This is a genomic window from Stenotrophomonas sp. GD03930 (assembly GCF_029839665.1).
Taxonomy (GTDB): domain Bacteria; phylum Pseudomonadota; class Gammaproteobacteria; order Xanthomonadales; family Xanthomonadaceae; genus Stenotrophomonas; species Stenotrophomonas forensis.
Genome location: NZ_JAOCAV010000001.1, coordinates 338059 through 1253197 on the forward strand (window position 1 = coordinate 338059; position 915139 = coordinate 1253197).

805 protein-coding genes, 5 tRNA genes, 1 pseudogene and 4 riboswitches (2 of these 815 running past the window's edge) are annotated in these 915139 nt (G+C 66.5%); of the genes and pseudogenes, 321 read left to right on the plus strand and 490 right to left on the minus strand.

From position 1 onward, the window contains the following. From N5C18_RS01625 to N5C18_RS01645, 5 genes are all read left to right on the plus strand, one after another. Positions 1-523, plus strand: the 3' portion of a protein-coding gene (locus tag N5C18_RS01625; RefSeq protein ID WP_279943653.1) for a LysR family transcriptional regulator ArgP. It extends 371 nt beyond the left edge of the window; the window shows 523 of its 894 coding nt (coding positions 372-894); its start codon lies off the left edge, out of view; its stop codon occupies positions 521-523. Positions 524-601: 78 nt separating this feature from the next. Further along, positions 602-2008, plus strand: a complete 1407-nt coding sequence (locus N5C18_RS01630) for a TolC family protein (protein WP_279943654.1) — start codon at positions 602-604, stop codon at positions 2006-2008. Further along, positions 2001-3014 carry an efflux RND transporter periplasmic adaptor subunit gene (locus N5C18_RS01635; protein ID WP_279943656.1) on the plus strand — a complete coding sequence of 338 codons (1014 nt, stop codon included), beginning with the start codon at positions 2001-2003 and terminating at the stop codon, positions 3012-3014. The genes N5C18_RS01630 and N5C18_RS01635 overlap by 8 nt, the downstream gene beginning before the upstream one ends. Continuing rightward, positions 2999-4186 (plus strand): ABC transporter permease, encoded by a 1188-nt coding sequence (locus N5C18_RS01640; RefSeq protein ID WP_279943657.1) that lies wholly within the window; start codon positions 2999-3001, stop codon positions 4184-4186. Before N5C18_RS01635 ends, N5C18_RS01640 begins: the two co-directional genes overlap by 16 nt. Next, entirely contained in the window at positions 4183-5310 is a 1128-nt protein-coding gene (locus tag N5C18_RS01645) for an ABC transporter permease (protein ID WP_279943658.1), read from the plus strand. Before N5C18_RS01640 ends, N5C18_RS01645 begins: the two co-directional genes overlap by 4 nt. Before the next feature lie 45 nt (positions 5311-5355). Here N5C18_RS01645 and N5C18_RS01650 read toward each other — a convergent pair whose 3' ends face one another. From N5C18_RS01650 to N5C18_RS01660, 3 genes are all read right to left on the minus strand, one after another. Next, complete coding sequence (locus N5C18_RS01650) at positions 5356-6732, minus strand: hypothetical protein (RefSeq protein WP_080374994.1); 1377 nt, start codon at positions 6730-6732, stop codon at positions 5356-5358. Between the two features lie 153 nt (positions 6733-6885). Then, a complete protein-coding gene (locus N5C18_RS01655; RefSeq protein WP_005415760.1) occupies positions 6886-7254 on the minus strand; it encodes a glycine zipper 2TM domain-containing protein in 369 nt (122 codons plus the stop codon). A gap of 166 nt (positions 7255-7420) precedes the next feature. Beyond that, positions 7421-9643 (minus strand): methyl-accepting chemotaxis protein, encoded by a 2223-nt coding sequence (locus N5C18_RS01660; protein ID WP_279944494.1) that lies wholly within the window; start codon positions 9641-9643, stop codon positions 7421-7423. Between the two features lie 304 nt (positions 9644-9947). Here N5C18_RS01660 and N5C18_RS01665 point away from each other — a divergent pair, with 304 nt between their 5' ends. Continuing rightward, positions 9948-10340, plus strand: coding sequence for a barstar family protein (locus tag N5C18_RS01665; RefSeq protein WP_279943659.1), 393 nt, complete (start codon positions 9948-9950; stop codon positions 10338-10340). 30 nt (positions 10341-10370) lie between these two features. Here the strand turns inward: N5C18_RS01665 and N5C18_RS01670 are convergent, their stop codons facing one another. Beyond that, positions 10371-11363 (minus strand): glycosyltransferase family 4 protein, encoded by a 993-nt coding sequence (locus N5C18_RS01670; RefSeq protein ID WP_164086881.1) that lies wholly within the window; start codon positions 11361-11363, stop codon positions 10371-10373. Next, on the minus strand, positions 11363-12640 hold the full coding sequence (locus tag N5C18_RS01675; RefSeq protein ID WP_164241391.1) for an O-antigen ligase family protein: 1278 nt from the start codon (positions 12638-12640) through the stop codon (positions 11363-11365). The genes N5C18_RS01670 and N5C18_RS01675 overlap by 1 nt, the downstream gene beginning before the upstream one ends. A 337-nt stretch (positions 12641-12977) precedes the next feature. Here N5C18_RS01675 and mutS point away from each other — a divergent pair, with 337 nt between their 5' ends. The 3 genes from mutS (at position 12978) to N5C18_RS01690 (ending at position 18080) form a co-directional block, all read left to right on the plus strand. Beyond that, a complete protein-coding gene (gene mutS, locus N5C18_RS01680; protein ID WP_279944495.1) occupies positions 12978-15533 on the plus strand; it encodes a DNA mismatch repair protein MutS in 2556 nt (851 codons plus the stop codon). 324 nt (positions 15534-15857) lie between these two features. Further along, positions 15858-17369, plus strand: a complete 1512-nt coding sequence (locus N5C18_RS01685; RefSeq protein WP_187299810.1) for a catalase — start codon at positions 15858-15860, stop codon at positions 17367-17369. A 108-nt stretch (positions 17370-17477) separates the two neighbouring features. Continuing rightward, positions 17478-18080 carry a DUF937 domain-containing protein gene (locus tag N5C18_RS01690; protein WP_049456157.1) on the plus strand — a complete coding sequence of 201 codons (603 nt, stop codon included), beginning with the start codon at positions 17478-17480 and terminating at the stop codon, positions 18078-18080. 72 nt (positions 18081-18152) lie between these two features. On the opposite strand, the gene N5C18_RS01695 is transcribed toward N5C18_RS01690, so the two are convergent. The 3 genes from N5C18_RS01695 to N5C18_RS01705 form a co-directional block, all read right to left on the minus strand. Continuing rightward, positions 18153-19352, minus strand: coding sequence for a cellulase family glycosylhydrolase (locus N5C18_RS01695; protein WP_279943660.1), 1200 nt, complete (start codon positions 19350-19352; stop codon positions 18153-18155). A gap of 163 nt (positions 19353-19515) precedes the next feature. Beyond that, positions 19516-19923 (minus strand): RNA-binding S4 domain-containing protein, encoded by a 408-nt coding sequence (locus tag N5C18_RS01700; protein WP_049446976.1) that lies wholly within the window; start codon positions 19921-19923, stop codon positions 19516-19518. Positions 19924-19932: 9 nt separating this feature from the next. Next, on the minus strand, positions 19933-20172 hold the full coding sequence (locus N5C18_RS01705; protein ID WP_345782058.1) for a hypothetical protein: 240 nt from the start codon (positions 20170-20172) through the stop codon (positions 19933-19935). 62 nt (positions 20173-20234) lie between these two features. Between N5C18_RS01705 and N5C18_RS01710 the strand changes: the two genes are divergently transcribed. Beyond that, entirely contained in the window at positions 20235-21707 is a 1473-nt protein-coding gene (locus tag N5C18_RS01710) for an MATE family efflux transporter (protein WP_279943663.1), read from the plus strand. Between the two features lie 44 nt (positions 21708-21751). On the opposite strand, the gene N5C18_RS01715 is transcribed toward N5C18_RS01710, so the two are convergent. From N5C18_RS01715 to ffh, 10 genes are all read right to left on the minus strand, one after another. Next, complete coding sequence (locus N5C18_RS01715; RefSeq protein WP_279943665.1) at positions 21752-22162, minus strand: DUF1801 domain-containing protein; 411 nt, start codon at positions 22160-22162, stop codon at positions 21752-21754. 38 nt (positions 22163-22200) lie between these two features. Continuing rightward, entirely contained in the window at positions 22201-22635 is a 435-nt protein-coding gene (locus N5C18_RS01720; protein ID WP_164085729.1) for a DUF1801 domain-containing protein, read from the minus strand. Between the two features lie 80 nt (positions 22636-22715). Continuing rightward, complete coding sequence (locus tag N5C18_RS01725; RefSeq protein WP_279943667.1) at positions 22716-23096, minus strand: DUF6404 family protein; 381 nt, start codon at positions 23094-23096, stop codon at positions 22716-22718. An 82-nt stretch (positions 23097-23178) separates the two neighbouring features. After that, a complete protein-coding gene (gene rplS / locus N5C18_RS01730; RefSeq protein ID WP_005408597.1) occupies positions 23179-23580 on the minus strand; it encodes a 50S ribosomal protein L19 in 402 nt (133 codons plus the stop codon). Positions 23581-23734: 154 nt separating this feature from the next. Further along, positions 23735-24493: a tRNA (guanosine(37)-N1)-methyltransferase TrmD gene (trmD, locus tag N5C18_RS01735; RefSeq protein WP_049456164.1), complete on the minus strand. Its 759-nt coding sequence runs from the start codon at positions 24491-24493 to the stop codon at positions 23735-23737. Positions 24494-24501: 8 nt separating this feature from the next. Continuing rightward, positions 24502-25014 (minus strand): ribosome maturation factor RimM, encoded by a 513-nt coding sequence (gene rimM / locus N5C18_RS01740; RefSeq protein ID WP_040008492.1) that lies wholly within the window; start codon positions 25012-25014, stop codon positions 24502-24504. 44 nt (positions 25015-25058) lie between these two features. Then, positions 25059-25319 (minus strand): 30S ribosomal protein S16, encoded by a 261-nt coding sequence (gene rpsP, locus N5C18_RS01745; protein WP_005415733.1) that lies wholly within the window; start codon positions 25317-25319, stop codon positions 25059-25061. A 130-nt stretch (positions 25320-25449) separates the two neighbouring features. Further along, complete coding sequence (locus N5C18_RS01750; protein WP_279943668.1) at positions 25450-26232, minus strand: aminotransferase class IV family protein; 783 nt, start codon at positions 26230-26232, stop codon at positions 25450-25452. Beyond that, the gene (locus tag N5C18_RS01755) at positions 26229-27347 is read right to left on the minus strand and encodes a nitronate monooxygenase (protein ID WP_279944496.1); all 1119 of its coding nucleotides are present in this window, start codon (positions 27345-27347) and stop codon (positions 26229-26231) included. Before N5C18_RS01755 ends, N5C18_RS01750 begins: the two co-directional genes overlap by 4 nt. 48 nt (positions 27348-27395) lie before the next feature. After that, positions 27396-28772, minus strand: coding sequence for a signal recognition particle protein (gene ffh / locus N5C18_RS01760; RefSeq protein WP_053511887.1), 1377 nt, complete (start codon positions 28770-28772; stop codon positions 27396-27398). A 122-nt stretch (positions 28773-28894) separates the two neighbouring features. On the opposite strand from ffh, the gene ccsA reads away from it, so the two are divergent. Then, complete coding sequence (gene ccsA / locus N5C18_RS01765) at positions 28895-29689, plus strand: cytochrome c biogenesis protein CcsA (protein WP_049456167.1); 795 nt, start codon at positions 28895-28897, stop codon at positions 29687-29689. A gap of 100 nt (positions 29690-29789) precedes the next feature. Here the strand turns inward: ccsA and N5C18_RS01770 are convergent, their stop codons facing one another. From N5C18_RS01770 to radA, 4 genes are all read right to left on the minus strand, one after another. Beyond that, complete coding sequence (locus tag N5C18_RS01770; protein WP_279943669.1) at positions 29790-30254, minus strand: hypothetical protein; 465 nt, start codon at positions 30252-30254, stop codon at positions 29790-29792. Between the two features lie 92 nt (positions 30255-30346). Continuing rightward, positions 30347-32653 (minus strand): tetratricopeptide repeat protein, encoded by a 2307-nt coding sequence (locus tag N5C18_RS01775; RefSeq protein ID WP_279943670.1) that lies wholly within the window; start codon positions 32651-32653, stop codon positions 30347-30349. 48 nt (positions 32654-32701) lie between these two features. Beyond that, positions 32702-34558, minus strand: a complete 1857-nt coding sequence (locus N5C18_RS01780) for an ATP-binding protein (protein WP_279943671.1) — start codon at positions 34556-34558, stop codon at positions 32702-32704. A gap of 175 nt (positions 34559-34733) precedes the next feature. Further along, positions 34734-36110: a DNA repair protein RadA gene (gene radA / locus N5C18_RS01785; protein ID WP_279943672.1), complete on the minus strand. Its 1377-nt coding sequence runs from the start codon at positions 36108-36110 to the stop codon at positions 34734-34736. A 150-nt stretch (positions 36111-36260) separates the two neighbouring features. Between radA and N5C18_RS01790 the strand changes: the two genes are divergently transcribed. Continuing rightward, on the plus strand, positions 36261-38321 hold the full coding sequence (locus tag N5C18_RS01790; RefSeq protein WP_049456171.1) for a bifunctional diguanylate cyclase/phosphodiesterase: 2061 nt from the start codon (positions 36261-36263) through the stop codon (positions 38319-38321). Positions 38322-38439: 118 nt separating this feature from the next. On the opposite strand, the gene cyoD is transcribed toward N5C18_RS01790, so the two are convergent. The 9 genes from cyoD to N5C18_RS01835 all read right to left on the minus strand — a co-directional run bounded on the left by cyoD (position 38440) and on the right by N5C18_RS01835 (position 50449). Next, on the minus strand, positions 38440-38781 hold the full coding sequence (gene cyoD, locus N5C18_RS01795; RefSeq protein ID WP_005408584.1) for a cytochrome o ubiquinol oxidase subunit IV: 342 nt from the start codon (positions 38779-38781) through the stop codon (positions 38440-38442). Then, positions 38781-39419, minus strand: coding sequence for a cytochrome o ubiquinol oxidase subunit III (gene cyoC, locus N5C18_RS01800; RefSeq protein ID WP_006425005.1), 639 nt, complete (start codon positions 39417-39419; stop codon positions 38781-38783). Before cyoC ends, cyoD begins: the two co-directional genes overlap by 1 nt. Continuing rightward, positions 39416-41413: a cytochrome o ubiquinol oxidase subunit I gene (cyoB, locus tag N5C18_RS01805; RefSeq protein WP_040008505.1), complete on the minus strand. Its 1998-nt coding sequence runs from the start codon at positions 41411-41413 to the stop codon at positions 39416-39418. The genes cyoC and cyoB overlap by 4 nt, the downstream gene beginning before the upstream one ends. A gap of 2 nt (positions 41414-41415) precedes the next feature. After that, positions 41416-42456, minus strand: coding sequence for a ubiquinol oxidase subunit II (cyoA, locus tag N5C18_RS01810; RefSeq protein ID WP_008267587.1), 1041 nt, complete (start codon positions 42454-42456; stop codon positions 41416-41418). Between the two features lie 315 nt (positions 42457-42771). Then, positions 42772-43128 carry a hypothetical protein gene (locus N5C18_RS01815; protein WP_008267900.1) on the minus strand — a complete coding sequence of 119 codons (357 nt, stop codon included), beginning with the start codon at positions 43126-43128 and terminating at the stop codon, positions 42772-42774. Positions 43129-44145: 1017 nt separating this feature from the next. Continuing rightward, on the minus strand, positions 44146-45957 hold the full coding sequence (locus N5C18_RS01820) for an AAA family ATPase (RefSeq protein ID WP_279943674.1): 1812 nt from the start codon (positions 45955-45957) through the stop codon (positions 44146-44148). A gap of 387 nt (positions 45958-46344) precedes the next feature. Continuing rightward, positions 46345-46420 (minus strand) — tRNA-Thr (locus tag N5C18_RS01825). Between the two features lie 50 nt (positions 46421-46470). Continuing rightward, positions 46471-47475: a 2-hydroxyacid dehydrogenase gene (locus tag N5C18_RS01830; protein ID WP_279943676.1), complete on the minus strand. Its 1005-nt coding sequence runs from the start codon at positions 47473-47475 to the stop codon at positions 46471-46473. Between the two features lie 100 nt (positions 47476-47575). After that, positions 47576-50449, minus strand: a complete 2874-nt coding sequence (locus N5C18_RS01835; protein ID WP_279943678.1) for an autotransporter outer membrane beta-barrel domain-containing protein — start codon at positions 50447-50449, stop codon at positions 47576-47578. A 235-nt stretch (positions 50450-50684) separates the two neighbouring features. On the opposite strand from N5C18_RS01835, the gene N5C18_RS01840 reads away from it, so the two are divergent. The 3 genes from N5C18_RS01840 to N5C18_RS01850 are packed head-to-tail and all read left to right on the plus strand — an operon-like array spanning position 50685 to position 54978. Continuing rightward, positions 50685-51212, plus strand: coding sequence for an RNA polymerase sigma factor (locus tag N5C18_RS01840; protein WP_080357329.1), 528 nt, complete (start codon positions 50685-50687; stop codon positions 51210-51212). Further along, entirely contained in the window at positions 51209-52177 is a 969-nt protein-coding gene (locus N5C18_RS01845; RefSeq protein ID WP_279943679.1) for a FecR domain-containing protein, read from the plus strand. The genes N5C18_RS01840 and N5C18_RS01845 overlap by 4 nt, the downstream gene beginning before the upstream one ends. Positions 52178-52191: 14 nt before the next feature. After that, on the plus strand, positions 52192-54978 hold the full coding sequence (locus N5C18_RS01850) for a TonB-dependent receptor (protein WP_279943680.1): 2787 nt from the start codon (positions 52192-52194) through the stop codon (positions 54976-54978). Between the two features lie 87 nt (positions 54979-55065). On the opposite strand, the gene N5C18_RS01855 is transcribed toward N5C18_RS01850, so the two are convergent. The 7 genes from N5C18_RS01855 to murJ all read right to left on the minus strand — a co-directional run bounded on the left by N5C18_RS01855 (position 55066) and on the right by murJ (position 64782). Continuing rightward, a complete protein-coding gene (locus tag N5C18_RS01855) occupies positions 55066-55731 on the minus strand; it encodes a lysoplasmalogenase (protein ID WP_279943682.1) in 666 nt (221 codons plus the stop codon). Further along, entirely contained in the window at positions 55728-57617 is a 1890-nt protein-coding gene (locus N5C18_RS01860) for a peptidase M61 (protein WP_279943684.1), read from the minus strand. The genes N5C18_RS01855 and N5C18_RS01860 overlap by 4 nt, the downstream gene beginning before the upstream one ends. 207 nt (positions 57618-57824) lie before the next feature. Beyond that, positions 57825-58775, minus strand: coding sequence for a 4-hydroxy-3-methylbut-2-enyl diphosphate reductase (ispH, locus tag N5C18_RS01865; protein WP_005408565.1), 951 nt, complete (start codon positions 58773-58775; stop codon positions 57825-57827). Positions 58776-58802: 27 nt separating this feature from the next. Next, positions 58803-59327 (minus strand): signal peptidase II, encoded by a 525-nt coding sequence (gene lspA, locus N5C18_RS01870; RefSeq protein ID WP_279943685.1) that lies wholly within the window; start codon positions 59325-59327, stop codon positions 58803-58805. Beyond that, positions 59327-62158 carry an isoleucine--tRNA ligase gene (gene ileS / locus N5C18_RS01875; RefSeq protein WP_279943686.1) on the minus strand — a complete coding sequence of 944 codons (2832 nt, stop codon included), beginning with the start codon at positions 62156-62158 and terminating at the stop codon, positions 59327-59329. The genes lspA and ileS overlap by 1 nt, the downstream gene beginning before the upstream one ends. Next, a complete protein-coding gene (locus tag N5C18_RS01880; RefSeq protein ID WP_053449120.1) occupies positions 62155-63102 on the minus strand; it encodes a bifunctional riboflavin kinase/FAD synthetase in 948 nt (315 codons plus the stop codon). Before N5C18_RS01880 ends, ileS begins: the two co-directional genes overlap by 4 nt. Before the next feature lie 75 nt (positions 63103-63177). Then, positions 63178-64782: a murein biosynthesis integral membrane protein MurJ gene (murJ, locus tag N5C18_RS01885; RefSeq protein WP_204275119.1), complete on the minus strand. Its 1605-nt coding sequence runs from the start codon at positions 64780-64782 to the stop codon at positions 63178-63180. Positions 64783-64899: 117 nt separating this feature from the next. Between murJ and rpsT the strand changes: the two genes are divergently transcribed. After that, entirely contained in the window at positions 64900-65169 is a 270-nt protein-coding gene (gene rpsT, locus N5C18_RS01890; RefSeq protein WP_005408560.1) for a 30S ribosomal protein S20, read from the plus strand. A 221-nt stretch (positions 65170-65390) separates the two neighbouring features. Here the strand turns inward: rpsT and cgtA are convergent, their stop codons facing one another. The 3 genes from cgtA to rplU form a co-directional block, all read right to left on the minus strand. Then, a complete protein-coding gene (gene cgtA, locus N5C18_RS01895) occupies positions 65391-66443 on the minus strand; it encodes an Obg family GTPase CgtA (RefSeq protein WP_279943687.1) in 1053 nt (350 codons plus the stop codon). Positions 66444-66646: 203 nt separating this feature from the next. Further along, positions 66647-66910 carry a 50S ribosomal protein L27 gene (rpmA, locus tag N5C18_RS01900; protein ID WP_005415704.1) on the minus strand — a complete coding sequence of 88 codons (264 nt, stop codon included), beginning with the start codon at positions 66908-66910 and terminating at the stop codon, positions 66647-66649. Between the two features lie 18 nt (positions 66911-66928). Further along, positions 66929-67237 (minus strand): 50S ribosomal protein L21, encoded by a 309-nt coding sequence (gene rplU, locus N5C18_RS01905; protein WP_006424709.1) that lies wholly within the window; start codon positions 67235-67237, stop codon positions 66929-66931. A 318-nt stretch (positions 67238-67555) separates the two neighbouring features. On the opposite strand from rplU, the gene uvrA reads away from it, so the two are divergent. The 3 genes from uvrA (at position 67556) to N5C18_RS01920 (ending at position 71789) form a co-directional block, all read left to right on the plus strand. Next, positions 67556-70558: an excinuclease ABC subunit UvrA gene (uvrA, locus tag N5C18_RS01910; protein ID WP_279943688.1), complete on the plus strand. Its 3003-nt coding sequence runs from the start codon at positions 67556-67558 to the stop codon at positions 70556-70558. After that, positions 70558-70965 (plus strand): thioesterase family protein, encoded by a 408-nt coding sequence (locus N5C18_RS01915; protein WP_006424673.1) that lies wholly within the window; start codon positions 70558-70560, stop codon positions 70963-70965. Before uvrA ends, N5C18_RS01915 begins: the two co-directional genes overlap by 1 nt. 98 nt (positions 70966-71063) lie before the next feature. Beyond that, complete coding sequence (locus tag N5C18_RS01920; protein ID WP_279943690.1) at positions 71064-71789, plus strand: enolase; 726 nt, start codon at positions 71064-71066, stop codon at positions 71787-71789. A 72-nt stretch (positions 71790-71861) separates the two neighbouring features. Here the strand turns inward: N5C18_RS01920 and N5C18_RS01925 are convergent, their stop codons facing one another. Continuing rightward, positions 71862-72308 (minus strand): copper chaperone PCu(A)C, encoded by a 447-nt coding sequence (locus N5C18_RS01925; RefSeq protein WP_279943691.1) that lies wholly within the window; start codon positions 72306-72308, stop codon positions 71862-71864. Positions 72309-72342: 34 nt separating this feature from the next. Here N5C18_RS01925 and N5C18_RS01930 point away from each other — a divergent pair, with 34 nt between their 5' ends. From N5C18_RS01930 to N5C18_RS01945, 4 genes are all read left to right on the plus strand, one after another. Then, positions 72343-73119 carry an enoyl-CoA hydratase/isomerase family protein gene (locus N5C18_RS01930; protein WP_049458435.1) on the plus strand — a complete coding sequence of 259 codons (777 nt, stop codon included), beginning with the start codon at positions 72343-72345 and terminating at the stop codon, positions 73117-73119. Positions 73120-73258: 139 nt separating this feature from the next. Then, positions 73259-74167, plus strand: a complete 909-nt coding sequence (gene tesB / locus N5C18_RS01935) for an acyl-CoA thioesterase II (RefSeq protein ID WP_005412623.1) — start codon at positions 73259-73261, stop codon at positions 74165-74167. A 4-nt stretch (positions 74168-74171) separates the two neighbouring features. Beyond that, positions 74172-74678 (plus strand): pathogenicity-like protein, encoded by a 507-nt coding sequence (locus N5C18_RS01940; RefSeq protein WP_279943693.1) that lies wholly within the window; start codon positions 74172-74174, stop codon positions 74676-74678. A gap of 155 nt (positions 74679-74833) precedes the next feature. After that, complete coding sequence (locus tag N5C18_RS01945; protein ID WP_164241587.1) at positions 74834-76051, plus strand: sigma-70 family RNA polymerase sigma factor; 1218 nt, start codon at positions 74834-74836, stop codon at positions 76049-76051. A gap of 51 nt (positions 76052-76102) precedes the next feature. Here N5C18_RS01945 and N5C18_RS01950 read toward each other — a convergent pair whose 3' ends face one another. After that, positions 76103-76663 (minus strand): EF-hand domain-containing protein, encoded by a 561-nt coding sequence (locus N5C18_RS01950; protein ID WP_279943694.1) that lies wholly within the window; start codon positions 76661-76663, stop codon positions 76103-76105. 156 nt (positions 76664-76819) lie between these two features. Between N5C18_RS01950 and N5C18_RS01955 the strand changes: the two genes are divergently transcribed. Together N5C18_RS01955 and N5C18_RS01960 are read left to right on the plus strand one after the other, a co-directional pair. Beyond that, entirely contained in the window at positions 76820-77575 is a 756-nt protein-coding gene (locus tag N5C18_RS01955) for an arginyltransferase (protein WP_133934105.1), read from the plus strand. 38 nt (positions 77576-77613) lie between these two features. After that, a complete protein-coding gene (locus N5C18_RS01960) occupies positions 77614-78822 on the plus strand; it encodes an endonuclease/exonuclease/phosphatase family protein (protein WP_279943695.1) in 1209 nt (402 codons plus the stop codon). Positions 78823-78903: 81 nt separating this feature from the next. Here the strand turns inward: N5C18_RS01960 and purT are convergent, their stop codons facing one another. Beyond that, complete coding sequence (gene purT, locus N5C18_RS01965; RefSeq protein ID WP_135966100.1) at positions 78904-80091, minus strand: formate-dependent phosphoribosylglycinamide formyltransferase; 1188 nt, start codon at positions 80089-80091, stop codon at positions 78904-78906. 136 nt (positions 80092-80227) lie between these two features. Between purT and N5C18_RS01970 the strand changes: the two genes are divergently transcribed. The 5 genes from N5C18_RS01970 to N5C18_RS01990 are packed head-to-tail and all read left to right on the plus strand — an operon-like array spanning position 80228 to position 82926. Continuing rightward, the gene (locus N5C18_RS01970; protein WP_006424215.1) at positions 80228-81109 is read left to right on the plus strand and encodes an SPFH domain-containing protein; all 882 of its coding nucleotides are present in this window, start codon (positions 80228-80230) and stop codon (positions 81107-81109) included. 45 nt (positions 81110-81154) lie between these two features. Continuing rightward, positions 81155-81334, plus strand: coding sequence for a hypothetical protein (locus N5C18_RS01975; protein ID WP_005412615.1), 180 nt, complete (start codon positions 81155-81157; stop codon positions 81332-81334). Then, positions 81331-81510, plus strand: coding sequence for a DUF4177 domain-containing protein (locus N5C18_RS01980; protein ID WP_006424209.1), 180 nt, complete (start codon positions 81331-81333; stop codon positions 81508-81510). The genes N5C18_RS01975 and N5C18_RS01980 overlap by 4 nt, the downstream gene beginning before the upstream one ends. 3 nt (positions 81511-81513) lie before the next feature. Next, on the plus strand, positions 81514-82107 hold the full coding sequence (locus N5C18_RS01985; protein ID WP_053511827.1) for a PH domain-containing protein: 594 nt from the start codon (positions 81514-81516) through the stop codon (positions 82105-82107). Positions 82108-82116: 9 nt separating this feature from the next. Continuing rightward, positions 82117-82926, plus strand: coding sequence for a D-alanyl-D-alanine carboxypeptidase family protein (locus tag N5C18_RS01990; protein WP_279943698.1), 810 nt, complete (start codon positions 82117-82119; stop codon positions 82924-82926). A gap of 520 nt (positions 82927-83446) precedes the next feature. Here N5C18_RS01990 and N5C18_RS01995 read toward each other — a convergent pair. The 4 genes from N5C18_RS01995 to N5C18_RS02010 form a co-directional block, all read right to left on the minus strand. Beyond that, positions 83447-83818 (minus strand): DUF423 domain-containing protein, encoded by a 372-nt coding sequence (locus N5C18_RS01995; RefSeq protein WP_019659313.1) that lies wholly within the window; start codon positions 83816-83818, stop codon positions 83447-83449. 103 nt (positions 83819-83921) lie between these two features. Beyond that, complete coding sequence (locus tag N5C18_RS02000) at positions 83922-84995, minus strand: SRPBCC family protein (protein WP_053449104.1); 1074 nt, start codon at positions 84993-84995, stop codon at positions 83922-83924. Between the two features lie 233 nt (positions 84996-85228). Further along, the gene (locus tag N5C18_RS02005) at positions 85229-85870 is read right to left on the minus strand and encodes a response regulator transcription factor (RefSeq protein ID WP_279943699.1); all 642 of its coding nucleotides are present in this window, start codon (positions 85868-85870) and stop codon (positions 85229-85231) included. Beyond that, positions 85870-87078 carry a sensor histidine kinase gene (locus tag N5C18_RS02010; RefSeq protein WP_053449103.1) on the minus strand — a complete coding sequence of 403 codons (1209 nt, stop codon included), beginning with the start codon at positions 87076-87078 and terminating at the stop codon, positions 85870-85872. Before N5C18_RS02010 ends, N5C18_RS02005 begins: the two co-directional genes overlap by 1 nt. A gap of 149 nt (positions 87079-87227) precedes the next feature. On the opposite strand from N5C18_RS02010, the gene N5C18_RS02015 reads away from it, so the two are divergent. Genes N5C18_RS02015 through N5C18_RS02035 form a run of 5 tightly spaced genes read left to right on the plus strand, consistent with a single transcriptional unit; the run spans position 87228 to position 90249 of the window. Continuing rightward, positions 87228-87824 carry a GNAT family N-acetyltransferase gene (locus tag N5C18_RS02015; protein WP_008267255.1) on the plus strand — a complete coding sequence of 199 codons (597 nt, stop codon included), beginning with the start codon at positions 87228-87230 and terminating at the stop codon, positions 87822-87824. Then, on the plus strand, positions 87770-88615 hold the full coding sequence (gene minC / locus N5C18_RS02020; protein WP_049457735.1) for a septum site-determining protein MinC: 846 nt from the start codon (positions 87770-87772) through the stop codon (positions 88613-88615). The genes N5C18_RS02015 and minC overlap by 55 nt, the downstream gene beginning before the upstream one ends. 35 nt (positions 88616-88650) lie before the next feature. Next, complete coding sequence (gene minD, locus N5C18_RS02025) at positions 88651-89460, plus strand: septum site-determining protein MinD (RefSeq protein ID WP_006424120.1); 810 nt, start codon at positions 88651-88653, stop codon at positions 89458-89460. A 2-nt stretch (positions 89461-89462) separates the two neighbouring features. After that, on the plus strand, positions 89463-89723 hold the full coding sequence (gene minE / locus N5C18_RS02030; RefSeq protein ID WP_005408532.1) for a cell division topological specificity factor MinE: 261 nt from the start codon (positions 89463-89465) through the stop codon (positions 89721-89723). A 46-nt stretch (positions 89724-89769) separates the two neighbouring features. Continuing rightward, the gene (locus tag N5C18_RS02035) at positions 89770-90249 is read left to right on the plus strand and encodes a hypothetical protein (protein ID WP_164241672.1); all 480 of its coding nucleotides are present in this window, start codon (positions 89770-89772) and stop codon (positions 90247-90249) included. Between the two features lie 226 nt (positions 90250-90475). Here N5C18_RS02035 and N5C18_RS02040 read toward each other — a convergent pair whose 3' ends face one another. From N5C18_RS02040 to N5C18_RS02050, 3 genes are all read right to left on the minus strand, one after another. Beyond that, the gene (locus N5C18_RS02040; protein ID WP_279943701.1) at positions 90476-91720 is read right to left on the minus strand and encodes a DUF819 family protein; all 1245 of its coding nucleotides are present in this window, start codon (positions 91718-91720) and stop codon (positions 90476-90478) included. Positions 91721-91851: 131 nt separating this feature from the next. Next, positions 91852-93930, minus strand: a complete 2079-nt coding sequence (locus N5C18_RS02045) for a S9 family peptidase (RefSeq protein ID WP_279943703.1) — start codon at positions 93928-93930, stop codon at positions 91852-91854. Positions 93931-94184: 254 nt separating this feature from the next. Further along, complete coding sequence (locus N5C18_RS02050; RefSeq protein ID WP_053510209.1) at positions 94185-96149, minus strand: oligopeptide transporter, OPT family; 1965 nt, start codon at positions 96147-96149, stop codon at positions 94185-94187. A 343-nt stretch (positions 96150-96492) separates the two neighbouring features. Between N5C18_RS02050 and N5C18_RS02055 the strand changes: the two genes are divergently transcribed. The 3 genes from N5C18_RS02055 to N5C18_RS02065 all read left to right on the plus strand — a co-directional run bounded on the left by N5C18_RS02055 (position 96493) and on the right by N5C18_RS02065 (position 100090). Then, complete coding sequence (locus tag N5C18_RS02055; protein WP_230078939.1) at positions 96493-96975, plus strand: hypothetical protein; 483 nt, start codon at positions 96493-96495, stop codon at positions 96973-96975. A gap of 91 nt (positions 96976-97066) precedes the next feature. Beyond that, on the plus strand, positions 97067-98215 hold the full coding sequence (locus tag N5C18_RS02060; RefSeq protein ID WP_053449098.1) for a heparan-alpha-glucosaminide N-acetyltransferase domain-containing protein: 1149 nt from the start codon (positions 97067-97069) through the stop codon (positions 98213-98215). A gap of 120 nt (positions 98216-98335) precedes the next feature. After that, the gene (locus tag N5C18_RS02065) at positions 98336-100090 is read left to right on the plus strand and encodes an oligopeptide:H+ symporter (RefSeq protein WP_164085685.1); all 1755 of its coding nucleotides are present in this window, start codon (positions 98336-98338) and stop codon (positions 100088-100090) included. Positions 100091-100111: 21 nt separating this feature from the next. Here the strand turns inward: N5C18_RS02065 and N5C18_RS02070 are convergent, their stop codons facing one another. From N5C18_RS02070 to N5C18_RS02080, 3 genes are all read right to left on the minus strand, one after another. Then, the gene (locus N5C18_RS02070) at positions 100112-102097 is read right to left on the minus strand and encodes a prolyl oligopeptidase family serine peptidase (RefSeq protein ID WP_279943704.1); all 1986 of its coding nucleotides are present in this window, start codon (positions 102095-102097) and stop codon (positions 100112-100114) included. A gap of 73 nt (positions 102098-102170) precedes the next feature. After that, on the minus strand, positions 102171-104153 hold the full coding sequence (locus N5C18_RS02075; protein ID WP_279943706.1) for a S9 family peptidase: 1983 nt from the start codon (positions 104151-104153) through the stop codon (positions 102171-102173). Positions 104154-104321: 168 nt separating this feature from the next. Beyond that, positions 104322-104957 carry a LysE family transporter gene (locus N5C18_RS02080; RefSeq protein WP_279943707.1) on the minus strand — a complete coding sequence of 212 codons (636 nt, stop codon included), beginning with the start codon at positions 104955-104957 and terminating at the stop codon, positions 104322-104324. Between the two features lie 139 nt (positions 104958-105096). On the opposite strand from N5C18_RS02080, the gene N5C18_RS02085 reads away from it, so the two are divergent. Both N5C18_RS02085 and N5C18_RS02090 read left to right on the plus strand, forming a co-directional pair. Further along, complete coding sequence (locus N5C18_RS02085) at positions 105097-106002, plus strand: LysR family transcriptional regulator ArgP (protein WP_006424060.1); 906 nt, start codon at positions 105097-105099, stop codon at positions 106000-106002. Positions 106003-106093: 91 nt separating this feature from the next. Beyond that, positions 106094-106540 carry a GNAT family N-acetyltransferase gene (locus N5C18_RS02090; RefSeq protein ID WP_164241666.1) on the plus strand — a complete coding sequence of 149 codons (447 nt, stop codon included), beginning with the start codon at positions 106094-106096 and terminating at the stop codon, positions 106538-106540. A gap of 62 nt (positions 106541-106602) precedes the next feature. On the opposite strand, the gene N5C18_RS02095 is transcribed toward N5C18_RS02090, so the two are convergent. Both N5C18_RS02095 and N5C18_RS02100 read right to left on the minus strand, forming a co-directional pair. Then, on the minus strand, positions 106603-107094 hold the full coding sequence (locus N5C18_RS02095; RefSeq protein WP_164085680.1) for a hypothetical protein: 492 nt from the start codon (positions 107092-107094) through the stop codon (positions 106603-106605). Then, positions 107079-108197 (minus strand): PAAR domain-containing protein, encoded by a 1119-nt coding sequence (locus tag N5C18_RS02100; protein ID WP_279943710.1) that lies wholly within the window; start codon positions 108195-108197, stop codon positions 107079-107081. The genes N5C18_RS02095 and N5C18_RS02100 overlap by 16 nt, the downstream gene beginning before the upstream one ends. 221 nt (positions 108198-108418) lie before the next feature. Between N5C18_RS02100 and mqo the strand changes: the two genes are divergently transcribed. The 11 genes from mqo (at position 108419) to N5C18_RS02155 (ending at position 121088) form a co-directional block, all read left to right on the plus strand. Continuing rightward, the gene (mqo, locus tag N5C18_RS02105; RefSeq protein WP_279943711.1) at positions 108419-110119 is read left to right on the plus strand and encodes a malate dehydrogenase (quinone); all 1701 of its coding nucleotides are present in this window, start codon (positions 108419-108421) and stop codon (positions 110117-110119) included. A gap of 264 nt (positions 110120-110383) precedes the next feature. Continuing rightward, the gene (locus N5C18_RS02110) at positions 110384-112576 is read left to right on the plus strand and encodes a TonB-dependent siderophore receptor (protein WP_279943712.1); all 2193 of its coding nucleotides are present in this window, start codon (positions 110384-110386) and stop codon (positions 112574-112576) included. Between the two features lie 223 nt (positions 112577-112799). Further along, positions 112800-114443 carry a malonate decarboxylase subunit alpha gene (gene mdcA, locus N5C18_RS02115; protein ID WP_279943713.1) on the plus strand — a complete coding sequence of 548 codons (1644 nt, stop codon included), beginning with the start codon at positions 112800-112802 and terminating at the stop codon, positions 114441-114443. A 10-nt stretch (positions 114444-114453) separates the two neighbouring features. Continuing rightward, positions 114454-114774: a malonate decarboxylase acyl carrier protein gene (gene mdcC, locus N5C18_RS02120; protein WP_279943714.1), complete on the plus strand. Its 321-nt coding sequence runs from the start codon at positions 114454-114456 to the stop codon at positions 114772-114774. After that, a complete protein-coding gene (locus N5C18_RS02125; protein WP_279943715.1) occupies positions 114771-115679 on the plus strand; it encodes a biotin-independent malonate decarboxylase subunit beta in 909 nt (302 codons plus the stop codon). The genes mdcC and N5C18_RS02125 overlap by 4 nt, the downstream gene beginning before the upstream one ends. 2 nt (positions 115680-115681) lie before the next feature. Beyond that, a complete protein-coding gene (mdcE, locus tag N5C18_RS02130) occupies positions 115682-116386 on the plus strand; it encodes a biotin-independent malonate decarboxylase subunit gamma (RefSeq protein WP_204303681.1) in 705 nt (234 codons plus the stop codon). After that, positions 116379-117020: a malonate decarboxylase holo-[acyl-carrier-protein] synthase gene (gene mdcG, locus N5C18_RS02135; RefSeq protein ID WP_279943716.1), complete on the plus strand. Its 642-nt coding sequence runs from the start codon at positions 116379-116381 to the stop codon at positions 117018-117020. The genes mdcE and mdcG overlap by 8 nt, the downstream gene beginning before the upstream one ends. Continuing rightward, a complete protein-coding gene (mdcB, locus tag N5C18_RS02140; RefSeq protein ID WP_164241658.1) occupies positions 117017-117874 on the plus strand; it encodes a triphosphoribosyl-dephospho-CoA synthase MdcB in 858 nt (285 codons plus the stop codon). The genes mdcG and mdcB overlap by 4 nt, the downstream gene beginning before the upstream one ends. Continuing rightward, positions 117871-118791: a malonate decarboxylase subunit epsilon gene (mdcH, locus tag N5C18_RS02145; protein ID WP_164241657.1), complete on the plus strand. Its 921-nt coding sequence runs from the start codon at positions 117871-117873 to the stop codon at positions 118789-118791. The genes mdcB and mdcH overlap by 4 nt, the downstream gene beginning before the upstream one ends. 104 nt (positions 118792-118895) lie before the next feature. Beyond that, a complete protein-coding gene (locus N5C18_RS02150; RefSeq protein WP_279943717.1) occupies positions 118896-120263 on the plus strand; it encodes an SLC13 family permease in 1368 nt (455 codons plus the stop codon). 105 nt (positions 120264-120368) lie between these two features. Then, on the plus strand, positions 120369-121088 hold the full coding sequence (locus N5C18_RS02155) for a GntR family transcriptional regulator (RefSeq protein ID WP_279943718.1): 720 nt from the start codon (positions 120369-120371) through the stop codon (positions 121086-121088). A gap of 81 nt (positions 121089-121169) precedes the next feature. Here the strand turns inward: N5C18_RS02155 and N5C18_RS02160 are convergent, their stop codons facing one another. Further along, on the minus strand, positions 121170-121502 hold the full coding sequence (locus N5C18_RS02160) for a hypothetical protein (RefSeq protein WP_279943719.1): 333 nt from the start codon (positions 121500-121502) through the stop codon (positions 121170-121172). A 151-nt stretch (positions 121503-121653) separates the two neighbouring features. Here N5C18_RS02160 and N5C18_RS02165 point away from each other — a divergent pair, with 151 nt between their 5' ends. Then, the gene (locus N5C18_RS02165; RefSeq protein WP_279943720.1) at positions 121654-122601 is read left to right on the plus strand and encodes a nucleoside hydrolase; all 948 of its coding nucleotides are present in this window, start codon (positions 121654-121656) and stop codon (positions 122599-122601) included. Positions 122602-122605: 4 nt separating this feature from the next. Here N5C18_RS02165 and N5C18_RS02170 read toward each other — a convergent pair whose 3' ends face one another. The 8 genes from N5C18_RS02170 to N5C18_RS02205 form a co-directional block, all read right to left on the minus strand. Then, the gene (locus N5C18_RS02170; RefSeq protein WP_279943722.1) at positions 122606-123865 is read right to left on the minus strand and encodes an MFS transporter; all 1260 of its coding nucleotides are present in this window, start codon (positions 123863-123865) and stop codon (positions 122606-122608) included. A 78-nt stretch (positions 123866-123943) separates the two neighbouring features. Next, positions 123944-124957, minus strand: a complete 1014-nt coding sequence (locus tag N5C18_RS02175) for a hypothetical protein (protein WP_279943723.1) — start codon at positions 124955-124957, stop codon at positions 123944-123946. Positions 124958-125054: 97 nt separating this feature from the next. Then, positions 125055-125465: a hypothetical protein gene (locus N5C18_RS02180; RefSeq protein WP_279943724.1), complete on the minus strand. Its 411-nt coding sequence runs from the start codon at positions 125463-125465 to the stop codon at positions 125055-125057. Positions 125466-125494: 29 nt separating this feature from the next. Then, entirely contained in the window at positions 125495-126631 is a 1137-nt protein-coding gene (locus N5C18_RS02185; protein WP_279943726.1) for a metallophosphoesterase, read from the minus strand. 61 nt (positions 126632-126692) lie between these two features. Further along, the gene (locus tag N5C18_RS02190; RefSeq protein ID WP_279943727.1) at positions 126693-128231 is read right to left on the minus strand and encodes a TerC family protein; all 1539 of its coding nucleotides are present in this window, start codon (positions 128229-128231) and stop codon (positions 126693-126695) included. Between the two features lie 43 nt (positions 128232-128274). Beyond that, positions 128275-128499 (minus strand): helix-turn-helix transcriptional regulator, encoded by a 225-nt coding sequence (locus tag N5C18_RS02195; protein WP_005408494.1) that lies wholly within the window; start codon positions 128497-128499, stop codon positions 128275-128277. 13 nt (positions 128500-128512) lie between these two features. After that, positions 128513-128980 (minus strand): DUF2975 domain-containing protein, encoded by a 468-nt coding sequence (locus N5C18_RS02200; protein ID WP_164241592.1) that lies wholly within the window; start codon positions 128978-128980, stop codon positions 128513-128515. Positions 128981-129230: 250 nt separating this feature from the next. After that, positions 129231-130154, minus strand: coding sequence for an alpha/beta hydrolase (locus tag N5C18_RS02205; RefSeq protein ID WP_279935053.1), 924 nt, complete (start codon positions 130152-130154; stop codon positions 129231-129233). 151 nt (positions 130155-130305) lie between these two features. On the opposite strand from N5C18_RS02205, the gene N5C18_RS02210 reads away from it, so the two are divergent. Then, positions 130306-131280 (plus strand): LysR family transcriptional regulator, encoded by a 975-nt coding sequence (locus N5C18_RS02210; protein ID WP_180880564.1) that lies wholly within the window; start codon positions 130306-130308, stop codon positions 131278-131280. A gap of 3 nt (positions 131281-131283) precedes the next feature. Here the strand turns inward: N5C18_RS02210 and N5C18_RS02215 are convergent, their stop codons facing one another. From N5C18_RS02215 to N5C18_RS02240, 6 genes are all read right to left on the minus strand, one after another. Beyond that, positions 131284-131784 (minus strand): GNAT family N-acetyltransferase, encoded by a 501-nt coding sequence (locus N5C18_RS02215; protein ID WP_049458896.1) that lies wholly within the window; start codon positions 131782-131784, stop codon positions 131284-131286. Positions 131785-131797: 13 nt separating this feature from the next. Beyond that, the gene (locus N5C18_RS02220; RefSeq protein ID WP_053508329.1) at positions 131798-132235 is read right to left on the minus strand and encodes a hypothetical protein; all 438 of its coding nucleotides are present in this window, start codon (positions 132233-132235) and stop codon (positions 131798-131800) included. 70 nt (positions 132236-132305) lie between these two features. Continuing rightward, entirely contained in the window at positions 132306-134048 is a 1743-nt protein-coding gene (locus N5C18_RS02225; RefSeq protein WP_279943728.1) for a GGDEF domain-containing protein, read from the minus strand. Positions 134049-134208: 160 nt separating this feature from the next. Beyond that, complete coding sequence (locus N5C18_RS02230; RefSeq protein WP_279943729.1) at positions 134209-135234, minus strand: AI-2E family transporter; 1026 nt, start codon at positions 135232-135234, stop codon at positions 134209-134211. 82 nt (positions 135235-135316) lie between these two features. Continuing rightward, complete coding sequence (locus N5C18_RS02235) at positions 135317-136384, minus strand: diguanylate cyclase (RefSeq protein WP_279943730.1); 1068 nt, start codon at positions 136382-136384, stop codon at positions 135317-135319. A gap of 116 nt (positions 136385-136500) precedes the next feature. Next, positions 136501-137535: a LacI family DNA-binding transcriptional regulator gene (locus N5C18_RS02240; RefSeq protein WP_164085650.1), complete on the minus strand. Its 1035-nt coding sequence runs from the start codon at positions 137533-137535 to the stop codon at positions 136501-136503. A gap of 95 nt (positions 137536-137630) precedes the next feature. Here N5C18_RS02240 and N5C18_RS02245 point away from each other — a divergent pair, with 95 nt between their 5' ends. Genes N5C18_RS02245 through N5C18_RS02265 form a run of 5 tightly spaced genes read left to right on the plus strand, consistent with a single transcriptional unit; the run spans position 137631 to position 142266 of the window. Further along, positions 137631-138683 (plus strand): sugar phosphate isomerase/epimerase, encoded by a 1053-nt coding sequence (locus N5C18_RS02245; protein ID WP_279943732.1) that lies wholly within the window; start codon positions 137631-137633, stop codon positions 138681-138683. 27 nt (positions 138684-138710) lie between these two features. Continuing rightward, a complete protein-coding gene (locus N5C18_RS02250; protein WP_008265176.1) occupies positions 138711-139928 on the plus strand; it encodes a nucleoside permease in 1218 nt (405 codons plus the stop codon). Positions 139929-139940: 12 nt separating this feature from the next. Continuing rightward, the gene (locus tag N5C18_RS02255; RefSeq protein ID WP_279943734.1) at positions 139941-141065 is read left to right on the plus strand and encodes a Gfo/Idh/MocA family oxidoreductase; all 1125 of its coding nucleotides are present in this window, start codon (positions 139941-139943) and stop codon (positions 141063-141065) included. 19 nt (positions 141066-141084) lie between these two features. Further along, positions 141085-141951: a sugar phosphate isomerase/epimerase gene (locus N5C18_RS02260; RefSeq protein WP_279943735.1), complete on the plus strand. Its 867-nt coding sequence runs from the start codon at positions 141085-141087 to the stop codon at positions 141949-141951. An 18-nt stretch (positions 141952-141969) separates the two neighbouring features. After that, positions 141970-142266: a cytochrome c gene (locus N5C18_RS02265; RefSeq protein ID WP_040008546.1), complete on the plus strand. Its 297-nt coding sequence runs from the start codon at positions 141970-141972 to the stop codon at positions 142264-142266. A gap of 30 nt (positions 142267-142296) precedes the next feature. On the opposite strand, the gene N5C18_RS02270 is transcribed toward N5C18_RS02265, so the two are convergent. The 12 genes from N5C18_RS02270 to N5C18_RS02325 form a co-directional block, all read right to left on the minus strand. Next, positions 142297-143070, minus strand: a complete 774-nt coding sequence (locus N5C18_RS02270; RefSeq protein ID WP_053508343.1) for a DUF1080 domain-containing protein — start codon at positions 143068-143070, stop codon at positions 142297-142299. After that, entirely contained in the window at positions 143055-143630 is a 576-nt protein-coding gene (locus tag N5C18_RS02275) for a gluconate 2-dehydrogenase subunit 3 family protein (protein ID WP_053508345.1), read from the minus strand. Before N5C18_RS02275 ends, N5C18_RS02270 begins: the two co-directional genes overlap by 16 nt. Beyond that, positions 143630-145315 (minus strand): GMC family oxidoreductase, encoded by a 1686-nt coding sequence (locus tag N5C18_RS02280; protein ID WP_279943738.1) that lies wholly within the window; start codon positions 145313-145315, stop codon positions 143630-143632. Before N5C18_RS02280 ends, N5C18_RS02275 begins: the two co-directional genes overlap by 1 nt. 27 nt (positions 145316-145342) lie before the next feature. Continuing rightward, positions 145343-146239, minus strand: coding sequence for a TIM barrel protein (locus N5C18_RS02285; protein WP_279943739.1), 897 nt, complete (start codon positions 146237-146239; stop codon positions 145343-145345). Between the two features lie 218 nt (positions 146240-146457). Continuing rightward, positions 146458-147261, minus strand: coding sequence for a hypothetical protein (locus N5C18_RS02290; protein ID WP_279943740.1), 804 nt, complete (start codon positions 147259-147261; stop codon positions 146458-146460). 725 nt (positions 147262-147986) lie between these two features. After that, the gene (locus N5C18_RS02295; RefSeq protein WP_279943741.1) at positions 147987-149342 is read right to left on the minus strand and encodes a hypothetical protein; all 1356 of its coding nucleotides are present in this window, start codon (positions 149340-149342) and stop codon (positions 147987-147989) included. A gap of 300 nt (positions 149343-149642) precedes the next feature. Next, positions 149643-151406, minus strand: a complete 1764-nt coding sequence (locus N5C18_RS02300; protein ID WP_279943742.1) for a hypothetical protein — start codon at positions 151404-151406, stop codon at positions 149643-149645. Positions 151407-151634: 228 nt separating this feature from the next. Then, entirely contained in the window at positions 151635-152036 is a 402-nt protein-coding gene (locus N5C18_RS02305; RefSeq protein ID WP_164124417.1) for a hypothetical protein, read from the minus strand. Next, complete coding sequence (locus N5C18_RS02310) at positions 152033-153283, minus strand: hypothetical protein (RefSeq protein ID WP_279943743.1); 1251 nt, start codon at positions 153281-153283, stop codon at positions 152033-152035. Before N5C18_RS02310 ends, N5C18_RS02305 begins: the two co-directional genes overlap by 4 nt. 808 nt (positions 153284-154091) lie before the next feature. Then, positions 154092-155636, minus strand: coding sequence for a site-specific integrase (locus N5C18_RS02315; protein ID WP_279943744.1), 1545 nt, complete (start codon positions 155634-155636; stop codon positions 154092-154094). Then, complete coding sequence (locus N5C18_RS02320) at positions 155633-156919, minus strand: tyrosine-type recombinase/integrase (protein ID WP_279943745.1); 1287 nt, start codon at positions 156917-156919, stop codon at positions 155633-155635. Before N5C18_RS02320 ends, N5C18_RS02315 begins: the two co-directional genes overlap by 4 nt. A 126-nt stretch (positions 156920-157045) precedes the next feature. After that, the gene (locus N5C18_RS02325) at positions 157046-157624 is read right to left on the minus strand and encodes a single-stranded DNA-binding protein (RefSeq protein ID WP_049430409.1); all 579 of its coding nucleotides are present in this window, start codon (positions 157622-157624) and stop codon (positions 157046-157048) included. 292 nt (positions 157625-157916) lie between these two features. Between N5C18_RS02325 and N5C18_RS02330 the strand changes: the two genes are divergently transcribed. The 3 genes from N5C18_RS02330 (at position 157917) to N5C18_RS02340 (ending at position 163577) form a co-directional block, all read left to right on the plus strand. Beyond that, positions 157917-158948, plus strand: coding sequence for a LacI family DNA-binding transcriptional regulator (locus N5C18_RS02330; RefSeq protein WP_053449060.1), 1032 nt, complete (start codon positions 157917-157919; stop codon positions 158946-158948). 129 nt (positions 158949-159077) lie between these two features. Further along, entirely contained in the window at positions 159078-159980 is a 903-nt protein-coding gene (locus N5C18_RS02335; RefSeq protein ID WP_049458910.1) for an ABC transporter ATP-binding protein, read from the plus strand. A 12-nt stretch (positions 159981-159992) separates the two neighbouring features. Then, entirely contained in the window at positions 159993-163577 is a 3585-nt protein-coding gene (locus tag N5C18_RS02340) for an ABC transporter permease subunit (RefSeq protein WP_279943746.1), read from the plus strand. A gap of 93 nt (positions 163578-163670) precedes the next feature. On the opposite strand, the gene N5C18_RS02345 is transcribed toward N5C18_RS02340, so the two are convergent. The 6 genes from N5C18_RS02345 to N5C18_RS02370 form a co-directional block, all read right to left on the minus strand. Further along, positions 163671-163964 carry a hypothetical protein gene (locus N5C18_RS02345; protein ID WP_279943747.1) on the minus strand — a complete coding sequence of 98 codons (294 nt, stop codon included), beginning with the start codon at positions 163962-163964 and terminating at the stop codon, positions 163671-163673. After that, positions 163961-164425 (minus strand): GNAT family N-acetyltransferase, encoded by a 465-nt coding sequence (locus N5C18_RS02350; RefSeq protein ID WP_053508353.1) that lies wholly within the window; start codon positions 164423-164425, stop codon positions 163961-163963. Before N5C18_RS02350 ends, N5C18_RS02345 begins: the two co-directional genes overlap by 4 nt. A gap of 84 nt (positions 164426-164509) precedes the next feature. Then, positions 164510-164896 (minus strand): SseB family protein, encoded by a 387-nt coding sequence (locus N5C18_RS02355; protein WP_279943748.1) that lies wholly within the window; start codon positions 164894-164896, stop codon positions 164510-164512. A 140-nt stretch (positions 164897-165036) separates the two neighbouring features. Beyond that, positions 165037-166752 (minus strand): alpha-amylase family glycosyl hydrolase, encoded by a 1716-nt coding sequence (locus tag N5C18_RS02360; protein WP_279943749.1) that lies wholly within the window; start codon positions 166750-166752, stop codon positions 165037-165039. Next, positions 166752-168239: an MFS transporter gene (locus tag N5C18_RS02365; protein ID WP_053508358.1), complete on the minus strand. Its 1488-nt coding sequence runs from the start codon at positions 168237-168239 to the stop codon at positions 166752-166754. The genes N5C18_RS02360 and N5C18_RS02365 overlap by 1 nt, the downstream gene beginning before the upstream one ends. After that, positions 168236-170428, minus strand: a complete 2193-nt coding sequence (locus tag N5C18_RS02370) for a Six-hairpin glycosidase-like protein (protein WP_279943750.1) — start codon at positions 170426-170428, stop codon at positions 168236-168238. Before N5C18_RS02370 ends, N5C18_RS02365 begins: the two co-directional genes overlap by 4 nt. Before the next feature lie 237 nt (positions 170429-170665). Between N5C18_RS02370 and N5C18_RS02375 the strand changes: the two genes are divergently transcribed. Both N5C18_RS02375 and N5C18_RS02380 read left to right on the plus strand, forming a co-directional pair. Then, positions 170666-172717, plus strand: coding sequence for a glycoside hydrolase family 97 protein (locus tag N5C18_RS02375; RefSeq protein ID WP_279943751.1), 2052 nt, complete (start codon positions 170666-170668; stop codon positions 172715-172717). A gap of 251 nt (positions 172718-172968) precedes the next feature. Next, positions 172969-175737 carry a TonB-dependent receptor gene (locus tag N5C18_RS02380; protein WP_279943753.1) on the plus strand — a complete coding sequence of 923 codons (2769 nt, stop codon included), beginning with the start codon at positions 172969-172971 and terminating at the stop codon, positions 175735-175737. Positions 175738-175926: 189 nt separating this feature from the next. Here N5C18_RS02380 and N5C18_RS02385 read toward each other — a convergent pair whose 3' ends face one another. The 3 genes from N5C18_RS02385 to N5C18_RS02395 all read right to left on the minus strand — a co-directional run bounded on the left by N5C18_RS02385 (position 175927) and on the right by N5C18_RS02395 (position 178664). Then, complete coding sequence (locus N5C18_RS02385; RefSeq protein WP_006423566.1) at positions 175927-176073, minus strand: hypothetical protein; 147 nt, start codon at positions 176071-176073, stop codon at positions 175927-175929. A gap of 18 nt (positions 176074-176091) precedes the next feature. Further along, positions 176092-176895 carry a hypothetical protein gene (locus tag N5C18_RS02390; RefSeq protein WP_279943754.1) on the minus strand — a complete coding sequence of 268 codons (804 nt, stop codon included), beginning with the start codon at positions 176893-176895 and terminating at the stop codon, positions 176092-176094. A 155-nt stretch (positions 176896-177050) separates the two neighbouring features. Continuing rightward, on the minus strand, positions 177051-178664 hold the full coding sequence (locus tag N5C18_RS02395; RefSeq protein WP_164241586.1) for an alpha-glucosidase: 1614 nt from the start codon (positions 178662-178664) through the stop codon (positions 177051-177053). 214 nt (positions 178665-178878) lie between these two features. Between N5C18_RS02395 and N5C18_RS02400 the strand changes: the two genes are divergently transcribed. After that, positions 178879-179877 (plus strand): polyprenyl synthetase family protein, encoded by a 999-nt coding sequence (locus N5C18_RS02400; protein ID WP_053508366.1) that lies wholly within the window; start codon positions 178879-178881, stop codon positions 179875-179877. A gap of 96 nt (positions 179878-179973) precedes the next feature. Here the strand turns inward: N5C18_RS02400 and N5C18_RS02405 are convergent, their stop codons facing one another. Next, positions 179974-180765, minus strand: a complete 792-nt coding sequence (locus N5C18_RS02405; protein WP_053508368.1) for a dienelactone hydrolase family protein — start codon at positions 180763-180765, stop codon at positions 179974-179976. 131 nt (positions 180766-180896) lie between these two features. On the opposite strand from N5C18_RS02405, the gene N5C18_RS02410 reads away from it, so the two are divergent. Then, entirely contained in the window at positions 180897-181490 is a 594-nt protein-coding gene (locus tag N5C18_RS02410) for an SMI1/KNR4 family protein (protein ID WP_279943755.1), read from the plus strand. 59 nt (positions 181491-181549) lie between these two features. Here the strand turns inward: N5C18_RS02410 and N5C18_RS02415 are convergent, their stop codons facing one another. From N5C18_RS02415 to N5C18_RS02430, 4 genes are all read right to left on the minus strand, one after another. Further along, a complete protein-coding gene (locus N5C18_RS02415; RefSeq protein WP_279943757.1) occupies positions 181550-182083 on the minus strand; it encodes a hypothetical protein in 534 nt (177 codons plus the stop codon). A 108-nt stretch (positions 182084-182191) separates the two neighbouring features. Further along, a complete protein-coding gene (gene murD / locus N5C18_RS02420; protein WP_279943758.1) occupies positions 182192-183601 on the minus strand; it encodes a UDP-N-acetylmuramoyl-L-alanine--D-glutamate ligase in 1410 nt (469 codons plus the stop codon). Continuing rightward, entirely contained in the window at positions 183582-184934 is a 1353-nt protein-coding gene (murL, locus tag N5C18_RS02425; RefSeq protein ID WP_164242689.1) for a UDP-N-acetyl-alpha-D-muramoyl-L-alanyl-L-glutamate epimerase, read from the minus strand. The genes murD and murL overlap by 20 nt, the downstream gene beginning before the upstream one ends. A gap of 76 nt (positions 184935-185010) precedes the next feature. Further along, entirely contained in the window at positions 185011-187605 is a 2595-nt protein-coding gene (locus N5C18_RS02430; protein WP_008265224.1) for a bifunctional aspartate kinase/diaminopimelate decarboxylase, read from the minus strand. A gap of 75 nt (positions 187606-187680) precedes the next feature. Here N5C18_RS02430 and N5C18_RS02435 point away from each other — a divergent pair, with 75 nt between their 5' ends. Further along, positions 187681-188556: a PhzF family phenazine biosynthesis protein gene (locus N5C18_RS02435; protein WP_279943759.1), complete on the plus strand. Its 876-nt coding sequence runs from the start codon at positions 187681-187683 to the stop codon at positions 188554-188556. 120 nt (positions 188557-188676) lie between these two features. Continuing rightward, a complete protein-coding gene (locus N5C18_RS02440) occupies positions 188677-189555 on the plus strand; it encodes a PhzF family phenazine biosynthesis protein (protein WP_053508381.1) in 879 nt (292 codons plus the stop codon). Between the two features lie 183 nt (positions 189556-189738). Here N5C18_RS02440 and N5C18_RS02445 read toward each other — a convergent pair whose 3' ends face one another. Beyond that, on the minus strand, positions 189739-190170 hold the full coding sequence (locus N5C18_RS02445) for an OsmC family protein (protein WP_006423346.1): 432 nt from the start codon (positions 190168-190170) through the stop codon (positions 189739-189741). A 371-nt stretch (positions 190171-190541) separates the two neighbouring features. Between N5C18_RS02445 and N5C18_RS02450 the strand changes: the two genes are divergently transcribed. From N5C18_RS02450 to N5C18_RS02465, 4 genes are all read left to right on the plus strand, one after another. Beyond that, entirely contained in the window at positions 190542-190940 is a 399-nt protein-coding gene (locus tag N5C18_RS02450; RefSeq protein WP_008264591.1) for an HU family DNA-binding protein, read from the plus strand. Between the two features lie 252 nt (positions 190941-191192). Next, a complete protein-coding gene (locus N5C18_RS02455) occupies positions 191193-191501 on the plus strand; it encodes a DUF3861 family protein (RefSeq protein ID WP_279943760.1) in 309 nt (102 codons plus the stop codon). A 56-nt stretch (positions 191502-191557) separates the two neighbouring features. Then, the gene (locus N5C18_RS02460) at positions 191558-192106 is read left to right on the plus strand and encodes a hypothetical protein (protein ID WP_279943762.1); all 549 of its coding nucleotides are present in this window, start codon (positions 191558-191560) and stop codon (positions 192104-192106) included. 82 nt (positions 192107-192188) lie between these two features. Then, positions 192189-192785, plus strand: coding sequence for a DUF1439 domain-containing protein (locus tag N5C18_RS02465; RefSeq protein WP_008264782.1), 597 nt, complete (start codon positions 192189-192191; stop codon positions 192783-192785). Between the two features lie 38 nt (positions 192786-192823). Here the strand turns inward: N5C18_RS02465 and N5C18_RS02470 are convergent, their stop codons facing one another. After that, positions 192824-193366 carry a type 1 glutamine amidotransferase domain-containing protein gene (locus N5C18_RS02470; protein WP_040008584.1) on the minus strand — a complete coding sequence of 181 codons (543 nt, stop codon included), beginning with the start codon at positions 193364-193366 and terminating at the stop codon, positions 192824-192826. Between the two features lie 163 nt (positions 193367-193529). Then, positions 193530-193997: an SET domain-containing protein-lysine N-methyltransferase gene (locus N5C18_RS02475; RefSeq protein WP_012479369.1), complete on the minus strand. Its 468-nt coding sequence runs from the start codon at positions 193995-193997 to the stop codon at positions 193530-193532. 210 nt (positions 193998-194207) lie between these two features. On the opposite strand from N5C18_RS02475, the gene N5C18_RS02480 reads away from it, so the two are divergent. The 5 genes from N5C18_RS02480 (at position 194208) to N5C18_RS02500 (ending at position 199509) form a co-directional block, all read left to right on the plus strand. After that, positions 194208-194663 carry an SUF system Fe-S cluster assembly regulator gene (locus N5C18_RS02480; protein ID WP_008264567.1) on the plus strand — a complete coding sequence of 152 codons (456 nt, stop codon included), beginning with the start codon at positions 194208-194210 and terminating at the stop codon, positions 194661-194663. A gap of 17 nt (positions 194664-194680) precedes the next feature. After that, the gene (gene sufB / locus N5C18_RS02485) at positions 194681-196156 is read left to right on the plus strand and encodes a Fe-S cluster assembly protein SufB (RefSeq protein WP_006423171.1); all 1476 of its coding nucleotides are present in this window, start codon (positions 194681-194683) and stop codon (positions 196154-196156) included. Positions 196157-196229: 73 nt separating this feature from the next. Beyond that, positions 196230-196994 (plus strand): Fe-S cluster assembly ATPase SufC, encoded by a 765-nt coding sequence (sufC, locus tag N5C18_RS02490; RefSeq protein ID WP_008268735.1) that lies wholly within the window; start codon positions 196230-196232, stop codon positions 196992-196994. Next, a complete protein-coding gene (gene sufD, locus N5C18_RS02495) occupies positions 196994-198256 on the plus strand; it encodes a Fe-S cluster assembly protein SufD (protein ID WP_164242695.1) in 1263 nt (420 codons plus the stop codon). The genes sufC and sufD overlap by 1 nt, the downstream gene beginning before the upstream one ends. Beyond that, entirely contained in the window at positions 198253-199509 is a 1257-nt protein-coding gene (locus tag N5C18_RS02500; RefSeq protein ID WP_164242696.1) for a cysteine desulfurase, read from the plus strand. The genes sufD and N5C18_RS02500 overlap by 4 nt, the downstream gene beginning before the upstream one ends. 322 nt (positions 199510-199831) lie before the next feature. On the opposite strand, the gene N5C18_RS02505 is transcribed toward N5C18_RS02500, so the two are convergent. From N5C18_RS02505 to N5C18_RS02535, 7 genes are all read right to left on the minus strand, one after another. Further along, complete coding sequence (locus tag N5C18_RS02505; RefSeq protein WP_279935039.1) at positions 199832-200101, minus strand: hypothetical protein; 270 nt, start codon at positions 200099-200101, stop codon at positions 199832-199834. Between the two features lie 484 nt (positions 200102-200585). Beyond that, a complete protein-coding gene (locus tag N5C18_RS02510) occupies positions 200586-200825 on the minus strand; it encodes a hypothetical protein (RefSeq protein ID WP_279943763.1) in 240 nt (79 codons plus the stop codon). Positions 200826-200923: 98 nt separating this feature from the next. Beyond that, the gene (locus tag N5C18_RS02515) at positions 200924-201298 is read right to left on the minus strand and encodes a hypothetical protein (RefSeq protein WP_164242368.1); all 375 of its coding nucleotides are present in this window, start codon (positions 201296-201298) and stop codon (positions 200924-200926) included. A gap of 734 nt (positions 201299-202032) precedes the next feature. Further along, on the minus strand, positions 202033-202503 hold the full coding sequence (locus N5C18_RS02520) for a hypothetical protein (RefSeq protein WP_279943764.1): 471 nt from the start codon (positions 202501-202503) through the stop codon (positions 202033-202035). Between the two features lie 60 nt (positions 202504-202563). Then, on the minus strand, positions 202564-203049 hold the full coding sequence (locus N5C18_RS02525; RefSeq protein WP_279943765.1) for a hypothetical protein: 486 nt from the start codon (positions 203047-203049) through the stop codon (positions 202564-202566). Beyond that, a complete protein-coding gene (locus N5C18_RS02530) occupies positions 203015-203950 on the minus strand; it encodes an RHS repeat-associated core domain-containing protein (protein ID WP_279943766.1) in 936 nt (311 codons plus the stop codon). Before N5C18_RS02530 ends, N5C18_RS02525 begins: the two co-directional genes overlap by 35 nt. Before the next feature lie 3 nt (positions 203951-203953). Continuing rightward, positions 203954-204553, minus strand: coding sequence for a hypothetical protein (locus tag N5C18_RS02535; RefSeq protein ID WP_279943767.1), 600 nt, complete (start codon positions 204551-204553; stop codon positions 203954-203956). Here N5C18_RS02535 and N5C18_RS02540 point away from each other — a divergent pair. Then, positions 204541-204866, plus strand: a pseudogene (locus tag N5C18_RS02540) (aminotransferase class V-fold PLP-dependent enzyme); the annotation flags it as partial. The gene N5C18_RS02535 and the pseudogene N5C18_RS02540 sit on opposite strands and share 13 nt — an antisense overlap. A 244-nt stretch (positions 204867-205110) precedes the next feature. On the opposite strand, the gene N5C18_RS02545 reads toward N5C18_RS02540, so the two are convergent. From N5C18_RS02545 to N5C18_RS02555, 3 genes are all read right to left on the minus strand, one after another. Beyond that, entirely contained in the window at positions 205111-205446 is a 336-nt protein-coding gene (locus N5C18_RS02545; protein WP_279943768.1) for a hypothetical protein, read from the minus strand. A gap of 143 nt (positions 205447-205589) precedes the next feature. After that, positions 205590-206603 carry an RHS repeat-associated core domain-containing protein gene (locus tag N5C18_RS02550; RefSeq protein ID WP_279943769.1) on the minus strand — a complete coding sequence of 338 codons (1014 nt, stop codon included), beginning with the start codon at positions 206601-206603 and terminating at the stop codon, positions 205590-205592. Between the two features lie 3 nt (positions 206604-206606). Next, the gene (locus N5C18_RS02555) at positions 206607-211937 is read right to left on the minus strand and encodes a wall-associated protein (protein WP_279943770.1); all 5331 of its coding nucleotides are present in this window, start codon (positions 211935-211937) and stop codon (positions 206607-206609) included. 223 nt (positions 211938-212160) lie between these two features. On the opposite strand from N5C18_RS02555, the gene N5C18_RS02560 reads away from it, so the two are divergent. The 11 genes from N5C18_RS02560 (at position 212161) to N5C18_RS02610 (ending at position 224799) form a co-directional block, all read left to right on the plus strand. After that, on the plus strand, positions 212161-212700 hold the full coding sequence (locus N5C18_RS02560; protein ID WP_053508393.1) for a GNAT family N-acetyltransferase: 540 nt from the start codon (positions 212161-212163) through the stop codon (positions 212698-212700). Next, complete coding sequence (locus tag N5C18_RS02565; protein WP_053449036.1) at positions 212697-213029, plus strand: non-heme iron oxygenase ferredoxin subunit; 333 nt, start codon at positions 212697-212699, stop codon at positions 213027-213029. The genes N5C18_RS02560 and N5C18_RS02565 overlap by 4 nt, the downstream gene beginning before the upstream one ends. 678 nt (positions 213030-213707) lie before the next feature. Beyond that, positions 213708-216032, plus strand: a complete 2325-nt coding sequence (locus N5C18_RS02570) for a catecholate siderophore receptor Fiu (protein ID WP_279943771.1) — start codon at positions 213708-213710, stop codon at positions 216030-216032. Between the two features lie 51 nt (positions 216033-216083). Further along, positions 216084-216761, plus strand: coding sequence for a Fe2+-dependent dioxygenase (locus N5C18_RS02575; RefSeq protein WP_006423086.1), 678 nt, complete (start codon positions 216084-216086; stop codon positions 216759-216761). Positions 216762-216926: 165 nt separating this feature from the next. Next, positions 216927-217328 (plus strand): hypothetical protein, encoded by a 402-nt coding sequence (locus tag N5C18_RS02580; protein ID WP_053508399.1) that lies wholly within the window; start codon positions 216927-216929, stop codon positions 217326-217328. A 160-nt stretch (positions 217329-217488) separates the two neighbouring features. Beyond that, the gene (locus tag N5C18_RS02585; RefSeq protein ID WP_053508401.1) at positions 217489-219909 is read left to right on the plus strand and encodes a TonB-dependent receptor; all 2421 of its coding nucleotides are present in this window, start codon (positions 217489-217491) and stop codon (positions 219907-219909) included. Positions 219910-220110: 201 nt separating this feature from the next. Further along, positions 220111-220749, plus strand: coding sequence for a PepSY-associated TM helix domain-containing protein (locus N5C18_RS02590; protein ID WP_053508404.1), 639 nt, complete (start codon positions 220111-220113; stop codon positions 220747-220749). A gap of 27 nt (positions 220750-220776) precedes the next feature. Further along, positions 220777-221295: a DUF2271 domain-containing protein gene (locus N5C18_RS02595; protein WP_099590125.1), complete on the plus strand. Its 519-nt coding sequence runs from the start codon at positions 220777-220779 to the stop codon at positions 221293-221295. A gap of 75 nt (positions 221296-221370) precedes the next feature. Next, entirely contained in the window at positions 221371-222174 is an 804-nt protein-coding gene (locus N5C18_RS02600; RefSeq protein WP_053508405.1) for a DUF4198 domain-containing protein, read from the plus strand. Between the two features lie 52 nt (positions 222175-222226). Next, on the plus strand, positions 222227-223198 hold the full coding sequence (locus tag N5C18_RS02605; protein ID WP_053508407.1) for an FAD:protein FMN transferase: 972 nt from the start codon (positions 222227-222229) through the stop codon (positions 223196-223198). Continuing rightward, positions 223195-224799 (plus strand): sulfite reductase subunit alpha, encoded by a 1605-nt coding sequence (locus N5C18_RS02610; protein WP_279943772.1) that lies wholly within the window; start codon positions 223195-223197, stop codon positions 224797-224799. The genes N5C18_RS02605 and N5C18_RS02610 overlap by 4 nt, the downstream gene beginning before the upstream one ends. A 110-nt stretch (positions 224800-224909) precedes the next feature. Here the strand turns inward: N5C18_RS02610 and N5C18_RS02615 are convergent, their stop codons facing one another. The 4 genes from N5C18_RS02615 to N5C18_RS02630 all read right to left on the minus strand — a co-directional run bounded on the left by N5C18_RS02615 (position 224910) and on the right by N5C18_RS02630 (position 228023). Continuing rightward, on the minus strand, positions 224910-225518 hold the full coding sequence (locus tag N5C18_RS02615; RefSeq protein ID WP_271260582.1) for a HutD family protein: 609 nt from the start codon (positions 225516-225518) through the stop codon (positions 224910-224912). 34 nt (positions 225519-225552) lie between these two features. Then, on the minus strand, positions 225553-226278 hold the full coding sequence (locus tag N5C18_RS02620; protein WP_164242393.1) for a murein L,D-transpeptidase catalytic domain family protein: 726 nt from the start codon (positions 226276-226278) through the stop codon (positions 225553-225555). 17 nt (positions 226279-226295) lie between these two features. After that, entirely contained in the window at positions 226296-227381 is a 1086-nt protein-coding gene (locus N5C18_RS02625) for a L,D-transpeptidase (protein ID WP_053508413.1), read from the minus strand. Between the two features lie 351 nt (positions 227382-227732). After that, positions 227733-228023 carry a helix-hairpin-helix domain-containing protein gene (locus N5C18_RS02630; RefSeq protein ID WP_272577226.1) on the minus strand — a complete coding sequence of 97 codons (291 nt, stop codon included), beginning with the start codon at positions 228021-228023 and terminating at the stop codon, positions 227733-227735. 234 nt (positions 228024-228257) lie between these two features. Here N5C18_RS02630 and N5C18_RS02635 point away from each other — a divergent pair, with 234 nt between their 5' ends. The 9 genes from N5C18_RS02635 (at position 228258) to lpdA (N5C18_RS02675) (ending at position 240277) form a co-directional block, all read left to right on the plus strand. Further along, entirely contained in the window at positions 228258-229751 is a 1494-nt protein-coding gene (locus N5C18_RS02635; RefSeq protein WP_014036261.1) for a M20 family metallopeptidase, read from the plus strand. 68 nt (positions 229752-229819) lie between these two features. Continuing rightward, complete coding sequence (locus N5C18_RS02640) at positions 229820-230089, plus strand: GlsB/YeaQ/YmgE family stress response membrane protein (RefSeq protein WP_164085610.1); 270 nt, start codon at positions 229820-229822, stop codon at positions 230087-230089. A gap of 64 nt (positions 230090-230153) precedes the next feature. Beyond that, positions 230154-231179, plus strand: coding sequence for a phosphotransferase (locus N5C18_RS02645; RefSeq protein WP_279943773.1), 1026 nt, complete (start codon positions 230154-230156; stop codon positions 231177-231179). Beyond that, positions 231176-231886 (plus strand): N-acetylmuramate alpha-1-phosphate uridylyltransferase MurU, encoded by a 711-nt coding sequence (gene murU / locus N5C18_RS02650; protein ID WP_279943774.1) that lies wholly within the window; start codon positions 231176-231178, stop codon positions 231884-231886. The genes N5C18_RS02645 and murU overlap by 4 nt, the downstream gene beginning before the upstream one ends. A gap of 310 nt (positions 231887-232196) precedes the next feature. Beyond that, on the plus strand, positions 232197-233612 hold the full coding sequence (locus N5C18_RS02655; protein WP_164241198.1) for a cupin domain-containing protein: 1416 nt from the start codon (positions 232197-232199) through the stop codon (positions 233610-233612). Between the two features lie 10 nt (positions 233613-233622). Further along, positions 233623-234519 carry a GNAT family N-acetyltransferase gene (locus tag N5C18_RS02660; RefSeq protein ID WP_053509666.1) on the plus strand — a complete coding sequence of 299 codons (897 nt, stop codon included), beginning with the start codon at positions 233623-233625 and terminating at the stop codon, positions 234517-234519. A gap of 186 nt (positions 234520-234705) precedes the next feature. Further along, positions 234706-237537: a 2-oxoglutarate dehydrogenase E1 component gene (locus tag N5C18_RS02665; protein ID WP_053509665.1), complete on the plus strand. Its 2832-nt coding sequence runs from the start codon at positions 234706-234708 to the stop codon at positions 237535-237537. Between the two features lie 40 nt (positions 237538-237577). Next, a complete protein-coding gene (gene sucB / locus N5C18_RS02670; RefSeq protein ID WP_008265271.1) occupies positions 237578-238777 on the plus strand; it encodes a dihydrolipoyllysine-residue succinyltransferase in 1200 nt (399 codons plus the stop codon). Positions 238778-238840: 63 nt separating this feature from the next. Next, positions 238841-240277, plus strand: a complete 1437-nt coding sequence (gene lpdA, locus N5C18_RS02675) for a dihydrolipoyl dehydrogenase (protein WP_008264626.1) — start codon at positions 238841-238843, stop codon at positions 240275-240277. Between the two features lie 72 nt (positions 240278-240349). On the opposite strand, the gene N5C18_RS02680 is transcribed toward lpdA (N5C18_RS02675), so the two are convergent. Continuing rightward, a complete protein-coding gene (locus tag N5C18_RS02680; protein ID WP_274510751.1) occupies positions 240350-241219 on the minus strand; it encodes a LysR family transcriptional regulator in 870 nt (289 codons plus the stop codon). A gap of 122 nt (positions 241220-241341) precedes the next feature. Here N5C18_RS02680 and gstA point away from each other — a divergent pair, with 122 nt between their 5' ends. After that, positions 241342-241944, plus strand: a complete 603-nt coding sequence (gene gstA, locus N5C18_RS02685) for a glutathione transferase GstA (protein WP_279943775.1) — start codon at positions 241342-241344, stop codon at positions 241942-241944. Between the two features lie 62 nt (positions 241945-242006). Here gstA and N5C18_RS02690 read toward each other — a convergent pair whose 3' ends face one another. The 11 genes from N5C18_RS02690 to N5C18_RS02740 form a co-directional block, all read right to left on the minus strand. After that, entirely contained in the window at positions 242007-242258 is a 252-nt protein-coding gene (locus N5C18_RS02690; RefSeq protein WP_180879704.1) for a hypothetical protein, read from the minus strand. Then, positions 242255-242467: a hypothetical protein gene (locus N5C18_RS02695; RefSeq protein WP_279943777.1), complete on the minus strand. Its 213-nt coding sequence runs from the start codon at positions 242465-242467 to the stop codon at positions 242255-242257. The genes N5C18_RS02690 and N5C18_RS02695 overlap by 4 nt, the downstream gene beginning before the upstream one ends. A 169-nt stretch (positions 242468-242636) precedes the next feature. After that, positions 242637-244226 carry an alkaline phosphatase D family protein gene (locus tag N5C18_RS02700; protein WP_279943778.1) on the minus strand — a complete coding sequence of 530 codons (1590 nt, stop codon included), beginning with the start codon at positions 244224-244226 and terminating at the stop codon, positions 242637-242639. After that, positions 244226-246469, minus strand: coding sequence for a TonB-dependent receptor (locus N5C18_RS02705; protein ID WP_279943779.1), 2244 nt, complete (start codon positions 246467-246469; stop codon positions 244226-244228). The genes N5C18_RS02700 and N5C18_RS02705 overlap by 1 nt, the downstream gene beginning before the upstream one ends. Positions 246470-246643: 174 nt before the next feature. Next, positions 246644-248074, minus strand: a complete 1431-nt coding sequence (locus N5C18_RS02710) for a replicative DNA helicase (protein ID WP_005410278.1) — start codon at positions 248072-248074, stop codon at positions 246644-246646. A 213-nt stretch (positions 248075-248287) separates the two neighbouring features. Beyond that, entirely contained in the window at positions 248288-248848 is a 561-nt protein-coding gene (locus tag N5C18_RS02715) for an NAD(P)H-dependent oxidoreductase (RefSeq protein WP_008264531.1), read from the minus strand. 66 nt (positions 248849-248914) lie between these two features. Next, a complete protein-coding gene (gene asnB / locus N5C18_RS02720; protein ID WP_279943780.1) occupies positions 248915-250858 on the minus strand; it encodes an asparagine synthase (glutamine-hydrolyzing) in 1944 nt (647 codons plus the stop codon). Between the two features lie 3 nt (positions 250859-250861). After that, entirely contained in the window at positions 250862-253141 is a 2280-nt protein-coding gene (locus N5C18_RS02725; RefSeq protein ID WP_053450256.1) for a transketolase C-terminal domain-containing protein, read from the minus strand. 62 nt (positions 253142-253203) lie between these two features. Then, positions 253204-253860: a glutathione S-transferase family protein gene (locus N5C18_RS02730; RefSeq protein ID WP_279944497.1), complete on the minus strand. Its 657-nt coding sequence runs from the start codon at positions 253858-253860 to the stop codon at positions 253204-253206. 176 nt (positions 253861-254036) lie between these two features. Beyond that, positions 254037-254579: a GNAT family N-acetyltransferase gene (locus N5C18_RS02735; RefSeq protein WP_053450257.1), complete on the minus strand. Its 543-nt coding sequence runs from the start codon at positions 254577-254579 to the stop codon at positions 254037-254039. Between the two features lie 130 nt (positions 254580-254709). After that, complete coding sequence (locus tag N5C18_RS02740) at positions 254710-255555, minus strand: glycine zipper 2TM domain-containing protein (RefSeq protein WP_279943783.1); 846 nt, start codon at positions 255553-255555, stop codon at positions 254710-254712. Between the two features lie 163 nt (positions 255556-255718). Here N5C18_RS02740 and N5C18_RS02745 point away from each other — a divergent pair, with 163 nt between their 5' ends. Next, positions 255719-255934 (plus strand): DUF6116 family protein, encoded by a 216-nt coding sequence (locus N5C18_RS02745; protein ID WP_040007412.1) that lies wholly within the window; start codon positions 255719-255721, stop codon positions 255932-255934. Next, positions 255931-256704, plus strand: a complete 774-nt coding sequence (locus N5C18_RS02750; protein WP_279943785.1) for a TatD family hydrolase — start codon at positions 255931-255933, stop codon at positions 256702-256704. Before N5C18_RS02745 ends, N5C18_RS02750 begins: the two co-directional genes overlap by 4 nt. Positions 256705-256778: 74 nt before the next feature. Here the strand turns inward: N5C18_RS02750 and N5C18_RS02755 are convergent, their stop codons facing one another. Beyond that, positions 256779-257606, minus strand: a complete 828-nt coding sequence (locus tag N5C18_RS02755; RefSeq protein ID WP_053509648.1) for a tRNA threonylcarbamoyladenosine dehydratase — start codon at positions 257604-257606, stop codon at positions 256779-256781. 80 nt (positions 257607-257686) lie between these two features. Here N5C18_RS02755 and N5C18_RS02760 point away from each other — a divergent pair, with 80 nt between their 5' ends. Both N5C18_RS02760 and N5C18_RS02765 read left to right on the plus strand, forming a co-directional pair. Continuing rightward, positions 257687-258121 carry a hypothetical protein gene (locus N5C18_RS02760; protein WP_164241210.1) on the plus strand — a complete coding sequence of 145 codons (435 nt, stop codon included), beginning with the start codon at positions 257687-257689 and terminating at the stop codon, positions 258119-258121. Between the two features lie 135 nt (positions 258122-258256). Next, positions 258257-258751: a glycine zipper 2TM domain-containing protein gene (locus tag N5C18_RS02765; protein WP_010486804.1), complete on the plus strand. Its 495-nt coding sequence runs from the start codon at positions 258257-258259 to the stop codon at positions 258749-258751. Positions 258752-258824: 73 nt separating this feature from the next. Here N5C18_RS02765 and N5C18_RS02770 read toward each other — a convergent pair whose 3' ends face one another. Continuing rightward, a complete protein-coding gene (locus tag N5C18_RS02770) occupies positions 258825-259034 on the minus strand; it encodes a cold-shock protein (protein WP_005410290.1) in 210 nt (69 codons plus the stop codon). 236 nt (positions 259035-259270) lie between these two features. Between N5C18_RS02770 and N5C18_RS02775 the strand changes: the two genes are divergently transcribed. The 3 genes from N5C18_RS02775 (at position 259271) to arsC (ending at position 261370) form a co-directional block, all read left to right on the plus strand. Next, entirely contained in the window at positions 259271-259756 is a 486-nt protein-coding gene (locus N5C18_RS02775; RefSeq protein ID WP_053450261.1) for a DUF456 domain-containing protein, read from the plus strand. 118 nt (positions 259757-259874) lie between these two features. Next, on the plus strand, positions 259875-261029 hold the full coding sequence (locus N5C18_RS02780) for a phospholipase A (protein ID WP_279943786.1): 1155 nt from the start codon (positions 259875-259877) through the stop codon (positions 261027-261029). Then, positions 261029-261370: an arsenate reductase (glutaredoxin) gene (gene arsC / locus N5C18_RS02785; protein ID WP_053509644.1), complete on the plus strand. Its 342-nt coding sequence runs from the start codon at positions 261029-261031 to the stop codon at positions 261368-261370. The genes N5C18_RS02780 and arsC overlap by 1 nt, the downstream gene beginning before the upstream one ends. A gap of 73 nt (positions 261371-261443) precedes the next feature. Here arsC and N5C18_RS02790 read toward each other — a convergent pair whose 3' ends face one another. The 4 genes from N5C18_RS02790 to N5C18_RS02805 all read right to left on the minus strand — a co-directional run bounded on the left by N5C18_RS02790 (position 261444) and on the right by N5C18_RS02805 (position 264577). Continuing rightward, the gene (locus N5C18_RS02790; RefSeq protein WP_279943787.1) at positions 261444-262079 is read right to left on the minus strand and encodes a glutathione S-transferase family protein; all 636 of its coding nucleotides are present in this window, start codon (positions 262077-262079) and stop codon (positions 261444-261446) included. Positions 262080-262136: 57 nt separating this feature from the next. Next, the gene (locus tag N5C18_RS02795; RefSeq protein ID WP_279943788.1) at positions 262137-262445 is read right to left on the minus strand and encodes a hypothetical protein; all 309 of its coding nucleotides are present in this window, start codon (positions 262443-262445) and stop codon (positions 262137-262139) included. Positions 262446-262547: 102 nt separating this feature from the next. Then, positions 262548-262943: a hypothetical protein gene (locus N5C18_RS02800; protein WP_279943789.1), complete on the minus strand. Its 396-nt coding sequence runs from the start codon at positions 262941-262943 to the stop codon at positions 262548-262550. 116 nt (positions 262944-263059) lie between these two features. Continuing rightward, positions 263060-264577, minus strand: a complete 1518-nt coding sequence (locus N5C18_RS02805; protein WP_008268808.1) for a fumarate hydratase — start codon at positions 264575-264577, stop codon at positions 263060-263062. Between the two features lie 118 nt (positions 264578-264695). Here N5C18_RS02805 and N5C18_RS02810 point away from each other — a divergent pair, with 118 nt between their 5' ends. The 4 genes from N5C18_RS02810 (at position 264696) to N5C18_RS02825 (ending at position 269173) form a co-directional block, all read left to right on the plus strand. Further along, entirely contained in the window at positions 264696-265592 is an 897-nt protein-coding gene (locus N5C18_RS02810) for an RNA polymerase sigma-70 factor (protein WP_279943790.1), read from the plus strand. Between the two features lie 36 nt (positions 265593-265628). Continuing rightward, a complete protein-coding gene (locus N5C18_RS02815) occupies positions 265629-266078 on the plus strand; it encodes a carboxymuconolactone decarboxylase family protein (RefSeq protein WP_053509636.1) in 450 nt (149 codons plus the stop codon). 363 nt (positions 266079-266441) lie between these two features. Then, positions 266442-268313 carry an ABC transporter ATP-binding protein gene (locus N5C18_RS02820; protein WP_279935322.1) on the plus strand — a complete coding sequence of 624 codons (1872 nt, stop codon included), beginning with the start codon at positions 266442-266444 and terminating at the stop codon, positions 268311-268313. 80 nt (positions 268314-268393) lie between these two features. After that, the gene (locus N5C18_RS02825) at positions 268394-269173 is read left to right on the plus strand and encodes a ferredoxin--NADP reductase (protein ID WP_006455701.1); all 780 of its coding nucleotides are present in this window, start codon (positions 268394-268396) and stop codon (positions 269171-269173) included. A gap of 43 nt (positions 269174-269216) precedes the next feature. Here the strand turns inward: N5C18_RS02825 and N5C18_RS02830 are convergent, their stop codons facing one another. Then, entirely contained in the window at positions 269217-269696 is a 480-nt protein-coding gene (locus N5C18_RS02830) for a glutathione peroxidase (RefSeq protein WP_279943791.1), read from the minus strand. Positions 269697-269825: 129 nt separating this feature from the next. Between N5C18_RS02830 and N5C18_RS02835 the strand changes: the two genes are divergently transcribed. Continuing rightward, complete coding sequence (locus N5C18_RS02835; protein ID WP_279943792.1) at positions 269826-271994, plus strand: M3 family metallopeptidase; 2169 nt, start codon at positions 269826-269828, stop codon at positions 271992-271994. 174 nt (positions 271995-272168) lie between these two features. Here N5C18_RS02835 and cfa read toward each other — a convergent pair whose 3' ends face one another. Genes cfa through N5C18_RS02850 form a run of 3 tightly spaced genes read right to left on the minus strand, consistent with a single transcriptional unit; the run spans position 272169 to position 274524 of the window. Further along, entirely contained in the window at positions 272169-273284 is a 1116-nt protein-coding gene (gene cfa / locus N5C18_RS02840) for a cyclopropane fatty acyl phospholipid synthase (protein ID WP_053509625.1), read from the minus strand. A gap of 19 nt (positions 273285-273303) precedes the next feature. Then, the gene (locus N5C18_RS02845) at positions 273304-274185 is read right to left on the minus strand and encodes a DUF3298 and DUF4163 domain-containing protein (protein WP_053450273.1); all 882 of its coding nucleotides are present in this window, start codon (positions 274183-274185) and stop codon (positions 273304-273306) included. Positions 274186-274221: 36 nt separating this feature from the next. Next, positions 274222-274524 (minus strand): GNAT family N-acetyltransferase, encoded by a 303-nt coding sequence (locus tag N5C18_RS02850; protein ID WP_006377679.1) that lies wholly within the window; start codon positions 274522-274524, stop codon positions 274222-274224. 185 nt (positions 274525-274709) lie between these two features. Here N5C18_RS02850 and N5C18_RS02855 point away from each other — a divergent pair, with 185 nt between their 5' ends. Beyond that, positions 274710-274895, plus strand: a complete 186-nt coding sequence (locus tag N5C18_RS02855; RefSeq protein ID WP_008264509.1) for a hypothetical protein — start codon at positions 274710-274712, stop codon at positions 274893-274895. A gap of 44 nt (positions 274896-274939) precedes the next feature. On the opposite strand, the gene N5C18_RS02860 is transcribed toward N5C18_RS02855, so the two are convergent. Both N5C18_RS02860 and N5C18_RS02865 read right to left on the minus strand, forming a co-directional pair. Continuing rightward, positions 274940-275566, minus strand: coding sequence for a rhomboid family intramembrane serine protease (locus tag N5C18_RS02860; RefSeq protein ID WP_049458513.1), 627 nt, complete (start codon positions 275564-275566; stop codon positions 274940-274942). 7 nt (positions 275567-275573) lie between these two features. After that, entirely contained in the window at positions 275574-277139 is a 1566-nt protein-coding gene (locus tag N5C18_RS02865; RefSeq protein ID WP_279943793.1) for an oligopeptide:H+ symporter, read from the minus strand. Positions 277140-277301: 162 nt separating this feature from the next. Here N5C18_RS02865 and N5C18_RS02870 point away from each other — a divergent pair, with 162 nt between their 5' ends. Beyond that, positions 277302-278150 (plus strand): endonuclease/exonuclease/phosphatase family protein, encoded by an 849-nt coding sequence (locus N5C18_RS02870; protein ID WP_279943794.1) that lies wholly within the window; start codon positions 277302-277304, stop codon positions 278148-278150. A 152-nt stretch (positions 278151-278302) separates the two neighbouring features. Here the strand turns inward: N5C18_RS02870 and N5C18_RS02875 are convergent, their stop codons facing one another. The 11 genes from N5C18_RS02875 to N5C18_RS02925 all read right to left on the minus strand — a co-directional run bounded on the left by N5C18_RS02875 (position 278303) and on the right by N5C18_RS02925 (position 291499). Then, entirely contained in the window at positions 278303-279523 is a 1221-nt protein-coding gene (locus N5C18_RS02875) for a D-alanyl-D-alanine carboxypeptidase family protein (RefSeq protein ID WP_008264856.1), read from the minus strand. A 100-nt stretch (positions 279524-279623) separates the two neighbouring features. After that, entirely contained in the window at positions 279624-280892 is a 1269-nt protein-coding gene (locus N5C18_RS02880) for a septal ring lytic transglycosylase RlpA family protein (protein ID WP_053512116.1), read from the minus strand. Further along, positions 280889-282034 carry a lytic murein transglycosylase B gene (mltB, locus tag N5C18_RS02885; protein WP_279943795.1) on the minus strand — a complete coding sequence of 382 codons (1146 nt, stop codon included), beginning with the start codon at positions 282032-282034 and terminating at the stop codon, positions 280889-280891. The genes N5C18_RS02880 and mltB overlap by 4 nt, the downstream gene beginning before the upstream one ends. Before the next feature lie 643 nt (positions 282035-282677). Continuing rightward, entirely contained in the window at positions 282678-283538 is an 861-nt protein-coding gene (locus N5C18_RS02890; RefSeq protein ID WP_279943796.1) for an IS3 family transposase, read from the minus strand. Beyond that, complete coding sequence (locus tag N5C18_RS02895; RefSeq protein WP_087921478.1) at positions 283535-283828, minus strand: transposase; 294 nt, start codon at positions 283826-283828, stop codon at positions 283535-283537. The genes N5C18_RS02890 and N5C18_RS02895 overlap by 4 nt, the downstream gene beginning before the upstream one ends. A 447-nt stretch (positions 283829-284275) precedes the next feature. Then, complete coding sequence (gene rodA, locus N5C18_RS02900; protein WP_053511902.1) at positions 284276-285370, minus strand: rod shape-determining protein RodA; 1095 nt, start codon at positions 285368-285370, stop codon at positions 284276-284278. Between the two features lie 142 nt (positions 285371-285512). Beyond that, positions 285513-286625, minus strand: coding sequence for a rod shape-determining protein RodA (gene rodA / locus N5C18_RS02905; RefSeq protein ID WP_053511901.1), 1113 nt, complete (start codon positions 286623-286625; stop codon positions 285513-285515). After that, on the minus strand, positions 286622-288709 hold the full coding sequence (gene mrdA / locus N5C18_RS02910; RefSeq protein ID WP_053511900.1) for a penicillin-binding protein 2: 2088 nt from the start codon (positions 288707-288709) through the stop codon (positions 286622-286624). Before mrdA ends, rodA (N5C18_RS02905) begins: the two co-directional genes overlap by 4 nt. Before the next feature lie 3 nt (positions 288710-288712). After that, complete coding sequence (gene mreD, locus N5C18_RS02915) at positions 288713-289198, minus strand: rod shape-determining protein MreD (protein WP_008265483.1); 486 nt, start codon at positions 289196-289198, stop codon at positions 288713-288715. Continuing rightward, positions 289195-290331 (minus strand): rod shape-determining protein MreC, encoded by a 1137-nt coding sequence (gene mreC, locus N5C18_RS02920; protein WP_279943797.1) that lies wholly within the window; start codon positions 290329-290331, stop codon positions 289195-289197. The genes mreD and mreC overlap by 4 nt, the downstream gene beginning before the upstream one ends. 121 nt (positions 290332-290452) lie before the next feature. Then, positions 290453-291499, minus strand: a complete 1047-nt coding sequence (locus tag N5C18_RS02925; protein WP_005419402.1) for a rod shape-determining protein — start codon at positions 291497-291499, stop codon at positions 290453-290455. Positions 291500-291782: 283 nt separating this feature from the next. Here N5C18_RS02925 and N5C18_RS02930 point away from each other — a divergent pair, with 283 nt between their 5' ends. Continuing rightward, positions 291783-292721 (plus strand): carbohydrate kinase family protein, encoded by a 939-nt coding sequence (locus tag N5C18_RS02930; protein WP_019660686.1) that lies wholly within the window; start codon positions 291783-291785, stop codon positions 292719-292721. Positions 292722-292864: 143 nt separating this feature from the next. Here the strand turns inward: N5C18_RS02930 and N5C18_RS02935 are convergent, their stop codons facing one another. The 4 genes from N5C18_RS02935 to ubiE form a co-directional block, all read right to left on the minus strand. Further along, positions 292865-293488 (minus strand): HAD family hydrolase, encoded by a 624-nt coding sequence (locus N5C18_RS02935; RefSeq protein WP_279943798.1) that lies wholly within the window; start codon positions 293486-293488, stop codon positions 292865-292867. After that, positions 293488-294219: a hypothetical protein gene (locus N5C18_RS02940; protein ID WP_271260994.1), complete on the minus strand. Its 732-nt coding sequence runs from the start codon at positions 294217-294219 to the stop codon at positions 293488-293490. Before N5C18_RS02940 ends, N5C18_RS02935 begins: the two co-directional genes overlap by 1 nt. Positions 294220-294342: 123 nt before the next feature. After that, a complete protein-coding gene (locus tag N5C18_RS02945) occupies positions 294343-296271 on the minus strand; it encodes a M1 family metallopeptidase (RefSeq protein ID WP_279943799.1) in 1929 nt (642 codons plus the stop codon). Positions 296272-296591: 320 nt separating this feature from the next. Further along, on the minus strand, positions 296592-297353 hold the full coding sequence (gene ubiE / locus N5C18_RS02950; protein WP_006471026.1) for a bifunctional demethylmenaquinone methyltransferase/2-methoxy-6-polyprenyl-1,4-benzoquinol methylase UbiE: 762 nt from the start codon (positions 297351-297353) through the stop codon (positions 296592-296594). A gap of 80 nt (positions 297354-297433) precedes the next feature. Here ubiE and N5C18_RS02955 point away from each other — a divergent pair, with 80 nt between their 5' ends. From N5C18_RS02955 to N5C18_RS02970, 4 genes are all read left to right on the plus strand, one after another. Further along, positions 297434-297886 carry a nucleoside deaminase gene (locus tag N5C18_RS02955; protein WP_005411083.1) on the plus strand — a complete coding sequence of 151 codons (453 nt, stop codon included), beginning with the start codon at positions 297434-297436 and terminating at the stop codon, positions 297884-297886. A 199-nt stretch (positions 297887-298085) separates the two neighbouring features. After that, a complete protein-coding gene (locus N5C18_RS02960) occupies positions 298086-298346 on the plus strand; it encodes a hypothetical protein (protein WP_053510897.1) in 261 nt (86 codons plus the stop codon). A 74-nt stretch (positions 298347-298420) separates the two neighbouring features. Continuing rightward, complete coding sequence (locus tag N5C18_RS02965) at positions 298421-298747, plus strand: hypothetical protein (RefSeq protein ID WP_008266057.1); 327 nt, start codon at positions 298421-298423, stop codon at positions 298745-298747. 62 nt (positions 298748-298809) lie between these two features. Continuing rightward, the gene (locus tag N5C18_RS02970) at positions 298810-299232 is read left to right on the plus strand and encodes a low affinity iron permease family protein (protein WP_164241429.1); all 423 of its coding nucleotides are present in this window, start codon (positions 298810-298812) and stop codon (positions 299230-299232) included. Between the two features lie 82 nt (positions 299233-299314). On the opposite strand, the gene smeF is transcribed toward N5C18_RS02970, so the two are convergent. The 3 genes from smeF to smeD all read right to left on the minus strand — a co-directional run bounded on the left by smeF (position 299315) and on the right by smeD (position 305091). Further along, positions 299315-300700, minus strand: coding sequence for a multidrug efflux RND transporter outer membrane subunit SmeF (smeF, locus tag N5C18_RS02975; protein ID WP_053510899.1), 1386 nt, complete (start codon positions 300698-300700; stop codon positions 299315-299317). Between the two features lie 71 nt (positions 300701-300771). Continuing rightward, a complete protein-coding gene (smeE, locus tag N5C18_RS02980; protein ID WP_164241427.1) occupies positions 300772-303894 on the minus strand; it encodes a multidrug efflux RND transporter permease subunit SmeE in 3123 nt (1040 codons plus the stop codon). Between the two features lie 12 nt (positions 303895-303906). Next, the gene (smeD, locus tag N5C18_RS02985; RefSeq protein WP_053510902.1) at positions 303907-305091 is read right to left on the minus strand and encodes a multidrug efflux RND transporter periplasmic adaptor subunit SmeD; all 1185 of its coding nucleotides are present in this window, start codon (positions 305089-305091) and stop codon (positions 303907-303909) included. Positions 305092-305301: 210 nt separating this feature from the next. Between smeD and smeT the strand changes: the two genes are divergently transcribed. Continuing rightward, complete coding sequence (smeT, locus tag N5C18_RS02990; RefSeq protein ID WP_053510904.1) at positions 305302-305961, plus strand: efflux transporter SmeDEF transcriptional repressor SmeT; 660 nt, start codon at positions 305302-305304, stop codon at positions 305959-305961. Between the two features lie 61 nt (positions 305962-306022). Beyond that, entirely contained in the window at positions 306023-307009 is a 987-nt protein-coding gene (locus N5C18_RS02995; RefSeq protein WP_279943801.1) for a Gfo/Idh/MocA family oxidoreductase, read from the plus strand. Positions 307010-307072: 63 nt separating this feature from the next. Here N5C18_RS02995 and hslU read toward each other — a convergent pair whose 3' ends face one another. The 9 genes from hslU to N5C18_RS03040 all read right to left on the minus strand — a co-directional run bounded on the left by hslU (position 307073) and on the right by N5C18_RS03040 (position 314809). Beyond that, positions 307073-308446, minus strand: coding sequence for an ATP-dependent protease ATPase subunit HslU (hslU, locus tag N5C18_RS03000; RefSeq protein WP_006471086.1), 1374 nt, complete (start codon positions 308444-308446; stop codon positions 307073-307075). A gap of 102 nt (positions 308447-308548) precedes the next feature. Continuing rightward, the gene (gene hslV / locus N5C18_RS03005) at positions 308549-309100 is read right to left on the minus strand and encodes an ATP-dependent protease subunit HslV (protein WP_005411093.1); all 552 of its coding nucleotides are present in this window, start codon (positions 309098-309100) and stop codon (positions 308549-308551) included. A gap of 119 nt (positions 309101-309219) precedes the next feature. After that, positions 309220-309375 (minus strand): DUF3079 domain-containing protein, encoded by a 156-nt coding sequence (locus tag N5C18_RS03010; protein WP_279943802.1) that lies wholly within the window; start codon positions 309373-309375, stop codon positions 309220-309222. 79 nt (positions 309376-309454) lie between these two features. Further along, on the minus strand, positions 309455-310345 hold the full coding sequence (gene xerC, locus N5C18_RS03015) for a tyrosine recombinase XerC (protein WP_279943803.1): 891 nt from the start codon (positions 310343-310345) through the stop codon (positions 309455-309457). A gap of 16 nt (positions 310346-310361) precedes the next feature. Further along, the gene (locus N5C18_RS03020; RefSeq protein ID WP_279943804.1) at positions 310362-311036 is read right to left on the minus strand and encodes a DUF484 family protein; all 675 of its coding nucleotides are present in this window, start codon (positions 311034-311036) and stop codon (positions 310362-310364) included. Further along, entirely contained in the window at positions 311033-311884 is an 852-nt protein-coding gene (gene dapF / locus N5C18_RS03025; protein ID WP_279943805.1) for a diaminopimelate epimerase, read from the minus strand. The genes N5C18_RS03020 and dapF overlap by 4 nt, the downstream gene beginning before the upstream one ends. Continuing rightward, on the minus strand, positions 311877-312149 hold the full coding sequence (locus tag N5C18_RS03030) for a lipoprotein (RefSeq protein WP_053510908.1): 273 nt from the start codon (positions 312147-312149) through the stop codon (positions 311877-311879). Before N5C18_RS03030 ends, dapF begins: the two co-directional genes overlap by 8 nt. Before the next feature lie 69 nt (positions 312150-312218). Next, positions 312219-312644: a YbaN family protein gene (locus N5C18_RS03035; RefSeq protein ID WP_279943807.1), complete on the minus strand. Its 426-nt coding sequence runs from the start codon at positions 312642-312644 to the stop codon at positions 312219-312221. Between the two features lie 53 nt (positions 312645-312697). After that, on the minus strand, positions 312698-314809 hold the full coding sequence (locus tag N5C18_RS03040; protein ID WP_279943808.1) for a S9 family peptidase: 2112 nt from the start codon (positions 314807-314809) through the stop codon (positions 312698-312700). Positions 314810-314992: 183 nt separating this feature from the next. Between N5C18_RS03040 and N5C18_RS03045 the strand changes: the two genes are divergently transcribed. Beyond that, on the plus strand, positions 314993-316186 hold the full coding sequence (locus tag N5C18_RS03045; protein WP_279943809.1) for a pyridoxal phosphate-dependent aminotransferase: 1194 nt from the start codon (positions 314993-314995) through the stop codon (positions 316184-316186). A gap of 117 nt (positions 316187-316303) precedes the next feature. Here N5C18_RS03045 and N5C18_RS03050 read toward each other — a convergent pair whose 3' ends face one another. Together N5C18_RS03050 and N5C18_RS03055 are read right to left on the minus strand one after the other, a co-directional pair. After that, positions 316304-318400, minus strand: a complete 2097-nt coding sequence (locus N5C18_RS03050) for a prolyl oligopeptidase family serine peptidase (RefSeq protein WP_279943810.1) — start codon at positions 318398-318400, stop codon at positions 316304-316306. Between the two features lie 69 nt (positions 318401-318469). Continuing rightward, a complete protein-coding gene (locus N5C18_RS03055) occupies positions 318470-318796 on the minus strand; it encodes a hypothetical protein (RefSeq protein ID WP_053450844.1) in 327 nt (108 codons plus the stop codon). A 127-nt stretch (positions 318797-318923) separates the two neighbouring features. On the opposite strand from N5C18_RS03055, the gene N5C18_RS03060 reads away from it, so the two are divergent. Continuing rightward, positions 318924-319520, plus strand: coding sequence for a lipocalin family protein (locus tag N5C18_RS03060; protein WP_053510915.1), 597 nt, complete (start codon positions 318924-318926; stop codon positions 319518-319520). Between the two features lie 162 nt (positions 319521-319682). Here N5C18_RS03060 and N5C18_RS03065 read toward each other — a convergent pair whose 3' ends face one another. The 3 genes from N5C18_RS03065 to N5C18_RS03075 form a co-directional block, all read right to left on the minus strand. Further along, entirely contained in the window at positions 319683-320372 is a 690-nt protein-coding gene (locus N5C18_RS03065) for a methionine ABC transporter permease (protein WP_006471118.1), read from the minus strand. Continuing rightward, positions 320369-321376 carry a methionine ABC transporter ATP-binding protein gene (locus tag N5C18_RS03070; RefSeq protein ID WP_164241414.1) on the minus strand — a complete coding sequence of 336 codons (1008 nt, stop codon included), beginning with the start codon at positions 321374-321376 and terminating at the stop codon, positions 320369-320371. The genes N5C18_RS03065 and N5C18_RS03070 overlap by 4 nt, the downstream gene beginning before the upstream one ends. Before the next feature lie 216 nt (positions 321377-321592). Further along, the gene (locus N5C18_RS03075) at positions 321593-322489 is read right to left on the minus strand and encodes a DMT family transporter (RefSeq protein ID WP_006471120.1); all 897 of its coding nucleotides are present in this window, start codon (positions 322487-322489) and stop codon (positions 321593-321595) included. Positions 322490-322702: 213 nt separating this feature from the next. Here N5C18_RS03075 and N5C18_RS03080 point away from each other — a divergent pair, with 213 nt between their 5' ends. The 3 genes from N5C18_RS03080 to N5C18_RS03090 all read left to right on the plus strand — a co-directional run bounded on the left by N5C18_RS03080 (position 322703) and on the right by N5C18_RS03090 (position 324653). Next, positions 322703-323185 carry a YajQ family cyclic di-GMP-binding protein gene (locus N5C18_RS03080; protein ID WP_006471121.1) on the plus strand — a complete coding sequence of 161 codons (483 nt, stop codon included), beginning with the start codon at positions 322703-322705 and terminating at the stop codon, positions 323183-323185. Positions 323186-323286: 101 nt separating this feature from the next. Then, positions 323287-323853, plus strand: coding sequence for a DUF1415 domain-containing protein (locus tag N5C18_RS03085; protein WP_032129027.1), 567 nt, complete (start codon positions 323287-323289; stop codon positions 323851-323853). Further along, positions 323850-324653, plus strand: a complete 804-nt coding sequence (locus N5C18_RS03090) for an SDR family oxidoreductase (protein WP_279943812.1) — start codon at positions 323850-323852, stop codon at positions 324651-324653. Before N5C18_RS03085 ends, N5C18_RS03090 begins: the two co-directional genes overlap by 4 nt. A 103-nt stretch (positions 324654-324756) precedes the next feature. Here the strand turns inward: N5C18_RS03090 and N5C18_RS03095 are convergent, their stop codons facing one another. After that, positions 324757-326787, minus strand: a complete 2031-nt coding sequence (locus N5C18_RS03095; protein ID WP_279943813.1) for a M3 family metallopeptidase — start codon at positions 326785-326787, stop codon at positions 324757-324759. 170 nt (positions 326788-326957) lie between these two features. Between N5C18_RS03095 and N5C18_RS03100 the strand changes: the two genes are divergently transcribed. After that, positions 326958-327362 carry a hypothetical protein gene (locus N5C18_RS03100; RefSeq protein WP_006471153.1) on the plus strand — a complete coding sequence of 135 codons (405 nt, stop codon included), beginning with the start codon at positions 326958-326960 and terminating at the stop codon, positions 327360-327362. Between the two features lie 69 nt (positions 327363-327431). Here N5C18_RS03100 and N5C18_RS03105 read toward each other — a convergent pair whose 3' ends face one another. Further along, positions 327432-328544 (minus strand): PLP-dependent cysteine synthase family protein, encoded by a 1113-nt coding sequence (locus N5C18_RS03105; protein WP_053509700.1) that lies wholly within the window; start codon positions 328542-328544, stop codon positions 327432-327434. A gap of 125 nt (positions 328545-328669) precedes the next feature. Here N5C18_RS03105 and gloA point away from each other — a divergent pair, with 125 nt between their 5' ends. Together gloA and N5C18_RS03115 are read left to right on the plus strand one after the other, a co-directional pair. Beyond that, a complete protein-coding gene (gene gloA, locus N5C18_RS03110) occupies positions 328670-329185 on the plus strand; it encodes a lactoylglutathione lyase (protein ID WP_053509698.1) in 516 nt (171 codons plus the stop codon). Positions 329186-329276: 91 nt separating this feature from the next. Then, positions 329277-329705: a VOC family protein gene (locus N5C18_RS03115; protein WP_279943814.1), complete on the plus strand. Its 429-nt coding sequence runs from the start codon at positions 329277-329279 to the stop codon at positions 329703-329705. A gap of 67 nt (positions 329706-329772) precedes the next feature. On the opposite strand, the gene N5C18_RS03120 is transcribed toward N5C18_RS03115, so the two are convergent. Both N5C18_RS03120 and glmS read right to left on the minus strand, forming a co-directional pair. Beyond that, complete coding sequence (locus tag N5C18_RS03120; RefSeq protein ID WP_053450852.1) at positions 329773-330204, minus strand: CBS domain-containing protein; 432 nt, start codon at positions 330202-330204, stop codon at positions 329773-329775. A gap of 447 nt (positions 330205-330651) precedes the next feature. Then, on the minus strand, positions 330652-332490 hold the full coding sequence (gene glmS, locus N5C18_RS03125) for a glutamine--fructose-6-phosphate transaminase (isomerizing) (RefSeq protein ID WP_164241406.1): 1839 nt from the start codon (positions 332488-332490) through the stop codon (positions 330652-330654). Positions 332491-332693: 203 nt separating this feature from the next. Between glmS and N5C18_RS03130 the strand changes: the two genes are divergently transcribed. From N5C18_RS03130 to N5C18_RS03160, 7 genes are all read left to right on the plus strand, one after another. After that, positions 332694-333971: an efflux RND transporter periplasmic adaptor subunit gene (locus N5C18_RS03130; RefSeq protein WP_049456530.1), complete on the plus strand. Its 1278-nt coding sequence runs from the start codon at positions 332694-332696 to the stop codon at positions 333969-333971. Between the two features lie 35 nt (positions 333972-334006). Continuing rightward, complete coding sequence (locus tag N5C18_RS03135; RefSeq protein ID WP_014038558.1) at positions 334007-334732, plus strand: ABC transporter ATP-binding protein; 726 nt, start codon at positions 334007-334009, stop codon at positions 334730-334732. Positions 334733-334742: 10 nt separating this feature from the next. Beyond that, entirely contained in the window at positions 334743-336041 is a 1299-nt protein-coding gene (locus tag N5C18_RS03140; protein WP_164241405.1) for an ABC transporter permease, read from the plus strand. Between the two features lie 20 nt (positions 336042-336061). Beyond that, positions 336062-337279: an FtsX-like permease family protein gene (locus tag N5C18_RS03145; RefSeq protein WP_053450856.1), complete on the plus strand. Its 1218-nt coding sequence runs from the start codon at positions 336062-336064 to the stop codon at positions 337277-337279. Position 337280: 1 nt separating this feature from the next. Further along, on the plus strand, positions 337281-337661 hold the full coding sequence (locus N5C18_RS03150; RefSeq protein ID WP_164241404.1) for a PDZ domain-containing protein: 381 nt from the start codon (positions 337281-337283) through the stop codon (positions 337659-337661). A 121-nt stretch (positions 337662-337782) separates the two neighbouring features. Then, positions 337783-339129: a sigma-54 dependent transcriptional regulator gene (locus N5C18_RS03155; RefSeq protein WP_279943816.1), complete on the plus strand. Its 1347-nt coding sequence runs from the start codon at positions 337783-337785 to the stop codon at positions 339127-339129. Beyond that, a complete protein-coding gene (locus N5C18_RS03160) occupies positions 339126-340478 on the plus strand; it encodes a HAMP domain-containing sensor histidine kinase (protein ID WP_053450858.1) in 1353 nt (450 codons plus the stop codon). Before N5C18_RS03155 ends, N5C18_RS03160 begins: the two co-directional genes overlap by 4 nt. A 56-nt stretch (positions 340479-340534) precedes the next feature. Here N5C18_RS03160 and N5C18_RS03165 read toward each other — a convergent pair whose 3' ends face one another. After that, positions 340535-341068: a GNAT family N-acetyltransferase gene (locus N5C18_RS03165; RefSeq protein ID WP_279943818.1), complete on the minus strand. Its 534-nt coding sequence runs from the start codon at positions 341066-341068 to the stop codon at positions 340535-340537. After that, the gene (glmU, locus tag N5C18_RS03170) at positions 341037-342404 is read right to left on the minus strand and encodes a bifunctional UDP-N-acetylglucosamine diphosphorylase/glucosamine-1-phosphate N-acetyltransferase GlmU (protein WP_279943819.1); all 1368 of its coding nucleotides are present in this window, start codon (positions 342402-342404) and stop codon (positions 341037-341039) included. The genes N5C18_RS03165 and glmU overlap by 32 nt, the downstream gene beginning before the upstream one ends. 83 nt (positions 342405-342487) lie before the next feature. On the opposite strand from glmU, the gene N5C18_RS03175 reads away from it, so the two are divergent. Further along, positions 342488-342874 carry a GtrA family protein gene (locus N5C18_RS03175; RefSeq protein ID WP_279943821.1) on the plus strand — a complete coding sequence of 129 codons (387 nt, stop codon included), beginning with the start codon at positions 342488-342490 and terminating at the stop codon, positions 342872-342874. A 176-nt stretch (positions 342875-343050) separates the two neighbouring features. Here the strand turns inward: N5C18_RS03175 and N5C18_RS03180 are convergent, their stop codons facing one another. The 9 genes from N5C18_RS03180 to N5C18_RS03220 all read right to left on the minus strand — a co-directional run bounded on the left by N5C18_RS03180 (position 343051) and on the right by N5C18_RS03220 (position 350267). After that, complete coding sequence (locus N5C18_RS03180) at positions 343051-343473, minus strand: F0F1 ATP synthase subunit epsilon (protein WP_279943822.1); 423 nt, start codon at positions 343471-343473, stop codon at positions 343051-343053. Positions 343474-343586: 113 nt separating this feature from the next. Next, positions 343587-344993 carry a F0F1 ATP synthase subunit beta gene (gene atpD, locus N5C18_RS03185; protein WP_006471333.1) on the minus strand — a complete coding sequence of 469 codons (1407 nt, stop codon included), beginning with the start codon at positions 344991-344993 and terminating at the stop codon, positions 343587-343589. A gap of 37 nt (positions 344994-345030) precedes the next feature. Further along, positions 345031-345894, minus strand: a complete 864-nt coding sequence (atpG, locus tag N5C18_RS03190) for a F0F1 ATP synthase subunit gamma (RefSeq protein ID WP_006471334.1) — start codon at positions 345892-345894, stop codon at positions 345031-345033. Positions 345895-345991: 97 nt separating this feature from the next. Continuing rightward, on the minus strand, positions 345992-347539 hold the full coding sequence (gene atpA, locus N5C18_RS03195; RefSeq protein ID WP_008266965.1) for a F0F1 ATP synthase subunit alpha: 1548 nt from the start codon (positions 347537-347539) through the stop codon (positions 345992-345994). Between the two features lie 44 nt (positions 347540-347583). After that, positions 347584-348111 (minus strand): F0F1 ATP synthase subunit delta, encoded by a 528-nt coding sequence (locus tag N5C18_RS03200; RefSeq protein WP_006471336.1) that lies wholly within the window; start codon positions 348109-348111, stop codon positions 347584-347586. 2 nt (positions 348112-348113) lie between these two features. Then, positions 348114-348584: a F0F1 ATP synthase subunit B gene (locus N5C18_RS03205; RefSeq protein WP_279944498.1), complete on the minus strand. Its 471-nt coding sequence runs from the start codon at positions 348582-348584 to the stop codon at positions 348114-348116. A 106-nt stretch (positions 348585-348690) separates the two neighbouring features. Then, the gene (atpE, locus tag N5C18_RS03210; RefSeq protein ID WP_005411133.1) at positions 348691-348996 is read right to left on the minus strand and encodes a F0F1 ATP synthase subunit C; all 306 of its coding nucleotides are present in this window, start codon (positions 348994-348996) and stop codon (positions 348691-348693) included. Between the two features lie 73 nt (positions 348997-349069). Then, positions 349070-349870, minus strand: coding sequence for a F0F1 ATP synthase subunit A (gene atpB / locus N5C18_RS03215; RefSeq protein WP_049466592.1), 801 nt, complete (start codon positions 349868-349870; stop codon positions 349070-349072). 31 nt (positions 349871-349901) lie between these two features. Further along, the gene (locus N5C18_RS03220) at positions 349902-350267 is read right to left on the minus strand and encodes a hypothetical protein (RefSeq protein ID WP_006471338.1); all 366 of its coding nucleotides are present in this window, start codon (positions 350265-350267) and stop codon (positions 349902-349904) included. A gap of 460 nt (positions 350268-350727) precedes the next feature. Between N5C18_RS03220 and N5C18_RS03225 the strand changes: the two genes are divergently transcribed. After that, positions 350728-351546 carry a hypothetical protein gene (locus tag N5C18_RS03225; protein ID WP_053509681.1) on the plus strand — a complete coding sequence of 273 codons (819 nt, stop codon included), beginning with the start codon at positions 350728-350730 and terminating at the stop codon, positions 351544-351546. Between the two features lie 462 nt (positions 351547-352008). On the opposite strand, the gene lpdA (N5C18_RS03230) is transcribed toward N5C18_RS03225, so the two are convergent. The 3 genes from lpdA (N5C18_RS03230) to N5C18_RS03240 all read right to left on the minus strand — a co-directional run bounded on the left by lpdA (N5C18_RS03230) (position 352009) and on the right by N5C18_RS03240 (position 356311). Further along, positions 352009-353817, minus strand: a complete 1809-nt coding sequence (lpdA, locus tag N5C18_RS03230) for a dihydrolipoyl dehydrogenase (protein WP_279943823.1) — start codon at positions 353815-353817, stop codon at positions 352009-352011. A 107-nt stretch (positions 353818-353924) separates the two neighbouring features. After that, a complete protein-coding gene (aceF, locus tag N5C18_RS03235; protein WP_279943824.1) occupies positions 353925-355628 on the minus strand; it encodes a dihydrolipoyllysine-residue acetyltransferase in 1704 nt (567 codons plus the stop codon). Between the two features lie 113 nt (positions 355629-355741). Continuing rightward, the gene (locus N5C18_RS03240) at positions 355742-356311 is read right to left on the minus strand and encodes a DNA-deoxyinosine glycosylase (RefSeq protein WP_279944499.1); all 570 of its coding nucleotides are present in this window, start codon (positions 356309-356311) and stop codon (positions 355742-355744) included. A gap of 186 nt (positions 356312-356497) precedes the next feature. Here N5C18_RS03240 and N5C18_RS03245 point away from each other — a divergent pair, with 186 nt between their 5' ends. The 3 genes from N5C18_RS03245 to glpK all read left to right on the plus strand — a co-directional run bounded on the left by N5C18_RS03245 (position 356498) and on the right by glpK (position 360376). After that, on the plus strand, positions 356498-357133 hold the full coding sequence (locus N5C18_RS03245) for an OmpW family outer membrane protein (protein ID WP_164241400.1): 636 nt from the start codon (positions 356498-356500) through the stop codon (positions 357131-357133). A gap of 182 nt (positions 357134-357315) precedes the next feature. Beyond that, positions 357316-358797: a glycerol-3-phosphate dehydrogenase gene (gene glpD / locus N5C18_RS03250; RefSeq protein WP_164241399.1), complete on the plus strand. Its 1482-nt coding sequence runs from the start codon at positions 357316-357318 to the stop codon at positions 358795-358797. 79 nt (positions 358798-358876) lie between these two features. Further along, on the plus strand, positions 358877-360376 hold the full coding sequence (gene glpK, locus N5C18_RS03255; RefSeq protein WP_008268321.1) for a glycerol kinase GlpK: 1500 nt from the start codon (positions 358877-358879) through the stop codon (positions 360374-360376). A gap of 108 nt (positions 360377-360484) precedes the next feature. Here glpK and N5C18_RS03260 read toward each other — a convergent pair whose 3' ends face one another. Next, positions 360485-361279 carry a MetQ/NlpA family ABC transporter substrate-binding protein gene (locus tag N5C18_RS03260; RefSeq protein WP_053450869.1) on the minus strand — a complete coding sequence of 265 codons (795 nt, stop codon included), beginning with the start codon at positions 361277-361279 and terminating at the stop codon, positions 360485-360487. A gap of 26 nt (positions 361280-361305) precedes the next feature. Next, on the minus strand, positions 361306-362277 hold the full coding sequence (locus tag N5C18_RS03265) for a YafY family protein (protein WP_008267051.1): 972 nt from the start codon (positions 362275-362277) through the stop codon (positions 361306-361308). Between the two features lie 81 nt (positions 362278-362358). On the opposite strand from N5C18_RS03265, the gene N5C18_RS03270 reads away from it, so the two are divergent. Together N5C18_RS03270 and N5C18_RS03275 are read left to right on the plus strand one after the other, a co-directional pair. Next, the gene (locus tag N5C18_RS03270) at positions 362359-362961 is read left to right on the plus strand and encodes a hypothetical protein (protein ID WP_053509671.1); all 603 of its coding nucleotides are present in this window, start codon (positions 362359-362361) and stop codon (positions 362959-362961) included. 106 nt (positions 362962-363067) lie between these two features. After that, positions 363068-363844 (plus strand): DUF481 domain-containing protein, encoded by a 777-nt coding sequence (locus N5C18_RS03275; RefSeq protein WP_006471539.1) that lies wholly within the window; start codon positions 363068-363070, stop codon positions 363842-363844. Between the two features lie 116 nt (positions 363845-363960). Here the strand turns inward: N5C18_RS03275 and hemC are convergent, their stop codons facing one another. The 5 genes from hemC to mdoH form a co-directional block, all read right to left on the minus strand. Continuing rightward, on the minus strand, positions 363961-364872 hold the full coding sequence (gene hemC / locus N5C18_RS03280) for a hydroxymethylbilane synthase (protein ID WP_053450871.1): 912 nt from the start codon (positions 364870-364872) through the stop codon (positions 363961-363963). 652 nt (positions 364873-365524) lie between these two features. Next, positions 365525-366256: a LytTR family DNA-binding domain-containing protein gene (locus N5C18_RS03285; RefSeq protein ID WP_053450872.1), complete on the minus strand. Its 732-nt coding sequence runs from the start codon at positions 366254-366256 to the stop codon at positions 365525-365527. Between the two features lie 10 nt (positions 366257-366266). Then, complete coding sequence (locus tag N5C18_RS03290; protein ID WP_006471622.1) at positions 366267-367310, minus strand: sensor histidine kinase; 1044 nt, start codon at positions 367308-367310, stop codon at positions 366267-366269. Between the two features lie 3 nt (positions 367311-367313). Next, positions 367314-367973, minus strand: a complete 660-nt coding sequence (locus N5C18_RS03295; RefSeq protein WP_080374968.1) for an alpha/beta hydrolase — start codon at positions 367971-367973, stop codon at positions 367314-367316. 50 nt (positions 367974-368023) lie between these two features. Further along, a complete protein-coding gene (mdoH, locus tag N5C18_RS03300; protein WP_279943825.1) occupies positions 368024-369949 on the minus strand; it encodes a glucans biosynthesis glucosyltransferase MdoH in 1926 nt (641 codons plus the stop codon). Between the two features lie 490 nt (positions 369950-370439). On the opposite strand from mdoH, the gene N5C18_RS03305 reads away from it, so the two are divergent. Beyond that, on the plus strand, positions 370440-372485 hold the full coding sequence (locus tag N5C18_RS03305; protein ID WP_053510147.1) for a TonB-dependent receptor: 2046 nt from the start codon (positions 370440-370442) through the stop codon (positions 372483-372485). Positions 372486-372543: 58 nt separating this feature from the next. On the opposite strand, the gene N5C18_RS03310 is transcribed toward N5C18_RS03305, so the two are convergent. The 4 genes from N5C18_RS03310 to N5C18_RS03325 all read right to left on the minus strand — a co-directional run bounded on the left by N5C18_RS03310 (position 372544) and on the right by N5C18_RS03325 (position 377579). Then, positions 372544-372714: a hypothetical protein gene (locus tag N5C18_RS03310; RefSeq protein WP_180879615.1), complete on the minus strand. Its 171-nt coding sequence runs from the start codon at positions 372712-372714 to the stop codon at positions 372544-372546. A gap of 220 nt (positions 372715-372934) precedes the next feature. Then, entirely contained in the window at positions 372935-375466 is a 2532-nt protein-coding gene (locus N5C18_RS03315; RefSeq protein ID WP_279943827.1) for a methyl-accepting chemotaxis protein, read from the minus strand. Positions 375467-375675: 209 nt separating this feature from the next. Next, positions 375676-376569, minus strand: coding sequence for an NAD(P)-dependent oxidoreductase (locus N5C18_RS03320; RefSeq protein ID WP_279943828.1), 894 nt, complete (start codon positions 376567-376569; stop codon positions 375676-375678). A gap of 98 nt (positions 376570-376667) precedes the next feature. Next, on the minus strand, positions 376668-377579 hold the full coding sequence (locus N5C18_RS03325) for a S41 family peptidase (protein ID WP_279943829.1): 912 nt from the start codon (positions 377577-377579) through the stop codon (positions 376668-376670). A 50-nt stretch (positions 377580-377629) separates the two neighbouring features. Here N5C18_RS03325 and N5C18_RS03330 point away from each other — a divergent pair, with 50 nt between their 5' ends. Together N5C18_RS03330 and N5C18_RS03335 are read left to right on the plus strand one after the other, a co-directional pair. Then, entirely contained in the window at positions 377630-378094 is a 465-nt protein-coding gene (locus tag N5C18_RS03330; RefSeq protein WP_279943831.1) for a MarR family transcriptional regulator, read from the plus strand. 163 nt (positions 378095-378257) lie between these two features. Then, on the plus strand, positions 378258-378560 hold the full coding sequence (locus N5C18_RS03335; protein ID WP_008266579.1) for a KGG domain-containing protein: 303 nt from the start codon (positions 378258-378260) through the stop codon (positions 378558-378560). A gap of 11 nt (positions 378561-378571) precedes the next feature. On the opposite strand, the gene N5C18_RS03340 is transcribed toward N5C18_RS03335, so the two are convergent. Beyond that, positions 378572-380044 (minus strand): MFS transporter, encoded by a 1473-nt coding sequence (locus tag N5C18_RS03340; protein WP_279943833.1) that lies wholly within the window; start codon positions 380042-380044, stop codon positions 378572-378574. 125 nt (positions 380045-380169) lie between these two features. Here N5C18_RS03340 and N5C18_RS03345 point away from each other — a divergent pair, with 125 nt between their 5' ends. Further along, positions 380170-380787 (plus strand): TetR/AcrR family transcriptional regulator, encoded by a 618-nt coding sequence (locus tag N5C18_RS03345; protein WP_279943834.1) that lies wholly within the window; start codon positions 380170-380172, stop codon positions 380785-380787. Between the two features lie 15 nt (positions 380788-380802). On the opposite strand, the gene N5C18_RS03350 is transcribed toward N5C18_RS03345, so the two are convergent. Both N5C18_RS03350 and N5C18_RS03355 read right to left on the minus strand, forming a co-directional pair. Then, entirely contained in the window at positions 380803-381153 is a 351-nt protein-coding gene (locus N5C18_RS03350; RefSeq protein ID WP_164242590.1) for a VOC family protein, read from the minus strand. A 122-nt stretch (positions 381154-381275) separates the two neighbouring features. Beyond that, entirely contained in the window at positions 381276-381476 is a 201-nt protein-coding gene (locus N5C18_RS03355; protein WP_006472022.1) for a hypothetical protein, read from the minus strand. Between the two features lie 188 nt (positions 381477-381664). Here N5C18_RS03355 and N5C18_RS03360 point away from each other — a divergent pair, with 188 nt between their 5' ends. Next, the gene (locus tag N5C18_RS03360) at positions 381665-385024 is read left to right on the plus strand and encodes an autotransporter domain-containing protein (protein ID WP_279935698.1); all 3360 of its coding nucleotides are present in this window, start codon (positions 381665-381667) and stop codon (positions 385022-385024) included. A gap of 151 nt (positions 385025-385175) precedes the next feature. Here the strand turns inward: N5C18_RS03360 and N5C18_RS03365 are convergent, their stop codons facing one another. Further along, complete coding sequence (locus tag N5C18_RS03365) at positions 385176-385628, minus strand: PA2169 family four-helix-bundle protein (protein ID WP_008267995.1); 453 nt, start codon at positions 385626-385628, stop codon at positions 385176-385178. A 473-nt stretch (positions 385629-386101) separates the two neighbouring features. On the opposite strand from N5C18_RS03365, the gene N5C18_RS03370 reads away from it, so the two are divergent. Continuing rightward, entirely contained in the window at positions 386102-386743 is a 642-nt protein-coding gene (locus tag N5C18_RS03370; protein WP_053510165.1) for a glutathione S-transferase family protein, read from the plus strand. Positions 386744-386766: 23 nt separating this feature from the next. Here N5C18_RS03370 and N5C18_RS03375 read toward each other — a convergent pair whose 3' ends face one another. Next, positions 386767-387174 carry a hypothetical protein gene (locus N5C18_RS03375; protein ID WP_053510167.1) on the minus strand — a complete coding sequence of 136 codons (408 nt, stop codon included), beginning with the start codon at positions 387172-387174 and terminating at the stop codon, positions 386767-386769. 49 nt (positions 387175-387223) lie between these two features. Next, positions 387224-387643: an H-NS histone family protein gene (locus N5C18_RS03380; RefSeq protein WP_164242593.1), complete on the minus strand. Its 420-nt coding sequence runs from the start codon at positions 387641-387643 to the stop codon at positions 387224-387226. A gap of 120 nt (positions 387644-387763) precedes the next feature. Between N5C18_RS03380 and N5C18_RS03385 the strand changes: the two genes are divergently transcribed. After that, positions 387764-388165, plus strand: a complete 402-nt coding sequence (locus tag N5C18_RS03385; protein ID WP_279943835.1) for a DoxX family protein — start codon at positions 387764-387766, stop codon at positions 388163-388165. A 22-nt stretch (positions 388166-388187) separates the two neighbouring features. Here N5C18_RS03385 and N5C18_RS03390 read toward each other — a convergent pair whose 3' ends face one another. After that, complete coding sequence (locus N5C18_RS03390; RefSeq protein ID WP_279943836.1) at positions 388188-388877, minus strand: hypothetical protein; 690 nt, start codon at positions 388875-388877, stop codon at positions 388188-388190. Positions 388878-389645: 768 nt separating this feature from the next. Here N5C18_RS03390 and N5C18_RS03395 point away from each other — a divergent pair. Together N5C18_RS03395 and N5C18_RS03400 are read left to right on the plus strand one after the other, a co-directional pair. Next, positions 389646-389897: a hypothetical protein gene (locus N5C18_RS03395; RefSeq protein ID WP_006472189.1), complete on the plus strand. Its 252-nt coding sequence runs from the start codon at positions 389646-389648 to the stop codon at positions 389895-389897. 265 nt (positions 389898-390162) lie between these two features. Next, positions 390163-390636, plus strand: a complete 474-nt coding sequence (locus tag N5C18_RS03400) for a fasciclin domain-containing protein (RefSeq protein ID WP_230078938.1) — start codon at positions 390163-390165, stop codon at positions 390634-390636. A 133-nt stretch (positions 390637-390769) separates the two neighbouring features. Here N5C18_RS03400 and N5C18_RS03405 read toward each other — a convergent pair whose 3' ends face one another. The 6 genes from N5C18_RS03405 to dtd form a co-directional block, all read right to left on the minus strand. After that, entirely contained in the window at positions 390770-391336 is a 567-nt protein-coding gene (locus tag N5C18_RS03405) for an AAA family ATPase (RefSeq protein WP_239544506.1), read from the minus strand. Positions 391337-391512: 176 nt separating this feature from the next. After that, a tRNA-Ile gene (locus tag N5C18_RS03410) sits at positions 391513-391588 on the minus strand. A gap of 44 nt (positions 391589-391632) precedes the next feature. Then, complete coding sequence (locus N5C18_RS03415) at positions 391633-391944, minus strand: hypothetical protein (RefSeq protein WP_053510178.1); 312 nt, start codon at positions 391942-391944, stop codon at positions 391633-391635. A gap of 184 nt (positions 391945-392128) precedes the next feature. Continuing rightward, positions 392129-393538 (minus strand): type II toxin-antitoxin system HipA family toxin YjjJ, encoded by a 1410-nt coding sequence (gene yjjJ / locus N5C18_RS03420; protein WP_279943837.1) that lies wholly within the window; start codon positions 393536-393538, stop codon positions 392129-392131. A gap of 292 nt (positions 393539-393830) precedes the next feature. Then, the gene (rpoD, locus tag N5C18_RS03425; RefSeq protein ID WP_053510180.1) at positions 393831-395684 is read right to left on the minus strand and encodes an RNA polymerase sigma factor RpoD; all 1854 of its coding nucleotides are present in this window, start codon (positions 395682-395684) and stop codon (positions 393831-393833) included. Positions 395685-395774: 90 nt separating this feature from the next. Beyond that, on the minus strand, positions 395775-396215 hold the full coding sequence (gene dtd / locus N5C18_RS03430) for a D-aminoacyl-tRNA deacylase (protein WP_006472318.1): 441 nt from the start codon (positions 396213-396215) through the stop codon (positions 395775-395777). 62 nt (positions 396216-396277) lie between these two features. On the opposite strand from dtd, the gene N5C18_RS03435 reads away from it, so the two are divergent. The 4 genes from N5C18_RS03435 to N5C18_RS03450 all read left to right on the plus strand — a co-directional run bounded on the left by N5C18_RS03435 (position 396278) and on the right by N5C18_RS03450 (position 400529). Next, the gene (locus N5C18_RS03435; RefSeq protein WP_053510182.1) at positions 396278-397198 is read left to right on the plus strand and encodes a lauroyl acyltransferase; all 921 of its coding nucleotides are present in this window, start codon (positions 396278-396280) and stop codon (positions 397196-397198) included. Positions 397199-397284: 86 nt separating this feature from the next. Continuing rightward, entirely contained in the window at positions 397285-398418 is a 1134-nt protein-coding gene (gene ribA, locus N5C18_RS03440; RefSeq protein WP_164241505.1) for a GTP cyclohydrolase II RibA, read from the plus strand. A 75-nt stretch (positions 398419-398493) separates the two neighbouring features. Then, on the plus strand, positions 398494-398994 hold the full coding sequence (locus N5C18_RS03445; RefSeq protein ID WP_049457916.1) for a PH domain-containing protein: 501 nt from the start codon (positions 398494-398496) through the stop codon (positions 398992-398994). Next, positions 398991-400529, plus strand: coding sequence for a PH domain-containing protein (locus N5C18_RS03450; protein WP_279943838.1), 1539 nt, complete (start codon positions 398991-398993; stop codon positions 400527-400529). The genes N5C18_RS03445 and N5C18_RS03450 overlap by 4 nt, the downstream gene beginning before the upstream one ends. Before the next feature lie 29 nt (positions 400530-400558). On the opposite strand, the gene N5C18_RS03455 is transcribed toward N5C18_RS03450, so the two are convergent. Further along, positions 400559-401617 carry a CDP-glycerol glycerophosphotransferase family protein gene (locus N5C18_RS03455; protein ID WP_053510190.1) on the minus strand — a complete coding sequence of 353 codons (1059 nt, stop codon included), beginning with the start codon at positions 401615-401617 and terminating at the stop codon, positions 400559-400561. On the opposite strand from N5C18_RS03455, the gene N5C18_RS03460 reads away from it, so the two are divergent. Both N5C18_RS03460 and N5C18_RS03465 read left to right on the plus strand, forming a co-directional pair. Beyond that, entirely contained in the window at positions 401616-402434 is an 819-nt protein-coding gene (locus N5C18_RS03460; protein WP_053510192.1) for a glycosyltransferase family 2 protein, read from the plus strand. The genes N5C18_RS03455 and N5C18_RS03460 overlap by 2 nt on opposite strands. 45 nt (positions 402435-402479) lie before the next feature. Beyond that, the gene (locus N5C18_RS03465) at positions 402480-403601 is read left to right on the plus strand and encodes a glycosyltransferase family 4 protein (RefSeq protein WP_279943839.1); all 1122 of its coding nucleotides are present in this window, start codon (positions 402480-402482) and stop codon (positions 403599-403601) included. 10 nt (positions 403602-403611) lie between these two features. On the opposite strand, the gene N5C18_RS03470 is transcribed toward N5C18_RS03465, so the two are convergent. The 4 genes from N5C18_RS03470 to def all read right to left on the minus strand — a co-directional run bounded on the left by N5C18_RS03470 (position 403612) and on the right by def (position 408248). Then, entirely contained in the window at positions 403612-405333 is a 1722-nt protein-coding gene (locus tag N5C18_RS03470) for a glycosyltransferase family 39 protein (protein ID WP_279943840.1), read from the minus strand. A gap of 23 nt (positions 405334-405356) precedes the next feature. Continuing rightward, positions 405357-406688 (minus strand): 16S rRNA (cytosine(967)-C(5))-methyltransferase RsmB, encoded by a 1332-nt coding sequence (gene rsmB / locus N5C18_RS03475; RefSeq protein WP_279943841.1) that lies wholly within the window; start codon positions 406686-406688, stop codon positions 405357-405359. Positions 406689-406691: 3 nt separating this feature from the next. Next, a complete protein-coding gene (gene fmt / locus N5C18_RS03480; RefSeq protein ID WP_053510201.1) occupies positions 406692-407615 on the minus strand; it encodes a methionyl-tRNA formyltransferase in 924 nt (307 codons plus the stop codon). A 120-nt stretch (positions 407616-407735) separates the two neighbouring features. Then, positions 407736-408248, minus strand: a complete 513-nt coding sequence (gene def, locus N5C18_RS03485) for a peptide deformylase (RefSeq protein WP_008267110.1) — start codon at positions 408246-408248, stop codon at positions 407736-407738. A 126-nt stretch (positions 408249-408374) separates the two neighbouring features. Between def and N5C18_RS03490 the strand changes: the two genes are divergently transcribed. From N5C18_RS03490 to N5C18_RS03530, 9 genes are all read left to right on the plus strand, one after another. Further along, the gene (locus tag N5C18_RS03490) at positions 408375-409508 is read left to right on the plus strand and encodes a LysM peptidoglycan-binding domain-containing protein (protein ID WP_053450904.1); all 1134 of its coding nucleotides are present in this window, start codon (positions 408375-408377) and stop codon (positions 409506-409508) included. Positions 409509-409638: 130 nt separating this feature from the next. Continuing rightward, on the plus strand, positions 409639-410766 hold the full coding sequence (gene dprA / locus N5C18_RS03495; RefSeq protein ID WP_279943842.1) for a DNA-processing protein DprA: 1128 nt from the start codon (positions 409639-409641) through the stop codon (positions 410764-410766). A 43-nt stretch (positions 410767-410809) separates the two neighbouring features. Next, on the plus strand, positions 410810-411283 hold the full coding sequence (locus N5C18_RS03500; protein ID WP_006472770.1) for a DUF494 family protein: 474 nt from the start codon (positions 410810-410812) through the stop codon (positions 411281-411283). A 39-nt stretch (positions 411284-411322) separates the two neighbouring features. After that, a complete protein-coding gene (locus N5C18_RS03505; RefSeq protein ID WP_053509991.1) occupies positions 411323-412075 on the plus strand; it encodes a pilin in 753 nt (250 codons plus the stop codon). A 49-nt stretch (positions 412076-412124) separates the two neighbouring features. Then, a complete protein-coding gene (locus tag N5C18_RS03510) occupies positions 412125-413057 on the plus strand; it encodes an RDD family protein (protein WP_279943843.1) in 933 nt (310 codons plus the stop codon). Positions 413058-413250: 193 nt separating this feature from the next. Continuing rightward, the gene (locus N5C18_RS03515; protein WP_053509987.1) at positions 413251-415728 is read left to right on the plus strand and encodes a DNA topoisomerase I; all 2478 of its coding nucleotides are present in this window, start codon (positions 413251-413253) and stop codon (positions 415726-415728) included. Positions 415729-415867: 139 nt separating this feature from the next. Next, on the plus strand, positions 415868-416458 hold the full coding sequence (locus tag N5C18_RS03520; RefSeq protein WP_080375971.1) for a Sua5/YciO/YrdC/YwlC family protein: 591 nt from the start codon (positions 415868-415870) through the stop codon (positions 416456-416458). Between the two features lie 43 nt (positions 416459-416501). After that, on the plus strand, positions 416502-417197 hold the full coding sequence (locus N5C18_RS03525) for a DUF4124 domain-containing protein (protein WP_279943845.1): 696 nt from the start codon (positions 416502-416504) through the stop codon (positions 417195-417197). Between the two features lie 35 nt (positions 417198-417232). Then, entirely contained in the window at positions 417233-417970 is a 738-nt protein-coding gene (locus N5C18_RS03530; protein WP_279943846.1) for a hypothetical protein, read from the plus strand. 92 nt (positions 417971-418062) lie between these two features. On the opposite strand, the gene N5C18_RS03535 is transcribed toward N5C18_RS03530, so the two are convergent. Next, the gene (locus tag N5C18_RS03535; RefSeq protein ID WP_049456856.1) at positions 418063-418839 is read right to left on the minus strand and encodes an SDR family oxidoreductase; all 777 of its coding nucleotides are present in this window, start codon (positions 418837-418839) and stop codon (positions 418063-418065) included. A gap of 111 nt (positions 418840-418950) precedes the next feature. On the opposite strand from N5C18_RS03535, the gene N5C18_RS03540 reads away from it, so the two are divergent. After that, complete coding sequence (locus N5C18_RS03540; RefSeq protein WP_164241492.1) at positions 418951-419163, plus strand: hypothetical protein; 213 nt, start codon at positions 418951-418953, stop codon at positions 419161-419163. A gap of 133 nt (positions 419164-419296) precedes the next feature. Here N5C18_RS03540 and sppA read toward each other — a convergent pair whose 3' ends face one another. The 4 genes from sppA to N5C18_RS03560 all read right to left on the minus strand — a co-directional run bounded on the left by sppA (position 419297) and on the right by N5C18_RS03560 (position 424472). Further along, complete coding sequence (sppA, locus tag N5C18_RS03545; protein WP_040006996.1) at positions 419297-421219, minus strand: signal peptide peptidase SppA; 1923 nt, start codon at positions 421217-421219, stop codon at positions 419297-419299. A 116-nt stretch (positions 421220-421335) separates the two neighbouring features. Further along, positions 421336-422700, minus strand: coding sequence for an MATE family efflux transporter (locus tag N5C18_RS03550; RefSeq protein WP_049456854.1), 1365 nt, complete (start codon positions 422698-422700; stop codon positions 421336-421338). 199 nt (positions 422701-422899) lie between these two features. Beyond that, a complete protein-coding gene (locus N5C18_RS03555) occupies positions 422900-423475 on the minus strand; it encodes a DUF3106 domain-containing protein (RefSeq protein WP_279943847.1) in 576 nt (191 codons plus the stop codon). Next, positions 423468-424472 (minus strand): hypothetical protein, encoded by a 1005-nt coding sequence (locus N5C18_RS03560; RefSeq protein ID WP_164241489.1) that lies wholly within the window; start codon positions 424470-424472, stop codon positions 423468-423470. Before N5C18_RS03560 ends, N5C18_RS03555 begins: the two co-directional genes overlap by 8 nt. A 412-nt stretch (positions 424473-424884) precedes the next feature. Between N5C18_RS03560 and N5C18_RS03565 the strand changes: the two genes are divergently transcribed. Continuing rightward, positions 424885-427062 (plus strand): primosomal protein N', encoded by a 2178-nt coding sequence (locus N5C18_RS03565; RefSeq protein ID WP_279944501.1) that lies wholly within the window; start codon positions 424885-424887, stop codon positions 427060-427062. Positions 427063-427157: 95 nt separating this feature from the next. Here the strand turns inward: N5C18_RS03565 and N5C18_RS03570 are convergent, their stop codons facing one another. Together N5C18_RS03570 and N5C18_RS03575 are read right to left on the minus strand one after the other, a co-directional pair. Next, the gene (locus tag N5C18_RS03570) at positions 427158-427778 is read right to left on the minus strand and encodes a glutathione S-transferase (protein ID WP_053450915.1); all 621 of its coding nucleotides are present in this window, start codon (positions 427776-427778) and stop codon (positions 427158-427160) included. A gap of 112 nt (positions 427779-427890) precedes the next feature. Beyond that, positions 427891-428670, minus strand: a complete 780-nt coding sequence (locus N5C18_RS03575) for an NYN domain-containing protein (protein ID WP_279943848.1) — start codon at positions 428668-428670, stop codon at positions 427891-427893. 123 nt (positions 428671-428793) lie between these two features. Here N5C18_RS03575 and N5C18_RS03580 point away from each other — a divergent pair, with 123 nt between their 5' ends. Then, the gene (locus N5C18_RS03580; RefSeq protein ID WP_279943849.1) at positions 428794-430074 is read left to right on the plus strand and encodes an NAD(P)/FAD-dependent oxidoreductase; all 1281 of its coding nucleotides are present in this window, start codon (positions 428794-428796) and stop codon (positions 430072-430074) included. Between the two features lie 82 nt (positions 430075-430156). On the opposite strand, the gene N5C18_RS03585 is transcribed toward N5C18_RS03580, so the two are convergent. Continuing rightward, the gene (locus N5C18_RS03585) at positions 430157-430588 is read right to left on the minus strand and encodes a nuclear transport factor 2 family protein (protein ID WP_279943850.1); all 432 of its coding nucleotides are present in this window, start codon (positions 430586-430588) and stop codon (positions 430157-430159) included. Between the two features lie 120 nt (positions 430589-430708). After that, positions 430709-430984, minus strand: a complete 276-nt coding sequence (locus tag N5C18_RS03590) for a GIY-YIG nuclease family protein (protein ID WP_049456845.1) — start codon at positions 430982-430984, stop codon at positions 430709-430711. A 40-nt stretch (positions 430985-431024) separates the two neighbouring features. After that, positions 431025-431114, plus strand: a riboswitch (glycine riboswitch). A gap of 13 nt (positions 431115-431127) precedes the next feature. Beyond that, positions 431128-431231: riboswitch (glycine riboswitch) on the plus strand. 84 nt (positions 431232-431315) lie between these two features. Between N5C18_RS03590 and N5C18_RS03595 the strand changes: the two genes are divergently transcribed. After that, a complete protein-coding gene (locus N5C18_RS03595) occupies positions 431316-431933 on the plus strand; it encodes a trimeric intracellular cation channel family protein (protein WP_006472906.1) in 618 nt (205 codons plus the stop codon). A gap of 275 nt (positions 431934-432208) precedes the next feature. Here N5C18_RS03595 and N5C18_RS03600 read toward each other — a convergent pair whose 3' ends face one another. From N5C18_RS03600 to N5C18_RS03625, 6 genes are all read right to left on the minus strand, one after another. Next, positions 432209-433282: a 3-deoxy-7-phosphoheptulonate synthase gene (locus N5C18_RS03600; protein ID WP_053509967.1), complete on the minus strand. Its 1074-nt coding sequence runs from the start codon at positions 433280-433282 to the stop codon at positions 432209-432211. A 295-nt stretch (positions 433283-433577) separates the two neighbouring features. Further along, on the minus strand, positions 433578-433835 hold the full coding sequence (locus N5C18_RS03605; protein ID WP_053509965.1) for a hypothetical protein: 258 nt from the start codon (positions 433833-433835) through the stop codon (positions 433578-433580). Between the two features lie 113 nt (positions 433836-433948). Beyond that, on the minus strand, positions 433949-434689 hold the full coding sequence (locus tag N5C18_RS03610; RefSeq protein WP_279943852.1) for a DNA alkylation repair protein: 741 nt from the start codon (positions 434687-434689) through the stop codon (positions 433949-433951). After that, positions 434686-435186: a MarR family transcriptional regulator gene (locus tag N5C18_RS03615; protein ID WP_279943853.1), complete on the minus strand. Its 501-nt coding sequence runs from the start codon at positions 435184-435186 to the stop codon at positions 434686-434688. The genes N5C18_RS03610 and N5C18_RS03615 overlap by 4 nt, the downstream gene beginning before the upstream one ends. Before the next feature lie 71 nt (positions 435187-435257). Further along, positions 435258-436496: an ATP-binding protein gene (locus N5C18_RS03620; RefSeq protein WP_279944503.1), complete on the minus strand. Its 1239-nt coding sequence runs from the start codon at positions 436494-436496 to the stop codon at positions 435258-435260. Positions 436497-436588: 92 nt separating this feature from the next. Then, the gene (locus N5C18_RS03625) at positions 436589-437296 is read right to left on the minus strand and encodes a response regulator transcription factor (protein WP_053509959.1); all 708 of its coding nucleotides are present in this window, start codon (positions 437294-437296) and stop codon (positions 436589-436591) included. A 107-nt stretch (positions 437297-437403) separates the two neighbouring features. Between N5C18_RS03625 and N5C18_RS03630 the strand changes: the two genes are divergently transcribed. Together N5C18_RS03630 and N5C18_RS03635 are read left to right on the plus strand one after the other, a co-directional pair. Further along, a complete protein-coding gene (locus N5C18_RS03630) occupies positions 437404-438333 on the plus strand; it encodes a pepsin/retropepsin-like aspartic protease family protein (protein ID WP_053509957.1) in 930 nt (309 codons plus the stop codon). A 67-nt stretch (positions 438334-438400) separates the two neighbouring features. Continuing rightward, the gene (locus tag N5C18_RS03635; RefSeq protein ID WP_053509955.1) at positions 438401-439564 is read left to right on the plus strand and encodes a serine hydrolase domain-containing protein; all 1164 of its coding nucleotides are present in this window, start codon (positions 438401-438403) and stop codon (positions 439562-439564) included. Positions 439565-439639: 75 nt separating this feature from the next. On the opposite strand, the gene groL is transcribed toward N5C18_RS03635, so the two are convergent. Together groL and N5C18_RS03645 are read right to left on the minus strand one after the other, a co-directional pair. Then, the gene (gene groL / locus N5C18_RS03640) at positions 439640-441289 is read right to left on the minus strand and encodes a chaperonin GroEL (RefSeq protein WP_006473018.1); all 1650 of its coding nucleotides are present in this window, start codon (positions 441287-441289) and stop codon (positions 439640-439642) included. An 81-nt stretch (positions 441290-441370) separates the two neighbouring features. Then, positions 441371-441658 (minus strand): co-chaperone GroES, encoded by a 288-nt coding sequence (locus N5C18_RS03645; RefSeq protein ID WP_006396661.1) that lies wholly within the window; start codon positions 441656-441658, stop codon positions 441371-441373. A gap of 355 nt (positions 441659-442013) precedes the next feature. Here N5C18_RS03645 and N5C18_RS03650 point away from each other — a divergent pair, with 355 nt between their 5' ends. From N5C18_RS03650 to N5C18_RS03670, 5 genes are all read left to right on the plus strand, one after another. Then, positions 442014-443804: an endonuclease gene (locus N5C18_RS03650; protein ID WP_053509953.1), complete on the plus strand. Its 1791-nt coding sequence runs from the start codon at positions 442014-442016 to the stop codon at positions 443802-443804. 68 nt (positions 443805-443872) lie between these two features. Next, entirely contained in the window at positions 443873-444211 is a 339-nt protein-coding gene (gene cutA / locus N5C18_RS03655; protein WP_049456835.1) for a divalent-cation tolerance protein CutA, read from the plus strand. Further along, a complete protein-coding gene (locus N5C18_RS03660; RefSeq protein WP_279943855.1) occupies positions 444208-446592 on the plus strand; it encodes a protein-disulfide reductase DsbD in 2385 nt (794 codons plus the stop codon). The genes cutA and N5C18_RS03660 overlap by 4 nt, the downstream gene beginning before the upstream one ends. Next, a complete protein-coding gene (locus N5C18_RS03665; protein WP_279943856.1) occupies positions 446589-447140 on the plus strand; it encodes a TlpA disulfide reductase family protein in 552 nt (183 codons plus the stop codon). Before N5C18_RS03660 ends, N5C18_RS03665 begins: the two co-directional genes overlap by 4 nt. A 682-nt stretch (positions 447141-447822) precedes the next feature. Continuing rightward, the gene (locus N5C18_RS03670) at positions 447823-450348 is read left to right on the plus strand and encodes a sulfite reductase flavoprotein subunit alpha (protein ID WP_279943857.1); all 2526 of its coding nucleotides are present in this window, start codon (positions 447823-447825) and stop codon (positions 450346-450348) included. 77 nt (positions 450349-450425) lie between these two features. Here the strand turns inward: N5C18_RS03670 and N5C18_RS03675 are convergent, their stop codons facing one another. Further along, on the minus strand, positions 450426-452978 hold the full coding sequence (locus N5C18_RS03675) for a methyl-accepting chemotaxis protein (protein WP_279943858.1): 2553 nt from the start codon (positions 452976-452978) through the stop codon (positions 450426-450428). A gap of 203 nt (positions 452979-453181) precedes the next feature. On the opposite strand from N5C18_RS03675, the gene N5C18_RS03680 reads away from it, so the two are divergent. After that, positions 453182-454021, plus strand: a complete 840-nt coding sequence (locus N5C18_RS03680) for an arylamine N-acetyltransferase (RefSeq protein WP_279943859.1) — start codon at positions 453182-453184, stop codon at positions 454019-454021. Positions 454022-454205: 184 nt separating this feature from the next. Here N5C18_RS03680 and N5C18_RS03685 read toward each other — a convergent pair whose 3' ends face one another. The 3 genes from N5C18_RS03685 to N5C18_RS03695 are packed head-to-tail and all read right to left on the minus strand — an operon-like array spanning position 454206 to position 456335. Then, complete coding sequence (locus N5C18_RS03685) at positions 454206-454577, minus strand: VOC family protein (RefSeq protein WP_279943860.1); 372 nt, start codon at positions 454575-454577, stop codon at positions 454206-454208. A gap of 22 nt (positions 454578-454599) precedes the next feature. After that, positions 454600-455238, minus strand: a complete 639-nt coding sequence (locus tag N5C18_RS03690) for a response regulator transcription factor (protein WP_279943861.1) — start codon at positions 455236-455238, stop codon at positions 454600-454602. Continuing rightward, a complete protein-coding gene (locus tag N5C18_RS03695) occupies positions 455235-456335 on the minus strand; it encodes a histidine kinase (RefSeq protein ID WP_279943862.1) in 1101 nt (366 codons plus the stop codon). The genes N5C18_RS03690 and N5C18_RS03695 overlap by 4 nt, the downstream gene beginning before the upstream one ends. Positions 456336-456496: 161 nt before the next feature. On the opposite strand from N5C18_RS03695, the gene N5C18_RS03700 reads away from it, so the two are divergent. The 3 genes from N5C18_RS03700 to N5C18_RS03710 all read left to right on the plus strand — a co-directional run bounded on the left by N5C18_RS03700 (position 456497) and on the right by N5C18_RS03710 (position 459247). Continuing rightward, the gene (locus N5C18_RS03700; RefSeq protein WP_279943863.1) at positions 456497-456919 is read left to right on the plus strand and encodes a DUF2141 domain-containing protein; all 423 of its coding nucleotides are present in this window, start codon (positions 456497-456499) and stop codon (positions 456917-456919) included. 26 nt (positions 456920-456945) lie between these two features. Next, positions 456946-458469 (plus strand): carotenoid oxygenase family protein, encoded by a 1524-nt coding sequence (locus tag N5C18_RS03705; RefSeq protein WP_053510999.1) that lies wholly within the window; start codon positions 456946-456948, stop codon positions 458467-458469. Between the two features lie 61 nt (positions 458470-458530). Further along, entirely contained in the window at positions 458531-459247 is a 717-nt protein-coding gene (locus N5C18_RS03710; protein WP_279943864.1) for an ABC transporter substrate-binding protein, read from the plus strand. Positions 459248-459367: 120 nt separating this feature from the next. Here the strand turns inward: N5C18_RS03710 and N5C18_RS03715 are convergent, their stop codons facing one another. Then, entirely contained in the window at positions 459368-460267 is a 900-nt protein-coding gene (locus N5C18_RS03715) for a LysR substrate-binding domain-containing protein (protein ID WP_053510995.1), read from the minus strand. Between the two features lie 98 nt (positions 460268-460365). Between N5C18_RS03715 and N5C18_RS03720 the strand changes: the two genes are divergently transcribed. Then, positions 460366-460545 (plus strand): hypothetical protein, encoded by a 180-nt coding sequence (locus tag N5C18_RS03720; protein WP_053510993.1) that lies wholly within the window; start codon positions 460366-460368, stop codon positions 460543-460545. On the opposite strand, the gene N5C18_RS03725 is transcribed toward N5C18_RS03720, so the two are convergent. Further along, positions 460542-462089 carry an alkaline phosphatase gene (locus N5C18_RS03725; protein WP_279943865.1) on the minus strand — a complete coding sequence of 516 codons (1548 nt, stop codon included), beginning with the start codon at positions 462087-462089 and terminating at the stop codon, positions 460542-460544. The genes N5C18_RS03720 and N5C18_RS03725 overlap by 4 nt on opposite strands. A 120-nt stretch (positions 462090-462209) precedes the next feature. On the opposite strand from N5C18_RS03725, the gene N5C18_RS03730 reads away from it, so the two are divergent. Continuing rightward, positions 462210-463004, plus strand: a complete 795-nt coding sequence (locus N5C18_RS03730; protein WP_279943866.1) for a D-alanyl-D-alanine carboxypeptidase — start codon at positions 462210-462212, stop codon at positions 463002-463004. Between the two features lie 13 nt (positions 463005-463017). Here the strand turns inward: N5C18_RS03730 and N5C18_RS03735 are convergent, their stop codons facing one another. Beyond that, a complete protein-coding gene (locus tag N5C18_RS03735; protein WP_053510987.1) occupies positions 463018-463611 on the minus strand; it encodes a TetR/AcrR family transcriptional regulator in 594 nt (197 codons plus the stop codon). 16 nt (positions 463612-463627) lie between these two features. Further along, complete coding sequence (locus N5C18_RS03740) at positions 463628-464224, minus strand: NAD(P)H-dependent oxidoreductase (protein WP_053510985.1); 597 nt, start codon at positions 464222-464224, stop codon at positions 463628-463630. Between the two features lie 127 nt (positions 464225-464351). Here N5C18_RS03740 and N5C18_RS03745 point away from each other — a divergent pair, with 127 nt between their 5' ends. Further along, entirely contained in the window at positions 464352-464885 is a 534-nt protein-coding gene (locus N5C18_RS03745; RefSeq protein ID WP_164086843.1) for a hypothetical protein, read from the plus strand. 75 nt (positions 464886-464960) lie between these two features. On the opposite strand, the gene N5C18_RS03750 is transcribed toward N5C18_RS03745, so the two are convergent. After that, positions 464961-465788, minus strand: a complete 828-nt coding sequence (locus N5C18_RS03750; RefSeq protein ID WP_279943868.1) for an isocitrate lyase/phosphoenolpyruvate mutase family protein — start codon at positions 465786-465788, stop codon at positions 464961-464963. Between the two features lie 161 nt (positions 465789-465949). On the opposite strand from N5C18_RS03750, the gene N5C18_RS03755 reads away from it, so the two are divergent. The 4 genes from N5C18_RS03755 to accC all read left to right on the plus strand — a co-directional run bounded on the left by N5C18_RS03755 (position 465950) and on the right by accC (position 469402). After that, complete coding sequence (locus tag N5C18_RS03755; RefSeq protein ID WP_279943870.1) at positions 465950-466690, plus strand: DOPA 4,5-dioxygenase family protein; 741 nt, start codon at positions 465950-465952, stop codon at positions 466688-466690. Positions 466691-467041: 351 nt separating this feature from the next. Then, the gene (gene aroQ / locus N5C18_RS03760) at positions 467042-467485 is read left to right on the plus strand and encodes a type II 3-dehydroquinate dehydratase (protein WP_065186305.1); all 444 of its coding nucleotides are present in this window, start codon (positions 467042-467044) and stop codon (positions 467483-467485) included. A 59-nt stretch (positions 467486-467544) separates the two neighbouring features. Next, entirely contained in the window at positions 467545-468024 is a 480-nt protein-coding gene (accB, locus tag N5C18_RS03765) for an acetyl-CoA carboxylase biotin carboxyl carrier protein (RefSeq protein ID WP_008265096.1), read from the plus strand. A 10-nt stretch (positions 468025-468034) separates the two neighbouring features. Further along, positions 468035-469402: an acetyl-CoA carboxylase biotin carboxylase subunit gene (gene accC / locus N5C18_RS03770; protein ID WP_006473295.1), complete on the plus strand. Its 1368-nt coding sequence runs from the start codon at positions 468035-468037 to the stop codon at positions 469400-469402. A 97-nt stretch (positions 469403-469499) separates the two neighbouring features. On the opposite strand, the gene N5C18_RS03775 is transcribed toward accC, so the two are convergent. After that, entirely contained in the window at positions 469500-469874 is a 375-nt protein-coding gene (locus N5C18_RS03775) for a hypothetical protein (RefSeq protein WP_053510973.1), read from the minus strand. Beyond that, positions 469871-470836, minus strand: coding sequence for a hypothetical protein (locus tag N5C18_RS03780; protein WP_053510971.1), 966 nt, complete (start codon positions 470834-470836; stop codon positions 469871-469873). The genes N5C18_RS03775 and N5C18_RS03780 overlap by 4 nt, the downstream gene beginning before the upstream one ends. A gap of 151 nt (positions 470837-470987) precedes the next feature. Here N5C18_RS03780 and prmA point away from each other — a divergent pair, with 151 nt between their 5' ends. From prmA to fis, 3 genes are all read left to right on the plus strand, one after another. Next, positions 470988-471908, plus strand: a complete 921-nt coding sequence (gene prmA / locus N5C18_RS03785; protein ID WP_279944504.1) for a 50S ribosomal protein L11 methyltransferase — start codon at positions 470988-470990, stop codon at positions 471906-471908. Positions 471909-471950: 42 nt separating this feature from the next. Next, positions 471951-472724 carry a DUF3426 domain-containing protein gene (locus N5C18_RS03790; protein ID WP_053510969.1) on the plus strand — a complete coding sequence of 258 codons (774 nt, stop codon included), beginning with the start codon at positions 471951-471953 and terminating at the stop codon, positions 472722-472724. A 115-nt stretch (positions 472725-472839) separates the two neighbouring features. Further along, positions 472840-473115, plus strand: a complete 276-nt coding sequence (fis, locus tag N5C18_RS03795) for a DNA-binding transcriptional regulator Fis (RefSeq protein ID WP_005419706.1) — start codon at positions 472840-472842, stop codon at positions 473113-473115. Positions 473116-473241: 126 nt separating this feature from the next. Here fis and N5C18_RS03800 read toward each other — a convergent pair whose 3' ends face one another. The 6 genes from N5C18_RS03800 to N5C18_RS03825 are packed head-to-tail and all read right to left on the minus strand — an operon-like array spanning position 473242 to position 479048. Beyond that, the gene (locus N5C18_RS03800) at positions 473242-474237 is read right to left on the minus strand and encodes a phosphatidate cytidylyltransferase (protein ID WP_053450956.1); all 996 of its coding nucleotides are present in this window, start codon (positions 474235-474237) and stop codon (positions 473242-473244) included. Beyond that, positions 474234-474863 (minus strand): lysophospholipid acyltransferase family protein, encoded by a 630-nt coding sequence (locus tag N5C18_RS03805; protein ID WP_053450957.1) that lies wholly within the window; start codon positions 474861-474863, stop codon positions 474234-474236. The genes N5C18_RS03800 and N5C18_RS03805 overlap by 4 nt, the downstream gene beginning before the upstream one ends. 13 nt (positions 474864-474876) lie before the next feature. After that, positions 474877-475314, minus strand: coding sequence for a hypothetical protein (locus N5C18_RS03810; RefSeq protein WP_279943872.1), 438 nt, complete (start codon positions 475312-475314; stop codon positions 474877-474879). Beyond that, positions 475311-476645 carry a phosphatase PAP2/dual specificity phosphatase family protein gene (locus N5C18_RS03815; protein WP_053510966.1) on the minus strand — a complete coding sequence of 445 codons (1335 nt, stop codon included), beginning with the start codon at positions 476643-476645 and terminating at the stop codon, positions 475311-475313. The genes N5C18_RS03810 and N5C18_RS03815 overlap by 4 nt, the downstream gene beginning before the upstream one ends. Beyond that, positions 476645-478396, minus strand: a complete 1752-nt coding sequence (locus tag N5C18_RS03820; protein ID WP_053510965.1) for a bifunctional alpha/beta hydrolase/class I SAM-dependent methyltransferase — start codon at positions 478394-478396, stop codon at positions 476645-476647. The genes N5C18_RS03815 and N5C18_RS03820 overlap by 1 nt, the downstream gene beginning before the upstream one ends. 34 nt (positions 478397-478430) lie before the next feature. Next, a complete protein-coding gene (locus tag N5C18_RS03825) occupies positions 478431-479048 on the minus strand; it encodes a CDP-alcohol phosphatidyltransferase family protein (protein WP_053510963.1) in 618 nt (205 codons plus the stop codon). Between the two features lie 209 nt (positions 479049-479257). Here N5C18_RS03825 and purH point away from each other — a divergent pair, with 209 nt between their 5' ends. From purH to purD, 3 genes are read left to right on the plus strand one after another with little or no spacing between them, the layout of a single operon-like run. Further along, a complete protein-coding gene (purH, locus tag N5C18_RS03830; protein ID WP_053510962.1) occupies positions 479258-480841 on the plus strand; it encodes a bifunctional phosphoribosylaminoimidazolecarboxamide formyltransferase/IMP cyclohydrolase in 1584 nt (527 codons plus the stop codon). A 16-nt stretch (positions 480842-480857) separates the two neighbouring features. Continuing rightward, positions 480858-481736, plus strand: coding sequence for a hypothetical protein (locus N5C18_RS03835; protein ID WP_053510961.1), 879 nt, complete (start codon positions 480858-480860; stop codon positions 481734-481736). A 58-nt stretch (positions 481737-481794) separates the two neighbouring features. After that, entirely contained in the window at positions 481795-483078 is a 1284-nt protein-coding gene (gene purD / locus N5C18_RS03840) for a phosphoribosylamine--glycine ligase (protein WP_053450964.1), read from the plus strand. Positions 483079-483163: 85 nt separating this feature from the next. On the opposite strand, the gene N5C18_RS03845 is transcribed toward purD, so the two are convergent. The 8 genes from N5C18_RS03845 to rhlB form a co-directional block, all read right to left on the minus strand. Continuing rightward, positions 483164-483496, minus strand: a complete 333-nt coding sequence (locus tag N5C18_RS03845) for a DNA-binding transcriptional regulator (protein WP_006473426.1) — start codon at positions 483494-483496, stop codon at positions 483164-483166. After that, on the minus strand, positions 483480-483869 hold the full coding sequence (locus N5C18_RS03850) for a type II toxin-antitoxin system RelE/ParE family toxin (RefSeq protein ID WP_080375992.1): 390 nt from the start codon (positions 483867-483869) through the stop codon (positions 483480-483482). Before N5C18_RS03850 ends, N5C18_RS03845 begins: the two co-directional genes overlap by 17 nt. Before the next feature lie 166 nt (positions 483870-484035). Continuing rightward, positions 484036-484911: an RNA polymerase sigma factor RpoH gene (gene rpoH / locus N5C18_RS03855; RefSeq protein ID WP_006473441.1), complete on the minus strand. Its 876-nt coding sequence runs from the start codon at positions 484909-484911 to the stop codon at positions 484036-484038. 278 nt (positions 484912-485189) lie between these two features. Then, the gene (gene ung, locus N5C18_RS03860; protein ID WP_005419723.1) at positions 485190-485903 is read right to left on the minus strand and encodes a uracil-DNA glycosylase; all 714 of its coding nucleotides are present in this window, start codon (positions 485901-485903) and stop codon (positions 485190-485192) included. Next, on the minus strand, positions 485900-486742 hold the full coding sequence (locus N5C18_RS03865; RefSeq protein ID WP_006473442.1) for a response regulator: 843 nt from the start codon (positions 486740-486742) through the stop codon (positions 485900-485902). The genes ung and N5C18_RS03865 overlap by 4 nt, the downstream gene beginning before the upstream one ends. Before the next feature lie 7 nt (positions 486743-486749). Continuing rightward, positions 486750-487697 carry a permease-like cell division protein FtsX gene (gene ftsX / locus N5C18_RS03870; RefSeq protein WP_008266959.1) on the minus strand — a complete coding sequence of 316 codons (948 nt, stop codon included), beginning with the start codon at positions 487695-487697 and terminating at the stop codon, positions 486750-486752. A 3-nt stretch (positions 487698-487700) separates the two neighbouring features. Continuing rightward, the gene (ftsE, locus tag N5C18_RS03875) at positions 487701-488387 is read right to left on the minus strand and encodes a cell division ATP-binding protein FtsE (protein ID WP_006473446.1); all 687 of its coding nucleotides are present in this window, start codon (positions 488385-488387) and stop codon (positions 487701-487703) included. 132 nt (positions 488388-488519) lie between these two features. Beyond that, positions 488520-490241 carry an ATP-dependent RNA helicase RhlB gene (gene rhlB, locus N5C18_RS03880; RefSeq protein ID WP_053510650.1) on the minus strand — a complete coding sequence of 574 codons (1722 nt, stop codon included), beginning with the start codon at positions 490239-490241 and terminating at the stop codon, positions 488520-488522. Between the two features lie 511 nt (positions 490242-490752). Between rhlB and trxA the strand changes: the two genes are divergently transcribed. Then, positions 490753-491082, plus strand: coding sequence for a thioredoxin (gene trxA, locus N5C18_RS03885; RefSeq protein ID WP_005411275.1), 330 nt, complete (start codon positions 490753-490755; stop codon positions 491080-491082). Positions 491083-491310: 228 nt separating this feature from the next. Next, entirely contained in the window at positions 491311-493056 is a 1746-nt protein-coding gene (gene rho / locus N5C18_RS03890) for a transcription termination factor Rho (RefSeq protein ID WP_279943873.1), read from the plus strand. Between the two features lie 78 nt (positions 493057-493134). On the opposite strand, the gene N5C18_RS03895 is transcribed toward rho, so the two are convergent. Then, entirely contained in the window at positions 493135-495666 is a 2532-nt protein-coding gene (locus N5C18_RS03895) for a glycoside hydrolase family 3 protein (RefSeq protein ID WP_279943874.1), read from the minus strand. A 341-nt stretch (positions 495667-496007) separates the two neighbouring features. Here N5C18_RS03895 and N5C18_RS03900 point away from each other — a divergent pair, with 341 nt between their 5' ends. Further along, positions 496008-497015 carry a LacI family DNA-binding transcriptional regulator gene (locus tag N5C18_RS03900; RefSeq protein WP_040006979.1) on the plus strand — a complete coding sequence of 336 codons (1008 nt, stop codon included), beginning with the start codon at positions 496008-496010 and terminating at the stop codon, positions 497013-497015. 17 nt (positions 497016-497032) lie between these two features. Here N5C18_RS03900 and N5C18_RS03905 read toward each other — a convergent pair whose 3' ends face one another. Further along, a complete protein-coding gene (locus N5C18_RS03905; protein WP_271261634.1) occupies positions 497033-498229 on the minus strand; it encodes a sugar MFS transporter in 1197 nt (398 codons plus the stop codon). 488 nt (positions 498230-498717) lie between these two features. On the opposite strand from N5C18_RS03905, the gene N5C18_RS03910 reads away from it, so the two are divergent. The 3 genes from N5C18_RS03910 to N5C18_RS03920 all read left to right on the plus strand — a co-directional run bounded on the left by N5C18_RS03910 (position 498718) and on the right by N5C18_RS03920 (position 504478). Continuing rightward, on the plus strand, positions 498718-501708 hold the full coding sequence (locus N5C18_RS03910) for a TonB-dependent receptor (protein WP_053450971.1): 2991 nt from the start codon (positions 498718-498720) through the stop codon (positions 501706-501708). Positions 501709-501772: 64 nt separating this feature from the next. Beyond that, positions 501773-502789, plus strand: coding sequence for a cupin-like domain-containing protein (locus tag N5C18_RS03915; RefSeq protein ID WP_279943875.1), 1017 nt, complete (start codon positions 501773-501775; stop codon positions 502787-502789). Positions 502790-502903: 114 nt separating this feature from the next. Continuing rightward, the gene (locus N5C18_RS03920) at positions 502904-504478 is read left to right on the plus strand and encodes a sensor domain-containing diguanylate cyclase (protein WP_008265935.1); all 1575 of its coding nucleotides are present in this window, start codon (positions 502904-502906) and stop codon (positions 504476-504478) included. Positions 504479-504512: 34 nt separating this feature from the next. On the opposite strand, the gene N5C18_RS03925 is transcribed toward N5C18_RS03920, so the two are convergent. The 12 genes from N5C18_RS03925 to N5C18_RS03980 form a co-directional block, all read right to left on the minus strand. Continuing rightward, complete coding sequence (locus N5C18_RS03925; RefSeq protein WP_279943877.1) at positions 504513-505403, minus strand: energy transducer TonB; 891 nt, start codon at positions 505401-505403, stop codon at positions 504513-504515. A 61-nt stretch (positions 505404-505464) separates the two neighbouring features. Beyond that, complete coding sequence (gene aceK / locus N5C18_RS03930) at positions 505465-507195, minus strand: bifunctional isocitrate dehydrogenase kinase/phosphatase (protein ID WP_053450974.1); 1731 nt, start codon at positions 507193-507195, stop codon at positions 505465-505467. 146 nt (positions 507196-507341) lie between these two features. After that, positions 507342-507701, minus strand: a complete 360-nt coding sequence (locus N5C18_RS03935; protein WP_006473505.1) for a hypothetical protein — start codon at positions 507699-507701, stop codon at positions 507342-507344. 54 nt (positions 507702-507755) lie between these two features. Then, positions 507756-508172, minus strand: a complete 417-nt coding sequence (locus N5C18_RS03940) for a roadblock/LC7 domain-containing protein (RefSeq protein ID WP_274511241.1) — start codon at positions 508170-508172, stop codon at positions 507756-507758. Continuing rightward, positions 508165-508713, minus strand: a complete 549-nt coding sequence (locus tag N5C18_RS03945; RefSeq protein ID WP_180879881.1) for an ATP/GTP-binding protein — start codon at positions 508711-508713, stop codon at positions 508165-508167. Before N5C18_RS03945 ends, N5C18_RS03940 begins: the two co-directional genes overlap by 8 nt. Continuing rightward, positions 508706-509671 (minus strand): hypothetical protein, encoded by a 966-nt coding sequence (locus N5C18_RS03950; protein WP_164086865.1) that lies wholly within the window; start codon positions 509669-509671, stop codon positions 508706-508708. The genes N5C18_RS03945 and N5C18_RS03950 overlap by 8 nt, the downstream gene beginning before the upstream one ends. A gap of 282 nt (positions 509672-509953) precedes the next feature. Next, on the minus strand, positions 509954-512176 hold the full coding sequence (locus N5C18_RS03955) for an NADP-dependent isocitrate dehydrogenase (protein WP_049456690.1): 2223 nt from the start codon (positions 512174-512176) through the stop codon (positions 509954-509956). Between the two features lie 230 nt (positions 512177-512406). Further along, complete coding sequence (locus N5C18_RS03960) at positions 512407-512925, minus strand: hypothetical protein (RefSeq protein WP_274511244.1); 519 nt, start codon at positions 512923-512925, stop codon at positions 512407-512409. Between the two features lie 145 nt (positions 512926-513070). Then, positions 513071-513583 (minus strand): hypothetical protein, encoded by a 513-nt coding sequence (locus N5C18_RS03965; RefSeq protein ID WP_006473548.1) that lies wholly within the window; start codon positions 513581-513583, stop codon positions 513071-513073. Between the two features lie 46 nt (positions 513584-513629). Further along, positions 513630-513923: a LysM peptidoglycan-binding domain-containing protein gene (locus tag N5C18_RS03970; protein WP_006473550.1), complete on the minus strand. Its 294-nt coding sequence runs from the start codon at positions 513921-513923 to the stop codon at positions 513630-513632. A 197-nt stretch (positions 513924-514120) separates the two neighbouring features. Beyond that, a complete protein-coding gene (queF, locus tag N5C18_RS03975) occupies positions 514121-514939 on the minus strand; it encodes an NADPH-dependent 7-cyano-7-deazaguanine reductase QueF (protein ID WP_279943880.1) in 819 nt (272 codons plus the stop codon). A 549-nt stretch (positions 514940-515488) separates the two neighbouring features. Then, positions 515489-516808: a M20 family metallopeptidase gene (locus N5C18_RS03980; protein ID WP_006473586.1), complete on the minus strand. Its 1320-nt coding sequence runs from the start codon at positions 516806-516808 to the stop codon at positions 515489-515491. A gap of 186 nt (positions 516809-516994) precedes the next feature. On the opposite strand from N5C18_RS03980, the gene N5C18_RS03985 reads away from it, so the two are divergent. From N5C18_RS03985 to N5C18_RS04035, 11 genes are all read left to right on the plus strand, one after another. Continuing rightward, positions 516995-518239 (plus strand): efflux RND transporter periplasmic adaptor subunit, encoded by a 1245-nt coding sequence (locus N5C18_RS03985; protein ID WP_008268529.1) that lies wholly within the window; start codon positions 516995-516997, stop codon positions 518237-518239. Positions 518240-518313: 74 nt separating this feature from the next. Beyond that, complete coding sequence (locus N5C18_RS03990; RefSeq protein WP_271261078.1) at positions 518314-521547, plus strand: efflux RND transporter permease subunit; 3234 nt, start codon at positions 518314-518316, stop codon at positions 521545-521547. A 31-nt stretch (positions 521548-521578) separates the two neighbouring features. Beyond that, positions 521579-524701 (plus strand): efflux RND transporter permease subunit, encoded by a 3123-nt coding sequence (locus N5C18_RS03995; RefSeq protein WP_053511607.1) that lies wholly within the window; start codon positions 521579-521581, stop codon positions 524699-524701. Positions 524702-524865: 164 nt separating this feature from the next. Continuing rightward, on the plus strand, positions 524866-527043 hold the full coding sequence (gene yccS, locus N5C18_RS04000) for a YccS family putative transporter (protein WP_271261076.1): 2178 nt from the start codon (positions 524866-524868) through the stop codon (positions 527041-527043). Between the two features lie 142 nt (positions 527044-527185). Continuing rightward, positions 527186-527980, plus strand: coding sequence for an SDR family NAD(P)-dependent oxidoreductase (locus N5C18_RS04005; RefSeq protein WP_279943883.1), 795 nt, complete (start codon positions 527186-527188; stop codon positions 527978-527980). Between the two features lie 153 nt (positions 527981-528133). Beyond that, the gene (locus tag N5C18_RS04010) at positions 528134-530023 is read left to right on the plus strand and encodes an MFS transporter (protein ID WP_053511604.1); all 1890 of its coding nucleotides are present in this window, start codon (positions 528134-528136) and stop codon (positions 530021-530023) included. A gap of 181 nt (positions 530024-530204) precedes the next feature. Continuing rightward, positions 530205-530492, plus strand: a complete 288-nt coding sequence (locus N5C18_RS04015; protein WP_008265497.1) for a CD225/dispanin family protein — start codon at positions 530205-530207, stop codon at positions 530490-530492. Between the two features lie 34 nt (positions 530493-530526). Further along, entirely contained in the window at positions 530527-530805 is a 279-nt protein-coding gene (locus N5C18_RS04020; protein ID WP_006473644.1) for a CD225/dispanin family protein, read from the plus strand. 43 nt (positions 530806-530848) lie between these two features. Further along, the gene (locus N5C18_RS04025) at positions 530849-531274 is read left to right on the plus strand and encodes a DUF2752 domain-containing protein (RefSeq protein ID WP_053450984.1); all 426 of its coding nucleotides are present in this window, start codon (positions 530849-530851) and stop codon (positions 531272-531274) included. 389 nt (positions 531275-531663) lie between these two features. After that, positions 531664-531957 carry a transposase gene (locus tag N5C18_RS04030; protein WP_087921478.1) on the plus strand — a complete coding sequence of 98 codons (294 nt, stop codon included), beginning with the start codon at positions 531664-531666 and terminating at the stop codon, positions 531955-531957. Then, a complete protein-coding gene (locus N5C18_RS04035; RefSeq protein WP_279943796.1) occupies positions 531954-532814 on the plus strand; it encodes an IS3 family transposase in 861 nt (286 codons plus the stop codon). The genes N5C18_RS04030 and N5C18_RS04035 overlap by 4 nt, the downstream gene beginning before the upstream one ends. Before the next feature lie 186 nt (positions 532815-533000). On the opposite strand, the gene ampE is transcribed toward N5C18_RS04035, so the two are convergent. The 5 genes from ampE to N5C18_RS04060 all read right to left on the minus strand — a co-directional run bounded on the left by ampE (position 533001) and on the right by N5C18_RS04060 (position 536700). Further along, positions 533001-533888: a regulatory signaling modulator protein AmpE gene (gene ampE / locus N5C18_RS04040; RefSeq protein WP_006473684.1), complete on the minus strand. Its 888-nt coding sequence runs from the start codon at positions 533886-533888 to the stop codon at positions 533001-533003. A gap of 133 nt (positions 533889-534021) precedes the next feature. Continuing rightward, entirely contained in the window at positions 534022-534927 is a 906-nt protein-coding gene (gene nudC / locus N5C18_RS04045; RefSeq protein WP_279943884.1) for an NAD(+) diphosphatase, read from the minus strand. A gap of 136 nt (positions 534928-535063) precedes the next feature. Beyond that, a complete protein-coding gene (gene erpA, locus N5C18_RS04050; RefSeq protein ID WP_049456218.1) occupies positions 535064-535456 on the minus strand; it encodes an iron-sulfur cluster insertion protein ErpA in 393 nt (130 codons plus the stop codon). Positions 535457-535487: 31 nt separating this feature from the next. Next, positions 535488-535952, minus strand: coding sequence for a polymer-forming cytoskeletal protein (locus N5C18_RS04055; RefSeq protein ID WP_053450987.1), 465 nt, complete (start codon positions 535950-535952; stop codon positions 535488-535490). Positions 535953-535956: 4 nt separating this feature from the next. Then, positions 535957-536700 (minus strand): DUF6776 family protein, encoded by a 744-nt coding sequence (locus N5C18_RS04060; RefSeq protein WP_164088052.1) that lies wholly within the window; start codon positions 536698-536700, stop codon positions 535957-535959. A gap of 179 nt (positions 536701-536879) precedes the next feature. Between N5C18_RS04060 and N5C18_RS04065 the strand changes: the two genes are divergently transcribed. Genes N5C18_RS04065 through N5C18_RS04075 form a run of 3 tightly spaced genes read left to right on the plus strand, consistent with a single transcriptional unit; the run spans position 536880 to position 541631 of the window. Further along, the gene (locus N5C18_RS04065; protein ID WP_008268141.1) at positions 536880-537497 is read left to right on the plus strand and encodes a DUF4126 domain-containing protein; all 618 of its coding nucleotides are present in this window, start codon (positions 536880-536882) and stop codon (positions 537495-537497) included. Between the two features lie 44 nt (positions 537498-537541). Further along, positions 537542-539428, plus strand: a complete 1887-nt coding sequence (locus N5C18_RS04070) for an EAL domain-containing protein (protein ID WP_279943886.1) — start codon at positions 537542-537544, stop codon at positions 539426-539428. Position 539429: 1 nt separating this feature from the next. Then, positions 539430-541631 (plus strand): ATP-binding protein, encoded by a 2202-nt coding sequence (locus tag N5C18_RS04075; RefSeq protein WP_279943887.1) that lies wholly within the window; start codon positions 539430-539432, stop codon positions 541629-541631. Between the two features lie 23 nt (positions 541632-541654). Here the strand turns inward: N5C18_RS04075 and bfr are convergent, their stop codons facing one another. From bfr to N5C18_RS04090, 3 genes are all read right to left on the minus strand, one after another. After that, the gene (gene bfr, locus N5C18_RS04080) at positions 541655-542125 is read right to left on the minus strand and encodes a bacterioferritin (RefSeq protein ID WP_005419804.1); all 471 of its coding nucleotides are present in this window, start codon (positions 542123-542125) and stop codon (positions 541655-541657) included. 143 nt (positions 542126-542268) lie between these two features. Then, positions 542269-542478, minus strand: coding sequence for a bacterioferritin-associated ferredoxin (locus N5C18_RS04085; protein WP_006473776.1), 210 nt, complete (start codon positions 542476-542478; stop codon positions 542269-542271). Positions 542479-542586: 108 nt separating this feature from the next. Then, the gene (locus tag N5C18_RS04090) at positions 542587-543207 is read right to left on the minus strand and encodes an RNA pyrophosphohydrolase (protein ID WP_008265361.1); all 621 of its coding nucleotides are present in this window, start codon (positions 543205-543207) and stop codon (positions 542587-542589) included. Between the two features lie 120 nt (positions 543208-543327). On the opposite strand from N5C18_RS04090, the gene N5C18_RS04095 reads away from it, so the two are divergent. After that, positions 543328-543404: transfer RNA gene (locus tag N5C18_RS04095), tRNA-Met, on the plus strand. Between the two features lie 55 nt (positions 543405-543459). After that, a tRNA-Gln gene (locus tag N5C18_RS04100) sits at positions 543460-543534 on the plus strand. Between the two features lie 275 nt (positions 543535-543809). On the opposite strand, the gene rpsI is transcribed toward N5C18_RS04100, so the two are convergent. Both rpsI and rplM read right to left on the minus strand, forming a co-directional pair. After that, positions 543810-544202, minus strand: a complete 393-nt coding sequence (rpsI, locus tag N5C18_RS04105) for a 30S ribosomal protein S9 (RefSeq protein WP_005411311.1) — start codon at positions 544200-544202, stop codon at positions 543810-543812. Between the two features lie 2 nt (positions 544203-544204). Next, complete coding sequence (rplM, locus tag N5C18_RS04110; RefSeq protein WP_005414692.1) at positions 544205-544633, minus strand: 50S ribosomal protein L13; 429 nt, start codon at positions 544631-544633, stop codon at positions 544205-544207. 196 nt (positions 544634-544829) lie between these two features. Between rplM and coq7 the strand changes: the two genes are divergently transcribed. Further along, positions 544830-545474, plus strand: a complete 645-nt coding sequence (gene coq7 / locus N5C18_RS04115; protein ID WP_279943888.1) for a 2-polyprenyl-3-methyl-6-methoxy-1,4-benzoquinone monooxygenase — start codon at positions 544830-544832, stop codon at positions 545472-545474. An 87-nt stretch (positions 545475-545561) separates the two neighbouring features. Here the strand turns inward: coq7 and sugE are convergent, their stop codons facing one another. Beyond that, entirely contained in the window at positions 545562-545882 is a 321-nt protein-coding gene (gene sugE / locus N5C18_RS04120) for a quaternary ammonium compound efflux SMR transporter SugE (RefSeq protein ID WP_005411314.1), read from the minus strand. A 169-nt stretch (positions 545883-546051) separates the two neighbouring features. After that, complete coding sequence (gene speD / locus N5C18_RS04125; RefSeq protein WP_006473908.1) at positions 546052-546846, minus strand: adenosylmethionine decarboxylase; 795 nt, start codon at positions 546844-546846, stop codon at positions 546052-546054. A 149-nt stretch (positions 546847-546995) separates the two neighbouring features. Here speD and crp point away from each other — a divergent pair, with 149 nt between their 5' ends. Together crp and N5C18_RS04135 are read left to right on the plus strand one after the other, a co-directional pair. Further along, positions 546996-547685, plus strand: a complete 690-nt coding sequence (crp, locus tag N5C18_RS04130) for a cAMP-activated global transcriptional regulator CRP (protein WP_010482649.1) — start codon at positions 546996-546998, stop codon at positions 547683-547685. A gap of 62 nt (positions 547686-547747) precedes the next feature. After that, positions 547748-548509: a sulfite exporter TauE/SafE family protein gene (locus N5C18_RS04135; RefSeq protein WP_006473912.1), complete on the plus strand. Its 762-nt coding sequence runs from the start codon at positions 547748-547750 to the stop codon at positions 548507-548509. Positions 548510-548634: 125 nt separating this feature from the next. On the opposite strand, the gene N5C18_RS04140 is transcribed toward N5C18_RS04135, so the two are convergent. From N5C18_RS04140 to N5C18_RS04190, 11 genes are all read right to left on the minus strand, one after another. Beyond that, complete coding sequence (locus N5C18_RS04140) at positions 548635-549351, minus strand: haloacid dehalogenase-like hydrolase (protein WP_053450993.1); 717 nt, start codon at positions 549349-549351, stop codon at positions 548635-548637. Continuing rightward, positions 549348-550142 (minus strand): indole-3-glycerol phosphate synthase TrpC, encoded by a 795-nt coding sequence (trpC, locus tag N5C18_RS04145; protein ID WP_279943890.1) that lies wholly within the window; start codon positions 550140-550142, stop codon positions 549348-549350. The genes N5C18_RS04140 and trpC overlap by 4 nt, the downstream gene beginning before the upstream one ends. A gap of 74 nt (positions 550143-550216) precedes the next feature. Continuing rightward, complete coding sequence (gene trpD / locus N5C18_RS04150) at positions 550217-551248, minus strand: anthranilate phosphoribosyltransferase (RefSeq protein WP_279943891.1); 1032 nt, start codon at positions 551246-551248, stop codon at positions 550217-550219. Between the two features lie 16 nt (positions 551249-551264). Continuing rightward, entirely contained in the window at positions 551265-551852 is a 588-nt protein-coding gene (locus tag N5C18_RS04155; RefSeq protein ID WP_008267909.1) for an aminodeoxychorismate/anthranilate synthase component II, read from the minus strand. Between the two features lie 2 nt (positions 551853-551854). Beyond that, positions 551855-552625 carry an SIMPL domain-containing protein gene (locus tag N5C18_RS04160; protein ID WP_279943892.1) on the minus strand — a complete coding sequence of 257 codons (771 nt, stop codon included), beginning with the start codon at positions 552623-552625 and terminating at the stop codon, positions 551855-551857. A 67-nt stretch (positions 552626-552692) separates the two neighbouring features. Further along, positions 552693-554183, minus strand: coding sequence for an anthranilate synthase component I (gene trpE, locus N5C18_RS04165; protein ID WP_279943893.1), 1491 nt, complete (start codon positions 554181-554183; stop codon positions 552693-552695). Between the two features lie 197 nt (positions 554184-554380). After that, positions 554381-555334, minus strand: a complete 954-nt coding sequence (gene yegS / locus N5C18_RS04170) for a lipid kinase YegS (protein ID WP_279943894.1) — start codon at positions 555332-555334, stop codon at positions 554381-554383. 191 nt (positions 555335-555525) lie between these two features. Continuing rightward, positions 555526-556728, minus strand: a complete 1203-nt coding sequence (locus tag N5C18_RS04175; protein WP_279944506.1) for an ISL3 family transposase — start codon at positions 556726-556728, stop codon at positions 555526-555528. 153 nt (positions 556729-556881) lie between these two features. Beyond that, on the minus strand, positions 556882-557019 hold the full coding sequence (locus N5C18_RS04180) for an entericidin A/B family lipoprotein (protein ID WP_008266021.1): 138 nt from the start codon (positions 557017-557019) through the stop codon (positions 556882-556884). A 162-nt stretch (positions 557020-557181) separates the two neighbouring features. After that, positions 557182-558102, minus strand: a complete 921-nt coding sequence (gene rocF, locus N5C18_RS04185) for an arginase (RefSeq protein WP_004153767.1) — start codon at positions 558100-558102, stop codon at positions 557182-557184. Between the two features lie 104 nt (positions 558103-558206). After that, positions 558207-559151 (minus strand): ankyrin repeat domain-containing protein, encoded by a 945-nt coding sequence (locus N5C18_RS04190; protein WP_279943895.1) that lies wholly within the window; start codon positions 559149-559151, stop codon positions 558207-558209. 563 nt (positions 559152-559714) lie between these two features. Between N5C18_RS04190 and N5C18_RS04195 the strand changes: the two genes are divergently transcribed. Beyond that, positions 559715-560116 carry a hypothetical protein gene (locus tag N5C18_RS04195; protein WP_279943896.1) on the plus strand — a complete coding sequence of 134 codons (402 nt, stop codon included), beginning with the start codon at positions 559715-559717 and terminating at the stop codon, positions 560114-560116. Positions 560117-560285: 169 nt separating this feature from the next. Here the strand turns inward: N5C18_RS04195 and N5C18_RS04200 are convergent, their stop codons facing one another. Both N5C18_RS04200 and N5C18_RS04205 read right to left on the minus strand, forming a co-directional pair. After that, on the minus strand, positions 560286-560588 hold the full coding sequence (locus tag N5C18_RS04200; protein WP_279943897.1) for an addiction module antidote protein: 303 nt from the start codon (positions 560586-560588) through the stop codon (positions 560286-560288). Positions 560589-560646: 58 nt separating this feature from the next. Beyond that, on the minus strand, positions 560647-560934 hold the full coding sequence (locus N5C18_RS04205) for a type II toxin-antitoxin system RelE/ParE family toxin (protein ID WP_279943898.1): 288 nt from the start codon (positions 560932-560934) through the stop codon (positions 560647-560649). Positions 560935-561190: 256 nt separating this feature from the next. On the opposite strand from N5C18_RS04205, the gene N5C18_RS04210 reads away from it, so the two are divergent. Beyond that, positions 561191-561496 carry a hypothetical protein gene (locus N5C18_RS04210; RefSeq protein ID WP_279943899.1) on the plus strand — a complete coding sequence of 102 codons (306 nt, stop codon included), beginning with the start codon at positions 561191-561193 and terminating at the stop codon, positions 561494-561496. Between the two features lie 108 nt (positions 561497-561604). On the opposite strand, the gene N5C18_RS04215 is transcribed toward N5C18_RS04210, so the two are convergent. Further along, positions 561605-561844 (minus strand): hypothetical protein, encoded by a 240-nt coding sequence (locus N5C18_RS04215; RefSeq protein ID WP_279943900.1) that lies wholly within the window; start codon positions 561842-561844, stop codon positions 561605-561607. 1005 nt (positions 561845-562849) lie between these two features. Here N5C18_RS04215 and N5C18_RS04220 point away from each other — a divergent pair. Continuing rightward, the gene (locus N5C18_RS04220) at positions 562850-563680 is read left to right on the plus strand and encodes a hypothetical protein (RefSeq protein ID WP_279943901.1); all 831 of its coding nucleotides are present in this window, start codon (positions 562850-562852) and stop codon (positions 563678-563680) included. Between the two features lie 53 nt (positions 563681-563733). Here the strand turns inward: N5C18_RS04220 and N5C18_RS04225 are convergent, their stop codons facing one another. Next, complete coding sequence (locus tag N5C18_RS04225) at positions 563734-564195, minus strand: hypothetical protein (protein WP_279943902.1); 462 nt, start codon at positions 564193-564195, stop codon at positions 563734-563736. An 89-nt stretch (positions 564196-564284) separates the two neighbouring features. Between N5C18_RS04225 and N5C18_RS04230 the strand changes: the two genes are divergently transcribed. Beyond that, on the plus strand, positions 564285-564572 hold the full coding sequence (locus N5C18_RS04230; protein ID WP_279943903.1) for a helix-turn-helix transcriptional regulator: 288 nt from the start codon (positions 564285-564287) through the stop codon (positions 564570-564572). A gap of 10 nt (positions 564573-564582) precedes the next feature. Here the strand turns inward: N5C18_RS04230 and N5C18_RS04235 are convergent. The 4 genes from N5C18_RS04235 to birA all read right to left on the minus strand — a co-directional run bounded on the left by N5C18_RS04235 (position 564583) and on the right by birA (position 567260). Beyond that, positions 564583-564658: transfer RNA gene (locus N5C18_RS04235), tRNA-Thr, on the minus strand. Positions 564659-564699: 41 nt separating this feature from the next. Continuing rightward, positions 564700-565554 carry an SPOR domain-containing protein gene (locus N5C18_RS04240; RefSeq protein WP_279943905.1) on the minus strand — a complete coding sequence of 285 codons (855 nt, stop codon included), beginning with the start codon at positions 565552-565554 and terminating at the stop codon, positions 564700-564702. Between the two features lie 9 nt (positions 565555-565563). Continuing rightward, positions 565564-566295 carry a type III pantothenate kinase gene (locus N5C18_RS04245; protein WP_065183739.1) on the minus strand — a complete coding sequence of 244 codons (732 nt, stop codon included), beginning with the start codon at positions 566293-566295 and terminating at the stop codon, positions 565564-565566. Further along, positions 566292-567260, minus strand: a complete 969-nt coding sequence (gene birA / locus N5C18_RS04250; RefSeq protein ID WP_279943906.1) for a bifunctional biotin--[acetyl-CoA-carboxylase] ligase/biotin operon repressor BirA — start codon at positions 567258-567260, stop codon at positions 566292-566294. The genes N5C18_RS04245 and birA overlap by 4 nt, the downstream gene beginning before the upstream one ends. 144 nt (positions 567261-567404) lie before the next feature. Between birA and N5C18_RS04255 the strand changes: the two genes are divergently transcribed. Next, entirely contained in the window at positions 567405-567683 is a 279-nt protein-coding gene (locus N5C18_RS04255) for a hypothetical protein (RefSeq protein WP_008264959.1), read from the plus strand. After that, on the plus strand, positions 567650-568441 hold the full coding sequence (locus tag N5C18_RS04260) for a M90 family metallopeptidase (RefSeq protein ID WP_166671582.1): 792 nt from the start codon (positions 567650-567652) through the stop codon (positions 568439-568441). Before N5C18_RS04255 ends, N5C18_RS04260 begins: the two co-directional genes overlap by 34 nt. 127 nt (positions 568442-568568) lie before the next feature. On the opposite strand, the gene N5C18_RS04265 is transcribed toward N5C18_RS04260, so the two are convergent. From N5C18_RS04265 to dusA, 4 genes are all read right to left on the minus strand, one after another. Next, positions 568569-569993 (minus strand): sensor histidine kinase, encoded by a 1425-nt coding sequence (locus tag N5C18_RS04265; protein WP_053509276.1) that lies wholly within the window; start codon positions 569991-569993, stop codon positions 568569-568571. Between the two features lie 25 nt (positions 569994-570018). Continuing rightward, positions 570019-570702 carry a response regulator transcription factor gene (locus tag N5C18_RS04270; protein ID WP_004136763.1) on the minus strand — a complete coding sequence of 228 codons (684 nt, stop codon included), beginning with the start codon at positions 570700-570702 and terminating at the stop codon, positions 570019-570021. A 73-nt stretch (positions 570703-570775) separates the two neighbouring features. Next, positions 570776-571150 carry a hypothetical protein gene (locus N5C18_RS04275; RefSeq protein WP_053448522.1) on the minus strand — a complete coding sequence of 125 codons (375 nt, stop codon included), beginning with the start codon at positions 571148-571150 and terminating at the stop codon, positions 570776-570778. A 213-nt stretch (positions 571151-571363) separates the two neighbouring features. Continuing rightward, the gene (gene dusA, locus N5C18_RS04280) at positions 571364-572395 is read right to left on the minus strand and encodes a tRNA dihydrouridine(20/20a) synthase DusA (protein WP_279943907.1); all 1032 of its coding nucleotides are present in this window, start codon (positions 572393-572395) and stop codon (positions 571364-571366) included. A gap of 367 nt (positions 572396-572762) precedes the next feature. Between dusA and N5C18_RS04285 the strand changes: the two genes are divergently transcribed. Continuing rightward, a complete protein-coding gene (locus N5C18_RS04285) occupies positions 572763-574010 on the plus strand; it encodes an HNH endonuclease (protein ID WP_154582880.1) in 1248 nt (415 codons plus the stop codon). 164 nt (positions 574011-574174) lie between these two features. Here the strand turns inward: N5C18_RS04285 and N5C18_RS04290 are convergent, their stop codons facing one another. Next, entirely contained in the window at positions 574175-575629 is a 1455-nt protein-coding gene (locus N5C18_RS04290) for a SulP family inorganic anion transporter (protein ID WP_053509284.1), read from the minus strand. 207 nt (positions 575630-575836) lie between these two features. Between N5C18_RS04290 and N5C18_RS04295 the strand changes: the two genes are divergently transcribed. Then, positions 575837-576817: a cation transporter gene (locus tag N5C18_RS04295; protein WP_279943909.1), complete on the plus strand. Its 981-nt coding sequence runs from the start codon at positions 575837-575839 to the stop codon at positions 576815-576817. Between the two features lie 110 nt (positions 576818-576927). Beyond that, positions 576928-577353: an organic hydroperoxide resistance protein gene (locus N5C18_RS04300; protein ID WP_005411948.1), complete on the plus strand. Its 426-nt coding sequence runs from the start codon at positions 576928-576930 to the stop codon at positions 577351-577353. A gap of 147 nt (positions 577354-577500) precedes the next feature. Here N5C18_RS04300 and mmsB read toward each other — a convergent pair whose 3' ends face one another. The 5 genes from mmsB to N5C18_RS04325 are packed head-to-tail and all read right to left on the minus strand — an operon-like array spanning position 577501 to position 583040. Further along, positions 577501-578391: a 3-hydroxyisobutyrate dehydrogenase gene (gene mmsB, locus N5C18_RS04305; protein WP_279943910.1), complete on the minus strand. Its 891-nt coding sequence runs from the start codon at positions 578389-578391 to the stop codon at positions 577501-577503. Further along, positions 578388-579563: an enoyl-CoA hydratase/isomerase family protein gene (locus N5C18_RS04310; protein WP_274511721.1), complete on the minus strand. Its 1176-nt coding sequence runs from the start codon at positions 579561-579563 to the stop codon at positions 578388-578390. Before N5C18_RS04310 ends, mmsB begins: the two co-directional genes overlap by 4 nt. Further along, a complete protein-coding gene (locus N5C18_RS04315; RefSeq protein WP_053509289.1) occupies positions 579560-580357 on the minus strand; it encodes an enoyl-CoA hydratase in 798 nt (265 codons plus the stop codon). Before N5C18_RS04315 ends, N5C18_RS04310 begins: the two co-directional genes overlap by 4 nt. Continuing rightward, positions 580354-581520 (minus strand): acyl-CoA dehydrogenase family protein, encoded by a 1167-nt coding sequence (locus N5C18_RS04320; protein WP_279943911.1) that lies wholly within the window; start codon positions 581518-581520, stop codon positions 580354-580356. Before N5C18_RS04320 ends, N5C18_RS04315 begins: the two co-directional genes overlap by 4 nt. A gap of 14 nt (positions 581521-581534) precedes the next feature. Further along, positions 581535-583040 (minus strand): CoA-acylating methylmalonate-semialdehyde dehydrogenase, encoded by a 1506-nt coding sequence (locus N5C18_RS04325; RefSeq protein WP_164240635.1) that lies wholly within the window; start codon positions 583038-583040, stop codon positions 581535-581537. A gap of 115 nt (positions 583041-583155) precedes the next feature. Between N5C18_RS04325 and N5C18_RS04330 the strand changes: the two genes are divergently transcribed. Both N5C18_RS04330 and N5C18_RS04335 read left to right on the plus strand, forming a co-directional pair. Then, entirely contained in the window at positions 583156-584523 is a 1368-nt protein-coding gene (locus N5C18_RS04330; protein ID WP_279943912.1) for a short-chain fatty acyl-CoA regulator family protein, read from the plus strand. A 437-nt stretch (positions 584524-584960) separates the two neighbouring features. Beyond that, entirely contained in the window at positions 584961-585914 is a 954-nt protein-coding gene (locus N5C18_RS04335; RefSeq protein ID WP_164240633.1) for a DUF1028 domain-containing protein, read from the plus strand. 73 nt (positions 585915-585987) lie between these two features. Here N5C18_RS04335 and N5C18_RS04340 read toward each other — a convergent pair whose 3' ends face one another. Further along, on the minus strand, positions 585988-587862 hold the full coding sequence (locus N5C18_RS04340; protein ID WP_279943914.1) for a patatin-like phospholipase family protein: 1875 nt from the start codon (positions 587860-587862) through the stop codon (positions 585988-585990). 131 nt (positions 587863-587993) lie between these two features. Next, positions 587994-588187: riboswitch (cobalamin riboswitch) on the plus strand. Positions 588188-588379: 192 nt separating this feature from the next. On the opposite strand from N5C18_RS04340, the gene N5C18_RS04345 reads away from it, so the two are divergent. After that, entirely contained in the window at positions 588380-589051 is a 672-nt protein-coding gene (locus tag N5C18_RS04345) for an epoxyqueuosine reductase QueH (RefSeq protein ID WP_279943915.1), read from the plus strand. 55 nt (positions 589052-589106) lie between these two features. Beyond that, positions 589107-589733 (plus strand): bifunctional nicotinamidase/pyrazinamidase, encoded by a 627-nt coding sequence (gene pncA / locus N5C18_RS04350; RefSeq protein WP_053512112.1) that lies wholly within the window; start codon positions 589107-589109, stop codon positions 589731-589733. 48 nt (positions 589734-589781) lie between these two features. Here the strand turns inward: pncA and purU are convergent, their stop codons facing one another. Beyond that, positions 589782-590633: a formyltetrahydrofolate deformylase gene (gene purU, locus N5C18_RS04355; RefSeq protein ID WP_008265630.1), complete on the minus strand. Its 852-nt coding sequence runs from the start codon at positions 590631-590633 to the stop codon at positions 589782-589784. Positions 590634-590747: 114 nt separating this feature from the next. Between purU and N5C18_RS04360 the strand changes: the two genes are divergently transcribed. Next, positions 590748-591659: a LysR family transcriptional regulator gene (locus N5C18_RS04360; protein ID WP_053512083.1), complete on the plus strand. Its 912-nt coding sequence runs from the start codon at positions 590748-590750 to the stop codon at positions 591657-591659. A 2-nt stretch (positions 591660-591661) separates the two neighbouring features. Here N5C18_RS04360 and N5C18_RS04365 read toward each other — a convergent pair whose 3' ends face one another. From N5C18_RS04365 to N5C18_RS04375, 3 genes are all read right to left on the minus strand, one after another. Further along, a complete protein-coding gene (locus N5C18_RS04365; protein WP_080374856.1) occupies positions 591662-592762 on the minus strand; it encodes an NADH:flavin oxidoreductase/NADH oxidase in 1101 nt (366 codons plus the stop codon). A gap of 118 nt (positions 592763-592880) precedes the next feature. Next, positions 592881-593687: an NAD-dependent protein deacetylase gene (locus tag N5C18_RS04370; RefSeq protein ID WP_180878693.1), complete on the minus strand. Its 807-nt coding sequence runs from the start codon at positions 593685-593687 to the stop codon at positions 592881-592883. Positions 593688-593743: 56 nt separating this feature from the next. Then, a complete protein-coding gene (locus tag N5C18_RS04375) occupies positions 593744-594145 on the minus strand; it encodes an acyl-CoA thioesterase (protein WP_049435481.1) in 402 nt (133 codons plus the stop codon). A 90-nt stretch (positions 594146-594235) separates the two neighbouring features. Between N5C18_RS04375 and N5C18_RS04380 the strand changes: the two genes are divergently transcribed. Next, the gene (locus N5C18_RS04380) at positions 594236-594871 is read left to right on the plus strand and encodes a LysE family translocator (RefSeq protein ID WP_053448509.1); all 636 of its coding nucleotides are present in this window, start codon (positions 594236-594238) and stop codon (positions 594869-594871) included. A 175-nt stretch (positions 594872-595046) separates the two neighbouring features. On the opposite strand, the gene N5C18_RS04385 is transcribed toward N5C18_RS04380, so the two are convergent. Together N5C18_RS04385 and N5C18_RS04390 are read right to left on the minus strand one after the other, a co-directional pair. Continuing rightward, positions 595047-596066, minus strand: coding sequence for a ribonucleotide-diphosphate reductase subunit beta (locus N5C18_RS04385; RefSeq protein ID WP_164240620.1), 1020 nt, complete (start codon positions 596064-596066; stop codon positions 595047-595049). 118 nt (positions 596067-596184) lie between these two features. Next, a complete protein-coding gene (locus tag N5C18_RS04390) occupies positions 596185-598587 on the minus strand; it encodes a ribonucleoside-diphosphate reductase subunit alpha (protein ID WP_180878694.1) in 2403 nt (800 codons plus the stop codon). 552 nt (positions 598588-599139) lie between these two features. On the opposite strand from N5C18_RS04390, the gene N5C18_RS04395 reads away from it, so the two are divergent. Further along, on the plus strand, positions 599140-599946 hold the full coding sequence (locus tag N5C18_RS04395; protein ID WP_274511699.1) for a DUF2884 family protein: 807 nt from the start codon (positions 599140-599142) through the stop codon (positions 599944-599946). Positions 599947-600066: 120 nt separating this feature from the next. Here the strand turns inward: N5C18_RS04395 and N5C18_RS04400 are convergent, their stop codons facing one another. The 3 genes from N5C18_RS04400 to N5C18_RS04410 all read right to left on the minus strand — a co-directional run bounded on the left by N5C18_RS04400 (position 600067) and on the right by N5C18_RS04410 (position 602162). Continuing rightward, a complete protein-coding gene (locus tag N5C18_RS04400; RefSeq protein ID WP_053511174.1) occupies positions 600067-600327 on the minus strand; it encodes a hypothetical protein in 261 nt (86 codons plus the stop codon). Positions 600328-600393: 66 nt separating this feature from the next. Next, positions 600394-601494 (minus strand): cell division protein ZapE, encoded by a 1101-nt coding sequence (zapE, locus tag N5C18_RS04405; protein WP_004153673.1) that lies wholly within the window; start codon positions 601492-601494, stop codon positions 600394-600396. After that, positions 601491-602162 carry a CocE/NonD family hydrolase gene (locus tag N5C18_RS04410; RefSeq protein WP_053448505.1) on the minus strand — a complete coding sequence of 224 codons (672 nt, stop codon included), beginning with the start codon at positions 602160-602162 and terminating at the stop codon, positions 601491-601493. Before N5C18_RS04410 ends, zapE begins: the two co-directional genes overlap by 4 nt. 43 nt (positions 602163-602205) lie before the next feature. On the opposite strand from N5C18_RS04410, the gene N5C18_RS04415 reads away from it, so the two are divergent. Then, a complete protein-coding gene (locus N5C18_RS04415; RefSeq protein WP_279943916.1) occupies positions 602206-603063 on the plus strand; it encodes an EamA family transporter in 858 nt (285 codons plus the stop codon). Between the two features lie 111 nt (positions 603064-603174). Here N5C18_RS04415 and N5C18_RS04420 read toward each other — a convergent pair whose 3' ends face one another. The 3 genes from N5C18_RS04420 to N5C18_RS04430 form a co-directional block, all read right to left on the minus strand. After that, on the minus strand, positions 603175-604620 hold the full coding sequence (locus tag N5C18_RS04420) for an ExeM/NucH family extracellular endonuclease (RefSeq protein WP_279943917.1): 1446 nt from the start codon (positions 604618-604620) through the stop codon (positions 603175-603177). A gap of 173 nt (positions 604621-604793) precedes the next feature. Then, a complete protein-coding gene (locus tag N5C18_RS04425) occupies positions 604794-605312 on the minus strand; it encodes a c-type cytochrome (RefSeq protein WP_005407662.1) in 519 nt (172 codons plus the stop codon). Positions 605313-605497: 185 nt separating this feature from the next. Then, the gene (locus N5C18_RS04430; protein WP_008266880.1) at positions 605498-606106 is read right to left on the minus strand and encodes a TetR/AcrR family transcriptional regulator; all 609 of its coding nucleotides are present in this window, start codon (positions 606104-606106) and stop codon (positions 605498-605500) included. A gap of 160 nt (positions 606107-606266) precedes the next feature. Between N5C18_RS04430 and N5C18_RS04435 the strand changes: the two genes are divergently transcribed. From N5C18_RS04435 to N5C18_RS04445, 3 genes are read left to right on the plus strand one after another with little or no spacing between them, the layout of a single operon-like run. After that, positions 606267-607430, plus strand: coding sequence for an isovaleryl-CoA dehydrogenase (locus tag N5C18_RS04435; protein WP_164087813.1), 1164 nt, complete (start codon positions 606267-606269; stop codon positions 607428-607430). A gap of 10 nt (positions 607431-607440) precedes the next feature. Next, a complete protein-coding gene (locus tag N5C18_RS04440; protein ID WP_279943918.1) occupies positions 607441-609051 on the plus strand; it encodes a carboxyl transferase domain-containing protein in 1611 nt (536 codons plus the stop codon). Between the two features lie 41 nt (positions 609052-609092). Next, a complete protein-coding gene (locus N5C18_RS04445; RefSeq protein ID WP_279943919.1) occupies positions 609093-611075 on the plus strand; it encodes an acetyl/propionyl/methylcrotonyl-CoA carboxylase subunit alpha in 1983 nt (660 codons plus the stop codon). A 19-nt stretch (positions 611076-611094) separates the two neighbouring features. Here N5C18_RS04445 and N5C18_RS04450 read toward each other — a convergent pair whose 3' ends face one another. Beyond that, positions 611095-612261 (minus strand): putative peptide maturation dehydrogenase, encoded by a 1167-nt coding sequence (locus tag N5C18_RS04450; RefSeq protein WP_279943920.1) that lies wholly within the window; start codon positions 612259-612261, stop codon positions 611095-611097. A 138-nt stretch (positions 612262-612399) separates the two neighbouring features. Between N5C18_RS04450 and N5C18_RS04455 the strand changes: the two genes are divergently transcribed. Next, positions 612400-612696: an NHLP-related RiPP peptide gene (locus N5C18_RS04455; RefSeq protein ID WP_053448498.1), complete on the plus strand. Its 297-nt coding sequence runs from the start codon at positions 612400-612402 to the stop codon at positions 612694-612696. Positions 612697-612703: 7 nt separating this feature from the next. On the opposite strand, the gene N5C18_RS04460 is transcribed toward N5C18_RS04455, so the two are convergent. The 4 genes from N5C18_RS04460 to aceB all read right to left on the minus strand — a co-directional run bounded on the left by N5C18_RS04460 (position 612704) and on the right by aceB (position 619643). Further along, positions 612704-615193, minus strand: coding sequence for a putative peptide modification system cyclase (locus tag N5C18_RS04460; protein WP_279943922.1), 2490 nt, complete (start codon positions 615191-615193; stop codon positions 612704-612706). A gap of 13 nt (positions 615194-615206) precedes the next feature. Further along, positions 615207-616247: a GGDEF domain-containing protein gene (locus N5C18_RS04465; protein WP_164240599.1), complete on the minus strand. Its 1041-nt coding sequence runs from the start codon at positions 616245-616247 to the stop codon at positions 615207-615209. A 405-nt stretch (positions 616248-616652) separates the two neighbouring features. Beyond that, positions 616653-617954 carry an isocitrate lyase gene (gene aceA, locus N5C18_RS04470; RefSeq protein WP_004153647.1) on the minus strand — a complete coding sequence of 434 codons (1302 nt, stop codon included), beginning with the start codon at positions 617952-617954 and terminating at the stop codon, positions 616653-616655. A gap of 66 nt (positions 617955-618020) precedes the next feature. Continuing rightward, entirely contained in the window at positions 618021-619643 is a 1623-nt protein-coding gene (aceB, locus tag N5C18_RS04475) for a malate synthase A (RefSeq protein ID WP_279943924.1), read from the minus strand. Between the two features lie 110 nt (positions 619644-619753). Here aceB and N5C18_RS04480 point away from each other — a divergent pair, with 110 nt between their 5' ends. Together N5C18_RS04480 and N5C18_RS04485 are read left to right on the plus strand one after the other, a co-directional pair. Then, positions 619754-620722, plus strand: a complete 969-nt coding sequence (locus N5C18_RS04480; RefSeq protein ID WP_274511675.1) for a LysR family transcriptional regulator — start codon at positions 619754-619756, stop codon at positions 620720-620722. Between the two features lie 274 nt (positions 620723-620996). Continuing rightward, entirely contained in the window at positions 620997-621905 is a 909-nt protein-coding gene (locus tag N5C18_RS04485) for a LysR family transcriptional regulator (protein ID WP_053448493.1), read from the plus strand. A 92-nt stretch (positions 621906-621997) separates the two neighbouring features. On the opposite strand, the gene N5C18_RS04490 is transcribed toward N5C18_RS04485, so the two are convergent. Further along, positions 621998-623254, minus strand: coding sequence for an MFS transporter (locus tag N5C18_RS04490; RefSeq protein WP_279943927.1), 1257 nt, complete (start codon positions 623252-623254; stop codon positions 621998-622000). Positions 623255-623378: 124 nt separating this feature from the next. Then, complete coding sequence (gene lepB / locus N5C18_RS04495) at positions 623379-624005, minus strand: signal peptidase I (protein ID WP_279943929.1); 627 nt, start codon at positions 624003-624005, stop codon at positions 623379-623381. A gap of 182 nt (positions 624006-624187) precedes the next feature. Here lepB and N5C18_RS04500 point away from each other — a divergent pair, with 182 nt between their 5' ends. Both N5C18_RS04500 and N5C18_RS04505 read left to right on the plus strand, forming a co-directional pair. Then, positions 624188-624589 (plus strand): hypothetical protein, encoded by a 402-nt coding sequence (locus N5C18_RS04500; RefSeq protein WP_279943930.1) that lies wholly within the window; start codon positions 624188-624190, stop codon positions 624587-624589. A gap of 3 nt (positions 624590-624592) precedes the next feature. Beyond that, positions 624593-625039: a 3-dehydroquinate dehydratase gene (locus N5C18_RS04505; protein WP_004153636.1), complete on the plus strand. Its 447-nt coding sequence runs from the start codon at positions 624593-624595 to the stop codon at positions 625037-625039. A gap of 316 nt (positions 625040-625355) precedes the next feature. Here N5C18_RS04505 and dcp read toward each other — a convergent pair whose 3' ends face one another. The 3 genes from dcp to arfB form a co-directional block, all read right to left on the minus strand. After that, on the minus strand, positions 625356-627512 hold the full coding sequence (gene dcp, locus N5C18_RS04510; protein ID WP_164242897.1) for a peptidyl-dipeptidase Dcp: 2157 nt from the start codon (positions 627510-627512) through the stop codon (positions 625356-625358). A gap of 111 nt (positions 627513-627623) precedes the next feature. Beyond that, complete coding sequence (locus N5C18_RS04515) at positions 627624-628226, minus strand: lysophospholipid acyltransferase family protein (protein ID WP_008266991.1); 603 nt, start codon at positions 628224-628226, stop codon at positions 627624-627626. A 4-nt stretch (positions 628227-628230) separates the two neighbouring features. Then, positions 628231-628662, minus strand: coding sequence for an alternative ribosome rescue aminoacyl-tRNA hydrolase ArfB (gene arfB / locus N5C18_RS04520; protein ID WP_004153612.1), 432 nt, complete (start codon positions 628660-628662; stop codon positions 628231-628233). A 133-nt stretch (positions 628663-628795) separates the two neighbouring features. Here arfB and N5C18_RS04525 point away from each other — a divergent pair, with 133 nt between their 5' ends. After that, a complete protein-coding gene (locus N5C18_RS04525) occupies positions 628796-629323 on the plus strand; it encodes a DUF2059 domain-containing protein (protein ID WP_010487093.1) in 528 nt (175 codons plus the stop codon). A 76-nt stretch (positions 629324-629399) separates the two neighbouring features. On the opposite strand, the gene N5C18_RS04530 is transcribed toward N5C18_RS04525, so the two are convergent. Together N5C18_RS04530 and N5C18_RS04535 are read right to left on the minus strand one after the other, a co-directional pair. Next, on the minus strand, positions 629400-630143 hold the full coding sequence (locus tag N5C18_RS04530; protein WP_279943932.1) for a pseudouridine synthase: 744 nt from the start codon (positions 630141-630143) through the stop codon (positions 629400-629402). Positions 630144-630273: 130 nt separating this feature from the next. Then, positions 630274-630855, minus strand: coding sequence for an O-methyltransferase (locus tag N5C18_RS04535; protein ID WP_279944507.1), 582 nt, complete (start codon positions 630853-630855; stop codon positions 630274-630276). Between the two features lie 170 nt (positions 630856-631025). Between N5C18_RS04535 and N5C18_RS04540 the strand changes: the two genes are divergently transcribed. The 4 genes from N5C18_RS04540 to N5C18_RS04555 are packed head-to-tail and all read left to right on the plus strand — an operon-like array spanning position 631026 to position 634158. Continuing rightward, a complete protein-coding gene (locus N5C18_RS04540) occupies positions 631026-631637 on the plus strand; it encodes a PIG-L deacetylase family protein (protein ID WP_197564892.1) in 612 nt (203 codons plus the stop codon). Then, entirely contained in the window at positions 631637-632776 is a 1140-nt protein-coding gene (locus tag N5C18_RS04545) for a glycosyltransferase family 2 protein (protein WP_279943935.1), read from the plus strand. The genes N5C18_RS04540 and N5C18_RS04545 overlap by 1 nt, the downstream gene beginning before the upstream one ends. After that, positions 632763-633368, plus strand: a complete 606-nt coding sequence (locus N5C18_RS04550; RefSeq protein ID WP_279943937.1) for an acetyltransferase — start codon at positions 632763-632765, stop codon at positions 633366-633368. The genes N5C18_RS04545 and N5C18_RS04550 overlap by 14 nt, the downstream gene beginning before the upstream one ends. A gap of 4 nt (positions 633369-633372) precedes the next feature. Beyond that, positions 633373-634158 (plus strand): YaiO family outer membrane beta-barrel protein, encoded by a 786-nt coding sequence (locus N5C18_RS04555; RefSeq protein WP_279943939.1) that lies wholly within the window; start codon positions 633373-633375, stop codon positions 634156-634158. 54 nt (positions 634159-634212) lie between these two features. On the opposite strand, the gene ubiB is transcribed toward N5C18_RS04555, so the two are convergent. Together ubiB and N5C18_RS04565 are read right to left on the minus strand one after the other, a co-directional pair. Beyond that, positions 634213-635868, minus strand: coding sequence for a ubiquinone biosynthesis regulatory protein kinase UbiB (ubiB, locus tag N5C18_RS04560; protein WP_279943940.1), 1656 nt, complete (start codon positions 635866-635868; stop codon positions 634213-634215). Next, positions 635865-636500 (minus strand): SCP2 sterol-binding domain-containing protein, encoded by a 636-nt coding sequence (locus N5C18_RS04565; RefSeq protein ID WP_004153599.1) that lies wholly within the window; start codon positions 636498-636500, stop codon positions 635865-635867. Before N5C18_RS04565 ends, ubiB begins: the two co-directional genes overlap by 4 nt. Positions 636501-636741: 241 nt before the next feature. Here N5C18_RS04565 and ddlA point away from each other — a divergent pair, with 241 nt between their 5' ends. Next, on the plus strand, positions 636742-637833 hold the full coding sequence (ddlA, locus tag N5C18_RS04570; protein WP_279943941.1) for a D-alanine--D-alanine ligase: 1092 nt from the start codon (positions 636742-636744) through the stop codon (positions 637831-637833). Between the two features lie 96 nt (positions 637834-637929). Here ddlA and N5C18_RS04575 read toward each other — a convergent pair whose 3' ends face one another. From N5C18_RS04575 to oleC, 3 genes are all read right to left on the minus strand, one after another. Next, positions 637930-638085, minus strand: a complete 156-nt coding sequence (locus N5C18_RS04575; protein ID WP_004153593.1) for a DUF1328 domain-containing protein — start codon at positions 638083-638085, stop codon at positions 637930-637932. Positions 638086-638167: 82 nt separating this feature from the next. Next, positions 638168-639160: a 2-alkyl-3-oxoalkanoate reductase gene (gene oleD, locus N5C18_RS04580; RefSeq protein WP_049458119.1), complete on the minus strand. Its 993-nt coding sequence runs from the start codon at positions 639158-639160 to the stop codon at positions 638168-638170. Next, on the minus strand, positions 639157-640815 hold the full coding sequence (gene oleC / locus N5C18_RS04585) for an olefin beta-lactone synthetase (protein WP_053448486.1): 1659 nt from the start codon (positions 640813-640815) through the stop codon (positions 639157-639159). Before oleC ends, oleD begins: the two co-directional genes overlap by 4 nt. Before the next feature lie 104 nt (positions 640816-640919). On the opposite strand from oleC, the gene N5C18_RS04590 reads away from it, so the two are divergent. Beyond that, complete coding sequence (locus N5C18_RS04590; RefSeq protein ID WP_049458121.1) at positions 640920-641351, plus strand: YkgJ family cysteine cluster protein; 432 nt, start codon at positions 640920-640922, stop codon at positions 641349-641351. Positions 641352-641466: 115 nt separating this feature from the next. On the opposite strand, the gene N5C18_RS04595 is transcribed toward N5C18_RS04590, so the two are convergent. The 4 genes from N5C18_RS04595 to N5C18_RS04610 form a co-directional block, all read right to left on the minus strand. Beyond that, entirely contained in the window at positions 641467-642357 is an 891-nt protein-coding gene (locus N5C18_RS04595; RefSeq protein ID WP_180878704.1) for an alpha/beta fold hydrolase, read from the minus strand. A gap of 140 nt (positions 642358-642497) precedes the next feature. Beyond that, positions 642498-643514, minus strand: coding sequence for a 3-oxoacyl-ACP synthase III (locus N5C18_RS04600; RefSeq protein ID WP_004153587.1), 1017 nt, complete (start codon positions 643512-643514; stop codon positions 642498-642500). Positions 643515-643616: 102 nt separating this feature from the next. Continuing rightward, positions 643617-643934 (minus strand): DUF4156 domain-containing protein, encoded by a 318-nt coding sequence (locus tag N5C18_RS04605; RefSeq protein ID WP_005407628.1) that lies wholly within the window; start codon positions 643932-643934, stop codon positions 643617-643619. A 157-nt stretch (positions 643935-644091) separates the two neighbouring features. Beyond that, on the minus strand, positions 644092-646941 hold the full coding sequence (locus N5C18_RS04610; protein WP_279943942.1) for a pitrilysin family protein: 2850 nt from the start codon (positions 646939-646941) through the stop codon (positions 644092-644094). Positions 646942-647355: 414 nt separating this feature from the next. Between N5C18_RS04610 and N5C18_RS04615 the strand changes: the two genes are divergently transcribed. Next, complete coding sequence (locus N5C18_RS04615) at positions 647356-647832, plus strand: hypothetical protein (protein ID WP_053448482.1); 477 nt, start codon at positions 647356-647358, stop codon at positions 647830-647832. 69 nt (positions 647833-647901) lie between these two features. Beyond that, positions 647902-648381 carry a tRNA (cytidine(34)-2'-O)-methyltransferase gene (locus N5C18_RS04620; protein WP_004153580.1) on the plus strand — a complete coding sequence of 160 codons (480 nt, stop codon included), beginning with the start codon at positions 647902-647904 and terminating at the stop codon, positions 648379-648381. A gap of 287 nt (positions 648382-648668) precedes the next feature. Here N5C18_RS04620 and N5C18_RS04625 read toward each other — a convergent pair whose 3' ends face one another. After that, the gene (locus N5C18_RS04625) at positions 648669-649832 is read right to left on the minus strand and encodes an acyl-CoA dehydrogenase family protein (protein ID WP_053448481.1); all 1164 of its coding nucleotides are present in this window, start codon (positions 649830-649832) and stop codon (positions 648669-648671) included. 257 nt (positions 649833-650089) lie between these two features. Here N5C18_RS04625 and N5C18_RS04630 point away from each other — a divergent pair, with 257 nt between their 5' ends. Together N5C18_RS04630 and N5C18_RS04635 are read left to right on the plus strand one after the other, a co-directional pair. Beyond that, entirely contained in the window at positions 650090-651766 is a 1677-nt protein-coding gene (locus tag N5C18_RS04630) for an electron transfer flavoprotein-ubiquinone oxidoreductase (protein WP_279943943.1), read from the plus strand. 65 nt (positions 651767-651831) lie between these two features. Then, entirely contained in the window at positions 651832-652233 is a 402-nt protein-coding gene (locus N5C18_RS04635; RefSeq protein ID WP_053511122.1) for a c-type cytochrome, read from the plus strand. Here the strand turns inward: N5C18_RS04635 and N5C18_RS04640 are convergent. Then, positions 652227-655826: a transporter substrate-binding domain-containing protein gene (locus tag N5C18_RS04640; RefSeq protein WP_279943944.1), complete on the minus strand. Its 3600-nt coding sequence runs from the start codon at positions 655824-655826 to the stop codon at positions 652227-652229. The two genes, N5C18_RS04635 and N5C18_RS04640, sit on opposite strands and share 7 nt — an antisense overlap. Positions 655827-655901: 75 nt before the next feature. On the opposite strand from N5C18_RS04640, the gene N5C18_RS04645 reads away from it, so the two are divergent. The 5 genes from N5C18_RS04645 to pnuC all read left to right on the plus strand — a co-directional run bounded on the left by N5C18_RS04645 (position 655902) and on the right by pnuC (position 661429). Further along, positions 655902-656540 (plus strand): response regulator transcription factor, encoded by a 639-nt coding sequence (locus N5C18_RS04645; protein ID WP_053511118.1) that lies wholly within the window; start codon positions 655902-655904, stop codon positions 656538-656540. Between the two features lie 249 nt (positions 656541-656789). After that, positions 656790-657197, plus strand: coding sequence for a glycine zipper 2TM domain-containing protein (locus tag N5C18_RS04650; RefSeq protein WP_040006712.1), 408 nt, complete (start codon positions 656790-656792; stop codon positions 657195-657197). A 128-nt stretch (positions 657198-657325) separates the two neighbouring features. Further along, the gene (locus N5C18_RS04655) at positions 657326-658450 is read left to right on the plus strand and encodes a phosphotransferase (RefSeq protein ID WP_279943945.1); all 1125 of its coding nucleotides are present in this window, start codon (positions 657326-657328) and stop codon (positions 658448-658450) included. 43 nt (positions 658451-658493) lie between these two features. Next, positions 658494-658589, plus strand: a riboswitch (TPP riboswitch). Between the two features lie 69 nt (positions 658590-658658). Continuing rightward, positions 658659-660848, plus strand: coding sequence for a TonB-dependent siderophore receptor (locus N5C18_RS04660; RefSeq protein WP_279943946.1), 2190 nt, complete (start codon positions 658659-658661; stop codon positions 660846-660848). A gap of 8 nt (positions 660849-660856) precedes the next feature. Further along, complete coding sequence (gene pnuC, locus N5C18_RS04665) at positions 660857-661429, plus strand: nicotinamide riboside transporter PnuC (RefSeq protein ID WP_053451221.1); 573 nt, start codon at positions 660857-660859, stop codon at positions 661427-661429. Between the two features lie 96 nt (positions 661430-661525). Here pnuC and N5C18_RS04670 read toward each other — a convergent pair whose 3' ends face one another. Together N5C18_RS04670 and N5C18_RS04675 are read right to left on the minus strand one after the other, a co-directional pair. Beyond that, the gene (locus tag N5C18_RS04670) at positions 661526-661942 is read right to left on the minus strand and encodes a hypothetical protein (protein ID WP_053448474.1); all 417 of its coding nucleotides are present in this window, start codon (positions 661940-661942) and stop codon (positions 661526-661528) included. Positions 661943-662093: 151 nt separating this feature from the next. Continuing rightward, positions 662094-663068, minus strand: a complete 975-nt coding sequence (locus N5C18_RS04675; protein WP_279943947.1) for a Dyp-type peroxidase — start codon at positions 663066-663068, stop codon at positions 662094-662096. 410 nt (positions 663069-663478) lie between these two features. Here N5C18_RS04675 and N5C18_RS04680 point away from each other — a divergent pair, with 410 nt between their 5' ends. Further along, a complete protein-coding gene (locus N5C18_RS04680) occupies positions 663479-664399 on the plus strand; it encodes a DUF6624 domain-containing protein (protein ID WP_279943948.1) in 921 nt (306 codons plus the stop codon). Between the two features lie 2 nt (positions 664400-664401). Here the strand turns inward: N5C18_RS04680 and N5C18_RS04685 are convergent, their stop codons facing one another. After that, on the minus strand, positions 664402-665013 hold the full coding sequence (locus N5C18_RS04685; protein WP_053512003.1) for a TetR/AcrR family transcriptional regulator: 612 nt from the start codon (positions 665011-665013) through the stop codon (positions 664402-664404). A gap of 126 nt (positions 665014-665139) precedes the next feature. On the opposite strand from N5C18_RS04685, the gene N5C18_RS04690 reads away from it, so the two are divergent. Beyond that, positions 665140-666174: an aldehyde reductase gene (locus tag N5C18_RS04690; RefSeq protein ID WP_279943950.1), complete on the plus strand. Its 1035-nt coding sequence runs from the start codon at positions 665140-665142 to the stop codon at positions 666172-666174. A 127-nt stretch (positions 666175-666301) separates the two neighbouring features. On the opposite strand, the gene N5C18_RS04695 is transcribed toward N5C18_RS04690, so the two are convergent. Together N5C18_RS04695 and N5C18_RS04700 are read right to left on the minus strand one after the other, a co-directional pair. After that, positions 666302-666877 (minus strand): Ax21 family protein, encoded by a 576-nt coding sequence (locus tag N5C18_RS04695; RefSeq protein WP_004153562.1) that lies wholly within the window; start codon positions 666875-666877, stop codon positions 666302-666304. A gap of 722 nt (positions 666878-667599) precedes the next feature. Further along, a complete protein-coding gene (locus N5C18_RS04700) occupies positions 667600-668505 on the minus strand; it encodes a DNA-binding protein (RefSeq protein WP_033835817.1) in 906 nt (301 codons plus the stop codon). A gap of 103 nt (positions 668506-668608) precedes the next feature. On the opposite strand from N5C18_RS04700, the gene N5C18_RS04705 reads away from it, so the two are divergent. Continuing rightward, a complete protein-coding gene (locus tag N5C18_RS04705) occupies positions 668609-669688 on the plus strand; it encodes a site-specific integrase (RefSeq protein WP_033835818.1) in 1080 nt (359 codons plus the stop codon). Between the two features lie 147 nt (positions 669689-669835). Here the strand turns inward: N5C18_RS04705 and N5C18_RS04710 are convergent, their stop codons facing one another. The 9 genes from N5C18_RS04710 to N5C18_RS04750 all read right to left on the minus strand — a co-directional run bounded on the left by N5C18_RS04710 (position 669836) and on the right by N5C18_RS04750 (position 680102). Beyond that, positions 669836-670873 (minus strand): hypothetical protein, encoded by a 1038-nt coding sequence (locus N5C18_RS04710; RefSeq protein WP_279943951.1) that lies wholly within the window; start codon positions 670871-670873, stop codon positions 669836-669838. A 1-nt stretch (position 670874) separates the two neighbouring features. Next, the gene (locus N5C18_RS04715; RefSeq protein ID WP_279943952.1) at positions 670875-671093 is read right to left on the minus strand and encodes a KTSC domain-containing protein; all 219 of its coding nucleotides are present in this window, start codon (positions 671091-671093) and stop codon (positions 670875-670877) included. Positions 671094-671098: 5 nt separating this feature from the next. Continuing rightward, a complete protein-coding gene (locus tag N5C18_RS04720; RefSeq protein WP_279943953.1) occupies positions 671099-673003 on the minus strand; it encodes an ATP-binding protein in 1905 nt (634 codons plus the stop codon). Next, positions 672990-674192 carry an SIR2 family protein gene (locus N5C18_RS04725; RefSeq protein WP_279943954.1) on the minus strand — a complete coding sequence of 401 codons (1203 nt, stop codon included), beginning with the start codon at positions 674190-674192 and terminating at the stop codon, positions 672990-672992. The genes N5C18_RS04720 and N5C18_RS04725 overlap by 14 nt, the downstream gene beginning before the upstream one ends. A gap of 396 nt (positions 674193-674588) precedes the next feature. After that, positions 674589-675719, minus strand: coding sequence for a hypothetical protein (locus N5C18_RS04730; protein ID WP_279943955.1), 1131 nt, complete (start codon positions 675717-675719; stop codon positions 674589-674591). Then, entirely contained in the window at positions 675716-676348 is a 633-nt protein-coding gene (locus N5C18_RS04735; protein ID WP_279943956.1) for a hypothetical protein, read from the minus strand. Before N5C18_RS04735 ends, N5C18_RS04730 begins: the two co-directional genes overlap by 4 nt. Positions 676349-676659: 311 nt before the next feature. After that, positions 676660-677388 carry a DUF4365 domain-containing protein gene (locus N5C18_RS04740; protein WP_279943957.1) on the minus strand — a complete coding sequence of 243 codons (729 nt, stop codon included), beginning with the start codon at positions 677386-677388 and terminating at the stop codon, positions 676660-676662. A 560-nt stretch (positions 677389-677948) separates the two neighbouring features. Continuing rightward, complete coding sequence (locus N5C18_RS04745; protein ID WP_279943958.1) at positions 677949-678524, minus strand: DUF3313 family protein; 576 nt, start codon at positions 678522-678524, stop codon at positions 677949-677951. 399 nt (positions 678525-678923) lie between these two features. Beyond that, positions 678924-680102: an AraC family transcriptional regulator gene (locus N5C18_RS04750; RefSeq protein WP_279943960.1), complete on the minus strand. Its 1179-nt coding sequence runs from the start codon at positions 680100-680102 to the stop codon at positions 678924-678926. Between the two features lie 289 nt (positions 680103-680391). On the opposite strand from N5C18_RS04750, the gene N5C18_RS04755 reads away from it, so the two are divergent. The 5 genes from N5C18_RS04755 (at position 680392) to N5C18_RS04775 (ending at position 687333) form a co-directional block, all read left to right on the plus strand. Further along, a complete protein-coding gene (locus tag N5C18_RS04755; protein ID WP_279943961.1) occupies positions 680392-681480 on the plus strand; it encodes an efflux RND transporter periplasmic adaptor subunit in 1089 nt (362 codons plus the stop codon). Next, on the plus strand, positions 681477-684524 hold the full coding sequence (locus tag N5C18_RS04760; RefSeq protein WP_033835671.1) for an efflux RND transporter permease subunit: 3048 nt from the start codon (positions 681477-681479) through the stop codon (positions 684522-684524). Before N5C18_RS04755 ends, N5C18_RS04760 begins: the two co-directional genes overlap by 4 nt. Further along, positions 684521-686056 carry a TolC family protein gene (locus N5C18_RS04765; RefSeq protein ID WP_229295539.1) on the plus strand — a complete coding sequence of 512 codons (1536 nt, stop codon included), beginning with the start codon at positions 684521-684523 and terminating at the stop codon, positions 686054-686056. Before N5C18_RS04760 ends, N5C18_RS04765 begins: the two co-directional genes overlap by 4 nt. 76 nt (positions 686057-686132) lie before the next feature. Continuing rightward, positions 686133-686642, plus strand: a complete 510-nt coding sequence (locus N5C18_RS04770) for a TetR/AcrR family transcriptional regulator (RefSeq protein ID WP_279943962.1) — start codon at positions 686133-686135, stop codon at positions 686640-686642. A gap of 55 nt (positions 686643-686697) precedes the next feature. Continuing rightward, the gene (locus N5C18_RS04775; RefSeq protein WP_229295541.1) at positions 686698-687333 is read left to right on the plus strand and encodes a TetR/AcrR family transcriptional regulator; all 636 of its coding nucleotides are present in this window, start codon (positions 686698-686700) and stop codon (positions 687331-687333) included. On the opposite strand, the gene N5C18_RS04780 is transcribed toward N5C18_RS04775, so the two are convergent. The 4 genes from N5C18_RS04780 to N5C18_RS04795 form a co-directional block, all read right to left on the minus strand. Next, positions 687300-688571 carry an NADH-quinone oxidoreductase subunit D gene (locus N5C18_RS04780; RefSeq protein ID WP_033835674.1) on the minus strand — a complete coding sequence of 424 codons (1272 nt, stop codon included), beginning with the start codon at positions 688569-688571 and terminating at the stop codon, positions 687300-687302. The two genes, N5C18_RS04775 and N5C18_RS04780, sit on opposite strands and share 34 nt — an antisense overlap. Before the next feature lie 2080 nt (positions 688572-690651). Continuing rightward, positions 690652-691662, minus strand: coding sequence for an ATP-binding protein (locus tag N5C18_RS04785; RefSeq protein ID WP_195743626.1), 1011 nt, complete (start codon positions 691660-691662; stop codon positions 690652-690654). An 11-nt stretch (positions 691663-691673) separates the two neighbouring features. Next, positions 691674-693611, minus strand: a complete 1938-nt coding sequence (locus N5C18_RS04790) for a Mu transposase C-terminal domain-containing protein (protein ID WP_033835132.1) — start codon at positions 693609-693611, stop codon at positions 691674-691676. 1223 nt (positions 693612-694834) lie between these two features. Continuing rightward, the gene (locus N5C18_RS04795) at positions 694835-695020 is read right to left on the minus strand and encodes a hypothetical protein (RefSeq protein WP_130768359.1); all 186 of its coding nucleotides are present in this window, start codon (positions 695018-695020) and stop codon (positions 694835-694837) included. Positions 695021-695294: 274 nt separating this feature from the next. Here N5C18_RS04795 and N5C18_RS04800 point away from each other — a divergent pair, with 274 nt between their 5' ends. Next, positions 695295-697085 (plus strand): ATP-binding protein, encoded by a 1791-nt coding sequence (locus tag N5C18_RS04800; RefSeq protein ID WP_014645525.1) that lies wholly within the window; start codon positions 695295-695297, stop codon positions 697083-697085. An 88-nt stretch (positions 697086-697173) separates the two neighbouring features. Here the strand turns inward: N5C18_RS04800 and N5C18_RS04805 are convergent, their stop codons facing one another. The 9 genes from N5C18_RS04805 to N5C18_RS04845 form a co-directional block, all read right to left on the minus strand. Then, positions 697174-697419 carry a hypothetical protein gene (locus tag N5C18_RS04805; RefSeq protein ID WP_008267212.1) on the minus strand — a complete coding sequence of 82 codons (246 nt, stop codon included), beginning with the start codon at positions 697417-697419 and terminating at the stop codon, positions 697174-697176. 39 nt (positions 697420-697458) lie between these two features. Beyond that, positions 697459-698100, minus strand: a complete 642-nt coding sequence (locus N5C18_RS04810; RefSeq protein WP_033835097.1) for a hypothetical protein — start codon at positions 698098-698100, stop codon at positions 697459-697461. 16 nt (positions 698101-698116) lie between these two features. Further along, positions 698117-698815, minus strand: a complete 699-nt coding sequence (locus N5C18_RS04815) for a HupE/UreJ family protein (protein WP_008264906.1) — start codon at positions 698813-698815, stop codon at positions 698117-698119. A gap of 29 nt (positions 698816-698844) precedes the next feature. After that, positions 698845-701982 (minus strand): CusA/CzcA family heavy metal efflux RND transporter, encoded by a 3138-nt coding sequence (locus N5C18_RS04820; RefSeq protein WP_033835096.1) that lies wholly within the window; start codon positions 701980-701982, stop codon positions 698845-698847. Positions 701983-701991: 9 nt separating this feature from the next. Then, positions 701992-703224 carry an efflux RND transporter periplasmic adaptor subunit gene (locus N5C18_RS04825; protein WP_014645522.1) on the minus strand — a complete coding sequence of 411 codons (1233 nt, stop codon included), beginning with the start codon at positions 703222-703224 and terminating at the stop codon, positions 701992-701994. Then, positions 703221-704471, minus strand: coding sequence for a TolC family protein (locus N5C18_RS04830; protein WP_014645521.1), 1251 nt, complete (start codon positions 704469-704471; stop codon positions 703221-703223). Before N5C18_RS04830 ends, N5C18_RS04825 begins: the two co-directional genes overlap by 4 nt. A gap of 88 nt (positions 704472-704559) precedes the next feature. Next, entirely contained in the window at positions 704560-704925 is a 366-nt protein-coding gene (locus tag N5C18_RS04835; RefSeq protein ID WP_075075811.1) for a hypothetical protein, read from the minus strand. Between the two features lie 130 nt (positions 704926-705055). Next, on the minus strand, positions 705056-705706 hold the full coding sequence (locus tag N5C18_RS04840) for a hypothetical protein (protein ID WP_033835782.1): 651 nt from the start codon (positions 705704-705706) through the stop codon (positions 705056-705058). A gap of 19 nt (positions 705707-705725) precedes the next feature. Beyond that, a complete protein-coding gene (locus tag N5C18_RS04845) occupies positions 705726-706376 on the minus strand; it encodes a HupE/UreJ family protein (protein ID WP_223224807.1) in 651 nt (216 codons plus the stop codon). A 379-nt stretch (positions 706377-706755) separates the two neighbouring features. Between N5C18_RS04845 and N5C18_RS04850 the strand changes: the two genes are divergently transcribed. Next, positions 706756-707079 carry a hypothetical protein gene (locus tag N5C18_RS04850; protein WP_008264507.1) on the plus strand — a complete coding sequence of 108 codons (324 nt, stop codon included), beginning with the start codon at positions 706756-706758 and terminating at the stop codon, positions 707077-707079. Between the two features lie 111 nt (positions 707080-707190). Here N5C18_RS04850 and N5C18_RS04855 read toward each other — a convergent pair whose 3' ends face one another. The 7 genes from N5C18_RS04855 to N5C18_RS04885 form a co-directional block, all read right to left on the minus strand. Continuing rightward, positions 707191-708525 carry an MFS transporter gene (locus N5C18_RS04855; RefSeq protein ID WP_033836038.1) on the minus strand — a complete coding sequence of 445 codons (1335 nt, stop codon included), beginning with the start codon at positions 708523-708525 and terminating at the stop codon, positions 707191-707193. Between the two features lie 97 nt (positions 708526-708622). Continuing rightward, positions 708623-711868 (minus strand): CusA/CzcA family heavy metal efflux RND transporter, encoded by a 3246-nt coding sequence (locus tag N5C18_RS04860; RefSeq protein WP_014645518.1) that lies wholly within the window; start codon positions 711866-711868, stop codon positions 708623-708625. Beyond that, positions 711868-713043, minus strand: coding sequence for an efflux RND transporter periplasmic adaptor subunit (locus tag N5C18_RS04865; RefSeq protein ID WP_014645517.1), 1176 nt, complete (start codon positions 713041-713043; stop codon positions 711868-711870). Before N5C18_RS04865 ends, N5C18_RS04860 begins: the two co-directional genes overlap by 1 nt. Beyond that, complete coding sequence (locus N5C18_RS04870) at positions 713044-714267, minus strand: TolC family protein (protein ID WP_033836037.1); 1224 nt, start codon at positions 714265-714267, stop codon at positions 713044-713046. A gap of 87 nt (positions 714268-714354) precedes the next feature. Further along, complete coding sequence (locus tag N5C18_RS04875) at positions 714355-714918, minus strand: sigma-70 family RNA polymerase sigma factor (protein ID WP_049429827.1); 564 nt, start codon at positions 714916-714918, stop codon at positions 714355-714357. Positions 714919-714932: 14 nt separating this feature from the next. After that, the gene (locus N5C18_RS04880) at positions 714933-715361 is read right to left on the minus strand and encodes a periplasmic heavy metal sensor (RefSeq protein WP_087948687.1); all 429 of its coding nucleotides are present in this window, start codon (positions 715359-715361) and stop codon (positions 714933-714935) included. Positions 715362-715866: 505 nt separating this feature from the next. Beyond that, positions 715867-716148 (minus strand): hypothetical protein, encoded by a 282-nt coding sequence (locus N5C18_RS04885; RefSeq protein WP_033836035.1) that lies wholly within the window; start codon positions 716146-716148, stop codon positions 715867-715869. Positions 716149-716220: 72 nt separating this feature from the next. Between N5C18_RS04885 and N5C18_RS04890 the strand changes: the two genes are divergently transcribed. Further along, positions 716221-716835 carry a hypothetical protein gene (locus tag N5C18_RS04890; RefSeq protein WP_033836041.1) on the plus strand — a complete coding sequence of 205 codons (615 nt, stop codon included), beginning with the start codon at positions 716221-716223 and terminating at the stop codon, positions 716833-716835. A gap of 1487 nt (positions 716836-718322) precedes the next feature. Here the strand turns inward: N5C18_RS04890 and N5C18_RS04895 are convergent. Together N5C18_RS04895 and N5C18_RS04900 are read right to left on the minus strand one after the other, a co-directional pair. Next, on the minus strand, positions 718323-719378 hold the full coding sequence (locus N5C18_RS04895) for a hypothetical protein (RefSeq protein WP_158229108.1): 1056 nt from the start codon (positions 719376-719378) through the stop codon (positions 718323-718325). Then, complete coding sequence (locus tag N5C18_RS04900) at positions 719368-721758, minus strand: hypothetical protein (RefSeq protein WP_130768356.1); 2391 nt, start codon at positions 721756-721758, stop codon at positions 719368-719370. The genes N5C18_RS04895 and N5C18_RS04900 overlap by 11 nt, the downstream gene beginning before the upstream one ends. A 1351-nt stretch (positions 721759-723109) precedes the next feature. On the opposite strand from N5C18_RS04900, the gene N5C18_RS04905 reads away from it, so the two are divergent. Both N5C18_RS04905 and N5C18_RS04910 read left to right on the plus strand, forming a co-directional pair. Continuing rightward, positions 723110-723382: a hypothetical protein gene (locus N5C18_RS04905; protein ID WP_004153561.1), complete on the plus strand. Its 273-nt coding sequence runs from the start codon at positions 723110-723112 to the stop codon at positions 723380-723382. 158 nt (positions 723383-723540) lie between these two features. Continuing rightward, positions 723541-724227, plus strand: a complete 687-nt coding sequence (locus N5C18_RS04910; protein WP_279943964.1) for a hypothetical protein — start codon at positions 723541-723543, stop codon at positions 724225-724227. Between the two features lie 6 nt (positions 724228-724233). Here the strand turns inward: N5C18_RS04910 and N5C18_RS04915 are convergent, their stop codons facing one another. After that, entirely contained in the window at positions 724234-724608 is a 375-nt protein-coding gene (locus tag N5C18_RS04915; protein WP_279943966.1) for a glyoxalase superfamily protein, read from the minus strand. Positions 724609-724818: 210 nt separating this feature from the next. On the opposite strand from N5C18_RS04915, the gene N5C18_RS04920 reads away from it, so the two are divergent. Beyond that, on the plus strand, positions 724819-725463 hold the full coding sequence (locus N5C18_RS04920; protein ID WP_053508954.1) for a DUF2306 domain-containing protein: 645 nt from the start codon (positions 724819-724821) through the stop codon (positions 725461-725463). Here the strand turns inward: N5C18_RS04920 and N5C18_RS04925 are convergent. Together N5C18_RS04925 and N5C18_RS04930 are read right to left on the minus strand one after the other, a co-directional pair. Continuing rightward, the gene (locus N5C18_RS04925; RefSeq protein WP_279943967.1) at positions 725449-726576 is read right to left on the minus strand and encodes an AraC family transcriptional regulator; all 1128 of its coding nucleotides are present in this window, start codon (positions 726574-726576) and stop codon (positions 725449-725451) included. The genes N5C18_RS04920 and N5C18_RS04925 overlap by 15 nt on opposite strands. Before the next feature lie 123 nt (positions 726577-726699). Next, positions 726700-727374, minus strand: coding sequence for an Ivy family c-type lysozyme inhibitor (locus N5C18_RS04930; protein ID WP_279943968.1), 675 nt, complete (start codon positions 727372-727374; stop codon positions 726700-726702). A 113-nt stretch (positions 727375-727487) separates the two neighbouring features. Between N5C18_RS04930 and N5C18_RS04935 the strand changes: the two genes are divergently transcribed. Further along, positions 727488-727964 carry a nuclear transport factor 2 family protein gene (locus tag N5C18_RS04935; protein WP_279943969.1) on the plus strand — a complete coding sequence of 159 codons (477 nt, stop codon included), beginning with the start codon at positions 727488-727490 and terminating at the stop codon, positions 727962-727964. Between the two features lie 142 nt (positions 727965-728106). Here N5C18_RS04935 and N5C18_RS04940 read toward each other — a convergent pair whose 3' ends face one another. The 5 genes from N5C18_RS04940 to N5C18_RS04960 all read right to left on the minus strand — a co-directional run bounded on the left by N5C18_RS04940 (position 728107) and on the right by N5C18_RS04960 (position 731192). Next, positions 728107-729132: an NAD(P)H-dependent glycerol-3-phosphate dehydrogenase gene (locus tag N5C18_RS04940; protein WP_005407597.1), complete on the minus strand. Its 1026-nt coding sequence runs from the start codon at positions 729130-729132 to the stop codon at positions 728107-728109. A gap of 20 nt (positions 729133-729152) precedes the next feature. Beyond that, positions 729153-729671 carry a protein-export chaperone SecB gene (secB, locus tag N5C18_RS04945; RefSeq protein WP_004153553.1) on the minus strand — a complete coding sequence of 173 codons (519 nt, stop codon included), beginning with the start codon at positions 729669-729671 and terminating at the stop codon, positions 729153-729155. Positions 729672-729771: 100 nt separating this feature from the next. Next, on the minus strand, positions 729772-730209 hold the full coding sequence (locus tag N5C18_RS04950; RefSeq protein ID WP_004153552.1) for a rhodanese-like domain-containing protein: 438 nt from the start codon (positions 730207-730209) through the stop codon (positions 729772-729774). A gap of 57 nt (positions 730210-730266) precedes the next feature. Continuing rightward, a complete protein-coding gene (locus N5C18_RS04955; protein WP_164241547.1) occupies positions 730267-730692 on the minus strand; it encodes a hypothetical protein in 426 nt (141 codons plus the stop codon). A 32-nt stretch (positions 730693-730724) separates the two neighbouring features. Then, positions 730725-731192, minus strand: a complete 468-nt coding sequence (locus tag N5C18_RS04960) for a YiiD C-terminal domain-containing protein (RefSeq protein WP_008266702.1) — start codon at positions 731190-731192, stop codon at positions 730725-730727. Positions 731193-731227: 35 nt separating this feature from the next. On the opposite strand from N5C18_RS04960, the gene N5C18_RS04965 reads away from it, so the two are divergent. The 3 genes from N5C18_RS04965 (at position 731228) to N5C18_RS04975 (ending at position 734424) form a co-directional block, all read left to right on the plus strand. Beyond that, positions 731228-732037, plus strand: a complete 810-nt coding sequence (locus tag N5C18_RS04965) for a uroporphyrinogen-III synthase (protein WP_279943970.1) — start codon at positions 731228-731230, stop codon at positions 732035-732037. Positions 732038-732144: 107 nt separating this feature from the next. After that, entirely contained in the window at positions 732145-733122 is a 978-nt protein-coding gene (locus tag N5C18_RS04970; RefSeq protein WP_053508961.1) for a uroporphyrinogen-III C-methyltransferase, read from the plus strand. A gap of 6 nt (positions 733123-733128) precedes the next feature. Then, on the plus strand, positions 733129-734424 hold the full coding sequence (locus N5C18_RS04975) for a heme biosynthesis HemY N-terminal domain-containing protein (RefSeq protein WP_164241549.1): 1296 nt from the start codon (positions 733129-733131) through the stop codon (positions 734422-734424). Between the two features lie 154 nt (positions 734425-734578). On the opposite strand, the gene N5C18_RS04980 is transcribed toward N5C18_RS04975, so the two are convergent. Then, positions 734579-735874: an acetyl-CoA C-acetyltransferase gene (locus tag N5C18_RS04980; protein WP_152908679.1), complete on the minus strand. Its 1296-nt coding sequence runs from the start codon at positions 735872-735874 to the stop codon at positions 734579-734581. A 93-nt stretch (positions 735875-735967) separates the two neighbouring features. Between N5C18_RS04980 and N5C18_RS04985 the strand changes: the two genes are divergently transcribed. Beyond that, positions 735968-736855 carry a hypothetical protein gene (locus N5C18_RS04985; RefSeq protein ID WP_040006724.1) on the plus strand — a complete coding sequence of 296 codons (888 nt, stop codon included), beginning with the start codon at positions 735968-735970 and terminating at the stop codon, positions 736853-736855. A gap of 122 nt (positions 736856-736977) precedes the next feature. Here N5C18_RS04985 and N5C18_RS04990 read toward each other — a convergent pair whose 3' ends face one another. The 14 genes from N5C18_RS04990 to glnA form a co-directional block, all read right to left on the minus strand. Continuing rightward, positions 736978-737592 carry a superoxide dismutase family protein gene (locus N5C18_RS04990; protein ID WP_053508964.1) on the minus strand — a complete coding sequence of 205 codons (615 nt, stop codon included), beginning with the start codon at positions 737590-737592 and terminating at the stop codon, positions 736978-736980. A gap of 31 nt (positions 737593-737623) precedes the next feature. Next, positions 737624-738193 carry a superoxide dismutase family protein gene (locus tag N5C18_RS04995; RefSeq protein ID WP_014035519.1) on the minus strand — a complete coding sequence of 190 codons (570 nt, stop codon included), beginning with the start codon at positions 738191-738193 and terminating at the stop codon, positions 737624-737626. A 93-nt stretch (positions 738194-738286) separates the two neighbouring features. Further along, entirely contained in the window at positions 738287-739735 is a 1449-nt protein-coding gene (gene ntrC, locus N5C18_RS05000) for a nitrogen regulation protein NR(I) (RefSeq protein WP_279943972.1), read from the minus strand. After that, entirely contained in the window at positions 739728-740789 is a 1062-nt protein-coding gene (locus N5C18_RS05005; RefSeq protein ID WP_279943973.1) for an ATP-binding protein, read from the minus strand. The genes ntrC and N5C18_RS05005 overlap by 8 nt, the downstream gene beginning before the upstream one ends. A gap of 115 nt (positions 740790-740904) precedes the next feature. Further along, positions 740905-742950 (minus strand): TonB-dependent receptor, encoded by a 2046-nt coding sequence (locus N5C18_RS05010; protein WP_053508968.1) that lies wholly within the window; start codon positions 742948-742950, stop codon positions 740905-740907. 182 nt (positions 742951-743132) lie between these two features. Next, entirely contained in the window at positions 743133-743447 is a 315-nt protein-coding gene (locus N5C18_RS05015; RefSeq protein ID WP_008268793.1) for a hypothetical protein, read from the minus strand. Positions 743448-743530: 83 nt separating this feature from the next. Then, the gene (locus N5C18_RS05020; RefSeq protein WP_053508994.1) at positions 743531-744697 is read right to left on the minus strand and encodes an MltA domain-containing protein; all 1167 of its coding nucleotides are present in this window, start codon (positions 744695-744697) and stop codon (positions 743531-743533) included. Between the two features lie 67 nt (positions 744698-744764). Beyond that, the gene (locus N5C18_RS05025) at positions 744765-745505 is read right to left on the minus strand and encodes an N-acetylmuramoyl-L-alanine amidase (RefSeq protein ID WP_279943974.1); all 741 of its coding nucleotides are present in this window, start codon (positions 745503-745505) and stop codon (positions 744765-744767) included. A 25-nt stretch (positions 745506-745530) separates the two neighbouring features. Further along, positions 745531-746244, minus strand: a complete 714-nt coding sequence (locus tag N5C18_RS05030; protein ID WP_154582869.1) for a hypothetical protein — start codon at positions 746242-746244, stop codon at positions 745531-745533. After that, positions 746241-761654, minus strand: a complete 15414-nt coding sequence (locus N5C18_RS05035; protein ID WP_279943975.1) for a hemagglutinin repeat-containing protein — start codon at positions 761652-761654, stop codon at positions 746241-746243. Before N5C18_RS05035 ends, N5C18_RS05030 begins: the two co-directional genes overlap by 4 nt. A gap of 106 nt (positions 761655-761760) precedes the next feature. After that, positions 761761-763485, minus strand: coding sequence for a ShlB/FhaC/HecB family hemolysin secretion/activation protein (locus N5C18_RS05040; RefSeq protein WP_053508977.1), 1725 nt, complete (start codon positions 763483-763485; stop codon positions 761761-761763). A 286-nt stretch (positions 763486-763771) separates the two neighbouring features. Continuing rightward, positions 763772-765202, minus strand: a complete 1431-nt coding sequence (amt, locus tag N5C18_RS05045; RefSeq protein WP_053508979.1) for an ammonium transporter — start codon at positions 765200-765202, stop codon at positions 763772-763774. Between the two features lie 22 nt (positions 765203-765224). Further along, positions 765225-765563 (minus strand): P-II family nitrogen regulator, encoded by a 339-nt coding sequence (locus tag N5C18_RS05050; protein ID WP_004134334.1) that lies wholly within the window; start codon positions 765561-765563, stop codon positions 765225-765227. Positions 765564-765886: 323 nt separating this feature from the next. After that, complete coding sequence (gene glnA, locus N5C18_RS05055; RefSeq protein WP_004153533.1) at positions 765887-767296, minus strand: type I glutamate--ammonia ligase; 1410 nt, start codon at positions 767294-767296, stop codon at positions 765887-765889. 223 nt (positions 767297-767519) lie between these two features. On the opposite strand from glnA, the gene N5C18_RS05060 reads away from it, so the two are divergent. From N5C18_RS05060 to N5C18_RS05070, 3 genes are all read left to right on the plus strand, one after another. Further along, positions 767520-768314, plus strand: a complete 795-nt coding sequence (locus N5C18_RS05060; protein ID WP_053508981.1) for an undecaprenyl-diphosphate phosphatase — start codon at positions 767520-767522, stop codon at positions 768312-768314. A gap of 73 nt (positions 768315-768387) precedes the next feature. Then, entirely contained in the window at positions 768388-769212 is an 825-nt protein-coding gene (locus tag N5C18_RS05065; protein WP_053508984.1) for an META and DUF4377 domain-containing protein, read from the plus strand. A 165-nt stretch (positions 769213-769377) separates the two neighbouring features. Further along, on the plus strand, positions 769378-769839 hold the full coding sequence (locus tag N5C18_RS05070; protein WP_053508996.1) for an META domain-containing protein: 462 nt from the start codon (positions 769378-769380) through the stop codon (positions 769837-769839). 124 nt (positions 769840-769963) lie between these two features. Here N5C18_RS05070 and N5C18_RS05075 read toward each other — a convergent pair whose 3' ends face one another. The 9 genes from N5C18_RS05075 to N5C18_RS05115 all read right to left on the minus strand — a co-directional run bounded on the left by N5C18_RS05075 (position 769964) and on the right by N5C18_RS05115 (position 778939). Next, positions 769964-770575 carry a YbhB/YbcL family Raf kinase inhibitor-like protein gene (locus tag N5C18_RS05075; RefSeq protein WP_053508986.1) on the minus strand — a complete coding sequence of 204 codons (612 nt, stop codon included), beginning with the start codon at positions 770573-770575 and terminating at the stop codon, positions 769964-769966. Between the two features lie 10 nt (positions 770576-770585). Then, complete coding sequence (locus tag N5C18_RS05080) at positions 770586-772655, minus strand: tetratricopeptide repeat protein (RefSeq protein WP_008264448.1); 2070 nt, start codon at positions 772653-772655, stop codon at positions 770586-770588. Between the two features lie 56 nt (positions 772656-772711). Further along, positions 772712-773746: an alpha/beta fold hydrolase gene (locus N5C18_RS05085; RefSeq protein WP_080357202.1), complete on the minus strand. Its 1035-nt coding sequence runs from the start codon at positions 773744-773746 to the stop codon at positions 772712-772714. A 7-nt stretch (positions 773747-773753) separates the two neighbouring features. Further along, on the minus strand, positions 773754-774545 hold the full coding sequence (locus tag N5C18_RS05090) for a lysophospholipid acyltransferase family protein (RefSeq protein ID WP_053448442.1): 792 nt from the start codon (positions 774543-774545) through the stop codon (positions 773754-773756). Between the two features lie 120 nt (positions 774546-774665). Continuing rightward, entirely contained in the window at positions 774666-775100 is a 435-nt protein-coding gene (locus N5C18_RS05095) for a hotdog fold thioesterase (RefSeq protein ID WP_279943978.1), read from the minus strand. A 10-nt stretch (positions 775101-775110) separates the two neighbouring features. Beyond that, positions 775111-777165, minus strand: a complete 2055-nt coding sequence (locus N5C18_RS05100) for a phospholipase D family protein (protein WP_279943979.1) — start codon at positions 777163-777165, stop codon at positions 775111-775113. Next, the gene (locus N5C18_RS05105) at positions 777162-777779 is read right to left on the minus strand and encodes a YceI family protein (protein WP_008266732.1); all 618 of its coding nucleotides are present in this window, start codon (positions 777777-777779) and stop codon (positions 777162-777164) included. Before N5C18_RS05105 ends, N5C18_RS05100 begins: the two co-directional genes overlap by 4 nt. Before the next feature lie 4 nt (positions 777780-777783). Continuing rightward, positions 777784-778260 carry a histidine phosphatase family protein gene (locus tag N5C18_RS05110; protein ID WP_053508990.1) on the minus strand — a complete coding sequence of 159 codons (477 nt, stop codon included), beginning with the start codon at positions 778258-778260 and terminating at the stop codon, positions 777784-777786. Positions 778261-778309: 49 nt separating this feature from the next. Then, positions 778310-778939 carry a ParA family protein gene (locus tag N5C18_RS05115; protein WP_053448440.1) on the minus strand — a complete coding sequence of 210 codons (630 nt, stop codon included), beginning with the start codon at positions 778937-778939 and terminating at the stop codon, positions 778310-778312. Between the two features lie 123 nt (positions 778940-779062). On the opposite strand from N5C18_RS05115, the gene N5C18_RS05120 reads away from it, so the two are divergent. Next, positions 779063-780547: an AAA family ATPase gene (locus N5C18_RS05120; protein WP_053508992.1), complete on the plus strand. Its 1485-nt coding sequence runs from the start codon at positions 779063-779065 to the stop codon at positions 780545-780547. 531 nt (positions 780548-781078) lie between these two features. On the opposite strand, the gene N5C18_RS05125 is transcribed toward N5C18_RS05120, so the two are convergent. The 3 genes from N5C18_RS05125 to N5C18_RS05135 form a co-directional block, all read right to left on the minus strand. After that, positions 781079-781939: an IS3 family transposase gene (locus N5C18_RS05125; protein WP_279943796.1), complete on the minus strand. Its 861-nt coding sequence runs from the start codon at positions 781937-781939 to the stop codon at positions 781079-781081. Further along, on the minus strand, positions 781936-782229 hold the full coding sequence (locus tag N5C18_RS05130; protein WP_087921478.1) for a transposase: 294 nt from the start codon (positions 782227-782229) through the stop codon (positions 781936-781938). Before N5C18_RS05130 ends, N5C18_RS05125 begins: the two co-directional genes overlap by 4 nt. Before the next feature lie 238 nt (positions 782230-782467). Further along, positions 782468-783103 carry a hypothetical protein gene (locus tag N5C18_RS05135; protein WP_053448439.1) on the minus strand — a complete coding sequence of 212 codons (636 nt, stop codon included), beginning with the start codon at positions 783101-783103 and terminating at the stop codon, positions 782468-782470. A gap of 169 nt (positions 783104-783272) precedes the next feature. On the opposite strand from N5C18_RS05135, the gene N5C18_RS05140 reads away from it, so the two are divergent. Further along, positions 783273-786959: an indolepyruvate ferredoxin oxidoreductase family protein gene (locus N5C18_RS05140; RefSeq protein ID WP_279943980.1), complete on the plus strand. Its 3687-nt coding sequence runs from the start codon at positions 783273-783275 to the stop codon at positions 786957-786959. An 84-nt stretch (positions 786960-787043) separates the two neighbouring features. Here the strand turns inward: N5C18_RS05140 and N5C18_RS05145 are convergent, their stop codons facing one another. Beyond that, positions 787044-787658 carry a DUF938 domain-containing protein gene (locus N5C18_RS05145; RefSeq protein ID WP_053512105.1) on the minus strand — a complete coding sequence of 205 codons (615 nt, stop codon included), beginning with the start codon at positions 787656-787658 and terminating at the stop codon, positions 787044-787046. Positions 787659-788306: 648 nt separating this feature from the next. Between N5C18_RS05145 and N5C18_RS05150 the strand changes: the two genes are divergently transcribed. Genes N5C18_RS05150 through N5C18_RS05190 form a run of 9 tightly spaced genes read left to right on the plus strand, consistent with a single transcriptional unit; the run spans position 788307 to position 800652 of the window. Then, positions 788307-789938, plus strand: a complete 1632-nt coding sequence (locus tag N5C18_RS05150) for a TldD/PmbA family protein (protein ID WP_053509471.1) — start codon at positions 788307-788309, stop codon at positions 789936-789938. A gap of 30 nt (positions 789939-789968) precedes the next feature. Next, positions 789969-791603 carry a TldD/PmbA family protein gene (locus tag N5C18_RS05155; RefSeq protein WP_053448435.1) on the plus strand — a complete coding sequence of 545 codons (1635 nt, stop codon included), beginning with the start codon at positions 789969-789971 and terminating at the stop codon, positions 791601-791603. A gap of 21 nt (positions 791604-791624) precedes the next feature. Then, positions 791625-792959, plus strand: a complete 1335-nt coding sequence (locus tag N5C18_RS05160) for a TldD/PmbA family protein (protein WP_053509475.1) — start codon at positions 791625-791627, stop codon at positions 792957-792959. Next, positions 792959-793666 (plus strand): DUF4159 domain-containing protein, encoded by a 708-nt coding sequence (locus N5C18_RS05165; protein ID WP_279943981.1) that lies wholly within the window; start codon positions 792959-792961, stop codon positions 793664-793666. The genes N5C18_RS05160 and N5C18_RS05165 overlap by 1 nt, the downstream gene beginning before the upstream one ends. Positions 793667-793682: 16 nt before the next feature. Then, positions 793683-794666 carry a MoxR family ATPase gene (locus tag N5C18_RS05170; protein WP_053448433.1) on the plus strand — a complete coding sequence of 328 codons (984 nt, stop codon included), beginning with the start codon at positions 793683-793685 and terminating at the stop codon, positions 794664-794666. Between the two features lie 7 nt (positions 794667-794673). Further along, the gene (locus N5C18_RS05175; protein ID WP_279943982.1) at positions 794674-795570 is read left to right on the plus strand and encodes a DUF58 domain-containing protein; all 897 of its coding nucleotides are present in this window, start codon (positions 794674-794676) and stop codon (positions 795568-795570) included. Next, the gene (locus tag N5C18_RS05180; RefSeq protein ID WP_279943983.1) at positions 795567-796688 is read left to right on the plus strand and encodes a BatA domain-containing protein; all 1122 of its coding nucleotides are present in this window, start codon (positions 795567-795569) and stop codon (positions 796686-796688) included. Before N5C18_RS05175 ends, N5C18_RS05180 begins: the two co-directional genes overlap by 4 nt. Continuing rightward, complete coding sequence (locus tag N5C18_RS05185) at positions 796685-798847, plus strand: hypothetical protein (protein WP_279943984.1); 2163 nt, start codon at positions 796685-796687, stop codon at positions 798845-798847. The genes N5C18_RS05180 and N5C18_RS05185 overlap by 4 nt, the downstream gene beginning before the upstream one ends. Then, positions 798844-800652 carry a hypothetical protein gene (locus N5C18_RS05190; protein WP_279943985.1) on the plus strand — a complete coding sequence of 603 codons (1809 nt, stop codon included), beginning with the start codon at positions 798844-798846 and terminating at the stop codon, positions 800650-800652. The genes N5C18_RS05185 and N5C18_RS05190 overlap by 4 nt, the downstream gene beginning before the upstream one ends. Before the next feature lie 71 nt (positions 800653-800723). Here N5C18_RS05190 and N5C18_RS05195 read toward each other — a convergent pair whose 3' ends face one another. Together N5C18_RS05195 and N5C18_RS05200 are read right to left on the minus strand one after the other, a co-directional pair. Continuing rightward, positions 800724-801398, minus strand: a complete 675-nt coding sequence (locus tag N5C18_RS05195; protein WP_164241534.1) for a hypothetical protein — start codon at positions 801396-801398, stop codon at positions 800724-800726. Positions 801399-801438: 40 nt separating this feature from the next. Further along, a complete protein-coding gene (locus N5C18_RS05200; RefSeq protein ID WP_279943986.1) occupies positions 801439-801960 on the minus strand; it encodes a hypothetical protein in 522 nt (173 codons plus the stop codon). Between the two features lie 266 nt (positions 801961-802226). Here N5C18_RS05200 and N5C18_RS05205 point away from each other — a divergent pair, with 266 nt between their 5' ends. The 4 genes from N5C18_RS05205 to N5C18_RS05220 all read left to right on the plus strand — a co-directional run bounded on the left by N5C18_RS05205 (position 802227) and on the right by N5C18_RS05220 (position 806617). Then, the gene (locus tag N5C18_RS05205; RefSeq protein WP_279943987.1) at positions 802227-802625 is read left to right on the plus strand and encodes a hypothetical protein; all 399 of its coding nucleotides are present in this window, start codon (positions 802227-802229) and stop codon (positions 802623-802625) included. Positions 802626-802718: 93 nt separating this feature from the next. After that, positions 802719-805208: a DEAD/DEAH box helicase gene (locus tag N5C18_RS05210; RefSeq protein WP_279943988.1), complete on the plus strand. Its 2490-nt coding sequence runs from the start codon at positions 802719-802721 to the stop codon at positions 805206-805208. Further along, positions 805205-806227: a ribonuclease H-like domain-containing protein gene (locus N5C18_RS05215; protein ID WP_279935753.1), complete on the plus strand. Its 1023-nt coding sequence runs from the start codon at positions 805205-805207 to the stop codon at positions 806225-806227. The genes N5C18_RS05210 and N5C18_RS05215 overlap by 4 nt, the downstream gene beginning before the upstream one ends. A gap of 75 nt (positions 806228-806302) precedes the next feature. Further along, a complete protein-coding gene (locus N5C18_RS05220) occupies positions 806303-806617 on the plus strand; it encodes an I78 family peptidase inhibitor (RefSeq protein WP_164241529.1) in 315 nt (104 codons plus the stop codon). A 67-nt stretch (positions 806618-806684) separates the two neighbouring features. Here the strand turns inward: N5C18_RS05220 and N5C18_RS05225 are convergent, their stop codons facing one another. The 14 genes from N5C18_RS05225 to N5C18_RS05290 all read right to left on the minus strand — a co-directional run bounded on the left by N5C18_RS05225 (position 806685) and on the right by N5C18_RS05290 (position 821100). After that, complete coding sequence (locus tag N5C18_RS05225) at positions 806685-808691, minus strand: M56 family metallopeptidase (protein ID WP_279943989.1); 2007 nt, start codon at positions 808689-808691, stop codon at positions 806685-806687. Positions 808692-808694: 3 nt separating this feature from the next. Then, entirely contained in the window at positions 808695-809081 is a 387-nt protein-coding gene (locus N5C18_RS05230) for a BlaI/MecI/CopY family transcriptional regulator (protein WP_053509502.1), read from the minus strand. A gap of 154 nt (positions 809082-809235) precedes the next feature. Further along, positions 809236-811362 carry a peptidase domain-containing ABC transporter gene (locus N5C18_RS05235; protein WP_279943990.1) on the minus strand — a complete coding sequence of 709 codons (2127 nt, stop codon included), beginning with the start codon at positions 811360-811362 and terminating at the stop codon, positions 809236-809238. Between the two features lie 54 nt (positions 811363-811416). Continuing rightward, the gene (locus N5C18_RS05240; RefSeq protein WP_141401632.1) at positions 811417-812400 is read right to left on the minus strand and encodes a hypothetical protein; all 984 of its coding nucleotides are present in this window, start codon (positions 812398-812400) and stop codon (positions 811417-811419) included. Between the two features lie 181 nt (positions 812401-812581). Further along, on the minus strand, positions 812582-813577 hold the full coding sequence (locus N5C18_RS05245) for a 2OG-Fe(II) oxygenase (protein ID WP_053448419.1): 996 nt from the start codon (positions 813575-813577) through the stop codon (positions 812582-812584). Positions 813578-813660: 83 nt separating this feature from the next. After that, positions 813661-813834, minus strand: a complete 174-nt coding sequence (locus tag N5C18_RS05250; protein ID WP_154582884.1) for a hypothetical protein — start codon at positions 813832-813834, stop codon at positions 813661-813663. Positions 813835-813926: 92 nt separating this feature from the next. Beyond that, positions 813927-814970, minus strand: a complete 1044-nt coding sequence (locus tag N5C18_RS05255) for an MvdC/MvdD family ATP grasp protein (RefSeq protein ID WP_279943991.1) — start codon at positions 814968-814970, stop codon at positions 813927-813929. Continuing rightward, entirely contained in the window at positions 814967-815554 is a 588-nt protein-coding gene (locus tag N5C18_RS05260; RefSeq protein ID WP_154582886.1) for a hypothetical protein, read from the minus strand. Before N5C18_RS05260 ends, N5C18_RS05255 begins: the two co-directional genes overlap by 4 nt. Then, a complete protein-coding gene (locus N5C18_RS05265; RefSeq protein ID WP_053448416.1) occupies positions 815551-816150 on the minus strand; it encodes a DUF6817 domain-containing protein in 600 nt (199 codons plus the stop codon). The genes N5C18_RS05260 and N5C18_RS05265 overlap by 4 nt, the downstream gene beginning before the upstream one ends. Next, positions 816147-816755, minus strand: coding sequence for a 2OG-Fe(II) oxygenase (locus tag N5C18_RS05270; protein ID WP_141401631.1), 609 nt, complete (start codon positions 816753-816755; stop codon positions 816147-816149). The genes N5C18_RS05265 and N5C18_RS05270 overlap by 4 nt, the downstream gene beginning before the upstream one ends. A 69-nt stretch (positions 816756-816824) precedes the next feature. After that, positions 816825-818087 carry an HlyD family efflux transporter periplasmic adaptor subunit gene (locus tag N5C18_RS05275; protein WP_053448414.1) on the minus strand — a complete coding sequence of 421 codons (1263 nt, stop codon included), beginning with the start codon at positions 818085-818087 and terminating at the stop codon, positions 816825-816827. A 465-nt stretch (positions 818088-818552) separates the two neighbouring features. Continuing rightward, the gene (locus tag N5C18_RS05280; RefSeq protein WP_279943993.1) at positions 818553-819419 is read right to left on the minus strand and encodes a DUF6624 domain-containing protein; all 867 of its coding nucleotides are present in this window, start codon (positions 819417-819419) and stop codon (positions 818553-818555) included. Between the two features lie 92 nt (positions 819420-819511). Beyond that, positions 819512-819925, minus strand: coding sequence for a hypothetical protein (locus N5C18_RS05285; RefSeq protein ID WP_053509514.1), 414 nt, complete (start codon positions 819923-819925; stop codon positions 819512-819514). Between the two features lie 68 nt (positions 819926-819993). Further along, a complete protein-coding gene (locus tag N5C18_RS05290) occupies positions 819994-821100 on the minus strand; it encodes an SDR family oxidoreductase (protein WP_053509516.1) in 1107 nt (368 codons plus the stop codon). 210 nt (positions 821101-821310) lie between these two features. On the opposite strand from N5C18_RS05290, the gene N5C18_RS05295 reads away from it, so the two are divergent. Next, positions 821311-821616 carry a hypothetical protein gene (locus N5C18_RS05295; RefSeq protein ID WP_053509518.1) on the plus strand — a complete coding sequence of 102 codons (306 nt, stop codon included), beginning with the start codon at positions 821311-821313 and terminating at the stop codon, positions 821614-821616. Positions 821617-821649: 33 nt separating this feature from the next. Here the strand turns inward: N5C18_RS05295 and N5C18_RS05300 are convergent, their stop codons facing one another. Next, on the minus strand, positions 821650-822702 hold the full coding sequence (locus N5C18_RS05300) for a DNA topoisomerase IB (protein WP_279943995.1): 1053 nt from the start codon (positions 822700-822702) through the stop codon (positions 821650-821652). A 111-nt stretch (positions 822703-822813) separates the two neighbouring features. On the opposite strand from N5C18_RS05300, the gene N5C18_RS05305 reads away from it, so the two are divergent. The 3 genes from N5C18_RS05305 (at position 822814) to N5C18_RS05315 (ending at position 829340) form a co-directional block, all read left to right on the plus strand. Beyond that, complete coding sequence (locus N5C18_RS05305; RefSeq protein WP_053509526.1) at positions 822814-823203, plus strand: I78 family peptidase inhibitor; 390 nt, start codon at positions 822814-822816, stop codon at positions 823201-823203. Between the two features lie 175 nt (positions 823204-823378). Further along, positions 823379-827833 (plus strand): glutamate synthase large subunit, encoded by a 4455-nt coding sequence (gene gltB, locus N5C18_RS05310; protein ID WP_279943996.1) that lies wholly within the window; start codon positions 823379-823381, stop codon positions 827831-827833. A 61-nt stretch (positions 827834-827894) separates the two neighbouring features. Further along, positions 827895-829340, plus strand: a complete 1446-nt coding sequence (locus N5C18_RS05315; protein ID WP_279943997.1) for an FAD-dependent oxidoreductase — start codon at positions 827895-827897, stop codon at positions 829338-829340. On the opposite strand, the gene N5C18_RS05320 is transcribed toward N5C18_RS05315, so the two are convergent. Then, the gene (locus tag N5C18_RS05320; protein ID WP_279943998.1) at positions 829326-831746 is read right to left on the minus strand and encodes an ATP-binding protein; all 2421 of its coding nucleotides are present in this window, start codon (positions 831744-831746) and stop codon (positions 829326-829328) included. The genes N5C18_RS05315 and N5C18_RS05320 overlap by 15 nt on opposite strands. A gap of 157 nt (positions 831747-831903) precedes the next feature. Between N5C18_RS05320 and N5C18_RS05325 the strand changes: the two genes are divergently transcribed. Then, positions 831904-832770, plus strand: a complete 867-nt coding sequence (locus N5C18_RS05325; protein WP_279943999.1) for a methylglyoxal synthase — start codon at positions 831904-831906, stop codon at positions 832768-832770. Between the two features lie 342 nt (positions 832771-833112). Here N5C18_RS05325 and N5C18_RS05330 read toward each other — a convergent pair whose 3' ends face one another. The 3 genes from N5C18_RS05330 to ttcA are packed head-to-tail and all read right to left on the minus strand — an operon-like array spanning position 833113 to position 835814. Further along, a complete protein-coding gene (locus N5C18_RS05330) occupies positions 833113-833892 on the minus strand; it encodes a SprT family zinc-dependent metalloprotease (protein ID WP_053511297.1) in 780 nt (259 codons plus the stop codon). A 59-nt stretch (positions 833893-833951) separates the two neighbouring features. After that, positions 833952-834857, minus strand: a complete 906-nt coding sequence (locus N5C18_RS05335; RefSeq protein WP_004153441.1) for a recombination-associated protein RdgC — start codon at positions 834855-834857, stop codon at positions 833952-833954. 36 nt (positions 834858-834893) lie between these two features. Continuing rightward, positions 834894-835814 (minus strand): tRNA 2-thiocytidine(32) synthetase TtcA, encoded by a 921-nt coding sequence (gene ttcA / locus N5C18_RS05340; protein WP_279944000.1) that lies wholly within the window; start codon positions 835812-835814, stop codon positions 834894-834896. 90 nt (positions 835815-835904) lie between these two features. Between ttcA and N5C18_RS05345 the strand changes: the two genes are divergently transcribed. After that, positions 835905-836108 (plus strand): YdcH family protein, encoded by a 204-nt coding sequence (locus tag N5C18_RS05345; RefSeq protein WP_004153435.1) that lies wholly within the window; start codon positions 835905-835907, stop codon positions 836106-836108. A gap of 151 nt (positions 836109-836259) precedes the next feature. On the opposite strand, the gene plsB is transcribed toward N5C18_RS05345, so the two are convergent. From plsB to N5C18_RS05370, 5 genes are all read right to left on the minus strand, one after another. After that, entirely contained in the window at positions 836260-838896 is a 2637-nt protein-coding gene (gene plsB / locus N5C18_RS05350) for a glycerol-3-phosphate 1-O-acyltransferase PlsB (RefSeq protein WP_053511295.1), read from the minus strand. Further along, entirely contained in the window at positions 838896-839849 is a 954-nt protein-coding gene (locus N5C18_RS05355) for a hypothetical protein (protein WP_164087305.1), read from the minus strand. Before N5C18_RS05355 ends, plsB begins: the two co-directional genes overlap by 1 nt. A gap of 280 nt (positions 839850-840129) precedes the next feature. Next, complete coding sequence (locus N5C18_RS05360; protein WP_164241517.1) at positions 840130-840951, minus strand: serine protease; 822 nt, start codon at positions 840949-840951, stop codon at positions 840130-840132. A gap of 219 nt (positions 840952-841170) precedes the next feature. Then, positions 841171-841896, minus strand: a complete 726-nt coding sequence (gene pyrF / locus N5C18_RS05365; protein ID WP_053511292.1) for an orotidine-5'-phosphate decarboxylase — start codon at positions 841894-841896, stop codon at positions 841171-841173. Further along, positions 841893-842816 carry a 5'-nucleotidase, lipoprotein e(P4) family gene (locus N5C18_RS05370; RefSeq protein WP_279944001.1) on the minus strand — a complete coding sequence of 308 codons (924 nt, stop codon included), beginning with the start codon at positions 842814-842816 and terminating at the stop codon, positions 841893-841895. Before N5C18_RS05370 ends, pyrF begins: the two co-directional genes overlap by 4 nt. Before the next feature lie 101 nt (positions 842817-842917). On the opposite strand from N5C18_RS05370, the gene N5C18_RS05375 reads away from it, so the two are divergent. Beyond that, positions 842918-843571: a DUF480 domain-containing protein gene (locus N5C18_RS05375; protein WP_279944002.1), complete on the plus strand. Its 654-nt coding sequence runs from the start codon at positions 842918-842920 to the stop codon at positions 843569-843571. 125 nt (positions 843572-843696) lie between these two features. Here N5C18_RS05375 and N5C18_RS05380 read toward each other — a convergent pair whose 3' ends face one another. After that, positions 843697-844221: a GNAT family N-acetyltransferase gene (locus tag N5C18_RS05380; RefSeq protein WP_279944003.1), complete on the minus strand. Its 525-nt coding sequence runs from the start codon at positions 844219-844221 to the stop codon at positions 843697-843699. A gap of 268 nt (positions 844222-844489) precedes the next feature. Further along, entirely contained in the window at positions 844490-846466 is a 1977-nt protein-coding gene (locus N5C18_RS05385; protein ID WP_053511286.1) for a UvrD-helicase domain-containing protein, read from the minus strand. 101 nt (positions 846467-846567) lie between these two features. On the opposite strand from N5C18_RS05385, the gene N5C18_RS05390 reads away from it, so the two are divergent. After that, positions 846568-847188, plus strand: a complete 621-nt coding sequence (locus N5C18_RS05390) for a thymidine kinase (RefSeq protein WP_008264720.1) — start codon at positions 846568-846570, stop codon at positions 847186-847188. A 538-nt stretch (positions 847189-847726) separates the two neighbouring features. Here N5C18_RS05390 and N5C18_RS05395 read toward each other — a convergent pair. The 4 genes from N5C18_RS05395 to N5C18_RS05410 all read right to left on the minus strand — a co-directional run bounded on the left by N5C18_RS05395 (position 847727) and on the right by N5C18_RS05410 (position 851833). Further along, a complete protein-coding gene (locus N5C18_RS05395) occupies positions 847727-849331 on the minus strand; it encodes a glucan biosynthesis protein D (RefSeq protein WP_164242955.1) in 1605 nt (534 codons plus the stop codon). A gap of 105 nt (positions 849332-849436) precedes the next feature. Continuing rightward, positions 849437-850249, minus strand: a complete 813-nt coding sequence (mutM, locus tag N5C18_RS05400) for a bifunctional DNA-formamidopyrimidine glycosylase/DNA-(apurinic or apyrimidinic site) lyase (RefSeq protein ID WP_005421105.1) — start codon at positions 850247-850249, stop codon at positions 849437-849439. A 52-nt stretch (positions 850250-850301) separates the two neighbouring features. Further along, the gene (locus N5C18_RS05405) at positions 850302-850634 is read right to left on the minus strand and encodes an EF-hand domain-containing protein (protein ID WP_279944004.1); all 333 of its coding nucleotides are present in this window, start codon (positions 850632-850634) and stop codon (positions 850302-850304) included. After that, positions 850631-851833 (minus strand): fatty acid desaturase, encoded by a 1203-nt coding sequence (locus tag N5C18_RS05410; RefSeq protein WP_279944005.1) that lies wholly within the window; start codon positions 851831-851833, stop codon positions 850631-850633. The genes N5C18_RS05405 and N5C18_RS05410 overlap by 4 nt, the downstream gene beginning before the upstream one ends. 151 nt (positions 851834-851984) lie before the next feature. Between N5C18_RS05410 and N5C18_RS05415 the strand changes: the two genes are divergently transcribed. Continuing rightward, the gene (locus tag N5C18_RS05415; RefSeq protein WP_279944006.1) at positions 851985-852806 is read left to right on the plus strand and encodes an ATP-binding cassette domain-containing protein; all 822 of its coding nucleotides are present in this window, start codon (positions 851985-851987) and stop codon (positions 852804-852806) included. A gap of 185 nt (positions 852807-852991) precedes the next feature. Here N5C18_RS05415 and N5C18_RS05420 read toward each other — a convergent pair whose 3' ends face one another. Both N5C18_RS05420 and N5C18_RS05425 read right to left on the minus strand, forming a co-directional pair. Then, positions 852992-854194, minus strand: coding sequence for a DUF4785 domain-containing protein (locus N5C18_RS05420; protein WP_279944007.1), 1203 nt, complete (start codon positions 854192-854194; stop codon positions 852992-852994). 11 nt (positions 854195-854205) lie between these two features. After that, positions 854206-855084 carry a hypothetical protein gene (locus tag N5C18_RS05425; RefSeq protein WP_279944008.1) on the minus strand — a complete coding sequence of 293 codons (879 nt, stop codon included), beginning with the start codon at positions 855082-855084 and terminating at the stop codon, positions 854206-854208. Positions 855085-855327: 243 nt separating this feature from the next. Here N5C18_RS05425 and N5C18_RS05430 point away from each other — a divergent pair, with 243 nt between their 5' ends. After that, on the plus strand, positions 855328-856167 hold the full coding sequence (locus N5C18_RS05430; protein ID WP_279934977.1) for a phosphatase PAP2 family protein: 840 nt from the start codon (positions 855328-855330) through the stop codon (positions 856165-856167). A gap of 32 nt (positions 856168-856199) precedes the next feature. Here the strand turns inward: N5C18_RS05430 and N5C18_RS05435 are convergent, their stop codons facing one another. From N5C18_RS05435 to N5C18_RS05445, 3 genes are all read right to left on the minus strand, one after another. Beyond that, on the minus strand, positions 856200-857150 hold the full coding sequence (locus N5C18_RS05435; RefSeq protein ID WP_204275162.1) for a hypothetical protein: 951 nt from the start codon (positions 857148-857150) through the stop codon (positions 856200-856202). Then, positions 857132-857689, minus strand: a complete 558-nt coding sequence (locus tag N5C18_RS05440) for a hypothetical protein (RefSeq protein WP_053508024.1) — start codon at positions 857687-857689, stop codon at positions 857132-857134. Before N5C18_RS05440 ends, N5C18_RS05435 begins: the two co-directional genes overlap by 19 nt. Before the next feature lie 234 nt (positions 857690-857923). After that, positions 857924-860191 (minus strand): TonB-dependent receptor, encoded by a 2268-nt coding sequence (locus N5C18_RS05445; protein WP_279944009.1) that lies wholly within the window; start codon positions 860189-860191, stop codon positions 857924-857926. Positions 860192-860350: 159 nt separating this feature from the next. Between N5C18_RS05445 and N5C18_RS05450 the strand changes: the two genes are divergently transcribed. Together N5C18_RS05450 and N5C18_RS05455 are read left to right on the plus strand one after the other, a co-directional pair. After that, entirely contained in the window at positions 860351-861364 is a 1014-nt protein-coding gene (locus N5C18_RS05450) for a TIGR00266 family protein (protein ID WP_053448381.1), read from the plus strand. 183 nt (positions 861365-861547) lie between these two features. Next, entirely contained in the window at positions 861548-862540 is a 993-nt protein-coding gene (locus N5C18_RS05455; protein WP_279944010.1) for a patatin-like phospholipase family protein, read from the plus strand. A gap of 39 nt (positions 862541-862579) precedes the next feature. Here the strand turns inward: N5C18_RS05455 and N5C18_RS05460 are convergent, their stop codons facing one another. Then, a complete protein-coding gene (locus tag N5C18_RS05460) occupies positions 862580-863065 on the minus strand; it encodes an Lrp/AsnC family transcriptional regulator (RefSeq protein WP_053508030.1) in 486 nt (161 codons plus the stop codon). A gap of 125 nt (positions 863066-863190) precedes the next feature. Between N5C18_RS05460 and phhA the strand changes: the two genes are divergently transcribed. Further along, complete coding sequence (gene phhA, locus N5C18_RS05465) at positions 863191-864084, plus strand: phenylalanine 4-monooxygenase (protein WP_053508031.1); 894 nt, start codon at positions 863191-863193, stop codon at positions 864082-864084. Between the two features lie 30 nt (positions 864085-864114). Continuing rightward, complete coding sequence (locus N5C18_RS05470; protein ID WP_279944011.1) at positions 864115-864765, plus strand: DUF4375 domain-containing protein; 651 nt, start codon at positions 864115-864117, stop codon at positions 864763-864765. A gap of 79 nt (positions 864766-864844) precedes the next feature. Here the strand turns inward: N5C18_RS05470 and N5C18_RS05475 are convergent, their stop codons facing one another. The 9 genes from N5C18_RS05475 to N5C18_RS05515 all read right to left on the minus strand — a co-directional run bounded on the left by N5C18_RS05475 (position 864845) and on the right by N5C18_RS05515 (position 874331). After that, the gene (locus tag N5C18_RS05475) at positions 864845-865942 is read right to left on the minus strand and encodes a GDSL-type esterase/lipase family protein (RefSeq protein ID WP_279944012.1); all 1098 of its coding nucleotides are present in this window, start codon (positions 865940-865942) and stop codon (positions 864845-864847) included. 101 nt (positions 865943-866043) lie between these two features. After that, a complete protein-coding gene (gene kduD, locus N5C18_RS05480; RefSeq protein ID WP_049456664.1) occupies positions 866044-866799 on the minus strand; it encodes a 2-dehydro-3-deoxy-D-gluconate 5-dehydrogenase KduD in 756 nt (251 codons plus the stop codon). 81 nt (positions 866800-866880) lie between these two features. After that, the gene (gene kduI / locus N5C18_RS05485) at positions 866881-867729 is read right to left on the minus strand and encodes a 5-dehydro-4-deoxy-D-glucuronate isomerase (protein WP_049456665.1); all 849 of its coding nucleotides are present in this window, start codon (positions 867727-867729) and stop codon (positions 866881-866883) included. A 195-nt stretch (positions 867730-867924) separates the two neighbouring features. Further along, on the minus strand, positions 867925-868983 hold the full coding sequence (locus tag N5C18_RS05490) for a LacI family DNA-binding transcriptional regulator (RefSeq protein WP_004153364.1): 1059 nt from the start codon (positions 868981-868983) through the stop codon (positions 867925-867927). 39 nt (positions 868984-869022) lie between these two features. Then, complete coding sequence (locus tag N5C18_RS05495) at positions 869023-870567, minus strand: family 43 glycosylhydrolase (protein ID WP_279944508.1); 1545 nt, start codon at positions 870565-870567, stop codon at positions 869023-869025. Between the two features lie 65 nt (positions 870568-870632). Further along, complete coding sequence (locus N5C18_RS05500) at positions 870633-871916, minus strand: TRAP transporter large permease (protein WP_053508035.1); 1284 nt, start codon at positions 871914-871916, stop codon at positions 870633-870635. A 3-nt stretch (positions 871917-871919) separates the two neighbouring features. Continuing rightward, positions 871920-872450, minus strand: coding sequence for a TRAP transporter small permease (locus tag N5C18_RS05505; RefSeq protein WP_279944013.1), 531 nt, complete (start codon positions 872448-872450; stop codon positions 871920-871922). An 11-nt stretch (positions 872451-872461) separates the two neighbouring features. Continuing rightward, positions 872462-873463, minus strand: a complete 1002-nt coding sequence (locus tag N5C18_RS05510) for a TRAP transporter substrate-binding protein (RefSeq protein ID WP_279944014.1) — start codon at positions 873461-873463, stop codon at positions 872462-872464. 40 nt (positions 873464-873503) lie between these two features. Next, positions 873504-874331 carry a hypothetical protein gene (locus N5C18_RS05515; RefSeq protein ID WP_004153358.1) on the minus strand — a complete coding sequence of 276 codons (828 nt, stop codon included), beginning with the start codon at positions 874329-874331 and terminating at the stop codon, positions 873504-873506. Between the two features lie 155 nt (positions 874332-874486). On the opposite strand from N5C18_RS05515, the gene N5C18_RS05520 reads away from it, so the two are divergent. Genes N5C18_RS05520 through N5C18_RS05530 form a run of 3 tightly spaced genes read left to right on the plus strand, consistent with a single transcriptional unit; the run spans position 874487 to position 877737 of the window. Further along, positions 874487-875479 (plus strand): alpha/beta hydrolase, encoded by a 993-nt coding sequence (locus tag N5C18_RS05520; protein ID WP_049456670.1) that lies wholly within the window; start codon positions 874487-874489, stop codon positions 875477-875479. Next, a complete protein-coding gene (locus tag N5C18_RS05525) occupies positions 875476-877098 on the plus strand; it encodes a carboxylesterase family protein (protein ID WP_006479419.1) in 1623 nt (540 codons plus the stop codon). The genes N5C18_RS05520 and N5C18_RS05525 overlap by 4 nt, the downstream gene beginning before the upstream one ends. 51 nt (positions 877099-877149) lie before the next feature. Further along, complete coding sequence (locus N5C18_RS05530; RefSeq protein WP_053508051.1) at positions 877150-877737, plus strand: cysteine dioxygenase family protein; 588 nt, start codon at positions 877150-877152, stop codon at positions 877735-877737. A 37-nt stretch (positions 877738-877774) separates the two neighbouring features. Here N5C18_RS05530 and N5C18_RS05535 read toward each other — a convergent pair whose 3' ends face one another. Together N5C18_RS05535 and N5C18_RS05540 are read right to left on the minus strand one after the other, a co-directional pair. After that, entirely contained in the window at positions 877775-881593 is a 3819-nt protein-coding gene (locus N5C18_RS05535; protein ID WP_279944015.1) for a LamG-like jellyroll fold domain-containing protein, read from the minus strand. A 138-nt stretch (positions 881594-881731) separates the two neighbouring features. Next, positions 881732-884482: a TonB-dependent receptor gene (locus tag N5C18_RS05540; RefSeq protein WP_279944016.1), complete on the minus strand. Its 2751-nt coding sequence runs from the start codon at positions 884480-884482 to the stop codon at positions 881732-881734. 286 nt (positions 884483-884768) lie between these two features. Between N5C18_RS05540 and N5C18_RS05545 the strand changes: the two genes are divergently transcribed. From N5C18_RS05545 to N5C18_RS05560, 4 genes are all read left to right on the plus strand, one after another. Next, positions 884769-885788 carry a sugar kinase gene (locus N5C18_RS05545; RefSeq protein ID WP_053508071.1) on the plus strand — a complete coding sequence of 340 codons (1020 nt, stop codon included), beginning with the start codon at positions 884769-884771 and terminating at the stop codon, positions 885786-885788. After that, a complete protein-coding gene (gene eda, locus N5C18_RS05550; RefSeq protein WP_053508077.1) occupies positions 885775-886413 on the plus strand; it encodes a bifunctional 4-hydroxy-2-oxoglutarate aldolase/2-dehydro-3-deoxy-phosphogluconate aldolase in 639 nt (212 codons plus the stop codon). Before N5C18_RS05545 ends, eda begins: the two co-directional genes overlap by 14 nt. 96 nt (positions 886414-886509) lie before the next feature. Next, positions 886510-887538: an alcohol dehydrogenase AdhP gene (gene adhP / locus N5C18_RS05555; RefSeq protein WP_053508081.1), complete on the plus strand. Its 1029-nt coding sequence runs from the start codon at positions 886510-886512 to the stop codon at positions 887536-887538. 127 nt (positions 887539-887665) lie between these two features. After that, positions 887666-888058 carry a hypothetical protein gene (locus N5C18_RS05560; protein WP_279944017.1) on the plus strand — a complete coding sequence of 131 codons (393 nt, stop codon included), beginning with the start codon at positions 887666-887668 and terminating at the stop codon, positions 888056-888058. Positions 888059-888129: 71 nt separating this feature from the next. Here N5C18_RS05560 and ligD read toward each other — a convergent pair whose 3' ends face one another. The 3 genes from ligD to N5C18_RS05575 form a co-directional block, all read right to left on the minus strand. Next, positions 888130-890616 carry a DNA ligase D gene (ligD, locus tag N5C18_RS05565; protein ID WP_279944018.1) on the minus strand — a complete coding sequence of 829 codons (2487 nt, stop codon included), beginning with the start codon at positions 890614-890616 and terminating at the stop codon, positions 888130-888132. A 3-nt stretch (positions 890617-890619) separates the two neighbouring features. Beyond that, the gene (locus N5C18_RS05570) at positions 890620-891513 is read right to left on the minus strand and encodes a Ku protein (RefSeq protein WP_279944020.1); all 894 of its coding nucleotides are present in this window, start codon (positions 891511-891513) and stop codon (positions 890620-890622) included. Positions 891514-891680: 167 nt separating this feature from the next. After that, on the minus strand, positions 891681-892079 hold the full coding sequence (locus tag N5C18_RS05575; protein ID WP_053508086.1) for a hypothetical protein: 399 nt from the start codon (positions 892077-892079) through the stop codon (positions 891681-891683). 146 nt (positions 892080-892225) lie between these two features. Between N5C18_RS05575 and N5C18_RS05580 the strand changes: the two genes are divergently transcribed. Further along, complete coding sequence (locus N5C18_RS05580; RefSeq protein ID WP_053508091.1) at positions 892226-892570, plus strand: hypothetical protein; 345 nt, start codon at positions 892226-892228, stop codon at positions 892568-892570. A 111-nt stretch (positions 892571-892681) separates the two neighbouring features. Here N5C18_RS05580 and N5C18_RS05585 read toward each other — a convergent pair whose 3' ends face one another. Then, positions 892682-894772, minus strand: coding sequence for a TonB-dependent receptor (locus tag N5C18_RS05585; protein ID WP_053508096.1), 2091 nt, complete (start codon positions 894770-894772; stop codon positions 892682-892684). A 171-nt stretch (positions 894773-894943) separates the two neighbouring features. Here N5C18_RS05585 and N5C18_RS05590 point away from each other — a divergent pair, with 171 nt between their 5' ends. From N5C18_RS05590 to N5C18_RS05600, 3 genes are all read left to right on the plus strand, one after another. Next, positions 894944-896146, plus strand: a complete 1203-nt coding sequence (locus N5C18_RS05590) for an amino acid aminotransferase (protein WP_053448367.1) — start codon at positions 894944-894946, stop codon at positions 896144-896146. A gap of 341 nt (positions 896147-896487) precedes the next feature. Further along, positions 896488-897504, plus strand: a complete 1017-nt coding sequence (locus N5C18_RS05595; protein ID WP_008265475.1) for a class 1 fructose-bisphosphatase — start codon at positions 896488-896490, stop codon at positions 897502-897504. Positions 897505-897611: 107 nt separating this feature from the next. After that, on the plus strand, positions 897612-898319 hold the full coding sequence (locus N5C18_RS05600) for a 2OG-Fe(II) oxygenase (protein WP_279944021.1): 708 nt from the start codon (positions 897612-897614) through the stop codon (positions 898317-898319). Between the two features lie 90 nt (positions 898320-898409). On the opposite strand, the gene N5C18_RS05605 is transcribed toward N5C18_RS05600, so the two are convergent. From N5C18_RS05605 to dnaA, 15 genes are all read right to left on the minus strand, one after another. Next, positions 898410-899501 carry a PA0069 family radical SAM protein gene (locus tag N5C18_RS05605; protein ID WP_279944022.1) on the minus strand — a complete coding sequence of 364 codons (1092 nt, stop codon included), beginning with the start codon at positions 899499-899501 and terminating at the stop codon, positions 898410-898412. A gap of 143 nt (positions 899502-899644) precedes the next feature. Then, on the minus strand, positions 899645-900388 hold the full coding sequence (locus tag N5C18_RS05610) for a pyridoxine 5'-phosphate synthase (RefSeq protein ID WP_279944023.1): 744 nt from the start codon (positions 900386-900388) through the stop codon (positions 899645-899647). A gap of 9 nt (positions 900389-900397) precedes the next feature. After that, positions 900398-900667, minus strand: a complete 270-nt coding sequence (locus tag N5C18_RS05615; protein WP_180878543.1) for a hypothetical protein — start codon at positions 900665-900667, stop codon at positions 900398-900400. A gap of 40 nt (positions 900668-900707) precedes the next feature. Beyond that, entirely contained in the window at positions 900708-902168 is a 1461-nt protein-coding gene (cls, locus tag N5C18_RS05620; protein WP_279944024.1) for a cardiolipin synthase, read from the minus strand. Between the two features lie 102 nt (positions 902169-902270). Further along, positions 902271-902684: a biopolymer transporter ExbD gene (locus N5C18_RS05625; RefSeq protein ID WP_004132666.1), complete on the minus strand. Its 414-nt coding sequence runs from the start codon at positions 902682-902684 to the stop codon at positions 902271-902273. Positions 902685-902687: 3 nt separating this feature from the next. Further along, on the minus strand, positions 902688-903113 hold the full coding sequence (locus N5C18_RS05630; protein ID WP_040006786.1) for a biopolymer transporter ExbD: 426 nt from the start codon (positions 903111-903113) through the stop codon (positions 902688-902690). A gap of 57 nt (positions 903114-903170) precedes the next feature. Further along, positions 903171-903932: a TonB-system energizer ExbB gene (exbB, locus tag N5C18_RS05635; RefSeq protein ID WP_008265438.1), complete on the minus strand. Its 762-nt coding sequence runs from the start codon at positions 903930-903932 to the stop codon at positions 903171-903173. 94 nt (positions 903933-904026) lie between these two features. After that, complete coding sequence (locus tag N5C18_RS05640) at positions 904027-904584, minus strand: energy transducer TonB (protein WP_180878546.1); 558 nt, start codon at positions 904582-904584, stop codon at positions 904027-904029. Positions 904585-904838: 254 nt separating this feature from the next. Beyond that, the gene (locus N5C18_RS05645) at positions 904839-906029 is read right to left on the minus strand and encodes a tetratricopeptide repeat protein (protein WP_053448358.1); all 1191 of its coding nucleotides are present in this window, start codon (positions 906027-906029) and stop codon (positions 904839-904841) included. Positions 906030-906161: 132 nt separating this feature from the next. Then, on the minus strand, positions 906162-906968 hold the full coding sequence (locus tag N5C18_RS05650) for a M48 family metallopeptidase (RefSeq protein ID WP_053508116.1): 807 nt from the start codon (positions 906966-906968) through the stop codon (positions 906162-906164). Between the two features lie 71 nt (positions 906969-907039). Then, positions 907040-907885, minus strand: a complete 846-nt coding sequence (locus tag N5C18_RS05655; RefSeq protein ID WP_279944026.1) for a CPBP family intramembrane glutamic endopeptidase — start codon at positions 907883-907885, stop codon at positions 907040-907042. Between the two features lie 67 nt (positions 907886-907952). Next, positions 907953-910412, minus strand: a complete 2460-nt coding sequence (gyrB, locus tag N5C18_RS05660; protein WP_133936331.1) for a DNA topoisomerase (ATP-hydrolyzing) subunit B — start codon at positions 910410-910412, stop codon at positions 907953-907955. A 112-nt stretch (positions 910413-910524) separates the two neighbouring features. Continuing rightward, positions 910525-911619, minus strand: a complete 1095-nt coding sequence (gene recF, locus N5C18_RS05665) for a DNA replication/repair protein RecF (protein ID WP_053508127.1) — start codon at positions 911617-911619, stop codon at positions 910525-910527. A 958-nt stretch (positions 911620-912577) separates the two neighbouring features. Continuing rightward, positions 912578-913678, minus strand: coding sequence for a DNA polymerase III subunit beta (gene dnaN / locus N5C18_RS05670; RefSeq protein WP_005411731.1), 1101 nt, complete (start codon positions 913676-913678; stop codon positions 912578-912580). 275 nt (positions 913679-913953) lie between these two features. Further along, positions 913954-915139, minus strand: partial view of a chromosomal replication initiator protein DnaA gene (gene dnaA / locus N5C18_RS05675; protein ID WP_005411730.1) — the 3' portion only. 146 nt of this gene lie beyond the right edge of the window; the window shows 1186 of its 1332 coding nt (coding positions 147-1332); its start codon lies beyond the right edge, outside the window; it ends in the stop codon at positions 913954-913956.

Genomic DNA, 915139 nt, shown 5'->3' on the forward strand with positions numbered 1-915139 from the left:
CGACCTGCGCATGGACGACCAGGACCACACCCTGCAGCTGCTGCGCGATGGCAGCGTGCTCGGCGCGGTCACCGCCGAAGGCCAACCGGTGAAAGGCTGCAACGTGCATCCGCTCGGCGCGATGCGCTACCACGCCATCGCCTCGCCCGGCTTCGCCCGCCAGTACTTCAGCGATGGCATGCAGGCCGCCGCCTTGGCACGCGCACCGATGCTGGTGTTCAACCGCAAGGATGAACTGCAATGGCGCTTCGTGCGGCGGCTGACCCGCGCGCGCCTGCAGCCGCCGCTACACTACCTGCCCTCCTCCACCGGTTTCGTCGAAGCCGCAGCGTGCGGACTCGGCTGGGGCATGGCCCCGGAAACCCTGGTCGCGCCCGCCGTGCATGCCGGCCGCGTGGTGGTACTGGAACCCCGCCGCTGGCTGGATGTGCCGCTGTACTGGCAGCATGCCGCCGTGCGCTCAAGCACGCTGCAGCACATCACCCAGGCGCTGCGCAGCGCGGCCAGCGGCACCCTTCGCTGAGGACCACACGATGACCGCAGACCCGGGCTTCACACCGCGCGCACTACCGTTTGCGCACTTCTTTACCATTGGGACGGCATGGGCGTGATCGGCCGACGTACAAGGATGCTCCGCGCAAGGGCCGCGCTGGCGCTGACGCTGGCAACCTGCCTGCCCCTCACTGCGCTGGCACAGTCCATCACCGACGCACCGGCTTTGGACTGGGAACAGGCACGGCAGCGCCTGGAACAGGTCTCCGATGCGCTGGCCGCCGCAGACGCGGCCGTGCGCAACAAGCAGGACCTGCAGGACGCCACCCGCCTGCTGCGCCTGCCGGAGATCACCGGCGAAGTACGCCGCCTGCAGTTCCAGAAGACCCTCACCCTGCCGCTGGGCTCGCTGGCGCCGGTGGCCGAAGCCTTCGGCATCGACTCGCCGCTGTCGTTCACCGAACGCGACTGGCGCACCCGCCCGGTAGTGACCGCGGTACTGCCGCTGTACACCGGTGGGGTGATCCCTGCTGCACAGCGCGCCGCCAGCGCCGCCCATGAACAGGCCAGCGCCGAGCGCGAGGCACAACGCCAGTCGCTGACCGTGCAGCTGGCACAGGCCTATTTCGGCCAGCGCCTGGCCGAACAGGCCGTGGAGGTGCGCCGCGATGTGCGCGATGGCCTCAACCGCCACTTGTCCGACGCCGAGAAACTGGAGCGCGAGGGCTTCGCCACCCGCGCCCAGCGACTGCAGGCCACCGTGGCCCGCGACAAGGCCGAGCGCGAATACCAGAAAACGGTGAACGACCTGGCCACGCTGAAGGCCGCGCTGTCCACCCTGCTGCGCAGCGGCGGCGAGGTGCAGCCGGTGTCGCCGCTGTTCGTGCAGCGCGCGCCGCTGGAACCGGTCGCCCGCTTCGAGCGCACCGCGCAGGCGCGCCAGCCACAGATCGCGCGCCTACGGGCGATGGTGGCGCAGGCCGAACAGGGTGTGCGCGTGCAGCAGGCCAAGCTGAAGCCGCAGATCTTCGCCTTCGGCCAGTACGACTTCCGCCGCCGCGACGAAATGCTGACCGATCCGGACTGGGCCTTCGGCATCGGACTGAAGTACACCTTCCTGTCGCCGAACTCGCGGCCGGCGCAGATCAGCGCCGCGCGTGCGCAGCAGGAGCAGGCCGAAGCGGGCCTGCGCGAAGCCGAGAACCAGGTTGCGCTGGGCGTGCGCAAGGCCTGGAACGAACTGGAAACCGCGCGCCAGCAGTTCGTGCTGCTCGACAGCAGCATTGCCCAGGCACAGGAAAACCTGCGCCTGCAGGAGCTGGCGTTCCGCGAAGGCCAGGCCACCTCGCTGGATGTGATCGACGCGCGGCTCGGCCTCGGCGGCGCCCGCGTCGAGCGCGCGCAGGCCGCCTACCAATACGATATTGCGCTGGCACAGCTGCTGGAGGTCAGTGGACAGATGGACCGTTTCGAAGAGTTCCGGCGGCGTGCGGACGAGGTGATCGACCATGAGTGATGTGCTGCACGACGATGCGACGACGCCCCCGGGCAAGCGCCGGCTGGGACCGATCCTGATAGGGGTGCTGCTGGTGGTGGTGGTGCTGGGCCTGTGGCTGGCCTGGCGCAGCCCGGCCGACCAGATCCAGGGCATGGCCGATGCGGACACGATCAACGTGGCCGCCAAGATCACCGCGCGCGTGGCCGAGCTGAAGGCGCGCGAAGGCGACCGTGTGCAGTCCGGGCAGGTGCTGTTCCTGCTCGACAGCCCCGAGGTGGCCGCCAAGGAACAGCAGGCACACGGCGCCTTGGCCGCGGCGCAGGCGGTGGCCGACAAGGCCGACGAAGGCGCGCGCAGCGAGGACATCCGCGCCGCCGAAGCCAACTGGAAGCGCGCCGAAGCCGGCGCGACGCTGGCCGACGCTACCTACCAGCGCGTACAGAACCTGTTCAACGAAGGGGTGATGACCCGGCAGAAGCGCGATGAAGCGCATGCCCAGGCCACCAGCTCGCGTGAACTGGCGCGTGCCGCGCGCGCACAGTACGACATGGCGCTGTCTGGCGCGCGCGAGCAGGACAAGCGCGCCGCGCAGGGCCAGGTGCAGCAGGCGCAGGGCGCGGTGGCCGAAGTCAACGCCGCGCGCGCCGAAGTGGAAGGGCGCGCGCCGGTCGCCGGCGAGATCAACAAGCGCATGGCCGACCCAGGTGAACTGGTGCCGGCCGGCTATCCGGTGTTCACTCTGGTCGACATCGATCGCATGTGGGTGGCGATGAACCTGCGCGAATCGCAGATGCAGGGCCTGAAGGTCGGCAGCAAGCTGCGTGGCAGCGTGCCGGCGCTCGGCCAGGACGGCGAGTTCGAGGTCTATTTCATCAATCCGGCCGGTGACTATGCGACCTGGCGCACCACCCGCCAGTCGTCCGGCTACGACGTCCGCAGCTTCGAGGTGCGGGTGCGCCCGGTACGCCGCATCGAGGGCTTCCGCCCCGGCATGAGCGTGCTGTTCGCATGGCCCCAGCACTGAGCCCTGATGGCGGCGGCTTCGCTGCTTCCTGGCGGCGCGAGCTGCGATCAATGCGCGGCAACCGTGCCGATCTGATGCTGGTCACCGTGCTGCCGCTGCTGATGCTGGTGGTGATGGCATGGATGTTCACCCCCTCGGTGATGCGCGACATCCCGATCGCCGTGGTCGACCTCGACCACAGCAGTGACAGCCGCCTGCTGCTGCGCATGCTCGATGCCAGCCCGGGCGTGCGCATCGCCAGCCAACCAGCCGACATGGAGGACGCACGCTCGCAGCTGCGCAGCCTGGATGTGTTCGCCATCGTGCTGGTGCCGCGCGACGTTACCCGGCAGGCACTGCGCGGGCGCCAGGGCACGGTGTTCGCCTATTACAACGCCACCTACATGACCACCGGCCAGTCCGCCGCGCGTGATATCGGCGATGCGGTCTCGGCCTGGAACGCACGACTGCTGCGCGAGCGCATCGGTCTGCAGGTTGGCCCGGGCAAGCTGCGTGCGGCGCCCATCGCGGTGCAGTCAGACATCCTCTACAACCCGGCACGCAGCTACGAGCTGTTCCTGCTGCCACTGATCTTCCCGGCGGTACTGTCGCTGGTGCTGGCACTTGCGGTGGCCGGCAGCCTGGGGCGCGAGATCCGCGATGGCACCCTGCCCGACTGGCTGGGCCGCACGCCGTGGGCCGCCATCGCCGGCAAGGTTGCACCGTACATCCTGCTGTTCTCGCTGTACGGTGCGCTCGGGCTCGGCTACCTGGCCTGGCTGCGCGGCGATGGCGTGGCCGGCAGCGTGCTCCTGCTGCTGCTCGCACAGCCGCTGTTCTACCTGGCCACCGCGGCCTACGCGTTGTTCTTCGTCGGCGTCACCCGCGACATGGGTACCGCGCTGTCCGCAGTCGGCCTCAGCATCGGCACCGCATTGGCGTTCTCCAGCGCCACCTTCCCGGTGCTGGACGGCCCCCTGTTCACCCGCATCTGGCATCAGCTGCTGCCGCTCAGCGCCTACATCAAGCTGCAGACCCAGCAACAGTTCATCGGTTCGCCGCTGCTGGTCTCGCTGTGGCCGTTGGCCACGCTGCTGCTGATGTCGGTGGTGGCCGGCGGCATCGGTGGCCTGCGCCTGATTGCCTTCGCGCGTACACCCGAGGCTGCGCAGCCAGCGAGGGCCGACGCATGAGCACGCTCTGGCGCAGCCTGCGGCAGACCCTGATGGCGGTGCTGTGCGACCGCTATGCGATCGTGGTGATGGTCGGCGCGGTAATCCTGTATTCGTTCTTCTACCCGGCCGCATACCGCCACCAGGTGGCCGGCAACCTACCGGTGCTGGTGGTGGACGAAGACCACAGCGCCACCAGCCGCGAGTTGCTGCGCAAGCTGGACGCGCTGCGGGTCGCACGCGTGGTCGGGCAACCGGCCGACATCGACAGCGCGCGCCAGCAGCTGGAAGCCGGCCATGCCGAAGGCATCGTGCTGATTCCGGCCAACCTGGAGCGCGACATCCTGCGCGGCCACCCCGCCAAGCTGGTGCTGCTCGGCAACGGCGCCTACCTGGGCCGTGCCAGCTGGGTGCTGGGCAGCGTGGCCGATGCACTGGGCGCGTTCGGGCGTGAGGCGGTAGTCGGCCAGGCGGCCTTCATGGGCGCACCGCAGGCACCGCCGGTCACCCTGGTGCAGCGCCCGCTGTACAACACCCAGGAAGGCTACGGCAGCGCCATCGTCCCCGGCGTGGCCGAACTGATCGTGCACCAGACCCTGCTGATGGGCATCGGCGTCCTGCTCGGCGGCCGTCGTCTCGCGCTCGGCCGGCGCCTGCGCTTCGACCTGCCGACCCTGGCCGGCATGGCACTGGGCTTCGGCCTGATCGGCCTGTTCGGCCTGTTCTACTACGCCGGCTTCACCGCCTGGGTGCAGGACTATCCACGCGGTGGCAATCCACTGGGCCAGCTGCTGGGCGGCACCCTGTTCATCGCCGCGACGGTGGCGTTCGGCCTGTTCGTCGGCAGTTTCTTCCGCACCCGCGAACGTGCGTTCCAGTACATCATCGCCACCTCCATCCCGCTGTTCTTCCTGGCCAACCTGTCCTGGCCGGCAGTGATGACGCCAGGCCCGCTAGTGTGGCTGGCGCAGCTGCTACCAACCACCTCGGGCATCAACCTGATGGTGCGCCTGAACCAGATGGACGCCCGCCTGGCCGAAGTCAGCCACGAACTGATCACCCTCAGCATCCTGCTGCTGCTCTACGGCAGCCTCGCCGCCTGGCGCCTCCTCGCAAAAAAGGGGACGGAGGGGATTAAGTCGTAAGCGGCCGGATTGGCGGATTGCGACTTAATCCCCTCCGTCCCCTTTTCAGGGGTCTGGCGCGTACCAGAACGGGATGCGGTACTCGCGACGTCGCTCCGGGCCGCGTTCGCCACCTTCGGCATTCCAGACCAGGTTCAGATCATGCCGACCGGGTACCAACCCCGCCATCGGCAGGTATCCGACCAAGCCGCGCATGTCGACATCACGGCGTTCCATCGGCATGAACTCGTGCAGGTCGACCGGCGCGCCATCCAACTGCACCTGCCACAGCCGCGACAGGCACTCCACCGCCGCACTGGCAGCCTGCGCGCCTACGGCTTCGTTGCGCGCCCCGGGCAGCGCACTGCAATGCTGGCGTGCCAACGGGTTGTCGCGCTGGGGACGATGCGGAATGAACACGCGCAGGCGCGAACCGGTGATCGTGTCGGAGGGAATCATCGGGTACGCCAACAGCTGATCGTGTGCCGAGCGCATCGACTCGTAATGCGCGCTCAACATGCCGTGTTCGACAGCCTCGTCAGTCATCACCTGGTAACGGTTGAACAGCGAAAACTTCACCGAACCCAGTACCTGGACGGCTCCCAGCACCATGGCCACCACCACGGCGAGCAGATAGACCGCCATGAATGAACGCGAGCGCAGGTTGCTCTGCAGGGTCAGCTGCATCGTCTGCATCTGGCGCAGCAGGGGAATCCGCTGCAGGCCCGCCAGGAAGCGCTGCAGCCAGTGCTGCAGGCCCTCATGGGCCTGGTTGCGCCGCTGCCTACGCGCAATGACGCGCTCCAGCAGCGCGGGCACCAGCGCGAGTGCAAGCAAGCCGGTCAGGACGCTAATGACCACGATCATGACAACACGTTCTGAACCGCCGGCAAGCGCACTGATCGCCATCGCCACGCACAGCGTCAGCACGGCCATCACCAGCGTTCCGGCCAGCGTCTGCACGGCCAACAGCGTGGTGGAGAAGAGCATGGTGGCCAAACGATCAGCGCGCTCGATGCTGCCATCCAGGCCACCGTCGCGGGCCTTGAGGAAGGCGCGCGATACCGGGCCCATCTGCGGAAGCCGTTGCCAGTCGATGCCCTTGGGGAAGTGCGATTTCAGCCCGATCAGGCCTATCCAGTAGCCGCGCACGGTCAGGTGCGCGATCAGCGCCACTGCCAACACGTAGCACATGCCCACGCTGATGCTGAAACCAAACCACAGCAGTTGGAAGTAAATGCCTTCGGTATGCAGGCTGCTGCGCGCCCAGGCATCGAACAGATAGCCAGGAACCGCCAACAGTGCAAACGCCAGCAGGCCGGAAATGAACAATTCGAGCTCGTCGGTACGCTCACGCAGTCGGCCGAAGCGCGCTGTCGCTTCCAGTACTGGATCGACCTCGGCAACCGGCGTGTGCGACTCAGTCAGGGGTGATTCGTTCACATTGCGTTCATCCATTGAAGTCGGCGCAGTATAGACACCGCGCTGCAGCCCGCGATACAGGGCCGTTCAACGACGAACGCCGGCACAGGGCCGGCGTTCGAGGACATGCGTACTGCGAAATCCTGTGGAAGGAAGCGCTACCGGTGCAGACAATCAGCGGTAAACACGCTCGCAGCGGCGTTCGACCACGCGATCACCGTTTTTCTGCTGGCTGTTGCCCTGGATCTGCCGGCCCGCGGCGCCACCGGCGACGGCACCGGCGACGGTGGCCAGCTTCTTGCCGTTGCCGCCGCCCACCTGGTTGCCGAGCAGGCCACCAATCACCGCGCCGGTGGCCGTACCGGCAATACGGTTGGGGTCACGCGAATTGCGTTGCACTTCCACGTTCTTGCAGACCACGCGGCTGCCATCGTTGAATTTGCGTCCTTCATCACGCGGCCCGTAGGTCTGCGCGCCTGCAACCGAGCTGGCCGCTAGCAGCGTGCCCAGCACAAGCAGTCGGGTCGAGGTCTTCATGGCCATCTCCTGAGGTCCGGGATGGCGCAAGTGTCCTCCCACGGCTGGCAACCGGAAGTGAAATGGGCGTTTGCGCGGCGACATCGGCCATCGCCCGTTCAGGAAAGAAATCCGCGCCCATCGCGACCAGCCATCGCGATGGGCGCCGTCTCCCTGCCGGCATGCCGCCCTTCTAGAACTCCTGCCAGCCACCCGCGTTGGCGGCCAGCGTCGAATCGATGCGGGGCGAAAGAACCGTCGGCCTGCGCACCGGAGCCACCGACGCAGCGACGGCCGCCAACGCAGGCCGTACCACCGCCGCGGCCGTGGCGGTACCGGTGCGGAACACCGACACCGCTTCAGCCAACAGGTTGGCCTGCTCTTCCATCGAGCGCGCCGCTGCGCTGGCTTCTTCCACCAATGCCGCATTCTGCTGGGTGGTCTCGTCCATCTGCACCACGGCCTGGTTGACCTGCTCGATGCCCGAACTCTGCTCCTGCGAGGCGGCGGAGATGTCGGCCATGATGTCGGTCACCCGCTGCACCGAGGCCACGATCTCGCCCATCGTTGTGCCTGCCTGGCGCACCAGTGCAGACCCATCGGCCACCTTGCCGACCGAGTCCTCGATCAGGCCCTTGATCTCCTTGGCGGCACCGGCCGAGCGCTGCGCCAGCGTGCGCACCTCGCTGGCCACCACCGCAAAGCCCCGGCCCTGCTCACCGGCACGCGCCGCTTCCACCGCGGCGTTCAGTGCCAGGATGTTGGTCTGGAATGCGATGCCATCGATCACCGAGATGATCTCGGCAATCTTCTTCGAGGAGGCTTCGATGGCAGACATCGTGGTCACCACCTGGCCGACCACCTCCCCGCCCTGCGAGGCGACACCATGTGCGCCGATGGCAAGCTGGTTGGCCTGCCGCGCGTGTTCGGCGTTCTGCTTCACGGTGGAGGTCAGCTCCTCCATCGACGCGGCCGTTTCCTCCAGATTCGCGGCCTGCTGCTCGGTGCGCCGCGACAGGTCGGTGTTGCCCGAAGCAATCTCGCCTGCGGCCAGGTTGATGCTGGATGCGCTGGCCTGGATGCGGCCAACGATCTGCTTGAGCTGATCGACGGTGGCATTGCAGTCATCGCGCATGCGGGCGAACACACCATGGAAGTCACCTTGCATGCGCACGGTCAGGTCGCCGCGCGAGATGGCCTGCAACAGGGTCGACACCTGCACCAGGTTCTCATCGGTGGTCTGCATCAGCTGGTTGAGCCCGGCCACCATGTCGCGGAAATCGTAGGCGAAGCGGTCCTCATCGCCGCGCAGGCTGAAATCACCCGCCGCAGCTGCGGTCGCCAACCGGCGGATCTCGCTGTTGATCGCCGACAGGCTGCTCTTGGTTTCATCCATTGCCTGGGTGATCGCCGCCTTCTCGCCCGGCAACGGGTCCATGTCCACCGACAGGTCACCGCGGGCATAGTGCTTCATCACTTCGATCAGCCGGTTCTGCACCTGCACGTGCGAACCAACCAGCGCATTGGTTTCGTGCACCATCCGCCCGAAGTCGCCGGGGAACGCGCTCTCATCCATGCGGTAGCTGAGGCCGCCGGCGTCATGCTGGCGGGCCAGCTCGCCCTGCGCCGCCATCACCGCCTGTACCTGCATCTGCATGCGTTGCATCGACCTGAGCAGCTGGGTCACCTCATCGTTGCCCGACGCATCGATGACGTTGTCCAGGCGGCCACCGGCGATGCCATCGGCCAGCTTCACCGCCCCCTCCAGCGGACGGGTCAGGCTGCGGGTGATCGCCCAGGCCGCCAGCGAACCCAGTATCAGGCTCATCACGCCGAACACGATCGACAACGTGCCGGTCCAGGCCTCCGTGCTGCGATAGTCCTGGCGGCTGCGCTCGGTCAGTGTCTCCTGATGCCGCAGCAGCGTCGAGATGGATTCGTTCCAGGCCGTGGCCAGCCCGTGCTCGGCCAGCAGCTCTTTGGCAGCGCCGTCGAAATCCCCAGCCTTCATGCGCTCGTGCAGATGCTGGGTGGAGGCGTCGGTGGCCTTGCGTGCCGCGTCGATCCGCGCCACCAGGGTATCTCCGGTGGCATCGCGCGGAATCTTGATGTACTTCGCCCAGATACCGTCATAGGTGTGCGAAAGTTCCTGCGCCTTCTGATAATCCTTGTCGAAATCCTCGCCACGCTTGATCACCATCAGCCGCCGATGCATCAGCACGGCATTGTTGGTATCGAGCATGTCATTCAGCAGCCGCATCTTCACCATGTTGACGTCCACCACTTTCTCGAACTGGGCGGACTTGAGCTGGTTTCCGTACAGCACCAGACCAACGATGGCCATGATGAACAGCAGCAGCAAACCAAAGCCGGCGCCCAGCCGGGATCCCACTCGGAGGTTGCGTAAGGCGAGCATCTCAATTCCCTTGATCATGGCCGTACGATCGATGGCGGCGCAGGCAAGGGAAACTTTATGGGAGTTTATATTTGGAACGATCCAATAATATTGAACAGGCAGAATGGACCCGCCCCCATACCGCCCCCCCATCGCCCTTTGGCTGCCGATGACATGCCAGCGCAGCATTGAAATCACGCCGCATTGACAGTTTCTCCCCGGTATATCCCTCCAGCATCCATTGATAATCAGCAGCGGACACCACCATTCCGGATCGGGCTGCCGGTGCATGCAGCCGCTACCGGCGAACAGCTACAGTTGCGGCATGTCCCTGGTCCTGCACATCGACGGCGCATCCATCAACGACATCGCCAGCCTGTACGCGGAAATCAACCGTGTGTTCATGGCCAGCGAGAACTGGCAGCTGGAAGCAAGCCTGGACGCGCTTGATGACCTGCTGTGGGGTGGCTATGGCGTGCTCGCCGGCCACTCCGCCGCGACCGTCGTCTGGCAGGACATCGCGCACAGCCGCAGTGCATTGGGCCGGGACGCCACGCATGCGTGGCTGCGGTCAAAACTCGATCAGCCCGGTACCTTCAATGTCGCGGCCATCAACGAGCAGATCGCGGCGCTGGAGCACGGCCAGGGACAGACGTACTTCGAGATCGTGATGGAGATCTTCGACGGGCATCCGCAGATCACCCTGCTCGCCGCCTGAACGCGCTGCGGCAACGCCGCGTGCCGGGCTTCAGAATTTCGCCAGGGCCTCACCCAGGCGCAATGGGAACGCAACCTCGCTGGCCAGATGCCATGCGCGTGCATTGGCACCCAGCCGGGTGCATTCGGCCTCATCCATCGCCAGTGCACGCTCGACGGCCTGCTCCAGCGCTGTCTCGTCCACATGCCAGGTCCTGGACAGGTGGCAGGGCGCGCCCTCGTGGGCCGCCACCAGAAGACCGCGGCTCTCATCGATCATCTGGTTCATCGGCGCGCCATCGCAGGTGATCACCACCGCCGCGCAGCTCATCGCTTCGACCAGGTAGTGGCCCCAGCCCTCGGTCTGCGACAGGCACAGGTGGAACACATGCTCGTTCTGCAGGCGCTGCACCTCTTCATCGGGCAGGCGCTCGCGGACGATCCGCAGGTTTGCCGCCCCACCCTCGTCTTCGTCCGAAGGCCCGCCACGCAGGACGGTCAGCAGGGGCCATTCCGGGTGCCGCTTCCAGACCTTCACCAGGGTCGCCGTACCCTTCATGCGGCTGCTGCCTGCGGCATGCAGGAAGCTGCGGGGCTTGCGCGGCACCGAAGCGTCGTAGCGGTCGCGGCTGCAGAAGCCCACTTCCAGCGCGCGCATGCCCAGCGCAGTGAAGATGCGCGTGGCGTCCTCGGTCTTGGTCAGCAGGGCATCGAATCGCGGCAGGATGCGGAGGCTGCGCGCAGATACCCATTCCGGATTCGGGATCAGCAGATTGACCTCGGCCAGGCCAAAACTGGCCGGCCGTACGTGCTCCAGCGAGATGTTGATATCGAATCGCGCCGGCTTCCGCCCCAGGCTCAGCCACGACGCCAACAGGCGGCGCAGGCGCAACCGGCGCAGTTTCCACGCCCCGCCATTGCGTACCGCATCGAGGCGGCTGATGGTCACCTCATGCCCGAGCTGTCGCAGCGAGCGCTCGATCACCTGGATGTCATGGCTCAAGCCGCGCTGGTTGTCGGCCGCCAGCAGGTGAACATGCGCCATCAGTGCGAACTCCCGTCCCGGCGCAGGTCGCGGACCGGCAACGCGGTCGCCAGGACGAAGCCCAGCACCAGGTAGAAATAGAACGAATGCGGCATTGCCCGATAGAACACGTTGTCGGTGAACGCCGAGAGCGCGTAGACGATGACCACGGCAAGGCCGGCGGTGGCGACCATCGCCGTGGTTTCATCGGCATGGCCGATCCGTCGCACGAAATGAATACCCGGCAGGATGAAGATCAGCAGCATGATCAGCAACAGCGGCACGCCACCGGTCACTGCCGCTTCCAGGTACTCGTTGTGGGGATGGTTGTAGCGAGAGATCGCGTCGGACACCTCGCCGCGGGCAATGCCCTCGCGCGCATAGGTACCAAACTGGTTCAAGCCCACCCCGGTCAGCGGGTGCTCGGCAATGGCGTCGACCGCCACGCCCCACATCGCGATGCGCTCACGCACCGAACCCACTTCGTTGTGCTGGTTGAAGCCGGCGATCTCGCCACTGACCTCACCGAAGCGTTGGATGACCTGATGGTTGAGCACCGTGGTGGCACCGAGCACGCCGATGACCAGGGCGCCGACGAAGGCCAGCGGGCCACGCCAGCGCCGGGTACGCCACACGTGCACCGTCATCACCATCAGCATCGCCGGAATGAAGGCCAGGATCGGCCCCCGGCTCTGCGCCAGGATCGAGCCGTAGACGCCCACGGCAACGGCAACCCCATGCAGGCAGCGCTCGGCCGGATGGACGTTCGGCTGGATCAACCGGATGACCGAGAACAGCGCCATGCACAGCGTGACCATCGTGAACTCGATGGCCGTCCATTCGCCACCACTGAAACCATAAGCACGTTCCAACCCCATCACGTGGTGCTGCACGATGCATGAGCCACCGAACACCAGGGTGGAGAGCGCGAACAGAGTCCAGATCAGGCGCCAGTCCAGCACGGCGGCGAACACCGCGGCCGTACCCAGATAGAGCAGCATCTGCGCGGGCAGGTCCAGCTCGCTCCAGCGCAGGTCGTGCCAGGTGATGCTGAAGAAGGCAAAGGCCAGGCGCAGCAAACAGGCGATCACGATGAAGCGCGCGATGCGGTAGCGCAGGCGGACATCCGGCTGGCGACGGATCAGCACCACGCCGGTGACCAGCAGAGCCAGCAGCAGCACGGCCTTCAACAGGTTGTACGGCGCAGATCCGGCAAGCGGGACAACGGCAACCAGCGTACTCAGCAGGGCGATGCGCCAGTAATGGCGAGGTTCGGCGGCCATGCAGGCTGCAGTCATGCGTGTTCTTTCCATCAACGCCCGCCCGGGGATGAATTGCCCCGGTTTCCATGGAGGCCGATTGGCGGGAATCGCCGGGGCCGACACTACCGTGGCCCTCCATGGAAATCAACCAAACCACCGCTGTCGTTGGCGCCCAGACAGCCCCGGCGCGCGCCCCGCCCGGTGGATCAGGGCGGGGATCATCGCCCCGCCCAGGCCGTTACACTAACTGTTCTTCCGGCCCTGCCCCGCAAGGCCTTGCCCAGACGCCCTGCCCAGACGCGAACCGCTCCAAGTGACTGATACGAAAGACAACACCAGCAACGCCAAGGCGTCCAAAGAACACACCCCGCTGATGAAGCAGTTCTTCGCGGCCAAGTCCGACCATCCGGACCTGCTGCTGTTCTTCCGCATGGGCGATTTCTACGAGCTGTTCTACGACGACGCCCGCAAGGCGGCGCGGCTGCTGGACATCACCCTGACCCAGCGCGGCAGCTCCGGCGGCGCGCCGATCCCGATGGCCGGCGTGCCGGTGCATGCCTACGAGGGTTATCTGGCACGGCTGGTGGCGCTGGGTGAGTCGGTGGCGATCTGCGAGCAGATCGGCGATCCGGCGCTGGCCAAGGGCCTGGTCGAGCGCAAGGTGGTGCGCATCGTCACCCCCGGCACGGTGACCGACGAGGCATTGCTGGACGAACGCCGCGACACCCTGCTGATGGCGCTGTCGCGTACCAAGCAGGGCTACGGGCTGGCCTGGGCCGACCTGGCCGGTGGCCGCTTCCTGGTCAACGAGGTGGAAACCGACGACGCGCTGGAAGCCGAACTGGCGCGGCTGGAGCCGGCCGAACTACTGGTGCCCGACGAAGAGAACTGGCCGGAATTCCTGCGCCAGCGTACCGGCGTGCGCCGCCGCGCGCCGTGGCTGTTCGACGCCGACAGTGGCCGCCGCCAGCTGCTGGCGTTCTTCAAGCTGCATGACCTGAGCGGTTTCGGCATCGATGACAAGCCGCGCGCCACGGCTGCGGCCAGCGCCCTGCTCGGCTATGTCGAAGAAACCCAGAAGCAGCGCCTGCCGCACCTGACCTCGATCGCGATGGAAACCGCCGGCGAGGCGATTGCGATGAATGCCGCAACCCGCCGCCATCTGGAACTGGATACGCGCGTCGATGGCGACACCCGCAACACCCTGCTGGGCGTGCTGGACAGCACCGTGACGCCCATGGGCGGGCGCCTGCTGCGGCGCTGGCTGCACCGCCCGCTGCGCCTGCGCGAGGTCCTGGTGCAGCGCCACCATGCGGTGGAAACGCTGATCGACCGCGGCAGTGATGCCGACATCCGCGAGCAGTTCCGCCGCCTGGGCGACCTCGAACGCATCCTCACCCGCGTCGCACTGCGCTCGGCGCGCCCGCGCGACTTCTCCACCCTGCGCGATGGCCTGGGCCTGCTGCCGGCAGTGCGCGAGGTGCTGGCGCCGCTGGATTCTCCACGCCTGCAGGCGCTGCACGCCGCGCTGGGCGAACATGACGAATGCGCGCAGCTGCTGGCCAGCGCCATCGCCGAGATGCCGCCGCTGAAGCTGAGCGATGGCGGCGTGCTGGCCGACGGCTTCGACGAGGAGCTGGACGAGCTGCGCCGCCTGTCCACCCATGCCGACCAGTTCCTGGTCGACCTGGAACAGCGCGAGCGCGAGAGCAGTGGCATCGCCACCCTGAAGGTGGGCTACAACCGGGTGCACGGCTATTACATCGAAATCAGCAAGGGCCAGTCCGACCGCGCACCGGTGCACTACACACGCCGGCAGACGCTGACCAACGCCGAGCGCTACATCACCGAGGAACTGAAGGCCTTCGAGGACAAGGTGCTGTCCGCGCGCGACCGTTCGCTGTCGCGCGAGAAGTACCTGTACGAGCAGCTGCTGGACACCCTCGGCGGGCAGCTGGAACCGCTGAAGCAATGCGCGGCGGCACTGAGCGAGCTCGACGTGCTGGCCGGCTTCGCCGAACGCGCGCAGGCGCTGGACTGGGCACGCCCGGAACTGCAGGCCGAGCCGTGCCTGAAGATCGAGCGCGGCCGCCACCCGGTGGTTGAAGCGGTGCGCGAACAACCGTTCGAACCGAATGACCTGGACCTGCATCCGGACCGCCGCATGCTGGTGATCACCGGCCCGAACATGGGCGGTAAATCGACCTACATGCGGCAGAACGCGCTGATCGTGCTGCTGGCCCACATCGGCAGCTTCGTGCCGGCCAGCCGTGCGCTGATCGGCCCGATCGACCGCATCCTGACCCGCATCGGCGCCGGTGACGACCTCGCCCGCGGGCAGTCCACCTTCATGGTCGAAATGGCCGAGACCAGCTACATCCTGCATCACGCCACCGCGCACTCGCTGGTGCTGATGGACGAGATCGGCCGTGGCACCTCCACCTATGACGGCCTGGCCCTGGCCGACGCGGTGGCCCGCCACCTGGCCTACCAGAACCGCTGCTACACGCTGTTCGCCACCCACTACTTCGAGCTGACCGCGCTGGCCGACGAGCAGCACGAAGGCGGCCGCAGCGGCATCGCCAACGTGCACCTGGATGCGGTCGAGCACGGCGAAGCGCTGGTGTTCATGCACGCGGTGAAGGACGGCCCGGCCAACCGCAGCTTCGGCCTGCAGGTGGCGGCACTGGCCGGCCTGCCCCGCACCACCGTGGCGCAGGCGCGTCGTAGCCTGGCCGAGCTGGAGCAGCGCGGCGGAGAAAGCCATGCCGCCGAGCTGGCACCGCAGGCGCTGGATGCACCGCAGCAGTTCGGCCTGTTCGCAGCGCCATCCAGCAAGGCGCAGGAGGCGCTGGCGGCGATCGATCCCGACGAGCTGACCCCGAAGCAGGCGCTGGAAGCGCTGTACCGGCTGAAGGCGCTGCTGTAACCGCAGCGCACGTCCATGGCCTCCCGCCTGGCCGCGGGGGGCCAATTGAAAGATTCCACAAATCCGATTCTGCTTTTCAATTGACAGAATCTATTAACCTGAACGAATCATTCGATTATTCATTTCATCTGGCCCTAGCTACAGTCGAGTGAAGATGTTTCCCACGTCTTCACCGCCACCAGGAGCCAGCCGATGAGCCAGTCCGACAACAACAACGCCAAGTGCCCTTACCACAGCGCCCCGACGCCTGAGGAAGGCGCCCAGCAGCAGCGCGAGCTGAGCACCACGCCGAAGCAGAAGCACGGTGACGACCCGGTTACCCCGATGACCACGGCCTTCGGCGCGCCGGTGGTGGACAACCAGAACAGCAAGACCGCCGGCCCGCGCGGCCCGCTGCTGATGGAAGACGTGTGGCTGCTGGAGAAGCTGGCCAATCTCAACCGCGAGATCATTCCCGAGCGCCGCATGCACGCCAAGGGCTCGGGCGCATTCGGCACCTTCACCGTCACCCACGACATCAGCAAGTACACCCGCGCCAAGCTGTTCGAGAAGGTCGGCAAGCAGACCGAAATGTTCGCCCGCTTCACCACGGTGGCCGGCGAGCGTGGCGCCGCCGACGCCGAACGCGACATCCGCGGCTTCGCGCTGAAGTTCTACACCGAAGAAGGCAACTGGGACCTGGTCGGCAACAACACGCCAGTGTTCTTCCTGCGCGACCCGCGCAAGTTCGCCGACCTCAACAAGGCGGTCAAGCGCGACCCGCACACCAACCTGCGCAGCGCGCGCAACAACTGGGATTTCTGGACGCTGCTGCCCGAAGCCCTGCTGCAGGTGACCGTGGTGATGAGCGACCGCGGCATCCCGCGCAGCTTCCGCCACATGCACGGCTTCGGCTCGCACACCTACAGCTTCACCAACGCCGACAGCGAGCGCTTCTGGGTGAAGTTCCACTTCGTCAGCCAGCAGGGCATCGAATCGCTGACCGACGCACAGGCGCAGATCCTGGTCGGGCATGACCGCGAAAGCCACGGCCGCGACCTGTTCGCCGCCATCGACAAGGGCGACTTCCCGAAGTGGAAGCTGTTCATCCAGGTCATGCCGGAACTGGATGCGGAAACCTACCGCGTGCACCCGTTCGACCTGACCAAGGTGTGGCCGAAGAGCGACTACCCGCTGATCGAGGTCGGCCAGTTCGAACTGAACCGCAACCCGGTCAACTGGTACCAGGACGTGGAGCAGTCGGCGTTCGCACCGAGCAACCTGGTGCCGGGCATCGGCCCGTCGCCGGACAAGATGCTGCAGGCGCGCCTGTTCGCCTATTCCGATGCGCAGCGTTACCGCCTGGGCGTCAATCACCACCAGATCCCGGTGAACGCTGCGCGCTGCCCGGTGCACAGCAACCACCGCGATGGTGCGATGCGCGTGGACGGCAACTACGGCGGCCTGCCGCACTACGAGCCGAACAGCTACGGCCAGTGGCAGGAGCAGCCGGAGTACCGCGAGCCGCCGATGAAGATCCGCGGCGATGCCGACTTCTGGAACTTCCGTGAGGACGATGCCGACTACTTCAGCCAGCCGGGTGCGCTGTTCCGCAGCTACAACCAGGCGCAGAAGGACCGCCTGTTCGCCAACACCGCCCGTGCCCTGGGCGATGCGCCGGACTTCATCAAGCAGCGCCACATCGACAACTGCAGCAAGGCCGACCCGGCTTACGGTGCCGGCGTCGCTGCGGCCCTGAAGGCGCTGGCCAGCCAGCCGTCGGACCCGTTCAAGCCGGCACAGCCGGAAACCGACTTCCCTGCCGCCACCCCGGGCGCGGAAGACATCGAGCTCTGATCGGCCTCCCCCGTGTACGGCACGCCGCCTCCCCGTGAGGCGGCGTCGCCGTTTTAACGGTCCGCGTCGTACCTTCTGCACGCCCCATCCCAATCGAGGATTCCCCTGATGAGCCTGACCGATGAACTTCTCGCCAAATTGCAGGGCGCTCCGCTGCAGCAGGTGTCGCAGCAGCTCGGCATCAGCGATACCCAGGCCTCCGGCGCGATCAGCGCCGCGCTGCCGGTGCTGATGGGCGCGCTGGGCAACAACGCCGCGCAGCCGCAGGGGGCGCAGGCCCTGCTCGGCGCGCTGCAGAACAACCACAGCGGCCTGGACCTGGGCAGCGTGCTCGGTTCGGTGCTGGGCGGAGGTGGTGGTGGTGCCGCCAGCGATGGCGCCGGCATCCTCGGCCACATCTTCGGCGGCAGCCAGCAGAAGGTGGAAACCGGCCTGGCCCAGGCCACCCAGCTCGACAGCGGCCGCACCAGCCAGCTGCTGCAGATCCTCGCGCCGATCGTGATGGCCTTCCTCGCCCAGCGGCTGGGTGGTGGCCAGGCCGATGCCGGCTCGCTCAGCCAGGCGCTTGGCCAGGAAAAGCAGCAGGTGCAGCAGCAGGGCGGCATTGCCGGTGGTCTGCTCGGCAGCGTGCTGGACCAGGACGGCGACGGCCAGTTCGGCATGAGCGACCTGTTGAAGCTGGGCGGCAACCTGCTCGGCGGCAAGCGCTGACAGGCGCTGTTGCCGGGGATGACCCGGCATGATCTGCATCGCCGCGGATCACGCCGGGCCCTGCCCGGCGTCCTACCGGTTCCCGGCCTTCAGCCGCTGCAGGATCGGCGCGAACAATGGCGCCTGCATCGAGCGCGGCGGCACCGCTGGCTTTCCCTGTTCCTGTGCCTGCCAGTACGACCACGGCAGCGCCTTGTCGCCCAGTTCGTAGTCCATGCCGTCCCAGCCATCCTCGCGGAAAGCGTAGAAGGCCCAGTGCACCTTGTCCTGTTCCAGCACCTGCAGCACGTCCTGCAGGTAGCGGCTGCAGTCGGGCCAGCGGCGCATGCAGCCGAATTCACCGACCACCATGCGGTTGGCCTCCACCCCGTGCGCCTTCGCCCAGTCCATCGGCTGCTGCAGGTAGCTGCGTACGCGCGCCGCGTCCCAGCGCTCGCTGTGGCCGCCGAACGGCACGCTGCCCGGGTAGCGCCAGGGCTTGGCCCGCTTCTGGTTGGGCGCACTGGTCGCCGCGTACGGCTCGTACATGTGCACGCTGTACAGCAGTTTCGCGTCGTCCAGCGGTGCCGGCCAGTAGTTGAAGCCATCGGCCGCCGCATACCATCCGGCATCCAGCATCAGCGGCATTTCCGTGTCGACCTCGCGGATGCGCGCGATCAGCTCCGCGTAGAAGCGGCGCAGATCACGCGGGCCGTCCTGCACCCCGGCGTACCACTGCTGCATCGCCTCGCTGGACGCATGTTCGGCCAGGCCGGCACCGAATTCCGGCACCGGTTCGTTGATCAGGTTGTAGGCGGCCAGTGCGGGATGCCCTTTCAGCGCCACGGCCAGGTCATGCCAGAAGCGTAGCGCCGGTGCGTGATTGTCGAACGACTGCCACAGGCGCTGGTCGACCTTGTCACCGTTGTGCTGCTTCCAGCGCAGCAACGGCAGCGACAGCGGGGTGAGCACCACTTTCAGTCCGGCCGCGTTGGCATCGTCCAGCACGCGGCGCAATGTCGCCAGATCGGCCGCGACCAGCCCTTGATAGTCGTCCGCGTTGCCGATCAGGAAGTCGCGGCCGCCCTGCGCCTTCCACTTGTCCGGTACCAGCCGCACCCAGGTCGCGCCGGTCGCACGCAGCGCCTCGAAGTAGTCCCGGTCCGGAGGCGACATGTTCATGCTGTTGCCCCCGCGCTGCGGAGCATCCCAGAAGGTGATATCGGCGGCGAAAGCCGGGGCGGCGGTGGCGGTGGCGAGGGCCAGGCACAGCAGGCTGCAGCGCAGGAACATGAGGGTCTTCCATGAGAAGGACGATCCAACGTGCGGGGCACACACCGAACGCAGGCTGAGTGCGCGCGGCACAGCGACCATGAACCGCGCTACCCGCTCGCTCTGGTGGGTGCGAACCGTTGGTTCGCACGCTCTCCGCTGGACCAGACCCGGCGGGCAACCCTCAAAGCGCGTCCAGATCGCCAAGCGCACGTATCAGCCGCCGCGCGCGCTTGTCCGGCTTGTGCTCCGGCGGCTGGAACCCATCGCGGGCGGCGATGCGCAGCGCCCGCTGTTCGGCGCGGCGCGCCTTCGAGGCTTCGCTCTCGGCGTACAGCTGCTGCGCCGCCGGGGCCGGCCCGCGCTGGTCGCTCAGCCCCAGCACCTGGATCTCGAAATGCTCTTCGCCACGATCGACCTGCAGCTGCTCACCCACGCGCACCGCGCGCGAGGATTTCGGGCGCTGGCCAGCCACGCTGACCTTGCCGGTCTCGATGGCCTGCTTGGCCAGGCTGCGGGTCTTGAAGAAACGGGCCGCCCACAGCCAGATGTCCAGGCGGACACTGGGCGACAGCGGGGAAAGCTCATGCATCGGTGCGTACTACTCCGGTGGCTTGTTAAGGGGACGCGGGTTGTCCGGATCAGCCCGGCAGCCGGTGCCACCGATCAGCGGTCGAACGCCGGACGCAAGATCCTGGCGCTGGCTGCCGACCAGGCATTCGGGCCGGTCGGTCGGCCGCACCTGGGTATCACCCAGCCGGTCGTCCATCGAACATGCGGCCAGTACGACGCCGATCAAGGCCAGCGCCATGCCCCGTCCCACCCGTAGTCGTTGATGCATTGCCACATCCCGCAAACCGGCTTGGTGCTAGTGTGCGCCTCCCGGGAATCGATCACCACTCCATGGCCAAAGCGCCGCTTGACCTGACCTCCGGCCCGATCGGCCGCAATCTCCTGCTGTTTTCCCTGCCGATCCTGGCCGGCAACATCGCGCAGTCGCTGAATGGTTCGGTGAATGCGGTGTGGGTGGGGCGCTTCCTCGGCGAGGCGGCGCTGACCGCCACCGCGAACGCCAACAACATCATGTTCTTCCTGATCGGCTCGGTGTTCGGTTTCGGCATGGCCTCGACCATCCTGATCGGCCAGGCCATCGGCGCACGCGACATTACCCAGGCGCGGCGCGTGGTCGGTACCAGCGCCACCTTCTTCATCGGCCTGTCGGTCATCATCGCCATCGCCGGCTGGTTCATGGCGCATCCGCTGCTGGCGGCGATGGGCACGCCGGCCGCCTCGCTGCCGCTGGCCGAGGCCTACCTGCAGATCATCTTCCTGGCGATGCCGACGCTGTACGCGTTCGCCTTCCTCACCGCCGCGCTGCGCGGTGCCGGCGATTCGCGTACGCCGTTCCGCTTCCTGATGGTGTCGGTGGCGCTGGACATCGTGCTGAACCCGGTGCTGATCTTCGGCATGGGGCCGTTCCCCGCGCTGGGCATCGCCGGCTCGGCGTGGGCCACGCTGGTCGCGCAGACCCTGTCGCTGGCCGGCCTGCTGCTGTACATGCGCCACAAGCGCCACACACTGTGGCTGGGGCGTGCCGACATGCGCCTGTTCAGGCTCGACCTGACCATCCTCAAGGCGCTTGTGCTCAAGGGCGTGCCGATGGGCCTGCAGATGGTGCTGATCTCGCTGTCGGTGATCCTGCTGATGACCATGGTCAACCAGTACGGCACCGCTACCGGCGCAGGCTATGGCGCCTCGCTGCAGCTGTGGAACTACCTGCAGATGCCGGCGATGGCGATCGGTGCGGCCTGCTCGTCGATGGCCGCGCAGAACGTGGGCGCACAGCGCTGGGACCGCGTGCGTGGCACCGCACGCCAGGGCGTGATGTTCAACTTCCTGCTGACCGGCGCGTTGATCCTGCCGCTGGTGGTGTTCGATCGCCAGCTGCTGGCGCTGTTCCTGCCGCCGGCCAGCGAGGCATTGGACATCGCCCGCCATCTCAACCATGTGGTGATCGGCTCGTTCCTGTTCTTCGGCGTCAGCTTCGTGATCTCCGGCGTGGTGCGCTCGACCGGCGCGGTGATTCCACCGCTGCTGATCCTGGCCGGCTCGCTGTGGGGCGTGCGCGTGCCGTTCGCCGAACTGCTGCAGCCGTACTGGGGTGCCGATGCGATCTGGTGGAGTTTCCCGGTCAGCTCGTTCGTATCGATGCTGCTGTCGCTGGCGTATTACCGCTGGGGCGGCTGGCGCAAGGCGAAGATGATCGGCAAACCTTCGCACGCCGAGGAACTGGCCACGCCCTCGGAAATTCCGGCCTGCCCGCCCTCGCCGGTGGCCGACCCGGATGCGGCGCTGGAGTCAGCCCCGCCACGGTAGTGCCGGCCGCTGGCCGGCGTGCAACAGCCGGCCAGCGGCCGGCTCTACCGTTTCTTCTTTTTCGCCGCGTTGAACGTGGCCGCCTCGCGCAGCAGCGCCTTGAACGCGGCGGCATTGGGCATCGCGCCTTCATGGATGTCGATCGCGCGCCGCGTGTTGCCGTCCAGGCTGGCGTTGAACAGACCCTTCGGGTCCGCCAACGCCGCACCGTTGGCGAAGGTCAGTTTCACCGCTTTCCTGTAGGTCTCGCCGGTACACAGGATGCCGTTGTATTCCCACACCGGCGTGCCGCGCCACTTCCAGGTCTCCTGCACCTCCGGCAGCGCTTCATGGATCAGCGCGCGCACGCGTGCCAGCGTTTCGCCACGCCAGTCGCCCAGTTCGGCGATGCGCGCATCGATCAGTTCAGCCGCCGGGGTTCCGGCATCGGCAGGGTTGGGTGCATGCGTGGCCATCAGGTGCTCTCGTCGGGAAGAAGATCGAAACGTCGGGCTTACATGCGCTCGCCGGGCAATGCGGCCGCCTGCCGCACCCAGTCGAGGAAGCGTGCTTCATCCAGCACGCCGTCCTGCGGGAGGTGCAGGTAGCGCGTATCGGCGCTTCTGGATGGCTCGGGCGGCACCGGCTTCAATGCAGCGCCGCGGAAGAACGCGACCTTGATGTAGCGCGTGAAGCAATGGAAGCTGAGGAACCAGCCTGCGCCCGGGGCCGCCGCATACATCGGCGAATTCCATTTCACCGCCTTGTGCACGCCGGGCACGGCCTGCTCGATCAGCGCATCCAGGCGCTCGCCGATCGGTCGTTTCCAGTCCGGCATCGCCGCGATGTAGGCCTGCACCGTGGCATCGCCCTCGCCCTTGGCGATCTGCGGGTTGCCACCGGACAGCAGCCTGGGAACGGCGGAAGGTGCGGTTCGCTTGGCAGGCATCGCACGGCACGTCCATCTGAGTGGAAAGCGCAGCCTAGCGCGGTGCATGCCTGCCGGTCACGGCGCGCTGCGCCATCGGTTCAGTCCGTCTGGCCGGCCAGGAACTGGCGCCAGCCCGGCAGCTTGCGGTGACGCCGCAGCGCATGCATCAGCGCCGCCATCACCACGCCGAACACAGCGCCGGCCAACAGGCCGGCGGCCAGCAGCAACGCCAGCGGGCGCTCGCTGCCCTGCCACAGCATCAGCCACATCAGCCCGGTCCAGAACAGCCCGAACAACAGGCCCTGCACCAGCGCATTGGTGCCGAAGCCGGCCAGGATCGGCGGCGGCAATGCGACGCCCACGCGCCACAGCAGCCGATGCAACAGCGGGGCCGACTGCGCACGCGCCAGCCCCTTGCTGTCGAGAAAGCGCAGCGCCGACTGGATTGCGGCGGGATAGCGCGGATTGATGTCGCTCATCACCTGATCGTGACCGATGCACGGCCGGAAACGCAAACGGCCACCCGAAGGTGGCCGTCGCGGCAACAACCGAAGTTGTTTATCAGGCCTTTTCGGCCAGACGGGCAGCCTTGGCGGCAGCAGCGGCAGCCAGGTCTTCCTTGATGCGGGCAGCCTTGCCTTCCAGGCCACGCAGGTAGTACAGCTTGCCGGCGCGGACCTTACCACGACGCTTCACTTCGACCGAGTCGATGATGGCGCTGTGGGTCTGGAACACGCGCTCGACGCCGTAGCCGTGCGAGATCTTGCGGACGGTGAACGAGGAGTTCAGGCCGGCATTCTTGGTGGCGATCACAACGCCTTCGTAGGCCTGCACGCGCTCGCGGCTGCCTTCCTTCACCTTCACGTTGACGACAACGGTGTCGCCCTGGCTGAACTTCGGCAGTTCGCGGGTGATCTGGGCGGATTCGAATTCCGCGACGATGGACTTGTTCAGCTTGCTCATGGGTTACACCGATTCTTGTTCGGGTGGGTGTGTCGTTTCGACAACGTAGGCTGATGCAGTCACTGGACTGTGCTGCACGTTTGTTGTGGGTACTGCGCGCGCCGGCCGGGGCTGGCGGGAATTGGCCATGATAGCCGATAAAGCCAGCCCTGCGCTAGGGGCCGGCCTTCTGTTTCAGGGCCTGCCGGGCCTGGTCCAGCAGTTTGCGGTCGGCCTTGCCCAGTGCCTGTTCATCCAGCAGGTCCGGGCGCCGCTGGGCGGTACGGACCAACGACTGCTGGCGGCGCCAGGCAGCGATGGCCGCGTGGTTGCCCGAGCGCAGCACCTCCGGCACGTCACCCAGCGGGTGCTGGGCCGGCTGGCTGTAATGCGGGCAGTCGAGCAGGCCGAGGTCACCCTCGAAGCTGTCCTGCGCCGCCGATTCGGCGTCGTTCAGGGCGCCGTCCTGCAGGCGGGCCACGGCGTCGATGATCACCGCCGCGCCCAGCTCGCCCCCGGACAGCACGTAATCGCCGAGGGAAATCTCCTCGTCGACATTGGCTTCCAGGAAACGCTCGTCGATGCCTTCGTAGCGGCCGCAGAGCAGGACCATGCGCGGCAATGCCGCCAGTTCCCGCACCTTGGCCTGGGTCAGCGGTGCGCCCTGCGGGCTGAGGTAGATCACCCGCGCCGGGGCCGGGTCGGCATCGCGGATCGCCTGCAGGCAGGCCTGCAACGGCTCGATCAGCATCACCATGCCCGGGCCACCGCCGAACGGACGGTCGTCCACCCGGCGGTAGTTGCCTTCGGCGTAATCACGGGGATTCCAGCCATGCAGGCTGAACAGGCCCTTCTCCTGCGCACGCCCGACCACGCCCAACCCAGCGGACTGGGCGAGGAACTCGGGGAACAGGGTGATGACGTCGAAACGCATGCTCACACTCAGAACTCGGGATCCCAGTCGACCACGACCAGGTTGGCCTCGAAGTCGACCGATTTGACGAAGTCCGGCTGCACGAACGGAATCATCCGCTCGCGGTCACCACGGACCACCACCACGTCGTTGGCGCCGGTGCTGAACAGGTGCGAGACCTGGCCCAGGGCAACGCCCTCGGTGGTCTTCACGTCCAGGCCTTCCAGGTCCACCCAGTAGTACTCATCGGGCTTCGGCGGCGGCAACGCACTGCGCGCCACGTAAACCTCGGTGCCGTGCATTGCTTCGACGGTATCGCGGTCCTCGACGCCGGGGAAACGGGCGACCAGGTGCTTGCCGCTGTCGCGGCCACGCACACCTTCAATCGTGGTTTCCACGCCGGACGGGCTGCGCACGATCCACGGCTGGTAACGGAAAATGGCGGAACGTGGCTCGGTCCAGGACTCGAGCTTGATCTCGCCGCGCACACCAAAAGCGCCGACAACCCTGCCCAGCAGGATGCGGCGCTCGATATCTTTCATCTGCTTCAACCAAGAGGGCCACGCCGAAGCGTGGCCCGTCAGGATCAGGCCGCAGCGGCCTGGGACTTGGTCGCTTCCTTGATCAGGTTGCGGACCTTGTCGGTCGGCTGGGCGCCGTTCTTGACCCAATGGTCAACGCGGGCCAGGTCCAGCTCGATGCGCTTCTCGGCGCCCTGGGCGACCGGGTTGTAGAAGCCAACGCGCTCGATGTTGCGGCCGTCGCGCGCGCTGCGCACGTCGGTGACGATGATGTGGTAGAACGGACGCTTCTTGGCGCCGCCGCGGGTCAGTCGAATCTTGACCATGGTGTTTTTCCTATTGCCCAGTCGCCAGGATGGCGAGGTAAGCGGGCGATTATAGCGGCAGAGCCGGGCCGAGCCAACCCCGGCGGTGCCCGACCTTCACGGTAGCACCGGGCCCTGCCCGGCGGGGCTTTCAGCCCAGATCGTCCCAAGGCACCCCTGCCAGCACCGACCTGCCCTGTTCAGCCAGCGCCTGCGAACCCGGCAGGACCTGCCCGTCGATGGCCTCCAGCGCCCACACGCCGCTGGCATTGCAGGCGAAGGCCGCCTTCACGCCGTCCAGGGCCGCCCGCGGGAGGGGCCGGGTGACCTGCGGGCCGGGCCAGTGCTGCATCAGCAGGCGCTCGGCGGTACCCCGCAGGGCCGGGGCGCGCGGCCAAAGCAACTGGTGACCGTCGTGGACGGCCAGGTTCCAGGTCGTGCCTTCGCTGATGCAGTCGTCGCTGCCGACCAGCAAGGCATCGTCGAAGCCCTCGGCCATCGCCGCACGCCGCTCGGCGAACAGGCCGAAGGTGCCCACGTGCTTGATCTGCGGCAGCTCGCGCTGCCAGGCCACGCTGCGCACCCGCTTGGGTGCGCTCAGTGACACCGGCGCCGAGACGGCCACCAGCACGTCCACCGGCACGGTCGCCAGCGGGCTGCGGAAATCGAAGTGGCGCGAGTACACCGTCACCCGCAGCGAGGCATCGGCCCGCGCCGCCTGCTGCAGCGCCTGCGCCATCCACGCCTGCACCTGCCCCGTATCCAGTTCGCTGCCAAACAGTTCGCGCGTGGCCTGCGACAGCCGCGCCAGATGCAGGTCGAGCCCCTGCACGGCACCGCCGCGCACCTGCAGCGAGGTGAAATGGCCATAGTTGACCAGTGCCGGCAGCAGGTCCTCGACCTGCGCCGGCTGGCCGTTGCAGGTCACCGTCATCGCAGCAGCGCCTGCGCCTGTTGCCACATGCCATGCAGCACGTCGGCGGCCGGCTGTGCCGGGGCCATCCATGCCGACTGCCCGGCCCACGCCTGCATCGCCGCCAGCCGGTTTTCCTGTACGGCCTGCCTGCGCATCGGTGCGGTCAGTCCGCGCTGCACCGGGTACGGGCGCGGTGCAGGTGCGCCGTCCGCGGCGGCGGCGCGCACATAGGGGGTGGCCAGGCCACGACCGAGGCGGCCACTGAAGGCACGCGTCGGCCAAGTATCCTCCGGCTCGCTGGCGGCCAGCCCGTCGGCCCACGCCGAGGCGATCGCCGCTTCGGGCGTGCGCAGGAAGGCCGTGCCGATCTGCACGGCGCTGGCGCCGAGGGTGAGCGCGGCGGCGATGCCACGGCCATCGGCGATGCCACCGGCAGCGATGACCGGAATCCGCAGGTGATCGGCCAGGCGCGGCAGCAGCGCGAACAGCCCGACCAGCTGGCGCTCGGCCATCGCCGGATCAAAGGAACCGCGGTGGCCGCCCGCTTCCACGCCCTGCGCCACCACCGCGTCGGCGCCGGCGTCCTGTGCGGCGCGTGCTTCGGACAAGGTGGTCGCACAGGCGATCCAGGCGATGCCGGCATCCTTCAGCTGCTGCACGTGGCGTGGCTGCAGCACGCCCATGATGGTCGAGGCCACTGCCGGGCGCGCCGCCAGCAGCGCGGCAAACTGTTCTTCGAAGTCGGCAGGCGTGGCATCGGCGGCGCTGGCCGGCACGTCCGGGCCCCACTGTGCGAGGAAGGTGCGGCTGGCAGCCTCGGCGGCAACATCGCGGGTCGGTGCCGGGTCCGGCACCCACAGGTTCACCTGCGCCGGACCGGTGGAAGCGGCACGGAAGTCGTCCATCCATCGGCCGATATCGGCCGATGACGACAGCACTGCGCCCATCGCGCCCATGCTGCCGGCATTGGCCAGCGCGGCCGACAACGACACCGGGCAGGCGCCGGCCATCGGTGCCAGCAGGATCGGAAGCTGCAATGAAAAACGCCGACAGAAGGTGTCGGCGCGTTCAAGAATCGGCGATGCGTTCACGCGACATACCTGTGGGAGAAGTCGCTGCCCAGCATACGCCAGTCGTTGCAATCGGGGCCGGATCCCAATCGGTTCCGGCCCTGATCCGGATCAACGGAACGGCATGCCGCGGCCGCCCATGGCGCCCATCATGCCCTTCATGCTGCGCAGCATGCCCTTCATGCCGCCGCCCGCCATCTTGCTCATCATCTTTTCCATCTGCATGTACTGCTTCATCAGCTTGTTGACGTCGGCCGGGGTCACGCCCGAGCCCTTGGCGATGCGCGCGCGGCGCGAGCCGTTGAGCAGGTTCGGGTTGCGCCGTTCCTTCTTGGTCATCGAGCTGATGATGGCGATCATGCGCGGCACTTCCTTGCCCTGGCTGACCTGCTGCTTCAGATGGTCGGGGATGTTGCCCAGGCCCGGCAGCTTGTCCATCAGGCCGCCGATGCCGCCCATGTTCTGCATCTGCTCCAGCTGGTCGCGCATGTCGTTCAGGTCGAACTTCTTGCCCTTGGCGACCTTCTCGGCCAGCTTGGCGGCCTTGTCCTTGTCGACCTGCTGCTCGACCTGCTCGACCAGCGACAGCACGTCGCCCATGTCGAGGATGCGGCTGGCGATGCGGTCCGGATGGAACACATCCAGGCCTTCCGGCTTTTCGCTGACACCGACGAACTTGATCGGCTTGCCGGTGATGTAGCGCACGCTCAGCGCGGCACCGCCACGGGCGTCACCGTCGGTCTTGGTCAGCACCACGCCGGTCAGCGGCAGTGCATCGCCGAAGGCCTTGGCGGTGTTGGCCGCATCCTGGCCGGTCATGGCATCGACCACGAACAGGGTTTCAGCCGGGTTCACGGCAGCGTGCAGGGCCTTGATCTCGGCCATCATCGCTTCGTCGATGGCCAGGCGGCCGGCGGTATCGACCAGCAGCACGTCGACGAACGACCTGCGCGCATCATCGATGGCGGCGCGGACGATGGCTTCCGGCTTCTGGTCGGCGCTGGACGGGAAGAACAGCACGCCAACCTGCTCGGCGAGGGTCTTCAGCTGCTCGATCGCGGCCGGACGGTAGACGTCGGCCGACACCACCATCACCTTCTTCTTGCGCTTTTCCTTCAGGTGCTTGGCCAGCTTGCCCACGGTGGTGGTCTTGCCGGCGCCCTGCAGGCCCGCCATCAGGATGATGGCCGGGGCTGGAACATTGAGGTTCAGGTCGCTGGCTTCAGCGCCCATCACCGCGGTCAGCTCGTCGCGCACGACCTTGATCAGGGCCTGGCCCGGGGTCAGCGACTTCAGCACTTCCTGGCCGACCGCGCGCACCTTGATGCGCTCGATCAGGGCCTGCACCACCGGCAGCGCGACGTCGGCTTCGAGCAGCGCGATGCGGACCTCGCGGGTCGCCTCGCGGATGTTCTCCTCGGTCAGGCGGCCACGGCCACGCAGGCGCTCGATGGTGCCGGAAAGGCGCTGGGTCAGGGACTCGAACATGCGGTACGACCTGTCTGAAAACGGGGGACAATAAGGCAGACAGTATAACGGGTCCGCCCTACCTGCCGGGCTGCGACGCCGCGGCCGTCGCCACCACCGCAGGGGTATGCGAAACTGCAACGATGACAATCGTTCTCATCGCCGTCCTGCTCTACCTGGCCGCCAGTGCCCTGCTGGTGCGCGCGCTCGGCCGCGATGAAACCACCGGCTCCCCCACCTGGCTGTGGCCGGCGCTGCCGGCGATGCTGCTGCATGGCGGCTACCACGTGATGGTGGCGATGCGCACCAATGGCGGGCCGGACATGCACTTCTTCGCCGCGCTGTCGCTGGTCGGCCTGGGCATGGCCTGGCTGACCTCGCTGGTCGGCGCGCGCGGACGGATGTCGGCGCTGGGCGTGGTGGTGTTCCCGCTGGCCGCGGTGCTGCTGCTGGCCTACCACGGCTACGGCCACGAACCGAGCAAGGTGCTGGGCTGGCGCCTGGCCAGCCACGCCTGGCTGGCGCTGCTGGCCTACGCCACGCTGAGCATCGCCGCACTGCTGGCGATCATGCTGTGGCTGCAGGAGCGCGCACTCCGCCGCCGCGAGTTCCGGCCGTGGCTGCGCGCGCTGCCGCCGCTGGCCGACCTGGAATCGCTGCTGTTCCGGGTCATCACCGTCGGTTTCGCGCTGCTGACCCTGACCCTGGTCACCGGCGTGCTGTTCGTCGACGACCTGCTGGCACAGAAGCTGGTGCACAAGACCGTGCTGAGCGTGCTGTCGTGGATCGTGTTCGGCGTGCTGCTGATCGGCCGCCGCCGCTACGGCTGGCGCGGCATGAAGGCGGTGCACTGGACGCTGGCGGCGATGCTGTTGCTGTTGCTGGCGTTCTTCGGCAGCCAGTTCGTGATCGAACTGGTCTTCGGGCATTCGCGATAGCGGCGTGCCGACCCAGGTCGGCACCCACCCCAACATCACATGGTAGTGCCGGCCGCTGGCCGGCAACTGGACAGCACCCTACGTGGATGCCGTAGGCGGTTCAGGGCACCGGCTGGGCCAGGATCTTCCGCACCGACTGGCCGCGACTGGTCACGATGTCATCGACCTGCCAGCAGCCGTTGCCCTGCCGGACCATCGGTACGCGGGTCAGGCGCCCCTGCTCCCACACGGTGTAGCGCATCTCGACCACGCCGGCGCTGGCCGAATCCTGCTGCCATTGGTAGTCCACCGCGCTGTCGATGTCACCGTCCTGGCCATCCAGCCAAGGGTCCGAATTGATCGTGCAGATGCCCTCCTCGCGCACCTGGCAGGCACGTTCGCCGCGCAGCGCCTTGCCGAATGCCGGGCTGACCAGCGCAGGCGGCGGCTCCAGCAGATCCCCCTTGCCCGTCGTCGCCTCGTAGAACGCGCGCGCCACGGCCACCGGCGCCTGGCAGGCCGGTGCGGCCTGCACGGCGGGGGCCAGCAGCAGCCCGGCGAACACCCACATCCCTGTCTTTCGCATAGGTCTCTCCTTGGGGTAGTGCCGGCCGCTGGCCGGCAACACAGGATCGCATGGCGCTGCCGGCCAGCGGCCGGCACTACCCGATACCGGGCTTACAACCCGTAGCGCTCGATCACGTCCAGGTGCGGCTGGCGGTCCTGGTCACAGGCTTCAGCCAGGCGCAGCCAGCAGTGCGGATGTGGCCACGTCGCGGTCTGCTGCTGCAGGAAGCGATGCAGCGCCAGCGGCGCATGGTCCTGCGGCTGGGCCACGGTGAACAGCACGCCCGGCAGGGTGCCCTCGTCCGCGTCCGGATCGGTCACGGTGTAGTCCGGGCGGCTGTGCGACCAGACCTGCCAACCCTGTGCTTCGGCGGCTTCAACAAAGGCGTTCCAGGCATCTTCGCCCGGGTGCGCGCCATCGATCAGCCAGCTGCGGGCAAAGCCGCCGCGCTCCAGCACATGCACCTGTGCGTAGGTCGGGATGAAATGCTCGCGCGCTTCCTCCTCTTCCGGCGCCGGATGCACCAGCGCGGCATCGAACACCACCCAGTCGCCGACCTGCTGGGCGCGGTTGGCCGGTGCGTTTTCGACGATGCGCGCGGTGACCGGGCCGCTGCGGCGCGCGTAGTACTCCATCGGCTCGCCATGCTCTTCGCTGCGGATGATCACCCAGCCCCAGGGCTCCTCGACCACGCCGTCCTGGCTGGACAGCTCCATGCCGATCGCTGCCGCCGAGCGGCGCACTGCGTCCCAGTCGCGCGCTGCGCTGGCGGCGCTCATGTGATCCCAGTGCGCGGCGTTGGGTTCTTCCAGCAGCTCCACCAGCTGCGCATAGCAGGCCTGTGCTTCGCTGAAGCGGCCGGTTTCCATGTACATCCGCGCCAGCGTGCCGCGCGCACCGTGCGAGCCCGGCGAGGCTGCCAGCAACGCCTGTGCGGCCTGCTCCAGCGCCGGCCAGTCGGACACGCGGCGGGCGCGTTGCACCTCGCACCAGTGCGCGAACACCGGCACGCTGCCGCGATAGACGTCGGCCAGGCGACGCAGGCCATCGTCATCGCCCTGCTCGGTCAGCCAGCGCATCAGGGTGTAGGCCGCCGGGCCGTCTTCCTGCGCGTGCGCCTGCACGAACTGCCACAGCAGCGCGCGCGCCTCGGCGTGCGCACCGCAGGCAGCCAGCGCAGAAGCCGCCGTCTCGGCCAGTGCTTCGTCATCGGGCAGTTGCGCCTGCGCCTGCAGCAGCCATTGCGCCTCGCGTTCGGGGTCACGCGACTGGTTCTGCTCGCCCTGCTCGCTCAGCCAGGCCAGCAGGTCGCCCGCGGGAACCGGCAGCGGCGCCACCTCCGGCAACGCCTCGATGCGCGCCGCCAGCCCAGCCACCAGCGCCGCCGCACCGCGGTCCTGGCGCAACTGCGCCAGATGGGTGCGGGCCAGTGCCAACTGGCGCTGCGCGACCCAGCGCGCACCGCGCTGCAGGGCCAGCTCCAGGCTCAGCGCAGCCACTTCGATCAGCAGGCGGTGCGAACCGACCTGGGCGAAGTGCTCGATGATGGTGGAGTAACGCGTGCCCAGATCCCAGGTGTTGCGTGCCGGATCGCGCTGGCACAGCGCGGCGGCGGTGTTCGCCCACAGCCGCCAGTAGGTGGGGGTCAGTTCACTCCAGGGCACCAGCTGCTGCAGCGCCTCTTCATCGCGTCCCAGCTGGGCCAGCGCCCAGGCCTTGGACAGGCGGCGCGGCACCGTGCAGTTGGCCGGCTCGTACTCACCGGACGCGGCCACTTCGGCCTCGCGCTTCTCGATCAGCAGCAGCGCCTCCTCGGCGCGCCCCATGCCCAGCAGGATCTTGATCTGCATCTCCGGGAAGCTGTCGAACACTTCTTTGCCACAGGCCTCGATCGCATCGGACTGCACCTGCAGGTAGTCGAGCGCATCCTGGCCCCGGCCATCATCGAGCAGCGCGTCGGCCTTCTCGCAGCTCAGGCACTGGAAGCAGGCCCAGCCGGGATTGATGCGCGCCAGCGTTTCATCGCACACCTCGATGCGCTCGGGCACCCAGCCGGGGCCATCGATGTTGCCGTAGCAGGCGGCCAGGTCCTGGGTTACGCAGATCGACTGCGGGCACTCCAGCGTGTCCTCGCGGTGCGCCCGCTCGAACAGCGCCACCGCTTCGCCCAGCGCGCTCTCGCCCTCGACACGATTGCCGACACGGTTGCGCAGCGCCCAATGGCCGACGTAGACGTCGACCCACGGGTTGTCCAGCGCCTTGCCCAGCGCGCGCGCCTCGGGCAGCAGCGCGTCGACGCGGTCGACACGCAGTTCACTCACCTCGTCGGCGAGGCGGTTCAGCAGGTGCGCGTTCTGCGCCTGGCCGGCCTGGCGCAGGTCGCCCTGCAGTTTTTCGACCCAGTTCCAGATGTCCATGGGATAAGTGCTCCTGTCTAGCGAAGGCTGGATGAGAGGGGGCGGTGCTCAGCGCAGCATCTGCTGCAGGGCACCGGCAATATCGGAGAAGGCGCCGTTGAGATCCGGGCCCGGCGTGGCGGTCGCGCGGGCCAGCGGACGGCCCTGCGCGGCAACGATGATCTTCAGCGAGCGCAGCAGGCGCGCCGCGGCTTCGGCCTGCGGATGGCCCTCGCGCTGGGCGCGCAGCAGCGCCTGTACCGCCGGATTGTCGAGATTGAGATACAGCCGCGACGGCGCGCGCGGTTCGATGCGCGCGGTGAACTGCCGCGCCAGGCGCAGCGCCGCCATCGACACACGCTTGTCGTTCTCGTCGTCTTCCAGGCGCTGCTTCAGTTCGGCCTCGCGGTCGGGCACCACCACCACCGGCAGCGCCTCCGGGCTGAAGCGCGCCGGCAGCAGCTGCTCACCGTCACCCAGCTGCTCACGCAACCATGCCAACTGTGTTTCGTCGAGGCTGTCGTCGCTGCGGAACAACGCACGATTGCCCTGCTCGGTGCCGAGTTCGACCAGGCGCAGGCCCTTGGCCTGGGCCCAGCGCCGCAGGAACGGCACCACCGCATAGCGATGGCCATGCGCGACCGGCACGCCCATCGCGCGGAACAGCATTTCCTCGAAGCCGCCACCGTTGTCGAGGATCACGTGCACGGCACCGCGCGCCGGCAATGCACTGGCCGGCAGGTCGCCCTGCGAGGTCGGCACGCGCACGTGTTCCAGCAGCAGGTCGAACAGGCGGTCATCACAGAGTGCCGCGCCCAGCAGCGCCTCGTTGTGACGGGTCAATACGCGCCGCCACGCTTCCGGCTGCTGCCGCGCGATGTCGGCCAGGCCGTCGATCAATGCCTCCAGCAACGCATGCTGCACGGCACGGTACTGGTCATCGCGCTGCAGGTCTTCGCGGCTGGCGGTGGGCGTGAGACGGGATGATTCGATCACCCCGCCGATGAACCCGGCCCACGGCGGCAGCAAGTCGCGCGCATCATCGTCCAGCAGCATGCCGCGCACGAACACCGACAGGTTGCGGTTGTCGCTGGTGCCATAGGTGGCGCCGTCCTGCACCCACAGCAGGCCGGTGGCATCACTGTGGCCATCGGCACGCAGCGGCACGGTGACGATCGGTTCGAAATCGTGCTCGAAGCGAGCGGCGAACTGCAGCGCCTGCCGGCGCGCCTGCACCGGATGCAGCGCGACATCCTGCTGGCCGCGCCACGGCGGCGGCTCAGGGTTGAGCGCCTCGGCTGCGGCGCCGATGAAGATCGGCTCGGACAGCAGCGCGCAGTAGCGGCCCAGCACCTCGTGCAGGCGCGCCTCGTTGGCCAGCGGCAGGAAATCCGGATGCAGCTCCAGCTCCACCTCGGTGCCGACCGCACGTGCCGGCACTTCGCTGACCGTGTACTGCTCGGCGTTGCTGGACACGTACAGATGGCCCAGCTCGGGCGTCTGGTAGGAGGTGGTGCGCACGCTGACCCGGCGCGCCAGCACGAACGCCGACAGGAAGCCCAGGCCGAACATGCCGATCAGGCCATCGTCGTCCTCGCCGCCCTGGCGCAGGCCACGGGTGTAACCGACGCCGACGGTGGCGAGGTAGTCATGGATTTCCTGGCGGGTCAGGCCGGCGCCTGTATCGGTGATGCGCAGCACGCCGGCACCGGCATCGACCTGCACCGCGATGCGCGAGGGTACGTCGACGCCGGGCTGCTCGATGCGGCGACGGATGATCGAGTCGTGCGCGTTCTGCACCAGTTCGCGCAGCGCCACCATCGGGGTGGAATACAGGTGCTTGCCCAGCACCGTCATCAGTCCATTGAGATCGACCCCGGCGCGACGGATTTCGGCGTTGGGGGCGGTGAGCGCGGTGTCCTGCATGTAATCGTTTACTCCTGGGCACGGAAAGACGCCAGAGGGCGCCTTCGTCGAGCGGGAAAAACTAGCACAGCAAGCCTGACCGGTACCGTGTCGGCCGCCGCATCCACGTAGAGTCGAGCTTGCTCGACTGCTGTTCTGCCGGCAGTCGGGCAAGCTCGACTCTACGTAACCTGCATCACGCCGCGTCGATGGCCTCGGACAACCGCTCCACCGCGATCACTTCCATGCCCTTCACCGAGCCGCCCTTGGGCGCGTTGGCCTTGGGCACGATGGCGCGCTTGAACCCATGGGTGGCGGCCTCGCGCAGGCGGTCTTCGCCATTGGGCACCGGACGGATCTCGCCGGACAGGCCGACCTCGCCAAAGGCAATCGTCTTCTCCGCCAGCGGCCGGTCCTGCAGCGAGGACAGCACCGCCAGCAGCACCGGCAGATCGGCGGCGGTTTCCTGCACGCGGATGCCACCAACGACATTGACGAACACGTCCTGGTCGCCGACCAGCACGCCGCCATGACGGTGCAGCACCGCCAGCAGCATGGCCAGGCGGTTCTGCTCCAGGCCAACGGCGACACGGCGCGGATTCGACAGCGGCGAGGCATCGACCAGCGCCTGCACCTCCACCAGCAGCGGCCGGGTGCCCTCGCGGGTGACCATCACGCAGCTGCCTGGCTGGTGGGTACTGCCCCCGGACAGGAAGATCGCCGACGGATTGGAGACCTCCTTCAGGCCCTTGTCGCCCATCGCGAACACGCCCAGCTCGTTGACCGCGCCGAAGCGGTTCTTGAACGCGCGCAACAGGCGGAAGCGGCTGCCGCTCTCACCCTCGAAGTACAGCACCGCATCGACCATGTGCTCCAGCACGCGCGGGCCAGCGATGCCGCCTTCCTTGGTCACGTGGCCGACCAGAAACACGGCGGTGCCGGTCTCCTTGGCGAAGCGCACCAGCCGTGCCGCGCTCTCGCGCACCTGGCTGACCGAGCCGGGCGCGGCGGTCAGGCTCTCGGTCCACAGGGTCTGCACCGAATCGGCCACGATCAGCCGCGGGCCGGCCCTGGACGCATGCTGCAGGATCGATTCAACCCCGGTCTCGGCCAGCGCATTGACGCCGTCCAGCGGCAGCTCCAGCCGATGCGCACGGCCGGCCACCTGGGCCAGCGACTCCTCGCCGGTGACATACAGCACCGGCAGCTCCGCCGCCATCTTCGCCACCGCCTGCAGCAGCAGGGTCGACTTGCCGATGCCCGGATCGCCACCCACCAGCACCACCGCACCTTCGACCAGGCCGCCGCCCAGCACGCGGTCGAACTCGCCGATGCCGGTGGTGACCCGGCGGTGCTCGGTCTGCTCGACATCCTTCAGGGCGGTGATCTTCGGCGGGTCGATCTTGCCGGCCCAGCCGGCCCGGCGCGAGGCCGGCGCCTTGGCCGCCGCCGCGCTCTCCAGCACGATCTCCGACAGCGAGTTCCAGGCATTGCACTCGGTGCACTGGCCCTGCCACTTGCTGTATTCGGCGCCGCATTCATTGCAGACGTAGGCGGTGCGGGCTTTGGCCATCGGATGATTTCCAGCAACGGGAACAGGCGTGGCAGGATAGCCGAGCCGGGTCGCAGGTGCTGCGACCGCTCAAGTCCCGCCCACCTGCGCCGATAGGGGTCGCGGGCGTGCGCCTTGCGGGCGCCCCTCCCTCCTCCCACTGGATTCAACATGACTGGCAGTTACAGTCAGAGCCTGGTTGCCATCTCGCTGCTGGTGGCCATTCTTGCTTCGTACACGGCGCTGGACATGGCCGGCCGCCTGGCCACCGCCGAAGGCCGCGTGGCCCGCTGGTGGCTTGCAGGGGGCGCGGCGGCGATGGGCCTGGGCATCTGGTCGATGCACTTCATCGGCATGCTGGCCTTCGACCTGCCGATTCCGGTCGGCTACGACCTCGGCATCACCCTGTACTCGCTGGCGGTCTCCATGGGTGCCTCGGCCTATGCGCTGTGGCTGGTGTCGCGGCCCAGCCTGCCGTGGCGACGGCTGCTGGCCGGCGCGGTGCTGATGGGGCTGGGCATCGCCACCATGCACTACCTGGGCATGGCGGCGATGCGCATGCAGCCCGGCATCGATTACCACCCGGGCTGGTTCGCCGCGTCGATCGCGGTGGCCATCGGTGCCGCCGGCGCCGCGCTGTGGATCGCCTTCCGCCTGCGTGCCGAGCAGCGCAACACCCTCCTCCTGCGCGCGCTCGCTTCGCTGGTGATGGGCCTGGCCATCGTCGGCATGCATTACACCGGCATGGCCGCGGCGCGCTTCCCCGAAGGCAGCATCTGCGGCGCGGTTGGCAGCGGTGCCATCGACACCCGCTGGCTGGCGGTGCTGGTGATCGTCACCACCGTGGCCACGCTGGGCATCGCGCTGGTTGCCTCGCTCTTCGACCGGCAGATGCGCGTGCGCACCGGGCTGCTGGCCGATTCGCTGGCGCGCGCCAACAACAAGCTGATCCAGGCCGCGCTGCACGACCCGCTCACCCAGCTGCCCAACCGCATGCTGCTGCAGGACCGCATCGAGCAGGCCATCGAGAAGGCGCGCCGCCGCGGCCACACGGTGGCGGTGATGTTCTGCGACCTGGACGGTTTCAAGGCGGTCAACGATGCCTACGGCCACCAGCTCGGCGACCGCCTGCTGGTGGCGGTGGCGCAGCGCATCGGCGGCCTGCTGCGGCCGCAGGACACCTTCGCCCGCCTCGGCGGCGACGAGTTCGTGATCGTGCTGGCCATCGACATTCCCGACGATGCGGTGGTGGTGGCCGAGCGCATCATCGCCGCGGCCGGCGAGCCGTTCACGCTGGATGCGGCCGAACTGCAGGTCAGTGCCAGCCTCGGCATCGCGCTGTACCCGGACGATGCCGGCAACGAGCGCGAACTGATGGCCCACGCCGATGCGGCGATGTACCACACCAAGGAAACCGGCCGGAACGGCTACACCTTCTTCACCCCGTCGATGCAGCTGAGCGCCAACCGCCAGCTGCGCCTGCTGCAGGACCTGCGCAAGGCCATCGCCCGCGACGAACTGATCCTGCATTACCAGCCCAAGTTCCCGGCCGCGGGCGCACCGGCCACCGGCGCCGAGGCGCTGCTGCGCTGGCAACACCCGGAGCTGGGCCTGCTGGCCCCGGATGTGTTCATCCCCATCGCCGAGCGCAGCGGCCTGATCCTGCCGATTGGCGACTGGGTGCTGGACCGTGCGTGTGCGCAGCTGCGTGCGTGGCACGACGCGGGGCACAGCGAATGGTCGATGGCGGTGAACCTGTCGCCACTGCAGTTCGCCTCGCCCGCGCTGCTGGACAGCGTGCGCGAGGTGCTGCAGCGGCACCGGATCGAACCGGCACGGCTGACCTTGGAGATCACCGAGACCACTGCGATGAAGGACGTCGATGCCAGCCTGGCGATCCTCAACGATCTGACCGCGATGGGCGTGCACATCGCCATCGACGATTTCGGCACCGGCTATTCCAGCCTGCTGTACCTCAAGCGCATGCCGGCCACCGAACTGAAGATCGACCGCGCCTTCGTGCACGACCTGGAATGCAATGACGAGGACGCCGCCATCGTCTCGTCGATCATCGCGCTGGGCCGCACCCTGCAGCTGCAGGTGGTGGCCGAAGGCGTGGAAACGCAGGCGCAGCGCGAGTACCTGAGCGAGCTGGGCTGCGACCAGCTGCAGGGGTACCACCTGGGCCGGCCGATGGAGGCCGAGGAATTCCTGCGCAAGGTGGCGGGGTAGAGCCGGCCGCTGGCCGGCTTCCCGCGATTGCCGGCCAGCGGCCGGCACTACCGGGGACAACGGAAAACAGAAAGGCCGCCCTGGGGCGGCCTTTCTGCGTGGCAACGTCGCGGGGACGTCAGTGCATCATGTGCACGTTCATGTTGTGCATGACCCACAGGGTACCGACCACGATGATGCCGATCACCACCACGGTGAAGGCCGCAGCGTTGACGTTCCAGCGGCTTTCCGAAGAGCGGTCCAGGTGCAGGAAGAACACCAGGTGGACCAGCATCTGCAGTACCGCGGTGATCGCGATGACCACACCGTTGACGGTGCGCGAGAAATCACCCGACATCACCATCCAGAACGGGATGACGGTCAGTACCACCGCCAGCACGAAGCCGATCAGGTACGACTTCACGGTGCCATGGCTTTCGCCGCCGGTGCCGTGGTCGTGTGCATGGTTGTCATGTGCCATTACAGCGCTCCATTGAGGTAGACGACGGAGAACACGCCGATCCAGATCAGGTCCAGGAAGTGCCAGAACAGGCTCAGGCACGCCATGCGGGTCTTGTTGGTCGGGGTCAGGCCGTACTTCTTCAGCTGCACGAACATCACCAGCAGCCACAGCAGGCCGGCGCTGACGTGCAGGCCGTGGGTGCCGACCAGGGCGAAGAACGCCGACAGGAAGGCACTGCGGTCCGGACCGTAGCCCTGGTGGATCAGGTGCTGGAATTCCCACACTTCCATGCACATGAAGCCGAAGCCCAGCAGCCAGGTGATGGCCAGCCACAGGTACATCTGGCCCATCTGCTTGCGGTGCATGGCGATCATGCCCAGGCCGAAGGTCAGCGACGAGGTCAGCAGCAGCGCGGTTTCCCACGCCACGAACGGCAGCTCGAACAGGTCCTTCGCGCCGGGGCCGCCATCGGTACCGCCGGACAGCACCACATAGGTGGCAAACAGCGAGGCGAAGATGAGGCAGTCGCTCATCAGGTACACCCAGAAACCGAAGACGGTGTTGCCGCCGGTGTCGTGGTGCTCGTGGTCGTCATGGCCATGGGCCGCCGCATGCGCGGCGTGCCCGTGGCTCAGGGTCGAGGTATTGGTGCTCATGCCTTCAGCTCCGACTTCACCAGGCCCTGGTTTTCCAGGTGCTTGCGGTGTTCGTTCTCGATGCGTTCCACCTCGGCGGCCGGGACCCAGTAGTCCACGTCCTGGTCGAAGGTGCGGTAGATGAACGTGGCGATCATGCCGACGAAGCCGACGATGGCCAGCCACCAGATGTGCCAGATCATCGCGAAGCCGAACACCAGGCTGAAGGCACCGATGACCACGCCCGTGCCGGTGTTGCGCGGCATGTGGATGTCGGTGTACTTGGCCGGCTTCGGCCAGGCTTCACCACGCTGCTTGCGCTCCCAGAAATCGTCCAGCTCGGTGACTTCCGGCAGCGTGCCGAAGTTGTAGAAGGCCGGCGGCGAAGAGGTTTCCCACTCCAGCGTACGGGCGTCCCACGGGTCGCCGGTCAGGTCGGCGGTCTTCTTGCGGTCGCGGATCGACACGGCCACCTGGATGATCTGGCACAGGATGCCGGCGCCGACGATGAAGGCACCTGCAGCGGCCACCAGCAGCAGCGGCTCGTAGGCCGGGTTGACGGTGCTCTGCAGACGACGGGTCATGCCCATGAAGCCCAGCACGTACATCGGCATGAAGGTCACGTAGAAGCCGATGAACCAGCACCAGAACGCGCACTTGCCCCAGAACTCATTGAGGCGGAAGCCGAACATCTTCGGCCACCAGTAGGTGATGCCGGCGAACATGCCGAACACCACGCCGCCGATGATGACGTTGTGGAAGTGGGCGATCAGGAACAGGCTGTTGTGCAGCACGAAGTCGATGGCCGGGATCGCCAGCATCACGCCGGTCATGCCGCCGATGGTGAAGGTGACCATGAAGCCGATGGTCCACAGCACGGGCGTGGTGAACTGCACGCGACCGCGGAACATGGTGAACAGCCAGTTGAAGATCTTCACGCCGGTCGGGATCGAGATGATCATCGTCGTGATGCCGAAGAAGGCATTGACGTTGGCACCCGAGCCCATGGTGAAGAAGTGGTGCAGCCACACGATGAACGACAGCACGCCGATGCAGGCGGTGGCGTAGACCATGCCCTTGTAGCCGAACAGCGCCTTGCGCGAGAAGGTCGCGATGACTTCGGAGAACACACCGAACGCCGGCAGGACCAGGATGTACACCTCCGGGTGGCCCCAGATCCAGATCAGGTTGATGTACAGCATGGCGTTGCCGCCACCGTCATTGGTGAAGAAGTGCGTACCCAGGTAACGGTCCAGGGTCAGCAGCACCAGGGTGATGGTCAGCACCGGGAAGGCAGCGACGATCAGCACGTTGGTCACCAGGGCAGTCCAGGTGAACACCGGCATCTGCATCAGCTTCATGCTGGGGGTACGCATCTTCAGGATGGTGATGAAGAAGTTGATACCGCTCAGCGTGGTACCCAGGCCTGCGACCTGTAGGCCCCAGATGTAGTAGTCCATGCCGACGCTTGGACTGTATTCGATGCCCGACAACGGCGGGAACGCCAGCCAGCCGGTGGCAGCGAACTCACCGATCCACAGCGACAGCATGATCAGCACCGCGCCGGACACGAACAGCCAGAAGCTGAGCGAGTTGACGAACGGGAACGCGACGTCGCGCGCACCGATCTGCAGCGGCACGGCCAGGTTCATCAGGCCGGTGATCAGCGGCATCGCCACGAAGAAGATCATGATCACGCCGTGGGCGGTGAAGATCTGGTCGTAGTGGTGCGGCGGCAGGTAGCCCTCGGACCCGCCGACGGCGAGCGCCTGCTGGGTACGCATCATGATGGCGTCGGAGAAGCCACGCAGCAGCATGACGAAGGCGACGATGAGGTACATCACGCCGATCTTCTTGTGGTCCACCGAGGTGAACCACTCCTTCCACAGATAGCCCCACAGCTTGAACTTGGTGATCAGGGCCATCACGCCCAGGCCACCCAGCACCGCGCCGACCAAGGTGGTCAGCACGATCGGATCGTGGGGGATCGACTCAATAGAGAGTTTTCCCAACATGTTCATTCTCCCGAACCCGCGTGGCCGGCATGGCCTGCGTGTTCGTGTTCGTTGGCATCCAGGTTTTCACCCGATTCCTTGGAATCATGCGCGTCACTGGGGGCGTGGCCCTCGTGCGCTTCATGGCTGGCGGCATCGGCAGCGGCGGCACCGGCGTGTTCGTGCTTCATGCCGTAGTGCTTGTTGTCGCCCATGTGCTTGGCGATGACCCAGTTGAACAGGCCTTCTTCGGTCTTGCCGAAGTAGGTGACCGGGTACCACTCGGCGTTGCGTGCTTCACCCAGGGCCTTGAACGAGGCCTTGTCCAGGGTCTGCTCGCCGGCACGTACCTGGTCCAGCCACTGGCGGTATTCGGCATCGGTGACCGAGTAGGCTGTGAAGTGCATCTTGGCGAAGCCCGCGCCGCTGTAGTGCGAGGACATGCCCGGGAATTCACCGGTCTCGTTGGCGATCAGATGGAGCTTGGTCTCCATCGCAGCCATCGAGTAGATCATGCTGCCGAGGTGCGGGATGAAGAACGCATTCATCACCGTGTCGGACGTGATCTTGAAGTTCAGCGGCGTGTTGACCGGGAACTTGATTTCGTTGACGACCGCCACCTTCTCTTCCGGATAGATGAACAGCCACTTCCAGTCCAGCGAGATCGCCTCGATGGTGACCGGCTTGACGTCCGATTCCAGCGGCTTGTACGGGTCAAGCGCGTGCGACGAACGCCAGGTCAGGACCGCCAGCACCAGCACGATCATGCACGGAATGGACCACACCACCACCTCGATCGCCGTCGAGTGGGACCACTTCGGCTCGTAACGGGCCTTGGTGTTGGAGGCGCGATACTTCCACGCGAAGGTCAGGGTCATGATGATGACCGGGATGACGACCAGCAGCATGAGCACGGTGGCCGTGATCAGCAGGGTCTTCTCATCCTGGCCGATCTGGCCCTTCGGACTGAGGATGGCCACGGCATCGCAGCCGGTGAGCATCACCAGCAACGACAGCAGCAGGCCCGGGCGCAACCAGCGCCCAAGGGTTTTCAACGGAATCATCGGTCGATCCAATTGCGAGGGAATGCCGTTCCCCGTCCTGCCTGTTCCGGCCAAAGCCGGTCCCACCGGTCCGGGGACAGGCAGGGAGGTGGGGTCGAGTCAGCCCTACAATTTTAGGCCGTCACCCACCATTTAAGAAAGGCATTGACAATGATCGAGCGCAGGAAAGGCGCCGATCTGGCTGCGACACGTTGTCGCACCGCGTGCGCGCGGGCTGTCCAGCCGCACGGGCACGCAGCGTAGCATCGGGCCCGGCCACGCCAAAGCCACCGGACCGGCAAAGCCTACTGAACGTGTTCAGCCATGCGCGGAAGGTCAGGACGGCCGTACTTCCCTGCACACCAGTTCAGCCAGTTCGCGGCATGCGAAGAACAGCCCCTCGACGACGCCCTCATCCAGATGCCGGTCGGGCGTGGCCATGGATTCGCAGCGACTGGCCGCATGCAGCATCTCCACCGCCGTCAGCATGCCCACCGCCGCGCGGTCGATCCTGGCCAGGGACTGACGGCGGCCGTCTGACAGGTTCTCTTCCGGCCACAGCATGCCATCGGACCCTTCGCCATCGCGGATGCGCTTGAGGCAGCCCTGGAAGGTGCTGAGGTCAAAGGCGGGGTTGTCGTCGTCGTTGGTGGGCTCATCGACGGGGAATGGCGGAATCTTGCGAGTGGTCATGACGTCGGCTTCCGTGGCTGTACTTAACACTGCCACCGCGCGGAAGCGGGGTGGCGGACGGTGCGGGTTCCAAACCGGGACAGATAGTTACCATTGACCGGCGGATCCGAAGATCCCCACGCACCGCCCGCCATAAAGGCCGACGGATTGCCAGCCGGCACCGCTTCAGGACGGTGCCGACTGGCAAGCGTAAGTAACATCTGTCTCGGGTTTGGATGCCCTGCCACCCTTTTTCGGTGGCGCGCCATGTTGTTTACGCCTGCACCTTCGATTCAATGAGAAAAATCCGAAAGGCTCGGATGCATCGAAGGAGCGCTACGAATTGTTGCATGCGCAGTAGATGGCGGGGGCGACATGAGAAGACGCGAGTGCGCTGATGCTTAGGCGGTGGCGACATGTAGTGTCGTAGAAAGCGCAGTAGCGAGAGAGGCGCGTGACGTTTCTCGCTTACCAATAGTTGTATGAGGCAGTCTGGCCGAGTGGATGGGCAGTGAGCCGTGCTGGAGGAACTCCCTGCAATTGCCCGATTGCGTGTGCAAAAAGCGACAGGCAGTTGGCTGCACGGTGACGTTCGTGTCGTGCCTTGACGGCTAGATCGCGCTGCCAGCACAGCCCTGAGCACCACTTTTTCGTCAGGGGCAGGAACCAAACCACCTTGCGGCTAGCTGCCGATGGCTGACGCATGCCCATGAGGGGGCTAGTCTCGATCAGCTTCCACTCCACAGCCCGCGACAAGGCAGACCGCAGGCAAGCAACGTCGCGCGCTGCGGTAGCCTTGGTGACGACGCCAGGGCCAGTGACACGCCCGCGCCACCATCGCTCCATTGTCGGAACGTCAATCTCAATAATCTGACGGCGTAGCAGCCACGGGAATACTGACTGGATGCGGTCCGGGTACTGACGACCACCCTTGAGCTCGGCTATCGCCCAACGTTCGAAGTGGTCATTGAGCAGTGTTTCAAGCGTGCAACCGGTGGGCTTGGACTTTGCGAGCGCCGGCAATCCGGACTGAATGTACTAAGCGACCGCTTGCCGGGCTTGGTCGCGGGCCTGATCAAGTGACAGATGCTCGACCGAACCCAAGGTACGACGCTTACCGTGCGCCCAGGTCACGATCCAAGCTTTGTGACCTGAGGGCTGCACACGAAAGATCAGGCCGTGAACCTGAGCGCCTCTGAGCTCGTAGGGGCGATCTCGGGGCTCAGCTGTGAGAACAATGCGTTTGGTAATGGCGGATGACATCAGGCAACCTGTCCATAAGTGGCGATATAGCCAACTTAGGACAGGATGCGAGGGGATGTCTGGATGCGGATCGTCCGCATGACGACTACCTCCGCGAAGAATGGGACCGAACTGCTGAAGAACCGCCGCTCTTGAGTTCCTGTAAGTATGATCAGCCAACAACTTGAGCAGAATGGTTCTGACATCGAACGATGTTGCGTTCGCAAGCTGATCGGCTAGCACCTTGCAAACACGATCAACAATGGCCTTACTCTCTTTCCGAGGCCTTACTGCTCCTTGAGGGACAGCAGGGACGTCTCCGACGCGCAAGCTTAGAGTATTGAGCATAAAGTGTTGCCTCAATGCCACTTGAACGTCTGCCCGGTTGGCATTCATGTAAGCGACAAGTCCCACTTCCGGAGTGAATGGAAGATATGAGATCTTCGCAGCTTGCCGCGCTGCAATATCTACGATCTCAGGAACCGTGGCGTCCGCTATAGATTGCTCAGCATCTGCATCGAGGACGGCATAGGCCCGCGTGATTGCTGGGAGGAGCGGGGCTTGACGCACGAAGAATCTGAGAACGTTTGCGAACCCTCCTACCGGGACTGCGCTCACACTCGGTGAAAGAGCCCCGTCCGCATAAAAATGCGTGATCGCGTGATAAGCGAGTCGTTCTGCAACAATCCGCGCAGACTCATCTTCAACGTACATCAGAACGTCGGACGCGGCCTCTTCACGATAGGCGAGCGCACCCAGTACGTATGAAGGGAAGCAGCCTTTCGTACATTGGACAACACCGTCTTCTGCCTCCTGAAGAAACAGTATGCTGTCACGTGAGGCTTGCTTGATCAACGTGGAAGAATGTGTAGACACAATGACGGTCAAAGACTTGCTGCCAGCAATCTCACCCAGATGGCTAAGCAACTCTGCCTGCGCTGTAGGATGAAGCGCAAGCTCAAGCTCGTCTATCAACAAGAGGGAGTTGTCAGGGCAATCCTGCAGCATACGTAGCAGCTTAATGATACACAGCTCCCCCAAGCTAAGGTTCTTTTCTGAGAAGTACTGCTTCTTCCCCTCCACGTCCGGAAGCTCAATCAAGAATGCCTGACTCCCCACTCCTCGGCGCACATTGATTGTCTTCAGGGCGTCGAACTTGTTCGTGCAGAATATCCTGTTAGCCGCATCAATTATTTCTTGCGGGGCCGCGCGCACTCTTCTAGGCGAGAAATCTTCCTGACTCGGCTCGATTCGATCTGCATTCGCCGCGATGTAAAGCACGTTCGGGTACGGCAAGAGCGATAGAACTTTGCTGTTTTTCTTCGGCGTAGGAACCCACCGCTCAGTTCTGTACGTGTATGAAACGTCTCCGCCTGGCGTTTTGTAAGAAATTGTCGCTCCCTCGTAGGAATCCAATCGATCGGATTTTTTCGAGGCAGGGAAATGGAGAGGAAAGGAGTTACTAAATCCGATACGCCTGATGCACCCGAGCAGCGAAGTCTTCCCCGTGCCATTTGCACCAGTGAGCAGCCACAGTCCCTGATTCGGGATTTCAAACTCTAGACGTTTGATATGGCGCAGGTTTTCAATGATGATCTTCGAAGGCATTCCATTCCCCTGTATCGACACTCGTGAGAGTGTAGCCGGTATGATCCTGCCAGAGGGGTGTATTCGAACGGAGCTTAAAGACGGCGGCCTTGCTCGTGAGTCATCTATCGGAACTCCAAGAGCGTCGCGCTCATCAGCCTTTGGCCCAGCAGCATCCCGCATCTCACGAATAACAGCTGTACAGCGAACTGTCTTCTCCAGCTAAGTCCCCCTGAAGCCACCCTGTTGATGGAGCGGCCGCCTCCCGCGCGGACGCGATCCATCCCCAACCAGCAGCAGTGACGCCGAGCAAGCAATCCGTCCGGCAGCAAATCCCTTACCAATCAACAGGTACCGACCCGCCACAAACAAAAAGCCCCGACCAAGGCCGGGGCTTTTCATTACAGCTGGTGCCGGAAACAGGAGTCGAACCTGCGACCTACGCATTACGAATGCGCCGCTCTACCAACTGAGCTATTCCGGCGGAGCCCGCGATTTTACGGGCTGGGCGCCCCGGCGGTCAATCCACCCGGCTCAGCCCGCCTCCACCCGGTTGGCGCAGGGCCGTCCGGCGGCGAAGTCGGCCAGGTTGCCCAGCGTGATCGCCGAGATCTCCTGCAACGCCTCCACGGTGAAGAATCCCTGGTGGCCGGTCACCAGCACGTTCGGGAAGGTCATCAGGCGCTGGAAGGCCTCGTCATCAATGATCTCGCCGGACAGGTCCTGGAAGAACAGCGCGCTTTCCTGTTCGTAGACGTCGATGGCCAGATGGCCGAGCCGGCGCGACTTCAGCGCGCGGATCACCGCGTGGGTGTCCACCAGTGCGCCGCGCGAGGTGTTGACCAGCATCGCGCCGGGCTTCATCCGCGCCAGCGAGGCGTCGTTGATCAGGTGCTGGGTGTCGGGTGTCAGCGGGCAATGCAGCGAGACGATGTCGGCACGCGCCAGCAGTTCGTCCAACGCCACCATGTCTCCCACCCCGGCAAAGGCCGCCGACGGATACGGGTCGTGCCCCAGCACGGTACAGCCCATGCCCTTGAAGATGCGCGCGGTGGCCAGCCCGATCTTGCCGGTACCGACGATGCCGACGGTGCGGCCATGCAGGGTGCGGCCAAGCAGGCCATCGAGCATGAAGTTGCCTTCGCGCACCCGGTTGTAGGCGCGGTGGGTCTGCCGGTTGAGCGTCATCACCAGCGCCAGCGCGTGCTCGGCCACGGCTTCGGGCGAATAGGCGGGTACGCGCGCGACGAACAGGCCCAGTGCCTTCGCCGCAGCCAGATCGACATTGTTGAAGCCTGCGCAGCGCAACAGCACCGCACGCACACCCAAGGCATGCAGCGCGTGCAGTACCGGCGCATCAAGCCGGTCATTGACGAACACGCAGACGGCGGCGCAGTCCTGTGCCAGCGCGGCGGTATGCACGTCCAGCGCGGCATCGAAGTAGAGGAACGCATAGCCCTGCCCGTCCGCATCACGCTGGTTGGCTTCCTCCAGGAAGCGACGGTCGTAGGGGCGGGCGCTGAAGACGGCGATCTGCATGGAAGGACCTGGGTGGAATGCCCTGCCGACCATACCGCAGCCACGCGCCTGTGGGGATGGCACCGGCGATGCAGGCATCACCGGTGCCCCTGCCACTTGCTTAGAACCGATAGCCCAGGCCCAGCATCACGCCGTTCTGGATCTGCCCGTCGCGGCGCTCGCCCACGTAGTCGGCCATGATCGACAGGCGTTCGCTGGCGCGGCTGGTCACGCCCAGGTTCCAGGCCAGCACCTGCTCGCCCACGGCCTGGCTGCTGGCGCCGAACACCAGGTCCGGGGCGGCGGCGAAGCCGGTGCTGTAGCGGGCCTGCGAATCGCCCAGTTCCTTCTGCCAGACCACGCGGGCGCGCGGGGTGATGCGCTCGCCGTTGTTGCCTTCGAAGGTCTTGAACAGCTGCAGGCCGGCGCCGACGCGGATGCTTTCCAGGCTGCCGCTGCGGCCAACCAGTGCACCCGCGCCCTGCCCTTCATTGAAGCGCGTGGCCGAAGTGCGTGCGTAATCCACCACCGGCAGCAACGGCTGGATCACCAACCCCTTTCCGGTGGTGAACGAGAACGCGTGCTCGACCCGTGCGGAGATTGCATCGTTGTTGTACTTGGCGCGCAGCGGCTGCTGCAGGCCGTCGATGCCGCTGACGCTGCGGCGGGTGTCGTGGCGCAGGTCGGTATAGCGCACCGCCGCCGACAGGTAGCCGCGCGAATAGGTCGCGTCCAGATAGCCGCCCACATCCAGCGCGCGCACGTCACCGCTGAAGTCGGAGCCGTCGCGGCCCTTGGTCGACATGTCAGCTGCCGCCACGCTGACGCCCAAGGTGACGCGGTCATCGGCCACGCGGGTATCGGCACCGACCACGATGCCACCGATGTTGTGGCTGAGGCCGGCCACGCCGCCCTCCGCATCGATGCGGCCATGGCTGGCGAAGCCGCGCGCCCACAGGCCACGGCTGCGCCCAGTGTCGCTGCTGTTACCCGCACCGCCAGCGGCCGGCTCAACCAGATGCATCGCCAGCTGGTTGAACAGGCTGCCGTGGCGCATGCCCGGCTGTGCCGACACCGACTGCGCCGCCTGCGAGGCCAGGCCATCGGCATCACCACCACTGCGCATCGCGGCCTGGTGCTGCTGCACCACGTTGCCGATGCTGCCGACCAGCGCGTTGTCGGCCAGCCGCAGGCTGGCGTGCGCATCACCACGCAGGGCACCAGCCTGCTGCGCGATCACATCACGGTCGGCGAACTGCAGCGCGCCCAGCAGTGACTTCAGGTTGCCGTCCTGGCGGGCGGAAGCGGTCGCCAGCGCGCGGCCCAGCCCGTCGCCGGAGGTGGTGTTGGTGAACAGGCCCAGCTGATCGAAGCCAGGGTTGGCCGTCAGCCACAGGCCATCGGCGGTCTGCTTCACGTTGAAACTCAGCAGCGAGTTGTGGCGCGGGCGGAACACATCGCCCGCGGTGATGCTGGCGCTGTAACCGGTATCGCCCAGGCGCACGACGTCTTCGAAGCCGCCCTGGTAGATCGGGCCCTGCACCAGGTCACGGCGGAAGTCCTGGCCGTAATAGCCCTGCGCCACATTCAATTCGAGGAAGGCGCCCTTGGAGATCACCAGCGCACCGTCGGTCGGTTCGTCATCGAAGAACGTGCCCACGCGCAGTCGGCCCGTGGCGGCGCCGCCGTTCTCGGTGACGTCGAACAATAGCTTGCCGCCCGGCATGATGTTGACGTAGCCGTGGGTGACCAGGTCACCGCCGCGCGGCATCAGCGTGCCAAACACGCGCAGGCGGTTGAAGCCGTCCTCGCGCCAGGAGGGGCCGGAACCGCTGCCCAGTGCATCAAGATCCATCGCGGTGCCGGCCACGTCGCCATGGCCGACCAGCATGCCCGCGCCCAGCACGCGCACTTCCGACGCCCGCATCGCGCCGCCTTCCAGTGCGATGGTGCCGTTGTCGACCAGCATGAAGTCGGCGCCGGTGGTGGCGGCGGTGCGCCAGGTGGCACCGTTGCTCACGCGGATCACGCCCATGGCGTTGTCGAGCGTGGATACGTCCAGGTCGGCCAGGCGCAGCTTGGACAGCAGCAGCGCCTGGATGCCCGGATCGTTGAGGTAGTCCTGCACCGAATCCGGGCCGATGCCCTGCGGGCCACGGCTTGAAGCGTTGTAGATGCTCTGCGCCAGGTTGATGTAGCTTGACTGCCAGTCGGTGTTCCAGCGCGCGAAATCGTCGTCGACGAAGGTCTGCAGCTGGCGCCCGGTGCGCAGGTAGCCGGGGTTGATGTCGCCGCTCACGTTCGCGCTCACGTTCAACGTGTCGCCAGGATCGCGATAGCCGTTCGCGGTGATGATGTTGTTGCTATGGATGTCCTGGCCCGGGAACGACTCCAGCTTGCTGCCGCTGCCATCCGGGTCGAAGGTGACCGAGGCGCCGGTGGTGCGCGCCGGGTCGCGGAACACCAGCAGGCCATTGGGCTGCACGACCTCGTACATGGCCTTGTGCAGCAGGCCCGCATCCATGCCGCCGCCGTAATTGCCGGTGTAGATCTGGGTCATGCGCGGCGACGGCGTATAGATCACCTTGCCGCCATTGCTGGCCGCGTGGATCTGCACCGAATCGATGATCGGCAGGTCGCCGGCCAGATAGCGCTCGACGCCACCGGACTGCATGATCGAGCACGACGAAATGCAGTGGCCGGACACGATGGTGTTCAGGCCGGCGGTGCGGATCACGCCCTGCAGCCACTCGCCGGCAATCAGCGCGCCGCCGTTGGAGGTGCGCAGCACCACTTCGCGGATCGGCCGGCCCTCGGCCTGCGCCTTGGCCAGCAACGCCGGCAACGACACCACGTCGGCGTAGGTCACCCCGCCACTGAGGAAGATGCGGTCGCCCTGCACGTGATAACTCATTGCCATGACGTCATCAGCCGCCGCGAGGGCGCCGACGCCGATCAGCCCGGCCAGGGCCAGGCTCAACTTCGAATGCTTCATACGTTCTCTCTCCACCCGCAACACGCGGGTAAGGGGTCAAACGTCAGAGCGGCGCGAACTCCCCCAGCCGACCCGCTGCGCAATGATGAATGCATTCACAATGAGAATGGGGTGCCGCACACTCTTCCCCATCCGGTCATCGTCGCGTAAAACTCGATGACGCATCCGCCAATGTCTGCCGAGGCCAGCCCTGTCCGCTCCGTCCCCCCTGATCCACCACGCGCCGGAGCCGCCGGTGCCAGCGGATGCCTTCATCGCGTTCGTACGCGAAGAACGCGCACCGTTGTGTGCGTTCCTGCGCACGCGGGGCGTCGGGCCGGAGGATGCAGAGGACATCGCGCAGGACTGCATGGAGCGGCTGATCCGCTATCGTGCACACGGCGCCGACGAGCTGCGCCTGCTGCTGTATCGTATCGCCCGCAACCGCCTGGCGGATCGCGGCCGCTCTGCGCAGTCGCGACCACACCTGCCGTTGGCCGAGCATGATGGCAGCGACCTGCCCACCAGCCAGTCGCCCGATCCATTGCGCCAGGCCGAGTCCGGGCAGATGCTGTCCCTGCTTCGGCAGGCCCTTTTCAAACTGCCCGAGCGCGCGCGCGAGGTGTACCTGCTCAACCGGATCACCGGCATGAGCTATACGCAGATCGCGCGGCACTGTGGAATTACTGCCAAGACCGTGGAAAAACATATCGCCCGTGCCCTGCAGGGCCTGCGCCAGGAGTTGGGACCGGATCCGCTGCACAACGACAGGGATGTGGAATGAACAGCTACCGGCACACGGAAGACGCCTCGCTGTTTGAACGCGCCAGCGCCTGGGTGGCGCGGCTGGAAGCGCCGGACTGCACGCCGGCCGAACGCGAAACGTTCGAGGACTGGCTGGCCGAAAACCCGGCCCATGTAAAAGCGTGGGTGCAGGCCGAGAACCTGTTCCAGCAGGGCCAGGGGCTGGCGGCAGACCCCTGGCTGCGTACCGCTGCGGCCCGTGCGGCGCGACCGCCGCGCCGCCGCTGGTTGCCGGCATTCGCGGCCGCCGCCGGCATCTGCCTGGCCATCGGCATGGGCTGGATGCTGGCCGTGGACGGCAACCCCACGCCGCAGCGCTATGCCAATGACAGCCATGAAACGCAGCAGCTGACCCTGGCCGACGGCAGCGTGGCCACGCTCGACGCGGGCACCACGCTGCACGCCCGTTTCGGCTGGCGCCATCGCGAGCTGGACCTTGAACGCGGGCGCCTGCAGTTGCAGGTCGCGCCGTCGAACAAGGCGCTGCAGCTGCGCGCCGGCAGCAGCACCATCCGCGATATCGGCACGACCTTCCAGGTTGAACGCCTGCGCGATGGCCTGGTGGAAGTCGCGCTGCTGGAAGGCGCGGTGGAAGTGAGCAACGGTGCGGCCCAGCACACCCTGGCACCCGGCCAGCAGCTGCAGGTGCTGCCCTCCGGGCGCATCCAGCCGGGCCCGGCACTGTCGTCCACGGCGGCCGCCGAGGGCTGGCTGCAAGGCCAGCTGGTATTCGACGCCACGCCGCTGTCGATCGTGGTCGAACGGATGAACCGCTATGGCCGCACACCGCTGGTGATTGCCGATCCGGAGATCAGCAACCTGGCGGTCAGTGGCACGTTCCGCGCAGGCGACGCACAGGAGTTGCTGTCCGCGCTGGAACTGGGCTGGTCCGTCGCTGGCCAGACGCGCCCGGATGGCGCGCTGGAACTGCGCCGCACGTACTGAGGGGGCCTGCAGTGATGGCAGGACCGGGCGCGCTGCAGTGGGGGCTGCTCCGCCCCCTGCTGTGCCTGGTGCTGTTGGCCACTGCATTGCCCGCGGCCACTGCCAGCGAATCGGCGGCCACGCATGCCTACCGCATCGATGCCGGCCCATTGCCGTCGGCGCTGCAGCAGTGGGCCCGGCAAAGCGGCATCGCGCTGCTGTTCGACGCCCGTGAGCTGGCAGGACTGCATACCGACGGCGCGAACACCCGGACCGATCCCGCCACCGCCCTGAAACAACTGGTTGCCGGCATGCCGGTGACGATCCTGCGCACGCCTTCGGGTGGCTTCGTGGTGCGCCGCGTCGGTGCGGCCCCGATTGCCACAGCCCCCACGCCAAAGGCCGTGGTGGCTCCCCGCCACGATGCCCCCCGGCCGCCGCCGCAGGTGGAACTGGCACCGATCCACGTCACCGGCAGCCGCCTGCCACGCACCTCGGTGCAGACCACGCTGCCGGTTACCACGATCGATCGCGCCGACATCCTGCGCAGTGGCTACGGCAGCCTGTTCGACCTGCTGCGGCACCTGCCCGGCATGAATGGCCTGCCGGCGATGAGCAGCGCGCGCAGCGGTGACTCGCAGTACCTGCCGGTCGGTGCTGCGGCCACCACCAGCCTCGATGGCATGGGGCCGCGCGCCACCCTGTTCCTGGTCAATGGCCGGCGCCTGCCGCGCTACCCGATGGTGTCGCTGGAGCAGGGAGGGCTCACCGACCTGGGCGGCATTCCGCTCAGCTTCGTCGAACGCATCGAGCTGGTGCGTGGCGGTGCCTCGGCGATCTACGGCGCTGACGCCATGTCCGGCGTGGTCAACATCATCCTGCGTGACCAGGCCGATGGGCCCGAAGCCATGCTGCAGACCGGCCTGAGCAGCCGGGGCGACGCCGCGCAGTATCGCCTGCAGGCGGCCACCGGCGGCCTGCGCGGCAACGGCGATCGCTGGTTCGCCGGCGTCGACCTGCACCGTGTCGACCACCTGGCCGGCGACCGCCGCGACTGGCATGCGGAGACCTCGCAATACCTGATCGGTGCCTTCGGTGCTGGCCGCTACTGGCCTGCACGGCGCTGCGAAGGACCGTTGAAGCGGCGCGATGGCGCCTGCTGGTTCGACAGTGCGCGCCCACGCTCGCTGCAGCCCGCTTCGGATACCGCGTCGGCCTACCTGCGCTATCGGCATGAACGTGGCGAAGGGCGCTACACCTATGCCGAAGCGCGCGCCAGCCACAACCGCCAGCGCTTCGACCTCGGCCCCACCGCGGTTTCCCTTGCCCTGTATGGAATCACCTTCAACACCGTGCTGCGCGAAGCCGGCAACGTGCGCCCACACGTGCGCGCCACCGACGCCGACGTCACCTTCGGCATTGGCCGTGACCAGGGCCGGCGCAGCTGGGATGCAGGGCTCAGCGCACAGCGCAGCGATGTCAGCCTGTCCACGCCGGGCACCGTGCGTGCCACCCCGTTGATCGAGGCCGCGCAGTCGCTCCGGTTCCTGCCGGGATTCGACATGCTGCCCAGCGACGAAACGGCGTCCTGGTTCCCGATGATCCGCAACCGTGGCCTCACCGAACAATGGCAGGGCTGGTGGGGCATGCAGCGCGAACTCATGCCGTTGCCGGGAGGCAATGCGCAGCTGGCCACCGGCATCGACCTGCGCCATGAGCGCTGGACCTCGCACCCCGATGCGCTGCTGAGCCAGGGTGACCTGGCGCTGGGACTGCCGCAGCAGCAGCGCAGGCTGTCGCGGCAGAGTGGTGGCGCCTACGCCGAACTCGGCCTGCCGCTGGCGCCTGCGCTTCGCATGGACCTGGCCGCACGTTGGGACCGTGACGGTGACTACACGGCACTCTCGCCACGGGCCGGCCTGCGCTGGACGCCGTCGCCGCAGTGGTCATTCCTGCTGGCCAGCGGGCGCGGCTACCGTGCCCCCAGCCTGTTCGAGCAACGGCGCCCGCCCGGCCAGTTCGGCACCCTCACCCTGCCCGCTTCGGATGCGCTGCCGCCGTGTGCGCAGAGCGCCGCGGATGGACGCTGCAGGGTGACCGCAGACGTGGAAGAAAACACCATGCTGAAAGCGGAGAGCTCGCGCAGCCATTCACTGGCCGCGACCTGGTCCCCGAATGATGCGTTCTCGCTGTCGCTGACCCACAACATCGTCGAGCTGCGCAACGAGATCCTCGCACTGCAGCCCAACGATGCGGTCTGGAACCGCGATACCTGGCAGCTGGACGAACAAGGCAGGCTGCGCAGCCTGCGCCTGTCCTTCGACAACATCGGCCGCACCACCTCGCGCAACTGGGTGCTGCGCGGCGAGTACCGCATCGACACCGGCAGCAACGGCCAATGGCTGTTCTCGCTGGATGCACTGAAACAGCAGGAGCTGCGCCGCCAGGTCGACCACGAACCCGCGATCGATCTGCGCGGCCATGTGACGCCAGAGATGGCGGCGGTGCTGAACGTACAGTGGCAGAACAGCCACTGGGACATCGCCCTGCGCGGCAACCAGGTCGGTCGCACCCGCGCCTGGCTGCCCGGTGCCGAGTGCCCGCAGGATCAGGTTGAACAGAACCACTGCATGAACCCCCGCCAGCTGCGCTGGAACCTGCACCTGGCACGCCGCCTTGGCCCGCGCATCGTTGCCGCGCTGGACGTGCACAACGTGCTCGACACACAACCGGTGAACTACCTGGTCGGCAATGGTGGGCAGATGCCCGGGCTGGACGATCCACTGGGCCGCTACTTTCTGCTGACCCTGCAGTTCCGCTGAGCGCAGCACCGGAAAAGGGGACGGAGGGGATTAAGTCGTTTCTGCCACGATGCCGAATACGACTTAATCCCCTCCGTCCCCTTTTTGCTACTTCACCGAGCGGGCGATGGCGTATTGCGCGGCGTAGTAGGTGGACAGCACCAGCAGGCTGGCCAGCGGCAGGCCACCGGCGAAGCGGTCCCAGGCCAGCAGTGAATCGCTGGCTACGAACAGCAGCGCACCTGCGGCGGCCCAGCGTGCACTGCTTGCTTCCACGGCATCGGGCTGCGGGCGGCGCCACTGCCGTGCGAGGGCCAGCACCGCCATCGAGGCCAGCACCACCACGTACGCCAGCACCGGGATGCGCATCGGCGCCGGCAGGTGCGGCCACAGGCCCAGCACATTGAGTGCGGCAAACGCTCCCAGCAGCACGCTGGCAGCCACCAGACCACGCCCGCCGCGCAGTCCATCGCGGAACGCGGCGATGTAGCAGAGGTGGGCCAGCAGGAATGCCACCAGGCCAGGCACGAACGCATCCACCGGCAGCATCAGCGCGATGTCGCCCACGCACGACAGCAGCATGCCGGCCAGCACCGCGCGCCGGTAGAACGGCTGCGCAGGAGTGTGCACCTGCCATGCGATGCCGGCGATCAGCAGCGTCGTGGCCGGCTTCGCCAGCCAGTGCAGCCAGCGTCCATCACCGTGCAGGAACGCGCCGATGATGGCCAGGATCGCCACCAGCAGGATCATGCCGCCGCGGGCGGGCGCTTTCATCGCGCCTTCCACAGCTCGGCCAGGCGATCAGGCGTGCCGGCGATGCGCTCAAGCACCGGGTACTGCAGGCCACCGTGGTAGTCGATGTTCATCGTATCGATGCGGTCGAACTGCTTGACCAGCAGCACGATCGGCGCCTTGTCTCTGGCCGCGTCAGCCACGGCGTCCTTCAGCCGTTGGCTGCTGTACTCGCGGCCGCCGACCGCGATCACCTTCATGCCGGGCGCCAACCCGGCGTTGAACGCCGGGCTGTCCCAGATCACGTCACCCACCGTGCCGCTGTCGAGCACGGTCGCCCCGAGCGAGTAGGCCAGCAATGCGCCCTTGGCGCGCTTTTCCTGTGCCTTGTAGGCGGCGTTCGGGGTATCGCGATAGACCAGCTTCCAACCGGCCAGCGCCAGGCCGCCGGTCAGCGGCCCATGTCCGTCCAGGCGGCCACGCAGGAACGTCGCCCAGTCGTACGGCGCGATGCCGTTCAAGGTCGCGACCACGTCATCGAAGGTGTACGGATTGACGTCCCAGTCCCCATTGCCAACACCGAAGAAGGCGCGCGCAAAGTCGTCCAGGCTGCGGCGGTTGCCGCTCAGTTCGCGCAGCTTGCCTTCCACTTCCAGCCACAACATCTGGCCGCCGGAATAGTAGTCCTCGCTCATCTGGTAGTTGCGGTACGGCAACGTGCGACGCTGGGCGATGGTCGGGTCGTTGGTGGTGTCCTGCAAGGGCCGCCAAGCCAGGCCCGGGCGGCCACGGTCATAAGTGGCGGCCACATTGGCCAGCATGTCGCGCGCCTGCTCGACCGACCACAATCCGGAACGCGCGGCCAATACCTGGCCCCAGAACTGGGTCTGGCCCTCGTACACCCACAGCAGGCTGTCGCCCATGGGAACGTTGAAGCTGGCGGTGGCCAGGTCGGCACCGCGGCGGTACTTGCCGTTCCACGAGTGGGTGTACTCGTGCGGCAGCAGGTCGCGCATCCACGCGCTCTTGTCCCACTCGGTGAAGTAACCCGGCTCGGCGCTGTTCTCGCTGGAGCGATGATGCTCCAGGCCGATGCCACCGAGGCGGTCAGTCAGCGCCAGCAGGAATTCATAGTGGTTGTAGTGGCGCGCGCCATAGAGCTTGTCGGCCTGCTGCACCAGCGCACGGTGGAGCTTGATCTGTGCGTCCGTCGGCTTCAGCGACTTGGCGTCGTCGGCGAACACGTTGAGGTGCACCGGCACCTTCGCGCCCGGGTCGAGGTCGATGCGCTGGTAGTGCTCGCCGGCGAACAACGGCGAATCGACCAGGTGGTCATAGGAAATCGGCTTGAACACCACGGTGTCACCGTCACGGCGCGCGGTTTCCAGCGCGGTGGCGAACGACCAGCCCTTGGGCAGGGTCACGCTGGCCTGCGCCTGCAGCTGGCGCGCATCGACGCCCGCCGGATACAGCGAATTGGCGTTCCACTGCAGGTTGAGCATTTCCGGGGTCATCACCACCCGGCCCTGGCTGCCGCCCTGCGAGGACAGGAAGTCGAAGTGGGCGACGATCTCGCTCACGCCTTCGGGCACGTCCACCTTGAACGCATAGACATTGAACTGATCGCGCTGCCAGGCCAGCGGCTTGCCGTTGGCGGTGACGCGCAGCCCGGCCAGCTTGTCGATCGGGCCGGTGGGCGAATGGTTGCCGGGAATCCACTGCGGATACAGCAGGGTCATCGGGCCGGGTTTGGCCGGCACGGTGGCGGTGACCTTGAAGATGCGGCGGGCCAGGTCACGCGCATCCACGTCGATGCGCAGCAGGCCGGGCGCTGCGGCATTGGTCGGCGGCGCGGCCTGCGCCAGCGCCAATGCAGGCGTGGCGGCCAGCGCGAACAGCAACGACATGGCCAAGGCTCGGGTTTTCATCGGGCAGCGTCCAACAGCGGAGAATTTCCCGATGCTAGGCCTGTGGGATGCGTGGCCCCATGGCCAAAGGTCATGGCCCGCGCGAACGCCGCCAGAAGCGGCAAACCCGGCAACAAGGCCGTGAGCAGCAGATCCACGCCATGCGTGGATGGAGTGCATCCAGAAGCAGTGCGAACCAAGGTTCGCACCCACCAGAGTCAGGCCCGGTCAGTCGACCAGGCGCAGGCGCAGTTCCTTCGGCAGCGCGAACACCATCGATTCCGGCTCGCCATCCAGCTCGCCGACGCCGGTCGCGCCCAGCTCGGCCAGGCGCGCGAGCACGCCATCGACCAGCACCTGCGGCGCCGAGGCGCCTGCGGTGACGCCGATGTGCTGCTTGCCTGCCACCCACGCCGGGTCGATCTCGTGCGCGCCGTCGATCAGGTACGACTCGACGCCCTCACGGCGGGCCAGCTCACTCAGGCGGTTGGAATTGGAGCTGTTCGGCGAACCGACCACCAGCACCAGGTCGCAGCGCTTGGCCAGGTCGCGCACAGCGTCCTGGCGGTTCTGCGTGGCGTAACAGATGTCGTCGTTCTTCGGGCCCTGCATCGCCGGGAAGCGCTCGCGCAGCGCATCGATGATGCCGCGCGTGTCATCCACCGACAGCGTGGTCTGGGTGGTGTAGGCGAAGTTTTCCGGCTGGTTGATCTGCAGCGTGGCGACCTGCTCCACATCCTCGACCAGATAGATCTGGCCGGTGCCGGCCTCGCGGTTCCACTGGCCCATGGTGCCTTCCACTTCCGGGTGGCCGGCGTGGCCGATCAGCACCACGTCACGGCCGGCACGGCAGTGGCGGGCGACTTCGAAGTGGACCTTGGTCACCAGCGGACAGGTGGCATCGAACACCTTCAGGCCACGGCGCTCGGCTTCCTGGCGCACCGCCTGCGAAACGCCATGGGCGCTGAAGATCACCGTGTTGTTGTCCGGCACTTCGTCCAGTTCCTCGACGAAGATCGCGCCGCGCTGCTTCAGGTCGTCGACCACGAAGCGGTTGTGCACCACTTCATGGCGGACGTAGATGGGCGCGCCCAGCGTTTCGATCGCGCGCTTGACGATCTCGATCGCACGATCGACACCGGCACAGAAACCACGCGGGTTGGCGAGCAGCACATCCATCAGTTCAATCTCCCGGCAGCGGCCGGCTTACGGTTTCGGATTGGCATTATCCGCCTTTTTGGCGGACTTGCCGTCGAACAGGCCAAACAGGGCGATGCCGATGGCCCCCACCACGATGGCCGAATCGGCGATGTTGAACGAGGGCCAGGTGTAGCTGCCCACGTACCACTGGATGAAATCGACCACGTGGCCGTGCACCTGGCGGTCGATCACGTTGCCGATGGCACCGCCGATGATCAGCGCATACGGCACCGCGGCCTTCCAGTTGCCGCGGGCGGTGCCGCGCAGCCACCAGGCCATCAGGCCGCTGATGGCGATCGCCAGCGCGGTGAAGAAGTACTTCTGCCAGCCACCGGCGTCGCTCAGGAAACTGAACGCCGCGCCGGTGTTGTAGGTGCGATACCAGTTCCAGAAGCCATCGATGACCACCACCGGCTGGAACTCCGGCAGGCTCGACAGCACCCAGGCCTTGGACCACTGGTCCAGGCCGATGATGGCCGCCGACAGCAGCAGCCAGACCAGGGCGTTGGGTTGCGGGCGCGCAGTGCTCATCAGAACCAGCTCCGCAGTTCGCCGGTGCCGGTGATGTTGCTCACGCAGCGGCCGCATAGTTCGGGATGGTCGGCGTTGCTGCCGACATCGGCGCGGTGGTGCCAGCAGCGCACGCACTTGGCCTTGGTGGTCGGCTGGGCGCTGACGAACACTTCGTCGGTGGTTGCCGGGCGCACCTGCACGTCGCCGCTGATGAACAGGAAGCGCAGTTCATCGGCCAGCGGCTGCCACTTCGCGGCCTGCTCTTCGCTGGCGGCGATGGTGATCTCCGCTTCCAGCGCGGCGCCGATCGCGCCGTTGGCACGCATCGGCTCCAGCACCTTGGCCACCTGCTCGCGCACGGCCAGCAGCTGGTCGAAGTCGGCGGCGTTGAGCTGGGCATCGGCCGGCAGCGGCGCCAGGCCGTCGTACCAGGTGGTGAACAGCACGTGCCCGGCACGCTCGCCCGGCAGGTAGCCCCACAGCTCGTCGGCGGTGAAGGTCAGGATCGGCGCCACCCAGCGGGTGAATGCTTCGGCGATGTGGTACATCGCGCTCTGCGCCGAACGGCGACCGTGCGAGTCGGTCGGCATCGTGTACAGGCGGTCCTTGGTCACGTCCAGGTACAGCGAGCCCAGGTCCACGCTGCAGAAGTTCAGCAGCAGCTGCACGATCTCGGCCATGTTGTAGCCGTCGTAGGCCGCCTTGATCTTCTCCTGCAGCTCCCACGCGCGATGCACGATCCAGCGGTCCAGCGCGACCATCTGGTCGAGAGGACGCAGGTGCTGGGCCGGATCGAAGCCATCCAGGTTGCCGAGCAGGAAGCGCGCGGTGTTGCGCAGGCGGCGGTAGGCATCGGCGTTGCGCTTGAGGATCTCCTGCGACAGCGACATCTCGTTGCTGTAGTCGGCCGAGGCGATCCACAGGCGCAGGATGTCCGCGCCCAGCTTGTTCATGATGTCCTGCGGCTCGATGCCGTTGCCCAGCGACTTGGACATCTTGCGGCCGTGCTCGTCCACGGTGAAACCGTGGGTGAGGCACTGCTTGTACGGGGCGCGCTTGTCGATCGCCACGCCGGTCAGCAGCGAGGACTGGAACCAGCCGCGGTGCTGGTCGGAACCCTCCAGGTACAGGTCGGCCGGCTTGCCGAAGCCGCGCGCGGCGAGCACGCCTTCATGGGTCACGCCCGAATCGAACCAGACGTCGAGGATGTCGGTGACCTTCTCGTAGTCGGCCGCTTCGGCGCCCAGCAGTTCGGCGGCATCCAGCGAGTACCACACGTCGATGCCCTCGGCCTCGACTCGGTCGGCCACCTGCTGCATCAGCTCGACCGAACGCGGATGGATCTCGCCGGTCTGGCGGTGGGTGAACAGGGCGATCGGCACGCCCCAGGTGCGCTGGCGCGAGATGGTCCAGTCCGGGCGACCGTCGACCATGCTCTGGATGCGCGCCTTGCCCCAGGCCGGGAACCAGCCGACGGAGTCGATGGCGGCCAGCGCATCGGTGCGCAGGTTGGCCTTGTCCATCGAGATGAACCACTGCGGGGTGGCGCGGAACACCACCGGCGTCTTGTGGCGCCAGCAGTGCGGGTAGCTGTGGCGGATCGGGTGGAAGGCCAGCAGCGAACCGTTGTCGCGCAGCACGCCGACGATGGCCTCCTGCGCCTTCCACAGGTGCTGGCCGGCCAGCACCACGTCACCGGCCGGCGGGGTCGATTCCAGGTACACGCCACGGCCGTCGATCGGGGTGACTTGACCGGCGTTGTACTTGTCGAGCAGGCCGTACTTCTGGCTGACCACGAAGTCTTCCTGGCCGTGGCCGGGCGCAGTGTGCACCGCACCGGTACCGTCCTCGTCGGAGACATGGTCGCCGTTGAGCACCAGGATTTCGCGCTCCGGGTAGAACGGATGCGCCAGCAGCTGGTTTTCCAGCGCCGCACCGGTGGTTTCACCGTGCAGCACCACTTCATCCACGCCGTAGCGCTGCAGCGCGCGCTCGGCCAGCGCGGCGGCCAGCACCAGCCAGCGGCGCTTGCCGTTGTGGGCCGGGCCTTCGGCCAGCACGTAGTTGATCTCCGCGCCCAGCGAAACGGCCAGCGAGGCCGGCAGCGTCCACGGCGTGGTGGTCCAGATCGGCACGGCCACTTCGACGTCAGCCGGCACGCTCACGCCGAACGCCTGGCCGATGGCCTGCGCATCGCGCGCGGCGTAGGCCACGTCGATCGCCGGCGATTCCTTTTCCTGGTACTCGATCTCGGCTTCGGCCAGCGCCGAACCACAGTCGAAGCACCAGTACACCGGCTTGGCGCCACGCACCAGGTGGCCGTTGGCCACGACCTTGGCCAGCGCACGGATCTCGTTGGCCTCGAAGTCGAAGCTCAGGGTCTTGTACGGGTTGTCCCAGTCACCGGTCACGCCCAGGCGCTTGAAGTCCACGCGCTGGATGTTGATCTGTTCTTCGGCGAACTCTCGGCACTTCTGCCGGAATTCAACCGCGTCGAGCTTGGTGCCGACCTTGCCCCACTTCTTCTCGACCGCGATCTCGATCGGCAGGCCGTGGCAGTCCCAGCCCGGCACGTAGGGTGCATCGAAGCCGGCCAGGTAGCGCGACTTGACGATGATGTCCTTCAGGATCTTGTTGACCGCATGGCCGAGGTGGATGCGGCCGTTGGCGTACGGCGGGCCGTCGTGCAGCACGAACAGCGGGCGGCCGGCGGCGTTGTCGCGCAGCTGCTGGTAGAGCCCCTGCGCTTCCCACTGCGCCAGAATGCCCGGCTCGCGCTTGGGCAGGTCGCCGCGCATCGGGAATTCGGTGGCTGGCAGGTTCAGGGTGGTCTTGTAGTCCTGGCTCACGCAGTGGCTCGCAATCTATGTTCGGAAAGGATGGCGCGCGCCTGTTCGGCGTCGCGGTGCATCTGGTCGGTCAGTGCCGCCAGATCATTGAATTTCTCTTCGTCGCGCAGCTTGGCGACGAACTCCACGTCGATGTGGCGGCCATACAGGTCGCCCTGGAAATCGAACAGATGCGCTTCCAGCAGCGGCTCCACGCCGTCCACCGTCGGCCGCGTGCCGAAGCTGGACACCGAGGGCCACGGCTGGTCGAACACGCCGTGCACCCAGGTCGCGTAGATGCCCGACAGCGCCGGGGTCTTCGGGAAGCGCAGGTTGGCGGTCGGGAAGCCCAGCGTGCGGCCGAGCTGGCGCCCGCGCACCACCCGCCCGCTGATCGCGTACGGACGGCCGAGCAGGTCGCCGGCGCGGGCGAAGTCGCCGTCCTGCAGCAGCTGGCGGATGCGGGTGCTGGAAATGCGCTCGCCATGCAGGTCCACCGCTTCGATCTCGCCGGCGCTGAAGCCCAGTTCGGCGCCCATCTTCTGCAGCAGGGCCAGGTCGCCACGACGGCGGTTGCCGAAGCAGAACTCCGGGCCGATCCACACTTCGCGGGCGCCCAGCCGATGCACCAGCAGCCGCCGCACGAAGTCCTCGGCCGGCATGGCGGCCATCGCCGCGTCGAAACGCAGCAGGCCGATCGCATCGACGCCGAGCTCGCGCAGGATCTCGACCTTGCTGCGCGCCAGGGTCAGCCGCGGCGGCGGCGTGCCCTGGGCGAAGAATTCACGCGGCAGCGGCTCGAACGCCACGGCCACCGCGGCCACGCCCAAGGCGCGCGCGCGGGCGACCGCGTGGCGGACCAGCGCACGATGCCCCAGGTGGAGGCCGTCGAATGCACCGATACAGACCACGCTTCCGTTGGGGAACAGCTCCCCGCCCTCGACGCTTCTGAACAGCCTGCTCATCAACTCTCGTTCCGGCCCGACCGGGGCCGCCGCTTCAATGGTGTAACCCTGAAGTATAGCCGCCACGGGCCGCGATCAATGCCCGCGCAGGTCGCGCGGGCGGAAGCCCATCGCCAGCATCGCCAGCGCATAGGTCGCACCACCGCCACCGACCAGCACCGCCAGGGCACCGATCCGCTCCCACACGCTCATCGCCGAGAAGCCCGGCAGCCAGTACAGCAGCGCCAGCAGCACGCCGACCATGGCCAGGCAGGCCAGCAGCAGGCGCAGCAGATAGCCGCCCCAGCCCGGGCGGCGCTGGTAGACATCGGTCTTGCCCAGCCAGTACCAGAGCAGGCCCAGGTTCAGGTAACTGGACAGCGCGCTGGCAATGCCCAGCGCCAGGTGCAGGCCCGGCTGCTTGCCGATGGCCGCCATCACGCCCTGCGCCTTCAGTTCGTCCGGCACCATCACCTGGTACAGCACGGCCAGCAGGGCGAAGTTGAACACCATGTTGGCCACCAGCGCGGCGATACCGGCGCGCACCGGGGTCTTGGTGTCCTGCCGCGCGTAGAACGCCGGCAGCACCACCTTCAGCAGGGCGAACGCCGGCAGGCCGAAGCTCAGGCCGTACACCGACAACGCGGTCATGCGGGTATCGAAGGCACTGAACTGGCCGTGCTGGAAGATGGTCGCGATCAGCGGCTCGGCCAGCAGCAGCAGGCCGAGCATGGCCGGCACCGAGATCAGCAGGGTCATGCGCAGGCCCCAGTCCAGCGAGCGCGAGAAGCCCTCGCGGTCGGTGCTGACGTGGTGGCGGGCCAGCGCCGGCAGGATCACCGTACCCAGCGCCACACCGAACACGCCCAGCGGCAGCTCCAGGAAGCGATCGGCCAGCGACAGCCAGGACTGCGAGCCGTCGGTCAGCTTGGCCGCGATGACCGTGTCCAGCAGCAGGTTGATCTGCGCCACCGAGGAACCGAACAGGGTCGGCACCATCAGCGTCATCACCTTGCGCACGCCCGGATGGCTCCAGCCCCAGCGCGGCAGGGTCAGCAGGTTGATGCCCTTCAGTGACGGCAGCTGGAACAGCAGCTGCAGGATGCCGGCGGCCAGTACCGCCCAGCCCAGCGCCAGGATCTGCTTCTCCGGGGTACCGCCCAGCCGCGGTGCCAGCCACAGCGCGCCGGCGATCATGCACAGGTTGAGGATGACCGGGGTCAGCGCCGGCATCGCAAAGCGCTGGAAGCTGTTCAGCGCGCCGCCGGCCAGTGCGGTGAGCGAGACGAACAGCAGGAACGGGAAGGTCAGGCGGAACAGGTCGACCAGCAGGCCCTGCTTGACCGGGTCTGTATCAACGCCGCTTGAGAAGACCGAGGCCAGCTGCGGCGCGAAGATCAGCGCCAGCGCGGTGACCAGCATCAGCACCCCACCCAGGGTGCCGGCGGTGCGGGCCATCAGTTCGCGCAGCTCGGCGTGGCTGCGGGTTTCCTTCACTTCCGTGAACACCGGCACGAAAGCGGTGGCGAAAGACCCCTCGGCGAACAACCGGCGCAGGAAATTGGGTACCCTGAAGGCGACCCAGAAAGCATCAGTGATGGCGTTGGTGCCGAACGTGGTGGTCACCACGAAGTCCCGGACAAGTCCAAGGACGCGCGAGACCATGGTCATGCTGCTGAACGACAGCAGGCCCCGCAACAACTTGGGTGAACTCACTCAGCGTCCCTCTTGACAATCGACTTGACGTGCATTTCTTACGCCATCATACTAGCTAGCTTGCTGTTCCCATAACACCGATTTTTTCAGGAAACCACCACCGTGGCCAATATCAAGTCCGCCAAGAAGCGCGCCAAGCAGACCGTCGTGCGCAACGCGCGCAACGTGGCTCAGCGCTCGATGCTGCGCACCGCTGTCAAGAAAGTGATCAAGGCGCTGGACGCCAACGATGCCGCCGGCGCCGAAGCCGCCTTCGCCGTTGCCCAGCCGATCCTGGATCGCTTCAGCGCGCGTGGCCTGATCCACAAGAACAAGGCTGCTCGCCACAAGAGCCGCCTGAACGACCGCATCAAGGCCCTCAAGGCCGCCTGATCCGGCGTTGCCGCCCTGCCCTTCGGGGTTGGGCAGCAGACAAAAGCCCGGCCTCGGCCGGGTTTTTTGTTGCCTGCGATCCGGGCGATCCACGGGGTCCGCACGACCGGTAGTGCCGGCCGCTGGCCGGCAATTGCGAGGAATGCCGGCCAGCGGCCGGCACTACCGGAAAACAAAAAACCCGGCCGAAGCCGGGCTTTTCGCATCGAACCACAACAGCATTACTGCGCGTTGCGGGCTTCCAGCTCGTCTTCCTTCTGGCGATCGAAGAACGCCATGATCCGGCTCATGATCGGGAAGGTACCCTCGCGACCCAGCGCCGACACCAGGAACCACGGCTCCTTCCAGCCCAGTTCGGCGACGATCTGCTCGGCCGCTGCCTTGGCCTCGTCCTCGAACATCAGGTCGGCCTTGTTCAGCACCAGCCAGCGCGGCTTGCTCAGCAGCTCCGGATCGTGCTTCTCCAGCTCGCGCTCGATCGCACGCACCTGCTCCACCGGCGAGATGCCTTCCACGCCACCTTCCATCGGCGAGATGTCCACCAGGTGCAGCAGCAGGCGGGTGCGCTGCAGGTGACGCAGGAACTGCGCACCGAGGCCGGCGCCGTCCGCCGCGCCTTCGATCAGGCCCGGAATGTCGGCGATCACGAAGCTGCGGTAGTTCTCCACCTTCACCACACCCAGGTTCGGGTACAGCGTAGTGAACGGGTAATCGGCCACCTTCGGCGTTGCCGCCGAGACGGCGCGGATCAGGGTGCTCTTGCCAGCGTTGGGGAAGCCCAGCAGGCCGACGTCGGCCAGCAGCTTCAGCTCCAGCTTCAGCGTGCGCTCTTCGCCCGGCTCACCCGGCAGCGCCTGGCGCGGCGAGCGGTTGGTCGAGCTCTTGAAATGCATGTTGCCCAGGCCGCCGCGGCCGCCCTTGGCCACCAGCAGGCGGTCGTTGTGCTGGGTCAGGTCGCCGATGACTTCATCGGTGGCGACGTTGATGACCACGGTGCCGACCGGCACGGTGATGGTCAGGTCTTCACCGCCCTTGCCATAGGCCTGGCGGCCCATGCCGTTCTCGCCGCGCTGCGCCTTGAAGATGCGGTCATGGCGGAAGTCGACCAGGGTGTTCAGGTTTTCGTCGGCGCGGATGTACACGCTGCCGCCCGCACCGCCGTCGCCGCCGTCCGGGCCGCCGAGCGGAATGAACTTCTCGCGACGGAAGCCAATGCAGCCGTTGCCGCCGTTGCCGGCGAACACTTCGATTTCTGCTTCGTCTACCAGTTTCATTGTTTCGATGCCTGCGATGGGCGCGGCATCTGCGCCGTCGCCTTGAATGTAATGCGGGCGCGCGTGGCCCGCAGCCCGGCGCGGCCGGTCTTCCTTTTACCCGGTAACTCTAACGAAAAGCCCCGCCGAAGCGGGGCTCTCCATGCAGCGTGCTCTTCATCCAGCACAGCCATGCCGAGGCACGGGTGCCGTCGATGCCTGGATCAGGCGTCGGCCGAGACGATGCTGACGGTGCGACGCTTCTTGGCGCCCTTGACCGAGAACTCCACCTTGCCGTCCACGAGGGCGAACAGGGTGTGGTCACGGCCCAGGCCCACGCCGGAACCCGGGTGGAACTGGGTGCCGCGCTGACGCACGATGATGTTGCCGGCTTCGATGGCCTGGCCGCCGAAGATCTTGACGCCCAGGTACTTCGGGTTGGAGTCGCGACCGTTGCGCGAGGAGCCTACGCCCTTTTTATGTGCCATGACTGCTTCTCCTGATGCTTAGCCGGCGATGCCGGTGATCTCGATTTCGGTGTAGTACTGACGGTGACCCTGACGCTTCATGTGGTGCTTGCGGCGACGGAACTTGATGATCCGGACCTTGTCAGCACGACCCTGGGACAGGACCTTGGCGGTGACGGCAGCGCCCTTCAGCGCATCGCCCAGCTTCACGCCATCGCTGTCGCCCAGCATCAGGATGTTGTCAAACTTGATCTCGCTGCCGACTTCGACTTCGAGCTTTTCGACGCGGAGCTTTTCGCCCTGCGCCACGCGGTATTGCTTACCGCCGGTGACCAGTACTGCGTACATGACCAGACTTCCTCTGTAGTTATTGTGGTCTATGGACTGCCGCCGTCGAGGGCGGACAGGAGCGGGATTGTACGCAGATCCATGCGACAGGGTCAAGTCAAGCCCTGAACGGCCCGGGAAACCCGGTCGGAACGGGGCCAGATCCCTTTTCACGGCGTGAAAAGGGATCTGACCCCTCCATAAAGCCTTGTCTCACAAGGTGAGACACCGGGCTGGCATTGTCGCCCATTGCCCCCATCTGGTCACCTCGGTAGGCTGACCGATTGCCGTTCCCTGCTGGCCCGGCACCCAGCCAACGCCCCCACAACCGGATCCCCCATGGCGATGGATTTCATCCGCATCCGCGGCGCGCGGACGCACAACCTGAAGAACCTCGACCTCGACCTGCCCCGCGACAAGCTGATCGTGATCACCGGCCTGTCCGGCTCGGGCAAGTCCTCGCTGGCGTTCGACACCATCTACGCAGAAGGCCAGCGCCGCTACGTCGAGTCGCTGTCGGCCTATGCGCGCCAGTTCCTGAGCGTGATGGAAAAGCCGGACCTGGACCACATCGAAGGCCTGTCCCCGGCCATCTCGATCGAGCAGAAGTCGACCTCGCACAACCCGCGTTCGACGGTCGGCACGATCACCGAGATCTACGACTACCTGCGCCTGCTGTATGCCCGCGTCGGCACCCCGCGCTGCCCGGACCACGGCTACCCGCTGGAAGCACAGACGGTCAGCCAGATGGTCGACCAGGTGCTGACCCTGGACCCGGAACAGCGCTACATGCTGCTGGCGCCGGTCATCCGCGACCGCAAGGGCGAGCACGCGCAGGTGTTCGACCAGCTGCGCGCGCAGGGCTTCGTGCGCGTGCGCGTGGACGGCGAGCTGCATGAAATCGACGCGGTGCCGCCGCTGGCACTGCGCCAGAAGCACACCATCGAGGCGGTGATCGACCGCTTCCGCCCGCGCGAGGACATCAAGCAGCGCCTGGCCGAGAGCTTTGAGACCGCGCTGAAGCTGGGCGACGGCATGGCCTCGGTGCAGAGCCTGGACAACACCGAAACCGCGCCGACGCTGTTCTCCTCCAAGTACTCCTGCCCGGTGTGCGACTACTCGCTGCCGGAGCTGGAGCCGCGCCTGTTCTCGTTCAACGCACCGATGGGCGCCTGCCCCGGCTGCGATGGCCTGGGCATCGCCGAATTCTTCGATCCGTCGCGCGTGGTGGTGCACCCCGAGCTGTCGCTGGCCGCCGGTGCGGTGCGCGGCTGGGATCGCCGCAATGCCTATTATTTCCAGCTGATCGCCTCGCTGGCCAAGCACTACAAGTTCGACGTCGATGCGGCGTGGAACTCGCTACCGGAAAACGTGCAGCAGGCCGTGCTGTACGGCAGCGGCGATGAAGCGATCACCTTCACCTACTTCACCGAAGCCGGCGGCCGCACCCAGCGCAAGCACCGCTTCGAGGGCATCATTCCCAACCTCGAGCGCCGCTACAAGGAAACCGAATCGCCGGCGGTGCGCGAAGAGCTGTCCAAGTACATCAGCGAACAGCCGTGCCCGGAATGCCATGGCGCGCGCCTCAACAGGGCGGCACGCAACGTGTTCGTGGCCGACCGCCCGCTGCCGGACCTGGTGGTGCTGCCGATCGACGAAGCACTGAAGTTCTTCAGCGAACTGAGCCTGCCGGGCTGGCGCGGCGAGATCGCCTCCAAGATCGTCAAGGAAATCGGCGAACGCCTGGGCTTCCTGGTCGATGTGGGCCTGGATTACCTGACCCTGGAGCGCAAGGCCGACACCCTGTCCGGTGGCGAAGCGCAGCGCATCCGCCTGGCCAGCCAGATCGGCGCCGGCCTGGTCGGCGTGATGTACGTGCTCGACGAGCCGTCGATCGGCCTGCACCAGCGCGACAATGAACGCCTGCTGGGCACCCTCACCCGCCTGCGCGACCTGGGCAACACGGTGATTGTGGTCGAGCATGACGAGGACGCGATCCGCCTGGCCGACTACGTGCTGGACATCGGCCCGGGCGCGGGCGTGCACGGCGGCGAGATCGTCGGCCAGGGCACCCTGCAGGACATCCTGGAGGCACCGCGCTCGCTGACCGGCCAGTACCTGTCGGGCAAGCGTGCGATCGAGATTCCGGCGCGCCGACACAAGCCGAACCCGAAGATGACCCTGCACCTGCGCGGGGCCAGCGGCAACAACCTCAAGGGCGTGGACCTGGCGATTCCGTCGGGCCTGCTGACCTGCGTGACCGGTGTGTCCGGCTCCGGCAAGTCGACCCTGATCAACGACACCCTGTTCTCGCTGGCCGCCAACGAGATCAACGGTTCCTCGCACCCGATCGCCCCGTACAAGGAGATCGATGGCCTGGACCTGTTCGACAAGGTGGTGGACATCGACCAGTCGCCGATCGGCCGCACCCCGCGTTCGAACCCGGCCACCTACACCGGCCTGTTCACTCCGCTGCGCGAACTGTTCGCGCAGGTGCCCGAAGCGCGTGCGCGCGGCTACTCGCCGGGCCGTTTCAGCTTCAACGTGCGCGGTGGCCGCTGCGAAGCGTGCCAGGGCGATGGCCTGATCAAGGTCGAGATGCACTTCCTGCCGGACGTGTACGTGCCCTGCGACGTCTGCCACGGCAAGCGCTACAACCGCGAGACGCTGGAGATCCTGTACAAGGGCTTCAACATCAACGACGTGCAGGAAATGACCGTTGAGGATGCACTGAAGCTGTTCGAACCGGTGCCGTCGATCGCACGCAAGCTGGAAACGCTGGTCGACGTCGGCCTGAGCTACATCAAGCTGGGCCAGAGCGCGACCACGCTGTCCGGTGGTGAAGCGCAGCGCGTGAAGCTGTCCAAGGAACTGTCGCGCCGCGATACCGGGCGCACCCTGTACATCCTGGACGAGCCGACCACCGGCCTGCACTTCCACGACATCGAAGCGCTGCTGGGCGTGCTGCACAAGCTGCGCGACGAAGGCAACACGGTGGTGGTGATCGAACACAACCTGGACGTGATCAAGACCGCCGACTGGATCGTCGACCTGGGTCCGGAAGGTGGCCATCGCGGTGGCACCATCCTGGTGACCGGCACGCCGGAAGACGTGGCGGCCTGCCCGCAGTCGTACACCGGCCAGTTCCTGGCCCGGATGCTGCCGTCCACCAGCGCGCGACCGGAACGCCCGGCCGCCGTGGCCAACAAGCCCGACGCCCGCCCGCCGCGCAAGGTGAAGCCTGAAAAGCCCGCCAAGGTGGCGAAGAAGGCGGTGGCGGCATCAAGCACCGGCAAGGCCAGCAAGACCGCTGCCGCCAACAAGAAGAAGAAGGACGCCTGATGAGCAGCGAACACAAGATCCTGGCCCGCATCCCGATCAGCGTGCGCTGGCGTGACATGGACAGCATGGGCCACGTCAACAACGCCAAGTACATCTCCTACCTGGAAGAAGCGCGCGTGCGCTGGATGCTGGGCGTGGACGGCGTGTCGATGACCGACCGCATCGCACCGGTGGTGGCCGCGACCAACGTCAACTACCGGCTGCCGATCGTGTGGCCCAACGACATCCTGGTCGAACTGTTCGTCGAGCGCCTGGGCAACAGCAGCGTGACCATCGGCCACCGCATCGTTGACCAGCAGGATGAGTCGAAGCTGTATTCGGACGGCAACGTGGTGGTGGTCTGGATGGATACCCAGACCGGCAAGAGCGCGCCGCTGCCGGAGGCGATCCGCAGCGCGTCGACCTGATTCGCTTCTGGTAGTGCCGGCCGCTGGCCGGCAACCTCCAGATGTATCGCGGATGCCGGCCAGCGGCCGGCACTACCGACACTGTTCAAAGGACTGACATGATCCACCACACCGAACTGCGCGACCTGCTGCCCGGCATGGTCCCCTTCCCCACCGATGTCTTCCCCGCCGACCAGGCCTGGCTCGGCCAGCACCTGTTGCCGCTGTTGAAGATCGACCTGGGCGTGCTGCGCCCGGAACTGGCGGGCCAGGTGGCGACGATGCTGTGCCCGATCGAGCCGTATGACGGCTGTATCGGTGACGACACCGGAGAGCACCACAACGAATTCACCGGCAGCAACTGGATCGCCTTCGAACTGACCGCCGGCAACGAGATGCGCTTCCTCGGCAACGAGGGCTACTTCCAGGGAGACGAAGTGGAAGGCGAGTACGCGAGTGCGCATATCGCCGAGATGCGCGAAAGCCATGCCAAGGCCCAGGCGTACTTCCAGCAACACGGAAAGCTGGCCAGCTATTCGCGCTATGGCGATGGCGCGCCACGCGAACAGGCTTGGCTGGATACCCTTGGCGGCGCGATTTCGTACGGAAACTGGACAGAAACTGCAGAGATACCGGCAGCATTCGAGATCACGATCCTGCCTCCAATGCACGATCGTGATCGCACGGCAGACATGGAAGACGTGACCATCACGCGTGATGGCAATAAATTCTTCGCAGTCGCCGAAGTGGCCGGCTACAACTGGTGCGCCACTGGCGCCGATGCCATCGTCATGCTGTACGAACCGGTAAGCCGCACGGTGCTGTTCTCGTACGACTGGTCATAAGCCACCGTGGTAGTGCCGGCCGCTGGCCGGCATTTCCTGTGTTACCGGCCAGCGGCCGGCACTACCTGATCGTCATTTCGCGGCCTTGCGCACGGTCAACGTGGCATTTACTTCGCCACCGCCTTCCAGCTGCAGCCGCAGTGGCAGCGCCTGCCCGTCCTTCAATGCGCCCTTGCCCTGCATCAGCATCAGGTGCAGGCCACCGGGCTTGAGCTCGGCACGGGCGCCCGATGCCAGCGGCAGGCGCTCGATCGCGCGCATCCGGCTGACCCCGTCAGTGATCGTGGTCTCGTGCAGCGACACATCACCAAAGCTGCTGCTGGCCGCACCGGTAATCACCACCGCCTTGCCGCAGCGGTTGTGGATCACGCCGTAGCCGGCGGTCATCGGCATCGCCGGATTCGGCGGCAGCCGCGCCCAGCCCTGCTCGACGGTGACGCACGTCGTCTCGGCGGCGGATGCCGATGCTGCGGCCGCACACAGAACCCACAGTACGCCAACGAATGGTTTGGTTATCATCGCCCAGGTTCCTTCTTCGCAACGAGACCGCAGCATGACGACGCTCATCGAGGTGATCAACCATGGCCCCATCCGCGAGCTGCGCCTGGCGCGGCCGCCGGTCAACGCACTGGACACCGAACTGTGCCGGCAGTTGATCCACGCCATCGAGCTGGCCATGGCCGAAGATGCGCACGGCATCGTGCTGTCGGGCAGCGAACGCATCTTCACCGGTGGCATGGACGTGCCGCACCTGCTCTCGCACGGCGATGACAAGCACAAGTTGTTGGACACCTGGAACGCCTTCTTCGGCGCCGTGCGCACGCTGGCCGAGAGCCGCATCCCGGTGGTGGCCGCGATCACCGGCCACGCCCCGGCCGGCGGTTGCGTGCTGGCGCTGTGCTGCGACTACCGGGTGATGGCGCGCAGCGCCGAGCCGTCGCGCCCGTATGCCATCGGCCTGAACGAAGTACAGGTGGGCCTGATCGCACCGGAGGGCATCCAGCGCCTGCTGCGCCGCGCGGTGGGCGTGCACCGCGCCGGCGTCCTGCTGACCACCGGCTCGCTGGTGCCGGCCGAACAGGCACTGCAGATCGGCCTGGTCGATGAACTGGCGGAAGGTGACCTGGTGGTGGCGCGCGCGGTAGCCTGGCTGCAGAACCTGCTCAAGCAGCCGCGCCAGCCGATGCTGCTGACCCGCGCCGTTGCCCGCGCCGATCTGCACGAAGCCCTGCACCCGGACCTGATCCAGCTGGACCGCTTCGTCGAAGCCTGGTTCGCCCCGGATGCACAGAACGCCCTGCAGGCGCTGGTGGCACGTCTGGGCAAGTAATCGGTAGTGCCGGCCGCTGGCCGGCTACCTCAGGCGCCGCAGAAGGATCACGAAGCTGCCGGCCAGCGGCCGGCACTACCGATGAGGGGCCGGCCCGCACCGGTATAATCAGGCCTTCTTCATTGCTGTGGCCGCCCCCTTGAACGACACGCCCGAACCCGTCGTCTCCGAGCTGATCGACCTGCTCACCCTGGAGCGGCTGGAGGACAACCTGTTCCGCGGGCAGAGCCGCGACATCGGCACCAAGTACGTGTTCGGCGGGCAGGTGCTGGGCCAGGCATTGGCCGCGGCGCAGGCTACGGTCGACAACGGCCGCCACGTGCATTCGCTGCACGCCTATTTCCTGCGCGCCGGCAACATCGACCACCCGATCGTCTACGACGTGGACCGTACCCGCGATGGCGGCAGCTTCTCGGTGCGCCGGGTCACCGCGATCCAGCATGGCAAGGTGATCTTCTTCTGCGCGGCCTCGTTCCAGCAGGCCGAGACCGGGGCCGAGCACCAGCACAAGATGCCCGAAGTGCCGCAACCGGAAGACATCGAACCGAATCGTCCGCTGCCGGCCGAAGTGCTGGAACGGCTGCCGATCAAGGTGCAGCGCTGGCTGTCGCGCGGCGGCCCGTTCGAGTTCCGCCACGTGTACCCGCGCGACGAACTGAACCCGCCCAAGCGCCCGCCCTACCACCAGGTGTGGCTGCGCCTGAGCGAGCCGGTCGGCGATGCGCCCGAGCTGCACCAGGCGCTGCTGGCCTATGCCTCCGACTTCCATCTGCTGGGTACCGCGACGTTCCCGCACGGCATCAGCTACTACCACCCGCATGTGCAGATGGCCTCGCTCGACCACGCCATCTGGTTCCACCGCCCGTTCCGTGCCGACGACTGGCTGCTGTACTCGCTGGACAGCCCCAGCGCGCAGGATTCGCGCGGCCTGGCCCGCGGCCAGTTCTTCACCCGCAACGGCGTGCTGGTGGCCAGCACCGCGCAGGAAGGCCTGATCCGCGTCGTACCCGACCAGGCAGCGGCAGCCGCCGTGCCGGCCAAGGAGTAATCCGATGCGCCAGATCTTCAGCAGCCAGCGCGTGGAAACCGTCGAAGGCGTGGCCGAGCTCCTGCGCGGGCATGGCATCGAGGTCAAGGTGACCAACGGGCGCTCGTACAAGACCCGCCGCCGCGGCCAGTTCAGCTATACCGACCTGGGCAACGCCAGCGCCTACCCGGCGGTGTGGATCGTGCGCGCCGACGACCAGCCGCGCGCACGCGAAATCCTGCGTGACGCGCGCCTGCTCGACACCACCCGCCGCGACCACCCGACCGCCGAGTTCGCCTTCCGCGACATGCCGGAACAGGGCAGCGGCGGCCGCGGCTGGGCCTGGCGCATCCGCATCGCCCTGCTGGTGGTGATCGCCGGCGTGGCGCTGGTGATCGGCCTGCGCCATCGCGGCACCCCGGCGCCAGCCGCACCGGCCTCTGCCCCGCAGGCGCAGCCGCAGCAGCAGCCCCCCGCCCAACCGGCTCCGCCGGAAGAAGAAGTCCGGGTCCGCATCCAGCCGTCGAAATGACGCACGGGTAGTGCCGGCCGCTGGCCGGCAACCGCAGCCCGCCGGACGGGTTCATGAGGTTGCCGGCCAGCGGCCGGCACTACCGCACTGAAGGCCGGTCACACTTCGCGCGCGGCTCCGTCATGGGACACAATCCCAGCAGGAGAGCCGCCGCCGTGACGACCTTCGCCGCATCGATCGACCAGACCCTGGAACGCGAACTGCCGGCCGCCGCCGGCGGCTGCCAGCATGCCTATGGCCGCATCGTACTGGCCTGCCAGAACACGGTCACCGCCATCGCGCTGGCCATCACCCGCGACCGCCAGGCCAGCGAGGACATCGCCCAGGAAGCCTTCGTGAAGGGCTGGCAGCAGCTGCACCAGCTGCGCAGTTCAACCAGCTTCCTGCCCTGGCTGCGGCAGATCACCCGCAACCTGGCCCGCGACTGGCTGCGCGCGCAGCGTGGCCGGCCGCTGACCGGCGAGGCGGCCGAAGTGGCACTGGGCATGGCCGCCGACCCGGCGCCGGGTGCGGCCGACCGGCTGCAGCGGGTGGAAGAAGAGATCGCCGCCGAAGACATCATTTCCGCGTTGCCGGCCGACAGCCGCGAAGTCCTGCTGCTGTACTACCGCGAAGGCCAGCGTTCGCAGCAGGTAGCCGACCTGCTCGGGCTCAGCGACGCCGCCGTGCGCAAGCGGCTGTCGCGCGCCCGCGCCCAGGTGCGTGACGGCCTGCTGCAACGCTTCGGCGAATTCGCCCGCAGCAGCGCCCCGAGTGCGGCGTTCGCCACGGCCGTGGTGTCGATGGTACTGGTGGCCGCGCCCGGCACCGCCAGCGCGGCGATCCTGCTCGGCACCGGCGTCGGCATCGGCGGCAGCAAGCTCGGCCTCGGCGGCGCCAGTGCAGCAGGCGGCACCGCGATGGGCTCGTTGACTGCCACACTGGGCCAGCTGCACGTGCTGCCGGCCGAAAGCTGGGGCGCAGTCATCGGTGGCGTGGTCGGCGGAGCGATCGGCAGCTATCTGGGCGGGCGCTTCCTGATGTCGTACACCGAGACCGATGCCGAGCGCGCCGATGTGCGTCGCTTCCTCTATCTCAACATCACCACCGGCATGTTCTGGTGCCTGGCGATCCTGCTGGCGGTGATGCTGCAGGTGCCGGTCTGGGCACAGATGGCGGTGCTGGCGGTCGGCCTGGGTGTGGTCAACTACCAGTGCCTGGTACCGCTGCAGCGGGTGATGGCGCCGATGATCGTGCGGGACTCGGCACGGCGCGGGCGCACGGGCATCAACTGGAAATACGAGTCGATGTACGGCCGCACCGGCATCATCGCCATGAACCTGATGGTGATCGCACTGGTGCTGTACTCGCTGGTACGCAGCGGCCGCCTGTAACGGACAACGCCGGCAGTGCGCCGGCGTTGTCGTTGATCATTGCGCTGGCTCTCAGCGCTGCGGCTTCGGCATGGCGCCGTCACGCGGGCCGCCCTGACGCGGACCACCGTGCATCGGGCGCTTGGCCGCATCGAACTCGGCCTTGCTCAGCTGGCCGTCCTTGTTGGTGTCGGCCGCGGCGAACCAGGCATCACGCATCTGCTTCACGCGCAGTTCGCGGTCGGCCTTGTCCAGGTAGCCGTCCTTGTTGAGGTCGAGCTGGTCGAAGCGCGCGGCCAGGCGCGGATCGGCCTTGGCTTCCTCGCGGCTGATGCGGCCGTCCTTGTTGACGTCCAGCTTGGCCCAGCGCTCGCCGCCGTGGCCACGGCGACCGTGCTTCCAGCGCGGCAGTTCATCGCGCGAGAGCTTGCCGTCCTTGTTCTTGTCCAGTTCGTCGAACTTCGCCGCCAGACGCGGGTTGGCAGCGGCTTCGCTGCGGTCGATGACGCCGTCGCCATTGGTGTCCAGCTTGGCCGGGCGCTGCGCCGGCGTGGTCGGGGTGTCGGACGCCAGCGCGATACCGGAAGCGGAGGTGCCGAGCAGCAGGGCCAGCAGCAGGGGGGTACGGATCATGAGGTCACTCCTGGGGATGGGAACAGCGTCGGGGTGATCACTTCACCCTCGGGGGACAACAACGCCCGGGCGCGACATCGGTTGACGTCGCCGCCGGTTCCATTCATCCGGCGGACAGTCGCCGCCACTGCGACGGGCTGGGGCTATGCTGTGCCCATGGCGATGCATGGCGACAGAGACGACGAACTGCGACTTTTCCAGACCGGCGAGCACCCCTGCGGGTACTGGTCGGACCGGGTGGCGCGCGACCTGGTGCTGGACCCGCACGACCGCCGCCTCGGCGGCCTGTACCCGCTGGCGCTGAGCTGGGGCTTCCGCCGCAGCGGTGACCTGGTCTACCGGCCGCATTGCGCGCACTGCCAGGCCTGCGTGGCAGTGCGCATCCCGGTCGCGCGCTTCGCCCCGGACCGCAGCCAGCGCCGTTGCGCGGCCCGCAATGAAGACCTGGAGGTGCGGATCACCGCCGCCACCGCGCGCGACGACCTGTTCGCGCTGTATCACCGCTACCTGGTGCACCGCCACGCCAACGGCGGCATGGACGACCACGGCCCGCACGAGTTCGAGCAGTTCCTGATCGGCAGCTGGTCGCACACCCGCTTCATGGAGATGCGCCTGCCCGGCCACGACGGCCAGCCCAGCCAGCTGCTGGGAGTGGCGGTGACCGACGTCACCGAGCACGGCCTGTCGGCGGTCTACACCTTCTTCGACCCGGAGCACGCCGCGCGCGGGCTGGGTACCTTCGCGATCCTGCAGCAGATCGAATGGGCCCGCCGCGAGGGCCTGCCGCACGTCTACCTGGGCTACTGGATCCGCGGCCACCAGAAGATGGACTACAAGCGCCGCTTCCATCCGCTGGAGGCCTACGACGGCCGCCGCTGGCACGATTTCGACAACGATCTGGACGGGCGCTGACAAACCGCTGACACCGGGCCGGGTGCACAATACGGCCCATGAACGCCAAACCCCTGATCCTCGCCCTGGCCCTGCTCTGCGGCGCCACTGCCCCCGCCTTCGCCACGTCCCCTGCGATGACCGAAAAGCCGTCCGCTGCGCTGCGCCTGGCCACCTACAACACCTCGCTGTACTCCGATGACGCCGGTGGCCTGATCAAGGAACTGGAAGGCGACAGCGAGCACGCACGCAAGATCGCCGCGGTGCTGCAGCAGGTGCGCCCGGACCTGGTGCTGCTGAACGAGTTCGACTTCGACGACGCCCACCGCGCCGCCGACCTGTTCCAGAAGCGCTACCTGGAAGTGGCCCAGCCCGGCGGCGGCAAGCCGCTGCACTTCGCCTACCGCTACCTGGCGCCGGTCAACACCGGCGTGCCCAGCGGCCTGGACCTGGACAACAACGGCGTGGTCGGCGGCGAAGGCCGCAGCCGCGGCAACGATGCCTGGGGCTACGGCCTGCACCCGGGCCAGTACGGCATGCTGGTGCTGTCGCGCTACCCGATCGATGAAGCCAAGGTGCGCAGCTTCCAGCTGCTGAAGTGGAGCGCGATGCCGGGCGCGATCCGTCCGCTTGATCCGCGCACCGGCAAGAGCTTCTACAACGACCACGTGTGGTCGCAGCTGCGGCTGTCGTCGAAGTCACATTGGGACGTGCCGGTGAAGACGCCGGCCGGCGTTGTGCACGCGCTGGTCTCGCACCCGACCCCGCCGGTGTTCGACGGCCCGGAGAAGCGCAACGCCGCGCGCAACCACGACGAGCTGCGCCTGTGGCAGGAATACCTGTCCAAGGGTGACAAGCCGTGGCTGTGCGACGACAAGGGCCAGTGCGGCGGCCTGGCCCAGGACGCACGCTTCGTGATCCTCGGCGACCTCAACAACGACCCGGTCGACGGTGATGGCCGCCATGAGGCGATCGTCGAACTGATCGAGAACGCCCGCGTGCTGCGCTACCCCACCCCGCGCAGCGTCGGTGGCGAGCAGACCAGCCTGGCCTATGCGGCCAAGGGCATCGCGCGCAGGGGCGCGCCGTTCCATGCCACCGGCGATTTCGGTCCGAAGTCCGGCACCATGCGCCTGGACTACGTGCTGCCCTCGACCGGTTTCGAGTACATCGGCAGCGGCATCTTCTGGCCGGCCAATGAAAGCCCGGAAGCGAAGATCGCCGACGGCAGCGACCACCACCTGGTGTGGGTGGATGTGAAGCCGTAAGGCGATATTGATGCGATACCGACCAACGGTCGGTACCCACCGGAATCCGGTAGGCGACGACCGTTGGTCGTCGCTTCTTCTTTACGGGCGCAGTTCGACGCCGATGGCGTCGGCGGCGTCGCGTGCGATCGAACGCGCTTCGTCGATGGTTTCCGCGCGTGCCAGGGTCACGCCGACGCGGCGGTGGCCGTGCACGCTGGGCTTGCCGAACAGGCGCACGGCGGTATCCGGCACCTGCAGCGCAGCAGCGACGTTGTTGAAGTACGGCACGCCTTCGCCATGCGCCAGCAGCGCGCACGAGGCCGACGGGCCGCTCTGGCGGATCACCGGAATCGGCAGGCCGAGGATCGCGCGCGCATGCAGCGCGAACTCGCTCAGCTCCTGCGAGACCAGCGTCACCAGGCCGGTGTCGTGCGGACGCGGCGACACTTCGCTGAACCACACCTCGTCACCCTTCACGAACAGCTCGACGCCGAACAGGCCCCAACCGCCGAGGTCGTCGGTGATCGCACGCGAGATTTCTTCCGCGCGTGCCAGCGCCGCGCTCGACATCGGCTGCGGCTGCCAGCTCTCGCGGTAATCGCCGTCCTTCTGCAGGTGGCCGATCGGCGCGCAGAACGAAGTGCCACCGGCGTGGCGCACGGTCAGCAGGGTGATCTCGTAATCGAAGTCGATGAAGCCTTCGACGATGCAGCGGCCGGCACCGGCACGGCCACCGGTCTGCGCATAGTCCCAGGCCGGGGCGATGTCCGCCTCGCTGCGCAGCGTGCTCTGGCCCTTGCCCGAGGACGACATCACCGGCTTGACCACGCACGGCAGGCCGATCGCGGCCACCGCGGCACGATACTCGGCCTCGGTATCGACGAAGCGGTACGGCGAGGTCGGCAGCCCGAGGGTCTCGGCGGCCAGGCGGCGGATGCCTTCACGGTCCATGGTCAGGCGTGCGGCGCGCGCGGTCGGGATCACCCGCAGGCCCTGCTCCTGTTCCAGCTGGACCAGGGTCTCGGTGTGGATGGCTTCGATCTCCGGCACCACCAGGTGCGGCTGCTCCTGCGCGATCAGCGCGCGCAGGGCCATCGCGTCCAGCATGTCGATCACGTGCGAGCGATGCGCGACCTGCATTGCCGGCGCATCGGCGTAGCGGTCGGCGGCGATCACTTCCACGCCCAGCCGCTGCAGCTCGATGGCCACCTCCTTGCCGAGTTCACCCGAGCCCAGCAGCAGCACGCGGGTGGCGGAGGGGGACAACGGAGTTCCAAGCTTGGCCATGGCGGTTCCAGCAGCGATGTGAAGGCGGGTGGGCATTCTAGCTGGCCGGGCCCCCGGCCACGGCATCCGACGAACGGCAGCCTTCATCTGATATCACTTTGATATCTTTATTCCGAACCCTCAAGGACGTACTGCCATGAAAGAGAAGTCGCTGTCCTCGCTCAACGGCCTCGGCACGCTGGCCGGCGCCCTGCTCGTCGCCCTCGCCGGTGCCGCCGTGTTCGTGCTCGGGGTTGCCGCCAAGGCCAGCACCGGCTCGCCCAACCTGCTGCTGATGCTGCTGGGCGTCCTGCTGGTCGCGGCGGGCATGTTCGTCCTGGCCGGCCTGTACACCATCCAGCCCAACCAGGCCGCGGTGCTCAGCCTGTTCGGCAAGTACGTCGGCACCGTGAAGGACAACGGCCTGCGCTGGAACAATCCCTTCTTCAGCAAGCGCCGGGTCAGCCAGCGCGTGCGCAACTTCGAAAGCGGCAAACTGAAGGTCAACGAGCTGGACGGCAGCCCGATCGAGATCGCCGCGGTGATCGTCTGGCAGGTGGTCGATGCCTCCGAGGCGGTCTACAACGTGGATGACTACGAGAGCTTCGTGCACATCCAGTCCGAATCGGCGCTGCGCGCGATGGCCACCAGCTATCCCTACGACCAGCACGAGGACGGCCAGCTGGCCCTGCGCAGCCACGCCAGCGAGATCTCCCAGCACCTGAAGAACGAGCTGGCCGAGCGCCTGGCCGATGCCGGCGTGCAGGTGATCGACGCGCGCATCAGCCACCTCGCCTACGCCGCCGAAATCGCCCAGGCGATGCTGCAGCGGCAGCAGGCCAATGCGGTGATCGCCGCGCGCACGCGCATCGTTGCCGGCGCGGTCGGCATGGTCGAGATGGCCCTGGCCGAACTGCAGAAGAACGGCGTGGTGCAGCTGGACGAGGAACGCAAGGCGCACATGGTCAGCAACCTGCTGACCGTGCTGTGCTCGGACCGCGGCACCCAGCCGATCGTCAATGCCGGTTCGCTGTACTGAACCACCCTCGCAACGGGGCGCCCCACCGCCCCGCCAGGAGTTTTCATGAGTGAGAAGAAAGCCTATCCGCTGCGCATCAATGCCGAGGTCCTGGCCGCGGCACAGCGCTGGGCTGACGATGAGCTGCGCAGCCTCAACGCGCAGATCGAATACGTGCTGCGCGACGCCCTGCGCAAGGCAGGACGCCTGCCGAAACCCAAGCCATCGCCGGAGGACAAGGAATGAGCAAGCGCTGGAGCTACCAGACCATCGAGGTCAAGACGTCCATGATGGGCCTGCACAAGGCCGAGGACATCCAGGCCGAACTCAGCCGCCAGGGCCAACTGGGCTGGGAGCTGGTCAACATCATCATCCCGGCGCCGATGCGCCCGGCGATGCTGGTGTTCAAGAAGGAGGCCTGAGCCATGGGTGCCAGCGATCCGAAACAGTACGAGGTAGCCGACAGCTCGCCGTTGCGCGTGCTGTGGATCGTGCTGCCGCTGCTGGCCGCCTTCGTGGCCTGCGTGTATGCGCAGCTGTACAAGGCACCGGCCACCGCGCCCTGGATCGAAGTGACGCTCTCGCCGCCCTGGTTCCGCATGGGCGGCAGCGCCGCCTGGAGCCTGCTGGTGATCGCCGCGCTCGGCATCGGTCTGGGCGCGGCCTTCTTCCGCCGCCGGGTGGAACTGGCCGGCGACGTGCTGGATGTGCGCTCGACCCTGTATCGCCGACGTGTTCCGGTGGCAACGCTGCGACTGGACCAGGCGGAGGTGGTCGATCTCGGCCGCGACCGCCGCTATGGCATCCGTTTCAAGACCAACGGCTATGCGATGCCGGGCTTCTATTCGGGTCACTTCCGCCTGCAGGGCGGCGGCAAGGGATTCGCCCTGGTCACCGATCGCGCACGTGTGCTTGCCCTGCCGGTCAGCGATGGCAGCACGCTGCTGCTCAGCGTGGACCGGCCGCAGGTACTGCTCGATGCCCTGCGCAAGGTGGCCGCATCGGCGCCGCGGCAGTAAGCTGCGGCGATGCAACGACGCCCGCCCCTGCTGATCAATACCGCGACCATCGAGTTGTGGCCCGCCGGCCTGCTGCGCGCGCGCAGCAACCTGGACGCGCGCCTGCTGTCACAGGCGCTCTGGGTGCTGCGGCGAAAGCGTGATGGCCGCTATCTGGCGGCCGTACTGCCGCGCGGCGTGCATTCGATGGTGCCACGACTGCCGCGCGAACCCGGGGTCGAGGAAGCGCTGGCACTGCTGGACGCAGTGGCAGCTCGGCCATTCGGGGCAGCGCTGGAAGATCAATGGCTTCCGCTGGCCGGGCTGCAGCAGCGCCTGCAGCAGCTGGGCCTGGACGCCCAGCGCTACGCAGACGACAGCGGCCTGCCGCTGGAGGCCGAACCCTGCCTGCTGCATTTCGCCGGTCGTGACCGCTTCGCCCGCCCGCTGTGGCTGCGCCGCGGCGCTGCGCAGGGCTGGCGCCGGATGCGCCTGCACGCTGCACGGGATGGCGTGGCACTGGACGCGATCTCTGGTTTTCGCAGCCATGCCTACCAGTTGGGCATCTTCGAACGGAAACGGGCGCGCGGGCTGAGCGTGGCGGAGATCCTGAAGGTCAATGCCGCACCGGGCTTCAGTGAACACCACAGCGGCCATGCGCTGGACATCGGCACGCCGGGCGATGCGCCGGCAGAGGAATCCTTCGACGCTACCGATGCGTTCGCCTGGCTGCAGCGCCATGCCGGCGCGCACGGCTTCCAGCTGAGCTACCCGCGTGACAACCCGCACGGCATCGTCTACGAGCCGTGGCACTGGTGCTGGAGACCGGCCAACGGCTGAGCCCCTCGTGGCGGCCGCAAGGCGAAATTCATGGCGCTGTCCGGGCGGGTAGGCTGCGCAGGGGACGCCGTAAATCCGTCCCTGGAGGCTTAGCCGCGCCATCCATGGCGCGGATACCCCTGCCCAGCCCACCCGCCCGGCCTCTGACAGCTTCCGTGTGCATCCGCCACGGAATGGAACAAGAGAGCAAAGGCAAAAGCCGGTCGCTTCGCTCGAAGCCTCTGCAACGGATCAGCGCGCGGCTGTTGGGTCCGCCTTCAAGCGAGCCGAGCACCGCAGGTCCGTCGAGGGCGAAGAGGGCGAAGAGGTGCGTGCGATTCTGTAGAGCCGAGCCATGCTCGGCTGCTCTCCGCACCGTCCCTCGACGGGCCGAGGAGCGCAGGGCACCGGTGCGCAGCACCGGCTCGCGGCCGGCGGCGCGTTTCTTTTGGTTACTTTTCTTTTCGCGCGAAAAGAAAAGTAACGCCCATGAACCATCACGATCGCATCAGCATGGATCGAATCGACAGCCCGGCTGCCGTCACCGCCTCAACGCATTGATCGCCAGCAACACCCATCCGGCCATCATGCTGGTGCCGCCGATCGGCGCCATCCGCGTCGGCCACTGCCATAGCGCCCCGCCCACCAGGCTGCCGGAAAACAGCAGCACGCCCAGCAGCAGTACGTACAACGCCAGGTGCGCGATCGCCCCCTGCGCACGCGGGCCCAGCGCCACCAGCACCGCACCGTGCGCGAATGCGTACAACGCTGCCATGTTCAGATGCTGCTGCGCCAACGGATCGGCCACCCCATGCGAGGCATAGGCGGACAGGCCGATCGAGGCGGCGGCCAGCAATGCCCCCAGGCAGGCCAGCAGGGAAGGCTTACGGGCACGGCGTTCGAGATTGAACATGAGGGCTCCTTGCGCAACGCCCTTGCCGGGCGCCAGATGAAAAAAAACGCGCCGCAAGAAGCGGCGCGTTTTCGTGTCCAACACTACATGGGTCAGCCGAGGCTTACTTGACGGCCCAGTAGATGTCGTAGGTACCGTCCTGGGTGAACGACTTGTCGATGCCGTCCTTCCAGGTCTCGTACGGACGGTCGATGACTTCGTTGCCCGAGGTCACGGCCCAGGCACGCAGGCCGTTGCGGGCCACGTCCAGACCTGCCATGTGGCCAGCGTAGGCCGCATGCGCCGAACGGTGCGGAGCAACGTGCACGTACTTGACCGGAGCGCCGCCGTCGATCTTGACGGTCAGCTCTTCAGCGGTGGCACCTTCAGCACCCTTCTTCTTCACCGGCTGGGCGATGTCGAAGGCGTACTTCTCAGCACCGAAGTCGGTGGTGATGATGCGGAACGGGCCGGCGGCTTCAAGGCCATTGGCCTCCATCACGCGCTTGATCCACTCCTGGTTGTCCTTGATGGACTTGGTGATCGTGTCCTGACCGCGGTCCACGTTACCGGCGTTGACGACCAGCAGGTCTTCAGCCGGCACATCGACGATGGCCAGATCGGTCAGCGGCGCTTCCGGGGTGCGGTAGTCGACGTTCGGGACGGTGGCGAGCATGTTGGCCATGCGCGACAGGCCCATCTTGATGTCGTCGCCAATCTGGCGGCTGACATACAGGCCGGCATAACGACCGAACAGGTCGAAGCCGTACTTCACCGAGTAGTCCTGGGTGATCTTGACGTTGCGGCCACCCTTGCCGGTCGGCTCCAGGGTGAAGGTCGTGACCTTGTCGTGACCCTTGGTCGGGTCTTCGATGGCGATCGCAACGCGCTTGTTCTCTTCGGCTTCGGTGATCTTCCAGGAGCCGGTGCCCAGGTCCTTGGAGGTGAAGTCGAGAGTGGCACCGACGCCGGAGGCCGGGCCGGACAGCTTCAGTTCAACGGCGGGATCGCGCAGTACCAGCGGGTTCCAGTCCTTGAAGCGGCGCAGGCTGCTGACCGTGTCGTACACGATCGTCATCTTGCGGTTGGTCTCGATGCTTTCGGTGATGTGACGCTCGCCCGGCAGACATACGCCAATGATGACGAACAGGCCAGCCACGATCCCCAAGGCGATCAGGAACTCGATAATACGGGTCATTCAGAGAGTCTCCGGGGCCGATCCCACGGCCGGGTTGATTGAAGCGAAGCGCCAATCCTAGCAGGCTTCGCGGGCATTGTTTATCGGGATTGGCGCACCGGTTTCCCTGCCGGCTGCGTATTTGTATGGACAAAGAATTCGAAGGGTAACGCATACCGCCACCCGCCAGTAGGGGGCGCGCTTGGCCGGAACCCCCGGCCGTCGCCCAAGTTGTTGTACCGGAACGATTTTCCCTAGACCAGCTGGAGTTCGAACGCCTTCAGTACGGCGCGCGTACGGTCGCGCACGCCCAGCTTGGAAAGGATGTTGGACACGTGGTTCTTGATCGTGCCTTCGGCCACGCCCAGCGAGTTGGCGATCTCCTTGTTGGAGAATCCGCTGGCCATCAGCCGCAGGATCTCGGTCTCGCGGTCGGTCAGCGGGTCGGGCCGGTCCAGGCTGACGAACTCGTTGCGCATGTGCTCCAGGCCGGACAGCAGCCGCTGGGTCACCGCCGGCTGCACCAGCGAACCGCCATCGGCCACGGTGCGGATGGCCCCGACCAGCTGCGCCAGGGTCACGTCCTTGAGCAGGTAGCCCTTGGCACCGGCCTTGAGCCCTGCCAGCACCAGCTGGTCGTCATCGAAGGTGGTGAGGATGATGGTCGGCGGCAGCTGCTCCTGCCTCGACAGCACCTGCAGCGCTTCCAGCCCGGACATCACCGGCATGCGCATGTCCATCAGGACCACATCGGGACGCATCTGCGGGATCAGTTCGACCGCCTGCCGGCCATCGCCGGCCTCGGCCACCACCTCGATGCCATCATCGAGCGCCAGCAGGGAGCGGATTCCCTGCCGCACCAGGGTTTGGTCATCGACCAGGCAGACGCGAATCATCAACGTACTCCTTCAGGAACCTTGGTAAGGGCGGCCACCAGCACCGTTGCCGGCACCGTCGCCCGCAGGCGGAAGCCTTCGCCGGGACGGGTCTCGACCTGCAGCTGGCCACCACATTGTTGCAGGCGCTCGCGCATCCCGCGCAAGCCATTGCCCACATTGACCATTTCCGCGCCGACGCCGTCGTCGCGGGCCTCCACCACCACCCGGTCAGGTGCTTCACGGTACACCTTGATCCACAGGTGGCGGGCGCCGGCGTGGCGCACGGCATTGGTGATGATCTCCTGGGTGCAGCGCAGCAGCACGTGGGCCCGCTGCGGGTCCTCCACGTTCAGGGGATCCTCGATCTCCAGCTGGATGTCCAGCGAGGGTACGTTCTCGGTCAGCGGGCGCAGCGCCGCGGCCAGGTCGATGGCGCCGGTCTCGCGCAGCTGGCTGACCACCTCGCGCACGTTGCCCAGCAGCAGCTTGGCCAATGCGTGGGAACGCTTCACATGCTCCAGCGCCTGGCCGTCGGCCAGGTGGCCGGCCACTTCCAGGTTCAGGGTCAGCGCGGTCAGCTGGTGGCCCAGCAGGTCATGCAGCTCGCGCGAGATGCGCGTGCGCTCATTGACCCGGGCGCTCTCGGCCAGCAGGGCGCGGGTGGCACGCAGTTCCGAGTTGAGCCGGCGCTGTTCGTCGCGGGCCTCGGCCTGGCGACGGGCCACCAGTGCGATCACGAACACGAAGCTGGAGAAGCCCATGTAGCCCACCGCCTGCAGCACGGCGATGAACGGCGGGAAGCCCAGCGGCTGGATGTAGACCGGCAACACCGCCAGGTTGCTGGCCACCAGCCAGACCACGCCGATGCGCGGCCCCAGCAGCCATGGCAGCAGGCCGGCCACCACCATCAGCAGGATGCTTCCCAGCGCGGTACCGGAAAAATAGCTCACGCCGATCGCGCAGGCGGTCAGCAGGATCAGCGCCGCGTGGTCGAAGAAACCCGGACGGCCCTCGCCCAGCGAGCGGGTCAGCGCCCAGTACACGATGCCGAAAGCCAGGTAGGCCGAGGCCCAGGGAATGATGCGGAAGCCGGCTTCGCCGTCCAGCGTCTCCAGCGTCAGCGAGACAGGATCGATCAGGTAGATCGCGAGCCAAAGGCCGACGGTGCCCCAGGTGAACAACCCGGAGTAGCGCAGCATCGCATTGTGGTTCAGTCGGGCCAGCATCCCTCATCGTAGCCCGTGCACGGCCGCTCCCAAGCGCCGAAAGTCATGCTCGGGCATATCCCCTGTTCATGCCGCAGCCCACCCCGGGCATGCAATAATCGTGCGCAGGGTCCCTTGATGGACCAACCGCGTTACCCCACGGAGTCACAATGTCGATTGTCATCCGCGACGTGCGCGAGCACGAGCTCGATTCCGTCCTGGCTTTGAACAACAACGCTGGCCTGGCCATCCTTCCCCTGGATGCGGCCCGCCTGCGCCTGTTCTACGAAACCGCTGAGTATTTCCGCGTCGCCGAGCGCGACGGCAACCTGGCCGGATTCCTGATCGGCTTCGGCAGCGACAGCCAGCACGACAGCAGCAACTTCGCCTGGTTCAAGCAGCAGCTGGACACCCCGTTCTTCTATATCGACCGCATCGTGGTCGCCAGCCGCCGTCGCGGCGGTGGCGTCGGCCGTGCGTTCTATGCCGACGCCCAGAGCTTCGCCGAGCTGCGCTACCCGCAGATGACCTGCGAGGTCTTCCTCGACCATGGCGCCGATGCCGCCCTGCTCTTCCACGGCAGCTTCGGCTTCCGCGAGCTGGGCCAGAACACCATGGCCCAGGTCGATGTGCGTGCCAGCATGCTGGCCAAGGAACTGTGCAGCTACCCGTGGGTGCAGGAAACCTACCGCGGCAAGCTGCCGGATGTGGCATGGACACGCGCCCGGCAGCTGCCGGCGCAGGCACAGCGGCCGACGGGGACCTGAGCGTGGCGGTGAATTTCGATTACGAACAGGCCGGTGAACTGAAGATCGGCCAGGTGGGCATCGCCAACCTGCGCATCCGCACCCTTGATGTCGAACGCCTCGTGCAGGAAATGCGCGAGCGCGTGACCCGCGCACCGAAGCTGTTCGGCCGCGCTGCGGTGATCCTCGATTTCGGCGGCCTGAGCCAGGTCCCGGACGTGGCCACCGCACAGGCGCTGGTCGACGGCCTGCGCAGCGCGGGCGTGCTGCCGGTGGCACTGGCCTACGGCACCAGCGCGGTCGATCTGCTTTCGCAGCAGCTCGGCCTGCCGTTGCTGGCCAAGTTCCGCGCGCAGTACGAGCGTGCCGAAGCCGAACCGGCCCCGCCGGCGCCCGCGCCGGAACCGCGTCGCGCCGTCCGCGCCGAGCCCAAGCCGGCCCCCGCCGCGCCGGTGGCCAAGGTCGCCGATGCCGCCGCGCCGCAGCCGGGCCGCATGCAGCTGGGCAACGTGCGTTCGGGCCAGCAGCTGTACGCGGAAAACTGCGACCTGACCGTGATGGCCACCGTCGGCGCCGGCGCCGAGGTCATCGCCGATGGCAGCATCCATATCTACGGCACCCTGCGCGGCCGCGCGCTGGCAGGAGCCCAGGGCAACACCGCGGCACGCATCTTCTGCCGTGATTTCCATGCGGAACTGGTCGCCATTGCAGGCCATTACAAGGTACTGGACGATGTGCCGGACAACCTGCGCGGCAAGGCCGTGCAGGTATGGCTGGAACAGGACCAGATCAAGATCGCTGCGCTGGACTGACGCAGCACCCAAACAGAATCATCAGGAGAAGTCCTTTGGCTGAAATCATCGTAGTCACCTCCGGCAAGGGCGGCGTCGGCAAGACCACTTCCAGCGCGAGCCTGGCCTGCGGCCTGGCGCGGCGCGGCAAGAAGGTGGCGGTGATCGACTTCGACGTCGGCCTGCGCAACCTCGACCTGATCATGGGCTGCGAACGCCGCGTGGTGTACGACTTCGTCAACGTCGTGCACGGCGAAGCCACCCTCAAGCAGGCCCTGATCAAGGACAAGCGCTTCGACAACCTGTACGTGCTGGCTGCCTCGCAGACCCGCGACAAGGACGCGCTGACCCAGGAAGGCGTGGGCAAGGTCCTGAAGGACCTGGCCGCCGACGGCTTCGACTACATCATCTGCGACTCCCCGGCCGGCATCGAGAAGGGCGCCTTCCTGGCGATGTACTTCGCCGACCGCGCGGTGGTGGTGGTGAACCCGGAAGTGTCTTCGGTGCGCGACTCCGACCGCATCATCGGCCTGCTCGATTCGAAGACCCACAAGGCCGAGTCCGGCCAGGACGTGCCGGCCTTCCTGCTGCTGACCCGCTACACCCCGGTGCGCGTGGAAAGCGGCGAGATGCTGAGCATCGCCGACGTCGAGGAAGTCCTCGGCCTGAAGGCGATCGGCGTGATCCCGGAATCGGGCGACGTGCTCAACGCCTCCAACAAGGGCGAGCCGGTGATCCTGGATGTCGAATCCGCTGCCGGCCAGGCCTATGAAGACGCCGTCGCGCGCATCCTCGGCGAAGAACGCCCGATGCGCTTCACCAACGTCGAGAAGAAGGGCTTCTTCAGCAAGCTGTTCGGAGGGTAAGCATGGGCCTGTTTGATTTCCTCAAAGCGAAGAAGACCACCGCCGAAACCGCCAAGAACCGCCTGCAGATCATCATCGCGCAGGAACGCAGCCACCGCGGTGGCCCGGACTACCTGCCGCTGCTGCAGCGCGAGCTGCTGGAAGTGATCAAGAAGTACGTGAACATCGACGTCGATGCAGTGAAGGTCGACCTGGTGAAGGATGGCCAGCACGACGTGCTGGACATCTCCGTGGCGCTGCCTGAAGGCCCGGACAAACCCTGATGCCCTGCCCCGCCCGTGCCTGCATGGGCGGGGCCGCGTGACCCGCATGACCGATACGACAACCGCCGTGGACATCACCTGCGTGGGCGACATCGCCTTCGCCGATGCGCAGTGCCTGCTCGCCGCGCATGGCCTTCGGCTGCACCACGTGGCCGCCGGTGAACCGATTCCCGGCAGCTACTGGGGCGAACCGGAGGCGGGCATCATCGCCAGCAACGTGTACGTGCGCGATGACACGCCCGTGCACTCGATGCTGCACGAAGCCTGCCACCTGATCGTGCTGCCGCCGGAGCGGCGTGCGCAGGTGCACACCGATGCCACCGACTCGGTGGCCGAGGAAGACGCTACCTGCTACCTGCAGATCGTGCTGGCCGGGCAGCTGCCCGGTGTCGGCAGCGAACGGCTGATGGCCGACATGGATGCGTGGGGGTATACGTACCGGCTGGGGTCTACGAAGGCGTGGTTCGAGCAGGATGCCGAGGATGCGAAGGCATGGCTGGTCGAACGCGGCTTGCCGGTGGCGTAAAGCCGCGGGCGCGGTTGGCCACGGGCGCGTGGCGACGCGCCGAACCTTGCGGCGCCCAACTTTTCACTCGGCGCGGTTCGAGCAGGACGCGGAAGACGCGAAAGCCTGGTTGATCGAACGCGGCTTGCCGGTGGCGTAAAGCATCGGTAGTGCCGGCCGCTGGCCGGCAATTTCCTGAAACTGTGAAGCATCGCCTGGTTGCCGGCCAGCGGCCGGCACTACCCGCTCAGCCCTGCCCGGCCAGCGCGCGCAGGGTGATGCCGACGACGTAGGCCAGATAGGTGCCGGTGGCGTAGCCCATCGTCCCCAGCAGCACGCCGACCGGCGCCAGGGCCGGATGGAACGCCGCGGCCACCACCGGCGCCGAGGCAGGGCCACCGATGTTCGACTGCGAACCGATGGCGAAGTAGAAGAACGGCACCTTCAGCAGCTTGCCCAGGCACCACAGCAGCACGATGTGCACGGCGATCCAGATCAGGCCGAGCAGGAACAGCCACGGGCGGTCCAGCAGCGCCAGCAGATCCATCTGCATGCCGATGCAGGCGATCAGGAAATACAGCAGCAGCGAACCCAGGCGCGAGGCGCCCGCGCCTTCCAGGGTGCGCGCACGGGTGAAACTGAGGCCCAGGCCCAGCGTGGTCGACAGCACCACCACCCACACGAATGGCGCATCCAGGCTGAACTGTGCGGCCCAGCTGACGTTGATCTTGAACCATGCGGCCAGCGGTGCACCGATGGCATGCGCCAGGCCGACGCCACCGAAGGCCACCGCCACGATCAGCATCAGGTCGGTGAGGCTGGGAATTCGCTCGTGCTCGGCCTGGAAGCGCGCGATGCGCTCCTTCAGTTCATCGATGGCCGAGGTATCGGCGCCACTGCGCGCATCGATCTTCGCCGCGCGCCCGGCCAGGAAGATCAGCGCCGCCATCCACACGTAACCGACACCGACATCGACCACGGCAAACTGGCCGAAGGTGGTGGCGTTGACGTCGAACACTTCGCGCATCGCCAGCATGTTGGCACCGCCGCCGATCCAGCTGCCGGCCAGCGCAGCCATGCCGGCCCAGGTATCGCCGGCCACGGTGTCGGGATGGATCGCGCGCATCACCAGGAAGGCCACCACGGCACCGAGCATGATGCTGGCCGAAGCGCCCAGGTACATCAGCACCAGCTTCGGGCCAAGCCGCAGGATGCCCTTGATGTCCACCGCCAGGGTCAGCAGGATCAGCGCCGCCGGCAGCAGGATGTCGCGCGCGATCGGGTTGTAGAGCCTGGTGTTCTGGCCGTCGATCAGGCCGACGGTGTTGTAGATGCCGGGAATCAGGTAGCACAGCAGCAGTGCCGGCACGAAGGTGTAGAAGCGCTTCCACAGCCCCTGCTCGCGCGAGGCGGTCCAGAACACGGCGCCGAGGGTGGCGGCGATCAAACCGAAGACGACGATGTCGTTCTGGATCAGGGCGGTCGAAGGCATGCAGGCGCTCTGGGTAGTGCCGGCCGCTGGCCGGCAATCTGGCAGGGGTGGGGAGCAGAATGGGGTTGCCGGCCAGCGGCCGGCACTACCAGAAAGCAGAGCGCCGCCCCGAAGGGCGGCGCCGGAGGCGCTTACTCGCCGATGTGCTGCTTCAGCCAGGCATTGACGGTGTCATGCCACAGGATGCTGTTGTTCGGCTTCAGCACCCAGTGGTTCTCGTCCGGGAAGTACAGGAACTTCGATTCGATGCCCTGCCGCTGTGCCGCGGTGAACGCAGCCAGCCCCTGCTCGACCGGAATGCGGAAGTCCTGCTGGCCGTGGATGACCAGGATCGGCTTCTTCCAGTCCGCCACGTGGTTGACCGGGTTGAACTTCTCGTAGTTCGCGGCCTTCTGGTACGGCGTACCGCCCTGCTCCCACTCGGTGAACCACAGCTCTTCGGTGGCGTAGCCCATCATGCGCTGGTCGAACACGCCGTCATGGTTGACCAGGCACTTGAACGGGCCGTTCCAGTTGCCGGCGATCCAGTTGACCATGAAGCCACCGTAGCTGGCGCCCAGTGCACAGGCCTTGTCACCGTTGAGGAAGGAATACTTCTTCAGCGCCGCGTCCCAGCCCTTCTGCAGGTCTTCCAGCGGGCGGTCGCCCCAGTGCTGGCTGATCGCATCGGTGAAGGCCTGGCCGTAACCGGTGGAACCGTGGAAGTCGATCATCACCACCGCGTAGCCCTGGCCCGCGTACGTCTGCGGGTTCCAGCGGTAGCTCCAGCCGTTGCCGAAGCTGCCCTGCGGGCCGCCGTGGATCAGGAACGCGACCGGGTAGGACTTGCCTTCCTGGTAGTTGTGCGGCTTGACCACGTAGCCGTGCACGGTGTCGTTGTTCCAGCCCTTGAACTCGAACTGCTCGTAGTCGCCGAAGGACACGTCCTTCAGCACCTCGCCAGCGGCCGGGGTCAGCGCGCGCAGCTCGCCGATCGGCTGGCCAGCGGCCGGCAGCAGGCCGACCAGCACCTGGTCGTTGCTCTTCAGGCTGTTGCGGGTGATCGCCACGCTGTTGCCGGCCACGTCGACCGCGGTCACGCTGCCGTCGCCGATCAGCTTGGTGGCCTTGCCGCTGGCCACGTCGATCTGGAACAGCGGGTGTTCGCCGAGGTCATCGGCGGTGGTGTAGATGCTGGCGCCATCGGCGGACAGGGCAATGCCACCGGCCGAGCGATCCCACTGCGGGGCGATCTCGCGGGTCTTGCCGCTGGCAAGGTCCATCGCCATCAGGCCGAAGCGGTCGGCCTCGAAGCCCGGGCGCTTCATCGCGCGGTAGAACAGGGTCTTGCCGTCGGCGCTGAACACCGGGCCGGCATCCCAGGCCGGGTTGGACGCGGTCAGGTTGACCGGTGCCTGCTTGCCGGCGGCGTCGAAGCGGTACAGGTCGAAGTTGGTCGACCACGGCTCCTGCTTGCCAGCCACGCGGATGCTGGCCACCACGCTGGCGCCATCCGGCGACCACGCGAAGTCATCATTGCCGCCGAACGGCTTGGACGGTGCATCGCCATCGATGGTCGCGCTCAGCGCCGACGCACCCTTGACCGGACCGGCCTTGGCCGCCGGCAACGGCGCCACGAACAGGGTGTTGCGGCGGCCGTCATTCCAGGTATCCCAATGGCGCACGAACAGCGAATCGAAGACCTTGCCGCTGGCCTTGGCGTCCTTGTTGTCCTTGAGCTTCTTCCCGGTGCAGGCCAGGTCCGAGGCGCACGCCTGGAACACGCCGGCGCTGAACAGCACGCGGTCGTCCTGCGGCGACACGTGGTAGCTGTCCACGTCGACCGCGAAATCGGTCAGCTGGCGCGGGGTGCCACCGCTGATCGGCTGTGCGTACAGCTGCTGGCTGCCGTTCCGGGCGCTGAGGAAGTACACGGTCTGGCCATCGGCCGACAGCGAAGCGGAATTGACGTTCCAGCCAGCCGGGGTGATCTGCTTCGGCGGTGCCGCATCACGGGTAAGCAGGTTGCGTGCGAACAGCGCGGTGGAGGCCTTCAGGTTGGCGTCCACGCTGCGCTTGGCGAACACCACGGTGCCACCGTCCGCGGTCAGTACCGGCGCGGAGACGCGGTCCATGGCCACCATGTCGCGGACTTCCAGGCCACGGGCAGCGGCAACGCTGGGCAGGGCGGCCAGCAGGCTCAGTGGCAGCAGGGCATGACGCAGTTTCATCGGGGTCTCCGCAGGACGGCAAAAAACCGATGTTAGGCCCGTGCGACCGAGGCTGCCAAGGCCATCGGTCATGGCTGCGTGCGGGCAGCCGCCAGAAACAGCAAACCCCGCCGGGGCGGGGTTTGCGGTAGTGCCGGCCGCTGGCCGGCACTCATGGGCCTTCATGGGTTCCGGGGTTGCCGGCCAGCGACCGGCACTACCCATCAAACCTGGAGTCAGAGCCCTTCCCTGCCGGAAGGGATCCGACCCACCCCTTACGCCACGGCGCGCTTGCCGGTGCGGTAGATCAGCCAGCCGACCAGGAACAGCACGGCCAGGCCGATCCACTGTGCGCCCGGCAGGTGGAACGGCACGGCCAGCACGTCGGCGCGGCTGCTGACCACGATCGGCACGGCGATGGCGATGCCCATCAGCGCTTCGCCGGTAATCAGGCCGGCAGCGAACAGCACGCCCGGCTTGTGCACGCGGTCGCGGCCCTCTTCGTCATCGGCGCGCACCTTGTGGAAACGCTCGACCAGGTGGGCAATCAGGCCACCCAGGAAGATCGGCACCATCAGCTCCAGCGGCAGGTAGATACCGATGGCGGCGGCCAGCACCGGCACGCGGAAACGTGCGTTGCGCGACTTCAGCCAGCTGTCAAAGGCAATGATCGCGGCGCCGACCACGGCACCGATGCCGATGAAGGTCCAGGGCAGCTCACCACCGAACAGGCCCTTGGCCACCGAGGCCATCAGGTTGGCCTGCGGCGCGGCCAGCGCGTTCGGGTGCAGCTCGGACTTCACGCCGATGCCGTAGGCGGTGGCCAGCAGGTTCAGCACCGGGGCCATGATCAGCGCGCACGAGAACGCACCGATGCCCAGCATCAGCTGCTGCTTCCACGGGGTGGCGCCGACGATGTAGCCGGCCTTGAGGTCCTGCAGGTTGTCACCGCCGACCGCGGCGGCACAGCACACCACTGCGCCGATCATGATCGCGGCCACCGCACCCAGCGGCGCACCGAAGGCACCGACCGGCTGCAGGCCATCCTTGCCCAGCAGCAGCACCAGCACCGCCGAGGCGAACAGGATGGTGGAGATGGTGATGCCCGAGACCGGGTTGTTGGACGAACCGATCAGGCCAGCCAGGTAGGCCGAGACCGAAACGAACAGGAAGCCGGCGACGATCATGATGAGGGTCATCGGGATCGACACATGCCACTGGCCGACGATGGCCTGGTACAGGGCCAGCAGCGGCAGCACGAAGACCACCAGTGCCACCAGCATCCACTTCATCGGCAGGTCGCGCTCGGTGTGCGCCAGTACCGGGCCACCGCTCTTGCGCGCAGCCGCGAAGCCGCTCTTGACGCCGTTCAGCAGCGACTTGCGCAGCGAGATCAGGGTCCAGATGCCACCGATCAGCATCGCGCCGACGCCCAGGTAGCGCATCTTCGCGCCCCAGATGGCGAACGCGGCCTCGGTGGACGAGGCGGTGGCGACCGACGCAGCCAGGGCCGGATCGGTGTTCATGAAGAATGCCTGGTAGATCGGAATGGCGATGTGCCAGGTCAGGATCGAACCGGACACCACCACGATGCCGACGTTGAGGCCGACGATGTAGCCCACGCCGAGCAGCGCCGGCGACAGGTTGGTGCCGATGAAGGCGGTGATCTTGGAGCTGCCGACGTAGGCCGAAGTGGCCCAGGCATCGGGGATCAGGCGCAGGCCGCTTTCGGCGGCCAGCTTGACGAAGGCGCCGATGACAGCCGACAGGCCGAGGATCTTCAGGCCCGGGCCGGGGTTCTCACCGGCCTTGAGCACTTCGGCCGCGGCCTTGCCTTCCGGGAACGGCAGCGGGTCTTCGACGATCATCGAACGGCGCAGCGGCACCGAGAACAGCACGCCCAGCAGGCCGCCCAGGCCGGCGATGCCCAGCACCCACCAGTACTTGAAGTCCGGCCAGTAGCCCATGATCACCAGCGCCGGGATGGTGAAGATGACACCGGCGGCGATCGACGAACCGGCCGAAGCGCCGGTCTGGACGATGTTGTTTTCGAGGATGGAACCACCGCCCAGCAGGCGCAGCACGCCCATGGAAATGACCGCCGCGGGAATGGCGGTGGCGATGGTCAGGCCTGCGAACAGACCGAGATAGGCGTTGGCCGCCGACAGCACCACCGCCAGCACGATGGCCAGGGCCACTGCGCGGAAGGTGAGCTGCTTGGGCGCAGCGTCGTGGTTCATGGAAGCCCCTGCTGGCAAAAAATCCTGGTCACGCTAGCGTTCAGGGGGCGTCACGTCCAGTGCGGTTCGGGAGGGTTGCAGCCGGGTCGCCGGTGGGATAGTCGCTTTTGACCAAACTCGGCCAACGCATCAAGCTCATCAGGCACATATCCCAATGGGCTGCCGGGTACCGGATACCGCGGCCCCCTGCCCCACATGGGCAGGCCAGCCACCGCTGCAGCATTCCAGCCAACATCGTTTGAAGTGTCTCGACTCCCCACGCATCGTGTTCACGATCCAAATGCTGTCGCCGAGCCGACCTATGAAAAACACACTTCGTATGCGCCCGATCAAGGGGCCGGTCATGGCCATCGTGACCTTGCTCTGCTCGATGCCCCTTTGTGATCACGCATCGGCCTGGAGTCGCGTTGGCGCGATCGAGGTCACTGACCACGCCGGCAGACCCTGTTTCGGGCTTCCCAGGAAAGAGCGCAAGCGTATCGGTGAGACTCCTCAGGTGTTTGGTGTGGAGGTGTATGACGCGATTACTCCACCGCTGCGGCGGCTATGGTCTTTCGACTTTTCCTATCCCGCGTCACTCCCGCTTCCACCCGGCGCTTGCGTCCTCTATGGAGAAGTGCCAGCCAACGCCGCTGCAGGGCAAGCGGCCATGACGCTGCAGTCTGGGCGCCTGTATGAGGTCACGATGTCGGCCACCAGAACGGGCGCCACCCGGTTCTATAGCGCCCGATTCTGCGTGAAGGCGAACGCCGATGGCAGCCTGCGGGCGATCCAGGTCCGCTACGACGACGCTCTGGGCTGGAGTCCTGCGGTCTGCCTGCCCTGAGCTGATGGACGCGCTCGTCGACATCTCTCAGCGCCTGCTGGAAACGGGCAATTGTTATGTTATATCCTGTCACGCCGAACGAACATCGTACGTGGCTTCTCCTTCCTCCCCTCGGCTGGCCTCCATCGACCAGCTGCGCGGCACCGTCATGCTGCTGATGCTGCTCGACCACGTGCGCGAGACCTTTTTCCTGCAGCACCAGGTCGGCGACCCGATGGATGCGGCCAGCGTATCCCCTGCCCTGTTCGCTTGCCGCCTGCTGGCCCATCTGTGCGCCCCGGTGTTCGTGCTGCTCACAGGCCTGTCGGCGTGGCTGTATGGCCAGCGCCAGGCCGACCCGCGCCGCGCGATCGCCGCCTTCCTGCTCAAGCGCGGCCTGTTCCTGGTGGTGCTGGAACTGACCCTGGTCAACTTCGCCTGGACCTTCCAGTTCCCGCCGGACACGCTGTACCTGCAGGTGATCTGGGCCATTGGCCTGAGCATGATCGCGCTGGCCGGCCTGCTGTGGCTGCCGCGCCCGGCGCTGCTGGTGCTGGGCGTGCTGCTGGTGGCCGGCCATAACCTGTTCGATGGCGTGCGCGTGGAAGGCGACGGCGTGCTGGCCGTGCTGTGGAAAGTGCTGCACCAGCGCGACTGGATCGACACCGGCGTCGTGCGCCTGCGCACGTCCTACCCGGTACTGCCGTGGATCGGGGTGATCGTGCTGGGCTACCTGATGGGGCCGTGGTTCGCGCGCGACCGCGACCCGGCGCAGCGCCAGCGCTGGCTGCTGTGGGCAGGCCTCAGCGTGCTGGCCCTGTTCGCGCTGCTGCGGTTCGCCAACCAGTATGGGGATGCCCCGTGGCAGTACCAGACCAGCACGCTGCGCACGTGGATGAGCGTGTTCAACATCACCAAGTACCCGCCGTCATTGCAGTTCCTGCTGCTGACCCTGGGCGTGGGCCTGTTGCTGCTGCGCTTGTACGAATGGCCGCCAGTGGCCCGCGCCCTGCGCCCGCTGGCCGACATCGGAGCGGCGCCGATGTTCTTCTACCTGCTGCACCTGTACGTGCTGAAGCTGCTGTACGTGGCTGCGCTGGCTACGTGGGGCCCCACCCACGGCAGCCTGTACGCGCTGGATTCGGTGGCCGGCCTGCTGCTGGTGGCCTGCGCGCTGGCGGTGGCGATGTACCCGCCGACGCTGCTGTTCGGCCGGTTCAAGGCCCGCCGCCGCGACCTGGCTTGGCTGCGCTACCTGTAGGCCGTCAATCGGGCGGCCATCCACGCGTGGCGTGGAGCTACTGAAGGCTGGCGGGGCGCTACCGGGCGCGGGCACGGCTGCAGGCCTATAATCGCGCCCTTTCCGCTGTTCCCGCCGTCGATGACCGTTGCCGCTACCGCCTCCGACGACTTCCTGGGCCATCCCAAGGGCGTCTACGTCTGCTTCTTCACCGAGATGTGGGAGCGCTTCTCCTTCTACGGCATGAAGGCGCTGCTGCTGCTCTACCTCACCAAGTACCACCTGTTCGGCGACAAGGCCGGGCTGGACCTGCTCGGCGCCTACGGCGGGCTGGTGTACTGCATCCCGGTGTTCGGCGGCATGCTGGCCGACCGCTGGCTGGGCATGCGCCGGGCGGTGCTGTTCGGCGGCATCCTGCTGGTGCTCGGCCACCTGGGCATGGCCTTCGAGGGCCATGCCGCGTACCGGGTGAACGGCGAAGTGGTGCGCGACACCTCGGCGCTGGCGGTGACCTACCTGTCGCTGGCGCTGATCATCATGGGCGTGGGCTTCCTGAAACCGAACATCTCCACCATCGTCGGCAAGCTCTACGCCAAGGACGATCCGCGCCGTGACTCGGGCTTCTCGCTGTTCTACGCCGGCATCAACCTGGGTGCGCTGTTCTCCTCGCTGGTGTGCGGCTTCCTCGGCGAAGCCTACGGCTGGAAGTACGGCTTCGGCGCGGCCGGCATCGGCATGCTGGCTGGCCTGGCGATGTTCCTGTGGGGCCAGAAATACCTGCAGGGCCATGCCGAACCGCCGCAGCCGGCCGCGCTGAAGCAGAAGGTGCTGGGCCTGCCGCGCGAATGGCTCATCTATCTGTGCGCGGTGCTCGGTGTGCTGCCGGTGGCGTGGCTGATGTGGGCCGCCGGCAACGGTGCCTTCGCGCTGGGCGGTGAAATCAGCCTGGCGCTGATGCTGATGCTGGTGGTGCTGGGCGGCGTGCTGGTCTGGTTCGCGTGGTTCACCGGCACGAAGTGCACACCGGTACAGCGCCAGCAGATGATCGCGCTGATGGTACTGATCTTCATGGCGCTGGTGTTCTTCACGATGTACGAGCAGTCCTACGGCTCGTGGGTGACGTTCACCGACCGCCTGCTGACCAAGGACATCGTGCCATCGCTGGTGATCACCGGCGGTACGCCGCTGCCGTGGTCGATCATTTCACTGTTGCTTGCACCGCTGGGCTTCGTGGTCAGCGCGCGCCTGTCCGAGCGGCGCCCCGGTTCGGCCGCACCACGTGCGTTCTTCATCGGCATCGTGGCACTGATGCTGGTGCTGCTGGTGCGCGACTGCCTGGTGATTCCGCAGACCGCCGGTTCGCTGACCTATCTTGGCGGCCTGTTCCTGGTACTGCTGGCACCGGCTTTCGCCGCATTGTGGACGTGGATGGACCGCCGCGGCTGGGAGCCCGGCAAGCCGGTGAAGTCGGCATGGGGCCTGGTGATCGGTGCGCTGTCATTCGTGCCGCTGGCGCTGGCGGCGCAGCAGGTCGGCGCCACCGGTGAGATGGCCAGTGTCTGGTGGCTGGTGCTGGCCTACTTCCTGCTGGCCAGCGGCGAGATGTGCCTGTCGCCGGTCGGCCTTTCCGCAGTGACCCAACTGGCGGTGCCACGGGTGATGAGCCTGATGATGGGCACCTGGTTCCTGGCCACTGCGTTCTCGGAAACGCTGGCCGCGCTGTTCGGCAAGCTGGCGGCCATCGAGGTGCCGGAAGGCGAATCACTCGACATGGTGGCTGCCGCCGGTGCCTACGCACACCTGTTCTGGCTGCTGATGTGGATCGGCCTGGGTTGCGCCGTGCTCGCCTTCATTGCTGCGCCGCTGTTGAAGCGGATGATGCACGGGGTGAAGTAGGCCCGGTGCAGCGACGCCCGCTCAGGGCGCCTTGGCCTTTTCCACCGATGCTGCAACCTGGGCGTTCGCCCCGCCCAGGTGCTTCGACAGGAACGCCAGCAGGCGCGTGTAGTAATCGCGCTGGCTGGCTTCGCCGTAGAAGCCATGCCCTTCGCGCGGGTAGTACACCGCTTCCACCGGCACCCCGGCCTGCTTCAGGGCCGCTTCCATCCGCTGCGTGTGCTGCACCGGCGCACGCGTGTCTTCGCGCCCGGCCGCCAGCAGCACCGGCACCGTGATCCGGGCCGCCAGGTTCACCGGCGAGACCGCTGCCAGCGCCGCGGGATCGCCGAGCCACTCATTCAGGTAGTTCACGCCCGAAGTGCGGTCCTGGATATCACCGCGCTTGAACATGAGCGGCAGGTCGTACACGCCCACATAGCCCGCGGCGCACCGGTACAACGCCGGCTCACGCACGGCGCCCATCATGGCCGAGTACGCGCCGTAGCTGGCGCCATAGATGCAGATGCGCTGTGGGTCGGCGATGCCTTCGGCAATGGCCCAGCGCGTGGCGTCGGTCACGTCATCCTGCATGGCCTGGCCCCATTGCTTCGCCGCAGCCTGGGTGTGGGCACGACCATAGTTGCCCGACCCGCGGAAATTGACCTGCAGCACCGCATAGCCGGCTGCGGCCAGCAGCTGGTTGTCACGCTCGAAACCACCATCATCGAATTCGCCGATGGGCCCGCCGTGCGGCATCACCACCATCGGCAGGCGGCGGCCGTCACTGCTTTTGGGTACGGTCAGGAAGCCGTGCAACGGCAGGCCATCGCGCGCAGCCAGGGCGATCGGACGCACGCTGGCAGCTCCGTCGCGGTCGAACCAGCGCTGGCGCGCGGTCAGGAACGCCGCTTCCCGGGTGGCGGTATTGAACATGAACCAGTCGCCGGGATTGCCGCCCGAACTGACCTTGACCAAGATGCGCGCGTTGTCACGGGTGGCCGACAGCAGGCTGACCCGCTGGCCGGGGAAGGCCTTCTCAAGCATGCGCTGGATCCGCGCGGTGGGCGACTGCTCGTCGAAGAACGCGCTGCGCGCGTTCGCTCCCACGAACTGCACGCCGACCGGCACACGGCTGCCCGGCTGGTAGATGATCGAGGCCGGGTCGACCACCGCGTCGCGCAGCAGGGTTCGCCGCTCGTCGGTCTGTGGATTCCAGCTGACCACCGCATCCGGGCCGGTGGACTGTTCGACGATGAGGTAGGCCAGGTGGTTGTCGGCGGAAAAACCGATGGGGCGTTCGATGCGGTGGCTGCTGCCCTCGTCGTTGAGCAGGGTCCAGCGCCCATCGTCCTGCCGGTAGTAGAGCTTGTTGATGTTGTCCGCGGCGGCGCCGCGGGCAAAGCGCAGTACGCCGGCGTTGTCGGTGGTGAAGGTTGCCCGCTGCACCGGCGAGCGCGAGACCAGCACGCGGCGGCCGGTGATGACGTCCATCCGCTCAAGCCGTGCGCTGGTGTCGTTGGCGAACGGCCACAGCGAGATCAGTACGTTGCGCTCGTCTCCGGCCAGCGGATCGGCGAGGAACGCCGCCACCGGCTCGACCACACGGCCGCTGACCAGGCCCGGCTCATCCGGTCGCGCGCGGTAGCCGACCAGAAGGTCACCCCGCTTGCCATCGGCATCCATCGCGTAGAGCTCGCCGGTGGAGCGCGGCACATCCAGCGCCCCCCACTTCTCGGCCAGCCCGATCAGCAGGCGATTGTCGCTCACCCAATCGACGCTGTTGGCGTGGTTGTTGCGCGGCGGCCGGAAATTGCCGACCAGTTCCATGGTGCGGGTGCGCAGCACGGCCACCGCCGTTGCCCCTTCCAGAGGCAGGGTCATGGCCAGGTACTCGCCGGTGGGCGAAAGCTGGATGTCGTTGAACTCGGCGCGCCGCAGGTAGTCATCCAGCGCGATCTCGGCTGCGCGCGCGTGGCGGGCACCGCACAGCAACAGCAGGACGGCGAGCAGCATTACATGCTTCATGGTGTCCCCTTTCTGACCGGGCAGCCTGGCTGCCCGGCATGCCGAAGCGCGCGTCCAACGCGCGCCGATGCAGTTACGGTGCCTTGCCGCTGCCGGCCGGTGCTGCTTCGCCGGCGGTGGCCCCACCCAGGCTGCGCGACAGGAAGGCCAGCAGCCGGCTGTAGTAGGTGCGCTGGTTGGCCAGGTTGTAGAAGCCATGCCCTTCGTTCTTGACGTACAGGCTCTCCACCGGCGATCCGGCCTTCTTCAACGCCGCCTCCATGCGCTCGCTGTGCACGATCGGTGCACGCTGGTCCTGGCCCCCTGCGGCCAGGAATACCGGCACGCGCACTTGCCCGGCCAGGTTCACCGGCGAGCGCTCTGCCAGCTCATTGGGCGATCCCAGCCAGTTGCGCAGGTAGGCCAGGCCTGATTCATCGCTCTGGATATCGCCCCGGGCATACATCAGCGGCAAGTCGTAGATGCCGACATAACCGGCCGCACACTGGTAGAGACCCGGCTCGCGCACCGCGCCCATCATCGCCGCATAGGCGCCGTAGCTGGCGCCGTAGATGCAGATGCGGTCCTTGTCCGCCACGCCCTGTTCGATGGCCCAGCGCGTGGCATCGGTGACGTCATCCTGCATCGACAGCCCCAATTGCTTGCGCGCTGCCTGCATGTGCGCCCGGCCATAGCCGGAAGAACCGCGGAAATTGACCTGCAGCACCGCGTATCCGGCCGCTGCCAGCATCTGGGTCTCGGCCTCGTAGGCGCCCTGGTCGGAAACACCGATCGGCCCACCGTGCGGCAGCACCACCATCGGCAGCGCACGCGCCTGGCGCCCGTGCGGGATCGTCAGGAAGCCATGCAGCGGGCGCCCATCGCGCGCCTTGACGCTGATCGGGCGGACCTCGGCGGTCAGCGCCGGGTCGACCCAGTCGCTGCGGCTGATCAGGTGCCGGGCGCTCTTGCCCAGCGTGTCATACAGATAGAAGTCACCCGGATTGCGGCCTGACCAGCTCTCCACCAGCACGGTCCTGCCATCGCGCGTGCTGGAGGTGATGTAGACCGGCCCTCCCAGGCCCGCTTCAAGGCTGCGGTAGAGGCGCGCTTCGTCCGAGGCGTCATCGAAGAACGCCGTTCGCGGCGCGCCGCCAAGGAACAGCGCCCCCACCGGCACGCGGCTGCCCGGGCGGCGGATGATGCGTGACGGATCGGCGGTTTCATCGCGCAGCACGGTGCGCCGCTCATTGCTCTGCGGGTCCCAGCTGACAATCGCGTCGGGCCCTTCCGCCTGCTCGACCTGCAGATAGGCCAGGCGACCATCGGCCGAGAAACCGAGCGGCACTTCGATGCGCTTGCTCAGGGCCTCGTCGTTGAGCAGGATCCACTCGCTGTTGCTGCCCGCCCGGTAGTAGAGCTTCTGCGTTCCATCGGTGACGGCAGCGCGCGCGAATCGCACCTCGCCCTGCTCATCGGTGGTGAAGTGCGCATCGGCAACCGGCGCCCGCGCCACCGCGTTGCGGCGACCGGTCATCACGTCCATGCGCTCGATCTGCGCATGCGTGTTGCCGACAAAGGGAACCACGGTGACCAGCACGTTGCGGTCGTCGTCCTTCAGTTCGTCGCTGAGGTACGCAGCGACCATGCCCGCCGGCTTGACCTTGATGTTGGTACCCAGGCTCTGGTCGGCAACCCGGTACCCGACCAGCAGCTCGCCGCCCTTGCCGTTGGCATTGATGCCGAACAGCTCGCCGGTCGGCGTGGGCCGGTCCAGCAGCCCGAGTTTCTGCGCCATGCCCACCAGCAGCCGTTCGTTGCTGACCCAGTCGAAGGTGTGGGCGTGGTCATTGCGTGGCGGACGGAAGCTGCCGACCATCTTCATGTCGGCAATGCGATAGATCGCCAGTGCCGTCCCGGCTTCCAGCGGTACCGTGGCGGCAACGTACTCTCCGCCCGGCGAAATCTTGATGTCGGTGAACGACTCCTGCCGCAGGAAACGATCCAGATCCAGCGTCGCCGCCGCTGCCCCCCCCGACAAAGCCCCCAGTACCACGGCCAACACAATCCTGCGCATCCTTCCCCCATGGAAAACCGGACAGCCTGTCCGGATGCGCGATTCTAGGCACGTACATGCAACTGATGCCACAGGGGCAAAAAAAAACGACGGCACCGTTGCCGGTGCCGTCGTTACCACTACCTTGGAGAGAGAGTCAGGACGTGGGTTCGGGGGGCGTGCGCCGGGTCAGTGGACCCCGCGCACCGCCAACATGAGGGCCAGGATGCTGAGGATCACGGCGATGGTGCCGTCCAGCACGCGCCAGGTGCCGGGCTTGGTGAACAACGGCGCCAGCAGGCGCGCGCCCAGGCCCTGCGCGGTCAGCCACAGGCAGCTGGCGGTGACCACGCCGGCGGCGAACGCCATGCGGGCATTGCCGAAGTTCTCGGCAATCGAGCCGATCACCATCATGTCCAGCCAGAAATGCGGGTTGATCAGCGAGAAACCGACCGCGGCCATCAGTACGGCACGGCGGCTGCCGTCATCGCTGTCAGCCTCGCCCATGCCGCCGCCACCGGCAATCGCACGGCGCGCCGACTTCATCGCATACCAGGCCAGGAACGCCACGCCGGTCCACAGCACGGCGGTGGTCAGCCACGGCAGCGCCGAGGTGAGCGTGCGCAGGCCGGCGACGCTGGCGAAGATGAAGATGGCATCGATGGCCGCGCAGGTGGCGACCACCGGCACGATGTGCTTGCGCAGGATGCCCTGGCGCAGAATGAAGGCGCTCTGGGCCCCGACCACGGCGAACAGGCCGATGCCGGTGGCTGCACCAGAGGACCAGGCACCGAGGCCGGTGCTGGCGGAGATGACCGAGAACATGGGATTGACTGCCTTGTGTTGCTTGGGGGGGACGGTGCCTCGCGAAGGCGGACAGCACCGGAACGGGCGCCATTGTCGCGCCGCAACATGAAAAAGACGAGCTAAACTTCCTAAACCAACATTAGCGGAACTTAATTCGATGCGTATCGACCATGCCCAGCTGCGCGCCCTGGCCGCGGTGATCCGCGAAGGCAGCTTCGACCGCGCCGCGCAGTCGCTGAATGTCACCCCTTCGGCCATCTCGCAGCGGGTCAAGGCGCTGGAGGACCGGGTCGGCCGCCTGCTGGTCAAGCGCGGCACCCCGGCCACCGCCACCGCCGAGGGCCAGGTACTGGTGCAGCTGGCCGAACAGACCGCCCTGCTCGAACACGACGCGCTGCACCGGATGGGCCTGGCCGACGAGGACCTGCCCCAGGCCAGCATTCCGGTGGCGGTGAACCACGACAGCCTGGAGACCTGGTTCCCGCAGGCCGCCTCGCAGTTCGCGCAGAGCACCGGCACCACCCTGGACCTGCGCGTGGAGGACCAGGACCACACCGTGGAGCTGCTGCGCCAGGGCACCGTGCTGGGCGCGGTGACCACCCTGGACGAGCCGGTGCAGGGCTGCCAGATCCACGCACTGGGCAGCATCCGCTACGCCGCGACCTGCACCCCGGAGTTCCGCGAGCGCCACTTCGCCAAGGGCGTGACCGCGCAGGCACTGGCGCAGGCCCCGGTGCTGGTGTTCAACCGCAAGGATGAGATGCAGTCGCGTTTTGCCCGACGCATGGCCGGCGACGACCTGCCGAGCACCGCGCCGACCTGGTGGATTCCCTCCACCCGCGCCTTCGTGCAGGCCAACCTGGGCGGCATGGGCTGGACCATGAACCCGCTGCCGCTGGTCAAGCGGCACCTGGACGCCGGCCGCCTGGTCTACGTGCGGCAGCGCGCGTGGGAAGACGTGCCGCTGTACTGGCAGCACTGGAAGGGTGACGTGCAGACCATGGCGCTGCTGACCCGCGCGGTGCTGGACGCGTCCTCGGCGCTGATCCGGCGCAAGCGCTGAGCGGCGCTCCATGCAATCTCCACGCGTCCTCCACACCGGGTCCATGCGCGATGCGGATACTGGCGGGCCGTTCATTGCAAGGATGCCCCGCATGCCCCTCTCCGTGCGCGATGCCCGCCCCGACGATGCCGCCGCGTGCATCGACCTGCGCGGGCGTACCCGCGAGAACGCCTTCAGTGCCGCGCAGCTGGCGGAGCTGGGCATCAACGCGGAAAGCTGGGCGGCCGGCATCGCCCACGGCGAATCGATCGGCCGCATCGCCTGGGAAGGCGAGCGCATGGTGGGCTACTGCTTCGCCGACCGCGCCAGCGGCGAGGTGCTGGTGCTGGCGCTGCTGCCGGACTACGAGGGCCGTGGCATCGGCCGCCAGCTGCTGCAGGAGGTGGTCAGCCTGACCCGCGATGCCGGCCACCAACGCTTGTTCCTGGCCTGCTCGGCCGATCCGCGCTCACGCTCGCATGGATTCTACCGCCGCCTGGGCTGGCGCCCCACCGGTGAGCTCGATGAGGCCGGTGACGAGATCCTGGAACTGCGCTGAAGCAGGGTACGGCCGGATGATCGGGCCGCATTGATCCGACGCCGCATCGCTGGGCGCGGCAATCAGTCTGCGTCGAGCACGCGCAGCTGCGCCTGCACCACCTGCGCTTCGGTACTGCCTGCACCGGGCGTCAGGTTCACCGAAAGCTGCAGGGTCACATCCATTGGGCGCAACGCGAACCGGGTCAGTTCCTGCGGCTTGATCGGAAAACCAATGCGCAGGGACTGACCCGCACGCAGCTCCTGCATCTGATCCCGCAGCGCGGCGGCGGCCATGCCACTGCGCAGGGCAGTCGTCTTGCCGGAGTGGTTGTCCTTCACCTTCACCGAAGGACCACGACTGCGGATGTACTCCAGCGGCAATGACACCGGCTCACTGCCGCTGTTGCGCAGCTCCAGCTCGACATTGAGCGTCTGCCCACGGAAACGGCACTGGGCATCGTCCACGCAGCGCGCATGAAGTTCGATCACGGGAGGCAGCTCCTTGCTGTGGGCCGGCAGCGCAGTGGCGGCGGCAATAATAGTGGCGATCAGTGAAATCACTTGACGGTGCATGTTATCTCCCGGCCGATCTGGCGGCTCAGCAGCTCGCGTATCTCGCGCGCGATGTTCCAGGCATGTCGCGGCAGGGTCACGGCGCAGTCGACCGAATTCATGATGGTGGCTGCCGGGTCGGACAGCGCGCGCGAATCGGGAACGGCAACCAGCACTTCCGGATCGAGGGTACCGTCGGGCTGGAGGTAGCGCACGGTTTCCTCGTCCGGATCATTGTAGGAATACTCGTCGGGCACGCCCAGCGTATGGGCGAACTCGTGGGCGAAGGTCCACGGCGTTGTTGATACCGAGACGTCGATATCCGGAAACTCGACCTGCTCGCGGTCGTAGCTGCGGTGGATGATCAGTTTGTAGTCGCTGCCGCCCTGCACCCAGCGCACTTCGTAGCGGAGCGGGAAACTGCGGGTACCGCACTGCGGGTCGTGTATGTCCAGGGTGAAGCGGCCATTCCAGAACTGATCGATTCCCTGCTCCATGCGTGCCCGCGTCGCGGTCACTTCGGCCGCGGTGACCCCGGCCTGTGGCATCGGCTGCACCTTGATCGACACCACCACCTCGCCCTGCGCATGCAGCGGAATTTCGATGCGGTAGCTGACCGGGAAGGCGTAATCGTGCTTGTCACCGTTGACGTCGTACGCCTCGTAATAGCGCCCATCCACATCGCGATCGATCCGGGTATCGTGATCGTCCACCCAGCACTGCGGCGCCACCGGCTCTTCCGGCGCGGGCGTGCCGGGCGGTGCGAACGGCGGCGTCTGCAACGGCATCGTCTTCAGCAGCGGCGCCACGATGCCCGCCACCTTGGCCAGCGCACCCAGCGTGGCCTGCCCACCACCACCCCCACCACCGGCGACGACATGCGCCCGCTGCTGTTTGCCCGCCATCAGCGCGCAGCCGCAGCTGGCCTTGTCGCCGTCGCGGGCGACCGGCTGGCCGTCGATGACCAGGGTGCTGTCACCGGTCACGATCGAGCCGGGCCCGTGCCGGGCGCAGATCACCCGATCGCCGACGCGTGCCACGGCGCGGCCTTCGATATCGGTGTGCGGGGAACCTGTCAGTACCGAACCGCCCGTCTGCAGGGCGTCACCTACCACGATCAGCATCCGTGACATCGTTGCGCGGCCACTCCATGACCAGTAGTCGTTGCGAATCAGCCGGCAATCGTACCGCAGCGCGCACGCCAACAGGATGATGCATTGCACAAAAACCGGACCGGTTCCGGTTAGAATCGTCTCCAGGATGCCGCAAAGCGTTGTTTCTTCACGCCCTTTCCCTGCCCCATGCGCATCCTGAACTCCTCCCCTCCGCCAACGATCCCGCCCCCATGAAGAAATTTGGCAAGGCCCTGCTCGCCCTGCTCGCGCTGCTGTTGCTGGCCGCCGCGCTGTTCCTGTACTGGCCGCTGACCCAGCGTTCGGTGCCCGCCGCCAGCAACGACAAGCCCGTCGACGTTGTGCTGGTCGGCGCCGGCATCATGAGCATCACCCTGGCCACCTACCTGCAGGAACTGCAGCCGGACTGGAACATCCAGGTCTACGAACGCCTCGACGGCGTTGCCGGTGAAAGCTCCGATGGCTGGAACAACGCCGGTACCGGCCATTCGGCCTTCGCCGAGCTGAACTACACCCCGGAACTGCCCGATGGCAGCATCGAGACCAAGCGTGCGGTCGGCATCGCCGAATCGTTCGAGGTCTCGCGCCAGTTCTGGTCGCACCAGGTGAAGGAAGGCCGGCTGAGCCAGCCCAGCGACTTCATCAACCCGACCCCGCACATGAGCTTCGTCTGGGGCGATGACAACATCGCCTACCTGCACAAGCGCCAGCAGGCCCTGGTGAAGAACCCGCTGTTCTACGGCATGCAGTATTCCGAAGATCCCAGGCAGATCCAGCAGTGGGCACCGCTGCTGATGGAAGGCCGTGACCCGAAGCAGAAGGTGGCTGCGACCTGGATGCCGCTCGGCACCGACGTCAACTTCGGCGTGATCACGCGCCAGCTGACCACCGGCCTGCAGCGCAGCCCGAACTTCAGCCTGCACCTGAACCACGAAGTGAGCGCGCTGCGGCAGAACGCCGACAAGAGCTGGAACGTGACGGTGAAGGACCTCAAGGCCGGCACCGAGACCACCACCCACGCCCGCTTCGTGTTCATCGGTGCCGGTGGCGCCGCGCTGAAGCTGCTGCAGATGTCGGGCATCCCGGAATCGAAGGACTACGCCGGCTTCCCGGTCGGTGGCCAGTTCCTCGCCTTCCAGGGCCAGGACGTGACCTCGCGCCATGGCGTGAAGGCCTACGGCATGGCCGAAACCGGTTCGCCGCCGATGTCGGTGCCGCACCTGGATGCGCGCAAGCTGGACGGCAAGCCGGTGGTGCTGTTCGGGCCATTCGCGCTGTACAGCACCAAGTTCCTCAAGCACGGCTCGTGGTGGGACCTGTACTCCTCGGTCACCCATAACAACGTCGGCCCGATGCTGGAAGTGGGCAAGGACAACCTGGACCTGGTGCAGTACCTGATGGGCCAGGCGCGGTTGAACGATGCCGACCGCCAGGCCGAGCTGGTCAAGTACTTCCCCAACGCCAAGCCGGGCGACTGGAAGCTGGTCACCGCCGGCCAGCGCGTGCAGATCATCAAGCGCGACCCGCTGAAGGGCCCGGTGCTGCAGTTCGGTACCGAGATCGTGACCGACAAGGACCACACCCTCGCCGCCCTGCTCGGTGCCTCGCCGGGTGCCTCGACCTCGCCGCCGATCATGCTGGACCTGATGGCCAAGGCCTTCCCGCAGCAGATGAAGGCCGGTTGGGAAGCGCGCCTGCGCGAGATCGTGCCGTCGTACGGTCGCAAGCTCAACGACAGCGCCGCGCTGACCAACGAGATCCGCACGCTGACCAGCCAGGCCCTGCACCTGCCGTACCTGGAGGTGCCGGTGGATGCCAATGCCGCAGCGCCTGCACCGGCAGCAGTTCCGGCCCCGGTTACCGCCCCGGCCAAGGAAAAGCGCAACGCCAACGAGGAACTGCAGGCGCTGTAAGCCCACAGCATCCCCTGCAGTACACGGACGGACGGCCACCTTCGGGTGGCCGTTCGCGTTTGCGCGGAGGGGACCTGCCCGCTGCCACGCGCCCGAATGGCCCTGCGCATCGATGAGAATTGTAATGTTGTTAAGAATTATTTACATTTGCGCACTGCGCAGTGACCGCGCCTCTCCCAGATGGACCTGACGTGCCTGAAGCCGCCGCCCCGGGTACTGGACGACTGTTGCCGCCCTTCCCCGCCTCCACGCTTCGAGCCCACCATGTCCCCGAACCCGCATGACCGCCTGCCCCGCCGCGCGCTGCTGCCCGCTGCCCTGCTTTCGTCGCTGGCCCTGCTGTCCGCACCCAGCGCATTCGCGGCCGCCGATGGCGCTGCCGACGCCAAGACCCTGGACCGGGTCAGCGTCCGCGCCGAACAGTCCGCACCTCCGTCCAGCTCCACCCGCCTGCCGATCACCCTGCAGGAAACCCCGCAGTCGGCCACCGCGATCAGCCTGCAGCGCCTGCAGGACGAATCGCTGTTCAGCATCAACGACGTGATGCGTACCGTGCCCGGCGTCAGCGTGTCCTTCTATGACACCCAGCGTCCGCTGTACTACGCGCGCGGCTTCGCCATCACCGATTTCCAGGTCGACGGCATTCCCACCTACAGCGGTTCCACCAACCAGGAATACGACACCGCCTTCTACGACCGCATCGAAGTGATCCGCGGCGCCAACGGCCTGCTCAGCGGCGCGGGCGTGCCGTCGGCCACGGTCAACCTGCTGCGCAAGCGTCCGGGCAAGGAGTTCGACGCTTCGTTCTCGGTCAGTGCCGGCAGCTGGGACTACCGCCGCATGCAGGCCGACGTGACCGCGCCGCTCACCGACGATGGCCGCTTCCGCAGCCGGGTGGTGGCCGCCTACACCGATCGAGGGCTGTACTACGACCGCTACGACGAGACCAAGATGGCCGCCATGGCGGTACTGGAAGGCGATGTCACCGACAGCACCACCCTCACCCTCGGTTACCAGAGCCAGGACAACAACCCCACCGGCTCGACCTGGGGCACCGTCGCGTTCTTCGACAACCAGGGCAACTTCGCCCATCTCGCGCGTTCGACCAACCTGTCGCCGAAGTGGAGCTACTGGAAGCGCGAGAGCAATACCGCCTTTGCCAATCTGGAACAGCGCTTCGGCGAGGACTGGCTGCTGAAGATCAACACCGCCTACACCCGTGGCAACGTGCAGAACGTGCGCCTGTACGGCACCGGCTACCCGGACCCGAACTCCGGCGCGGGCATCTACCTGCGCGCTGCCGCTGGCGATTCCAAGGATACGCGCCGCAACGTCGACGCTTACCTGACCGGCACCTTCCCGTTGTTCGGCCGCGACCATGACCTGACCGTGGGGGCGCAGTGGTCGGACCTGGAAGGCACCACCAATACCGTGGCGCTCAACTTCCCGGGCGACTGGGCGACCTGCGGGCGTGAGCGCTGCTACTACATCCCCAACGTGTTCAACTGGAACGGCGACATTTCGGAAGTGACCTACAGCCGCACCGGCGCGCGCCGCGTGGCCAAGACCACGCAGAGTGGCGTCTACCTGGCCACCCGACTGCGCCTGGCCGATCCGCTGTCGCTGATTGCCGGTGCACGCCTGAGCCGCTGGCAGACCCTCAGCCGCTCGTACAACGCGGCCGGGGCCTATACCGGCACCAGCGGCGCCTACAAGGTGAGCGATGAGGTCACCCCGTACGTGGGACTGGTCTACGAAATCACCCCGAACGTCTCGGCATATGCCAGCTACACCGAGATCTTCAACCCGCAGAACTACAAGGACCGCAACGAGAACCTGCTGGCGCCGGTGCAGGGCTCGAACCTGGAAGCGGGCATCAAGACGCAGTGGTTCGATGGCCGCCTGACCGCCAATGCCGCGGTGTTCGAGGCCAAGCAGGACAACTACGCGGTGCGTGACATGAGCGTGCCGGAAGGCACGCTGAGTGATGGCAGCTCGGCCTACATCGGCATCAACGGCACCAAGGCGCGCGGCTGGGAGATGGACGTCAACGGCGAAATCCTGCCGGGCTGGACGGTCAACGCCGGCTACACCCACGTCAAGGTGACCCGGGCCGCCACCGACCTGCTGTACGCCAACCCGCCGGAGAACCTGCTGCAGCTCAACACCCAGGTGCAGCTGCGTGGCGCACTGGAGCGGCTGAGCATCGGCGGCGGCCTGCAGTGGCAGAGCCGGGTGCAGGGCTACAACATCGCCTACCCGCTGGGGGGCACGGTGACGGTGAACCAGCCGGCGTACTCGCTGGTGCAGTTCAATGCCAACTACCGCGTCAGCGACTCCTGGACCGCGACGTTGAGCGTGCGCAACGCGCTGGACAAGACCTACTGGGCCAACCTGGACTACAACAACTTCGGCGAGCCGCGCTTCGTGGCGGCCAGCCTGCGCTGGAAGTTCTGAGCGACCGGAAACGGTAGTGCCGGCCGCTGGCCGGCTCCAAGCGATGCATCGATGACGCGGAACCGGCCAGCGGCCGGCACTACCCCCGATCGATGCGGGTCATCTTCCATTTCAACCTGAATGGGCCCGCCCGCGCGCGGGCCCTTCTTTTTGCTGCACTGCGGGTTGCACGCCGCTCCATAATTATGTCGTAATTATCTCAACGCCAATCGGAAGCCGGTCGATGAACCCGAGCTGGGATACGTTGCAACGCAGCCGCCGGGCACGCCTGGAGCGCGCTTCGCGCTGGGCCCGCGGCCATGAGGTCGCGGCCGCCGATATCGGCGAACTGCTGCACGCGCTGCTGGAGCCGGGTGACAAGGTCTGCCTGGAGGGCAACAACCAGAAGCAGGCCGACTTCCTCGCCCAGGCACTTGCCGGCCTCGACCCGGCGCGGATCCACGACCTGCACATGGTGCAGTCGGTGCTGTCACTGCCTTCGCACCTGGATGTTTTCGAACGCGGCATCGCCTCCAGGCTGGACTTCTCCTTCTCCGGCCCGCAGTCGGTGCGGCTGGCCAACCTGGTGGCCGAGGGACGCATCCAGATCGGCGCCATCCACACCTACCTGGAACTGTTCGGCCGCTACTTCATCGACCTGACCCCGCGCGTGGCGCTGGTCGCAGCACAGGCCGCAGATCGGCACGGCAACCTGTACACCGGGCCGAATACCGAAGACACCCCGGTGATCGTCGAGGCCACGGCGTTTGGTGGTGGCATCGTGATCGCGCAGGTCAACGAAATCGTCGACACCCTCCCCCGCGTCGACATCCCTGCTGACTGGGTCAACTTCGTGGTGCAGGCGCCGCGCCCGAATCACATCGAACCGCTGTTCACCCGCGACCCGGCACAGATTTCCGAGATCCAGGTGCTGATGGCGATGATGGCGATCAAGGGCATCTACGCCGAGTACGGCGTCAACCGCCTCAATCATGGCATCGGCTTCGACACGGCCGCCATCGAGCTGCTGCTGCCGACCTATGCCGAATCGCTCGGGTTGAAGGGAAAGATCTGCCAGCACTGGGCCCTCAATCCGCACCCGGCGTTGATTCCGGCGATCGAATCGGGCTTCGTAAAATCGGTGCATTCATTCGGCTCCGAACTGGGCATGGAGAAGTACATCGCCGCACGAAGCGATGTGTTCTTCACCGGCGCCGATGGCTCCATGCGCTCCAACCGCGCGTTCTCGCAGACCGCCGGCCTGTATGCCTGCGACATGTTCATCGGCTCGACCCTGCAGATCGACCTGCAGGGCAACAGCTCCACGGCCACGCGCGACCGCATCGCCGGCTTCGGCGGCGCACCGAACATGGGCTCGGATGCGCGTGGCCGCCGCCACGCCAGCGACGCCTGGATCAAGGCTGGCCAGCAGGCCGCCCGTCCCGGCGAAATGCCACGCGGGCGCAAGCTGGTGGTGCAGATGGTGGAAACCTTCCGCGAACACATGGCACCGGCCTTCGTCGATCGCCTTGATGCCTGGGAACTGGCCGAGCGCGCCGGCATGCCGCTGCCGCCGGTGATGATCTACGGCGACGATGTCAGCCATGTGCTGACCGAGGAAGGCATCGCCAACCTGCTGCTGTGCCGCACGCCGGAAGAACGCGAACAGGCGATCCGCGGCGTGTCCGGCTATACGGCGGTCGGCCTGGGCCGCGATCGCGCGATGGTCGAGAACCTGCGCGACCGTGGTGTCATCCGCCGCCCGGAAGACCTGGGCATCTCCGTGCGTGATGCCAGCCGCGATCTGCTGGCGGCACGCTCGGTGAAGGATCTGGTGCGCTGGTCCGGCGGTCTGTACGACCCGCCCAAGCGCTTCCGCAACTGGTAAGGGGCTGAGCATGGAAACCCTCGACTATCGATTCGAAGGACGCACCCCGGTGCAGTTCCCGCGCGCTGCGGTGCTGGTGGGCGTGCTCGCCTCGGGCAACCTGGAAATCCTGCTGGAGCCGGCAGCCCTGGAGGGCGCGATGACGGTCCGCATCGTCACCGCCGCGCAGGGCTTCGGCCGCGTATGGGAGGCGGTGATCGGCGATTTCGCGCAGCGCCATCCGCTGCGCGATGTGCGCATCTCGATCAACGATGCCGGCGCCACCCCGGCGGTGGTCAGCCTGCGCCTGGACCAGGCGGTGGAAACCCTGCTGGCCGGAGGTACGCCATGAGCCACGTCCAGCGCCACAGCTACTACGAAGCCGATGCGCGCGAACGCATTGCCGGGCTGGTCGACACCGGATCGTTCCGCGAGTTCCTGGGCCCTGCGCGACGGATGATGAGCCCGCACCTGGCGCAACTCGACCAGCCAGCCGCATTCGACGATGGCATCGTCGTCGGCGAAGCCACGCTTCGCGGCAAGCGCGTGCTGCTGGCCGCGCAGCAGGGTGAATTCATGGGCGGCGGTGTGGGCGAAGTGCACGGCGCCAAGCTGACCGGCCTGCTGCGCCGCGCAGCGGCGACCCGCCCCGATGGGGTGTTGCTGCTGCTTGATACCGGCGGCGTACGCCTGCACGAAGCCAATGCCGGCCTGATTGCCATTTCCGAGATCATGCGCGCCACCCTGGATGCACGCGCTGCGGGCGTCCCGGTGGTCGCGCTGATCGGTAGTGGCAACGGCGCGTTCGGTGGCATGGGCATCGTTGCCCGCTGCTGCAGCACGGTGATCATGTCCGAGGAGGGCCGGCTGTCGCTGTCCGGGCCGGAGGTGATCGAAACCGTTCGCGGCGTGGAAGAGTTCGATTCCCGCGACCGCGCGCTGGTCTGGCGGGTGACTGGCGGCAAGCACCGCTACCTGATCGACCAGGCCCAGGTGCTGGTGCCCGATGCCATCGGGGCGTTCGCGCAGGCGGCATTCGATGCGCTGCTGGCGGACACCGCCAGCACCGATGCCGATGCCGCACTGAATGCCCTGCAGGCACGTCATGCCGCATTGAAAGCACGCGTGCAGGCCTGGGGCGGATGCCGCGATGGTCTTGAGATCTGGTCGCTGCTGGGCATCACCGAACCCGAACGGCTGCCGCTGCTGGACACCGACGACTTCCTCGCCGTCACCGCTGATCGGAGCCTGCCATGAGCCTGCCCCTGCGCGCGCTGCTTGATGCGCTGTTTCCGCGTGGCCACGCCGTTGCCGTGGAGGACTCGGTGCTGACCGGAACCGCCAGCACCGACGACGGCGAGGTGACCGTGATCGGCACCGCCGACAAGCTCGAAGTGGGCGTGGACCACGCACTGGCACTGGCCGAAACCGTGCTGGCCAGCACCGCCGCGCATCCCCATCGACCGATCGTGATGCTGGTCGACACCGCCGGCCAGCGCCTGGCACGCCGCGACGAACTGCTCGGCATCAACGGCTGTTTCGCGCACCTGGCGCAGACGCTGGATCTGGCCCGCCGCCGTGGCGCCCGCCTGGTCACCCTGGTCTACGGTGAATCGGTGAGCGGTGGGTTCCTGTCCTTCGGCCTGATGGCCGACCACATCCATGCCCTGCCCGATGCGCAGGTGCGGGTGATGGACCTGCGCGCGATGGCGCGGGTGACCAAGCAGCCGCTGGAGAAGCTGCAGGCGCTGAGCCAGACCTCGCCGGTGTTCGCACCGGGCGTGGAGAACTACGTGGCGATGGGCGCGGTGGATTCGATCTGGAGCGGCGACCTGGCCGCACACCTGCTGCAGGCGCTGCGTACGCCCACCGATGGCGACCGCCGCGCCGTGCGGGGTGCCGAACGTGGCGGACGTCGCCTGGCCGCAGCGGTGGCCACTGCGGTGAGCCAGGGCGATGCCTGAGCGCTTGCCCCGGCATACGCTGGTCTGGCTGTCGGCACACGCGGCCTGGCAGGCGGACATCGCCGCGCATGAAGCGCGCTTGGCCAACTGGTTCGCGCAGGGCCTGCCGGCCATCGTCGCCCGGCGTGCCGCCGACGATGCCGATCCCCGGCTGCGCCTGGGCGTACCGCTGCCGCCGGCCGAGGGCAAACTGCGCCTGGCCCTGCGCGTGCCGGTGCGCGATGTGCTGCGCACGGCACCGCCACCATCACTTCATACGGTGCTGGAAGGCAACGTTGCGCAGGACTGGCAACGCCCCCTGCAGGCACTGCACGGCATCGCTGCGGCGCATGTATTCGGTGCCTTCGCGTGGCAGCACCTGACCGGCCTGCACTATGTGCACGCGCGCTCGGACATCGATCTGCTGTGGCGGATCGACACCAGCGCGCAGGCCGATGCCCTGGTTGCACGGCTGCTGGCCTGGGAAACCGAACACGGCCGCCGGGTCGATGGCGAACTGTGCCTGGCCGGCGATGCCGCCGTGAACTGGCGGGAGTACGCGGGACGCAGCCGCGAAGTGCTGGTCAAGCGCCACGACGGCGCCGCCCTGGAACTGCGCGAGTCCGTGTTCGCCCCCGCCGGGGTGACCGCATGAGCGCCGTCGCGCAGCCGACTGTCCGGCCGGCAGCTGCCGCGGACAGCGCGCGCCTGGGGCGTCTGGCCGTCGCCAGCCTGCACGCGGAACTGGCGCTGGCGCCCAAGCCCGGGCTGGTCACTCCATTCGACACCGGCAGCCATCACGACATGCACGCCGGCACATTCCTGCGCAGCCTGTTCGCGCTGCGCCACTATTTCGCTGCCGTGGCCCACCTCGGTGCAGCCGGGGCGGACTTCGATGCCCTGCGCCGGTGCGGCATCGCCGCCGAAGCGGCGATGCTGCGCGCGACCACCGGCATCAATACCCATCGTGGCGCGATCTTCAGCCTCGGCCTGCTGGTCGCAGCCGCCGCTGCCTGCCGCTCCCGCCTGGGCCATGCCACCAGCGGTGAGCGGGTCTGCCTGGAGGTACGTCGCTGGGCGGGGGACTTCGCACATGCCCCGCTGGATGCAGGCAGCCCAGGCCAACGTGCGCGCGCCCGGCACAACGTGCCCGGTGTGCGCGAACACGCCGCTGCAGGTTATCCGCTGCTGCGCGAGGTGGCATTGCCCATCCTGCGTCATGCGCTGGCCAATGGCCTGTCACGCGAGGCCGCGATGTGCCACACGCTGATGCAGCTGGTCGCACACACCGAAGACCTCAACCTGCTGCATCGCGGAGGCGCTGAAGGCCTGCGCTGGGCACGGCAGCAGGCCCACCGTTTCCTGGCCGACGGCGGGGCCTTCGCGCACGATTGGCGGCCGCGCCTGCAACAGATCGCCGATGCCTTCGTCGTGCGTCGCTTGAGCCCCGGCGGCAGCGCCGACCTGCTCGCCTGCAGCGTGTTCCTGTTGCAGCAGGAGGGCTCATGAGCCTGGCCCTGCTCTGTCCCGGACAAGGCGCACAGCATCCGGCGATGTTCGATCGCGTGCGCGGCCTGGCCGCCGCACAACCACTGCTCGATGCCACCGGTGAACTGCTGGGCCGCGATGTGTTCGCCGCTGCGGCGGCCGACGACCGTTTCGACAATGTGCAGGCGCAGCCGCTGCTGTGCGCAGCCAGCCTGACGCACTGGCAGGGCCTGCGCGAGGTGTTGCCGACGCCGACGGTGATCGCGGGCTACAGCATCGGCGAGCTCGCCGCGCACGCCATCGCCGGCAGCTTCGACACCACCACCTGCCTGGCACTGTCTGCGCAGCGCGCGCGCCTGATGGACGCCGCCAGCCCCCGCGATGCCGGGCTGCAGGCAGTGCTGGGGCTGGACCGCGATGCCACGCAGCGGTTGTGCGACACGCATGGCGCCTTCATCGCCATCGCCAATGGCCATGACCACTTCATCGTGGGCGGTGCACAGCCGTCGCTGCACGCGTTGGCGGCAGACGCGCAGGCCTGCGGCGCGGAAATCCGTCCATTGCCGGTCCATGTGCCCGCACACACGCCGCTGTTGGCCGGTGCGGAAGCACCGTTTGCCGCAGCGCTGCGGGCCGCGCCGGTGCATGCGCCGCGGCTGCCCCTGCTGGCCGGCGTCGATGCCCGCCCGGTGCGTGATGGCGCCGCCGTGGTGCACACGCTGTCGGCGCAGCTGGCACGGACCATCGAGTGGGCGCAGGTGATGCGCCAGGCCTTCGAGCGCGGCGCACGGGTGTTCCTGCAGCTGGGCCCGGGCAGCGCGCTGGCGCGCATGGTCGCGCCGTCCTATCCGTGCTGCGAAGTGCGCGCGGTGGAAGAGTTCCAGAGCCTTGAGGGTGCCGCGGCGTGGGTCCGCAGTGCGCTGGAGCGGCTGCAGTAACGGGTTCGAGCAGTACGTATCACGCAACACGCCATACGTCGCCTTACCCCGGGATGGCGGGTCTCCATCCGCGCTGTACGTGAGTCACGTGTCTGGGAGGGCGCATGAGTCCACAAATCGCAACGATCATCGGCCTGGTGATCATGTTCATCGTCGCCACGGCAATGCCGATCAACATGGGCGCCGTCGCTTTCGCGCTGGCTTTCATCATCGGCGGGCTATGGGTCGACATGGGAGGCAAGGAGGTCCTGGCCGGCTTTCCAGGCGATCTGTTCCTGACCCTGGTCGGCATCACCTATCTGTTCGCCATCGCGCAGAAGAACGGCACCATCGACCTACTGGTGCACTGGGCAGTGAAAGCGGTGCGCGGCCATATCGTGGCCATTCCGTGGGTGATGTTCGTGATCACCGCGGTGCTCACCGCGTTCGGTGCGCTGGGCCCGGCCGCGGTCGCCATCATCGGCCCGGTCGCCCTGCGCTTTGCCAAGCAGTACAACATCAATCCGCTGATGATGGGCCTGCTGGTCATTCATGGTGCGCAGGCGGGCGGCTTCTCGCCGATCAGCGTGTACGGCAGCATCACGAATGGCGTGGTGCAGAAGGCCGGGCTGGAAGTAACCGAGATGGCGGTGTTCCTGACCAGCCTGGGCTTCAACCTGATGATGGCGACGATCTGCTTCTTCGCCTTCGGTGGCATCGCCCTGCTGCGTCGCGGCTCGATCACCGCAGCGGGAACGATCGGCAATGCCGAGCTGGCGATGGCCGGCGGCCCGCAGGCATCGTCACGCCAGTTTGCGATCGAAGGCCATGGCGCACTGGTCGCGGCCGGCGGTGGCACCCTGTCCAATGATCCGGCGGCACTGGATGCGGTGAACCTGACCCGCGAGCGGCTGTTCACCCTGATCGGCCTGCTGGGCCTGGGCGTGGCCGCGCTGATCTACAACCTCAACGTCGGCCTGGTCTCGATCACCGTGGCGGTGGCGTTGGCGCTGCTGTCGCCGCAGGGCCAGAAAGGGGCGGTCGATGGCATCAGCTGGTCCACCGTGCTGCTGATCTGCGGCGTGGTGACCTACATCGGCGTACTGGAACATGCCGGTGCGGTGGACTTCATCGGCAATGGTGTATCCGATATCGGCATCCCGCTGCTCGGTGCACTGCTGGTCTGCTACGTCGGTGGCATCGTCTCCGCATTCGCCTCGTCGGCCGCCGTGCTGGGCGCCACCATCCCGCTGGCGGTGCCGTTCCTGATGCAGGGCCACCTCAGCGCGGCCGGCGTGATCTGTGCGCTGGCGGTGTCATCCACCATCGTCGATGTCAGCCCGTTCTCGACCAATGGCGCACTGGTGGTGGCGTCGGCCGCCAAGGAAGAACGCGAGACCCTGTTCCGCCGCTTCCTGGTCTACAGCGGCCTGGTGGTGGCATTGGGGCCGCTGCTGGCCTGGCTGGTATTCGTGGTGCCGGGCTGGATGTAACCACTCAACGGTAGTGCCGGCCGCTGGCCGGCAATCCCATGAAGCCATCCCGCAATCATGGGTTGCCGGCCAGCGGCCGGCACTACCTGGCGGTACACTTCCACCATGGCCATTGCCCCTGCTCCACGGTCCCCGAAGAAGCGCGCCCCTCTGTATGAAGAGGTGGCCGAGCATGTGCGCGAGCGAATCTACGATTACCGGCTGCCGCCGGGTGAGTGGATCGACGAGCCCGCGCTGTGCGAGGAACTGGGCATCAGCCGCACCCCGCTGCGCGAAGCGCTGAAGCTGCTGGCCGCCGAGGGCCTGGTGCAGATCGATGCCGGGCGTGGCGCGCGGGTCACCCGGCTCACGCTGGAAGACCTCAACCAGCTGTTCCCGGTGATGGCGATGCTGGAAGGTCGCTGCGCGCATGAAGCTGTCAGGCATATCGACGATGCCGGCGTGCAGCAGCTGGAAGCGTTGCACGCGGCGATGGAAGCGGCGGCGGCCGAGGGCAACATCGCCGAGTACTACCGCAACAACTACCTGATCCACGAAACCGTGCAGCACTACGCCGGCAACCCGTGGCTGATCCGCATCACCCATGACCTGCACCGCATCCTGAAGATGCATCGCGGCCGCCAGCTGCTGACCCCGGGCCGTATCGCGCAGTCGCTGGCCGAACACCGCGAACTGATGGAGTGCTTCCGCCGCCGCGACGCGCAGGCCGCTGAACGCACCATGGAGCGCCATCTGCTGAGCCAGGGCCAGGCATTGGCTGCCTATGTGGCAGCGGGCGGGCTGCTGAACGTGCCGGCGCCGTTGCCGACCGCAGGCGGCGGCTGAGCTGCTGAGGTTGCCGGCCAGCGGCCGGCACTACCACGGCTGGGTAGTGCCGGCCGCTGGCCGGCACCCCGGGACGTCTCATCAATCACCGCCACCGCAGCTGCCGCCGTCACTGCCACCACCATCACTGCTGCAGTCGGAGCTGCTGTGGCCGTGATGGCTGTGGTTGTCACTGGAAGAGCCGCCCGAGTAGCCGTAGGCGCCGCCGAGGCCGTTATCGCCCCGGCTGCCCGAGCCATCGGCGGTGGCCACCGCCATGCACAGGATCGCGCCGACCAGCGGCAGCAGCCAGACCAGCAGCAGCTGCACCGTGCGGCCGCCTGCCGACAGGCCGTCGCGCCGGACGATGAGCACCGTGGCGACCAGATTCAGGCCCAGCACCAGCAGGACCAGCAGAAGGGCGAGGATCAGCATGCGGCGGTTCCGTGCCTGGACTGGCCGCATTATGCCGCCCCGCCCCGGCATTGGCCCTGCCTGTCATGAAGATGGGACAATGTAGGGCGCGCCGGCCTGCCCCGTGGCCGCCGGCGCCCCTCGCACCACACGGAAGAAGAAGAACAACAACATGCTGAAAGTCATTTTCGATACCGACCCGGGCGTCGACGACGCCCTGGCCCTGCTGTACCTGCACAAGCACCCGCAGATCGACCTGATCGGCGTCACCACCACCTTCGGCAACGCCTCGGTCGAATCGACCACGCACAATGCGCTGTACCTGAAGCAGACCTGGGGCTTTGCCGCCCCGGTCGCGCGCGGCGCGGCAGGCCCGCTGCAGCCGGAAGCCACTCCGGAAGCGTGGCCGGTGCACATCCACGGCCACAACGGCCTGGGCAACCACCCGGTGCCGGCGCAACTGGACGTAGCCGCCCACGCGCGCCCGGCCGCGCAGCTGATCATCGACCTGGTCCGCGCCCACCCGGGCGAAGTGACCCTGGTTGCCGTGGGCCGCATGACCAACCTGGCGCTGGCCCTGCAGCAGGCCCCGGACATCGCCGGCCTGGTGCGCGGCGTGGTGATCATGGGCGGCGCCTTCCACGTCAACGGCAACATCACCCCGGCCGCCGAGGCCAACATCTGGGGCGATGCCGAAGCGGCCGACGTGGTGTTCACCACCGATTGGCCGGTCACCGCGATCGGCCTGGACGTGACCACCCGCGTGGAAATGGACCGTGACGGCCTGGACACGCTGGCCGGGATCGGCGGTGCCGACGCCGAGCTGGTGCGTGCGCTGTCGCAGGACTACGTGGACTTCTACCTGCAGGCCGGCCACAAGGGCATGGTCGTGCACGACTGCTGCGCCTGCATCGCGCTGACCCGCCCGGAACTGTTCCAGTTCGAGCGCGCCAGCGTGCGCGTGGCCACCGACGGCGTCGCCCGCGGCATGACCATTCCCAAGCCGGAAGGCATGGGCTTCGGCCCCAGCGTGTGGGATGGGCACGTGCTGCAGTCTGTCGCCATCGGCGTGGATGCAGCCGCCGTACTGGCCGACATCGAGCAGACCCTGAAGGTCTGATCGGCTAGCGCCTGGTCCTGCCCGGGACCGTCTCGGGCAGGGTCCACAGCACCGGCAGCACCAGCACCGCCACCAGCGCGATCATCGCGCCCGGCGCCGCCGCCCAGCCGCTGCGTTCCACCCACCATTGCGCCAGCCACGGTGTCGCACCGCCGAACACGGCCGTAGCCATGGTCACCCCCAGCGCCAGCCCGCTGACCCGGCCTTCGCCGGGGAACTGCTCGGCCGTGGCCGGTGCCGCCACCGCACTGACGCCACCGGCCACGCAGGCCAGCAGGACCGCCGCCAGCGCGATGCCCCATGCCGTTGCCTGCGCCATCCACGCGAACAGCGACAGCGGCAGCAGCGCCGCCAGCACGGTCAGGCCCAGCAGCATCGGCCGTCGCCCGATACGGTCGGACAGTGCGCCGCACAGCGGCGTGATCGCGATCACCGCCACCGCCGCGATCGTCGACAGCCACAGCGCGTCACCTTCGTCGTGTCCCTGTGCATGCAGGAATGCCGGCACATAGGTGATGCCCACGTAGTAGGTGATCGAGCCCAGTGCGGAGATCGCGAAGGTACGCGCCACCGCCCGCGGATGATGGCGCAGCACGTGGCGAAGCGGCGTGGCCGGAATACTGCCCTCGCGGCGCTGGCGCTCGAACTCGGGCGACTCGTGCATGCCCGAGCGCGCGACGAGGATCACCAGCGCCAGCGCCGCGCCGACGAAGAACGGAATGCGCCAACCCCAGCTGTCCAGCTGCGCAGGTGCCAGCAGCGCCACCGTCGCTGCCGAGATCGCCACCGCCAGCAGCGCACCCACTTCACTGGCGGCAGAGGCCAGCGAGGTCACCAGGCCGCGTCGCCGTTCCGGCGCGCTTTCCAGCAGATACGCGACCACACCGGTGTATTCACCGCCCACCGAGAACGCCATCACGCAGCGCAGCACCAGCAGCAGCACGCCGGCGGTGGTGCCCGCTGTTGCGGCAGTCGGCAGCAGTGCGGTGGCCAGCATCGCCGCCGCCATCAGCGCCATCGAGGCCAGCAGCATCCAGCGCCGGCCCAGCCGGTCACCCAGGTGGCCAAAGCACAGGGCGCCGAGCGGACGCATCAGGTAGGACACCGCGAAGCCGGCCAGGGTGACCAGCATCGCCTGCTCGCCGCCGCCGAAGAACACCCGCGACAGCACCGTGGCGAAGTACAGGTACAGGGTGAAGTCGTACCACTCCACCACCGTGGACAGGCCGGCCACCCACATCGAGCGCTGTCGCGCCACGGTCATTGCGTATTCGCCTTCAACAGCCTCGATCCCGGTTGCACAGGTTCGAAGCAGGATGTCATGCCCAGGGTGAAATACCGGTCATCGGCTGTCCGTCGCCTGCATGTACTGGGTTTCATGGCCGGTGAAACGCTCGCCGTCAAAGCCGAAACAGAAGCGCCCCTCCTCGAACACGCGGTAGACCAGCAACGCACCATCGAGGCAGAACTGCTGCTGGTCCACGCTCGTCTCCAGTGTGCCGTAGCTGGCAGCGTCTCCGCCCTTCCCCGCTGCTCCCGTGAAGGCATCGATCGGCAGCGGTGTCGCCTCGCCGGTGCGGGTATCGACCAGCACCACCGTGCGCTGGAAGTACTCAGGGCGATCATCGGTCTGCACCAGCAGATAGTGCTGGTTGAAATTGGGCTTCTGGTTCTGCAGCGCATCCTCGATGCGCGCGCGATGCCGCGCATCGCAGAAGTCGACCGGGCTGTAGCGGTAGCTGCAACCGTCGTGGTCGTAGGGCAGGTTCATGCCGGCATAGCGGACGCTTCCCTCACTGTCCACGTCGTGCCCCAGTTCCGGGGTGCTGCACAGCAGCCACGAACGCTGCGCATCCTCGGGGTCGGCCATCAGTTTCGGCTCGCGGCCCTCCTCGTAGGCGGCACCACCTGGAAAATCCTGCCCGAAGCGCTGGCGGATGATCGGGCGCGCCTTCTCCAGCGGCAGGCCGATCTTCGCCCCACGGAACGAAACGAACGTCATCGTCGGCAGGATCACTTCGTCCACCGGAAGCCCCTTCCACTGGCCCTGTACGCAGAACGTGGCGATCTCGTTCTCCGCGTCCTTCCGGCAGGGCGTTGGTGCATTCGCGGCCAACCAGGGGTGGGCCGGGCGATCGGTTTGCTGATCGATGTACCAGCCCTCCAGCGCACACGTCGGCAGGGCATCGAGCAGCGGGGAGAGGTCGGTGCTGGCCACTGGTGCGGCAACCGGCGTGTCTGCCGCGGGTGCTTCGCCGGGCAGCTCCGGCGTGCGCTGGCAACCGGCCAGCGCCAGTGCCACGGTCAGCAATGCGACGTAGCGCGGACGCCCGCGTGAGTGATGTGCTTCCTGCATGGTGTCTTTCCCTGTTTGAGAACCCCGTGCAGATGATCTCTGATCCGGGGCCCGTTTGAATGCTGGATGCAGGGCGATCTTGCTGGATGGCCTGGAGCTAACGGGAGTGCAGGCGTGCCACCCGGTAAGCGCCGTAGGCATCGAGGATTCTCTGCATCCGCGCCTGCTGCTTCACGCCCATCGGCACCCGCTGCACGCGCTTCAACAATGTCTTCCACATGTAGCCGGACCGGAAGAAGTAGGGCCGCACTTCGAGGAAGGTAAGCGCTGCATCCAGCGTGTCCGGGTCATGTTCGGCCAGCAGTTTCAACGCCTGGCCATAGCCGCCCGGAAAGGCCAGCTGCTCATAGCGCAGCCCGTACTCGGCGCAGGCCGCGGCATGGCGCGCCCGCTGCTCCGGCCCACGCCAACGCGTACCTGCGGTATCGCGGATCACCTGGCGAAGCCGGTTGATCTCATCGGCATTGGCGCGGATCAGGCGTTCCATCGGGGCGCGGGAATGCGCCATCGCCTCTTCCTCCATGAAGGCGCGCAGCATCACGGCGCGCGGCGCAAGGTCAGCAGGGTGATCTCGGACGGAACACCGATGCGCGCAGGGAACCCGGCCCACAGGCCTGCACCGTTGCTCACGTACAGGGTCATGCCATCCACCTCGTAGCGGCCGGAGACATAGCCGCCGTTGGCGCGTTTCACCAGCTGGTCCATACCGATGATCTGGCCGCCGTGCGTATGCCCTGACAGCTGCAGCGTGACGCCGCGCGCGGCGGCCTCGCGCGCGTTGCGCGGACGATGATCGAGCAGGATCACCGGCGCCGACGGATCGGCCCCGGCCAGCGCAGCGTCCAGATCCGGCAACGGCAGTCCATAGCGTGCCGCCACCGGGTCGGTGACACCGGCGATGGTCAACGCCGCCTCACCACGACGCACCTGCAGGTGGCTGTTCTCCAGCACCTGCATGTGCAGCGCGCGGAACGCCTGCATCCAGTCCTGGTACTGCGCGTAGTACTCGTGGTTGCCGGTGATCGCGATGACCCCGTCCGGCGCATGCAGGTCGGCCAGCGGGCGCGCGTCGTCGCGACGGGCCTCGACGCTGCCATCGATCAGGTCGCCGGTGATCACGATCAGGTCCGGCTTCAGCGCATTGCTCTGCTCCACCACCCTGCGCACCCAGTCACCGGTCAGCAGGCGGCTGGCATGGATGTCGGTCAGCTGCAGCACGCGGTAGCCGTCGAAGGCGGCCGGCAGATCCTTGATCGCCACGTCGATCTGCCGGGGCTTGGGCACCACCATGCCCTGGCTGACACCATAGCCACTGACCAGCAGCGCCAGCACAGCGGCCACGGGACGCAGCCTGGGGGCGCGCAATGCCGATACCGCGCGCGGCAGGCGGAGCAGGCGCGACAGCAGCAGTCCTGCGTCCAGCACCAGCATCACCAGCGCCAGCAGCAGCACCGCCGTCGAGCCGGTGGCCAGCGTGGCGATCGCCAGCTTCGGTATCTCCGGCGAGGCCATCGTGCCCCAGAAGGTGGCGACGATGCGCAGCTGCACGGCCACAGCCACCAGCAGCAGCGACAGCACGACCTTCAATGCGATGGGCAGGCGCAGCGGCCAGAACAGGCGCCAGGCCACGTACAGGCCCATCAACAAACCGATCGTACTCAGCACTGCAACCATCCAGGAAGAAAAGCGGGCCCGCCATGGTGACGGGCCCGCGTGTCATTGGGTAGAGGCAGCATCACGCCCCGGGCAGGCGCTCCACCCGCAGGCGGGCGATGCGGCGCTTCTCCATCGCCAGCACGGTGATGCGCACGTCGGCGATCTCCACCACGTCGCCGATGTCCGGCAGGCGGCCCAACCGCTCCAGCACCAGCCCGGAGATGGTCATGTAGTCGGCGCTGCGCGGCAGCGAGACACCGGCCAGGCGCTGCAGGTCATCCAGGGTCAGCGCACCGTCGGCCTCCCACTGGCCTTCGCCCTGCGCGACCACGCCATAGCGTTCGTCCTGGGTATCCACCAGGTCACCGGCAATCGCGGCCAGCAGGTCGTTGGCCGTCACCAGGCCTTCCACGCTGCCGTACTCGTCCACTGCCACCGCCAGTGGCACCGGGTGCTGACGGATCAGCTCCAGCGCCTGTAGTGCACTGGCACTGGACAGCACGTACTGCGGCTCGCGCAGGTTGCCTTCCAGCTGCAGCGGCCTGCCCTGCAGCAGGTCGGCCAGCAGGTCGCGGCTCTGCACCACGCCACGCAGGCTGTCCAGATCGCCGTCGCCGACCAGCAGGCGGGTATGCGGCGAGGCCACCAGGCGCGCCACCACATCGTCCTGCCCGCGTGCCAGGTCGATCCACTGCACGTCGGCACGCACAGTCATCACGCTCGACACCGGTCGATCGGCCAGCCCCAGCACGCTGCGGATCATCTCGTGCTCGGCCGGCTGCAGCCGCTCTTCGGCATCGGCGTGTGCGTCCTCGCTTTCGTCGTCGTGTCCGTTGGCCGGACGCGCCCCCAGCATCCGCAGCACGGCGTCGGCGGTGCGCTGGCGGAACGGCTGGCGCCGCTCGTTGCGCTCGCGGTTGAAACGCACCCACTGGTTGAACGCTTCGACCAGGATCGAGAAGGCAATGGCCGCGTACAGGTAGCCCTTCGGGATCTTGTAGCCCAGGCCCTCGGCCACCAGGCTGAAGCCGATCATCAGCAGGAAGCCCAGGCACAGCACCACCACCGTGGGATGCTTGTTGACGAAACGGGTCAGCGGCTTGCTGGCCACCAGCATCAGCGCCATCGCGATGGTCACCGCGGCATACATCACGCCGAGGTTGTCGACCATGCCGACCGCGGTGATCACCGAGTCCAGCGAGAACACTGCGTCGAGCACCACGATCTGCGCCACCACCATCGCGAAGCTGGCATAGACCTTCTTTCCATCCTCGTGGTGCTCGCGGCCTTCCAGCCGTTCGTGCAGTTCCATCGTGCCCTTGAACAGCAGGAACAGGCCACCGCCCAGCAGGATCAGGTCACGCCCGGAGAAGCTGTGATCGAACAGCGTAAGCAGCGGCTCGGTCAGCTTCATGATCCAGGCCAGCGCCGCCAGCAGCACCAGCCGCATCAACAGGGCCAGGGTGAGGCCGATCACCCGTGCGCGGTCGCGCTGGTGCGGCGGCAGCTTGTCAGCCAGGATCGCGATGAACACCAGGTTGTCGATGCCGAGAACGATCTCCAGCACGACCAGGGTTGCAAGGCCCATCCATATCGAGGGGTCAGCCAACCATTCCATTTCAGGTCCGTTTCGTCAGTAGGTAAGGGAGAAAAGCAGCCATTCAATCGGCATCCTGCGCCTGCGCCGGGTCATGACCGAGCAGGTCGCCGGGCGTGCACTGCAGCTCGCGGCAGATCGCATCGAGGGTGGAAAAGCGGATGGCGCGTGCCTTGCCGGTCTTCAGGATCGACAGGTTCGCCAGGGTGATGTCGATGCGCCCGGCCAGCTCGGACAGGGTCATGCCCCGTTCCTGCAGCATGCGGTCGAGGGTGATGACGATCGCCATCAGCGCGTGCCCATCAGACCAGACCGTCCAGGTCATCGCGCATCGCCGCGCCTACGGCAAACACGCGCGCCAGCACGAACAGCATCAGCACCGCGACCAGGCCGGTGATCGACATGCCACCGCCGACCTCCATCCAGGTGAAGTCCGGGCCCATCCAGGCCGCGTAGGCGCCGATCAGGATCGACAGCAGCTCCATCGCCAGCATCAGCCACGCCATGCGCTGCAGGCGCTCTGCATTGGCGTGGGTGAACGGCCGCTCGCGCGCTGCCGATTGCAGCAGCCGCAGCAGATGGCGCAGGAACACCAGGCACAGCACCAGCAGCACGACGATGGCGCCCAGCCCCAGGCAGAAATGCAGGAACAGATCGTTGCCATGCGCGGCCGCAGCAGCAGCATCGTGGACGCTGTCCAACAGCCAGCGGCGGTCGTGGGCAACCAGGGGAATGGCCAGCAGTGCGGCCAGGATGCCCAGCCAGCACATCGCCCGCACGGCCTGCACGGCCGCCTGGGCCAGGGTGAACAAGCCTCGCGCGGGTCTGGCGCGGGCGGGTCGAGCGGTCAAGCGGCCTCCGGCATTGGGGTGGCATGCCGCCCCAGGATGGATTTATCGATAAACGATATATCACAACCCGCGTGAAAGGCTGAATCGCGCGCGTAACGCGAACCGCCGCTTGGGCGCATACGGCGTGCAGGCGCCGGCCCGCCGCCGGCACCGCCCAGGTGACGTCAGCTCACAGGTGCTGACCGAAGAACGGAATCACCGCCGCCAGTGCCTGCCGTACCGGCTCCGGCTGGTCATACAGGTCGTAGTGCGACCCACCCTCCACCACTTTCAGCTGCTTGTGCTTCGAAGCTGCACGACCATGGATCTCCAGGCCATCGCGGTAGGCACCAAACGCCCCCGGCTTGTCACCGATCACCACCAGCAGCGGCTGGGTCAGCAGCACTTCGGCCAGATGGAAGGCATCCCAGCCCACCGCCGCACCACGATGCGAGAACAGCGCGCTGACCACGCCGTTGGGCTGCGGCCCGCGCGTGCGGTAGTAGTCCGTGGCCTCCAGCACGTCGATATCGGTGATGCCGGCAGCGCGCCCCTGCTCCACCGACGGTGGCAGGAACAGGTCCACGCGTGCCTCGCCGCCACGCATCTCGGCGGTGCGCTGTGCGGCGATGGCCTCCAGCGAACCAATCGGATCGAAGCCGCCAAAGCCCTCGCGGCTGAGCCGGCCGAAGTTGACGCCGGTGATGCTGGTGACCGCCTTGATGCGGCGCTCGGTCATGGTGGCGTTGATCGCATAGCCACCACCACCACAGATGCCGAGCACGCCGATGCGTGCGGCGTCCACGTACGGCAGGGTGACCAGATAGTCGACCACGCGGCGTACATCCTCCACGCGCTGGGTCGGGTCTTCGATCCGTCGCGGTTCACCCCCGCTGGCGCCCTGGAAGCTGGCGTCGTAGGCGATCACCACGTAACCCTCGCGGGCCAGCGCCTCACCGTAGACGTTGCCGGACGTCTGCTCCTTGCAGCTGCCGATCGGGTGCATGCTGATGATCGTGGGGTAGGCCCGGTTGCGGTCGAAGTCCGGCGGAACGTGCAGGTCGGCAGCGATATGCCAGGCCATGTCCGGGTTCTGGATCTTGACGGTTTCCATGCGGTGGCTCCTCGTGTGCGGCAGGGCGACCGGTGTCGCCGTTGCAAGCACGATAGACCTGGGATTGGGAGCAGAAAAGACGCCAATCTCAACCACAGTAGTAAGCTGTGATTACCAGAATGCGACGGGCGTGGCGCCCGACCGAGCCCCCATGAGTGCCCCCACCGCGATCAACCCGGCCCTGCTGCCGCAGCTGGCCTGGTTTGCCCACATTGCCCACCATCGCAGCTTCACCAAGGCGGCCGAAGAGATGGGGGTCTCGCGCCCCGCGCTGTCGCAGAGCCTGAAGACGCTGGAGAAGCAACTGGGCGTGCGCCTTCTGCACCGGACCACCCGCGAGATGTCGCTGACCGAGGAAGGCCAGCGCCTGTTCGACGCAGTGCAGCCATCGCTGAGCACCATCGACAGCGCAGTACGCGACCTGCGCGCCAGCCATGACGCCCCCTCCGGCCTGCTGCGCATCAACACCGCACGCCTGACCGCCAAGACGCTGATCGAACCACACCTGCCTGAATTCTTCGCGCGCTACCCCGAGCTGCGCGTGGAGCTGGTGATGGACGATGGCCTGTCCAGCATCGTCGCCGAAGGCTGCGACGCCGGCATCCGGCTGGGGGAACGGCTGGCCGAAGGCATGATCGCCGTGCCGGTGACGCCGATGCTGGAAATGGTGGTGGTCGCCTCGCCGGCCTACCTGGCCCGGCATGGCACGCCCAGCACGCCCGCCGAACTGGCCGGGCATGAATGCCTGGGCTACCGCCAGACCGGCAGCGGCACGGTCTATGCCTGGGAGTTCAGCACGCCCGGCCAGCATGGACACGACTTTGAAGTGGAACCGCGCGGACGCTATGTCACCAATGATGACGAAGCCATGATCCGCGCCGCGCTGCAGGGACTGGGCGTGATGCAGCACATCGACCTGTCACTGCAGCCGATGCTGGCAGATGGGCGCCTGCTGCGGTTGATGCCGGAATGGTCCGCGCCGTTCCCCGGCTTCTACCTGTACGTGCCATCGCGTGAGCAGATGCCACCCCGCGTGCGCGCGCTGATGGAATTCCTGGTCGAGAAGCGCGAGGGCGTCGCCAAAGCGCTCGGCCGCCCCGTGCAGGCACCGGCCACCGGCGGCTAGGCGTCAGCGCAGGTAACGATAGACCAGGTCATCGGCATCACTGCGCACGGCCTGGGCGTCGAGCACGCCGCCCAGCCGCTGCGCAACGGCCTGCGATGCCAGGTTGTCGGGCGCCATGTAGCTGACCAGCGTCGGCAGCTGTGCCACCACGAAGGCCCAGTCGCGCAGTGCCTCGGCCGCTTCAGTGGCGAAGCCCTGCCCTTCGTGGCCGTCATACAGTAGCCAACCCAGTTCCTTCTCCGGAAACAGCGGGCCATGGTTGATACCCACCTGGCCGATGCAGGCACCGGTGTCGGCCCGTTCGATCATCAACGCACCATGGCCGAACAGATGCCAGCTCGCCAGGTCATGACAGAACTGGCCCCACGCGGCAACCTCATCGAATGGACCGCCCATGCCGCGCGCGCGCGGCGACGCAAGGAACGCCGCATAGATGCCGAAGTCATCCAGCTGTTGCGGACGCAGCCGCAGGCGCGCGGTGTGCAGGGTGGGAATATCGAGCATGCTGCCGGTCGGCTCAGTACACCGCGAGGTGGCCGCAACCGCGTCGCTGCGGTTGCCCTTCCATCGTCACCTGCACGCTGGCCAGGGTGTCGACACCTTCGGCATTGCGGCACGACTCGCGCTTGATCTCGACAACGGCGGGCTGCCTGTCCAGCTCACCATTGAGCACGATCAGCGAACTGGGCGCATCGGCCGGCTGCCCGAGATAGCGCAACGTACCCTTGTGGGCACGGCCATCGGCGCTGAGGCTGGCATCGTGGTTGCCGTTGCCGGTGGACGCGATCTCGATGCTCCACCCTGCCCCGCCACCGGTGAACGCAGGCACCGGGCTCATGCCGCCCGCGATCGAGGGAGGCCGCGGTTCATCGGCCGTGGTCTTCGATGCAAGGCTGGCACAGCCGGCCAGCAGGCCCGCGAGCAGCGCGGCGATGACAATGGGGCGCACGGTCATGGTGGACTCCTGCAGCGATCGGGCCGCCAGTGTAGGGCGTGCCACGTGCGCCGGCGATGAACGTGGCCGGTCAACGTGAGGTGCGTCCCCCACCGGCCACGCGCACGCGGTCGCGGCCCTGTGCCTTGGCCTGGTACATCGCCGCATCCGCAGCGCGCAGCAGGGTGCGCCAGCCCAGTGCGTCGGTACCGCCCTCGGCCACGCCGAAGCTGGCGGTCACCCGCAGCGCGGTGCCGCCCCCCACCCTGATGTCCAGCTGCTGCAGCGCCAACCGCAGCGATTCGGCCAGCCGGCGACCGGCATCCAGATCGCCACCGGCCAGCAGCACCAGGAATTCTTCGCCACCGTAGCGGGCGATGCTGTCGCTGCGGCGCAGGTGGCGCTGCAGAAGTTGCGCGACCTGCACCAGTACCTCGTCGCCGGCATCATGCCCATGGCCATCATTGATCGACTTGAAGCGGTCCACGTCCAGCAGGATCACCACCGCCGCCGCAACGCCCTCGGCATGGCGCTGCTGCACCCGCTGGTCCAGCGCGCGGCGGTTCAACAGCCCGGTCAGTTCATCGGTACCCGCCAGCTGCCGCAGCTCACTGGTCAGCGCCGAGCGTTCGCGCGAGGTTTCGCGCAGGACTTCGATCGCATCGAACAGGCGCTGCATTTCCGCCAGCGGATGGGTGACGTGCTGCTCCGGCCCCGGCGCGTCGGAGGCGATCTGGATCACCTGCCGCTGCGCCTGCAGCAGGGGCCGCAGGATCTGCACATGGGCAATGCGCAGCGCCACGCCCAGCACCACCAGCGTACCCACGACCGTCGCCACCAGTACCGCCAGGCGCATGGCGGCGCGGTTGCGGGTATGTTCGAAGCGGGCAATGGCAACGCTCAGGTAGCCATCGCGCAGCGCCTCCAGTGACTGCAAGGTCGGCACATAGCGCCGGGTGAACTCGGCGGCGGTCCAGGGCGGGGGTACACCGCGACGGCCATCTTCGATCAGCTGCTCGACCATCGGCAACGATTCACCGAAGAACTGCCGCCGCGCCATGTCCCAATGCCAGGACAACGCCGGGTCACTGCGGAACACCGCCTCGTGGCTGCCGGCCAGCCGCCACAGCTCCAGCAGGCGGCCCTCGGTCTGCAGCGCCGCGCGCACCTGCTCGTTGCGCCAGGCACCCGGCACCGCCACCGGCGCCATCACGTTGGACGCCAAACGCCCGCCGTGCTCGCGCAGGTCGATCAGCACCTGGCCCTGCATCGCCGGAATCGCTGCCTCGCGATCGGCGCGGACCAGCACGTTGATCTGTGCGGACATGAGCAGATGCAGGCGGTCGACCACCGCGAACATGCTGCTGATCGCGCGCTCCACGTCTTCGACCCGGCGTGCGTCCTGCGGCTGCGCCGCCACCCGGTCCACGCTGGCACGTGCCGACTTCAGGCGGCGTTGCGCATCGGCCAGCATCGCATGTGCATCCACCTCGCCCGGATGTGCCTTGAACGCGGTGTCCAGCTGCAGCATGGCGGCGTCGACCTGCCGCCGCACCACGGCCAGCTGCATGGCCAGCCGCGCCTGCTCGGTGCTGTCGTCCGCGCGCGCGCCCAGCAGGCTGTTGGCCGGGCCACGTTCGGAGGAGACCAGGTTGGCCAGATCAAACGTCTGCCGCAGCTGGCGCAGGCTGACCAGATTGTCCTCGGCGGCGGCATAGCGCATCGTGCCCTGGACCAGGGCGATGACCATCAGCGGCAGGGTGCAGACCACGAACAGCCCCGCCAGGATCCAGACCCAGGTCCGCAACCCGATGGGCGATACCTTGCCGGCCATTCAACTTTCCCCTGACGTGCGGATCACTGTACTGAGCGGCCCCGGCAGTGCCAAGCCAGCACTACGCAGCCCCTGCCCCTGCGTATACCCCAGTCATCGCGAACGTGCCGCCAAGAGGCGGCACCCGGCTCGCCGAAACAGATCCGTCACGTCAGCGGGGTCAGATCCAGCGTTGATCCACCAGTTCCCGCTTCACATAGGCGTAGAACACCGGCGCGGCCACCAGCCCCGGCAGGCCGAACGCCGCCTCCATCACCAGCATGGCCAGCAGCAGTTCCCAGGCGCGCGCCTGGATCTCGCCGCCGACGATGCGCGCGTTGAGGAAATATTCCAGCTTGTGGATGACGATCAGGTACAGCAGCGCCGCCACCGCCACGTAGAACGACACCGACAACGCGACGATGGTGATGATGGTATTGGAGATGATGTTGCCCACCACCGGCAGCAGCCCGGCGACGAAGGTGATCAGCACCAGCGTCTTCGACAACGGCAGGTGCACCCCGAACAAGGGCAGCACACCCAGCAGGAAAATGGCGGTGAACACGGTGTTGAGCAGCGAGATCTTCACCTGTGCGAACACCACCTGGCGGAACGCAGTGGCCAGGCGGCTGGTGCGGCCGATCAGTTCCTGCGCCAGCGGCCCCATTTTCGGCAGCGGCAACTCGTCATACAGCGCGATCATCGCGCCCAGCACCATGCCGATCAGCACGCGCACGCCCACCTGCACCACCGAGGTACCGGCCACGCCCAGCTGGCGCTGGTGCTCGGCGGCCCAGTCGTTCAGCGCTGCGCGCAGCGCCGGCATGTCTTCGGGAATGTAGGGCTGCAACAGCGCCGGCACCTGGTGCCGCGACGAATTGAGGATGTCCATCAGCCGTGCCAGCAGCGCGTCCGGCCCGCCGGTCTCGTTGCGGAAGAACGAGGCCACGCCGATCCCGGCCAGTACCAGCGCGCTGATGATGACCGCCGACAGCACGATCACCGCGATCGCCCGCGCCCGACCCGGTGGCAGCCGGCCTTCCACGGTGGAAGCCAGCAGGTGGGTCAGCTGGAACACCAGCAGGCCCGACAGCAGCGTCACCACCAGGCCCAGCTTCAGCGCCAGCCACATGCCCAGCAGCATCATCAGCCAGGCCGCGATCCGCGGAACGGGGGGCTTGGGCTGCACAACAAGGGCGTCTTGCATGGGGGGCACGTCCGGGCGGGGTGGCCCATGGTAGAGGATTGGCCGTGCGATTCCGTGTGCAGGATGAACGGCCGTTACGCCGTCATTGGGCGGCGCCGTGTTCGCCGTAGCTGGCGTTGTTCTTGCCCTGCCGCTTGGCGTGGTACAGCGCCCGGTCGGCCTGCGCCAGCCAGTCCTCCACGCTACCGCCGCGCGGCGTGGCGGCAATGCCGATGCTGACGCTGAACTCCACGCCCGGGGTGGCCTGGCGGGCGGCCTCGAGCAGGTGCAGGCGCACCCGCTCGGCCACATGCATCGCATCCACCGGCGCGCAGTCGTGCAGCAGCACGACGAACTCATCGCCACCGAGGCGGGCCGGGGTATCACCCGGCCGGGCAAACGCGCGCAGGGTCGAGGCGATGTGCCGCAGGACCTCATCACCGGCGCGGTGGCCATGCGAGTCATTGATGCGCTTGAAATCATCCACGTCCAGCATCAGCAAGCAGGCAAAGCCGCCCTGCCGCTGCGCCTTGTCCAGCGCCTGCTGCGCACGCAGGATCAGGAAGCCGCGGTTGGCCAGTTCGACCAACGGGTCCATCCGGCTCAAGCGCTGCAGCTGCCGGTTCTGCGATTTCACCCGACTCGCCAGCTGCCAGCTGAGGATGCTCAGACCGATGCCGTAGACGAACAGGAACGGCACGCTGAGCACGATCGTGCGTTGCGAGGTCACCGGCTGATAGGGAAACCCGAGGGCCCACCAGGTGATCGCAAAACCCAGCACCAGTGCCAGCGTGGCGCGCATCGCCAGGCGCACGCCGCCGGCAGCGATCTTGTCGGCGACCAGCAGCGCCGCGAACAGTGCACTGGGCACCGCGCTCAACCCCATGAAGGCGATCCAGCCACCGCCGAACAACGAATCGGCCACCATGCAGCGGAACTGGACCACGGCAGGCTGCCGGGAGCGGTGGGTCAGCAGCAGCGCGAGCGCGGGCCAGGCCAGTGCATTGAGCAGCAGCAGAACCCAGGCCAGCGCACCGTCATGGCGTTCCAGGATGATCGAGGCGATCGGGATCGCGCCCAGGCCATTGCCCACGAAGCGCATCCAGCCGATGCGCCGCGCCGCGCCGATGCCCTCGACCGCGACCTCGGTCGAGTCAGTCAAGAACGGCATTGCCGACCCCCTTGCGCGATCGCACGTTCCATCTCAGAACTCCACCCCAGCACTCCAGCCCGGCACTCCACCTCGACGCGTGCCGGGCTGCCTGGCGTGAGTCTGACAGCTTGGCGTCAATTCGGGATCAAGGGATCAAGGTCGCGACCTGGCCTGGGCGCCGCCGTCGAGCCCCGCAGCATCAGGCTGAAATCCAGCGTCTGCTGGAGCTGCACATCGGCATGCTCGATGATCGCCAGCAGCAGCTTGACCGCGCGCTCGCCGATCTCGCGCATCGGCTGCCGGATGGTCGTCAACGGCGGCGTGAGGTAGCGGGAGGACGCCAGGTCGTCGAACCCCACGATGGACAGGTCGTCCGGCACGCGGATACCGCGCTCACGGCAGGCCGCCAGGGCGCCCAGCGCCATCTGGTCGCTGAAGCAGAAGATCGCGGTCGGTGCCGGTGCCACGTCCAGCAACGCCATTGCCGCCGCATGGCCGGATTCCACGGAAAAGTCGCCTGGCACGATGCGCTGCTGGCGCAGCCGTCCGCGCGCCTTGCCCGCGGCCCGGACGCCCTGCAGCCGCTGCTGGTGCAGAGGGTTGTCGGGCGGCCCACCGACCACGGCGATCTGCTCGTGACCCAGTCCGTAGAGGTGTTCCATCACCGCGCGTGCAGCTGCCGCGTTGTCGATGTGGACGCTGGGAATGCCCAGCGCAGGGTCGAACTCGCATCCATTGACCACCGGTGCGGCGGCGCCGCGCTGCTGCACGATCTCACGCGCCGTCGGCGGCAATCGATGCCCCAGCACGATCATGCCGTCGGCCTCGTTGCGCCGGAGCATCTGCGCATAGCGCTCCTCGCGGTCGGGCTGGTGCTGGGTATCGCCCAGCAGCACCGCGTAGCCAACCGCCTGTGCCGCCTCTTCTGCGCCTTGCAGGATCTGGGCGAAAAATGGATTGGCGATATCCGGCACGGTGACCAGGATCTTGCCGCTGCGCTGGGTCTTGAGTGTCCTGGCCACCGTGTTGGGCACGTAGCCGAGCGCGGCAGCCGCCTGCTCGATGCGCGCGCGCGTGGCGGGCAGCACCTTGTCCGGCCGGGAGAGCGCCCGCGACACCGTGCCGGCAGAGACGCCCACGTGCTTGGCGATGTCGTAGATGGTTGCCATGGTTTCAGCTCTTGTTTCCGCTGTGCACTGCACAACGGGTCTGCGGGAGGCCCATGCTAGGGTAATGCAATCGATTGCATCGAGGGCGAATCATCTTGAAGACGCTCAAGGGTCCAGCGCTGTTCCTGGCGCAGTTCATCGGCGACAAAGCTCCTTTTGATCGGCTGGACACGTTGGCCGGATGGGCCGCGGGGCTGGGCTATTCTGGCGTACAAGTACCCACCACGGCGCCCCACCTGTTCGATCTGGCCCAAGCAGCACACAGCCAGGCCTACTGCGATGATGTTGCCGGCATGCTGGCCGAATACGGTGTGCAGATCACCGAACTGTCGACCCATCTGCAGGGACAGCTGGTCGCCGTCCACCCCGCCTATGACAGCCTCTTTGACGGCTTCGCACCGCCTGCGGTGCACGGCAACCCCGCCGCCCGCCAGGCCTGGGCGGTCGATCAGCTGATGTTGGCGGCCAAGGCCAGCCAGCATCTGGGACTGACCGCGCACGCCACCTTTTCCGGTGCGCTGGCCTGGCCGTACTTCTATCCCTGGCCGCAGCGCCCGCCCGGCCTGGTGGACGAAGCCTTCGCCGAACTCGGCCGCCGCTGGCGCCCGATCCTGGATGCGTTCGACGCCTGCGGCGTGGACCTGTGCTTCGAGATCCACCCCGGCGAAGACCTGCACGACGGCGCCACCTTCGAGCGCTTCCTCGACGTGGTGGATCATCACCCGCGGGCGAAGATCCTGTATGACCCCAGCCACCTGCTGCTGCAGCAGATGGACTACCTGGGCTTCATCGACCGCTATCACGACCGCATCGGCATCTTCCACGTCAAGGACGCCGAGTACCGTGCGAGCGCCCGCAGCGGCGTGTATGGCGGCTACCAGGACTGGATCGATCGTCCGGGCCGGTTCCGCTCGCTCGGCGATGGCCAGATCGACTTCAAGGCGATCTTTTCGAAGATGGCGCAGTACGACTTTCCCGGCTGGGCGGTGCTGGAGTGGGAGTGCTGCCTGAAACACCCGGAGGACGGCGCGCGCGAAGGCGCTGCCTTCATCCGCGACCACATCATCCGCGTGACCGAACGCGCCTTCGATGATTTCGCCGACAGCGGCACCCACGCCGCTTCACTGCATCGCATGCTGGGAATCTGAGTCATTACCGCCCCGGGAGGGCAAGCCATGACGCACGCCATGTCGCGCTTGGGCGCGATGATGTTTCTGCAGTTCTTCATCTGGGGAGCGTGGTTCGTCACCCTGGGCACGTACCTGGTGCAGGGCCCGTTGCAGGCCAGCGCGAGCCAGGTCGCGACCGCCTTCCTCAGTCAGTCGATCGGGGCCATCGTCGCGCCCTTCCTGGTCGGGCTGATCGCCGATCGCTACTTCGCGGCGCAGCGCATCCTCGCGGTCCTGCACCTGGCCGGTGCGGTGCTGCTGTGGCTGGCGTCCACCGCGACGGACTTCACCACATTCTCCGCCTGCGTGATGGGCTACATGCTGCTGTTCATGCCGACGCTGGCACTGGCCAACAGCGTGGCGATGCGGCACATGCAATCGCCTGAAAAGCAGTTCCCGCTGGTGCGCGTAGCCGGCAGTATCGGCTGGATCATCGCCGGCGTGCTGATCGGCTGGATGGGCTGGGAGCAGGCACACCGGCTCGAGCTGACCTTCCAGATGGCCGCGCTGGCGTCGCTGCTGCTTGGCCTGTATGCCTTCACCCTGCCACACACGCCGCCGCTGGCCCGGCAGCGCGACGCCGGGCTGGGTCAGATCCTCGGGCTGGATTCACTGCGGCTGCTGAAGTCGCGCTCCTATCTGGTGTTCTTCCTGGCCTCCATCGCCATCTGCATCCCGCTCTCGTTCTACTACAACTTCACCAACCCCTATCTCAACGATCTGGGCGTGCGCGGCGCCGCGGGCCTGCAGTCGCTGGGCCAGGTTTCGGAAGTGCTGCTGATGCTGGCCATGCCGTTCCTGTTCGTGCGGCTGGGGGTCAAGACGATGCTGGCGGTGGGCATGGCAGCGTGGGTCGTGCGCTACGGCATGTTCGCCTTTGGCGATGCCGGCAGTGGCTTCTCGCTGCTGGTGATCGGCATCGTGCTGCATGGCATCTGCTACGACTTCTTCTTCGTCACCGGCCAGATCTACACCGATGCCCATGCCGGCCCCGACGCACGCAGCAGTGCGCAGGGCTTCATCACCCTGGCCACCTATGGCGTGGGCATGCTGATCGGCACCTTCCTGTCCGGCGCGGTGGTGGAGCACTACACCACCGCCGCAGGGCCCGACTGGCAGCAGATCTGGCTGTTCCCGGCCGGCGTCGCACTCATCGTGCTGATCGCCTTCCTGCTGCTGTTCCGCGACCGGCCGGTGGTTGCGGCCGCAGCGTCCACGCCCTGAGGACTGCAGCCGATGCCCAAGCCTGGAATCGCCATCATCGGTACCGGCATGATCGCGGCCGTGCATCGTCGCGCCGCCTTGCTGGCCGGTGCCGAGATCCGTGGCGTGGCCGCCTCTTCCGCGCAGCGCGCCGCCGAGGTAGCGCAGGCGTGGGGTGTCCCGCGCGGCTATCGCGATATCGAGGAGGTGGTGGCCGACCCGCAGGTGCAGGTCGTGCACGTCTGCACGCCCAACCACCTGCATCGGGCCATGGCCGAAGCTGCACTGCGGGCCGGCAAGCACGTGGTCTGCGAGAAGCCGCTGGCAACCACGCTGGACGACGCGCAGGCGCTGGCCGCACTGGCCAACTCGAGCGGGCTGGTCGCCACGGTTCCCTTCGTCTACCGCTACCACCCGGTGGTGCGGGAAGCACGCGCGCGCATCGCCGCAGGCGACATCGGCCCCCTGCACCTCATCCATGGCAGCTATCTGCAGGACTGGCTGCTGGACCCGGCCAGCAACAACTGGCGCGTCGATCCGGCGCTGGGCGGCGCTTCGCGTGTGTTCGCCGACATCGGTTCGCACTGGTGTGACCTGGTGGAATGGGTCAGCGGTGAACGCTTCGCCGAGGTCAGCGCGGCGTTCGACACGGTGATCGCCGAGCGCAGCGCCTCCGGCGCGCAGAGTTTCAGCACCCCGGCAGCCGGCGGTGCGATGCAGGCGGTCGCCAGCGAGGACGTGGCGGCGTCGATGTTCCGCACCGGCAACGGCACGCTGGTATCACTGACCGTCAGCCAGGTCTCTGCCGGACGCCGCAATCGTCTCTGGTTCGAGATCGATGGCGCCCGGGCCAGCGTGGCGTTCAACCAGGAAGATGCCGAGCGGCTGTGGATCGGGTGGCCCGACCAGCGCGAAGAAACCTTCGTGCGTGGGCCGGGAGCCGGCAGTGCCGAACAGCGCCGGTTGTCGGTGTTGCCGGCCGGGCACGCACAGGGTTACGCCCAGTGCTTCGAGGCCTTTGTCGCCGACACCTATCGCGCCATCGACGGCGAGCGGCCCGAGGGGCTGCCTACCTTCGACGATGGCCTGCGCTCGGCGCTGATCGTCGACCGTGTCATCACATCGGCCAGGACACGCGCCTGGACCACCATCGCTTGAAACCCGGGAGGATCTCTTGATGAAAGCCCCTGTCCGTAGAACCGCAGGCCTCGTCCTGCTGCTGCTCGCAGCCCTGCCCGCCTTCGCGGGCGAAGTGGCAGGCACGCAGAAGCCGATCGCGGTGCAGATGTACACCCTGCGCAACGCCGGCTCGCTCGAGCAGCAGTTGAAGATCGTCCACGACGCGGGCGTGCATGCGGTGGAAACGGTCGGCACGCAGAACACCAGCGCGGCGGACCTCAAGCAGCTGCTGGACCGCTATTCGATCAGGGCCATTTCGTCGCACGTGCCATTGGCCGAGCTGCGCAACAACCTGGACGGCGTAGTGACCTTCAACCGCGCGATCGGCAACAGCACGCTGGTGGTGCCCTACCTGGACCAGAAGGACCGGCCGGCCGATGCCGCAGGCTGGACCGCACTGGGCCAGGAACTGGGCCGCATCGCCAAACAGGTGCGGGCCAAGGGCATGTACCTGGCCTACCACAACCACGACTTCGAGCTGGTCGACTTCAACGGCAGGACGGGGCTGGAACTGCTGTTCGCCGCCGCCGGTCCCGACCTGCAGACCGAGCTGGACCTGGCCTGGGTCGCGCGTGCCGGCCTGGACCCTGCGGCGATGCTGGGCAGGTTCCGCGGGCATGTCTTCGCGGTTCACGCCAAGGACAATGCTCCCAAGGGCCACGCCGAAGACGAGGGCGGATTCGCCGCGGTCGGCCAGGGCGTGCTGGACTGGAACGCGATCCTGCCGGCCGCAGCCGCCGCTGGCGTGCACTGGTACATCGTCGAACATGACCAACCACGCGATCCGGCCAAGGTCATCCAGACCGGCGCGGACTACCTGCGTGAACACCTGACCGTCAATGCGCCCGCCCGTGCGCAGCCCTGACGCATGAAGGAGCCCCACATGAAAATGATCCTGGCAATGGCCGTGGCCCTGGGCGGCCTGGGCTCTGCAACGGCCGCCTGGTGCAAGGACGACCCGGCCGCGGGTGCAAAGCTCTACACCGCGAACTGCGTGGCCTGCCACGGCGCCGATCGTGCGGGCATGCCGGGCGCATTCCCGGCGCTCACCGACATCGGCAAGCGCATGGCACCGGCGCAGATCAAGGAAAAGATCAGCAAGGGCGGTGGGCTGATGCCGCCCTTCTCCCAGCTCTCGCAGCAGGAAATCAACGACATCGCCAGCTACCTGGCGAAGTAAGCGGCCGGCGACCACGCCGGCCGTATGCCACTACAGTTCGCGCACCCAGATGTTGCGGTAGCTGACCCTGGAATCATGTTCCTGCAGGTAGAGCGGTGCGCACGTGTGTGGCGCATAGGAAGGTGCACCGATGTACTCGGTCTTTCCCGCCAGCACGGTGTCGTCCTGCACCAGCACGCCGTTGTGCAGCACCGTGATGCGCGCGGGCGACACCAGCCCACCGCCCGCCGAGAAGCGCGGTGCCTTCCAGAGGATGTCGTAGGCCTGCCACTCGCCTGGCGCGCGCGAGGCATTCACCAACGGCATGGCCTGCTTGTAGATCGAGCCCGCCTGGCCGTTGGCATAGGTCGGGTTGTTGTAGCTGTCCAGCACCTGCAGCTCATACAGCTCCTGCAGGAAGATGCCGCTGTTGCCGCGGTTCTGCCCGTAGAAACCCTTCGTGTCGGTTGGGGTGCGCCATTCAACATGCAGCTGGACATCGCAGAAGCGTTGCTTTGTGCGAATGCCCTTGCTGCCGGGCACGACAGTCATCGCGCCATCAGCAACCTTCCAGGGCACGCGCCCACCCTGCTCGGACTCCCAGGCCGAGACATCCTTGCCATCGAACAATACGATGGCGTCGGACGGCGCCTTGCCTGGCGGCGTGGCCACGGTTGCAGGCACCGGCGTCCACACCTCGGTCTTCTTCGGATCGCGCGCAGGGTCGGCGCCCTCCTGTGCGAACACGGAACCGGCGGCCAGTACACCGGCCGCAATCAGCAGCGGCTTGATCATCATGCAGCGCTCCATCAGCTGGTCCCCCATGCAGGCGTGCCGGCAACATAGGCCAGGTCGCCATCGTAGCGACCCGGTACCGCAACGTAGTGCAGCACTTCGGTCGCACCGACCTTCGACGTGAAGAAGCCGAAGATGGCCAGCTGTTTGAGCATCGTGAAGTAATGCGGCATCGCCTCGCCCTCTTCCGGAGTGCCCGTCTCGGTCACCTCGGCCGTGCGTGCCTTTGCCTCCGCATCCAGCGTGCGCAGCAGCGTGGTACGGGCGTCTGGCGTGAGCGATGCGAAGCGGGCACCGGAGCGCGCGTCGATATCGGCGAGGCCGGCGCGGAACGTCGCCTGCTGCCGGGCGGTGTAGCAGTCGGTGACGAAGGTCGCCATGAACCGGCCGGCACCGGCATCCTTCGCTCCCGGTGTTTTCGTCCGTGGCAGGATCGTCTCGGCGATCTCGTCCAGCAAGGCGATATCGGCGTCGGAGAACGCAGGCATCACCCCGGCAGCCAGTGCCTTGCCCTGCACCAGCGCAGGCAGACCGACCATGGCCGCACCCGTGGCAGCGACGATCATCTTCAGCAGTTCGCGGCGATCCATCAGAGGTTCCCCGCTTTCAGTTCGCGCACGGCATGGTCGGCGGCGCGGGCGGTCAGCGCCATGTAGGTCAGCGACGGGTTCACGCACGCGCTGGAGGTCATGCAGGCACCGTCGGTGACATAGATGTTGGGTGCATCCCAGACCTGGTTGTGCTGGTTCAATACCGAGCTCTTCCTATCACGGCCCATGCGTGCGGTTCCCATTTCATGGATGCCCTTGCCCGGCGCGTAGTCGTTGTCGTGCATCTTCACGTCCTTGACCCCGGCCGCCTCCAGCATCTCGGCGGCGTCGGCGGCCATGTCCTTGCGCATCGCCAGTTCATTGGCGCGCATGGCAACGTCCATCGCCAGCACCGGCAGTCCCCACTTGTCCTTGCGCTCGCGGTCCAGGCGGATCGTATTGTCGTGGTGCGGCAGCATTTCACCGAACCCGGTCATGCCGATGCGCCAGTCACCGGGCACGGTCAGCGCGTCCTTCAGGTCGGCACCGATGTTCAGCTCGGCGATCTCGCGCGACCAGCCTGTGCGGCTGGCGCCGCCCTGGTAGCCGAACCCGCGCAGGTAACCGCGCTTGTCGGCGGCAACGTTGCGGAACCGCGGAATATAGAAGCCGCACGGACGACGGCCGAAGTAGTACTTGTCTTCGTAACCCTCGACGCGGCCGGAAGCACCCGCTCCGAAATGATGGTCCATCACGTTATGCCCCAGCTCGCCGGACGAGGAACCCAGGCCGCCCTCCCAGACATCGGTGGCCGAGTTCATCAGCAGCCAGGTCGAGTTGAAGGAGGAGGCGTTGAGGAAGATGATCTTGGCGGTGTACTGGTAGGTCTGGCCGGTCTCGGCATCGATGACCTCCACGCCGCGCGCACGCTTTCGATCCTTGTCATAGAGCACTTCCTTGACGATCGAGAACGGCCGCAACGTCAGATTGCCGGTCTTCATCGCCGCCGGTAGCGTCGCCGCCTGGGTCGAGAAATAGGCACCGAAGGGACAACCCAGGATGCACTTGTTGCGGTACTGGCAGTTGACGCGCCCCTGCTCGGGCATCGGCTTGGTGATGTTGGCGGTGCGCGAGTGGATCATATGGCGCGTTCCGCCGAAGGCCTTCTTGATCCGCGCGGCCACATCCTTCTCGACGATGTTCAAGGGAATCGGCGGCAGGAACTCGCCGTCCGGCAACACGTCCAGTCCTTCGCGCGTGCCGGCGATGCCGGCGAACTTTTCTACATGGTCGTACCACGGCGCGATGTCGGCGTAGCGGATCGGCCAATCGGCCGCGATGCCGTCCTTGAGGTTCGCCTCGAAATCCAGGTCGGAGAAGCGATAGCTCTGCCGCCCCCACAGCAATGAGCGGCCACCGACGTGGTAACCACGGAACCAGTCGAAGCGCTGGGTCTCAATGTAGGGCGAGTCCTGCTCGTTGGCCCACATCCCTTCCAGGTTTTCGGCCAGGCCGTAGTCGCGCATCAGCACCGGAAAGTCGGCCTTCATCGCCTGCGTCGGCCGGTTGCGATGCGGGAAGTCCCACGCCTCCTTCATCGCGTTGACATAGTCCTTGACGTGCTCGATGTTGCGGCCACGTTCCAGCATCAGGACTTTCAGACCCTTTTCGGTCAGTTCCTTTGCCGCCCAACCGCCACTGATTCCCGAGCCAACAACGATGGCGTCGTAGTGATTATCTGCCATGGGTTTCTCACCTGGGTGGATATCGTTTCAGACGTCGCAGAGGCGGATCGCCTCGCGCAGAGAGTTGATGGGGTCTGGCGCCGCAGGCATGAATTCCTGCGCCAGATAGCCCTCGAAACCGGTATCGCGGATCGCGCGACAGATGGCCGGATAGTGGAGTTCCTGCTGGTCTCCGATCTCGTGCCGGCCGGGCACGCCCGCGGTGTGGTAATGCTTGAAGCAGGCGTGATGCCTGCCGATGGTGGCGATGATGTCGCCTTCCATGATCTGCATGTGATAGATGTCGTAGAGCAGGCCGAAGTTGTCCGAGCCGAGCCGCTGGCACAGCTCCACACCCCAAGCGGAGTGGTCGCACAGGTAGTCGTGATGATCGACCCTGGAGTTCAGCAGCTCCATCACCAACACCACGCCGCGCTTCTCGGCATGGCCGAGGATGCGCTTGAGTCCCGCCTCGGCATTGGCCATGCCGTCCTGCGGGTCCATGCCGTTGCGGTTGCCGGAGAAGCAGATGAGATTGCGATAGCCGGCATCGGCGACCAGATCGATGTGCCGCGTGTAGCGCTCCACCAGTTGATCGTGGAACTGGCGGCCAGCAAAGCCCTGGGTCAGGCCCAGCTCTGCGCCGTTGCACATCGAGCTGTACACGTCATGGGCCTTCAGCGTCGGCCAGTCCTCCGGGCCGACCAGGTCGATGGCGGCGAAGCCGATGTCCTTCACCGTGCTGCAGAGCTGGGCCACCGACAACTGCGGGAAGGTCCAGCGCGCGACGGAATGCTTGAGGTGGCCCTTGAGCGGCGCATCGGCTGCGAAGGCAGGGAGCACGCCTGCCGCACCCAGGCCGATGCCGCCGGCAACCGCAAGGCGCAACGCATCGCGCCGCGTGAGCCCCGTCGCCGGGGCCGGTCTGATCGAATGGATGGACATCCACCTTCCGGCCTCCCAACCGGTATCAAACGCAACGATTCACAGCAATGCAATCGATTGCACCATAGGGGAGGGAATTGCCGGTTTGCAAGTTGCGCTGCAAGAAATTCAATGCTGCGAGGCACAACTCCGTAGGAGTCGCGGAAAAAGAAAAGCCCCGCATGAGCGGGGCTTTCGTTCTGCAGAGAAACGAGAGTCGCACCATTCATTGGCTGGATCTAAGGCGCTGGCCGCTTCGCCATTTTCCTCATGGTGGCGTGCAGCTGTGACACCAGCTTCTGATTGCCAGCAGGTGATCTCGCTTCGTAGTCAGCCATCAACGTCTCTGCCCGCCGATCCCCCAGTTCTGCAGCCATCGCCATGGCAGCGGGAATGGGCTCCGGGCTTCCCGTCGCGGCGGAGAAGGCGACTCCGTACTGATAGGCGGCGAAGGGCGTTGGCCCCTCCGAGAAAACATCTGCAGAGCGATTGAGTACCTCCAGCCGATCCTTGTCCACGGAGGGTCGCGCTGCCTCTGGCAGGGCTTTCACCACCTCCAGGTAGTTTTCCGCGCCGGCTTGCGCGGTAACTGCGGCCATTTTTGCCAGCAGCCGATCAACAAGAAATATCTCGGCTTTATGGTCTCCGCGATCGCTCATTGCTCTCAGCTCAGCTTCACTCATACCTTTTGCTGCCAGCCACTCCTCAGGAAGTGGGAAGCCCAGCCTGAGCAACGCTTCGCGATCTTCCGCGCCCGAAAAATGCACCGTTCCAAAGTAACGATCTGATATGTCCTCCAAGTACCTTCGGTCATCCTGATGCAAGCTCCGCAGGTACAGGTCCCAACTTGCTGTGCCTGAGTCCTTAGCACCGTCGAACAGCGCGTAGGCTCCGAGTTTCCCGCTCGCCTGTACGTCCATGGTACGTTCGGAGGTCAAAGCGACTGCAGGCACGGATTCAATTCCCGCTCCATCGTTCTGGCAACCGATCACGGTCACAGGGGTCATTGTGAACAACGCTATGGAGAGAAGCGCATTCTTCATCACTTGGGGCACCCGTTGATAGTCATGTCATACGTCCAAGCAGCGCATATTTCCCGCGGCATCACTGCATCCGGATGCGGAGAAGCCGTTGTCACAACCGGGATCGTCGCTATATCAGCAGTCGTTGATGGTACTCCCAGCCCGTAGTGGAGCAATGACAAAGCGTGCAGGCGCCATGTTCTTCCGCATATTCCATTCCTTGGATCCGTAGGTAATCTCTGCCCTGCATTTACTTCGCAGCCTATAGAACGCAGCAAGCAATGCGGCCTTTACCGTCTGCCCAAGTGGCTATCGCGTCTTGACCGTTCTGCCGATCCTTGAAGAAGGCCTTGATCGGACTCTTTTTCTCCCCCGGGAAGATACTGCCCGGTCCTGAAGGAAGAGGAACACGCCGGGTGTCTACCTGGCTCCGCCGTTGCCATCGCCGAATCTCTGCATAGAAGAAAGTGCCCGCAACCAGATGGTTACGAGCCCCTTTTACACACGCTTCAATGCGTTGTCTGTCAGAACGGTTGTGCACACATGGGGGAGCCTACCTCCAAATTGTAGCTATCGAAAAATCAATTATAATCAATGACCTGATGGGAACGGCCACTGATCATTTTCAACAGATGTGACCGAATCAGTAGATCACCCAAGGGCTAGTCCGCTATCCATAGCGCTCAATCAGCAGATCGATAACCAGCCACGACCCGCACTGCAAAGCGGGCATTGCGCAGGGATGGCTAATCCACAGGAACAAAGAACGGCGCTACGGCCGGATCAATCTCACCAAATTCAAAGGTCACCAGGTCATCATCGTCATGCAACTTGCTCAATGAGGCACTCTGGATCAAGCGCCCCTGAGAGACGGCGAGTGCAAACGGATTGACGTGCCGGCCATCGAACTGATACGCCTTGCAGAATTCTTCTTGTGACAACTCTCCAGATAGCAATTGCATTAAGTCCCGAGAAGAAATGCCAACGCTCATGCCTCCTACTCCACTAGTGGTTAACCTATATCGGCCTTGTACTCTGTGCTTGGCCTCTTGATCTAGGCAGCGACGAGCTGCGTTATAAGGCGCTAGGTGCGGTTCTGGAAAATTAATCGAGGCACTTCGAATCAGTTCGTCCACTTCCGCGTAGGGGTATATGAGGCGCTTAAGATCAATTGAGGTGCGCACCCTGAGGTCAAAGCGCAGTTTTCTGTCCGTCCGGCCGGAGAAGAAGTCGCGCTTCTCCTCAACGCCAATGAGAAGCACTCCATCAATGCTGGAGTGCTTGGTCAAGAAGTGGTCGACGACCTGTCGGCCGGTGAAGGTGCCGCCCATCGATGCCATCGACGCACTGCTACGAAACAGCCCGCAATCACCATCGCAGGCCACCAAGAGCTTAAATGTGCCCTCATGAGACCCCTCTAGCTGGCCAGTCTTCGCTTTGAGCGCCTTGTAGAGCGGATTAACTTCCTTTGAGGGCGCGACATCGTAGCTGGTGTAGCTTGCCATGGTACTCGTTTGAGCAGGATTGTAATTAATTGAGAAATCGAACTTCTTCTCGGAGGGTTTAAACGTGTCCTTCTGATGCGGCTTCTTGCTGATCGCTTTTAGCCACGGCACGACCTCGCTATGCAGGAGCGCAATCATCTGGCCCCTGTTCGGAATAGCAAGCTGGACTTTGACCTGACCTCGCTTCCCCGTTCGTTCGCCATTGATCCTATAAGCGAGCCTTACAGGATCGACACCATACTTTCTCGCGAGGACGGGGGTTTGCTCAAGAATCACGTCGACCGGATTGTTCTCGTCCAAGCCCCTGTCGGAAATCGCAAGAATATCGCCGACAACCGTAAGGTTCTTCCCCATTTTTGATTGGTAATCAACCAGAAGATCTGGGCGCTTCCCTGAGGGGAGGGGAACTTCATGACGAACTGAGGCTACCTGTGCAAACGCGTCCAATACAACCACTTCCCACATAGTGGGCAGGCGCTGTTCGTTGGGCGTATTGAGCTTTTTGATTATTCCGGAAAGCTGCTCGCGAGAGACAACGTGCTGCAGGCGCTTGATGCATTCCTGCAAATCACGCCGCGAGAAGATGAATTGTGTCATTTCGTGGACCACAACCCGCTAAAAAACTGGCTTCAGACTAGCAGGAAGCGGGAATCTCCGCGCGAAAAAAAACCCAGTAAGCAAAATTGCTTACTGGGGTCTATTCGCATCGCTGCGCTACTAAAAATCAGAAGGGAAGTGGCTACCTTTTTTGACAACGAGAGCAAAAAACCCTGTGCAGATGAACATTCCGTCCCGAGGCGGCGAAATACTGTCAACAGACTACCCAATTAGCGGATGGTTGTTAACGCTTTGACTGATCCTCGCCTCCCAGCTGGAGCATCGGGCTCTGCGGAGCCTCTATTGTTCATCCTCCCCAAAGATCAGCTTGCCGACCATGTAGATCGTGCTCCCAAAGTTGTAGATGAGTTGCTCCCCTTGTTTCAGGAACGACTGGCTTGTATCAATCCCTGCTAGCTTCAGAGCATCGGCCACCTTGTCGCTGGCTGGGTGCGCGTCGGCTAGGCGCATGTCGTATACCCCGGCTACCACGCTAAACACGCCTCGTGCCTTGTCAACGCCGACCTTCTGAGCAAGCACATCTTCAAGCAACTTGTTGGATCCCAGCTTGTCTTTGTCTGAGCGTGCAGCGATTTTACGCAGCTCACGCACGTTGAGTCGGTCGGAAAAAACTCGCACTAATTCTTTTGCAAGCCGAAGAAGTGTTGACCTATCCGCGCTAACAAACCTCGTCACGACCTGCATCGCGGCTTGATCATCTATTTCATGAGTGAAAAGAGATATCCCATAGCGCTCCTTAAAGCTTCTCTCAAGCAGCCGCATAGTCTGGAACAGCAGCTCCTCGAATGCATCTGTCGAGGCAGGACGCGCCTCGACCTGGGACATTAAGAGCTCTGGAGATACCTTCCCTTCCGGAGCAACGTTGTTAGACGCCCATACGTGCTGCTCCCAAGTTGGCAATTTTGCAATGTCGTACGCATAGATGGTCAACAAATCCGCTGAGTTGATCCCAAAATGCGTCTGATACCCCGATGTGGATATGATCGCCCCAGTTTCCCGGGTGTACCACTTTAAGGAGAATCCTCTGTGGGCTAGTAGCTCATTTACCACACCTGGACGGAACCAGAGCCATCGGCCGATATCCTCGTCCTTCAGGTCCTGGGAAGCTACGCGAGTACCGTCCGTTTCCGTCACGAAGTGCGGGAGCGCAGAGTCAGCGTCACCTCTGACACGCACGCTAAGTCCCTTGTGATCGATCCATTCGTCTCGCCAGAACTCTCCCTCGACCCTGACCCCCACATATCCACCTCTCTGCCCCTGCCTCTGCTCAGACTCGGTATTGTCGTCGCGCTCCGGCCCCATCACAGGCGCATCTTCTTCTGGGTCCACATCCGTCCTCCAGACGCGAAATGAAGCCCAGCTCCCTCCAAAGACGCGGTCCAGCTCGCGAAGCCTGAGCTCGAACCTCCCTCCGTCCCTTTCCTCATCGACATCTACGAGTTCTTCGTACTCGGTCCCGATCAACGATGGAACGTTCTCAATGCGCCTGCGGTAGTACGACAGCCGCAGCGCCAAGCCCCTCGCGGCCAAGTAGTCGAGCAGGAACTCACGCTTAATCTCGATGGACGTATGACTTCCATCCTCCTCCAACTTCTCACGAACCACCTCAACGAAGTCTTCCTCAGGACGAACCCAGCTGTTTCCATCCTTCACTAGGCGAAGTGCGATCACCAGATCAGGGCTAAGTATCCATTTCCTACCGCCAACCACTGGCTGGTCATGTTCGTACACAAGCTCAACCCCGAGGGGCTCCCTGTCGTTGTACTCGAACTCATCGACAGGAGAATAGTGCCCATCAACGTAGGCATACGGCCGAACGCTGTGCGATATCCCTATCTGCCCCCAACTCAAGCGCTCTGCTCTCTCACGGTGCTCCGGAGGAAATGCGACAGATCCGCAGCCAAAGAACTCGCTGACGTACCCAACAGTCTGCGGGTCGGCTCCGCGGTCCTCCAGCGTCTCCAATGCGCGCAGGGGAACCCACGTGGAGTTGTCGAAACGCCGACGCGTCTCCCGGGTCTGGAGGATCCATTCTCTCTTCATGACCTAAATCCTATCGGTTGTGGGCAAGTGCAAATTTACTTCCGAAACACGAATCGACTTGCACCTCGTAGACCTAAAAAAAATCATTGCTTCTACACACATAAAGGGAAGACATGCCCCCCAGAAATTCGCACCGCTCACCTATGGGGAAAATCAACCCTTCTTAGTGACGGAGCGCTCTGCTTTGCTAACGACACCCGCACCCGCACCCGCACCCGCACCCGCATGCTAGACCACTGGCAACGGCGAATTAAGGTACACGTCGTCTAGGCCTCGGACACTGGCGTTGTATGCCCATCTGACAAACTGTTCAAGTAAGCGAGCGTTCTCCGCTTCGAGCCGTGCGAGCTCGCCCTCCAACCGGGCAATACGATCCATCGCCACCTGCATCTCTGGCAAGTTCTCAAAGGATCGCTGGCGACGATCACCGTTAGCTAGTGCAAGCTTGCGCTGCTCAAAAGCAGCCTGAATTCGAGCGTGCTTATGCAAGGCTTGCCGCGTATACCTTGCGTAGAGATGCTTTTCGACGGCATCCAGCAGTCCCTCCCAGGTCAAACGGCCAGACCAGCCGTCAAGGATCCCGACAATCTTCGCAACATCCGAATCACTGAGGTTCTTTGCTCTACTCATGATGCAGACCCCTCCACTTCAACCTTCCACTCCATAAGCACTGAGCCCTCGTCTCGATGCGTTAGTGACCGGCGTGCCTCTTTCGCTTGCTGCAACCGTGATGCAGGCCTTACATGATTCAATCGAATCAACGCGCCGCGTGCCACCGCGGGATCGTCCAAGATCTTGATCAGCTCTAGAAGTCTGGAGTGCGTCAATCTCTGGTGTTCAACCCACCGTGATGCGCCGCAGGCTCCACCAGCCTCGGCGACTTCCGCTTCACCCAGAAGAGCTGCAGTTTCAGCCAGCTTAGATCGCGCGTTTGCTTCGCCCACCTCATCCCCCTTAATGCAGACTTGCTCGTTGCAATTCGCACAGTCCCGATGCAAGGAACAAGGAGACATGACGAAGTCGTGGACGCAGAATCCGAAATCGGTCGTGTGGGCGGCTTGGATGCCCATTTCCGCGAACTTCTCTCGAGGAATTAGGCTAACGCGGACCTGCGGCAGCGGCTCGACCGCCAGTTCAGTCACCGACTCGCGCTGCCTTTCCTGCCGCAGCCCCACAAGCCGCGCCTGAACATCGCGATCAGAGACGTGGTTGTATGAGTCATTCTGACGAACATCATTCCGACCCGACCACTTTGCGATGTCGAGTTCACTCATGCCACCGGCCTGAGCCAAGGTATTCAGATAGTGTCTGAATTGGTGAGTACGAATGACGATTGGAGATCCGTCCAAATCGAAGTAGCCCAGATGATCGAAGACGGACTTGACTCCGTGCTCTGTACGACCACCAAGACCAGTAGAAATAAAGTCCTGATCTGGCGCCTCGATGACGCAACGGAACGTACGCCTGGTCCGATGCAACTCATTACGCCGAACCACGCAAAGCGCTTCGCTGTACCGCAGATCAGAATCGACATCCAGCCATGGGAATCCTCTGGGCAGGAAGCTGATGACAGAAGCCTCAACATCCGAGAACTTGATCACAGTTCTGCCGCGACGCTTCTCGAGAGGCACGCCATTACCCAAACACCACGCCCTAGTGCTCGCGGGCGACGCCGATTCTGCAAAAAGGACTTCGCCGAGCTCTGCAATTGACAAGTCACCGCCGCGCAAATGCTCGAGATGTGATGGGAGGAACATCGACTTGGGATTGCGTTCGTACCAGCGCGCCACGCGACGCGCCTCTGCAGATAGTTCATTGAGTCTTCTCACGGCCTCGCGCACGACCGAACTCATAGATGGCACAACCCACTTGACCATGGGGTCTGCACCCTTGGAAGGCCAGAACCGCAGCCCATATGCCGGCGACGCATCGGGACGAGCTGTTGTGACCTCAGGCTCCGCCCTAAGCAGCAAAACCTCATTCACCCGATCCGGGGCCGAGCACATGATCCCCGCCGCCGACGTTACAAACAGATCAGCAGGTTCGCTCGCCGCGCGAAAGGCCAGCGCTAGGCATTCCAACGAGCGGGGGCTGGGAAGCTTAGCCTGTCGTGCAGCCTCGAACTCCTCTCCTACCCTACCGTTCGCGTCCGTCGGGCGAGGTATGGAATTGGACCACCGCAATGGGACAGCCGCTAAGCGATTGTCATCAATGAACGACGCAAGCATCTCCAATTGTGAACCGACTCGATAGCCCGCAGATGGGCTGAACTTGGCCCGGATGAGTAGAGCCGCTCTATTAAAGGTCGCCGCAGTGACAGATGCGACGTTACAAGCCCCCTGATCTTCCAGTACAGCCGCCAATGCTCGCAGGGAGGCGAGCCGAAACCCTATACACTTCGTTGGCCGCATCCCATGCTGATATCGAAGGTAGGACTTGGCGAACGAACCGAAGGGCTCGGGCATCGGGCGTGGTACGCGCTCGTTAACTGATTCCCATGAGCTAAAAATAGCGCGAAACGCGCCTCGCTTAGCTTTGATTCTGACAGAATCCGCGATCTCCCATGCCATTTCATCGAAGGCAAGCTCGGCACCAAAGATGGTCAACTCATTCCGGCACAGAGCGATAAACGCAGAGACATTTTGCTCGGCATTTCGCTCACTACGCGGCTGGAAGAGAACTACTTTAGCCACAGGCTTTAGCTCCACCGAGTGAGCAACGACGCACCTTAGCCTGGCGGCATCCCTCTATCACGGCCGCAACTGCGAATATGGTTCGGTCATTGATGGAAGCGATGCGCTTATCAGAATGCCTGAGCTGCTTTTCACGCTGGTCAAGCAGGTGCTGTAGTACCGCCTCATGTGGCCCATCCATCCACGCCTCGAAGCTGGTGCAGGTGTAACAGGCGATCGGAGCATTGAATCCGCAGAATCCGTGTGTTCCACAATCGCCCATAGGGGAACCGCTTCGATCAATACGAAGATCGATTACGCGCTTCGACGTATTCTCGCCCAATCCCTCCACAAGCGTTCCCGCGAACGCCTGGGCCAAGGGAGCCATCTCCATGGCAATGGCACGATCAATGCGCTCGATGATTGCAGGCGAACTGGCCGAGTAAACGCCAACATTCTGGGTGTCTGTGTGATCGAGAAGTCGGGCGATGACCAAAGGACTGTACCCCTCTTCTCCAGCTCGCGTTCCGATCGTTCTCCTGAATCGGACACCGCTTATGCTCATCGCCTTACCCGTGCGCTCGGAGACGACTGACAGGCTTTCGAGAACGGCCGTAATCGTCCGGCCAATCATGACGGAAGTCCGATGGAATTCAAATCCTTGGGCACCCCCCTTCGAGCGCACAGAGGGAAAGAGAGGGGCTTGCCCTGTATCGTCTAGGATCGAACAGAAGCGTGCGCGAACGCTCTCAGCGTACGAACTGACATGCTCACCAAACTGCTCGACAAGCGGGCGTTCTACGAACTGAGCACGCGAAAAATTGGCACCCTTCTTAGCGCTTGGCATCTGGATGGAATACTTCAGCATCCCATCAGCATCTGTTTCCACCCTAACATCGCAGACCTTTAAGGACGCGTACTGCTTGCTGCGCTGACCCAATAGGATAAAAAGCCACGCCAAGGTGAAATCCGCTGTAGACACATCACCTTTTGCATATGCTTGATTGAGCGCTGATTGCAGCGCTTCTTCTTCGAGATGGGTGAAAGGACCATCATGTGGATCCCATGTAAGTACTGACACACCCTTGTCATTGCCCTTGAGCCGCAATTGTTTGAGAAGCAGCTCGACGTCTTCACCGACCCCTGGGTAGCCCAGCTGGACCCATTTGCGGAGGAACCCCGCGAAGGACCCCAAGTACCATTCCTTCGACTGATGGAGGCCCGCACGGTAGTTCAGCAAATCTACGGCTGTGATGCTGGAAACCTGCATAGGCGTAGCACGTAGGAAGTGCTGCAGCCTTTGAAACATATTCTTTAGATGGTCGGGAGAACGATTCTCTGCATACCACGTCAGTACGGACTTGGCACCATTACGCAGCGCGGGCGAAGCGTTTGGCAGCTGATCGAAGTCTAAATGAATGTTATTGACACCATCGCGGTATGCCCAGATATCGGCGCTTGGATCGAACTCGATGCCCGACTTAGTGCGACTGCCTACCCATACAGTGAGTGCACGCGCCTCGCTAGCTTCTTGCTGATACAACGGGTCATGTGTCACCTGCTCTTCCTCACTGGGCGGCTAAAGGACTTGGCTTGCATCTCCAGCGACGCATCATTGCTTTTTCGCTGCACGTGCCTTTTCGTGTAGTGCGAAGCCATCTTCGACCTAGGTGACCAGCCCATCGTCTGGGTCCGCATCCTTTCTTCGTCTTCTGCAGACACACCTCGGCTATCCATGAGATCAGAGAAGTCGTCGTTCCAGGTGTGCCTCAAGACATGTGGTGAGAGGTCATCAGGAAGACCGGGGACCTTGCTACGCAGCTCCCTGAAAAGCTTGTTGAGCGCCGGCTTTGACAGCGGCTGGCCTGTTCCCGTCGCCACGAAGAGATAGGGATGGCGGCGCGCACCTTTGATCTTTGCTCGTTCCCCCATTATGTAACTCTGGATCAACTTCGCCAGATCAGGACTCAGTGCAAGTAGGCGACCTCGCGTTTTGACAAGCGGCGCGCTTTTTCGCGGCTCTTCGGGGTTGCCAGGCCGCCGAACGATCGTGACCTCCCCGGTCCGAATGTTGACGTCACTAGCGTAGGTAGCAAGCAGCTCGCCGTTACGAACGCCCAGAAGGAGTAGCCAGAGGAAGATAAGTTGGTTGCGAACCCGGACGTGCCTGTTCTTCCAGGGGTTGTCCGCACTGTCGGGATCAATGACCTCGAGAATGCGTGCACGGACCTCCGCGTCTACCCCCTGACGGCTAGCCTGCGCGGAATGGCGGCTGGGCATTCTGGCATTGATAAGGCTGACGAAAGTTTGAGTGGCCTCGAGCAAGCTGTGATTGTGAGGATGTCCTACCTCTAGCTTCAGGCGCCGACCGGCTGTTAGCCAGGAGATGTAGTCGCGAATGTATGCCATACGGGTTGCCTTCGTGTCGGCACCCACCTGAGCCGGCGCTTTCACCGTGGGGCGCATTCGGGCCTGCTCCAGCGTTACGACCCTAGACACCACCGCTCGGGGTGACTCATCCATCTGGCTCAGAGCGTCGAGTTCCTCTTGCCGCAATCCAACCAGCTTGGTGAGCAACTCCACCTCTCCTAGGGTAAAGAGCCGACCGTCATTGATTCGATCGTGAATGTCTATACCGAGATGACGAAACACTTGATGGCCAATCATCACAGCCCTGGCCGCGTGCTCGAGCGTGTTGGTGGCCAGGCCAACTGCCCGAAGCTCGGTAACCAGAAATAGGTTTGGATGCCAGAGGGGGGATCCCGATTCCTTGCAGAGAAGCATCGGAAGTCGCTCTCCAGACTCGAACCGAACTGTTTTCACCCTGTAGCCAGCGGCCATGTTGACGTTTCCGAAAGGTAGTCGGTAAGCCGGGAAATCGGCAGCCGCTGGAAAACGTTAACAACAAAAAAAGGCCCTTGGCAAATGCGCCAAGAGCCCTTGTTAACAGATACTAAAAGGTATCCTCTAGAACGGAATATCGTCGTCAGCGAAGTCGTCCATCGGCGGCGCCTGCTGCGGCTGCGGGCGCTGGTTGCCACCCTGGTTGCCGTAGCCGCCGCCCTGGTTGCCGCCCTGGTTGCCATAGCCACCGCCCTGGCCGCCACGCTGGCCACCGCCACCGCCGCCGTACTCCTGGCGCGGCGCCTGCTGGCGCTGCGGACGATCGCCGCCGTAGTTGCCACCACCGCCACCGCCGCCGCCGCCTTCGCCGCGGCCGCCCAGCATCTGCATTTCATCGGCGATGATATCGGTGGAGTACTTCTCCACGCCGTCCTGGCCGGTGTACTTGTCGTAGCGCAGGCTGCCTTCGACGTAGACCGAGCTGCCCTTGCGCAGGTACTCGCCGGCGATCTCGCCGAGCTTGCCGAAGAACACCACGCGGTGCCACTCGGTGCGCTCCTGCTGGTTGCCATCCTTGTCCTTGCGGACGCTGGTGGTGGCCAGGCTGATGCGGGTGATCGCCATGCCGCCCTGGGTGTACTTCACGTCCGGGTCGTTGCCGAGATTGCCGACCAGGATGACTTTGTTGATGCCGCGCGCCATAGGTACCTTCGTCCGTTGTCCAGGGGCAGACCGCCAGTGATAGCACAGCCCCGGCCGGGGGTGCAGTACGCTTGGCCGCCCCTGTTGAAATTTGGGGGAATGCGAGAACGAGGCATCTTAGCATTGCCGCCGTCATCCGCCCGGCCGGAAGACCCCGGCGGCACCTGAGATTCGGGCTGATTTCCTTGTCCGGCAATGACTTACCCTCACCTCGACGAACATCGGGAAGGGCATTCGCGTCTGCCCATGGCATCATGCCCAGGCACCTTCCACCCGGCCCCTTCCGAGCCCCATGATCATCAAAGGCAAAGCCACCTCCCTGGACATCGCCCACCTGGCCGGGGTCTCCCAGCCCACCGTGTCGCGGGCCCTGCGTGGCAGCCCGATGGTCAACGCCGAGACCCGCGAGCGCATCCTGCGCATCGCCCGCGAGCTGAACTACAAGGTCGACAAGAACGCCTCCAGCCTGCGCCTGCGCAATGCCGGCACCCTGGCCCTGCTGTTCTTCGAGGACCCGACCAACGACGATTCGCTGATCAACCCGTTCTTCCATTCGATGCTGGGCTCGATCACCCGCGCCTGCGCCCTGCACGGGCAGGACCTGTTGGTCTCGTTCCAGCAGCTCTCCACCGATTGGCAGGCCGATTACGAAGACAGCAACAAGGCCGACGGCATCATCCTGCTGGGCTACGGCGACTACCACGAATCGCGCGACCGCCTGCAGCGGCTGGTCGAACAGGGTACGCACTTCGTGCGCTGGGGCGCCGCCCTGCCCGGCCAGCCCGGCGTGTCGATCGGCAGCGACAACTTCCAGGGCGGGCACGACATCACCACCCACCTGCTGCAGCAGGGCTGCCGCCGGATCGCCTTCCTCGGCCATGCCTCCAGCCATTACCCCGAATTCCAGGAGCGCTACCGCGGCCATGTGGCGGCGCTGCAGGAGCGCGGCCTGAGCGCCGAGCCAGCGCTGCAGCACGATGCCATCACCACCGAGGCTTCCGGCCAGCAGGCCTGCCAGGCGCTGCTGGCGCGCGGCGAACCGATCGACGCGATCTGCGCGGCCAGCGACCTGATCGCCATCGGTGCGATGCGGGCCCTGCGCGAGGCCGGGCTGCGGGTGCCGCAGGACGTGGCGGTCACCGGCTTCGACGACATTCCGCTGGCGGCTTCGGTGTCGCCGGCGCTGACCACCGTGCAGCAGGACACCAAGCAGGCCGGCCAGCTGCTGGTGGAGCGCCTGCTGGCACTGATCGGCCGGCAGCCGGTGGACAGCCAGAGCATCCCGGTGAAGCTGGTGGTGCGCGATTCGTCGCAGCGCGGGTAGGCAGCGAAGGGCCACTGGCCCTGCCAACGCGCGACAGCCGGATTCCCCCCCCATGACCAACGGCGGATGCGCACGGACGCGGATGCGCGGATAACGCGCAGACATCGCCCAGGGAAAGGTGTACGTCGCATGCTGAAGATCGATTCGCTGTCCAAGACGTACGCCAACGGCGTGCACGCACTCAACAACGTCAGCCTGGACATCCCGCGCGGCATGTTCGGCCTGCTCGGCCCGAACGGCGCGGGCAAGTCCTCGCTGATGCGCACACTGTCCACCCTGCAGGAGGCCGACAGTGGTACGGCCACGCTCAGCATCCCCGGCGAAGCGCCGATCGACGTGCTGCGCGACAAGGACGCCGTGCGCCGCCGGCTGGGCTACCTGCCGCAGGATTTTGGCGTGTATCCAAAGGTCAGCGCGCTGGACCTGCTGGAGCATTTCGCCGTACTCAAGGGGCTGACCCAGCGTGCGCAGCGCCGCGAAGTGGTCGATGGGCTGCTGCAGCAGGTGAACCTGTGGGATGCGCGCAAGCGCAAGCTCGGCACGTTCTCCGGCGGCATGCGCCAGCGCTTCGGCATTGCCCAGGCGCTGCTGGGCGACCCGCGGCTGGTGATCGTCGATGAACCCACCGCCGGCCTCGACCCGGAGGAGCGTAACCGATTCCTCAACCTGCTGGCGGCAATCGGCGAGAACGTGGCGGTGATCCTGTCCACCCACATCGTCGAGGACGTGACTGACCTGTGCCCGACGATGGCGATCATGAACAAGGGCCAGGTGCTGTTGACCGGGCGCCCGGCCGAAGCGATCGACGCGCTTCAGCACCAGGTCTGGCGCAAGCAGGTCGATCCTTCGGAGCTGGCCGACCATGAGGCGCGCTACGTGGTGCTGTCCACGCGACTGGTGGGTGGCCGCCCGGTGATCCATGTGCACAGCGCCAACGACCCCGGCGACGGCTTCGCGGCGGTGGCGCCCGACCTCGAGGACGTGTACTTCCAGCGCCTGCGCCTGCAGGCCCGTGCCCGCGCGGCGGCCTGAGCGGAGCGCGCCATGATCCTCAACTTCTTCCGGTTCGAGCTGCGCGAGCAGCTGCGTTCTCCGCTGCTGTGGCTGCTGGCCGGGCTGTTCGCCCTGCTCGCCTTCGCCGCCGCCTCCAGCGATGCCGTACAGATAGGGGGTGGCACCGGCAACGTGCACAGCAATGCGCCGACGGTGATCGCGCAGATGCTGGGCATCTTCACCCTGCTCGGCATGCTGGTCACCGCCCTGTTCGTCAGCAACGCGCTGCTGCGTGACTTCGAACTCGGCACCGCCGAACTGATCTTCGCCAGCCCGGTGAAGCGTCGCGACTACCTGGCCGGCCGCATCGCGGCAGCCCTGGCTGCGGGGTTGCTGGTCTACGTCGTGATCGCGTTCGGCCTGTGGCTGGCACCGTTCATGCCCTGGGTCGATCCCGAGCGCATGGGGCCGATCAGCTGGCGGGGCTATGCCTGGACCTTCGCGGTCATCGTCATTCCCAACCTGCTGTTCACCACCGCACTGCTTTCACTGCTGGCGGCACTGACCCGCTCGATCCTGTGGGTGTACATCGGCCTGGTCGCCTACCTGGTGCTGTTCGGCGCCAGCGCCGCCCTGCTGCGAGACATCGACAATACGTGGATCGCGGTGCTGAGCGAGCCGTTGGGCATGCGCGCGCTGGGCCGCACCATCCGCTACTGGTCCACCGCTGAACGCAACAGCGGCATTCCGGAACTGGCTGGCTACCTGCTGGCCAACCGCGCGCTGTGGCTGGGCGTGGCCGCGCTGCTGTTTGCCGCCACCTTTGCCCTGTTCCGCAGCGAGCGCAGCGGCAGCGGCCGCCGTCGATGGGGCCGCAAGCCTACCCTGCCCGCTGCGGATGCCGTCGCGGTCCGTCCCGCCCGCGCGGACCTGCCACGCGTGGTTCCGGCATTCACCGCGACCACGGCCTGGCAGCAGTTCCTGCGCCAGGTGCGTTTCGACACGGGCGGCGTGCTGCGCAGCGTGCCGTTCATCGTGCTGCTGGTGCTGGGCCTGGCCAACTTCCTGCCCAGTGCGCTGTTCCGGCAAACCCTGTACGGCACCTCGATCTGGCCGGTCACCTCGCAGATGATCATGGGCCTGCAGGGTGCCTTCAGCTGGCTGCTGGTGATCATCGTGCTGTTCTTCGCCGGCGAACTGGTCTGGAAGGAACGCAGTGCGCGCATCAACGAAGTGACCGATGCCATGCCGGTGCCGAACTGGGTGCCGCTGCTGGCCAAGTTCACTGCGCTGCTGGCGGTGATCATCTGCTTCCAGGCAGCCGGCGCACTGGCCGCGATGGGCGTGCAGCTGGCCAAGGGCTACACCCATCTGGAGCCATTGCTGTACCTGCGCAGCCTGGCGCTGGATTCGGTGGTCTACATCCTGATGGGAGGCCTGGCGCTGGTGCTCCAGGTACTGACCAACAACAAGTTCGTCGGCTACGCGCTGCTGATCGTGGTGATGATCGGCCAGGGCGTGCTGGGCATGCTCGACTACACGCAGAACATCTACAACTTCGGCAGCTGGCCGATCGCCCCTTATTCGGACATGAATGGCTACGGCCACTTCCTGACCGGCCAGCTGGCGTTCCAGGGCTACTGGGCACTGTTCCTGCTGACCCTGATGTGCCTGGCCTCTGCGGTCTGGGTGCGCGGCGTCAGCCAGGGCCTGCATCAGCGCCTGGCCTTGGCCGGTCGTCGCCTGCGCGGCCCCACCGGCGCGCTTGCCGGGCTGGCGGCGCTGGCCTTCATCGGCGTGGGCGGCTGGCTGTACTGGAGCACCAACATCCGCAACGAATTCATATCGCCCGACCAGCAGCTGGATCTGCAGGCGCGCTATGAGCGTGAACTGTCGAAGTACCGGAACCTGCCGCAGCCGCGCATCGTGGCGGTGGACAACCGCGTGGACCTGTTCCCGGAATCGCAGTCGATGGTGATCGATGCGAACTGGACGGTGCGCAACACGCATGCCGTGCCGATCCAGGACGTGCATGTCTCGATGGGCGATGACAAGCAGCTGGTCGCGGTTGACCTGGGTGGGCAGACCTTGTCGATGCACGACGCCGATCTTGGCTACCGCATCTACCGTCTGGCCACGCCACTGCAACCGGGTGAGGCCCGCAGCGTTCACTTCCGGGTGGTGCAGAAGCCCAACGGCATCACTGCCGGCCAGGCGCCGAGCAACATCGTCGACAACGGCACCTTCTTCAACAGCCGCGTACTGCCCTCGTTCGGTTACAACGAAGGGGCCGAGATCAGCGATCGCAACGAGCGCCGCAAACGCGACCTCGGCGAACCGCGGCGCATGCCCAGGCTGGAGGACCAAGCCGCGCGTGCCAACACCTACATCTCCAATGATGCCGACTGGCTCGACTTCCGCACCACGGTCTGCACCGCGCCGGACCAGATCGCGCTGGCGCCGGGCTACCTGAAGCATGAGACCTCAGTGAACGGCCGGCGCTGCTTCAGCTATGCCATGGACCGTCCGATGCTGAACTTCTATGCCTACCTGTCGGCACGCTGGGAGGTGCGCAAGGCAACGTACAAGGACATCCCGGTGGAGGTCTACTTCGACCCGGCGCACGGCTACAACGTGGACCGGATGATCGAAGCGGTGCAGAAATCGCTGGCCTACTACGAGGCCAACTTCACGCCCTACCAGCACCGCCAGGTACGCATCATCGAGTTCCCGGGCTATGCCCGCTTCGCGCAGTCGTTCGCCAACACCATCCCCTACTCCGAGGCCATCGGCTTCATCGCCGACCTGCGTGATCCGGACAAGGTGGACTACGTGTTCTACGTCACCGCGCACGAGATCGCCCACCAGTGGTGGGCGCACCAGGTGATCGGTGCCAACGTGCAGGGCGCAACGGTCCTTTCCGAATCGCTGTCGCAGTACTCGGCGCTGATGGTGATGGAGCAGGAGTACGGCCGCCAGCACATGCGCCAGTTCCTCAAGCGCGAACTGGATGGCTACCTGTCCGGGCGTGGTGGCGAAGCCATCGAAGAGCAGCCGCTGGAGCGCGTGGAGAACCAGCAGTACATCCATTACCAGAAGGGTTCGCTGGTGTTCTACCGGCTGCGCGAGGAAATCGGCGAGCAGGCGCTGAACCGCGCGTTGAAGCGTTTCCTGCAGGACAAGGGGTTCCAGCAGCCGCCCTACACCACCTCGCGCGAACTGCTGGGCTACATTCGTGCAGAGACCCCGGCCGATCGCCAGCAGCTCGTCACCGACCTGTTCGAGAAGATCAGTTTCTACGACAACCGGGTGATGGCCGCCAGCGCGCGCAAGCGCGATGACGGTCGCTACGACGTGACCCTGGACCTGCACGCGGCCAAGCAGTACGCCGATGGCAGGGGCAAGGAAAGCGACGGCACGATGGATGACTGGGTCGAGATCGGCGTGTTCGCCAACGGGCCTTCGGGCAAGGAACGCGACCAGAAAGTGCTGTACCTGCAGCGCCACCACATCACCGGCGCCGCGCCGAAAATCACCGTGACCGTGGACGGGAAGCCGGATGAGGCGGGCTTCGACCCGTACAACAAGCTGATCGACCGGGTGAGCAGTGACAACCGGCGCAAGGTGACGTTGTGAGGTGATCGAGCGCCGGCCCCCGTGCCGGCGCTCCGCGTGGAAACTCTAGTGCCGAGCCATGCTCGGCATGCTGTCCACGACAGCCGCGAAGGTTCAGCGCACCTGAGACTTGGGCCCCAGCACCGCCAGCACCACGAAGACCACGATTGAGGCGACCGTGCCGAGCGCCGCCGGCAAGCCGAACGCCCAGGCCGAGCGCCCCTGCTGGCGCGCCCATTGCGCCAGATGCCAGGCCGCGCCCAGGTTGATCAACCAGGCAATGACGAACACCGGCCATAGCACCATGCCCACTGCGCGCAGCAGGGGCATGGACACCAGCGCAGCAACGATGGCCGTGACCAGGAAGATCAGTGCGGACCTGGAATGGCGCGTCGCGTGCGCGCTCATGAAGACAGCGTGCGCACCATCACCAGTACGCGATAGTTGCGGTTGTCGGCTTCCTGCAGGGGCATCCAACCCAGCCGCGAATACAGGCCACCATCCAGGGCCTCGGTCTGCAGGTACAGCTCGCAAACCCCCATCTGCGCGGCCTGCGTCACAGCCTGTTCAACCAAACCGCTGGCCAACCCGCGACCACGATGGCTTTCGGCCACGAACACACTCCCCAGCCAGTGCTCGTACTGCGGGAAGGCCTGCATCTCGCGGCGTTTGAGCTGCACTGCGCCGACCAACTGGCCGCCATCGAAGGCGGCGATCAGATGCGGGAAGCCGTCGGCATCCTGCACTGGGTTGAGCCGTTGCAGTTCCTGTTCCAGAGACAGGCCGGCGTCGCGGCCCCATTGCGCGTGATACCACTGCGCCAACTGCTGCCGTTCCGGTGCCCCGGCGGGTAATACCCTGAATTCCATGGCCATGCCTTGATGGGGAAGCGTTCGGTATTTCGCGAAATGCAGTCGAGCATGGCTCGACTCTACAGAATGCGCGGCGGCGGTTCAGCCCTGCGCGAAATCCTTCAGGATCTCGCCCACGCCGCTGGGCGAAATCTCGAAGCCGAGCGTGGTACCAGGGTTGATCACCACGCCGTAGCCACCCGGCACGCGGTGCAGCACGTCCAGCATCAGCCAGCGGATCTGGTGCGGTGCCTGCTGGCTGTAGATGCCGACCCGCGACGGATCGGTGAAAACGGCTACGTGCAGGGTGCCCTGCTTGTCGAACAGCAGCGGGTCGAAGCCGCTGCCGTCGGGGGTGACCAGGCTGCCGGTCAACAGCACCACCTCGGAGGCGACGAAGGCCTCCATGAAAGCGCGGATCGGCACCGCCCCGTCCATCGCCGCCTTCAGCAGGGTTTCGATCGGGGTCTGCGGGGCGAGGTCGGTCATGGCGGTACGGCAGGCTGCGGGAGGGGGCTATTGTAGAGTCGAGCTTGCTCGACTGCTCGAGAAGCGTGCCAACCAAGGTTGGCGCCCACCAGAGCGGTAGGCAGGCGCCAGGAATCCGGGGGTCGGCCAGCCGGCCGGCACTACCGCCCCAGCCGCTGGTCCCGTGCCTGCTGGTCGGCCATCGCCTTGTCCAGCTCGGCCTGCAGCGCCGGCTGCTGTACGGCAGCCTCCAGCACATAGACCTTCACCCCGTGCGCCGGCACTTCCGCCGTCAGCGCCTCCTTCACCTTCAGCTCGCCGCCGTCCAGCGCATCGCGCCAGCGACCGGCCTGAACGAAGCGCGTCACCCTGAAGGCCTTGGCCCGGTCGCCCTTGTTCAGCAGCACCAGCGCGGTCTGCGCCACGTCGCCGTGCTGCAGCACGCGGAAGAACACCGCCTCGTCGTCTTGCAGGCGCTCGTTGACCTGCAGGCCGCGCTGCAGGGCCGGGGTGGCCTCACGCAGTCGGGCGATGCGCTGCAGCGGCGCGAAGATCGGGCTCTGCGGCGCGGCATCCACGCGCGGCTGGCCAAAGTAGGCACGGTTGCCGGCGTGCTCGGCGCGGCCACGCATGAAGCCGGTTTCCGAACCGTAATAGACCACCGGGATGCCGCGTGCGGTGAACAGCCAGTTGTGCGCGTCGATGAAGCCGTTGTCGCTGGCCTGCAGGCGCGGCATGTCGTGGTTGTCGTAGAAACTCATCAGCTCGTACGGGTTGGCGTACGGCCCGCCGCTCAGGTGCAGCGGCTCGGCCAGCGTCTCAAAGCCCTTTCCTGCGGTGCCAAAGGTCTGTTCCAGGGCACCGCGGAGCGGGAAGTCCAGCACGCTGACGTTGGCGTTGGCCGGCCAGGTGTGCTCGGCAATGCGCGCGGCATCGTAATCGAACGCTTCGCCGAACATGAACATGCCAGGATGCTCGGCGCGGATGCGCTTGACGAAGGCATGCCACCACGGATGCGGCAGCCAGCCGATGGTGTCGATGCGCAGCGCGTCCACGCCCTGCGCGGTCCACTGCAGGTAGGCGCCCACCAGGTAGTCCATCACTGCCGGGTTGTCCTGGTTGAAGTCGGACAGCTCGGCGAGATTGCCATCGAAGATCGAACCGTCCTTGCTGTCGACCGGGCCGATGCTGTTGTAGAACGCATGCAGCGGATTGTGCTTCGGGTCCAGCTTCTGCGGCGGCAGGTTCTGGTGGTCGGCGATCAGCTTTCCGTCCTTGTCGAAGATCTGGCCGAACTGCGGCTGCCGCGTCGGCATGGTCCAGGCCGGCGAGCCATGGTTGCCGACGATGTCCAGCACCACTTTCAAGCCTGCGCCGTGCAGTCCCCTGGTCAACCCTGCGAAGTCCAGGTCCTTGCTGGGGAGGTGCTCATCAAGTTTGTAGAAGTTGATGCCCCAGTAGCCGTGGTAGCCGGTCTTGCCACGGTCGGTCAGCGTGCTGGTGCAGCTGATCGGCTTGCTGCCGGTGAAGGCTTCATCGGGGTTGTCGACGATCGGCGTGATCCACACTGCGCCGAAGCCAAGATTGCGGATGTACTGCGCATTGTCGAGCACGCCGCGGAAATCACCGCCGAGATAGCCGATGTTGCCGTCCACCTTGTCCGGGCACGGCACCGGGATATCGAAGGTACGATGCGTGCCGCCCTGGTCGCGATGATCGTTGGACGGGTCGCCGTTGACGAAACGGTCGGTGACCACGAAGTACACCGCATCGCTGGCGAACGGCTCGGTGGTACCCACGTAATCCGGGCGCGGCGCAGCCGCCGCATGGCCGGCCAGCAGCACCAGGGAAACAGCAACAGACAGCGCACCACGCATCACACCACCTCCGGACGGGACGGGACCCGCAGCACGCACAGGCCGGCGACGAACAGGCTGCAGCCACCCAGCACCAGCACATGCATTGGCTGGCCACCCAGCCAGGTACGCAGGGCAAAGCCGAGCGCACTGGCCGCGACCAGCTGCGGGATCACGATGAAGAAATTGAAGATGCCCATGTACACGCCCATCTTCGACGCGGGCACACTGTCGGACAGCAACGCATAGGGCAGCGACAGGATCGATGCCCAGGCGAAGCCGACGCCGACCATCGACAGCAGCAGCCAGTGTGGATCGCGGATGAACATCAGCGAGACCAGCCCGGCACCGCCCAGCCACAGATTGACCAGGTGGCTCCAGCGCAGGCCGATCATCCGCACCATCGGCGGGATCAGTACCGCAGCCAGCGCGGCGAAACCGTTGTAGGCACCAAACAGCACGCCCACCCAGTTGGCGCCTTCGTTGTAGGCCACCGACTGCGGATCGGTCGAACCGAAGTGGGTACCGGCCACCGCGGCGGTGGTGTAGATCCACATCGCAAACAACGCGAACCACGAGAAGAACTGCACCCACGCCAGCCGACGCATGGTCACCGGCATCGCGCGCAGGTCGCCGACGATGGCCGCCAGCATGTGCGTGCCCGGCAACGCGCGCGCCAGTGCCAGCAGCAGGCCGTAGCCGGCGCACAGGCCGGCCAGCACGTACAGCATCTTGTCGCCCTGGCGCCAGGCAATCAGCAGCGCCAGCAGCACGCCGATTCCCAGCCACAGGGCCACCTGGCCCCACGATGCGGGCCCGATGACTGCGGTGCCGGCATGGTGCGCCGGTGGCTCGGCATCCTCGAAGCCGGCCAGTTCCGCCGGGGAATACTCGCGGGTGCTGAGCACCGTCCAGGTGATCGCCGCCAGCAGCACCACTGCGCCGAAGTAGAACGCATAGCGCACCGTATCCGGCACTTCACCAGCGACGGCCGTATTGGCCACGCCGAAGTGGGCCAGGATGAACGGCAGGAAGCTGGCGACAATGGCGCCGACGCCGATGAAGAAACTCTGCATCGCGTAACCCGCCGGCCGCTGCCGCGGTGCCAGCTGGTCACCGACGAAGGCGCGGAACGGCTCCATCGATACGTTGATCGAAGCGTCCAGCACCCACAATGTGCCGGCGGCGATCCACAGCGTGGGCGAGTTCGGCATCACCAGCAGCGCCAGCGTGGTCAGCACCGCACCGATCATGAAGAACGGACGGCGGCGGCCCCAGCGCGTCCAGGTGCGGTCGGACAGGTAGCCAACCACCGGCTGCACCAGCAGGCCGGTCAGCGGCGCTGCGATCCACAGCCCTGGTACTGCGTCCATGTCCGCGCCCAGGGTCTCGAAGATGCGGCTGGCATTGGCGTTCTGCAGGGCGAACCCGAACTGGATGCCGAGGAAGCCGAAACACATGTTCCAGATCTGCCAGAACGACAGCTGCGGCTTGGCAGGACGGTTCATCGTGCTTCCTCTTCCGTTGCCACCTGGGCGACCTTCAGCACCTGCACCTGGGCCTGGTTGAGCACGCCCTCGCGGCCGCCCTTGCCCCCGGTGTAGTGCGCGAAGTGCTGCAGCGCGCTCATGTTGAAGCCCTCTTCAAGCGTGACCATGCACTGCCCCTTGGGTACCGTGAACGTAGCCGAGGTCGAATCCTGTACGCCCACGCTGTGCGGCATCGTGACCGTCTGTTTCTGCATAGGCTGGCCCGGGCACTGCAGCACCAGCTGCTTCACCGCCGCGGTGACGCCGGTGTTGATCGGCCCGTTCGGGTTGCTGTACTGCAGGCGCAGGCGCACCTGCCCGGCGTTGGCCGAAGTGAACTGCCAGCGCTGCTCGCCCTCCAACAGCTGCTGCGGACCGACGCAGACCGTCGGGCCGTGCAGTGATTCCAATGCGCCCTCGCGCCGGGTCAGGCTGAGGCAATGTTGCAGGCCTTCGTCGCTGACGTGCACCTGGCCATTGCTGGCGGCGACCTGCTTGCCGTCCTTCCAAAGCCGCTGATCGGCCGCCACCGGCACGGTCCAGCCGGCGCCAGCGCGCGTGGCCTGCGGTGCAGGCGGCGTGGCCGGCGCACGGGCATTGGCATCGGCGGTCATGCCGCGGCCTCCCGCCGCGGCCGGTGCGGCCACCAGCTGCACCGTGGTCGTGTTGCCGTGGGTCTGCGTGCTGCTGGCTACCAGCAGGCCATCGCCCAGCGACGCCGGGCGCTCCAGCACGTAGCGCTTGGCGCCGGCTTCCAGGCTGATGCGACGCTGCGTGCCGAACAACTCCGGCACCAGTACCGCCGGCAGCTTGGGTTGCATGCGGCCATCGTCCTGCACGCCGAACACGCCCTCGATCACCATCGACAGATACCCGGCCACCGACCACAGCTGGCGCTCGGAGTTGACCACCGGCCCACTGAGCTTGCCTTCATCGACATGCACGGCCTGGCTGACCAGTTCGTAGTTCTCCATGTTGGAACCGGCCAGCGCCGCGCCCTGCATCAGCGAACGGATCTCGGCGGCAATGCGCGGCGCATCGTCCAGCTGGCGCGCGGCACGCAGCGAGTAGGCGCTGACGAATGGCCAGATCGCGCGGTTGTGATAGATCGGCTGCTGCGCTTCCTGCGGCCAGACCACCGGGCTGCCGGCCGGCCCCATCGGGTACGTCGCCAGCGCGCGGCGCGCGCGTTCGGCCGGCAACACGTCGGCGAGGATGCCGAGCGACAGGCCGAGCAGATCGACCTTGGCGTACGGCACCGGGTGCGCGGCTTCGCCGATGTAGCTCATGTACTGGCCGATATCCTTGCGCCAGAAGCGCGCATCGATCTGCCCTGCCAGCGCATCGGCCCATGCCCTGTAATCCGCCGCGCGGGCATCGCCCCGCTGGCCGGCCAGGCGTTCGGCCAGGCGCAGCGCCTGGTAGTGCAGCACGTTGGTGGACAGTGCGTACGAATCACCAATGAAGCGTACGTCCTCGCGCGTCCAGTCCGGATAGGTCTGCTCGCGCCAATCGAGGAACGAGGTCTCGCCGCGGTACAGGCCCATCTGCGCGTCGAACACCATCGCACGGTCCTGCGCCAGCGTGCTCTGCAGCGCCTGCCAGACCTGGTCGGCAAACGCGGGATCGTCCAGCAGATGACGTGCAGCCAGGAACCACACCACGCGGTCGCTGCTGATCGGCCAGCTGCCGCCGGACCCGGTGTCCTGCGCGACGAACAGGCCGGGCGTATGCCCATCGCGCGCGGCCGACAGCTTGAATTGCAGCGATTGCCGGGTGCGCTTCGGGTCCAGCCGTGCCAGTGCCAGGTCGGCGGCGAAGCTGACATCGCGGGTCCACACATAGGGCCAGCGCGCACCGGTCTGGAAGCATTCGCACGGTACCGGTCGGCCCTCGTCGAATGCAGGATCGCGGATCGCATCCACGCGATCCTGGTCCATCTCCTGCTGGGCCAGCGCGAACAGCGCATCGAACATCACGCTGCCGGTCTGGCTGCGCATCGGTGCGGCTGCGATCTGCACTGCGCCCTTCGGCGCATGCAGCACGAAGCTGCCGCCGGCAGCGGCTTCGGCGCGCGCCTGGCGGCCGTGGAATTGCAGGTCGGCCGCCTGCGCGGTCGAACCCAGCGCTGCCCCCAGGGCAGCGGTCAGGCAAATGATCTTCAGCATCGAAGCGGCGGACCGGCTTGCGCCCGTCGGCCTCCCTCCCTCTCTGCACGCGTTGTAGGTCCGCACCATCGTTGCCGACGGGCGGGCACGGCGCCTCCCTCAAGGTGCCTGGGCCCCATGGTAGACGCGGGGCTGTCGGCTGCGTCCGGCTGCATACGTATTCATGGCGTCGTGCGGTAGCGCACCTGTCGCACTGGCTTATGGTCCGGGTCTGCCAACGGCGCCTTGGGAGGGGAAATGCCGATGTCACCCACTGCTGTACGGCCCATGCTCGCGCTCGTGTTCGGCCTGGCGTTGCTGGCAATGGCCGCGTTGGCGCAGGCCGCGCCGCAGGTCGTCAGTGTCGAATCGCCGGGCAAGGTGCTCAAGGCCAGCCTGGTACTGGACGGCGGCACCGCCCGCTACCGCGTCGAGCGTTTCGGCGAGACCGTGGTGGAGGATTCGAAGCTCGGCTTCGCCCTGCGCGACGGCCGCCTGGACCGTGATTTCACCGTACTCGGCCAGCAGCGGCGCAGCGTCGATGACAGCTGGGAACAACCCTGGGGCGAACGCCGGGTCACCCGCAACCACTTCAACGAGCTGACCGTGCAGCTGGCCGAGACCACCGGCAGCAGGCGCCGGCTGGATGTGGTGTTCCGCGTCTACGACGATGGCCTGGGCTTCCGCTACGTGTTCCCCGAGCAGCCGAACCTTCACCAGGCGATCATCGATGACGAGCTGACCGAGTTCGCCATTGCGCCGGAATCGACCGCCTGGTGGATTCCCGCCGGCGAGCCGATCCACTACGAATACCTGTACCAGCGCACGCCGCTGCGTGAGGTGCCGCTGGTGCATACGCCGATGACCCTGCGCAGCCGCGATGGCCTGCACGTGGCGATCCATGAGGCGGCGCTGGTGGACTACGCCGGCATGTGGCTGCGCCGCACCGAGGGCCAGCGCCTGCGCGCGCAGCTTTCGCCCTCGGCCGAGGGTTGGAAGGTGCGCCGCGCCCTGCCCTTTGCCACGCCGTGGCGCACGCTGCAGATCGCCGACCGTGCCGGCGGGCTGGTCGAATCGGACCTGATCCTCAACCTCAATGAACCCAATGCGCTGGGCGATGTGAGCTGGGTAAAGCCGGCCAAGTACCTGGGCGTGTGGTGGTCGATGCACCTGGACAACGAGAGCTGGGCGAGCGGCCCGAAGCACGCGGCCACCACCGCGAAAACGAAGAAGGTGATCGACTTCGCTGCTGCGCATGGCTTCCGCGGCGTGCTGGTGGAAGGCTGGAATCCCGGCTGGGATGGCAACTGGGTTGGCAACGGTTACGACTTCGACTTCACCCGTGCCACGCCGGACTTCGATATCGAGGCGCTCTCGGCCTACGGCCTGAAGAAGGGCGTGCACCTGCTCGGCCACCACGAAACCGGCTGCGCCATCGAGCACTACGAAGACCAGCTGAGCGCCGCGCTGGACCTGTATGCGCGGCTGGGCGTGGACCAGTTCAAGACCGGTTACGTCTGCGATGACGGCCAGGTTGACCGCCGCGATCCGAGCGGCGGCCCGCTGTGGCGCGAGTGGCACGACGGGCAGTTCATGGCCCGCCACCACTTGAAGGTGGTACAGGAGGCCGCGCGCCGGCACCTGTCGGTGAACCCGCATGAGCCGATCAAGGACACCGGCCTGCGCCGCACCTACCCGAACTGGATCTCGCGCGAAGGCGCGCGCGGCATGGAGTACAACGCCTGGGGCCAGCCACCGAACCCGCCCGAGCATGAGGTCAACCTGGTGTTCACCCGCATGCTGGCCGGGCCGATGGACTACACCCCCGGCATCCTCAGCCTGAAGGGCCGCCACGGCCAGGCCATTCCCAGCACGCTGGCGCGGCAGCTGGCGCTGTACGTGGTGCTGTACAGCCCGATCCAGATGGCCGCCGACCTGCCCGAGCACTACCTGCAGCACCGCGAGGCGTTCCGCTTCATCGAAGACGTGGCGGTGGACTGGGAGCAGAGCCGCGTGCTCGATGGCGAAGTGGGCGACTACGTGACGATCGTGCGCCGCGACCGCAACAGCCGCGACTGGTTCCTCGGCAGCATCACGGATGAACACGGCCGCGTGCTGTCGGTGTCGCTGGGATTCCTCGAGCCAGGCGTGCGCTATCGCGCCGAGATCTACCGCGATGGCGAGGGCGCCGACTTCCGCGCCCATCCGTTCGCGTTCGTGCGCGAAACCCGCGAGGTGACCAGCGCCGATGCACTGACGCTGGTGCTGGCACCGGGGGGGGGGCAGGCCATCCGCTTCACTCCGCTTTGAATGCCCCGGTAGTGCCGGCCGCTGGCCGGCAACCCGGTGAACGTGATTGCCAGCCAGCGGCCGGCACTACCGCAAGTACTGTCTGAAAGCGATTACACCCCCGCAAACGCCATTGAATACGTATGCAGGGTGATTCCCGCGAAGAACGCGCTGCCTACCATAGCGGCGACGACAGCGGCCACCGCTTCGCACGTCCACGGTCACTCCGGGACGTTCACGAATCGATCTGCAACATTGCCTGGGAGGGGAAAATGTTGAACCACAAGCGCAGTGCGCTGAGTCTCGCGCTGGCCGTTGTGCTGGCGCCGACGCTGGCGTCGGCACAGTCCACGCAGAGCACCACCACGCCGGCCGCCACCGCCGCCACCAACCTGGATACGGTGCAGGTCACCGGCATCCGCCGCGGCATCGAGAGCGCGATCGCGGTCAAGCAGGACGCCACCTCGGTGGTCGAAGCGATCTCCGCCGAAGACATCGGCAAGCTGCCCGATGTCAGCATCGCCGAATCCATTTCGCGCCTGCCCGGCCTGGCCGCGCAGCGCGTGGCCGGTCGTGCGCAGGTGATCAGCGTGCGCGGCCTGTCGCCGGACTTCGCCACAACCCTGCTCAACGGCCGTGAAGTGGTCAGCACCGGCGACAACCGCGGCGTCGAGTTCGACCAGTACCCGTCCGAACTGGTCAACGGCGTGACCGTGTACAAGACCCCGGATGCCGCACTGGTCGGCCAGGGCCTGTCGGGCACCATCGACATGCAGACCGCACGCCCGCTCAGCTTCGGCGAACGCGTGATCGCGGTCAGTGGCCGCTACCAGAAGAGCTCGCTGGGCCGCGCCGCCAACGTCGATCCGTACGGCAACCGCTTCAGCGCCAGCTACATCGACCAGTTCCTGGACAGGACCCTGGGCATCGCCATCGGCTACGCGCACAGCGACATGCCGATCCAGGAAAACCAGGTCGGCCTGTACGAGCCGTGGACCACCGAGCACACCGACAAGGGCGAGCGTCGCGGAATCGCGCCGGGCACCTACTTCACCGATGGCATCAAGGCGCTGCGCCGCACCGGCAACAACAAGCGCGATGGCGTGATGGCCACCATCCAGTTCCGGCCGAACAACAGCTGGACCAGCACCTTCGACGCGTTCCACACCGAAGCCGAGCAGATCGATACCGCCAACCAGTTCGAGCTGAGCCTCAGCGGCAACGGCGAGGACAGCAACAACCCCAATGCGATCCTGCCGGTGTTCAGCAATGTCGGCCGCAACGCCGATGGCAGCTTCACCGGCGGCACGATCAACAATGCGTATCCGCTGGTGCGCGGCATGTACAACAAGCGCAAGGACAAGATCGATGCGTTCGGCTGGAACAACGAGTTCAACGTGGGTGGCGTGAAGCTGGTTGCCGACCTGAACTACTCCAAGGCCACCCGCCGCGAGATCAACCTGGAGAACAACCTGCAGCTGGTGCCGCGCCCGCAGTTCGACACGATCGGTGTCGTCGTGAACAGCGATGGTTTCTCGCAGATCAGGCCGGGCCGGGACTACTCCAACCCGGAGAGCCTGTTCCTGACCAACACCATCTATGGTTCCGGCTACGGCAAGGTGCCGGAGGTAGAGGACCGCCTGAAGGGCGCCAAGCTGGCGGCGACGCTGCCGGTTCCCGAAGCCATGTCCAGCTGGTTCTCCGATGTGGACGTGGGCGTGAACTATGCCGACCGTCGCAAGCAGAAGGCCCAGGCCGAAGGCAACATCCTGCTCGGTGCACAAGGCGAATCCACCATCGCCCCGGACCTGCAGTATCGCCCGGTCAATCTCGGCTTCGCCGGCATCGGCTATATCCCGTCGTGGAATGTGCCGGCTGCGGTGGAGCGCTACATGACCTTCAACCCGGTCGACAATCTGGACTACCTGATTCCCAAGTCGTGGACGGTCGAGGAGAAGATCACCACTGCGTGGGCGCGCCTGAACATCAATGCCGATATCGGCGTGGTCGGGGTGCGCGGCAACGTTGGCGTGCAGATGCAGCACACCGACCAGAGCTCGGATTCACGCTACTGGGACAGCTCGCAGCCAGCGGGCAGCAACATCCAGCCGTTCTCCGCAGGGAGGACCTACAAGGATTGGCTGCCGAGCTTGAACCTGGTGTTCATGTTCCCGCACCAGCAGACGCTGCGCTTCGCCGCTGCCAAGCAGGTGGCACGCCCGCGCGTGGACCAGATGCGCGCCGGCCTGGAGTTCGGCGTGGATACCAACAATGGCCGCCCCGGCGGCAGTGGCGGTAATCCGCTGCTGGACCCCTGGCGTGCCACCGCACTGGACCTGTCCTACGAGAAGTACTTCGGCGAGAAGGCCTACGTGGCCGCGGCGATTTTCTACAAGGACCTGAAGAGCTACGTCTACACCCAGTCGGTGGACAACTACGACTTCAGTGGGCTGCTCGGCAACTATGTACCGCCGCCGGGCATGACCGCGCCGGTACAGACCGTCGGCACGTTCTCGACCCCGCAGAATGGCAAGGGAGGCACGTTGAAGGGCCTGGAACTGACCGCGTCGTTCCCGCTGGACATGCTGACCGACAGCCTGCGCGGCTTCGGCGTGCAGGCCAGCGCGACCTTCAACAAGAGCGACATCACCATTCTGGATCCGGAGAGTGCGTCCAGCGTGGGCACCGATCCGATCAGCCTGCCGGGCCTGTCCAAGCGTGTCTACAACTTCACCGCCTACTACGAGCGCAGTGGCTTTGAAGCACGCGTGAGCCAGCGCCGCCGTTCGGACTTCATCGGTGAAATCGGCAACTTCAACGGCAACCGCACCCTGCGCTACGTGGTGGGCGAGAACGTGACCGATGCGCAGGTGAGCTATACCTTCAGCGACAGCAGCGCCCTGCGTGGCCTGACCCTGCTGCTGCAGGGCAGCAACCTGACCAACGAACCGTACCGCACCTACGCCGGCAGCAAGGACCGCCCGCTGGAGTACATCGAGTGGGGCCGCACCTACATGCTGGGCGTGAACTACAAGTTCTGACCTGGCCAAGGTAGTGCCGGCCGCTGGCCGGCAACCCTGATTCGGTAGTGCCGGCCGCTGGCCGGCAACCCTGATTCGGTAGTGCCGGCCGCTGGCCGGCAACACAAGGGGAGCAGGACCGGAAACCCGCTGCGCAGGCAGCGGGTTTTCTTTTGCATCGGCGCTGCCGTGGATGGATGCGGAACCGGCTCATCCTGCTTCGCAGGTGACCAGCGCGGCGCAGCTGATCGCGATGACCAGTATCAGCGCCAGCAGGATCCACCCACTGGATCGGCCAAGGGCGTGGCCAGCAGGGTTCAGCGCAACGGAAATGATCTGGCCCAGCAGTTCCCACATGGCAGAACCGGTCCCTGCTCAGAACTCACCCGATGCCAATTCGATGAACGAACGCTGGCGACTGGCGGCGGTGATGACGCAGGAGCGATAGACCCGATGCCCGGAGACACCCGTGACATAAGCAACGATCTGGACTGACATCTGGGCGACATAGGACCAGCCAGGTACCCATCCCACCGGCTTCGGCACGAGGCTGAAAGCAGCAGAGCAGTCCATGATGTGTTTGGTTGCCTCACCGAGAACGTGCCCCACCTCGGTGTTCATGTTCCAACCTGATGCCAGTTCGGCAGACCAGATCGCGGCTGCCACCGACCGCATGGCGGCCTGCTCTTCCACGCCTGGCAATGCCAGGATCGATGCAGGGGCGCGCTCTTCCAGCGAACGCTCGGTGGAACGCGAATGACCAGGAGACAGCTCAAATCGCTTCGCCCAGATCAGCAGCACGCGCTGTTGAAGCTCACCGGAGGTCGAGAAGTAACGCACTGCGCGGTCTTCAGCGTTGTAGTACGCCGCGTGCAGGGTGCCATCGGGGTAGACCACGACCGCCGCAGCATGATGCCCGGGGAACCCCAACCGCCACCCATCAAGCAGCAACCCTCCCTCTTTCAGCGGCACCGGTACCGCCGACTCATCGAAGTTGCGCCGGAACGCGCCGTATTCCGGTCCGAGCAACCGCTTCAGGCCGGGCACCACATCAGAGCCCTCAAAGGCATCCTCCAGCGCAGGGCCCACGATCACGATGGGCGTTGCGCAGACAGGGTGGGCGACAGACAGCGCCACAGCCAGCGCCAACAGGCGCACCAGGGAAGTGAAGATACGCATCGGAGTTCCGCCGTGCTGGGAGGGCCATCAGTGTTTCCGCCTGCCCTGCCCGGCGCCATGCCAGAAGTTGGAAAGTCGTCGCCACCGGCGGCCCACAAAAAAGGGACGGGGCGCTTCGGCCCCGTCCCCGCAAGTACCGCCACCGGAGAAAACGGTCAGCTGCGTCGGGCGCAATACACCGCACGCGGCGGCAGCTGGAGTTCATTGCCCTGCACCGTGCCCGCATCCGGGCCCGGCACCGCCACCTGCTGCCAGTGGCCCGGCGGCAGCGGATGGCTCACCGCCTCGGCCGACAGGTTGAAGGCCAGCAGGAGGGTTTCATCTGCAAGCATACGCTCGAACAGCAGCACTGGCTCGGCACTTTCGATGAATCGGAGGCTGCCGTGCAGGAGCGCCGGCTGGCCACGCCGCCAGGCCAGGAAGGCCCGGAACGCCGCCAACACCGAGTGCGGATCGCGCTCCTGCACCGCCACCGCCGCGGCCCGGTGCTCGGCCGGGATCGGCAGCCAAGGCTTACCAGAAGTGAAACCGGCCAGCGGCGCATCGGTCCATGGTAGCGGGGTACGGCAGCCGTCACGGCCCTTGAAGTTCGGCCAGAAGGTGATGCCGTAGGGGTCCTGCAGGGCCTCGTACGGCACCTCGGCCTCGGCCAGGCCCAGCTCCTCGCCCTGGTACAGGCAGACCGAGCCACGCAGCGAGCACAGCATCGCCACCAGCATCCGCGCCAGGCGCGGGTCGGCCGGATGGCCGCCCCAGCGGCTGACCGCCCGTTCCACGTCGTGATTCGAAACCGCCCAGCACGGCCAGCCTTCGGTCATCGCCGCTTCCAGGCGCGAGACCGTGTCGCGGATGTAGGCCGCGCTGTAGTCGTCCACCAGCAGCTCGAAGCTGTAACCCATGTGCAGGCGGCCGTCGCGGGTGTACTCGGCGGTGGTGGCCAGCGAGTCCTCCGAGGAGATCTCGCCGAGACTGACCGCCCCCGGGTACGCGTCCAGCAGCGCGCGCAGGCGCTCCAGGAACGGCAGGTTCTCCGGCTGGGTATTGTTGTAGTAGTGATACTGGTAGGCGTAGGGGTTGTCCGGGCTGAAGCCGCGCCCCACCCGCTTGTCAGCCGGCTTGGGCGGGTTGTCGCGTAGCTGCGCGTCGTGGAAGCAGAAGTTGATGGCGTCCAGGCGGAAGCCATCCACGCCGCGATCCAGCCAGAAGCGCACGTTGTCCAGGGTCGCCTGCTGCACGTCCGGGTGATGGAAGTTCAGGTCCGGCTGGTCGACCAGGAAGTTGTGCAGGTAGTACTGCTCGCGGCGCGGCTCCCACTGCCAGGCACCGCCGCCGAACAGCGACAGCCAGTTGTTGGGCGGCGTGCCGTCCTCGCGCGGGTCGGCCCATACGTACCAGTCCGCCTTGGGATTGCTGCGGTCCTGGCGACTCTCGCGGAACCAGGCGTGCTCGATCGAGGTGTGGCTCAGCACCTGGTCGATCATCACCTTCAGGCCCAGGCCATGGGCCTTGGCCAGCAGGCGATCAAAGTCGTCCAGGCTGCCGAACAGCGGATCGACGTCGCGGTAGTCGGCGATGTCATAGCCGAAATCGGCCATCGGCGACTTGAAGAACGGCGAGATCCAGATCGCGTCCACGCCCAGCGTGGCGATGTGGTCCAGGCGCTCGATGATGCCTGGCAGGTCGCCGACCCCATCGCCGTTGGCATCGAGGTAGCTGCGCGGGTAGATCTGGTAGATGACGGCTCCGCGCCACCATGGATAGTGCGACATCGACAGCCCCCCTCCGGGCATGCGTGACCCGCCGGAAGCGGGCCGAAATCCTGTTCCGGCAAGCTTAGCGGTGGCCTCCATGGCATGGCGCAACCTGCATACGTATTCACGCAGGCAGCCGGCCGGACCCGGGCGAAGGTGCCGCCCGTCGCGGTTTGCGCCCGAATTCACGGGTAGCGCCTATAATCGGCGGTGAGCCTGAAAGCCTGATCGCATGACCATCACCGAAGACACCCGTCCCTTCCTGGGCCTGCCCCAGATCCAGTCGCTTGCCGCGGCCGACATGGCCGCCGTCGACGCCCTGATCCGGCGCCGCCTGTCCTCGGACGTCGTGCTGATCAACCAGATCGCCGACCACATCATTTCCGCCGGTGGCAAACGCCTGCGCCCGATGCTGGTGATGCTGGCCGGCCACGCGGTCGGCCACGCCGGCCCGGACCACCACCAGCTGGCGGCGATCATCGAGTTCATCCACACCTCCACCCTGCTGCATGACGACGTGGTGGACGAATCCAACCTGCGCCGCGGCCGCAGCACCGCCAACGCACTGTGGGGCAACGCGCCGAGCGTGCTGGTCGGTGACTTCCTGTATTCGCGCAGCTTCCAGCTGATGGTTGAACTGGAGCGCATGCCGGTGATGCAGATCCTGGCCGATGCCACCAACCGCATTGCCGAGGGTGAAGTGCTGCAGCTGCTGCACGTGCACAATCCGGATACCGACGAAACCGCCTACCTGCGCGTGATCGAGCGCAAGACCGCGGTGCTGTTCGCCGCCGGCACCCGCCTGGGTGCGCTGGCCAGCGGTGTGGACGAAGCGACCCAGCAGGCCCTGTTCGACTACGGCATGCACCTGGGCTACGCGTTCCAGATCGCCGACGACGTGCTGGACTACTCGGCCAACGCCGAGGAACTGGGCAAGAACCTCGGTGATGACCTGGCCGAGGGCAAGGCGACGCTGCCGCTGATCCACGCCATGGCCCACTCCGATGACGCCACCCGCGAGCGCCTGCGCGCCATCGTGCAGGACGGCGATGCCTCGGCGATGCCGGAAGTGCTGGCCGCGATCCGCGCTACCGGCGGCCTGGAATACAGTCGTCGCCGTGCCGAGGAATACGCCGAAGCCGCCGAGCGCGCGCTCGATGGCCTGGCCGACAACGATGCGGTTGCCGCCCTGCGCGGCCTGGCCCGTTACGCGGTGCAGCGCTCGCATTGACCGCATTCGGTAGTGCCGGCCGCTGGCCGGCATTTCCGATGAAATCCACAGCATCATGAGGTTGCCGGCCAGCGGCCGGCACTACCGCTGCACGGATCAGCGTTTCTCGAAACGTTCCTCGAAGAACTCATCCAGCGCCTTCCACGCCCGCTTTGCCGCCCGTTCGTTGTACTGGCAGCCCGGCGGGCTGTTGGCATCGCGCTCGGCGAAGCAGTGCACCGCGCCGCTGTAGTTGGTGAACTCCCAATCGACCCTGGCCGCGTTCATTTCCTTCTGGAAACCGGCGATGTCCTCGGCGGTCACGCTCTTGTCGTCAGCACCGTTGAGCACCAGCACTGAAGGATGGCTGCCACCGGCCTGCGCCGGCAGCGGCGAACCCAGCCCACCATGCAGGCTGACCACGCCGGCCAGCGGCGCACCGGCACGGGCCAGCTCCAGCACCGTGGTGCCCCCGAAGCAGAAGCCCACCGCACCGATCCGGCTGGCATCCAGCGGCACCTTGCCGGCCTGTGCCTTGAGCACGTTCACTGCCTCCAACGCACGTGCGCGCAGCAGGGGCCGGTCGTTGCGCAGCTTGGTCGCCACCGGGCCGGCCTCGGCATCGGTCTTCGGCCGCACGCCCTTGCCGTAGACATCGGCCACCAGCACCACATAGTCATCGCCGGCCAGCTGCTTGGCCTTCTCGACCGCCGATTCGTTCACGCCTTTCCAGTTCGGCACCATCACCAGGCCCGGGCGCTTGTCGTGCTCGCCATCGTCATAGACCAGCACACCACTGAAGGTCGTACCCTGGTGCTTCCATTCCACCGGCTGCGTCTTCATCGCCGCCCACGCCGGCATCGCCGCCAGCCCCAGCATCACCGCCACACCGCATCGCCAACGATTCATGCGCCTGCTCCGCAAAAAAGGGGACGGAGGGGATTAAGCCGTATTCACCCCTCCCACGTCGCATTCTGCATTGGCGACGTGACGCAGGTGTGGTTGGATACGACTTAATCCCCTCCGTCCCTTTTTTCCGCATGAACCTTGCTGATCGCTTTCTGTCCGGACTGATCCCACGCCTGGCTGCCGATGACGCCCCCCAGTGGGCCCATGTCCGGGGCGCCAGCGCCGACGACCTGCAGCGCCTGCGCGCGCAATGGCCACAGGTGCCGGACAGCCTGGTGGTACTGCTGTCGCGCGTGGATGGCACCCACTTCCGCGAGTACCCCGGTGGCGAGGTCTGTGTACTGATGCTCGGCTCGGACGTGGAAGACGGCGGCTATCCGTACTACCTGCGCTCAGTCGCACAGATCTTCGAAGACCAGCAGCAGTGGGACGACAGCATCCGCTCGATCTACGAGGAATGGCTGGATGACGAGCCGGAAATCCTCGGCGATGGCATCGATGCCGACCTGCCGATGAACCGTCGCCTGTGTTTCTCGCACTGCATGAACAACGGCGGCACCTCGATGCTGTACCTGGATTTCGATCCCGCGCCGGGTGGCTGCGTGGGCCAGGTGGTGCGCTACCTGCATGACCCGGACAGCTACGCGGTGATCGCGCCCAGCTTCGATGCGTACCTGCAGCAGCTGATCGACGGCGACTACGCGTTCATCGACGTGGACGACTGACCGCAGCCGAGCATGGGCTCGGCTCTACAGTAGATCCATGCCATGCGTGGATGGCGGCGTCACCCGCGTTCGATCCAATGCAACGTGCCAGGCTCGAACCCCAGCAGATCCGCGGCTGTCAGCTGCGCACGTACCCAGCGACATTCCGGTGGCTTCGGCTGCCGGGCACCCACCGCGCCATCGTAGTCACGCACCAGCAGGCCGATACGCGCCGCACCGGCCTGCAGCAGCGCGTCGATGCGTTGCAGCCACTGGCCGGCATCGCCCAGGCCTTCGCTCCGGCGTGCCTGCCGCTCCTGCTGGAAATGCGCCAACTGCTCGGCCAGGGCGCGGGCGATCTTCGCCTCGCTCCAGCCTTTCTTCCGCCAGCGCTCCGCATCGCCCTTCCATGCCGGCTCGGCCCGCGCCGCCCCCAGGGCCGTGCCGCAATCGCAGTGCGCGGCACTCAGCCACGGCTGGCAGCTGGGCCCGACCGCCGCCTGGAGGCTGGGCGATGCCTGGGCGAACAAGCGCCGGCCGCTGCGCTCCATGATCGCGGCGGCTTCAACGTGCGCAAACGAGGTGGGCAGGAACAGGGTGACGAAGGTGCACATGCAGGCTTCTCGAATCCGTCCGGGAATGCGCCGATGGTAACTCGCCCCTGCAGTAGAGCCACGCCATGGGTGGATGCGGCGCCCCCGGTTGCCGGCCAGCGGCCGGCACTACCCGATGCCCAGGCCCGGAATCGCGCTGATGGTGTCCGGATCGAAGCCGGCCAGTTCGGCGAAATGGCGGCCACGCGCCACGTAATCGCGGTAGGCGCCGAAGCTCGGTGCGCCCGGCGACAGCAGCACCACGCCGCCCTGCTCGCCCAGCGCCGCACGTGCCAGCGCCATCGCCTCGGGCAGATCGCCCGCGGCGTGCAGGCCGAAGCGGCCGGCATCGGCCAGCGGTTGCAGCATCGCGTGGATGCGCGGGCCGTTGCTGCCCATGGTCACGATCTCCACCGGCGGTACGTCGTGCGCCATGTGCTGCATGAAATCGGTCCAGTCCAGGCCACGGTCGTGCCCGCCCACCAGCAGCGCGATGCGCTGGCCGGCGAAACATTCCAGCGCTGCCAGGCTGGCGTGCGGCGTGGTGCTGATCGAATCGTTGACGTAGGTCAGGCCATCGGCGAAACCGATGCGCTGCAGGCGGTTCGGCAGCGGGCGGAAATCCTGCACCGCCGGTGCCAGCGCCACGGCGTCGAGACCCAGCGCTTCCAGCGCGGCCAGCACCGCGCACAGGTTGCCGCGGTTGTGCCGGCCCGGCAGTGGCGTGTTGCGGGTATCGAACACGGCCTGCTCGCCCCGGTGCACGACATCGCCGCGCATGTGCCAGCCCTGCGGCTGGTTGAACCAGACCACCTCGCTGTCGGGCAGCGACAGCGCGGCCAGGTGCGGATCGGCCGCATTGAGCACGGCGATGCGCGGCGCGGCTTCGGTGACCAGCCGCAGCTTGTCTTCGATGTAACGCTGCTCGCTGCCGTGCCAGTCCAGGTGTTCCGGGAAAAGGTTCAGCACCACCGCCACCTGCGGATGGGCGCCACTGCGCGCCACTTCGCCGGTCTGGTAGCTGGACAGCTCCACCGCCCAATACTCGGGCGCGGGCTGCGGGTCCAGCACTTCCAGCAACGGCAGGCCGATGTTGCCGACCAGGCCGGTGCGATGCCCCGCCGCGCGCAGCAGGTGCGCGACCAGCGCGGTGGTGGTGCTCTTGCCCTTGGTGCCGGTCACGCACACGGTGTCGTGCACGATGCCGTCGTCGGCCGCGTGTTCGGCAAACCACAGCGCGGTGCCGCCGATGAAAGACGTGCCCTGCTCCGCCGCCGCCAGCGCGATCGGCTGGTAAGGGCTGATGCCGGGCGACTTGATCACCACATCGAACGCTGCCAGCGCTTCGGCCGAGGGCTCACCACGCACCTCCAGCGCGCCCTGCGTTTCCGCACGCGCCGCGTCGACTTCGCCTGCCAGGCAGAACAGGCTCAACGGCAGCGAAGGCAGCCGCTCACGCAGTACCGCAAACGCGGCGCGGCCCTCGCGGCCCCAGCCCCACAGCGCAACCCGCTTTCCCTCAAGCTTCGAAATCTTCACGCACCCGTTCCCACAGCGCGGCCGGGACACGATGCTCGCCCTGCAGCTGCAGCAGCGGCGCCAGTGCCAGTTCAGCGGCGTCCAGCTGCGGCTGGATCTCGTTGCAGAAGCGCTTCACCAGCACGTCTTCCTTCCATTCCGGGCGCTGCGCCAGCGTCGCCATCGCCGCACGCGATTCGCGGCCTTCGCCCACGCACTCGAACGGCTTGTGGTCCTGGAATTCCAGCAACGCGTCGAAGCCACCGGCCTGCTCGGCATCATCCAGCAGGTTGCGGCCGAAGATGCGCACCAGGCGCGTCTTGGGCATGAACGGGGCCAGCGCCAGGAACACGAAGTGGCACTTCGGGCAGACGCCGCACCAGCGGTTCACCGGGCGCTCGCCGAGGATATGGAAGTTGCGGTTGCAGCTGGAAAAGTGCGCGTCGTAGAAATCGGTCTTGGCGAACTGGCGGGCCACCGCCAGCTCCGACATCGGCCGCAGCAGCGAGTAGTAGTGCAGGTCCGCGGCAACGTGCGCCTGCACATGGCTGCCGAACGCCTGCTCGAATGCCCAGCCCTTGGACCACTGGTGGTTCACTTCACCGGTGCCCGGAATCTGGCTGCCGTAGCTGGCCGAGCGTTCGTTGGAAAACACCACCTGGTCCACGCCCTGCAGCAGCGCGGCCAGCACCATGATCGCCGAGTTCACCGCCGTGACCGGGATATGACCGTTCCAGGCGCCCTGGCGGTTGAGTTCGAACAGTTCCGGCGCCAGCGCGCGGCCCAGGTTCAGCGTCGGCAGGCCGGTACGCTCGGCACAGGCGCGGATCAGCTGCGAACCCCCGATCCAGGTCACCGTCTCGTCCACGCCGGCACGGCGCAGCGCTTCGATGCTGACCAGCGAATCCTTGCCGCCGCCAATGGCCACCAGCGCATGCGGCTGCAGGCCCAGCACTGGCGCCTGCACCGCTTCGCCCTGCACTGGCAGGCGGAAACGCCCGCGCAGGTTCAGGCCGTTGCGGTAGGCGAATTCGCCCAGGCCGTTGAGATAGACCGTCTCCACCAGCGCCGCGGTATCGGCATCGATGGCGTAGCTGTCGATGCTGACCGTCTCCGGCACGCCCGCCTTGTAGTAACTGACACCAGCAATCAGGTGCAGCAGCTGCAGCGCGCGCTGCACGGCAGCGGCACGCGCCTCGTCCAGCACGAACGGCGCGCCGGGCACGGTGATGGTTTCCACCATCTCCGGGCCGTCATCGAAGGCGTAGACCAGCCTGGCCACGCCGGTATCCGCAGCGAATTCGCAGCGGACGAAGCGGAAGCGGGAAACCTGGTGTTTGTCGAAAGCAGTCATGGTGTATCCGGTCAGGCACGGGCCCGCGCGATGGCGCGGGGCGTGTCGGTGGGCGGGTGCAGTGCGCGGGTGGCGATCATTCGATCACGTCTTCGCGCGGCATCGCCCGCTGGTTGTAGGTGTTGGACATCACATAGCCGTAGGCACCGGCATCGGCGATCAGCATCACATCGTCCGGTGCGGTCGATACCGGCAGCTTGCGGCGCTTGCCGAACACATCGCTGGATTCGCAGATCGGGCCGACCACATCGAACGCGGCTTCGGCATAGCCGCCCTGGCGGCTGAGGTTCTCGATGTCATGCCAGGCGTCGTACAGCGCCGGGCGCATCAGGGTGTTCATGCCGGCGTCCAGGCCGACGCGGCGCACGCCGTCCTTCTCCACCACCTGGGTGGCATGGGTCAGCAGCACGCCGGATTCGGCCACCAGGTAGCGCCCCGGCTCGATCGCCAGGCGGAACGCCGGGTGCAGCGCCTTGACCTCGGCCAGGCCCTCGGCCCAGGCATCCAGGTCGAACGGTTCGTCTTCATCACTGTAGGGAATCGGCAGGCCACCGCCGATGTCGATGGTCTGCACGCTGCCGATGCGGCGGGCGAAACCGGCCAGCTCATCGCACATCAGGCGCCAGTGCTGCGCGGTCTCCACGCCGCTGCCCAGGTGCGCGTGCAGGCCGACCACGCGGCTGCCCAGCTCGGTGGCCGCACGCACGAATTCGTCGACGCGGGCGATCGGCAGGCCGAACTTGGAGTCCTTGCCGCCGGTACGGACCTTGGCATGGTGGCCTTCACCACGGCCGAGATCGACGCGCAGCCACAGCTCTCGGTTGCGGAACAGGTCCGGCCAGCGCTGCAGTGCTTCCACGTTGTCGACGGTGACGGTCACGCCCAGCGCGAACGCCGCTTCGTACTCGCTGCGCGGGCAGAAGCTGGGGGTGAACAGCACGCGCTTGGGCGACAGCTCCGGCAGGTGCTGGAACACATGCTTCAACTCGCCGTGCGAGACACATTCCAGGCCGAAGCCTTCGGCTTCCAGCAGCTGCAGGATCGCCGGATGGCTGTTGGCCTTGATCGCGTAGTAGCGCTGGTCGATCGGCTTGATCGCGGCCAGCGCACGGGCGCGGGCGCGCACCGTCGGCAGGTGGTAGACGTAGCGCGGCGTACCGGCGTCGGCCAGCTGCAGCAGGTGCGCACGCTGGCCCCTCCACCACGGCGTGCCACGCGGGCGCACGGTGCCGGCGATCTCGCGCCAGCGCGGGCCGAACACTTCGGTCTCTTCCACCGGCATCGCGCCGCTGTCGATCAGCTCGGCATGCAGGATCGGCAGCAGGCCATCGGCATCGGCTTCGTCGATGACGAAGGTCAGGTTCAGGTCGTTGGACGACTGCGAGATCATGTGCACGCGCTCGCGGCCGAAGGTGGCCCACACGTCCGACAGCTTGTGCAGCAGCGAGCGCATGCCACGGCCGACCAGGGTGATCGCCGCGCACGGCACGATCACCTTCACCTTGCAGATCTGCGACAGGTCGGCAGACAGCGCGGCCAGCACATCAGTGTTGACCAGGTTCTCGGACGGGTCCAGCGACACGGTGACGTTGGTCTCGGCCGAACCGATCAGGTCCACCGACAGGCCATGCTTCTTGAACAGGTTGAACACATCGGCCAGGAAGCCGACCTGCTGCCACATGCCGATGCCTTCCATCGACACCAGCACGATGCCGTTGCGGCGGCTGATCGCCTTCACGCCCGGTACCGGAGCCGCACTGCCATCGATGCTGGTACCCGGCAGCTGCGGGCGCTCGGTATCGAGGATGGCCATCGGCACGCCGGCGTCACGGCACGGCTTGATCGAGCGTGGGTGCAGCACCTTGGCGCCGGTGGTGGCGATTTCCTGCGCTTCGTAATAGTCCAGGCGGGTCAGCAGGCGCGCATCCGGCACGTCCTTGGGGTTGGCGCTGAACATGCCCGGCACGTCGGTCCAGATCTCCACGCGGCTGGCGCCGAGCAGCGCGCCGAAGTACGCCGCCGAGGTATCCGAGCCACCGCGACCGAGAATGGCGGTACCGCCGTCGGCATGCCGCGAGATGAAGCCCTGGGTGATCAGCAGGCGGGTCGGCTGCGCGCGGAAGCGCTGCATCCAGTCTGCGTCCGCGCGCCACTGGCAGTTCACCGACAGCCGCTGCGACCAGTCGCTCTGGTTCGGCTGCGGCGGCATCGCGTCCAGCCACTGGCGGGCATCCATCCAGCCCATGTCCAGGCCGGAGGCGTGCAGGTAGGCCGCGCCCAGCGTGGAGGACAGCAGCTCGCCCTGGCCCAGCACGTCGGCCTGCCAGTCCAGCGGGCGGGTGGCCGCACGCGGGTCATCCAGCAGGCCCTGCAGCGCGGCGAGGCGCTCGGCCAGCACCTCGCGGCCCAGGCCCAGCTCGACCAGGAAACCCTCGTGGCGCTCGACCAGCGCCGCCACGCGATCGCGGCTGTCCGGCGCACCGTCGGCGATCGCGGTCAGTTCGTTGGTGACCCCGGACAGCGCCGAGACCACCACCAGCACGCGCGAACCGGTCTCTTCCGCACGTTTTTTCGCCAGCTTCCCGATCGTGTCCCAGCGGTGGCGACGCGACACCGAGGTGCCGCCGAACTTCAGTACGATCCAACGATCGACAAGGGGGGAAGCTGACATGGATAGGCTATGTGTAATGTGGGGGAGCCGCCCGAGGGGGCGGAACCTTCGATTCTAAGCCCAATGGACCCGCCGATGGCCGCCTTCCGCTACCTGCAGCTCGATGTCTTCGCCCCCCACCCCGGCAGCGGCAATCCGCTGGGCGTGGTGCTGGGCGCCGATGGGCTCTCCAACGCCCGCATGCAGGCCCTTGCCGCCTGGCTGAACCTGTCCGAGACGGTGTTCTTCCTGCCGCCCAGCGCCCCGGGCGCCGACTACCACATCCGCATCTTCACCCCGAACAGCGAACTGCCATTTGCCGGCCACCCCAGCGTGGGCGCGGCCTGGGCTGCAGTCACCTGCGGCCTGGCAACGCCGCGCGACGGCGGCGCGCTAGTCCAGCAATGCGCTGCCGGCCTGCTGCCGGTGCGGGTGAGTGGTGCCGCCGCTTCTCCAACCATCGAACTGGCCAGCCCACCGACACAGCGCCTGCCGACCGACCCGGGTCAGGTGCCCGGGCCGCTGTTGGCGCTGGCCGCCGCCGGGCATGCGCCCGAACTGTGGGACAACGGCCCGCGCTGGTGGCTGCTGCCGCTGCGTGACGCCGCCGCCGTGCGCGGACTGGCCCCGGACATGGCCGCCCTGCGCGACTGGACCAATGCCACTGGCGCAACCGGCGTCGCGGTATTCGCCGACGAAGCCGCAACGGACCATGCCCGCGTCGTGCGCGCGTTCTGCCCCGGCGATGCGGTGAACGTGCCCGAGGACCCGGTCACCGGCAGCGCCAATGCGCTGATCGGTGCCTGGTTGCGCGAGCGCGGCGTGCTGCCCGGCGGCAGCGGCGCCTATGTCGCCAGCCAGGGCCGCGAAGTCGGCCGCGACGGCCGCGTCCACGTGCGCGTGGATGCCGACGGCACGGTGTGGATCGGCGGCCAGGTGCAGCCGGTGATCGACGGCCAGATCAGCTGGTAACGCCGAAAGAGGGGACGGAGGGAATCAAGTCGTTTGTGCCACAAGCGACTTGATTCCCTCCGTCCCCTTTTTTGTGCGCCGCGCTACCCTATGCCGCCTGTTTACTGGAGTTCCTGCCTGATGTCCGCACGACGTTTCCTGCAGCTGGATGTGTTCTCCCCGCGCGCCGGCGCCGGCAATCCGCTGGCCGTGGTGCTCGATGCCGAAGGCCTGGACGATGCCAGCATGCAGGCCATCGCGCGCTGGACGCGGCTGCCCGAGACCACCTTCGTGTTCCCGGCGCAGGCAGCAGGCACCAGCTACCGGCTGCGCATGTTCAGCCCACAGAAGGAAGTGCCGTTCGCCGGCCATCCCAGCGTCGGCACCGCGCATGCGGTGCTGCAGGCAGGCCTGGCAGCGCCGGTTGACGGCGTGCTGGTGCAGGACGGCATCGCTGGCGCCCTGCCCCTGCGCGTCAGCGGCGAAGGCGCGCAGCAGCGCATCGCCATCCGTACCCCGCGGGCACAGCTGGCCGAGACCACCGAGGCCGGCGATCCACGCCTGCAGGCCGCGCTGAAGGGCTGGCCGCTGGGCGCGCTGCCGCCGGCCCGCATGCAGGGCGGGCGCAGCTGGTGGGTGGTGCAGGTGGCCGATGAAGCCGCGTTGCGCGGCCTGCATCCGGAGTGGGATGCGGTGGCCGCGCTGGCCGAATCCACCGACAGCATGGGCGTGTTTGCCTATGCGTTCGCCGATGGCAACGAGGGATTCGATCTGGCCGTGCGCGCCTTCGTCGGCAACGGCCGGCGCTTCGAGGATGCGGCCTCGGGCGCCGCCAACGCGGTGCTGGCGGCATGGCTGGACCTGCGCGATGCGCTGCCGCATGGCCGCGCACCGTTCGAAGTCAGCCAGGGCCGCGAAGTCGGCCACGATGCGCGCCTGACCCTGCGGGTCGATGAAGACGGCGAGGTCTGGTCGGGTGGCCAGGTGCAGACCGTGATTGCCGGCACCATCGATTGGTGATTGCTGCTGGAGGGTAGAGCCGAAGGCAGCGGCAGGAGCCGCTGCCAACGTCGCGCGCGACGGCCCGGAGGGTGGCGGCCAAGAAGGCCGCCATAACGCTGGCCGGCTGTTACCTGGACATCGGCATCATGCGATCGCCGGCCAGCGGCCGGCACTACCGCAGCCCTCCCGGCCCGCGAATTCTCAGCCCAGCTCGGCTTCCAGACTGATCGGCACTGCGCTCAGCGCCTTGGACACCGGGCAGTTCTGCTTCGCGTCATCGGCGATGGCACGGAACTGTGCGGCGTCGATGCCCGGCACCACTGCCTTCACCTTCAGCCGGATCTGCGACAGCTGCGGGCCGCCTTCCAGCGACAGATCGACCTTGGCTTCGGTGTCCAGCGAGGTCGGGGTGAAGCCCGCTTCGCCCAGCTTGGCCGACAGCGCCATGGTGAAACAGCCGGCATGCGCGGCGGCGATCAGTTCTTCCGGATTGGTCCCTTTCTCGTCGCCAAAACGGCTGTTGAAGCCGTAGCGGGTCTTGTCCAGCAGCCCACTCTGCGGCGTGCTCAACAGTCCCTTGCCCGACTTCAGATCGCCTTCCCAGTGCGCGGTGGCGTGTCGCGAGATTCCCATATGCTGCTCCTGCGTGGCGGTGATGAACGGCCACCCTCGCATGGTCCGCGTTATCCCTGCGTCGCTCCGCCGCATGCCAATCGTCCGCCGGAAACCGGGCAACTGGACACTTCCTCACCAGCCCGACCTGCATTTCCCCCTTGTTTTCAGTGGTTTCGCACACCCCCCCGGTGATCGGGAAGCCCCCACCCGGCACGCCAGGACGGCCCCATTCCCCATCACCGGCCATGTACTGAATCGGCCTGGATATGAAAAAACATGCACTTTCCGCGCTTCGGGCTATTGGCGGCGCCCGAGAGTTGCCCTACATTGCGCTTGCCGACGGGGTTCGGCGCCGACCAAACAACCAACCGTTCACGGAACAGGAAACCATGGCAAAGACCGCTAAGAAGGCTGCCCCGAAGAAGGCAGTGAAGAAAGTCGCTACGAAGGCAGCCGCCAAGCCGGCCGCTCCGAAGCCGATCAAGGAAGTGCTGACCAAGTCCGGCCTGGTTGCACACATCGCTGAAGCCTCCGGCGTCGTCGCCAAGGACGTCCGCGCTGTCCTGGCCTCGCTGGAAAGCGCCGTCGCCTCCTCGGTGCACAAGAAGGGTGCAGGCTCCTTCACCCTGCCGGGCCTGCTGAAGATCACCACCGTCAACGTGGCAGCCAAGCCGAAGCGCAAGGGCATCAACCCGTTCACCAAGGAAGAGCAGTGGTTCGCTGCCAAGCCGGCCACCACCAAGCTGAAGGTGCGTCCGCTGAAGAAGCTGAAGGACGCCGCGCTGTAAGCGCGCGCCCCAACGCGGACTCCGACGGGACGGCTCTGGCCGTCCCGTTTTTTTGCCCTGCCCCGCGCCCGCAACACAGCGTTGCCGGATCCCGGGAAATACGCGCCCAGGCCCGTCGTCATTGACCGGGCGTGGCCGGGCCCAGGCCCGGAACGTACCGGGTGGAACACTGCGTGCAGCGCCGGCCGTCGCCGTCAGCCGCGGGCTTGCCTATCGTGGGCACATCCTCCACAGCTACGGCGAGCACCCCTCATGGCCAGCCCCTCCACCCGCTACCGGATCTCGGTGACCCCCATCGAAAAGGACGGGTTGCAGTGCACCGGGCGCTGCACCATCGAACTGGAACACCGCGCCAGCCGCGACCTGATGCGCCTGCTGGAAGCTGCGCCGCGCACGGCCGGCATCAGTGGCGACGAGCGCGCCACCCTGGTGATCGCCAGCCAGCTGCTGCGCGACATCGTGCAGCGTCACGCCGGGACCGACGGCCACGCGCTGGCAGCCATCGCCGCACAGGTGCTGCCGGCACTGGACGCGCTGGACCAGCTGCCTTCCTCGCGCTGACCGCCGCGCACTCGATACACTGGCGCTCTCACGGTTGCCTCGGGGAGGAGGCAGGCATGCGCCGTATCCTGTTGTTGATTGCGCCCCTGGCGCTGCTCGGCTGCTCGCGGCCGGCAGCCGCACCGGATGCGGCACCTGCCGCGATACCGGCCAGCACCGATCAGCCGTCGAACATGTCGCCAACGGCAGTGCCCGACGGCGACCCACCGGCTGCGCAGTCGCCTTCGGTCGACCCCTTGTTCGCTGCGGTGGCTGCCGATGCCGAGCCGCCCTCGGTGATGCTCAACCGCTACGTGCGCGCACTGCTCAATCGCGATCGCCGCGCCAGTGATGCGGCATGGACCTTCCCACCCGGTGATGCCCGGCATGCCGACGACGCCGCGCTGCGCCAGCTGCAGGATGTACGCACGCTTCACCTGCGCAGCAGTACGCCGATTGCCCGCAGCCCGGCACAGCCCGCGCAGCTGCTGGAGGTGCCGGTGCAGGTGCGTGCGGTCACCGCCAACGGCACCTTTCATTTCAGCGGCTGGTACCGCGTGCAACCCAGCAGCGACGGCCGCGCCTGGCAGATCCAGTCGGCGCACCTGCAGCCAACGCTGGACTGAACCGTTGCAGCCGCATGCACGCACGATTCAGCCGGCGCGGCTACTCTTTCTTCCATCCATTCCAGAGCCACCGGTCACTGCCATGCGCCTGCGTTCCCTGATGACCCGCCTCGCCGCCTCCACCGTGCTGATCGCTGCCGCGATCGGTGCGCAGGCCGCCCCCTCCATTTCCGGCCGCGAACTGTCGGTGGGTGCCAGCGACGTGCAGCAGTACCTCGACGGCAGCTTCCCGCGCACCCAGGACGCGCTGGGCGGCCTGATCGCCCTGACCATGAGCCACCCGCAGCTGAGCCTGCCGGCCGGCGAACGCTTGAACCTGGGCATGGACGTGGCACTGGCCACCGCCGGCGGCAACCCGGCCAAGCTGGGCACGGTGAAGCTCAGCAGCGGCCTGCGCTATGACGCGCAGACCCAGGGCTTCCACCTGCAGCAGCCGAGCGTGGATGACTTCACCCCGGCCAACCAGGGTGGCCGTCTCGATTCGCGCACCCGTGGCCTGCTCAATGCCTGGCTGAGCGACTACGCCCAGCGCGAGCCCATCTACAAGCTGGACCCGGCCATGGCCGGCGTGCTGGGCGCGCTGCAGGTGCAGTCGGCACAGGTGAAGAACGGCAAGCTGGTGGTCACCTTCAACCAGAACCTGGGCAACCTGGTGCCGGCAGGCATCCTCGGCAAATAAGGGTAGTGCCGGCCGCTGGCCGGCACCCTCGTCAATCATCACGCCACCAGCGCTTTCACTACCGCCTCGCTGAAAGCCGGAATGTCATCCGGCTTGCGGCTGGTGATCACATTGCCATCCACCACGACCTCGGCGTTGCGCCACTTGGCGCCGGCATTGGCGAGGTCCTGCTGCAGGGATGGCCACGACGTCAGCTCGCGTCCATCGGCCAGGCCGCTGTTGATCAACAGCCACGGACCGTGGCAGATGGCGGCCACAGGCTTGCCGGCCTCGGCGACGCTGCGGATGAAACCCAGCGCCGCCTCGTCGGTGCGCAGCGTGTCCGGGTTGATGACACCACCGGGCAGCACCAGGGCATCAAAGCGGCCGGCATCGGCCTCGTCCAGTGGCAGGTCTACCGCCACCACGCCACCCCAGTCCTTGTCTTTCCAGCCCTTGATGGTCGCCTCCTTCGCAGGTGATACCACGCTGACCCGTGCCCCCTCCGCCTCCAGCAGGCGCTTGGGTTCGGTCAGTTCGGACTGTTCGAAGCCGTGCGTGGCAAGGATGGCAATCTGCTTGCCGCTGAGACGCTGAGCCATGTCGGATGCTCCATCGAAAGGAGCGGACAGCGTGCGCGAGGAGCCATTGAACGGCGGTGACCCGACCGTGCACGGCAGGTGGAGACTTATGCGGTAGTGCCGGCCGCTGGCCGGCACGATCATCACATCAGTGCCGGCCAGCGGCCGGCACTACCAGCAGCGGTCAGCGCTTGGGCTGCAGCATGGTGCCGGTGCACTTGGGCGAACCGCAGCGGCACTCCCAGATCTTCTTCAGCTTCGCGGTGTGGCGCTCGGCCAGGGTGATCCCGTAGTTGTAGGTCAGCTCCTCGCCGGCCTTGATATCGCGCAGGGCCTCGATGAACACCTTGTCGCCACGGCTGTCGCCGTCCTCGTCTTCCTCGATCACCGCCTCGCAGTTCGGGTCGCAGCTGTGGTTGATCCAGCGTGCGTCGTTGCCCTTGTAGTTGGCATCGATCACCCAGTCATCGTTGAGGGTGAACAGGAAGGTATGGCCGCTTTCGACGTCGCCGCTGTCATCGGCATCAACGTCGCCGTGGCTGCGCAGCAGGCCCTTGTACTGGATCACGCGCTCGCCCTGCTTGATCGGGGCCACGGCGAACACGCCGTTGCCATGGATGGCGGACTTGCGGGCTTGGATCTTCTTCGGCATCGGCACGGGCTGTTTGCAGCGAATGGAACAGGGATTCTCGCCCATTCCGGGTGATTGCGAAAATCACCCCATTGGCGCAGCATTGCGCCCTGGCAACGGCCCCGGTGCGTCCCTCCCGGCCTGGCCCCAGCGCCGGCTGAATGCCCGGGTTGGATGGCGGCGAATAAAAGCGTACAATTTCAGTCCGCTTTAAGAACCACTCGCATCCCCATGTTGCGCGTCACCAAACTCACCGATTACGCCACCGTCGTGCTGACCGTGCTTGCCGCCCGTCCGGGCGAGGTACTCAGTGCCACCGAGCTGGCCGAATTCACCGGTCTGGAGCCGCCCACCGTCAGCAAGGTGCTCAAGCCGCTGGCCCAGGCCGGCCTGGTCGAGGGCCTGCGCGGTGTCCGCGGTGGCTACCGCCTGACCCGCCCGGCCCTCGAGATCTCGCTGTTCGAAGTGGTCGAGGCAATGGAAGGGCCGCTGGCCCTGACCGAATGCAGCCACGACCACCACCAGTGCGGCATGGCGCCCAAGTGCGGCGCGCGCAGCAGCTGGCGGCTGATCAACGACGTGGTCTCCGAGGCCCTGCGCGACGTCACCCTTGCGCAGATCCTGCCCCCTCTCCCCCTTGCCGATGACGAACAGCGCCGCACCATCGCTGTCGACGTCGTCTCCTGATCCGTAGGCAGCCCCCCATGGCCACCGAAACCATCGAAAACGTCGCCCACGACGACACCCCCAACCGCGAGATCCACGAGCAGCTCGGCCGCAAGTATTCGGCCGGCTTCATCACCGAGATCGAGTCGGACTCCCTGCCGCCGGGCCTGGACGAGGACACCATCCGTGCCCTGTCGGCCAAGAAGGAAGAGCCGGAGTGGATGACGCAGTGGCGCCTGGACGCCTACCGCCACTTCCTGACCATGCCGATGCCGGACTGGGCCAAGCTGGAGATCGCCCCGATCGACCTGCAGGCGCTCAGCTACTACTCCGCGCCAAAGGGCCCGAAGTACGCCTCGCTGGATGACGTGCCCAAGGAACTGCTCGACACCTACGACAAGCTGGGCGTGCCGCTGCACGAGCGCGCCAAGCTGGCCGGCGTGGCGGTGGACGCGGTGTTCGACTCGGTGTCCGTCGGCACCACCTTCCGCAAGGAACTGGCCGAGAAGGGCATCATCTTCTGCTCGATGTCCGAGGCCATCAAGGAACACCCGGAGCTGGTGCGCCAGTACCTGGGCACCGTGGTGCCGGTGGGCGACAACTACTTCGCCGCGCTCAACTCGGCGGTGTTCTCCGATGGCAGCTTCGTGTTCATTCCCAAGGGCGTGCGCTGCCCGATGGAACTGAGCACCTACTTCCGCATCAACGCCGGCCACACCGGCCAGTTCGAGCGCACCCTGATCGTGTGCGAGGACAAGGCCTACGTGTCCTACCTGGAAGGCTGCACCGCGCCGATGCGCGATGAGAACCAGCTGCACGCTGCGGTGGTCGAGCTGGTGGCGCTGGAAGATGCCGAGATCAAGTACTCCACGGTGCAGAACTGGTACCCGGGCGACGAGAATGGCGTCGGCGGCATCTACAACTTCGTCACCAAGCGTGCCGAATGCCGTGGCGCGCGCAGCAAGGTCACCTGGACCCAGGTCGAGACCGGCTCGGCGATCACCTGGAAGTACCCGTCCTGCGTGCTGCTGGGCGACGACTCGGTGGGCGAGTTCCACTCGGTGGCCCTGACCCACCACCGCCAGCAGGCCGACACCGGCACCAAGATGATCCACGTCGGCAAGCGCACCAAGAGCAAGATCGTCAGCAAGGGCATCAGCGCCGGCCGTGGCCAGAACACCTACCGTGGCCTGGTCAAGGTCGACCGCAACGCCGATGGCGCGCGCAACTACACCCAGTGCGATTCGCTGCTGATCGGCAAGCAGTGCGGTGCCCACACCTTCCCCTACATCGAGGTGAAGAACCCGGGCGCCACCGTCGAGCACGAGGCCACCACCTCCAAGATCTCCGACGACCAGCTGTTCTACTGCCGCGCCCGTGGCATCAGCCAGGAAGACGCGGTGTCGATGATCGTCGACGGCTTCTGCAAGCAGGTGTTCCGCGAACTGCCGATGGAATTCGCAGTGGAAGCCAAGAAGCTGCTGGAAGTCTCGCTGGAAGGCTCGGTGGGCTGACCGCCCGCCCCGCTCCTCGCAAACGCATTCTCTTTACCGGCCGGCTGCGGCCCGCCCCACGGAAACCCCCACCATGCTGAAGATCGACAACCTCCACGCCCGCATCGGCGACAAGGAAATCCTCAAGGGCCTCTCGCTGGAAGTGAAGCCCGGCCAGGTGCACGCCATCATGGGCCCCAACGGCGCCGGCAAGTCCACCCTGGGCAATGTCCTGGCCGGCCGCGACGGCTACGAAGTGACCGAAGGCAGCGTGCAGTTTGAAGGCACCGACCTGCTGGATCAGGACCCGGAAGCGCGCGCCGCTGCCGGCCTGTTCCTGGCGTTCCAGTACCCGGTGGAAATCCCGGGCGTGAACAACACCTACTTCCTGCGCGCCGCGCTGAACGCCCAGCGCAAGGCACGCGGCGAAGAGGAACTCGATTCGATGCAGTTCCTCAAGCTGGTGCGGCAGAAGCTGGCCGTGCTGCACCTGAAGGACGAGCTGCTGCACCGTGGCGTCAACGAAGGCTTCTCCGGCGGCGAGAAGAAGCGCAACGAGATCTTCCAGCTGGCCGTGCTGGAGCCGAAGCTGGCGATCCTGGACGAAACCGATTCGGGCCTGGACATCGACGCGCTGAAGAGCGTTGCTGACGGCGTCAACGCGCTGCGCGCCGCCGATCGCTCGTTCCTGGTCATCACCCACTACCAGCGCCTGCTGGACTACATCAAGCCGGACGTGGTGCACGTGCTGGCCGATGGCCGCATCGTCAAGAGCGGCGGCCCGGAACTGGCCCTGGAACTGGAAGCGCACGGCTATGACTTCCTGAAGGATCGCGTGGTGCGCGAGGCGGCGGTCTGATGAGCGCGCTGCTCGACTCGATGGCCCAGGCCTTCTGCGGCAGCGATGCGCGCCGCGAAGTGCTGGACGCGGCCCTGCGCGACGGCCTGCCCGCCGCCCGCAACGAAGCCTGGAAGTACACCTCGCTGCGCCAGCTGGAGCGCCGCGCGTTCGCTGCGGCGCCGCTGCAGGGCCCGGCGCTGGACGCCACGCTGCTGGAGGACATCCCGGCGCCGCGGCTGGTGTTCGTCAACGGTCGCCTCGATGCCGCGCTGAGCGATGTGCAGGCGCTGCCGGCCGGCGTGCAGCTGCAGCCGCTGTCGGCCGCACTGGCGGACGGCGAGGATGCGGTGCGTTTCCTCGGCCGCCGCTACGAGCGCAGCGAAGAGATCTTCGCCCGCCTCAACGCCGCCCTGGCCGATGAAGGCGTGGTGCTGCGCGTGGACGAAGGCGTGCAGGTGGACGTACCGCTGCAGCTGGTGTTCGCCAGCGTGGCCGGCGAAACCGACCTGGCCTGGCACCACCGCCACCTGATCGAACTGCGTGCCGGCGCCAGCCTCGGCGTAGTCGAGCACCGCTTCAGCGTGGGCGATTCGGCCCACCTGGACAACACCGTGCTGCACGCCCACGTCGCCCGCGATGCCGTGCTCAAGCACGCCCGCGTGCAGGCCGGCAGCGCGCGCCAGACCAGCTTCCTGCGCACCGACGCGGTGCTGGCCCGCGATGCGCAGTACCACCGCGTCGATCTGGAACTGGGTGCCGCGCTCAGCCGCCATGAACTGAACGTGCGCCTGGAAGGCGACAACGCCCAGCTGACCGCCAACGGCGTGCTGCTCGGCAACGGCCGTCGCCACGTCGAAACCCGCCTGGGCATCGACCACATCGCGCGCGATACCGCCTGCGAACTGCTGTGGCGCGGCGTCGCGGCCAATCGCAGCCGCGTGGTGTTCCACGGTGGCATCCAGATTCGCGAAGGCGCCGACGGCACCGACGCGAACCTGTCCAACAAGAACCTGCTGCTGTCGGCCGACGCCGAGATCGACACCCAGCCGACGCTGGTGATCGACGCCGATGAAGTGAAGGCCGCGCACGGCGCAACCGTCGGCCAGCTCGATGCCAACGCGCTGTTCTACCTGCGCTCGCGCGGGCTGCCGCAGGCCCAGGCGCAGGCGCTGCTGAGTGCCGCGTTCTGCCATGAACCGCTGAAGATTCTGCCGGAAGCACTGCGCGAGCAGCTGGCACGCCGCCTGGACAAGGCGCTGGTCGAGGCGGGTGTGGCATGAACCTGTCCACGCCGCGCCCGATCGAAGAACGCACCGGCGCCCCCGACTGGGACCGCGTCCGCCTCGACTTCCCGCTGCTGATGCGCGAAGTGCATGGCAAGCCGCTGGTCTATTTCGACAATGCCAACACCGGCCAGAAGCCGGTGCAGGTGATCGGCGCGGTGGACGAGTTCTACCGCCGCTACAACGCCAATGTCAGCCGCGCGGTGCATGTACTGGGCAGCGAAGCCACCGACGCCTACGAAGGTGCGCGCAACAAGCTGGCGCGCTTCCTCAACGTGCGCCCCAGCGATCTGGTGCTGTGCAGCGGCACCACCTTCGCCATCAACCTGGTGGCCTACTCGTGGGCGCTGCCGCGGCTGAAGGCCGGTGACGTGATCCTGGTGTCGCGCATGGAGCACCACGCCAACATCGTGCCGTGGCAGCTGGTCGCCCAGCGTACCGGCGCGACCATCCGCGTGGCCGAGATCACCCCCGACGGCGCACTGGACCTGGATGCGCTGCGCGCAGCGATGACCCCCGAGGTCAAGCTGCTGGCGGTCACCCACGTCTCCAACGTGCTGGGCACGGTCAATCCGGTGCGCGAGATCTGCCGCGAAGCGCGCAAGCGCGGCATCATCACCGTGGTCGATGGCTCGCAGGCCGTGCCGCACCGCAAGGTGGACGTGGCCGCGATCGGTTGTGACTTCTACGCCATCACCGGCCACAAGATGTGTGGCCCGACCGGCACCGGCGCACTGTGGGCGCGCCGCGAGCACCTGGACGCGATGCCGCCGTTCCTCGGTGGCGGCGAAATGATCAAGGAAGTCAGCTTCGACGGCACCGTGTTCAACGATGCCCCGCACAAGTTCGAAGCCGGCACTCCGAACATCGCCGGCTTCATCGGCCTGGGCGTGGCCGCCGACTACCTGCAGCAGCTGGGCCAGGAGAACGTGGAAGCACGCGAAGCCGAACTGCTGGCGCACTTCACCGAAGAGCTGCGCCGCGTCGACGGCCTGCGCATCATCGGCGAAGCGCCGGAGAAGGCCGCGGTGGTCTCGTTCCTGATCGATGGCGCGCATGCCCACGATCTGGCCACCCTGCTGGATCTGGAAGGCGTAGCCGTGCGCTCCGGCCAGCACTGCGCGCATCCGCTGCTGCAGTACTTTGGCGTAGCCGCTACCTGCCGTGCGTCGCTGGCGTTCTACAACACGCACGCCGAGATCGAGCGGTTCATGACTGCGCTGACGAAGGTGCGGAAGTTGCTGGGGTGAGATACCTGGCGAAGCTCGGGATAGATGAAAACGCCGCAGGAAACTGCGGCGTTTTTTGTTGCGCGCTGGACGCAGGCAAGCAGAGGCGTGACTGAGAAACGCTGAGTGATGCCAGGAACTGGCAATTTCACCGCAATGCCGATCCATCCCTCATCAACGGCCTTGAGGCACCCTCCTCTAAACGCCGGAAAGCCTGGATACCACGCAGGCAATCAAGAACAAGTACATCATCACAACGCCCCTCAGCCCCACCTTTCACTCAAATGGAGCGCCGACGCCTTGGAGCTACAGAAAAGCGAAGACATCAATCGAATATCCCAACTCACGCCCCACCCCAGTCCTCGACAATCTTCTCGACTGCCAATATCTGATCCTGCGCATAGGATTCATCCCGGAAACGGATGTCAGCATCGTCAAGATAATGCCATATCAAATGCGGGACATCTATCCCACAAATGCTTGACTGAAGGGCTCGCTTAAGCGCCTCGGCCCTCGTATACCAGGCAGAGACTTGTTCCGCAGAAGCAGGTTCGGATTCCAGCAACATCCGCAGGCAGGCAGCAGCGGACTTCTCTTCATCAGCAGCACTCACCGGGGCACCTGTTTCCTTATCCACCGAGGATCAAACAATACAAGATCAGCAGCCTCACCGCGGCCTGCAGACCCAAGATTATTGTGCAGAATCGAAGTGCTCCCACTATTGAAAGGGTGAAGGTGAAGGCGCTCCACGCATCTGCGGTTCCGCGAGCGATCGGACGTGAGGCGGCCGCCAGCTTTGGCGCCCTGGCATTGACGACGATTGCTGCGCCACAAATCGTCCCTGACCCCGATAGCCTCTCAGTTGAGCCCGTCGAGAGAACTTCTGTCCCGCGCTGTTTCCAGTGGTGACCAGACGGCCACATCACGGGATAAATGCAAACGCCACAGGGAATTGCGACGTCTTTTTGTTGGTGGAGCTATGCGAACACCCAGCCCGCGGAAGCACTGCCGCTGCCAGCCACGGACCCACGCATCGAGCACAGGGTGCCTCGTATGCGCGCACCCGACATCACCGACACCCCTGACGATATTTCCCATCACCCAACAAGCATCGAGAGGCCGCAGGCCACCAAGAGCATATAGGTCGCGACGACAGCCCTCAGCATCCACCGCTCCCCCTGCGTGATCATCTGACCTTTACCGGAAAGCGCAAGAAATCCAATTCCGCGCAGGCACCGAAACCACCAATCAATTCTGATGATGCCGACTGCCTCAAGCACTTCCGGCCGCTCCCGCTCCATCTTCAGCAGCATCCGGTGCGCCGCAAATCCATTCACCCACATGCCTCCCAGAATGAAGGAAGAGCAGACAGGATAGCTCTCAATAATGCCTGCCAGTTAGTTCCCCCAGAAGAAAATGTGAACTTCATTCAACCTTAATTACCGCTCCATACCGAATCGCAAAGCGCCACGGCGAGAATTATCATGAAGGAAATCATCCCCAGATGTAGGAAACGACTCGCAAGCCGGTGCGAATCACAGACATCCTTGCTCAAGAGCACTCCATCCAAGCGCCCTTCCCTTACCGCACGCAGTTGCCTGTATGTCGTGTCGAATGATGCCAGACTTCTTCCGGACAACTCAGGGTGATCGCGCCGCAAACGCATCTTGAATTCATTACAGAAATAGAAGTATGCCGGATAGAAGATCAGAATCCCAACGATTGAGAAGAAGAAGAGCCAGCTCATAGCCCTATGATTGCCCATGCTGCGCCGCTGCACGACGAACGCGAACGACATCTGCAGAGGCATGCAATGTACTATCGGCACCCGCCTCGGACACCAGCAGAATCAATCCTGTTATCAAAAACTGCTTCATCGGAGGCGAGTTCGATACCTGGAATTCACTTCAGATCTTCGAGATCAACGGACACGTCTCCGAAAGTCGCTTTTGGAATCGGACCAGGGACTCTCAAAGATTGAACGTCAAGTGGGGCGTGCATTTCGCCGAGAAGAAGATCATCCGTCGACCCGTCCGTCCTCCTAAGCCTGAAAACCCCAGTCACTGATACCCACGAATAGGCATACCGATCAAACACGCCACGCTGGAGATCTATTGGGCCCCTGATACGAACTTCGGTCTCATCGGTCACTCCAGCCTCGAACAGCTCTTTGCTGGAGCTCAATACAAAGAGCCCCCGACTAACTCCGAGATAGCCCTCCACGCGTATCGATTTCCCATCGAATAGCCGAGGAGTGGCAGCCAGCGCCCGGAAGCTGACTCGACAAACTGGATTCTGACCGATCCCACAGGCCTTTGCGGGCGGTGTCTGCCCTCCGTCCTGAAGACCGCAACCGACCGCGGAAATCGTCAAGAAGAAGGCCACACAAAGCTGATAATTTAGTTTCATTTCCCTCCAGCACGAAGCTCTCGCTGTTGGCGGGCGGCAACGCGGCATCCGCAGTTGCCGCCACTGCGCGCCGCAGTAGCGTAGGAGCCGACATTGCAGTCGAACCGCGTTACCCATCCACCACCACTGCTGCTTTCAATCAGAAAAACCCACCCCGCAGGGCGGAATTCCGATCCGCTCATGGCGCAATCTCTGAAGATCCATCTCCATCAATGCGCGCGTAGACTCCGGGGGATCAAGACGCAAGCCCTGCTCAAGGATCTGCATCGCACGTTTGCAATCTCCCCCGCCCTGTTCCATAGACAGAAACAGTGCCAATCGCTGCATTGCACTGACATCCATTCTCGCGGCGCCCTGCTCAAGCCAGTAGCGATACAGCTCCATATCGCCACGCGTCGAATAGTGCCATTCAAGCTTTAGGCGGGCCTCTGCTCCCCCTTTTTCAGCCATCGAAATCTGACGTTTCAAATCTTCTTCGGAAAGGACCAAGCTTCGCGCGTCCTCATGCTTCTCATTGCGGGAGAACCGCTCACCCGGAGGCTCCCCGTTACCGCAGCCAACAAGCAGCAAAGACAAAGCAAAAATTCTCACCTCACGCACCGCCATGCTCCGCCGGCAATTCTAAATGCAGCATCCATCCACTCAGGAGGTTCAGCTACGGACGCATCACTTGGAAAGGTTAACCGCAGCAACATCGTAAACCTTGGCGTTAGCAATGACGGCCGAGCAACTCTTGCGAGACGCGTCCAGCATAACTTTTCCAGAAACGGTCGCAAAATAGACGCCATGTCGCCTTTCAACGAGCCCCCAGTCTATGGTTTCCTTCTCAGTCCACACGATGATGCAACTATACATATCGGTGCGATTTGGAAGATCGGACCCAGGATAGAAAACGACGCCCCTTTCGTTCTCATAAAGCATAAACCCGCTGGTCTCTACCTCCACCGAATCCAACTTCTCGGGGTCAACAATGATCCTGGCAATAGGTACGCCGCATAGCTTCTTGAGCTCTCTGGAAACGATCTCGTTGCAGCGATTCTTTACAATTGAATCCCCTGAAGCCGAAGCCCCTCCACTTGACAAGGACCAACCCACCAGCACTAGAAAGGCAGCCGACCTAAAGTATCTTCTCAAAATGTCCTGCATAGACACGCTCCGCTCCTGAGGCTTCACCTGCGGCTCGCCAAGCCTTTTGATTAAACCAAACAATCCGCCCATCCGGCCTGGCAACATAGCTATCCACTCTTTTTCCAAAGGATCTCGCGATGTCGTGGTCATCCGTCATCCCAACATAATTGAATTTTCCTGAAGCGGCATATGCACCATTTCCGCTGTGTAGATTGTTCTCCGGATGAGTGTGCAGCATTGCCCTCAACTTGTAGGCACCGCTGTAAGGAACTATGGACGCGGAGCCACTTGAAGAGCCAGCACCCCAGTCCATGACCCTGAAATCTCGCGGATTCCTCTCCTCCATGTTCGCGAAGACCTCCCTGCCAGAAGCCTCCTGAAGCGGTATGGCTTTGTCCGAAAAATATCTTGCCGCACCTTCCGGACTTGAATGTGGCAATGCCTTTGATACCTTCTCCAGATTTGTCAACTCTGCTTTGAGGCGAGTGTCGTTCATGCATATCTTCGTTCCCAGCTTGGCAGCACAGCGACCATCTGGATCGACAAATCTATAATGATTGCTTCTTGCATACCCATAGCGAGCACCACCGCCGTCAAGCGAACTGACAGGATCGACTGACAGAAATGATCCACCCTCCGGATCATAGTACCGCTGCTGCATATAACTCAGCCCCGTCTCCGAGTCCGTCACATGCCCGGTATACCCCGGCCCATCCGTCAACGGCCGGTTGACCACCGCGCCATACGGCTCGTACACCGTACGCTCGATCACCTGGCCATTGGCATCGGTGATCGCCACCGGTGATCCCAGTGCATCGGTGTGGATGTACTCGACAACCTCCTGGGCAACCGCCGGCGCCGAACAGGCCACCAGCACCACCAGCGCGAGTACCGCTCGATTCAACAGCAAAGAGAGTCCGTTCATGGCTTAGTCCCAGCTCAGTACACCGCGGGTGACCGGCCGTTCGGCCGACCAGGGGGAACACCCACCTGCATTGCAGGCACGCACGCGATACTCATGCGCGCAGTACGTCCCACCGCTGTCATTCACGTAGGTTGAGGGGCCCGTGTACAGACGTTGGCCACCACCGCCGCTCTCAAGCTGATACTCCGTTGCGTCTGCCACCGGACTCCATCCTGCGGAGCACTGCACCTGATAGGGCGGCCTGCGTGTCGTCAGCCACTCCGCCAGGTAAAGGCTCGTCGCCGCCGGCGGCAGCACCACCGCCACCGTCACGACTCCCGAATACGGGCTGCACCCGACGAAATTGCAGGCCCTCACCCGATACGCATAGCTGCCCTTGCCACGGCTGGCACCAAAGCTGTTCGCAGCGCCGTTGTGCATCACCGTCCAGCCACCACCGTTGGCACTCTCTTCCAGCACGAAGCTCTCGCTGTTGGCGGGCGCCGACCAGCTCAGGCTGTACTGCGGCACGTTGACCAGGCCCGGCGCACTGATCACCGACTCGATCGCCGGCGGCCCGATCACCGCTCCTGCAGCTGCCCGGCCAGGAGAACGTGGAAGCATGCGAGTTGGAACTACTGGCACACTTCACCGGAGAGCTGCGGCGCCTCGTCGGCCTGCGCATTATCGGCGAAGCGCGGGGGAAGGCCGCCGTCGTCTGGCCTCTGATCGGCGGCGAGCACGTGCATGAACAACTGGCGCCCCTGCTCGATCTGAAAGGATGAAGGTGAGATTGAGCCCGCACTGCGCGCGCCCGCCGATGCAGTACTTCAGCGTCGCGGCCACCTGCCGTACCTCGCTGGCGTCCTACAAGACGCACGGCAAGGTCAAGCGATTCATGGCGACGTTGGCGAAGGTACGGAAGTTGCTGGGATGAGTTTTCAGCAGCAGCCGAGCAAGACGAGAACGCCGCGGAAGACCGCGGCGTTTCTGTTTCTAACGACTGCCCAGATTGACTCACTGGATGACGGGCGTAAAAGGAGGCTTGCGGAGGAAGAACACAAGCACCAACCAATGCAATTCTGCATAGAACGCCCAAGAGACGAGCACTTCCATCATGCACCAGACGAGCAAGGACAAGCTGCGCCCAGCACCTGTCACCAACCCAATCGACTCATTCGCTATAAACCCAAATGAACGCCTTCCATTACCCCCATCCGATCTACGTCCACTGGAGCACTTGGGGACTTGGGAGCACCATCGCGATTCCAACGAAACGTGCCAGTCACCCGCAAGAATTTCTCCTCCCCACCTTCAACCGAAGGAATTTCTCGAAAGGCACCCGGGCTTGATTCTGGATATGCCACCAATGAACTGAATGAATCCCTTGCGTCCAATTCATCACGCGAGGGAAAGAGCAAGATCACACCATTGACCTGATCTATCCATGCATGGAAAGAAACCAATCGTCCGTCAAATTTCTCTGGCTGAGACAATAGCGCAGACATCGTGGTCATGCACGTTTCAGACCCTAACTCATTGCCACGAAGTTTACAGGCGCTTGGAGCTCCCGCGGCGCCCCCTTCCTGACTGGATGAAGAACAAGCACCAAGGATAAAGACTAGCGCAACAACTGCAAACCAACGGCGTTCGGGATCCATTATTTCACCTTAAAGAAGTAGTCTTCGGCCGCGATGTACGCGCCAGGGCTCGTTCTAGCATTGACTGCTCCATTCATACCCCTGAAGTCGAATCCCATAACGGAACCGCTAGGAGTGGCCACATAGCTGTTAACACCTGCAGATCTTGCTCTCTCCAGATCACCTTGGTAGAGACTTCCCTCCCATCGACCACCGCAGAAGCAGGATCCCTTCCAGTAGCTGAACGCCTTATTCACTGGATGCGTATGAGCAATGGCTACCCTGACACCTGGGCCTGCGTAATTGTTTTGCCCTTGAACGACGCTACCTGCTCCAGCGCCGGCAGTGGCGTCGCCCAAAGCAAAATTGACAGCTGTGTAAGACTGGTCAGAAAGTTGCGCTATATCGGCCCCTACTTCCAAATTGGTCGCAATCGTTACAGGCCTCGCAACTTCCGCAAAGTATCTGGCAGATCTAGCCTCCGAACTTTGTCGGTTAGGAATATTGTTCGCCCTGTCGATGTACGCTTGCGGATCCCTCTTGATCGCCGCCAGTTGCCCGCGAGATAGACTTTTGCCGCCTGCATTCTCGGTCATTCTGCAGTCCCAGTCCTTCCCGCACGCTCTCCTTCCATCAGGGTCGATTAGGCTATATGGGTTTGCATTTGCATACCGATACCGACCGAAAGCATTCACCGAACTTTGGAAAGCCGAAACCGGGTCAACGCTCAGGAAAGCCCCTAACGCCGGATCCATGTACCGCTGCTGCATATAACTCAGCCCCGTCTCCGAATCCATCACATGCCCGGTGTACCCCGGCCCATCCGTCAACGGCCGGTTGACCACCGCGCCATACGGCTCATACACCGTGCGCTCGATCACCTGGCCATTGGCATCGGTGATCGCCACCGGTGATCCCAGTGCATCGGTGTGGATGTACTCGACAACCTCCTGGGCAATCGCCGGCGCCACACAAGCCGCCAGCACCACCAGCGCGAGTACCGCTCGATTCAACAGCAAAGAGAGTCCGTTCATGGCTTAGTCCCAGCTCAGTACACCGCGGGTGACCGGCCGTTCGGCCGACCACGGGGAACACCCACCTGCATTGCAGGCACGCACGCGATACTCATGCGCGCAGTACGTCCCGCCGCTGTCATTCACGTAGGTTGAGGGGCCCGTGTACAGACGCTGGCCACCACCGCCGCTCTCAAGCTGATACTCCGTTGCGTCTGCCACCGGACTCCATCCTGCGGAGCACTGGACCTGATAAGGCGGCCTGCGTGTCGTCAGCCACTCCGCCAGATAGAGGCTCGTCGCCGCCGGCGGCAGCACCACCGCCACCGTCACGACTCCCGAATACGGGCTGCATCCGACGAAATTGCAGGCCCTCACCCGATACGCATAGCTGCCCTTGCCACGGCTGGCGCCAAAGCTGTTCGCAGCGCCGTTGTGCACCACCGTCCAGCCACCACCATTGGCACTCTCTTCCAACACGAAGCTCTCGCTGTTGGCGGGCACCGACCAGCTCAGGCTGTACTGCGGCACATTGACCAGGCCCGGCGCACTGATCACCGGCTCGATGGCCGGCGGCCCGATCACCGCCACCGATGCCGTGCCCGACCACGGACCGCAGCCGGCGCCATTGCAGGCGGCAACGCGGTAGCCGTAGTTGCCGACACCGCGTGCCGCAGTGGCGTAGGAGCCGGCATCACCGTCGAACAGCGTCACCCATCCGCCACCATTGCTGCTTTCCTGCAGCGTGTAGCGCGTGGCGCCGGCCACCCCGTTCCAGCCAATGCCGATGCTGCCCGGTGCGGAACGTGCCGGTGCCGAAATGCCCGGCGCGCCTGCAGGCGGATACACCACGGTCACCGCCGCACTGGCGCTGTAGGCGGTGCATCCCACCGGATTGCAGGCGCGGACACGATAGCCGTAGCTGCCCGCACCCTTGCCGCTGAAGTCCCTGGATTGACCCGCGGCATTGTGCACCTGGGTCCAGGCGCCACCATTGGCGCTCTCCTCCAGCTCATAACGCTCGGCACCGGACGCCACAGACCAGCTCACGCCGTAACTTCCATTGAATGCCGTCGCCGGCACGCTCAGGGCCGGCACTGTGGACGGCGCCAGCGCCACCGCAACCGAAGCGACGTTGCTCCACTCACCACATACCGCGCGGCAACCGCGCACGCGGAACTGGTAGGTACCGGTCGCCAGGCCGGTGCTGGTGAACGATTGCGCCGCGCCGTCGAAGACGATGCTCCAGGCACCGGCCAGCGCACGCTGCAGTTCATAGCGGTTGGCCCCGCCGGCCGGGCTCCAGGTCAGGTTCACGCTGCCTTCGGTAATGTAGCCGGGCGCGCTCAGCGCAGGCGCCGCGGGGGCTGCTGCGCCGTGCACCTGGGCCACCAGGCTGCCGGACAGGTACAGGTAGTCGGTCTGCTTGCCGGTGCGCTCATTGCGCTGGAAACGCAGCACGCCGCCGTTGTCGTAGAACGAGTAGATCGCCCCCTTGCCACTGGCGCTGGCCTTCACCCGGCGACCATGGGCGTCGTACTCGTAGCTCTCCGCCGCGCCCGCATCCCGCAGGCGATTGCCATAGTCGAACGAGAATGCCTGGCCGTTGCGGACCGACAGGTTGCCCTGCACGTCGTAGCCCAGGCCCGTCACGGTGGCCCCCGTCCCGGTTTCGATCACGTTGACCAGGCGATTGCTCGGATCGAAGTAGTGCGTACGATCGCGGCTGCCGACCCTGGCACGGCGCAGGTTGTCCAGTGCGTCGTACTCGTACAGCGCATTGCCGAAGCCCGGCGCGGTCACCGTACGCAACCGGTCCAGGCCGTCATAGGTCATGTCACGGTTGCCGGGTGCGCCCGGCAGGCCGTCGGAGATGGCCATCACATTGCCACCGGCATCGTAATCGTAGCTGTCATCGAGCACCGCGGCCGCAGCGGTGGCATCGCGGCTGCGCTCGGGCAGCCCACGGGCATTCTGGGTCAGGGTATGCGCGATGCCGTTGCCGTAAACGAATCGCGCCAGCGCGCCATTGGCAAAATAGCTGGCGCTGTTTGCGTAACCGCCGACCGCTGTAGCCCGCCCCAGCGCATCCGGGGCATAGCTGACGACGCGTCCGCCCGGGTAAGTGTTGCTGGCCAGCGTGCCGTTGGCATCGTAGCCGTACGCCAGACTCAGGTTGCCCAGATCCGGATGCTGCAGCGTCTCGCTGCTGAGCAGGCGTCTGCGATTGTATTGATAGCGGTTGACGACCATCGGCCGGGCCGGGTCGTTCTGCGTACTGATTTCCGCGGGCAAGGCATCCGGCGTGTAGGACCAGCGCTGGTTTCCGCGCCCATCCGGGAACGTCAGGGTCGACAGTCGATTGGCGGCATCGTAGCTGCGCACCACCACACGGCCGCTGGCAAAGGCCTCACTGCGATTGCAGTCGGCCGCGCTGCCCAGGCCGGTCCCGGCTGCGGACCACAGCACGTTGCCGGCCGCATCATAGTCCTGCACCGTCGCGCCGGTTTCCGGTTCGATGGTCTTGCACAGCTGCTGGTAACCGTCATAGACGTAGCGGCGGGTCAACGCCTGGCTGCCATCGGCCGTGCGGCGGGTGATCGCCAACGGTTTGCCCAGCGTGTCACGCTGGATCTCGGTCACCACGCCTTCCGGATGCTGAAGCGTCAGTGGCATCTCATAGCTGGGCTGATCGTAGGCGAGATGTCGCGTGGTGGTGGCCTGCCCGCGCGGGTTGGTCACCTTCACCGACACGTTGCCCACATACTCGGTGCGCGTTACCAGATCGCCCAGTTCCGACGATTGGCTGACCACCACCGGCCGGCCCAACGCGTCGTACTGCGTCGTGGTGCCCGTCATTGCTGCATTGATGTCGGTGAGCTGTCGCGTGGGGTACGACGCAAACACCGTCTTGCCACTGCTGTCGTAGCGGGTCACCACCGCGCTGTCGAGCGCGTTGTTGGCATTCTCGGTGACCAGTACCGGGCGGAACATGGCGTCCAGATAGGTGTCGGTACGGCGTCCGCCCTGGGTACGGGAGTGCTTCCACGCACCGGCCGGCACACCCAGCTGGGCACCGCCCAGCCGCTGCAGGTCCATGGTCACACCGTTCCAGTTCACTTCATCGCCACCCGGAAACTGCTGGCTGCGCAGCCGCCCCATGCTGTCGTAGCTGAAGCTGGTGGTTGCTCCGACTTCATCGGTCAGTGAAGCGATCCAACCATTGTCATCGACGGCAACGGTACGCACCGCGCCATTGGGCGCCTCGGGTGTGGCCGGCATGCGCAGCTGCTGCGGGATGCCGCGCTTCCATCCAGACAGGTGACTGGTATTGCCACGGCCGTCGGCCACCGATGCCACCGTACCGTCAGCGGCATAGGTCACCTGCTGCGCCAGGCGGCCGAATGCATAGGCGCGCAGCGGCAGCGCATTGGCCGGGTCGAACTCGGTGCGCGACTCCTCGATGCCGTTGAGCAGGCTGCGCGCCACCTGGCCATTCACCCACAGGGCGGCATTGTCGTAATAGCCGGTCGTCCGGGTCCGGCTCTGGCCGGCGGAATTCCCTTCGTCCACCGTGACCTCGCGGACGAAGGCATCAAAGGCCTGTACGGTGCGGGTGAACTGCACGCCGTCCTGGTTCACGACCGTGCTCTGGACCGGCCGATTCAGATGTTCCCCAAGTTCGGTCGCCCCGTACTTGAGATTCCGTCCCGCCTCACGCGGAAACGGTGCATTGGCAATCTGCGCATCCGGGTAATAGTTGTTGCGCTCCGTGCGGACCACAGTGCCGCCAGCGCTGGTACTGGTCGACAGCAGCAGACCGTCGTTGTAGCCGACTTCCTTGCCGAATTCGTATGTCCGGATGACCCCATCGGGCAGGGTTTCAATCGTTATCTTCGGTTCCGCCTGCCCGACCGGGATCGCTGGCCAGCCGGCCTGGTCAACCCGCCTGTCGTACTCCCAAGCCAGGTTGGTGTACTGATAGCTCCATTGCGCCGTGGGCATCCCCGGACCGCTTATCCGCTTTGCCACCAGCGACATCGCGTCGCGGTAGATGGGCGTGAGGTTCCACCCATCGGCCAGCAGCTGGTCGTCGCCGGACGTCTGGCAATTGAAGGGCACGTTCTTGCGCCCATGCCGGAAGGGTCGGAACACGAAGGTTCCGACGGCTCCAGAGGGATGGGTGATGGACGCCGCCACTTCGGTCTGCACGATCTTGTTCGTCTTCGCGCACAACGCCGGGACTTCCATGTAGGCCCAGACGTCCTGCCCGGTGTACTCCTGGTACTTCTTCGTCACATTGACCGGAGGCAGGTCATAGCTCCAGGCAGTGCCATCGGGCAGCGTGACCGATTGCAGCGTTCCCGCCGGCGTATAGCCGTAAGTCCAGGTACGGCCCGCCGCCAGGGCCGTTGCGATGCGCCCCTGCGAGTCATAGGTCAGGCTGATGCTGCGCCCGTCGCTGGCGATGATGCGATCCAGGCGCCCGCCGCTCCACTCATAGCGGACCCAGTTGCCGAATCGGTCGACGACCTGCGACGGATAGAGGAAGACCTTCTTCCGCTGCAGCGTCGAATGGGTGATGGTGTCGTAGGGCTGCATGACAGCCGGGTCGTTGTGGCGCGCCACCATCCAGTCGAAGTAGTACTTGGTTCCGTCCGGCGCATGCCCCAGGAAGCCTTCGCCCGGCTGGCCGCTCTTGAGGGAACTGAGGCAGGAGAAGAACCATCCGCCCTTGGTATTCCACGGGGCGGGCATGCCGAGTTGTGGGATGGGCTGGCGCGCATCTCCGCTGCCGGCAAGAACCGTTTCACCGCCGCCGCCAGGCAGTGACAACCGCACTCCTTCCCAATAGGTATGGGGTGCGAACACGGTCGTCTGGGTATGCTTGTAGTTCCATACATCCAGTGCCGGAGGTGCGGAGACGGTCGAGCAACGCGCGCTCGGTGTCCAATGACCTCCCACCGCCGTTTCCGGCTGATCTCCGTAGGTGCCCGAAAGCGACGGAATGTCCAGCGTCCAGTTTCCATACTCGTTGTCGTTTGCGCTGCCGCCGATATCTCCATAGCTGCGGCCCAGCGACACCGCCAGGCCACCGTTGCCGGGAATGGAGATATCGGTGGCACTGAAACTGACAGAGCCGTCATAGAGGTTGACCTTCTCGCCGAAGATGTCTCCCTTCAGCGGCTCGACCAGATCGCCGTATTTCAGCCGCTTGTCGTATTCCTGGCGCCAGGTGGGAACGATCTGGGCAGAGGCCAGTGCCGGCGCCAGCGACAGGGCCGTCACCATCAGCAGCAGCGAAGACCTGATCGGGCCGGCATGGCGCGAGCGGAGCGTGATGCGGAACCGCATGGGGATCCTCCTTGGATCGTCCGTCCTTGAAAGCGCGCACAGACAGCAGGACCTGTCCCCTGGCCAGCGCGATCTACACCCATTTATGAATCAAACATGAAGATCGCGTCAAGGCGACATTCACGACAGGATCGGCAAACAGCCTGGGGACAGCCTCCACTCCGGTCCGCGCCCAGCCCCAGGACCTGCGCCGCAGAAGGCGTGCCCCATCTAGAATGCCCGCATGACCACCCTGACCTACCGGGCCGCCACGCCGGCCGACATCCCCGCCCTGATCGCCCTCGTTACTTCGGCCTATCGGGGTGACGCCAGCCGTGCCGGCTGGACCACCGAAGCCGACCTGCTGGACGGCGCCCGCATCGACGCCGAAGGCATCCAGGCCGACCTCGACCGCCCCCGCTCGACCATCCTGCTGGCCGAACGCGAGGGCCGGCTGGTGGCCTGCGCCCACGTCGCCGATGTCGACGGCAAGGGCTACTTCGGCATGTTCTCGGTCGACCCGGCCCAGCAGGGCGGCGGCGTCGGCAAGCAGATGATGGACGCGGCCGAAGCGCACGCTGCGCGCGAATGGAACGTGCCGGTGATGCAGATGACGGTGATCGACGTTCGCGACGAGCTGATCGCCTTCTACGAGCGTCGTGGCTACCAGCGCACCGGCATCAAGAAGCCGTTCCCGTATGGCGACGAACGCTTCGGCATCCCCAAGCGCGACGACCTGCGCTTCGAGGTCCTGGAGAAGCCGCTGGCCGGAGCCACCGCGTGAGCGAGGCCTGGACCTTCGTCTGTGCCGGCGCCGAACTGCTGCCGGGTGAAATGAAGAGCGTGTTCGACGAAGTAACCGGCACCCCGATCGTGGTGTTCAACCTCGATGGCGAGCTGTATGCGCTGGAGGACCAGTGCACGCATGAAGAGTTCGAGCTGTCCTCCGGCGAGTTCAACACCACCGAGGGCAGCGTGGAGTGCGTGCTGCACGGCGCGCGCTTCGACGTGCGCGATGGCCGCGCCCTATGCGCCCCGGCCTACACCCCGGTGCCCAAGTTCCCGGTGAAGCGCGAACACGACGCCATCTGGACCCGCGACGACCGCGACTGAGTCGCCACACCCCCGGGGCAGCCAACCCACGGGGTGGAGCTGCCGGAAGGGGCTGAGCACCCGTCCAGGGCCTCGTAGGGCCATCCTGGCAGCCCGCCCCATCGCGCACATGCGAATCATTATCGTTGATGTTATTCTACGTAACATCTTCGTAACGACTCCGCCCCGCGCCATGGCTTCGCCCGCGCCCGCCGCCACGCTGTGCCAGCTCACCCGCCAAGGGTGGCCGCTGCTCGTGGCCGCGCTGCTGACGCTGGTGCTGGGTTGGTCGGCACTGCACGAAGGGCGTGGTACGGCAACCGCCGCCATGCCCACGGTACACGCCCAGGGTGCCGCGCCCGCGTCTCCGCCACATGCACTGCCGCACGAACAGGCGATGCACCGCGCTGAGTCCGAACCTGATGGCAGTCGCAGCGACAAGCCAGCGGTGCTGCGACGGCTCTGCCTGCAATACCCACGGCGCGCCCCTGCGGACGCTCCGGCGACGGTGACACCAGCTCCTGCGGTGCACGCGCCGGACCGACGCCAGCCCCCCTCACAGGCACCGCCCCTGCTGCTGGCCTGACGCTCTGCTGCGCGCTGCGCAGTCGTTTCCGCACGTTCCCCCTTTCGCTCCATGCCCTGCTGCCGCGCCGCCTGCGTCGGCCGCCCCTTCCTGTTCCCTCTCTGCAGACGCCCATGAAACCGATCAAGAGCCGCAAGCACGCTTCTCCGCTTCGTACCCTGCCGTTGGCCACCGCCAGTCTTGCCGCCGGCCTCGGCCTGGCGGCCCTTCCCGCGCTGGCCCACGCCGAGGCCGGCGACAACGCGCGCACCCTGGACAAGATCGATGTGCACGCCACCCGCGGCTACAAGGCCGACAAGGTGGCCTCGCCGAAGTTCACCCAGCGTCTGCAGGACACCCCGCAGACCATCCAGGTGATCACCAGCGACCTGTTCAACCAGCAGGGCGCCACCACGCTGACCGAAGCGCTGCGCAACAGCCCCGGCGTGGGCACCTTCTATGCTGGTGAGAACGGCAACACCACCACCGGCGACGCGCTGTTCATGCGTGGCTTTGACACCTCCAACAGTCTGTATGTGGACGGTGTGCGCGACCTGGGCTCGATCTCGCGCGATGTGTTCAACATCGAACAGGTGGAGGTGACCAAGGGCCCGGCCGGTACCGACAACGGCCGCTCGGCACCGACCGGTGCCATCAACCTGGTCAGCAAGCAGGCCAACCTGCAGGACGCTACCTCGGCCAGCGTTTCGCTGGGCAGCGACCAGCAACGCCGTACCACCGCCGACTGGAACCACTCGCTGGGTGCCACCAGCGCGCTGCGCATCAACGGCATGTGGCAGGACAGCGGCCAGCCCGGTCGCGACCACGTGCAGAACAAGCGCTGGGGCATCGCGCCGTCGCTGGCCTTCGGCCTGGGCACCGCCACCCGCTACTACCTCAACCTGCTCTATGTGAAGCAGGACAACGTGCCCGACGGCGGCGTGCCGACCCTGGGCCTGCCTGGCTGGACCCCGCAGCCGACGCTGGAAGCACTGGCCGGCCATCCGGTGGACCCGGAAAACTTCTACGGCACCCATGCCGACCACGATGATGTGACCGCGCAGATGGCCACGTTCCGCTTCGAGCACGACTTCAACGACAGCGTGCGCCTGACCAATACCGCACGCTGGGGCCGCACCGAACAGGACTATCTGCTCACCGCCTTCATGGGCACCGGTGTGCGTGGTGCGAATGGGCGTCCGACCGGCAACATCACTTACATCAACCCGGCAGACCTTGCAACCTACACCATTGCGCGCAGCCTGCCGACCTTCAAGGATCAGCGCAACACCATCCTCACCGATCAGTTGAACCTGCGCGCGGACTTCTCCACCGGCGCGGTAGGCCATGCACTGAGTGCCGGCCTGGAATTCACCCGCGAAGAACTGGACAGCTACGGCCAGGCCGCCACCGGTGGCAGCAGCTGGCCGGCTGCCAACCTGTACGACCCCAACTGGAACGTCACTGGCCTGAACTGGGCGCACAACGGCGCCGATGCCCACGGCAAGACCACCACCTCGGCGATCTACCTGTTCGACACGCTGTCCTTCGGCGAGAGCTTCCTGCTGACCGCAGGCGTGCGTGCCGATCATTACAAGACCGAGTACGCCAGCGCCTCGGTCTGTGGCGGCCGCGGCGGCCCAGTGTGTGGCAGCAACCCCACCGGCACCGTGCTGCGCAACCCGACGCTGGACGCGTCCGATACCCTGCTGAACTGGAAGCTGGGCGCGCTGTACAAGGTGGGTGAAACGGTCAGCGTGTACGCCAACTACGCGCTTTCCCAGCAACCGCCAGGCGGTGCCAACTTCCAGCTGAGCAGCTCGGCCAGCAGCGCCGACAACCCCAAGCTGGACCCGCAGAAGGCCAAGACCTTCGAGGTGGGCAGCAAGTGGGCCTTCATGGAGGATGCGCTGGCGGTGAACCTGGCGCTGTTCCAGACCGATGTGGAAAACGAAATCAATACCACCGTGCTGGACGACGCCGGCAACCCCACCCAGACCGGCAGCAAACGGGTGAAGGGTGTTGAGCTGTCTGCCGTGGGCCGCGTGTCCGAGAACTGGTCGATCAGCGCAGGCTACAGCCACTTGAACACCGATGTGAAGGATGGTGCCAAGGTGGCCGCCGATGGCACCAACAACCTGGTCTATACCCCGGACGATACCTTCACCGGCTGGACCAGCTACGTGCTGCCGCATGGCATTACCCTGGGCGGCGGCGTGCGCTATGCCGCCGGCATGCACCGCGGTACCGACGGCGCCGTCGGCACGCCGGCATTCACCAAGTCCTACACGGTGTACGACGCCATGGTCTCGTGGGCGGTGAACGATCACGTGTCGCTGCGCTTGAACGGCTACAACCTGTTCGACAAGCAGTACGTGGCCAGCATCAACAAGAGCGGCTACCGTTACACCCCGGGCGCACCGCGCACTTTCCTGCTCAGCGCGGACATCCGCTTCTGATGGCAAGACGCGGGGGAGCCCGTCTCCCCCGCGCATCACAGAGGAACCACCATGCTGCTGCACATACCCAACGTGCTCGCCCCGGAAGAGGTGGCACAGATGCGCCAGCGGCTGGATCCGGCCGATTGGGCCGACGGTCGCGAGACCGTCGGCGCGCAGGGTGCGCAGGTCAAGCACAACCAGCAACTGCCCGATGCCTCGCCGCTGAAGGCAGAACTCGGGCAGCGCATACTCGCCGCACTGGGTCGCAGCCCGTTGTTCTTCGCTGCCGCTCTGCCGCTGAAGGTCCTGCCACCCCGCTTCAACCGCTACAGCGGCGGTGGCACCTATGGCTTCCACGTCGATGGCGCGGTGATGAACCTGGCCAACGGCGAACAGCTGCGCTCGGACATCTCCTGCACCCTGTTCCTGTCCGCGCCCGAGGAGTACGAGGGCGGCGAGCTGATCATCAGCGATACCTACGGCGAGCACGAGGTGAAGCTGCCGGCCGGCGACCTGATCGTGTACCCGTCCAGCAGCCTGCACAAGGTCAATCCGGTCACCCGTGGCGCGCGCGTGGCCTCGTTCTTCTGGGTGCAGAGCATGGTCCGCGACGACGTGCAGCGTCGCCTGCTGTGGGAAATGGACGGCTCGATCGAACGCCTGCGGCAGACCGGCGGCGACGCCGAGGCGGTGCTGCAGCTGACCGGCGTGTACCACAACCTGCTGCGGCGCTGGAGCGAAGTCTGAGCCGCACACGGCCGGGCCCGCGACATCTTGGCAATCATTCTCATTTGCAACCGCTAACCGCTCTCATTACAATCTCGCCCCGTTGATGCCGGCCCCTGCCGGCAGACGTCCGGGGATTCCTGCTTGCTGCGTCCGCTTCGCCCTCGCCCACTCGTCCATCGCAAGATGGGCACCGCCATGCGCGGCCAGCGTCCTGCGCTGGCCAGCCTGTTGGCGTGGGTGGCGATGCTGGCGTTGCTGCTGGGCACGTTGCCGCTGCTGCCGCATGCGCCGGCGCCGATGACCGTGCAGGTGCCGCTGGAAGAGCGCGGCGGCGAAGGCCCGCTGCAGGAAGAAGCACCGGCCAAGCTGCGCCGCTGTGCCGCTGCCCCGGTGAAAGCGGCCGAGAAGTCACCTCCGCCATTGCTGCTGGCCAGCCAGTGGCTGCGCACTGAACTCGAACTCGTTCCCGCTGCGCCGGCCATGCCCGGCGTGCGCCCGGACTGGCCGCTGGCCGCTCCGGATACGCCCTGGGCCGATGCGCCCGGGCGCCGCCAGCAACGCGGCCAGGCGCCGCCGCTCGCCTGATCCACGGCCCGGTGTGACCGCGTGCGCGGTCGCCTGCGCGCGCCGCTGCCTGCTTCATTCCCGTCTGCTCCATCCCTGCTGCCCCTGACCGGGCCTTCCGTGCCTGCCGCGCCCTGAGCGCGTGGCAGTGCACCACCCTGCATCCTTCGAGGTAACTGCCATGGCCCAGCGCCATCGTGTCCGTTCGTCCCTGTCCCGCCCCCTGCTGACCAGCGCCGTGCTGGTGGCCCTGTCCGCCCCCGCCTTCGCCCACGGTGACGCCGCCGGCGCCCCGCAGACGCTGGACAAGGTGGTGGTCACCGCGTCCGGCTTCGAACAGAAAGTGATCGATGCACCGGCCAGCATCAGCGTGGTCAGCCGCGAGGAACTGAGCAAGCGTCCCTACACCAATCTGGTCGATGCATTGCGCGACGTCGAAGGCATCGACGTCGGCCTGGAAGCGACCGACAAGAACGGCCGCGCCACCATCTCGATGCGCGGCCTGCCCTCCGAGTACACCCTGGTACTGATCGATGGCCGCCGCCAGAGCAACGTCGGCCAGCTGTACCCGAACAACTTCGGCGGCGGCCAGTTCGCCTACCTGCCGCCGCTGGATGCCATCGAGCGCATCGAAGTGGTACGCGGCCCGATGTCCACCCTGTACGGCTCGGATGCGATGGGCGGCGTCATCAACATCATCACCCGCCGCAACCAGGACAGCTGGCACGGCGCGCTCACCCAGGGCTTCACCGTGCAGCAGGACGACCAGTTCGGCGATGCACGCACCACCGACGTTTACCTCAGCGGCCCACTGATCAAGGATCGCCTCAGCCTGGCGGTACGCGGCAGCTACTACGACGCCAAAGCCTCCAATCCGGAGTGGGACGCACTGACCCTGCCCGACGGCAGCCTGTGGGAGCGCAGCATCGGCTTCGGTGGCGGTGGCAAGTCGGTGGCCAACACCAACTGGAACACCGGCGTGCGCCTGGACTTCCGCGTCAACGATGACCACGAGCTGTGGCTGGACTACGACGTCTCGCGGCAGAAGTACGACAACAGCGAAGGCCAGACCGGCACGCTGGACAGCCTGGCCAGCCTGTGGCGCGTCGGCAACGCGGTCATTCCCAACCCGAACGGCAGCGGCACGGTCACCCGCCGCGTGGTGCAGCCGCGCGTGGGCTACACCGCCTACCAGCGCTACGAGCGCGACCAGCTGTCGCTGACCCATCAGGGCCGTTACAGCTTCGGCACCTGGCAGACCTCGCTGACCCACAGCAAGAGCAGCAACCTGGGCCGCTCGCTGCCACTGACCCTGGATGAACGCGCCAACCTGCAGACACTGTGGAATGACGTCTGCCGCCGCACCGGCGCCGCCAACAACTGCGCGGCCGGGCGTGGCAATGCGCTGACCGCCCTCAACCCCAGCGAAATGGCACGCCTGCAGGCCTTCCTGCCGCGCCCGCTGCGCACCATGGAACTGGAAGGCTACGTGCTCGACACCATGCTCGACCTCGACTTCGGCTCGCACAAGCTGACCGTGGGTGGCCAGTACAACGACACCGACATGATCGACGGCGTGTTCGGCATGGACGGTGCCGGCTACCGTAGCAACACGAAGCAGAAGCACCGCATGTGGGCGCTGTTCGCCGAGGACAACTGGGCGCTGACCGACACCCTGACCGCCACCTTCGGCCTGCGCTACGACGACCACAACGTGTTCGGCAGCCATGTCAGCCCTCGTGGTTACCTGGTGTGGAATGCCAGCGATGCGTGGACCTTCAAGGGTGGCGTCAGCACCGGCTACAAGACCCCGCGTCCGGACCAGCTGTTCCCGGGCATCACCGGGTTTGGTGGCCAGGGCGTGCTGCCGCTGGTGGGCTCGCCCAACCTGAAGCCGGAAACCAGCACCAACTACGAGCTGGCCGCGTACTACGAAGGCCAGCGCTGGGGCTTCAACGTCACCGGCTTCATCAACAAGTTCGAAGACAAGATCGCCAGCGGCGGCACCTTCCCGAACTGCGAAGTGGCGCCGGCCGGCAGCGGCTACTGCGTGGACATCGGCCCGGGCTGGGCGTCACTGGGCTACAGCGCGTTCACCCAGAGCGTGAACATCGACAAGGCCGAAACCCGCGGCGCGGAACTGGCCGGCCACATCGACCTGCTCGACACCCTGCAACTGCGCGGCAACTACACCTGGACCAAGAGCGAGCAGACCAGCGGCCCCGACAAGGGACGCCCGATCGCAGGCACCACACCGGCAAAGCACATGGCCAACGCCAGCCTCAACTGGCAGATCAACGAGGCCATCAGCCTGTCGTTGATCGGCGAGGGCCGCTACGACCGCTACCGCGACACCCTGATCGACAGCGCCGGTGCCCGCCATGTCCGCTATTACGAGGACTACACGATCTTCCACCTCGGTGGCAGCTGGCAGGCCACGCCATGGCTGACGGTGAACGCACGGGTCAACAACCTGTTCGACAAGAACTTCGTCTCGCAGTCGTGCCTGCTGCTCAATCCGAGCGAGTTCAGCTGCGTGGACGACTACGCGACCAAGGACCAGCGCCGCAGCTACTGGATCTCGCTCAACGCGAAGTTCTGACTTCTGCGGGGCCGGCGCTCCATCCACGCATGGCGTGGATCTACTGGACAGTGGTAGTGCCGGCCGCTGGCCGGCATCGCCTTGGCCCGGTGGGTGCCGACCTCGGTCGGCACCGCTCCCAGGGATACAGAACGACACGCAATTGCGAGCTATTCTCATCAATGATGTAATGAGCAGTCCCCATCCGCCCCGAACCGTGCCGTGAGCCGTCCTGCTTCTTCCACCGTGCAGCAGCAACAGAGCCGTGGCTTCTGGCTGCGTACGCTGCACCAGTGGCACTGGATCAGCTCGGCGGTGTGCCTGATCGGCATGCTGTTGTTCGCGGTGACCGGCCTGACCCTCAACCATGCGGCGAAGATCGAGGCCAAGCCCCAGGTGCAGAACCAGCACCTGGAACTGCCGGGCGAGCTGCTGGGCCAGCTGGGCACGCGCGAGGACGGTAACGCGCCGATCCCGCGCCCGGCCCGGCAATGGCTGGACACCCAGCTGGGCATCGCCATTGGCGGACGCCCGGCCGAGTGGTCGGCCGAGGAGATCTACCTGTCGTTGCCGCGCCCCGGCGGCGATGCCTGGCTGAGCATCGATCGCGAAACCGGCGCGGTGGAGTACGAATCAACCTCGCGCGGCGCGGTGTCCTACCTCAACGACCTGCACAAGGGCCGCAATGCCGGCCCGGCGTGGGGCTGGTTCCTGGACCTGTTCGCCGTGGCCTGCCTGGTGTTCTGCATCACCGGCCTGTTCCTGCTGCACCTGCATGCGCGGCAGCGGCGCATGACCTGGCCGCTGGTCGGCCTGGGCCTGATGATCCCGCTGCTGATCGCCCTGCTGCTGATCCACTGACTTTTCCCTCGTTCCCGGAGCCGCTCCATGCGCGTCACCCTGACCATCGCCCTCAGCGGCCTGCTGGCCACCTCGCCGGCCTACGCTGCCACCCTCGACATCAACGTCGAAGTGCCCAAGCTCAACGTGGCCGAATACCACCGCCCGTATGTGGCGGTGTGGCTGGAAGGCGCCGACCAGAAGGTCGCGGCCAACCTCTCTGTCTGGTACCAGCAGACCAGCAACAGCGAAGGCCATGGCACCAAGTGGCTGCCCGACCTGCGCCAGTGGTGGCGCAAGAGCGGCCGCACCCTGCAGGTGCCGGTGGACGGCGTGACCGGCCCGACCCGCCCGGCCGGCAAGCACGCGCTGTCGTTCAACGACAAGCAGCCGGCGCTGAAGCAGCTGGCACCGGGCAACTACACCCTGGTGGTCGAAGCGGTGCGTGAAGTCGGCGGCCGTGAACTGCTGAAGATCCCCTTCACCTGGCCGGCCACCGCCGCGCAGAACGGCAAGGCGCAGGGCGCCACCGAACTGGGCCAGGTCACCCTCGCCGTCAAACCCTGAAAAGGGGACGGAGGGGATTAAGTCGTAATCCCCTCGCCCTTGTCGCACCACCCCGCATCCACTGGAGTCTTCCGCATGAAGCGCACGCTCGTCCTCGCCGCCGCCCTGGCCGCTGCCCTTCCCTTCTCCGCCCTGGCCCACAAGGCCTGGCTGCTGCCCTCGCAGACCGTGATCGCCGGCAATGCGCCGTGGATCACCGTCGACGGTGCGGTCTCCAACGACCTGTTCTACTTCAACCACGTGCCGCTGCGCCTGGAATCGCTGGTGATCACCGCCCCGGATGGCAGCACCGTGCAGCCGCAGAATGCGTCCACCGGCAAGTACCGCAGCGTGTTCGACCTCGAACTGAAGCAGCCGGGCACCTATCGCATCGCCTCGGTCAATGACGGCCTGTTCGCCACCTACGAGCAGAACGGCGAGCGCAAGCGCTGGCGCGGCAGCGTGGCCACCTTCGGCGAACTGCCGAAGGACGCGAAGAAGCTGGAAGTGAGCCAGTCGATCGGCCGCGTGGAAACCTTCGTCACCAACGGTGCGCCGAATGACACCGCACTGAAGCCAACCAACCGCGGCATCGAGCTGGTTGCCGTCGGCCACCCGAACGACCTGTTCGCCGGTGAGGAAGCCACCTTCCGCGTGCTGGTCGATGGCAAGCCGACCGCTGGCCTGGAGTTCGAGATCGTGCGTGGCGCCACCCGCTACCGCAATGCGCAGGACGAACTGAAGCTGACCAGCGACGCCAAGGGTGAGATCAAGGTGACCTGGCCGGAAGCCGGCATGTACTGGCTGGAAACCGCCACCGAAGACAAGAAGACCTCGGTAAAGCAGGCCGCCAAGCGCCGCCTGAGCTACGTCGCCACGCTGGAAGTGCTGCCGCAGTAATGATGCAGATCGCGATGCCGGGCCAGCCCCGGCATCGCGCCTGCGCACCACCATGACCGATACCCCGCTCGATATCGCCCGCCTCGGTGGCACCACCATGGGCACCACCTGGAGTGTGTCGCTGGTCGCGTCGCGCCAGCGCGACCTGCACCCGCTGCACGCCGGCATCCAGGCGCGGCTGGACGAGGTGGTCGCGCAGATGAGCACCTGGGAATCCGGCTCGGACCTCAGCCGCTACAACCGTTCCGAAGCCGGCCAGTGGTGCAGGCTCCCGGCCGAGACGCGCCAGGTGCTGGCCTGCGCACAGGCCATCGCCGCCACGAGCGAGGGCGCCTTCGACCCCACCCTTGGCCCGTTGGTTGCACTGTGGGGTTTCGGTGCGCATGCCGGTGAACGCCGACAACCCGATGCCGCCACCCTGCAGGCCACGCGCGACCGCTGTGGTTGGCAGCGCCTGCAGTGGCAGGACGATGCGCTGCTGCAGCCGGGCGGGCTGGAACTGGATCTCTCTGCGATCGCCAAGGGCTTCGGCGTCGATCACGTCGCCGCCTGGCTGCGCGCACAAGGCATCGCGGCGGCGCTGATCGAAGTCGGCGGCGAGCTGGCAGGATACGGCCGCAAGCCCGACGGCCAGCCATGGCGCGTGCTGGTGGAATCGGCACCGGAAGAAGACGCGCACACCGGGACCCCGCCACGGGTACTCGCGCTGGACGGGCTTGCGGTGGCCACTTCAGGTGATCGCTGGCACCAGTACCAAGCCGATGGCCAGGCTTACAGCCACAGCCTCGACCCCCGTACCGGCATGCCGGTGCGCCAGGTTGCAGCGGCAGTGACCGTGGTTGCCGACGACGCGATGCATGCCGATGCCTGGGCCACCGCGCTGACTGTGCTCGGCCGCGAGCACGGCATGGCACTGGCCGAACGCGAGGGACTGGCCGCACGCTACCTGCAACGCACAGCAGAAGGCCCTCGCGAATTCCTCAGCAGCGCCTTCCAGCGCCTGCTCGACGAGCAGGATGCATGAGCGCACGTCCGTCGCGCGCGTGGCTCGGCAACGCTCTGGTCCTGCTTCTGCTGGCGCTGGTCGGGTGGGCGCTGCTGCGCCTGCATCTGGGCGAAGCCTGGTGGCAAGGCGCGCCGCCGGCACGGCAATCGCAGGTCGCACTGATCGCCACGGCGCTGTATGCGCTGGCCTGTGCCGCGTTGTGGTGGCGTGGCCGCCCGCGTGACGACGCCCCATCGGGCGATACCGCGCCGATCCTGCTGGTCTGGGCCAGCCAGACCGGTTTCGCCCGCGAACTGGCCGAACGCAGTGCCGAGGCCCTGCGCGGTGCCGGCGTGCCGGTGCGTGTGCGCGGTCTGCATGAGGTGGACGCAGCACTGCTGACGGCCAGCCAGCGCGCGTTGTTCATCGCCAGCACCACCGGTGAGGGCGACCCGCCCGACCATGCGTTGCCGTTCCTGCGCGGGGTAATGACCACGCCACCGCCGATGCAGCACCTGCACTACGGCGTGCTCGCGCTGGGCGATCGCAGCTATGGCCACTTCTGTGGATTCGGCCACCAACTGGACCAGTGGCTGCGCCAGCATGGTGCGCATCCGCTGTTCGATGCGATCGAAGTCGACAACGCCGATCCGGCCGCGCTGCGCCATTGGCAGCAGCTGCTGGGGCAGCTCGGTGGCGGCGCCAGTGAACTGCCCGACTGGAGCCCGGCCGAGTATCAGCCGTGGACGCTGCTGCAGCGCGAGCACCTGAACCCGGGCAGCCCCGGTGGTCCGGTGTACTGGCTGCGCCTGCAGCCACCCGCTGGCGCCGCTGTGCAGTGGCAGGCCGGCGACATCGCCGAGATCGGTCCGCAGCACGCTCGCCACAGCGCGCGCGCCTGGCTGGATGCACAGGGCTTCAATGCGGACACCGTGCTGGATGACGGACAGACCCTGCTGGCCCGCGTCGAACGCTCGCACCTGCCCTCACTGGTTCCTGCCGGGGATCTGCCGGCGTTGCTGGCCACCCTGCAGCCGCTGCCACATCGCGAGTACTCGATCGCCTCGGTCATGGCCGACGGCGCAGTGGAGCTGCTGCTGCGTCGCCAACTGCGAGACGATGGCACACCCGGCATCGGCAGCGGCTGGCTGTGCGACCACGCAGCCATCGGCGAACCGGTGCAGCTGCGTCTGCGCCGCAACGACAATTTCCATGGCGTTGCCGCAGATGTGCCGCTGCTGCTGATCGGCAACGGCACTGGCATCGCCGGCCTGCGCGCGCATCTGCACGAACGCGCGCGCAGCGGCGCACGCCGCACCTGGCTGCTGTTCGGTGAGCGCAGCGCCGCGCACGACTTCCACTTCAGGGAAGAGCTGCATGCGATGCAGGCCGATGGCACGCTGGCGCGGCTGGATACGGTGTTCAGCCGTGACGGCGGCACGCACCGTTATGTACAGGACCGGTTGCAGGCTGAAGCGGCAACACTTCGCCAGTGGATCGATGACGGCGCGACAATCCTGGTCTGCGGCAGCCTGCAGGGCATGGCCCCAGCCGTGGATGCGGTGATCGAGCAGGTGCTGGGTGTTGCCGGCAAGGAAGCGTTGCTGCTGGCCGGCCGTTACCGGCGCGATGTGTATTGAGGCCGCCGCATCCTGGTGGGTGCGAACCGCCTTCTGGTGGGTGCGAACCTTGGTTCGCACGGTGACGCGGTATCGGCGGCCGCGTCCACGCACGGCGCAGCTCTACAAGATCATGCCCCCGCCGCGCTGATCCGTATCGCCAGCAGTTCGCCACCGCCCTGCAACGCATGTCGCTGCCGCTCACCGGCTGACAACCACGCCGTATCTCCGGCCTGCAACGGCGGCAAGCCACTGTCAGCACCAAATTCGGCCTGACCGGCCAGCAGGTGCAGCGCCCAGGCCACGCCCGGTTCGCAGAAGAAGAACATCGACCCCACCAGCGGCCGGTGCAACAGCTCGGCCTGCAGCAGATCGCGCTTCCACATCAGGTTGAAGTCATGGGTGGTGCCATCGACCAGTTCGCCATGCAGCGCTTCCTCACCAGCAAACCGCACGCGACCGTGCGGTGGCAGCACTTCGGCCACGCGGCCATCGGCAAAGCGCAGGCGCACACCATTGCCCTGCAGCAACACCAGCTCGCGCTCCACACCGGGGAAGGCAGAGAACGCCGCATCCTGTTCGATCTCGGCCACGGACAGGCGCAACGCCCAGTCATCGCCTTGTGCCGGCAGGCGCAGGATCTCGCGGGTCCAGCCAAGTCCATTCCGCCAGCGTTCGCGGCGATAGTCCAGGCTGGAAATCACCTGGCTCGGGGTGTGCAGCAAGGAGTCGATATTCATCGGCGCATTGCATCACGCCGCGCGCCGTCGCGCATCACCGCGTGGCGAGCGTGCCCTGGCCACCACACTCGCCGCCCAGCAGCTGCGAATGCTTCAGCCAGTCCTGGTCGGGGTAGTAGGCGAACACCATCGTGCCGCCACGCAACGCATCGATCAGCGGCCTGGCCACCGACAGGCGCACCGCCGGGCAGCCCAGGCTGCGGCCAAGCCGCCCCTGCAACTGCGCGGTGGCCGGGTTCACGTAGGGCGCGCCATGGATGACGATCGCGCGTTCGCGCGCACGGTCGTTGAAGCCCGGCTCCAACCCGACCAGGCGCAGCGAGTAGCCGTTGCCGCCCATGTAGGTCTCCTGCGCGGTGAACGCGCCGAGGCTGGACATGAAACTGCCGTCGCGATTGGAGAAATGCTCGGTGCGGTTGTCGCCGCTGTTGCGTCCGTGCGCCACCCATTCCTCGAACAGCAGGCGCTGGTGGGCCAGGTCGAACACCCACAGCCGCGGCTCGGTGGACGGCCGCGAGTAGTCGATCACGCTGAGGCGATCACCATTGATGCCCAGCTCGGGCCGCTGCAACGCACAGCGCATGGCGTGCGCCGCCAGCTGCAACACGTGGCGGTCGGCCTTGGGCGCACTGCGCGACAGCAAGGCAGCCAGATCATCGGCACTGGTGGCAAGGGCGGGCGTCTGTGCCAGCGCCGGGGCGCTGGCGGAGGTCGCCAGCAGGCCGAACGCGGCCAGCCGGCACAGGCGGGATGCAGTCATGTGCACAACGGGGAGGCTCAATTACCCTTCAGGGTGGACCCTGGCGGCTCGGATTCCAAGACCGGCTGCATTCCGGATTCAGCCGGGCTTGGGCGGACCGCCGGCAGCGAGGTGACCAGCAGAGTCGTGCCCGGCACCAGCACCTGGTACAGCTGGCGGGCGAAATCGGCCGGCAGCGCCATCGGCAGCGAGGGCGTGGCCAGCAGGTCCGGGGTGGCCTGGGCACGGTCCTGGCCCAGCAGCGGGTAGGCCGTCCACTGGTGCAGGCGCTGGTTCACATCCAGCGGGCTGGGGGTATCGCTGTAGCCCTGCCCCATCACGAACAGGGTGGTGCCCTGGAACGCCGGCAGGGCGTCGGCCTTCAGCGGCGACTCGCCGATCATCACGCCATCGCGCAATACGTACAGGCGCTGGTCGTGCAGGCTGACCAGGATGCCGACCTGGCCGGCCGGGGCCGCGCTGTCGTTCCACCAGGCCTGTGCGGCACTGCCGCCCTCGGTTTCCGGCAGCGCCTGCCCGCGCGCATTCACCGGTGCCAGCACCGAGGGATAGGCCAGCGTCATCGGCGAGCTCTTGGCATCGGCCACCACCACGGTATCGCCGCGCTGGGTTTCGCTGAACAGCTTCTGCGCGAAGGCCTGCGGCAGGCGCACGCAGCCGTGCGAAGCCGGGTGGCCAGGCAGGCTGCCGCCATGCAGGGCGATGCCATCCCAGGTCAACCGCTGCATGTAGGGCATCGGCGCGCTGTTGTAGAGGTTGGACCTGTGGTCCTTGTCCTTCTGCAGGATGGTGAACACACCGGTCGGCGTCTCGTGCCCGGCCTTGCCCGAACTGATCGTGGTCAGGCCGATGGCGATGCCGTTGCGGTACACGTAGGCCCGCTGCTCATCCAGGCTGACCACCAGCACGATCGGGCCGGTCGGCGAGATTTCCGGATGCCACAGGAACTCGCCCGGCTTGAGGTCGGTCGGCCCGCGCACGTCCGTGGTGTTGGCCGCAGCAGCGGTCGTTTTGGCAGCCGTCGTCGGCGCAGCGGCGTGGGCCAGCAGCGGCAGGGCCAGCGCAAAGGCGAGCATCAGGGTCGTGGGGCGGCGCGGAAGCATCCAGCGGTGTCCTTTCCATGCAAAGCGGCCACCGTACACCATCGGCCCGTGGTGGCCGCGGCAAAACCAGGCGCCGGAAATGAAACTGCCCGGCGACACAGCCATGTGTCGTACCGGGCAATCGTTACGTCCTTGTCGGCCTGCTGCCGCCCCCTCGCATCCTGCGCTGTGGGGGTAGCGTTGCGTCCTGCACGCGGCCGCGTCTGTCCTGCTTGTATCTCAGCCCCTTCCACAGGTCTGTGATGCCACCATCCTGGTGATTGGTGCCGCGTCCTGCGGCGGTCGGTGGTCACGGCCATCCTGTCCGTGTCCGCTGAACCAGCCTCCTGCCGGTTCCGACGATTCCTGCTGTCAGCGCCTGGGTACGGTCCGCACCGGTACCGATCCGGGTACCGGATCCGCTGGCAACAGCCTGTTGCCTACGGTGATCCGCTGTCGATTCCGTTCGACGATTGCTTTCCCTATCCCCTTCACCTGCGTCAGGTCCTCGACGCGGTGAAACGGGCCGTGTCTGCGCCGGTGCTCGACGATCGCCTCGGCCTTGGTGGCTCCGACCATCGTCAATCCCTGCTGCAGCGCCTGTGCATCGGCACGGTTGATATCGATCAGTTCGGCGGCATGTGCCCCCGCGATCCCCATCATCAGCACCAGTGCCCTCAACACGACAAACCAAGGCACGACGTGTATCTCCTTGTGGTTCTGGCCGCCCCGACCGGCATTCCCGTCGGTCGAAACAGTGTCCGTCACCACATGTGCACAGCCTATCGGTTTCCCGCATTTCCGTAAGCCAGCCAAATACCCGACGTAATGTAGGAAAAACCCTACCCCGGCACAGGCGTAGAATGCGCGGATCAGCCCATGCAACCGGAGTTTCAGATGGACAGCGCCAAGCTCGGCCAATTCGTCAATGACAAGTGGGACAGCGAGATCGTCCCGCAATTGGTCGACTACATCCGCATTCCCAACAAGTCGCCGATGTTCGACGCCAATTGGGTGCAGAACGGCTACATGGAACAGGCGGTCACCCTGATGGAGAACTGGGCCAAGGCCCAGCAGCTGCCCGGCCTGAAGGTTGAAGTGGTTCGCCTGGAAGGCCGTACCCCGCTGATCTTCCTGGAAATTCCGGCCACCGGCGCCGAAACCGGCGACGACACCATCCTGCTCTACGGCCATCTGGACAAGCAGCCGGAAATGACCGGCTGGGACGACGACCTCGGCCCGTGGACCCCGGTCCTGCGCGGCGACAAGCTGTACGGCCGTGGCGGCGCCGACGACGGCTACGCCATCTTCGGCTCGCTGGCCGCGGTGCTGGCGCTGCAGGCCCAGGGCCTGCCGCACGCCCGCTGCGTGGTGCTGATCGAAGCCTGTGAAGAGTCCGGCAGCTACGACCTGCCGGCCTACGTCGACCACCTGGCCGACCGCATCGGCAAGCCGTCGCTGGTGGTCTGCCTGGATTCGGGCTGTGCCAACTACGACCAGCTGTGGTGCACCACCTCGCTGCGCGGCCTGACCGGCGGCAACTTCACCGTGAAGGTGCTCAACGAGGGCGTGCATTCCGGCGATGCCTCCGGCGTGATCCCGTCCAGCTTCCGCCTGCTGCGCCAGCTGCTATCGCGCATCGAGGACCAGGACACCGGCCGCATCCTGATCGACGGCATGAACGTGGAGATCCCGGCCGAGCGCCAGGCCCAGGCCAAGCGCGCTGCCGAAGTGGTCGATACCGAGATCTTCGAGAAGTTCCCGATGGTCGACGGCCTGCGCCCGATGAACGAAGACCTGACCGAGCTGGTGCTCAACCGCACCTGGCGCCCGGCGCTGTCGGTCACCGGCGTGGGCGGCATGCCGGCGCTGGAATCGGCCGGCAACGTGCTGCGCCCGCAGACCTCGGTGAAGCTGTCGCTGCGCCTGCCGCCGACCGCCGATGGCAAGACCTGCGGCGAACTGCTGAAGGAAGCCCTGCTGCGCGATCCGCCGAACGGCGCCCACGTCACCCTGGACCTGGAGAAGGCCTCCACCGGCTGGAACGCTCCGGCCATGGCACCGTGGCTGACCCAGGCCATCGACGACGCCAGCCAGGCCTTCTTCGGCAAGCCGGCCATGTACATGGGCGAAGGCGGCTCGATCCCGTTCATGGGCATGCTGGGCGAGAAGTTCCCGGGCGCCCAGTTCATGATCACCGGCGTGCTCGGCCCGCACTCCAACGCGCATGGCCCGAACGAGTTCCTGCACATTCCGATGGGCAAGAAGGTCACCGCCTGCGTGTCCAAGGTGATCAGCGAGCACTACGCCGCCAGCCTGCGCGGCGAGACCAGCGGTTCGCCGGTGGCCGCCGACAGCGGCACCCGCCACGGCGACCACGGCTGCTGCTGATCCGGCGCCCGTGACGGACGCAGCCTGGCCTTGCTAGGCTGCGTCCACCCCTAGCGGAACGCATGCACATGAATGGTCTGTTCGGCAGCAGCAGCTGGCTCTACATCATCCTGGTCGGCTTCCTGGTCGGCCTGCTTGGGCGCTTCTTCATGCCCGGCAACAACCGCATGGGCTGCCTGCTGACCATCGTGCTGGGCATTCTCGGCGCGCTGCTGGCCGGCTGGTTCGGCCAGTACATGGGCTGGTACGCCCCCGGTGAACCGGCCGGTTTCCTCGGCGCCGTGCTCGGCGCGATCGTGGTGCTGGCGATCCTGCGCCTGTTCAGCGGTCGTCGCTGACGCTGATTCCCCCTTCCCTTCTGTTCCCGACGTTGGCGCGCCCGGCGCGCCCGGATATGCCTGCATGACCGAACCCGCCTCCGATCCCCAGCGCAGCGCGCAGCGCCTGCAGTGGGCCCGTATCCAGCTGGATGATGCCAACGCCGTGGTCGAACGCGCCTCGGTCGATGCCGGCATGCGCAGCTATTGGCGCACCACCAGCACCCGCGGCAGCCACATCGTGATGGACGCGCCGCCGGGGCTGGAAGATCCGCGGCCGTGGCTGCGCATGCGCGGCCTGCTGCACGAGCACGGCCTGCGCGTGCCTGCACTGCTGGCGCAGGACCTGGACGCCGGTTTCCTGCTGCTGGAAGACCTTGGCGGCCCGACCCTGGCGAAGATCCTCGACGAGCGCAATGCCGATGAGTGGTTCGGCCGCTCGATCGAACAGCTGCTGCGCCTGCAGGCGATCCCGGTGCCGGCCGACTTCGGCCAGTTCGGCGAGGCGCTGCTGCAGCGGGATGCCGGCCTGTTCGACGAATGGTTCCTGCAGCGCCACCTGCGCCTGGAACTGGACTGCGCTGAGCTCGAAGGCCTGCAGCTGGTGCACCGCCGGTTGATGGACAACGCGCTCGGCCAGGCCCAGCTGATGACCCACCGTGACTACATGCCACGCAACCTGATGCCGGTCGACAACGGACCGGCCGTGCTGGATTTCCAGGACCTGGTGCGCGGCCCGATCGCCTACGACGCGGTGAGCCTGTTCAAGGATGCGTTCCTGAGCTGGCCGCTGCAGCGCGTGGACGAATGGCTGGCGCAGTACCACGAGCGCGCACGTACTGCCGGCCTGCCGGTGCCCGACCGCGCCACCTTCCTGCGCGACGCCGACTGGATGGGCATCCAGCGCCACGTGAAGATCCTCGGCCTGTTCTGCCGCCTGCGCTATCGCGACAACAAGGGCCACTACCTGGACGACGCGCCGCGCTTCATCGGTTACCTGGATGAAGTGCTGCCACGCTACCGCGAGCTGGCGCCGCTGCAGCAGCTGCTGGAAGACCGCATCAAGCCGGCGCTGGCCGAGCTGGCCGTACCGATGCGCGTGGCCCGATGAAGGCGCTGATCTTTGCCGCAGGCCTCGGCGAGCGCATGCGCCCGCTGACCCTGCATACGCCCAAACCACTGCTGGACGTGGCCGGCAAGCCGCTGATCGTCTGGCATCTTGAACGCCTGGCCGCGCTCGGCGTGCGCGAGGTGGTGGTCAACACCGCATGGCTGGCCGAGCAGTTCCCGGCAGCGCTGGGCGATGGCAGCCAGTGGGGCCTGCACCTGCATTTCATGTACGAAGGACAGACCCCGCTGGAAACCGGCGGCGGCATCCTCAACGCACTGCCGGTATTGGGTGATGCGCCGTTCCTGGTGGTGAACGGCGATATCTGGACCGATTTCGATTTCGCCACGCTGCCCCGCGAGCCGCAGGGCCAGGCGCATCTGGTGCTGGTCGACAATCCTGTGCAGCACCCGCACGGTGACTACCGGCTCGACGCGCAGGGCGTGTTGCATCACGACCGCGAAGGCCCGTGCCTGACCTATGCCGGTATCGGTGTATACCGCCCTTCGATCGTGGCCGATTGGCGCGCGGTGATCGGGGATGCCCCGGGCAGCGAGCGGCTGCCGCCGAAGTTCTCGGTGGTGCCGCTGCAGAAGCATTTCATGGCGCAGGGGTTGATGACCGGGCAGCACCATCGTGGGCGCTGGACCGATGTCGGGACGGTGGATCGGCTGCGCGCGCTGGATGTTGAGTTGGCAGCGAACGGCTGAGCCCCTCGTGGCTGGTCGCGTAGAGCGGATCGCGTGCTTGGCCGGGCGGGTGGGCCATGCAGGGGCGTTGGCGCCATGGATGGCGCCATCGAGCTTACAGGGACGTACTTGCAGCGTCCCCTGCATGGCCCACCCGCTCGGCCAAGCGCGGCTTTTGCTCATGACCCCACCCCGCCACGAGGGGCTCCGCCGTTGGCCGGAACCCCCGCGACAAACCCGCGCACGTGCGCAATCCCCGCGAACGGCGGACAATGGAGCCCTCAGGCGGCCCGCCGTGCCGCCCTCCCGCTTTCCGCTGCAAGGATTCCCCATGGCCGCCCGCAAGTCCTCCGCCCCCCTGATCGAAGTCACCGCACGCCCCGGCCAGCCGCTGGGCATGGCCCCGGCCGTCTTCCTGCGCGATTTCTGGCAGAAGCGCCCGCTGCTGATCCGCAATGCCTTCCCGGATTTCCAGACCCCGGTACAACCGGAAGACCTGGCGGGCCTGGCCTGCGAGGAAGGCGTGCTGGCGCGCCTGATCGAACATGACAAGGCGCAGGATGGCTGGCGCGTGCGCACCGGCCCGTTCCAGGAAGACGTCTTCCCCGCCCTGCCCGACCACGACTGGACCCTGCTGGTGCAGGACGTGGACAAGTGGGACAAGGACGTGCGTGCCCTGATCGAGCATTTCAGCTTCCTGCCGCGCTGGCGCATGGATGACGTGATGATCAGCTTCGCCGCCACCGGTGGTTCGGTTGGCGCGCACGTCGACCAGTACGACGTGTTCCTGCTGCAGGCCCATGGCCATCGCCGCTGGCAGATCGACGCCAGCGAATCGATCAAGGGCAAGCAGCCACCGCTGGGCTTTCGCCCGGACGTGGAACTGAAGCTGCTGAAGGTGTTCAAGCCGACCCACGACTGGGTGCTGGCGCCGGGCGACATGCTGTACCTGCCACCGAACGTGCCGCACCACGGCGTGGCTGAAGACCCCTGCCTGACCTTCTCGTTCGGCATGCGCGCGCCGTCCTCGGCCGAGCTGATCAGCGACTACCTGGATACCCTGATCGCCGATGCCGACGAGAACATCCGCTACCAGGACGCCGACCTGAAGGTGCCGGCCGACCCGAACGAGATCGACACGGTGGCGATGGCCCGGGTGATCACCGCCCTCAATGCCATCCGCATGAACGACCCGGACAAGCTGGGCGACTGGTTCGGCCGCTTCATCACCACCTACCGCGCCGCCGGCGAAGTGATGGCCCACCAGGCCGCACCGGCAGCGGAAGAAGTGGTCCAGGCCCTGGCGTCTGGCCTGCTGCTGCAGCGCCACCCGTGGGCGCGCCTGGCCTGGCGCCGAGCCAAGCGCGGTGCCAGCCTGTACGTCAGCGGCCAGGACTTCGCGCTGCCGGTGAAGGATGCTCAGCGCCTGGCCGGTGCCGAGCAGCTCGACGCCGCCGCCTATCGCAGCCTGTCCGACAAGGGCCGTGCCGTGGTCCAGCGGCTGCTGGTCGGCGGCGTGTTCCAGCTGATCGACCCCAACGAGCTGTATGACACTGAAGACGAGGACGACGGCGAGGACAGCGTGGTGCTGGGCGAGGTGGTCGAAGGCCGTGATCGCGTGGACGCGATCGACGACGACGCGGTGTCCGACGATGTCCATACCGTGACCGTGCACGACGACGGCATCGAAGTCATCGTCAACTTCGAGGACGACGAGGAAGACGACAGCGAGACCGACCGCGCCTGAGCCCATCGCGATGATCCGGGTCCAGCTGGTCAGCCACGCCGACGCCCACGTTGCGATCCACGACGTGCGCCAGCGCGTGTTCGTGCAGGAACAGGGCATTGCCGCCGAGCTGGAACGCGATGCGCTGGACCCGGTCAGCGCCCATGTGCTGGCGCTGGACGCTGACGACCAGCCGGTCGGCACCGGCCGGCTGGCACCGGACGGCCGTATCGGTCGCATGGCGGTGCTGGCCAGCCATCGCAGCCATGGGGTGGGTGAGGCCCTGCTGCTGGCCCTGGTCGAGGCCGGGCGCCGGCTCGGCCTGGCCGAACTGCATCTGCACGCCCAGCTGCCGGCCCGGGCGTTCTATGCCCGCCAGGGCTTCCTGCCCGAGGGCGATGTGTTTGAAGAAGCCGGCATCGGCCACCAGCAGATGCGCCGCCGGCTGGGCGCGGCCAGCGCCATCGACAGCCGCGCCGAAGCGGTGGACATCACCACCGCCATCGTCCATCGCGCCCGTCGCCAGCTGTGGCTGCACAGCCGCCAGCTGGACCCGGGCCTGCTCGACACACCGTCCGTGCAGGCCGCCCTGCGCCGTTTCGTCACCGCCCGCCACGACAAGCAGCTGCGGGTGATCGTGCACGATGCGGCGGCGATCGCCTCGGCCGGAGCGCCCCTGCTGGCGCTGGCCCAGCGCCTGCCCAGCGTGATCCAGATCCGCGAGGTCTCCGACCCGATCGACCGTGCGCTGGCCTCGGCGTGCATGCTCAACGATGCCGGTGACTTCTACTTTCGTCTGATCGGCCACCGCCTCGACGGCGAGGCCGGCATCGCGCTACCGGCACGTTCGCAGCCGTTCGAGCAGCAATTGCAGCGTGTCTGGGACCGTTCGCGCGATTGCAGCGAACTTCGCGCGCTCGGCCTCTGAGCGGAGCGGGCTGACCCAACCTGTCTGGAAGCGGCACCGGTGGACCTGCGATGCCTCGGGCGGCGCCCCTTCGTGTCCGGTTGGGGGTACAATTTGGCTGTTTGAACGCGCCCGCGCAGGGCTATTCATCTTCCTGCCGGGTCCTTCTGAAGCCATACCCCACAAAGCGAATCAACACCCTCCATCGTGGACAATCAACTGAAGCAGTTTGCGCAATCTTCGCAACTCGCCGGCGGCAACGCCTCCTATGTCGAGGACCTGTACGAGCAGTACCTGGTCTCCCCGGATAGTGTCGATCCCAAATGGAAAACCTACTTCGACGGCTTCAAGGGCCGCGAAGCAGGTGACATTCCGCACTCGGCCGTCATCTCCCACATTGCGGACGCGGCCAAGGATGCGCTGAAGGCCGGCACCGGCAACGGTGCGGGCGACGAGCGTGAGCGCAATGTCGGTCGTCTGATCACCGCCTACCGCTCGCGCGGCCATCTGGACGCCCGCCTGGACCCACTGGGCCTGACCACGCCGGTCAACACCCCGGACCTGGGCCTGCCGTTCCACAGCCTGTCCGATGGCGACCTCAACAGCGAATTCAGCACCGGCGGCGTCGGTGGCCAGCCGCGCATGAAGCTGCGCGACCTGCTGGCGCGCCTGAAGGCGACCTACACCGGCTCGATCGGTGCGGAGTTCATGCACATCTCCGAGGTCGAGCAGCGCCAGTGGATCTACAAGAAGCTGGAAGCGGCCGGCGGCAACTACCAGCTGGACGCTGACACCCAGCGCCGCACCCTGGAGCGCCTGACCGCGGCCGAGGGCCTGGAACGCTACCTGCACACCAAGTACGTCGGCCAGAAGCGCTTCTCGCTGGAAGGCGGCGACTCGCTGATCCCGATGATGGACACCATCATCCGCAGCGCCGGCAAGGATGGCGTCAAGGACGTGGTGATCGGCATGGCCCACCGCGGCCGCCTGAACGTGCTGGTCAACACCCTGGGCAAGAACCCGCGCAAGCTGTTCGACGAATTCGAAGGCAAGTTCGAGCACGACGAGCACGCTTCGGCCGGCGATGTGAAGTACCACATGGGCTTCTCGGCCGACGTCGCCACCGACGGCGGCCCGGTGCACCTGGCGCTGGCGTTCAACCCGTCGCACCTGGAAATCGCCGACCCGGTCGTGGCCGGTTCCGTGCGTTCGCGCCAGGAGCGCCGCAAGGACACCGCGCGCAAGCAGGTCATGCCGATCCTGATCCACGGCGACGCGGCCTTCTCCGGCCAGGGCGTGGTCATGGAGCTGTTCCAGATGTCGCAGGCGCGCGGCTTCGCCGTCGGCGGCACCGTGCACATCGTGGTCAACAACCAGGTCGGTTTCACCACCTCCAACCCGCTGGATACGCGCTCCACGCGCTACGCCACCGACGTGGCGAAGATGATCGCCGCCCCGGTGCTGCACGTGAACGGCGATGATCCGGAAGCGGTGGTGTTCGCCGCACAGCTGGCCTTCGAGTTCCGCCAGACGTTCGCCAAGGACGTGGTCATCGACCTGATGTGCTACCGCCGCTGGGGCCACAACGAGGCCGACGAGCCGGCGATCACCCAGCCGCTGATGTACCAGGTGATCCGCAAGCACGCCACCACCCGCGAGATGTACGCCGAGCAGCTGGAAAAGGCGGGCGTGATCGCCGCCGGCGCCGGCAAGGCGATGGTCGATGCGTACCGCGAGAAGCTGGACGCCGGTGAAGTGACCACCGAACTGGCCAAGGTCGAGAAGACCCCGCCGAGCAGCCCGCTGTTCGTCGATTGGCCGAAGCTGCTGGAAGGCAAGCTGTCCGATCCGGTCTCGACCAAGGTCGAGAAGAACAAGCTGGTCGAGCTGGCCAAGCTGATCAACACCATCCCGGACGAAGTGCAGCTCCACTCGCGCGTGGCCAAGGTCTACGACGACCGCCGCAAGATGGCCGCCGGCGAGATCCCGGGCGACTGGGGCTTTGCCGAGAACCTGGCCTACGCCACCCTGCTCGACGAAGGCCATGCACTGCGCCTGGTCGGCCAGGACGTCGGCCGCGGTACGTTCACGCACCGCCACGCGATCCTGCACGACCAGAAGACCGACAACTACTACATGCCCCTGCGGCAGCTGGTGGATTCGCCGGAAAAGGCCACCGTCATCGATTCGCTGCTGAGCGAAGAAGCGGTGATGGCCTACGAGTACGGCTTCTCCACCACCGATCCGAACACGCTGTGCATCTGGGAAGGCCAGTTCGGCGACTTCGCCAACGGTGCCCAGGTGGTGATCGACCAGTTCATCGCCGCCGGTGAAGCCAAGTGGGGCCGTATTTCCGGCCTGACCCTGCTGCTGCCGCATGGCTACGAAGGGCAAGGCCCGGAACACAGCTCGGCGCGCCTGGAGCGCTTCCTGCAGCTGTGCGCGCTGGAAAACATGCTGGTGGTGGTGCCGTCGACCCCGGCACAGGCCTTCCATATGCTGCGCCGCCAGCTGCACCTGACCACCCGCAAGCCGCTGGTGGTGATGTCGCCGAAGTCGCTGCTGCGCCACAAGCTGGCCGTGTCGACCCTGGACGAACTGGCCAACGGCGAGTTCCAGCACCTGATCGGCGACGCCAACGCTGATGCCAAGAAGGTCAAGCGCGTGGTGCTGTGCTCGGGCAAGGTCTACTACGACCTGCTGGAAGACCAGACCAAGCGTGGCCAGGACGACGTGGCGATCATCCGCGTGGAGCAGCTGTATCCGTTCCCGCGTGCGCTGCTGGCCGCCGAACTGAAGAAGTACGGCAAGGCCACCGACGTGGTGTGGACGCAGGAAGAACCGCAGAACCAGGGTGCGTGGTACCAGATCCGCCATCACCTGCAGTTCTGCCTGGCCGATGGCCAGAACCTGCACTACGCCGGTCGCGCACGTTCGGCTTCGCCGGCTGCCGGTCACATGGCTGACCATGTCCGCGAACAGCAGCAGCTGGTCGCCGATGCACTGGTCAACCCGTTCAACGACACGTTCGCTGAATAATCCTCCCCCTATTTAGAAGACAAACCAGGAAGCTCCCGCAATGGCCACCGAAGTCAAAGCCCCGGTACTGCCCGAATCCGTCGCCGACGGCACCATCGCCACCTGGCACAAGAAGGTGGGCGACGCCGTCAAGCGCGACGAAAACCTGCTTGACCTGGAAACCGACAAGGTCGTCCTGGAAGTGCCGTCGCCGGTCGACGGCGTGCTCAAGGAAATCAAGTTCGCCGAAGGCTCGACCGTGACCTCCAGCCAGGTCGTGGCGATCATCGAAGAAGGCGCCGTGGCCGCTGCCCCGGCTCCGGCCGCTGAAGAGAAGAAGGCTGAGGCCGCGCCGGCCGCTGCGGCTCCGGCCGCTGCTGCCGCTCCGGCCCCGGCTGCCAAGTCGGCCGCCGACGCGCTGCCGCCGGGCGCCCGCTTCACCGCCATCACCGAAGGCGTGAACCCGGCCGATGTCGACGGCACCGGCCGCCGCGGCGCGGTGACCAAGGAAGACATCGTCAACTTCGCCCGCAACGGCGGCGCCGGCAAGGCCGGTGGCGCACGTCCGGAAGAGCGCGTGCCGATGACCCGCATCCGCAAGCGCATCGCCGAGCGCCTGATGGAGTCGAAGAACTCGACCGCCATGCTGACCACCTTCAACGAAGTCGACCTGTCCAAGGTGTCGGCGGCGCGCAAGGAACTGCAGGACGAGTTCGTCAAGGCCCACGGCATCAAGCTGGGCTTCATGAGCTTCTTCGTGAAGGCCGCTGCCAACGCGCTGCAGCGCTTCCCGCTGGTCAACGCCTCGATCGACGGCGACGACATCATCTACCACGGCTACTCGGACATCTCGATCGCCGTCTCGACCGAGAAGGGCCTGGTCACCCCGGTCCTGCGCAACGTCGAGCGCATGTCGTTCGCCGACATCGAGAAGACCATCGCCGACTACGCCAAGAAGGCGCGTGACGGCAAGCTGAGCCTGGAAGAACTGCAGGGCGGCACCTTCACCGTGACCAACGGCGGCACCTTCGGTTCGCTGCTGTCGACCCCGATCATCAACCCGCCGCAGAGCGCCATCCTGGGCATGCACGCCATCAAGGAGCGTCCTATCGCCCAGAACGGCCAGGTCGTGATCGCGCCGATGATGTACCTGGCGCTGTCCTACGACCACCGCATCATCGATGGCAAGGACTCGGTGCAGTTCCTGGTGGACATCAAGAACCAGCTGGAAAACCCGGGCCGCATGCTGTTCGGCCTGTAAGACACCTCCCGCCCCTCCGCGCCCGCGCGGAGGGGTTCTGGTAATGCATCAAGGAATAATTCAATGGCTGAACAATTCGACGTCGTCGTCATCGGTGCCGGCCCGGCCGGTTACCACGCTGCCATCCGCGCGGCACAGCTGGGCCTGAAGACCGCCTGCATCGACGCAGCGCTGGGCAAGGACGGCAAGCCGGCCCTGGGCGGCACCTGCCTGCGCGTGGGCTGCATCCCGTCCAAGGCGCTGCTGGATTCCTCGCGCCAGTTCTGGAACATGGGCCACATCTTTGGCGACCATGGCATCAGCTTCAAGGATGCCAAGATCGACGTCGAGGCGATGGTTGGCCGCAAGGACAAGATCGTCAAGCAGTTCACCGGCGGCATCGGCATGCTGTTCAAGGCCAACAAGGTCGCCGCTTACTACGGTTTCGGCGAACTGCAGCCGGGCAACGTGGTCAAGGTCACCCAGCATGACGGTTCCATCGTCGAGCTGAAGGGCACCAACGTGATCATCGCCGCCGGTTCGGATTCGATCGAACTGCCGTTCGCCAAGTTCGACGGCGAGACCATCGTCGACAACGTCGGCGGCCTGGACTTCACCGAAGTGCCGAACCGCCTGGCGGTGATCGGCGCCGGCGTGATCGGCCTGGAACTGGGCAGCGTGTGGAAGCGCCTGGGCGCTGAAGTCACCATCCTGGAAGCTCTGCCGGAGTTCCTGGCCGTGGCCGACGCCGAAGTGGCCAAGACCGCTGCCAAGGAATTCAAGAAGCAGGGCCTGGACATCCGCCTGGGTGCCAAGGTCTCCAAGACCGAGATCACCGGCAAGGGCAAGAAGAAGGAAGTCGTTGTCACCTACACCGACAGCGAAGGCGAAAAGACCCTGACCGTGGACAAGCTGCTGGTGGCCGTTGGCCGTCGCGCCGCCACCAAGGGCCTGCTGGCTGAAGGCACCGGCGTCAAGATCAACGAGCGCGGCCAGATCGAAGTCGACGCGCACTGCCACACCGGCGTCAACGGCGTGTGGGCGGTCGGCGACTGCGTGCGCGGCCCGATGCTGGCGCACAAGGGCTTCGAGGAAGGCATCGCGGTGGCTGAGCTGATCGCCGGCCTGCCGGGCCACGTCAACTTCGACACCATTCCGTGGGTCATCTACACCGAGCCGGAACTGGCCTGGGTCGGCAAGACCGAAGCCCAGCTGAAGGCCGAAGGCATTCCGTACAAGGCCGGCAGCTTCCCGTTCGCCGCCAACGGCCGTGCCGTGGCGATGATCGAGCCGGCAGGTTTCGTGAAGATCCTGGCCCACGCCGAGACCGATCGCATCCTCGGCATGCACCTGGTCGGCGCCAACGTCTCCGAGCTGGTGCACGAAGGCGTGCTGACCATGGAGTTCAGCGGCTCGGCCGATGACCTGGCCCGCATCTGCCACGCCCACCCGTCGCTGTCGGAAGTGATCCACGACGCGGCGATGGCGGTCAGCAAGCGCGCCATCCACAAGGCAAACTGATCGTTCGCTGGTAGTGCCGGCCGCTGGCCGGCACACCCCAGCAATCAGAAGACCCCGCCTCGGCGGGGTTTTTCATTGGCCACGCAGCTCGTCCAGCAGCAGCCGGGTCGCCCGCGATGCCTTTCCGGCATCCGAACTGACAAGACCGAACACCCGTTGGATGAGCGGCCGTAGCGGCATCACCCGCAGGCCATGCCGGTCCTCAGGCAGCGTGGATTCGGGCACCAGCGAAACACCCAGCCCTTCGCGGACCAGTACGCAGGCACTGGCCCAGTCGCGCACGGTCACCCGTACGTCCGCCATTTCCAGGCCAGCGTCACTCATCAGGCGCTGACCATTCACCGTACAGCCGCCCGTTGCAAGGATGAAGGGTTCGCCCGCCAGCTCGCTCAGCGCCACCCCGCCCCCGGTGGCGCGACGCCCCAGCGGATGCGCCTGCGGCAGCACCGCCATCCACTCATCGCTGCCCAGTGCCAGCGGGTCTCGATCAGCAGCGGGGTTCATCACCACCCCGACATCGACCATGCCGGATGCCAGCCAGTGCTCGACCTCCACGTCGGTACCTTCCACGGTCACCACCTCGATGCCCGGGTGACGCCGCCGGAAATCACGCAACAGCGGAGGCAACACGCCCGAGATGATCGAAGGAAAGCTGGCCAGGCGGATGCGGACTCCACTCACCCCGCGGCTGTCGTCGGCCAGCGCGCGAATGGCCTGCAGGCCGCCCAGCATGCTGCGTGCGTGTTCGATCACTCGCCGCCCCAGCGCGGTGATCTCCACCTGACGCCGCTCGCGCACGAAGACCGCAAAGCCCAACGAGGCCTCCAACTGGGCCAGCGCCTGGCTGGCACCGGATTGGCTGATGCCGACGCGATCGGCGCCGCGCGAGATGGTTCCCTCGTCGGCCACCGCAACCAGCAGGCGCCAATGGGCAAGATTCATCATGGCAGGCAGTAGCCCAGCTTATGGCATGGAAATCGAAGATTGATTTTACCGGATACCGCCGGGCCAGCAGACTGCCCTGCATCGGCTGTCCCAGCCGCTCTTCCCTCTCGAGACCGTCCATGAAGCTGTATTACGCGCCCTACACCTGCTCGCTGTCGCCGCATATCGTGCTGCGCGAGCTCGGCCTCCCGTTCGAACTGGTCAAGGTCGACAACGCGACCAGGCAGACCGCCGATGGCCGCGACTTCCGTACGATCAACCGCAAGGGATACGTTGCCGCGCTGGAGCTGGACGACGGCCAGGTGCTGACCGAAGGCCCGGTGATCGTCCAGTTCCTGGCCGACCTGAAACCCGAATGCGCGCTGGCCCCGCCCGTCGGCAGCTGGGAGCGGGTACGGCTGCAGGAATGGTTGAATTTTGTCACCAGCGAAATCCATGCTGGTTCGGCACCGCTGTTCAATGCCGCGCTGCCGGAAGAGGCCAAGGCATTCTTCCGTGCAAAACTCTTCAAGCGCTTCGATCTGCTGCAGGAAACCCTGGCACAACAGGATTTCCTGATGGGTTCAAGCTTCAGCGTGGTCGATGCCTATCTGTTCACGGTGCTTGGCTGGTGCCGCTTCTTCTCCATCGATCTGGCGGCGTGGCCGGCGCTGCCGGCCTACACCCGCAGGGTCAACGCGCGACCGGCCGTGCAGGCAGCGCTTCGAGCCGAGTCGGCATGATGTAAAGCCGCGCCCCCGCCTGGTTTGGCCGTTGTGGAGAGCAGCCGGGCATGGGCTCCGCGCTACACCTTTCCAGCCGGCTTCTTCGGTGGATCGTCGCAGACCTTGTGCTGAACAACCGTATCGCCGGCCTTCCATTCCTTCACCACCCGGCAGCGCTCCCGGGCTTTCGGTGTCGCCGCCGCCGCGGCATCCGCTTCGTCGGCGGCCGCAGTCTGCTGGCGCTCGAGCCAGGCAGACGACGGCGGCACCGCCGGTGTAGCGAGTGCGGGCAGCGCAACCTGCGCCAGCGCGGCCAACAGCAGCGCCCTCATGCGGCCACCGAGCCGCCACCGAGCAGGCGTGCCGGCAGCATGAACAGCGCGCGCAGGAACGCGAACAGCGCCGAGAAGGTGATGCCGACCAGGCGGAACGGCAGGCTCAGCAGCCACACGAACGGCCAGGCGATCAGGGCGAGGATCGCCAGCGGCCAGCACAGCACGAACAGCAGGCACCACACACCGAGCGCGAACAGGGTCTTCATCACGGTCTCCTTGGGGCGGCACCCCGCCGCCTGTGGACACCATGGCGCCCTGCCCTCCCCGGCCGCAAACGATTTGCGACGAAACCCGGGCTGGGGGCGATGAAACCGGTGGTAGGAAAACCGGAGATTCAGGAGGTTGCCGGCCAGCGGCCGGCACTACCGAACGGATTCACACCGGCAGTGCGCCCGGGCGGCCATGGGTCACCTGGAAGCGGGCGGCCGTGCGTACCGGCGCATCCGCACGCAGCACGCTGTCGGCGAAGCGCAGCTCGGCGTCCACGGTCTGCCGGTTCAGCTGCAGCTTCCACCAGCCACGGCGATCACCATCGAAATAGCGGATATGCGGGTTCTGCGGAATTGATGGACCGTAGTACGGGCCATAGGGCGTATCGTCGCCGCCACTGCTGATCGCCGGGGCAATGAACTCGGTGGCCACCACCGGGACATCGGCCGTGTCGAAATCCAGCTTCAGGTCGTTGACGAAGGTGGAATGCCAGTCGCCACCGAGCACGATGGCGTTGCCCTGCCCGCCTGCCTGCAGCGCCTGCAGCAAGCGTTTGCGGGCAGCGGGATAGCCATCCCAGGCGTCGTTCCAGAAACGCTCGCGCGGCGTGCCGCCGTCCAGCCGCAGCTGCGCCATCAGCAGCTGCTGCACCACCACGTTCCAGCGCGTGCCCCGTGCGGCGGCCATCGACTGCGCGAACCACGCTTCCTGGCCTGCACCGAGCATGCTCATACGCGGGTCCAGTGCGGCATCACAGCGTGGTGATTCACCGACGCCACAGGGATTGGCCGGGCGGAACTGGCGGCAGTCGAGCAGGGTCAGCTGTGCCAGATCGCCGTAGCGCAGGCGCCGGTGCACGCGCAGGCCGCCATTGCCGGTCGGCGCGCTGCGCATCGGCAGGTGTTCGTAGAACGCGCGGTAGGCCGCTGCACGGCGCACGATGAAGTCCTCGGTCGACACGCCGGGCTTTTCCGGGTGGATGCCGGAGTAATCGTTCTGCACCTCGTGGTCATCCCAGATCACCGCGAACGCGTGTGCGGCGTGCGCAGCCTGCAGATCCGGATCGAGCTTGTACAGCGCGTACTGGTCACGGTAGCGCTCCAGGCTGACCGTCTCGCCGCTGAAGCGCTCGGCATCCAGCGTGCGCCCGCGTGCGTTCTGCAGCGGGCTGTATTCGTACAGGTAGTCACCGGCATGCAGCACCAGGTCGACATCGCTCTGTGCGATGTCACGCAGCACCGGATAGTAGCCACTGTTCCAGGCCTGGCAGGTGCACAGCGCCAGCCGCAGCTGCCGAAGTTGCATGTCCAGCAGCGGCGCGGTGCGGAAGTGGCCGACCGCGCTTTCCTCATCGCCATCGCAGGCGAATCGATAGTAATAGTCGCGGCCCGGGCGCAGGCCATTGACCTCCACGTGCACCGAATGGGCCAGCTCCGGCACCGCGGCGGCAACGCCACGCTGCACCAGCCGGCGCATGCCCGGGTCTTCAGCCACGAACCAGCGCACCGGCACCGCCCGCGACGGCATGCCGCCGCCGTTGAGCGGGTCCGGGGCCAACCGTGTCCACAACACGGCTCCCTGCGGATCCGGATCGCCGGCGGCAATGCCGAGGGTGAACGGATCACGCCCCAGCCGCGGCCGTGGGCCGGCCGTGGCCAGCCCCGGCATCGCCGCCAGCGCGATCGCCGCCCCCGTGCCCTGCCACGCCATGCGCAGCAGACGACGACGGCTTTCCGGATCGACAGGACCGCGCATCAGAAGCGCACGGTTGCGGTGGCCATCACCTGCCGCGGCGCGCCGACCTGCATGGTCGCCAGGCTGCGGGTCGGGTCGGCGGCGTAGGTGCCGTTGGTGTTGATCGACGACAGGTAGCGCTTGTCGGTGAGGTTGGTCAGGTTCAACGCCACGGTCAGGTTCTGCGCTGGGCCCAGCGTGCCGAAGTCATAGGCCACCGAGGCATTGACCAGCCAGTAGCTCGGCACCGACACATCGTTGGTGTAGGTCACGTAGCGCTTGCCGACATGGTTGGCCGACAGGCGCATGTCCCACGGGCCCGGGGTCCATGCCAGGGTGCTGGCGAACATCCACTCCGGGGTGTCGACGGTCTTCTTGCCGCGCGTCGGCACCACGCCGTTGTTCACGTAGTCGTTGTCGTAGGTGCTGTCATTCCACGACAGCGCGTTGGACCAGGCCAGGTCCTGCATCGGCTTCAGCTGCAGGTTCGCCTCGGCGCCGCGGCTGGTCACCGAACCGACGTTGGAGAACAGCGCCGGGCAGCCGAGGATGCCCACGCATTGGGCGATCGCCAGCAGGCGGTTGTCGAACTTGACGTCGTACACCGCGACCGAGGCTTCATACCCCTGGCCGTAGCCACGCCAGCCCAGTTCGAGCGTACGCGACTGTTCCTGCTTCAGGTTCTTCGCGCTGGCGTCGAACGCGGCCTGCGGCACGTTGAACGGGCTGCCCACGCCCAGCGCATAGGCCGCGATGTTCTTGGCGAACGAACCGAAGATCTCGTTGCCTTCGTTGAGCTTGAAGTTGAAGCCGGCCTGCGGCAGGAAGCCCTTCCTTGCGGTCAGGCTGCTGTTGTTGGCATAGCTGCCCAGCGGCGTGCGCACGCTGGTGCGGGTGTGCGGCGACTTCGCGCCGATGTCGATGGTCAGGCGGTCATCGAACAGGCGGAAGCGGTCCTGCACGTAGAACTGGCGGGTGATGGTGGTGTAGCGCTGGTGCCACACGCGCTGGTCCGGATTGCGCAGGAAGAAGTCGTCGGTGACCGGGCCGTCGATGTAGTAGAAGTTGCGCTGCACGCTGTGGCCGTTGTCCTCGTACCAGAGGCCGGCTTCGAGTTCGTGGCCGCCGACATTCCAGGTGAATGCCGAGGTCACGCCAGTGCGGTCGATCGCGTACTCGGTGGTGCGGATCGAGATCGGGATCTCGCGGCTGGTGCCCGGATTGGACGGATTGGACGGGCTGAACCAGTGGCCCTGGCCACGGTTGCTGTGGTTGTAGACGTTGACCTTCAGCCGCATCGATTCGTTCAGGCCGAAATCACCGGCGATGCTGGACAGGTCATCGTTGCGCAGGCCATGGCCGGAGTAGTACGCATCCCACGGGCTGTTGACGCCGCCGCTGAATCTGCCACGTGCGGCGGCGACCGCGCGATCCCAGTCCGGCGCGTAGTTGTCCCAGTCCCAGCCGAGGCGATCGATCATCTCCAGCGACAGGTCCTGGTAGTCCGCTTCGACGCGCCGCGAGACGTTGAACAACGCGGTGATCTTGCTGTCCGTACCGAAGTTGTAGGTCGCCTTGCTGTTGAACTGTTTCAGCTCCTGCGAGCCCTTGCCCTTCCACTTGTCGCCTTCTGAGTACACACCGGACAGGTAGGCGGCGAAACCCTGGTGCTCACCGGTCTCCAGGCGCGCATAACTGCGCCGCGCACTGTCGCTGCCGAAGCCCTGCGCCAGCACCACGCCGAACTCGGTGGACGGATCGATCGAATAGAACTGGAACACGCCACCGAGGTTGCTGGTGGACGGGGTACCCAGCGCGCCGATACCGGTGGAGACTTCGGCACCGCCGAGGTTCTCGCTGATCACCGCGCGGCTGATGTGCAGGCCGTTGCTGTTGCCATAGGCCATGTTGCCCAGCGGAATGCCATCGAGGGTGTAGCCGAGGCGGTTCTGGTTGAAGCCGCGCAGGCTGATGGTGGTGGACCATTCGTAGGCGCCGGTGGCATCGGCCGATTCGAAATGCACGCCCGGCTTGGTCGCGAGCAGCTTCAGCGGATTGGCGCCGGGCGGCAGCACCTTCATGTCCTCGGCGGTCACGCGCTGCACCTGGCGGGCTTCGCCGCGGCCGATCACCGAGATCGAATCGAGCGTGGTGGCCGACTGCGCGTCGGTGGCGGGAGCGGTTTCAGCAGCGGCCAGCGACGGCAGCGAAGCACAGACCAGCAGGGCCAGCAGGTTGCGGCGAAGCGGAGCGTGGGACGGCATGGGGGCGGATTCCTTGGGCACGCTGGACGCCGAAGGGCGGCGTCGAAAGGGCAGCAGCGGCGGAATCGTAGAAGCGGCGCGTTACATGTCATTTACACGCCACGTACGGAAGTTTGGCGTTGCGGATGGTCTGCCGGCCGTGGGGCGGTTGCCGGCCAGCGGCCGGCACTATGGTTATTCGAACGAACCGACCGAGTCGTGGGCCAGGTTGTCGAAACGCGTGTACTCGCCGAAGAACTTCAGCTTGCACGAGCCGGTCGGGCCACCACGGTGCTTGCCGATGATGATCTCGGCCAGGCCCTTGTCCGGCGAGTTTTCCTTGTTGTAGTAGTCGTCGCGGTAGATGAACACGATCATGTCCGCGTCCTGCTCGATTGCGCCCGATTCGCGAAGGTCGGCCATCACCGGGCGCTTGTCTGTACGCGTTTCCAGCGAGCGGTTGAGCTGGGACAGCGCAATCACCGGCACGTGCAGTTCCTTGGCCAGGCCCTTCAGCGAACGCGAGATTTCCGAGATTTCGGTCGCGCGGTTTTCGCTGTTGCCGGGCACGCTCATCAGCTGCAGGTAGTCGATCACCACCAGGCCCAGGTCGTGCTCGCGCTTGAGCCGGCGGCACTTGGAGCGCAGCACTTCCGGCGACACGCCCGGCGTATCGTCGATGAAGATCTTGGTTTCCTTCAGCATCTTGATCGCACTGGTGACGCGGCTCCAGTCCTCGTCTTCCAGCTGGCCGGTACGCAGGCGCTGCGCGTTGATGCGGCCGTTGGAGGAAATCAGGCGCATCGCCAGCTGCGAGGCCGACATTTCCATCGAGAACACCGCCACGCCCTTCTTCGACTTGATCGCCGCGTACTCGGCGATGTTCAGCGCGAAGGTGGTCTTGCCCATGGCCGGGCGCGCGGCGAGGATGATCAGGTCGGTCGGCTGCAGGCCGGCGGTCATCGCATCGAAGTCGTTGTAGCCGGTCGGCAGGCCGGTGATGTTGCCGCCGTTCTCGAAGCGGTTGCGCAGTTCCTCGAATGCGTCCTTCAGGGCGCCGGGCATCGCCACGAAATCGGTACGGCCACGTGCGCCCTGCTCGGCGATGGCGAACACGCTCTTTTCCGCCGAAGCCAGCAGCTCGCTGCTGTCACGGCCCTCGGGCTGGAAACCGTCGTTGACGATGTCGGTACCGACCTGGATCAGCTGCCGCAGCACCGCCTTGTCACGCACGATCTCGGCGTAGGCCACGATGTTGGCCGCCGACGGCGTAGTGCTGGCCAGCTCGATCAGGTAGGCGCCGTCGCCGACCAGCTCCAGCTTGCCCTGCGATTCGAACCACTCGCCCAGGGTGACCGCGTCGAACGGCCGTTCGCGCTCGGACAGCTCACGGATCGCGCGGTAGATCATCTGGTGATCGCGGCGGTAGAAATCGCCTTCGGTCAGCTGGTCGTTGACCCGGTCATACGCCTCCGGCGCCAGCATCAGGCCACCCAGCACCGCCTGCTCGGCCTCCACCGAATGCGGCGGTACCCGCAGCTGATCGATGCGCGATTCATCGCGATCACGATCAAAACCATCGCCGCGCTCTCTGCGGTTGGAACGGAAGCCGGAACGGGCGGACATGCTGCGGTGTTTCCTGCAAAAGTGGACCAGACGAGTGTAGGCATGCGCCGACCCCGGCGGCCATGGACAAGCCTGTGGATAAGCCGTGGAGAAACGGGGGATATCCGCCGGTGCCTGGCCAGACTGGCGTGGGGGCGTCGCGCTGCCTGCGACGGGTGCCATTGCGGCACCCGAGCAGGCCATTATCGCAGATGGGGGCGACCGCCGCTGGCGTCAATCGCCCTTGACGTGCACCGCGATCAGCGACAGGAACCGGTCCACGTAGCCCTGCAGGAATTTCTGCGTGCCCTCGTTGTGGATCGTGCCGTCGGCATCGATCAGGCCGTCCTTGAAGTGGATGAACGCCTCGGGCTGGCCGAGCACGTGCATGTCGAGGAAGGCCAGGCTGTTGCGCAGGTGCTGCTGGGCCACGGCGGTGCCGATCTGGCCGATGGAGGCGCCGATCACCGCCGCCGGCTTGCCGGCAAATGCACTGTCACCATACGGTCGCGAGCCGATGTCGATGGCGTTCTTCAGCACGCCCGGCACCGACCGGTTGTATTCCGGGGTCACGAACAGCACCGCGTCGGCGGCGCGGACCTGGTCCTTCAGCCGCGTGCCCTGCGGAGGATAGTGTCCATCGAAGTCCTGGTCATACAGCGGCAGGTCGCCGATCTGCACGTACTGGAAGCGTGCTCGCTGGCCGGCGATCTTCTCCAGCGCATGGGCCAGCTTGCGGTTGCAGGAGTCCTTGCGCAGGCTGCCGACGAACACGGCGATGGTGGGGATGGACATCGGGACATACTCCTCACGGTGCGGGACGCCCAGCCTAGTCGCCGGCCCCGTGCGCCCCGGTGAAGATCAGCGGCCGGTCACGCCCGCCCGCACCTGCCGCCAATGCGCCTGCCAGGCCTGGAACATCAGCACGTTCCACAGGTGGGTATGCCACTTGCGCTGGCCGCCGAGGAACTGCTGCCACAGCGGCTGCACCGCCGCCGCCGACAGCACGCCTTCGCGTTCCAATCGAGCCGGCTGCAGCAGATCCTCGGCCCACGGCCGCAGGTCGCCCTTCAGCCAATCGCTGACCGGCGCACCGAAACCGCGCTTGGGCCGGTGCACCATCGACTGCGGCACGTAGCGGCCAAGAACACGCTTGAGCAGCACCTTGCTGGTGGTTTCACTACGCTTGAAGCCCAGCGGCAGCGACCACGCGAACTCGGCCACGCGCCAGTCCAGCAACGGCGCGCGCGCTTCCAGGCTGACCGCCATCGAGGTGCGGTCGACCTTGCACAGCAGGTCATCCGGCAGGTAGGTCACGTAATCGGCCAGCATCATCGCGTCGGCCGGCGTGCCGGCGCCGTGCAGCGGGTCGGCCAGGTCATAGAAGCTGCCCGCCGCCTGCGCCCCCGGTACCGCTGCGGCCGGGTCGCGCCAGCGCGAGATGCGGTTGCGGTACACATCGCCGATACCGCGCGCACCGGACTCGGCCAGCAGTGCGGCCAGGCCGCCCGTGCGCGAGGCCTCGCCCTGCTGCTGCGAACGCGCGCCCATCCAGCGCCGCAGCGGCCCCGGCACGCGGCCCAGCATCTGCCAGTTGCGCAGCGCGCGCACATAACGGGTGTAGCCGAAGAACAGTTCATCGCCGCCGTCACCCGACAGCGCCACCGTCACGCCCTGCCGCGCCAGGCGCGCGACCAGCGCGGTCGGCACCTGCGAGGCATCGGCGAAGGGCTCGTCGAACATCGCCGGCAACTGCGGCACCACCGCCAGCGCGTCGGCACCACTGACGTACAACTCGGTGTGGTCGCAGCCCAGGTGCGTCGCCAGCTCCCTGGCCAGCGGCGCCTCGTCGTGGCCCGAACCGGTGAAACCGATGCTGAAGCTGTGCACCGGCTGCCCGCTCTGGGCCTGCATCAGCGCCGCCACCAGCGACGAATCGGTGCCGCCGGACAGGAACACGCCTACCGGTACGTCGGCCACCATGCGCAGCGCCACCGCATCGCGAAGCAGCGTGTCCAGCTGTTCCTCGGCCTCTTCGATACGGCCCTGGAACGGCGCGGCCAACGCCGCCTGCATGCGCGCGCGCGCATCCCAGAAAGGACGTTGCGCCTGTTCCGGGCGGTGCGCGGACGCACCGGCCGCCACGGTCGCTGCATCCAGGCGCAGCAGGCGGCCCGGCATCAACTTGTAGCAGCGCTGGTGGATGCTGTGCGGCGCCGGAATGTAGTCCAGCCGCAGCAGCAGGGTCAGCGCATCGCGGTCGATGTCGTTGTCGAACGCCGGATGCTGCCACAGCGCCTTCAGTTCGGAACCGAACACCAGCGTGCCGCCGGCCCAGCCGTAGTACAGCGGCTTCTTGCCGACACGGTCACGGGCCAGCCACAGGCACTGTTCCTGCCGGTCCCACAGGGCGATCGCGAACATGCCGTTGCAGCGCTGCAGGGTGTCTTCGATGCCCCACTGCAGGATCGCTGCCAGCAGGACTTCGGTGTCGGAGTGGCCACGGAAGGCATGGCCCAGCGGTTCCAGCTCGGCGCGCAGCGCGGCGAAGTTGTAGACCTCGCCGTTGTAGGCCATCACATAGCGACCGTCGGCCGAGGCCATCGGCTGGTGGCCCAGCGGGGACAGGTCGAGAATGCTCAGGCGGCGGTGCGCCAGCGCGATGCCGGCCCCGGCATCGACCCAGCGGCCACCATCATCCGGCCCGCGGTGGTGCAGTGCCTCGCCCATGGCCAGCACCTGCGCCTGCAGCACCTCGGCCGACGCCACCGGCGCCGGCAACAACATTCCCGCCAATCCACACATGCATCAGGGTTCCTGCGCCAGTTCAAGGGCGGCGCCAATCACTGCATTGTCGCTTGGAAGCCCGAACATTGCTGCCCCCGCCAGCGGGGTATAGGTATCGGCACCGCAGACCCGGCGCAGCGGCAGGTGGCCGAAGCCGGCCTCGACCAGCGCGGTGACCACGCCCTCGCCCACCCCGCCGCTGTGCCGCCCCTCGTCCAGCACCAGCACCCGCCGGGCACTGGCGGCCTGTGTTGCGATGAAGGCGGCATCCAGTGGCACCAGCCAGCGCAGGTCGACCACCCGCACCTGCCAGCCCAGCTGCTGCTCGATCGCGCGCGCCGCACGCAGCGCCATCGGCACGCCGTTGCCATAGGTGAAGACCACCAGGTCCCCGGCGTCGGCGGCGTAGACCCGGCCCTCGCCCGGCACCAGCGCCTGGCCCTGCGCCGGGTAGTCGAACAACCACTGGCCATCGCCCGCTTCGTGCAGGTCCTTGCTCATGTACAGCGCGATCGGCTCAAGGAACACGGCCACCCGCCCATCCACCCGCGCCAGCGCGGCCAGCGTGCGCAGCATCATCACCGCATCGTCGCCGCGCGACGGGCAACCGACCACCAGGCCAGGGATGTCGCGCAGCGCGGTGATCGAGTTGTCGTTGTGGAAATGGCCACCGAAGCCCTTCTGGTAGCCCAGCCCGGCCACCCGCACCAGCATCGGGTTGCGGAACTGGTCGTTGGAGAAGAACTGCAGCGAGCAGGCTTCGCCGCGCACCTGGTCGATGGCGTTGTGCAGATAGGCCAGGTACTGGATTTCCGGGATCGGCAGCATGCCCATGTTGGCCAGGCCCTGGGCCATGCCCAGGATCATGGTTTCGTCCAGCAGGGTGTTGAACACCCGGCGCGGGCCGAACCGGCGCAGCAGGTCCTTGCTGACCGTATACACCCCGCCCTTCTGCGCCACGTCCTCGCCGAACAGCAGGCTCTGCGGGTACTTGGCCAGCAGTTCCTGCAGGCCGTGGTTGATCTGGATCGCCAGATGCCGCGGTGCCTGCCGCTCCGGCAGCGCCTCGGCACCGCCGTACAGGGCCTCGCGCGCTTCGTCGGCAACCTCACGCCGGGCCTCGGCCAGCACCGCCGCCGGCGTGTACGGCGCCAGTGGCGCCATCACGTCCTGCAGCGACTGCAGCTTCGGGCGGCCTTCGGCCTCGGCGGCGGCGGCCATGCAGCGCGCACGCATGGTCTCGTAGGCCACCTCGATGGCGGCGGCATCCATCCAGCCCGACTCCATCGCGATCTGCGCCGAGCGCAGCAACGGGTCCTGTGCCTCGGCCGCGCACAGCTCCGGCAACGCGCGCCATTCCACTTCAAAATCGGTACCGGCATGGCCCATCAGGCGCGTGGTGCGCAGGTGCAGGAAGGTCGGCCGCCGGGTACGCCGGCAGTGCTCCACTGCGGCCTGCACCTGGGCATGGCCAACCGCCAGATCCAGGCCATCGGCGAAGAAATAGTCCAGCCCAGGCTGGCGGCTGAAGCGCTCGGCAATCCAGCCGTCCGGCGTCTTCACCGAGATGCCCAGGCCGTTGTCCTCGCAGACGAACAGGACCGGTGCCGGCAGCTTCTGGTAGGCCGACCACATCGCCGTGTTGAACGCGGTCTGCGCCGTGGCGTGGTTGGCCGAGGCATCACCGAACGAGCACAGCACGATGCTGTCGGCCGGGATCGGCAGCGGCTGCCCCAGCCGCTTGCCACTCTCGATGGCCAGCGCGGTCCCCAGCGCCTTGGGCAGGTGCGAGGCGATCGTCGAGGTCTGCGGCAGCACCCACAACGGCTTGCTGCCCCACACCTTGTGGCGCCCGCCGCTGGCCGGATCATCGGCGCTGGCGGCGAAGGACAGCGCGGCATCACGCAACGGATCGATGCCCGGCACCTGCCGCGAACGCTCGGCCATGAAGGCGCCGGAACGATAGTGCAGGAACGCCGGATCGGTATGCCGGCTGGCGCGTGCCAGCAGCGCGTTGCCCTCATGGCCGGAGGAGCCGATGGTGTAGAAAACCTTGTTCTGCACACGCAGCACGCGTGCCATCAGGTCCAGCTGGCGGCTGGCCAGCTGCGAGTCGAACAGGTCGGCAAAGGCCGCGGCGGTGAGCGTGCTGCCAGGCAGTATCGGTGCATCCGGTGCCGGCCGCTGGCGTGGGGTACCGCGCCAGCCACGTACCGCATCGAGGAAATTGGCGTCGCACACGTCGGCGCGGTTGAGCACGCGCATGCGCGCGGGAATCGGATCTGGAACCACAGCAAACATCGAACACCCTCCGTGTCGTTGTTGCGTTCCGCCGGGCGTGGCCCGGCGCTACCCTGTGGAACTCACGCGGCGTCGAAGCGTGCACGCACCTCGGCGGTCACCGCCGGCATCGGCAGGAAGCGCGGTTGCCCACGCACGCGCTGCAGCCAGGCGCGCACCTCGGGGAACGGCGCCAGGCCGATGCCGCCCTCGCCTGCCACGTCGGTGTAGGCGAACAGCGCGATGTCGGCGATGCCGTACTCGCTGCCGGTGAACCACGGCGCCTGGCGCAGGTGCTGCTCCATCACCGCCAGCGCGGTGGCGGCACGCTCGTGCAGCCTCGGCAGTTCGGCGCGGCGCGGCGAATCGGCGGCCGTCCAGCCACGGATGAAGCGCGCCACGGCCACGCACGGCTCATGCGTGTACTGCTCGAAGAACATCCAGCTCAACGCCTGCGCGCGCTCCCAGCCGTCACTGGGCAGGTACGGCGTGCCTTCGGCCAGCCAGAACAGGATCGCGTTGGACTCGGTCAGCACGCGGCCGTCGTCACGGACGATCAGCGGCACCTTGGCATTCGGGTTCAGCGCAAGGAATTCCGGGGTGTGGGTCTGGCCATGGGCACTGTCCACTTCCACCCAGCGGTAGCGGCTGCCGAGCTGCTCCAGCAGCAGGCGTACCTTGTGGCAATTGCCCGAGACCGACATGCCATGCACCGTCAACGGGACGCGCTCTTCCACCATCGCCTGCTCCATCGGATCCGGCCGGCGGCCGGCTGCGTGCAGTCTGGCAAGCGCGCCGATGATTGCCAAGCGCGGGTGCAGCATGCCCACACGGTAGTGCCGGCCACTGGCCGGCATCCTCGATGCAGCAGGATCCAAGCGATTGCCGGCCAGCGGCCGGCACTACCAGGCAACGCTCAGCGCGCGCGCTTCCTCCACTGCTCGCGTGACTGGCCCCAGATCTGCATCGGCTTGTCGTTGTACGGCGGCGGCAGCTCCCCCATGCGCAGCAGCGTGCTGCCGAGCTTGCGCGCGACCGCCCGCGAGTTGTCGTTGTTCTCGGCAATGGTGTGGATCACCTCGTCCCAGCCCAGCGTATCGAAAGCCCAGTCGATCGCCGCAACTGCCGCTTCCGGCGCATAGCCCCGGCCCCAGCTGGCATGACGGATGCCCCAGCCAACCTCGGTACCGGGCCAGTCCTGCGGTTGCCAGGGCCCCATCCGCCCGATCCATTCGCCGCTCGATTTCTCGATCACGCTGAACATCGAGAAGCCGAACAGCTGCCAGGCGCCGGCCAGGCTGCAGAAGCCGCGCCAGGCCACAGAAGGCGGCTGCACGCCGCCCAGGGTGCGCATGGTTTCCTCGTCGGCGCAGAACGCCAGGTAGGCTTCGTAGTCCTCGCGCAGCAGGGGGCGCAGGACCAGCCGCTCGGTTTCCAGGCGCAGGTCGAAGATGCTCATGCCGGCTCCATGTCGTGGGAAGGGCGACCATGATGGTCGATCCCTGACCCGACGGGATGAATTCCGGCCCGAAAAACGAAACGGGCCGGCATGGCGCCGGCCCGTTGCCTACTGCATGTTGCGCCTGGGCTTACTGGCGCGTGGCTGCGGCAGTGGCACCCGCGGCTGCGGTCTGCGTGACCAGCTGGCCATCGACCACCGGCAGGCGATCGCTGGCCGGCTTGTTGTCCATGCGCACGGTCTTCTCGGCGCCGTCATAGCGATAGGTCACGTTGTAGCCCTTGACCACATCGGTGTTGCCCATGGCAATGCGGTTACCCGGCTTGCTGGCCATGCGCATGGTACCGGTGGTGCCGTCCTCGTTGCGGTAGGTCACGTTGTAACCGGTAACGCGGCTCGACTCGGAGGTGGCAGTCTCGGTGTGGCACTGGCGCTCGGTGCGGTTGACCACGCGGCCACCCACGTGGCGCTTGTCGATCTGGTTGCCGATGAAGCCACCGGCCACCGCGCCGGCCGCGGTTGCGGCCTTCTTGCCGTTGCCGCCGCCGACCTGGTTGCCGAGCAGGCCACCAACCACCGCGCCGACCACGGTACCGCCGACGTTGCCGTCACGCTCCGGCAGGCGCTCCTGCACGGTCACGTCCTGGCAGACTTCGTGCGGGGTCTGGGTGGTGGAGGTCTCGCGCACCGGATCGGTACCGATCACGGTGGCATAGGCCTTCTGCTTCTCGGTGATCGGGTCGACCTTCAGCACGTCGGCGTACTCCAGGCCGCGCGGCGCCGACGGGTCTATCTTGTCACCACGCGCACCGTCGTCAATGGCATTGCCATCGGCCAGGCGCGATTCGGCATTGGGGGTTCCGGCGCTGATGGAATCGGGCGACGTGTCGCCACTCTTCATGAAGGCGGCGGTGGCGATGCCACCGACCAGCAGCGCGCCCGCTGCGACCAGGACAGTTGTAGTTGTGCTTTTCATGACCTGCTCCTTGCGGACCATCCGCAACGTTCTCGGGCCAGATTGCAGCATGGGCTGCCTGAACGGAATCTCCACATTTCCTGCTCATTGCTGTAACCCATTCAGCATCGGGAAATGCTGGGCCCGTGGTAGCGTTTGCATGTTCCCCACGAGGATTCCCGCCATGGCCAACGCGATGCTGCTGCCGGTACTGCAATGGGCGCGCCGGCTGCGCTACCCCACCCTGTTCAAGCTCACGGCCGGCCTGTTCGTGCTGACCTTGTTCATTCCCGACCCGATCCCGTTCGTCGACGAGCTGGTACTGGGCTTCGGCACGCTGCTGCTGGCCAACTGGAAAAGCCGCAACGCCACCCCGCCGCCGCCGCTGGAACAGCGTTGAGTCTGCTGGTCGACAGCCACTGCCATCTGGACGCCAGCGCCTTCGGCCATGACCGCGCTGCGGTGATCGATCGTGCGCAGGCCGCGGGCGTGCGCCAGCAGGTCGTGCCCGCGGTGACCGCCACCAGCTGGCCAACGCTGCGCGAGGTCTGCCGCCAAGCGCCGGGGCTGTACCCGGCCTACGGCCTGCACCCGATGTTCCTGGCCGAGCACCGGCCCGGGCACCTGCCGCTGCTGCGCGAGTGGATCGAACGCGAACGCCCCTGCGCGATCGGCGAATGCGGCCTGGATTTCTTCGTTGAGGGGCTGGATGTCGAGGCGCAGCAGGCCTATTTCATTGGCCAGCTGGAGCTGGCCCGCGAGTTCGATCTTCCGGTGATCGTGCATGCGCGGCGCGCGGTGGACGCGGTGATTGCCGCGATCCGCCGCATCGGTGGCCTGCGCGGCGTGGTGCACAGCTTTTCCGGCAGCCCGGAACAGGCCGCGCAGCTGCACAGGCAGGGTTTCCTGCTGGGCCTGGGCGGCCCGCTGACCTACGATCGCGCGCAGCGCCTGCAGCGACTGGTCCGCCAGATGCCGCTGGAGCAGCTGCTGCTGGAGACCGATGCGCCGGACCAGCCTGATGCCGGCATCCGCGGCCAGCGCAACGAACCGGCACGGCTGGCCGTCATCGCCCGCCATGTGGCGGCGTTGCGTGGAATGGAACTGGATGCGGTGGCACAGGCCACCACCGGAAATGCGCAGCGGTTGTTCGCGCTGCCGGCGATTTAACGGTGCCGGCCGCTGGCCGGCATCCGCACTGATTCAATCATTCGGGCTCTGCCGGCCAGCGGCCGGCACTACCGTCACGCGTCGGCATGGGCCTCGACCACTTCGGCCTTCACCTTCTTCGGTTCCAGCAGCATTTCCAGCGCCTTGCCGACCGCGGCGAAGGCGAACGCGCCGGTGATGTGCGTCGCGGCGCCCAGGCCTGCGCCGCAGTCCAGCTTCAGTGCCGCATCGGCGCCCAGGTTCGGGCGGATGCCGCACACGCTGCCATCGGCCTGCGGGTACTTCACGTTTTCCAATGAATACACCGCCGGCACGCCGAAGTAGCGCTTTGCATTCTTCGGGAAATTGAATTCGCTGCGCAGCTTCTTGCGGATCAGCGCCAGCATCGCATCGTGCTCGGTGCGCGAAACATCACGGATGCGCACCAGGGTCGGATCGGTGCGGCCGCCGGCAGCGCCCACCGTCAGCAGCGGCAGCTTGCGGCGGCGGCACCAGGCGATGGTTTCGACCTTGACCCGGAAGCTGTCGCAGGCGTCGATCACCAGATCGAAACCGCGATCCAGCAGTTCGGCCATGTTGGAGACGGTCAGGAAGGCCTGCACGGCATCGGCTTCGATGTCCGGATTGATCGCGCGGCAGCGCTCGGCCATCGCCTCGGCCTTGTTGCGGCCATAGTTGCCTTCCATCGCCGGCAGCTGCCGGTTGGTGTTGGACACGCAGATGTCATCGGCGTCGATCAGGGTCAGGTGGCCGACCGCCGAACGGGCCAGCGCCTCCACCACCCATGAGCCGACACCGCCCATGCCCACCACCGCCACGCGGCTGCCCTGCAGGCGCTCGAGCGCACCCACGCCATACAGCCGTTCGATGCCGGCGAAGCGTTGTTTGACCTGTTCGTTCATCGGGCTATTTTAACGTGCAGGTGCCGGCGCCTGCAGCGCGCCGGCATCGAACCCACCGTTGCACGCCCGGAGAGCCCGCCATGAACGCCAGCCCGCCCCGTCGCCTGAGCACCGCCCATCGCTACCTGTTCGTACTGTGCCTGGGCCTGCTGATCGGCCTGATCGCAACGGTGATGGTCGGACGCGCCCTGCAGGCCCGCCGCGACCCGTTCCCGGACAGCCTCATGCAGGTGATGCAGCGGCAATCGCAGCTGCTGCAGCAGGCCCAGCAGCAGAACCGCTGCAGCCTGGCCGACAGCGTGCCGCGGCTGCAGGCCATTCGCCTGCTGTCCAACGACCTGGACCTGGCTTTTCCTGGGCTGAAGGACAGTGCGCAGTTCCAGCAGCACGCCAGCCGGCTGCGCGGCAACCTCAACGCTGCGCTGGCTGCGCCCCCCAGCGACTGCACGGCCCTGGCCCAGGTGGTGGATACGCTGCAGGCCGACTGCCGCGCCTGCCATCAGGATTTCCGCTAAGCGCATTCATCCTGCAGCCGGGCAATGCACGCGCGGTTGGCGCCTTGTTCACGTTCGAAAGGGGACGATTCGTCCACCCTGCTGCATGACGCAGTACCACCCAACGCACCCGCCTTCACGGCCAGGAGACGCCCCATGAAGATCCAGCTCATCGCCGCCAGCGCCATCGCTACCCTCGCCCTGGCTGGCTGTGCCACCTCGCCCGGCTACGGCGGTGGTGGTTACAACAATGGCTACAACAATGGCGGCTATGGCAACAACGGCGGCTACAACCAGGGCCGCTGCGCCGACTGCGGCATCGTCACCCGCATCAACACCGTGCAGTCCGGCCGCACCGCGCCCAGCGCCACCGGCGCGATCCTCGGCGGCATCGTCGGTGCCGTGGCCGGCCACGAAATCTCCGACCACACCGGTGGCAGCCGCGGCAACAAGAACATCGCGGCTGCCGCAGGCGCGGTGGGTGGCGCACTGGCCGGCAACCAGATCCAGAAGAACGTCACCAGCGACACCTACGACATCAGCGTGCGCATGGACGATGGCCGCACCATCGTGGTCAACCAGCGTGACCTCGGCGGCATCCGCGAGAACACCTACGTGCGCGTGGTCAACGGCAAGGTCATCCTGCGCTGACCTGCCCCGGGCCGATGGCAAGGAAAAAGGCCCGCTTGCGCGGGCCTTTTTCATGTGACGTTGTACAGCGCGATCAGGTCGGCTGCACGGCGTCGGCCTGCAGGCCCTTCTGGCCCTGCACGACGGTGAAGGTGACCTTCTGGCCTTCCTTCAGGCTCTTGAAGCCCTGGGTCTGGATGGCGCGGAAGTGCACGAACACGTCTTCGCCGTTTTCACGGCTGATGAAGCCGAAGCCCTTTGCATCGTTGAACCACTTGACGGTACCGGTCTCGCGATCAGACATCTCACTAACTCCCTGGTGACTCTCTCTTGTTGTTGGAAACGCCTGTTGGGCGGCTGACAAGCAAGGGGGAAGCGAGGTGCATCGATGCAGCGGATCGGGAAGATCTTGCTTCATCAGGCCACGATCCACGGTGACCTTGCCAAGCTCAGCGACTGCAACTTAACCCGCCCAAAACGAAAAAGCAACTGGCAAAATCTTTCACTGTCAACCCCAAATCGACCACCATACGGGACAGCATGGGACTCTCATTCATCTTATATCTGCTAGCGGTCATTTTTGTCCTTGTCGGCATCGCCGGAATCATCCTTCCAGCCCTTCCCGGCATCCCGCTGGTGTTCATCGGACTGCTGCTGGCGGCCTGGGCTGACGGCTTCGTCCACGTCGGCTGGCCAACCCTGGTGGTACTGGGCGTGCTGACCCTGCTCTCGCTGCTGGTGGACGTGCTGGCCACCGTGGTCGGTGCGCAGCGGGTCGGGGCCAGCCGAAAGGCGCTCTGGGGCACCTTCGTCGGCAGCATCGTCGGCCTGTTCTTCATGCCCATCGGCCTGTTCGCCGGGCCGCTGGTCGGTGCCCTGCTTGGCGAGTACTGGCACACCCGCGAGCTGGGACGCTCGACCAGGGTCGGCCTCGCCACCTGGCTCGGCATCCTGCTCGGTCTGGCGCTGAAGCTGGCGGTGGTGATCGCCATGCTGGGCCTGTTCGCCTTCGCCTGGTTCCTGTGACGGCGCTGCCTTCACGCCCTGCGCACGCGGTGGCCGTGCATAAACCGTGGGGGCTGGCCGCGATCAGGTGCAGCCGCCACACTGTGCGATCCCCGTATTCACCGAAGGGCCTGTTGGAATGACCCTCCCCCCGCTGCTTCCCCGCCTTGCGCCGCTGGCGCTGGCCCTGGCCAGTGCACCGCTGGCGGCGCAGGAGTTCGTGCCCAGCACCGACACCTCGCCCGCTGCCTGCGCGGCCATCACCACCGATGCGGCCCGCCTGGCCTGCTACGACCGCCTGTTCGCGCACACCCCGCAGGCCACTGCGGCTGCCGATGCTGCCGCAGAGGCCGCCGCGCAGGCGCGCCGCGAAGAGCGGCAGACCGCGCGGGTGAGCCAGGGCGAGGAGAAACTGCGCGAACGCGTGAGCGACCTGTTCCGCCCGGCGGCAGCGGACAGTGCGCTGGCCAACGCCGGCCGCGGCTCGCTGCTGGACAGCCGCTGGGAGCTGGCCGAAGACTCCAAGCTCGGCCCGTTCCAGCTGCGGGCCTACAAGCCGGTGTACCTGCTGCCCGCGTTCTGGACCAGCGACCGCAACACCACGCCGCATTCGCCGAACCCGGCCAACACGGTCACCACGCCGCAGGTGCTGGACAGTGCCGAACTGAAGTTCCAGATCAGCTTCAAGACCAAGGTCGCCGAGAACCTGTTCGGCGACAACGGCGACATCTGGGCCGGCTATACCCAGAGCTCGCGCTGGCAGGCCTACAACGGCGAGGATTCGCGCCCGTTCCGCGAAACCAACTACGAACCCGAAGTGATGATGGTGTTCCGCAACGTCTATTCGATCGGTGGCTGGCGCGGGCGCATGACCGGCATCGCCCTGAACCACCAGTCCAACGGCCGCGCCGATCCGCTGTCACGCAGCTGGAACCGGGTGATGCTGAACATCGGCCTGGACCGCGAGAACTGGGCACTGGTGCTGCGCCCGTGGTACCGCATTCCCGAGACCCGCAGCGACGACAACAACCCGGACATCGAGGACTACATGGGCCGCGGCGACGCGACCCTGATCTGGAACCGCAACGGCCACGAGGTCGCGCTGATGGCGCGCCATTCGCTGCGCACCGGCAGCCGCTCGCATGGCGCGCTGCAGCTGGATTACGGCTTCCCGATCAGCAACCTGTTGCGCGGTCATGTGCAGATCTTCGATGGCTACGGCGAAAGCCTGATCGACTACAACCACAAGGCCACCTATGTCGGCGTGGGCGTGTCGCTGCTGGAGTGGTTCTGATGGACGTGACGATCTGGCACAACCCGGCCTGCAGTAATTCACGCGGCGCATTGAAGCTGATCCGCGATGCCGGCTTCGACCCGGTGGTGGTCGAGTACCTGGGCAATCCGCCCGATGTGGCCGCGCTGCGCCAGGTGCTGGCCGCGTCGGGATTGACTGCACGCGAGTTGGTGCGCAGCAAGGAAGCAGCGTTCGCCGAGCTCGGCCTGGAACAAGCCGACGATGCCACCCTGCTCGCTGCAATGGCCGAGCACCCGCGGTTGATCAACCGGCCAGTCGTGCGCACGCCCAAGGGCACGCGGCTGTGCCGCCCACCGGAAACGGTGCTGCAGATCCTGTAACCCGAAAAAGGGGACGGAGGGAATTAAGTCGTTTGTGCACAAGCGACTTAATTCCCTCCGTCCCCTTTTTCGGTTACAGCCAGTCGGTGATGCCTTCGCGGCGATAGACTTCGGCGAACGCCGGACGCGTCTTCATCGAGGTGGCGTGCGCCTTGAGCGTCGGCCAGGTGTCACTGGGCGTGGGCATGTTGCGCGACCAGCGCATCAGCATCACCAGCATGTAGTCGACCACGCAAGGCGTTGCCCCCAACAGATAGGGACCGTGCCCCTGCAGGTGCGTGGCCACCTGCTGCCAGGCCGCTTCCAGGCGCAGCCGTGCCATCTCGCGGCTGGCCTGCACATGGGCCTCGCCGGCCACTTCGTGCGGATAGAACCAGGCCCGATAGGCCGGCTGCAGCGTATTGGCGCACCAGAACATCCAGCGGTAGGCGTCGCCGCGCTGGGGCGTACCCACCGCAGGCAGCAGGCCGGCGTCCGGATGGCGGTCAGCCAGGTACAGCGCGATCGCCGCCGCCTCGGTCAGTACCAGGCCATCAATCATCAGCGTCGGCACCACACCGGCCGGATTCAGCGCCAGGTAGTCCGCCGCCTTGTGCTCGCGCGCGTCGAAATCCAGCAGCACCAGTTCGTGCTCGATGCCCAGCTCGATCAACAGCCAGTGCACGACCAGCGCGGCGGTACTGGTCGAACCATACAGCGTGGTGCCCATGCGGCGGATCCTGTGCGGTTGGATCGGCCGATTATGCGCCCCTGCGCGGGCCGTTGCTCAGCCGCAGCTGCTCATGCAGGTATCCCGCTGTTCACCACAGGACATCATCGGCGCGCGCATCGTACAGTCGTGCGCCTTCAGCTCGCAGGCACGGCGCAGTTCAGGGTTGGCGACGTCCTTGCAGCGCTTGTCCGGCGCGGGTACCACCTGCTGTTCGCAGCTGAACGCACTGTTGCCGGTCCTGTCCTGCGCCATGCAACTGCGATAGCTGGCCTGGCACTGCATGCGGCACTGCGCGGAGGCGGAGAAATCCGCACCTTCATAGGATGGCGCTGTGCTGCAGCCGGCCAGGACCAGCAGGAACACAGCCGCGACGGATCGATGCAGGCGCGTGGGTCCACCCAGTGCAGGGGCAGGCCGACCCTGGCAGACCACGGTTGCTCGTGCAGGCATCGATGCGCGCCCCGCTCAGTACACGGGAACACCGGTGTCGGTGCGGACTTCATTCACGGTGCCGCCACAGGAGAGCAGGCACTGGGCGTACGGAGCATTGCATGAAGGAAGTGCCGGGGAACCGCAGTAGTTGCCGGCACCGTTGCCCCCTTCGCAGTTGTGCCGCTGCTTGTCGTCGGCGATACCACTGCAACGGCTGATGACCCGGCTCTTCTCGCTTTCGCAGCTCCGCTGGTCCGACTCGGCACGGGCGCGGTTGTGGAAGTCGCACGTTACCTTCTGGCTCTCGCAGACCGACGCGCAGATCCTCCCAGCTTCATGGGTTGGCGGCTCGACGAAGTAACGCGGACCACAGGCACTGCACGCCAGCGCAGCGACCAGCAACACGAAAACACGCGACCACTGCAGCACGATGGACTCCCTTCCAATGCATCCGACACCACGTTAACAGAGCACGCCATCCACCGGCAGGCTGCATGCAACAACGGCGCCACAAGGGCGCCGTTGTCCAGACTGGAACGGGAGGCTTACTCCACCACCACCGGAATCTTGCCGATGCGGGCCTGCCACTCGCGCGGGCCGGTCTTGTGCACCGACTCGCCGGTGGAATCGACGGCGACGGTCACCGGCATGTCCTGCACGGTGAACTCGTAGATCGCTTCCATGCCCAGGTCGGCGAAGCCGACCACCTTGGCCGCCTTGATCGCCTTGGACACCAGGTAGGCCGAACCACCGACGGCCATCAGGTAGGCCGACTTGTTGTCACGGATCGCTTCGATCGCCGCCGGGCCGCGCTCGGCCTTGCCGACCATGCCCAGCAGGCCGGTCTGTTCCAGCACCTGGCGGGTGAACTTGTCCATGCGGGTGGCGGTGGTCGGGCCGGCCGGGCCCACCACTTCGTCGCGCACCGGATCGACCGGGCCGACGTAGTAGATGAAGCGGCCCTTCAGGTCGACCGGCAGCTGTTCGCCCTTGTTGAGCATGTCGACCATGCGCTTGTGCGCGGCGTCGCGGCCGGTCAACAGCTTGCCGTTGAGCAGCAGGGTCTGGCCCGGCTTCCAGCTGGCCACGTCTTCCGGCGTGATCGTGTCCAGGTCCACGCGGGTGCCCTTGGACGCGTCATAGGTCAGCTTCGGCCAGTCTTCCAGCGACGGCGGGTCCAGCATCACCGGGCCGCTGCCGTCCAGGGTGAAGTGCGCATGGCGGGTGGCCGCGCAGTTCGGGATCATCGCCACCGGCAGGTTGGCCGCATGGGTTGGGTAATCGTTGATCTTGATGTCCAGCACGGTGGTCAGGCCACCCAGGCCCTGCGCACCGATGCCCAGCGCGTTGACCTTCTCGTACAGCTCCAGGCGCAGCTCTTCGATGCGGTTGGACGCACCACGGGCCTGCAGCTCGGTGATGTCGATCGGTTCCATCAACGCCTCCTTGGCCAGCAGCATCGCCTTTTCAGCGGTGCCACCGATGCCGATGCCCAGCATGCCCGGCGGGCACCAGCCGGCGCCCATGGTCGGCACGGTCTTCAGCACCCAGTCGACGATGGAATCGGACGGGTTGAGCATGGCGAACTTGGTCTTGGCTTCCGAACCACCGCCCTTGGCGGCGACGATCACGTCGACCGTGTTGCCCGGCACCACCTTCACGTTGACCACGCCCGGGGTGTTGTCCTTGGTGTTGATGCGCTTGCCGGCCGGATCGGCCAGCACCGAGGCGCGCAGCTTGTTGTCCGGGTGCATGTAGGCGCGGCGCACGCCTTCATTGGCCATGTCCTCCACGCCCATGGTGGCGTCGTCCCAGCGCACGTCCATGCCGATTTCCAGGAACACGGTGACGATGCCGGTGTCCTGGCAGATCGGACGGTGGCCTTCGGCGCACATCCGCGAGTTGATCAGGATCTGGGCCATCGCCTCCTTCGCGGCCGGCGACTCCTCGCGCTCGTAGGCGGCGGCAAGGTTCTTGATGTAGTCGACCGGGTGGTAGTACGAGATGTACTGCAGCGCGTCGGCGATGGACTGGATGAGGTCTTCCTGCTTGATCGATGTCACGACTTGCTCGCTTGCTGGAGGCTGGCGGGGGTAATCCGCCCATTTTACCCCCTCTGCCACCGGGGGTGCCGTTGTACATTCGTGTCACGTCCCTGCCCGCCGCGGCGTCCTTGCCCATATGAACGCCGAAACCGCCTTCCAGACCCACCGTCCGCGCCTGATGGCCCTGGCCTACCGCCTGCTCGGCAGCCGCGCCGACGCCGAGGATGTGGTCCAGGACGCCTGGCTGCGCTGGTCGGGCGCCGACCCGGCCAGCATCCGCGACGCCGAGGCCTGGCTGGTCACCGCCACCACCCGGCTCGGCCTGGACCGGCTGCGCGCGGCCAAGCGCGAGCGCGTGCACTACGTCGGGCCGTGGCTGGCTGAACCGCTGGCGGTCACGCTGGAGCCGGACCCGGCGCCTGGCCCGGCCCAGCTGCATGCGTTTGCCGATGATGTTTCGGTGGCCTTCCTGACCCTGCTTGAGCAGCTCGGCCCCGAAGAGCGCGCTGCGTTCCTGCTGAAGGAGGCCTTTGATCACGATTACCGCGAGATCGCCGACCTGATCGGCCACAGCGAGGCCAACTGCCGGCAGCTGGTGCACCGCGCGCGGCAACGCCTGCAGGCCGGGCGACCGCGCTTCAATGCCGACCCCAGCCAGCACCGGCAGCTGCTGGCGCGCTTCATGGACGCCTCCCAGCGCGGCGACAGCGAGGCGATCCAGGCCCTGCTGCACGCCAACGCACTGCTGGTTTCCGACGGCGGCGGCGTGGTCACCGCAGCGGTGCGCCCGCTGCTGGGCGCCGAACGCATCGGCCGCCTGTTCTGGGCCATCGCCCGCCGCGGCGCGGCACATCCGGCACGGCTGGGCTACGTCAACGGCGAACCGGCGATCCTGCGCTTCATCGGTGACCGCCTGCATTCAGTCACCACCATCGAAGTGGTCGACGGCCGCATCGCCCAGGTGTACAGCGTGCTGAATCCGGAAAAGCTGCCACGGGTTGTCACGCACGGGGACGCCGCGGCGTCCTGGTAGTGAAAGGCGGCCATCGTGGCCGCCGTGGAGCCCACGATGTCCGACCATGCCTCTCCCCGCGTTCCCTACACCCGCCTGGCCGCCGAGGCCTTCAAGGGCCTGCTGGCCACCAGCAAGGCGGTGCATGACAGCTCGATCGATCCGACCCTGATGGAACTGCTGTTCCTGCGCGTGTCGCAGCTCAACGGCTGCGGCTACTGCATGGACATGCACGGCACCGCGCTGCGCAAGGGCGGCATCGAGCCGCGCAAGCTGGACACCCTGCCGGCATGGCACGAAAGCCGCTTCTTCGATGCCCGCGAGCGTGCCGCGCTGGGCTGGGCCGAGGCGCTGACCCGGTTGACCGACGGGGCGCCATCGCAGGCGGCGTTCGATGCGCTGGCACCGCACTTCGATGAGAAGGGCATCAGCGACCTGAGCATGGGGATTGCGGTGATCAATGCCTGGAACCGGCTGGGCGCGGGTCTGCTGCCGCCGCTGCCGTAACAGGGAGTTCTGCTGGCCGGGCTGCGCCCGGCACCGGCAGAGGCAACAGCCAGAGCAGCGTCAAAAGCTGGTTTCCCGAGGAATGGCGGGGTGGATCAGGCCACAGGGGCCGCTGCAAGTACGTCCATGTAAGCTCGGTCGCCGCATCCATGCGGCTCACGCCCCTGCGACCTGACCCACCCCGCCTTCGACAGATTTCCTGCTGCTGTTGGTAGGTGTCGACCTTGGTCGACACGGTAAATCCACATCATGCGTGGATGCGGAAGGGTCAGAGCCCTTTGCGCCGCAAAGGGATCTGACCCCGGCGCGGCCACACGGCTGCACTGACCCCATCTGCACGTATCAGGCGCGCACAATACGCGCATGCCTGCCACTCCCACCGCTGGCGCCGCCGCCGCGAAGAAACCCAGCCTGCGCCAGCGCTTCAAGGCGATGCGCAACCTGCCGCCGTTCCTGCGCATGGTCTGGCAGACCAGCCCCGCGCTCACCCTGGCCAGCCTCGGCCTGCGCCTGATCCGTGCGCTGCTGCCGGTGGCGATGCTGTACGTCGGCAAGCTGATCATCGACAGCGCCCTGCACCTGAGCCAGCACGATGCCGGCTTCCCACCGCTGGGCGAGGCGCTGGCCAGCGGCATGCTCAACCCACTGCTGGGCCTGCTGGCACTGGAATTCGGCCTGGCCATCGCCTCGGACCTGCTCGGCCGCCTGGTCAGCTATGCCGATGCCCTGCTGTCGGAACTGTTCGCCAACGTCACCAGCATCCGGCTGATGGAACATGCGGCGACATTGGACCTGGAGGACTTCGAGGACCCGGACCTGCAGGACAAACTGGACCGCGCGCGGCGCCAGACCATGGGCCGGATGAACCTGATGAGCCAGCTGTTCGGCCAGGTGCAGGATGCGATCACCGTGGCCAGCCTGGCCATCGGCCTGCTGGTCTACGCGCCGTGGCTGATCCTGCTGCTCGCGCTGGCACTGGTGCCGGCCTTCATCGGCGAATCGCACTTCAACGCGGCCGGCTACAGCTTGAACTTCCAATGGACGCCCGAGCGCCGCCAGCTCGACTACCTGCGCCAGCTCGGTGCCAGTGTGGAAACGGCCAAGGAAGTGAAGATCTACAACCTGCACCGCTTCCTGGTGGAACGCTACCGGCGCCTGTCGGTGGCGCTGTTCCAGGCCAACCGGGCGCTGGCCCGGCGCCGCGCGTTCTGGGGCACGCTGCTGGCCGCACTGGGCACGCTGGGCTACTACACCGCCTACGCCTACATCGCCTGGCGCACGGTGCGCGGCGACTTCTCGATCGGCGACCTGACCTTCCTCGCCGGCAGCTTCCTGCGCCTGCGCCAGCTGCTGGAAGGCCTGCTGATCGGGTTCTCGCAGGTGGCCAGCCAGGCGCTGTACCTGGATGACCTGTTCTCGTTCTTCCAGATCCAGCCGGAAATCCACTCGCGCGAGGGCGCCGTACGCGTGCCGCAGCCGATCCGTCAGGGCTTCGTGTTCGAGAACGTCGGTTTCCGCTATCCCGATGCCGAGCAGTGGGCGGTGCGCCACCTGGATTTCCAGCTTCACGCCGATGAAGTGCTGGCCCTGGTCGGCGAGAACGGTGCCGGCAAGACCACGCTGGTGAAGCTGCTGGCGCGGCTGTACGAACCGGACGAGGGCCGCATCCTGCTCGATGGCCGCGACCTGCGCGACTACGACCTGGACGACCTGCGCGCCAATCTCGGGGTGATCTTCCAGGACTTCGTGCGCTACAACCTCAGCGCCGGCGAGAACATTGGCGTCGGCCAGGTCGAGGCCATGGATGACCAGGCACGCATCGCCGACGCCGCGCGCCGCGGCATGGCCGAGGAAGTGATCGAGGAACTGCCCGGCGGCTACGACCAGCTGATCGGCCGCCGCTTCAAGCAGGGTGTGGACCTGTCCGGTGGCCAATGGCAGAAGATCGCCATTGCCCGCGCGTGGATGCGCAATGCGCAGGTGATGATCCTGGACGAGCCAACGGCAGCGCTGGACGCACGCAGCGAGTTCGAAGTGTTCCAGCGGTTCAGGGAATTGGCGGATAATCGCACTGCCGTACTGATTTCCCACCGTTTCTCCTCGGTACGCATGGCCGATCGCATCCTGGTGCTGGCCGACGGCCGGATCGAGGCCAGCGGCACCCATGAGCAGCTGATGGCACAGGGCGGCCGCTATGCCGAGCTGTTCGAGCTGCAGGCGGCCGGCTACCGCTGAGAACGCCTCTCGTTCCGCCTAATGAGAACCTGTCTCATTTGAGATAGAATCACCCCCGACGACTTTCGATAGATACGCCCATGTCCTCCGCTTTTGGCGCCGAAACGGTGCTTGAGGTCCGTCACTGGACCGATGCCTACTTCAGCTTCACCCTCACCCGCGACAGCGGATTCCGCTTCGAGAACGGCCAGTTCGTGATGATCGGCCTGGAAACCGAGGCGCGGCCGCTGCTGCGCGCGTACTCCATCGCCAGCGCCAACTGGGAAGAGCACCTGGAGTTCTTCAGCATCAAGGTGCAGGACGGCCCGCTGACCTCGCGCCTGCAGCACATCAAGCCGGGCGACAAGGTGCTGGTCGGCAAGAAGCCCACCGGCACCCTGCTGATCAGCGACCTGCACCCCGGCAAGAACCTGTACCTGCTGGGCACCGGCACCGGCATGGCGCCGTGGCTGTCGGTGATCAAGGACCCGGAGACCTACGAGCGCTTCGAGAAGGTGATCCTGTGCCATGGCGTGCGCTACGAAAAGGATCTGGCCTACCGCGATTATTTCGAGAAGGAACTGCGTGAGCACGAGTTCCTGGGCGAGATGATCGGCGACAAGCTGCTGTACTACCCGGCCGTCACCCGCGAGCCGTTCGCCAACCAGGGCCGCCTGACCTCGCTGATGGAAAGCGGTGAGATGCAGCGCACCCTCGGCCTGCCGGAACTGAGCCCGGAGAACGACCGCGCGATGATCTGCGGCAGCCCGCAGATGCTGGCCGACCTGCGCAGCGTGCTGGACGCCCGTGGCTTCCAGGTCTCGCCGCGTATTGGCCAACCGGGCCACTACGTGTTCGAACGCGCCTTCGTCGAGAAATAAGGCAGCAACGGGATTGCCGGCCAGCGGCCGGCACTACCACCCTTCACAGCAGTGCTTCGATTGCGCTGCACAGCTGCTCCGGCGTGGTGGTCGGAGCATGCCGCGACACCACCCTTCCCTTGCGATCGACCAGGAACTTGCTGAAGTTCCATTTGACGCGGGCAATGCCCAGCAGGCCGCGCTTCTCGCGTGACAGCCATGCCCACAGGGGATCGGCGCCGCTGCCGTTGACCTCGATCTTCTCCGACAAGGGGAAGCTGACCGGATAGTCCAGCGAACAGAACTGGCGGATCTGCGCGGCATCACCCGGCTCCTGCGCGCCGAACTGGTTGCACGGAAAGCCGATCACCACCAGGCCGCGCTCGCGGTAGTCCTGCCACAGCTGCTCCAGCCCGGTGTACTGCGGGGTGAAACCGCAACGGCTGGCGACGTTGACCAGCAGCAGCGGACGGCCCTGGAACTGCGCCAGCGCCTGCGGCTGGCCATCGAGGTCACGGAAGCTGAAATCGTAGGTGGTGGTCATGACGGCGGGCCGTGGCGGTGATTGCATGGTACCCGCGCGCGGCCCCGGCAACATGCCTTTTGACACAAGTGCGGGCGCCGCTGGCCGGGTTACCCTCGGGCCCTTGTTTGCCTTACCGGAGTTCCTACCTTGACCACTCGCCTTGCCCTTGCCGTGGCCATGTCCCTCGGCCTTGCCCTGCCCGCCTTCTCGGCCGGCGCCGCCACCCCGGCTGCCAGCACCAATGCCCAGCAGGCCAACCCGTTCTTCGCCGATAGCCCGCTGCCGCTGCACTTCCCGCAGTTCGACAGGATCAAGGACAGCGACTTCGCCCCGGCCTTCGACGCCGGCATGGCGCAGCAGCTGAAGGAAGTGGAGGCGATCGCCAACAACAAGGCCAAGCCGACCTTCGACAACACCATCATCGCCCTGGAAAAGAGCGGTGACATCCTCGACCGCGCGACCACCGTGTTCTTCAGCCTGGTCGGTGCCGACACCAACGACACCCGCAAGAAGCTGCAGGCCGACTACTCGGCCAAGTTCGCCGCGCACAGCGATGCGATCGCGCTGAACGGCAAGCTGTTCGCGCGCATCCAGGCGCTGTATGACACCCGCAGCCAGCTGGGCCTGGACGCCGAAGGCGTGCGCCTGGTCGAGAAGTACTACGACAACTACGTGCGCGCCGGCGCCAAGCTGTCCGAGGCCGACAAGGCCACGCTGAAGGAGATGAACGCCGAGCTGGCCAACCTGGGCACCAAGTTCAGCCAGAACGTGCAGTCGGAAGTGAACGCTTCGGCGATCACCGTCGACGACGTCAAGGAGCTGGCCGGCCTGTCCAAGGAGCAGATCGCTGCCGCCGCCGAAGCCGCCAAGGCCCGTGGCCTGGAAGGCAAGTACGTGATCACCCTGCTCAACACCACCGGCCAGCCGCCGCTGACCAACCTGGCCAATCGCGCCCTGCGCCAGAAGATCTACGAAGCCTCGGTCAGCCGTGGCAGCCGCGGTGGCGAGTTCGACAACACCGCACTGGTCTCGCGCATCATGCAGCTGCGTGCCGACAAGGCCAAGCTGATGGGCTTTGCGAACTTCGCCGCCTACAACCTGACCAACCAGACCGCCAAGACCCCCGAAGCGGTCAACGCGATGCTGGGCAAGCTGGCCCCGGCTGCCGTGGCCAACGCCAAGCGCGAAGCGGCCGACCTGCAGGCGATGATCGACCAGGAACAGAAGGCCGCCGGCAAGAAGACCTTCCAGCTGGAACCGTGGGACTGGGCCTTCTACAGCGAGAAGGTGCGCCAGGCCAAGTACAACTTCGACGAATCGCAGCTGAAGCCGTACTTCGAAATGAAGAACGTGCTGGAAAACGGCGTGTTCTATGCTGCCGGCCAGGAGTTCGGCCTGACCTTCAAGCAGCGTACCGACCTGCCGGTCTACCACGATGACGTCACCGTCTACGACGTGTTCGACGCCGACGGCAGCCAGCTGGCGATCTTCATCTTCGATCCGTATGCGCGCGCCTCCAAGCGTGGCGGTGCGTGGATGAACTCGTATGTCTCGCAGTCCAAGCTGACCGGCTTCAAGCCGGTGGTGGCCAACCACCTGAACATCCCGAAGCCGCCGGCCGGCCAGCCGACCCTGCTGACCTGGGATGAGGTGAACACCACCTTCCACGAGTTCGGCCACGCACTGCACGGCATGTTCTCCAACGTGAAGTACCCGTATTTCTCGGGCACCTCGGTACCGCGCGACTTCGTCGAGTTCCCCTCGCAGGTCAACGAGATGTGGTCGGACAACCCGGCCATCCTGAAGAACTACGCCAAGCACTACCAGAACGGTTCGGCGATGCCGCAGGCACTGCTGGACAAGGTGCTGGCTGCGGCCAAGTTCAACCAGGGCTTTGCCACCACCGAGTACCTGGGTGCGGCAATGCTTGACCAGCGCTGGCACCAGATCGGCGCCGACCAGGTGCCGGCCGCCAAGGACGTGATGGCCTTCGAGCGCGCTGCGCTGGAGAAGGACGGCATCTACTACGCGCCGGTTCCGCCGCGCTACAAGACCCCGTACTTCAGCCACATCATGGGTGGCTACTCGGCCGGCTACTACGCCTACATCTGGTCGGAAGTGCTCGATGCCAACACCCAGAAGTGGTTCAAGGACAACGGCGGCCTCAGCCGCAAGAACGGCGACCACTTCCGCGCCACGCTGCTGTCCAAGGGCGGCAGCGTCGACGCGATGCAGCTGTTCCGCGATTTCGCCGGCCAGGATCCGCAGATCGAACCGCTGCTGGAAAAGCGTGGCCTGACCGGCGCCGGCAACTGATCGCCCGCGCGGTAGCGTGAAACGAGAACCGCCCGGGAGACCGGGCGGTTTTTTCATGCGCCATCCGCGCATGGCATGGATCTACGGGTGGGTGCCGATCGTTGGTCGGCACGATCCTTCCGGGCCATGAACCCCGGCATCGTCCATCCACGCATGGCGTGGATCTACTGGCAGTCATCGCGGCGCGACGTACCCGCCCGGCACGCCTTCCGGCGACAGCACCAGCTGCCACAGCTGCGCGTGCCGGCAGCGGAAAGTCGCCATCGACCCGGCCAGGTAGAAACGCCACATGCGCCGGAAGTGCTCGTCATAGCGCGCATCCAGTCGCGGCCAGGCCGCTTCCACGTTGCGCCGCCACGCCTGCAGGGTCAGGTCGTAATCGGTGCCGAAGTTGTGCCAGTCCTCCAGCACGAAGCGACCTTCGAATGCCTTGCTGATCTGCACCGCCGACGGCAGCATCGAGTTCGGGAAGATGTAGCGCGCGATCCATGGATCGGTACGATGCCGCGAGATGTTGGTGCCGATGGTATGCAGCAGCAGCAACCCGCGTGGCGAGAGGCAGCGCCTGGCCACCTCGAAGAAACTGGAATAGTTCTTGTCACCGACGTGCTCGAACATGCCGATCGAGAAGATCGCATCGAACGGCTCGTCCAGTTCGCGGTAGTCCTGCAGGCGGATCTCGATCGGCAGCCCGACGCACAGCTCACGGGCGAACTCGGCCTGCTCTTTCGAGATGGTCACGCCGACGCCGCTGACACCGTAGCGCTCGGCCGCGAACTTCAGTGCCTCCCCCCAACCGCAGCCGATGTCCAGCACGCGCTGGCCCGGACGCAGGCCCAGCTTGCGGCAGACCAGGTCGAGCTTGGCCTCCTGCGCGGCGTCAAGATCATCGGCAGTGCGCCAGTAGCCGCAGCTGTAGACCAGGCGCGTTCCGAGCATGGCCTGGTACAGGTCATTGCCGAGGTCGTAATGGCGACGACCGACCTCGTAGCTGCCCTGCCCGGCCTGCAGGTTGAACAGGCGCGCCTTCAGCGCATCGGCCACTTCGCGCCAGCCATGCACCCGTTCGTCCAGGTGCGCCTGCATCAGATGGACGAGGAAGTCGTCCAGGACGTTGGCATCCCACCAGCCGTCCATGTAGCTCTCGCCGAGGCCGAGCGAGCCGTGCGCCATGACCCGCGCGAAGAAGCGCGGATCATGCACCTGGATGTCCTGTGGCTGGGTGCCGCCGATGCGGACCCCGGCTTCCTGCAGCAGGCCGGCGACCCGCTCCTGCAACCCTGTATCCACGCCACCTCCTCGACTGCGGTCAACCGCGTGCGAACAGCTCCACGTAGTCCTTGGCCACGTGCGGCAACAGCACCGCCGCCGGTACATCGGCGGTCTGCGTGCCGTCCGAGTATGGACCCACCTGGTAGGGCGGGAAAACAAAGCGCAGCGCGGTGATCTGCCCCTTGTCGTCGGTCAGCGGCTGGAACTGGCTGAAATTGTCGGCCTGCGGGCCGGTACCGTCGGCAATCATGCGCGATGCGTTGCGCAGCGATTCCTGCAGCTGGGCCGGGTCCATGTCCTCGCCGCTGAGGCGGGTGGCCACGCGCTCGCGCAGCTGGTCGGCGACGAAATCGCTGATGGCCTTCCAGCCCTTGGCATCGGCCACCAGCTTTTCGGCGCTGAGCATCTGCTGGTGCTGCGGCAGCCACACGAAGCGTGCCACCAGTGGCTCACCGTGGGCGCCTCCGGTATAGCGGCTGCCATCGGCACTGACCACCACCAGCTGCGGGGTCTCCAGCAGCTTCTCGAAGCTCAGCGACAGCTCGTAGGGCATGGTCGGCTTGTCGTTGCCGAGCCCGTCCAGTGCCTGCTGCAGGTCGCTGCGGGCGCTGGTCGCATAGTCCTGCAGCGCGCGTGCCAGGCCCGGATAACGGTCGATGCCGGCCGGGTAGCTGATGCCCACCACTTCGCGCTCGTTGTTCTCGATCACGTCGCGCAGATCCAGCGGCGCTTCCGTGGCGGGTGTCTCGCCCGCGACCGGGGCCTCGGCGGCGGGGGCCGCGTCGGTCGCCGGTGCCGGCTCGCTCTCACGCTGGCAACCGGCCAGCAACAGCACGCCCACCACGCCGGCCAGCACGCTGCCGCGCAATGGCCGGTTGTTTCCAATCTTCATCGGGATCCCCTGTTCATGTTTGTACATCATCGCCTGCCATGGCTGAAGCGTGGCCCGCCGGCATCAGCCGACGAGCAGGTCGTGATATTCCTCGTGCCGCTGCAGGAAGGCCTCGGCATACGAACACGCCGGCACCACCTTGTATTTCTGCTCGCGGGCGAAACGCAGCGCGACGCGGGTCAGCTCACCGGCAATGCCGCGGCCGGCGATCGGCTCGGGCACTTCGGTGTGGGTGATGACCATGCGCCTGCGCTTGATCTGGTAATCGAGCACCGCCAGCTGTCCTCGGACACGGGCGGTGAAGCGATGGCTGGCCAGGTCGTGTTCGACCTCGTAGGCCAGACCGGGGGGCGTGACCGAAGCCATGGAACTGTCTCCTGCGGCGACTGCGTGGATGGTGCGCAGCCGGGCGCCATGATCGCGTGAAGCCTGAACAGGGGCAAGTGCGGTCCATTCACGTCAGTTTTCGACCCTCAAGCTGGAGGGCGGGCGGCCGCTATCGCCTGTGGAGGGGTACGGCCAGGCTGGCACGGCCCTTGCGACCGTAGACCATGCGCATCACCGCGGAGGCCCCGATGCACCCCAGCGATCCCCATTCCGATACCGACCGTGCCCTGCTGGAGGGCCTGCTGCAGCTGGCAGTGGAAGGGCAGACCGAAGACCAGGATTTCCAGCGCATCGGCGAGGAAGTGTTCGCCCGCCTGCTGGACACCTACGGGCAGCAGACCACGGCCTGAACCGGCCGGGGCGGATCGCTGCCGATCCGCCCCCGTTGCCACCCTCAACCGCCGCCGAGGCGGAAGGTCGGGTTGGAGAGTTCGCGCAGGAAGTGGTTGAAGATGCTCGGCTGCATGGCCAGCATGAAGATCACGCCAAACGCCGCGCCGGCCAGGTGTGCGCTGTGGTTGATGCGATCACCACCGCGCTTGTCCATCCAGATGCTGTAGCCGACGTAGAACGCGGCATAGATGATGGCCGGCGCCGGGATGAAGAACACCAGGATGATCGACCACGGCTTGATCAGGATGAAGGCGAACAGCACCGCCGACACCGCCCCGGATGCACCGAGGCTGAGGTAGTTCGGGTTCTTCTGGTTCTTCAGGTAGCTGGGCAGGATCGAGACCAGCAACGCGCCGATATAGAACGCCGGATAGGTCAGGTAGCTGCCGGTCAGCTCCACCATCACGCTCTCGATGAATCCCCCGAAGAAGAACAGGGTGATCATGTTGAAGATCAGGTGCGACCAGTCGGCGTGGATGAAGCCATAGGTCACCAGCCGGTCGTACTGGCGATGGCGGTCCACGGCGGGCGGCCACAGGATCAGGCGGTCGGCCAGCTTGCGGTTGTTGAACGCCATCCACGAAAGGATGGCGGTGATGGCGATCAACAGCAGATTGACGGGGGTCATGTCAGGCTCAGGCGCTACGGTAGTTGTCGACCATACGATAGCGTTTCGCGTACCAACCGAAGGCCAACGCCGCGATGAAGGCGAAGCCGGCGAAGAAGAACATCAGGAACGCCGCCTCGCTCAGGCCGGTCCCGGCGATCTGGTGGGTCACCGTGTCGTTGCGCACCGCGGCGTTGGACAGCAGCACCCACAGGTTGCCGATGGTGGTGGTCAGGTTCCAGAAGCTCATCACCACGCCCTTCATCGCCTGCGGCGCCTGGCTGTAGGCGAACTCCAGGCCGGTGGCCGAGACCAGTACCTCACCGAAGGTCAGCAGCGCGTACGGCAGGATCTGCCAGAAGATCGACATGGCATTGCCGCCGTCCATCACCACCTGGATGCCACCGATGACGATCCAGGCCAGGCCGCTGAAGGCGATACCGGCGGTCATGCGGCGCAGCGCGGTCGGCTCGAAGCCGAAGCGGCGCAGCGCCGGGTACAGCACCAGGTTGTTGAAGGGAATCAGGATCATCACCAGCAGCGGGTTCAATGCCTGCATCTGCGAGGCGGTGAACCAGCTCGGCATCTGCATCTGCTGGCCCTGCAGGACCCACGTCGAGGCCTTCTGGTCGAACAGCGAGAAGAACGGCGTGGTCAGCGCGAAGATCACCAGCACGCGCAGCACCGAGCGCACGCCTTCCACGGCTTCGGCCGGATGCTGGCCGCGGGCACGGTCCAGCTGCAGCCAGGTGCCGCCGCCGATGCCGGCCAGGATGGCGACCAGCGCAAGGCACAGGCAGATGACGATGCCCAACGAACCGACCAGCCCGAACGAGGCCACGGCCAGCACCAGGCCGAGCGCGGCGATCACCAGGCCCGGACGGCCCTGCCCGGCAACGCGCGCGGTCAGCGCGGTACGCACCACGTTGGCGAACGAATGCGGGTCCTTCGGCGGCAGCGGCACCAGCACGTAGCGCTTGCGGCCCAGCCAGAACACGAAGGTGGCCACGAACATCAGGATGCCCGGGATGCCGAACGCCCACTGCGGGCCCCAGTTCTTCAGCACCAGCGGGATCAGCAGCGAGGCGAACAGCGAGCCGAAGTTGATGATCCAGTAGAAGGCGTCGAAGACGATCTTGGCCAGGTGCTTGTTGCTCTGGTCGAACTGGTCACCCATGAATGAGGCCACCAGCGGCTTGATGCCACCGGCGCCGAGCGCGATCAGGCCGAGGCCAAGGAAGAAGCCTTCGCGGCTGTTCTCGAACAGCGCCAGGCACAGGTGGCCGGCGCAGTAGACCAGGCTGAACCAGAGGATGGTGTGGTACTTGCCGAAGAATTTGTCGGCCAGCCAGCCACCGAGCAGCGGGAAGAAATACACGCCGATCATGAAGCTGTGCATGATGTCCTTGGCTTCACCGGCACGGCCTTCCGCCGTGATTTCCTGCAGCAGCAGCGAGGTGATCAGGAACTGCACCAGGATGTTGCGCATCCCGTAGAAACTGAACCGTTCGCAGGCCTCATTGCCGATGATGTACGGAATCTGGCGCGGCATCCTTCCCTGGCCGGCGATGGGGGCAACTGCGTCGTGGCTCATCCTGTAAGGCATTCCTGCAAAGCGAAAGGCGCAAGGTTACCGGAACCAGGCCTCGCGAAGCACGCTGCAGGGCTGCATGACAACGGTGCCAATCCATGGCAGGCGCTCCTGGCTGTGCCGGAAGTCACGGCACCTGCACGACAAAAGCGTAAACTTATCGTTATGCGCCCCCTCGCCTACGCCCGACTCCTGCTCAGCTGCCTGCTGCTGTTGCCGGCGTTGCAGGCCCAGGCGCGACCGCAGGCGCCGGCCTCGGCCAGCAGCGAGGGCGAGCCCCGGCAACTGACCGTGGCCGCACTGGAACTGCCCAGCCGCGACGATGCGCAATGGAAGCAGCGCCGCGAGCAGGTCGCACAACTGTTGACCGACCTGCAACCGGACGTGATCTCGGTGCAGCAGGTGCTGCAGCAGCAGGGCCGCAATCCGGCCTGCTGGCTGGCCAGCCGGCTGCGCTACAGCTGCGACTTCGTCACCGCCGATCCGCCCAGCCAGCCGCTGCGGCATGGCAATGCCATGCTGACCCGGCTGCCGGTCAATGAGGACGGCGTCACCCTGCTGCATCCACCCGGCACGTTCAGCGCGGCCGGCATGATGCGGCTGAAGCTGGGCCAGGCGCTGGTCAACATCTACGTGGCGCGGCTGCGCCCGGAGCCGGACGAGGCCACCGCGCGCCAGCACCAGACCAACGACCTGATGACCTGGATCGGCGCCACCGCCGAGGGCATGCCGAGCCTGATCGCCGGCGACTTCTCGGCCTCCACCGTGGAACTGGTGCGCAGCACGCCCGGCTTCCAGCCGGCCCGGCGCAATCCTGGCGGCCGCCCGGAACCACCAGCGGCCAGTGGCGGTGGAGCCACCGGCCATGGCCTGGACGTGCTGTTCCAGGTCAAGCATTTCGGCGGCATCCGCCAGCAACCGATCCTGCTGCCGGCCGATGGCGACCTGCCCGGCCTGCGCCTGGGCGTGATGGCAACCCTGCGCCTGCAGGGCGATACGGCCACCGCCGAATAGGTAGTGCCGGCCGCTGGCCGGCTCCTCATCAATCCATCCGGATATGCCAGCAGCCGGCCAGCGGCCGGCACTACCCGCATCCGCAACCGCCATCCCGAAACAGAAAAGGCCGGCTTTCGCCGGCCTTTTCGTTCACCACGCCGCGGCGTGGATCATTCCGATTCCCACCACATCCAGAAGCTGTCCCACAGGCGCTTGAAGAAGCCGGCCTGCTCGACGGCGGCTACGGCCACCAGCGGTGCTTCGGCGATGACCTTGCCATCCAGGGTGACCTTCACGGTACCGACCTGCTGGCCGGCGGTGAACGGTGCCTCCAGGGTCTTGGGCACATCGATGCTCGGCTTCAGATCGTTGTAGCGGCCGCGCGGCACGCTGACCAGCATCGGCTGGGCCACGCCCAGCTGCACCTTGTCGGTGGTGCCCTTCCAGACCTTGTGCTCGGCCACGGCCTTGCCCGGCTCGTACAGGCGGTGGGTCTCGAAGAAGCGGAAGCCCCAGTTCAGCAGGGCCAGGCTGTCATCGGCGCGCTGCTTTTCCGACGCGCCACCCAGCACCACGGCGATCAGGCGCTGGTCACCGCGCTGGGCCGAGCTCATCAGGCAGTAACCGGCCTCGGAGGTGTGGCCGGTCTTGATGCCGTCGACGCTGCCATCGCGCCACAGCAGCAGGTTGCGGTTCGGCTGCTTGATGTTGCCGACCTGGAATTCCTTGATCTTGTTGTACGCGTAGGTTTCCGGGTAGTCGCGCACCATCGCGCGGCCCAGCAGCGCCAGGTCGTAGGCGGTGCTGTGGTGGCCCTGCGCGGTCAGGCCGTGGGCGTTGACGAAGTGCGAGTCCTTCATGCCGATCTTGGCGGCGTAGCTGTTCATCAGCGACGCAAAGGCTTCTTCGCTGCCGGCCACGTGCTCGGCCAGGGCGATCGCGGCGTCGTTGCCGGACTGGATCGCCATGCCCTTTTCCATGTCTTCCAGGCGTGCGGTCTGGTTGACCGGGAAGCCGCTGTAGCTGCCATCGGTACCGGCGCCACCTTCGCGCCAGGCGCGCTCGCTCATCATCACCTGGTCATCCGCACGGACCTTGCCGTTCTTGACCTCGGCGGCGATCACGTAGGACGTCATCACCTTGGTGATGCTGGCCGGGGCCAGCTGCTCGTGGACGTTTTCGCCGGCCAGCACCTGGCCGGTGGCGTAGTCCATCAGCACCCAGGCCTTGGACACGCTCGGCGCCGGGGCCGGCGGAGTGGCGACAGTGGCCGGGGCAGCAGCGGCGGCGGCAGGCGCCGGCGTGGCCGGAGTCGGCAGCGGCGTCTGGGCGGAAGCCAGGCCCACCACCAGGGTGGCGGCCAGGGCAGTGGCGGCGGAACGGAAATTCATTGGACAGCAGGCTCCAGGGGACGGCCGGGAATGGAGGGTGGAACGTAACGGCCATTGTAAGGCCGGGGGAGCACGGGCCGGCAGCACCGGCCCGGGCGGTTCAATCCTTGACGATCTGCGGCGAACCCAGGCCCAGACCGGCGATGCGGCCGACAAGTTCGGCGGCACTGGCATGGTCGCTGGCGGGTACGCGCAGGCGGAACAGGGTGCGGCCACCGGCCGCGATGTCGCTGATGGTGGCGCCGACGATGCCTGCGGCATTGAGCTGGCCCATCGCGCGGTTGGCGTTGTCGCGGTTGGAGAAGCTGGCGACCTGCACCATCACTGCGCCGACCACCTGCTGCGACAGGCTGGGCACCGTCGGGGCGGGACGTACCGGGGCCGGCGCAGCCGCACGCGGTGCCGCGCTGGCCACTGCAACCGGTGCCGGTGCGGTGCTGCGCACCGGCAGTGCGCTCGGCGGCAGGCTGCTGACCGCCACGTCCGGCGCGGTGCTGGCTACGCCCTGGGTGGTGGCCGGCTGGCCGCGTGCCGGCATGCCGTCGGCCGGCAGACGCTGGACCAGGCGATCGATGTCGCTGTCGGCGGCGACCCGCGCCGCCGGTGCCGGTCGTGCACTGGCCACGGCGGTAGCGGCGGCTGCTTCGGCGGCGCGGCGCTCGCGACGCGACGGCTTCTGCGCCAGCAGGTTGCTCTCGCCCGGCTGCAGTGCGCGCACTTCGACATTGCCGGTGCCGCGCTGGGTGATGCCCAGGCGCACGGCGGCGGCATAGCTCAGGTCAACCACGCGGCCATCATGGAACGGGCCACGGTCGTTGACGCGCACGATCACCGACTCGCCGTTGTCGAGGTTGGTCACGCGGGCGAAGCTGGGCAGTGGCAGCGTCTTGTGCGCGGCGGTGAACTGGTACATGTCGTAGACCTCACGGTTGGAGGTCAGGCGGCCATGGAACTTGGCGCCGTAGTACGACGCGGTGCCGCGCTCGACGTAGTTGCGGGTGTCGTCAAGCACGTTGTACGACTTGCCCAGCACCACGTACGGCGACTTGTTGCCGATCGCCGAGCGTTCCTCGGCGGTCACTTCCGGCTCGGGAATGCAGGCCACGTTGGGAATGTAGTCCGGCGTGCTGTCGCGCACGCCCGGTTTGTACAGGCCACCGGCGGTGTAGTTGCCGCGGGTGCTCAGGTCTTCCTTGGCCGCCGCGTACGGGGAACCGTCTGGGCAATGCGCCGGGCGCGATCCGCGGCCCTGCACCAGCGTGCCGCTGGACTTGCCACCATGGCCGGCCGTGGCCGGCTTCTTCGGCGCGCTGCTGCAGGCCGCCAGCGCGAGGACGATCAAGCCTGGGGCCAACCATCTGATGTTCATGCCGGGGGCAGCTCCTGTCCGGCGATGGCCTGGGACAACTGGAACACGGCCATCGCGTACATCTTCGAGAGGTTGTAGCGGGTGATCGCGTAGTAGTTCTGGAAGCCCAGCCAGTACTGCTTGCCGGTGCTGCCTTCAAGCGTGATCGGGGTAGCGGTGGCACCGGGCTGCACCGGCGCGCTCGGCTGGTAGCCACGCTGCGCCAGGTCGGCCAGCGACCAGGTGGGCATCCACTCGGTCGGGTTGAACGCCTCGCGCCCCGGCGCCAGCGTGGCCGGCACGGCGACCTGGCCGCCACGCACCCAGCCGCCCTTCTTCACGAAGTAGTTGGCGATGGACGAGAACACGTCGTCATAGCTGTTGAACAGGTCACGGCGGCCATCGCCGTTGCCGTCCACCGCGTAATCGAGATAGCTGGACGGCATGAACTGGCCCATGCCCATCGCACCGGCATAGCTGCCCTTGAGCGTGGTGATGTCCAGCTTCTCTTCGCGGCCCAGCTCGAACAGCTTGGCCAGTTCGTCGCGGAAGAACAGCTCGCGGCGCACTTCGCGTTCCAGCTTGGCCGGGTCGCCGCTACGCGGGTAGTAGAACGCCAGCGTGTACAGCGCATCCAGCACGCGATGGCTGCCGGCATTCTTGCCGTAACTGGTTTCCACGCCGATGATCGCCACGATCACTTCGGCCGGCACGCCAGTACGCTGCTGCACGCGATCAAGCTCGGCGCGATGCTGCGCCAGGAACGCGCGGCCACCATCGATGCGCGCCTTGCTGATGAACATCGGCCGGTACTCGTTCCACGGCTTGACCCGTTCGGCCGGGCGCGACATGGCGGCGATGATCGGCTGGCGCACCTGCGCCTGGTCGAGCACGCTGCTGATCTGCTCCGGCTTCAGGCCATAGCGCTTGGCGGTATCGGCAATGAAGCGGGCCCGCGCGACCTCGAACGGCACCGGGGTGAGATCGACCGGTGGTGCGGTGGCCGCAGTGGCTTCGGGCGCGGCCTCGGCCGGGCCATGGGCCTTGCTGGCGGGCTGGCGCGGCGTACTGCTGGCCTGGGGCGAAGACGGTGGGGACTTCGGCTGGGTCGCGCAGGCGACCAGGCCGAGGGTGAGCATGCAGGCCAGAGTGCGTCGAATCATCGTCGCAGGTTAGCAGGTCATGGATGAATTAAAACCCCTAACACCATGAATCACAACGATTTGCCCGCGTTCAGCGGGAAATGTGAAGACGTCGTGATCGACCCACCCCATTCAGATAGAGGTTGCCGGTTGCGCCCCCATCCCCGCAGACGCAACCGGCGACCGGATCCGGTCGGTACCTTGCGCGGCTGCCGCTCCCCAGTGGCAGTACCCCGCGCTCCCTGTACCCGTTGGATCAGTACTGCTTCCCGCCCGACGCCCCCTCGCGCTGCAACGATTGACGGCGCGCCGTGCCGAACGGGCCGCCATTGTGCAGGCCGATTACGACAAGTCCATTGATCAGGATCAACGCAGCGTAAAAGTGTGAACCGGATAACATTTTTTATGGACTTCGGTCAGTGGCAATGCAGCTGCGGACTGCTGTGAGAACGCTTCCACAAGGGACGTTGCGCAGAGTCAGGAAATTTCCAGCCAACGGCTCAGCCCCTCGTGGGTGGGGTTGGTCGCTGAAAGCAAAAGCTGCGAGTGGGTCGGTCGGGTCGGGTACGCGGGGGACGCCGTGAATCCGTCCCTGGAGGCTTGGCAGCCGCATCCATGCGGCTGACTGATCTGGCTCCCTGAAAACGGACGCCATGAAGCCGTGTCAGGCGGCAGCCCGGAGCTGCCGGGCGTAGTTGTTAGGAGAGTGGTAGCCCAGCGCCGAGTGTAGCCGGGCTGGATTGTAGAAGCCGTGGATGTAAGCAGCGATGGACTGGCTGGCTTGTTCCTTACTGGCGTAAGGCTCGGCAGCCTCTTCTGTCTTGAGCGTCGCAAAGAAGCTCTCGGCCAAGGCGTTGTCCCAGCAATTGCCAGGCCGGCTCATGCTTTGGACCACGTCATGGGACTGCAGCAGCTGGCGAAACTCGTTCCCCCAGTACTGCCCGCCACGATCGGAATGGAAGATCAGGCCAGGTCGTTGTGGATGCAGAGCCCAGGCATTGGCAAATGCTTTCACTACCAGTTCTTCAGTCAAGCGCTTGGAAACGCTGTAGCCCAGCACCTGCCGGGTCTGGACGCTGATGACCACGGCCAGATGCAGCCATCCCTGGCGGGTGGGGACATACGTGATATCCCCGACCCACGCCGTCGGTCCGGTTCCGGGGGCAAATTGCCGATCCAGCAGGTTGGGGGCGAGCTGAGATGAGCCGCCGGAGGATTTGGGCCGGAATCGGCCTTTGGTCTTGCCCTGGATTCGCTCCTCGGCCATTAACCGTGCCACGCGCTTGTGGCCGACTAGATGATTCCTGGCTCGTAAGGCCCTGACCAGCCGACGCCGCCCATAACTGCGTTTGCTGGCCACATGGATGGCCCGAAGCTCGGTACGAAGGGCCGAATCGACATCGCACGTTTGGGCACACTGGCGGCGCAGGTAGTCATGGAATCCAGAGACAGAAACCCCGAGAAGCCGACACAGCAACCTGGTCGGGTAGCGAGTCCTTTGACTGGCGACGAAGGCGTACCTCACTTGGACTCTCTGGCAAAGAACGCCGCCGCTTTTTTTAGGATTTCCCGCTCCATCTTCAGATTGGCGTTCTCGGCCCGAAGGCGGCTGATCTCGCTTTCCAGATCAGTGGCCGGCCTGCGGGCCTCAGAGGTCAACGACCGGCCAGCACGGACCGCGTCAATCCAATTTGCCAGCGTTTTGACGGACATTTCCAATTGGCGGGCCGCTGCGGCTGGGCCGAGCGACTCGGCCAGCTCCACGGCTTGGTGCTTGAACTCATCGGTGTAGCTACGACGGGTGATACGGGACATAAGGGACCTCCCAGTGCGATCAAAGTATCGCTTCTTGGCGTCCGCCCACGGGGAGCCAGATCACACACCCCCGCGTACCCAACCCGACCGCCCTCTGACAGATTTCGGTGGCCTGCCACCCACGGAGAAGAAAAGAAGATCAAAAGCGGGTCGCGCGCTGCGCTTGCTTGTGAGCCGAGCATGGCTCGGCTCTACACAAGGCAATGAAGCGATCCGCCAGGCCGCTTTTGCTTTTGATCTTCTTTTTCTTTTTCGTGGGTGGACGCGCCCGAAAACTGTCAGGGGGCGGGCGCGGTGGGTCCGCGGGACCGTTGGCGCCATGGATGGCGCCATCGAGCCCCCAGGGACGGGTTTACGGCGTGTCCCGCGAACCCACCGCGCCCGCCCCAATTACATGACCCGCGTTACGCGCCCACCCACGAGGGGCTGTGCCGTTGGCTGGAATCCCTATCCCCCGTGCACCGGCCGGTGCCCGCGCACCGCCATCACCAACCCGATACCGGCCAACAGCGAAACCGCCGATGTCCCGCCATAGCTGATCAACGGCATCGGTATGCCCACCACCGGCAGCAGGCCGGAAATCATTCCACCGTTCACCAGGACATAGACGAAGAACGCCAGCCCCAGGCTGCCGGCCAGCAACCGTGCGTGCGTGTCGCGTGCGTGCACCGCGATCCACAGGCAGCGCCCGACCACGAACAGGTAAAGCGCAAACACCGTCGCCACGCCGATCCAGCCGAACTCTTCGGCCAACACTGAAAACGCGAAGTCGGTCGTGTATTCGGGCAGGAAATCCAGCGTGGCCTGCGTGCCCTGCCCCCAGCCGCGGCCCTGCCATCCACCGGAACCGATCGCGATGCGCGACTGCAGGATGTTCCAGCCGGTGCCGAGCGGGTCCGCCGCCGGGTCGAGGAAGGTCAGCACGCGGTCCTTCTGGTACTGCCGCAGCAGGCCGAACCACGCCAGCGGTGCGGCCAGCGCCAGCCCGGTCGCGCCAGTGGCGACCCAGCCCCAATGCAGGCCGGCCAGCAACAACGCAAACACGCCGCTGGCGGTGACCAGCGTGGCGGTGCCCAGGTTGGGCTGCATCAGGATCAGTACCGCGGGAACTCCGATCAGCACCGCGGCGGTCAGCACCGTGCGTGGCGACGGTGGCAGCGGCTGCCGGTGCAGGTACCAGGCCATCATCAGCGGCAGGCTGAGCTTGAGCAGCTCGGACGGCTGCAGGTAGAACACACCCAGGTTGAGCCAGCGCTGCCCGTACTTGCCGGTACCGATCACGTACACCGCCATCAGCGGCAGCATCGACAGCGCATACAACGCCGGTGTCCACGCGCGCAGGCGCAGCAGCGTAACCCGCGACAGCAGCCACATTGCCAGCAGGCCACCGGCAAAGCGCGCGGCCTGCCCGGCCACCGGGCCGGACACGCTGTGCAGCACCGCCAGGCCGGCGCCCATCAGGATCAACAGCGCAACCAGCAACGGCAGGTCGATCGTGCGCACTGCCTCACGGCAGCCGCCAAACAGTCGTTTCCATTCCACGCGGGTACGCTAGCAATGCGCGCTTGCGCGAAGCTGTCATGCGGCAGCTGCATTTGTAGAGTCGAGCCGTGCTCGACTGCCTTTCATGCAGCAACAGAAGCAGTCGAGCAAGCTCGACTCTACGAAGGCGGCGGAGCCGGGCTCAGCCGTAGCCGCCGTGTACCGGGTTGTGGCTGCGCACTGCCATCACCAGCCCGAAGCCGGCCAGCAGCGATACCGCCGAGGTGCCGCCGTAGCTGATCAGTGGCATCGGCACGCCCACCACCGGCAGCAGGCCGGAAATCATCCCGCCGTTGACCAGCACGTACACGAAGAACGCCAGGCCGGTGGCACCGGCCAGCAGCCGCGAATAGGAATCGCGCGACTGGCTGGCAATCCACAGGCAGCGCCCGATCACCACCAGGTACAGCGCCAGCACGGTGGCAACGCCGATCCAGCCGAATTCCTCGCTCAGCACCGAGAACGCGAAGTCGGTGGTCTGCTCGGGAATGAAGTTCAGGTGCGACTGCGAGCCCTCGCCCCAGCCCTTGCCGTCGAAGCCGCCGGAACCGATCGCGATCTTCGACTGGATGATGTTCCAGCCCGCGCCCAGCGCATCCATCTCCGGGTCCAGGAACATCATGATGCGGTCCTTCTGGTACGGCCGCAGCAACCAGAACCAGGCCAGCGGCGCGACCGCAGCCACGCCCCCCACGCCCAGGCCGACCCACCACCACGGCAGGCCCGCCAGCAGCAGCACGAACACACCACTGGCAGCGATCAGCACGCCGGTGCCGAAGTCCGGCTGCAGCATCACCAGCCCGGTCGGTACGCCGATGATCACCAGCGCCACCAGCACGGTGTTGAAGCGCGGCGGCAGCGGCATCCGGTGCAGGTACCAGGCCACCATCATCGGCAGGCTGACCTTCAGCAGCTCGGCCGGCTGCAGGTAGAAGAACTTCAGGTCCAGCCACTGCCGTCCGTACTTGCCGGTGCCGAGTACGAACACCGCCAGCAGCGGAATCATCGAGATTGCGTAGATGAGCGGGGTCGCAGAGCGGATGCGCAGGATCGGCACCCGCGAGATGCCCCACAGTGCGGCCATGCCCACCGCGAAACGCGCCCCCTGGGCCATCACCAGGCCGTCGCCACCGGCGCTCTTCAACGTGGCCAGGCCGATTACCATCAACGCGCCCAGCGCCAGGCACAACACCCAGTCCAGCGTGCTGAAGAAGCGGCGCAGCATGTCGCCGGCCCAGCGCAGGAACACCTTCATCGTGCGGGCTCCGCAGAGGTCGGGCGCGGCGTGGCCGGCAGCGCGGCGGCGGCCGGTGTACCCGGCGGCGGTGCCGGAGCCGGCGCGGGTGCCGGTTCGGGCGCGGGCACGCCGACCAGCACCGGGTGCTCGGCCAGCTGCACGGCGGCAAGATCACCCGCCTGGCGCGCGCCGGCATCTTCGTTGTCGAACGCGGTGGCGCCGATGGCGGTGGTACCGCGCTCGCTGTCCAGCGGCTGCATGCCTTCAGGCATCTTGCCCAGCAGATAGGCGTCGAACACCTTGCGTGCGATCGGCGCGGCTGCCGAACCACCATAGCCGCCGCCCTCCACCGCCACCGCGATCGCGATCACCGGGTTGTCGACCGGCGCGAAGCCGACGAACAGCGCGCGGTGGCGCAGGTGCATCGGCAGGCTCTTCGGATTCACGGCGGCTGTGCCCTTGCGGCTGATGACCTGCGCGGTACCGGTCTTGCCGGCCATCACGTACGGCGCACCGACCGCAACACGCCAACCGCTGCCGCCGGGCCGCATGGTCGCCATCATGCCCTCGCGCACGGCCTGCAGGTTGCTGGGGTTGGGGCTGACCGGCTTGATCTCGCCGGGCGACGTCGCCGCCCAGTCGCTGTCGAAGCCGTCGCGCTGCTGGATCACCAGGTGCGGGGTGCGCAACTGGCCGTCGGCCAGCGCGCTGACGCCACGCGCCAGCTGCAGCGGGGTGACCTTCCAGTCGCCCTGGCCGATGCTGATGTTGACCGTATCGCCGGGGTACCAGGCCTCCTTGCGGGTCTTCCGCTTGTAGGCCGGCGACGGCAGGATGCCGCCGATCTCGCCGGTCAGGTCGATGCCGGTCGGCTGGCCAAAGCCGTAGTACTCCATGTAGTGGTCGAAGCGCTCGATGCCCAGGTCCAGCGCCAGCTTGTAGTAGTAGGTATTGACCGACTCGGCGATGGACTTGCGCAGATCGGTCCAGCCGTGGCCGCCGCGGTGGGCGTCACCCCAGCCGCGCGAGGTGCCGGGCAGGTAGAACATGCCGGTGGACAGCACCTTGTCTTCCGGGCGGCGCACGCCCGAATCCAGGCCGGCCAGGCCGATCAGCGGCTTCAACGTGGAACCGGGGGCGACGCCACCGAGCACCAGGCGGTTGAACTGCGGCCGCGACGGGTTCTCGTTCAGCGCCTTGAAGTCGGCATGCGAGATGCCGTTGACGAACAGGTTGGGGTCGTAGGACGGCAGGCTGACCATCGCCAGCACTTCGCCGGTACGCGGGTCCATCGCCACCGCCGAGCCTTCCTGGTCGCCGAAGGCGGCGACCATGGCGCGCTGCAGGTCGGCGTCGATCGACAGCCGCAGGTCGGCACCGGACTGCGCGGCGACGCGGCCGATGGTGCGGATCGCACGGCCCTGCACGTTGGTTTCGACCTGCTCGTAGCCGACCTTGCCGCGCAGCTGCTGCTCGTAATAGCGCTCCAGGCCGGACTTGCCGATGTGGGTCAGCGCCGCATTGCCTTCACCGAGGATCTCCAGATCCTTGTCATCGACGCGGCCGACGTAGCCGATGATGTGCGCGAACAGATCGCCGTAGGGGTAGCGGCGGGTCAGGTAGGGCTCCAGCTCGACGCCGGGGAAGCGCCAGCGGTCGACGGCGAAGCGCGCCATCTCCTCGTCGCTCATGCGCAGCTTCAGCGTGACCGGCAGGAACTTGCGGCGCGCCTTGCGCGACTTGTTGAACGCTTCCAGTTCTTCCGGGCTGATGCTGATGATCTTCGCCAGCCCTTCGAGGGTGGCGTCCATGTCCTTGACCTTGTCCGGGGTCACGTCCAGGCGGAAGGCCGGTACGTTCTCGGCCAGCAGGCGGCCGTTGCGGTCGTAGATCATGCCGCGCCCGGGCACCACCGGCCGCGGCTTGATGCGGTTGGCCTCCGAGCGCGTGGCGTAGACGTCGTGGTCCAGCACCTGCAGCTTGAAGTACCAGCCGCCCAGGCCCAGCAGGCAGACCAGCACGCCCAGGAAACCCAGCGCCGCGCGACGGCGGAACTGTTCGGCTTCGGCGTGCGGGTTCTTGACCTGGCGGCGCGGAATCATGGCTCAGCGCCCGCGCTTGCCGAAGCGCACCGCGTCCAGCAGCACGAACACCAGCGGCCACAGGCCCATGCCCAGCAGCGGCGCCCACCAGTACGACCACGGCAGGGTCGGCTCACCCACCAGGATGTGGACCAGCGCGCTGACGATGCGGTCGTTGAACAGCAGGCCGCCGATGGCCAGCATCTGCTGCGACATCGGGAAGAAGCGGATGCGGGCACGGAAGCGCTGCAGGATGAAGGCCAGCATCACCAGCCGCAGCGCCTGTTCACCGAGCACGCCGCCGTATAGCAGGTCGGCGATCACGCCACTGGCGAAGGCGACGCCCAGGCCGACGCGTTCGGGCGCTTCGATCACCCAGTACGCCAGTACCAGCGCCAGCCAGTACGGGCGCAGCGGCTGCAGCAGCGCCGGCAGCGGCAGCAGGCCCAGCAGCAGCGCCACCACCAGGCTGGCCGGCAGCACCCACGGGTTGTCGCGCAGACGGCTCATCGCTGCGCCTCCGGCGTGATCGGTTGCCGGCCAGCGGCCGGCACTACCGTGGACCTGGCTGGGGGAAAGCCCCCCTCTTGTTGAGGGGGGCGCGCCGAAGGCGTGGGGGTAAGGTGGGATGCGGGGGCAACAGTCCTCGTTTGCAACGAGGGCTGTTGCCGGCCAGCGGCCGGCACTACCGGAGCACTGGCCGGAGCCGGCGTCGTTGTGGCTGGCGCAGGCGCGGTGGCACCCGTGGCCGGGCCGCCCGGCGCGGTGGCTTCCAGCTGCAGGCGCAGTTCCGGCGGAATCCGGATCGCCGCGCCCGGGCGCAGCAGCAGCACGTCGCGGCCGCGGTCGAGCTGGGCCGCCGGCTTCAGTTCGCCGACCAGGAAGGCATGGGTATCGTCCGGACGCAGGGCGGTGATGGTGCCGACCGGGAAGCCGGCCGGGAAGCGGCCACCCAGACCGGAAGTCACGATCTCATCGCCCACTTCCACACCAGCGCTGAGCGGAATGTCGCGCAGTTCCAGTTTGTCGCCGCGGCCGTAGACGATCAGGCGCACGCCGTTGCGGGCCACGGTGACCGGTACCGCGTGGTCGGGGTCGGTCAGCAGCAGCACGGTGGAGGTGCCCCCGGTGACGCTGATCACCTGGCCCATCAGGCCGCCGGCATCGATCACCGCCTGCCCGACATGCACGCCTTCGCGGCTGCCGGCGTCGAGCACCAGCCGCTGCTTCACCGGGTCCAGGTCGATGTCCAGCACCGGTGCCAGCTGCACATCCAGGCCACTGCGCTCGGCCACGTTCAGCAGTTCGCGCAGCTGGGCGTTGTCCAGCGCGGCGGTCTGCAGGCGGGTCAGGCGCGCGTTGGCCAGCAGCAGCTGGTTGCGCAGTTCACGATTCTCGTTGACCAGCTGGCCATGGCTGGCCGCCGAATCCTTGACCTGGTTGCCGAGCTTGCCCGGCAGGCCCGCCAGCGCCCACACCGGCTGCACCAGGCTGTTGGCCTGCCCGCGCAGCTGCGCGAGCCAGCCGGCCTGGTCGTCAAGCACGATCAGGGTGATGGCCAGTGCGAGATAAGCCAGCAGCCGCAACGGGCTGGCGGCATCACCGGATCGGGAAGCGACGGGAGGTCCGGCGTAGGGCGGCACGGCAACGATTCAACTGGCAGAAGGCGGAAGGGAAACACGCGGGCGCCCCGCCGGTGCCGGCCCACCCTCATGGCGGGCCGCACCCCGGAGGGGCGCTGCGGGCGCAGGCAGCCGGGACGGCTTACTCCGGCGCAAAGAACTCGTTGCCGTGCATGTCGACCAGCTCCAGCGCACGGCCACCGCCGCGGGCCACGCAGGTCAGCGGGTCGTCGGCCACCTGCACGTGCAGGCCGGTTTCCTCGGAGATCAGGCGGTCCAGGTCGCGCAGCAGGGCGCCACCACCGGTCAGCACGATGCCGCGCTCGGCGACGTCGGCGCACAGTTCCGGCGGGGTCTGCTCCAGCGCCAGCTTGACCGCGCTGACGATGCCCGACAGCGGCTCGTGCAGGGCCTCGAGCACCTCGTTGGAACTGATCTTGATCATCTTCGGCACGCCCTCGGCGAGGTTGCGGCCGGAGATTTCCATCTCGATCACTTCCGCCTGCGGGTAGGCGCAGCCCAGCTCGACCTTGATGCGCTCGGCGGTGGCTTCACCGATCAGCATGCCGTGGTTGCGGCGCACGTAGTTGGTGATGGACTCGTCGAAGCGGTCGCCGCCGATGCGGACCGACGCCGAATAGACGATGCCGTTGAGCGAGATCACCGCCACTTCGGTGGTGCCGCCGCCGATGTCGATGACCATCGAGCCACGGGCTTCGGTAACCGGCATGCCGGCGCCGATCGCCGCGGCCATCGGCTCTTCGATCAGGAACACGTCACGGGCACCGGCTTCCTCGGCCGATTCCTTGATCGCGCGGCGCTCGACCTGGGTCGAGCCGGCCGGCACGCAGACCAGCACGCGCGGGCTCGGGCGCAGCACGCGCGACTTGTGCACCTTCTTGATGAAGTGCTTGAGCATCGCCTCGGTATAGGTGAAGTCGGCAATGACGCCATCCTTCATCGGGCGGATGGTGGTGATGTGGCCCGGGGTACGGCCCAGCATCTGCTTGGCCTCGGCGCCTACGGCTGCCACCGAACGGGTGCCGCCAATGGCACGGTCCTGACGCACGGCCACGACCGACGGCTCGTTCAGCACGATCCCCTGCCCGCGCACGTAGATGAGGGTGTTGGCCGTGCCCAGGTCGATGGACAGGTCGTTGGAGAACATGCCACGGAGTTTCTTGAACATCTGAGGAAGGAGTCCTGAGGGGTGTCGTGCCCGCCGCGGGATGGCGAAAAAATGGGCAGAAATCGAGGCCGACAAGCCTAGCAACCCGCCTGCCGCCGAGCAAGGAAAAAACTAGCTGAACCCGCGTCTTCACAGGCTTTCGGCCTGATCCGGTCTCACCCGGTTCTGGCCCTGAGCGGCACCAGCGGGTAACCTTTGCGCCGTCGGGCGCCCAAGGGCGCCGTTTGCTTGCCCGCTGAACCGGGCCGGCCCATCCCAAAATTCACCGCATAGGCTTACATCGATGTCCGCTCTGATCTGTGGTTCTCTTGCCTTCGACACCATCATGGTGTTCCCGGACCAGTTCAAGAATCACATCCTGCCGGACAAGGTGCACATCCTGAACGTGTCCTTCCTGGTGCCGCGCATGCGCCGCGAGTTCGGTGGCTGCGCCGGCAACATCGCCTACAACCTGCACCTGCTGGGCGGCCAGCCGATCCCGATGGGCACCGTGGGTTCGGACTTCGGCCCGTACCGCGAATACTTCGAAGGCCTGGGCATCGACCTGTCGCGCGTGCGCGTGATCGATGAGCTGTTCACCCCGCAGGCGTTCATCACCACCGACCACGACAACAACCAGATCACCGCCTTCCATCCGGGCGCGATGATGCGTTCCTACGAGAACCACGTGCGTGGCGTGCCGGGCGTGACCCTGGGCCTGGTCGGCCCGGACGGCCGCGAGGGCATGATCCAGAACGCGCAGGAATTCCACGAAGACGGCATCCCGTTCATCTTCGACCCGGGCCAGGCCATGCCGCTGTTCAACGGCCCGGAGCTGCGTGCCTTCATCGACCAGGCCGACTACGTGGTGGTCAACGACTACGAGTCGAACCTGCTGCAGGAACGCACCGGCTGGGACGAAAAGGAGATCGTCAGCCGGGTCAAGGCCTACATCACCACGCGCGGCCCGAAGGGCGCGGTCATCCACACCCCGGAAAAGAGCTACGACATCCCGCCGGCGCACGAGCGCCGCGTGGTCGACCCGACCGGCTGTGGCGACGCCTTCCGTGCCGGCCTGATCTACGGCATCCAGAAGGGCTACGACTGGCTGACCATCGGCCGCATGGGCAACCTGATGGGCGCGCTGAAGGTCGAGCACCCGGGCACGCAGAACCAGCGCTTCACCTTCGATGAGTTCAACGAGCAGTTCAAGCAGCAATTTGGCTACGCGCTTAGCGCGTAACCAAATTGCCCGCGCATTCCACCTTATCCCCGCGCCTTCGGCGCGCCCCCTTGAACAACAAGGGGGCTTTCCACCCGATGCGCTACCGGGAATGCTGTTGGTAGGTGTCGACCCGGGTCGACACTGCCGGCCAGCGGCCGGCACTACCCCTTCTGCTGCCAGGCGGCCAACAGGTCGCGGCAATCGGCGAAATGCCAGTCGGTGCAGTCCGGCCATGGGTTCTCCGGCAGGTTGACCAGCACGGTGTGGGTGCCCGCAGCGCGGCCGCACTCCAGATCGTAGGCGTGGTCCCCGACCATCACCGCCTGCCCGGCGGAAACGCCCCAGCGCCGCAGGTGTTGCTGCAGGCCATCCGGTGAAGGCTTGGGCACCGCTTCATCGCGGCCGATGATGTCGGCATCGTCGAACAGTTCCCGGACCCCGATCGCCTCCAGCGTCAGCTTCGCCAGCGCGTGGTCGTTGCGGGTCAGGATGCCCAGCCGGCAACCGCCGGCCGCCAGCGCGCGCAGCAGCTTCACCGCGCCCGGCGCCGGCAGCGCGTCCTCGGCCAGCGCGCGCTCGTGATCCAGCAGCCACGCACGCTTGGCCTGCGCCGGTGCGTCCGGTAGCGCGGCGATATGGTCGAGGATGTCTTCCTCGGCGGCGATCTGCAGCGTGCGGCGGATCGCCGCGAAGTCATGCACGGCTACCGTCAGCGTGCCGTCCATGTCGAACACCCAGTGCCGGATCGCGGACAACGCGTGCACTGCGCTGCCCGTTGCGATCATCACTGCCACCACTGCGGCATGCGGCTGGCGTCGACACCGCCGGTTTCGAACACGGCCGTGCGCGTGCCGCCGGCCTTGACCGGGAACTCGATGCTGATCGACTTGCCCTTGCGCGCCAGCTTCCACAGCGCCTTCTGGTCGGTGATGAACATCGCAATGGCTTCATCGGTCTTTGGCCGCCAGGCGGCCATCGACACCGGCTTGCCGTCGTCCACGGTCACTTTCACCGTGCACTGCGGGCAGCGGAAATCGCCGGCCTGCAGCACCAGGTAGGCGTGCCGCTTCCATTCCGGGTGATCGCGGAACACCAGCTGCACCGTCTTGGCGCCACTGCCATCCACGTCCACCCGTTCCTTGCTGTAGATCTGGGCCGAGACCTGGTTGCCCTTGTTGCCCACCGGGATCTGGTTGTACTGCCACAGCGCCTGCATGCGGCGCAGGTCGCGCGCGGCGTCGCCCTTGGCCTTGACCTCGTCGAAGCCGGCGGCGATCCGCTCGGCCGCGGCGGTGTCCTTGTACTGGTCCAGCAGCGAGGCGCCATGCAGGCGCGCGCGTTCCCAGTCCTGCGCGGCCACGGCCATGTCGTACTGCTTGGCGACGTCCTCGGCTTTGGCTTCCTTCTGCGCCTGCACAGCGGCCGCAGCGGCTTCCTGGGCCTTGCGCTCTTCCTCGGGGTTGCTGCAGGCGGCCAGGGCCAGGGTGCAGGCGGTGAGCAGGATCAGTCGTTTCATGCGGAGGTCCTTGGTGTTTTCGCATTCTTGTAGAGTCGAGCCATGCTCGACTGCTGTTGAAGAGCCAGTCGAGCATGGCTCGACTCTACAAAAAAGCGCCGGGGGGTGCCCGGCGCTTTCTGCTTACTTGGCTTCGGCCTTGGCCAGCATGTCCTGCACCGAGGCGGTGGTGATCGGGTGGTAGCCCGGCTTGGCCTTTTCGAAGGCCTGCTTGGCCAGCTCCAGCCCCTTCGGGGTCTTCACCAGTTCAGCGTAGATCGGCATGATCAGCTTGCGACGGCCGACGCGCTCGATGAACGCAGCGGCCCCTTCGTTGGCCTGCTCGTAACCGCTGCGGATCGCCAGCGGGTACCAGCGCATGGCGATCTCGCCATTCGGGGTACCGGTGAAGTGGAAGGCCTTGTCCAGCGTGGCCAGCTTGTCCAGCGGCTGGGTGGCGCCCAGGCCGTCGATGAAGCGCACCCATTCCTGCGTGCTCCAGTCGGCGATGACCTGGCTGCTCGGCACGGTGCCGGCGCTGGCGAAGGCGATGCGCGCGGTATCGACGCTGCTGAAGTTGCGCGACTGCGCCTTGGCTGCGAACGCCGGGATGCCCGGTTCGTCCAGCCAGGCCTTCAGTTCGGCCTCGGTCACCGCCGACGGGTTCTTCGGCAGCAGGTTCTTCTTCAGGTACTCGACGAACTGGTCGGTGTTCGCGCTCTGGAAGGCGTGGTCATCGAACCAGCCACGCAGGAACGGATCAAAGGTCTCGCGGCCGAAGCGCTGTTCCAGGAACTCCAGGAACCACGAACCCTTGACGTAGGCGACCTGGCTGAGGGCTTCATCGGGGTCACGCTCGTTCAGCGGCGGCAGCGCCAGCGCCTGGTCGGCCGGGCTCATGTCCTTCACTTCGGCCAGCAGGTCGGTCTGGTCGATCTGCTTCTCCATCTCGGCCATCTCCTTGCCGTACAGGGCTTCGGTGATGCGGCCCTGGACGTAGGTGGTGAAGCCTTCATTGAGCCAGATGTCCTTCCAGCTGGCGTTGGTCACCAGGTTGCCCGACCAGCTGTGCGCCAGTTCGTGGGCGACCAGCGACACCAGCGACTTGTCGCCGACGATCACGGTCGGGGTGGCGAAGGTCAGGCGCGGGTTTTCCATGCCACCGAACGGGAACGACGGCGGCAGCACCAGCATGTCGTAGCGGCCCCAGCGGTATTCGCCGTACAGCTTCTCGGCGGCACCGATCATCTTCTCGGTGTCTTCGAATTCCTTGGCGGCCTTGTTGACCATGGTCGGCTCGGCCCAGACGCCGGAGCGGCCGGAGATCGGCTCGAACACCAGGTCGCCGGCGGCGATGGCCAACAGGTACGACGGAATCGGCTGCGGCATCTTGAAGGTGTAGTCACCGTCACGCGCGGCCTTCGGATCGTTGTCGGCGCTCATCAGCACCATCACGTCCGGGCGCGAGACCACGTGCGCGCTGTAGGTGAAGCGCACGCTCGGGGTGTCCTGCAGCGGCACCCAGGAACGGGCGTGGATGGCCTGCGACTGGCTGAACATGAAGGGCAGCTTCTTGCCCTCGGTCATCGACGGCGCCAGCCACTGCAGGCCCGAGGCGGTCGGTGCGGTGTGGTAGCTCACTTCCACCTTGGCCGGCTGCTCCGGGGCTTCGATGGTCAGCTTGCTGCCGAACACCTTGTCAGCGGCGGCCAGCTCGAACTTCAGCGGGCTGCGCGCGCCATCGGCGGCGACCGCCTCGACCTTGGACACGGTCAGCTCGCGGGTGTCGAGCACCAGCTGCTTGGCGTCCTTGTGCTTCCATTCCAGGGTGTAGGTGGCGGTGCCGCCGATCTGCTTCTGGTCGAAGTCCAGCTTCAGATCCAGCGCGATGTCCTTGATGACGACCTTGTCCGGCTCGGCGTACGAGCTTTCGTCGTGGCTGCGGTTCTCGGCGTTCACGGGGGCGGCGGGGGCCTTTGCGGCAGTCGGGGCGGCGGCGGGCGCGGCCGCCTCCTGGGAGCAGCCGGCGGCCAGGGCCACGGCCAGCGGAAGGAGCATCAGCGGATTGCGCATGAATCGGAACCGTTACGGGGATCAAACCCCAATGGTACCTCCCTCCGGCCGCGCAGGCGTTGCGCGGTGCGGGGTAATGGCGGGCGGGGCTGATCCTGCGCCTCCGGCGCATGCCAACCAAGGTTGGCATCTACAGGTGGGTGCCAACCTTGGTTGGCACGGATCTTTCATCGCTCGCGGCAGGCCCGTGCCGACCAAGGTCGGCACCCACCAAAGCGGATGACCGCAGCCTGGGCGTGCCGACCAAGGTCGGCACCCACCAGAGCGGATGACCGCGGCCGGGGCGTGCCAACCAAGGTTGGCACCTACCAAGGCACGACTTACAGCTTGTAGCCGGAATGGATCGAGACGATGCCGCCGGTCAGGTTCTTGTAGTGGCAGCGCTCGAAACCGGCCTGCCCCATCATCGCCTTCAGTTCGTCCTGCGGCGGGTGCTTGCGGATGCTCTCGGCCAGGTACTGGTAGCTGTCCGAATCGTTGGCGAACAGCTTGCCCAGCTTGGGCAGGATCCGGAACGAATGGAAGTCGTAGATCGGCTTGAACCAGTCGGCGGTGACTTCGGAGAACTCCAGCACGCGGGCCTGGCCACCCACCTTCAGCACGCGATACATCTCGCGCAGGCCGGCGTCCTTGTCGGTCACGTTGCGCAGGCCGAAGGCGATGGTGACCAGATCGAAGCTGTTGTCCGGGAACGGCAGGGCCTCGGCGTTGCACTGCACGTAGTCCAGGCCGAGCACCAGGCCGCGGTTGGTCAGGCGGTCACGGCCGACCGACAGCATGCCGGCGTTGATGTCGCCCAGCACCACCGAGCCTTCGGCGCCCACGCGCTCCTTCAGCAGGGCGGCGATGTCGCCGGTGCCACCGGCCAGGTCGAGCACGCGGTCGCCCGGCTTCACCTGCGCGGTCGCCACGTAGTAGCGCTTCCACGCCCGGTGCACGCCCAGGCTCATCAGGTCGTTCATCAGGTCGTAGTTGCGCGCGACCGAGGTGAACACCTGGCCGACCAGCTTCTGCTTGTCCTTGGCGGCGACGTCGCGGAACCCGAAATGGGTGGTACCGGCTTTGTAGGGGGATTCGCTCATGGCCCCGATTATCGCACCGCCGGGAGCCAGCGGCACCCCCTGCCCGTATCATGGCGGGCCACGACTTACCGGAGCCCCGCATGATCACCACGCCCGACTACCAGGCCCTGCTGCAGACCGCCATCGCCGAAGCCCGCCAGGGCCTGGCCGAAGGCGGCGTGCCGATCGGCGCGGCGCTGTACCACAACGACGGCCGCCTGCTCGGCTGTGGCCACAACCGACGCGTGCAGGAAGGCGACCCTTCCGTGCACGGCGAGACCGACGCGTTCCGCAAGGCCGGCCGCCAGCGTCGCTACCAGGACACCATCATGGTCACCACCCTGGCCCCGTGCTGGTACTGCTCGGGGCTGGTGCGCCAGTTCAACATCGGCACGGTGGTGGTGGGCGAATCGCGTACCTTCCAGGGCGGCATCGACTGGCTGCGCGAAAACGGCGTCAACGTGATCGATCTCGACAGCCAGGAATGCGTCGATCTGCTCGGCGGCTTCATTGCGCAGCATCCGGAGATCTGGAACGAAGACATCGGCGAATGAGCACCGCGCAGCGTACGATTGAACCTGCTTAATGAACGCTTCAGTCCTGGCACGCCCTAGTGCCGGCAGCGTTTGCGGCGATTGCTGTGAACCCGTGCACAGTCAGCTGGACTGCCTGCACACGCTGCGGTAACACCCCACCCGCGCAGACCGCCTAGGGTGGGGCTACCGGGACCTACTTCCCCCGGCGGAGCCAGCCATGTGCGCGCACGCCGTACGCCCCACGCCCGACCCGATCCTCGCCGCCATCCGCACGCGCCTGCAGCAGCAGTTCGCGCTGCATCAGCGTAGCGCCCTGTTCTGGACGGCCTACCAGGGCCTGCAGCTGGAACTGGTACAAGGCCGTCCGCTCGACCACGAGCGCCTGTGCAACGCAATGGCCGACATGGCCGAAGAAATGGGCGCGGTCGAGCATGCGCAACTGATCGGCAATCGCAACGCTGGCTGCACATCTCCCTGACGCGGCATCCACTGCCGCTCAGGCCACACTGCGATGAACCCCCACTCCCATCCACTTCAACCGATTGGATCGACATGCACGCTGAAGTTCCCACCATTCCCCCGGTCATCAACGTAGACGCCGAGCTTGACCACTGGCGTCGCCAGCATGCCGACGGCGCCCTGCCGCACAATTCGTTCGGCTCGTACGTACCGTGGATCAAGTTCGCCTGCGATTCGCTGATCACCCAGCCGCGCGCCAGCAATGCGCAGCGCGACGAGATGTTCCAGACCCAGTACGCCCTGCAGATCATGCCGCGCCTGAGTGAAGCCCAGGCCCGCGAGTTCGTCGACCGCTGCTGGCAGCACGTCTACCAGACCAGCCGGGTGCGCCTGCAGGACGCTCCGCGCCTGCGCGCCTGAGCTGCACGGCCCCTGCACAAGGCACTGCCGATCATCCTCGTCACCTGAGTGGGACGACGACGATGAAAGCAGGAAACCTGTTCAATACGATCGCCAAGAAGGCCGCGGCCGCCACCGGCTCGCCGTGGACCTTCCTGGCTGCGGTCGCGATCGTGGTGATCTGGGGCATCAGTGGCCCGCTGTTCGGTTTCAACGACACCTGGCAGCTGGTGATCAACACCGGTACCACCATCATCACCTTCCTGATGGTGTTCCTGATCCAGCACACGCAGAACTCGGACACCGCGGCGATGCAGATCAAGCTCGACGAGCTGATCCGCGCGACGGCCGAGGCCAACAACGAGCTGCTCGACCTGGAAGAGCTGGACGAAGAGCGGCTGGAAGAGATCCGCCGCGAGTACGAGCGCATGGCGCGCGAAGCCGGCGACGCGCTGGCACGGGTGCGCGCCTGCCATGCCACCCGCCGCGACGATGAGGCGGTGTAGCAGCCCTTGGAATGACAATGCCGGCCAGCGGCCGGCACTCCCACCGATCATCCAGGTAGAGCCGGCCGCTGGCCGGCTTCTCTCAGCTGCGCTCGTGCCAGCCGCCGCCCAGCACCTTGTACAACGTGATGCGGTTGGCCTGCTGGGCCAGCTGCGCCTGCAGCTGCGTCTGCTGCGCGTTGTAGGCGGTACGCCGTGCATCGAGCAGGGTGACGAAGCTGTCCAGGCCGGCGTCGTAGCGCGCCTGTGACAGGCGGTTGGCCTGTTCGGCCGCATCCACCAGGCGCTGCTGTGCACTCACCTGCTCATCCAGGCTGACATTCAGCGCAAGCGCGTCGGCGGTTTCGCGGAAGCCGACCTGGATCGATTTCTCGTACTGCGCCAGCGCGATATCGCGGTCGGCGTTGGCAATGGCCAGGTTGGCGCGCAGCTTGCCGCCCTGGAAGATCGGCAGGGTGATCTTCGGCAGGAAGCTCCACACGCGGGTGCCGCTGTCGAACAGGTTGGACAGTTCGCTCGAACCACTGCCAATGCTGCCGGTCAGCGAGATGCTCGGGAAGAACGCCGCGCGCGCCGCGCCGATGTTGGCGTTGGCGGCCAGCAGCTGGTGTTCGGCGGCCATGATGTCCGGGCGCTGCAGCAGCACGTCGCTGGGCAGGCCGGCCGGCGGCGGTGCCAGCGCCAGCAGCTGCGGCTCGATGCTGTCCGGCAGCAGTGATGCATCCAGCTGACCACCGGCCAGCAGTGCCAGCGCGTTGCGGTCCTGGGCCAGCTGCCCACGCAAGCGTGCGGCATCGGTGCGCGCGGTTTCCACCAGCGTACGGGTCTGGGTCAGTTCCAGTGCCGAACTGCCGCCGCGCTCATGGCGGGCTTCGGCCAGGCGCAGCGAATCCTCGTAGGTCTTCAGCGTGGCATCGGCGATCTTCAGCCGCTGTGCGTCGGCACCATAGGTCAGCCACGCCGTGGCGGTCTCGGCCACCAGGCTCAGCTGCGCATTGCGGCGATTGGCCGCCACAGCGAAGTACTGCTGCAGCGCCGCCTCGCTGAGGTTGCGCACGCGGCCGAACAGGTCGAGCTCGAACTCGGCCACGCCCACGCCCGCGGTGAACTGCTCGGTGACGCCGGCGTCGGTGCCCTGGCGCTGCATCTGGCCGGTGACGGCCACGCCGGGTACGCGGTCGGCGCGCTGCACGCGGTACTGGCCGCGTGCGCGTTCCACGTTGAGCACGGCCACGCGCAGGTCGCGGTTGTTCTGCAGCGACTGGTCGATCACCTGCTGCAGGCGCGCGTCGGTGAAGAAGTCGCGCCAGCCGACGGCGGCAACATCGGCCACCTGGCCCTGCGTGGCCTCGGCCGGCCACTGCGCCGGAATGGCCGGCGCGACGGCGGTGTTCTTCGGCACCAGGGTGGAGCAGCCGGCCAGCGCAAGCGCGGCGGCAATGGAAAGGAACAGGGATGCACTTTTCATGGGATGACTTCCATCGGTACTGCCGGAAGGCAGGAGGTGATGCCGGCCAGCGGCCGGCACTACCGTTTCGATTACGTCGTGGATTTGCGCTTGAACACGCGCTGCACCACGACGAAGAACAGCGGCACGAAGAACACGCCGAGCACGGTGCCGACGATCATGCCGCCGAGCACACCGGTGCCGATCGCCTGCTTGGCGCCGGAGCCGGCACCGGTGGAGATCGCCAGCGGTACCACGCCCATGCCGAAGGCCAGCGAGGTCATCACGATCGGGCGCAGGCGGTCGCGCACGGCATGCATGATCGACTCGATCAGGCTGGCGCCCTTCTCGAGGTTTTCCTTGGCGAACTCCACGATCAGGATCGCGTTCTTGCTGGTCAGGCCCACCGTGGTCAACATCGCCACCTGGAAGTAGATGTCGCGTTCCAGGCCCTTGAAGGTGTTGGCCAGTACCGCGCCGAGGATGCCCAGCGGGGCGGCCAGCAGCACGGCGGTCGGCACGCTCCAGCTTTCATACATCGCGGCCAGGCACAGGAACACGATCATCAGCGACAGCGTGTACAGCAGCGGCGTCTGCGAGCCAGCCTGGCGTTCCTGGTAGGACATCGCCGTCCATTCGATGCCGAAGCCCGCCGGCAGCTGCTTGGCCAGCTGTTCGATCTCGGCCATGGCATCACCGGAGGCGACGCCTGGGGCCGGTTCGCCCTGGATTTCCATCGCCGACACACCGTTGTAGCGCTCCAGGCGCGGCGAACCGTAGTCCCAGTGCTTGCTGGCGAACGCGCTGAACGGCACCATCTCGCCCTTGTCGTTCTTCACCGACCAGAGGTCGAAGTCCTCCGGCACCATGCGGAACGGCTGGTCGGCCTGCACGAACACGCGCTTGACGCGGCCGCGATCGACGAAGTCATCGATGTACGAACTGCCCCACGCGGCGGCCAGGGTGCCGTTGATCTGGTCGATCGACAGCCCCAGCGAGGTCGCCTTGGCCGCATCGATGTCGATGCGGAACTGCGGCGTGTCTTCCTGGCCGTTCGGGCGCACGTTGGCCAGCTTCTTGCTGCCTGCGGCAAGGCCCAGCAGCTGGTTGCGCGCGGCCACCAGGGCCTCGTGGCCCTGGCCACTGTTGTCCTTCAGGAAGAAGGTGTAGCCCGAGGCGGTACCCAGTTCCGGAATGGCCGGCGGCGGGAAGGCGAAGATGAAGGCATCCTTGATCTGGCCCAGTGCCGCCATCGCGCGCCCGGTGATCGGCATCACGCCGTTGTCGGCGTCACGCTCGCTCCAGTCCTTCAGCTTGACGAAGGCCATGCCCGCGTTCTGTCCCATGCCGGCGAAGCTGAAGCCCTGCACCGAGAACACCGATTCCACCGCATCCTTCTCGTTCTGCAGGAAGTGGTTTTCCAGTGCCGTGATCGATTCCAGCGTGCGCTCCTGGGTGGCACCGACCGGTGCCTGCACCAGCGCCATCAGCACGCCCTGGTCCTCGTTGGGCAGGAACGAACTGGGCAGGCGCACGAACAGCACGCCCATCAGCACGAACAGCGCCGCCACGATGCCCATGAAACGCCACGGACGGTGGATGATGCCGCGCACGCCACGCTGGTAGCTTTCGCTGGTGCGGTCGAAACCACGGTTGAAACCGTTGAAGAAACGACCGGACCAACCCTTGTGCGCGACGTGGTGCTCGCCCTTCTTCAGCGGCTTGAGCATGGTCGCGCACAGCGCCGGGGTCAGCACGATCGCCACCAGCACCGACAACGCCATCGCCGAGACAATCGTGGCCGAGAACTGGCGGTAGATAACGCCGGTGGAGCCGCTCATGAAGGCCATCGGCACGAACACCGCCGACAGCACCAGGCCGATACCCACCAGCGCGCCGGTGATCTGGCCCATCGACTTGCGGGTCGCTTCGAGCGGCGACAGTCCTTCCTCGGACATGATGCGCTCGACGTTCTCCACCACCACGATGGCATCGTCCACCAGCAGGCCGATCGCCAGCACCATCGCGAACATGGTCAGCATGTTCACCGAGAAGCCCAGCATCGCCAGCACGCCGAAGGTACCCAGCAGCACCACCGGCACGGCGATGGTCGGGATCAGGGTGGCGCGGAAGTTCTGCAGGAACAGGTACATCACCACGAACACCAGCACGATCGCTTCGATCAGGGTCTGCACCACGCCCTTGATCGATACGCGCACGAACGGGGTGGTGTCGTACGGGATCTCGGCCTTCAGCCCGGCCGGGAAGAAGCTCTTCATGTCCTGCAGCGCGGCATCCACGCCGGCCGCGGTGTCCAGCGCGTTGGCGCCGGTGGCCAGGGTGACCGCCAGGCCGCTGGCCGGCTGGCCGTTGTAGCGGGTGACGAAGTCGTAGGACTCGGCACCCAGTTCGACGCGTGCGACATCACCCAGGCGCAGTTCGGCACCGTCCTGCGCACCGCGCACGATGATGTTGCGGAACTGCTCCGGGGTCTGCAGGCGCGACTGCGCGTTGATGGTGGCGTTGAGCTGCTGGCCCTTGACCGACGGCGCACCGCCGAGCTGGCCGATGGCCACCTGGGCGTTCTGCGCCTTCACCGCTGCCGTCACTTCGGCAACCGACAGGCCGTAGGTGTGCAGCTTGTTCGGGTCCAGCCAGATGCGCATGGCGTACTTGCCACCGAACACCTGGATGTTGCCCACGCCCGGCACGCGGCTCAGACGGTCGACGACGTTGGAACCGACGTAGTCGGCGATGTCGTTGGCGTCCATGCTGCCGTTCTCGGACACGAACGCGATGACGTTCAGGAAGCCCGAGCTGGACTTGGCCACGTTGATGCCCTGCCGCTGTACTTCCTGCGGCAGCAGCGGCATGGCCAGCTGCAGCTTGTTCTGCACCTGCACCTGGGCGATGTCCGGGTTGGTGCCGCTCTCGAAGGTCAGGGTGATGGTGGCCTGGCCGTTGGACGAGCTGTTGGAGGAGAAGTAGATCAGGCCATCAAGGCCCTTCATGTTCTGCTCGATGATCTGCGTCACCGAGTCCTCGACCACCTTGGCCGATGCACCAGGATAGGTGGCGCTGATTTCCACCGCCGGCGGTGCGACGTTGGGGTACATCGAGACCGGCAGCTTGAACAGGGCCAGGCCGCCGGCGAGCATGATGATGATGGCGATCACCCACGCGAAGATGGGTCGATCGATGAAAAAGCGTGCCATGGGGTTCTCCGCTTACTTCGCGTCGCCGGCCGGGGCGGCAGGCTGGGCGGCTGCCGCCGGCTTGGCCGGTGCAGCGCCCTTTTCGGTGGCCTTGACCGGCATGCCGGGGCCGATCTTCTGCAGGCCTTCGACAATGACCTTGTCGCCGGCCTTCAGGCCGTCGTCGACCAGCCACTTGTCGCCGACCGTGCGGCTGACCTTGACCGGGCGCACTTCGACCTTGTTGTCCTTGTCGACCACCATCGCCGTGGTGTCGCCCTTCGGATCACGGGCGATGCCCTGCATCGGCACCAGCACCGCATCGCTGCGCACGCCGCCGCCGATCACCGCACGCACGTACATGCCCGGCATCAGCAGGCCGTCGGGGTTGTCCACCTTCACGCGCAGGCCGAAGCTGCCGGTGGCCGGATCGACGCTGACTTCGGAAAACTCCAGCGTGCCCTTGTGCTCGAAAGTGCTGCCGTCTTCCATCAGGATGCTGACCGGCAGGGTCTGGTTGTCCTGCAGGCGGCCGGCGGCCAGTTCGCGACGCAGCTGCAGCAGCTCGGCCGAGGACTGGGTCAGGTCGACGTAGATCGGGTCCAGCTGCTGCACGGTGGCCAGCGCGTTGGCCTGGCCGGCGCTGACCAGCGCACCCTGGGTGACGCTGGACTTGCCTATGCGGCCGCTGATCGGCGCGGTGATGCGGGCATAGCCGAGGGTGACGTTGGCCGCGTCCAGCGAGGCCCTGGCGGCACCGACATCGGCCTCGGCCTGCTTCTGCGCGGCCACGGCGTTTTCCAGGTCCTGCTGGCTGACCGCGTCGACCTTGGCCAGCTCGGTGATGCGCTTGGCGCTCAGGCGGGCGGCGTTGGCGGTGGCTTCGGCGCGGGCCAGCTGGGCGCGGGCGTTGTTGGCCTGGGCGCGGTAGCTGGCGTCATCGAGCTGGTACAGCGGCTCGCCGGCCTTGACCATGCCGCCCTCGGTGAACAGGCGCTTGGCAACGATGCCGTTGACCTGCGGGCGCACTTCGGCCACCAGGAAGGCATTGGTGCGGCCAGGCAGTTCGCGGGTCAGGCCCACGGTCTCGGACTTCAGCGTGACCACGGTGACGTCGCCCGGGCCCTGTTCGGGGGCCTGGGGTTGGCCGCCACAGGCAGCCACGGTCGCGGCGATGGCCAGCGACAGCGCGAAGGGTCGGATTCGGCTCAGCAACATGACGGAAAGGCTCTTAGGGGAAGGAATCTCAAAAAACGCTGATACGGGCCAGAAGCGCCAGCAGACAACGCATGCCGGCGGTGAGTGGTAGCCAGAACGGGCCTGCCACGCACACGGCGGGAATGATGGGTGCGAAATATACATACATGCGTGTTTGTTTGTAAACCGGTACAATTCAGCCACGTTTCACCCGCACTCGTACCCACACCCATGGCCCGCAAGACCAAAGAGGACACCCAGGCAACCCGGGAAGGCATCCTTGACGCCGCCGAAGCCTGCTTCCATGAACACGGCGTGGCCCGTACCACGCTGGAGATGATCGGCGCGCGCGCCGGCTACACCCGTGGCGCGGTGTACTGGCACTTCAAGAACAAGAGCGAGGTGCTGACCGCGATCGTCGAGCGCGTGCACCTGCCCTTCATGCAGGAACTGGAACGCACCTCCACCGACCAGCGCGATACCCCGGTGGAAGACCTGCGCGCGGTGATGATCCACTCGTTCATCGAGCTGTCCGAGGACGAGCGCCTGCGCAAGACCATGGAGATCATGCTGCGCAGCGATGCCTCGGCCGATACCAGGGTGCTGACCGAAATGCAGCAGGCCGGTTTCCGCGATGCGCTGGACCGCATGGAACGGGCGTTGCGTCGCGCCGGGGACCTGGGCCAGCTGCGCGACGGCGCCGACCCGAAGATCGCCGCGCGCATGCTGCACGCCACGGTGCTGGGCGTGCTGCATGGGGCGATGGTCGAACCGGAACTGATGGACCTCAAGCGCGACGGCATGCTCGCGCTGGACATGACCCTGGCCGCCTACGTGAAGGACGGCATATTCGTGCCCGGAACGGTGCCCGAGCCGTTGCCGGAGGCGTGAACCGGGTTGCGCCTGGCGCCGCGGCCCTGCACCCTCCCTGCTTCTCCCCGGAAACGCAGCGATGATCCTGGACAACGTGGTATGGGGCTTCATCGGTTGCGGCAGCGTCACCGAAAAGAAGAGTGGCCCTGCGCTGGCCGGCACGCCCGGTTCACGGGTGGCTGCCGTGATGCGGCGCAATGCGGCACTGGCCGAGGATTACGCACGGCGCCATGCGATTCCCCGCTGGTATGCCGATGCCGATGCGCTCGTCGCCGATCCGGAGGTGAACGCGATCTACGTCGCCACGCCGCCCTCCACCCACATGCAGTACGCGTTGCAGGCCATTGCGGCGGGCAAGCCGGTCTATATCGAAAAGCCCATGGCCATGGACCATGGCGAGTGCGTGCGCATTCTGGAGGCCAGCGCACGCAGTGGCGTACCGGTGTTCGTTGCTTATTACCGACGCGCCCTGCCCCGCTTCGCGAAGGTCAAGCAACTGCTGGACAGCGGCGCGATCGGTACGCCGCGCAGCGTGCGCGCGACCCTGCACCGGCCACACTCGGCGCATGCCACATCGCCGGACTTCTGGCGGACCAACCCCGCGATCTCCGGCGGCGGCCTGTTCGTCGATCTCGGCTCGCACACCCTGGACCTGCTCGACCATCTGCTGGGACCGCTGAGCGATGTCAGCGGCCTGGCCAGTTCGCAGGCAGGCGCGTATGCGGCCGAGGACAGCGTCTCGATGTGCTTCCGCACCGGAACCGGTGCGCACGGCATCGCGCAGTGGAGCTTCTGTGCGTTCCGGCGCCAGGATGAAATCGAAATCACCGGCGACCGTGGGCAGCTGCGTTTTGCCACCTTCGAGGACGCCCCGGTGCTGCTGGAAACCGACGCGGGCATGCAGGCGTTCGAGATCCCGAACCAGCCTTCGATCCAGCAGCCGTTGATCGCCCATCTCGTCGACGAACTACGCGGCCACGGACGCTCGCCCTCGACCGGCCTCAGCGCCGCCCGCACCAACGCGGTGATCGACCAGGTACTGCGGGCCTACCGCGCCAGACAGTGAATCCACGTCATGCGTGGATGCCCTTCGCGCAAGAAAAAGGCCGCCTTTCGGCGGCCTTGTGCATTACAGGATGTAGCGGCTCAGGTCCGGGTCCTGCACCAGCTCGCCCAGATGCGCATCGACGTAGGCACTGTCGATGGCCAGCGTCTCGCCGTCGCGATCCGGTGCCTCGTAGCTGAGCGAATCCAGCAGGCGCTCCAGCACGGTATGCAGGCGACGAGCGCCGATGTTTTCCTGCCGTTCGTTCACCTGGAAGGCGATCTCGGCCAGGCGCTCGATGGCATCGGCGGTGAAGCTGACCTTGACGCCCTCGGTGGCCAGCAGCGCTTCGTACTGCTTGGTCAGCGCGGCCTTCGGCTCGGTCAGGATGCGCACGAAATCGTTCTTGCTCAGCGCGCCCAGCTCCACGCGGATCGGGAATCGGCCCTGCAGCTCCGGAATCAGATCGCTGGGCTTGGCCAGGTGGAACGCGCCCGACGCGATGAACAGGATGTGGTCGGTCTTGATCGTGCCGTACTTGGTGGACACGTTGGAGCCTTCCACCAGCGGCAGCAGGTCACGCTGCACGCCTTCGCGCGACACATCGCCGCCGCCCACGTTATCGCCACGCTTGGCGACCTTGTCGATCTCGTCGATGAAGACGATGCCGTGCTGTTCGCAGGCTTCGATCGCCGCGGTGCGGATGTCGTCCTCGTTGACCAGCTTGCCGGCTTCTTCCTCGATCAGCAGCGGGCGCGCGGCCTTGATGGTCAGCGTGCGCTTGTGCGCCTTGGCGCCGCCACCGAGGTTGGCGAACATCGACTTCAGCTGCTGGCCCATTTCCTCCATGCCCGGCGGGGTCATGATGTCCATGCTGACATTGGCGGCCAGGTCGAGTTCGATCTCGCGTTCGTCCAGTTCGCCATTGCGCAGCATCTTGCGGAACTTGATGCGGGTCTCGTTGTCCTGCGCCGACGGCTCGTTGCGGGCCACTTCCGGATCGAAACCGATGCCGCCACTGCGGCGCGGCAACAATGCATCGAGGATGCGGTCTTCGGCGCGTTCTTCGGCCTGCGTACGCACGCGCACCTTGGCCTGTTCGCGGTACAGCTTCACTGCGGTATCGGCCAGGTCACGGATGATCTGCTCGACGTCCTTGCCGACGTAGCCCACTTCGGTGAAGCGGGTCGCTTCGACCTTGACGAACGGCGCGTTGGCCAGCGTGGCCAGGCGGCGCGCGATCTCGGTCTTGCCGACGCCGGTCGGGCCGATCATCAGGATGTTCTTCGGCATCACTTCATTGCGCAGCTCGGGCACCAGCTGCATGCGGCGCCAGCGGTTGCGCAGGGCGATGGCCACCGCGCGCTTGGCGTCGTGCTGGCCGACGATGTGCCGGTCCAGTTCCTGCACGATCTCGCGCGGGGTCATGGTGGCGGAGGAAACTTCGATCTTCGACATGGATGTGCTCACGGATTCGTTGTCGGTCGTGCCGGCCGCTGGCCGGCAACCAGGCACGCGCGTGGGGGATCATGAGGGTGCCGGCCAGCGGCCGGCACGACCTCAGAGTTCCTCGACCACCACGTTGCGGTTGGTGTAGATGCAGATGTCGCCGGCGATGCCGATCGCTTCGCTGGCAATCGTGCGCGCATCCAGTTCGGTGTGCGCCATCAGCGCGCGGGCAGCCGACAGTGCATAGGAGCCACCGGAACCGATGGCGATGATGCCGTCCTCCGGCTCGATCACATCGCCGGTGCCGCTGATGATCAGCGAGGTTTCCTTGTCGGCCACCGCCAGCAGGGCCTCCAGCTTGCCCAGGCGGCGCTCGGTGCGCCAATCCTTGGCCAGCTCGACCGCCGCGCGCTGCAGCTGGCCGTGCTTTTCCAGCTTGGCCTCGAACAGCTCGAACAGGGTGAAGGCATCGGCGGCGGCACCGGCGAAGCCGGCCAGCACCTGGCCGTCGCGGCCCAGGCGGCGCACCTTGCGCGCATTGCCCTTCATCACGGTGTGGCCCAGCGTGACCTGGCCGTCGCCGGCAATGGCCACGTGCTCGCCGCGACGGACGCAGACGATGGTGGTGGCGTGGAAAACGTTGGGGTTCTGACTGGGGTCCATGCGGCCTCCGATAGCTGTTCACGGGACATGGGGACAGCGCTGGGTGCGATCAAGCCTGCGCGGATGGCTGCCGTTCAGCGCTTTGCTTGCGAAGGCCGCTCCGGATTGGGCTCGATCCCCTAGGCGAGGTACCAGTCTTCACCCTGCGTCTCGATCGGATGCTGGGTGCGGCCGGAGCCATTGCCGCAGGCCAGCGCGTCGGCCGCGCAGTAGCGGTCGCAGCCCCAGCAGATACGCTCGGGGTGTTTGGGATGCAGGGGAATCGGCTTCGCCATGGCGGCGGTGTCCTCGTGGCCTGCGGCCACGATGCGCCGTTTGCATCAGACCTGCCCTGATCCAGATCAAGGGGGGGGGCTATTCAGCCTTGTCGCTCTTGCTGCGGCGCTTGGCGCGCGGATGCGCGGCGTCGTAGACCTTGGCCAGGTGCTGGAAATCGAGGTGGGTGTAGATCTGCGTGGTGGCGATGTCGGCGTGGCCGAGCAGTTCCTGCACGCCACGCAGGTCACCGGATGATTCCAGGATGTGGCTGGCGAAACTGTGCCTCAGCATGTGCGGATGCACGTGCTTGAACAGGCCCTGGCGCTGGGCCAGCTGGCGGATGCGGATCTGCACCGCGCGTTGGCTGATCGGCCCGTTGCGGCCGGGAAACACCGGCGAGGCCGGGCCGCCTCCGCTTTCCGCGCGCCAGGCCAGCAGCGCTTCGCGTGCGGGGCGGCCGAACGGCACCCGGCGCTGGCGGTTGCCCTTGCCCAGCACGTTGACCAGGCCGCTGTCGAAATCCAGGTCGCGCCAGGTCAGCGCACACACTTCGCTCAGGCGCAGGCCCGAGGAATAGAACAGTTCCAGCAGCGCGCGGTCGCGGCGGCCGAGTTCACCTTCCGGTTCCAGTTCGACCAGCTGCACCGCTTCGTCGGCATCGAGCACCTGCGGCAACCGCCGCGGTGCACGCGGCGCTTTCAGCGTCGCCGCCGGGCTGACCTCGATGCGGCCGTGCTTGAGCAGCCAGGCGTAGAAACTGCGGCAGGCAGACAAGCGGCGCTGCAGGCTCTTGGCCGACAGCCCACGACGATGCTCATCGGCGACGAACTGGCGCAGCGTTTCGGCATCGAGCGCTTCCACGGTCATGCCACGGTGCTCGGCCCATGCCGACAGCGCGTCCAGGTCGCGGCGGTAGGCGTCGAGCGTGTGCGCCGACATCCGCCGCTCCACCTGCAGGTGCTGCAGGAAGGCCTGTACCGCGCTCATCGTCGACGTGTCCTGCTCACCCGGCGAAGCGCTTCAGGCCAGTGGCCAGGGCGTCGCCCATCATGCGCAGGAATAGCGTGCCCATGCCCGGGTAGAAGCGGTTCGGGTCATGGCTGCCGACCGCGATCAGGCCCACACCGGGCAGCGGCAGCAGTGCGGTGGTCTGCACTTCCTCGCTGCGCACGCCATACAGCACAGCATTCTTTTCCGGCTGCAGGCGGCCGCAGATCGGCTCGCCGTCCTTCAGGCAATCGCGGAACGGACCCAGCTGCGGATCATCGGCGGCGATCACCTGCAGCCAGTCGGCCTGCTCCAGCCCGGCCACCGGCGTATGCACCACCAGCCGCACCAGATCGCCGGCGAAGTCTTCCTGCAATGAAGCGGCCATCGCGCGCAGGGTGTCTGCGGCGTTGTCCTGCTTCATCAGCGCCAGGGTCAGCTGGTGCGTGCGCACCGCCAGGCGTTCATTGATCTGCGCGGTCGCGCCCAGGTCGGCCAACCGTCGTGCCAGCTCGCGGTTCTTCTCGCGCAGCACTTCCAGCTGATAGCTGGCCAGCGACGCGGTCGGGCCGTCGTCACGCGGCACCACCAGGGTCAGGGCCAGGTCCGGGAACTGCTTGAGGAAGCCCGGATGCCGCCGCAACCAGGCGGCAACTTCATGGGCCCCGAGCTTGTCGACGGTTTCGGTCATGCGATCCACTCCCCTTCGAAGACGAATGCGGTCGGGCCCGCCATCACCACCGGCTGGCCGTCGCCCGGCCACTGGATGCGCAGGTCGCCCCCAGGCAGGCTGATGCGGGCATCGTGCTGCAGGCGGCCACGCTGCATCAGGGTCACCGCAGCGGCGCAGGCGCCACTGCCGCAGGCCAGGGTTTCGCCGACGCCGCGCTCGAACACGCGCAGGCGTGCGTGCGCCGGACCCATCACCTGGGCAAAGCCCACGTTCACCGAACGCGGGAACGACGCATGCTGCTGCAGCAGCGAACCGACGCGCTCGACCGGTGCGGCATCGATCAGGCCCACTTCGATCACCGCATGCGGGTTGCCCATCGACACCGCGGCAAACCGCACGCTCTCGCCCTGCAGCGGCAGCAGGTATTCCTCACGGGCGTGGGCGAAGCCCATCAACGGCACGTTGGTCGGTTCGAATGCCGGCACGCCCATGGTCACCGCGAACTGGCCATCGCCCAGCACCTTCACTTCATGGCTGGCCAGCGGGCTGTCGATGACGAACGCATCGCCCTGCGCACTGCCCTCGCGCACCAGCCACGCGGCAATGCAGCGCGCGCCGTTGCCGCACTGCTCGGAGTTGGAACCGTCGGCATTCCAGATCCGGTACGAGGCCACCGAACCGTCCGCACGCGGCGCTTCGATGGTCAGGATCTGATCACAGCCCACGCCGGTATGGCGATCCGCCAGGCGCGCGGCCAGCTCGGGCGTGGGCGGCGCGGTGCCGTCACGCAGGTCGATCACTACGAAATCATTGCCCGCGCCATGCATCTTGCTGAAGCGCAGGGCGCTGGAACCGGCCTTACCCATTCCCGCCGCCCGCCTTCTTCGCGGGCGCGGACGCCGGCGGGGTGGTCGGTGCGGCCGGGTCCGCGGTCGTGGCCGGAGTTTCGCTGCCCTGGGTCTGCGCCGGAGTCGCCTCGGTGGCCGGTTCGGCAGCCGGCTCGACGGCTTCTTCCACCGGCACCGGCTTCTGCGGCAGTACCAGCGGGCCCTTGTTGCCGCAGGCGGCAAGGAACAGCAGCGAGGCCGCTGCCAGCGGAATCAGGATGACGTTTCGATGGGGGATCTTCATGCCCCGAGTATAGCCATTGGCGGCTGAGCGGTAGGTGCAGGGGATCGGGTTGCCGGCCAGCGGCCGGCACTACCGCTCCGGTGGCGGCAACGGCCGCGTCCACAGCCAGATCGCCACCACGGTCATGCTGCCGATCGAGAACCACTTCACCCAGGCGATCGGCACGCACCACAGCATGATGGCGGCACACACCGCCATGGTGATCGTGGCCATCCACTTGCCGTAGCGGCTGACCGCACCATGCGCCTGCCAGTTGGCGATGGCCGGGCCGAAGCGCGGATGCTGAATCAGCCACGTGTGCAGGCGTTCGGAACCGCGCGATGCGGCCCAGGCCGAGATCAGGATGAATACGGTGGTCGGCAGCCCCGGCACGAAGATGCCGACGATGCCGGTAGCCAGGCTGACGTACGCCAGCAGCCACCACGCCCAGCGGAAACGCACCACGCGCGGTGGCGTGGTGACGTCGCCGGGGGCGGAAGGATCAGGCGCGCTCATGGCCGAAGGATACCGGTTCAGGGTGCCAGGCAACGCCCGGCATCCCGTTGCGATCACGGCTGGACGATGCCCAGCTGCTGCAGCACGAACGCATACGACTCGGACAGCTCGCGGTAGCGCTGGAAGCGCCCCGACTTGCCACCGTGGCCGGCTTCCATGTTGGTGCGGAACAGGATCGGGTACTGGCCGGTGTTGTCGTCACGCAGCTTGGCCACCCACTTGGCCGGTTCCCAGTACTGCACCTGCGAATCCCACAGGCCGGTACCGACGAACAGCGCCGGGTAGGCTTGCCGCTTGACGTTGTCGTAGGGCGAGTAGGACAGCATGTAGTCGTAGAACGGCTTCTGCTCCGGGTTGCCCCACTCGTCGTACTCGTTGGTGGTCAGCGGGATGGTCGGGTCGAGCATGGTGGTGACCACGTCGACGAACGGCACCTGCGCCACCATCACCCGGTAATCCTGCGGCGCCTGGTTGGCCACCGCACCCATCAGCAGGCCACCGGCACTGCCACCGGAGGCGGCGACGCGATCCTTCGCCGCCCAGCCCTGCGCCACCAGGCCCCGGGTGACGTCGATGAAATCGTTGAAGGTGTTCTGCTTGTGCAGCAGCTTGCCGTTCTCGTACCAGTCGCGGCCCATCTCCTGGCCGCCGCGGATGTGGGCGATGGCATACACCACGCCACGGTCGAGCAGGCTCACCGCGGTCTGGTTGAAGTACGGGTCCATCGACATGCCGTAGCTGCCATAGGCGTACTGGAACAACGCGCCCTTGCCGTCCTTCTGGTAGCCCTTGCGGTAGACCAGCGACACCGGCACCTTCACGCCATCGCGCGCGGTGATCCAGACGCGGTCGGTTTCGTATTTCGAGGCGTCATAGCCGATCACCGGCTGCACCTTCAGCTGGCGGCGCTCGCCGGTAGCGGTATTCAGCTCGAACACGGTGGTCGGGGTGGTCATCGAGGTGTAGACGTAGCGCAGCCACGGCGTATCGGCCTCGGTGTTGTCGCCCAGGCCCATCGAATACGCCGGCTCGTCGGCCTTCACGTAATCGCTGCGGCCGTCCTTGAACAGCAGGCGGATGCGCTCCAGGCCTTCGGAACGTTCGGCGATGGCGGTATAGCTGTCGAACAGCTCGAAGCCTTCGATGAACACCGCATCGTCATGCGCGATCCAATCCTTCCACTGCGCGCGCGAGGTGGCGTCGGTCGGCGCGGTGACCAGCTTGAAGTTCTTCGCGCCATCGTTGGTGCGGATCACCCAGCGGCCGTCGTAGTGATCGGCGTCGTACTCGACGTCACGCTGGCGCGGCGCCAGCACGGTGAAGGTGGTCGGGTCGCTGGCCGGCGCATAGCGCTCTTCCGAGGACACGGTGCTGTGCACGCCGATGGTGATGAAGCGATCGTCGCGGGTGCGGCCGATGCCCATATAGAAGCTGTCGTCCTTCTCTTCGTAGACAACGCTGTCGGCGCTGGCCGGGGTGCCCAGCACGTGCTTCTTGACGCGCACGGTCAGCAGGGTTTCCGGATCGTTCTCGACGTACAGCACGGTGCGGTTGTCGTCGGCCCAGACCAGGTCGCCGGAGCTGCCGGTGATCACATCGGGCAGCACCTTGCCGGTGGCCAGGTCCTTGAAGCGGATCGTGTACTGGCGACGGCCGACGTCATCGTCGGCCCAGGCCAGCAGCTGGTTGTCCTGGCTCACTTCCATCGAACCGACGCTGAAGTAGCCCTTGCCGGCCGCCATCGCGTTGACGTCCAGCAGGACTTCCTCGGCCGCCTCCATGCTGCCCTTGCGGCGCGCGTGGATCGGGTAGTCCTGGCCGGTCTCGAAGCGGCTGTAGTACCAGTAGCCGCGCTCGCGCGCCGGCACGCTGGAATCGTCCTGCTTGATGCGGCCGACGATCTCCTTGTACAGGGTGTCTTCCAGCGGCTTCAGCGGTGCCAGCAGCTGGTCGGCGTAGGCATTCTCGGCCTGCAGGTAGGCCAGCATGTCCTTGTTCTCGCGCTTGTCGTCGCGCAGCCAGTAGTAGTCGTCGTTGCGGGTCGCGCCGAACGGCGCCTTGACCACGTGCGGATGCTTGGCGGCATCCGGCGGAACGGGCGGAGTGGCAGCAGTAGCGGTGGTGGTCATCAGGCTGGCAAGCAACAGGCAGAGGGTGGATTTCATGAGATAGGGCTCCTTGAGGGGCAATGCAATGGCGTCCTTGTGCCTGAGTCTGGGTTGCGGGAGGACGGTGGGCAACCCTGCGGATCGTCACGGGTAGTGCCGGCCGCTGGCCGGCAGCCTCAGCCGGCCAGCGGCCGGCACTACCAGAGCGCGCGACCCCGGCGCGCGGCGTACCATGGGCGCATGAGTACCCTGCCCCACACGCCGGGCTACAGCCGGCGCAGCCATGAAATCGCCCCGTTCCACGTGATGTCCCTGCTGGCCCGCGCGCAGGCGCTGGAACAGGCCGGCCATGATGTGATCCATCTGGAGATCGGCGAACCGGACTTCACCACCGCCGAACCCGTAGTGCGCGCCGGGCAGGCCGCGTTGGCGGCCGGCCATACCCGCTACACCGCCGCACGCGGCCTGCCGGCCCTGCGCCAGGCGATCAGCGGCTTCTATCGCAGCCACTACGCGCTGGATATCGACCCCGAACGCATCCTGGTCACCCCGGGTGGTTCCGGCGCGCTGCTGCTGGCCAGCAACCTGCTGGTCGATCCCGGCCGCCACTGGCTGCTGGCCGACCCGGGCTATCCCTGCAACCGCCATTTCCTGCGCCTGGTCGAAGGTGGCGCACAGCTGGTGCCGGTCGGGCCGGATACCGCCTATCAACTGACCCCTTCGCTGGTGGAACAGCACTGGAATGCCGACAGCGTCGGCGCGCTGGTCGCCTCACCGGCCAATCCGACCGGCACCGTGCTGTCCGCTGATGAACTGGCGGCACTGTCGCAGAGCCTGCACGCGCGCGGTGGCCACCTGGTGGTGGACGAGATCTACCACGGCCTGACCTACGGCCTGGACGCGCCCAGCGTGCTGCAGGTGGACGACAGCGCGTTCGTGCTGAACAGCTTCTCCAAGTACTTCGGCATGACCGGCTGGCGACTCGGGTGGCTGGTGGCGCCGCCGGCAGCGGTACCCGATCTGGAGAAGCTCGCCCAGAACCTGTACATCAGCGCGTCGAGCATTGCCCAGCATGCAGCGCTGGCCTGCTTCAGCGAAGCATCGATGGCGATCTTCGAGCAGCGCCGCGAAGCCTTCCGCCAGCGCCGTGACTTCCTGCTGCCCGCGTTGCGCGAACTGGGCTTCCGCATCGAAGTCGAGCCGCAGGGCGCGTTCTACCTGTATGCCGATGTCAGCGCGTTCACCGACGACGCGCAGGCGTTCTGTGCCCACTTCCTGGAAACCGAGCACGTGGCGTTCACCCCGGGCCTGGATTTCGGCTTCCATCGCGCCAACCAGCACGTGCGCCTGGCGTACACGCAGGAAGTGCCACGATTGCAGGAAGCGGTGGCGCGGATTGCGCGCGGGTTGAAGCGTTGGCAAGGATCACGTTGACGGTAGTGCCGGCCGCTGGCCGGCAACGGCATCACCCATACATCCGCGGTTTGCCGGCCAGCGGCCGGCACTACCGGTAAAGAAAAACGCCGCCCTGGGGCGGCGTTTTTCATTTCATCACTTACCGCCCAACCGCTCCCACAGGAAGCTGTAGGCCAGCGCCGACATATGCGCGGCCTGCGCGTTGTTGGCTGCGCCGCCGTGACCGCCTTCGATGTTCTCGTAGTAGGTCACGTCCTTGCCGGCGTCGATCATCTTCGCCGCCATCTTGCGGGCATGGCCCGGGTGCACGCGGTCATCGCGGGTGGAGGTGGTGAACAGCACCGGCGGGTAGTTCTTCTTCGCGTCGAACAGGTGGTACGGCGAGAAGGTCTTGATGAACTCCCAGTCGCTGGTGTCCGGGTTGCCGTACTCGGCCATCCACGAAGCACCGGCCAACAGGTGGCTGTAGCGCTTCATGTCCAGCAGCGGCACCTGCACCACCACCGCACCGAACAGTTCCGGGTACTGGGTCAGCATGTTGCCGGTCAGCAGGCCGCCGTTGCTGCCGCCCTGCACGCCCAGGTGCCTGGCGGTGGTGATCTTGCGCTTGACCAGGTCACGCGCCACCGCGGCCATGTCTTCATAGGCCTTGTGGCGGTTCTGCTTCAGCGCCGCCTGGTGCCAGCGCGGGCCGTACTCGCCACCGCCACGGATGTTGGCGACCACGTATACGCCGCCCTTCTCCAGCCAGGCGCGGCCCATGCCACCGGAGTAGCTCGGGGTCAGCGAGATCTCGAAGCCACCGTAGCCGTACAGCAGGGTCGGATTGGAGCCATCCAGCTTCATCGCCTTGTCGTGCACCACGAAGTACGGCACGCGGGTGCCGTCCTTGCTGGTGGCGAAGTGCTGCTCGATCACCTTGCCCTTGGCATCGAAGAAGGCCGGCATGGTCTTCAACGTTTCCGGCGGCTGGCCGATCTCGGCCAGGGCCAGCGTGGTCGGGGTCAGGTAGTCGGTGGCGGTCAGCCACACCGCGTCACTGTCGTTGCTGTCCACGGCGGACACGCCCAGCGTGCCGAAGGCCGGCGCACCAACGAAGCGGCTGGTCTGCCAGCCATCGGCGCCCGGAGTCAGCACCGACAGGCGGTTCTTGACGTCGTCCAGCACGTTCAGCACCAGGTGGCTCTTGGTCCAGGTGGCACTGGCCAGCGAGGTGGTCGCGGTCGGGGTGAACAGCACCTCGAAGTCACGCTTGCCGGCCAGGAAGTCGTCCAGCCGGGTCGCCAGCAGCGAACCGGACGCATAGGTCTTGCCACCCACGGTCCACGGATCGCGCAGCTCCAGGGTCAGCCACTGCTTGTGCAGGCCCTTCTCGGCCGAGTTCGGCGCGTCGATCTTGGTCAGCGTGCCGTCGTCGCCACGCAGGTAGATCTCGTTGTTGTAGAACGCCAGCGTGCGGCTGACCAGGTTGCGCTCGAAGCCCGGGGTGTCATCGTGCATCGCCGCGATGTACATGTCTTCCGGCTTGCCTTCGTAGACCACGCTGGCCGACGCCAGCGGCGTGCCGCGCTTCCACAGCTTGGCAACGCGCGGGTAGCCGGAGGTGGTCATCGAACCGGCGCCGAAATCGGTGTAGACGAACACCGAGTCGCGGTCGATCCAGCCCAGGCCGCCCTTGGATTCAGGGCGGAAGAAGCCGTCCTTGATCCAGGTCTTGTTGGCCAGGTCGAATTCGCGGGTGACATCGGCATCGGCGCCGCCGCGCGACAGCGCGATCAGGCAGCGGCTGTAATCCGGACGCAGGCAGTCGGCACCGTGCCAGACCCAGTTCTCGCCCTCGGCCTTGTTCAGCGCGTCCAGGTCGAGCACGGTTTCCCACTGCGGCGAGGCCTTGCGGTACTCGGCCAGGGTGGTGCGGCGCCACAGGCCGCGCTCGTGCTGCTGGTCCTTCCAGAAGTTGTAGTAGTAGTCGCCGATCTTCTGCACGCCGGGGATCTTGGCATCGGAGTCGAGCACCTCGCGGATGCTGGTCTCCATCTGCTTGAAGGCCGGGGTCTGCGCCAGGCGCGCCTCGGACTTGGCGTTCTGTTCCTTGACCCAGGACAGCGGCTTGTCGCCGGTGACGTCCTCCAGCCAGGCGTAGCGATCGGTGTCTTCAGCGGCCACGGCGGTCCCCACCGAGGCAGCGGTCATCATGCCGGCCAGCAGGCAGGCGGAAGCGAGTCGTGACATTGCAGCTCCAGGCAGTCATAAGCCGTGGAACGCTAGCACGGAATGTCGCGGTCGCCCCCGTGTCGAAGGTCAGGCCGTGGCCGCCGGGCGGCGTCGACCGCGCGCAGCCGAAGCCGGACGGCGCCGCGCCTGTCCACCGGTACGACGTGCCAGCCGCAGCCATGACAGGCGCGGCAGCGGGAAACGCAGCAGTGCCCACCACGCCACCAGCGGCATGCCCACCAGCCACATCGGCAGCCAGCCCAGCCAGGCGCTGCTGCCGCGTGCGGCCGGCCAGACCAGCACCAGTGCCACGCCGGCCAGCGCCACCTGCTGCACGCCGCGCAGCAGGCGTGGATCGGCGCGCTCGAAGATGACGCGTTCAGTTGCAGGGCGACGGACGGTACGTACGTTCATGGGGCTTCTCCGGTGGACAATGCAACACAGCGTGGGCAAGGGCCTTCTCACGGACTGCGACACCATTGACGGATCGCGTGCACACAGTCGACCATGCGCGTGCAAGCCCACTGGAGCCCGCTCCCGCATGATTTCGATCCGCCCGTTCTGCGCCGTGCTGCTGGCCCTGTCGCTGGCGGGCCCCGCCATGGCCGCCAGCGAGCCGCCATCGCCCCGCGCCACCGACGCGGCCGCTCTGGACGCGCCGATCGACCTGAAGCGCTTCATGGGCACCTGGTACGTGATCGGCCGCGTGCCGAACTTCATCGAACGCGGGCATGTCGCCAGCGTCAACGAATACGAGCTTCGCGATACGCACAAGGTCGGCATCACCTACCGCTACCGCGACGGCTTCGGTGAACCGGTGCAGGAGGTACGCGCACGCGCCAGTGTCGATCCGGACAGCGGCAACCACGGCTGGCGTACCTGGTTCTACCGTGTCGTGCCGACCCATTCGCGCGTGCTGGAAGTGGCCCCGGACTATTCCTGGGCGCTGATCGGTTACCCGGGCCGCGAGATGGCCTGGATCTTCGCGCGCAAGCCGGACATGGACAAGGCCCTGTACAAGGAGCTGGCCGAGCGCCTGCGCGACGAGTACGGCGTGAACACCGACAAGCTCAAGCGCGTGCCGCAGCATCCGGAACAGGTCGGCAAGCTGGGCTACGAAGTACCGAACGCGCGCTGATCGGATCGTGGCATTGCCGGCCAGCGGCCGGCACTACCGTTTCCAGGCGATGAGGTAGAGCCGGCCGCTGGCCGGCTAATGCACGACGCTTCAGAAATTCATGAGGTTGCCGGCCAGCGGCCGGCACTACCCGAGCTATGCCGGGCGCCGCCCGGCGCCCCGTTACTTGCGGCTGTAATGCGCGACCAGGCGGTCGCCGAGCATCTGCAGCAGCTGCACCAGCACCAGCAGCAGGACCACGGTGACCAGGGCCACGTCGGTGTGCGAACGCTGGTAGCCGTCGCGGAACGCCAGGTCGCCCAGGCCACCGGAACCGATCGCACCGCCCATCGCGGTGAAACCGATCAGGGCCACGGTGGTGACCGTGGCACCGGCGATCAGGCCAGGGCGCGCCTCCGGCAGCAGCACGCGGGTGACCAGCTGCCAGGTGGTGGCGCCCATCGCCTGGGTCGCTTCGATCACGCCGCGGTCAACCTCGCGCAGCGCGGTCTCGACCAGGCGCGCATAGAACGGCGCAGCACCAATGACCAGCGGCACGATCGCGCCGCGCACGCCCAGCGAGGTGCCCATCAGGAACAGGGTGACCGGGATCAGCACGATCATCAGGATGATGAAGGGCACCGAACGCAACAGGTTCACCACCAGCGCCAGCACCCCATAGGCCAGCGGCCGGCGCTTCATCTGCGGCGCACCGAACAGGTACAGCAGCACGCCCAGCGGCAGGCCGATGGCCAGGGTCAGCGGCAGCGAACCGAGCAGCATCAGCAGGGTATCAAGGGTGGCCTGGCCGATATCGGCCCACTTGCCCGCATCCAGGTGGCGGAAGAAGCCGCCGGCAGTGGCGATGATCATCGACGCAGTTCCTCAACGTGCACGCCGGCGGCCACGAACGCGGCCTGCGCGGCGGACTGGTCACCGCCCACCAGGGCGACCACCAGCTGGCCATACGGGGTGTCCTTGATCCGGTCGATGCGGCCGGACAGGATGTTGTAATCGACGCCGGTCTCGCGCGCGACGCTGCCCAGCAAGGGCTCGTAGGTGTCGCCGCCGAGGAAGGTCAAGCGCACGATGCGGCCACCGACGGCGTCGAAATCACGGTGCAACGCGCCTTCGTCGACATGCTCCGATTCACTGACGAATCGGCGCGTGGTCGGGTGCTGCGGGTGCAGGAACACCCGGGTAACCGCTCCGGTCTCGACCATCTGCCCGGCATCGAGCACGGCAACGCGATCGCAGACGCGACGGATCACGTCCATCTCGTGGGTGATCAGCACGATGGTCAGGCCCAGCTCGCGGTTGATCTTCGACAGCAGCGACAGCACCGAGGCGGTGGTCTGCGGATCGAGCGCACTGGTGGCTTCGTCGCACAGCAGGATCTGCGGGCGCGTGGCCAGCGCGCGGGCAATGCCGACGCGCTGCTTCTGGCCACCGGACAGCTGCGCCGGGTACTTCTGCGCATGTGCCTCCAGGCCCACGGTCTGCAACAGCTCGGCCACGCGCGCGTCGATCTCCGCCTTCGGCGTGCCGGCCAGTTCCAGCGGGAAGGCGACGTTGCCGGCCACCGTGCGCGACGACAGCAGGTTGAAGTGCTGGAAGATCATGCCGATGCGCCGGCGCAGCGCGCGCAGGCCGTCCGCGTCCAGTGCGGTGACGTCCTCGCCACCGATCAGCAAGCGGCCGCCGCTGGGTTCTTCCAGGCGGTTGATCATGCGGATCAGGGTCGACTTGCCCGCGCCGGAATGGCCGATGATGCCGAAGACCTCACCGGCCTCGATGGTCAGGTCCAGCGGTTGCAGCGCGCTGACTTCGCGGCCGGCAACGGCATAGGATTTGTGCAGGCGCTGGAACTCGATCACGGGCGTGGCTCACCGGCTGGGTGACGGAAGGGGGCGTGCAGCCTACCAGCGCCGGCGCTCACGCGCCCACGCCATAAGCCGGAATGTTATTCCTTTTGGTTCTAAGCCGCCCGTGAAGCCTCGCACCCGGTAGTGCCGGCCGCTGGCCGGCAACCGCAGCGGATCCCTCCAGCGTGAGGAGTTGCCGGCCAGCGGCCGGCACTACCCCCCCCGGGATCAGGGATGATCCAGCGGCTTTGGCGGCTCCTGCCGGTTCACCCGCTCACGGTGCAGCAGGTACAGGCCGGAAGCGACAATAATCGCCGCGCCCACCCAGGTGTAGCCGTCCGGCAGCTGGCCCCAGAAGGCCAGATCCCAGCCGATCACCCAGACCAGCCCGCTGTACTCCAGCGGCGCGATCATCGAGGCTTCGCCCAGCTGGAAGGCCTTGGTCAGGGCGATCTGGCCCAACGCCCCGGCCAGGCCCATGCCGGCGATCAACGGCGCGTGCGCCAATTGCAGCGGCACCCAGCCGGGCAGGGCCAGCAGGCCGGCGCCAACGGCCATGATCACCAGGAACCAGACCACCATCGACTGCGAGGTGTCGGTGCGGGTCAGCAGGCTGACCGTGATCGCCGCCACGGCGTAGGCGGTGGCCGCGGCCAGCACCATCAACCCCGGCACCGAAATGAAGCCGTCCACGCCCGGCCGCAGCACCACCAGCACGCCGACCAGGCCGATGCCGATGGCGACCCAGCGCCGCGGCCCGACCCGTTCGCCCAGCAGCGGCACCGACAGTGCGGCGATCAGCAGCGGGGCGACGAAATAGATGGTGTAGGCGGTGGACAGCGGCAGGTCGCGCAGGGCGAACACGAAGCAGCCGATCATCGCCATGCCCAGCGCGCCACGCAGCAGGTGCAGGCCCCAGCGTCGCGGTACCAGCGACCGCGGGCCGGCGCTGACCAGCACCCAGACCAGCACGAATGGCAATGAGGCCGCGCCGCGCAGGAAGGTCACTTCCAGGGTCGGATAGCTGGCCGACAGCTGCTTCATGCCAGCGTCCATCAGCGAGAAACAGGCGACTGCCGCGACCATCCAGGCCACCGCGCGCGAGGGGGAGCGTTGCACGTTCATGGCCCATTATCGCCGACCGCGCCGGATTGTAGAGCCGAGCCATGCCCGGCTGCCGCCCTTCTGTAGAGTCGAGCTTGCTCGACTGCCGCCCTTCTGTAGAGTCGAGCTTGCTCGACTGCTCTTCACAAAGCAGTCGAGCAAGCTCGACTCTACAAAAAGCTGGCAGGCCGGCACGATAGAATGGCCCTCACTGAATCCTGCGGAGCTGCGCCCATGCCTTCCTTCGACGTCGTGTCCGAAGTCGACACCCACGAACTGACCAACGCCATCGACCAGGCCAACCGCGAGCTGGCCACCCGCTTCGACTTCAAGGGCGTGGACGCGAAGTTCGAACGCGATGGCGATGTCATCAACCAGACCGCGCCGACCGAGTTCCAGCTCAAGCAGATGAACGACATCCTGCGCGCCCGCCTGGCCGCGCGCGGCATCGACGTGCTCAGCCTGGAATTCGGCGACATCGAGACCAACCTGGCCCAGGCCCGGCAGAAGATCACCGTCAAGCAGGGCATCGAGCAGAAGATCGCCAAGAAGATCGCCGCTGCACTGAAGGACGCCAAGCTGAAGGTGGAAAGCCAGATCAACGGCGACAAGCTGCGCGTGCAGGGCAAGAAGCGCGACGACCTGCAGGACGCCATTGCCGTGCTCAAGGCCGGCAAGTTCGAGCTGCCGCTGCAGTTCAACAACTTCCGCGACTGAGGCCTGCGCCGGGCGTGACCCGGCGCTGCCACCGGCAGGTACGACGGCGCGTTGCCGGCGACGCGCCTACAATGGCGGCCCCGCCAGCCGACGTGCCCGCCATGACCGATTCCCACCTGCCCACCGATGACCCGATCGCCGCCACCCGCCTGTGGCTGGAGCGCATCGTGATCGGCCTGAACCTGTGCCCGTTCGCCAAGGCGGTGTACGTGAAGGACCAGGTCCGCATCGTGCTGAGCGATGCGACTACGCCCGAGGCGCTGGTCGAACAACTGGCCGAAGAGCTGGTGCTGCTGCGCGACACCCCGGCCGAGCAGATCGACACCACGCTGATCGTGCACCCGCAGGTGCTGACCGATTTCCTCGACTACAACGACTTCCTCGACAACGCCGACGCCGCGATCGAGGCGCTGGACCTGCAGGGCATCCTGCAGGTGGCCAGCTTCCACCCGGACTATCAGTTCGACGGCGTGGCCGCGGACGACGCCAGCAACTACACCAACCGGGCGCCCTTCCCCACCCTGCACCTGCTGCGCGAAGATAGCGTGGCGCGCGCGGTGGATGTCTATCCGGACCCGGACGTGATCGTCGAGCGCAACATCCAGACCCTGGACCGCATCGGCGTGGACGGCTGGCATCGCCGCCTGCGCGGCGAAGACCTGACGTGAGCATGGTGCCGCCGATTGCCGCATGGCCGGCCGCGCCGCTGTCGGGCAAGGCGGTGCTGGTCACCGGCGGCGCCAACGGCATCGGCCGTGGCATCGCCCAGGCCGTGCTCGGCGCCGGCGGACGCGTGCTGATCGGCGATCTGGACGTGGAAGCGGGCCAGGCCTGCCTGGACGAATGGCAGCGCGGTGATGATGCCGCGTTCCAGCGCCTGGACATCACCGACGAAGCCAGCGTGCGCGACTTCGTCGCGGTGGCCCTGCAGCGGTTCGGCCGTATCGACGGACTGGTCAACAACGCCGGCATCGCCGGCCCGCATGGCACATTGCTGCAGGACATGGCGTGGGAGGAATGGCAGCGCCGCCTGTCGTCACTGCACGGTGCCTTCCTGTGCAGCAAGCACGCGATGCCGGCACTCTCGACCCGCACTGAGGGCGCGATCATCAACATCGCCTCGACCCGCGCCTGGCAGTCCGAAGCGCACAGCGAGGCCTATGCGGCGGCCAAGGGCGGGCTGGTCGCCTTCACCCACGCGCTGGCGATCAGCAGCGGCCCGGCGGTGCGGGTCAACAGCATCAGCCCCGGCTGGATCGGCACCTCGGCCTGGCAGGCGCCCTCGCGGCGCCACCAACCCGACTACTCGGCCACCGATCACGCCCAGCACCCGGTCGGCCGTGTCGGCCGCCCCGAGGACATCGGCGCGCTGGCGGTGTACCTGCTGTCGTCGCTGTCCAGCTTCACCACCGGCCAGGACTTCATCGCCGACGGCGGCATGACCCGGAAGATGATCTACGCCGAATGACCGGCCTCCGGTAGTGCCGGCCGCTGGCCGGCATTCCGGTAGATCCACGCCATGCGTGGATAGCGGTAACGTGCCAACCAAGGTTGGCACCCACCACAACGGTTTACGCCATGCCCGAATGGCGCAGCAGCGCGTCGATCTGCGGCGCGCGGCCACGGAAGGCCTTGAAGTTCTCCGCAGCCGGACGGCTGCCGCCGCGCGACAGGATTTCATCGCGGAAGCGCGCACCGGTTTCAGCCAGTGCCTGCGGTGCTTCCTCGAACGCGGCGTAGGCATCGGCGCTGAGCACCTCGGCCCACTTGTAGCTGTAGTAACCCGCCGCGTAGCCACCGGCGAAAATGTGGCTGAACTGGTGCGGGAAGCGGTTCCAGACCGGCGGATGGTTCACCGCCACGTCCGCACGCACGCGATCGAGCAGCGCGAGAACGCTGTCCTGCGCCGGCTCGAACTGGCTGTGCAGCAGCATGTCGAACAGGCCGAATTCCAGCTGGCGCACGGTGGCCATGCCGCTGTGGAAATTGCGGGCGGCCAGCATGCGCTCGTACAGCGCGCGCGGCAGCGGTTCGCCGCTATCGACGTGCGCGGTCATGCCCTGCAGGTGGTCCCATTCCCAGCAGAAGTTCTCCATGAACTGGCTCGGCAGTTCCACCGCATCCCACTCCACGCCATTGATGCCGGCCACGCCCAGTTCACCGATGCGGGTCAGCAGCTGGTGCAGTCCGTGGCCCATCTCATGGAACAGCGTGGTCACTTCGTTGTGGCTGAAGGTGGCCGGCTTGCCGTTGGCACCACGGCCGAAGTTGCATACCAGATAGACCAGCGGCGTCTGCACGCTGCCATCGGCGCGCTCGCGGCGGTTGCGGCAATCATCCATCCACGCACCGCCACGCTTGCCCTCGCGCGCATACAGGTCCAGGTAGAACTGGCCGACCAGCGCGCCCTGCGCATCGACCAGGCGGAAGAAGCGCACATCCTCATGCCACACCGGCGCGCTGTCTTCCTGCACGCGCAGGCCATACAGCTGCTCGATCACCGAGAACAGGCCGCCCAGTACCTTCGGTTCGGTGAAGTACTGCTTCACGTCCTGCTCGGAATAGCTGTAGCGCGCCTGCTTCAGGCGATCGGCGGCGAACGCCAGGTCCCAGGCCTGCAGGCTGTCGATGCCCAGCTGTTCTCGCGCGAACTGCTCCAGCTCGGCGCGATCCTTGGCCGCGAACGGCTTGGCACGCGCGGCCAGGTCACGCAGGAAACCCAGCACTTCGGCCGGGTCCTGCGCCATCTTGGTCGCCACCGAATAATCGCCATACGAACCGAAGCCGAGCAGCGCGGCCAGCTCCGTACGCAGGGCCAGGATGCGGTCGATGTTGCCGCTGTTGTCCAGCGCGTCGTCGCCGAATTCGGACGCGCGCTGCGCACTGGCCCGGTACAGGATCTCGCGCAGGTCACGGTCTTCGGCCCAGGTCTGCACCGGCAGGTAGCACGGCATCTGCAGGGTCAGCTTCCAGCCCTGCTTTCCGTCCTTTTCCGCCGCAGCGTGCGCGGCGGCCTTCACGTCCTCCGGCAGGCCGGCCAGGCGCGCTTCATCCTCGATGATCAGCGACCACGCATCGGTGGCGTCGAGCACATTCTGCGAGAACTTCGCCGACAGCGCCGACAGCTCTTCCTTGATCGCAGCAAAGCGCTGCTGCGCCTCGGGCGCCAGCTCGGCACCACCCAGGCGGAAATCACGCAGGGTGTTGTCCAGCACCTTGCGCCGGGCCTCGTCGAAACCTGCGGCCTCCGGGCTGGCGGCCAGCGCCTGGTACTGGCGGTACAGCGCCAGGTTCTGGCCCAGCGCGCTGGCGAAGCGGGTCACCCGCGGCAGGTTGCTGTTGTACGCCTCACGCAGTTCCGGGGTGTTGACCACGCCCTGCAGGTGGCCGACCAGGCCCCAGGCGCGCCACAGGCGCTCGGTGGCATCGTCCAGCGGGGCGACGAAGCTCTCCCAGCGCACCGGCTGCACCTGCTCGGCGGCGCTGACGGCCGCTTCGGCCTCGGCCAGCAGCACATCCAGCGCCGGCGCCACGTGCTCGGGGCGGATCGCCTCGAAGCGCGGCAGGCCGGAAAAATCGAGCAGGGGGTTGGCAGCGGTCACGGCAGATCTCCAGGGAACGGGCCCGGCAGGCGGGCAGCCTGGTACATATGGCGCTGGCGGGCGTGGCTGACAAGGGGGTGACGCCTGGCATTCACGTCGGCCTTACGGTCGCGGTTCGAAGCTTTGGCTGCGGGGGAGTCCGCAGCGGTACGTACCGAACGAGGCCCTACATGGAAGGTCTGGCTGCAGTTGCATCCGCCCCAGCGGCGCGGTCACTGGCGTTGTCTGCCAGCCCGGCCGAACTGACCTGGATCGCCGCGCTGTGCGATGCTGGCGACGACGCCCCGCGCCACCTGCAGCAGCTGCAGGCGGTGCTGCAGCAGGGCGGCACGTTCAATGACGCCCAGGAGTGGTACCCGTTCGAGGTGATCGAGCGCGGCGCCAGCCAGCTGCAGCTGGGCCATGAACGCGAGTTCGTGATCTGCGTGCTGCTGTGGCTGCAGGCCCTGGCCCAGGGCCGCGCCAGCACGCTGGACCCCAGCCTGCACCTGGATGATCGCGCGATGGACATCGAGGCGCTGCCCGATGCCTTGCGTGATGCGGTGCTGGATGCGTTCACCGCGGCGGGGTACTGAATATGTAGCGTCGAGCCATGCTCGACGGCTCTTTACCGGAGTCGAGCATGGCTCGACTCTACAAGGACGCTACAGCGCTTCCAGGCTGCTCCACGGCAGTTCCGGCAAGCCCTGCCCGGCCACCGCTGCCGCCAGCTGCGCATCGGCGCGCTCGACATCAATGCCCTGCCGCACGTACCACGCCGGGTCGTAATAGCTTTGCGCGTAACGCTCGCCGCTGTCGCACAGGATGCTGACGATGCTGCCGTGGTGACCGGCCTCGCGCATCCACTGCGCGGCCTGCAGTACGCCGATGAAGTTGGTGCCGGTGGAACCACCGACGCGGCGGCCGAGCTGGCGGCTGACATGGCGCATCGCGGCCAGGCTCAGCGCGTCGGGCACCTTCACCATCGCATCGACACTGGTCGGGATGAAGCTCGGCTCCACCCGCGGCCGGCCAATGCCTTCCACGCGCGAACCACCGCTGCAGGTCAGGCCTCGCCAGTCCGGCTCACCGGCCACGGCAGCCTTGTAGCCATCGAAGAACACCGACACTTCCGGGTCCGCGCACAGGATGCGGGTGTCATGCCGGCGATAGCTGACATAGCGGCCTAGCGTCGCTGCGGTGCCACCGGTACCGGGGCTGCACACGATCCACTCCGGGATCGGGCTGGGTTCCTCGGCCATCTGCTTGAAGATGGATTCGGCAATGTTGTTGTTGGCACGCCAGTCGGTGGCGCGCTCGGCGTAGGTGAACTGGTCCATGAAGTGGCCACCGGTTTCGCGGGCCAGCTTTTCCGAATCACAGTTGAGGTCGCAGGCACGCTCGACCAGGTGGCAACGGCCGCCATGGAATTCGATCGCCGCAATCTTCTCCGGCGAGGTGGTGGCCGGAATCACCGCGATGAACGGCAGTCCGAGCAGGCGCGCGAAATAGGCTTCGGACACCGCGGTCGAGCCGCTGGAGGCCTCGATCACCGGCCGGCCCTCGCGCAGCCAGCCATTGGCCAGCGCATACAGGAACAGCGAACGGGCCAACCGGTGCTTGAGGCTTCCGGTGGGATGGCTCGATTCATCCTTCAGGTACAGCTCGATGCCCTCGAACCCGGGCAGCGCCAGCGGGATCAGGTGGGTATCGGCGGAACGGTTGAAATCGGCTTCGATCTTGCGGATGGCGGCAGCCACCCATTCACGCTGCGACATGGCGGGCCATCGGTGTCAGGACTGAACGGTGCGATCCGGTCATTGTACGTCGCGGTGCGGTCAGGTGCTGCTCGCTAGAATGGGGACATCCGGCCGGCAACGGCCCTGTCTGAAGGATCTCCCCCATGACCATTCCCGCCCTGCGCGATGTCCCCGGCGTCGCCGCCCAGGCCCCGGCCGAAACCCGCGGCTTCGTGTTCAACCACACCATGCTGCGGGTGAAGGACATCACCGCCTCGCTGGACTTCTACACCCGCGTGCTCGGCTACCAGCTGATCGACAAGCGCGACTTCCCGGAGGCCCAGTTCAGCCTGTACTTCCTGGCCTACGTGCCGGCCGGCGCGGTGGTACCGGAAGACGACGCCCAGCGCCGCCTGTGGATGGCCGGCCTGCCGGGCGTGCTGGAACTGACCCACAACCATGGCACCGAGGCCCAGGACGGCCCGGTCTACCACGATGGCAACAGCGACCCGCGCGGCTTCGGCCACATCTGCGTGTCGGTGCCGGACATCGAAGCCGCCTGCCAGCGCTTCGAGGACCTCGGCGTGACCTTCCAGAAGCGCCTGACCGACGGCCGCATGAAGAACCTGGCCTTCATCAAGGACCCGGACGGCTACTGGGTCGAAATCATCGCCAACTGACCAGAAAGGGGACGGAGGGGATTAAGCCGTTTCTGGCACTATTGGCCGGAAGCGACTTAATTCCCTCCGTCCCCTTTTTTGCGAGGTTGGTATGGAAACGATGGAACTGCACCGCGGGCGACTGATCGACCACATCCAGCTGGTCGTACGCGACCTGGCCGCCAGCCGGCGCTTCTACCAGGCGGTGTTCGATACGATCGGCGTGCCGATCGCCGGCGAAGGCGGAGATTACTTCTGGGCCGATGAGCTGTTCGTTTCCAGCGCCAGCAGCGAGGCCGCCGCCGGCCAGCTGACCGGCCGCCACCACCTGGCCTTCCAGGCCCGCGACAGCGCCACCGTCGATGCCTTCCACAGCGCCGCGATCGCCGCCGGCGGCACCGACAACGGCGCGCCCGGCGAACGCCCCTACCACCCGGGCTACTACGGCGCCTTTGTGCTCGATCCGGACGGCAACAACATCGAAGTGGTCTATCACGGTCCGGCCCGCTACAGCGCCGACTCGGTGAAGGTCACTTTCTGATTTCACCGATGCCATGAACGAAGAAGCCGGGCAATGCCCGGCTTCTCTGCTTCCAGCACTGCAGCCCTCAGTGGGCGGCCATGTAGATGTCCTGAAGCACGGCCTTTTCCAGCTCGAGCTCGCCCAGCAGGTTCTTCACGATGTCGCCCAGGCTGAGGATGCCGACCAGGCGGGTGCCCTCGGTGACCATCAGATGACGGCGCCGCGAGTACGTCATCAACGACATGGCCTGCTTCAGGGTCGCTTCCGGCGCAATGCCTTCCAGGCCGGTGGTCGGCACGCTGGAAATCACCCGGCGGCCGGCCTGCGGGCCGTCATCGGCCAGGGTACGCACGATGTCCTTTTCGGAAATGATGCCGACCGGGGCATCGTCCTTCATCACCACCAGCGCAGCGATCCTGTTCGCGCTCATCTTGTGGGCGGCGGCACCGATGGTGTCTTCGGCGTCGATGGTGATGACAGCTTCTTTCTTGGATTGCAGGAGTTCGCGGACGTTCATTCTTGTTTCCTGGTGCAGGTCACTGAAGTCAAAAAAGTGTGCTCTTCCGATACGCCCCCTCCCCGGGAACAGACCTTTCAGCGCACGTCTGGCGCACGTGCCTGCCCTGGGAGATGCATCGGCAGGCGACGTACTGCAACGCGAACGAGGTGGGCTCAACCGCTCAACCCATGCCTCGGTCAGATCGATTCTACGACTGCGACCATCGGTCACTACCGGCATCGATAGGACAGTTCGTCGTGGGAACCAAGCGACGATCCAGAGAATGGCACCGCGGCTGAAACCGCCGCTGAATACAGGCGGCATTGCGCATTAAAGATTGATCGCGCCCTGCCGCAGGCGGACAGAACGACCGGCGGCTGTCCCACTTGATGCGGTTACCGGCGCAAACGAAAGGGGGCCGCATGGGCCCCCTTCGTGTACCGCATCCAGGTCGAGCAGCCGGCGTTACTCCACCGTCACGCTCTTGGCCAGGTTGCGCGGCTTGTCCACGTCGGTGCCACGCGCCAGTGCGGTGTGGTACGCCAGCAGCTGCACCGGAATGGTGTGCACGATCGGGCTGAGCACGCCGGCGTGGCGCGGCGTGCGGATCACGTGCACGCCTTCGGACTCGTTGAAATTGCTGTCCTGGTCGGCGAACACGAACAGCTCGCCACCCCGGGCGCGCACTTCCTGCATGTTCGACTTCACCTTTTCCAGCAGGCTGTCGTTGGGGGCGATCACCACCACCGGCATGTCCTCGTCCACCAGCGCCAGCGGGCCGTGCTTCAGCTCGCCCGCCGGATAGGCTTCGGCGTGGATGTAGGAGATTTCCTTGAGCTTGAGCGAGCCTTCCAGCGCGATCGGGTAGTGCAGGCCGCGGCCCAGGAACAGCGCGCTGCTCTTGCGCGCGAAACGCTCGGCCCATGCCGCGATCTGCGGCTCCATGTTCAGTGCGTGCTGCACGCTGCCCGGCAGGAAGCGCAGCTGCTCCAGGTAGTCCGCTTCCTGCGCCGCGTCGATGCGGCCACGCAGCTTGCCCAGCACCACGGTCAGCTGGAACAGCGCGGCCAACTGGGTGGTGAAGGCCTTGGTCGAGGCCACGCCGATCTCGGCACCGGCGCGCGTGTAACAGACCAGCTCGCTGGCGCGCGGGATCGCACTTTCCGGCACGTTGCAGATCGACAGCGTGTGCTTGTGGCCCAGCGACTTGGCGTACTTCAGCGCTTCCATCGTATCCAGCGTTTCGCCGGACTGGGAGATGGTGACGATCAGGTGCTTCGGATTCGCATAGGCGGCGCGGTAACGGTACTCGCTGGCAATCTCCACGCTGCACGGCAGGCCGGCGATGGCTTCGATCCAGTAGCGCGCGGTCAGGCCGGCGTAATAGCTGGTGCCGCAGGCGATGATCTGCACGCCTTCGATGCCCGACAGCACCGCTTCGGCGGTCTTGCCGAACAGCTCGGCCGGGAAGCCACCGGCGTCGATCGCCGCCTCGATGGTGTCGCCCAGCGCACGTGGCTGTTCGTGGATTTCCTTCTGCATGAAGTGGCGATACGGGCCCAGCTCCAGCGAGGCCAGCGACACATCGGACAGATGCACGTCGCGCTCGACCGGCTGGTCATGCTCGTCGAAGACGCGCACCCCGTCGCGGCGGATCTCGGCCGTGTCACCCTCTTCCAGGAAAATCACCTTGCGGGTGGCCGAGATCACCGCCGAGACATCGGAGGCAACGAAGTTCTCGCCTTCACCCAGGCCGATCAGCAGCGGGCAGCCCATGCGCGCGCAGACGAAGCGCTCCGGCTCGGCACGGCTGACCACGGCCAGTGCGTAGGCACCGGTCAGTTCCTTCACCGTGTGCTGCAGCGCCAGCAGCAGGTCATCGCCCTCCTTGAGGTGATGATGGATCAGGTGTGCGATGACTTCGGTGTCGGTCTGGGATTCGAAGGTGTAGCCGAGCGCGCGCAGCCTTTCGCGCTGCTCTTCGTGGTTCTCGATGATGCCGTTGTGCACCAGCGCCACGCCCTGGCTGATATGCGGGTGCGCGTTGGCCTCGGTGACGCCACCATGGGTAGCCCAGCGGGTGTGGCCGATGCCCAGCACCGCATTGAAGCCTTCAGCCTCGGCTGCCGTGGCCATTTCCGACACACGACCGGTACGGCGCACGCGACGCACCTCGGGCCGTTCGCCCTGGTCGATCACGGCGATGCCCGAGGAATCGTAGCCGCGGTACTCAAGTCGCTTCAGGCCCTCGATCAGCACCGGCACCACATCGCGATCGGCGATCGCACCCACGATTCCACACATGTCACGCGTTTCCTTGAAGACGATCGGCGCATTCTAGCCTGCGTGTCCGGCGTCCCCCTCCTGTCCGCTTAATGAAAGTGTCCGGAAAGGTGTCCGCGGACACCCGGACACCGCGGCGAGTCCGCCAAGCCGTTGATCTGAAACAGAATAAAGTTGGCACGCTACGTGCTTGGTACTGGCTACCACCGCAAGGCACGCATCCGATGATCCGCGACACTTCCGCCCAGGACCAGATCGTTTCCTCCGCACCGGCCAGCGCCACCCGCGCCAACTGGCACCGCTACCGTTGGCCGGCGGCGGGTGCCCTCGTGCTGCTGGCCGGCATCGGCTGGGCCGTGCACGCCTGGTCCAACGCCAGCCGCTCCTTCGACAGCAGCCGCGTGCGCATCGCCGAAGTGAAGCGGGGTGACCTGGTCCGCGACATCGCCGCCGACGGCCGGGTGATCGCCGCCAACAGCCCGATCCTGTACGCCATTTCGGCCGGTACCGTGGACCTGAAGGTGGTCGCCGGCGACGTGGTCAAGAAGGGCCAGGAACTGGCCATCATCGACAGCCCGGAACTGCGCAGCAAACTGGCCCAGGAACAGGCCACCCTGGCCGGCCTGGAAGCCGAGGCCAGCCGCGCCGCGCTGGATGCGACCCTGGCTCGCGCCAAGTCGCGCAAGGAAACCGACCAGGCCACCATCGAGCGGCAGGCCGCCGACCGCGACCTGCAGCGCTACCAGCGTGGCTACGACGGCGGCGCGGTGCCGCAGATTGACCTGGCCAAGGCCAAGGACTCGTTGAAGAAGGCCGACATCACTCTGGCCAACGCCACCACTGATGCACGCCTGCAGAGTCAGGGCGCCGACCTGGACGCGCGCAACAAGCGGCTGCTGGCCGATCGCCAGAAGGCCGTGGTGGCCGAAGTCCAGCGCCAGGTCGATGCACTGACCCTGCGCGCGCCGTTCGATGGCCAGGTCGGCCAGGTGCAGGCGATCCAGTCCACCAACCTCGCCGCCAACGCGCCGGTGCTGGGCGTGGTCGACCTGTCCAAGTTCGAAGTCGAGATCAAGGTTCCGGAGAGCTTCGCCCGTGACCTGGCGATCGGCATGCCCGCACAGCTGACCGGCGGCAACGGCCAGCCGTTCCCGGGCGAGATCAGCGCGGTGTCGCCGGAGGTGGTCAACGGCGAGGTCAACGCCCGCGTGCGCTTCGCCAGCGCGCAGCCGGAAGGCCTGCGCCAGAGCCAGCGGATGTCGGTGCGCGTGCTGCTCGATACCCGCAGGAACGTGCTGAAGGTGGAGCGTGGCCCGTTCGTCGAACAGGGCAACGGCATGGCCTACGTGATGGATGGCCGCACCGCCGTGCGCCGTCCGGTGGAACTGGGCGTCAGCAGCCTGGGCGAAGTGGAAATCAAGTCGGGTGTGCAGCCGGGCGACCGCATCGTGGTCTCCGGCAGCGACCTGTTCAAGGACGCCGAACGCGTCTCCGTCAACTGATACCTGATACCTGAATCCTGGAGAGAGGACACCCCATGTACATGCTCGAAATGCGTTCGGTCGCCAAGGTCTTCCGTACCGAACAGGTGGAAACCCACGCACTGCGCTCGCTGGAACTGCAGGTCAAGGAAGGCGAGTTCGTCGCCGTCACCGGCCCGTCCGGCTCCGGCAAGACCACCTTCCTCAACATCGCCGGCCTGCTGGAAACCTTCACCAGCGGCACCTACATGCTGGACGGGCAGGACGTGAGCACGCTGGGCGACGATGCCCGCAGCCGCCTGCGCAACCAGAAGATCGGCTTCATCTTCCAGGGCTTCAACCTGATCCCCGACCTGAACCTGTTCGACAACGTCGACGTGCCGCTGCGTTACCGAAAGATGAGCGCCAACGAGCGCCGCGAACGCATCGAGAAGGCACTGACCCAGGTCGGCCTCGGCTCGCGCATGAAGCACTACCCGAATGAACTGTCCGGCGGCCAGCAGCAGCGTGCGGCCATCGCACGCGCCCTGGCCGGCAGCCCACGCCTGCTGCTGGCCGACGAACCGACCGGCAACCTGGACACGCAGATGGCCCGTGGCGTGATGGAGCTGCTGGAGGAAATCAACGCCGCCGGCACCACCATCGTGATGGTCACCCACGATCCGGAACTGGCCGCGCGCGCGCAGCGCAACGTGCACATCGTCGACGGCCAGGTGACCGACCTGGTACGCGAGCCGGTGCTGGCCACCCCGCCGCGCCACATCGTCGCCGTCAACGAGTGAGGGCCCGACCATGTTCGCTTACTACGCCCGATTGGCGGCGCGCAGCTTCCGCCGCAACAAGGTCCTGACCGCGCTGATGGTGGTTGCCATCGCACTCGGCATCGGCGCCTCGATGACCACGCTGACCGTCTTCCACGTACTGTCCGGCGACCCGATTCCCGGCAAGAGCGACCGGCTGTTCTACGTGCAGCTCGACGCCGCGACCGGCGCCTATGTCGCCGGCGAGGAGCCGGAAACCCAGTTGACCCGCTTCGACGGTGAAGCGCTGCTGCGCGAAGCCAGGGGTGAGCGCCAGGCGCTGATGAGCGGCGGCGGCGGCACCATCGAGCCGGACAACAGCACGCTCAAGCCCTTCAGCATCGACACCCGTTGGACCTCGGCCGACTTCTTCCCGATGTTCGAGGTACCCATGCAGTACGGTCGCCCCTGGACGCGCGAGGATGACAACGCCCGCGCCCGCGTGGTGGTCATCTCCAAGGCGCTCAACGACAAGCTGTTCCAGGGTGCCAACAGCGTGGGGCGCGACGTGCGCATGGAAGGCCAGAGCTATCGCGTGGTCGGCGTGATGAAGGAGTGGAGCCCGGAGCCGCACTTCTACGATCTGACCACCGGCAGCTACGGCAAGGACGAAGATCTGCTGCTGCCGATCTCCACCTCGTTCGACCTGAAGCTCGGCAACAACGGCAACATGAACTGCTTCGGCGAGAACCCCGACGGCAACAGCTACTCGCTCAATGCACCGTGCGCCTGGCTGCAGTACTGGGTGGAACTGGACCCGTCCAAGGCCGCCGACTACCGCCGCTACCTGGAAAACTACTCGACCCAGCAGCGTGAGGCCGGCCGCTTCAAGCACCCGCCGAACGTGCGCCTGCGCACCGTGATGGAATGGCTGGACTTCAACGGCGCGGTGCCCAGCGACGTGCGCCTGCAGCTGTGGCTGGCGCTGGGCTTCCTCGGCGTCTGCCTAGTCAACACGGTGGGCCTGCTGCTGGCCAAGTTCCTGCGCCGCAGCGGTGAGATCGGCGTGCGCCGCGCCCTGGGCGCCAGCCGTGGGCAGATCTTCCTGCAGTGCCTGGTCGAAGCCGGTGCGGTCGGCGTGGTCGGCGGCGTGCTCGGCATCGGGCTGGCCCTGCTCGGCCTGTACGCGGTGCGCCAGCAACCGGTGGACTACGCCCAGCTCGCTCATCTGGACGGCAGCATGCTGCTGCTCGCACTGGGCCTGACCCTGTTCGCCAGCCTTGCCGCCGGCTTCCTGCCGGCCTGGCGTGCGATGCAGGTCACCCCGGCCATCCAGCTCAAGTCGCAGTAAGCACGAGAACGAGGACTCCCATGGACATCCGCCCCATCCTCAGCACCCTGCGCCGGCACAAGACCGCTGCCGCCCTGATCGTGCTGGAAGTCGCACTGACCTGCGCCATCGTCTGCAACGCACTGTTCCTGGTCAGCCAGCGCGTCGACAAGATCAGCATGCCCAGCGGCATCGCCGAGAACGAACTGGTGATGCTGCGGGTCAGCGGCATCGGCGAGCAGACCAATGCCATGGCACGCACCCGCGAAGACCTGGCGGCACTGCGCGCGATTCCCGGCGTCACCAGTGCCACCATCATCAACCAGGTGCCGTTCCGCAACGGCTCGTCCAGCAGCAGCATCTCCCGCGAGGTCGACCAGGAGCGCCCGACCACGAATGCGTCGATGTACACCCTGTCCGAAGGCGGCCTGGGCACGATGGGAATCAACCTCATCGCAGGCCGCGACTTCCTTCCCGGCGAGTACATCGAGTTCAAGGAAGCCTCCAAGGGCGGTGCCAAGCAGAAGGCCGTCCCGGTGATCCTCACCCAGAGCACCGCCGCGAAGATGGAGCCCAACGGCAGCGCGCTGGGCAAGACCTACTACATGGGCAAGCAACCCTTGAACGTGGTCGGTATCGTCGACACGCTCAGCACGCCCAATGGCTGGAACGACAACTGGACCAATTCGATGCTGCTGCCGCTGCAGCGGTCCTTCGATGAAGGCGGCACGTACGTGCTGCGGACCGATCCGGCACGGCGCCAGGAAGTACTCGATGCTGCGGCCGCGGCGCTGGAACGCATCGACCCCAACCGGCTGATGCGCGACAAGCTGACCTATGAGGACCAGCGCAAGGACTTCTTCAAGAACGACCGGGCAATGGTCGGCCTGCTGATCACCGTCAGCATCTCGCTGCTGGTGGTCACCGCGCTGGGCATCATCGGCCTGGCCAGCTTCTGGGTGCAGCAGCGCAGCAAGCAGATCGGCATCCGCCGCGCGCTCGGCGCTACCCGCGGGCAGATCCTGCGCTACTTCCAGACCGAGAACTTCCTGCTGGCCACACTGGGCATCGTGCTGGGCATGCTGGCGGCCTACGCCATCAACCTCGCCCTGATGAACATGTACGAGCTGCCGCGCATGCCGCTGTATTACCTGCCACTGGGTGCGCTGCTGCTGTGGGCACTGGGCCAGATCGCGGTGTTCGGGCCGGCGCGGCGTGCCGCAGCGGTGCCGCCGGCGGTTGCCACCCGGGGCGCCTGAGATGCGCGCCTGCTGGCTGCTGCTGATGCTGCTTCCATCCCTGCCGGCCCTGGCCGGCAGCAGCAGCGCGCAGACGCTGGAGTGGCGCCAGCAGGATGCACGGCTGGCGCTGCGCTCTACCGAAGGCCAGGTGCGGGTGGAAGCCGCTGCCCCCGACGCCCGTTTCGGCGTGCGCAGCGGTGACCGCATCCTGCGCGTGGATGACACCGCCGTGCGCAGGATCGAGCATCTGACCGAAGCCCTGCGCCACTCCACCGCCCCCACCGCCTACCTGTTGCTGCGCCGCGACAGGCGCGAACTGACCGTGCCGGTGAATGCGGCTGCCTGGCGCCTGGCACTGGTTGCTCCGGTGCCGCCGCCACCGCCTCCTCCGCCGCGGTAAGCCTGGACCGCGCCTGCGGCCACGGGTTTGGCTATGCTTGATGGGTGGCGCCGGGCTCTCCCGGCGTGTGGACACGAACGGCTCCAACGGCGCCGCCCATCCCTTTCTGCAGAACCGCTTGATGCCTTCGATCCTGATCATCGACGACAACGCCAGCGTGGGTACCGCGCTGGACGTGCTGTTCTCCCTGCACGACATCGACACCCTGCAGGCACAGAGCCCGACCGAGGGCCTGGCACTGCTCGAGTCGCAGCCGGTCGACCTGGTGATCCAGGACATGAATTTCAGCGAGGACACCACGTCCGGAGAGGAAGGCGAGGCTCTGTTCGCGCAGATCCGCGAACGCCACCCGGACCTGCCGGTGATCCTGCTCACGGCCTGGACCCATCTGAGCAGCGCGGTGGACCTGGTCAAGGCCGGTGCCGCCGACTACCTGGCCAAGCCGTGGGACGACCGCAAGCTGCTGACCACGGTCAACAACCTGCTGGAGTTGTCCGAGGCGCGTCGCGAACTGGACCGGCGTCGCAGCCGTGAACTGCGCCAGCGCAACGCACTGGAAGAGAAGTACGACCTGTGCGGCGCCGTGTTCGCCGACCCGGCCAGCGAGCGTGTCATCGCCCTGGCCTGCCAGGTCGCGCGCTCGGAGCTGCCGGTGCTGATCACCGGTCCCAACGGCGCCGGCAAGGAGAAGATCGCGCAGATCATCCAGGCCAATTCGCTGGCGGCCAAGGGCCCGTTCATCACCGTCAACTGCGGTGCGTTGCCATCGGAACTGATCGAAGCCGAACTGTTCGGCGCCGAGGCCGGTGCCTACACCGGCGCCAACAAGGCACGCGAGGGCAAGTTCGAAGCGGCCGACGGCGGCACCCTGTTCCTCGACGAGATCGGCAACCTGTCGCTGGGCGGGCAGATGAAGCTGCTGCGCGTGCTGGAAACCGGCCGTTTCGAGCGCCTGGGCTCCAACCGCGAGCGCCAGGTCAAGGTGCGCGTGGTCAGTGCGACCAATGCCGACCTTCCGGCCATGATCCGCGACGGCACCTTCCGCGAAGATCTCTATTACCGCCTCAACACGGTGGAACTGGTGCTGCCGCCACTGGCCGAACGCCCGGGCGACATCGTGCCCCTGGCCGAGCGCTTCCTGGCCTCCGACAAGTCACTGTCCAGTGCCGCGGCCACGGCGCTGCAGCGGCATCCGTGGCCCGGCAATGTGCGTGAACTGCGCAATGTGATCCAGCGCGCCCAGCTGCTGGCCACCGGCAGCCGCATCGAAGTGGCTGACCTCAACCTGCCGCGCACCGCGGCGGCACCGCGCCCGGCACCGGGTGCCGGCAATGATCCTGATCGCGCGCGCATCGAGGATGTGCTGGCACGCAACCATGGCGTGATCGCGCAGGCCGCGGCCGAGCTCGGGCTCAGCCGCCAGGCGCTGTACCGGCGCATGGACCGCCACGGCATTCCGCGCGAATGAAGCGGCGCTCGTTCACCTTCCGCCTGTTCCTGCGCCTGCTGCCGGTGCTGGCGCTGGCTGCCGCGTTGCCGTGGCTGCTGGCGTACTGGATGGATCACGGCTGGGTGATCACCACGGTATCGACGCTGGTCCTGCTGTCGCTGATGTGGTGGACCCTGCGCCGCGCGACCGCACCGGTGCGCTCGCTGATGCGCGCGCTCTCCGGCACCACCAGCAGCTACCGCGATGGTGAGTACAACTTCGGCGTGCACTGGCCGGGCAATGATGAGCTGGGCGACCTGGTGCAGGCGCACCGCGAGCTGGGCGATGTGCTGCGTGCGCAGCGGCAAGGGCTGGTGCAGCGCGAACTGCTGCTCGACACCATGGTGCAGAACACGCCGGTGGCGATGCTGCTGATCGCGTCCGGCGGCGATGGCATCGCCCGCGTGGTGTTCTCCAACCTGGCCGCGCGCAAGCTGCTGCACGGCGGCTGGAAGCTGGAAGGCCAGCGCCTGGAGGATGTGCTGGAGCAGGTGCCGGTGGAGCTGCGCGACGCGATCGCCCGCGGCGGCGACAGCCTGTTCGCGGTGCATGCCGAAGGCGAGGACGGCGACGAGGAAGACGAGCAGGTCTACCACCTCTCACGCCGCGCGTTCCAGCTCAACGGCCGCCCGCACGACCTGCTGCTGGTACGCCTGCTGACCGCCGAACTGCGCCGCCAGGAGGTGCAGACCTGGAAGAAGGTGATCCGGGTGATCAGCCACGAGCTCAACAATTCGCTGGCGCCGATCGCTTCGCTGGCCCATTCCGGCGGCGTGCTGGTGCAGCGCGAACGCTTCGACCGGCTGCCGGAAATCTTCACCACCATCGAAGACCGTGCGCGCCACCTGGAGGGCTTCATCCGTGGCTATGCGCGCTTTGCCAAGCTGCCCCAGCCACAGCTGCAGACCGTGCACTGGGCGCCGTTCCTGTCCAGCCTGCGCCAGCAGATTCCGTTCACCATGGAGCGCGAGCCGGACGAGGCGCTGAGCAGCCGCATCGACATCGCGCAGTTCGGGCAGGCACTGTTGAACCTGCTCAAGAACGCGCACGAAGCCTGCGCGGAAGCCGATCCGCCCAACGATGACGTGCAGGTGCAGCTGACACGGCTGCCGCAATGGCTGCGCCTGGACGTGCTGGACCGCGGCAAGGGCATGAACGAGCAGGTACTGCAGAACGCGCTGATGCCGTTCTATTCGACCAAGCGCAATGGCACCGGATTGGGGCTGGCGCTGACCCGCGAGATCGTGGAGGCGCACGGCGGGCGGGTGTCGCTGCAGAATCGCGGCGATGGCGGGTTGTGCGTGTCGATCCTGCTGCCGGCGGGTTGAGTGGATCGATGGGGTGGATCCACGCCATGCGTGGATGTGCCGACCGAGGTCTGCCCCTACCAGACCCGTCGCATCGCCACCCGCAGGTGCATCGGAAACCCGAGCGCAGCCTCTTCGGCCATGACGGTGCGCAGGCCGTCGTTCCACTGCGCCTCAGGCACTACGTCGAACCCTTCGCTGGCATAGAAAGCTGCATTCCACGGCACGTCGCTCAAGGTGGTCAGCACCGCTGCAGCAAAGCCGGAGGCCCTGGCCTGCGCCAATGCATGCCGCAGCAACGCACGGCCATGGCCGCGACGCGCATGCACCGGGTCGACGTCCATCTGCAGCACATGGAATTCACCGCACAGCTCGCCCGCCAGCAGGTAACCGGCAATGCCGCCCCCGGCGGCATCCACGACCCATAGCTGACCACGCTGAAGGCCCTCGCGCAGTGTCGACAGATCCAGCCCATGACCCGCGAACACGGGATAGGCCTCGTGGCCCTTCAACACCTCGCCAGCGCGCTGCTCGATGCCCGGCAGCACGCCGAGTTCATCGGCGTGCGGAACGCGGGGCTCAGGACTTCCTGAGCGGGCGCTTCCAGCCATCGATGGTTTCCTGCCGTGCGCGTGCCAGGGTCAGCTTGCCATCCGGCGCGTTGCGGGTGATGACCGAACCGGCGGCGATGGTTGCACTTTCGCCGATGGTCACCGGTGCCACCAGCGAGCTGTTGGAACCGATGAACGCGTTGTCGCCGATGGTGGTGGTCGACTTGTTCACGCCGTCGTAGTTGCAGGTGATGGTGCCGGCACCGATGTTCACCTTGCTGCCGATGACCGCGTCGCCCAGATAGGTCAAATGGTTGGCCTTGCTGCCGACGCCGAGGGTGACCTTCTTGGTTTCGACGAAGTTGCCGACGTGCACGCCATCGGCCAGCACGGTACCTGGGCGCAGGCGCGCGAACGGGCCGACCAGCGCAGCGCCCTCGGTGACCACGCCTTCCAGATCGCAGTGTGCGCGCACTTCCGTGCCCGGCCCGAGATTGACGTCCTTCAGACGGTTGAACGGGCCAACGGTGACGCCATCGCCGAGCACGATGTTGCCTTCCAGCACGACATCGACGTCGATCAGCACATCGCTGCCGACGGTAACGGTGCCGCGGATATCCAGCCGCGCCGGATCACGCACGCGCGCCCCCTGCGCGCACAGCGCACGCACCGCGCGCCGCTGCCAGGCCCGTTCCAGCTGCGACAGCTGCCAGGGATCGTTCGCGCCTTCTGCCTCCTGCGCGTCGGCGACCAGCGCCATCTCGGCCGGTGTGTACTCGTGGGCAGCAAAGGCGAAGACATCCGTCAGGTAGTACTCACCCTGTGCATTGCTGTTGGAAAGCTGCGACAGCCAGCGGCGCAGTGCGGTCGACTCGGCCGTGATGATGCCGGTATTGATCGTGCGCACGCGCAGTTGATCGTCAGTGGCATCCTTCTGCTCGACGATCGAGCCGACCTTGCCCTCGGCATCGCGCAGCACGCGGCCGTAGCCGGTGGGATCGTCGACCTCGGCGACCAGCACCGCCAGGCGGCCCGGCTGCGCCAGCAGGTCGCGCAGGGTCTGCGCGCGGATCAGCGGCACGTCGCCGTACAGCACCAGCACCTGTGCGGCATCGGGCACCTGCGGCATTGCCTGCGCCACCGCATGGCCCGTGCCGAGCTGCTGGGCCTGCTCGGCCCACTGCAGGTCAGGCTGGCCCGCAAAGTGCTGCCGCACCGCTTCACCACCATGACCGTAGACCACGTGGATGGCGGCAGGCTGCAGCTCGCGTGCCGCGGCAATCACATGTGCCAGCATCGGCTCGCCGGCGATCGGCTGCAGCACTTTCGGCAGCACCGATTTCATGCGCTTGCCCGCGCCGGCGGCGAGGATGATGACGTGCAGGGGTTGGGTCATGGCAACGGCAATCTGTGGTTCGTTGCCGATGATTCTAGTGCGTGGGCCGCTAACATGGGGGCCTGCCCGTCCTCACCCCAACCATGAGCCTGCTCCGCCAGGGAAGCGCCTACCTCGTCATCGGCGCACTGCAGCTGCTGCTCGACTGGGCGGTGTTCGTGCTGGCCACGGCGGCGGGCCTGCCGGTGGTACCTGGCAACCTGGCCGGGCGCGTGGCCGGCATGCTGCTGGGTTTCTGGTTGAACGGGCGGATCACCTTCGCCACGGCCGACGGCCAGCAACGGCTGGGCTGGCACCGCTTCGCGCGCTTCCTGCCACTGTGGCTGCTGCTCACCGCCGCCAGCACGCTGCTGGTAGCGGCCGCGGACCATGCGCTGGGCCTGCAGTACGCCTGGCTGGCCAAGCCGCTGGTGGAAGGCGGGCTGGCCGCAGTCTCGTTCCTGCTGATGCGCTACGTGGTGTATCGCTGATACGAGGTGGGGATCCGGATCTGTAGAGTCGACTGTCAGTCGACTGCCTTTCGATCAGGCCGCGAAAGCCCCGCGCTGCGCGCGATAGTCGACCAATGGTCGACTCTACCCAGTGCGGTCGGCACCAACAAAAACGCCGGCGCAGGGCCGGCGTTCTCGTGGGTGCAGCGCGAACCTCAGTGCTTGAGGGTCTTGCGCAGGCGCTCCAGCGCCTGCAGCTGCACCACGGCCTCGGCCAGCTTCTGCTGGGCTTCGGCAATTTCCATGGCTTCACCACGGTTGGCCAGGATGCGCTCGGCTTCTTCCTTGGCCTTGCGGACCGAGGCTTCGTCGATGTCCTGTGCGCGGATCGCGGTGTCGGCCAGCACGGTCACCACCTGCGGCTGCACTTCCAGGATGCCGCCGGAAATGGCGAAATCCAGCTGCTCGCCATTCGGCGTGGTCACCACCACCTTGCCCGGATTCAGGCGGGTGATCAGCGGCGCGTGCTTGGGCGCGATGCCCAGTTCGCCCAGCTCACCGGTGGCCACGACCAGGGTCGCTTCGCCACGGAAGATTTCCTGCTCGGCGCTGACGATGTCGCAACGGATCGTGCTCATGCAAATCTCTTCGCTGTTCGCGGCGGCGCAATGCCACCGTGGGAGTCCACCGGTGCAGGCGGTTGCCCGGCACCGGCGTCAGGTCGGGCAGGATCGCTCCCGCCCGTCCCGGATCAGGCCTTCTCGGCCATCTTCTTGGCCTTCTCGACCGCTTCTTCGATGCCGCCGACCATGTAGAACGCCTGCTCCGGCAGGTGGTCGTACTCGCCATCGACGATGGCCTTGAAGCCACGGATGGTGTCCTTCAGCGGCACGTACTTGCCCGGCGAACCGGTGAACACTTCGGCCACGTGGAACGGCTGGCTGAAGAAGCGCTCGATCTTGCGGGCGCGCGACACGGCCTGCTTGTCTTCTTCGGACAGTTCGTCCATGCCCAGGATGGCGATGATGTCCTTCAGTTCCTTGTACTTCTGCAGGGTCTGCTGGACGCGCTGGGCGGTGTCGTAGTGCTCGTGGCCGATGACCAGCGGGTCCATCTGGCGGCTGGTGGAGTCCAGCGGATCGACGGCCGGGTAGATACCCAGCGAGGCGATCGAACGCGACAGGGTGACGGTCGAGTCCAGGTGGGCGAAGGTGGTCGCCGGCGACGGGTCGGTCAGGTCGTCCGCGGGAACGTAGACGGCCTGGATCGAGGTGATCGAACCGTTCTTGGTCGAGGTGATGCGTTCCTGCAGGACGCCCATTTCCTCGGCCAGGGTCGGCTGGTAACCCACGGCCGACGGCATACGGCCCAGCAGTGCCGACACTTCGGTACCGGCCAGGGTGTAGCGGTAGATGTTGTCGACGAACAGCAGGACGTCCTTGCCCTTGCCGTTTTCGTCCTTCTCGTCGCGGAAGTACTCGGCCATGGTCAGGCCGGTCAGGGCGACGCGCAGACGGTTGCCCGGCGGCTCGTTCATCTGGCCGTACACCATCGCCACCTTGTCGAGGACGTTGGAGTCCTTCATTTCGTGGTAGAAGTCGTTGCCCTCACGGGTACGCTCACCCACGCCGGCGAACACGGACAGACCGCTGTGCGCCTTGGCGATGTTGTTGATCAGCTCCATCATGTTGACGGTCTTGCCGACGCCGGCGCCGCCGAACAGGCCGACCTTGCCGCCCTTGGCGAACGGGCACATCAGGTCGATGACCTTGATGCCGGTTTCCAGCAGTTCGGTGGCCGGGGACTGGTCTTCGTACGACGGGGCCGCACGGTGGATTTCCCAGCTGTCGCTGGCGGCCACCGGGCCGGCTTCGTCGATCGGACGGCCGAGCACGTCCATGATGCGGCCCAGGGTGCCAGCACCGACCGGCACGGAGATGCCGCGGTTGGTGTTGGTGGCGATCAGGTTGCGCTTCAGGCCATCGGTGGAACCGAGGGCGATGGTGCGCACCACGCCGTCGCCCAGCTGCTGCTGGACTTCAAGGGTGATTTCGGTGTTGTCGACCTTCAGTGCGTCGTACACCTTCGGCACCGACTCACGCGGGAATTCGACGTCGACGACCGCGCCGATGATCTGAACGATCTTGCCCTGACTCATTGCTGCATCCTCTAATGTGTGCTTTGAACGAACGCGGTCAGACTGCTGCCGCGCCGCCGACGATTTCGGAGATTTCCTGGGTGATCGCTGCCTGGCGCGCCTTGTTGTAGACGAGCTGCAGGGTGCCGATCAGCTTGTTGGCGTTGTCGCTCGCCGCCTTCATCGCAACCATGCGTGCGGCATGCTCGGAGGCGACGTTTTCCAGCAGTGCCTGGTACACCAGCGACTCGATGTAACGCGTCATCACGTGCTCCAGCACGGTCGCGGCATCGGGTTCGTACAGGTAATCCCAGTCGTGGTGAGCGACCTGCTTCTCAGCCGGCGGCAGCGGCAGCAGCTGATCGAAGCTGGCCTTCTGCGTCATGGTGTTCACGAAGCGGTTGTAGACCAGATACACGCGGTCGACCTTGCCTTCGGTGAAGGCGTCGAGCATGACCTTGATCACACCGATCAGCGATTCCAGCTTCGGCACGTCGCCGATGTGGGTCACGCTGCCGACCATGTTGACCTTCACGCGGCGGAAGAAGGTCGATGCCTTCTGGCCGATGGTCACCAGATCCACTTCGGCACCCTTGTCCTGCCATGCCTTGGCTTCGCCCAGCATCTTGCGGAACAGGTTGTTGTTCAGGCCGCCGGCCAGGCCGCGATCGGAGGAGATCACGATGAACCCGACCCGCTTGACCTGCTCGCGCTCGACCAGGAAAGGATGCTGGTAGTCGGTGCTGGCCTGGGCCAGGTGGCCGATCACCTGCTTCATCGCCTGCGCGTACGGACGCGAGGTCTTCATCCGATCCTGCGCCTTGCGGATCTTGGAGGCCGAGACCATTTCCAGGGCGCGCGTCACCTTGCGGGTGTTCTGCACGCTCTTGATCTTGGTTTTGATTTCGCGTCCGCTTGCCATCTCTTGTTTCCCGTGGCGCGGGGCTGATGCCCCGCGTTGTTCAACCGTTTGTCATCTGGTCCAGCGGAGCCGGTGGCTCCGCTCTACAGGACCGCGATTACCAGCTGCCGGTGGTCTTGAACTCGGCGATGCCCTTCTTGAAGGCACCTTCGATGTCGTTGTCCCAACCGCCGGTGGCGTTGACCTTGCTGACCAGCTCGCCCTGGGTGTTGGCGAAGTGGGCGTGCAGGCCTTCTTCGAACGCCAGCAGCTTGTTGACCGGCACGTCGTCGAGGTAACCCTCGTTGACGGCGTAGATCGACAGCGCCTGGTTGGCGATCGACATCGGCGCGTACTGCTTCTGCTTCATCAGCTCGGTGACGCGCTGGCCACGCTCCAGCTGCTTGCGGGTCGCTTCGTCCAGGTCCGAGGCGAACTGCGCGAACGCAGCCAGCTCACGGTACTGGGCCAGCGAGATACGGATGCCGCCCGACAGCTTCTTGATGATCTTGGTCTGGGCCGAGCCACCGACGCGCGACACCGAGATACCGGCGTTCACGGCCGGGCGGATGCCGGCGTTGAACAGGTCGGTTTCCAGGAAGATCTGGCCGTCGGTGATCGAGATCACGTTGGTCGGAACGAAGGCGGACACGTCGCCGGCCTGGGTTTCGATGATCGGCAGCGCGGTCAGCGAACCGGTCTTGCCGGTGACCTTGCCTTCGGTGAACTTCTCGACGTATTCCTCGGACACACGGGCAGCGCGCTCGAGCAGGCGGGAGTGCAGGTAGAACACGTCACCCGGGTAGGCTTCACGGCCCGGCGGGCGCTTCAGCAGCAGCGAGATCTGGCGGTAGGCCACGGCCTGCTTGGACAGATCGTCGTACACGATCAGCGCGTCTTCGCCGCGGTCCATGAAGTACTCACCCATGGTGCAGCCCGAGTAGGCGCTGATGTACTGCATGGCAGCCGATTCGGAAGCGGTCGCGGCCACCACGATGGTGTGGGCCAGCGCGCCGTTCTCTTCCAGCTTGCGCACGATGTTGGCGATGGTCGAAGCCTTCTGGCCGATCGCAACGTACACGCACTTGATGCCGGTGCCCTTCTGGTTGATCACCGCGTCGATCGCCATGGCGGTCTTGCCGGTCTGGCGGTCACCGATGATCAGCTCGCGCTGGCCACGGCCGATCGGGATCATGGCGTCGACCGACTTGTAACCGGTCTGCACCGGCTGGTCGACCGACTTGCGCCAGATCACGCCCGGAGCAACGCGCTCCACCGGAGCGGTCAGGTCGGTGCCCAGCGGGCCCTTGCCGTCGATCGGCTCGCCCAGCGCGTTCACGACGCGGCCCAGCAGTTCCGGACCGACCGGCACTTCCAGGATGCGGCCGGTGGTCTTGGCGACGTCGCCTTCGCGCAGGTGCTCGTAGTCACCCAGGACCACGGCGCCGACCGAGTCGCGCTCCAGGTTCAGGGCCAGGGCGAAGGTGTTGTTCGGCAGTTCGATCATTTCGCCCTGCATCACGTCGGCCAGACCGAAGATGCGCACGATGCCGTCGGACACGCTGGTCACGGTGCCTTCGTTGCGCGATTCCGCGGCCAGCTTGACCTTCTCGATGCGGTTCTTGATCAGTTCGCTGATTTCGGAGGGGTTGAGCGTGGTTGCCATCGTCAAGTCCTAGTGCCGGCAGCGGGGCCGGACGTTAAATGAATTCAGTTAGCGAGCGCGGTCTGCAGACGGGCCAGCTTGCCCTTCAGCGAACCATCGATGACCACGTCGCCGGCGTCGATCACGGCGCCGCCGATCAGCGAGGCATCGACCGCGGTGGTCACGTCGACCTCGCGGTTGAAGCGCTTGCGCAGCGCGACCTTGATCGCATCCAGCTCACCGGCCGACAGCTCGGCCGCCGAGGTCACGGTGGCCTTGACCACGTGCTCGGCTTCGGCGCGCAGGGCATCGAACATGCCGGAAATTTCCGGCAGCAGCGGCAGACGATGCGAGTCGGCCAGGATGGCCAGGAAGCGCGAGTAGGTCTCGCCGTGGGTCACCGGCGCCAGCAGGGCGACGGCGTCGTCACGGCCCAGCTCCGGGTTGGCGAGCAGGGCCGCCACGCGCGGGTCGGCGGCGACGTGGGCGGAGAACGCCAGGGCGTCCGACCACGGCGCGAACGCGCCTTCGTCGCGCGCGGTCGCGAACGCGGCGCGGGCGTACGGGCGGGCAAGCGTGAGGGCCTGGCTCATCCTTAGATCTCCGAGGCCAGCTCGTCGAGCAGCGCCTTGTGGGCGTTGGCGTCGATTTCGCGCTTGAGCAGCTTTTCGGCACCGGTCACGGCCAGCGCGGACACCTGCTTGCGCAGATCTTCACGGGCACGGTTGGCGGCGGCGTCGATTTCAGCCTGGGCCAGTTCCTTCTGACGGGTGGCTTCGGTGATCGCTTCGTTACGGGCAGCATCAACGATCTGGTTGGCGCGCGAGTGGGCCTGGTCGATGATCTCGTTGGCCTTGGTGCGTGCTTCTTTCAGCGCTTCGTTGACCTTCTCCTGCGCCTGGGCCAGATCTTTCTGGCTGCGGTCGGCAGCAGCGAGGCCTTCAGCAATCTTCTGCTGGCGCTCTTCGATCGCGTTCATCAGCGGCGGCCAGATCTTGGTCGCGATGATCCAGATCAGACCAGCGAAGGCGAGCGCCTGCGCAAGAAGGGTGAAATTGATATTCATGGTTAGCTCGATCGCTGGTTTCGGGGTGGACGCGCCGCCGTAGCGGCGCATCCGGCCTTCATCCGAAACCGGGTGCATCAGCACCCGGTCGTCTCAAACCGCTGTATCAGCCGGCCAGAGCCTTGGTGACGGCGCCAGCGAAGGCAGCCGACAGCGGGTTGGCGAAGGCCAGCAGCAGGCCGACGGCGACCGAGATGATGAACGCGGCGTCGATCAGGCCGGCGGTGATGAACATGCGGACCTGCAGGACCGGGATCAGTTCCGGCTGGCGGGCGGCCGACTCCAGGAACTTACCAGCCATGATGGCCAGACCCAGACCGGCGCCCAGCGCGGCCAGGCCGATCATGATGCCGACGGCAAGGGCGGTGGAGCTCTGAATCTGCGCGAAGTTGGTCAGGACGGCGAAGTACATGGTTATCTCCAGGAACTTAAGTTGCTAAGGGTGATGAAACGGATGAAGGTTGAAACGCGTTGAAGCTTGAAACTCAGTGAGCGTCTTCCGACAGGCTCAGGTACACGATCGACAGCATCATGAAGATGAAGGCCTGCAGCGGGATCACCAGCAGATGGAACAGCATCCAGCCGAGGCCGAACGCACCACCGGCAATGGCACCGAAGAAACCGGCACCACCCAGCACCCAGATCAGCAGGAACACGATTTCGCCGCCGAACATGTTGCCGAACAGTCGCATCGCCAGCGAGATCGGCTTGCTCAGCCACTCGACGATGTTGAGGATCAGGTTGAACGGCATCATCCACTTGCCGAACGGCGCCGTCAGGAATTCCTTGATGAAGCCCAGCAGGCCCTTCGACTTCAGTGCGAAGAACAGCATCAGGAAGAACACGCTGATGGCCATGCCCAGGGTGGCATTGACGTCGGCGGTCGGCACCGGCTTCCAGTAGTGGATGCCCGCCCATTCCAGCGGCTTGGCGATGAAGTCGGCCGGGATCATCTTGATCAGGTTCATCATCAGGATCCAGAAGAAGATCGTGATGGCGATCGGCGTGACCAGCTTGCTCTTGCCGTGGTAGGTGTCCTTGGCCTGGCGGTCGACGAACTCCAGGCAGATCTCGACGAAGGCCTGCCACTTGCCCGGCACGCCGGCGGTGGCCTTGCGGGTGCCCAGCCAGAACGCGACCACGATCACCAGGCCCATCAGGACCGCGGTGAGGAAGGTATCGACGTGGATATGCCAGAACATACCCTCACCCTTGCCGACCGGCGCGGTCAGGTTGTGCAGGTGATGCTGGATGTAGCTGGTAGGGGTTAGAGCCTCGCCCGCCATGTGTCCGGAACCTTCAGTTAATTGAATTCTGTCAACGCCTGGCCATGGCCAGGACCTGGAACATCAAGCCGACGGCGATACCGGCCAACAGCGCCAATGCAGGCAGCTTGAAGACCAGGAACCCCACCAGCAGGACGCCGAAAACCACCACCCACTTGGCCACGATCGCAATGATCAGGCGAGCCATCGCCGAACCTGCGGCCACCGCTCCCCCGCTCAGTGCCATCCGCGCCGCCACCCAGCCACCGGCCGAAATGGCCACACCGGACGCCAGCGCGCCGAGGGCATACTTCGGACCCACCAGCAGGAAGGCCAGGGCCAGGACAGCGACCGCGGCCAGCGGGTAGACCGCGGCGCGCAGCATCAGTCGCCGACCCGCATCAACGGAGTTCAGCACAGGACGTCCCGCGTGGTTGCAAGTGGAGGGCTGAGGCGGCTACAGCAGAGGGGGCCTCATCGAGCCGCCAAATTATAGCAATGGGACAATTTGCGAGACAACCGCTGCCTGTTCATCCCGGGAGGCCGCAAGTTGCGGTAACGGTTACATTTTTGCGTGCCACCCAAGGGACAATGACGTCCGCATGATGCTGCAGCGCAGTATTGAACTTTGGTCGCAGGCTGCGGAACTTTCGCCGAATGCGCCGGTCCGATCTTTCGACCTGCCTGCAGCAACCTCGTCGACGCTTCGCCCCGCAGGTCCCACGATGGCCCCGAAGCCCGGCTCCGGGGCCATCTTTTTGCATCGTCGCGACAGCGCTGAACCGTGCACATCCCGTGGACCATACGTTCACGGATGGTGGACGCCGCCGTCCGGCACAGTGGTCTTCATTCTGATGAACCACTGCAAGGACTCTTCGATGCGCTCCGTTCCCACCCTGCTCGCCCTCTCCCTGCTCGCCGCCGGCGCTTCGTTCGCCAATGCCGCCCACGCCGCGGAAGGCGACGACCGTTTCGCCATCCGCCTGGGTGCGATGAACATCGATTCGGACAACACGCTCCGCGGCAGGACCAACGTGGCTGGCCAGGACATCGCCCTGGACCAGGACTTCAAGCTGGGTGGCAAGGAATGGGAGCCGCGCATCGACGGCATGTTCCGCATCAGCAACCGCCAGCGCCTGCTGTTCAACTACTTCAAGTACGACAAGGATCGCCGCGAGACACTGGACCAGGGCATTTCCTTCGGCGGCGAGAACGTGCCGGCCGGCAGCTTCGTGAAGGGTGAACTGAAGTACCAGGTGGCCAGCCTGGTCTATGACTACTCGGTCGTCGATACCGACACCTTCGACCTCGGCCTGCAGATCGGTGGCGAGTACGCCAAGGTCAGCACCAAGGGCTATGCCGACTTGGGCACCGTGTACGAAGGCCAGTTCCTCGACGAGAAGGCCGATGGCATCGCGCCGGTGGTGGGTGCGCGCATGACCTTCACCCCGTCCGAGCGCTGGATGATCACGCTGCAGGGCCAGTACCTGAACACGCGCTGGGGCAGCTTCGATGACTACAAGGGCGACCTGAGCCGCGCCAACGCCATCGTCGATTACCGCTTCACCAAGAACTTCGGCGTGTTCGCCGGCTACGACTGGTTCAAGCTGGACGTGGACAAGAAGGGCAGCGACGGCACCGTCGGCCTGAAGCAGGAATTCAAGGGCCCGGTCGCAGGCGTTAGCTTCGTGTTCTGATCCCCCGCCCCTTCCACCGCACTCTCTCTCCTGGCGCGGCCTCCGGATTATCGGGGCCGCGCTTTTTTGTGGACTCCTGACAGGACAGCAGAAGCGGGTTGGTCGAGCGCTGGAGGGAGCGGGGGCTGCGTGCGAATGTCCCCCGGCGCCGGTCTGCGGCCGGCACCTCCTCCTTTACTTCGCACACAGCCCCCGCTCCCTCCGCGTGTCAGGCACCCGGGTGGCTTTGGCAGCTGCTCTCGACTGTCCGCAAGCCGAGCCGCTGCGCGGGTGGTGGGCGTTTCGACAAAGTAAAGGAGGAGGCGACCGCCGCAGGCGGGCGACGGGGGACATTTGTCGAAATGCCCGCCTCCCGCGCAGCGGCCCCAACCCTCGCGATGACAACAGCCGAAGACATTCCTGCAGCCAACGAAAAAGCCCCGGCAGAAGCCAGGGCTTTTCGTTCGGAACGGCGCGGGCGCCTTACTTCTTCTTCGGCATGTACAGATCGGTGATCGTGCCGTCGTAGATTTCCGAGGCCATCGCCACCGACTCGCTCAGCGTCGGGTGCGCGTGGATGGTGTGGCCGATGTCTTCGGCTTCGGCACCCATCTCGATGGCCAGGCCGATCTCGGCCAGCAGGTCACCGGCATGCACGCCGACGATGGCACCACCGATGATGCGGTGGGTCTCTTCGTCGAAGATCAGCTTGGTGAAGCCCTCGGTACGACCGATGCCGATCGCGCGACCGCTGGCCGCCCACGGGAACTTGGCCACGCCGACCTTCAGGCCCTTGGCCTTGGCTTCGGTCTCGGTGACGCCAACCCAGGCGATTTCCGGGTTGGTGTAGGCCACCGACGGAATCACGCGGGCGACCCATTCCTTCTTGTGGCCGGCAGCCACTTCGGCGGCCAGCTTGCCTTCGTGCGTGGCCTTGTGGGCCAGCATCGGGTTGCCGACGATGTCGCCGATGGCAAAGATGTGCGGCACGTTGGTGCGCATCTGGCGATCGACCGGAATGAAGCCACGCTCGGTGACCTGCACGCCCGCCTTCTCGGCATCGATCTTCCTGCCGTTCGGCGAGCGCCCCACGGCCACCAGCACGCGGTCGAAGGTGCTCTGCGCCAGCGCGGGCGCCTGGCCTTCCTCGGCAGCTTCGAAGGTGACGGTGATGCCCTTGGCATCGGCGGTGACGCCGGAGGCCTTGGTCTTCAGGTGAACTTCGATGCCCTGCTTCTTCAGGCGGTCGGCCAGCGGCTTGACCAGGTCCTTGTCGGCACCCGGCATCAGCTGGTCCATGAACTCGACCACGGTGACCTTGCTGCCCAGCGCACCATACACGGTGGCCATTTCCAGGCCGATGATGCCGCCACCGACAACCAGCAGCGAGCCCGGCACTTCGGCCAGTTCCAGCGCGTCGGTGGAATCCATCACGCGCGTGTCGTCCCACGGGAAGTTCGGCAGCTTCACCGCCTGCGAACCGGCGGCGATGATGCACTTCTGGAAGCGCAGCAGCTGGGTGCTGCCGTCGGCGGCAGTGATTTCCAGCTCGTTGGCCGAAACAAACTTACCGACGCCCTGCACGCTGCGGACCTTGCGCTGCTTGGCCATGCCGGCCAGGCCCTTGGTCAGCTGGTTGACGACCTTTTCCTTGTACTGGCGCAGCTTGTCCAGGGTGATGGTCGGCTTGCCGAACTCGACGCCGAAATCACCGGCATGGGCCACTTCGTCGATCACCGCTGCGGCGTGCAGCAGCGCCTTGGACGGAATGCAGCCGACGTTGAGGCAGACGCCACCGAGGCTGGCGTAGCGCTCGACCAGCACGGTATCCAGGCCAACGTCGGCGGCGCGGAAGGCGGCGGTGTAGCCGCCCGGGCCCGAGCCCAGCACGACCATTTCGCATTCGATATCGGCCGGCTTGCCGCTGGACAGCGCCGGCTTCGGTGCGGCCGGTTCAGCCGGGGCGCGGTGCGACGGGGTCACCGGCGGCTTGCTGGCCGGCGCAGCTGCGGCCGGAGCCGGTGCCGCGGCCTTGGCCGGGGCTTCTGTGGCGCCTTCGGTTTCCAGCACCACGACCACGGCGCCTTCGGACAGGCTGTCGCCCAGCTTGACCTTCAGTTCCTTGACCACACCGGCGGCCGAGGACGGCACTTCCAGGGTGGCCTTGTCCGATTCCAGGGTCACCAGACCCTGATCCTTCTTCACCGTGTCGCCGACGGCGACCAACACTTCGATCACCGGCACATCGCTGTAATCGCCGATGTCGGGAACCTTGACTTCAATCGTGGCCATGGTGGTTTTCCTCGTGCCCGGCCGGCGTGGCCGGCGGGCTGTCACTGCATCTGTTCAGGCGGCCGCGCCAGGGGGCAGCGGCCACACGGTGGGGGCGAAGCGGTGCCTTACAGCAGCACGCGGCGCATGTCGGCCAGTACCTGCGACAGGTAGGTGGTGAAGCGTGCGGCCAGGGCGCCATCGATGACGCGGTGGTCGTAGCTCAGCGACAGCGGCAGCATCAGCTTCGGCGCGAATTCCTTGCCATTCCAGACCGGCTGGATGGAGGACTTGGAGACGCCGAGGATGGCCACTTCCGGTGCATTGACGATCGGGGTGAACGAGGTGCCGCCGATGCCGCCCAGCGAGCTGATCGAGAAGCAGCCGCCGCTCATGTCGGCCGGGCCCAGCTTGCCGTCGCGCGCCTTCTTGGCCAGTTCGCCGGTTTCCTGCGCGATCTGCACCACGCCCTTCTTGTCCACGTCGCGGATGACCGGCACGACCAGGCCGTTCGGCGTGTCGGCGGCGAAACCGATGTGGAAGTACTTCTTCAAGGTCAGGTTTTCACCACTGGCATCGAGCGAGGCGTTGAATTCCGGGAACTTCTTCAGCGCCGCGGCGCTGGCCTTGATCAGGAAGGCGAGCATGGTCAGCTTGATGCCGGCCTTCTCGTTCTCCTTGTTCAGCGCCACGCGCAGGCCTTCCAGGTCGGTGATGTCGGCCTGCTCGAACTGGGTGACGTGCGGGATCATCGCCCAGTTGCGGGCCAGGTTCGCGCCGGAGATCTTCTTGATGCGCGACAGCGGCTGCACTTCGGTCTCGCCGAACTTGCTGAAGTCGACCTTCGGCCACGGCAGCAGGTTCAGGCCACCGCCGGCGGCAACGGCAGCACCGGCAGCGGCCGGCACGCCACCGCTGAGCGCGGCCTTGACGAACTTCTGCACGTCACCCTTGGTGATGCGGCCGCCCTTTTCGGTGCCGTTGATCTGCAGCAGGTCCACGCCCAGCTCGCGGGCGAACACGCGCACCGCCGGGGTGGCGTACGGCACCTTGGCCGGCAGCACGCCATCGGCGTTGAACTGCACCGGCGGGCTGGACGGGGTACCGGCCGAGGCGATCTCGCGGGCGGCCAGCTTGTCCGGCTGGGCCGGAACGGCGACCGGCTCGACCTTGGTGGCGGTTTCGGCGGCGGCCGGGGCAGCGGCAGCCGCCGCCTTGGCCGGGGCCGGCGCGGCAGCGCCCTCGGCCTCGATGATGGCGACCACGGCACCCTGCGACAGATTGTCGCCGACCTTGACCTTCAGCTCCTTGACCACGCCAGCAACCGACGACGGCACTTCCATGGTGGCCTTGTCGCTTTCCAGCGTGACCAGGCCCTGGTCCTTCTTGACCGTATCGCCGACGGCGACCAGCACTTCGATGACCGGGATGTCGGTGTAATCGCCGATGTCCGGCACCAGCGCTTCAACGGCACCGCCGCTGGCGGCCGGGGCAGCAGCGGCCGGGGCCGGCGCGCTCTGGGTGGCGGCTGCCGGGGCAGCAGCCTTGGCCGGTGCCGGTGCGCCGGCGGCCGGCTTGGCAGCTTCGCCTTCGGCCACTTCGATCAGCGCCACGACCTTGCCTTCGGACAGGTTGTCGCCGACCTTGACCTTGAGTTCCTTGACCACGCCCGCCACCGAGGACGGCACTTCCATGGTCGCCTTGTCGCTTTCCAGCGTCACCAGGCCCTGGTCCTTCTTGACCGTGTCGCCGACGGCGACAAGCACCTCGATTACCGGGATATCGCTGTAGTCACCGATATCGGGGACAAGTGCTTCCTTGATTTCGGCCATGGGGATAACTCCGGCAATCTGGTGTAGGGAAACGTCTATTGTGCGGCCAGCGGGGTCCAGCGCCAACCGTTACAGGTGTTTTCAGTACGCACGCAGCCGGGACACGCTGTTGCTCATGGGTTGCCGCCTTGACCAGTCGGTAGCGTATTGTCCGGACGATGTCCGCTTGATGTCGCCAGTACGTCGGCCACCGGCTGCCAGGCCAGGCGCAGGCGCGGCAGCGACCACGCCGCGTTGGCCGGGCTGGTGGAGGGCAGCGCCAGCAGCCTCGGCGGCGCCTCCAGCCGGGGCAGCACCCAGCGCTGGAACGCCTGCATCGACGCCGCGCCATTGCAGGCGATCAGCTCCAGCTCAGGAAGCGAGGCGATCAGTGACGGCAGCGCATTGGGCACTTCCGTGCCGCGCACGATGTCCGCGTCCAGGCTGCCGCGCCGCTCGCACTGGCCGATCACATCCCACAGGCCGATGCCCGCGGCGTTCAATGCCTGCAATCGCTGTGCATACGGCAGGCCCGCATCAAACCCGCAGATTTCCGCCAAAAGCGGCCAGAAGCGATTGCGCGGGTGCGCGTAGTAGCGCTGCTCCTGCAGCGACGCCACACCCGGCATCGAACCGAGCAGCAGCACTCTGCAATCCACGTTCACCTGCGCTTGCAGGCCGATGCACATCGTCGCAGCGCTCACATCTTCTCCAACTGAATGAATGTCACGGATGGCCAAAAACCCCATGAATACAGGCTTTTCGCGCTGCTCGCTGAACAAGCCAAACCAATTTTTAACGCGCGTCGGATTCGATTCATGTTGGGGCGACTACGGTGTGCTCGCCCCGCAACCGGGGGCCCAAAACAAGAAACATTAGGAGATACCCCCATGCGCTCCATCCGTATCCTGAGTCTCGCCCTGCTGACCTCCGCCGCGTTCGCGCCGGCCGCTTTCGCCCAGGACAGCAGCAGCACCGATACCGCTTCGGGCAAGCATTTTGCCGTTGTTGGCGGCATCTCGCTGCTGCAGCCGAAGAATGATCCGATCGACGGCATCAAGAAGACCGATGGCGGCCCGGCGCCGACCGTCAGCTTCAGCTACTACGTCAACGACAACTGGGCCGTTGAACTGTGGGGCGCCGCCGACAAGTTCGACAACAAGTTCAAGGGCCCGAACAACGTTCGCGTGGGTTCGGTCGAGCAGCAGCCGGTCGCGCTGAGCGGCCAGTACCACTTCGGCCAGGCCGACAACGTGTTCCGTCCGTTCGTGGGCGTGGGCTACTACCAGTCGAGCTTCAGCAGCGAAAAGCTGGCCGACGGCAGCAGCTCCGACATCCGCCTGAAGGACGCCAAGGGCGTGATCGGCACCGTCGGCGTGGACATGAACATCAATTCCACCTGGTTCGCCCGTGCTGACGCCCGCTACATGCGCGCCCGCCCGGACGTGAAGGTTGGCGGCGAGAAGATCGGCGAAGCCAAGATGGATCCGTGGACCGTCGGCTTCGGCATCGGCGCCCGCTTCTGATCCAGGCAGCACCGCTCCATTGATGCAACGCGACGGGCCCTTCGGGGCCCGTCGTCGTTTCCGTCACCTGCGGTCTGTAGAGTCGAGCCTGCTCGACTGCCTTTCGTAGAGTCGAGCTTGCTCGACTATCGTCAACGCAGTCGAGCAGGCTCGACTCTACAGACACAGGACACGGAGGCGCGATGGAGGAGGTTGACCTGCTGGTGATCGGTGGCGGCATCAACGGTGCCGGCATCGCCCGTGACGCGGCCGGTCGCGGCCTGCGGGTGCTGCTGTGTGAACAGCATGACCTGGCCGCGCACACCTCCAGTGCCAGCAGCAAACTGATCCACGGCGGCCTGCGTTACCTGGAACAGGGTGAACTGGGCCTGGTGCGCAAGGCACTGGGCGAGCGCGAGGTGGTGCGCCGGCAGGCACCGCACCTGGTCCATCCGTTGCGCTTCGTGCTGCCCTGGGAACCGCACCTGCGCCCGCGCTGGATGCTGCGCGTGGGGCTGTGGCTGTACGACCACCTGGGCCGGCGCAGCCCTGCCTTCCCCGCCTCGCAGGCGCTGGACCTGCAGCAGGATTCGCTCGGCGCCTGGCTCTCCCCGATGCTGCGGCGGGCCTTCAGCTATGCCGATGCACAGGTCGATGATGCGCGGCTGGTACTGCTGAACGCACTGGATGCCGCGCAGCGCGGCGCGCAGGTGCAGGTGCGCAGCCGCTGCACCGAACTGCGTGCGCTGCAGGGCCGTTGGCAGGCCGTGCTGGAAACCCACGATGGTCAGCAACGGCACGTGATCGCACGCGCAGTGGCCAATGCCGCGGGCCCGTGGGCGGGCGGTCTGCTGGAACGGATGCAGGCGCGCAGCGGCGGCCCCGCACTGCGCCTGGTGCAGGGCAGCCACATCGTGCTGCGCCGCCCCTGGCCCGAAGACAGCGCCTGCCTGCTGCAGCAACCCGATGGCCGGGTGGTGTTCCTGCTGCCCTTCGCCCACGACCACCTGCTGGTCGGCACCACCGACACCGATTACCGTGGCGATCCGGCGCGCTGCAGCGTGCTGCCGTCCGAGGTGGCCTACCTGTGCGATGCCGCCAACCGCTACCTGCGTGAACCGATCACCGCCGCAGACGTGGCCTGGCAGTTCGCCGGTGTGCGCCCGCTGCTGGCCGACCCGGACCCGCGTGCGGCGAAGCTTAGCCGCGACTACCGCCTGCAGGTACAGTCCGATCCGGCGCCGGCACTGCATGTGCTCGGCGGCAAACTGACCACCTATCGGGTACTGGCCGAAGAGGCACTGGACCTGCTGCGCCCTGCCCTGCCGCAGATGGGGCCCGCCTGGACCGCAACCGGAGCCGCACTGCCGGGCAGCGACTGGGGGGACGCCGCACAGGCCCGCTCGCAGCTGAGCGCGCGGGCTCCCTGGTTGCCCGCGGACATCGCGCGACGCTGGGCCGGGGCCTACGGCAGCCGCAGCGCGTCGTTGCTGGGCGCGGCGCAATCCATGGACGATCTTGGCGAGCACTTCGGTGCGGGCCTGCATGCGCGCGAAGTGGATTTCCTGCGGGAGCATGAGTGGGCGCACGACGCCGATGATGTGCTGTGGCGGCGGAGCAAGCTGGGGTTGCGGCTGGATGCCGCGCAGATGGCACGGCTGCAGGCCTGGATGGATAGACGGTAGAGTCGAGCTTGCTCGACTGGCATGAAGAGCAGTCGAGCAAGCTCGACTCTACCAATACCATCGCTACCGGAGACGCTGCATGACGCCCCGCTACGTGCTGGCCATCGACCAGGGCACCACCAGTTCGCGCGCGATCCTGTTCGACCGTGCCGGCAACATCGTCGGCAGCGCGCAGCGCGAGTTCGCGCAGATCTTCCCGCACCCCGGCTGGGTCGAGCATGACCCGCGCGAGATCCTCACCAGCGTCTATGCCACGCTGACCGAACTGCTCAGCCGCGGGCAGATCGACCCGCGCCATATCGCCGCGCTGGGCATCACCAACCAGCGCGAGACCACCGTGGTCTGGGACCGCGCCACCGGCCAGCCGATCCACAACGCCATCGTCTGGCAGTCGCGGCAGAGCCACGCCCTCTGCGAGCGGCTGAAGTCCGATGGCCACGAGGCGCTGGTGCGCGAGCGTACCGGCCTGCTGATCGATGCGTATTTTTCCGCAACCAAAGTGCGCTGGATCCTCGACCACGTGGAGGGCGCGCAACAGCGGGCCGAGCGCGGCGAACTGCTGTTCGGCACCATCGACAGCTGGCTGGTGTGGAACCTCAGCGGTGGCCAGGCGCACGTGACCGATTACAGCAACGCCGCGCGCACGCTGCTGTTCAACATCCACACGCTGGACTGGGATGACGACCTGCTGGCGCTGCTGGACATCCCGCGCGCGATGCTGCCGCAGGTGCGCGACTCCAGTTCGGTATACGCGCACACCCGGCCGCAGTTCTTCTTTGACCATCCGATCCCGATCGCCGGCATCGCCGGTGACCAGCAGGCGGCGCTGTTCGGCCAGGCCTGCTTCCAGCCGGGCATGGTCAAGAACACCTATGGCACCGGCTGCTTCATGCTGATGCATACCGGCACCCAGGCGGTGCGTTCGCGCAACGGACTGCTGACTACCATCGCCTGGGGCCTGGACGGGCGCGTGGAGTACGCGCTGGAGGGCTCGATCTTCGTGGCCGGCTCGGTGGTGCAGTGGCTGCGCGACGGCCTGCGCATGATCGAGCGCGCCGGCGACAGCCAGGCGTTGGCCGCACAGGTGCCCGACAGTGGAGGTGCCTACCTGGTGCCAGCGTTCGTCGGCCTCGGCGCGCCCTATTGGCGCAGTGACGTGCGCGGCGCGATGTTCGGGTTGACCCGGGGCACGCGCAAGGCGCACTTCGTGCGCGCCGCACTGGAAGCGATGGCCTACCAGACCCGCGATGTGCTGGATGCGATGCAGTCCGATGCAGGCATCGCGCTGACCGAGCTGCGCGCTGATGGCGGTGCGATCGGCAACGACTTCCTGGCCGGCTTCCAGGCCGACATCCTCGGCGTGCCGCTGCTGCGGCCGCGACTGACCGAGACCACCGCGCTGGGTGCGGCCTACCTGGCCGGGCTGGCGGTGGGGTTCTGGACCAGCCGCGAGCAGATCACCGCGCAATGGGGCCTGGACCGGCGCTTCGAGCCACAGATGGAGGTGGCGCGGCGCGAGAAGCTGTACGCCGGGTGGCAGCAGGCGGTGGCCGCCACGCTCGCCTTCCACGTCGACTGAGGGTAGTGCCGGCCGCTGGCCGGCAACCCCATGATCCTTGGCGGCGTTTGCAGATTGCGCCGGCCAGCGGCCGGCACTACCGCATGGCCAGAGCGTGCGTAGCGCCGGTCAGAACGCCGGCAGCACCGCGCCCTTGTACTTGGTTTCGATGAAGGCCTTCACCTGCGGGCTGGTCAGCGCCTTGGCCAGCTTCTGAACGCGGGCATCGTCCTTGTTGTCCGGGCGCGCGACCAGGAAGTTCACGTACGGCGAATCCTTGCTTTCGATCGCCAGCGCGTCCTGGGTCGGGTTGAGGCCGGCATCCAGCGCATAGTTGGTGTTGATCAGGGCCAGATCGACCTGGTCCAGCACGCGCGGCAGCATCGCCGAGTCCAGCTCGCGGAACTTCAGGTTCTTCGGGTTGGCGATGATGTCGCGCTGGGTCGACAACGCGTTGGTCGGGTCCTTCAGTTCGATCACGCCGGCCTTGTGCAGCAGGATCAGCGCACGGCTGTTGTTGCTCGGGTCGTTCGGGATCACCACGTCGGCGCCCTCACGCAGCTCGGCCAGCGACTTGATCTTGCGCGAGTACGCACCGAACGGCTCGATGTGCACGCCGATCACCTTCACCAGGTCGGTCTTGCGGTCGCGGTTGTAGGCATCCAGGTACGGCTCGGTCTGGAAGTAGTTGGCGTCCACCTGCTTCTGCACCAGCTGGTCGTTGGGCTGCACGTAGTCGTTGAACACGCGCACGTCCAGGTCCACGCCTTCCTGCTTGAGGATCGGCTTGACCACCTCGAGGATCTCGGCGTGCGGCACGGCCGTGGCGGCCACCACCAGCTTCTGCGAGGGTTCGCCGGATTTTCCGCAGGCGGTCAGGGCCAGCGCAGCGGCAAGCAGGGGCAGCAACAGGGTCTTCTTCATGGGCGGTGGGGTTCTCGTGGGGAGGGTCAGGCGTTGTCGTAGTTGCTCAGGGCCAGCTCGAGCAGGGCCTTGGCCTGCTCGCGCAGCATCACAGGCTCCACGATCTCGGCATCCGAGCCATAGTGCAGCACGTCCATCAACAGCTCGCGCGAGACGCTGTACGGCACCTTCAGTTCATAGCGGCCATCGGCCAGGAAGCGGCCCTGCTGCTTGGAGTGCCAGTGCTCGTCGGCCACCCAGCGCGCGGCCTTGGCGCTGAACAGGATGGTCGCCCAGCCCTTCGGCGCGCCGGAGAAGATCCCGTAGCTGGCGCCCAGCTGCTCGTCCAGTTCGCTGTCGGCAACATCGCGCGCGGTGCTGTCGACCACCCGCGCCTTGTGGATGCGGTCCACGGCAAAGCTGCGCAGCGCGTCGCGGTCGTGGTCCCAGGCATCCAGGTACCAGTTGTCGCGGTAGTGGGTCAGGCGCTGCGGCGAGACCGTGCGCTTGGTCGGCTCGTCGGTGGAACGGGCGCGGTACTCGAACGCCAGCTGGCGGCGCTCCAGCACCGCCGAGGCGACGCTGCGGAAGCTGCCTTCATCGAACTTGCGCCCACGGTGCGGGATCACCCGCACGCGGTCCACCGGCCAGCTGGAGACACCTGCCTGGGCCGCCAGCAGGCTTTCGATGCGCTGCTGCAGCGGTGCCAGCACCGAGGACAGCACGCCGCCGCCGGTGCGCGCCAGCAGGTGCTGCGAGGCCAGCAGGGCGTGCAGTTCCTCCGAGCTCAGCCACAGGCCGGGCAGCTCGAAGCGGTCGCTCTCGTCGGCGTGGTAGCGGAAGCCGGCTTCTCCGTCGCCCTCGATCGGCGCCATCAGCGCGTCGCGCAGGAAGGCCAGGTCGCGGTAGACGGTGGCACGGGAACAACCGAGCTTGTCCTGCAGGGTCGCCACCGTCACCGGATAGCGCGCGGACTTGAGCAGACGATGCAGGGCGGTGATGCGTTCGTATCGGTCCATACCCCCGATTATGTCCGAGTCGCGGGTCTTGTGTGGGACGTTTGGGCTATCGTGGTCGCCCCCACCCCCATGGAACGCCCGATGCGCCGGTTGCCTGCCCTGTCCCTGCTGGCCTGCCTGCTGCTGGCCGCCTGCGATCGCGCACCAGCGCCGGCCAGCACCGAAGCCCCGGTACCGGCCGCCGATCCGGCGCAGGCCGTGCTGGGCGCCAGCCAGCGCTTCGCCGCGCTGCGCAGCTTCCACGCCGAGCTGGAGGTGCTGGGCGCCCCCCAGCCGGTGCGCAGCGCCATGGACTTCGTCGCCCCCGACCGTTTCCGCGTGCAGACCCCGGCCGGACCGCAGACGATCATCGGTGACACGCTGTTCCTGCAGGCCGAAGGCGCGATCCGCCAGGTGCCGGCCCCGCCGGGCCTGCTCGAACAGTGGCGCAACCCGTTGCCGGCCGATGCCCTGCCCGCCAACCTGCAGGCCGAGGACCTGGGCAACCAGACCCTGGACGGGGTCGAGACCCGCCACTACCGACTGCGGGGCAGCCAGCCCGGTGAGCGCCTGGAGTACTGGATCGATGCCCAGGGCCTGCCGCGGCAGCTGGTGCGCAGCGGCAGCAGCAATGGCCGCAGCTTCCAGCTGCGCCTGCGCTACTCGCGCTTCAACGATCCGGCATTGCGCGTCGATCTGCCCTGAATAGGCGATCGCGGCAACGTTCGCTGAAGCGCGCATTGGATCGATTCGGACCGCCATCACGCTTCCAGTATCATCACCGGCTGTTAACCGCTTCGGAGAAGCCTCGATGTCCCTGCGCGTGTCCCTGCTGATTCCCCTGCTGCTGTGCGCGCCGCTCGCGTATGCACAGGATGCCTCCGAACTGGCGGCGATGTCCTCGCCGTGGAGCGGCAGCGGCGGCGAGCTCGGCTTCGCATCGGCACGCGGCAACAGCAGCACCGAAAGCTTCAATGGCCGCCTGCGCCTGCGCTACACCGATGGCGACTGGGTGCACAGCATGGACCTGTTCGGCCTGCGCTCGAGCTCGAAGGTGACCGAGACCGCCGACGACGGCACCACCACCCGTCGCAACAACACCACCGCCAACCGCTACACCGGCAGCGCCGGCAGCGCGCTGCAGCTGGGCGAGCACCGCCAGCTGACCGCGACGGTGCGTACCGAGCGCGACGACTTCGCCACCTACGACCGCCAGAGTTCGTTCGGCCTGGGCTACGGCACCCGCCTGTGGAACACCGAGCGCTTCTCCTTCGACGCGCAGATCGGCCCCGGTGTGCGCCGCACCCACAGCACCGAGGACGACCGCACCCGTACCGGCATGATCGGTCGCGGCCTGTTCGACCTGAAGTACTCGCTGACCGACAACACCGACCTGGTCAACACCCTGCTGGTCGAATCCGGTTCGTACAACACCTTCGGCCAGAATGACTTCGGTGTCTCGGTGAGCATGAACGAGCACCTGGCGCTGAAAGCCGGCTGGCAGGCGCGTTACAACAGTGACGTGGCCGAGGACAAGCGCAAGACCGACACGCTGACCACGATGAACGTGGTCTACAAGTTCAAATAAGCAACGGGCGCCAAAGGCGCCCGTTCTTCTTTCGGTAGTGCCGGCCGCTGGCCGGCAACTGCATCCAACTGGGGGCACCAGGTTGCCGGCCAGCGGCCGGCACTACCTGCGGTGGCTCAGACGTTCAGCAGCTCGCCGGCACCGGCGTCCAGCAGCATCGTCGCCACGCGCTGGCCCAGCGCATCCGGGTCGCTGGCCGGCCCCACCGCTTCGGCGCGTACCGCGCGGCCGTCACTGGCGCTGCCGACCAGGCCCTGCAGGTGCAGGTCATTGCCCTGCCACTGCGCGATGGCCGCCACCGGCACGTGGCAGCTACCATGCAGCGCACGGTTCATCGCCCGCTCGGCCTCCACACAGGCGCGGGTGGAAGCGTCGTCAAGTCCTGCGAACAGGGCCATCAGGCGTGCGTTGCCGCCATCGCACTCCACCGCCACCGCGCCCTGTGCCGGCGCCGGCAGCCACTGCGGCGGCTGCAGGCGCGCGACGATGCGCTGGCCCAGGCCCAGCCGCTCCAGCCCGGCCACCGCCAGCACGATGGCGTCGTAGCCACCATTGTCGAGCTTGGCCAGGCGGGTGTTGACGTTGCCGCGCAGGTCCAGCAGTTCCAGGTCCGGGCGCAGCGCGCGCAACTGGGCCTGGCGGCGCAGCGAGGACGTGCCGACACGCGCACCGATCGGCAGCGCCTCCAGCGAGGCGTACAGGTTGGAGACGAAGCCATCAGCAGGGTCGTGCCGGGTCAGCATCGCCGGCAACGCAAACGGCGCGTCCAGCTCCATCGGCACGTCCTTCAGCGAATGCACGGCACAGTCGGCCTCACCGCGCAGCATGGCCAGCTCCAGTTCCTTCAGGAACAGGCCCTTGCCACCGATGGCGGCCAGCGAGCGGTCCAGCACCTCATCGCCGCGGGTGCTCATCGGCACCAGTTCCACGTGCAGGCCGGGGTGGGCCTGGCGCAGGCGGTCGGCGACGTGTTCGCTCTGCCAGAGGGCGAGCGGGCTCTTGCGGGTGGCGATGCGGACGGTTTCCATCCGGGCATTATCGCGCCTTCGGCGCGGATACGGCCAACGGCGGCAAGCGACCCGCTTTTGCTTTTCTTTCTTCTTTTCCGTGGTTGGACGAGGCAGGAAACTGTCAGAGGTGGGGCGGGGTGGGTTCGCGGGGGTGTCCGCGGCATGGATGCCGCGGCCAAGCCTCCACGGACGGATTCACGGCGTCCCCCGCGAACCCACCCCGCCCGGCCTCTGACAGTTTCCGTGCGCGTCCAGCCACGGAAGATCAAAAGAAGAGCAGGAGCAACAGCGGGTCGCTTCGCTCTGAGTCGAGCATGGCTCGACTCTACATTTCCCTCCCCACCCGATAACAACAACGCTTTTGCTGTCCGGTGCAGTGGAGAACGAGAGGGTTGGGTCGGGGTGGGGTGGCGGGACCGTTGGCGCCATGGATGGCGCCATCGAGCCCCCATGGGTGAGGGCGCTTTGCTTGCGAAGCACTGCTTCGCAAGCGCCCGAACGCACAGCCGCCAGCGGCTGGGCCGGACCGCGGAGCGGGGTTTACGGCGTGTCCCGCCACCCCACCCCGGCCCGACCCAGCACGTAAGAACAACGAGCCGACCAACCTGCTGTTGATCTTGATCTTGATGTTGATCTGTAAGCAGTCGCGGCCACAGGCCGCGCGGCCCCCTCACAGGTGCCGCAATTCCTGCTTCAGCATCGCCACGCAGCGGCGGCTGACTTCCAGCGGCTGCTTGCCATGCCTCAGCATCGCCTGCACCTGCCCACCCGAGCCACGGCGCAGTTCCACCAACTCGTGGCGTGCCACCAGGCAGTTGCGATGGATGCGGATGAAGCGGCTGGCGAACTCCTCCTCCAGCGACTTCAACGATTCCTCGATCAGGTCTTCGCCACGCGCGTGGTGCACCACCACGTACTTCTCTTCGGCCTGCAGGTAATGGATGTCGTCCAGCGGGATCAGCCGCAGGCTGCCGCGCAGGCGTGCGCACAGCATGCTGCGTGCCTGCTGCCCGCTGTTGTCCTGCGGCTGGCCGTCACGCCCGGCCAGGAAGGTACGTGCACGTGCGATCGCGGCGGCCAGGCGCTCGGCACGCACCGGCTTCATCAGGTAATCAATGGCCGCCGCCTCGAAGGCCGACAGCGCATGCGCGTCGTAGGCGGTGCAGAACACCACCGCCGGCCGTGGCTCGAAGCTGGCCAGGTGTCGGGCCGCTTCCAGGCCATCCAGCCCCGGCATCGCGATATCCAGCAGGACCAGGTCCGGCTGCAGCTCCGCGCAGGCGTGCAGGGCCTGCTCGCCGTTGCCGGCCTCGGCCACCACGTCAACGCCGTCCTGCGCCGCCAACAGGCTGCGCAGGCGCTCGCGCGCCAGCGGTTCGTCATCGGCGATGACTACCCTCACGATCGTCCCCTCACTGGATCGGCACCGTCACCTGGCAGGCATAGTAGCCCTCGCTCCAGCCGGCCGTCATCCGCGCGGCACTGCCGAAGCGCCAGGCCAGCCGATGACCGATGCTGTGCTGGGCATGCCCGGCACCGCGCGCCAGCGCCAGCCCCGGGGCCTGCGGATCGGGCGCGGGATTGCGCACGCGGATCTGCAGCTCCTGGCCCTCGCGCACCAGCTGCAGCTCGATGGTGCCGCCTTCGGGCAGGCGCGAGATGCCGTGCAGCACGGCGTTCTCCACCAGCGGCTGCAATACCAGCCTCGGCAATGGCAGGTCCCACGGCAGTGGTTCGTCACGCTGCCACTGCACCTGCAGGCGCTCGCCCAGGCGCAGCGATTCAATTGACAGATAGCGCTCGGCCAGCTCGCATTCGTCGCGCAGGGTCGAATCGCCCTCGCCTGCGCCCAACGCGGCGCGGAACAGATCGGACAGATCGAGCACCGCGCGCTCGGCCACGGCCGGATCGCGATGCAGCAGGCTGGCGATCAGGTTCATGCTGTTGAACAGGAAATGCGGGCGGATCCGCGCCTGCAGCGCATCGGCCTGCGCGCGCGCGTTGGCCTGCACCTGCGCGGCCCAGCGATCACTCACATAGAAATAGCGCAGCGCCAGCGCCGTGATCAGTGCAGTGGTGGCCGCACTGCCCAGGGTGAAGCGCCAGAAGCTGATACCACTGGCGAAGTTGTCCCCCAGCACCGCGTACAGCGCATGCACGATGCCGGCGCAGACCACCGCGATCAGGGTCGCCAGGGCGATCGCCGCGACCGCCCCCAGTACCTGCGGCAACCTCGACAACGCCTGCCGCAGCAGGCACAGGCTGGCCGAGACCGCCAGCGCCAGCCACAGCGCGAAACCGCTGGCCGACAGCAGTTCACCGAAGGTCCAGTGGCGACTGCCGTCGGGCGCCAGGGCCAGCACCACCACCACCAGCTCGGCCAGGCCAAGCATCGCCGCCAACCGCGGCAGGCGGCACAGCTCCGGCATCCACGGCGGTGTGCTGGCCGGGGCCATGGCTCAGGCAGCGCCCAGCCGTTCCTGCAGCCAGTCACCCAGCGCCTGGATCTCTTCGGCGCAGACCTGGTGGGCCATCGGATAGCTGTGCCATTCCAGTTCAAGGCCGAGCGCCTGCAGTGCCTGCGCGCTGTGCACGGCCACCGCCTGCGGAATCACCGGATCGCTGCTGCCATGGGCCATGAACACCGGCACCTGCACGGCACCGTCAACACGCTTGGCGCTTTCAGCCTCGGGCAGGTAGGTGGACAGCGCGATCAGACCGGCCAGCGGCGCGGTACGTGACAGCGCTGCGGTGAGGATGATTGCCCCACCCTGCGAAAAGCCCGCCAGGAAGATCTTCTCCGGCGCGATGCCACGCTCGATCTCACGTGCGATCAGCGCATCCAGCTGCACCACCGATTCCTGCACGCCGGCCATGTCGGCGCGCGAACGGAAGTCCATGCCGACGATGTCGTACCAGCCACGCATCGGCACGCCGTTGTTGATGGTGATCGGCCGCACCGGCGCGTGCGGAAACACGAAGCGCAGCGCCGGCCAATGCGGCCGCACCAGCTCCGGCACGATCGGCGCGAAGTCATGGCCATCGGCGCCGAGGCCGTGCAGCCAGATCACCGACCACTGCGGCGAGGCGCCGGTTTCCTGTTCCACCGTTTGCAGCATGATGCGGCTCCTTCAAGTTCGAGCCGCATTATGCCGCTGGCGCGGGGCGATCAGTACAGCGGCGGTTGCTCGGCCGCTTCCCGGCGCAGCTGTGCGGCGCGTACCAGCACCGGCGGCGGGATGTTCTCCTCGGGAATATCAAGCAGGCCAAGGCGGTGCAGGAAAGCGCCCGGGCCGCGCGAGGAGGTCAGTGCCACCACCGGCACCGCCAGCACCATGCCGATCACCACCGGCGCCATCCACGCCGCCAGCGACGGCGATACCGCCCAGGCCAGCACGCCCATGAAGGCGCCGAACACGCCCAGGCCACCGTAGCCACGGATCAGCGCCAGCCACGAGATGCCACCGTCGTCGCGCTGCTGTGCGTCCCAGCCCGAGTCGCGGCCGGACAGCACTTCGGCCACGCCGCGCGACTGCACGTACATCACTACCGGGGCCATCAGCGCGGCCAGCACGGTTTCCACCAGCATCGAGACGAACGCACGGATCGCCCCCCCGCAGCCGCGCCGGTCGACCGGGTCCAGCAGCATCGCCAGGTAGCCCAGCACCTTGGGCAGCAGCAGCACGGCCATGGTGGCGGCGAACAGGCGCACCACCTGTTCCTCGTCCTGGGCCCGCCAGTACACGCTGGGCGACAGGTGCAGCAGGGCGTTGAAGTCGATGCCCTGCTGGAACAACGGGATGGCGATGCCGATCAGCATCAGCATCGCCCACATCGGCGCGGTGAAGTAATGGCCGATGCCGATCAGCATGTGGGTGCGGCTGATCCAGTGCAGGCCGCGGCTGCCCACCACCTTGCCGTGCTGCAGGTTGCCCTGGCACCAGCGGCGGTCACGCACCAGCAGGTCGGTCAGCGTCGGCGGGCCTTCCTCGTAGCTGCCGCCCAGGTACGGCACCATGTGCGCGGCCCAGCCGCCACGGCGCATCAGCGCGGCTTCCACGAAATCGTGGCTGAGCACGTGGCCGCCGAACGGCTTGCGCCCCGGCAGCGCCGGCAGGCCGGCGTGGTCGGCGAAGGCGCGGGTGCGGATGATCGCGTTGTGGCCCCAGTAGTTGCTCTCGGCGCCGTGCCACCAGGCCACGCCACGGGCGATCACCGGGCCGTACACGCGGCCGCCGAACTGCTGCATGCGGGCGAACAGGGTGCGGCCACCGATCACCGACGGCAGCGTCTGGATCAGGCCGACATCGGCGTTGTGCTCCATGCCTGCGACCAGGCGCACGATGCTGTCGCCGGTCATCAGGCTGTCGGCGTCGAGGATCAGCATCTGCGGATAGGCACCGCCAAAGCGGCGCACCCAGTCGGCGATGTTGCCGGCCTTGCGCCCACTGTTGTCGCCACGGCGGCGATAGAACAGCCGCGTCTGGCCGTCCGGCACACGGTCGCGCAGTTCGGCGAACATCTGCTCTTCGGCACGCGCGATGTCCTCGCGGCGGGTATCGCTGAGCACGAAGAAATCGAAGCGCTCAAGCTGGCCGGTGGCGGCCACCGATTCATAGATGGCCTGCAGGCCCGCCAGCAGGCGGCGCGGATCTTCGTTGTAGGTCGGCATCAGCAGCGCGGTGCGGCTGTGCACGGTCGGCAGCGGCTTGTCCGGGTCGATGCCGAGCCGGTAGCCACGGTCGAACACGGCGGTCAGGAAGCCCGCCAGTGCGCTGGCGAAGGACAGCGCGATCCAGGCAAACAGGCCCACGAACAACACCAGCAGGCAGGCTTCAAGCACGCTGATGCCATTGGTCGACAGCACCCGCCACATCATCCGCGTGGCCACCGCGGTCATGCCCAGCGTGCCACCGAAAATGTAGAAACGCCGCAGGCCGATCAGGCGCGGCGACGTGCGATGCCGGCGGACCTTGAGGGCGCCTTCGCGCAGGCTCTGCTCGGGCATCTGCAACGGAGATTCAGCAGGCAGCAGCGCCCAGCCGGCATCCAGCCGGGGCGCATCCGCTTCCGCGTGGATGGTCTGACCCCCCATCACCGCCTACTCCGCACGTTCGGCACGGCCGGCCATCCCGGCCAGGCTGCATGCACGAAGGTTCCCGGCGCGCCTTCCCGGCGCCCGCACTTGTCCTGGCTGTGCCGGCCCTTGGCCGCACAGTCGATGTCTGTCACTACCGGAACCCACACGATCTCCAACGGGGCGGAATCGAAAATGCGGCCCAGTCTAGGGCGCCGGATGTAAGCCGGGTGCGAAGGCCTACGCCGGGAATTATCCCCATTCAGCAAACAGCAGGCGATGACGCCCCGCAATCGAGGTTGTCGCTTTATTACGACAGGTACTGGATCGTAACAAACGCGAACGGTTATCATTTCATTAACCAGGCAGGTCACCGTCTTCCCGACGGTTGAGACCCACCCAGCCGCGCCGGCCCCGCCGCGCGCCGACGACCCACGGAAGGGGGCTGCCTGCTGTCTGCCTGCGCCTGCGCTTCCACCGGGTCTCTCCTACTCCCATGGAAGCCCTCATGTCCCTGTCATTCCGTTCCCGTTCCGCGCATCCCGCGCGCAGCCGCCTGGCCGTCGCCGTTGCCACCACCTGCCTGCTTGCCCTGCCCGGCCTGGCCGCCGCCGGGGCCGCCGCCGATGCGTCCACCAAGGATCTGGACACCGTGGTGGTCACCGCCTCGGGCAACCAGCAATGGATCAAGGATGCCCCGGCCAGCATCAGCGTGATCAGCCGCGAGGACATCGAGCGCCAGCCGGTACACGACCTGGCCACCCTGCTCAGCCGGGTGCCCGGCGTGACCGGCGGCCTCAGCGCCGCCGGCGAGCAGTCCAAGATCAAGCTGCGCGGCATGCCGTCCAACTACACGCTGGTGCTGGTGGACGGCAAGCGCATGGGCAGCTCGGCCTCGACCAACTACCGCCCCGACCTCGGACGCCAGGACCTGAACTGGATTTCGCCGGACCAGATCGAGCGCATCGAAGTGGTGCGCGGGCCGATGTCGTCGCTGTATGGCTCCGACGCCATGGGCGGCGTGATCAACATCATCACCAAACGCATCGGTGATGACTGGAACGGCAGTGCCACCCACAGCTACACGCGACCGGGCGACGACAAGCGCGGCGACACCCAGCAGATCGGCGCTACGTTCTCCGGCCCGCTCGGCGAGCGCTTCGGCCTGCGCATCGGCGCCAACAGCATGCGCCGTGATTCCGACCGGTCCAATGGCGGCGTCTACGGCAATGCCTATGCCGGCGAGAAGGACCGCAATGTCGACGCGCTGCTGCAGTGGAAACTCAGCGACGCGCAGGAACTGTCGCTGGAAGCCGGCCACGGCGTGCAGCAGGCCTTCATCGATGCTGCACTGGAAAAGCAGGACGAAGGTGCGTGGGGGGCCACCGAACTCAAGCGCAGCTCGCTGGCGCTCAACCACGATGGCAAGTGGCGCTTCGGCAACTCGAAGATCAGCGCGTACTGGACCGAGTACAAGAACGACATCGGCGCCACCGGCCGCTCCGAGGCCACCGACACCATCATCGAAGGCAGCCTGACCACGCCGTTCACCCTCGGCGTTGAACACCAGTTCGCCGTGGGTGGCCAATGGAAGCGCCAGGAGCTGACCAACACCGACACCATCGGCCGTGCACCGATCGACTATGCCGGCAACGCGGTCAGCGGCTCCGATCTGGAAGTGGACACCTGGGCGCTGTTCGTCGAGGACGAACTGAAACTGCATCGCACCCTGGCGCTGACGCTGGGCGCACGCCTGGATCACCATGAGAAATTCGGGGGCCACGTCAGCCCGCGTGCCTACCTGGTCTGGCACCCGGCCGAGCAGTGGACGATCCGTGGCGGCGTCTCCAAGGGTTTCCGCGCACCCAGCCTGACCGAAAATTCGGCGACTGCCGCCACCCAGTCCGGTGGCCGTGGCTGCACCTCGCTGATCCCGCTGGGCTATACCCGCGGCGGCTGCTACATGGCCGGCAACCCGGACCTGGACCCGGAAACCAGCACCAACCGCGAGATCGGCGTCAGTTTCGACAACGACTGGGTGGATGCCGGCCTGACCTACTTCCACACCGACTTCAGGAACAAGATCGAGTACGCCCCGCTGGGCAGGTTCAACGGTATCTGGTGGACGCGCATGAGCAACGTGCAGCGCGCACGCACCAGCGGCATGGAAGGCAACCTCAATTTCCGCTTCGGCGAGCACTGGCGCTGGCGCACTTCGGCGACCTGGATGAAGGAAGCCAAGAACCTGACCACCGGCCGCAACCTGATCGACACGCCGGAGTTCTCCGGCTATTCGTCGCTGGACTGGACGCCGAACACGGCGTTCTCCAGTAGCCTGTCGGCGCAGTACACCGGCAAGCAGGACGGCGTGGCCACCACCTTCCTCAAGGCCTACACCCTGTATGACCTGACCGCCGCCTGGAACGTCAACCCGGTGCTGACCCTGCGCGGCGGTGTCAGCAACCTGGCCGACAAGAAGCTGTATGCCGAAGGCTCCACCGACTACTTCGTAGCCGGGCGCAGCTACTTCCTCAGCATGACCGCGCGGTTCTGACCGGCGGCGCGCCGCGATCGCGCTGGCGGTGAGCCAGCGCGATCGACGGTGTTGCGGGTTACTCGCTTTGCAGTGCGGCCGGTGCCGCAGTGCGCGTGGCGGCCGTGCGTGCACGGTCCATCGCCACCGCCAGTTGCTGGCGGGCGAGCAGTTGTTGTGCCTGCACCACTTCAGGTGTCGGCAGGAGCACCGGTCCCGGTGCGTTTTCCGGTGTAGCAGGTGTGGTCATGCAACCTCCATGGACATCCCGCCGCCGCACGGATTCAGCTGGAGCGGCAGCGGAACTGCGCACCCTATCCTAAAAACAAGGCGGATGGGTGACGGTGCGGCGCCCGGCCGCAGCACCGCGCCGGCCATACGACTGGACTCGCGGTGCCGGGGCGCATTCCTGAACCCGTTGCCGTGTGCACGGTTCATCGCCATGACCGCCCCGGCCGCCGCCCGGGGGCTCACGCCGCGCGGCGTGCCACCGACACCGGCCCGGCCTGCAGGCGGAAGCGCGACACCGCCACCGCCAGCTGCTCGGCCTGCTCCTCCATCGCCCGCGCGGCGGCACTGGCTTCCTCCACCAGCGCAGCGTTCTGCTGGGTGGTCTCGTCCATCTGCACCACGGTCTGGTTGACCTGCTCGATGCCGGCCGACTGCTCGCGCGAGGCGGCCGAGATCTCGGCCATGATCTCGTTGACCCGCCCGACCTGGCCGACGATCTCCTGCATGGTGCGACCGGCGCCATGCACCAGTTCCGCGCCGGCGCCGACCTGCGCGACCGAGGCATCGATCAGCTCCTTGATCTCCTTGGCCGCGCCGGCCGAGCGCTGCGCCAGCGCGCGCACTTCGCTGGCGACCACCGCAAACCCGCGGCCCTGCTCACCGGCACGTGCCGCTTCCACCGCGGCGTTCAGCGCCAGGATGTTGGTCTGGAACGCGATGCCATCGATCACCGAGATGATCTCGGCAATGCGCTGCGACGAGGCCTCGATCTGCTCCATGGTCTGCACCACCTGGCTGACCACCTGTCCCCCTTCGCTGGCCACGCCGGCCGCGGAACCGGCCAGTGTGTTGGCCTGCAGCGCGTGATCGGCGTTCTGGCGCACGGTGGAGGTCAGTTCCTCCATCGACGCGGCGGTCTCTTCCAGGTTCGCGGCCTGCTGTTCGGTACGCCGCGACAGGTCGCTGTTGCCGGCTGCGATCTCGCCGGCTGCCAGACGGATGCTGGCCGCGGACTGCTGGATCTGCCCGACGATCCCGGTCAGCTGCTGCACGGTGCTGTTGGCATCGTCGCGCATCACCGCGAACACCCCGTGGAAGTCACCCTGCATGCGGGCAGTGAGGTCACCGGCGGCGATCGCACGCAGCAGCGTCGACAGCGCGGCCAGGTTGTGGTCGCTGACCTGCATCATGGTGTTGAGCGTTTCCACCATGCGGCGGAAGTCGTGGTCGAAGCGCAGCGCATCGCCACGCACCGCGAAATCACCGGCAGCGGCGGCCGCAGCCAGCTGCTGGATCTGATCGTTGATCGCGGCCAGGTTGCTCTTGGTAGTGGCCATCGCGGCGCTGAACACGGCCTTCTCGCCCGGCAGCGCCTCCATGTCCACGCTGAGGTCGCCTACGGCATAGCGCTGCATCACTTCGACCAGGCGCTGGGTGACCGCATTGCTGGAGGCCACCAGTTGGTTGCTGTCGGCCACCATGCGGCCGTACTCGCCCGGGAACGCCGACGCGTCCATCCGGTAGCTGAGCTCGCCGGCGTCATGACGGCGGGCCATTTCCGCCTGCGCGGCCATCACCGCCTGCAGCTGGCCGCGCATGCCCTGCATCGCCTCCAGCAGGCGTCCCACTTCGTCATTGCTGCGCGCCGGCAGGGTGCTGTCCAGCTTGCCCGCCGCGACATCGCCGGCCACGCGCACGGCTTCGGCCAGCGGGCGGATCACCAGCCGGCGCAGCAGCACGTAGACACCCGCGCTCAGGGCCAGGGCCGCCACCACGCCGACCAGCAGGGTCAGCCACAGCAGCTGGCGCGCCTCGGCCACGATCACCGCATGCGGCATCACCACGCCCAGCGCGAAACGCTGCGGGGCATCGCCCACGCGCAGCGGCACATACACGCGCACGTTGCCGGCGGCATCCGGGGTGAAGGCTTCGAAGCGGCGGTCGGCGGCGATGTCCGCCAGCATGCTGCGGGTCAGCGCGTCGCTGCGCGGCTTGCCGATCTCGGCGGCGTTGGCCGAGGCCAGCACCACGCCCTTGGGCGAAAGCAGCTCGACACGGCCGGCGCCCATCGGCGTCAGCGTGGCCAGGTGCTTCTGCAGCGCTGCCAGCGAGAAGTCGACGGTGAACACGCCGAGGAAGGTGCCCTTCTCGATGATCGGTGTGCTCAGTGTGCTCATCAGCACCTGCTGGCCGCCGATGTCGTAGGCATAGGGTTCACTGACCTTGGGCAGCTTGTCGCGGCTGGGACCCATGTACCAGTCGGCCGAACCATCGGCGGCTTCGGTGTAGTCCGTCATCGGCGACTGCTGCGGTGCGCCGTCCTGCCAGGCCCAGTAGCTCATGTAGCGGCCTGTGGCATCGTGCGCCTCGGTGTTGACGAACTCGGCGTCCTTGCCGTCGAACGCATCGGCTTCCCACATGGTGCTCTTGCCCAGCCATTCCGGATGGGTGCGCAGCTGCTCGCCGAGCACCGCCGCCAGGCTGGCGCGGTCGGGTACATCGCCGCGCGCACGCTGGGCGAGCACGGCTTCGACCATCGCGTCGTTGCTGGCGAAGGCCGTGCCCAGATCGGCCGCGACCTGGCGCGCCTCGGCATTGGCTTCGCTGGTCATGGTCTGGCGCGAGGCATCGATCAGGCTGGCGCTGGCCTGGCGATAGATCAGGAACGCGGTCAGGCCGAAGCACAGCAGCGCGATCACGGCGGTGCCCAGCATCAGCTTGTGGGCGATGCTGCCCGGGCGTCGGGCAGCGGCGGAACGGGAAGGAGGCATGGAAGGGTCCGCTAGGCAGTTCAGGATGACCGGCACCGCGAGGGCACCGCGCAGGCGCGCGATCCGTCGCGCAGGCCGCCGGCCGCCGGGGCATGCCCGGCGCTGGAAGCGCACCGGGTTAGCGGCCGCCCACCCACGAGGTTGAGGCGGCCCGCCTGCACATTCCTGAATCTGCTCAGGGACGGGTCAGCAACCCGCCCCGCTGCCGGCTACTCGGCTACGCGGTCCTTGATCCACTGCGCCCGCGGCAGCACTTCGATGCTGCCGGCGGCGTACTGCTGCAGCACATCGTACGGGCCGAATCGCGGTTGCCAGCCCAGCTCGCTTCGGAGGCGGGCACTGTCGTAGACGCGGTCGATGCTCATCGGCAGCGGCCAGCCACGGCGTTCGAACTCGGCCAGCAGCTGCGGCACGCGCCGCGCCAGCACATTGCGCGGCTGGGTGGCCAGTTCCAGGCAGTCCTCGCGCCGGAAGGGCGTCGGCGCACAGGCGATGTAGCGGGCGAAGGCGGCGCCGTCATCGAGCAGCAGCGCGGCATGCGCACTGGCCACGTCACGCGCGTCGATGCCACGGTGCAGGCGGAACATCGCCATGCGCTCGGGCGGCTCCGGGAAGCAACGGCCCATGCGCAGCACGCGCACGCTGAAGCCCGGTGCGGCCGCGGCCATGGCCAGGGCTTCGGCCTGCAGCTTGCTGCGGTGATAGATCGTGCGCGGCAAGGGCTCGGTGTCTTCATCGATCCAGCGGCAGCCTCCCGCCACCACCGCATGCCCGTACAGCGCGGTGGTACTGGTCAGCACGAACCGCCGCGCACCGGCCTCGCGCGCGGCCTGCAGCAGGTGCGCGGTGGCCTCCACGTTGATCTGCTGGAACACCGCGTCCGGCACCAGTCCCACATGTGGTGCGTGCAGGGCGGCGGTGTGGATCACTGCGTCGACGCCCCGGACAGCGCGCTGCACGGCCTGGCGATCGGTGACATCGGCGATGATGCGGGTGGTGGCGAACGGGCTGCGATCCAGCCCCACCACTTCGTGGGTGGCCGCAAGCGCGCCGAAGATCGCACGCCCGATCCGTCCGGAACTGCCGGTCAACAGAATCTTCATTGAGTCCATTCGCTCGAAGCGCCCGGGAACTACCGGGATGATTCGATTCTAGGCAAGCAGCATGTCGTCTGCGATAGCCTGGAGTTGCAAAAATGCATTCATCGTGGCGGCGTTGGCGACGCCAGCAGTTGCCGCGCGATGAACAGCGGATCATCGCCACCGGGCACATCCGGAGTGATGCCGGTTCGTTCCCAGTTGCTGCCGGTACGCAGGTTGATCGGCTGACGGTCCGGAATGCTGATCTGATAACCATCGGGCAGCTGCACAGGATCATCGAACATGTGCGCGGCGCCACCACTGCGGCTACCGACGATGCGCGCGCGCCCCATCGCCTGCAGCGAGTACGCGACGAACTCGGCCGCCGAGCCGGTGCGGCGGTCGATCAACACCACCAGCGGCTTCAGGTAGGGCGGCAGGCTGGCCGGCGGCAACCGGACCGCGGTGCGCCGCCCGCGCTGCTCCAGCGCCTGTACCTCGGTGATTCCCGGCTCCAGCAGGGTACGCACCAGCAGGTCCGCGCTGCCATCATCACCGCCGCCGTTCTGGCGCAGGTCCAGCACCAGGCCGTCGGTATCGGCCAGCAGGCCGAACGCTGCCACCAGTTTTGGCCGGGCCAGGTCGAGCGGATAGAAGGTGCTCAGGCGCAGGTAGCCAACGTTGCCCTCGAGCACCCGTACCTCGCGCACGCCGGCACCATTGCCGCGCGCGTCCGCACGCCAGGCCATCAGCCAGTCGTCCTCGCCGGCATCGGCGTCCACGCGTTCCACATGGAAGTGGCCATCGAACACGTCCAGATCCTGGTTCAGGCGTGCGCTGAACGCCTGCGGGTCCGCGCAGCTGTCCGCATAGCGCCGCTGGCTGGACCAGCCGCGCACCGCTGCAGCAATGCGGGCACCTTCGGCCTCGTCCAGGTACTGCGCCTGTATTGCGGTGGCCGCGGCCTGCAGCACCGCATCCTGGGACGGGCATGCTGCCGCCAGCAACGCACCCAGCATCCACGAAACCGCCATGACCCCACCCCGCATTGATGATGTATAAGGGCTTATATATCATCGCGATCATGGTTCTCCAACACGCCACCCTCGGGACGCTGCTGCGCGCCCTGCTCGATCAGCTCGACCCGGCCGTCGAACAGGCCTATCGCGATCTGCAGCTGGACTATCGGCCGCGCTACACCCCGGTGCTGCGCACGCTGATGGCGCAGGGGCCGTGCCGCATCAAGGACCTGGCAGTGGCCTGCGGACTCAGCCATTCGGCGCTCAGCCAGACCGTAGCAGCGATGGTGCGCGACGGCTGGCTGCACAGCGCCATCGGTGAAGACAGCCGCGAACGCATCCTGCAGTTGAGCCCGCATGCGCTGCAGGCCGTGCCGGCGCTGCAGGCCCAGTGGCAGGCCACCGCGCGTGCAGCACGCAGCCTGGAGGCCGACCTCGGCCAGTCGCTGGAACAGGTGCTGCGCAGCGCCTTGCAGGCGCTCGAACAACGCCCCTTCGCGCAGCGCCTGCGCGAGGCACGCGAAGACTGACACGGTTCGGCCCCACTGCGGCCGATGGCGGCCGGCCGCTTGAACCGTGTGCGCAGGCCGCGTGAAGACAAGTGCAAGGATGGCGACCTGGACTTAGCGCGCGATGGCCAAGCATGGCCGCTGTCGCCGACGACGGTGACGCCCACACCGCAGGAGGATTCACATGACTGGCCAGAACCCGCGCAGCTCCACCCGGGGTTTCGCCTCGATGGACGGGGACAAGCAACGTGCGATCGCCGCCAAGGGCGGACGCGCCGCGCATGCCTCCGGCAACGCGCATGAATTCAGCCCGGACGAGGCCCGCGTCGCCGGCCGCAAGGGCGGCGAAGCCATCAGCCGCGATCGGCAGCACATGGCAGCGATCGGCCGCGAAGGCGGCCACGCACGCCACGCCAACGCACGCCAGCAGCAGCAACAGGCATCGCTCGATCCCACCGCGAAGGATCCGCAACGCCAGCAGGGATGAGCGCTACGCAGTCAGTGCGCAAGGCGAAGTCGGCGCAGGCCGATCGCCGCAAGCAGAGCCAGCACGCCTGCCACCGCCATCGCCCAGCCGAAGCCACTGGCCATCGCACTTCGGTACCACGCCACCACCTGGGGCGTGGAATGCGACGAGCCCGGGTGCAGGATCAGCCCGCGTGCATGGGCGGCCAGCCCTGGCTGCCCGGCGGCCAGTGCGGACGCGGCAAACTGGCGGACCGCACGCAGGCCCATCAGGCTGCCCAGCAGCGCGATGCCCAGGCTCATGCCGGCCTGGCGCAATGCATTCATCGTGGCTGACGCGATGCCCGCGCGCTCGGCCGGTACCTGGGCCATCACCGCCATGCCAGTGGCGGGTACTGCCAAGCCCATGCCGATGCCCAGCAGCATCAGCAAGGCACTGGCCTGCCCGCGCGACGTCGCCGGCTGGAACGTGGCCATCGCGCACAGCGCCACGGCGACCAGCACATAGCCGCAGACCAGCGCGGTGTGCAGCCCCACGCGTACCACCAGGCGACCGAACAACAACGAGACGACGCCCATCAACAGGAACTGCGGCACCAGCTGCGAGCCTGCCGAGGCTGCGCTGAGCCCCTGCGCCTCGTGGAAGAACAGGGACAGGAAAAACAGGCTCGCATAGGCGGTGAATCCCAGTACGAACGAAGCCAGGTTGAGCATGCCGAAACGGCGATCGGCAAACAGGTCCAGCGGCAGCAGCGGGCGTGCCACCCGGCGTTCGACCAGGCCGAACAACACCAGCCCGGCGCCGGCGATGCCCAGCGCCGACAGCGTTGCCGGCGCCAGCAGGCCCTGCTCGCCGATCGCGATCAGGCCATAGCTCAGCGCACCCAGTGCAACGACGCTGAGCAGCTGCCCCACCGGGTCCAGCGCGGCATGGTGTGGATGCCGCCGCTCCGGGATACCCCACGCACCGAGCATGAGGGCAAGCAGGCCCAGCGGCAGGTTGATCAGGAAGATGCTCGTCCAGCCGGCTCGCTGCACCAGCACGCCGCCCAACAGCGGGCCGAGTACCAGGGCCAGCGCACTGAATGCCGACCAGCCCCCGATCGCGCGCGCACGCTGGCGCGGATCGGGGAACGCATGGCTGAGGATCGGCATGGCGCTGGGAATCAGCAGCGCACCGGCGATGCCCTGCACCACGCGCCCGGCCACCAGCGTCTGCAGGTTGCCGGCGCAGGCGCACAGCAACGACCCCAGGGTGAAGGTGGCCACGCTGAGCAGCCACATCCGCCGATGCCCATAACGATCGCCGAGCGGGCCCGCTGACAGCATCAGGGCCGACAACGCGATGGCATACGCGTTGATCACCCACTGCAGACCGGCCATGTCGGTGTCCAGCGCCTGCTGCAGGGTCGGCAGGGCGACGTTGACGATGCTGATGTCCAGCGAGGCGAGGAAGGTGCCGAGGTAGGCCGCCAGCACCAGGGCCGGTCGTCGCAAGCGTTGCATGTTCGGATCCCGGGCTAGGATGTGCCCGCATCCTAGCCACTGACTGACCGTCGGTCAATGACTGGCGGTCAGTCACTCCCGTGGCAGGGCTAGAATGGCCGCCGACACACCCGGACCCAGCCACGATGCAGACCCCCGCTGCCGCCAGGCCTCGCACCAAGCCCGCCGAAACCCGGCTGGAAGAACTGATGGACGCCGCGCAGGCGCTGTTCCTGTCTCAGGGCGTGGAGGCCACCACCGTCAGTGACATCGTGGCCGCAGCCGACGTGGCCAAGGGCACCTTCTATACCTATTTCGCCTCGCGCAGCGAGATCCTGCAGGCATTGGCGCAGCGCTATACCCGGCGCTTCATCGAGGACGTCGACCAGGCCGTGCAGCAGCACCCGGCCGCGGATGGCGTGGCACGCCTGCGCGCGTGGATCCGCGCCAACATCGAAATCTACGTGCGCACGCACGCCGTGCACGATGTGGTCTTCGCCCATCACCATCATCACCAGCGCGGCAATGCCGAGCGCAACGCGATCCAGCAGCAGCTGCTGTCGATTCTTGAAACGGGAATGACCGCCGGCCTGTGGCAGTTGCCGTCGCCGCAGGTCACCGCCTCGCTGATCTATGCCGGCGTGCACGGCGCCACCGACGACCTGATCGCCGCACCCGCGCAGGACGCCGACGCCTTCATTGCCGCCGTGGTGGACGACTGCCTGCGCATGGTCGGCGTAGCGCCGGCCGCGATGCATCGCTGACCCGCAACCCTCCGCTCAGCAATGGGCGAGGATGTTCAACAGCCTTCCGAACGGATCGCGCACGAAGAAGCGGCGCACGCCCCAGGGTTCATCGGCCGGGCCGTACTCCAGCGCGATGCCGGCCGCGCGCATGCGCTCCAGCACGTCCTGCAGATTGTCCACCTCGATCGACAGGTCCGGCACTGCGGTGCCGGAGCCGCCTTCACTGGCAAAACTGACCTGCGCCAGGGCATTGCCCTGCCCGCCGTGAGTGACGATCCAGCCGTGGTCCATCACCACCGGCATGCCGAGCAGGTCGCCATAGAAGGCGGCGGCGCGTTGCGGATCGGGCGTGGCGATGTTGGCAACGACGCGCCTGACAGCCATGGCATTTCCCTCTCCCGGAAGACGCACCGAGAGTACCGCATCGATGCCAGCGTCACCCCCTGCAACAGAAGAGCCCCGTCGATGACGGGGCTCCAGGCGGCATAGAAATTAAAAGGCGCGACTCACACGCCCATGCACAGGTCGACCACGCAGGTGTTGTAGGCCTGCTGGCACTCACCGGCATCCACACCGCTGGCCAGGCACATCTGATAGGCCCGCCAGCACGGCTTGTCGCAGGGCTCGACCGGCCCTGCCACTGCCACCGAACCGGTGCAGGCCAGCGCGAACACCGCACCGGCGACCATCTTCTTCAATGCACGCATCGTCATCACTCCTTGATAAGCCTGGTGAGCCCAGGCCGGCCCACCGTAGCGGGGACACCGGGAGGCGAGGTGAACACCCGCGTCACGAATCCTTAACCAGTTCATAAAATTTCCTTCACACGACTGGGGGGCATCGGCCTGCCTTGGCGTTAACGGCGTTGTTGTCCGTCAACCAAGGAAGTTGTCCGATGAATCACCCGCTGCACGGCCGTTCGTCCCGCTCCCTCCCGCATCGCCCGCTGGCACTTGCTGTTGCCAGCTCGCTGCTGCTGGCCACCACCTTGCCGGCCATGGCCAGCGAATCACTCGATGCCTGGCAGCATCAACGCCAGCTGCAGGCAGCGTGGGCACGGCCCGTCGCCGATGTGGCGTCGGCTTCCACGGCGCCCACCGCCACCGCGCCTGCAACGGGAAGCACCGCCCTGCTCGGCAAACCCGGCGATGCAGCCAGCTGGCGCAGCGATGAATTCAACGCCGATTGGGGACTGGGTGCGATGGGCGCCGATTACGCCTACGCGCGCGGCCTGACCGGCCAGGGCGTGCGCCTGGCCCTGTTCGATTCAGGCTCGGCACTGGCACACCCCGAATTTGCCGGGCGCAACACCTCCAGCATCACCATCGGTGCGGACTGCGCCACGCCCGGCGTGGTGGCCGGTGCCGGCGCATGCGGCCAGACCCGTGGCGAGCAGCCGGGCTACAACTACTACGGCCTAGGCCCCGGTGTTCCCGCCGCGCTGGCCGCACGACTGATCGCGGCAGGCCAGCCCTATGGCTTCAGCTACGCCGACCATGGCACCCACGTGCTGGGCACGATCGGTGCCAACCGTGATGGCAAGGGCATGCACGGCGTGGCCTTCGGTTCGAACCTGACCGCTGCCCGCGTCTTCGGTGATACCTATTACGAGTGGCGCCTGGACCCGGACAATTTCTATCGCCCGCGTGCGCTGTACCGCACCGATCCGGATGATGCCGCCACGCTGGACATGTATGCGCAGATCCAGGCGCAGGGCGTGCGCGCCATCAACCACAGCTGGGGCATCTCCACCCGCAACATGACCGCTGCCGCGCTGGACGCGCAGTATGCGGCGATCGGTGATGGCTACGACGTGTACGGCAGCATCTATGCCGGCAGCGGCGACAAGCCCGGCTCCACGCTGATCCAGGTCTGGTCGGCCGGCAACGGCAGTGGTGCGGTGGCCGGCATCACCGCGTCGATGCCGCGCTGGAAGCCGGAAATCGAACCCTACTGGCTGGCGGTGGCCAACGTGCGCCGGCCCAATGCCGCCGCCGGCGAAACCGACTACGTGATCGACGGCAGCTCCAGCATCTGCGGTGTCGCCGCCAACTGGTGCATCTCCGCCCCCGGCACCGACATCCTCAGCACCATCGTGTCCGGCGAGATCAAGGGCCGCATCGAGAACACCTCGGCGTACGTGCGGCTGATCATCGACAGCGAGAACACCGAGTACACCTACGGCACCAAGACCGGCACGTCGATGGCCGCACCGCACATCACCGGCGCCCTCGGCCTGTTGATGGAGCGCTTCCCGTACCTGGACAACGCCCAGGTGCGCGATGTGCTGCTGACCACCGCGCGCGATCTGGGTGCGGCAGGCATCGACCCCATCTACGGCTGGGGCATGGTCGACCTGCGCAAGGCCATCGAAGGCTATGGATCGCTGCGGGTGGATACCAACGTAGTGATGAACCAGAGGGCCGGTGGCCTGAAGGTGTGGGAGGGCGATGCATGGGATGACTGGACCAACGCCATCGGCGGCCCCGGCAAGCTGACCAAATCCGGCATCGGCTGGCTGCGCCTGAGCGGCGACAACACCTTCAACGGTGCTGTACTGCGCGAGGGCACGCTGGAATTGAACGGCAGCAACACGCTTACGTCAGCGGTCGACGTGCAGGGTGGCCAGTTCCTGCTCAACGGCAGCCTGGTTTCCACCGCGCTCACCACCCACGGCGGCGTCAGCACGGTCAGCGCCAGCGGCGTGCTGAAGAACAGCAACCTGACGGTCGACGGCGGCGTGGTGTCCTTCAACGGCACGCAGACCGGTGGCACCACCACGGTCGGCGCCAACGGCCTGCTGAAGGGCGTCGGCACGCTGGGCAGCACCCGCGTCGATGGCACCATCGCCCCCGGCAACTCCATCGGCACGCTCACCATCAACGGCAACTACGTGCAGGGCGCCAGCGGCGTGTTTGCCGCCGAACTGGCCCCGGGTGGGCGCAGCGACCAGCTGCACGTGACCGGCACCGCGACCCTCGGCGGCACCCTGGTGGCGTTGCCGGAACCGGGCACCTACTACCTGGGCGAGCAGTTCAACTTCATCCGCGCCGACGGCGGCGTCAGCGGCCAGTTCGCCAGGACCGACTTCAGCGCCTTCTCGCCGTTCCTGCAGTTCAGCCTGGCCTACGGTGCCAACGGCGCCCGCATCGACGTCGCACGCGGTGCGCTGCTGGCCAGCGCGGCCAGTACGCCGAACCAACGCGCGGTCGCCGCGGCCGCCGACGTGCTGGTGATCAACCAGGGCCTGCCCAAGCCGCTCACCCAGCTGTTCCCGCAGCAGGTCGGCGGCGTGCTCGATGGCATCGGTGGCGAACTGCACGCTGCCACCGCGCTGGCCCTGGTCGAAGGCAGCCGCCACGTCCGTGATGCCGCGTTGTCGCGCCGCGCCGGCGCGGCGGCACCAGGTGCGGAGCCGGGCGACGCCACCGGTGCATGGGTGCAGGCCATCGGCGGCAACGGCAAGCTGGATGGCAATTCCAATACCGCGCGCACCGATACCAACAGCAACGGCGTGCTGGTCGGCGTCGACCGCGAGTTCGGCGGCTGGCAGATCGGCGTATTGGCCGGCACTGGCCGCACCGACGTGAAGCAGCAGGAGCGTCGCGCCCGGTCGAAGATCGACAACACCCACTTCGGTGCTTACGCCAGCCACAACTGGGGCGGTTTCGGCCTGCGTGGTGGCGTCGCATGGAGCCGCAACGAAGTGAAGAGCAACCGCGATGTGGCCTTTGCCGGTTTCAGTGACAGCCTGAGCGCGCGCTACAACGCACACACCCGCCAGGCCTTCATCGAGGCGGGCTACCGCTTCGGCAGCGCCGAGGGTGGCCTGGAGCCGTACCTGCAGGTCGCACGTGTGGAAGTGGACCTCAAGCAGATCGACGAGCGCGGCGGTGCGGCGGCACTGCACGGCAAGGTGGACGACACCGGCACCACGGTCGCCACCGCCGGCGTGCGCTTCGACAAGGGCCTGAAGGCATCGTTCCAGCAGGACAGCTGGCTGCACCTGCGCGGTGGCGTAGGCTACCGCCGCGCCTCGGGTGACCGCAGCCAGGTGGCCAACCTCGCCTTCGCCAACAGCACCACCACGTTTGCGGTCGAGGGTGCACCGATTGCCGACAATGCCGTCGTGGCCGAGCTGGGCCTGTCGGCCTGGCTGACCCCGCGGCAGCAGCTGGAGCTGGGCTACAGCGGCCAGTTCGGCAGCGAAAGCCGCGATCACGGTGCCAATGCACGCTGGTCGATCCGCTTCTAATCACGTGCCCGGTTAGGCACGTGCTCTCTTGACGGGTTGGGGCGGCCTCGCGGCCGCCCCTTTTTTTATGCGCGTTCCCCTGGACAAAGGTGGCCGGGGCAGAACACTGCCCCGGCCGCGGCGGCCCCGGGGAGAAGGCCGCCTTCAAGCGTCAGGCTGCCTTCATCGCGTGCTTGCGCGCCCGCATGACGTTGTGGCATTCCTGCACGTCCGGCAGCAGCTGCGTCACTTCCTGGCGCACGGCCGGCGGCAGATCGTTCTCCTTCAGCACGTCCTTGAACGCGCCGAGCAGGCGATCTTCGGATTCTTCCAGCTCGGCCACGTAGCCGTAGTTGGTATCACCGAAGGCAGCGCGCACCTTGCCGTAGAACTGCTGCATCGAGCCGACGACCGTACCGTGCTCGGCCGGCTTGCCACCGCTGGCAGCGACCGAGCCGCTCAGTGCAGCGACGATGCGGCCCTTGACGCCAGCAATGCGGGTGAACAGTGCCGACAGCTCGGCATCCTTCACCTTGGTCGCGGCTTCTTCATAGAAGGACTTGCCATCACGGGCGATCTCGATCAGGTCGTTGAGGCGATGTTCGATGGTGGACTGGGTGCTCATGTCATTGCTCCTGTGTAGTCGATTCCGTGGGAGAGAGGCAGCCGTGAGTGCTGCCTGCGGGACCACTGTGGACAGGCCCATGTGCTTCGTGGGTGAGCATCGATTGATGCATGCATCACCTCGCCCAACCCGCACTGACCGCTTCACGCCACGGTGGTGTTGCGTTCACGCGGACGTGTCCGCGCCTGCCTCACCAAGGGATGAAGAGAATGACCAGAACGATGACGAGCACCGCAGCGAGCGCTGCCATCAGCACATTTCGCTGGCGCCAGCTGGGCTTCGGTTTTCCTGGGGTATTCATGGATGCACACCTGTTTCTGCGGATGACCCCGCCAGCGTGATGGATCTGAATCAGTGCCCGCGTAGAGGGCACGTGCATGCGACGTGCACGCGCTGGAGCGTATGTCGATTCCAGGCGCTGTCGTTCGTCGGAACACTTGAAGCCAGGCCCGTCGGCCTGCAGGAGCCTCCCGATGTGTCCCATCCTCACTGCCTTCGCCACCTCCCCCGATCGCGGCCAGGGCCTGGCCCGCGACATGCGCGTGCGCTGGGCGCTGGAAGAACTGGGCGTGGCCTACGACGTGCAGCTGCTGACCTTCGCCGAGATGAAGCAGCCCGCCCACCTCGCAAGGAATCCATTTGGGCAGATTCCGACCTGGCAGGACGGCGGACAGGTCCTGTTCGAATCCGGCGCCATCGTCCTGCACCTGGCCGAACAGTACCCGGGCCTGTTGCCGCGCGATCCGGATGCGCGCATGCGCGCGATCATGTGGATGTTCGCCGCGCTGAACACGGTGGAGCCGCCGATTGTTGAGCGCTCGATGGCCTGGGTACTGGAGCGCGAGCAGCCCTGGTATGCGCAGCGGCTACCGATGCTTGATGAGCGGGTGCGGACGCGGCTGGCGCAGTTGTCCGCAGCGCTGGGTGATTCCGCCTGGCTGGACGGCGGATTCAGCGCGGGCGACCTGATGATGGTGGCGGTGCTGCTGCGGCTGAAGAGCAGCGGTCTGCTCGATGAATTCCCGCAGGTGAGCGGCTACGTGGACCGGGCAACGCAGCGACCCGCCTACCAGCGCGCGTTCGCCGCGCAGCGGGCGGTGTTCCAGAACGGGTAGATCCGCGCCCGGCGTGGAAACACTCAGCGCGGCCTGGGCCGGCAAGCGGCCTGTACCAGCATCAGCTGTGCCACCAGGATCAGCATCGCGCACCCGGACAACAGCCACGGATCGATGTACCACTGCGCGTTGAAGCTGAACTCTCCGGCGGAGATGCGCTTCCAGCCGTTGAAGTGCTGCATGGCGGCCACCACGAACGCGAAGCCGCCTGAACTGTACGCAAGCCAGGGCACGATGAGGCCGCCCGGCCGCGCGAACAGCATCAACAGCCCCAGCACACCAATCACCGTGCGCTGCACGCGGCAGTAGGGGCAGACATAGGCCAGCCCGCTCCATTCCACCGACCAGGCCAGCAGGCTGACCAGCACCGACAGGCCTGCGGCAAGGTACAGCCACTTCGGCGTGATCGTCATGCTGCCGCTGTATGCCATTGCCTGCTCCTTCGTTCAAAGACCCGGGCAGGGTAACAGCGCCACCGGGTCAATCCTTCTTGAAGACCGTGCGCTTGCCGATCGGGCTGCTCTTGCGCGCCGTCGGCCTGGCCAGGCCCGGAATGAGGAAGTCGGTCACCTTGTGGCCCTTCTGGACCTTGGCGGCCAGCCAGCGCGGCATGCGCCCACGGCCGGACCAGGTGAGCCGCTTGTACTCCGGGTCGCGGTACTTGGCCGCCACTTTGCCGGTCCTGCGCCGTGCCGGCTTCCGGCGCGGGGCGGCCTCTTCGATGGCGTCTGCGCCGAACAGCTCCTCGAGGGTGTAGCCCGCTTCGGCCGCTGCGGCCCTCAGCAGGCGGCGTACCGCACTGGCCGGGCGGCGGTTGGAAATCAGCTGTTTCCGCTGTTCAGCGGCAACCACCAGGGCGCCCAGCTCGCGAAGGCTGAGCGATTCAATATCAATCGTCATGCGAGAAAGGTCTACCGCGCCGCGGCGGCTGTCAAGGCATCCTGATGGCCGGGCATACACACAGGCTTCACCGCCGCTGGGCTCCGATCGCCTTCGCACGCCATCTCCGAGGACATCGACGTGAGCACCTCATCGCATTCGCTCGCCTACCTGCTTGCACGCCTCCTGCTGATGGCGCTGTTCCTGGTCTCCGGCATCGGCAAGCTCGGCGACCCCGGTGCCACCCAGGGCTACATGGAAGCGATGGGCGTGCCGGGCATCCTGCTGTGGCCGACCATCGCCTTCGAGATCGGCAGCGGGCTCTGCATCCTGCTCGGTTTCCAGACCCGCCTGGTGTCGGTCGTGCTGGTGGGTTTCAGCCTGGTCACCGCTTTCATCTTCCACCACAACGTCGCCGACCCGACCCAGCAGATCATGTTCCTGAAGAACCTGGGGCTGGCCGGTGGATTCCTGCTGCTGGCCTGCACCGGGGCCGGGCGTTACAGCATTGATGGGCGCGGGCGGCGCGGGCGGCGCGGGTAGGCGCTGATCCGACGCCTGCGCGCTAGCGGCGGAGCTCCGCCTCGGGCGCCAGCGTGTGGATCACCTTGCCCTGCGCGTCGAGGAACTCGATTGCACCATAGCCTTCGGCGGTGACCGTCAGGCGCAGGCGCGTGCGGTCTGACCTGTCGTTCAGGGCAATGGCCGGCGTGCCATCAGCGCCAACCACCAGGCCGATGCGCGTGGGCGCCTGCACGCCGGGAATCAGCTTGTTGCCCAATGCAGGTTCACGGATCAGCTTCGGTGCCTGGTTGATCGAAAAGCTCACCGCGCCGTCCGGTGATACCCGCCACCCGATCGCGTCCATCGCCGGATGATCCAGCGCCAGCACCGCCATCCCACCGTCGACATCGGCGGTGCCGAAGCCACCGCGCTCGCTGCCCTTGTCGTCGTATAGCACCATCCCGGCCACGTTGAACGCGCGTTTGTACTGCAGGCCGTCGATGATCGGCGCCGGTGTCCTGCCGGACAACGTCATGCGGATCACGCCCGTGTCGTCGACGATATCGATCCGCCGCGCGGTGATGCGTTCGTGGTCCGGCGTTTCCACGCGTGTCTGCGGTGCCTTGTCGACGATCAGGCGCTGCAGGGTTTCAATCGAAGGGCGCCTGGGTGAATCGGAAGGCTCTTCAGCCGCGACAGGCATAGCGGCGAGGGTGGTCAGGACGACGAACGTGCAGGCACTGCGCTTCATGCGGGCTCCTGGTCGGACGGATCGGCGGAAGCCGCATCATGCCACTCTTCCGGAGGATGCTCCGGCCTGCCTCACGATCCAGCGACGCACCATTCACCGATTCGTGAAGCCCGCATGCGGCATGCTGGCCCCGCGCTCATCAGTGAGCGCAATACGCAAGACGACTGCTACACGCACGAGCCTTCCCCACTCAGTGCAACCGAACGGTTGATGGTGTCCACACCCATCTCTGCTGACGCCCCGAAAGGGCATCGTCGTGATCGGATCTGGGTCAGCACGGGGACTTCGCCCACACTCCATTATTGGAAGCAAGCCCCCATCGGTGCATGCATTCTTAATTCTTCAGATTTCCATCAAGCAGCCTGCGTTCCATACCGGCCGCAAAGCAGCATGATGAGCGCCCACAGAGTCAGGGTCTCCGTTCATCTCCATGCGTGACATCGGACAGTTCTACGTAACCAGCGTCGAGGGAGTGACGCGCGCGGACGGCACACTCCTGCAGGTCACTCGAATCGATTGCGCCTGCATCAAGTGCTCGTGGCAGTTCAGGGCGATTCCCAATCATGGTTTGGTCGATCTTGATGGGGCAGCGGCCCTCAGTTGCCCGACCTGCGGCAATCACCAGTCCGTCAGCCGGGCACGGCTCGAAGAGCTCAATCGACGCAACGGCGAATAGCCAGCGCTTGGACCTTCCATCAACATCGCACCGACGCTGCCGATACCTGTTCGGCGCTAGCCTTCAGTCAACCGATATCTGCCGGCCTTCCCATGAGTCATACCGGACTGTTTCAGATCACCAACCTGACGTACAAAGCCGGAGAGCACGGCACTCTGGCGCGGGCACTGCAGATCGTAGCGACGTGCACGGCCTGCGGCGCTACGAGCGTGTGGGGCGAAGATGAGATGGAACATGTCGCCGGGGGAACCGTGCTGGCCTGCCGCAACTGTGGCGTCCGCCAGGCCATCAGCAACGCGCGCCTTTCAAGCAGCCCATCCGACATCCGTCATCCGCGCCGCTGAGTGGCACGCGGCTCGGACTGCGTAGCGCGCCGGCAGGCGCAGGCGTTCACCCGGCTTTTACAACGCATCGCCACCTCGGGCGAAGAAGCACCCAGATGCATCTGCCTGCATCCAAGCACCGCGCCCCCGCGTATGTAGGATGCCCGCGCCTTGCGGGCCTCCCATAGAGGAACGCGCCGTGAAAGCTCTTCAGCGGATAGCCGCCACCGTAAGCTTCGCCGTACTCGTTTCAGCCACTTCACTGAGCTTCGCCGCCAACACCGTGATGGTGGGCGGAGCGGAGATGTATCCCAGCAAGACCATTGTCCAGAACGCCATCAACTCCAAGGACCACACCACCCTGGTCGCCGCGGTCAAGGCAGCCGGGCTGGTCGATACCCTCAATGGTGCTGGCCCCTTCACCGTTTTCGCACCCACCAATGCAGCCTTCGGCAAGTTGCCCGCAGGCACGGTCGATACGCTGGTAAAGCCTGAAAACAAGGCGCAGTTGACGAAGATCCTGACCTACCACGTGGTACCGGGCAATTACAGTTCCGCGCAACTGATGGCCGATGCCAGGAAGCACGGCGGCAAGGCCATGTTGAAGACCGTTGAAGGTGAGTCGCTCACCGTCGCGTTGCATGACGGCAAGCTGTGGGTCATCGATGCCAAGGGTGGCAAGGCGGGAATCAGCATTGCCGATGTCGGCCAGTCCAATGGCGTGATCCACGTGATCGACAGCGTGTTGATGCCGAAGTAACGACGACCGGCGAGTCGACCCTAAGCGCGGCAGTCGCACAGCGGCTGCCGCCGTCGCCTCCCTTGAACCAGAATCACCGCTGCGAAGCAGATGACGCGCTACCTCATGCATCCAGCAGCCTGGATCGCCCTTGTCAGTCAGAAGCAGACCCGGGATTCCAGGTGATTACCTGAACGTCGTAGAGCTCGCATTCGGTTTGGTCCATCGGCTCCCAATGATCGCTCGCCAACTCAAAGAAGGCATCCGGCACGTCCATGGAAAACGTTGCGCCCTTCTCCCGATTGCGCTGGCGGACGCGATCGCGACGAACCTCACGTGGGGCATCCAGCAGATACACGGCCAGATCGTAGCCTGCCTCCCTGACCTTCGCGTAGAAATTCTCGCGGCTGGCTCTCTCCACCAGACCCAGCTCAAGCACAACGTCGCGCCCCGTATCGAGCACTTCGCTGGCTGTGACCCATATCTGATCCAGGCAGCGCGCCTTCCTTGCCGCATACCATTCCATCAGGTTGGCGGCGGGACGGTCCGGGCTGTACAGCCGCACGAACCAAGCGTCCAGGATGAATCCTGCAGCCGTGTGCAGACTTCGCAACTCGGCAACAAACGTGGATTTGCCCGCACCTACGGGTCCTTCGACCAGGTGAATCGTTGCCATCGTGGTTGAGCCATCCTTCATGGCATTCAGAGACAGACCGGTCATCGGAGACCAATCGTTGTTTCGGGGGTGATAGTGGGGGTATGAGGTACGGCCATGGACACCCGTGACACAGACGATCAGGCTCACCTGCACTGCTGGCAATCACGCGCCCCTGCCCCACGTGAATTCTGCCCGGGGCACAAAAAAAGCACTTGGGTGGAACCCAAGTGCCATTCTTGTGGTGGGCCCACCAGGATTCGAACCTGGAACCAAGGGATTATGAGTCCCCTGCTCTAACCGTTGAGCTATAGGCCCTGCGAAGCGTCACAGTGTAGTGGAGCGCGCCCCTGCCCGGCTACTCAGACGTCAACCGCCAGCGCCTTGGCCACCCGCTCCAGCCGCACTTCCGCAATCTCCGCGAAGTGCTGCATCTGCCGAAGATGCGCCTGGTACAACGCAACCGTCCTTCTGGCCCCTTCCAGCCCGGGCTGGTTGCAACCACCAAAACCCTCAACCAGTTGCGCACCAGACCGCGTCAGAAGCGCCTGCGTCGTGCGACGGGCGAAACCCAGCCGATCCTCGCGCTCGTCCTGCTCTACTTCCTCCCAATCCAGCAGCGGCGGGAAGTCGGCTTGCAGGGGATCAGGTATTTCGTGCTTGACAACATTCATGGCGTAACTCCAGATGCATAGGGGATCCGTGCAGCAGGCAGCACGTGGTGTGCATGGCCTGCTGCCTGTCTGCATCGGTGCCGGTGAAGATCCGGCCCGCCTACGCGATGTGTTGAGCATCTGCCCGGCCAGCGTGAGGCTGTCGCGAGGAGAATTCAAACGGCAGATGCGACACAGCGCGAAATCACCCGAACCGCGCCCCCATTGCCCTCACGCCCTCGACATTCCCCCGCGCCAGCGCGCGTAATCCATCCGACCCCACCCGCGCATCCCCCGCAACGCGCTCCCAGAACTCGCTCGCCAGCGGCGCGGCCCAGCGCAGATGTTCAAGCTCGCCGCTCTCACGCGGTGCAACCGCGTCCAACGGCGCATCCTGCCGCAGCACGCCCAGCCGCGAAGGCGCCAACGACATCGGCAACATGTCGTAGGCCGGCGCCAATGGCAGCGGACCACGGTCCACGAAGTGGAAACCGATGTTGCCCTGATGCATGTCGCCGTTACCGATCAACCGCCCAAACGCATGCAGCCGCGCCATGACCTGCACGGTTTCGGCAGACAGCCAACCCGCCGCCTGCAGCAGCGCACCCGCGCGCGGCCACTCCGCAGTCGCCTCACCCGTAAACGCAGCCGAAAGCGACAGCAGCGAAACAAAACCTCGCCGCCCCAGCACATCGGCGCTGCGGTCGAAGCGCGTCACTTCCAGGAAGGTATGCGTGGGTGTCTGCAGCAACTCGCTGCTCGCTGCGTCCACGCCGGCGGCGCGCAGGATTTCCAGCGCGAGGTGTTCGCACACCAGCAGGTCGGCCCAGCGCTGTGCGGCCTCCCCGCCATCGGGCTGGGCGAACTTCACGATCACCGCGCGGCGCCCGCCGTCGCTTTCCACGGTGGCGGTGAACTTGGGCTGCTCGCCGCCAGGCGACGAACCCACGTCCTCGCCGGCCAATGCGGCACGAGCCCGTTGCGGGTACTGCTGCGGGCGGTCGCGCGCAGCCACCCGATCGGGCGGTGCATCCAGCGCCGCCAAGGCCGCCTGTACGGCCTCACCGCCCAGCAGCAGGTCGCCGGTCTCGGTTCCGCCACCATGCACCAGCGCCACCAGCGCCACCAGCACGTCGTCGCGCTGCCAGCGCGTCAGGTCCGCGGGCAGACCCAGGCCGCGCGCACGGCCATGCGCGAAGCTGCGGCCGAGGAAGCCCTGCGGACGCAGGTCATCGAGGTACCACGGCAGGCCCGGGAAGAACGCGGCAATGTCGCCCTCCGGTGTGCGCAACAGGTTGGGCCGCGCGCGGCTGGCGTCCAGGTGGAAGGTGTCGCCACTGAGCGCGATCAGCCGGCCCAGCTCTTCCAGCGTGGCGTCCTCGCGCAGGCGGTACAGCGGCCATTCGCTGCCCACGCGCGAAGGCTGGCGCAGGGCGTAGGCGGTGGCACGCGTCTGCCCCAGCCGCACGACCTGATCGCCGCTGGCCGCGACCAGGCGGCTGAGGGTCATGCGATTTACGCCCAGGCGCTCGGCCAGCGCGGCCGCCGGTTGTGGCTGGCCGGGGGGCAGCTGGGCGATCAGGTCCTGGGGCTGCAGGAGTGCGCGGCGGGCCATGGACGGGCCTTGGAGACGAATATTGTTACGTATTTATCGCAAAAAAAAGCGGACTGCAAGCTGGAGTCATTATCAAATTTGCTGTTTTTCAAAGGTTTTCAAGAGGACAGCAGCGGTATTGATCAGAAATAGTGTTACGTAAAAATTACGAATTCTTCAGAAAATCCACCGGGCATGGCTCTGCGCTACCTTCGCGGGGCGTGGCCCTGCCCACCCAAAGAAAAACCCCGCCGAAGCGGGGTTCTTCTTGACTGAAGCAGTTGCCGAGCATGGGCTCGGCACTACCTGGCTATCAGTCGATATCCAGGAAGCTGCGCAGCTGCTCCGAGCGGCTCGGGTGACGCAGCTTGCGCAGGGCCTTCGCTTCGATCTGGCGGATGCGCTCGCGGGTCACGTCGAACTGCTTGCCGACCTCTTCCAGCGTGTGATCGGTGTTCATATCGATGCCGAAGCGCATGCGCAGCACCTTGGCTTCCCTCGGGGTGAGGCCGGCCAGCACGTCGCGCACGGTTTCAGACAGGTTGATGTTGGTGGTGTTCTCGATCGGGGACTCCACGTTGGTGTCCTCGATGAAGTCGCCCAGATGGGAATCCTCGTCGTCGCCGATCGGGGTTTCCATCGAGATCGGCTCCTTGGCGATCTTCATCACCTTGCGGATCTTGTCTTCCGGCATGTCCATTTCCTTGGCCAGCTCCTCCGGCGTGGCCTCGCGGCCGTACTGCTGGAGCATCTGGCGGGAAATGCGGTTCAACTTGTTGATCGTCTCGATCATGTGCACCGGGATACGGATGGTGCGTGCCTGGTCGGCAATCGAGCGGGTGATCGCCTGGCGGATCCACCAGGTGGCGTAGGTCGAGAACTTGTAACCGCGGCGGTACTCGAACTTGTCCACGGCCTTCATCAGGCCGATGTTGCCTTCCTGGATCAGGTCGAGGAACTGCAGGCCGCGGTTGGTGTACTTCTTGGCGATCGAGATCACCAGGCGCAGGTTGGCCTCGACCATTTCCTTCTTGGCCTTGCGCGCCTTGGCTTCACCGTAGGCCATGGCACGGCTGATTTCCTTCAGCTCTTCCAGGTCCAGCTGGGTCAGCTTCTCGATGTCGATCGTCGCCTGCTGTTCGGCAATGATCTGGTCCTTCACTTCACGCAGCGCCGAAGACCACTTCTGCTTGCGCTTCAGTGCATCTTCCACCCATTCCAGGTTGGTCTGGTTGCCTTCCCAGGAACGGATGAAGTCCTTGCGCGGCATGCGGGCGGTAACGGTGGCCAGGTTCAGCACGCGGCGCTCATGCGACTTGATGTCGGCCATGGTGTCGCGCAGCTGCTTGGTCAGCACGTCGGTCAGCGGCAGCGGCAGCTTCAGGGTGACGAACACCGCCGACATCTCTTCGCGCAGGCGCGGCAGGTTCTTCTTGTCGCCCTTGGTCGCCGCCTTCTTGAAGGCAGTGAAGGCATCGCTCAGCGCCTGCATGCGCGCGGCGACTTCCTCAGGGTCCGGACCGGTCGGTGCGGCTTCTTCCTCGCCACCCTCGACATCATCGTCCTCGTCCTCGTCGCCATCGGCGTCGGCATCGTCGCCGTCGTCGGACGCGGCAGCGGCCGGCGCAGGCACTTCGTCCGTAAGGTCGTTGAAGCCGACGATCACTTCGGCCAGGCGCTTCTTGCCTTCCTTGTGGGCTTCATAGTCGTTCAGCAGCGACTCGACCGACACCGGGAACTGGCCCAGGGCGGCCTGCACCTGCGAAAGGCCTTCCTCGATGCGCTTGGCAATGGCGATTTCGCCTTCGCGGGTCAGCAGCTCGACGGTGCCCATTTCGCGCATGTACATGCGCACCGGGTCGGTGGTACGGCCACCTTCGGTGTCGAGCGCGCTCAGCGCGGCGGCGGCTTCTTCGGCCGCGGTGTCATCGACTTCGCGGTTACCGGTGTTGCCGTCGTTGAGAAGCAGGGTTTCCACATCCGGCGCAACTTCATGGACATCGATGCCCATGCCGTTGATCATGCCGATGATGTCTTCAATCTGTTCCGGGTCGACCATGTCGTCCGGCAGATGGTCATTGACTTCGGCGTAGGTCAGGTAGCCCTGTTCCAGGCCCTTGCTGATCAGTTGCTTGATTTCGGATTGGGCAGGACGTTCGTTGGCCATGTAGTGCTCGCGCCACCGGCTAGGGAGAAATAGGGAACGTAGCATTATACCAGCCCGGGGCCCCGCCTGCCGGGCGGTGGTCCCGCAGGCTCAGGGCCTGAGAAGGAAGGTCACGGGACCGTCATTGACCAGGCTGACGACCATATGGGCACCAAATCGGCCCGTTTCCACCCCCGGCGCGTGATTTTCACGACAGATCCCGACAAAACGGTTGAACCCGCGTTCAGCCTCGTCCGGCGGCGCCGCGCTGGTGAAGCTCGGCCGCATGCCCGAGCGGGTGTCGGCGGCCAGGGTGAACTGGCTGACCAGCAGCAGGCCGCCACCGGTATCACGCAGCGACCGGTTCATCTTCCCGGCCTCATCGGCGAACACCCGGTAGCCCAGCAGGCGCTCGGCCATCCGCTGCAGCTGGGCCTCGGTATCGCCGGGCTCCATGCCGACCAGCGCCAGCAGGCCGGGGCCGATCTGCCCGACCGCTTCGTCGTCGACATGCACGGCGGCCTGGCTGACACGTTGGATCAGGACGAGCATCGCGGGCTTCCGAATGAACAGGGCCGGCCACGATAGCAGCGCCCTTGGCTAAACTGGCGCCGATGAATCCGCAACGCAAAGCCCGGCTGGTCTACCGCGCCACCACCCTGTTCGCCCGCCTGCCCTGGCCGCTGCTGCGGGGTGCCGCGCGCGCCCTGGCGTGGGCGTGGATCAGTCTCAACGCCCGTGAGAGCCGCGTCACCCGGCGCAACCTGGAACTGGCCTACCCCGAACTGGATGCCGCCGCGCGCGACCACCTGCACCGCGAGCTGCTGCGCTCCACCGCGCTGCAGGCCATCGAGACCCTGCGCCTGTGGAGCCAGAAGCCGGCCGACAACCTGCGCCTGCACCTGAAGCAACGCCATGGCGAAGCGCTGTACGACGCGGCGCTGGCCAGCGGCAAGGGCGTGATCGTGGCTGCGCCGCACTTCGGCAACTGGGAGCTGCTCAACCAGTGGCTGGCCTCGCGCGGGCAGATCGCCATCGTCTACAAGCCGCCGGAGGACGAGGCCAGCGACGCTTTCCTGCAGATCGTGCGCGGCGGCCAGAACGTGCAGCAGGTGCGCGCCGAGGGCCCGGCCGTGCGGCAGCTGTTCAAGGTGCTCAAGGACGGCGGTGCCACCGGCATCCTGCCCGACCAGCAGCCCAAGGCCGGCGACGGTGTGTTCGTGCCGTTCTTCGGCGTGCAGGCGCTGACCATGACCCTGGTCAACCGCCTGGCCGAGCGCACCGGTGCCACCGTGCTGTACGGCTGGTGCGAGCGCATCGGGCCGGACATGGAATTCGCCCTGCACATCGAGCCGACCGACCCGGCGGTGGCCGACCCGGACCCGCAGGTGGCCGCCACCGCGCTCAATGCCGGTATCGAACGCATCGCCCGCCGCGACCCCGCGCAGTACCAGTGGACGTACAAGCGCTATACGCTGCGACCGGCGGGCAGCGGCGAGGAAGATCCCTACGCTACCGAAGAGCATCCCCACTAGCGGCCAGCCCACTGAGTCCGACCGGTCCCTGCGACCGGCGGCCGCACCACGTTGAATACGACGCCGGCGCCCCCATAGAGACTGCGATGTCCGCCTCCCCCGGTCCTGCCATGCCTGCTTCTTCCCTGTTCGGCGATCCGGCCGCGATCCGCTGCGAACGCGCGGTGGCCGAACTGCGCGCCGGTCGCCCGGTCCTGCTGCACGATGGCCAGGGCCAACGCCTGGCCGTGATCGCGCTGGACAGTGCCACCGCCAGCAGCTTTGCCGCCTTCGCCAGCGCCGCGCGCGAGCGCCACTACCTGTTCCTGACCGCCACCCGCGCCCGCGTACTCGGCGTGGACGCTCCGGAAGGCGCACGCCTGCCACTGGCCGGCATCGCCTTCGATGCCCTGCCCTCGCTGGGCTACCTGCGCGAGCCCGGCCCGATGCCGGAGGGCTGGAGCGCCGGTGACGCCTTCGATGCCGGCGCGGTTGAACTGGCCCGCCTCGGCCTGCTGCTGCCGGCAATGGTGGCCGTGCGCCTGGACGCGGGTGACGCCACCTTCGACGGTGCCGCCGAAGTCGCCCTGTGCGACCTCGCCGAGGGCGCGGCCCATGCGGCCCACGATTACGAACTGGTGGCCCGCTCCCCGGTGCCGCTGCGCGACGTTGGCATGACCACCTTCGCGGTGTTCCGCGGCGGCGTGGCGCAGCGCGACCAGGTCGCGATCATCGTCGGCGAGCCGGACCTGTCGGCAGTGGTGCCGGTGCGCGTGCATTCCTCGTGCCTGACCGGCGACCTGTTCGGTTCACTCAAGTGCGACTGCGGCGACCAGCTGCGGCGCGGCCTGCGCAAGCTGAAGGAACTGGGTGGCGGCGTGCTGCTGTACCTGGACCAGGAAGGTCGTGGCACCGGGATCGCGGCCAAGATGCGCGCGTATGGCTACCAGCACGACGGCCTGGACACCATCGATGCCGATGCGCAGCTGGGCTTCGGCGCCGACGAACGCCGCTACGGCAGCGCAGTGGCGATGCTGCGCGGCCTGGGCATCTCGCGCGTGGCCCTGCTCAGCAACAACCCGACCAAGGCGCAGCGCCTGCGCAATGCCGGCATCGAGGTGCTGGACTGCATTCCGGTCACCGGCGAGATCACCGCCGAGAACGAGCACTACCTGCGCACCAAGGCCGACCGTGCGGGTCACATGCTGGACGTGGACGCGCTGATCCAGGCTGCCCAGTAACGCGGCCGACCTGCTACCGTCTGCGCGGTGCGGCCACGGCCGCCACCGCCCGCCCTGCTGCCTGACGGAGCCCGCGTGACCGACGCCTCGATTCCTGCACCACCCGCCTCCGACTGGCAGGTACTACCGCAACGCGCGGCCCGCCTGGCCGCACTGGAAGGCGCCTTCGGCGGCCTGTTCGTGCCGGGCCTGCCCTTGGCGGCGGCGGCGTGGTTCTTCGATCTGCCCGGCGGGCTGTGGACTGCGGCCCTTGGGCTGCTGATCGGCATCGCCTTCGGTGCGTGGCTGGGCCATCGTCGCCTGGTCCGCACGCGCTGGCGGCTGGATGCACAGGGCCTGGGCCTGCGCCGCGACCTGATGTGGCAGCTGGAAACCCGCATTCCCATTTCGCGCGTGCAGCACCTGGACCTGCGCCGGGGGCCGCTGGAGCGCCGCGCCGGCCTGGCCACGCTGATCGTGCACACTGCCGGCACGCGCATGAGCGCGGTGACCGTCAGCGGCCTGGACGAGGCTGACGCCGAACGCCTGCGCGACACCCTTTCGCACCAGCTCGACCAGGACGCCGACGCCCTGTGAGCCTGCCGCCGCCCCTGCCCGCATCGCTGCCCGACGGTGGCGAAGACCATCGCCTGCATCCGTGGTCGTGGCTGTTCGTGCTGCTGATGCAGCTGCGCCACTACTTCCTGCCGCTGATCGCGCTGCTGGTATTCGGCCAGCGCGGCGATCGCGATCCGATGTGGGCGCAGCTGATCCCGTTGTCGGCCATTGCTGCCCTGGTGCTGGTGTCGGTGCTGCAGTACCTGAGCTACCGCTACCGCATCGGCAGCGATGCGATCACCGTGCGTAGCGGCCTGCTTGCGCGCAACCGTCGCGAGATCCCGTTTGCGCGCATCCACAACGTGGAAGTGCGGCAGAACCCGCTGCACCGCCTGTTCGGCGTGGCCGAGCTGCGCCTGGAGTCGGCCGGTGGCACGCGACCGGAGGCGGAAATGCGGGTGCTGAAGCTGGACCAGGCCTTGGCCCTGGAGCGGCTGGTGCGCCAGCGCGGGCAGGCGCCACAAGCCAGCGAAGCGGTTGCCGTGGCCGACATCGCCGACACCGGCAATGAACACGTGCTGCTGCGCCTGTCCAGCTGGGACGTGGTGCGCATGGGCCTGCTATCCAACCGGGGCTGGGCGCTGGCGATCGCCGCCGTCGGCGTGCTGTTCCAGACCGTGCCACGGCCGGTGATGGATGACGCCCTCCAGCGCGGTGGCCGCGAGGCGTTCGGCTACGCCAGTCACCTGCACCCGGGCGTGGCCGGCGCGTTCCTTCTGGCGGGCACTGCGCTCCTGCTGGGCTGGCTGGCGCTGCGCGTGCTGTCGGTGGTGCTGACCCTGCTGCGCTACCACGGCTTCACGCTCAGCGAGCAGGAGCGCCGCCTGACCGTCTCGGCCGGCCTGCTCAGCCGCACCCGCAGCAGCGTGGCGCGTCGCCGCATCCAGGCCTGGACCCTGCGCGAAAGCACCCTGCATCGCTGGTTCGGGCTGCGCCAGCTGCGCATCGACAGCGCCGCCGGCGGGCCTTCGCGCGATGAGGACCGTGCCCTGCGCGAACTGGCGCCGCTGGCATCACGCACGCGTTGCGAGCAGCTGGTGCAGCACCTGCTGCCGCAGCTGCAGTGGCCGCCGGCACACTGGCAGTCGATTCCACAGCGCGGTTGGTGGCGGCTGTGCCTGGATGCACTGCTGCTGGCGCCGTTGCTGGCGGCCGCCGCGTACTGGCGGTGGGGATCATGGGGATTGGTGGTGCTGGCCTGGATGCCGATCGCACTGCTGATCGCGCATCGGCAGATGGCACGCATGGGCTGGTACCTGGACGATCACTTCGTGGCGGTGCGCGGCGGCTGGTGGAAGCGCTGGTGGCGCTGGGCCGAGCTGGACAAGGTGCAGGGCCTGCGCCTGCAGCGCTCGCCGCTGGACAAGCTGCTCGGCACCAGCAGCCTGCAGCTGGATACCGCTGGTGCGCATGGTGATGTGGCACTGACCCTGCATTACCTGCCACACGAACAGGCACAACGGGTGATGGAACAGCTGGCGGCGGCGCTGGCACGGCGCAAACTGCGCTGGTGAGCACTACCGCGAGCGGGGTCAGCGAGGCATCACCGCTGCGACGGGCCCCAGTAGCCCAGGTCCTTGCGGATCTGCAGGTCGCGCAGCCAGGTGCCGAACGGCTTGCGCCGCAGCGCGCCCATTTCACCGGACAGGAAATCCTCGGTCGCGGCGATCACCCGCTCGCTGGAGCGGCCATCGCGGTACGGATGGATGGCATCGGCGTAGCGCACGATCTCCGCCTGCAGCGCGGCGTCCGGATGCAGCGCGCGTTGCAGCATCGCCGGCAGCTGCGCCGGGTCAGAGAAATCGATCATGTGCGGCTTGGGCACGCGGTTGCGGAAGGTCACCACCGGCTTGTGCTGGACGATGAACTCCGAAACGATCGACGAGGTGTCCGACACCAGCACGTCGGCGGCGCGCTGCGCGGCCATCACCTGTTCCGGCTCGATGAAGCGGGCATTGGCACCGGCCAGCGCGCGGTAGCGCTCGAACAGTTCCGGCGCGCACTTCGGGTGCAGCGTCAGCAGCCAGTAACGGTCGCCGGCGGCGATGTCGGCGGCGATCTGCGCGTGCAGGTGCGGGGCCGCGCTCAAGCGCTCGGTGAAGGTCGAACCGAACAGGATCACCGGGCGACCAGCGGCCGGCGCGCGCAGCGCGGCACTCTCGCCGCCATCATCGCGGAACAGTGGGTCCAGCTTCGGCCAACCGGTCTCGGCCACCGCGAAGTGGCCCTGCTGGGCGGCGATCTGCCGGAACGGGGCCGTGGTGGCCGGGCCCTGCGTGCAGTACAGGTCGAACATGCCGCGCACCCGGAAGTGGCCGCGGGCGCTGTCGCGCTTCTCCACGTTGAAGCCATGGAACAGCTGCACCTTGGCCCCGGACAGGAAGGTCGGCACCCAGTTGGCGGCGCTGAACACCGCGCGCGGGCGCATCGCCAGGGCCTGCTTCAGGCCGATGTTGGGGACCCCGGACAGGCTGCTGCCGGCCGCGCCGCCCTCGAACCAGGCGGCCACGTCCTGCCCGGACGCGTGCAAGGCCTGCGCCAACGGGGCGAGAATAGGCAGCGCATAGCGCTCCGTCGCAAACAACAGGTACCCGGCCATCATGTCCTCCACGACCGCTCCCATCGAACGGCCTCGCATCTCGGCGTGCATTATCGCGTTCAACGAGGCCGGGCGCATCGGCGACTGCCTGGCCTCGCTGGCCTTCTGCGATGAAATCGTGGTGGTGGATTCGCAGTCCACCGATGCCACCGTGGCCCTTGCCGAGGCCGCCGGCGCCCGCGTGCTGCAGCGGCGGTTCGAGGGGTTCCGCAGCCAGAAGGCGTTCTGCGTCGAGCAGGCCAGCCATGACTGGGTGCTGTGCCTGGATGCCGACGAGCGCATCAGCCCGGAACTGCGCGCGGCCATCGAACAGGCCCGCGACGGCGGCTTCGCCGGCCACGCTGGGTACCGCTTCGCGCGCCTGTCGGAGTACTTCGGCAGGTTCCTGCGCCATGGCAACGCCTACCCGGATCGGGTGATGCGCCTGTTCGACCGCCGCCGCGGTGGCTGGCGCGGCAAGCGCGAGATCCACGAGGCGGCCAGCGTTGACGGCAGCGTCGGCACCCTGCACGGGGACCTGATCCACTACCCGTACCGCTCGCTGCAGCAGCAGCTGGCGAAGACCGAGAAGTACGCCCGGATGATGGCCGAGCACGAGTTTGCACGCGGCAAGCGCGCCACGCTCGGCAAGCTGGTGCTGGCTCCGGCCTGGCGATTCTGGCGTGGCTTCCTGTTCCGCGGTGGCTTCCGCGACGGCTGGCACGGCCTGGTCTACGCCTATGTGCGTGCCAACTACGTGCGGCAGAAGACCATCATGCTGTGGATGCTGGGCAACGGCCAGGCGGTGGCCGATCCGGCGGCGCCTGCGGAACGGTCCTGAACGGCCTGTGTCACACTGGCCGCGCGTTGCCCGAAGGTCCCCCCCATGAAAATCCTGTACACCAACTTCCACTACGGCGACGGTGGCGGCCATACGACGTACATCGTTTCCCTTGCGCGGGCCCTGCATGGCCGGCACGCGCTCCACGTTGCAGCCCCAGCCGACAGCCGCCTGCTGCGTACCGTGGCCGATGAAGGCATTGCCAGCACGTTGCCGGTCGACTTCGGCAGCGGCCTGCCGACCCTGCCGCAGCAGCTGGCCGAGCAGCGCGCGCTGCGCCGCCTGGTCCACGAAGAGAACATCGACCTGGTCCACGTCAACGGCGCACGCGACCATCGCGTGGTGATGCAGGCGCTGTTCGGCCTGCGCCGCCCCCCGATCCTGCTGACCAAGCACAACAGCAAACGTACCGATACCCTTGGAAACGCGCTGCGCGCACGTTGGGCCACCGATCGCCTGATCGCGGTCTCGGCCGATACCAAGCGCCTGCTGGAACAGGGTCCGTACCGGCGCTGCCCGATCGATGTGGTGCGCAACGGCGTCGACCTGGAGCGCTACTCGCCGCTACCGGCCGGGGCCGGCCACGCACTGCGCCAGCAATGGACCCAGGACCCAGAAGCACTGGTGCTGGTCAGCAATGCCGGCACCGATGACTACAAGGGCTGGATCGACCTGGCCCGGGCCATCGCACGGCTGCCCGATGCGATCCGCCCCCGCGTTCACATGGCCGTGGCCGGCCACCTGCCCAGCGCGCAGCAGCGCGAACAGGTGCAGGCGCTGGGAGACGTCGCAGCGCAGGTGCACTTCACCGGCCTGCTGGCCGATACCCGCGTGCTGATCGCGGCCGGCGATATCGGCTTCGTGCTGTCCCACGACATCGAGACGATCTCCTTCGCCTGCCGGGAGATGATGGCCAGCGGCAAGCCGATGCTGGTCAGCGACTTCGCCGGCCTGCCCGAGAACATCGAACAAGGAGTCGACGGCTGGGTGGTCGCCACCCGCGACATCGACGCCATCGCCGCACAGGTGGCGGCACTGTACGCGCAACGCGATGCACTGCCCGGACATGGCCATGCCGCCCGCCGCCACGCGCAGCGGGAATTCGGCCTGCAGACATTCGCCGATGCCACGCTGGCCAGCTATGAGGCAGCACTGGCCGGCCGCTGAGGGCCGGCCTTCAATCCGCTACGCCGGGCCCCTGCAGGCGGCGTTCGTGCTCAAGCTCCGCTGCCGTCGGCCTGCAGGTGCCGGCCACCGCATCAGCGGGCACCAGCCACCAGCGGCGGCGATTGGAAACACCGGCCATTTCCGCGCGTGATCGATCGATGCAGGCCTGCAGGGCGTCCTCGTTCACCAGCAGCCAGCGTCGTTGCGGAAACAGCCGCTGCCAGCGTACGGCCGCCTGCAGCTGCTCGTGCCAGCGGTCTTCGAAACCGAAGGTTGCCGCAGGCCGATCGGCCATCAGCAGGTTCTGCTCCTTCCATGCCACCAGCCCCAGCTCGGCCTGCGGGCCGATGCGCGCGCCGACCTCACGCATCAGGCCACGGGCCGAACTGGAATCGTTCAGCAGCGGATAGGCGAGCACGCCATACAGCACCCAGATTCCCGCAAGTGTCGAGATCACGGCCAGATGGCGGCGACCGCGCCCGCTTGCCCACAGGCTCAGGCCGCCCCAGATCCCCATCGCCAGCGCCGTCCATGCCAGCGCGTCGGTAGCGCCAGGCGCCAGGCCGCGACCATGGGTGAGGCGTATTTCGAAACCGGGGTCGCCCAGCAGCGCCAATGCCCCGATCAGCGTCAATCCTGCGGCCAGCAACGCGGCGAAGGCGCCCAGCACGCCCTGCACGTCGCGCCGCTTCAGCAGCCCCGGCAACAACGGTGCCAGCGCCAGGCAGAACATCGGCAGGGCCGGCAGGATGTAGACATCGCGCTTGCCGTGGGGAATGGAAAAGAACAGCACGACCAGCAGCCACCAGGCCAGCGGCAACAGGTAACGCGGGTCGCGGCGGCGCAGCCGACGCCACCACGCAGGCAGCGCCCAGGGCAGCAGCAGGAAGGCGGGAAGCCACATCGACGGCATGATCGCCAGGAAGTACCACCACGGCTGGTGATGGTCCCAGGACTGCATGTAGCGCCGCGCGGTCTGCCGGAACAGGATGTCGTCCATATAGGCCCGGTAGGGGTCCAGGCCGGTGGCCAGCGCGGCCATGATCATCGGTGCCAGCCACAGCGACACCGCCAGCAGAAACCACAGCGGCGCCAGCCAGAAGCGGACATCACCTGCATGCAGGCGTACGCGTGGCCAGTGCAGGGCCGCTGCCAGGGCGGCCGGTACGATCATCAGCAGGGCCAGCATGCCCACACCCTTGGTGATCACCCCGATGCCGGCAAAGAACCAGCCCAGCCACCACCAGCGCCAGGCAGGGCCCAGCAGCAGGTGGCGCAGCAGGCCGTAGTTGGCCAGCGTGATGAACAGCACCAGCAGCGGGTCGATCTGTGCCTTCTTCGCCTGGAAGGTGAAGTGCAGCGCGAACAGCAGCGCCCAGCCGGCATACAGCCCGACCCGCCGTGTCCACAGGCGCCGGCCAAGATCCACCACGCACCACAGCGTGCCCAGCGCGGCCAGCAGCGAAGGCAGCAGGAAGGCCACGCGCCAGTGGCCGACCAGGCCGTACAGCGTGGCCTGCCACCACATCAGCATCGGCGGCTTGTCCGAGTAGAGTTCCAGCCCACGGTGCGGAAACAACCAGTAGCCGCTGTCGACCATCTGCCTGGCCACCAGCGCGAAGCGTGGCTCGTCCGACGGCCATGGATCACGAAGGCCGAGACCGGCCCCCAGCACCAGCAGGGCCATCACCACCAACAGCCACGTCTGTCGCGAGGCGTGGGTTTTCAGCATGGGACTCGAAACGGCAGCGGGGGTCAGGCTGCTTTTATCAGACGTGCGTAGAAGAAACCGTCAGCATCGTCGTCACCTGGCAGGCGCTGGCGTGCCACGCCTTCGCAATCCACGCCGAATGCGGCGCCCAGCGGCTGCGCCTCGGCATCCGGATGCCACTTGAGAAACGCGCGCACCTGGTCGATGTTCTCGGCACGCAGGATCGAGCAGGTCGCATACAGCAGCACGCCGCCCGGGCGCAGCATCGACCAGCAGGCTTCCAGCAGGCGCGCCTGCACTCCCACCAGCGCATCGATGTCCTCGGCGCGGCGGTGGAACATGACATCCGGCTGGCGGCGGATCACGCCGGTGGCCGAACACGGTGCATCCAGCAGGATCGCGTCGAACGGCACGCCATCCCACCAGGCACCGGGATCGCTGGCATCAGCGGCCAGGGTCTGCGTGTGTTCGCCCACGCCGGTACGGGCATAGGTGTCACGGGCGCGCGCCAGGCGCCGGGCGTCGATATCCAGCGCCAGCAGTCGCAGGCTCGGGTCGCGTTCCAGCAGGTGCGCCGATTTGCCACCGGGCGCTGCGCAGGCATCCAGTACGCGCGAGCCGGCAGCGGGGGCCAGTGCATCCGCCGCACACTGCGCCGACAGGTCCTGCACCGACAGCGCGCCGTCGGCGAAGCCGGGCAGCTGATTCACCGCCACCGGGGCCGCCAGGCGCAACGCATCGGGACTGAGCGCACTGGGTTCAGCGGCAATGCCGGCTTCGGCCAGCGCTGCCAGGGCTTTGTCGCGGCCGCCGTGCTGGCGGTTGGCGCGCAGCCACAGCGGCGCAGGCTGCAGGCTTTCGTTGAACACCGCTTCGGCCTGCGCCGGCCAATCCCGTTCGATCGCCTCGGCCAGCCATTCCGGGAAGGCATCGCGCGCGGGCTGCTCCGGGAACCCTTCGCGCTGCGCGCGGCGCAGGATCGCGTTGACCAGGCCAGCCTGCCGTTCACGGCCCAGTGCACGGGCAGCATCGACCGTGGCCGACAGTGCGGCATGCGCCGGCAGTTCCAGCACATCCAGCTGCGCAAAACCGACCATCAGCAGCGTGCGCAGGTCGGCATCACGCGCCGACAGCGGCTTCTGCATCCAGCCCTGCAATGCCGCGTCATAGGTGCTGCGGCGACGCAGCACGGCAAAGCACAGTGCCTCCAGCAGCGCGCGGTCGCGGCTGTCGGCCAGCTTCGGCAGCGCCCAGGCCAGTTCGGCCTTCAGCGAACGGCCACGGGTGAACACCTGCGCCAGCACGCGTGCGGCCAGCATGCGCGTGGCCGCGCCCGGCGCTGCCTTGGCAATGGAGAAATCGTTCTGCTTCGACACCGCTTATGCCCCCACGCGCAGGTCGCGGCGAGCATTGAGGTAGTCGGCGGCGGTGATCGCCTTGCCGCCTTCGCGCTGCAGTACGCGCAGGCGCAGCACGCCCTGGCCACAGGCGATGTCGATGCCGTCGCGGCTGGCCGCCAGCACCGTGCCCGGCGCCTGGCCGTGGGCCTCATCCAGCGCCACCGCGCCATGGATGCGCACGCGCTCGCCGGCCAGCGTCGCCTCGGCGATCGGCCACGGATTGAACGCGCGCACGGTGCGCGCCAGCGCGCCGGCGTCCTGCGCCCAGTCCAGCTTCGCTTCGGCCTTGTCCAGCTTGTGCGCATAGGTCACGCCCTGCTCCGGCTGCGGCCGTGCGATCGGCTTGATGCCGGCACGCAGCAGGCCCAGGCCATCGGACAGCACCTGCGCGCCCAGTTCGGCCAGCTTGTCGTGCAGCTGCCCACCGGTATCGGTGGCGGCAATCGGCAGCTCCTGGTGCAGCAGCACCGGGCCGGTATCGAGGCCGGCCTCCATCTGCATCAGGCACACGCCGGTGGTTGCGTCGCCGGCCTGGATCGCACGCTGGATCGGCGCGGCACCGCGCCAGCGCGGCAGCAGCGAGGCGTGCACGTTCCAGCAGCCATGGGTCGGAATGGCCAGCACCGCCTTGGGCAGGATCAGGCCGTAGGCCACCACCACCATCAGGTCCGGCTGCAGATCGCGCAGCTGCTGCTGGGCCGCTTCGTCCTTCAGCGATTCGGGCTGGTAGACCGGGATGCCACGGGCGACGGCTTCAAGCTTGACCGGCGACGGCGCCAGGCCACGGCCACGACCGGCCGGGCGATCAGGCTGGGTGTAGACCGCCACGACCTCATGGTGGCGCGCAGCCGCGCGCAGCGACGACACCGCAAATTCCGGCGTACCGGCAAAGACAATCCTCATGGCTACCCCACTTGCAGGATGGATTCGTGCAGGAAAGAAAACGGCGCCGTCGGCCGGCGCCGTACAGCCCGCGCGCATCGCGCAGGCAGGGGCCACCCGAAGGGTGGCCCGGATCGGCGATCACGCCACGTGCTTGCGCTGCTTGGCCAGCTTCTTGCGCACCATCTCGCGCTTGAGCGGCGACAGATAGTCGATGAACAGCTTGCCGTCCAGGTGGTCCATCTCGTGCTGGATGCAGGTCGCCAGCACTTCGCCGGCCTCCAGCTGCTGCTCCTGGCCGTTGCGGTCCAGGTACTTCACGGTGATGGTATCGGCGCGGGTCACGTCGGCGAAGATGCCCGGGACCGACAGGCAGCCCTCCTGGTACACCCGGCCCCCGTCCTTGGCGACGATTTCCGGGTTGATGAACACATGCGGTTCATTCTTTTCTTCGCTGACGTCGATGACCATGAAGCGCTTGTGCACGTCAACCTGGGTGGCGGCCAGGCCGATGCCCGGCGCGTCGTACATGGTCAGGAACATGTTGTCGATCAGTTCCTGGAAGGCCGGCGTGGTGACTTCGGCGGCTTCGATCAACGCAGCCTTGGTACGCAGGCGCGGATCGGGGAACTCGAGAATGGGGAGAAGGGCCATGGCTGTTTCCGGATAGGGGGCCGGCACGCCGGCATACGTCGCAGATTCTAGCTCCAACGCTTGCCTTGCGCCCCGGTTTCTGGACTATAGTGCGCGGACCTGTTGGGGAATCAGGGCTTCACACCTATGTTGCTTCGTTTTCGTACGGTCGTCGCCGCGGCGATGCTGACCGTGGCTGCCTATGCTACCGCCGTGGAAGTGAATGGCGGGCACCCGGACACCTATGTGGTCCGAAAAGGGGATACGTTGTGGGATATCGCCGCACGTTTCCTGCAGAAGCCGTGGCTGTGGCCGGAGATCTGGCAGGCCAATCCGCAGATCGCCAATCCGCACCTGATCTATCCCGGTGACGTGCTCAGCCTGGCCTATCTGGACCGGGTGACCGTGGCGGCCCAGCCGGGCCCGCGCCAGGAGGCCCCGATCGACGCCATTCCGCTGGCCCAGGTAGAGCCGTTCCTGAAGCAGCTGAGCGTGGTCGACAGCATCGAGCAGCTGCCCCAGGTGGTCGGCCTGGAGGACAACCGACTGCGCGTGTCCGGTGGCGATGCCGCCTACGTGAACCTGGCCGATGCCCAGCTGGGACAGCGCTGGGCCGTGGTCCGCCCGACCGTGCGCTACGCCCAGCCCAAGCCGAGCGAAGACCTGAACGCCAACGGCGACGTCACCCCGGGCAGCGGCAACCTGTGGAAAGCCTACAACGCACCCAACGCGCGCCGCGGCGTGCTGGGCTATGAACTGGCCCAGCTCGCCACCGGCACCATCACCCGGGTTGCCGACGGCAAGGCCGGGGCCTCCACGCTGGCGCTGGACAAGAGCACGGGTGGCCGTGAAGTCCGTGTCGGCGACCGCCTGGTGCCGGTCGAGGCCCGCCCCTATGACCTGCAGTTCGTGCCGCATGTGCCGGCCGCAGGCGTGGAAGGCGTGGACGTGCGCGTGCTCGCGGTGACCGACATGTTCACCGCCGGCGGCCCGCGCGACGTGATCGCGATTTCGGCCGGCCGCGCCCAGGGCGTCGACAATGGCACCGTGTTCTCGCTGTGGCGGCAGGGCCGCCATGTGGCCAACCGCCTGAAGTACCCGACGTCGTCGCGCATGGACGATGCGCTCAGCGGCAGCGTGGGCCGGGTTGCGCTGCCGGAGGAATATGCGGCGCACGCGATGGTGTTCCGCACCTTCGACAACGTCAGCTACGCGCTGGTGATGCAGGGCGTGAAGCCGGTGCGGGTGGGCTACAACGCGCTGCACCCGGACGCGAAGTAACGGTTGCCGGGCTGCCCCGGCCACCTCAGGTAGTGCCGGCCGCTGGCCGGCAGACACCTCCGGCAAATCCTGACACGTACATGCGAAGGCGCCCGAGGGCGCCTTTGTTGCGTGCGGTCGATAGTGGGGAATGACCAAGCAAGCTGATGAGGCGCTGCTGCGCCTGGTGATGGCAGGGGGCGCACTGGCGCCGCGACGGGCATTGCTGCAGAGCGCGGGCAGCGCGGCCGCAGCCATCGCGCAGGGCACTGCGAACTGGCGCGCACACGGCTGCACACCTGAGCAGTGCGCCGCACTGGAACGCCCTGATGCGCGGGCGTGGACAGCCACGCAGCGCTGGCTGGAAGACGACCATCACCACCTCCTGGCCTTCACCGACCCGGCCTTTCCTCCCCCCTTGCTGGAAGTACCCAACCCACCGCTGGCGCTGTTCGTGGCCGGTGACCCCAGCCTGGCCTGGCGCCCCTCCGTGGCCCTGGTCGGCAGCCGCTCGCCGACGCCGGGTGGTCGCGCGCTGGCGGCCCGTTTTGCCAGCGGCTTCGTCGAGGCCGGGTTGGCGGTAACCAGCGGGCTGGCTGCCGGCATCGATGCCGCCGCCCACCAGGCAACCCTGGACGCCGGCGGCTGCACCGTCGCCGTGATCGGTACCGGCCCCGACCGCGCCTACCCGGACAGCCATGCCCGGCTGCAGGCCCGCATCGCCACCGAGGGGGCCGTGCTCAGCGAGTACCTTCCAGGCACCGCGGCCCGCCCCGGGCACTTCCCGGCCCGCAACCGGCTGGTGGCCGGGCTGGCCCTGGCCACGGTGGTGGTCGAGGCCGCCCAGCGCTCGGGAGCGCTGATCACCGCGCGCCTGGCCGCCGAGGCCGGTCGCGAGGTCTGCGCCCTGCCCGGTTCGGTGCTCAATCCACGCGCGGCGGGCTGCCACCGGCTGATCCGTGAAGGCGCCGCGTTGGTCGAGCGCCCGGAGGAGGTGCTGGAGCTGCTGGCCCCTGCGCTGCGCCAACAGCTGCCGGGCTTGCAATCGCGGCTGGCCACCCCCACTGAACAGGCACCGCCGGCACTCCTGCCGGCGCGCTGGGCCGACGACCCTGACTACCAGTGCTTGTGGCGGGCCCTGGACCACAACCCAAGCAGTATGGATTCACTGATCACGCGCTGTGGATTGACGGCGCCCCAGCTGTCCTCCATGCTGCTGGCCATGGAACTGGCGGGAATCGTGGTGTGCGTACACGGCCGCTACTGTCGAACTCCCTAGTTTCTTCACCTCCACAGCGTCGCGCGACGCAGGCCGAGGGGCAATGAAAGAGAGCATCCTGGACGTACTGCTGTACCTGTTTGAACACTATTTCAGCGAAGATGCGGACCTGATCCGTGACCGCGATTCGCTTCAGAACGGCCTGATCCAGGCCGGTTTCAGCCCAACCGAGATCAACAAGGCATTCGACTGGCTCGATGCCCTGGCCGCACAGCGGCCGAGCATGTCCCAGGCCCGGGTCGATGGCCCCGTGCGCGTCTACCACGGCCCCGAGCTGGACAAGCTGGACGTGGAATGCCGCGGTTTCCTGCTGTATCTGGAACAGCACGGCATCCTTGATGCCGACCAGCGCGAGCTGGTGCTGGACCGGGCGATGGCCCTGGACCAGGACGAACTGGACCTGGACGACCTGAAGTGGGTCGTGCTGATGGTGCTGTTCAACCAGCCCGGCTCCGAAGCGGCCTATGCCTGGATGGAAACGCAGATGTTCATGGACGAGCCAGAACCCCTGCACTGACCGTACACTTGGGGGCATAGCGCATTCAGGAGCGTCCCCGTGAGCGAGTGGTTCCACGCAGAAGGCAACCGGCAGCAGGGCCCGCTGCCGGCGGAACAGTTGGTTGAGTTGTTCCGCAACAACCAGATCTCCCTGGACACCCTGGTGTGGCGCGACGGCCTGCCGCAATGGCAGCCGTTGCGTAGCGTCGTCGACGAACTCGGCCTGATCGTTCCGGCACTGGACGCTTCTGCGCCGATCGTCGACGCCGAGCCGGAACCGGTGGCACCGCCGCCGCCGCAGCCACCCGTGCTGCCGCCCTCCACCCCGTACGCCACCAGCGCGCCGGCCGGCGTCGTGCCGGCGCCGAAGAAGCAGCTGTCCGGCTGCGCGCTCACTGCGATCATCGCAGGCGCTCTGCTGCTGGTGCTGGTGCCGATCGTGGCCATCCTTGCCGCCATCGCCCTGCCGGCCTACAACGACTACACCGTGCGCGCCAAGGTCGCCGCTGCGGCCGATGCCCTGCACCCGCTGCAGGACCAGGTGCAGCATTTCGCCGATGAGGAAGGTCGCTGCCCGGGCGCCAACGATGCCGGCTTCCCCGCCCCTGGCGATTTCACCCGGTCCGGCCTGTCGGCGGTGAACATCGGCCGCTTCAACAACGGCCACTGCGGTATCGAGGCAACACTGTCGATGCCGGGCAAGAGCATCGACGGCGATCTGCTGTGGCTGGAATATGACCGCGACAGCGGCCGCTGGGACTGCAGCGGCGCAAGCGACGACAAGTACCTGCCGCCGGCGTGCCGCGGCTGAGCCGCGCGCGTACCGGTACCTCCAAGGACGATCCAACAGGGAACATGCAATGACTGAGTGGTATTACGCCGAAGGACAGCAACGCCAGGGCCCGCTGCCGGTCCAGGAGATCCGCCAGCGCTTCCAGCGCGGCCAACTGAACCTGGACACGCTGGTCTGGCGCGAAGGCATGGCGCAGTGGGCGGCGCTGCGCCAGGTGGTCGACGAGCTTGAACTGCAGACGCTGGCCGATGCCACGGCGGCCGCCGGCAGCGGCGGCTTCGACCTGCGCGGCGACTATGCCGCCATCGACAACGGCACCGCGCCGCTGCCCGGTACCGGCGCCCTCGGCAGCTCGCCATACAGTGCGCCTGCCGCCGCAGGCTGCGCTGGCCATGCGCAGCCGGTCATGGGCGGCGAAGTGGTGTACGCGGGCTTCTGGAAGCGCGTGGCCGCCTACATGATCGACTACTTCGTGCTGTTCATCCCCGGCAGCATCATCGGCGCCATCCTCGGTGTGGTGCTCGGCGCCAGCATGGGCGCGGTGGGCAGTGGTGAATCGGCCATCGAGGTGGTCGCGCAGCTGTCCAGCGCACTGATCAACTTCGCCATCGGCATGGCGTACTACACCTGGTTCCATGCCTCCAAGGGCGGCGCCACGCTGGGCAAGATGGCGGTCGGCATCAAGGTCGTGCGCAGCAATGGCGAACGCCTGACCAAGGCGCGCGCGTTCGGTCGCTACTGGGCCATGCTGCTGAGCAGCTTCACCCTCGGCATCGGCTTCCTGATGGCGGCCTTCACCGAGCGCAAGCAGGGCCTGCACGACATGATCTGCGACACCCTGGTGGTCGACCGCTGGGCCTTCACCGACCAGCCGCAGCTGCAGCGCCGCGAGCTGGGCACGGTCACCGTGCTGGTGCTGGTGCTGACCGGCCTGCTGTCGCTGGTGGGCTTGGCCCTGCTGGTCTTCGCGGTCGGCTTCATCGCCAAGATGGCCTCCTGAACGGCCATCATCACGCCTGGCTGCTTGACATGGGCTGGCCGGGCGTGATTCCTCTAATAAGGTGAAACCTGAACGCCCGGCACATTACCGGGCGTTCAGTTTATGGATTTGCGCGTGGCCGCTTCACTAATGCGGCCGTTTGCTCCACCCTAGCGGCCCCTTCCCCACGGTTCGCCCCACAGACCCTGCTGCCATGCCCAAGCACCTGCTCATCGTCGAATCGCCGGCCAAGGCCAAGACGATCAACAAATACCTCGGCAAGGACTACACGGTCCTGGCCTCGTATGGGCATGTGCGAGACCTGATTCCGAAGGAAGGCGCGGTCGACCCGGACAATGGGTTCGCCATGCACTACGACGTGATCGACAAGAACGAGAAGCATGTCGATGCGATCGCCAAGGCTGCCAAGGGCGCCGACGACATCCTGCTGGCGACCGACCCGGATCGCGAGGGTGAGGCGATCAGCTGGCACATCGCCGAGATCCTGAAGGAACGCGGGCTGGTCAAGGACAAGCCGATGCAGCGCGTGGTGTTCACCGAGATCACCCCGCGCGCGATCAAGGAGGCGATCAGCCAGCCGCGCGAGATCGCCAGTGACCTGGTCGATGCCCAGCAGGCGCGCCGCGCGCTGGACTACCTGGTCGGTTTCAACCTGTCCCCGGTCCTGTGGCGCAAGGTCCAGCGCGGCCTGTCCGCCGGCCGCGTGCAGAGCCCGGCGCTGCGCATGATCGTCGAGCGCGAGGAAGAGATCGAAGCCTTCATCGCCCGCGAATACTGGTCGATCGCCGCCGAGTGCGCGCATCCCTCGCAGCACTTCAACGCCAAGCTGATCAAGCTGGACGGGCAGAAGTTCGAGCAGTTCACCATCACCGACGGCGACACCGCCGAAGCCGCCCGCATGCGCATCCAGCAGGCGGCGCAGGGCTCGCTGCATGTCACCGACGTGGCCAGCAAGGAGCGCAAGCGCCGCCCGGCGCCGCCGTTCACCACCTCCACCCTGCAGCAGGAAGCCTCGCGCAAGCTTGGTTTCACCACCCGCAAGACCATGCAGGTCGCGCAGAAGCTGTACGAAGGCGTGGCGATCGGTGACGAAGGCACCGTCGGCCTGATCTCGTACATGCGTACCGACTCGGTGAACCTGTCGCAGGATGCGTTGGCCGAGATCCGCGACGTGATCGCCCGCGATTACGGCATCGCCTCGCTGCCAGACCAGCCGAACACCTACCAGACCAAGTCGAAGAACGCCCAGGAAGCGCACGAAGCCGTACGCCCGACCTCGGCGCTGCGTACCCCGGCCCAGGTCGCGCGGTTCCTGACCGACGACGAGCGCCGCCTGTACGAGCTGATCTGGAAGCGTGCGGTGGCCTGCCAGATGATTCCGGCCACGCTCAACACGGTCAGCGTCGATCTGTCGGCCGGCAGCGAGCACGTGTTCCGCGCCAGCGGCACCACCGTGGTCGTGCCCGGCTTCCTGGCCGTGTACGAGGAAGGCAAGGACAGCAAGAGCGCCGAGGACGAAGACGAAGGCCGCAAGCTGCCGGCGATGAAGCCCGGCGACCGCGTGCCGCTGGAGCGCATCCAGGCCGAGCAGCATTTCACCCAGCCGCCGCCGCGCTACACCGAAGCGGCGCTGGTGAAGGCGCTGGAAGAGTACGGCATCGGCCGTCCCTCGACCTACGCCTCGATCATCCAGACCCTGCTGTTCCGCAAGTATGTGGAAATGGAAGGCCGCAGCTTCCGCCCGTCCGACGTCGGCCGTGCGGTGTCCAAGTTCCTGTCCAGCCACTTCACCCGGTACGTGGACTACGACTTCACCGCCAAGCTCGAGGACGAGCTCGACGCCGTCTCGCGTGGCGAGGAGGAGTGGATCCCGCTGATGGCCCGCTTCTGGGAGCCGTTCAAGGAGCTGGTGGAAGACAAGAAGGAATCGGTCGACCGTGCCGAGGCCAGTGGCGCCCGCGAGCTCGGCACCGACCCGAAGACCGGCAAGCCGGTCAGCGTGCGGCTGGGCCGCTTCGGGCCGTACGCGGCTATCGGCAGCACTGCCGAGGACGCCGAGGAAAAGCCCAAGTTCGCCTCGCTGCGCCCCGGCCAGTCGATGCACACCATCTCCCTGGAAGACGCGCTGGAACTGTTCCTGATGCCGCGTGCGCTGGGTGAGGACAACGGCGAACCGGTCAGCGTCGGCATCGGTCGTTTCGGTCCGTTCGCCAAGCGTGGCAGCACCTATGCCTCACTGAAGAAGGAAGACGACCCGTACACCATCGACCTGGCCCGCGCCGTGTTCCTGATCGAAGAGAAGGAAGAGATCGCGCGCAACCGGATCATCAAGGAGTTCGAGGGCAGCGACATCCAGGTGCTGAACGGCCGCTTCGGCCCGTACATCAGCGACGGCAAGATGAACGGCAAGATCCCCAAGGATCGCGAGCCGGCCTCGCTGACCCTGGCCGAAGTGCAGCAGCTGATGGAAGAAACCGGCAAGCCGGTGCGCAAGGGCTTCGGTGCCAAGAAGGCCGCTGCGAAGAAGGCACCGGCCAAGAAGGCGGCGGTGAAGAAGGAGGCGGCGCCGAAGAAGGCCGCCGCCAAGAAGGCCCCGGCCAAGAAAGCGGTAAAGAAGGCTGCTGCGAAGAAGGCGCCGGCCAAGAAGGCCGTAAAGAAGGCAGCCAAGTAGATCCACGCCCTGCGTGGATGAGGGGCGTGCGGACCAACGGTCCGCACCCACCACGGTCCGCCCCCACCAACGATGCCGGCCAGCGGCCGGCAGCACCGAGCGGCACCGTTCCACCCCTTCTGCACGCAGCAGGGGGATAATGAAGCCCCACGCCGGGCCGGTCGCCGCCATGAAAGAACTCACCCTGGACTCTGCTGTCGCCACGCTCCGCGCGGGCGGCGTGATCGCCTATCCGACCGAAGCGGTCTGGGGCCTGGGCTGCGATCCTTCGCACGAGGCAGCGGTGCACATGGTGCTGCGGCTGAAACAGCGCCCGATCGAGAAAGGCATGATCCTGGTCGCTGCCGATCTGGCCCAGCTGGAAGGCTGGGTGCGGCTGCAGGCACTGCCCGACGCGCGCCAGCGCGCGGTGCTGGCCAGCTGGCCCGGTGCCAACACCTGGATCCTGCCAGCCGGCCCGCGTGCGCAGCCCTGGGTCACCGGCGAGCACAGCGGCATCGCAGTGCGCATCAGCGCCCACCCGCTGGTGGCCGCACTCTGCCGTGCCTGGGGAGGCCCGCTCGTCTCCACCAGCGCCAACCTGGCCGGGGAACCACCGGCGCGCAGCCGCGAAGAGCTGGACCCACGCCTGCTGCGCCTGCTCGACGGCCTCCTCGATGGACAGACCGGCGGCCTGGCCCAGCCCACCCCGATCCGCGATGCACTCAGCGGCAACGTGCTGCGCTCCTGAGCCGACGATTGCGCTGCCGCGGACAATCACGCACCCTGCCGCCATGACCCTGCTGCGCGCCGCCCTGAGCCTGAGCCTGCTGCTGCCGTGGACGGCGAGCGCCGCCGAGGCCGAGGACGTGCGCGTGTACCGCTGCGTGGCCAGCAACGGCGCCGTCGCCCTGCAGGACCGGCCGTGCAACAGCGGCCGCCAGGAAGTGCGCGACCTGCAGCGTCCGCGTGACCCCGCCCCCCGCGTGGTACGCAGCGATGCCACACCGCCGCTGCCCAGCGAGACGCCGGCCATCCGCGAGCGCGAAGTCCGCCACGTCTACATCCAGCCACCGCAGCCGATGTACGAATGCGTGAGTGACGATGGCCGGCGCTATACCAGCGATAACAACGAAGGCAATCCGCGCTGGGTCCCGCTGTGGACCAGTGTCTGGCTTCCGCGTGGGCATCACGGCCCGGTCTATCCCGGACCACGACCGGCCATCGGCACGCCGGTTGGTACGCCCATTGGCGAAGGCGCGGGGTATCGCCCGCCTGCGGTGGGGGTAGGCGTGCAGGTCCCAGCCGGCAACGTGCTGGTCCGCGACAGCTGCCACGCGCTGCCGCCGCAGGAAGTCTGCGCGCGCCTGCGCGACCGCCGCTGGGAACTGGACCGGCGCTACAACAGCGCGCTGCAGAGCGAACGTACCGCCATCAGCAACGAGCAACGCGGCATCGATGCGCGCCTGTCGCGTGATTGCCAGCGCTGAGCGCGGCGTCCCATCACAGCCTGTACGCTGTACGCATGAACAGATTGATCTGGCTGGCCCTGGCCCTGCTGCCCGGCCCTGCATTGGCTGACGAGGGCGTGATCTACCGCTGTACGTCCAGCAGCAGTGACATCCCCATCCTGCAGCGCACGCCCTGCCCGGCCGGCAGCACGCAGCAGGTCGTGCGCGTGCCGGCGCCCTCCAGCCCGCAACCCGCCGTGGTTGAACGCCCACAGGCGCTGGCTCCGGTTCCGCCACCGGTTCCCCAGGCCAGCGAACCCGCTGCAGCGCCTGCAACGCCCGCGGCGCCACGGCGCGCGGACCAGGGGCGCACGATCATGGAAGCAGGCATGGTTGAACGCGAAGGCGGCGACCAGATTCTCGACAGCGCGACGCTGCAACGCGAAGCCGAGGCCCGCGCCGCATCCGGCGACGGGCCACCGAAACCGCCGTTGCCACCGATCTTCCAGTGCACCGACAGCCAGGGCGGTGGCTACCTGCACGAGTACGAGGCCGCCCCCGGGCGCTGCGAACTGATGACCGTGCAGGGGCTGGGCGGCGCCACGCCGGTGAATGCAGCAGGCTGCGAAGTGGTGCGTGACCGCTGCGAGGCGCTGCCCGAGACGCAACGCTGCGGCAGCTGGCAGCAACGCTTCCGCGATGCACGCGGCCGCGAGCGATTCGCCGCACCGGAGAACCGCGATACCGCGCGCGGTGAACGCGAACGGCTGCAGGGCGTGCTGGAGGCCAGCAACTGCCCGGTGCCGGGGTGACAGCCACCGGTAGTGCCGGCCGCTGGCCGGCAACTGCAATCATCTGAAGATCCTGAGGTTGCCGGCCAGCGGCCGGCGCTACCCTCGAACGATCAGAACCCGTAGCGCAGGAAACCGCCATCCACCGCGATGCACTCGCCGGTGACATAGCTGGCTGCCGGCAGGCACAGGAAGCCCACGGCTGCGGCCACTTCATCGGGCTCGCCAATGCGGCGCATCGGCGTGCGGTTGATCACTTCCTCGTAGTAATCCGGGTCCGACAGCGGACCGGACGTGCGCCGCGTACGGATGTACCACGGCGCCACCGCATTGACCCGGATGCCATCCTCGGCCCACTCGACGGCCAGGTTGCGGGTCATCTGGTGCATCGCCGCCTTGCTCATGCCGTACACCACGCCACTGCGCACATGGGTCAGGCCGGACACGCTGCCGACATTGACGATCGACGACGACGCGTGCCGGGCCAGCAGCGGATGCGCGTAGCGCGACAGCTCGAACGCAGAGAACAGGTTGGTCTCGAAAATCTGGCGCCATTCGTCCTCGGAGTATTCCGTGGCCGCCTTGGTGACGTTGCCACCGGCATTGTTGACCAGGATATGCAGGCCATCGCTGTGATCTTCCACCCAGTCCAGGATCTGGCGGCGGTCCTCGTCATCGGAGACATCGGCAGCCAGCGCGTGCACCTGGTGCTGCGGATACACGTCCAGCAGTTCGTCGCGTGCCGTCTCCAGCATGTCGATATCGCGGCCGACGATCATCAGGTCGGCACCGAGGCCGGCCAGTTCATGCGCGATGGCCAGGCCGATACCGGCGCTGGCGCCGGTGATCAGGGCGGTCTGGCCATCCAGGCGCCACCGTTGCTGGGTCATGTGTCCTCCGGGGCCGCGCCCGCTGTGTTTCGATGCCGCAAGGATACGCGCTCACGGCGGCTGCCTGCCGGGGGTGCGACACTGCCCGCACGCCCACCGCGGAGAGCCGCCATGCGCATGTTGATCCTGTCCTCGCCCCTGCTGGCCACCGTGCTGCTGGCGGGCTGCCAGCGCCCACCGGCGCCGAACCCGGAAAAGCCACCGGTACCCCGGGCGATGTCGCGCGCAATCGACCAGCCGCTGGACCGCGCCAAGGGCGTGCAGAAAACCGTGGACGATGCCGCTGCGCGTGAACGCACGGCCGAAGCCGAGGCGACGCAGTAACCCCGCAAACGAAAACGCCCGGCCGAAGCCGGGCGTTTCCAGTAGATCCACGCCATGCGTGGCCGTGCCAGTAGATCCACGCCATGCGTGGCCGTACCAGTAGATCCACGCCATGCGTGGATGGGCGCTCCGATCAGAACCCGCAGAAGCAGTACGCCAGCGCCTTCACCGGCGCACCGTTGCCCTTCTCGCGGGCCGCGTTCTCGACGAAGCGCAACTGCGTGTCCACTTCCGGCATCGTGCGGGCCAGCATCATCCGCGCCATGCCCGAGTCGGACAGCATCCACGCACCGGCGCGGCTGCCGGCGAAACCGCTGACGAACTGCGCGAACGGCGTCGCCGCCTTCTCGATGTAGCGCACGCGGTAGGCATCGGCCTTGCCCAGCTTGGCGCGGCTGGCGGCGTCGGCCACGGCATCCTTCAGGCCACCGAAGGCATCGACCAGGCCACGTTCCTTGGCCTGCGCACCGCTCCACACGCGGCCACGGGCCACTTCGTCGACGGCCTCGACCGGCTTCTTGCGCGCATCGGCGACGCGGCCGGTGAAGTCGGCATAGCCCTTGTTGATCACCGTCTGGATGACCTGGCCGACGGCCGGGTCCATCGGACGGGTGACGTCGAAGGCACCGGCAAAGCGGGTGGTGCCGACGCCGTCGGTGTGCACGCCGATCTTGTCCAGCGCGCGGCTGAAGTTCGGCACCATGCCGAAGATGCCGATCGAACCGGTGATGGTCGACGGATCAGCGTAGATGCGGTCGGCATTCATGCTGATCCAGTAACCACCGGACGCAGCCAGATCGCCCATCGACACCACTACCGGCTTGCCGGCCGCCTGCAGGGCCACCACTTCGCGGCGGATCTGCTCGGAGGCGAACACTTCACCGCCCGGCGAATCGACGCGCAGCACCACGGCCTTGACGTTCTCATCGTCGCGCGCGGCGCGCAGCAGCGCGGAGGTCGACTCGCCGCCGATACGGCCGGCCGGCAGGTCGCCACCGCTGATCTCGCCTTCGGCCACTACCACCGCCACCTGCGGACGCGAGTCCACCGGGTTGCGGCGAGCGTCGAGCAGCGCCAGGTAGCGCCCGAAGTCGACGTTGCGGAAACCGCCGTCGGCATCGTCATCGGCCACGCCACGCTCGATCATCAGATCCTCGAATTCCTCGCGGGTCTTCAGCGCGGTTACCAGCTTCTGCTGCAGGGCGAACTTGGCCAGGTCGCCACCGGCGGCGGCGATGCCCTCCGGCAAGGTGTCGATGCCGGCGGCCAGCTGGGCCGGATCCAGGCGGCGGGCCTTGGCGATGTCGGCCAGGTAGCGCTGCCACACGTCGTTCATCCAGAACAGGTCGGCCTCCTTGGAGGCCGGCGAGGCGGCGTCGAGCACGTACGGCTCGGCGGCGGACTTGTACTCGCCCACCTTGAACAGATGCACGTCCACGCCCAGCTTGTCCTGCAGGCCGGTGCGGAAGTACTGGCGGTAGCGGCCCAGGCCCTCAAGCACCACCGACCCCATCGGGTCCAGGTAGACCTCGTCGGCCTGTGCGGCCAGCAGGTACTGCGACTGGCCCATGCTCTCGCTGTAGGCCACCAGCTGCTTGCCGGACGCGCGCAGGTCCTGCAGCGCCGACGCCACTTCGCGCAGCGAGGCGAAGCCCGACGGCTGCAGCTTGTCCAGCTCCAGCACCACGCGCTCGATCTTCTTGTCTTCCTTGGCCGACTCGATCACCCGCAGCAGGTCGCGCAGCTGGATCTCCTCGGCACCGTTGTCGCCCACCGCCTTGGCCAGCGCGCGGCTGACCGGATCGGCGCTGAACTGCTCGACCAGGCGTCCTTCCGGCGCGATCACCAGGGTGGTGCGGTCCTGCAGCGATTTGCTGGCACCGGCGCCCATGCCGGCAGCGATGACGAACATCACCAGCAGCAGGAACAGCAGGCCGAAGAACACCAGGTTGAGGATCAACCGGCGGGTGAAATTCATGACGTCCCACAGCCCGATGAAGAAGCTGGCGACGGGATTGCGACGCGCCGGGGGCAGCGGGGGCACGGGTTGATTCATGGAACGCTCCGGATGGCTTCTTGCCGTGGTACCAGCATAGCCGGTGCCGTGTGATGCGGCATCGGACACAAGTCAGGGGATCGCCCGCCATGGGTCAGCATGGCGGGCAGGAAGGATCAGGACAGGGTGGACTGGCCGATGCGCAGGCTGCTGCGGCGCAGGCGCCAGCCCATCAGGATGGCGGCCGCGGTCAGGCCCACGATCAGGCCGATCCACATGCCCTGCGGGCCCATGCCCAGGCCCAGGCCGAGCCCGGCGCCAAGCGGCATGCCCAGGCCCCAGTACGCGAACATGGCGATGAACATCGGTACGCGGGTGTCCTTCAGGCCGCGCAACGCGCCGGCCGACAGCACCTGGATGCCATCCGGGAACTGGAAGGTGGCCGCGTACAGCAGCAGGGTCGAAGCCAGGCCGGCCACCGCCAGATCGTTGGTGTACACCCCGACGATGGCATCGTGGCCGAACAGCAGCACCGCCGCCGACAACGTCTGCGTGCCCATGATGATCGCGTAACCGGCCCACGCCGCACGCCGCACACCGAAGCCATCACCACGGCCGACGGCATGGCCGACGCGCACGGTAGTGGCCTCGGCCACGCCCATCGGAATCATGAAGCACAGCTGCGCGACGTTGATCGCGATCTGGTGCGCGGCCGCCTCGTTGGCGCCCAGGCGGCCTATCAGCAGCGCGGTGACGATGAACAGGCCACCTTCCATCAGCACGGTGATACCGATCGGCAGGCCGGTGCGCAGCAGTTCCCAGATCGCCTTCCAGCGCGGCCCTTCGAAGTGCGAGAACAGCTGCAGGTGGGCGAAGCGCTTGGTGAACCACAGGTAGGTAGCGAAGGCGATCGCCTGCAGCCACATCATCACCGCCGAGGCGATGCCGAGGCCTTCGGCACCCATTTCCGGGAAACCGAGCTTGCCGTTGGCCAGCACATAGCCCATCGGCGCCAGCACCAGCAGGCCGCCGAAACCCAGCAACATGGTCGGCAACGTCCAGTGCATGCCCTCGCTCAGGTAGCGCATGCAGAAGTACAGGGTCAGCGCCGGGCCGCCCCAGCGCACCGCATGCAGGAACGCGGTCGCGCCCGGCACGATGTCCGGGGCGATGCCGAAGGCCGGCAGCAGCGGCGGCACCACGGTGAGGAAGGTGAACATGATCAGGCCCAGGCCCAGTGCCAGCCACAGTGCCTGGCGGAACAGCGGGCCGATCTCGCGCTCGCGGCCAGCGCCGTGCAGCTGCGATACCGAGGCGGTGAGCGAGATCAGCGTGCCGATCGGGATCAGCATCGGCAGCCACAGCAGGGCGGTGCCGATGGTCACCGCGGCCAGGGTCGCGGTGGCGTGGTGGCCGGCAATCACGTTGTCGACGAAGGAGATCAGGCCGGTGGAGACATGGCCCAGCACAAGCGGCAGGGCGAGCAGACCGGTGGCGCCGACTTCCTTGCTGAAGCGCGGCGTGGAGGTTGCAGTAGACATAAGGTGCTTGACGCGAACTACGGTTGCGCGCGAAGGGCACAGGCACCGGGTTTGCGGCCGGTCATCTTACGCGCGCAGCGCGCGCATTCCCATGACACGGTGTGAATGCTGGGTTCCAGCCACAAAAAGGGGACGGAGGGGATTAAGTCGTTTCAGACCCAATTGTTCCGAATACGACTTAATCCCCTCCGTCCCTTTTTTACTGTCCGGCCTGGCGCTTGAGCCAGGTGTCACGCTCGGCGGCGGGCACCGCGAGGAAGGCGCTGCGCACCGCGTCGCGTTCCTGCGGCGGCGTGCGCTGTGCGACCAGGGCCAGCTGTGCCAGCTGGGCCGGGCTGAGCTGGCGCAGCACGGCCAGCGCGGCCTCGCGCTGTTGCGGCGGCACATAGCCGAACAGGCCATGCAGCTTGGGGAATACCAGGCCCAGCTGCGGGCCCAGTCGCCAGCCTTCGCGGAAGGCCTGGTCCTGCGCCTGGAACTGCTGGCGCAGGCGCTGCTGCTGGTCGGCCGGCAACGCGTTGAATCGCGTCGCAGCCTGGCGGATGCGCTCACGCTCGCCTTCCGGAAGCGCCCGCCACGCGGCGTAGTCGGCACGTCGCTGGCGCTGCTGCGCTGCATCCAGCTGCGCGAAGGCCGACGGCGCAGCGGCCGGGGCCGGTGCTGTCGCCTCAACGCCGGGCGCCGGCGCAGGCAGGGGCACATTCAAGGTCTGCGGTGCGGCGGACAGCGACAGCGGCAGGGCCAGCAGCGCGCTGGCGAACAGGGTCTTATTCATCGGCAGCGGTGGTTTCCAGCGTGGCACTGGCCGGCTCGGGCCGGTTCGGCCTGGATTGCGATTCGTCCACCGGCAACGGACCGCCTGCGGCGGTCCACGCATACAGATCGGCATCGGCCAGCAGCGGGTAGTCGCGGTCGGCCAGCATCGTGGCGTCGTCTGCGGCCTGGGAAGGCGTCGTATCCGGCGCGGCGTTGACCGTGCTCGGCGGCAACGCCTCCACCGTGACCGGGCCGGCCTCGCCGACCACGCCTTCCGGCAACGGTGCCGCGGCACCGAACGAACGGCCCTGCAGGTAGCGCCAGCCCAGCGCCGCCGCCAGCAGCACCACTACGGTCAGCAGCAGGATCAGCGGGCCGCGCCAGCGCGGCTTGGCAGTCGGGCGGCGGCGCTTGCCATTGGCGGCCGCACGCTCATCGCGCTGCGGTGCGCGCCAGCTGGAGGTCGGGGCATCGCTGGCGGCGGCCGGTGCGGCCGGCTGCTGCAGCTGCTGCAGGCGCTTGGCCGGCAGGTCGCGGATGCGCAGCTGCACCTGTTCGGCCAGTTGGCGCCAGGCCGACGCGTCGGGCTGGCCGTGCGCATCGCGCGGGCAGGCATTGGCCAGCAGGTGCTGGTAGCCCGCTTCGTCCTGGTCGAGCACGCGCATGGCGATGCCTTCGTCCAGGCTGCCGCCCACCCGCAGCAACAAGGCCAGGCGCGGCAGCGGGTCCATCCCGCCCAATGCGGCCAACGGCGGCGCCCACTGGCCGCCCACCGGCTCGCGCAGTGCCTGGCGCTGGCCCAGCAGGGTCCAGAAGCGGGTCGGCCACTGTGCCATCGGCAGGTCGCTGGCCACCGCGGCAAACGCGCGCATCACCGCCACCAGGGTCTGCTCGGCGCGGGCAGCATCGCCGCACTGCAGTTCAGCCACCACCAGGGCACGGCGTTCAACACCACGCAGGAACGCCGACAGCGCACCGGCCGCGGTCGAGGAAACAGGGGCGGGCACAGCCGTCATCGGTCACTCCAAAGGTCTGCCGGCATGATAGCGGCAGGCCATCGACGCCCGTAGGACTTGCGCCCGCTGGCACTTCGTGCTGCAGGTTGTGCACAGCACCACGCCCCCCTCGGGCAAAACTGGGGCATCCAGCTGAATCCACTCTGTTTCAGCAATGTTTCACACTCAACTTGTTGATTTATATCTCTTTTCTCATGTGGCGATTTTTTGACCAACCCAAGCGTGAGGCCGTCGCCATCGGCCTCCTGCGCGCCCGTCGACCGGTAACGCACAACGTTATCCACAGAACATGTGGATAAGACTGAATCTCCAATGGACACCGATATTTAGGTGACATTTATGATTCAACCGCCGTCGCTCCAGCGCCCCGGGCCGCGCCATCCGTGCGCGCATGGCCCGTTACACTGGCCCGATGCTTTCACCGATTCCGACCCTGCAGGTCGCCCTGCCCGTCCCGCTGCCGCGCCTGTTCGACTACCTGTCGCCGGAGGGCGACGCCCCTGCCGTGGTGGTCGGCTGCCGCGTGAAGGTGCCCTTCGGCAACCGCGAGCTGGTCGGCGTGGTGGTCGGCCACGGCCAGGCCGACGACGGCCAGGGACTACGCCAGGCGCTGGCCTGGTGTGACCCGCAAGCGCTGCTGCAGGGCGAGCTGTGGCAGAGCCTGCAGTGGCTGGCGCGTTACACCCACGCACCGCTGGGCGAGGTCCTCAGCACCGCCCTGCCCGGCCCCCTGCGCCATGGCGAGGCCCTGCCCGAGACCCATCACTGGGGTTGGCAGCTGACCCACGAAGGCCGCGCCCAGCGTGAAAAACTGCGCGCCGGCAGCCGCCCCCGCCAGTTGGCCGAGCTGCTGGCCGAGGCCGTGGTGGATGAAGACGTACTGGGCGAGCGCATGGACGACTGGCGCACCGCCGCACGCAGCCTGGCCAAGCGCGAGCTGGCCGAGCGCGTTGCGCTGAGCGTGGCCCCGCAGCACGCGCAGCCGCTGCCCGGCCCCACGCTCAATCCGGACCAGGCCGAGGCCGTGGCCGCGATCAACGCGGCCGACGGCTTCCAGCCGTTCCTGCTGGATGGCGTAACCGGCAGTGGCAAGACCGAGGTCTACCTGCAGGCGATCATCCATTGCCTGGCACAGGGCCGGCAGGCGCTGGTGCTGGTGCCGGAAATCGGCCTGACCCCGCAGACCCTGGCGCGGTTCCGCGGCCGCCTCGGCATTGCCGTGCACGCACTGCATTCGGGTTTGAACGACAACGAGCGCGCGCGCGTCTGGGCCGCCGCTTCGCGCGGCGAGGCACGGGTGATCGTCGGCACGCGTTCGGCGGTGTTCACACCGCTGCCGCAGGCCGGCCTGCTGATCGTCGACGAGGAACACGACGGCAGCTACAAGCAGCAGGACGGCATCCGCTACCACGCGCGCGATTTCGCCCTGGTGCGGGCCAAGGCACTGGGCATTCCGGTCTTGCTGGGCAGCGCCACGCCCTCGCTGGAAACGCTGCACAACGCCTATGCCGGGCGCTACACCCACCTGCGCCTGAAGCAGCGCGCCGGCGATGCACGGCCACCGCGCGTACGCATTCTGGATGTGCGCAAGCGGCCGCTGCATGACGGCCTATCGGCCGATGTGCTGGCCGGCATCGGCGAGCACCTGCAGCGTGGCCAGCAGGTGCTGGTGTTCAAGAACCGCCGCGGCTATGCGCCGGTGCTGCTGTGCCACGACTGTGGCTGGACCGCGCCGTGCAACCGCTGCGATGCACCGATGACCGTGCATGGCGGTGGCCGACGCCTGCAGTGCCATCACTGCGGTGCACGGCAGCCGGCACCGTTGGCATGCCCGGCCTGCGGCAGCCTGGCGCTGCAACCGCAGGGTATCGGCACCGAACGCCTGGAAGAACATCTCACTGCGGCCTTCGCCGATTTCCCGGTGGTGCGCATCGACCGTGGCACCACCTCGCGCCGCGATGCGTTGGAACAGCAGCTGGCGAAGCTGGGCGACCGGCCCGGCATCCTGGTCGGCACGCAGATCCTGGCCAAGGGCCACGACCTGCCCAAGCTGACCCTGGTGGTGGTGGTGGGCATCGATGAGGGCCTGTTCTCGGCCGACTTCCGTGCCAGCGAGAAACTGGCGCAGCAGTTGATCCAGGTGGCCGGCCGCGCCGGCCGCGCACGCGATCCGGGCGAGGTCTGGCTGCAGACCCATCATCCCGGGCATCCGTTGCTGGAGACCCTGGTGAACGGTGGCTACCACCCGTTCGCGCAGGCCGAATTGAACCAGCGCCAGGCCGCCGGGTTCCCGCCCTTCGCGCACCTGGCGTTGATGCGCGCGGAAGCGCAGCAGGTCGAGCACGCCAACGCCTTCCTGCTGGCGGCGCGGCAGCTGCTGGGCGAGCAGAACGTGGTGGAGGCCTACGGGCCGATGCCGGCACCGATGCCGCGCCGTGCCGGTTACCAGCGCACGCAGCTGCTGCTGTCGGCACTGCAGCGGCCGCCACTGCACAGCGTGCTGGCGCAGCTGGTGCCGCAGCTGTATGCGCTACCGGAAGCGCGCAAGGTGCGCTGGTCGCTGGATGTGGATCCGACCGATCTGTATTGAGGTCTGGCAACCGGTACTGCGTAGCGTCGAGCTTGCTCGGCTGCCGTGCGCCAGAAGCAGTCGAGCAAGCTCGACGCTACGCCGAACGCCACCGCTTACGTCAGCGGCGACATCACGCCGCGCTGGTAGGCCGGGCGTTCGCGCAGGCGCGCATACCAGTCGGCCAGGTGCGGCAGTTCCGGGCGCTGGATCGGCAGTTCGAACCAGGCATAGATCAACGAGCCCAGCGGGATGTCGCCCATCGCGAACGTATCGCCGGACAGCCACGGCTGCCGGGCCAGGGTCGCGTCGGCCATCGCCAGGTAGTCACCGGCACGCACGATGGCCGCGTTGATCCGCGCTTCGTCACGGTCGGCCGGCGCGGTGCGCATGATGCCCCAGATCAGGTCACTGTAGATCGGCGCCATCCGCGAGGTGCTCCAGTCCATCCACTTCTCGGCCTGGGCGCGCTGCATCGGGTCTTCGGCGTACAGCGTGCCCAGCGCGTAGCGCGCACTCAGGTAGCGCACGATCGCGTTGGATTCCCACAGCGGCAGGCCATGGTCTTCGATCACCGGCACCAGGCTGTTGGGGTTCATCGCCAGGTACTCCGGCGTCTGCGTGCCACCGTGGCTGCCGCCGACTTCGATGGATTCATACGGCAGGCCGATTTCTTCGGCACACCACAGCACCTTGCGGACGTTGCTTGAATTGCGACGGCCCCAGATCTTCAACATGCGGGTATTCCCTGCTGGCAATGCGAGCGGCAACGATACGCCTGATTGGTGTGGGTGTGTGCACGCCGGATGCGGGATCTGGCTTCTGGGCGCTGCCGGCCAGCGGCCGGCACTACCGGTTCTTTTTGGGCAGTGCGCGCACGTAGGAGGATTTGCCGTCCTTCTTCAGTTCGAACAGGCCGATCGCCGCCAACAGATCGCTCAGCTTTCCGTAGCCATAGTTGCGCGGATCGAACGAGGCCTGGTTGCCGATCTGGCTGCCGACCGGGCCAAGATGCGACCAGCCATCCTCGCCCTCGGCCGCCGACACCGCACGGCGCAGCATCTTCACCAGCCGGGTATCACTGCGCATTTCCGCACCGCTCTTGCGCGGCCGTGCATCGTCGTTGGTCGCCGGTTCGTTCGAGGGCTGTTCGCTGGAGGCCTGCTCGGCATCCGGAACGCTGGCATGGGTCTGGCCCAGCGCCTCCAGATAAGTGAATTTCGAGCACGCGTTGACGAACGGTTCGGGCGTCTTCTTCTCGCCGAAGCCATACACCTTCACGCCATCGGTCAGCAGCCGCATCACCATCGGGGTGAAATCCGCGTCGCTGGAGACGATGGCGAATCCATCGAGGTTGCGCGCGTACAGCAGGTCCATGGCGTCGATCACCATCGCCATGTCCGAGGCGTTCTTGCCCTTGCTGTAGGCGAACTGCTGGATCGGGCGGATCGCATATTCGTGCAGCACCGCTTCCCAGCCCTTCAACCGCGGGCTCTTCCAGTTGCCGTAGGCGCGACGAACGTTGGCCACGCCGTAGCGGGCCACTTCGGCCAGCACCTCGTCGATCTTCGAAGCCGGCGCATTGTCGGCGTCGATCAACAGGGCGATGCGCTTTTCCGGTTCGCTCATGGGCTCCTCACGGGCGGTTGCCTGAACCCGAGTATCGCCGATCCACGCGGGCGCTGACGTGACAGGCGGCCTCCGTGCGAAGATGCCAGGCGCTTCCCCCAATGCCCCCACTGGAGTGAGTCGATGAGTCGTGAGCGCGTTCCCCACCTGGTCGTTGTCGGCGGTGGTTTTGCCGGTCTCTGGGCCACCCGCGCCCTGGCCCGCGAGCGCATACGCATCACCCTGGTCGACCGCCGCAACCATCACCTGTTCCAGCCGCTGCTGTACCAGGTGGCCACCGCCGGCCTGTCCGCGCCGGATATCGCGGCACCGCTGCGCCATATCCTTGGCCACCAGCGCAATGTGGAAGTCCGCCTCGGCGAAGTGGTGGCCATCGACAAGCAGGCCCGGCAGATCCGCATGGCCGATGGCAGCATGCTGGACTACGACAGCCTGCTGCTGGCCACCGGCGCCACCCACGCCTACTTCGGCAACGACCAATGGGCCGATGATGCGCCCGGCCTGAAAACCCTGGACGATGCCATCGCCCTGCGCCGCAAACTGCTGTTGGCGTTCGAGCGTGCCGAGGCCGAACCGGACCCGGCAAAAAAGGCCGCCTGGCTGAGTTTCGCCATCGTCGGCGGCGGCCCCACCGGTGTCGAACTGGCCGGCACGCTGGCCGAGATCGCTCGGCATACGCTGCGCAACGAGTTCCGCCACATCGACCCGGCCAGCGCCAAGGTGCGGTTGGTCGAAGCCGGCCCGCGCGTGCTGTCCTCGTTCCCCGAAGTGCTTTCGCTGAAGGCGCGCCGGCAGCTGGAAAAGCTGGGCGTGGAAGTGCTGACCGGCACCCCGGTGAGCAGCATCGACAGCCAGGGCTTCATGCTGGGCGAGCAGTTCGTGCCAGCCCGCACCGTGGTATGGGCTGCGGGCGTGGCCGCCTCGCCGCTGGCGCGCACGCTGGACGTGCCGCTGGACCGCGCCGGGCGCGTGCAGGTGCAGCCGGACCTGACCCTGCCCGATCATCCGGAACTGTTCGTGGCCGGTGACCTGGCCGCACTGAACCAGGCCAATGGCAAGCCGGTGCCCGGCGTGGCGCCTGCCGCCAAGCAGATGGGCAAGTACGTGGCCGAGGTGATCCGCGCGCGCCTGCACGGCAAGCCCGCGCCCGGTCCGTTCAAGTACGCCGACTACGGCAACCTCGCCACCATCGGCCGCATGGCAGCCATCGTGCATCTGGGCCGGCTGCAGCTGTCGGGCATCCTGGCCTGGTGGTTCTGGCTGGCTGCGCACGTGTTCTTCCTGATCGGCTTCCGCAACCGCGTCGTGGTGCTGCTGAACTGGGCGGTGGCGTACTGGAGCTACCAGCGCAGCGCACGCATCATCTTCGGTGATGACCAGGAAGACCGACGGCCAAGGCGGTAGGGCCGCGTGCATGTTCCTGTAGAGCCGAGCCATGCTCGGCTGCGCTTCGCGCGGATTGCAGAAGCCGAGCGTAGGCTCGGCTCTACTGCGCCTTCGGCTTCGGGTACCACAACGCGTTGACGATGACCCAGCGCTGGTCGAAGCGCCCCATGTGGAAGTAATCGACGAACCACGGGGTTTCCAGTCGCACCGAGGCCACGTTGCCGGTCACGTCCAGCACCGTGCAGCGGCGGTCCCATTGGTCCTTCGGGGTCTTCAGCGCGCCCTGCTTCGTCAGCGAGACCAGCTCTTCCTTCGACATGCGGCGCAGGCCCAGGCGTTCGTCGGGGGTATCGCCGAGCACCGCGCGCTTGGCCAGGTCCGGATGCAGGGAACGGGCGACGCGCTGTGGATCGGCTTCCAACTGGCCGTCGACGTAGTCGTGGCAGGTGGCTTCGATGGCCGCGATCGTGGTCGGGTCGGCGGCGGGACTCGTTGATGCGGAAAGAGCGAACAGCAGGGCAATCGCGGACATCCGGGTCTCCAGCTCTGGGCGCGGGGCGATCATCGCATGGGCCGGGCAGCCCATCCACGCATGGCGTGGATCTACCGGGGCCGGCGAGCCGGCAGGCCGGAGCCGAGCGTGGGCGTGGATCTACAGCAGCGTTCCGGCGGGTGCCTGCAGCCAGGCCAGCTTGCGTTCGCGCGGCTGCTGCTTGAGCTGCCATTCGGCGCGCGAAGCGGCGGCCCGGTCCGGGTACTCGCGCACGGCCAGCACGCGCAGCGGCGGGCGGGCCCGGGTGTAGCGGGCGCCCTTGCCGGCCTGGTGGGCGGCGAAACGTGCCTCCACGTCGGTGCTGATGCCGGCGTAATAGCTGCCATCGCGGCATTCGAGCAGGTAGAGGAACCACGGGCGGAGGGACGGGGCCATGGCCGGATTATGCCGTGCTGCACTGCAGCGGATATACTGGCGCCCGAATGCAGGAGAGAGGCGCCGCGCTGGCGCCCGCCGAAGGCGCAGGCTCCCATGATCGCTCAGGCCGGTGGGCTGGAATCCCACCAACCATGCATTCGACTCGCCGAGCTGGAGAGAGGTCACCGGGCACGCCCGGGACGATCCGCCGAAGGGGCACGCGGCCAACGCCGCTGAACTCTCAGGCAAAAGGACAGCGGGAGCGGCACCGGTCATCGTCATCCCGTCATTGCGCAGGCAGTGGCGGTGGTCGCGCATGGCCGGCCCCACCGCGCCCGGAGCCCGCCCCATGCTGCTGTCCATCATCTACCTGATCGCCATTTCCGCCGAAGCCATGACCGGCGCGCTGTCCGCCGGCCGCCGCCGCATGGACCTGTTCGGCGTGGTCATGATCGCCTGCGTCACCGCCCTCGGCGGTGGTTCACTGCGCGACATCCTGCTCGGCCACTATCCGCTGGGCTGGGTGAAGCATCCCGAGTACCTTGCTTTCACCGTGTGCGCGGCGCTGATCGCCACCTGGGTGGCGCGCTGGATGCATCACTTCCGCCGCACCTTCCTGGTGCTCGACGGGCTGGGCCTGATCGCCTTCACCCTGATCGGCTGTTCGATCGCGCGCGAGGCCGGCCATGCCACGCCCATCGTGCTGATCGCGGGCATGCTGACCGGTGCCTTCGGCGGTGTGCTGCGCGACATCCTCTGCAACGAGGTGCCGCTGATCTTCCAGAAGGAGCTGTACGCGATCATTTCGCTGCTGACCGGTGCGGTGTACCTGTTGCTGCTGCACTGGGGCGTGGCCGACGCGACCGCGATCCTGTGCTGCCTCGGCGGCGGCTTCGCGCTGCGCCTGCTGGCGATCCACTACCGCTGGGAAATGCCGAAGTTCGTGTACCACGACGAGGTGCATTGAGGTCTGCGTTCGGCGAGCGCGGGGTTCCAAGCATTTGGAGCCCGCGCTTCGCGCGATGGTCGAGCATGGCTCGACTCTACAAAGGGCGATATCCACGCAGGGCGTAGATATCCTGCCACCCCGGCGATGTACCTGGCGCTGTCGCTCATGCGCAGCGCCAGGCGCATCGCCGGTGCAGATGGGCCGGTCTCCAACTCCGACCGGCCCTGATCGCGGCCGCACCCCCGCAGGCGCTGGCCGCCATCCACACACGTGCCGCACTCAAGCGGCTTCCATCAGGCGGCTTCGGACACCTTCACTTCACGACGGGCGCGCACGGCCGCAGCCAGTCGCTCCAGCACCGTCACAGTGGTGTCCCAGTCGATGCAGCCATCGGTGATGCTCTGCCCGTAGACCAGCGGCTGGCCCTCCACCAGTTCCTGACGGCCACCGACCAGATGGCTCTCGATCATCACACCGACGATGCGCTGTTCGCCGTCTTCCAACTGAACGGCGATGTCCTCGATCACCTTCGGCTGGTTGTCCGGGTTCTTCAGGCTGTTGGCGTGGCTGGCATCGATCATCAGGCGGGTCGGCAGCTTGGCCTTGGCCAGCGCTTGGCAGGCCTCGGCAACGCTGCCTGCGTCGTAGTTCGGCTGCTTGCCGCCGCGCAGGATCACATGGCAGTCCGGATTGCCGGTGGTCGAGACGATGGCGGTGCCGCCCTGCTTGGTGACCGACAGGAAATGATGCGGATTGGAGGCAGCCCCCACCGCGTCAGCAGCGATCTTGACGTTGCCATCGGTGCCGTTCTTGAAGCCGACCGGGCACGACAGCCCCGAGGCCAGTTCGCGGTGCACCTGGCTTTCGGTGGTGCGCGCACCAATCGCGCCCCAGGCCACCAGGTCGGCGATGTACTGCGGCGAGATCACATCGAGGAATTCGACACCGGCCGGCAGGCCAAGCTTGTTGATGTCGCGCAGCAGGCCACGGGCGATGCGCAGGCCCTTGTCGATCCTGAAGCTGCCGTCCAGGTCGGGGTCGTTGATCAGGCCCTTCCAGCCCACCGTGGTGCGCGGCTTCTCGAAGTACACGCGCATGACGATTTCCAGTTCGCCGGCCAGCGCATCGCGCAGTGGCTTCAGGCGCTGGGCGTACTCGATGGCCGCATGCGGATCGTGGATCGAGCACGGGCCCACCACCACCGCCAGGCGGTCATCACGGCCGTGCAGGATCTGGTGCAGGGCCGCGCGCGAGGCGCTGACGGTGTCGGAGGCTTCATCGTCACACGGCAGCATCGCCAGCAGCTGGGCAGGCGGTGTCAGCGGTTCGATGGTGCGGATACGCAGGTCGTCGGTGTGCGGGGGCATTGCGGGGGTTCTCCGGAACGTTGGGGGTCCCCAGCGTGGCGGCATGAAAAAAGCCGCCAGGTTCGCTGGCGGCTTTCGGGAATGCGTCTGAAGCTTTCTTCAGGGTGAGCGCAGTCCTTCCTCCGCCAGAGGCTTCGGAAAGTAATACCAGTAAAAGCGGGTGGCGGCTGCGTTCATGGGATGTATTGATAGCACAGCTTCTGCGCAGTGCAAAATGTTTCATCCGCAACTGGGGACGCGGTTCAGCGAGGTGCGCGCCGGCGCGGCCCATGCGGCGGCAACCACGCGAAGTCGCTCATCTGCCATGCACTTCCACATCCAGCAGCAGGCCTTCATGGATGTCGGCCCAGCGCTCCAGCACGCGGCCCAGCTCCTGCCGGGCCTCGTCCAGCTGCTCGGGGTTGAGCAACGAGCGCGCGGTGTAGAGATCGGAGACCAGCCGCCGCAGGACCGCTTCGGGAATGGCCACCGACGGCCCCTCCTGTTCCGGCAACTGCAACGCCGGGGTTTTACCCAGAGGGCCGAACAGCGTGACCTGGAGCGTGCTCTGCATGATCAACTTCCCTGCGGACGGACATGGGCAATGCACTGTTTACCGTGTCTGGGTGACAGGCGCATGTGCCATGCCTGTTTGAATGGCCCGGGGTTGCCGGCCAGTGGCCGGCACTACCGCAGCGAACGCGATGCGCGTTTGCGGATATAGGCGTTGGCGGCACCGGGGTGCTCGTGCTGCCAGCGCACGCACAGGTCACGCAGCCACTGCGGCTGCGTCTTGCCGGCATCGTTGAGCCAATTGCCGACCGAGTCCTGCACATAGCGTTCAGGGTCGTCGGCCAATGCTTCCAGCAACGGCAATGCCTGTTGCGGATGCTGCTTGAACGGCGCGATGTGCGTGGCCCACACGCCGCGCGGACGCAGTGCTTCGCAGGCGAACCGGCGCAGGTAGGGTGATGTTTCCTGTGTCCACGGTTGCAGGTGCTCAAGCGCCTGCAGCGGCGCGGTAACAATGTCCGCGCGCAGCGCAAGCCACGCCCATTCGCGCACACCGAAGTGCGGGTCATCGGCCAGCGTGCGCATCTGCTGCAGCTTCTCTGCCAGGGTTGCGCGGGAATCACTGCCGATCAGGTAGCAGGCCCAGCCGCGCACGGTATCGGAGTTGTGATGCTGCCAGAGCGCAGGCGCGCCCTGCCCCGCTTCACGCAGCAGTTGCGCGGCCAGGGCCATGCGCAGCGTGATGCCCTTGCCTGAGGCGTCCCGCATCCGTTGCAGCACTTCCGGTGCAAGCACAGGCGCCACCACCTGCAGCAGCGCAACGAAATCCACTGCCAGGCATTCGGCCAGATGGGTGGCGGGGACACGGCCGGTGTTCAGTGCATGCAGGCGTTGCGCCGGAATCGCCGGGCTCATGTTGCAGGCTCCCGTCCAGCATCGGTGCACTGCCAGACCTTGTGCAACAACCGCGACAGCTGCTGCTGTTCATCGGTGTCCAGACCATTGAACAGGCCACCGATCCACTGCGTGTGCTGGTCGAACAACGTCTCGGCCAAGCGCTTTCCCGGTGCGGTCAAGACGATCTGCAGGCGGCGGCCATCTTCCGCATCACCGCGACGCTGCAGCAGGCCTTCGCGCTGCAGGCCATCGAGCAGGCCGCTGATGGTGGCGCGCGTGACGCCTGCGCGCTCTGCCAGCGCATGCGGCGGCAGCGTGCCACCGGCACCGTGCAGCAGGAACAGCACGATGAAGCGGCCTTCGCTGAGCCCATGTGGCGCCAGCCGGCTGGCGCAGTCGTGATCGATCGCCGAGGACAACGACAGCAACTGGAAGCACAGCCGCAGCAGGGCGACATTGCTGTGGCCACGTCGCTGTGCTTCCTCCAGCAGGGCATGGTGCCTGGCTTCGATCATCGGTCGCATGATTATGATTAGGTGGCTAATTATAATATGAAAACAAGGCCAGGGTCGATCAAGTGTTGATGTCAGGAGTGCTTTGCCAGCATCAGCCGGGCGATCAGTCCGCCGCCTTCGCGGGGCAGCAGCAGCAGCTCGCCACCATGCCGTCGCGCGACGTTGGCAGCGACCGCCAGGCCCAGCCCGGTCCCACCGGTAGTGCGGCTGCGTGAGCCCTCGCTGCGCTGGAAGGGCAGCAGCAGGCGCGCGCGGTCGGCCTGGTCGACGCCGGGGCCGCGATCCATCACGTCCAGCTGCACCACGTTGCCGGACAGGGCGGCCTGCAGCTGTACCGCCCCCGCGTAGCGATCGGCGTTGTCGATGAGATTGTCGATCGCCCGCCGCAGCAACAGCGCGTCCCCCTGCCACGGCAGCGCGTCCGGTCCGTCGAAGGAGATATCGACGCCGCGCAGCAGCGCGCTCTGCACGCATTCCTCCAGTAGCCCGGCCAGGTCGAGTGGGCGCATCTGCAATGGCTGCAGCTCGCCACGCGCATAGTCGAGGACCTGCTCGATCATCGTGTCCATGCGCTCGATGTCGGCCACCATCCGCGCTGCCTGTTGCGGTGGCGCGAACTCCGCACGCAGGCGCAGGCCGGTCAACGGTGTGCGCAGATCGTGCGCGACGGCGGCGAGCATGCGGGTCATCTCCTGCGCCTGTTCCTGCAACCGCTCGCGCCCGGCGCTGATCGCGCGGGCCAGTACCTGCACCTCGCGTGGGCCGTCGTCCGGAAGCGGTGTGCTGGCCTGCAGGTCCACGTTGGCGCTGGCCTCGGCCAGCCGCCGCAGGGGTCGGCCAAGGCGGATCGCGGCCCATGCAGCCAACGGTGCCAGCAGCACGGTTCCCGCCACCAGCGCCAGCACGACCTGCCGGCGCCACGCTGCCAGATCGCTGTGGTCGCTGCCCACTACCTGCCATCGACCATCAGCCCGGCGCACGGCCAGTTCGAACGGCGTCCACTGCATTGCGGTCAGCACCGCGACCTGCGCCTGCAATGCATCCGCACGCGCTTTGGCGTCGAGCACAGCGCCGCCTTCGATGACCTGCACCTCCGGAGCCTTGCCGCGGCTGCTCCAGACCAGCTTTACGTGCTCCAGCGGCTGGCCCAGCTGCGCGGCCACCAGCTGGGTGAGCCAGTCATTGCTGAGGCCCTCGGGTGGAGACACGCGGGTTTCCAGGTGCAGGCCCAACGCCGCGGCGGAGCGTTCACCCCGTAGCACCTGCATGGCCTGGTCCAGCCGCATCGGCGGCGGCGGCGGTCGCGGCATCCAGCCCACCACCGCCACGCTGACCAGGGTGGCCAGCAGCAGGCTGGCCAGGGCCAGCGTCGCGACCCAGCGCGCGGTGGACCAGCGCGCCCTCACAGCACCTCCACCTCGGCGTCGAAGCGATAGCCTTCGCCGCGCAGCGTCTGCACCAGTGCCTCTGCGCCGGGTGCCGCCTGGCCCAGCCTGCGGCGCAGGCGGCTGATCGCCAGGTCGACAGCACGGTCGACGCTCTCGCTGTCCTCGCCCCGGGTCAACGACAGCAACTGCTCGCGTCCCAGCACCCGCCCTGCGCGCTCGGCGAGCGCCAGCAACAGGGCAAATTCGCCGCGGCTGAGCGCCAGCTCGTTGCCATCGGGTGCAAGCAGGCGGCGTTGTTCGGGAAACAATCGCCAGCCGCAGAAACGCAGCTCGCTGGCCACCTGGGTGCGCAGCTTGTCCTGCCGGCGCAGCAGTGCCCGCACCCGCGCCAGCAGTTCGCGCGGATCGAAGGGTTTGGCCAGATAGTCATCGGCCCCCATTTCCAGACCGATCACGCGATCCGGTGCGGTGCCCATCGCCGACAGCATCAGGATCGGGATGGCGCGTGCCTGCAGCCGGCGGCACACCGACAGGCCATCCTCGCCCGGCATCATCCAGTCCAGGATGATCGCGTCCGGCCGCTCGCTCTGCAGCAGCACATCCAACGCCGCGGCGTCGGCGGCCACACGCACCTGGTAGCCGTGCAGCATCAGGCAGTCGGCAATGGCATCACGGATGCTGGCATCGTCATCGACAACGATGACCCGGGCGGGAGTGTTCATGCGGCCAGTATCGTGCAGGTGTGTATCAGCACGGTATCAACGCCGATGTTCAGGCGATACGCCGATGCGCGCCAATGGGCCTCCCCGTTCAACTCCGGAGACTTCCCGTGCGCCTCACCCTGTTGCCCCTGCTTGCCGCCGCCTTCCCCACGCTGGCCGCCGACACCCCCGAACATGTGCTGCCGATGTGGATGCAGGGCGGGCACCCGACGGTGGCGCTTTCGCTGGACGGCCGGGCCGAACCGCTGCGCTTCGTGGTCGACAGTGCGGCCGGCGCCACGCTGGTCGATGGGCGTGTGGTACGCCGTTACGGCCTGGTCGATGGCAAGGCCGAGGTTTCGATCGCCCAGGGTGCCAGTACCTCGGGCGCGCAGCTGCGGCGCACGCGCACCACCACCTGGCAGCTCGGCAGCTGGCAGCTGCAGGCCAGCGCATTGCAGGCCGATCTGGCGTCGCTGACCACGGGCGACGACCCCGCCATCGACGGCTTGGTCGGCAATGACCTGACCGCACGCTGGGACACCCGTTGGGACTTCGTTCGAGGTGAGCTGTCGCTGTCGAGAGCCGGCACCCTCCACTTCGACGATGACAGCTGCCAGGCCAATGCACTGCCGGACCGCGCCGAGGGCCTGCGCGATTTCGGATTCATCACCCTCACCTTCGGCGGAACGAACATCGCTGCCGTTGCCGTGGTCGATACCGGCGCTGCGCAGACCGTACTCAACGATGCCGCCGCGCGCGCCCTGGGATTGCGCACCGATGGCAGCGATCCGCGCGTGCGCGTACGCAGCAAGGGCACCGAAGGCCTGGGCGGAAAGCCGCACCCGACCTGGCTGTATACCCTGCCCGGCCTGCGTAGCGCCGGTTGGCAGCACCCGGCCATGGAGGTCAGGATCAGCGAGCTGCCGGTGTTCAAGGCCATCGGATTGGACAAGCGCCCCGCGCTGATCCTGGGCGCCGATGCCATGCGCGGTGGCCAGGTCGACATCAGCACAGGCGCGGCGCGGATCTGCCTGCGCCGCCCGACCGCCAGCTGAGGCCAGGCCATGACGCCGGCGACGGGCTGGCGTAGCATCGCGCCACGTCCTGCCAGGAGGTCCACGCATGCGCCGTGCTGCCCTGTTGTTGCTGACGCTGTTCCCGCTGGCCGTGCTGGCCGCACCACCCCCGGTACCCTCGCCGGCCCGCATCGATGCCGAAGCGCAGCGGCTGATGCGGGCCGCACAGGCGCGTGGCATGGCGCTGGCGGTGATCGATGGCGGCAAGGTGGTGCACGTGGCCGCCTATGGCGAACGCAATGCCGCAGGCGAGCCGCTGCGCACCGACACCGTGATGTACGCCGCCTCGCTGACCAAGATGGCGTTCGGTCATCTGGTCGCACAGCTGGCACAGGATGCGCGGATCGGGCTGGATGCCAGCATCGCCACAGCTCTGGACAAGCCGCTGCCGGACTACCCGCCCGAGCCGAAGAAGTACGCCGACTACAGCGTGCTGGCCGATGACCCGCGCTGGCGCCAGCTCACCCCGCGCCTGCTGCTCAACCACGCCAGTGGCTTTGCCAACTTCGGGTTCCTCGAACCGGACGGCCGGCTGAAGTTCCACTTCGATCCGGGCAGCCGCTATGGCTATTCCGGCGAAGGGTTGATCCTGCTGCAGTTCGTGATCGAACGCGGGCGGCTGGGCGAGGATGTGGGCGCGTTGATGCAGCAGCGGGTGTTCGACCGCTTCGGCATGACCCGCACCAGCATGATGTGGCGCGAGGATTTCGCCGGCAATCTGGCCGATGGCTGGACCGCGCAGGGCGCCGCCGAGCCGCACGATGAGCGCAGCCGCGTGCGCGCGGCCGGCTCGATGGATACCACCATCGGCGACATGGCCCGCTTCGCCGCCGGCTATGTGCGTGGCGACGGGCTGTCTGCATCGATGCGCAGGGAGCTGGTGCGGCCGCAGCTGCCGATCACCACTGCCAGCCAGTTCCCCACCCTGCAGCCGGAGCTGCCGCCTGCACAACGGCACCGGGACCTGGCGGCGGGGCTGGGCGTGGTGACCTTCCAGGGCCCGCAGGGTGCCGGCTTCTACAAGGGCGGCCACGATGATGCGGTGGGTAATACGCTGGTGTGCATCGAACAGGGCCAGCGCTGCGTGGTGATCCTGGGCAACGATGTACGTGCCGAGGCGGCGTTCCCGGCGTTGGTGCGCTTCGTGCTGGGTGAAACCGGCGCGCCCTGGGAATGGGAGTACGGGGCGAAGAAGCCGTTCGTGCGTTGACTGCATCGCCCACCACGCCCACAAAAAAACCCCGCCTTGCGGCGGGGTTCTTCATTGCTTCGGGAACCCGTGGACTTAGAAGTCCATGCCGCCCATGCCACCCATGCCGCCCATGCCACCGGCGCCACCCATGGCCGGCTCGTCCTTCTTCGGAGCTTCGGCAACCATGGCTTCGGTGGTGATCATCAGGCCCGCGATCGAGGCAGCGTTCTGCAGCGCCGAACGGGTCACCTTGGTCGGGTCCAGGATGCCGAACTGCAGCATGTCGCCGAACTCGCCGGTAGCGGCGTTGTAGCCGAAGCTGCCGGTGCCTTCCTTGACCTTGTTGATGATGACCGACGGTTCTTCACCGGCGTTGGCGACGATTTCGCGCAGCGGGGCTTCCATCGCACGCAGGGCGATCTGGATGCCGTGGTTCTGGTCTTCGTTGGCGCCCTTCAGGCCAGCCAGCGAGGTGACCGCACGCACCAGGGCAACGCCGCCGCCCGGGACCACGCCTTCTTCAACGGCTGCACGGGTAGCGTGCAGGGCGTCGTCGACGCGATCCTTCTTTTCCTTCATTTCGATTTCGGTCGAGGCACCGACCTTGATCACGGCAACGCCGCCGGCCAGCTTGGCAACGCGTTCCTGCAGCTTCTCGCGATCGTAATCGGAGGAGGTGTCCTGGATCTGGGTCTTGATCTGGCCGACGCGTGCGTCGACGGCAGCCTTGTCACCCACGCCATCGATGATGGTGGTGTTTTCCTTGGAAACCTGCACCTTCTTGGCGCGGCCGAGGTCCTTGATGGTGGCCTTTTCCAGCGACAGGCCCACTTCTTCGGAGATCACGGTACCGCCGGTCAGCACGGCCATGTCTTCCAGCATCGCCTTGCGACGGTCGCCGAAGCCCGGTGCCTTGACGGCCACGACCTTGACGATGCCACGGATGGTGTTGACCACCAGGGTCGCCAGCGCTTCGCCTTCGACTTCTTCGGCAACGATCAGCAGCGGCTTGCCGGCCTTGGCGACGCCTTCCAGCACCGGCAGCAGGTCACGGACGTTGGAGATCTTCTTGTCGTGCAGCAGGATGAACGGGTCATCCAGGTCAGCGGTCTGCGACTGCTGGTTGTTGATGAAGTACGGGGACAGGTAGCCGCGGTCGAACTGCATGCCCTTGACCACGTCCAGCTCGTTGTCCAGGCCCGAGCCTTCTTCAACGGTGATCACGCCTTCCTTGCCGACTTCCTTCATCGCGTCAGCGATGATCTGGCCGATCGACTCGTCCGAGTTGGCCGAGATGGTACCGACCTGGGCGATCGCCTTGTCGTCGGCGGTCGGCTTGGAGATGTTCTTCAGCTCGGCAACGGCGGCCACGACGGCCTTGTCGATACCACGCTTGAGGTCCATCGGGTTCATGCCGGCGGCAACAGCCTTGGCACCTTCGCGGATCAGGGCCTGGGCCAGCACGGTGGCGGTGGTGGTGCCGTCGCCGGCGTCGTCGTTGGTGCGCGAAGCAACTTCCTTCACCATCTGCGCGCCCATGTTCTCGAACTTGTCAGCCAGTTCGATTTCCTTGGCGACGGAGACGCCGTCCTTGGTGATGGTCGGAGCGCCGAAGCTCTTTTCCAGCACGACGTTGCGGCCCTTCGGGCCCAGGGTGGCCTTGACGGCATTGGCGAGAACGTTGACGCCGCGCACCATGCGCGAACGGGCGTCTTCACCGAAACGAATATCCTTGGCAGCCATTGCGATTACCTCGATGTTTGCGCCGGGCCGGGCCCGGCGACGAAAGGGGATGTCTTACAGGAAAGCAGGTCGCGCCGAGGCTCAGCCGATGACGGCGAGCACGTCGTCTTCGCGCAGGACCTTGTACTCGACGCCTTCGCTCTTGTACGAGCTGCCGGCGTACTGGCCGTAGATGACCTTGTCGCCAACCTTCAGCGACGGCGCGCGCACGCTGCCGTTGTCCAGCGGCTTGCCCGGGCCGACGGCCACGACTTCACCCTTGGTGGACTTTTCCTTGGCCGAATCCGGAATGACGATGCCACCGGCGGAGATTTCGTCGGCTTCGATCGGCTTGACCACAACGCGGTCGTGCAGCGGCTTGATGCTCATGAGAGACCTCTTAAGTTATTGATTGGTCTGAAAAAGTCTGGCGATGTTAGCACTCACCCCAGGTGACTGCCAGCATTGCTCGCGAAAAAGCCCGACGAATCGGGAGCAGGACAGAGATGGAGCTGCCCCAGGGCCTTTCAAGGCCGCCGCCGGAAAAAATTTCATCATCCCGGAGCCGGACACCCACGTCCGCGTGAAGACTGCGCGTCGCGTGCGCTGCGGCATCGCCACAGGGGAATCCTCGACATTTGGTGATCCGCGTCGCACTGTCAGATATCTGACGTTCATTTACGACAAAGTGTCACTGGATCGGCCTTAGGCTCGGCCGCGCATTCCCAATCACAAGGAGTAGTCGATGCGATTGCTGTCCCCGCTTGCCGCCGCCTGCCTGCTGGCGCTGGCCGCCGCGCCGGCCCAGGCCGAGGTCTTCATCAACGAACTGCACTACGACGACAGCACCCCGGCCGGTGACGTCGGCGAAGCGATCGAGGTCGTGGCCACCGCCGGCGAGGACCTGTCCGGCTACCGCCTGTACCTGTACAACGGCGCCAACGCCTCGGCCGCGGTGGTCTACGCCAACAACCCGGTGCCGGCCGGCACCGCCGCCGGCTGCGGCAGCGCCACCATCGCGGTGGTCAACTACCCGACCAACGGCCTCCAGAACGGCCCGAACGACGGCATCGCCCTGGTCGATGCCAGCGGCAAGGTGGTCCAGTTCCTCAGCTACGAGGGCGCCATCACCGCTTCCGGTGGCCCCGCTGCCGGGATGACCAGCCAGAACATCCCGGTGGCCGAGACCAACAGCACGGCGCCGGGCACCTCGCTGCAGCTGACCGGCAGCGGCAGCCAGTACGCGCACTTCACCTGGGCCGAGTCGGCCAGACAGACATTCGGCAGCTGCAACAACGGCCAGACCTTCAGCGGCGGTGGCACGCCGGGCCCGAACACGCCGCCGTCGGTGTCCACCACCACCCCGGCGCAGGGCAGCACCACCTTCCCGGCCGCCGCCGACCTGGAAGTGGTGTTCAGCGAGACGGTGAACCTGGCCAGCGGCGCCTTCGCGCTGAGCTGTGGCACCTCCGGCAGCGTGCCGCTGACCTTCCCGGCCAGCGGACGCAGCGTGAAGCTGTCCACCAACACCGCGCTGGTGGCCGGCGAGGCCTGCCGCTTCGACATCCGCGCCGCGCGCATCACCGACCTGCAGGGCGCGCACCCGGCCGCCGACAGCCGCATCGCCTTCACCGTGGCCAGCACCGGCGGCAATCCCGACCCGGGCAACCCGGGCGTGCCGGCCGGCTACTACTCGAAGGTGAACACCTCCAGCCCCAGCCAGCTGCGCTGCTCGCTGCATGCCACCATCAAGGGCCATACCGCATACCCGTACAGCGGCTCGGGTACCAGCACCTGGACCATCCTGGAGATCGCCGACGAGGATCCGAACAACAGCGGCAGGATCCTGGATGCGTACCGCAACCGCAGCTACGCAAAGGTGACCGATCGCGCCGGCAGCGGCAGTGGCCTGAAGTACAACCGCGAGCACACCTGGCCGAACTCGCTGGGCTTTGCCAGCACGACCGGTGACAAGGGCCTGCCGTATGCGCCCTACACCGACACCCACATGCTGTACCTGACCGATGCGCAGTGGAACGCCGACCGAGGCAACAAGCCGTTTGCCAAGTGCGACGCCAACTGCGGCGAGCGCGCCACCGAAGCCAACAACGGCCAGGGCGGCGGCAGCGGCGGCTACCCGGGCAATTCCAACTGGGTGCGCACGCCGGACGGCAACGCCGGCACCTTCGAGGTGTGGGGCAAGCGCAAGGGCGACATGGCGCGTGCGGTGATGTACATGGCGATCCGCTACGAGGGCGGCAAGGATGCGGCCACCGGCCAGTCCGAGCCGGACCTGGAACTGACCGACGACCGCAGCAAGATCGTCAAGACCAGCAGCTCGCCGGCCTACATGGGCCTGCTGTCGACGCTGATCGATTGGCACCTGTCCGACCCGCCGGATGATGCCGAGCGCTCGCGCAATGACGTGATCTACTCGTTCCAGGGCAACCGCAATCCGTTCATCGACCACCCCGAGTGGGCCACCCCGGCCCTGTTCACCTCGGCCAAGCCGGCCACCTGCCAGCTGGCCAACTGACCGCGCAACGCAGCGGTGCACTGCCGCCGCCGGGCCCTGGCCCGGCGGCGGCCCTATACTCGACGGCCATGTCGACCGTCGATCCCGTCCTGTTGCTGTTGACCACCTGCCCGGACCGGGCCAGTGCCGAGCGCATCGCGCACGCGCTGGTCGGCGAGCGCCTGGCTGCGTGCGTGACCCGCCTCGATGGCGCGCAGTCGACCTACCGCTGGCAGGGCGAGGTGACCACCGACAGCGAGCTGCAGCTGCTGGTGAAAACCACCGCGAGCCGCGTCGATGACGCGATTGCCCGGATCGTCGAACTGCATCCGTATGAACTCCCGGAGTGCATCGCGGTCGAAACCCGGGCCGGCCTGCCGGCGTATCTGGACTGGATCCGGGCACAGACCCGGGAGGACACTGATTGAAGACTCTGTTTGCGCGTGGCGCCGCCTTGTGCGCCCTGTTGTGGCTCTCGTTGCCGGCCTTCGCGCTGGATGAGAAGGACCTGCTGCCGGTGGACCAGGCGTTCGCGCTGACCGCCACCGCCCCCGAACGTGGCCAGCTGCAGCTGCAGTTCAAGATCGCGCCGGGCTATTACCTGTATCGCCACCGCACCAGCGTCAAGGCGGACCCTGCGTTCAACGCCGGCGCGCTGCAGATGCCCAAGGGCGACAGGCACCACGACGATTTCTTCGGCGAGGTTGAAACCTATCGCGAGCGCCTGCAGGCCACCCTGCCCGGCACACCCACCGATGCGGCCGGCACCATCAGCGTGGAAGTGCGCTACCAGGGTTGCGCCGATGCCGGCGTCTGCTACCCGCCGCAGAAGCGCGTGGTGCAGGTCACCCTGCCGGGCGGCGGTGCGCAGGCTGCGGCACCCGCGGCGCGTACCAGTGCCGGCAACCCGTTCAACAATCCGCTGGCCGGTGCCGGCAGCACGGGCGGCCTGCGCCTGCCGGGCGCGGCCAGCAACAGCCAGGCGCTGCCGCTGCCGTCGGAACAGGCCTTCGGCTTCGATGCCATCGCCAGCGACGGCAACACCCTGCTGCTGCGCTTCAGCCCGGCCCCGGGCTACTACCTGTATCGCGACCGCACTTCGCTGAAGCTGGAAGGCAGCGCCGGCGTGCTGGCCGACAAGCCGCGTTGGCCGGCCGCGCAGTCGCATCGCGATGAACATTTCGGCGATGTCTCGGTGTACTTCAACCAGGTGGAAGTGCCGCTGCCGCTGCGCCGCACTGTCAGCGAGGCGGTCGACAGCACCCTGGTGGTGACCTTCCAGGGCTGCCAGACCGATGGCATCTGCTACCCGCCGATGACGCGCCGGGTGAAGCTGTCGATTCCGGCCGGCAAGGCCAACGCCAGCGCCGGCCAGGCACCGCCGCGCAACGAGGTGATCAGCCCGCTGGCCGCTGGCAGTGGCGCCCCGCGCGAAGCGGCCAACGGCGCACCGCTGCGCCTGCTGCCGACCGTGCCCAACGACGGAGCTGCCCGCCCGGCCGCCGCAGGCGCTGAGGGCGCAGGCAATGAATTCGCCACCGATGCGCAGGGTGACAACGCGCTGCGCACGCGCCCGCCGGCGACCACCCCGAACCCGGACCGTTCATTCGTCTGGGTACTGTTGCTGGCGCTGGCCGGCGGCCTGGTGCTGAACCTGATGCCGTGCGTGCTGCCGATCCTGTCGCTGAAGGTGCTGAGCCTGGCGCAGAGTGGCGAAAGCCCGCAGCGCGCGCGCAGCCATGCGCTCTGGTACACGCTGGGCGTGCTGGTCGCGTTCGCGGTGATCGGCGCGCTGATGGTGGGCCTGCGCGCGATCGGCAACGCGGTCGGCATCGGCTTCCAGCTGCAGCATCCGGGCGTGGTGGCGGCGCTGGCCTACATCATGTTCGCGGTGGGCCTGAGCCTGTCCGGCGTGTTCACCCTGGGCGGCGGCATCGGCAACCTCGGCCAGTCGCTGGCCAGCCGCAGCGGTCCGGCCGGTGATTTCTTCACCGGTGCGCTGGCCTGCGTGGTCGGCAGCGCCTGCGTCGGCCCGTTCATGGGCGGTGCCATTGCCTACGCCTTCATTGCCCCGCCGTTGAAGGCGATGACCGTGTTCCTGTTCCTCGGCCTGGGCCTGGCCCTGCCGTTCCTGCTGATCGGCTTCGTGCCGGCACTGGCGCGCCGCCTGCCCAAGCCGGGCCCATGGATGGAAACGCTCAAGCACGTGCTGGCCTTCCCGATGTATGCCACCGCGCTGTGGTTGCTGTGGGTGCTGGGCAAGCAGCGTGGCGTGGACGGCATGGCGCTGGTGCTGGGTGGCCTGCTGCTGCTCGCCTTCGGCCTGTGGCTGTTCGAGCGCAACCGCTGGACCGGCTCGCGCGCGGTGACGCTGCTGGGCGTGCTGCTGGCCATCGGCGCACTGGTGCCTGCCTGGGGCGTGACCCAGCTGGCAGCGCCGACGCGTGCCGCACAGGCGGCCAGCGAGAACGTGGTCGAGTATTCGCCGCAGCTGCTGGACCGCCTGCGCGCCGACAACCGCGTGGTATTCGTCAACATGACCGCCGACTGGTGCGTGAGCTGCAAGGCCAATGAGCGCGCGGTGCTGTCGCGACCGGAGTTCAAGGATCTGCTCAAGCGCACCAACGCGGTGTACATGCGCGGCGACTACACCAACGTGGACCCGCAGATCACCTCGTTCCTGGAAGAGCACAAGGCGGTGGGCGTGCCGCTGTACGTGGTGTACGGCCCCGGCGCACCGCCGACCGTGCTGCCGACCCTGCTGACCCAGGCGGTGGTCGAGGAAGCGCTGCTGCGCACCGCACGATGAAGTGGCAACGGCCAGCGCTGCTGTGGACAGCGGTGCTGGCCGCCGGCCTGGGCCTGTGGGCCGGGCATCGACTGACGCCGGCGCCGGTGGCATCGGCTACATCACCGGCCGCTCCCGCCAAGCTTTCGCTGCAGGCGGGCGATCCGATGCCCGCGCTGTCGCTGCCCGACCTTGAAGGACGCGCACTGGATCTGCGCCGGCACTTCGCCGGCCGCCCGCTGCTGATCAACGTGTGGGCCAGCTGGTGCGCGCCCTGCGTGGAAGAAATGCCCGAACTGGCTCGTTTCGCCCACCTCCAGGGCAGCGACGGCGTGCAGGTGCTGGGCCTGGCGCTGGACACCCCGGACGACGTGCGTGGTTTCCTGCAGCGGGTTCCGGTGGACTACCCGATCGTGGTCGAGACCCCGGGCCCGCGCGATGCCAGCGTACAGCTGGGCAATGCGCAGGGCCTGCTGCCCTACAGCGTGCTGTTCGATGCGCAGGGGCGGATGGTCAAGGCGAAGCTGGGGCCGTTCGCCCACGGCGAGATCGACGGCTGGGTGAAGTGAGGGTTCGGCAGGGTTGCACCCTGCACCCGCGGTAGTGCCGGCCGCTGGCCGGCAACCTCAACAGCAAAAGCGGGCTTTTCGTGGGATGGCGGGGCGGTGTGGCTGTGCAGGACACGCCGTAAACCCGTCCATGGGGGCTCGATGGCGCCATCCATGGCGCCAACGGTCCTGCACAGCCACACCGCCCCACCTCCGACAGATTCCTGCTGCGTTGGGGATGAATCTCCATCGAAATCGAATATTTCGACAATTGAACGAAAAGCATCCACGCATGGCGTGGATCTACGGCAGGTCGCGAGAATCTGTCGAAGGCGGGGTGGGTCCGGTTGAGGGGGTGTCCGCGGCATGGATGCCGCGGCCAAGCCCCCAAGGGTGAGGGCGCTTTGCTTGCGAAGCACTGCTTCGCAAGCGCCCGAACGCACAGCCGCCAACGGCTGGGCCGGACCCCGGAGGGAGGTTTACGGCGACCCCCTCACCCGGACCCACCCCGCCAACCCACGGATAGCCCGCTTTTGCTTCTGAGGTTGCCGGCCAGCGGCCGGCACTACCGCGGGTGCCGGGCGCCGCCCGGCCGATAACCCCTGCTTGACCGCAACCGGGCCGCCACGGAGAATTCCGCGACTAATTCTCATTTGCTGTTGCGCAGGATGCGGGCGGCAGCCTTCCAGGCCCTCCTCCTTCGATGTTCAAGAACATCCTGTTCCAAGTGCACTGGCTGCTGGGCATCACCGCCGGTGCCATCCTGGCCGTGATGGGCCTCAGTGGTGCCGTGCTGTCCTTCGAGGACGAACTGCTGCGTGCGGCCAACCCCGGCTTTGCGGCCATCGCCGAACACCACGCCGACAGCCAGCTTCCGCTCGCGCTCAGCGAACTGGTGCCGCGGCTGCAGGCCGGCAGTGAACGCCCGCTGCAACGCCTGCGCGTCGACGCCACCGGGCAACGACCGTCGGTTGCGCGCTTTGCCGGCGGCAAGCAACACTGGGTGTATTTCGACCCGTACAGCGGCGAGCGCTTCAGTGCACTGCGCGGCCAGGCGTTCTTCGATTTCGTCGAAGACCTGCATCGCCATCTCGCGGCCGGCGAACGCGGCAAGTGGATCACCGGCAGCTGTGCGATCGCGCTGCTGTTCTTCACCCTGTCCGGGCTCTACCTGCGCTGGCCACGGCGCTGGTGGCACTGGCGCAGCTGGCTGGCGGTGGAGTGGAAACGCAGCGGCCGCGGTTTTCTGTGGAGCCTGCATTCGGTGGTCGGCACCTGGGTGCTTCTGATCTACCTGATGAGCGCGCTGACTGGCCTGTGGTGGTCATTCGACTGGTACCGCAGCGCGGCCAACAGCGTGTTGGGCGTCGCGCCGGCGGCCAAGCATACGGTGGCCATCGATGCCCCGCTGGACCTGAAACGCGTCGAAGCCACGCTGTATGCCTTGCCCGGCGTGCGCACCGGCTTCATCGACCTGCGCTTGCCGGAAAAACCGGGCCAGGCGCTCAACGTGCGGGTGATGGCCGGTGATCCAGCGCAGCGTGGTGGTCACCACGATCGCGCGCATGATCTGCTGCAGCTGGACCCGGCCAGCGGCGCGGTGCTCGATTCCCGCCCCTACGATCGCCAGGGCGCGGGCGGCCAGCTGGCCACCAGCGTGTTCGCGCTGCACTCGGGCAGCTACTTCGGCCTGCCCGGGCGCGTGGTGGTGATGCTCAGCAGCCTGGGCATGAGCCTGTTCTTCATCACCGGCTGGATGCTGTACCTGGATCGCCGCCGCAGCCAACGCGCGGCACGCGGGCTGCGCCAGTCGCTGCCGATGCCAGCCGCCACCGATGGCCATGGCGCGCCGTGGCTGGTGGTGCATGCCAGCCAGAGCGGCCTGGCCGAACAGCTCGCATGGCGTGCGGCCGCGCAGCTGCAGGCGGCCGGTAGCGCGGTGCAGGTGCTGCCGTTGTCGCGCATCGATGCCGCGAAGCTGCAGGCCACATCGCAGGCGCTGCTCGTGTTGAGCACCTTCGGCGACGGTGAACCGCCGGATGCGGCCCGACGCGCGGCACGCCTGTTGCTCGCGCAGGCACCGGACCTGTCGGGGCTGCAGTTCGGCCTGCTCGCGCTGGGGGATCGCCAGTATCCGCACTACTGCGGCTTCGGCCGCCAGGTCGATGGCTGGCTGACCGGCAACGGTGCACGTGCGCTGTTCGCGCGCATCGATGTCGATGCCGCCTCGGTGCCGGCCCTGCGCCAGTGGCAGCTGCAACTGGGTGCACTGACCGGCATCGCCACCGATGACAGTGTGCTGCCTCCGGCGACGCGGATGCACGATTGGCGCCTGCTCGGCCGCGACCGCCTCAACCCGGGCAGCATCGGCGGCGCGATCTGGCGTATCCGTCTTGCCGCACCGGCCGATGTGCAGTGGCAGGCCGGTGACATCCTGCATATCGCGCCCCGCCACAGCGCGCGGCATGCGGGTGCCGTGCTGAAGGCGCATGGACTGGATCCGCTGCAGCCGCTGCTGGTTGACGGCGCGCCACGCACGCTGCTGGCGCTGGCCAGCGAACGCGAGCTGCCGGAGGCCGATGCCGCGTTGCCCGTGCAGGATGCCTGCCTGTGGCTGTCCGGGCTGCCGATGCTGCCCGGCCGCGAGTACTCGATCGCCTCCGCCGCGAACGACGGCGAGGTGGAGCTGGTGGTCAGGCTGGTGCATGACGCCGCCGGTCGCGTCGGGCTGGGCTCGGGCTGGTTGTCGCTGCATGCGCCGATCGGCGCCAGCGTCGTGGCCCGCGTGCATCGCAATCCCGGTTTCCATCGGGTGCCTGCCGCGCCGATGGTGCTGGTCGGCAACGGCACCGGCATCGCCGGCCTGCGCAGCCTGCTGCGCGAGTCCGCGCATGCAGGCGAGCACGGGCACTGGCTGCTGTTTGGCGAGCGCCAGCGCGCGCACGACCTGCTGTTTGCCGACGAGATCGAGGCCTGGCAGGCGCAGGGCCATCTGGCGCGGGTGGACCTGGCGTTCTCGCGTGATGGCGGAGGTGGCTATGTGCAGGATCGCCTGCATGCAGCCGCCGATGTGCTGCGCGACTGGATGCAGCGTGGCGCGGTGATCCACGTCTGCGGCTCGCTGCAGGGCATGGCCGAAGGCGTGGACCAGGTGCTGCGCGCTGCACTGGGCGATGACGCGGTGGAAACGCTGCTGGAGAACGGGCGCTACCGCCGCGACGTGTACTGAGTCACAGGAGGAGTGCCGGCCGCTGGCCGGCAGGATCATGGACGTGCCGGCCAGCGGCCGGCACTACCGGGGCAGGATCAGGCCGCGGCGCGGGCCTGCCGCGCCGGCTTCAGGCGGAAGGCGCCCACCGCTTCGGCCAGGGCATGCACCTGCGCCTGCATCTGTGCAGTCGAGGCACCGGCCTCTTCCACCAGGCTGGCATTGCGCTGGGTACTGGCTTCCATCTGCACGATGGTCTGGTTCACCTGTGCGATGCCGGCATGCTGCTCCTGCGATGCGCTGCGGATGCCGGCCAGCAGGTCCGCCAGCTGCTGCACGCTGCCGACGATCTCGCCCATCGTGGTGCCGGCCTGCTCGGCCTGCTGGTTGCCCTGCCCGACACGCGCCACCGAATCCTCGATCAATCCCTTGATCTGCTTGGCCGCCTCGGCACTGCGCTGGGCCAGCAGGCGCACTTCCGCAGCCACCACCGCGAAGCTGCGGCCCTGTTCGCCGGCACGTGCCGCTTCCACCGCTGCGTTCAGTGCAAGGATGTTGGTCTGGAAGGCGATGCCATCGATCAGCTGGGTGATGTCACCGATCCGCCGCGAGGCTTCGCTGATGCCGTGCATGGTCGCCACCACCTGGCCCACGGCGTCGCCGCCGCGCTGGGCCACCGCTGCCGCACCCTTGACCAGCGCATCGGCGCGACCGGCTGCGTCGGCATTGCGGCCCACGGTGTCGGTCAGCTCATGCATCGACGCTGCGGTTTCTTCCAGGTTGGCCGCCTGCTGCTCGGTACGCTGCGACAGGTCGTGGTGGCCAGCGACGATCTCGCCAACGCCGGTATCCAGGCTGGAGGTGGCCTGCTGGATGCGGGTGACGATGCCGCCCAGCTGCGCGACGGTGGCGTTGGCATCGTCGCGCATGCGCGCGAACACGCCCTGCAGGTCGCCGTCCATGCGCACGCTGAGGTCGCCGCGTGCCAGCGCGGCCAACAGCGCCTGCAGGTCGCCGAGATTGGTTTCAAAGGTCGCCAGCAGGCGGTTGATGCTGGTCGACAGCGTGCGCACGAAGCCCTGCTTGCCGTCCAGTACGATGCGACCGTGCAGGTCACCGTGTGCGGCGGCGTCGACCAGTGCGGCCACTTCGGTTTCGAGCAGGGTTTCCAGTGCGCGGCTGCGCCATTCCACCGCCACACCGAGGAACTGTCCCTCGTCGGTGATGGGGTTGGCGATCAGCTGGTAGCGAACACCGTCGTGGCCGATCTCGCGTTCTTCGCGCTGGCGTACGCCGGCCAGGCTGGCCAGCGCCGGATGCAGGCGCACCGCATCGCTGCCCACGAGCGCGTCAACCTGCAGGTCCAGCTGCTGCAGCAACGCCGGGTTGGCGTAGGCCACCAGCCCTTCGGCATCGATCACCATCAGGCCGGTCTGTGCGCTGTCCAGCGCCTGGCGCACGCGGGTATTGCCACGCGCCACCGCGCGCTCGGTCTCGATGCGCGCACGCAGGCGCTGCTGCATGTCGACCAGGCGCTGGGCGAGTTGGCCGATCTCATCATTGGCGTTGTATACGCGCAGGGTGGTGTCCAGGCGGTCGTCGGCGATATCGCTGGCGAAGCGCAGGGTGTCCTGGATCGGCTGGCGCACCGCGCGCAGGACCAGCACCAGGCTGGTGATCAGCACGCCGGCGACCAGCAGCAGGGTCAGCGCGAACAGCACGCTCATGGTGCGCGTGCCGGCCTGCTGGCGCGCCTGCGCCTCGGCCAGCGCCGCCACCTGGGCCTGCTGGAAGGCGGCCAGCGCCGGCGCCACGCCGGCGGCGGTATCCAGCAGCGACTGTGCCTCCACATCCAAGCCGACGCGGGCGGCGGTGTAACCCAGCAAGGCGACCTGATAGGCCTCCATGCCGCTGCGCAGAGCATCCTGCACATCGGTGGACAGGCCGGCCAGCGCGAGGTCGAACGGCAGCTTCTCATCGCTGGCACGGTCAGCATGGGCAGAGTCACCGTCGAGCAGCAGCAATGCTTCCTGCCGGCGCATCTTCTGCAGGGACAGCGCCAGCAAGGGGCGCTGCAGCGCATCGACCTGCGCCTGCAGTGTGTCGGCGGCCTGCTGCAGCTGCGCGGCAAGGCCGGCATCACCCCGGCCCATCTCGTCGACCCGTTCGAACAGGGCCGCGACGCCTTGGGAGAACGCGTCCGCGGCTTCGGTCAGCACCTGCAGCGCCTTGCGCCGGCCGGCATCCATCGGTATCGCGCGCAGCGCCTGCAGGTCGGCCTGCAGTGCCTTCTGCGTGGCCAGCAACTGGTTGCGGTCAGCATCATCGAAACTGCGCGCATACTGGGTCTGCAGGCGCCGGGCTTCAGCCACGCGCGTGGCCAGGCTGGCGGCCAGGTCGCTGCCGCGCTGGTAGCTGGCCTGGTTGCGTGCGGCCTGTGCGCTGGCGTGGCCGGTCCAGGCGTAGACCGCGGCGATCGCCACCAGGCCCAGACCACAGACCCAGAGGGTTGCCTTGAGCTTGTTGGCTACGCTGAGCCGGTGCGGCTGCAGCCACAGCAGCAGGTTCGACGACAGCGCACCGGGTGACGCCGCGCGCAGGCGGGCCAGATGCGTGCGCAGGGACCGGAGGTGGGGAACGACGGCCGACATGACAGACTCCAGGCGGAAGGACGCACCTGTATCGGCATGGTTCCCGACAACTTTAGGATTGTTTTCGTGCCGCCCGGCTGCTCGCTGGCGGACGCGGCCTTTGTACCGGGCACAGGCGACGGGGGCATGACACCGGCGCTGCGCTTGACCTCAACCCCGGTTGGGGGCGCACAGTGGACGTCCCTCCCCTGCCCGGTGTCCGCATGACGACGCTCGATATCCCCCGCTACCTGCAGCGCCTGCAGCTGGATGCACCACCCCCGCTGACCCTGGCCGGCCTGACCCTTCTGCAGCAACGCCACAACGCGCTGCTGCCGTTCGAGACCCTCAGCTGCCTGCTGCGTGACGCGGTACTGATCGACCTGGACAGCGTGCAGCGCAAGTTGCTCGACGAGCGCCGGGGCGGTTACTGCTTCGAACTCAATGGCGGCCTGCTGGCATTGCTGCAGGCGCTGGGCTTCGATGCCCAGCCGCTGAGCGCGCGCGTGCTGTTGGCGGCACAGGATGGCGAGCTGACCGCACGGACCCATCTGCTGCTGCGCGTGCATGTAGAGGACGAGGACTGGCTGGTCGATGCCGGTTTCGGCAGCCTGACCCCGACCGTGCCACTGCGCCTGCACGACACCGCACCGCAGGCCACGCCACACGAGCGCTACCTGCTGCAGCGGCTGGGCGATGACGGCGATTTCGTGCTGTCAGCCGAATCCAGCGATGGCTGGCGCGCGATGTACCGCTTCGACCTGCAGGCGCCTGCGCCGATCGACAACGTGGTGGGCAACTGGTACGTGTGCACCCATCCCGACTCCAGTTTCCCGGGCCAGCTGCGCGCGTCGCTGACTGGGCCGGACTGGCGCCGCACCATCGGCAGTGGCAACTACACCGAGTACCGCCCGGGGCAAGCGCCGGACAAACGCCCGCTGCACGATGTCGGTGACGTGCGCGAGGTACTGCAGCAGCGCTTCGGCCTGCAGCTGCCGGACGACCCACGGCTGGACCCGGCGATCAATGACTGGCTGCAGCGCTCGCGCGCCGCAACACCGTAGCGTCGAGCTTGCTCGACGGAGGCGTCGGTAACGCCGTCAACAGCAGTCGAGCAAGCTCGACTCTACAGAAGCGAGAGCGACGGTGTTGGCCGGAGCGATGCCGACGGTATGTGCGCGTGTAGCGTCGAGCTTGCTCGACGGAGGCGTTGCTAGCGCCGTCAACAGCAGTCGAGCAAGCTCGACGCTACAGAACGGCCCGGGCCTGCAACGCGATGCGGTTGCCTTCGCTGTCGCGGATCTCGGCCACGCGCCAGTCGCCGGCGTCGGCCGGGCCGAAGCGCAGTTCGGCGCCGGCCTGCAGCGCACGGTCGAGGCTGGCCTCTAGATCATCGACACCGATATAGAGGCGCGCGCCCTGTTCGGAGGGCTGGTAGTCCGCCCCCTGCACCAGCGACATGCTGGCACCCGTCGCGTCATCCGAGAACGGCAGGTAGGCCATGTGGCAGTCATGCAGCAGGATCGGCTCGTCCACCACCACCTGCAGCCATTGCTGATAGAAGGCGATGGCACGGGCCAGGTCACTGGCGGGGATCTCGACATGCAGGATCGGGTTCACGGGTTTTCCTCGCGCGGCGCAGTCAGATGATGCGCAGGGTAATCGCCTTCAGTACCGCACGGGTACGATCGCGGGTGCCAAGCTTGTCGAGAATGGCGGAAACATAGTTCTTCACCGTGCCTTCGGCCAGGAACAGGCTGCGCGCGATCTCCTTGTTGCTGTAGCCGCCGGCCAGCAAGCGCAGAATCGCCACTTCGCGTTCGCCGAAGGTATCGCTGGGGGGCGCTTCGTCGTGAAAGCGGTAGCGCGCGCGCACCGGCTCGGTGCTGACCGGCATCAGCAGGGTCTCGCCGGCGGCGACGCGCTCGATCGCCTCACGCAGGTCGGCCGGCGCGGCGTCCTTCAGCAGGAAGCCCTGTGCACCAGCCTCGCTGGCACGCAGCAACAGGTCACTCTCATCGAAGGTGGTCAGCAGCAGCAGCGGCGTGGCATCGCCACGTGCGCGCAGCTGACGCAGCGCCTCGATCCCATCCAGACCGGGCATGCGGATGTCACTGAGCACCACGTCCACCGGCTGCGTGAGCAGCGCATCGAGTAGTGCCTGGCCGTCCTCGGCCTCCAGCACCACCTCCACCCCCAGACCCTGCAGCAGCGCACGCAGGCCGGCGCGGACCAGCGCCTGGTCGTCGGCCAGGGCAACACGGATCGCGGCGCCACTCATGCCGGCACCCATGCGGTCAGCAGCATGCCGCCCTGCGCGGTGCGCGCGAGTTCCAGCCGGCCATGCACCGTGGCCAGGCGCTCACGCATGCCGGCAATGCCGTTGCCTTCGCGGATGCGTTCGGCACGCTGGCCGTCATCATGGATATCAATACGCAACCGGGAATCCTCTTCGTTGATCGTCAGCCATACGGTGCCTGCGTTGCCATGCCGGGCGGCATTGGTCAGCGCTTCCTGCACCAGCCGCAGCACAGTCTCGGCCATCAGCGGATCGGTCACGCGCACGCCCTCGCCGATCCGCAGTTGCAGCTTCGGCCGTGGGAAGGGTGCGGCCAGCGCGTGCAGTGCGGTGGCCAGGTCGAGGCCGCGATCATCGCGCATCGATTGCACCACCTGGCGGATGTCAGCCAGCAGTTCGCCCGACAACTGCTCGGCCAGCACCAGGCCGTCGCGCCCGGCCAGCGCAGGATCAGCCGCCAGCGCGCGCAGGTTCAACCGCATCGCGGTGAGCTTGTGGCCCGCCACATCATGCAGTTCGCGCGCCAGGCGCAGGCGCTCGGCATCGCGGGCGCTGTCGGCCAGCAATGCGCGCGTGGCCAGAAGATCCGCGTTGACCCGGGCCAGGTCATCGCGGGCCAGGGCCGTGCTGCGTGCGTAGTGTGCGGTCAGTGCGGCGAACGCCTGGAAGCCGCCGTACAGCAGCACCACCAGCAGCGGCTGGCTGAAGCCACTGTGGCGCAGCACCGCATACATCGCCAGGTTGGCCAGCAGCGCGACACCCAGCACGAAGCGCGGCGGCCAGTGCTCGGCCAACTGCGCGACCAGCACCACCAGCAGCACGGGGGCGGTGCCGGTGCGCGGCTGCAACGCGACCAAGGCGACCGCCAGCAGCGCCTGCAACACGGCAGCGACCGCGCGCACACGCGACGGCATCGACGCCCAGCCGTGCAGCACGAACAGCAACAGGAACCCAGCAAGCAACAGCAGGCTGGGGGCGGCCTCGCCGCGCTGCACCGCGAATGACAGGCCGACCGCCAGCACGGTCACCAGACCGGCAAGGCTGAGCGGACGCAACAGGTGGCGGAGCAGGCTGGGCATGGCCAGATGCTGACGGCCGCGCCTGCCGTCGGCAATGGGTCCAGCGCAGAAAGTGACTTCTGGCACGTCGAATCGATGACCACTGGCCCTGAAACCAGCCCCACGCCCCGCGCAGACTGGCCCCACTCCACAACACACCGCCCACTTCCGGAGCCACTGCCATGATCCGTACCGCCCTGCTCAGCACCGTCCTGACCGCCCTGGCCCTGGCCGGCGGCGCCCACGCCGCCGATCTGGCCGTGACCGTACACGATGTCCGCGTGCAGACCGGTACGCTGCGCGTTGCCCTGGTCGACAACGCCACCGCCTGGGACGGCAAGGCTGCGCCCATGCAGGCGCAGCAGGCCAGGCCCAGTGGCGACAGTGCCCACTTCGTATTCAAGAACGTGCCCGCAGGCAGCTACGCGGTGCTGCTCACCCACGACGAGAACGACAACGGCAAACTCGACACCAACCTGGTCGGCATGCCGGTGGAAGGCTATGGCTTCAGCAACAACCCGCAGGTGATGCGCAAGCCGACCTTCGACGAAGCGCGCGTCGACGTGCCGGCCGCCGGTGCCGCCATCGACATCACCCTGCGCTGATTCCTGCATCCAGACCCGAGGCCATCATGGACCGTCGCCGCTTCCTTCGTACCCTGCTCAGCAGCAGTGCCTGCCTGGCGCTTGGCGCCACCGCCCTGCGCAGCGCCCCCGCCTTCGCCGGCGACCCCGCGCACTTCGCGCAGGGCCTGCAGGAGCACCCGTGGCTGCTCGGCTGGCGCAGCGTCAGCAGCGAAAGCCTCGGCCCGGCCACCGTGCAGCTGCAGGGCCGGCTGCCGGCCGGGCTGGCCGGTACGCTGTACCGCAACGGCCCGGCCTGGACCGAGCGCGATGGCTTCCGCTATGACCACTGGTTCGACGGCGACGGCATGGTGCATGGCTGGCGCTTCAACGGCGATGGCAGCCTGACCCACCACGGGCGCATGGTGGCCACACCGAAGTTCAGCCGTGAACAGAAGGCCGGCCGCTTCCAGTACCCGGCGGCGGGCACCAGCGTCCCCGGTGCACTGGCGGTGCGCAACAACGACGATGCCAACGTCGCCAACACCTCGGTGACGATGATCAACGGCCGCCTGTTCGCGCTGTGCGAATCCGGCTCGGCGTTCGAGGTGGACCCCGATTCACTGCAGACCCTTGGGCCCGTCACCTGGCGCCCGGACCTGGCCGCGCTGCCATTCTCCGCCCATCCCCTGCCCGACCGCGACGGCAGCGTGTGGAACTTCGGCTCGATCAGCCTGATGGGCGGCCACGGCCTGTTGGTCTGGCACATCGGCAAGGACGGTCAGCTGCGCAGCGCCAACGTGATCGAAACGCCGGAGCACGGCTACCTGCATGCCTTCGCCATGACCGAACAGCATCTCGTTTTCGTGCTGATGCCGTTCGACTTCACCGGCACCGGCGGCAGCTTCTTCGAACGCATGCAGTTCGCACCGCAGCGCGCGGCGCGCATCGCGGTAGTCGCCAAGGATGCACCGGACAAGGCGCAATGGTTCGAGGCGCCGTTCGCGGCGATCTACCACTTCGGCGATGCGTTCACCCGCGACGGCGGCATCGTGCTGCGCGCCGTGCGCCACGACGACATCAACGAAGCGCGCTCACCGATGAAGGAAGCAATGGCCGGCGATGGGGCACATGCGGCCAATAGTGGTGCCAGCCTGGTCGAGCTGCACCTGGACCTGCGCCGTGGCCAGGCGCGCTGGGAGTCGCTGGGCATCAGCGCGGTGGAGTTTCCGCTGTTCGATCCGCGCTCGGCCAACACCCGTGGTGCGCGGCTTTACGCGCCCACCATCGATGGTCCGGCCAACGCGCCCTACTTCAACGCCGTGGCTGCATTCGACATCGAGCGGGGCCGCCGCCAGTTGTGGCACTACGGGCCGGACATCATGGCCGAGGAACACGTATTCGTTCCGCGCCCGGGCAGCCGCAACGCCGACGACGGCTGGCTGATCGGCACCCTGCTCGATCCGGTGAACACGCGCAGTGGCCTGGCCGTACTCGATGCGCGTCACCTGGACGATGGCCCGATTGCACAGGCCTGGCTGCCCTACGCGGTGCCGCTGGGCTTCCACGGCACGTTCGCCGCGCGCGGCTGAGTGCACGCCGCGCGGACACCGGCGCAGGCATGCTGGGGTTCCCCTTCCTACGGAGCCCGGCATGTCCCTGGCAGACCATCGAAGCGCGCTGGCACCGCAGGGATTCCTGCGCGTGGCGATCAACCTGGGCAATCCGGTGCTGGCACAGGGAGACGCGCGTTCGCCGCGTGGCCCCACGCTGGAACTGGCCACCGCATTGGCGCAACGGATGGGGGTGCAGGCCCGCTTCACCTGTCACGACGCAGCAGCCTCGGTGGTTGCTGCGGCCAACCAGGACGAATGGGACCTGGCCTTCCTGGCGATTGATCCGGCGCGGGCGGACCGCATCGCCTTCAGCGCGCCGTATGTGGAGATCGAAGGCACCTACCTGGTGCGTGCGGACAGCCCGGCGCATCGGGTGGCCGACCTGGACCACGATGGCCTGCGCATCGCGGTGGGCCGCGGCGCTGCCTACGACCTGTTCCTCAGTCGCGAGCTGCGCCACGCCACGATCGAACGCGCCGGCACGTCTGCGGCCGCCATTGACCTGTTCGACCAGCAGCACCTGGATGCTGCCGCCGGCGTGCGCCAGCCACTGGAAACCTGGGCGCGGTCGCATCCCGGCCACCGCGTGCTGGCCGATCGCTTCACCGTGATCCAGCAGGCGGTGGCGGCGCCAGCCTCGCGCCCGGCCGATGCGTTGCAGGCGCTCCTCAACGAGGTGGAAGTGATCAAAGCCGGGCCGCTGCTGGTTGAAGCGTTGGCGCGCGCCGGGCATGCGGTCACGCTGGTGCGGTGATTGTAGAGTCGAGCTTGCTCGACTGCCTGTGCGCGAAGACAGTCGAGCAAGCTCGACTCTACAGCTGCGGGTTCAAGCACGGCTCGACGCCACAGATGCGGTGGTCGAGCGAGCTCGACGTTACAGATGTGCGTCTGCCATGTGCCGCACGTGTTCGGCGGCCTGCGCGTGCAGCCAGTCGCGGAAGGCGAGGAAGCCGCGATGGCTGGCCGAGCGTTGCGGGTACACCAGCCAATGCGGCCACGCCGTCTTCAGGCGCTGGCTGGACAGCGCCACCAGCTGGCCGGATTCCAGCAACAGGCGCGCCCGCGTCACCCGTCCCAGCGCCACGCCCACCCCGTCCAGCGCCGCACGGTGGTGGGCCTCCGAATCATCCAGTACCGCCACGAAGCGCGGCGGCGGGCTTTGCCCGCTCAACGCGAACCACGCGCCCCACGCGCCATCGGGATCACCGAGCAGCGGCCACTGGGTCAGCGGCACGCGGTCGATTCCGCCCATGCGCTCGATCAGCGCAGGGCTGGCCATCGGCAGCAGCCACTCGTCGAACAGCGGTTCCACCACCAGCCCCGGCCAGTGCCCGGTGCCCAGCCGCAGCGCGGCGTCGAACTGCCGCTGCCGCTCGAAGTCGACCAGCCGTTCACTCGACTGCAGGTTGATCTCGATCTGCGGGTGCGCAGCCACGAAGTGGCCCAGGCGTGGCACCAGCCAGGCCGAGGCCATCGATGGCACCGCGCTGATCGTCAGCACGTGCTCGGCGCGCGCCGCATAGGGCTGGAAGGCCTCGTTGATCGCGTCCAGATGCGGGCCGACCTGCTCCAGCAGGCGCTGCCCTTCCAGCGTAAGGGTGACACCTCGTGCCTGGCGGATCAGCAGCGGCTGGCCGAGGCGCTCTTCCAGCTGGCGCATCTGATGGCTGAGTGCGCTGACCGTCAGGTTCATCGATGCCGCCGCACGCGACAGGTTGCCGAGCCGGGCGGCAGCCACGAAACCCTGCAGTGCATGGAGGGGCGGTCGGGACATCAGGCTTGAATTCCTCTCAAGGCGCGCTTGCGGAAATGTCGCTTTTTGCACGTCCATGCTGCCCGTATCGTGCAATCCACTCAAGTGGAGGCACGCTCATGAACATCTTCAGCAGCCTGTTGTTCCTGCACGGTCACGTGGCCAACGCCGAGCTGGCCCGGCGGCTGGCCAGCCCGGTCCCGCCGCCCAGCAGCACTCCCGCTGTTGCCGGCCGCTGGCCGGCAACCTCGCCAACCGGGCAGCCCGCAGCTGCCGGCCGCTGCCCGGCACGCCCCTAACGCTGCAGCGCCTCCTGCACCGCGGCCGCCACATCGGTGTTGTCGATGTAGCGGCCGTCGTTCCAGCGCACATGCTGGCGATAGCCGTCATCGACGCCACGCACGCGTTTTGCAAGCAGCTCCGCGCCCGCGCCCTTGGCCCACAGCGGCACCAGCGCATTGGAGTGGTTGCCGGTGGGGCGGAAGCTCATCCCCGGCATGCGACCGCGGCCGTTGTTGCGCACCGGCTGGAAGGCGACGTCCTGTGCATCGGGGCCCATCGGCATGCTGTTGTCGTGATCGGTGGTGACGATCAGCAGGTTGCGCTCCCAACCACCGTTGCGTTCAATCCAGTCCACCACCGCCGCCACCGCATCGTTGAACTCCGCGGTTTCCTCGATCAGGCGGCCGTACTGCGGCTGGTCGCTGCATTGGCCGTAGTGCCATTCGGTGCCGCAGGCACTGGTGTGCGCGGCCCAGTCGGTGGCGCCGCCTTCCACCATCAGGAACAGGCCCTCCGAAGAGCGCTGCTGCAGGAACCGCAGTGCACCGCGGGTCATGGTCGCAAGATCCGGCACGCTGTCGATCTTCCTTACGCCCGAGGGCATGGACGCATCCTTGCCCAGCACCTGCAGCTGGCGAGCCTGCTGCAGCGTGTTGGCCACGCGTGGCACGCCGATCAGCGGCCGGTCGGCCTGCAGCTGGCCCTGCGCCAGCGCGGCGAATTCCTCCTTGCCGCGGATCAGGCGCCACGGCCCCGACGGGTTGCCGCCAATGGTTCGACCCTCTTCCAGCTGCTGCCAATCCTGCTGCGACACCCACTCCCACGGAGTCGCGCAGCCTTCGGCCTGCGCTGCATCCGTGTTCGGCCCACAGGCCAGGCCATCAACGCTGTAGCCGGGGCCACCGGTGCCCATCACCAGGTCCATGTGGCCCTGTGCCAGCATCTGGTGGGCGATGGCGTGGTAGTCGTTGCGCGATGCGTTCTGCGCCGCGAACGCTGCCGGCGTGGCGTGCGCGAACGGCACCGAGGTCACCACACCGGTCGCCATGCCCAGGCGCTTGGCGCGCAGCGTATTGAACTCGACCGGATTGCCATCGTTGTTGTAGTTGATGGCGTTGTTGTAGGTCTTGATGCCCGAGGACAACGCGGTGCCCGCGGCCGCACTGTCGGTCGCCACCGCCGCCAGGTACTGGTAGCCCACGAACGGCAGGTCCGGCGCTGGCACCGGTTCGGTATCCCAGGCCTTGCCCGCGTCGTAGCCGAGGGTCTGTGCGTTGTCGCCGGTCGGCTGGCTGCTGGAATTCAACGGGAACGTGGTCACCGCCAGGCGCTGCGGGAAATCCGCATAGGGGGCACCTTCACGGCTGCCGTACTGCCAGTAGGCGGCGCCATCCCAGGTACCCCAACCGGCGCCGTCGTTGATCATCACGATCACGTTGTGCGGGCGCGCTTCAGCGGAAGGCACAGCCTCGGCGCGCAGGTTGGGCTGGCAGCCCGCCAGCGCTGCCAGCGCGATCAGCAACGAGGAATGGAGCCAGCGGCGTGGCGCGTGTGCAGTCATCGGATATCCCGTCGGGCCAGCGGCGGCCCACAATGACGATACGTTATATCGTTTCAATGTTGCAGCTTCATGCAGCCGCCGCGCACTATCCTGCGGCTCTCCATTGCCACCGCATCATCCATGTCCCTCCCCGTTCCAGAGCGCGCGCCGCTGTCCTCGATCACCCTGGATGCGGCCACCTTCGCGGTGATCCACCAGCACAACGCTGAAACCGCGCGGCAACCGGCATCACTGACCAAGCTGATGACCGCCTACGCCGCGTATGCATGCGTCGAAGAAGGCGGGCGCGCATGGGACGAAGCGGTCACTATTGCCAGCGACGATGTGCATGCGGTGGCCGATGACGAAACGCGCATGGGCCTGGTGCCTGGCGAAAAAATTGCTCTGGCACGCCTGCTGGAAGGCTTGATGATCGTCTCCGGCAACGACGCTGCATTGGCGATCGCGCGCCATCTGGACGGATCGCAGGCCGCATTCCTCGATCGCATGAACCGGCATGCGCGCCAGCTTGGCCTGCGCAGCACCTGGTTTGCCAGCGTCTCCGGCATCACCACCCCGCACCATGCCTCCAGCGCGCGCGACATGGCAGTGCTGGCCGCCTGCCTGCTGAACGATCATCCGCAGATTCTGGCAATCACCGCACAGCGCGCGTTCGCGCATGGCCGCTTCAGCCGCAACAACCAGAACGCCCTGCTTGGCGAGCACGGCGTGGATGGATTGAAGACCGGCTACACCCGGGCCGCAGGCTTCTGCCTGGCCGCCACCGCATGCCGCACGGTGCCCGGGCGGGCGCAGCCGGTGCGGCTGATTACCGTGGTACTGGGTTCTGAAAGCCGCGACGCGCGCGACGCGCTGGTGCGCGCACAGCTGGACGCAGGGTTCGCCGCGCTGGCCGGCACCAAGGCCGACGCCTGAGCTGCCGCACGGCTCAGCGCCGCTTGACGGTCGCCACGATCAGCCGCTGCAGTTCTGCCTCGGCCCCGGCCTTGTCCAGCGCGCCGGCAACCACGCCCTCTGAAAGGGCCTCAGCCGCGCCGAGGATGGCCCATCGCCCCGCCAGGGGCACGGCCCCCTCAGCGGCGAACGGGCCCAGCCAGACCTGGCAGTTGTCGATGAAATCCTGCTGGTAGCGCCGGCGCACCTCGTGCAGCTCCGGCGCGCCGACCAGCGCGGCGAGGATGCCCTGCACTTCACTGCCCTGGCTGAGGATGCAGTCGATGTAGCCGGAGGCGATGGCCGCCGCACGATCGGCCAGCTGCGCCCTGGCGCGGCCGATGCGCTCGTGGAAGACCACGGTCTGCCGCCCGTCATAGTCGTCGTAGAGCGCCGCCAGCAGTCCATTGCGGGTCACGAAGTGATCGTAGGCCACCGGCTTGGTCACGCCCGCCGCCTCGGCCAGGCGTCCCAGCGTCAGTGCATCGGTGCCTTCCTCGCCGACCAGCGCCCAGGCCACGTCCAGCAACTGGCGGGCGCGTTGCCCGCGGGTCAGTCGGCGGCGTGTGGGAGCGGGCGTGGCAGGCATCGGCAGGGCACGGCAATCAGCGCATCGGAGTACCGATTTTACGGCCGATCTCCGCTGCCGACTGCAGATGCGCCCCGGCTGCGCCGGAATCGGCATCCAGCAGCAGTTCGGATGACAGCACGCGCGCACCGCAGTAGTCGAAGATGCCCATGTCGATCTGGGTTTTCATCGCCGCCCCATAGCCGCGCCGCTCGATCATCTCCGCGCCGGCGCCGCCCACCCCGACCAGGTGCACGCGCAACCGCTGCAGCTTCTTCTGCACCTTGCCGTCGGCGCCCTCCTGGTAGGCCCAGCCCTGGGTGAACACACGGTCGATCCAACCCTTCAGCAGCGCGGGGAAAGACCACCAGTACAGCGGGTAGACCAGTACCAGCGTGTCGGCCGCATCCAGCCGCGCCTGCTCGGCGGCGACATCGGCCGGCGCAGCGCCGGTGCCGCGGAACAGCGCCTGGTCCTGCAGGCTGAAGCGCGGATCGAAGCCCTCGGCCATCAGATCGGCGTGGGCCACGCTGTTGCCGGCATCGGCTGCGCCGATGGCCTCGCCGATGCGCCCGGCGATGGCGTGGGTCAACGAGGAAGGATCAGGATGGGCGATGACAATGAGGCTGTGCATGGGGCGATCTCTGGAATTCACTACCTACCAATGGTAAGTAATGAATGGCCTCGCACCAGCCCCATTGATGGGACGCTGTTTCCGCATCCACCGTATAGTGCGGCGCTCGCCCGTGAGATGCCCGCCGATGCACCGACACCTGCTTGCCCCGCTGCTGGCCCTGCTGATGACGATGGCCGTTCCATCCGCCGTGGCCGGTGAACTCGGTCCGGAAGATTCCGCCGCCCTGCGCAGGGAGGTGCAGGCGATGATGGACGCCTTCGCCCGCGGCGATACCGACCTGATCATCGCGCGTACACATCCCAGCCTGAAGCTGGCTGCCGGTGGCGATGAGGCCTATGCGCGGATGACGCGCGACACCGTAAAGCAACTGCACAAGGCGGGCGTCACCATCGTCAGCGACGAGGCGGGCGTGCCTGGGCGCACCTACGCCGCCGGCGACGAGGAAGTCTGCTTCGTGCCACGCCAATCACTGCTGCGCGTGCGCGACGCGCCGATGCGCAGCACCTCGTTCATGGTCGCCGTACGCCGGGTGGGCACGACGCAGTGGAGCTATCTGGACGGTGCCGCGCTGCTGGACAACCCCGCGCTGCTGCGGCAGCTGCTGCCGGCGCTGGAACCGGGGGTGGTAGTGCCGAAGGGCGGGATGGAAGCGCTGTAGTCGCTGGCGCATCCCTCCAGGCACGGTGTGGATCCACGGACCGCCCTGCAGAACCGGGCCCACTCCGGATTTCCGTCAACGGAACAGCGCGTTCAACGCCGCGCCCGAGGCCGCCTGCTGCAGGCCATCGAAGCAGCCGTCCTGCACGATCGGTTGGGGCGCCTGCATCAAGCCGCCCCACGCCGCGCGGGCCAGTGCGCCACCGAGGCTGACCCGGCGCACGCCGAGTGCGGCGATGTCCCGCAGGCGCATGGGCGTCGGTCCACCCACCAGCAGGTTCACCGGCTTCGATCCTGCCGCGGCCACCACCGCGCTGATCTGCTCACGCGTGCTGATGCCCGGCGCGTACAGCACGTCGGCACCGGCCTCGGCATAGGCGCGCAGGCGCTGCAGAGTGTCCTGCAGGTCCGGCACCCCCACGAAGAAGTTCTCTGCACGGCCTACCAGCAGCACATCGCCGCCCGCATGGTCGATCGCCACACGGGCCGCACGCAGGCGCTCGACCGCCTGTTCGATCGGGCGCAGCGGTGCATCGGCCACACCGCTGGCATCCTCGATCGACAATGCCGCGACGCCGGTATCGATCGCCGCTGCCACCGCCTCTCCCACCTCCGTTGGCGTGGCACCGAAGCCATCACCGAAGTCGGCGTTCACCGGCAGTGGCGTCGCCCCCACCATCAGGCGCAGATGCTCCAGCGTGGCCTGCAGCGAAACCGCACCATCCGGCCGCCCCTCGCTCCAGGCACAGCCGGCACTGGTGGTCGCCAGGGCCAGGAATCCCTGCCGCTGCAGGTAGCGCGCACTGCCCACGTCCCACGGATTGGGCAGCACGAAGCAGCCCTGCGCATGCAGTTGGCGGAAGGCCGCGCGCCTGCGCGGGATGTCGGCGTCGATCGAGGTCATGGCGGGCTCCGGTACGGTACAGCGGCACCCTAGCCCGGCCATCGCCTGCGCTCAATGGCGGCATGCGCAGGCGCATGAGGTGATGCCGCCTGCTTATTGGACGCGGCCGAGGGCAGTGCCGGAGCGTGCTTGCCTGCCCTCATGCTGCCACGGAGCCGTTCATGCACCCCGACCTGGATTCCCCCGCTGACACCCACATCGACGCAGGCGACGATGACGCGCAGTGGGCCGATCTGCTCTCACCCACCCGCCGGCGCCTGATCGCTTCGGCCGGGCTGGCCGCCGGCGGCCTGGCCAGCGCATCGACGGCAGCGGCAGCCACGCGCGACGACCGTGCCGTGAACACCACCGAGCCCGGGCAGCCCGGCTTTCGCGCCATCGTCCCGCCGGCGGCGAAGGGCAGCAGCCCGTGGGGCCAGGCGACGGCCAGCGAGCCCACCCCGCGACCGGCCAGCGTGCGTCCCGGCGAGGCCACGCTGCCCGCCACCCCACGCGCGTACACCGACATCAAGAGCTATCACGCGCACATCTACTTCGATGAGGACAGCTTCGCCAAGGCGGCCCTGCTGCGCCGCTGGGCCGCCGAACGCTTCCCGGTGGAGCTGGGCAACTGGAACCTGGAACCGCGCGGGCCGCACGTCACGCCTTCGTTCTATTTCGGCTTCACCAACGACCTGCTGCCGGTGCTGGTGCCCTGGCTGCAGCTCAACAGCCTGGGCCTGACCATCCTGATCCACCCCAATACCGGCGACGGCCGCGCCGACCATCTGCATTACGCACTGTGGGTGAACCGCGCGCAGCCGGTGAATGCCTACAACTGGCCGGCACCGAAGCCCGGCGAACGGGAGCCGCTGGAGGAAGTCTTCCCGAACGTGGTGCCGGTGGTGCCGCTGGAGACCTGAGCGGGTGCGTGGCGGGGGCGGTGGGTGGCGTGCAGCGCACCTTGGGCTGCCCCTCGGTGGGTGCGTAGCTTGCTGCGCACCGAACTTCCTTCATCCACGCATGGCGTGGATCTACCGCATCACGGCCCGTTGCGGCGTCGGTCATCGCCCGGCCTTGCCGGCATCGTCGGCCTACGTGCCAGCATCCCCGGCCAGCACCACGTTCAGCGCGCCTTGATCCGGCTCCCGCCGTACAGCCGCAAGCACTCCGGCGAATTTCAAACAATCGATTGAAACACGGCAAACTTCGCCGAACTGGACAGCATCCGCCGCTTCCGCCAGACTGCCGCCCTTTCCCGTCTTCCGGATCCCATGGCGAAGCTGCTGGTCCTGCACGGCCCCAACCTCAACCTGCTCGGCACCCGCGAGCCGGAGGTCTACGGCCACACCACGCTGGCCGACATCGACCAGGCGCTGGCCGCGCAGGCGTCCGCCGCCGGGCACGCCGTGGAAAGCCTTCAGTCCAATGCCGAGCATGTACTGGTGGACCGCGTGCAGGCCGCGCGCAACGACGGAACCGCTTTCATCCTGATCAACCCGGCCGCCTTCACCCACACCTCGGTCGCCCTGCGCGATGCGCTGGCGGCGGTGGCCGTGCCGTTCATCGAGATCCACCTGTCCAACCCGCATACCCGCGAGCCGTTCCGCCAGCACAGCTACTTCAGTGACAAGGCGGTGGGCGTGGTGTGCGGCTTCGGTGCCGACAGCTACCGCTACGCGATGGACGCGGCGCTGCTGCGCGTATCCGCCACCTGATTGTCGACCCGGGCGCCACCGGCGCTCTCCTCACCTAGATAGAAACCAAAGAGGCCCTCATGGATCTGCGCAAAATCAAGAAGCTGATCGACCTGCTGGAAGAGTCGAACCTGGCTGAAATCGAAATCAAGGAAGGCGAAGAGTCGGTGCGCCTGTCGCGTGCCCCGGTGGCCGGCTATGCCGCCCCGATGCCGGCACCGGTGTATGCCGCGCCGGCCGCCCCGGCTGCGCAGGCGATGCCGATGCAGTCGCCGACCGAAGCCTCCACCGGCGGCACTGCCAAGCCGGGCCCGGCGCTGCCGGAAGGCCACGTGCTGCGCTCGCCGATGGTCGGCACCTTCTACGCCTCGTCCGCCCCGGACAAGCCGGCCTTCGTCAGCGTTGGCCAGCAGGTCAAGGAAGGCGAGACCCTGGCGATCATCGAAGCGATGAAGATGTTCAACCCGATCGAAGCCGACAAGTCCGGCACCATCGTCGCCATCCTCGGCGAGAACGGCCAGCCGGTGGAGTTCGACCAGCCGCTGTTCGTGATCGGCTGAGGGGCACGCCATGCTCGACAAAGTCGTCATTGCCAACCGAGGGGAGATCGCGCTGCGCATCCTGCGCGCGTGCCATACCCTGGGCATCCGCACGGTGGCCGTGCATTCCACGGTCGACCGCAACCTCAAGCACGTGGCCATGGCCGACGAGTCGGTCTGCATCGGCCCGGCGCCGTCGCCGCAGAGCTACCTCAACATCCCGGCGCTGATCGCCGCCGCTGAAGTCACCGACGCCCAGGCCATCCACCCGGGCTACGGCTTCCTGTCGGAGAACGCCGACTTCGCCGAGCGCGTGGAGGAGTCCGGCTTCATCTTCATCGGCCCCAAGGCCGACACCATCCGCATGATGGGTGACAAGGTCGAAGCCATCCGCGCGATGAAGTCGGCCGGCGTGCCCTGCGTGCCGGGTTCGGGCGGTCCGCTGGGCGAAGACATCGTCGCCAACACCAAGATCGCCCGTGAGATCGGCTATCCGGTCATCATCAAGGCGGCTGGCGGCGGCGGTGGCCGTGGCATGCGCGTGGTGCACGCCGAAGCGTCGCTGAAGACCTCGATCGAAACCACCAAGAGCGAGGCCAAGGCCGCGTTCGGCAATGGCGAGGTCTACATGGAGAAGTTCCTGGAGAATCCGCGCCACGTGGAGATCCAGGTGCTGGCCGACGGCCAGGGCAACGCCATCCATCTGGGTGAGCGCGACTGCTCGATGCAGCGCCGCCACCAGAAGGTGGTGGAAGAAGCACCGGCACCGGGCATCAGCGCCGAGCAGCGCGAGCAGATCGGCAAGGTGTGCACCGAAGCCTGCGTGCGCATCGGCTACCGCGGCGCCGGCACGTTCGAGTTCCTGTACGAGGACGGCCGCTTCTACTTCATCGAAATGAACACCCGCATCCAGGTGGAGCATCCGGTCACCGAAATGGTCACCGGCATCGACCTGGTGGCCGAGCAGCTGAAGATCGCCGCCGGCCAGAAGCTGTCGATCAAGCAGAGCGACGTGGTGCTCACCGGCCACGCCATCGAGTGCCGCATCAACGCCGAAGACGCCGAAACCTTCGTGCCGAGCCCGGGCACCATCACCGGCTTCCATCCGCCGGGCGGCCCGGGCGTGCGCGTGGACACCCACATCTACAGTGGCTACCGCGTGCCGTCGAACTACGACTCGATGATCGGCAAGCTGATCGTGCACGGCCCGGACCGCGAAACCGCCATCGCCCGCATGCGGGTGGCGCTGAGCGAGATGGTGGTCGACGGCATCAAGACCAACATCGCCCTGCAGCAGCGGATCATGCGTGACAAGGGCTTCCAGGCCGGTGGCCAGAACATCCACTACCTGGAAAAGCGCCTGGCCGAACGCAAGAACAAGCCGATCGCGTTGACCTGATCGGTGCCACAGGCTGGATACGGAAAGGGCGGGGATTTCCCCGCCCTTTTTCGTTGTCTGTAGCGCCGAGCATGGGCCCGGTGCTACGCAAACAGGTTCAGCGCTTGTCCGCCACTTCGGCCGGAATCTGCGAATTCGTCAGTGGGCGAACGCCATTGGGCGAACTCGGATCGACGATCACCATGGTTTCGGTGGAACCATCGGGCCAGACCACCTGGAAGGTGCTGCCGGCAGGCAGTGAGGCGAACGGCATGCCGCTCTGCGCGCGATAGACCGCCGCAACCTGGCTGGCACCGGCGCGGCGGACATCTTCCTGCGCCTTTACCGTGGTCAGTTCCACTTTTGACAGATGCCGGTAGCGATCCTCGTAGGTATCGATCATCAACAGACCGACCGCACCCGCCGAGTAAGCCACGAACAATGCCACCCAGAACCAGAATTTGGCCCCATGCAGGAGTCGACGATAGTTCATTGCCCGCCTCCCTTCTTCCCAACCAATCGCTTGATCCACTGCTTCATCTTCCCCGAACCTTGCCGCGAAACCGCAGCGTCATACACGAAATCCCGGAAATCCTGCGCTCCATCCTGCGAACAGATCCCTCCGTTCGCACAAAAACTGTTCACCAGTACGCTGTCTGCACCACACGGTAGACCGAGTTCACAGGCCGCAACCCGCCATGCAAGTTCACTGAGCGGCTCACCGGCCACCTGGTCGGCAATCGCGCGATCCCCCGCCGCCCGTGTGCCCATCCCCGGCGCAATGGCCATGAAGGCCTCCGGATCGCGCGACGCACGCACCCGCTCGACCAGGTCACGACGGTACTCGGGGCTGTCATGCAGCGGCTCCCCTTCGGCGAACAACGATGCCTCTGCCGCCAGGTTGCCCTGTGCAGCCGCCTTGCGCCGTTCGGCCAGCACCCGCGCGGCGCCCAGCTTGTCGCCCGGCACGAAACCACCACAGCGCTGCGCCACGCGTTCGCGTGCCTGCACCATGGCCGGCGCAGCGGTCAGGCCCAGTCCGGCCAGCACGTTGTTGTCCAGGCGATAACCACCCGGATCAAGCGCGTACTGCGCGCAGTAGTCGTAGACCCGGCTCAGCATCCAGCGCGCTTCATGATTGCCGTCATCGGCCTGCACGCGCAGGCGCTGCGCATAGGCATACAGATCAGTGGCTTCCTCGAAGTCGGCGCGCAGGTCCAACGGCAGCCCCGAGGGCAACGCGTTGCCTCGCTCGACAGCCGACAGGCGGCGCGCCAATGCTTCGGGCACCACCGGCATCGGCGTGCTGGGGGTGTCCGCCGACAGCGCCGATGGCAGCTCCGGCGGCATCGGCACCGCGGAAACATGGCCGCTGGCCCGATACCCGACCACGCCCAGCACGGCCACCGCCGGCAGCACGAGCAACCAGGTTTTCAGGGTCGGAGCGAAGGCCATCGGCGGCAGTCAGGCGTCAAGGCGCACAGGAAAGCGTGCAGTTTAGCAAGGCCCGGCAGCCCTGTCTGAACGGCCTTCGTTCATCTCAAGGCATACGGAGACGCCTTGATGGTCTAGCATGGCCCCCTTTCCCGCGATTGCCCCCACCGCCATGCCGTTCCTGGAACTGACCCTGCGTTGCACCGAAGCCACACAGCCCCGCTATGAAAACGCGCTTGAAGATGTGGGCGCACTGGCTGTCACCCTGCTCGATGCCGAGGCCGATACCAGCAACGAGCAGGCCATCCTTGAGCCGGGCGTGGGCGAGACCCCGCTGTGGGACACGCTGGTACTGAGCGCGCTGTTCCCCGCCGACAGCAACGCGCTGTTGCTGCTGGCTGCGCTGGAGGCCTTCGATCCGGAGCTGGACTGGAGCAGTGGCAGCTTCCGCGCGGTCGAGGATCAGGACTGGGAACGCGCCTGGCTGGACCAGTTCCAGCCGATGGATTTCGGCAGCCGTACCTGGATCGTGCCGTGGAACCATGAGCTGCCGGACGCCGCACAGGCCGCCGACGCCGCCGTGGTGCGGCTGGACCCAGGCCTGGCGTTCGGCTCGGGCACCCACCCGACCACCGCGCTGTGCCTGCGCTGGCTGGACCAGCTGGCCGTGGATGGCCAGCTGCAGGGCCAGCGCGTACTCGACTTCGGTTGCGGCTCGGGCATCCTCGCCCTGGCCGCGCTGAAGCTGGGCGCCGCTGAGGCCATCGGCGTGGACAACGATCCGCAGGCACTGGTTGCCACCGCCGACAATGCCGAGCGCAACGGCGAGCAGGCGCGGATGCAGGTGTACCTGCCGCAGGACGAGCCGGTTGCGACCTATCCGATCGTAGTCGCCAACATCCTCGCCTCGGCACTGGATGCACTGGCCGAACTGCTGGCCACGCGCGTCGCCGCCGGCGGCCGGATCGCGCTGTCCGGCATCCTGCATGGGCAGGAAGGCGAGCTGCTGCAGCGCTACGCTGCGTGGTTCGACGAACTGCAGGCCATGCAGGACGGCGACTGGATGCGCATCACCGGCGTGCGCCGCGCCTGATCGTGGTTGAATGACTGCTGGATCCGAGCCCGCGCCCTGAGCATGTCCGAGCCGAACCCGCCGCGCCGCCCCCTGGCTACCTTCCTGCGCACTGCGCCGGCGGGTGAAGCCGCACCCGCGACCGATGCGCGCATGCAGGACGACGCCGCACCCGCAGCGCCCACGGTGGAACCTGCGGCCGATCCCATCGAGCCAATGCAACCGCCGGCGGCAGAAAGACGACACGATGATGACACTTTCATCGTGGAGGACGTCGCGCCCCTCGAACCGGCGCCGGTCGCGATGTCGGCAGCGGTGGCTGCTGCCAGTGATGCTCCCAGTTTCCTCGGCAGCGCGCGAGCGCGCACGCTGCCGGCACCGCGCTGGCACTGGCTGCTGGTGGCAGGTCTGGCGCTGCTGCTGGTACTGCAGAGCGTGCTGGCCGACCGCGCGCGCCTGGCCGCCGACGCCGGCAACCGTGCATGGCTGGCCCCCCTGTGCGGCGTTCTCCGCTGCAGCCTGCCGCCCTGGCATGAACCCGCCGCGTTCACCATGACCAGCCGCGAGATCCGCCCATTGCCCAGGCAGGCCGGCGTACTGCAGGTACAGGCCAGCATCCGCAACGATGCGCGCTGGGCGCAGGCCTGGCCGGACCTTCGCCTGTCGCTGTCCGATGCCGATGGCCGGGTGATCGGCAGCGGCGTGTTCACCCCTGCGCAGTACCTGGGCGAGCCTCCCGGCACCGCGCAGCTGGAACCGGGCCAGAGCGCACGCATTGCGTTCCGCGTACAGGAGCCCGCCGCATCCACCGTCGCATTCACCTTCGACTTCCTCTGACCAGGCTGAAGGCGCCCAGCCGTGGCAGGTCGAGCACGCTCGCGCTAGACTGACCGCCACCACCTCGTCCGGCCGCGCGCTCCGCGCGCACGGGCCAACCGAATCGGGAACCCCCTTGAACGCTGTCCTTTCTCGTCCTGACAACAGTCGTGGCGCTCCCCGGCCACCGCTGCGTGAACACGTCGCCCAGTCCGTGCGCCGCTACCTGCGTGATCTCGATGGCTGCGACGCGGACGATGTCTACGAGATCGTGCTGCGCGAGATGGAGATCCCGTTGTTCGTGGAAGTGCTCAACCACTGCGAAGGCAACCAGAGCCGCGCCGCAGCGATGCTGGGCATCCACCGTGCCACCCTGCGCAAGAAGCTGAAGGAATACGGCATCAGCGCGTAAGCGCCACAGGGGTAGTGCCGGCCGCTGGCCGGCAACCCCATGAACGATGGCAGGATGTTGCGGTTGCCGGCCAGCGGCCGGCACTACCGGTATATCCATGCCATGCGTGGATGGCGCGTCCCGGAATCAACCGCCGCCGCCCGCCTTCCAGTAGTAGCGCACCACATGGAAGAACACCGGCGCGGCGAAGCACACCGAATCCAGCCGGTCGAGCATGCCCCCGTGGCCCTCGATCATGTGGCCCCAGTCCTTGATGCCGCGGTCGCGCTTGATCGCCGACATCACCAGGCCGCCCCAGAACCCCATCAGGTTGATCAGCAGCGACAGGCCGAAGGCCTGCAGTGGCGTGAATGGCGTGATCCACCACAGCGCCGCGCCCAGCGCGCTGGCACTCAGCACGCCCCCCACGAAGCCCTCCACCGTCTTCGACGGCGACAGCTTCGGTGCGATCAGGTGCCTGCCCAGCAGCTTGCCCCAGATGTACTGCAGCACGTCCGAGGACTGCACCACGATCACCAGGAAGGCAAACAACAGCACGTTGCGCGACGGGTCATGTCCCGGCACGTGCAGGTTCAGCAGCAGCGGGACGTGCGAGATGCAGAACACGCAGATCATCAACCCCCACTGCACCTTCGCCGTGCGCTCCAGGTAGTGGGTGGTATCACCGCCGATGGTCGACAGGATCGGCAGGAACAGGAACGCGTAGACCGGAATCAGCAGCGTGTACATGCCGTACCAGTCGATCCACACCAGGTAGTACTGCCACGGCAGCACGATGTAGAACGCGGCCAGCAGCGCGTAGTAGTCGCCCGAGCGGGTCGGCGCCAGGGTGATGAACTCGCGCAGCGCGAACAGCGAGATGATCGCGAACAGCACGATCACCCCGGCACGGCCGAAGAACAACGCCAGCCCGACCACGATCGCCATCACCCACCACGCGCGGATGCGCGAGACCAGGTTGGCGATCACCGCGCTGGGCTGCCCGCGCCGGCGCCAGCGCAGGGTCTCGGCCACCAGTGTGGCCAGCACCAGCACCGCGCCGACACCGGCAAACAGCAGGCCGGTCTGCTGGCCTACGCTCTGCGTTGCCAGATCGCCGGAGACATCCAGCACGAAACTCATGCGCGGCCTCCATTCGGTGCCAGGTCCAGCAGCGCCTGCCGGCTGCGCGCCAGGAAGGCGGTCTTGTCCTCATCGGCCTGCAGCCGCAGCGGCGTACCGAAGGTGGCCGTGCACAGCAGCGGCAACGGCAGGAACCGGCCCTTGGGCATCACCCGTTTCAGGTTGTCGATCCACACCGGTACGAACTCCAGCTCCGGGCGCTGCCGCGCCAGGTGGTAGATGCCGCTCTTGAACGGCAGCAGCGGCTCGTCACCGACATTGCGCGTGCCCTCCGGGAACAGGATCAGCGAACACCCTTCATCGACCGCTTCGCGCAGTACCTGCAACGGATCCTGCTGGCGATGCCCGGCCTCGCGCTCGACCAGCACGCCGTTGAACACCGCATCGATCAGGTAGCGGCGCAGGGCATCGCCCTGCCAGTACTCGGCCGCCGCCACCGGGCGCACCTGGCGGCGCAGCGCCGGTGGCATCGACGACCAGATCAGCACGAAGTCACCGTGGCTGGCATGGTTGCCGTAATAGACGCGGTGCTCACTGGATGGTGCACAGCCGATCCACAGCGCACGTGCGCCGGTCACCACATGGATCGCGCCACTGCAGGCGCGGGCAATCAGTCTGGCGAACATCGGTTCCTCCCGTTCACGTCTGCGGCCACAGCACCGCCAGCAGCAGCACCGAGAACTGCAGCAGGGTGGCCACGTACTGGCACACCAGCAGGCGCCGCATGCCGATCCAGCGCGCGTCCCAGCCACGCATCGGCGCCTGCGCATCGCGGCGACGCAGGCCGGCGGTGTGGAGGGCGGCATCCACCCGTGCAGCGGCCGCATCCCCCTGCAGGTGCTCGCGCAGCAGCAGCTGCAGCAGGCTGGCATCAAGCTGCACGCGCACCGCGTAGTACGCCTGCACCACGCCCATCGCCACGCTCAGCAACAGCAGGCCGGCGGCGATCATCGCCAGCCCCGGCTCAATCCCCAGCAACAACAGCGCCACCAGCAGCAGACCCAGTGACAGTACGGCTGGCAGGCGGCCCTGGCGCAGCAGCAGGTGCATCATCGGCAGATCGGCAGCGTTGCTCATGCTGTACTCTCCGGTGCTACGGCGGCCGCGATGGCCTGTAGATGACTGTCATGCAGGACGATCGACCGCCGTGCGCTGCGCACGATCGCCACCGCAGCGTCGGCATCGGTGGCACGACCACTGCACAGCAGCCAGGTCGCGACGCTGGCGGCACTACGCGAATAGCCCAGCGCACAGCACACGAGCAGCGGCCCCTGCGCACGCAGCCGCTCGATCGCCTCGGCCGCCTCGCGCAGCTGCGCCGGCGTGGGTACCACCAGGTCCAGCATCGGCACGCGGGCATACGCCGCGCCCGGCGCACGGCAGGACAATTCGGCACAGACGTCCACCACGCCCCGCAGCGGCGGCAGCAACGCGGTGCTGGGAATGCGCCCCAACCACACGCCGTCCATCACCGGCACCGGCTGTGGCGCACGGCGTGTCCACACTCGTGAGTTGATCCAGGCCGCACCCAGATACGGCGCCAGCAGCCAGCGTGCCGCCATCGTCAGGCGTCCATCGGCGCGCTTCTGGAACACCGCCGTGCCCAGCCCGGCGTAGGCCAGTGCCACCAGCAGCAGCGACACCACCGGCCACAGCAGCCACAGCGCTGCACCGCGCAGCAGCACCACCGGCACCAGCAGGGCCGCCGCCCCCAGCAGATAGAACAGCGCCATGCGCCAGCGCCTGGGGTCGCGTGCGGTGCGCCAGGCGCGCAGCGGCGGCGTGCCCTGCTCCGGCCACAGCCAGACGCATAGCCATCCCGCCAGCAGGCCGGTCGGGATGTCGATGAAATGGTGCTGGAACGTGGTCAGTACCGAAACGCCGATCAGCAGCGCCCACCCATGCAGCACCCAGCGCCAGGCGCCGTGCAGGTACTGCGCGAACTTCACCCACAGCACGATCAGCAGCACGATGTGCAGCGACGGCGCCTGGTTGAACGGCTTGTCGAAGCCCAGCAGCACATCGAACAGCCAGCCGAACACACCGCCGATCTCCGGCCGTTCGAAGCTGAAACGCAACGGCCACAGCAGGAAACACGCCACCGCGATAACCTGCGCGCTGAACAGCCGCAGCGCGTGCCGGTCCAGTTCCAGCCGTTGCCGGCACAGGAAGAACGAGATCGCATAGAACAGATCGATCGACCAGTACGGCACGATCGTCCACGGCACGAACGGAATGCGTGTCTCCCAGGCGAACGCCATCACCGGCAGCGCAGCATGGCGGCTGGCCATCCAGTTGGCGAAGCCGTAGCTGGCGAAGAAGAACGGGCCCAACAGGGCCAGCCACAACAGGGCGCGCCGCCAGGGGCGCCCCTCTGCGGCCCGCGGGGCGGCGGCGAGCGTCGCCATCACGCGGTCCGGCGTGCCAGCGACACGGTGAAGATGCCGAAGTCATCAATGCGCTGCGCCACCTTCTCGAACCCGGCCAGGCGTACCAGCTCGTCCATCTCCTGCTGGGTACGACGCCGCATCACCCACGCCGCGCCACCGCGGTGGCTGGTCAGCGCGCGGGCGATGAACTCCAGCTGCGGGTGCCAGGGCTGGCCGGTGTAGGCCAGATAACCGCCGACCGGCACCGTCGCGGCGATGCCCTGCAGCGAGCGCAATACCGCATCGTTGTCGGGGAACAGTTCGTACAGGCCCGAGACCACGGCCAGCGTCGGCGCCGGGTCCACCCTGGCCAGCTGCGCCGGATCGAACGCATCGCCCTGCTCGAAGCGGGCGATGTCGGCCGCCCCGAGCCGCTCGATCAGCGCCTGGCCCTGGGTGACATTCAGGTCGCTGAAATCACGCAGCACGATGCGATCGGCGCGCTGTTCGCCCTGGCCCAGCGCTTCCAGCACGTAGCGGCCATGGCCGGCAGCCACGTCCAGCACGCGCACCGGCGTGCCCTGCCCGCGCAGGCGCTGGGCAGCATCGCGCAGCAGTTCCTGCAGGTGCTGGCCACGCACGCGGATGCCGCGCCAGCCGATCGCATCCAGATAGTTGCGATCGACCATGCGCCCCAGCGGGCCCTTGCCACGGGCTTCGTCGCGGTAGATGTAGTCCAGCGTGCTGCCCGAATCGAAACCGGTCTGCAGCCCCAGCGCGATGCCTTCGGACAACGTGCCGCCGAAGCGCAGGCCACCGCGCACCACGCGCCAGCGCAGGTCGGCCAGGCTGTTGCGCTCTGGCGGCCACGCCAGGATTTCCGATTCCTCGAAGGTCGGCCCATGGCGGTGCGCATTGCGTCGCGACAGCTCGCGCAGCGGTTCGGCGAAACGCGCCTGGATGAAGCTGCGGATGCGTGCCAGCGCAGGCGCGCGGTCGCGCTCGCCCAGCGTGTCGTGGAAGAAGCCCGGCAGGTGCACGCGCTCCTTGACCGTGCTGGACAGCCGCTCGTAGAAGCGGTCCTGCGGGCCGCGATGCACGACGAAATCCGAACCGGACACCAGCAGCTGCACCGGCACGCTGATCGCCTGTGCGTCGGCCACGACGCGGTCGGCGGCCTCGTACAGGCCCAGCAGCACGCGCACCGAGATCGGCCGGGTGATCAGCGGATCGGTGCGGTAGCTCTCCACCCGCGCCGGGTCGTGGGTCAGCCACTGCGGCTTGACGTAGCTGTTGACGAAGAAGTTGCCGCGCAGCTTCTGCATCAACGCCAGGCCCGGGCGAGCGAACGGCACGTACAGCTTCACCTTGAACGCCGGCGAGGCCATCACCAGCGCGCGCAGGCGCGGCGCATAGTCATGCACCCAGGTGGCAGCGACCACGGCGCCCACGCTCTGCGCGATCACCACGATGTCTTCCACCGCGATGCCGTGCTCGGCACCGATATGGGCGATGAAGCTGTCCAGATCGCGCACCAGCGCCGGGAAGCCCGGTGCATCGCCACGCGCACCCGGCGAACGGCCGTTACCGCGCGCATCCCAGGCGAAGAAGGCGGTGTCGGGCAGGTCCAGCTCATCGACCAGGTGGGTGACGCGGCCGGAGTGCTCGTGGCCGCGGTGCAGCAGCACGATGGCCTTGCTGGCCGGCGTTGCGGTGGTGCCCGCCCAGTACCGGTAGAACAGCGCTACCTGGTCGAAGCTGTGGAATTCCCGTTCCTGCGCCTGACGCATGCAATCTCCTGATTGTCTTTTTGTATCTGCTTGATTAATTAGGCGAAATCGCCGCTTCCCGCAGTCCGCGACGGACGCGGTTGATCATGGTCAGCATGCACAGCGCCGCCATGGCCGCAGCCACGCCAGTGACCGCCATCGCGCCAACCCACTCAAACGCCAGAAGCAGGCCCAGCGCACCGATCACGAACGCGCGGTCGCTCTTGCCCATCGGGCCGTCGTAGCGGCGGCTGGCACCAACCATCAGCCCCAGCACGCCGGCGTACTCGCTCAGCGCCGCCGTCCAGGCCAGCAGCCACAGCGCTTCCGGGCGCACGCCCGGCACGCTGAGCAGGCTCAGGTACAGCGCGGCATCGGCGATCACATCGCACAGTTCGTTCAGATAGGCACCCAGCCGCGACTGCTGGCCGAACTCGCGGGCCAGCATGCCGTCCACCGCGTTGAGTGCCATGCGCAGCAGCATCCACAACGGCAGCAGCAGGTACAGCAGCGGCTGGGCCGGGGCGCAGCACCACACCGCAGCGGCCACCAGCAGCGAGACCACGGCAGCGGCCACGGTCACCGCGTTGGCGGTGACCCCCATGCGGTACAGGCCGCGTACGGCTGGACGCAACAGGTCCTGGAAACGTCCCTTCAATGCATAGATCGACATGATCCGAAGCCGCTGATCCTTGGCAGTTCGGGCACAGCCTACCCGATTGCGGCAGTGCGCCCCATCCAATTGCTTGCAGGCCGCCCCGGCCCAGGGTGTGCTGAAGGCGGCCGCAGGGCCGTCGGCGCCAGCCGATTTTGCCCGCCAGCGCCCGCCACCGGCCCCCACCGCCTACAATATCGGCCCCGCTCCGCTGCCGATTCTGTCCCATGACTGCTGATCTGTTGCCCGTCCGTCGGGCCCTCCTCTCCGTTTCCGACAAGACCGGCCTGGCCGAGTTGGCCACTGCGCTGGCTGCACGCGGCGTGGAACTGCTGTCCACCGGCGGCACCGCCAAGGCCATTCGCGACATGGGCTTGGCCGTGAAGGACGTGGCCGACGTTACTGGCTTCCCGGAGATGATGGACGGCCGGGTCAAGACCCTGCACCCGATGGTGCACGGCGGCCTGCTCGGCCGATCCGGCCTGGATGATGCGGTGATGGCCGAGCACGGCATCGGCGCCATCGACCTGCTGGTGCTGAACCTGTACCCGTTCGAGTCGGTCACCGCCAAGGCCGACTGCACCCTGGCCGACGCGGTCGAGAACATCGACATCGGCGGCCCGGCGATGCTGCGTTCGGCAGCCAAGAACTTCGCCCGCGTGGCGGTGGCCACCGATCCGTCGCAGTACGCCGAACTGCTGGCCTCGCTGGACGCCAACGACGGCCAGCTGAGCGCCGCCACCCGCTTCGCGTTCTCGGTGGCCGCGTTCAACCGCGTCGCCCAGTACGACGCGGCAATCAGCAACTACCTGTCGGCGGTCACCGCCACCGACGCCGCGGTACCGGCGCGTGCCGAGTACCCGGCGCAGATGAACTCCACCTTCGTGAAGGTGATGGACCTGCGCTACGGCGAAAACCCGCACCAGAGCGGCGCGTTCTACCGCGACCTGTACCCGGTGCCGGGCACGCTGGCCACGTTCCAGCAGCTGCAGGGCAAGGAACTGAGCTACAACAACCTGGCCGATGCCGATGCAGCGTGGGAATGCGTGCGCCAGTTCGACGCGCCGGCCTGCGTCATCGTCAAGCACGCCAACCCGTGCGGCGTGGCCGTCGGTGCCGGCAACGGCGATGCCTACGAGCTGGCCTACGCCACCGACCCGACCAGCGCCTTCGGCGGCATCATCGCCTTCAACAAACCGCTGGACGCCGCCACCGCCAAGGTGATCCTGGACCGCCAGTTCGTCGAAGTGCTGATTGCCCCGGACTACGAGCCGGCCGCGCTGGAATACGCGCAGAAGAAGGCCAACGTGCGCGTGCTGCGCATCCCGCACGGCGATGGCCTGAACAACTTCGACAGCAAGCGCGTCGGCTCGGGCCTGCTGCTGCAGTCCTCGGACAACCGCGGCATGACCCGTGACGAACTGAAGGTGGTCAGCAAACTGGCGCCGACCGACAAGCAGTTCACCGACCTGCTGTTCGCCTGGAAGGTGGCCAAGTTCGTGAAGTCCAACGCGATCGTCTATGCCAGGGACAACCGCACGATCGGCGTGGGTGCCGGCCAGATGAGCCGTGTGTACTCGGCGCGCATCGCCGGCATCAAGGCCGCCGATGCGAACCTGGTGGTCGAGGGCTCGGTGATGGCCTCCGACGCGTTCTTCCCGTTCCGCGACGGCATCGACGCCGCCGCTGCCGCTGGCATCAAGGCGGTGATCCAGCCGGGCGGTTCGATGCGCGATGCCGAAGTGATCGCCGCCGCCGACGAACATGGCCTGGCCATGGTGTTCACCGGCGTGCGCCACTTCCGTCATTGATACTGGAGCGACACGGATGTCCGCAGTTTCGATGAAATCGCTGGCCGCCCTCGCCCTCGCGGGTGCGGCCGTACTGGCGGGCTGCAAGCCTGCGGGCGAGCCCAGCGTGGCGCCGAAGGTGGATGCGCCTTCGGTCGCCCCCGCCTCACCGGCACAGCATGTCAGCCGCACCGCACGACTGCAGGCTTTCCTGGTCCAGCGTTACGGCAGCAACGCCAAGCTCTCCGGTGAATGGCGCGGCAGCTGGACCGACGATGGCGACACCCATGCGATGGACTGGCAGGTCTGCGCGGAACAACCGGTAGTGAGCGGTGACAGCTGGCAACAGCTGCTGGCCGTGTGCGGTGCGCTGGTCGATGGCGCACACATCGACCCGGGCACCATCGAGTTCTTCGTGCTGCGCCCCAAAGGCGAGGGCTTCGAAGTGAGCAGCGAACTGACCGGCGAGCGTTTCGGCAGCGGCGGCCAACCCGGCACCGCCAGCATCATCCGCGCCGGTAGCGACTTCTATGGCTTCCGTGTCGAGGACGGCTGGTTCGGCCAGGGCTTCTCGCTGCTCTCGCAATCGCTGATCCTGCCCGGCCCGAACGGCCTGGTCGCCAGTGGCAGCGTGCGCAGCCATATCGACAATGACGCCCAGTACGAGTGCGACGACGTCGACGCCAATGCCGATCCTGAAACGTCGGAAGACTGCCGCAGCCGCCGCTTCAGCATCGATTTCGCACTGCGTTTCGACGACAGTGACCGCAGCGCGCGCACCTGGCCGCTGCTGATCGAGGAGACCGGCACCACCTGTGGCGGCAAACCAGTCCGCCAGCAGCACCGCTTCACCCTGGACAGCAAGACCTGGACCTATTCCTTCCCCGAAGCGCTGCGACGCGAAGGCTGCGAGTGAGCCACGCGCGCCGCCGGGGATACCGATCTTCCCTTCCCACGCAATCTGGAATCTCGTGATGAACGTACTTGTCATCGGCTCTGGCGGCCGCGAACACGCCCTGGCATGGAAGCTGGCCCAGTCCTCCCGTGTCACCGAAGTGATCGTGGCGCCCGGCAACGCCGGCACCGCCAACGAAGACAAGTGCCGCAACGTGGCGGTGAAGGTCACCGACATTGATGGCCTGCTCGCGCTGGCCCAGGCCGAAGGCGTGGCGCTGACCGTGGTCGGCCCAGAAGTGCCGCTGGTAGCCGGCGTGGTTGACCGCTTCCGCGCCGCCGGCCTGCGCATCTTCGGGCCGACCGCCGCCGCCGCGCAGCTGGAAGGCAGCAAGGCCTACGCCAAGGACTTCCTGGCCCGCCACAACATTCCCACCGCGTTCTATGCCGTGCACACCGAGGTGGATGCCGCGCTGGCCTACATCCGCGAGAAGGGCGCACCGATCGTGGTCAAGGCCGATGGCCTGGCCGCCGGCAAGGGCGTGATCGTGGCAATGACGCTGGCCGAAGCCGAGGACGCGGTGCGTGACATGCTCTCGGGCAACGCGTTCGGTGATGCCGGTGCACGCGTGGTCATCGAGGAATTCCTCGACGGCGAGGAAGCCAGCTTCATTTCGATGGTGGACGGCGTGCATGCGCTGCCGATGGCCACCTCGCAGGACCACAAGCGCGTCGGCGACGGCGACACCGGCCCGAACACCGGCGGCATGGGCGCGTACTCGCCGGCCCCGGTGGTCACGCCGGAGGTACACGCACGGGTGATGCGCGAGGTGGTGAACCCGACCGTGCAGGGCATGATCGCCGACGGCATCCCGTTCACCGGCTTCCTCTATGCCGGCCTGATGATCGACGCCAGCGGCGCGCCGAAGGTGATCGAATTCAACGTGCGCTTTGGCGACCCGGAAACCCAGCCGGTGATGCTGCGCCTGCAGTCGGACCTGGTGGAGCTGGTGGAAGCGGCCATCGACGGCCGCCTGGACCAGATCGAAGCACAGTGGGATGCACGGCCGTCGCTGGGCGTTGTGATGGCCGCCAGGCCGTACCCGGAATCGCCGGTTACCGGTGACGTCATTTCCGGCCTCGGTGACGTGCCGGCCAGTGCCAAGGTGTTCCATGCCGGCACCACGCTGGACGCGCAGGGCCAGGTGCTCAGTGCCGGCGGTCGCGTGCTGTGCGTGGCGGCGCTGGGCGACAGCGTGCGCGACGCACAGGCGAATGCGTATGCGGGCGTGGCCAAGGTGACCTGGGCCAATGAGTTCCACCGCAACGACATCGGCTGGCGCGCGATCGCACGCGAGGGCTGAGGCAGTCACGGCATCGGGACATCCACGCATGGCGTGGATTGAATAGCGCCGAAATGAACGGGCCCGGCGACGCCGGGCCCTTGCTTTACAGGACTGCTTCGAGTCCCTTCCGATCAATCAGGTTCAGCAGTTTCAGTGAGGGCCCGCTGGGCTTCTTCTCGCCTTGCTCCCAACTGCGCACCGTGGAGACGCTGGTGTTCAGCACCCCGGCAAACACTGGCTGGCTGAGCTGCAACGACGTACGCAGCGCGCGGATCTGGGCACTGCTGTATTCGGGAACAGGCTCAAGGCACAGCGCCTCGTAGCTGCTCAACCGACGTTTGTCGATGAAGCCGTGCGCATGCAGACTCACGGCCGCATCGTGCACCGCCTCAAGCAGCAAACTTTTTGCGCGCCTTCGCTCAGGGGCCTTTGCCATGGCAGATCTCCTGTAGATCCCCGTACTCCACGGCACGCTTCAGCTGTGCCGGACTCATTTTCAGGAACTCCGATGCATACAACTGCAGTGCATCTCGTTCCGCATTCGTGATCGCGGCGCGTTCGTTCTTTTCATATCCGAAAAGAAAGAACCAATGCCCGCCTCGCTGTGTTGCGACGATGGTTCGAGCGCTTCCGCGCTTTCCTCGTCCCGGCAACGCGACGCGCTTCTTGAAGAGGCCTCCGCCAAGATCTGCATCCACCAGACCCGCTTCCATTTTCCTTACCGACTGGCACAAGGCAGCGTCAGACAGCACGGTCCTGCGCATGCTGCGGTTGAAACTTCGGGTGCGGAAAACGCGTGGCATGATCATACCGTGCCACCCAGTGGTACGGCGTGAACATCAGGATCCAGCGCAGGACCCGGTCGGCGCAATCACCGTCCTGGCGTCAGGGCATCCACGCATGGCGTGGATGCGCCCCACAAACGTGAAAGGCCCGGCATTGCCGGGCCTTTCTCCATTCCAACGCCACCCCGCCTTACGCGGTGAACAGCGCCTTCATCTTCTTCAGCGCGTTCGCCTCGACCTGGCGGATGCGCTCGGCCGACACGCCGTACTCGTCGGCCAGCTCCTGCAGCGTCACCTTGCTGTCGGCATCCAGCCAGCGGCGGCGGATGATGTCGCGCGAACGGGCATCCAGCTCGGCCAGGCCTTCGCGCAGCAGCTGCATCTGGTTGTCTTCGCTGTCGGCACGCTCGTAGGCCATCGACGGGTCTTCGTCGTTGGCAACCAGGAACGCGGCCGGCGACGGCGGCGCGTGTTCGTTGTCCTCGTCGGTCGGCGCATCGAAACCGATATCGCGACCGGACAGGCGCGATTCCATTTCCATGACCTCACGCTCGGACACGTTCAGGTCCTTGGCCACCGCGCTGACTTCGGCCGCGTTCATCCAGCCCAGGCGCGTCTTCGACTTGCGCAGGTTGAAGAACAGCTTGCGCTGCGCCTTGGTGGTGGCGACCTTCACGATGCGCCAGTTCTTCAGGATGAACTCGTGCATCTCGGCACGGATCCAGTGCACGGCGAAGGACACCAGGCGCACGCCCATGTCCGGGTCGAAGCGCTTGACCGCCTTCATCAGGCCGATGTTGCCTTCCTGGATCAGGTCGCCCAGCGCAAGGCCGTAACCGTTGTAACCGCGGGCCACGTGCACCACGAAGCGCAGGTGCGAATGCACCAGCTCGCGGGCGGCGTCCAGATCGTTGCCGTCGCGGAAGCGACGGGCCAGGTCCTGTTCGTCATCGACCGACAGCACCGGGATCTGGTGCACGGCACCGATGTAGGCGTCCAGCGAACCGAGCGCACTGGGAATCGGGAGATTGTTTGCCACAAGGGCAGTAGAGGTGTTCTGGCTCATAGGCACCCATCTTAGCAGTCCGGGATTTGGACTGCTAAAGGAGGAAAAAGTTCCAGCATCCTATTGATGCAACACTGGTCCCAAACAGAGCCCTACCGTAGCGCGATTTGATGACAGTGGCGAGCACGCTTTTCGGGATTCACAATCCCTTGGAATTCAAGCAATTACCCACCAGAAACCGGCCGATTCCGGTCAAGCGGAGCTGAACGGGCTGCCTCGAAGGCCCATTCAGGGCCGGGGACGTTGCCCGATGTTCAGGCCCAGCCGCCCGCGGGCGCTCAAAGCGCCGAACGAGGCGGAAGCGACCAGTCGATCGGGGCCTGGCCGCGGCGCTGCAGGTACTCGTTGGCCATCGAAAAATGCCGGCAGCCGAGGAAGCCGCGGTGGGCCGACAACGGCGACGGATGCGGCGACTTCAGCACGCGATGGCGGCGGGTGTCGATGACCTTGCCCTTCTGCTGCGCATAGGCGCCCCAGAGCATGAACACCAGGCCTTCGCGTTCGCGGTTGAGCACGTCCACCACGTGGTCGGTGAAGCCCTCCCAGCCCCGCCCCTGGTGCGCGCCGGCCTTGCCCTCTTCCACGGTCAGCACCGCATTGAGCAGCAACACGCCGCGCTGCGCCCACGGGATCAGGCAGCCGTGGTCCGGACGCGGGATACCGAGATCGCTCTCGATCTCCTTGTAGATGTTCAGCAGCGACGGCGGCACCGGCACGCCCGGCGGCACCGAGAAGCTCAGGCCATGGGCCTGGCCACGGCCGTGATACGGGTCCTGGCCGAGGATGACCACCTTCACCTGCTCGAACGGCGTGGCGTCGAACGCAGCGAAGATCTGCGGGCCGGGCGGGAATACCGCGGCACCACTCGCCTTGCGCTGGCGCAGGAAGCTGGACAGCTCGCGCATCTGCGGTTGCAGCAGGTAATCACCGACGTGCTGCTTCCAGCTCGGTTCCAGCTGGATCGTCGGGGTGTCGGCTACTTCATCCATCATCGAATCAGGGGTCCATCGTTCAATCGGGCCAGCCGCAGCTGGAACAGCACCTTGGTAACCAGCAGCCGTTCTTCGATCGGCTTGAGCACCAGGTCGTTGGCGCCGGACTGCAGCAGCCCGGTCTGGTTGTGGGGATTGCCGTCGCCGGTCATCACCAGCACCGGCAGGCGGCGCTTGCCGTAGCCGAAGTCCACGCGCACACGCTGCACCACGTCGCGGCCGCTCAGTTCACCCTTCAGGGTGACGTCGGTCAGCACCAGGTCGATGCGGTGGCGGCTGCGGCCCAGCGACTCGGCGGTGAGCAGGGTGAACGCCTCTTCGGCGCTGACCACGTGCAGCACGTTCAACTGCTGGCGTTCGAGCATGCGCTTGGTGGCCTCGGCCACCACGCGGCTGTCCTCGATGTAGAGGATGGTCGCGCCGGGAATGGTCTGCGGCTGCACGTAGCCGCGGATGAAGGTCGCCAGCGCCTCGTGGCCCAGCGCCTTGTCGAAATAGTCGGTGACGTATTCGGTGAAGCGGCGCTGCTCCAGGTGCTGCTGGGCATCACCGGACACCACGATCACCGGCACGTAGGCCTGGCCCACGGCGTCGCGGACCATCCGCGCCAGCGCCAGGCCATCCCCGTCGCGCAGGGTCAGCGACGTGGTCACCAGGTCCACCGGGCCCTGCGCCAGCGCCTGCTGTGCATCCTCAATGCTGTCGCAGCCGATCACCTCCACGCCCGGCAGCTCACGGGTCAGGACGTCGGCAATCAGCTTGCGCACCAGCTTTGAACCATCGACCACCATCACCCGCGTCGCGGGCCCATCAAGGTGCTTCAGCGCTTGCGGTTGCATGCCGGTCTCAGGTGTCGGTCGGACGGGTCTGGCGGAGGAAGTGGCCGGTCACCAGCCAGGCGCCCAGCCACCCCAGCAGCAGCGTGCCGAGCAGGACCAGGCCCCCATGCAGCAGGTCCAGGCCATGCAGCACGAACGGGCTGCCGTAGCTGCGCGAGAGTTCGGCCAGCGGCACGCGCAGCGCGGCACCGGCGGCGGCGATCAACGCCAGCGCCACCGCTCCGGCACCGAGGCCGTACCAGGCGCCCAGGTACAGGAACGGGCGGCGGATGAAGCCATCACTGGCACCGAGCAACTGCAGCACGCCGATCTCTTCGCGGCGGGCCTGGATATCCAGGCGCACGGTGTTGCCGACCACCAGCGCGGCGCCGGCGCCGAGCAGCACCGACAGCACCTGTACCAGCCGTGCCCCGAACGCCAGCCAGGCATCCAGGCGCTGGCGCCACAGCGCGTCGTGCTGCACCAGATCGGCCTCGGGCAGGCTTTCCAGCGCGCGCGCCAGGCGCGCATCGTCCTTGCCCTGGCCCGGGGTGATCACCAGCAGCGACGGCAACGGGTTGTCGTTGAGCGCGTCGATCGCCTCGCCCAGGCCGGCATCGCGCAGTTCCTGCAGGCCCTGTTCGGGCGTGCGCACATTCACTTCGGCGACATCGTCGCGGTCGCGCAGCTGGCCGGCCAGGCGCAGCGCGCCGGGGCCATCTACATTGCCTTTCAGGAACACATTGATATCGCGCGACTGCTGCACGCTGCCGGCGAACTGCTTGAGGTTGTCCAGCGCGATCGACAACCCCAGCGGCAGGGCCAGCGCCAGCGCCATGACCATCACCGTCAGCAGCGTCGCCCACGGCTTGCGGCAGGCGCGGCCCAGGCTGAACACCACGCTGTGCACGTGGTGCTGGAACCAGACGCCCACCCGCGAGGGGGCGGCGGCTTCGCTGTTTTCGTTCTTCGCCATGCGTTACTCCGCCAGGTCCTGCGGCGAGATGTCGTCCGCCAGCCGGCCGTGGTCGAGGATCAGCACACGCTTGCGCATGCGACGCAGCAGCGGCAGGTCATGGCTGACCACCAGCACGCTGGTGCCGCGCGAGGGCAGCTCGGCGAACAGGGCCATAATCTCCGCCGCCAGGGTCGGGTCGAGGTTGCCGGTCGGCTCATCAGCCACCAGCAGTTTGGGCTCGCCGACGATGGCGCGGGCGATGCCGACGCGCTGCTGCTCGCCGGCCGACAGCTGCGAGGGCAGCGCCTTCTCGCGATGGCCCAGGCCCATCCGTTCGAGCACCGAGCGCACGCGCTTGCTGATGTCGCCGCGGCGGGTACCGCGCAGGATCAGCGGCAGCGCCACGTTCTCGGCGATCGAGCGGTCCATCAGCAGGCGATGGTCCTGGTAGACCGCCCCCACCGCGCGTCGGTGGCGCGGCACATCGCCGCCACGCACCTTCAGCAGGTTGCGCTCGTCGAACACCACCGCGCCACGGCTGGGCCGCTCGTCGAGGTGGATCAACTTGAGCAGGGTGCTCTTGCCCGCACCGGAATGGCCGGTGACGAACAGCATCTCGCCCGGCGCGACCTCGAAGCTGACATCGATCAGCGCCTCGTGGCCACCGGCGTACTGTTTGCTGACATTGTCGAAGCGCAGGACACTCATGCCCCGATTATGCAGGAGCGGCGCGACGACGTGGAGATGGCCACATGATCGGTCGTGCCGGCCGCTGGCCGGCACTACCTTTAAGGCCACCCGACCAACGGTCGGGTGCTACCCGCTGGTCGGCAGCGCCGATCAGCTGCCCGACAGCATCCGGCGGATCTTGCGGCCGATGCGGGTCAGGAACGAATCGCCGGTATCGGCGGCGGTTCGCACCGGCTTGGCCACCACCTGCACCGGGGTGACCGGGCTGGCGCCGTTGCCGGCGGTGTTCTGCACGCCCTCGGCGCCTTCGACCGGACGGCCGTGGCGACGACGACGGCGCTTGCGCGGCTTGCGCTCGCCCTCCACCGCCCCTTCCGGTGCGCCTTCGGCACGCGGCGGGCGCGGCGGACGCGGGGCCTGTGCCACGGCGGCCTCGGCACCTTCAGCCGGCGCGGCGGACGCCTGCTCGCCTTCCACGCGCGGCTTGCGCGGGCCACGCGAACGGCGCTCGCCGCTGCGCTCACCGTCGCGACGCTCGCCACGACCACCGCCGGAGCGGCCGCCACTGCGGCCACCACCACGACGCTCTTCCTCGGCGGCGCGGGCTTCGCGCGCTTCACGGAAGATCTGGCCGACGCTCTCGTTCTCCTCGCCTTCCTCGCCAGCGGCCGGGGCCGGGCGTTCCGGGCGCGGCAGCGGGGTCAACAGTTCCTTGGTCACCGGCTCGGACGGAATCTTCTGCTCGATGTAGGCCTCGATGTCCGGCAGGCCCATGGCGTAGCGCTCACAGGCGAAGCTGATCGCATCACCCTCTTCGCCCAGGCGCGCGGTACGGCCGATGCGGTGCACGTAGTCTTCGGCATCGAACGGCAGGTCGTAGTTGTAGACGTACTTGATGCCGTCGATATGCAGGCCGCGGGCGGCCACGTCAGTGGCCACCAGGATTTCCAGCTGGCCCTTCTGGAAGCGGTTGAGCAGGCTCTCACGCTTCTTCTGCGGCACGTCGCCAGACAGCACGCCGACACGGTAGCCGGCCTTTTCCAGCGAACGGGCGACGCGCTCGACGAACACCTTGGTATTGACGAACACCATGGTGCGCGCGCCTTCGCTGCGCGACAACAGGCCCAGCAGCAGCGGGATCTTTTCGTCGTCGGCCGGGAAGTAGATGCGCTGGCGCACGCGCGCGGCGGTGATGGTCTCGGCTTCGACCACCAGCTTCTGCGGCTCGTTCATGTGCTCGTAGGCCAGCTCCAGCACGCGGTGGCTGAGGGTGGCGCTGAACAGCAGGGTCTGCCGGATGGTGCGCTCAGGCATGCGGCGCAGCAGGAAGCGGATGTCCTTGATGAAGCCCAGGTCGAACATGCGGTCGGCTTCGTCCAGCACGCAGATCTCGCAGGCGTGCAGCGAAACCACCTTGTGCTGCTTGACGTAGTCGATCAGGCGGCCCGGGGTGGCGATGATCACGTCCACGCCCTGCTGCAGCAGTTCGCGCTGCTTGTCGTAATCCACGCCGCCGTAGACCAGCGCGAAGCGCAGGCCCAGGTCGGAACCGAACTTCACCGCATCCTTGTGGATCTGGATGGCCAGTTCACGGGTCGGGGCGAGGATCAGCGCGCGCGGATCTTCCGGCTTGCGGTCGGCCAGGGCCGGGCGGGTCAGCAGGCGGTTCACGACAGCGACCAGGAAGGCCAGGGTCTTGCCGGTGCCGGTCTGCGCCTGGCCGGCGACATCACCACCGGGAAGCGCGACGGGCAGGGTCAGCGCCTGGATCGGCGTGCAGCGGGTGAATCCGGCTCCTTCAAGACCAGCCTGCAGGGCCGGATGCAGCTCGAAGGAGGAGAAGGTCAAATCGGTCAGCGGTTTGTCGCTCATGTGTCCGTCTTGGTATGGCCGCCGGCCCGTGGGGCGGCTGGCACTTCAGCGTCTAGGGGCACCGTCGCAAACTGCGGCCCCTGCGGCGGGTTGGCAGGCTGGGACCACCCGATCCGCGCGCCGCACAATGCCCCAGTTTAACGCACTCGGGCGGGCAAACCGGAATGGGCAGTCTCAATAGACTGAGAGACGGCCGGCCTTCACCCAGCCACACCGGACTTGAACGGCCTGGCCAGGGTCGCTGGTGTCGCCCACTGCCAGCCCCATGTACAGGAAGACAGTGAAATCCGACACATACCAGGCATCGAACCGATCACGATACGCTGGGTTCCAGCCGGCGCCTGTCCCTGCCCTGCGATAGGGGTACACTGCCGGCCGTGAGCGTCCAGGCATTCCGCCGAACGCACCGCGGCAGTGCGCCGCGAGGCAACGACGAGGGTCGCGCCACCGGGCATGGCCCAGTTCACCCACCTCCGGCATGGCCGGGTGCAATCCAAGACGAGAAACCAAGATGAGCGACAAGGTTGTACATGTCGGCGACGCCGACTTTGATAGCGCAGTGCTGAATTCCAAGGAACCGGTGCTGGTCGATTTCTGGGCCGAGTGGTGTGGCCCGTGCAAGATGATCGCCCCGGCGCTGGACGAACTGGCCGATGCCTACCAGGGCCGCGCCAAGATCGCCAAGGTCAACGTCGACCACAATCGTGCGCTGGCCGCCAAGTACCACGTGCGTTCGATTCCGTACCTGGTCGTGTTCAAGGACGGCGAAAAGGTCGGCGAGCAGATCGGTGCGGTCGGCAAGGCCCAGCTGGCCGGCCTGCTGGACAAGGCCCTGGCCTGATCCTGTGGTTCCCCGGCAGCCGCCGCCCGCGGCTGCCGGCGGGCGCCACGCGCCCATGATGAATGCTGTTCCCGGCGACCCTTGCACGGCGCCGCTGGCCGATGATAGTGTCGGCACATCCGGCCGCGTTCGCGTGCCGCACCTTCTGGACGCAGTGTCTTCCAGACCCATTCCCAACGTTCGCCGCCCCAGCCGGGCGCTCGCACCTTCAAGCGAGGAATAACGCTCTTGTCCGATAACACTTCCGAAACCGGCAGCGCCGATGCGCCCGCCGAAAAGCGCGTGCGCAAGCCCCGCGTAGCCAAGGCTGCCGCTCCGGCCGCCGCCGAAACCAGCGCCGCGCCGGCGCAGCCGACCCTGCCGCTGGCCGCCGCGCCGGAAGCACCGGCGCCGGCAGCCCCTGCGCCGAGCGCGCCCGCCGCCGAGGCCCCTGCCAGCAGTGGCGGCGGCGAAGGTGGTGAGGGCCGCGAATCCGGCCAGCCGCGCCAGCAGAATCACCAGGGGGGTGGCCAGAACCAGGGCCAGAACCCGTACAACCAGAACGGCCAGCAGGGCCAGGGACAGGGTCAGGGCAACCGCCGCGACCGTTTCCGCAACCGCCGCGACCGTGACCGCAACAACCGCTTCCGCGACGATGGCATGCCCAACGACGGCGGCGAGCAGCAGCCCTTCGTGCCGCGCCCGCATGCCAACGTGCCCGAGGGCTTCCCGGTCTACTCGCTGAGCGACCTCAAGCGCATGCCGGCGCAGAAGCTGCTGGAAATCGCCGAGCAGCTGCAGATCTCCGAAGGCGTCGCCCGCGCCCGCAAGCAGGACGTCATCTTTGCCCTGCTGAAGGTGCTGACCCGCCACGGTGACGGCGTCGCCGCCGACGGCGTGCTGGAAATCCTGCCTGACGGCTTTGGCTTCCTGCGCGCGGCCGAAGCCAGCTACCTGGCCGGCCCGGACGACACCTACATCTCGCCCAGCCAGATCCGCCGCTTCAACCTGCGTACCGGCGACCACATCTCCGGCCGCATCCGCTTCCCGAAGGATGGCGAACGCTACTTCGCGCTGAACATCGTCGACACCATCAACGGTGAGCCGATCGAAGCATCGAAGAACAAGGTGCTGTTCGAGAACCTGACCGCGCTGTTCCCGCGCCGTCGCTTCACCCTGGAGCGCGGCAACGGTTCGTCGGAAGACATCACCGGCCGCATCCTCGACCTGATGGCACCGCAGGGCAAGGGCCAGCGCTCGCTCATCGTCTCCCAGCCGAAGGCGGGCAAGACAATGATGATGCAGCAGATCGCCACCGCGATCACCACCAACCACCCGGACGTGCACCTGATCGTGCTGCTGATCGACGAGCGCCCGGAAGAAGTGACCGAAATGCAGCGCACCGTGCGCGGCGAAGTCATCAGTTCGACCTTCGACGAGCCGGCCGCGCGCCACGTGCAGGTGGCCGAGATGGTCATCGAGCGCGCCAAGCGCCTGGTCGAGCACAAGAAGGACGTGGTGATCCTGCTCGACTCGATCACCCGCCTGGCCCGCGCCTACAACAACGTGGTGCCGAGCTCGGGCAAGGTGCTGACCGGTGGTGTCGACGCCAACGCCCTGCACCGCCCGAAGCGCTTCTTCGGTGCCGCGCGCAATGTGGAAGAAGGCGGCAGCCTGACCATCATCGCCACCGCGCTGGTCGACACCGGCTCGAAGATGGACGAGGTGATCTACGAAGAGTTCAAGGGCACCGGCAACAGCGAAGTGCACCTGAGCCGTCGCATTGCTGAAAAGCGCGTGTTCCCGGCCATCGACATCAACCGTTCGGGCACCCGCCGCGAAGACCTGCTGATCGAACCGGAACTGCTGCAGAAGATCTGGATCCTGCGCAAGCTGCTGCATCCGATGGATGAAATGGCCGCGATGGAATTCCTGCTGGACAAGATGAAGAACACCAAGTCCAACGACGAGTTCTTCGGTTCCATGAAGCGTTGAGAAAAAAGCCCCGCACTGCGGGGCTTTTTTTTTGCCGTCGGGAAAGGCGGCATCCACGCATGGTGTGGATCTACCGGCCTACGGGCAGGCCACCGCTCCCTCGGCATTGGCCGTGTTGGCGGTCAGCTTGACCTGGGTGAAGGCCGCGGCGAACGGCGTGTCGGCAGTCACCACGAACGGAGCTTCCACCGCACCCAGGGCCACGCCTTGCTTGGCAAAGCACGCCAGCGGCACGGTCACCGTCTGCTTCTGGCCTGGCGAGAGCTTGCCCAGCAGCGGGGCGATATCCACCCCACCCTCGCAGCCACTGCCGCACTGCATCGTCACCTTTACCGGCGAGGCCGGGCGCTTCACCAGCTGCACATCGAACTGCAGCGCGCCGTTGCTGCGCGCCAGTGCGCCCAGGTTGCGGCGCGAGGTGCTGCGCGCGATCAGCTGCGCGGGGGCCAGCCAGGTCACCTCCTTGGCGTCCTGCTGGGTGTTCACCTGCACGGTGCGCACCTGCACCACCGGCTTGGCAGCCGGCCAGCGCAGCGTGGCATTCAGATCATTGCCCAGCGGTTGCGTTGCGCCAGCGGCGGCCACGTGCAGGGCGAACGGCGGCGTGTCGGCGCGGTTGAAGATCGGCAGCACCGTCACTTCGCCGCAGCTGTCCGGATTGGCTTCGTCCAGACGCGCGACCTTGCCACCCTTGGCGTAGCTCAGGCCATAACCCCGCGCGAACAGGGCCGGCTTCTTCGCATCGGGCTGGTCGATCGGCGCCGGGCATGGCACGCCCGGCCACGGGAAGCTGAGGCGGCCGCGGAAGTCGTGCGCGGGCTTGCCACCCTTGCCGGCCACCAGCACATCGGTGACGCCCTTGCCTTCGGTGCCCGGCAGCCACGCCGCAACGAACGCGCTGGACAGATTGAGCAGGTCGTTGGTGTACATCGGCCGACCGGACAGGTAGACCGTCACCACCGGCTTGCCGCTCGCTGTGGCGGCCTTCAGCACGGCCAGGTCCTGCGGGTAGGCGCGGCTGTGGCTGACCGTGTCCGAGGCAAGGATGTCGCCGTTGGTCTCCGCATACGGCGTTTCCCCGATCACCGCCAGCACCACATCGAAGGTGTTCGGGTCGATGCCCTGGCCATCTGCGCTGAAGCTGACCTTGTCCGCGCCCAGTTCGGCGCGCAGCGCGCCCAGCACCGAATCGGCGTTGGGGAAGTCGGCGTTGCTGTTCTCGGTGCCCTGCCAGGTCAGCGACCAGCCGCCGGACTGGTCGCCGATGTTGTCGGCGCCCTTGCCGACCACCAGCACGCGCGCATCTCTGCGCAACGGCAGCGCATGGCCTTCGTTCTTCAGCAGCACCAGCGATTCACGCACCGCGCGGCGCGCCAGCTCGCGGTGCTGCACGGCCGTGGCATCACCCGCATAACGGCTGTCGGACGGCTTGTGTTCGAACAGCCCGGCACGCAGCTTCACCCGCAGGATGCGCGTCACCGCATCGTCGATGCGCGCCATCGGGATCTCGCCCTTCTGCACCTGCGCGGTGGTGTTGTCGATGAAGGCCTTCCAGTCGTCGGGCACCATTACCATGTCGATGCCGGCGTTGATGGCCTGCGCGCAGCTGTCGTTGCGGCAGCCCGGCACTTGGGCGATGCCGTTCCAGTCGGAGACGACGAAGCCGTCGAAGCCCATCCTGTCTTTCAGCGCATCGGTCAGCAGTGCCCTGCTGCCGTGCATCTTGCCGTAGTCGATTCCGGCGGCGCGGTCGTTCCAGCTGTTGAACGAGGCCATCACGGTCTGCGCACCTTCGGCCAGCGCGCCGTAATAGCCCTGCGCGTGGACGTTGATCATGGTGGCCTTGTCGACCAGCGCCTCACCCTGATCCCGGCCGTTGTCGGTGGCACCGTCGCCCAGGTAGTGCTTGGCGGTGGTGACCACGTTGCCGTCATCCTTGAACGCCCCCTGCGCGCCCTTGACGTAGGCGTGGGCGAAGCTGCGGATCACCGCCGGGTCGGACGAATAGCTTTCGTAGGTGCGGCCCCAGCGCGGGTCGTGGGCCACAGCCAGGGTGGGCGCGAACACCCAGCCGATGCCGGTGGCACGCACCGAGCGTGCGGTCGCCTCGCCGATGCGCTCGATCAGTTCGGCATCACCGGCCGCGCCCAGGCCGATGTTGTGCGGGAACAGCGTGGCGCCCAGCACATTGTTGTGGCCATGCACGGCATCGGTACCCCAGATCACCGGCACCGGCGTCTTCGCATCCGTTGCCAGCGACGCCGCGTGGTAGGCATCGGCCAGCTTCAGCCAGGCCTGCACGCTGGCGTGCTTGTCCATGCCCGGCCAGGAGCCGCCGCCGTTGAGCACCGAGCCGATGTAGTACTGGCGCACCTGCTCCGGCGTGATTGTCTTGATCTCGGCCTGGGTCATCTGCCCGATCTTCTGCGCCAGCGTCATCTGCGAAAGGATCTGCTGCACGCGGCGTTCGATGCCGGCGTCGGTGGCGATCGCGCTGTGCACGCGTGGCCAGTCCTGCAGGCGTTCGCCCTCGGCCTGTGCGGCACCGACCGGTGCGGCAAGCGCGGCCAGCAGGCAGCTGGCAAGAAGGGTCTGGGTGGGGCGATTCACTGGGCTCTACCTCCGTGGATGAAGTTCCTGGCGTGCGCGGCGGCGATGGCACGCCGGCATGGGTGCCTGCGCACCGCTCCTGACAGCGCTGTCATATAAGTCCGCTCACGTACTGTCAATCGTTGTTCGTGCGCAATGCGGTGGTGGCCGCGCAACGACGGGCTCCGGCGCATGGGTGGCCCACCGCGGTCACGCCCGGGTGCTGCATCGCGACAAGGAATCCGGACGTGCCAGCGGGCCTCCTGTCGTGGCAACATCCGCCTGCTTCGGCAACATCGACCGGGCCAGCACGCTCTACCATCGCCGCGTGCCCGCCGCCTTCCAGGAGGATCCATCGCACCATGCGCAGTCGAATCGAGGATGTCGCCGCCGTCGCCGGGGTTTCGATCAAGACCGTGTCCCGCGTACTCAACCACGAGCCGAACGTGCGCGAGCAGACGCGCGAACGCGTGCTGGCGGCAGTGGCGCGGCTGGGCTACAAGCCCAACCTGTCGGCGCGCAGCCTGGCCGGCCAGCGCTCGTATGCACTGGCGCTGGTCTACAACAATCCTTCGCGCAACTACCTGATGGAAATCCAGAGCGGCATGCTGGAAGCCTGCCATGCGCAGCACTACAACCTGATCCTGGGGCCGGTCGGCACCGGCCGCCGCACCCTGCCCGACCTGGCCGCGCTGTTCGAGAACTCGCGCCCGGACGGCGTCGTGCTGATTCCACCACTGACCGACGATGAGGTGGTGCTGTCCTACCTGGAAGAGCAGGACATTCCCTTCGCCTGCATCGCGCCACGCCACCCGGAAGGCCGCATCGGCGTGCGCATGGACGAGACCACCGCGGTGGTCGAACTGATCGGCCACCTGGTCGCGCAGGGCCATCGCCGCATCGGCCACATCAAGGGGCCCCGCGCACACGGTGCCTGCCAGTGGCGCCACGCCGGATATCGCCAGGCGCTGCGCGGCGCCGGTATCGCCTACGACCCACAGCTGGTGGTCAACGGCCAGTTCTCGTTCGAGTCGGGCGTGGATGCCGCCAACATCCTGCTGGACCTGGACGATCCGCCAACGGCAATCTTCGCGGCCAACGATGACATGGCCGCGGCGGTATACCGCGTGGCCGGCGAGCGTGGCCTGCGTGTCCCGCGCGATCTGTCGGTGTGCGGCTTCGACGATACCCCGATCGCCGGGCACATCTATCCGGCGCTGACCACGGTGCGCCAGCCGACCGCGCACATGGGCCGGCTGGCGACCGAGCAGTTGATCGAGCACATCCGCACCGAGACCGCAGGACGCATGATCACGGTCGAGCATGCGGTGCTGGATCGCGAGTCGACCGCCGCGCCCCGGCGGCGCTGACGACGGCAGAACCGGGCTCATGGCGCCGGCAGCCGTGAGCCCTTCCACGCATAGAAGGCGATGTAGACGTAGCACAGCACCGGCAGCAGGAAGGACAGCTGCAGGCCATGGCGGTCGGCCAGCCAGCCCATTGCCAGCGGAATCACCGCGCCACCGACGATGGCCATCACCAGCAGGCTCGACGCCTTTCCGGTGAGTGCACCAAGGCGGGCGATGGCCAGGGCGAAGATGGTCGGGAACATGATGGAGTTGAACAGGCCGATGCTGACTACGGCCCACTTGGCCAGGCCGCCGCTTGCGGTGACCGTGATGCCCAGCAGGATCATCACCGCCACCGCGAACAGGCCCAGCAGATGGCGCGCGTCCAGCCGTGCCAGCAGCGCCGCCCCCACCAGGCGGCCGGCCAGCGCGCCGCCCCAGTACAGCGAAACATAGCCGGTGGCTTCCTGCTCGGTCAGGCCCTGGCCGATGCCCGGCGAGGACAGGAAATTGACCAGCACGCTGCCGATGGACACCTCGGCCCCGACGTAGCAGAAGATGGCCAGCACGCCCAGGCGCACGTGGCGATGGCGCAGCACGTCCCACACGCGGCCTTCGCTGCTGGCGCGCCCCTCCACGCCCGGAATGGTGGGCAGGCGGAACATCCAGATCGCGACGGCCAGCAGGAACAGCGCCACTGCCAGGCCGAAGTACGGCAGCTGCACCGACTGCGCTTCGGCCGCGCGGTAGGCCAGTGCTTCGGCCTGCGGCAGCAGGGCCAGCTCATCCTCGCTGCGTGGCTTCGCCGAGAGGATCAGCAGGCCGCCGAACAGCGGCGCCAGCGTGGTGCCCAGCGAGTTCATCGCCTGCGCCAGGGTCAGCCGGCTGGAGCTGGTGCGCTCGTCACCGAGCAGCGCGACATAGGGATTGGCCGCCACCTGCAGCACGGTGATGCCGGTGGCCAGCACGAACAGCGCCGCCAGGAACAGGCCGTACACGTGCGCGGCAGCGGCCGGCCAGAACATCAGCGCACCCACGCAGGCGATGGCCAGGCCGGCGACGATGCCGCGCTTGTAGCCGAGCGCCGCGACCAGCCTTCCGGCCGGCAGTGACATCAGGAAGTACGCGCCGAAGAAGGTGAACTGGATCAGCATCGCCTGCACCCAGGTGAGCGCGAAGGCGGCCTTCAGGTGGGGAATGAGGATGTCGTTGAGGCAGGTGAGAAAGCCCCACATGAAGAAGATCGCGGTCACCACGGCCAACGCGCGGGTATTGCCCTGCACGTGTTGTCCGCTGACGGTCGTTGCTGTGTCCAATGCCTGTCCTCCCGGTCAGTGATTCAAGCCATCCATCGGTCATGCGCGGCACACGAAGGCCAACTGGATTGTCCGGCGCTGTCAACACGCCGCACAGCCTCCCCGGCACGCCCCCGCACCGTCATCCGCGCAGTTTCGTTCTGCACCGCACAACGCTTTTCCGCATCCGGATTGGCAGCGCTGTCATGCCTGAAAAACCGCTGCAAACGCCTTCAATAAAGGCAATTCGCAGATGCGAGCGGCTTCCTGGCAACGGTTACATCCCGACCTGCACGGCCGCTGGTCAGGCGCACTTGATGGCAGTTTGTTGACAACGCTGTCAACCGTCGCTCCAATCCGGCCACGTGCAGTAACCGCGATCAGAACAACGCAACAACACAACCGGATTCCCTGGGGAGGGAGCTTGCATGAAGACGTACAGGGCAGTACCTCGCAAGACGATGCTCACTTCCGCGCTGCTGGCAGCGCTGGCTGCACCGGCCTGGGCACAGGACGCACCCGCCGCCGGCCCGGCCGATCCGGCCACGCTGGATACCGTGCAGGTCACCGGTATCCGGGGCAGCCTGCAGTCTTCAATGAACCTCAAGCGCGACAGCCAGGGCGTGGTCGATGGCATCGTCGCCGAGGACATCGGCAAATTCCCGGACACCAACCTGGCCGAATCGCTGCAGCGCATCAGCGGCGTGTCGATCGACCGTACCTCCAGCGGCGAAGGCTCCAAGGTGACCGTGCGCGGCATCGGCCCGGACTACAACCTGGTGTTGTTGAACGGTCGCCAGATGCCCGCCTCCAACCTTGGCAACGGTGGTGGCGGCCTGAATGGCTCGCGCTCGTTCGATTTCGCCAACCTTGCCTCCGAATCGGTTTCGGCGGTGGAGGTGTACAAGACCAGCCGTGCCGACAACCCGGCTGGCGGTATCGGCGCCACCATCAACATCAGGACGATGCGCCCGCTGGAGTCGGAGCCGGTGATCAGCCTGGGCCTGAAGGCGGTCAATGATTCGTCCAACGACAACCTGCCGCGCACGCTGCAGGGCTCGAACATCACCGGCGAGCTGTCGGGCATCTTCAGCCAGCGCTACGCCGATGACCGCTTCGGCGTGACCCTCAGTGCCAGCCATCAGGAACGCGATTCGGGCTTCAACCAGGCCACGGTGGCCGAAGGCTGGGCGACGCTGTACGGCAACAACACCACCGACTGGCGCGCGCTGCCGCAGCCGGGCCAGGGCTATGCCGACCGCATCACCAACCGGCCCGGGCCGAACGATGTGTACGCACGCCCGCAGAACACCGCGTACAACGTCAACGGCGTGCAGCGCCAGCGCACCAATGCGCAGGCCACGTTCCAGTGGAAGCCGGCCGACAACGTGACGACCACGCTGGACTACACCTATGTCGAGAACAAGGTGCAGCAGCAACGCAGTGAACTGTCCGTGTGGTTCAACTACGGACCCGGCGACAGCACCTGGACCAACGGGCCGGTGGCCGCGCCGATCATCTACAGCGAGGACATGACCAATTCGGACGTGTCGATGGGCGGTGCCAAGCTGGCCACCAGGACCGGCATGCACTCGCTGGGCTTCAACGTGGACTGGGAAGTGAACGACGCGCTGGACCTCTCGTTCGATGCCCACAACTCCACCGCCGAATCGAAGCCGGACAGTCCGTATGGCTCCGCCGGCGTGCTGGGCGTGGCCGCCTTCGTGCGTGGCAAGACCACGGTGGACTACAGCGGTGACCTGCCGATCATCAACATCGCGCTGCCGCCCGGCGGCGTGCAGGCGTCCGATGCGCTGGTGACCGGTTCGGTGTTCCAGAACAGCTACAACAAGTCGAAAGTGCAGCAATACCAGGGTCGCGGTACGTTCCGCTTTGCCGACTATTCGGCGCTGGACTTCGGCATCGGCCACGCCCAGGTGGAGAACCGTTCGGCGTCGGCGATCATGCAGCGCAATACCTGGGGTGGCCTGGGAACACCGTCCGACTACGCCGATGACATCTGGTATGCGGACAACATGGCCAAGTACTTCAAGGCGTTCTCCGGCCACAGCGATCCGCGCCTGACCGGCCAGTTCCTGGTCTTCGACTTCGACCGCCTGATCGATCGCGCCGCACAGGTCGGCAGCGCCTCCGATCCGGCCTGCCCCAGCTGCTACTACGCGCCCAGCCAGTATTCAGAGGACATCCGCACCACCGAGAAGACCCGCAGCGCCTACCTGCAGTACCGCACCAGCTTCGACTGGTCGATGCCGCTGCACGTGGCCGCCGGCGTGCGCTACGAGCGCACCGAAGTAGAATCCAACGCGATGGTGCGCGTACCCACCGGCATCAGCTGGGGCTCGGCCAACGAGCTGAACATCGTCTACGCGGCCGACAGCAGCTTCATCGGTGGCCGTGGCAAGTACGACTACATGCTGCCCAACGTCGACCTGAAGCTGGACCTGAGCGAATCGCTGGCGCTGCGCGGCAGCTACAGCCGCACGCTGGGCCGCCCCAGCTGGACCCAGATCCAGAGCGGCCAGTCGCTGGCCGACATCGTGCGCACCCAGGGCGGCACCGCCAGTCGTGGCAACCCGGGGCTGGAGCCGCTGATCTCGGACAACTTCGACCTGTCGCTGGAGTGGTACTACGGCGAGGCCAGCTATGCCTCGGTCGGCTTCTTCCGCAAGAACATCAAGAACTTCATCAGCGACACCATCGTGCGCGAGAACACCGGCACGCTGCACACCCCGGTGGGAGGTGCGTACTGGAACGAGGCACTGGCCTCCGGCTGCGGCACCACCGACATGCCCTGCATCCGCGACTACATCTTCACCAACCATGCCGGCGATCCGGGCGTGACCTACACCGGCACCAATTCGGCCGGGCAGAAGACCGGCACCATCACCGGCCTACCGGGAGATCCGATCGCCGGCTTCGACGTCACCGTGCCCGCCAACCAGCACTCGGACCATCTCGATGGCTGGGAAGTGGCGGTACAGCACCTGTTCGGCCAGTCCGGCTTCGGCGTCGCGGCCAACTACACCAAGGTGAAGTCGGGGCTGACCTTCAACAACCTGAGCCTGGGTGACCAGTACCCGATGATCGGCCTGAGCGACTCGGCCAACGTTGTCGCTTTCTATGACAAGCACGCCTGGCAGATCCGTGCGGCGTACAACTGGCGCGACAAGTTCCTCAACGGCATCGGCGGCCAGGGTCCCAATCCGAACTACACCGCTGCCTACGGCCAGCTCGACCTGAACATCAGCTACGCGGTGAGCGAACAGCTGACCCTGAGCCTGGAGGCGATCAACCTCACCGACGAGACCATGCGCACGTACTCGCGCCATACCAACATGCTGCGCTACGCCACCCAGACCGGGCCACGCTACATGTTCGGCGTGCGCTACAAGTTCTGACCGGCCACGGTATCGTGGAGCCGGGCGCAGGCCCGGCTCCACACACCCCACCGGACATCCGCGCATGCTGCAGCCTCTCCGCCCCATCGATGAAATACATGGCCTGGACCCGGCACAGCTGCACCAGCAGCTGCCGGGATGGACCACGCCGAAGGTGATCCGCGGGCTGGTCTCGCATTGGCCGCTGGTGGCCGCCGCACGCACCTCCGATGCCGCTGCAGTCGCCCATCTGGTCAGCTTCGATCCCGGCCGGATGCCGGTGACCGCCACCACCGCAGCGCCCGAAGCACAGGGGCGGTTGTTCTACAACGAGGACATGAGCGGCTTCAACTTCCGCCGCGAACAGGTGCCGCTGAAGGTCGTGCTGGCCACGCTGCTGAAGTACGCACGCGACCCGTCGCCGCCGTCGATCTACGTCGCCTCGACCACGCTGGACAGCTTCCTGCCCGGCCTGGCCGAAGCGAATCCGCTGCAGCTGGGCGTGGCCGACCCGCTGACCAGCATCTGGATCGGCAATCGCTCGCGCATCGCCGCCCACCAGGATGTACCGGACAACCTTGCCTGCGTGGCTGCGGGGCGTCGCCGGGTCACCCTGTTCGCCCCCGACCAGGTACGCAATCTTTATGTCGGCCCGCTGGATCTGACCCCGGCCGGCCAGGCGATCAGCCTGGTTGACTTCCACGCACCGGATTTCGAGCGCTTCCCACGCTTCCGCGAGGCGCTGGCGCAGGCGCAGGTGGCAGAACTGGCGCCGGGCGATGCCGTCTTCATTCCTTCGCTCTGGTGGCACCACATGGAAGGACTGGACGCGTTCAATGTGCTGATCAACAGCTGGTGGCGCCCGGTGCCGGCCTGGATGGATTCGCCGATGAACGCACTGATGCTGGCGATCCTGGCGGTGCGCGACCTGCCCGAACCCCAGCGCGCGCACTGGCGCGCGATGTTCGATCACTACGTGTTCGACGCCGATACGGCGACCAGCGCACAAATTCCTGCGCATGCGCGTGGCGTGCTGGCCCCGCTGCACGCCGATGGCGCCGCGCAGATACGGCAGATCCTGCGCCAGCGACTGCAACGGTGAATCCCGTGGCGGGCGCGTGCTTCACCCGCGCCCGGCCCTTTTGTGGCGATAATGCAGCCCCGCCTCCGCCGGTACCTGACCGCGCCGAGCGCCCTCTGCCCTCGTTTGCCCCGCATGCGCCTGATTTCGCCCCGCCTCAACCTGGGCAAGCTGATCCTCGCCCTGGCCCTGCTCAGCGCCATCATCGCGCTGGCCAATACCCTGCTGGCCAGCTACCGGGTGCAGCGCGACCAGCTGGTCGGCAATACCCTGGAAGCCAACCGCGTCTATGCCACCAAGCTGGCCGAGACCACCCAGAACTTCCTGCTGGCCGCACAGCAGGAGCTTGCCTATGCGGCCACCCGGCTCGGCCAGGACGATCTGGATCCGCAGCGGGCGCAGGATGAGGCCAGCCGCCTGCAGCTGCAGACCAACAGCTTCAACTCCTCGCTGGTGGTGGATGCCGATGGCCTGGTGATCGCCACTTCGCCGCAGACCCTGCAACTGCAGGGTGAGGTGCTGCACAGCGTCGGCAACAACGCGGCACTGGCGGCACGCCAGCCGATGATCAGCGATCCGTACCAATCGGCCACCGGCAAGCTGCTGGTGTCGCTGTCGCACCCGATCTTCAACCGCCAGGGCCACTACCGCGGCTACGTCAGCGGGACCCTGTACCTGCGCCAGCGCAGCGCACTGCATACGCTGCTGGGCAAGCACTACTACCGCGACGGTTCCTACCTGTACGTGGTCGACCGTCATGGTCGCCTGCTCTATCACGCCGATGGCAAGCGGGTCGGTGACTACGTGGTCGGCAATCCGGCGGTAAAGGCGGTGGTGCGTGGCGAGCGCGGCGCCCAGCAGGTGCGCAACAACCTGGGCGTGTCGATGCTGGCCGGGTATGCACCGGTTCCGGCGACCGGCTGGGGCATCATCGCCCAGCGTCCGACCGAGGCCACCCTGCAACCGCTGTCGCGGTTGATGACCGCAGTGATCTGGAACGCGATTCCGCTCGGCCTGCTGTCGCTGCTGGTCACCTGGTGGTTCGCCCGCCGCATTTCGATGCCGCTGTGGCAGCTGGCGCGCAACGTGCAGGGCGGCGAAGATACCGGCAATGCGATCAACCATGTCAGCGGCATCCGTGCGTGGTACTTCGAGGTCGCGCAGCTGAAACACGCGGTGCTGCACAGCTTCAACGCACTGCAGGACCGGATCGGCACGCTCAACCGGGCCAGCCGCACCGACCCGCTGACCGGCCTGCTCAACCGTCGTGGCCTGCAACAGGCCCTGGATGCACTGCAGGTGCAGGGCATCCCGTTCGCGATCCTGGCGCTGGACATCGATCGCTTCAAATCGATCAACGATGCCCACGGCCACGACGTCGGCGACGCCGCCATCGTCCATATCGCCGATCAGATGCGCCGCTATTCGCGCGACAGCGACATCCTCTGCCGCGCCGGCGGCGAGGAATTCCTGCTGCTGTTGCCGGGCATCAACGCCGAGCCGGCACGCCAGGCCGGCGAACGCCTGCGCCAGCATATCGCCGACCACCCGTTCGAGCCGGTGGGCACCATCACCGTGTCACTGGGCGTGGCCCATTTCCCGAGCTTCCATGTCGATGCCGAGCAGGCGTTGCGGCTGGCCGACAAGGCGCTGTACATGGCCAAGGAACAGGGCCGCAACCGGGTCGTGGTCTACCCCTACGCCGACTGATGCGGAGCCGGCCCGGCCGGCCCCGCCACCACCCTCAGCCCTGTTCCAGCGGGGTCAGCAGGCGCACGCCGCGCCTGGCGCCATCCACCATGTAGACGCCGCCCTCCTGCAGCAGGTCAGTGCCGGCCTGCTCGATCGGGTCCGCCCTGCGCCACGGCACGGCCTGCCGCGGCCCCGGAATGAAGACGCGCCAGCGCCCCAGACGCTCCGGCCCGGCATTGCGATCATTGTTCAGGGCGAAGTTCACCGGCACGCGTACCGTCCAGCTGTCCCGGGTGCTGTCCTCGCCGGTGGTCGGCGGGGTGAAGGTCCATTTGCGGGCGCTGCTGACGCTGGCCTTGGCCAGGCTGTCGCGCATCTTGGCCAGGGTTCGCTCGGGCCCGATCACGGCCATGTTGACCTGCTCGGCAACGACATCGGCCACCGTACCGTCGCGGGCCACCTTGACCATCAGCACCACCTCGCCCTGGCCACCGTTTCGATAGACCTCTTCCGGGTAACGCGGCGGCGTCATGCGCCGGTCAGTCACCGAGTCGGTCGCCTTCGGATCGTATTCGCTGAAGTTGACGCTGGTCATGCTGACTTCGTAACCGCCATCTGCCATCGACTTGCCGCGCAGGCGCACGTGCAGCGGAGCACGCGTCGCCACCGCCTTGCCATCACGCAGCGTCGGCTCGAAGCGCCAACCTGCAATGGTGCCCTCGACGAAGGATGCGATGCTCGGAGACAGCATCGACTTCTGGTCCAGTACCAGCGTGCTGACCGAACCATCGGCAGTGATCTCGATATGGCCGGAAAGCACCATGCTCATTTCCGCCGTGGCGCGCACGGCGCGTGCGGTCTGTGCACTGGCATCGCCGGCCAGCAAGGGGGCGCCGCAGCCTACGGCCAGCGCGAGGGCGAGAAACAGGGGGGAACGCATCATTGCCGGGTCCTTGGTGATGAATACCGAGCGTACCCCAATCGGCGCCGCCACGGCAGCCCGTTCACGCCAGCCGGTGGGCGCCCGCGTACGGCGGGGTGTCGGGGTAGTCACCACGCGCGAACCGCTCCTGCAGCTGCTGCCACCACTGCGGATCGAACAAGTGCCGGAAATGCTCGCGCACCGCGGCCAGTTCAGCGGCTGGCAGGCCCATGAACGGGCCGAAGCGCTCAGGGAAGACATCGCGCGGGCCTACATGGAACCACGGCTCATCGGCCATTGCCTCTTCCGGGCTGCGCGGTTGCGGCCAGGCGCGGAACACGCAGTCGCTGACCAGGCACAGCTCGTCATAGTCGTAGAACACGGCACGCCCATGCCGCGACACACCGAAATTCTTCGGCAGCATGTCACCGGGAAAAATGTTGTTGCGCGCCATGTCGGTGATGGCCTGCGCATAGTCGAGCACCGCCGCCCGCACCGCCTCCCCACCCTGCTCGCGCAGGTACAGATTCAACGGACGGAAGCGACGCTGCACATAGCACAGCGCGACTTCCACCTGGTCGCCATCGACGCGAACGCTCTGCGCGCACTGCTGCAGCAGCTCGTCCAGCAGCGCCGGCGCGAAGCGGTCACGCGGGAAGCGCAGATGGCGATACGGCTGTGCGTCGAGCAGGCGGCCGACACGGTCGAGGTTGAACACCAGCGCGTACTTCTCTTCCACCTGCTGCCGCGACATTGCCTTGGGCCAGGCAAAGCGGTCGCGGATCAGCTTGAACACCAGCGGATAGCTGGGCAGGGTGAACACCGCCATGACCATGCCCGGCGTGCCTTCGGCAGGCACCAGCCGTTCCTGCGGATGCTCGTTGAAGTGGCGGAAGAAGGTGCGGTAGCGCTCGGTCTTGCCCTGCTTGGCGCGGCCCAGCACGGTGTAGATCTCATCGATCGGCTTGCCCGGCAGCAGGCTGCGCAGGAACACCACCGCATCCCCCACCGTGGCAAGGTCGGCCTGGAAGTAGCTGCGCGACACGCCGAACAGGTGGGCGACATCGCGGCGCCGGGTCAGCACGGCATCGGCGCGCAGCCCGCGCTCATCGTTGACCAGGGCGATCACGCACGGCGAGAAGCGATGCTCGCCGAACACGCGGCCGACCAGATAGGCGCGGCGCTCGCGATAGAACACGGTGTCGAGCAGCTCGATGCTGCGTACCGGCGTGTCACCCCAATGGGCCAGATCGTCCTGCAGGCGCACCGCGATCGCCGCCGCGCAGCGCAGCTGGTGGGCATAGGGAATGTCGAAGCGGTAGTCGGCCAGCACCCGCTGCAGCGCCTCCACCGGCCGCGTGGGCGAGACCGCGTAGGTATGCCGTGCGACCGGATGGGTGATGGCATCGGAAGGTTCAACGTCGAAGGCGATGAACTCCAGCGCCGGGTCCACGCCACGGGTGGCGAACAGGCGCCGCGACAAGGTGTTGTAGAAGGTCTTGTACAGCTCGGCATCGATCAGCTCCTGCAGCAGGGCGCTGTAGCGCGCGTGCACCTGCAGCCACAGCGCGCGCGCGCCGATCGCCTCACCGGCGAGGCGACGCAGGGCATCCATCTGCTCGGCGATGCACAGGTCGTACAGGGCGATGCGCTCGACGGCATCCTGGCGGGCGCCGGCCCAGTCGCGCTGCTCGAAGCGCTGCCGCGCACGCGCGGTGATCGCCGCGAAGCGGGCGTGATACTGCTCGAAACCATCACGGATGGCGCCCGCGATGCGCGACGCCAGCTCGGCGGCGATGTCAGGCTCGGACATGCAGGGCTCACCGGAGAGGACCGGCTTCACCATACGCTGGCGTGTGTGGCGCCGTCGAGCGCGCAGGTAGTGCCGGCCGCTGGCCGGCAGCCCCTGGACCGCCGGTGGATCCATGCAGATGCCGGCCAGCGGCCGGCACTACCGGCTCAGATCGCCAGTTCGGCCTCCACGTCCTGCACCTTGCGCCGCGCCAGGGCCAGGTTGGACTTGGTGCGGTCCAGCACGATGTAGAAGAACAGCCCCTTCTTCTTCGCCACCGGACGCATGATGTGGTACGCCTTGCCCAGCGAGATCAGGATGTCCTCGATGGTGTCGTTGAGGTTCAGCGACGCGGCAGTCTTCATCTTGGCACGGATCACTTCGGTGTTGCCGGCCGCGGCCACTTCCATGTCCATGCCGGCACCGGCTTCGCCCAGCAGCATGCCGCTTTCATAATCGACCAGCGCCACCGCCTGTGCGCCATCGATGCCCATCAGTGCGTTCAACGATTCAGTCAATCCAGCCACGTCGTATCCCCTTGTCAGTGTTGGTTCGAGCCCCTTGTTCCCCTGCGGCCGGGCTCACGATCCGCTGAGTTCGGCCAGGATCGCCTGGCCACATTCCCTGCTCTGCCACAGCACCTGGCCGATCACGCTGCGCTGGTCGCAGGCTGCCATCAGCAGCAGCGGCGCGCGCCGTTCGGCCTGGATCGCCAGCATCAGCACCTTGCCCCCCGCGGCTTCCAGCATCAGCGTCTGCAGATCGCCCAGCACCAGCTCGCGCCCCACCGCAGCGGCCAGCGCCAGCATCGCGCTGGTCATCGCCGCCAACCGTTCGCCGCGACCGTCAGCACCGGCGCTGACCAGCGCGAAACCATCCACGCTGGCCAGCACGACCGTGCGCACACCTTCGACCCGCTGCTGCAGGTCGTGCAGCAGGGGCTGCAGGCGCTCGCGCTGACCGGCATCGGGCAGGACCGCCACCTGCCCGTCAGCCATGCGCGGCCACCAGTGCATGCGCTTCCATTTCGCCCATCAACACATCCATCAGCAGCAGTCCCTGCTCGCGGTCGCGGGCATCGACCGCCAGCAGCGGCAGTGGCTGGTCGTCGAGGCAGGCGCGCGTGGCCCAGTCGTCCAGCGCGGCATGGGGCGCCTGGTCGAGATGGGTGACCGCCACCACCAGCGCCAGCGCCGGTGCAAACGGCCGCAGCACCTGCAGGTAGTCCTGCAGCTCGGCGGCCATGCCGGCGCGACGCGCATCCAGCAGCAACACCGCACCGCGCGCACCCTGCAGCAGGATCGGCCACAGGAAGTCGAAGCGCTGCTGGCCTGGGGTGCCGTACAGGCGCAGCCGTTCGCCGTTGGGCAGGTCGATGTCGGCGTAGTCCAGCGCGACGGTGGTGGAGGCCTTGTCGGCGCCAAGGCGATCACTGTTGGCCACATCCGTATCGATCACCGCGCCGGCCGCGATGCTGCGCACCAGGGTCGACTTGCCACTGCCCATCCCGCCCAGCACCACCACCTTGTGCTCACGCATTGCGCTCGCTCCCGCGCAGGTGCCGCCACAGGCGGGCGAGCAGGCCGTGATCGGCACCCACGCTGCGCGCCGTCGCTACCGACGACGTCGGTGCAGCCTGCAGCTGCGCATAGCCACACAGATAGGCGGCATGGATGAAGTCGCGCACCGCCGCCGCCGGCAGTTCCAGCAGCATCGCGCACTCGTCCACCGTGCAGGCCCGCTTGAGCAGCAGCGAGCACAGGCGGAAGCCATCGTGATCGTGGCCCAGCACGCGGAAATCGGGCCAGCGCAGCAGCTTCACCGAAGCACCGCGCAGGCGCTCGTCCAGCGCCTGCCAGTGACGACTGCGCTGCGCCCACTGCCACAGCAACGGCCGCAGTGGCTGGCGTGCACGGTCGCCGGCCAACGCCTGCAGTCGTGCCGGTGTCAGCGCATCCAGCTGCAGTCGCTCGAAGGCGTCGGCCAGGCGCTCTACCAGTGCGGCGGAAGGCTCCTGCAGCAGCACCGCCTGGTCATGCTCCAGATCCATCAGCAGCAACGGCTCGCCCGCATCACTCAACAGGGCCTGGCCCTGGCGCAGCGGCAGCCGCTCGCGCAGCAGTCGGGTGATGGCGTGCGCACCATCGGCCAGGCGGATCGGAGCGGGTGCGTGCATGGCCAGGGGCTCCCCTGCCACCTGCATGCCACGCAAGGCGCGGCCGATGGCACCGTCGTCCAGTACGTCCTGATGGCCATCGCCGTCTCGCAGCTGGCCTCCCAGGTCCTCGATCCAGCACTGCAGTCGCGGGCGTTGCTGGCGCATGCGCTGGGCCGCATTGCGCAGCGCCGGGGTATCTCGGATCACCAGCAGGTCGCAGTCGTCCAGGTCCTGGCTGCGCCGCACTTGCCCATCGGGCAGTGCAGAGGCCAGGCGCAGCCGTTGCAGCAGGGCCTGCTCGCCCTGGATGTCGGTTCCCACTACCAGCACGCGTGCCATCGGTGTTCCCCGTGCGACCACCTCCCCGGTGGCCTCGCGTCGCCAAGGCTAGGGCATCGCCTGCGGCGACCGTCGTGATCGATTGCTCAGATTGGAAGTGATCGCGAACGCAGCCCGTTCCGTTCTGCGACAACCATCGTGGGCAAGTTTCATGCCCTCTTGACGGCGTTACGACAGCCGACGGATTTCACGGTTCTGGCCGCAGATCGGACGCGGCCGGCCACGCAAAAAGAAACCCGCGCCGAAGCGCGGGTTCCGGGGTCGCAACGGGACGGCGATGGATCAGCCGCGCAGCTGCTCCAGTGCGGCATTGAAGGTCGCGCTCGGGCGCATCGCCTTGCTGGCCTTGGCCACGTCCGGGCGGTAGTAGCCGCCGATATCCACGGCCTTGCCCTGCACGGCGATCAGCTCGTCGACGATCTTCTGCTCGTTGTCGGTCAGCGCCTTGGCCAGCGGGGCGAAGCGTGCCTTCAGCGCGGCATCTTCATTCTGCGCGGCCAGGGCCTGGGCCCAGTACAGCGCGATGTAGAAGTGGCTGCCGCGATTGTCGATGCCACCCAGCTTGCGCGACGGCGACTTGTCGTTGTCCAGGAACTGGCCGTTGGCTTCGTCCAGGGCCTTGGCCAGCACGCGGGCGGCGGCGTTGTCGTAACGGTTGCCCAGGTGTTCCAGCGACGCGGCCAGCGCCAGGAATTCACCCAGCGAATCCCAGCGCAGGTAGTCCTCTTCGACGAACTGCTGCACGTGCTTCGGCGCCGAGCCGCCGGCGCCGGTCTCGAACAGGCCGCCACCGGCCATCAGCGGCACGATCGACAGCATCTTGGCGCTGGTGCCCAGCTCCATGATCGGGAACAGGTCGGTCAGGTAGTCGCGCAGCACGTTGCCGGTCACCGAGATGGTGTCCTCACCCTTGCGGATGCGGTCCAGCGAGAACGCGGTGGCTTCCACCGGCGGCAGGATGCGGATGTCCAGGCCGGCGGTGTCGTGGTTCTTCAGATAGGTTTCGACCTTGGCGATGACCTGTGCGTCGTGGGCACGGGCGGCGTCCAGCCAGAACACGGCCGGGGTGCTGCTCAGGCGGGCACGTTCGACGGCCAGCTTCACCCAGTCCTGGATCGGCGCATCCTTGGTCTGGCACATGCGCCAGATGTCACCGGCTTCCACGGCGTGCTCGAACACCACGTTGCCGGCGTCGTCGGTGACCTTGACCACGCCATCGGCGGCGATCTGGAAGGTCTTGTCGTGCGAGCCGTACTCTTCGGCCTTCTGTGCCATCAGGCCGACGTTCGGCACCGAGCCCATGGTGGCCGGGTCGAAGGCACCGTGCGCCTTGCAGTCGTCGATGACGGCCTGGTACACGCCGGCGTAGCAGCGGTCCGGAATGAGCGCCTTGGTGTCCTGCAGCTTGCCTTCGGCATTCCACATCTTGCCGGAGTCGCGGATCATCGCCGGCATCGAGGCGTCGACGATCACGTCGCTCGGCACGTGCAGGTTGGTGATGCCCTTGTCCGAGTTGACCATGGCCACGCCCGGACGCTGTGCGTACTCGGCGGCCAGGTCGGCTTCGATGGCGGCACGGGTGGCTTCGGGCAGCGACGGCAGGCGCGCGGCCAGGTCACCGATGCCGTTGTTGGCATCGAAACCGGCCTGCTTGAGCACGTCGGCATGCTTGGCCAGCACGTCCTTGTAGAACTCGTTGACCGCCACGCCGAACATGATCGGGTCGGAGACCTTCATCATGGTCGCCTTCAGGTGCAGCGAGAACAGCACGCCCTGGGCCTTGGCATCGGCGATCTGCTCGCCGATGAACGCGGCCAGCGCCTTGCGGCTCATCACCGCGGCATCGACGATCTCGCCGGCCTTGACCGCGGTCTTTTCCTTCAGCACGACGGCGCTGCCGTCCTTGCCGTGGAAGGTGATCTTCAGCGAACCGGCGTTGGCCAGGGTGGCCGACTTCTCGCTGCCGTAGAAGTCACCGGCGGCCATGTGCGCGACGTGCGACTTCGAATCGGCGGCCCAGGCACCCATGCGATGCGGGTGCTTGCGCGCGTAGTTCTTCACCGACAGCGGTGCGCGGCGGTCGGAGTTGCCTTCGCGCAGCACCGGGTTCACCGCGCTGCCCTTGACCTTGTCATAGCGCGCCTTGTAGTCGCGCTGCTGGTCGTCGGCCGGGGTTTCCGGGTAATCCGGCAGTGGATAGCCCTGATCCTGCAATTCCTTGATGGCCGCCTTCAGCTGCGGCACCGACGCCGAAATGTTCGGCAGCTTGATGATGTTGGCGTCCGGGGTGGTCGCCAGCTGGCCCAGCTCGGCCAGGTCGTCGCTGACCTTCTGCGCGTCGGCCAGCAGTTCCGGGAACTGCGACAGGATGCGGCCGGACAGCGAGATGTCACGGGTTTCGACCACGATGCCGGCAGTGGCGGTGTAGGCATCGACGATCGGCAGCAGCGACTGGGTGGCCAGGAACGGGGCTTCGTCGGTCAGCGTGTAGAGGATCTTGGACATGGGGGACTTGGACTCTGTAGCAGTGCTCAGGGGAAGGCCGGCGCCAGCGCCGGGCCACGTGCAACCGTGTCGCTTTTCCCTGCCGCCGTCAGGGTGGGCGCGCGGTGGGGAAACCCCTGCATTGTCGCGTTTTCAGCCGCGCGGGGCAAAGCCGCGCCATACGCGGCGGTACTGCACCACTGTGTTGCGCGGCTGGTTAGCTTCCCGCCTGGAACCTGAGGCTTGGTCGGCTAGTTCGACTTCTCGCTCGTGGAGGCACGCACGACCCACTCCGACAATCGCTGCCCCCACTCGGCGCCCATCGGACAGGTCAACGTCTGTGCGCGTTTGCTTCGCCGGAAGCTGCAGACGCGGAATCCTCCAACGACGGCGGCCAGGCTGGCGACTTCATCTGCCGTCGCAGCAGCACCTCGGATGTGCAGCGAACCGGCGCCAGACACGCTGGGTCGAACGTAGACGTCGTACCGGGTGGAACCTCCGTCCGCGCTTGCGTACCCCGACACGGCATATCCGCTGTCCGTGAAGCGCAGATCCGGCGTGCTTCCGGGCGCAGGCTTTTCAGGTGCATCGCCCTCGTAGATCAAGGCGACTTCCCTATCGCCACGCCTGACGCGGTGCAGACCAAAGTCGACAGGTGCCTCGTAGGTCACGGACATGCCCGTAGGCACGCGCAGACAGGCACCGTATAGAAAGTGGTCGCAGCTGTAGCTCCACAGATCAGCGGGTGCGATTGCGAGGGTGAGTGCCATCCAGCTGAGCATCCTGTCCCCCGACCTGTCCGTATGCGGCTGAGGGTACCCGAGATCCATGTCGAGCGAGCATCGCCCAATAAAAAAGGACGCAGCCTCGCGGCTGCGCCCATCGTGAGTCCTGCCGGGAGAGAGTCGGCAGGACTTACTTGACCTCGAACTCCTGCGGCGTTCCGGCCGCCTTGCCATCGACCATGACCTCGGCGCGGTACTTGCCGGCCGGCCAGCCCTTTGCATTCTTGAACGTGACGTTGGTGGTTTCCGCGCCGCTGGCGTTCAGGGTCGCGGTCTGTTCGCCGGCCACCTGGCCGTCCTGGTAGGTCAGCTTGGCGCCGACATTGACATTGTTGGCGGCGCCGTCGGTCTTGATCGAGACGATGACGTCATCCTTCGGTGCGAACAGGGCAGCCGGTGCAACCGACTTGTCGGCGGCGGCCGTCTTGCCCACGGTAACGGTGGAGACGCTGACCGCAGCGGCTTCGGCCATCGGCGGCGGTGCGCCGGTCATCGGCGCCGGCGCTGCCGGTTCAGCCGGCGCGGTTGCTGCCGGTGCGGCGTTGCTGTCGGTCGACTCTTCCTTCTTCTTGCAACCGACCAGGGCAACGCTGCCCAGCAGGGCGGCGATCAGGGCGGTCTGGAGCGGGGTGGTCTTGATCATTCGGGGTTCCTCCCAGGGGATTGTCGGACGGCGTTCGATTGCCGGCTTACTTCGGCGGCAGCTTCAGGGTCTGGCCCGGGAAGATCTTGTCCGGGTCATCGAGCACATCGCGGTTGGCTTCGAAGATCTTCTTCCAGGCATTAGCGTCGCCCAGGTGCTGCTTGGCGATCTTCGACAGCGAATCTCCCTTCTGCACGGTGTAGGTGCCGCCGCTGACAACCTCGGCGGTGCTGTCCACCGAAGCGCTGACGCCGGAGAAGTCCGCCTTCGGCACCTGCTCGGCGGTACTGTCGACGCTGGCACTGACGCCGGAGAAATCGGCTTTCTTCTCGGTACTCATCCACAACTCCCGTCTGCATGACTACGTGGTTCGCACGTTGCCATGGAGGTTGTTAAATGGGGATGGTGCAGATGTGAAGCCGCCCCCCGGGGCGGCTGAACAATCGGGAGAGCGGGTGCCTGGTCGTGCCGGCCGCTGGCCGGCCTGCCCTGGATGCGGGTTGCGCGCGGTTGCCGGCCAGCGGCCGGCACTACCGGTTACTGGCGCAGTTCGCGGTAGGTCGCAGCCGGGGCGGCGATGCCGGGGCTGGCCCGCCAGGGATTGATGTCCAGGCCTCCACGGCGGGTATAGCGCGCTTCCACTTCCAGCCACTCCGGCTGGCAGCGCGTGGACACCTCGCTGAAGATCCGCTCAACGCACTGCTCGTGGAACTCGGCGTGCTCGCGGTAGCTGACCAGATAGCGCAGCAGGCCGGCGCGGTCGATCTTCGGCCCGCGGTAGCGCAGGCTGACCGTGGCCCAGTCCGGCTGGCCGGTGACCGGGCAGTTGGACTTCAGCAGCGCCGAGACCAGGGTCTCTTCCACCACCTGGCCGGCATCAGCGGCGAGGAAGTCCGCCTGCGGGGGGCCATAGCAGTCGATCTCCACCTCCAGCCCGTCGATCGACTCGCCGAGCGGCGTCTCGCGCAGGCCCGGCAGGCCGAACTCCACATGGACCGGCGCACCGGCACAGGCCGACAGGTCGGCGACGATGCGTGCGCGCAGCGCTTCGGCGGTGTCGATGCGGGTGCTGTTGAGGGAGTTGAGGTACAGCTTGAACGACTTCGATTCGATCAGCCGCGGCGAGGTGCACGGCACCTGCACGGTGGCGACGGCGACCTGCGGCTTGCCGCGCGGGTCGAGCCAGCTCAGTTCGAAGGCATGCCAGCGGTCATGGCCGACGAACGGCAGCGCCGCATCATCGAGGCCGATCTCGGCGCGCGCGCCGCTGCGGGGGATGGGGAACAGCAGGCCGGGATCGTACTGCGACGGGTAACTGACCTCGCGACCGAGGCTGGAATCCTGTGGGGTGTTCATGGGCGTCATTGTATCGCGCCAGAAGCGGGCCTTCGGCCGGGCCGGCCAACGGCGGAGCCCCTCCGTGGTGGGTGTGTTGGTTGGTCGCGGAAGGCGGTCTCTCGGCTTGGCCGGGTGGGCAGGCGGGTCGGGGGACGCCGTAAACCCATCCCTGGGGGCTTGGCCGCGGCATCCATGCCGCGGACACCCCCGCCCCGCCTGCCCACCCGGCCCCTGACAGTTCCCTACGCGCGGCCACCACCACGGGAAAGATCAGGAAAATCAAAATCAAAAGCCGATCCTTCAGACATTCATGACGTCTGCCGTGTCGACCAAGGTCGACACCCACCAGAAGCAGAATGTCGTTCCGACAGTTCGCGGGAAACCGTCGAAGGCGGGGTGGGTCCGGTGGCAGGGGCGTGAGCCGCATGGATGCGGCGACCGAGCTTACATGGACGTACTTGCAGCGTCCCCTGCCACCGGACCCACCCCGCCATCCCACGGAATACCCGCTTTTGACGTTGACGTTGATTTAGGCGGGTGCAGGGCTGCAAGCCCTGCCGGAAACCCTCAGCCCGCAGGAGTGCCGGCACCGTGCAGGTAATCCAGGCTCACCTGCAGCAACGCCCGCAGCCCGACATCCAGCGCCTTCTCATCCAGCAGGAACTTCGGCGAATGGTTGGCCGGCGCCGTCGCCGGGTCGATGCCCACGCTGGTCGAACCCACGAAGAAGAACATGCCCGGTACTTCCTTCGCGTACAGCGAGAAGTCTTCCGCGCCCATCTGCAGCGGCGGCTCGTACACGTTGTCCTTGCCGACCACCGCCTGCAGGCTCGGCAGCATCTTCGCGGTCAGCGCCGGGTCGTTCACCGTCGCCGGGTTGCCTTCCGACTCGTAGATGTCGGTCACTGCCTTCGCGCCGTGCGCGGCAGCAGTATGCTCGGCCACGTTGCGCAGGTCGGCGAAGATCTGCTGGCGCATGCCTTCGTCGAAGGTACGGATGGTGCCGACCATTTCCACTTCATCCGGAATGATGTTGTAGCGGATGCCGCCGTTGATCGCGCCGAAGGTCAGCACCGCCGGCTGCTTGGACAGGTTGGCGCGGCGGCTGACGATGGTCTGCGCGGTGCCGACCAGATCGGCGGTGGCCACGATCGGGTCCACTCCATTCCACGGTGCCGAACCGTGCGTCTGGCGGCCGATCACCTTGATCCCGAAGCGGTCCGAGGCGGCCATCAGCGGGCCACCACGCACTGCGATCTGCCCTGCCTGCACGCTGGAGAACACATGCAGGCCGAACACCGCCTCCGGCTTGAAGTCGGCGAACAGTCCTTCCTTCAACATCAGTGCCGCACCGCCCTCTTCCGGTGGCGGTGCGCCTTCCTCGGCCGGCTGGAAGATCAGCATCACCTGGCCCGGCAGGTCCTTCTTCATCGACACCAGCGCTTCGGCCACGCCGAGCAGGGTGGCGGTGTGCGCATCATGGCCGCAGGCATGCATCACGCCCACGGTCTGGCCGCGGTACTGGTCTGTGGCCTTGGAGGCGAACGGCAGGCCGGTCTGCTCGGTCACCGGCAACGCATCCATGTCCGCGCGCAGCGCGATCTTCGGGCCCGGCTTGCCGCCTTCGATGATCGCCACCACGCCGTGATGGGCGATGCCGGTCTTCGGCTTCAGGCCCATCGCACGCAGGCGCTTGGCGACCTCGGCCGAGGTGCGCGCCTCGCGGTTGGACAGCTCCGGATGCTGGTGGAAATCGCGGCGCCATTCAACCACCCGGGCCTGCAGCCGCTGTGCGGCGGCGGTCACTTCCGGGCGCTGCCCGTCCTGGGCATGGGCAAGCGCCGGCAGGGCCAGCAACAGGGCGGACAACAGCAGCGAACGGCGCATCGCAATCTCCACGGCAAGGGGTTCCAGCTGAATGTAGGGCAACACTGCCGCCACGGGAACCTCCGCGGCTGGATCCGGTCTTAGCGCCCGTCCCATCCGTCATGCAGGAAACGTGATGTGGCACAGGTATGCTTTGCGCATTGCCCCCGGGGTCCCGCCCGGTCCAGCCCTCTTGGAGTCCTCGTAATGTCACGTGTTTGGAAGATCGTGCTGCTGGTCGTGGCGGTACTGGTGCTGGCCGTGGTCGGCCTGCGCGTCGTCGGCGGAGGCAAGGACAAGGCTGGAAAACCCGCTGCGGGCGCGCGCCAGGGCGGCGAAGACCCGGATGCCGGCCCGGTGCCAGTGACCGTGGTCGACGCCACGCGCCAGGACGTGCCGGTGTACGCCAGCGCGCTGGGCACGGTGACGGCGATGAATACTGTCACCGTCAGCCCGCAGGTGGGCGGCCAGCTGATGAGCCTCAATTTCCGCGAAGGCCAGGAAGTGAAGCAGGGTGACGTGCTGGCGGTGATCGATCCGCGCACCGCGCAGGCCAGCTATGACCAGGCGGCGGCGGCCAAGCGCCAGAACGAAGCCCTGCTGGCCACCGCACGCTCCAACTTCCAGCGCTCGAACGCACCCGAGTATCGCCAGTACGTTGCCAAGACCGATCTGGATACACAGCGAAACCAAGTGGCACAGTACGAAAGCGCGGTCGCAGCGAACGAGGCCAGCATGCGCTCGGCACAGGTGCAGCTGCAGTACACCAAGGTCACCGCACCGATCTCCGGCATTGCCGGCATCCGCGCGGTCGACGCCGGCAACGTGGTCAACGCGGGTACCGCGCTGGTCACGCTGACCCAGATCCATCCGATCCACGTGCTGTTCAACCTGCCCGAGCGCCAGCTCGGCGACGTGCGCCAGGCGCAGGCGGCCGGCACGGTGCCGGTGGCCGCGCTGGACCGCGCCGATTCGCACGTGCTTTCCGGCGACGGCAAGCTGGACGTGGTCGACAACCTGATCAGCGCCGACAGCGGCACGTTCAAGGCCCGCGCGATCTTCGACAACACCGACAACGGGCTGTGGCCGGGCCAGTTCGTCAACGTGCGCATGCAGCTGCGTACCATCGGTGGCGGCGTGGTCATCCCGACCCAGGCGGTGCTGCGTGGCCCGGATGGCGAGTACGTCTACATCGTGCAGGGCGACAACACGGTAAAGATGCAGACCGTGCGCAGCGGCGTGGAAGTGGGCGACAGCCAGGTGCAGATCGCCGAAGGCCTGAAGGGTGGCGAGCGCGTGGTCAGTGAAGGCCAGTTCCGCCTCAAGCCGGGCAGCAAGGTCACCGCGTTGAAGCCGGGCGAAACGCCGGCCGCGCCGACCGAGGCCGAACTGAAGGCCGCCGAGCAGAAGAACGGTGGCGGCGGTGGCCGTCGTGGTGGTGGCCCGCGCTGAGCGCAGGCCACTGACCTCTCCCGCGCCGGCATCCCCGCCGGCGCTGCCAATGAAGTGCCAGCAAGGATCAGTCCGTGGGCTTTTCGACGATCTTCATCCGCCGCCCCATCGCCACCTCGCTGTTGATGGCGGGGCTGTTGCTGCTGGGCATCCTCGGTTACCGCAAGCTGCCGGTGTCGGCGCTGCCGGAAATCGATGCACCCAGCCTGGTGGTCACCACCCAGTACCCCGGCGCCAACGCCACCACCATGGCCTCGCTGGTCACCACGCCACTGGAGCGCCAGTTCGGGCAGATCTCCGGGCTGGAGCTGATGACCTCCGACTCCTCGGCCGGGTTGTCGACGATCATCCTGCAGTTCTCGATGGACCGCGACATCGACATCGCCGCGCAGGACGTGCAGGCGGCGATCCGCCAGGCCACCCTGCCCTCGTCGCTGCCCTACCAGCCGGTCTACAACCGGGTGAACCCGGCCGACGCGGCCATCGTCACCCTGAAGCTGACCTCTGACACGCGCCCGCTGCGCGACGTCAACAACTACGCCGACTCGATCCTGGCCCAGCGCCTGTCGCAGGTGCAGGGCGTGGGCCTGGTTTCGATCGCCGGCAACGTGCGCCCAGCAGTACGCATCCAGGTCAACCCGGCGCAGCTGTCGAACATGGGCCTGACCCTGGAACAGCTGCGCAGCGCGCTGACCCAGGCCAACGTCAATGCGCCCAAGGGTTCGTTGAACGGCAAGACCCAGTCCTACAGCATCGGCACCAACGACCAGCTGGCCAGTGCCGCCGAGTACCGCGACACCATCATCAGCTACAAGAACGGCCGCCCGGTGCGGCTGTCGGACGTGGCCGACGTGGTCGATGGCGTGGAGAACGACCAGCTGGCCGCGTGGGCCGATGGCAAGCCGGCGGTACTGCTGGAAGTGCGCCGCCAGCCCGGCGCCAACATCGTGCAGACCGTCGAGCGCATCCGTGCGATCCTGCCGCAGTTGCAGGGCGTGCTGCCGGCCGACGTGCACCTGGAGATCTTCAACGACCGCACCGAGACCATCCGCGCCTCGGTGCATGAAGTGCAGTTCACCCTGATCCTCACCATCGGCCTGGTGGTGGCGGTGATCTTCGTGTTCCTGCGCCGGTTGTGGGCCACGATCATTCCGTCGGTGGCAGTACCGTTGTCGCTGGCCGGCACTTTCGCGGTGATGGCCTTCGCCGGCATGTCGCTGGACAACCTTTCGCTGATGGCGCTGGTGGTGGCTACCGGCTTCGTGGTCGACGATGCGATCGTGATGATCGAGAACATCGTGCGCTACATCGAGCAGGGCAAGAGTGGCAAGGAGGCGGCCGAAATCGGTGCGCGCCAGATCGGCTTCACCGTGCTGTCGCTGACCGTCTCGCTGGTGGCGGTGTTCCTGCCGCTGCTGCTGATGCCCGGCGTCACCGGCCGCCTGTTCCATGAGTTCGCGTGGGTGCTGAGCATCGCCGTGGTGCTGTCGATGCTGATCTCGCTGACGCTCACCCCGATGATGTGCGCCTACCTGCTCAAGCCCGATGCCCTGCCCGAGGGCGAGGACGCGCATGAGCGCGCCGCGGCGGCCGGCAAGCAGAACCTGTGGACACGCACCGTCGGCCTGTACGAGCACAGCCTGGACTGGGTGCTGGGCCACCAGCGTCTGACCCTGGCCGTGGCCGGCGGCGCGCTGGTGCTGACCGTGCTGCTGTACGTGCTGATTCCCAAGGGCCTGCTGCCCGAGCAGGACACCGGCCTGATCACCGGCGTGGTGCAGGCCGACCAGAACATCGCCTTCCCGCAGATGGAGCAGCGCACCAAGCAGGTCGCAGAAGCGCTGCGCCAGGACCCGGACGTCACCGGCGTTTCTGCGTTCATCGGTGCCGGCAGCATGAACCCCACGCTCAACCAGGGCCAGCTGTCGATCGTGCTGAAGGAACGCAGCCAGCGTGATGGCCTGGACGAGATCCTGCCGCGCCTGCAGAAGGCGGTGGCCGGCATTCCGGGCGTAGCGCTGTACCTGAAGCCGGTGCAGGACGTGACCCTGGATACCCGCGTGGCCGCCACCGAGTACCAGTATTCGCTGTCGGACGTGGATTCGGCGACGGTGGCCACCCAGGCCACGCGCCTGACCGAAGCGCTGCGCCAGCGCCCGGAACTGGCCGACGTCGACAACAACCTGTCCAACCAGGGCCGCGCGCTTGAGCTGAACATCGACCGCGACAAGGCCAGCGTGCTGGGCGTGCCGATGCAGACCATCGATGACACGCTCTACGATGCGTTCGGCCAGCGCCAGATCTCGACCATCTTCACCGAGCTCAACCAGTACCGCGTGGTACTGGAAGTGGCACCGGAGTTCCGTACCAGCACTGCGCTGATGGAACAGCTGGCCGTGGCCTCCAACGGCGCCGGCGCGCTGACCGGCACCAATGCCACCAGCTTCGGCCAAGTCACCTCGTCCAACTCGTCCACCGCCACCGGCATCGGCGCGCAGAACACCGGCATCACTGTCGGCGCCGGCAACATCATTCCGCTGTCGGCCTTGGCCGAGGGCAAGGTGAGCAGCGCACCGCTGGTGGTCAGCCACCAGCAGCAGCTGCCGGCGGTGACGGTCTCGTTCAACGTGGCGCCGGGCTATTCGCTGTCCGAAGCGGTGCGTGCAATCCAGGAGACCAAGGACAGCCTGGACATGCCCACCCACCTGCATGCCGAGTTCATCGGCAAGGCCGCCGAGTTCACCGGCAGCCAGACTGATGTGGTGTGGCTGCTGCTGGCCTCGCTGGTGGTGATCTACATCGTGCTGGGCGTGCTCTATGAGAGCTACATCCACCCGATCACGATCATCTCCACGCTGCCGCCGGCCGGCGTCGGCGCACTGCTGGCGTTGATGCTGTGCGGCCTGAGCCTGTCGGTGGACGGTATCGTCGGCATCGTGCTGCTGATCGGCATCGTCAAGAAGAACGGCATCATGATGGTCGACTTCGCGATCGAGGCACGTCGTGCCGGTGCCAATGCGCACGAAGCGATCCGCCGTGCCTGCCTGCTGCGTTTCCGCCCGATCATGATGACCACCGCCGCCGCCATGCTCGGCGCGCTGCCACTGGCATTGGGCACCGGCATCGGCTCGGAGCTGCGCCGCCCGCTCGGCATCGCCATCGTCGGCGGCCTACTGCTGTCGCAGCTGGTCACGCTTTACACCACGCCGGTGATCTACCTGTACATGGAGCGCTTCTCCGAGTGGCTGGCCCGCCGCCGCGAACAGCGTGCGCTGCGCAACGGTTCGCTGCAGGAGCCGCAGGCATGATCCACGCCCCGCTGCCGCGGGGGGCCGCACGATGAACCTGTCCGGCCCCTTCATCCGCCGCCCGATCGGCACCGCGCTGCTGGCCATCGGCCTGTTCATGGTCGGCCTGATCTGCTACCTGCGCCTGGGCGTGTCGGCACTGCCGAACATCGAGATCCCGGTGATCTTCGTGCACGCCAGCCAGTCCGGCGCCGATGCAGCCACCATGGCGACCACGGTCACCGCACCGCTGGAGCGCCACTTGGGCCAGCTGCCGGGCATCGACCGCATGCGCTCGTCGAGCTCGGAAGGCAGCTCGCTGGTGTTCATGATCTTCCAGAGCGGTCACAACATCGATTCGGCGGCGCTGGACGTACAGACCGCGATCAACTCGGCGCAGGCCGACCTGCCCTCGGGCATGGGCTCGCCGATGTACCAGAAGGCGAATCCGAACGATGACCCGGTGATCGCCATCGCGCTGACTTCGCAGACGCAGTCGGCCGACGAGCTGTACAACGTCGCTGACTCACTGCTGGCGCAGCGCATCCGCCAGATCAGCGGCGTCGCCTCGGTCGACATTGCCGGTGCCTCGACGCCGGCCGTGCGCGTGGACGTCAACCTGCGCCTGATGAACGCCCTCGGCCTGACCGCCGACGACCTGCGCAACGCCGTGCGCGCGGCCAACGTGACCTCGCCCACCGGCTTCCTCAGCGATGGCAACACCACCACCGCGATCATCGCCAACGATTCGGTGGCGCGTGCGGCCGACTTCGCCGACCTGGTGGTGAAGACCCAGGGCGATGGCCGGGTGATCCGCCTGAAGGACATCGCCAACGTCTACGACGGCCAGCAGGACGCTTACCAGGCGGCCTGGTTCGACCACAAGCCGGCGGTGGTGATGTACGTGTTCACCCGTGCCGGCGCCAACATCGTGGAGACCGTGGACCGGGTCAAGGCACAGATCCCGACCCTGCGCGACTACCTGCAGCCGGGCACCACGATGACGCCGTACTTCGACCGTACGCCGACCATCCGTTCCTCGCTGCATGAAGTGCAGATCACCCTGCTGATCAGCCTGGCGATGGTGGTGCTGACCATGGCGCTGTTCCTGCGCCGGCTGGCACCGACGCTGATCGCCGCGGTGACCGTGCCGCTGTCGCTGGCGGGTGCCGCGCTGGTGATGTACGTGATGGGCTTCACCCTGAACAACCTGAGCCTGCTGGCGCTGGTGATCGCGATCGGCTTCGTGGTCGACGATGCGATCGTGGTGATCGAGAACATCATGCGCCACCTCGACGAGGGCATGCCGCGCATGCAGGCGGCGCTGACCGGGGCCCGCGAGATCGGCTTCACCATCGTCTCGATCACCGCCTCGCTGGTGGCGGTGTTCATCCCGCTGCTGTTCGCCAGCGGCATGATGGGCGCGTTCTTCCGCGAATTCACCGTCACCCTGGTGGCGGCCATCGTGGTCTCGATGATCGTCTCGCTGACGCTGACCCCGGCGCTGTGCAGCCGCTTCCTCAGCGCGCACGACCACGCGGCGCCGCCGTCGCGCTTCGGCCGCTGGCTCGATGCCGGCCACGAGCGCATGCTGCGCGTCTACACTGTGTTCCTCGACTTCTCGCTGCGCCACGCGCTGCTGATGTCGTTGACCCCGTTGATCCTGATCGGCGTCACCGTGTTCCTGTTCGGTGCAGTGAAAAAGGGTGCGTTCCCGCCGCAGGACACCGGCCTGATCTGGGGCCGCGCCAACTCCAGCGCCACCGTCTCCTTCGAGGACATGGTCGCCCGCCAGCGCCGCATCACCGACATGCTGATGGCCGACCCGGCGGTGAAGACCGTGGGCGTTCGCCTGGGCAGCGGCCGCCAGGGCTCCAGCGCGCAGTTCAACATCGAGCTGAAATCGCGCAGCGACGGCCGCCGCGAAACCACCGCGCATGCACTGGCGCGGTTGAGTGCCAAGGCCGACCGCTACCCGGACCTGCAGCTGCGCCTGCGCGCGATCCAGGACCTGCCCAGCAACGATGGCGGTGGCTCCAGCCAGGGCGCGCAGTACCGCATTTCGCTGCAGGGCAACGACCTGGCTGCACTGCAGGAATGGCTGCCCAAGCTTCAGGCGGAATTGAAGAAGAACCCGAAACTGCGTGACGTCGGCACCGATGTCGACAACGCCGGGCTGCGCCAGAACATCCAGATCGACCGCGCCAAGGCCGCGCGCCTGGGCATCACCGTCGGCGCCATCGATGGCGCGCTGTACGGAGCCTTCGGCCAGCGCCAGATCTCGACCATCTACTCGGACATCAACCAGTACAGCGTGGTGGTCAACGCCCTGCCCTCGCAGACCGCCACGCCGGCGGCGCTGGATGAGGTGTACGTGCGGGCGCGCAACGGCGACATGGTGCCGATCACCGCGGTCGCCACCCAGATTCCGGGGCTGGCACCGTCGCAGATCACCCATGAAAACCAGTACACGACGATGGACCTCAGCTACAACCTGGCTCCGGACGTGAGCATGGGCGAGGCCAAGGCGATCATCGATGCGACCGTGGCCGGCATGCGCATGCCGGGCGACATCCGCCTGGCCGATGATGCAGGCTTCGGCTTCAACTCCGACCCCAGCGACATGCTGATCCTGGTGCTGGCGGCGATCCTGACCGTGTACCTGGTGCTGGGCATGCTCTACGAGAGCCTGATCCACCCGGTCACCATCCTGTCCACGCTGCCGGCGGCGGGCGTGGGTGCGCTGCTGGCCTTGTTCGGCACCAACACCGAGCTGTCGGTGATCTCGATGATCGCGCTGGTGCTGCTGATCGGCATCGTCAAGAAGAACGCGATCATGATGATCGACTTCGCGCTGGTAGCACAGCGCGAGCACGGGCTGGCGCCCCGCGACGCCGCCCGCGAGGCCAGCATCGTGCGCTTCCGCCCGATCATGATGACCACCATGGTGGCGATCCTGGCCGCCGTGCCGCTGGCGATCGGCCTCGGCGAAGGCTCCGAACTGCGCCGTCCGCTGGGCATCGCGATGATCGGCGGCCTGCTGTTCTCGCAGAGCCTGACCCTGCTCAGCACGCCGGCGCTGTATGTGATCTTCTCGTGCCTGGCCGAACGCTGGCGCGCACGTCGCGCACGCAAGCGCGAGGCGAAGCTGCTCAAGCGCGCGCAGCGGGCGTAGCCCGGTAGAGCCGGCCGCTGGCCGGCTTCCCCGGCGCATCTGCCGGCCAGCGGCCGGCACTACCATGGCTGCGAAGAGTGGGTGCGGACCGTTGGTCCGCACTCCGGCCCCATATTTCACGCGCAGCCCGCAATAATGGTGGCAGATCCTTCCACCGAGCCTGCATGTCCGCCCGACAATCCCGTCTCAGCCGCCTGTGGGCCCACGAGAAGGCCAGTTACGGCCTGCGGGTGTTCATCGCCCTCACGGCAGCGGTGGCCGCGTGCTGGCAGCTGGATGCGCTGACCGCCCTGCCCGGCGTTTTCCTGGGCATCATCGCCAGCGCTATCGCCGAGACCGATGACAACTGGTGGGGCCGGACCAAGGCCGTGCTGCTGTCACTGCTGTGCTTCTGCATCGCCGCGGCGTCGGTGATCTGGCTGTTCCCGTGGCCGTGGGTCTTCATCGGCGCGCTGGCGCTGTCCACCTTCGGCCTGACCCTGCTCGGTGCGCTCGGCGAGCGCTATGCGTCCATTGCCCAGGCCACGGTGACGCTGGCGATCTACACCATGATCGGCCTGGAGCAGCATGGTGCCAGCGACCTGCACAGCGCACTGGACGCCGTCAGCCACCTGCTGGCCGGTGCGGTCTGGTACGGCCTGCTGTCGATCCTGTGGACCGCGCTGTTCGCCAACCGGCCGGTGCGCGAGCGCGTGGCACGGCTATACCAGGAACTGGGCCGCTACCTGCAGTTGAAAGCCGCCCTGTTCGAACCGGTGCGCGAGGCCGACCTGCAGCGACGCCAGCTCGACCTGGCCGAGCAGAACCGGCGCGTAGTCGGCGCGCTGAACGAGGCGAAGACGGCGATCCTGGCGCGCTTCGGCCGTTCCGGCCGGCCCGGCGTGAACTCCGGCCTGTACCTGCGCCTGTACTACATGGCGCAGGATTTCCACGAACGCGCCAGTTCTTCGCATTACCCGTATGGCGCGCTGGTCGATGCCTTCTTCCACAGCGACGTGCTGTACCGCTGCCAGCGCCTGCTCGATCTGCAGGGCCAGGCGTGCGCGCGGCTGGGCGAGGCGATCCGCCTGCGCCGCCCGTTCGTGTATGGCGAGAACAACCAGCAGGCCGGGCGCGACCTGGCCGATGCACTGGCCTACCTGCGTGACCAGCAGCGGCCACAGTGGCAGCGCCTGCTCGGTTCGCTGGACCTGCTGGTGCACAACCTGCGCAGCATCGAGCGCCGCCTGCTCGACGCCGAACGCTCCGAGGCCAGCCTCGACAACGTCGATACCCGCCTGCGTGACAGCAACCCGCACACGCTGCGCGAGATGGGCGTGCGCCTGCGCCAGCAGCTCACGCCCGGCTCGGTGCTGTTCCGCCATGGCCTGCGCATGGCACTGGCACTGATCGCCGGCTTCGCGGCGATCCGCCTGTTCAATGCGCAGAACGGTTCATGGGTGCTGCTGACCATCGTGTTCGTGTGCCGGCCCAACTTCGGCGCCACCCGCCAACGCCTGGCCCAGCGCATCGTCGGCACGCTCGCCGGGCTGGTACTGACCTGGGCACTGCTGCAGCTGTTCCCGCAGTTGCACGTGCAGCTGCTGATCGCATTGTTGTCGGCACTGCTGTTCTTCTTCACCCGCACCGACCGCTACCTGGTGGCGTCGGCAGCCATCACGGTGATGGCACTGACCTGCTTCAACCTGATCGGCGATGGCTTCGTGCTGATCGTGCCGCGCATGGTCGACACCGTGCTGGGCTGTGCGATCGCAGCGGCGGCGGCGTTCCTGATCCTGCCCGACTGGCAGGGCCGCCAGCTGCACCTGGTGCTGGCGCGCGTGCTGGACACCGCCGCACGTTACCTGGACTCGGTGCTGGGCCAGTACCGCAGCGGCATGCGCGACGACCTGGCCTACCGCATCGCCCGCCGCGACATGCACAACGCCGACGCGGCGCTGTCCACCGCGCTGTCGAACATGCTGCGTGAGCCCGGCCACGTGCGCCGCAACCTGGACGCCGGCTTCCATTTCCTGGCCCTGTCCAACACCCTGCTCGGCCACCTGTCGGCCCTGGGCGCACATCGCGACCAGGTGGACAGCTATGCCGGCGATCCGCTGGCATTGGCCGCCGGTGATCGCGTGCGCAAGGCACTGCAGCAGCTGGCGACGGCGCTGACCGCACGGCAGCCGGTCGCGGAGGACGACAACGATGCGGATCGCGCGGTCGCCGCCGAGCTGGAGCAGATCGACGAGGCGATGCCACCGAAGCTGCAGCTGATCCGCACACAGATGGCGCTGGTGCTGCGCCTGCTGCCGAAGGTACGGGCGGCGGCCAATGAAGCGGTGACCAGCCTGACCTGATCCCTCACCGCTGAATCGGGCATGCCCTCCCCGCATGGCGTGGATCCACCGCGCCGCGTGCAACAACGCGTTGCGCCCTGCGCTGCATCCCGATCACGCCGCCGGATCGATACTGGGGCATCCCCCTGCCCTGGATGTCCCCATGAAGATCGAACTCGGCGGCCGCGCCGCACTGGTCACCGCCTCCACCGCCGGCATCGGCCTGGCGATCGCGCAAGGCCTGGCCGCGGCCGGGGCCACGGTGGTCCTCAACGGCCGCAGTGCCGACAGCATTGAACGCGCACGCCAGCACCTGCTCTCCACGGTACCGGGTGCCCATGTGCTTGGTGTCGCGGCTGACCTCTCGGATGCGGCCGGTGCCGAAACGCTGCTGGCCGGCCTGCCCAAGGTCGACATCCTGGTCAACAACGCCGGCATCTTCGGCCCTCAGGACTTCTTCGAGACCGACGACGCCACCTGGGAACGCTACTGGCAGACCAACGTGATGTCCGGCGTGCGCCTGTCGCGTGCGCTGCTGCCGGCCATGGTCGATGCCGGCTGGGGCCGCGTGCTGTTCATTTCCTCCGAATCGGCGCGCAACATTCCGGCCGACATGATCCACTACGGGGTCAGCAAGACCGCGCAGCTGTCGCTGTCACGCGGCCTGGCCAAACGCGTGGCCGGCAGTGGCATCACCGTCAATGCCGTGCTTCCAGGGCCGACGCTCTCTGACGGTTTCGCCGCGATGTTTGAAGATGAACGCCAGCGCAGCGGCAAGCCGCTGGAGCAGATCGGCCGCGAGTTCGTGATGGAGCATCGCCCGTCCTCGGTGATCCAGCGTGCCGCAACGGTCGAGGAAGTGGCCAACATGGTGGTGTACCTGGCCTCGCCGCAGGCCTCGGCCACCTCCGGCGCGGCGCTTCGCGTGGATGGCGGCGTGGTCGACGACATCGTCTGAGACCGCTGGAGGTGTGCGGACCAACGGTCCGCACCCACAGGTCCGCACCCACCGTCGTCGGGCTTCAGTAGATCCACGCCATGCGTGGATGCATCCGGCCATGGTCCCGGCGGATGGGCAGGAATGCTAGGCTGCGCCGGTCAAGGAGGCTCCATGTCCGGTCACAACCAGTTCGCCCTGCTGCGCCAGCGCCGTTTCCTGCCGTTCTTCGTGGTCCAGGCGCTCGGTGCGTTCAATGACAACGTCTACCGGCAGGCGATCATCAGCATGTTGCTGTTCATGGCCGTGCCGGAGGAAGAACTGGGGCTGTACGCCACGCTGGCGCCAGCCATCTTCATCCTGCCGTACTTCCTGTTCTCGGCACTGGCCGGGCAGATCGCCGACAAGCTGGAAAAATCGCGGCTGATCGTGATCACCACCACCATGGAGATCGTGATCATGTCGCTGGCCGCCACCGGCTTCCTGACCCAGAGCCTGCCGGTGCTGCTGATCGCGCTGTTCTGCACCGGCATGCAGTCGACCCTGTTCGGCCCGGTGAAGTACTCGGTACTGCCGTCGGTGCTCAAGCCCGAGGAATTGACCGGTGGCAACGGCCTGGTCGAGATGGGCACGTCGATGTCGATCCTGTCCGGCATGATCGTCGGCGGACTGGTATTCACCGTGGCCGGCAGCCACGGCACGGTGGTGGCGGCGTGCGCGATCATCGGCCTGGCCATCTGTGGCAACATCGCCGCGCGGCTGATTCCCAAGGTCGACGCCGGCGACCCGAACCTGAAGATCAACTGGAACCCGCTGCCGGAATCGCTGGCGGTGCTGCGCATGGCGCGCCAGCAGAAGGCGGTGCGCAACGCGATCCTGGGCGTGTCCTGGTTCTGGTTCGTCGGTACCGTGCTGACCTCGCAGCTGCCGGCCTACGCGGTGACCAATCTCGGCGGCGAGCCGACCCTGTACATCTTCGCCCTCGCCCTGTTCTCGGTCGGCACCGGCGTCGGCTCACTGCTGTGCGAAAAGCTGTCGGCACGCACGGTGGAAATCGGCCTGGTGCCGCTGGGTGCGTTCGGCATGACCGCGTTCCTGCTTGATCTGTACTTCGCCCGCAGCGGCGAGGCCGCCGTGCACGGGCTGACCGTCGGCACCTTCCTGCAGCAGCCCGGCAGCCTCCGCATCGTCATCGACCTGATCGGCATCGGCCTGTTCACCGGCATCTTCGTGGTGCCGCTGTTCGCGCTGATCCAGAGCCGCACGCCGAAGGCGCAGATGTCACGCGTGTTCGCGGCGCTGAACATCCAGAATTCCGGGTTCATCGTCGGCGCGGCCCTGCTGTCGCTGGCCGCGCACAAGCTGCTGCACTGGACCATTCCGCAGCAGTTCCTGGCACTGGCCATTGCCAACGCGCTGGTGGCGATCTACATCTTCACCATCGTCCCCGAATTCCTGATGCGCTTCCTCAGCTGGGTGATGGTGCGCACCCTGTACCGGTTGCGCCCGCACGGCATCGAGGCCAATGTGCCCGACGAAGGCGCCGCGCTGCTGGTCTGCAACCATGTCAGCTACATGGACGCGCTGATCCTGTCGGCGACGATCCCGCGCCCGGTGCGCTTCGTCATGTATTACAAGATCTTCAACATCCCGGTGATGCGCTGGATCTTCCGCACCGCCAAGGCGATCCCGATCGCCGGTGCGCGCGAAGACCCGGCATTGATGCAGCGCGCGTTCGACGAGATCGATGCCGCGCTGGCTGAGGGCGAGCTGGTCTGCATCTTCCCGGAAGGCGCACTGACCAGGGACGGCACGATGGCGCCGTTCAAGTCCGGCGTCGAGAAGATCCTCGAACGGCGGCCGGTGCCGGTGGTGCCGATGGCGCTGCGTGGCATGTGGTCGAGCATGTGGAGCCGCCGCGACAGCCGCCTCGGGCGCATGCGCGTGCCGCGCCGCTTCCGCGCCACCGTCGAGGTGGTGGCGGCTCCGGCCGTGGACGGCCACGGCACCGATGCCCCTGCGCTGGAAGCCCGGGTGCGCGCCCTGCGTGGGGATCACGCCTGACCGGAACGGCCCGCCAGGCGGGCCCGGCGACCTCCCCGCATACGCCACCGTCCAGTGGGGAGCACGTCATGCCGTGCATGTAAACGCATACATGCAACGCCGGTTGCGGTAGATTACGCACCCACAGGGGGGAGGTCCGGCCGATGCATCATGGCCGGCCACCAAGGAATGGAGTCTCGCTTTGAATCAACCACCACCGCTCAGCCGTCCGGTCTACATCCCCAACCATCTGGTCTGGGCGATCCTGACGACGCTGTTCTGCTGCCTGCCGTTGGGCGTGGTGTCGATCGTCTACGCTTCCCAGGTCGATGGCCGCCGCGCGGCCGGCGACCTGCCGGGGGCGTATAGCGCGTCGCGCAAGGCGGGCTGGTGGGCGGTGGCTTCGGCCGTGACCCTGCCGGTCCTGTTGCTGTTGTGGTTCGGGCTGTTCGGCGGCTTGGCCGTACTGGGCGCTCTTTCCGACCAATGATTCACAACCACCACCCATCAAGGAGCTTGAACCCATGAACACCGCTACTCCGCAGGTCCCGAACAACCTGGTCTGGGCCATCCTGACCACCCTGTTCTGCTGCCTGCCGGCCGGCATCGTCTCGATCGTCTACGCCGCACAGGTCAACGGCAAGCTGGCTGCGGGCGACATCGCCGGCGCCCAGGATTCGGCCGCCAAGGCCAAGAAGTGGGCCATCTGGTCGGCCATTGCCTGGGTCGTGGTGGTCGTGCTGTACGTGCTGTTCTTCGTTGTGCTCGGCGGCATGGGCGCGATGAGCAACAGCGGCTACTGATACGCCTGGACGGATCCGGCGCCTGCGCCGGATCCGTTGTTGCATGTCCGCGCTACCCGCCCGTTCCCGACTCGCCCGCTGGGCGCCGCTGCTGGTCTCCGCCGGCCTGGCCGTGGGTGCCACGGTGGTGCTGCGCAACGTCAATCCGTATGTCGCCGGCAATCCCTTGCCGAGCTGCCCGCTGTACGCGCTGACCGGCCTGTACTGCCCGGGCTGTGGCAGCACGCGCTGCCTGTATTCGCTGGTCCATTTCGACCTTCCGGGCGCGATGGCGATGAACCCGCTGCTGGTCATCAGCCTGCCGTTCCTGCTGCTGATGCTGCTGAACATCGCCGGCATCCGCCCGCGCGTGCTCGACCCGCTGATGCGGGTGCTGGCCAATCCCGTGTTCTGGCTCTGGGTGCTGCCCGGGTATGCGCTGCTGCGCAACCTGCCGTGGCCGCCGTTCACCGCGCTGGCACCGATCTAGGTTTCCAGCCAACGGCGCAGCCCCTCGTGGTGGGCGGCGTTTGTCGATCATGGGGTTGGCCGGATGGGTGGGCTGCGCAGGGGTCGCTGCAAGTACGTCCATGTAAGCTCGGTCGCCGCATCCATGCGGCTCACGCCCCTGCGCAGCCCACCCACCCGGCCGCGGACAGTTTCCGTGTGCGTCCACCACGGAAAAGAAAGAGAAGATCAAAAGCGGAAGCGGATCGCTTCGCTGCGCTCGCTCGGAGCCGAGCATGGCTCGGCTCTACAGAACGTCAGTGCGCGGAAAACTGTCGAAGGCGGGGTGGGTCGGATGGCGGGGGTGTGTGATCTGGCTCCCCGTGGGCGGACGCCAAGAAGCGATACTTTGATCGCACTGGGAGGTCCCTTATGTCCCGTATCACCCGTCGTAGCTACACCGATGAGTTCAAGCACCAAGCCGTGGAGCTGGCCGAGTCGCTCGGCCCAGCCGCAGCGGCCCGCCAATTGGAAATGTCCGTCAAAACGCTGGCAAATTGGATTGACGCGGTCCGTGCTGGCCGGTCGTTGACCTCTGAGGCCCGCAGGCCGGCCACTGATCTGGAAAGCGAGATCAGCCGCCTTCGGGCCGAGAACGCCAATCTGAAGATGGAGCGGGAAATCCTAAAAAAAGCGGCGGCGTTCTTTGCCAGAGAGTCCAAGTGAGGTACGCCTTCGTCGCCAGTCAAAGGACTCGCTACCCGACCAGGTTGCTGTGTCGGCTTCTCGGGGTTTCTGTCTCTGGATTCCATGACTACCTGCGCCGCCAGTGTGCCCAAACGTGCGATGTCGATTCGGCCCTTCGTACCGAGCTTCGGGCCATCCATGTGGCCAGCAAACGCAGTTATGGGCGGCGTCGGCTGGTCAGGGCCTTACGAGCCAGGAATCATCTAGTCGGCCACAAGCGCGTGGCACGGTTAATGGCCGAGGAGCGAATCCAGGGCAAGACCAAAGGCCGATTCCGGCCCAAATCCTCCGGCGGCTCATCTCAGCTCGCCCCCAACCTGCTGGATCGGCAATTTGCCCCCGGAACCGGACCGACGGCGTGGGTCGGGGATATCACGTATGTCCCCACCCGCCAGGGATGGCTGCATCTGGCCGTGGTCATCAGCGTCCAGACCCGGCAGGTGCTGGGCTACAGCGTTTCCAAGCGCTTGACTGAAGAACTGGTAGTGAAAGCATTTGCCAATGCCTGGGCTCTGCATCCACAACGACCTGGCCTGATCTTCCATTCCGATCGTGGCGGGCAGTACTGGGGGAACGAGTTTCGCCAGCTGCTGCAGTCCCATGACGTGGTCCAAAGCATGAGCCGGCCTGGCAATTGCTGGGACAACGCCTTGGCCGAGAGCTTCTTTGCGACGCTCAAGACAGAAGAGGCTGCCGAGCCTTACGCCAGTAAGGAACAAGCCAGCCAGTCCATCGCTGCTTACATCCACGGCTTCTACAATCCAGCCCGGCTACACTCGGCGCTGGGCTACCACTCTCCTAACAACTACGCCCGGCAGCTCCGGGCTGCCGCCTGACACGGCTTCATGGCGTCCGTTTTCAGGGAGCCAGATCAGTGAGCCGCATGGATGCGGCGACCAAGCCTCCATGGATGGATTCACGGCGTCCCCCGCCATCCGACCCACCCCGCCAACCCGCAGCAATCCTGCTGTTGCCGTTGCTGTTGCCTCTGCAGGTGCAGGGCTGCAAGCCCTGCAATACAACTACGTCACCCAGCCTGCAATCACCAGCAGGGCCAGGATCGCCAGCCACAGCAGCAGCATCCGCCACACCAGGCTCATCGCATCACGCAGGTCCGGCAGCCGTTGCCACACCGGCAGCAGCCCCGCCTCGGTGTAGTCGTGCGCATCCTCGCGCAGCTCGGCATTGACGCTGGCACGCGCCACCGCTCCGAGGAAACCGATGTTCCCGGCCAGGCGCTCGCCATGGGCCTGGCGCCAGGCCTTCCACGCCGTATCGAAGTTGCCCACCAGCGCCATCGAGAACGCCATCAGCTGCGCCACCGGCCATTCGATCCAACCCAGCAGGCGCTGCGCCAGCGCCAGCGGTTCCACCGGCACGCGGGCGCGCATCGGGCTTTCGGCCATCAGCGCCAGCAGCCTGTAACCCAGCGCACCGGCCGGGCCCAGCAGCAGGAACCAGAACAGCACCGCGAACCAGCGCCGCAGCGCATTGAGCACCGTTGCTTCGACCAGTGACGGCACGTCCTCGCGCAGGCTGCCACCGGCCGCCTGCAGATTGCGCACCGCCGCCTGCCGCGTCGCGGCATCGTCGGCGTCGATGATCGCTTCGATATCGCGGTCCAGGTCGCGCGGCCCCCAGCACCATGCCAGCACCACCACGCCCAGCAGCAGCGACGGCAGGCCGAACAGCACCCCGCGCAGCAGCCAGGCCAGCAGGGCCATCAGCAGCAGCGGCGGCAGCAGGGCCAGGGCCACGCCTGCGGGGCTCTGCCAGGCCTTGCCACCCCTGGCATCCAGCCAACCCAGCCAGCGCCGGAAGCCGTCGAAACGGCGCAGCGAGGCAGCAGCGGCCGGGGCGACATGGCCCAGGGCCAGCGCCACCAGCACGGCAGCCAGAGTGGTGAACATGGCGGGTCTCCCTACGAAACAGAACGCTCGCGCCGCTACCTTACCTGTCGCAGCGGCGCCCTCAGCGGTGAACCGGACTCTAACCCGGGCCGTGTTCAGGTGGCGGCAATACAGCCGCCGCGCCTGGCCCGCTTCAACCCTTCTGCTGGCGGTACCAGTGCTCGATCAGGCCACGCGAAATCGAGATCGGCGGCGACACGCGGATGCCCTGGCCATCGTCCTCGACATCGCGTGCCAGCGCCGCGCCCACCTCGTCGGCACTGAACCAGCGCGCATCTTCCAGCTCACCGTCCACGCTCGGCAGATCATCCTGCGCCTGCGCACGGAAACCGATCATCAGCGCCCCCGGGAACGGCCAGGGCTGCGAGCCGAGGTACTGGCAGGCGGTCACCCGCACCTTGCTCTCCTCGTGCACCTCGCGCACCACGGTCTGCTCGAAGGTCTCGCCGGGCTCGACGAAGCCGGCCAGCACCGAGTAGCGGCGCGGCGCCCAGTTCGACTGCCGGCCCAGCAGCAGCCGGCCCTGGTTCTCCACCGCCACGATCACCGCCGGATCCACCCGCGGGTAATGCTCGGTGGAGCACTGCGCGCAGCGACCGACGAAGCCGCCACGGGCGAACGCCACGGCACCGCCGCACACGCCACAGAAGCGGGTACGCGAGTGCCAGTAGGACATGCTGCGGGCATAGCTGAAGGCGGTCGCATCGGCCATCGACCATAGCAGCGCGGCCTGGCGCAGGTCGAGGCGGCGTGGTGCGGTAATGGTCACGCTGCCGGCTTCAACTGAAAACCACGCCTGGTCGCCACGCAGGCCGAGGAAGATCGCGGCACCGGGGCCCCCGCCGATGTCGGCGCCGGTCAGCGCCAGTGGCTGATCGTCATCGCCGGTAAAGGCGCTGCCGTCCTGATCAAGCACGAGGATGCGCGCGCCCGGCCACAGGCGCGCCAGTGCATCGGCATCGTCGCGCAGGGCATCGGCGCGCTCCAGCGGTTCGCCCACGAAGGCGAAACCGGAAAGCGGCGAAGAAGTATTGGGCATCCGGCAAGCGTGCCGCCAATCGATGCAGGTGGCAAGCCGCAGGCTTTGCGGAAACCAGCGGTGGGTGTGGAGCCTGCTCCACACACCTTGTCGCGCACGGGACGGGCCCCGCGCATCCACGCATGGCGCGGATCTACTACATGCTGAAACTGCTGCCGCAGCCGCAGGTGGTCTTCGCGTTCGGATTGCGGATCACGAACTGGGCACCGGTCAGGCTTTCGGTGTAGTCCACCTCGGCACCCATCAGGTACTGCAGGCTCAGCGGGTCGACCAGCAGGGTCACCCCGCTGGTCTGTACCGCCAGATCGTCCTCGGCACGGTTCTCGTCGAACTCGAAGCCATACTGGAAGCCCGAACAGCCGCCACCTTCGATGTACACGCGCAGGGCCAGGTCGGGGTTGCCCTCTTCCTGGATCAGGGATCTGACCTTGGCGGCCGCCGACTCGGTGAAGTTCAGCGGTCGCTCCAGCGACTGGTAATCGGGCGCGGCGGCCGGGGTGGCGCCGGGCAGGGAGACTAGCGTGCTCATGCCGTCAGCATGGGGGTGCCGAGGAGGGCTTTCAAGCCATCGCCTCGGCCAGCTTGCGGCGTGCGGCGGTGTCGCCCTTGCCGGCATCGGCGTCGTCGACCTCCGGGGCCGGCAGGGCCGCCATCGGGGCGCTGGCATGGATCAGGCGGCCGTTCAGCTGGGCGCCCGCATTCATCTCCACCACCTGGTAATGGACATTGCCGTTGACCCGCGCGCTCGGGGTCAGTTCGACCTTCTCGGTGGCGTGCACGTCGCCGTCCAGGCGGCCGCTGATGACCACCACCTGGGCACGGATCTCACCCTCGATCACGCCATGCTCGGCGACCGTCAAGGTGGCACCACTGGCGCCTTCGGCGGCAATCACCTTGCCGTGGATGCGGCCTTCCACGTACAGGCCACCACTGAATTCCACATCACCGCGGATCACCACCTGGTTGCCGATCAGGGCATCCACCACCAGCTGGCCATCACGGTTGGATTTGCTGTTTCCGAACATCTGCCTACTCCCCTTTGCTGGCCGGCGCGCCGGCCTGTTTCCAGTCGAATACCTGGGTGGTACCCCCCGTACCACTCCCCAATGTCACCCGTACGCGTTGCGGGGTGAAGTCAGCCGGCAGCATCACGCTGCCGGTGATCTGCTGGAAGTACCGGAACGAGTAATCCTGTCCCGGCACCTTGCTGCGCTGGTGCAGATCATCCCAGCTGATCGTGGCCAGCTTGCCGTTCTTCACGCCTTCCACGGTGAAACGCATCTGCCCCTGGCTGATGGCACCGCGGTTGAGGTTCTGGGTCAGCACGGCGGTGTACTGCCAGGTGCCGGCCGCTTCCGGGCTGAACTCGATCGAATGGGTGTTCAGGCCCTTGCGCTGGCTGGTTGAACCGACCAGGCGCTCATAGAAGGCGACGTCGGCGCGCAGGCCGGCGATCTCCTCATCGCGCTCGGCTAGCGAGGACTGTACCTCGGTGTTGGCGGCGCGGCTGATGCGGTCGGAGGCTTCCAGCGTGGCCTGCTTCTGGCGCAGCTCGGTCAGCTGCGCCTGCAGCGTCTCGGCGTGCTTCTCGGCGGCCTGCAGGCGTTGGCCCTGCGCATCGCGCGGGGTCGCCATCCAGCAGCCGCCAAGCACCGCCAGCACCAGGCTGAGCAGCCAGATACCGCCGATCACCAGAAGGCGGCGACGATCGACCGGCGATTGCGGCGCGCCGGGCAGGCGCACCTGCACGCGCATGGGAGGGCGGTTGTTCATGGGTGGTTTCCGGGGCATCGCAAGAGCGACACCGGTACGGCCCCTGTGGCAAACGACGGGCTAGTGTATGACAGGACGGGTGGGTTTCCTGCGCAGTGGCCGGCCACGGTCTGTGGCGTTCAGGCACGCCATCGCCGATAGTGAGGCCCCCCGCACAGTTCCGTCGCCGGAGCATCGCCATGACCGAAGCCCACCTGTTCGTGATCGGCATCCTGCTGGCCTGGCTGGCCGGCATCCGCGTCTACCTCACCGTGTTCGGCGTCGGCCTGGCCGGCCTGCTCGGCTGGGTCGACCTGCCACCGGCCCTGCAGGCCACCGAATCGTGGTGGGTGCTGGGTACCTCGGCGGCGCTGGCAGTGACCGAATTCTTCGCCGACAAGATCCCCGGCGTGGACTCGGTGTGGGATCTGGTGCAGACCCTGGCACGCGTGCCCGCCGGTGCCTTCCTTGCCGCCGCCACGTTGTCGCCGGACGGCCAGCTGGGGACCGGCGCACTCGCCGCCGGTGCCGGTGTCGCGCTGGCCAGCCATGGCCTGAAGGCCGGCACCCGCGCCCTGCTCAATACCTCACCGGAACCGGCCAGCAACTGGGTGGCGTCGGCCGCCGAAGACACCGTGGTGATCGGCGGTCTGGCGCTGGCCCTGGCCCATCCCTGGATCGCGCTGGTGGTGGTGCTGGCCTGCAGCCTCGCTGGCGCGCTGCTGGTCTGGCTGGTCTGGCGCACCTTGTGGAAAGGCGTGCGTTGGCTGGCGCGCGGCGCAGCGACGGACAGCCCGCGGCAACCCGGCACCGGTTGATCGCCGGGCTTGCCGCATAATGAAGGCGAACACCAGGAGCACCGATGGCCGCAATCGAATCCCCCGCGGGCGCCCGCCCGGGACGCGCTGAAACCCCTCCGGCCGATCATTGGCAACGCTGGGCCGTCGAGGCGGTCACCCACGCTCCCGCCGCACCGGCAGCGGTCACGGCACAGGGCGGCACGGCCGATGCACCGTCGATCAACAGCGCGCCGCCACCGCTTCCCGGCCCTTCAGCGCTGGCAGAAGCCGGCAACAACGACCAGGCGCCGCCCGCATCCGATTCGCCCTATCGCGTGCTGATCGTCGAGGACGATCGCGCCCAGGCACTGTTCGCGCAGAGCGTGCTGCACGGTGCCGGCATGCAGGCGATCGTGCACAGCGATGCCGACGGTGCGCTGCAGGCGATCAAGGACCACCGCCCGGACCTGATCCTGATGGACCTGCACCTGCCCGGGCTGGACGGCATGCGCCTGACCGCGCTGATCCGCCAGCAACCCGGCCTGCAGCTGCTGCCGATCGTATTCCTCAGCGGTGACCCGGACCCGGAGCGCCAGTTCGAGGTGCTCGACAGTGGCGCCGATGACTACCTGAGCAAGCCGATCCGCCCGCGCCACCTGATCGCCGCCGTGGCCAACCGCATCCGGCGTGCGCGTGCGCAGGCCGCGACCCTGCCAGGAGCCTCCGGTGCGCCGGCCACCAGCAATCCGGAAACCGGCCTGCCGACACGCCACCACGTATTGCAGCAGCTCAACGCCGCGCTTGCCCACCGCGACCCGGGTGGCGTGTTGTTCGTCGAAGTCTCCAGCGCGCTGGGCCTGCGCGAGCGCTATGGGTATGCCGCCTTCGAACGCCTGATGGTGCAGGCCGGCCAGCGCCTGGCCGAGGCGGGCCACCCGCACCTGCTGGCACGCCTGAACGACAACAGCTTCCTGCTGCTGGCGCGCACCGCCGATGAGGACAGCCTGGAAGGCATCGCCGCGGCCCTGCGTGAACAGCTGTCGGCGCGCGCGTTCGTGATCCGCGACGACGAATCCGTGCATCTGCGCGGCGTGGTCGGCTATGCCCCGCTGTCTTCCGGATTCGACGATGCCAACAGTGCCCTGGAAGCCGTCGAACGCACCACCCTGCAGGCGCGCCTGCTGAGCGCCGGCGTGGCCGGCCACGTGTACCGCGAGGCGACCAGCGAACAGGAGCATCTGGCGTTGCTGGAAGGCCAGCTGGAGCTGGCCTATCAGCCGATCGTCGCCGTCGCCGGCGGCAACACCGCGCAGTACCAGCTGCTGCTGCGACTGCGCCAGGCCGATGGCACGGTGCTGGCGGCCGGCCAGGTGATTCCTGCCGCGGAAGCCGCCGGGCGCATCGCCGACCTCGACCAGCAGGTGATGGACCATGCGCTGGGCCTGCTGGACCTGTACCGGCACGCGACCCAGCCGCTGAACCTGTTCGTCTCGCAGTCGCTGCGTACCCTGCAGCGCGATGCCTTCGCCGACTGGCTGCTGGAGTCGCTGCACCAGCGCGACCTGCCCGGCAGCGCGCTGGTCATCGATGTGCGCCTGCCCGACGCACTGATCCACACCGTGCCGCTGCTGCAGTTCTGCCAGCGCATGGCCGGTGCCGGCGTGCGCTTCTGCCTCAGCCAGTTCGAACCGGGTGGAGAAGCCGATGCGTTGCTGACCCACCTCCCGCTGTCGTTCGTGCGCATGGCAGCGCGCTTCTCCAGCAGCCACGCCAACCCTGCCACCCGCGAGGAACTGCGCAGGGCGATCGAGCAGGCCCATGCAGCCGGGCTGCAGATCATCGGCCAGCAGATCGAAGATCCGCAGGCGGCGGCCGCGATGTGGGTGGGCGGCGTCGACTACATCCAGGGCAACATGGTGCAGTCGGCCGGCAGCGACCTGAACTTCGACTTCCACAACGCGGTGCTCTGACGTGCCGCTGTGGGGCGTGCTGCTGGTTGCCCTCGCCGTGGCCGCCATCGCGCTGCTGCTGTTTGGCCTGCGGCTGCGCGCGCGCAACCTTGCGTTGGCCCAGCTGCAGCGCGAACGCAGCGTACTGGCCGCCGAACGCGACCAGCTGCGCCGTACCACCGAACGCCAGGGCCAACTGGAGCAGCAGCTGCTGCAGGCCAAGCAGGCCGCCGAGGCCGCGGTGCTGGCCAAGGGCGAGTTCCTGGCCACGATGAGCCATGAGATCCGCACCCCGCTCAACGGCATCCTGCCGATGCTGGAGCTGATCGCGCGCGGCCCCCTGGGCGAGGACCAGCGACAGATGCTGGCCACCGCCTCGGCCAGTTCGCAGCAGCTGCTGCGCATCGTCGACGACATCCTCGACTATTCACGGCTGGAAGCACAGGCGCTGGAACTGGAGATCACCAGCTTCAACCTGCGTGACCTGCTCGATGGCGTGGTGCAGCTGATGCAGCGCGCCGCCGACGCCAAGGGCCTGTCGCTGGCGTTGCAGCTGGACCCAGCGGTGCGCCTGCCGGTACGCGGCGACCCGGTACGCCTGCGCCAGGTGTTGAGCAACCTGCTGGCCAACGCGATCAAGTTCACGGCACGCGGCCAGGTGCTGCTGCGGGTACAGCGGTTGGGCGAAGGCGCAGCGCAGCACCAGCTGCGCTTCGAGATCATCGACACCGGCATCGGCATCGACGAGGTGCTGCAGGCGCGGTTGTTCCAGTCCTTCAGCCAGGCCGACGCCTCCACCACCCGCATCTACGGGGGTACCGGCCTGGGCCTGGCCATCTGCAAGCGCATCATCGACCTGATGCAGGGCCGCATCGGCGTGCAGTCCACGCCCGGCCAGGGCGCCACGTTCTGGTTCGAGATTCCGCTGCTGAGAGTGCCCGGCGACCTGCCGGCCATGGCACGTCCGCCCGCTGCACTGCTGCTGTGCAGCGCCGATGCGATCCTGCAGGCGCGCGTCGAACGCATCGCTGCCCACCATGGGCTGCAGGTGCAGGTGCTGGCACAGCCTGGCGCGGTGGTCGAGCGCCTGCGCGCGCCGCCACGCCCCGGGCAGCCGGCGCCGGCCTGGCTGCTGGTCGACGCGCATGCACGCCGCGCAGGTGAAGCCACGCTGCAGCAGGCCCTGGCCGAACGGGGCGAGGAAGACATGCTGCAGGTGCTATGGCTGCAGGACGACGCCGTTGCGGCGCGCCCGCGGCAGCAGCGGCTGCCCGCACGTTTCGATGATGCCGCCCTGCATGCGCTGCTGGCGGTGCCGGTCGCGCACGCGCGGCCCGCCGCATTGCTGGCCAATGCTGAAGACGGACTGCCCGCGCCGACGTTGCCGCCGTTGCACCTGCGCGTGCTGCTGGTGGAAGACAACACGGTCAACCGGATGGTGGCCGAGCAGCTGCTGCGCGTATTCCAGTGCGAGGTGCGCAATGCCGCCGATGGCGAGCAGGCATTGCTCGCCCTGCGCGAAGGCGGCGTGGACGTGGTGTTGATGGACTGCCAGATGCCGGTGCTGGATGGCTACGCCGCCACCCGTCATTGGCGCGCCGAGGAAACGGCATCCGGGCGGCAGCGACTGCCAATCATCGCGATGACCGCCAATGCGATGGCCGGTGACCGCGAACGCTGCCTGCAGGCCGGCATGGACGACTACCTGTCCAAACCGATCGCACGCGCCACGCTGCATGCGCTGCTGAAGCGCTGGGGACAGCGATCGGGCAATGCGGCAGCGTCGAACCCGCTCGGCGGCGATGCGCCCGCCACCGGCCCGGTCCTGACTGCCGAGCATGGCGCGGCCCTGCCGGGTACGAAGAGCCAGGCGGCGCCGCAACCGGTGCTGGATCGCGATGTACTGGACGAACTGCAGGCGGTGATCGGCGAGAGCGCCATCCAGATCGTCTCGGTGTTCCTGGACGATGCTCCGGCAATGGTGCAGCAACTGCAGCAGGCCGCGCAGAATGGCGACGCGCCGCGCATGCAGGCAATCGCACACAGCCTCAAGTCATCGAGTGCGAACGTCGGCGCGTTGTCGCTGTCTGCGGTGGCGCAGCGCATCGAGCATGAAGCCCGCAGTGACAGCCTGCAGCGCCCTGCCGTGGCAGTGGCGCTGCTGGTGGCCGAATTCGCCCGCGCGCGCGTCGCGCTGACGGGTTACCTGGCACAGCATCGCTAGCGTCGAGCAAGCTCGACGCTACGTCACTCTTCCAGCTTGCTCAGCAGGTACTTCGGCTCGCCGATGCGCTCGATCAGGTCCAGCTGGGTTTCCAGCCAGTCGATGTGCTCTTCTTCCGAGTCGAGGATCTTCACGAACAGCTGGCGGCTGACGTAGTCGCCAACCGAATCGGAATAGGCCACGGCCTCGCGCAGGGTGACCACGCCGTCGCGTTCCAGCGACAGATCGCACTGCAGGATCTCGGTCGGGTTCTCGCCGATGCGCAGCTTGCCCAGCGCCTGGAAATTCGGCAGGCCTTCGAGGAACAGGATGCGGTCGGCGAGCATGTCGGCATGCTTCATCTCGTCGATCGATTCCTTGTACTCGTGTTCGGCCAGTTCCTTGATGCCCCAGTTCTTCAGCATCTTGGCGTGCAGGAAGTACTGGTTGATCGCGGTCAGCTCGTTGTAGAGGACCTTGTTGAGGAATTCGATGACCTTGGTGTCGCCCTTCATGGGGATGCTCCTGCACGCTGAAAACGCAGGCACTTTAGCGCCTTGCGCAGCCTCGTGAAGGAACGCGAATCGTGCGCATTGGCCTGTGCGGCCAGCAGTGAAGGATGCGAAAGCGCGGCGTCAACGCGCCGCGAAAGAAACGGTCAGGCGACCTGGGCCAGGCCCAACACCGGCAGCGGCAGATCGTGGGTGGCGCGTGCCTTGGCCAGCAGCTCGCCGGCCATGTCCAGGCAGGAACCGCAGGTGGCACCACAGCCGGTACGCATGGTCAGTTCGGCCACCGTGCTGACGCCATTGCCGGCGGCTTCGCGGATCTGGTGGTCGGTGACTCCGTTGCAGATGCAGACGTACACAGGCGGGAACCGGGCTGACAGGCCAGAAGCGGCCTGTTGGCTATTCCAATGGAAACGAGAATGGTTGTCAATCAGAGACCTGAACCATTCTCGATACCGTTCAGCCCGTCAGCTGGCCGGGCCGTCGCCCTGTGCCTTCTTGGGCCAATAGCCCCGGGTCCGCGGGCGCTTGCGGGGTCGCTCGTGCCCGGCCGTATGGCCTGGCATCCAGGCCTCGGCGGCGCTCTTGGGCATGGCGGTGACGCCCTGCCCGGCCACGCCACGCGCCAGTGGCGCCAGGTGTCGCAGGGCACGCGCATAGACGCCGCGCTTGAACATCACCACATGCTCCACCGGGTACCAGAAGTCCACCCAGCGCCAATGGTCGAACTCGGGCGAGTCGGTGTGGTCCAGCTTCACATGGGATTCGTCGCCGGTCAGGCGCAGCAGGAACCAGACCTGCTTCTGGCCGATGCAGACCTGCCGCTCGTTGCGGCGGATGGCCCGCGCCGGCAGCTTGTAGCGCAGCCAGCCGGGTGTCGCGCCGAGCACTTCCACATGCTCAGGCAGCAGGCCGGTCTCTTCCTGCAGTTCACGATACATGGCCTCGACAGGCGTCTCGTCGGTATTCATGCCACCCTGCGGGAACTGCCAGCCGTCCCGGCGCACACGTCGTGCCCAGAACACCTGACCATCCTGCCGCATCAGCACGATGCCGACGTTCGGTCGATAGCCGTCCGGATCGATCACGATGCGGACTCCTAAAAAATCTACTGGTCGGGACTATCCCATGCCCTCTGCCGCCCCACAAGCACGATACAAAAGTGTTGACAGGGGCGATACACATCCGCAGAATAGCGGGCTCACCAAGGCTATGTAGCTCAGCCGGTTAGAGCACAGCACTCATAATGCTGGGGTCGGTGGTTCGAGTCCACCCATAGCCACCACACTGAAAATCAAGTTGTTTTCCAGTGTGAAAAGTGAGAAAATAGTTGCACGTTTTGCCCCGTCGCCAAGCGGTAAGGCACCTGACTCTGACTCAGGCATTCGGTGGTTCGAATCCATCCGGGGCAGCCAAATTAAAAGCAAAAGGCCAGATCGAAAGATCTGGCCTTTTGCTTTTAATTTGGTCACGCATCCCACCTTATCCCCGCGCCCGTCGGCGCGCCCCCTTGAACATCAGGCTCTCCCCCAGACAGAGACCGGAGCCAGGTATGCAGACCACGGGTAGTGCCGGCCGCTGGCCGGCAACCTCGAAATGCATGACCCCAGAACGACAAAAGCCCGGCCGAAGCCGGGCTTTTGCTTTCCAACCAGCGGGCTCCCGAGGGAGCCCAACCAGGCGCGGTAAATCAGCGCTTGGAGAACTGGGTGGCGCGGCGGGCCTTGTGCAGACCGACCTTCTTACGCTCGACTTCACGGGCGTCACGGGTCATGAAGCCGGCCTTGCGCAGCTCGGACTTCAGGGTTTCGTCGTACTCGACCAGAGCACGGGCGATGCCCAGACGGATCGCACCGGCCTGGCCGGTGGTGCCGCCGCCAGCGGCGGTGACCAGGATGTCGAAGCTTTCGGTGTTCTTGGTCAGCTCGAGCGGCTGGCGCACGATCATGCGCGCGGTCTCACGACCGAAGAACTCGTCCAGCGGACGGCCATTGACGGTGATGTTGCCCGAACCCTTGCGCAGGAACACGCGAGCGGTGGAGGACTTGCGGCGGCCAGTGCCGTAGTTTTGAGTGATAGCCATGATTAGATATCCAGAACCTGCGGCTGCTGTGCGGCGTGCGGATGCTCAGTGCCGGCGTAGACCTTGAGCTTGCGGTACATCTGGCGACCCAGCGGGCCCTTCGGCAGCATGCCCTTCACGGCGATCTCGATCACGCGCTCCGGGTGGCGCTCCAGCGCCTGGGCCAGGGATTCGGTCTTCAGGTTGCCGATGTAACCGGTGAAACGGTGATACATCTTGTCCTGCAGCTTCTTGCCGGTGACGGCAATCTTTTCTGCATTGATGACGACCAGGTAGTCGCCGGTATCAACGTGCGGGGTGTAGACCGGCTTGTGCTTGCCACGCAGACGGCGGGCCAGCTCGGTGGCGAGACGGCCCAGGGTCTTGCCCTCGGCGTCGACGAGGTACCAGTCGCGCTGGACGGTCTCGTTCTTGGCAGTGAAAGTGCTCATGAAGAACTCTAGGTTAGGTCGGGCTCATTGCGGCGAAAGGCTCGCCGGAACTCTGCCACGCGTTGTGAAAAGGTGAAGCGTAAGAGGCGGGATTGTACGCACCCTGGCCGCCGGGCGCAAGTCGCCCCTGCCCCCGGGTTGGCAGGGCGGCAGGGCCGGGCGAGAATCGGGCCCTCCCCGCCCCACCCGTACCGCCATGACCGCACTCCGCCAGACCACCCCGCTGGACCACCTGCTGACCGAGGCGCAGCGCGCCCTGGACACGGTGTTCGGCAACCCGCCGGCGGCCCGCCCCTACCCGGCCGCGGATACCGACGAGCCGGGCATGGACAGCACCGAGCGCCGCCACGCGGCGGGCCTGATGCGGATCAACCACGTCGGCGAGGTCTGCGCGCAGGGCCTGTATTTCGGCCAGGCGGCGGTGGCCCGCGACCTGGCCACGCGTGAACACCTGCTGGAAGCCGCCCAGGAAGAGACCGACCACCTGGCCTGGTGCGCCACCCGGCTGGGCGAGCTGGACAGCCGCCCGAGCCTGTTCAACCCGCTGTGGTACGCCGGCAGCTACACCATCGGCACCCTGGCCGGGCTGCGCGGCGACGGCTGGAACCTGGGCTTCGTGGTCGAAACCGAGCGCCAGGTGGAGGCCCATCTGGACGAGCATCTGGTCGATCTGCCGGCCGGTGACCTGCGCAGCCGTGCGGTCATCCAGGTGATGAAGGACGACGAGGCCCGCCATGCGGAACACGCCGAACAGGCCGGCGCCCGCCGCCTGCCGTTCCCGATTCCGGGGGCAATGGCGCTGGCTTCCAGGGTGATGAAGACCATCGCCTACCGGCTGTAAGCCCCAGGTAGTGCCGGCCGCTGGCCGGCAACCTCCTGATCTTCGGCGGTGCCTATGGGGTTGCCGGCCAGCGGCCGGCACTACCGATCAATTGGGCGAAACCAGCTTCAGGCCGATCACCCCGGCCACGATCAGGCCGACGCAGGCCAGGCGGGCCGGCGATGCGCTGTCGTTGAACAGGTAGATGCCCAGCACCGCCACGCCCATGGCGCCGATACCGGTCCAGATCGCGTAGGCCGTGCCAACCGGGATGCTCTTCATCGCCTGGCTCATCAGGTACAGGCTGATCAGGGCGGACACCACCGTGGCAGCGGTGGGCAGGGGTTTGCTGAAGCCTTCGGAGTACTTCATTCCAAGGGCGAAACCAATCTCGAACAGGCCGGCCAGCAGCAGGTAGATCCAGGGCATGGGTGGGGGCTCCTTACCTTTTTTGAAAAAACGAAACGGCCCGGTGTTTTCACACCGGGCCGTGGGTCGGTACATCACCGTGGAGCCATGACGCTTGCGCGGTACAGGGGTTCCACAGGGCGGGTCGTCCCGCCTGGGTGGCGATGCCTGCGGGCATCGCGCGTGGGGCTTACTCGGACAGGTTGCGGCCGTGGAACAGCTCTTCGATCTCGCGCTTGAGCAGCGCTTCGATCTTCATGCGTTCCTTGAACGACAGGTTCTTGGCCTTTTCCTCGAACAGGTACTGGTCCAGGTCGAAGTCCTTCAGGTGCATCTTGGTGTGGAAGATGTTTTCCTGGTAGACGTTGACGTCGAACATCTCGTAGCGCGACTTGATGTTCTTGGCCAGGAAGTTCTGGATCGAGTTGATCTTGTGGTCGATGTAGTGCTTCTTGCCCTTCACATCGCGGGTGAAGCCACGGACGCGGTAGTCCATGATCACGATGTCCGACTCAAGGCTTTCGATCAGGTAGTTCAGGGCCTTCAGCGGGGAAATGACGCCACAGGTGGCCACGTCGATGTCCGCGCGGAACGTCGCGATACCTTCCTGCGGATGGGTTTCCGGGTAGGTATGGACGGTGATGTGGCTCTTGTCCATGTGCGCGACCACAGCGTCGGAGATCAGCTCCTTGCCGGCCTGCTTCTTGTCGATCACCGGCTCTTCAGAGATCAGGATGGTCACCGAGGCACCCTGCGGGTCGTAGTCCTGGCGGGCCACGTTCAGGATGTTGGCGCCGATGATCTCGGCGACATCGGTCAAGATTTGAGTCAGCCTGTCGGCGTTGTACTCTTCATCGATGTATTCAATGTAACGCTGACGCTCCTCTTCGGTGCGCGCGTAACACACGTCATAGATGTTGAAGCTCAGCGCCTTGGTGAGGTTGTTGAAACCCTGCAGCCTCAGGCGAGGCAACGGCTTGACCACGGCGGTCGATTCCTGTGTAAGAAGGGAAAGGGGGAATTATGGGGCAAACTGCCCCCGGGGGGAACGTGAAGACGCAAGAGTTCTGGCACACTGTTTGCCCTTAACAATTGCGCTGGTTAAGCTCCGCTATCGACCCCGTGAATCCGTTCATGCGCAGAGGGAGCGCCCCTATCGTGTCAACCGTGCGCCTAGCTAGCAGTCCACTGGCCCTGGATATCGCCACCATCGATCGTTTCCTGGCGCACAGCCACAGGCGGCGATATCCCACCCGTACCGACGTCTTCCGACCCGGTGACCCGGCGGGAACCCTGTATTACGTCATCAGCGGCTCGGTTTCGATCATGGCCGAGGAAGATGACGATCGCGAGCTTGTGCTGGGCTACTTCGGTGCCGGCGAGTTCGTGGGCGAGATGGGCCTGTTCGTCGAATCGGACCGCCGCGAGGTGATCCTGCGGACCCGTACCGCCTGCGAACTGGCCGAGATCAGCTACGAACGCCTGCACCAGCTGTTCCTCGGCCCGCTGTCGGCCGACGCCCCGCGCCTGCTGTATGCGCTGGGCCAGCAGATCTCCAAGCGCCTGCTCGACACCAGCCGCAAGGCCAGCCGCCTGGCGTTCCTGGACGTTACCGACCGGATCGTGCGCACCCTGCACGACCTGGCGCAGGAGCCGGAGGCGATGAGCCATCCGCAGGGCAGCCAGCTGCGCGTCTCGCGCCAGGAACTGGCGCGCCTGGTCGGCTGCTCGCGCGAGATGGCCGGCCGCGTGCTGAAGAAGCTGCAGACCGACGGCCTGCTGCACGCCCGCGGCAAGACCGTGGTGCTGTACGGCACCCGTTGACCGTTGAGCACCCGGTGGGTGCGGACCTTGGTCCGCACTCCTTCGCGCGTTAGGCTCGGTGCATGGAACTGAGCAGCGCATTCTGGTGGTTCATCCTCATCGGCCTCGGCGCCCAGCTGGTCGACGGCGCGCTGGGCATGGCATTCGGCCTGGTGTCGTCGTCGGTGATGCTGGCCATGGGCATCCCGCCCGCGCAGGCCAGCGCCGCCATCCACACCGCCGAGGTGTTCACCACTGGCGCCTCCGGCGTGTCGCATCTGGTCGCCGGCAATGTCGATAAGCGCTTGTTCCTGCGCCTCGCCCTGCCCGGCGCGGTAGGCGGCGCAGTAGGCGCCTACGGGCTGACCCAGCTGCCCGGCGAGGTGATCCGCCCGCTCATCTATCTCTACCTGCTGGTGCTGGCCATCATCATCCTGGCCCGTGCCGCCGGCCGCCTGATGCCCAAGGGCGAGGTCAAGCGGGTACCCGTGCTAGGCTTCGTGGCCGGCTTCCTGGATGCCAGCGGCGGTGGCGGCTGGGGGCCGGTGGCCACCTCCACCCTGCTCGCCCGCGGCGGCCAGGCGCGTACCACCATCGGCACCGTAAACGCCGCCGAGTTCGTGGTCACCCTGACGGTTTCAGCAACGTTCCTGCTGTCGATGGGGCTGCATCACCTGCAGATCGTGGCCGGCCTGCTGATCGGCGGCATGATGGCCGCCCCGGTGGCCGCGCTGCTGGTCAAGCGCCTGAAGGAGCGCTGGGTGCTGGTGGCCGTCGGCGTGCTGGTGCTGGGCATCAGCCTGTTCCAGATCGGCCACGCGCTGAGCGGGTACCTGGCGCGCTGAGCGCTCGCCGGGCATGGCCCTGCGATGCATGCACGGCGTTCGGTAGTGCCGGCCGCTGGCCGGCAAGCTCATGATCTGCGGAGGGGCGTGCCGAGTTGCCGGCCAGCGGCCGGCACTACCGCGCATTACGCCTTGTCGCCGCCGCGGTCGACGCAACCCCAGTTGAGGATGCGGGTGCCGGCCGGCAGCACGCGGCGGAAGAAGTCCACCTTGCCCGGCTTCGGGTTCACCACCACCGGCGCCCTGGCGGCCAGCAACAGCGGCAGGTCGGCAGTGCTGTCGGAATAGGCAATGTCGATGTCGCCGTAGCCGCGCTCGCGCAGCATGCGCATCTTCTCTTCGTTGTGGCAGTGCCGGGTCGGGCCGACCCCGCCCAGGCGCGGACCGACCTCGGTGCCGATCACCGGCACGTCCTGGTGGGCGACAAAGGCCAGGATCGCGCGCGCCAGCTCGGGGGGCGCGCCGGTGGCAACCACCACGCGGTCGCCCTTGGCGCGGTGCGCGGCGAATACCTCCAGCGCCTGCGGCAACAGCTTGGCGCGCATCTGCGCCTCATTGCGCAGCACGTAGGCGTCAATCACCTTGTTGAAGTCGCGCGCCCGGTGCAGGCCGAAGCTGCCGATCCATACATAGACCGAAATGCCGGCACGACGGGTCGGCAGCATCGCCACCATCGGCCCGGCGATCGGCGTGACCAGCAGCGCGGCCAGCATGCGCAGCGGATTGCGCTTGATCAGCGAGGCGAACAGGTGGGTGCCCGAATCGCCGTCGTAGAGGGTGTGGTCGAAGTCGAAGACCACCAGCGGCGCATCCCCGCGCGGCGTTGGATAGTGCGTTGTCATGCCGCGAAGAATAGCTGACGCAGGCCCTCGCCCGGCTCTTCCACGCGCATGAAGGCCTCGCCGACCAGGAACGCGTGGATGCCGGCGTCACGCATCAGCGCCACGTCCTGCGGGCCGAGGATGCCGCTCTCGGTCACCAGCAGGCGGTCGCGCGGCACGGCGTTCTGCATGTCCAGCGTGGTCTGCAGCGAGACCTCGAAGGTGCGCAGGTTGCGGTTGTTGATGCCGATCATCGGCGCCGGCACCTGCAGCGCGCGCTCCAGTTCGTCGATGTCGTGCACTTCCACCAGCACGTCCATGCCCAGCGACAGCGCCAGTTCGGACAGGGTGGCCAGCTGGGTGTCGTCCAGCGCGGCAACGATCAGCAGGATGCAGTCGGCGCCCAGCACGCGTGCCTCGTACACCTGGTAGGCGTCGATCACGAAGTCCTTGCGCAGCACCGGCAGCGTGCAGGCCTCGCGGGCCTGCTGCAGGTAGCCGTCGGCGCCCTGGAAGAAATCGACGTCGGTCAGCACCGACAGGCAGCTGGCACCGCCGAACTCGTAACTGACGGCGATGTCGGCCGGGCGGAAGTCCGGGCGGATCACGCCCTTGGACGGGCTGGCCTTCTTCACCTCGGCTATCACCGCCGGGTCGCCATTGGCCACCGCGGCCTGCAGCGCGCGCACGAAGCCACGTACCGGCGGGGCGCTGGCCAGGGCGGCCTGCAGCTCCTCGAGGGGGCGCTGGGCGCGGCGCTGGGCCACTTCTTCGGCCTTGCGGGCCAGGATCGTCTGCAGGATGTCGCTCATCGTCGTCGGTTCAATGCGGGGGCGGTGAGGACGGCCATTATCGGCCATCGAGGGGATCAGGCTGAACCGCGCGCTCAGGCAACCAGCGCGCGGGTGGTGTCAACGTAATGCTGCAGGCGCTGGCGGGCGCTGCCATTGGCGATGGCGGCACGGGCGCGGGCCAGGCCGTCGCCGATGTCGCTGGCCACGCCGGCCACGTACAGGGCGGCACCGGCGTTCAGGGCGACGATGTCCAGCGCCGGGCCCGGGGTGTTGTCCAGTACCGCGCGCAGCATCGCGATGGACTGCTCCGGGCTGTCCACGCGCAGGTTGCGGCTGGCCGACATGGCGATGCCGAAGTCCTCCGGGTGGATCTCGTACTCACGCACCTTGCCGTCGCGCAGCTCGCCGACCAGGGTGCCGGCACCCAGCGAGATCTCGTCCATGTTGTCGCGGCCCCAGACCACCATCGCGCGCTCGGTGCCCAGTTCGCGCAGCACGCGCGCCTGGATGCCGACCAGGTCAGGATGGAACACGCCCATCAGCACCGACGGTGCGCTGGCCGGGTTGGTCAGCGGGCCGAGGATGTTGAAGATGGTGCGCACGCCCATCTCGCGGCGTACCGGCGCGACCACCTTCATCGACGGATGATGGATCGGCGCGAACATGAAGCCGATGCCGGTCTGCTCGATCGCGGCGGCCACCTGCGCCGGCTGCAGCTCGATGGCCGCGCCCAGCGCTTCCACCGCATCGGCGCTGCCGGATTTGGACGACACGCTGCGGTTGCCGTGCTTGGCCACGCGCGCACCGGCGGCGGCGGCGACGAACATCGCGCAGGTGGAGATATTGAAGGTGTGCGAACCGTCGCCACCGGTGCCGACGATGTCGACCAGGTGGGTGGGATCGGCCACCGGCACCGCCAGCGCGAACTCGCGCATCACGGTGGCCGCTGCAGCGATCTCGTCGATGGTTTCCTTCTTCACCCGCAGGCCGGTGAGGATGGCGGCGGTCATCATCGGCGAGACATCGCCGCGCATGATCTGCCGCATCAGGTCGACCATTTCGTCGAAGAAGATTTCGCGGTGTTCGATGGTGCGTTGCAGGGCTTCCTGGGGGGAGAAGCTCATGGGAATGCTCCTTGGATCAGGCCGCCGGGCGCTGCAGGAAATTGCGCAGCAGGGCGTGGCCGTGTTCGGTGAGGATGGATTCGGGATGGAACTGCACGCCTTCCACCGGGAACTGGCGGTGGCGCAGGCCCATGATCTCTTCGATCGAGCCGTCGTCGTTCTCGGTCCAGGCGGTCACTTCCAGGCAGTCCGGCAGGCGGTTCTTGTCCACCACCAGCGAGTGGTAGCGGGTGGCCTGGTAGCGGTCCGGCAGGCCGGCGAACACGCCCTTGCCTTGGTGGCGGATCGGCGAGGTCTTGCCGTGCATGATGTTGCCGGCGCGGATGACCGTGCCGCCGTAGACCTGGCCGATGCCCTGGTGGCCCAGGCACACGCCGAGGATCGGCGTGGTCGGGCCCAGGCGCTCGATCAGTTCCAGCGACACGCCCGCTTCGTTGGGCGTGCACGGGCCGGGCGAGATGACGATGCGCTCGGGTTTCTGCGCGGCAATCTCATCCACGCTCATCGCATCGTTGCGCACCACCTTCACTTCGGCGCCCAGCGTCTGCAGGTACTGCACGAGGTTGTAGGTGAAGCTGTCGTAGTTGTCGATCATCCACAACATGGTCAGGTTCCGTCGCTTATCAGGAAAATGGCGTACACGTTTTCGGTGTAGGTGATGGGGCCGGCTTCGATCGACTCGCGTATGTTCGAACCGGTGGCCTCGATGCTGTTCTGCGGCGCGGGCGGCACGGGCGGCGCGAACGTGTCGTCGACGCGAGGCCAGTTCCCCGCCTGCACGCCATAGGCAAAGTTCGGCGCCACATCGGAGATGCTGTACAGGCCGCGCAGCTTCGTGCCGTAAGCCTTGGCCAGGCCCTGCGCGGACTCGCGCGTCTGTGCCGCCGCCTCGCCCTTGAGTTCGCGTCGCAGCGCCACTTCGCCCGAATAGGTTGGAGCCACGCTGCTGACCTGCACGTTCTCATTGGCCTTCAGCGCACCCAGCACGTCCTGCATCGCCTTCACGCTGGCGAAGCTGGCACGCAGCTGGCGCGACACGCGCGTGCCCATGAACACCTGCCGGCTCTGTTCATAGCGCGTCGCAGGACCAATGCGCAGGTTGTCCGCACGCACGCTGCCGTCCACCGCTTTGTACTGCTTGAACAGCCCCAGCACGCGGGCGACGTTGTCCTGCACGCGGCGCCGCGCGGCATCGGCATCCATGTCGGTCTCTTCGATGTTCAGCTGCAGGCCGAACCGGTCCGGCATCACCACGCGGCGCGCCTCGCCCTTCACCAGCAGGTGCGGCTGCGAGGGAATGGTGTTGGCCTGCGCCCACGCAGACGGGGCCATCGTGGCCAGCAGTGACGACCACAGCAATGCGCTCAGCAGCTTCATGCGGTACTCCTTGTCTTGACGGGGAACAGCGAAGAGTGCCGCGGCGCAGGCCACGGCACGGGAGGGCTTACAGGCCCTTGGCAGCCTGGGCGACGGCGCGGAACAGCGCGCGGCCCTTGTTCATCGTCTCGTCCCATTCCTTGTCCGGGTCCGAGTCGTAGACGATGCCGGCGCCGGCCTGCACGTACAGGCGGCCGTCCTTGATCACCGCGGTGCGGATCGCAATCGCGGTATCGGCATCGCCATGCCAGCCGATGTAGCCGATGCTGCCGGCGTAGACATTGCGCTTGATCGGTTCCAGCTCGCGGATCACTTCCAGCGCACGGATCTTCGGCGCGCCGCTGACCGTACCGGCCGGGAAGGTGGCGCGCAGCACGTCGGCATAGCTCAGGCCCGGCTGCAGCTGCCCGGTCACTTCGCTGACGATGTGCATGACGTGGCTGTAGCGTTCGATCACGAACTGCTCGCCCACTTCCACGGTACCGGCCTTGGAGACGCGGCCGGCGTCGTTGCGGCCGAGGTCGATCAGCATCAGGTGCTCGGCGCGCTCCTTCGGATCGGCCAGCAGCTCGGCTTCCAGCGCCAGGTCCTGCTCGACGGTGGCGCCGCGCGGACGGGTACCGGCGATCGGACGCACGGTGACTTCGCCCACGCCGTCATCAGTATGTTGCAGGCGTACCAGGATTTCCGGCGAGGAACCGACCACCTGCAGGTCGCCGACATCCAGGAAGTACATGTACGGCGAAGGATTCAGTGCACGCAGCGCGCGGTACACATCCACCGGGCGCGCCTTGAACGGCACGCTCAGGCGCTGGCTGAGCACTACCTGGAAGATGTCGCCGGCGCGGATGTATTCCTTGCTGCGCTGGACCGCATCGACGAAGCCTTCGCGGGTGAACCCGGAGACGAAATCGGATTCGTCCAGCACGTCGCTGTTGAGCGGCGCCGGATAGCCCGCTCCCGGCGCGCGCAGCTTGGCGGTCAGTGCATCCAAACGGGCCCGGGCCTGCTCGAAGGCGCCGTCGACACGCGGGTCGGCATGCACGATCAGGTACAGGCGGCCCTTGAGGTTGTCGAACACCGCCAGCTCATTGGAATCGAGCAGCAGGATGTCCGGGGTACCCAGTTCATCGCGGCCGGCCGGCGGTGCCAGGCGCGGTTCGATGTAGCCGATGCACTCGAAGCCGAACCAGCCGACCAGGCCACCGGTGAAGCCCGGCAGGCCGTCCAGCTTGGGCACCGAGTGGGCGCTGCGCAGCGCCTCGACCTCGGCGAACGGGTCGGCCACTTCGCGGGTTTCCACCACCTGGCCGTCCTCGCGCACGGTCAGCGTGTGGCCGTGGAAGGCGTACACGCGGCGCGCCGGCAGGCCGATGATCGAGTAACGACCAAAGCGCTCGCCGCCTTCGACGGATTCAAACAGGTAGGTATTGGGGCCGTCGGCGAGCTTCAGATAAACCGAAAGCGGCGTGTCCAGGTCGGACAGCACTTCGCGGACAACGGGGATGTGGGTGTGGCCTTCAGCGGCCTGCAGCTGAAACTGGGCGTGCGAGTTCAAGACGACTTTCCTTCCGGGACACAGCGTTATGGGGGCGGACGACGGCAACGGGCCACCATCGCCACCAACGGCGTGCGGAAGAAAGGGTATGCGGGGTCGTCAGGCTGGACACCCCCTGACTGTATCGCAGCAAAGGCGGGAGGGGAACCCTGTGAAACTGAATCACGGCGAGTCCGGGGCGGCCAGGGAGACCGGCGCTACGGCCCGCCGTTGAGGCCGGCGACGCCAGCCAGCAACGGGCAGCCGGCCGGCAGATGCATCCGCACCCTGCCCGGCACGCACTCGATGCGGAACTGGCGGGCCTGCACCGGTTCACCGTCCAGGTTGAGCGTCAGCGGACGCTCGGATGCGATCTGCAGCCACGGCAGCCGCGCGCGCGTGGCCAGCTGTTCCAGCGCGGCCTGGGTGCCCGACTTCAGCATCTGGCCCAGCGTGGCGGTCACCTCGCCTTCCAGCTCCGGCAGTACCGTCACATCCAGCAACCCGTCGTCGATCAACGCCTGCGGGCACAGCTGCTGGCCGCCACCGGCCTGGCGACCGTTGCCGATGCCCAGTGCGATGAAATCGCCTTCCCAGGCGAAATCGGGGCCCGACAGGCGCGCACTGATCGGCTCGATCCGCCCGAGCTTGGCGATGCCGGTGATCACATAGGCCAGCCCACCCAGCATCTTCTTCAGGCCAGCATCGGTCTCCACGGTGACCTGCGTACCGAAGCCCCCGCTGGCGAGATTGGCGCACCACCAGGGCTTGCCATCGGCGTCCACGCGCAGCAGATCGATGGCGTGCGGCCGCGCCTGCCCGATCAGCGCGAAGGCGTCCTTCGGTTCGGTCGGGATTCCGGCCGAGGTGGCGAAATCGTTGGCCGTCCCCATCGGGATCAGCGCCAGCGAGGGCAGCGCATCGGCAGGTTCCTCACGATGCGCCAGCGTTTCCGCCACCGCGCTGAGCGTACCGTCGCCACCGGCGGCAACGATCACGTCCACGCCGTGGTCGATCGCTTCGGCCACGTAGCGTTCGGCATCCCCCTCTTCCCAGGTCACCCGCACGTCCAGCTGCACGCCCTGTCTGCGCCAATGGCCGACGGCGTCGCGCAGCGCGTCGTTGCCCGCGGATTTTCCGTTGAGGATCAGGCGCCAGCGCGGGATGGTCATGCAGTGCTTCCGGTGCGGGGGTGGCACAGGCTAGCAATGCGCTGTTTGTCCCCAGTGAATGTCACGCAGATGTCATTCAGCTACCGGAGAATGGAAGGCCATAGCAGGGACGATGGATGGAGGCAGGATCAGCCTCCCACGCATGCAGCAGGGCCACGCCAGTGATTGGCGTGGTCTTTTTTTTTGGTTCTTCACCCAACTCCGGGGAAGGCTGCGCGGATCTTGAGGAAGAAGTAGGCATCGTCCCGGTATCCGTAGGCTACGCGCTTGATGACCTTGATCTTGTTGTTGACCCCCTCGACCAGGTTCGTCCCCAGCGGCCATCGGCAGTGGGCCATAATGCCTGGCAGATAGGGCTGCAGGCGATGGACAAAGGCCCTCAGGGGCTCAAGGCGACTGCGCAGAGCGCGCTGTCGCCAGCTCTTCCATGCTTTTTCTGCCCACGCTTGGCTGCGGTAGCGCCAGAGCTGCTTCAAGTCGTCTTTGAGCAGATAGGTCGTCAGCAGGGCTTTGTTTGCCTCCAGCAATTCCTTGAGCTTGATGCGCTGATCGCCCGGGACATTCTGTCGGTTACGTAGCAGGAGCCAGCGCGAGGTCTTCACCACGCGCCGGGCAGGCTTGTCGTGGCGCAGCCTGTTGGCCTCATTCACGCGGATCCGGTCAATGACCTCCCGCCCGTATTTGGCCACCACATGGAACAGGTCATAGACCACTTCGGCGTTCGGGCATTGGGCCTTCACTTCCAGATCGAATGCCGAGTTCATGTCCATGGCGACCGCTTGGATGCGCTCGCAGCCCTCCTGGCCCAGCAACTCGAAAAAGGGGCGGATATCAGCCCGGCTACGACCTCGCCCAACCCACAGCACGCGTTTGCGGGACGGCTCTACTATCACCGTGGCGTAGCGATGGCCCTTCTGGATCGCAAATTCGTCCATTGCAAGAATACGGACTCCGGAAAGGTCCACCGGTCCCAGCGTCTGCTGCAAGTGCCTGAAATCAAGCGCCTTGACGGTTTTCCAGTTCAGACCATGCCACTTTGCCGTGGCATGGATCGAGGTAGTAGCACACATCCGTGCAACGCTCTTTGCCAGTCGTTGCGTGACCCGGCTGTGCCGATCCAGCCAGTCCAGATGCTCCAGCCTCGGCCCACAACGAGGGCAGGCCACGCGCTGCCGCTGCACCTCCAGCTCGACCGGCTCATCGAACACAGGCAGATCACGGACACGCCGGATCACCTGGTCGTGGATGGAGGTGACCCACTTGGAGCAGCCGCTGCAGCGGCGCCTACGGCGTCCATCGGGGAACAGCGAAAGCACCAGCCACGAGACTCCATCACGGACTTCGCGTCGCCAATCATCCAGGCGATACCCCGCCCAGGCCCCCAACAACGGCATACAATCCAGCTTGGCCACGGCCGGCCCCAGTTTGTAGTCTCGACAACCACAATCTAGCGGGTCGGCCGTGAGCCTCTCCCCTCAGATGGGAGAAGAACCAAAAAAAAGCCGGGGAAACCCCCGGCCTTTTTCTCTTTCCGTTCCGCGCAGGGCTCAACGGCCCTTCGCGGTGTCCTCGACCTTCTCGCCCGCCTTCTGCACGTCCTTGCCGGCACCGGCAATGGTGTTGCAACCGGCCAGCAGGGCCACCGAGAACATCGACAACAGCATCAGGGCAACTACGCGCTTCATGGGCTTCTCCTTGGGTTTGCCGCTACACCGCTCAATTCGCGGATGGGATTCTTTCGCTCGGCGGAAGAAGGCCAATGCCCACTGCCGCCGCGTGAAGTGCAATCTGGCGGCAGACGCGTGGAGCGCGTGTGAACGGATCACAGATCCGTTCAGGCCAAAGGCTCAATCGCGCATCAGGGTGGACTTGCCGAACAGGCTTTCAACCAGATCCACGGCCAGTTCCGCGGTGGCATTCTGCTTGTCCAACAAGGGGTTAAGCTCGACGATGTCCAGCGAGCCCATGCGCCCGGTGTCGGCGATCATCTCCATCACCAGCTGCGCCTCGCGGTAGTTCACCCCGCCCGGCACGGTGGTGCCCACGCCCGGCGCGATGCTGGGGTCGAGGAAGTCCACATCGAAGCTGACATGCAGGTGGGTGTTCTCGTCGATCCCGGCCAGCGCCGCTTCCACCGCACGCTTCATGCCGTTCTCGTCGATGTAGCGCATGTCATAGACATCGACCTTGTGGGTCTTGATCAGGCGCTTTTCTTCCGGGTCCACCGAGCGGATGCCGATCTGGTGCATCTGCGCCGGGGTGATCGCCGGCGACGTGCCGCCCAGCCGGGTCAGCGCATCGGGGCCAAGGCCGCACAGGCAGGCCACCGGCATGCCGTGGATGTTGCCCGACGGCGTCACATCGCTGGTGTTGAAATCCGAATGCGCATCCAGCCACAGCACGCGCAGGGTCTTGCCCTGCTCGCGGCACCAGCGCGCCACGGCGGTGATCGAACCGATGCCCAGGCAGTGGTCGCCGCCGAGCATGATGGGCATGCGGCCGGCCTGCAGTTCGGCATAGCTGGCTTCCATCAAGGCGTGGTTCCACGCCACCACCTCATCCAGGTGGCGGTAGCCTTCCACCGGCGCGGTCCACGGGTTGCGCGGGCCGTCCAGGTTGCCCAGGTCGCGCACGTCCACGCCGCGCGCCTCCAGCGCTTCCGGCAGGCCCGCCACGCGCAGCGCTTCCGGCCCCAGCCGGGCACCGCGATGGCCCGCACCCACGTCGGTGGGAACGCCAATCAGGGATACGGAGATGGGATGGGCCATGGGTGCCTCCTGCGGGGGAAAAAGAAGCACAGTCTAGCCAGAGCTGTGTGACACCACTCGCGGCGGTGCAGCAGGCAGATTCCCTGCTGCAGCCGTTTCAGCGCTCAGAGAATCGCCGACGACCACGCCTCGGTGCGGAACAGGCGCTTCTTCAGCACGTCGATCCGCCACTGCCCCGCCACGCGCTTGAGCACGAACAGGCGCTCGTAACGCAGCGCACGGGATTTCTGCGCATGATCGCGCACCAGCACGTCGGCCTTCGACGCGGTCGGCTGGCTGGTGGCGGCCAGCAGATCCTCCGGCACGTGCACCGGCGGGTTGCCCACCGCCATGCCGGTGGAATACACCCGCTTACGATCAGTGCACCAGGCCGCGAGGATATCCGCGCGCTCCTGTTGGAACGCCGCACTGCCCAGCAGGTTTCCACCGGCCTTGGCATCACGGTAGCCACGCGTTTCCCAGGCGTGGCAGGCCAGCATATAGCCGCGCACCACTGCAGCCGGTTCACCGTCTGCCGCAGGTTCGGGCCAAGCCAGCGGCGGCGTCTCTTCCAATGCCGGCGGCCTCTGCGCGCCCGCGGCCTGCAGACGCTGCACGACGGCCGCATGCCCGCGCGCTTCAGCCAGCGCCAGCGCAGTGCGACCTTCGAAATCCACGCGTGCAACATCGGCGCCGCTGTCCAGCAGCAGCTCGACCATCGGCAGATGACCGCCCTGCGCTGCCACCATCAGCGGCGTGCGCAGCAGTTCCGGCGAGGCGACGTCCAGCAAGGCGCCACGTGAGATCAGCAGGCGCCCGATGTCCGCATCGTTGCGCTCGGCCGCCCACCCCAGTGCGGTGAAGCCCAGCGCCGTGCAGGCGTGCTCGATGTTGGCACCGCGGTCCAGCAGCCGCGCCACCGACGCCGCCTTTCCGGCAATCACCGCCGACAGCAGCGGCGTGCGGCCGGTGCCCTTGTGCCGCCACGCGATGTCCGCGCCGGCATCCAGCAGCGCGTCGATGCGGTCGAGATCCTGTTGTTCGGCCGCCTTGGCCAGCAGGTGGGACATGGGGTCTTCCATGGAAGTGCACAGGCCCGGCAGCTTAGTGCCATCGCCTGCAGCGGGCCACTTTTTGCGCCCTGGCCGCTTATGATGATGAATTAGAAGTTTCAGGCCGGAAGTTAAGCTGGCTTTACACGCCGTTTCGCCCTGCGCGCAGGTGCCAGCGAATCCGCGCGCCATTTCCAAGCGAATTCGCGCGGTGCGCGATCTGTCGTTTTTGACATGGAAATGCGCGAAACAGGCCAATCGCGATAATTCATTTTTCCTTTCAGATCACCCGATGCCATCGAAACAAACGACTGGCAGGCGGGGATTTCGCATGCGCATGATGAATCGCCCCCTGTAAAGGTGGCCGGGACTTCCAAGCCCGTTTAATCGAAGCTGTATACGCTTGCCAGCCGGCGCCGTCTTCCCAAGAGCGGCGTCGGCTGGCAATCCGTTCGCCGATCGACGGCGGGCGGTGCGTGGGGGCCCCGTGCCCACCGGCTCATCGATTACCGGTCTTGGAAGCCACGCATCGCCTGCCACCCTCTTCAGGTGGCACCTCTGTTCCTGCCGAGGATGCCCGCATGTCCAAGACCCTCTACCCGTACCTGACCGCCACGCTGGGCGACGCCGCCCTGCATCTGCCGCTTGAACTGGCGCAGCCCCTGGAAGCCGCCTTCGCCGCTGCGAACGACGCACCCACGCCCATCAACCTTCCCGTCTGCCTGCGGCAGATCCAGGCCGGCGATGCCGCCGACGGACAGCCGTGGCAGGGGCCGGCCAGCACGCCCGGCCAAGCGGTCGCCGCCGCGCGCAGGGATCGCGCCGCCGCCGGTCTGGTGTCGGTGCTGGAGCTGTACCACGCCGCCGAGCGCGTTCGCGTGGATGGGGAAGAAAAAGACGATATCGGCGATGGCACGCGCGAAGGGTTGATGCTGGCGTGCCGGGGGTTGGCGGAGTACGTGGCGTTGCAGGTACGTAGCTGAGGCTGCGTTGGCAGTGTCAGCGGCGTTGATCGAAGGATCTGCCCACGTCATGCATTGAGCTGACTCACCGGCTTGGGACGAAGAAACCGCCGAAAGGCGGTTTTTTCATGTTCGTTCCACCGCCTTTGCGACCGGCGGCGCGCCGACGCATCAAGATCGGCGCGTGTGCTTATGCTGCGCTGGCATGCAGGCGTACACCCAGGGCGCGGGTCACTTTGAGGATGGTCGCGAAATCAGGGCTGCGCTCGCCCGACAGTGCGCGATACAGACTCTCACGCGACAGGCCTGCCGCACGCGCGACCTTGCTCATGCCCTGGGCGCGCGCGATATCGCCGAGCGCCTTGGCAATGAACGCAGAATCGCCATCGCTTTCTGCGATGCAGGCATCGAGATAGGCCGCCATCTCCTGCGGTGTGCGAAGGTGCTCGGCCACGTCAAATGCTTTGAGTTCGACTTTCTTCTTGATGGCCATGATGGGACAGCTCCAGTACTTCGGTAGTGAGTCGTTTCACCTACAGCCCGTTCGACGCTTACAGGGCACGCGCAATCTCTTTGGCCTTCTCGATATCGCGTTGCTGTGTACCCTTGTCGCCGCCAGCCAGCAGAATCACCCACTGCCTGCCGCGCTGGGTGTAGTACACGCGGTAACCCGGTCCCACATCGATGCGCAGTTCGGAAACGCCATCGGCCAGATAGCGGTGATCGCCCAGATGGCCTTCGCTGAGCCGACCGATGCGGGCCAGGATGCGAGCGCGCCCGGTGACGTCCTTGAGAGCGTCAATCCATGTCGCGAACTGACGGGTACGCTGGATCTTCATGGAGGACTGTAGCCTACCGGCTACATATTCTCAACCCTGCGGAACGCGCTCGGGGACATGCACAGCGATAGCTCACGCGCCGGATAGCGGATCAGCAGCGAAAGAAAGAAGGAGACGCGACAGGGAGCAGTGCTCGACCAACATCCGTGCCGCGGCTGGGCATTAGGTCGCGCTCCCCTCAATCCGGGAGCCCCCCCCCTTGCTTCTGCCCAACGCCATCCCCAAGGAGTAGATGCCACCGAACCAGGAGACGGCAATGCGCGACAACGATGAATGTTTGGGCACAGCACGTGTGCTCCACGAAGTAAGTGAGTACGACAAGCTTGAATCCGAGTACGACGAACAAACGGCGATTTCAGTCACTACGAAGGCATTCCAGCGCAAGTTCCCGGATATTAATCAGCGAGATGTTCGGGGGCTGGTGAAGTGCACTCGTGCACTTCTTACCGGCAAAGTTGATATTGCCGCGGAGCATCGGCTTATTGAAGATTCTGCGGCCAAGGCGGCAGAGGAGCTCTTGGCTAGCGCTAGCCAAGCTATCGAGGTCGAACAGGTGGACTGAAGTCAGAAATAGAACGGAGGGGATGTCCCTCGGACATCCCCTCCGAAACACGGCCGAGCCACCCGTTGCCCTCTGCGCACCTAACCAACCCGGCCGGGTTTGCTCTGGTCAGACCGGGAGGAAAGCCAAGTGCGCCATCCCCGACCCCAGGGCGTCCGCCCTGCGCTTGGTCTCGCAGTCCACGTACAAGTCCACCGCGCGGCAGTACGGCTGCCCGGCCAGCGCCGCGGCCTCGTCGAACTGCTCGGAGCCGACGGCCACGCCGTTGCGGGCGGCGGCGGACTCAAGCTCGGGGAAGGGGTCGCACCTGTGCTGGATCGCCGCGACCAAGGCGGCGAGTGCCAGCATCGCCGGGTGGCACGGTGGGTAGTGAGCGCGTCGGTCAGTCATCGCCTTCGCCCCTGATCAGGTCGTGGTCGATCTCTTGCTCTCGCATGGCGAGCTGCACCGAGCCGAGCGGGTTCGACCTGCCCGCGTACCAAGCGCGGATGGCAACCAGGGTACCCTGGAGGCTCGGTCGGGTCCGAGCGGCTTAACGCCAAGGCCGATGCGCCGGACGCGATACGGGCCAGTCCGGGAGTTGTGGATGCACCCCGGACTTGAGGCGCATCCACCAAAGGCGTTGCTACTACTTCTTCTTGCCGCCACCAGCGTGCTTGCGGTCGGGCGTCTGCGTCAGAACAGACCCTGCCAACTTCTTCGCCGCAGTGGTGGAGGACTTCTGCTGGAGAACCTTGCCAGCCAAGCTGGACAGTTCCTTGGAGGACTTTTAGTTCTTGCTCATTGAGGGTTACCTCGTGAGTTATGGGCTAAATGGTCAATCTGCACATCTGAAACGCTGCTTCACTGGGCTGGCCGGAGATGGCGTGGGGCTCGAGTGCCCCACGCCCTGCCCCGCATCAGTCGAACAAGTTCAACTGACCGGGATGCGACCGCCAGTGCTGGCACACGTGCTCAGTCCGGCCGAACCGGAATCGCGTGTATGCCCGCACGAAGACGGACCCCACCTCGGAAAGCCTGCCCATAGGCGCACCTCCAATTTGAGAATTGGAGGGCAGTTGTTGCCCACGACCCTCGACGGTAGAATGTCGAGTTGTCCTCACAAGACAGTCGCAGGTGGCGGGGTCGCCCTCGTTCACCTTCGCCATATGAACCCCGGGTCACCCCTCTGGCAGGAGGGATGGCGCCGGGGTTTTTCTTTGGCCGCTCTCGCGCCCAAGAAAGCTTTGTCACCCAACTTGGGGCGCAAGATACCACCGGTTCTCCGGTCGCGCAAGACTTATGGAGACTGCAAGTCTGACAAATGAAGGAACCGATGCTAGACTGGCTCAGCCCCACATAAGGAGATCGGCCATGAACGACACCGATGCGAGTAGCAAGGGGAGGCGCGGCCCGGTCCACCGCAGCCCGTCATTTCCTTCCATTGACCTGAAAGCTGCGATCGAACGAGCACGCACCTTCTACCAACACGAAAAACGCCTCCCCGCCAACGTGGCGGTCGCTGCCAAGCACTGGGGCTATTCACCTCAGAGTAGCGGAGGCAAGCTGGTTTTGGCCGCCTTGCTCTCGTTTGGCCTGATGGAAGACAAAGGAAGCGGCGATCAGCGTCAGGTAAAGCTGACCGATTTGGCGCTGCGGATTCTTCTCGATGAGCGCCCAGGGTCCTTGGAGCGCCGCGAAGCCCTTCAGCGCGCCGCCTTCATGCCCAAGATCCACTCTGAGCTGTTCACGAAGTGGAGCGAGTCTCTTCCGTCGGATCCCAACCTACGTCACTACCTGCTCATCGACAAGAAGTTCAATGAGAATAGCGTCGAGGACTTCATCAAGGAGCTTCGTTCAACCGCGGACTTTGCAGGCATATATGTGGCCTCATCCCCCGAGTCCGATTCTCTTGAGGAGAGGCAAGAGGAAATAGAGCCAGAGGAATCACCTCAGACTGGAGCTGTGACAACTGGTAGTACGGTACGCCCAGCAGGGTCGCAACCAAGCGCGCCCGCGACCTCACCGCCTCCCGCAGTTCCTACTCCGGCGGCAAACGTGCGCCAAGACACATTCTCGCTTGACGAGGGCTTGGTGGTTCTTCAATGGCCCACTCAGTTGAGCAAGACCAGCTTTGAGGATCTGAAAGACTGGATGGAGCTTCAGCTACGAAAGATCAGCAGGAGCGTGCAGTCAGGTGATTGAAGTAAGGGCGCCAAGTGGCGCCCTTACTCTTGCGCTTCACGTAGGAAAAATGCCTACAAACATGCGCCGGACCATGCGTCGGAGACGTTATCCCGCCTTTCAAGAATGACCCTTCCGTCGCCGAACACGAAGCGTCGGAAGCCGGTGTACCCGCCCAACTCATTCTTGGCATTGACCCTGCCGCAGGCGACCACGCCGAACTCTTCGGTGTAGTTGGCGCGCACGTCCTTGAACTCTGCGGAGTCCGGGTCCTTCAGTTCGCGTCTGACGGCGCGCTCGGCCGCGATAATGGTCTCAGTGCCGAACCACTTCTCCTGCTGTGCCTTCTTCTCAGCCACCGACATGGGGCGCTCCAGCTCGGACTGCGGTGCCGCAGGCTCCTGCGCCTGCTTAGGCAGCGCCGCAACAACAGTTGTCGGTGCAGTGGCAGGCACGGGCGCGCTGCGTGGCACCAGCTTCGACCCGATCCAAGCCAGGACCACTAGGACGACCAGAAGAATCCCTATCCGCTTCATGCATTCCTCCAAACTGCCCTTGCAAATAGTCTATTTTGGACTAATCCAATACGGACTCTAGCGTGCGGTGACTTGCCTGTCACCGCACGATGACCCAATCGACCCACAACTCCGACTACCAGCTACTGCTGACCATCCTGAAGGCGGCCCGCAAGCGGGCTGGCGTGTCGCAGGTTGATCTGGCCGAACGGCTGGGGAACACACAGACCTTCGTGTCCAAGTGCGAACGCGGGGAGCGGCGCATCGATGCCGTGGAATTGGTGGAGTTCGCCGAAGCGCTCGGCGTCAAGCCGCTCGGGCTGCTGGGCGAGTACCTAGAGCAGCGCGCTGCCATGCTGCAGCCGAAGTCCAGAAAGAGCAGCGCGAAGCGGCGCTGACTACGAGAAATGGTGCCGCTTATCCGAATCGAACGGATGACCTACTGTTTACAAGACAGTTGCTCTACCAACTGAGCTAAAGCGGCATGGGTGGTGCACCGGCGGCAGCGCCGCGGTCCGGGGGATTCTAGCGCAACCGCGTGCATTCCAGCGACCGGCTCTGGGCCGCGCCGCTGCGCTGCTGGGCCTGGGCCGGCTGCGTGCCTGCCGCCAGCTGGCCTTCCAACCACCACTGGCCGGCGTCGCCGCTGGCCACCAGGCGCGGCTGGAAGCCGGCGGCCTGCACCGCCGCCACGCGGCGCTCGGCACCTTCGCGGTTGCGGTACTGGCCCAGTGCCACGGCGTTGATGTCCTCGCCCTGGCTGATGATGTAGTAGTCGCTCAGGCCAGCGGCGACGATGCGCTTCACCGTTGCCTGCGCTTCTTCCCGGTTGGCGGCGGCCGGCAGCAGCACGCGGTAGCGGGCACTGCCGCTGGCGGCGGGCTGTTCGCGCAGGCGCACCTGGCTGATGGCATTGCCGGCCTTGCCCTGCGCGGCGGTCGCGGCGGCGCGGTCGGCAAATGGGCCCAGTGCGACACAGCGCGGCGGCTCCGGGGCGGCTGGCGGCGTCGCGGGCTTTTCCGCAACCGGTGCGGGCGCGGGTTTGGCGGCTGCAGCAACGGCCACGGGTGCAGGTGCAGGCGCCGCCTCGGCCACCTGCGGCTTGGCCAGCTCGGGCTTGGCCGGCACCGCAGGCGCAGGCGTCGCCGCCACGGCGGTCTTCTCGGCCGGTTCGCGCTCCACCAGCGGTGCGGTCGGGGCGGCAGCGGTGGCTTCGGCAGCGGCCGTCGCATCAGCCCCACCGGGCACCCAGCGCAGCTCGGCCACGCCGGCCGGTTGCGGTGCGGGCGCAGGCGCTTGCGGCGCATCGCGCAGCAGCCACCAGCAGGCGACGCCAAGATTGAGGATGGCCAGTACGACGATCAGGGCACGGGTCAGCATGCGCGGATACTAGCCTGCGGGCTGGTGCACCGCCCAGCGGGCGAGGCCATCCAGCACCAGCGACGGGTGGTAGTCGGCGCCGGGCAGCAGCGGCATCAGCGCCGGTGCGCCACCCCCGTGCACCAGCAGCGACGGTGCCACGCCCAGCAGTGCGTGCGCCTGCTGTGCGCTGCGTTCGACCAGTGCCACCGCGGCGCCATCGCAGCCGGAGGCCAGCGCGTCGGCGGTGTCGTTGGCGAACTCGCTGTAGTCGCCGCCGGTGGCCGGCAGCTGCACCGCACGCGCGTGCAGTGCTTCGCGCATGGTGGTGGGCGATGCGGAAATGCGCCCACCGTGGTGCTGGCCGTCGGCGTCGAGCAGATCGATCGTCAACGCAGTGCCCACGCCGACAACCAGCACCGGGCGCTGCGCCTTGGCCGCAGCCAGCAGGGCCAGGAAGCGGTCAACACCGAACTTTTCCGGCTTGGCATAGGCGATGCGCACGCCGGCACATTCGGCGCTGGTGCGTACCACGTGCACGTGTTCGAAGCGGCGCTGCAGCTGGTCCAGCATGGCGCTGGTCAGCGACGGTGCGGCCACGCTGGCCACGAACGCGGTGGTGCCGCTGGGCAGGCTGTGCGGTGGCTGCCCGGCCATGCCTTCGGCGCCATGCGCCCAGGCCTGCACGTCGCCGGCACGGTCACCCTGCAACGGCGCGAACTTGAAGCGCGAGTTGCCGAGGTCGAACAACCAATCGCTCATGCCGCCCTCACGCTGACTTCGCCGGCGTGCAGCAGGCGTTCCTGGCCATCAATGCGCACGCGCAGCGCGCCGTCATCGGCCAGGCCCAGTGCGGTGCCGTGCTGCCACTGCCCTTCCAGCTCCACGCGCACTTCGCGGCCGGCCAGCATGTCGAACGCGGCATAGCGCGGCAGGAACGGGGCGAGGCCTTCGCGATCGAATTCCTCCAGCGCCGGCAGCAGGCGTGTCAGCACTGCGGCGACCACCACGTTGCGGTCCACCGGTTTGCCGGCAAGCGTGTCCAGGTCCACCCACGGCTGGGTGATCTGTTCGGCGAACGCGGGCGGCATGTGCGTGTTGATGCCGATGCCGATCACTGCGCGCGCCGGGCCGGCGTATTCGCCACCGCCTTCGGCCAGCAGGCCGACCAGCTTGCGCTTGCCATCGACAATCAGGTCGTTCGGCCACTTCAACTGCGCCTGGGTGAAACCGAGGTCATGCAGCGCTTCGGCCACGCCGATGCCGGCCACCAGGCTCAGCCCGGCCAGGCGGCCGAGGCCACCGGAGTACAGGCGCAGCACCGACAGGTAGACGTGCGCGGCCAGCGGCGAGGCCCAGGTACGGCCACGACGGCCGCGGCCACCGGTCTGGCGTTCGGCCAAAAGGACGCTCACCCCGCGCTGGGGCGCGCTGCAACGCAGCAATTCGGCGTTGGTGGAGTCCACCGTCCAGGCCACCTGCAGGTCGTGCAGCAGCGGCAGAACCGCGGCAGGCAGGCCGGCGCGGATCGCGTCCGGGTCCAGCAGGTCGACCGGTCGGGTCAGGCCGTAGCCCTCGCCAGCACGCCCCTCGACGTCCACGCCGGCGGCCCTAAGTCCTTGAATACGCTTCCAAATGGCCGCCCGGGTCTGGCCCAGCTCACGGGCCAGGGCGTCGCCGGACAGGCGACCGGCAGCGAGTTTGGCCAGCAATTGGCGATCGTCCACGGCAGCTTCCACGAAGTCAGGACGGAATTATGCGGGAAAGCCGCCAGCGACGCCCGCCACGCTGGGTTCCGCAGGGGCTTCCAACGGGGCGCCGGGTTCGGGCTAGAATCGGGAACTCACCTTCCCTTAACGTGGATGTCGTCAATGCGCCGTTATGCCCATTGCCTGATCCTGCTGATGATGCCCTTCGCGGCGTCTGCAACGGCAGCGCTGGACGACAGCCGTGGGGCCTGCGTGTCCTCCAATGGGGATGCCGCTTCGCAGCGTGCACCGGCCGCCAGCGCCGCGGCCGCCACGACCAAGCCGGCACCGGTACGCCCGGCGGCCAACACCAGCACCGGTGGCGGCGGCAGCGATGACGACGTGCTGCAGCGCATCCGCGCCCCGAAGTGGCACAGCTACCTGCCGGGAATGTTCCGCTGATCAAGTCGTTGCTGCAGTGGCTGCGGCCTGCGCCGCGGCCGATTGACGATGCGCTTTGGGATGACGCCTGCCGCCGCGCGGCCTGGTTGCACGGCCTGGACGACGCGCGTCGCGCGCGCCTGCGCGTGCTGGCCACGCGCTTCCTGCACGAGAAGACCATCACCCCGATCGGCGAGCTGCAGCTGCAGCCCGGCGATGGCGTGCTGCTGGCCGCGCTGTGCTGCCTGCCGCTGCTGGAGTTCGGCGAGGTGGGGCTGGAAGGCTGGTCGCAGCTGATCGTCTACCCCGATGCCTTCCGCGTGCACCGCAGCCACATGGATGCGGCCGGCGTGCTGCACGAATGGGATGACGAGCTGATTGGCGAGTCGTGGGACAGCGGTCCGTTGATCCTGTCCTGGGCCGATGTGCAGGCCGATCTGGCCGCGCCGCACGAGGGCTACTGCGTGGCGGTGCACGAGATGGTGCACAAGTTGGATGCGCTGGATGGTGCGATGGACGGCACGCCGCCGCTGCCACGCCAATGGCAGCGCGAGTGGGCCGGCATTTTCCAGCGCGCCTACGATGCGTTCTGTGCGCAGGTGGATGCGGGTGAGGAAACGCTGATCGATCCGTATGCGGCCGAAGCGCCGGAAGAGTTCTTCGCGGTGGCCAGCGAGTACCACTTCTCGGCACCGGATCTGCTGCAGCAGGCGTTGCCGGAGGTGGCCGCGCAGCTGCGGCGGTTCTATGGCGAGCCGCCGGCGTTCGAACAACGGTAGTGCCGGCCGCTGGCCGGCAAGCTCATGATCTTCGGTGGCATTGCCAGGTTGCCGGCCAGCGGCCGGCACTACCGGAACACCACGCGTTGTTGCGCCAGGCGATGCCCGGCGGACGGGAACGCGCGGTTTACGGCCCCGGCGGCAGGCGCACTTCGAAGCGGGCGCCGCCGAGTTCACCGGAACGGCCGACGGCCAGTTCACCGCGGTAATCCTTGATCAGGTCCTGCACGATCGACAGGCCGATGCCATGGCCCTGCACGCGCTCGTCGCCACGCACGCCACGCTGCAGCACCTTGCCGATGTCGTCCGGGGCGATGCCCGGGCCATCGTCGTCCACCGCCAGCAGCAGGCCGGCGCGACGCGCGTTCGGTGCCGGCAGCGGCTGCGCGGTCAGCAGCACGCGGCGGTTGGCCCACTTGAAGGCGTTTTCCAGCAGGTTGCCGAGCAGCTCCTGCAGGTCGCCCGGTTCGCCGTGGAAGCGCGCGGCCGGGTCGATGTCGAACTCGCACAGCACGCCCTTGGAGGCGTAGACCTTCTCCAGGCCGCGCACGATTTCCTCGGCGTTGGATTCGATCGGCAGCGGGGCGGAGAACAGCTTGTGGCCCGACGACGCCGCGCGCGCCAGCTGGTACGAGACCAGGTTGTTCATGCGCTGCAGCTGCACGTCCAGTTCCTCGCGCAGCGCGCCGTCACCGGCACCGCTGTCCATCTGCGTGCGCAGCACCGCGATCGGCGTCTTCAGGCTGTGCGCCAGGTCGGCCAGGGTGTTGCGCTGGCGTTCCAGGTTCTCGCGCTCACTCTCGATGAAGGCATTGATGCTGTCGGTCAGCGGCTCCAGCTCGCGCGGGTGGCGCTCGCTCATGCGCGCGGTCTCGCCGCGCTGCACCTTGGTCAGCTCGGTAATGACCCGCCGCAGCGGGCGCAGGCTCCACTGCAGGATGACGGTCTGCAGCAGCAGCAGGATCAGGCCGATGCCACCGAGGTAGAACCAGACCCGGCTGCGGAACACGCGCAGCTGTGCACCCAGCGCGCGCGAGTCTTCCATCACGTAGATGGTGTACGGGAATTCGGTGGCGGGGTCGGCATCGGCATCCCACACCAGGCCCAGGCCATAGCGGTACACCGAGCCCTGGCTGCCGTCGATCTGGATCATCGGCAGCGGGCCTTCGAACACTTCCTGGCGCGGCGCCAGCAGGCCACCGCCCACGGTGGGCAGCATCGGGCCTTCGGCGGACATCGAATTGCCCTTGCCGTGCGGCATCACCACCTGCAGGTACAGGCCGCTGCCCGGAACGTCGAAGCGAGAATCAGGCGGCTGCTCGCGGATGTACAGCGAGCGGTCGCGGGTGAAGTCGATGCCGGCCGCGTAGGCGGTGGCGTAGTTCTTCAGGCGCTCACGCAGGTTCGCCTTCGCCGTGTCGGCGAAGGCGGCGTCGAGCGCGTAACCGGCCAGCGCCAGGAACGCGACCAGGCCCACGGACGCGGCGAACATCTGGCGCGCCTGCAGTGAGCGCGGCCGCCAGCGTCGGAAGAACCACAGACGGCCGGACATCGTGTTATCGCCAGGGTGAGCCGGCTCAGCCCTCGTTGCGCGGGATCGCGAAACGGTAGCCGCGACCGCGCACGGTCTCGATCGGCTTCAGTTCGCCGTCCGGGTCCAGCTTCTTGCGCAGGCGGCCGATGAACACTTCCAGCACGTTCGAGTCGCGGTCGAAGTCCTGCTGGTAGATGTGCTCGGTGAGGTCGGCCTTGGAGACCAGTTCACCGGCATGCATCATCAGGTACTCCAGCACCTTGTACTCGTAGCTGGTCAGGTCGACATTGCTGCCGGCGACGCTGACGGTCTGGGCAGCCAGGTCCAGGGCGACCGGGCCGCATTCCAGGGTCGGCTTGCTCCAGCCGGCGGCGCGGCGCAGCAGCGCGTTGACGCGGGCCAGCAGCTCTTCGACGTGGAACGGCTTGACCAGGTAATCGTCGGCGCCCTGCTTCAGGCCCTCGACCTTGTCCTGCCAGCTCGAACGCGCGGTCAGGATCAGCACCGGGAACTTCTTGCCTTCGTCACGCAGGGCCTTGATCAGCTCCATGCCCGACATCTTGGGCAGGCCGAGGTCGATGATGCCGACATCGAACGGGACTTCGCGCCCCATGTAGAGGCCTTCCTCGCCGTCCTGCGCAGCATCGACGGCAAAGCCTTCGCGCTTGAGCCGGGCTGCCAGGGTCTCACGCAGCGGGGCTTCGTCTTCGACCAGAAGGATACGCATGAACTCTCCCTAGTGTCCTGGGTGTGGCCCGGAGGCCTGTGGGGTACGGGTTGATAGCGACAACTATCCCTGTTCAGGGGTTATCGCCGCGTAGTGATGACATATCCGACCGCGGCGTGCGCGGCTGTGAACGCGACGGGGCGGGGTCGTCCATGTAGCGGACCCGGCCCCGGTCGTCCATGTATTTCACCCGGTTGATGTCACGACCATCGAACGGCACGCGCTCGGCACCGAGGATGTGGCCGCCGGTGGTGCGCTGCACGCGGCGCACGGCATCGGACAGCGAACGCTCGTCGCCACGGTTGCCGCGCTCGCCCCGCTCCATCATCTCCGCCCGCCCCTGGTCGCCGCGCGGCGGCTGTTGCGCCAGCGCCGAAGACAACGGCGCAGCCGCCAGCAGCACGCAGGTGGCCAGGGCAATGCGGCGGTGGAAGGGAGCGGAAGACATCGATGCGATCCTAGCCGAGCTCGGCGATTCGTTCAAAAGTCGTAAATCCGGGTGCCGGGTTCGGGACCCGGCGCTTTACAAATCCTTTGCAAATTCTTGGTTTGGGGCAGTGAATCCGGTCTGAACTTTTCCGGCCCCACCGTCGCGTCGTTCAGCTAAGTGAACATTCGGGACGAATCCTCGTCCCTTGTCAAGTCAGGAATGTGACTTTGGTCACGCTGCGACGCGATCCGCATCGCGTTCGGTGACCGCCAGCGCCTGCTCGATCAGGCTCCAGTCGGCGCCCGGGCGGTGTGCGCCCTCGCTCAGCACCTGGCGGAATGCGCGGCCACCGGGCTGGCCGTGGAACAGGCCGAGCAGGTGGCGGGTGATGTGCTTCAGCGCCAGGCCTTCGCCCAGGCGCGCTTCCACATAGGGGCGCAGCGCGCGCAGCAGGTCGCCACGGGCCTGCAGCGGTGCGCCGGTGTGCAGCGCCTCCAGCTGATGCAGCAGATAGGGGTCGTGGTAGGCCGCGCGGCCCAGCATCACGCCGTCGACGTGCGCGGCCTGCGCCTGCACCGCCTCGAGGCTGGCCAGGCCACCGTTGAGCACCACCGGCAGCGCCGGGCGCTCCTGCTTCAGGCGGTAGGCCCAGTCGTACTTCAGCGGCGGAACCTCGCGGTTCTCCTTCGGCGACAGGCCCTTCAGCCATGCGTTGCGGGCGTGCACCACCACCATCGCCGCACCGGCGGCGACCTGGCGGTCGACGAAGGCGGCGAACACGTCGTAGTCGTTGTCTTCGTCCACGCCCAGACGGCATTTCACCGTTACCGGGATATCCACCGCATCGACCATCGCCGCCACGCACTCGGCCACCAGCACCGGCTCGCGCATCAGGCAGGCGCCGAAGCGCCCGGCCTGCACGCGGTCGGACGGGCAGCCGCAGTTGAGGTTGACCTCGTCGTAGCCCCAATCGGCGGCAATGCGCGCGGCCTGCGCCAGCAGCGCCGGATCACTGCCGCCCAGCTGCAGCGCCAGCGGCTGTTCGCTGCGGTCGAAGCCGAGCAGGCGCTCGCGGTCGCCGTGGATGACCGCGTTGGCGTGCACCATCTCCGTGTACAGGCGCGCGCCCGGCGCCAGCACGCGATGGAACACGCGGCAATGGCGATCGGTCCAGTCCATCATCGGGGCAACGGACAGGCGCAGGGAATCGGCGTAACGGGCGGTGGCGGACGTCATCGGGGCGTTGATCGTGGAGACTGGCATTGCCAGTGAGATCAATAGTTTACACCGGGTGGCTGAATCTGCCCGCGCTGGCGGGGCGGGGCGCAGCCGGCCTTGGCAGGCTGGAGGCTCGAGTTATCCAAGGGTATTGCCCACTTGTCCAGCGGGGGCGGGGAAACGCTTCCTCAACCTGCTCATCGCCTGGCTCCCGAAGCATCTCGACCCGAAGGTCTGAGGGGCACTGCCGCTGAGCCATGAATGCGTTGACCACAGCACCTGCTGCCGACGATCCTCCCCTACCGGGGCATCGAAACTCAGCAAGGGGGATCCTGCGGGGGCGACAAATAGGGCTGCATCGTCGAGAACCGTCTCTACATCCAACGTTGTTGAGTCACAGGGGGAACTCAAATTGAACAGCAATGAGAATGAGCAGTTCACACACCACTTGCTCAAGGCGGCAGAGCAAGCGGTCCGTCTGGGATATCCCCCGACGCGCTTCAAGCAGATGCTGAATACATACGGCGGCTTCGATACCGTCAAACGCATTCTGATGACCGGCAAGCCATCAGATGGGTTCATTAAATTGCTCGGGTACGGCCGTGTAGACCTGACCTGCGAGGCCATCATTGTCGAGTCCCACTGGCGGCCGTTCTTCGATGAAGATCTGCTCCAACGGTCTGAGGCACTTCTTACGTCAGTGGGCTACAAATTCCAGCCGTTCACTTCAACAGAAGCAGAACCTCTCCCGACAGAGTCCTCAATATCCATCGCTGAAAGGCTTGGGCTATCCGCAAAAGCCGAATCCAAGGGAACATCTGCCTTCTTCGCCGAAGACCTGCGCGCCCCACTGGCCAACGTTCGCTGGTCCTGGGGTTCAGTTGACGACGTCAGCAGGCGCGTCTTCCTGCGCTTGTGGGAGGAGGACCTGCAGTCACACGACGGAAGAATCCAGATCTTTGTGCTGGATGATAAGGATACTCACCGGCTTGGATGGCAGGAGCGGCAGCGTCACGTTGCACTGATGGAAAGGGGATACGCCGGCTATGGCGTGATCTGCAGGAGCCAGGAGGGTGGCGAAGGAATCGCTGCGTATGACAGCTCCCAGCTGATCCGCCTGGGCACCATTCATGATCGCGACGAGTGCAGGTACGCAGACGTTATGGACACTGTGCCTGTCCAGTCATTCAGATACACAAGTCCTACGCCCGAAGAGATTGCGGAGGATGTCACTCAGGTTGAGCGGAATGTCGAGGACTCGACAACGCGGACCGCACTGATCCAAGCACGCGTCGGGCAAGGGCAGTATCGCGCCCGACTTGAAAGTCTGTGGGACAGCGCATGTGCGGTGACTGGATGCAGCGTCCGGGCGGTACTGCGCGCATCACATTGCAAACCCTGGCGGCTCTCGGACGATGAAGAACGATTGAACGCAGAGAATGGCCTGCTGCTCAGCGCGAATCTCGATGCCCTCTTCGACGCTGGACTTGTCTCTTTTGATGACGAAGGCCGCATGCTGGTCGCCGATCAACTGTCTGTCGAAGAAAGGCAGCTGCTGAATCTTCCAAATGGACTTCGTAAACGCCCGACCGAAGCTCTAGCCAGCTACTTGAAGTACCACCGTGAACTGATTTTTTCGAATCCGAAGGCATCGCAGTGACTGGATCGCAGCACGTTCCAGTGACGACTTCACGCCTGATCGCCTGATCGCCCGGCATGAACTGGATCCACCCATTGGTGGATCCAGTTCAATCCCCGCTCCAACACCGCAATGAAGCAGTTCGAGCTCCTGCAACAAGCGAAGACCTGCACCACCCTGCCCGATCAATGCCCGCCGCGCGCGCCACCCACCTGCTCGATGAGGGTCTGGCTGGCGGCATTGAGGCCCACCACCGTCACCTGCGCCCCATGCGCGGCCAGCTTTTCCTGTGCGCGCTCCAATGCGGCCACGGCGGTCAGGTCCCACAGGTGGGCGTCACGCAGGTCAATCTGCACCTTCGGCGCAACGTGCTGGTAGTCGAACGCCGCACCCAACTGCCCCGCCGACGCAAAAAACACCTGCCCGCGTACGCGGTAGACCTGGGTATCCGCCGCGTCCTCACGCTGCACGTCCAGCATGTGGCCCACCTTGCGGGCGAAGAACAGCGCCGACAGCAGCACGCCGCTGAGCACCCCCTTTGCCAGGTCGTGGGTGGCCACGGTGACCACCACGGTCAGCAGCATGACAGCGGAGGAACTGCGCGGATGCGTGCGCAGGTCGCGCAGCGAGCGCCAGCTGAAGGTGCCGATGCTGACCATGATCATCACCGCCACCAGCGCGGCCATCGGGATCTGCCGCACCAGCTCGCTGCCGTACACCACCAGCACCAGCAACACCACGCCGGCCACCAGGCAGGACAGGCGCCCGCGGCCGCCGGAGGTCACGTTGATGACCGACTGGCCGATCATCGCGCAGCCGGCCATGCCGCCGAGGAAGCCGGTGACCGTGTTGGCCACGCCCTGGCCGACGCATTCGCGGTTGCGCTCGCTGGGCGTTTCGGTGATGTCTTCGACGATCTGCAGGGTCATCATCGATTCGAGCAGGCCGACCACCGCCAGCGTGGCTGATACCGGCAGCAGGATGCGCAACGTTTCCCAGGTAAGCGGAACATCCGGAAGCAGGAAGTGCGGCAGGCTGTCAGGCAGCTGGCCCATGTCGCCCACGCTGCGCACGTCCACGCCGAAGCCGATCACCACGGCGGTGAGCACGACGATGGCCACCAGCGGTGATGGCACCGCGCGGGTGATGCGCGGCAGCAGGTAGATGATCGCCAGTGCGGCGGCGCACAGCACGTATACGGTGGGGCCGCGGCCGATCAGCTCGGGCATCTGTGCCAAGAAAATCAGGATGGCCAGCGCGTTGACGAAGCCGGTGATGACCGAGCGCGAGACGAAGCGCATCAGCGAGCCGAGCTTGAACACGCCGGCCAGCACCTGCAGCAGGCCGGCCAGGATGCTGGCCGCGAACAGGTATTGCAGGCCGTGGTCCTTGACCAGGTCGACCATCACCAGTGCCATCGCGCCGGTGGCAGCGGAGATCATGCCCGGGCGGCCACCGGCGATGGCGGTGATCACCGCGATCGAGAACGCGGCGTACAGGCCGACCTTGGGGTCGACGCCGGCGATGAGCGAGAAGGCGATGGCCTCGGGAATCAGGGCCAGGGCGACGACGATGCCGGACAGCAGGTCGCCACGGATGTTGCCGAGCCATTGCTGGCGCAGGGGGTAGGACGTTTGCATGGGAAAACTCCGCGCACACGCGGGCATGGCCACGTGGCGCTGCAGTGGAAAGACACGGGTTCCTGAGCCGGGCGGGCCGGCTGCCGATGTGCGGCAAGGGTCAGGGTGGCGTGATCACTGCAGGGCGGGGTCGATGCGTGGGAGGGGCGCAGTCTACGCCACTGGGACCATCGGGGACAGCATCGTCGCCTTCGACGGCAGCGCAGCATGGCTCCGCTCTACAATCCAGGCATGGCCGCCGACCGACCGCATTTCTTCGACCCCGCCACCGAACAGGGCGTGCTGCGCCTGTCGATTGCCGGCGCACTGCTGCTGGCATTGGCCGCGGTGGTGTTCGGCCTGTTGGCCAATTCCTCGCTGATCATCTTCGACGGCATCTATGGCCTGATCGACGTGGTCATGACCTGGCTGTCGCTGCTGGTCGCGCGGCTGATTGCGCTGTCCACCAATACCGATGCGCTGCAGTCGCGGCTCAACCAGCGCTTCACCATGGGCTTCTGGCACCTGGAGCCGATCGTGCTGGGGGTCAGCGGCACGCTGATGATCGGCGCGGCGCTGTATGCGCTGGTCAATGCGGTGGATGCGCTGATGTCCGGTGGCCGCCACATCGCGCTGGGGCCGGCGATCATCTTTGCCGGCCTGTCACTGGTGGCCGAGAGTGCATTGGGCTGGTTCGTGCTGCGCGCCAACCGCCGCATCGGGTCGGAGTTCATCGCGCTGGATGCAAAGAACTGGGTGGTGGCGGCGAGCATGTCGGCCTGCTACATGGTGGCCTTCCTCGGTGGCGTGCTGGTACAGGGCACGACGTGGGCCTGGGTCGGGCCATATATCGACCCCGCCATCCTGGCCTTCGTCTGCGTACTGGTGATGATCGCGCCACTGGGCACCGTGCGCCGGGCGCTGGCCGGCATCCTGCTGGTCACCCCACCGGAACTGCAGGCGCACGTGGATGCGGTGGCCCGCGCGATCGTGGCAAAGCATGGCTTCGTCGAACATCGCAGCTACGTGGCGCAGGTGGGCCGTGGCGAGCAGATCGAGCTGTTCTTCGTGGTGCCGGAAAACGACCCGCCACGGCCGCTGGTGGAATGGGACCGGCTTCGCGACGAGATCGGCGACGCGCTGGGCGAGGCCTCGCCGGACCGCTGGCTGACCATCATGTTCACCACCGACCGCGAGTGGACGCTCTAGGCCGGCCGGACGATCGATCAAATTTTGCGGACGAGCTGTCACCCAGCGTCCTTGGAAACCGGGCAAAGTAGGCTCCAACGCAACACCACCCACCGAACAGGAGCATCCCGATGTCCATCGAAAAGGTTCTGTACACCGCCCAGGCCACCTCCACCGGCGGCCGCGAAGGCCGTTCCGTCTCGTCCGACAACGTGCTGGACATCCAGCTGTCGACCCCGCGCGAGCTGGGCGGCGCCGGCGGCCCGGGCACCAACCCGGAGCAGCTGTTCGCGGCCGGCTATTCGGCCTGCTTCCTGGGCGCGCTGAAGTTCGTGGCCGGCCAGGCCAAGGTCGCGCTGCCGGCCGACACCACCGTCACCGGCAAGGTGGGCATCGGCCAGATCCCGACCGGTTTCGGCATCGAGGCCGAGCTGACCATCAACGTGCCGGGCGTACCGCGCGAGCAGGTGGAAGAACTGGTGCAGAAGGCGCACATCGTCTGCCCGTACTCCAACGCCACCCGCGGCAACATCGACGTGACGCTGGTCGTTGCCTGATGTGGTGATGCCGGCCAGCGGCCGGCACCAGCCACGCCAAGGAAAAAAAATGGGCGGATGCCGGTCGAAACCGGGCATCCGCCCATCCCACCTTCGTTGTCCCGCACGGGGGCATGAGGTTGCCGGCCAGCGGCCGGCACTACCAGGTCACTTCTCGCTCGTAATGAGCTGCACGACGCTGGAGAAATCCAGCTTGCCGCGGCCGGCCTGGTGATTCATCGAGTACAGGTTGCGGGCCACTTCGCCCAGCGGGATCGAGGCGCCGACACTCATCGCCGCTTCCACCGCCAGGCCCATGTCCTTCAGCATCAGATCGCTGCCGAAACCGCCGCTGTAGCCACGCGAGGCCGGCGCATTTTCCAGCACGCCCGGCCACGGGTTGCACACTTCGGTGGCCCAGCTGCGGCCGGTGCTGACCGCCATCATCTGCGACAGCACCTTCGGGTCCAGCCCGTGTGCCACGCCCAGTGCGATGGCTTCGCCGGTGACCGCCATGATCACGCCCAGCGCCATGTTGTTGCACAGCTTGGCGACCTGGCCGGCACCGCTGGCGCCAACGTGGAAGATGTTCTTGCCCATCGCCTGCAGCACCGGGCGCGCGCATTCAAGCGCGTCCTCTTCGCCGCCGACGATGAAGGTCAGGGTGCCAGCCTGGGCGCCGGCGGTACCGCCGGATACCGGCGCGTCGATCATCTGCAGGCCACGCGCGGCGGCGGCTTCAGACACCTTGCGGGCACTGGCCGGCGCAATGGTGCTGCAGTCGATGACCAGCGCACCGGCCGGGATGGCGGCGAGGATGCCGTCGTCGCCCAGGTACACGCCTTCGACGTGACGGCTGGCGGGCAGCATCGAGATCACCACCTCGGCATCGGCCAGGGTGTCACGCGCGGTGGACGCGGCGCTGGCGCCGGCATCGACAGCGGCCTGCACCGCGGCCGGGACCAGATCGAACACGCGCACGCTGTGGCCGTTCTTGACCAGATTGGCGGCCATCGGGCCACCCATGTTGCCCAACCCGATGAATGCAATGCGGCTCATGCAAGGCTCCTTTCAGCAAGGGGAGTACCCAGGTCGGCCAGCGGATGCGCGGCATCGGCCCAGGGGGAAGCGAAGAAAGTGTCGGCCCACGTGGTGGTGGCTTCGGCCAGCGCGGCCGGTTTCCACTGCGGGTTGCGGTCCTTGTCGATCAGCAGGGCGCGGATGCCTTCGGCAAAATCGCCGTGGGCGGCGCAATGCAGCGCGGTGATGTATTCCAGCCGGTAGACGCTGGCCAGGTCCTGGCCGGCGCTGCGCCGCTGCAGTTCGAACGCCAACCGCGCCGAACCGGGTGCACCGGCGGCGAGGGTCTTCTGTGCCGCCTGCAACCACGCATCGTCGGTCTGCAGGCTGCTGATCCGGTCAATGATGGCGGACAGGTCATCGCCTTCGCACAGCGCGTCGACCTGCGCCGCGTGGGCCAGCAGCGGGCCGGTAACGGCGTCGCTGGCATGCGATTGCAGCAGCTGGCTCAGGCGCTCGTGGTTGTGCGCGGCATCGCCCGACCAGGCCACCTGCAGCAGCGCATCGAACACCGCGCTGCGGCGTTCTTCGGCCACGTGCACGTCGGCCAGGCCGGCGTAGATGGCATCGCCCGGATTCAGCAGCGCGCCGGTCAGGGCCAGGAACAGGCCACCCTTGCCCGGTACGCGCGGCAGCAGCCAGCTGCCACCCACATCGGGGAACAGGCCCACGGTGATTTCCGGGAACGCCAGCTTGGAGCGCTCGCTGACCACGCGGTGGCTGGCGCCGGACATCAGGCCGATGCCGCCGCCCATCACGATGCCATGGCCCCAGCACAGGATCGGCTTGGCGTAGGTGTGGATGAGGTAGTCGACGCGGTACTCGACGTCGAAGAACTCGGCGGCGTAGTCGTTCTCGCGGATGTCGCGGCGGCCAGCGTCGCGGAAGGCGACCATGCTCTTGTACAGGCTGTGCAGGTCACCGCCGGCACAGAACGCCTTTTCGCCAGCGCCCTGCAGCACCACCACGGCGATGCCGTCGTCGTCGGCCCAGGCATTGAGCTGCTTCAGCAGCAGGTGCGCCATCGGCAGCGAGAAACCGTTGAGCGTACGCGGCGCATTGAGCGTGGCGATGCCGATGCGCGTGCCGTTGCCGGCCACGCGCTCTTCGAACAGCACCGGTGCTTCATCGGCAACGGTGTCGGTGCTCATGCGTTCTTCCACTGCGCGGCGCGCTTTTCCAGGAACGCGGTCACGCCCTCGACCTGGTCGGCGGTGTCGAACAGGTCGACGAAGGCTTCGCGCTCGGCCACCAGTGCCGAGGCATGGGTGCCGCTGCGGGTGGACTGCACCAGGGTCTTGCAGGCGGCGATGCTGGTCGGGCTCTGCTTGCCGGCCTTGTTCGCCCACTCCAGTGCCAGCGCCTTGGCCTCGCCCTTGCCGACCTTTTCTTCGGCCAGGCCAATGCGCAGTGCGGTCTCGGCGTTGATGCGCTCGCCCAGCAGGATCATGCGCTTGGCCCAACCCTCGCCGACCAGGCGCGGCAGGTTCTGGGTGCCACCGGCGCACGGCAGCAGGCCGACGGTGGCCTCCGGCAGCGCGACCTGGGCGTGCTCTTCGATGATGCGCAGGTCGCAGGCCAGCGCGCACTCCAGGCCGCCGCCCATGGCGTAGCCGTTGATGGCGGCGATCGACACGCCACGGAACCCGGACAGCGCTTCGAAGGCTTCACCGAAACGGCGTGCGGCTTCACGTGCAGCGGCCTTGTCGCCCGAAGCGAACTGGTTGAGGTCGGCGCCGGCGGAGAAGAACTTCTCGCCGTCACCGGTGATCACCAGAGCGTAGATCTCGCGGTCCGCGTTGAGCGCGCCCACCAGGTCGCGCAGCGCCGACAGGCTGTGTACGGTCCAGGTATGCGCGGGCGGGTTGTGCAGGGTGACCACGGCGGTGTGGCCATCCACCTCGACCTTCAGGCCCACATGCTCCTGGGTACGCCAATCCTTCATCGCAGTTCCTCTTCGGTGTTGAGCAGGTGACGGGCAACGATCACCCGCATGATCTCGTTGGTGCCTTCCAGGATCTGGTGCACGCGGCAGTCACGCAGCAGGCGCTCGATCGGGTATTCGCGGATGTAGCCGTAGCCACCGTGGATCTGCAGCGCTTCGTTGCAGACGTTGAAACCGGCATCGGTGGCGAAACGCTTGGCCATCGCGCACCACACGTTGGCATCGCCGGCACCGGCATCGAGCTTGCGCGCGGCGGTGTGCACCATCTGCCGTGCGGCAACCAGTTCGATGGCCATGTCGGCCAGCTTGAACTGCAGCGCCTGGAACTCGGCCAGCGCCTTGCCGAACTGGCGGCGCTCGCCCATGTAGCGGCGTGCGGCATCCAGTGCGCCCTGCGCCGCGCCCAGCGAGCAGGCGGCGATGTTGATGCGGCCGCCATCAAGCCCCTTCATCGCCAGCTTGAAGCCGCCGCCTTCCTCTCCCAGAAGGTGACTGACCGGCACGCGGACGTTTTCGAAGGTGATGCCACGGGTCGGCTGGCTGTTCCAGCCCATCTTCTCTTCCTTGCGGCCGAAGCTGATGCCCGGCAGGTCGGCCGGGACCGCGATTGCGCTGACACCGCCGGCACCGGCACCGCCGGTGCGCGCCATCACCACCAGCAGCTCGGTGGCACCGGCGCCGGAGATGAAGGCCTTGGAGCCGTTCAGCACGAAGTGGTCGCCATCGCGCACGGCGGTGGTCTTCAGCGAGGCCGCATCGGAACCGGCACCCGGTTCGGTCAGGCAGTAGGAGGCCAGCTTGAGGCCGGCGGCCAGATCCTGGCCCCACGCATCGCGCAGTGCCGGCTGGCCCCACTTGGACACCATCCACGAGGCCATGTTGTGGATGCTGATGTAGGCCGCGGTCGACGGATCGACGTTGGCGAGCTCCTCGATGACGACGGCGGCGTCCAGGCGGCTCAGGCCGCTGCCGCCCACTTCCGGGTCCATGTACAGACCGCAGAAGCCCAGTTCACCGGCCTTGGCGATCGCCTCGCGCGGAAAGATGCCCTCCGCATCCCATCGCGCGGCGTGCGGCGCCAGTTCGGCCTGTGCGAAGTCGCGCGCCGCCTCGCGGTACGCCTGCTGCGCTTCTTCCAGTTCCGTCGTCATCGAGTGGCTCATGGCTGCTCCTGCGGTTACTTCAGGCTGATCGTGGTGTTGACGCCATGGCTCAGCGTTTCGTCATCGAACCAGCGCGCGGTGACCGTCTTGGTCTGGGTGTAGAACAGCACCACCTGCTTGCCGTACGGGCCCAGGTCGCCCAGCTTGGAAGCACGCGAACCGGTGAACGAGAACAGCGGCACCGGCACCGGGATCGGCACGTTGATGCCGACCTGGCCGACGTCGATGTCTTCCTGGAATTTGCGCGCGGCCGCGCCGGACTGGGTGAACAGGGCGGTGCCGTTGCCGTTCGGGTTGCTGTTGACCATCGCGATGGCCTCGTCCAGCGTCTCCGCTTCGAGGATGACCAGCACCGGCCCGAAGATTTCTTCCTGGTAGATGCGCATGTCGGTGGTGACACCGGCAAAGATGGTCGGGCCGACGAAGTTGCCCTTCTCGAAGCCATCCACCTGCGGCTTGCGGCCATCGAGCACCAGCTTGGCGCCCTGCTCCACGCCCGAGGCGATCAGGCCTTCCACGCGCTCGCGGGCGCTGCAGGAAATGACCGGGCCGACATCGGTGCCGGACACGGTGCCGCCGCTGACCTTCAGGGTCTTGGCCTTGGTCACCAGGTCCTGCACCCAGCCGCGGGCCTCACCGACCAGCACCAGGGTGGAGGCGGCCATGCAACGCTGGCCGGCGGCACCGAAGGCGGCGCCGACCATCGCATTGAGGGTCTGTTCCTTGTTGGCGTCCGGCAGCACCACGGCGTGGTTCTTGGCGCCCATCATGCACTGCACGCGCTTGCCGGCCAGCGAGGCGCGGTTGTACACGTGGGTACCGACGCGGGTGGAACCGACGAACGACACGGCCTTGATGTCCGGGTGGTCGCAGATCGCGTTGACCACTTCCTCGCCGCCGTGGACGACGTTCAGCACGCCCTTCGGAATGCCCGCTTCCAGCGCAAGCTCGACCAGGCGCATGGTAACCATTGGGTCCTGCTCGGACGGCTTGAGGATGAAGGTGTTACCGGTGGCGATCGCCATCGGGAACATCCACAGCGGGATCATCGCCGGGAAGTTGAACGGGGTGATGCCGGCGCACACGCCCAGCGGCTGCATGATCGTGTAGGTGTCCACGCCATTGGCCACGTTGTTGGCCAGCTCGCCCAGCTGCAGGTTGCCGATGGCGGCCGCGTGCTCGACCACTTCCAGGCCGCGGAACACATCGCCTTCGGCGTCGGGCAGGGTCTTGCCCTGTTCGGCGGTGAGGATGTGGGCCAGCTCGCTCATGTTCTCGCGGATCAGCTGCTGGTACTTCAGGAAGATGCGCGCGCGGGTGCCGATCGGGGTCTTGCGCCAGGTCTTGAAGGCTTCCTTGGCGGCGGCGACGGCGGCGTTCACTTCGCCGGTGGTGGCGAACGGCACCTGGGCCAGCACGTCCTGGGTGGCCGGATTGATCACGTCCTGCCAGTGGGAGGTGGCCGATTCAACGAACTGGCCATCGATCAGCATGCGGATACGGGGCGCTGCAACAGTCATGACGACAATCCCACGGGGTGCGAAAGATGCTTGGCATTATTCACAGCACCCACCTCGATTTCCGGGCTGAATCCGCTTAATCTGGCCAACACGCCAGACGATTCATGTTAATTCTGTGAATTATTCAGCCCCTCAGCGACAACTTGGCCTGCGTCTGCTGCGCCTGCGCGAACAGCACGGCTACAGCCAGGTAGACCTGGCACGGGCATTGGGGCTGTCGGCCAGCTACCTGAACCAGATCGAGCGCAACAAGCGCCCGCTGACCCCGGCCGTGCAGAAGAAGCTGGGCGAGGTACTGGGCGACGTTTCCGCGCTGTTCGACGACGATGAGCCCGCCGCGCTGCAGGAAGCGCTGGGCGAAACCCTGCGCGACCTGGGCCTGGCCGAGGTGAGCGCGACCGAGCTGCGGGCCCTGGCCGGCAACCTGCCGCAGGTCAGCCGCGCGCTGCTGGACCTGCACCGCCGCCACCTGGCCCTGCGCGAGCATGCCGCCGCGCTGGAGTTCCAGCTGGGCGAGCCCGAGGCCGGCAGCACCCTGCCCGCCGGCGACCAGGTGCGCGAGTTCTTCAACCGCATGCACAACCACATCCCCGAGCTGGACGAACTGGCCGAGCGGCTGTTCGCCGAGTGGGGGCTGTCACCCGGGCACGTGGCGCCGCGCCTGCGCCAGCTGCTGGCCGATCGCCACGGCGTGCTGGTGGAAGTGGCCGCGTTGCAGGCCGGGCGCGAGAAGCGCCAGTTCGATGCCGTGGCGCGCCGGTTGTGGCTGCCGGATTACCTGGAGCCGGGGCAGCAGGCGTTCCAGATGGCCGCCGAGCTGGCACTGCACGGTTACCTGCCGCAGATCGATGCGGTGATCGCGCGCGCGGGCTTCCACGACGAAGCGCGCATCGCGCAGGCACGGATCGGGCTTTCCAACTATTTCGCCGGTGCGCTGGTGATGCCGTACATGCGCTTCCTGCGTGCGGCCGAGGCCAGCAGCTACGACATCGAACTGCTGGCGCATCAGTTCGGCGTCGGCTTCGAGGCGGTGTGCCATCGCTTGAGCACGCTGGCGCGGCGCAGTGCGCCCGGCTTGCCGTTCTTCTTCATCCGGGTGGACCGTGCGGGCAATGTGTCCAAGCGGCATTCGGCCACTGATTTCCACTTCTCGCAGGTGGGTGGCTCGTGCCCGCTGTGGATCGTCTACGAGGCGTTCAACCAGCCAGGGCGCATCCTCACCCAGACCGCACGCATGCCCGATGGCCGCCGACATTTCTGGCTGGCACGGCAGGTCAGCAGCGGGCCGGTGGGCCATGGCCAACCGCGCAAGACGTTCGCGGTGGCGCTGGGCTGCGACCTGCAGCATGCCGAGCGGCTGGTGTATTCGCTGGGGCTGGATGTGCAGAGCCCGGGCAACTCGGTGTCGATCGGCCCGGGGTGCCGGGTGTGCCCGCGCGAGGACTGCATGCAGCGCGCGTTCGCGCAGTTGCCGGGAAGGTAGGGGGGGTCGGCAGGGCTGCGCCCTGCACCTGCCGAGGCCGAGGCCGAAGCAACGGCAACGGCAACGGCAACGGCAACGGCAAAAGCTTGCATTCCGTGGGATGGCGGGGTGGGTCCGGTGGCGGGGGACGCCGTAAACCCCCCTCCGGGGTCCGGCCCAAGGGTGAGGGCGCTTTGCTTGCGAAGCACTGCTTCGCAAGCGCCCGAACGCACAGCCGCCAGCGGCTGGGCCGGACCCCGGAGGGGGGTTTACGGCGTCCCCCGCCACCGGACCCACCCCGCCTTCGACAGTTCTCTGCGATCTGTCTGGATGGCATGACCTGCTCCTGGTGGGTGTCGACCTTGGTCGACACGGTAGATCCACGCATGGCGTGGATCTACTAAACCATTCGTGCGTAGGCTGCATCCCAATCGGGATGCCCATCCCTGGAGATGACCATGCCCCTGTTGCGTTCCTGTGTGGCTCTGCTGCTCGCTGCCTTTGCTGCGCCGGCATGGGCGACCTTTTCCATCGTGGCCTGCAACGAGGCCGGTGACTGCGGCGTGGCGGTGGCTACGCACAATCTGGCAGTCGGTGGCGTGGGCGTGCCGTGGGCGCAGGCCAGGGTGGGGGCCGTTGCCAGCCAGTTCGAGACCAATCCAACCTACGGCTCAAAGGGCCTGACGCTGCTGGGCAAGGGCCGCACGCCTGCGCAGGTGCTCAAGCAGCTGCTGAATGAAGACGGCGATTTCGATGGCACCACGCTTGCCGAGCGCCAGGTGGGACTGGTCAGCGCGCGCGGCGGCAATGCGCAGTACACCGGCGCCACCGCGCAGCAGGCAGCGTGGGCTGGCGCGCAGGGTGAGGGCATGCTGAGTGTTCAGGGCAACGGCCTGGCCGGGCCCGAGGTGCTGGCGGCCATGCAACGCAGCTTCGAAGAATCACGCGGTGCACTGGCGGCGCGCCTGCTGGCGGCGCTGGAAGCCGGCCAGGCCGCCGGTGGCCAGCGCAGCGGGCAGTGGTCGGCGGCGCTGCTGGTACGCACGCCCGGCGGTGACTGGCAGGACACCGATCTGCGCGTGGATGCCGATCCGCGCGCCGTGGCAAGGCTCCGCGAGCTGTACGACATGCGCCTGTCCAACGACGCGATCATCCGTGCCGAGCAACGCTGGGAAAAGGGCGATGTGGCCGCTGCGCGTGCAGCACTGGCCACCGCGTTGTCACTGGCGCACGGCTGGGACCGCACCTGGGCGCGTGCCGCACGGCTGGCCATGCGCCAGGGCGACACCGCGCTCGCCCGCGAATACCTGGCTGGCCTGCGTACGCTCAATCCTGGATGGGTGAAACAGGAACTGGCGCTGCCGTTGTATGCGCCGTTGCAGGGTGATGCGGTGGTGGAGGCGTGGCGTTGAGGCACCGCAGGGGCCAGATCGTGCCGACCAAGGTCGGCACCCACCAGAACCGTTCAATCGGCTGCGGCGGAGATCAATAGATCGGCGTCACCTTCATCTGTGGCAGCGGGCGCGGTGCGCCGTCGGTAAGGTCGGGGCCGAGGTCGTCCCAGCTGCGGCCCTGTTCCACCATCAAGCCCCACAGCTGCTGCGAAGCCTGCCGCTTGTCTTCCGAGCCCAGCTTGTACGACGGCGGTGCCGGCTGGCCACTGGCGACCATCGAATAGGCCGCGCGGTAGGCCAGCACCTGCTGCGCCGGGTCATCGGTGCGCGCCACTTCCAGCGTGTAGCGCTGGTAGGCCGAGGCCAGGTTGCGCCAGCGGATCCAGTAGTGGTTGTCGAACGAGAACGAACAGAAGCGTGCACCGGCCAGGCTGCCCTTGTCGGCGATGCGGGTGAGCACCTCCTGCGGCATGTCCAGGTTCATGCCACCCTCGTCGCCCTGCAGGCTGACGTGCACGATGCGATCGCGGTAGCCCGGTGCGCGCGCCTGCAGCAGGTCGCGCCAGTTCTGCATGGTTGCCACCACCGCGAACAGGAAGCGGCCCAGTTCGGCCGCCGCCAGCGGCGTGGCGATCGACTGGTAGGTGCGCTGCCAGCCGTGGCGATTCTCGGTGGGCAGGAACACCGCATGCTCCAGCGCCTGGCGGCCGCTGCTGCAATGGCTCACATCCTCGGCATGCTGCGGATAGACCAGGTTGATGGCGAAGGTCGGCCAGCGTGGCAACGCCGCATCGAACAGGTGGATCGGGAAGTTGCTGCTGATGCCGCCATCGGAGAACCAGCAGATGCGGAAAGCGGTGATGACCGGACCGCAGGTCTGCCCGGCGCTGGTGAGCCCTTCCATGCTGTCGGCCACGTTGTGCTCCGCATCGGCCGCCGGTGCGGTCGGTTCGCAGCGGCGTTCGCGGCGCGAGGGCTCATGCAGCGGTACCGCGCTGATCAGCAGCGGGAAACTCAGGCTCATCCGCGTGGCCACCAGCACCGGCAGCTGCGGGCCCTGCGGCAGGTGGTAGTACTGGCGCCCCTCCACCTCCAACGGCGGGCCGGCCTGCTGTACCAGCCACTGCACCACGCTGGCCGGGAACAGCTGCTCGAACTCCTCGCGCAGGAACCAGAACTGCGCGCCGCCCAGCGGCAGCGTGCGTGGCTCGTTGTGCGACACGCAGGTGGTGATCATCTGCAGGCTGATCGCATGCGGGCTGGCCGGCTCGCCGGCATAGCGCGGCGCGTCGTGCAGGTCGGCGAAGGTCAACGGAGCATCCAGCGGCTTGCCGGCCAGCTGCTGCAGGCACGCGTGCAGCCATTCGGTGAGGGCGGGCTTGCGCGCATCGCGGCCGAGCCCACTGCACAGGCCCAGCAGGTTGCGCCGCGCCACCCGCGCCACCCGCAGCGCGGCACCGGCCACGCCGGCCCCGTAGGCACACAGCAGCGACGGCAGCAGGGTGGCCGCCACCCCGCTCCAGCCGCCGCCCCACCAGCCCAGGCCGAGCAGCAGCGCCAGCGACACCAGCACCTCCAGCGGCGCGATCTCGAATACGGCCACCGCCAGGCACAGCAGCTTGTGCGGCAGGCGGGCGCTGCCGGTCAGCACCACCAGCAGCCGGTAGGCCGCGCGTGCCCCGCGTGCTGGCTGGAACAGGCTGTAGATGAAGCCGCGCCGCGACAGCTGGGCCGACACTGCCGACAGCCCGCCATAACCGGCGTCGCCGGGCAGGTGTTCGCCGGCCTGCTGGCGGCGGTCGCCACACGCCGCCGCGGCCGCCACCGCGGCGGCGATGGCGCCGGCCGAGGTGCCGCCAATGCTCTTGAACCGATACTCCCGGGCCAGCGCCAGTACCGCATTGGGGTACACGATGCCGCTGGTGATGCCGCCCTTCATGACCAGATCGCAGTACTTGTCCGCCACGAACCACCTCCCGTCTGCCGGTGTCCAGTATGGCAAGAGGCGCTCTCACAGCCTGAGAAGTGGGCCACAGCACTGCACGGTCCTGGGCCCTTGACCATCGCGGCCAACGGGTCCACCGTGCACACGCCGAAGGTACCCCTGCCGTGGCCTGTATGGCGGCAGGGGTTTAAACGGGAATCCGGTGAAGGCGCCTGGCGCGCCCATTCCGGAGCTGCCCCGCAGCGGTGAATGGAAACGAATCCTGCCAACAGCACTGGGCTCGCGCCTGGGAAGCGGCGGGTAGTAGGTGGGCTGCGGCCCGTGTCCATCAGCCCGAATACCGGCCCCGGCCGGGGGACACGACCGTCCCCTGACTCGACCTGGACTCTCCGCGGGGAGGGTGCCGGGGCCGTCGTTGTCCTGCGCGTGCAGGCGGCGCGGCCGCGCGCGTCCTTTCCCCGGTAGCTGCCCAGATCTGCTTCCCACGCGCTGATGCATGGGCCACCGCCGTTGCCGGCGGTCCATGCGGTACCTGACGATGACCGAGCTCCAACGCCCCACCCTGACCCTGCCGGCCGACGGCAAGCGCCTGCTGCTGCACTCGTGCTGCGCGCCCTGCTCCGGCGAAGTGATGGAGGCGATCACCGCCTCCGGGATCGACTACGCGATCTTCTTCTACAACCCCAACATCCATCCGGTGAAGGAATACGAGCTGCGCAAGCAGGAGAACATCCGCTTCGCCGAGCAGCACGACATCCCCTTCATCGACTGCGACTACGACACCGACAACTGGTTCAGCCGCGCGCGCGGCATGGAGAACGAGCCCGAGCGCGGCATCCGCTGCACGATGTGCTTCGACATGCGTTTCGAGCGCACCGCGCTGTACGCGCATGAACATGGCTACGACACCATCAGTTCGTCGCTGGGCATCTCGCGCTGGAAGAACATGGCGCAGATCAACGACTGCGGCATCCGCGCCGCCTCGCGCTATGAAGGCCTGCAGTACTGGGACTACAACTGGCGCAAGGGCGGCGGTGCCAGCCGCATGATCAAGATCAGTAAGCGCGAGCAGTTCTACCAGCAGGAATACTGCGGCTGCGTGTACTCGCTGCGCGATGCCAACCGCCACCGCCGCGAGAACGGCCGCGAGCGGATCAGGATCGGCCTGCTGTACTACGGGCAGGACGCTGAGACGCCGCAGGGCGATTGACGTGTGGGCATGGGGCGGCCACGCTGGTCGCCCCTTCCGTTGTGCCGGACCTGCCATGACCGCCCTGCCCGCCGATGTCGCCCTGCTGGTGATCGACCTGCAGCCGGACTTCATGCCGGGTGGCGCGCTGGCCTGCGACCAGGGCGATGCGCTGGTGGCACCGATTGCCGCGCTGCTGGCGCAGCGCCACTACCGTACGGTGGTGGCCACCCAGGACTGGCATCCGGCCGACCACGCCTCGTTCGCCAGCCAGCACCCCGGCAAGCGTCCGTTCGAGACCATCCTGCTGCATGCACAGCCGCAGACCCTGTGGCCTGACCACTGCGTGCAGGGCAGCGCCGGCGCCGCCCTGCACCCGGGCGTGGACTGGACGGTGGCCGACCTGATCCTGCGCAAGGGCACCCGCCAACAGGTGGATTCGTACAGCGCCTTCCGCGAGAACCATGGCCCTGACGGCGAGCGCCCGCCGACCGGCCTGGCCGGCTGGCTGCACGAGCGCCGCATCCGCGAAGTGCACGTGTGCGGCCTGGCCCGCGACTACTGCGTGCTGTGGAGCGCGCAGGATGCGGTGAAGTCCGGCTTCAAGGTGAAGTTCCTGTGGGAGTTGACCAAGCCGGTGACCGAGGCCAACGACGCGATGGTGCGCGAGGCGCTGGGCAAGGCCGGGATCGCGGTCGCCTGACCCACAATGGTAGTGCCGGGCCATGCCCGGTGGACGCGGGATGGTTGGTTACCGGAACACGACCGTGCGATGCCCGTTGAGCAGGATGCGGTGCTCGACATGCCGGCGCACGGCACGCGCCAACACCAGCGATTCGGTGTCACTGCCCAGCCGCACCAGCTCACGCGGTGCCATGGCATGGTCCACGCGCGCGACGTCCTGTTCGATGATCGGGCCTTCGTCCAGATCCTCGGTGACGTAGTGCGCGGTGGCGCCGATGATCTTGACCCCGCGCGCGTGCGCCTGGTGATACGGCTGCGCACCCTTGAAGCTGGGCAGGAAGCTGTGGTGGATGTTGATCGCGCGGCCGGCCAGGGCGCGGCACAGCGTGGGCGAGAGAATCTGCATGTAGCGCGCCAGCACCACCAGGTCGATGCGTTCGCGCTCGACCAGATCGATGATCTGCTGTTCCTGCACTGCACGCGTGTCCGCGTTCACCGGCAGGTGGTGGAACGGCACCTGGTAGGACGCGGCCAGCGGCGCGAAGTCGGCGTGGTTGGACGCCACCGCGGCGATGTCCACTTTCAACTGCCCGCTGTGGGCGCGGAACAGCAGATCGTTGAGGCAATGGCCCTGCTTGCTGACCAGCACCAGCAGGCGCGCGCGGCGACGGCCATCATGCAGCTGCCAGTCCATGCCGTAATCGGCGGCCAGCGCGGCCATCGCGGCATGCACCGTGTCCAGCGGCAGGCTGGCGTCGCGGTCGAAGTGCACGCGCAGGAAGAAGCGGCCGCTTTCCTCATCGCCGAACTGCTGGGCATCGAGGATGTTGCAGCCGTGGTCGAACAGCAGGCCGGACACGCGGTAGACGATGCCGGTACGGTCGGGGCAGGACAGGGTGAGGATGGAATCGGGGCGCATCGCCCGAGTGTAGGGCAGCGCCCGGCCGCGCGGATCGATGGTCACCGTTGCAACCGAACGGATTTGTTCAGTCCCAAGCGATACTTGGGCTTCCACATGGCAAGCTGGTCGGTCATGAACCTGTTGCAACTGATCCGCAGCTTCACCCGCACCGCAGAGACCGGCAGCATTGCCGCTGCGGCCCGCACGCTTGGCATCAGCGCCACCGCCGTCGGCCAGAACATCAACCGGCTGGAGGCGCACCTGGGCGTACGGCTGCTGAACCGGAGCACGCGCCAGCTGGCACTCAGCGAGGCCGGTGCGCTGTACCTGGCGCAGGTACGCCACATCGAAGCCGACCTGGCGCGCGCGCAGGCGATGGTCACTGCCGGTGACATCGAACCGGCTGGGCCCCTGCGCATCGCCAGCAGCAGCGCCTTCGGCCGCCACGTGCTTGCGCCGTTGCTGCCCTCGCTGCAGCAACGCTACCCGCAGCTGCAGCTGGAGCTGCGCCTGAGTGATCGCGCCGTGCAGCATGGGCCGGAAGCGGTGGATGCCAGCATCCGCATCGGTGCGCAGCTGGAAGATGGCGTGGTCGCGCGTCAGCTGGCACGCATTCCGTTCGTGTTCTGCGCCGCGCCGGCCTACCTGAAAGCGCACGGCACGCCGCAGCAACCCTCGGAACTGGGCAGTCATCGCGGCCTGCTGCACCGCTTCCCCACCGACGGCCGGCCGCTGCGCTGGTGCCTGCTGAAAGACGGCCAGCGCGTGGACGCGGCGTTGCCGCCGAGCATGGTCTGCGATGACATCGATGCGCTGGCCGAGCTGGCTGCCGCGGGTGCAGGCATCACCCGGCTGGCGGCGTTCGTGGCTGAGCCATACCTGCGCGACGGCCGCCTGCAGGCAGTGTTCGGCGCCGACACCGCGTGGCGGCCGGAACCGATGGAGGTCTATTTCTGCGTCAGCGACCGCCGCGACTTCACCGCCAAGATCCGCGCGCTGTTCGAGCACCTGCAGGCCGGCATGGCGCCGGCCTGGCAGGTGTGAACTCAGCGTGCCTTGAATACGCCGCGCGCATCACGCGGCTCGCAGCGCAGGTACTGCGGCGCCGGTTCCACGCTGTCGCGCAGCGCGGCGGCGGCATGCCACGGCCAACGCGGGTCGTAGAGAATGCCGCGTGCCAGCGCCACCGCATCGGCGTGGCGATGACGCAGGATCGATTCGGCCTGCTCCGGTTCGGTGATCATGCCTACCGCGATGACCGGCATGCGCACCTTGGCCTTGATCGCCGCTGCGAACGGCACCTGGTAACCCGGGCCGACGGTGATCTTCTGGCGTTCGTCGAGGCCGCCGCTGGAGACGTGCAGGAAGTTGCAGCCACGCGCGTCCATCACCTGCGCCAGCGCCTCGCTCTGCACCAGGTCCCAGCCGCCGTCGACCCAGTCGCTGGCGGAGATGCGCACGCCTACGGCGACCTTGTCGGAGACCGCCGCACGCACCGCGTCGAATACTTCCACCAGCAGCCGCAGGCGGTTCGGCAGCGAGCCGCCGTAGCCATCGGTGCGGCGGTTGCTCAGCGGCGACAGGAACTGGTGCAGCAGGTAGCCGTGTGCGGCGTGCAGTTCGATCAGCTCGAAACCGAGGCGCTCGGCGCGCACCGCGCTGGCAGCAAAGGCGGCGATGACCTCGGCGATGCCGGCCTCGTCCAGTTCCTGCGGCGCCGGATCGGCGGCATGGAACGGCAGCGGCGACGGCGCCACCGTGGCCCAGCCACGCGCATCGTCGGCCGGCAGCTGGCCACCGCCGTCCCACGGTCGCCTCACCGAGGCCTTGCGGCCGGCATGGCCCAGCTGGATGCCCAGCGGCATCGGCGACCAGCGGCGGACGCTGGTCAGCACCTGCGCCAGCGCCGCCTCGGTGCCGTCATCCCACAGGCCCAGGTCGGCCCAGCTGATGCGACCGCGCGGCTCGACCGCGGTGGCTTCCAGGATCAGCAGGCCGGCGCCGGACTGCGCCAGGTTGCCCAGGTGCATGGCGTGCCAGTCGCTGGCGCGGCCATCTTCGGCGGAGTACTGGCACATCGGCGCGATCACGATGCGGTTGGACAGGGTCAGGGGGCCGAACGAGATCGGCGAAAACAGCTGGGTCACGGGGGTGCGGGGGACAGGCGGATGGGGGGGACGTATTGCACCGCCGCACGGCCTGCGAATCAACCGTCTGGATGGATCGCTGTTTCGCGGTGGGCGCGCAGCCGAGCGTGGGCTCGGCTCAGGGCGAAGCCCACGCGGCCAGCGCCTCGGCGCAGTCGCGCCCGTCCTTGAACTGCAGCAGGTCGTCGGCGCGGGTGCGGCCACGGTTCAGCGCCGCCACCGGCAACCCCGCCCTGGCCGCAGCCTGCACGAAGCGGAAGCCGGAATAGACCATCAGCGACGAGCCGACCACCAGCACCGCATCGGCCTGCTGCAGGTGCTCGTGCACGGCGGCCACGCGCTCGCGCGGCACGTTTTCGCCGAAGAACACCACGTCCGGCTTCAGCAGGCCGCCACAGTGCGGGCAGTCCGGCACCACGAAGGCGGAGAAATCCGTTTCCAGGTCGGCGTCGCCATCGGGCGCGATGCCGGCCTCCAGCGCGTCCCAGCCCGGATTGGCATCCAGCAGGCGCTGCTGGAAAGCCTCGCGCCCGCTGCGGCGCTCGCAGCCCATGCAGCGCACCAGATCCAGCCGGCCGTGCAGGTCGATCACATTCTGGCTGCCGGCGCGCTGGTGCAGGCCATCCACGTTCTGGGTCAGCAGCACCTGCAGCTTGCCGCGGCTTTCCAGCGCGGCCAGTGCCTGGTGGGTGCCATTGGGCCGGGCCAGGCCGAAGCGCGGCCAGCCCAGCAGGCTGCGTGCCCAGTAGCGCTGGCGGGTGGCTGCCTCGCCCATGAAGGCCTGGTAGGTCACCGGCGGCGTGCGTTTCCACTGGCCGTCGCTATCGCGGTAATCGGGAATGCCCGAGGCGGTGCTGCAACCGGCGCCGGTCAGCACGAACAGGCGCTGGGCGCGGTCGATGAAGTCGGTCAGCGGCAGGGTCATGGCTGCCAGATGGGGGTGCGCATGCGCCCCCGCAAGCGCCGATTCAGCCGGCGGGCTCAGGCCACCGGCAGCGGCGGCACCGCGATCGGGTGGCCTTCCTCGTCCAGCGCGATCATCACGAAGTGGCCGCGCGTGCACAGCTTGCGCTCGCCGCTGTGCAGGTCTTCGGCCACCAGTTCGACCTCGACCTTCATCGAGCTGCGGCCGACTTCGACGATGCGGCCGATGGTCTCCACCATCTGGCCGATGCGGATCGGCAGCTTGAAGTCGACCTGGTCGCTGCGCGCGGTCACCACGGTGCGGCGCGAGTAGCGGGCGGCGGCCAGGAAGGCGGCCTTGTCCATCCACGCCAGCGCCTGGCCACCGAACAGGGTGCCCAGATGGTTGGTGTGGTTGGGGAAGACGATTTCGGCCATGCGCACTTCGGTGGGCGGCACGGTCTCGGGGATCGGGGTCATGGCGGTGCTTCGCTGTGGGGTGCCGCGATTTTAAGCCAGGCCCCGTGCAGGCGGCGCTACACTGCGCCACGCCCCCTGCCAGGACCGCCCATGCCTGCGACCTCCGATCTGCTGGCCTTCGCCCTCATCTCGCTGGGCATGGTGCTCACGCCCGGGCCGAACATGATCTACCTGGTCTCGCGATCGATCTGCCAGGGTCGACGCGCCGGCCTGATCTCGCTGGGCGGGGTGGCGCTGGGCTTCGTGTTCTACATGCTGTGCGCAGCGCTGGGCATCACCGCCCTGCTGATGACCGTGCCGCTGGCCTATGACGCGCTGCGCATCGGGGGCGCGCTCTACCTGCTGTACCTGGCCTGGCAGGCGCTCAAGCCTGGCGGCCGCTCGCCGTTCGCGGTGCGCGACCTGCCGCCGGACGGTCCACGAAGGCTGTTCGCGATGGGCTTTCTGACCAACCTGTTGAACCCGAAGATCGCGGTGATGTACCTGTCCCTGCTGCCGCAGTTCCTGCACCCGGAAGGCCACGGCAGCGTGCTGGTGCAGTCGCTGGTGCTGGGCTTCACCCAGATTGCGGTCAGCGTGAGCGTCAACGCGGTGATCGCGGTGATGGCCGGCAGCATCGCCGGCTTCCTGGCCGCGCGCCCGACCTGGCAGGCGGTGCAGCGCTGGCTGATGGGCACGGTGCTGGCGGGGCTGGCGGTGCGTATGGCGGTGGAGGGGCGGCGCTGAATGTAGAGTCGAGCTTGCTCGACTGATCCTCGCGAACAGCAGTCGAGCATGGCTCGACTCTACAAGAGCACGGCAGTCGAGCAAGCTCGACTCCACGAAGAGCGGCGAGCGTGGCAACCACAAAAAACCCCGGCGTTGGCCGGGGTTTCCGTTACGACAGGCCTGACCGGTTCGATCAGAAGTTCATGTCGAAGGCGACTTCACCCTGCACGCCGACCTGGTAGGCCGAGACGCGGCGTTCGAAGAAGTTGGTCAGCTCCTGCACGTCCTGCAGTTCCATGAACGGCAGCGGGTTGCGCACGTTGTACTTCTTTTCCATGCCCAGCTTGGCGAAGTGCTGGTCGGCGCAGTGCTGCAGGTACTGGCGCATGTCGCGGGTCGAAATGCCGGCCACGCCGCCGGACAGCACGTCCTCGGCGAACTGCACTTCGCACTCGATGGCTTCGGCCAGCATGTCATAGACCTGCTGCTTCATTTCATCGTCGAACAGGTCCGGCTCCTCCTCGCGCACCACGCGCACCGACTCGAACGCGAATTCCATGTGCGCGCTCTCGTCGCGGAACACCCAGTTGGTGCCCGACGCCAGGCCCGGCAGCAGGCCGCGCGAACGGAAGTAGTACACGTAGGCGAAGGCGGCGAAGAAGAACAGGCCTTCGATGCACGCAGCGAAGCAGATCTGGTTGAGCAGGAACTGGCGGCGCTCGGCGCGGGTCTCGATGCGCGTCAGGTCCTGGATCGAATCGATCCACTTGAAGCAGAAATCGGCCTTCTTCTTGATCGAGTCGATGTTCTCCACCGCGGCGAAGGCTTTGACGCGCTCTTCCGGGTCCGGCAGGTAGTTGTCGAGCAGGGTCAGGTAGAACTGCACGTGCAGCGCTTCTTCATACAGCTGGCGCGACAGGTACATGCGCGCTTCCGGCGCATTGAGGTGCTGGTACAGGTTCAGCACCAGGTTGTTGGACACGATCGAATCGCCGGTGGCGAAGAACGCGACCAGGCGGTGGATCAGGTGGCGCTCACCCGGCGACATCTTGCTGTGCAGGTCGGTGATGTCGATCTGGAAGTTGATCTCTTCCACCGTCCAGGTGTTCTTGATCGCGTTCCGGTACATGTCATAGAACTGCGGGTAGCGCATCGGGCGCAGGGTCAGTTCAAAACCGGGATCGAGCAGCATCTGCTTGGGCTTGTCGGCCATGGGTGTTTCCTTGAATTCCTGGGTGAGCCGCCGGGCATGGCCCGGCGCTACCGTGGGTGATGATCATTGGCCGGGGTTGCCGGCCAGCGGCCGGCACTACCGCGCGGCGGTGCCGCTCTTACTGGCAGGCCTCGCAGGCTTCCGGGTTTTCCAGCGAGCAGGCGATGGCTTCGTCCGGGCTGAACACCTTGGCCGGGGCCGCGCTGCTCACCGTGGTCTTGGCGATCTTGGTGGCCGGGCGCGAACGCAGGTAGTAGGTGGTCTTGATGCCCTGCTTCCAGGCGTACATGTACATGGAGGACATCGCGCCGATGTTCGGGCTTTCCATGAACAGGTTGAGCGAGGCCGACTGGTCGATGAAGGCGCCACGCTCGGCGGCCATGTCGATCAGCGAACGCATCGGCAGTTCCCACGCGGTGCGGTAGACCTCGCGCAGCGTCTCCGGAATCTGCGCCACGCCGGCGATGGAGCCTTCGGCCAGCTTGATCGCATCGCGCATGTCGGCGGTCCACAGGCCCAGCTTCTTCAGCTCGTTCACCAGGTAGCGGTTGACCTGCAGGAAGTCACCGGACAGGGTTTCGCGCTTGAACAGGTTGGACACCTGCGGCTCGACGCACTCGTAGCAGCCGGCGATCGAGGCGATGGTCGCGGTCGGTGCGATCGCGATCATCAGCGAGTTGCGCAGGCCGTGTTCCTTGATGCGCTCACGCAGGGCATCCCAGCGCGCGGTGTCTTCCGGCACCACGTTCCAGGCGTCGAACTGCAGTTCGCCGCTGGCGGCACGGGTGTCGTTGAACGACGGGTGCTTGCCACGTTCCTGGGCCAGCTCGCAGGAGGTTTCCAGCGCGTGGAAGTAGATCGCTTCGGCGATCTTCTTCGACAGGGCGCGGGCTTCGGCGCTGTCGAACGGCAGGCGCTTGCGGAAGAACACGTCCTGCAGGCCCATGCAGCCCAGGCCGACCGGACGCCAGCGCAGGTTGGCGCGGCGGGCGGTTTCGATCGGGTAGAAGTTCAGGTCGATGACGCGGTCGAGCTGGCGCACGGCCAGGCGCACGGTCTCGGCCAGCTTCTCGAAGTCGAACTCGTTGTGCTCGTCGAAGTGGTTGCCCAGGTTGATCGAACCCAGGTTGCACACGGCGGTCTCATCGTTGGAAGTGACTTCCAGGATTTCGGTGCACAGGTTGGACAGGTGGATCACGTTGCCCGGACGCAGGGTCTGGTTGCTGGCGCGGTTGCACTTGTCCTTGAAGGTCATCCAGCCGTTACCGGTCTCGGCCAGCGTACGCATCATGCGGGCGTAGAGCTTGCGCGCGGAGATGGTGCGGTTGGCCTTGCCCTGCGCTTCGGCCTGCAGGTAGGCCTGCTCGAAGGCTTCGCCGAACAGGTCGGTGAACTCCGGCACCACGCGCGGATCGAACAGCGACCATTCCTGGTCGGCCTCGACGCGCTTCATGAACAGGTCCGGCACCCAGTTGGCCAGGTTCAGGTTGTGCGCACGGCGGGCTTCGTCACCGGTGTTGTCACGCAGCTCGAGGAAGTCCTCGACGTCGGCGTGCCAGGTTTCCAGGTAGACGCAGGCCGCACCCTTGCGCTTGCCGCCCTGGTTCACCGCGGCCACCGACGAATCCATGGTCTTCAGCCACGGCACGATGCCGTTGGAGTGGCCGTTGGTCGACTTGATCAGCGAACCACGCGAACGCACGCGGGTGTAGCTGACGCCGATGCCGCCGGAGAACTTCGACAGCTGGGCGATGTCGCCGTACTTGGAATAGATCGACTCCAGCGAGTCCTGCGGCGAGTCCAGCAGGAAGCACGAGGACAGCTGCTCGTGGGTGGTGCCGGAGTTGAACAGGGTCGGGCTGGACGGCAGGTAGTCCAGGTTGCCCATGCGCTTGTACAGCGCCAGGGTCTCGGACACGTCCTCGCTCAGCGCGCTGGCGATGCGCAGGAAGAACTGCTGCGGGGTCTCGATCACCTTGCGGGTGTGCGGGTGGCGCAGCAGGTAGCGGTCGTACAGGGTGCGCAGGCCGAAGTAATCAAAGTTCAGGTCCAGCGCACCATCGATGGCATCGTTGAGCTTGCGCGCGTTGGTCTGCACGAAGTTCAGCAGGCGGTCGTTGATCAGGCCGACTTCATGGCCACGGCTGACCGACTGCGAGAAGGCGTAGATTTCCTGGCCCGAGACTTCCTTGGCGATGTAGTTGGCCAGCAGGCGCGCGGCCAGGCGGCCGTACTCGGGCTCTTCACCGATCAGCAGGGCGGCGGTGCGGATGGACAGTTCGTCCAGCTCGCGGGTGGTGGCGCCGTTGTACAGGCCGGAAATGGTGCGGGTGGCCACGCGCATCGGATCGACGGCGTGCAGGCCTTCGGAGGAACGCTGCACCGCGCGCACGATCTTGTTCAGATCCACCAGTTCGGTGGTCCCGTTGCGCTTGGTCACACTCATCGCGTTGGCCGTCGGCGGCGACGTCAACAGGAATTCGCTTTCCTTCTCGATGGTGGCGCTGGATTCGGTGCTCACGGCGTGTGTCCTCTTGGCGTGATTGGGGGTGCTCGATGCATCGGGTGACGCGGCCCGGGACATGACAGCCCAGGATGGCAGGACGGCGTCGCAGGGGATGAGACCCTGCGCCTGCCACTGCCGTTGACGATCGCGGATGGGTGCTGCTGCCACCCCCTGGAATTGGGGTTGCTGCGACCGACGGCCACAAGATAGTGGGGGTAATGGGGGCCGTCAACGCCAAATGTAGTGAAATTCGGCAATCCCTTGCGCCGCAAGGATCGTGCCATCAGCGCCTCATCGGGACGCTTCAGACCTGCCGGATCGGGCTGCGCAGTCAAGCCCGAAACGCGTCATCGCGGTGGTACAACGCCGCGCGGAAACGGAACAATGACAGCTTCACATGACAGTGATGAAACTGGCTAGGGACAACCCTGTGGATAGCTGGTGGGCAGCCGGTGGGAAAGCCGGTATGGCCGGTTGGATGACCATCGGGCAGTGACTTCCGGCCGGTGACAGTGCCGTGCGGGCGCGGGATGCTGGGGCCCTGCACTGACCGGAAAGGATTCCACCATGCGCCTGCCCCTGCCCGCCCTGGCCCTGCTGGCCTGCCTGGCCAGCGCCCCGGTGCTGGCCGGCGACGCCCCGAAGCTGCGCTCGGACCAGTGCGGCATGCGCACCGACTACGACGTGCTGGTGGACAGCGGCGGCATCTGGCTGCGGCATGGCCCGCAGGCGCCGCACGAGGTGGTGTTCCACGATGGCGTGCTGAGCCTGGACGACACGATCGTGCCGGTCAGCGAGGCCGACGCCGCCCGCCTGCGGCAGATGGAGGCCGGGGCGCGGCAGCTGATGCCGGCGGCCACCGCGCTGGCCCATGAAGTGAGTGGGCTGAGCTTCGACGTGCTCGACGGGGTCTATGAGAGCCTCACCGGCACCGCCAACAGCCGCAAGGTCCGGCGCCTGCGCCGGCAGGCCGATGACTGGATCGGCGGCACGCTGGGCAAGGGTTACTGGGAACAGGCAGTGTTCGGGCCGGGCTTCGAGGCCAAGGTGCAGGACATGGCCGAGTCGCTGTCCGCGTCCATCGCCCGCAGCGTGCTGTGGCAGGTGTTCACCGGTCGCAGCGATGCGATGGAGGAACGCGCCGACCGCCTGGACGCGCAGATGGAACAGCAGCTGGAAGGCCGCGCCGAGCGCATCGAGGCCCGCGCGCAGGCGCTGTGCCCGCTGGTGGCCGCCGTGGCCGAGGCCCACGACGCGCTGGAGGTCCGCTACCAAGGGCAGCCGCTGCGGCTGATCCAGCGCAGTGAGGGCGTGCAGGTGGCGGCCAGCGTGCGCGAGCAGCCGCAGGATGATGCGGTGGTGCCAAGCAGATAGCTGCGCTGTGGATGCCGGCCAGCGGCCGGCACTACCGGGGGCGCTGCGGGGTAGTGCCGGCCGCTGGCCGGCAGACAGCCCGGATACCCGAACAATCCTGAGCCTGTAGAGACGAGTAGATTACTTCTCGATCAGCCCCAGCGCTTCGCCCAGGCTTTCCACAAAGCCTGCCTGCTCATCTGAATAGTCCACTGCGATGCTTCTGAACTGCGAGCACAACGATGATCGGGACTCCAAGTCCATCATCTGCAGTGTCGAAGCCAGTTGTTCGAGCCGCTGGATTGCAGCATCGGGATCCACTACATCATCCGCCGAAAACTCGAGAAATATGGCGAGGTCAACGAGGGCTCGCGCAACGTGCTTGTCGATTTCCTGGCTCATGAATCACCTCTACCGGAATATTTGAAGCAGCCGAGCATGGGCTCGGCTCTACAACCAGCGGCCCCTTCACGCCCGGTGCGGGGTGCCCAGGTACTCGGCGCTCTGCATTTCAATCAAACGCGAGGCGGTGCGCTCGAACGCGCCCTGCAGGCGCTGGCCGGTGTACAGCTCGATCGGCGAGGTGCTGGCGGTGCAGACCAGGTTGACGTGGCGGTCGTACAGCTCGTCGATCAGGTTGACGAAGCGCCGCGCCGCATCTTCGTTCAGGCGATCGAAGGCGGGAATGCCGCCCAGCAGCACGGTGTTGAACTCGTGCGCGATCTCGATGTAGTCCGACGGACCACGCGGGCCTTCGCAGAGGGCGGCGAAATCGAACCAGGCGATGCTCTTGCCGCGGCCGCGCACCGGGATCTTGCGGCCCTCGATCTCGATGTTGCCGGGCTTGGCCGGCTGCCCGCCGCTCAGTTCGTTCCAGCGCGTGGCCAGCCAGTCATCGCTGTCGGCCGCCAGCGGCGCGCGGTACACCGGCGAACGGGTCAGCGCGCGCATCCGGTAATCCTCGGTGCCTTCGGCGTACAGCTCCACGCAGAAGCGCTGCAGCAGGCCGATGGCCGGCAGGAAGCTCTCGCGCTGCAGGCCGTTGAGGTACAGGTTCTCCACCGCCGTGTTGGAGGTGGTGACCAGGGTCACGCCCTCGGCGAACAGGCGTTCCAGCAACCGCGCCAGCAGCATGGCATCGCCGATGTCGGTGACGAAGAACTCGTCCAGCACCAGCACGCGCAGGTTGCTGCGCCATTCCTGGGCGATCTTCGCCAGCGGATCGCTCTGCCCCTGGTGCTCGCGCAGGCGCTCGTGCACGCTGCGCATGAAACGGTGGAAGTGGGTACGGTACTTCTGCTTGATCGGCAGCCCGTCGTAGAACAGGTCGACCAGGAAGGTCTTGCCGCGGCCGACGCCACCCCAGAAGTACAGGCCCTTGACCGGCTCGGGCTTTTTCCAGAACGAGGACAGGCGGTCCAGCCAGCCGTCTTCGGCGCTGTCGACCAGGCCCAGGTGGATGCGGTCCAGCTCGGCCAGCGCGGCGTGCTGGGCCGGGTCGTTCTGCCAGTCACCACGGGCGACCCCTTCGGCGTACCGCTGCGACGGGGTCAGCTCGGTTGCGCTCATGCCGCCGCGCCCAACCAGTGCTTGACGCCGTGGGTCAGCGCGCCGCGCAGGTCGATCAGCTTGCGGTGGAAGAAATGGCTGGTCTCGGGCATGCGCACCAGTTCGTGCGGGAGATCCAGCGACGCCAGCCACTGGTAGACCGCCTGCGGGTCGACGATCTCGTCCTGTTCGCCCTGGATCACCAGCCAGCGCGCCGGCGGTGCGATGCCACCGAAGTCCCAGCGACCGGCCGGCGGCGCGATCGAGATCAGCGCTTCGGGCTGCAGCTCGGCGGTCGCCTTCAGCGACACGAACGCGCCGAAGCTGAAACCAGCCAACCACAGGCGGTCATCAGGGCGCTGGCTGCGCACCCAGGCGGCGACCGCCTTCAGGTCGTCCTGCTCGCCCACGCCGTGGTCGAACTCGCCAGCCGACGCGCCGACGCTGCGGAAGTTGAAGCGCACCGTGGTAATGCCCAGCTCGCGCAGGGTGTTGGCGGTCATGGTGACCACCTTGTTGTGCAGCGTGCCGCCCTCGGTGGACAGCGGATGGCAGACGATGGCGACGATCGGCTGCACCGGCACGTCGGCCTTGGGCAGGTCGACGACCACTTCCAGCGGGCCGGCCGGGCCGTCCAGTTCGAGGCAGGCGGTTTCGCCGGGGGCGACGGGGAACGAGGGCTTGTGCATGGCAACATGATACCGTCCCTCGCCCCTGCCCTGTGCCCGCCCCATGCTCTACCTGTCCCTGGCCGTGATCTGCAGTGTGCTGGTTTCGGTGTTGTTGAAGGTGGCCGGACGCCGCCAGCTGGATGTCGCGCAGATGGTCACCTGGAACTACCTGGTGGCGGCAACGCTCACCGCCGTGGTGCTGCAGCCGCCGCTGGATGCACTGCGCGCGCCGCATGCGCCGTGGCTCTCGCTGCTGGCGCTGGCGGTGGTGCTGCCGTCGATCTTCCTGGTGCTGGGCCGCGCGGTGGCGGTGGCCGGCATCGTCCGCAGCGATGTGGCGCAGCGCTTGTCGCTGCTGCTGTCATTGGCCGCCGCGTTCCTGTTCTTCGGCCAGACCGCCACGCCGTGGAAGCTGGCCGGTCTCGGCCTGGGCCTGCTGGCGATGGTGGCGATCAGCCTGCGTCCACGCGGCCCGGCGGTGGCGTCTTCGCCCGGTAGCTGGGGCTGGCTGCTGGGCGTATGGGCCGGGTTCGCGGTGGTGGACGTGCTGCTCAAGCAGGTTGCGTTGTCGGGTACGCCGTCGATGGCGGCAGTGCTGGCCAGCTTCAGCGTGGCTTTCGTGCTGATGCTGGCGCTGCAGCTGTGGCGGCATGCCAGTGGCCGCAGCCGGCTGGCCTGGCGCAACCTCGGTGCGGGCGCGCTGCTGGGGCTGCTCAACGGCGGCAACATCCTGTTCTACGTGCATGCGCACCAGGCGATGCCGCAGAGCCCGGCCACCGTGTTCGCCGGCATGAACATCGGCGTGGTGGTGCTGGGTGCGCTGGTGGGCGTGTTCGCCTTCGGCGAGGCCACCACGAAGTGGAACCGCGCCGGGCTGGCGCTGGCGGTGCTGGCGATCGGGTTGATTGCCTGGGGCTGAGCGCGGGCGGCCTTGCCTTCGGTAGAGTCGAGCCATGCTCGACTGTCCTTGGAGAAGCAGTCGAGCATGGCTCGACTCTACAGAAAGCCGCCGGGCGTACCCCGGCGAACCTTATTTGTCGAAGCCCAGCAGCAGCGGGTCGTGGTCGGAGCTGCGCCACGGGCCCTGCACGTTGCGGCCCTGGTAGCCGCTGGCGTCCTGCTCGTCGGCGTTGCTGTGCCATTCCGCGGCGCCACGCAGGCGCTTGGCCATGCCCGGGTTCAGCAGCGCGTGGTCGAGGCGGCCGGTGTAGCCGTTGTAGACGTAGCTGTAGGGGTGCTCGACCCTGGCGACCTTGAACGCGTCCTGCCAGCCCAGGTCATGCAGGGTGCGGATCGGGTCTTCCATGGCGTAGGCATTGAAATCGCCGAGCAGCACCGCGTCCCTGGCACCGGTACCGGTCGGGTCGGTCTGCAGCCAGGCGTGCAGCTGCTGCGCCGAAGTCACGCGGGTAGCATTCCAGCACCCCTGGTTGTCGTTGTGGTCGGCGTCGGCGCCGGCGGCATCGCGGCAGCCCTTCGACTTGAAGTGGTTGGCGACCACCACGAACGGCGCGCCGTGCTTGCCCTGGAACGCCTGCGCCAGCGGCACGCGGCTGTGTTCGACGAACGGGCCGCCGGTCAGCGTGGCCGGCTTTCCGACCGGCTGCAGGCGCGTGCCGCGGTAGATGATGCCGACCCGGATCGGGTTGTCGCCGGGGCCGTTGCCGGCATCCACGAAACGCCAGTCGCCTTGCGCGCCGCGGTCGCGGTTGAGCGCATCGACCAGTTCGGCGATGGCCGACTGCGGGCCGTAACCGTCGTTCTCCAGCTCCATCAACGCGGCAACATCGGCACCGAGCGCGTTGACCGTGGTCACCAGCTTGGCCACCTGCGCCTTGTGCTCGTCCAGCGTGCGCGCACCGCGCAGGGTCGGGAAGCCGCCGCCCTTGCCGTCACCGTTGAAGAAGTTCTCCAGGTTGAAGGCGGCCACGTGCAGGCTGCCCGGCACCGTCGGCACCGCCGGGCGCTTCAGTTCCGGCAGCTTCAGCACGCCTTCGACCTGCAGGCTGGGTCGACCCTGCGCATCCACCCGCACGATGCCTTCGACGTTGCGCAGCTGCATGCCGGTACGCAGCACCGGGTTGCCGGGCAGGTAGGCCACAGCGGCCGGGTCACGGGCGTCGCTGCCATCGTCCAACAGCAGGCGGCGACGCTGGTTGTCGGCCATCACCTGCTCGTAGCCGGCGGTACCCGGCGCGGCCACTTCGGTCGGCTGCCAGAGGCGGCCATCGAAGGCCACGGTGAGCTGGCCGAAGCGCTCCACGCCGTCGGTGCCGGCCAGGGTCAACGGCGCGGCGATGCGCACGCGCTGTCCCTCCAGCGCACGCCAGTCGGCCGGGGCCGCAGTCAGCACCACGGTGGCGCTGCTGCGCGCGGCAGGCGTCGCCGGGGCCGGTGCAGCCTGCGGCAGGGCCTGGGCGAAGGCGCTGGCCGGCAGCAGCAGGGTCAGTGCAAGGGCAAGGGAGCGGCGGCGCATCGACGGGCGATTCCAGGGAAGAGGGCGCACAGACTAACCCTGAAATGCGAAACCCCGCTTGCAGGCGGGGTTTCGACCTCGGTGGGCAAAGCCTGGGTAGTGCCGGCCGCTGGCCGGCAACCCCATGACCTTCGTGCGATGCGCGGTTGCCGGCCAGCGGCCGGCACTACCGGTTACTTCAGGTTACCCAGCATCCAGTCCACGGTGGCGTGGATCTGTTCCTCGGTCAGCGCCGGGTTGCCGCCCTTGGGCGGCATGATGCCGCCGTCCGGGCCGGTGTAGCCCTCGATGGCGTGCTTGTAGAGGGTGTCCTTGCCCTGCGCGATGCGCTTGTCCCAGTGCGAGTGGTCCAGCGTCGGTGCCATGCCCACGCCGGTGGTGTGGCAGGCGGTGCAGAGGTTGTCGAAGATGACCTTGCCGTCCTTGGTGCCGCCGTAGGCGACCTGCGAGGCGGCCTTGGCCAGCGCGGCAGCCTTGGCCGCTGCCTGCGCGGCGGCGCCGGTGCTGCCGGCATAGACCGCGCCGGTGGGCGAAATGCGCTGCTCGGTGCGCTTGGCCGCAGTCGGCGACACCTCCGGCGGGATCCGGGTGTGGATATAGGCAGCAAGGAGGATGAGGCCGAGGGTGATGGTCGCCAGCAGCGCGATCACCATGGAGAAGCGTTTCAGGAACTCCAGATCGTAATTCCGCACTCTTCGTTACCCCTGGCTGATAGTCGTTGGACCACGGCTGAGCGACTGCGTGATGGACCGAGTATAGAACGCGCTTCGCGTGCGACAACAGGCTTCAGAGCTGGTGCGGCGCAACATGCGTGGCCGGCATCGCCATCTCACCGGAGACATCGTGCGGAAGCCGGCCAGCGGCCGGCTCTACCGGATTACCGGGCGCCGATCGCGCGCAGGCAGAAGCTGCAGATCGCATCCACCAGTGCATCCTCGTCGCGGTGCGCTTCGCGGCTGGGTGCGGTCGGGCCGACCATCGCCTCGGTGAAGGCGCCGACCAGGCAGGCGGCGGCCACGTGCGCGTCCTGCACCGGCAGCTCACCGGCTGCCACGCCCTCTTCCACCAGGCGCAGGAACACGTCACCAAAGGCGCGGCGGCCGCGCATGCGCTCGGCTTCCACGTCCGGGTCGACCGGCTCGACGATGAAGGCATGGGCCAGCCCCGGCCCGGCCAGGGCGCGGCGGACGAAGGCGGTGATCGCCAGGCGCAGGCGCTCGCTGGCTACCTCCGGGCCGCTGGCAATGCGCTCCATGATCGCCACCTCGTGGGCCACGGCGGCGTTGAGCACCTCCACGAACAGGTCGGCCTTGGACGGGAAGTGCCGGTAGATCAACCCGGTGGACACCCCCGCCTGGGTCGCCACGGCGGTTACCGGGGCGTTGCGCCAGCCGCCTGCGGCGACCAGCTCGCGGGTGGCCAGCAGGATCCGTTCACGGGCCCCGGCCAGGCGTTCTTCCATCAGTGCAGAGCGTTTGTAGGCCATGTTTTGATTCTAGTTTCAATTTTTGAATTTGTGTTCACTTCTTTCCCGAACCCCGTTACGCTGGGGTCCATCGCCCGTGCGGGTGACGGCCCTGCCGGCCGTCGCCCGCTCCCCCGCCGGGTGCGTCCATTCCCTGCAGTCCCGCCGTGGAGCCACCGCAATGCACGTGCCATCCCTGAACTTCGATCTTGGCGAAGATATCGACCTGCTGCGCCAGAGCGTGGCCCATTTTGCCGCCGCCGAGGTCGCGCCGCTGGCCGCCGAGGCCGATGCAACCAACCAGTTCCCGTTGGCACTATGGCCGAAGCTGGGCGAACAGGGCCTGCTGGGCCTGACCGTGGAAGAAGAATACGGCGGCACCGGCATGGGCTACCTGGCCCACGTGGTGGCGATGGAAGAAATCTCGCGCGCCTCTGGCGGCATCGGCCTGTCCTACGGCGCGCACTCCAACCTGTGCGTGAACCAGCTGCGCAAGAACGGCAGCGAAGAACAGAAGCAGCGCTTCCTGCCCGGCCTGTGCAACGGCAGCCTGGTCGGCGCGCTGGCGATGAGCGAGCCGGGTGCCGGTTCGGACGTGGTGTCGATGAAGCTGCGCGCCGACAAGCGTGGCGACCGCTACGTGCTCAACGGCAACAAGATGTGGATCACCAACGGCCCGGACGCCGACGTGCTGGTGGTCTATGCCAAGACCGACATCGAGGCCGGTGCCAAGGGCATCACCGCGTTCCTGGTCGAGAAGGGCATGAAGGGCTTCTCCACCGCGCAGAAGCTGGACAAGCTGGGCATGCGCTCCTCGCCCACCTGCGAGCTGGTGTTCCAGGACTGCGAGATTCCCGAAGAGAACGTGCTGGGCCAGGTCGGTGGCGGCGTGCGCGTGCTGATGTCCGGCCTGGACTACGAGCGCGTGGTCCTTTCCGGTGGCCCGCTGGGCCTGATGGCCGCGGCCATGGACGTGGTGATGCCGTACGTGCACGAGCGCCACCAGTTCGGCGAGCCGATCGGCAGCTTCCAGCTGATCCAGGCCAAGATCGCCGACATGTACGTGGGCCTGGGCGCCTGCCGCGCCTATGTCTATGCCGTGGCGCGCGCCTGCGACCAGGGCCGTACCACCCGCCAGGACGCGGCCGGTGCCATCCTGTACGCCGCCGAGAAGGCTACCTGGCTGACCGGCCAGGCGATCCAGATCCTGGGCGGCAACGGCTACATCAACGAGTACCCGACCGGCCGCTTGTGGCGCGACGCCAAGCTGTATGAAATCGGCGCCGGCACCTCGGAGATCCGCCGCATGCTGATCGGCCGCGAACTGTTCCAGCGCACCCTGTAAGGCCACCGCGATGACCGTCCTGAACAGCCAGCTGCAACCAGGCAGCGAAACGTTTGAAGCCAACCGCACGGCCATGCAGGCCGTGGTCGATGACCTGCATGCCACCCTCGCCCGCACCGCGCTGGGTGGCAACGAGGCCGCGCGTGCCAAGCACACCGCCCGCGGCAAGCTGCTGGTGCGCGACCGCATCGATGCCCTGCTCGACCCGGGCAGTGCCTTCCTGGAAATCGCGCCGCTGGCCGCGCATGGCATGTACGAAGACGCCGTGCCCGCCGCGGGCGTAGTGGCCGGCATCGGCCGGGTCAGTGGCGTGGAATGCGTGATCGTGGCCAACGACGCCACGGTCAAGGGCGGCACCTACTACCCGATGACGGTGAAGAAGCACCTGCGCGCGCAGGAGATCGCCGAGCAGAACCACCTGCCGTGCATCTACCTGGTCGATTCCGGTGGCGCCTTCCTGCCGCTGCAGGACGAGGTGTTCCCCGACCGCGACCATTTCGGCCGCATCTTCTACAACCAGGCCAACCTGTCGGCGCAGGGCATCCCGCAGATCGCCTGCGTGATGGGCAGCTGCACCGCCGGTGGCGCCTATGTGCCGGCGATGAGCGATGAGACGGTGATCGTGCGCGAACAGGGCACGATCTTCCTGGGCGGCCCGCCGCTGGTGAAGGCGGCCACTGGCGAAGTGGTGACCGCCGAGGAGCTGGGTGGTGCCGACGTGCATACGCGCATTTCCGGCGTGGCCGACCACATGGCCGACAACGATCTGCAGGCACTGGCCCGGGTGCGCGCGATCATCGCGCAGTTGAACTGGCGCAAGCCGGAACCGGCGATGGCGGTGCAGGCCAGTGAAGAACCGCTGCTGCCGGCGCACGACCTGTACGGCGTGATCCCGGCCGATACGCGCAAGCCCTACGATGTGCGCGAAGTGATCGCGCGGCTGGTCGATGGCTCGCGCTTCGACGAGTTCAAGCCGCGCTACGGCGCCACGCTGGTGACCGGCTTCGCGCATCTGAACGGCTACCCGATCGGCATCATCGCCAACAACGGCATCCTGTTCTCCGAGTCCGCGCTGAAGGGCGCGCACTTCATCGAGCTGTGCACCCAGCGCAACATCCCGCTGGTGTTCCTGCAGAACATCACCGGCTTCATGGTCGGCCGCAAGTACGAACAGGGCGGCATCGCCAAGGACGGGGCCAAGCTGGTGATGGCCGTGGCCTGCGCCAAGGTGCCCAAGTTCACCGTGGTCATCGGCGGCTCGTTCGGTGCCGGCAACTACGGCATGTGCGGCCGCGCCTATTCGCCCAACTTCCTGTGGATGTGGCCGAATGCACGCATCGGCGTGATGGGCGGCGAGCAGGCGGCCAGCGTGCTGGCCACGGTCAAGCGCGATGGCATCGAAGCCAAGGGCGGGCAGTGGCCGGCGGCGGAAGAAGATGCCTTCAAGGCGCCGATCCGCGACCAGTTCGAACAGCAGGGCCACCCGTACTACGCCAGCGCGCGCCTGTGGGATGACGGCGTGATCGATCCCGTCGACACCCGTCGCGTGCTCGCCCTGGCCCTATCGGCCAGCCTCAACGCCGCCCCGCAGCAGACGCGCTTCGGCGTTTTCCGCATGTAACCCGTGCCATGACCGAGCAAGCTCCCATGAAGCCCGTTGCCATGTTCACCAAAGTCCTGATCGCCAACCGTGGCGAGATCGCCTGCCGCGTCATCGCGACCTGCCGCCGCCTCGGCATCGCCACCGTGGCGGTGTATTCCGATGCCGACCGCAACGCGCGCCACGTGCGCCTGGCCGACGAAGCCATCCACATCGGCCCGGCCGCCGCACGCGAAAGCTACCTGCGCAGCGATGCCCTTCTCGACGCCGCACGCCTCACTGGCGCACAGGCGATCCACCCCGGCTACGGCTTCCTGTCCGAGAACGCCGACTTCGCCGATGCCTGCGCCGCCGCCGGCGTCACCTTCATCGGCCCGCCGGCCAGCGCGATCCGCGCGATGGGCGACAAGAGCGCGGCCAAGGCGCTGATGGCCAAGGCCGGTGTGCCACTCACCCCGGGCTACCACGGCGACCAGCAGGACCCGGCCTTCCTGCGCGCGCAGGCCGATGCCATCGGCTACCCGGTGCTGATCAAGGCCAGCGCCGGTGGTGGTGGCAAGGGCATGCGCAAGGTCGAACGCAGCGAGGACTTCGTCGATGCGCTGGCCAGCTGCCAGCGCGAGGCGGCCTCGGCGTTCGGCAACGATCACGTGCTGGTCGAGAAGTACGTCGAGCGCCCGCGCCATATCGAGATCCAGGTGTTCGGCGACAGCCACGGTGAGGCGGTGTACCTGTTCGAGCGCGACTGCTCGGTGCAGCGCCGCCACCAGAAGGTGCTGGAAGAAGCCCCGGCGCCGGGCATGAGCGCCGAACGCCGCGCGGCGATGGGCCAGGCGGCGGTGGATGCCGCGCGTGCGGTGGGCTACGTCGGTGCCGGCACCGTGGAGTTCATTGCCGGCCCGGACGGCGACTTCTACTTCATGGAAATGAACACCCGCCTGCAGGTGGAACACCCGGTGACCGAGTACATCACCGGCACCGACCTGGTGGAATGGCAGCTGCGCGTGGCCGCTGGCCAGCCGCTGCCGCTGCGCCAGGAACAGCTGGCGATCCACGGCCATGCCATCGAAGCGCGCCTGTATGCCGAAGATGCGGACCGGGGCTTCCTGCCGTCCACCGGCACTCTGCGCCGCCTGCGCCTGCCGACACCCTCGGCGAACGTGCGTGTGGATACCGGCGTGGAGGAAGGCGACAGCATCACCCCGTTCTACGACCCGATGATCGCCAAGCTGATCGTCTGGGACGTGGACCGCGATGCCGCGCTGCGCCGCATGAGCCAGGCCCTGGCCGACTGCCAGGTGGTGGGCGTGACCACCAATGCCGGCTTCCTGCGCCGGCTGGTGAACACCGATTCGTTCGCGAACGCCAGGCTGGATACCGCGCTGATCGAACGCGAACAGGCGGCGCTGGGTCACGTGGGCGATACCGGCGATGCGCTGTGGATGCTGGCGGCGGTGGCCGCCGTGACCTGCACCGCAGGCGCCAGCTGCGATGCGCGCGACCCGCATTCGCCGTGGCAGGCGCAGGACGGCTGGCGCCTGGGTGCTTCGGCGCCACGCGTACTGCCGCTGCAGCAGGGTGAGCGCCGGCACACGCTGAAGGTGTGGGCGCAGGCCGATGGCTGGCGCGTGCAGTGCGATGACGCGGCGCCGGTGCAGGTGACCGGCACCGCCGATGCGCGGGGCATGACCGTGCAGCTGGAGGGCCGACGCTGGTCGTTGCAGGCGCTGCGCGAAGGTGACCAACTGTATCTGTTCGGTGCCGATGGCCAGCACCGCTTCACCCTGCATGACCCGGTGGGCGAATCGGACCACGCTGCGGCCGATGCCGGCAGCCTGCTGGCGCCGATGCCGGGCAGGATCGTGGCCACGCTGGTCGCGGCCGGCACCCAGGTCAAGCGCGGAACGCCGCTGGTGGTGCTGGAAGCGATGAAGATGGAACACACCCTGCAGGCCCCGGCCGATGGCACGGTGAAGGGCTACCGCGCCAAGGCCGGCGACCAGGTCGGCGACGGCGCGGTGCTGGTGGACTTCGAAGCGGCGTGATCGCCGGGGCGGCGACCGCTCAGCGGTCGTCGCCCGCCAACACGCGTCCGGCGGGATCGAATTCCGCCGTGTCCAGCGTGGCGCTGCGCCAGCCCAGGCCACAGATGGCCATCGCGCTCTGGCCGATGCCATCGAAGCCGAACGCGCGATCGACATCGGCATCGTTGATGGCCGCAGTCACGAACGCGGCCAGCCCGCGCTCGGTCGCGCACAGGTACAGCAGCTGCGAGATATGGCCGACATCCAGCGTCACCGCACGGTGCGCCTTGGCATGGTTGCGGTACTTCCAGAAGCAGCGGTCATAGCGCGGTGCCAGCACCAGCAGCGCCGGTGCATCGGCAAACCACTCCTGCCCGGACAGCATCCGTCGCGCCAGCGCAGGCAGCGACGGCGGCGGCGGTGAAGGCAGGGGCAGCACGGCGTGCTGCACGGGATGGTAGTGGTACAGGCCCGGTGCCAGCCCCTCCACGTTCTGCACCAGCAGGAAGCCCTCGGTGGGATGCAGGCCACCGCCGGAGGGTACGTTCTTCTTCAGGAACTCGGTATCGCGCTCGACCTTCTGCACCGCGTGCGCCATCAGCGTGCGCTGCAGCACCTGGGCCAGCAGCGGCAGCGGCAACGCGCGCTGCGGGTCGAAGTTGCGGCAGGTGGTGCGCCGCGCCAGCAGTGCGTCGAACGCGGCTTCGTCGCTGCGCGGCAGCGGCTGGTAATCGCCCTGCATCGGCTGCACCACCGGCGGCGGCGGCCCCAGGCGCTGGCGCAGGCCGGCGGCCGTGTCCAGCCCCTGCCGGCGCATGTCCTCCACGCTGTCCACGGCCTGCCAACGCGCGTGGCGATGGGCCAGTGCGGCCAGCGGCCACCACTGGCTGCGCCGCAGCGCCTCATCACGCATCTGGTGCCCCACCTCGCTGGGCGGGTCGGTCAGCAGCAGGCCCTGTTCAACCAGGCGCGCCAGCATCGCCGGGGAGGCATCGGCCGGTGGCTCGCTCCAGCGGTGCGCGCTGAGTTCGCCCAGCAGCTGGCGCTCCTCGGCATCCACCGGCAGTGGCTGGTCCAGATGGGCGGCCAGGGCCACCCAGCTGATCTGGCTGTCCATCTCGGCGTGGCCGGCCAGCATCGCGCGCAGGTCCAGGGTGACCGACTCGCGGGGTTCGAACATCAGGCTGGCGCAGCGGCGCAGGCGCATGGGTTTCCTTCCTTCTGCCGCACAACCGGCATAGCAGCAGCGACCGCAGCGCGGCCAACTTTAGCGATGAACGCGCCATGGCCCTCAATGGCAGGCTGTCGCGGCCGATACGAGACATTCCACCTACGGAAGATCCCCATGAGCACCCATCCCCGCCTTTCCGCCGAAGACGCCAGCACCCTGCTGGACCACCTGATCGGCAACGACGACTTCCGCAACCGCTTCACCGCTTCGCCGGCCAAGGCGCTGGCCTCGATCGGCCTGGACGGCGCTGTCGGCGAAAACGACTGCATGAAGATCGGCACCCTGGCGTCGGTCGAGGAGCTGTGCCGCACACGCGATTCGCTGCACGCGTACCTGAGCACCTCGACCGCCTCGATGACGGTGGTGTTCTGTTTCGAAGCCGACCGCATCGACGAGCGCGTCAACGCCTGAGCCTGCATCAGCGCGGCAGCCGCACCGACGTCGCCTCCGTGGCGATGTCGTGCACGTTCAGGGGCTGCCAGACCTGCATGGACGCCACCTCGGCAATGGCCTGGCCGTGGTGCCGGGCCAGCCAGGCCTGTTCGCGGCGCACGCCGGCAGCATCCTGCTCGGCACGCAGTGCCTGCAGCAGCACGACATGGGCCTGCACCGGCTCACTGCCATCAAAGCTGGGCTCGAGCAGATGGCGCGCCGCCTGCGGCCGTTGTTGTGCAAGCTCGGCCATCGCCAGCACCACGCGGCGCCACTTGCCCACCACCGGGCTGCGCTGCCGCTCCAGCAGTTCGCCATGGTCGCGCAGCCACTCTGCGGCCAGCGCATGCTGGCCCTGGCGCTGGGCCAGATAGGTCAGGGCCAGCAGCTGCAGGCTGCGGCTGCCCACGGCGGAATCGTCGTTCCTGCGCAGCAGCGGCCGCAGTACGGCGGCGATGGATTCAAGCTCCTTCACGTCGCCGGGCGTGCACAGCGTGGTCACCGTAGCGTGCTGCAGGCGTTGATGGATCTGGTAGTCGATCAGCTCCGGTGCTGGACCATCCGCAGCAACCGCGGCATGCAGGCTGCTGCAATCACGCTGCTCCGCAGATACCAGCAGGTGCGCCCGCAGCCGCATGCGCTGCTGCAGGTCATCCCCCCGCGGCAACCGCATCAACACCTGCTGCGCCTGTGCGTCCAGGCCCTGCGCAACCAGTACGTCCACCTCCAGGTCGTCGGCCTCATCATTGCCGCGCAGTATCTGTGCCTGATGCAAGGTGCGCATTGCCTGCTGCGGCTGGCCAACGCCCAACTGTGCCCGCGCCAGATGGATCATCGGGTACAGCCGCAACGGGTCCTGAGGCACCGTCGCCGCGCGCGCATAAGGCTCGGCCTCGGTGAAGCGATTGTCCTGCAGCAGCGCCCAGGAGGTATTGGACAGTCCCGCAAACGAATCCGGATAGATCTTGGCCAGTGCGCGCCACTGCTCCAGCGGCCAGCCACCGGGTTCCAGTTCGGCCTGCCAGCCCTTCAGGTACAGCCGCTCGCGCGCGGGCAGGCGCTGCTGCTGGGCCAGCGCGTGCTCCAGCGCGTCACGCGCCTGCTGGACCTGCGCTGTGCGGGCCAGCAGCTTGGCCACGCCCATGTAGGCCAGGGCAAAGCCAGGATCGATATCGATCGCCGCCTGGTAGAGGTTGCGTGCTTCCTCGAAGCGACGCTGGCCCAGTGCGTTCTCGGCCAGCGCGAACGCACGCAGGGCGCGCAGGTCCTGGGTCGAAGCCCGCGGCAGCGGCAACGACTGTTCCAGGCTCGCCACAGACTCGCCCAGGCCACGGCGCAGGCGCCCGACCACGTCGTCCACCGCGAACACCATCTGATCGGATCGATCCGCAGTGGCGGTAAACGTCTGTATCACCTGGCCGCTACCCGGTGCGGCGACGTCGATGGCCAGCTCGTAGCCGCCGATCTTCTGCCGCACGGTCGGCAACAGCACGGCCCGCGCGCCTTCGCGCACTGCCACGTCGACTGCGGTATCCCGGCTCAGCCGGGTATCGCCCGAAAGCCGGGCCATCTCCAGGCTCTCGCGGACCTTGCCCTCGGACAGCACGTTCACGTACCGCGACTGCTCCAGCGCGATCCGGATCGCGTGCCGCATCGACTCGTCGAAGATCGGGTCACCGGTCAGGTTGTCGACATCGGCCAGCACCACCCAGTCGCGCTCGGCGAAGGCGATCGCCGGTTCCGGCCGCAGCAGCAGCCAGCCGCCCAGCAACAGCACCGCCAGCACCAGGCCTTCGGCGGCCAGCACCACCGGCTGCCGCCACAGTGGAAGATCGCGGCGTGCCTTGGCATTGGAGCGCGGCATGCGCAGTGGCGCCGACCCGATCTCGCCCACTTCGATCACTTCCTGCACCACCGGCACACCCTTGAAGCGCCAGCGTCCGTGCGACTTCCACAGCAGGCGCGTGCCACGCTCGCCGAGCGAATCGGTGGCGCGGTGGGTCAGCGATTCGGCCACAGCCGACAACAGGATCTGGCCCGGGCGTGCCAGCATCATCAGGCGCGCCGCCATCGGCTTGGCCAGGCCTTCCACTTCCATCGACTTGGCGCCGGCGCGGACCGCTTCGGGGCTGTTGTCCCAGGTCAGCACGTCGCCCACGTGCAGGCCGGCACGCGCACGCAGTTCAATCGAGCGCTGCTGGCCCAGCCCATGCAGTTCGCGCTGGTAGTCCAATGCGAAGCCCAGCGCATCGATGGCGCGCTCGAACAGCATGAACAATCCGTCGGAGCGATCGATCAGCTGGCCGTTCCAGCGGTGCTGCAGCACCAGCACCAACCGATCGTGTTCCTGGAACAGGCTCGCGGCCGCCACATCGCCGATCCGCTCGACCAGCTGCAGCGAATCACACAGATCGGTGAACAACAGGGCGCGTAGCTGGGGGCTATGCGGGGCTGACGTTCCGTTGTCGCCATTCATTGCCTGCCTCTCCCTATGGGCCGTCCAGATCATCCACCCAGCGCAGGCAGTTGCCGCCATCGCGCTTGGCCTGGTACAGCGCGCGATCGGCGCTGGCATACCATTCGCTCCAGCCGGCATCCGGCGGCAGCAGGCTGGCGCCGATGCTGACCAGGCTCACGTGCGGCGTGCCATGGCTGCGTTCCAGCAGGCCATGCACCGCACTCAGAATGAACTCGGCCGCGTGCTGGACGATTTCGTGGTTGCCACGGCGCAGGATCAGGCAGAACTCGTCGCCGCCGAGCCGGCAGGCCAGGTCCTGCTCGCCGGCCATCGAGCGCAGGATGTTGCCCATGCTCTGCAGCACGCGGTCGCCGGCCTGGTGGCCATGGCGGTCATTGATCTGCTTGAAGCGGTCGCAGTCGATCAGCAGCAAGGCCTGCGGCAGCCCTTCCTGCTCGGTGCGGCATTCCTGCAGGTACAGGGTCAGGCCGCGGCGGTTGTGCAGCCCGGTCAGTTCATCGGTACGCACCAGCTCGCGCGTATGGGTCAACTGATGGGTGGTGATGTACAGGTTGTCCAGCGCGGTTTCCAGATCATGGTTGCGCCGGCGCAGCTGGCTGATCAGGGCCTGTTCGTTGGTCAGCACGCGCATGATCGTGCGGCGCAGGAAGTAGGCGACCAGGCCGGGATCGGATTCGACCAGGCGATGGAAATCGGCCGGGCCCAGTTCCAGCACTTCACAGTCGGCCAGGGCGCGGGCGCTGGCACTGCGCAGGTGGTCGCCCACCAGCAGGCCCAGTTCGCCGAAGAACTCATGCTGGCCGAGGGTCTTGATCACCAGGTCTTCGCCGAAGTCCAGTTCGATCTGGCCTTCGAGGATCACATACATGCGTTCGCCACGGTGGCCCCGCTGGAACAGCCACTGTCCGGCATGAAGCTTGCATGGGCGGGCGAATCTGGCGAACAATGTCACCTCGGCATCGGACAGCAGCGCGTGCACGATCTCGGCCATCGCCACGCGGGCGATACCTGACGTCACATCACTGTTCTCGGCCGCACCCCTGCCGGTCATTCCCTGCACCCGCCGCCAGCGTCCCCTGGTGAGCCGCGGAGCATAGCATCGCTTTAAAGTGTGCGCCCTATCTCATTTTGAACCTTCCGGCGCGCTGCTCCGATGTGAAGATGCGCGGTGGCCCGTTCTGGCCACCGTCACCTGCCCAAAAGTCCTGCCGGATCAATCCGATGGCCGTCTTCACAGGGTTTCGGCCAAGTTGCCGCGCAGGGGGTGCGCCGGATTGACGCTGTCCGCGTTCACCGCTGTTCCACCGATACAACAACGCCGGCAGGTCCCCCGACCGGCCGGCGTTGTCTGGCCCTTCCCTGGCCACCCTGATCGGATTTCGAAGCTTCAGTAGCGCCGGCCGCTGGCCGGCTTCCCTGTGGTACGTGGTTGCCGGCCAGCGGCCGGCACTACCGATTACGCCGCGCGCTCGCTGCGGCCGCCGTGGAACTGCTCTTCCTCGGTCGAGCCGGTCAGCGCGGTGGTCGACGACTGGCCCTGCTGGATCGCCTGGGTCACCGCGTCGAAGTAGCCGGTGCCGACCTCGCGCTGGTGCTTGACCGCGGTGAAGCCACGCTCGGCCGCTTCGAACTCGGCTTCCTGCAGCTCGACGAAGGCGCTCATCTGGCGACGCGCATAGCCGTGGGCCAGGTTGAACATGCCGTAGTTCAGCGCGTGGAAACCGGCCAGGGTGATGAACTGGAACTTGTAGCCGTAGCTGCCCAGTTCACGCTGGAACTTCGCAATGGTCGCGTCGTCCAGGTTCTTCTTCCAGTTGAAGCTGGGCGAGCAGTTGTAGGCCAGCAGCTTGCCCGGGAACTTCGCATGGATCGCCTCGGCGAACTTGCGCGCGAACTCCAGGTCCGGCTTGCCGGTCTCGCACCACACTAGGTCGGCGTAGGGTGCGTAGGCCAGGCCGCGGCTGATCGCCTGGTCCAGGCCATTGCGGGTCTTGTAGAAGCCTTCCACGGTGCGCTCGCCGGTGGCGAACGGTTTGTCGTTGCCGTCGATGTCGCTGGTCAGCAGATCGGCAGCTTCGGCATCGGTGCGCGCCACCAGCAGGGTCGGCACGCCCAGCACGTCGGCGGCCAGGCGCGCGGCGTTGAGCTTTTCAATCGCCTCGCGGGTCGGCACCAGCACCTTGCCGCCCATGTGACCGCACTTCTTCACCGAGGCCAGCTGGTCTTCGAAGTGCACGCCTGCAGCACCGGCCTCGATCATCGCCTTCATCAGTTCGAAGGCGTTGAGCACGCCGCCGAAACCGGCTTCGGCGTCGGCCACGATCGGCTGCAGGAAATCGATGTCGTCCTTGCCTTCGGCATGGTGCAGCTGGTCGGCGCGCAGCAGGGTGTTGTTGATGCGCTTGACCACCGCCGGCACCGAATCGGCCGGGTACAGCGACTGGTCCGGGTACATCTGCCCCGCCAGGTTGGCGTCGGCCGCCACCTGCCAGCCGGACAGGTAGATCGCCTTCAGGCCGGCCTTGACCTGCTGCATGGCCTGGTTGCCGGTCAGCGCACCCAGCGCGTTGACGAACTCGCGCTCATGCAGCGATGCCCACAGCTTTTCCGCGCCCAGGCGGGCCAGCGAATGCTCGATGTGCACGGTGCCGCGCAGGCGCACCACGTCGGCGGCGCTGTAGTTGCGCTGGATGCCTTCCCAGCGCGGGTTGGTATCCCAGTCGTGCTGGATCTGTTCGGCAGTGGGCAGCTTGCTCATGTCTTTCTCCAGTTCGGTTGGTGCGTGCAGCGGGGAGGGAAGCGGCGGTGGAACGCGGGCGCTCGATCAGTCGATGCGTGCGTAGGCCGGCAGGGTCAGGAAATCGGTCAGTTCGTCGCTGCGGCTCAGTTCGCCCAGCAGGGCGATGGCCTCGCCGATGCGTGCGCCACCGGGCAGCGCGGCGGTATCGCCCAGCCGCGCCGGCAGCTGCGCCAGCGTGGCATCGAGCAGGGCCAGGTCGATCGCGGTGCCGTCGTCCAGTTGCTGGCCCGGCGTGTGCAGCCACTGCCACAGCTGGCTGCGGCTGATCTCGGCGGTGGCCGCGTCCTCCATCAGGTGATGGATCGGCACGCAGCCGTTGCCATCCAGCCATGCGGCCAGGTAACGCACGCAGACTTCCACGTTGCCTTCGAAGCCGGCGCGGGTGATGGTGCCAGGCGGCCGCGCGATCAGTTCGTCGCGGCCGACACGCACATCCTGGCGCAGCACGCTGTGCTGGTTCGGGGTAGGCATGTGCTCGTCGAAGATCGCCATCGCCACCGCAATCAGCGCCGGATGCGCGACCCAGGTACCGTCGTGGCCGGCGGTTACTTCGCGCAGCTTGTCGGCGCGCACGCGGGCCATCGCCTGTTCGTTGGCGGCCGCATCGTTGTTGATCGGGATCTGCGCGGCCATGCCGCCCATCGCATGCGCACCGCGGCGGTGGCAGGTCTGGATCAGCAGTTCCGAATACGCCTTCAGGAACGGCTGGGTCATGGTCACCTGGCCGCGCTCGGGCAGCACGCGGTCGGCGTGGCGGCGGAAGGTCTTCAGGTAGGAGAAGATGTAGTCCCAGCGCCCGCAGTTCAGGCCGACGATACGGTCGCGCAGCGCGTGCAGGATCTCGTCCATCTCGAACACCGCCGGCAGCGTTTCGATCAGCACGGTCACCTTGATCTGGCCGTGCGGCAGGCCGAGCATGCCCTCGATGTGCGACAGCGCGGTCTCCCACAGCGCGGCCTCTTCCATGCTCTGCAGCTTGGGCAGGTAGAAGTACGGGCCGCGGTCCTTGGCCTGCAGCGCGCGCGCATTGTGGAACGCGAACACCGCCGCATCGAACAGGCCGCCGGCGATGAACTGGCCATCGATGCGCACGTGCTTCTCGTCCAGGTGCCAGCCACGCGGGCGCACGATCAGCACCGCCTGTTCGTCGTACGGGCGCAGGCGGTAGTGCTTTCCATTGGGTGCGGTGTATTCCAGGTCACCACGCACGGCGGCGGCCAGCGACTGCTGCCCGGCCAGCAGGTTGCGCCAGGTCGGCGAGGTCGAATCCTCGAAGTCGGCCATGAACACCTTGGCGCCGGAGTTCAGCGCGTTGATGACCATCTTCGGATCGGTCGGGCCGGTGATCTCGACGCGGCGGTCCTGCAATGCGTCCGGCAGCGGCGCGACGGTCCAGTCGCCGCTGCGGATCGCGGCGGTGTCTTCGCGGAAATCCGGCAGGCCGCCCTGGTCGAAGAACGCCTGGCGTTCGCGGCGCGCCTGCAGTCGTGCCTGCCGGCCCGGTTCCACCGCGCGGTGCAGCGACACCAGCAGGGCCAGCAGCGGCGCCGGCAGCACGGTGTCCTGGCCGGCCACGCGGGTCGCCAGGGCGATGCCGGGGGTGGCCTTGGCAGCGGGGGTGGGAACAGCGGAAGCGACGGCGGACATGAGGCGACTCCAGCAGTGGGGGAACGTCTCCACGGTGCCGCCGGGGCCGAGTATTTGGCAAAACAGTTTTTGCAATGTTCTACATAAACTGTGCTAATACTTGTGACGCGATGACCACACGCCCCTCGCCAAGTCCGCGTTTTTCCTACAAATCTGACCGGTTGAAACCGCTGCGCGCGTTCTGCCAGACGGTGCGGCTGGGTTCGGTCTCACGAGCGGCTGAGGCACTTTTCGTCAGCCAGCCGGCGATCAGCCTGCAGCTGCAGGCCTTGGAACGGGAGCTGGGGGTGCCGCTGTTCGAGCGCAGCGGGCGGCGCCTGGTGCCCAGCCGCGAGGGCCAGCTGCTGTATGAAATGGCGCAGCCGCTGGTGGAGAACCTGGACGGGCTGGAGGCGCGCTTCCGCGACAAGGTGCGCGGGCTGGATGCGGGCGAGCTGAACATTGCCGCCAACAGTTCGACCATCCTGTACCTGCTGCCGAAGATCGTCGAGCGCTTCCGGATGCATCATCCGGACGTGCGCCTGACCCTGCACAACGCGATCAGTGCCGATGGCACCGACCTGCTGCGCGAGGATGCCGCCGACCTGGCGATCGGTTCGATGACCGATGTGCCGGCCGACCTCAGCTATGCCCCGGCTTACCGCTTCGAACAGGTGCTGATCGCGCCGCACGACCATCCGCTGGCCAGTGGCGGCGAGCTGGAGCTGGCCGACATCGCGCGCCATCCGCTGGTGCTGCCGCCGAAGCGGCAGATCACCTACCGCCTGGTCGACCAGGTGTTCCAGCGCCACCGCATCGCCTACACCGTGGCGCTGGAGGTCGGTGGCTGGGAGGTGATCAAGCAGTACGTGGCGATGGGCATGGGCATTTCCATCGTGCCGGCGCTGTGCCTGAACGAAGCCGACCACGAGCGGCTGGCGGCGCGGTCGATGAAGCGCTGGTTCCCCGAGCGCAGCTACGGGGTGATCGTGCGCCGCGGCAAGGCGTTGTCGGCGCAGGCGCGGGCGTTCATCGAGATGATCCAGCCGGAGTTGTTCAGTCCGCGCGATTACGACCAGAGCGGGCATTCCGAGCGGTAGGGGTATTTGGGTAGTGCCGGCCGCTGGCCGGCAACCTCAACAGCAACAGCGGGCATTCCGTGGGATGGCGGGGCGGAGTGGGTGGGCAGGACACGCCGTAAACCCATCCATGGGGGCTCGATGGCGCCATCCATGGCGCCAACGGTCCTGCCCACCCACTCCGCCCCGCCTCTGACAGTTGGTCGCTGCTGTCGGTGGGTGCCGACCGTTGGTCGGCACGGGATCGGATCCCATCTCTGATTCATTTCCGGCTGACGATGAATACACTGGGCCCATGTCCATCGAACTGCGCCACCTGCGCTACTTCCTCGCCGTTGCCGATACGCTGCACTTCGGCCAGGCGGCGGAGCGGTTGGGTATGTCGCAGCCGCCGCTCAGCCAGCAGATCCGCCAGCTGGAGGAACTGATCGGGGCGCGCCTGTTCGTGCGCAGCCATCGCCGCGTGCAGCTGACTCCCGCCGGGCAGCTGCTGCAGGAACGGGCACGGGCCATCGTGCAGCAGGTGGAAGCGGCGGTGGACGAGGTGCAGCGCGCGCAGCGCGGCGAGCAGGGCGAGCTGCATATCGGGCTGACCCGGGCCACGCCGCTGTCACCGCAGATTCCGCGTTCGATCCTGCACTACCGGCAGCAGTATCCGCAGGTGCGGTTGCAGCTGAGCGAGATGAACACCCTGCAGCAGATCGATGCGCTGCTCGATGGCAGCCTGGACGTGGGCATCATCCGCAAGCGCACGTTGCCACCCGAGCTGGTGGCGCACAGCCTGTTCGTCGATCCGCTGGCGTTGATCGTGCATGCCGGCCACCCGGCCCTGCGCCGGCTCTCGAAGCAGGGCACGCTGTCACTGCGCGACTTCGCACAGGAGCCGTTCGTGGCGTTCCGGCGCAGCGCCGGTGCAGGTATCCACGACCACATGATCGCGCTGTGCGCGGCGGCGGGCTTCACGCCGCGCATCGTGCAGGAGGCCGGTGAAGCCTCAACCCTGATCAGCCTGGCCGCGGCCGGGCTGGGCGCGGCGATCCTGCCGTCGTCGTGCGATCACATCCGCGTGGAAGGCGCGCGCTTCGTGGCGCTCGCCGATGCCGGTGCGCATTCGGAAGTGCAGCTGGCATGGCGCCGCGAAGGGGTGACGCCGTTGATCCGCAACTTCGCCACGCTGCTGCGTGAAGCGTTCGCGGAAGGGTAAGCGTGCAGCCCACCGGTAGTGCCGGCCGCTGGCCGGCAATTCCACATGGGTCCGCATGCCGGCCAGCGGCCGGCACTACCGTACGCGTTGGATCACGCCGTCACCGGCTGCGGGGCGCGTTGCTGCAGCGCCCAGACGATACCGCCGCCGATCAGGGTCAGCACGGCAGCGAAGGCGCACACCCCCCGCCAGTCCCAGGCCGTGTAGGCCAGCCCACCCACCCCGCCCAGCACGCTCGAGCCAAGGTAGTAGGCAAACAGGTACAGCGCCGAGGCTTCGGCGCGCATCGTGCCGGCGCGGCTGCCAACCCAGCTGCTGGCCACCGAGTGGCCACCGAAGAAGCCGAACGTGACCAGTGCGATGCCCAGAGCCATCGTGCTCAGCCACGGCATCGCCAGCAGTGCGATGCCGGCGCCGATCAGTGCGAACGAGATCGACAGGATGCGGCCGCGCCCGTAGCGCGTGGCCTGCTGGCCCATCCATGCCGAACTGAAGGTGCCGACCAGATACACACTGAAGATCAGCCCGACCACGGTCTGGCTGAGGTGGTACGGCGGTGCCAGCAGGTGGTAGCCCAGGTAGTTGTAGAGGGTGACGAACACACCCATCAGCACGAACGAGGTGGCGAACAGCCACGGCAGGCCGGGGTCGGCGAACAGCGCGCGCCAGCGCGACGGCAACTGGCGCAGGCCGCCGCGACGGGCCTGGAAATGCCTCGACGGCGGCAGCTGCAGCCACAGCAGCACGGTGCTGGCGATGGCAATGATCGAGACCACGCCGATGCCCCAGCGCCAGCCCCAGTGGTCGGCGATGATGCCGGCCAGCAGGCGCCCGCTCATGCCACCGATGGCGTTGCCGCCGATGTACAGGCCCATCGCCAGGCCCAGCGCGCGGCTGTCCATTTCCTCCACCAGGTAGGTCATCGCCACCGCCGGTACGCCGCTCAGCGCCAGGCCAAGCAAGGTGCGCAGCACCAGCAGCGTGGTCCAGTCGTCCACCAGTGCGGTGCACAGCGACAGGGTGGCCGACGCGAGCAGCGCGGCGATCATCAGCGGGCGGCGGCCGATCGCATCGGACAGCAGCCCGGCCAGCAGCATCGCCACCGCCAGCGTGCCGGTGGTCAGCGACAGCGACATCGCGCTGCCGGCAGCGGACACACCGAAATGACGGCTGAACTCGGGCAGCAGCGGCTGCACCGTATACAGCAGGCCGAAGGTGGAGAAGCCAGCCAGGAACAGCGCCAGCGCGGTACGCCGGAAGGCCGGCGTGCCCTGCTGGATACGGGTCTCGGCAGCGGGGTCGACAGTGTGGGGGCGGCGTTCGACGGCCGCCGCGGTTTCGCCAGTCATGGGATCGATGGGCCGGTGGGGACGGCCGGGCGCGGGAGGGAACGGGCCCCAGACTAGGCCCGTTGATCCAGTCGATCCATAACCTGATGAGTCAGGATTGATACGCAGGAAGTATCAATTCAGCTTACAGGCGCTGCCACTCGAAACCCTCGCCACGGCGGTAGTACACCGCCACGGCGCGTCCGTAGACCTTGTCGGCATCGACGAAACCGAAGAAGCGACCATCAAAGCTGTTGCCGCGGTGGTCACCCAGCACCAGCACCTTGCCGGCCGGCACCACCAGATCGGCGATGTCCGGGCCGCCGCCCATGTCCAGATCGAGGCGGGCGCGGCGCGGGCCGAAGGCTTCCACGTCCTGCAGGTCGGCGATCTGCAGCGGCTGGCCGTTGATGCTCAGATGGCCCTCATGCAGCTGCACGTGGTCGCCGGCCACTGCCACCACGCGCTTGATGAGGCGGGTGCCATCGGCCGGCGAGTCGAACACCGCCACTTCGCCGCGCTGCGGGCTGCCGGTCGCCATCAGTTCCTTGCCGGTGAACGGCAGGCGCAGGCCATAGGCACGCATGTCCACCACCACCCGGTCGCCGGGCTGCAGGGTCGGCTGCATCGAGCCACTGGGCACCACGTAGTGGTTGGCCAGGGTATCGCGCGCGGCGGCCAGCAGGCCGAGCAACACCAGCAGCGGCAATGCTTCCTTCTTCAGCCAGGTAAGCGCACGTTCGGAAAAGGGAGGGCGGGCAACAGCATCCATGGCAGGCTCCGGGTGGTCGGTAGCGGTATCAGACCACACGCAGGCGTCGCAGGTTCCCGGCAGCGCGGGACATGGGTTACGCAGGTTTTACGCCCCGGCCCGGCGGCGGGCATCGCACCTTTACGGCCAGCGCGCGCATCGTGTGCCCACCGCGCCACAGGGCGCATTCCGCAAGGTGTTGTATGACCCTCCTGGTGATCCGCCACGCGTCTCCGTCGGCGCCGCGCCCGCAGCTGCCGGCGCAGTTGAGCGGCCATCGCGTGCTGTGCAGCGACTGCGCCAGCCTGTCCGAAGTGCGCCAGTGCCTGTGCCAGCCGCAGGCGCGCTCGGCTGACTGGGTACTGCTGGATGTCGGCACCGCCGACGAGGCGCAGTGGCAGGCCGAAGGTGGCGCGCTGCAGGCGGCGCTGGAACGGCTGCCGGCGCAGTACATCGAGCTGCAGGCCCGCAGCGAGCCGGGGCTGGATGCACGCCTGCGCCTGCAGCACGGTCCGGCCGCAGTGGTGGTCGACCAGCGCAGCCAGCAGGCCGGTTACCCGTTGTCGCTGGCCATCGTTGACCGCCGCCTGGCGCAGGAGGGCTGAGCCATGTCGATCTTCATCATCCGTGGCCCGGAAGCGGCCGGTGCGCTGATCCGTACCGCGATGCCGCTGCCGGCGCCGGTCCTGAAGTCGCTGGTGCATCGCGCCATCGACGCCGGCACCAGCGTGGCGATCCGCGCCTGTGGTTCGGAGCAGGAACTGCTGGACGCGCTGCGCGTGGCCGACCACAGCCGTGGCGAGGTGACCCTGCTCGATCCGGGTGCGTGTGCCAACAGCCTGCGCCTGCAGCGGCTGCTGCCGTACCTGCACAATGCCTACGTGGAAGTGCATGACGACGGTGCGGTGGCCGAACCGTGCCTGCCGGCCGGGGTTGGCCAGCGACTGGGTATCGCCGCGGGATATGGCGCGCAGAGCTACGTGCTGGCGCTGGACATCGCGCTGGATCACCTGGGGTTGGCCGAACAGGCCAATCGTGTGCACGTAGGCACGTGATGGCCGGCCAGCGGCCGGCACTGGTAGTGCCGGCCGCTGGCCGGCAACCTCAACAGCGACAGCAAAGGCTGGATTTCCGTGGGATGGCGGGGTGGGTCCGCTTGCGGGGGACGCCGTGAATCCGTCCATGGAGGCTTAGCCGCGCCATCCATGGCGCGGATACCCCCGCAACCGGACCCACCCCACCTTCGACATATTCCTGCGATCTGCAGTAGATCCACGCCATGCGTGGATGAGCGGTAACTGCAGAATTCATCGATGACATCGACGCAAAAGAAAAACGGCGGGGCTGCCCCCGCCGTTTTCGCTTTCTTACTTACTTCAGGCCGCGGAACTTCAGCAGCGGCTCCACCGACGGGTCCTTGCCGCGGAAATCGCGGTACAGGGTCGACAGCTCCACGCTGTTGCCACGCGAGAGGATCTTGTCGCGGAACTCCTGGCCGTTGGCGGCGGTCAGGCCACCGTGCTCGGTGAACCACTGGTAGGCGTCATGGTCGAGCACTTCGGCCCAGAAGTAGGCGTAGTAGCCGGCCGAGTAGCCACCGCCCCAGATGTGGTCGAAGTAGGTGGTGCGGTAACGCGGCGGCACCTGCGGCAGGTCGACCTTGAACTTCTTCAGCGCGCTGGCTTCAAAGGCGCCCACATCCTGCAGCGGCGCGTCGGCCTTCTGCGTGTGCCAGGCCAGGTCCAGCAGCGCGGCCGACAGGTACTCGGTGGTCGCATAGCCCTGGTTGAAGCTGCGTGCCTTGAGGATCTTGTCGACCAGTTCCTGCGGCATCGCCTCGCCGGTCTTGTAGTGCTTGGCGTAGTTGGCGAACACCTTCGGGTCCAGCGCCCAGTGCTCGTTGAACTGCGACGGGAACTCGACGAAGTCGCGCGAGGTGGCGGTGCCGGCGATCGACGGGTACTTCACGTTCGAGAACATGCCGTGCAGCGCATGGCCGAACTCATGGAACATGGTGGTGACGTCGTCGAAGCTGATCAGCGCAGGCTGGCCGGCGGCCGGCTTGGTGAAGTTGCAGACGTTGTAGACCACCGGCTTGGCACCGGTCAGGCCGTCCTGTTCGACGAACACGTCCATCCAGGCGCCGCCGGACTTGCTGTCACGCTTGAAGTAGTCGGTGTAGAACAGGGCCAGCGAGGTGCCGTCCTTGTCGAACACTTCGTACACCTTCATGTCCGGGTTGTACGTCGGAATGTCGGTACGTGGCTTGAAGGTGATGCCGTACAGCTGGGTGGCGGCGTAGAAGACGCCGTTCTGCAGCACGTTGTCCAGTTCGAAGTACGGCTTGATCTGCGACTCGTCCAGATCGTACTTGGCCTTGCGCACCTGCTCGGCGTAGAAGTCCCAGTCCGAGGCAGCGACCTGGAACCCACCCTTCTGCGCGTCGATCACCTTCTGGATCTCGCCGGCTTCGGCGCGGGCCTTGGCGGTGGCGGCCGGCACGGTGTCGGTCAGCAGCTTCAGCGCGGCGGCCGGAGTCTTGGCCATCTGGTCGCCCAGCTGGTAGTCGGCGAAGGTATCAAAGCCGAGCAGCTTGGCCTTCTGCGCACGCAGCTGGGCCAGGCGCTGCACGGTCTGCCGGGTGTCGTTGGCATCGCCACGCTCGGCGCGGGTTTCCGAAGCCTTCAGCACGGCCGCGCGCTGGTCGCGGTCGCTGAGCGAGCCGAGCACCGGCTGCTGGGTGGTGTTCTGCAGCGGCAGCACGAACTTGCCGTCCAGCTTGCGATCCTTGGCGGCGGCGGCCGCGTTGTTGATCGCATCCTCGTCGAGGCCGGCCAGCTTGGCCTTGTCGTCGACGACAACGGCGGCAGCGGCGGTGGCGGCCACCAGGCGGGTGTGGAACTGGGTGGAGAGCGTGGTCTCTTCCACGTTGAGCTTGCGCAGCGATGCCTTGTCGGCGTCGGACAGCTGCGCACCGGCACGTACCAGGCCGTCGTAGTAGTGCTCGACCAGGCGCTTCTGCACCGGGTCCAGCTCCAGCGTGTCGCGCTGGTCATAGATCGACTTCACGCGCGCGAACAGCTTCGGATCGAGGTTGATCTCGTCCTGGTGCGCGGCCAGCTTCGGCGCCACTTCTTCCTGGATCTTCTGGCGCGCGTCGTTGGTATCGGCCTGGACCAGGCCGAAGAAGATGCGCGACACGCGGGTCAGGGTCTCGCCGCTGCGCTCCATCGCCACGATGGTGTTGTCGAAGGTGGCCGGTTCGCTGCTGTCGGCGATCTTGCGCACCTCGGCCAGGTGCTGGCGCATGCCTTCCTCGAAGGCCGGCAGGTAGTCGCTGTCCTTGATCTTGTCGAACTGCGGCGCCTGGAACGGCAGCGTGCTGGCGCTCAGCAGCGGGTTGGTGGAGGCTTCGGCCGGCTGCTGGGCCGGGGTCTTCTGGGCTTCGGACACGGGGGTGGACTCCTTGCCGGAACAGGCCGCCAGCGCCAGGCTGATGGCGGCGGCCAGGACTACGGTACGCGACATGTAAAACGCTCCTTGGGCAGACGGTATGGAATACCAGCCCTCCACCCTACTCCTGTCGCGCTCGCCCGGCATGTGCCGGACGTGGCGTCTATGCGGGGCCTGCCGGCCGGCTCAGACCGTGCCGCGGGTCTTGCCGATCCAGGGCCGGTAGAACTCACGGATGGCGGCCATGTCGGCGGCGTCATCGCCACTGGGCGTGAACAACGGACCGATGCCGATGGTCTTTTCCGGATAGTGGAAGTACGCGGCCAGGATCGGCACGTCGGCCATCCGCGCGATCTTCAGGAAACCGGCCTTCCAGTCCTTCACCGCCTTGCGGGTACCTTCGGGGGTGATCGCGAACCACATCTTCTCGTTGTTGCGCAGCAGGTCCACCGCCTGGCCAACGGTGCCCTGCGGCGAGCTGCGGTCCAGCGGGATCACGCCCAGCTTGTGCAGCAGCGGGCCCAGCGGCCACCAGAACAGCGATGCCTTGCCCAGCACCTTCACTTTCATGCCCAGCGCGATCTTGGCCGCCATGCCCCACAGCCCGTCCCAGTTGGACGAATGCGGCGCGATGATGAACACCAGCCGGGGGATGTCGGGCAGGGTGCCGGTCACCTTCCAGCCGCCCATGCGCAGGGTGCAGCGCGCCAGCCAGCGCAGGAAGGCGTTGGGTTTGACCTGTGGCATCTGCGGCGGCACGGCCGGCAGCAACGGAGTCGGGTTGTTCAAGCAATCACTCCCAGTCACGTGATGAGCGCCCGCGCTTGATCTGCGCGCGCCCGCGTTTGGCGTCCAGACGACGCAGTTTCGACCCGAGGGTCGGCTTGGTGGCCTTGCGCGGTTTGGGCACGCTCAGCCCGGCCTGGATGAAGGCCGCCAGCCGATCGCGCGCATCCTCGCGATTGCGATCCTGGGTCCGGAACCGTTGCGCATCGATGACCAGCACGCCTTCGCCGGTCATGCGCCGGTCACGCCGCGCCAGCAGGCGCGTGCGCAACGGCTCGGGCAACGAGGGCGAGTTGGCCACGTCGAAACGCAGTTCCACCGCAGTGGAGACCTTGTTGACGTTCTGCCCGCCGGCGCCACTGGCACGCACGAACCGCTCGACGATCTCGCCGTCGGGGATTTCAAGCTGCGCGCTGATGGTGACCGGTCCACTGCCCATCCGCGCATTGTAGCGGCAGCCACGCCCCGCAGTGCGGCATCGCGCACCGTATGCCGCCGATCAGGTACCGAACACGCCGCCTTCGCCTTGGCTGCGGGTATGCTGGCCGTCCCATGTACCGCAGGAAGCCCGCATGACCCGCACCGCACCCGCCCTGCCGTCTCTGCTGCGCCGCGCCGCCCTGCTGCTGGCGCTGGCCGTGGCCAGCGTGCCGGCCCTGGCCGCGCCGCCGACCGATGGCGACATCAACCGCCTGCTCTCGGCCTCGCGCGCGCAGAGCATGATCGACACCATGCTGCCGCAGATCGAGGCGATGCAGCAGCAGCAGTTCCAGCAGGTGGCCGCGCAGCGCCAGCTCAACGCCCAGCAGCAGGAGCAGCTGAAGCGGATCCAGGCACGGACCAGCCAGACCCTGCGCCAGGCCCTGTCATGGCAGCAGCTGCGGCCGATGTACGTGGACCTGTACAAGAAGACCTTCAGCAAGGAAGACGTGCTGGCGATGGCCGAGTTCTACGAGAGTGCGGCCGGCCAGAGCCTGCTGGACAAGACCCCGGCGCTGATGCAGAACGTGATGGTGGCCATCCAGGCGCGCATGCAGCCGCTGTTCGCGGACCTGCAGAAGGACTTGGAAGCGATCGTCAACGAGCCGGAAAAGAAGTGAGGTAGGGCCGGCCGCTGGCCGGCTCCCCCAGTACATCTGGAATCGCGTAGCTGCCGGCCAGCGGCCGGCACGACCGTCAAGCGGTATCCACCTGCCAGCCGAACAGGTCCAGCGCCTTCTGGAACCCAGTGTCCAGCGGCGCGCGTACGTCCACAACGCCACCGTCGGGATGCGGGAAACGCAGGCGCTCGGCGTGCAGCAGCATGCGGTGCACGCCCTGCATGCGGAAGATGCGGTTGTGGCGGCCATCACCGTGGCTGGTGTCGCCGATCATGTGGTGCGACAGGTGCTTGAGGTGGCGGCGGATCTGCCGGAAGCGCCCGGTCTGTGGCTGGCAGCGCAGCAGCGCGTAGCGTGAGCGGGTGAATTCACCGACAGGCACCGACAGCTCGCCGGTCGCCAGGCGCTGGAAATCGGTGATCGCCGGCTTCTTCACCGGCTTGCCCGGGCCGCCGTCCAGATCATGGTCGACCTGCCAGGCGAGTTCGGCCGGCCAGCCACGGCACACGGTCAGGTAGTCCTTCAGCACTTCGCCGCCCATCAGCGCCTTGCCCAGCGCGCTGGCGGTATCGCGGTCGAAGGCCAGCAGCAGGCAGCCACTGGTCGCCCGGTCCAGGCGATGGACCAGGAAGATCGGGCGGCCCAGCTGCTCACGCAGGCGGTCGGCCAGGAAATCGTCTTCGCCACGGGCCAGCTTGCTGTCGTGGACCATCAGCCCGGCCGGCTTGTTGACCACGGCCAGGCGCTCATCCAGATGCAGCAGCTGCAGGGGTGCGGTTTCGGTCTCGACCGCAGCGAGGGTGTCAGGTTCGGTGCTCACGGCAGGATTATCGGGGCTGGGCATTGAATGGGGTAGAGCCGGCCGCTGGCCGGCTGCCTCCGGGCAATCGGATGGCTGCGGTTGCCGGCCAGCGGCCGGCACTACCGGATCAAGCGGGGCGGCACGGCAGTCAGGCGTTGCGCACCGCCAGCAACTCGCCATTGCCCACCGGCACCAGGCTGGTGCTGAACGCCTCGTCGGCAGCCAACAGGGCGCGCAGCGGTTCCATCTGCGCGGCGTGCGAGATCGCGTTGTCCACCACCAGCAGGCCACCGGGCCGCAGCACGCGCCGCAACTGCGGCCACCAGCCGGCGTACTGTTCGCGGTCCGAATCGAGGAACAGCAGATCGAGGCTGGCCTCGGCGGCCTGCGCAAGCCATTGCCCGGCATCGGCGTGGACCAGCGTGATGCGCTCAGCCAGGCCACTGCGCGCGAACGTCGCTCGCGCCATCGCCACCTTGTCTTCGGCGTACTCCAGCGTGGTCACGTGGCCGTTGATGGCGGCGGCGGCTTCGGCCAGCCAGAGCGTGGAGTAGCCGTTGGAGGTGCCGATCTCCAGCACGCGCCGTGCTGCACCGAAACGCACCAGCACCAACAGGAACTCGCCGGTCTGCGGCGTGATGTTGAGCATGCGACGGCCGCGCTCGGTTTCGCGTGCGTCGTTATCGGCACCGAAACGTGCCAGTTCGTCTCTCAATACCGAAAGCTGCATCGCCGTCGCCTCTTTCATTTGCCGCGTCAGGACGACCATTGTGACCGATCAAGTCACATTTTCAGATTGATCCTAATCTTTCGCGTTGCTCGAGTTGCGATAGTTCCGCCTCTTTCGCGCGGGACGTTCCACCTGCCCGCCGCTCCCTCGGTTTTCGCAAGGACACGGCCATGGCCTTCGACATTCTGGCAATCGGCGCCCACCCCGACGACATCGAACTCGGCTGCGGTGGCAGCCTGGCCAAGCTGGCACGCACGGGTGCGCGCATCCATGCGCTGGTGCTCAGCCGCGGCGGCCGCGGCTGCCACACCGGTATCGACCGCAGCGATGAATCCCACCGCGCCCTGCACCGACTCGGAGTCGGCCACGTGATCCAGCAGGATTTTCCGGACACGCGTTTCCCGGGCTGCCGCAACGACATCATCGCGGCCATCGAGCAGGCCTGCGCCACGCTCGTGCCGCATCGCGTCTACACGATGTGCGGTGAGGACCATCACCAGGATCACCGCACCGTCCACGAGGCATCGATCATCGCCTGCCGCAGTGTCCCGCAGATCCTCTGCTACGAGAGTCCCAGCACCCTGCCGCAGTTTGCACCCCAGGTATTCGAAGACATCAGCGCGCAGCTGGACCTGAAGATCCACGCCCTGCGCGAGCATGCCAGCCAGAGCGATCGCCAGTACATGCAGGAGGACCATCTGCGCTGCCACGCACAGTTCCGCGGGCAGCAGATCGGTATCGGCCCCAGCGAGGGCTTCCTGCCCCATCGGCTGGTGCTCTGATGAAAACGCTGCTGTTCCTGGCCATGTGCGCCTTCATCCTGGTGCGTGTCTGCATGCTGCTGTCGCGCCGGCCGAGTACGCGGCTGTACAGCATCGATGCGATCGTTCCGGCCTACAACGAAGCCCCGTGCCTGGAGCGCTCGTTGACCAGCCTGCTGCAGAACCCCTACCTGGCCCGGGTGATCTGCGTGAATGATGGCTCCACCGATGACACCGCTGCGGTGCTCGATGCCCTGCAGGCACGCTGGCCAGGGCGACTGGTGGCGGTGCACCAGGCCAACACCGGCAAAGGCGGGGCATTGATGCACGGCCTGCAGCACGCCACGGCCGAACAGGTGTTCCTGACCGACGCCGACACCCATATCGATCCGCGCGGGCATGGCCTGGGATACCTGCTGGACGAAATCGAGCGTGGCGCCGATGCGGTCGGCGGCGTGCCCTCGTCCAGCCTGGAGGGCGCCGGCTTCCTGCCGCATGTGCGTGCCAGCCTGAAACTGCCGATGATCGTGATCAAGCGCAGCTTCCAGCAGTGGCTGGGCGGCGCGCCGTTCATCGTCTCCGGCTCGTGCGGCCTGTTCCGCACCTCGGTGCTGCGCAAGGTCGGCTTCTCCGACCGCACCCGCGTGGAAGACCTGGACATGTCCTGGTCGCTGGTCGCGCAGGGTTACCGTGTGCGCCAGAGCGTGCGCTGCGTGGTCTACCCGCAGGAGTGCAACACGCTGGTGGAGGAATGGCGACGATGGCGGCGCTGGATCGTCGGCTATGCGGTCTGCATGCGCCTGCATCGCGGCCTGCTGCTGAGCCGCTTCGGCCTGTTCAGCATCCTGCCGATGATGCTGCTGGCGCTGGCCGGCATCGTGCTGACCCTGCAGGTCTGGTTCGGCGCGGCGATGCTGCATGGGCCCGCCGGCCTGGCATTGGCGGTGATGCCGCTGTTCTGGATAGGCGTGGTCATGCTGCTGGCGCTGATCAGCGCCATCCATCATCGCCGCGCCTGGCTGGTGCCTGCCGCCGCCTTCTCGATGCTGTATGTACTGCTGGCCTATGCGATCTGGGTGATGCACGGCCTTGCCGGGCTGTTCACCGGCCGCGAGCCGGTGCGCGACAAGCCGACGAGGTACCCGCATGTGGTGGAATGACCTCGCCACCCTGGCCGATGCGCTCCCGGCATTGGCATCCCACATTGATTCCAGCGCCCAGGTGTCGCCACGCGCAACCGTGCGGGGCACTGTGCGCATCGGTGCCGGCAGCCGCATCTGCGACGGGGCCCATCTGCAGGGCCCGATATCGATCGGCCGCGATTGCCTGATCGGCAACAACGCGCTGCTGCGTGGCCCGCTGCGCATCGGCGATGGCACCCGCATCGGCTTTGCCAGCGAACTGAAGAACGCCTTGATCGGCGAAAGCGTCAGCATCGGTCCGCAGTGCTTCATCGGCGACAGCCGTATCGATGCCGGTGCCTACCTTGGCGCGCTGGTGCGCACCAGCAACCATCGCCTGGATGGCGCGACGGTCGCCGTGCACATCGGCGGCGCCGTCATCGACAGCCAGCGCGACAAGCTTGGCGCGTGGATCGGTGAAGGCGCCTCGCTGGGCGTCGGCGTGATCATCCTGCCCGGTCGCATCATCGCACCGGGCAGCCAGTTCGGACCGCGCATCACCGTGGAACGAAACCTGCCGCCGGGCCGTTACCGGCTGCTGCAGTCGCTGCATTCCCAACCCCTGGAGTAACCCCATGCGATTGATCTTCCGTGGCGCGCTGCCGTGCGCCCTGTTGCTGGCTGTGTCCAGCGCCCATGCCGGCGTAGACCGTGTTTCGATGCAACTGGACCATGCCGACTACACCGACAGCTTCGGCAAGCGCGACGTGCAGACCCTGGACGTGGCCGGCCGCAACGGCCACAGCCGTTGGCACCTGGGCCTGGCCCATGGTGAACGCGACTTTGGCAGCAGGCGCTTCAGCGGCAACCGCGTACAGGGCTCGCTGCACCAGCGCTGGAGCCCGCGCTTGTCCACCCGCACCGCCGTCACCGCGTCCAACGATGATCCGGTGTTCGTCAACCGCCAGGTCAACCAGGACCTGCAGTGGAAGGTGGCGCCTCAGACCGTGCTCAGCGTGGGCGGCAAGTACGCGCAGTACCACGCCGGCGCGTACGTGAGCGGCTGGTCGGTGGGTGCCTCGCATTACTTCCCGCGCGTGACCGCCTCGCTGCGCCACGAGCGGCACCGTCAGTCCAATGGGCCCGACGGCCATGGCACCACGCTGTCGCTACGCCTGAAGGACGCCCAGGGCCGCGGTTCAACCCAGCTGTGGCTGGGCACCGGCACGTCCGGCTACGCGGCAGAGTCCGATCCGCTGCTGCTGCGCGAACACGATGCGCGGCGTGCCTTCCTGCGCCGCAGCCAGCCGCTGGGCGAACATCTGGTGCTGGACATGGGCATCGGCAAAACCTGGCACAAGACCCGCCTGGACACCTTCCAGAGCGTGCAGTCGCACGTGGGCCTGGGCTACCACTGGTAAAAACCCGGGGTGGGTCGGCGGCATGCATCGCCGCCGGCCCTCAGCCTGACGGGCTCAGCGCCACCACGCGCGCAGCAGCGCCACTGCGCCGAGCGCCCCGGACAGCCAGCTCCACGCCGGCACGTCGCCCCAGTACCAGCCCGGCGGTTGCAGCACGTACATCAGCGCCGCGATGGCCAGCAGGCCAACGCCGGTGATCGCACCCACCGCGCGTTTCTGCAGGCGCTGCAGGCTGGCATCGAGCGCCACCAGATCGCGCGAGCGCATCGCCAGTTCATGGCGGCCTTCCACCTGCTGGGTCAGCCAGGCGTGTACCAGGCGCGGCATGTCCGGCGCATGGGTCATGATTTCCGGCAGGCGCTTGCCGATCTCGCGCACCACCCGGCGCGGGCTGTAGCGCTCGCGCAGGATCTTCGCCAGCACCGGCTTGGCCACTGCCCAGATGTCGATCTGCGGATCGAGCTGGCGGCCGACACCTTCGATGTTCAGCAGGGTCTTCTGCAGCAGGATCAGCTGCGGCTGCAGGGTCAGCTGGTAGCGCTGGGCCACGCGGAACAGCTTCATCAGCACTTCGGCCAGCGAAATCTGCGACAGCGGGCGGGTGAAGTAGGGTTCGCACACCGAACGCACGGCCGCTTCCAGATCATCGATGCGCACGTGGTCCGGCATCCAGCGTGCCTGCACGTGCAGTTCGGCGATGCGGCGGTAATCGCGGTTGAAGATGGCCATGAAGTTCTCGGCCAGGTAGTACTGATCTTCCTGCGAGAGCTGGCCCATGATGCCGAAGTCCAGCGCGATGAAGCGCGGGTTGGCACGGCGCGCCGGATCGGTATCGACCCAGATGTTGCCGGCGTGCGCATCGGCATGGAAGAAATTGTCGCGGAATACCTGGGTGTAGAACACCCGCACGCCCTTGGCGGCCAGCGCCTTGCGGTCGATGCCGGCCTTGTCCAGCGCGGCGATGTCATCGGACGGAATGCCCCATACGCGTTCCAGGGTCAGCGCACGCTCGGCGGTGTGGCTCCAGATCACTTCCGGTACGTACAGATCGTCGCTGTTTTCCCAGAAGCGGCGCAGCACGCTGGCATTGGCGCCTTCGCGCTGCAGGTCCAGTTCGGCAGCCAGGGTGTTCTCGACTTCGGCCACCACTTCACGCGGGCGGATCTTGTCGGCACGTGGATGGGTGCGCTCGACCAGCGCGGCCAGCGAGTTGAGCAGGGCGATGTCGGCGTCGATCTGCTTCTCGATGCCTGGGCGCAGCACCTTGACCACCACCTGGCGGCCGTCGGCGAGCGTCGCTGCGTGCACCTGCGCGATCGAGGCCGAAGCCAGCGGTTCGGTGTCGAAGCTGGCAAATGCCTCGCTCACCGGCAGGCCGAGTGCTTCCTCGACGATGCGGCGCGCGGTATCGCCATCGAACGGCTTGACCCGGTCCTGCAGCAGGGTCAGCTCGTTGGCCACGTCCGGCGGTACCAGGTCGCGGCGGGTCGACAGGATCTGGCCGAACTTGACGAAGATCGGCCCGAGGTCCTGCAGCGCCAGGCGCAGGCGCGCACCGCGCGATTGTGCGGCGATATCGGCCGAGGCGCGCGGCACGAACGGCTTGGCCAGGCGCAGCCAGCGCTCGGCCGGCGTGCCCTGCAGCAGATCGTCCAGGCGGTAACGCAGGATCACCCGGCCGATGCGGCTGGCCCGAAGCACGGCCTTCATGCGGCACCCCGCAGGCGCTGCACGCGTGCGCCCAGGCGCTCGACGTCATCGCGCAGCACGTCAACGTCATCATGGAAGGCATCCAGCTCGGCGCGCGGCACCACATCACGCGATTCCTCGGTGATGAACTCGGCAGCGCTGTGGGCCAGATCGATCGCGCCCTGGCGTGCGTGCTGCAGCGCGCTGCGCAGGGTGTTGGCGACCTGCACGCCCAGCACCTCGCCGAATACGCTGACGAACGGCTGCTGCCAGTCCGGATCGAAGCCCTTGGCCAGCTGCTGCAGGCGGCGCGCCAATTCGGCGTCGCCGGCTACGCGCACGCGGCCCTTGCCGGTGCTGTCGGCGCGGCGCGCGTTGGCCAGCAGTGGCAACTGCGCCAGCACGCCGGCCAGGCTGCTGCGCACTGCCAGATCGGCTTCCTGCGTGTCGACCGGGCCAACCCGCAGCTGATCGCCCTCGACGCTGATGCGCATCGCCAGCGAAGGCGCTTCCAGGGTCAGGTCGATATGCCGGCCGTCGAGGCTGGCCAGCGCATGGCGGGTATCCGGATCCAGCGCGAGGGCGCGGTTCAGGGCGATCTGCAGGGCGCGGCCGGCGACCGGCTTGAGGGACTTGAGCAGGGAGAGAGCCATGTGCGCATTCTACCTGCGTGGGTGGGGGGCTTGGGCGCGGCATCCATGCCGCGGACACCCCCGCAACCGGACCCACCCCGCCTTCGACAGGTTCCTGCTGCTGTGGGTGGGTGTCGACCTTGGTCGACACGGTAGATCCACGCCATGCGTGGATGGAATTCTGGTTCATCTGTGCCTCACCTGGGTGGCAGCGGAAGGTTCATGCTGTATGGCCACGCAACGCACAGGACATGGCAACACCATGGCACGGACCCGGGTCGGCATCATCTTCGGGGGCAGGTCCTCCGAGCACGAAGTTTCGCTGCAGTCGGCGAAGAACATCCTCGATGCCCTCGACCGCGAGCGCTTCGAGCCGGTGCTGGTCGGCATCGACAAGCAGGGCCAGTGGCATCTGAGCCAGCCGGACACCTTCCTGCTCAATGCCGATGACCCGTCGCGCATCGCGCTGCATCGTTCCGGGCAGTCGCTGGCGGTCCTTCCCGGCACGGAGCAGGCGCAGCTGCAGCTGCAGCCGTCCGATGCGGCCAGCGTGCTGGGCCAGATCGACGTGGTGCTGCCGATCGTGCATGGGCCGCTGGGCGAGGACGGTGCGCTGCAGGGCCTGCTGCGCATGGCCAACCTGCCCTTCGTGGGTTCGCCGGTGCTGGGCTCGGCGGTGGCGATGGACAAGGACGTGACCAAGCGCCTGCTGCGTGATGCCGGGCTGCAGGTAGCGCCGTGGCTGTGCATCCGTCGCCATCAGGCGGCGGCTGTCGATGTCGAGGCGGTGATCGCCCAGCTTGGCCTGCCCCTGTTCGTGAAGCCGGCCAACCAGGGTTCATCGGTCGGCGTAAGCAAGGTCAAGGAGGCGGCCGGCTTTGCCGAGGCGCTGGAACTGGCGTTGCGCTATGACCACAAGGTACTGGTGGAGTCGGCAGTGGTCGGCCGTGAAATCGAGTGCGCGGTGCTGGGCAACGCGCAGCCGCAGGCCAGCGTGTGCGGTGAAGTGGTAGTGCACGACGAGTTCTACGCCTACGACACCAAGTACATCAACGAAGGCGGTGCCGACGTGGTGGTACCGGCGGACATCGACGCTGCCACCCAGGCGCGCATCCAGCACATCGCGCTGCAGGCCTACCAGGCGCTGGAGTGTGCCGGCATGGCGCGCGTGGATGTGTTCCTCACCGCAGACGGCGAGATCGTCATCAACGAGGTCAACACGCTGCCGGGCTTCACCCGCATCAGCATGTACCCGAAGTTGTGGGGTGCCAGCGGCGTGGACTACACCACGCTGATCACGCGGCTGATTGAACTGGCGCTGGAGCGCCATGGGGCTGACAGGCAGCTTCTGTAGCGTCGAGCCATGCTCGACGAAGGGCGTGCCGACCAACGGTCGGCACCCACCGGAGAAAACAGTGCCGGCCAGCGGCCGGCACTACCCTGCGGTCTTCTACCCGCGCTTGCGGAACATCGAGATCACTGCCAGTACCAGGAACACAACAAACAGGATCCAGGCGATGTTGCTGGCAGCACCGGCAATGCCGGAGAAGCCGAGCACGGCGGCGATGATGGCGATGACAAAGAAAATGACGGCGTAATGCAGCATGGCGCTCCTCGCAGATGTCCGGGCCGTTGGATGGCGTGGGTCCATCCTCCCGATCTGGCGGTGTGCAACCGGTGATGGCGATCTATGCGGCAGATGAAGCCTTCAGCCTGCGCAGCCCTTCTTCGATGCTGACCTGCGGCACGTAGCCGAAATCGCGCCGTGCCGGCTCCATGCTGTACCAGTGCGGCGTACACAGCTGCTCGGCCAGGAAACGGGTCAACGGCGGTTCGCCACGCAGGCGCAGCAACGGCCACAGCCGCTCGCAGACCGCGCCGATGCGATAGGCGGTCCTGAAGCTGATCGCCTTGTCCACCGTCGGCGCCCCCACGGCGGCCAGCAGCTTGTTGACCAGCTCGCGCATCGGCAGCGGTTCGCCGTTGGAGATGAAGTACGCCTTGCCGGCGCAGGCCGCGCCCGGTGCCAGGGCTTCGAAGGCGAGGAAGTGCGCCAGCGCGGCGTTGTCGATGTAGGTGGTATCGACCTTGTTGTTGCCATCGCCCACCAGGCGCAGGCGACCCTGCCGTGCACGCTCGGCCAGGCGCGGCACCAGCTGCTGGTCGCCCGGCCCCCAGATCAGGCGCGGGCGCAGCGCTACCGTCGCCAGCGTCGCATCGTTGGCGGCCAGCACGCGTTGCTCGGCAATCGCCTTGGTCGCCGCATACGGCGCCTGGAAATCCTCGCCATACGGCACCTCGTCGGCGCCGAGGCCTTCCACCGGATGGGTGGCACGGTGGGTCACGCTGGGCGTGGAGGTGTAGACCAGCCGGCTGATGCCATGCGCGCGGCACGCGGCGATGACGTTGTCAGTGCCGACCACGTTGGCCTGGTGGTAGCTGTCATAGCTGCCCCAGGCGCCAGCCTTGGCGCCGTTGTGGAACACCGCATCGACGCCAGCCACCGCATGCAGCACCGCCTGCGCATCGGCCAGGTCGCCACGGATCTGGCCCACGCCCATCGCCTGTAGTTCCGGGTAGTGGCTGCGGTTGAACGCCAGCACCTGGTGGCCGCGTTCGACCAGCCCGCGGCACAGCGCCTGGCCAAGGAAACCACCCCCACCAGTGACCAGGATCTTCATGCGCGCTTCTCCAGTTCGGCGCTGGCCCAGACGGCGAGCTTCTCGCGGCCGATCTTGGCGTTGTGACGGATATCGACCGGGAAGGCCGGATGCACCAGGAAGTGCTGCAGGCCGGCCTCAGGCACGCGGGCTGCTGCGTGAGCGCGCAGTGCTTCCTGCAGTGCCGGGCTGTCGGACTGGCCACGCTGCAGTTCCACGCACAGCACCGGCACCTGCGCACCTGCGGCGCCAACACCGACCAGCGCGCTGCGCGCCACGCCGGCGACGGTGTTGAACACCGGCTCGACCTGCTCGGTGTACAGCGGCCCGCGTGCGGTTTCCACGCGCTGCGTCTTGCGCCCGCAGAACCACAGGCGGCCCTGTGCATCGAAGTACCCCACGTCGCCCATGCGGTGCACGATGCGGATGCTGCCATCGGCCAGGGTTTCGCTGATCTTCGCTGCCGCGGTCGCCTGCGGGCGGTTGAAATAGCTGTCGGTGGTGGTCGGCCCGGCCACGGTGATCTCGCCCACCTCGCCGGTGGCCAGCACGCGTGCCTGCCCCCAGTCCGGCAGCGGGGCATCATCGATGGCGATGATGCGCACCTCGTTCGGCTCCACCACGCTGCCCACGCAGGTGCCGGCGCCGGCCTCGGTGGCGGCGCGGGTGCGCTCCAGCTCGCGGCCTTCAACCACGGCCACCGGCAGGCACTCGGTGGCGCCATACGGGGTCCAGAACTGCGCATCGGCCGGCAACAGGCGGCGGATGGTGGCAACCACGTCCGGCGGCACCGGCGCACCGGCCGACGTCACCCGGGTCACGGTCGGCAGCGGGCGGCCATGCCTGGCCAGCACGCGCATGAGGGCCGGTGAACCGAACAGCTGGGTCACGCCGAAGCGCTGGATGGCGTCGTGCAATCGCGCCGGATCGGCCTGTGCCGGCCGCGTCGGGTCCATGTCCGGGATCACCGAGGTCAGGCCCAGCGCCGGATCGAACAGCGCGAAGGGCGGGAAGGTCGGCAGGTCCACCCCACCGGCTTCCATGCCGAACGCGCTGCCCAGCAGCTGGATCTGGCCGACGAAGTGGCGGTGACGGTAGACCACGCCCTTGGGCACGCCGGTGGAGCCGCTGGTGAACAGGATCGCCGCCATGTCCTCGCCGTCGGTGCCGGCCAGCATCGGCCCACCATTGGCGCCTGCGCGCTCGAGTGCGGCCAGGGTCGTTCCACCCCAGCCAAGGCGGCGACCGACAGTGACCAGGCGGGTGGCCGAAGGCGCCCAGCGCAGCGCCAGCCGCGCCACATGCGCCAGCGGGATACCGATGAAGGCCTCCGGCTGCGCCTCGTCCAGGCACTGCTTCAGCGCGCGCCTGTCGATGCCCGGGTCGACCAGCACCGGCACCGCGCCCAGCTTGAACAGCGCAAACATCAGCAGGAAGAATTCCGGCGACGGCCGCACCATCACCACCGTGCGCACGCCGCGGCCGATGCCGTAGCCGGCCAGGCCGGCCGCCATGGCATCGCTGCGGGCGTCCAGCTGGCGATAGTCCAGGGTCACGTCATAGGCCGCCATGCCATTGCCGGCACCGCGGCGGCCGGGGCAGCGGATGGCGATCTGGTCAGGGCGTTCGCGAGCCAGTTCAGGCAGGCGGGCCGCAATGTTGCAGGGTCCGTTCATCCGTTCATTGTCGCCGCTTACGGAATTTCTTGCGCGGCGGCCCACTTCGTGGAAAATCCGCACCCTCGTTCCTGATTCCGACTGCCGCCCGAGGCGGCTTGCCCATGCAACATCCCTGCATGACCTGCGGCGCCTGCTGCACCCAATACCGCGTGGCCTTCCACTGGATGGAATCGGACGAGGTCACCCCCGGCGGCGTGCCGCACCAGCTCACCGAGGTGCTCGACCCGCATCGCCTGTGCATGCGCGGCACCCACTCCAAGCCGGTGCGCTGCGTGGCGCTGGATGCGCAGATCGGCGTGTATTCACGCTGCACCATCCACCCCAACCGGCCCAGCGTGTGCCGCGAGGTGGATGCGTCGTGGGAGTACGGCAAGGCCAGCCCGCAGTGCGACAAGGCGCGCATCGCCTATGGCCTGGATCCGCTGACGCTGGCCGACTGGCGCTGGCGCGACGAGGCCGGGAACGATGACGGCCATCCGGACGACAACGGCAACAGCCCGTCCTCACCACCGCAGGCACCGGTCGCGGCGTAGTGGTAGTGCCGGCCGCTGGCCGGCAACCTCATGAACCTGGCCGGTGTGCCGACCAACGGTCGGCACCTACCGATTACCTCTTCCGGTGGGTGCCGACCGTTGGTCGGCACGCCCCTCAGATCGGGTTGCTGTCGAGGAACGCGCGGATTTCCGGCACCAGCACGTCGTGCTTGTCTTCCAGCACGTAATGGCCGGCGTCCTCGAAGGCATGCACCTGGGCCTGCGGCAGCGCCGCCTGGAAGCCCTTCAGGAAATGATGGTCGAACACGAAGTCGCGCAGGCCCCAGCCGAGGAAGGCCGGGCGGTCGGCGAACGACGGCAGCGCCTTGCCGGCGCGCTCCAGCAGCGACCAGGCCTTGTCGGCCGGTGACAGCGGGATGTCCTGCATGAAGCGGATGGTGCTGATGCGGTTGGCGTAGCTGTTGTACGGCGACACATAGGCACGGCGCACATCGGCCGGCATCTTCCGTTCCACGCCCAGCCACGAGGCGCCGGACGAGAACGCGTTGAAGGTGCGGATGATCCACTCACCGATCTTCCAGTGGCGGCCCAGCGCGATCTGCCACGGCATCTTCTTCGCCGCCGGCATCGGGAACGCGGCGGTGTTGAGCACCACCAGGCGCTTCACCTGCTCGTGGTGCGACAGCGCCCAGCCGAAACCGATCATGCCGCCCCAGTCGTGCACGGCCAGGGTCACCGGGCCGGTGATGCCCAGATGCTTCAGCAGCGCATCGAGGTCGTCCACGCGCGACTGCAGGGTGTATTCGTAGCGGCTGTCGTCCGGCTTGTCCGACAGGCCCATGCCGATGTGGTCCGGCACGATGCAGCGGTACTTGTCCGACAGGCCGGCCACCAGCGTGCGCCAGTAGTAGCTCCACGACGGATTGCCGTGCACCATCACCACCACCTCGCCGTCGCGCGGGCCTTCGTCGAGATAGTTCATCGACAGGCCGGGGCGCACGTCGAAACGCTGCGGGTGGGCGGGGTAACCGGGAAGATCGCGCATGCGGAGCACCTAGGGAGAATCGCGGCGCGGTATAGAGCCGAGCCGATGTTCGGCTGCTCTCCGGTCCGCTGCGGAAGAGCCGCGCTGCGCGCGTGAGCCGAGCATGGCTCGGCTCTACAGGAGGTCGGGCAGCGGGCTGCTTACCAGACCACTTCAGCCATCGAGCAGTTCAGGCCCGAGCCGATGCCCAGAAGCGCGATGCGATCGCCCTTCTTCAGCTTGCCCAGCTGCTTGAGCTTGCTCAGCACGATCGGCACCGAGGCCGGACCGATGTTGCCGTGCTCGCCGAAGATGGTCATGACCTTCTTCGGATCGATGCCGAAGTTCTTGATGAACGCAGCGGTGTGCGGCTGGCTGACCTGGTGGATCACGAACTGGTCCAGCTCTTCCACGGCCCAGCCCAAGGCGATCTTGGCGGCAGTGAAGGTCTTCTGGGCCAGCTTGATGCCTTCGATCAGCAGCAGGCGGGTGTCGGTGACCATGCGGTCCAGGTTGCCCAGGCACAGCTGGTTCCACTCGGTGGCCGAGCGGGTCACGCCGCCCTTGTAGCGCGGGGCGTCCGGCACCAGTTCCGAGCGCGCCATCACCATCGCGGCGGCGCCCGAACCGGTGGTCAGCGCGGCCAGCTCGTTGCGGAAATCGTCGGCGGTGACGTCCGGGGCGGTCATGCGCTCCAGAGTCTTCTCGTACACCAGGTTGGCGGTTTCGCCATCCACCACCAGCGCGTAGTCGATGTCGCCGCGCTCGATCATGCGCGCGGCGATATCCATGCCGTTGATGAAGGCCAGGCAGGCATTGGCAACGTCGAAGGTCATGCACTCGTCGCTGACGCCAAGGTTGCCGGAGACGATCGACGCCGTGGACGGCTCCAGGTAATCGCGGCTGACCGAGGTGTTGACCAGCAGGCCGACCTGGGTCGCGGTGATGCCCGCGTCTTCCAGCGCCTTGCGCCCGGCCATGGTGGCCGCATCGGAGGCCAGCACGCCGTTGTCCCACAGGCGGCGGGCGTGGATGCCGGCGATGTCGCCGAGCACGTCGGTGCGGATACCCAGGCGGTCCAGCGTCGGCTGCAGCCGCTCGTTGATTTCCTTGGTCGTCAGCGTATGCGGCGCGTCGACGTGTGCCAGGCCGGCGATCGAGACATTCTTGAAGAGCATCGAGGTTAGCGCCAAGGCTCAGGCAAAAGGGGGCGCTATTCTATAACTCCCGGGCTTTCACCGCATCTTTACGAATTCAGCCTCGCCCGTATGGTGAAGCGTTCAGCGCGGCGGGCACTGGAACGCGGCGAAGCGCTGGCTACCGTCGGCAGGGGCTGCGGCGGCCTGCACGGCGTTGGCGCCGGCACTCGGTGCCTCGTTGCGGGCCAGGGTTTCCAGCTCTTCCTGCACGCGCAGCGGGTTGCGGTTGTAGAAGCCGACCTTGCTCTTCACGGTGACCACCACCTCGCCCTTGGCGATGCAGCCGGCCGGAACCGGGCCTGCCGGCAGCACGCGGGTCGCCTTGCCGGCCGGTTCGATCGGCACCCAGGTGCAGGCGGTGACGGTGAGCAGCAGGGAGGAAAGCAGCAGAACGCGCATGGGCAGATCCTGGAAGGGTATGGGGGGATTCTGCCTGAACAGCCTGAATCGGGGGTAGCCCGGCGAGCGGGGCCCTCCGGTCACGGGCTGCGGGGGTGCCGGCCAGCGGCCGGCACTACCGGGGAGGCCTGCCCGCCATGGCGGGCAGGCGCATCCCTTACTTCTTGACCGGGTTGCCTTCGGCGTCGATCACCGTCACCTCGCCCAGGTTCAGCGCGCGCACGGCCGCTTCGGTCTGCTTGAGGTCACCCACCACCACCCAGGTCAGCGCCTGCGGCTTGATCTCGGCCGCGGCCTGCTGCACCTGCGCCGGGGTCATCGCCTCGATTTCGGCCTTGCGGCGCAGCACATAGTCGTCCGGACGCTTGAACTGCACGATCGAACCGATGGTCGACGCCACCGCGCTGGCGGTCTCGTAGGCACCGGGCAGGCTCAGGGTCTGGATGTTGCGGATGCGGTTGACCTCGGCAGCGGTGGCCGGCTTGCTGCCATCGGCGAACGCGGCGATTTCCTTGCGCATCTCCGCCATCGCCGGGCCGGTCTTGTCGATCTGCACCGGCGCACTGGCCATCCACGGACGCTGGCCCACCGAATTGACCGCGCTGCTGCGCGCACCGTACGACCAGTGCTTATCCTCGCGCAGGTTCATGTTCAGGCGCGAGGTGAAGTCACCGCCGATCACGCCGTTGGCGATGTCGAAGCGGGTCGAGCTGGTGGCGCTTGATGGCGGCACCACCTGGCCGGCGAACAGGTTGGCCTGCACCGCACCCGGCTGGTCGATCAGGAACACGCGCGGGCCCTTCGGCAGCGCGACGTCGGTGGCGGCCTTCACCTGCGGGGCATCGCCACTGGCCTTCCAGTCGCCCAGCTGCTTGTCCAGCAGCGGCACGATCTCGGCCAGCGTGGTGTCACCGACCACGATCAGGGTGCCGTTCTGCGGGCGCAGCCAGTCGTGGTGGAAGTCGACCAGGTCTTCGCGGGTCAGGCCGTTGATCGCCGCTTCGTCACCGCTGCCGGTGAACGGAATGGCGTACGGGTGGCCCTTGCCGTACAGCAACGGCGGCAGCACGCGCATCGCCACCGCACCCGGGTTGACCTTCTCCTGCTGGATGCCGGCGATCCAGGTCGCCCGGACCCGGTCGATCTCGCCCTGCTCGAAGCGCGGCTCGCGCAGCAGGTCGCGGTACAGCGCCAGCGACGGAGCCAGGTTCTCCTTCAGCGCGGACAGGTCCACGCTCATCGAATCCAGGCCGGCCGAGGCATCCAGGCTGGCGCCCAGTGCGTCGGCAGCATCGGCGAAGGCCAGCGAACCCAGCTTGCCGGCGCCTTCGGTCATCAGGCTCATGGTGAAGTTGGCGGTGCCCGGCTTGCGTCCCTGGTCGGCGCTGAAGCCGCCCGGGAACTGGTAGCTGAACTGCACCACCGGGATTTCATGGCGTTCGGCCAGGATCACCTGGGTGCCGTTCTTCAGCGTGGCGCGCTGCAGCGCCGGGAACTTCAGCTGCGGGAACTCGCGGGTCTGCGGCACGCCCGCCTTGCGGTCCACCTGCTCGGGCAGGGTGCTGTACTTCGGGTCCACCGCCGGCACGGTGAACGGCTTCGGCGTCTGGCTCGGTTCTTCCTTCAACGCCACGCGCTCACCCGGCTCGATCACCAGGGTGTGGCTGCCCTTGTCCAGCCACTGCGCGCCCAGACGGCTCAGGTCGGCGGCCGTGGCCTTGTCGATGTTGGCCAGCGACGTGCGGAAGCAGCCGGGGTCGCCGGTGAACACGGCGCACTCGGCCAGCGCGTCGGCCTTGCCGCCAAAACCACCGATGCGCTCGATGCCGCGGATGAAGCCGGCGCGGGCGCCGGTCTTGGCGCGTTCAAGTTCGGCCGCGGTCGGACCCTGCTTGATCAGCCGGTCCAGTTCCTCATCGATGATCTTCTCGACCTTGGCCGGGTCCTGGCCCTGCTTCACGGTTGCCACGATCACGAAGTTGGAGCCCAGCTGCGAGGTCGACAGGCCCGAACCGATGCTGTCCACCAGCTTGTCCTGGTGCTGCAGGCGCTGGCTCAGGCGCGAGGACTTGGCGCCACCGAGTACCTGCGCGAACAGCTGCAGCTGATCGATATCGGTGGTGCCGACCTGCGGCACGTTCCAGGCGCGGTAGATGCGTGGCTGCGGCACCTTGTCGGTCATCGTCTCGCGGCTGTCTGCACTGCGCTTGGCCACGTTCACCGCCGGCTGCGCCATGGTCGGACCGGCCGGGATACTGCCGAAGTACTTGGCGACCTTCTCCTTGGCGGTGGCCAGGTCGATGTCACCGGCCAGCACCAGCACTGCATTGTTCGGGCCGTACCAGGTGCGGAACCAGGTCTTCACGTCGTCCAGCGAGGCCGCGTTGAGATCGTTCATCGAACCGATCACACCGTGGTGGTACGGGTGGCCGACCGGGTACAGCGCCTTGTTGATCTGGTCCCAGGCCTGGCCGTAGGGCTGGTTCTCGCCCTGGCGCTTCTCGTTCTGCACCACGCCACGCTGCTCGTCCAGCGCCGCCTGGTCGATCGCACCGACCAGATGGCCCATGCGGTCCGATTCCATCCACAGCGCCATGTCCAGCGCGGTGGTCGGGACGTTCTCGAAGTAGTTGGTGCGGTCGGTATTGGTGGTGCCGTTCTGGTTGGTGGCACCGACCTGCTTGAACGGCTCGAAGTACTCGCCGTCGTGGTTTTCGCTGCGCTGGAACATCAGGTGTTCGAACAGGTGCGCGAAGCCGGTGCGGCCGGCCGGTTCGTCCTTGCTGCCCACGTGGTACCAGACGTTGACCGCTACGATCGGCGCCTTGCGATCGGTATGCACGATCACCCGCAGGCCGTTGGGCAGGGTGAACTGCTCATACGGGATATCGACCTTGGCCGGGGCAGCCGGCTTGGCGGCCAGCACAGGGGTGGGCGCAAGCGTGCCCAGGGCGGTGCTGAGGGCGACAGCCAGCAATGCAGCGCGCGGGCGAAGGGCGAGAGACATATCCGGATCCTTGGTCACGTAGGTGAACCCCGATCCTAGCGTGCGCACGCAGCGGCAGGAATCGGTCGCCAGTCACTGGGGGTGTTTGCCCTGATGCGGCATTTCGGCCCCTCGCTGCGGCCTTCTGGCAGGTCACATGCGGCGGCGACCCGCGTCCGGACAGTGTCCGTCGCCCATCGAATGGACAGGTGTCCGCCCAGCGGACACTTTTCGAATCGAAAAAAGCCTTTCAAATCAACAACTAAAAGTTGGCACGGGGATTGCTTGGTACTTCCTGCGCCAGGAAGGGCTTCAGACGCAAGATGACTGAAGACTGAACAAATGCAGGAAATCGAAAATTTTCCTTGCAAGCCCAGAATCGGTGTACTACCTTACTACCACACCACTGATCACCAACACTAAACAGGCCCCGTCATGAACGCCAAGACCATTGCCATCGCCATCGCCCTGATTGCCGGCACCGCGGTTGTTTCGTCGGTGCAGGCCTCCGAATCCATCAAGACCCTGTCCACCGTGCAGGTCCGCCCGGCCGCCGACCAGCTGGCCCAGCAGGCCTGGGAACAGGCCAGCGGCATCCCGACCCTGGCCACCGTGGAGGTGCGCCCGAGCGCCGACCAGCTGGCCGAGCGCAACGGCTACGCCGCCACTCCGGTCGCCGCCGCGATGCCGATCACCACGTTGGCCTCGGTGGAAGTGCGCCCCAGCCTGGAGCAGCGCGTCGCCCTGGCCGCCGAACTGGAAGCCCAGCGCTACGCCGCCACCCTGGCCGCCGCCGCTACCAACGTTGCCCACTCGGTCATCGTCAACCTGCCGGCCCTGCAGGTGCGCCCGAGCGCTGCCGACCTGCAGGCCCTGGCCAGCGAAACCGCCCAGGTCCTGCTGCGCCCGTAACCGGTGCCGCCCTGCCCCGTGCAGGGCGTGCGCCGTAAACGCGGCGGCCGTCGCAGGTACACTGCGCCGATGAATGCCGCGCCCCAGTTCCACGTGATCCTGTTCCAACCGGAAATCCCGCCCAACACGGGCAATGTGATCCGGCTCTGCGCCAACACCGGCGCGCAGCTGCACCTGGTCGAGCCGCTCGGCTTCGCACTGGAAGACAAGCAGCTCAAGCGCGCCGGGCTGGACTACCACGAGTACTCGCGCCTGCAGGTGCACCCGGACCTGGACACCGCGCTGGCGCGGATCGCGCCCAAGCGGCTGTTCGCCCTGAGTACCCGGGCAAGCGTGCGTTATGACAGCGTGGCCTTTGAAGATGGCGATGCGTTCCTGTTCGGCCCGGAAAGCCGCGGCCTGCCGCAGGACGTGCTCGATGCCCTGCCCGATGGCGCCCGCCTGCGCCTGCCGATGCGGCCGGACAATCGAAGCCTCAATCTTTCCAACACCGTCGCCGTGGTGATGTACGAGGCCTGGCGGCAGCACGGGTTTGCCGGCGGGGCGTAAACCGCCTCAGGTGGGTGTGAACCGCTCCTGGTTGGTTTGAACCGCACTTGGTGGGTGCGGACCGCACTTGGTGGGTGCGGACCTTGGTCCGCACAAATGCCTGGTCGGGCGCTGAAGCAATGTGCCAACCAAGGTTGGCACCCACCAGAACCAGGCTTCAGTAGGTGATCACCGATTCCAGGTTCAGCGCATGCCGGTTGGTGGGTGCGGACCTTGGTCCGCACAAATGCCTGGCCGGATGCTGAAGGAATGTGCCAACCAAGGTTGGCACCCACCACAACCCGATTTCAGAACGCGTTGATGCCGGTCAGTTCGCGGCCGATCACCAGCTGGTGCACGGTCTCGGTGCCTTCATAGGTGATCACCGATTCCAGGTTCAGTGCGTGGCGGATCGCCACGTGCTCGGTGGTGATGCCGGCCCCACCCAGCAGATCGCGACACTCGCGGGCGATGTCGATCGCCATGCGGCAGTTGTTCCACTTGGCCAGGCTGACCTGCTGCGGCTGCAGCTGGCCCGCTTCCTTCAACCGCCCCAACTGCAATGCCAGCAGCTGCGCGGTGGTGATGCGGCGGGCCATCTCGGCCAGCTTGATCTGTGCGCTCTGCGTGGCCGCCAACGGGCGCCCGAACAGCACGCGCTCCTTGGCATAGCCCAGTGCTTCATCCAGGCAGGCGATGGCCGCGCCGATCGGGCCCCAGCTGATGCCGAAGCGGGCCTGGGTCAGGCAGCCCAGCGGCCCCTTCAGGCCCTTCACGTTCGGCAGGCGATGGCTGTCGGGCACGCGCACGTCGTCGAAGAACAGCGCACCGGTCAGCGAGGCGCGCAGGCTCATCTTGTGCTTGATTTCCTGGGTGGTGAAGCCGGCCATGCCCTTTTCCAGCACGAAGCCCTGGATGCCGTCCTCGGTCTGCGCCCAGACGATCGCCAGGTCGGCCACCGGCCCGCTGGTGATCCACATCTTGCTGCCGCTGATCCGCCAGTCACTGCCGTCGCGCACCGCACGGGTCTTCATGCTGGCCGGATCGGAACCGCCGTGCGCCTCGGTCAGGCCGAAGCAGCCGATCAGTTCGCCGCGCGCCATCGCCGGCAGCCACTGCTGGCGCTGTTCCTCGCTGCCATAGGCGTAGATGGGATACATGCACAGCGAGCTCTGCACCGAAACGAAGCTGCGCAGGCCCGAGTCGCCACGCTCCAGCTCCTGGCAGATCAGGCCGTAGCTGACCGCACCGAGGCCACCGCCGCCGTATTCGGCCGGCAGGGTGGCGCCGAGCAGGCCCAGCGATGCGATCTCCGGCACCAGTTCAGATGGAAAACGGGCCTGGTCAAAGGCATCGCCGATGATCGGCAGCACCCGCTCGTTGGTGAAGCGGGCGACGCTCTCCTGCACCGCGCGCTCTTCCTCGTTGAGCAGGGAACGGACATCGAACAGATCGTACGGATGCAAAGCCATGGCACTCACGCGCAGTCAGGACCGGGCCATTGTCGGTCATCCGGGCAGAGCGTGCCGACCCAGGTCGGCACCCACCAGAGCGGCGGCCCTACGCTGCAATGCAGCAATCGGGATGTGAACATCGGCGATCTAGCTCGATCACGCGCGGCCCGGTACCCTGACACATTCAAACAACCGTTTCGCCCGTGGCTGCACGCGCGATTTCCAGGCACCGCCGGTGGCCCCGATGCCGGCCCTACCCACGAGTCATGCAATCGATGAGCGCTGAAGCCAACGCCCTGCCCCCGCGTGAAGTAATGGAGTTCGACGTGGTGATCGTCGGCGCCGGCCCCGCCGGCCTGGCCACCGCGATCCACCTGCGCCAACGCGCGATCGAAGCCGGTCGCGAACTGTCGGTCTGCGTGCTGGAGAAGGGCTCCGAGCCGGGCGCGCATGTGCTGTCCGGTGCGGTGATGGACCCGCGTGCACTGACCGAGCTGTTCCCGGACTGGGCCGAGCGCGGCGCGCCGCTGAAGCAGAAGGTCACCCGCGACGAATTCCTGTTCCTCAGCGAAACCGGCGCACGCAGCACGCCCAACGCGCTGCTGCCGGAGTGCTTCCACAACGAAGGCAACTACATCATCAGCCTGGGCGAAGTGACCCGTTGGCTGGCGCAGCAGGCCGAGGCGCTGGAAGTGGCGATCTTCCCCGGCTTCGCCGCCGCCGAGGTGCTGTATGGCGACAACGGTGAAGTGATCGGCGTAGCCACCGGCGACATGGGCATCGAGAAGGACGGCAGCATCGGCCCGGCCTTCGAGCGTGGCATGGCGTTGCAGGCCAAGTACACGATCTTCGCTGAAGGCGCGCGCGGCCACCTCGGCCGCCAGCTGATCGCCCGTTACAAGCTGGACGAAGGCAAGGACCCGCAAGCCTACGGCATCGGCATCAAGGAGCTGTGGCAGATCGACCCGGCCAAGCATGAGCCGGGCCTGGTGGTGCACGCCGCCGGCTGGCCGCTGGACAACGACACCTATGGCGGCGCGTTCCTGTACCACGCTGACGGCGGCAAGGTTGCCATCGGCTACGTGGTCGGCCTGGACTACAAGAACCCGTGGCTGAGCCCGTTCGAGGAATTCCAGCGCTTCAAGACCCACCCGTCCATCCGCAAGCACCTGGAAGGTGGCACCCGCATCGGTTACGGCGCGCGCGCCATCACCGCCGGTGGCCTGATGTCGCTGCCGAAGACGGTGTTCCCCGGTGGCGCACTGGTCGGCTGCGAGGCCGGCTACCTCAACGTCAGCCGCATCAAGGGCAGCCACGCCGCGATCAAGACCGGCATGTTGTGCGCCGATGCGGCCTTCGACGCCCTGGCTGCCGATCGCCAGCACGATGAACTGGACGCCTACCCGAAGGCGTTCGAAGCCAGCTGGCTGTTCACCGAACTGCAGCAGGCCAAGAACTTCAAGCAGTGGTTCAAGAAGGGCCAGACCGTGGCCACGCTGATGACCGGCATCGAGCAGTGGCTGCTGCCCAAGCTGGGCGTGCGCAACCCACCGTGGACCCTGCGCCACAGCACCCCGGACCACGCCTGCCTGGAGCCGGCGGCCAAGCACACCCGCATCGCCTACCCGAAGCCGGATGGCGTGCTGACCTTCGACCGCCTCAGCTCGGTGTTCCTGAGCAGCACCAACCACGACGAGAACCAGCCCAGCCACCTGACGCTGAAGGACGCCAGCATTCCGGTGAAGGTGAACCTGGCCGAGTACGCCGGCCCGGAAGCACGCTACTGCCCGGCCGGCGTGTACGAGTTCGTCGGCGAGGCCGACAACGCGCGGCTGCAGATCAACGCGCAGAACTGCGTGCACTGCAAGACCTGCGACATCAAGGACCCGACCCAGAACATCGTCTGGGTGACCCCGCAGGGCGGCGGCGGCCCGAACTACTCGGGCATGTGACCGCCTCGGGCTGCGACTGCATGTCGCAGCCCGGTCGTTTCCGCGCACCGCTATCCTGCCCGCCCATGCGCGCCTTCAACCTGCTCACCATCGTTGCCATGGCACTGGCGGCCACGGCCTGCCAGCGCCCGCCCGCCGCGCCGGCCACGCCCGAACAGGCCCACCAGCAGGCCATGCAGCGCGCGTTCGAGCTGTGCGCCGGTTGCCATACCGTGCAGCCTGGCGGGATCCATCGCTTCGGGCCGAACCTGCATGGCGTGATCGGTCGCCGTGCAGGCAGCCTGCCCGACTACAGCTATTCCGACGGCATGCGCCGCGCCGACATCACCTGGACCGCGCAGACCCTGGATGCATTCCTGCAGTCGCCCACCCACCTGGTGCCGGGCACGCGCATGTACAACGCCTTCCCCAGCGCCGAACGCCGCGCGTTGGTGATCGCCTACCTGCAGCAGCAGTCGGCTCAGTGAGCCAGCCGCTGCAGCTGTTGCTGCAGCCGGGCCACGAACGCCGCGACCGCAGCGAACAGCGGCGCCGGATCGGTTTCGGTTGCGTCCTGCAGGCGCTCGACCAGCGCATTGGCCTGGCCTGCCAGCACGCCCGCCCCCACCGCCCCGAGGCCGCCGGCCTGGCGATGCAGGTGTAGCGCCGCGGCCGCACGGTCACCGGCCTGCAGCGCGCGCTGCACGGCCGCCAGATCCTCCTCGCTGGCCTGCAGCAGGCTGTCGCGCAGCTGCTCGGCCACCGCCCGTGAGCCGAACCGCTGCTGCAGGTCGGCCAGATCGGGCAGCGCCATGCCGTCGTCGGCCACCACCTCCGTTACCGGCTCGGCGAACGTCTGGCCCTGTGCCTGCGGCAACCAGCGCAGCAGCGCCGCACGCAGCGTGGCCAGTGACAGCGGCTTGGCCAGCACCTCATCCATGCCGGCCTCGCGGCAGCGGCGCGCATCGTCGTCCAGCACGCTGGCGGTCAACGCCAGCACGGTCAGCCGCGGCTGGCCGGTGCGGCCTTCGCGTTCGCGCAGCAGGCGGGTGAAGCCGAACCCGTCCAGTACCGGCATGCGGCAATCGGTGATCACCAGGTCGAAACTCTCCGCGGCCAGCCGATCCAGCCCCTGCTGGCCATCGCCGACCATCACGTGCGGCACGCCCAGCTGCTGCAACCGCCAGGCCATCATCGCCTGGTTGGTCGGGTGATCCTCGATCACCAGCACGCGCGCCTGGCGCAGCGCGGCCGGCAGCAATGCGGCCTGCTCCTGCTCGGCCACCAGGGCCTCGACATCGCCACTGCCCGCTTCCACCAGCGACAACCGCACTTCGGCACGGGTGCCCTCGCCCAGCGTGCTGTGCAGGGTCAGCTCGCCCTCCATCATCTGCGCCAGCCGCTGGCTGATGCTCAGGCCCAGGCCGGTGCCACCGTGGTCGCGCTGGATGTAGGCACCGGCCTGGGTGAAGGGTGCGAACAGGTGCTGCAGCTGCTCCGGTGCGATGCCCATGCCGGTGTCGGTGACGCTCAGGCACAACGGCTGGGCGCCGTCCTCGCGGGTCGGCCCCAGCACCTCCAGCTGCAGGCGGACCTCGCCCTGGGCGGTGAACTTGATGGCGTTGCTGAGCAGGTTGAACACGATCTGGCGCAGGCGTACGCCATCGACTTCGTGCGCGGGCGCCAGCTGTGGATCAATCTGCACGTGCAGCGCCAGCCCGCGTGCACTGGCCTGGGCCGAGAGCAGGCGGCAAACGCTTTCCAGCAACGGCCGCAGGGGCTGCGGCACCGGCTCCAGGCGCAGCGCACCGGCTTCAAGCCTGGAGTAATCGAGGATGTCGTCGAGAATCTGCCGCAGCATCTGCGCCGAATCCTCGATCACGCCCAGAATGCGCTGCTGCTCGGCGTCCAGCGGTGAATGCGCCAGCACTTCCAGCATGCCGAGCACGCCACTCATCGGCGTGCGGATCTCATGACTCATGGTGGCCAGGAAACGCGACTTGGCCTCCGCCGCCTGCTCGGCGTCGGCCTTCGCCGCCACCAGGGCATCGGCCTGTGCGCGCGCCTCGCTCACATCCACCCAGTAGCCACTCCACGTCACCGCGCCGGCTTCGGCCGCATAGGGATGGGCCTGGCTGCGCACCCAGCGCGCGTCGGTGCCCTCGGCGCGCAGGCGGAATTCCAGGATCAATGGCGCGAACTGGCGCGCGGCCTGCTCGACCGCCTGCAGGATGCGCGCGCGATCGTCCTCCTCGATGCGCTCCAGCAGGATCTTCGCATCCTGCTCGGCCTGCTGCCGGCTGATTCCGAACAGGGCCTGCAGATCGCCGGCGATGAACGGGAAGCTGAGCGTGCCATCGGCATCGCGGCGTGCCTGGTAGACCACCGCCGGGAGGTTGTCGGTGACTTCGGCCAGGCGCTGTTCCAGGTGACGCCGCCCGGCCACTTCGCGGCGCAGCCGCCAGTAGCCGATGCCATGCACCAGCACGGCGGTCAGCAGCACCAGCAGCAGCGGCAGTGCCCAGCGCAGCACCCGCTTCCAGTCGACCCCATTGCGGTGCTCGACCGACAGCCAGTCGCCGCGCAATGCCTCGTGCTCGCGCGGTGCCATCTGCAGCAGCAGGCGGTCGAAGGTCGTGGCCAGCGCGGCATGGCGGCGCTCCACCGCCATCACCAGCTGATCGTTGAAACCCGCCGGGGCAGCAACCTGCAGGCGCCCCTGGAAGCGGCTGCGCAGCAGCTGATTGACCAGCGCCAGGTTGCCCACATAGGCATCGGCTTCGCCATCAAGAACCCGCTGCATCGCCTGTTCGGCACTACGCGCCGCCATGATCCGGGCCTGCGGTGCCTGCTGCAGCACGTAGCCACGCACGCGCTCCGGATCGGACAGCAGCACGCGCTTTCCCTGCAGGTCCGACAGGCCCAGCAGGGCAGGGCTGTCGACGCGGCTGACGATCACGTTCGGCACGCTGATGAAGGGCTGGCTGAACACCCAGTCCGGCCCGAGGTAGCGCGAATCGGCCGGGATGCCCATCACCGCCTGCAGCTCGCCACGGCGCGCCTTCTCGCGCACCTCGTACCAGTCGTGGCTGCTCTCCGGCTGCAGGTGTGCACCAGCCTGCACCAGCCGATGCAGGTACTCGCTGGCCAGGCCACTGGGCGCACCATCCCCGCCGGTGAACGACAACGGCGCCGCATTCGGTGCGAAGCCGATCTTCAGTGGCTGCTCCAGCACCCGCTTTTCGGCCTGGCTCAGCGCCATCTGCGCCGACGCCGACCATTGCGGTGGCGGCAGCCAGCGCCTCGCCAGGGCATCGCGCTGGGCCTGGCTGGTTGCGGCCAGGGCCAGGTCCAGCGCTTCGGCCAGCGGCTGCTTGCTGCTGGGGATGCCGAAGTGCAGCCGTTCGGGCGGCAGATCGCTGGGTCGCAGCAGCACCACACCCTGCAGATGCTGGACGGCGATCAGTTCAGTGGCGACATAAGCATTGCCGATATAGACATCAGCTTTGTCGTCTCTGACCATCTCGAGCGCCGCCAGCGAGCTGTGTGCGACAAGCTGCCGTGCGCGCGGGAATCGTGCCCGCACCTGCGGACCGGTCAGGAAATCCTGCTCGATCACCACCCGCAATCCATCCAGATCAGGATTGTCGGAGCCACGCAGGTCGCCCGGCCGGCCCACCAGGGCCAACGGTGCTTCGCCATAGGCGGCCGTGTACACCATGCAACGGGTGCGGTCGGCACTGAGACCGACATTCATCACCACATCGATCTCGCCACGGCACGCCGCATCCAACACGGATGTCCAATCTGGATAGCGACGGGCCTCCACCCTGACGCCTAGCTGGCGGGCAAGAAGCGACAGATAATCTGGTCCCAGGCCAACCTGCTGGCCATCATGGAGGGACTCGAATGGCGGCCAGCCGCTGTCATACTGGCCCACGACGATGCTCGGATGGGCGGCGAGGTACTCACGCTGCAGGGAGCTGAGCGGCAGCAGCCCTGGAACGCCCTGTGCCAGGGCCGCTGGCAGCACCAGTACGGCCAGCAGCAGGACCAGCCCGCGAACAGCCCAGCTACGCATCGGCGTCGATCTCCTAGAATGCTGCCAGGGACCGCGATGGTCGCGGCCCGGCCTGCCCGGTGGTCATACTAGAGCATGAGCTTGCGCATCATCATCGCAGACGACCACCCGGTGGTCCGTATCGGCACCCGCGCCGTCATCGAATCGAGCGGGGTGGGCCGCGTGGTCGGCGAAGCCGACAGCGCGCAGGCGCTGATGGCCCTGCTGGGCGACCAACCCTGCGACCTGCTGGTCACCGACTACTCCATGCCCGGCAGCCCCCAGGCCGATGGCTTCGCCATGATCGGCATGATCCGCCGCCGTCATCCCGAGCTGCCGGTGCTGATGCTCAGCGTCTCCAACAACCTGGCGATCCTGCGCATGGTGCTCGACAGCGGCGTGCTGGGCCTGGTCGACAAGAGCTCGTCGATGGACGAACTACCGCAGGCCATCCAGGCGGTCTACCGCGGCCAGGCCTACATCAGCCGCAGCCTGCGCGAGCGGGTCGAGGCCGCGGGCGGCTGGCGCATGCGCGAGGGCGACGGCAAGCCGCTGTCGCCCCGCGAGGTGGAGGTACTGCGGCTGCTCGGCACCGGCATGACCGTGAAGGAGATCTCGCTGCAACTGCACAAAAGTGTCAGCACCATCAGCCGCCAGAAGGGTGACGCCATGCTCAAGCTGGGCCTGAAGGGCGACGCCGAACTGTTCGATTACCTGCGCGACGGCAAGATCTGAGACGCAGCCCGCACAACACAGGCCCCGAACAGGGCCAGGGTGCACCGCCCGTTCCCTATCTGCCAGCTGAGCGGCCAGGCCCGCTTTCAGCCTTGCTTCATGCCGCCTGCCGCTAGATGAATGCGCAAGCTGCACGGTGGGCCAGGCAATGTTCCGGCAATGTTGGAACGCCAGCGTGGACATCACGGCAGCCGGGGCGCCCCGCGCCCTCCCTGCCCAGCGTGGCATGCACCTCACAGGAGAACGAACATGCTCAGTACTTCCACACTCAGCTTCCGTGGTCTGGCGATGGCTCTGGCACTGGTGGCCGGTGTCGCCGTGGTCAGCGATGCCAGCGCGATGTCGAGGAAGGACAAGCGCACCCTGGTTGGCGCCGTGGTCGGTGGCGTGGCCGGCAACCTGCTCTCCAACGGCGACCCCGCCGCGACCGTCGGCGGTGCCGTGGCCGGCGGTGCGATCGGCAACCTGACCACCTCCGACCGCCGCGACCGTCGCTATTACGACAACCGCTACTATGACAACCGCTACGACCGCCGCTACGATCGTGGCTACTACCGCAGCGGCTACTACGACCGCGGTGACGACCGCCGCTGGCAGCGCGATCGCTATTACGACAACCGCTACTACAACGACCGCGGCCGTCATCGCGGCTGGTAAGCGGCGGCACGGCTCACCGCGCGCGGGCGCAGGGACGGGCGGGTCGATGACCCGCCCGTTTGCGTTGGCCGCGGGCATGGCGTTGAATGCGCAGCCTTGGATGTGACTTTCCCCTCTCGGGCTGCGGCATGACTTCTTCCTCCCACCGCGTGCAGGGCCTCAACAACGACGAGGTCGCCGCCGACTGGCCACCGATCAGCACGCGGGACATCGGCTGGCTGCGCGAGCACTACCCGCAGCTTGACGGGCAAAGCCAGGCGCGCTGGCACAGCCCGCGGCCACTGTCGGCCGCCGCCATTGTCGACGGCGCGCAGGGTGCGGTGTTCATCAAGCGCCATCACCACAGCGTGCGCAGCGCGGCCTGCCTGGAAGAAGAGCACCGCTTCATCGCGCATCTCGCGGCGGCAGGCCTGCCCGTGGTGCAGGTGCTGGCGGCCGCCGATGGCCATACCGCCGTCGAACAGGGCGAGTGGACCTTTGAACTGCACGCCGTTGGCGTAGGCGACGATCTGTACCGCGATGCAGTGTCATGGTCGCTGCTGACCGATGTCGCGCAGGCCCGCGAAGCCGGCCGCATGCTGGCGCGACTGCACCAGGCTTCGGACAGCTACCACGCGCCGCAGCGCAGCACCCATGTGCTGGTCGCGCGCGACGATCTGATCCGTGCCGACGATCCGATTGCAGCAATCAAGTCTGACCTGGCCACACGCCCCGGCCTGGCCCGCTACCTCGCACGCATCCCGTGGGAAGCCCAGCTCCGCCGCGACGTACTGCCGTGGCACAGCGGCCTGGCCGAGCGCCTGCGCGACGAACCCGGGCTATGGGCGCACAACGACTGGCACGTCTCCAACCTGCTGTGGCGCGACGGCCAGGTCAGCACCGTGCTGGATTTCGGCCTGGCCTCGCCCACCAGCGCACTGTTCGACCTCGCCACCGCGATCGAGCGCAACGCGGTGGCGTGGCTGGAACTGGAGCGCGGCATGGAGGCGGTACGCATCGACATCGCACTGGCGTTGCTCGACGGCTATCGCCAGGTGCTGCCACTGTCGGCCGCGCGCGTGCACCTGCTGGCCGACCTGCTGCCGATGGTCCATTTCGACTTCGCACTGTCCGAAGTGGAGTACTTCGAAGGTGTCACCAGCTCGACCGCGAACGCCGACGTGGCCTGGCAGCCCTTCATGCTGGGGCATCCGGCATGGTTCCACAGCCCGCCCGGTCAGGCACTGCTGCAGGCCCTGCACGCCGCGGCATGAACGCCACCGGCTCGCAAATCCGTACCATTTGTAGTGAAATGGTCACCTGAAGCGGGGGTGCCTGGATCTGCCAGGCTGAGAGAGTCCCTTGGAACCTGATCCGGTTTGCACCGGCGTAGGGAGCTTTGAGCCGCAGCCACACCCCCGTCATGGGCCGTGCACCTGCGCGCCGTCGCTTCGTCTCCCTTGTTGTCCGAAGACGAACCGAATGAACCGCTGCCTGCGCCCCACCCTGCTCTCCCTCGCCCTCTGCGCCGCTCTGCCGCTGCATGCCAGCGAAGCCGACGCTGCTTCCGATGCGGCTGCCACCGGTGCCGAACGTTCGCCCACCGAACTGGCGGCGGTGCGCGTGCAGGCCGGCAAGCCGAAGGCGGATACCTCACGCGTGAATGCCTTCGGTGGCGGTTCGTGGAAGGACACGCCGGCTTCGGTGAACGTGCTCGAGCGCGACTACCTTGATCGCCGCCAGGTGCGTTCGCTGTCCGAGCTGGCCAGCAACGATGCCTCGCTGGGTGATGCGTATGCACCCGTGGGCTATTACCAGAACATCGCCATCCGCGGATTCGCGCTCGATGCCGCCACCGGCTATCGCTTCAACGGCCTGTCCATCGCTGGCGAACAGCGCCTGGCGCTGGAGAACGTGCAGGCGGTGGAGATCCTCAAGGGTGAAGCCGGCCTGGCCGCTGGTGTGATGGCGCCGGGCGGCATCATCAATTACATCGGCAAGCGTCCGGCCGAAGTGCGCACCGCCACGCTCGGCACCGATTCGGAAGGCTCGCGCTACGTCGCCGTCGATGTCGGCCACTGGATCACCCCGCGCTTCGGCCTGCGCTTGAACGCCGCCTGGGATTCCAGCAATTCCTACGTCGAGCACGCCGATGGCCGCCGCAACTTCTACTCGCTGGCCGCCGACTGGCTGATCGGCGAGCGCGGCAAGCTGGAAGTGGATGCCAACTACCAGACCAGTTCGCAGCGCTCGGTGTCCGGCTACCAGCTGCTGGGCGCGCGTGTCCTGCCGCGCGGTGTCGACCGCGAGTACCTGCTCGGCTACCAGCCGTGGCAGCGCCCGGTGGATATCGCCAGCACCAACATCACCGCCCTGCACACCTACGACTTCAACGACGCGTGGCAGTCGCGCGTCTCGGTCGGCCACAGCCGCTCGGTGATCGATGACAACGTCGCCTTCGCCTACGGCTGCTATTACGCCGCGCAATGCGCCGATGGCAGCGTGCCGGGCAACTACTTCGCCCCCAATGGCGACTACGACGTCTACGACTACCGCAGCCCCGACGACACCCGGCGCAACCAGCAGGCGCGTGCCGAGCTGCGCGGCCGCTTCGAGACCGGCACGGTCGGCCACCAGCTGACCGTCGGTGCCGACTATTTCCGCCGCACCGTGGACAAGCGCCCCAGCGTCAACGAGTACGTCGGCACCAGCAACATCCACGACGCGCAGGTGCCGGTGTTCGAGCCGTCGCCGAAGATGCCCGGCCCGTCCGCACGGCGCCTGGACAGCCGCCAGACCGCATTCTTCGCGCTGGACCGGATGAGCTTCGGTGACGACTGGCAATGGCTGGCCGGTGGCCGCTTCGTGCGCCTGGATGAACGCGCGTACGACAAGCGCGGCACCCCGCAGCGCCACAGCCGCCTGTCGCGCTTCCTGCCGCAGACCGCGCTGGTGTGGAAGGCGACCGACCAGCTCAATGCCTACGCCAGCTACGTGCGCGGCATTTCATTGGGCCAGGAAGCGCCGTTCTGGACCAGCAACGCCGATACCTTCCTGCCCTCGGTGCAGTCGCGGCAGCTGGAAGTGGGCGTGAAGTACGTGCCGGTCGAGGCGCTGACGCTGGGCGCGGCGGTGTTCCGCATTTCGCAGCCGTACCAGTACGCCCAGCCCGACAACAGCGACGCTGGCTATACCTTCGTCGAACAGGGCACGCAGACCCATACCGGCCTGGAGCTGACCGCCAACGGCCAGCTGACCGATGCACTGCAGATCGTGGCCAGCGCCAGCGTGCTGCAGGCGCGCGCGCGCGACACCGGCACGCCGGCCCATGAAGGCCATCAGCTGGTGAACGTGCCGAAGGTGCGCGCCAGCGTGCACCTGGCCTACGCGTTGCCCTTCGTGCAGGGCCTGGAGGCGACCGGGGGCTGGCGCTATGCCGGTGCCAACGTCGCCCGTGCCGATGGCGGCGTGCGTGCACCGGACTACTCGGTGTTCGATGCCGGCCTGCGTTTCCAGCATCGCCTGCACCAGCGTGCGGTGACCTGGAACCTGTCGGTGGACAACGTGTTCAACCGCTTCTACTGGCGTGATACCGGCAGCAGCGGCGGTGACTACTACCTGTTCCCCGGCGCACCGCGACAGGCCCGCCTATCGGTGACGTTCGCGCTGTGAGCGGCGCCGTGCTCGAGTGGACTGCCGCGCTGTGCAGCATCCTCGGCGTCTGGCTGATGGCCCGGCGCCGGCTGTCGGCATGGCCGGTGGGCCTGCTGTCGGTGACGTTGTACGGGCTGGTGTTCGCCGAGGCCAAGCTGTACTCGGACACCCTGCTGCAGGTCGCCTTCGGCGGCTTCCTGGTCTACGGCTGGCTCAACTGGCGCCAGCACGCGGCCGACGAGGGCAGCGTCCGCATCGTGCCGCTGGCGCGCGGCAAGCTGCTGCGCGACCTGGCCATCGGGCTGTGCGGCGGCGTGGCGCTGGGCGCGGCCATGCACACCTTCACCGATGCCGCACTGCCGTGGCTGGACGCGATGCTGACCGCGCTGAGCCTGGTCGGCCAGTGGTGGCAGGCGCGCCGCCACGTGGCGTGCTGGTGGGTGTGGATCGCAGTGGACGTGGTCTATGTGGGCGCCTACCTGTTCAAGTCGCTGCACGTGACTGCGGCGCTGTACGTGTTCTTCCTCGGCCTGGCCGTGTTCGGCCTGCGCGCGTGGAGCGCAGCCGCGCGCGAGCCGCAGGGTGCACCCGTACGTTGATGAGGAGGGCCAGGCTGAGCGCTGGCCATCCACAGTAGAGCCACGCCATGCGTGGCTGAGGGGTCACCCGTAGGCGCATCCACGCAGGGCGTGGCGCTACTTCGGTTCCAGCGCCAGGCCCAGCCGCAGCGGCTGGCGCATGTCCGGCGGTGGCGCCTGCAGGGGTGCGGCCAGCAGCGCCGCGCGCAGATCCGCGTCCACCTGCCGGTCGCCCAGGCTGTCGAATTCCAGTTTCGAGATGCGGCCATCGGCGGCGATCCACACGCTGACCGGCAACGGTGTCGGCGTGTCCGGATGCGCCTGCAGCCATTCCAGCACACGCTGGGCCTGCGGGTCCTGCTCCAGCTGCAGGCGCTGCTGCAGCTGGCCGCCCACGGCGGCGGCATAGGCCATCCAGTGCGCAGGAGCGTCCTGCGCGGACACGCTGGCACTCCCCAGTGCCAACGCGCCGAACACCGCGGCCAGCGGACGCCACCAGCGCCGCATGCCGCCCTTGTTCCCTGTCCTGGCCATCGCCTGCCTCCTGCGCTCCCATCCAGCGCGCCATGGTCGGCGTCGTAGATGACAGGCGGATGGCGGAGGGTAGAGTCGAGCTTGCTCGACTGCCTTGGCCTGGTTATGGCGCAGTCGAGCAAGCTCGACTCTACGGCCGCGTAACCGGCGATCAGTCGCCCAGATCGGCCAGCACCTTGCGCGCGGGCGCGAAGAAGGTCACGCCGGTGACGGCGGTGGAGAAGTCCAGGATGCGGTCGTGCAGCGGTGCGGGATTGCCGATGAACATGCGTTCCAGCATCGTCTCGATCACCCACAGGCGGCGCGTGTAGCCGATGAAGTAGGTGCCGTACTCGCTACGGCCCGGCGTGGCGAACGGCATGTTGTCGCGCAGGATCTCGTGCTCGCCGTCGGCGTCCTCGATCGTGCACAGCGTCTTGTGCGACTTCTGCGCATCGGCGGGCGCGTCGTCCAGCTCGATGTTGTCGTGCTTGGTGCGGCCGATGATCGCCTCCTGGGCTTCGGTCTTCTGCGCGCGCCAGGCATCGAGGTTGTGCAGGTACTTCTGCACCACCACGTAACTGCCACCGGCGTGGTCCGGATCTTCGTCGCCGACGATGGTTGCCTCAGGCAACGACAGCCCTTCCGGGTTGGCGGTGCCGTCGACGAAGTCGAGCAGGTCACGGCCATCGAAATAGCGGAAACCGGCCACGTCATCAACGGTTTCCACCGCATCGCCGAAGGCCATCAGCAGGTTGCGCTCGAACGCCACGATCAGGTCCATCGTGCGCGCGCGGATGTGGTACAGCAGGTCGCCCGGCGTGGAGACCGCAGTGTGGGTCGCCCCCTTGATCTCGCGGAACGGCTTCAGTTCGCGCGGCGGCGTGCTGCCCACCAGCGGCTGCCACACGCGATGGCCGATGGCCACGTTGCAGGTGAAGGTGCGCTCGATCTCGCGGATGGCGGTGTTCTTGATCAAGTCGTCGGTACTGGCCAGCACCTCGCGTGCCTTCGCGATCGAGGCCGCGTCATCCTTCACCTTCAACACCAGGAACGCGGCCGAGTGCGTCAGCGGCGCGGTGATCTGCTGCGGCTCGTTGTCGAGCGTGTGGTTGAGGGCGGTGATCGGTGCGGGCTGGGAGTTCACGACGGTTCCTGCTGGCTTGAGGCGGGCGCATCGCGCGCGGCGATGTGCGGGCGATCATAGCGGAACCCCCCTGCCAGCGACGGAGCGGTTCTCAGTTCGCCACTACGCAGAAGGGGCAGCGGGCGCGAAGGCGTCGCGCGGCTGTCCGCGGGTGATCTCGAATGGGTCCCGCCCTTGCCACGCGATACGCAGGAAGGGTCCGGCCAACAGGCCGCGCTCGCGAAACCAGGCGAAGACCTCGGCAGGGCACCATTCGCGGCCGTCCGAAACGGCAATGCCGCACTCACGCAGTGCGGTTCTCCCTGGCTCCGCGCCAGTGTGCCGCCACCCACAGGGCACGAACACTGGCACACTGCAGGTACCGGCGGCATGGCATTGCCCATGAAGCGGCCTTCATGGAGGAAGACACGTTGGCATCCATCCTCACGCCCCAGCTGGCACCGGCATTGCTTGTGCTGCTGCTGGCTGCAACCGGCAGCACCCATGCGGCCGGGGCCGGTTCGTTCTACGAGGCACTGCAGCGCTATCAGGACGACGACGCCAAAGGCTGTGCCGATGCCCTCGGCGCGATGTACCACAACGGTGAGCGCTTCCCGGACGGTGGCGAGCTGTTGCTGGTCGAATGCACCGCCGCCACCGGTGACCACGCCGCGGCGATGGCCTACGTCATCGCGCTGCTGGGCCAGGACCGCCTTCCCCTCGAGGATCTGCTGCACAAGGATCGCCCAGGCCTGAATGCCCTGCGTGCCGGACCGGAGTGGCCACGGATGCTGGCCCGCGCGGAAGCGATGCAGAAACAACGTGCGGGACTGATGGACGAACTCTTGCGCAGGGAACTGCTCGACCGTGAAGCCCGCGACCAGGCCGCGCAGCATGCAGCCATCGCGGACGGCGGCGGCGAGGCCTTCAAGGGCACCGCACCCGTAGCCAAGGCCAATGCGGAGTGGCTGAAGACCGTGATCGCCGAGAAGGGATGGCCGACCCGTTCAAGGGTCGGCCGTGATGGCGCCAAGGCGGCCTGGCTGCTGGTGCAGCACGCCGACCAGGACCCTGATTTCCAGGCCCAGGTGCTGCCGTTGATCGAACACGCCGCCCAGGCAGGCGAGGCTGACCGTGCCGACGTGGCCCTGCTCACCGACCGCGTGCTGGTGGCGCAGGGCAAGCCGCAGCGCTACGGCAGCCAGTTCGTGCAGGGCGACGACGGCGCGATGCAGTTGCGCCCTACCGAAGACATGCCCGGCCTGGACGCGCGGCGCAGCGCCATGGGCCTGCCGTCACTGGCCGAGTACAAGGCGATCCTCGCCGAAAGCTACGGCAAGCCGGTGAACTGATCCTACGGCCCTGCCGCAGGCCGCTGGATCAACCGCTCGAATACCGTACCCAGCAACTCGGCCAGCTCGTCCTCGTCGGCATCGGCAAGGGCCGGCAGCGCGATCATCTGCCGCATTACCTGGAAGCCGGAAATCATCGCCAGGATGAGCGCGGCGCGCTCGGCCCGCTGCGTGCCCTGCAGCGAGGCGGCCACGGTCTCCAGGTGATGCGCGGCGATCTTGTCGCGGCCGATTTCCGCTGCCAGTGGGCTCGATGCGGAATGGAAGGTGATCAGGAATCCGTCCATGGGCGTGGCATCGGCGCGGGTCATCTTCACCAGTGCGCGCGCCAGTGCCTTGCCCGGTTCCGGCTGGTCCATGATGCCGCCGGCAATCAGGCTGCCCTGGGTCATGGTGTCTTCCACCACCTCCGCGAACAGCTGCTCCTTCGAGCCGAAGTAGCGGTTGACCATCATCGCCGTCACCCCGGCCCCGGCCGCGATGTCACGCACTCCAGCACCGTCATAGCCGGACAGGGCGAAGGCCCGGCGTGCGGACGCCAGGATCGCCTCGCGGGTCGCTTCGGCATCACGTTGGCGGGGCTTGCGGGTGGTCGGTGCGGCGGGCGTGTCCATGCGTTAAGTATACAGCTGTAGACAATGACCGGCAACGCATGTATACAGCTGTAGACATAGCCACCCATGCCGCTGGATCCGCGTCGGGATGGCCCGCCAATCCCCCCACGTATCTGGAGAGTTCCCATGAAAACGACCGTCCTGGTGACCGGTGGCACCGGCTTCATCGCCCAGCACTGCATCCTGGCCCTGCTCGCGGCCGGCTACGACGTCCGCACCACGGTGCGCTCACTGTCGCGCGAAGCGGAGGTGCGCCAACAGCTGAAGGTCGGTGGCGCCGAGCCGGGCAATCGCCTCAGCGTGGTGGTGGCCGACCTCGGTCGCGACGAGGGCTGGGCCGAAGCCGTTGCCGGCTGCAGCCACGTGATGCATGGAGCATCGCCTACACCCACCGGCGAACAGACCAGCGAAGAACAGTGGGTGCGCCCGGCCGTGGATGGCAACCTGCGCGTCCTGCGCGCGGCGCGCGACGCCGGCGTGCAACGGGTGGTGCTGACCTCGGCCTTCGGCGCGATCTGTGCCGGCCACGGCGACATCGGCCGCCCGTTCAACGAGACCGACTGGAGCGATCTCTCCGCTGATGTCTGGCTCTACCAGAAGTCGAAGACGCTCTCCGAGCGTGCTGCGTGGGACTTCATCGCGCGCGAGGGCGGTGGCCTGGAGCTCTCGGTGGTGAACCCGACCGCCGTGCTCGGCCCGGTGCTGGGCAGCGACTATTCGCACTCCATCCGCCTGGTGCGCAATCTGCTCCAGGGCCAGAAGGGATCGCCGAAGATCAATTGCGGATTCGTGGACGTGCGGGACGTGGCAGACCTGCACCTGCGTGCGATGACCCATCCGGCGGCCAGCGGCGAGCGCTTCATCGCCATCGCCGGGGACAGCCTCTGGCTGGGCGAGGTGGCAAAGATCCTGAAGCAGCGCATGGGCGCCTCTGCGGGCAAGGTCAGTACCCGTGTCATTCCCAACTGGGTGATGCGCCTGGGCGCACTGAAGGACCCGGCGCTGCGTGGCTCGATCCCACTGCTGGGCCGCACCATGAACGCAACCAGCGAGAAGGCGCAGCGCATGCTGGGGTGGTCACCGCGTTCGCGCGAGGACGCCATCGTGGCGACCGCCGAAAGCCTGATCAGGCTCGGGCTGGTGCAGACCCCCGATCACTGAGGCCCGCGATGCAGGTGAACGGGATGCCCATAAAAGTGAAGCCCGGCGCGAGGCCGGGCTTCGGTTGACGTGTGGGAGAGAGAGAGAGTCACACGCCAGCACAACACGCACTAACGACAGGCGTTTGTTACCAGGTGAAGCGCGGGCCCACGAACCACTCGCGGTCGCCGGCCTTGGCCAGCTTCACTTCGCCACTCAGGCCCCAGTTCTGGTTGAACTTGGCGGTGGCGCCGACGCGGCCGTAGAACTCGCCGTCCGGGTTGTAGCCATGCTTCTTGCTGAAATCTTCGTAGCCGGCCATCACGTAGCCTTCCACGTACGGGTTGAACGCGGTGCGCACGCCCACTTCGGTGGAGTAGCCGTTGAAGTCCAGGCCGCGCTTTTCGTCGTACTTCTGGTACGCAACGCGCGCCACCAGGTCGGTGTTCGGTGCGATGCCGTAGTTGTAGCCGACACCCAGACGCCACTGGTCGACGTCGTTCTTGAACTTGTCGGTCTCCTGCGCGCTGTAGTCGCCGAAGATGTGGAAGTTCGGGTGCACCGCAACGGAACCCTTCACCTTCCAGCCATCGGCGTCGCCGCCCTTGGCATCGGTGTTCACATAGCCGCCTTCAACGTAGTTGTACGACAGGCCGTCGGTTGCCGATGCAGCGAACGGCAGAGCAGCCAGAAGACCCAGGGCAAGCAGCGAATTCTTGTTCATCGGGACACACCTTTAATTATTTTGGTTTCGTCGACCGCCTCCCGAGAGGGGGAGAGAGAGGAGGCGATCGACAGGTGTGAATTATCCGTTAGGGGATCTAATCGACCCTGAATATTGAACTGACTGGTATATAAATATGGTTGCCGTTCAGGGAACTCGCCATGCGCCATTGTAGCCACGTGCCCATAGTTGGGCACTTGAACGCCAACTATGGGAACACATCGGCGTCCCAACTATGGTGACGAAGCAGGTAAATCTGTTACCAAGCGCCAAGTAAAAGTGTTACGTGTTCGAACACGGCGCCGTCGGAACGTGAGCCTTTGCTCATCATCCTACGATCCTATTCCGGCCTGGCATGCCGAGTGCTTCAATCCAAGATGCAGCCATGCTGCCCGCGCTTGGACGGGCTCAGGCTAAGGATTCTTTCGAAAGAACTTCAAATGCAGCCATCGCGCCCGCACTTGCACTCCGAAGCGTCAGGTACCATGGCATAGACGCTAAGGACTCCCTCAATGAACGACACTGATCGAGAGATCATGCTGGTTGCCATGGTAATCGTCGGATTTGCGGTCTCATTCGTCTGTTGGGCTGCCTGGCTAGCTCGCAGAACGCGACTTGCGCGGAGTCAGCGGACTGGCCTCCGGCGCAAATGAAGCCGGCCCTTTCTTTCGTGTGCCCTGGAAGTTGGCACCCGTGTCAGCTATTAGGAGCGCGGCACAGCGCTATTGTTTTGGGCGTCTGCGAGCCGCAGGCGGACGAACTTCTTTGGATCGCTTGAGCGCCACTTCCAGCTGAGCTGGCAAATCTCGAAGCCCTGAAAGTTGCCCCTCAAGCGCGTCACATTTGCCGCGCAGGATATCGGCAGACTGACTGGCCGTGGCGGCCGCTGATTGGGCGGCCTGGATGTCCTGACGCAGCTGCTTCTCAAGGGCCCTGTGTTGTTCGGATGCCTTGCTTTGCTGCACCTGGAGTTCCTTCACCTCCTGGCGGGCTCGATCCACATCGCTGAGCGCTCGATTCTCGACAGATCTGACGTACTCGGTCCAGTCCTCCCGCTCAGATTTCGCCGTCTCTCGGGCCTCGTGAAGCCGGACGTCGAGTTGCTGTCTCGCTGTCTCGGTTCGGTCGGCTCTTCGACGCTCGAGGTCGCGCTGCTCTGCAAGTTCAGAGATCTGTAGCTGAAGCTGGTCGACCAAGTGCTGCAGCTCTGAAGCTTGGGTCGTTGCAATTCTTTCCCCGGTGATTGCGACGTCACGCTCTGCACGCATTTGCGCCAGCTCTTCAGCCGCAAGTCGGGAACTGGCCTCCAGCGCATCACGCTCGGCAGCCAGGGCCCGCTCGGACGATGCAAGCTCTCGACGGGCGGCCTCCTGGGCATGCTTCAGCGCCAACTCCCACCATTGCCCGGCGAGTTCTACCAACACCGCTGGCGCATCTTCCAAGTCCGGACGCACTGGCTGCAGGCGCGTGCCAAGTCGGTTCCACCATGTTTCCAGCCAGCGGGTCACCGTGTTCGGCGAGCCTGTGCCCAGGTGAGCCCGGATCCGCTCTACGGTTGGGCGTTCGCCCTTGGCGACCAACTCGTCGGCGGCGGTATGGACGTCAGTTTCGGTGATGCCGCGGGCCATGCGAAGTCTCCTGTACTGGCACCCTACTCTGCTGATAACGTACTCACGATAAGTGATGATTATCGCTAGTAAGGCCCCTATTTCATAGCATACATTACATAGTATGAAGCGAAGTAACGCATTACCCACCACCTCCGCGACTGTCACCAGCTTGGTACTGCCCGAGCAATTGGCCCAGCAGGCCGCGGACGCGGTGCGGGAGCTGCTGGCCGAAGCCGCGGCCGCCAACACCACTCGCAGCTATGCCACCGCCCTGCGCTACTGGGCCGGCTGGCACCAAGGCCGTTACGGGGTCGAACTGGCATTGCCAGTCAGTGAGGCCGTGGTAATCCAGTTCCTGGTCGACCACATTCAGCGCAAGAGCAAGGCCACTCTAGTCAGCGAACTGCCACTGAGGCTGGATCAAGCCTTGGTGGCCGCTGGTCTCAAGGCCAAGGTCGGGCCGCTCAAGCTCTCGACTGTGGTCCAACGCGTGGCCGTTCTGTCCACAGCACACAAGCTCAAGCGCCTAGCCAACCCCTGTGAGCTGCCCAGTATCAGAACACTGCTCAGTCGGGCCCGGCGGGCTGCGGTCAAACGCGGCGAACGCCCCGCAAAGAAGACCGCCATCACCCGCGACGAACTGGAAGCCATGCTGGCCACCTGTGGCGACAGCCTCGAAGGCCTGCGTGACCGTGCCCTGCTCTGCTTTGGGTTCGCCAGCGGCGGACGCCGGCGCAGCGAGATCGCAGCGGCCGACATGCGCGACCTGCGCAAGGTTGGAGATGACGGCTACATCTATCGTCTGGAGTACTCGAAGACCCAGCAGGCTGGGGTGAAAGCAGATTCGACACCAGACAAGCCAATCTTGGGACGCAGTGCTGAAGCGCTGTTAGCGTGGCTCGAGGCCGCGGGGATTCGTGAGGGAGCGATCTTTCGGCGGATCTGGAAGGAGCGGGTCGGCCCTGCCCTGCTCCCGGGCTCGGTGGCCGCGATCGTGAAGCGCCGTGCCCGGTTGGCTGGGTTGGAGGGGGATTTTGGGGCGCACAGTCTCAGGTCGGGATTTGTCACCGAAGCTGGCAAGCAAGGCGTGCCTTTGCCGGCGGTGGTGGCCATGACAGAACATCGTTCTGTTGCGAGCGTGATTGGCTACTTCCAGGCCGGAGCTGCGGAAGATAACCCTGCCGCTCGCTTGCTGAAGTGATCTGATCTCGTCTGCAAACGGCCAGGCCCGAGATCAGCATTTGCATGGCCCGTCATCATCGAATGCTATAAAACGACCGAAAACTAACTTACAGGCTCAAGGCGCTAACTCGGGGCAAGGCAGCCTGCAGGGCGGCACTTCGAACTCTCAGGCGCAAAGGTCGCCGATCTCGCGTTCGACGAGCCGGAAACGCTCCTTGACCTCTTCACCCGCATAAAAAGCGAGCATGTCTTCCTTGGTGAGGGTCCCCTCGGCGAGGAACTTGATGAGGTAGCGCTGATTGAATTCGGCAAGAAGGATACCTTTCTCGATCTGCGCGAGGATCTGCTTCATATTGTCGATGTTGGCGGTGACGAGGTGCTTCACCAACGCCATGTCTCGCGCATCCTTAATCAGCCGGTTCACGATGATTTTGAGGACGTCGGTGTCGAGCTCGAGCGTCTTCGCATTGAGTGCGATGTCGCGCGCCAGCATGTAAGCGATGGCGAGATTGCGATAATCGCCCTTCTGGGAATCAATAATTGCGATCAGGCCGATACCGGGGAGGAACTTCAGGTCCTGGACGGCGGCGAGGATGCTGTTGTCGATGAGCGACGCGTCGAACACGATGATTCCGGCCTGGCCGTCGCGATTGGCCTGCGCTTCAAGCAGTTGGCTCCAGGCGGTATCCGCCTTTTTGGTGAATACGTCCTTGGTCTGGATGTCCCCCAGGCGGATGCTCTTGTCGAACTTGCACTCGATCGCGATCCGCTTGCCACTGTCGCCGGCTAGATGGCACACAATATCGCCTGTCTTGTTGCGGCGGATCGTACCGGCGCGATCGCCGGTCAGTTCGATCCTGTCGGGGATCTTCTGGCGATCGAAAAACTCCGACAGGAAGTCGGCGATATCGGCCTCAGCGAGCACGCCCTTCACCGCCGACCGATAGAAAAGTTCCTTCTTCATGTCGAAGATGAGCTTCAGGCTTTCGAGCTCGGTGCCGAGCTCGTTCGCGGTTCGCGAGAGGAAGCTCGAAAGCCGGTCCTCCATGAGCGCCAGAACGCCGATATAGAGGGCCTTGTGGAGCTGCTCATCGCGATCCGCGGCGGCGAGCTTGTTGAAGAATTCGAACAAGATTTTGTTGTCGACCTCGAATGCACCGAACTGAACGCGAATATTTTTCTGATCGAGGCTGACAAGTGGCATCTTAGACCCGGCTGTAACGATAATGACCCTTGATGGACGCCGCGAGGAACTCCCCCTTCGATACGGCCTGATCGAAGGCCTGAGCGATCTGCGGCGGAATCTCGTAATAATGATAGCGGCTGCCGTTGAGAAACTCGACCTCGAGCAGTAGCTGATCCTCTTCATAGCGGATTGCGGCGATGTTCGACGAAGTAAAGGGAGCGAATTCGTGCCAAGCCATGTGTGTCATTCCTTCTTGGGTGGAGTGTGGACCGGGTTCTGCTGGAGCCAAGTCTCGACAAAATAGCGATAGTCTGCGGGGACATGGGCCTTCAGATTCCAACCGCCCGGCGTCATCGATTCTTCGGGCGCGACCTCGTCGCAGATCAGTGGATCTTGGCTGTCGGGACGACGATCGCGGGGCGGTGCCTGGATCATGGTGCGCATCGGCAATCGAACCGCTTCACCTAAGATGATCGCCTCACCGGTGCGCAGCACTGGCAACATACTTGTCAGGCCCTCAAGATTGTCCGAGAGCGCGCTGGTCACATGCGAGCGATCGGTGGAATTGCTCAACCGCATCGCGAAGAAGGTCCCGCACTGCGACAGGATCGTCGGGTTGATCTCAGCCGGGCGTTGGCTGACGATCATCGCGCCAATCCCATATTTGCGACCTTCCTTGACGATACGCTGCGTCGCGATCGAGGCCGCGCTGCTCCCGTCGTCGCCAAGATAGCTGTGTGCTTCCTCCATCACGACCAGAAGCGGACGCTCGCGCCCACCTTCCGACAGGTTCCGGGCCCAAAAGAGGCCGTCGTAGAGAACGCGCAGGATATTGCCGATGATGTCGTTCGTCACGGTCGAGGGGATGCCCGACAGGTCGAGGATGGTGATTGGCTTGTCGCTGCCGAGCCATTGGCCGACCAGGTCGGCAAGGGTCTTGGTCGTCTTGCCGTCAAGGTCGGGATGCCAGTCACCCGCCTTCAGCAAGAAATCGTAACGGGCGACGCGGAGCCGAGCACCCAACGCCTCGAGCGGTCCCCGGATGTTGAGGACGTCCGGAAGCCAATTGATCTTCTCCGGGTCGTTCGCCACACTTTTGACCTTACGAAAACGTGGCGGAATGCCGGCCTGGGCATCGCCCACGATTTTCGCGTTGGAGGCGTCAAGCTCATAGGCCCAGTTGGATTGATCCGCTGGGCTCGCGCCACCAGCACTGAGATAGGTGCCGAATTCCCTGCAATAGAGTCCGTACCAAAGCTTGTTGAGCGAGAAGGGAACCGGGCTGTCGGCGGTGATGCTAGCAGGGTCCACGCCGGCGATGGGCTGGACTGCGAGGCTCGCGATCTTTGCCGCGAGGATCTCCTCAAGGATGATGTTGCGGGCCTTGCCATCGGGCGGGAGACTCCCAAACGTCACCCGCAACAACTCGTCGAAACTCAGCGCCCAGAAGGGAATGCACAGCCGGTGTTCGTTGGCGTAGCGGGCGTCGGGGCTGATCTTGAAAATGTTCGCGCGATCGCCGAGCGCCTTGCCATATTCGCCGTGGAGATCGAGCACGACGATCCGCGCCGACGGAAAGCGGCTTTCGTCTGACAAGACATTCAAGAGCCCCGCGACCGTCGTCGACTTGCCCGAACCGGTTGTCCCGACCACGGCGCTGTGACGGGTCACCAACTTGTTGACGTCGACCAGCGCGTCAATCGACTCGCTGCCCGCGACATGACCGACGCGGACGAGGTGGTTCTGCTTGTCCGACCGGCCATAGATCGCCTGAAGATCGGCTTCGGAGACGAGATGGACCTCGTCCTCGAAGGTTGGATATTGCGAGATACCGCGCTGAAACCGGCCCGTCCGATAGCCCTCGCCGATCAGTTGGATCGTCATCCAGCGTAGGCCATTGGGCATCGAGAGAGCCGCCTTCTCGGGGACCGCACTTGCTCCCACCTGCGAGACGATGCCGTATAGATCGACATAACCGACCGGGATTTTGACGAAACTACCGATCTGGCCGATCTTGTGTCCTTGGCCCTGGACGAAGCTCAGGCCCGAGAAGCGGTCCGACGTCAAAGTGACGCTGACCGACGTGCCGCTGACGTCCTGGACCGTGCCGATGACGGTCGCCCGGTCGGCAATGTCAGGCCGGATCATTGCTCACCCCATCACCCGAAAGGCCACGCAACAGCATGCCGAGCGCGGCGAAGTCTCCGAGCCGCAGGGTAACCTTGTCTCCATCCTTAACGAGGATGCTGGACGGCAGCGCGAGATCATCGGTCCCTTCGCCCGACCACTCACCAAGCGTACGGCCGACGATCGCCTTGTCGAACCCTAGAAGGCTCAGATTGGGCGTCGCCAGCGCGCACTGGCGTGCAAGCTTGTAATTCTCCCACTCAAGCTCACCAAACACGCAAGCGAAGACATGTGCGGTCGGATTGGCCTCGAGGCTACGGCAGATGACGTCGTTGATATGCTCGTCTGCGAACGAATAGCCGCAGATGAACAGCAGCGATGACGGCGCGAGCAAGAAGGCCTTCAGGCGATCGAGCATCGCGAGATACGGCATCTTGCGGCTCTGGTCATACTTGAGGTGCGATGGGTAGATCAGATAACTCTGTTTGTCGGTCTTCTCGTCGCTGCGCACGACATCGGTCTTGCCTTCAAGACGCCAGTTGAGCGAGCCGTGGATCTTCCAGAGTCGGGTCCAGCGCGGCGGTAGCAAGCCCTCATCCTCGACCGCGCCAAGGTCGAAGAAGGCTTTTCGCGCGCCAATGAAGCCATCGAAATAGGGTGCCGAGCTCTCCTCGAGGGCCTGCTCCATCAATAGGTCGTAGTTGGTCGTGAAGAGATGGACCGGCCGTTCGCGACGGATCGAACGACTCCAGATCGCAAGGTTATGATAGGGGCTATCCTTGGCCGGAAGCTCGCGCCGAACCTCTTTGGAGATCACGTCGCAGACATTCGTGTCGAGAGCGATGAGCTCGGCGGCGGTCAGCCCACGCACATCGCCGGCGCCGGCGACACTCGCAAACACGCGGATGCGGCTGAGCAGGAGCTCAATATTACTACCATCGCCGCCGTCATCGGTCACGATCTTGACGATCTTGTCCCAGGTCGACGGGTTGGCGACGTCCTTGCTGGACAGTTGCTCCGCGATCACCTTCGTCAACCCCGCCACGTCCCAGATCAGAGGGTCGGTTACGGTCTTTCCGCCCTCCTCCCGTTCATTGACGCGGATCGACAGCGGACACCCCGCGCCAAGGAAGAAGCCTATCGGTTTGCGGTTCTGCGACAGGGCTTGTTGAATGAAGCTGATCTGACGAGCCGGATCATGTTTATGCATCTCGCCCCCTAGTATGCATTATGAAACATCACCTTTTGTCGAGCAATATAAGACAAAACTAGTTGCATTGACACCTGACCTGACCCAACCTGATCAGGTCTTTACCGATCACGTATTAGCGAACGAGGTATTCCGTCAGCGCGTGTGGTCTGACGATCAATGCTGAGGTGCACGCATCGGGCCGGTGAGCGGTCGGGCCAGAAGAGCTACCCCGAAGGCGCCCGTCAAGGCAGCGTCCTGCCCGCGCTAGTGACCATGACCGACCATCGGGCCGTGGTCATCGTGGTGGGCTACTTCCAAGCCGGCGCTGTCACCACCAACACGGCCACACACCTGTTTGATGGCCGCGCTCCGGGCCTCGGTCCTCGATGACACTACGGCAGGGGCGCGCCATTCTCATTGGACGATCAGTTGCTCCACCGCGCGGCGGCTGCTTTCCAGGCTTGGAGATTCCTGCAAGTACAGGACCGCATTCTGTTCCCGCGCCACCTGCCGCAACAATTTGTCCATTTCCATCGATAGTCGCCTCAGTGCGGTGACTTTCTCGGGCGTGTCCAGAATGCGCCGCGAGCCATCGGGCGTCATCAGCGCTTGAGCTTCTGCGGGATGGTGATAGCACCAATCCAAGTGCCGTTGCGTCTCCGCCAGGATGCCCAGCTCCCATTGCGCACCGGCGCGCAGCGCGGTCAGGTCCGCGTGATAGAGCAAGCCGGCGATCTCAAAGCTGGATAAACCGATCACCGTGCCCTCCTCTTCTGAATCGGCTTTGACGTTCTTGCACAGCCGGATAGCTTTGCGAAGGCTGCCGAACGCAACAACGTCTCGGTCTGACACCCGCTTGATATGGAGAAATGGCAGATTATCGATCGTGACGTTGTCGAACTTGTGGTAGATCGAGACGCCGCGATCATGTTCCAGGCCACTTAGCTGGTACTGCACCGTATCCCACCAGACCGCCGGGACGACATCTACAGGACGAGCCAGCGAGCCGCCGCTGAGCTTGATGGCCTTGGCGTTGGTCGTGTCCACGTCGACCGCCGGGAAGGCGGCGCGCAAGGCTGGCTCACTCATGCGACGTAGATCGCACAGCAACACTAACGTGTCGCGCAGCGGAGGGGAGTAATCGCCGCGCTGGGCCCGCACACCGGCCGGTGCGTAATACAACGAGCCTAGCCCGATCGTCAGCAGATCCACATCGCTGACGCCCCGAATGTGAACATTCAACGGCACAGAACCCTGCAAGCGGTAGGTGGTATTGAGCCCTTCGGCCGCTAACCGCTGCCGCAGTTGGTTTTCGACACGGTTGGCGGTCTCGACGCTGATACGCGTGTAGTCGGGGTCGACCTCCTGCATGGCACCCAAGGCGTAGCGGGTGAAGGGTTTGCCCCCGGCCCGTCGCTCATAGGCCTCCCCCAACACCTGCTTGCGCAGGATCTCAATCTGCTGATCCGTGGCCACGGCGGCGGCGCGGTCAGCGCCCGATCTCCTGGCGCGTAGCTTCTGGAGCCGTTGATCGATCGTGGTCATGGCTGGCGCCTCCAGCGCATTCGACCGTAGGTCGCACGTCCCCGTCCATTGAAGTAGTCGCCTTCGGCCTGCTGCTGGTCCGCGCTCACAGTCATGTCGCAGAAGCCCACGTGGTTAGCAAGCTCAGGCTGATCGATGCGTGCATCATTGCGATAGTTGTAAAACAGCCGGTAGCCACCAGCCTCATCGTGCATCAGTGCTGCGACCACACTGTCGGACCCGGATTGCTCGGTGGTCAAGCGGATGCGTAATCGATCCCAGCTCTGGGCGATGGACACGGTACCGGTCCAGTCTCGGGCCGACGCATTGTCTGCCCCGCCATACGAAGTACCCTCGCACCGCCACTGCCCCTGCAGATCGGGGACTTTTAGCAAGCCTGCTAGCCAAGGTATGCGCCAGAGATGCCGGTCGAATAGCCAATAGAGGATCAGGTACACGGTACCCGCTCCGATGAGTGCCATCACCGAGGGCGTCAGATGCGCAGGTAGGCCGTACCTTCCAGCTAGATCGATCACCCGCAGGACTAAGTAAACAATGCCCGCTGAAATGGCCGCCGCCGCTGTCCCCAAGTAGCGGCCAATCTTCGCTCGGCTGATCCCGTCCAGCAGGACGTACTCATGACTCCTCATGCCCTCTACCCCGCTCCTTGAACCCTCAAAACACCGCGCCACATTGGGCGCGCCCCTAACGTGATTGAGCAACTGTAGCCGGGGCCAGTCGCACGGACTGAGACAGGTGCCAGGGCTGTGGGGCCGGCGTTGAACGGGTCTGGGCGAACCTGCGGACACAATTACGCTCTGGGTCGGGCGCTGCCATGCCCTACCCCCGATAAATCTTCCTAATCCACCGCCCCTCCGGCCGCCGCTACCGCCAGTAGCGGGTGTTCAACTCCGGATTGCGCCGACTTGCACAACGAGTCCGGCTTGACCAATCGCTAGACCTACATGCCATTGACGCCATTTCTCCAACTCACCTCAGCATAGTTCCAGTAACGGTACATCTCACTTTTCATTCGCTCGATTTTTTTTGAAGAGAATTCGCTGATGCGCCAAGGGTAATGGCGACGAATTTCCTCTATTCTTGAAACAATGGATTCAAAGGTGTTGTTAACTTTGTGTATTTCATCCAATTCATCGCCAGAAATTGCGAACACATCCGAAGCAACTTGTCTTTTGTAGATGGCCTCTGCCTCAGTGATCAAATCTAAAATATCTTTGAAGTGATCTGGTGATGCTAAAGAGGAAATCTTGCTCGTTGCTTCAGGTTTCAATTCATCCTCAGATAAATTGAATGTGATTTTTCTAGATGCCCCACCTGTCGCGTAGGCTTCTGTCGCGCTGATCGGCTTCCAGTACACTTTCTCGTTCTTAAGGTCGACGCAGACGATTATGGTTGGGACTGAGAATCGCTGCCAGTAGTCGATATCTGAATCATCAACGTAGACATCGTGACGCTGTGATCCTGACAACTCTTGAAAGGACTTTATTTGAAGTTTGACCACGTTTCCTGTCGCGGAGAATTGCTGGTCACAAATCTCCAATTCTGCGTCGATGCCTAAATCGACGCTTTGAAGTCGACAAGGCCACTTTAGGGTTTGTGTAAACTTGTACGCCGCGAAATGCTCGCCAGCGTCGCCACTGATTGACCTCTTTGGGTACTGCTTTGCCATGTGAGTAGACCTGACTACCTGATAGCCGGATGCTTGGGTCCGGTTATTCGATTCATCCATAGCTCACCGCATGGTGGGCCATCCCCTTAATACAGCTAGATCTTAGGGCTATCGGCCACGGCGTACAAGCCAGCGAACCAGCCAGGACAGAGATCTGCCATTACTGCAAGCTCTCCGCTCCGGTAGAGGTTCAGATGCGCGCGACGGGACGGCACGTGCCCTCCCCTGCCCCCGATAAACATCCCTAACCGCCAGCTCGATCCGACGCAAGCTTTCGGACAAAAGGGCCTCTCTCAATCCAGCCAAGTTCCCATCGAAATAGATCAATTTTCCCGCATGTGCTTGAGCTCGCGAAGTAATCTGTCTGGAATCGCCAGCTCGGGCAGATCTGCAGGCGCTCCTACAAAGCACGATAGTGTCACTACTGAGAGTACCAAGACCGTCTCGCTTCGAGTCGCCAAGTCATACACCATCAATGCTTTGTCAGAGCCATAACAATGCATGTCAGTGTCCCACCACACCCAGAGAATGCTTTTCGACGGTGGCGAAGTACCAGGAACCTAGCGTGATCTCACCATCGGCGCAATGAACTCCACCGCCTCGACCGCGAACCGACCCGCAAGCGCCTTGGCGTGGCCGTCCGGCGTGTAGCTTTTTCGAATGTCCCTCATGTCGGCTTCGTCGGCGAGCAGTAGCAGTCCTACCTGCCTGCCGGTGCTTACGTCGATCGCCTCGATCTCAAGGGAAAGCCGCCCCTTGCTCACCGGCCCTATCAGAACCGATGTGGCAATGTTCAGGCCAGCAGAGGCCTCCTTCACAGAGGTGATCCTTGCAATCAGCAACAGACCCGCTCCCGAATCTTGCGCCCCGCTCCGGCCCAGGCGCCTGTCGATCTGACGCTGCAGCTGACTGCTTACGGCAGCCTTGAGGCGCTCGCCGACACCCGGGCTCAGCGTTTCAGCGACCTCTGGCATCAGCAGGACTGGTGCTAGAGTCACCGTCTGAAAGTGCCCATGCGAGCTGCCCACTGGCACGATCTCCATCCGGCGCTCCCCGTGGATGGTAAGACCTGCATACGTCTTGGCCTGGTTTGACCTGACCACATGCACCGCGTTACACGCGGTCAGCAACATCATTAGGATGCCTGCGACGATCCTTGGGACCCACTGCCGCCAGCGGTCCACTGCGTCGGGCTTAGCCAGCGGCGCTTTTCCCAGAATGGCAGATCGATGGATACCTGACGCAGGATCTAGGCATCGGGGATTCGCAGGGTGCATTGCTTTCGGAGCTTGTGTGGAGAAGAGTTAATCGAGTTCGAGCTGGCTGTCTGCGAAGCGCGCCTCGGCCATTCCAGGATGTCGGACATGGCGAACGCCAGGTACTGGCAAGACTGCTGCAATCATCAATGCAGTACGTGCCTCGGATCGAACAGCACGCATGACGCTGCCATGATGATCACGACAAGCTTCGCGAAGTCTGTGGGAATCGCGCTTCTGAGGAATCTGATACGGATGTCGAAACGGACTGAATGCTGTCTACCTGGATTCCCGGAACTCGGTTGGCAGGCAACCTGCCCAGCGCTTGAATGCGCGCCGGAATGCACGGGCGTCGGAATATCCAACCGCTTCCGCAATCTCGGCGATGCTCAACTCAGAGTTCAGCAGGAGATCACGGGCGCGTTCATACCTCGCTTCGTCCCGAATCTCCCGATAGCTGGAATCCTGGCGGCTCAGCCGGCGGCGGAGCGTTCTTTCGCTGACATTGATCAGGCTCGCAAGTTCGCTCTGCTTGGTCGTTGATTCGATATCACATCGAAGATGGCTAGACAGGGATTCAACAATCTCATTGCGGCCCCCTCGCGTTGGAAGAAGTGAATCCAACTGCTCTCGGACAATTCTTGAATTGACCCGATCGAAACCGGGCAAGCGCGCGCTCAGCCAATGTGAGTCTATGATCAGGCGATTGATGCCAGCATCGAAGCGGACAGGGCACTGGAAGAATCGTCGATAGACTTCAGGATCAGAGGGTTTGGGGAGTGAGAAATCAACCCTGAGTGGCGCGAATGATGGCCCAATCACGTATCTGCTGACCGCAACGAATCCGGCGAACGCGTCCTCGACCAGCACCGACTCCAGTTGAATGTCGAATCGTTTGAACCTGACTTCCATTCTCACTTCCCTTCCCACCTCCTCCACCGTGTGGATCAGCATCGAGCCGATGGCCTGCTGATGGGTGAGGCCGTACGTCAGTGCATCGCCGTAGGTCTCGCACGTGAGCATTGCCAATCCGGGTACCCCCCAAGAAATGGGCGTCTGTCTGGCCCCCAGTGCCAGGCCCAGCGCAGGCTCGCCCAGCAAACGCTCAGCCCGCATGAACAACTGGCGCATCTGCCGGTAGGACAGCCTCACGTCCCTCATTGATAGATCGCGATAAGTGAAGCCGAGCCCGCGGCATAGCTCTTCCGGAGAGAACCCCCGGTCCTCGACCAGGCCGAGGATTGCCCTCGCCCCGGTGGGCACTATCTCGGCAATCTGCGATTCGCTTGCGGCGTTTGGATCTTCAGAAGCTTGGAGAGCGACAGCATCCAGCGCGGCATCCTCGCCTGCGACAGGCCAGTCCATGAACGCCGGCAGATTCTTGGGGATAGGGGCCATCACGAATTCGAAAGGTAGTGCGACGCCCACATAGTCGGGCCGCGAGGGGACCTGTTTCAACGTGGCGGACACATTCTGGCCTTTTGGGTCCCCTGCCCGTCCTCCAATGTCCCCTTGAGAGCGCCGACAGTAACAACGTCCTCATGTCGCTGACCAGATTCAGGCGGGGGCGTCTCATGCCACAAGGGATCACCAGGTGCGCCATCTGTCCCAGTTGACCTGTTTGAGCCCCTGCGTGTCCACAACTGTCCTGTTCGGGGTGCAGGTGTCCCCCTAAATTTACGCCGCCTGCAGACCCGACGGCACCGAGCCGGTCTGTGGAACCGACCACCCATACAAGGAACCGAACGTGAAGACCCATATGACTCGGTCGTTGGTGCCTCGTCTCAGCGCACTGGCCATTGCCCTGTCCGTGATGACGGGATGCTCCGACACCCCGGAAAGCGCCGCGCCCGAAGCACGTACCGCGTACGTCGCATCCGTTCGACAGGCCACTGGCGATCAGCGCGCTTACATCGGCACCGTACGTGCCACGCAGCGAGGACAGCTGTCCTTCCCGGTTTCCGGAAAGGTCTCTGCAGTACTCGTTGAACCTGGCGATGTCGTAAAGAAGGGGCAGGTGCTAGCCCGCCTGGATCCTGTCCCCTTTGCAGCGCAGGAGGCGTCCGCTGCCGGCGACGTCGCACGCGCGCAGGCCGCATTGGACGAGGTCCAGCGTCGCGTTGAGCGACTCGATGTTGCGCAGAAGGCTGATGCGCTCAGCCCGGCGGAGATGACCGCCGCGAAGGCCGAACTGGCGGCTGCGAATGCGGCCGTCCGCAATGCCCGCGCGCAGCACGAGCTCGCCGGCTGGTCACAAGGGGAAGCCACGTTGAGGGCAACGTTTGACGGAGTCGTGGCTGCCCGGACCGTTGAAGTTGGACAGTCCGTGGGCCCGGGCGCTGTTGCCATCCAGGTCGATGGTGCAGGCCGCGAGCTGTCTGTCGCGATTCCGGGCACTGCTCCCCTGGCTGTTGGGCAGGTGGTCAATCTGATCAGCGGCTCGGACACCGTGGCGAGCAAGGTGCTCCGTGTCGATGGCCGCGTTGATGCTGGCGGCGTGCGTACCGCATACATCGCAGTGCCCGAGGCGGCGACCGTGGGCTCGACCTGGTCGGTCCGGATTTCTGGAACGGATGCAGGCCCAGCCAGGCTTCAAGTGCCATTTCGTGCTGTTCTGCCGTCTGCCGTTGGCGGTAAGGGGCAGGTGCTTCGGCTGGCAAAGGATGGCAAGACGACCGAACTTGCCGAGGTAAGCCTGGGTCAGTACCACGGCGACTGGATCGAAGTGAGCGGCCAGATTTCTGCAGGTCAGCGCGTCGTCGTTGCTGGGGCCAAGGCCATCCGCCCGGGCACCCAGATCAAGCCTGTCGACATGAAGATGGGATCAGAACAATGAGCCTCTCCTCATTCTCATTGGCGCGTCCCCGCCTGACCCTGCTGGCGATTGTGGCGGTCGTCCTTACCGGCCTCATTCTCGCCTTGGACTTCCCGTCCACTGAAGAGCCCCCCATCACCATTCGCACGGCGACGGTACTCAGCTTCATGCCGGGCGCCGGCGTGGACCGGGTCGAGCAGCTGGTCGCTCGCCCGATCGAGGAGAGCATTCGTGGCATGCCAGAGGTCAAGCGGATCCGGACGACTGTCCGTCCAGGCTTTGCGTTCACCTACGTTGATCTCTATCCCACCGTGGAATCGGAGAAAATTCCCATTGTGTGGCAACGGTTGCGCTCACGCATGGGGGACATCCAGAGCCAGCTTCCCGAGGGAACAATTGGTCCCGTTGTGGACGACGAATTCGGTCGGGTTGCGGTGATGACCATGGGCCTGACCGGCGACGGCTATAACGCAGGCGAGCTTCGGGCAGAAGCCCGCCGCCTGCGCGATGAGCTGTTCCGGCTGCCCGGGGTGGAGCGTGTCTCGCTGCACGGCGTGAGGGACGAGCAGGTCCAGATCATCCTGGACGTGCCTTCCCTGGCTGCGCGTGGGCTCAACCCCAATGTGATTGCCGATGCGGTTTCCAAGCGCAATGTCATTGCGCCGGCGGGTTACGTCGAGATCGGTGGTTCGGAGATTGCGCTCAACGTGAGCGGTGACGCCGACAACCCCTCCCAGCTGAAGAGTACGCCGATTCCGCTGCCGAAGGGTGGCTCGGTGCCTCTGGGCGCCCTTGCGCGAGTGGAACGGGTGACCCAGGACCCGCCGATGACGGGTGCATTCGTCAATGGCACGCCGGCCGTGGTGATAGCGGTCTCCATGGCACCAGGACTCAACGTAGTGAGCTTCGCCGATCTGCTGCGAGGCGACGTTGAACGGCTTTCGGAAACGCTGCCGGCCGGCATGCAGCTTGTCCAGATCACGGATCAGGCCGAGGTTGTTTCCACCCAGCTGCTGCGTGTTGCCAAGGTTTTCCTGGAGACCCTCGTCATCGTCATGGCGGTCGTCGTGCTATTCCTTGGAATGAGGACCGGCCTGATCGTCAGCGCCATCGTGCCGACCACGGTACTGGGAACGATGGCGATCATGAAGATCCTGAACATCGATCTGCACATGATCTCGGTGGGTGCCATCATCATCGCCCTGGGACTGTTCGTCGATAACGCGATTGTCGTTGCTGAGGACATGGAGCGGCGGCTCTCGTTGGGTGAGTCGCCGGACCAGGCTGCCGCTCACGCCGGCAGCACGATGTTCGTGCCGCTTCTGGTTTCTTCGCTGGCGATCATCTTGGCGTTCATGCCGCTTGCCATCTCCAGCACGGAAACAGGCGAGTACCTGCGCAGTCTGGGCATCGTGATGGCTATCGCGCTGCTGTTGTCGCTGGTCATCGGTGTTACCCTGATTCCGCTGCTGTGCAAGTACTTTGCCCATCACCATGCCGAACTCAGCCGCACCGCACGCGCGGTCGAGCGGCTGACGGGCTGGTACCGCGGCAAGGTCCGCTGGATCCTGGGGCACAAGGCCATCTACATCGGCGTCATGGTTGCACTGCTGGCAACCTCCGGCTGGTTGTTCACCACCGTCCCCAACGAGCTGATGCCGCCGTCCGAGCGCCATCAGCTGCAGATGGCCATCGAGCTGTCCCCGGATTCCAGCCCGGCCAATACGATGGCGGTTGCTCAACAGATCAGCAAGGTACTGGCCGACGAGAAGCTCGTTCCGGAGATCTCCAGCCACGCCCTGTACATGGGTGATGGTGGCCCACGCTTCATCCTGGCACTGAACCCGCCTACTCCCGCAGGACACCGCGCGTATGCCGTGCTGTCCCTTGCGAAGGGCGTCAAGCACGAGGCGGCCATTGAGCGGCTGCGTTCTGTGATGGCAACACACTTCCCGGATGTGCGGGTGGAGCCCAAGCGGTTCTCGATGGGGTCTTCGGATGCCGGCGTAGCGACGTTCCGCATCTCCAGCAGCGACGGCGCACATCGGATTGCCGCCGAGAAGCTGCTGCGCACGCTGCAGGACACGCCGGGGATGGTGGATGTATCCAGCGATGCCGAACGCCAGGTCGTCCAGCTTGATGTGGACGTCGATCAGCCCAAGGCCCAGGCCGCAGGCATCAGCAGCGCGGACATCGCAAAGAGCATGGACATGCTGCTGACCGGCGCAACGATCTCCCGTTATCGTGAGGGCGACACCGTTCTCCCGGTCATCCTCCGCGGAGAGGCGGCACTGCGCACGGATATCGGCCAGCTTGAGGCACTCCCGATCCAGAAGGCGGATGGCAGCGGAAGCGTGCCTCTGGGCCAGGTGGCCAAGCTTCGGTTGGCGCCGCAGCTGTCTTCAATCCAGCGAGTGAACCAGACGCGCGCGGTCACCGTGCTTGCAAAGAGCTCCGAGCTGACGGCCCAGGGGATCGCGGACAAGGTGGAGCCACTTCTTTCCGAATTCCGCAAGCAGGGCGTGCGGGTTGAACTCGGTGGCGAGATCGAAGAAAGCAAGAGTGCCAACGAAGGCATCGAGAAGCTGCTCCCGCTCTGCCTTGCTGCCATGTTCCTGTTGTTCGTATGGCAGTTCGAGAGCATCCGCAAGAGCCTGATCGTCCTGGCGAGCATTCCGTTCGTGGTCATCGGCGCGACCTTGGCACTCAAGCTGAGTGGCACCAGCCTGACCTTCATCGGAACACTGGGGCTGCTCGCACTTGCCGGCATCATCGTCAACAACGCGATTCTGCTCATCGATGCGATCGACGAAGGTCAGCGCGATGGCTTGCCTCCTCTCCAGGCCATTGAAGAGGCTGCGGCCAAGCGCCTGCGCCCCATCGTCATGACCAAGATGGTCTGCATTCTCGGCCTTGTCCCGCTGCTGCTGTTTGGCGGCTCCATGTGGACCAGCATGTCGATCGTGATGATCGGCGGCCTCGCCCTTGGAACGCTGATCACGCTGGGCCTCATTCCAGCGCTGTATGCCGCGCTCTACCGCATTCACCCGACCGAGGAGGCATGATCATGTCTATTGGAAATCGAGTTGCCTGCCTGTCGATTGCTGTGCTTGTGGCCCTGTCTTCTGGCTGCGCCTCTGTGGCCCCCAGGACCGAGATCCCTGACGCCGCAGCCCGGCATCATGTGGGCCAGGCCCCCACGCCGGCGGCGCTGGATGCGGATGTCCTGCCCGGGACGCCCAACAGGCAATGGTGGAAGGACTTCTCCGACCCCAACCTGGATGCGCTGGTCAGCCTGGCCATGCGCGGGAATCATGACCTGAAGTCTGCCCTTGCCGCCGTGGTGGAAGCGCGCGCACTGGCAGGCGCAGCGCGCAAGGACTATCTGCCGAGCGGTGCGCTGCAGGTCAAGGCCGAAGCCATGCAGTCCGCCCAGATCGAAGCGGATCCCTATCGACAGGATCTTCCCCGCCCCCCTTCACAGAGGCTGCTGTCCGCCGGACAGATGTTTTCCTGGGAACTGGACCTGTTTGGGCGCATTGGCACCGCCGCAGCCATGGCCGATCGCAAGGCCGATGCTGCGGCGGCTGACGCGAGGTCGGCTGCCGCAGTGCTCCAGGCCGAGGTTGCGAAGAACTACTTCCTGCTCAGGATGGACCAGATCAGCCTGTCCTCTCTTGAGCGGGAGGTTGGCCTCAGCGAGGCCCGCGTGGCGCGCGTGAAGGCCCGGTATGCGGCAGGGCTGGTCGATCGCAGGGTGGCACTTGCGGTCGAATCCGAACATGCCGAGCTGGTGGCGCAGGAGGCGGCAACCGTTACCCGGCTGCAGGCGGACAGGGCCGCATTGGCGGTTCTTGCGGGCCGCTCGCCGACCGCGCAGGATGACGCCTGGGAGGCGTTGCTGGCCCCGGCTCCACTGCCGGCCCCGCCGGATCTTGCATCGCTTGCGCAGCCGACCGACCTCCTGGCGCGGCGGCCGGACGTCGCCAAGGCCGATGCACTACTGCGAGCAAGCCTTGGCAACGTCGTACTCGCCGAGCGCGCGCACCTTCCGCGCCTCACGCTGAATGTTTTCGGCGGCATCCTTGCACCGTTCGGTTCGCTGGGCGATTCCAGTGCAAAGCGCTTCTCGGCCGGCCCGGAGCTTCAGTGGGAGTGGCTGAGCTTTGGCCGGAAGAAGGCCAGGGAGGAAGCCGCTCGCGCCGGCAGTGATCAGAACTGGCATGCCTTCGAGCAGACCGTGCTGACGGCGCTGAAGGAGAGTGAGGACTCCCTGCATGCGTGGACGAGTTCCCAGGTCAGGATGCAGCAGGCGGTAAATGCCGAGGCACTCAGCAGCAGATCTTCGGCCTATGCCTCTTCCCGCGTGGACGCCGGAATCGAGCCGAAGGATGCCGGCCTGCAGCAGCAGGCGCTGCACGAAAAGGCGCGCAGAGAGCTTGCGGCGGCACAGGCCGGGCTGCTGATGGCCCACGTGCAGGTGCAGCTGGCGCTGGGGGCATGGCAGCCCGAAAAGGGGGACCCTGAGATTGAAATCGGCAGGCCCATCGCTTCCCGGAAGAGCGCCGAAAGCGAAGCAGCCACGGCGCATCACTGACTGGCTCGAACGGCAACCCGCCAGGCCGTACTGACCTGGCGGATCGTTCGTCGCCCGCTACATGAGGAAAACTCTCTTGAACGCTACCCACAGTTCGTCCGTGCGTGTGCCCGGCATACTCATCCGCGAAACGGCAGCGCTTATCGTCCGCAATGGTCGGTCTTCGGTGACCGTCAGTGAGATTCTCGAATGCTCGGGCGTCAGCCGTGGCGCGATGTTCCATCACTTCTACTGCAAGCAGGATCTCATCGACGCCACTTTCTCGTGCTGGCTGCAGAACTTCAATCATGATGTGGAACGGAGAATGCGTGCCAACGGGCTCCGCCCCGGCGCATTCACCAACGCCTACGTGGAATCGGTGGTCGAGGGCTGCAGGCGGCACGACGTTGCAATGCTCTCGGCCCTGATCATTCGCCTGGACCTGACCCAGGTATCCGCATCGCAGTGGATCGAGTGGATGAAGAAGAAGCTGGCCACCGAGCCGTCCGAGGCCGACGATCCCGCGCTGAAGTCTGCGCGTCTCGCCGCCGATGGCGCGCGGTCGCGCGCTCATCGAACAGCAGGGATGCAACCGTGCCATGGCTAGAAGAACCAGAGAGGACGCACACGCCACGCGTGAGAGGATCCTCGATGCCGCACTGGTGTGCCTGCTGCGCCACGGGCCCGCGGGCGCCACGCTGGAGCTGATCGCCACCGAGTGCGGCTATTCGCGCGGCGCGATCTACTGGCACTTCGGGTCCCGCCAGAACCTGCTGGGTGAACTTTCCGCGCGAGGGCGGCCAGATGCACCCGAAGGACTGCGGGAAGCCGCCATCCGGCAGTGCAGTGACCCGTTCAAGCTTCTGTTTGCGGACCTGGTCAGGGTATTTGATCACACGCGCCGCACCCCACGCGTTCGCCGAACGGTTGAGCTTCTGCTGCGCTCTGGTGCATCACATGAGCTGGGCGGCATAGGCGATGTGCTCGCGGCGTGCGCGATGCCGGAGGTCCGCATGCTGGAGCTTGTATACCAGCGTGCAGGAGCACTGGGCCAGCTCCGTGAGGGCGTTGATACAGCAACTGCGGCGCGCAGCCTTCATGCGATCGCGGTCGGTGTTCTGCTGGGATCAATCCTGGAGCCCGGCATCCTCGACCTGGAGATGGGCGGGGCACGCACCGTGGAAGACCTGCTCAGCCTGCACATGGCTGTCCCTTCGCGGCCGCCGGAGTGTGGCTCAGCCCATGTGTGGGCTGAGCCGGTTCCTCATCGATCCACTTCGCCGAACACAATGTCGTAGGTGCCAATCATGGCGACGACATCCGCCAGCATGTGGCCCCTGACGATTTCATCCAGAGAAGAGAGATGAGCGAAGCCGGGAGCACGCAGGTGCACCCGGAACGGCTTGTTGGCGCCATCGGAGATCAGGTAGCAGCCGAACTCGCCCTTGGGCGCCTCGACCGCTGCGTAGGTCTCACCTGCCGGCACCTGGTAGCCTTCGCTGAAGAGCTTGAAGTGATGGATCAGCGCTTCCATGTCGGACTTCATCTCCTGCCGGGACGGCGGCGCCACCTTGAAGTTCTGGACCATCACCGGGCCGGGGTTGGCGCGAAGCCAGTCGACACATTGGCGGATGATGCGGTTGGACTGCCGCATCTCCGCGACGCGGCACAGGTAGCGGTCATAGCAGTCACCGGCGCTGCCGACCGGAATGTCGAAGTCAACGGCATCGTACTTCGCGTAGGGGCGCTTCTTCCTCAGGTCCCACGCCACGCCCGAGCCTCTCAGCATCACCCCGGTCATGCCCCAGTCCATGGCCTGCTGCGGGCTCACAACGCCAATGCCCACAGTGCGCTGCTTCCAGATTCTGTTGTCGGTGAGCAGGGTTTCGTACTCATCAATGCGGTTCGGGAACTCGCGGGTGAAATTCTCGATGAAATCGAGCAGGGACCCTTCTCTCGCGGCGTTCAATCGCCGCAGCTCCTTCCCCTTCTTCCAGCATGACTCCTTGTACTTCGGCATCTGGTCAGGCAGATCACGGTACACACCGCCGGGCCGGTAGTAGGTGGCATGCATTCGAGCGCCAGATACCGCCTCGTAGCAGTCCATCAGCTCTTCGCGTTCCCGGAATGCATAGAGCATCACGGCCATGGCACCCAGGTCCAGCGCGCCCGTTCCGATGTTCATGAGGTGATTGAGGATACGGGTGATCTCATCGAACATCGTGCGGATGTACTGTGCCCTGATGGGCGCCTCGATTCCCAGAAGGGTTTCAATCGCACGTACGTAGGCGTGTTCGTTGCACATCATGGATACGTAGTCCAGCCGATCCATGTAGCCGATGGACTGGTTGAAGGGCTTGGACTCCGCCAGCTTCTCGGTACCCCTGTGCAGCAGCCCCACATGTGGATCCGCGCGCACAACGGTCTCGCCATCCATCTCAAGCACAAGGCGCAGTACCCCATGTGCCGCAGGATGTTGGGGGCCGAGGTTCATCACGTAGTTCCGGATCTCGGTATCCCTTCGATCACCGCGCATGTGAGCGGGGCCGCCCGTCGTCGTCCTCTTGGTGTTCATCCAATTGCTTCCGTAGACCGTACGCATTCAGCGGAGGTGCTTAATGCTGTCGGCGTCGATGCTACTTCGACCCGCAAGGGGCGATATGGACCGCTTGGTCTGGAATCTGTGGACTTAGGTCCAGGGTCAGGCCATAGCACTTCGCGGTCGGCACGCGATCTGCCTCGACGATAAGGCAAGGACTGAATTCGGACCGTAGCGTAGAGCAAGCGTGGGAAATCAATTTCTCGGAGCTCCTGCCGCAGGAGTTGTACTCCGAGGTTGTTCCCGGCCAAGGGCGAACAGCCGCCCTGTCCCCATGCCAACAATCTCTTCCTGCTCAACCTCAGCTTTCGCCCCAAAAACGGCCACCACCCTATCCTCGACAACGCACCCTTATCGATGAGACAAGCAACAGATGGAGCCAGGGACGCTGCGGTCGATCATCTGTGCCATCGGGTGACGTCGGGCCATTCAGATTGGACAGTGCGCGATGTCGGCCGAGCATCCGTTGCTGCCGCGGGTTACCCTGCATGCCCTGGCCTACGACAGAGTTGAGCGCCATGTCCGAGTTTGGTGCTTCTTCCATCCTGACAGTCTCTCGACGTTGTCGTAATGCCGTGCAGAAACAGCGTCCGTCAAGGTAGCGGTTCATTATTCGGGTTATGGGTTGCGCAGCACTTTCAAAGCGGGATGTCGGGGGTAGCGGGACCGCGGCGTCGCCGTGGCTTAGCGAGCCTGGCAAGACTCCGCCGCCTGTCTTGCCCCATGGCTATGACCAGTTCGTGATCTTCCTTTTGAACGAGCCCCTTATCGCAGAGGCCAAGATCTTCCCAGTGGCCCAGACGCAGGTGTGTGGGGCAGCTCCAGGTCGCACCGGGCTGATGCAGTGCCCAGTGTGAGGAGTAACTGAAAGGGTCGCACAGCATAGGCTGTCGGTTGGAGCGATGAACCCGCGACTGTATCCGTGCAAGATTTGCCACCCATGCCTCAAAAGAGCTGATGAAACTAGCTGCCGCCGCGTGGAGGTCGGGCAGCCGCATAGGATTCTCAGAGCCTGGATACACCTTCATTACCACTGCTTGGGAGACAACTAGCAGCTCTTCGCGCCGCTGGAGCAGCCATAGTGCGTACGCCTGTCCAGCGCAGCACAAATGCGGTTTGAGTGTAACGGGAGACCAGGAGTTGATCCGGGTGCGCCCCCCACCCATAGACCTCATTGCATGAATGCGGCAGCGAGAGTGTCCCTTAAGATAGGTGCGCCTTATCTGACGTGCGACGCATCTGAGCAGGTCTTGGTAGGGCTTGATCGCCGCTTTACCGTCATTAGCTGGAAGTGCCTGCACTAGAGGGGTTGCCCGAAACGCCCTGAAGGAGGCAGGCGTCGGTGCCAGCGCGTTCCGCACTATGGACTTCGGGTGTTGAATAAGTGCGTACCAATACGTGCCAGCATGGCTATCGGCTTGATCGCCGTCCCAGCATATCGATGTGTGCCCGCTGCATGCTCGTTGGTATCTGAGGAGGGATGCATTGGCATCTTTTAGCCATTGATGCAGTTCATCGAGTGTGCGCGCATAGGAGACACTCGCGCTGGTCTTCAAGGATCCCGGTATAGGATACTTCAGCAGTGTCTCGCCACAGGCATCGCATGTGAATCCATGCACTAGAGATCCTTTTGTGTTCAGTGCCACTGAACAGTGAGGACAGCCCGTCTGCAAGCGCGCGAGATGCAGGACGCAACGCACAAATCTTTTATCCTGTTGGTACTGATAGTGGCGCCCAGATTGAACGCAGGCTGGGCAGTAACGAAGTTCTTCATCTTTCAACCATCGGCACCTTTCAGTCAGAGCTGACTGAACGGCAACAAGCTGCTCTGCCTCATCGACGAATTCACCGTCGTTTGCGTCGCGTTCTGCGAGATGTGCAATCGATCTCGCGAGCGCCACTCGCCAGTCTCGGCGCACTGGCATCCACTTCAGCTCAATGCAGTTGAACCACTCCAATGTTTGGATGATAGTCCAAGACGAACAGTAGGCATCGATCAGGCTTCGGCTCCATGCGATCATGGCGACCTCTGTGTGCGACGCCTCCCCATCGCTGTCGCGGCCAGCGCTGCAGGGGTCCTAGACCGGTAGCCGGAATCAAGGATCGCTCGCTCCCAGACTTCCTGCGGAATCGTCATCCCTTCAGTATCACTTTCCTCCCCGTCCTGGCCGACCAACATCAGTGCTTCGGCTACCCACTGCATGCTGACGCCCTCGCGATCAACCGCACCCTCAGACTGAGACCGAAATGCGTCGTACAGATCTGTAGCGCAATTGGCTAAGCGAAACCCAGCGGCATGGGCGTTTGGCCACAGGTACTGCGTATACGACCAGCCTGAACCGCGAGGGTACTCGGTCTCATCGTCACACGACTTGAGAACGACGCGCAGGTCGGCCGGATCTTGCAGGCTTCTGAACTCAACCAGCTCCGCCATGAACCTAATGGTCAGATCTGGCATCTCGGCCATGAACTGTTGGTGCATCGTGCAAAGCTGGCTTTGACCGAACAGGACAACCGTTACTTTGACCTCATGCGTGTTCAGCCAGTTGACTATACGCTTCAACCAGCCTAGATCCTTGGCGTGCAAGTTCTGCGCTTCGTCAACCACCAGGAAGAGGTGCCTTCCGGCAACTGAGAGTGCATAGAGAGCCCGCATCAGTTGGTCGCGCTTTCCTGCAAGGGAGCGAAGTACGCGGGGCTCGTAGTCGATCACGGAGAGAAGGTCTTCGATCAATGCGCCTTCCGCCGCCACGTCCTTTGAAGAGGGCTCATAGATAACGAACGCCGATCCTGGGTACTGGACAGGCGCCAGCATCTGCAGCGCGTAGATGCATGAAGACTTCCCGCACAAGGGATGCGCCCAGAACGCGATTGAGGAGCGAAATCGCTGTGCCCGGTCAAAGACCAGGCGGGCCGCCTCTTTGACTGGGGCGGTGGGAAGTACGGCCGACGCCATGAGCAATGGATGCCGGTCCCGTAAAGATGGGTAGGTCGCTTGGATTGCGGCAATGCTCTCGTGGATCTCCATTGTCGACCTCATCATTTTCCGATGATGGAAAAGTCAATGTTTCTAGACTTGCGAACACGGGATGCCAGTGTCTGCGTATCGATACGCTTCCCTGCGCTTCTAGATGACATCTCCGGCGCGTACCCCTTCCTCCCCTCCTCGGCCAAGACAGTTGCAGCGTGCGTGGTTCGTGGGGCTCTTGCGCAAGCATCCAAGGCTTTCTGAGCCAGTGCTTGAAGCTCCGAGCCAACGATGTCGCCAATGGGCTCGTCCCGAGTGCCTTCGATCTTGGATCTGAGCAGTCTTCGGATCTCCAGGGAGTGCTCATGCTGCCACCGCGAACTCACTGGTACGAGCTCACCAAGCTCCCTTCCATCGCGTGTGTATGCTTGAACGTGGGAGATGTCGTAGGGATCTGCATGGAGCGTGACCGACTGCCCGATCAGATCCCAGCGCGTGGCCAGAATCGGCGAGCCGTACTCCACGCTTGCGTAGCTAACGCGAGGGAGTCTGCCCTTCTTCTGAGACCCGCGAACGGGAGCGGGAGCCACCTCCACTCGAAGCGGAGGTGTCAGGGTGGGACGAGGGGGTCCTAGTGGAGCCAGACACCCGGAACCAGGTGAGTAGTACTCAAGTATTTGGTCAGTGGGACTGCTGCCGTAATTGGCTTCTGTAGGCGTTGAGTTCCAGCGGGCAACGGCCTTGGACGTCTCTTCCATCAGCTTTTCAAGGGTCACCTGATGCCTGACCGCTTGACGTTCCGGCTGGTTGCGCCTGGTGTCCGTCGGGCTGTTTCCCGTGGTCGATGGTGACTGATGAAAAACATTCCATGCCATCCAACCAAACACCCGCTCGACAAGCGATCGGCGTTTCGGTCGCCTAATCGCCCCGAAGGAGATTGCAGCGCCAGTCTCCGCCCTGACCCTGTCGGCTACCGTGTCTGATAGGTGCGCGAGCGCGTTGTCGACAAAGAGGCTGCCAAATCCAAGGCGCAATTCTGGAGCGTCGGCCTCTATTGAGAGAGTGGCTTCCAGTGCACGTTGCAGTTCGTTCGAGAGACACTGTCCAGCGGACGCATGATCGATGCACCTGAGGAAGTCGGAGCTAGAAATTGTCCGGCGGACAACGATGTCCCAGCCCAGAATGAAGCTGGTGAACCTATCAGCGATGACGATAAGCGTCATACGACGGCTGGGAACGTACTTGACTCCCTTTGGAGTACTCACGCCCACGGCAAAGATGATGTCGGCCGTATGCTCGTCAGCCTCTACTATCTCAAATGGGGCCAGGGCAATGGGCCCTTCGGATTTTCCGCCAGGCCTCCTTGAGCGCTGCCTGCACTCTTCGCCGTACTGCAGGGATGCAACCTTCTCGTGGTTCGCAATGAAGAATTGCTTCACGTATACCCGGATTGCCTCTCTGCCATACCGGCCGACACAGAACGGCCATTCATTCTTGCCCAGGCCGGTGCCACGACAGAGCTCAAGAAAGATCTGATGTGCCTCCTTGTAGCTGATACGCCCTCGCTTCGCCCCGCCTGGAGTGATGCCAGTGGCGAGGTATTTGTCCAAGGCGAGCTGCACATCGGGCTGCGAATCAAGCAATGCTGACAGAGCGCCCGTATATCCGCCGAATGACTGGCTTGGCATCGCGCTTACGGGCTTGAATCGCGTTGGCGCTCTCGTGCGAAATCCCTTGATGAGGCCTGCCCAACCCGCAATGCGGCCATCGCCCAAGACCGCGACGCATCGATTGAGGTACCGCAGGACCTCAGTACGCTCGATCCCGAACTGCGAGGCAATCTCGGCAGTTCGGAGGCCACCTAAGTATGCGACCAGGGCTTTCCGTCTTTGCTCAAATAGCGCCAGATCAGCTGAGTCCAACAGACTGGTTTCACAGGGCGGCCACTCATGATAGTTGGCAAGATCTGCCGGAAGTGTTCTCCGGTTGAACTTAATTTGAGCGGTCATGTTCACTCCTGAGCAACCTTGTGTGCACAGACCATGGATTTGCATCCATATCCGAGCCAATGGATCTAGCGCGCAGCGCAAGAACCGCAGCTCCTATCACCACCGCTGGGTGCACTTGGTTAAGGGCTCGTATGACCTCTCCTAAGGTCACCTTGCCGCATCGACGAACTACCGATTCAACCTCCTCTGCCAGGGAAGTAAGGTCCGAGCCGCGGCACCGGTGAAAAGCAGAGATTGCCGCTTGCCAGTTGCGGATCCTCATCTTCGCCTGACCCAATTCGCGCGTGCTGAAAGCGGAGACTGAATAGACACAATCCGCGCTCAGTGTTTCGATATCTCGCCTAGCCCTGTCCGATCCATCATCGATCATCCGCGCCTGAATAGAGCCATCCATCAGCGTAGTCAGCGCATCAAGGCAGATTGAGCCGCTGTCTAGATGTACCTGTATCAATGACTCGCGATACTCTGCGTCACGTACGCTTGCGTCGCCTTCGCAATAAAAGAAAAGCTTCATCCTCAGGTCACCACTCAGCGTCACCGGGCACTCAGCTGTAGGAGACTGCAGCGTCCAGAGGTTTGCCGAGTTGCTTGTCCGAGCTTGCCGCACACCTAGTCGGCGTTGCCTGGCCTTGGTCGTGACACTCATTCGTGCGCTCCAAATAGACCTATCCGCGCGGGCAGCGGTCTGGGCACCTGCAGAGATGCATTCGGGCTCGGTGGTGCGTTATGGTCAACATGAATCTGAGTCGCTGTCGAGAGCAGCGTCTGGGAACGTCGCTGACAGGCTCTGGACGCTACTCCCGAATGGCTGGGGGCGCAACCGATCCTCGAGCCCCGTCAGACTCCGCGCTGAACTAGTAACAGAAATACCTGTAGCCAGCGGAGAAGTAACACATATACCCTTAGGTGCCCGCCTATTCAGATTGTTAGGGATGGGAGATCTGCCCCTGTAGACTGTTGAAATGCAGAGACTTCGAGGTAACAGGAATACGTGCTCCATCATATGGGAACACTCTCGGGCACCGACTAGGGGTACGCCCCGAGTAGCCTGGGCGAGCGGCACTGAGACCAAGAAGATCTAGGCGTGAATAGCCCTGAGGCTCACTCAGACCTTCCGCTCAGATCGCCGGCAAGGCCGCCGACGCGCAGCGAGCCAGCAGGCCCACCCGACAAAGAAGACGGCAAAAGAAGCGATAAACAAGCCGACGATCAGGATATCTCGATCAATTGCGTTCATGTCCTCGCCACCGTTTGAGGTGATTTTCTTGACTATCTGATGATATCGAAATTGGTTTGGCTCTGCGAACGACCTCAAGCACATCGGCCCATTGCTTTTGAGAGATGGCGGCGATGCAGACGAATCCGTCAACCAAATCAATCAATGTGCTGCCCTCAACACTGCGCAGCATGCAAGGATCTCTCTTCGTCTGCCCGATAGAGCGCCGCCAACTAGAATCTGGCAATCGTGGTGGAACATTGGACACAATTCTAGCCAGCTACCCCTGCTGCGCAGTTGTCCTACTCCGTCAGACTGAAGGGAGCGCATCTTCTCTCCAGCTCCTAGGTCACTCCAATTCCATTCCGCCTCCTGCTACGGTAGCGGGTACGGAGAATTCGCCGAACGAAATCGGCTGAGCATTGACTTCGTCGCAAATGGAAATGAAAAATTTCTAGGGGGGATACATGCATATAAAGAAGATCACGCTACATCGCTTTAAGCAGTTTCGGGACACAGAGATAGAGATTGATCAAGGCCTTTCGCTTGTTGTTGGAGGAAACAACTCCGGCAAGTCCTCGATTCTGCAAGCTCTCGCTATCTGGCAGTTCTGCAAGACTATGCTAGAGATCGAGAAAGGGCGATCCAGCTGGCTGCAAACCAAGAACAAAACTGGCCTGGGCATGGGTATTGCGGATTTCACGCCGATGCAAATTCCATCGCTCAGCCATCTCTGGACCAATCTGAAGACTAGCAAGGACGACGAGCCCGACGGCTATACACTGAAGATTGGCGTCTATTGGGACCTGCCCGACAAACAGGAGCGGCACTTGGAGATAGGTCTGTCACAGGCCAATGATCGTCTCTTTGTGCGAACCACTTCAACGAATCTGGTAGCTGCTGAGATCGTCAACGCAAAGGGCGAGCCGATCGATGGCAACGTCCCGCGAGTGGGATATCTACCGCCATTCGCTGGCATCACTGATCGTGAAGGCAGACTGACTCCTGCCATGAGAGAACGTCTGATAGGCCAAGGCCTATCGGGTGGAGTCATTCGCAACGTCCTATTCGATCTGCACGAACACAACAGGAGGGAACGTGAACGCCTGCGTGGAAACAGCAGAAAGTTGAAGGATTCCTCGCTGAAATGGCTGCGCTCGAACGACCCTTGGGAGATCCTGCTACGCACGATGCAGTCCATCTTTGCCACTGATTTGAGGGTCGTTCCTTTCAACGAGAGATTTCACAGCTACCTTCGTGTAGAGAGCGCCAAGGGTGAACTGAAGGGTGACACATTCAAGCGACACCCCAAATACACTCCAAGAGACCTTATGGTGGAGGGAAGTGGCTTCCTCCAATGGCTGAGCGTGTACGCCCTCGCACTCTCACCCGATGTCGACGTCGTTCTTCTCGATGAGCCGGATGCACATCTGAACGCGACCCTGCAGAGGGAGCTGCTTATGTCCCTCGGGCACGTTGCAAGCCTCCGCAACAAGCAAGTACTGATGGCCACACACTCTCCTGAACTGATTCGCTTTTACGATCATGGGAAAATTCTGGCTGTCGCAGAAAGAAAGGCAAAGTACCTCCAAGAGGAAGTGGGCAAAGTCAAGGTTCTTGGCGGGATTGGGACGATCCAGACCCCTACCCTGCACTCCTTGATGGAGCACAGACGTATGCTGATCTTGGAAGCCGAGAGCGATTGGCGCTTCCTCCAGCTAATCGCTAAACAAGCAAACTTTGCGTGGCCCAAGAACGTTGTCCCTTGGTACTGGACGGGATCTGCCGGCGAGAGGCAGCAACTCTACCTCCAGCTGTTGGCGGAGATTCCTGGTCTTCGGGCAATCAGCATTCGGGATCGCGACGATGAGCCACATGCGACGGTCGGTAATGATCTTATCGACAAGTCTTTCACTTCCAAACAACCCCATTTCAAAGCCATGAAATGGCGGCGTAGGCACATTGAGAACCATCTCCTCTGCACGAGCGCCATAGCTCGCGCAGCTGGATCACCTCAAGGCGATGTCACCGCCTTCTTCGCCGAGCACGCTCTTGTTATCCCTGCTGATCCAACAGCTAGCGATATCGCACTACCAATCCGTGATGCGCATGGGAAAGAAATATTCATAAGCGGAAACTCCGTTCTTAAAAAATTCCGCGTAAGCAGAGAAGACGTCGCCAGGAATCTAACCTATGGAGAGGTACCCCAAGATATGCATACCTTCTTTGCCGAATTGAGTCAGCTTGCACAGCCCTGAATCCACGCGTCAGCTCAACGTATGCATATAGGTTAGAAGGGGAAGGATGGTCCGGCCCCTCACAATCCGGACCATCCTTTGCAGCCTACTACTTCTTCTTGGCTGCAGACTGCGCCTGAGCGTCGCACCTGTCCTTCAGCGCCTTGGTCTGAGGATCGGCAAGATCCACCTTGAACTTCGTCCGGTCAGCCAGCTGTTCACACGTAGCAGGCTTTGCCTTAGGCGCCTCCTTCACTTCCGACTCGGCATGAAGCGCCGGATCATGTGCGAAGGCCGATGCGGACGCTGCAATGGAAGCGAAAAGGACGCTGATGAGGGCAAAACGATTCTTCATGTTGCTTCTCCTAGGTTGATTTCGGCGTTATGCCGGGTGTCACGGCTGGTAGAGGTCGGCTTGGTAGCCGGTAATTTGCACCTCGATGATCACGGGGGTGCTGCCGCGGTTCTGCCAGTACCACCCATGGGTACCTTCAAAGGGAGCAATGAACGTTCCCTCAGCCTGACGCTGGGCGCCTTCAACGGCGTAGCTGGTCCAGGGGCCCTTCACGTCGGGACGCTCGCCGTGCATGTCCACGGCAACATCAGACGTGGCCTTCCAGCTGAAAACCATCCCAGCGCCCTGAGCCATATGGGCCTTCACCTCCTGGCCCTTACCAGGGGCAAGCTCGATCGTCAGTGAGTCCTGCCGTAAAGGAGTGCTGGCGAGAGAGACAGCGGCGGGTTCGAAGGTCTGCTTGCCATTGCTCCCGAAGGCAACCTTGGCCTTCTCGAACAGCGCCGAGACGGCTTCGGCGCTGCCAGCAGATGCCGGAACTGGGGGAGCTACGGCCTCTACCTGGTCAGTGGAGGCTAGGGCGTCCAGACCCAGAACCTTGCCTACGCCCGTAGGGTCGATTCCGTACTCCGCGGGAAGCACGGTGGTGAGCAGAATCACCCCTGCAACGGCAGCGGCCAGGGCGGTGGATTTCAGCAGCTTGCGAGTGCTGGGCAGCTGATTGGAAAGCGTGATGGACATGAGTACCTCTGTAGATTCAGGAAACGAAGTAGCCGGTGAGCTGCATGCCAACAAGCACGAAGCCGGCGCACATAAGGGCGGTGTTGATGCTGTACGCCTGTCGATGGAATGACGGCAAGCGGCGCCAGAAGCCCATCACGATCAAGATGCCTGCGAGCGCGAGCAGCTGTCCGATCTCGACCCCCACGTTGAAGGCGAGCATGTTTGGGACAAGCCCGTCAGGTGAGAGCGAGAAATCCTGCAGCTTTGTCGCTAGACCAAAGCCATGGAAGAAGCCAAAGATCAGCACGGCGGCTTTGGTGTTGGGCTGTACCCCAAACCAGCGCTTGAACGCGCCCATGTTGTCCAGCGCCTTGTAGACAACCGACAGGCCAATGATTGCGTCGACCAGGTACGCATTCACATGCAATCCGCCCAGGACACCTAGCAACAAGGTGGTGCTGTGGCCGATCGCGAACAACGTCACGTAGATGCTGACATCACGCATCCGGTACAAGAAGAAGATCACCCCGAACAGAAACAGGAGGTGGTCGTATCCAGTCACCATGTGCTTGGCGCCGAGGTACGTGAACGCGATGAGCTGCAGGCCGGTACTGTCTTCCAGGAAGGCCTGGTCGCCTTCACTGACGCCATGCGCCCAAGCAACGCAAGGCAGAAGGATGGCTGCAAGCAGGTAGAGCCACGCTTGGGTTCGTTTGGAAATGGTCAACTGCATGTTCCTGGGAGGGGTTGAGATGGACGGGTTCACGCTGCGTCCTCCTTCCGCTCATCCCCTTCGCGGTGGATGAGGCGATAGAGCGCCGGCAACACCAGCAAGGTCAGCAGCGTGGAGGAGATGATTCCGCCGATAACGACCGTCGCCAGCGGGCGCTGAACTTCCGCGCCAGCCCCAACGTTTAGGGCCATTGGCAGGAAGCCCAGGCTGGCAACCAGGGCCGTCATCAGCACGGGGCGCAGCCGGGTCAGTGCACCTTCGGTTACCGCTTGGTGCAGGGGAGTGCCCTGTTCCCTAAGGCTCTTGATGAAGCTGATCATGACCAGGCCGTTGAGCACGGCGACGCCCGACAGCGCGATGAACCCCACGCCTGCAGAAATGGACAGGGGTATGTCACGCATCCACAGAGCCACCACGCCACCGGTCAACGCAAGTGGAACGCCGCTGAACACGATGGCAGCATCCTTGCCCGAGCCGAACGCCATGAAGAGCAAGCCGAAGATCATCACCAGGACGACCGGCACGACCACGGACAGCCGCTTGCTGGCAGAGATGAGCTGCTCGAAGGTACCGCCATACTCAATCCAGTAGCCTTCCGGCAACTGCACCTCCTGACCAACCTTCTCTCGCAGCTCCTCTACGAACGAACCAAGGTCGCGACCACGTACATTGCTGGTGATGACGACGCGACGCTTGCCGTTCTCGCGACTGACCTGGTTTGGGCCTGGCGCAACTTCAACTTTAGCCAGCTGCCCCAGCGGAACGAACGCTCTCTGTTCGCCGGAACTGGCCCCGAGGGCGACGGCTACCGGTAGCGATGCGAGCGTCCGGGTGTCCTGACGCAGGTTCTCGGGCAGACGAACGACGATGTCGAAGCGACGATCACCCTCAAAGACCTGACCGACCGCCTCACCGCCCAGCGCAACAGAGATGGTCTTCTGGACCTCGTCGATCGAAACGCCATAGCGGGCCAAAGCATCCAGGTCAGGCGTGATGGTCATAAGAGGCAGACCACTGATCTGCTCTAACTTCACGTCTGCGGCGCCTGGGATGGAACCTGCGGCGTCCTCGATCTGGCTGCCGATCTGCGCCAGCTGATCCAGGTCGTCACCGTACAACTTCACCGCCACCTCGGCGCGTACACCGGCAATCAGCTCGTTCATGCGCATCTGCACGGGCTGGGTGAACTCGTAGTTGTTGCCGGGAATTGCTCGGACAGCCTTCTCCAGCTCAGCAATGAGCTGCGCCTTTGGCTTGCGGGGATCAGGCCATTGGTCGCGATCCTTGAGCATGATGAAGGTGTCTGCGACCGACGGTGGCATGGGGTCGGTCGCTACCTCTGCTGTGCCGATCTTTGCGACAACCTCATCGACCTCGGGGAACTTCTTGATGGTCGCTTCAAGCTGGCGCTGCATGCCGATGGCTTGCGTCAGACTAGTGCCGGGAATGCGCAGCGCGTGAAGCGCAATATCACCTTCGTCCAGATTCGGAATGAACTCAGTGCCCATGCGACTGGCCAGAAGACCCGCCAGTACGGTGAGAACGGCTGCACCACCCACAACCAGTTTGCGAGCACTGACTGCCCGTTCCAGCATCGGGCCATACAGCTTGGTCACGCCCCGCATAGCCTTGGTTTCCTTCTCCGAGACCTTGCCCGTGACAAACTGAGCAGCCGCAGCGGGAACGAACGTGAGGGACAATGCCATCGCACCAGTCAGCGCGATAACGACGGTCAGGGCCATCGGGTGGAACATCTTTCCTTCCACGCCGGAGAGCGCAAAGATCGGGATGTAGACGGCGGCAATGATGAACAAGCCGAACAAGCTGGGCTTGATCACCTCGGCACTGGCGCTGGCGGCCAAAGCAAAGCGCTCATCCCGGGTCAACAGACGCCCCAGGGCGTGCTGACGCTCGCCGAAGCGGCGCAGACAGTTCTCAACAATGATGACCGCGCCGTCGACGATCAGACCGAAGTCCAGCGCACCCAAGCTCATCAGATTTGCTGAGACACGGTTCTGGACCATGCCGGAGATGGTCAGCAGCATGGTCAAAGGAATGACCGCGGCCGTGATCAGTGCGGCGCGAAGATTTCCGAGCAGAAGGAACAGCACCGCAATGACCAGCAGGGCACCTTCCAGCAGGTTCTTCTTGACGGTTTCAATGGTGCGGTCGACCAGCTCCGTACGGTCATAGACCGCATGCGCGCGGACACCTTCTGGAAGCGTCTCGTCGATCTCCTTCAGCTTGGCAGCGGTTCGCTGAGCGACTTCGCGGCTGTTCTCACCAATGAGCATGAATGCAGTACCAAGTACCACTTCCTTGCCATCTTTGGTCGCTGCCCCCGTTCGAAGTTCGGTGCCCTCGTGAACGTCTGCGAGGTCACCGACGCGAAGCGGCAGCCCCTCGCGATTGGCGACCACGATCTTGCGCAGGCCGTCCATGTCCGCCACTTGGCCAGGAACGCGTACAAGGTACTGTTCACCACTCTTTTCAATGTAGCCGGCACCCACGTTCGCATTGCTGCGCGCCACGGCCTCCATCACATCCTGCATGGTCAGCTCGTACGCCTGAAGCTTGCGCGGGTCAGGCGTGATGTGGAACTGCCGCACATAGCCACCGACGGTGTTGACCTCTGTCACACCTTTCAGATGTCGCATCTGGGGGCGTACCACCCAATCCTGGAGGGTACGAAGCGCCATCGGCGTCCAGGTCTCTTCAGCACCCTTCTCGGCTTCCACGGTGTACATGAAGATCTCACCGAGACCGGTGGCGACCGGGCCCAGCGTTGGCTTCAGCCCAGTTGGGAGCTGGGATGCGGCTTGCTGCAAGCGCTCGGCCACCTGCTGCCGCGCGAAGTAGATGTCGGTACCGTCTTCGAATACAACGGTGACCTGGGAGAGACCATAACGCGAGATGGACCGCGTGTACTCCAGCTTGGCCAAGCCGGCCAAGGCTGTCTCGACGGGGAACGTTACCCGCTGCTCTGCCTCCAGTGGAGAGTAGCCTGGTGCTTCGGTGTTGATCTGGACCTGGACATTGGTGATGTCAGGGACGGCGTCGATTGGCAGCTTGCTGTAGTTCCAGATGCCCAAGCCTGACAGCGCCAGGACCAGAAGCAGCACAAGCCATCTATGCGCGATGGACGCGCGAATGATTCGCTCTAGCATGATGGATCCTTAGTGGTCGTGGCTGGCGCCAGACTTCTCGATGTCTGCACGGATCAGATAGCTCTGCTCGGCGACGTACCGCGTTCCGGGCTTCAGTCCGCCAAGAACCTCTGCCCACTCGCCATCACGCTTTCCAAGCTCAAGCATGCGCACCTCATAGGTATCGCCCACCTGCGCAAATACGACGGTAAAGTCGCGAAATCGCTGGAGCCCTGACTCTTTGACGGCCAGTGGAACAGGTGTCTCGGCAATGATGACCTCGGCCGAGACAGCCATTCCTGGACGCCACTTGCCGTCACCATTGGGGATACTCACGCGCGCAACCACGCTTTGGCCGCTGCTTGCCAGCGGAAGCAGGCTTTGGAGCCTACCTTCAGTCTCCAAGGCACCCGTGGCGGAACGGATCCGCACTGCTTGACCTGGAGCGAGACGCTCGGCGTCAGTGCCCAGAGCTCGTAGATCGACCCAGACCTCTGACAGATCGGCAACGTCGAACAGTGTGTTGTCGCCGGCCACATCACCAACACTGGTGTTGCGCGCAAGAACGATGCCGCTGAAGGGAGCAATCACCGCGTAGGTGCGCATGCTGTCATTGCCTTCAACCGTCGCCAGCGTCTGCCCTGCCGAAACGCGTTGGCCCATCTCGACCGACACGCTGCGGACAATACCTGGGAATCGTGCTTTGACGGCGGCCTGGCGGCCAGTGTTGACCGCGATGTTTCCCATCAGCGTGACCGTATCGCGGATAGTGCCAGCGGTAGCCTCTTCCACCACCACACCCGCATCCTTGGCAGCGCTTGGCTCGATGGTGGTACGGCCTTCATAGGACTGATAGGACCAGGTGTGTGTCTTTCCTCCTACCACTGCGTCTGCCTTCACGTCGAAAGAATGAGGTTCCACGACCTCGCCGTTCCCTACGAGATAGTCGTTTTCGGCGGTGAAAGTGAAATCATTGACCTCACCGTCGAGGCGCTTCAACTGCATTGTTGCCTTCACCTCATTCGGTGAGATCGGCTTGTCATTTCGATAGGCGTAGAGGCGGAACTGAGGAGGCGTGTTGGTTTCATAGACGGTGACTTCAAGTGCGAAATCACCATCGCGGAGCATGCGACCGCGGTTGGGGCCGCGCTCGTAGTCGCCGGCCGCGGCGGCGGATTCTGCGGCTTCTTTCTCAACCGGCTTTTCACCGCCACAGGCGGCCAGTGCCAGCGGAAGCAACATAAGAAGGGCGTAACGATTCATGGGCGGATATCCTGGGCGGAGGCGGTGAGGCGATCTGCCTCGACCAGCAATCGGAGATAGAGTGCGGCGGACTCGACTTCGCGCTCACGAAGGTCGAACAGCGTCTTCTGCGCCTGGCTCAATGCGAGATAGGAGAATCGACCCTCCTCGAAGCCACGACGGCTCTGATTCATCGCCTGCTCCGCCTTGGGGAGCTGCCGCTCACGAACGGAGGTGACCTCCAACTGCGCTTGGCGCAGCTGTTGATAGACTCCGAACAGCTCCTGGTTGAGCTCCAACATTTGTGCTTCACGGCGTGACTTGAGCGCACTCAGTTCGTAGTCGACTTCGGATACCAAGTAGGCTGATCGACGCCGGGTTCCCAAGGGAACCGAGATCGACATGACCAAGCCACTGTCCTTCGTTGCTTCAAGACGGCGAAGTCCAAATCCAACACTCACGTCAGGCTTCGCGCTGGAAACGGCGACATCGCGGCGCGCGGCAAGAACTCTGGACTGGGCATCGAAGGCACGTTGCTGTGGCGCGTTCTGAAGGCGTTCGGACAGCGTCTGGTAGTCATCCAGCGGAGGGAGGATGTTTGTATCGCCGGCGACGGTGTCGAAGTCAGCGGTGAAAGAGCCCCAGGAAGACGCAAGCGCCATGCGCGAGGCCTCCAACCGCTGGACTGCTTGATCACGCTTGAGCTCTGCATCGGCCAGGGCAATTTCAGCGGCCCTCAGGTCTGAATCCGGGTTCCGTGCCGCAGAGACCCAGCGGGCCACCTCTCGCTGAAGCGCGCGGGCCATACGAATCCGCTCTTCCGCATGCTCGACATGCTCCTGCGCCGCAAGCACGTCGATGAATCGACCAGCGGTGCGTGTGGCGATGGCCACCCGGGTCACATCAGCCTCTCGCAGGGCTGCATCCACCTCGGCGCCGCCAAGCGCTTGGCGGGCCGCCCGCTTGCCACCCAGTTCCAGAATCTTGGATACCCGGAACGTTGCCTCGGCAGCGTCCATACCTCGCACGCTGCCACTACCGGCCACGTTCTCCAGTTCTCCGCCGAGCACCAACGGGGCTGCTAAGCCCTCTCGCGCCGCACGGTTCTTTGTCGCCTCTATTTGTGCGGCATCTGCCTGCACGCTTGGGTGAGTGCCCAGAGCGCGGGCGACCGCATCCTCCAGGCGCAGCACTTCGGCGGCGTAGCCAGGAACGGCCACACCGCAGGCGCCGGCAACAGCCAGCGCCCACACACTACGGAATTTCACGGAAGCCTCCGGAAAGAAAGTCAGAACGACGCGCCGCCTTCCGCTACACGGGAGGCGCGCTCAGGCTGCTAGAGCGCAGCTAGGGTCGTCAGACGATCGGAGGTCGGAAGGGTGACGCCGGGTGCCCTGCAGGCACCCTCAGAAGTCGCAGAGCATGGACTTCACCGGCCAGCGGTAGTGAAGCCAGGTAGACGTGGGGCGTGAACAGGCTTCCAGCGAAACTCGCATCTGCCTGATGCAGTACCGCATGAGCGCCAGTGGCGTGATCCGGGTCCAGATTGTCGCCCGCACCGCCGGCATGTGAATGGCCATGATCCACCGCTGCTGCGATGTCATGTTCCAATCCGTGCAGTTCGCTGAGCTGGATCACCATCGGCCGCGCAACGACACTCAACAGCATCAGCGCAAAGAAGCTGATCCTGAGGGCAAGGCCGTGGCGGGCGGAAAGACGCATATAGGTTAGCTTAAGCGGGGCTGGCTGGGGTTGTCGAGGGGGCCGAAACTGGGCGCAGCCCATCGGAAATACCGCACATAGGGCGGTGGCCGGGCCTTAAGCGCACCCGGCCACCGCTAACCGCTGCGGTTTACATCTTCTTGATCAACTCGTACTCCCCTCCGGTGCGGAGCAGAAGCGTTACGGGCTCCTCGCCCCTGTTGCGCCAGAACCATCCGTGGTTGCCGTCGAAGGCAGCCAGGAGCACCCCCTGCTTGGTGGCTTCCCCTCGACCCTTCTCATAGCTGATCGCTCGACCGCCGCCGTCTCCGTGGGCGTCGAAGTTCACGACGCCGCCTTCAACAGACCACTGGTAGCTGGCGCGCTCGCCCGCCTTCATGACGAGCTTGATCTCGGTGCCTTGGCCCGGCGCCAGGACAACCTGTTCTTCGTCCCGCCATTCAGCAGCGGTGGCCGCATTGCTCGCGGCAGGCTTCTGAGCAACTTCAACGGTCTTACGGTTCTGCGTGGACACCTGCGTCAGCAGGGCGGCTGCCTCGTCTTCGGCGGCCTTTGCGTCCATCGCAGCGTCAGCTGCCGCTTCCTCGGCAAGCTGTTCCTTGATCTCCCCCATTTCCTTCAAGCCCAGTACCCGACCAACACCAGTGGGATCGATTCCGTACTCAGATGGCATCACCACTCCAACCAGGAGGACAATGGCGATGCCGGCGGCAATTGCGGTGGTGCGTCCCAACTGGCGGCTGGTGGGGAGGTCGCCTTCGGCGGGCTTACTGTTGTACATGATGTAGTTCTCTTGAAAGTCAGGAAACGAAGTAGCCAGTGAGCTGCATGCCGATCAGAATGAATCCGGCGCAGAGCATGGCGGCATTGGCGGTGTAGGCGTGCTTGAAGAAGCTGGGCGTGCGGCGCCAGTAGCCCATTGCGATCAGAATCGCGCCAAGCGAGAGGATCTGGCCGATCTCCACGCCGACGTTGAACGCGAGCAGGTTGGGCAACAGACCATCGGGTGAGATGTCGTACTCGATGATCTTGGTTGACAGACCAAAGCCGTGGAACAGGCCGAAGATCAACGTCGCAACCTTTGTGTTTGGCTGGAAGCCGAACCAACGCTGGTAGGCGCCCAGATTGTCCAGGGCCTTGTAGACCACAGACAGACCAATGATCGCGTCGATCAGGTAGCTGTTGATGCCCACGTTGAACAGCACACCCAGCAGCATCGTTGTGGAGTGCCCGATCGCGAACAGCGTCACATACAGCGCGACATGCTTCATCCGGTACAGGAAGAACACCACGCCCAGGAGGAACAGGATGTGGTCATAGCCGGTGGCCATGTGTTTTGCGCCCAGATAGGCGAATGCGATCAGATTTACTCCAGATATTTCCTGGATGTAGCCCTTGTCGCCTTCGGCGATCGCGTGAGCCAACGCCCCGTCAGCTGTGAGTAGCAGCATGAACAGGGAAAGCAGTGCGAGTAGAGTTCGCGGCCAGTGCGACCGTAGTGGGGGTTGGAGAAGGACGCGCGAGAGCGCCCCGGATTCAGAACTGGGGATCATGATGAGGATCTACGAATGCGGTCAGCGGACCTCCGCCAAAGCTATCCGCTACGACACTGGGAACCGGCGCAACGTGCTACGAGTGCGCAGAGGGCGCGCACGGCACGTCACACGGATCACTGCGTGTAAGCGGGGTCCGGGCGGGGAACGAATGAATAATTTCTTGCAGCGACGAACGTCCAGTAAGGATTGACTGGACGGGCGCTGCCAAGCCTCTGCTCAGTGCGAGCACGAGGCCTGGGTCTCAGGCGATAGGAGGCCTGAACAGGGATGAGCGATGATGCTGAAGCTCTGCCGCTGGCTGGTGCCAGGGATGGATATCGCTCAGATCAACTCGAGCGGGTCCAGCAAGGCTGGCCAAGATGCCTACAGAAGCCGTCAGATCGGCCTGGTGCAACAGGCTGTGCAATCCAACCGCGTGTTCAAGATCACGGTCTGCGGCATCACTCACCCCAACATGGGGGTGACCATGTTCCACCGCAGCCTGCACGATGTGCTGCAAGCCGTGCAGCTCACCCAGATGATTCAGGACGGGTCGCACGAACAGACTCGCCACCAGCATCATGAAGATGCAGCTGCGCAACAGCACGCTGGTTGGTAGACGAAGGGATCGCACGGGCAAAGACTAGAGGCTTGTTCTGGCAAAGTCGATATGACAACGTCGGGCGCGAGCGGTGAAAGTGCCCTCTCGCGCCCCTTGTTCAAGTTTCCGTCATCCAGGCCAACGAGGGTGCACGTCGTCGATGACATACCGATGTGAGTGCTTGCCGTTGGAAGAAGCGTGTTCCGCCCAGTGGGGATGGTCCGCAGCCAGATCGTCGTGACCGTGGGAGATCTCGTCCGGGTCATGGGCGGGCCAGATTCTCCAGGCGAACACGAATCCGGCGATGCCGACTACTGCCAGTGCCATGATCGCCACTGGCATTCCAAACTTCGCACCCACGGCTCCCGCCAGAGGGTAGGCAATCAGCCAACACACGTGGGAGAGAGAGAACTGCGCTGCGAACAGGAATGGCAGATCGGTGGATTCCGCTGATCGCCGCAGCAGTCTGCCGCCAGGAGTCACCAGCCCCGCATAGCTCATCCCCAACAATGCCCAGCCGGCGAGCACGATGGGCCAACCTATGGAGGAGGGCGAGAGCAGCCAGGTAAGCCCGAGGGTCACAAGTACGATGCACATTGCAAGGGCTGAGGAGAGCATCACGCGCCTGTCAGCCACCCGATCGAGAACCTTGGGGAGGACAAGCGCCGTCAGCATCGAGCCGCCACCGAAAGCTGCCAGCGCCCATGCCACCTGTGACTCTGCTCCGCCGAGAACGTTGCGCACCACAACGACGGTGTTCACGAACACCATGGCGCCGCCGGCGGCCGCACACAGATTAAGGGCAAGCAACCCTTTCAGCCTGGGCGTCTTCAGGTAGATCCGCATTCCTCGAATCGCGCGGGCGTAGGGACCGTCCTTTCTTAGGGACGGAGCAACGAAGGGGAATGCAGTTGAGAACACCAAGATGGCGGATATCACGAAGCCTACGGACGTACCAGCGAACAGGCCGTGGAAGCTGATCAGCGTCAGCAGAGCAGCGGCCAACGCGGGACTCAGCAGGCTCTCCAGGTCATAGGCCAGGCGCGACAGGGACAGTGCTCGGGTGTAGTCGCGTTCCTCCTTCAGGATTTCCGGGATCGTCGACTGGAACAGAGGGGTGAAGCACGCCGAGGCCGACTGCAGCAAGGCAATGAGCAGGTACACCTGCCAGATCTGGTTGACGAACGGCAGACAAAGCGCCGCGCCCGCCCGCACCAGGTCGAGGGCAATAAGCACCGGTTTGCGTAGATTTGCCGGGACGATCGCTCCGGACAGAGGGGCCAACAGCACGTAGACAATCATCTTGATTGCCAGAGCCGTACCTAGCACAGCGCCCGCCTCAGCCCCCGCCAAGTCATAGGCCAAAAGAGAGAGCGCCACGGTAGCCAAGCCCGTGCCGATCAGCGCGATAACCTGCGCAGCGAACAGGTTCCTGAATGTTGGAAAGCGTAGGACCTCGATCATGGCTCACCTCTAGATGGAACAGTGGAAAGCGCCGCTGCCCTGCGGATCGTAATCCGATCCGCAGGGCAGGACGTGAAGCCGTGGAAGGGGCTTGCGCTCAATCGACTTCGGGTACCGGCAAGGGGTCTTCAATGCCCGCGGCCTTCCTGCGCGCAGTTCTTCGGAGTACCAGCCCGCACAGCGCAGGCAGCACGAACAGCGTCAGTACGGTTGCCGTGGCAAGACCCCCGATAACCACTGTAGCCAGTGGCTTCTGCACTTCGGCGCCCGTACCTGTTGCAATCGCCATCGGGACGAAGCCCAGGGAGGCAACCAGCGCGGTCATAAGAACCGGTCTAACGCGCTCCATTGCACCCAGTTCGACCGCCTCATCTGGCGGAAGCCCCTCGTGCAGGCGTTTCTTGATCGCGGAGATCAGAACCAGGCCGTTGAGCACCGCGACACCAGATACCGCGATGAAGCCCACAGCAGCTGAGATCGAGAAGGGGATTCCTCTCAACGCCAATGCGAAGAATCCACCGGCCAGAGCAAGTGGCACCGCAGTCAGTACCGTACCTGTCAGCAAACCGTTGCCAATCGCCATGTAGAGGACGGCTGCAATGAGAATGAAGCAGAGAGGCACAATAATCGCCAGTCGCTTCGTTGCTGCCTGCAGATTCTGGAACTGCCCGCCCCATTCGATCCAGGAACCCGTGGGCAACTGCACCTGCTGGGCAATAGCCGCCTTGGCGTCGTCAACGAAGCTACCCAGGTCACGCCCGACCACATTCGCTTCCACATAGATTCGACGTTTGCCATTGTCGCGGCTCACTTCGTTCAGACCCTGTGTGAAGCGGAAACTGACCAATTCACGAAGCGGAACAGACTGACGGCCTTCCTGACTGCCTGGCGGCAGCATAACCGGAACGGCTCCTAGTACATCGAGATCGCTGCGGTCCACACGGGGCAGACGAACCACCACGTCGAAGCGCCGATCACCTTCGAAGATCTGGCCCGCCATGCGACCTGCCAGAGCAGCAGACACTGTGTCGGCCACTTCCTTGACGGTGAGTCCGTAACGGGCGATCGCGGCCCGGTCGAACGCCATGTCAAAGGTCGGGAAGCCTCCCGTCTGCGCCACACGGACATCCGATGCGCCCGGAATCTTCTTGAGGACGGCCGCAATCTTGTCAGCGCTGCCGGCAAGCGCCGTCAGGTCTTCGCCATAGATCTTGACTGCAACGTCGCTACGAACGCCGCCGATCAGCTCATTGAAGCGCATCTCGATGGGCTGGGTGGCGTCATAGTTGTTACCAACAAGAAAGGCTGTCTTTTCTCGAATCCTCTCGATCACCTGCTCTTTGGTCTTCACTCCATCCGGCCATTGGTCCTTGGGCTTGAGGATCACGTAGTTGTCGGACGCATTGGGCGGCATGGGATCTGCGGCCAGGCTTGCGGTACCGGCCTTGGAGTACACCGTCTGTACCTCCGGCAACGTCATCAGTGCCTTCTCAAGAGGAAGGTCGATGGCGACGGACTGCTCGATCGATGTGGACGGGATGCGAACGGAGGACAGGTTGAGATTCTGCTCATCCAATGTGGGCATGAACTCCCGACCCACAAAGCCAAAGGCCACAACGCCGGCCACCAGGACGCCAAGACCACCGGCCAGGTAGGGCATGGGTTGGCGGATTGCGCTGCGAAGCATCGGCTGATAGCGGCTCTTGGTAGCAGCTACTACCCGTACTTCCTTCTCGGAAATGTGGCCCTTGAGCATGACCGCCACCATCGCCGGAACGAAAGTGAGGGAGAGCACGAATGCAGAGGCCAGCGCCAGCATCAGGGTAATGACCATCGGAGAGAACATCTTCCCCTCGACGCCCTGGAAGGTCAGGCAGGGCACGAAGACCAGGAAGATGACCGCCTGCCCATATACGGTCGGGCGGACCATCTCCTTGGACGAGGCGATCGTTTCATGCAGGCGCTCCGATAGATTGAGCGGGCGCCCAAGTGCATGCTGTCGCTCTGCCAGGCGGCGCAGTGCGTTCTCGACGATGATGACCGCGCCGTCGATGATCAGGCCAAAGTCGAGCGCACCCAGGCTCATCAGGTTGCCAGAGATCCCGAGCTTGTTCATGCCGATCGCGGTGATCAGCAGGGACAACGGAATCACCAATGCAGCAATGACAGCAGCTCGCCAGTTTCCGAGCAATGCACACAGGATGACCACGACTAGAAGAGCGCCTTCGGCCAGGTTCTTGGCGACGGTCTTGATCGTTGCGACAACCAGCTGGGATCGGTCCAAGGTGGGAACAATCGTCACGCCCGGCGGCATGGTCTTGCCGATCTCCTGCAGCTTGTCACCCACCGCCGCCGCCACAGTTCGGCTGTTGGCGCCAACCAGCATGAGTGCACTGCCGACGACAGTCTCGTATCCATTGCGGCTGGCAGCACCGCGGCGGAGCTCACCGTCAACGACCACACGTGCGACGTCACCCACCGTTACGGGAACTCCGTTGCGATTGCCCACAACGGCACGGGCAATCTCGTCCACGGAGCGGATGCGGGCGTCTGCGCGCACCAGATAGGACTCGCCCGACCTCTGGATGTAGTCTGCTCCGACCGACAGATTGGCATCCTGCAACGCGTCGGCCAGGTCGGTATAGGAGAACCCGTACTCCGCGAGCTTGCTCGCATTGGGCTCAACGACATACTCCTTGACGTAGCCGCCGAGGCTGTCGACGTCTGCTACGCCTGGCGTCGTGCGCAGCTGAGGCCGCACAATCCAGTCCTGGACTGTGCGCAAGTAGGCCAGACGTGCCATGTTGTCCGTCAGCCGTTCCCCTTGATCAGTCAGGAACGAACCGTCGCTTTGCCAGCCAGGCTTACCATCATTTCGCGGGGCATCTTTGCCATCTGGGTGGGTGAATTCAACGCTGTAGTGGAATACTTCGCCCAACCCGGTCGAAACCGGGCCCATCAGTGGTTCGGCACCCTCCGGCAACTGGGGCCGAGCCTGAGTCAGACGCTCGGTGACCTGTTGGCGCATGAAGTAGAGGTCTGCGCTCTCATCGAAGATCACCGTGACCTGGCTGAAGCCGTTGCGCGAGAACGACCGGGTGTTCGCGACGCCCCGAAGTCCTGCCATCGCGGTCTCGATCGGGTAGGTAACGCGCTTCTCGACCTCCACTGGACTCAGCGTCGGGATGACGGTGTTGATCTGGACCTGCTTGTTCGTGATATCCGGAGTCACGTCGATCGGTAGCAGGTTCAGTTGCCACCCGCCGATCACCGCAATCACCAGTGTGATCAACAGAACCAGCCAGCGGTGCCGTACGGCACCCGTGAGTACTTGCTCGATCATTACTCGTCTCCGCCCGACTTTTTCATCTCGGCTTTCACCAGAAACGCATTACGGGTAGCAACCGGGGTTCCCGCAGTGACGCCAGAAAGGATCTGCGCCATACCACCGCTACGGAGGCCAATGAAGACCGGCTGTGCAGTGAACCCCTTACTGGTTCTGACGAAGAGGACGTCTTTTCCGTCGATGTTCTGGACCGCCTCTTCCGAGACAGACAGCCCCTCACCCGATCCGGAAGCGGTGACCAGCCGGACCTGCACACCGTCACCCACAACCAATCCGTTCGCCTCTGCGCTCGGGGTGATTACGACTGTGGCAGCCCTTGTCAGCCCACCTACGGCGGCAGCAACTGAACGGACCTTTCCTGAGGTGACGCTTCCGTCGGAGCGGGTAATGGACACGCTGTCGCCGGCCTTGATCCGACCGGTGTCACCCGCACGAACGGAGGCCTGAATCTCCACGCCATTGGAACCTGTGACCCTATAAAGGGAGGCCTGCGGCTCGACGAAAGCGCCCAGAGTCACTTGCGAGCTGCTGATGGTTCCATCGATAGGGCTGATGACGTTGACGCTACCTCCTCCATCCACATTGGCGGTGCGTGCCACCAGGGCAGCGCGTTGTGCTTCTGCTTGCGCTGTGAGATAGGCGGCGCGACTCGCCTCAGCCTCTTGTCGTGCCAGCACGCCCTGTGCGAGCAACGACTCATCGCGCTTGACGTTCTTTTCGGCGAGGGAGAGGCTGGCGCTGGCCACACGAAGGTCAGCCGCAATACGGGCCCCATCAGGGCTGGCTACGCGTGCCAGCACTTCGCCCTTCTTCACCTTGTCGCCCACCTGCCGGATGACATCGGTGACGTTACCGGCCGCACGTGCCACCACGACGGCCTCACCACCGGGGATTGCCACGACCGAACCCGATGCGGTGATATTCGCCGCTACCTGAGCGGAAGTGACGGGCTCCACCGAGATCCCGGCAGCGGCAAGATACTCCTTGGGAATCGCGACTTCCTGAGCTGCCTCCGCCTCCGCCGGCGCACTGGCGCTGGCTTCGTCTTTCGCGGGGTCGACCACCGTCTCTGAAGGGGCGGATAAGCGTGCAATGCCAAATCCCGCGCCAAGCGCCAAGGTAGCCACGCCGATCATCGTCAGGGTGTTAACAGCCGGAATACTTCTCTTCATCTACATGTCTCCAAAGGCAATCTGACCGCTGGCCACGGCGAGCGATGCGTAGGCGGCAACGCGTGCGAGTCGTGCATCCACCACGCTCAGCCTCGCGTCCGTCAGCGTGCGACGGCTAAGCAGCAGCTCAACCAGTGGGGTTCTACCGGCCTCGTATCCCAAGCGCGCCATTCGGTAGGCTTCCGTGGCTGCTTCCTCTCCCTTGGAGGCAGCGATCAGTCCTCGCTTGGCGGCGTCAACACGCGCAAGCGCAGTCGCACGGTCCGCCTGGCTCTGGAGGCGTGCTGCATCCAATCGAGCACGGGCGGCGTCGCTCCGTGCTCGAGCCGCGCTGATCCCGCCGCTGTTCCGGTCAAACAATGGGATGCTCAGAGACACGCCGACGACCAATGCGTCCCCACCGGCGGCGAAGTTGCGACGGCCTGCGGTGAGGTTAAGGTCCGGTGCCCGCTTGAAGCGTTCAGTGCGCAGAACCGCATCGCTCGCATCGACGTCTGCCTTCGCAGACAGGACAGATGCCGAATCGACGTTCGCAATTGCGGGCGCAACCCACTCGCGCACCAGGAGTGACTCGGACGTGCCTGAGTAGGGTTCAGCTCTTCCCGCCAGTACTGACAGTTGCTCGAGAGCTGCAGCCGCCTCTGCCTCTCTTGAGGCGGCAATCGCTTCTGCTGAGCTCAAGCCGGCCTGGGCTTGTGCTACGCGCAGGCTGGCCTCCTTTCCTGCGTCAACCAGCGCCTGAGCTGCCTTCAGGTCGCCTCTGGCGCGATCAACATCTTCGGCAGCAATGTTTCGCCGTATCAGCCCAGCCTCGGAAGACGCGTAGGCAACAGCCAAGGCTGCGGCGAATTCGACTTGTGCCTGGTGCTGGCGAGCTTCGGCCGCCTGCAGCCCTTTCTCTCCCGCCTGGATTCGAGCCCCACGTTGGCCAAAGATCTCGAGTGGCTGGCTGATGGTGTAGGTCGTCTGCCGCTGGCTCGCGCCATTGCTGGGGGGAGCGTTGAGATTCTCTGCGAGGGCATCAATGGTGGGGTTACGTAGCGCTCGCGCTTGGCGGGCTTCGCCCGCAGCGGCAGCTGTGTCGAACCCCTTTTCCTGAAGGAAGGGGGATTGGGCCCTGCTCTGCTCGAGCAACGCGCTGAAGTTCGGGGCGTCCGAGGCATAGGCCGCAGAGATACTGGTCAGGGCCAGCATCACCGTCAGGGCAAGCAATGATGGTTTCATGAGGATCCGGTGCAGTGGGGCCGCAATCTCGGCCGTCTTTCTGCACTACGCGGCCTGCGCGGCCTTCCCCTCGAATCCGGCGAAAATTTATTTCCCGCGGCTCAGTGCATCTGTCAGCTTGGCCCGTGCTCTCAGTACGCGACCCTCTATTGTTTTGAGACTGATACCCAGGGCGGAAGCTGCTTCAACCTGGGAAAGGCCGACGAAGGCAGTCAGAACCAGGGCTTCACGCAGGCTCGGGTCGATCGTGTTGAGAACCCTTCTTACTTCTGCGAGCTCAAGCTGAGAGCCGGCAACCTGCTCTGGCCCGGCCTGCTCGGAATGCAGGGCGCGTCCTTCCTCGTCATCCAAAGGCTTGGCCCGGAACAGGAAATGGCGGACGCGTCGAAACCGTTGCGTATCACGAACCTTGTTGATTCCAATACGCATCAGCCAGGGAAGTACCGAGCGCGTCGGATCGTACTCTGACAGGCCTCGCCAAGCGGCAACGAATGTCTCCTGCACGACATCATCGACGTCGGTTTCGGGCAGGCCCATGCCTCGAACCATCTGCTTGATTGCTGGCGAGTGACGGCGGACCAGGCGAGCGAAGGCCTCAGCATTACCTGCCGCAGCTTCAACTGCCCAGTTGTTGTCGTCCTCGATGGTCACAACGTTTGTGTGGCTCAGGGAGAGTCGGTGCGAAGTGCTTCAAGGAGTGCCTTGTCGTAGGCCGGCCGGTGCTCGGGTTTCAAGCCCTCGCGCATCTCGAACACATGCTCGAGCGTGATGCGCTGGAGATCGCCCGCAGCCCGCTCCACCTCACGACTTGCACGTTCCACCTGGGGGTTCCATTTGGGGTCAGCCGCGATGGCGTCCGCCAGCTGGCGGTTGGCAATCCGCAGGCGCGCTTCGATCTCACCTCGCCTTGTTGCGAACAGCTGTTCCTTGGCCTGGAGGATCTGCTTCTCCGAGTCGTCCAGAGGCACCACGGCGTGAAGGCGTTCATGGAGATCGCTGTGCCCAGGATTGAGCGAGTGCCAGGTCCAGCCGATAGCCAGCGCGCACACGACGCCAATGATGGCGCCAGCGATTGTTGCCAGCGGCAGCCTCATGAGGGGTCCGATTGCCATCAGCGTTCCACCAGTAGAGCGTATGGGGACATGGAAGCTGGGGCCGCGACCCATGTCGGGCGCGAGGGTGCCTGGGTGACAAAGAAGGCGGAGCCTACTCCTCCGCAGGTAAGCACCGCCGCGAGCGCGGCGCATGCGAGTGCCCGGCGGAACTCTCGCTTACCGGCCCATTGCGAAGGGGAAGCTTCTTGGGACAAGCGCTGAACTAGCACATCAGTGGCCTGCTCATTGCCGCAGGGCCGAGTGGCAGCCGAGGCCCTTGTCAGCCATTCATCTACGTCACTCATTTGAAGTTCTCCTCATCTGCCCTTCTTTATACGCACGCCAATCCCCCTTCCCCTCAAAGCTGCACATCAGTTCCCTCCAGCATTCGTGCTTGAGTTCCCCAAGTCCCGCCCTGAAGTTCCCCAAGTCCCGCCCTGAACCGTCCAGAAAGCCCTGCTCTGGGCTGGGAGGCAATGCCACCTCAGATCGAGGTCCTGTTCCCCTAATCACCGACCTTGCCGCCCCGCGCCTCAATTTGCTGAGTCAACACCGAGAGCAGCTGCTGGAAGGCCGCGTTGAAAATCCACCCGCCCTCCGGCCCGTGAGCCTCAGTGATCCCAGGAAGAATCGAGGCCCAGGCTCTCGATAACAAGTCTGGATACGGATGCGTGATGATTAGCGTCCGCACCCCGTACTCCAGGGCCTTCAAGTAGCCACGGTGCGCCGCAAGATCTGTCTCGCACGCCTCTAAGCGAGCCTTTAAGTCAGAAATCTCAAAATTCATTCCAATGTGCTTCTAGATGGACAATCGTCACAATCCGCATGATATTGCCGCAAGCCAGTGGAGCGCGCGCACTTGAGTATCCTGAACGTCCTGCTTAGCCCTGAACGGATGCTGGTTGCAGTTGACACTCTCGCCGAGGATGCACTCACCGGCGCCAAATCGTCCGGCGCGAAGTTCTTATTGATTCCACAACACAACGTGGTGCTTGCCTGCCGCGGTAGCACTCAATTCTTCCTTCGGATCTACGCACTTATGCTGCAGGCCAGCTTTCGGGCGGACTTCACAATGGAGCAGCTAGCCAAGGAACTGACATTGGTGATCGACCAGCTTTGGCCTGAGTACGAGAAGGCAGCCCTTGAAGCAGGCCTGTCGAGGCAAACCCTAGGCACCGAACTGGTACTTGGAGGGTGGTGCCCACGCGCCGGACGAATGATAGCCACCGCCTACGCCAAGTCCAACAGCACCGCAGCAACGGTGGTGCAACCCTTGGTCGGAGGTCTGGCGTCACCCGGCGAGCCCTTGCGGGCCATGCCTGACAGCTTTGCGGCGGATGCGGTAATTGAGGCGGGCAGGATTCAAGCGGCATGGTTAAACAGCGCCGCTGGCCGGCAGGTCGCAGGTGGTCGCCTGCTGGCAATCGACCTGCGCCAAGGGCGATCGGTCGTCCAAGATCTTGGACAGCTCTGATGCTCTGCGCATCCGTCGACGTAGCAAACAGCACTTATGCCACCCTTCGGCACTATTGCTGACACCTCGCAACCGTGGAATGCACTCGTGTTCGTCAGGCAGACGGGGCATCTAAGACCAAGAGACTTCTAAGACCACCAGGAAGGCTTCAGCTCATAGATTGGGTATACGAGCTACGCCCTTCATCCCTCCCACTGGGAGAAGAAGGCTACAGGCAAGTTCCGCGGATCGCACGATGTTCGATGCGACATCCATCTCGATGTGGATTCGTTTTGCCACGGCTTCGGATATCAGCAGCTGTCCTTGTAGCGAAAGTTTCAACTGACATGCAAGACGAAATGCTCTGTTTATCGTTCTTCGCGAAACACCGCGAATCATCATCTGTTGCCGCCTTAGCCGGACCGCATAGTGAGCGTGGTGGTGCGGTAGGCCAGACTTGAACGACCCTCGTCTTCCGCTCAGCTGCGCAAGCACCTGGAAGGATGGAAGGACGCACTGGTCATCACCAAGCAGAGCGTCAATCAATCGAGCAAACTCTCTTCGCTCATCTGCCACTCGACCGCGTCCTAGTGGGAGCTCCGGATTCGATCCAATTCCAGGCAGAAGTTCGGACGCAGATTCGATAGGCTGGAGAAGAATGTCCAAGACAGAAACGCACTGATTTGCCGATAGATTGAGTAGCTCATTGAACTCTAATCGACTCGGATCATTCCTTCTAAAGAGTCTGAAGCAATTCACTCTAGTCCAGCTCTTGTAGTCAGAATAGCTTGCAGGCAAGCGTGCAGGAGGTCGGTAATCCAACTTTCGCCCCTCGCCTCTAGCCACGACTGCCTCTATAAACACCTCCAAGTTCGAGAGTTCAAGCCTCTGATTTGGATGATTTGAGCACCAAGAGATCAGTTCCTCTATGCACTGATTGATCCAGCGCTGAGTCGGGTTCGCCGAGTCAAAGCGTGTGCGCCTGTCTAGGCGATCTCCGCAGGATGGGCACTTTCTCAATGCAATGCTCTTCAACTTCCCGAGTCCACAATTGGAACAGCTGTTCTCAATCCTGGCGTCGTGCAGCGAGCAGTGAGAATAAGCATCGAAGCTCCAAATCAGCCTCTCTGTGGCGCTCTCGTCCATATCGCTAGCTCCGATGCAAATCGGACACCAAGCGGCGTGTCGACTCCAGCTCGCTGCCCTTGAGGAGACGATCTCTGAGAGTCCATACAAAGTAGCACCGACAAGTGACTGCCCAGTCAGCTTCTCTAGTGAACGCGCACGCCGTACTGACACAGGCCCGAGCCCATCGAGTCTGCGCTGATCAATGTATCTAGACGGCACCTCCGACGAGTGGGTGTCGATAAGCTGAAGCATCTTGCACCACGAAATTCCGCTGAGCTTAGCCAAGCGATTTGCGTATCCATTGAGCGACTCTGTCCAGGGAGTACCTGCATCACGAAGCTCAAGAGGTGGAAGTACCGTCCATCTTGGTGGTTCCATCCTCACAGATCGCCTTCGCTAGGCAATGAGCCCTTGATGGTCAAGAAGTCCGCTAGGCGTAGAGAACGCTTGCCATCGGCAAGTCTATTGAACGCGTCTATCTCTCCCCAGAGCAGCCTGTGATTCCTTTCGGTTCCAGACGCTGCTCGCAGATGCCCGAGCTCGATGGTATTGGAACCATTGCGACAACGCTCTTCATTCGCCCGCATCAAGTACCGCAGAGTTGGGCCAAAAATTCCTCCTCCATTGAGAGCAATGAGCTCTAGGTTTTCCTGGAGAAGGCTACCTTTTGAAAGTGGAAATCCCTTGCCGATCGCCTTGATCAGAGAGGCGTAGGATCGCAGGTCGTCATTGTCATTCAGACCGTACGGACGCATATAGAGAACGTCAGATCTATTGAACACCTCTTGGGAATCCTCATAGAGCGTGGACGCTTCATGGGTTCCTATCATGATCGCCACACAACCAATTTCTTCAACAAGCGCCATGATGCCAAGCATGTAGTTGCGTGAACTCTGACTCTTCGGAACCCTGCAGATGTTCGCAGCCTCCTCTATGACGATGTACCTCAATCCGCGAATTCTAGACATGCGCTCAAACGAAAGACGAAGGTCTCTCTCCGCTGTTCTCGCGCGCACTTCACGCCAGAACACTGAAGAGGCTCGCCGCTCTGCGGCCACGTGCGTTTGGTCAGGATCGCCACCGGTTTCCATAGCATTAGTCCAGCTAGTGTCGGGCTCAGTTATTTCCTGATGTAGGCGCAAAGCGAAGTCTTTCGGATTGAACTTGTCGCCCTGATTCAGGATTGCCCTTACGGAGATCAGCGGCAAGTGGCCTGTTGGCCAAAGTTGGGGATTTCCTCCGAGCTCAGGCAACAGCTGCCGACGCAACTCGCTCTTTCCTGACCAGGAGGGCGCTATCAACCAAACAAAGTCTCCTGGCCGAGCTCTCGAAACTGATTTCAGTAGGCTGTGCTGGGTAGTTAGAAAGCGCTGATGTGGTATGAAAGGGAAGCTCATCTCATCAGCTGGAAAATGGGGCAGGATGCTAGCGTCCATGCGAATCCCCTTCCACAATGAGATCGGGGAGCTCATCAAAGTTGACGACCAATCTCGCTTGAACCTTCGATCGACTCGCATTTGGCGGGGCTTGCGTTTCCTTTCCACTTGCTAGCCCCATATCATTGGCTCGCTGCCTGGCGTTGGCCATGCTCGTCCTCTCATAGTTCTTACGCTGCAGCTCCTCCTTCTTGCTCTCAACATCCGGCGTGATGAACTGCTCCCACATTGCCTCGAAGTGACGATCCTGCTCGGAGTAGTGACCAATCTCCGAGACCTTCGAGCACCATGCCTTGTAGCGTCTCTTCGTGGTCTGAATCCAAACGAATGAAATATCCTCAGGATCACGCCGAGCACTGAGGATCTTCTCTTCATGCGCGCGCGACGCGAGATCCGCGTTCGTGTAGCTTCTCCTCCAGTGTCTGATCCCCCTTGTTCTTTCATAAGAGCATGATTTCAATTTCACTGAAGTTTGAAATAGGAAGTCATCGTCTACAACCGTTGGTATTCCAGAGTTTGGAGCAGTCAACTGACTGTTCTCAAATCGCTCTCGCGCACCTGCGAAGCCATCCACGGGCATCTCGGGCATCAGGCTGTACAGAAGGTGGTGAATTTCGGATTCTACGGTCGAGAAATCTAGGCGCGCGGTCGATCTGCTTTTGAATTTTCCATCGACACTTCTACCGGCTTTATCTGGCTTTGTGCTCCCAATCAATTTGTGGCTGACCATGGAATTGATAAGCCCTTGAACCGTCTCACACTGTGAGTTGAAGCGACTCGCGCCTGTCGGCACTGTGAGTATGGAGATGCCATAGGTTCGACAGAGATCACCTAAGGCTGACTTCAGATCAGTGCCTCGATCGATCACGATTGCGTGTGGAAGCTTCGCGTGCTCGCGCACATAGTTCCTCAGCAAAATTAGTGGCCCTTCGCGCCGAGCGGGACCGAAGACAAAGGCATGGGCCATAACCTTAGACGACGCTTCGTCACGGCCGCAGTACAGTACCGGGCAGTGGTCTTGCTGCCCTTCGTCTTCTTGTGTAAAGACTCGGTTGTCAACCTTGGTTGCATCGATGTGCAGGACAGAGTGCACAGCAAGCGCTTGGCCTGATCTAACCCGAGCGTCGGAACGCGGCCTATTTGCTTGATAGTTTCGCTTACCGCCGACAGCAAGATCACGTTGCCCCCTTGAAACGGATCGAACTCTTCTGACGAGCGCCTTCCGGCCAGGCACAGGAACGCCAGCGCACTCGCACTGCAGGGCTAGCTCACGATACAGATCGGCTAGCGTCGCAACCTTACCCTTTAGCCAATGTGAGCCAATGACTCCGCGTACAAGTTCTGATTGCGCGTGAGTGAGACGACTGGATCGGTTCCCGCACTTTGCGTAGTTGGTGATGAGATCATCTAGAGGATTGCGACCCTCTGCGCGCGCTAGTCTCACCCGCTCCTCCAACTTCCTCATCTTGGGTGTCGCTCGCTTTCCTTCACGAGCAAGGCATTCAAGCTTCTTCAGCCTTGCAACTGCCTTTGCCACATCAACTGAACTTGCGAGCGCAACTGGGCCGCTAGCTTCGGCATACAGGTTGTTGATGTTCTTACAGCACTCGGCCGCAATCGCCTCCGCCTGCTCTTGACTTAGGCTTAAGAGAAAGTTGCGCGTATCGGTAATCGGTATGTGCCCTATGGGCCCGTGGACTAGCCTATCCGCCAAGAGTCCTGCTGCGACCCCAGCGTTGAACCAAGGGATCTCTTCCATAAGAAACGCGATGCTTTTTGGCCCCATGTAAAGCTGCTTTTCCACCGCAGCAAAGCCCTCTCGGCGCACCATTGAGAGATCTTCATCCCAGTTTTGGTAGATGAACTGCAAGTTCCTATGGTATCGGCTGATGTTGCTGGGTGAGGCCCAGATCTTGTACTCGATCCCATGGGATGCTGCCCATCGCTCATACACCAGATTGCGATATTTCCCACCGTCCAGCACCCACTCTTCGGGCTTTCTCTCCACAAGAGTGCTGAGCTTGGAGATGGGCTTACATTCCACGATTTCCACGGAGGACCGTCGAACCACAAAGAAGTCTGCATGGGCGGTGCACACATGATTGCCGCGCCTTATGCCACGACAAGTGACCTGGCAAACATATGAGATGACGTCAGGATCAATTTCTAGCTCATATGCAAATGTTTGCTCGACTGTATGGCTTTCCAGCCTGCGAACATCGCGACACTTTCTTGAATAGAAGTCGACGACCACATTGTCCAGTGCATAGGCGCCAACGCTGCGCCCTGGTTCCTGGCCAAAGAGCTCGAGTGCGAAGGACCTATCTTCTACTGATAGATCTAGCGTTCTTAGATGATCCCTCAGCTGATCTGGGGTCATTGCCATCTCCCTCATGGTGGGAGATGGCTGCACGGCCCCCTCCCGCTTTGACGAGCACTTGAAAGAAGCACGGGTCGGGAGTAGATTCAGCTACGCGGAACTAAGCGCTAGCTGCGAACAAGCCCTGGCCTGCCAGCCAGGGTTTGTTGTTTCTTCTCCCCAGAGATCTTTCTTACTTAGCTCATTGCACGGGCTCCTTGATAGGTGCCTGCCGAAGGGACAAACGTCCACGGCGACCTGGAAAGTTCACCGCTTCGATGCCTAAGCGCCCCTGCACTGCAGCTCGTCTACCTGCATCTAGGCTACGGAATCCAAGTAGCTGCCTGGCATCCCCCACGCGAACACAGATCCCAGACTCATCAACGATCCTGTCTGCCAGTTCCTCTTCTGAGGACGCTTCAAGTGCCGCTCTTTGCAGGGAAAGTGCGTTCATTCCTCCAACATACGCAAACCAATGCTCGTTGCAAGCTCGTTGAGTCCCTCTGCATTTCGCAAGCCATAAATGGTTATACCTCCTTTAAAATCAATCCATTACAATCCTTGAAGCCTTAGTACGTCGAGCGTTCTCCGGACGAGTCGAATGCTAGATTGGAGCCCATTGCGCGAGTGGAACTAACAGTGGCTTTTCATTTGTGGGTCCATGCCACATTGATTAGCGACTTCTTGCATTGCGCGTTGCGTCCATCCGAGATCCGTGCTGCCTCACTAGGTTCAGCCACGTCTTCACAACCTTGCATCGGAATCCAGGTAGGTGGCAGACGCCAGCAGACTGCACGGTCTGGAGAGCGGATATTCATTCGCGTACCCATAGTTGGTTCAGCTATGAAAGAAGTCTCCAACTATGCAATCATTTCCTTCGATATCAATTAGCTACGCTACGAGCGCCCCGACTATGGGGCCAAAGTGCTAATAGTCGGTGAATGTAGAGCCTCGGCTGCACCCAACTATGAGGCCAAAACGCGCTCTAACTATGGGCACGTGGCTAATTGGCAGCGGCCGCACTCACGGGCTGAACGATTGCTTCGGCCATCGCATTTCCCGCGAGTGCGTTGCCCAAGCGACGAACAGGCATGCCGCGCTTCGGCAACGCTGCAGCTATGCCTGACGCAAGCGGGGCCGCGTGTGTCTGCCAAGCGAGGATTCCCGCTTCATGCTGATGAATTGGCGGATATGAAGAGGCGCAAGGCGCTTCGATGACGTAGATCTGCTCGCCTGATTCCGCTTGTTAATGTTGGGTCAGCAGCAGGCTTCACAGCCCATCCACGTACTCAAATTGCAGCTGAAAGCGCTTGTCAGCGCCGGGAACAAACGCCGCTATATTCCAGCTTCCCCAGACGAAGGAGGGAGTGCAATGAACCTGAACCCGCAACACATGAAGTCGGCCCGCGCACTTGCTGTCGCGCTCATCGCCACCGTGAGCCTTGGCGCTTGCGCCTCTTACAAGAACGAGTTTGCAACCATCAACTCGCGTCTCGATCAGCTCGACGTAAAGGTGCAGGGCGCCGCGCAGAGTGCGGAGTCCGCCAACCAGTCCGCACAGCAGGCCAACCAGCGCCTCGACCAGATCGAAGGCCGCGTCCAGCAGCTTGAAAGGGCACCCGCCGGCCGCAAGCCGCGCGGGTAACCGCTCCCTCACCCCTTGAATTGATCGACCTCAGTATCGGGAACCAGTGGCCTTCGCCGGCCACTGGCATCCTTCCAGCCGAAACTGCATTGCCAAGGAGTCGTCCCATTCGCACCTACTCCTCCCCCGCACGCCGCGTCCTGCATGCCGCACTGGTCATGGCGCTGGCCGTTGCGTGCAGCGGCGTAGCCAACGCCAGGGACAAGGACGCACCTGCACCACCGGTGGCCGCCGTTGATGAACTTCCGCCTGACCAGAACGTGTCCGAAACCGTTATCGAACTGGCCGGCTGGGTGGTCGCCAGCAAGGACAACCAGGGCTATCCCTTTGCGGTCATGGACAAGGCGGCGGCGCAGGTGCTGGTCTTCAGCGGCGACGGCAAGCTGCGCGGCGCGGCACCGGCGCTGTTCGGATCGGCCATCGGCGATCACTCCGCACCCGGCGTCGCCAAGCTCGCGCTGAGTGCGATTCCAGGCCACGACCGCACCACGCCTGCCGGCCGCTTCATCGGCGCCTACGGCCCCTCTGACGATGCCGGGCGCGTGCTGTGGGTGGACTACGATTCCGCGGTCTCAATGCACCCGTTGCCTCCAGGCAGCCCGAAGGAGAAGCGCGCCGAGCGGCTGGCAACACCGACCCCGGACGACAACCGCGTCACCCATGGCTGCATCAACGTCTCGCCCGCGTTCTACGAGCAGATCGTGCAGTCCACCTTCGAGAAGGGCGGCGTGTTCTACATCCTGCCGGACAAGGATTCGATCGCGAAGACGTTCCCGGCGTTCGCGCAGAGCAGGGGGGATGCGGAGGACCAAGACGAAAAGGGTGCGCGGCACGCGAGCAAGTAACGCGCGCTAACGAGCGCTGTCCCTGTTTTCCATGACCTGCCCGATGCTGAGTTCATTGCCACTTGGGTCCGCCAGGCGGAAGTCGCGCATGCCGTAGGGTCTGTCCCCGATCGGGACGACGATCGTGACACTCGATCCTTCAAGGAACCGGTAATAGTCGTCGATACCGGATACGACCAGATAGGCATGGGCTGCGCCTGCCGGCTTGCTCCCGGACCGTTGGGTGAGGGTGATCTCCACGCCGTCGCGGCAGACGGCAGCAATGTCGGCGGGATCACCCCACGACCACGCCAGTTCGAATCCGAGCGTGCCGCAGTAGAACGCGATCGACTCGCCAAGATGGTCTACGGACAGGATGGGAGAGATGGACTCGATCTTCATGGGCGCGGGAACCGTTCCATGTTCGGGTGTTGGCCGATCATAGCGTCCGGCCGGCCTCAGGGCCGGGCCCCTGGAACAGCGTTGGCATTGTCGATGGGTCGCCCTGGCCGCACTCCTCCGCCGGTCCCGGGTACGACTCCGCCGATCCGGACGATTTTCCCGTACGTCGCACCCACGCTGGAACCTCGATCACCAATGCGAGGTTCCGAGATGCCACACCGCTTCCCCAAGGTTGCCCACTGGACGGCAGGGCTGGGCTTCGCCCTGCTGTGCGCCGCCGTGGCCACCTACGCCTTCACCGTGCTTTACGGCCAGCCGCACGCGGACAACCCGCTGCAGATGAAGTTCGCGGCGGCGGGCCTGGACGTACCCGCCCACCTCTTTGGCGGCGGGCTGGCCTTGTTGCTGGCGCCACTGCAGATGAACGGATGGATCCAGCGGCGTGTCCCCCGCCTGCACCGGCTGAGCGGTGGGCTCTACGCGTGCGGAGTGCTCGTGGCCGGGCTGGCCGGCTTCTCGCTGGCCCTGCATGCAGAAGGCGGCGCCCCCACCAGCATCGCCTTTGGCTTGTTGGCGCTGGCATGGATGGCCACCACCAGCATCGGGATCGGCTACGCGCTGGCCGGCAACCTCGCCAGGCACCAGCAGTGGATGTGGCGCAGCATCGCCCTCACCGCGTCTGCGGTGACGTTCCGGTTGATCCTGGGCATCGGCCTGGGCGTGCTGCATCTGCCTTTTCCCCCGGTCTATCTGGCCGCCGCCTGGGGATGCTGGGTGTTCAACCTGGCACTCTGCGAACTGGTACTGCGCTGGCCGCGGCGACCGCCGGCCACTGCATTGTCAGCGGCTCGGTGATTGCCGGGTGCCCGCCATCGCATGGCGCTTGCGGAAGGCGCTGGGTGTTTCACCCAGCTGCCGCTTGAACGCCGCGTTGAACGTCGATTTCGAGGTGAAGCCGCAGGCATAGGCGATGTCGAGAATGGTCCGGGTGTCAGCGCCATCGGCCAGATGGGAAGCGGAGGCTTCAATCCGCTGGCGGTTGATGTATTCCCAGAAATTCCCGCCGAAGCGGCGGTTGATCACCGCCGACACCAGGTATTCGGGGTAGCCGGAGCGTCTGGCCAGCTGGCCGATGGTGAGCGCCGGTTCACGGTAGAGCTGCTGTTCGGCCATCAGCTGCGACAGGCGCACTTCAACCTCGGCAACGCGTGCATCGTCGCTGGCCGGTACTACTTCGCGGTTGGCGGGTGCCGGTTCCGCAACCGGCTCGACCAGCACGGCCGGCTGGGTGAGGCTGAAGTAGCCCATCAGGAATACCCACGCTGCAATGAGGCCGTAGATCAGCGGATAGTCGATCCAGGGAATCCTGACCAGCCATTGCGTGGTGGCAATGAGCCAGATGAGGATCTGCGAGATCGCCATCGCATCGATCCAGTGCAGCGACATCCGGTCCGCATCCGAACGCCGCCGCAGCAGGCCGCGCCGGTAGCGGCCGACCCGCAGCAGACCGGCAATGACATAGGAGAGGCTGTACGCGTACAGCACGATGTTCAGCCGCATCCATTCCAGTTCCGCGATGCCCGGCAGCGTTCGCGCCAGCATGCCCTCGGCCGGCACCAGCCCACGCAGGAAGAAGCCTGCATGCAGCGCCAGCACGATGATGAATCCCGAAAGATGCACAGCATCGCGCCAGCGTACGGCCCTGGCCTCGGTCAGGACCCTGACGTAGACATAGAACAGGCTGCCGTACAGGAACGGGAACAGGCCGACGAACCGCAGCGCCTTGGTGGGTGCCGGGTAGGACGGATCCCAGTAGAGCGCCTTCACCGCCAGATCGATGCCGATCAGCGCGATCCACATCGCCAGCACCCGGTTCGCCCCGGCATTGGCCGGCCGCCGCCACAGGGCCAGGGCAAGCAGCGCGGCCTGCGCGGCGCCAATGGCGAAGACGACGGTCCAGAAAGCCATGGAAGGAGGCCGGTCGGCAACGGGATGGGGGGGGAAGCTTAGCAGCCGGTTTCCGGGCAGAAGAACAGGACGAATGGCCTACGCCCGCCCCGGCATGAGCGGACGTTCCCCGCCGGCATCACCTCATTCGCAGAGCGCGCTGTCTTCCTTCAATGCGGCATCATCCAGCGGGCGGAGCTGTTCGATCTGCTCGCGCTGTTCGGCCGTAGGCTCGCCCAGCCACCACACCCGGCAGCGCGCGGTGAGGCGGCCGACCATCTTCGACTGATCGGGCGAATACAGCATCGCCAGCGCGGTGCCGGGGCAGTCGTGGGCCTGGCAGGCGGTGTAGAACCACCAGGGTTCGCCCTGAAGCACCAGCAGCTCGCCAGGCCCGCTGGGGCCGCTCAACAGGCGTTCGCGCAGCGACGGGATGTCCTTGTCGGCGGATTCGGCGGCCTGCGTGCCCTTCATCAATGCATCGAACGCGGCCAGCACCTTCGGGTCCTTGCGGCCACAATCGTCCACCGTGTTACCGCCCACCAGGGTGAAGAAATGGGTCGCCAACGGGTTGTCCTTGCAGGTGAGCTCACGGCCGACACCGGAGTCTTCCGGCTCGCCTTCGCTGTCCCACACCGACGGATCCACTCCGTCCTCGATGGACGGTTCACTCTCGACCACGGTGGTCGTCGCTGCCGGTGTTCCAGCAGGTGCGGCGGGTGCCACCGCAGGCATCGTTTCGACGGCCTTCTCCGGTGCCTGTCCGCAGGCCGCCAGCAGCGCGACCATCAGTGCCATCCCTGCAACTTGAAACTTCATTCCCTTTCCTTGTCTGATCTGCGATGCATGCGCCACGCCGGCGGCAGCGTGATTCTAACCAGCGGCGCGCTAGGATGCGTTCGCCGCTCCCGTCATCGCCAGGACCTGGACGCATGCGCCGTACACGACTCGCCGTGATCTTCTGCAGTGCCCTGCTGCTGGCATCGCCGGCCATCGCCCACGATGCTGAAGGCGCGAAGCCTGCACCACCGCTTCCCGATACAACCCTGCCTGCGCCGCTGCATCGCGTGCTGCGCGACTACGAACAGGCGTGGCGCAAGGGGGATGCAAAGGCGCTCGCCCGGCTGTTTGTCGAGGATGGCTTCATCCTGCAGAGCAACCAGGCGCCGGTGCGCGGACGCAAAGCCATCGAGGCGGCGTATTGCGGCCAGAGCGGCAGCCCGTTGCGGTTGCGCGCGTTGGCGTATGCCGTGGAAGGCAACGTCGGCTACATCATCGGTGGCTACACCTTCGGCAACAACGTGGGGGACACCGGCAAGTTCACGCTGACGCTGAAGCGCGTGGGCGATGGGCCATGGATGATCTTCTCGGATATGGACAACGGCAACGCGCCGCCACGGGCGCGGTGATGGATTCCGCCGGGCATGGTCCGGCGCTACTGGGCGCCAACCAAGGTTGGCGGCTACCAGAAGCGGTTTCCGTCGTAGATCCACGCCATGCGTGGATGGGGTGCATAAAAAAAACCCCGGCGCATGGCCGGGGTTTTTCGATTCACTTGAACAGCGTGTCCGGATATTCCGGCTTCTGTTCCCGCGCCAGCAGCGCGCGCAGGCCTTCTTCCGGCGTCTGTTCGCCGTGCAGCACGGCACGCACGCGGTCGGAGATCGGCAGGTCGATGCCATGGCGGCGCGCCTGTCGCATCACTTCGTCGGCGGTCTGCACCGACTCGACCACCTGGCCGATCTCGCGCACGGCATCCTGCAGCGTCTGGCCACGGCCCAGGGCCAGGCCCAGGCGGCGGTTGCGCGACAGGTCGCCGGTGCAGGTCAGCACCAGATCGCCGAGGCCTGCCAGGCCCATCAGCGTTTCCGGCTTGGCGCCGATCGCCGCGGCCAGGCGCAGCATTTCGTTGAGGCCCCGGGTGATCAGGCCGGCACGGGCGTTGAGGCCCAGCTGCATGCCATCGGCCACGCCGGTAGCTACGGCCAGCACGTTCTTCATCGCGCCGCCCAGCTCGGCACCGACCATGTCGTCGCCGGTGTAGGCGCGGAACGCCGGGCCGTGCATCGCCTCGGCCACCGTCTGCGCGAACTCGGGCACGTCGCCGTGCACGGTGATCGCGGTCGGCAGGCCCTGGGTCACTTCCTTGGCGAACGACGGCCCGGTAACAACGGCCAGCGGCACGTCCTCACCCAGCACTTCGCGCGCCACTTCATGCAGGAAGCGGCCCGAACCGGGCTCGAAGCCCTTGGTGGCCCAGGCCACGCCGGCACCGGCCGGACGCAGCGGCGCCAGCGCGCGCACGGTTTCGCCGAACGCGTGCGACGGGGTCACCACCAGGATCCAGGCCGCACCTTCCACCGCCGACGCCAGATCGGTGGTGGCACGCAGGCTGTCCGGCAATGGAATGCCCGGCAGGTAGCGCGGGTTCTCATGGCGCTGGTCGATGGCTTCGACCACGGCCGCATCACGCCCCCACAGCACGGTCGGGTGACCGTGCCGTGCGAGCAGGCTGGCCAGCGCGGTTCCCCAGGAACCGGCGCCGAGCACGGCGATCTTGTCAGCGGTAGTGCTCATCCGTGACGTCGCGGCAGGAATCAGGCGTTGCCGGCCGGCTCGGAGTCAGCCAGCGACGGTGCGTCGCCCTGCTCCTGGCGCTGGCGCAGGGTTTCCGCGTACAGGCCTTCGAAGTTGATCGGCTGCAGGAAGAACGGCGGGAAGCCGCCGGCCTGGATCAGGTCGCTGACCAGCTGGCGCACGTACGGGAACAGGATGTTCGGGCACTGGGTGCCGAGCAGCACGTCGATCGACTGCGGGTCCAGGCCGACCAGGCCGAACACGCCGGCCTGCTTCACTTCGGCCACGTAGGCGGTGCGCTCACCGGCCTGGCAGGTCAGGGTCACGGCCAGCACGACTTCGAAGGCGTTCTCGCCCAGGCGCTGCACCTGCTGGTTCAGGTTGAGCTGCAGTTCCGGCTGCACCTGGTCATTGAAGATGGTCGGAGCGTTCGGCGACTCGAAGGAGACGTCCTTGACGTAGATCTTCTCGACGGTGAAAGCGGGGCCGGTGGCGGCATCGACCGGCGCAGCGGCGCCGTTGGTGATCTCTTCGGACATTTCCAGTAACTCCAGATAAATGCAATGAAAACGAGGGTCGAATTACTGCGATGGGGGCGGCATCAGGCCCATACAAGGCCGGATGCGCCACCTGCGGCAATCAGTTGCGGCCCTTGACCAGCGGCAGCTCGGCCTGCTGCCAGGCGGGAATGCCGCCATCGAGCACGTAGACCTTTTCGAAACCGGCCTTCTTCAGCGCCTTGGCGGCGGTTTCCGAGGCGTTGCCGCTGCGGCACACCAGCACCACCGGCGACTGTTTGGCATTGGCCACCAGCTTGTTGTCCGGGCCGAAGGCACTGGCCTGGGCGTTGCGGCTGCCGGCGATGTGGCCCTTCTCGAAGTCACCGCTGGCCGACAGGTCGACCACCACCGTGCCGCCCGCGTTCATCAGCTGGGTCAGTTCGGCGGGTTTGATGCCCTTGAAGCCCCGGAACAGGCGGCGGATCTCGGTGACGATGATGGCCACGGTCAGGCCGACCAGGGCCGCGGACAGCATCGGGTTTCGGCCTGCAAAGGCCAGCAACTCTTCGTAATTCACTCAGGTCACGGGTCGATTAAGCGGGCGCCGATTGTCGCACAAGCCGGACGCGGCCCGTCACTGCCCCTTCCACAGGTCCGGCAGGCCGGCGGACTGCCACCAGCGCTTGGCCTCCGGGTCCCAGCGCCAGCGCTCGACCACGACCACGGTGCGCTCGGCCTGGGTGTTCTGGTTGATCACCCCGATTTCGACGCGACGCTCGACCTCGCCCCCATCCAGCGAGGCGCTGCTGCGCTCGCGATAGGACGACACGCGCAGCTGCGCGTAGCGGTTGAGCTCGAACTCGGTCGGCGGCTTTTCCTTGCGCAGCTTCGGGTCCAGGTAACCGATGGCATCGTCCATGCTGCCCCAGCGGATGGTCGCCCCGTAGGCGATCTGGGTCTCTTCCAGCAGCTTGCGCTGCTTGCGGCTGAGGTCGTCGGCCGAGGCCACGGCGCTGGCCAGCAGCAGGGAACAGATCAGGAACTGGATGAGGCGGCGCATCGGTGGTTTCCCCAGAACGTCAGCCTGCCATCCTACCCTTTGGCGAAGGCAACGAAGCGACCGCTGAACTCGGCAGCAGGCTTGCCGTCGGCACCGGGCTGGGTGGCGATAATGCTGATGCGGGCCTTGCGGCGCTGGCGGAAGGTATTCAGGAAGGCGTCCCAGCCGCTGGCTTCGGCGGCTTCGGCATGGGCGTGCAGGTCTTCGTAGACCGGTGCCAGGTAGCGCAGGTTGCTGTCGGCCACGTAGACCTCGGCATCGTGGCCGGCCAGGCGCAGGCGCAGGCTGACCAGCGCCCAGCCGGACAGGGTCAGTACCGAGGCCAGGCTGCCACCGAAGGCGTTGCCCTTGTCGTTGACGTTGGCGGCCAGCGGCGCGGTGATGCGCAGCACGCCATCGGCATAGCCGTCGAGCTGGATCTGCATGGCGCGGACCGCTGGCATGCAGTCCAGTACGTCCTGCAGGGCGGCCAACGAGGAAGTCAGGGCATCAACGGACATCGGAGCAGCGACCACGACAACGAAGGGCCCGCATAATGCAGGCAATGGCCGACCATACGATACCCACTGGCGCCGCTGGCTCCGACGCGGCCTGGACCCTGATTTCACTGCGCCCGCAAGGCCAGCATGTGGCGCTGCGCCGCGCCGTTGCTGGGCTGGGCGGGCATGTTTTGGCCCTTTCACCGTGGCGGTTGCAGCGCCTGCACGGCACGCCCGTGGTGCGCCAGCTGCAACGCGCGCTGAACTGCGATCGCGTGGTGTTCACCAGCCCGGCCGCGGTTGCTGCGGCCGCTTCCCTGCTGCGGCTGGCCGAGGCGCAGCGCAGCCCGTGGCTGACGGTGGGCGAAGGCACCGCGCGCGCGCTGCAGGCACACGGCATTTCCGACGTGCATGCACCACAGCGGATGGACAGCGAAGGCCTGCTGGCGCTGCCGGTACTGGCAAACGTGCAGGGCCTGCGCATCGGCCTGGTGACCGCGCCCGGTGGCCGCGGCCTGATTGCCGCGCAGCTGCGGGCGGCCGGTGCCAGCATCGAACGCGCCGACGTTTACCAGCGGCGCCTGCTGCGCCTGGCGCCGCGCACGCTGGCGCGACTGGCGCATTCAGCCTTTCCGTGGGTGCTGGCGGTCAGCAGCGGCGAAGCGCTGCAGCATTTCTGGCAGCAACTTCCAACCGCATTGCAGCAGCGCCTGCAGGCGCACGCGACCGCAGTGGTGGCCAGTGATCGCCTGGGTGAACAGGCGCGGGCGCTGGGCCTGCAGCACGTGGTGCGCGCGGCCGGCCCCACCACCGCACAGCTGGTGGCGGCTGCACACGCCACGCTCACCGTCCCGGCAGCGACCTGAACAGGGACGTGGGTCACGCTTGCCGCTGTCGTCGGCAACAGTGATGCTGTGCACAACGCGGCCTGCCGGTCCCCCACCACCGGCGACGTTGCCGACAAGGAAGCCCGATGAACGACACTCCGCCCGTTTCCCTACCCCGTCGCTCCGCACGCTGGCTGCTGCCGCTGGCCGGTGTGGCCGTGCTCGGCGCGGGCGGCTACGCGGGCTGGTACTTCTGGCAGCAACAGCAGCGCGAACAGGCGGCGCAGGCGCAGACCACCGCCGTGCAGCTGCAGGGCCTGGAGGCCACGCTGGATGCGCTGCGCCGTGACCAGCGCGCGACCAGCCAGCGGCTGCAGGACGCGGCCACCACCAACCGCGTGCTGCGCGACGAGATGCTCGGCCTGTCCCAGCGCAGTGCACTGCTGGAAGAAAACCTGGCCAAGCTGGCCGACAGCGCCAACCAGGGCCGGCAGGCGGTGCAGCGCGACGAGGCCGAGTTGCTGCTGACCCAGGCCGCGCAACGCCTGAACTACGCCGACGATGTGGATGGCGCACGCCGCCTGTATGCCCAGGCCGCCACTGCGCTGGCCGATCTGCCCGACAGCGATGGCCTCAACCTGCGCCAGGCGCTGGTGCAGGAACGTGATGCACTGGATGCGCTCGGCGCCGGCCCGCGCGTGCAGTCGTTGCAGCGCCTGGATGCATTGGCCAAGGCCTTGCAGGGCCTGCCCTCGCAGGTGACCGGCAACGCTGCGCCGCCGACCGCCAGAGCCTGGTGGCAGGCCACGCTGGCACCGTTCGTGGACATCACCCCGAGCCGCCAGAACGGCCCGCTGACCGCCGCCGAACGCCGCAATGCCGACGATGCGCTGCAGCTGGAACTGACCCTGGCGCGCGCCGCGATCGAGCGCGGCGACCGTGCTGGCCGTGATACCGCGTTGGTACGCGTGGAGCATTGGGCGCAGCGGCGCTGGCCGGATTCACCGGCCCTGCGCGCACAACGTGCTGAACTGAAGGCCTTGCGCGAGCTTCCGCTGCAGGCCAGCAACACCGTTCTTGGCAGCACCCTGCAGCAACTTCGCACCCAGACCGACCGGAGGTAATCCCGCATGAAACCCCTGCAATCCCTGGTCGTGCTGTTGCTGGCCGTGGCCATCGGCGTAGTCGCCGCGCAATGGCTCGGCGCCGATGACCTCAACCGTTTCGGCGAAGTGATCCTGCGATACGGCGGCTACGACTACCACAGCAACCTGCCGAAGGTCGCGTTGCTGGCGGTGATTGCGGTGCTGGTGCTGTGGCTGCTGTGGAGCCTGATTGCCGCACCGTTCCGGGCCTGGGGCCGTTACCGCCGCAAGCAGGGCCGGGTGCGCCTGATCGACGGCCTACAGGCTTACGAGCACGGCCAGTGGCAGCGTGCGGAGAAGCTGCTGGACGGCGCCGCCAAAGACCCCGAAGTGAGCGCAGTGGCGCTGGCCAACGCCGTGCGCAGTGCGCAGGCACGGGCCGACGGCCCTGCCGGCGAAGCACTGCTGCAGCGCCTGGGCGAAAGCGATGCCACCCTGCAGGCGCTGCTGCGTGCAGAACAGCTGCTGGCGCGTGATCTGCCGGTGGATGCGATCAACGCGCTGGACGTGGCCGCGATCCAGCCGCTGCCGCCGCGTGGCCTGTGGCTGCGTACCGAGGCACTGGCGCAGGCCGGGCGCGCACACGAGGCCTATGGGCAGCTGGGCGCGCTGCGGCAGAGCAAGGTGCTGCCGACCGATGCCAGCAGCGAACTGGAAGCACGCCTGGCAGCGCAGGCGCTGCTGGAAGCGGCCGACGTCAACGCGCTGGCCGCGCAGTGGGAAGCCACGCCGAAGGCACTGCGGCCGACGCCGGACGTGGTGGGCGCCTATGCCAGCCGAGCGGTGGCCCTGAACTGGGATGAGCCGGCACTGCTGGCGCTGGAACAGGCGCTGGACCAGCGCTGGGATGATGAACTGGTGGCGCTGTATGGCCGCCTCCCGGCCGAGCGCCTGGCCACCCGACAGGCCAACCTGCAACGCTGGCGCAACGTGCATGACGGCTCGGCCGCGCTGCGCCTGGCGCAGGGCCGCGTAGCACTGGCGCAGCAGCAGTGGGATGCCGCCGACGCGTTCCTGCATGAGGCGATCGCCAGTGGCGCCGGAGCACCGGCATGGGAAGCGCTGGGTGAACTGTTCGCACAGCGTGGCGAGCACGCACTGGCCGCGCAGTGCCTGGCCAATGCGCTGCGCCTGCAGCGCGGCGAAGACAGCGTGGCGCTGGTACGCGGCAACGAAACGCCGCTGCGTGCCACGGTGGAAGAGCAACCGATTGCGGTGCAGCCGCCGGTGTATGACGCCAACGAGGAGCGCGACGAATTCGGCAACCCGCGGTTGCCCTGATCGGTAGTGCCGGCCGCTGGCCGGCATCCACCGGCGAATCTGGCACCGTGCCAAGCAAGCTTGGCACCCACCAGAGCAACCATCCGGGCAACAACAAAACGCCGCCCATCGGGCGGCGTTTTTGTTGTTAGATCCACGCCATGCGTGGATGCGATCAGCGTTCGACGATCGCCACCACGCCCATGCCGCCGGCGGTGCAGATCGAGACCAGCGCGCGGCCGCCGCCGCGTTCGGCCAGCTGCTTGGCGGCGGTGGCGATCACGCGTGCGCCGGTGGCGGCGAACGGGTGGCCGGTGGCCAGCGATGAACCCAGCAGGTTGATCTTGTCCGGGTCGATGCGGCCCAGCGGTGCATCCAGGCCCAGGCGGTTGCGGCAGTAGTCCTCGCTCTCCCACGCACGCAGCGTGCACAGCACCTGCGCGGCGAAGGCTTCGTGGATCTCGTAGATGTCGAAGTCCTGCAGGGTCAGGCCGTTGCGCTTGAGCATCTCCGGCACGGCAATGGTCGGTGCCATCAGCAGGCCTTCGCCATGCACGAAGTCCACCGCCGCCACGTGCGCATCGCGCAGGTAGGCCTGCGGCTCGTGGCCGTGCGCGCGCGCCCATTCTTCGCTGGCCAGCAGCACCGCAGCGGCACCGTCGGTCAGCGGCGTGGAGTTGGCGGCGGTCAGCGTGCCGCGGCCGGACACCTTGTCGAACGCCGGCTTCAGCGTGGCCAGCTTTTCCAGCGAGGTATCCGGGCGCAGGATGTTGTCACGCTCGACACCACGGAACGGGGCGATCAGGTCGTTGAAGAAGCCGCGCTCATAGGCCGCGGCCAGCTTCTTGTGCGAGGACACCGCCCACTCGTCCTGCGAGTCGCGCGAGATGTTCCATTCCTTGGCCATGTCCTCGCAATGGTCGCCCATGCTCTTGCCGGTGCGCGGCTCGGCCACGCCCGGGAATTCGGGCTTCAGTTCGGAGAACTTGAAGCCGGAGGTGAGCGCGCGGATCTTGTCGCCGGTGCTCTTGGCACGGTTGGCGGCCAGCAGGCGCGCGCGCAGCTTCTTGCCGTACACGATCGGCACATCGGAGGTGGTGTCCGAACCACCGCCGATGCCCGATTCGATCTGGCCCAGCGCGATCTTGTTGGCCACGGTGATGATGCTGTCCAGCGAGGTGCCGCAGGCGCGCTGCAGGGTGATGCCCGGGGTCAGCGGCGACAGGCCGGAGGACAGCGTGGCTTCGCGGCCCAGGTTCCAGTCACTGGAGTGCTTGATCACCGCACCCATCGCCACTTCACCGAGCTGCTGGCCGTGCAGGCCGAAACGTTCGACCAGCGCGCCCAGCGTACGGACCGACATGCCGAGGTTGCCGACATCCGAATACGCGGTGTTCTGGCGGCAGAACGGAATGCGGACGCCACCGAGGATGGCGACGGGACGAGCGTTGGGCATGGAGATACCTGGCATGGATGAGGGTGTCTGCAACATGGCCTGCACGACGGAGCAGGCATAATGGAGCCAAGTGTAGCTGCCGCCCTGTGATGGGCCAACCGTGGAACCATGAGCAAACCCGACCCCGCGATGAATGCCCTTGGCGTGCTGGCCCTGGAACTGGCCGGCGGCGAAATCCCCCGCCAGGCGGTACTCAGCGCCGAACAGGCCGGTGAACTGGCCGAACGCGTCGGCCGCGACCTGTCCAAGCTGGTGCCGCAGGTAGCCGAGCTGGACCTGGTGTTCGCCGCCGCGCATTTCGACCCGGCCGAAGTACTGCGCCCGGGCTGGCCAATCCACCGCCGCCTGGAAGAACTGCAGATGCGTGCGCCGGGCCGCAACCAGGGCCCGCGCCTGCTGGCGTTCGGCACCGACGCCAACGGCGACGTGCCGCTGCCGTTCCAGGCCGATGCCAGCCTGGTGGGCGGTGGCCTGCGCGTGGTGCCGTTCCTGCTGACCGGCAGCGATGTGGCCACCACCAACGCGGTCGCCAATGCGCTGGAAGAAACCCTGCTGGCCAACGGCATGGCGCACGCCGACACCGCATTGATGGCGCAGAACACCTTCGGTGCCCGCATCGAGCATGCGCGCTATTTCACCGTGAACGACCTGGCTGCGATGATGTCGATGCAGTACGACAACCAGGGCCTAGCCGCGCTGTGGCCACTGATCGAGACCGCGATCATGGCACCGGGCGAGGACGAATGGCTCAACGCCGCGCCCGAGCCGCTGCTGCGCTACACCCATGGCGAGGCGCGCATGGCGCTGTTCGATCCCGCCGGTTGGTGCGCGCACTACAACCACAGCAACAACGACTGTGACCGCCTGAAGGGCATCTACGAGCAGTTCCTGATGCGCCAGCGGCAGATGGCCGCGGTGCTGGAAGCGCACGGCGTGCCGGTGCTGTTCGTGCACTGCGAGGCCGGTCAGGACGCGCGCGAGCTGCTGGCGCGCTGATGGGTGGTGCCGGCCGCTGGCCGGCAACCCTTGGATCTGCGATTGCCGGCCAGCGGCCGGCACTACCGATCAGGAAAAACGCCGGCTTGTGCCGGCGTTTTCCGTTTGCAGCAAAAGCGTACTTACGGCGCCTTCTGGATCACCGCACACGCCAGGCGCGCGCCGGCATTGCCGGTCGGCTGGGTCTTGTAGTCGTCCGCGTCGGCGTGGACGATCAGGCCGCGGCCGATGATGTCGAAGTCATCACCCTTGCCGATGTTGACGTTGCTCGATACTGGGCCATCGATGGTGGCCACGCCCTTGTCGTCGGCCTTGATGTTGGGCATGTCGCCGCCGTGGTGCGGATCGGTGGCGACGTTGCCGTGATCCTGGTGGCCCGGGTTGAAGTGGCCGCCGGCGCTCATGCCATCCGGCGCGCTGCAGTCGCCCTTCTCATGGATATGGAAGCCGTGCTCGCTGCCCGGCTTCAGGCCGGTGATCTGGCCGGTCACGTGGACCTTGCCGTCGACCAGCTTGAAGGTGACGCTGCCCTTGGCCCCGTTGCCCTGGGTCGGCGCCAGTTCGGCGGTGGCCGACGCATCGGCCGCCGGGGCGGAGGGTGCGGCCGGTTCGGTGGTGGCGCCCTCGGCCGGAGCGGCCGGCGGGGTTTCAGCCTGCGGCGCGGCAGGCTGCTGGCCGCAGGCCGCCAGGCCCAGCGCGGCGATGGCGGCAAACAGCGAAGTGTGGATCAGACGCATGCAATCTCTCCCTGGATGAAGCCTGCAGTGATCAGCGGACAACCCGGATCACGCCACAGGCGATGCGGACGCCGGCATTGCCGGCGGGCTGGCTGCGATAGTCGTCGGCGTTGGCATGCACGACCAGTGCACGTCCGGCGATATCGGTGGCGGCGCCTCCGCCAAGGGTAACCCCCTTGAGGTGGATATCGACGTTGGCGCGGCCCTGGGCATCGGCACGCAGGTTATCCATGTCGCCCAGGTGGTGCTTGCCGGTGCCGGCGCGGCCATGCGCGGCGCCACCGGGGTTGAAGTGGTTGCCGGCGCTGCTCGCATCCACCGCGCTGCAGTCGCCGCGCTCGTGGATGTGGAAACCGGCCTGCTGCATCGGCTGCAGGCCACCGATCAGGCCGGTGATGTGGATGCCGCCGGGTTCCACCATCAGCGCGATGCGGCCACTGACGATGCTGGCCGAAGCCGGCGACAGATTGGCCTCGGCCTGCTTCGCGGCGCTGACCACGGTCGGCGGCGGTGGGGTGGGCTCGGCCTTCTTCGGTGCACTGCCGCAGGCAGACAGCAGCACGGCGGCGGACAACGGCAGGATGGCAAAGGAAAGGCGCATCAAAGACTCCTTGCAGATAACACTAAGGACGGCATCGTCCATGAACGATCAACGGTTCGGCAAGCGGGCGCGAGGATCGCGTGCAGGGACCGTTCAATGGCTCCCTCGACGGCGCCCGGCGCCCAGCTTGCGGGTCAGGGTATTGCGGCCGAGGCCCAGGCGGGCAGCGGCTTCAGCGCGGCGGCCGTGGGTGATCTGCAGGGCGGCCTCCAGCAACGCATGGTCGACCCGCTCGCGCACCTGCGCATGCAGCCCCTCCACGCCTTCGGCCAGCTGCCGGCGTGTCCATTCAGCCAGCAGCGCTTCCCACTGCCCCGGGTCGGCTGCGTTGGTACTGCTGCGGCGGCCGCGTGCACGGTTCAGCGCGGTATCGACATCGGCCACGCCGATGGTGTCGGCAGCGGCCAGCGCGGCCATCCGCCAGCACACGTTCTCCAGCTCGCGCACGTTGCCCGGCCAATCGTGCTCGCGCAGCGCCTGCAGGGCGGCAGCGGTCAGGCGTTTCGGCGGTGTATCGAGCTTGCGTGCGGCGGCAGCCAGGAAGGTGCTGGCCAGCTGCGCGATGTCCTCGCGGCGCTCGCGCAGCGGCGGCAGCTGCAGGCGCACCACATCCAGGCGGTGCAGCAGGTCGGCACGGAACCTGCCCTGTGCGACCAACCCTTCCAGGTCCTGGTGGGTGGCAGCGACCACGCGTACATCGACGCGGATCAGCTCGCGGCCACCGACACGGAAGAACTCGCCCTGCGCCAACACGCGCAACAGGCGGGTCTGCAGCGGCAGCGGCATGTCGCCGATCTCATCCAGGAACAGCGTGCCGCCGTTGGCCTGCTCGAAGCGGCCGATGTGGCGGCGCTGCGCACCGGTGAAGGCGCCGGCTTCGTGGCCGAACAACTCGCTTTCCAGCAGTTCGGCGGGAATCGCCGCGGTATTGAGCGCGACGAACGGACCCTGCGCGCGTGGCGACTCGCGATGCAGCGCATTGGCCACCAGCTCCTTGCCGGTGCCGGTTTCGCCGGTGATCAGCACCGCCAGCGGCGCCTGTGCCAGGCGACCAATGGCACGGAACAGCGCGCGCATCGGTGGGGTATCGCCCACCAGTTGCGGTGGCTGGTCACTCGGGGTTTCGGCAGCGGGCGTGGGCGATGCCATGGCCGGTGCCACCGCCGGCAGCACGCGTTGCGCCAGCGCCACCGCATCGTCCAGGTCGAATGGCTTGGACAGGAATTCATGCGCGCCACCGCGGAACGCGCCGGCGGTGCTGGCCACATCGGTGTAGGCCGACATCACCACCACCGGCAGCTGCGGCAGTGCGGCCTTGAGCTTGTCCAGCAGCACCAGGCCGTCGTCACCCGGCATGCGCACGTCGGTGAACAGCAGGGCCGGCGGCGGCCCCTCGCCCAGCGCCTGCAACGCCGACGCGGCACTGTCGAAATCAACGACCTGGTAGCCCGCTTCGCGCAGCGCGGTGCACAGCACGAAGCGCACGGCGCGGTCATCGTCGACCACCCAGATGCGTTGTGCGGCAGTGGAGAAGTCAGACATCGCGCGGGGCCTCCTCGGCCGGGGCGGCGCCATTGCCGATCGGCAGCAGCAGGGTGAACACGGTATGGCCCGGGCGCGAGCGGTAGGTCAGCGTGCCGCGATGCTCGCGCGCCACCTGCTGGGCCAGCGCCAGGCCCAGGCCAGTGCCTTCGGCGCGGCCACTGACCAGCGGCAGGAACAGGTGTTCGGCCAGTTCCTCCGGCACGCCCCGGCCGTCGTCGGCGATCTCCAGGCGCAGCGCCAGCGTGTGCAGCTGCTCGGCGATGCGCACGCCATGCTCCACGCGGGTGCGCAGGGTGATGCTGCCGGCGCCGGCCTGGATCGCGTTGCGCACCAGGTTCCACACCGCCTGGGTGAGGCGGTCGGCGTCGCCGTGGAATTCGGGAATGCTGGGGTCGTAGTCGCGCTGCAGGCGTACTGCCCAGCCGGCCTCGTTCTCGGCCAGGCGCAGCACGCGCTCCAGCGCGGCATGGATGTTCAGTTCGGCATGCGGCGCGGCCGGGGCCGGCGACAGCAGCTGGTCGAGCAGACCGTTGAGGCGCTCGATCTCCGAGCCGATCAGCTCGATCAGCTCGCGTTCGCTGGCATCGCGCTGGGCCGCGCGGCGGGCCAGCAGCTGGGCCGCACCCTTCAGACCGGCCAGCGGGTTGCGCAGCTCGTGGGCCAGCCCCTTCAGCGCCGCGCTGAGCGCGCTGGGCAGGGCCTGGGTGGGATCGAGCCCAGGGAACTCATCGACCGGGTGCGCCTCCAGCAGCCAGCCGCCATCATCGCGGCGGCTCATCCAGCCCTCGGCGAAGCGCGGCGCCTCGCCGGGCACGGCCAGCGCCAGCCGGTTCAGGCGCAGGCTGTCGCGCTCATCGCGGTCCAGGAAATGGGCCAGTGCCTCGCCCTGCACTTCCAGTGCGGCCAAGGGCCGACCCAGCAGGCGTCGCGCGCTGACGCCCAGCCAGCGGGCAAAGGCCGGATTGCAGCCGGCAATGCAGCCGTCGGCGCCAGCCCAGGCCAGCGGCGTGCCCAGGGCATCGAGGGACGGCGGGGGTGCGGGGTCGGACATTGCACCAATGTAGTGCAAAACACGGGTTCGGGGTCGGGTCGGTTTCCGTCAGGAAAGGGCCCTGACCCCTGCCGCAGGGCGAACAAGCTCGTCCACTACCGGATATGTGGACGGGTCACAGCTTCATGTTGAGGCCGACGAACACGCTGCGCGCCGGGGCCGGAGAGAACATCGGGCGGGCGCTGTCCCAGAAGAAGCTGTCGTACCAGGCGTAGGCGTACTCGCGGCCGGTGACGTTCTTCAGTTGCAGATCCACGCTGAAGCGCGGGGTGACCTGGTAGGCCGCGCTGAGGTCGAGCACGGCGAAGCCACCGAACTTGCCCGCCACGTTGCGCTCCTCAAGGTAGTAGTCGCCCTGGGCACGCGCCTGCAGACCGAGGCGCAGCGCGTCGCTGGCGTGGTAGTCCACCCCCAGGTTGCTGATATGGCGCGGCGTGGCGGCCACTTCGCGGCCCTGCAGGGAAATACTGGCGTCACGGTCGTCGCGGGTGATCTTCGCTTCCTGGTAGGCGTGCGACGCCCATACCGTCCAGTCGTCGCCCAGCTGCAGGCTCAACTGCGCATCCACGCCGCGCCGGCGGGTCTTGCCCAAGGTGACCGTAGTGCCGGTGGCCGGCATGTTGGACACCTCGTTTTCCGCATCCTGCTGCCACACCGCCAGGCGCGCCTGGCTGCCCACGAACGGTTGGAACTTCAGGCCCAGCTCCATGCCGGTGTTGGTGGACGGCTGCACCGGCGCCTGCCCCGGGGTGAGGTAGGCCGGTGCAGTGGAACCGGTGAGCACCTGGAAGGTGCGGCCCCAGTTGGCGTAAACGTGGGTGGTGTCGCCCAGGCTGTGGATGACGCTCAGCTTCGGCTGGCCGATGGTGCCGTAGTCCTGCAGGCGGCCGCTGACGCCGTTCATCGGGTGCGTGCTGCCACTGAACCGGTCGATACGGTAGGCCGGCACGATTTTCCACGCCTCGGCGGGCTGGTAGATGGCCTGCACGTAGGCACCCCAGTTGTCGAAACTGTGGCGGTCGTTGTTCTGCACGCGCGCCGGCGCCTGGCTGAAATCGGTGGGCTCGGCGTAGGCGTAGCGTTCGCGGAGGTAGCCGTTGTCCTGCTGCTCGTAATTGAGGCCGCCTTCGACGGTAAGCGCGGGGCTGGCCTGCCACGTGAGCGTGCTGAGCAGGCCGGTCTGGCGTTCATCCCAGACGCGACGCTGGCGCGGCAGGTTGCCGGTGGGCAGGTCGCTGAAGGTCACGCGGCGGTCGTCTTCATAGCGGCTGTAGTACAGCCGCGTGCCGAAGGTGAGCGCGTCGGACAGCTTCAGGTCCACGTGCGCGGCGATCTGCCGCATGTCGCGGTCATCGCCATCGTTGCCGTTGCGCAGGTCGCTGCCACGGCGATGCGCGTGCAGTTCGTCAGCGGTCATGAAACCGGGTTCGTCGGCTTCGTGGTGGTACGCGCGCGCGGTCAGGCCCACGCGCATGCCGTCGTCCAGCGAGCCGTAGAACCATTTGCCACCCAGCGAGTACTTCTTCGAGGTGTCGTGGTCGCGGTAGCCATCGCTGGCCTGGGTGCCGACGAAGTAGTTCTGCGCGAAGCCATCCGCTTCGCGGCCCACAGCCAGCTGCGCGTCGCGGGTGTTGTAGCTGCCGTAGGCCAGCCGCGCATCGGTGTAGTTGCCGCCCTGGCGCGTGCCGAAGTTCACGTTGCCGCCGATGTTGTGCAGGCCGTAGCGCGGGTCGTTGGTCCCGCGCACCACTTCGATGTAGCTGATTTCCAGCGGGAACAGCATGTCGATGAAGCGCTGGTTGCCGCTGTTGACGTTGCTGGGGATGCCGTCGATGAGGGTCTTGATGGCGTTGAGGTAGCCCTCGCCGTTGAAGGCGCGGAAGCTGACCTTGCCCGATTCGGCCCCCTGCCGGGTTTCGGTGAGCTGGATGCCGGGCATCTGGCCGAGCAGTTCCCAGCTGTGCGAGACGTTGCGATCTTCGATCTGGTCCGCGCCCAGCACGTCCACCGAGGTGAGGACCTGGTGGGCGCTCAACTGGCCTTCGCCATGCTGGTGCACCTGCACCTTGCCGAGGGTGAGCGCGGCATCGGCGGACTGTGCGAAGGCTTCAGGGGCGAACGGGGCGGTCGCGAGGGCGGCCACCAGCGTGGAGGTTTTCATGGGGGATGGAAGGGCGCGGATGAAATGTAATCATATAACATTTCAAGCACGAGACCCGTAGAGTCGAGCTTGCTCGACTGCCGTAGCTCCTGGCAAACAGCAGTCGAGCATGGCTCGACTCTACAAGGGGGATAGGGCAGTCGAGCAAGCTCGACGCTACAAAAGCGGGGTGGAGCGGCGGCTTACACCGGGTAGCCGGTGGCTTCCCGGGCCTTCTTCCATGCGCTTTCGAATTCGCGCGCGGAGATTTCGTCGTCCTCGTCGAAATCCAGGAACGACACCGGCTGGTCGGCCAGCAGGAAGCGGTCGTCGCTGTGGGCATGCTCGTCGGCCCAGACCATCTTGGTGCCGTAGATCTCCACCTGGCGCACGATCTTCTCGCCACGCGCTTCCATCAGCACGTTGCCCTTGCCCAGGCCCGATTCGGCCCAGTGCTTGTAGTACTTCTTGGCGGCGGATTTCGCGCCGGATCTTGCGTTGTGCTTTGCGTAGGTCATTGCAGGGGTCCTGGCCGCAGGTGCGGCCGGAAAGTTCGGAATGGCGCCATTATCAGGCATCCGGGGGTCAGATCCCTGCCAACCTACTGCGGCAGCGCTACGCCCTTCGGCCACAGCATCCAGATGTTGCCCTTCTGCTTCATGTCACCGGCCAGCTTGCCGGCGGCATCGCCACTGCCCCAGTACAGGTCCGCGCGCACTTCGCCGGCAATGGCGCCGCCGGTGTCCTGCGCAGCCACCGGGCGCACCACGGGCGTGCCGTCCGGGCGGGTGGTGGACAGCCACAGCAGGCTGCCCAGCGGCACCACGGTGCGGTCCACGGCCACGCTGTAACCGGCGGTGAGTGGCACGTTCAACGAGCCACGCGGGCCTTCCGGGCTGTCCGGGTTGCGCACGAAGAACACGTAGCTGGGGTTGCTGCGCAGCAGTTCCGGCACGCGCGCGGGGTTGGCCCGGGCCCAGGCACGGATCGCGTCCATGGTGACGTCTTCCTTCTTCAGTTGGCCCTGATCGACCAGCCAGCGCCCGATCGCACGGTAGGGATGACCATTCTGTTCCGCATAGGCCAACCGTACCTGCGTGCCGTCAGCCAGGCGCACCCGGCCCGAGCCCTGGATCTGCAGCAGTTGCAGGTCCATCGGATCGGTCAGCCAGGCCAAGACTGGCGCCTTGGCCCCTTTGCTGGCGATCGTGCCGGCGTCGTCATACGGCTTGAGTACCTTGCCGTCGACACGGCCGCGCAGGCGCTTGCCCTTCAACTCGGGATAGAGGCTGTCCAGCTGCACCACGACCAGGTCATCGGGCGTGCCGTACACCGGCACCGTCGCCTTGTCGGTGCGGGTGAGGCTGCCGGGGTAGATCGGCTCGTAGTAGCCGGTAATCAGCCCGTCGGCCTGGTGGCCGCCGGCACGCAGCGCATAGACATCAAGGTCGCGTTGCAGGAACTGGCGGATCGCGGCCGGGTCCTTGTCTGATACCGCGGCGGCGGTGGCGCAGGGCTTGGCCCAGACGGCGTCGTTCTTCAGGCGGGGGCAGCTGCTGCGCCAGGCAATGAAGCCGGCCTGCAGATCGGTATCGGAGACCGGGGGCAATGCGCTCCATGCGGCCTTGGCGTAGGTGGCCGCAGGCGGCGTGACCGGCGTCGGCGCTTCGGATCCGGTGCGGGGAGCGGTGGTGGAGCAGCCGGCGAGCACGGTCGCTGCCAACAGGGTCCAGTGCTTGCGCTTGAAGAAGGTGGCGGAATCGATCATGCCGCCATGGTGGCGGGCCGGCCGCTGGGCGGCAACCCAGCGTGGGGTCAAGCGTTCATGCGCGTGGTCACGGCATCTGCAGCAGCAGCGAGTGCAGGATGCGCAAGTCTTCAGCATCCAGCGTCTTCGGCAGGTCGTCGCGGCCACGGAAGCGGCGGTGGAAGGCAGCGACGGTGGCGTCGCGGTTGTCCAGCGGATAGCCAAAGCGGGCCAGCGCATTCCACGCGTCGAAGCCTTCCGGCGCAGCCCCGTCGGCCGCGCGCGGCCAGACGCCGAAACCGGCCTCGGCCAGCTGCTGCCACGGGAAGAAACGGCTCGGATCCTGCTTGCGCGTCGGCGCCAGGTCGGCATGGCCGATCACCTGGCGCGGCGGAATGTTCAACCGGGTGGTGAGATCGCGCAGCAGCACGATCAGCGATTCGATCTGCGCCGCGCTGAACGGGCTGCGGCCATCGTTGTCGAGCTCGATGCCGATCGAGGCTGAATTGAGATCGGTGATGGTGCCCCAGCGGCCGGCCCCTGCATGCCAGGCACGGCGCTCATCGGCCACCAGCTGGTAGCGATGGCCATCGGCGCCGATCAGGTAATGCGCACTGACCGGCCCGCCGCTGTTGGCGGTGCGCAGCGTATTCAGGCTCTGCTGCACCGATTTCTGTTCGGTGTGGTGGATGACGATGATGACCGGCGTGCGCGCGTTCTGGTTGGGTGATGGCACCCAGGTGGCGAGCGGGTTGTGCTGCACGGGCGCGGTGGCGGTGCAGGCCGCCAGGGCCAGCAGAGCGCACAACAGCAGGCAGAGTCGGATCATCCTGTTCATCCTGTCACGCTCTGGACTACTGCAAACCCAAAAGCGCCTTTGCGTGGCGATTGAACTCCAGATATTCCTCATAGGAAAGATCAACCTTGTCACTCAGGAGAATGTAGACACCACTGGCTGTCAATTCCACCTTGTCAACCTTGCCTTCAAGCCGGGAGAAAACCTCCTCGGGTCCGAATCCAAGCGCGTCGCTGCAAAGCCGGGCGTCCCAGAACTGGGCAGGGTACATCGTCAGGATGTTCTTCCTGCCGTCGACATCCTTGACTCCAGCGGCTTTCAGATCTGCAAGGGTTGGCCCCTCCCGGCCCACACCGTCCTGATAGTCCATCGAATACATCCCGTACGTGACCTTCACTCTGTACGCACCGAACGCCTCGGCAACAGAAGCGACGCCATTCCTCAGAACACTCGGATAGTCCACTGCCTTGTTGCTGCTTCTGAACCCATACAGGATGATCTCGTCCAACGCAGCCACATCCGCGTACTCGTACCCGGGCCCCCTGAAAGCGTATGTGCCGATGACTGACAGACCTTTCAGTCCAGTCTTGATCTCATAGCTTGCCAGCAATTCTTCTCCACAGTCGGGTACAGGCGGCAGCTCGAGACCATGGAATCCCAATGGGCATGGGATTGCCGACATCCTGTCCATGACATGGAGATGCCTCTCGGCAATCGAGATGGATCTGTCAGGCCGTGCCTGAAGATAAATTGCTATGCGCTCAGTACTCACTGATTCCTCGTCCTCACAGAAATCACATCATCCATACCATTTTGTCGAATGAAGAAGCGAGCTTCAGCCGCAACCTTCTCGTTGGGAAACTCATAGACAACCTTGAATCCTGGATTCTGCTCCAACGCCGACCTGACCCGGCCCATTGTCGAAAGAACCTCCCGCTGGGTGGAAGGACTCCAGATTGCCAGCTTGGTTTTCGCATCGATAAGAAGAATTTTCTCATTTCCGACCGCCTCGATGCCGTCGAACTTGATGAAGTCAACGCCACGTTCATTGGGATTAGTATAGCGAAGCGCCGGAACGGCAGGCTTTTCGGACGCCACGTCGCTGAAGGCGCCATTTGTCCCGGCCTGGAAATCACGTGCTGCCGGCTTGCCCCGCGGGCTTTCGATGACGTAGATGAGCCCCTTCTTCTCTCCACCGAGCGCACGCGCCTCGGATTCCGTCAGCACACGCGTGTTCTGATTTGGCAACAACTCTTGAACATTGAGGGTCGGCTTTGCGGCGGCACCTGACTCCAACGCCGCCAGCTTCCTGGCCTTCGCTGCCGCACGCATCGCGGTGACATCACCCAGGCTGATCACTGCCAGGGCGACGTCCAGCCCTATGTCACCCTTGGTGAAGCCGTTTGCTGCCACATCGGCCAGGTTCCATTTCTGGTTCAGGCCAAGCTCGTAGCTGGCCGCATCCCAACCGTTCCCGAAGTAGCCTGAAATGGACGACCAGGCGCCGGCACTCTTCTCCTTGACCAGACCCCAGTAGCCAACTTCGCCGATCCGCTGGAAGTCATTCCAAGCCTGCTTGCTGCTCTCGATGGACATGTAGATGGCATTCATCTTCGCCATGTCCATGACCATGCCACCTGCGTTGGTCACCACGCCTGCGCCCGTGCCCGCCTTGTCGAACAGCAGATTCAGAGCAGCGTTGGCTGCCGCCTCCTGCGTCTTCCCATTCAACGCGAGCAGGCCGGCGGTGAATGGATCGCACCGCCCTGCCGCTGCACAGGTGATCTTGTAACGGGCATCCAGCGAGGACGTATGCGTCAGCAGATCGGAGGCGACCTGGCCACCATTGCCCTTCGTCAGTGCCGCCTGGGCCAGATCAAGGCCATTGTCCTTGATCCATCGCAGATAGGTGGAATCATTCTGGGTAAGTGACCAGTAGGCGTCACCCAGTTTCGACTGCTCTGCGCGGCAGGCAGGCGAATCGGCAGCCGCGGTACATGCAGCAATCAATGCCGCATTGCGCGCATCCGACAGCGCCGCCAGCTCCTTCTGTTCGCCGCAACGCTCCCCGCTCTTCATGCAGCTCAGCATGGCGTCCAGGAACTGCATGCGCTCGGCATGATTCAGATAGTTGTTCTCGACAGAGTTCTTGGCAATGGTGGCCCCCAACGCCGCACCCATGGCTCCGTCTCCGCCAATCCCACCTGCCATCGCGCCGACCGCCTGGCCCAATGCCTTGATCTGCTGTTCCTGCTCCGGAGTCAGCTGTCCGCCATTCTGCCGCGCGTAGTAGTCACCCAGGAATTTGGCCGCCAGTTCACCACCTCCGGCAGCAGCAGCCCCGGTACCCGCCGAACCCCCATTCGCCTCCGCAAGCAGCGCGCCCAGAAGCGCGTGCGAGAGCATCTGCATCGCCTCACTGGGGACGGCGCTCTGCTTGTTGGGATCGAAGGTCTTTCCAATCAGCTCAGCAGCGTAGGGCGCGAGTGCGTTCGAGATGACCTGACTACCTGCCTGCCCCGCCACGCTGCCGACCAGCGCGGTGGAGACCGCGTTGAGCGCACGGCCGTAGGTGCCGTCGGGTGCCCACTTCTGCTGCGTGACAAGTGCATCAGGGTAGGAGCTGTCAAACCCGGCAAGGGCAGTGTACTGGTCCTTGGGACTGAGCTTGGCGAAGGCCTCCTTCTCTGCGGCACTCTTTCCCTCCAGATAGGCATCGGTGATCTTGTTGATCCCGTAGCTGCCAATGTCCGATGCGATCTGCTTGCTGGTGGCCAGCACCGTGCTCGCCGCATTCGCCATCGCCTGCTGATCGGCCAGCATCTTGTTGGCATCAGGCATCGCCTCCAGCGCTCGGTGTGCCGCAGCTGCATCGGTATTGACACCAAGCTCGGCCGCCGTGGTCTTCCTGCCGCCGATGGTGATGGTTCCCTCGGTCAGGGTCGCACGCGTGCTTGAGCTGTCGCTGCCGCTTTCATGCATCGGCAGTCCACCGCCGAACGCGACACCATCCACGCTGCCGAACGTTCCGGATTTGATGCTGCTGCCGATGCCCTGCAGCTGCTCAACCGCTCCCACGCCCTTGTCCGTCGGGCCCTTGCCACTGCTTCCGAAGCCCCCACTGATGCTGCCCGACGTGGCCTTGTAATCCATGTGGTTCTGCAGGTCGGTGAAGGTCAGCGAATCAGCGGTCAGTTCACTGTTGCCCGCATTGGTGCTGGCAATCGCGCCGCCCACCAGGTTCACGTGACCTGCATCGACGTGGTACCCGCCATTGCCGGCAAACAGGCCGCTCTGCTGACCAACACCCTGGTAGCTGCCGTTGGCCTTGCCCGCACTGGCATACCCGTCAGCATTCCATGCGGTACCGAACGACACCTGCACGCGACCGCCCACCTGGCTGTTCTTCGACATGCTCTCGGCGATGTCCTGCAACGACTCGATGGTCAGTGTGCCGCCGGTCTTGACGTCGATGCGGTCGGCGGTGGCAGTCGCGCCGCGGAGGGTGGTATCGCCCTCGGCCTTCATCGAGATGTTCTTGCCGGTCAGCGTGGTGTTCTGCCAGGTGCTGCTTTCGGCATTGGACTTGCTGCTGCCGACGCTCGCTTCAGCGTACACATAGACACCGGTCTGAGCGCCCACGGCAACGCCCACGCCGACTTCGGCGCCGGCATTGCTGCTCCTGCTGTGGTCGGCCACATGCGCCTTGCCCGCTTCCAGCAGGATGTCACCGGCCGAATCCAGGCTGAGCGTGTTGCCCGCGCTCAGAGTGCCCTGCACCACATGGATGTCGCCCTGGGTGCTGGTCAGGTTGACGTTGCCGCCACCCTGGATGGTGGAGCCGCGCGAGACCTGGCTGCTGCCATCAGCACTGCTGCTGGAGGTCTTGAACCCGACGCCGGCCTCGGCACTGAGCAGTGCCCCGCCTCCGCCCTTGCCGGCCATGCTGGAGATGGCACTGGCGGCCTGATAGGCATTGGCACCAGCGGCGAGGCCCTGCATCTTCTGCAGGCGGTCGTCGGACTTTCGGGCGGCGTCGACATTGTTGAGCAGATCGATCAACGGCGACTTCACCCGCGCGAAGGCACCGATCTTCAGGTCCTTGTCGCTCTGCGAGTAGTGACCACTTTCGTCGGCGGTCAGCAGCTCGATTTCGGCAGCGGTGATGTTCACGTCCTTGGCGGCCACCACATTGCTGGCGCTCTGCGTGTACTTGCCACCTGCGGTGAGGTTGACGTTGCCGCCCAGGCTGCCGACGGTGCTGGCCACCTGTGAGACCTGCGCGCTGTCATCGCGATGCTGCTCGCGATGCCAGCCGGAGAACTTCTCGGTATCGGAGATCTGCACAGTGCCGATCGCCTTGCTGTCCGAGCGGTTGGCATTGCTGACCGTGTCCTGCCCGCTACGGATCGTCAGGTCACCCGCAGCGCGGATGTTGACGTCTTTCTCGGCCGCGATGTTGGCGGCGGTCAGGCGGATATCACCCTCGGTGGTGGCCATGCGCACGCCTCCACCCACCGACAGCTGGGTACCGGTGATGGTGTCGCTCTGTCCGGCGCCATCGCTGCGTGCGTTGTTGGTGCCGAACGGCAGGCCTGCGGAGTTGGTGGCGATGCCCCAACCCTTGCCACGGCTGTCGCTGCCACTACGCTCGGTGTTGTGCGCGACATCGAAGACGATGTCCTTGGTGGCCAGCAGGACAGCGTTGCCCTCGGCCGACATCTGCGCGCCCTGGCTGGTGATGGAACCACCGTTGGCAATGAGTGAGAGGTTGCCCCCCGCACTGAGCTGACTGACCCGGGCATCACTGGTGGAGTGGCTCTGGTTGCTGTTCGAGCGCTGGCTGCCGGCCGTGATCGCCGGCAACACGGCCGCCGACACGCCGGCCGCCACGCCTTCGGCGGTGCGCGTGATCCGGCCCATCATCGTGCCGCTCTCGGCCATGCCTTCGGTCGCGTTGTCGCGTGCGGTGCGGTATGCCTTGGCCGGGTCGTAGGTGACGCCCACCGAGAACCCGCTGGACTTGCTCGACTGGCTGGACTGGGTGTCCGTCGTATCCTGGCGGGCGAGCAGGTTGATGTCCTTGCCGACCAGGGTCAGGTCCTTGCCAGCGGCCACGTCCGAGGCGGAGATGGTCAACTGGTTACCCGCGTTGATCAGCACCCCGCCTTCGCGCGAAGCAATCGCCGAGCCAACCTGGGTGGTCGACTGCTCGGCAGAACTGCTGCTGTTCTTCGAACTGCCGTAGCCGATCGAGGCGGTGCCATTGGAGAAGCCCCCGGTGAAGCCGGACTTCTTCCTGCTCTGGCTGGACTCGCTGCTGTGATGGTCTTCGGCGGAGGTGATCAGAACGTTGTTGCCGGCACCGAGTATCACATTGTCCGTGGCATCGATCACCGCCCCCACCGCGGTCAGATCGCGGCCGGCGGTGACGTTGACATGCTGTCCTGCCAGGCCGGTGCCGATGGCATAGCTGTCGCTGCTTTCGGCATGGCGGGTGGTGGTGGTACTCGACAACGTCTTCTTTTTCTTCTCGTAGCTGTCCAGGCTGAAGTCATGCGTCTCGCTGGCCGAGAGCAGGTTGACGTCGCGACCGGCGGTCACACTCAACGTGCCATCCGAGCTGATGGCCTGGGTAGCGGTCAGATTGATGTCCCGGTTTGCCCTCAGCACCATGTTGTCGCCAGCCAGCAGCTGGCTGCCGCGCACGGTCTCATCACTCTGGTTGATCTGCAGCGAGCTGCGCTTGCCACCGGCATTGAAGTCGCTGCTGCGGCTGTCCACCAGCACCTGGCTGTTGATGTCTCCACCGGCCTGCAGGGCCAGGCCACCGCCAGCGCTGATGCGGGTTGCGGCCAGGGTGATGTCCTTGCCTGCGGCCAGCACTACGTCGCCAGCACCTTCAACTGAAGACACCGCATGCGTGGTCTGGCTGTTGCTGGTGTGGTTGCGACTGTCGTGGTTCAGCGCGGTGCTTTGGCCCAGCGTCTGCGCACCGAGGTCGAGGTTGCCACCGGCAACCAGCTGGGTGATGCCATTCTTGCCGGCGTTGCGGATCTCCGCCGCCTTGAGGCCGATGTCGCCGCCGGCCACCACCGACAGCACGCCGTCGCCATTGGGGTTGGTGACATACAGGCCGGCCACGCGATCGAGCGTGGTCTTCTGCTGCGACAGGCGATCGCCCTGGTCCTTCCATTCGGAGGTGGTCGAAACCACGGTGATGTTGCCGCCGGCCTTCAGTGCCAGCGCATCGGTGGCCTTTACGGTACTGCCAATGATGTCGATGTCCTGCCGCGCCGACAGGCCCACCTGCTCGCCACTGATCTTGCCGCCGGCCAGGTTGCGGATGTTGCCGGCATCGATGCTGACCAGCTTGCGGCCGGCAATGGTGCCGCTGTTGACCAGGTCACCGCGCAGCTTGACGTCCACCTCCGCGCCGGCCAGCAAGGCGCCATCGTTGCCGAGGTCGCCCGGCATCACCCGCAGGTAGACCTGCGGGACCAGCGCACGGACCACCGAGCCATCGGCCAGGGTGACGTCCTTTTCCACCAGCCAGACGATGTCGCTGGTCAGTCGCGCCATCTGTTCGGCGGTCAGCCCCACGCCCGGTCGCAGGCCCCATTCACTGGCGACCGTAGCACCGGCTTCCAGCAGGGCGCGGTACTGATCCTCATCACTTGCATGGCCGGTAAGGAAGCGGCGCCCGGTGAGCTCACCGATCTGCTCGCGCACCAGCTTCTGCTCGTAGAAGCCATCGCCCAGGCGCTTCTGCGTCTGCGAGGGTTCGAAGCCTGCGCGTTGCAGCAGGTAATCCGAACTGAGCCAATCGCGGTAGCTGGCAAAGCGTGGGTCGGTTTCCACGATGTGGTTGCCACGGTTGGCGTCCACATTGAACAGGCTGGCGGTGGGCGCACTGGCATTCGGGCTGGTGGTCACCACCACGCGCGGGTCAGAACCGGTCGTCGTGGTGGCCTGCTTGCCGTCCACGGCGCCATTGCCACCACTGCCGGCATGCTCCCCGGTTCGGACCGCTGCCGGACCGTTGGCGTTGGCCTGCCCGGCCTGTGCCGCACTGATGTCCTGCGCCGTGCCGGCACCGGTGCCGGCATTGCCGGCCTGGCCGGGACCCTGCACGCCGGCCGTGTCCGCCCGCGTACCTTCGGCCTTGGCCACCGCCTGCTGTTGGCTGCCGCTGGCACCCTGCGCAGCGCCGGCCGTACCGGGCCCCTGTTCGTCCACGCTACCCGCACCCTGGGCCACGCTCTGGCCAGGGCCCTGCACGCTGCCAGCCCCTGGACCCACGGAGCCCGCGCCATGGCCGCCGGTATCCAGCTGCGCCGTGCCCTTGCCACCGCCGGCGTTGGGGTTGCTGCCACCGGTGTTGTCGTTGCGCAGGTTGCCGACATCGATGGTGAGCTTGCCGCCCGCAGTGATCGCCGAGCCCAGCGCACCGGTCTTTTCAGTGATGGGGGCGGCCTTCCAGCGACTGGAAGAGCCACCGTAGGTGATGGACACGTTGTCGAAGGTGCTGGTGCGGGTCAGCTGCTCGGCTGCGTTGATCACCTCGGACTGATCGCGGTTCAGGCCGACGATGGCCAGATCACGACCCGCGGCGATGTTGGCGAAGCGGTTCTCCAGCCGATCGGTGCTGATCCGCATGTTGCCGCCGGCATTGATCACGGCGTTGTCGCCCGCCGAGACCACCACGTCTTCCACCGTGGTACGGGTGGCAATGCGGGTCTTCTCGTTGCCGCTGGTCTCCTGCGTGTGACGCTGCATGTTGATCAGCATCGCGTCGGGATTGTCGTAGTCCGGATAGGTGATGAGCTGCACGCAGGTAGTGCTGCAGGTGCCGTAGGCGGCGTTGTAGTTGAGCGTGTCGGTCACGTACTCCATCGGCGGTGCGCCCGCGCCGCGCGTGCTCAGATCGCGGAACGGATCCTCCGCACCCGCGCCCAGCTGGTCGGGGTTGTTGCGGTTGTCGGCACGGCCGATGTAGTAGATCGTGACCGTGCCATCCTGCACGTTCAGGCGTTCGCGCGAGGCGCGCGCGCCGTGCACGCCGCCACGCGCGAACGCGTAGGCGCTGGTGTTGCTGGTCAACCGGATGACCGCCTTGCGGATCTGCTGGCCATCCGGGGTGACATACGGCGTGTCTTCAAGGATGTCGGCCGGATTGAGATAGTAGATCTCGTACGGCTGGTAGTTCGAGGTGGTGCGGAAATCGCGATTGGTGTTGTTGCCGTTCTTGAACCAGCCGGGTTGCTCCAGCCTGACCGGCGCATGCACGGTGGTGACCTTCTCCACAACTACGTTGTCGCGGATGTTGTTCACCGCCAGCGCGGACAGGTCCAGGTTGCCGCTGACCTCGATCGTGGAACCGAGGTTGTCCACCTTCTGCGCACTACCAACCACTCCCAGCCCGTTCAGTGCGCCGCCGATGGCGGCATCGCCGTCGCTGAAGATCAGGCTCTTGCCGCTGTTGGTCAGTGTGCCAACGCCCAGGTCCAGGCGCTGGCGTGCGGCGATGGTGCCGGCCCGAGCCACACCACCGATGTTGGCCGCCAGGTTGTTGAGAGCGCCGGCCTGGATGGCGATGCGGTCGCCGTAGATGCGGCCGCTGCCGATGTTGTCGATGTTGCCGGCCGTGATATGGGTGACGTTGCCGTCCAGCAGCCCGTAGTTGACCAGTGCACCGCTGGTATCCAGACGCGTCAGCCCGATGCTGCTGATCTCGCCGGTGGTCGCATTGGTGATGTTGCCGGCATGGATGCTGACGTTGGCGCCGGCCAGCTTGCCGCTGTTATCCAGATTGCCCTGCACGGACAGGCTGAGCGTGCCGTTGGCTACCATCTCACCACGGTTGGTGTGGCTCTGGCCCAGTTCCAGGGTCATGTCACCCTGCGACATCAGCTTGCCGTCACCGACGATCTCGCGGGTACGGAGGGTCTGCTGCCTGCCGGCCACCAGCGTGCCGCCACTGTTGACCAGCGTATCGGCGCGCACATCGGAGGTCAGGGCCGCCGAGATCTGGCCACCGCTGTTGTCCAGGCGCTGGTTCACCTGCAGCAGCAGGTCGTCGGCCAGCACCTGGCCGTTCTGGTTGTCCAGGTTGCTGGTGGTCACCTGCAGGTTCTTGCCCTGCAACCCCAGTGCAGGACCATTGCCCTGGCTGAGCGTGTTGCGGTTGTCGACGTAACCTGCGTGCAGGTCAAGGCGGCCGGTCGCTGCCAGCAGGCCACCGCTGTTGAGCAGGGCGCCCTGCAAGCCGATGTCGGCACTGCCACCGGCGGTCACGTTGCCACCGCTGTTTGCCAGCTGCTGCGCCCGCAGCAGCAGGTCGGCGGCACTCACCAGCGCGCCACCGCCGCCGTTGTCGATGTTGATGGCCTGTACATCGGCGCCGGCCTTGGCGAACACCGAGCCGCCTCGATTATCCAGATCGCCACTGCGGATCTGCAGCGCGCCGCTGCTGACGATGCCGTTGCCATTGGAGGCGGCATTGGTCAGCCGCTGTCCGGAGGTGTCGATGCTGAGCGCCGCCGCCGACTGCAGCAGGCCACCGGTGTTGTCCAGCGCACCACTGCGCAGCGCTGCATCTCCGGAGAGGCTGGCAATGATGCCGATGCGGTTGTCCAGCGCCTGGCCGTGGGTATCCAGCTGCAGGTCGTTGGCGATGATCCGGCCACTGTTGTTGTTCAGACCGCCGGCCGAGACCTGCAGGTGCTTGCCGGCCTGGAGCAGCCCACCGCCGTTGCGCAGCAGATCGGTGCTGGTCAGGTGCAGATCCTGCCCCGCAGCCACGGTACCGCCACTGTTGTTGACGGCCTGCGCCTCGGCCTGCAGCGCGCCTCCAGCGGACAGGGTGCCCTTGTCGCTGTTGTCGAGCAGGCCGTCCACGCGTACGGTCAATGCGCTGCTGCCATCGCTGTGCACGGTGCCGCCGCGATTGTCGAGCGTGCCCACGCTGATGCCCGCATCGCCTGTGGTCAGGATGCGACCGCCGCGATTTTCCAGTGCCTGGTTGATCGCCAGGGTGCTGCTGCCGCTGCCGGCGGCCTGGATCGTGCCCTGGTTGTTGAGCAGGTGCGCGCTGCGCAGATCCAGCGTGCCATTGCCGGCAAGCGTGCCACCAGTATTGTCCAGGCGGTCGCGTGCGTACACATTCAGTACATCGGTGCCCGAAGCGATGATCGAACCACCCGCATTCAACAGCGTGCCCGTCCCCACGGCGATGCGCGCAGCGGCCAGCGTTCCATTGCGCAGATCGGTGGTTTCGCCCGTCAATTGCACGGCGCCGTTGCTGAGCAGCTTGCCATCCTGGCCATTCAAGATGTGCGCGTTGATGGCCAACGTGCCCGATCCAGCCTGCTGCACGGTGCCGCCGGCATTGCCGAACTGTGCGGTGGTGAGGGTCAGGTCGCCGTTGCTGGCGATCTGGCCTGTCCCGCTGTTGTCCAGTGACGTGGTGGCCTGCACGCGGCTGGCCTGCGTGCCCGTCGCCAGCAGCTTGCCGTTCTGGTTGTCAAAGCGGTCGGAATCGATATTGAAGTGATCGGCACTGAGCGTGGCGCCGCGATGGTCCACGGTCACTGCATCCAGCTGCAATGCGCCCGCCGTGGCAATGCTTCCGCCGGCCCCGTCCAGCTGGTTGGCCTGTATGGTCAACGTGCCCTTGCCTGCATGGACAATGCTGCCAGCCACGTTGAGCAGCTGCACCGCGTCCAGGCGAAGGTTGCCGGCATTGCTGGCCAGGGTGCCACGACTGTTGTCGAAGCGGCCGGCGACGTTGATCCGGGTATCGGTCGTACCTGCCGAGCTCAACGTGCCACCCACGTTCGACAGCGAACCGGCGCTGATCTGCTGCGCTCCGTTGGCGGCGATCGTGCCGCCGTCATTACCCAGCGCCCCGCGCACCTGCAGCGCCATCGTCTGGTGGCCGGTGGCGTTCAGCGTACCGCCCGTGTTGTCCAGCTGGCCGGCCTCGACGCTGACCTGCTGCGCGGCGGTGGTGCCTGCGCTGAGATCCAGCGTCTCACCCTTCAGTTGCAGCTCGCCGTTGCTGACGATGCGCCCGCCGTGGCCCTGCAGCGTGGTGGCATCGATCTGCAGCAGGCCGTCACCCGCCTGCTCGATACTGCCGCTGCGGTTGTCCAGCGCCGCAGCCGCCACCTGCATGCCCGCGCCGCTGGCGATGACACCCTTGTTGCCGTTGTCGAGCAGGCCGTCGGCCTTGACCACCAGCCGTGCGGCGCTGCGCATCGTGCCGCCCTGGTTGTCGATGCTGCCGGAGCTGATGCCAAGCCCACCATTGGCCAGGATGCGGCCGCCGCGGTTGTTGAAGTCCTGGCCGATGATCAGCTGGCTGGCCGCTGTACCTGCGGACTGCAACGTGCCGCCCGCGTTGAACAGCGCGGGACTGCGCAGGTCCAGCCCGCCGTTGCTGGACACGGTACCGCCGCTGTTGTCGACGCGTTCGCGCGCGCTCAGCCGCAGCATGTCATTGCCGGTGGCGGTGAGCGTGCCGCCGGCGGTGATCAGGGAGCCGGTGTCGATCTCGATGCGCTTGGAGGAGGTGACACCTGCCCGCAGGTCGGTGGTGGTGCCCTTGAGCAACAGGCTGCCATTGCTGACCAGCGTGCCGCCGGTGCCGTTGAGCGTGGCGGCGTCGATCGACAGAACGCCTTCGCCGGCGTGCTGCACGGTGCCGCCAGCATTGCCGAACACCGCCACCTGGATGCCGAGGTCGCCGTTGCTGGCCAGCAGGCCGCCCTCGCCGTTGTCCAGCGTGCCGACCACGTCGATCGTGCTGCCTTCGGCACCGGTCGCGATGACCTTGCCGGCCCGGTTGTCGAAAGACTGTACGTCCAGTGCGATGCGCTCGGCCTGCAGAGTGGCACCGCGATGGTCTACGCTGTCCGCCTGCAGGGTGATGCCGCCTGCGCTGGCGATGGTGCCGCCCTGACCATCCAGTTGCCCGGTATGCAGCAGCAGGCCCTGAGTGCCGGCATGGCTGAGCGTGCCCTTCACGTTGGCCATGCGGCCCGCGTCGATCTTCAACGTGGCGCCATTGCTTGCGAGCAGGCCGTTGCTGTTGTCGAGCAGGCCATCGACGCGCAGTTCAGTAGAGGCGCTGCCTGCTGAACTGAGGGTGCCGCCACGATTGGAAAGCTCGCCGGCTTCAATGTGCTGGGCACCGTTGCTGGCGATGGTGCCCGCGTCGTTGGCCAGCCGCCCGCTGACCTGCAGCGCCAGCGTTCCGCTGCCAGTAGCGCGCAGCGCACCGGCACTGTTGTCCAGGCTGTCGGCCACGATGTCGAGCTGCTCGGCCGCCACGCTGCCGCCGCGGAGGTCCAGCGACCCTCCCTGCAGAGCCAGTGCGCGGGCAGCACCGATGCTGCCGCCTTGGCCCGACAGTGCTTCCGCCTCGATGTGCAGGTTGCCGTTGGCAGAGATCGAGCCGTTGCGGTTCTCCAGCTGTGCTGCCCGGATCGCAGAGGCCGCTTCACCCGCTGCGATCAGCGTGCCGTGGTCGTTGACGAAGCGCCCCGCACGCACGTTGATGGCGCCATTGCTGCCCAACGTTCCGCCGGTATTGTCGAGCAGGCTACGGGCCTGCAGCTGCAGCGCCTGGGTGCCAAGCGCACTCAACTTGCCACCCGCGGTGGTCACGCTGTCGCCGTCGATGCTGATGCGTTGCGCCGTCGTGGTGCCGTCGCGCAGATCGAGGGTGCCGCCCTGCAGGTCCAGCGAACCGTTGCTGAGCAGGGTGCCACCGGCGCCGGCCAGGTCCTGCGTGGCGATGGCCAGGCTGCCGGAACCGGCCTGCTGCACGGTTCCGCCGGCATTGCCGAAGGTGCGCACGTGGATGTCGAGGTTGCCATTGCTGGCGAGGGTGCCGCCATTACCGTTGTCCAGCGTGCCCTGCACGCGCAGGATATTGCCCCCGGTACCGGTGGCGATGATGCGCCCGCCGCGGTTGTCCAACCCGGTCGCCGTGATATCCAGCTGCGCGGCAGCCAGCGACGCGCCCTGGTGGTCGACCTCGGCCGCCGTGAGCTGCAGGGCACCGGCAGTGGCGATCTGTCCCTTCGCCCCATCCAGGCGCCCGGTGTCGATGACCAGGCCGGCGCTGCCCGCATGGCTGAGGGCACCGTTGGCATTGACCAGCGCGCCGCTCTTCAGCTGCAGATTGGCCGCATTGCTCGCGATGCTGCCGCCGCTGTTGTCGAGCGTGCCGTCGACCCGGATCTCCGAAGCCGCCGTACCCGCCGAGTTGAGCGCGCCGCCGCGGTTGGACAGCGTGCCCGCCTGGACGTGCTGCGCGCCATTGGCGCTGATGCTGCCACCGTCGTTGCGCAGCAGGCCCTGCACCTGCAGTTGCATCGCGTTGTTGCCCAATGCCAGCAGGCTGCCGCCGCTGGTGTCCAGCCCCGTGGCCGTGATCTTCAGGTCACGGGCGCGGGTGCTGCCCTTCTGCAGGTCCAGCTGCTGCCCGCTCAACTGCAGCTGGCCGTTGCTGGCGATGCTGCCGCCAGGCCCCTGCAGGGTAGTCGCATCGATCTGCAGTGTGCCGGTGCCAGCGTGGTCGATGCTGCCGCCCTCATTCAGCAGGCCATGGGCATTTATCTCCAGGTCGCCGTTGGCGGACAGCAGACCGCGCTGGTTCTGCATCTGTTGGCGGGCATGGATGCGGCTGGTGCCGGTGCCTGCGGCGATCAGTTTGCCGCCGTCGTTGATGAGGATGCCGCCGTTGATGTCCAGCGCACCATTGGCGCCAACGGTACCGCCGCTGTTGTCCAGGGTGCGCGATACCTGCAGCTGCAGCGCGTCATTGTCCGTCGAGGTCAGCATGCCACCGGCGGTGGTCAGCTCGCCGGCGCGCACATCGATGCGCTGCGCGGCGGTGGTGCCGTTGCGCAGGTTCAGGGTGTCGCCGTGCAGCTGCAGGGTGCCATTGCTGAGAACGGTGCCGCCCAGGCCCTGCAGGTTGGCGGTGGTGATGCGCAGGTTGCCGGTGCCTGCCTGCTGCACGGTGCCGACAGCATTGCCGAAGGATGCTGCGTCGATCTGCAGGTCGGCATTGCTGGCCAGCAGGCCGCCGTCGCTGTTGTCCAGATGATCGCGGACGTTGAGCGTACTGGCCTGCTGCCCGGTGGACAGCACGCGCCCACCACGGTTGTCGAAGGCCTGTGCGGTCAGCTCAAGCTGGCGGGCGACCAGCTGCGCACCGCGGTGGTCGGCGCGGCCCAGCAGCAGGTTGGCCGCACCAGCGGTCGCAATGCTGCCCTGCGTGCCCTCCAGGACCTGCGCACGCAGCAGCAGTCCGTCACCGCCGGCGTGGTTGATGCTGCCCCGCGTGTTGATCACGGTGCCGATATCGAGGCCAAGGCGCGTGGCATTGCTGGAGATGCTGCCTTCGCTGTTGTCGAGCCGGCCGATCGTCCAGTTCGTTTCGGCACTGCCGCCGTGGGCAAGGCTGCCGCCGCGGTTCGACACAGATTGCGCCTGCAGTTCAAAGCCACGCGCGAACGTCATGCGTCCGCTGCTGTTGTCCAGCTGCAGCACCCGCGCGCTGGCCGCCCCCTGCACCTGCAGCGTGCCACGGGCATTGCGCAGCGCCTGTCCCTGTACCTGCAGGGTGCTCGCGCCCAACGTACCGTCGCTGTTGTCCAGGCTGTTGCGGGCGCTGAGCTGCAGATCGCCGGTGGCTTCAATGCGGCCGCCGTCGTTGTTCAGTGTTCCGGCAATGTTGAGCAGACCGGCTGCCAGCGGCGGCGTGACCGGTGCGGTACCACCAGTGCCCGGCGTACCCGTACCTGGCGTACCCGTACCTGGCGTGCCGGTGCCTGGCGTGCCCGTTCCTGGAGTGGTACCGCTGCCGTCACCATTGCCGCTACCCGGCGACGTACTGGCCACATTGCCGATGCGGCCCTGCAGATTGCTGAGGTCGGCGGCCTGCAGCTGAAGCACCTGCGTGCCAAGCTGTTCGATGCTGCCGCCGCGGTTGCGCAGCGCATCGGCGTTCACTTCGATGCGACGCGCGTTGAGCGTGCCGCCACTGTTGTCGGCATCCTGGGGGGTCTGCAGGCGCAGCTCGCGCTCGGCACTGAGCGTGCCGGCATTGGCGATGCCACCGCTGGCATCGATGCGCAGGTCCTGCTGCGCATGCATTGCGCCGATGTTCTGCAGCCGGCCATCGGCGGTGACCACCAGCTCGCCAGCCTGTGCACCGATCTTGCCGGCATTGCGCACGCCGACGCCATGCTCGTTGCCGACCAGCCAGATGCGGTTGGCGTACATGCCACCGAGCGCGCCCACGTCCAATGCGAAGGCCGGTGCTGCGGTGGCAGCGGGCTGCACCTGCACGCTGCTGTGATCGGCACTGACCACGTTGCTGCCCAGGCTGGCCTGCAGCTGGTTGGCCCAGATGCCGGCGTTGACCTGCAGGGAGCGCGTGATGATGTCGGTGTAATCGGCGCGGCTGGTATCCAGGCCGGCGCCACCGACACCAACGCTGCCTCCTTCCACGCGATAGCCCTCCAGCACGCCATTGCTGACGATCGGCGTGCCGGTGGTCAGAGTGACACGGCTGGCGTTGAGGAAGCCGGCACCATTGACCTGGATGCCGGCCGGATTGGCGATGACCACCTGCGCCCGGGCCCCGGCCACCTCCACATAGCCGTTGAGGTGGCTGGGATTGCTGCTGTTGACCTCGTTGAGGATGACGCGTGCGGTGCCGGTCGCCAACCACGGATTGCCCTGAACCCAGCCGCCGAGCTGGGTCTGCACGTCGCCGCGCGAGTTGTTGAGGATGACACCCTGCTGGCCAACGTCGAACTGCTGGTAGGTATTGCGCGACACCCCGCCCGCACTGGGCGTGGTGATGTTCACCTGGGGCGTGCCATTGGCCGAAGTGACCACGGTCGGGCGCTGGTTGGCCGGTGCGCCCGGGTCGGCGGCAATCCGGCCCGGGTCAGTTGGCGCCTGCTGTGCGGACAGCGGCTGCACCAGTCCCACCCAGCCCAGCACCAGCCACAGCGCGAAGCTGATCGGCTGCAGGGTACCGACCGTCCGGCCGCCGCGGTGATCGACGCCCCCCTGGGCAGCGCTGACCAGTTCGGACGCAACCTGCATGACACCCAACGTGCGGTTGAAGACCAGACGATAGATTTTGTTCACGGCGCTGATTCCTTTCGGTGCTGTTGGGTTGTGCGCGCAGCAGGCTGCGCGGTGCTGCATCGTGCCGGTCGCGCTGGATGCAGTGCGTACCGGGGATGCGCAGGCGTCAGAACGAGACGCCCAGGTTCATTCCGAACGTGGTGTAGGCGGTCTGGAAACCGCGCGGCTTGGACAACGGGCTGCCGACAAAGGCATCCCAGTTGATGTGGCGGGTACCACCGCGAAGGCCGAGTGCGGTGCCGGTCAGCCGGTCACCCAGCAGGCGCGCGGTGGACGGACCGGCAACACGACCGTGATCGATGGCAACGTAGGCCTCCACGCCACCGCCCAGGGCGGCGCCCAGCTCATTGCGCAGCAACCAGCCACGCTCGCCGGTGAGCGACATTTCGCCGTCGAAGCCACGCACGGTGTAGCGGCCACCGATGGAGAAGCGGTCCTGCGGCACCAGCGGCGAGCGATTCCACTGCGCGCGCCAGCTGCCGGTGTAGCGCAGGCTCTGGCGGCCCCACTGCATCGGCACCACCAGCTGCGCATCGGCGGTGTAGATGCGGCCATGCGCCGTACCTTCGCCGAAGGCCTCTTCCGGCGCACGCAAAGCGTTGAAAGCGCCGGTACCCTTGCGGTACGCCAGGTTCACATCCAGTGTGGCCTTGCCGATGAAGTGGCGGTGGCCCAGGCCCAGCTCCCAGCCCGCCATGCGACGGCGCTGAACTTCGATCTCGGTATCGTTGATGAAGTTGTCCGATTCGCGGTACCAGCCGCGCGCGTACATGCTGGTCTTGGCATGCGCATTGCGGAACAGCATGCGGGCCAGGCGAAGCTCGGCGTTGCGGCTGGAGCCGCTGTAGACATAATTTTCGAACGCACCGGCAACGGTCTGCTCATAGTCGTAGCTGCTGGCGTTGGCACCCAGCAGCCACGCGCCCAGCGGCACGCTGTAGTGCGCCGACCAGCTGTCGGTGCTACGCTCGCTGCCATTGAATGCCGACCGGCCCACGTTGACGTAGAACAGATCGCTCAGGCCGGCAGGGTTGTCCACCGATACGGTGGCGCCTGCCTGCATCTTGCCGGTGGACTGGCTGCCCGCGTCATCCAGGGTGAGGTTCACCCGCACCGGACGGACCTGCTTCCAGCTGATCAGCAGGTCGCTCTCGCCCGGTTTGGCAGCGGCGCCATCGGCCGGTGGTGCGATCTGTATGTCCACCGACGCGGTCGGCACCCGCTGCAGGTTTTCCAGCGCCTGCTCGATGTCACGCAGGTTCAGCACATCGCCGTGCGCCACCGGCACCGTGTTCCAGAGGGCGGGGGGGCGGCCTTCGCCAGCAGCAAAGCGGATGGCGTTGACCCGTCCAGGCACGACGGTCAGCGTCAGGACGCCTGTCTTCAGGTCCTGCGGTGCGGCAAGAATGCGGGTGGTGACGTAGCCGCGCTCGATGATCGCGTTCTGCACGCGTTTCATCACCATGTCCACGCCGGCGGTGCCCAGGCAGCGCCCCGTGGCGGGGTCGCTGCGCGGATCGGCGGCCGCCAGCGCCCAGCGGAAGCGGTCGGCAAGATCGCCCTGCAACGCGATGGTGTGGATGGTGAAGCACGGTGACTCATCAGCCGGCAGATGGCCAAGGTCTTCCGTGGAGGGCTGCAGCCGGACATCCGGTGTGGACTCCTGCTGCTCGCGCAACGCGCGCTCGCGCTCCTGCTGTCGGAGCAACTCCTGCTCCGGCGATACCGCCTGTGCCCAGGCCGGTGCCTGCACGCCGGCGATGGCCAGTGCCACGCCCACCGACAACCGCCACCGCAACGTGCGGCTGCGTACATAACGTCCCTGTTCCACGATGCTCTTTTCCCTGCAATTGGCTGCCAGACCGGCGAAGAACCGGTCGGAAGAGGCAGCACTTTAAGGGAATCGCGTTACAGGAAACAGAGCCGCCGGGCGGCGACCGCGAGGCGTTCAACGCAAAATTGTGAAGCCCGACGAAGGGCATTCTGCTGCCGGCCCGCGCGTGGACTCTGCCCCGAGTGGGCCGTTGCGTCAGCAGGTGCCCGCGATGCAAGGTGATGCCGACAATCCCCCCACTGCCACGGGCAGTGGGAGGACGCCGTTGAAACCGTGAAGCCGGTCAGGCCTCGTAGGCCGATTCACCATGCGATGTGACATCCAGGCCGGTGCGCTCTGCTTCCTCGGTGACACGCAGGCCGACCACGCTGCGCACCACCAGCAGGATCAGCGTGGTCACCACCGCCGACCACAGCACGGTGAGGCCGACGCTGACCACCTGCACCCACACCTGATGGGCGATATCCAGATCGGCCTTGGTGCCGCCCAGCGACTGTGCGCTGAACACACCAGTGAGGATGGCACCGACGATGCCGCCGACACCGTGCACGCCGAACACGTCGGCGGTGTCATCCACCTTCAGCAGGCGCTTGAGACCGGTCACACCCCACACGCAGACCACGCCGGCGACGAAACCGATCACGATCGCGCCAAGCGGACCGACCGTACCGCAGGCCGGGGTGATGCCAACCAGGCCGGCCACCGCACCCGAGGCGGCACCCAGTGCCGACGGCTTGCCCTTGCCGATGGCTTCCACCAGCGTCCAGCCCAGCACGGCAGCGGCGGTGGCCAGCACGGTGTTGAGGAAGGCCAGCGAGGCCACGGTATCGGCCGCGGCAGCGGAGCCGGCATTGAAGCCGAACCAGCCCACCCACAGCAGCATCGCGCCGATATAGGTGAACGGCACGTTGTGCGGCTTCAACGCGGTCTGGCCGTAGCCCAGGCGCTTGCCAACGAACCATGCGGCGACCAGGCCGGCCACGCCCGCATTGATGTGGACCACGGTGCCGCCGGCGAAATCGATCGCACCCAGTTCACCCAGGTAGCCACCGCCCCAGACGATGTGCGCCATCGGGATGTAGCTGAGGGTGAACCACAGCGCCGAGAACAGCAGCACCGCGCGGAACTTGATCCGTTCGGCGAAGGCGCCGACGATCAGCGCGGTGGTGATGCCGGCGAAGGTCGACTGGAAGGCCACGAACAGGTAGTCCGGCAGGCCCTTGATCGGCGTGTTGCCGACCGAGTCGGGGGTGAAGCCCTTGAGGAAGGCGAATTCGGTGAACGAGCCAAAGAACGGATTGCCGGCACTGAACACCGCGCTGTAGCCATACGCCACCCACAGCAGCAGCACCAGCGAGAAAACCACCAGGATCTGGCTGAGCACCGACAGCACGTTCTTCGAACGCACCAGGCCGCCATAGAACAGCGCCAGCCCGGGCACCACCATCAACAGCACCAGCAGGGTGGAAGTGAGCATCCACGCGACGTCGCCGCGGTCATAGGCGGCAGCCGCTTCGGCCATCGCAGGTGCGGCGGCCGCCGCAGCCGGGTCCTGCAACGACTCAACCGCAACGGTTTCGCTGGGCAGCGGTGACACCTGGGCCTGGGCGTGAGCAGTGCCCGGCCACGCGCCGGCGGCCAACGCGCTGAGCAGCATCAGCAGGCACACGATATGGAACCGGGCTTGCCACCCGGTGAGAAGGCGCATCTTCATGGGGGAATCTCCGGAAGGGGGATTACAGCGCGTCGGCACCGATCTCGCCGGTGCGGATGCGGATGACCTGTTCGACGGCGGTGACGAAGATCTTGCCGTCACCGATCTTGCCGGTGCCGGCCGACGACTGGATCGCCTCGATCACCGCATCGGCACGCTCGTCGGTGACCACGGTTTCGATCTTGATCTTGGGCAGGAAGTCGACGACGTACTCGGCGCCGCGATACAGCTCGGTGTGGCCCTTCTGGCGGCCGAAGCCTTTCACTTCGGTCACGGTGATGCCCGACACGCCTGCGTCGGAGAGGGCCTCGCGGACCTCGTCGAGCTTGAACGGCCGGATGATGGCGGAGATCAGTTTCATGCGCATGTCCCGAGGGTGGATGGGGCCAGCGCGCCAGCGCGCGTTGGCATCAGGCAACCACCGGCCATCCGGATGATGGCCGTGGCTGTTGCACCGGACACGTACAGGGCCGGGACGGCCGTGCCTCTCTCCTTGCACGACCGACGCGGGAGGGAGGGCGGCCCTGGTCGCGTATCCGGTCTCTCTCTTGCCCCTGGATCAGGGGTCAGAGCCCGTTCGTGAACGAAAGGGATCCGACCCCGATCTGACCGCGGCTCCCCAGCCGCGAAGTCGGAAGCGATGGCGGCGGGTGGGAGGGGGAAGCCCACCGCCATCGCCACCGGTCAGCTGGCGTAGTACAGCTGGTATTCCAGCGGGTGGGTGGCCGCGCGGAACTTGGTCACTTCCTGCATCTTCAGCGCGATGTAGCCGTCGATGAAGTCATCGCTCATCACGCCGCCGGCCTTCAGGAACTCACGGTCCTTGTCCAGCGCTTCCAGCGCCTGGTCCAGCGAGGAGCAGACCTGCGGGATCAGCTTCTCTTCTTCCGGCGGCAGGTCGTACAGGTCCTTGTCGCTCGGTGCGCCCGGGTCGATCTGGTTCTTGATGCCGTCCAGGCCGGCCATCATCAGCGCGGTGAAGGTGAGGTAGCCGGACTGGATCGGATCCGGGAAGCGCATTTCGATGCGGCGCGCCTTCGGGTTGGACACCCACGGAATGCGGCACGAGGCCGAACGGTTGCGCGCCGAGTAGGCAAGCATCACCGGGGCTTCGTAGCCCGGCACCAGGCGCTTGTAGCTGTTGGTGCCAGAGTTGGCGAAGGCATTGATGGCCTTGGCGTGCTTGAAGATGCCGCCGATGTACCACAGCGCCAGCTGGCTCAGGCCGCCGTAGCCGTCACCGGAGAACAGGTTGGTGCCGCCCTTGGACAGCGACTGGTGCACGTGCATGCCGCTGCCGTTGTCGCCGACGATCGGCTTGGGCATGAAGGTGACGGTCTTGCCGTTGCGGTGCGCGACGTTCTTGATCACGTACTTCATGCGCAGCAGTTCGTCGGCCTTCTGCACCAAGGTGCTGAACTTGGTGCCGATCTCGCACTGGCCGGCGGTGGCCACTTCGTGGTGCTGCACTTCCACTTCGATGCCGACCTGTTCCAGCGTCTTGCACATTTCGGCGCGCAGGTCGTGCAGGGTGTCGGTCGGCGGGACCGGGAAGTAACCGCCCTTCACGCCCGGGCGGTAGCCGCTGTTGGCGCCGTCGTACTTGGCGCCGCTGTTCCACGCCGCTTCTTCCGAGTCGACCTGGAAGAAGGTGTGGCCCATTTCATTGGCGAAGCGGACCGAGTCGAAGATGAAGAATTCCGGTTCCGGGCCGAAGAACGCAGTTTCGGCGATGCCGGAGGACTTCAGGTAGGCCTCGGCGCGCTTGGCGATGCCGCGCGGGCAGCGGCCGTACGGCTGCATGGTGGCCGGGTCGAGGATGTCGCAGCTGATCACGATGGTCGGATCGGCGTAGAACGGGTCGACGTAGGCGCTGGCGGTATCCGGCAGCAGCACCATGTCCGATTCGGCGATGCCCTTCCAGCCGGCGATCGAGCTGCCATCGAACATCTTGCCTTCTTCGAACAGCGACGGCTCGACGATGCTGACCGGGAAGGTCACGTGCTGCTCGACACCACGCATGTCGACAAAGCGCAGGTCGACGAACTCGATCTGGTTGTCCTTGATCAGCTTTTCTACGTTTTCCACGGACATCGGTACGACCTCGGATGGGGATGAATGCCTGCTGAGGTACAGCAACGACCGTGCCAACTTTTCAGTAACTGCAAGTCATTGATTTCAAACAGGGCGCCCCGTCGCGGTGCAGAACGGTCCGCACCAAACGGGTGCGCCCGCCACCAGACGCACCCGTTTGGTGCAGCAGGGATCGTCTATCCTCTCGACCTTCTTCCTTCCGCCGCGCGTGCACGCACCGTCCATGTCCGACCTGCTCTCCGCCCTGCTGCTGGGCATCCTCGAAGGCCTCACCGAATTCCTGCCGATCTCCAGCACCGGCCATCTGCTCATCGCCCAGCACTGGCTGGGAGCCCGCTCGGACTTCTTCAACATCGTCATCCAGGCCGGCGCGATCGTGGCCGTGGTGCTGGTGTTCCGCCAGCGCCTGCTGCAGCTGGCCACCGGCTTCAACCAGCGCGAGAATCGCGAGTACGTGTTCAAGCTGGGCGCCGCCTTCCTGGTCACCGCCGTGGTCGGGCTGGTGGTGCGCAAGGCCGGCTGGTCACTGCCGGAGACGGTCACCCCGGTGGCCTGGGCACTGATCATCGGTGGCGTCTGGATGCTGCTGGTGGAGGCCTACACCGCGCGCCTGCCCGACCGCGACCAGGTGACCTGGACGGTGGCGATCGGCGTGGGCCTGGCGCAGGTGGTGGCCGGCGTGTTCCCCGGCACTTCGCGCTCGGCCTCGGCGATCTTCCTGGCCATGCTGCTGGGCCTGAGCCGCCGTGCGGCCGCCGCCGAATTCGTGTTCCTGGTCGGCATTCCCACCATGTTCGCCGCCAGCGCCTACACCTTCCTGGAAATGGCCAAGGACGGAAAGCTGGGCAGCGAGAACTGGACCGACGTGGGCGTGGCCTTCCTTGCCGCTGCCGTCACCGGCTTCGTCGTAGTGAAGTGGCTGATGGGCTACATCAAGTCGCACAGGTTCACCGCCTTCGCCATTTACCGCATCGCGCTGGGCGCGGCGCTGCTGCTGTGGTTGCCGTCCGGCAGCTGAACAGCGCCGGGGCCCGGCAACCCCGTTGCCGGCCCTACCCCGTTTCCCCCACGGTTCCCCAAGGAGAATCACCATGAACCGCAAGCTCACCCTGCTCCTCCCGCTGGCCATGATGGCCGCCTGCAGCCAGACCCCGGCCCCGGCCGGCACTGGCGGCGACGACGTGGCCCCGGCCGCGGCCAAGGCAGCAGACCAGCAGACGCTGGCGCACCTGGATGCGCAGCGCCTGCAGAGCCAGCACTGGCTGCTGCAGCAGGCCACCGGCGCCGACGGCAAGCGCATCGATGCGCTGTTCGCCCGCGAAGACAAGCCGGTCACCCTGGACTTCGCTGATGGCCGCCTGTCGGTAAGCAACACCTGCAACCACATGGGCGGCAGCTACCGCCTGGCCGACGGCAAGCTGACCGTGGGCGCGATGGCGTCGACGATGATGGCCTGCACCGACAAGGCGCTGATGGCGCTGGACGAGGCCGTGTCGAGCCGCCTGCAGGGCGAGCTGAAGGCCGAGCAGGATGCCGACGGCACGCTGACCCTGACCACCGCCAAGGGCGACGTATTGGTGTTCAACCCGGAACCGACCGCTGAAACCCGCTACGGCGGCGCCGGCGAAACCGTGTTCCTGGAAGTGGCGGCCAAGACCGAGAAGTGCTCGCACCCGCTGATTCCGGATTACCAGTGCCTGCAGGTGCGCGAGGTGAAGTTCGACGACAAGGGCCTGAAGCAGGGTGAGCCGGGCAAGTTCGAGAACTTCTACGGCAACATCGAGGGCTACACCCACGAAGACGGCGTGCGCAACGTGGTGCGCGTGAAGCGCTACGAGGTGAAGAACCCGCCGGCCGATGCCCCGTCGCAGGCGTACGTGCTGGACATGGTGGTCGAGTCGGCCATCGAGAAGTGATGTAGAGCCGACTGTTAGTCGGCTGGCTCTTGAAGGGCGGCCGCGAAGCCGCCCTTCTTCATGGCGGGTAGAGCCGGCCGCTGGCCGGCTGCCCAGCGGGCGCCGCCAACACACGGATGTTGCCGGCCAGCGGCCGGCACTATCCACATGCATCGGGAGATCGGCATGAAGCACGTCCCCGTCCTCATCATTGCGGCACTGCTGGCCATGTCTGCGGATGTGGCCGCTGCCAGTACGCCCGGCATCGATCGGCTTGAAGCACACCTGTGGCAACTGGCGCGCGCCACCGACGCGCAGGGCCGGCGCATTGACGCGTTGTTCGTTCCGGGCCACGCGCCCTACTCGCTACGCTTCCGGTCCGGTTTCATGAGCGAGTTGAACCTGTGCAACCACGCCAGCAGCCAGTACCAGCTGCAGGGCAATCACTTGTTCCTGCGCAACGGCGTGCAGACCACGGCCGAGTGCATCGACCCGAAAATGACCACGCAGCAGAAGCGCGCGCGAATGCTGATGCACGGCGGAGGGGCGGCACCGATGCTCGAGCTGGGCGAGCGCGGCACGCTGACGGTGCGCAACGCGCAGGGCGATACCGCGGTGTTCGAACCGGCATCGCTGCCGGAGGAATGAAAAGGGCGGCCGGGTGGCCGCCCTTCCCGTCGGGGGTAGAGCCGGCCGCTGGCCGGCTGCCATGGGCGACTGCGGCAACACACGGACGTTGCCGGCCAGCGGCCGGCACTACCCGACAACAGCCTCAGCCCAGCGCCGGGTTCAGCGTGTAGGTTCCGTGCAGTGCCGCTTCGGCCAGCACGTGGCCGTGCATGGCCCGATACGCGTCGGCGGCGGTGAAGCGTGCCGGCAGCTCCAGCGAGGCCACGTCCAGCGCGAACACGCGGAAGAAGTAGCGGTGCACGCGCTCGTCGTTGAAGGGCGGATAGGGACCGTCGTAGCCCAGGTAATCACCGGCCATGTCCGGATTGCCGGCAAACCAGCCGGTGAAGTCATTCAGGCCCTGGCGGCTGCCGTCCGGGCCGGCCGGCGCGGGCTTGCCCTTCACCACGAAGCCATCGCTGCAGCTGCCGGCGGCAATTTCCTGCACCGTGGCCGGGATATCGGCCATCACCCAGTGCACGAAATCGCAGCGCGGCTGGTCACGTGGCACGCTCATGTCGCTGCGGCCGACCGTCTCCGGCACGGTCGGCACGTCCGGGTCCACGCACACCAGCAGGAACGAACGGGTGCCGGCCGGCGCCCCGCTCCAGGCCAGGTGCGGGTTGCGGTCCGGGGCGAAGCCGTTGGCGTCGCCGGCGGCGAACTCGCGGTCGATCGGCGCGCCGTGGGTCAGGCTGTTGCTGCTCAGCTGCATTGCACTCTCCTCACTCTTCCGGGTAACCCAGGCGCACCGCAACCGGGGTGAGCTGGGCGAAGGCGGCGCTCATCACGTCGCGGTAGTTGCGCCAGTGGCCGGGCGGCAGGCGCGGAGCTCCCAGCTGCGCAGCCGGCGGCATCGGCCGCTCGAACAGGCGGCCCAGCAGTTCGGCCATCGCATGCGGGTCGTTGCCGATCTGGTCGATGCGCAGCAGCACGTGCGGATACAGGTCTTCCTCGTGCAGCGTGGCGACCTGGGCCAGCGCGCGCGTCAGCCACTCGCTGGCTTCGGCCAGCGAGGTCATCGCCAGCGGTGCAGCGGCACCGTAGGCCACCCAGTCCAGCAGCATGTCGCGCGGATCACGCAGCACCAGCAGCAGGCGCCCCTGCGGCAACTGCGGGCGCAGCGCCCACAACAGGGCGTTGTCCCACCACAGCAGCCAGTCGATCACGGTGTCGCTCTGCAGGCCACGCGCCGGCAGCTGTTCGCGCCAGCGCTGCACCAGCCGCTCCGGCGTCAGCACACCCGACGCCAGGTCCTGCAGTGTGTTGAAGTTCTGGAAGGCGTCATCAGGTGGCGTGTTGGTGTAGCGGTCGCTGCGCAGCACCGGGCTGGCGGCGGCCAGGCCGGTCGCCACGCGCTCCACGCCCGAGCCGGGCGCGCCCCACAGGAAGATCGGTGCGGAACTGGCATCGCCATCGATGCTGCCCTTGTCCGGCCAGCTCGGCGGTGCCTTGGCCTGCGGCGGCAGCGGCAAGCGCTGCGGCGCCTGCTCGGCCTGCAGCGACATCCAGGTGCGCAGCGCTTCCTGCGGCTGCCCGGCGCGATCCTGGATCTCGCCCAGCCAGGTCCGCAGGTCGGCACGGTGGGCCTCCGGTGCCTGCTCGATCAGCGCCTGCACGCGCGCGACCGCCGCGGCCGGGTCGCGCTGCAGCAGCCCTTCGACCAGCCGGGTTTCGCCGCTGACGCGGCCCGGTTCCAGGCTGACGATACGCTCGGCGATCGCCTCGGCCTGCGCGCGCTCGCCCACCATGTCGTGCAGGCGCAGGCGCGCTTCCAGCGCAGGCAGATGCGCCGGCATCGCCGCCATCCAGCGCTCGACGGCGGCCACTGCGCCTGCGCTGCCCACCTGCTCGATGGCCAGCCGCGCCAGCCACACGTCGTGCAGCTGGTCATGGGCTTCCAGCACTGCATCCAGGCGTGCGCGCGCTTCATCCTCGCGGCCCAGGCGCTGCCACGACATCAGCAGCAGCTGCAGCACCTGGCGGTCTTCCGGCTGGGTGTCCAGCAACGGCAGCAGATGGTCCAGCGCCTGCAGCGGCTGGCTGTTGCGCAGCGCCAGCTCACCGGCCAGGCGACGCATCGCCGGCACGTCCAGCTCCGGCTGCTGCAGGGCGACCTGCACGGCTTCGGCCGCAGCCGGCACGTTGCCCTGGCGCAGCGCCAGCTGCACCACCAGGCCGTGCAACGAGGACAGTGACGGGTTCAGTTCCAGCACGCGGCGGAACGACTGCTCGGCGAATGCCAGCATGTCCTTGCCCAGATACGCGAAGCCCAGTGCGTACAGCACGCGGGTATCGTCCGGCAGCGCCTTGCTGGCGGCCGACAGCAGTGCCAGCGCACGGTCGGCATCGCCACGGCGCAGCGCGACCATGCCGTCGATGGTCAGCAGTTCCGGATGCTCCGGTTCCACGCGCCCGGCCAGGGTCGAGAGGCGCTGGGCTTCGTCGAAGTCGTTGCGGCCGATCGCCAGGTGCGCCTGCATCAGGTAGGCGGAGAAGGCGTTCGGATCGAGGCCGGTGGTACGCAGCAGCGCCTCGTCGGCGCCTTCGAACTGGCGCAGTGCCAGCAGCAGGCCGGCGTGCTGCAGGTGCAGCTGGGCGTCGTCCGGGGCCAGCCGCAGCGCCTGCTGCAATGCCTCCATCGCGGCTTCGGCGTTGCCCTGCTGCTGCAGCGCAAGCGCCAGCCAGCGGTGGGCATCGGCCAGGCCGGGTTCGTCACGGGTCCACGCCTGGGCCAGCTGCACGGCCTGGTCGGCCTGGTTCTGGCGCAACGCTTGGATGATCTGGTCTTGCATGGCAGTCCGCTTCAAGTGCAAACCGGCATTGTAGCGGGCTGCGTGCCGCTGCCGGTTCAGGCCTGCAGGACCCGCTGCAGGCGTTGCGCAACCCAGCGCTCGGAGAAGCCATCGCCCCGCCAGTTCTCGATGAAGCCGCAGTGGCCGCCCCAGCAGGCGGTTTCCAGGTGCGCCTGGCGCGGCAGCTGCCAGTCATTGAAGGTCGTATACGGAATGACCGGATCATCCTGCGCCATCAGGATGTCGGCCGGCACCTGCAGCGTGGACAGGCGGTCGCCGGCAATCGAATAGCCGTCGAAGTACGCCTGCAGCGAGCCGAAGCTGGTGTGGCGCTCGACCAGCCAGGCAGTCAGTGCGCGGATGTCCAGCTTCAGCACGCGGTCGTCGCAGTCGCTCAGCTCGGGGAACAGGTCGCGCTTGCGGCGCAGCGAACCGGCCCACTTGCGGCGGAAGTACCAGTCGTACATCGCCGGGCCGTTCTCGATGCTTTCCATGGTCAGTGCCGGGTCCAGCACCGGGCAGACCGAGGCCACGCGCTGCAGCGGCACGCCGGCGGCCGGCGCGCGCAGGGCCAGGCGCAGCACGAAGTTGCCACCCAGCGAGTAGCCGGCGGCCACCAGCGGCAGCTGCGGCCAGCGCTGGGCGATATCGCCCGCGGCATGCACCACTTCGTCGATCAGGTTGGAGTGGAAGATGCCGCGGTTGAGATGATGGGTGTTGCCGTGGTCGCGGAAGTTCAGCCGTACCACGTCGAAGCCCTGTTCCAGCATGCGCGCGGCGGCCATGCGCATGTAGCTGGATTCGGCACTGCCTTCCCAGCCGTGCAGCAGCAACGCCATGCCTTTGGGTTCGCGGCCTTCGACATGGCTGTGCCAGCCCTGCAGGCGCACGCCATCGCCACCGTCGAGAATCAGTTCCTCGCTGACCGCGCCCGTGGCCGCCAGCAACAGCAGGCCGCGCTGCAGGCGCATGCGGCTGGAGCTGAGCATCGACTGCAGGTGCGGATTGCGCAGCCAGCGCGGCGGCTGGTAGTCAGCCGCGTGCAGCGTCGGCGTGCCGGCGTCCAGTACAGGTGGCGGGATCAGGGCCACCGTGCGCTCACCCGGTGCTCATGGCCGCCACGATGCGCGCGCGCGAAGTCTCCGCGATGCGCCGACGGCCTTCCAGGTCCTGCGCACCGATCGGTGCCAGGAAGTGCACTTCCGCACGTCGCGCCGGCTCACCGAGCAGGCGCAGGAAATTGGCGAAGAAGCTCTCGCCGGGGCCGAACGCGACGATGGTCTGTGCGTCGCCCTTCACTCCGTAGACCAGTGCCACCGGCTGCACCGGCACGCCGGTCTCGACCGCGGCCTGGAAGATGCGGGCATGGAACGGCCCCACTTCGTGGCCGCCGCGGGTGCGTCCTTCCGGGAACACGCCCACCGCCTTGCCTTCGCGCAGGCGGTCGGCCATCACCTGCATCACCCCACCGAGCGATTCGGTGTTGCCGCGCTGGTGGAAGATGGTCTGGCCACGTGCGGCCAACCAACCGACCAGCGGCCAGCTGGCGATCTCGCGCTTGGCGACGAAGCCCATCATGCGCTGGCTGTGAAGGATGCAGATGTCGACCCAGCTGACGTGGTTGGCGACGAACAGCACCGCGCCGGGCAGCGGCTGGCCGATCTGCGCCAGGCGGAAGCCGAAGATCCACATCAGCCCGCCCTGCCACCAGTTGACCACCTTGGCGCCGAAGGTGGCGTCGCCCACGCGCAGTTCGCCCCACGGCGGCAGCATGCCGATCAGGATGAGCGGCAGGAACACGATGATGTGGACCAACAGCAGCGGTACGCGGTACAGGTAACGGCACACACGCGCCACGCCGCCACGGGGGGCCGGAGTGGGGGAAGTCATCCGCGCACGATACCGGAGGGCCGTCATCGCTGCCAGCCGATTTAGGCCATAACACCGATCGACCGGGGCAATCGGCGGGGAACGCTGGGTTCCGCCGCCGTCAACGCGCCCGCCAGGGGCTCAGCCGTGGCCGGCGGCCACCACCGCCAGGGTCAGCCGCGAGATGCATACCAGGCGGCCCTGCTCGTCCTCGATGCGGATCTCCCACAGCTGGGTGCTGCGGCCCACGTGCAGCGCGCGGGCGGTGCCGGTGACCGTGCCCGAGCGCACCGCACGCACGTGGTTGGCGTTGATCTCCAGGCCCACGCAGATCTGCTTGCCGGTCTCCACGCACAGGTTGCCGGCGCTGCTGCCCAGGGTCTCGGCCAGCACCACCGAGGCGCCGCCGTGCAGGATGCCGTAGGGCTGGCGGGTGCGTTCGTCCACCGGCATGATCGCCTGCAGCCAGTCCTCGCCGGCCGCGCTGAAGACGATGCCCAGGGATTCAATCGCCGTGCTGCGGCTGAGCGCGTTGAGCTGCTCGATGGAAACGGCTTCGCGGAATACCTGGGCCATGCGGGTACCTTCAGAGGATGGGAACGAGGCCGGCGCCGAATGCGGTCAGCATGCGCACCAGCAGCCACTTGGGGCCGACGTTGACTTCGGGGAAGTCGCCGACGGCGACGTAGCAGGTGTGGAAGGCCGGGTCCTGCCGCGGCAGCGGCTGCGGGCACTCCGGGCCGGGCTTGAATTCGTAGTCGGTGGCATAGCGCCAAGGCCAGAAATCGAGGATCGGCAGCGCTTCGGACGCCTTGCCGACGCTGTAGTTCAGGCCCGACAGCACCGGCGGCTTGGCCCGTGGCGCCACCGTCCAGGAGTTCTGCGGATGGGTATCGCGCAGGATGCTCTGGGCCAGCTGCTCGGCAAAGACCGGGTCATCGATGATTACCGCGCCTTCGGTGTTGTAGTTCTCGCTGCGTGGATCGAAGTTGTGGGTGCCGACCACCCCGATGCGGCGGTCGACCACCAGCGACTTCGCATGCAGGCCCATGCGCGCGCCCTTGCGGGTGACCGGCAGCGGCTTGTTGACCGCCTTGCTGCCGAGGAACGACGGCCGCGTCTCGGTACGCAGCAGCCGCGTCTCCACTTCGCTGCCGGCGGCGCGGCGGCGTTCCCGCGCATTCTGGTAGGCGCTGCCGGTGCGCGGGTGGTTCACCACGGCCTGTTGCTTGCTGGCCGGTAGCGTGCGCCCGGTGCTGCCCCCTCCGGCGTTGCTGCCGGCGGCACTGCCGCCGAGCAACGGATTGCGCCCGCCCTCGTCCTCGCCGTCGGGCGCGATGATCGGATCAGGCAGCAGGTTGCGGTAGTCGACCGGCGCATCCAGCGGGAACGGCTTGTACTCGAAGATGTTGAAGCCCAGTTCGCGCATGTTGCGCCGCTTGTACTTGTACGACAGCGCATACACGATCGGGTTGTCGGTGGCGGCCAGGCTGTTGCTGGACACCACCACGCGCGGGGGCTGCGGGCGCTTGCGCAGCTCGCGGAACAGTTTCTGCGCCGGCTTGGACAGCACCAGGTAGGGCGTCTGCAGGATCACTTCCTTCTGCGCGCTGGCAATCAGTGCATCCAGCTGCGGTTCGGTCACGTGCTGGCCGGCCAGCGGCGCGTCGGGCTGCTCGCGGCGGTGCTTGCGCGGCAGGTCGGCCACGTAGCGCACCGAGGCCACCGGCAGCGCGGTATCGACGAAGGAACGGGTGACGAACTCGTTGTCGTTGGCCTCGGCGCTGACCCGCTGCACCCGTTCCGGGCGGCGGAAAGTGGCCGGCGGCAGGATCGGCACGCCCTCGCGCAGCAGGGTGCGGCCGACGTCGTTCAGGCGTTCGGCCGGCACACTGCGGTGGGCGCGCCAGAACGCATCGAAGTTGGCCGCCATCGCACGTGCTTCCGGGCCGGCGATCAGCACGTCGCGGTCGCGGAAGTTGTACTCGCGGTCCCAGTCGTAATAGTCGTCCTGGTAGTTGCGGCCGCCGACCACGCCGATCGCATCGTCGATCACCAGCAGCTTGTTGTGCATGCGCTGGTTGAAACGGCGGAAGCAGCACAGCACGCTGCCGGCGTAGTCGAAGTAGTTCAGCCTGGCTTTGCCGAAGGTCGGGTTGTAGACCCGCAGCTGGAAGTTCTGGTGCGCACCGGACAACGCACCGAGGATCTGCAGGTCGGAGATCGCCGAGAGCTGGTCGATCAGCACCCGCACCTTCACCCCGCGGCGCGATGCGGCCAGCAGCTCGTCGATGACCAGCCGGGCGCTGTCGTCCTTGTCGAAGATGTAGGTCTGAAGGTCGATGCTGCGGGTGGCGCTGCGCAGCAGGTTCAGGCGCGCCACCAGGGCACCTTCGCCTTCATCCAGCAGGGTCGCGTAGTGGCGCGGCCGTTCCGGGGTGGATTCGGTGAACGCGCGGCCGGCCAGCGCCCGCAGCGGCGAGTCCTGTGCGCAGCGGTCGGCACGCTGGCAATCGACCACGGCCGAGCGCGCCTGCACGGCGATCGCTTCGGCACGGTCGCGCTCGGCATGCGAGAGCGATGCACAACCACTGCCCAGCAACACGGTTGCCAGCGCCAGTACACGCAGCAGGAGGTTCACGGTTTCGGCGCCTCGCTCAGGCGCGCACGCAATACGAAGGTCACTCGGTCACTCAAGGCAAGCTGCCAGCTGTCCATGCCATACCGGCCTCGCTGCACGGTACCGCGGCTGACGACGTCGCAATCATAGCCCGGTCGGGCGCACTCCGCCTTCTCGACCTTCAGTTTCTCCGGGTGGCTGATCCCGCGCAGGGTCAGGCGGCCATCAATGTCGCCCCCGTTTTCCACGGTCTCCGGCCAGTACGGCAGCGAGTCGAACTCGACCACCGGATGACGGCCGGCATCGAAGAATTCCTCGCCCCGCATCCAGCCGGTATAGCGCGCCTTGCCCGGGATCTCGACCGAGCGCGTGAACATCTTCAGGTGCACCTGGTGCCGGCCATCGGAAAGGATCTCGATGCGGCCCTCGAAGTGCGGGAACACGCCTTCGATGCGTTGCCCGAACCGGGTGCGCACCTCGAAGCCGATCTGCGAACGCACGGTATCCAGGCGCAGCATGCGCGGGGCTTCGGCCGCCACCGGCGGCAACGGGGTCGGCGGCGGCACCACGGCCCAGGCCGGGCCCAGTGCCAGCAGCGCGGGCAGCAGCAAGCGGCCGCGCCGCGCCAGGCTCATCGGATCACGGCCACCAGAACGCGTTCAGGCTGGCCACGCCCGGTTCGATCGCGGCCTCACGCGGGAAGCCGAGCACGGCGATGCCGGCCGGCGGCATGCCGCGGTAGTCGCTGCTGCTGCCCTCGGTCATCAACGCCACCAGGCGTTCCAGGCCCGGGTTGTGGCCGACGATCAGCACCCGGTCGAGGTCACGGCGATCATCCACCAGTGCCGCCAGGGTGCCGGGGGTCGCTTCGTAGATGCGGTCTTCCAGGCGCTTCTCGACGTAGCCGATGGTGCCAAGCACGGCTTCCAGGGTCTCGCGGGTACGCCGCGCCGGCGAGCACAGCACGCAGTCTGGCAGCAGATTGTTTTCCTTCAGCCACTTGCCGGCGGCTTCGGCTTCGGCCAGCCCCACCGGCGACAGCGGCCGGTCGAGGTCGGCCTGGCCGGGGGTGGCCGGTTCGGCATGGGCATGGCGCAGCAGGATCAGTTCACGCATCGCGGGTTTCCATGAAGAAGAGGATGCAGCAGGAAAAGTGACGCCGATATCAAAGTTTCAGCCACGACAGCAGGGGCTCCCAATCGGCCTGGTGCTCGCGCACCTGGGCCGACCGGTAGTCGAACAGGCTGCGGCCGAGGCCGGTCATGACCACGTAGCTCTGGCTGTCACGCAGCTGCGCGACCACCGGGTAGGGCCATTCGGCCAGCATCTGCAGGGCCTGCTGCGAGGTCTGGGTCCAGGGCTTGGTACGGTTCAGGACCAGCCCGACCGGCAGCTTGCGGCTGTGCACCCGCGGGTTCTGCGCCAAGCTGTTGAGGAAACCGACGATGGCTTCGATGTCCAGCGCCGACGGCAGCACCGGCACCACCACCGCGTCGGCAGCGTCAAGGAAATGGGGGATATCGTCGGCCAATGCCCCCGCGGGCGCATCGATGATGACGGTTTCGGTGCCGTCGGGCAGCTTCTGCGCCCAGTGCTTCTTGCGATGCACGTCGATGGGAAGCACCGCGCTTTCCAGTCCGGCACGCCGTTGCGCCCAGCGGGTGCTGGAGCCCTGCGGGTCGGCATCGGCGATCACCGTGGCCTTGCCCTGCAATGCCGCGTACGCGGCCAGGTGGGTGGCGACGGTGGTCTTGCCCACCCCGCCCTTGGAACCGGCCACCAGGATCGTCTTCATGCCAGCCTCGCTTCCGGGTACGTGCCCCGAGCGTACACCGGCGATGGTGACGGGAGGTAGCGCCGCGCTGAACCTGCGCCGCTTGCCTTTGCTATCGTGGCGCCCCCGAAGGATCGAACCGGCATGAGCGAGCTGCAGGACCTGAGCGCACTGATCCGCGCCAATACCCCCCTGATCGTGATCGAAACCCAGGACGAGGGCCGCATCGTCGAGCTGTTCCGGCAGACGCTGATGCACGTGTGGCGGGCGCTGCACCGCTGGTCGATCACCGAGGGCCTGCGCCGCATCGACCTGGACAGCGAAGACCCGCCGGTCGGTCCCCCCGATGCCAGCGCAGCGCTGCAGATGATCCGCCAGGCGGACCAGCGCGGGGTCTACCTGCTGCTCGATTTCCACCCCTACCTGGGCTATGCCAGCCACCAGCGCGCGCTGCGCGACCTGATCCAGCGCCGCCACAGCGAGCCGCACGTCCTGGTGCTGATCGGTGCCAAGGTGGAACTGCCGGCCGAGCTGGAAGCGCTGGCGGTGCGCTTCAACCCGCGCCTGCCCGATGCCAACGCGCTGTTGAAGATGCTGCGCGAGGAGGCCGACGCCTACGCGCGCGAGCACGGCGGCCGCCGCGTGGAAGTCGACAGCGAAGCGGTGAAGAAGATCCTGAAGAACCTGCAGGGCCTGAGCCTGGTGGATGCCCGGCGCATCGCGCGCCAGCTGATCTACGCCGACGGCGCGCTGCGCGACGACGACCTGCCGCAGCTGGCACGGCTGAAGTTCGAGCTGCTCAACCGCAGCGGGCACCTGTTCTTCGAGCATGACAGCGCGCGCTTCGGCGACGTGGCCGGGGCCAACCGGCTCAAGCGCTGGATCAACCAGCGGCGGGTGGCGTTCATCGCCGGCTCGGCGCCGGCCGGGCTGGACCCGCCGCGCGGCATGCTGCTGCTGGGCGTGCAGGGCTGCGGCAAGTCGATGCTGGCCAAGGCCACCGCCGCCGGTTTCGGCGTGCCGCTGCTGCGCCTGGACGTGGGCGCGCTGTACAACAAGTACCACGGCGAGACCGAGGCCAACCTGCGCCAGGCGCTGGCCTCGGCCGAACAGCTGGCACCGTGCGTGCTGTGGATGGACGAGATCGAGAAGGGACTGGCAACCGGTGGCGAGGATGGTGGCGTGTCGCGCCGCGTGCTCGGTTACCTGCTGACCTGGATGGCCGAGCGCAAGGCGCCGGTGTTCATCGTCGCCACCGCCAACCAGGTGCACGAGCTGCCGGCCGAACTGCTGCGCAAGGGCCGTTTCGACGAGATCTTCTTCGTCGACCTGCCCGCCCCGGACGTCCGTGTGGAACTGCTGCGGCTGCACCTGGGCCGGCGCCAGCTCAACGCCGATGACTTCGCACTGCCGGCGCTGGCCGCGGCGGCGAACGGTTTTTCCGGTGCCGAGATCGAACAGGCGATCGTGGCCGGCCTGTATGCAGCGCATGCGGAAAGCCGGCCGCTCGACACCGAGCTGCTGATGACCGAGATCCGTGCCACGCGGCCGCTGTCGGTGCTGATGGCCGAACAGGTGGAGGCACTGCGGGCGTGGGCGTCAGGGCGGACGGTGTCCGCGGACGACTGAGGGGTTTCCCGCGAACGGCGCAGCCCCTCGTGGCGGGTTGGCCGTGAACATCAAAAGCCGCGCCTGGCCGGGCGGGGTGGGTTCGCGGGGGACGCCGTGAACCCCCTCCGGGGCCCGGCCCAGCCGCTGGCGGCTGTGCGTTCGGGCGCTCGCGAAGCAGTGCTTCGCAAGCAAAGCGCCCTCACCCCTGGGGGCTTGGCCGCGGCATCCATGCCGCGGACACCCCCGCGAACCCACCCCGCCCGTCCTCTGACAATTTCCGAGTGCGTCCGCCACGGAAAAGAAAAAAGAAGGTCAAAAGCAAAGCCGGTTGGCTGGCCGCCTTTTGTAGAGCCGAGCCCACGCTCGGCTGCATTTCGATCAGATATCGAATAATCGATTCCGTTGCAGATTCATCCACGCATGGCGTGGATACCGTGTCGACCAAGGTCGACACCTACCCACAGCTGCGAAAACCTGTCGAAGGTGGGGCACTGTGGGTTTGCGGGGTGTGTGATCTGGCTCCCTGAAAACGGACGCCATGAAGCCGTGTCAGGCGGCAGCCCGGAGCTGCCGGGCGTAGTTGTTAGGAGAGTGGTAGCCCAGCGCCGAGTGTAGCCGGGCTGGATTGTAGAAGCCGTGGATGTAAGCAGCGATGGACTGGCTGGCTTGTTCCTTACTGGCGTAAGGCTCGGCAGCCTCTTCTGTCTTGAGCGTCGCAAAGAAGCTCTCGGCCAAGGCGTTGTCCCAGCAATTGCCAGGCCGGCTCATGCTTTGGACCACGTCATGGGACTGCAGCAGCTGGCGAAACTCGTTCCCCCAGTACTGCCCGCCACGATCGGAATGGAAGATCAGGCCAGGTCGTTGTGGATGCAGAGCCCAGGCATTGGCAAATGCTTTCACTACCAGTTCTTCAGTCAAGCGCTTGGAAACGCTGTAGCCCAGCACCTGCCGGGTCTGGACGCTGATGACCACGGCCAGATGCAGCCATCCCTGGCGGGTGGGGACATACGTGATATCCCCGACCCACGCCGTCGGTCCGGTTCCGGGGGCAAATTGCCGATCCAGCAGGTTGGGGGCGAGCTGAGATGAGCCGCCGGAGGATTTGGGCCGGAATCGGCCTTTGGTCTTGCCCTGGATTCGCTCCTCGGCCATTAACCGTGCCACGCGCTTGTGGCCGACTAGATGATTCCTGGCTCGTAAGGCCCTGACCAGCCGACGCCGCCCATAACTGCGTTTGCTGGCCACATGGATGGCCCGAAGCTCGGTACGAAGGGCCGAATCGACATCGCACGTTTGGGCACACTGGCGGCGCAGGTAGTCATGGAATCCAGAGACAGAAACCCCGAGAAGCCGACACAGCAACCTGGTCGGGTAGCGAGTCCTTTGACTGGCGACGAAGGCGTACCTCACTTGGACTCTCTGGCAAAGAACGCCGCCGCTTTTTTTAGGATTTCCCGCTCCATCTTCAGATTGGCGTTCTCGGCCCGAAGGCGGCTGATCTCGCTTTCCAGATCAGTGGCCGGCCTGCGGGCCTCAGAGGTCAACGACCGGCCAGCACGGACCGCGTCAATCCAATTTGCCAGCGTTTTGACGGACATTTCCAATTGGCGGGCCGCTGCGGCTGGGCCGAGCGACTCGGCCAGCTCCACGGCTTGGTGCTTGAACTCATCGGTGTAGCTACGACGGGTGATACGGGACATAAGGGACCTCCCAGTGCGATCAAAGTATCGCTTCTTGGCGTCCGCCCACGGGGAGCCAGATCAGTGAGCCGCATGGATGCGGCGACCAAGCCCCCATGGATGGGTTTACGGCGTCCCCGCAAACCCACAGTGCCCCGCCATCCCACGGGAAGGCCGCTGTTGCTGTTGCTGTTGCTGTTGCTTTGGCTCTGGCCGTTGCCTCTGCGGGTGCCGGGTGCAACCCGGCCGAACCCCTTCCTCAGGGCCAGGCAGGTGGCGCGGCCGCCCACGCCTGCTGCACCTCGGCCAGCGACGCACGCTCATCCTCGCGCCAGTGCGGCAGCAACTGCGCAAACTGGGCCGTGCTGCTCCACTGCGACGGCTCGGTCCGCACCGCCGCCGCATACCACTGCACCGCCTCCTGCTTCTGCCCCGACCGCCACAGCGCCAACGCATAGGTCGGCGGCACCCAGCTGGGCTTCGTGCGCGCATTGCCCGCCGAGGCCAGCCACTGTTCCAGCGCCGCCTCCGGCTTGCCCTGGCGAAGCAGGTCCCAGCCGTAGTTCCAACGCACGCTGCGGCCGCTGCTGCTCTGGGCCGGCGCCTCTTTCATGGCCTCGCCATACAACTGCTCGGCCAGCTCGCCACGGCCCTGTGCACCGGCCACCATCGCCAGCTGCACCGTGGCTTCAACGGCACGCCTGCCGCGTTCACGCAGCTTCAGCAGCTGGGCGACCAGCTCATCGCCCTCGCCCTGCACCGCCACCATCGGCGCGGCGGCCGGATCGCTGTCGAAGTAGAACTCCTGGGGGGCCGGCAACGCCGGTGCCGCCCACGCTGTGGCCGCTCCCGAGGCCAGCAGCACGCTGGCCAGGATCTTTCCTGGAACTGACATCCCTTCTCCCCAGGCTGCAACCGCAGCCTCCCTCTCTCTGCCCGATCCTAACCCCAGCAGCGGCGCGGGCGCGAGTGCCGGGGGCATTACGGGGGCGCTGCTACAATCCGCGCCTTTCCCGCCGCGTGCCCGCACGCGGCCGGTGCCAGCCGATCCTACCGGGCCAGCCATGACCAGTACCGCGCAACTCACTTCGCCCTCTTCCGCCGACCTGATCGACCGTGACTACACGCTCGACCACAAGTACACCCGCAACGAGGGGCGGATCTACCTGAGTGGCGTGCAGGCACTGGTGCGGTTGCCGCTGATGCAGCGCCTGCGCGATGCCGCCGAAGGCATCGACAGCGCGGGCTTCGTCAGCGGCTACCGTGGCAGCCCGCTGGGGGGCTTCGACCTGGAACTGTGGCGCGCGCGCAAGCACCTGAACGCGGCCAGGGTGAAGTTCACCCCCGGCCTCAACGAGGATCTGGGCGCCACCATGGTCTGGGGCACCCAGCAGACCAACCTGTTCCCCGGCGCCAACGTGCAGGGCGTGTTCGGCATGTGGTACGGCAAGGGCCCGGGCGTGGACCGCTGCGGCGACGTGTTCAAGCACGCCAACGCCGCCGGCACCTCGCGTTACGGCGGCGTGCTGGCGCTGGCGGCCGATGACCATGCCTGCCGCAGTTCGACCCTGCCGCATGGCAGCGAGGACGAGTTCGTCAGTGCGATGATGCCGGTGCTGAATCCGGCCGGCGTGCAGGACATCCTCGACATGGGCCTGCTCGGTTGGGCGATGAGCCGCTATACCGGCCGCTGGGTCGGCTTCAAGACCATTGCCGAAACGGTGGAATCGTCGGCCTCGGTCGAGGTCGATCCGCTGGCCCGCCGCATCGTGTTGCCCGAAGACTTCGACATGCCTGGCGGCGGCCTCAACATCCGCTGGCCGGACCCGCCGCTGGACCAGGAAATGCGCCTGCACCGCTATGCGGTGAAAGCGGCGCAGGCCTTTGCCCGCGCCAACGGCATCGACAAGGTGGTGATGGATGCACCGCGCGCGCGACTGGGCATCGTCACTACCGGCAAAAGCTATCTGGACGTGCTGCAGGCGCTGGAATACCTGGGCCTGGACGAAGCAGCATGCGCCGACATCGGCATCCGCGTGTACAAGGTCGGCATGACCTGGCCGCTGGAACCGGAGGGCATCGCCCGCTTCGCGCAGGGCCTGGAAGACATCATCGTGGTGGAGGAGAAGCGGGCCTTCATCGAGCGCCAGATGAAGGAACAGTTCTTCAACTGGCCGGCCAGCTGGGGCCAGCGCCCGTCCATCGTCGGCAAGTACGACGAGAGCGGTGAATGGATCCTGCCGTCCACCGGCGAACTGACCCCGGCCACCATCGCCGGCGTGATCGGCCGCCGCATCCAGAAGTTCTTCAACAACGACTCGATCGAGCAGCGCCTGCACTGGATGCAGGAGAAGGAAGCCGAGCTTGCGCTGCCGCGCGCCAGCTTCCCGCGCGTGCCGCATTACTGCTCGGGCTGCCCGCACAACACCTCCACCCAGGTGCCGGAGGGCTCGCGCGCGCTGGCCGGCATCGGTTGCCATTACATGGTGACCTGGATGGACCGCAGCACCGACACCTTCACCCACATGGGCGGTGAAGGCGTGACCTGGGCCGGGCAGGCGCCGTTCACCGATACGCCGCACGTGTTCCAGAACCTGGGCGACGGCACCTATTTCCACAGTGGTTCGCTGGCGATCCGCCAGGCGGTCGCGGCCGGCGTCAACATCACCTACAAGATCCTCTACAACGATGCGGTGGCGATGACCGGCGGCCAGCCGGTGGACGGCCCGCTGAGCGTGCCGGACATCGCAAGGCAGATGCGCGCCGAAGGCATCCACACCATCGTGGTGCTGTCGGACAACATCGGCAAGTGGACCGGCCAGCGCGAGCACTTCCCCAGCGATGTCGAGTTCCATGACCGCAGCGAACTGGATGCCGTGCAGAAGCGCCTGCGCGAAGTGAAGGGTGTTTCGATCCTGATCTATGAGCAGACCTGCGCCACCGAGAAGCGCCGCCGCCGCAAGCGCGGCAAGCTGGAAGACCCGCAGAAGCGGGTGATGATCAATTCGCTGGTCTGCGAAGGCTGCGGCGACTGTGGCAAGAAGAGTTTCTGCGTGTCGGTGCTGCCGAAGGAAACCGAGTTCGGGCGCAAGCGCGAGATCGACCAGTCCAACTGCAACAAGGACTATTCGTGCGTGAACGGCTTCTGCCCGAGCTTCGTCACCGTGCACGGTGGCCAGCCGCGCAAGGGCAGCAAGCGCGATGCCTCCACGCTGCTGGACAACCTGCCGGCACCGGTGGTGCGCGGTACGCTGGAACAGCCCTGGAACATCCTGATCACCGGCGTCGGCGGTACCGGCGTGGTGACCATCGGCGCCCTGCTGGGCATGGCCGGCCACCTGGAAGGCAAGGGCGCGACCGTGCTCGACCAGACCGGCCTGGCGCAGAAGGGTGGCGCGGTGACCACGCACATCCGCATCGCACGCCGCCCGGACGACATCCACGCCGTGCGCATCGCCGCCGGTGAGGCCGACCTGGTGCTGGGCTGCGACATGGTGGTGGTGAACGACTACTGGGCGCTGTCGAAGGTGCGCGCCGGCCGTTCGCAGGTGGTGCTGAACACCTACGAGGCAATGCCGGGTACCTTCACCACCCGCCCGGACATGCAGTTCCCCGCCGCCGACATCGTCGCCGGTGTGCGCGTGGCGCTGGGTGGCCAGGAGCCGCTGTTGCTCGATGCCACCCAGCTGGCCACCGCGCTGCTGGGCGATGCCATCGCCGCCAACCTGTTCATCCTCGGCTATGCCTGGCAGCAGGGACTGGTGCCGCTGTCGTTCGACTCGCTGATGCGTGCCATCGAACTCAACGGTGCGGCCGTGGCGATGAACCAGCAGGCCTTCGCCTGGGGCCGCCTGGCCGTGGTCGACCCGCAGGCCGTGCAGCAGGCGGCCGGCCTGGTGCGCAACCGCCACACCGATACCGAATCCACCCCGGGCCCGCTGCATCCGCTGCCGCCGGGCGAATGGGAGGGCAACGAATGGGGCGCCACCGCCGCACCGCGCAACACCGGCGACGAGCGCGAACTGCGGGGCCTGCCCTCGCACGGTGGCGATGTGGCGTTCCTGCCGCTGGACGACGCGCGCCTGTCGCGCTCGCTGGATGAAATGATCGAGCGCCGCGCCGCGTTCCTGGTCGAGTACCAGGACGCAGCCTACGCCAACCGCTATCGCGATCTGGTGTCGCACGTGCGCGCCGCCGAGGCCGAGCGCATCGGCGGCTCAACCGCGCTGACCGAGACCGTCGCCCGTTACCTGTTCAAGCTGATGGCATACAAGGACGAATACGAAGTGGCGCGCCTGTACACCAGCGGCGACTTCCAGCGCCGCCTGCAGCAGCAGTTCGAGGGCGACTACCAGCTGCGCTTCCACCTGGCGCCGCCGCTGTTCGCCAGGAAGGACGAGCAGGGCCGGCTGCTGAAGAAGGAATACGGGCCGTGGATGTTCAAGGCGTTCGGCCTGCTGGCGAAGCTGAAATTCCTGCGTGGCGGCCGCTTCGATGTGTTCGGGCGCACTGAAGAGCGCCGCATGGAGCGCAAGCTGATCGGTGACTACGAGGCGACCGTGCAGGTGCTGCTGGACGGCCTGGAAGACGGCCGCCTGGCCCTGGCGGTGGAGATTGCCAGCATTCCCGAGCACATCCGCGGCTATGGCCACGTCAAGGAAGCGCACTTCGCGCAGGCCAAGGCGCGTGAGGCTGCCCTGCTGGCGCAGTGGCGCAACCCGAAGGCGCTGCATATCGTGCAGGTGGCGTAACGCCGCGAAACAGGTAGTGCCGGCCGCTGGCCGGCATCCATCCAGGCAACAGGTTGCCGGCCAGCGGCCGGCACTACCGCCGGTTTACCCCAGCCGCCACAGCAGCAGTCGGTTGTTGGCCGGCATCGCTACATCGCCCAGGCGGGTGAACCCGTTGTCGGCGGCCAGCGCCTGCACCGCTTCGCTATCGCGGATGCCGCTGCGCGGATCACGCGCCTTCAGCCAGGCATCGAACTGCGCATTGCTGTCGCTGGTGTAGCGGCCGCCGTAGTTGAACGGGCCGTACACCGCCAGCAGCGCGCCATGGCGCAGCACCGGTGGCAGCGCGGCGAACAGCGCCTGCACGTGTTCCCAGCCCATGATGTGCAGCGTGTTGGCGCTGAACGCGGCGTCGAATGTGCTGCCCTGCGGCAGGCTGAGGCCGGGTGCCGGCGGAAGTTCCACCTGCAGCGCCAGCGGCGGCAACAGGTTCAGCAAGGCCGCTTCGGCGCGCCATGCCTCGATGCCAGGCAGGTGGTCGGGATGATCACTGGGTTGCCAGCGCAGCCACGGCCAGCGCTCGGCAAAGAACGCGGCGTGCTGGCCGGTGCCGCTGCCGATTTCCAGCAGCCGGTGGCGGTCGCCCATCCACGGGTCGAGTGCGGTGGCGATCGGTTCGCGGTTGCGCTCGCAGGCTTCTGAATACGGCTTGCTCGACATCAGGACGGCGTCCAGGCGGGGTCGGCTCCATTGTGCACGAGGGGGGATTACTGAGCAGGGCTGCGCCCTGCACCTGCTCAGAGCCAGAGCCGGAGCCGGAGCCGGAGCCGGAGCAACAGCAAAGGCAGAATCGGGCTTCCTGTGGGATGGCGGGATAGGTCCGGTTGCGGGGGACGCCGTAAACCCGTCCTTGGGGGCTTGGCCGCGGCATCCATGCCGCGGACACCCCCGCAACCGGACCCACCCCGCCTTCGACAGTTTCCGGAGATCTGTCAGATCTCATTCGATTCATTTCGATATCTGACAGATGTGTCGACCAAGGTCGACACCTACCAACAGCACAGGGAATCTGTCAGAGGCGGGGCGGTGTCGGAGTGCGGGGTGTCAGCCGCATGGATGCGGCTGCCAAGCCTACACGGACGTACTTGCGGCGTCCCCGCACTCCGACACCGCCCCGCCACCCCTCGGAATGCCAGCTTTTGACGTTGACGTTGATTCGGCGGTTGCAGGGCTGCAAGCCCTGCCGAAACCCTCCCCAACCATGACTGCAGTCACTTGCCCGGACGTGCTGCGCTGGCGAAAGTCGAGGGGTTGACGTGATCGGCTCGGCCTGTTGCCGGCTGCACGCAAGCGAGAGAGAGAAACGCTGTGCAACGACGTGAGTTCCTGGCTTTTTCCGGTCTGGGCCTGGCGGGCCTGCTGCTGCCGCATTCCCGAGCCATCGCTGCCGAGCAGCTGCTGGCCCCGGTCGATACCGCCCAGCGCCGGCGCCTGGCCGAGGTCGCCCTGGCCACCGCGCGCAACGCCAAGGCCAGCTACTGCGACGTCCGCATCGGCCGTTACCTCAACCAGTCGGTCATCACCCGCGAGCACCAGGTCGGCAATGTGACCAACCGCGAGTCGTCCGGCGTGGGCGTGCGGGTGATCGTCAACGGTGCCTGGGGCTTTGCCGCCACCCATCAGCAGACCGAGGCGGCGGTGCGCGCGGCGGTCGAGCAGGCCGCTGCAATCGCCCGCGCCAACGCCAGCATCCAGACCCGTCCGGTGCAGCTGGCACCGACGCCGTCGGTGGGTGAGGTGCGCTGGCAGACGCCGATCCGCCGCAATGCCATGGAAGTGCCGATCCAGGACAAGGTCGAGCTGCTGCTGGCGCTCAACGCCGCCGCGCTGAATGCGGGTGCCGACTACATCAATTCCACGTTGTTCCTGGTCAACGAACAGAAGTACTTCGCCTCCAGCGATGGCTCGTTCATCGACCAGGACATCCATCGCATCTGGCTGCCGTTCACCGCCACCGCCATCGACAAGGCCAGCGGCAAATTCCGCACCCGCGCCGGCCTGTCCTCGCCGATGGGCATGGGCTACGAGTTCCTCGATGGCGATGCGCGCGGCAAGGTCCAGCTGCCCGGTGGCATCACCGCCTACCGCGATTCCTACGATCCGGTCGAGGACGCCATCGCCGCTGCCCGCCACGCACGCGAGAAACTGAAGGCGCCGTCGGTGAAGCCGGGCAAGTACGACCTAGTGCTGGACCCGTCCAACCTGTTCCTGACCATCCACGAGAACGTCGGCCATCCGCTGGAGCTGGACCGCGTGCTCGGCTACGAAGCCAACTACGCCGGCACCAGCTTCGCCACGCTGGACAAGCGCGATGCAGGGTTCCGCTGGGGCAGCGACATCGTCACCTTCTTCGCCGACAAGACCCAGCCGGGCAGCCTCGGCGCGGTCGGCTATGACGACGAAGGGGTGAAGACCCAGCGCTGGGACCTGGTGCGCGACGGCATCCTGGTCGATTACCAGGCCACCCGCGATGAAGCTCACATCCTCGGCCGCGACGCATCGCACGGCTGCAGCTATGCCGATTCCTGGGCCAGCGTGCAGTTCCAGCGCATGGCCAATGTCTCGCTGGCGCCGGGCAAGCAGCCGCTCAGCGTCGAGGACATGATCAAGGACGTGGAGAACGGCATCTGGATCCACGGCCGCGGTTCGTATTCGATCGACCAGCAGCGCTACAACGCGCAGTTCGGCGGCCAGCTGTACTACCAGATCAAGGACGGAAAGATCGCCGGCATGGTCGAGGACGCGGCTTACCAGATCCGCACGCCGGAGTTCTGGAACGCCTGCACCGCCATCTGCGATGAACGCGATTTCCGCCTGGGTGGTTCGTTCTTCGATGGCAAGGGCCAGCCCGGCCAGGTCTCGGCGGTTTCGCACGGTTCGTCCACCACCCGCTTCAACGGCATCAACATCATCAACACCGCGCGCAGTCTCGGCGCTTGAGCCACCCATCCTTCGACATGGAGAGCAGCCTTGCAAAGACGTGACTTCCTGGCCCTGACCGGGCTTACCGCGGGCGGGCTGATCGTGCCCTCCTTCTTCGGCAAGGTGATCGCCGCCGAGCAGCTGCAGTCCAGCCTCGACCCGGCGTTGAAGAAACGCCTGGCCGACGCCGCCCTGCAGGCCGCGCGCAGTGCCGGTGCCACCTACTGCGACGTGCGCATCGGCCGCTACCTGCGGCAGTTCGTGATCACCCGCGAGGACAAGGTGCAGAACGTGGTGAACACCGAGTCCACCGGCGTGGGCATCCGCGTGATCGTCAACGGTGCCTGGGGCTTCGCCGCCACCAATGCGCTGGGCACCGCCGACGTGGCCAGGGCCGCGCAGCAGGCGGCAGCGATCGCCAAGGCCAATGCCGGCGTGCAGACCGCACCGGTGCAGCTGGCCAAGGCGCCGGGCGTGGGCGAGGTGAGCTGGCGCACGCCGATCCGCAAGAACGCCATGGAGGTGCCGATCAAGGACAAGGTCGACCTGCTGCTGGATGTCAACGCCGCCGCGATGGGCGCCGGTGCCAGCTTCGTCAATTCGATGCTGTTCCTGGTCAACGAGCAGAAGTACTTCGCCTCCACCGATGGCTCCTACATCGACCAGGACGTGCATCGCATCTGGGCACCGATGACGATCACCGCGATCGACAAGGCCAGCGGCAAGTTCCGTACCCGTGAGGGCCTGTCCTCGCCGATGGGCCTGGGCTACGAGTACCTCGATGGCGCCGCCGCCGGCAAGGTGGTCAGCCCGAACGGCGTGGTCAACTACAGCACCTCCTATGACATGAAGGAGGACGCCATCGCCGCCGCCAAACAGGCGCAGGAGAAGCTGAAGGCACCGTCGGTGAAGCCGGGCAAGTACGACCTGGTGCTCGACCCGTCGCACACCTGGCTGACCATCCACGAGTCGATCGGCCACCCGCTGGAACTGGACCGCGTGCTCGGCTACGAAGCCAACTATGCCGGCACCAGCTTCGCCACCCTGGACAAGCGCGAACAGCACTTCCAGTACGGCAGCGAGCACGTCAACATCTTCGCCGACAAGACCCAGCCGGGCAGCCTCGGCGCGGTGGCGTACGACGACGAAGGCGTGAAGTGCAAGCGCTGGGACCTGATCAGCAACGGCAAGCTGGTGGACTACCAGACCATCCGCGACCAGGCCCACATCCTCGGCAAGACCGAGTCCGACGGCTGCTGCTATGCCGACTCGTGGTCCAGCGTGCAGTTCCAGCGCATGGCCAACGTGTCGATGGCACCGGGCAAGCAGCCGCTGAGCGTGCCGGACCTGATCAAGGACGTGGAAAACGGCATCTACATCATCGGTGACGGTTCGTTCTCGATTGACCAGCAGCGCTACAACGCGCAGTTCGGCGGCCAGCTGTTCTACGAGATCAAGAACGGCCAGATCACCCGCATGCTGGAAGACGTGGCCTACCAGATCCGCACGCCGGAATTCTGGAATGCCTGCACCGCCGTGGCCGACGAGCGCGACTACCGCCTGGGCGGTTCGTTCTTCGACGGCAAGGGCCAGCCGGGCCAGGTCTCGGCGGTCTCGCACGGTTCGTCGACCGCGCGCTTCAACGGCATCAACGTCATCAACACCGCACGCAGCCTCGGCTGACCGGTCAGGAGCCCTTACACCATGAGTATCTTCACCGAAGCCCAGGCCAAGGCCATCCTCGACAAGGTCATCGCCCTGTCCAAGGCCGATGAGTGCACTGCCGTGCTGGCCGGCGCGATCAGCGGCAACATCCGTTTCGCGCTGAACAATGTGTCCACCAGTGGCATCGTCGACAACACCGAGCTGGCGGTCACCGTTGCCTTCGGCAAGCGCGTCGGCACCGCCTCGATCAACGAATTCGACGATGCCGCGCTGGAACGCGTGGTGCGCCGTGCCGAAGACCTGGCGCGCCTGGCCCCGGAGAACCCGGAGTTCATGCCGGCCATCGGCAAGCAGAGCTACCGCGCCAGCCCGACCTTCAGCGAATCCACCGCGGCGATCGACCCGGCGTTCCGTGCCAAGGTTGCCGCCGATTCGATCGCACCGTGCCGCGGGCATGGCCTGATTGCCGCCGGCTTCCTCGAGGATGGCCAGGGCTTCCAGGCCACCGCCAACAGCAACGGCAACTTTGCCTACCAGCGCACCACCAACTTCGACTACACCTGCACGGTGCGCACCGAAGATGGCCGTGGTTCGGGCTGGGTCGGCCGCAACCTGAAAGACGCGGCGGACTTCAAGGCCGACCAGGACATCCGCATCGCCATGCGCAAGGCCACCGAATCGGCCGAAGCCAAGGCGCTGGAGCCGGGCAAGTACACGGTGATCCTGGAACCGGCTGCGGCCGCGGGCCTGATCAGCTTCATGATGAACTTCTTCAGCGCCCGCTCGGCCGATGAAGGCCGCAGCTTCCTGTCGAAGAAGGGCGGTGGCAACAAGCTGGGCGAGCAGGTCTACGACCCGCGCGTGACCATGATCGCCGACCCATGGCATCCGGATGCACCGGTGCTGCCGTGGGATGGCGAAGGCATGCCGCGCGAGCGCATGGCCATCATCGAGAACGGCAGGATCGCCAACCTGGACTACTCGCGCTTCTGGGCCCAGAAGCAGGGCAAGACCGCCAAGGCCACCCCGGGCAACCTGCTGATGAGCGGTGGCGACAAGAGCACCGCCGAACTGGTGCGTGGCACCCAGAAGGGCATCCTGGTCACCCGCACCTGGTACATCCGCATGGTCGATCCGCAGACCGTGCTGCTGACCGGCCTGACCCGAGACGGTACCTTCTACATCGAGAACGGCCAGATCAAGCACCCGGTGAAGAACTTCCGCTTCAACGAGTCGCCGGTGATCATGCTCAACAACATCGAAGAGCTGGGCAAGCCGGTGCGCGTGGCCGGTGATGAATCCAGCTACGTGATGATGATCCCGCCGATGAAGCTGCGCGATTTCACCTTCACCTCGCTGTCCGACGCGGTCTGATGGATCGCCGGGCCTGCCTGCGCTGGTTGGCCGCTGCCGCTTCGGCGGCGGTGCTGCCGGCCTGGGCGCAGGCAGGCCCGCGCAGTTCGCGCTACGACTTCTGGTTCACCCGCCTGCAGTACGACTCTGGTGACTGGGACGTGGACGCGCGCATGCCGTCCAACCTGATCACCTCGCTGATCGACTACACCTCGCTGCGCGTGGACCCGCAGGAGCACGTGGTGGCACTGGCCGACCCGCGCATGCTGGAAGCGCCGTTCTGCTACCTGGCCGGGCACACGCTGGTCGAGTTCAACGCCGCCGAGCGGCAGAACTTCGTGCGCTACGTGCGCAATGGCGGCTTCGTGTTCGTCGACGACTGCAACCACGACATTGATGGCCTGTTCGCCACCTCGTTCGAGGCGCAGATGGGCCGCCTGTTCGGGCCGAAGGCATTGCAGAAGCTGCCCAACAACCACGCGCTGTACCGCAGTTTCTTCCGCTTCCCGGACGGCCCGCCCGCCACCAGCTTCGAGCTCAACGGCTGGGGCGACGACCTGGTGCACGACTACCTGAAGGGCATCGAGGTCGATGGCCGCCTGGGCCTGCTCTACAGCAACAAGGACTACGGTTGCGAGTGGGACTACGACTGGCGCAACAAGCGTTTCCTGGCCGAAGACAACACCCGCTTCGGCGTCAACATCGTGATGTACGCGCTGAACAACTGACAGGACCTGCACGCCCATGACCACCCCCGACCTCGATTCCCTGCTGCCGCGCCTGGATGCGCTGCGCGGCGCCCTGGCCCGTGCCGTGGTCGGCCAGCACAGCGTGGTCGAACAGCTGCTGATCGGCCTGCTGGCCGGCGGCCACTGCCTGCTGGAAGGCGCGCCCGGGCTCGGCAAGACCCTGCTGGTGCGCTCGCTGGGGCAGGCACTGGAACTGCAGTTCCGGCGCGTGCAGTTCACGCCCGACCTGATGCCCAGCGACATCCTCGGCACCGAACTGCTGGAAGAAGACCACGGCACCGGCCATCGCCATTTCCGCTTCCAGCAGGGCCCGATCTTCACCCACCTGCTGCTGGCCGACGAACTCAACCGCACCCCGCCCAAGACCCAGGCCGCGCTGCTGGAGGCGATGCAGGAACGCACGGTCAGCTACGCCGGCACCACCTACGCATTGCCGGCGCCGTTCTTCGTGCTGGCCACGCAGAACCCGATCGAGCAGGCCGGCACCTACCCGCTGCCGGAAGCGCAGCTGGACCGCTTCCTGCTGCACGTGCTGGTGGATTACCCCAGCGAGGACGAGGAACGCCAGATCCTGGAGCAGACCACCGGCGGCGCCACCGACGCAGTACCCAAGGTGATGGACGCCGAGGCGGTGATCGCTTTACAGGCCGCTGTGCGCCAGGTGCATGTCAGCCCCGACGTGCTGGCCTGGATCACCCGCCTGGTGCGCGCCAGCCGGCCCGGCGATGGCGCGCCGGCCGCGATCAACCAGTGGGTGAAATGGGGTGCCGGCCCGCGTGCCGGGCAGTCGCTGGTGCTCGCGGCGAAAGCACGCGCCCTGCTGCAGGGCCGCTTCGCTGCCACCCGCGAGGATGTGCAGGCGCTGGCCGCACCGGTGATGCGCCACCGCCTGCTGCTGTCGTTCGCCGCCGAGGCCGAGCAGAAGCGTGCCGACGACGTGGTCGCCGCCCTGCTGCAGGCCGTGCCGTTCCCGGGTTGATCCAGGCGTGAGTGCAGGCATGCCGCTGACGTTGCCACCGGAACTGCGTGCGCGCCTGCGCATGCTGCGCCTGCGGCCACGCCTGGCCAGTGGTGCCAGCGGCATCGGCCAGCATGCCAGCCGCAGCCGCGGCGCCGGCCTGGAATTCGCGCAGTACCGTGCCTACGAGCCGGGTGACGAGCTGCGCCAGATCGATTGGAAGCTGTACGCGCGTTCGGATCGCTTCTTCGTGCGCGAATCGGAACGCGAAAGCCCGATCACGGCCTGGCTGCTGCTCGATGCCACCGCCTCGGCCAGCCAGGCCGATCGCGCAGCACCGCAGCGCACGCGCCTGGACCATATGCGCGGCGTGGCCGCCTGCCTGGTCGAACTGGCCCTGCAGCAGGGCGACCGTTTTGGTCTGCTGGCGATCAATGGCGACGGCCTACAACTGGTGCCCGCCGCCAGCGGTGCACGCCAGCGCGACCGGGTACATCTGCAGCTGCATGCGCTGCAGGCGCGCGGCAGCTGGCCCGCCGCCGATCGCCTGCGCCCCCTGTGGGGGCGCGTGCGCCCGGGCGACCTGCTGCTGGCGATCGGCGATGGTTTCGATGAGGCGGGCATCGTCCTGCTGGAACAGCTGGCCAGCGCGCGCCGCGAGGTGGGGCTGCTGCAGATCCTGACGGCCGACGAGCGGGATTTCCCGTTTGATGCCGGCCATCGTTTCCGCGATCCCGAAACCGGCGACGAACTGCTGGGCGACGGCGCGGCGATCCGCGCCGACTACCTGCAGCGCTTTGCCGCTGCACGCACCGCCTTGCAGTCGCGCCTGCAGGCCAGCGGCATCGCCAGCGCCACCGGCTGGCTCGATCAGCCGCTGGACCAACCGCTGCAGGCGCTGTTCGGCCGTGGGAGCGGCGCATGAACCTGTTGTTCCCGCTGGGCCTGGCGGCGCTGGCCACCTGGCTGCTGCCGCTGCTGATCCACCTCGCCCGGCGCCATCCGTATACGCCGCTGGATTTCGCTGCGCTGCGCTGGTTGCGCACACAGATCCGGCCGCGCCAGCGCATCCGCTTTGATGATTGGCCGCTGCTGCTGGTGCGCCTGCTGTTGCTGGCCGCGCTGGCCCTGTTGCTGGCGCGGCCAGCGTTGACCGGCCCTGCCCCGCTCCCCGCGGCGTGGACGGTCGTGGCACCGGGGTTGGACGCGACCGCACTGCGCGGCACCGCCGAAGAGGGCAACTGGCACTGGCTGGCACCCGGCTTCCCCGCCATCGATCATGCGCCACCGGTATCCAGCGCATCGCTGCCCAGCCTGTTGCGTGAACTGGACGCACAGCTGCCCGCGGGCACCGCGTTGACCGTTCACGTTCCCGATCCCTTGCCTGGCCTGGATGGCGCCCGCCTGCAGCTGTCGCGCGACGTGCAATGGCACACGCAGCCGATGCCAGTCACACCGCCGCAGACGGCAGTGGCACTGCCTCGACTACGCGTGCACAGCGAGGCATCCGCCACTGCCCAGCACTGGTTGAACGCACTGCAGCGCGCGTGGGGCGTGCAGGCACTGCCCTCGCCCTTGGCGGAGGATGTTGTGCCCGAACGCGGCGAGATTGGCGTGTGGAGCCGCAACGATGCACTGCCGGCGAACTGGCAGGCGTGGCTGCGCGACGGCGGTCTTGTCATGCGTGCCGGCAAGCCTGCTGCCAGCGCCCGCATCGTGTTGCGCGACGCCGAGGGCGTACCGCTGCTATGGCAGCAACGCATCGGCCAAGGCCAACTGCTGTCGTTGCCCGGCGACTGGAATGCCGCCAGCAACGCTGCGCTGCGCGATCCGCAGTTGCCACGTGCCCTGCTGCTGGCGCTGCAGCCGCCCACGGCTCCGCGGCTGGGCGATGCACGTGACCAGGCGCCGCACCGGGCCGCATTGCCTGCTGTAACACCACCGCCGCGTGAGCCGACGCCTTGGCTGTTGCTGGCCATCGTGCTGCTGTTCGCGCTGGAACGCTGGATGGCCAGCAGTGCCCAACGCAGGGTGGCCGCATGAACACCCTGCAGCACGCCTGGCAACGCGCGCGCCGCCGCCGTGCGCTCATCACCCTGCTGCTGGGCCTGCCGTGGGCGCTGGCCGCAACTGTACTGGCGCTGCGCCTGGCCGGCTTCGATGTCGCCTGCGTGGTCGGCACGGTCGGCCTTCTCGCCTGCGCGGCCTTCGCCACCGCACGTGCCCGCCAGCTGGACCGGCAATGGCTGCAGCGCCAGCTCGATGGCAGCGGTGCCAGCGAGGACAGCGCTGACCTGCTGTTCGCCGAGGCCACCAGGCTCAATCCGCTGCAGCAGCGCCAACGCTCGCACGTGCTGGCCACGCTGGAGCGCAGCATGCCGGAGCTGCGACCGCGCTGGCCGCGCAGAGCATTGGCACTGTGCTGGATCGCGGGCCTCGCCATCGCGCTGCTGGCACTTGGTTGGCCGCGCACGAACGCCCGCCCCGCGGCCGTTGCGCCTGAAGCGCAAGGCAGCACGGCTGCCGCAGGCCCGCTGCACCTGCAGTCCACCCGCCTGCGCATCGACGCGCCGGCCTATACTGGCCAGGCCACGCTTACCCAGAACGCGCTGGATGCCAAGGTGGCCGCCGACAGTCGGCTGTCGTGGTCGTTGCGCTTCGACCGTGCGCCGGACAAGGCCTGGCTGCAGTTCCACGATGGCCGACGCCTGCCGCTGAGCGCGCAGGACGGACAATGGCAGGCCCACGATGTGGCGCGCGCGCCGGCGCTGTACCGCGTGGTGAGCGAACCGGCGCTGGCCGAAACCCGTCTGTATCGGCTGGACGTGGTCGCCGACCGTGCACCCAGCGTGCGCGTGCTGGAACCGGCCGCCAGCCTGGTGCTGGGCACGCCCGGGCAGCGCCAGTGGGCGCTGCGCTTCGAGGCCAGCGACGACTATGGCGTGGCCGCGCAGGCAACGCTGTCGATCACCACCACCCAGGGCAGCGGCGAGAACATCACCTTCGTGAGGCGCAGCGTCGGCCTCACCGGCAGCGGCGAACCGACTGCACGCCGCTTCGCGCATACGCTCAACCTCGCCGCGCTGGGCGCGCAACCCGGCAACGATGTGATCGCCCAGCTGGAAGTGCGCGACAACCATGCGCCCACGCCGCAGACCGGGCGCAGCAGCAGCGTGATCCTGCGCCTGCCCAGCGCCGAGGTGGCACTCGGTGCCGAACTGGAAGGCCGCATCAAGAAGACACTGCCGGCCTACTTCCGCAGCCAGCGGCAGATCATCATCGATGCCGAAGCCTTGATCCGGCAGCGCCGCAGCCTGGCTGCCGAAGACTTCGTGAAGCGCAGCGATGCGATCGGTGTCGACCAGCGCATCCTGCGCCTGCGTTACGGCCAGTTCCTGGGCGAGGAAAGCGAGGGTGCGCCGAAGCCGCCGCCGACCAGCGACCTGCCCACCAGCGATACGCCCGCCGCAGACGACCACGATCACGATCACGACCATGGTGCCGAGGCCGGAGCGCACGATGAACATGGCCACGATCACGGCGGCAAGTCTGCCAACGCCGATACGCCACCGGTGTTCGGCAGCGCCACCGATGTGCTCTCCGAGTATGGGCATACCCACGACCATGCCGAAGCGGCCACCCTGCTCGACCCGCAGACCCGCGCCACGCTGAAGGCGGCGCTTGACCAGATGTGGTCGGCCGAAGGCGAACTGCGCCAGGGCCGACCGGAGCAGGCATTACCCTTCGCCTACAAGGCATTGGGCTTCATCAAGCAGGTGCAGCAGGCCGAGCGCATCTATCTGGCCCGGGTCGGACCGGAGCTGCCACCGATCGATGAAGGCCGCCGCCTCGGCGGTGACCGCGCCGGGCTGGCCAGTCGTGACCTGCCGCTGGCCGCCCGCACCCCGCCCGATCCGGCCATCGTCGAAGCCTGGCAGCGTCTCGGCCACGACACCGGCGCGCCGGATCTGGATGCGCTCGCGACCTGGCAGCAGCGCAACGCGGCCTACCTGCCCGATGCACTCGATCTGGCTGCGGCCATCGAGCAGCTGCGCATCGAGCCCGGTTGCCACGACTGTCGCCAGCGCCTGCGTGCACAGTTGTGGCGGGCGCTGCAGCGTCCGCTGCCGCAGGCGATGCGGCGCAGTGCCGCCGATGCGATGGGGCAGCGTTACCTTGATGCGCTGGAGGCGCAGCCATGAACGCCTCCGCTGTGAACCTGTGGATTGCACTGGCACTCGCCCTGATCGTGGTCATCGCCAGCGTGCGCCAGCTGCGTGGAAACACCGCGCACCCTGGCCGCCGGTGGATCGTGATCGCACTGCAGATCTTCGTCGCCGCGCTGCTGTATTTCTGCCTGGTGCCGCCCACCCGCCAGCAACCCGCAGGCGGGCTGGTCGTGCTCGGAACCGATGCCGGCAAGGCCGGCGCGCTCCCGGCCAGCGAAGGCCCGCTGTTGCTGTTGCCCGAAGCTGCCGACGTGGCCGGCGCACAGCGCGTTCCCGACCTGGCCACCGCGCTGCGCCAGCATCCGGCGTCCACACTGACACTGGTCGGTGCGGGTCTGGCCGCACGTGATCGCGATGCGTTGTTGCCGCCGGATGTACGTTGGCAGGCGGCACCGGAGCCGCGCGGCTGGATCGCGCTGCAACCACCGGCCGATGTCGCGCCGGGCGCGCGTTTCGAGGTACGCGCCCAGGCGAACGGCGTGGCGCACGCAAGGGCGGAACTGCTCGACCCGGCCGACAGCGTGGTCGATCGCACCGATGTTGCCGACGACGGACGCGTACAGCTCAGCGGGGTCGCCCGTGCCGAAGGCCGCAGCGTGTTCCAGCTGCGCCTGCTCGACGCTGAAGCCCATGTGGTGGACAGCGTGCCGGTACCACAGCAGACCGTGCCGGCGTCGCCCGTGCGGCTGCTGGTCCGTGCCAGCGCGCCCGGACCGGAACTGAAGTACCTGCGCCGCTGGGCCACGGACACGGGCCTGCGCGTGCAGGTGCAGGCCGATACCGGCGCCGGGCTCAGCGTGGGTGATGGCGCGGTTTCGCTCGATGCTGCAACACTGGCACGCAGCGACCTGCTGCTGCTGGACGAGCGCAGCCTGGCGGCGTTGAGTGCAGGCCAGCTGGCCACCGTGCGCCAGGCGCTGCGCGAGGGACTCGGCGTGCTGGTGCGCAGTGCAGGCGCGCCTTCGGCCAGCGCGCGCCAGCGACTGCACGATCTGGGCCTGCCGGTGCAGGGCGATGGCAGCAGCCGCCTCCTTGAACTTCCCGGCGATGGCGAAAGCACGATCCTCGCCGCACGACGCGGCCCGCTCGCCGCCGGCACGTTGCCGACCGGCTACGGTGAGGAGGCCGACCGCCGTTCGCACAGTGCCTCCCTACCCGCGCTGGAAGTCCTGGCGCTGCAGGTGCCGGGCAGCAGCGCGCTTCTGCAGGATCGTGCTGGCACCGCCATCGGCGGCTGGCGCGCGGCTGGCAAGGGCCGCATCGGCCTGCTGCCGATGACCGACAGCTGGCGCTGGGTGCTGGCCGGGCGCGACGACCGCCACGGCGAACTGTGGAGCAGCGTGGTGGCCACGCTGGCGCGTGCACAGGGCAGCGCTGATGCGCTCTGGTCACCGCAGCCGATCAGCTGGGCAGGCGAACGGCAGACGCTGTGCGGCGTGCAGGCGCCGCTGCAGGTCTTCAACGAAGGTGGCGACGGAGTACCGCTGGTCGTCGATGGCGCGACCTCGACCCTGCGCTGCGCCGGCTGGTGGCCACGTGACGCAGGCTGGCAGCGCCTGCAGCATGGCGACAGCATCGTCTGGCGCTATGTGTTCGACCCAAGGGCCGCGACCGCGCTGCATCGTCAGGCAATGATCGATGCGACTACTCAGGCGTTGGTCTCCAGCACGCCGGCGAACGCATCAGTGATGCAACCCGTGCCAGGATCGCGCTGGCCGTGGTGGCTGGCGTTCGTGCTGTGCGCCTCGCTGCTGTGGTGGCTGGAACGGCGGCGCTGAATCCAGCGATGGGATCGCAGACAGCATCCACGCATGGCGTGGATCTACTGCCCCCCCCCTTCATCCCTCTTTCAGCGCTTGCCGGCGCGCCGGTACACACCATTGAAACGCACGTTCATGCCACCGCACTCGCTGTTGTCGGACACGATGAGTACGTCCCCCAGTGAATGCACGTGCACCCTGCAGGTGTCCTCGGCAAATTCCACATCCGCACCGCGAGGGATCGCGCGCGCTTCCACCTGGCCCAGGTTCGGCCCATACGGGCGCTGTTCCGGCGTGGGGTTGGCCGAGGGCCAGTAGGCATCGCCTTCCACCTGCAGCTGCCCACCCTGCACCGAAATGCGCAGGCCATTGTCGCCATCCTTCCAGTGACCCGCCCAGTCCTGCAGCGAGGGGGTCGCCACCGGCAGCGGCTGCAGCGTGCTGCGCTCCACCCAGCCCGCACTGCCGCCCACTCTGTTCGGGAAGAGCGCGCAGCGGTAGCGGCCGAGGTCGCGCCCGGTCACCACGACATCGCCGTTCACTACGTAGCTGCGCTGCCGGCAGGCAGGCTCGCCCTTGGCCGGGCAGCCGTCCATGTCACCGAGCAGGTACAGGCGTTGCGTGCCCACCACCCGCGCCAGTGCGAACCGGCTCTGTTCGGAGGGGAATGCGCCGTTGCGGCAGGCACCGTCACCGGCGATGCCGGCAGCGAAGGCAGGGATCGGCAGCACGGCGGCCAGCAGGACGAACGAACGCAGCAACATGGCAACGCCCCCACGGAGAAGGCCGAAGGATATACCGTCGCTACTTCACCGGAGGCGCGTCGCCAGCATTCTGTTCCTGGGAGAACAGCAGCGCGCGCCGCAGCTGCTCCGCACTGAGTTCCGGCGGTGGCCGCGCCACGGCGGCCTGGATCTGCGAAGGCCCGCCGGTCAGCTTGTTGACCCCCTTGGCCGCCGCCATCACGCCCTTCACCACGCCCATCATGATGTAGCCGCCGCTCATGCTGACCTGTTCCGGCGACGGCGGCTCGCTCCAGTCGCGGCTGAAGCGGTTGTCACCGAACTTCACCGGGTTCTTGAAGCGGTACAGGTCCAGCGGCTGGTCGTCTTCGGGCTTGAGCGCCCGCACTTCGCCGAGGGTGGTGACGTTGTCCTGCGGCGGGGTGGTGGATACCGGCGCGGTGGTTGCCGCCGCAGCATCTGCGGGGGCAGCGGGCACGGGATCGGGCACCGGCACGGCCTGCTGCGCGTGCGCGCGCGCAAGCCCAACCAGCAACAGGCCAGCCAGCAGTGCGCCCTGCGATCCACGTCCTGCCACCGCCATCCACCCTGTTGGTTGCGTCCTGTGAACAAGGATACGGATGCGGGCTTCAGATTTCGTTGGCGTCGGCAGGGGCATTCAGGGTGGGTCACGCCTGGCCGATGCGCGACCAGGGCCGCCGAAGTTTGCAACGAACTTCATTCCCCCGGCGGGGCGGGGCCTGCATCCTGTGCTGTTCCCGCTACGGCAACCCCCATGTCAGCTCCCTCCACCCTCCTACCGCCGCACCCGTTCGCCTGCTGATGTCGCGCGCAGCAGTGCTGGTTGGCGTGGCAATCCTGCTGGCGATGGTCGTGGCGGCCATTGCCGAATGGACGGCACGCGTGTGCAGCAGGCTGCGTGCGCTGCGCAGGGCCCGCGTGCTACGCACACTGAACGCTGACGAGCACGCCGCTCTGGCGCCCCTGCGCGCAATGACCGGCATCGCCCACGACGATCAGGTTCGATTGCTGCGCGGCGCGTTCATAGGGGGCGCTTACCGCCCCAGGCACCCGTTCAACGATGGCATGCTGGGTGGCATTCCCGTGCTGTTTCCGTCCGCTGCACGCGACCACATGGCCGCCTGGAACGAAGCGGAGGTGGTGCTTGCCGACCGTTGGGCGGTCATTGTCCGCCTCAACGGCGTGCAGATCGCCACCCGGTCACGCTCACGGCGCGTCCGGCACTGAACGGTTCACGCCCTTCGCGCGCGACGTCTCACATCCTGAGACGTGAATGTGGTGCCATGTGACCCCTCGTAAACCGTCCCGGCTCCACTTTCCATGGCCTACGAACTCGCCAAGCGCACCGCCGACGCCGAGCAGGAGCTCGCTACCCGCGACGGCCTGCCCGCCCGCGACGGTGCTCTGCTCAGTGCGCGCCTGCAGCGCCGCTACCAGGACCGCATCACCGGCAGCTTCGCCATTCCCGGCCGCGAAGGCCGCTACGCGCCTATTCCCGATGCGGTACCGCCCGCCCTGGCCGCGGCACTGAAGGCACGCGGCATCGAGCAGCTGTACAGCCACCAGGCCGAGGCCTGGGAAGCCAGCCAGCGCGGCGAGCACGTGGCCATCGTCACCCCCACCGCCAGCGGCAAGTCGCTGTGCTACACCCTGCCGGTGGTCAGCGCGGCGATGCAGGACAAGGCCAAGGCGCTGTACCTGTTCCCGACCAAGGCACTGGCCCAGGACCAGGTGGCCGAGCTGCTGGAGCTCAACCGCGCCGGCGATCTGGGGGTGAAAGCCTTCACCTTCGACGGCGACACCCCCGGCGACGCGCGCCAGGCTATCCGCCTGCACGGCGATATCGTGGTCTCCAACCCGGACATGCTGCACCAGGCGATCCTGCCGCATCACACCAAGTGGGCGCAGTTCTTCGAGAACCTGCGCTACATCGTCATCGACGAAGTGCACACCTACCGCGGCGTGTTCGGCAGCCACGTCACCAACGTGCTGCGCCGGCTCAAGCGCATCTGCGCGTTCTACGGCGTGCAACCGCAGTTCATCCTGTGCTCGGCCACCATCGGCAATCCGCAGGCGCATGCCGAGGCCCTCATCGAGGCGCCGGTCACCGCCATCACCGAGTCCGGCGCGCCCAGCGGGCGCAAGCAGGTATTGCTGTGGAACCCGCCGGTGATCAATCCGGACCTGGGCCTGCGTGCCTCGGCGCGATCGCAAAGCAACCGCATCGCGCGCATCGCGATCAAGTCCGGGCTGAAGACCCTGGTGTTCGCGCAGACGCGGCTGATGGTCGAGGTGCTGACCAAGTACCTGAAGGACATCTTCGACCACGACCCGCGCAAGCCGCCGCGCATCCGCGCCTATCGCGGTGGCTACCTGCCCACCGAACGCCGCGAGACCGAGCGTGCGATGCGCGCCGGCAACATCGACGGCATCGTCAGCACCTCGGCGCTGGAGCTGGGCGTGGATATTGGCAGCCTGGACGTGGTGATCCTCAACGGCTACCCCGGCAGCGTGGCGGCCACCTGGCAGCGCTTCGGCCGCGCCGGCCGTCGCCAGCAGCCCGCTCTGGGCGTGATGGTGGCCAGCTCGCAACCGCTGGACCAGTACGTGGTGCGGCATCCGGATTTCTTCGCCGAGGCCTCGCCCGAACACGCGCGCATCGCCCCGGACCAGCCGCTGATCCTGTTCGACCACATTCGCTGCGCGGCGTTCGAGCTGCCGTTCCGGGTCGGCGATGGCTTCGGCCCGATCGACCCGGAAGTGTTCCTGGAAGCGCTGGCCGAAACCGAGGTGATCCACCGCGAAGGCGAGCGCTGGGAATGGATCGCCGACAGCTACCCGGCCAACGCGGTCAGCCTGCGCGCGGTGGCCGATGGCAACTTCGTGGTGGTCGACCGCAGCGATGGCCGCCAGCAGATCATCGCCGAGGTCGATTATTCGGCCGCCGCGCTTACGCTGTACGAAGGTGCCATCCACATGGTGCAGTCCACCCCGTACCAGGTGGAAACGCTGGACTGGGAGGGGCGCAAGGCCTACGTCACCCGCACCCACGTGGACTACTACACCGACAGCATCGACTTCACCAAGCTCAAGGTGCTGGACCGCTTCGATGGCGGTATGGCCGGACGGGGTGATTCGCACCACGGCGAAGTGCACGTGGTGCGCCGCGTGGCCGGTTACAAGAAGATCCGCTACTACACGCACGAGAACATCGGCTACGGCCCGGTGAACCTGCCCGACCAGGAGCTGCATACCACCGCGGTGTGGTGGCAGCTGCCGCAGGCGCTGCTGCTGCGCGCGTTTGCCAGCAAGCAGGATGCGCTGGATGGCTTCCTTGGCGCGGCCTACGCGCTGCACATCGTCGCCACCGTGGCGGTGATGGCCGATGCGCGCGACCTGCAGAAGTCGGTCGGCAACGGCGATGGTTCCTGGTTCGCGATCGCCGACCAGAGCGGCCGTGGCCAGCTGCGTGGCAGCGAGGGCGACCCTGGCGTTGTCGAGCTGCTGCAGGAGTTCGTGCCCACTGTTTACCTGTACGACAACTTCCCCGGTGGCGTCGGCCTCAGCGAGCCGCTGTGGCAGCGCCAGGCCGAGCTGGTACAGCGCGCGCGCGAACTGGTGCAACGCTGCGACTGCAAGGCCGGCTGCCCGGCCTGTGTCGGCCCGGTGCTGGCCGCGCAGGAAGAGGATGAGACCTCGCCGCGTGCGCTGGCGTTGCGCGTGCTGGATCTGTTCGATGCTGAAGCCTGCCAGCACGTGCCCGACGTGGTGGTGACCGCCCGCGACCCGATGGAGCTGCTGGCCCCGTGAGCCTGAGCCTGGACAAGCTGCGCCTGCTGCGGAAGCAGGCCGGCGACCCGAAGGCGAGCACGCCGGCCGTGCCCGGGCCACCGCCTGCGGCACCGGCCCCGGTGGCCGCCAACGATGCACGGCAACCGCGTGCCGAGCGCTCGGTGTTCGCCTGGGTCGAACAGGAAATCCGCCACAAGCCGACCGGCGCGGCGGCGCCGGTTGCGCCCCCCGCACCGCTGCGTCGGCCCGAGGTGGGCAGCCTGCATCGCCTGCTCGGCCTGCGCACACGCAGCGGTTCCGCACCAGCGCGAGCCAGTGCGCAGGATCGCCAGCTGCCCGGAGAGGAAATCGCGCCGGGCCTGTTCCTGATCGAGTCGCTGCAGGCGCAGCCGATTCCGGCACAGCCGCTGTCGCTGGATTTCGCCCGCCGCGAAGGCGAACACGTATCCCCGCGTGACCTGCTGTTCTTCGATACCGAAACCACCGGCCTGGCCGGCGGCACCGGCACCCGCGCCTTCATGATCGGGGCCGCCGACTGGCATGTGTGCCCGCAACGCGGCGAAGGCCTGCGCATCCGCCAGCTGCTGATGGCGACGATGGCCGCCGAGGACGCGATGCTGGCCACCTTCGCCAGCTGGCTGCAGCCGTCCACCGTGTTCTGCAGCTACAACGGCCGCAGCTACGACGCGCCGTTGCTGAAGGCGCGCTACCGGCTGGCACGCCAGCGTTGCCCGATCAGCGCGCTGGACCATGTCGATCTGCTCTATCCCACGCGCCGCCGCTATCGTGGGACGTGGGAGAACTGCAAGCTGTCCACCATCGAACGCCAGCTGCTGCGTGTGGTGCGCGAAGACGACCTGCCCGGCTCGGAAGCCCCGGGCGCATGGCTGCGTTTCCTGCGCGGCGGCGACGCGGTGAACCTGCGCCGGGTGGCCGACCACAACCACCAGGACGTGGTGACCCTGGCCCTGCTGCTGCAGCGGCTGGTGCGCGAAGAACAGCGCGAGCGCGAGACGTTGGCATTGGTCGGGCAGTAGCGTGAAACCCCGTTGACATGCCCTGACGGGGAGGGCGGTGACACTGGCGCCACCATCCACGCGTGGAGCCCGACAATGCGCCTCAGCCCCCTTGCCCTGCTTGCCATCCTGCCGCTGGCCGCCTGCAGCCACGCCGGCAGCAGCACCACCCACGATGCCGCGCCAGCGCCAGTGGCCGACGCCGCGCATGAATGCAGGCCGGAGGCGCTCGAGGCCTTCACCGGCAAGACCGCCGACGAGGCCACCCTCAAGAAACTGGTGGCCGACAGCGGCGCGCGCAACGCGCGGGTGGTCAAGCCGGGCATGGCGGTGACCATGGACTTCCGCCAGGACCGCGTGACCGTGCAGGTGGACGGTCAGAACCGGATCGAGCGCGCCAGCTGCGGTTGATCGCCTCAGGGTAGTGCCGGCCGGCGGCCGGCACCCCACATTGCCGGCCAGCGGCCGGCACCACCGATCAGAGCCGCTCGGCCTTGCCGCTCGCCAGTGCACGCGCGATCACCTGCTGCGCCTGCCGCGACGCCTGCTCATGCACGCGTGCCTGGCGTTCACCCAACGCGGCCTGCTGGCTGCCCAGCGCCGCCTGGCGGCTGGCCAGTTCAGACTGCTGGCTGGCAAGGCGCTGCATGTCACGGGTGCGGCCGGATTGCGCGGCCTCGCTGCGGGCTTCCTGCATTGCACGACGTGCCTCAGCGGCGGCCTCACGTGCAGCCTCACGTGCAACGGCCATATCGCTGGTCGCACCACGCGCCGCCTTCGCTGCTTCTGCGGCGGCCTCACGGTTGATGTCGTGGGCGGCCATCGCGCTGCGCGCTACCTCAGCGGCGGCCAGCGCCATGCGGCGTGCCTCCTCACCCTGCAGGCGGCCCATCTCGCCCATCTGCTTGCCGAGTTCGCTCTGCTGGCGACCCAGCGCACTCTGCTGGCGGCCCAGTTCGCTCTGCTGGCGGCCCAGATCCGCCGCGCCGCTGTAGGCACGCTGCAGGGTCTGGATCATCATCGGATCACGCACCACGTAGCGCTTGTCGCCCTGGCGGAACCACAGCGCCGGGCCTTTGCCGAGCTGCCTGCGGGCGACCGTCACGTCGTCCATGCCGCCGTTGGCGAAGGTCGAATCGCCATCGACCAGCACGAAGGCCTGCGGCGGCGATTTGCCCAGGTCCAGGCGGCCGTAGGTGGTGATGGAGGTCGTGCGGGAGGTCGTATGTTGACTGTGCATGCCGGTATCGACATCGGCATCGACATCCGCATCCACGTCGACCGCCACATCTGCATCATCCGGACCTGACAAGGCCTCAACCTCAGCCGGCTCGGCAGGCGGCGCGGGCGCCACCGGCACGGCCGGAACGCGCGCGGACGAAGGCGGTGCGGGCGGTGCTTTCGGAGCCTTCGGCGGCGGCGGCACCACGGCCTTCGGTGCCGCAGGCGGCGCGGGCGGTGCCGGCGCCACCGGCGCGGCAACCAGGCGCATCGGCGCCACACCCACCACCAGCACCACAGCGGTCAACGCCATCGCCAGGATGCGCGGACAGGCCCGGCGCGGCTGCAGCGACATCAGGCGGCGCTTGAGACTGGTGGTGCTCGGCGCGGCACTGGCCACGCCCAGGTGCGGCTGCGGTGCCACGCCCAACTGCAGCAGCAGGCGGCCATAGGCCTGGCGGCTCGCGCCGTGCTGGCCGACCACTGCCGCATCCACCGCTTCCTCGCGGGCCTGGGCGTATTCGCGCACCGACAGGCGCAGCAGCGGGTGGAAGAAGAACAGATGCTGGGCCAACGCCGGCAGCAGGCCCCACTGCAGGTCACGCCGCTGCAGATGCTGCAGTTCGTGGGTCAGCGCCAGGTCCAGCGCATCGCCCTGCAGGGCATTGTCGCCGGCCGGCAGCAGCAGTACCGGACGGAACGGCCCGACCAGCTGCGGCGAGTCCACCTGCGTGCTCATCCACAGCCGCGGCGCAGGGCGCACACCGTGGGCGTCGGAGGCCAGCTGCAGCGCCTGCACCAGCGCCTCGTCCTCGCAGGGATAGGCGGCGGCCAGCAGCGCGCGGCAGCGGCGCCACTCACCGAAGGTGCGCAGGACCATCAGCAGCACACCGGACGCCCACAGCGCAGCCAGTGCGACGGCCCACCACGCCACTGCCGGCACGTCCGCTGCAGGCATCGGCATCGCGGCCAGCAGCTGTGCAGAGGCTTCCGGGGCCAGCGGGTAGATCATGTCGGCAGCCACATCGGTGGCGGTCATCGCCACTGCCTGCGGTGCCGGCAACCAGGCCAGCTGCAGCGGCTGGCTCCAGAACAGGCCGAGCACGGCCTGCAGCGACACCAGCCACCACAGGCGGCAGCGGGTCGCCGCCGACAGCGACGGCAATGCGCGGCATGCCCCATACACCAGGGCCACCAGCAGCACGGTCTGCAGGCTGGTCCAGCCCAGCCGTTCCAACAACGGGATCAGCATCGTGGTGTCCATGGCTCAGCCCTCGTGGCGGCGCGATTGGAGTTCGGCGACCAGCGCTTCCAGCTCGGCCAGCTCGTTGTCGCTGACCTGCTGGCGCTGCGACAGGTAGGCCACGAACGGCGACACCGAGCCCTGCAGGGTGTTGTCGACGAACTGGGCCACGGCACCCTGCAGCACGCTCTGCGGGCCACGGGTGGCCTGGTAGCGGTACACGCCGTCCTGCTGCCGGCGCTGAAGATAGCCCTTCGCCCGCAGCCGTTCCATCATCGTCAGCACGGTGGAACGGGCCAGGCCACGGGCCTCGCCGTAGCCGCTGGCGACCTCGCCGACGCTGGCCGGCGCATGTTCATCGATGTACTGCAGCAGGGCCAGTTCCTGGTCCCCGATGGTCTTGCCACGCATGACACCACTCCCTTGACTACACGTGTCGTCACTGTCAGCTTGACGACAACTGTAGTCAACCCCCCGGAAGTCATGGGCCGACGAACGGTAGCGACGCGACGCTGATGCAAGCCAAATCCAGCATCAAGGGATAGCGGGATCCAAAGCCACGTGCTCAGTGGCTCTCCGGTACCTGTCCGGATGATTGCGCAGCCTTCAGCCTGAGATTGCTCGCTCGCACTCGGGTCGCCAGCACGACGTCGGCGTTTTCAACCACCATCACCCGATCTGCCCGCTCTATTGTCTCGGGGCGATGGGCGACAATGATCCGCGTCAGACGAAGTCTATCGACAGCATCATTTACCAGACGCTCATTGGCGACATCAAGATGGCTTGTCGCTTCGTCCAGAAACAGAACGCTGGGCTCACGGTAAAGCGCCCTGGCAAGAATAAGCCGCTGCTTCTGCCCGCCGGACAATGTGCTTCCCATGTCGCCTATCAGGCTGTGATAGCCCATGGGCATGCCCATTACATCGTCATGGATCGCCGCCAGCCGCGCCGCGTGCTCCACACGCTCCTGTTCGGCAGCTCCCTGAAAGAAGGATATGTTCTCTGCAATGCTGCCGGCGAAAAGCTGGTCATCCTGCATTACCGCGCCGATGGCTTCACGCAGGCGCCGAGCGCCAGCGCCGCGCAGCGTCTGTCCACCAATGCGGATACTTCCCTCCGTAGGCTCAAGAAGACCGAGCATGAGCTTCATGAGCGTTGTCTTGCCGCATCCTGATCCACCGATGAGCGCCAACGATTCCCCTGGCTTCACAACAAAACTGCAGTTGCGGAATATCCAGGGCTCACCGTTGCCATAGCGGAAGGAAAGATTCTCAACCTCCACGCCCATCTCACCGGGCAAGGCCGGGTCGATTCCCTCTCCGCTATCCTCGGGCTCGGACAGTACGATGTCCGACAGACGTTCACCATGCAGGCGCAGCATCCGGAACTCAACCCACTTGTCGACGAGATTGCCGACACGCTGCGAAAACTGCTCCCGGTATGCGAGGTAAGCGATCAGCATGCCGACGGTGAACACATTTGACATCGCAAGCAACGCACCGATCCAGATCACGGCGATCCGCTCAATGCCGAACACCAGCTGGTTGATGCTCGTAAAGCCCAGGCCCATCTGGGCCAACCTCAACTCTTCGTTGACGGTGTCAACCATCAGATTCTCGTGGGCAGCACGCCGCTGCGGCTCCTGACCCGCTACCTTCAGGCTCTGTATACCGCGGAGTGACTCGAGCAGATGCGTCTGCTGCCGGGCACCGACCATCAGCTGCTGCTCGGTCCGATTACGGAACTCACGGTAGGACAGAGATCGGGCACCCGCATAGACGGCCACGGCACACAGCGTCACCATCGCCAGTTCCCATGAGTAGATGAGCATCAGCGCGAAGGTCATGATCGCCATGAGACCGTCAATGATGCCCTCCACGAAACTGGTGGTGATGACCGTCCTGATCTCACGGATGGAGCCAAGGCGTGAGGTGATGTCACCAAGGTGACGTTTCTCGAAGAATGCCAACGGCAGACGCATCAGGTGGGCGAAAATATTGTTCGTCCACTGCAATCCGAAATGCGTGGAAAGATAGACCACAGACCAGCCACGCAGCAGGTTGATTGCAACCTGCAGAAGCAGGGCGATGCCAAATCCAATCCCGAGGACGGTGAGCATGTCACGATCCGCCGAGACAAGTGCCTGATCCACCACCCATTGCAGCAGGAATGGCGCCAGCACGACGAAAACCTGCAACGCCAGCGACAGAATCAGAACCTGGGCCAACGAGCGCCACATGCCGCGCACCGCGCCAGTCAATTGCTGCAGGCTGATCGCCGGTGCGCGCTTCACGGGCTTGAGCTCGGCCGTCGGTGTCAGCTCCAGCACAACTCCGGTAAAGTGCTCCGATGCCTCGCGGTAGCTGAGTTTCCGCTCACCGACGGCGGGATCACAAATGACGATCCCTGATGCACGCACCGTTTTCAGAACCACGAAATGGTTCATGTCCCAGTGCAGTATGCACGGAGTCGTCAGCTTCCCCAGTTCTTCGAGTTCGACTCGAATCGCGCGCGCCGAAAAGCCAATCTGCTGGGAGATCTGAACCAGCCGATCCAGACGCAGCCCTTTCAGCGAAAGATTAAACCGCTGGCGCAGCACGGCCAGCCCACCGTGCTGGCCATGGTGGTCAGCCACCATCGCCAATGCGGCCAACCCGCATTCGGCGCTTTCAGACTGCAGGATGACCTTCATGTGCGCAGCCGCTTGGATTGCCGGGAAAGGGGCATGACGGACGACACGATCACGTCAGCTGTCACTGTCGCGGTGCCCAGGGCGCTCAGGCTCCATCGGCGCATCTCCGGAAATCCGGAAGAGCGTCAGTCGTCCCTTGGTCACACCAGCATCGCCGCGCGCCTCGATGTCCGAGAACGAGACCAGGACAGACCCATCCGGCATTCGATGCGCGGAAGGAGCGAATGGATTGTAGGCAAGCCGTTCGGTCAGGAGCTGCTCGGGACCTGCCCTGCCCTGTACATCCACTGCGCGCCTGTACAGATCGAAACTGACGGGAAACCGCGCTGTGGCGCCCTTGTAGGAAGGGTAGACATAGTAGATGTCCACGCCGCCGTCCTGACGAGGCAGCGCGAACCCGTCGTGGACATCCGGCTTGTTCGGAGACTTTGCTGGCGAAAGCTCCACAGGGCCGGACCAGGTTCTGCAGTCGGGGCTGACGCTGTACAGCGTTGTCATGTAGCCACCTTCGGGCGCCTTCTGATAACTCATGAAGCAGCCATGCTGGCCCAGCGGCACCACGCGCGGATACGCCACGGGTGTCGATGCCGCCCCCTGAAACTCCGATGGTGATCGGGCATTGCGCATCGACATCCAGCGAGGACCGGTTCCCATTCCACGGAATGTCAGATAGAGATCGCCTTCTGCCTGCACCCATCGAGGTGCCTGGACCAGCTGGGTCAATCCCGGGACATCCGGCAGCCGCTGTGGCGCCCCAAACCCCTGCGGCGTGGCCCGCGCGCGCCAAAGCGTGATATTGCTGAAATCAGCGTCACTGCCTGCAAAGTAGAGCCACGCATCGTTATCGATGTGAACGAGCACCGGAGCATCCTCCAGCACTGAACCAAACGACAGCGGCTCAGGCTGGTCCATGAGGCGACCATCAGAGGACCGGATCTGCATCAGCCGTGATGAGTCCATGTCGCCGCGGAGATACTGCGCATACACCACTTTGAATCCGCCGGCGGGCGCACTCAGTACCGCGATCTGCCGATCCACGCCGTTAGACACTGGAGACCGCCAGGTGCCCGCGGGGCCGACAGGCAGTTCCGTGGCCTTCGGAAGCACCATTGGCTTCGATGACACTGGATGTTGCGCAACCGGAGGCAGGCTTGGAGCAGCATCGGCCAAGGCGGGGGCGACGGCTGCATGGAACAGAAAGAAGACCGCGATCAGGCATCTAATTGGCATCTGAACACCAGATATTGCAGGCATACTTGCTCCCGCGGGTCACCGGTTGGCCCGCATGCAGCGCACCCGGATTGACGCTTCGCTGTTGTCGGCCACGGTTACGGAACATGAGCAGGGCGCCACGAAGAGGGCGCACACTCAGGTCGAAGGCAGGAAAGAGGGTTTCCCCGCCTTCGAACCCATCGTTGAGGTACGCAAGAAGTGTCCATGCGCGCGTGGACTGATCTGGCAGTCCTGCATCCAGGGGAACATCATAGTGTGGGGCGAACTTCTGTCCCATCTCATACCTGACGCACTGGATCGGCTCGAACAACGTGCTCGCACAGCCAAGCAGCTCCGCCGCGCGATCGGTGATGCGGGCACACAGGTCCCCCGAGCAGGCCGCCGATTCACTTGTGCGGCCGCTGGACATGACCTCACTCTGCAAGCTGCCATCCGCACTGACCATGCTCTTGCGGAACGCAGGTGACGCGCTGGCCATGAGTTCCTCGCATTCGTCCACCGTCATGAAATCCTGGATGAGTTGAATCTCAAGATCTGAAAGCAGCGCTGCGTCCCTACCTACGCGGCAAGGCCCACGGACAGCAGCCTCAAGGGTGAGAGCTACGCCTGTCCAGCGCTTGGAAAACGAACTCAGGCCGTCCAACTGCCATCCCAGGCGGCCGCTGTAGTAGACGATCGCATGATCGTCGATGCGGCTCACTACGACGAACTCCTGGCGTGTACCGGACCGCACTTGGGCCAGGGCGGGAAATCGCAGTTGTGCCAATCCGCCGAGGTCGGTGCGAACCGCGACACTGACGATGCCCAGATCACCAAGGATGCCTGCAGCTCGCTGCAGGGAGAAAGTTTCCGTGTACCTGCGGGGTGCGCCCAGCAGCGCGACGTCAGAAGACTGCACTGAGCACCCCGCGAGCCGAGCGGCAACGTCGATGATTGCCAGGTGCGGGCAATGGCCCTTCAGGATGGAATGCTCCAGCTGCATTGCGCTTCAGCTCCGTTCTCCGGAAAAGCGAGGCCGCGACGCCCACCTTGACGGCCAGGCATCGCAGCACTCGCCGTATTCAGTTACTCAAGGACCGGATGCGTGGTTCCGTTGTCACTGGCCGGCGTCGTCTTCACCGGCGGGAGCGTCGGAATTCCATCGCCATCGCCGCCGCCTACCTGCTCCATTTCTTCCTGGGAAAGAATGTGACCAAGCACGCGCGACTCCAGGTCCTTCTTGATATCTTCGTTCTTCATGCCATTTTCTCCTCGATTTTCGACAACAGGAGTGTTGTCGGTGGATCACGCCAGGCGCCTGACGCAATGGGTTGACGTCCCACCTGCCGGGGTCAGGACGTAATCACTGAAGTGCTCTCGATGAATTCCGAATAGGAGATCCGGCGATGCGCATGTCCCATGTCGTATCGCCACTGCAGCGACGGTGCACGGATGAACTCACAGAACATGTCCAGCATCGGCAATCCAGGGCACCACTGTTCGACGAAAAGGAACTGTCCGGCCTGATTGATCTCAAGGAAGATCCAGCGCCCATCGTCCGTAACGAGAAAATCGAACCCCGCCGCCACGAGGCCGAGCGCTTCCATCAGACGATGGCAGCGTTGCTGCAGGTCGAGCGGGACATCCACCACTTCGCAGGAGTCAATCGTGCCCTGGCTGCGCCGCCAGTCGAGACTGCCATCCGTCGGCTGCTCGATACGGATCGCAGCGCACTGGCGGCCGAAAAACTGCGCCCTGACTTCGAAAGCATATTCCACGCGGGCCTGATAGATGCCTGGGGCGGCGCGCAGCAGTGAATCCGCCGGGAGATCTGCTTCGCTGACCTTGGCGGTGTAGGTCGCGCGTCGAGCAGAATCGGACTTCCAGACATGGCCGCGTAGCGGCTTGTAAATGCACTCCGCGTGTTGGGCAAGGAAACCTCGGACATCCTCAGGTGAGCCGCTTATCAACGTGGCCGGAAGCTGGAAGCCAAGCTCGGCCGCGTGCTTCAGCTGATGGATCTTGTTTTCGGCCCGGACAAGGGCATCCAATGGATTCACTGCCGGGACAAGCTCCAGGGATCGATACAACCCCTCGCGCATCAGTTGCGATTCGCCTCGGGCGAACACCTCATCCTCTGGTTGAACGCCAGCGTTCTGCAGCGCCTCAAACGGGCGGCGATGCCACACTGCCGACAGCTGATCAAGGGCTACGGTTTCTCCGTCGATCGCGAGCGTGGCACCACTTTGCGCAGCCCCTACGCGGATGCTGAAGGCCGTTGTCTGGCAGAACCTGTCGCTCGCCAGATGAAACACGGTCGTTCCTTTGCGCCGCAAGCCCCAAACGACGGCCTTGGCGTGTGTATCGTGCGTTCCAGCATTGATGAGAACAGTCATGCTACTGATCGCCTCGTCGGTCCGAGAAATTTCCGTCCATCGAACCGGTTCGCTGCATGCGGCCCGTCTGCATCGACGTAATGCAGGAAGAGCTGGAGCCAGGTTCCCACTGGCAGGCATTCGCGCCAGTGGGGCAGCTCACGTCCGGAGAACAGGAGCCCATCACCTGGAGCCAGGTCGAACGCCTGCACACCCTCCTGGGTCTCAATCATGATCGGCCAGGGCGCCCGTGTACCTTCGCTGCCAACGGTCAAGGTCAGCGTGTATTCGCAGGATGTGCGGTCAGTGTGTCTGCGCAGCCTCGATTCAGGCGTGTAGAAGCGCAGGAACGAGTAAGTGGCATGCAGCCGCTTTCCTACACAGTCTTCCACCTCAGGCAACAGTTTGGCCAGCAGCACCTCGCCCATGGCGTCGGCATATCGCCCCAGCGACGCGGTTTCTGTTTCCAGCTCATAGTACTTCGGCATGCGCGCATAGCTCTTCGCATACTGGAAGTAGAGATCCATCACTTCTGCCGCCACCAGCTGCTCAAGCCGCGCAAAACGGTCAACTGCAAATTTCCGACGGATGGATGAAGCGTTCAATGGAGTTCCTCCGCTGTCGGCCTGCCAGGGGCGGCGGGCGCCTTTCCAGCCGCCGCGTACCCAGCAAGGAGCGAGCGCAGGCCAACGCTCAGCGGAAGGTCTGGATATGCGCTCACCCATGCGGACAGTCGCTTCAGGAACTGCTCGCCGCATCCCTGCTCGATGAGGTTGGCGGATTCGATCTCAAGCAACGCCGCACAGACATCCACGCCCGCACTGAAGCTTTCGCCGCTTGTTCTGTGGCGAATGATGCCGGTACCCAGCGCTTCGAGGAACGCACCGGGCCGATCACTGACGCAGAACAGATACACCAAATGCTCGGCACGTTCGCCCAGCATCCGACCCACCAGCGGCCGATCACTCCACCCAAGACGCTTGAATCCGAACACGTTCGTTCCGTAGATGCTGTGGAACATGCCAGCGATGCATACCGCCTCGTCGCATCCCCACTCCCGCAGAATGCGGCCCGTTCCTTCCAGATGATCCTTCAGCGTTCGCCCCGAGTGCGGCACCTGGTCAGCGCGCAGGAGTGACAGGTACTCCTGCAGCATCTGCAGGGAGGGCCGCTCCGGCATGTTGGCGACGGGCAAGGTCATTGTGCGAGCTGGGTCTTGAACACGACGGTGATGCGCAGCTCGGGACAGTCCCGGCTGGGTGAACGTGCAACGTGTGGCGTGGCGCCCCGGAACACCACCAGGCGCCCAGGTCGCGGGTAGACAGCATGGGTGATGTCACCCGTCTCCGGCACCACGAAAGCTGTCTCGCCCGACCAGTTGGGATGCCAGATTCCGTGGGCGTAGTAGACGACAGTGAAGTAATTTTCCTTGTCTGCATTGTCTGTATGAACATAGCCCTCCACGCCGTAGGTATGGGCATTGGCGTACACACGAAGGGGTTCATGGCCGGCCAGCACCGTCTGCGACAGGCACTCCCACAGCTCGTGGATCGGTCGTGCAGCTTCGTTTGCAGCAAGTTCGGCCAGGCACCCCTGACGGCTTTCCTTGTCGCCTCCGGCAAAATGCGCATGCCAGAAGCTGAAGCGGTCTTCAGACTTGACCGACTTCCATCCATACGCCCAGATGGGTTTACGGACCAGTCGCAGGATGTCGCGCCGAAGTTCGTCTGGTACCAGGTCATCGACAACATCGACATCGCCCAGATCCGGTACGCTCCCAAGCCTTTCCCGCTGCTCTAGTTCCATCGCTGCTTCCTCTGCGTGTCCGCCCGTTCGGTTTCAACGGCAGGACGGGTTGAGTGGAGGTGACCTTCTCTAGAAGATCCGTTTGCTTCGTGCGACCAGTGGCGCAAAGATCCATTCGGCCAAGCTGCTGCGCTCGCCAAGGATGTCAGCTTCAAGTGTCATGCCGGGCTTGAGTCGCTCGATGCGACCGTAAGCGTCCATCTCCTGACTGGAGAGTGCGACGGTGACCCTGTACATCGGTTCGCCTTGGATCGTCGAGCCGGGCATCAGCATTTCCAGCTCTGTCCCAGTAAGCGCGCTGCGGCTGACGCGCTGCACTGTTCCCTCATGGTGACCGAATTTCTGATAGGGGTACGCCTGGTAACGCAGCAGTACGCGATCGCCGGGATCAATGAAGCCGATGACACGACTGGGCACCAGCAGGCCAGCTTCCAGACGGCCGTCTTGCGGCAGGATACTCAGCAGAGGTTGGCCCATGGTCACCGACTGGCCCGGCTTCAGCACCTGCGTGACAACCGTTCCATCCACCGGCGCGGTAAGCACCAGCTCACCTCGTGCGAGCAGCTCGACGTGTTCCTGTTCAAGCTGGGCCAATGCGCCCCGCAGACCGGCTCTGGTGGCTTCACGCTTTTGCGGCAGCGAGCGCATGGCCTCCTGCAACTGCGCTATGAGTCGTTGTGTTGTGATTGCCTGGCGCTGCAGGGCCTGCACACTGGCATGCTGTTCAAGCGCCAGTGTCTGCTGCTGCTTGATCTGCAGTTCGCTTACGTAACTGCCTTCGCGCAGTCTCTCCAGCCGCGAGAGTGTCTCTTCGGCCAGTACGACCTGCCTGCTTCTTGTCTGGATTTCCTCCTTGAACTGCGCCAGCTCGCGTTGCGCCGCAGCCACCTGCGCAATGAGACCGTCACTTTGTGCATCGAGCTGGGATTGATCCGCAGCCTGCACATCCTTCAATCCCTGGACCCGCTCGCGGATGCGCTTCTCCAATGCGGCGGAGGTATCACCTTCCCCAACCGTTGCCCTTGGCACGGTGAGCACGGCAACCACCTGACCTGCACGCACATTTTCTCCCTCACTGACCTTGAGAAGAGAGACGACACCGCTTGCGGGTGCCATGACAGTGGACATGCCTTCGACAGGGACAAGCTGTCCCATGGCCCGGGCACGCTTTGTATAACTGCCAAGTGCAATGAAGAGAATGACGGAAACAGCTGAGCAGGCAGCGAAGGCGGTAAACAGCCAAAGCGGAATCGGCTGCACCATGTTGATGCGGCCCAGCCAACGATTTCCCTTCGCCTGCATCACTTCCCTGCGAAAAAGATGTCGTGACATCGGGGCATCCTTTCCCGTTGCGTTGGGCCTTTTTATCGATCATCGAGCGCATCACGTCAACACTTGAGTGAAGGCAATTGCGACATCGATAACCTCGTCACATTTCGCGTGTTCATGAAAATGATCCAATGCATTTACTCCTTCTGTGTGTGAATTTGCGGATTCCGCGTGTCCGCGCGATCACGTTCTCCACATCAAAAGTGCGCATTGCGCTGCGAGTATTTCGCAGCAGCGCCCTGAACATCTGCAAGCAAGCAGGCGCGCCCGGCCGCCACCTCCAGCCACATGTCTGCCAAGGAATCCCCTCGAAACTTCAATTCGATGCTGCAGATCAACTGGATACTTCAACACTGGAAGCCCAGGATGTTGGCGCAACATTTCAATCAAGGACGACTGGCGTTGGCACTATCGAGCATCGCCTGATAAGGGCCAAGCGCCATCTGCGATCGACGCTTGTCCAGACCGTCAAGATCGGACGTAGGCTGCAGCACGTACACGCCGTTCTGAAGGGTCATCTGCGTGCCGTACAGTTGCGGCTCGCCTTCTGCCAGGGGAAACCCGGTCAGCCAGCATTGCATACTGGCGTCGCGACATGCCGCGTGACTCCATCAATGGTTTGGCCAGCTCCAACGCACGCCTCTGGAACGCTGGATCCTCATCCGCGTGCTGGACCAGGAGGAAGGCCCTAGAGACACCATCAATGCCCGCCATGTCCCGCGTCGGAAAGCCTACGCCTTCGAATACCTGCTTGATCCTTCGCAGGCCTTCTCGATCGGAGGCAGCGATCTCCTCCTTGAGCAGCTCGACCTTTGCTGAAACGCCCTTGCTGCGGGCAGCGCTCAGCGCTGCCCGCAAGGATTGATCGGGCTGGATCAGCTCACCGAGCAGCGTCCGGATGTCGGGCCAGGTGTACGTCGCCGGTGGCTGTGACAAGGTCACTTCGTAATCGATGCCGCCCGAGGCCAGGTCCTCCTCCAGGCTGGGCAGACCGTAGAAGTCACGGAAGAACAGCAGGGAGCCCAACGAGGCTACTGGCGGATCAACCGTAGCCACATCATCGAGCCGCTGCTGCAGGGTGCCGTACAGTTGGCTGGAATTGTGGGAAGCATGGATGCGATCCGCAAGCCGTGCATAGATTGCAGGACGGATGTCATCGCCGACTTGCTGATCAAGAACGCGAAGCATGTACTTCTGGAACTCGCAATCCAGGCCAGAGCGCTCCAGCAGCTTGCCGGCCGCATCAATCAGGGCTGGCCCCGAGGTGCGATAGGTGGGCCAGCCCTGCTCGACCAGCACCGCCTTGAATGCATCCAGTTCATCGCGAAGCAGCATTCGGCCATCAGAGTTTCTCTGGAGCTCCAGCATCTGGTCGCGTGAGTGCTCACGCCCCAACCGCAGCGGTTCATTCCGCGCATCGCCGATCTTTACGCATCTGCTGTAACAGCGCCCTGAACACCTGCAAGCACGCGCGCCCGGTCGGCCACCCCAGCAACATGCAACACCCGAGTGTGCGGCAGCTCCAGCGTAGAGTGCTGGGCAATGGCGCAGAACGCCGACACCTCCGCCAGGGTGTCGCGATCATGCCAGGTGGTCATCACGAAGTCGGCGCACTCGACCTCCGGCGAGGCCATGTCCACCGCATCATCCCAACCGCTGCACTCGATGCCCCAGGCCATCATGTAGCGGCAACCGCTGCGCACCAGCCAATCGCTCATCGGCGCCTGCCAGTCCGCCTCCACGGCGGCTTCGACAGCAACAATGGCCCGGCAAGGGGAGCAGGCCCGTTCGGGCGGTGTGGCGCCCGGCGGCAGCCACAGGTATTCAGCGGTGCCGTCCATGCCCACCCCATCCTCTGTTCGCATGCGCCGAGGATAGCTGCCGGCCAGCGGCCGGCACCGCCGCCGCGTCAGCCGCGCGGACCGCCCATCACCGGCAGGATCACTCCGCTGATGTAACTGGCACAGACCGGCGAAGCCAGGAACACATAGGCGGGCGACAGTTCTTCGGGCTGTGCGGGCCGGCCCATGTCACTGCCCTTGCCGAATTCGGCAACGTCCTCTGCCGCCTTGTCGGCCGGGTTCAACGGCGTCCACACCGGCCCCGGCGCCACGCAGTTGACCCGGATACCACGTGGCAGCAGCTGGCTGGCCAGCGCCTTGGTGAACGCATGGATCGCGCCCTTGGTGGCGGAGTAGTCGATCAGCGCCTTGCTGCCGAACAGGCCGGTTTCCGAACCCGTGTTGATGATGCTGGCACCCTCGCCCAGGTGCGGCAGCACCGCACGCGCCATCTGGATGTAACCGCCGATGTTGGTCTGCAGGGTTTCCTGCAGATGCGCGTCTTCCAGGTCTTCCAGCCGCTCGCAATGCAGCTGGAACGCGGCATTGTTGACCAGGATGTCGATGCCGCCGAAGGCCTTGGCCACCTGCTTCACCGCCTTGTTGCAGAATCGCGGATCACGCACGTCGCCGGCGATCACCACGCAGCGTCCGCCCTCGCGTTCCACGTGCTGGCGGGTGATCTCGGCATCTTCGGCTTCATCCAGATGCAGCACTGCAACGTCCGCACCCTCACGTGCGAACAGCACCGCCACCGCACGGCCGATACCGGAATCGCCACCGGTGATGATCGCGCGCAGGCCCTGCAGCTTGCCGCTGCCGACGTAGTCGGGGGCTAGGAAGCGCGGTGCCAGCTCAAGTTGGTGTTCATGCCCGGGCTTGGCCAGCTGCTGTGCGGGCATGACCTCAGGCTGCCTGCGTGTACCGGCCTGGGTGGCGGTCTTCTTCGTGGCCTTCTTCGCTGCGCGCGCGTCCTTGGCCTTCTCCTGGTCCTGCAGGCGCCGCTGCCGCGAGGCCACCCGCGCCGCACGCGGGTCGCTGGCGGCGGCCTTGCGGGTTGCGGTTTTCACCACGCGTTGGCGATCGGGGTCGGCAACGGTCTGGGTTGCGGTGCTGCCCTTGCGCACCTTGGGCGAGGCTTTACGGCGGGCGGGGGTCTTCTTGATGGTGGCCATGCGGGTCTCCTCGGGAGGGAAAGGGGCTGCCGGCCAGCGGCCGGCACTACCGGGGGCGGCATCCGCCGCGGCTGCAGTGTCTCCATCGGCGCTGTCGGGGGCAGTGAGTGCACCGTGTCCATGGCGTGCACGGCATTCATTCCGCCACCACGCGTGCCATCGCACCCTGCACGCAACCACACGAGGACCGCACCTGTGAAAAACGCCTGCATGTACCCTGCCCTTGCCGCCGCCCTCAGCCTCGCCCTCGCCGCCTGCAGCAGCACGCCGATGGCGCAGGTACAGCCGATCGACGGGGTGATTTCCGGCCAGTGCCACAGTGACATGGTGCGCGGTGCGCTGGGCCTGGCCGCGTCGGACGCCACCGTTGCGCGTGCACGCGTGGACAGCGACAGCCTGCACGTGCGGGTGCTGCGTCACGACGGTCCGCGGGTACCGCCAGCCAGCGAAGGCGGTGACCGCCTGACCATCGAAAAGGGCCGCACCAACAACATCACCGCGATCTACTGCGGGTAACAGCCGTCGAGCAAGCTCGACGCTACGGAGGGTTCAGGCGCGGCGCTTGGCCAATCGCCGCGCCCTGCGCAGCACCTTCAGCGTTGCCTGCTCCCACTGGCGCGGGCCGCGCAGGCCGGCCAGCGCAGCCAGTTCGCCGCGCTCCCAGCCGGCGAACACGCACGGGTCGATATAGGCCTTGCGGCACACCGCCGGCGTATTGCCCAGCAGCGCCGCCACCTCGCACACCACCGCCCGTTGTGCCTGGGCCAGCGCACGCTGGCTGGCCGGTTCCGGCAGCTCGGTGGTGGCGAACGCCTGCACCGCCGCCACGGTTCCGCCCCAGGTGCGGAAATCCTTGGCGGTGAAGTCCTCGCCCATCACCTCGCGCAGGTAGTCGTTCACTGCGCCGGAATCCACCGGCTGCAGCGCACCGTCGTCATCGCGGTACTGGAACAGCGCCTGCCCCGGCAGCTGCTGCAGGCGCCGCACCAACAGGCCCAGCCTGCGGTCGCCCACGGTCACCTCCTGCAGCTGCCCGGACTTGCCGCGGAAGCGCATGCGCACCCGCCCGCCACGCAGCAGCTCCAGATGGCGGTTGCGCAGTGTGGTCAGTCCGAACGAGCGGTTCTGTTGTGCGTAGGTTTCATTGCCGGCCCGCACCAGGGTGTCGGCCAGCAGCGCGACCACCATCGCCAGCACTTTTTCCCTGGGGAAACCCGGCCGCTTGAGATCGCGCGACAACCGCCGCCTCAGCGAGGGGAGGGCCTCGCCAAAGGCGATGATGCGGTCGAACTTGCCGGCGTCGCGCTCCTTCGCCCAGTCGGCGTGGTAGCGGTACTGCTTGCGCCCACGCGCATCGCGACCGGTGGCCTGCAGGTGGCCGTTGGCGTGCGCGCAGATCCACACGGCAGTGTAGGCCGGCGGGATGGCCAGCGCGCGGATGCGGTGCAGGGTGGCGGCATCGCGCACCGCGTGGCCGTCGGCATCGCGGTAGCTGAATCCCTTGCCGGCGCGGCGGCGGCCGATGCCGGGTTGGGTGTCATCGACATAGCGCAGGCCGGCGGCACGCGCGGCCTGTTGTTCCGGAGTGGAGGGCGTTGGCATGCGCTGAGTGTCGCGGGTGCGGCGCGGTGATCCTGTCGATAACGCAAGACAAACACGTGAGGGTCGGTTCGCCGCTATGCTCGGGTCTTCACAACCCCTTCCGGAGTCATGATGTCGTTCCCGATTCGCGCCCGTTCGCTCTCCGCCCTGTTGCTGCCGGCCGTGCTGGCCCTGACCGCCTGCCAGGCACCGGCGCTGGATGAACAGGATTCGGCCACCGCCCATGCCCAGCAGGCCGCCGAAGCCGCCAAGGCGCCGGCCGACGACGCAGGCAAGGCGACCGAGGCGCCGCCGGTCGGCACCTGCGACGCCAGCCAGGTGCAGAGCCTGGTCGGCCAGGCCTACACCGACGCGCTGGGCAAGCAGGCGCAGGAAGACGCCAGCGCCAGCCAGGTGCGCGTGCTCAAGCCCAACGACGTGGCCACGATGGAGTTCCTCGGCGACCGCCTCAACATCGAAGTGGACGACAAGGGCGCAGTCACCGGCACGCGCTGCGGCTGAGCCCGGCCCCGCGCCGGCACAGGCGTGCCGGCGCTTTCTGTTGCACCTGCAACCGTGTATTGCGGCGTTGCAGCAACCTGTGATCTAGTCGAGGCATCCGGTGGCCTCACGATGCGCTCCAGGGATTGGGCGGGCTTGAGTGTCCCCGTTCAATTCATTCCGCATCGAGGTAGAGATGGCCCCCCGCAACCGCCAAGGGCTTTACGACCCGCGCTCCGAGCGCGATGCCTGTGGATTTGGCATGGTCGCCCAGCTCGACGATCAACCTTCGCGCCTGTTGGTTGATACCGCCATCGCCGCGCTCTCGCGCATGACCCACCGTGGCGGTGTCGCCGCCGATGGCCTGACCGGCGATGGCTGCGGCCTGCTGCTGCGCCGCCCCGATGCTTTCCTGAAACTGCTGGCCAGCGAAGCCGGCATCGTCGTCGCCGCGCGCTTCGCCGCTGGCCTGGTGTTCCTGCCACATGATGCCGATGCTGCGCAGGCCTGCCGCACCCAGCTGCAGGCGCAGGTGGAGGCCGTGGGCTGCAAGGTGGCCGGCTGGCGTGAGGTGCCCACCGACGACAGCGTCTGTGGCCAGCTGGCGCGCGACACACTGCCGCGCATCGAACAGGTGTTCGTCGACGCCGGCATCGGCCAGGACGACGCCGGCTTCGCGCTGGCGCTGTTCCTGGCGCGCCGTCGCAGCGAACAGCAGCTGCGCGCGCATGCCGACTTCTACGTCACCACGCTCACCCCGGATGCGATCAGCTACAAGGGCATGGTGCTGCCGGACAAGCTCAGCCGCTTCTACCCGGACCTGCAGCGCCGCGAACTGGCCTCCAGCGCCATCGTGTTCCACCAGCGCTTCTCCACCAACACGCTGCCACGCTGGCCGCTGGCCCACCCGTTCCGCATGCTCGCCCACAACGGCGAGATCAACACCATCGAAGGCAACCGGCGCTGGGCGCAGGCACGCAGCAAGGTGTGGAAGACGCCGCGCTTCGATATCGGCGAATTCGATCCGGTGATCTCCATGCACGGTTCGGACTCGCAGAGCCTGGACAACATGCTGGAGTTGATGGTCGCCGGGGGCATGGAGCTGATCCAGGCGCTGCGCATCCTGGTCCCGCCGGCCACCCAGTCGCTGGAGTTCAAGGACCCGGACCTGGCCGCGTTCTACGAGTTCCACGGGCTCAACAGCGAACCCTGGGATGGCCCGGCCGGCATCGTCGCCTGCGACAGCCGCTACGCCGTGTGCACCCTCGACCGCAATGGCCTGCGCCCGGCGCGCTGGATGCTGACCGCCGACCGCCACTTCCTGGTCGCCTCCGAAGCCGGCGTGTGGGAAGTGCCCACCGAGCGCGTGGTGCGCAAGGGCAAGCTTGGCCCGGGCGAGATGATCGCCATCGACCTCAAGCGCGGCGACCTGCTCGACTCCGACGCGGTGGACCGCATCAACCGCGGCCGCGCGCCGTACAAGCAGTGGCTGCAGCAGGGCGTCACCTACCTGCAGACCGAACTGATCGACCCGTCACTGGTGGAAGAGCCCTTCGATGAAGGCACCCTGCGCAGCTACCACAAGCTGTACCAGCTCAGCAGCGAAGAAGTGGAGCAGGTGCTGCGGCCGCTGGCCGAGACCGAACAGGAAGCCACTGGCTCGATGGGCGACGACACGCCGATGGCGGTGCTGAGCCAGCGCAGCCGCCCGCTCTACGACTACTTCCGCCAGGCCTTCGCCCAGGTCACCAACCCGCCGATCGACCCGCTGCGCGAAGACTGCGCGATGTCCCTGTCCACCCAGCTCGGCAAGGAGACCAACATCTTCCATGCCGGCCCGGAGACGGTGAACCACGTCATCCTCAACTCGCCGGTACTCAGCCAGCGCAAGCTGCGCCAGCTGCTGAAGATGGACCAGTACGTGCAGGCCAACCGCCTGCTCGACCTGTCCTACAGCGAGGACGAAGGCCTGCGTGCCGGTATCGAGCGCATCTGTGCCGAAGCCGAACAGGCCGCGCGCGACGGCATGGTGATGCTGCTGCTGTCCGACCGCTACCCGGTGGCCGGGCGGCCGATGGTGCACGCCCTGCTGGCCACCAGCGCCATCCACCACCACCTCTCGCGGCTGGGCCTGCGCTGCGACGTGAATCTTATCGTCGAGACCGGCACCGCGCGCGACCCGCACCACATGGCCTGCCTGCTCGGCTTCGGCGCCACGGCGGTGTACCCGTACCTGGCCTACCAGACCCTGTTCGACCTCGGCCGCCGCGGCATCCTCAAGCTCAGCAAGGGCGGCGAGCAGTCGCAGATCGGCCGCCGCTACCGCAAGGGCGTCTACAAGGGCCTGTCGAAGATCATCTCGAAGATGGGCATCTGCACCGTGGCCAGCTACCGTGGCGCGCAGCTGTTCGAGATCATCGGCCTGGAACCGGAGGTGGTCGACCTGTGCTTCCCCGATACCGCCTCGCGCATCGGTGGCGCCGGTTTCGCGCGCCTCGATGCCGACGCGCGCGAGCTGTGCGCGCAGGCCTGGGATGCGCAGCAGGACGTGGATGTCGGCGGCCTGCTGAAGTACGTGCACGGCGGCGAGTACCACATGTACAACCCGGACGTAGTGACCACCCTGCAGCGCGCGGCGCGCAGTGGCGACCCGCGTGCGTGGCAGCAGTACTGCGATGCCGTGCATGCACGGCCGCCGTCGGCACTGCGCGACCTGCTGGAACTGGTGCCGGCCGCCACGCCCACGCCGCTCGATGAAGTGGCACCGGCCAGTGCGCTGTTCCCGCGCTTCGATACCGCTGCAATCAGTCTCGGCGCGCTGTCGCCGGAGGCGCACGAGGCGCTGGCGATTGCGATGAATCGCCTGGGTGGCCGCAGCAATTCCGGCGAAGGTGGCGAAGACCCGGCCCGCTACGGCACGCCGCGGCGCAGCAAGATCAAGCAGGTGGCCTCGGGGCGCTTCGGCGTCACCGCCGAATACCTGGTCAACGCCGAGGTGCTGCAGATCAAGGTCGCGCAGGGTGCCAAGCCCGGCGAAGGCGGCCAGCTGCCCGGCCACAAGGTCAACGAACTGATCGCGCGCCTGCGCTATGCGCGCCCCGGCATCGGCCTGATCTCGCCGCCGCCGCACCACGACATCTATTCCATCGAAGACCTGGCGCAGCTGATCTACGACCTCAAGCAGGTCAACCCGACCGCGCTGGTGTCGGTGAAGCTGGTCAGCCATGCCGGCGTCGGCACGATTGCCGCCGGCGTGGTCAAGGCCGGTGCGGACCTGATCACCATTTCCGGCCATGACGGCGGCACCGGTGCCTCGCCGGTCAGCTCGATCCGCTATGCCGGCGTGCCGTGGGAACTGGGCGTGGCCGAAGCGCACCAGGCGCTGCTGGCCAACGACCTGCGCGGGCGCACCCTGCTGCAGACCGATGGTGGCCTGAAAACCGGCCTGGACGTGGTCAAGGCCGCGCTGCTGGGCGCGGACAGCTTCGGCTTCGGCACCGCGCCGATGATCGTGCTGGGCTGCAAGTACCTGCGCATCTGCCACCTCAACAACTGCGCCACCGGCGTGGCCACCCAGGATGACCGCCTGCGCGAGAACCACTTCACCGGCCAGCCCGAGCGCGTGGAAAACTTCTTCCGCCTGCTGGCCGAGGAAGTGCGCGGCTGGCTGTCGTACCTGGGTGCGCGTTCGCTGGAGGAAATCGTCGGCCGCACCGACCTGCTGCGGCAGATCGAGGCCGCGCCGCGCGATGGCGTGCGCGTGGACCTGTCGCGCCTGCTGGCCGATGCCCGTTACGAAGGCAGCCACTGCGCCGCGCAGCGCCTGTACGAATCGCCGGACAGCCTGGCCACGCAGATGGATGGCCTGCTGGCCCCGGCCATCGAGCACAAGCGCGGTGGCGAACACCGCTTCCTGATCCACAACACCGACCGCAGCATCGGCACCCGCCTGGCCGGTGCGGTGGCCCGCGCGCATGGCAACCAGGGCATGGCCGAAGCACCGCTGGAGCTGCGCTTCCGTGGCAGTGCCGGGCAGAGCTTCGGCGCCTTCAATGTCGGCGGCCTGCATCTGGAAGTAGAGGGCGAGGCCAACGACTACGTCGGCAAGGGCATGGCCGGGGGCCGCCTGGTAGTGCGGCCGCCGCGTGGCGCGCGCTTCGAGGCACGCAGCACCGCCATCATCGGCAACACCTGCCTGTACGGCGCCACCGGAGGCGAACTGTTCGCGGCTGGTCGTGCCGGCGAGCGCTTCGCGGTGCGCAATTCCGGCGCGCTGGCGGTGGTGGAAGGTGCCGGTGACCACTGCTGCGAATACATGACCGACGGCGTGGTGCTGGTGTTGGGCAAGGTCGGCCTGAACTTCGGCGCCGGCTTCACCGGTGGCCTGGCCTATGTGCTGGACGTGGACCGCGATTTCGTCGATCGCTACAACCACGAACTGATCGACATCCATCGCGTGTCGGCCGAGGGCTTCGAGAACTATCGCCAGCACCTGCATCGCCTGATCGGCCGCCACCGCGAGCTGACCGGCAGCATCTGGGCGCAGCAGATCCTCGACGAGTTCCGCGATTACATCGGCAAGTTCTGGCTGGTCAAACCCAAGGCCGCCAGCATCGAGTCGCTGACTGAAACCCTGCGCCGCGCCGCGTGATTTTGCCCGGTAGTGCCGGCCGCTGGCCGGCAACGTCCCCCCTCGCATTCCAGAGCCCGCCATGAGCCGCAAGCACGCCTTCCAGTTCCTCGACCTACCCCGCACCATGCCGCAGCGCATCCCGGTCGAACTGCGCACCTCCGGCGACTGGGGTGAGCTGTACGGCAAGTTCGGCAAGGAAGACGCCCAGTACCAGGCCGGACGCTGCCTGGACTGCGGCAACCCGTACTGCAGCTGGAAGTGCCCCGTGCACAACGCCATCCCGCAGTGGCTGCAGCTGGTGCAGGAGAACCGCATCCACGAAGCGGCCACGCTGTGCCACAGCACCAACCCGCTGCCGGAAGTGTGCGGCCGCGTCTGCCCGCAGGACCGCCTGTGCGAAGGCAGCTGCACGCTGGAGGAATTCGGCGCGGTGACCATCGGCGCGGTGGAGAAGTACATCGTCGATACCGCCCTGGCCAGCGGCTGGCGCCCCGACCTGGGCGCGGTGCAGCCCACCGGCCAGAGTGTTGCGGTGATCGGTGCCGGCCCGGCCGGCCTGGCCTGTGCCGACCGCCTGGCGCGCGCCGGCATCACCGCCGTGGTCTACGACCGCTACGAACAGATCGGCGGCCTGCTGCAGTTCGGCATTCCCAGCTTCAAGCTGGACAAGGAGGTGATTCACCGCCGCCGCGAAGTACTGGAGGGCATGGGCGTGCAGTTCCGCCTGGGCGTGGAGATCGGCCGCGATGTCAGTGTGCAGCAGCTGCTGGACAGCCACGATGCGGTGTTCGTCGGCACCGGGGCCTACCGCTACACCGATGGCGGCCTGGACGGCCAGGACCTGAAGGGCGTGCTGCCAGCGCTGCCGTTCCTGGTGCAGAACAGCCGCATCGTCGGCGGCGATGATCCGAAGGGCCGGCCGATTGCCGGCTGGGAGGACACCATCGCCCTGCCCGATCTGAACGGCAAGCGCGTGGTGGTGCTCGGCGGCGGCGATACCGGCATGGACTGCGTGCGCAGCGCGGTGCGGCTGGGCGCGGCCAAGGTCACCTGCGCCTACCGCCGCGACGAGGCCAACATGCCCGGCAGCGCGCGCGAGGTGGCCAACGCGCGCGAGGAGGGCGTGCGCTTCCTGTTCAACCGCCAGCCGCTGTCGATCGAAGCCGGCGCCGATGACGAGGTGATCGGCGTGACCGTGGTCGAGACCCGGCTGGGCGAGCCCGATGCCAACGGCCGCCAGAACGCCGTGCCGATCGAGGGCAGCGAATCGCTGCTGGAAGCGGACGTGGTGATCATCGCGTTCGGTTTCTCGCCGACGCTGCCGGCGTGGTTGTCCGAGCACGGCGTGGAAGGCCGGTCGAACGGCCGCATCGTGGCCGGTGGCAAGGACCGCCTGCCGTTCCAGACCGCGCATCCACGCCTGTTCGCCGGCGGCGATGCGGTGCGTGGCGCCGACCTGGTGGTGACCGCCGTGGCCGAAGGCCGCGACGCTGCCGCCAGCATCGTGCGCCTACTGGCGGTTTGAGTCGGGCACCAGCAGCACGGCCAACAGCGCGTGCAGCGACGGCGCTTCCACCGGCTTGGCCAGGAAATGCTCGATGCCGGCGTCGCGGCAGGCCTCGCGCGTCCTGTCCAGCACGCTGGCGGTAAGCGCGATGATCGGAACCCGCGCACGGGCTGCACAGGCATCGGCGCGGATCGCGCGCGCCAGCGTGAATCCGTCCATGTCAGGCATGTGGCAGTCGGTGATCACCAGATCGAACGGCCACGCCTGCCAGGCCTCGAGGGCCTTGCGGCCATCCGTGCAGGCATGCACATGCAGCCCCAGGCCGCGCAGGCGCTGCTCCAGCAGGTGCAGGTTGGTGGGATGGTCTTCGGCCACCAGCACCCAGGCGGGCGGCAGCGCCGGCACCGCCGCGGCCGGCGGGGGTGATGCCTCCGCAGGCCGCTCGCAGGCCGCCAGGTCCAGCTCCATCCACACCGTCGTGCCCTCGCCGGGCCTGCTGCGCAGCTGCAGTTCGGCGCCCATCGACGCCGCCAGTTCGCGGCAGATCGCCAGGCCAAGGCCACTTCCGCCGAAGCGGCGCGTCGTCGACGGCTCGGCCTGGGTGTAGGCGGCGAACACCGCCTGCTGCCGTTCCGGACTGATGCCCACACCGCTGTCGCTCACCTGCAGGCGCAGCCGCTGGCCATCCTCCAACTGCTGCAGCACCCGCACCTGCAGGTCCACGCTCCCATGCTCGGTGAACTTCAGCGCGTTGCCGGCAAGATTGAACAGGATCTGGCGCAGGCGCAGGCCATCAGCAAGCAGCCCGGCCTGCAACGCCGGATCGAGTTCGATCCGCAGATGCAGGCCCCGGCTGGCCGCAACAGGCATCAGCAGCTGCTGCACTGCCCGCAGCATCGCCGCCAGATCGGTCGGCCGCAGCTGCAATGGCGCAGGCTGCAGGCGCTGGCTGTGCAGCACATCGTCGAGGATCTGCCGCAGCATCCTCGCCGCATCGCCCACCGTGGCAAGCACCTGCTGCTGGCGCGCATCCAGGTCGCTGTCGGCCAACCGTTCCAGCATCCCCAGCAGGGTGCTCATCGGCGTACGGATCTCGTGGCTCATCGTCGCCAGGAAGTGGGTCTTGGCCAGCGCCACCTGCTCGGCCTCGCCTCTGGCCTGTGCCAGCGCAAGGGTGCGCGACTGCACTTCGCTGACATCCATCCAGTAACCACTCCACTCGACGACGCCGCCACCACGCGGCAGCGGTCGTCCATGCGAATGCACCCAACGCCAGCCCTGCGGCGACTGCGTCCGGAAGATGACATCGATCGGCTCGCGCGCCAGCGCGGCCGCATCGACCGCTTCCGTGAGCCGCGCATGATCGTCGGGGTGGACCGCGGCCAGCAGACGCCGATGATCGATCAGCGCGGTCTCGACGCTGATTCCGAACAGCGCATGTACATCCCCTGCGATCTGCGGAATGCTGTAGTGGCCTTCTGCCGAGCGACGCGCCTGGAACACCACCGCCGGCAGATTCGAGGTCACCTCCTGCAGCCGCTGGGCGGCCACGCGGCGTCGCTCGCTTTCGCGGTGCACGCGCCAATAGCCGAACGCGTACACCAGCGCGAGCGCCAGCAGGATCAGCGAGGCCGGCACCAGCCAGTGCAGTGCTGAAAGTGACGACTGGCTTCGCGGCACCGCCGGCAACCAGGCCGCACGCATCGCCTGGCGTCGTGCGCCACTCAAACTGGACACGGCCTGCTCGAACTCATCGATGACGCCCGTACAGCCGGGCACCGTGGCCAGTACCAGCGCATCGTCGAAACCGGCCGGTGCAGCGATGACCAGTGGATCTCCCCGGTAGCGCCGCAGGGCGGCCTCGACCTCACCGAGATTGGCGATCACCGCATCGACCAGGCCGGTGCCCAGCAGCGAGAGCGCGTCATCGAGCGGTGCCGGGGGAAGCAGCTGTGCGCCGGGTGCCTGTTCGGCCAGCAGCGCGGCCAACGGCTCGGGGTCCGGGCTGGCCACGGTGCGCCCGCGCAGCGCCGCCATTCCCAGCACCGGCGGCGCATCCCGGCGCCGAACGATCACCTGCGGCAGCTGCAGGAAGGGGGCACTGGCCACCCAGCCCGGGGGCAGCTGCGAACGTGGCCAGCCCAGCAGGGCCTGGATGTCGCCGGGCACCCTGCCCTTGGCCACCGCGACGGCCGGCAGCGGCTGCGGCTGCAACGGGCGCTGTGCAGCCAGCAACGCCAGGTAGTCCGCGCCGGGTCCGCTCGCCTGTCCATGCACATTGGCGGACAACGGCGCGCGGTCGGATGGCCAGGCGATACGCAGCGGCGAGCCGCAACGTGCGGCAGAGGCAGTGGCAGTGGCTGGCAGCAGCAGGCATGCCATGACGGCAGCGGCGGGAAACCCAACGACGTTCACGGCAGGCATCCTCATTCGCCGGCGGGAGAAACGGCCGCACAGCGGTTCCGCTGCCTGCCACGCTAGCGGCGTGTCAGCAGGCGGCAATGAAGAAAGTTGCAAAAGCATCCGGCAGGGCGAATGCCGACATACACTGCCGCTTTCACCCGTACCTGCGGAGCTTTCGATGCGCATCGGCCTGGCTGCCAACCGTCTCCACCACCACGACGCGCGGGCGGCCCTGTTCCGCTGGTTGCGTGCCAGTGAGTCCGGACTGCGTGAACTCGGCGTATCGCTGCACGCGGTCGGCCGCACCCATGACGCGATCGGGCGGCAGGGATTCCTGGCCGGGTACGACGGCCTGCACCGCTATCCCTACGGACGCGAAGGCGGCCTGATGAAGCTGGTGGCCGAGGTGGTCGGCATGGGCCCGGAGCGGACGCTGGATGGTGCGATCTATCTGATCGACCCGGTCGATCCGTCGTCCGTGTTTCCGGAAGCCACTGCACTGAAGCGACAGTGCGTGATCCACGGCAAGCCGTTCATTTCGACCGTGGCCACTGCGCGCGACTGGGTGGAGGTGGAGCGTATCCATGCGGGCCTGGATGCAGACGCCGGCGCCGATGACCTGCACGGCTTCGAAGGGCATACGTTGGCGCTGATCGCCCACGATGCGATGAAGCCGGCGATGCTGGCCTTCGCCGACGAGCACTTCGCGGTACTGGCACGATTCGGCGAACGCGTGGCGACGGGCACCACCGGGCAGCGCTTGAATGAACTGGCCTGGAGCCGCGGCTGGCCCAGTGACACGCCCTGGGTGACGCGCTACCAGAGCGGCCCGATGGGCGGCGATGCGCAGATTGCCGACCGCGTACTGGAAGGCCGCTGCCAGCGCGCGATCTTCTTCGAGGACCCACACGTGGCGCGCCAGCACGAGGCGGACATCCAGCTGCTGGAGCGGGCGGTGACCACGGTGACCGACCTGGCGGTGTGCATCACCGCGCCGCGGGTGGCGGCACGCTGGGCGACGGCGGCGGCGCTGCGGGCGGGGTGATGGAGGTTTCGGCCAACGGCTGAGCCCCTCGTGGCTGGCGGTATCTGAAGGCAAAGCCGTGCTTGGCCGGGCGGGTGAGCCATGCAGGGGACGCTGCATGGCTCACCCGCCCGGCCTCAGACAGTTTCCGTGCGTGCCAGCCACGGAAGAAAGAAAGAAGAGCAGGAGCGGGTCGCGCGCTTTTCTGTAGAGCCGAAGGTAGCGGCAGGAGCCGCTGCCAACGTCGCTTGCGACGGCCCGAAGGGTGCCGGTCAGGACGACCGGCATCGCCATGCTCGGCTGCTCTTCAACGTGATGACTGGAACCCCGCGCTGCGCGCGTTGGCCAAGCATCGGCTCGGCTCTACAACAGCTGGCGTAGCATGGCCTTCAGTCTGCGCCCTTCCAGTTGGAAGTAGTCGCGCTGTTCGCGCCAGGCGGGGAAGCGTTGTTCCACTTCATGCCAGAACGCCGGTGAGTGGTTCGGCTGGATCAGGTGGCAGAGTTCGTGCACCAGCACGTACTCGAACGCTTCCGGGCGCCCCAGCACCAGCGCAAGGTCCAGCGCCATGCTGCCGTCCGGCGCCAGCGAGCCCCATTGCGAGGACATCACCTTCAGCCGCAGGCGGCTGGGTGCGCGTGGCAGGGAGGGCAGGTACTTCGGCAGCCAGCGGCCGACGTCGGCACGGGTCTGGGCTTCGTAGAACTCGCGCAGCAGGCGGCGCAGGGTGGCATCGCCGCCACGGCTCGGCCATTGCACGCAGGCGCCGTGCTCGTCGATCTCCAGGCGCGCATAGCGACCTTCCTGCCAGCGCAGCGGCAACAGTTCGCCGCGCAACGGCAGCACACCGTCTTCGCCCGGCTGCAGCGGCGCCGGCAGGCCGTGCCCCTGGTACTGGCGCAGCTGCAGCGCCAGCCAGTCGCGGTGCTGTTCCAGGAAGCGTTCGCCCATCACCAGGCTTGCCCGCGGCGGCAGGGTCAGGCGCGCGCCGCGCTCGTCCACGCTCAGTTTGATGCGCCGCGCACGCGGGTCGCGCACGCGCAGCACCTCGATCTCGGCATCCTCCAGGCGCAGGCGGACGGTGTCACGCTGCACGGTGGCGGGCGGAGCGGGTGAGATCAGGCGGCGCAACAGGCGGCTCATGACGCCAGCATAGCGCCGCTTCGGGCCGCTGGATGACCGGCGACCCACGCAGTGCCTGTTCAGTCAGCCTTGCTGAGCTTGAAGGCTTCTTCCAGCAACAGGAACAGGCGGCGGATCTCGGCGCTCTGCAGGGCGAAGCGGGCGTCGAATTCGGCGCGGCGGCCGTCTTCGTCGGCATGCTCCAGCTGGTCCAGGGCGCCATCGAGGAACTTCAGCTTGCGCACGATCAGGTCGTCGCCGATCACGAACGACAGGTTGTCTTCGAAGATCAGCGCCAGCTTGGTCACCTGCTTGCCGGCGTCCAGGTGCTTGTCGATCTCGTCGCAGCGCAGTTCCTGGTGCTGGCACTTGACCACCGCACCGCCCTCCACCGGGTCCTTCATCTCGCACTCTTCGCCCAGGCTCAGCCCGGTCGGCAGCGGCTCGCCGGCAATCCAGCCGGTCAGGATCGAGCGCGGCGCGACTTCGGCGTTCAGCGGCATCGCCGGGAAGCTGCCGAGCAGGCCGCGGATGTCGGACATGAAGTATTCGCCGGTCTTGCGGCTGGAGGTATCCACCGCGACATAACCGTGCTGCAGGTCGATGAAGGCGTCATTGCGCGAGGACTTCACGAAGGCGCGCGGCAGCAGTTCATGCAGCAGGTCGTCCTTCATGCGCTTGCGCTCGCGCCCGCCCGGGCGACGGCCTTCCTTTTCCTCGATCTCCTCCAGCTTGCGCTCGAGCAGGTCGTTGACCACCGCCGCCGGCAGGATCTTGTCCTCACCGCCCACGGTCAGCCACAGATGTTCGGCGATGCGGTGGGAGAGCAGTTCCTTCTCCTCGCGGCCGAACGGCGAGATGAAGCCGCGCGAATTCATTTCCAGCGCGCCGACCGGCTTCAGCAGGGCGTGCGGCAGCAGGGTGTCGACTTCGGAAAAATCGGTGGCAGTCGGGAAACGGAAGAACGTCAGGTTGCGAAAGAACATGGAATTCCGGATGGCAAAGAGGAAGGGCGACCGACCTTAAACGGTGGGCGTCTCGGGATCTGCGTCGGCGTCGGCCGGGGAGCCGGCCAGCCAGGCATGGGCGTCGGGCAGCGGCGCGTCGTCGCGACGGCCCAGCGCCATGAAGTCGAACAGGGTGGTATCGGCCAGCTGCGAGGGCCGCACTTCGCCCATGGCACGCGCGATCTGCTCGATGCGGCCCGGGTGGTCCTTCTCCCATTGCCTGAGCATCAGGCCGACCTGGCGGCGCTGCAGGTTCTCCTGGCTGCCGCACAGGTTGCAGGGAATGATCGGGAACTGGCGCGCCTGCGCGTAGTCGACGATGTCGCTCTCGCGCACGTACGCCAGCGGCCGGATCACCACGTGCCTGCCGTCGTCGCTGCGCAGCTTCGGCGGCATGCCCGACAGCTTGGCGTGGTGGAACAGGTTCATGAAGAACGTGGCCACCATGTCGTCGCGGTGATGGCCCAGCGCGATCTTGGTGAAGCCGTGGGTCTCGGCGTAGTTGTACAGCGCGCCACGACGCAGGCGCGAGCACAGCGAACACATGGTCTTGCCTTCCGGAATGACCCGGCTGACCACCGAATAGGTGTCCTGCTCGATGATGTGGTACGGCACGCCCAGCCCGGCCAGGTACTCCGGCAGCACGTGCTCGGGGAAGTCCGGCTGCTTCTGGTCCAGGTTCACCGCCACCAGCTCGAACGGCACCGGCGCCTTCTTCTGCAGCTGCAGCAGTACGTCCAGCAGGGTGTAGCTGTCCTTGCCACCGGACAGGCAGACCATGACCTTGTCATCGGCCTCGATCATGCCGAAGTCGGCAATCGCCTCGCCCACCTGGCGGCGCAGGCGCTTGGCCAGCTTGTGCTGCTCGCGCTCGGCCACGCGCGGATCGCGGGCGGCGCGGGGCGGGGGATCGGGAAGGGAGATCACGGCACTCATGGCTCCATTCTAACGGCTCGGAGCCGCCGCGGCCGGGCCGAGGGGCTCCCCTCTCCCGGCAGTCATCATCGCTGTGTATGCTCGGAGGCTGTGGACACCTACAGCCCCGCCGAGATCGTCGAGCACCTCGCCGCCCTGCGCGCCGAGCACCGCCTGCTGGATGAACAGATCACCCGCATGGCTGCCAACGGCGAGGACGAGCTGGAGTCCAAGCGCCTGAAGCGTCGCAAGCTGCAGCTGAAGGACTGCATCGCCAGGCTGGAAAGCCTGCAGATTCCCGACGAACCGGCCTGACGCCGGGCTCGGGTGGGGGCCAACCCTGGTTGGCCTACTGCTTTGGTGGGTGCCAACCTTGGTTGGCCTCCTGCTCTGGTGGGTGCCAACCTTGGTTGGCACGACTGGAATGTGTGTGGACCAAGGTCCACACCCACCACAAGGATTCAGTTCAATCCTGCGGCGCAGCCTCGTCGGGGCGTGCCGCTTCCGGGCTGACCCGCTCGATGGTGTGGCGCAGCTCGCGGCCGAGGATGAACTTGGCATCCTTGGCCCAGGCATCCAGGCGTTCGTCGAACAGCAGCTTGCTGTTCTCGTCCGGCCACACCAGGCGCAGTTCGCGCAGCTTCTGGATGAAGCCGCGGAACAGGGACTTGTCGAAGAACTCCGGTGCCGCCGGTGCATACAGCAGGCTCAGCCGCTGCGCCGCCTGCTGGCACAGGCTTTCCAGCTCGGCCGCGCCAAGGACGCCGGGGCCGTTCTTCACCAGCACCGAAATGGCGATGTAGTAGCGCTCGAACGCCTGCTGCAGCGAATGGCCGATCGCACGCAGGCGGAACACCTCGTCGGTCTGCCCGGTGTTGCGCGCCAGGATGCCGCCGTCGTCATCGTTGACGTTCTGCAGCAGGCCTTCGCGCACGAACACATCGATGGTCCGGTCGATACGCTGGGCGAACTCGTCCTCGCTCCACGGCAGGAACAGCTCGGCCTGCAGGAACGGGTACACCGTGCGGCCCAGCTGGACCAGCCCGGTACGGCTCATGCGGCGGTTGTTCTGGAAGCAGCAGGCCACCCACGAGGAGGCGGTGAACAGGTGCACCACGTTGTTGCGGAAGTAGCTCAGCAGCACCGCGGTATCGCCGCTGACGCTGAGCACGTCGCCCAGCGGGTGCTTGATGCGGGTGAGGACGTTGATTTCCTCGGCATGGGCGATGATCCGCTCCGGCGAGTGCGGAGTCACCGTCACCCGGTCCGAATACGGCATCTCGACCAGCAGCGTCTTGCACAGCTCGATCTGCGCGATCAGGTCGGCCTCGCCCATTGCATGCTTGGGCGTGGACAGCAGGGCCAGCGCCAGCAGGTTGATCGGGTTGACGTCGGCGGCACCGTTGATGCGCACCTGGATGCGCTCGGCCAGCGTGTCCACCGTGGTCGACAGCCAGGCCGGCTTCTCGTCCTCGGACACCGCCTCGCCTTTCCACTCCGGCGCCTTCTCGGCCAGCACTTCGTTCAGCGCGATCGGCTCGCCGAAGTTCACCACCACCTGACCATAGTTCTGCTTGAGCACCTTGGGGATGCCCCACAGCAGCGACCAGATCGATTCCTTTTCCTTCGGCCGGCCGGACAGTTCGTCCAGGTAGCTGCCGCCTTCCATCAGTTTCTCGTAGCCGATGTAGATGGGCTGGAACAGCACCGGCTTGCGCGGCTGGCGCAGGAACGCGCGCAGCGTCATCGAGATCATGCCGCCCTTGGGCTGCAGCAGGCGCCCGGTACGCGAGCGGCCGCCTTCGACGAAGTACTCCAGCGAGTAGCCACCGGCCACCAGCTGCGCGACGTATTCGCTGAGCACCGCCGAGTACAGCGCGTTGCCACGGATCGAGCGGCGGATGAAGAACGCGCCCCCCTTGCGCAGCAGGGTGCCGACCACCGGCAGGTTCAGGTTGATGCCGGCCACGATGTGCGGCGGCACGATGCCACGGTCGTACAGCAGGTAGGACAGCAGCAGGTAGTCCATGTGGCTGCGGTGGCTGGGCACGTACACCACTTCGTGGCCCGGCGCGGCCGCCTTGAACTTGTCCAGGTGATGCACCAGCACGCCGGCGTAGATGCGGTTCCACACGTGGCTGAGCATGAAGCTGGCCGAACGCACCACCGGGCTGGAATAGTCCGCAGCGATTTCCCAGGCGTAGGCGTGCGCCTTCTTCCAGGCATCGGCCGGCTTCGAATTGTCGCGCTTGGCCTGTGCGGCGATCGCTTCGCGCACCGGTTCGGCCGCCAGCACCTGGTCGACCAGCAGGCGCCGGGTCGACAGGTCGGGGCCGATCACCGATTCACGGATGCGGCGGAAATGGGTGCGCAGCACGCGCTGCAGCTTGCGCACCGTGCGCTCCGGCTCCAGGCCTTCGTCCACGGTGCTGCGCAGCGAGATCGGCGGGGCAAAGCGGACGATGGTGCTGCGGCCGTTGAGCAGCACCGCCAACAGGCGGCGGAAGCGGCCGACCAGTGCCCAGTTTTCCGAGAACAGCACGGCGAACCAGCCGCTCTGCTTGTCCGGCGCGCGGCCGACGAAGATCGACACCGGCACCAGGTGCACGTCCAGGTCATCGCGCACGCGATGTGCCTGCAGCACCTTGGCCAGCGAATCGGAGTGGGTCTTGGCGCCACGCTGCTCGGGGATCAGCGAATTGCTGGAGCTGCGTCGCGACAGCGCCAGGTAGGCGCGCTTGCGGCCGGTCGGGTCACCGGCCAGCGGCACCAGCGGCGACGGCAGCCCGGCCTGGCGGCAGGCCTTGTCCAGGATCAGCGCATTCGACAGGCCGTAGTCTTCCAGCACATACATGACCGGGCGGCCATCGTTGTACTGGCCGGGGTCTTCCGGTTCGATCTTCAGCGACAGCCACGGCTCCACCAGGCGACCGAGCAGGCGCGCCCACAGCGGGCGGCGGCCGGCCGAACGCGCGTGCGCGGGCGGCGGTACCGGGTTCGGGCCGGTACCGGTCGAGGGGGACGCCGGCACCGTATCGGCGGGCGTCGACGGGGATTCTTCGCCGGGGAACGGCAGCGGGTTCTGTTTCGACATCGGCGCCATTATGGCTTAGGCGGTGGCGTTGCCGCTTCCCCGCCCTCGGCGGGGACTTCGGCCGGGGCCGGCGCCGCGTCGGCACGGGCCGCGTCGGCCTTGCGCAGCAGCGCGTCGGTGTCGGCCAGGGTGCGGGTCAGGTACCAATGGCCCTCGCGCCGGCTCAGCGGCAGCTGCAGGCTCATCTCGCGGCCCGCCAGGTCGTAGTGCAGGCGCACCAGCGCGTTGTCACCTTCCACCGACAGCAGTTCGCCACGCACACTGCGCAGGGCTTCGTCCACGCCCAGCCCGTAGCTGCCCAGCACGGCCTTGAGGGTATGGATGAACGGTGCCAGCTGCTGCAGGCTGCCTTCCATGCCCGCGGCCTGCAGGCCGGCCTCGTCATCGAAGCCAACCTTGCCGGCCGCACCGACCAGCGCGGCGATGGTGCTGCGCGCACGGGCGCGGTCGCTGATCGGTGCGCCCTGCGCCCAGACCGCCAGGGTCTCGACCAGGGCAATGTAGTGCGCCTGCTGACCGGGGGTGTAGCCCTTCTGGTGGCGCAGGTACTGCACGCCGAAGTTGCCCATCGACTGCGCGGCCTGGCGCACCGCACCGGCCTGGCCGGCCAGCTGGCGGTCGAAGCTGCGCTGCAGTTCGGTGCTGGCATTGGGCTTGCGCAGGGCGGCCAGCATCGGCAGCAGCTGGTCACCCAACGGCAGCTCGGTCAGCGGCCACTGGCTGTGGCCCTCGGTCCAGGCCTGCTGCAGGCGCTGGTACTGGCTGGGCGGCACCGACAGCCTGGCGTAACCGACCAGATCGTCTTCGGCCAGCCGCAACGCCATCGCCTGCACCGCAGCCACCGGCTCGGCCGCCGGCTTGGCCGGGGCGTTGCCAGACTCGCGGCACGCCGCCACGGCCAGCAGCAGCATGGCCGCCAGCCCCCATCCACGCGCAGACCTTCCTCGCACCGCCACGCTCATGCATTCGGACTCCCCGGACCGGTCCGCATCTTGCGGCCTGCGACGTGACAGCGGCAAGCCGGGACGTCACGGTTTCCGCCAACGGCGATACAAGTGATTGAAAACCATAAAAAAAGAGCCGGGATCACGGGGATCACAGGCTCTTCAAGCCGGCACGGGGCCGGAGGACAGTGTTGTGGCACATGTCCGGTCCAGGGACCGGATGGCGGCGATCCTACGCTGCCCTGCAAGTTAAGGCAACACTTCACGTAATACGATATATCTATTTGATTTTATTGAATCAATCACGCTGCCAGACAGCCTCAATGAAATCTACGGCGTGTTTTTCGGCGATTCGGGCATAAACGCCGGGATAGCCGGCCAGCGCGCAGCCCTCGCCCCAGCTGACCACGCCGAACTGGGTCCAGCCCTCGCGCAGTCGCAGCAGCAGCGGACCGCCGGAATCGCCCTGGCAGCTGTCGATGCCCTCGCGGCCGGCACAGATCACCTTGCCGCGCGACAGATCACCGCCGTAGGCCTGCTGGCATTCATTGAACGGCACGAACGGCACCTGCACCGTCTGCAGCTGGGTGGGATAGACCCGGCCATCGCCGATGTCGGTGTCGCCCCAGCCGATCACGGTGAATTCGCGTCCCGGCTTGAGATAGCTTGCATCGGGCCGCAGCCGCAGGGCGACCGGCTGTGCATCGGCCAGCGGCGCGCTGAGCTGGATCAGGGCCACGTCGTGCTCCAGCGAGTTGCCGCTGTTGAATGCCGGGTGGACGTGGATCGCCTTGACGTTGGAGGCGCGCGACGCGGCCTCGGTGGAGAGCGTGGCCTGGCCGGCCAGCACCGCCAGGCCGGTCGGATTCTCGCCCTGCAGGCAATGCGCGGCGGTCAGTACCCACGACGGTGAAATGAGCGTTCCGCCGCAGAAATGGCGGTCATGGTCCGAGTCGCCGTCGAAGACGCCCTGGATGCTGACCATGAACGGGTACTCGCCCGGTTGGGCGGCTTCGCCGCCGATGATGCGCGGTGCCTCGCGCACCTGCGGTGCGGCGATGACGGGTGCGGCGGACGCGGCCAGCAACAGGCCGATGAACAAAGAGGTGCTGCGATACATGATCCCTGTACTCCTCTATCGATGGTTGGAACCGGCGCGGCCGCGGTCCGTGCCGGTGCATCGATTGGGAAGCAGTGATGATCCCCACAGGGCGAACGCGCGCACAGTTTCCGCGCCTTGTGCTGCCTGCGTCAGTGGCGGCCGCACAAATGCGAACGCCATCGCGCACGGGTCGCGATGGCGTTCGTAGTGCCGTTGTGACCGGCGTATTCCGAAGGCTCAGCGTGCAGCCAGAGCCGACGCGATTTCCTGCTGGATCGCCCGTGCCGCGGCCTGCGGATCGGTGGCCAGGCGTATCGGACGGCCAACCACGATCGCATCGGCGCCATCGGCGAAGGCCTGGGCCACGCCGACGGTGCGCTTCTGGTCATCGCCGACCGGGCCGCCAGGACGGATGCCCGGGCAGACGATCGAGAACCCGGCGCCGGTGGCGGCACGGATCGGGCCGGCTTCCTGGCCCGACGCGATCACGCCATCGATGCCCGCCGCCTGCGCCGCCAGCGCACGCTCGACCACCACGTCCACCGGCTCGCGGTCGATGCCCATCTGCGCCAGGTCCGGGCGGCCCATCGAAGTCAGCACGGTCACCGCCAGCAGGCGCATGTCGCTGCTGTTGGCGGCCGCGCAGGCCTCCATCATTGCCGGATGCCAGCCATGGATGGTCGCGTAGCTGACCGGCCACTGCGACAACCGCTTGATCACCGCCGCAGCGGTGGCCGGGATGTCGAAGAACTTCAGGTCGACGAACACGCGCTTGTCGCGTCGTGCCAGCTCGTCGAGCACCTGGAAGTACTCGCCCGAGGCCAGCAGCTCCATGCCGATCTTGTAGAACGCCACGCTGTCGCCGAGGCGATCCACCCACTCCAGTGCCTGCACGCGGTCGGGCACGTCCAGCGCGAAGATCAGGCGCTCGTCATCGCGCAGCGGCAGCGGCGCGCGGCTCACGGTGCGTAGTCCAGCGCGGCGCGCTTGGCGTCGTGGCGGGCCTGGCGCGACTGGCTGTAGTCGTTGTTGAACTGCGCCGGCTCAAAGCCGCCGTAGGTCGGGTTCGGCAGCATCCACCAACGCTCGCCGAACCAGTCGTGGTACTGCTGCAGCAGCGCGTCACGGCCGTCGTTGGTGTTGGCGGTCACTTCCACGAAGTCACCCAGCTGGTCGCCGAACTGCATCAGCACGCGGTACTGCTGCCCGGCCAGGCGGCGGCGGCAGTTCTTCTCGCTGCCGTTCTGCTCGCAGCCCGGCACCACGGTGCCCAGGCCGAGGAACACGCTGTCGTCGGCCACCGGCAGGCCCTGCTCGCGCAGGTTGGCCAGGGTCGCGTCCTTCAGGTGCACGGCGCGGTTGGAGATGTACAGCAGGGTCACGCCCTTGGCGTTGGCGGCCTTGGCGAAATCGACCACGCCGGGAATGGCCTTGGCCTTCTTCTCGGCCACCCACTGGTCCCAGGTCAGCTCGTCGTACTCCTTGCCGTCGCGCACCAGGCGCGCCTGGTAGGGCGAGTTGTCCAGCACGGTCTCATCCACGTCCAGTACCACGGCCGGCTTCAGGCCCTTGGCCTCGTTGCCGCGCTCCTCCGGCACCAGTGCGTCCCAGTGGGCTTCCTTCAGCGCCGCGTCCAGGTGGTCGGCGGCGGCACGGTAGGTCTGCTCGGTGATCGCCTTGTACTCCTGCGCGCGCTGCATCCACAGCACGGCATTGAGATTGTCGTTGGCGGTGGCATCAAGCGCACCCTCCGCCTTGGCAGCGGCGGCCGGGGCCTCCGGAGTAGCGGCTTCGGCGGCAGGCGCATCCACGCGCTTGCAGGCAGACAGGCCCAGCGCCGCGGTGGCGAGCAGGGTCAGGGACAGGGAAACGGGACGACGCATGGGTTCACCGGCAATCAGATATACCGGCGCATTTTACCGGCAAAGCCGCCGCCGGGACGGCTATGCTTGGCGGTTGACCCGTTGCCCTTCCGGAGGCCGCCATGACCGATTCCGCCCAGACCCCCGACGTTCCCCTGCTCGACGCCGTGCAGGCCCGCCTGCTGGGCTGCCTGGTGGAAAAGGAGGCGACCACCCCGGACACCTACCCGCTGACGGTCAATGCCGCGCAGTCGGCCGCCAACCAGAAGACCGCCCGCGAGCCGGTGATGAACGTCGATGCCGGCAGCGTGCAGCACGCCCTGCGCCAGCTGGAGACGATGGGCCTGGCCCGCCAGCACTTCTCCTCACGGGCCGACCGCTACGAGCACCGCCTGCAGGCCGCGCTGGACCTGACCCGGCAGCAGACCGTGCTGCTGGCGATGCTGCTGCTGCGCGGGCCGCAGACCCTGGGCGAACTGGTCACGCGCAGCGAGCGCCTGTACCGCTTCGCCGACGTGGACGAAGCCCGCCACGCCATCGAGCGCCTGCAGCAGCGCGCCCTGCTGGTGGTGCTGCCGCGCGCCAGCGGCCAGCGCGAGGACCGCTACATGCACCTGCTGTGCGGTGAAGTGGACGGTGCAGCCCTGGCAGCGAAGTACGCCAGCAGCGGCGGTGGCAGCAGCGACGCGGCCGACCCCGGCCTGGCCGAGCGCGTGGCCCAGCTGGAAGCGGCCGTGGCCGAACTGCAGGCGCAGCTGGCCGAACTGCGCGGCTGAACGTCCACATGCGGTAGTGCCGGCCGCTGGCCGGCAACCCAGGTTCACCGTGATGCCGGCCAGCGGCCGGCACTACCGGATGTCCTGCCGATGCGGTGCCGACCCACGGTCGGCACCCACCACAATCAAACTTCGGCCGCGCCTGGCGTGGCGAACAACCGGCTGGGTGTTTCAACGCCCGGCAGCTGGATCACCCCGCGTTCCTGCATTCCCAGGCCCAGCAGGATCTTCCCGGACGCAACGTTGTCCAGATCGGTGATGCCATACAGATCGTGCAGGCCCAGTTCGCCACGCGCGTAGGCGAACACCGCCCGCGCCGCCTCCCCGGCATAGCCCTGCCCGGCGAATTCCGACAGCACCGCATAGCCGATATCCGGCCCCGGCAGGCCATCGCGCCGCACCAGCCCGGCATTGCCCAGCCAGGCACCGTCGGCCAGGCGCTCGATGGCATACATGCCGAACCCGTTCAACGCATAGCTGTGCAGCACGCGCAGCGCAATGTACTCGCGCGCCTGTTCCTCGCTGTGCACGTTGCGGTCGCCGATGAAGCGCACGAAGCCCGGATCATTCAACAGCGCCAGCATCGGCGCCGCATCGCGGTCGGGCTCGATCGCACGCAGACGCAGGCGTTCACTTTCGATGGGATGCACGCGCAGACCTCCAGCCGAAACCCCGATTCTGCCTCAACGCCCGGCTGTTGCCGTGGCCTTTGATCTTCTTTTTTCTTTTCCGTGGCTGGCGCGCACGGAACCTGTCCAGGGCCGGGTAGATGGGTTGCGCAGGGGCGTGAGCCGCATGGATGCGGCGACCGAGCTTACAGGGACGTACTTGCAGCGTCCCCTGCGCAGCCCATCTACCCGGCCAACCACAGATGTAATGCGAACGGCGCCAACCACGAGGGGCTGCGCCGTTCGCCGATCAATCGAACAGCGCCTCGATCGCCGCCAACCCCGCACTCGCCCGCTCCTTCTTGCGCGCCGCATCCGCCACCGGGTCCGCACCATCGCGCTGGATCTCCTCGGCCGGGATCTCCTCGAAGAACCGGCTCGGCTTCAGCCGCACGTGCTCGCCGAACTTGCGCGTCAATTTGCTGTAGCTCATCCACAGCTGGATCTTGGCGCGGGTGATGCCCACGTACAGCAGGCGCCGCTCTTCCTGCAGGTTGCCCTCGTCCAGGCTGACCTGGTGCGGCAGCACGCCGTCCTCGCAGCCGACGATGAACACGTACGGGAATTCCAGGCCCTTGGAAGCATGCATGGTCATCATCCGCACCTGGTTGCCGCCCTCGTCCTTGTCGCTGCGCGACAGCAGCGCCAGCTGTCCGGCCAGGTCGGCGGCGGTGGCCCCGCGCGGGCCGCCCTCGAACCACTGCGCCAGTTCCTCGATGTTGTTGGCGCGGCGCTGGTAGCTGGCCTCTTCCTTGGCCTGCTGGCGCAGCTCGCTGAGCAGGCCGGACTCCTTGGCGACCTTGCGGATCATGTCACCGGAGGTGACCTGCCGGGTCTGCGCACGCAGGTCGCGCAGGATGTCGGTGAAGCGCGCCAGGCTGTTGGCCGCACGCGGCGGCAGCTGCTGCAGGGCACCGATCGCCTCGGCGGCCTGCGCCATCGGCATGTCCTTTTCCTGTGCCAGTTCGGCCAGCTTGGCCAGCGTGCCGGCGCCGACGTCGCGCTTGGGCGACTGCACCGCGCGCATGAACGCGGTGTCGTCGTCCGGGTTCACCAGCAGGCGCAGCCAGGCCAGCGTGTCCTTCACTTCCTGGCGCTCCAGGAACATGGTGCCGCCGGTCAGGTGGTACGGGATGCGCAGCAGCTGCATCGCCTTTTCCAACGGACGCGACTGGAAGTTGCCGCGGAACAGGATGCAGAAATCACTCCACGGCACATTGCGCGACTGCGCCACGAAGGCGATCTCGGCCGCGACCTTTTCGGCTTCGTGCTCGCTGTTGCGGCATTCCCACACGCGGATGCGCTCGCCGTCGGCCTGGTCGCTCCACAGCTTCTTCAGGTGCTCGTGCGGGTTGTTGGCGATCAGCGCATTGGCCGCGCGCAGCACGCGGTTGGAGCAACGGTAGTTCTGCTCCAGCTTGATGATCTCCAGCGCGGGGTAATCGCGCCCCATCTGCTGCAGGTTTTCCGGGTTGGCGCCGCGCCAGGCGTAGATCGACTGGTCATCGTCACCCACGCAGGTGAAGTTGCCCTTGTCGCCGGCCAGCTGCTTGAGCAGGCGGTACTGCGCGTCGTTGGTGTCCTGGCATTCGTCCACCAGCAGGTAGCCGATGCGCTCGCGCCAGGCCAGCGCGATCTCCGGATTTTCTTCCAGGATCTGCACCGGCAGGCGGATCAGGTCGTCGAAGTCGACCGCGTTGAACGCGGTCAGGCGCAGCTGGTAGCGCTCGTAGACGCTGGCCGCTTCCTTCTCGCGGTTGCTGCGTGCGGCGGCCATCGCCTGCTCGGGCGACAGGCCGGAGTTCTTCGCGCGCGACACCAGGTTCTTCATGTCCTCGATGTCGTCGGGCTTGGCCCCGTACATCAGGTCCTTGATCTGCGCCGCGGCATCGTCGGCATCGAAGATCGAGAAGCCGCGCTTCAGGCCCACCGCAGCGTGCTCGATCTGCAGGAACTTCAGGCCCAGCGCATGGAAGGTACAGATCGTCACCTCGTCGGCATCCTGCTCGCGCAGGCGCTTGGCCACGCGCTCGCGCATTTCCTTGGCCGACTTGTTGGTGAAGGTGATCGCCGCGATGCGGCGCGCCGGATAGCGGCCACAGCCGATCAGGTGGGCGATCTTTTCCACGATCACGCGGGTCTTGCCGCTGCCCGCGCCGGCGAGCACCAGCAACGGACCTTCGATGTGCAGGACGGCGGCGGCTTGGGGGGGATTGAGACCGTGCATGGGGACAGGATTGTAGCGGGGCCGGGTGACGACCACAGCCGGCCGCCGGTGGGGTTGCTGAACGGCTTCGGCGGACCGGGGCTGCGGCGTACAATCCGTCGATGGCCAAGCTCTACTTCTACTATTCGGCGATGAACGCCGGCAAGACCACCACCCTGCTGCAGAGCGCGCACAACTACCGCGAGCGCGGCATGCGGGTGGCGATCCTGACCCCGCGCCTGGACGATCGTGCCGGCGCCGGCGTGGTCGCTTCGCGCATCGGCCTGCGCGCCGATGGCATGGCCTTCGACCGCGATACCGACCTGCAGCGCTGGGTCGAGCAGGATCTGGCGGCGAACGGGCCGATGGGCTGCGTGCTGGTGGATGAGGCGCAGTTCCTGACCCGCGCCCAGGTCTGGCAGCTCAGCGAAGTGGTCGACCAGCTGCGCATTCCGGTGCTGTGCTACGGCCTGCGCACCGATTTCCGCGGCGAGCTGTTCGAAGGCAGCCAGTACCTGCTGGCCTGGGCCGACGAGATGCAGGAGATCAAGACCATCTGCCACAGCGGCAAGAAGGCGACGATGACCGTGCGCGTGGACGAGCATGGCCACGCGGTACAGGATGGCCCGCAGGTGGAGATCGGCGGCAATGACCGCTACGTGTCGGTCAGCCGCGCCGAGTTCAAGAAGATCACCCGCGGTGAAGGGCGGATCGACCCGGCGCAGGCGCCGCTGCCGCTGTAAGGGGGGCTTTTGCAGGGCTGCGCCCTGCACCTGCGGTAGTGCCGGCCGCTGGCCGGCAACAGCAACAGCAACAGCGAAAGCTGGCATTCCGTGGGATGGCGGGGCGGTGTGGGCTTGCAGGACACGCCGTAAACCCGTCCCTGGGGGCTCGATGGCGCCATCCATGGCGCCAACGGTCCTGCAAGCCCACACCGCCCCACCTCTGACAGATCCTCGCGACTGTTGGTAGGTGTCGACCTTGGTCGACACATCTGTCAGATATCGAATGAAATTCCGGGGTCAGATCCGTTTTCCTTCGGAAAACGGATCTGACCCCCACGAGCTGTTCCAACAGATCGCGCAAAACTGTCGAAGGCGGGGTGGGTCCGGTTGAGGGGGCGTGAGCGCCATGGATGGCGCGACCGAGGCTACATGGACGTATTTACGCCGTCCCCCTCAACCGGACCCACCCCGCCATCCCACGGAATGCCCGCTTTTGACGTTGACGTTGACGTCAGCAGGTGCAGGGCTGCAAGCCCTGCGAACCCACCACCCCCTCTCAGTACAGCGTGCGCTCCGGTGCACCGGCCGGCGGCGGGGTGTACTGGTACAGCCAGGTCTCGGTGAGGGTCTTGCCACCACTGCGCAGGAACAGGCGGATGTCGATCTGCTCGGTGCTGCCTTCCGGCGGCACCAGGTCGAACATCGCGCGGTAGCCGTTGATCTCGCGCAGCGGCCGTGCCGACACGATCTCGACCCGGCCGCGGCTGGCTTCCACCACCGCTTCAACCTCGGCCTTGTCGATCAGCGAGGCCAGCTCGCCACCTTCGAAGTCCACCGCGAAGCGCCAGCTGAAATACTCGCGCTTCTTGCCGATCACGCCGCCCAGGCCGGTGCGGCTGGCGACACAGTGCGCCAGCGGCGGCCGTGCCGGCGGTTCGGCGCCCCAGTACAGGCGGTAGCCGACCAGCAGTTCCTGGCCCGGCTGCGGCTTTTCCTTCGGGTTCCAGAATGCCACGATGTTGTCGAAGGTCTCGTCCACGGTGGGAATCTCCACCAGCTGCACCGAGCCCTCGCCCCACTCGCCCTTCGGCTCCACCCACAGGCACGGGCGCTTCTCGTAGAACACGCCATCGTCCTGGTAGTGATCGAAGTTGCGGTCGCGCTGCAGCAGGCCGAAGCCGCGCGGGTTGCGGTCCACGAACATGTTGAAACGCAGGTTGCGCGGGTTCAGCAGCGGCCGCCAGATCCATTCACCGGCACCGGTCCACAGCGACAGGCCGTCGGTATCGTGGATTTCCGGGCGCCAGTCCCAGCCCATGCGGCGGTCGTTCTCGCCCACCTGGTACATGCTGGTGCACGGTGCGATGCCCAGGCGTTCGATGGCCTTGCGCGGGTACAGCGCGCTGTCGATGTCCATCAGCAGCACGTCGCCATTGGTGATGGCGAAGCGATAGGCGCCGGCCACGCTGGGCGAATCCAGCAGCCCATAGACCACGATCGTCTCCGAATCGGCCGACGGCTGTTCCAGGTAGTAGGCGATGAAATCCGGGAATTCCTCCGGCTTGCCCATGCCGGTGTCGATCGCCAGGCCGCGTGCGGACTGGCCATACTGGCCCTCCTTGCCCACCGCGCGGAAGTAGCTGGCGCCGAGGAACGCGGCGAAGTCGCGGTCGGTGTCCTTGCGTGTGTTGAGGCGGAACCCGGCGAAGCCGAGGTCGGCCGGCAGTTCGCCATCCTTGATGCCGCTCTTGCCATAGTTGAACGCCGCGCCGTCGTAGGCCAGCTCCTGCGCCTTGCCGTCGACCACATCGAACATGCGTACCGGCGAGTGGAAGTACAGGCCCAGATGGAAGAACTTGGCCTGGAACCTGCCTGGCTGGTCCGCCCACAGCGCGTGGTCCTGGCGGTAGCCGATCGACTGGTACTGGTCCCAGTCCAGGCCTTCCAGGCGGCCCGGCAGCACCCGCTTGTGGCTCTTGTAGGGCGCCTGTGCCAGCGCGCGTGCCTGGCCCTTCAGGGTGGCAAAGTCGAACGGCTGCGGCTGGCCGAGGCGGCGCAGGCCCATCTGGCCGCTCTTGCTGGCCGCGCATGCGGGCAGGGACGGCAGGCCGAATGCAGCCAGGGCGAGGGAGGCATTGCGGATGAAGTCGCGTCGTTGCATGCAGGCGCGTCAGGCACAGAAGGAAGGTCGGCCATCATAGGCAGACAAACGTTAACGGGCAGCGGAGACGGCCCCTGCCCGTTCAGCTGCCGCTGGCCGCCCGGCTCAGCGCTGGCAGTGGCTGCACCAGACGCTGGCACGCTGGCCGATGGTGGCGTGCTTCAGCGCGCGGCCGCAGTTCGGGCAGGGCAACCCATCACGGCCGTACACCAGCAGCTCCTGCTCGAAGTAGCCCGGTGCGCCGTCGGGGCTGATGAAATCGCGCAGGGTGGTACCGCCACGGGTGATCGCATACCCGAGGATCTCCTTCACCGCGTCGGCCAGCCGCTGGTAGCGCTCGCGCGAAATCTTTCCCGCCTCGCGCAGCGGGCTGATGCCGGCCTTGAACAGGCTTTCGGCAGCGTAGATGTTGCCCACGCCCACCACCACCGCCTGGTCCATCAGGAAGGTCTTCACCGGCGCGCTGCGACCACGGCTGCGGGCGAACAGGTAATCGCCATCGAAGGCATCGTCCAGCGGCTCCGGGCCCAAGCCCTGCAACAGCGGGTGGATCTCGCCGGCCGGCTGCCACAGCAGGCTGCCGAAGCGGCGCGGGTCGTTGAAGCGCAGCAGGCGGCCATTGTCGAGGCTGATGTCGACGTGGTCGTGCGCACGCAGCGGGGTATCACCGGGCAGCACGCGCAGGCTGCCGGACATGCCAAGGTGCAGCACCGCGCTGCCGATGGCGGTGTCCAGCAGCAGGTACTTTGCGCGCCGGCGGATGTCCTCGATGCGCTGACCCGGCAGCAGCTCGGCCACTTCCGGTGGAATCGGCCAGCGCAGGTCGGCGCGGCGCAGGATCACCCCATGCACGCGGCGACCCTGCAGGTGCGGCGCCAGGCCGCGGCGGGTGGTTTCGACTTCGGGCAGTTCAGGCATGCCGAGATTCTACGCCTCAGCGCCGGGCATGGCCGGGCGCCGGCAGGCGTGCTCAGCGCGGCGGCGCGGCCAGCTCGCGCGCATCCAGGAACCCGTCGCCGTTGGCATCCTGCGTGTGGAAGCGCTGCACGATCACCTGCCGCTGCTGCTCGCGGGTGATCGCCCTGCCCTTGCCACCGGGCAGCTCATCGGCGCTCAGCACGCCATCGCCATTGCGGTCCATGCGATCGAAGGCGTACAGCATCCACTGCACGTACTCGGCCTCACTGACCTTGCCGTCGCCATCGCTGTCCATCCGCCGCAGGTAACTGGCGGTATCGGTGACCTGGGCCAGCGCAGCACCCGGCAGCAGGGCAGCCAGCAGAAGCCCGAGCCCTGCCCTCACGCGCCCACCAGGCTGTAGCCCTTCAGCCGCGCGGCGTAGGCCTGCAACGCCGCGATACCGCTTTCCTCGGCCTCGCGGCACCAGGCCTGCAGTTGATGCAGGCGCTCGGCGGCATCGTGGCCGCGGGCTTCCAGCAGCGCGGCCAATCGCCCGCGGTACTCGACCAGCGTGCGGATGCGCGGCCGCTGCGCCACCCATTCGCTGAGCTGGGCACGGCTGTCCGGCTTCAGCCAGCGGCCGTCGTTGACCAGGCCACGGCGCAGCCGGCGTGGCAGCAGGCGGCGCAGCTTGGCCCCGGCGTGGGCGGCCTCCTCGCGCAGGGCCGGCATGAATACATTGCGCTGGTAATCGGTCATCGCCTGGAAACGGTGCGACAGCAGCGCCTTCAGGGTTTCGGCATCAGGCACGGCGATGTTCGGGCGCACGTCCATGGCCGGCGCCACCCGCAGCACCTTGGCCAGGCGCAGCACCTGCAGCAGGCGGATCGCACTCCAGCCGATGTCGAATTCCCAGCGCCGCATCGCAAAGCGCGCCGAGCTGGGGAAGGCATGGTGGTTGTTGTGCAGTTCCTCGCCGCCGATCCAAAAGCCCCACGGCGTCAGGTTGGTGGAGGTATCGGCCGATTCATAGTTGCGGTAGCCCCACCAGTGGCCCAGGCCGTTGACCACGCCGGCCGCCCAGAACGGAATCCATGCCATCTGGATCGCCCACAGGGCCACGCCGGGCAGGCCGAACAACAGGGTATTGATCGCCAGCAGCAGCACCGGGCCAAGCGTGGCGTGCGGGGTATACAGGCGGCGCTCGATCACGTCGTCCGGGGTGCCGCGCCCGTACTGCTCGATGTCCGCGCGCTGGCCGCGCGCTTCGCGGTACAGCTCCACGCCGTGCCAGAACACCTTGCCGATGCCGCGGGTGACCGGGCTGTGCGGATCGTCCTCGGTCTCCACCTTGGCGTGGTGCTTGCGATGGATGGCCACCCATTCGCGGGTGATCATCGAGGTGGTCAGCCACAGCCAGAAGCGGAACACGTGGGCCAGCGCCGGGTGGAAATCGACCCCGCGGTGGGCCTGGCTGCGGTGCAGGTAGAGGGTCACCGAGAAGATGGTGATCTGGGTGAAGACCAGCAGGACCGCCAACATGGCCCACCACCCCAGGCCGAGCACACCACCGGTCAACAGGGACATCAGGTCATCTGGCATGACGGCGCTCCGGTTCGGTGCGGGGATGGCAGACATCATGGGCGCTTGCGTTGCAAACTGCATCCCTGCGGCGGTGATCTGCACCGCCATCCGTGGCACCGTTCACAGTTGGGGACCCGAGTTGTCGAACCTTGATCCACGCGCCAGCGCCATGACCGCCGCCGCGCCCGCTGCGGCACTGCCCCCGTTGATCGAACTGGACCGCGCCACCGTGGTGCGCGGCCAGGTGAAGGTGCTGCACGGGCTCAGCCTGCGCATCGCGCAGGGCCAGCACACCGCCCTGCTCGGCCCCAACGGCTGCGGCAAGTCGACCTTCATCAAGCTGATCACCCGCGAGCTGTACCCCCTGGCACAGGGCGACGGCTCGGTCGCCGTCAAGGTGCTGGGCCAGAACCGCTGGCAGGTGGACCGGCTGCGCTCGCAGCTGGGCATCGTCACCGGCGACCTCAGCAGCAACCTGGCCGACATGCCCGGGCTGACCGTGGAACAGGCGGTGCTGTCCGGCTTCTTCGCCAGCTACGTGGTACCCGCCTTCCGCGAAGTGACCGCCGAGATGCGTACACGCGTCGGCGAGACGCTGGCGATGACCGGCGCGTTGTCGCTGCGCGAACGCGCCTATGCCGAGCTGTCGGCCGGCGAGACCCGCCGCGTGCTGATCGCCCGCGCGCTGGTCAACCGGCCGCAGGCGCTGCTGCTGGACGAGCCGTCCACCGGCCTGGACCTGGTCGCCCGCGAGCAGCTGGTGGCAACCATGCGGGTGCTGGCGCAGCAGGGCATCACCCTGGTGCTGGTGACCCACCACATTGAAGAAATCATTCCCGAGATCGAGCGGGTGGTGCTGCTGCGCGATGGCCGCGTACTGGCCGATGGCAGCCGCGCCGAGCTGCTGCGCAACGAACCGCTGTCGGCGGTGTTCGGCGGCGCGATCACCGTATGCGAGCAGGAAGGCCGGTTGACTGCATTCGCGGGGTAAGGCGACGGGCTCGGAAACCGGTGGCGGTAGAGTCGACTGTTGGTCGACTATCGCGCGCAGCGCGGGATCTTTGCGATCCAGGCGAAAGGCAGTCGACTAACAGTCGACTCTACCCCCTCGTCATGGCGTCCTCCGCCGTGATGCCGATGCAGCGGGCCGGATATCCCGGCCCGCCACACCGTTGCTCAGAACTGCAACGCCAGCGCGCGCGACTCGATCGGTGCCATCCGACTCTGGTCCTGCAGCTGCAGGTCACGCAGTTCGTACGGCGCACCGAAGCCCGCGGGCAATGCCGCCTGGTCGAACGGCAACACCAGCTGCCCAGCACCCGGGCCATCGAACCACGCCGCCGCATGTGCCTGTGCCACCGGCTTCAACTGGCCATCGCGGGCAGTGGCATACAGCGTGCCCCGCGCCTCGTAGCGGCCGGCGGCGGCCACCTGCAGCGGCAGCGCCACCTGGCGGCTGGCCGGGTCCGGCGTCGCCTGGCCACTGAAGCGCGCGGTCGGTCGCGCCACCGCGAAGGCCACCTTGCCATCGCGCAGCACACCGTCGGCCTGGGCGAACACCTGCAGCTCCCATAGCCCCTGCACGCTACCGACATCGGCCGGAATCCGCACCTGCGCGCGCAGGCTGCCATCGGTGGTGCGCAACAGGCGCTGCGGCCAGCTGCGGCCGTCCGGCGCGACCAGCAGGGCTTCGCCGCCCAGGCCGCCACGCCGCGATGCCAGCTGCGCGGCGGTGGCGCCGTCTTCCAGCAGGCGTGCCTGCAGCTGCACATTGCCACCGGCCAGCACCTGCCCCTGGCTGGCCTGCACCTCCAGCCGCAGCGGGCTGTTCGGCTCCAGCACCTGCACCACGTAGCGGCCCTGCGCGTGTGCACTCTGCAGCGTGTAGGCACCGGCCGCGCTGGCCGCGCCGGTACGCAGCATGCTGCTGCCATCACCCACCGGCATGCCGGCGTCCTGCAGTGCGCGTGCATCGACACTGCGGGCCACGCTGCTGCGGCCGGCCGGGTCGCGTACCTGCAGGGTGCTGGCCGGCAGCGCGCGGGCACCTTCGGCCGGGCTCAGCTGGATCACCGCATCGGCCGCCGTCAGCGGCAGTGCCAGGCCGCGCTGCAGCTGCGTGCCGTCGACCTGCTGCCAGTAGCTGCGGCTGACCGAGGCATACGGCGTGGCGGCCTGCAGTGGTTGTGCCGGGTCCAGCGCCCAGGCAAACGACAACGGCGCGTGTTCGCTTTCATCAGCAGGCAGCGGCGCGGCCACCAGTGCGGCAGGCACCTGATCGCCTGCGCGGGCGGCTTGCAGCGGCTGCGCGGCCTGCACGGCGGAAAGGGACAGCACCGCCAGCACAGCACTGGCCAGCAGGGTGGAATGGATCGTCATGGTCGTCTTCCTCACTGGGCCAGGTCGTTGCGCAGGATCGTGCCGAGGCCGAAGCACTCGCGTCGGCTCTGATTGTGGCTGAGCGGCTCTGCCCCCTGGGTGCGCGCCTTGTCGGTGAACCAGGTGGTGCCGGCGGCCTTCTGGCTGCTGCACTCCAGGAACCCATCGGAACAGGACGACAGCCAGTTCTGGGTGAACTCCAGGCCGACATTGGCGGCATAGCCTCCGCAGTAGCTGTTGCTGTCCCACACCGCCGATTCGACATCACTGCCGACCATCGCGCGGAAGGGTTTGGGCAATGCCGGGCGGCCGGCAGTACCGTACAGGTTCTGCGCGTTGTAGGTGGCCATGCTCGCCACTTGTTGCTGGCGCACCGCGTCGTTCTTGTAGCCCAGCAACCAGCCCAGCGAGGTTTCGAAGGTGTTGCCGTTGAGCACCGCATCGGCCAGTGGCGTGCCCGCCGAAGACGGTGCCAGCGCGTTGACCCTGCGTACCGTGCGGATGATCTTCGGATAGCGGCTGTCGTAGGTCGGGTTGGACAGGATCCAGCGCATCACGTTGCCGCCGTTGGAATGGGTGATCACCACCAGCTGGGTGATGCCGCGGCTGTCGATGAAGCTGGTCAGCTGGTTGGCCAGGCAGCCGGCGGCCTCCGGCTTCCACATGTACTGGGTGAAATCGCAGTTGATGACCACGTAGTTGCTGCTGTTGGGCAGGCCCTGGCGCACGGTGTCGATGATCGCCGGCTGCCAGTAGTCCTGGGTGGCATTGGTCTGTGCGCCGGTGCCATGCACGAAGGCCACGCCATGGACATCGGCGGCCTGGGCGGGGGTGCAGGCCAGGCCCAACAGCAGGGCCAGGGCGGTACTTCCTGTTGCGGTGCTGCGCATCGCATCTCTCCCTCGTCAGCAGATCCCCCCGGCCCGGCTGTGGGCCGATGCTGGCTGCGAATGCGCGTGAAAGTCCGTGCGCTGCGCCCGTATTCGGGAGATTGGCGAAGATGGATGATGTTGTTTCAGGATGATGACTACCCAGAGCCACCATGCCGGGTCTGGCCGTATGACCGATGGGCGCTGCGGGCGGCGGAAGGGGCTGCGATCATGGCCGCTGTGTTTTCTGTCTCGAGCCTGCCCATGTCGTTGCCCACCCTCCCCGCCCGCCCCCTGCTCGGCCTGGCCATTGCCCTGTCGCTGGCCGGTTGCGCATCCACCGCCACCGCGCCGACTGCGGTGGAAGCCAACATCACCACCAAGACGGTGGGTTACCTGGACAAGGCCGCCGTGCCGGCCAGCATCGCCCTGGTACCGGCACCGCCGGCCGCCGGTTCGGCCGGCGGCGCACTGGACGAACAGGTCAGCCGCGAAGCCCGCGCCCTGCGTGGCACGCCGCGCTTCGCCCAGGCCACGAGCGATGCCGAACTCGGCTTCCCGGCCGGCGCCAACCAGTTCTCCTGCGCGGCCGACATCGATGTGGACGCGGTGAAAACCCCGGCCCTGTACCGTCTGCTGGAACGCAGCCGCATCGATGCCAGCGCGGCCACCAAGGCAGCCAAGAACCAGTACCAGCGTCCGCGCCCGTTCATGGTCAACGGCGAGCCGACCTGCACGCCCGACGACGAAGCCGGGCTGCGCAAGAACGGCTCCTATCCGTCCGGCCATACCTCCATCGGCTGGGCCTGGGCGCTGATCCTGTCGGAGATCGCGCCGGACCGCGCCGACGCCATCCAGGCGCGAGGCCGCAACTACGGTGAGAGCCGCCTGGTGTGCAATGTGCACTGGCAGAGCGACATCCTCGAAGGGCGTTTCATGGGCGCCGCCGCCGTGGCGCGCCTGCATGCCAACGCCGCGTTCAACAAGGATCTGCTGGCCGCACGCAAGGAGATTGCGGATGCGCGCAAGGCCGGACTGCATTCCAGCCGCGACTGCGCGGCCGAGGAAGCGGTGCTGAAGGTGCGGCCGGAAAGCGCGCTGTAAGACATCGCCGCTGCGCTCGCGGTTCCGCGGCGCTACCGACTGCGCCGCGGAACGGCGGCATCGGCGATGGCCTTTGTCAGCGTCGCCTTGTTGCCGCCGCGTGGCCAGCCCACCACCCGCGCGGCGACCCCGCCGTCGCGCAGGATGTAGAACGTGGGTGTTCCCCAGTAGCCGACCTCTGAAAAGCCGGACTGACGGGCCACAATGTGGATCGGCAGGTCAGGATGACGGTCGTTCCAATCCCTGAAGATGCGCGGATCGAGCGTTCCATCCTGTGGCGACAGCCACAGGGCGCGTGGACCGGAAAGCACCCGCATCAGCTCGGGGTCTGTGCGGGCGGCTTCTGCGGCCGCCCGCGTGAAGCCGCAGGCAGGATGCGCGATGACGATGATGTCCAAAGACGCCAGGTCAGCCTGAGCGGAGCTGAAGCGCTCGCCATCGGGACCAGGAGTCCAGTACTCGAGCGGCCTGATGACATCGGGAAATCGCGGCACGGGACGACCATTGAACGCCGCCAGCCACGGCGATACGGGCGTCAACGCAGTGGCATCACGGCTCAGCATGGCAATGGCTGCTCCGGCGCGTGCGTCGGCAGGATGCAGCTCACCTCGCCTGCGCAGCTCGACGCCCACGCGCAGTGCAATGGTCGAGTAGCGCGGCTGTTTGCTTGCCACAGCGGCCGCGTGGGTCGCCCGCAGCAGTACCCGCAGGTCAGATGCAGCCAGCGAGGACAGCGTACCGGTGTGAGGCAGGACACTGGTGTCGAATGCACGATCAACCAGTGCCCCGCGCTCGCGCCAGTCATGATCCGGCCCCGAGAGGCTTTCCCACGTTTGCTGCACGATGGCGTGGCCCTCCTCCAGGGATTCGCCGGCAGCACAGGGAAAGGACAGGATCACCGCCATCATGGTGGCGACCGGGAGCAACCCACGCGTGACGGTGCGTGGGCGCCGCAGGGCCGTGATCAGCAGTTGGACGTGCATATGTGCGCCGTCGATTCCTCGCAGGTGGCGTGCGAGATGCACTTGTAGCCGGGATAGTCGGCCTCGTTGCAGTGTTCTCCCACACCACAACGCAGGCTGCGTGCGGTGTCCAGTATCTGCAGAACCGCCTGGTCTTCCTCTGAATTGACCCTGACATCGGGCATGACCGCCACCAGATGCTCAAACCCAAACGGCTTCAGCACGCGATGGAGATCGGCCGCCCCCAGTTCCCGTGCCAGATCGGAGTAATCGAAAGTGGTCAGTCCGAGGTCATTGAACCGTAGCGATGCGGTGAAGCGCGCGCGCGATGCAGGCGTCAGTTTGTAAAGGGGAAAAGTATCGGTATCCCCGAATGTCTTTGCATACGCATCGAATGATCGCTGATCGGTGATCGACGCTGTTCTCTTTTCCAGCTGCAGTCGCTGGTCGTCCAGGCGCGTCGTTGTTGCCGCTCCGTCAGCCTTGAACCCTGCAGATGCCTGCGTCGACAGCAGGAGCATGACGAAGCCGACTGTCAGCCGCGACGTTTTCCTCTTCATTGCAGTACCCCGGTTGCCCGGAAGATTCCGGTAGCCACGGTTGTACGCCGATTCTGTCCGAGCGCGCCGACCCAAGGTCAGGTTCGCGGAAATTGAGACATATCTTTGCCTCCGCTCACACTTTTCAAGCCCTACCCGCATTGCGGACATGTCCATTTGCGACATGGTCGCGCATCAAAAGAAAGGGCCGGCATTGCGCCGGCCCTTCTTCATTGCATCACGCCATCAACCGCATCAGAACTTCGCGGTGAACTCGACGCCGAACGTGCGCGGCTCGTTGAGGAAGCCGGTCAGGTTGTTGAAGTCGATCGCGCCGACCACGCGGGTCTGGTTGGTCAGGTTGCGGCCGAACACAGCCACGTCGTACTGGCCGTAATCCCAGTTGTAGCCCACGCGCAGGCCACCTTCCAGCGAGCTGCGGCTGCGGAACTCCGGCGACTCGTACAGGAAGAAGTTCACCGCGCTCTTGTATGCCCAGTCGGTGTAGACGTAGACCTCGCTGGCGTCGTTCACCGGGAAGCCGGCACGCAGGGTCAGGTTGTGGATCCACTTCGGCGCCTGCGGCAGTGGGTTGCCGTTGACCAGCGCGTAGGTGCCGCCGTTGATGACGGTGGTCGGGTCGGTGATGGTGCAGCCACCGCCACAGATCGCCACGGCCAGATCCTTGTCCTTGATCTCGGTGTCGTTGTAGCTGCTGCCCAGGGTCATCAGCACGTGGTCGGTCAGGTACGCCTCGAAGTCCAGCTCGAAGCCCTGGCCGATGGTCTTGTCGGCGTTGAGCAGGGTGGCGGTGTTGTTGCTGCCACCCACGGCGATCAGCTGCTGTCCATCGACGTTGTAGCGGAACACGTTGAAGCCCAGGCGTGCGCGACGGTCGAACAGGTCGGCCTTGATGCCGGCTTCATACGAGATCACCTTCTCCGAATCGGCCTGGGTGACGCCGCCGAAGGCCAGACGGCCCTGGATCGACGGTGCACGGAAGCCCTTGGCCACGCGCGCATAGGCGTTGATGTTGTCAGTGATCTGGTAGACGCCGCTCAGGTCCCAGCTGACATCGTCGACATCGCTGTTGGCCAGGTACGGACCGCTGACCGGGGTGCCACCCGGCACGGCCTGCAGCACGCTGGCGGTGAAGTCCTTCTTGTCCTGGGTGTAACGCACGCCGGCACGCAGCTTGAAGCGGTCGGTCACGTCCAGATCGCCCGAGGCGAACGCCGCCCAGGCCTTGTTGCGCTGGCTCTGCACGGCATGGCCGGTCTGCGGGTTGCCCGGGGTCAGCGAGTCGTAGTTGAAGCTGTCGATGGTCACGTCTTCATCGAAGTAGAAGACGCCGGCCTGCCAGTCGAAGCGGCCCCACTCGTTGGATTCGACGCGGAATTCCTGCGTCCACTGGCGGTGGTGCGGCAGGCCGTCAGCCGATTCGGACGGGAACGGAATGTTGCCCGGGCCGTAGTTGCCGGCGCCCAGGAACGAGGCACCGTAGCCGCCGTCGACGTCGCCGTGGTTCAGCGATTCGGCGGTTTCATAGCCGGTGATCGAGTGCAGGGTGACGCGGCCGAGGTCCCACTTGATGCGTGCGCTGCCGCCCCAGGTTTCCAGGTTGGAGAAGTTCAGGCCGTCGGTGGAGACCTTGTCGCGGTCGAAGTTCTCGACCAGCGCATTGCTGCCCTTCTGGATGATGTTGGCGCGGAACAGGCGGGCGGTGCCGTTGAGCTTGCGCTTGTGCAGGTTGAACAGCGCTTCGACGTCATCACCTTCGTACAGGAACTGCACGCGGCCCGCGGCTTCGTCATAGCCTTCGAATCCCGAGCTGGGTGCATTGGCAACGGTGTTGTCGACGTAGTTGTCGCGGCGCTGGTACAGCGCCGACACGCGCGCCGACCAGCGGCTGGTCAGCGGGCCGCCGTAGGCGCCCTGCACGTTCCAGGTGTCATACGTGCCGTAGGACATCTTCACGTAGCCATCGGCGTCCTGCGACGGACGGGCCGAATCGAACTTCACCACGCCGGCCGGGGTGTTGCGGCCGAACAGCGTACCCTGCGGGCCACGCAGCACTTCCACGCCGGCCAGGTCGAACAGCGGGAAGCCCTTCAGCAGCGGGCTTTCCTGCACCACGTCGTCATACACCAGCGAGACCGGCTGCGACGCGTTGAGATCGAAGTCGGTGTTGCCCAGGCCGCGGATGTAGAAGCGCGGGAAGGCACGACCGTAGGACGATTCGATGTTCAGGCTGGGCACGCGCGCGGCCAGGAAGCGGATGTCATCGCCGGCAGAGCCGAGCACATCCAGCTTCTCACCCTGGATCGCCGTGATCGCGACCGGCACGTCCTTGGCGTTCTCGACGCGGCGCTGTGCGGTGACCTGCAGGGCGTCGAGGGCAACCGGATCCTTGGCAGCGGAGGTTTCCTGGGCAGCTGCTACCAGCGGCAGCAGGGCGGAAAGAGCGGCAACGAGGGGACGCGCGACCGGAAATCGGCCACGGGAAGTGCGGGTCGGGGACATGGCGGTAGGCTGTGTTTGGAGGGGTGGTAAAACGGCGCTACCAGATAATTGTTGCAATACAGCACCTGCCTCGCAAATGCCTGCCGTTCATGGCGCCGTCGCCCACGCCCCGGCGCGCTCGCTAGACTCGGGGTTTTCCAGCCCCGCCGAGCCGTCGCGATGACCCAGTGGTACTTCCATGCCTCCGCCCAGGCCGACCGCGTCGGCCCGCTCGATGACCCGGCCGCGCGGCGCTACGCGCAGGCCAACCCGCGCGCGCTGGCCTGGTGCCAGGGCATGAGCGGATGGACCCCCATCCCCGACGTGGCCGAGCTGCAGGCGCCGGCACCGGGCATGCCCACGACCCCGCCGCCGGTCCCCGCCGTCTCCAGCGGCCGCGCTGACGACATCGACTTCCGTATCGTCGGCCATGAAATGCAGTTCGTGGAGATCGAGCTCGACCCCGGTGAAAGCGCCATCGCCGAGGCCGGCGCGCTGATGTTCAAGGACGCCACGGTGCAGATGGACACGGTGTTCGGCGCTGCCAATGGCGACCCGGGCGGCTTCATGGGCAAGGTGATGGCCGCCGGCAAGCGCGTGCTGACCGGCGAGAGCCTGTTCGCCACCGTCTACACCCAGAGCGGCCACGGCAAGGGCAAGGTCGCCTTCGCCGCGCCCTACCCCGGCACCGTGCTGGCGATGAAGCTGGACCAGCATGGCGGCCGCCTGATCTGCCAGAAGGACAGCTTCCTGGCCGGCGCGCGCGGCGTGCAGATCGGCGTGCAGTTCCAGCGCAGGATCATGACCGGGCTGTTCGGCGGCGAGGGCTTCATCATGCAGAAGCTGGAGGGCGACGGCTGGGTGTTCATCCACGCTGGCGGCTGCGTGATCGAGCGCGAGCTGGCGGCTGGCGAGCGCCTGGACGTGGATACCGGCTGCGTGGTGGCCTACCACCCGACCGTGGACATGGATGTGCGCCGTGTCACCGGCGTCAAGAGCATGCTGTTCGGTGGCGAGGGTGTGTTCCTGGCCACGCTGACCGGCCCGGGCAAGGTCTGGCTGCAATCGCTGCCGTTCTCGCGCCTTGCCGGGCGCATGTGGATGGCGGCGCCGCAGGGCGGTGGCCAGAGCCGTGGCGAGGGCTCGGTGCTCGGCGGACTCGGCCGGATGCTGGACGGCGACAACCGGTTCTGACCGCCTCCGGTAGTGCCGGCCGCTGGCCGGCAACCTCATGGACCTCTGCCGGCATCCCAGCAATTGCCGGCCAGCGGCCGGCACTACCTTTATGAATAGGTAACTCCCCCACCCTGCCCGCCCCGCCAGCGCTTCGGTATGCTGGCGCCCTTTCCAGAATCCGGCGCCGCGAGCGCATTGCCGATGAGCCTGTTCCGCCCCCGCATGCTGCTGTCCGTCGCCCTGATCGGCCTGCTGGCCGGCTGCGGCGGCGATCCGGTCCGTCCCACGCCGCCGTCGGCACCGACCGTGGTGCCGCAGGCCAAGCCGGTGAAGATCGGCATCGCGCTGGGTGGCGGCGCAGCCAAGGGCTTCGCCCACATCGGCGTGATCAAGATGTTGGAAGCCAACGGCTTTGAACCGGTGGTGGTGTCCGGCACCAGCGCCGGCAGCGTGGTCGGCGCGCTGTATGCCAGCGGCATGGACGCGTTCCAGATGCAGAGCAAGGCGGTGGCGCTGGACGAAGCCAGCATCCGCGACGTGCGACTGTTCTCCGGTGGCCTGCTGCAGGGCCAGAAGCTGCAGGACTACGTCAACGAACAGGTGGCCAACCGCCCGGCCGAACGCCTGAAGAAGCCGTTCGCCGCCGTCGCCACGCAGCTGGAAACCGGCGAGCGCGCGATCTTCGTGCGCGGCAACGTCGGCCAGGCCGTGCGTGCGTCGAGCAGCATCCCCGGCGTGTTCGAGCCGGTGAAGATCGGTGGCCACAACTACATCGATGGCGGCGTGGTCAGCCCGGTGCCGGTGGATGCCGCGCGCCAGCTAGGCGCCGACTTCGTGATCGCCGTGGACATCTCCAGCAAGGCCAGTGGCAAGGCGCCCACCGGCATGCTCGGCATCGTCAACCAGTCGATCTCGATCATGGGCCAGCGCCTGGGCGAGCAGGAACTGGCGCGCGCCGACATCGTGATCCGGCCGAAGGTACTGGACATCGGCGCTGCCGATTTCAGCCAGCGCGGCACCGCGATCCTGGAGGGCGAGAAGGCCGCGATGGCGGCGATGCCGCAGATCCGCGCGAAGATCCAGCAGCTGCAGAAGGCACGTGCTGCGGCAGCCGCACCCGCGCCGGTGGCGGCGCCGAAGTGCGAGGAAGCCTCGCGCCTGGGCAAGCTGATGGGCCGCAAGGACAAGTGCTGATCGGTTGATGCCTGGCCACCGGACACGCCCGGTGGCCGCTCAGGACTCCAGCTGCGACAGCGGCAGTGCCTGGAAGCCCTTGACCGTGCGCAGCACGAAGCTGGAATTGGCATCGGCCACGCCCCCGGCGTTGAGCAGCCGGTCCAGCAGGAAGTGCGAGAAGTGTTCCAGGTCGCGCACGTAGACATGCAGCAGATAGTCCATGTCGCCGGTCAGCGCATGGCAGGCCACTACTTCATCCCAGCCCTGCACGCTGTCCACGAAATGGCCGATGGCGGCCTGGTCGTGCTTTTCCAGCTGCACGCGCACGAAGGCCTGCAGGCCCAGGCGCAGCTGCCGTGGCTCCAGCCGCGCACCGTAGCCGACGATCACGCCCTCGCTTTCCAGCCGCTGCAGGCGCCGCAGGCAGGCCGAGGGCGAAAGGTTCACCCGCGCCGCAAGCTCGGCGTTGGTGGCGCGCCCATCCTTCTGGATTTCCGCCAGCAGGCGTATATCCGTGCGATCGAACTGGACTTCTCCGGCCATTGTTGCCCCGCAACATGGTGAGTACGCAAGGATATTGCGCCAACAAGGCCAATCGGCGCAACTTTTGCAACCCTGTTGCGCGCGCCCTGCCCTAGCATCGTGGGTATCCCTTCAAGGAGTGCCCCATGGACCTCGCCCAGCCCCGCCGCGTCGAACACCAGCAGACCGACAAGGGCTACGTGCCGGTGTACACCACCGCGCTTGTCGAGCAGCCGTGGGACACCTACAGCGCCGACGACCACGCCACCTGGAGCACGCTGTACCAGCGCCAGCGCGAGCTGCTGGTCGGCCGTGCCTGCCAGGAGTTCCTGGATGCGCAGGACGAGATGGGCATGAGCGCGCACATGATTCCGCGCTTCGACCAGCTCAACGAAGTGCTCGGCGCCGCCACCGGCTGGACCCTGGTCGGCGTTGAAGGCCTGCTGCCGGAACTGGATTTCTTCGACCACCTGGCCAACCGCCGCTTCCCGGTGACCTGGTGGATCCGCCGCCCGGACCAGATCGACTACATCGCCGAGCCGGACCTGTTCCACGATCTGTTCGGCCACGTGCCGCTGCTGATGAACCCGGTGTTCGCCGACTACATGGAGGCCTACGGCCGCGGTGGCGTCAAAGCCCACGCGATCGGCCCGGATGCACTGCAGAACCTCACGCGCCTGTACTGGTACACGGTGGAATTCGGCCTGATCGACACGCCCGATGGCCTGCGCATCTACGGTGCCGGCATCGTGTCGTCGAAGGGCGAATCGCTGTACTCGCTGGAATCGGCCGCGCCCAACCGCATCGGCTTCGACCTGCAGCGGATCATGCGCACCAAGTACCGCATCGATACCTTCCAGAAGACCTACTTCGTCATCGACAGCTTCGAACAGCTGATGCAGGCGACCTCGCCGGACTTCACCCCGATCTATGCCGCACTGGCCGACCAGGCGCACCTGCCCGCCGGTGATGTACAGGCCGATGACCGCGTGTTCCAGGCCGGTACCGGCGAAGGCTGGGCCGACGGCGGCGACGTGTAGACACGCGGTCGCGCAGGTAGTCTGCGGGACATGACTGATGTGTTTGCTGCCTTCCGCGTCACCGACGTCGCCTTCGACGACGACTTCATCCTGCTGACCCTGGCCGATGGCCGGCGTACCCGCCAGCCGCTGCGTTGGGCGCCGGCACTGTTCGAAGCCACGCCCGAGCAGCGCGCGCAGTGGGTCGCCACGGCCAATGGCCTGGGCGTGAACTGGCCGGCCCTGCTGCCGCCGCGCGAGGATGGCGTGGTCGATGTTCCCAACCAGGTGTGGGACGACCGCTACGAGGCGGCGCTGGCGCGCTTGAAGGCGGCCGCATGGGCGCTGGATGCGTTGTCCGATGAAGACCAGCAGCTGGTGGCGCTGTGGCGCATGGAAGCGGACATCAACAACGGCGGCTTCATGCAGTTCCTGTGCAACTGGGGTGACCCTACCTGCCAGCTGGCGCTGCGTGCGTTGCAGGCGATGGGCGCGGTGCAGACCCACGCGATCCTGGCCGGCATGCGCGGGTTGCTGGACCGGCTGGAAGACGACCCGGCAATCACACAGCTGCACGACCTGTATGGCGCGATGACCGAGCAGGAGCAGGATGCCCTGCATGCCTTTGACGAGGCGTATTTCGAGCGCCCGGAGGACCTGGCGAGGTTGGGGCTGAAGCACTTCGGGCCGGAGCCGTTGTAGAGCCAAGCCGAGCGTAGGCTCGGCTCTACAGATCAGCGCAGCCCGTGTAGAGCCGAGCCCATGCTCGGCTGCGTTTCGATCACCGCGGGTACGCCAGCAGCACCACCAGATCTTCTTCCCCCACCTGCTGCAGCGCATGCGTGCTGCCCGTGCGCGTCAGCAGCGCATGGCCCGCGCGCACGTCGTGCTGCTTTCCATCCAGCACGTAGCTGCCCTGCCCGCTGACGATGTAGTAGATCTCATCCTTGTGCTGCGGGTGCAGGCCGATGCCGGCGCCCTTGTGCAGCACCCGCTTGCGCAGCACGAACGGCAGATTCGCCGCGCCAGCGAAGAACGGATACGCGGTGGTCGGCCCTGCACCACCGTGCGGGCCGGGCTGCGTACGCGCAACCGTGTCTTCGTGCAACACCTGCGAGGGCCACTGCGCATCGGCGCCCTGCCCTGCGCCCGTCACATCGCAGTCGATGTCACGCACCAGCGCCGGTTGCAGCGCCGGCAGCAGCGGCACCGCCTCGCGCAGCACCAGGCAGGCCACCGCATTGGCACCGGCCACGCTGAAGTGTGTGCCGTCGGCCTTGTTCTGCTCGGGCACGAACAGGAAATACGGCCGCGCGCCCTGCTCGCCCAGCGCGCGGATCCAGCGTGTGCTGCGGTCGTTGAGCTCGATCAGCGCGACGTGCTCGCGCGCCGCCAACTGCTGCATCGCCAGCGTGTAGCGCGCGTGCGTGTCCAGCAGTGAACCGAAGTCGTACAGCAGTCGCGCCACCGGCGTGACCAGTATCGGTGTCGCGCCCTTGTCGCGCGCCACCTGCACATGGCGCATCAGCAGGCGCGGATAGTCAGTGTCCGGATCGGTGTAACGCGTGCGGTCTTCGAACTTCGCATCGTTGTGGCCGAACTGGATCAGCAGCACGTCGCCGCGGCGAAGCTCGCTGGCGATCGCCTCCAGGCGCCCTTCGTCGATGAAGCTGCGCGTGCTGCGCCCGCTCTTGGCGTGGTTGTGTACTTCGAAGCGCGCCGGGTCCAGGTAGCTCTGCAGCGCCTGGCCCCAGCCCGCCTGCGGCGCACGCTCCGGCCCGTACTCGGCGGCGGTGGAGTCACCGGCGATGAACAGCCGCACCGGCGCCGCCTGCGCGGTGGTGCACGAGAGCAGCAACAGCAGCAGCAGGTTGCGCATGGCGGAGCCCCGGTAGTGCCGGCCGCTGGCCGGCAACCTCATTAACGATGAAAGCACCGCCTCGATGCCGGCCAGCGGCCGGCACTACCCAAGACCGCGCGTCAGCGCGCCAGCCAACCACCATCCACCGGCAGCACCGCACCGTTGATGTAATCCGACGCCGACGACGCCAGGAACACGGCCGCACCGGCCAGGTCGTCCGGGGTACCCCAGCGGCCGGCCGGGATGCGGTCGAGGATGGCCTTGTTGCGGTCCTGGTCGGCGCGCAGCTGGGCGGTGTTGTCCGTTGCCATGTAGCCCGGCGCGATGGCGTTGATGTTCACGCCCTTGCCTGCCCACTCGTTGGCCAGCAGGCGGGTGATGCCGGCGATACCGCTCTTGCTGGCGGTGTACGACGGCACGCGGATACCGCCCTGGAACGACAGCATCGAAGCAATGTTGATGATCTTGCCGTGGCCCTGCTCGATGAAATGGCGACCGGCGGCCTGCGAGATGAAGAAGGCGGACTTGATGTTGACGTTCATCACGTCATCCCAGTCCTGCTCGCTGAAGTCCACCGCATCGGCACGGCGGATCAGGCCGGCGTTGTTGACCAGGATGTCCAGCCCGCCCAGGCCTTCGATGGTTTCGCGCACCACGCGCGCCACCGGCTCGATGCTGATCAGGTTGGCCTCGATGGCCAGGCAGCGGCGGCCCAGCGCGGTGATCTTTTCGATGGTTTCGGTGGGCGGGGCGATGCCGGCCACGGCGACGTCGGCGCCAGCGGCGGCCAGTGCCACGGCGATGCCCTGGCCCAGGCCGGTATTACCACCGGTTACCAGAGCGACCTTGCCTTCCAGGCTGAAGGGATTAGCCATTGCGTATGCATTCCTTGATAGAGGCGAGCGGGATCAGCGGCAACGGCCGCCGGCACGCGGTGCGTGGCGGCCGGGCAGGGCTTACTTGAGCTGGCAGATGTCCAGCACGTGCATGTCGGTGTAATCGAGGTTCTCGCCACCCATCGCCCAGATGAAGGCGTAGTTGCTGGTGCCGGCGCCCATGTGGATCGACCACGGCGGTGACACCACCGCTTCGTTGTTCTGGATCACGATGTGGCGCTGCGCGGCCGGCTCACCCATGAAGTGGTAGACGCGGTCGCTGTCACCGAGGTCGAAGTAGAAGTAGACCTCGCTGCGGCGGTCGTGCAGGTGCGGCGGCATGGTGTTCCAGACGCTGCCCGGCTTGAGCACGGTCAGGCCCAGCAGCAGCTGCGAGGACTGGCAGGTGGCCGGCACGATGTACTGGTAGATGGTGCGCTCGTTGCTGGTTTCCAGCGCGCCGCGATCCAGCGCCACCGCATCCTTGATCGACAGCTGCCTGGTTTCGAAGCGAGCGTGGGCGGGGGTCGAAGCCAGGTAGAACTGCGCCGGGTTGGCGGCGTCCTGCGAGGCGAACACGACATCCTTGCTGCCCATGGCCACGTACAGGCCGTCCTTCGGGCCCAGCGTGTAGACCGTGCCGTCGACGGTGATGGTACCGGTACCACTGCCGACGTTGATCACGCCCAGTTCCCGGCGTTCCAGGAACGGATGGCCCGCCGCCGACGCCGGTTCGGTCTGGGTCGGCAGGGCCAGCGGTGCGTCCACCGGTGCGGCACCACCGATCACGAAGCGCTCGTAGTGGGTGTACTTGAGGGTCACCGCACCGGCATTGAACAGGCCATCGAGCAGGTACAGGTCGCGCAGCTGGTCGTTGCTGGCACCGTTGATGGCATCGGGATGGGTGGCGTAGTGGGTCTTGCAGTACATGGCATCTCCAGAGCGGGGGGCGGGCCGACGGGTCGGCCCCGGCACGGTTCACGGTCGATTCTAGCCAGACAGGAAACCGGTGTCATTTTGCGTCGCACGATAGCGGGGGCTGGCCGGGCGGGGCGAGGTAGAGGGGGTGGGAAGGTGAAGTGTCACCACCAACGGTGGTGACCTTCCGGATTGAGGCCTTCGGCCTCAGTCCTCTGGCGGCTGGCAGGAATCGCGCACGATCAGGTGCGGCCGCACGCTGGCAATGGGCAACGATGCCTGGCCTTCGGGCTGGATCAGCATCGCCGCAGCGGTACGCCCGGTGTCGCGGGTATGCCTGCGTACCGAGGTCAGCGAAGGCCACAGGCGGGAGGCCAGCGGGCTGTCGTCATAGCCGACGATGGACAGCTGACGCGGAATGTTGATGCCGGCGCGCAGCGCCACCTTGTAGATGCCGGCGGCCATTTCGTCGTTGCCGGTGAAGATGGCGGTCGGGCGACGCTTGCCCAGCAGCAGTTTCTCGGCAGCGGCCACGCCGGATTCGAAGGTGTAGCCCGCCTCGATGATGCGGTCCTTCGGCAGCTCGATACCGCGCTGTGACAACGCGTCGATGAAGCCGGCGGTACGTTCATGGGCGGAACGGTAGGCGCTGGGACCGGTCACCAGGGCAATGTCACGGTGGCCGAGCGAAAGCAGATAGTCGGCGGCTTCGGCTGCACCGTCACGGTCATGGGTGACCACCATCTGTGAGCTTTCATCCAGCGGCAGTGCAGCGACGCGGGTGAAGCGGCAGCCGATCTCATCGAGCATGTCCGCCAGCGCCTGGTCTTCCGAGGCGCGCGGCACCAGGATCACGCCGTGCAGCTTCTGCTGCTGCACGAAGCGGCGCACGCCCTCGATGTAACCGGGGCTTCGGCTGTCACAGGGGTGCACCACCAGCTCGAAGCTGGATCCGCGCAGTGCGTCCAGCGCACCGTACTGCATGTCCACGATGTACTGTGCGGTGGGGTTGTCGTAGACCATGCCGATCAGGAAGGAGCGGCGGAAGGCCAGTCCACGGGCCAGCGGATCGGGCATGTAGCCCACTTCACGCATCAACGCTTCCACCTTGTCGCGCGTGTCCTTGCGCACCAGCGGTGAGTTGTTGATGATTCTTGAAACCGTTTTCTTGGATACACCCGACAGTCGCGCGATGTCGTTGATGGTGGCTGCCTTGCCCTTCGCCAATGCCGGCGTAGCGGCATCGTTCTTGTTGCGCACTGACATGTTTTGAACCCGATAAGTCTGGGGATTCCGGCTCCGCGCTCAATCCAGCGCGCGGTAGCGGAAGTTGCGGAAGGTTACCGTACCGTCGCCGGCCGCATACAGCGCCGGCTTCAGCGCCAGGAACCTGCCCGCTACATTGTGATGGTAACCGGACACTTCCATCTGAACCGGATACTTCTGCCAAGTGTGCCCGTCGATACTGGAGTGGAAGGTGACGATGTGGCGGTTGTTGGTGACCCGCAGCCACAGCCGGCCGCCACGCGCACCGGCCGCCAGTCGGGCAGGGCGCTCCTCGCCGTAGCGATGCATGATGAACGACTCGCCATTGCTGCCCACTCCCGCATACAGGCGGTCGCTGTAGAACAGCAGCGCGCCGCCCACGGCGCCGGGGGCAATCTCCATCTCCACGTCGAACTGGTAGGCCGGGTCGCCGGCGATGGTGGTCAGTGGGGAGGCGTCGCGCGGGCTGTTGCCCTTGCCCTCCAGGACCAGACCGTTGCCGCTGAAACCCAACCGCCGGTACTCATCCGGTGCCGGGTTGAAGAACGCCCACTGCGGGCCGAGCGTGCTGCCTCGGAAATCGTCCGACAGCGCCATGCCATGCGGGGCCAGTGCCTGTCCGGCCGGCTTGCGCAGCGGCTGGCCGAGATCGCCGCCGGTGGCCCGGAACCAGCCATCGCCGGTCCACTCGATCGGCTCCAGCAGGGCCTGCCGCCCCAGCGTCCAGAAGCCGTTCTCGTAACCGTGGTACATCATCCACCAGCGTCCATCGGTGCCTTCGATCACCGTCGCGTGGCCCCGAGACCACCAGGGTTCGGCCGCCGACCGCGTGCGCGTGATCGGATTGTTGGGGGCATTCACCCAGGGACCGTGGATCGAACGCGAGCGCGCGGTGATCACCATGTGCCCGGTCGGTGGGCCGGCAGTACCGCCCACCGCGGTGGTCATGTAGTACCAGCCATCGCGGAAGTGGATCTTCGGGCCCTCCTGCGCGTAGGCCTCCACGTCCCAGCTTTCCGGGTAGCGCCAGCCGTCATAGACATGCGTCGGCGTGCCGACCACGCTCAGACCATCGTCGGCCAGCTGCACATAGTCGCCGCCGCTCAGGAACAGATAGCGCTTGCCGTCCTCGCCCACCGCATGACCGGGATCGATGTAGCCCCCCAGGCCGATATCGATCGGCGCGCTCCACGGGCCCTTGATGTCATCGGCCCAGACCACGAAGTTGCTGCGCCGGCCAGCGGTACGGGCCGGGAAGTAGATGAAGTAGCGCCCCTTGTGCTTGACGATGTCCGGCGCCCAGATCGCGCCGACGTTGCGGGTGATGGCATGGCCGAGCGGCTGCCAGTTCACCAGGTCGCGCGAATGCCAGATCGGCAGGCCGGGATAGGCATCGAACGAAGACAGCGTGAGGTAGTAGTCGTCGCCGTCCTTGAGCACCGACGGATCAGGGCGGTCACCGGCCAGTACCGGGTTCAGGAAAGTGCCATCGCCCCGGTCGGCCTGGCGCTGGTGTTCCAGCCCCCGCGCCCACGGCGTCGGTACCGGCGCGGCATCGGTGGCCGCCACCGGCAACGCCGGCATCAGCAGAGCGAGCAGGGTGGCGGCGGTGACGATACGCAGCGCGTGCATGGCGGCCTCCTCCGGTCTCAGCCGCGCAGCGCGGCTGGCAACCACAGTGACAGGGCGGGGAAGAAGGTGACCACCAGCAGCACGCCCAGCGCGGCGAACCAGAACGGCCAGATGGTGCGCATGCTCTGGCCCACGCTGATCTTGCCGATGGAGGTCCCGATGAACAGCACCGATCCCACCGGCGGTGTCACCAGGCCCAGACCGCCCGTCAGCACCAGCACCAGGCCGAAGTGGATCGGATCGATGCCGTAGGCCCTGGCCACCGGCAGGAAGATCGGCGTGCAGATCAGGATCATCGGCGCCAGGTCCATGAAGGTGCCCAGCAACAGCAGCATCACCACGATCATCAGCAGCACCATGAACTGGCTGTGCGCGAACGACTGCAGGAAATCCACGGCCGCAGCCGGTACCTGCAGGTAGGCCAGCAGCCAGCCGAAAACGGCGGCGGTGGCGATCACGAACAGGATCACGCCGGTACTGCGCGCGGCATGGATGACGGTGTCGAAGAACTCGCGCCAGCGCAGCTGCCGGTACAGCACGGTGGTGACCAGCAAGGCATAGACCACGGCGATGGCCGCGCTCTCCACGGCGGTGAAGATGCCGGCACGGATGCCGACGAAGATCAGCGCGACCAGGCCCAGGCCGGGCAGGGCGGAGACAATGCGCAGCGCCACGGCGCGCCAGCCGGGGAACACTTCCACGCCGTAGCCGCGACGTCGTGCCACCACATAGCCGGTGATCATCAATGCCAGCGTCATCAGCAGCGCCGGTACGATGCCCGCAGCGAACAGATCGGCGATGGACAGGCCCCCTCCCGCCGCCGCCGAGAACAGGATCAGGTTGTGCGATGGCGGTACCAGCAACGCCACCAGCGCAGCGGTGATGCTGACATTGACGGCGAAATCGCGGTCATAGCCGCGCTTGACCATCTGCGGAATCATCGTGCCACCGACCGCCGACACATCGGCGATGGCTGAGCCGGACACGCCACCGAAGAACAGCGAGGACAGGATCGAGACCTGGCCCAGGCCACCGCGCAGGCGTCCGACCAGTGACGAGGCCAGCGCGATCAGCCGCTCGGAGATGCCGCCGCGCATCATGATCTCGCCTGCAAAGATGAACAGTGGAATGGCGATGAGCGAGGCGGAGCCGGTGCCGGCCGAGATCTGTTGCACCAGCACGATGCTGGGAATGTCCAGGTAGAGCAGGGTGGCCAGCGCCGCGGCGGCCAGCGCGTAGGCCACCGGCACGCCCAGCAGAAGCAGCACGGCAAATACGGAGAACAGGATGGTGATGCCCATGGATCAACGATCTCCTTCAGCGTCGTCGCTGCCGGCGTCGCGGGCCTGCAGCGCTTTCCACGCACGGTTCAGCGCGAACAGCACCATCAGCGCACCACCCACGGCCAGCGGCAGGTAGTTGATGCTCTGCGGCAGGTTGGCGCCGGCGGTCTTGATGTCCAGCCCGTCCAGCAGCAGGTCGGCCGACCAGAAGGCGATGAACCCACCCAGCACGGCCACCACCACCTGCACCAGCACATCCACCGCGCGGCGCACGCCAGGGCCCATGTGAGCGTGCAGCAGGAAGAAGCCGAAGTGGCGGTTGGTATGCACGCCGCAGGCGGCGCCCAGGCTCATCGCCGTGGCCAGCAGCAGCAGGGTGACCGGCTCGGTCCAGCTGGGCGAATCGTTGATGACGTAGCGCGCGAACACCTGCCAGCCCTGTACCACCACCAGCCCCAGAAGGGCAGCGACGGCACAGTTGATGGCGATGTCGGCGATGCGGTCCAGCAGTCGCTGTGCGGGCCCGGCGGTGGCCGGCAGGGTCTTGGTCATGGCAGATGTCCTCAGGCAGCGCGGATGCGGTCAACCAGCGCGGCGATGTCCGGCTGTTGCAGGTACTGCTTGAGCAGCGGCTGGGCGGCGGCCCGGAAGGCGGGCATGTCGACCTCATTGGCTTTCACGCCATAGGCCAGCACGGCGCGGCGTGCAGCGTCCTCCGACGCGTCCCAGTGCTCGCGCATCACCGTCACCGATGCGCGTGCGGTGTGCAGCAACAGCTGGCGATCATCCGCGCCCAATCGTTCGAAGCGGGCGCGCGACATCAGCAGCACGTCCGGTGCGTACGAATGGTCGCTCTGCGACCAGTAGTGCGCCGCCTCGAAGTGGCGGCTGGAGTGGAAGCTGCGCATGTTGTTCTCGGCACCATCGATCATGTGCGTTTCCATGCCCGAGAACGTGTCGCCCAGCGACATCGGCGTCGGATTGGCACCGAGCAGGCGCATCAGCTGGATGAAGATGTCCGAGGAGGCCACGCGCAGCTTCAGGCCATGCAGATCCTTCGGCGAAATGATCGGATGCTTGGTGTTGTAGAAGCAGCGTGCGCCGGAATCGTAGATCGCCAGTCCGACCAGGTCGCGGCTTTCAAAGCCGCGCAGCACCGTGTCTGCCACGCCGCTATCGAGCGCGGCGCGCTGGTGCGCGACCGACCTGAAGACATAGGGCAGGCAAAGCGCCTGGGTCAGGGGAAATGCATTGTTCAGTGCACCGGCATACACGCGGGTGATGTCGATGGCACCGAAGCGTGCCATGTCGATCGCTTCCGACTCGCGGCCCAGCTGCCCTGAATGATACTGGCGCAGGTACAGCCGGCCGTTGGTCTCACGCTCCAGCGTTTCGCCGATCCACTTCACCGCAGTGACGGTCGGGTAGTCGGCCACGTGCACGTCGGTGGCGGTCAGCAGGGTGCTGCCGTCCACGCTGCCGCCCGGCCCGCGGCCGCAGGCGGCGAGCATCGGCGTAGCCAGTGCGGCAGCGCCACCGGCCAGGAAGTTACGTCGTGTGATCATCTGCGCCCTCCCGCGCGTGTTCACCAGGGCAGGCCAGCGGTCAACCCGCTGGCACGGCCCGGCAGGCAATGTCACCGAAGCCGGCAAAGCGCACCAGCGCCGTTTGTCCTGCCTCGATGTCGTGGATGCCGGTGGCATTGCCGGTTGCGATCAGATCGCCCTTGCGCAGCGGCCGGCCGCGCAGCGCCGAACGGGACAGTGCGAAGGCGTAGGCCGCACGCAGGCCACCGGGGAGGCGGGGCGCACCACCGGAACCGACCACCTCGCCGTCGATGAGGGTTTCCGCGCGCAGGTCGATCTCATCGCGGGCCGTCCAGCCGGCAATCTCCTGCCCCAGCACCAGCCCGTTGTTGTTGCCGAAGTCGGATACCACGACGCGCGGGCCCAGTTCGTTGATGGTGGCCAGCGGGCTGCTGGCCACTTCCACGCCGATGTAGAGGCGCGCGGGCAGGGCCTCAGCCTGCTCCGGAGACCAGTGCAGCTGACCGGCCGGCGCGTCTTCCAGCAGCTCCAGCACATACTCTGCCTCCACTGCACCGAAGCCGCCGACGAACACCGGGATGTCCGTTGTTCCACCGGTATCATTCCAGAGCTGACGTTTGAAGATCGGCCCCAGCAGGCGCTCATCCCCGGAACCATCGCGACGCTCGGCGGCGATGTATCCCACCTTCCAGCCGATCACCTGGTCGTCCCAGAGATCAATCGCCTGGTCCTGGACCAGGTAGGCATTCACCAGATCTGCCGGGATAGCGCCTGGAAACGCAGGCAGGGTGTTGCCTGCGCGGCGTGCGGCGGTGAAGGCGCGGGCGATCGCGGCTGCATCGTCCGGCGTCGGCGTCTGCCCCTGTGTGCCGTGTTCGTTGCTCAAGAACGGTCTCCCTCTGCGTTGTTGCACTGCCCATCGACAGCGTCTGCAGGAGGTGTATATGGTAAACCGGTGTCATCACGCAAGCCGCAGCGCACCACGCCCTCTTTCCCGGCGCGTGCGGCACGCTGCCCACCCCCGCTGGAGCCCGGTCCGACATGCGTTTGCCCACCCTTGTACTGTGCCTGTCCGTTCTGCTGGCCGCTGCGCCCGCACCTGCCGCCGAGGTCCCACTGCGCGACGGGCAGCGGCTGGGCAGGGAGGTCGCGGGCGAACGCCTGCCCCTATGGCCAGACGGCCGGGTGCCCGGCGAAAGCAGCCCGGCACGGCCGGCGCGCGTGGTTGAACGCAGCCCCGACCCGGCCCATCCGGACCGGTTCGTGGATGGCATCGATGCGCCCTACCTGATGGTGCACACCCCTGTACATCCGAACGGCCATGCCGTGCTGGTCATTCCAGGCGGTGGTTACCAGCGGGTGGTGATCGACAAGGAAGGCAGTGCGCTGGTACCCGACTGGGTGCAGCGCGCCGGGTTTACCCTGTTCGTCCTTCGCTACCGTCTGCCGCAGCCGGGCAGGGACCGCCAGGCCGCGCTGGCCGATGCCCAGCGCGCGCTGCGGGTGGTGCGCGACCAGGCCGCGCGGCGCGGCCTGCGCACCGACGACGTAGCGGTCGTTGGCTTCTCCGCCGGCGGCCACGTGGCTGCGCGGCTGGCCACCGGTTTCGATGCTCCGGTCTATCCCGCAGGTGATGCGATCGATCGGTTGAGCGCGCGGCCGGCGCGGGCGGTGCTGGTCTATCCGGTCATCGACATGGGCGCGCATGCACACAGCGGTTCGCGCGGGCGCCTGCTGGGCGAGCATCCTGATGCCGCCCTGGCTGCGCAGTATTCCCTGCAGCAGCATGTCCGCCCGGACATGCCACCGACGATGCTGATACATGCCAATGACGATCGGGTGGTCAGCGTGCACAACAGCCAGGTGATGGCGCAGGCCCTGGCCGCCGCGGGTGTCGAGCACGAGCTGCATGTGTTCGCCCATGGTGGACATGGCTTCGGCATGCACCTGCAGCGCGGTTCGACGCTGGCGCTGTGGCCGGCCCTGGCACAGGCCTGGCTGGTGGCAGGGGCCGGTGCGGAGGACGGCCGGTGACGGGAGCGCCAAGCGATCTGCAGCGCCGCCGCTTTCTGCGCGACAGTGCGCGCTGGGCGTTGGCCACGGCCACTCTGGCAGCCCTGCCGGCAACGGCGGTGCCGGGCGCACGCGACGACCGCCTGCCGATCGTCCGGCTGCGCGGAGGGCGTGTGCGTGGCCAGCGTCAACAGGGCGTGCTGGTGTTCCGTGGCCTGCGCTACGGCGCCGATACGGGCGCCTATCGCTTCCAGCCACCACGCCGGGAAGCGGCCTGGAACGGGATCGCCGATGCGCTGGACTATGGCGCGGCCGCACCACAGGGCGGCACCGAAGGTCCGGGGAGCGAGGACTGCCTGTACCTCAACGTCTGGACGCCCGCGCTGGGCGATGGCGCCCGTCGCCCCGTGCTGGTCTACATCCACGGCGGTGGTTTCAACAATGGCGCCGGCAGCGACCCCCTCTACGACGGCAGCGCGCTCTGCCGTCGCGGCGACGTGGTGGTGGTCACCCTCAACCATCGCCTGAACGCCTTCGGCTATCTGTATCTGGGTGCGCTGGGTGATGCACGCTACGCCGCGTCGGGCAATGCCGGCCAGCTCGACCTGGTGCAGGCGCTGCAGTGGGTGCGCGAGCATGCGGCCACCTTCGGCGGTGATGCCGGCAACATCACCGTGTTCGGCCAGTCCGGCGGAGGGGCCAAGATCGCCACGCTGATGGCGATGCCGGCCGCGCGCGGCCTGTTCCAGCGCGCCTGGACGATGAGCGGACAGCAGGTCACTGCAGCCGGCCCGCGTGCAGCGGCACAGCGCGCGGCGATCGCCATGCAGGCCGTGGGCGCGAAGGACCTGGCGGCATTGCTGCGGTTGCCCGCCGCCGATCTGCTGGCGGCCACCCGTGCACGCGATCCCTCACGGGTGGAAAGCTCGTCGCTGTACTTCGGGCCGGTACTGGACGAGGTCTGCCTGCCGGTCCATCCGTTCTGGCCGCAGGCACCGCGGCAATCGGCCGGCATTCCGATGGTGATCGGCAATACCCGCGACGAGACCCGTGCGTTTCTCGGCAATGATCCGGCCAACTTCGCCTTGACGTGGGACACCTTGCCGGCGCAGCTGGAACGCCAGCAGTTCGTCGATCTGCTGCCGCAGACGGTGATCGCCGAGTACCGGCGCCTGTACCCGCACTACACGCCGTCGGAAGTGTTTTTCGCCGCCACCACCGCCGGGCGGTCCTGGCGCGGTGCGCTGGAGGAACTGGAGGCGCGTGCGCGCCAGCCCAGCGGCGCGGCGCCCACCTGGGCGTATCAGCTGGAGTGGGGATCGCCGGTGGAAGAAGGCCGGCTGCGCGCCTTTCATACCCTGGACATTCCGCTGGTGTTCGACAACGCCGGCCTGCCGGGGGCCCGCACCGGAGGCGGTGCAGATGCGCAAGCGCTGGCCGCGACGATGAGCGATGCGCTGATCGCGTTCGCGCGCACCGGCGACCCCAATCATCATGGAATGTCGCAATGGGCCCCTTACGGCCTGCCGCAGCGGCAAACCATGCTGTTCGACCGCCACAGCCGCGTGGTCGATGATCCACGTGCGGGCGAACGGGCGCTGTATGGAAAAGTACCGTTCGTGCAGCGCGGCACGCAGTGATGACACCGCAGTGCAAACATTCCGTTAACTCTTCTCGGCTAGAGTCGGGTCATGGGAGAGATGTCCTCGCCACTGTCGTTCACCGGACGGGAGCGCCTGCTCGCCGCGATCGATACCGCGGTGATGCTGCGCAGGCCCGAGGCGATCACCGGGGCGCTGCAGCAGGTCCTGCGTGAGGCCATCGTCGATCCTTCGATCCAGCTGCCACCCAGCGTGCGGCGCCCGGTCGAAGGACACTATGCCCGCCGCGAACTGCACCGCAGCCCGACCCTGGGCTACAGCGTCATCGCGATGTGCTGGGGCCCGGGCCAGGGCACGCCACTGCACGACCACGATGCGATGTGGTGTGTGGAGGGCGTCTGGCAGGGTGAACTGGTCGTCACCCCGTACGCACTGCTGGAGCAGGATGGCGAACGCCATCGCTTCGCCGCCCAGCCGACGCTGTACGGCCATCGCGGCAGCGCGGGCAGCCTGATCCCACCGCACGAGTACCACACGCTGTGCAACGCCAGCGATGCGGATGTGGCGGTATCGCTGCACGTGTACGAGGGCGTGATGGAACGCAGCGCCGTGTTCGAGCCGCTGGGTGAAGACTGGTACCAGCGGCGGGTGAAGCGCCTGGAAACCGAGGCGTCCTGACGGTACCCGCCGGGACACGCCCTGCGAAGCGATGGAATCACTGCGGCACGGCTGCCACGTTGTTCAACCGTGTCACTTCCTCGCCGCCATCGGCCAGCGCCACGCGCACGCGCAGCCCACTGCGGTCACCGGCCGGCAACGGCAGCAGGACCCGCACGGTCTTCGGCTGCAGGTCGGTCGGTGCCGCCATCGCGGGCACCTCGGTGCGTGCGATCTCGCGGCCACGCGCATCTTCCAGCACGGCCACGCCCACGCCACTGCCAACGTGGCCCAGGCTGTGCACGGTCACCTGCAACTGGCGGCCGTCCACATGCAGATCGCCACGGCCCACGCCCAGGTCCGCGCGTGTCTCCACCGCCGTGCCCGCAGACACACGCTCGAACTCGAACACCTCGGTGCGGCCCGGGCGGAACTGCATCGGCACCGAGGCACTGGTCTCCAGCTTCACGCTGCGTTCGACCGGCGTGCCGTCGATGCGGCCATCGCCGTTGGTATCCACGCCACTGCGGATGCGCCAGGTACCGCTGGCCACGTTCCAGCCGGTCATGTCAGCGGCAATGGTGCGCGCCCCCAGGTTGTAGCTGGTCACGGTGAAGCGCTCGCGCGAGGGCGCATGCACCAGCAGGGCGACCTGCTCGGCGGCACCATCGCGGTCGAAGCGCCAGCTGACGGTGTGGCCGGGCCAACTCTGGTTGCGCTTCAGCGCGATGCCGCCCAGGCGTGCGCGCTGCAGGAATTCGCTCGGTGCTTCCACCCGATCGGACCACCAGTGTCCATCGGTGTTCATGTAGGCGCGTTGCACCTTGGACTGGAGACCCTCGGCATGCAGCGCATCGATGTACTTCATGTCACCACTGGCCTGCCACGCCATCAGGCTGGCGAAGCCGGTCCTGCCGGCATCGGCCTCGGCGGTCAGCTTCGGGTACCAGTCCTGCTGCCGGGCGAGCACGTCGACGTAGTTCTCGCCGAGGTTGGCCAGCGCACCCGGGCCACCGCGCGCTACCCGGTAATCCAGCGCCTGCAGGTACTTCGCATCGCCGGTCCAGCGCCACGCCGCCCAGAAGGTGTGCATCGTGTCGCCGCCGCCGGAGCCGTTGTTCAACTCGCCGCCGCGGGTGGCACCGGTGGCCCAGTTGATCTCGTTGGGCAGGGTGAAGCGCCCCTGGTCGTCCTTGCCTGCATGGGCCAGGTAGCCATCGGCCAGGCCGATCACCAGCCTGCGGCCAGTCGGGTCGGCGTTGTACTGGCCCAGCAGGAAGGCTGGGTGCAGCACCGGGAACGAGTACGGCTTCTGCCACTGCCAGTTGGGTTCGCGGTAGATCTTGTTGCCACCGAACCAGTTGCTGGAGAACAGCAGGTGGCCCTGCGGATTGCGCAGGATGATGCGCTCGTCGAAAGCCTTCACCGTTTCCATCAGCCGCTCCAGCGTCAACGGGTCGCCCCAGTTGAGGTAGAGCATGGCGCTGTTGGTGTTGATGCCTTCCTCATAGGAATGCAGTTCGTCGGTTTCGATGGTGCTCAGGCCATTGCTGAACATGCCATTGCGGTACACCGCATCGGATAGCGCGGTCAGCGAAGCATTCAGCCGCTCCGGCTGCACGCCCATCAGCGCCAGCCCCGGCCACTGCTGGGTCAGGTCGGAATCATCGGAAATGCCGCCGCCGAAATCACCGTAGGCCACCTGCCGCTCATCGATCCACCAGTCAACGAACCGGCGCACCTGGGCCAGATCCTGCACCTGGTTGAACGCCCACGCCGGCACGCCCCTGGGTACCTCCGGCGCGGTGTAGGGCGGTCGACCCTGGCTGTTGTAGCTGATGTAGTTCCAGTACAGGCGACCGAGTTCGTGGTCCGGGTCCACGCGCAGCAGATCGCTCAGATCGGCGTACACGCGTGCATAGAGGCGCTGCCGCTTGGAGGTGGTGTGTTCCTCCACCAGGAAGCCCCAGTTGTCGCGCACCTGGTTGAAGCGGTCGGCCACGTGTTCCTTCAAGGCTTCGGCACGTGGCTTGAACACCAGGCGGATCTGCGCGCCGTCCAGCGCGCCGGCATCGAAGCCCGGTGCGGCCGAGGCGATGCTCAACCACAGGCTGTCCGGGGTAAGGATGCGATCGCGCAGGTCCAGCCACAGCGTGCGCTGCTGCCCCGGCGGCACCGACACCGAGACGTCGATCATGTCGCGTGCCGGCCAGATCGGATCCTTGATGCGGATGTTGAGCGGGATCAGCCCATCGTGGGTGGCCGGCAGGTCCAATGCAGGAAGGTCGATGGCCACGCCATCCAGGCCGTCATGCATGTTTTCCCAGCTGTAGGCCCAGCTGCGGATCAGCGGCTGGTTGGCCGGGGCGTCGCCCACGCCGGAAGGAATCAGTACATGCACGATCGGGCGAGGTTGCGCCGGCAGGCTGTCGGCGCTGCGCCGGCGCGAACCGGCGCCCTTGGGCAGGGCCATCACCGTGCTGCGCTCGGACACCGGGAAGCGGCCATCGATGTAGCGCCGAAGCACTTCCAGGTTGGTGTAGTCGGGCAGCGCCTGGCTGTCAATCACGTAGGCCTGTGTCACCGTGCCTTCCGGTTCGGCGCCTTCGCTCACGTTGTAGGCCCAGACTTCCTGGATCGGCGTTTCCTGTTCCACGTTGCTGAAACGCAGCACGCCTCCCTGCTGCGCGGGGATGTCCTGCACGCTGCGCACCACGCCGCGCGGGCGCGTGGCCAGCACGTCGGTGGCATGTTCTGCGTCGGGCCCGTGGCCCAGCGTGCCGAAGGCCGCACCGCGGATCTCCACGCGGTTCACGGTCTCGCCCACCGGCAGGGTCAGGTCCAGGTACTGCCCGCTTTCCACGTAGGTGTTCCAGTCCGGCAGCTGGAAATAGTCGTTGCGGCCGGGCAGGCGCGAGCGGTTGTAGACGCCCGGCCAGGTGGTTTCGGCGATGCCATCGGTGGCCTTCCACATCCATGCCTTCATGTCGCGGGTGTCGGCGAATTCGATCTTGCGGATGCGCGTTCCGCCCGCCGCCAGCGCAGGCGGTGCCGCGCCGTCCCAGCCGAAGCGGTGGCGCCATGCGCGCTGGTCGGAGGCCGGCGCCACCGCGCTGGCCGCGACCTTGCCGGCGGCCAGGGCCTGCACCGCCGCCGCGTCCAGCATGCGGTCATACACGCGGATGTGCTGGAAATCACTGCCGCGCAGGAAGTTGTAGCGGCTCTGCACCTGGTACGGAGCCATCACCCGGCCCGCCAGGCCAAGCTGATCCAGCGCGGCATCGTAATCGCCGGTTGCCTGCGCGCGCGCCACTTCACGACCATCGACGAACAGGCGCACGCCCTGGTCTTCGTCCCAGGCGAAGGCCAGGTGCAGCCACTGGTCCGGCCCCGGCGGCGTGTCCATGCGGAAGGACACGCGGGTGCGTGCGAGGTTGGCATCGGTGACGAAAGCATCGAAACCGCGTCCGTTCCAGTCGATGCGCAGCCAGGCCATGTCCCAGCTGCTGTGGTCGGCGTAACCGACGCGGAAGATCACGAACGGAGCCTCGCCCACCGCATAGCGCGAGCGCCAGTCGAAGGCGAGAGTGCCGCGCTGGGCGAGGATGTTGCCCGGCGCGTCCCAGGCCAGCACGCCATCGTCTTCCCACTGGATCGCCTTGCCACGTACACCGTCGTCGACCACCGCCACCTTGTCGCGGAAGTTCGGTACGGCCTCGCCCTGTGCTGTCGCAGCCTGCAGGCCGTGGTTGGCATCGACGTGGAAGAGCAGGGTGGGAGCAAGCAGGTTGGCGGCATCGGCGGCGGCCGTCGCGGGGCCAGCAGCCAGCGCCACTGCCAACAGCAGGCAGCGAAACACAGTCGTGCGGTGCGGCATGGAGATGTTTCCTTTCAACGGGCCACGGCCGGCGGTGGGCCGCCGGACCGTAGCAAGGCCACGCCGCGACGGCACCTTGCGGCGCAGCAGTGGTCACGGCAAACGGCGGCGCGCATCGATGCGCGCCGCCGGCGTTGCTCAGAACTTGTAGCGCACGCCGAGCAGGAACTGGCGGCCGGTTTCGGTGTACTGCAGCGGCAGGCGGCCGGTCGCCGGCGAGTACACCCACTCGTCCGACGCTTCGTTGGTCAGGTTGATGCCTTCCAGGCTCAGTTCCAGCTGATCGCTGATCTTGTAGCGGATCGAAGCATCAATGACCGTGGTACCGGTCATGCCGTGGTAGCCGTCCAGGTTGAAGCCGGTTTCCTGGCCGGGTACCTGGGTGAGGTAGTCGTCGCGGTTGGTGGCCGAGACGCGACCGGCAAAGGTTTCGCCTTCGTAGAACAACGTCGCGTTCCAGGACGACTTGGACAGCCCCAGCAGATCGTTCTTCATCACCGGCTGGCCGGCCGAGTTGATGTACTGGATCTTCGATTCCACCCAGGTGTAGTTCAACTGCACACCGAGGTTGGACCACTTGCCCGGCAGGAAAGTGAAGGGCTGCGTGTAGTTGGCTTCTGCACCGTACAGTTCACCACCGGGGGTGTTGACCGGGCGGGTGAAGGTGAAATCGTCGGTGGGCGAGGCGCCGGTACCGATCAGCAGATCGGCGGGCAGGCCGCTGTCGGTGTACGGGCGGTTCTCGCGCAGGGTCTGCACGGAGGTCTCGATGTCCTTGTAGAACAGGCCCAGGCCGGCCATCGCACCTTCAGCGAAGTACCACTCGAAGCCCAGGTCGACGTTGGTGGCGCGCGTCGGGTCCAGGTTGGGATTGCCGCTGGAGATGGTACGTGCACCGCCGGCCACGGCCACTGTTGCACCGGGCGTCAGGCTACCCAGACCCGGACGGGTCATCACCTTGGCCGCGCCCAGGCGGATCAGGAAATCAGGCGTGACCTCGGCCACCAGGTTGAACGAAGGCAGGGTGTCGTCGTAGGTGCGGGTGGCGGTGGTCGAGGTGGTGCCACTGGCCAGCGTGGAAAGCCCGGTGGACGACTGCTTGGTGCGCACGTAACGCACGCCGACGTTGCCCGACAGCGGCAGCGAGCCGATCTCGGTGCTGAACTCGCCCATCAGGTACACACCGCGATCCTTCTCTTCCACGCTGCGCACGTTGTTGGCGCGCGGTGCGACGGCGTAGATGCCGCTGTTGCTGTAGATGTCGAACTGGTCGGCGATCGCGTCCAGGTTCGGCACCACCCAGTTGGACGGGTTGCCGTTGATGCCCTTCAGGCCGGCGGGGCTGGTCATGTCCACCGGCACGATGCGGCTGCCGTTGGCGAAGGTGGGCACGGCCAGTTCGCTGGCGCGGCGCAGCTCGGTGGTCTTGAACGTGTAGTCCTTGGCCAGCACGCCGCCCTTCAGTCGGAAGCCGGGGCTGATGTTCCAGTTGAAGTCGATCTGGCCGGTGTCGAAATCATTGTCCACGTACTGCGGGCGCAAACGGATTTCGGCCAGCTCCCAACCATTGGGATCGGTCGGGTCGATGCCGTAGTTGAGGATCGGGAAACGGCTGTTGCCACGGTAGTCGTAGCTGTAACCCTTGACGTCGTACTTGTCCATGATGACCGTGGTCTGCACCGGGTTCTCGTGCCTGGAGCGCGAGATGCCCAGCTTGCCGGACACGGTGAAATCATCACCGAAACGGTGCTGGCCGTTCAGGCTGATCTGCTTGAACTCGGTACTCCACTCGTCGTGGCGGTTCTCGGTGCGGATGTCGACGTTGTCGAATTCGCCGTACAGCAGCGCACCGTTGCGGATCTCGCCGTTCTTGACGATGGTGCTCGGCTTGCCGACCAGGCGCGGCGTGCTGCTGCTGCCACGGCTGAAGGAGATCGCTTCGATGTACTGCTCATCGCGGGTGGCATCGATCTTCGAGTACAGCACGTCCAGCGAGACTTCGGTGGCGGTGCTGGGCTTCCACTGCAGCGAGCCGGTCACGCCCAGGCGCTTCTGCTCGTGCTCCATCTGTACATAACGCGGGAAGCGCGGGTGGAAGACATCGGCCGCACGCGCTGCGGCAAACGGTGAGGACGCGGCGAAGTTGCCGTTGCTGGGGCCATTGGCCCAGCGTCCGGTGTTGGAGCCCTCCTCCAGCACCTGGCGCTCGGAGTAGGCCACCGACAGCAGCGCGCCGAAGGTGCCATCGGCGAAGGTGTTGGAGATCAGCGCGGCCAATCGCGGGTCGGCTTTTTCAGCCATCTGGTTGTAGCCGGCCTGGCCACTGGCGGCGAAGGTGAAGCCGTCATAGTCGAACGGGCGCGCGGTGCGCAGGTCGACCGTGGCGCCCAGCGATCCTTCTTCCACGTCGGCCGAGGCCGTCTTGCGAACCAGCAGCTGCGAGAACAGGTCCGAAGCGAACACATTGAAGTCGAAGCCACGGCCACGGTTGGTACCGCCGCTCTGGTCACCGGCACCCACGGTGGTCAGCGCCTCCATGCCGTTGATGCGCACGCGGGTGAAATCCGGGCCTAGCCCGCGCACCGAAATGTTGCGACCTTCACCGGCCTCGCGGGTGATCACCACGCCCGGGATGCGCTGCAGCGATTCGGCCAGATTGAGGTCGGGGAACTTGCCGATGTCCTCGGCGACGATGGCATCGACCACGCCGGCCTCGCCACGCTTGATGTCCAGGGCTTTCTCGACGCTGGCGCGGTAGCCGGTGACATTCACCGTGTCCAGGTCGGTAGCGGTCTGCTGCTGGGCGGTCGCGTTTGCCGACAGGGCCAGTGCAACGCCCATCGCCAGCAAGGTAACCGGTGTCTTTTTTCCATGGATCCGAGATTGCATGCCTTTCCCCTCTCCCAAAGGTCTGGTATCGCGGCTGTATAGCGGAATGACACCGCTGGTCAAAGTCGACGTTAGCAGCACGATTGGGATCGGGCATCTTGCACCGCAACAGATCTGTAATGTCTCCAAGATGCTTGCGGGACAATGCTTTCGACATCATGACCAAGCACGTTCAAGGCAAACTCGGTCTAGAATGACACCGATAGTCAATTGCCACGCCCCCTCGCGTGGTCCACTTACATGCCATGCAGTGTCCCATGCTGGTGGCGCGCGTGAAGGAGCTGATATGGGTCGTATCGTCTGTTTCGGTGAGCTGTTGCTGCGCTTGGGCGCGCCCGGCCACGAGCTGCTGCTGCAATCGCCACAGCTGCAGGTTCATGTGGGTGGCGCCGAGGCAAACGTAGGTGTCTCGCTGTCCCGGCTGGGACATCACGTGGCGATGGTGGGCGCGGTGGCGGGCAATCCGCTGGGTGCCCATGCGCTGGGCGAACTGCGCCGGCACGGCGTGGATACCCGTCATGTGCGCGAAGTACCGGACGCACGCATGGGGCTGTACTTCCTCACCACCGGCGCGGTCCAGCGTGCCAGCGAAGTGGTCTATGACCGCGCCGATTCGGCGTTCGCGCGCAGCACCGCGGCTGACTATGACTGGCCCGCGCTGCTGCAGGGCGCACAGTGGCTGCATGTATCCGGTGTCAGCCCGGCACTGGGACCGGAGGTGGCGGCCGCCACGCTGGCGGCGGCATGCGCGGCTCGACAGGCCGGTGTCCGGGTCTCCTTCGACGGCAATTTCCGGCCCCGGCTCTGGCAGCGCTGGGGCGGAGATGCCCAAGCGGTGTTGCGCGAGCTGTTCGCGCAGGCTGACATCGTGTTCGCCGACTATCGCGACATGGAAGTCGTATTGGGCACGCGCTTCAGTCAGCCCGAGGTGATGGAGCGGATCGACGCGGCTGCAACCGCCGCGTTCAGTGCATTTCCGCAACTGCAGTGGATGGCATGCACACAGCGGCAGGTGCTGAGCGTGGACCATCATGCGATGGGCGCGTTGCTGCTGGGTCGTGACGGGACGCGCGCGCACGCCCCGCCGCGCCATCTGCAGGGCATTGTCGACCGCATCGGCGGCGGTGATGCCTTCGCGGCCGGCATCCTGCATGGCATCCTGTGCGGCCTTGATGCCGACGCCACCGTACGTTTCGGCCTGGCCGCCGGGACGTTGAAGCACTCCATTCCCGGCGATTTCAATCCTGTCAGCGAAGCTGACGTGCTGGCCCTGTTGGGCGAGGAGCGATTCGATGTCCGCCGCTGATCCGCGCCTGCGCGCACTGTTGAAACTGGCACCGGTGATTCCGGTGTACACCCCCGAAGATGTGAACGAAGCGGTCAACGTGGCCCAGGCGCTGTTCCGCGGCGGCCTGCCGGTGATCGAAGTGACCCTGCGCACGCCGCAGGCGCTGGATGCGATCAAGGCCATGGTCGAGGCGGTGCCCGACGCGGTGATCGGTGCCGGCACCGTGCTCAACGCCGCGCAGATGCAGGCGGCCAGGCAGGCCGGCGCGCGTTTCGCGGTATCGCCGGGTGCCACGCCGGCGCTGTATGCCGCGGCGCGTGATGCCGACCTGCCGTATCTGCCTGGCGCTGCCACGGCCTCGGACCTGATCCTCGGCCTGGAGCACGGCCACGACACCTTCAAGTTCTTCCCGGCGGTGCAGGCCGGTGGTGCCGCGCTGCTGGCGGCCTGGCACGGCCCGTTCGCCGACGTGCGCTTCTGCCCGACCGGCGGCATCAGCGCGCAGACCGCGCCGCAGTTCCTGCACCTGCCCAACGTGCTGTGCGTGGGCGGTTCGTGGCTGACCACGCCGGCGCTGCTGCAGACCCGTGACTGGGACGCCATCGAGCGCCTGGCCCGCGAGGCCTCGGTGCTGGCCAGCTGAACCAGCGGCACGAATCTTCAAAGGTTTGATCGTGATCAAAGCGCCGGCCCCGGGCCGGCGTCATTCTGTGGGCAAGCGCACTACGGAGATCCGGACATGAATCCAACCATGAAGGCCGCTGTCGTGCGTGAGTTCGGCAAACCACTGGTGATCGAGGAAGTCTCGGTACCGCGCCCGGGGGCGGGCGAGGTACTGGTCAGGATCGAGGCCTGTGGCGTATGCCACACCGACCTGCACGCCGCCGAGGGCGACTGGCCGGTGAAACCGAACCCGCCATTCATCCCCGGCCACGAGGGCGTGGGGCACGTCGTGGCCGTGGGAGGCGGGGTAGGGCACGTCAGGGAAGGCGACAGGGTCGGCATCCCCTGGTTGTACTCGGCGTGTGGCCATTGCGAACACTGCCTGGGTGGCTGGGAGACGCTGTGCGAGACGCAGCGCAACACCGGTTACTCGGTCAACGGCGGCTTCGCCGAGTACGCACTGGCCGATGCCAACTATGTCGGCCTGCTTCCGAAGGAAGTGGGCTTCGTCGAGATCGCGCCGGTACTATGCGCCGGCGTGACCGTCTACAAGGGGCTGAAGGTCACCGACACCAGGCCCGGTGACTGGGTGGTGATCTCCGGCATCGGCGGCCTCGGCCACATGGCCGTGCAGTACGCCCGTGCGATGGGCCTGAACGTGGCCGCGGTGGACGTGGACGACAACAAGCTGGCACTGGCGCGGCAGCTGGGTGCCCAGGTCACCGTCAACGCGCGCACCACCGATCCGGCCGCCTACCTGAAGAAGGAGATCGGCGGCGCACACGGTGCGCTGGTCACGGCGGTATCGCCGAAGGCATTCGAGCAGGCGCTGGGCATGGTCCGCCGTGGCGGTACCGTCTCGCTCAATGGTTTGCCGCCGGGCAACTTCCCGCTGGACATCTTCGGCATGGTGCTCAACGGCATCACCGTGCGTGGCTCGATCGTCGGCACCCGGCTGGACCTGCAGGAGTCGCTGCAGTTTGCCGCCGAGGGCAAGGTCGCCGCCACGGTCAGCACCGATCGCCTGGAAAACATCAACGACGTGTTCGCGCGCATGCACGCGGGCACCATCGAAGGCCGCGTGGTGCTCGACTTCGCCGCCTGACCGCCTGTGCATGGCCGCCGTTGCACCGTACCCCTCTCCCACGGGCACGGCGGCCATGCCGATCGACCGGTAGCGCCGGCTGCTGGCCGGCAACCGCAGGCGCTTCGCGCAGCCGTACAATGCGCGCATGCCCGGCCTGCTCAAGACCCTGTTCCTGTCCATCGTCGCCCTGATCGGCGGCGTGCTGTCGCTCGCGCTGGTCAGCAGCGTCGCCAGCTGGTTGCCGCCGCTGCTGGGCCTGTCGCCGGACAACAACAGCGTGCAGCTGGGCTGGGACCTGGCGTTCAGCGTGCTCGGTGGCGTCGCCGGCATCTCCTTCGCCACCTATTACGCGCCCTGCTGGCCGCGCTCGCATGGCTTCTCGATCTGGTCGCTGATCGCGCTGGGCTGCGGCTACGCGGTGTGGAGCGTGGGCGCGGATTTCCCGATGTGGTTCGTCGTTTCCCTGCTGGTCTCGCTGCCGCTGCAGCTGCTGGTTGGCTGGTGGTTCGGTCGCCGCGCGTCGCGCGATCCGGGCTGAGCGCATACAGGTCGTGCCGGCCGCTGGCCGGCAACTGTGGGATGGCCGAGGTTGCCGGCCAGCGGCCGGCACTACCGCTTCAGCGGCGGCAGCGTCTGCTTCAACCGTTCGATGCCCTGCCAGGGGTCACCCTTCAGCCGCTTCGCACGCGCCAGCGCCCTGGTCATCGGGAACGCATCGGCGGCGGTCACCTTTGCCAGTTCCTCCCAGCGTAACGGCACCGCCACGCCAGCGTTCTCGCGCGCCCGCAATGACCACGAACACACGCTGGTGGCACCGCGCGTGTTGCGCAGCCAATCGATGAAGATCACGCCGCTGCGCTTCGCCTTGCTCATCGTCGCCACGTAGCGATCAGGCTGCTGCAGTGCCATCGCCTGCGCGAATGCCTCGCAGAACGCCTTGGCCTGCTCCCAGTCCGCCTTTGGCTGCAACGGCACCACCACGTGCACGCCCTTGCCGCCAGACAGCCGCACGAAGCTCTGCAGGCCGATCTGCAGCAGGCGGTCGCGGACATCACGCGCCCCCGCTTTCACCTGCGCCCAGCTCACGCCGTCGCCGGGGTCGAGATCGAACACCAGGCGGTCCGGATGCTCCGGGTCGTCTACCGTCGCCCCCCACGGATGCAGCTCCAGCGTGTTCATCTGCACCAGCTGGAGCAGGCCACGCGCGTTGTCGATGTAGACGTAGTCCTCGCGTCCGCTCTTCTGCTGCAGGGGCACCGCATGCACGGCATCACCCAGCCCGGGGCCATGGTGCTTCTGGAAGAAGCAGGTCTTGCCGACACCGTCGGGACAGCGCAGCACTGACAACGGCCTGCCGGCAATCTCCGGCAGGATCCAGCGCGCCATCTGCCGGTAGTAGTCGGCCACGTCGCCCTTGCTGAGTTTCTGATCCGGGAATACCACGCGTTCGGGGTGCGTGATCTGCACCTCGCCCACGGTGTCCACGTCTGCAGCGTTCACTTCCAGGTCCTCCACCTGCTTGTCGTTGCGCAGCCGCTTGAAGCTGGCCTGGCGCAGCAGTCCTTCCTTGCCCCAGCCACGGAAGGCGACCTCGGCCACCGCCACCGGCTTCACCCAGCGCACGCTGGACGCACGGAACGGCACATGCGCCGGCAACGGCAGAACGGGGGCCTTCACCGCCAGCGGCTGCAGTGCCTTGTGCAGCGCGCGCAGGCGTTCATCGTCGAAGCCGGTGCCTACGCGACCGACATAGCGCAGGCCGGCCTTGTCCTGCGCGGCCAGAAGCAACGAGCCGAATCCTACCCGCGAACCCTTGGGTGCCGTGTGACCGACGATCACGAACTCGTCGGTGTCCTCGTGCTTGACCTTGACCCAGCTGCGCGCACGGGCATTCACATAGGGCGCGTCGACCTGCTTGCTGACGATGCCCTCGAAACCCGCCTTGCCACTGGCAGCGAACACCTGTGGCCCGTGATCGATCACATGCTCACTGAAGGCGAGGATGCCGGGTACATTGCCCAGCAGCGCTTTCAGCAGCGCCTTGCGTTCCAGCAGGGGCGCGCGGCTGATGTCGGCACCGGCAACACCTGGCAGGTCGAAGACGATGTAGCGCAGCGGCTGTTTCGAACTGCCGTCGATCACCCGTTGCAGTGCTGCGAAGTCACTGCGGCCCTGCGCATCCAGTACCACCAGTTCACCGTCCAGGCGCGCATCGCGCACCGGCAGCGCCCGGATGGCCTGCACGACTTCGGGAAAATCGGCCGTCCAGTCCAGGCCGTTGCGCGAACGCAGTTTCACTTCGCCATCGTGCAGATCAGCCAACAGTCGATAGCCATCCCACTTGATCTCATGCAGCCAGTGCTGGCCATCCGGCGCGGTGTCGCGGTGATCGGTCAATTGCGGTTTGAAGGCGCGTGGGTAGGGCGTGTCACGTGCGCCGTCCAGTTTCAGCGCCCGCGCATGCCAGCGTGCATCGGCGTTGCGGGTAGCCCTGCGTACGGCCGGTGTAGCGCGCTCTGTCCTTCCCGCCGTGCGCGTCTTCGCCGCCGATGAGCGTTTCGGCACGGGCGCTTCCAATAGATCATCCGCTTCGGCATCGCGCGCTTGCTCATCATCGCGCTTGATCAGCAGCCATTGCACCTGGCGCCCCTTCATCGCCGTGCGCACCAGCTTCCAACTGCCGGCCAACCGCTGCCCGTGCAGCACGAAGTCGATCTTGCCCGCCGCCAGCGCCTGCAATGGATCACCTTCACAGGCCCAGGTGCCATGATCGAACACCTCCACATGGCCCGCGCCGTAATGGCCTTCGGGAATGTCGCCCTCGAACCCGGCGTAGGACAGCGGATGGTCTTCCACTTCCACCGCCAACCGCTTCTCGCCAACGCGCAGCGAAGGCCCCTTCGGCACGGCCCAGCTCTTCAGTACACCGTCCATTTCCAGGCGGAAATCGTAGTGGCGCGAACTGGCATGATGCAGCTGGATGACGAACGTTGGCCGACGCTTCGGGTCACCGTGGGCGGGGGTGTCGTCAGGCTCCGGCGTCTGACCGCTACCTCCGCCGAGGCGACGCTTGCGCCGGTACTGATGCAGCGACATGGCTCAACCTGCCTTGCGCCGCGTGGTCTTCTTGACGGCCTTCTTTGCCACCTTCTTCGCAGGCGCCTTGCGGGCCGCAGTCTTCTTCGCCGGTGTGCGCGTGTTCGCATCCAGGCTTTTCTGCAGCAGCGCCATGAAGTCGACCACATTGGTGGCCGCATCCTCATGCGGCGCCGGCTCCTCTTCCACCCGGGTGGTGCCGCCCTTGGACTTGATGCGCTTGTTCAGCACCTGCTGCAGGCGCTCGCGGAACTCGTCGTGGTACTGCGAGGGGTCCCAGTCGCCAGCCATCGACTCGATCAGCTGCTCGGCCATTGCCGATTCCTTGCCGGTGATGCGGTAGTCGGACAGTTTCCCGGCGGGCAGCGCGTAGTCCTCCGGGTCCACCAGCTCCTGTGGATAGCGCAGGATCATCAGCACCAGCGCGTCTGCCTGCGGCATCACCGCGCACAGGTACTCACGCGTGCGTACCACCACCCGCGCGATGCCGACCTTGCCGGTCCTGCGCAGGGTCTCGCGCAGCAGCACATAGCCCTTCTCGGCCTTCTTGCCTGGCACCAGCAGATACGGCTTCTCGTAGTAGCGCGGATCGATCTGCGCCGCATCCACGAACGATTCCACTTCCACCGCTTCGTGGCTTTCCGGCGCAGCCGAGCGGATGTCGCCTTCCTCCAGCACGACATAGCTGCCCTTGTCGTACTCGTAGGCCTTGACGATGTCCTTCCAGGGCACTTCCTCGCCGGTATCGGCGTTGACCCGCTCGAAGCGGATCGGCTTGCGGTCGCGCGAATCGAGCATGCGGAACTGCAGGTCGACCTTGCGTTCGCCGGACATCAGCGACACCGGCACGTTGAGAAGACCGAACGACAGCGTGCCGGTCCAGATCGGGCGGGCCATGGAGATACCTGTGACGGGGCAGGGGACAGCCAGCTTCAGCCCGGCGATGTAAACCACCCGTGTCGGTGCCGTGCACGTGGGTTCTACGCAGATGCGGTAGTGCCGGCCGCTGGCCGGCAACCCCAGAAAACTCTAGGCAGCGAACCTCTGCCGGCCAGCGGCCGGCACTACTGCAGCAGTGGCCGCACTGCCGCGGCCGGAATATGGTCCAGCGCGCGCCAGGCGTCTTCCACCACCGGCCGCGCCTGCGACCAGCTCAGCCGCGACTGCCCGCGCATCTGCTCCCAGTGCTCGGCCAGTTCCTCGCAGGTATCGGCGGCGTCACCGCGCGGCCAGTCGGCGGCGTGGGTGGTCAGCGCGAAGGCATAGACCGGGCACAGGTCACGCCAGTTGCGATGGCCGGGCCCGCGACGCTCCTCGTAATCGCTGAGCATGTACTGCAGGTAGTCCTGCGCCACCGCCTGCGGGTCTTCATGGCGACGCGTGCGGCGCGGCGCGGTGCGCTGGCCGAGCGGATCGAGCAGGGCGTTGAACACGGACGGTGCGGGTCGTTCAAGACGGGGCATGGCCGGCTCCTGCAGCGGGGGCGGGTGGGCAGGAATACGCGCGGTGCCGTTACCAGCGGGTGAGCGAGATGTTCATGACGCCAGGTTCGCGGCGGCTTTACCTTGCTGGCGGTGTAGTGGAGGCCCCGAGCGCAGGTAGCCAGACCATGAGCCGTGAAACCTCCCGAGACCCGCTGCGGGAAAACCACCCGCCCATTGCCGGCGAGCAGCGTGGCAAGCGCGACGCCGACACTGCCGACTACCGCGGTACCGGGGCCCCCTTCTTCGATGCCGCGCAGGGCGACGAGCACCTGCCGGTGAAGCATGAGGCTGAACAGGCGGCCCAGGACCGCAAGGACGGCGGCGACCGCCATCGCGGCGGCCAGGAAAGCCCGCTCAAGCGCCGCGAGCGCAAGCAGCGGGCCAGCGACAACCAGGACGAGGCACTGGAGGAAACCTTCCCGGCCAGCGACCCGACCTCACCGTTCGTGCCGGCCAAGGCGCCCGATTGAAGGGTAGTGCCGGCCGCTGGCCGGCAACCTCCGCAGATCCCGAACGGCGCGATGCCGGCCAGCGGCCGGCACTACCGGGGATCTTCCCGGCCAACAGCCGGCACGGCCGCTTCAGCGCCACGACCACTGCAGTCCCACGCTGGACCGCCGCCCCGGTCCGGGCTCGTAGAAGCGGCCGTTGCCGTCGTTGACGATCACCGAGCCGATGTAGGCCTGGTCCAGCACGTTCTCCAGCCGGGCGAAGGCACGCAGCTCGCCGCCGGGCAGGGTCCAGCGGCGGCCACCTTCCAGATGCAGCAGGGCGAAGCCCGGCGCTCGCTCGGTGGCCACGTCGTTCACCACCGTGTCGCTGCTGGCATTGGCTTCCAGCGCCCACTGCCAGTCGCCCGGCGTCCACTGCAACCGGGCGAAGGCCTGCTGGCGCGGCACGCCGGGCAGGCGGCTGCCGGTGGTAACCACGGTATTGGAGGTCAGGTAGGGCGAGCGCACCTGCGCCTGCAGCCAGGTCCAGGCCAGCTGCAGTTCCAGCTGCTCGGCCAGCGGCTGGCGGTACTGCAGTTCCAGCCCCTGGCGACGGGTACGGCCAATGTTGCGATAGGTGCTGCGTCCGCCGATATTGCTGGCAACAGCCAGCTCATCGTCGGTATCTGCACGGAAAAGGCTGACATCAAGCTGGGTTCCATCCTGTGCGTGCCACTTGCTGCCCACTTCCACGGAGCGGCTGCGCGCGGCGGCAAGATCCAGTGCCAGTCCCGCCTGACCGTCGGCGCGGTAACCCAGTTCGTTGAAGGTAGGCGTCTCGAAGCCGCGGCCAACGGCAGCGTGCAGGCGCCACTGCGGACTGGCCTCGAAGCTGATGCCGGCCACCGGGGTGGTCGCCTGGTAGCGACGGCGGCCGCTGTCGTCCGGGTTGCGGCCGGTGATGTAGCGATCGTCCGATTCGAAGCGCACGCTGCTGTGGCGCACGCCCGCCAGCAACGACCAGCGCGGGCTCCATTGCCACCAGGCCTGCGCGAACTGGTCCACGTTCTGCACGACGTCGATCTGGTCGCGGCGCAGCTGCCCGCGTACGCCCAGCGTGCTGCCGATGAAGTTCTCGTAGCCGGTGCGGTGCTGGCGCTGACGGTCGGCGCTGAGCCCGGCCACCAGGTCCAGCGGCCGTCCGGCGAGATCGCCGTGCCAGCCCCAGCGCGCGTCCAGCCCGCCGTAGCCTCCGTCCAGGTCGATCACCCCGCCCGCATGCAGGGGATTGGCCTGGGCCGCCGGCGGAATCGGCAGGTACTGACGCACCGCGCGCTGGCCGGCATAGCCCATCAGCTGCCAGCGCTGCGCGCCGGCCTCGCGGGTCCAGCGCAGCCCCGCCTGCTGCTGGCGCACCGATTTGCGGGTGTTGTACTGGTGTGCCACGGCGGTAGCCTGGCGCGGGTCCGCCGCCACCTGCGCGCGGGTCAGGCCCAGCGGATCCTGCGCATCGGGCGCATCCAGCGCATTGAGCAGCAGCTCCAGCCGCCCACCGCCCAGCTCACCGCCGATGCGCGCGTTGAGCGATTCACGGCGCGCCCGGCTGTGGTCACGCCAGCCATCGGTACGGAAGTGGTTGGCGGCGATGTTGTAGTCCAGCCCGTGGCCTGCGCCCTTCAGTTGCGCGCCGACACTGAGCGTGTTGTCGGCGCCGGCATTGAGGCGCAGCCGCCACGGGTCGCCGGCCTGGCCCTGTGCGCTCCACACCTGCAGCACGCCGCCGGAGGAGTTGCCATACAGCGCCGAGAACGGCCCACGCAGCACGTCGATGCGCTCGGCGCCGAGCAGGCTGGCATGCGACAACTGACCCTGGCCGTCGGGCATGGTCGCCGGTACGCCGTCGATCAGCACCCGCACCCCGCGCACACCGAAGGTCGAGCGCGCGCCGAAGCCCCGGATCGACAGCTGCGTGTCCTGCGCGAAGTTCTGCCGGTCGCGCGCGACCAGGCCCGGCACCCCGGCCAGTGCTTCGGACAGCTGCGCCCCGGCCCCGGCGCGGCGGGCGTCGATCCAGACCGTGTCCAGGCTGGCCGGCAGGGCGAACGGGTCGATGCCGGGTACGCGTGCGGCCTGCACCTGCACGGCGGGCAGGGCGGTGGGGGCAGGCTCGGCCATGCTGGCAAATGGCGACAGCAGCAGGGCGGACAGCGGCAGGCAATGGCGTCGTGCGGCGGGATTCATGATTCAGGTTGATGGATCGGGCGGCAACGCACGCCATGGTACGGGCCCGGGGATGACGATGGCGGCGGCCAGCCCCGGCAGGCTTTGTTACGATGGGCTGTTTCCGGCTGGAAAGCCGCAAGCCGCGTGGCGCAATTCCTCCCCCTTTCCGTCTACCGAACGAGTACCGCCGTGTCCTTCTTTGCAAACGTGGAACTGGTCCCAGGCGACCCGATCCTGGGCCTGACCGAGGCGTACAACGCCGACAGCCGCCCGACCAAGGTCAACCTGGGTGTGGGCATCTACTACGACGAGAGTGGCCGCATTCCGCTGCTGCGCGCCGTCAAGCAGATCGAGCAGCAGCTCGCCGCTGAAGCCAAACCGCGCGGCTACCTGCCGATCGATGGCCTGCCGGCGTACACGCAGGCCACGCGTGAGCTGGTGTTCGGCAAGGATTCGCCGCTGCTGGCCGCCGGCCGCGTCACCACCGCACAGACGGTGGGTGGCAGCGGTGCGCTGCGCGTCGGCGCCGACGTGCTGAAGAAGCTGCTGCCGCACGCCACCGTCGCGCTGAGCAACCCGAGCTGGGAAAACCACCGCGCCGTGTTCAGCGCGGCCGGCTTCGAGGTGGTGGATTACACCTACTTCGACCCAACCACCCATGGCGTCGATTTCGACGGCATGCTGGCCGACCTGGGCAAGCTGCAGGCCGGCACCGTGGTGCTGCTGCACGCCTGCTGCCACAACCCCACCGGCGCCGACCTCACCGTCACCCAGTGGAAGCAGGTCGCGCAGCTGCTGAAAGACAAGCAGCTGTTCCCCTTCATCGACATGGCCTACCAGGGCTTCGACAAGGGCATCGAGCAGGACGGCGCCGCCGTGCGCATCATCGCCGAGGCCGGCATTGACAGCTTCATCGTCGCCAACTCGTACTCCAAGTCGTTCTCGCTGTACGGCGAGCGCGTGGGTGCGCTGTCGATGGTCGCCCCGACCGCCGCGGACGCCAAGGCCGTGCAGTCGCAGGTCAAGCGCGTGATCCGCACGATCTACTCCAGCCCGTCCACCCACGGTGCCGCGCTGGTGGCCGGCGTGCTGACCAACCCGGACCTGCGCGCGATGTGGGAGCAGGAGCTGACCGAGATGCGCGAGCGCATCCATGCCCTGCGCCACGGCCTGGTCGAGAAGCTGGCCGCCGCCGGTGCGCCGCAGTTCGGCTTCATCAACGAGCAGGCCGGCATGTTCTCCTACTCCGGCCTGAGCCGTGAGCAGGTCGAACGCCTGCGCGACGAGTTCGGCATCTACGCCGTCGGCACCGGCCGCATCTGCGTGGCCGCGCTGAACCAGAACAACCTGGAATACGTCGCCAAGGCCGTGGCCACCGTCGCCAAGGGCTGAAACAACGCACCAGTGGTTTGATCGCAAAGGCGCCGCGAGGCGCCTTTGTTTTTTTGCATTTGCCCCTGCCTTTGCCACACCCACCGCGCTCGCGGCGAACCCTGAAGCGCGTGGGAGGGGGAGGCGATGCAGGACCGTTGGCGCCATGGATGGCGCCATCGAGCTTACATGGACGTACTTGCAGCGTGTCCTGCATCGCCTCCCCCTCCCACGAGCCTCGACAAAAGGAAGGCGCCACGAGCGCAACGCATCTGGAAACGATTACGCCTTCCCGCGGTCACGCACGCCCCCGCCAGACCGGCGACAATAGGCGTTTTCCCGCTGCCGAGACCTGCCCGCTCATGTCCCGTACTTCGTTGACCCGCTTCCTGATCCAGGAACAGCACGCCGGCCGCATCAATGCCGACCTGCGCCAGCTGATCGCGGTCGTCGCCCGCGCCTGCACCAGCATCTCCATCGCCGTCAGCAAGGGCGCCCTTGGCGGCGTGCTGGGCGAGGCCGGTACCGGCAACGTACAGGGCGAAGCGCAGAAGAAGCTGGACGTCATCAGCAACGAGATCCTGCTCGAAGCCAACGCCTGGGGCGGCCACCTCGCCGCCTGCGCCTCGGAAGAAATGGACCACAGCCAGCCGGTGCCGGACATCTATCCGCGTGGCGACTTCCTGCTGCTGTTCGATCCCCTCGATGGCAGCTCCAACATCGACGTCAACGTCTCGGTCGGCACCATCTTCTCGGTGCTGCGCTGCCCGACCAACGTGGAACTGCCGGGCGATGACGCGTTCCTGCAGCCGGGCAGCAAGCAGATCGCCGCCGGCTACTGCATCTACGGGCCCAGCACCCAGCTGGTGCTGACCGTCGGCCATGGCACCCACGCTTTCACCCTGGACCGCGAGAAGGGCGAGTTCGTGCTGACCACCGAGAACATGCAGATTCCGGCGGCCACCCAGGAATTTGCCATCAACATGTCCAACCAGCGGCATTGGGAAGCGCCGATGCAGGCCTACGTCGGCGACCTGCTGGCCGGCAAGGAAGGCGCACGCGGCAAGAACTTCAACATGCGCTGGATCGCCAGCATGGTCGCCGACGTGCATCGCATCCTGACCCGCGGCGGCATCTTCATCTACCCGTGGGACAAGAAAGACCCGTCCAAGGCCGGCAAGCTGCGCCTGATGTACGAAGCCAACCCGATGGGCCTGCTGGTCGAGCAGGCCGGTGGCGCCGCCTCGACCGGCCGCGAGCGCATCCTCGATATCCAGCCCGACCAGCTGCACCAGCGCGTGCCGGTGTTCCTCGGCTCGCGCGAGGAAGTGGCCGAAGCCGTGCGCTACCACCACGCGCACGACGGCGCGCAGGGCTGAGGGCCGTCATCCGACAACGGTCATGGCAGATCGATGACATGACCGTGGGGTGACACCACGGGCGGCAAACGGCACCATCGAGCCATTGCCGCCTAAGGAATGCACGCATGCACGAGCAGGGCCCGGTCGATTTCATCGAAGTCATCCACAATGCCGTCCCCAGCGACGTCTGCGCGGCGATCGTCGAGCGCATGCGTGCAACGCGTGGCCTGCTGCCCGGTGCGGTCGGCAGTGGTGTGTTCCCGGAACTCAAGCACAGCAAGGATCTGCGCATCAGTGGACTGGACGGCTGGCAGGATGTCGACCAGCAGATGCAGATCGCGGTGTTCAACGGCCTGCTGACTTATCTACGCCGTTATCCACAGGCGTTGATCGCTCCGCTGATGTTGCAGATCCAGGACAGCAATGGCCAGCCGCGACGCCTGTCTGCCGAGGACTTCCCCGACATGCCGCAGCAGCAGCTGGCCGACCTGGCCCGCACCTGCCTGCGCCCAGGCGCGATCAACCTGCAGTGGTACGCGGCGGGCGAGGGCGGCTATCCGTACTGGCACTGCGAGCTGTACCCGAAGGATGCCCAGGCCGAGACCCTGCACCGGCACGTGTTGTGGACGCTGTACCTCAACGATGACTTCGAGGAAGGCGAAACCGAGTTCCTGTTCCAGGGCCGCAAGATCGCGCCACGCACCGGCAGCCTGCTGATTGCCCCGACCGCGTTCACCCACACCCATCGCGGCAACCGGCCGCAGGGCGGCGACAAGTTCATCGCCACCAGCTGGATCCTGTTCCAGAGCGCGCAGAAGTTGTTTGGGGCGTAGCGTCGAGCTTGCTCGACTACGTTGTATTCCCCGTAGAGTCGAGCTTGCTCGACTGCTTTTCCGTCGCCAGTCGAGCAAGCTCGACGCTACTCAGAACAACGAGCCCTGCGGCGAATCCTTCTTCGGTGGCAATGGCTTCAGGAACCGGCTGCAATCCAGCTTCGGCCAATGGCTGTTCTGCGGATTGAACCCCAGCCGCTTGCGCGCCAGCTTGAAGCGGTTGTTCAACAGGTCCGCATACACGCCTTCGCCGCGCATGCGCGTGCCGAACTGGCTGTCGTAGTCCTTGCCACCGCGCAGCTGCTGGATGGTGCTCATTACATGCGCGGCGCGATCCGGATGATGGGTATCCAGCCAGTCGCGGAACAGCGGTGCCACTTCCAGCGGCAGGCGCAGCAGCACGTAGCCAGCGGTGCTGGCGCCAGCATCATGCGCGGCCTCCAGCACGGCTTCCAGTTCGCTGTCGTTGATCCATGGAATCACCGGCGCCACCATCACCCCGACCGGAATGCCGGCCTCATGCAGCCGCTTCATCGCGCGCAGCCGTGCATGCGGTGCCGATGCGCGCGGTTCCAGCTTGGCCGAGAGATGCGGGTCCAGCGAGGTCACCGAGAAATGCACGCTGACCAGGTTTTCCGCGGCCAGCGGTGCAAGCAGATCGATGTCGCGCTCGACCAGTGCGTTCTTGGTGATCAGCGAGAACGGATGTTTCGTCTCCAGCATCACTTCGATCAGCTGGCGGGTCAGCTTGAACTTGCGTTCGATCGGTTGGTACGCGTCGGTGTTGATGCCCAGCGCGATCGGCTGTGGCACGTAAGCCGGCTTCGACAGCTCCTTGCGCAGCAGCTGCGGCGCATTGGTCTTGGCGAACAGCTTGGTCTCGAAATCCAGGCCCGGTGACAGGTTCAGATAGGCATGCGAGGGACGCGCAAAGCAGTAAGAGCAGCCATGCTCGCAGCCGCGATACGGATTCACCGACTGGCTGAAGCCGACATCCGGCGAGTTGTTCCGGGTGATGATGCTGCGTGCGGTTTCGGCGCGCACCTCGGTGCGCAGGCGCGGGGCGAGGAACTCTTCGCTCTCATCGACCGCCCAGCCATCATCCACCGCCTCGCGGACGGTGCTTTCAAAGCGCCCGGCAAGGTGGGACGTGGAACCTCGGCCCTTGATCGCAATACCCATGGACGCAGGGTACGCCGCGACCGTCTCAACGGCTGCGACGGCCGCCTGAAGGGTTCAGCCCCTTGTAGAGTCGAGCCATGCTCGACTCCATTTCCCATCCGTCCCGGGGCTGTCGAGCATGGCTCGACGCTACAGCGCGGGGGTCAGAGCAGCGCCAGGTACCCGCGCACGGTGGCATCCAGGCCGTCATACAGCGCTTCGCCGATCAGCGCGTGGCCGATCGACACCTCCAGCACATCCGGCACGTGGGCCAGGAAGTCGCGCAGGTTGTCCTGCGACAGATCGTGGCCAGCGTTGACGCCCAGGCCGACGGCCTGCGCTCGACGTGCGGCAGTGGCGAACAGCGCCAGCATCGCCTCGGCGTCGCCGGCGGCGTGTGCCTCAGCGTAGGGGCCGGTGTACAGCTCGATGCGGTTTGCGCCGACTTCAGCTGCCTGCTCCAGCAGTGGGTTGCCGGCGTCGACGAACAGGCTGACCCGGCAACCCATTGCTTTCAGTTCGGCGACCAGCGGGCGCAGGCGCTCGCCGTCCCGCTCGAAGTCGAAGCCATGGTCGGACGTGATCTGGCCGTCGCCGTCGGGCACCAGGGTGGCCTGTGCCGGGCGGGTCTGCGCGCACAGCGGCAGCAACCCCGGGTAGCCCTCGCGTGGCGGAGCGAACGGATTGCCTTCGATGTTGAACTCCACGCCACGGGCGCGGGTCAGCGTGGACAGGGCCAGCACGTCCTCGGCGGTGATATGGCGGCGGTCCGGCCGCGGGTGCACGGTGATGCCATGCGCGCCGGCATCCAGGCAGGCCTGGGCGGCACGCACCACGTCCGGTTCGGCGCCGCCACGCGAGTTGCGCAGGACGGCGATCTTGTTGACGTTGACGCTGAGCTGGGTCATGGAACGGAACTACTTGGAAAGAGGGGACGGATCGTGGTCGTTGCCGTCGTCGTTGCGGCGGGCCTGGGCCTGTTCGCGCAGGCGCCGCAGTTCCTCGGCATCGACCAGGGTGGCAGGGTCGCGCTGCAGGTCGCCAAAGCGGGCCACGTAGCGGCCGCGTACCCAGGCCAGCAGGAAGGCGAGGGCAGCCAGCAGGCACAGGGTCATCAGCCCGGCGCTGGGGGTCTTCAGCGCAAAGGCGAAACAGCCCAGCGCCAGCAGCAGGTACAACCAGTACATAGTCGGGCTCCCCGGATGATCGGCGCAGTGTAGCGCTGCGTCAGAGCAGCGGCGAGGCCAGCCGCGCGAACGCCTCGGGCAGGCGGTGCAGCCACAGCGAGCGGCCGGCCTGGTCGTGCACGCGGGTGGCACGGTCGAATTCGCCCTGCAGCAGCTCGGCCAGGGCGGCGACGCGGTCACGGTCGCTGATCATCATCGACAACTCGAAGTTCAGCCGGAAGCTGCGGTGGTCGAAGTTGGCGCTGCCGACGATGCAGACATCGTCGTCGGCGATGAAGGCCTTGGTGTGCAGCATGCGCGGGCCGTACTCGTAGATCTTCACGCCGGCATGCAGCAGCTCGTCGAAGTAGGAGCGCGCGGCCTGGGTGACGAACCAGGAGTCACTCATCTTCGGCACCAGCAGGCGTACGTCCAGGCCGCCCAGCGCCGCCGAGGTCAGCGCCATCCGCGCGGCCTCGCCGGGCACGAAGTAGGGCGTGACCAGCCAGACGCGTTCGTGCGCCTCCTGGATAGCGGCCACATGCAGGCGGTGGATCGTTTCCCATCCCGAGTCGGGCCCGGACACCAGCACCTGGGCGTTGATGGGGCCGTCCGCGCGCAGCGGCATTTCGGCCGGCCACAGGCGCGCGATATCGAAGCGCGAATGGTCCTGGCCACTGGCGTAAAGCCAGTCCTCGGCGAACACCAGCTGCAGGCTGCGCACCACGTGGCCGCGGATGCGCATGTGCAGGTCACGGTAGGCGTCGGCCCTGCGGCTCTCGTCTTCGTCGTCGGTGATGTTGATGCCGCCGGTGAAGGCCAGGCGGCCGTCCACGATCACCAGCTTGCGATGGGTGCGCAGGTTCAACCAGGGCCGCTTGAACGGCTTCAGCAGTTGCCGCGGATGGAACCAGATCGCTTCGCCGCCTGCATCCAGCAGCGGCTGCAGGAAGCGGCGGGGCAGGGCGGAAGAACCCACGGCATCCAGCAGCAGGCGTACCTGCACACCGGCACGGGCACGTTCGACCAGGGCATCGCGCAGCGCGGTGCCGGCGTGGTCCGGGTTGAAGATGTAGTACTCCAGATGCACGTGGTCGCGCGCCTGTGCGACGGCTTCCATCAGGGCAGCGTAGGTGGCGGCGCCATCCACCAGCCAGGTCACTTCGGTGGCGCTGCTCGGTGCCAGCCCGGTGGTGGCCTGGGCGATCTTGGCCAGCTCGGTGCAGTCGGCATCGGGTGGGCAGACGTCGCTGTAGTGCTCCATGCCCGAACGCGCACGGCCACGGCGCAGGCGCTGCCGCTTCACCTTCTGCGGGCCGAGCAGGTAGTAGATGAAGAGGCCCAGGTACGGCAGCAACGCCAGCGACAGGATCCAGCTCAGCGTGGCCACCGGCTCGCGCTTCTGCAGCATGATCCAGCCAGCCAGCGCGAACAGGTACAGCAGGTAGGCCACCGCCAGGATGGTGCCGAGGTGGGCGATGCCGTCGAGCCAGTGGCGCAGGGAGTCGAAGAGGGCGAGCATCCGCCGATCATAGCGGCCCGGGCGGCCAGGGATAAAAAAAGACGCCCCTGTTTCCAGGGGCGTCTGCAGTCGCGTCATGACTGTTGTGTTGCGGTGTAGCGATTACTGCTGCACAAAACCGATCTTCTTCATCTGAGCATTCTTCGCGGCGGCCAGGACCTTGGCCATCACGTCGTACTCGGAATCCGGGCTGGCGTCGATGCGCAGTTCCGGCTGGTTGGTCGGGTCACGCTGGACCTCCTGCTCCATCCGCTGCTGCAGCTCGCTCGCATTGATCGGGCTGTTGTTCCACGAGACCTGGTTGCTGGCGTCGATCTTCAGTTCGATCGGCGGCGGCGGTTCGACCAGCTGCGGCGGTGGGTTGAGCACGCGCTGCGGCAGGTCCACGGCGATCGGGTACGTCATGATCGGCGCGGTCACGATGAAGATGATCAGCAGAACCAGCATCACGTCCACGAGGGGCGTGACGTTGATGTCTGCCATGGGGCCCTTGCCACCACCACTACTGAATGCCATGGCTTATTGCCCCTTTTCTTTGGTCGCGACGAAGCCGACGTCCAGCATGCCCTGCTCCTGCGCGACCTTGGTCAGGTCGTTGATGACGCGCATCTTGGTGGTGCGGTCACCACGCAGGTTCAGCGGCGGCTGCGGGGTCTGCTGGGCGGCGGTCGCCAAGCGCGACTCGAGAGTCTGCTTGTTGATTTCTTCGTCGTTCCAGTAGATCGAGCCGTCTTCCTTGACTGCCAGGGTGATCGGGCCGGCACGCTTTTCAGCGTCTTCCGGCTTCTGGATCAGGTTGGCTTCCGGCAGATCCACCTTGACCTTGTGGGACATCAGGGGCGCCGTGATGATGAAGATGATCAGCAGCACCAGCATCACGTCCACGAGGGGCGTAACGTTGATGTCGGCCATGGGGCCGCCGCTGTTACCACTACTGAAAGCCATAACGGGCTCCGTCTAGATCGTGTTGACTACGTTCTCGCTGGGTACAGCGCGTCGCAATTAGCGGACGCGCGAACCGGTGGCGAAGAAGTCGTGCAGGTCGTGCGCGAAGGTATCGAACTTGCTGATGGTCGCGCTGTTGACCTTGCTGAAGAAGTTGAAGGCGAACACGGCCGGGATTGCGACGAACAGACCGATCGCGGTCATGATCAGCGCTTCACCCACCGGGCCGGCAACGGCGTCGATCGAAGCGGAGCCGGTGGCACCGATCTTGATCAGCGCGCCGTAGATGCCCCACACGGTACCCAGCAGACCGACGAACGGAGCGGTCGCACCGACGGTCGCCAGCAGGGTCATGCCCGACTGCAGCTTGTTGCTTTCGCGGGTGACGGCCTGGCGCAGGGCGCGGTCGACGAACTCCGAACGGCTCAGGTTCTCACCGACGCCGCCGGTAGCACCGCCTTCAGCGCGCTGGTGGTGGGCAGCTGCCTGGGCAGCGTCCAGGGCGATCTTCGAGAACGGCTCGGATGCCGGCTGTTCTTCCATCGCACGGATGGCGTCCTGTGCGTTCGGGGTGTCCCAGAACAGGCTGACGACGCGATCAGCGGCGCTCTTCAGACGGACCGAACGGAAGATGTTGATGACGGTCCAGTACCAGGACATGGCCGACATCACGATCAGGGTCAGCAGCACGACCCAGGAAACCGCGAAATCACCCGGCTTGGTGGTCATTTCGTGGATCAGGTGCTCGAAGCCCATCTGCGACAGGGCGTTGGACGGATTGCCCCCGGCAGCAGCGGCGATGAAAAGTTCCTGCAGCATGACGCTTACCTTTGTTGTGTGTGGTGATAAAGGGTGTAGCTAAGCTAAACAATCGAACCGTGGGCGGGGGGTGGCCAGGCGGCCACCCGGCCCATCAGTTCAGCGCAAAGTTGACCGGGACGCGAACGCGACCTGCCGCCTTCTTACCGCCAGATTCAGCGGCGTTGAAGCGCCACTTGCGAGCTGCTTCCATCGCAGCACGGTCCAGGTCGCGGTTACGGCTGGACTTTTCCACCGTGACATTGGTGACGTTGCCGCTGGCATCGACATCAATGATCAGGATCACTTCGCCCTGGATACCGGCGCGGAAGGCTGCCGGCGGGTAGCGCGGCGGATTCATGGCCTTCGACGAGATGTCCACGCTGGCCTCGATCGTGCTCGGCGGTGACGGCGGCGACGGCGGCGACGGCGGGGTGACGATGTCGTTCGGGCGCGGTTCCGGCACGTCCACGACCGGCGCCTGCGGCGGCGGCGGGACCGGCGACGGCTTCGGCGGCGACAGATTCTTCACCGGCGGCGGTGGAGTATCGGTCGGCGGCGGCGGCGGCGGCGGCGGGGGCGGCGGCGGCGGCGCATCGACGATGGTCACCATGACGTTGCGCTCCTTCTCCGCAACGGCCTTGGGAGCCACGGCGGGAATGAGGAGCATCATGAAGGCGGCCAGATGCAGGGCAATTACAAACGCGATGCCGACGATGCGAGGCCAGCTCAGCCCCTTGTCATCGGGTTGTTCGTACCGGTGAACGACTAGTTGTTCCGTCATGCGCCAAGAGCTCAATAGTGGGGCCGGGATGCCGGGGGCGGAATCCCTGATCAGCGGTGCATGACACCGCAGGAACCTCCAAGCTTATACCAATCCTGAGCGCCTGCGCATCAACTGAGCAGGCATTCAGGCGTTATTCCTACTTACTTCAGGTTGATGATTTTTTTGGCATCAGCCTGGTTCTTCACACCCTTCGCCAGCGCCTGCTGGGCGGCCTGCTTGGCCTCCGGGATGCGACCTTCGGCATGCAGGACGCGTGCCAGGTTCAGGTAGGTCTCACCGTCCTTGGAGAGCGGGGCGGCCTTCTGCCACGCATCGATCGCCTGCGGTACCTGGTCGGAGTAGTAGTAGGACTGGGCCAGCGCCAGGTAGACCTGGTAGTCCGGCTTCAGGATGCCCTTCTGCAACCCTTCGTTGATGACCGCGATGACGTCCTTTTCCTTGTGCTCGGTGTTGGCATAGATCGAGTACAGCTGCTTGTACTCGCGCTCGTCGGTGAGCTGGCCGCTGCTGCGCAGCTTGTCCATCACCGCAGCCGCCTTGTCCATCTGGTCGGCCTGCATGTACATGCTGGCCAGGTTCAGCTGGGTCTTCTTGTCGTTCGGGTTCTTGGCCGCCAGTGCTTCGGCTTCCTTGACCGCCTCACCGGACTGGCCGGCTTCGGACAGGGCCGCCATCAGCAGCTGGTTCCAGTTGTCCTTCGGCTCGGTGGCGCCGGCGATGGCCTGCTTCAGCACCGGGATCGCTTCCTGGTAGCGCTCCAGCTGGTACAGCGCCTGGCCCTTGGCGATCAGCTCTTCCGGCTTGGTCGACTTGCTCTCGGCAAAGTACTTGTCGAGGGTGGCCAGGCCTTCGGCGGTCTTGTCTTCCTGCAGCTGCAGCTGGCCCAGCATCAGCATCGACTGGAAGTGGCCGTTGTTGTCCAGGCCGTTGAACTGCAGGACCTGCTTCAGGTAGGCGATCGCCGCCGGGGTGTCGTCGGTCTGGTAGGCGGCCTGCGAGGCCAGCTGCGCGGCCAGCGACTTGTCGTACTCGTTCGAGGCACTGTCGGCCAGGATCGCGTCAGCCTGCGTGCGCGTCTCCGGGAACTTTTCCTTGTTGTAGCTGTCGATCATTTTCTGCAGCTTGCTGCCCATCTTGGCCGAGGCCTTGACGGTCGGCTCCTCGCGGGTCGCGTTCGGGTACAGCGCCTCGGACTTGGCCTGCTTGCTGCCGCCACGGTTGCCACGCTCGGACGAACGCGAGGACTGCGCGAAGGCATCGGTGACCACGGCGCCGGTCAGGGCGGTCGCGACGAGGACGGAAAGCACAGCTTTGTGGTTACGGAAAATCATCGTTCACCTCGATCGAACCGCCGGTTAGCGGCAAAGTCGGACTGTCAGAAAAATCTGAGCCGCCAAACGTATCAGAAACAGATGGCGTGAGAAATCGTTTTATGTGCTGCAATACAGCATAGAACTGCGCACTCATCCGCACTTTGGCCGCAGTCCAGCCGCCTGCGCCTGCTGGTAGACCGGCGTCAGCGCCGGTGCATCGCGTCGCAGCTCCTGGATCCGGTTGGCCGGGTCGGGGTGGGTGGACAGCCATTGCGGGCTGCGACCGCCACTGGCGGCCATCATGTTCTGCCACAGGTCGACCGCCTGCGCCGGGTTGAAACCGGCCTGGGCCATCAGCCGCTGGCCTAACTGGTCAGCCTCGGTTTCCTGGACGCGTGAACCCGGTAACAGGAACATCGTTTGCGCGCCCATCCCACCAAACTGGTTTAGTACGTTGGCTGCCGACTCACCTGCATAAGCTCCAACCAAGGCACCAGCAACCGCTAAGCCGGTCTGCGCGCCCATCTGGCGGGTGATGCGCTCTTCGTGGTGGCGCGCGATGACGTGGCCGATTTCATGGCCGATCACGGCAGCCAGCTGGTCCTGGTTCTTCGCCACGGTGAAGATGCCCGTGTTCACGCCCACCTTGCCACCGGGCAGTGCGAACGCATTGGGTTCCTTGTCGACGAACACCGCGGTCTCCCACCGTACGCCACGGTATTGAGGCGGCAGCTGCGCGACCAGCGCGTTCACCACGCACTGCACGTAACCGTTCTGGCGGCCGTCGGTGCTGATCTTTTCCTTCTGCTTGGTTTCGGCAAACGCCTGCGCGCCCAGCTGGTCCAGCTGGGCCTGGGAGACGCCGCCCACCATCTGCCGGCGCCCGGTCGGGGACGTCGTGGTCGCGCAGGCGCTGACCAGGGTGGTGATGACAAGGGCCAGCAGCAGTTGTTTCATGGAAGCTCCCCCGTGTTCATGTCCGCAGTGTGTAGCGTACCGGCTTAATCTTTCGTCAAGCGGGCACGGCGTTACGTTGACCCCAGGAACACCATCGCGGCAAGCGCAACGGCGTTGTTCAATGCATGTGCGGTGATGGCCGCCCACAACGTGCCGGTTCGCTGGTAGAGCCAACAGAACGCGGCGCCCATGCCGCCATACACCAGCCACAACTGGAGCATGCCCAGCAGGGAGTTCTTGCTCAGACCCGGCACTTCGTGCACGAGGGCAAATGCCAGGCTGCTGAGGATGATGCCCAGCCAGGGACGGCCGGCTTTCCACAGGCGCCCGAACAGCACGCGGCGGAACAGCAGTTCCTCGTAGGCCGGTGCCAGCACCACCGCGAACAACACGAGGAACAGCGGGAAACGCGCGATCGCGTTCTGCATCAGTTCCACGTTGGTCGGCACCGGTTCGATGCCGAACTGCCTGGCCAGGAAGGCGATGCCATTGCTGCCGATCACGATCAGCGCAGCCACCAGCACGGTCCAGCCCCATGTCGAGGGCCGCCGCAGCGCCTGCCGGGAAGTGGAGCGCTCGTCCGTCGTGGCCGGACGCCGCCAGAAGTACACCACCAGTGCGGCGCCGCCGGTGGCGATCAACGCCATCAGGATCTGCGCCAGTGCACCCGGCTGGCCAACCGCCGCGCTGATCGCGTCGGGCGACAGCCCGCCACCCTGGGCCGCCGCATTGGCACGGCCGACCACGATCGCGCGGTAGAACCCCCAGAACAGCCCGGTGATCAGGCTCAGGCTGAACAGGGTGACGATGGCGATGCCCAGGTCGATGAAGAAACCCGCCAACGGGGAACCGGCGCGCGGCGCGGCCGAGGCCGGCGGAATCGGGGGCGGGGCGGAAACCGGGGCGGAAGCGGACATCAGGTACCTGCGTTCAAGGGGCGAAGGCCGGCGCGCCTCCCCGCGCACCGGCCGTGTCCCGATTGTGTCAGATATCCAGGTTGGCGACCTTCAGCGCGTTGTCCTCGATGAAATCGCGACGCGGTTCAACCACATCGCCCATCAGGGTGCTGAAGATCTGGTCGGCGGCAACGGCATCTTCGATGCGCACCTGCAGCAGCCGACGGGTTTCCGGATTCACGGTGGTGTCCCACAGCTGTTCCGGATTCATTTCACCCAGACCCTTGAATCGCTGGATCTGGCGGCCGCGCTTGGCCTCTTCGAGCAGCCAGTTCTGCGCCTTGGCAAAGCTGTCCACTTCGATCGACTTGGCGCCTCGGGAGATGGTTGCACCTTCGCGGATCAGGCCATGCAGCAGCTTGGAGGCCTGGTGGATCGCGCGCAGTTCGCCGCTTTCGAAGGCCGACATCGGCAACACCTGGATGTGCTGCTCGCCCATATGGCGACGGGTCACCAGCACGGCGGCCGGGCGCTCGTCGTTGGCTTCCTGCAGTTCCAGGCTGAAGCGCGGGCTGCCCAGGCTGCCCTGGTTGAGGCGCTTGGCCAGTGCATCCAGGCCTTCGCCTTCGCCGGCCGTGCGCAGGCTGTCCATGTCCATCGGCACGAAATCGACCAGCGCCTCGAGCAGGTTGCGGTCGTAGCGGTGCGCGTTGCGTTCGATCGAATCCAGTGCAGCAGCATAGGCCAGCAGCAGCTTTTCCAGCGCCAGGCCTTCGATGCCAGGTTCGCCAGCGGCCGGCACCAGCGCCGCGTTTTCCACCGCGCTGCTGGCCAGGTAGCTGTCCAGCGCCGGGTCGTCCTTCAGGTACAGCTCCTGCTTGCCCTGCTTGATCTTGTACAGCGGCGGCAGGCCGATGTAGACATAACCGCGCTCGATCAGCTCCGGCATCTGACGGTAGAAGAACGTCAGCAGCAGGGTGCGGATGTGCGCGCCGTCGACGTCGGCGTCGGTCATGATGATGATCTTGTGGTAGCGCAGCTTGTCCGGGTTGTACTCGTCACGGCCGATGCCGGTGCCCAGCGCGGTGATCAGCGTACCGACCTGGTCCGACGACAGCATGCGATCGAAGCGCGCGCGTTCCACGTTGAGGATCTTGCCGCGCAACGGCAGCACCGCCTGGTTCTTGCGGTTGCGACCCTGCTTGGCCGAGCCACCTGCCGAGTCACCCTCGACGATGAACAGCTCGGACAGCGCCGGATCCTTTTCCTGGCAGTCGGCCAGCTTGCCCGGCAGCCCGGCGATGTCCAGCGCGCCCTTGCGGCGGGTCAGGTCGCGGGCCTTGCGCGCGGCTTCACGTGCACGCGCGGCATCGACGATCTTGCCGGCGATGGCCTTGGCTTCGTTCGGGTTTTCCTGCAGGAACTCTTCCAGGCGCGCACCAAAGGCGTTTTCCACCGCCGGGCGCACGTCGGAGCTGACCAGCTTTTCCTTGGTCTGGCTGGAGAAGCTCGGATCCGGCACCTTCACCGACAGCACCGCGATCATGCCTTCGCGCATGTCGTCGCCGGTCAGGTTGATCTTGGCCTGCTTGGCGATGCCGTTCTGCTCGATGTAGTTGTTGAGCACGCGGGTCAGCGCACCACGGAAGCCGGCGAGGTGGGTACCGCCGTCCTTCTGCGGGATGTTGTTGGTGAAGCAGTACATCGTCTCCTGGTAGGAGTCGGTCCACTGCAGCGCCACGTCCACCACGATGTTGTTGTGCTCGCCGGTGACCGAGATGACGTTCGGGTGCAGCGGGGTCTTCAGCTGCGCCAGATGCTCCACGAAGCTGCGGATGCCGCCTTCGTAGTGGAAGTCGTCGCGACGGCCGTCGCCACGCTCATCGGCAAGGACGATCTTGACGCCGGAATTGAGGAACGACAGTTCGCGCAGGCGGCGGGCCAGGATGTCGTAGTGGAATTCCACGTTGTCGTGGAATGCCACGGTCGACGGCCAGAAGCGCACGGTGGTGCCACGTTTGGTGGTGGTTTCCAGCTTGGCCAGTGGGGTCACGGCCGCACCGTTGCTGAATTCCTGCTGGTAGTGGAAGCCGTTCTGGAACACATCCACCAGCAACTTCTGCGACAGCGCGTTGACCACGCTGACACCCACGCCGTGCAGGCCGCCGGACACCTTGTAGCTGTTGTCGTCGAACTTGCCGCCTGCGTGCAGCACGGTCATCACGACTTCGGCTGCCGAAACCTCACGGCCCAGCTTGGCGCTCATCTGCTCATGCTTGCCGGTCGGGATACCGCGACCGTTATCGGACACCGAGACCGAGCCATCGGTGTGGATCGTCACTGCCACGTGGTCGGCGTGGCCGGCCAACGCTTCGTCGATCGAGTTGTCGACGACCTCGAACACCATGTGGTGCAGGCCGGTGCCGTCATGCACATCACCGATGTACATGCCGGGACGCTTGCGGACAGCCTCCAGGCCTTCCAGGGCGGTAATGCTGTTGGCGTCGTAATTGCCGTTGTTTGCCGGGGTGTTCTGTTCGTCGCTCATTGCGCTTGCCGTAGGCTCCGCAGGTCGGCCACCGCGTGGAGCGATGCGCCGAGAATGAAAGGATTCCAACCCGAATTATACCAGCCGGGGTCGAGCGGCCCTGGTGTGACCACTATGGCACAGCCACGATCTGTGCATGTTCCACGTGGAACCGGGTGATGTCGGCCAGATCCTGCAGTGCCGACGGGGTTTCGGTGGCGGTAATGAAGATCTGCGCCGGGCCATCAAGCAGGCGCTGCAGCACACGCGCCTGGTGGGTGCGGTCCAGCTCCGAGGCCAGGTCGTCGAGTGCGATCACCGGCCACTCGCCGCGCTGTTCCGCATAGTCCTCGGCCTGCGCCAGCAGGCACGCCAGCGCCGTCAGCTTGGCCTGACCACGTGACAGTGCGTCGCGACCGGGAATACTGTGGAAATCCACGCTCCAGTCCGCGCGGTGCGGGCCCACCGAGGTGTAGCCGGCCTGGCGGTCCCGCTCCCGGGCCAGAAGCAGGGCGTCGGCCAGAGGAAGTTCGTGGCGACGCCAGCCTGGGCTCAGTTCCAGCCCCTGGATTCCGAGTTGCGGAGCAAGGGTGGCTGCCAACGACACCGTGCGCTGCTGCAACCGCTCCAGGTAGTGCTGGCGGCGGCTGGTCAGCGGTTCTCCCGCCTCGGCCAGCTCGTGATCCCAGGTATCGAGCATCCGCGACGGCCCGCCCTGTTTGAGCAGCGCATTGCGCTGCTTCAGTGCCCGCGAGTAGCGGCGCCACAAAGCGAGGAAATCAGGTTCCACGTGGAACAGGCCCCAATCGAGGAAGCGGCGACGAGGTTCTCCACCGCCGCTCACCAGCGCATGGCTGCCTGGCTCGAAGGTCACCACGGCCAGGGCGGCGCAGAGATTCCCGAGCTGCGCGACATCCTCGCCGTCCAATCGCCCTTTCCAGTCCTGACCGCTGTGGCGCAGGCCCGCCTTGCGGCGATGGGGCGGGTGATTGGCGCGCTGCTCGTCCCATTCAACGAAGATTTCCAGCGCCTCCTGGCCCTGACGGACCAGACCATCGCGAACCCGGCCGCGAAAGCTGCGGCCATAGGCCATCAGGTGCAGGGCCTCGAGCACGCTGGTCTTACCGGCACCGTTGTCGCCGGTCAGCAGATTCAATCCTGGCTGCGGCAACAGGTCCACCGCGCTGAAGCGACGCAGTTGGTGCAGGGCGAGGCGGCGGATCTGCATGGGGCGCGAAGGACCATCCGCACTGGGCGGTAGAAGGGTGGGTAATCCATCAGCTTACTGCATCGGTCAAGCCGGTCGTGTTGCGGGCACCATCCGCCCCGGAACGCGACGGCTGCCGGCCACTGCTCGCTCGTTTCACGTGGTGTGCGGCTCATGCCTGCGGCCCGCCGCAATCGGGAAGGGCGCGAATTCCTTCAAATCTGGGCACGGCACCACTCCGTAGGCCCACAGATTTCAGCAGTTTCACGGCCATCCAGTGAGAATCGCGGGATGCCTCAACGGCGATGCCAGCGGCAAACCACCCGGATTCCTTCAATTCTGCGGTCCAGGACCCTGGAGGGTTCCACAGAATTCAACGAATTCAGACCGACAGTTCCACGCTATCCACAGCGGGACGGTATGACTTATACACAAGGTATGGGCAATCTGTGGATAAAAAAGCCCTTTTACCGTGCCGGCGAAACTATCCACAGGTTCCCCCCCAGCCCGAAGGCCCTCTATACAGGGGGTTTCAGCCTCATAAAACTTTTTAAAATCAAACAGATAGCGCGTTTTTCCACGAGATCTGGCCCTACCATCACCACCATGCTTTAGATTTATACCCAGATTTAGAAGCTGGGCCCAGCCCGATCTGCCTCGAACGGGCCCTGTGGACAGTGGCGTCTGCAGAAACAGGAGTCATTGCTTCGCAGACGATCGCGAGGCCTGCTTCACCTGGGACAAGAAGGCCATTCGACTGAGCATGACGATCCAGCAGCCGGAATCCTGATTGCCTCCAATCCGGGAGCCCACTCGCACCGTCAATGTTGGAACCCAACGACGGGACAGCAGAGGTCCCCGTTCCAAGGCGTCGAATCAGCGCCTGTAGCAGGACGAACACTCATGCTCCACGTGGAACAAAAAAAACGCCCGGGAAAATCCCGGGCGTCATTCGGTTCCACGTGGAACAGCGCTGGTGTCAGAGACGCAGCGGCATCACCACATGACGCGACTTCTCGCTGCTGGATTCACGCACCAGCGCCGAGGAGTTGGAGTCGCGCAGCTGGATGATGACTTCCTCGTCGCGCAGCGCCGACAGGGCATCCAGCAGGTAGTTCACGTTGAAGCCGATGGCCAGGTCGCTGACCGTGGTGTCGGCTTCGATCTCTTCCTGGGCTTCTTCCTGTTCCGGGTTGTGCGCGCTGATCTTCAGGTTGCCCGGCGAGACTTCCACGCGGATACCGCGGTACTTCTCGTTGGACAGGATCGCGGCACGCTGCAGCGAGGCACGCAGGGCTTCACGGTCAACCTTCACTTCGCGGTCGGCGCCGATCGGGATGACAGCCTCGTAATCCGGGAAACGGCCGTCGATCAGCTTCGAGGTGAAAGTGACATCGTCGCGCTTGACGCGCACGTGGCTGCGGCCGACTTCCAGCTCGATCTCGCGATCACCGCTTTCCAGCAGGCGCTGCAGTTCGGTCACGCCCTTGCGCGGCACGATGATCTGGCGCTTGGACCCGCTGGGCTTGGCCAGATCGGTTTCACACAGCGCCAGGCGATGACCGTCCGTGGCGACGGTACGCAGGGCGTCACCGCGCAGATCGAACAGCAGGCCGTTGAGGTAGTAGCGCACATCCTGCTGGGCCATCGCGAACGCGGTGCGTTCGATCAGCTCCTTCAGGGTCGCTTCGCCGATGGCCACGCGCTCGGTGGCTTCCACTTCGTCCACCGACGGGAAGTCGTTGGAGGGCAGGGTGGCCAGGGTGAAGCGGCTGCGACCGGCCTGCACGGTGATCTTGTCACCGGTCTGCGAGACGGTGATCCGGCTGCCGTCGGGCAGGGCGCGGATGATCTCGAACAGCTTGCGGGCGGGAATGGTGGTTTCGCCGTCCTGGGCATCTTCAACCGCGATCCGCGACACCATCTCCACTTCCAGGTCGGTACCGGTCAGCGACAGCTGGCCGTTCTGCACCTGGACCAGGAAATTGGCCAGAACCGGAAGGGTCTGGCGGCGTTCGACCACGTTGACGACCTGTGCCAACGGCTTGAGAAAGGCTTCGCGCTGCAGTGTGAAACGCATGTGGTTCCGTGCCCCTATGCTTTAAAAAATGTGGAATAAATCAAAAGCTTGGTGGTGCTGGTAGAGACAGAATCGCTGGAAAACAACGCTAAGTCTTTGTAAATAAAAGAATTTCAGACCTCGAAACCCTCTGTATTACCGACCCCCAGGGGGTGGGGAAAGCTGTGGATAGAATCGGCGCGATTTCAGACGCCATTTTTATCCACAACGTGTCCCGCGCTTGCTACCGGATTCTGCACCGTTTTGTGCGATGACGCCTCATCGGCATCCGTGCATCATTCGCTCAGCTTCCGGATCAGCTTGTCCCAGTCCTCGCGGAGCTTGCCGTCGGTTTCCATCAGGGTCCGGATCTGGCGGCAGGCATGCAGCACCGTGGTGTGATCGCGACCGGCAAAGGCATCGCCGATCTCGGGCAGGCTGTGCTCGGTCAGTTCCTTGGTCAGGGCCATGGCGACCTGGCGCGGGCGGGCCAGCGAGCGGGTCCGACGCTTGGACAGCAGATCCTTGATCTGCAGGCCGTAGTAGTCGGCAACGGTTTTCTGGATGTTGGGAATGCTGATCGCCTGCTGCTGGGCACGCAGCAGGTCGCGCAGGGTTTCCTGGGCGAATTCGGTGGTGATCGCGCGGCCGGTGAAATTGGCGCGGGCGGTCAGGGTATTGAGCGCGCCTTCGAGGTCGCGCACGTTGGAGCGCATCTTCTTGGCGATCAGGAACGCAACGTCATCGGGAATCTCGGCACCGCGTTCGCGCGCCTTGGCCAGCACGATCGCGGCACGGGTCTCGAAGTCCGGCGGTTCGATCGCGACCGACAGGCCCCAGGCAAGCCGCGACTTCAGGCGCGCTTCCAGGCCTTCGACTTCGCGCGGATAGCGGTCGCAGGTCAGGATGATCTGCTGCTTGCCATCGAACAGCGCGTTGAAGGTGTGGAAGAACTCTTCCTGGGTGCGGTCCTTGCCGGCGAAGAACTGGATGTCATCGATCAGCAGCGCGTCCACCTGCTGGAACTGGCGCTTGAACTGATCCATGGTCTTTTCCTGCAGGGCCCGGATCATCGCGCTGAAGAACTGCTCCGAACGCAGGTACAGCACCTTCGCTCCCGGGTTGGCCTGGCGCATGGCGTTGCCGGCGGCGAACATCAGGTGGGTCTTGCCCAGGCCGGTGCCTCCGTACAGCAGCAGCGGGTTGTGCGCACGGTCGCCCGGCTTCTGCGCCGCCTGGAAGGCAGCGGCCAGGCCCAGCTGGTTGCTGCGGCCTTCGACGAAGTTGGCGAAGGTGTAGTGGTTGTCCAGGTTGCCGGCGAACGGCACCTGCGGTTCGCTGGAGACGTGCGCCGACGGCGTGGAAACCGGCGCGTTCTGCGCCTCCACCGGGCGTGGGCGCGAGCCGATTTCAAGAAAAACGTCGCTGAAACCGGCGAAATGAGCCAGCAGTTCGCGGATCCGGGCCAGGTACAGCTCGCGG

What these genes read in the sequence shown, in the direction of transcription:
- N5C18_RS05095 (WP_279943978.1), bottom strand. Translation starts at nt 775,100, where the DNA reads ATGGCCCAGGTATTCCGCGAAGCCGTTTCCATCGAGCAGCTCAACGCG.
- N5C18_RS05395 (WP_164242955.1), bottom strand. Translation starts at nt 849,331, where the DNA reads ATGCAACGACGCGACTTCATCCGCAATGCCTCCCTCGCCCTGGCTGCA.
- N5C18_RS03205 (WP_279944498.1), bottom strand. Translation starts at nt 348,584, where the DNA reads ATGAATATCAATTTCACCCTTCTTGCGCAGGCGCTCGCCTTCGCTGGT.
- N5C18_RS02600 (WP_053508405.1), top strand. Translation starts at nt 221,371, where the DNA reads ATGAAGCGCACGCTCGTCCTCGCCGCCGCCCTGGCCGCTGCCCTTCCC.
- N5C18_RS02320 (WP_279943745.1), bottom strand. Translation starts at nt 156,919, where the DNA reads ATGGCCGCTGGCTACAGGGTGAAAACAGTTCGGTTCGAGTCTGGAGAG.
- N5C18_RS03175 (WP_279943821.1), top strand. Translation starts at nt 342,488, where the DNA reads ATGAGCCTGCTCCGCCAGGGAAGCGCCTACCTCGTCATCGGCGCACTG.
- secB (WP_004153553.1), bottom strand. Translation starts at nt 729,671, where the DNA reads ATGTCCGAAGAGATCACCAACGGCGCCGCTGCGCCGGTCGATGCCGCC.
- N5C18_RS03045 (WP_279943809.1), top strand. Translation starts at nt 314,993, where the DNA reads ATGAGTACCCTGCCCCACACGCCGGGCTACAGCCGGCGCAGCCATGAA.
- N5C18_RS04925 (WP_279943967.1), bottom strand. Translation starts at nt 726,576, where the DNA reads ATGGCTTTCTGGACCGTCGTCTTCGCCATTGGCGCCGCGCAGGCCGCG.
- N5C18_RS02710 (WP_005410278.1), bottom strand. Translation starts at nt 248,074, where the DNA reads ATGTCCGCCCGTTCCGGCTTCCGTTCCAACCGCAGAGAGCGCGGCGAT.
- N5C18_RS01665 (WP_279943659.1), top strand. Translation starts at nt 9,948, where the DNA reads ATGTCCCTGGTCCTGCACATCGACGGCGCATCCATCAACGACATCGCC.
- N5C18_RS01645 (WP_279943658.1), top strand. Translation starts at nt 4,183, where the DNA reads ATGAGCACGCTCTGGCGCAGCCTGCGGCAGACCCTGATGGCGGTGCTG.
- N5C18_RS02860 (WP_049458513.1), bottom strand. Translation starts at nt 275,566, where the DNA reads ATGACCCCCGTCAATCTGCTGTTGATCGCCATCACCGCCATCCTTTCG.
- N5C18_RS02440 (WP_053508381.1), top strand. Translation starts at nt 188,677, where the DNA reads ATGTCCGCACGACGTTTCCTGCAGCTGGATGTGTTCTCCCCGCGCGCC.
- N5C18_RS04335 (WP_164240633.1), top strand. Translation starts at nt 584,961, where the DNA reads ATGCCCCTGTTGCGTTCCTGTGTGGCTCTGCTGCTCGCTGCCTTTGCT.
- N5C18_RS02620 (WP_164242393.1), bottom strand. Translation starts at nt 226,278, where the DNA reads ATGACTGCATCCCGCCTGTGCCGGCTGGCCGCGTTCGGCCTGCTGGCG.
- N5C18_RS04490 (WP_279943927.1), bottom strand. Translation starts at nt 623,254, where the DNA reads ATGACTGGCGAAACCGCGGCGGCCGTCGAACGCCGCCCCCACACTGTC.
- N5C18_RS03865 (WP_006473442.1), bottom strand. Translation starts at nt 486,742, where the DNA reads ATGCAACCGCAAGCGCTGAAGCACCTTGATGGGCCCGCGACGCGGGTG.
- N5C18_RS04820 (WP_033835096.1), bottom strand. Translation starts at nt 701,982, where the DNA reads ATGCTAGAGCGAATCATTCGCGCGTCCATCGCGCATAGATGGCTTGTG.
- N5C18_RS03790 (WP_053510969.1), top strand. Translation starts at nt 471,951, where the DNA reads ATGTCCGAGCCGAACCCGCCGCGCCGCCCCCTGGCTACCTTCCTGCGC.
- arfB (WP_004153612.1), bottom strand. Translation starts at nt 628,662, where the DNA reads ATGGGCAGTGGACCGGTCACCATCAGCGCGCAGCTTGAAATCCCCGAC.
- glpK (WP_008268321.1), top strand. Translation starts at nt 358,877, where the DNA reads ATGACGCCCCGCTACGTGCTGGCCATCGACCAGGGCACCACCAGTTCG.
- radA (WP_279943672.1), bottom strand. Translation starts at nt 36,110, where the DNA reads ATGGCCAAAGCCCGCACCGCCTACGTCTGCAATGAATGCGGCGCCGAA.
- N5C18_RS05210 (WP_279943988.1), top strand. Translation starts at nt 802,719, where the DNA reads ATGGCCTACGAACTCGCCAAGCGCACCGCCGACGCCGAGCAGGAGCTC.
- N5C18_RS04660 (WP_279943946.1), top strand. Translation starts at nt 658,659, where the DNA reads ATGAACCGCTGCCTGCGCCCCACCCTGCTCTCCCTCGCCCTCTGCGCC.
- N5C18_RS04995 (WP_014035519.1), bottom strand. Translation starts at nt 738,193, where the DNA reads ATGCGCCTTTCCTTTGCCATCCTGCCGTTGTCCGCCGCCGTGCTGCTG.
- ubiB (WP_279943940.1), bottom strand. Translation starts at nt 635,868, where the DNA reads ATGAAGGCCGTGCTTCGGGCCAGCCGCATCGGCCGGGTGATCCTGCGT.
- N5C18_RS01925 (WP_279943691.1), bottom strand. Translation starts at nt 72,308, where the DNA reads ATGATAACCAAACCATTCGTTGGCGTACTGTGGGTTCTGTGTGCGGCC.
- N5C18_RS03165 (WP_279943818.1), bottom strand. Translation starts at nt 341,068, where the DNA reads ATGGCTGGAAGCGCCCGCTCAGGAAGTCCTGAGCCCCGCGTTCCGCAC.
- N5C18_RS05410 (WP_279944005.1), bottom strand. Translation starts at nt 851,833, where the DNA reads ATGCCAGATGACCTGATGTCCCTGTTGACCGGTGGTGTGCTCGGCCTG.
- groL (WP_006473018.1), bottom strand. Translation starts at nt 441,289, where the DNA reads ATGGCTGCCAAGGATATTCGTTTCGGTGAAGACGCCCGTTCGCGCATG.
- N5C18_RS02290 (WP_279943740.1), bottom strand. Translation starts at nt 147,261, where the DNA reads ATGAAGAATGCGCTTCTCTCCATAGCGTTGTTCACAATGACCCCTGTG.
- N5C18_RS05185 (WP_279943984.1), top strand. Translation starts at nt 796,685, where the DNA reads ATGAACACCCTGCAGCACGCCTGGCAACGCGCGCGCCGCCGCCGTGCG.
- N5C18_RS02690 (WP_180879704.1), bottom strand. Translation starts at nt 242,258, where the DNA reads ATGAGGGCGCTGCTGTTGGCCGCGCTGGCGCAGGTTGCGCTGCCCGCA.
- N5C18_RS04060 (WP_164088052.1), bottom strand. Translation starts at nt 536,700, where the DNA reads ATGAACAACCGCCCTCCCATGCGCGTGCAGGTGCGCCTGCCCGGCGCG.
- N5C18_RS05285 (WP_053509514.1), bottom strand. Translation starts at nt 819,925, where the DNA reads ATGGACGGCACCGCTGAATACCTGTGGCTGCCGCCGGGCGCCACACCG.
- N5C18_RS03700 (WP_279943863.1), top strand. Translation starts at nt 456,497, where the DNA reads ATGATCCGTACCGCCCTGCTCAGCACCGTCCTGACCGCCCTGGCCCTG.
- N5C18_RS02345 (WP_279943747.1), bottom strand. Translation starts at nt 163,964, where the DNA reads ATGAGCGCGCACGCGACGCGCCATTCCAGGTCCGCACTGATCTTCCTG.
- cyoD (WP_005408584.1), bottom strand. Translation starts at nt 38,781, where the DNA reads ATGGCACATGACAACCATGCACACGACCACGGCACCGGCGGCGAAAGC.
- N5C18_RS01670 (WP_164086881.1), bottom strand. Translation starts at nt 11,363, where the DNA reads ATGGCGCATGTTCACCTGCTGGCGGCCGACAACCAGCGCGGCTTGAGC.
- N5C18_RS02940 (WP_271260994.1), bottom strand. Translation starts at nt 294,219, where the DNA reads ATGAAACGACTGATCCTGCTCACCGCCTGCACCCTGGCCCTGGCCGCC.
- N5C18_RS03915 (WP_279943875.1), top strand. Translation starts at nt 501,773, where the DNA reads ATGCTGCAGCCTCTCCGCCCCATCGATGAAATACATGGCCTGGACCCG.
- N5C18_RS04410 (WP_053448505.1), bottom strand. Translation starts at nt 602,162, where the DNA reads ATGCACAAGCCCTCGTTCCCCGTCGCCCCCGGCGAAACCGCCTGCCTC.
- N5C18_RS03010 (WP_279943802.1), bottom strand. Translation starts at nt 309,375, where the DNA reads ATGGCGAAGCCGATTCCCCTGCATCCCAAACACCCCGAGCGTATCTGC.
- N5C18_RS02775 (WP_053450261.1), top strand. Translation starts at nt 259,271, where the DNA reads ATGGGACTCTCATTCATCTTATATCTGCTAGCGGTCATTTTTGTCCTT.
- gstA (WP_279943775.1), top strand. Translation starts at nt 241,342, where the DNA reads ATGAAGCTGTATTACGCGCCCTACACCTGCTCGCTGTCGCCGCATATC.
- N5C18_RS01930 (WP_049458435.1), top strand. Translation starts at nt 72,343, where the DNA reads ATGACGACGCTCATCGAGGTGATCAACCATGGCCCCATCCGCGAGCTG.
- rpoD (WP_053510180.1), bottom strand. Translation starts at nt 395,684, where the DNA reads ATGGCCAACGAACGTCCTGCCCAATCCGAAATCAAGCAACTGATCAGC.
- N5C18_RS02500 (WP_164242696.1), top strand. Translation starts at nt 198,253, where the DNA reads ATGAACCTGTCCACGCCGCGCCCGATCGAAGAACGCACCGGCGCCCCC.
- N5C18_RS04705 (WP_033835818.1), top strand. Translation starts at nt 668,609, where the DNA reads ATGAAGCGAAGTAACGCATTACCCACCACCTCCGCGACTGTCACCAGC.
- lpdA (WP_008264626.1), top strand. Translation starts at nt 238,841, where the DNA reads ATGGCTGAACAATTCGACGTCGTCGTCATCGGTGCCGGCCCGGCCGGT.
- N5C18_RS04920 (WP_053508954.1), top strand. Translation starts at nt 724,819, where the DNA reads ATGCCACACCGCTTCCCCAAGGTTGCCCACTGGACGGCAGGGCTGGGC.
- N5C18_RS04915 (WP_279943966.1), bottom strand. Translation starts at nt 724,608, where the DNA reads ATGAAGATCGAGTCCATCTCTCCCATCCTGTCCGTAGACCATCTTGGC.
- N5C18_RS02250 (WP_008265176.1), top strand. Translation starts at nt 138,711, where the DNA reads ATGACGCACGCCATGTCGCGCTTGGGCGCGATGATGTTTCTGCAGTTC.
- N5C18_RS04710 (WP_279943951.1), bottom strand. Translation starts at nt 670,873, where the DNA reads ATGCCACTTGTCAGCCTCGATCAGAAAAATATTCGCGTTCAGTTCGGT.
- N5C18_RS03400 (WP_230078938.1), top strand. Translation starts at nt 390,163, where the DNA reads ATGGTGGGCGGAGCGGAGATGTATCCCAGCAAGACCATTGTCCAGAAC.
- N5C18_RS03100 (WP_006471153.1), top strand. Translation starts at nt 326,958, where the DNA reads ATGGAAGGTCTGGCTGCAGTTGCATCCGCCCCAGCGGCGCGGTCACTG.
- N5C18_RS02365 (WP_053508358.1), bottom strand. Translation starts at nt 168,239, where the DNA reads ATGAACCGTCCTGCCAAGCCGCAGCTGTCGTTCTGGCAGATCTGGAAC.
- N5C18_RS05430 (WP_279934977.1), top strand. Translation starts at nt 855,328, where the DNA reads ATGTCGTTGCCCACCCTCCCCGCCCGCCCCCTGCTCGGCCTGGCCATT.
- N5C18_RS05530 (WP_053508051.1), top strand. Translation starts at nt 877,150, where the DNA reads ATGGGAGAGATGTCCTCGCCACTGTCGTTCACCGGACGGGAGCGCCTG.
- N5C18_RS03675 (WP_279943858.1), bottom strand. Translation starts at nt 452,978, where the DNA reads ATGTCGGCCGTCGTTCCCCACCTCCGGTCCCTGCGCACGCATCTGGCC.
- N5C18_RS01955 (WP_133934105.1), top strand. Translation starts at nt 76,820, where the DNA reads ATGGCGATGCATGGCGACAGAGACGACGAACTGCGACTTTTCCAGACC.
- N5C18_RS03705 (WP_053510999.1), top strand. Translation starts at nt 456,946, where the DNA reads ATGGACCGTCGCCGCTTCCTTCGTACCCTGCTCAGCAGCAGTGCCTGC.
- N5C18_RS04255 (WP_008264959.1), top strand. Translation starts at nt 567,405, where the DNA reads ATGCGCCGTTATGCCCATTGCCTGATCCTGCTGATGATGCCCTTCGCG.
- dnaN (WP_005411731.1), bottom strand. Translation starts at nt 913,678, where the DNA reads ATGCGTTTCACACTGCAGCGCGAAGCCTTTCTCAAGCCGTTGGCACAG.
- N5C18_RS02220 (WP_053508329.1), bottom strand. Translation starts at nt 132,235, where the DNA reads ATGACCGTGCGCCCCATTGTCATCGCCGCGCTGCTCGCGGGCCTGCTG.
- N5C18_RS02325 (WP_049430409.1), bottom strand. Translation starts at nt 157,624, where the DNA reads ATGGCGCGCGGCATCAACAAAGTCATCCTGGTCGGCAATCTCGGCAAC.
- N5C18_RS02625 (WP_053508413.1), bottom strand. Translation starts at nt 227,381, where the DNA reads ATGCTTCCGCGCCGCCCCACGACCCTGATGCTCGCCTTTGCGCTGGCC.
- N5C18_RS03325 (WP_279943829.1), bottom strand. Translation starts at nt 377,579, where the DNA reads ATGGCGGTTTCGTGGATGCTGGGTGCGTTGCTGGCGGCAGCATGCCCG.
- N5C18_RS05415 (WP_279944006.1), top strand. Translation starts at nt 851,985, where the DNA reads ATGACCGCCGCCGCGCCCGCTGCGGCACTGCCCCCGTTGATCGAACTG.
- N5C18_RS01990 (WP_279943698.1), top strand. Translation starts at nt 82,117, where the DNA reads ATGCAACGACGCCCGCCCCTGCTGATCAATACCGCGACCATCGAGTTG.
- N5C18_RS05585 (WP_053508096.1), bottom strand. Translation starts at nt 894,772, where the DNA reads ATGAATCCCGCCGCACGACGCCATTGCCTGCCGCTGTCCGCCCTGCTG.
- N5C18_RS02870 (WP_279943794.1), top strand. Translation starts at nt 277,302, where the DNA reads ATGCGCCCCCTCGCCTACGCCCGACTCCTGCTCAGCTGCCTGCTGCTG.
- N5C18_RS02880 (WP_053512116.1), bottom strand. Translation starts at nt 280,892, where the DNA reads ATGAACATCAGATGGTTGGCCCCAGGCTTGATCGTCCTCGCGCTGGCG.
- N5C18_RS03755 (WP_279943870.1), top strand. Translation starts at nt 465,950, where the DNA reads ATGCACCCCGACCTGGATTCCCCCGCTGACACCCACATCGACGCAGGC.
- N5C18_RS03680 (WP_279943859.1), top strand. Translation starts at nt 453,182, where the DNA reads ATGACGACGCTCGATATCCCCCGCTACCTGCAGCGCCTGCAGCTGGAT.
- N5C18_RS03435 (WP_053510182.1), top strand. Translation starts at nt 396,278, where the DNA reads ATGAATCCGCAACGCAAAGCCCGGCTGGTCTACCGCGCCACCACCCTG.
- N5C18_RS02190 (WP_279943727.1), bottom strand. Translation starts at nt 128,231, where the DNA reads ATGGAATGGTTGGCTGACCCCTCGATATGGATGGGCCTTGCAACCCTG.
- N5C18_RS04505 (WP_004153636.1), top strand. Translation starts at nt 624,593, where the DNA reads ATGTCGATCTTCATCATCCGTGGCCCGGAAGCGGCCGGTGCGCTGATC.
- N5C18_RS04065 (WP_008268141.1), top strand. Translation starts at nt 536,880, where the DNA reads ATGACCGAAGCCCACCTGTTCGTGATCGGCATCCTGCTGGCCTGGCTG.
- N5C18_RS04370 (WP_180878693.1), bottom strand. Translation starts at nt 593,687, where the DNA reads ATGACCCTGCCGCTGACCGACTTCATCGACCGCGCCCAGCGCCTGTTC.
- N5C18_RS05245 (WP_053448419.1), bottom strand. Translation starts at nt 813,577, where the DNA reads ATGCAGCTGGAGCATTCCATCCTGAAGGGCCATTGCCCGCACCTGGCA.
- N5C18_RS04315 (WP_053509289.1), bottom strand. Translation starts at nt 580,357, where the DNA reads ATGAAGGATTGGCGTACCCAGGAGCATGTGGGCCTGAAGGTCGAGGTG.
- atpG (WP_006471334.1), bottom strand. Translation starts at nt 345,894, where the DNA reads ATGGCAAGCGGACGCGAAATCAAAACCAAGATCAAGAGCGTGCAGAAC.
- N5C18_RS04955 (WP_164241547.1), bottom strand. Translation starts at nt 730,692, where the DNA reads ATGCGCCGCCTCATCCAGTTCCTGATCTGTTCCCTGCTGCTGGCCAGC.
- N5C18_RS02390 (WP_279943754.1), bottom strand. Translation starts at nt 176,895, where the DNA reads ATGCGTATCTTCACTTCCCTGGTGCGCCTGTTGGCGCTGGCTGTGGCG.
- N5C18_RS04825 (WP_014645522.1), bottom strand. Translation starts at nt 703,224, where the DNA reads ATGAATCGTTACGCCCTTCTTATGTTGCTTCCGCTGGCACTGGCCGCC.
- N5C18_RS01710 (WP_279943663.1), top strand. Translation starts at nt 20,235, where the DNA reads ATGGCCAAAGCGCCGCTTGACCTGACCTCCGGCCCGATCGGCCGCAAT.
- N5C18_RS04190 (WP_279943895.1), bottom strand. Translation starts at nt 559,151, where the DNA reads ATGTCCCACCTGCTGGCCAAGGCGGCCGAACAACAGGATCTCGACCGC.
- N5C18_RS03145 (WP_053450856.1), top strand. Translation starts at nt 336,062, where the DNA reads ATGGACATCCGCCCCATCCTCAGCACCCTGCGCCGGCACAAGACCGCT.
- cls (WP_279944024.1), bottom strand. Translation starts at nt 902,168, where the DNA reads ATGCTCGCCCTCTTCGACTCCCTGCGCCACTGGCTCGACGGCATCGCC.
- N5C18_RS01770 (WP_279943669.1), bottom strand. Translation starts at nt 30,254, where the DNA reads ATGCGAAAGACAGGGATGTGGGTGTTCGCCGGGCTGCTGCTGGCCCCC.
- aroQ (WP_065186305.1), top strand. Translation starts at nt 467,042, where the DNA reads ATGGCGAAGCTGCTGGTCCTGCACGGCCCCAACCTCAACCTGCTCGGC.
- plsB (WP_053511295.1), bottom strand. Translation starts at nt 838,896, where the DNA reads ATGGCGCCGATGTCGAAACAGAACCCGCTGCCGTTCCCCGGCGAAGAA.
- sufB (WP_006423171.1), top strand. Translation starts at nt 194,681, where the DNA reads ATGGCCACCGAAACCATCGAAAACGTCGCCCACGACGACACCCCCAAC.
- arsC (WP_053509644.1), top strand. Translation starts at nt 261,029, where the DNA reads ATGGACGTGACGATCTGGCACAACCCGGCCTGCAGTAATTCACGCGGC.
- phhA (WP_053508031.1), top strand. Translation starts at nt 863,191, where the DNA reads ATGGACCTCGCCCAGCCCCGCCGCGTCGAACACCAGCAGACCGACAAG.
- N5C18_RS03540 (WP_164241492.1), top strand. Translation starts at nt 418,951, where the DNA reads ATGCGCATGTTGATCCTGTCCTCGCCCCTGCTGGCCACCGTGCTGCTG.
- N5C18_RS05110 (WP_053508990.1), bottom strand. Translation starts at nt 778,260, where the DNA reads ATGCGTGAACTGATCCTGCTGCGCCATGCCCATGCCGAACCGGCCACC.
- N5C18_RS01855 (WP_279943682.1), bottom strand. Translation starts at nt 55,731, where the DNA reads ATGAAAGCGCCCGCCCGCGGCGGCATGATCCTGCTGGTGGCGATCCTG.
- N5C18_RS04590 (WP_049458121.1), top strand. Translation starts at nt 640,920, where the DNA reads ATGCAACATCCCTGCATGACCTGCGGCGCCTGCTGCACCCAATACCGC.
- N5C18_RS05250 (WP_154582884.1), bottom strand. Translation starts at nt 813,834, where the DNA reads ATGAAGAACGAAGATATCAAGAAGGACCTGGAGTCGCGCGTGCTTGGT.
- N5C18_RS02100 (WP_279943710.1), bottom strand. Translation starts at nt 108,197, where the DNA reads ATGCTGATCGTGGTAGGTGACGCCCTGCAGACGGGCGGTTCGGTACTG.
- uvrA (WP_279943688.1), top strand. Translation starts at nt 67,556, where the DNA reads ATGGCGATGGATTTCATCCGCATCCGCGGCGCGCGGACGCACAACCTG.
- N5C18_RS02385 (WP_006423566.1), bottom strand. Translation starts at nt 176,073, where the DNA reads ATGTGGGAACTGCTGGGCCAGATCATTTCCGTTGCGCTGAACCCTGCT.
- N5C18_RS02760 (WP_164241210.1), top strand. Translation starts at nt 257,687, where the DNA reads ATGAACGCCAGCCCGCCCCGTCGCCTGAGCACCGCCCATCGCTACCTG.
- N5C18_RS03920 (WP_008265935.1), top strand. Translation starts at nt 502,904, where the DNA reads ATGCGCCTGATTTCGCCCCGCCTCAACCTGGGCAAGCTGATCCTCGCC.
- N5C18_RS04070 (WP_279943886.1), top strand. Translation starts at nt 537,542, where the DNA reads ATGGCCGCAATCGAATCCCCCGCGGGCGCCCGCCCGGGACGCGCTGAA.
- cyoC (WP_006425005.1), bottom strand. Translation starts at nt 39,419, where the DNA reads ATGAGCACCAATACCTCGACCCTGAGCCACGGGCACGCCGCGCATGCG.
- N5C18_RS01705 (WP_345782058.1), bottom strand. Translation starts at nt 20,172, where the DNA reads ATGCATCAACGACTACGGGTGGGACGGGGCATGGCGCTGGCCTTGATC.
- N5C18_RS03695 (WP_279943862.1), bottom strand. Translation starts at nt 456,335, where the DNA reads ATGCCCAGCCTGCTCCGCCACCTGTTGCGTCCGCTCAGCCTTGCCGGT.
- lepB (WP_279943929.1), bottom strand. Translation starts at nt 624,005, where the DNA reads ATGGATGCTGTTGCCCGCCCTCCCTTTTCCGAACGTGCGCTTACCTGG.
- N5C18_RS02470 (WP_040008584.1), bottom strand. Translation starts at nt 193,366, where the DNA reads ATGGCTCAGCGTCTCAGCGGCAAGCAGATTGCCATCCTTGCCACGCAC.
- bfr (WP_005419804.1), bottom strand. Translation starts at nt 542,125, where the DNA reads ATGAAGGGCGACACCAAGGTCATCGAATTCCTCAACAAGGTCCTCTAC.
- oleD (WP_049458119.1), bottom strand. Translation starts at nt 639,160, where the DNA reads ATGAAGATCCTGGTCACTGGTGGGGGTGGTTTCCTTGGCCAGGCGCTG.
- N5C18_RS03055 (WP_053450844.1), bottom strand. Translation starts at nt 318,796, where the DNA reads ATGAACGTACGTACCGTCCGTCGCCCTGCAACTGAACGCGTCATCTTC.
- oleC (WP_053448486.1), bottom strand. Translation starts at nt 640,815, where the DNA reads ATGAACGGACCCTGCAACATTGCGGCCCGCCTGCCTGAACTGGCTCGC.
- N5C18_RS03670 (WP_279943857.1), top strand. Translation starts at nt 447,823, where the DNA reads ATGTTCAAGAACATCCTGTTCCAAGTGCACTGGCTGCTGGGCATCACC.
- N5C18_RS05540 (WP_279944016.1), bottom strand. Translation starts at nt 884,482, where the DNA reads ATGCAATCTCGGATCCATGGAAAAAAGACACCGGTTACCTTGCTGGCG.
- smeE (WP_164241427.1), bottom strand. Translation starts at nt 303,894, where the DNA reads ATGGCACGCTTTTTCATCGATCGACCCATCTTCGCGTGGGTGATCGCC.
- N5C18_RS03380 (WP_164242593.1), bottom strand. Translation starts at nt 387,643, where the DNA reads ATGACGATTGATATTGAATCGCTCAGCCTTCGCGAGCTGGGCGCCCTG.
- N5C18_RS04970 (WP_053508961.1), top strand. Translation starts at nt 732,145, where the DNA reads ATGAACGACACTCCGCCCGTTTCCCTACCCCGTCGCTCCGCACGCTGG.
- N5C18_RS05265 (WP_053448416.1), bottom strand. Translation starts at nt 816,150, where the DNA reads ATGACCTTGCCCGTCGCCAACATGCCGGAGCGGCCCTCCCTGCAGATG.
- N5C18_RS03955 (WP_049456690.1), bottom strand. Translation starts at nt 512,176, where the DNA reads ATGTCCAAGATCCTCTACACGCTGACCGACGAAGCCCCGTTCCTGGCC.
- N5C18_RS04870 (WP_033836037.1), bottom strand. Translation starts at nt 714,267, where the DNA reads ATGAAACCATCATTGCTTGCCCTGACGGTGATGCTGGCCCTGACCAGT.
- N5C18_RS02845 (WP_053450273.1), bottom strand. Translation starts at nt 274,185, where the DNA reads ATGTACAAACATGAACAGGGGATCCCGATGAAGATTGGAAACAACCGG.
- N5C18_RS01720 (WP_164085729.1), bottom strand. Translation starts at nt 22,635, where the DNA reads ATGCCTGCCAAGCGAACCGCACCTTCCGCCGTTCCCAGGCTGCTGTCC.
- N5C18_RS04810 (WP_033835097.1), bottom strand. Translation starts at nt 698,100, where the DNA reads ATGTCCATCACGCTTTCCAATCAGCTGCCCAGCACTCGCAAGCTGCTG.
- N5C18_RS03245 (WP_164241400.1), top strand. Translation starts at nt 356,498, where the DNA reads ATGCGCTCCATCCGTATCCTGAGTCTCGCCCTGCTGACCTCCGCCGCG.
- N5C18_RS02260 (WP_279943735.1), top strand. Translation starts at nt 141,085, where the DNA reads ATGAAAGCCCCTGTCCGTAGAACCGCAGGCCTCGTCCTGCTGCTGCTC.
- N5C18_RS04725 (WP_279943954.1), bottom strand. Translation starts at nt 674,192, where the DNA reads ATGCATAAACATGATCCGGCTCGTCAGATCAGCTTCATTCAACAAGCC.
- N5C18_RS04795 (WP_130768359.1), bottom strand. Translation starts at nt 695,020, where the DNA reads ATGCTGCGCAGTGTTGAGGGCAGCACATTGATTGATTTGGTTGACGGA.
- N5C18_RS03590 (WP_049456845.1), bottom strand. Translation starts at nt 430,984, where the DNA reads ATGGCCCCGTCCCTCCGCCCGTGGTTCCTCTACCTGCTCGAATGCCGC.
- N5C18_RS05320 (WP_279943998.1), bottom strand. Translation starts at nt 831,746, where the DNA reads ATGCCTGCCGTGAACGTCGTTGGGTTTCCCGCCGCTGCCGTCATGGCA.
- rpsI (WP_005411311.1), bottom strand. Translation starts at nt 544,202, where the DNA reads ATGGCTATCACTCAAAACTACGGCACTGGCCGCCGCAAGTCCTCCACC.
- N5C18_RS03800 (WP_053450956.1), bottom strand. Translation starts at nt 474,237, where the DNA reads ATGAGTTTCGTGCTGGATGTCTCCGGCGATCTGGCAACGCAGAGCGTA.
- trxA (WP_005411275.1), top strand. Translation starts at nt 490,753, where the DNA reads ATGAGCGACAAGGTTGTACATGTCGGCGACGCCGACTTTGATAGCGCA.
- N5C18_RS02875 (WP_008264856.1), bottom strand. Translation starts at nt 279,523, where the DNA reads ATGAATTTCCGTTCCGCCGCCACTGCCCTGGCCGCCACCCTGGTGGTG.
- N5C18_RS01685 (WP_187299810.1), top strand. Translation starts at nt 15,858, where the DNA reads ATGACCACGGCCTTCGGCGCGCCGGTGGTGGACAACCAGAACAGCAAG.
- ubiE (WP_006471026.1), bottom strand. Translation starts at nt 297,353, where the DNA reads ATGAGCGAATCCCCCTACAAAGCCGGTACCACCCATTTCGGGTTCCGC.
- N5C18_RS02295 (WP_279943741.1), bottom strand. Translation starts at nt 149,342, where the DNA reads ATGACACAATTCATCTTCTCGCGGCGTGATTTGCAGGAATGCATCAAG.
- sufD (WP_164242695.1), top strand. Translation starts at nt 196,994, where the DNA reads ATGAGCGCGCTGCTCGACTCGATGGCCCAGGCCTTCTGCGGCAGCGAT.
- N5C18_RS02075 (WP_279943706.1), bottom strand. Translation starts at nt 104,153, where the DNA reads ATGCGCAGGATTGTGTTGGCCGTGGTACTGGGGGCTTTGTCGGGGGGG.
- N5C18_RS04700 (WP_033835817.1), bottom strand. Translation starts at nt 668,505, where the DNA reads ATGGCCCGCGGCATCACCGAAACTGACGTCCATACCGCCGCCGACGAG.
- N5C18_RS04445 (WP_279943919.1), top strand. Translation starts at nt 609,093, where the DNA reads ATGTTCACCAAAGTCCTGATCGCCAACCGTGGCGAGATCGCCTGCCGC.
- N5C18_RS05490 (WP_004153364.1), bottom strand. Translation starts at nt 868,983, where the DNA reads ATGTCAGTGCGCAACAAGAACGATGCCGCTACGCCGGCATTGGCGAAG.
- N5C18_RS03650 (WP_053509953.1), top strand. Translation starts at nt 442,014, where the DNA reads ATGCGATTGCTGTCCCCGCTTGCCGCCGCCTGCCTGCTGGCGCTGGCC.
- N5C18_RS03560 (WP_164241489.1), bottom strand. Translation starts at nt 424,472, where the DNA reads ATGACGGCTGTGCCCGCCCCTGTTTCCTCGACCGCGGCCGGTGCGCTG.
- N5C18_RS04140 (WP_053450993.1), bottom strand. Translation starts at nt 549,351, where the DNA reads ATGACAACGCACTATCCAACGCCGCGCGGGGATGCGCCGCTGGTGGTC.
- N5C18_RS03570 (WP_053450915.1), bottom strand. Translation starts at nt 427,778, where the DNA reads ATGTTGAAGATCTGGGGCCGTCGCAATTCAAGCAACGTCCGCAAGGTG.
- N5C18_RS01630 (WP_279943654.1), top strand. Translation starts at nt 602, where the DNA reads ATGGGCGTGATCGGCCGACGTACAAGGATGCTCCGCGCAAGGGCCGCG.
- N5C18_RS05545 (WP_053508071.1), top strand. Translation starts at nt 884,769, where the DNA reads ATGGGTCGTATCGTCTGTTTCGGTGAGCTGTTGCTGCGCTTGGGCGCG.
- N5C18_RS03075 (WP_006471120.1), bottom strand. Translation starts at nt 322,489, where the DNA reads ATGAACGTGCAACGCTCCCCCTCGCGCGCGGTGGCCTGGATGGTCGCG.
- N5C18_RS04525 (WP_010487093.1), top strand. Translation starts at nt 628,796, where the DNA reads ATGACCCGCACCGCACCCGCCCTGCCGTCTCTGCTGCGCCGCGCCGCC.
- N5C18_RS04325 (WP_164240635.1), bottom strand. Translation starts at nt 583,040, where the DNA reads ATGACTGTTGCAGCGCCCCGTATCCGCATGCTGATCGATGGCCAGTTC.
- ftsX (WP_008266959.1), bottom strand. Translation starts at nt 487,697, where the DNA reads ATGGCGAAGAACGAAAACAGCGAAGCCGCCGCCCCCTCGCGGGTGGGC.
- N5C18_RS04265 (WP_053509276.1), bottom strand. Translation starts at nt 569,993, where the DNA reads ATGTCCGGCCGTCTGTGGTTCTTCCGACGCTGGCGGCCGCGCTCACTG.
- N5C18_RS03810 (WP_279943872.1), bottom strand. Translation starts at nt 475,314, where the DNA reads ATGAGCAACGCTGCCGATCTGCCGATGATGCACCTGCTGCTGCGCCAG.
- N5C18_RS01860 (WP_279943684.1), bottom strand. Translation starts at nt 57,617, where the DNA reads ATGAAAACCCGAGCCTTGGCCATGTCGTTGCTGTTCGCGCTGGCCGCC.
- N5C18_RS02160 (WP_279943719.1), bottom strand. Translation starts at nt 121,502, where the DNA reads ATGCTGATCCTCGCCCTTCTGCTGGTCCTGCTGGTGCTGGGCCTGAAT.
- rhlB (WP_053510650.1), bottom strand. Translation starts at nt 490,241, where the DNA reads ATGAGCGACAAACCGCTGACCGATTTGACCTTCTCCTCCTTCGAGCTG.
- N5C18_RS05615 (WP_180878543.1), bottom strand. Translation starts at nt 900,667, where the DNA reads ATGTACTGGTTGTACCTGCTGCTGGCGCTGGGCTGTTTCGCCTTTGCG.
- N5C18_RS01660 (WP_279944494.1), bottom strand. Translation starts at nt 9,643, where the DNA reads ATGCTCGCCTTACGCAACCTCCGAGTGGGATCCCGGCTGGGCGCCGGC.
- nudC (WP_279943884.1), bottom strand. Translation starts at nt 534,927, where the DNA reads ATGCCCAATACTTCTTCGCCGCTTTCCGGTTTCGCCTTCGTGGGCGAA.
- N5C18_RS04310 (WP_274511721.1), bottom strand. Translation starts at nt 579,563, where the DNA reads ATGAGCACCGACACCGTTGCCGATGAAGCACCGGTGCTGTTCGAAGAG.
- N5C18_RS03020 (WP_279943804.1), bottom strand. Translation starts at nt 311,036, where the DNA reads ATGACCGAAACCGTCGACAAGCTCGGGGCCCATGAAGTTGCCGCCTGG.
- N5C18_RS01915 (WP_006424673.1), top strand. Translation starts at nt 70,558, where the DNA reads ATGAGCAGCGAACACAAGATCCTGGCCCGCATCCCGATCAGCGTGCGC.
- queF (WP_279943880.1), bottom strand. Translation starts at nt 514,939, where the DNA reads ATGAACACCCCACAGGATTCCAGCCTCGGTCGCGAGGTCAGTTACCCG.
- N5C18_RS02225 (WP_279943728.1), bottom strand. Translation starts at nt 134,048, where the DNA reads ATGGCCGGCAAGGTATCGCCCATCGGGTTGCGGACCTGGGTCTGGATC.
- N5C18_RS04380 (WP_053448509.1), top strand. Translation starts at nt 594,236, where the DNA reads ATGCCTGCGACCTCCGATCTGCTGGCCTTCGCCCTCATCTCGCTGGGC.
- mutS (WP_279944495.1), top strand. Translation starts at nt 12,978, where the DNA reads ATGAAGCAGTTCTTCGCGGCCAAGTCCGACCATCCGGACCTGCTGCTG.
- lpdA (WP_279943823.1), bottom strand. Translation starts at nt 353,817, where the DNA reads ATGGCCACGATTGAAGTCAAGGTTCCCGACATCGGCGATTACAGCGAT.
- N5C18_RS04565 (WP_004153599.1), bottom strand. Translation starts at nt 636,500, where the DNA reads ATGGCTCTCTCCCTGCTCAAGTCCCTCAAGCCGGTCGCCGGCCGCGCC.
- N5C18_RS03130 (WP_049456530.1), top strand. Translation starts at nt 332,694, where the DNA reads ATGATCCGCGACACTTCCGCCCAGGACCAGATCGTTTCCTCCGCACCG.
- N5C18_RS04855 (WP_033836038.1), bottom strand. Translation starts at nt 708,525, where the DNA reads ATGATCGAGGTCCTACGCTTTCCAACATTCAGGAACCTGTTCGCTGCG.
- smeT (WP_053510904.1), top strand. Translation starts at nt 305,302, where the DNA reads ATGGCCCGCAAGACCAAAGAGGACACCCAGGCAACCCGGGAAGGCATC.
- N5C18_RS04965 (WP_279943970.1), top strand. Translation starts at nt 731,228, where the DNA reads ATGCAGGCAATGGCCGACCATACGATACCCACTGGCGCCGCTGGCTCC.
- N5C18_RS04480 (WP_274511675.1), top strand. Translation starts at nt 619,754, where the DNA reads ATGACCACACGCCCCTCGCCAAGTCCGCGTTTTTCCTACAAATCTGAC.
- murU (WP_279943774.1), top strand. Translation starts at nt 231,176, where the DNA reads ATGAAGGCGCTGATCTTTGCCGCAGGCCTCGGCGAGCGCATGCGCCCG.
- N5C18_RS02050 (WP_053510209.1), bottom strand. Translation starts at nt 96,149, where the DNA reads ATGAACCACGACGCTGCGCCCAAGCAGCTCACCTTCCGCGCAGTGGCC.
- N5C18_RS02745 (WP_040007412.1), top strand. Translation starts at nt 255,719, where the DNA reads ATGGCCAACGCGATGCTGCTGCCGGTACTGCAATGGGCGCGCCGGCTG.
- N5C18_RS01775 (WP_279943670.1), bottom strand. Translation starts at nt 32,653, where the DNA reads ATGGACATCTGGAACTGGGTCGAAAAACTGCAGGGCGACCTGCGCCAG.
- N5C18_RS03180 (WP_279943822.1), bottom strand. Translation starts at nt 343,473, where the DNA reads ATGAGCACGATCCGTTGCGACATCGTCAGCGCCGAGCAGGAAATCTTC.
- N5C18_RS02395 (WP_164241586.1), bottom strand. Translation starts at nt 178,664, where the DNA reads ATGTCGCACTATCCATGGTGGCGCGGAGCCGTCATCTACCAGATCTAC.
- mltB (WP_279943795.1), bottom strand. Translation starts at nt 282,034, where the DNA reads ATGATTCGACGCACTCTGGCCTGCATGCTCACCCTCGGCCTGGTCGCC.
- N5C18_RS03595 (WP_006472906.1), top strand. Translation starts at nt 431,316, where the DNA reads ATGCTGCTGTCCATCATCTACCTGATCGCCATTTCCGCCGAAGCCATG.
- N5C18_RS02405 (WP_053508368.1), bottom strand. Translation starts at nt 180,765, where the DNA reads ATGAATCGTTGGCGATGCGGTGTGGCGGTGATGCTGGGGCTGGCGGCG.
- N5C18_RS04415 (WP_279943916.1), top strand. Translation starts at nt 602,206, where the DNA reads ATGCTCTACCTGTCCCTGGCCGTGATCTGCAGTGTGCTGGTTTCGGTG.
- N5C18_RS05520 (WP_049456670.1), top strand. Translation starts at nt 874,487, where the DNA reads ATGCGTTTGCCCACCCTTGTACTGTGCCTGTCCGTTCTGCTGGCCGCT.
- N5C18_RS05575 (WP_053508086.1), bottom strand. Translation starts at nt 892,079, where the DNA reads ATGCCCCGTCTTGAACGACCCGCACCGTCCGTGTTCAACGCCCTGCTC.
- accB (WP_008265096.1), top strand. Translation starts at nt 467,545, where the DNA reads ATGGATCTGCGCAAAATCAAGAAGCTGATCGACCTGCTGGAAGAGTCG.
- N5C18_RS02340 (WP_279943746.1), top strand. Translation starts at nt 159,993, where the DNA reads ATGATCCTCAACTTCTTCCGGTTCGAGCTGCGCGAGCAGCTGCGTTCT.
- N5C18_RS04935 (WP_279943969.1), top strand. Translation starts at nt 727,488, where the DNA reads ATGCGCCGTACACGACTCGCCGTGATCTTCTGCAGTGCCCTGCTGCTG.
- N5C18_RS04615 (WP_053448482.1), top strand. Translation starts at nt 647,356, where the DNA reads ATGAACGCCAAGACCATTGCCATCGCCATCGCCCTGATTGCCGGCACC.
- N5C18_RS02270 (WP_053508343.1), bottom strand. Translation starts at nt 143,070, where the DNA reads ATGGGGGACCAGCTGATGGAGCGCTGCATGATGATCAAGCCGCTGCTG.
- N5C18_RS05650 (WP_053508116.1), bottom strand. Translation starts at nt 906,968, where the DNA reads ATGAAACAACTGCTGCTGGCCCTTGTCATCACCACCCTGGTCAGCGCC.
- N5C18_RS04420 (WP_279943917.1), bottom strand. Translation starts at nt 604,620, where the DNA reads ATGCGCCGCCGCTCCCTTGCCCTTGCACTGACCCTGCTGCTGCCGGCC.
- ttcA (WP_279944000.1), bottom strand. Translation starts at nt 835,814, where the DNA reads ATGAGTGCCGTGATCTCCCTTCCCGATCCCCCGCCCCGCGCCGCCCGC.
- N5C18_RS04540 (WP_197564892.1), top strand. Translation starts at nt 631,026, where the DNA reads ATGGCCTTCGACATTCTGGCAATCGGCGCCCACCCCGACGACATCGAA.
- N5C18_RS01675 (WP_164241391.1), bottom strand. Translation starts at nt 12,640, where the DNA reads ATGACTGCAGCCTGCATGGCCGCCGAACCTCGCCATTACTGGCGCATC.
- N5C18_RS04730 (WP_279943955.1), bottom strand. Translation starts at nt 675,719, where the DNA reads ATGACCACGATCGATCAACGGCTCCAGAAGCTACGCGCCAGGAGATCG.
- N5C18_RS03500 (WP_006472770.1), top strand. Translation starts at nt 410,810, where the DNA reads ATGAAAGAGAGCATCCTGGACGTACTGCTGTACCTGTTTGAACACTAT.
- N5C18_RS02770 (WP_005410290.1), bottom strand. Translation starts at nt 259,034, where the DNA reads ATGTCTGATCGCGAGACCGGTACCGTCAAGTGGTTCAACGATGCAAAG.
- N5C18_RS05500 (WP_053508035.1), bottom strand. Translation starts at nt 871,916, where the DNA reads ATGGGCATCACCATCCTGTTCTCCGTATTTGCCGTGCTGCTTCTGCTG.
- N5C18_RS04160 (WP_279943892.1), bottom strand. Translation starts at nt 552,625, where the DNA reads ATGAAGCTGCTGAGCGCATTGCTGTGGTCGTCACTGCTGGCCACGATG.
- N5C18_RS04780 (WP_033835674.1), bottom strand. Translation starts at nt 688,571, where the DNA reads ATGCGCGGTGATCGAAGGGATACCGAGATCCGGAACTACGTGATGAAC.
- N5C18_RS02400 (WP_053508366.1), top strand. Translation starts at nt 178,879, where the DNA reads ATGACCATCACCGAAGACACCCGTCCCTTCCTGGGCCTGCCCCAGATC.
- N5C18_RS03065 (WP_006471118.1), bottom strand. Translation starts at nt 320,372, where the DNA reads ATGATCATCGCCACTGCCGGCGGCTTCTTCCGCCACCTGGATGCGGGC.
- N5C18_RS03040 (WP_279943808.1), bottom strand. Translation starts at nt 314,809, where the DNA reads ATGAAATCCACCCTCTGCCTGTTGCTTGCCAGCCTGATGACCACCACC.
- N5C18_RS04290 (WP_053509284.1), bottom strand. Translation starts at nt 575,629, where the DNA reads ATGCAAACGTCCTACCCCCTGCGCCAGCAATGGCTCGGCAACATCCGT.
- N5C18_RS01845 (WP_279943679.1), top strand. Translation starts at nt 51,209, where the DNA reads ATGAACAGCTACCGGCACACGGAAGACGCCTCGCTGTTTGAACGCGCC.
- N5C18_RS05255 (WP_279943991.1), bottom strand. Translation starts at nt 814,970, where the DNA reads ATGACTGTTCTCATCAATGCTGGAACGCACGATACACACGCCAAGGCC.
- N5C18_RS02370 (WP_279943750.1), bottom strand. Translation starts at nt 170,428, where the DNA reads ATGCTGAAGATCATTTGCCTGACCGCTGCCCTGGGGGCAGCGCTGGGT.
- N5C18_RS03275 (WP_006471539.1), top strand. Translation starts at nt 363,068, where the DNA reads ATGTCCCTGCGCGTGTCCCTGCTGATTCCCCTGCTGCTGTGCGCGCCG.
- N5C18_RS02705 (WP_279943779.1), bottom strand. Translation starts at nt 246,469, where the DNA reads ATGCCGTCCCACGCTCCGCTTCGCCGCAACCTGCTGGCCCTGCTGGTC.
- N5C18_RS03805 (WP_053450957.1), bottom strand. Translation starts at nt 474,863, where the DNA reads ATGTTCGCCAGACTGATTGCCCGCGCCTGCAGTGGCGCGATCCATGTG.
- mdcA (WP_279943713.1), top strand. Translation starts at nt 112,800, where the DNA reads ATGAACCCGAGCTGGGATACGTTGCAACGCAGCCGCCGGGCACGCCTG.
- N5C18_RS02450 (WP_008264591.1), top strand. Translation starts at nt 190,542, where the DNA reads ATGGCAAAGACCGCTAAGAAGGCTGCCCCGAAGAAGGCAGTGAAGAAA.
- N5C18_RS05190 (WP_279943985.1), top strand. Translation starts at nt 798,844, where the DNA reads ATGAACGCCTCCGCTGTGAACCTGTGGATTGCACTGGCACTCGCCCTG.
- N5C18_RS02125 (WP_279943715.1), top strand. Translation starts at nt 114,771, where the DNA reads ATGAGCCACGTCCAGCGCCACAGCTACTACGAAGCCGATGCGCGCGAA.
- N5C18_RS02435 (WP_279943759.1), top strand. Translation starts at nt 187,681, where the DNA reads ATGGCCGCCTTCCGCTACCTGCAGCTCGATGTCTTCGCCCCCCACCCC.
- N5C18_RS05595 (WP_008265475.1), top strand. Translation starts at nt 896,488, where the DNA reads ATGTCCCGTACTTCGTTGACCCGCTTCCTGATCCAGGAACAGCACGCC.
- N5C18_RS05015 (WP_008268793.1), bottom strand. Translation starts at nt 743,447, where the DNA reads ATGACCTACGCAAAGCACAACGCAAGATCCGGCGCGAAATCCGCCGCC.
- N5C18_RS03690 (WP_279943861.1), bottom strand. Translation starts at nt 455,238, where the DNA reads ATGAGTGGCGCCGCGATCCGTGTTGCCCTGGCCGACGACCAGGCGCTG.
- N5C18_RS04320 (WP_279943911.1), bottom strand. Translation starts at nt 581,520, where the DNA reads ATGAGCCACTCGATGACGACGGAACTGGAAGAAGCGCAGCAGGCGTAC.
- N5C18_RS02005 (WP_279943699.1), bottom strand. Translation starts at nt 85,870, where the DNA reads ATGATTCGCGTCTGCCTGGTCGATGACCAAACCCTGGTGCGGCAGGGA.
- rodA (WP_053511901.1), bottom strand. Translation starts at nt 286,625, where the DNA reads ATGAAGGTGTTCCTGCGCTGGGCCGGCGACATGCTGCGCCGCTTCTTC.
- N5C18_RS03465 (WP_279943839.1), top strand. Translation starts at nt 402,480, where the DNA reads ATGAAAATCCTGTACACCAACTTCCACTACGGCGACGGTGGCGGCCAT.
- N5C18_RS03960 (WP_274511244.1), bottom strand. Translation starts at nt 512,925, where the DNA reads ATGGCACTCACCCTCGCAATCGCACCCGCTGATCTGTGGAGCTACAGC.
- N5C18_RS04270 (WP_004136763.1), bottom strand. Translation starts at nt 570,702, where the DNA reads ATGCGTATCCTTCTGGTCGAAGACGAAGCCCCGCTGCGTGAGACCCTG.
- N5C18_RS04655 (WP_279943945.1), top strand. Translation starts at nt 657,326, where the DNA reads ATGACTTCTTCCTCCCACCGCGTGCAGGGCCTCAACAACGACGAGGTC.
- N5C18_RS02090 (WP_164241666.1), top strand. Translation starts at nt 106,094, where the DNA reads ATGCCCCTCTCCGTGCGCGATGCCCGCCCCGACGATGCCGCCGCGTGC.
- N5C18_RS03035 (WP_279943807.1), bottom strand. Translation starts at nt 312,644, where the DNA reads ATGAGCGCGCCTGATCCTTCCGCCCCCGGCGACGTCACCACGCCACCG.
- N5C18_RS03295 (WP_080374968.1), bottom strand. Translation starts at nt 367,973, where the DNA reads ATGCTGCAAACGGTGGAACAGGAAACCGGCGCCTCGCCGCAGTGGTCG.
- N5C18_RS02815 (WP_053509636.1), top strand. Translation starts at nt 265,629, where the DNA reads ATGTCCGACCATGCCTCTCCCCGCGTTCCCTACACCCGCCTGGCCGCC.
- aceF (WP_279943824.1), bottom strand. Translation starts at nt 355,628, where the DNA reads ATGGCCGAAATCAAGGAAGCACTTGTCCCCGATATCGGTGACTACAGC.
- N5C18_RS04485 (WP_053448493.1), top strand. Translation starts at nt 620,997, where the DNA reads ATGTCCATCGAACTGCGCCACCTGCGCTACTTCCTCGCCGTTGCCGAT.
- hslV (WP_005411093.1), bottom strand. Translation starts at nt 309,100, where the DNA reads ATGGACCCCAGTCAGAACCCCAACGTTTTCCACGCCACCACCATCGTC.
- N5C18_RS01880 (WP_053449120.1), bottom strand. Translation starts at nt 63,102, where the DNA reads ATGAGCAGGCTGTTCAGAAGCGTCGAGGGCGGGGAGCTGTTCCCCAAC.
- N5C18_RS05390 (WP_008264720.1), top strand. Translation starts at nt 846,568, where the DNA reads ATGGCCAAGCTCTACTTCTACTATTCGGCGATGAACGCCGGCAAGACC.
- N5C18_RS02810 (WP_279943790.1), top strand. Translation starts at nt 264,696, where the DNA reads ATGAACGCCGAAACCGCCTTCCAGACCCACCGTCCGCGCCTGATGGCC.
- mdcB (WP_164241658.1), top strand. Translation starts at nt 117,017, where the DNA reads ATGAGCGCCGTCGCGCAGCCGACTGTCCGGCCGGCAGCTGCCGCGGAC.
- N5C18_RS03905 (WP_271261634.1), bottom strand. Translation starts at nt 498,229, where the DNA reads ATGTGGGGCTTTCTCACCTGCCTCAACGACATCCTCATTCCCCACCTG.
- N5C18_RS03120 (WP_053450852.1), bottom strand. Translation starts at nt 330,204, where the DNA reads ATGAACGTCCGCGAACTCCTGCAATCCAAGAAAGAAGCTGTCATCACC.
- N5C18_RS03340 (WP_279943833.1), bottom strand. Translation starts at nt 380,044, where the DNA reads ATGCAACGCTTGCGACGACCGGCCCTGGTGCTGGCGGCCTACCTCGGC.
- sufC (WP_008268735.1), top strand. Translation starts at nt 196,230, where the DNA reads ATGCTGAAGATCGACAACCTCCACGCCCGCATCGGCGACAAGGAAATC.
- N5C18_RS03900 (WP_040006979.1), top strand. Translation starts at nt 496,008, where the DNA reads ATGCGCAGTCGAATCGAGGATGTCGCCGCCGTCGCCGGGGTTTCGATC.
- N5C18_RS01830 (WP_279943676.1), bottom strand. Translation starts at nt 47,475, where the DNA reads ATGCAGATCGCCGTCTTCAGCGCCCGCCCCTACGACCGTCGCTTCCTG.
- N5C18_RS04610 (WP_279943942.1), bottom strand. Translation starts at nt 646,941, where the DNA reads ATGTCTCTCGCCCTTCGCCCGCGCGCTGCATTGCTGGCTGTCGCCCTC.
- N5C18_RS05605 (WP_279944022.1), bottom strand. Translation starts at nt 899,501, where the DNA reads ATGGGTATTGCGATCAAGGGCCGAGGTTCCACGTCCCACCTTGCCGGG.
- N5C18_RS02305 (WP_164124417.1), bottom strand. Translation starts at nt 152,036, where the DNA reads ATGAGTAGAGCAAAGAACCTCAGTGATTCGGATGTTGCGAAGATTGTC.
- N5C18_RS02725 (WP_053450256.1), bottom strand. Translation starts at nt 253,141, where the DNA reads ATGTTTGCTGTGGTTCCAGATCCGATTCCCGCGCGCATGCGCGTGCTC.
- N5C18_RS03320 (WP_279943828.1), bottom strand. Translation starts at nt 376,569, where the DNA reads ATGAAGATTCTGTTGACCGGCAGTTCCGGACGGATCGGGCGTGCGATC.
- N5C18_RS04025 (WP_053450984.1), top strand. Translation starts at nt 530,849, where the DNA reads ATGTCCGCGCTACCCGCCCGTTCCCGACTCGCCCGCTGGGCGCCGCTG.
- N5C18_RS05645 (WP_053448358.1), bottom strand. Translation starts at nt 906,029, where the DNA reads ATGATTTTCCGTAACCACAAAGCTGTGCTTTCCGTCCTCGTCGCGACC.
- N5C18_RS05170 (WP_053448433.1), top strand. Translation starts at nt 793,683, where the DNA reads ATGACCACCCCCGACCTCGATTCCCTGCTGCCGCGCCTGGATGCGCTG.
- N5C18_RS05375 (WP_279944002.1), top strand. Translation starts at nt 842,918, where the DNA reads ATGACCGATTCCGCCCAGACCCCCGACGTTCCCCTGCTCGACGCCGTG.
- N5C18_RS04030 (WP_087921478.1), top strand. Translation starts at nt 531,664, where the DNA reads ATGTCCCGTATCACCCGTCGTAGCTACACCGATGAGTTCAAGCACCAA.
- N5C18_RS02520 (WP_279943764.1), bottom strand. Translation starts at nt 202,503, where the DNA reads ATGGCGGTGCGTGAGGTGAGAATTTTTGCTTTGTCTTTGCTGCTTGTT.
- N5C18_RS04910 (WP_279943964.1), top strand. Translation starts at nt 723,541, where the DNA reads ATGGCGCTGGCCGTTGCGTGCAGCGGCGTAGCCAACGCCAGGGACAAG.
- N5C18_RS01690 (WP_049456157.1), top strand. Translation starts at nt 17,478, where the DNA reads ATGAGCCTGACCGATGAACTTCTCGCCAAATTGCAGGGCGCTCCGCTG.
- N5C18_RS03995 (WP_053511607.1), top strand. Translation starts at nt 521,579, where the DNA reads ATGAACCTGTCCGGCCCCTTCATCCGCCGCCCGATCGGCACCGCGCTG.
- N5C18_RS02995 (WP_279943801.1), top strand. Translation starts at nt 306,023, where the DNA reads ATGATCCTGGACAACGTGGTATGGGGCTTCATCGGTTGCGGCAGCGTC.
- N5C18_RS05280 (WP_279943993.1), bottom strand. Translation starts at nt 819,419, where the DNA reads ATGCTGCTTCGCGATGAACTGGATGCATTCAAGGCGGTGCTGGTCGAG.
- N5C18_RS05065 (WP_053508984.1), top strand. Translation starts at nt 768,388, where the DNA reads ATGAACCGCAAGCTCACCCTGCTCCTCCCGCTGGCCATGATGGCCGCC.
- N5C18_RS01975 (WP_005412615.1), top strand. Translation starts at nt 81,155, where the DNA reads ATGAGTGAGAAGAAAGCCTATCCGCTGCGCATCAATGCCGAGGTCCTG.
- N5C18_RS05440 (WP_053508024.1), bottom strand. Translation starts at nt 857,689, where the DNA reads ATGAAGAGGAAAACGTCGCGGCTGACAGTCGGCTTCGTCATGCTCCTG.
- yjjJ (WP_279943837.1), bottom strand. Translation starts at nt 393,538, where the DNA reads ATGGCCCGCCGCGCACTCCTGCAGCCCCAGGACCTGATCGCCCAGCTG.
- rplM (WP_005414692.1), bottom strand. Translation starts at nt 544,633, where the DNA reads ATGAGCACTTTCACTGCCAAGAACGAGACCGTCCAGCGCGACTGGTAC.
- N5C18_RS04605 (WP_005407628.1), bottom strand. Translation starts at nt 643,934, where the DNA reads ATGCGCGTTCTGCTGCTTTCCTCCCTGCTGCTCACCGTCACCGCCTGC.
- N5C18_RS02335 (WP_049458910.1), top strand. Translation starts at nt 159,078, where the DNA reads ATGCTGAAGATCGATTCGCTGTCCAAGACGTACGCCAACGGCGTGCAC.
- N5C18_RS04835 (WP_075075811.1), bottom strand. Translation starts at nt 704,925, where the DNA reads ATGCGTCTTTCCGCCCGCCACGGCCTTGCCCTCAGGATCAGCTTCTTT.
- N5C18_RS03160 (WP_053450858.1), top strand. Translation starts at nt 339,126, where the DNA reads ATGAAGCGGCGCTCGTTCACCTTCCGCCTGTTCCTGCGCCTGCTGCCG.
- kduI (WP_049456665.1), bottom strand. Translation starts at nt 867,729, where the DNA reads ATGTACTGCAAGACCCACTACGCCACCCATCCCGATGCCATCAACGGT.
- N5C18_RS01815 (WP_008267900.1), bottom strand. Translation starts at nt 43,128, where the DNA reads ATGACCACTCGCAAGATTCCGCCATTCCCCGTCGATGAGCCCACCAAC.
- ribA (WP_164241505.1), top strand. Translation starts at nt 397,285, where the DNA reads ATGTCCGCCTCCCCCGGTCCTGCCATGCCTGCTTCTTCCCTGTTCGGC.
- N5C18_RS02095 (WP_164085680.1), bottom strand. Translation starts at nt 107,094, where the DNA reads ATGCACCGTCAAGTGATTTCACTGATCGCCACTATTATTGCCGCCGCC.
- N5C18_RS05510 (WP_279944014.1), bottom strand. Translation starts at nt 873,463, where the DNA reads ATGATCACACGACGTAACTTCCTGGCCGGTGGCGCTGCCGCACTGGCT.
- N5C18_RS02960 (WP_053510897.1), top strand. Translation starts at nt 298,086, where the DNA reads ATGTGCGCGCACGCCGTACGCCCCACGCCCGACCCGATCCTCGCCGCC.
- N5C18_RS03730 (WP_279943866.1), top strand. Translation starts at nt 462,210, where the DNA reads ATGTCCCTCCCCGTTCCAGAGCGCGCGCCGCTGTCCTCGATCACCCTG.
- atpB (WP_049466592.1), bottom strand. Translation starts at nt 349,870, where the DNA reads ATGGCGGGCGAGGCTCTAACCCCTACCAGCTACATCCAGCATCACCTG.
- N5C18_RS03985 (WP_008268529.1), top strand. Translation starts at nt 516,995, where the DNA reads ATGTCACGTGTTTGGAAGATCGTGCTGCTGGTCGTGGCGGTACTGGTG.
- aceK (WP_053450974.1), bottom strand. Translation starts at nt 507,195, where the DNA reads ATGTCCGAGCCTGACATCGCCGCCGAGCTGGCGTCGCGCATCGCGGGC.
- N5C18_RS04240 (WP_279943905.1), bottom strand. Translation starts at nt 565,554, where the DNA reads ATGCTGACCCGTGCCCTGATCGTCGTACTGGCCATCCTCAATCTTGGC.
- N5C18_RS02700 (WP_279943778.1), bottom strand. Translation starts at nt 244,226, where the DNA reads ATGCGCGGTCCTGTCGATCCGGAAAGCCGTCGTCGTCTGCTGCGCATG.
- N5C18_RS05450 (WP_053448381.1), top strand. Translation starts at nt 860,351, where the DNA reads ATGACCCAGTGGTACTTCCATGCCTCCGCCCAGGCCGACCGCGTCGGC.
- N5C18_RS02580 (WP_053508399.1), top strand. Translation starts at nt 216,927, where the DNA reads ATGGGCACCGCCATGCGCGGCCAGCGTCCTGCGCTGGCCAGCCTGTTG.
- N5C18_RS04785 (WP_195743626.1), bottom strand. Translation starts at nt 691,662, where the DNA reads ATGGAGATCCACGAGAGCATTGCCGCAATCCAAGCGACCTACCCATCT.
- N5C18_RS05560 (WP_279944017.1), top strand. Translation starts at nt 887,666, where the DNA reads ATGCCCGGCCTGCTCAAGACCCTGTTCCTGTCCATCGTCGCCCTGATC.
- sugE (WP_005411314.1), bottom strand. Translation starts at nt 545,882, where the DNA reads ATGCCCTGGATCTACCTGCTGCTGGCCGGCCTGTTCGAGATTGGTTTC.
- N5C18_RS03535 (WP_049456856.1), bottom strand. Translation starts at nt 418,839, where the DNA reads ATGACCCAGCAACGGTGGCGCCTGGATGGCCAGACCGCCCTGATCACC.
- N5C18_RS01725 (WP_279943667.1), bottom strand. Translation starts at nt 23,096, where the DNA reads ATGAGCGACATCAATCCGCGCTATCCCGCCGCAATCCAGTCGGCGCTG.
- N5C18_RS05505 (WP_279944013.1), bottom strand. Translation starts at nt 872,450, where the DNA reads ATGACCAAGACCCTGCCGGCCACCGCCGGGCCCGCACAGCGACTGCTG.
- N5C18_RS03515 (WP_053509987.1), top strand. Translation starts at nt 413,251, where the DNA reads ATGCCCAAGCACCTGCTCATCGTCGAATCGCCGGCCAAGGCCAAGACG.
- dprA (WP_279943842.1), top strand. Translation starts at nt 409,639, where the DNA reads ATGACCAAGCAAGCTGATGAGGCGCTGCTGCGCCTGGTGATGGCAGGG.
- N5C18_RS03965 (WP_006473548.1), bottom strand. Translation starts at nt 513,583, where the DNA reads ATGATCAAGACCACCCCGCTCCAGACCGCCCTGATCGCCGCCCTGCTG.
- N5C18_RS05275 (WP_053448414.1), bottom strand. Translation starts at nt 818,087, where the DNA reads ATGTCACGACATCTTTTTCGCAGGGAAGTGATGCAGGCGAAGGGAAAT.
- N5C18_RS02850 (WP_006377679.1), bottom strand. Translation starts at nt 274,524, where the DNA reads ATGGCTTCGGTCACGCCCCCCGGTCTGGCCTACGAGGTCGAACACGAC.
- N5C18_RS03575 (WP_279943848.1), bottom strand. Translation starts at nt 428,670, where the DNA reads ATGAGCGAACCGGAAAAGCGCATCGCCCTGTTGATCGACGCCGACAAT.
- N5C18_RS03085 (WP_032129027.1), top strand. Translation starts at nt 323,287, where the DNA reads ATGACCGATTCCCACCTGCCCACCGATGACCCGATCGCCGCCACCCGC.
- dusA (WP_279943907.1), bottom strand. Translation starts at nt 572,395, where the DNA reads ATGCCAGTCTCCACGATCAACGCCCCGATGACGTCCGCCACCGCCCGT.
- N5C18_RS03715 (WP_053510995.1), bottom strand. Translation starts at nt 460,267, where the DNA reads ATGTCCCGACCGCCCCTCCATGCACTGCAGGGTTTCGTGGCTGCCGCC.
- N5C18_RS04465 (WP_164240599.1), bottom strand. Translation starts at nt 616,247, where the DNA reads ATGACCGGCAGGGGTGCGGCCGAGAACAGTGATGTGACGTCAGGTATC.
- N5C18_RS03490 (WP_053450904.1), top strand. Translation starts at nt 408,375, where the DNA reads ATGTTGCTTCGTTTTCGTACGGTCGTCGCCGCGGCGATGCTGACCGTG.
- N5C18_RS02230 (WP_279943729.1), bottom strand. Translation starts at nt 135,234, where the DNA reads ATGCAAGACGCCCTTGTTGTGCAGCCCAAGCCCCCCGTTCCGCGGATC.
- N5C18_RS02445 (WP_006423346.1), bottom strand. Translation starts at nt 190,170, where the DNA reads ATGGGAATCTCGCGACACGCCACCGCGCACTGGGAAGGCGATCTGAAG.
- N5C18_RS01980 (WP_006424209.1), top strand. Translation starts at nt 81,331, where the DNA reads ATGAGCAAGCGCTGGAGCTACCAGACCATCGAGGTCAAGACGTCCATG.
- N5C18_RS03950 (WP_164086865.1), bottom strand. Translation starts at nt 509,671, where the DNA reads ATGGCACGCGTGCTGGTAGTGGGAACCGACATCCAGGGCGAGCAGGCC.
- N5C18_RS03290 (WP_006471622.1), bottom strand. Translation starts at nt 367,310, where the DNA reads ATGGCCCCGGCCAGCACACCGCCGTGGATGCCGGAGCTGTGCCGCCTG.
- N5C18_RS02455 (WP_279943760.1), top strand. Translation starts at nt 191,193, where the DNA reads ATGGCCAGCCCCTCCACCCGCTACCGGATCTCGGTGACCCCCATCGAA.
- exbB (WP_008265438.1), bottom strand. Translation starts at nt 903,932, where the DNA reads ATGCTGCAGGAACTTTTCATCGCCGCTGCTGCCGGGGGCAATCCGTCC.
- N5C18_RS01780 (WP_279943671.1), bottom strand. Translation starts at nt 34,558, where the DNA reads ATGCAGGACACCGCGCTCACCGCCCCCAACGCCGAAATCCGTCGCGCC.
- N5C18_RS02015 (WP_008267255.1), top strand. Translation starts at nt 87,228, where the DNA reads ATGTCGATTGTCATCCGCGACGTGCGCGAGCACGAGCTCGATTCCGTC.
- def (WP_008267110.1), bottom strand. Translation starts at nt 408,248, where the DNA reads ATGGCCCTTCTCCCCATTCTCGAGTTCCCCGATCCGCGCCTGCGTACC.
- N5C18_RS03530 (WP_279943846.1), top strand. Translation starts at nt 417,233, where the DNA reads ATGAACAGATTGATCTGGCTGGCCCTGGCCCTGCTGCCCGGCCCTGCA.
- N5C18_RS04550 (WP_279943937.1), top strand. Translation starts at nt 632,763, where the DNA reads ATGTGGTGGAATGACCTCGCCACCCTGGCCGATGCGCTCCCGGCATTG.
- gyrB (WP_133936331.1), bottom strand. Translation starts at nt 910,412, where the DNA reads ATGAGCGACGAACAGAACACCCCGGCAAACAACGGCAATTACGACGCC.
- N5C18_RS05455 (WP_279944010.1), top strand. Translation starts at nt 861,548, where the DNA reads ATGAGCCTGTTCCGCCCCCGCATGCTGCTGTCCGTCGCCCTGATCGGC.
- N5C18_RS05020 (WP_053508994.1), bottom strand. Translation starts at nt 744,697, where the DNA reads ATGATCGATTCCGCCACCTTCTTCAAGCGCAAGCACTGGACCCTGTTG.
- purT (WP_135966100.1), bottom strand. Translation starts at nt 80,091, where the DNA reads ATGGCCAAGCTTGGAACTCCGTTGTCCCCCTCCGCCACCCGCGTGCTG.
- N5C18_RS02855 (WP_008264509.1), top strand. Translation starts at nt 274,710, where the DNA reads ATGCGCATCACCGCGGAGGCCCCGATGCACCCCAGCGATCCCCATTCC.
- N5C18_RS01985 (WP_053511827.1), top strand. Translation starts at nt 81,514, where the DNA reads ATGGGTGCCAGCGATCCGAAACAGTACGAGGTAGCCGACAGCTCGCCG.
- ntrC (WP_279943972.1), bottom strand. Translation starts at nt 739,735, where the DNA reads ATGTCTGACTTCTCCACTGCCGCACAACGCATCTGGGTGGTCGACGAT.
- N5C18_RS02635 (WP_014036261.1), top strand. Translation starts at nt 228,258, where the DNA reads ATGGACAGCGCCAAGCTCGGCCAATTCGTCAATGACAAGTGGGACAGC.
- N5C18_RS03845 (WP_006473426.1), bottom strand. Translation starts at nt 483,496, where the DNA reads ATGGCAAAGGCCCCTGAGCGAAGGCGCGCAAAAAGTTTGCTGCTTGAG.
- N5C18_RS02330 (WP_053449060.1), top strand. Translation starts at nt 157,917, where the DNA reads ATGATCATCAAAGGCAAAGCCACCTCCCTGGACATCGCCCACCTGGCC.
- N5C18_RS04455 (WP_053448498.1), top strand. Translation starts at nt 612,400, where the DNA reads ATGAGCACCCATCCCCGCCTTTCCGCCGAAGACGCCAGCACCCTGCTG.
- N5C18_RS01960 (WP_279943695.1), top strand. Translation starts at nt 77,614, where the DNA reads ATGAACGCCAAACCCCTGATCCTCGCCCTGGCCCTGCTCTGCGGCGCC.
- N5C18_RS05200 (WP_279943986.1), bottom strand. Translation starts at nt 801,960, where the DNA reads ATGGCGGTGGCAGGACGTGGATCGCAGGGCGCACTGCTGGCTGGCCTG.
- N5C18_RS05385 (WP_053511286.1), bottom strand. Translation starts at nt 846,466, where the DNA reads ATGCACGGTCTCAATCCCCCCCAAGCCGCCGCCGTCCTGCACATCGAA.
- N5C18_RS03270 (WP_053509671.1), top strand. Translation starts at nt 362,359, where the DNA reads ATGCGCCGGTTGCCTGCCCTGTCCCTGCTGGCCTGCCTGCTGCTGGCC.
- N5C18_RS02780 (WP_279943786.1), top strand. Translation starts at nt 259,875, where the DNA reads ATGACCCTCCCCCCGCTGCTTCCCCGCCTTGCGCCGCTGGCGCTGGCC.
- trmD (WP_049456164.1), bottom strand. Translation starts at nt 24,493, where the DNA reads ATGCGTTTCGACGTCATCACCCTGTTCCCCGAGTTCCTCGCCCAGTCC.
- trpC (WP_279943890.1), bottom strand. Translation starts at nt 550,142, where the DNA reads ATGAGCGACATCCTGCAGACGATCCTGGCCCGCAAGGCCGAAGAAGTG.
- xerC (WP_279943803.1), bottom strand. Translation starts at nt 310,345, where the DNA reads ATGAGCGCGGTACAGGCCTTCCTGCAGCACCTGCAGGTGGAGCGGCGG.
- N5C18_RS05290 (WP_053509516.1), bottom strand. Translation starts at nt 821,100, where the DNA reads ATGGCCACCATCAAGAAGACCCCCGCCCGCCGTAAAGCCTCGCCCAAG.
- N5C18_RS04865 (WP_014645517.1), bottom strand. Translation starts at nt 713,043, where the DNA reads ATGAAGAGAAGTATTCCGGCTGTTAACACCCTGACGATGATCGGCGTG.
- N5C18_RS05655 (WP_279944026.1), bottom strand. Translation starts at nt 907,885, where the DNA reads ATGTCCGCTTCCGCCCCGGTTTCCGCCCCGCCCCCGATTCCGCCGGCC.
- N5C18_RS02655 (WP_164241198.1), top strand. Translation starts at nt 232,197, where the DNA reads ATGGCCGCCCGCAAGTCCTCCGCCCCCCTGATCGAAGTCACCGCACGC.
- N5C18_RS02310 (WP_279943743.1), bottom strand. Translation starts at nt 153,283, where the DNA reads ATGGTCAAGTGGGTTGTGCCATCTATGAGTTCGGTCGTGCGCGAGGCC.
- N5C18_RS02645 (WP_279943773.1), top strand. Translation starts at nt 230,154, where the DNA reads ATGACCGAACCCGCCTCCGATCCCCAGCGCAGCGCGCAGCGCCTGCAG.
- mutM (WP_005421105.1), bottom strand. Translation starts at nt 850,249, where the DNA reads ATGCCTGAACTGCCCGAAGTCGAAACCACCCGCCGCGGCCTGGCGCCG.
- N5C18_RS04595 (WP_180878704.1), bottom strand. Translation starts at nt 642,357, where the DNA reads ATGCGCGATCTTCCCGGTTACCCCGCCCACCCGCAGCGTTTCGACGTG.
- N5C18_RS02515 (WP_164242368.1), bottom strand. Translation starts at nt 201,298, where the DNA reads ATGCCTCTGCAGATGTCGTTCGCGTTCGTCGTGCAGCGGCGCAGCATG.
- N5C18_RS03140 (WP_164241405.1), top strand. Translation starts at nt 334,743, where the DNA reads ATGTTCGCTTACTACGCCCGATTGGCGGCGCGCAGCTTCCGCCGCAAC.
- N5C18_RS03615 (WP_279943853.1), bottom strand. Translation starts at nt 435,186, where the DNA reads ATGATCGAAGCCAGGCACCATGCCCTGCTGGAGGAAGCACAGCGACGT.
- N5C18_RS05195 (WP_164241534.1), bottom strand. Translation starts at nt 801,398, where the DNA reads ATGTTGCTGCGTTCGTTCGTCCTGCTGGCCGCCGTGCTGCCGATCCCT.
- N5C18_RS05360 (WP_164241517.1), bottom strand. Translation starts at nt 840,951, where the DNA reads ATGTATCGCAGCACCTCTTTGTTCATCGGCCTGTTGCTGGCCGCGTCC.
- cyoA (WP_008267587.1), bottom strand. Translation starts at nt 42,456, where the DNA reads ATGATTCCGTTGAAAACCCTTGGGCGCTGGTTGCGCCCGGGCCTGCTG.
- rplS (WP_005408597.1), bottom strand. Translation starts at nt 23,580, where the DNA reads ATGAGCAAGCTGAACAAGTCCATCGTCGCGGAATTCGAATCCGCCCAG.
- N5C18_RS02010 (WP_053449103.1), bottom strand. Translation starts at nt 87,078, where the DNA reads ATGCTGGCCCGACTGAACCACAATGCGATGCTGCGCTACTCCGGGTTG.
- N5C18_RS04180 (WP_008266021.1), bottom strand. Translation starts at nt 557,019, where the DNA reads ATGAAGCGCGTAGTTGCCCTGATGCTGTTGTCGATGTTCTCGGTGGCC.
- N5C18_RS05230 (WP_053509502.1), bottom strand. Translation starts at nt 809,081, where the DNA reads ATGCGTGGCAAGACCATCGGGGACCAGGAACTGGCCCTGCTGCAGTAC.
- N5C18_RS02970 (WP_164241429.1), top strand. Translation starts at nt 298,810, where the DNA reads ATGAAAGCAGGAAACCTGTTCAATACGATCGCCAAGAAGGCCGCGGCC.
- mdcC (WP_279943714.1), top strand. Translation starts at nt 114,454, where the DNA reads ATGGAAACCCTCGACTATCGATTCGAAGGACGCACCCCGGTGCAGTTC.
- N5C18_RS02210 (WP_180880564.1), top strand. Translation starts at nt 130,306, where the DNA reads ATGAGTGCCCCCACCGCGATCAACCCGGCCCTGCTGCCGCAGCTGGCC.
- adhP (WP_053508081.1), top strand. Translation starts at nt 886,510, where the DNA reads ATGAATCCAACCATGAAGGCCGCTGTCGTGCGTGAGTTCGGCAAACCA.
- N5C18_RS05460 (WP_053508030.1), bottom strand. Translation starts at nt 863,065, where the DNA reads ATGGCCGGAGAAGTCCAGTTCGATCGCACGGATATACGCCTGCTGGCG.
- N5C18_RS04175 (WP_279944506.1), bottom strand. Translation starts at nt 556,728, where the DNA reads ATGCCGTTGTTGGGGGCCTGGGCGGGGTATCGCCTGGATGATTGGCGA.
- N5C18_RS01700 (WP_049446976.1), bottom strand. Translation starts at nt 19,923, where the DNA reads ATGCATGAGCTTTCCCCGCTGTCGCCCAGTGTCCGCCTGGACATCTGG.
- N5C18_RS05145 (WP_053512105.1), bottom strand. Translation starts at nt 787,658, where the DNA reads ATGTCGAGCAAGCCGTATTCAGAAGCCTGCGAGCGCAACCGCGAACCG.
- N5C18_RS01835 (WP_279943678.1), bottom strand. Translation starts at nt 50,449, where the DNA reads ATGAAGCATTCGAAGTTGAGCCTGGCCCTGGCCGGGCTGATCGGCGTC.
- N5C18_RS05295 (WP_053509518.1), top strand. Translation starts at nt 821,311, where the DNA reads ATGTACCCTGCCCTTGCCGCCGCCCTCAGCCTCGCCCTCGCCGCCTGC.
- N5C18_RS04440 (WP_279943918.1), top strand. Translation starts at nt 607,441, where the DNA reads ATGACCGTCCTGAACAGCCAGCTGCAACCAGGCAGCGAAACGTTTGAA.
- rpoH (WP_006473441.1), bottom strand. Translation starts at nt 484,911, where the DNA reads ATGAGCCAGAACACCTCTACTGCCCTTGTGGCAAACAATCTCCCGATT.
- N5C18_RS03550 (WP_049456854.1), bottom strand. Translation starts at nt 422,700, where the DNA reads ATGTCTACTGCAACCTCCACGCCGCGCTTCAGCAAGGAAGTCGGCGCC.
- N5C18_RS02740 (WP_279943783.1), bottom strand. Translation starts at nt 255,555, where the DNA reads ATGAAAAGCACAACTACAACTGTCCTGGTCGCAGCGGGCGCGCTGCTG.
- glmU (WP_279943819.1), bottom strand. Translation starts at nt 342,404, where the DNA reads ATGACCCAACCCCTGCACGTCATCATCCTCGCCGCCGGCGCGGGCAAG.
- N5C18_RS03390 (WP_279943836.1), bottom strand. Translation starts at nt 388,877, where the DNA reads ATGAAGCGCAGTGCCTGCACGTTCGTCGTCCTGACCACCCTCGCCGCT.
- N5C18_RS03735 (WP_053510987.1), bottom strand. Translation starts at nt 463,611, where the DNA reads ATGCCTGCCACGCCCGCTCCCACACGCCGCCGACTGACCCGCGGGCAA.
- N5C18_RS02235 (WP_279943730.1), bottom strand. Translation starts at nt 136,384, where the DNA reads ATGCCGTTCTTGACTGACTCGACCGAGGTCGCGGTCGAGGGCATCGGC.
- ddlA (WP_279943941.1), top strand. Translation starts at nt 636,742, where the DNA reads ATGGCACGGACCCGGGTCGGCATCATCTTCGGGGGCAGGTCCTCCGAG.
- N5C18_RS02355 (WP_279943748.1), bottom strand. Translation starts at nt 164,896, where the DNA reads ATGACCGACCTCGCCCCGCAGACCCCGATCGAAACCCTGCTGAAGGCG.
- N5C18_RS05180 (WP_279943983.1), top strand. Translation starts at nt 795,567, where the DNA reads ATGAACCTGTTGTTCCCGCTGGGCCTGGCGGCGCTGGCCACCTGGCTG.
- N5C18_RS04625 (WP_053448481.1), bottom strand. Translation starts at nt 649,832, where the DNA reads ATGGCTTTGCATCCGTACGATCTGTTCGATGTCCGTTCCCTGCTCAAC.
- N5C18_RS03725 (WP_279943865.1), bottom strand. Translation starts at nt 462,089, where the DNA reads ATGACTGCACACGCGCCACGCCGCTGGCTCCATTCCTCGTTGCTGATC.
- N5C18_RS04670 (WP_053448474.1), bottom strand. Translation starts at nt 661,942, where the DNA reads ATGGCCAGGACAGGGAACAAGGGCGGCATGCGGCGCTGGTGGCGTCCG.
- N5C18_RS04500 (WP_279943930.1), top strand. Translation starts at nt 624,188, where the DNA reads ATGACCCTCCTGGTGATCCGCCACGCGTCTCCGTCGGCGCCGCGCCCG.
- N5C18_RS04055 (WP_053450987.1), bottom strand. Translation starts at nt 535,952, where the DNA reads ATGTTCGGAAACAGCAAATCCAACCGTGATGGCCAGCTGGTGGTGGAT.
- N5C18_RS02255 (WP_279943734.1), top strand. Translation starts at nt 139,941, where the DNA reads ATGCCCAAGCCTGGAATCGCCATCATCGGTACCGGCATGATCGCGGCC.
- N5C18_RS02755 (WP_053509648.1), bottom strand. Translation starts at nt 257,606, where the DNA reads ATGAACGAACAGGTCAAACAACGCTTCGCCGGCATCGAACGGCTGTAT.
- N5C18_RS04895 (WP_158229108.1), bottom strand. Translation starts at nt 719,378, where the DNA reads ATGGACGCTAGCATCCTGCCCCATTTTCCAGCTGATGAGATGAGCTTC.
- N5C18_RS02045 (WP_279943703.1), bottom strand. Translation starts at nt 93,930, where the DNA reads ATGAAACTGCGTCATGCCCTGCTGCCACTGAGCCTGCTGGCCGCCCTG.
- N5C18_RS04940 (WP_005407597.1), bottom strand. Translation starts at nt 729,132, where the DNA reads ATGAGCACTACCGCTGACAAGATCGCCGTGCTCGGCGCCGGTTCCTGG.
- hslU (WP_006471086.1), bottom strand. Translation starts at nt 308,446, where the DNA reads ATGTCGAAGATCGAAGTTTCCTCCGCCACCATGACCCCGCGCGAGATC.
- N5C18_RS05610 (WP_279944023.1), bottom strand. Translation starts at nt 900,388, where the DNA reads ATGACCCAGCTCAGCGTCAACGTCAACAAGATCGCCGTCCTGCGCAAC.
- N5C18_RS02575 (WP_006423086.1), top strand. Translation starts at nt 216,084, where the DNA reads ATGCTGCTGCACATACCCAACGTGCTCGCCCCGGAAGAGGTGGCACAG.
- N5C18_RS02865 (WP_279943793.1), bottom strand. Translation starts at nt 277,139, where the DNA reads ATGAGCCACGACGCAGTTGCCCCCATCGCCGGCCAGGGAAGGATGCCG.
- N5C18_RS04210 (WP_279943899.1), top strand. Translation starts at nt 561,191, where the DNA reads ATGCGCGACAACGATGAATGTTTGGGCACAGCACGTGTGCTCCACGAA.
- N5C18_RS02660 (WP_053509666.1), top strand. Translation starts at nt 233,623, where the DNA reads ATGATCCGGGTCCAGCTGGTCAGCCACGCCGACGCCCACGTTGCGATC.
- N5C18_RS02595 (WP_099590125.1), top strand. Translation starts at nt 220,777, where the DNA reads ATGCGCGTCACCCTGACCATCGCCCTCAGCGGCCTGCTGGCCACCTCG.
- amt (WP_053508979.1), bottom strand. Translation starts at nt 765,202, where the DNA reads ATGAAGATGCGCCTTCTCACCGGGTGGCAAGCCCGGTTCCATATCGTG.
- N5C18_RS05105 (WP_008266732.1), bottom strand. Translation starts at nt 777,779, where the DNA reads ATGAGCCTGGCGCGGCGCGGCCGCTTGCTGCTGCCCGCGCTGCTGGCA.
- coq7 (WP_279943888.1), top strand. Translation starts at nt 544,830, where the DNA reads ATGACCGCACTCCGCCAGACCACCCCGCTGGACCACCTGCTGACCGAG.
- eda (WP_053508077.1), top strand. Translation starts at nt 885,775, where the DNA reads ATGTCCGCCGCTGATCCGCGCCTGCGCGCACTGTTGAAACTGGCACCG.
- N5C18_RS05225 (WP_279943989.1), bottom strand. Translation starts at nt 808,691, where the DNA reads ATGGACACCACGATGCTGATCCCGTTGTTGGAACGGCTGGGCTGGACC.
- N5C18_RS04135 (WP_006473912.1), top strand. Translation starts at nt 547,748, where the DNA reads ATGGAACTGAGCAGCGCATTCTGGTGGTTCATCCTCATCGGCCTCGGC.
- N5C18_RS05115 (WP_053448440.1), bottom strand. Translation starts at nt 778,939, where the DNA reads ATGAAGACGATCCTGGTGGCCGGTTCCAAGGGCGGGGTGGGCAAGACC.
- N5C18_RS04740 (WP_279943957.1), bottom strand. Translation starts at nt 677,388, where the DNA reads ATGGCAAAGCAGTACCCAAAGAGGTCAATCAGTGGCGACGCTGGCGAG.
- N5C18_RS03335 (WP_008266579.1), top strand. Translation starts at nt 378,258, where the DNA reads ATGACTGGCCAGAACCCGCGCAGCTCCACCCGGGGTTTCGCCTCGATG.
- N5C18_RS02360 (WP_279943749.1), bottom strand. Translation starts at nt 166,752, where the DNA reads ATGCGTGGTGCGCTGTCTGTTGCTGTTTCCCTGGTGCTGCTGGCCGGC.
- N5C18_RS05160 (WP_053509475.1), top strand. Translation starts at nt 791,625, where the DNA reads ATGAGTATCTTCACCGAAGCCCAGGCCAAGGCCATCCTCGACAAGGTC.
- N5C18_RS04555 (WP_279943939.1), top strand. Translation starts at nt 633,373, where the DNA reads ATGCGATTGATCTTCCGTGGCGCGCTGCCGTGCGCCCTGTTGCTGGCT.
- N5C18_RS05470 (WP_279944011.1), top strand. Translation starts at nt 864,115, where the DNA reads ATGACTGATGTGTTTGCTGCCTTCCGCGTCACCGACGTCGCCTTCGAC.
- N5C18_RS03815 (WP_053510966.1), bottom strand. Translation starts at nt 476,645, where the DNA reads ATGGCGACGCTCGCCGCCGCCCCGCGGGCCGCAGAGGGGCGCCCCTGG.
- N5C18_RS05165 (WP_279943981.1), top strand. Translation starts at nt 792,959, where the DNA reads ATGGATCGCCGGGCCTGCCTGCGCTGGTTGGCCGCTGCCGCTTCGGCG.
- N5C18_RS04225 (WP_279943902.1), bottom strand. Translation starts at nt 564,195, where the DNA reads ATGAAGCGGATAGGGATTCTTCTGGTCGTCCTAGTGGTCCTGGCTTGG.
- N5C18_RS03115 (WP_279943814.1), top strand. Translation starts at nt 329,277, where the DNA reads ATGGAAACGATGGAACTGCACCGCGGGCGACTGATCGACCACATCCAG.
- mqo (WP_279943711.1), top strand. Translation starts at nt 108,419, where the DNA reads ATGAAGAAATTTGGCAAGGCCCTGCTCGCCCTGCTCGCGCTGCTGTTG.
- gltB (WP_279943996.1), top strand. Translation starts at nt 823,379, where the DNA reads ATGGCCCCCCGCAACCGCCAAGGGCTTTACGACCCGCGCTCCGAGCGC.
- rocF (WP_004153767.1), bottom strand. Translation starts at nt 558,102, where the DNA reads ATGGCCCATCCCATCTCCGTATCCCTGATTGGCGTTCCCACCGACGTG.
- N5C18_RS04215 (WP_279943900.1), bottom strand. Translation starts at nt 561,844, where the DNA reads ATGCTGGCACTCGCCGCCTTGGTCGCGGCGATCCAGCACAGGTGCGAC.
- N5C18_RS04980 (WP_152908679.1), bottom strand. Translation starts at nt 735,874, where the DNA reads ATGCCAGGTATCTCCATGCCCAACGCTCGTCCCGTCGCCATCCTCGGT.
- N5C18_RS04230 (WP_279943903.1), top strand. Translation starts at nt 564,285, where the DNA reads ATGACCCAATCGACCCACAACTCCGACTACCAGCTACTGCTGACCATC.
- N5C18_RS05300 (WP_279943995.1), bottom strand. Translation starts at nt 822,702, where the DNA reads ATGCCAACGCCCTCCACTCCGGAACAACAGGCCGCGCGTGCCGCCGGC.
- N5C18_RS02765 (WP_010486804.1), top strand. Translation starts at nt 258,257, where the DNA reads ATGAAGATCCAGCTCATCGCCGCCAGCGCCATCGCTACCCTCGCCCTG.
- ffh (WP_053511887.1), bottom strand. Translation starts at nt 28,772, where the DNA reads ATGTTCGAGTCCCTGACCCAGCGCCTTTCCGGCACCATCGAGCGCCTG.
- N5C18_RS04685 (WP_053512003.1), bottom strand. Translation starts at nt 665,013, where the DNA reads ATGGACACGCCCGCCGCACCGACCACCCGCAAGCCCCGCCAACGTGAT.
- N5C18_RS02460 (WP_279943762.1), top strand. Translation starts at nt 191,558, where the DNA reads ATGCGCCGTATCCTGTTGTTGATTGCGCCCCTGGCGCTGCTCGGCTGC.
- N5C18_RS02935 (WP_279943798.1), bottom strand. Translation starts at nt 293,488, where the DNA reads ATGATCGCAACGGGCAGCGCAGTGCACGCGTTGTCCGCGATCCGGCAC.
- N5C18_RS03135 (WP_014038558.1), top strand. Translation starts at nt 334,007, where the DNA reads ATGTACATGCTCGAAATGCGTTCGGTCGCCAAGGTCTTCCGTACCGAA.
- N5C18_RS02170 (WP_279943722.1), bottom strand. Translation starts at nt 123,865, where the DNA reads ATGACCGTGGCGCGACAGCGCTCGATGTGGGTGGCCGGCCTGTCCACG.
- mdcH (WP_164241657.1), top strand. Translation starts at nt 117,871, where the DNA reads ATGAGCCTGGCCCTGCTCTGTCCCGGACAAGGCGCACAGCATCCGGCG.
- yccS (WP_271261076.1), top strand. Translation starts at nt 524,866, where the DNA reads ATGTCCGCCCGACAATCCCGTCTCAGCCGCCTGTGGGCCCACGAGAAG.
- N5C18_RS02155 (WP_279943718.1), top strand. Translation starts at nt 120,369, where the DNA reads ATGGCCATTGCCCCTGCTCCACGGTCCCCGAAGAAGCGCGCCCCTCTG.
- N5C18_RS03520 (WP_080375971.1), top strand. Translation starts at nt 415,868, where the DNA reads ATGAAGCCCCACGCCGGGCCGGTCGCCGCCATGAAAGAACTCACCCTG.
- N5C18_RS05495 (WP_279944508.1), bottom strand. Translation starts at nt 870,567, where the DNA reads ATGCCGGCGTTGCCGGTGGCGGCCACCGATGCCGCGCCGGTACCGACG.
- N5C18_RS02560 (WP_053508393.1), top strand. Translation starts at nt 212,161, where the DNA reads ATGACCACCCTGACCTACCGGGCCGCCACGCCGGCCGACATCCCCGCC.
- N5C18_RS02055 (WP_230078939.1), top strand. Translation starts at nt 96,493, where the DNA reads ATGGCCATCGTGACCTTGCTCTGCTCGATGCCCCTTTGTGATCACGCA.
- N5C18_RS05270 (WP_141401631.1), bottom strand. Translation starts at nt 816,755, where the DNA reads ATGGAACTAGAGCAGCGGGAAAGGCTTGGGAGCGTACCGGATCTGGGC.
- N5C18_RS03060 (WP_053510915.1), top strand. Translation starts at nt 318,924, where the DNA reads ATGATTTCGATCCGCCCGTTCTGCGCCGTGCTGCTGGCCCTGTCGCTG.
- N5C18_RS02955 (WP_005411083.1), top strand. Translation starts at nt 297,434, where the DNA reads ATGATCACCACGCCCGACTACCAGGCCCTGCTGCAGACCGCCATCGCC.
- N5C18_RS02275 (WP_053508345.1), bottom strand. Translation starts at nt 143,630, where the DNA reads ATGGATCGCCGCGAACTGCTGAAGATGATCGTCGCTGCCACGGGTGCG.
- N5C18_RS04345 (WP_279943915.1), top strand. Translation starts at nt 588,380, where the DNA reads ATGACCGAGCTCCAACGCCCCACCCTGACCCTGCCGGCCGACGGCAAG.
- N5C18_RS04435 (WP_164087813.1), top strand. Translation starts at nt 606,267, where the DNA reads ATGCACGTGCCATCCCTGAACTTCGATCTTGGCGAAGATATCGACCTG.
- N5C18_RS03555 (WP_279943847.1), bottom strand. Translation starts at nt 423,475, where the DNA reads ATGAATAAGACCCTGTTCGCCAGCGCGCTGCTGGCCCTGCCGCTGTCG.
- N5C18_RS03925 (WP_279943877.1), bottom strand. Translation starts at nt 505,403, where the DNA reads ATGATGCGTTCCCCCCTGTTTCTCGCCCTCGCGCTGGCCGTAGGCTGC.
- N5C18_RS05050 (WP_004134334.1), bottom strand. Translation starts at nt 765,563, where the DNA reads ATGAAACTGATCTCCGCCATCATCCGGCCGTTCAAGCTCGACGAGGTC.
- N5C18_RS04640 (WP_279943944.1), bottom strand. Translation starts at nt 655,826, where the DNA reads ATGCGTAGCTGGGCTGTTCGCGGGCTGGTCCTGCTGCTGGCCGTACTG.
- N5C18_RS02825 (WP_006455701.1), top strand. Translation starts at nt 268,394, where the DNA reads ATGTCCTCCGCTTTTGGCGCCGAAACGGTGCTTGAGGTCCGTCACTGG.
- N5C18_RS02285 (WP_279943739.1), bottom strand. Translation starts at nt 146,239, where the DNA reads ATGTCCATCCATTCGATCAGACCGGCCCCGGCGACGGGGCTCACGCGG.
- aceA (WP_004153647.1), bottom strand. Translation starts at nt 617,954, where the DNA reads ATGAGCAAGCTGCCCACTGCCGAACAGATCCAGCACGACTGGGATACC.
- N5C18_RS03580 (WP_279943849.1), top strand. Translation starts at nt 428,794, where the DNA reads ATGAGTCGTGAGCGCGTTCCCCACCTGGTCGTTGTCGGCGGTGGTTTT.
- N5C18_RS02150 (WP_279943717.1), top strand. Translation starts at nt 118,896, where the DNA reads ATGAGTCCACAAATCGCAACGATCATCGGCCTGGTGATCATGTTCATC.
- N5C18_RS05140 (WP_279943980.1), top strand. Translation starts at nt 783,273, where the DNA reads ATGACCAGTACCGCGCAACTCACTTCGCCCTCTTCCGCCGACCTGATC.
- N5C18_RS01790 (WP_049456171.1), top strand. Translation starts at nt 36,261, where the DNA reads ATGACTGGCAGTTACAGTCAGAGCCTGGTTGCCATCTCGCTGCTGGTG.
- N5C18_RS04300 (WP_005411948.1), top strand. Translation starts at nt 576,928, where the DNA reads ATGTCCATCGAAAAGGTTCTGTACACCGCCCAGGCCACCTCCACCGGC.
- ftsE (WP_006473446.1), bottom strand. Translation starts at nt 488,387, where the DNA reads ATGAGTGTCCTGCGCTTCGACAATGTCAGCAAACAGTACGCCGGTGGC.
- N5C18_RS01635 (WP_279943656.1), top strand. Translation starts at nt 2,001, where the DNA reads ATGAGTGATGTGCTGCACGACGATGCGACGACGCCCCCGGGCAAGCGC.
- fmt (WP_053510201.1), bottom strand. Translation starts at nt 407,615, where the DNA reads ATGAGGATTGTCTTTGCCGGTACGCCGGAATTTGCGGTGTCGTCGCTG.
- N5C18_RS03405 (WP_239544506.1), bottom strand. Translation starts at nt 391,336, where the DNA reads ATGACCGGTCTGTCTCTGAATGCCATGAAGGATGGCTCAACCACGATG.
- N5C18_RS02585 (WP_053508401.1), top strand. Translation starts at nt 217,489, where the DNA reads ATGGCCCAGCGCCATCGTGTCCGTTCGTCCCTGTCCCGCCCCCTGCTG.
- N5C18_RS04850 (WP_008264507.1), top strand. Translation starts at nt 706,756, where the DNA reads ATGATGCTGAAGCTCTGCCGCTGGCTGGTGCCAGGGATGGATATCGCT.
- asnB (WP_279943780.1), bottom strand. Translation starts at nt 250,858, where the DNA reads ATGTGTGGATTGGCGGGAATGTTGTTGCCGGCGCCGGTGGCGTCGGCC.
- N5C18_RS05580 (WP_053508091.1), top strand. Translation starts at nt 892,226, where the DNA reads ATGAGCCGTGAAACCTCCCGAGACCCGCTGCGGGAAAACCACCCGCCC.
- N5C18_RS04360 (WP_053512083.1), top strand. Translation starts at nt 590,748, where the DNA reads ATGAACCTGTTGCAACTGATCCGCAGCTTCACCCGCACCGCAGAGACC.
- N5C18_RS02730 (WP_279944497.1), bottom strand. Translation starts at nt 253,860, where the DNA reads ATGGTGGAAGAGCGCGTCCCGTTGACGGTGCATGGCATGTCGGTCTCG.
- N5C18_RS05570 (WP_279944020.1), bottom strand. Translation starts at nt 891,513, where the DNA reads ATGGCCCGCCCGATCTGGACCGGCACGCTGTCGTTCGGTCTTCTCAAC.
- N5C18_RS04650 (WP_040006712.1), top strand. Translation starts at nt 656,790, where the DNA reads ATGCTCAGTACTTCCACACTCAGCTTCCGTGGTCTGGCGATGGCTCTG.
- N5C18_RS02570 (WP_279943771.1), top strand. Translation starts at nt 213,708, where the DNA reads ATGAAACCGATCAAGAGCCGCAAGCACGCTTCTCCGCTTCGTACCCTG.
- N5C18_RS02945 (WP_279943799.1), bottom strand. Translation starts at nt 296,271, where the DNA reads ATGCGCAATCCGCTGATGCTCCTTCCGCTGGCCGTGGCCCTGGCCGCC.
- N5C18_RS03740 (WP_053510985.1), bottom strand. Translation starts at nt 464,224, where the DNA reads ATGCACAGCCTCATTGTCATCGCCCATCCTGATCCTTCCTCGTTGACC.
- N5C18_RS03970 (WP_006473550.1), bottom strand. Translation starts at nt 513,923, where the DNA reads ATGAGTACCGAGAAGAAAGCCGATTTCTCCGGCGTCAGTGCCAGCGTC.
- N5C18_RS04985 (WP_040006724.1), top strand. Translation starts at nt 735,968, where the DNA reads ATGAGCAAACCCGACCCCGCGATGAATGCCCTTGGCGTGCTGGCCCTG.
- yegS (WP_279943894.1), bottom strand. Translation starts at nt 555,334, where the DNA reads ATGACCATCCCGCGCTGGCGCCTGATCCTCAACGGAAAATCCGCGGGC.
- N5C18_RS05025 (WP_279943974.1), bottom strand. Translation starts at nt 745,505, where the DNA reads ATGATCCGACTCTGCCTGCTGTTGTGCGCTCTGCTGGCCCTGGCGGCC.
- N5C18_RS04790 (WP_033835132.1), bottom strand. Translation starts at nt 693,611, where the DNA reads ATGACCGCTCAAATTAAGTTCAACCGGAGAACACTTCCGGCAGATCTT.
- murL (WP_164242689.1), bottom strand. Translation starts at nt 184,934, where the DNA reads ATGACTGCTTTCGACAAACACCAGGTTTCCCGCTTCCGCTTCGTCCGC.
- N5C18_RS02480 (WP_008264567.1), top strand. Translation starts at nt 194,208, where the DNA reads ATGTTGCGCGTCACCAAACTCACCGATTACGCCACCGTCGTGCTGACC.
- N5C18_RS02240 (WP_164085650.1), bottom strand. Translation starts at nt 137,535, where the DNA reads ATGGCAACCATCTACGACATCGCCAAGCACGTGGGCGTCTCTGCCGGC.
- prmA (WP_279944504.1), top strand. Translation starts at nt 470,988, where the DNA reads ATGCCGTTCCTGGAACTGACCCTGCGTTGCACCGAAGCCACACAGCCC.
- N5C18_RS04535 (WP_279944507.1), bottom strand. Translation starts at nt 630,855, where the DNA reads ATGCAGCTTTCGGTATTGAGAGACGAACTGGCACGTTTCGGTGCCGAT.
- N5C18_RS04715 (WP_279943952.1), bottom strand. Translation starts at nt 671,093, where the DNA reads ATGGCTTGGCACGAATTCGCTCCCTTTACTTCGTCGAACATCGCCGCA.
- N5C18_RS03365 (WP_008267995.1), bottom strand. Translation starts at nt 385,628, where the DNA reads ATGAGCACCCAGTCCACCATCGAACATCGCCTCAACGACCTGATCGAG.
- N5C18_RS04695 (WP_004153562.1), bottom strand. Translation starts at nt 666,877, where the DNA reads ATGAACAAGAATTCGCTGCTTGCCCTGGGTCTTCTGGCTGCTCTGCCG.
- N5C18_RS04930 (WP_279943968.1), bottom strand. Translation starts at nt 727,374, where the DNA reads ATGAAGTTTCAAGTTGCAGGGATGGCACTGATGGTCGCGCTGCTGGCG.
- N5C18_RS02300 (WP_279943742.1), bottom strand. Translation starts at nt 151,406, where the DNA reads ATGAAGAGAGAATGGATCCTCCAGACCCGGGAGACGCGTCGGCGTTTC.
- ung (WP_005419723.1), bottom strand. Translation starts at nt 485,903, where the DNA reads ATGATGGATGAAGTAGCCGACACCCCGACGATCCAGCTGGAACCGAGC.
- N5C18_RS03620 (WP_279944503.1), bottom strand. Translation starts at nt 436,496, where the DNA reads ATGCCGCGACCGCCGCCGCCGCCGATGCGGCTGGACCAGGCCATGCAG.
- sppA (WP_040006996.1), bottom strand. Translation starts at nt 421,219, where the DNA reads ATGAATCAACCCGTGCCCCCGCTGCCCCCGGCGCGTCGCAATCCCGTC.
- N5C18_RS01970 (WP_006424215.1), top strand. Translation starts at nt 80,228, where the DNA reads ATGAAAGAGAAGTCGCTGTCCTCGCTCAACGGCCTCGGCACGCTGGCC.
- N5C18_RS03260 (WP_053450869.1), bottom strand. Translation starts at nt 361,279, where the DNA reads ATGAAGAAGACCCTGTTGCTGCCCCTGCTTGCCGCTGCGCTGGCCCTG.
- N5C18_RS03635 (WP_053509955.1), top strand. Translation starts at nt 438,401, where the DNA reads ATGCGCCGTGCTGCCCTGTTGTTGCTGACGCTGTTCCCGCTGGCCGTG.
- N5C18_RS02415 (WP_279943757.1), bottom strand. Translation starts at nt 182,083, where the DNA reads ATGTGCACCTTCGTCACCCTGTTCCTGCCCACCTCGTTTGCGCACGTT.
- N5C18_RS04860 (WP_014645518.1), bottom strand. Translation starts at nt 711,868, where the DNA reads ATGATCGAGCAAGTACTCACGGGTGCCGTACGGCACCGCTGGCTGGTT.
- N5C18_RS02640 (WP_164085610.1), top strand. Translation starts at nt 229,820, where the DNA reads ATGAATGGTCTGTTCGGCAGCAGCAGCTGGCTCTACATCATCCTGGTC.
- N5C18_RS04450 (WP_279943920.1), bottom strand. Translation starts at nt 612,261, where the DNA reads ATGCGCCTGCGCCGCTGCGCCAGCCTGATGTTCGAACCCCGCGAGTCG.
- N5C18_RS05640 (WP_180878546.1), bottom strand. Translation starts at nt 904,584, where the DNA reads ATGATGCTCCTCATTCCCGCCGTGGCTCCCAAGGCCGTTGCGGAGAAG.
- N5C18_RS05445 (WP_279944009.1), bottom strand. Translation starts at nt 860,191, where the DNA reads ATGTCCCCGACCCGCACTTCCCGTGGCCGATTTCCGGTCGCGCGTCCC.
- kduD (WP_049456664.1), bottom strand. Translation starts at nt 866,799, where the DNA reads ATGGCTAATCCCTTCAGCCTGGAAGGCAAGGTCGCTCTGGTAACCGGT.
- N5C18_RS03470 (WP_279943840.1), bottom strand. Translation starts at nt 405,333, where the DNA reads ATGCTGAAAACCCACGCCTCGCGACAGACGTGGCTGTTGGTGGTGATG.
- N5C18_RS03710 (WP_279943864.1), top strand. Translation starts at nt 458,531, where the DNA reads ATGTCCCTGGCAGACCATCGAAGCGCGCTGGCACCGCAGGGATTCCTG.
- N5C18_RS03750 (WP_279943868.1), bottom strand. Translation starts at nt 465,788, where the DNA reads ATGACCTCGATCGACGCCGACATCCCGCGCAGGCGCGCGGCCTTCCGC.
- N5C18_RS03780 (WP_053510971.1), bottom strand. Translation starts at nt 470,836, where the DNA reads ATGGCCTTCGCTCCGACCCTGAAAACCTGGTTGCTCGTGCTGCCGGCG.
- N5C18_RS03030 (WP_053510908.1), bottom strand. Translation starts at nt 312,149, where the DNA reads ATGAAGATCCCCCATCGAAACGTCATCCTGATTCCGCTGGCAGCGGCC.
- N5C18_RS02200 (WP_164241592.1), bottom strand. Translation starts at nt 128,980, where the DNA reads ATGTGCTGGCTGGGCATCCTGGCCGCACTGCTGGCCATTCCCCTGGTT.
- N5C18_RS05060 (WP_053508981.1), top strand. Translation starts at nt 767,520, where the DNA reads ATGTCCGACCTGCTCTCCGCCCTGCTGCTGGGCATCCTCGAAGGCCTC.
- mreD (WP_008265483.1), bottom strand. Translation starts at nt 289,198, where the DNA reads ATGAGCCGTCTGCGCGACAACCCGTGGGTGCTGCCGGCCAGCCTGGTG.
- N5C18_RS03665 (WP_279943856.1), top strand. Translation starts at nt 446,589, where the DNA reads ATGAAGTGGCAACGGCCAGCGCTGCTGTGGACAGCGGTGCTGGCCGCC.
- N5C18_RS02830 (WP_279943791.1), bottom strand. Translation starts at nt 269,696, where the DNA reads ATGACCACCACCTACGATTTCAGCTTCCGTGACCTCGATGGCCAGCCG.
- trpD (WP_279943891.1), bottom strand. Translation starts at nt 551,248, where the DNA reads ATGAGCTTCTCCCCCCAGGAAGCCCTGCAACGCACCATCGAACACCGC.
- N5C18_RS03225 (WP_053509681.1), top strand. Translation starts at nt 350,728, where the DNA reads ATGCGCTCCGTTCCCACCCTGCTCGCCCTCTCCCTGCTCGCCGCCGGC.
- recF (WP_053508127.1), bottom strand. Translation starts at nt 911,619, where the DNA reads ATGCAGATCCGCCGCCTCGCCCTGCACCAACTGCGTCGCTTCAGCGCG.
- N5C18_RS03835 (WP_053510961.1), top strand. Translation starts at nt 480,858, where the DNA reads ATGTCCGCAGTTTCGATGAAATCGCTGGCCGCCCTCGCCCTCGCGGGT.
- N5C18_RS04990 (WP_053508964.1), bottom strand. Translation starts at nt 737,592, where the DNA reads ATGCGTCTGATCCACACTTCGCTGTTTGCCGCCATCGCCGCGCTGGGC.
- N5C18_RS03510 (WP_279943843.1), top strand. Translation starts at nt 412,125, where the DNA reads ATGACTGAGTGGTATTACGCCGAAGGACAGCAACGCCAGGGCCCGCTG.
- hemC (WP_053450871.1), bottom strand. Translation starts at nt 364,872, where the DNA reads ATGGAAACCGTCCGCATCGCCACCCGCAAGAGCCCGCTCGCCCTCTGG.
- N5C18_RS01820 (WP_279943674.1), bottom strand. Translation starts at nt 45,957, where the DNA reads ATGCCTTCGAAGATCATCATTGAAAACCTGCGCCATATCAAACGTCTA.
- N5C18_RS04645 (WP_053511118.1), top strand. Translation starts at nt 655,902, where the DNA reads ATGAGCTTGCGCATCATCATCGCAGACGACCACCCGGTGGTCCGTATC.
- N5C18_RS02545 (WP_279943768.1), bottom strand. Translation starts at nt 205,446, where the DNA reads ATGACCACGATGTCTGCGCTATTGTCTCAGCCAGAGAAATTTGACGGA.
- N5C18_RS03105 (WP_053509700.1), bottom strand. Translation starts at nt 328,544, where the DNA reads ATGTCGCAGCGTGAATGGGTGGCTGCCGCCATCCGCAAGATCGAAGCC.
- N5C18_RS02185 (WP_279943726.1), bottom strand. Translation starts at nt 126,631, where the DNA reads ATGGTTGCAGTGCTGAGTACGATCGGTTTGTTGATGGGCCTGTACGTG.
- N5C18_RS05135 (WP_053448439.1), bottom strand. Translation starts at nt 783,103, where the DNA reads ATGTCAGTTCCAGGAAAGATCCTGGCCAGCGTGCTGCTGGCCTCGGGA.
- dcp (WP_164242897.1), bottom strand. Translation starts at nt 627,512, where the DNA reads ATGTCGCGTACCGTAGTCCTGGCCGCCGCCATCAGCCTGGCGCTGGCG.
- N5C18_RS04805 (WP_008267212.1), bottom strand. Translation starts at nt 697,419, where the DNA reads ATGAAGAATCGTTTTGCCCTCATCAGCGTCCTTTTCGCTTCCATTGCA.
- aceB (WP_279943924.1), bottom strand. Translation starts at nt 619,643, where the DNA reads ATGTCCGCCGTCGCTTCCGCTGTTCCCACCCCCGCTGCCAAGGCCACC.
- N5C18_RS03330 (WP_279943831.1), top strand. Translation starts at nt 377,630, where the DNA reads ATGGTTCTCCAACACGCCACCCTCGGGACGCTGCTGCGCGCCCTGCTC.
- N5C18_RS03825 (WP_053510963.1), bottom strand. Translation starts at nt 479,048, where the DNA reads ATGTCGATCTATGCATTGAAGGGACGTTTCCAGGACCTGTTGCGTCCA.
- N5C18_RS04200 (WP_279943897.1), bottom strand. Translation starts at nt 560,588, where the DNA reads ATGGCCATCAAGAAGAAAGTCGAACTCAAAGCATTTGACGTGGCCGAG.
- N5C18_RS04960 (WP_008266702.1), bottom strand. Translation starts at nt 731,192, where the DNA reads ATGTCCGTTGATGCCCTGACTTCCTCGTTGGCCGCCCTGCAGGACGTA.
- N5C18_RS01995 (WP_019659313.1), bottom strand. Translation starts at nt 83,818, where the DNA reads ATGTTCAATCTCGAACGCCGTGCCCGTAAGCCTTCCCTGCTGGCCTGC.
- N5C18_RS04690 (WP_279943950.1), top strand. Translation starts at nt 665,140, where the DNA reads ATGAAAACGACCGTCCTGGTGACCGGTGGCACCGGCTTCATCGCCCAG.
- N5C18_RS05070 (WP_053508996.1), top strand. Translation starts at nt 769,378, where the DNA reads ATGAAGCACGTCCCCGTCCTCATCATTGCGGCACTGCTGGCCATGTCT.
- N5C18_RS03265 (WP_008267051.1), bottom strand. Translation starts at nt 362,277, where the DNA reads ATGGACCGATACGAACGCATCACCGCCCTGCATCGTCTGCTCAAGTCC.
- N5C18_RS03350 (WP_164242590.1), bottom strand. Translation starts at nt 381,153, where the DNA reads ATGGCTGTCAGGCGCGTCGTTGCCAACATCGCCACGCCCGATCCGCAA.
- N5C18_RS01920 (WP_279943690.1), top strand. Translation starts at nt 71,064, where the DNA reads ATGATCCACCACACCGAACTGCGCGACCTGCTGCCCGGCATGGTCCCC.
- N5C18_RS02040 (WP_279943701.1), bottom strand. Translation starts at nt 91,720, where the DNA reads ATGCCTTCGACCGCCCTGATCCAGAACGACATCGTCGTCTTCGGTTTG.
- N5C18_RS03820 (WP_053510965.1), bottom strand. Translation starts at nt 478,396, where the DNA reads ATGCGTCAGGCGCAGGAACGGGAATTCCACAGCTTCGACCAGGTAGCG.
- N5C18_RS05010 (WP_053508968.1), bottom strand. Translation starts at nt 742,950, where the DNA reads ATGAAAACCTCCACGCTGGTGGCCGCCCTCGCGACCGCCCCGTTCGCC.
- N5C18_RS04375 (WP_049435481.1), bottom strand. Translation starts at nt 594,145, where the DNA reads ATGACCCCGATCCCCGAGACCGTGCCGCCCACCGAAGTGCGCATGGCC.
- lspA (WP_279943685.1), bottom strand. Translation starts at nt 59,327, where the DNA reads ATGAGCACTGCGCGCCCGCAACCCAACGCCCTGGTCTGGCTGCTGCTG.
- N5C18_RS01715 (WP_279943665.1), bottom strand. Translation starts at nt 22,162, where the DNA reads ATGGCCACGCATGCACCCAACCCTGCCGATGCCGGAACCCCGGCGGCT.
- N5C18_RS03745 (WP_164086843.1), top strand. Translation starts at nt 464,352, where the DNA reads ATGCACCGACACCTGCTTGCCCCGCTGCTGGCCCTGCTGATGACGATG.
- N5C18_RS04975 (WP_164241549.1), top strand. Translation starts at nt 733,129, where the DNA reads ATGAAACCCCTGCAATCCCTGGTCGTGCTGTTGCTGGCCGTGGCCATC.
- N5C18_RS03050 (WP_279943810.1), bottom strand. Translation starts at nt 318,400, where the DNA reads ATGTCACGACTCGCTTCCGCCTGCCTGCTGGCCGGCATGATGACCGCT.
- N5C18_RS05475 (WP_279944012.1), bottom strand. Translation starts at nt 865,942, where the DNA reads ATGCGCAACCTGCTGCTGCTGTTGCTGCTCTCGTGCACCACCGCGCAG.
- atpE (WP_005411133.1), bottom strand. Translation starts at nt 348,996, where the DNA reads ATGTACTTCGCCGTCCTGACCAACTTCGCGCAGATTCAGAGCTCCACC.
- N5C18_RS03945 (WP_180879881.1), bottom strand. Translation starts at nt 508,713, where the DNA reads ATGCGTGAGCACAAGGTGGTGGTGCTGGGCGGGATGGGCAGTGGCAAG.
- N5C18_RS04010 (WP_053511604.1), top strand. Translation starts at nt 528,134, where the DNA reads ATGTCCGGTCACAACCAGTTCGCCCTGCTGCGCCAGCGCCGTTTCCTG.
- N5C18_RS01850 (WP_279943680.1), top strand. Translation starts at nt 52,192, where the DNA reads ATGGCAGGACCGGGCGCGCTGCAGTGGGGGCTGCTCCGCCCCCTGCTG.
- ispH (WP_005408565.1), bottom strand. Translation starts at nt 58,775, where the DNA reads ATGGATGTGCTGCTCGCCAACCCGCGTGGTTTCTGTGCCGGTGTCGAT.
- N5C18_RS03460 (WP_053510192.1), top strand. Translation starts at nt 401,616, where the DNA reads ATGTCCTCCACGACCGCTCCCATCGAACGGCCTCGCATCTCGGCGTGC.
- purH (WP_053510962.1), top strand. Translation starts at nt 479,258, where the DNA reads ATGACTGCTGATCTGTTGCCCGTCCGTCGGGCCCTCCTCTCCGTTTCC.
- N5C18_RS04765 (WP_229295539.1), top strand. Translation starts at nt 684,521, where the DNA reads ATGATCATGTCTATTGGAAATCGAGTTGCCTGCCTGTCGATTGCTGTG.
- N5C18_RS03370 (WP_053510165.1), top strand. Translation starts at nt 386,102, where the DNA reads ATGTGTCCCATCCTCACTGCCTTCGCCACCTCCCCCGATCGCGGCCAG.
- rpmA (WP_005415704.1), bottom strand. Translation starts at nt 66,910, where the DNA reads ATGGCACATAAAAAGGGCGTAGGCTCCTCGCGCAACGGTCGCGACTCC.
- N5C18_RS05625 (WP_004132666.1), bottom strand. Translation starts at nt 902,684, where the DNA reads ATGGCATTCAGTAGTGGTGGTGGCAAGGGCCCCATGGCAGACATCAAC.
- N5C18_RS05075 (WP_053508986.1), bottom strand. Translation starts at nt 770,575, where the DNA reads ATGCAGCTGAGCAGCAACAGCCTGACCCACGGCGCGCCGATCGACCGC.
- N5C18_RS02215 (WP_049458896.1), bottom strand. Translation starts at nt 131,784, where the DNA reads ATGCTCGATATTCCCACCCTGCACACCGCGCGCCTGCGGCTGCGTCCG.
- N5C18_RS01950 (WP_279943694.1), bottom strand. Translation starts at nt 76,663, where the DNA reads ATGATCCGTACCCCCCTGCTGCTGGCCCTGCTGCTCGGCACCTCCGCT.
- dapF (WP_279943805.1), bottom strand. Translation starts at nt 311,884, where the DNA reads ATGGGTAAGGCCGGTTCCAGCGCCCTGCGCTTCAGCAAGATGCATGGC.
- N5C18_RS03415 (WP_053510178.1), bottom strand. Translation starts at nt 391,944, where the DNA reads ATGAATGTTGTCAAGCACGAAATACCTGATCCCCTGCAAGCCGACTTC.
- N5C18_RS02925 (WP_005419402.1), bottom strand. Translation starts at nt 291,499, where the DNA reads ATGTTCAAGAAACTCCGTGGCATGTTCTCCAACGACCTGTCCATCGAC.
- sucB (WP_008265271.1), top strand. Translation starts at nt 237,578, where the DNA reads ATGGCCACCGAAGTCAAAGCCCCGGTACTGCCCGAATCCGTCGCCGAC.
- crp (WP_010482649.1), top strand. Translation starts at nt 546,996, where the DNA reads ATGCGCAGAGGGAGCGCCCCTATCGTGTCAACCGTGCGCCTAGCTAGC.
- N5C18_RS02070 (WP_279943704.1), bottom strand. Translation starts at nt 102,097, where the DNA reads ATGAAGCATGTAATGCTGCTCGCCGTCCTGCTGTTGCTGTGCGGTGCC.
- N5C18_RS05305 (WP_053509526.1), top strand. Translation starts at nt 822,814, where the DNA reads ATGTCGTTCCCGATTCGCGCCCGTTCGCTCTCCGCCCTGTTGCTGCCG.
- N5C18_RS02000 (WP_053449104.1), bottom strand. Translation starts at nt 84,995, where the DNA reads ATGACCCGTATTATCGAGTTCCTGATCGCCTTGGGGATCGTGGCTGGC.
- N5C18_RS02895 (WP_087921478.1), bottom strand. Translation starts at nt 283,828, where the DNA reads ATGTCCCGTATCACCCGTCGTAGCTACACCGATGAGTTCAAGCACCAA.
- N5C18_RS02615 (WP_271260582.1), bottom strand. Translation starts at nt 225,518, where the DNA reads ATGAATATCGACTCCTTGCTGCACACCCCGAGCCAGGTGATTTCCAGC.
- N5C18_RS04620 (WP_004153580.1), top strand. Translation starts at nt 647,902, where the DNA reads ATGAATGCCGCGCCCCAGTTCCACGTGATCCTGTTCCAACCGGAAATC.
- N5C18_RS05535 (WP_279944015.1), bottom strand. Translation starts at nt 881,593, where the DNA reads ATGCCGCACCGCACGACTGTGTTTCGCTGCCTGCTGTTGGCAGTGGCG.
- gloA (WP_053509698.1), top strand. Translation starts at nt 328,670, where the DNA reads ATGACCATTCCCGCCCTGCGCGATGTCCCCGGCGTCGCCGCCCAGGCC.
- N5C18_RS03940 (WP_274511241.1), bottom strand. Translation starts at nt 508,172, where the DNA reads ATGGCTGACGGGCAGGTGGCGGTCCTGCCCGATGCCGGTCAGCGCGAG.
- N5C18_RS03395 (WP_006472189.1), top strand. Translation starts at nt 389,646, where the DNA reads ATGAGTCATACCGGACTGTTTCAGATCACCAACCTGACGTACAAAGCC.
- N5C18_RS04720 (WP_279943953.1), bottom strand. Translation starts at nt 673,003, where the DNA reads ATGATCCGGCCTGACATTGCCGACCGGGCGACCGTCATCGGCACGGTC.
- N5C18_RS04020 (WP_006473644.1), top strand. Translation starts at nt 530,527, where the DNA reads ATGAACACCGCTACTCCGCAGGTCCCGAACAACCTGGTCTGGGCCATC.
- N5C18_RS02410 (WP_279943755.1), top strand. Translation starts at nt 180,897, where the DNA reads ATGAACCTTGCTGATCGCTTTCTGTCCGGACTGATCCCACGCCTGGCT.
- N5C18_RS03355 (WP_006472022.1), bottom strand. Translation starts at nt 381,476, where the DNA reads ATGCGTGCATTGAAGAAGATGGTCGCCGGTGCGGTGTTCGCGCTGGCC.
- N5C18_RS03455 (WP_053510190.1), bottom strand. Translation starts at nt 401,617, where the DNA reads ATGATGGCCGGGTACCTGTTGTTTGCGACGGAGCGCTATGCGCTGCCT.
- N5C18_RS01640 (WP_279943657.1), top strand. Translation starts at nt 2,999, where the DNA reads ATGGCCCCAGCACTGAGCCCTGATGGCGGCGGCTTCGCTGCTTCCTGG.
- N5C18_RS05330 (WP_053511297.1), bottom strand. Translation starts at nt 833,892, where the DNA reads ATGAGCCGCCTGTTGCGCCGCCTGATCTCACCCGCTCCGCCCGCCACC.
- N5C18_RS05220 (WP_164241529.1), top strand. Translation starts at nt 806,303, where the DNA reads ATGCGCCTCAGCCCCCTTGCCCTGCTTGCCATCCTGCCGCTGGCCGCC.
- N5C18_RS02535 (WP_279943767.1), bottom strand. Translation starts at nt 204,553, where the DNA reads ATGCTTCCACGTTCTCCTGGCCGGGCAGCTGCAGGAGCGGTGATCGGG.
- N5C18_RS02350 (WP_053508353.1), bottom strand. Translation starts at nt 164,425, where the DNA reads ATGGAATTCAGGGTATTACCCGCCGGGGCACCGGAACGGCAGCAGTTG.
- N5C18_RS05435 (WP_204275162.1), bottom strand. Translation starts at nt 857,150, where the DNA reads ATGCACGTCCAACTGCTGATCACGGCCCTGCGGCGCCCACGCACCGTC.
- N5C18_RS02080 (WP_279943707.1), bottom strand. Translation starts at nt 104,957, where the DNA reads ATGTTCTCGGTCATCTCCGCCAGCACCGGCCTCGGTGCCTGGTCCTCT.
- N5C18_RS03720 (WP_053510993.1), top strand. Translation starts at nt 460,366, where the DNA reads ATGAACATCTTCAGCAGCCTGTTGTTCCTGCACGGTCACGTGGCCAAC.
- smeD (WP_053510902.1), bottom strand. Translation starts at nt 305,091, where the DNA reads ATGTTGCTGAGCCGAATCCGACCCTTCGCGCTGTCGCTGGCCATCGCC.
- N5C18_RS02555 (WP_279943770.1), bottom strand. Translation starts at nt 211,937, where the DNA reads ATGCGGTTCCGCATCACGCTCCGCTCGCGCCATGCCGGCCCGATCAGG.
- ampE (WP_006473684.1), bottom strand. Translation starts at nt 533,888, where the DNA reads ATGTTCACCACTCTGGCTGCCGTGCTGGTGGCGCTGGCCCTGGGCCAT.
- N5C18_RS04400 (WP_053511174.1), bottom strand. Translation starts at nt 600,327, where the DNA reads ATGAGCCAGGAAATCGACAAGCACGTTGCGCGAGCCCTCGTTGACCTC.
- N5C18_RS04745 (WP_279943958.1), bottom strand. Translation starts at nt 678,524, where the DNA reads ATGATGTTGCTGACCGCGTGTAACGCGGTGCATGTGGTCAGGTCAAAC.
- cutA (WP_049456835.1), top strand. Translation starts at nt 443,873, where the DNA reads ATGTCGACCGTCGATCCCGTCCTGTTGCTGTTGACCACCTGCCCGGAC.
- N5C18_RS02195 (WP_005408494.1), bottom strand. Translation starts at nt 128,499, where the DNA reads ATGGCGATCGTCATCACCCTCGACCGCATGCTGCAGGAACGGGGCATG.
- N5C18_RS03305 (WP_053510147.1), top strand. Translation starts at nt 370,440, where the DNA reads ATGTCCCTGTCATTCCGTTCCCGTTCCGCGCATCCCGCGCGCAGCCGC.
- N5C18_RS03980 (WP_006473586.1), bottom strand. Translation starts at nt 516,808, where the DNA reads ATGCGCCGTTCGCTGCTGTTGTCCGCCCTGTTGCTGGCCCTGCCGGCG.
- N5C18_RS02695 (WP_279943777.1), bottom strand. Translation starts at nt 242,467, where the DNA reads ATGAAGACCCTGTTCGCGCTCGGTGTGTGGTGCCTGCTGTTCGTGCTG.
- atpD (WP_006471333.1), bottom strand. Translation starts at nt 344,993, where the DNA reads ATGAGTCAGGGCAAGATCGTTCAGATCATCGGCGCGGTCGTCGACGTC.
- N5C18_RS04885 (WP_033836035.1), bottom strand. Translation starts at nt 716,148, where the DNA reads ATGAATTTTGAGATTTCTGACTTAAAGGCTCGCTTAGAGGCGTGCGAG.
- minC (WP_049457735.1), top strand. Translation starts at nt 87,770, where the DNA reads ATGGACACGCGCCCGGCAGCTGCCGGCGCAGGCACAGCGGCCGACGGG.
- N5C18_RS04600 (WP_004153587.1), bottom strand. Translation starts at nt 643,514, where the DNA reads ATGCTCTTCAAGAATGTCTCGATCGCCGGCCTGGCACACGTCGACGCG.
- N5C18_RS02965 (WP_008266057.1), top strand. Translation starts at nt 298,421, where the DNA reads ATGCACGCTGAAGTTCCCACCATTCCCCCGGTCATCAACGTAGACGCC.
- N5C18_RS02820 (WP_279935322.1), top strand. Translation starts at nt 266,442, where the DNA reads ATGCCTGCCACTCCCACCGCTGGCGCCGCCGCCGCGAAGAAACCCAGC.
- N5C18_RS02930 (WP_019660686.1), top strand. Translation starts at nt 291,783, where the DNA reads ATGTCCGCTCTGATCTGTGGTTCTCTTGCCTTCGACACCATCATGGTG.
- rpsP (WP_005415733.1), bottom strand. Translation starts at nt 25,319, where the DNA reads ATGGTCAAGATTCGACTGACCCGCGGCGGCGCCAAGAAGCGTCCGTTC.
- N5C18_RS05005 (WP_279943973.1), bottom strand. Translation starts at nt 740,789, where the DNA reads ATGTCCGACCCCGCACCCCCGCCGTCCCTCGATGCCCTGGGCACGCCG.
- N5C18_RS03150 (WP_164241404.1), top strand. Translation starts at nt 337,281, where the DNA reads ATGCGCGCCTGCTGGCTGCTGCTGATGCTGCTTCCATCCCTGCCGGCC.
- N5C18_RS02165 (WP_279943720.1), top strand. Translation starts at nt 121,654, where the DNA reads ATGCTGAAAGTCATTTTCGATACCGACCCGGGCGTCGACGACGCCCTG.
- N5C18_RS02430 (WP_008265224.1), bottom strand. Translation starts at nt 187,605, where the DNA reads ATGTCAGCTTCCCCCCTTGTCGATCGTTGGATCGTACTGAAGTTCGGC.
- N5C18_RS04905 (WP_004153561.1), top strand. Translation starts at nt 723,110, where the DNA reads ATGAACCTGAACCCGCAACACATGAAGTCGGCCCGCGCACTTGCTGTC.
- N5C18_RS02065 (WP_164085685.1), top strand. Translation starts at nt 98,336, where the DNA reads ATGACCGTTGCCGCTACCGCCTCCGACGACTTCCTGGGCCATCCCAAG.
- N5C18_RS02630 (WP_272577226.1), bottom strand. Translation starts at nt 228,023, where the DNA reads ATGATGGGGATCGCGGGGGCACATGCCGCCGAACTGATCGATATCAAC.
- N5C18_RS05090 (WP_053448442.1), bottom strand. Translation starts at nt 774,545, where the DNA reads ATGACTTCCCCCACTCCGGCCCCCCGTGGCGGCGTGGCGCGTGTGTGC.
- N5C18_RS04395 (WP_274511699.1), top strand. Translation starts at nt 599,140, where the DNA reads ATGCGCCTGCCCCTGCCCGCCCTGGCCCTGCTGGCCTGCCTGGCCAGC.
- N5C18_RS03155 (WP_279943816.1), top strand. Translation starts at nt 337,783, where the DNA reads ATGCCTTCGATCCTGATCATCGACGACAACGCCAGCGTGGGTACCGCG.
- N5C18_RS04635 (WP_053511122.1), top strand. Translation starts at nt 651,832, where the DNA reads ATGCGCGCCTTCAACCTGCTCACCATCGTTGCCATGGCACTGGCGGCC.
- N5C18_RS02715 (WP_008264531.1), bottom strand. Translation starts at nt 248,848, where the DNA reads ATGTCCATCCCCACCATCGCCGTGTTCGTCGGCAGCCTGCGCAAGGAC.
- N5C18_RS04220 (WP_279943901.1), top strand. Translation starts at nt 562,850, where the DNA reads ATGAACGACACCGATGCGAGTAGCAAGGGGAGGCGCGGCCCGGTCCAC.
- rimM (WP_040008492.1), bottom strand. Translation starts at nt 25,014, where the DNA reads ATGAAAGATATCGAGCGCCGCATCCTGCTGGGCAGGGTTGTCGGCGCT.
- N5C18_RS01695 (WP_279943660.1), bottom strand. Translation starts at nt 19,352, where the DNA reads ATGTTCCTGCGCTGCAGCCTGCTGTGCCTGGCCCTCGCCACCGCCACC.
- smeF (WP_053510899.1), bottom strand. Translation starts at nt 300,700, where the DNA reads ATGAAAAGTGCATCCCTGTTCCTTTCCATTGCCGCCGCGCTTGCGCTG.
- ligD (WP_279944018.1), bottom strand. Translation starts at nt 890,616, where the DNA reads ATGTCGCTGCATCAGTACCGGCGCAAGCGTCGCCTCGGCGGAGGTAGC.
- N5C18_RS05630 (WP_040006786.1), bottom strand. Translation starts at nt 903,113, where the DNA reads ATGGCTTTCAGTAGTGGTAACAGCGGCGGCCCCATGGCCGACATCAAC.
- N5C18_RS04430 (WP_008266880.1), bottom strand. Translation starts at nt 606,106, where the DNA reads ATGGCCTACAAACGCTCTGCACTGATGGAAGAACGCCTGGCCGGGGCC.
- ccsA (WP_049456167.1), top strand. Translation starts at nt 28,895, where the DNA reads ATGACAATCGTTCTCATCGCCGTCCTGCTCTACCTGGCCGCCAGTGCC.
- N5C18_RS04295 (WP_279943909.1), top strand. Translation starts at nt 575,837, where the DNA reads ATGGCTCCGCTCTACAATCCAGGCATGGCCGCCGACCGACCGCATTTC.
- N5C18_RS04900 (WP_130768356.1), bottom strand. Translation starts at nt 721,758, where the DNA reads ATGACCCCAGATCAGCTGAGGGATCATCTAAGAACGCTAGATCTATCA.
- N5C18_RS04880 (WP_087948687.1), bottom strand. Translation starts at nt 715,361, where the DNA reads ATGAGGCTGCCGCTGGCAACAATCGCTGGCGCCATCATTGGCGTCGTG.
- N5C18_RS04195 (WP_279943896.1), top strand. Translation starts at nt 559,715, where the DNA reads ATGTCCAAGACCCTCTACCCGTACCTGACCGCCACGCTGGGCGACGCC.
- N5C18_RS03775 (WP_053510973.1), bottom strand. Translation starts at nt 469,874, where the DNA reads ATGAACTATCGTCGACTCCTGCATGGGGCCAAATTCTGGTTCTGGGTG.
- cgtA (WP_279943687.1), bottom strand. Translation starts at nt 66,443, where the DNA reads ATGAAACTGGTAGACGAAGCAGAAATCGAAGTGTTCGCCGGCAACGGC.
- N5C18_RS04760 (WP_033835671.1), top strand. Translation starts at nt 681,477, where the DNA reads ATGAGCCTCTCCTCATTCTCATTGGCGCGTCCCCGCCTGACCCTGCTG.
- purD (WP_053450964.1), top strand. Translation starts at nt 481,795, where the DNA reads ATGAACGTACTTGTCATCGGCTCTGGCGGCCGCGAACACGCCCTGGCA.
- mmsB (WP_279943910.1), bottom strand. Translation starts at nt 578,391, where the DNA reads ATGAGCCGCATTGCATTCATCGGGTTGGGCAACATGGGTGGCCCGATG.
- N5C18_RS02610 (WP_279943772.1), top strand. Translation starts at nt 223,195, where the DNA reads ATGAGCGCACGTCCGTCGCGCGCGTGGCTCGGCAACGCTCTGGTCCTG.
- atpA (WP_008266965.1), bottom strand. Translation starts at nt 347,539, where the DNA reads ATGGCAACCACGCTCAACCCCTCCGAAATCAGCGAACTGATCAAGAAC.
- N5C18_RS03080 (WP_006471121.1), top strand. Translation starts at nt 322,703, where the DNA reads ATGCCTTCCTTCGACGTCGTGTCCGAAGTCGACACCCACGAACTGACC.
- pncA (WP_053512112.1), top strand. Translation starts at nt 589,107, where the DNA reads ATGACCGCCCTGCCCGCCGATGTCGCCCTGCTGGTGATCGACCTGCAG.
- minE (WP_005408532.1), top strand. Translation starts at nt 89,463, where the DNA reads ATGGGCCTGTTTGATTTCCTCAAAGCGAAGAAGACCACCGCCGAAACC.
- N5C18_RS02180 (WP_279943724.1), bottom strand. Translation starts at nt 125,465, where the DNA reads ATGGCGCATTCCCGCGCCCCGATGGAACGCCTGATCCGCGCCAATGCC.
- N5C18_RS03850 (WP_080375992.1), bottom strand. Translation starts at nt 483,869, where the DNA reads ATGATCATGCCACGCGTTTTCCGCACCCGAAGTTTCAACCGCAGCATG.
- N5C18_RS02465 (WP_008264782.1), top strand. Translation starts at nt 192,189, where the DNA reads ATGCGCCTGCGTTCCCTGATGACCCGCCTCGCCGCCTCCACCGTGCTG.
- N5C18_RS04845 (WP_223224807.1), bottom strand. Translation starts at nt 706,376, where the DNA reads ATGCTGCTACTCACAGCTGACGGGGCGTTGGCTCACGCGATCGCCGAA.
- N5C18_RS02550 (WP_279943769.1), bottom strand. Translation starts at nt 206,603, where the DNA reads ATGAACGGACTCTCTTTGCTGTTGAATCGAGCGGTACTCGCGCTGGTG.
- N5C18_RS04630 (WP_279943943.1), top strand. Translation starts at nt 650,090, where the DNA reads ATGAGCGCTGAAGCCAACGCCCTGCCCCCGCGTGAAGTAATGGAGTTC.
- N5C18_RS03200 (WP_006471336.1), bottom strand. Translation starts at nt 348,111, where the DNA reads ATGAGCCAGGCCCTCACGCTTGCCCGCCCGTACGCCCGCGCCGCGTTC.
- N5C18_RS01655 (WP_005415760.1), bottom strand. Translation starts at nt 7,254, where the DNA reads ATGGCCATGAAGACCTCGACCCGACTGCTTGTGCTGGGCACGCTGCTA.
- N5C18_RS05325 (WP_279943999.1), top strand. Translation starts at nt 831,904, where the DNA reads ATGCGCATCGGCCTGGCTGCCAACCGTCTCCACCACCACGACGCGCGG.
- N5C18_RS05370 (WP_279944001.1), bottom strand. Translation starts at nt 842,816, where the DNA reads ATGCGTCGTCCCGTTTCCCTGTCCCTGACCCTGCTCGCCACCGCGGCG.
- N5C18_RS04545 (WP_279943935.1), top strand. Translation starts at nt 631,637, where the DNA reads ATGAAAACGCTGCTGTTCCTGGCCATGTGCGCCTTCATCCTGGTGCGT.
- N5C18_RS03345 (WP_279943834.1), top strand. Translation starts at nt 380,170, where the DNA reads ATGCAGACCCCCGCTGCCGCCAGGCCTCGCACCAAGCCCGCCGAAACC.
- N5C18_RS03310 (WP_180879615.1), bottom strand. Translation starts at nt 372,714, where the DNA reads ATGACCACACCTGCTACACCGGAAAACGCACCGGGACCGGTGCTCCTG.
- mdcG (WP_279943716.1), top strand. Translation starts at nt 116,379, where the DNA reads ATGCCTGAGCGCTTGCCCCGGCATACGCTGGTCTGGCTGTCGGCACAC.
- N5C18_RS02475 (WP_012479369.1), bottom strand. Translation starts at nt 193,997, where the DNA reads ATGCCGAAGAAGATCCAAGCCCGCAAGTCCGCCATCCATGGCAACGGC.
- N5C18_RS01750 (WP_279943668.1), bottom strand. Translation starts at nt 26,232, where the DNA reads ATGACGGTGACCTGCAACGGCCAGCCGGCGCAGGTCGAGGACCTGCTG.
- mdoH (WP_279943825.1), bottom strand. Translation starts at nt 369,949, where the DNA reads ATGGGGGGTCAGACCATCCACGCGGAAGCGGATGCGCCCCGGCTGGAT.
- N5C18_RS02790 (WP_279943787.1), bottom strand. Translation starts at nt 262,079, where the DNA reads ATGGGCACCACGCTGTATGGTTCGACCAGTACCGCCGCGCTGGTCGTG.
- N5C18_RS05120 (WP_053508992.1), top strand. Translation starts at nt 779,063, where the DNA reads ATGAGCGAGCTGCAGGACCTGAGCGCACTGATCCGCGCCAATACCCCC.
- N5C18_RS03910 (WP_053450971.1), top strand. Translation starts at nt 498,718, where the DNA reads ATGAAGACGTACAGGGCAGTACCTCGCAAGACGATGCTCACTTCCGCG.
- N5C18_RS04800 (WP_014645525.1), top strand. Translation starts at nt 695,295, where the DNA reads ATGCATATAAAGAAGATCACGCTACATCGCTTTAAGCAGTTTCGGGAC.
- N5C18_RS05420 (WP_279944007.1), bottom strand. Translation starts at nt 854,194, where the DNA reads ATGACGATCCATTCCACCCTGCTGGCCAGTGCTGTGCTGGCGGTGCTG.
- N5C18_RS02085 (WP_006424060.1), top strand. Translation starts at nt 105,097, where the DNA reads ATGCGTATCGACCATGCCCAGCTGCGCGCCCTGGCCGCGGTGATCCGC.
- accC (WP_006473295.1), top strand. Translation starts at nt 468,035, where the DNA reads ATGCTCGACAAAGTCGTCATTGCCAACCGAGGGGAGATCGCGCTGCGC.
- dtd (WP_006472318.1), bottom strand. Translation starts at nt 396,215, where the DNA reads ATGCTCGTCCTGATCCAACGTGTCAGCCAGGCCGCCGTGCATGTCGAC.
- N5C18_RS05235 (WP_279943990.1), bottom strand. Translation starts at nt 811,362, where the DNA reads ATGAAGGTCATCCTGCAGTCTGAAAGCGCCGAATGCGGGTTGGCCGCA.
- N5C18_RS02280 (WP_279943738.1), bottom strand. Translation starts at nt 145,315, where the DNA reads ATGGCAGATAATCACTACGACGCCATCGTTGTTGGCTCGGGAATCAGT.
- N5C18_RS04155 (WP_008267909.1), bottom strand. Translation starts at nt 551,852, where the DNA reads ATGTTGTGGATGATCGACAACTACGACAGCTTCACCTACAACCTCGTG.
- glnA (WP_004153533.1), bottom strand. Translation starts at nt 767,296, where the DNA reads ATGTCCGTGGAAAACGTAGAAAAGCTGATCAAGGACAACCAGATCGAG.
- N5C18_RS04385 (WP_164240620.1), bottom strand. Translation starts at nt 596,066, where the DNA reads ATGGCCGACAAGCCCAAGCAGATGCTGCTCGATCCCGGTTTTGAACTG.
- N5C18_RS02265 (WP_040008546.1), top strand. Translation starts at nt 141,970, where the DNA reads ATGAAAATGATCCTGGCAATGGCCGTGGCCCTGGGCGGCCTGGGCTCT.
- rplU (WP_006424709.1), bottom strand. Translation starts at nt 67,237, where the DNA reads ATGTACGCAGTACTGGTCACCGGCGGTAAGCAATACCGCGTGGCGCAG.
- N5C18_RS05080 (WP_008264448.1), bottom strand. Translation starts at nt 772,655, where the DNA reads ATGCAAGACCAGATCATCCAAGCGTTGCGCCAGAACCAGGCCGACCAG.
- N5C18_RS03525 (WP_279943845.1), top strand. Translation starts at nt 416,502, where the DNA reads ATGACCCTGCTGCGCGCCGCCCTGAGCCTGAGCCTGCTGCTGCCGTGG.
- zapE (WP_004153673.1), bottom strand. Translation starts at nt 601,494, where the DNA reads ATGAGCGCAACCGAGCTGACCCCGTCGCAGCGGTACGCCGAAGGGGTC.
- N5C18_RS03645 (WP_006396661.1), bottom strand. Translation starts at nt 441,658, where the DNA reads ATGAGCATCAAGCCGCTGCACGACCGCGTTGTGGTCAAGCCGATCGAA.
- N5C18_RS04460 (WP_279943922.1), bottom strand. Translation starts at nt 615,193, where the DNA reads ATGAATGGCGACAACGGAACGTCAGCCCCGCATAGCCCCCAGCTACGC.
- N5C18_RS03625 (WP_053509959.1), bottom strand. Translation starts at nt 437,296, where the DNA reads ATGAACACTCCCGCCCGGGTCATCGTTGTCGATGACGATGCCAGCATC.
- N5C18_RS03360 (WP_279935698.1), top strand. Translation starts at nt 381,665, where the DNA reads ATGAATCACCCGCTGCACGGCCGTTCGTCCCGCTCCCTCCCGCATCGC.
- glpD (WP_164241399.1), top strand. Translation starts at nt 357,316, where the DNA reads ATGGAGGAGGTTGACCTGCTGGTGATCGGTGGCGGCATCAACGGTGCC.
- N5C18_RS02605 (WP_053508407.1), top strand. Translation starts at nt 222,227, where the DNA reads ATGACCGATACCCCGCTCGATATCGCCCGCCTCGGTGGCACCACCATG.
- N5C18_RS03315 (WP_279943827.1), bottom strand. Translation starts at nt 375,466, where the DNA reads ATGCCTCCTTCCCGTTCCGCCGCTGCCCGACGCCCGGGCAGCATCGCC.
- N5C18_RS05335 (WP_004153441.1), bottom strand. Translation starts at nt 834,857, where the DNA reads ATGTTCTTTCGCAACCTGACGTTCTTCCGTTTCCCGACTGCCACCGAT.
- N5C18_RS05425 (WP_279944008.1), bottom strand. Translation starts at nt 855,084, where the DNA reads ATGCGCAGCACCGCAACAGGAAGTACCGCCCTGGCCCTGCTGTTGGGC.
- N5C18_RS05130 (WP_087921478.1), bottom strand. Translation starts at nt 782,229, where the DNA reads ATGTCCCGTATCACCCGTCGTAGCTACACCGATGAGTTCAAGCACCAA.
- N5C18_RS05355 (WP_164087305.1), bottom strand. Translation starts at nt 839,849, where the DNA reads ATGAGCGTGGCGGTGCGAGGAAGGTCTGCGCGTGGATGGGGGCTGGCG.
- N5C18_RS05315 (WP_279943997.1), top strand. Translation starts at nt 827,895, where the DNA reads ATGAGCCGCAAGCACGCCTTCCAGTTCCTCGACCTACCCCGCACCATG.
- N5C18_RS04815 (WP_008264906.1), bottom strand. Translation starts at nt 698,815, where the DNA reads ATGCAGTTGACCATTTCCAAACGAACCCAAGCGTGGCTCTACCTGCTT.
- N5C18_RS02380 (WP_279943753.1), top strand. Translation starts at nt 172,969, where the DNA reads ATGTTGAACCACAAGCGCAGTGCGCTGAGTCTCGCGCTGGCCGTTGTG.
- N5C18_RS02375 (WP_279943751.1), top strand. Translation starts at nt 170,666, where the DNA reads ATGCCGATGTCACCCACTGCTGTACGGCCCATGCTCGCGCTCGTGTTC.
- N5C18_RS04735 (WP_279943956.1), bottom strand. Translation starts at nt 676,348, where the DNA reads ATGAGGAGTCATGAGTACGTCCTGCTGGACGGGATCAGCCGAGCGAAG.
- N5C18_RS02530 (WP_279943766.1), bottom strand. Translation starts at nt 203,950, where the DNA reads ATGAACGGACTCTCTTTGCTGTTGAATCGAGCGGTACTCGCGCTGGTG.
- N5C18_RS04575 (WP_004153593.1), bottom strand. Translation starts at nt 638,085, where the DNA reads ATGCTGCATTACGCCGTCATTTTCTTTGTCATCGCCATCATCGCCGCC.
- N5C18_RS04275 (WP_053448522.1), bottom strand. Translation starts at nt 571,150, where the DNA reads ATGTCTTCCGCTCCCTTCCACCGCCGCATTGCCCTGGCCACCTGCGTG.
- purU (WP_008265630.1), bottom strand. Translation starts at nt 590,633, where the DNA reads ATGCGCCCCGATTCCATCCTCACCCTGTCCTGCCCCGACCGTACCGGC.
- N5C18_RS03605 (WP_053509965.1), bottom strand. Translation starts at nt 433,835, where the DNA reads ATGCAGAGCACGCTCCAGGTCACGCTGTTCGGCCCTCTGGGTAAAACC.
- N5C18_RS04840 (WP_033835782.1), bottom strand. Translation starts at nt 705,706, where the DNA reads ATGTACAACAGTAAGCCCGCCGAAGGCGACCTCCCCACCAGCCGCCAG.
- N5C18_RS04205 (WP_279943898.1), bottom strand. Translation starts at nt 560,934, where the DNA reads ATGAAGATCCAGCGTACCCGTCAGTTCGCGACATGGATTGACGCTCTC.
- N5C18_RS01940 (WP_279943693.1), top strand. Translation starts at nt 74,172, where the DNA reads ATGCGCCAGATCTTCAGCAGCCAGCGCGTGGAAACCGTCGAAGGCGTG.
- mrdA (WP_053511900.1), bottom strand. Translation starts at nt 288,709, where the DNA reads ATGATTCCGCGCCGCCAGGTCAAGAACCCGCACGCCGAAGCCGAACAG.
- erpA (WP_049456218.1), bottom strand. Translation starts at nt 535,456, where the DNA reads ATGAGCACGCTAGTCTCCCTGCCCGGCGCCACCCCGGCCGCCGCGCCC.
- N5C18_RS03585 (WP_279943850.1), bottom strand. Translation starts at nt 430,588, where the DNA reads ATGTCCGCGATTGCCCTGCTGTTCGCTCTTTCCGCATCAACGAGTCCC.
- N5C18_RS02205 (WP_279935053.1), bottom strand. Translation starts at nt 130,154, where the DNA reads ATGGAAACCGTCAAGATCCAGAACCCGGACATGGCCTGGCATATCGCT.
- N5C18_RS05600 (WP_279944021.1), top strand. Translation starts at nt 897,612, where the DNA reads ATGCACGAGCAGGGCCCGGTCGATTTCATCGAAGTCATCCACAATGCC.
- N5C18_RS03610 (WP_279943852.1), bottom strand. Translation starts at nt 434,689, where the DNA reads ATGAGCCCGGCGATTCCGGCGCAACGCCTGCATGCACTGAACACCGGC.
- N5C18_RS02175 (WP_279943723.1), bottom strand. Translation starts at nt 124,957, where the DNA reads ATGCAGGAAGCACATCACTCACGCGGGCGTCCGCGCTACGTCGCATTG.
- N5C18_RS04245 (WP_065183739.1), bottom strand. Translation starts at nt 566,295, where the DNA reads ATGAGCGATTGGTTGTTCGACCTCGGCAACTCGCGCTTCAAGTTCGCG.
- N5C18_RS02110 (WP_279943712.1), top strand. Translation starts at nt 110,384, where the DNA reads ATGTCCCCGAACCCGCATGACCGCCTGCCCCGCCGCGCGCTGCTGCCC.
- N5C18_RS04005 (WP_279943883.1), top strand. Translation starts at nt 527,186, where the DNA reads ATGAAGATCGAACTCGGCGGCCGCGCCGCACTGGTCACCGCCTCCACC.
- cyoB (WP_040008505.1), bottom strand. Translation starts at nt 41,413, where the DNA reads ATGTTGGGAAAACTCTCTATTGAGTCGATCCCCCACGATCCGATCGTG.
- glmS (WP_164241406.1), bottom strand. Translation starts at nt 332,490, where the DNA reads ATGTGTGGAATCGTGGGTGCGATCGCCGATCGCGATGTGGTGCCGGTG.
- N5C18_RS02735 (WP_053450257.1), bottom strand. Translation starts at nt 254,579, where the DNA reads ATGAGCATCTTCGACCTGCGCCTGGAAACCGAGCGGCTGGTCCTGCGC.
- N5C18_RS02680 (WP_274510751.1), bottom strand. Translation starts at nt 241,219, where the DNA reads ATGAATCTTGCCCATTGGCGCCTGCTGGTTGCGGTGGCCGACGAGGGA.
- N5C18_RS02035 (WP_164241672.1), top strand. Translation starts at nt 89,770, where the DNA reads ATGACCGATACGACAACCGCCGTGGACATCACCTGCGTGGGCGACATC.
- N5C18_RS03565 (WP_279944501.1), top strand. Translation starts at nt 424,885, where the DNA reads ATGCTTTCACCGATTCCGACCCTGCAGGTCGCCCTGCCCGTCCCGCTG.
- N5C18_RS03600 (WP_053509967.1), bottom strand. Translation starts at nt 433,282, where the DNA reads ATGCCCCCGCACACCGACGACCTGCGTATCCGCACCATCGAACCGCTG.
- N5C18_RS03375 (WP_053510167.1), bottom strand. Translation starts at nt 387,174, where the DNA reads ATGGCATACAGCGGCAGCATGACGATCACGCCGAAGTGGCTGTACCTT.